The sequence below is a fragment of the Halorhodospira halophila SL1 genome (assembly GCF_000015585.1).
Lineage (GTDB): Bacteria > Pseudomonadota > Gammaproteobacteria > Nitrococcales > Halorhodospiraceae > Halorhodospira > Halorhodospira halophila.
In genome coordinates this window covers 1572830-2495575 of record NC_008789.1, presented here as the reverse complement: position 1 = coordinate 2495575, position 922746 = coordinate 1572830, and the positions used below count along the sequence as shown (strand labels likewise).

At 67.8% G+C, this 922746-nt stretch carries 818 protein-coding genes, 12 tRNA genes, 2 other RNA genes, 3 pseudogenes and 3 riboswitches (2 of these 838 only partly in view); of the genes and pseudogenes, 537 read left to right on the top strand and 298 right to left on the bottom strand.

The window, feature by feature from the left end; translation table 11 throughout:
- The 5 genes from HHAL_RS11485 to HHAL_RS11465 all read left to right on the top strand — a co-directional run.
- A protein-coding gene (locus HHAL_RS11485) for a TIGR02444 family protein (protein WP_144446144.1) crosses the window boundary here: on the top strand, positions 1-319 show its 3' portion. The gene continues 236 nt to the left of window position 1, outside the view; the window shows 319 of its 555 coding nt (coding positions 237-555); its start codon lies beyond the left edge, outside the window; it ends in the stop codon at positions 317-319.
- Positions 310-1236, top strand: a complete 927-nt coding sequence (locus HHAL_RS12795; RefSeq protein ID WP_011815058.1) for an ATP-dependent zinc protease family protein — start codon at positions 310-312, stop codon at positions 1234-1236. Before HHAL_RS11485 ends, HHAL_RS12795 begins: the two co-directional genes overlap by 10 nt.
- A 48-nt stretch (positions 1237-1284) precedes the next feature.
- On the top strand, positions 1285-2802 hold the full coding sequence (locus HHAL_RS11475) for an inactive transglutaminase family protein (protein ID WP_011815057.1): 1518 nt from the start codon (positions 1285-1287) through the stop codon (positions 2800-2802).
- The gene (locus HHAL_RS11470; RefSeq protein WP_011815056.1) at positions 2799-3761 is read left to right on the top strand and encodes an alpha-L-glutamate ligase-like protein; all 963 of its coding nucleotides are present in this window, start codon (positions 2799-2801) and stop codon (positions 3759-3761) included. The genes HHAL_RS11475 and HHAL_RS11470 overlap by 4 nt, the downstream gene beginning before the upstream one ends.
- A gap of 74 nt (positions 3762-3835) precedes the next feature.
- A complete protein-coding gene (locus HHAL_RS11465; protein ID WP_011815055.1) occupies positions 3836-5275 on the top strand; it encodes a sodium/glutamate symporter in 1440 nt (479 codons plus the stop codon).
- A 28-nt stretch (positions 5276-5303) separates the two neighbouring features.
- Here HHAL_RS11465 and HHAL_RS11460 read toward each other — a convergent pair whose 3' ends face one another.
- Positions 5304-5888, bottom strand: coding sequence for a DNA-J related domain-containing protein (locus HHAL_RS11460; protein ID WP_011815054.1), 585 nt, complete (start codon positions 5886-5888; stop codon positions 5304-5306).
- On the opposite strand from HHAL_RS11460, the gene HHAL_RS11455 reads away from it, so the two are divergent.
- The gene (locus tag HHAL_RS11455) at positions 5887-8142 is read left to right on the top strand and encodes a primosomal protein N' (RefSeq protein WP_049751713.1); all 2256 of its coding nucleotides are present in this window, start codon (positions 5887-5889) and stop codon (positions 8140-8142) included. The genes HHAL_RS11460 and HHAL_RS11455 overlap by 2 nt on opposite strands.
- A 32-nt stretch (positions 8143-8174) precedes the next feature.
- Positions 8175-8981, top strand: coding sequence for an ElyC/SanA/YdcF family protein (locus HHAL_RS11450; protein WP_011815052.1), 807 nt, complete (start codon positions 8175-8177; stop codon positions 8979-8981).
- 4 nt (positions 8982-8985) lie between these two features.
- On the opposite strand, the gene rfaH is transcribed toward HHAL_RS11450, so the two are convergent.
- Together rfaH and HHAL_RS11440 are read right to left on the bottom strand one after the other, a co-directional pair.
- The gene (gene rfaH / locus HHAL_RS11445; protein ID WP_011815051.1) at positions 8986-9513 is read right to left on the bottom strand and encodes a transcription/translation regulatory transformer protein RfaH; all 528 of its coding nucleotides are present in this window, start codon (positions 9511-9513) and stop codon (positions 8986-8988) included.
- A gap of 40 nt (positions 9514-9553) precedes the next feature.
- Positions 9554-9811 (bottom strand): zinc-finger domain-containing protein, encoded by a 258-nt coding sequence (locus HHAL_RS11440; RefSeq protein WP_187147862.1) that lies wholly within the window; start codon positions 9809-9811, stop codon positions 9554-9556.
- A gap of 91 nt (positions 9812-9902) precedes the next feature.
- Here HHAL_RS11440 and HHAL_RS11435 point away from each other — a divergent pair, with 91 nt between their 5' ends.
- Positions 9903-10715 carry a hypothetical protein gene (locus HHAL_RS11435; protein ID WP_041595188.1) on the top strand — a complete coding sequence of 271 codons (813 nt, stop codon included), beginning with the start codon at positions 9903-9905 and terminating at the stop codon, positions 10713-10715.
- 18 nt (positions 10716-10733) lie between these two features.
- On the opposite strand, the gene HHAL_RS11430 is transcribed toward HHAL_RS11435, so the two are convergent.
- Complete coding sequence (locus HHAL_RS11430; protein ID WP_011815048.1) at positions 10734-11168, bottom strand: DUF2721 domain-containing protein; 435 nt, start codon at positions 11166-11168, stop codon at positions 10734-10736.
- A 142-nt stretch (positions 11169-11310) separates the two neighbouring features.
- Here HHAL_RS11430 and hldE point away from each other — a divergent pair, with 142 nt between their 5' ends.
- Positions 11311-12744 carry a bifunctional D-glycero-beta-D-manno-heptose-7-phosphate kinase/D-glycero-beta-D-manno-heptose 1-phosphate adenylyltransferase HldE gene (hldE, locus tag HHAL_RS11425; RefSeq protein ID WP_011815047.1) on the top strand — a complete coding sequence of 478 codons (1434 nt, stop codon included), beginning with the start codon at positions 11311-11313 and terminating at the stop codon, positions 12742-12744.
- Here hldE and HHAL_RS11420 read toward each other — a convergent pair.
- Together HHAL_RS11420 and HHAL_RS11415 are read right to left on the bottom strand one after the other, a co-directional pair.
- A complete protein-coding gene (locus HHAL_RS11420; protein ID WP_011815046.1) occupies positions 12741-13835 on the bottom strand; it encodes a glycosyltransferase family 9 protein in 1095 nt (364 codons plus the stop codon). The two genes, hldE and HHAL_RS11420, sit on opposite strands and share 4 nt — an antisense overlap.
- A gap of 2 nt (positions 13836-13837) precedes the next feature.
- A complete protein-coding gene (locus tag HHAL_RS11415; RefSeq protein WP_011815045.1) occupies positions 13838-14572 on the bottom strand; it encodes a 3-deoxy-D-manno-octulosonic acid kinase in 735 nt (244 codons plus the stop codon).
- A gap of 53 nt (positions 14573-14625) precedes the next feature.
- On the opposite strand from HHAL_RS11415, the gene aroK reads away from it, so the two are divergent.
- Entirely contained in the window at positions 14626-15159 is a 534-nt protein-coding gene (gene aroK / locus HHAL_RS13615) for a shikimate kinase AroK (protein ID WP_011815044.1), read from the top strand.
- A 51-nt stretch (positions 15160-15210) separates the two neighbouring features.
- The gene (gene aroB / locus HHAL_RS11405) at positions 15211-16275 is read left to right on the top strand and encodes a 3-dehydroquinate synthase (protein WP_011815043.1); all 1065 of its coding nucleotides are present in this window, start codon (positions 15211-15213) and stop codon (positions 16273-16275) included.
- Here aroB and HHAL_RS11400 read toward each other — a convergent pair.
- The 3 genes from HHAL_RS11400 to HHAL_RS11390 are packed head-to-tail and all read right to left on the bottom strand — an operon-like array spanning position 16272 to position 19923.
- The gene (locus HHAL_RS11400; protein WP_011815042.1) at positions 16272-17435 is read right to left on the bottom strand and encodes a deoxyguanosinetriphosphate triphosphohydrolase; all 1164 of its coding nucleotides are present in this window, start codon (positions 17433-17435) and stop codon (positions 16272-16274) included. The genes aroB and HHAL_RS11400 overlap by 4 nt on opposite strands.
- Positions 17432-18517, bottom strand: a complete 1086-nt coding sequence (gene pilQ / locus HHAL_RS11395) for a type IV pilus secretin PilQ (protein ID WP_049751673.1) — start codon at positions 18515-18517, stop codon at positions 17432-17434. The genes HHAL_RS11400 and pilQ overlap by 4 nt, the downstream gene beginning before the upstream one ends.
- 29 nt (positions 18518-18546) lie before the next feature.
- Positions 18547-19923 (bottom strand): hypothetical protein, encoded by a 1377-nt coding sequence (locus tag HHAL_RS11390; protein WP_041595187.1) that lies wholly within the window; start codon positions 19921-19923, stop codon positions 18547-18549.
- Positions 19924-20080: 157 nt separating this feature from the next.
- Here HHAL_RS11390 and HHAL_RS11385 point away from each other — a divergent pair, with 157 nt between their 5' ends.
- Complete coding sequence (locus HHAL_RS11385) at positions 20081-22492, top strand: penicillin-binding protein 1A (protein ID WP_011815039.1); 2412 nt, start codon at positions 20081-20083, stop codon at positions 22490-22492.
- Between the two features lie 38 nt (positions 22493-22530).
- Entirely contained in the window at positions 22531-23160 is a 630-nt protein-coding gene (locus HHAL_RS11380; RefSeq protein ID WP_011815038.1) for a hypothetical protein, read from the top strand.
- A gap of 91 nt (positions 23161-23251) precedes the next feature.
- Here HHAL_RS11380 and HHAL_RS11375 read toward each other — a convergent pair whose 3' ends face one another.
- Entirely contained in the window at positions 23252-24556 is a 1305-nt protein-coding gene (locus tag HHAL_RS11375) for a citrate synthase (RefSeq protein ID WP_011815037.1), read from the bottom strand.
- 54 nt (positions 24557-24610) lie between these two features.
- Complete coding sequence (locus HHAL_RS11370; RefSeq protein ID WP_011815036.1) at positions 24611-24874, bottom strand: type B 50S ribosomal protein L31; 264 nt, start codon at positions 24872-24874, stop codon at positions 24611-24613.
- Between the two features lie 318 nt (positions 24875-25192).
- Here HHAL_RS11370 and HHAL_RS11365 point away from each other — a divergent pair, with 318 nt between their 5' ends.
- From HHAL_RS11365 to HHAL_RS11350, 4 genes are all read left to right on the top strand, one after another.
- The gene (locus HHAL_RS11365) at positions 25193-25567 is read left to right on the top strand and encodes a magnesium transporter MgtE N-terminal domain-containing protein (protein WP_011815035.1); all 375 of its coding nucleotides are present in this window, start codon (positions 25193-25195) and stop codon (positions 25565-25567) included.
- A 134-nt stretch (positions 25568-25701) separates the two neighbouring features.
- Complete coding sequence (locus HHAL_RS12790) at positions 25702-26445, top strand: DUF1499 domain-containing protein (protein ID WP_011815034.1); 744 nt, start codon at positions 25702-25704, stop codon at positions 26443-26445.
- A gap of 92 nt (positions 26446-26537) precedes the next feature.
- Positions 26538-28721: a malate synthase G gene (locus HHAL_RS11355; protein ID WP_011815033.1), complete on the top strand. Its 2184-nt coding sequence runs from the start codon at positions 26538-26540 to the stop codon at positions 28719-28721.
- An 88-nt stretch (positions 28722-28809) separates the two neighbouring features.
- Entirely contained in the window at positions 28810-34500 is a 5691-nt protein-coding gene (locus tag HHAL_RS11350; protein WP_011815032.1) for an excinuclease ABC subunit UvrA, read from the top strand.
- A 76-nt stretch (positions 34501-34576) separates the two neighbouring features.
- Here the strand turns inward: HHAL_RS11350 and HHAL_RS11345 are convergent, their stop codons facing one another.
- Positions 34577-36973, bottom strand: a complete 2397-nt coding sequence (locus HHAL_RS11345) for a Tex family protein (RefSeq protein WP_011815031.1) — start codon at positions 36971-36973, stop codon at positions 34577-34579.
- A 152-nt stretch (positions 36974-37125) separates the two neighbouring features.
- Between HHAL_RS11345 and HHAL_RS11340 the strand changes: the two genes are divergently transcribed.
- Positions 37126-37611 carry an REP-associated tyrosine transposase gene (locus HHAL_RS11340; RefSeq protein WP_011815030.1) on the top strand — a complete coding sequence of 162 codons (486 nt, stop codon included), beginning with the start codon at positions 37126-37128 and terminating at the stop codon, positions 37609-37611.
- On the opposite strand, the gene HHAL_RS11335 is transcribed toward HHAL_RS11340, so the two are convergent.
- Positions 37572-38192, bottom strand: coding sequence for an RNA ligase partner protein (locus HHAL_RS11335; RefSeq protein ID WP_011815029.1), 621 nt, complete (start codon positions 38190-38192; stop codon positions 37572-37574). The genes HHAL_RS11340 and HHAL_RS11335 overlap by 40 nt on opposite strands.
- A gap of 153 nt (positions 38193-38345) precedes the next feature.
- Between HHAL_RS11335 and HHAL_RS13675 the strand changes: the two genes are divergently transcribed.
- Positions 38346-38801, top strand: a complete 456-nt coding sequence (locus tag HHAL_RS13675; protein ID WP_011815028.1) for a pilin — start codon at positions 38346-38348, stop codon at positions 38799-38801.
- Between the two features lie 91 nt (positions 38802-38892).
- Here the strand turns inward: HHAL_RS13675 and HHAL_RS11325 are convergent, their stop codons facing one another.
- On the bottom strand, positions 38893-39162 hold the full coding sequence (locus tag HHAL_RS11325; RefSeq protein ID WP_011815027.1) for a PP0621 family protein: 270 nt from the start codon (positions 39160-39162) through the stop codon (positions 38893-38895).
- Positions 39163-39320: 158 nt separating this feature from the next.
- Between HHAL_RS11325 and sucC the strand changes: the two genes are divergently transcribed.
- From sucC to glnB, 4 genes are all read left to right on the top strand, one after another.
- A complete protein-coding gene (sucC, locus tag HHAL_RS11320; RefSeq protein WP_011815026.1) occupies positions 39321-40496 on the top strand; it encodes an ADP-forming succinate--CoA ligase subunit beta in 1176 nt (391 codons plus the stop codon).
- 25 nt (positions 40497-40521) lie between these two features.
- Positions 40522-41394 (top strand): succinate--CoA ligase subunit alpha, encoded by an 873-nt coding sequence (gene sucD / locus HHAL_RS11315; RefSeq protein WP_011815025.1) that lies wholly within the window; start codon positions 40522-40524, stop codon positions 41392-41394.
- A gap of 8 nt (positions 41395-41402) precedes the next feature.
- Positions 41403-43019 (top strand): NAD+ synthase, encoded by a 1617-nt coding sequence (locus tag HHAL_RS11310; RefSeq protein ID WP_011815024.1) that lies wholly within the window; start codon positions 41403-41405, stop codon positions 43017-43019.
- Between the two features lie 82 nt (positions 43020-43101).
- Positions 43102-43440: a nitrogen regulatory protein P-II gene (glnB, locus tag HHAL_RS11305; RefSeq protein ID WP_011815023.1), complete on the top strand. Its 339-nt coding sequence runs from the start codon at positions 43102-43104 to the stop codon at positions 43438-43440.
- A 23-nt stretch (positions 43441-43463) separates the two neighbouring features.
- Here glnB and HHAL_RS11300 read toward each other — a convergent pair whose 3' ends face one another.
- Positions 43464-44225 (bottom strand): outer membrane protein assembly factor BamD, encoded by a 762-nt coding sequence (locus HHAL_RS11300; RefSeq protein WP_011815022.1) that lies wholly within the window; start codon positions 44223-44225, stop codon positions 43464-43466.
- Between the two features lie 68 nt (positions 44226-44293).
- Here HHAL_RS11300 and rluD point away from each other — a divergent pair, with 68 nt between their 5' ends.
- From rluD to clpB, 4 genes are all read left to right on the top strand, one after another.
- On the top strand, positions 44294-45235 hold the full coding sequence (rluD, locus tag HHAL_RS11295) for a 23S rRNA pseudouridine(1911/1915/1917) synthase RluD (RefSeq protein ID WP_011815021.1): 942 nt from the start codon (positions 44294-44296) through the stop codon (positions 45233-45235).
- Positions 45228-45971: a peptidoglycan editing factor PgeF gene (gene pgeF, locus HHAL_RS11290; RefSeq protein ID WP_011815020.1), complete on the top strand. Its 744-nt coding sequence runs from the start codon at positions 45228-45230 to the stop codon at positions 45969-45971. The genes rluD and pgeF overlap by 8 nt, the downstream gene beginning before the upstream one ends.
- Positions 45972-45973: 2 nt before the next feature.
- Positions 45974-47260, top strand: a complete 1287-nt coding sequence (locus tag HHAL_RS11285) for a diguanylate cyclase (RefSeq protein WP_011815019.1) — start codon at positions 45974-45976, stop codon at positions 47258-47260.
- Between the two features lie 103 nt (positions 47261-47363).
- Positions 47364-49976 (top strand): ATP-dependent chaperone ClpB, encoded by a 2613-nt coding sequence (gene clpB, locus HHAL_RS11280; protein ID WP_011815018.1) that lies wholly within the window; start codon positions 47364-47366, stop codon positions 49974-49976.
- 81 nt (positions 49977-50057) lie between these two features.
- Here clpB and HHAL_RS11275 read toward each other — a convergent pair whose 3' ends face one another.
- The gene (locus tag HHAL_RS11275; RefSeq protein ID WP_011815017.1) at positions 50058-50930 is read right to left on the bottom strand and encodes an SDR family NAD(P)-dependent oxidoreductase; all 873 of its coding nucleotides are present in this window, start codon (positions 50928-50930) and stop codon (positions 50058-50060) included.
- Positions 50931-51015: 85 nt separating this feature from the next.
- Between HHAL_RS11275 and HHAL_RS11270 the strand changes: the two genes are divergently transcribed.
- From HHAL_RS11270 to aspS, 5 genes are all read left to right on the top strand, one after another.
- The gene (locus tag HHAL_RS11270; protein ID WP_011815016.1) at positions 51016-51648 is read left to right on the top strand and encodes a transglycosylase SLT domain-containing protein; all 633 of its coding nucleotides are present in this window, start codon (positions 51016-51018) and stop codon (positions 51646-51648) included.
- Positions 51649-51729: 81 nt separating this feature from the next.
- Positions 51730-52071: an FmdB family zinc ribbon protein gene (locus tag HHAL_RS11265; RefSeq protein ID WP_011815015.1), complete on the top strand. Its 342-nt coding sequence runs from the start codon at positions 51730-51732 to the stop codon at positions 52069-52071.
- A gap of 74 nt (positions 52072-52145) precedes the next feature.
- The gene (gene kaiC, locus HHAL_RS11260; RefSeq protein WP_011815014.1) at positions 52146-53600 is read left to right on the top strand and encodes a circadian clock protein KaiC; all 1455 of its coding nucleotides are present in this window, start codon (positions 52146-52148) and stop codon (positions 53598-53600) included.
- Positions 53597-53878: a circadian clock KaiB family protein gene (locus HHAL_RS11255; protein WP_011815013.1), complete on the top strand. Its 282-nt coding sequence runs from the start codon at positions 53597-53599 to the stop codon at positions 53876-53878. The genes kaiC and HHAL_RS11255 overlap by 4 nt, the downstream gene beginning before the upstream one ends.
- Before the next feature lie 97 nt (positions 53879-53975).
- The gene (aspS, locus tag HHAL_RS11250) at positions 53976-55760 is read left to right on the top strand and encodes an aspartate--tRNA ligase (protein WP_041595186.1); all 1785 of its coding nucleotides are present in this window, start codon (positions 53976-53978) and stop codon (positions 55758-55760) included.
- Between the two features lie 18 nt (positions 55761-55778).
- Here the strand turns inward: aspS and HHAL_RS11245 are convergent, their stop codons facing one another.
- Positions 55779-56984: a UbiH/UbiF/VisC/COQ6 family ubiquinone biosynthesis hydroxylase gene (locus HHAL_RS11245; protein ID WP_011815011.1), complete on the bottom strand. Its 1206-nt coding sequence runs from the start codon at positions 56982-56984 to the stop codon at positions 55779-55781.
- A 327-nt stretch (positions 56985-57311) separates the two neighbouring features.
- On the opposite strand from HHAL_RS11245, the gene HHAL_RS11240 reads away from it, so the two are divergent.
- The 6 genes and pseudogenes from HHAL_RS11240 (at position 57312) to HHAL_RS11220 (ending at position 61312) form a co-directional block, all read left to right on the top strand.
- Entirely contained in the window at positions 57312-57815 is a 504-nt protein-coding gene (locus tag HHAL_RS11240) for a hypothetical protein (RefSeq protein ID WP_011815010.1), read from the top strand.
- 76 nt (positions 57816-57891) lie between these two features.
- Positions 57892-58347 (top strand): RrF2 family transcriptional regulator, encoded by a 456-nt coding sequence (locus HHAL_RS11235; protein ID WP_011815009.1) that lies wholly within the window; start codon positions 57892-57894, stop codon positions 58345-58347.
- Positions 58348-58472: 125 nt separating this feature from the next.
- Positions 58473-59765 carry a hydroxylamine reductase gene (gene hcp / locus HHAL_RS11230; RefSeq protein ID WP_011815008.1) on the top strand — a complete coding sequence of 431 codons (1293 nt, stop codon included), beginning with the start codon at positions 58473-58475 and terminating at the stop codon, positions 59763-59765.
- A gap of 175 nt (positions 59766-59940) precedes the next feature.
- Positions 59941-60315: a hypothetical protein gene (locus tag HHAL_RS11225; protein WP_011815007.1), complete on the top strand. Its 375-nt coding sequence runs from the start codon at positions 59941-59943 to the stop codon at positions 60313-60315.
- 85 nt (positions 60316-60400) lie between these two features.
- Positions 60401-60637: pseudogene (locus HHAL_RS13670) on the top strand (S24 family peptidase); the annotation flags it as partial.
- A 15-nt stretch (positions 60638-60652) separates the two neighbouring features.
- Positions 60653-61312, top strand: a complete 660-nt coding sequence (locus HHAL_RS11220) for a DUF3427 domain-containing protein (RefSeq protein WP_276569349.1) — start codon at positions 60653-60655, stop codon at positions 61310-61312.
- Between the two features lie 255 nt (positions 61313-61567).
- Here the strand turns inward: HHAL_RS11220 and HHAL_RS11215 are convergent.
- The 12 genes from HHAL_RS11215 to HHAL_RS11160 form a co-directional block, all read right to left on the bottom strand.
- A tRNA-Lys gene (locus HHAL_RS11215) sits at positions 61568-61640 on the bottom strand.
- Between the two features lie 51 nt (positions 61641-61691).
- Complete coding sequence (ybgF, locus tag HHAL_RS11210) at positions 61692-62435, bottom strand: tol-pal system protein YbgF (protein ID WP_187147861.1); 744 nt, start codon at positions 62433-62435, stop codon at positions 61692-61694.
- Between the two features lie 14 nt (positions 62436-62449).
- Entirely contained in the window at positions 62450-63076 is a 627-nt protein-coding gene (pal, locus tag HHAL_RS11205) for a peptidoglycan-associated lipoprotein Pal (RefSeq protein WP_011815004.1), read from the bottom strand.
- A gap of 23 nt (positions 63077-63099) precedes the next feature.
- On the bottom strand, positions 63100-64410 hold the full coding sequence (tolB, locus tag HHAL_RS11200; protein ID WP_011815003.1) for a Tol-Pal system beta propeller repeat protein TolB: 1311 nt from the start codon (positions 64408-64410) through the stop codon (positions 63100-63102).
- A gap of 3 nt (positions 64411-64413) precedes the next feature.
- Entirely contained in the window at positions 64414-65364 is a 951-nt protein-coding gene (locus HHAL_RS12780; protein ID WP_011815002.1) for a TonB family protein, read from the bottom strand.
- A gap of 10 nt (positions 65365-65374) precedes the next feature.
- Positions 65375-65791 carry a protein TolR gene (gene tolR / locus HHAL_RS11190; RefSeq protein ID WP_049751670.1) on the bottom strand — a complete coding sequence of 139 codons (417 nt, stop codon included), beginning with the start codon at positions 65789-65791 and terminating at the stop codon, positions 65375-65377.
- Positions 65792-65850: 59 nt separating this feature from the next.
- Entirely contained in the window at positions 65851-66549 is a 699-nt protein-coding gene (gene tolQ / locus HHAL_RS11185; RefSeq protein WP_011815000.1) for a protein TolQ, read from the bottom strand.
- A 112-nt stretch (positions 66550-66661) separates the two neighbouring features.
- The gene (gene ruvB / locus HHAL_RS11180; protein WP_011814999.1) at positions 66662-67702 is read right to left on the bottom strand and encodes a Holliday junction branch migration DNA helicase RuvB; all 1041 of its coding nucleotides are present in this window, start codon (positions 67700-67702) and stop codon (positions 66662-66664) included.
- A 2-nt stretch (positions 67703-67704) separates the two neighbouring features.
- A complete protein-coding gene (gene ruvA / locus HHAL_RS11175) occupies positions 67705-68319 on the bottom strand; it encodes a Holliday junction branch migration protein RuvA (RefSeq protein ID WP_011814998.1) in 615 nt (204 codons plus the stop codon).
- A complete protein-coding gene (ruvC, locus tag HHAL_RS11170; protein WP_011814997.1) occupies positions 68316-68819 on the bottom strand; it encodes a crossover junction endodeoxyribonuclease RuvC in 504 nt (167 codons plus the stop codon). Before ruvC ends, ruvA begins: the two co-directional genes overlap by 4 nt.
- A gap of 3 nt (positions 68820-68822) precedes the next feature.
- On the bottom strand, positions 68823-69566 hold the full coding sequence (locus tag HHAL_RS11165; RefSeq protein ID WP_011814996.1) for a YebC/PmpR family DNA-binding transcriptional regulator: 744 nt from the start codon (positions 69564-69566) through the stop codon (positions 68823-68825).
- 80 nt (positions 69567-69646) lie between these two features.
- The gene (locus tag HHAL_RS11160) at positions 69647-71380 is read right to left on the bottom strand and encodes a long-chain-fatty-acid--CoA ligase (protein ID WP_011814995.1); all 1734 of its coding nucleotides are present in this window, start codon (positions 71378-71380) and stop codon (positions 69647-69649) included.
- Between the two features lie 75 nt (positions 71381-71455).
- On the opposite strand from HHAL_RS11160, the gene pabB reads away from it, so the two are divergent.
- Positions 71456-72841 carry an aminodeoxychorismate synthase component I gene (pabB, locus tag HHAL_RS11155; RefSeq protein ID WP_011814994.1) on the top strand — a complete coding sequence of 462 codons (1386 nt, stop codon included), beginning with the start codon at positions 71456-71458 and terminating at the stop codon, positions 72839-72841.
- Here the strand turns inward: pabB and HHAL_RS11150 are convergent.
- Positions 72825-73670, bottom strand: coding sequence for an HDOD domain-containing protein (locus tag HHAL_RS11150; RefSeq protein WP_011814993.1), 846 nt, complete (start codon positions 73668-73670; stop codon positions 72825-72827). The two genes, pabB and HHAL_RS11150, sit on opposite strands and share 17 nt — an antisense overlap.
- Positions 73671-73808: 138 nt before the next feature.
- Between HHAL_RS11150 and phaR the strand changes: the two genes are divergently transcribed.
- Together phaR and phbB are read left to right on the top strand one after the other, a co-directional pair.
- A complete protein-coding gene (phaR, locus tag HHAL_RS11145; RefSeq protein ID WP_011814992.1) occupies positions 73809-74339 on the top strand; it encodes a polyhydroxyalkanoate synthesis repressor PhaR in 531 nt (176 codons plus the stop codon).
- 313 nt (positions 74340-74652) lie between these two features.
- Positions 74653-75399, top strand: coding sequence for an acetoacetyl-CoA reductase (gene phbB, locus HHAL_RS11140; RefSeq protein ID WP_011814991.1), 747 nt, complete (start codon positions 74653-74655; stop codon positions 75397-75399).
- Between the two features lie 357 nt (positions 75400-75756).
- Here the strand turns inward: phbB and HHAL_RS11135 are convergent, their stop codons facing one another.
- From HHAL_RS11135 to HHAL_RS11125, 3 genes are read right to left on the bottom strand one after another with little or no spacing between them, the layout of a single operon-like run.
- Positions 75757-76797, bottom strand: a complete 1041-nt coding sequence (locus HHAL_RS11135) for an alpha/beta fold hydrolase (protein WP_011814990.1) — start codon at positions 76795-76797, stop codon at positions 75757-75759.
- On the bottom strand, positions 76797-77585 hold the full coding sequence (locus tag HHAL_RS11130) for a poly(R)-hydroxyalkanoic acid synthase subunit PhaE (protein ID WP_011814989.1): 789 nt from the start codon (positions 77583-77585) through the stop codon (positions 76797-76799). The genes HHAL_RS11135 and HHAL_RS11130 overlap by 1 nt, the downstream gene beginning before the upstream one ends.
- 52 nt (positions 77586-77637) lie before the next feature.
- Positions 77638-79098 carry a beta-barrel assembly-enhancing protease gene (locus HHAL_RS11125; RefSeq protein WP_011814988.1) on the bottom strand — a complete coding sequence of 487 codons (1461 nt, stop codon included), beginning with the start codon at positions 79096-79098 and terminating at the stop codon, positions 77638-77640.
- Positions 79099-79200: 102 nt separating this feature from the next.
- Between HHAL_RS11125 and HHAL_RS11120 the strand changes: the two genes are divergently transcribed.
- The gene (locus HHAL_RS11120) at positions 79201-80298 is read left to right on the top strand and encodes an AI-2E family transporter (RefSeq protein ID WP_011814987.1); all 1098 of its coding nucleotides are present in this window, start codon (positions 79201-79203) and stop codon (positions 80296-80298) included.
- A gap of 37 nt (positions 80299-80335) precedes the next feature.
- Here the strand turns inward: HHAL_RS11120 and HHAL_RS11115 are convergent, their stop codons facing one another.
- Entirely contained in the window at positions 80336-81670 is a 1335-nt protein-coding gene (locus HHAL_RS11115) for a PhoH family protein (protein WP_011814986.1), read from the bottom strand.
- Positions 81671-81714: 44 nt separating this feature from the next.
- Positions 81715-82242: a glycine cleavage system transcriptional repressor gene (locus HHAL_RS11110; protein WP_011814985.1), complete on the bottom strand. Its 528-nt coding sequence runs from the start codon at positions 82240-82242 to the stop codon at positions 81715-81717.
- Between the two features lie 158 nt (positions 82243-82400).
- Here HHAL_RS11110 and dapA point away from each other — a divergent pair, with 158 nt between their 5' ends.
- The 5 genes from dapA (at position 82401) to HHAL_RS11085 (ending at position 89793) form a co-directional block, all read left to right on the top strand.
- Positions 82401-83288 (top strand): 4-hydroxy-tetrahydrodipicolinate synthase, encoded by an 888-nt coding sequence (gene dapA / locus HHAL_RS11105; RefSeq protein ID WP_041595184.1) that lies wholly within the window; start codon positions 82401-82403, stop codon positions 83286-83288.
- A complete protein-coding gene (gene bamC / locus HHAL_RS11100) occupies positions 83285-83884 on the top strand; it encodes an outer membrane protein assembly factor BamC (RefSeq protein WP_011814983.1) in 600 nt (199 codons plus the stop codon). Before dapA ends, bamC begins: the two co-directional genes overlap by 4 nt.
- Before the next feature lie 2 nt (positions 83885-83886).
- On the top strand, positions 83887-87786 hold the full coding sequence (gene purL / locus HHAL_RS11095; protein ID WP_011814982.1) for a phosphoribosylformylglycinamidine synthase: 3900 nt from the start codon (positions 83887-83889) through the stop codon (positions 87784-87786).
- A gap of 93 nt (positions 87787-87879) precedes the next feature.
- Positions 87880-88773 carry a UTP--glucose-1-phosphate uridylyltransferase GalU gene (gene galU / locus HHAL_RS11090; RefSeq protein WP_011814981.1) on the top strand — a complete coding sequence of 298 codons (894 nt, stop codon included), beginning with the start codon at positions 87880-87882 and terminating at the stop codon, positions 88771-88773.
- Between the two features lie 30 nt (positions 88774-88803).
- On the top strand, positions 88804-89793 hold the full coding sequence (locus HHAL_RS11085) for a quinone oxidoreductase family protein (RefSeq protein ID WP_011814980.1): 990 nt from the start codon (positions 88804-88806) through the stop codon (positions 89791-89793).
- 239 nt (positions 89794-90032) lie between these two features.
- On the opposite strand, the gene HHAL_RS11080 is transcribed toward HHAL_RS11085, so the two are convergent.
- The 3 genes from HHAL_RS11080 to HHAL_RS11070 are packed head-to-tail and all read right to left on the bottom strand — an operon-like array spanning position 90033 to position 93043.
- Entirely contained in the window at positions 90033-90968 is a 936-nt protein-coding gene (locus HHAL_RS11080; RefSeq protein ID WP_011814979.1) for an ArsA family ATPase, read from the bottom strand.
- Between the two features lie 27 nt (positions 90969-90995).
- Positions 90996-91274 carry a cory-CC-star protein gene (locus tag HHAL_RS11075; RefSeq protein WP_011814978.1) on the bottom strand — a complete coding sequence of 93 codons (279 nt, stop codon included), beginning with the start codon at positions 91272-91274 and terminating at the stop codon, positions 90996-90998.
- Complete coding sequence (locus HHAL_RS11070; protein ID WP_011814977.1) at positions 91271-93043, bottom strand: carbon starvation CstA family protein; 1773 nt, start codon at positions 93041-93043, stop codon at positions 91271-91273. Before HHAL_RS11070 ends, HHAL_RS11075 begins: the two co-directional genes overlap by 4 nt.
- Positions 93044-93138: 95 nt before the next feature.
- On the opposite strand from HHAL_RS11070, the gene HHAL_RS11065 reads away from it, so the two are divergent.
- Positions 93139-93585: a universal stress protein gene (locus HHAL_RS11065; protein ID WP_011814976.1), complete on the top strand. Its 447-nt coding sequence runs from the start codon at positions 93139-93141 to the stop codon at positions 93583-93585.
- A gap of 13 nt (positions 93586-93598) precedes the next feature.
- Here HHAL_RS11065 and HHAL_RS11060 read toward each other — a convergent pair whose 3' ends face one another.
- Complete coding sequence (locus tag HHAL_RS11060) at positions 93599-93940, bottom strand: hypothetical protein (RefSeq protein ID WP_041595182.1); 342 nt, start codon at positions 93938-93940, stop codon at positions 93599-93601.
- A 152-nt stretch (positions 93941-94092) separates the two neighbouring features.
- Complete coding sequence (locus HHAL_RS11055) at positions 94093-94563, bottom strand: Hsp20/alpha crystallin family protein (RefSeq protein ID WP_011814974.1); 471 nt, start codon at positions 94561-94563, stop codon at positions 94093-94095.
- 95 nt (positions 94564-94658) lie between these two features.
- Here HHAL_RS11055 and HHAL_RS11050 point away from each other — a divergent pair, with 95 nt between their 5' ends.
- From HHAL_RS11050 to HHAL_RS11040, 3 genes are read left to right on the top strand one after another with little or no spacing between them, the layout of a single operon-like run.
- Positions 94659-95549, top strand: coding sequence for an ion transporter (locus HHAL_RS11050; protein ID WP_242463852.1), 891 nt, complete (start codon positions 94659-94661; stop codon positions 95547-95549).
- Positions 95524-95736, top strand: coding sequence for a heavy-metal-associated domain-containing protein (locus tag HHAL_RS11045; protein WP_011814972.1), 213 nt, complete (start codon positions 95524-95526; stop codon positions 95734-95736). The genes HHAL_RS11050 and HHAL_RS11045 overlap by 26 nt, the downstream gene beginning before the upstream one ends.
- A 31-nt stretch (positions 95737-95767) precedes the next feature.
- On the top strand, positions 95768-98032 hold the full coding sequence (locus tag HHAL_RS11040; protein ID WP_011814971.1) for a heavy metal translocating P-type ATPase: 2265 nt from the start codon (positions 95768-95770) through the stop codon (positions 98030-98032).
- A 99-nt stretch (positions 98033-98131) separates the two neighbouring features.
- Here HHAL_RS11040 and ssb read toward each other — a convergent pair whose 3' ends face one another.
- Positions 98132-98614 carry a single-stranded DNA-binding protein gene (gene ssb, locus HHAL_RS11035; protein WP_011814970.1) on the bottom strand — a complete coding sequence of 161 codons (483 nt, stop codon included), beginning with the start codon at positions 98612-98614 and terminating at the stop codon, positions 98132-98134.
- Positions 98615-98837: 223 nt separating this feature from the next.
- On the opposite strand from ssb, the gene uvrA reads away from it, so the two are divergent.
- On the top strand, positions 98838-101675 hold the full coding sequence (gene uvrA, locus HHAL_RS11030) for an excinuclease ABC subunit UvrA (protein WP_011814969.1): 2838 nt from the start codon (positions 98838-98840) through the stop codon (positions 101673-101675).
- A gap of 29 nt (positions 101676-101704) precedes the next feature.
- Here the strand turns inward: uvrA and HHAL_RS11025 are convergent, their stop codons facing one another.
- Entirely contained in the window at positions 101705-102223 is a 519-nt protein-coding gene (locus HHAL_RS11025) for a hypothetical protein (protein ID WP_011814968.1), read from the bottom strand.
- Between the two features lie 184 nt (positions 102224-102407).
- On the opposite strand from HHAL_RS11025, the gene HHAL_RS11020 reads away from it, so the two are divergent.
- The 27 genes from HHAL_RS11020 (at position 102408) to HHAL_RS10890 (ending at position 127951) form a co-directional block, all read left to right on the top strand.
- Complete coding sequence (locus HHAL_RS11020) at positions 102408-102869, top strand: hypothetical protein (RefSeq protein WP_011814967.1); 462 nt, start codon at positions 102408-102410, stop codon at positions 102867-102869.
- A gap of 91 nt (positions 102870-102960) precedes the next feature.
- On the top strand, positions 102961-103569 hold the full coding sequence (locus tag HHAL_RS11015) for a class I SAM-dependent methyltransferase (RefSeq protein ID WP_041595679.1): 609 nt from the start codon (positions 102961-102963) through the stop codon (positions 103567-103569).
- Positions 103570-103656: 87 nt separating this feature from the next.
- On the top strand, positions 103657-104667 hold the full coding sequence (locus HHAL_RS11010; protein ID WP_011814965.1) for an NAD-dependent epimerase: 1011 nt from the start codon (positions 103657-103659) through the stop codon (positions 104665-104667).
- A 30-nt stretch (positions 104668-104697) separates the two neighbouring features.
- The gene (locus HHAL_RS11005; protein ID WP_011814964.1) at positions 104698-106041 is read left to right on the top strand and encodes a UDP-glucose dehydrogenase family protein; all 1344 of its coding nucleotides are present in this window, start codon (positions 104698-104700) and stop codon (positions 106039-106041) included.
- A gap of 83 nt (positions 106042-106124) precedes the next feature.
- A complete protein-coding gene (gene pgi, locus HHAL_RS11000) occupies positions 106125-107741 on the top strand; it encodes a glucose-6-phosphate isomerase (RefSeq protein ID WP_011814963.1) in 1617 nt (538 codons plus the stop codon).
- Positions 107742-107941: 200 nt separating this feature from the next.
- Positions 107942-108904, top strand: a complete 963-nt coding sequence (locus HHAL_RS10995) for a metal ABC transporter solute-binding protein, Zn/Mn family (RefSeq protein WP_011814962.1) — start codon at positions 107942-107944, stop codon at positions 108902-108904.
- 66 nt (positions 108905-108970) lie between these two features.
- Complete coding sequence (locus HHAL_RS10990; protein ID WP_011814961.1) at positions 108971-109735, top strand: metal ABC transporter ATP-binding protein; 765 nt, start codon at positions 108971-108973, stop codon at positions 109733-109735.
- Entirely contained in the window at positions 109735-110655 is a 921-nt protein-coding gene (locus tag HHAL_RS10985; protein ID WP_011814960.1) for a metal ABC transporter permease, read from the top strand. Before HHAL_RS10990 ends, HHAL_RS10985 begins: the two co-directional genes overlap by 1 nt.
- A 51-nt stretch (positions 110656-110706) precedes the next feature.
- On the top strand, positions 110707-111273 hold the full coding sequence (locus tag HHAL_RS10980) for a Slp family lipoprotein (protein WP_144446140.1): 567 nt from the start codon (positions 110707-110709) through the stop codon (positions 111271-111273).
- Positions 111274-111314: 41 nt separating this feature from the next.
- The gene (locus tag HHAL_RS10975) at positions 111315-111806 is read left to right on the top strand and encodes a Slp family lipoprotein (RefSeq protein WP_041595676.1); all 492 of its coding nucleotides are present in this window, start codon (positions 111315-111317) and stop codon (positions 111804-111806) included.
- Complete coding sequence (locus tag HHAL_RS10970) at positions 111803-112366, top strand: isochorismatase family protein (protein WP_011814957.1); 564 nt, start codon at positions 111803-111805, stop codon at positions 112364-112366. The genes HHAL_RS10975 and HHAL_RS10970 overlap by 4 nt, the downstream gene beginning before the upstream one ends.
- 31 nt (positions 112367-112397) lie before the next feature.
- Positions 112398-112751 (top strand): Hpt domain-containing protein, encoded by a 354-nt coding sequence (locus tag HHAL_RS10965; protein WP_011814956.1) that lies wholly within the window; start codon positions 112398-112400, stop codon positions 112749-112751.
- A gap of 117 nt (positions 112752-112868) precedes the next feature.
- Positions 112869-113162 (top strand): STAS domain-containing protein, encoded by a 294-nt coding sequence (locus HHAL_RS10960; RefSeq protein ID WP_011814955.1) that lies wholly within the window; start codon positions 112869-112871, stop codon positions 113160-113162.
- A gap of 26 nt (positions 113163-113188) precedes the next feature.
- Positions 113189-113551, top strand: coding sequence for a response regulator (locus HHAL_RS10955; RefSeq protein ID WP_011814954.1), 363 nt, complete (start codon positions 113189-113191; stop codon positions 113549-113551).
- 37 nt (positions 113552-113588) lie between these two features.
- Positions 113589-115700, top strand: a complete 2112-nt coding sequence (locus HHAL_RS10950; RefSeq protein ID WP_011814953.1) for a chemotaxis protein CheA — start codon at positions 113589-113591, stop codon at positions 115698-115700.
- 129 nt (positions 115701-115829) lie between these two features.
- The gene (locus tag HHAL_RS10945) at positions 115830-116363 is read left to right on the top strand and encodes a chemotaxis protein CheW (RefSeq protein ID WP_144446201.1); all 534 of its coding nucleotides are present in this window, start codon (positions 115830-115832) and stop codon (positions 116361-116363) included.
- Positions 116356-117768 (top strand): methyl-accepting chemotaxis protein, encoded by a 1413-nt coding sequence (locus HHAL_RS10940; protein ID WP_011814951.1) that lies wholly within the window; start codon positions 116356-116358, stop codon positions 117766-117768. Before HHAL_RS10945 ends, HHAL_RS10940 begins: the two co-directional genes overlap by 8 nt.
- Positions 117765-118547 (top strand): ParA family protein, encoded by a 783-nt coding sequence (locus HHAL_RS10935; RefSeq protein ID WP_011814950.1) that lies wholly within the window; start codon positions 117765-117767, stop codon positions 118545-118547. The genes HHAL_RS10940 and HHAL_RS10935 overlap by 4 nt, the downstream gene beginning before the upstream one ends.
- A 13-nt stretch (positions 118548-118560) precedes the next feature.
- Positions 118561-120456 carry a methyl-accepting chemotaxis protein gene (locus HHAL_RS10930; RefSeq protein WP_049751669.1) on the top strand — a complete coding sequence of 632 codons (1896 nt, stop codon included), beginning with the start codon at positions 118561-118563 and terminating at the stop codon, positions 120454-120456.
- Positions 120457-120509: 53 nt separating this feature from the next.
- Positions 120510-121328 (top strand): CheR family methyltransferase, encoded by an 819-nt coding sequence (locus tag HHAL_RS10925; protein WP_011814948.1) that lies wholly within the window; start codon positions 120510-120512, stop codon positions 121326-121328.
- A gap of 5 nt (positions 121329-121333) precedes the next feature.
- Positions 121334-121984, top strand: coding sequence for a chemoreceptor glutamine deamidase CheD (gene cheD / locus HHAL_RS10920; protein WP_011814947.1), 651 nt, complete (start codon positions 121334-121336; stop codon positions 121982-121984).
- A gap of 14 nt (positions 121985-121998) precedes the next feature.
- Positions 121999-123048 (top strand): protein-glutamate methylesterase/protein-glutamine glutaminase, encoded by a 1050-nt coding sequence (locus HHAL_RS10915; RefSeq protein WP_011814946.1) that lies wholly within the window; start codon positions 121999-122001, stop codon positions 123046-123048.
- Between the two features lie 2 nt (positions 123049-123050).
- Positions 123051-124295, top strand: a complete 1245-nt coding sequence (locus HHAL_RS10910) for a methyl-accepting chemotaxis protein (protein ID WP_011814945.1) — start codon at positions 123051-123053, stop codon at positions 124293-124295.
- 117 nt (positions 124296-124412) lie between these two features.
- The gene (locus tag HHAL_RS10905) at positions 124413-124718 is read left to right on the top strand and encodes an STAS domain-containing protein (RefSeq protein WP_011814944.1); all 306 of its coding nucleotides are present in this window, start codon (positions 124413-124415) and stop codon (positions 124716-124718) included.
- 51 nt (positions 124719-124769) lie between these two features.
- Positions 124770-126494, top strand: a complete 1725-nt coding sequence (locus tag HHAL_RS10900; RefSeq protein WP_049751668.1) for an ATP-binding SpoIIE family protein phosphatase — start codon at positions 124770-124772, stop codon at positions 126492-126494.
- Between the two features lie 14 nt (positions 126495-126508).
- Positions 126509-127255 (top strand): TVP38/TMEM64 family protein, encoded by a 747-nt coding sequence (locus tag HHAL_RS10895; protein ID WP_011814942.1) that lies wholly within the window; start codon positions 126509-126511, stop codon positions 127253-127255.
- Between the two features lie 93 nt (positions 127256-127348).
- The gene (locus HHAL_RS10890) at positions 127349-127951 is read left to right on the top strand and encodes a superoxide dismutase (RefSeq protein WP_011814941.1); all 603 of its coding nucleotides are present in this window, start codon (positions 127349-127351) and stop codon (positions 127949-127951) included.
- A 71-nt stretch (positions 127952-128022) separates the two neighbouring features.
- Here HHAL_RS10890 and metH read toward each other — a convergent pair whose 3' ends face one another.
- Positions 128023-131709, bottom strand: coding sequence for a methionine synthase (metH, locus tag HHAL_RS10885; RefSeq protein WP_011814940.1), 3687 nt, complete (start codon positions 131707-131709; stop codon positions 128023-128025).
- A 368-nt stretch (positions 131710-132077) separates the two neighbouring features.
- Here metH and HHAL_RS10880 point away from each other — a divergent pair, with 368 nt between their 5' ends.
- Positions 132078-133346, top strand: a complete 1269-nt coding sequence (locus HHAL_RS10880; protein WP_011814939.1) for a bifunctional O-acetylhomoserine aminocarboxypropyltransferase/cysteine synthase — start codon at positions 132078-132080, stop codon at positions 133344-133346.
- Positions 133347-133445: 99 nt separating this feature from the next.
- Here the strand turns inward: HHAL_RS10880 and ettA are convergent, their stop codons facing one another.
- Positions 133446-135116 (bottom strand): energy-dependent translational throttle protein EttA, encoded by a 1671-nt coding sequence (gene ettA / locus HHAL_RS10875; protein ID WP_011814938.1) that lies wholly within the window; start codon positions 135114-135116, stop codon positions 133446-133448.
- A gap of 450 nt (positions 135117-135566) precedes the next feature.
- Between ettA and HHAL_RS13365 the strand changes: the two genes are divergently transcribed.
- The gene (locus tag HHAL_RS13365) at positions 135567-138275 is read left to right on the top strand and encodes a hybrid sensor histidine kinase/response regulator (RefSeq protein WP_049751664.1); all 2709 of its coding nucleotides are present in this window, start codon (positions 135567-135569) and stop codon (positions 138273-138275) included.
- On the opposite strand, the gene HHAL_RS10865 is transcribed toward HHAL_RS13365, so the two are convergent.
- Together HHAL_RS10865 and HHAL_RS10860 are read right to left on the bottom strand one after the other, a co-directional pair.
- Positions 138252-143183, bottom strand: a complete 4932-nt coding sequence (locus HHAL_RS10865; protein WP_011814936.1) for a PAS domain S-box protein — start codon at positions 143181-143183, stop codon at positions 138252-138254. The genes HHAL_RS13365 and HHAL_RS10865 overlap by 24 nt on opposite strands.
- 85 nt (positions 143184-143268) lie before the next feature.
- Complete coding sequence (locus HHAL_RS10860) at positions 143269-145311, bottom strand: ATP-binding protein (protein WP_011814935.1); 2043 nt, start codon at positions 145309-145311, stop codon at positions 143269-143271.
- Between the two features lie 317 nt (positions 145312-145628).
- On the opposite strand from HHAL_RS10860, the gene HHAL_RS10855 reads away from it, so the two are divergent.
- The 3 genes from HHAL_RS10855 (at position 145629) to HHAL_RS10845 (ending at position 146925) form a co-directional block, all read left to right on the top strand.
- Positions 145629-146039: an SRPBCC family protein gene (locus tag HHAL_RS10855; protein ID WP_187147860.1), complete on the top strand. Its 411-nt coding sequence runs from the start codon at positions 145629-145631 to the stop codon at positions 146037-146039.
- Between the two features lie 280 nt (positions 146040-146319).
- On the top strand, positions 146320-146733 hold the full coding sequence (gene rnk, locus HHAL_RS10850; protein WP_011814933.1) for a nucleoside diphosphate kinase regulator: 414 nt from the start codon (positions 146320-146322) through the stop codon (positions 146731-146733).
- Between the two features lie 117 nt (positions 146734-146850).
- Positions 146851-146925: transfer RNA gene (locus HHAL_RS10845), tRNA-Gly, on the top strand.
- Between the two features lie 137 nt (positions 146926-147062).
- On the opposite strand, the gene HHAL_RS10840 is transcribed toward HHAL_RS10845, so the two are convergent.
- On the bottom strand, positions 147063-147599 hold the full coding sequence (locus HHAL_RS10840) for a zinc ribbon-containing protein (protein ID WP_011814932.1): 537 nt from the start codon (positions 147597-147599) through the stop codon (positions 147063-147065).
- Positions 147600-147796: 197 nt separating this feature from the next.
- Between HHAL_RS10840 and leuS the strand changes: the two genes are divergently transcribed.
- The 13 genes from leuS (at position 147797) to pmbA (ending at position 163832) form a co-directional block, all read left to right on the top strand.
- Positions 147797-150250 carry a leucine--tRNA ligase gene (gene leuS, locus HHAL_RS10835; protein ID WP_011814931.1) on the top strand — a complete coding sequence of 818 codons (2454 nt, stop codon included), beginning with the start codon at positions 147797-147799 and terminating at the stop codon, positions 150248-150250.
- An 84-nt stretch (positions 150251-150334) separates the two neighbouring features.
- The gene (locus tag HHAL_RS10830; RefSeq protein ID WP_041595180.1) at positions 150335-150805 is read left to right on the top strand and encodes an LPS-assembly lipoprotein LptE; all 471 of its coding nucleotides are present in this window, start codon (positions 150335-150337) and stop codon (positions 150803-150805) included.
- Positions 150805-151809 carry a DNA polymerase III subunit delta gene (holA, locus tag HHAL_RS10825; RefSeq protein WP_011814929.1) on the top strand — a complete coding sequence of 335 codons (1005 nt, stop codon included), beginning with the start codon at positions 150805-150807 and terminating at the stop codon, positions 151807-151809. The genes HHAL_RS10830 and holA overlap by 1 nt, the downstream gene beginning before the upstream one ends.
- Before the next feature lie 49 nt (positions 151810-151858).
- Positions 151859-153133 (top strand): glutamate-5-semialdehyde dehydrogenase, encoded by a 1275-nt coding sequence (locus HHAL_RS10820; RefSeq protein WP_011814928.1) that lies wholly within the window; start codon positions 151859-151861, stop codon positions 153131-153133.
- A gap of 19 nt (positions 153134-153152) precedes the next feature.
- Positions 153153-153809 carry a nicotinate-nucleotide adenylyltransferase gene (nadD, locus tag HHAL_RS10815; protein ID WP_011814927.1) on the top strand — a complete coding sequence of 219 codons (657 nt, stop codon included), beginning with the start codon at positions 153153-153155 and terminating at the stop codon, positions 153807-153809.
- 9 nt (positions 153810-153818) lie between these two features.
- Entirely contained in the window at positions 153819-154172 is a 354-nt protein-coding gene (gene rsfS, locus HHAL_RS10810; protein WP_011814926.1) for a ribosome silencing factor, read from the top strand.
- On the top strand, positions 154148-154612 hold the full coding sequence (rlmH, locus tag HHAL_RS10805; protein ID WP_011814925.1) for a 23S rRNA (pseudouridine(1915)-N(3))-methyltransferase RlmH: 465 nt from the start codon (positions 154148-154150) through the stop codon (positions 154610-154612). Before rsfS ends, rlmH begins: the two co-directional genes overlap by 25 nt.
- Before the next feature lie 24 nt (positions 154613-154636).
- Positions 154637-155218 carry a Maf family protein gene (locus HHAL_RS10800; protein WP_011814924.1) on the top strand — a complete coding sequence of 194 codons (582 nt, stop codon included), beginning with the start codon at positions 154637-154639 and terminating at the stop codon, positions 155216-155218.
- Between the two features lie 6 nt (positions 155219-155224).
- A complete protein-coding gene (gene rng, locus HHAL_RS10795) occupies positions 155225-156673 on the top strand; it encodes a ribonuclease G (protein WP_011814923.1) in 1449 nt (482 codons plus the stop codon).
- A 9-nt stretch (positions 156674-156682) separates the two neighbouring features.
- Positions 156683-160108, top strand: a complete 3426-nt coding sequence (locus tag HHAL_RS10790; protein WP_011814922.1) for a YhdP family phospholipid transporter — start codon at positions 156683-156685, stop codon at positions 160106-160108.
- Positions 160092-160952 carry a carbon-nitrogen hydrolase family protein gene (locus HHAL_RS10785; RefSeq protein ID WP_011814921.1) on the top strand — a complete coding sequence of 287 codons (861 nt, stop codon included), beginning with the start codon at positions 160092-160094 and terminating at the stop codon, positions 160950-160952. The genes HHAL_RS10790 and HHAL_RS10785 overlap by 17 nt, the downstream gene beginning before the upstream one ends.
- 8 nt (positions 160953-160960) lie before the next feature.
- On the top strand, positions 160961-162433 hold the full coding sequence (gene tldD, locus HHAL_RS10780) for a metalloprotease TldD (protein WP_011814920.1): 1473 nt from the start codon (positions 160961-160963) through the stop codon (positions 162431-162433).
- A gap of 52 nt (positions 162434-162485) precedes the next feature.
- Positions 162486-163832, top strand: coding sequence for a metalloprotease PmbA (gene pmbA, locus HHAL_RS10775; RefSeq protein ID WP_011814919.1), 1347 nt, complete (start codon positions 162486-162488; stop codon positions 163830-163832).
- A gap of 14 nt (positions 163833-163846) precedes the next feature.
- On the opposite strand, the gene HHAL_RS10770 is transcribed toward pmbA, so the two are convergent.
- The 12 genes from HHAL_RS10770 to HHAL_RS10715 are packed head-to-tail and all read right to left on the bottom strand — an operon-like array spanning position 163847 to position 171676.
- The gene (locus tag HHAL_RS10770; protein WP_011814918.1) at positions 163847-164122 is read right to left on the bottom strand and encodes an HPr family phosphocarrier protein; all 276 of its coding nucleotides are present in this window, start codon (positions 164120-164122) and stop codon (positions 163847-163849) included.
- Positions 164119-164523: a PTS sugar transporter subunit IIA gene (locus HHAL_RS10765; RefSeq protein WP_011814917.1), complete on the bottom strand. Its 405-nt coding sequence runs from the start codon at positions 164521-164523 to the stop codon at positions 164119-164121. Before HHAL_RS10765 ends, HHAL_RS10770 begins: the two co-directional genes overlap by 4 nt.
- On the bottom strand, positions 164520-165383 hold the full coding sequence (rapZ, locus tag HHAL_RS10760) for an RNase adapter RapZ (protein ID WP_011814916.1): 864 nt from the start codon (positions 165381-165383) through the stop codon (positions 164520-164522). The genes HHAL_RS10765 and rapZ overlap by 4 nt, the downstream gene beginning before the upstream one ends.
- On the bottom strand, positions 165380-165901 hold the full coding sequence (locus HHAL_RS10755) for an HPr kinase/phosphorylase (protein WP_011814915.1): 522 nt from the start codon (positions 165899-165901) through the stop codon (positions 165380-165382). The genes rapZ and HHAL_RS10755 overlap by 4 nt, the downstream gene beginning before the upstream one ends.
- Complete coding sequence (locus HHAL_RS10750; RefSeq protein ID WP_011814914.1) at positions 165898-166368, bottom strand: PTS sugar transporter subunit IIA; 471 nt, start codon at positions 166366-166368, stop codon at positions 165898-165900. Before HHAL_RS10750 ends, HHAL_RS10755 begins: the two co-directional genes overlap by 4 nt.
- Positions 166369-166412: 44 nt before the next feature.
- Positions 166413-166739 carry a ribosome hibernation-promoting factor, HPF/YfiA family gene (gene hpf / locus HHAL_RS10745; RefSeq protein ID WP_011814913.1) on the bottom strand — a complete coding sequence of 109 codons (327 nt, stop codon included), beginning with the start codon at positions 166737-166739 and terminating at the stop codon, positions 166413-166415.
- A 40-nt stretch (positions 166740-166779) separates the two neighbouring features.
- Complete coding sequence (locus HHAL_RS10740) at positions 166780-168246, bottom strand: RNA polymerase factor sigma-54 (RefSeq protein WP_041595178.1); 1467 nt, start codon at positions 168244-168246, stop codon at positions 166780-166782.
- A 40-nt stretch (positions 168247-168286) separates the two neighbouring features.
- Positions 168287-169012 carry an LPS export ABC transporter ATP-binding protein gene (gene lptB, locus HHAL_RS10735; RefSeq protein ID WP_011814911.1) on the bottom strand — a complete coding sequence of 242 codons (726 nt, stop codon included), beginning with the start codon at positions 169010-169012 and terminating at the stop codon, positions 168287-168289.
- 3 nt (positions 169013-169015) lie between these two features.
- Entirely contained in the window at positions 169016-169543 is a 528-nt protein-coding gene (lptA, locus tag HHAL_RS12770) for a lipopolysaccharide transport periplasmic protein LptA (RefSeq protein ID WP_011814910.1), read from the bottom strand.
- The gene (gene lptC / locus HHAL_RS10725) at positions 169530-170093 is read right to left on the bottom strand and encodes an LPS export ABC transporter periplasmic protein LptC (RefSeq protein WP_011814909.1); all 564 of its coding nucleotides are present in this window, start codon (positions 170091-170093) and stop codon (positions 169530-169532) included. Before lptC ends, lptA begins: the two co-directional genes overlap by 14 nt.
- Before the next feature lie 3 nt (positions 170094-170096).
- Positions 170097-170660 (bottom strand): KdsC family phosphatase, encoded by a 564-nt coding sequence (locus HHAL_RS10720; RefSeq protein WP_011814908.1) that lies wholly within the window; start codon positions 170658-170660, stop codon positions 170097-170099.
- Positions 170657-171676, bottom strand: coding sequence for a KpsF/GutQ family sugar-phosphate isomerase (locus HHAL_RS10715; RefSeq protein WP_011814907.1), 1020 nt, complete (start codon positions 171674-171676; stop codon positions 170657-170659). Before HHAL_RS10715 ends, HHAL_RS10720 begins: the two co-directional genes overlap by 4 nt.
- Before the next feature lie 111 nt (positions 171677-171787).
- On the opposite strand from HHAL_RS10715, the gene HHAL_RS10710 reads away from it, so the two are divergent.
- The 10 genes from HHAL_RS10710 to hisC all read left to right on the top strand — a co-directional run bounded on the left by HHAL_RS10710 (position 171788) and on the right by hisC (position 179486).
- Positions 171788-172612 (top strand): ABC transporter ATP-binding protein, encoded by an 825-nt coding sequence (locus HHAL_RS10710; RefSeq protein ID WP_011814906.1) that lies wholly within the window; start codon positions 171788-171790, stop codon positions 172610-172612.
- Entirely contained in the window at positions 172609-173385 is a 777-nt protein-coding gene (gene mlaE, locus HHAL_RS10705; protein ID WP_011814905.1) for a lipid asymmetry maintenance ABC transporter permease subunit MlaE, read from the top strand. Before HHAL_RS10710 ends, mlaE begins: the two co-directional genes overlap by 4 nt.
- 12 nt (positions 173386-173397) lie before the next feature.
- Entirely contained in the window at positions 173398-173853 is a 456-nt protein-coding gene (mlaD, locus tag HHAL_RS10700) for an outer membrane lipid asymmetry maintenance protein MlaD (protein ID WP_011814904.1), read from the top strand.
- Positions 173854-173882: 29 nt separating this feature from the next.
- A complete protein-coding gene (locus HHAL_RS10695; protein ID WP_011814903.1) occupies positions 173883-174503 on the top strand; it encodes an MlaC/ttg2D family ABC transporter substrate-binding protein in 621 nt (206 codons plus the stop codon).
- Positions 174500-174814, top strand: a complete 315-nt coding sequence (locus HHAL_RS12765) for an STAS domain-containing protein (RefSeq protein ID WP_011814902.1) — start codon at positions 174500-174502, stop codon at positions 174812-174814. Before HHAL_RS10695 ends, HHAL_RS12765 begins: the two co-directional genes overlap by 4 nt.
- Positions 174815-174876: 62 nt before the next feature.
- Complete coding sequence (locus HHAL_RS10685; RefSeq protein WP_011814901.1) at positions 174877-175128, top strand: BolA family protein; 252 nt, start codon at positions 174877-174879, stop codon at positions 175126-175128.
- Between the two features lie 4 nt (positions 175129-175132).
- Positions 175133-176389: a UDP-N-acetylglucosamine 1-carboxyvinyltransferase gene (gene murA / locus HHAL_RS10680; RefSeq protein WP_011814900.1), complete on the top strand. Its 1257-nt coding sequence runs from the start codon at positions 175133-175135 to the stop codon at positions 176387-176389.
- 22 nt (positions 176390-176411) lie between these two features.
- On the top strand, positions 176412-177056 hold the full coding sequence (gene hisG / locus HHAL_RS10675) for an ATP phosphoribosyltransferase (RefSeq protein ID WP_011814899.1): 645 nt from the start codon (positions 176412-176414) through the stop codon (positions 177054-177056).
- 20 nt (positions 177057-177076) lie between these two features.
- Entirely contained in the window at positions 177077-178396 is a 1320-nt protein-coding gene (gene hisD, locus HHAL_RS10670; protein ID WP_011814898.1) for a histidinol dehydrogenase, read from the top strand.
- Complete coding sequence (hisC, locus tag HHAL_RS10665; protein ID WP_011814897.1) at positions 178389-179486, top strand: histidinol-phosphate transaminase; 1098 nt, start codon at positions 178389-178391, stop codon at positions 179484-179486. The genes hisD and hisC overlap by 8 nt, the downstream gene beginning before the upstream one ends.
- Positions 179487-179532: 46 nt before the next feature.
- Here hisC and HHAL_RS10660 read toward each other — a convergent pair whose 3' ends face one another.
- A complete protein-coding gene (locus HHAL_RS10660) occupies positions 179533-180786 on the bottom strand; it encodes a trypsin-like peptidase domain-containing protein (RefSeq protein ID WP_011814896.1) in 1254 nt (417 codons plus the stop codon).
- A gap of 28 nt (positions 180787-180814) precedes the next feature.
- On the opposite strand from HHAL_RS10660, the gene HHAL_RS10655 reads away from it, so the two are divergent.
- The 5 genes from HHAL_RS10655 to HHAL_RS10635 all read left to right on the top strand — a co-directional run bounded on the left by HHAL_RS10655 (position 180815) and on the right by HHAL_RS10635 (position 184925).
- Positions 180815-181573: a Nif3-like dinuclear metal center hexameric protein gene (locus HHAL_RS10655; RefSeq protein ID WP_011814895.1), complete on the top strand. Its 759-nt coding sequence runs from the start codon at positions 180815-180817 to the stop codon at positions 181571-181573.
- Positions 181574-181851: 278 nt separating this feature from the next.
- Positions 181852-183084, top strand: coding sequence for a cytochrome b (locus HHAL_RS10650; RefSeq protein WP_011814894.1), 1233 nt, complete (start codon positions 181852-181854; stop codon positions 183082-183084).
- Between the two features lies 1 nt (position 183085).
- Positions 183086-183820, top strand: a complete 735-nt coding sequence (locus HHAL_RS10645; RefSeq protein ID WP_049751656.1) for a cytochrome c1 — start codon at positions 183086-183088, stop codon at positions 183818-183820.
- Positions 183821-183879: 59 nt separating this feature from the next.
- Positions 183880-184479 (top strand): glutathione S-transferase N-terminal domain-containing protein, encoded by a 600-nt coding sequence (locus tag HHAL_RS10640; protein WP_011814892.1) that lies wholly within the window; start codon positions 183880-183882, stop codon positions 184477-184479.
- A gap of 17 nt (positions 184480-184496) precedes the next feature.
- The gene (locus tag HHAL_RS10635) at positions 184497-184925 is read left to right on the top strand and encodes a ClpXP protease specificity-enhancing factor (RefSeq protein ID WP_011814891.1); all 429 of its coding nucleotides are present in this window, start codon (positions 184497-184499) and stop codon (positions 184923-184925) included.
- 21 nt (positions 184926-184946) lie between these two features.
- Here HHAL_RS10635 and HHAL_RS10630 read toward each other — a convergent pair whose 3' ends face one another.
- Genes HHAL_RS10630 through HHAL_RS10620 form a run of 3 tightly spaced genes read right to left on the bottom strand, consistent with a single transcriptional unit; the run spans position 184947 to position 187805 of the window.
- Entirely contained in the window at positions 184947-185543 is a 597-nt protein-coding gene (locus HHAL_RS10630) for a phosphoheptose isomerase (RefSeq protein WP_011814890.1), read from the bottom strand.
- A gap of 29 nt (positions 185544-185572) precedes the next feature.
- Positions 185573-185938 carry a YraN family protein gene (locus HHAL_RS10625; protein WP_011814889.1) on the bottom strand — a complete coding sequence of 122 codons (366 nt, stop codon included), beginning with the start codon at positions 185936-185938 and terminating at the stop codon, positions 185573-185575.
- Positions 185910-187805: a penicillin-binding protein activator gene (locus HHAL_RS10620; RefSeq protein ID WP_011814888.1), complete on the bottom strand. Its 1896-nt coding sequence runs from the start codon at positions 187803-187805 to the stop codon at positions 185910-185912. Before HHAL_RS10620 ends, HHAL_RS10625 begins: the two co-directional genes overlap by 29 nt.
- Before the next feature lie 80 nt (positions 187806-187885).
- On the opposite strand from HHAL_RS10620, the gene rsmI reads away from it, so the two are divergent.
- Entirely contained in the window at positions 187886-188749 is an 864-nt protein-coding gene (gene rsmI, locus HHAL_RS10615) for a 16S rRNA (cytidine(1402)-2'-O)-methyltransferase (RefSeq protein WP_207160984.1), read from the top strand.
- Here the strand turns inward: rsmI and rnpB are convergent.
- An RNA gene (gene rnpB / locus HHAL_RS12815) (RNase P RNA component class A) lies at positions 188743-189099 on the bottom strand. The genes rsmI and rnpB overlap by 7 nt on opposite strands.
- A 286-nt stretch (positions 189100-189385) precedes the next feature.
- Here rnpB and mraZ point away from each other — a divergent pair.
- The 27 genes from mraZ to HHAL_RS10480 all read left to right on the top strand — a co-directional run bounded on the left by mraZ (position 189386) and on the right by HHAL_RS10480 (position 215371).
- On the top strand, positions 189386-189844 hold the full coding sequence (gene mraZ / locus HHAL_RS10610) for a division/cell wall cluster transcriptional repressor MraZ (protein WP_011814886.1): 459 nt from the start codon (positions 189386-189388) through the stop codon (positions 189842-189844).
- A gap of 19 nt (positions 189845-189863) precedes the next feature.
- The gene (gene rsmH / locus HHAL_RS10605; RefSeq protein ID WP_011814885.1) at positions 189864-190838 is read left to right on the top strand and encodes a 16S rRNA (cytosine(1402)-N(4))-methyltransferase RsmH; all 975 of its coding nucleotides are present in this window, start codon (positions 189864-189866) and stop codon (positions 190836-190838) included.
- Positions 190835-191107 (top strand): cell division protein FtsL, encoded by a 273-nt coding sequence (gene ftsL, locus HHAL_RS10600; RefSeq protein WP_011814884.1) that lies wholly within the window; start codon positions 190835-190837, stop codon positions 191105-191107. Before rsmH ends, ftsL begins: the two co-directional genes overlap by 4 nt.
- Before the next feature lie 85 nt (positions 191108-191192).
- Positions 191193-192845: a peptidoglycan D,D-transpeptidase FtsI family protein gene (locus HHAL_RS10595; protein ID WP_049751653.1), complete on the top strand. Its 1653-nt coding sequence runs from the start codon at positions 191193-191195 to the stop codon at positions 192843-192845.
- Complete coding sequence (locus HHAL_RS10590) at positions 192842-194353, top strand: UDP-N-acetylmuramoyl-L-alanyl-D-glutamate--2,6-diaminopimelate ligase (protein WP_011814882.1); 1512 nt, start codon at positions 192842-192844, stop codon at positions 194351-194353. The genes HHAL_RS10595 and HHAL_RS10590 overlap by 4 nt, the downstream gene beginning before the upstream one ends.
- Positions 194341-195693 carry a UDP-N-acetylmuramoyl-tripeptide--D-alanyl-D-alanine ligase gene (locus HHAL_RS10585; RefSeq protein WP_011814881.1) on the top strand — a complete coding sequence of 451 codons (1353 nt, stop codon included), beginning with the start codon at positions 194341-194343 and terminating at the stop codon, positions 195691-195693. The genes HHAL_RS10590 and HHAL_RS10585 overlap by 13 nt, the downstream gene beginning before the upstream one ends.
- A gap of 18 nt (positions 195694-195711) precedes the next feature.
- Positions 195712-196776, top strand: a complete 1065-nt coding sequence (gene mraY / locus HHAL_RS10580; RefSeq protein ID WP_144446197.1) for a phospho-N-acetylmuramoyl-pentapeptide-transferase — start codon at positions 195712-195714, stop codon at positions 196774-196776.
- Positions 196776-198119, top strand: a complete 1344-nt coding sequence (gene murD / locus HHAL_RS10575; RefSeq protein WP_011814879.1) for a UDP-N-acetylmuramoyl-L-alanine--D-glutamate ligase — start codon at positions 196776-196778, stop codon at positions 198117-198119. The genes mraY and murD overlap by 1 nt, the downstream gene beginning before the upstream one ends.
- Complete coding sequence (ftsW, locus tag HHAL_RS10570) at positions 198112-199299, top strand: putative lipid II flippase FtsW (protein ID WP_011814878.1); 1188 nt, start codon at positions 198112-198114, stop codon at positions 199297-199299. The genes murD and ftsW overlap by 8 nt, the downstream gene beginning before the upstream one ends.
- Positions 199296-200372, top strand: coding sequence for an undecaprenyldiphospho-muramoylpentapeptide beta-N-acetylglucosaminyltransferase (gene murG, locus HHAL_RS10565; protein WP_011814877.1), 1077 nt, complete (start codon positions 199296-199298; stop codon positions 200370-200372). The genes ftsW and murG overlap by 4 nt, the downstream gene beginning before the upstream one ends.
- Positions 200365-201825: a UDP-N-acetylmuramate--L-alanine ligase gene (gene murC / locus HHAL_RS10560; RefSeq protein WP_011814876.1), complete on the top strand. Its 1461-nt coding sequence runs from the start codon at positions 200365-200367 to the stop codon at positions 201823-201825. Before murG ends, murC begins: the two co-directional genes overlap by 8 nt.
- Positions 201822-202727, top strand: a complete 906-nt coding sequence (gene murB / locus HHAL_RS10555; protein ID WP_011814875.1) for a UDP-N-acetylmuramate dehydrogenase — start codon at positions 201822-201824, stop codon at positions 202725-202727. Before murC ends, murB begins: the two co-directional genes overlap by 4 nt.
- Positions 202724-203638 carry a D-alanine--D-alanine ligase gene (locus tag HHAL_RS10550; protein WP_011814874.1) on the top strand — a complete coding sequence of 305 codons (915 nt, stop codon included), beginning with the start codon at positions 202724-202726 and terminating at the stop codon, positions 203636-203638. The genes murB and HHAL_RS10550 overlap by 4 nt, the downstream gene beginning before the upstream one ends.
- Positions 203635-204426 (top strand): cell division protein FtsQ/DivIB, encoded by a 792-nt coding sequence (locus tag HHAL_RS10545; protein ID WP_011814873.1) that lies wholly within the window; start codon positions 203635-203637, stop codon positions 204424-204426. The genes HHAL_RS10550 and HHAL_RS10545 overlap by 4 nt, the downstream gene beginning before the upstream one ends.
- A 13-nt stretch (positions 204427-204439) precedes the next feature.
- Positions 204440-205678, top strand: a complete 1239-nt coding sequence (gene ftsA, locus HHAL_RS10540; protein WP_011814872.1) for a cell division protein FtsA — start codon at positions 204440-204442, stop codon at positions 205676-205678.
- Positions 205679-205726: 48 nt separating this feature from the next.
- Positions 205727-206887, top strand: a complete 1161-nt coding sequence (gene ftsZ, locus HHAL_RS10535; RefSeq protein ID WP_011814871.1) for a cell division protein FtsZ — start codon at positions 205727-205729, stop codon at positions 206885-206887.
- Between the two features lie 161 nt (positions 206888-207048).
- Positions 207049-207951: a UDP-3-O-acyl-N-acetylglucosamine deacetylase gene (lpxC, locus tag HHAL_RS10530; protein WP_011814870.1), complete on the top strand. Its 903-nt coding sequence runs from the start codon at positions 207049-207051 to the stop codon at positions 207949-207951.
- Positions 207952-208019: 68 nt separating this feature from the next.
- Positions 208020-208700 (top strand): phosphoglycolate phosphatase, encoded by a 681-nt coding sequence (locus HHAL_RS10525; protein ID WP_011814869.1) that lies wholly within the window; start codon positions 208020-208022, stop codon positions 208698-208700.
- 4 nt (positions 208701-208704) lie between these two features.
- Positions 208705-210180: an anthranilate synthase component I gene (gene trpE / locus HHAL_RS10520; RefSeq protein ID WP_011814868.1), complete on the top strand. Its 1476-nt coding sequence runs from the start codon at positions 208705-208707 to the stop codon at positions 210178-210180.
- A complete protein-coding gene (locus tag HHAL_RS10515) occupies positions 210177-210770 on the top strand; it encodes an anthranilate synthase component II (protein WP_011814867.1) in 594 nt (197 codons plus the stop codon). The genes trpE and HHAL_RS10515 overlap by 4 nt, the downstream gene beginning before the upstream one ends.
- 51 nt (positions 210771-210821) lie before the next feature.
- Positions 210822-211850, top strand: coding sequence for an anthranilate phosphoribosyltransferase (gene trpD, locus HHAL_RS10510; protein ID WP_011814866.1), 1029 nt, complete (start codon positions 210822-210824; stop codon positions 211848-211850).
- Positions 211847-212665, top strand: coding sequence for an indole-3-glycerol phosphate synthase TrpC (trpC, locus tag HHAL_RS10505; protein WP_011814865.1), 819 nt, complete (start codon positions 211847-211849; stop codon positions 212663-212665). Before trpD ends, trpC begins: the two co-directional genes overlap by 4 nt.
- A 155-nt stretch (positions 212666-212820) precedes the next feature.
- Positions 212821-213639, top strand: coding sequence for an adenosylmethionine decarboxylase (gene speD, locus HHAL_RS10500; protein WP_041595177.1), 819 nt, complete (start codon positions 212821-212823; stop codon positions 213637-213639).
- Between the two features lie 87 nt (positions 213640-213726).
- Positions 213727-214155: a 50S ribosomal protein L13 gene (rplM, locus tag HHAL_RS10495; protein ID WP_011814863.1), complete on the top strand. Its 429-nt coding sequence runs from the start codon at positions 213727-213729 to the stop codon at positions 214153-214155.
- 26 nt (positions 214156-214181) lie between these two features.
- Entirely contained in the window at positions 214182-214574 is a 393-nt protein-coding gene (gene rpsI, locus HHAL_RS10490) for a 30S ribosomal protein S9 (protein WP_011814862.1), read from the top strand.
- Between the two features lie 21 nt (positions 214575-214595).
- Positions 214596-214669, top strand: a tRNA-Gln gene (locus tag HHAL_RS10485).
- 123 nt (positions 214670-214792) lie between these two features.
- Positions 214793-215371 (top strand): hypothetical protein, encoded by a 579-nt coding sequence (locus HHAL_RS10480; protein WP_011814861.1) that lies wholly within the window; start codon positions 214793-214795, stop codon positions 215369-215371.
- On the opposite strand, the gene HHAL_RS10475 is transcribed toward HHAL_RS10480, so the two are convergent.
- The gene (locus tag HHAL_RS10475) at positions 215368-216171 is read right to left on the bottom strand and encodes a class I SAM-dependent methyltransferase (RefSeq protein WP_011814860.1); all 804 of its coding nucleotides are present in this window, start codon (positions 216169-216171) and stop codon (positions 215368-215370) included. The genes HHAL_RS10480 and HHAL_RS10475 overlap by 4 nt on opposite strands.
- Before the next feature lie 62 nt (positions 216172-216233).
- Between HHAL_RS10475 and phaC the strand changes: the two genes are divergently transcribed.
- The 5 genes from phaC (at position 216234) to HHAL_RS10450 (ending at position 220944) form a co-directional block, all read left to right on the top strand.
- Complete coding sequence (gene phaC, locus HHAL_RS10470; protein WP_011814859.1) at positions 216234-218039, top strand: class I poly(R)-hydroxyalkanoic acid synthase; 1806 nt, start codon at positions 216234-216236, stop codon at positions 218037-218039.
- 84 nt (positions 218040-218123) lie between these two features.
- Positions 218124-218360, top strand: coding sequence for a hypothetical protein (locus HHAL_RS10465; protein WP_011814858.1), 237 nt, complete (start codon positions 218124-218126; stop codon positions 218358-218360).
- Between the two features lie 46 nt (positions 218361-218406).
- Positions 218407-218898, top strand: a complete 492-nt coding sequence (gene purE / locus HHAL_RS10460) for a 5-(carboxyamino)imidazole ribonucleotide mutase (protein ID WP_011814857.1) — start codon at positions 218407-218409, stop codon at positions 218896-218898.
- Positions 218895-220049, top strand: a complete 1155-nt coding sequence (locus HHAL_RS10455; protein WP_011814856.1) for a 5-(carboxyamino)imidazole ribonucleotide synthase — start codon at positions 218895-218897, stop codon at positions 220047-220049. Before purE ends, HHAL_RS10455 begins: the two co-directional genes overlap by 4 nt.
- A complete protein-coding gene (locus tag HHAL_RS10450) occupies positions 220036-220944 on the top strand; it encodes a recombination-associated protein RdgC (protein ID WP_011814855.1) in 909 nt (302 codons plus the stop codon). The genes HHAL_RS10455 and HHAL_RS10450 overlap by 14 nt, the downstream gene beginning before the upstream one ends.
- Positions 220945-221133: 189 nt before the next feature.
- Here the strand turns inward: HHAL_RS10450 and HHAL_RS10445 are convergent, their stop codons facing one another.
- On the bottom strand, positions 221134-221787 hold the full coding sequence (locus HHAL_RS10445; RefSeq protein WP_011814854.1) for an arylesterase: 654 nt from the start codon (positions 221785-221787) through the stop codon (positions 221134-221136).
- 15 nt (positions 221788-221802) lie between these two features.
- Between HHAL_RS10445 and HHAL_RS10440 the strand changes: the two genes are divergently transcribed.
- From HHAL_RS10440 to HHAL_RS10360, 17 genes are all read left to right on the top strand, one after another.
- Positions 221803-222513, top strand: coding sequence for an ABC transporter ATP-binding protein (locus tag HHAL_RS10440; protein WP_011814853.1), 711 nt, complete (start codon positions 221803-221805; stop codon positions 222511-222513).
- Complete coding sequence (locus HHAL_RS10435) at positions 222510-225017, top strand: ABC transporter permease (RefSeq protein WP_011814852.1); 2508 nt, start codon at positions 222510-222512, stop codon at positions 225015-225017. Before HHAL_RS10440 ends, HHAL_RS10435 begins: the two co-directional genes overlap by 4 nt.
- 117 nt (positions 225018-225134) lie before the next feature.
- Positions 225135-226409 carry a LytR C-terminal domain-containing protein gene (locus HHAL_RS10430; protein ID WP_011814851.1) on the top strand — a complete coding sequence of 425 codons (1275 nt, stop codon included), beginning with the start codon at positions 225135-225137 and terminating at the stop codon, positions 226407-226409.
- Between the two features lie 4 nt (positions 226410-226413).
- The gene (locus HHAL_RS10425; protein ID WP_011814850.1) at positions 226414-227736 is read left to right on the top strand and encodes a conjugal transfer protein TraF; all 1323 of its coding nucleotides are present in this window, start codon (positions 226414-226416) and stop codon (positions 227734-227736) included.
- Positions 227723-229204 (top strand): hypothetical protein, encoded by a 1482-nt coding sequence (locus HHAL_RS10420; protein WP_011814849.1) that lies wholly within the window; start codon positions 227723-227725, stop codon positions 229202-229204. Before HHAL_RS10425 ends, HHAL_RS10420 begins: the two co-directional genes overlap by 14 nt.
- A 138-nt stretch (positions 229205-229342) precedes the next feature.
- Positions 229343-231100 carry a PHA/PHB synthase family protein gene (locus tag HHAL_RS10415; protein ID WP_011814848.1) on the top strand — a complete coding sequence of 586 codons (1758 nt, stop codon included), beginning with the start codon at positions 229343-229345 and terminating at the stop codon, positions 231098-231100.
- A 14-nt stretch (positions 231101-231114) separates the two neighbouring features.
- Positions 231115-232431: a bifunctional enoyl-CoA hydratase/phosphate acetyltransferase gene (locus HHAL_RS10410; RefSeq protein WP_011814847.1), complete on the top strand. Its 1317-nt coding sequence runs from the start codon at positions 231115-231117 to the stop codon at positions 232429-232431.
- Positions 232432-232447: 16 nt separating this feature from the next.
- Positions 232448-233620, top strand: a complete 1173-nt coding sequence (locus HHAL_RS10405) for an acetate/propionate family kinase (protein WP_011814846.1) — start codon at positions 232448-232450, stop codon at positions 233618-233620.
- 65 nt (positions 233621-233685) lie between these two features.
- Entirely contained in the window at positions 233686-234240 is a 555-nt protein-coding gene (nudE, locus tag HHAL_RS10400) for an ADP compounds hydrolase NudE (RefSeq protein ID WP_041595173.1), read from the top strand.
- A 28-nt stretch (positions 234241-234268) separates the two neighbouring features.
- Positions 234269-235093: a 3'(2'),5'-bisphosphate nucleotidase CysQ gene (gene cysQ, locus HHAL_RS10395; protein WP_011814844.1), complete on the top strand. Its 825-nt coding sequence runs from the start codon at positions 234269-234271 to the stop codon at positions 235091-235093.
- 84 nt (positions 235094-235177) lie between these two features.
- Positions 235178-235561, top strand: coding sequence for a hypothetical protein (locus HHAL_RS10390; protein ID WP_011814843.1), 384 nt, complete (start codon positions 235178-235180; stop codon positions 235559-235561).
- Positions 235562-235763: 202 nt separating this feature from the next.
- Entirely contained in the window at positions 235764-236090 is a 327-nt protein-coding gene (gene trxA / locus HHAL_RS10385) for a thioredoxin TrxA (RefSeq protein ID WP_011814842.1), read from the top strand.
- A 106-nt stretch (positions 236091-236196) separates the two neighbouring features.
- Complete coding sequence (rho, locus tag HHAL_RS10380; RefSeq protein ID WP_011814841.1) at positions 236197-237456, top strand: transcription termination factor Rho; 1260 nt, start codon at positions 236197-236199, stop codon at positions 237454-237456.
- Positions 237456-238145: a hypothetical protein gene (locus tag HHAL_RS10375; RefSeq protein ID WP_011814840.1), complete on the top strand. Its 690-nt coding sequence runs from the start codon at positions 237456-237458 to the stop codon at positions 238143-238145. Before rho ends, HHAL_RS10375 begins: the two co-directional genes overlap by 1 nt.
- A 93-nt stretch (positions 238146-238238) precedes the next feature.
- On the top strand, positions 238239-238832 hold the full coding sequence (locus HHAL_RS10370; protein ID WP_011814839.1) for an LPP20 family lipoprotein: 594 nt from the start codon (positions 238239-238241) through the stop codon (positions 238830-238832).
- A 12-nt stretch (positions 238833-238844) separates the two neighbouring features.
- On the top strand, positions 238845-239045 hold the full coding sequence (locus tag HHAL_RS10365; RefSeq protein ID WP_011814838.1) for a hypothetical protein: 201 nt from the start codon (positions 238845-238847) through the stop codon (positions 239043-239045).
- Positions 239046-239056: 11 nt separating this feature from the next.
- The gene (locus HHAL_RS10360) at positions 239057-241057 is read left to right on the top strand and encodes a hypothetical protein (protein ID WP_011814837.1); all 2001 of its coding nucleotides are present in this window, start codon (positions 239057-239059) and stop codon (positions 241055-241057) included.
- A gap of 106 nt (positions 241058-241163) precedes the next feature.
- Here HHAL_RS10360 and HHAL_RS10355 read toward each other — a convergent pair whose 3' ends face one another.
- The 7 genes from HHAL_RS10355 to HHAL_RS10325 all read right to left on the bottom strand — a co-directional run bounded on the left by HHAL_RS10355 (position 241164) and on the right by HHAL_RS10325 (position 248140).
- Complete coding sequence (locus HHAL_RS10355; RefSeq protein ID WP_011814836.1) at positions 241164-242294, bottom strand: porin; 1131 nt, start codon at positions 242292-242294, stop codon at positions 241164-241166.
- A gap of 304 nt (positions 242295-242598) precedes the next feature.
- Positions 242599-243558 carry a radical SAM protein gene (locus tag HHAL_RS10350; protein WP_011814835.1) on the bottom strand — a complete coding sequence of 320 codons (960 nt, stop codon included), beginning with the start codon at positions 243556-243558 and terminating at the stop codon, positions 242599-242601.
- A gap of 12 nt (positions 243559-243570) precedes the next feature.
- Positions 243571-244065, bottom strand: a complete 495-nt coding sequence (locus tag HHAL_RS10345) for a dihydrofolate reductase (RefSeq protein ID WP_011814834.1) — start codon at positions 244063-244065, stop codon at positions 243571-243573.
- A gap of 16 nt (positions 244066-244081) precedes the next feature.
- The gene (locus tag HHAL_RS10340; RefSeq protein ID WP_011814833.1) at positions 244082-244876 is read right to left on the bottom strand and encodes a thymidylate synthase; all 795 of its coding nucleotides are present in this window, start codon (positions 244874-244876) and stop codon (positions 244082-244084) included.
- 30 nt (positions 244877-244906) lie between these two features.
- A complete protein-coding gene (gene argA / locus HHAL_RS10335; protein WP_011814832.1) occupies positions 244907-246241 on the bottom strand; it encodes an amino-acid N-acetyltransferase in 1335 nt (444 codons plus the stop codon).
- A 14-nt stretch (positions 246242-246255) separates the two neighbouring features.
- Positions 246256-247425: an acetylornithine deacetylase gene (gene argE / locus HHAL_RS10330; RefSeq protein WP_011814831.1), complete on the bottom strand. Its 1170-nt coding sequence runs from the start codon at positions 247423-247425 to the stop codon at positions 246256-246258.
- Between the two features lie 4 nt (positions 247426-247429).
- A complete protein-coding gene (locus tag HHAL_RS10325) occupies positions 247430-248140 on the bottom strand; it encodes a TIGR04211 family SH3 domain-containing protein (protein ID WP_011814830.1) in 711 nt (236 codons plus the stop codon).
- Positions 248141-248259: 119 nt separating this feature from the next.
- On the opposite strand from HHAL_RS10325, the gene HHAL_RS10320 reads away from it, so the two are divergent.
- From HHAL_RS10320 to HHAL_RS10295, 6 genes are all read left to right on the top strand, one after another.
- Positions 248260-249468 (top strand): class I SAM-dependent rRNA methyltransferase, encoded by a 1209-nt coding sequence (locus tag HHAL_RS10320; protein WP_011814829.1) that lies wholly within the window; start codon positions 248260-248262, stop codon positions 249466-249468.
- Positions 249469-249575: 107 nt separating this feature from the next.
- Positions 249576-250427, top strand: a complete 852-nt coding sequence (nadC, locus tag HHAL_RS10315) for a carboxylating nicotinate-nucleotide diphosphorylase (protein ID WP_011814828.1) — start codon at positions 249576-249578, stop codon at positions 250425-250427.
- 332 nt (positions 250428-250759) lie between these two features.
- Positions 250760-251302, top strand: a complete 543-nt coding sequence (locus tag HHAL_RS10310) for a hypothetical protein (RefSeq protein ID WP_041595172.1) — start codon at positions 250760-250762, stop codon at positions 251300-251302.
- 74 nt (positions 251303-251376) lie between these two features.
- Positions 251377-251913 (top strand): hypothetical protein, encoded by a 537-nt coding sequence (locus tag HHAL_RS10305; protein ID WP_011814826.1) that lies wholly within the window; start codon positions 251377-251379, stop codon positions 251911-251913.
- Between the two features lie 167 nt (positions 251914-252080).
- Positions 252081-252866 (top strand): prolipoprotein diacylglyceryl transferase, encoded by a 786-nt coding sequence (gene lgt, locus HHAL_RS10300; protein ID WP_011814825.1) that lies wholly within the window; start codon positions 252081-252083, stop codon positions 252864-252866.
- Positions 252867-252888: 22 nt separating this feature from the next.
- On the top strand, positions 252889-253971 hold the full coding sequence (locus HHAL_RS10295) for a porin (protein WP_011814824.1): 1083 nt from the start codon (positions 252889-252891) through the stop codon (positions 253969-253971).
- A gap of 71 nt (positions 253972-254042) precedes the next feature.
- On the opposite strand, the gene HHAL_RS10290 is transcribed toward HHAL_RS10295, so the two are convergent.
- Both HHAL_RS10290 and HHAL_RS10285 read right to left on the bottom strand, forming a co-directional pair.
- Positions 254043-254810, bottom strand: a complete 768-nt coding sequence (locus tag HHAL_RS10290; RefSeq protein ID WP_011814823.1) for a lysophospholipid acyltransferase family protein — start codon at positions 254808-254810, stop codon at positions 254043-254045.
- Positions 254807-256228: a DUF1631 family protein gene (locus HHAL_RS10285; RefSeq protein ID WP_011814822.1), complete on the bottom strand. Its 1422-nt coding sequence runs from the start codon at positions 256226-256228 to the stop codon at positions 254807-254809. The genes HHAL_RS10290 and HHAL_RS10285 overlap by 4 nt, the downstream gene beginning before the upstream one ends.
- Before the next feature lie 165 nt (positions 256229-256393).
- Here HHAL_RS10285 and HHAL_RS10280 point away from each other — a divergent pair, with 165 nt between their 5' ends.
- Genes HHAL_RS10280 through mnhG form a run of 7 tightly spaced genes read left to right on the top strand, consistent with a single transcriptional unit; the run spans position 256394 to position 262121 of the window.
- Positions 256394-258712, top strand: a complete 2319-nt coding sequence (locus HHAL_RS10280) for a putative monovalent cation/H+ antiporter subunit A (RefSeq protein ID WP_011814821.1) — start codon at positions 256394-256396, stop codon at positions 258710-258712.
- Complete coding sequence (locus HHAL_RS10275) at positions 258712-259137, top strand: Na+/H+ antiporter subunit B (RefSeq protein WP_187147897.1); 426 nt, start codon at positions 258712-258714, stop codon at positions 259135-259137. The genes HHAL_RS10280 and HHAL_RS10275 overlap by 1 nt, the downstream gene beginning before the upstream one ends.
- 4 nt (positions 259138-259141) lie before the next feature.
- On the top strand, positions 259142-259489 hold the full coding sequence (locus tag HHAL_RS10270) for a Na+/H+ antiporter subunit C (RefSeq protein WP_011814819.1): 348 nt from the start codon (positions 259142-259144) through the stop codon (positions 259487-259489).
- Complete coding sequence (locus HHAL_RS10265) at positions 259486-261000, top strand: Na+/H+ antiporter subunit D (protein ID WP_011814818.1); 1515 nt, start codon at positions 259486-259488, stop codon at positions 260998-261000. Before HHAL_RS10270 ends, HHAL_RS10265 begins: the two co-directional genes overlap by 4 nt.
- Positions 260997-261470, top strand: coding sequence for a Na+/H+ antiporter subunit E (locus HHAL_RS10260; protein ID WP_011814817.1), 474 nt, complete (start codon positions 260997-260999; stop codon positions 261468-261470). The genes HHAL_RS10265 and HHAL_RS10260 overlap by 4 nt, the downstream gene beginning before the upstream one ends.
- A complete protein-coding gene (locus HHAL_RS10255; RefSeq protein WP_011814816.1) occupies positions 261470-261742 on the top strand; it encodes an MrpF/PhaF family protein in 273 nt (90 codons plus the stop codon). Before HHAL_RS10260 ends, HHAL_RS10255 begins: the two co-directional genes overlap by 1 nt.
- Positions 261735-262121 (top strand): monovalent cation/H(+) antiporter subunit G, encoded by a 387-nt coding sequence (gene mnhG / locus HHAL_RS10250; protein WP_011814815.1) that lies wholly within the window; start codon positions 261735-261737, stop codon positions 262119-262121. The genes HHAL_RS10255 and mnhG overlap by 8 nt, the downstream gene beginning before the upstream one ends.
- Here mnhG and HHAL_RS10245 read toward each other — a convergent pair.
- Positions 262118-262606 (bottom strand): DciA family protein, encoded by a 489-nt coding sequence (locus HHAL_RS10245; RefSeq protein WP_049751651.1) that lies wholly within the window; start codon positions 262604-262606, stop codon positions 262118-262120. The two genes, mnhG and HHAL_RS10245, sit on opposite strands and share 4 nt — an antisense overlap.
- 148 nt (positions 262607-262754) lie before the next feature.
- Here HHAL_RS10245 and secA point away from each other — a divergent pair, with 148 nt between their 5' ends.
- Genes secA through HHAL_RS10230 form a run of 3 tightly spaced genes read left to right on the top strand, consistent with a single transcriptional unit; the run spans position 262755 to position 267740 of the window.
- On the top strand, positions 262755-265556 hold the full coding sequence (gene secA / locus HHAL_RS10240; protein WP_011814813.1) for a preprotein translocase subunit SecA: 2802 nt from the start codon (positions 262755-262757) through the stop codon (positions 265554-265556).
- 1 nt (position 265557) lies between these two features.
- Positions 265558-266760, top strand: a complete 1203-nt coding sequence (argJ, locus tag HHAL_RS10235) for a bifunctional glutamate N-acetyltransferase/amino-acid acetyltransferase ArgJ (protein WP_011814812.1) — start codon at positions 265558-265560, stop codon at positions 266758-266760.
- Between the two features lie 11 nt (positions 266761-266771).
- A complete protein-coding gene (locus HHAL_RS10230) occupies positions 266772-267740 on the top strand; it encodes a Nudix family hydrolase (protein WP_011814811.1) in 969 nt (322 codons plus the stop codon).
- A gap of 11 nt (positions 267741-267751) precedes the next feature.
- On the opposite strand, the gene zapD is transcribed toward HHAL_RS10230, so the two are convergent.
- The 10 genes from zapD to HHAL_RS10180 all read right to left on the bottom strand — a co-directional run bounded on the left by zapD (position 267752) and on the right by HHAL_RS10180 (position 276726).
- The gene (gene zapD, locus HHAL_RS10225) at positions 267752-268537 is read right to left on the bottom strand and encodes a cell division protein ZapD (RefSeq protein ID WP_011814810.1); all 786 of its coding nucleotides are present in this window, start codon (positions 268535-268537) and stop codon (positions 267752-267754) included.
- A gap of 11 nt (positions 268538-268548) precedes the next feature.
- Entirely contained in the window at positions 268549-269181 is a 633-nt protein-coding gene (coaE, locus tag HHAL_RS10220; protein WP_011814809.1) for a dephospho-CoA kinase, read from the bottom strand.
- Positions 269178-270032 (bottom strand): prepilin peptidase, encoded by an 855-nt coding sequence (locus tag HHAL_RS10215; protein ID WP_049751649.1) that lies wholly within the window; start codon positions 270030-270032, stop codon positions 269178-269180. The genes coaE and HHAL_RS10215 overlap by 4 nt, the downstream gene beginning before the upstream one ends.
- A gap of 52 nt (positions 270033-270084) precedes the next feature.
- The gene (locus tag HHAL_RS10210; protein WP_011814807.1) at positions 270085-271275 is read right to left on the bottom strand and encodes a type II secretion system F family protein; all 1191 of its coding nucleotides are present in this window, start codon (positions 271273-271275) and stop codon (positions 270085-270087) included.
- Positions 271263-272423, bottom strand: coding sequence for a GspE/PulE family protein (locus tag HHAL_RS10205; RefSeq protein ID WP_011814806.1), 1161 nt, complete (start codon positions 272421-272423; stop codon positions 271263-271265). Before HHAL_RS10205 ends, HHAL_RS10210 begins: the two co-directional genes overlap by 13 nt.
- A 74-nt stretch (positions 272424-272497) precedes the next feature.
- Positions 272498-273178, bottom strand: a complete 681-nt coding sequence (locus tag HHAL_RS10200; RefSeq protein WP_011814805.1) for a rhomboid family intramembrane serine protease — start codon at positions 273176-273178, stop codon at positions 272498-272500.
- 62 nt (positions 273179-273240) lie between these two features.
- On the bottom strand, positions 273241-273969 hold the full coding sequence (locus HHAL_RS10195) for an OmpA/MotB family protein (RefSeq protein ID WP_011814804.1): 729 nt from the start codon (positions 273967-273969) through the stop codon (positions 273241-273243).
- Between the two features lie 15 nt (positions 273970-273984).
- Positions 273985-274890: a motility protein A gene (locus HHAL_RS10190; protein ID WP_011814803.1), complete on the bottom strand. Its 906-nt coding sequence runs from the start codon at positions 274888-274890 to the stop codon at positions 273985-273987.
- Positions 274891-274910: 20 nt separating this feature from the next.
- Positions 274911-275345 carry a CBS domain-containing protein gene (locus HHAL_RS10185; protein ID WP_011814802.1) on the bottom strand — a complete coding sequence of 145 codons (435 nt, stop codon included), beginning with the start codon at positions 275343-275345 and terminating at the stop codon, positions 274911-274913.
- Between the two features lie 88 nt (positions 275346-275433).
- Positions 275434-276726 carry a DEAD/DEAH box helicase gene (locus HHAL_RS10180; RefSeq protein WP_011814801.1) on the bottom strand — a complete coding sequence of 431 codons (1293 nt, stop codon included), beginning with the start codon at positions 276724-276726 and terminating at the stop codon, positions 275434-275436.
- A 149-nt stretch (positions 276727-276875) separates the two neighbouring features.
- Between HHAL_RS10180 and HHAL_RS10175 the strand changes: the two genes are divergently transcribed.
- The 5 genes from HHAL_RS10175 to HHAL_RS10155 all read left to right on the top strand — a co-directional run bounded on the left by HHAL_RS10175 (position 276876) and on the right by HHAL_RS10155 (position 282447).
- Entirely contained in the window at positions 276876-278156 is a 1281-nt protein-coding gene (locus tag HHAL_RS10175) for an MFS transporter (RefSeq protein ID WP_011814800.1), read from the top strand.
- 33 nt (positions 278157-278189) lie between these two features.
- Entirely contained in the window at positions 278190-278360 is a 171-nt protein-coding gene (locus tag HHAL_RS10170) for a rubredoxin (protein WP_011814799.1), read from the top strand.
- A gap of 7 nt (positions 278361-278367) precedes the next feature.
- A complete protein-coding gene (gene thiE, locus HHAL_RS10165; RefSeq protein WP_011814798.1) occupies positions 278368-278997 on the top strand; it encodes a thiamine phosphate synthase in 630 nt (209 codons plus the stop codon).
- A 42-nt stretch (positions 278998-279039) separates the two neighbouring features.
- Positions 279040-280320 (top strand): glutamate-1-semialdehyde 2,1-aminomutase, encoded by a 1281-nt coding sequence (gene hemL, locus HHAL_RS10160; protein WP_011814797.1) that lies wholly within the window; start codon positions 279040-279042, stop codon positions 280318-280320.
- A gap of 132 nt (positions 280321-280452) precedes the next feature.
- Positions 280453-282447 carry a DedA family protein gene (locus HHAL_RS10155; protein WP_011814796.1) on the top strand — a complete coding sequence of 665 codons (1995 nt, stop codon included), beginning with the start codon at positions 280453-280455 and terminating at the stop codon, positions 282445-282447.
- 262 nt (positions 282448-282709) lie between these two features.
- Here the strand turns inward: HHAL_RS10155 and HHAL_RS10150 are convergent, their stop codons facing one another.
- From HHAL_RS10150 to HHAL_RS10135, 4 genes are read right to left on the bottom strand one after another with little or no spacing between them, the layout of a single operon-like run.
- Complete coding sequence (locus tag HHAL_RS10150; RefSeq protein ID WP_011814795.1) at positions 282710-283285, bottom strand: LON peptidase substrate-binding domain-containing protein; 576 nt, start codon at positions 283283-283285, stop codon at positions 282710-282712.
- The gene (locus HHAL_RS10145; protein ID WP_011814794.1) at positions 283285-283893 is read right to left on the bottom strand and encodes a UbiX family flavin prenyltransferase; all 609 of its coding nucleotides are present in this window, start codon (positions 283891-283893) and stop codon (positions 283285-283287) included. Before HHAL_RS10145 ends, HHAL_RS10150 begins: the two co-directional genes overlap by 1 nt.
- Positions 283890-285254 (bottom strand): UDP-N-acetylmuramate:L-alanyl-gamma-D-glutamyl-meso-diaminopimelate ligase, encoded by a 1365-nt coding sequence (mpl, locus tag HHAL_RS10140; RefSeq protein ID WP_011814793.1) that lies wholly within the window; start codon positions 285252-285254, stop codon positions 283890-283892. The genes HHAL_RS10145 and mpl overlap by 4 nt, the downstream gene beginning before the upstream one ends.
- A gap of 12 nt (positions 285255-285266) precedes the next feature.
- A complete protein-coding gene (locus HHAL_RS10135; protein ID WP_011814792.1) occupies positions 285267-285767 on the bottom strand; it encodes a hypothetical protein in 501 nt (166 codons plus the stop codon).
- Between the two features lie 220 nt (positions 285768-285987).
- Between HHAL_RS10135 and ppa the strand changes: the two genes are divergently transcribed.
- The 7 genes from ppa (at position 285988) to purD (ending at position 292116) form a co-directional block, all read left to right on the top strand.
- Complete coding sequence (gene ppa / locus HHAL_RS10130) at positions 285988-286518, top strand: inorganic diphosphatase (protein ID WP_011814791.1); 531 nt, start codon at positions 285988-285990, stop codon at positions 286516-286518.
- 86 nt (positions 286519-286604) lie between these two features.
- Positions 286605-286946, top strand: coding sequence for a hypothetical protein (locus HHAL_RS10125; RefSeq protein ID WP_011814790.1), 342 nt, complete (start codon positions 286605-286607; stop codon positions 286944-286946).
- A gap of 3 nt (positions 286947-286949) precedes the next feature.
- Positions 286950-287831 (top strand): 50S ribosomal protein L11 methyltransferase, encoded by an 882-nt coding sequence (gene prmA / locus HHAL_RS10120; RefSeq protein ID WP_011814789.1) that lies wholly within the window; start codon positions 286950-286952, stop codon positions 287829-287831.
- A 38-nt stretch (positions 287832-287869) separates the two neighbouring features.
- A complete protein-coding gene (locus tag HHAL_RS10115; RefSeq protein ID WP_011814788.1) occupies positions 287870-288829 on the top strand; it encodes a DUF3426 domain-containing protein in 960 nt (319 codons plus the stop codon).
- Positions 288830-288902: 73 nt separating this feature from the next.
- On the top strand, positions 288903-289199 hold the full coding sequence (fis, locus tag HHAL_RS10110; RefSeq protein WP_011814787.1) for a DNA-binding transcriptional regulator Fis: 297 nt from the start codon (positions 288903-288905) through the stop codon (positions 289197-289199).
- Between the two features lie 20 nt (positions 289200-289219).
- Positions 289220-290803, top strand: a complete 1584-nt coding sequence (purH, locus tag HHAL_RS10105) for a bifunctional phosphoribosylaminoimidazolecarboxamide formyltransferase/IMP cyclohydrolase (RefSeq protein ID WP_011814786.1) — start codon at positions 289220-289222, stop codon at positions 290801-290803.
- Positions 290804-290826: 23 nt separating this feature from the next.
- Entirely contained in the window at positions 290827-292116 is a 1290-nt protein-coding gene (gene purD / locus HHAL_RS10100; RefSeq protein WP_011814785.1) for a phosphoribosylamine--glycine ligase, read from the top strand.
- Positions 292117-292209: 93 nt separating this feature from the next.
- Here purD and HHAL_RS10095 read toward each other — a convergent pair whose 3' ends face one another.
- The 5 genes from HHAL_RS10095 to HHAL_RS10075 all read right to left on the bottom strand — a co-directional run bounded on the left by HHAL_RS10095 (position 292210) and on the right by HHAL_RS10075 (position 296045).
- On the bottom strand, positions 292210-292677 hold the full coding sequence (locus tag HHAL_RS10095; RefSeq protein ID WP_011814784.1) for a phasin family protein: 468 nt from the start codon (positions 292675-292677) through the stop codon (positions 292210-292212).
- A 188-nt stretch (positions 292678-292865) separates the two neighbouring features.
- On the bottom strand, positions 292866-294020 hold the full coding sequence (locus HHAL_RS10090; RefSeq protein ID WP_011814783.1) for a ParM/StbA family protein: 1155 nt from the start codon (positions 294018-294020) through the stop codon (positions 292866-292868).
- A gap of 114 nt (positions 294021-294134) precedes the next feature.
- On the bottom strand, positions 294135-294821 hold the full coding sequence (locus tag HHAL_RS12760; protein ID WP_011814782.1) for a bactofilin family protein: 687 nt from the start codon (positions 294819-294821) through the stop codon (positions 294135-294137).
- On the bottom strand, positions 294731-295660 hold the full coding sequence (locus HHAL_RS10080; RefSeq protein ID WP_011814781.1) for a M23 family metallopeptidase: 930 nt from the start codon (positions 295658-295660) through the stop codon (positions 294731-294733). Before HHAL_RS10080 ends, HHAL_RS12760 begins: the two co-directional genes overlap by 91 nt.
- Before the next feature lie 76 nt (positions 295661-295736).
- Complete coding sequence (locus HHAL_RS10075; RefSeq protein WP_011814780.1) at positions 295737-296045, bottom strand: hypothetical protein; 309 nt, start codon at positions 296043-296045, stop codon at positions 295737-295739.
- Positions 296046-296180: 135 nt separating this feature from the next.
- Here HHAL_RS10075 and HHAL_RS10070 point away from each other — a divergent pair, with 135 nt between their 5' ends.
- Complete coding sequence (locus HHAL_RS10070) at positions 296181-297167, top strand: serine/threonine protein kinase (protein WP_011814779.1); 987 nt, start codon at positions 296181-296183, stop codon at positions 297165-297167.
- On the opposite strand, the gene HHAL_RS10065 is transcribed toward HHAL_RS10070, so the two are convergent.
- From HHAL_RS10065 to HHAL_RS10025, 9 genes are all read right to left on the bottom strand, one after another.
- Positions 297154-298323: a cation diffusion facilitator family transporter gene (locus tag HHAL_RS10065; RefSeq protein WP_011814778.1), complete on the bottom strand. Its 1170-nt coding sequence runs from the start codon at positions 298321-298323 to the stop codon at positions 297154-297156. The two genes, HHAL_RS10070 and HHAL_RS10065, sit on opposite strands and share 14 nt — an antisense overlap.
- On the bottom strand, positions 298320-298775 hold the full coding sequence (locus tag HHAL_RS12755) for a Fur family transcriptional regulator (RefSeq protein WP_011814777.1): 456 nt from the start codon (positions 298773-298775) through the stop codon (positions 298320-298322). The genes HHAL_RS10065 and HHAL_RS12755 overlap by 4 nt, the downstream gene beginning before the upstream one ends.
- A gap of 9 nt (positions 298776-298784) precedes the next feature.
- Positions 298785-300281, bottom strand: a complete 1497-nt coding sequence (locus tag HHAL_RS10055; RefSeq protein WP_011814776.1) for a TolC family outer membrane protein — start codon at positions 300279-300281, stop codon at positions 298785-298787.
- Between the two features lie 53 nt (positions 300282-300334).
- Positions 300335-303430 carry an efflux RND transporter permease subunit gene (locus HHAL_RS10050; protein ID WP_011814775.1) on the bottom strand — a complete coding sequence of 1032 codons (3096 nt, stop codon included), beginning with the start codon at positions 303428-303430 and terminating at the stop codon, positions 300335-300337.
- Positions 303431-303436: 6 nt separating this feature from the next.
- Positions 303437-304591 (bottom strand): efflux RND transporter periplasmic adaptor subunit, encoded by a 1155-nt coding sequence (locus HHAL_RS10045; protein WP_041595166.1) that lies wholly within the window; start codon positions 304589-304591, stop codon positions 303437-303439.
- Positions 304592-305212, bottom strand: a complete 621-nt coding sequence (locus tag HHAL_RS10040; protein WP_049751645.1) for a TetR/AcrR family transcriptional regulator — start codon at positions 305210-305212, stop codon at positions 304592-304594.
- A gap of 215 nt (positions 305213-305427) precedes the next feature.
- Positions 305428-306207, bottom strand: a complete 780-nt coding sequence (gene folE2 / locus HHAL_RS10035; protein WP_011814772.1) for a GTP cyclohydrolase FolE2 — start codon at positions 306205-306207, stop codon at positions 305428-305430.
- Positions 306208-306385: 178 nt separating this feature from the next.
- The gene (locus HHAL_RS10030; protein WP_011814771.1) at positions 306386-307309 is read right to left on the bottom strand and encodes a polyprenyl synthetase family protein; all 924 of its coding nucleotides are present in this window, start codon (positions 307307-307309) and stop codon (positions 306386-306388) included.
- Complete coding sequence (locus tag HHAL_RS10025; RefSeq protein ID WP_011814770.1) at positions 307278-307541, bottom strand: exodeoxyribonuclease VII small subunit; 264 nt, start codon at positions 307539-307541, stop codon at positions 307278-307280. The genes HHAL_RS10030 and HHAL_RS10025 overlap by 32 nt, the downstream gene beginning before the upstream one ends.
- A 197-nt stretch (positions 307542-307738) precedes the next feature.
- Here HHAL_RS10025 and parE point away from each other — a divergent pair, with 197 nt between their 5' ends.
- The 3 genes from parE to htpX all read left to right on the top strand — a co-directional run bounded on the left by parE (position 307739) and on the right by htpX (position 312927).
- On the top strand, positions 307739-309649 hold the full coding sequence (parE, locus tag HHAL_RS10020) for a DNA topoisomerase IV subunit B (protein WP_011814769.1): 1911 nt from the start codon (positions 307739-307741) through the stop codon (positions 309647-309649).
- A 35-nt stretch (positions 309650-309684) separates the two neighbouring features.
- Positions 309685-311937 carry a DNA topoisomerase IV subunit A gene (gene parC, locus HHAL_RS10015; RefSeq protein ID WP_011814768.1) on the top strand — a complete coding sequence of 751 codons (2253 nt, stop codon included), beginning with the start codon at positions 309685-309687 and terminating at the stop codon, positions 311935-311937.
- Between the two features lie 99 nt (positions 311938-312036).
- Positions 312037-312927: a protease HtpX gene (gene htpX, locus HHAL_RS10010; RefSeq protein WP_041595632.1), complete on the top strand. Its 891-nt coding sequence runs from the start codon at positions 312037-312039 to the stop codon at positions 312925-312927.
- Here the strand turns inward: htpX and epmB are convergent.
- Positions 312908-313936 carry an EF-P beta-lysylation protein EpmB gene (epmB, locus tag HHAL_RS10005; protein ID WP_011814766.1) on the bottom strand — a complete coding sequence of 343 codons (1029 nt, stop codon included), beginning with the start codon at positions 313934-313936 and terminating at the stop codon, positions 312908-312910. The genes htpX and epmB overlap by 20 nt on opposite strands.
- A 29-nt stretch (positions 313937-313965) precedes the next feature.
- On the opposite strand from epmB, the gene efp reads away from it, so the two are divergent.
- Both efp and epmA read left to right on the top strand, forming a co-directional pair.
- A complete protein-coding gene (gene efp / locus HHAL_RS10000) occupies positions 313966-314535 on the top strand; it encodes an elongation factor P (protein WP_011814765.1) in 570 nt (189 codons plus the stop codon).
- Positions 314535-315485 carry an EF-P lysine aminoacylase EpmA gene (gene epmA / locus HHAL_RS09995; RefSeq protein WP_011814764.1) on the top strand — a complete coding sequence of 317 codons (951 nt, stop codon included), beginning with the start codon at positions 314535-314537 and terminating at the stop codon, positions 315483-315485. The genes efp and epmA overlap by 1 nt, the downstream gene beginning before the upstream one ends.
- Here the strand turns inward: epmA and HHAL_RS09990 are convergent.
- The 4 genes from HHAL_RS09990 to HHAL_RS09975 are packed head-to-tail and all read right to left on the bottom strand — an operon-like array spanning position 315482 to position 319781.
- Positions 315482-315817 carry a TraR/DksA family transcriptional regulator gene (locus HHAL_RS09990; RefSeq protein ID WP_011814763.1) on the bottom strand — a complete coding sequence of 112 codons (336 nt, stop codon included), beginning with the start codon at positions 315815-315817 and terminating at the stop codon, positions 315482-315484. The two genes, epmA and HHAL_RS09990, sit on opposite strands and share 4 nt — an antisense overlap.
- Before the next feature lie 48 nt (positions 315818-315865).
- Positions 315866-317320 carry an aldehyde dehydrogenase family protein gene (locus HHAL_RS09985; protein ID WP_011814762.1) on the bottom strand — a complete coding sequence of 485 codons (1455 nt, stop codon included), beginning with the start codon at positions 317318-317320 and terminating at the stop codon, positions 315866-315868.
- A gap of 59 nt (positions 317321-317379) precedes the next feature.
- Positions 317380-318792: an amidase gene (locus HHAL_RS09980; RefSeq protein ID WP_011814761.1), complete on the bottom strand. Its 1413-nt coding sequence runs from the start codon at positions 318790-318792 to the stop codon at positions 317380-317382.
- Positions 318789-319781, bottom strand: a complete 993-nt coding sequence (locus HHAL_RS09975; protein WP_011814760.1) for a D-2-hydroxyacid dehydrogenase — start codon at positions 319779-319781, stop codon at positions 318789-318791. Before HHAL_RS09975 ends, HHAL_RS09980 begins: the two co-directional genes overlap by 4 nt.
- Positions 319782-319991: 210 nt before the next feature.
- Here HHAL_RS09975 and HHAL_RS09970 point away from each other — a divergent pair, with 210 nt between their 5' ends.
- Positions 319992-321191, top strand: coding sequence for a pyridoxal phosphate-dependent aminotransferase (locus HHAL_RS09970; protein ID WP_049751641.1), 1200 nt, complete (start codon positions 319992-319994; stop codon positions 321189-321191).
- Between the two features lie 57 nt (positions 321192-321248).
- Here HHAL_RS09970 and sufT read toward each other — a convergent pair whose 3' ends face one another.
- Positions 321249-321800, bottom strand: coding sequence for a putative Fe-S cluster assembly protein SufT (gene sufT / locus HHAL_RS09965; RefSeq protein WP_011814758.1), 552 nt, complete (start codon positions 321798-321800; stop codon positions 321249-321251).
- A gap of 145 nt (positions 321801-321945) precedes the next feature.
- Here sufT and HHAL_RS09960 point away from each other — a divergent pair, with 145 nt between their 5' ends.
- On the top strand, positions 321946-322707 hold the full coding sequence (locus HHAL_RS09960; RefSeq protein ID WP_011814757.1) for a DUF3429 family protein: 762 nt from the start codon (positions 321946-321948) through the stop codon (positions 322705-322707).
- A gap of 18 nt (positions 322708-322725) precedes the next feature.
- Here the strand turns inward: HHAL_RS09960 and HHAL_RS09955 are convergent, their stop codons facing one another.
- Positions 322726-324297: a GNAT family N-acetyltransferase gene (locus tag HHAL_RS09955; protein WP_420842049.1), complete on the bottom strand. Its 1572-nt coding sequence runs from the start codon at positions 324295-324297 to the stop codon at positions 322726-322728.
- An 85-nt stretch (positions 324298-324382) separates the two neighbouring features.
- On the opposite strand from HHAL_RS09955, the gene HHAL_RS09950 reads away from it, so the two are divergent.
- Complete coding sequence (locus tag HHAL_RS09950) at positions 324383-326104, top strand: autotransporter assembly complex protein TamA (RefSeq protein ID WP_011814755.1); 1722 nt, start codon at positions 324383-324385, stop codon at positions 326102-326104.
- Positions 326101-329625 carry a translocation/assembly module TamB domain-containing protein gene (locus tag HHAL_RS09945; RefSeq protein ID WP_011814754.1) on the top strand — a complete coding sequence of 1175 codons (3525 nt, stop codon included), beginning with the start codon at positions 326101-326103 and terminating at the stop codon, positions 329623-329625. The genes HHAL_RS09950 and HHAL_RS09945 overlap by 4 nt, the downstream gene beginning before the upstream one ends.
- Before the next feature lie 22 nt (positions 329626-329647).
- Here HHAL_RS09945 and HHAL_RS09940 read toward each other — a convergent pair whose 3' ends face one another.
- The 17 genes from HHAL_RS09940 to dsrA all read right to left on the bottom strand — a co-directional run bounded on the left by HHAL_RS09940 (position 329648) and on the right by dsrA (position 347172).
- Entirely contained in the window at positions 329648-331414 is a 1767-nt protein-coding gene (locus HHAL_RS09940) for a SulP family inorganic anion transporter (protein ID WP_011814753.1), read from the bottom strand.
- Positions 331404-332669, bottom strand: coding sequence for a YeeE/YedE family protein (locus HHAL_RS09935; protein ID WP_011814752.1), 1266 nt, complete (start codon positions 332667-332669; stop codon positions 331404-331406). Before HHAL_RS09935 ends, HHAL_RS09940 begins: the two co-directional genes overlap by 11 nt.
- A 171-nt stretch (positions 332670-332840) precedes the next feature.
- Positions 332841-333494 (bottom strand): response regulator, encoded by a 654-nt coding sequence (locus HHAL_RS09930; RefSeq protein WP_011814751.1) that lies wholly within the window; start codon positions 333492-333494, stop codon positions 332841-332843.
- On the bottom strand, positions 333472-334899 hold the full coding sequence (locus HHAL_RS09925; protein WP_011814750.1) for a GAF domain-containing sensor histidine kinase: 1428 nt from the start codon (positions 334897-334899) through the stop codon (positions 333472-333474). Before HHAL_RS09925 ends, HHAL_RS09930 begins: the two co-directional genes overlap by 23 nt.
- A 184-nt stretch (positions 334900-335083) precedes the next feature.
- On the bottom strand, positions 335084-336484 hold the full coding sequence (locus HHAL_RS09920; protein WP_011814749.1) for a cobyrinic acid a,c-diamide synthase CobB: 1401 nt from the start codon (positions 336482-336484) through the stop codon (positions 335084-335086).
- Between the two features lie 8 nt (positions 336485-336492).
- Positions 336493-337743, bottom strand: a complete 1251-nt coding sequence (gene nrfD, locus HHAL_RS09915; protein WP_011814748.1) for an NrfD/PsrC family molybdoenzyme membrane anchor subunit — start codon at positions 337741-337743, stop codon at positions 336493-336495.
- 13 nt (positions 337744-337756) lie between these two features.
- A complete protein-coding gene (gene dsrO, locus HHAL_RS09910) occupies positions 337757-338494 on the bottom strand; it encodes a sulfate reduction electron transfer complex DsrMKJOP subunit DsrO (RefSeq protein ID WP_011814747.1) in 738 nt (245 codons plus the stop codon).
- The gene (locus HHAL_RS09905) at positions 338484-338897 is read right to left on the bottom strand and encodes a hypothetical protein (RefSeq protein WP_011814746.1); all 414 of its coding nucleotides are present in this window, start codon (positions 338895-338897) and stop codon (positions 338484-338486) included. The genes dsrO and HHAL_RS09905 overlap by 11 nt, the downstream gene beginning before the upstream one ends.
- Positions 338898-338909: 12 nt before the next feature.
- Positions 338910-340853: an NAD(P)-binding protein gene (locus HHAL_RS09900; RefSeq protein WP_011814745.1), complete on the bottom strand. Its 1944-nt coding sequence runs from the start codon at positions 340851-340853 to the stop codon at positions 338910-338912.
- A 51-nt stretch (positions 340854-340904) separates the two neighbouring features.
- Positions 340905-342458: a sulfate reduction electron transfer complex DsrMKJOP subunit DsrK gene (gene dsrK / locus HHAL_RS09895; RefSeq protein ID WP_011814744.1), complete on the bottom strand. Its 1554-nt coding sequence runs from the start codon at positions 342456-342458 to the stop codon at positions 340905-340907.
- A gap of 7 nt (positions 342459-342465) precedes the next feature.
- Positions 342466-343212, bottom strand: coding sequence for a respiratory nitrate reductase subunit gamma (locus HHAL_RS09890; protein ID WP_011814743.1), 747 nt, complete (start codon positions 343210-343212; stop codon positions 342466-342468).
- A 50-nt stretch (positions 343213-343262) separates the two neighbouring features.
- A complete protein-coding gene (locus tag HHAL_RS09885) occupies positions 343263-343595 on the bottom strand; it encodes a TusE/DsrC/DsvC family sulfur relay protein (RefSeq protein ID WP_011814742.1) in 333 nt (110 codons plus the stop codon).
- 65 nt (positions 343596-343660) lie between these two features.
- Positions 343661-343960, bottom strand: coding sequence for a sulfurtransferase complex subunit TusB (gene tusB, locus HHAL_RS09880; RefSeq protein ID WP_011814741.1), 300 nt, complete (start codon positions 343958-343960; stop codon positions 343661-343663).
- Positions 343961-343971: 11 nt separating this feature from the next.
- A complete protein-coding gene (gene tusC / locus HHAL_RS09875; protein ID WP_081432216.1) occupies positions 343972-344352 on the bottom strand; it encodes a sulfurtransferase complex subunit TusC in 381 nt (126 codons plus the stop codon).
- A gap of 49 nt (positions 344353-344401) precedes the next feature.
- Positions 344402-344761, bottom strand: coding sequence for a sulfurtransferase complex subunit TusD (gene tusD / locus HHAL_RS09870; protein WP_011814739.1), 360 nt, complete (start codon positions 344759-344761; stop codon positions 344402-344404).
- A gap of 14 nt (positions 344762-344775) precedes the next feature.
- Positions 344776-345864, bottom strand: coding sequence for a dissimilatory-type sulfite reductase subunit beta (dsrB, locus tag HHAL_RS09865; RefSeq protein WP_011814738.1), 1089 nt, complete (start codon positions 345862-345864; stop codon positions 344776-344778).
- Between the two features lie 48 nt (positions 345865-345912).
- Positions 345913-347172, bottom strand: a complete 1260-nt coding sequence (dsrA, locus tag HHAL_RS09860) for a dissimilatory-type sulfite reductase subunit alpha (protein ID WP_011814737.1) — start codon at positions 347170-347172, stop codon at positions 345913-345915.
- A 213-nt stretch (positions 347173-347385) separates the two neighbouring features.
- On the opposite strand from dsrA, the gene HHAL_RS09855 reads away from it, so the two are divergent.
- Positions 347386-348042, top strand: coding sequence for a type I-MYXAN CRISPR-associated protein Cas6/Cmx6 (locus HHAL_RS09855; RefSeq protein WP_049751636.1), 657 nt, complete (start codon positions 347386-347388; stop codon positions 348040-348042).
- A 2-nt stretch (positions 348043-348044) separates the two neighbouring features.
- Positions 348045-348620, top strand: coding sequence for a hypothetical protein (locus HHAL_RS09850; protein WP_011814735.1), 576 nt, complete (start codon positions 348045-348047; stop codon positions 348618-348620).
- A 112-nt stretch (positions 348621-348732) separates the two neighbouring features.
- Here the strand turns inward: HHAL_RS09850 and soxA are convergent, their stop codons facing one another.
- The gene (gene soxA / locus HHAL_RS09845) at positions 348733-350187 is read right to left on the bottom strand and encodes a sulfur oxidation c-type cytochrome SoxA (protein WP_011814734.1); all 1455 of its coding nucleotides are present in this window, start codon (positions 350185-350187) and stop codon (positions 348733-348735) included.
- 308 nt (positions 350188-350495) lie between these two features.
- Between soxA and HHAL_RS09840 the strand changes: the two genes are divergently transcribed.
- From HHAL_RS09840 to HHAL_RS09820, 5 genes are read left to right on the top strand one after another with little or no spacing between them, the layout of a single operon-like run.
- Complete coding sequence (locus HHAL_RS09840) at positions 350496-351677, top strand: porin (RefSeq protein ID WP_011814733.1); 1182 nt, start codon at positions 350496-350498, stop codon at positions 351675-351677.
- Positions 351678-351725: 48 nt separating this feature from the next.
- Complete coding sequence (locus tag HHAL_RS09835) at positions 351726-352052, top strand: c-type cytochrome (protein ID WP_011814732.1); 327 nt, start codon at positions 351726-351728, stop codon at positions 352050-352052.
- Positions 352053-352064: 12 nt separating this feature from the next.
- The gene (locus tag HHAL_RS09830) at positions 352065-353372 is read left to right on the top strand and encodes an NAD(P)/FAD-dependent oxidoreductase (protein WP_011814731.1); all 1308 of its coding nucleotides are present in this window, start codon (positions 352065-352067) and stop codon (positions 353370-353372) included.
- Between the two features lie 17 nt (positions 353373-353389).
- Complete coding sequence (locus tag HHAL_RS09825) at positions 353390-353953, top strand: DsbC family protein (RefSeq protein WP_011814730.1); 564 nt, start codon at positions 353390-353392, stop codon at positions 353951-353953.
- A 28-nt stretch (positions 353954-353981) separates the two neighbouring features.
- Positions 353982-354488: a DsrE family protein gene (locus HHAL_RS09820; RefSeq protein WP_011814729.1), complete on the top strand. Its 507-nt coding sequence runs from the start codon at positions 353982-353984 to the stop codon at positions 354486-354488.
- A gap of 78 nt (positions 354489-354566) precedes the next feature.
- Here the strand turns inward: HHAL_RS09820 and soxZ are convergent, their stop codons facing one another.
- From soxZ to soxB, 4 genes are read right to left on the bottom strand one after another with little or no spacing between them, the layout of a single operon-like run.
- Entirely contained in the window at positions 354567-354860 is a 294-nt protein-coding gene (soxZ, locus tag HHAL_RS09815; protein WP_011814728.1) for a thiosulfate oxidation carrier complex protein SoxZ, read from the bottom strand.
- A gap of 53 nt (positions 354861-354913) precedes the next feature.
- Entirely contained in the window at positions 354914-355399 is a 486-nt protein-coding gene (gene soxY, locus HHAL_RS09810; RefSeq protein ID WP_011814727.1) for a thiosulfate oxidation carrier protein SoxY, read from the bottom strand.
- A gap of 59 nt (positions 355400-355458) precedes the next feature.
- Positions 355459-356418: an MBL fold metallo-hydrolase gene (locus tag HHAL_RS09805; RefSeq protein ID WP_011814726.1), complete on the bottom strand. Its 960-nt coding sequence runs from the start codon at positions 356416-356418 to the stop codon at positions 355459-355461.
- Positions 356393-358138 carry a thiosulfohydrolase SoxB gene (gene soxB / locus HHAL_RS09800; RefSeq protein ID WP_011814725.1) on the bottom strand — a complete coding sequence of 582 codons (1746 nt, stop codon included), beginning with the start codon at positions 358136-358138 and terminating at the stop codon, positions 356393-356395. Before soxB ends, HHAL_RS09805 begins: the two co-directional genes overlap by 26 nt.
- A gap of 288 nt (positions 358139-358426) precedes the next feature.
- Between soxB and HHAL_RS09795 the strand changes: the two genes are divergently transcribed.
- The 5 genes from HHAL_RS09795 to HHAL_RS09775 all read left to right on the top strand — a co-directional run bounded on the left by HHAL_RS09795 (position 358427) and on the right by HHAL_RS09775 (position 363514).
- A complete protein-coding gene (locus HHAL_RS09795) occupies positions 358427-358618 on the top strand; it encodes an Alvin_2107 family globule sulfur oxidation protein (RefSeq protein ID WP_011814724.1) in 192 nt (63 codons plus the stop codon).
- A gap of 12 nt (positions 358619-358630) precedes the next feature.
- A complete protein-coding gene (locus HHAL_RS09790) occupies positions 358631-358861 on the top strand; it encodes a sulfurtransferase TusA family protein (protein ID WP_011814723.1) in 231 nt (76 codons plus the stop codon).
- A gap of 65 nt (positions 358862-358926) precedes the next feature.
- Entirely contained in the window at positions 358927-361848 is a 2922-nt protein-coding gene (locus HHAL_RS09785; RefSeq protein WP_011814722.1) for a molybdopterin oxidoreductase family protein, read from the top strand.
- Positions 361848-362561, top strand: coding sequence for a 4Fe-4S dicluster domain-containing protein (locus tag HHAL_RS09780; protein ID WP_011814721.1), 714 nt, complete (start codon positions 361848-361850; stop codon positions 362559-362561). Before HHAL_RS09785 ends, HHAL_RS09780 begins: the two co-directional genes overlap by 1 nt.
- Positions 362562-362575: 14 nt before the next feature.
- Positions 362576-363514, top strand: coding sequence for a dimethyl sulfoxide reductase anchor subunit family protein (locus HHAL_RS09775; protein WP_011814720.1), 939 nt, complete (start codon positions 362576-362578; stop codon positions 363512-363514).
- Between the two features lie 115 nt (positions 363515-363629).
- Here HHAL_RS09775 and cysG read toward each other — a convergent pair whose 3' ends face one another.
- The 3 genes from cysG to HHAL_RS09760 form a co-directional block, all read right to left on the bottom strand.
- The gene (gene cysG, locus HHAL_RS09770; protein WP_011814719.1) at positions 363630-365117 is read right to left on the bottom strand and encodes a siroheme synthase CysG; all 1488 of its coding nucleotides are present in this window, start codon (positions 365115-365117) and stop codon (positions 363630-363632) included.
- 100 nt (positions 365118-365217) lie between these two features.
- Positions 365218-366429 (bottom strand): MBL fold metallo-hydrolase, encoded by a 1212-nt coding sequence (locus HHAL_RS09765; RefSeq protein WP_011814718.1) that lies wholly within the window; start codon positions 366427-366429, stop codon positions 365218-365220.
- A 210-nt stretch (positions 366430-366639) separates the two neighbouring features.
- The gene (locus HHAL_RS09760; RefSeq protein WP_011814717.1) at positions 366640-367317 is read right to left on the bottom strand and encodes a ZapG family protein; all 678 of its coding nucleotides are present in this window, start codon (positions 367315-367317) and stop codon (positions 366640-366642) included.
- Positions 367318-367505: 188 nt separating this feature from the next.
- On the opposite strand from HHAL_RS09760, the gene HHAL_RS09755 reads away from it, so the two are divergent.
- On the top strand, positions 367506-368201 hold the full coding sequence (locus HHAL_RS09755; RefSeq protein WP_011814716.1) for a hypothetical protein: 696 nt from the start codon (positions 367506-367508) through the stop codon (positions 368199-368201).
- 3 nt (positions 368202-368204) lie between these two features.
- On the opposite strand, the gene HHAL_RS09750 is transcribed toward HHAL_RS09755, so the two are convergent.
- The 3 genes from HHAL_RS09750 to HHAL_RS09740 all read right to left on the bottom strand — a co-directional run bounded on the left by HHAL_RS09750 (position 368205) and on the right by HHAL_RS09740 (position 372566).
- On the bottom strand, positions 368205-369326 hold the full coding sequence (locus tag HHAL_RS09750; RefSeq protein WP_011814715.1) for a cobalt-precorrin-5B (C(1))-methyltransferase: 1122 nt from the start codon (positions 369324-369326) through the stop codon (positions 368205-368207).
- A gap of 2 nt (positions 369327-369328) precedes the next feature.
- Positions 369329-371359, bottom strand: coding sequence for a TonB-dependent receptor plug domain-containing protein (locus tag HHAL_RS09745; RefSeq protein ID WP_011814714.1), 2031 nt, complete (start codon positions 371357-371359; stop codon positions 369329-369331).
- Between the two features lie 145 nt (positions 371360-371504).
- Positions 371505-371756, bottom strand: a riboswitch (cobalamin riboswitch).
- Between the two features lie 48 nt (positions 371757-371804).
- Positions 371805-372566: a cobalt-precorrin-6A reductase gene (locus HHAL_RS09740; RefSeq protein WP_011814713.1), complete on the bottom strand. Its 762-nt coding sequence runs from the start codon at positions 372564-372566 to the stop codon at positions 371805-371807.
- Positions 372567-372675: 109 nt separating this feature from the next.
- A riboswitch (cobalamin riboswitch) is annotated at positions 372676-372913 on the top strand.
- A 134-nt stretch (positions 372914-373047) separates the two neighbouring features.
- On the opposite strand from HHAL_RS09740, the gene HHAL_RS09735 reads away from it, so the two are divergent.
- The 14 genes from HHAL_RS09735 (at position 373048) to HHAL_RS09670 (ending at position 386151) form a co-directional block, all read left to right on the top strand.
- Positions 373048-374931: a TonB-dependent receptor domain-containing protein gene (locus HHAL_RS09735; protein ID WP_011814712.1), complete on the top strand. Its 1884-nt coding sequence runs from the start codon at positions 373048-373050 to the stop codon at positions 374929-374931.
- 103 nt (positions 374932-375034) lie between these two features.
- Positions 375035-375604, top strand: a complete 570-nt coding sequence (locus HHAL_RS09730) for a cob(I)yrinic acid a,c-diamide adenosyltransferase (protein WP_011814711.1) — start codon at positions 375035-375037, stop codon at positions 375602-375604.
- Between the two features lie 158 nt (positions 375605-375762).
- Positions 375763-376338 carry a Uma2 family endonuclease gene (locus HHAL_RS09725; RefSeq protein WP_011814710.1) on the top strand — a complete coding sequence of 192 codons (576 nt, stop codon included), beginning with the start codon at positions 375763-375765 and terminating at the stop codon, positions 376336-376338.
- Between the two features lie 23 nt (positions 376339-376361).
- Entirely contained in the window at positions 376362-377216 is an 855-nt protein-coding gene (locus HHAL_RS09720; RefSeq protein WP_011814709.1) for a cobalamin-binding protein, read from the top strand.
- A complete protein-coding gene (locus HHAL_RS09715; RefSeq protein WP_011814708.1) occupies positions 377216-378277 on the top strand; it encodes a FecCD family ABC transporter permease in 1062 nt (353 codons plus the stop codon). The genes HHAL_RS09720 and HHAL_RS09715 overlap by 1 nt, the downstream gene beginning before the upstream one ends.
- Before the next feature lie 8 nt (positions 378278-378285).
- Positions 378286-379062, top strand: a complete 777-nt coding sequence (locus HHAL_RS09710) for an ABC transporter ATP-binding protein (protein ID WP_011814707.1) — start codon at positions 378286-378288, stop codon at positions 379060-379062.
- Positions 379059-379628, top strand: coding sequence for an SAM-dependent methyltransferase (locus HHAL_RS09705; RefSeq protein ID WP_187147859.1), 570 nt, complete (start codon positions 379059-379061; stop codon positions 379626-379628). Before HHAL_RS09710 ends, HHAL_RS09705 begins: the two co-directional genes overlap by 4 nt.
- Positions 379625-380341 carry a TVP38/TMEM64 family protein gene (locus HHAL_RS09700; RefSeq protein ID WP_011814705.1) on the top strand — a complete coding sequence of 239 codons (717 nt, stop codon included), beginning with the start codon at positions 379625-379627 and terminating at the stop codon, positions 380339-380341. Before HHAL_RS09705 ends, HHAL_RS09700 begins: the two co-directional genes overlap by 4 nt.
- Positions 380342-380493: 152 nt before the next feature.
- Positions 380494-381153 (top strand): ABC transporter ATP-binding protein, encoded by a 660-nt coding sequence (locus tag HHAL_RS09695; protein WP_081432256.1) that lies wholly within the window; start codon positions 380494-380496, stop codon positions 381151-381153.
- Positions 381150-383513 carry an ABC transporter permease gene (locus HHAL_RS09690; protein WP_011814703.1) on the top strand — a complete coding sequence of 788 codons (2364 nt, stop codon included), beginning with the start codon at positions 381150-381152 and terminating at the stop codon, positions 383511-383513. The genes HHAL_RS09695 and HHAL_RS09690 overlap by 4 nt, the downstream gene beginning before the upstream one ends.
- A gap of 2 nt (positions 383514-383515) precedes the next feature.
- Positions 383516-384721, top strand: a complete 1206-nt coding sequence (locus HHAL_RS09685) for an efflux RND transporter periplasmic adaptor subunit (RefSeq protein WP_011814702.1) — start codon at positions 383516-383518, stop codon at positions 384719-384721.
- A gap of 133 nt (positions 384722-384854) precedes the next feature.
- Positions 384855-385259 carry a CrcB family protein gene (locus tag HHAL_RS09680; protein ID WP_011814701.1) on the top strand — a complete coding sequence of 135 codons (405 nt, stop codon included), beginning with the start codon at positions 384855-384857 and terminating at the stop codon, positions 385257-385259.
- Positions 385256-385645, top strand: coding sequence for a fluoride efflux transporter FluC (locus HHAL_RS09675; protein ID WP_011814700.1), 390 nt, complete (start codon positions 385256-385258; stop codon positions 385643-385645). The genes HHAL_RS09680 and HHAL_RS09675 overlap by 4 nt, the downstream gene beginning before the upstream one ends.
- A 50-nt stretch (positions 385646-385695) precedes the next feature.
- Complete coding sequence (locus HHAL_RS09670; RefSeq protein WP_011814699.1) at positions 385696-386151, top strand: YaiI/YqxD family protein; 456 nt, start codon at positions 385696-385698, stop codon at positions 386149-386151.
- Between the two features lie 12 nt (positions 386152-386163).
- Here the strand turns inward: HHAL_RS09670 and HHAL_RS09665 are convergent, their stop codons facing one another.
- Positions 386164-386955 carry a ParA family protein gene (locus HHAL_RS09665; protein ID WP_011814698.1) on the bottom strand — a complete coding sequence of 264 codons (792 nt, stop codon included), beginning with the start codon at positions 386953-386955 and terminating at the stop codon, positions 386164-386166.
- A 336-nt stretch (positions 386956-387291) separates the two neighbouring features.
- Between HHAL_RS09665 and HHAL_RS09660 the strand changes: the two genes are divergently transcribed.
- The 6 genes from HHAL_RS09660 to HHAL_RS09635 all read left to right on the top strand — a co-directional run bounded on the left by HHAL_RS09660 (position 387292) and on the right by HHAL_RS09635 (position 395625).
- Positions 387292-388785 carry a SulP family inorganic anion transporter gene (locus HHAL_RS09660; RefSeq protein ID WP_011814697.1) on the top strand — a complete coding sequence of 498 codons (1494 nt, stop codon included), beginning with the start codon at positions 387292-387294 and terminating at the stop codon, positions 388783-388785.
- 22 nt (positions 388786-388807) lie between these two features.
- Positions 388808-389659: a universal stress protein gene (locus HHAL_RS09655; protein ID WP_011814696.1), complete on the top strand. Its 852-nt coding sequence runs from the start codon at positions 388808-388810 to the stop codon at positions 389657-389659.
- A 26-nt stretch (positions 389660-389685) separates the two neighbouring features.
- Positions 389686-390948 carry a cobyrinic acid a,c-diamide synthase CobB gene (locus HHAL_RS09650; RefSeq protein WP_041595618.1) on the top strand — a complete coding sequence of 421 codons (1263 nt, stop codon included), beginning with the start codon at positions 389686-389688 and terminating at the stop codon, positions 390946-390948.
- A 61-nt stretch (positions 390949-391009) separates the two neighbouring features.
- Positions 391010-391618, top strand: coding sequence for a cob(I)yrinic acid a,c-diamide adenosyltransferase (gene cobO, locus HHAL_RS09645; RefSeq protein WP_011814694.1), 609 nt, complete (start codon positions 391010-391012; stop codon positions 391616-391618).
- Positions 391615-393063 carry a cobyric acid synthase gene (locus tag HHAL_RS09640; RefSeq protein WP_420842051.1) on the top strand — a complete coding sequence of 483 codons (1449 nt, stop codon included), beginning with the start codon at positions 391615-391617 and terminating at the stop codon, positions 393061-393063. Before cobO ends, HHAL_RS09640 begins: the two co-directional genes overlap by 4 nt.
- A 106-nt stretch (positions 393064-393169) precedes the next feature.
- Positions 393170-393414: riboswitch (cobalamin riboswitch) on the top strand.
- A gap of 129 nt (positions 393415-393543) precedes the next feature.
- Positions 393544-395625: a TonB-dependent receptor domain-containing protein gene (locus HHAL_RS09635; RefSeq protein ID WP_011814692.1), complete on the top strand. Its 2082-nt coding sequence runs from the start codon at positions 393544-393546 to the stop codon at positions 395623-395625.
- Positions 395626-395638: 13 nt separating this feature from the next.
- Here the strand turns inward: HHAL_RS09635 and HHAL_RS09630 are convergent, their stop codons facing one another.
- The 6 genes from HHAL_RS09630 to HHAL_RS09605 form a co-directional block, all read right to left on the bottom strand.
- Entirely contained in the window at positions 395639-396622 is a 984-nt protein-coding gene (locus HHAL_RS09630; protein ID WP_011814691.1) for a hydrolase, read from the bottom strand.
- Positions 396619-399417 carry a sensor histidine kinase gene (locus HHAL_RS09625; RefSeq protein WP_011814690.1) on the bottom strand — a complete coding sequence of 933 codons (2799 nt, stop codon included), beginning with the start codon at positions 399415-399417 and terminating at the stop codon, positions 396619-396621. The genes HHAL_RS09630 and HHAL_RS09625 overlap by 4 nt, the downstream gene beginning before the upstream one ends.
- A gap of 5 nt (positions 399418-399422) precedes the next feature.
- Entirely contained in the window at positions 399423-399620 is a 198-nt protein-coding gene (locus HHAL_RS09620) for a hypothetical protein (protein ID WP_011814689.1), read from the bottom strand.
- A gap of 1 nt (position 399621) precedes the next feature.
- Complete coding sequence (locus HHAL_RS09615) at positions 399622-401745, bottom strand: 3'-5' exonuclease (RefSeq protein WP_011814688.1); 2124 nt, start codon at positions 401743-401745, stop codon at positions 399622-399624.
- Complete coding sequence (locus HHAL_RS09610) at positions 401745-402122, bottom strand: response regulator transcription factor (protein WP_011814687.1); 378 nt, start codon at positions 402120-402122, stop codon at positions 401745-401747. The genes HHAL_RS09615 and HHAL_RS09610 overlap by 1 nt, the downstream gene beginning before the upstream one ends.
- Positions 402123-402205: 83 nt before the next feature.
- The gene (locus tag HHAL_RS09605; RefSeq protein WP_011814686.1) at positions 402206-404128 is read right to left on the bottom strand and encodes a putative nucleotidyltransferase substrate binding domain-containing protein; all 1923 of its coding nucleotides are present in this window, start codon (positions 404126-404128) and stop codon (positions 402206-402208) included.
- Positions 404129-404405: 277 nt separating this feature from the next.
- Between HHAL_RS09605 and HHAL_RS09600 the strand changes: the two genes are divergently transcribed.
- The 3 genes from HHAL_RS09600 (at position 404406) to HHAL_RS12750 (ending at position 407628) form a co-directional block, all read left to right on the top strand.
- Positions 404406-406697 carry a sodium:solute symporter family transporter gene (locus HHAL_RS09600; protein ID WP_011814685.1) on the top strand — a complete coding sequence of 764 codons (2292 nt, stop codon included), beginning with the start codon at positions 404406-404408 and terminating at the stop codon, positions 406695-406697.
- 98 nt (positions 406698-406795) lie between these two features.
- Positions 406796-407032 (top strand): hypothetical protein, encoded by a 237-nt coding sequence (locus HHAL_RS09595; protein WP_011814684.1) that lies wholly within the window; start codon positions 406796-406798, stop codon positions 407030-407032.
- Positions 407029-407628: a tetratricopeptide repeat protein gene (locus HHAL_RS12750; protein ID WP_011814683.1), complete on the top strand. Its 600-nt coding sequence runs from the start codon at positions 407029-407031 to the stop codon at positions 407626-407628. The genes HHAL_RS09595 and HHAL_RS12750 overlap by 4 nt, the downstream gene beginning before the upstream one ends.
- A gap of 129 nt (positions 407629-407757) precedes the next feature.
- On the opposite strand, the gene HHAL_RS09585 is transcribed toward HHAL_RS12750, so the two are convergent.
- From HHAL_RS09585 to HHAL_RS09565, 5 genes are all read right to left on the bottom strand, one after another.
- Positions 407758-407952: a hypothetical protein gene (locus tag HHAL_RS09585; RefSeq protein WP_011814682.1), complete on the bottom strand. Its 195-nt coding sequence runs from the start codon at positions 407950-407952 to the stop codon at positions 407758-407760.
- Between the two features lie 136 nt (positions 407953-408088).
- Positions 408089-410026, bottom strand: a complete 1938-nt coding sequence (gene acs / locus HHAL_RS09580) for an acetate--CoA ligase (RefSeq protein WP_011814681.1) — start codon at positions 410024-410026, stop codon at positions 408089-408091.
- 167 nt (positions 410027-410193) lie between these two features.
- A complete protein-coding gene (locus tag HHAL_RS09575) occupies positions 410194-411564 on the bottom strand; it encodes a sigma-54-dependent transcriptional regulator (protein ID WP_011814680.1) in 1371 nt (456 codons plus the stop codon).
- 5 nt (positions 411565-411569) lie between these two features.
- Positions 411570-414527, bottom strand: coding sequence for a sensor histidine kinase (locus HHAL_RS09570; RefSeq protein ID WP_011814679.1), 2958 nt, complete (start codon positions 414525-414527; stop codon positions 411570-411572).
- Entirely contained in the window at positions 414517-414708 is a 192-nt protein-coding gene (locus tag HHAL_RS09565) for a hypothetical protein (RefSeq protein WP_041595162.1), read from the bottom strand. Before HHAL_RS09565 ends, HHAL_RS09570 begins: the two co-directional genes overlap by 11 nt.
- A gap of 400 nt (positions 414709-415108) precedes the next feature.
- Here HHAL_RS09565 and HHAL_RS09560 point away from each other — a divergent pair, with 400 nt between their 5' ends.
- From HHAL_RS09560 to HHAL_RS09525, 8 genes are all read left to right on the top strand, one after another.
- Positions 415109-416497, top strand: coding sequence for a conjugal transfer protein TraF (locus HHAL_RS09560; protein WP_011814678.1), 1389 nt, complete (start codon positions 415109-415111; stop codon positions 416495-416497).
- Between the two features lie 38 nt (positions 416498-416535).
- Positions 416536-418737 (top strand): hypothetical protein, encoded by a 2202-nt coding sequence (locus tag HHAL_RS09555; RefSeq protein ID WP_011814677.1) that lies wholly within the window; start codon positions 416536-416538, stop codon positions 418735-418737.
- Between the two features lie 68 nt (positions 418738-418805).
- On the top strand, positions 418806-419453 hold the full coding sequence (locus HHAL_RS12745) for a YbjQ family protein (RefSeq protein WP_011814676.1): 648 nt from the start codon (positions 418806-418808) through the stop codon (positions 419451-419453).
- A gap of 24 nt (positions 419454-419477) precedes the next feature.
- A complete protein-coding gene (locus tag HHAL_RS09545; protein ID WP_011814675.1) occupies positions 419478-421415 on the top strand; it encodes a CHASE2 domain-containing protein in 1938 nt (645 codons plus the stop codon).
- A complete protein-coding gene (locus tag HHAL_RS09540; RefSeq protein WP_011814674.1) occupies positions 421412-421894 on the top strand; it encodes an SH3 domain-containing protein in 483 nt (160 codons plus the stop codon). Before HHAL_RS09545 ends, HHAL_RS09540 begins: the two co-directional genes overlap by 4 nt.
- Positions 421891-422838, top strand: a complete 948-nt coding sequence (locus tag HHAL_RS09535; RefSeq protein WP_011814673.1) for a M48 family metalloprotease — start codon at positions 421891-421893, stop codon at positions 422836-422838. The genes HHAL_RS09540 and HHAL_RS09535 overlap by 4 nt, the downstream gene beginning before the upstream one ends.
- Positions 422835-424136: an OmpP1/FadL family transporter gene (locus HHAL_RS09530; RefSeq protein WP_011814672.1), complete on the top strand. Its 1302-nt coding sequence runs from the start codon at positions 422835-422837 to the stop codon at positions 424134-424136. The genes HHAL_RS09535 and HHAL_RS09530 overlap by 4 nt, the downstream gene beginning before the upstream one ends.
- 44 nt (positions 424137-424180) lie before the next feature.
- Positions 424181-428989, top strand: a complete 4809-nt coding sequence (locus tag HHAL_RS09525) for a hypothetical protein (RefSeq protein ID WP_011814671.1) — start codon at positions 424181-424183, stop codon at positions 428987-428989.
- A 9-nt stretch (positions 428990-428998) separates the two neighbouring features.
- On the opposite strand, the gene HHAL_RS09520 is transcribed toward HHAL_RS09525, so the two are convergent.
- Positions 428999-429877 carry an outer membrane beta-barrel protein gene (locus tag HHAL_RS09520; RefSeq protein ID WP_011814670.1) on the bottom strand — a complete coding sequence of 293 codons (879 nt, stop codon included), beginning with the start codon at positions 429875-429877 and terminating at the stop codon, positions 428999-429001.
- A gap of 407 nt (positions 429878-430284) precedes the next feature.
- Here HHAL_RS09520 and HHAL_RS09515 point away from each other — a divergent pair, with 407 nt between their 5' ends.
- Complete coding sequence (locus tag HHAL_RS09515; protein ID WP_041595159.1) at positions 430285-432153, top strand: TonB-dependent siderophore receptor; 1869 nt, start codon at positions 430285-430287, stop codon at positions 432151-432153.
- Here HHAL_RS09515 and gluQRS read toward each other — a convergent pair.
- Positions 432136-433023 (bottom strand): tRNA glutamyl-Q(34) synthetase GluQRS, encoded by an 888-nt coding sequence (gene gluQRS / locus HHAL_RS09510; RefSeq protein WP_011814668.1) that lies wholly within the window; start codon positions 433021-433023, stop codon positions 432136-432138. The genes HHAL_RS09515 and gluQRS overlap by 18 nt on opposite strands.
- 13 nt (positions 433024-433036) lie before the next feature.
- On the bottom strand, positions 433037-433393 hold the full coding sequence (gene queF / locus HHAL_RS09505) for a preQ(1) synthase (RefSeq protein WP_011814667.1): 357 nt from the start codon (positions 433391-433393) through the stop codon (positions 433037-433039).
- 71 nt (positions 433394-433464) lie between these two features.
- Here queF and smc point away from each other — a divergent pair, with 71 nt between their 5' ends.
- From smc to pap, 8 genes are all read left to right on the top strand, one after another.
- Positions 433465-436962, top strand: a complete 3498-nt coding sequence (gene smc / locus HHAL_RS09500) for a chromosome segregation protein SMC (protein WP_011814666.1) — start codon at positions 433465-433467, stop codon at positions 436960-436962.
- 13 nt (positions 436963-436975) lie between these two features.
- On the top strand, positions 436976-438208 hold the full coding sequence (locus HHAL_RS12740) for a cell division protein ZipA C-terminal FtsZ-binding domain-containing protein (RefSeq protein ID WP_011814665.1): 1233 nt from the start codon (positions 436976-436978) through the stop codon (positions 438206-438208).
- Positions 438209-438231: 23 nt separating this feature from the next.
- Positions 438232-440367: an NAD-dependent DNA ligase LigA gene (gene ligA, locus HHAL_RS09490; protein WP_011814664.1), complete on the top strand. Its 2136-nt coding sequence runs from the start codon at positions 438232-438234 to the stop codon at positions 440365-440367.
- Between the two features lie 100 nt (positions 440368-440467).
- On the top strand, positions 440468-441685 hold the full coding sequence (locus HHAL_RS09485) for an efflux RND transporter periplasmic adaptor subunit (protein WP_011814663.1): 1218 nt from the start codon (positions 440468-440470) through the stop codon (positions 441683-441685).
- Positions 441682-444735, top strand: coding sequence for an efflux RND transporter permease subunit (locus HHAL_RS09480; protein ID WP_011814662.1), 3054 nt, complete (start codon positions 441682-441684; stop codon positions 444733-444735). Before HHAL_RS09485 ends, HHAL_RS09480 begins: the two co-directional genes overlap by 4 nt.
- Positions 444722-446242: a TolC family protein gene (locus HHAL_RS09475; RefSeq protein WP_011814661.1), complete on the top strand. Its 1521-nt coding sequence runs from the start codon at positions 444722-444724 to the stop codon at positions 446240-446242. Before HHAL_RS09480 ends, HHAL_RS09475 begins: the two co-directional genes overlap by 14 nt.
- A 25-nt stretch (positions 446243-446267) precedes the next feature.
- On the top strand, positions 446268-446765 hold the full coding sequence (locus HHAL_RS09470; RefSeq protein WP_011814660.1) for a DUF2867 domain-containing protein: 498 nt from the start codon (positions 446268-446270) through the stop codon (positions 446763-446765).
- A 106-nt stretch (positions 446766-446871) separates the two neighbouring features.
- Positions 446872-448365: a polyphosphate:AMP phosphotransferase gene (gene pap, locus HHAL_RS09465; RefSeq protein WP_011814659.1), complete on the top strand. Its 1494-nt coding sequence runs from the start codon at positions 446872-446874 to the stop codon at positions 448363-448365.
- Between the two features lie 143 nt (positions 448366-448508).
- Here pap and HHAL_RS09460 read toward each other — a convergent pair.
- The 3 genes from HHAL_RS09460 to amrB form a co-directional block, all read right to left on the bottom strand.
- A tRNA-Ser gene (locus HHAL_RS09460) sits at positions 448509-448597 on the bottom strand.
- 44 nt (positions 448598-448641) lie between these two features.
- On the bottom strand, positions 448642-449244 hold the full coding sequence (gene amrA, locus HHAL_RS09455; RefSeq protein ID WP_011814658.1) for an AmmeMemoRadiSam system protein A: 603 nt from the start codon (positions 449242-449244) through the stop codon (positions 448642-448644).
- Complete coding sequence (amrB, locus tag HHAL_RS09450; RefSeq protein ID WP_081432212.1) at positions 449231-450043, bottom strand: AmmeMemoRadiSam system protein B; 813 nt, start codon at positions 450041-450043, stop codon at positions 449231-449233. The genes amrA and amrB overlap by 14 nt, the downstream gene beginning before the upstream one ends.
- A gap of 80 nt (positions 450044-450123) precedes the next feature.
- On the opposite strand from amrB, the gene amrS reads away from it, so the two are divergent.
- Positions 450124-451248, top strand: a complete 1125-nt coding sequence (gene amrS, locus HHAL_RS09445; RefSeq protein ID WP_011814656.1) for an AmmeMemoRadiSam system radical SAM enzyme — start codon at positions 450124-450126, stop codon at positions 451246-451248.
- On the opposite strand, the gene HHAL_RS09440 is transcribed toward amrS, so the two are convergent.
- Positions 451245-451928: an NBR1-Ig-like domain-containing protein gene (locus HHAL_RS09440; RefSeq protein ID WP_011814655.1), complete on the bottom strand. Its 684-nt coding sequence runs from the start codon at positions 451926-451928 to the stop codon at positions 451245-451247. The two genes, amrS and HHAL_RS09440, sit on opposite strands and share 4 nt — an antisense overlap.
- A 332-nt stretch (positions 451929-452260) precedes the next feature.
- On the opposite strand from HHAL_RS09440, the gene HHAL_RS12735 reads away from it, so the two are divergent.
- Entirely contained in the window at positions 452261-453205 is a 945-nt protein-coding gene (locus HHAL_RS12735; RefSeq protein ID WP_222702531.1) for a GGDEF domain-containing protein, read from the top strand.
- Here the strand turns inward: HHAL_RS12735 and dinB are convergent.
- The 3 genes from dinB to HHAL_RS09420 are packed head-to-tail and all read right to left on the bottom strand — an operon-like array spanning position 453198 to position 455953.
- Positions 453198-454268: a DNA polymerase IV gene (gene dinB / locus HHAL_RS09430; protein ID WP_011814653.1), complete on the bottom strand. Its 1071-nt coding sequence runs from the start codon at positions 454266-454268 to the stop codon at positions 453198-453200. The genes HHAL_RS12735 and dinB overlap by 8 nt on opposite strands.
- 11 nt (positions 454269-454279) lie before the next feature.
- On the bottom strand, positions 454280-454714 hold the full coding sequence (locus HHAL_RS09425) for a small multi-drug export protein (RefSeq protein ID WP_011814652.1): 435 nt from the start codon (positions 454712-454714) through the stop codon (positions 454280-454282).
- A 45-nt stretch (positions 454715-454759) separates the two neighbouring features.
- Positions 454760-455953 carry a cyclic di-GMP phosphodiesterase gene (locus HHAL_RS09420; protein WP_041595157.1) on the bottom strand — a complete coding sequence of 398 codons (1194 nt, stop codon included), beginning with the start codon at positions 455951-455953 and terminating at the stop codon, positions 454760-454762.
- Positions 455954-456123: 170 nt separating this feature from the next.
- Here HHAL_RS09420 and glgC point away from each other — a divergent pair, with 170 nt between their 5' ends.
- Genes glgC through HHAL_RS09400 form a run of 4 tightly spaced genes read left to right on the top strand, consistent with a single transcriptional unit; the run spans position 456124 to position 462786 of the window.
- The gene (glgC, locus tag HHAL_RS09415) at positions 456124-457395 is read left to right on the top strand and encodes a glucose-1-phosphate adenylyltransferase (protein ID WP_011814650.1); all 1272 of its coding nucleotides are present in this window, start codon (positions 456124-456126) and stop codon (positions 457393-457395) included.
- Positions 457396-457437: 42 nt separating this feature from the next.
- On the top strand, positions 457438-459114 hold the full coding sequence (locus tag HHAL_RS09410; protein WP_011814649.1) for a cation:proton antiporter: 1677 nt from the start codon (positions 457438-457440) through the stop codon (positions 459112-459114).
- Positions 459111-459992 carry a universal stress protein gene (locus HHAL_RS09405; RefSeq protein ID WP_011814648.1) on the top strand — a complete coding sequence of 294 codons (882 nt, stop codon included), beginning with the start codon at positions 459111-459113 and terminating at the stop codon, positions 459990-459992. Before HHAL_RS09410 ends, HHAL_RS09405 begins: the two co-directional genes overlap by 4 nt.
- 40 nt (positions 459993-460032) lie before the next feature.
- Positions 460033-462786, top strand: a complete 2754-nt coding sequence (locus tag HHAL_RS09400; protein ID WP_011814647.1) for a cation-transporting P-type ATPase — start codon at positions 460033-460035, stop codon at positions 462784-462786.
- 24 nt (positions 462787-462810) lie between these two features.
- Here HHAL_RS09400 and HHAL_RS09395 read toward each other — a convergent pair whose 3' ends face one another.
- The 8 genes from HHAL_RS09395 to cobU all read right to left on the bottom strand — a co-directional run bounded on the left by HHAL_RS09395 (position 462811) and on the right by cobU (position 470077).
- Positions 462811-463917, bottom strand: a complete 1107-nt coding sequence (locus HHAL_RS09395; RefSeq protein ID WP_011814646.1) for a DegT/DnrJ/EryC1/StrS family aminotransferase — start codon at positions 463915-463917, stop codon at positions 462811-462813.
- Positions 463918-463938: 21 nt separating this feature from the next.
- Positions 463939-464919 (bottom strand): Gfo/Idh/MocA family protein, encoded by a 981-nt coding sequence (locus tag HHAL_RS09390; protein ID WP_011814645.1) that lies wholly within the window; start codon positions 464917-464919, stop codon positions 463939-463941.
- A 140-nt stretch (positions 464920-465059) separates the two neighbouring features.
- A complete protein-coding gene (gene cobD / locus HHAL_RS09385; RefSeq protein WP_011814644.1) occupies positions 465060-466085 on the bottom strand; it encodes a threonine-phosphate decarboxylase CobD in 1026 nt (341 codons plus the stop codon).
- Between the two features lie 7 nt (positions 466086-466092).
- Entirely contained in the window at positions 466093-467019 is a 927-nt protein-coding gene (gene cbiB, locus HHAL_RS09380; RefSeq protein WP_011814643.1) for an adenosylcobinamide-phosphate synthase CbiB, read from the bottom strand.
- A gap of 9 nt (positions 467020-467028) precedes the next feature.
- Positions 467029-467781, bottom strand: a complete 753-nt coding sequence (locus HHAL_RS09375; protein WP_011814642.1) for an adenosylcobinamide-GDP ribazoletransferase — start codon at positions 467779-467781, stop codon at positions 467029-467031.
- A complete protein-coding gene (locus HHAL_RS09370; RefSeq protein WP_011814641.1) occupies positions 467778-468407 on the bottom strand; it encodes a histidine phosphatase family protein in 630 nt (209 codons plus the stop codon). Before HHAL_RS09370 ends, HHAL_RS09375 begins: the two co-directional genes overlap by 4 nt.
- Entirely contained in the window at positions 468404-469486 is a 1083-nt protein-coding gene (gene cobT, locus HHAL_RS09365; RefSeq protein ID WP_011814640.1) for a nicotinate-nucleotide--dimethylbenzimidazole phosphoribosyltransferase, read from the bottom strand. The genes HHAL_RS09370 and cobT overlap by 4 nt, the downstream gene beginning before the upstream one ends.
- Positions 469487-469540: 54 nt before the next feature.
- Positions 469541-470077 carry a bifunctional adenosylcobinamide kinase/adenosylcobinamide-phosphate guanylyltransferase gene (cobU, locus tag HHAL_RS09360; RefSeq protein ID WP_011814639.1) on the bottom strand — a complete coding sequence of 179 codons (537 nt, stop codon included), beginning with the start codon at positions 470075-470077 and terminating at the stop codon, positions 469541-469543.
- 98 nt (positions 470078-470175) lie between these two features.
- Between cobU and HHAL_RS09355 the strand changes: the two genes are divergently transcribed.
- A complete protein-coding gene (locus HHAL_RS09355) occupies positions 470176-471510 on the top strand; it encodes a DUF3422 family protein (RefSeq protein WP_144446129.1) in 1335 nt (444 codons plus the stop codon).
- A 33-nt stretch (positions 471511-471543) separates the two neighbouring features.
- Here HHAL_RS09355 and HHAL_RS09350 read toward each other — a convergent pair whose 3' ends face one another.
- Entirely contained in the window at positions 471544-473175 is a 1632-nt protein-coding gene (locus tag HHAL_RS09350; RefSeq protein WP_011814637.1) for a BCCT family transporter, read from the bottom strand.
- A gap of 116 nt (positions 473176-473291) precedes the next feature.
- Here HHAL_RS09350 and HHAL_RS09345 point away from each other — a divergent pair, with 116 nt between their 5' ends.
- From HHAL_RS09345 to HHAL_RS12730, 8 genes are all read left to right on the top strand, one after another.
- The gene (locus HHAL_RS09345; RefSeq protein ID WP_011814636.1) at positions 473292-473795 is read left to right on the top strand and encodes a hypothetical protein; all 504 of its coding nucleotides are present in this window, start codon (positions 473292-473294) and stop codon (positions 473793-473795) included.
- A gap of 58 nt (positions 473796-473853) precedes the next feature.
- Positions 473854-474825, top strand: a complete 972-nt coding sequence (gene ispB, locus HHAL_RS09340) for an octaprenyl diphosphate synthase (protein ID WP_011814635.1) — start codon at positions 473854-473856, stop codon at positions 474823-474825.
- Between the two features lie 11 nt (positions 474826-474836).
- Positions 474837-474913: transfer RNA gene (locus HHAL_RS09335), tRNA-Pro, on the top strand.
- 154 nt (positions 474914-475067) lie between these two features.
- A complete protein-coding gene (gene rplU / locus HHAL_RS09330; protein WP_011814634.1) occupies positions 475068-475382 on the top strand; it encodes a 50S ribosomal protein L21 in 315 nt (104 codons plus the stop codon).
- Between the two features lie 15 nt (positions 475383-475397).
- Positions 475398-475655: a 50S ribosomal protein L27 gene (gene rpmA / locus HHAL_RS09325; protein WP_011814633.1), complete on the top strand. Its 258-nt coding sequence runs from the start codon at positions 475398-475400 to the stop codon at positions 475653-475655.
- Between the two features lie 92 nt (positions 475656-475747).
- The gene (gene cgtA, locus HHAL_RS09320) at positions 475748-476788 is read left to right on the top strand and encodes an Obg family GTPase CgtA (RefSeq protein ID WP_011814632.1); all 1041 of its coding nucleotides are present in this window, start codon (positions 475748-475750) and stop codon (positions 476786-476788) included.
- Entirely contained in the window at positions 476775-477905 is a 1131-nt protein-coding gene (gene proB, locus HHAL_RS09315) for a glutamate 5-kinase (protein WP_011814631.1), read from the top strand. Before cgtA ends, proB begins: the two co-directional genes overlap by 14 nt.
- A 3-nt stretch (positions 477906-477908) precedes the next feature.
- Positions 477909-479768, top strand: a complete 1860-nt coding sequence (locus HHAL_RS12730; protein WP_011814630.1) for an ankyrin repeat domain-containing protein — start codon at positions 477909-477911, stop codon at positions 479766-479768.
- Positions 479769-479862: 94 nt separating this feature from the next.
- Here HHAL_RS12730 and rpsT read toward each other — a convergent pair whose 3' ends face one another.
- The 5 genes from rpsT to HHAL_RS09285 form a co-directional block, all read right to left on the bottom strand.
- Positions 479863-480129 (bottom strand): 30S ribosomal protein S20, encoded by a 267-nt coding sequence (gene rpsT / locus HHAL_RS09305; protein WP_011814629.1) that lies wholly within the window; start codon positions 480127-480129, stop codon positions 479863-479865.
- 113 nt (positions 480130-480242) lie between these two features.
- Positions 480243-480869 (bottom strand): ABC-type transport auxiliary lipoprotein family protein, encoded by a 627-nt coding sequence (locus tag HHAL_RS09300; RefSeq protein ID WP_011814628.1) that lies wholly within the window; start codon positions 480867-480869, stop codon positions 480243-480245.
- Positions 480866-481807, bottom strand: a complete 942-nt coding sequence (locus tag HHAL_RS09295) for an MlaD family protein (protein WP_011814627.1) — start codon at positions 481805-481807, stop codon at positions 480866-480868. Before HHAL_RS09295 ends, HHAL_RS09300 begins: the two co-directional genes overlap by 4 nt.
- Positions 481808-482599, bottom strand: coding sequence for an ABC transporter ATP-binding protein (locus HHAL_RS09290; protein WP_011814626.1), 792 nt, complete (start codon positions 482597-482599; stop codon positions 481808-481810).
- A complete protein-coding gene (locus HHAL_RS09285; protein WP_011814625.1) occupies positions 482593-483723 on the bottom strand; it encodes an ABC transporter permease in 1131 nt (376 codons plus the stop codon). Before HHAL_RS09285 ends, HHAL_RS09290 begins: the two co-directional genes overlap by 7 nt.
- Positions 483724-483803: 80 nt before the next feature.
- On the opposite strand from HHAL_RS09285, the gene murJ reads away from it, so the two are divergent.
- The 5 genes from murJ to ispH are packed head-to-tail and all read left to right on the top strand — an operon-like array spanning position 483804 to position 490679.
- Positions 483804-485393, top strand: coding sequence for a murein biosynthesis integral membrane protein MurJ (murJ, locus tag HHAL_RS09280; RefSeq protein ID WP_011814624.1), 1590 nt, complete (start codon positions 483804-483806; stop codon positions 485391-485393).
- A gap of 47 nt (positions 485394-485440) precedes the next feature.
- A complete protein-coding gene (locus tag HHAL_RS09275; RefSeq protein WP_011814623.1) occupies positions 485441-486376 on the top strand; it encodes a bifunctional riboflavin kinase/FAD synthetase in 936 nt (311 codons plus the stop codon).
- A 13-nt stretch (positions 486377-486389) separates the two neighbouring features.
- Positions 486390-489215, top strand: a complete 2826-nt coding sequence (ileS, locus tag HHAL_RS09270; RefSeq protein ID WP_011814622.1) for an isoleucine--tRNA ligase — start codon at positions 486390-486392, stop codon at positions 489213-489215.
- Between the two features lie 11 nt (positions 489216-489226).
- Positions 489227-489700: a signal peptidase II gene (gene lspA, locus HHAL_RS09265; RefSeq protein WP_011814621.1), complete on the top strand. Its 474-nt coding sequence runs from the start codon at positions 489227-489229 to the stop codon at positions 489698-489700.
- Between the two features lie 22 nt (positions 489701-489722).
- The gene (gene ispH / locus HHAL_RS09260; protein ID WP_011814620.1) at positions 489723-490679 is read left to right on the top strand and encodes a 4-hydroxy-3-methylbut-2-enyl diphosphate reductase; all 957 of its coding nucleotides are present in this window, start codon (positions 489723-489725) and stop codon (positions 490677-490679) included.
- Here ispH and HHAL_RS13120 read toward each other — a convergent pair.
- A complete protein-coding gene (locus HHAL_RS13120) occupies positions 490674-491120 on the bottom strand; it encodes a DUF2058 family protein (protein ID WP_011814619.1) in 447 nt (148 codons plus the stop codon). The genes ispH and HHAL_RS13120 overlap by 6 nt on opposite strands.
- Positions 491121-491223: 103 nt before the next feature.
- Between HHAL_RS13120 and HHAL_RS09250 the strand changes: the two genes are divergently transcribed.
- Genes HHAL_RS09250 through HHAL_RS09240 form a run of 3 tightly spaced genes read left to right on the top strand, consistent with a single transcriptional unit; the run spans position 491224 to position 494169 of the window.
- Positions 491224-491823, top strand: a complete 600-nt coding sequence (locus HHAL_RS09250) for a penicillin-binding protein activator LpoB (RefSeq protein ID WP_041595153.1) — start codon at positions 491224-491226, stop codon at positions 491821-491823.
- Between the two features lie 13 nt (positions 491824-491836).
- Positions 491837-493162: a COG3014 family protein gene (locus HHAL_RS09245; RefSeq protein ID WP_011814617.1), complete on the top strand. Its 1326-nt coding sequence runs from the start codon at positions 491837-491839 to the stop codon at positions 493160-493162.
- On the top strand, positions 493159-494169 hold the full coding sequence (locus HHAL_RS09240) for an LPP20 family lipoprotein (RefSeq protein ID WP_011814616.1): 1011 nt from the start codon (positions 493159-493161) through the stop codon (positions 494167-494169). The genes HHAL_RS09245 and HHAL_RS09240 overlap by 4 nt, the downstream gene beginning before the upstream one ends.
- A 17-nt stretch (positions 494170-494186) precedes the next feature.
- Here the strand turns inward: HHAL_RS09240 and HHAL_RS09235 are convergent, their stop codons facing one another.
- From HHAL_RS09235 to HHAL_RS09215, 5 genes are all read right to left on the bottom strand, one after another.
- Positions 494187-495206: a hypothetical protein gene (locus tag HHAL_RS09235; protein ID WP_011814615.1), complete on the bottom strand. Its 1020-nt coding sequence runs from the start codon at positions 495204-495206 to the stop codon at positions 494187-494189.
- Positions 495207-495296: 90 nt separating this feature from the next.
- The gene (locus tag HHAL_RS09230) at positions 495297-496220 is read right to left on the bottom strand and encodes a PA2778 family cysteine peptidase (protein WP_049751610.1); all 924 of its coding nucleotides are present in this window, start codon (positions 496218-496220) and stop codon (positions 495297-495299) included.
- 74 nt (positions 496221-496294) lie between these two features.
- Positions 496295-496654, bottom strand: a complete 360-nt coding sequence (locus HHAL_RS09225) for a PA2779 family protein (RefSeq protein WP_011814613.1) — start codon at positions 496652-496654, stop codon at positions 496295-496297.
- 115 nt (positions 496655-496769) lie between these two features.
- A complete protein-coding gene (locus HHAL_RS09220) occupies positions 496770-497273 on the bottom strand; it encodes a YqiA/YcfP family alpha/beta fold hydrolase (RefSeq protein ID WP_011814612.1) in 504 nt (167 codons plus the stop codon).
- Between the two features lie 10 nt (positions 497274-497283).
- A tRNA-Thr gene (locus HHAL_RS09215) sits at positions 497284-497359 on the bottom strand.
- Between the two features lie 137 nt (positions 497360-497496).
- On the opposite strand from HHAL_RS09215, the gene HHAL_RS12725 reads away from it, so the two are divergent.
- Genes HHAL_RS12725 through HHAL_RS12720 form a run of 5 tightly spaced genes read left to right on the top strand, consistent with a single transcriptional unit; the run spans position 497497 to position 500275 of the window.
- The gene (locus HHAL_RS12725) at positions 497497-497970 is read left to right on the top strand and encodes a prepilin-type N-terminal cleavage/methylation domain-containing protein (protein ID WP_081432210.1); all 474 of its coding nucleotides are present in this window, start codon (positions 497497-497499) and stop codon (positions 497968-497970) included.
- Complete coding sequence (locus HHAL_RS09200; protein ID WP_049751607.1) at positions 497967-498911, top strand: hypothetical protein; 945 nt, start codon at positions 497967-497969, stop codon at positions 498909-498911. Before HHAL_RS12725 ends, HHAL_RS09200 begins: the two co-directional genes overlap by 4 nt.
- On the top strand, positions 498908-499339 hold the full coding sequence (locus HHAL_RS09195; RefSeq protein WP_011814609.1) for a hypothetical protein: 432 nt from the start codon (positions 498908-498910) through the stop codon (positions 499337-499339). Before HHAL_RS09200 ends, HHAL_RS09195 begins: the two co-directional genes overlap by 4 nt.
- A 10-nt stretch (positions 499340-499349) precedes the next feature.
- A complete protein-coding gene (locus tag HHAL_RS09190) occupies positions 499350-499766 on the top strand; it encodes a type IV pilin protein (protein ID WP_011814608.1) in 417 nt (138 codons plus the stop codon).
- The gene (locus HHAL_RS12720; protein ID WP_011814607.1) at positions 499688-500275 is read left to right on the top strand and encodes a GspH/FimT family pseudopilin; all 588 of its coding nucleotides are present in this window, start codon (positions 499688-499690) and stop codon (positions 500273-500275) included. The genes HHAL_RS09190 and HHAL_RS12720 overlap by 79 nt, the downstream gene beginning before the upstream one ends.
- Positions 500276-500279: 4 nt before the next feature.
- On the opposite strand, the gene HHAL_RS09180 is transcribed toward HHAL_RS12720, so the two are convergent.
- From HHAL_RS09180 to HHAL_RS09155, 6 genes are all read right to left on the bottom strand, one after another.
- Complete coding sequence (locus tag HHAL_RS09180; protein ID WP_011814606.1) at positions 500280-501872, bottom strand: HAL/PAL/TAL family ammonia-lyase; 1593 nt, start codon at positions 501870-501872, stop codon at positions 500280-500282.
- Positions 501873-501877: 5 nt separating this feature from the next.
- Positions 501878-503062 carry a 4-coumarate--CoA ligase gene (gene pcl, locus HHAL_RS09175; protein ID WP_011814605.1) on the bottom strand — a complete coding sequence of 395 codons (1185 nt, stop codon included), beginning with the start codon at positions 503060-503062 and terminating at the stop codon, positions 501878-501880.
- 57 nt (positions 503063-503119) lie between these two features.
- A complete protein-coding gene (pyp, locus tag HHAL_RS09170; RefSeq protein WP_011814604.1) occupies positions 503120-503497 on the bottom strand; it encodes a photoactive yellow protein in 378 nt (125 codons plus the stop codon).
- A gap of 107 nt (positions 503498-503604) precedes the next feature.
- A complete protein-coding gene (locus HHAL_RS09165) occupies positions 503605-504867 on the bottom strand; it encodes a D-amino acid dehydrogenase (RefSeq protein WP_011814603.1) in 1263 nt (420 codons plus the stop codon).
- A gap of 59 nt (positions 504868-504926) precedes the next feature.
- Positions 504927-505670 carry a 7-cyano-7-deazaguanine synthase QueC gene (gene queC, locus HHAL_RS09160; protein WP_011814602.1) on the bottom strand — a complete coding sequence of 248 codons (744 nt, stop codon included), beginning with the start codon at positions 505668-505670 and terminating at the stop codon, positions 504927-504929.
- Positions 505671-505830: 160 nt separating this feature from the next.
- Positions 505831-506832 carry a CobW family GTP-binding protein gene (locus HHAL_RS09155; protein ID WP_011814601.1) on the bottom strand — a complete coding sequence of 334 codons (1002 nt, stop codon included), beginning with the start codon at positions 506830-506832 and terminating at the stop codon, positions 505831-505833.
- Positions 506833-506908: 76 nt separating this feature from the next.
- Here HHAL_RS09155 and aroC point away from each other — a divergent pair, with 76 nt between their 5' ends.
- The 5 genes from aroC (at position 506909) to leuB (ending at position 512467) form a co-directional block, all read left to right on the top strand.
- Complete coding sequence (aroC, locus tag HHAL_RS09150; RefSeq protein WP_011814600.1) at positions 506909-508012, top strand: chorismate synthase; 1104 nt, start codon at positions 506909-506911, stop codon at positions 508010-508012.
- Between the two features lie 4 nt (positions 508013-508016).
- Entirely contained in the window at positions 508017-509186 is a 1170-nt protein-coding gene (locus HHAL_RS09145) for an MFS transporter (protein WP_011814599.1), read from the top strand.
- 77 nt (positions 509187-509263) lie between these two features.
- Positions 509264-510664, top strand: a complete 1401-nt coding sequence (leuC, locus tag HHAL_RS09140; RefSeq protein WP_011814598.1) for a 3-isopropylmalate dehydratase large subunit — start codon at positions 509264-509266, stop codon at positions 510662-510664.
- A gap of 46 nt (positions 510665-510710) precedes the next feature.
- Entirely contained in the window at positions 510711-511358 is a 648-nt protein-coding gene (gene leuD, locus HHAL_RS09135; RefSeq protein ID WP_041595146.1) for a 3-isopropylmalate dehydratase small subunit, read from the top strand.
- A 38-nt stretch (positions 511359-511396) separates the two neighbouring features.
- Positions 511397-512467, top strand: coding sequence for a 3-isopropylmalate dehydrogenase (gene leuB, locus HHAL_RS09130; RefSeq protein ID WP_011814596.1), 1071 nt, complete (start codon positions 511397-511399; stop codon positions 512465-512467).
- A gap of 108 nt (positions 512468-512575) precedes the next feature.
- On the opposite strand, the gene HHAL_RS09125 is transcribed toward leuB, so the two are convergent.
- A complete protein-coding gene (locus tag HHAL_RS09125) occupies positions 512576-513169 on the bottom strand; it encodes an outer membrane beta-barrel protein (protein ID WP_011814595.1) in 594 nt (197 codons plus the stop codon).
- 253 nt (positions 513170-513422) lie between these two features.
- Here HHAL_RS09125 and HHAL_RS09120 point away from each other — a divergent pair, with 253 nt between their 5' ends.
- From HHAL_RS09120 to HHAL_RS09065, 12 genes are read left to right on the top strand one after another with little or no spacing between them, the layout of a single operon-like run.
- Positions 513423-514445 (top strand): aspartate-semialdehyde dehydrogenase, encoded by a 1023-nt coding sequence (locus HHAL_RS09120; RefSeq protein ID WP_011814594.1) that lies wholly within the window; start codon positions 513423-513425, stop codon positions 514443-514445.
- A gap of 22 nt (positions 514446-514467) precedes the next feature.
- The gene (locus HHAL_RS09115) at positions 514468-516897 is read left to right on the top strand and encodes a FimV/HubP family polar landmark protein (protein ID WP_041595145.1); all 2430 of its coding nucleotides are present in this window, start codon (positions 514468-514470) and stop codon (positions 516895-516897) included.
- Between the two features lie 11 nt (positions 516898-516908).
- Positions 516909-517709 (top strand): tRNA pseudouridine(38-40) synthase TruA, encoded by an 801-nt coding sequence (truA, locus tag HHAL_RS09110; RefSeq protein WP_011814592.1) that lies wholly within the window; start codon positions 516909-516911, stop codon positions 517707-517709.
- A gap of 60 nt (positions 517710-517769) precedes the next feature.
- A complete protein-coding gene (locus tag HHAL_RS09105; protein WP_011814591.1) occupies positions 517770-518393 on the top strand; it encodes a phosphoribosylanthranilate isomerase in 624 nt (207 codons plus the stop codon).
- Complete coding sequence (gene trpB / locus HHAL_RS09100; RefSeq protein WP_011814590.1) at positions 518383-519597, top strand: tryptophan synthase subunit beta; 1215 nt, start codon at positions 518383-518385, stop codon at positions 519595-519597. Before HHAL_RS09105 ends, trpB begins: the two co-directional genes overlap by 11 nt.
- Positions 519594-520415, top strand: coding sequence for a tryptophan synthase subunit alpha (trpA, locus tag HHAL_RS09095; RefSeq protein WP_011814589.1), 822 nt, complete (start codon positions 519594-519596; stop codon positions 520413-520415). The genes trpB and trpA overlap by 4 nt, the downstream gene beginning before the upstream one ends.
- Complete coding sequence (gene accD, locus HHAL_RS09090; RefSeq protein ID WP_011814588.1) at positions 520412-521422, top strand: acetyl-CoA carboxylase, carboxyltransferase subunit beta; 1011 nt, start codon at positions 520412-520414, stop codon at positions 521420-521422. The genes trpA and accD overlap by 4 nt, the downstream gene beginning before the upstream one ends.
- Positions 521419-522723 carry a bifunctional folylpolyglutamate synthase/dihydrofolate synthase gene (locus HHAL_RS09085; RefSeq protein ID WP_011814587.1) on the top strand — a complete coding sequence of 435 codons (1305 nt, stop codon included), beginning with the start codon at positions 521419-521421 and terminating at the stop codon, positions 522721-522723. Before accD ends, HHAL_RS09085 begins: the two co-directional genes overlap by 4 nt.
- Positions 522724-522726: 3 nt before the next feature.
- Positions 522727-523359 (top strand): SPOR domain-containing protein, encoded by a 633-nt coding sequence (locus HHAL_RS09080; protein WP_011814586.1) that lies wholly within the window; start codon positions 522727-522729, stop codon positions 523357-523359.
- Positions 523356-523919, top strand: coding sequence for a CvpA family protein (locus HHAL_RS09075; protein ID WP_011814585.1), 564 nt, complete (start codon positions 523356-523358; stop codon positions 523917-523919). Before HHAL_RS09080 ends, HHAL_RS09075 begins: the two co-directional genes overlap by 4 nt.
- Before the next feature lie 44 nt (positions 523920-523963).
- On the top strand, positions 523964-525478 hold the full coding sequence (gene purF / locus HHAL_RS09070; RefSeq protein ID WP_011814584.1) for an amidophosphoribosyltransferase: 1515 nt from the start codon (positions 523964-523966) through the stop codon (positions 525476-525478).
- Positions 525459-526652, top strand: a complete 1194-nt coding sequence (locus HHAL_RS09065; protein ID WP_011814583.1) for an O-succinylhomoserine sulfhydrylase — start codon at positions 525459-525461, stop codon at positions 526650-526652. The genes purF and HHAL_RS09065 overlap by 20 nt, the downstream gene beginning before the upstream one ends.
- 20 nt (positions 526653-526672) lie before the next feature.
- Here the strand turns inward: HHAL_RS09065 and HHAL_RS09060 are convergent, their stop codons facing one another.
- On the bottom strand, positions 526673-527482 hold the full coding sequence (locus HHAL_RS09060) for an inositol monophosphatase family protein (RefSeq protein ID WP_011814582.1): 810 nt from the start codon (positions 527480-527482) through the stop codon (positions 526673-526675).
- A 72-nt stretch (positions 527483-527554) separates the two neighbouring features.
- On the opposite strand from HHAL_RS09060, the gene HHAL_RS09055 reads away from it, so the two are divergent.
- The 10 genes from HHAL_RS09055 to bamB all read left to right on the top strand — a co-directional run bounded on the left by HHAL_RS09055 (position 527555) and on the right by bamB (position 535525).
- Positions 527555-528304: an RNA methyltransferase gene (locus HHAL_RS09055; protein ID WP_011814581.1), complete on the top strand. Its 750-nt coding sequence runs from the start codon at positions 527555-527557 to the stop codon at positions 528302-528304.
- A 4-nt stretch (positions 528305-528308) separates the two neighbouring features.
- The gene (cysE, locus tag HHAL_RS09050) at positions 528309-529097 is read left to right on the top strand and encodes a serine O-acetyltransferase (RefSeq protein WP_011814580.1); all 789 of its coding nucleotides are present in this window, start codon (positions 528309-528311) and stop codon (positions 529095-529097) included.
- Between the two features lie 67 nt (positions 529098-529164).
- Complete coding sequence (locus HHAL_RS09045; protein WP_011814579.1) at positions 529165-529488, top strand: HesB/IscA family protein; 324 nt, start codon at positions 529165-529167, stop codon at positions 529486-529488.
- Positions 529489-529610: 122 nt separating this feature from the next.
- Entirely contained in the window at positions 529611-530036 is a 426-nt protein-coding gene (gene ndk, locus HHAL_RS09040) for a nucleoside-diphosphate kinase (RefSeq protein ID WP_011814578.1), read from the top strand.
- Positions 530017-531126, top strand: a complete 1110-nt coding sequence (rlmN, locus tag HHAL_RS09035) for a dual-specificity RNA methyltransferase RlmN (RefSeq protein WP_207160995.1) — start codon at positions 530017-530019, stop codon at positions 531124-531126. Before ndk ends, rlmN begins: the two co-directional genes overlap by 20 nt.
- A gap of 110 nt (positions 531127-531236) precedes the next feature.
- A complete protein-coding gene (locus HHAL_RS09030; protein ID WP_187147857.1) occupies positions 531237-531866 on the top strand; it encodes a tetratricopeptide repeat protein in 630 nt (209 codons plus the stop codon).
- On the top strand, positions 531863-532453 hold the full coding sequence (locus HHAL_RS12715) for a helix-turn-helix domain-containing protein (RefSeq protein ID WP_011814575.1): 591 nt from the start codon (positions 531863-531865) through the stop codon (positions 532451-532453). The genes HHAL_RS09030 and HHAL_RS12715 overlap by 4 nt, the downstream gene beginning before the upstream one ends.
- A 4-nt stretch (positions 532454-532457) precedes the next feature.
- On the top strand, positions 532458-533729 hold the full coding sequence (hisS, locus tag HHAL_RS09020) for a histidine--tRNA ligase (RefSeq protein ID WP_011814574.1): 1272 nt from the start codon (positions 532458-532460) through the stop codon (positions 533727-533729).
- Between the two features lie 27 nt (positions 533730-533756).
- Complete coding sequence (locus HHAL_RS09015) at positions 533757-534383, top strand: YfgM family protein (RefSeq protein ID WP_011814573.1); 627 nt, start codon at positions 533757-533759, stop codon at positions 534381-534383.
- Positions 534380-535525, top strand: coding sequence for an outer membrane protein assembly factor BamB (gene bamB / locus HHAL_RS09010; RefSeq protein WP_011814572.1), 1146 nt, complete (start codon positions 534380-534382; stop codon positions 535523-535525). Before HHAL_RS09015 ends, bamB begins: the two co-directional genes overlap by 4 nt.
- A gap of 30 nt (positions 535526-535555) precedes the next feature.
- Here bamB and HHAL_RS13355 read toward each other — a convergent pair whose 3' ends face one another.
- Positions 535556-536272: a pentapeptide repeat-containing protein gene (locus HHAL_RS13355; RefSeq protein ID WP_049751594.1), complete on the bottom strand. Its 717-nt coding sequence runs from the start codon at positions 536270-536272 to the stop codon at positions 535556-535558.
- A 127-nt stretch (positions 536273-536399) separates the two neighbouring features.
- On the opposite strand from HHAL_RS13355, the gene adk reads away from it, so the two are divergent.
- From adk to HHAL_RS08985, 4 genes are read left to right on the top strand one after another with little or no spacing between them, the layout of a single operon-like run.
- Positions 536400-537059 carry an adenylate kinase gene (adk, locus tag HHAL_RS09000; protein WP_011814570.1) on the top strand — a complete coding sequence of 220 codons (660 nt, stop codon included), beginning with the start codon at positions 536400-536402 and terminating at the stop codon, positions 537057-537059.
- Positions 537060-537119: 60 nt separating this feature from the next.
- On the top strand, positions 537120-538592 hold the full coding sequence (locus HHAL_RS08995) for an NfeD family protein (RefSeq protein ID WP_011814569.1): 1473 nt from the start codon (positions 537120-537122) through the stop codon (positions 538590-538592).
- On the top strand, positions 538585-539190 hold the full coding sequence (pdxH, locus tag HHAL_RS08990; RefSeq protein ID WP_011814568.1) for a pyridoxamine 5'-phosphate oxidase: 606 nt from the start codon (positions 538585-538587) through the stop codon (positions 539188-539190). Before HHAL_RS08995 ends, pdxH begins: the two co-directional genes overlap by 8 nt.
- A 30-nt stretch (positions 539191-539220) precedes the next feature.
- Complete coding sequence (locus HHAL_RS08985) at positions 539221-539412, top strand: H-NS histone family protein (RefSeq protein WP_011814567.1); 192 nt, start codon at positions 539221-539223, stop codon at positions 539410-539412.
- Here the strand turns inward: HHAL_RS08985 and HHAL_RS08980 are convergent.
- From HHAL_RS08980 to HHAL_RS08970, 3 genes are read right to left on the bottom strand one after another with little or no spacing between them, the layout of a single operon-like run.
- The gene (locus tag HHAL_RS08980) at positions 539409-540734 is read right to left on the bottom strand and encodes a nicotinate phosphoribosyltransferase (protein WP_011814566.1); all 1326 of its coding nucleotides are present in this window, start codon (positions 540732-540734) and stop codon (positions 539409-539411) included. The genes HHAL_RS08985 and HHAL_RS08980 overlap by 4 nt on opposite strands.
- A gap of 37 nt (positions 540735-540771) precedes the next feature.
- Complete coding sequence (locus HHAL_RS08975) at positions 540772-541599, bottom strand: ABC transporter permease (RefSeq protein WP_011814565.1); 828 nt, start codon at positions 541597-541599, stop codon at positions 540772-540774.
- The gene (locus HHAL_RS08970; RefSeq protein ID WP_011814564.1) at positions 541596-542558 is read right to left on the bottom strand and encodes an ABC transporter ATP-binding protein; all 963 of its coding nucleotides are present in this window, start codon (positions 542556-542558) and stop codon (positions 541596-541598) included. The genes HHAL_RS08975 and HHAL_RS08970 overlap by 4 nt, the downstream gene beginning before the upstream one ends.
- Positions 542559-542800: 242 nt before the next feature.
- On the opposite strand from HHAL_RS08970, the gene HHAL_RS08965 reads away from it, so the two are divergent.
- From HHAL_RS08965 to HHAL_RS08945, 5 genes are all read left to right on the top strand, one after another.
- Positions 542801-543517 (top strand): phosphoadenylyl-sulfate reductase, encoded by a 717-nt coding sequence (locus HHAL_RS08965; protein ID WP_011814563.1) that lies wholly within the window; start codon positions 542801-542803, stop codon positions 543515-543517.
- Between the two features lie 205 nt (positions 543518-543722).
- Positions 543723-544862 (top strand): glutamine-hydrolyzing carbamoyl-phosphate synthase small subunit, encoded by a 1140-nt coding sequence (carA, locus tag HHAL_RS08960; RefSeq protein WP_011814562.1) that lies wholly within the window; start codon positions 543723-543725, stop codon positions 544860-544862.
- Between the two features lie 63 nt (positions 544863-544925).
- Positions 544926-548147, top strand: coding sequence for a carbamoyl-phosphate synthase large subunit (gene carB, locus HHAL_RS08955; RefSeq protein WP_011814561.1), 3222 nt, complete (start codon positions 544926-544928; stop codon positions 548145-548147).
- Positions 548144-548620, top strand: coding sequence for a transcription elongation factor GreA (gene greA / locus HHAL_RS08950; protein ID WP_011814560.1), 477 nt, complete (start codon positions 548144-548146; stop codon positions 548618-548620). Before carB ends, greA begins: the two co-directional genes overlap by 4 nt.
- A 60-nt stretch (positions 548621-548680) precedes the next feature.
- Complete coding sequence (locus tag HHAL_RS08945) at positions 548681-549127, top strand: DUF4149 domain-containing protein (protein ID WP_144446126.1); 447 nt, start codon at positions 548681-548683, stop codon at positions 549125-549127.
- 4 nt (positions 549128-549131) lie between these two features.
- Here HHAL_RS08945 and yhbY read toward each other — a convergent pair whose 3' ends face one another.
- Positions 549132-549422: a ribosome assembly RNA-binding protein YhbY gene (gene yhbY, locus HHAL_RS08940; protein WP_041595141.1), complete on the bottom strand. Its 291-nt coding sequence runs from the start codon at positions 549420-549422 to the stop codon at positions 549132-549134.
- 53 nt (positions 549423-549475) lie between these two features.
- Between yhbY and HHAL_RS08935 the strand changes: the two genes are divergently transcribed.
- The 31 genes from HHAL_RS08935 to HHAL_RS08785 all read left to right on the top strand — a co-directional run bounded on the left by HHAL_RS08935 (position 549476) and on the right by HHAL_RS08785 (position 580501).
- Complete coding sequence (locus HHAL_RS08935; RefSeq protein WP_041595140.1) at positions 549476-549706, top strand: hypothetical protein; 231 nt, start codon at positions 549476-549478, stop codon at positions 549704-549706.
- Positions 549693-550331, top strand: a complete 639-nt coding sequence (locus tag HHAL_RS08930; RefSeq protein WP_011814557.1) for a ribosomal RNA large subunit methyltransferase E — start codon at positions 549693-549695, stop codon at positions 550329-550331. The genes HHAL_RS08935 and HHAL_RS08930 overlap by 14 nt, the downstream gene beginning before the upstream one ends.
- A 46-nt stretch (positions 550332-550377) precedes the next feature.
- On the top strand, positions 550378-552333 hold the full coding sequence (ftsH, locus tag HHAL_RS08925) for an ATP-dependent zinc metalloprotease FtsH (protein WP_011814556.1): 1956 nt from the start codon (positions 550378-550380) through the stop codon (positions 552331-552333).
- On the top strand, positions 552333-553193 hold the full coding sequence (folP, locus tag HHAL_RS08920) for a dihydropteroate synthase (protein WP_011814555.1): 861 nt from the start codon (positions 552333-552335) through the stop codon (positions 553191-553193). Before ftsH ends, folP begins: the two co-directional genes overlap by 1 nt.
- Before the next feature lie 13 nt (positions 553194-553206).
- Positions 553207-554574, top strand: coding sequence for a phosphoglucosamine mutase (gene glmM, locus HHAL_RS08915; RefSeq protein WP_011814554.1), 1368 nt, complete (start codon positions 553207-553209; stop codon positions 554572-554574).
- Between the two features lie 68 nt (positions 554575-554642).
- Positions 554643-555392, top strand: a complete 750-nt coding sequence (tpiA, locus tag HHAL_RS08910) for a triose-phosphate isomerase (protein WP_011814553.1) — start codon at positions 554643-554645, stop codon at positions 555390-555392.
- Between the two features lie 9 nt (positions 555393-555401).
- Positions 555402-555818, top strand: coding sequence for a preprotein translocase subunit SecG (gene secG, locus HHAL_RS08905; protein WP_011814552.1), 417 nt, complete (start codon positions 555402-555404; stop codon positions 555816-555818).
- A 98-nt stretch (positions 555819-555916) separates the two neighbouring features.
- Positions 555917-556001: transfer RNA gene (locus HHAL_RS08900), tRNA-Leu, on the top strand.
- A 259-nt stretch (positions 556002-556260) separates the two neighbouring features.
- Positions 556261-556617, top strand: coding sequence for an NADH-quinone oxidoreductase subunit A (locus HHAL_RS08895; protein ID WP_011814551.1), 357 nt, complete (start codon positions 556261-556263; stop codon positions 556615-556617).
- Positions 556608-557084, top strand: coding sequence for a NuoB/complex I 20 kDa subunit family protein (locus tag HHAL_RS08890; RefSeq protein ID WP_011814550.1), 477 nt, complete (start codon positions 556608-556610; stop codon positions 557082-557084). Before HHAL_RS08895 ends, HHAL_RS08890 begins: the two co-directional genes overlap by 10 nt.
- Positions 557085-557093: 9 nt before the next feature.
- Positions 557094-557834, top strand: a complete 741-nt coding sequence (locus tag HHAL_RS08885) for an NADH-quinone oxidoreductase subunit C (protein ID WP_011814549.1) — start codon at positions 557094-557096, stop codon at positions 557832-557834.
- The gene (locus HHAL_RS08880; protein WP_011814548.1) at positions 557827-559080 is read left to right on the top strand and encodes an NADH-quinone oxidoreductase subunit D; all 1254 of its coding nucleotides are present in this window, start codon (positions 557827-557829) and stop codon (positions 559078-559080) included. Before HHAL_RS08885 ends, HHAL_RS08880 begins: the two co-directional genes overlap by 8 nt.
- An 11-nt stretch (positions 559081-559091) precedes the next feature.
- On the top strand, positions 559092-559589 hold the full coding sequence (locus tag HHAL_RS08875; RefSeq protein WP_244857303.1) for an NADH-quinone oxidoreductase subunit NuoE family protein: 498 nt from the start codon (positions 559092-559094) through the stop codon (positions 559587-559589).
- Between the two features lie 21 nt (positions 559590-559610).
- On the top strand, positions 559611-560891 hold the full coding sequence (gene nuoF, locus HHAL_RS08870) for an NADH-quinone oxidoreductase subunit NuoF (RefSeq protein WP_011814546.1): 1281 nt from the start codon (positions 559611-559613) through the stop codon (positions 560889-560891).
- Positions 560888-563275 carry an NADH-quinone oxidoreductase subunit NuoG gene (gene nuoG, locus HHAL_RS08865; RefSeq protein ID WP_011814545.1) on the top strand — a complete coding sequence of 796 codons (2388 nt, stop codon included), beginning with the start codon at positions 560888-560890 and terminating at the stop codon, positions 563273-563275. The genes nuoF and nuoG overlap by 4 nt, the downstream gene beginning before the upstream one ends.
- A gap of 33 nt (positions 563276-563308) precedes the next feature.
- Positions 563309-564322 carry an NADH-quinone oxidoreductase subunit NuoH gene (gene nuoH, locus HHAL_RS08860; RefSeq protein ID WP_011814544.1) on the top strand — a complete coding sequence of 338 codons (1014 nt, stop codon included), beginning with the start codon at positions 563309-563311 and terminating at the stop codon, positions 564320-564322.
- Between the two features lie 13 nt (positions 564323-564335).
- The gene (nuoI, locus tag HHAL_RS08855; protein WP_011814543.1) at positions 564336-564827 is read left to right on the top strand and encodes an NADH-quinone oxidoreductase subunit NuoI; all 492 of its coding nucleotides are present in this window, start codon (positions 564336-564338) and stop codon (positions 564825-564827) included.
- A 16-nt stretch (positions 564828-564843) separates the two neighbouring features.
- Positions 564844-565455: an NADH-quinone oxidoreductase subunit J gene (locus HHAL_RS08850; protein ID WP_011814542.1), complete on the top strand. Its 612-nt coding sequence runs from the start codon at positions 564844-564846 to the stop codon at positions 565453-565455.
- Positions 565456-565503: 48 nt separating this feature from the next.
- A complete protein-coding gene (gene nuoK / locus HHAL_RS08845; RefSeq protein WP_011814541.1) occupies positions 565504-565809 on the top strand; it encodes an NADH-quinone oxidoreductase subunit NuoK in 306 nt (101 codons plus the stop codon).
- 3 nt (positions 565810-565812) lie between these two features.
- Entirely contained in the window at positions 565813-567783 is a 1971-nt protein-coding gene (gene nuoL / locus HHAL_RS08840; protein WP_011814540.1) for an NADH-quinone oxidoreductase subunit L, read from the top strand.
- 45 nt (positions 567784-567828) lie between these two features.
- Positions 567829-569346, top strand: a complete 1518-nt coding sequence (locus HHAL_RS08835) for an NADH-quinone oxidoreductase subunit M (RefSeq protein WP_011814539.1) — start codon at positions 567829-567831, stop codon at positions 569344-569346.
- Positions 569347-569359: 13 nt separating this feature from the next.
- Positions 569360-570814 (top strand): NADH-quinone oxidoreductase subunit NuoN, encoded by a 1455-nt coding sequence (nuoN, locus tag HHAL_RS08830; protein ID WP_011814538.1) that lies wholly within the window; start codon positions 569360-569362, stop codon positions 570812-570814.
- A gap of 72 nt (positions 570815-570886) precedes the next feature.
- Positions 570887-570963: transfer RNA gene (locus HHAL_RS08825), tRNA-Met, on the top strand.
- Positions 570964-571192: 229 nt separating this feature from the next.
- The gene (gene rimP / locus HHAL_RS08820; RefSeq protein WP_011814537.1) at positions 571193-571648 is read left to right on the top strand and encodes a ribosome maturation factor RimP; all 456 of its coding nucleotides are present in this window, start codon (positions 571193-571195) and stop codon (positions 571646-571648) included.
- 37 nt (positions 571649-571685) lie between these two features.
- The gene (nusA, locus tag HHAL_RS08815) at positions 571686-573191 is read left to right on the top strand and encodes a transcription termination factor NusA (protein ID WP_011814536.1); all 1506 of its coding nucleotides are present in this window, start codon (positions 571686-571688) and stop codon (positions 573189-573191) included.
- Positions 573192-573245: 54 nt separating this feature from the next.
- Positions 573246-575918 carry a translation initiation factor IF-2 gene (gene infB, locus HHAL_RS08810; protein WP_011814535.1) on the top strand — a complete coding sequence of 891 codons (2673 nt, stop codon included), beginning with the start codon at positions 573246-573248 and terminating at the stop codon, positions 575916-575918.
- A 7-nt stretch (positions 575919-575925) separates the two neighbouring features.
- A complete protein-coding gene (gene rbfA / locus HHAL_RS08805) occupies positions 575926-576306 on the top strand; it encodes a 30S ribosome-binding factor RbfA (RefSeq protein WP_011814534.1) in 381 nt (126 codons plus the stop codon).
- 7 nt (positions 576307-576313) lie between these two features.
- A complete protein-coding gene (truB, locus tag HHAL_RS08800) occupies positions 576314-577228 on the top strand; it encodes a tRNA pseudouridine(55) synthase TruB (RefSeq protein ID WP_011814533.1) in 915 nt (304 codons plus the stop codon).
- A 126-nt stretch (positions 577229-577354) separates the two neighbouring features.
- Positions 577355-577624, top strand: a complete 270-nt coding sequence (rpsO, locus tag HHAL_RS08795; RefSeq protein ID WP_011814532.1) for a 30S ribosomal protein S15 — start codon at positions 577355-577357, stop codon at positions 577622-577624.
- Between the two features lie 40 nt (positions 577625-577664).
- The gene (gene pnp, locus HHAL_RS08790) at positions 577665-579752 is read left to right on the top strand and encodes a polyribonucleotide nucleotidyltransferase (RefSeq protein WP_187147895.1); all 2088 of its coding nucleotides are present in this window, start codon (positions 577665-577667) and stop codon (positions 579750-579752) included.
- Between the two features lie 98 nt (positions 579753-579850).
- A complete protein-coding gene (locus HHAL_RS08785; RefSeq protein WP_011814530.1) occupies positions 579851-580501 on the top strand; it encodes a nicotinamidase in 651 nt (216 codons plus the stop codon).
- A gap of 5 nt (positions 580502-580506) precedes the next feature.
- Here the strand turns inward: HHAL_RS08785 and HHAL_RS08780 are convergent, their stop codons facing one another.
- Genes HHAL_RS08780 through lexA form a run of 3 tightly spaced genes read right to left on the bottom strand, consistent with a single transcriptional unit; the run spans position 580507 to position 583372 of the window.
- Positions 580507-581805, bottom strand: a complete 1299-nt coding sequence (locus HHAL_RS08780; protein WP_011814529.1) for a Y-family DNA polymerase — start codon at positions 581803-581805, stop codon at positions 580507-580509.
- Positions 581806-581842: 37 nt separating this feature from the next.
- Entirely contained in the window at positions 581843-582679 is an 837-nt protein-coding gene (imuA, locus tag HHAL_RS08775) for a translesion DNA synthesis-associated protein ImuA (protein ID WP_011814528.1), read from the bottom strand.
- Positions 582680-582691: 12 nt separating this feature from the next.
- Positions 582692-583372: a transcriptional repressor LexA gene (lexA, locus tag HHAL_RS08770; protein ID WP_011814527.1), complete on the bottom strand. Its 681-nt coding sequence runs from the start codon at positions 583370-583372 to the stop codon at positions 582692-582694.
- Between the two features lie 169 nt (positions 583373-583541).
- Here lexA and HHAL_RS08765 point away from each other — a divergent pair, with 169 nt between their 5' ends.
- The 6 genes from HHAL_RS08765 (at position 583542) to HHAL_RS08740 (ending at position 595162) form a co-directional block, all read left to right on the top strand.
- Positions 583542-585752: a RelA/SpoT family protein gene (locus tag HHAL_RS08765; protein ID WP_011814526.1), complete on the top strand. Its 2211-nt coding sequence runs from the start codon at positions 583542-583544 to the stop codon at positions 585750-585752.
- 50 nt (positions 585753-585802) lie between these two features.
- Positions 585803-586903, top strand: coding sequence for an efflux RND transporter periplasmic adaptor subunit (locus tag HHAL_RS08760; RefSeq protein WP_011814525.1), 1101 nt, complete (start codon positions 585803-585805; stop codon positions 586901-586903).
- Entirely contained in the window at positions 586900-590016 is a 3117-nt protein-coding gene (locus HHAL_RS08755; protein ID WP_011814524.1) for an efflux RND transporter permease subunit, read from the top strand. Before HHAL_RS08760 ends, HHAL_RS08755 begins: the two co-directional genes overlap by 4 nt.
- Positions 590017-590035: 19 nt before the next feature.
- A complete protein-coding gene (locus HHAL_RS08750; protein WP_011814523.1) occupies positions 590036-591748 on the top strand; it encodes an ExeM/NucH family extracellular endonuclease in 1713 nt (570 codons plus the stop codon).
- A gap of 85 nt (positions 591749-591833) precedes the next feature.
- The gene (locus HHAL_RS08745; protein WP_011814522.1) at positions 591834-593504 is read left to right on the top strand and encodes a P-loop NTPase family protein; all 1671 of its coding nucleotides are present in this window, start codon (positions 591834-591836) and stop codon (positions 593502-593504) included.
- Positions 593504-595162, top strand: a complete 1659-nt coding sequence (locus tag HHAL_RS08740) for a GTPase family protein (RefSeq protein ID WP_011814521.1) — start codon at positions 593504-593506, stop codon at positions 595160-595162. The genes HHAL_RS08745 and HHAL_RS08740 overlap by 1 nt, the downstream gene beginning before the upstream one ends.
- Here the strand turns inward: HHAL_RS08740 and HHAL_RS08735 are convergent.
- From HHAL_RS08735 to ectA, 3 genes are all read right to left on the bottom strand, one after another.
- On the bottom strand, positions 595144-595524 hold the full coding sequence (locus HHAL_RS08735) for an ectoine synthase (protein ID WP_011814520.1): 381 nt from the start codon (positions 595522-595524) through the stop codon (positions 595144-595146). The genes HHAL_RS08740 and HHAL_RS08735 overlap by 19 nt on opposite strands.
- 121 nt (positions 595525-595645) lie before the next feature.
- Complete coding sequence (ectB, locus tag HHAL_RS08730; RefSeq protein WP_011814519.1) at positions 595646-596929, bottom strand: diaminobutyrate--2-oxoglutarate transaminase; 1284 nt, start codon at positions 596927-596929, stop codon at positions 595646-595648.
- Between the two features lie 65 nt (positions 596930-596994).
- The gene (ectA, locus tag HHAL_RS08725; protein ID WP_011814518.1) at positions 596995-597486 is read right to left on the bottom strand and encodes a diaminobutyrate acetyltransferase; all 492 of its coding nucleotides are present in this window, start codon (positions 597484-597486) and stop codon (positions 596995-596997) included.
- Between the two features lie 200 nt (positions 597487-597686).
- Between ectA and tsaB the strand changes: the two genes are divergently transcribed.
- On the top strand, positions 597687-598349 hold the full coding sequence (tsaB, locus tag HHAL_RS08720) for a tRNA (adenosine(37)-N6)-threonylcarbamoyltransferase complex dimerization subunit type 1 TsaB (protein WP_011814517.1): 663 nt from the start codon (positions 597687-597689) through the stop codon (positions 598347-598349).
- Here the strand turns inward: tsaB and HHAL_RS08715 are convergent.
- Positions 598346-599287, bottom strand: coding sequence for a zinc ABC transporter substrate-binding protein (locus HHAL_RS08715; RefSeq protein ID WP_011814516.1), 942 nt, complete (start codon positions 599285-599287; stop codon positions 598346-598348). The two genes, tsaB and HHAL_RS08715, sit on opposite strands and share 4 nt — an antisense overlap.
- Before the next feature lie 76 nt (positions 599288-599363).
- On the opposite strand from HHAL_RS08715, the gene HHAL_RS08710 reads away from it, so the two are divergent.
- The 3 genes from HHAL_RS08710 to HHAL_RS08700 are packed head-to-tail and all read left to right on the top strand — an operon-like array spanning position 599364 to position 601409.
- Entirely contained in the window at positions 599364-599858 is a 495-nt protein-coding gene (locus HHAL_RS08710) for a Fur family transcriptional regulator (RefSeq protein WP_011814515.1), read from the top strand.
- Complete coding sequence (locus HHAL_RS08705; RefSeq protein ID WP_011814514.1) at positions 599837-600619, top strand: ATP-binding cassette domain-containing protein; 783 nt, start codon at positions 599837-599839, stop codon at positions 600617-600619. The genes HHAL_RS08710 and HHAL_RS08705 overlap by 22 nt, the downstream gene beginning before the upstream one ends.
- The gene (locus HHAL_RS08700; protein ID WP_041595137.1) at positions 600612-601409 is read left to right on the top strand and encodes a metal ABC transporter permease; all 798 of its coding nucleotides are present in this window, start codon (positions 600612-600614) and stop codon (positions 601407-601409) included. Before HHAL_RS08705 ends, HHAL_RS08700 begins: the two co-directional genes overlap by 8 nt.
- Positions 601410-601413: 4 nt before the next feature.
- Here the strand turns inward: HHAL_RS08700 and hisI are convergent, their stop codons facing one another.
- Positions 601414-601842, bottom strand: coding sequence for a phosphoribosyl-AMP cyclohydrolase (gene hisI, locus HHAL_RS08695; RefSeq protein WP_011814512.1), 429 nt, complete (start codon positions 601840-601842; stop codon positions 601414-601416).
- An 80-nt stretch (positions 601843-601922) separates the two neighbouring features.
- Here hisI and HHAL_RS08690 point away from each other — a divergent pair, with 80 nt between their 5' ends.
- The 7 genes from HHAL_RS08690 to HHAL_RS08660 all read left to right on the top strand — a co-directional run bounded on the left by HHAL_RS08690 (position 601923) and on the right by HHAL_RS08660 (position 609867).
- Complete coding sequence (locus HHAL_RS08690; protein ID WP_011814511.1) at positions 601923-603449, top strand: bifunctional aminoglycoside phosphotransferase/ATP-binding protein; 1527 nt, start codon at positions 601923-601925, stop codon at positions 603447-603449.
- 38 nt (positions 603450-603487) lie between these two features.
- On the top strand, positions 603488-604855 hold the full coding sequence (locus HHAL_RS08685; protein ID WP_011814510.1) for a glutamate--cysteine ligase: 1368 nt from the start codon (positions 603488-603490) through the stop codon (positions 604853-604855).
- A 197-nt stretch (positions 604856-605052) separates the two neighbouring features.
- The gene (locus tag HHAL_RS08680) at positions 605053-605451 is read left to right on the top strand and encodes a nuclear transport factor 2 family protein (RefSeq protein ID WP_041595136.1); all 399 of its coding nucleotides are present in this window, start codon (positions 605053-605055) and stop codon (positions 605449-605451) included.
- Positions 605436-606824, top strand: a complete 1389-nt coding sequence (mgtE, locus tag HHAL_RS08675; RefSeq protein WP_011814508.1) for a magnesium transporter — start codon at positions 605436-605438, stop codon at positions 606822-606824. Before HHAL_RS08680 ends, mgtE begins: the two co-directional genes overlap by 16 nt.
- Before the next feature lie 83 nt (positions 606825-606907).
- Positions 606908-608008, top strand: a complete 1101-nt coding sequence (locus HHAL_RS08670; protein ID WP_041595135.1) for a hypothetical protein — start codon at positions 606908-606910, stop codon at positions 608006-608008.
- 18 nt (positions 608009-608026) lie between these two features.
- A complete protein-coding gene (locus HHAL_RS08665; protein ID WP_011814506.1) occupies positions 608027-609082 on the top strand; it encodes a hypothetical protein in 1056 nt (351 codons plus the stop codon).
- On the top strand, positions 609079-609867 hold the full coding sequence (locus HHAL_RS08660; protein WP_011814505.1) for a hypothetical protein: 789 nt from the start codon (positions 609079-609081) through the stop codon (positions 609865-609867). The genes HHAL_RS08665 and HHAL_RS08660 overlap by 4 nt, the downstream gene beginning before the upstream one ends.
- On the opposite strand, the gene HHAL_RS08655 is transcribed toward HHAL_RS08660, so the two are convergent.
- Complete coding sequence (locus HHAL_RS08655; protein WP_011814504.1) at positions 609864-610709, bottom strand: universal stress protein; 846 nt, start codon at positions 610707-610709, stop codon at positions 609864-609866. The genes HHAL_RS08660 and HHAL_RS08655 overlap by 4 nt on opposite strands.
- Positions 610702-613107, bottom strand: coding sequence for an ATP-binding protein (locus HHAL_RS08650; RefSeq protein ID WP_011814503.1), 2406 nt, complete (start codon positions 613105-613107; stop codon positions 610702-610704). Before HHAL_RS08650 ends, HHAL_RS08655 begins: the two co-directional genes overlap by 8 nt.
- Positions 613108-613215: 108 nt before the next feature.
- On the opposite strand from HHAL_RS08650, the gene HHAL_RS08645 reads away from it, so the two are divergent.
- A complete protein-coding gene (locus tag HHAL_RS08645; protein WP_011814502.1) occupies positions 613216-615786 on the top strand; it encodes a CheR family methyltransferase in 2571 nt (856 codons plus the stop codon).
- 108 nt (positions 615787-615894) lie between these two features.
- Positions 615895-618144 carry a putative bifunctional diguanylate cyclase/phosphodiesterase gene (locus HHAL_RS08640; RefSeq protein WP_011814501.1) on the top strand — a complete coding sequence of 750 codons (2250 nt, stop codon included), beginning with the start codon at positions 615895-615897 and terminating at the stop codon, positions 618142-618144.
- Positions 618145-618181: 37 nt separating this feature from the next.
- Here HHAL_RS08640 and HHAL_RS08635 read toward each other — a convergent pair.
- Positions 618182-618267 (bottom strand) — tRNA-Leu (locus HHAL_RS08635).
- 174 nt (positions 618268-618441) lie between these two features.
- Between HHAL_RS08635 and HHAL_RS12710 the strand changes: the two genes are divergently transcribed.
- Both HHAL_RS12710 and queA read left to right on the top strand, forming a co-directional pair.
- A complete protein-coding gene (locus HHAL_RS12710) occupies positions 618442-620463 on the top strand; it encodes a methyl-accepting chemotaxis protein (RefSeq protein ID WP_011814500.1) in 2022 nt (673 codons plus the stop codon).
- Positions 620460-621497 carry a tRNA preQ1(34) S-adenosylmethionine ribosyltransferase-isomerase QueA gene (gene queA, locus HHAL_RS08625; protein ID WP_011814499.1) on the top strand — a complete coding sequence of 346 codons (1038 nt, stop codon included), beginning with the start codon at positions 620460-620462 and terminating at the stop codon, positions 621495-621497. The genes HHAL_RS12710 and queA overlap by 4 nt, the downstream gene beginning before the upstream one ends.
- Before the next feature lie 21 nt (positions 621498-621518).
- Here the strand turns inward: queA and HHAL_RS08620 are convergent, their stop codons facing one another.
- From HHAL_RS08620 to HHAL_RS08610, 3 genes are read right to left on the bottom strand one after another with little or no spacing between them, the layout of a single operon-like run.
- Positions 621519-622028, bottom strand: coding sequence for a SprT family zinc-dependent metalloprotease (locus HHAL_RS08620; RefSeq protein ID WP_011814498.1), 510 nt, complete (start codon positions 622026-622028; stop codon positions 621519-621521).
- A gap of 2 nt (positions 622029-622030) precedes the next feature.
- The gene (locus HHAL_RS08615) at positions 622031-625573 is read right to left on the bottom strand and encodes an AAA family ATPase (RefSeq protein WP_011814497.1); all 3543 of its coding nucleotides are present in this window, start codon (positions 625571-625573) and stop codon (positions 622031-622033) included.
- Entirely contained in the window at positions 625570-626841 is a 1272-nt protein-coding gene (locus tag HHAL_RS08610; protein ID WP_011814496.1) for a metallophosphoesterase family protein, read from the bottom strand. Before HHAL_RS08610 ends, HHAL_RS08615 begins: the two co-directional genes overlap by 4 nt.
- A gap of 410 nt (positions 626842-627251) precedes the next feature.
- Between HHAL_RS08610 and HHAL_RS08605 the strand changes: the two genes are divergently transcribed.
- From HHAL_RS08605 to HHAL_RS08510, 20 genes are all read left to right on the top strand, one after another.
- Positions 627252-627812: a YceB family lipoprotein gene (locus HHAL_RS08605; protein ID WP_041595134.1), complete on the top strand. Its 561-nt coding sequence runs from the start codon at positions 627252-627254 to the stop codon at positions 627810-627812.
- A gap of 3 nt (positions 627813-627815) precedes the next feature.
- Complete coding sequence (locus tag HHAL_RS08600; protein WP_011814494.1) at positions 627816-629903, top strand: ATP-dependent helicase; 2088 nt, start codon at positions 627816-627818, stop codon at positions 629901-629903.
- A 65-nt stretch (positions 629904-629968) separates the two neighbouring features.
- Positions 629969-632395: a DEAD/DEAH box helicase gene (locus HHAL_RS08595; protein ID WP_011814493.1), complete on the top strand. Its 2427-nt coding sequence runs from the start codon at positions 629969-629971 to the stop codon at positions 632393-632395.
- Positions 632396-632719: 324 nt separating this feature from the next.
- A complete protein-coding gene (locus HHAL_RS08590; protein WP_011814492.1) occupies positions 632720-633451 on the top strand; it encodes a sulfite exporter TauE/SafE family protein in 732 nt (243 codons plus the stop codon).
- An 83-nt stretch (positions 633452-633534) separates the two neighbouring features.
- Complete coding sequence (locus tag HHAL_RS12705; protein ID WP_011814491.1) at positions 633535-635595, top strand: putative bifunctional diguanylate cyclase/phosphodiesterase; 2061 nt, start codon at positions 633535-633537, stop codon at positions 635593-635595.
- Positions 635596-635653: 58 nt separating this feature from the next.
- Entirely contained in the window at positions 635654-636244 is a 591-nt protein-coding gene (locus HHAL_RS08580; RefSeq protein ID WP_011814490.1) for a gamma-glutamylcyclotransferase, read from the top strand.
- Positions 636241-637062 carry a TlpA family protein disulfide reductase gene (locus tag HHAL_RS08575; RefSeq protein ID WP_011814489.1) on the top strand — a complete coding sequence of 274 codons (822 nt, stop codon included), beginning with the start codon at positions 636241-636243 and terminating at the stop codon, positions 637060-637062. Before HHAL_RS08580 ends, HHAL_RS08575 begins: the two co-directional genes overlap by 4 nt.
- An 18-nt stretch (positions 637063-637080) precedes the next feature.
- Positions 637081-637953: a ribonuclease H-like domain-containing protein gene (locus HHAL_RS08570; RefSeq protein WP_011814488.1), complete on the top strand. Its 873-nt coding sequence runs from the start codon at positions 637081-637083 to the stop codon at positions 637951-637953.
- On the top strand, positions 637950-638609 hold the full coding sequence (locus HHAL_RS08565) for an MOSC domain-containing protein (RefSeq protein ID WP_011814487.1): 660 nt from the start codon (positions 637950-637952) through the stop codon (positions 638607-638609). Before HHAL_RS08570 ends, HHAL_RS08565 begins: the two co-directional genes overlap by 4 nt.
- An 83-nt stretch (positions 638610-638692) precedes the next feature.
- On the top strand, positions 638693-639340 hold the full coding sequence (locus tag HHAL_RS08560; protein ID WP_041595132.1) for a carbonic anhydrase: 648 nt from the start codon (positions 638693-638695) through the stop codon (positions 639338-639340).
- Positions 639341-639447: 107 nt separating this feature from the next.
- Entirely contained in the window at positions 639448-640560 is a 1113-nt protein-coding gene (gene tgt, locus HHAL_RS08555; protein ID WP_041595576.1) for a tRNA guanosine(34) transglycosylase Tgt, read from the top strand.
- A gap of 77 nt (positions 640561-640637) precedes the next feature.
- Positions 640638-641009: a preprotein translocase subunit YajC gene (gene yajC, locus HHAL_RS08550; protein WP_011814484.1), complete on the top strand. Its 372-nt coding sequence runs from the start codon at positions 640638-640640 to the stop codon at positions 641007-641009.
- A 17-nt stretch (positions 641010-641026) separates the two neighbouring features.
- Positions 641027-641371 (top strand): preprotein translocase subunit YajC, encoded by a 345-nt coding sequence (yajC, locus tag HHAL_RS08545; RefSeq protein ID WP_011814483.1) that lies wholly within the window; start codon positions 641027-641029, stop codon positions 641369-641371.
- A gap of 3 nt (positions 641372-641374) precedes the next feature.
- On the top strand, positions 641375-643231 hold the full coding sequence (secD, locus tag HHAL_RS08540) for a protein translocase subunit SecD (protein ID WP_011814482.1): 1857 nt from the start codon (positions 641375-641377) through the stop codon (positions 643229-643231).
- Positions 643232-643233: 2 nt separating this feature from the next.
- Positions 643234-644196, top strand: coding sequence for a protein translocase subunit SecF (gene secF / locus HHAL_RS08535; RefSeq protein ID WP_011814481.1), 963 nt, complete (start codon positions 643234-643236; stop codon positions 644194-644196).
- 124 nt (positions 644197-644320) lie between these two features.
- Positions 644321-645316 carry a cysteine synthase A gene (locus HHAL_RS08530; RefSeq protein WP_011814480.1) on the top strand — a complete coding sequence of 332 codons (996 nt, stop codon included), beginning with the start codon at positions 644321-644323 and terminating at the stop codon, positions 645314-645316.
- 186 nt (positions 645317-645502) lie between these two features.
- Positions 645503-647449 (top strand): PrkA family serine protein kinase, encoded by a 1947-nt coding sequence (locus tag HHAL_RS08525; RefSeq protein WP_011814479.1) that lies wholly within the window; start codon positions 645503-645505, stop codon positions 647447-647449.
- 24 nt (positions 647450-647473) lie between these two features.
- Entirely contained in the window at positions 647474-648754 is a 1281-nt protein-coding gene (locus HHAL_RS08520; protein WP_011814478.1) for a YeaH/YhbH family protein, read from the top strand.
- A gap of 40 nt (positions 648755-648794) precedes the next feature.
- Entirely contained in the window at positions 648795-650354 is a 1560-nt protein-coding gene (locus HHAL_RS08515; protein ID WP_011814477.1) for a SpoVR family protein, read from the top strand.
- 81 nt (positions 650355-650435) lie between these two features.
- Positions 650436-651131, top strand: coding sequence for a TIGR04219 family outer membrane beta-barrel protein (locus HHAL_RS08510; RefSeq protein ID WP_011814476.1), 696 nt, complete (start codon positions 650436-650438; stop codon positions 651129-651131).
- 79 nt (positions 651132-651210) lie between these two features.
- Here the strand turns inward: HHAL_RS08510 and HHAL_RS08505 are convergent, their stop codons facing one another.
- Positions 651211-651957, bottom strand: a complete 747-nt coding sequence (locus HHAL_RS08505; RefSeq protein WP_011814475.1) for a glutathione peroxidase — start codon at positions 651955-651957, stop codon at positions 651211-651213.
- A gap of 270 nt (positions 651958-652227) precedes the next feature.
- On the opposite strand from HHAL_RS08505, the gene HHAL_RS08500 reads away from it, so the two are divergent.
- The 3 genes from HHAL_RS08500 to HHAL_RS08490 all read left to right on the top strand — a co-directional run bounded on the left by HHAL_RS08500 (position 652228) and on the right by HHAL_RS08490 (position 654562).
- Positions 652228-652812 carry a hypothetical protein gene (locus tag HHAL_RS08500; RefSeq protein ID WP_011814474.1) on the top strand — a complete coding sequence of 195 codons (585 nt, stop codon included), beginning with the start codon at positions 652228-652230 and terminating at the stop codon, positions 652810-652812.
- 109 nt (positions 652813-652921) lie between these two features.
- A complete protein-coding gene (locus HHAL_RS08495) occupies positions 652922-653503 on the top strand; it encodes a hypothetical protein (protein ID WP_011814473.1) in 582 nt (193 codons plus the stop codon).
- A gap of 105 nt (positions 653504-653608) precedes the next feature.
- On the top strand, positions 653609-654562 hold the full coding sequence (locus HHAL_RS08490; protein ID WP_011814472.1) for a glutathione S-transferase family protein: 954 nt from the start codon (positions 653609-653611) through the stop codon (positions 654560-654562).
- Between the two features lie 107 nt (positions 654563-654669).
- Here the strand turns inward: HHAL_RS08490 and HHAL_RS08485 are convergent, their stop codons facing one another.
- The 3 genes from HHAL_RS08485 to xseA are packed head-to-tail and all read right to left on the bottom strand — an operon-like array spanning position 654670 to position 658083.
- Entirely contained in the window at positions 654670-655854 is a 1185-nt protein-coding gene (locus tag HHAL_RS08485) for a thiolase family protein (RefSeq protein ID WP_011814471.1), read from the bottom strand.
- 29 nt (positions 655855-655883) lie between these two features.
- Entirely contained in the window at positions 655884-656717 is an 834-nt protein-coding gene (locus HHAL_RS08480; RefSeq protein ID WP_011814470.1) for a peptidoglycan DD-metalloendopeptidase family protein, read from the bottom strand.
- Positions 656707-658083, bottom strand: a complete 1377-nt coding sequence (gene xseA, locus HHAL_RS08475) for an exodeoxyribonuclease VII large subunit (protein ID WP_011814469.1) — start codon at positions 658081-658083, stop codon at positions 656707-656709. The genes HHAL_RS08480 and xseA overlap by 11 nt, the downstream gene beginning before the upstream one ends.
- A gap of 150 nt (positions 658084-658233) precedes the next feature.
- On the opposite strand from xseA, the gene guaB reads away from it, so the two are divergent.
- The 9 genes from guaB to metF all read left to right on the top strand — a co-directional run bounded on the left by guaB (position 658234) and on the right by metF (position 669241).
- Positions 658234-659700, top strand: a complete 1467-nt coding sequence (guaB, locus tag HHAL_RS08470) for an IMP dehydrogenase (protein ID WP_041595129.1) — start codon at positions 658234-658236, stop codon at positions 659698-659700.
- A 19-nt stretch (positions 659701-659719) separates the two neighbouring features.
- On the top strand, positions 659720-661309 hold the full coding sequence (gene guaA / locus HHAL_RS08465; protein ID WP_011814467.1) for a glutamine-hydrolyzing GMP synthase: 1590 nt from the start codon (positions 659720-659722) through the stop codon (positions 661307-661309).
- Positions 661306-661764, top strand: a complete 459-nt coding sequence (gene tadA / locus HHAL_RS08460) for a tRNA adenosine(34) deaminase TadA (protein ID WP_280512976.1) — start codon at positions 661306-661308, stop codon at positions 661762-661764. Before guaA ends, tadA begins: the two co-directional genes overlap by 4 nt.
- 47 nt (positions 661765-661811) lie before the next feature.
- Positions 661812-663584, top strand: coding sequence for a helix-hairpin-helix domain-containing protein (locus HHAL_RS08455; protein ID WP_011814465.1), 1773 nt, complete (start codon positions 661812-661814; stop codon positions 663582-663584).
- A 347-nt stretch (positions 663585-663931) separates the two neighbouring features.
- A complete protein-coding gene (locus HHAL_RS08450) occupies positions 663932-664738 on the top strand; it encodes a glycine/sarcosine N-methyltransferase (RefSeq protein ID WP_011814464.1) in 807 nt (268 codons plus the stop codon).
- Between the two features lie 4 nt (positions 664739-664742).
- Positions 664743-665579 (top strand): sarcosine/dimethylglycine N-methyltransferase, encoded by an 837-nt coding sequence (locus HHAL_RS08445; protein WP_011814463.1) that lies wholly within the window; start codon positions 664743-664745, stop codon positions 665577-665579.
- Positions 665580-665676: 97 nt separating this feature from the next.
- Complete coding sequence (gene metK, locus HHAL_RS08440) at positions 665677-666843, top strand: methionine adenosyltransferase (protein ID WP_011814462.1); 1167 nt, start codon at positions 665677-665679, stop codon at positions 666841-666843.
- Positions 666844-666871: 28 nt separating this feature from the next.
- The gene (ahcY, locus tag HHAL_RS08435; protein WP_011814461.1) at positions 666872-668164 is read left to right on the top strand and encodes an adenosylhomocysteinase; all 1293 of its coding nucleotides are present in this window, start codon (positions 666872-666874) and stop codon (positions 668162-668164) included.
- A 162-nt stretch (positions 668165-668326) separates the two neighbouring features.
- Complete coding sequence (gene metF, locus HHAL_RS08430) at positions 668327-669241, top strand: methylenetetrahydrofolate reductase [NAD(P)H] (protein ID WP_011814460.1); 915 nt, start codon at positions 668327-668329, stop codon at positions 669239-669241.
- Between the two features lie 121 nt (positions 669242-669362).
- On the opposite strand, the gene HHAL_RS08425 is transcribed toward metF, so the two are convergent.
- Positions 669363-671141 carry a phosphoenolpyruvate carboxykinase (GTP) gene (locus HHAL_RS08425; RefSeq protein WP_011814459.1) on the bottom strand — a complete coding sequence of 593 codons (1779 nt, stop codon included), beginning with the start codon at positions 671139-671141 and terminating at the stop codon, positions 669363-669365.
- Between the two features lie 139 nt (positions 671142-671280).
- On the opposite strand from HHAL_RS08425, the gene HHAL_RS08420 reads away from it, so the two are divergent.
- Positions 671281-671607 (top strand): HigA family addiction module antitoxin, encoded by a 327-nt coding sequence (locus HHAL_RS08420; RefSeq protein WP_011814458.1) that lies wholly within the window; start codon positions 671281-671283, stop codon positions 671605-671607.
- Here the strand turns inward: HHAL_RS08420 and HHAL_RS08415 are convergent.
- From HHAL_RS08415 to HHAL_RS08400, 4 genes are read right to left on the bottom strand one after another with little or no spacing between them, the layout of a single operon-like run.
- Positions 671582-672253 (bottom strand): SDR family oxidoreductase, encoded by a 672-nt coding sequence (locus tag HHAL_RS08415; RefSeq protein ID WP_011814457.1) that lies wholly within the window; start codon positions 672251-672253, stop codon positions 671582-671584. The genes HHAL_RS08420 and HHAL_RS08415 overlap by 26 nt on opposite strands.
- Positions 672241-672846 carry a tRNA 5-(aminomethyl)-2-thiouridylate-methyltransferase MnmM gene (gene mnmM / locus HHAL_RS08410; protein ID WP_011814456.1) on the bottom strand — a complete coding sequence of 202 codons (606 nt, stop codon included), beginning with the start codon at positions 672844-672846 and terminating at the stop codon, positions 672241-672243. Before mnmM ends, HHAL_RS08415 begins: the two co-directional genes overlap by 13 nt.
- On the bottom strand, positions 672843-673901 hold the full coding sequence (locus tag HHAL_RS08405; protein WP_011814455.1) for an NAD(P)/FAD-dependent oxidoreductase: 1059 nt from the start codon (positions 673899-673901) through the stop codon (positions 672843-672845). The genes mnmM and HHAL_RS08405 overlap by 4 nt, the downstream gene beginning before the upstream one ends.
- A gap of 19 nt (positions 673902-673920) precedes the next feature.
- Entirely contained in the window at positions 673921-674814 is an 894-nt protein-coding gene (locus HHAL_RS08400) for a deoxyribonuclease IV (RefSeq protein ID WP_011814454.1), read from the bottom strand.
- 90 nt (positions 674815-674904) lie between these two features.
- Between HHAL_RS08400 and HHAL_RS08395 the strand changes: the two genes are divergently transcribed.
- Positions 674905-675351, top strand: coding sequence for a host attachment protein (locus tag HHAL_RS08395; RefSeq protein WP_011814453.1), 447 nt, complete (start codon positions 674905-674907; stop codon positions 675349-675351).
- Positions 675352-675457: 106 nt separating this feature from the next.
- Here the strand turns inward: HHAL_RS08395 and HHAL_RS08390 are convergent, their stop codons facing one another.
- The 6 genes from HHAL_RS08390 to rlmM form a co-directional block, all read right to left on the bottom strand.
- Positions 675458-675835, bottom strand: coding sequence for a hypothetical protein (locus tag HHAL_RS08390; RefSeq protein ID WP_011814452.1), 378 nt, complete (start codon positions 675833-675835; stop codon positions 675458-675460).
- 23 nt (positions 675836-675858) lie between these two features.
- On the bottom strand, positions 675859-677244 hold the full coding sequence (locus tag HHAL_RS08385; protein ID WP_011814451.1) for an NAD(P)/FAD-dependent oxidoreductase: 1386 nt from the start codon (positions 677242-677244) through the stop codon (positions 675859-675861).
- Positions 677245-677507: 263 nt separating this feature from the next.
- On the bottom strand, positions 677508-678533 hold the full coding sequence (locus HHAL_RS08380; RefSeq protein WP_011814450.1) for an alpha/beta hydrolase: 1026 nt from the start codon (positions 678531-678533) through the stop codon (positions 677508-677510).
- An 18-nt stretch (positions 678534-678551) separates the two neighbouring features.
- Complete coding sequence (locus HHAL_RS13475) at positions 678552-678725, bottom strand: hypothetical protein (RefSeq protein WP_011814449.1); 174 nt, start codon at positions 678723-678725, stop codon at positions 678552-678554.
- 60 nt (positions 678726-678785) lie between these two features.
- On the bottom strand, positions 678786-679202 hold the full coding sequence (locus tag HHAL_RS08375; RefSeq protein WP_011814448.1) for a SufE family protein: 417 nt from the start codon (positions 679200-679202) through the stop codon (positions 678786-678788).
- 83 nt (positions 679203-679285) lie between these two features.
- Complete coding sequence (rlmM, locus tag HHAL_RS08370; protein ID WP_041595126.1) at positions 679286-680305, bottom strand: 23S rRNA (cytidine(2498)-2'-O)-methyltransferase RlmM; 1020 nt, start codon at positions 680303-680305, stop codon at positions 679286-679288.
- Between the two features lie 85 nt (positions 680306-680390).
- Between rlmM and HHAL_RS08365 the strand changes: the two genes are divergently transcribed.
- Both HHAL_RS08365 and xerD read left to right on the top strand, forming a co-directional pair.
- The gene (locus tag HHAL_RS08365; RefSeq protein WP_011814446.1) at positions 680391-681203 is read left to right on the top strand and encodes a slipin family protein; all 813 of its coding nucleotides are present in this window, start codon (positions 680391-680393) and stop codon (positions 681201-681203) included.
- 89 nt (positions 681204-681292) lie between these two features.
- A complete protein-coding gene (xerD, locus tag HHAL_RS08360; RefSeq protein WP_041595125.1) occupies positions 681293-682168 on the top strand; it encodes a site-specific tyrosine recombinase XerD in 876 nt (291 codons plus the stop codon).
- Positions 682169-682182: 14 nt separating this feature from the next.
- Here xerD and fdxA read toward each other — a convergent pair whose 3' ends face one another.
- On the bottom strand, positions 682183-682506 hold the full coding sequence (fdxA, locus tag HHAL_RS08355) for a ferredoxin FdxA (protein ID WP_011814444.1): 324 nt from the start codon (positions 682504-682506) through the stop codon (positions 682183-682185).
- Between the two features lie 104 nt (positions 682507-682610).
- Positions 682611-685217, bottom strand: a complete 2607-nt coding sequence (mutS, locus tag HHAL_RS08350; RefSeq protein WP_011814443.1) for a DNA mismatch repair protein MutS — start codon at positions 685215-685217, stop codon at positions 682611-682613.
- Positions 685218-685255: 38 nt separating this feature from the next.
- Between mutS and HHAL_RS08345 the strand changes: the two genes are divergently transcribed.
- The 8 genes from HHAL_RS08345 (at position 685256) to HHAL_RS08310 (ending at position 692007) form a co-directional block, all read left to right on the top strand.
- Positions 685256-685753 carry a CinA family protein gene (locus tag HHAL_RS08345; RefSeq protein WP_011814442.1) on the top strand — a complete coding sequence of 166 codons (498 nt, stop codon included), beginning with the start codon at positions 685256-685258 and terminating at the stop codon, positions 685751-685753.
- Between the two features lie 180 nt (positions 685754-685933).
- A complete protein-coding gene (gene recA / locus HHAL_RS08340) occupies positions 685934-686998 on the top strand; it encodes a recombinase RecA (RefSeq protein ID WP_011814441.1) in 1065 nt (354 codons plus the stop codon).
- Complete coding sequence (recX, locus tag HHAL_RS08335; protein WP_011814440.1) at positions 686995-687480, top strand: recombination regulator RecX; 486 nt, start codon at positions 686995-686997, stop codon at positions 687478-687480. Before recA ends, recX begins: the two co-directional genes overlap by 4 nt.
- A 4-nt stretch (positions 687481-687484) precedes the next feature.
- On the top strand, positions 687485-690076 hold the full coding sequence (alaS, locus tag HHAL_RS08330; protein ID WP_011814439.1) for an alanine--tRNA ligase: 2592 nt from the start codon (positions 687485-687487) through the stop codon (positions 690074-690076).
- A 71-nt stretch (positions 690077-690147) separates the two neighbouring features.
- Positions 690148-691398 (top strand): aspartate kinase, encoded by a 1251-nt coding sequence (locus HHAL_RS08325; RefSeq protein WP_011814438.1) that lies wholly within the window; start codon positions 690148-690150, stop codon positions 691396-691398.
- Positions 691399-691523: 125 nt separating this feature from the next.
- Positions 691524-691739 (top strand): carbon storage regulator CsrA, encoded by a 216-nt coding sequence (gene csrA, locus HHAL_RS08320; protein WP_011814437.1) that lies wholly within the window; start codon positions 691524-691526, stop codon positions 691737-691739.
- 50 nt (positions 691740-691789) lie between these two features.
- Positions 691790-691879 (top strand) — tRNA-Ser (locus HHAL_RS08315).
- A 51-nt stretch (positions 691880-691930) separates the two neighbouring features.
- Positions 691931-692007 (top strand) — tRNA-Arg (locus HHAL_RS08310).
- 41 nt (positions 692008-692048) lie between these two features.
- Here HHAL_RS08310 and HHAL_RS08305 read toward each other — a convergent pair.
- The gene (locus HHAL_RS08305; RefSeq protein WP_011814436.1) at positions 692049-692924 is read right to left on the bottom strand and encodes an ATP-binding protein; all 876 of its coding nucleotides are present in this window, start codon (positions 692922-692924) and stop codon (positions 692049-692051) included.
- Positions 692925-692987: 63 nt separating this feature from the next.
- Here HHAL_RS08305 and HHAL_RS08300 point away from each other — a divergent pair, with 63 nt between their 5' ends.
- Positions 692988-694916, top strand: a complete 1929-nt coding sequence (locus HHAL_RS08300) for an ATP-binding cassette domain-containing protein (RefSeq protein WP_011814435.1) — start codon at positions 692988-692990, stop codon at positions 694914-694916.
- Between the two features lie 82 nt (positions 694917-694998).
- On the opposite strand, the gene HHAL_RS08295 is transcribed toward HHAL_RS08300, so the two are convergent.
- Positions 694999-695559 (bottom strand): hypothetical protein, encoded by a 561-nt coding sequence (locus HHAL_RS08295; RefSeq protein WP_011814434.1) that lies wholly within the window; start codon positions 695557-695559, stop codon positions 694999-695001.
- Positions 695560-695729: 170 nt separating this feature from the next.
- On the bottom strand, positions 695730-696599 hold the full coding sequence (locus tag HHAL_RS08290) for a LysR substrate-binding domain-containing protein (RefSeq protein WP_011814433.1): 870 nt from the start codon (positions 696597-696599) through the stop codon (positions 695730-695732).
- 145 nt (positions 696600-696744) lie between these two features.
- Between HHAL_RS08290 and HHAL_RS08285 the strand changes: the two genes are divergently transcribed.
- A complete protein-coding gene (locus HHAL_RS08285; protein WP_244857318.1) occupies positions 696745-697680 on the top strand; it encodes a DMT family transporter in 936 nt (311 codons plus the stop codon).
- Here HHAL_RS08285 and HHAL_RS08280 read toward each other — a convergent pair.
- The gene (locus HHAL_RS08280; RefSeq protein ID WP_011814431.1) at positions 697578-699092 is read right to left on the bottom strand and encodes an SDR family oxidoreductase; all 1515 of its coding nucleotides are present in this window, start codon (positions 699090-699092) and stop codon (positions 697578-697580) included. The two genes, HHAL_RS08285 and HHAL_RS08280, sit on opposite strands and share 103 nt — an antisense overlap.
- A gap of 139 nt (positions 699093-699231) precedes the next feature.
- Between HHAL_RS08280 and HHAL_RS08275 the strand changes: the two genes are divergently transcribed.
- A complete protein-coding gene (locus HHAL_RS08275) occupies positions 699232-699777 on the top strand; it encodes a lipocalin family protein (protein ID WP_041595123.1) in 546 nt (181 codons plus the stop codon).
- 36 nt (positions 699778-699813) lie between these two features.
- On the opposite strand, the gene HHAL_RS12700 is transcribed toward HHAL_RS08275, so the two are convergent.
- The gene (locus tag HHAL_RS12700; RefSeq protein WP_011814429.1) at positions 699814-701715 is read right to left on the bottom strand and encodes a hybrid sensor histidine kinase/response regulator; all 1902 of its coding nucleotides are present in this window, start codon (positions 701713-701715) and stop codon (positions 699814-699816) included.
- Positions 701716-701895: 180 nt separating this feature from the next.
- Between HHAL_RS12700 and HHAL_RS08265 the strand changes: the two genes are divergently transcribed.
- Positions 701896-703260, top strand: a complete 1365-nt coding sequence (locus HHAL_RS08265) for a TrpB-like pyridoxal phosphate-dependent enzyme (RefSeq protein WP_011814428.1) — start codon at positions 701896-701898, stop codon at positions 703258-703260.
- Positions 703261-703302: 42 nt separating this feature from the next.
- Entirely contained in the window at positions 703303-703755 is a 453-nt protein-coding gene (locus tag HHAL_RS08260) for a hypothetical protein (RefSeq protein WP_011814427.1), read from the top strand.
- Here the strand turns inward: HHAL_RS08260 and HHAL_RS08255 are convergent.
- Complete coding sequence (locus HHAL_RS08255) at positions 703738-704997, bottom strand: coenzyme F420 hydrogenase/dehydrogenase beta subunit N-terminal domain-containing protein (protein WP_011814426.1); 1260 nt, start codon at positions 704995-704997, stop codon at positions 703738-703740. The two genes, HHAL_RS08260 and HHAL_RS08255, sit on opposite strands and share 18 nt — an antisense overlap.
- 82 nt (positions 704998-705079) lie before the next feature.
- Positions 705080-705703 (bottom strand): helix-turn-helix domain-containing protein, encoded by a 624-nt coding sequence (locus HHAL_RS08250; protein WP_041595122.1) that lies wholly within the window; start codon positions 705701-705703, stop codon positions 705080-705082.
- A gap of 297 nt (positions 705704-706000) precedes the next feature.
- Between HHAL_RS08250 and bchF the strand changes: the two genes are divergently transcribed.
- From bchF to HHAL_RS08190, 12 genes are all read left to right on the top strand, one after another.
- Positions 706001-706513 carry a 2-vinyl bacteriochlorophyllide hydratase gene (gene bchF, locus HHAL_RS08245; protein ID WP_011814424.1) on the top strand — a complete coding sequence of 171 codons (513 nt, stop codon included), beginning with the start codon at positions 706001-706003 and terminating at the stop codon, positions 706511-706513.
- A complete protein-coding gene (locus HHAL_RS08240) occupies positions 706510-707784 on the top strand; it encodes a ferredoxin:protochlorophyllide reductase (ATP-dependent) subunit N (protein WP_011814423.1) in 1275 nt (424 codons plus the stop codon). Before bchF ends, HHAL_RS08240 begins: the two co-directional genes overlap by 4 nt.
- A 3-nt stretch (positions 707785-707787) precedes the next feature.
- Entirely contained in the window at positions 707788-709368 is a 1581-nt protein-coding gene (gene bchB, locus HHAL_RS08235; protein ID WP_011814422.1) for a ferredoxin:protochlorophyllide reductase (ATP-dependent) subunit B, read from the top strand.
- Positions 709343-713092 carry a magnesium chelatase subunit H gene (locus tag HHAL_RS08230; RefSeq protein WP_011814421.1) on the top strand — a complete coding sequence of 1250 codons (3750 nt, stop codon included), beginning with the start codon at positions 709343-709345 and terminating at the stop codon, positions 713090-713092. Before bchB ends, HHAL_RS08230 begins: the two co-directional genes overlap by 26 nt.
- Positions 713089-713994, top strand: a complete 906-nt coding sequence (gene bchL, locus HHAL_RS08225) for a ferredoxin:protochlorophyllide reductase (ATP-dependent) iron-sulfur ATP-binding protein (RefSeq protein ID WP_011814420.1) — start codon at positions 713089-713091, stop codon at positions 713992-713994. The genes HHAL_RS08230 and bchL overlap by 4 nt, the downstream gene beginning before the upstream one ends.
- Complete coding sequence (gene bchM / locus HHAL_RS08220) at positions 713994-714698, top strand: magnesium protoporphyrin IX methyltransferase (RefSeq protein ID WP_011814419.1); 705 nt, start codon at positions 713994-713996, stop codon at positions 714696-714698. The genes bchL and bchM overlap by 1 nt, the downstream gene beginning before the upstream one ends.
- Positions 714695-716122, top strand: a complete 1428-nt coding sequence (locus tag HHAL_RS08215; RefSeq protein WP_011814418.1) for a BCD family MFS transporter — start codon at positions 714695-714697, stop codon at positions 716120-716122. Before bchM ends, HHAL_RS08215 begins: the two co-directional genes overlap by 4 nt.
- Before the next feature lie 122 nt (positions 716123-716244).
- The gene (gene puhA, locus HHAL_RS08210) at positions 716245-717081 is read left to right on the top strand and encodes a photosynthetic reaction center subunit H (protein WP_011814417.1); all 837 of its coding nucleotides are present in this window, start codon (positions 716245-716247) and stop codon (positions 717079-717081) included.
- On the top strand, positions 717078-717716 hold the full coding sequence (gene puhB / locus HHAL_RS08205; protein WP_011814416.1) for a photosynthetic complex putative assembly protein PuhB: 639 nt from the start codon (positions 717078-717080) through the stop codon (positions 717714-717716). Before puhA ends, puhB begins: the two co-directional genes overlap by 4 nt.
- 40 nt (positions 717717-717756) lie before the next feature.
- Complete coding sequence (gene puhC / locus HHAL_RS08200; protein WP_011814415.1) at positions 717757-718242, top strand: photosynthetic complex assembly protein PuhC; 486 nt, start codon at positions 717757-717759, stop codon at positions 718240-718242.
- Positions 718242-719057 (top strand): putative photosynthetic complex assembly protein PuhE, encoded by an 816-nt coding sequence (gene puhE, locus HHAL_RS08195; RefSeq protein ID WP_011814414.1) that lies wholly within the window; start codon positions 718242-718244, stop codon positions 719055-719057. Before puhC ends, puhE begins: the two co-directional genes overlap by 1 nt.
- A gap of 15 nt (positions 719058-719072) precedes the next feature.
- Positions 719073-720653, top strand: a complete 1581-nt coding sequence (locus HHAL_RS08190; protein WP_011814413.1) for an alpha/beta hydrolase — start codon at positions 719073-719075, stop codon at positions 720651-720653.
- Between the two features lie 88 nt (positions 720654-720741).
- Here HHAL_RS08190 and bchJ read toward each other — a convergent pair whose 3' ends face one another.
- The 3 genes from bchJ to HHAL_RS08175 form a co-directional block, all read right to left on the bottom strand.
- A complete protein-coding gene (gene bchJ / locus HHAL_RS08185; RefSeq protein ID WP_011814412.1) occupies positions 720742-721341 on the bottom strand; it encodes a bacteriochlorophyll 4-vinyl reductase in 600 nt (199 codons plus the stop codon).
- Positions 721342-721361: 20 nt separating this feature from the next.
- Complete coding sequence (gene bchE / locus HHAL_RS08180) at positions 721362-723038, bottom strand: magnesium-protoporphyrin IX monomethyl ester anaerobic oxidative cyclase (RefSeq protein WP_011814411.1); 1677 nt, start codon at positions 723036-723038, stop codon at positions 721362-721364.
- 244 nt (positions 723039-723282) lie between these two features.
- Positions 723283-723720 carry a high-potential iron-sulfur protein gene (locus tag HHAL_RS08175; protein WP_011814410.1) on the bottom strand — a complete coding sequence of 146 codons (438 nt, stop codon included), beginning with the start codon at positions 723718-723720 and terminating at the stop codon, positions 723283-723285.
- A gap of 214 nt (positions 723721-723934) precedes the next feature.
- Here HHAL_RS08175 and idi point away from each other — a divergent pair, with 214 nt between their 5' ends.
- The 9 genes from idi to HHAL_RS13470 all read left to right on the top strand — a co-directional run bounded on the left by idi (position 723935) and on the right by HHAL_RS13470 (position 737669).
- Positions 723935-724462 carry an isopentenyl-diphosphate Delta-isomerase gene (idi, locus tag HHAL_RS08170; RefSeq protein ID WP_011814409.1) on the top strand — a complete coding sequence of 176 codons (528 nt, stop codon included), beginning with the start codon at positions 723935-723937 and terminating at the stop codon, positions 724460-724462.
- Between the two features lie 96 nt (positions 724463-724558).
- Positions 724559-725584, top strand: coding sequence for a magnesium chelatase ATPase subunit I (gene bchI / locus HHAL_RS08165; protein ID WP_011814408.1), 1026 nt, complete (start codon positions 724559-724561; stop codon positions 725582-725584).
- A complete protein-coding gene (locus HHAL_RS08160; RefSeq protein ID WP_011814407.1) occupies positions 725581-727458 on the top strand; it encodes a magnesium chelatase subunit D in 1878 nt (625 codons plus the stop codon). The genes bchI and HHAL_RS08160 overlap by 4 nt, the downstream gene beginning before the upstream one ends.
- Before the next feature lie 15 nt (positions 727459-727473).
- Positions 727474-728385: an alpha/beta fold hydrolase BchO gene (gene bchO / locus HHAL_RS08155; protein ID WP_011814406.1), complete on the top strand. Its 912-nt coding sequence runs from the start codon at positions 727474-727476 to the stop codon at positions 728383-728385.
- 31 nt (positions 728386-728416) lie between these two features.
- Positions 728417-729943 (top strand): phytoene desaturase, encoded by a 1527-nt coding sequence (locus HHAL_RS08150; protein WP_011814405.1) that lies wholly within the window; start codon positions 728417-728419, stop codon positions 729941-729943.
- Positions 729924-731018, top strand: coding sequence for a phytoene/squalene synthase family protein (locus tag HHAL_RS08145; RefSeq protein WP_011814404.1), 1095 nt, complete (start codon positions 729924-729926; stop codon positions 731016-731018). The genes HHAL_RS08150 and HHAL_RS08145 overlap by 20 nt, the downstream gene beginning before the upstream one ends.
- Before the next feature lie 355 nt (positions 731019-731373).
- The gene (gene gltB / locus HHAL_RS08140; RefSeq protein ID WP_011814403.1) at positions 731374-736035 is read left to right on the top strand and encodes a glutamate synthase large subunit; all 4662 of its coding nucleotides are present in this window, start codon (positions 731374-731376) and stop codon (positions 736033-736035) included.
- Positions 736028-737494 (top strand): glutamate synthase subunit beta, encoded by a 1467-nt coding sequence (locus HHAL_RS08135; RefSeq protein WP_011814402.1) that lies wholly within the window; start codon positions 736028-736030, stop codon positions 737492-737494. The genes gltB and HHAL_RS08135 overlap by 8 nt, the downstream gene beginning before the upstream one ends.
- Positions 737495-737525: 31 nt before the next feature.
- Positions 737526-737669 (top strand): hypothetical protein, encoded by a 144-nt coding sequence (locus HHAL_RS13470; protein WP_187147855.1) that lies wholly within the window; start codon positions 737526-737528, stop codon positions 737667-737669.
- Positions 737670-737713: 44 nt separating this feature from the next.
- On the opposite strand, the gene HHAL_RS08130 is transcribed toward HHAL_RS13470, so the two are convergent.
- Together HHAL_RS08130 and crtD are read right to left on the bottom strand one after the other, a co-directional pair.
- Complete coding sequence (locus tag HHAL_RS08130; protein WP_011814401.1) at positions 737714-738541, bottom strand: carotenoid 1,2-hydratase; 828 nt, start codon at positions 738539-738541, stop codon at positions 737714-737716.
- 47 nt (positions 738542-738588) lie between these two features.
- A complete protein-coding gene (crtD, locus tag HHAL_RS08125; protein WP_011814400.1) occupies positions 738589-740151 on the bottom strand; it encodes a 1-hydroxycarotenoid 3,4-desaturase CrtD in 1563 nt (520 codons plus the stop codon).
- A gap of 84 nt (positions 740152-740235) precedes the next feature.
- Between crtD and HHAL_RS08120 the strand changes: the two genes are divergently transcribed.
- The 12 genes from HHAL_RS08120 (at position 740236) to pufC (ending at position 751096) form a co-directional block, all read left to right on the top strand.
- On the top strand, positions 740236-741111 hold the full coding sequence (locus tag HHAL_RS08120) for a polyprenyl synthetase family protein (RefSeq protein ID WP_011814399.1): 876 nt from the start codon (positions 740236-740238) through the stop codon (positions 741109-741111).
- Positions 741108-742253: a methyltransferase gene (locus tag HHAL_RS08115; RefSeq protein WP_011814398.1), complete on the top strand. Its 1146-nt coding sequence runs from the start codon at positions 741108-741110 to the stop codon at positions 742251-742253. The genes HHAL_RS08120 and HHAL_RS08115 overlap by 4 nt, the downstream gene beginning before the upstream one ends.
- A gap of 43 nt (positions 742254-742296) precedes the next feature.
- Positions 742297-743280: a chlorophyll synthesis pathway protein BchC gene (gene bchC / locus HHAL_RS08110; protein WP_011814397.1), complete on the top strand. Its 984-nt coding sequence runs from the start codon at positions 742297-742299 to the stop codon at positions 743278-743280.
- Complete coding sequence (locus HHAL_RS08105; protein ID WP_011814396.1) at positions 743280-744206, top strand: chlorophyllide a reductase iron protein subunit X; 927 nt, start codon at positions 743280-743282, stop codon at positions 744204-744206. The genes bchC and HHAL_RS08105 overlap by 1 nt, the downstream gene beginning before the upstream one ends.
- A 22-nt stretch (positions 744207-744228) precedes the next feature.
- Complete coding sequence (gene bchY, locus HHAL_RS08100; RefSeq protein ID WP_011814395.1) at positions 744229-745596, top strand: chlorophyllide a reductase subunit Y; 1368 nt, start codon at positions 744229-744231, stop codon at positions 745594-745596.
- On the top strand, positions 745596-747125 hold the full coding sequence (gene bchZ / locus HHAL_RS08095; protein WP_011814394.1) for a chlorophyllide a reductase subunit Z: 1530 nt from the start codon (positions 745596-745598) through the stop codon (positions 747123-747125). Before bchY ends, bchZ begins: the two co-directional genes overlap by 1 nt.
- Positions 747126-747237: 112 nt before the next feature.
- The gene (locus tag HHAL_RS13350; protein ID WP_041595118.1) at positions 747238-747471 is read left to right on the top strand and encodes a hypothetical protein; all 234 of its coding nucleotides are present in this window, start codon (positions 747238-747240) and stop codon (positions 747469-747471) included.
- A gap of 165 nt (positions 747472-747636) precedes the next feature.
- A complete protein-coding gene (gene pufB / locus HHAL_RS08085; protein ID WP_011814393.1) occupies positions 747637-747861 on the top strand; it encodes a light-harvesting antenna LH1, beta subunit in 225 nt (74 codons plus the stop codon).
- Positions 747862-747873: 12 nt separating this feature from the next.
- Entirely contained in the window at positions 747874-748077 is a 204-nt protein-coding gene (gene pufA, locus HHAL_RS08080) for a light-harvesting antenna LH1, alpha subunit (protein WP_011814392.1), read from the top strand.
- A gap of 122 nt (positions 748078-748199) precedes the next feature.
- Positions 748200-749030: a photosynthetic reaction center subunit L gene (gene pufL, locus HHAL_RS08075; protein WP_011814391.1), complete on the top strand. Its 831-nt coding sequence runs from the start codon at positions 748200-748202 to the stop codon at positions 749028-749030.
- 6 nt (positions 749031-749036) lie between these two features.
- Positions 749037-750008, top strand: a complete 972-nt coding sequence (gene pufM, locus HHAL_RS08070) for a photosynthetic reaction center subunit M (RefSeq protein ID WP_011814390.1) — start codon at positions 749037-749039, stop codon at positions 750006-750008.
- Positions 750008-751096 (top strand): photosynthetic reaction center cytochrome PufC, encoded by a 1089-nt coding sequence (gene pufC, locus HHAL_RS08065; RefSeq protein WP_011814389.1) that lies wholly within the window; start codon positions 750008-750010, stop codon positions 751094-751096. Before pufM ends, pufC begins: the two co-directional genes overlap by 1 nt.
- A 225-nt stretch (positions 751097-751321) precedes the next feature.
- On the opposite strand, the gene HHAL_RS08060 is transcribed toward pufC, so the two are convergent.
- The 5 genes from HHAL_RS08060 to serB form a co-directional block, all read right to left on the bottom strand.
- Positions 751322-752539, bottom strand: a complete 1218-nt coding sequence (locus tag HHAL_RS08060) for a geranylgeranyl diphosphate reductase (RefSeq protein WP_011814388.1) — start codon at positions 752537-752539, stop codon at positions 751322-751324.
- Entirely contained in the window at positions 752539-753882 is a 1344-nt protein-coding gene (locus tag HHAL_RS08055; RefSeq protein WP_011814387.1) for a BCD family MFS transporter, read from the bottom strand. Before HHAL_RS08055 ends, HHAL_RS08060 begins: the two co-directional genes overlap by 1 nt.
- Positions 753879-754796: a chlorophyll synthase ChlG gene (gene chlG / locus HHAL_RS08050; protein WP_011814386.1), complete on the bottom strand. Its 918-nt coding sequence runs from the start codon at positions 754794-754796 to the stop codon at positions 753879-753881. The genes HHAL_RS08055 and chlG overlap by 4 nt, the downstream gene beginning before the upstream one ends.
- Positions 754797-754872: 76 nt before the next feature.
- On the bottom strand, positions 754873-755976 hold the full coding sequence (locus HHAL_RS12695) for a BamA/TamA family outer membrane protein (RefSeq protein WP_011814385.1): 1104 nt from the start codon (positions 755974-755976) through the stop codon (positions 754873-754875).
- A gap of 97 nt (positions 755977-756073) precedes the next feature.
- Positions 756074-757288: a phosphoserine phosphatase SerB gene (gene serB, locus HHAL_RS08035; RefSeq protein WP_041595115.1), complete on the bottom strand. Its 1215-nt coding sequence runs from the start codon at positions 757286-757288 to the stop codon at positions 756074-756076.
- A 150-nt stretch (positions 757289-757438) separates the two neighbouring features.
- Between serB and HHAL_RS08030 the strand changes: the two genes are divergently transcribed.
- Positions 757439-758173, top strand: coding sequence for an SIR2 family NAD-dependent protein deacylase (locus HHAL_RS08030; protein ID WP_011814383.1), 735 nt, complete (start codon positions 757439-757441; stop codon positions 758171-758173).
- Between the two features lie 31 nt (positions 758174-758204).
- Here the strand turns inward: HHAL_RS08030 and HHAL_RS08025 are convergent, their stop codons facing one another.
- Positions 758205-760244, bottom strand: coding sequence for a CocE/NonD family hydrolase (locus HHAL_RS08025; protein WP_011814382.1), 2040 nt, complete (start codon positions 760242-760244; stop codon positions 758205-758207).
- A 164-nt stretch (positions 760245-760408) separates the two neighbouring features.
- On the opposite strand from HHAL_RS08025, the gene msrB reads away from it, so the two are divergent.
- The 7 genes from msrB (at position 760409) to minE (ending at position 767289) form a co-directional block, all read left to right on the top strand.
- The gene (gene msrB, locus HHAL_RS08020; RefSeq protein ID WP_011814381.1) at positions 760409-760813 is read left to right on the top strand and encodes a peptide-methionine (R)-S-oxide reductase MsrB; all 405 of its coding nucleotides are present in this window, start codon (positions 760409-760411) and stop codon (positions 760811-760813) included.
- 183 nt (positions 760814-760996) lie between these two features.
- Positions 760997-762883 (top strand): biosynthetic-type acetolactate synthase large subunit, encoded by a 1887-nt coding sequence (gene ilvB / locus HHAL_RS08015; protein WP_011814380.1) that lies wholly within the window; start codon positions 760997-760999, stop codon positions 762881-762883.
- A 22-nt stretch (positions 762884-762905) separates the two neighbouring features.
- Positions 762906-763385, top strand: coding sequence for a methylated-DNA--[protein]-cysteine S-methyltransferase (locus tag HHAL_RS08010; RefSeq protein ID WP_011814379.1), 480 nt, complete (start codon positions 762906-762908; stop codon positions 763383-763385).
- Between the two features lie 127 nt (positions 763386-763512).
- Positions 763513-765414 carry a molecular chaperone HtpG gene (gene htpG, locus HHAL_RS08005; RefSeq protein WP_011814378.1) on the top strand — a complete coding sequence of 634 codons (1902 nt, stop codon included), beginning with the start codon at positions 763513-763515 and terminating at the stop codon, positions 765412-765414.
- Positions 765415-765426: 12 nt separating this feature from the next.
- Positions 765427-766170: a septum site-determining protein MinC gene (gene minC / locus HHAL_RS08000; RefSeq protein ID WP_011814377.1), complete on the top strand. Its 744-nt coding sequence runs from the start codon at positions 765427-765429 to the stop codon at positions 766168-766170.
- Positions 766171-766189: 19 nt separating this feature from the next.
- Positions 766190-766999, top strand: coding sequence for a septum site-determining protein MinD (gene minD, locus HHAL_RS07995; RefSeq protein WP_011814376.1), 810 nt, complete (start codon positions 766190-766192; stop codon positions 766997-766999).
- 8 nt (positions 767000-767007) lie between these two features.
- The gene (gene minE / locus HHAL_RS07990) at positions 767008-767289 is read left to right on the top strand and encodes a cell division topological specificity factor MinE (RefSeq protein ID WP_011814375.1); all 282 of its coding nucleotides are present in this window, start codon (positions 767008-767010) and stop codon (positions 767287-767289) included.
- Positions 767290-767371: 82 nt separating this feature from the next.
- Here the strand turns inward: minE and HHAL_RS07985 are convergent, their stop codons facing one another.
- On the bottom strand, positions 767372-768898 hold the full coding sequence (locus tag HHAL_RS07985) for a lytic transglycosylase (protein WP_144446121.1): 1527 nt from the start codon (positions 768896-768898) through the stop codon (positions 767372-767374).
- Positions 768899-769085: 187 nt separating this feature from the next.
- The gene (gene gloB / locus HHAL_RS07980) at positions 769086-769853 is read right to left on the bottom strand and encodes a hydroxyacylglutathione hydrolase (protein ID WP_011814373.1); all 768 of its coding nucleotides are present in this window, start codon (positions 769851-769853) and stop codon (positions 769086-769088) included.
- Between the two features lie 137 nt (positions 769854-769990).
- Here gloB and HHAL_RS12690 point away from each other — a divergent pair, with 137 nt between their 5' ends.
- The 7 genes from HHAL_RS12690 to HHAL_RS13345 all read left to right on the top strand — a co-directional run bounded on the left by HHAL_RS12690 (position 769991) and on the right by HHAL_RS13345 (position 774006).
- The gene (locus HHAL_RS12690) at positions 769991-770722 is read left to right on the top strand and encodes a class I SAM-dependent methyltransferase (RefSeq protein WP_011814372.1); all 732 of its coding nucleotides are present in this window, start codon (positions 769991-769993) and stop codon (positions 770720-770722) included.
- Positions 770719-771168, top strand: a complete 450-nt coding sequence (gene rnhA, locus HHAL_RS07970; protein ID WP_011814371.1) for a ribonuclease HI — start codon at positions 770719-770721, stop codon at positions 771166-771168. Before HHAL_RS12690 ends, rnhA begins: the two co-directional genes overlap by 4 nt.
- 80 nt (positions 771169-771248) lie before the next feature.
- Positions 771249-771524, top strand: coding sequence for an HU family DNA-binding protein (locus tag HHAL_RS07965; RefSeq protein ID WP_011814370.1), 276 nt, complete (start codon positions 771249-771251; stop codon positions 771522-771524).
- A gap of 12 nt (positions 771525-771536) precedes the next feature.
- Positions 771537-771869 (top strand): hypothetical protein, encoded by a 333-nt coding sequence (locus HHAL_RS07960; protein WP_011814369.1) that lies wholly within the window; start codon positions 771537-771539, stop codon positions 771867-771869.
- A gap of 218 nt (positions 771870-772087) precedes the next feature.
- The gene (gene glnA, locus HHAL_RS07955; RefSeq protein ID WP_011814368.1) at positions 772088-773503 is read left to right on the top strand and encodes a glutamate--ammonia ligase; all 1416 of its coding nucleotides are present in this window, start codon (positions 772088-772090) and stop codon (positions 773501-773503) included.
- Positions 773504-773648: 145 nt separating this feature from the next.
- A tRNA-Met gene (locus tag HHAL_RS07950) sits at positions 773649-773725 on the top strand.
- An 80-nt stretch (positions 773726-773805) separates the two neighbouring features.
- The gene (locus HHAL_RS13345; RefSeq protein ID WP_011814367.1) at positions 773806-774006 is read left to right on the top strand and encodes a hypothetical protein; all 201 of its coding nucleotides are present in this window, start codon (positions 773806-773808) and stop codon (positions 774004-774006) included.
- Positions 774007-774056: 50 nt separating this feature from the next.
- On the opposite strand, the gene HHAL_RS07945 is transcribed toward HHAL_RS13345, so the two are convergent.
- Together HHAL_RS07945 and HHAL_RS07940 are read right to left on the bottom strand one after the other, a co-directional pair.
- Positions 774057-774908, bottom strand: coding sequence for a hypothetical protein (locus tag HHAL_RS07945; RefSeq protein WP_041595114.1), 852 nt, complete (start codon positions 774906-774908; stop codon positions 774057-774059).
- Between the two features lie 231 nt (positions 774909-775139).
- Positions 775140-776114 carry a GGDEF domain-containing protein gene (locus tag HHAL_RS07940; protein ID WP_011814365.1) on the bottom strand — a complete coding sequence of 325 codons (975 nt, stop codon included), beginning with the start codon at positions 776112-776114 and terminating at the stop codon, positions 775140-775142.
- A gap of 284 nt (positions 776115-776398) precedes the next feature.
- On the opposite strand from HHAL_RS07940, the gene HHAL_RS07935 reads away from it, so the two are divergent.
- The 4 genes from HHAL_RS07935 to HHAL_RS13595 all read left to right on the top strand — a co-directional run bounded on the left by HHAL_RS07935 (position 776399) and on the right by HHAL_RS13595 (position 779589).
- Complete coding sequence (locus HHAL_RS07935) at positions 776399-776590, top strand: hypothetical protein (RefSeq protein ID WP_011814364.1); 192 nt, start codon at positions 776399-776401, stop codon at positions 776588-776590.
- 317 nt (positions 776591-776907) lie between these two features.
- Positions 776908-778107 (top strand): sigma 54-interacting transcriptional regulator, encoded by a 1200-nt coding sequence (locus HHAL_RS07930; protein ID WP_011814363.1) that lies wholly within the window; start codon positions 776908-776910, stop codon positions 778105-778107.
- 87 nt (positions 778108-778194) lie between these two features.
- A complete protein-coding gene (locus HHAL_RS07925; protein WP_011814362.1) occupies positions 778195-778734 on the top strand; it encodes a hypothetical protein in 540 nt (179 codons plus the stop codon).
- Between the two features lie 66 nt (positions 778735-778800).
- Positions 778801-779589: a type II secretion system protein N gene (locus HHAL_RS13595; protein WP_011814361.1), complete on the top strand. Its 789-nt coding sequence runs from the start codon at positions 778801-778803 to the stop codon at positions 779587-779589.
- Between the two features lie 94 nt (positions 779590-779683).
- Here the strand turns inward: HHAL_RS13595 and HHAL_RS13665 are convergent.
- Both HHAL_RS13665 and HHAL_RS13095 read right to left on the bottom strand, forming a co-directional pair.
- Positions 779684-780217, bottom strand: a pseudogene (locus HHAL_RS13665) (arsenate reductase/protein-tyrosine-phosphatase family protein); the annotation flags it as partial.
- Positions 780218-781492: 1275 nt separating this feature from the next.
- Positions 781493-782314, bottom strand: coding sequence for a glycosyltransferase (locus HHAL_RS13095; protein ID WP_187147854.1), 822 nt, complete (start codon positions 782312-782314; stop codon positions 781493-781495).
- 670 nt (positions 782315-782984) lie between these two features.
- On the opposite strand from HHAL_RS13095, the gene HHAL_RS07905 reads away from it, so the two are divergent.
- Genes HHAL_RS07905 through HHAL_RS13090 form a run of 4 tightly spaced genes read left to right on the top strand, consistent with a single transcriptional unit; the run spans position 782985 to position 786197 of the window.
- Entirely contained in the window at positions 782985-783239 is a 255-nt protein-coding gene (locus HHAL_RS07905; protein ID WP_011814358.1) for an acyl carrier protein, read from the top strand.
- A gap of 7 nt (positions 783240-783246) precedes the next feature.
- Positions 783247-784065, top strand: a complete 819-nt coding sequence (locus HHAL_RS07900; protein WP_041595112.1) for a hydrolase 2, exosortase A system-associated — start codon at positions 783247-783249, stop codon at positions 784063-784065.
- Positions 784044-784958, top strand: a complete 915-nt coding sequence (locus HHAL_RS07895; protein ID WP_011814356.1) for a hydrolase 1, exosortase A system-associated — start codon at positions 784044-784046, stop codon at positions 784956-784958. Before HHAL_RS07900 ends, HHAL_RS07895 begins: the two co-directional genes overlap by 22 nt.
- The gene (locus HHAL_RS13090; protein WP_011814355.1) at positions 784959-786197 is read left to right on the top strand and encodes a carboxylate--amine ligase; all 1239 of its coding nucleotides are present in this window, start codon (positions 784959-784961) and stop codon (positions 786195-786197) included.
- Here the strand turns inward: HHAL_RS13090 and HHAL_RS07890 are convergent.
- From HHAL_RS07890 to HHAL_RS07875, 6 genes are all read right to left on the bottom strand, one after another.
- Positions 786160-787239 (bottom strand): GNAT family N-acetyltransferase, encoded by a 1080-nt coding sequence (locus tag HHAL_RS07890; protein ID WP_011814354.1) that lies wholly within the window; start codon positions 787237-787239, stop codon positions 786160-786162. The genes HHAL_RS13090 and HHAL_RS07890 overlap by 38 nt on opposite strands.
- Positions 787236-788468, bottom strand: coding sequence for a DegT/DnrJ/EryC1/StrS family aminotransferase (locus HHAL_RS13085; protein ID WP_011814353.1), 1233 nt, complete (start codon positions 788466-788468; stop codon positions 787236-787238). The genes HHAL_RS07890 and HHAL_RS13085 overlap by 4 nt, the downstream gene beginning before the upstream one ends.
- A gap of 2 nt (positions 788469-788470) precedes the next feature.
- Entirely contained in the window at positions 788471-789472 is a 1002-nt protein-coding gene (locus HHAL_RS13080) for a glycosyltransferase (RefSeq protein ID WP_011814352.1), read from the bottom strand.
- A 166-nt stretch (positions 789473-789638) separates the two neighbouring features.
- Positions 789639-790874 (bottom strand): pyridoxal-dependent decarboxylase, exosortase A system-associated, encoded by a 1236-nt coding sequence (locus HHAL_RS07885; protein ID WP_011814351.1) that lies wholly within the window; start codon positions 790872-790874, stop codon positions 789639-789641.
- Positions 790871-792460 (bottom strand): acyl-CoA ligase (AMP-forming), exosortase A system-associated, encoded by a 1590-nt coding sequence (locus HHAL_RS13075; protein WP_011814350.1) that lies wholly within the window; start codon positions 792458-792460, stop codon positions 790871-790873. Before HHAL_RS13075 ends, HHAL_RS07885 begins: the two co-directional genes overlap by 4 nt.
- Positions 792461-793196: 736 nt before the next feature.
- Positions 793197-794165, bottom strand: a complete 969-nt coding sequence (locus HHAL_RS07875) for a sulfotransferase family protein (RefSeq protein ID WP_011814349.1) — start codon at positions 794163-794165, stop codon at positions 793197-793199.
- A gap of 406 nt (positions 794166-794571) precedes the next feature.
- Between HHAL_RS07875 and HHAL_RS07870 the strand changes: the two genes are divergently transcribed.
- The 3 genes from HHAL_RS07870 to HHAL_RS13065 all read left to right on the top strand — a co-directional run bounded on the left by HHAL_RS07870 (position 794572) and on the right by HHAL_RS13065 (position 798770).
- Positions 794572-796389: an ABC transporter ATP-binding protein gene (locus HHAL_RS07870; protein WP_011814348.1), complete on the top strand. Its 1818-nt coding sequence runs from the start codon at positions 794572-794574 to the stop codon at positions 796387-796389.
- 137 nt (positions 796390-796526) lie between these two features.
- Positions 796527-797402, top strand: a complete 876-nt coding sequence (locus HHAL_RS13585) for a hypothetical protein (protein ID WP_011814347.1) — start codon at positions 796527-796529, stop codon at positions 797400-797402.
- Between the two features lie 330 nt (positions 797403-797732).
- Positions 797733-798770, top strand: a complete 1038-nt coding sequence (locus tag HHAL_RS13065) for a sugar-transfer associated ATP-grasp domain-containing protein (protein WP_187147853.1) — start codon at positions 797733-797735, stop codon at positions 798768-798770.
- Between the two features lie 204 nt (positions 798771-798974).
- Here the strand turns inward: HHAL_RS13065 and HHAL_RS07860 are convergent, their stop codons facing one another.
- The 3 genes from HHAL_RS07860 to HHAL_RS07850 are packed head-to-tail and all read right to left on the bottom strand — an operon-like array spanning position 798975 to position 802728.
- The gene (locus HHAL_RS07860) at positions 798975-800420 is read right to left on the bottom strand and encodes an asparagine synthase-related protein (RefSeq protein ID WP_011814345.1); all 1446 of its coding nucleotides are present in this window, start codon (positions 800418-800420) and stop codon (positions 798975-798977) included.
- Between the two features lie 11 nt (positions 800421-800431).
- A complete protein-coding gene (locus HHAL_RS07855) occupies positions 800432-801850 on the bottom strand; it encodes a putative O-glycosylation ligase, exosortase A system-associated (protein ID WP_011814344.1) in 1419 nt (472 codons plus the stop codon).
- Positions 801851-801864: 14 nt separating this feature from the next.
- Positions 801865-802728, bottom strand: coding sequence for a polysaccharide deacetylase family protein (locus HHAL_RS07850; RefSeq protein ID WP_242464275.1), 864 nt, complete (start codon positions 802726-802728; stop codon positions 801865-801867).
- 518 nt (positions 802729-803246) lie between these two features.
- On the opposite strand from HHAL_RS07850, the gene HHAL_RS07845 reads away from it, so the two are divergent.
- The 3 genes from HHAL_RS07845 to HHAL_RS12675 are packed head-to-tail and all read left to right on the top strand — an operon-like array spanning position 803247 to position 805667.
- On the top strand, positions 803247-804137 hold the full coding sequence (locus HHAL_RS07845) for a GNAT family N-acetyltransferase (RefSeq protein ID WP_187147852.1): 891 nt from the start codon (positions 803247-803249) through the stop codon (positions 804135-804137).
- A complete protein-coding gene (locus HHAL_RS07840; RefSeq protein ID WP_011814341.1) occupies positions 804137-805228 on the top strand; it encodes a glycosyltransferase family 39 protein in 1092 nt (363 codons plus the stop codon). Before HHAL_RS07845 ends, HHAL_RS07840 begins: the two co-directional genes overlap by 1 nt.
- A complete protein-coding gene (locus HHAL_RS12675) occupies positions 805206-805667 on the top strand; it encodes a hypothetical protein (RefSeq protein WP_011814340.1) in 462 nt (153 codons plus the stop codon). Before HHAL_RS07840 ends, HHAL_RS12675 begins: the two co-directional genes overlap by 23 nt.
- 25 nt (positions 805668-805692) lie before the next feature.
- Here HHAL_RS12675 and HHAL_RS07835 read toward each other — a convergent pair whose 3' ends face one another.
- The 7 genes and pseudogenes from HHAL_RS07835 to HHAL_RS13335 form a co-directional block, all read right to left on the bottom strand.
- Positions 805693-806124, bottom strand: a complete 432-nt coding sequence (locus HHAL_RS07835) for a GtrA family protein (protein ID WP_011814339.1) — start codon at positions 806122-806124, stop codon at positions 805693-805695.
- 4 nt (positions 806125-806128) lie between these two features.
- A complete protein-coding gene (locus HHAL_RS07830; protein ID WP_011814338.1) occupies positions 806129-807436 on the bottom strand; it encodes an NAD(P)/FAD-dependent oxidoreductase in 1308 nt (435 codons plus the stop codon).
- A gap of 2 nt (positions 807437-807438) precedes the next feature.
- On the bottom strand, positions 807439-808152 hold the full coding sequence (locus tag HHAL_RS07825) for an NAD-dependent epimerase/dehydratase family protein (RefSeq protein WP_242464276.1): 714 nt from the start codon (positions 808150-808152) through the stop codon (positions 807439-807441).
- A 91-nt stretch (positions 808153-808243) separates the two neighbouring features.
- A pseudogene (locus HHAL_RS13660) lies at positions 808244-808396 on the bottom strand (hypothetical protein); the annotation flags it as partial.
- Positions 808393-809139: an SDR family oxidoreductase gene (locus HHAL_RS07820; protein WP_011814337.1), complete on the bottom strand. Its 747-nt coding sequence runs from the start codon at positions 809137-809139 to the stop codon at positions 808393-808395. The pseudogene HHAL_RS13660 and the gene HHAL_RS07820, both read right to left, overlap by 4 nt.
- Complete coding sequence (locus HHAL_RS12670) at positions 809136-809471, bottom strand: hypothetical protein (protein WP_049751561.1); 336 nt, start codon at positions 809469-809471, stop codon at positions 809136-809138. The genes HHAL_RS07820 and HHAL_RS12670 overlap by 4 nt, the downstream gene beginning before the upstream one ends.
- 378 nt (positions 809472-809849) lie before the next feature.
- Complete coding sequence (locus tag HHAL_RS13335; protein WP_187147851.1) at positions 809850-810509, bottom strand: haloacid dehalogenase-like hydrolase; 660 nt, start codon at positions 810507-810509, stop codon at positions 809850-809852.
- A gap of 207 nt (positions 810510-810716) precedes the next feature.
- On the opposite strand from HHAL_RS13335, the gene HHAL_RS07805 reads away from it, so the two are divergent.
- A complete protein-coding gene (locus HHAL_RS07805) occupies positions 810717-814112 on the top strand; it encodes a VanZ family protein (RefSeq protein WP_011814336.1) in 3396 nt (1131 codons plus the stop codon).
- 181 nt (positions 814113-814293) lie between these two features.
- Positions 814294-815568 (top strand): right-handed parallel beta-helix repeat-containing protein, encoded by a 1275-nt coding sequence (locus tag HHAL_RS07800; protein ID WP_242464278.1) that lies wholly within the window; start codon positions 814294-814296, stop codon positions 815566-815568.
- 1099 nt (positions 815569-816667) lie between these two features.
- Here the strand turns inward: HHAL_RS07800 and HHAL_RS13330 are convergent.
- Positions 816668-817378, bottom strand: coding sequence for a hypothetical protein (locus HHAL_RS13330; protein WP_011814333.1), 711 nt, complete (start codon positions 817376-817378; stop codon positions 816668-816670).
- A gap of 276 nt (positions 817379-817654) precedes the next feature.
- Here HHAL_RS13330 and HHAL_RS07795 point away from each other — a divergent pair, with 276 nt between their 5' ends.
- The 6 genes from HHAL_RS07795 (at position 817655) to HHAL_RS07770 (ending at position 823160) form a co-directional block, all read left to right on the top strand.
- The gene (locus tag HHAL_RS07795) at positions 817655-818416 is read left to right on the top strand and encodes a class I SAM-dependent methyltransferase (protein WP_041595538.1); all 762 of its coding nucleotides are present in this window, start codon (positions 817655-817657) and stop codon (positions 818414-818416) included.
- 195 nt (positions 818417-818611) lie between these two features.
- Entirely contained in the window at positions 818612-819292 is a 681-nt protein-coding gene (locus tag HHAL_RS13325) for a hypothetical protein (protein ID WP_011814331.1), read from the top strand.
- Positions 819293-819640 carry an HPr-rel-A system PqqD family peptide chaperone gene (locus HHAL_RS13655; protein WP_011814330.1) on the top strand — a complete coding sequence of 116 codons (348 nt, stop codon included), beginning with the start codon at positions 819293-819295 and terminating at the stop codon, positions 819638-819640.
- Entirely contained in the window at positions 819637-820551 is a 915-nt protein-coding gene (locus HHAL_RS07780; protein WP_011814329.1) for an HprK-related kinase A, read from the top strand. The genes HHAL_RS13655 and HHAL_RS07780 overlap by 4 nt, the downstream gene beginning before the upstream one ends.
- Positions 820532-821665 carry a nucleotidyltransferase domain-containing protein gene (locus tag HHAL_RS07775; protein ID WP_011814328.1) on the top strand — a complete coding sequence of 378 codons (1134 nt, stop codon included), beginning with the start codon at positions 820532-820534 and terminating at the stop codon, positions 821663-821665. Before HHAL_RS07780 ends, HHAL_RS07775 begins: the two co-directional genes overlap by 20 nt.
- A 7-nt stretch (positions 821666-821672) precedes the next feature.
- Positions 821673-823160: a mannose-1-phosphate guanylyltransferase/mannose-6-phosphate isomerase gene (locus HHAL_RS07770; RefSeq protein WP_011814327.1), complete on the top strand. Its 1488-nt coding sequence runs from the start codon at positions 821673-821675 to the stop codon at positions 823158-823160.
- Positions 823161-823219: 59 nt separating this feature from the next.
- Here the strand turns inward: HHAL_RS07770 and galE are convergent, their stop codons facing one another.
- Complete coding sequence (gene galE, locus HHAL_RS07765) at positions 823220-824239, bottom strand: UDP-glucose 4-epimerase GalE (RefSeq protein WP_011814326.1); 1020 nt, start codon at positions 824237-824239, stop codon at positions 823220-823222.
- 164 nt (positions 824240-824403) lie between these two features.
- Between galE and HHAL_RS07760 the strand changes: the two genes are divergently transcribed.
- The 4 genes from HHAL_RS07760 to prsR are packed head-to-tail and all read left to right on the top strand — an operon-like array spanning position 824404 to position 829946.
- Complete coding sequence (locus tag HHAL_RS07760) at positions 824404-825027, top strand: XrtA/PEP-CTERM system exopolysaccharide export protein (RefSeq protein WP_011814325.1); 624 nt, start codon at positions 824404-824406, stop codon at positions 825025-825027.
- A 57-nt stretch (positions 825028-825084) separates the two neighbouring features.
- The gene (locus HHAL_RS07755) at positions 825085-826494 is read left to right on the top strand and encodes a TIGR03013 family XrtA/PEP-CTERM system glycosyltransferase (RefSeq protein ID WP_011814324.1); all 1410 of its coding nucleotides are present in this window, start codon (positions 825085-825087) and stop codon (positions 826492-826494) included.
- Positions 826495-826510: 16 nt separating this feature from the next.
- Entirely contained in the window at positions 826511-828577 is a 2067-nt protein-coding gene (prsK, locus tag HHAL_RS07750; RefSeq protein ID WP_011814323.1) for an XrtA/PEP-CTERM system histidine kinase PrsK, read from the top strand.
- A gap of 19 nt (positions 828578-828596) precedes the next feature.
- Complete coding sequence (gene prsR, locus HHAL_RS07745) at positions 828597-829946, top strand: PEP-CTERM-box response regulator transcription factor (RefSeq protein WP_011814322.1); 1350 nt, start codon at positions 828597-828599, stop codon at positions 829944-829946.
- A 148-nt stretch (positions 829947-830094) separates the two neighbouring features.
- Here the strand turns inward: prsR and HHAL_RS07740 are convergent, their stop codons facing one another.
- Positions 830095-831090 carry a PEP-CTERM sorting domain-containing protein gene (locus tag HHAL_RS07740; RefSeq protein ID WP_011814321.1) on the bottom strand — a complete coding sequence of 332 codons (996 nt, stop codon included), beginning with the start codon at positions 831088-831090 and terminating at the stop codon, positions 830095-830097.
- Between the two features lie 501 nt (positions 831091-831591).
- Positions 831592-832623 carry a PEP-CTERM sorting domain-containing protein gene (locus HHAL_RS07735; RefSeq protein ID WP_011814320.1) on the bottom strand — a complete coding sequence of 344 codons (1032 nt, stop codon included), beginning with the start codon at positions 832621-832623 and terminating at the stop codon, positions 831592-831594.
- Positions 832624-832998: 375 nt separating this feature from the next.
- Between HHAL_RS07735 and HHAL_RS07730 the strand changes: the two genes are divergently transcribed.
- Complete coding sequence (locus HHAL_RS07730; RefSeq protein ID WP_144446118.1) at positions 832999-835731, top strand: tetratricopeptide repeat protein; 2733 nt, start codon at positions 832999-833001, stop codon at positions 835729-835731.
- A gap of 108 nt (positions 835732-835839) precedes the next feature.
- On the opposite strand, the gene HHAL_RS07725 is transcribed toward HHAL_RS07730, so the two are convergent.
- Positions 835840-836766 (bottom strand): PEP-CTERM sorting domain-containing protein, encoded by a 927-nt coding sequence (locus HHAL_RS07725; RefSeq protein WP_011814318.1) that lies wholly within the window; start codon positions 836764-836766, stop codon positions 835840-835842.
- Positions 836767-837118: 352 nt separating this feature from the next.
- On the opposite strand from HHAL_RS07725, the gene HHAL_RS07720 reads away from it, so the two are divergent.
- From HHAL_RS07720 to HHAL_RS07710, 3 genes are all read left to right on the top strand, one after another.
- Positions 837119-837940: an outer membrane lipoprotein-sorting protein gene (locus HHAL_RS07720; protein ID WP_011814317.1), complete on the top strand. Its 822-nt coding sequence runs from the start codon at positions 837119-837121 to the stop codon at positions 837938-837940.
- Positions 837941-838019: 79 nt separating this feature from the next.
- A complete protein-coding gene (locus HHAL_RS07715; RefSeq protein ID WP_144446117.1) occupies positions 838020-839456 on the top strand; it encodes a DUF1302 family protein in 1437 nt (478 codons plus the stop codon).
- 5 nt (positions 839457-839461) lie between these two features.
- Positions 839462-841723 (top strand): efflux RND transporter permease subunit, encoded by a 2262-nt coding sequence (locus HHAL_RS07710; protein WP_041595106.1) that lies wholly within the window; start codon positions 839462-839464, stop codon positions 841721-841723.
- Positions 841724-841773: 50 nt separating this feature from the next.
- Here the strand turns inward: HHAL_RS07710 and HHAL_RS07705 are convergent, their stop codons facing one another.
- From HHAL_RS07705 to HHAL_RS12660, 4 genes are all read right to left on the bottom strand, one after another.
- Positions 841774-842637: a ThiF family adenylyltransferase gene (locus HHAL_RS07705; RefSeq protein ID WP_011814314.1), complete on the bottom strand. Its 864-nt coding sequence runs from the start codon at positions 842635-842637 to the stop codon at positions 841774-841776.
- 1 nt (position 842638) lies between these two features.
- Entirely contained in the window at positions 842639-843487 is an 849-nt protein-coding gene (locus tag HHAL_RS07700; RefSeq protein ID WP_011814313.1) for a PEP-CTERM/exosortase system-associated acyltransferase, read from the bottom strand.
- Positions 843488-843543: 56 nt separating this feature from the next.
- Positions 843544-844278, bottom strand: coding sequence for a GNAT family N-acyltransferase (locus HHAL_RS13055; RefSeq protein WP_011814312.1), 735 nt, complete (start codon positions 844276-844278; stop codon positions 843544-843546).
- Positions 844279-844456: 178 nt separating this feature from the next.
- A complete protein-coding gene (locus HHAL_RS12660; RefSeq protein ID WP_011814311.1) occupies positions 844457-845026 on the bottom strand; it encodes a PilZ domain-containing protein in 570 nt (189 codons plus the stop codon).
- 340 nt (positions 845027-845366) lie between these two features.
- Here HHAL_RS12660 and HHAL_RS07690 point away from each other — a divergent pair, with 340 nt between their 5' ends.
- The 14 genes from HHAL_RS07690 to HHAL_RS07625 are packed head-to-tail and all read left to right on the top strand — an operon-like array spanning position 845367 to position 864058.
- Positions 845367-846902, top strand: a complete 1536-nt coding sequence (locus HHAL_RS07690) for an XrtA system polysaccharide chain length determinant (protein ID WP_041595533.1) — start codon at positions 845367-845369, stop codon at positions 846900-846902.
- Positions 846903-846917: 15 nt separating this feature from the next.
- Positions 846918-847916, top strand: a complete 999-nt coding sequence (locus HHAL_RS07685) for an XrtA-associated tyrosine autokinase (protein ID WP_011814309.1) — start codon at positions 846918-846920, stop codon at positions 847914-847916.
- Positions 847891-849381 (top strand): TIGR03016 family PEP-CTERM system-associated outer membrane protein, encoded by a 1491-nt coding sequence (locus HHAL_RS12655; RefSeq protein WP_011814308.1) that lies wholly within the window; start codon positions 847891-847893, stop codon positions 849379-849381. Before HHAL_RS07685 ends, HHAL_RS12655 begins: the two co-directional genes overlap by 26 nt.
- A gap of 7 nt (positions 849382-849388) precedes the next feature.
- Positions 849389-850504 (top strand): XrtA/PEP-CTERM system-associated ATPase, encoded by a 1116-nt coding sequence (locus tag HHAL_RS07675; RefSeq protein ID WP_011814307.1) that lies wholly within the window; start codon positions 849389-849391, stop codon positions 850502-850504.
- 50 nt (positions 850505-850554) lie between these two features.
- A complete protein-coding gene (locus HHAL_RS07670; protein WP_011814306.1) occupies positions 850555-851460 on the top strand; it encodes an XrtA system polysaccharide deacetylase in 906 nt (301 codons plus the stop codon).
- A 48-nt stretch (positions 851461-851508) separates the two neighbouring features.
- On the top strand, positions 851509-852540 hold the full coding sequence (locus tag HHAL_RS07665) for a FemAB family XrtA/PEP-CTERM system-associated protein (RefSeq protein WP_011814305.1): 1032 nt from the start codon (positions 851509-851511) through the stop codon (positions 852538-852540).
- An 8-nt stretch (positions 852541-852548) separates the two neighbouring features.
- Entirely contained in the window at positions 852549-853802 is a 1254-nt protein-coding gene (locus tag HHAL_RS07660) for a TIGR03087 family PEP-CTERM/XrtA system glycosyltransferase (protein WP_011814304.1), read from the top strand.
- Complete coding sequence (xrtA, locus tag HHAL_RS07655) at positions 853792-855372, top strand: exosortase A (protein WP_041595104.1); 1581 nt, start codon at positions 853792-853794, stop codon at positions 855370-855372. Before HHAL_RS07660 ends, xrtA begins: the two co-directional genes overlap by 11 nt.
- Positions 855369-856568 carry a TIGR03088 family PEP-CTERM/XrtA system glycosyltransferase gene (locus HHAL_RS07650; protein ID WP_011814302.1) on the top strand — a complete coding sequence of 400 codons (1200 nt, stop codon included), beginning with the start codon at positions 855369-855371 and terminating at the stop codon, positions 856566-856568. The genes xrtA and HHAL_RS07650 overlap by 4 nt, the downstream gene beginning before the upstream one ends.
- A 6-nt stretch (positions 856569-856574) precedes the next feature.
- A complete protein-coding gene (locus tag HHAL_RS07645; protein WP_011814301.1) occupies positions 856575-858488 on the top strand; it encodes an XrtA/PEP-CTERM system amidotransferase in 1914 nt (637 codons plus the stop codon).
- On the top strand, positions 858485-859798 hold the full coding sequence (locus HHAL_RS07640) for a phenylacetate--CoA ligase family protein (RefSeq protein ID WP_011814300.1): 1314 nt from the start codon (positions 858485-858487) through the stop codon (positions 859796-859798). Before HHAL_RS07645 ends, HHAL_RS07640 begins: the two co-directional genes overlap by 4 nt.
- Complete coding sequence (locus HHAL_RS07635; RefSeq protein ID WP_011814299.1) at positions 859795-861042, top strand: glycosyltransferase family 4 protein; 1248 nt, start codon at positions 859795-859797, stop codon at positions 861040-861042. The genes HHAL_RS07640 and HHAL_RS07635 overlap by 4 nt, the downstream gene beginning before the upstream one ends.
- Before the next feature lie 2 nt (positions 861043-861044).
- A complete protein-coding gene (locus HHAL_RS07630) occupies positions 861045-862322 on the top strand; it encodes a glycosyltransferase (RefSeq protein ID WP_011814298.1) in 1278 nt (425 codons plus the stop codon).
- Entirely contained in the window at positions 862313-864058 is a 1746-nt protein-coding gene (locus HHAL_RS07625; RefSeq protein ID WP_011814297.1) for a hypothetical protein, read from the top strand. The genes HHAL_RS07630 and HHAL_RS07625 overlap by 10 nt, the downstream gene beginning before the upstream one ends.
- Here the strand turns inward: HHAL_RS07625 and HHAL_RS07620 are convergent.
- The 6 genes from HHAL_RS07620 to HHAL_RS07595 all read right to left on the bottom strand — a co-directional run bounded on the left by HHAL_RS07620 (position 864055) and on the right by HHAL_RS07595 (position 871291).
- Positions 864055-865587, bottom strand: a complete 1533-nt coding sequence (locus HHAL_RS07620; RefSeq protein WP_011814296.1) for an XrtA system polysaccharide chain length determinant — start codon at positions 865585-865587, stop codon at positions 864055-864057. The genes HHAL_RS07625 and HHAL_RS07620 overlap by 4 nt on opposite strands.
- A gap of 223 nt (positions 865588-865810) precedes the next feature.
- Entirely contained in the window at positions 865811-866455 is a 645-nt protein-coding gene (locus HHAL_RS12650; protein ID WP_049751539.1) for a DUF4870 domain-containing protein, read from the bottom strand.
- 171 nt (positions 866456-866626) lie between these two features.
- Positions 866627-867097: a Crp/Fnr family transcriptional regulator gene (locus HHAL_RS07610; protein WP_011814294.1), complete on the bottom strand. Its 471-nt coding sequence runs from the start codon at positions 867095-867097 to the stop codon at positions 866627-866629.
- A gap of 69 nt (positions 867098-867166) precedes the next feature.
- Positions 867167-868396, bottom strand: a complete 1230-nt coding sequence (locus tag HHAL_RS07605) for an SAM-dependent methyltransferase (protein ID WP_011814293.1) — start codon at positions 868394-868396, stop codon at positions 867167-867169.
- A gap of 147 nt (positions 868397-868543) precedes the next feature.
- Positions 868544-870472 carry a hypothetical protein gene (locus tag HHAL_RS07600; RefSeq protein WP_011814292.1) on the bottom strand — a complete coding sequence of 643 codons (1929 nt, stop codon included), beginning with the start codon at positions 870470-870472 and terminating at the stop codon, positions 868544-868546.
- A gap of 9 nt (positions 870473-870481) precedes the next feature.
- Positions 870482-871291, bottom strand: coding sequence for a S1 family peptidase (locus HHAL_RS07595; RefSeq protein ID WP_011814291.1), 810 nt, complete (start codon positions 871289-871291; stop codon positions 870482-870484).
- A 162-nt stretch (positions 871292-871453) separates the two neighbouring features.
- Between HHAL_RS07595 and HHAL_RS07590 the strand changes: the two genes are divergently transcribed.
- Positions 871454-872500: a D-alanine--D-alanine ligase family protein gene (locus HHAL_RS07590; protein WP_011814290.1), complete on the top strand. Its 1047-nt coding sequence runs from the start codon at positions 871454-871456 to the stop codon at positions 872498-872500.
- Here the strand turns inward: HHAL_RS07590 and HHAL_RS07585 are convergent.
- Both HHAL_RS07585 and HHAL_RS07580 read right to left on the bottom strand, forming a co-directional pair.
- A complete protein-coding gene (locus tag HHAL_RS07585; protein ID WP_011814289.1) occupies positions 872497-874533 on the bottom strand; it encodes a CocE/NonD family hydrolase in 2037 nt (678 codons plus the stop codon). The two genes, HHAL_RS07590 and HHAL_RS07585, sit on opposite strands and share 4 nt — an antisense overlap.
- A gap of 3 nt (positions 874534-874536) precedes the next feature.
- Positions 874537-875862, bottom strand: a complete 1326-nt coding sequence (locus HHAL_RS07580) for an ArgE/DapE family deacylase (RefSeq protein WP_011814288.1) — start codon at positions 875860-875862, stop codon at positions 874537-874539.
- A gap of 27 nt (positions 875863-875889) precedes the next feature.
- Here HHAL_RS07580 and HHAL_RS07575 point away from each other — a divergent pair, with 27 nt between their 5' ends.
- The gene (locus tag HHAL_RS07575) at positions 875890-876357 is read left to right on the top strand and encodes a GNAT family N-acetyltransferase (RefSeq protein WP_011814287.1); all 468 of its coding nucleotides are present in this window, start codon (positions 875890-875892) and stop codon (positions 876355-876357) included.
- Here HHAL_RS07575 and HHAL_RS07570 read toward each other — a convergent pair.
- Positions 876351-877652, bottom strand: coding sequence for an ATP-grasp domain-containing protein (locus HHAL_RS07570; protein WP_011814286.1), 1302 nt, complete (start codon positions 877650-877652; stop codon positions 876351-876353). The genes HHAL_RS07575 and HHAL_RS07570 overlap by 7 nt on opposite strands.
- A gap of 79 nt (positions 877653-877731) precedes the next feature.
- Positions 877732-878538, bottom strand: a complete 807-nt coding sequence (locus HHAL_RS07565; protein ID WP_011814285.1) for a DUF3108 domain-containing protein — start codon at positions 878536-878538, stop codon at positions 877732-877734.
- Between the two features lie 156 nt (positions 878539-878694).
- Here HHAL_RS07565 and HHAL_RS07560 point away from each other — a divergent pair, with 156 nt between their 5' ends.
- The 5 genes from HHAL_RS07560 (at position 878695) to HHAL_RS07540 (ending at position 885231) form a co-directional block, all read left to right on the top strand.
- Positions 878695-879444, top strand: a complete 750-nt coding sequence (locus HHAL_RS07560) for an electron transfer flavoprotein subunit beta/FixA family protein (RefSeq protein WP_011814284.1) — start codon at positions 878695-878697, stop codon at positions 879442-879444.
- A gap of 1 nt (position 879445) precedes the next feature.
- On the top strand, positions 879446-880384 hold the full coding sequence (locus HHAL_RS07555; RefSeq protein WP_011814283.1) for an electron transfer flavoprotein subunit alpha/FixB family protein: 939 nt from the start codon (positions 879446-879448) through the stop codon (positions 880382-880384).
- Complete coding sequence (locus HHAL_RS07550; RefSeq protein ID WP_011814282.1) at positions 880381-882162, top strand: acyl-CoA dehydrogenase; 1782 nt, start codon at positions 880381-880383, stop codon at positions 882160-882162. Before HHAL_RS07555 ends, HHAL_RS07550 begins: the two co-directional genes overlap by 4 nt.
- Positions 882163-882174: 12 nt before the next feature.
- The gene (locus HHAL_RS07545; protein ID WP_011814281.1) at positions 882175-883812 is read left to right on the top strand and encodes an electron transfer flavoprotein-ubiquinone oxidoreductase; all 1638 of its coding nucleotides are present in this window, start codon (positions 882175-882177) and stop codon (positions 883810-883812) included.
- 189 nt (positions 883813-884001) lie between these two features.
- A complete protein-coding gene (locus HHAL_RS07540) occupies positions 884002-885231 on the top strand; it encodes an ATP-grasp domain-containing protein (RefSeq protein ID WP_011814280.1) in 1230 nt (409 codons plus the stop codon).
- 79 nt (positions 885232-885310) lie between these two features.
- Here the strand turns inward: HHAL_RS07540 and HHAL_RS07535 are convergent, their stop codons facing one another.
- Positions 885311-887302, bottom strand: coding sequence for a hypothetical protein (locus HHAL_RS07535; protein ID WP_011814279.1), 1992 nt, complete (start codon positions 887300-887302; stop codon positions 885311-885313).
- Positions 887303-887430: 128 nt separating this feature from the next.
- A complete protein-coding gene (locus HHAL_RS07530) occupies positions 887431-887778 on the bottom strand; it encodes an H-NS histone family protein (RefSeq protein ID WP_011814278.1) in 348 nt (115 codons plus the stop codon).
- A gap of 312 nt (positions 887779-888090) precedes the next feature.
- Here HHAL_RS07530 and HHAL_RS07525 point away from each other — a divergent pair, with 312 nt between their 5' ends.
- The 3 genes from HHAL_RS07525 (at position 888091) to HHAL_RS07515 (ending at position 889600) form a co-directional block, all read left to right on the top strand.
- Complete coding sequence (locus tag HHAL_RS07525; RefSeq protein ID WP_011814277.1) at positions 888091-888411, top strand: high-potential iron-sulfur protein; 321 nt, start codon at positions 888091-888093, stop codon at positions 888409-888411.
- A 161-nt stretch (positions 888412-888572) separates the two neighbouring features.
- Complete coding sequence (locus tag HHAL_RS07520) at positions 888573-889103, top strand: permease (protein WP_011814276.1); 531 nt, start codon at positions 888573-888575, stop codon at positions 889101-889103.
- The gene (locus tag HHAL_RS07515) at positions 889097-889600 is read left to right on the top strand and encodes a hypothetical protein (protein ID WP_011814275.1); all 504 of its coding nucleotides are present in this window, start codon (positions 889097-889099) and stop codon (positions 889598-889600) included. Before HHAL_RS07520 ends, HHAL_RS07515 begins: the two co-directional genes overlap by 7 nt.
- 162 nt (positions 889601-889762) lie before the next feature.
- On the opposite strand, the gene ssrA is transcribed toward HHAL_RS07515, so the two are convergent.
- Positions 889763-890119, bottom strand: a transfer-messenger RNA (tmRNA) gene (gene ssrA, locus HHAL_RS13050).
- 93 nt (positions 890120-890212) lie between these two features.
- A complete protein-coding gene (smpB, locus tag HHAL_RS07510; RefSeq protein WP_011814274.1) occupies positions 890213-890710 on the bottom strand; it encodes an SsrA-binding protein SmpB in 498 nt (165 codons plus the stop codon).
- A 117-nt stretch (positions 890711-890827) separates the two neighbouring features.
- Here smpB and HHAL_RS07505 point away from each other — a divergent pair, with 117 nt between their 5' ends.
- Together HHAL_RS07505 and HHAL_RS07500 are read left to right on the top strand one after the other, a co-directional pair.
- Positions 890828-891274: a type II toxin-antitoxin system RatA family toxin gene (locus HHAL_RS07505; RefSeq protein WP_011814273.1), complete on the top strand. Its 447-nt coding sequence runs from the start codon at positions 890828-890830 to the stop codon at positions 891272-891274.
- Complete coding sequence (locus HHAL_RS07500; protein ID WP_011814272.1) at positions 891264-891557, top strand: RnfH family protein; 294 nt, start codon at positions 891264-891266, stop codon at positions 891555-891557. The genes HHAL_RS07505 and HHAL_RS07500 overlap by 11 nt, the downstream gene beginning before the upstream one ends.
- An 11-nt stretch (positions 891558-891568) precedes the next feature.
- Here HHAL_RS07500 and HHAL_RS13045 read toward each other — a convergent pair whose 3' ends face one another.
- A complete protein-coding gene (locus tag HHAL_RS13045) occupies positions 891569-891904 on the bottom strand; it encodes an outer membrane protein assembly factor BamE (RefSeq protein WP_011814271.1) in 336 nt (111 codons plus the stop codon).
- A gap of 54 nt (positions 891905-891958) precedes the next feature.
- Between HHAL_RS13045 and fur the strand changes: the two genes are divergently transcribed.
- A complete protein-coding gene (gene fur / locus HHAL_RS07490) occupies positions 891959-892381 on the top strand; it encodes a ferric iron uptake transcriptional regulator (protein ID WP_011814270.1) in 423 nt (140 codons plus the stop codon).
- A gap of 43 nt (positions 892382-892424) precedes the next feature.
- Here fur and recN read toward each other — a convergent pair whose 3' ends face one another.
- The gene (gene recN, locus HHAL_RS07485; RefSeq protein ID WP_011814269.1) at positions 892425-894095 is read right to left on the bottom strand and encodes a DNA repair protein RecN; all 1671 of its coding nucleotides are present in this window, start codon (positions 894093-894095) and stop codon (positions 892425-892427) included.
- Between the two features lie 11 nt (positions 894096-894106).
- Positions 894107-895030 (bottom strand): NAD(+) kinase, encoded by a 924-nt coding sequence (locus tag HHAL_RS07480; RefSeq protein WP_011814268.1) that lies wholly within the window; start codon positions 895028-895030, stop codon positions 894107-894109.
- Between the two features lie 153 nt (positions 895031-895183).
- Between HHAL_RS07480 and hrcA the strand changes: the two genes are divergently transcribed.
- The 5 genes from hrcA to dapB all read left to right on the top strand — a co-directional run bounded on the left by hrcA (position 895184) and on the right by dapB (position 901204).
- Complete coding sequence (gene hrcA, locus HHAL_RS07475; protein ID WP_011814267.1) at positions 895184-896239, top strand: heat-inducible transcriptional repressor HrcA; 1056 nt, start codon at positions 895184-895186, stop codon at positions 896237-896239.
- Positions 896240-896352: 113 nt separating this feature from the next.
- Positions 896353-897075 carry a nucleotide exchange factor GrpE gene (gene grpE / locus HHAL_RS07470; protein WP_011814266.1) on the top strand — a complete coding sequence of 241 codons (723 nt, stop codon included), beginning with the start codon at positions 896353-896355 and terminating at the stop codon, positions 897073-897075.
- Positions 897076-897192: 117 nt separating this feature from the next.
- On the top strand, positions 897193-899136 hold the full coding sequence (gene dnaK, locus HHAL_RS07465; RefSeq protein WP_011814265.1) for a molecular chaperone DnaK: 1944 nt from the start codon (positions 897193-897195) through the stop codon (positions 899134-899136).
- Between the two features lie 110 nt (positions 899137-899246).
- Positions 899247-900404 (top strand): molecular chaperone DnaJ, encoded by a 1158-nt coding sequence (gene dnaJ, locus HHAL_RS07460; RefSeq protein WP_011814264.1) that lies wholly within the window; start codon positions 899247-899249, stop codon positions 900402-900404.
- Entirely contained in the window at positions 900401-901204 is an 804-nt protein-coding gene (gene dapB / locus HHAL_RS07455) for a 4-hydroxy-tetrahydrodipicolinate reductase (RefSeq protein WP_011814263.1), read from the top strand. Before dnaJ ends, dapB begins: the two co-directional genes overlap by 4 nt.
- Before the next feature lie 42 nt (positions 901205-901246).
- Here dapB and HHAL_RS07450 read toward each other — a convergent pair whose 3' ends face one another.
- The 7 genes from HHAL_RS07450 to map form a co-directional block, all read right to left on the bottom strand.
- Positions 901247-904660, bottom strand: coding sequence for a BadF/BadG/BcrA/BcrD ATPase family protein (locus HHAL_RS07450; protein ID WP_011814262.1), 3414 nt, complete (start codon positions 904658-904660; stop codon positions 901247-901249).
- Positions 904644-906359, bottom strand: coding sequence for an activator of (R)-2-hydroxyglutaryl-CoA dehydratase (locus HHAL_RS13575; protein ID WP_242464073.1), 1716 nt, complete (start codon positions 906357-906359; stop codon positions 904644-904646). The genes HHAL_RS07450 and HHAL_RS13575 overlap by 17 nt, the downstream gene beginning before the upstream one ends.
- Positions 906360-906472: 113 nt before the next feature.
- A complete protein-coding gene (dapE, locus tag HHAL_RS07440; RefSeq protein WP_011814260.1) occupies positions 906473-907609 on the bottom strand; it encodes a succinyl-diaminopimelate desuccinylase in 1137 nt (378 codons plus the stop codon).
- A complete protein-coding gene (gene dapD / locus HHAL_RS07435) occupies positions 907606-908427 on the bottom strand; it encodes a 2,3,4,5-tetrahydropyridine-2,6-dicarboxylate N-succinyltransferase (protein WP_011814259.1) in 822 nt (273 codons plus the stop codon). The genes dapE and dapD overlap by 4 nt, the downstream gene beginning before the upstream one ends.
- A gap of 10 nt (positions 908428-908437) precedes the next feature.
- On the bottom strand, positions 908438-909637 hold the full coding sequence (gene dapC / locus HHAL_RS07430) for a succinyldiaminopimelate transaminase (protein WP_011814258.1): 1200 nt from the start codon (positions 909635-909637) through the stop codon (positions 908438-908440).
- Positions 909634-912303 (bottom strand): [protein-PII] uridylyltransferase, encoded by a 2670-nt coding sequence (gene glnD / locus HHAL_RS07425; RefSeq protein ID WP_011814257.1) that lies wholly within the window; start codon positions 912301-912303, stop codon positions 909634-909636. The genes dapC and glnD overlap by 4 nt, the downstream gene beginning before the upstream one ends.
- A gap of 29 nt (positions 912304-912332) precedes the next feature.
- Positions 912333-913100 carry a type I methionyl aminopeptidase gene (gene map, locus HHAL_RS07420; protein ID WP_041595100.1) on the bottom strand — a complete coding sequence of 256 codons (768 nt, stop codon included), beginning with the start codon at positions 913098-913100 and terminating at the stop codon, positions 912333-912335.
- Between the two features lie 277 nt (positions 913101-913377).
- On the opposite strand from map, the gene rpsB reads away from it, so the two are divergent.
- The 9 genes from rpsB to bamA all read left to right on the top strand — a co-directional run.
- Positions 913378-914121, top strand: a complete 744-nt coding sequence (rpsB, locus tag HHAL_RS07415; protein WP_011814255.1) for a 30S ribosomal protein S2 — start codon at positions 913378-913380, stop codon at positions 914119-914121.
- 14 nt (positions 914122-914135) lie between these two features.
- On the top strand, positions 914136-915011 hold the full coding sequence (gene tsf, locus HHAL_RS07410) for a translation elongation factor Ts (protein WP_011814254.1): 876 nt from the start codon (positions 914136-914138) through the stop codon (positions 915009-915011).
- Positions 915012-915087: 76 nt separating this feature from the next.
- Positions 915088-915834 (top strand): UMP kinase, encoded by a 747-nt coding sequence (gene pyrH, locus HHAL_RS07405; protein WP_041595099.1) that lies wholly within the window; start codon positions 915088-915090, stop codon positions 915832-915834.
- Positions 915831-916388: a ribosome recycling factor gene (frr, locus tag HHAL_RS07400; RefSeq protein WP_011814252.1), complete on the top strand. Its 558-nt coding sequence runs from the start codon at positions 915831-915833 to the stop codon at positions 916386-916388. Before pyrH ends, frr begins: the two co-directional genes overlap by 4 nt.
- A gap of 9 nt (positions 916389-916397) precedes the next feature.
- A complete protein-coding gene (gene uppS, locus HHAL_RS07395; RefSeq protein WP_011814251.1) occupies positions 916398-917177 on the top strand; it encodes a polyprenyl diphosphate synthase in 780 nt (259 codons plus the stop codon).
- Positions 917170-917994 (top strand): phosphatidate cytidylyltransferase, encoded by an 825-nt coding sequence (locus tag HHAL_RS07390; RefSeq protein ID WP_011814250.1) that lies wholly within the window; start codon positions 917170-917172, stop codon positions 917992-917994. The genes uppS and HHAL_RS07390 overlap by 8 nt, the downstream gene beginning before the upstream one ends.
- Positions 917994-919166 (top strand): 1-deoxy-D-xylulose-5-phosphate reductoisomerase, encoded by a 1173-nt coding sequence (locus HHAL_RS07385; RefSeq protein ID WP_011814249.1) that lies wholly within the window; start codon positions 917994-917996, stop codon positions 919164-919166. The genes HHAL_RS07390 and HHAL_RS07385 overlap by 1 nt, the downstream gene beginning before the upstream one ends.
- A 7-nt stretch (positions 919167-919173) precedes the next feature.
- Positions 919174-920541: an RIP metalloprotease RseP gene (gene rseP, locus HHAL_RS07380; RefSeq protein WP_011814248.1), complete on the top strand. Its 1368-nt coding sequence runs from the start codon at positions 919174-919176 to the stop codon at positions 920539-920541.
- Between the two features lie 70 nt (positions 920542-920611).
- A protein-coding gene (bamA, locus tag HHAL_RS07375; RefSeq protein ID WP_011814247.1) for an outer membrane protein assembly factor BamA crosses the window boundary here: on the top strand, positions 920612-922746 show its 5' portion. The gene runs 208 nt beyond the window's last position; the window shows 2135 of its 2343 coding nt (coding positions 1-2135); its start codon is at positions 920612-920614; the stop codon falls past the right edge of the window.

The following is a 922746-nucleotide window of genomic DNA, read 5'->3' as shown; positions in this document are numbered from 1 at the left end:
GCGTCACCTCAAGCTGCATCCGCCCCGCGATCTGGCGGATGACAACCACGAGCTTCGCAAGCAGCTGATCGCCGCCGAGCTTCGCGCCGAGGCGATCGAGCAGAAGCTGTTCCTTCAAGACCTGCCTGCGGACCTTCCCGCCGCCGCGGAGAGCGAACGCTGGCGCGACGCCGCCTGGAATGCCGGTGTGGTGGTGCGCCGCAAGTGTCCGACCTGCGATCCGGAAGCGGTCTCAGCGATTGCCCGGATCCTCTGCGAGGCGTGCGACGAGCTCGGGAACGAAACCGCAACCCAAGAGGTCCGAAGGGTATGGCCGTGATGAATTCGCCGCGCGCCGCCATCCTGGCGGCGGGTGGTCTGCTGCTCACTGCCGGCTGTGCGGCCCCGGATTACCTGCTCATCGAAGAAGCTGAGACGGAGCGCTTCGAACAGCGTTTCGACGGCGTGGATGAGCGTCTGGAGGCCCTGGCCGACGCCCACGAGCAGTCCCAACGAGTAGCGCGCGAGGCGCAGCTGGCGCGGATCGCCGGTGCCATGGAGGCACAGACGGCGAACCGCTGGCTGGTGCCGCTGCGCCCCGTTGATCTGGGCGAGTCGGACTGCCCGGAGCCGAGCTGTCCCGACGACCAGCTCCAGTCCGATCAGGAGCTCAGTGCCGACGGCATGCTCGTCTTCGGCGAGATTGAGGAGCTCCAGCTGGATCCGCCCGGGCTGCTCTTCGATGCCCGGATCGATACTGGTGCCTCGACCTCCTCCGTGGATGCCCGCGAGATCGAAGAGTTCGAACGCGACGGCGACCCCTGGGTTCGCTTCGAGATGATCCACCCGGAGGGCGATGGCCGGATCGCCATCGAGCGTCCCAAGGTGCGCAGCGCCAGCATCGTCCAGGCCTCCGGGGAGGAATCTCGGCCGGTGGTGGAACTGCACGTGACCATCGGTGAGTTCTCCGAGGTGGCCGAATTCACCCTGACCGACCGCAGCCACCTGACCTTTCCGGTGCTGATCGGGCGCGATGTGCTGCGCGACGTGGCCGTGGTGGATGTCGGCCTGGAGCGCGCCACCGAGCCCATGACCCCGGATGACGACGACCTCGACGCCATCGACGCCGATGACCATGTCGAGGAGATTCCGGAGGACGAGGACGAGGACGACGAGGAGACCGAAGACGACGACGGGGACGAGAACGGTGACGATGACGAGGCGGGGGAGAACGAGGATGACGGCGAGGACGAGTAGGCGGGCCGGGCGGTCCGCCGCGGCGTGAGGGACTCGAGGGGTGCGGTTGTGACTGCCCGTAGGGTCTTCTTCGCGCTGGTGGCGCTGCTGATCATCGTGGGGACCGCCACCGCTGCGTGGCGCTACATCGACACCGGCGTGCCCTTCGTGCCCGGTGCCCAGAAGCCGGTCTGGCTGGTCGAAGCGCGGATCGACTTCGAGGCCCAGGGCGACTCCGTGCTGGTCAGCTTCAACGTGCCCGATCGTCCCCCGGGGTTCGAGCTCTCGCTCGAGCACACCGCATCCCCCGGTTACGGCTTCTCCACCGTGGAGCAGGACGGCGTGGTCCGCGGCGAGTGGACGATCGCCGAGGCCGAGGGCGAGCAGACGCTCTACTACAAGGTGCACGCGACGCCCGACGGCTCCGACCACCGCGACCGGCCGCTGGAAGAGCCGCCCGGTGAGCCGGCCTCGCCCAATTGGTCCGGGGCGGAGGAGACCGCCGCCGAGCAGATCCTCGAGCGTGCCCGGGAGACCTCCGCCAGCCCGCAGAGCCTGGCGCGCCAGCTGATCTACGCCTTCGGCACCGGCCGGGACGGCGCCGCCGACCTGCTGCTGGATAACTATGACCGCGCCGAGGTGATCGAGCGGCTGCTCCACGACGCCGGCGTGCCGGCGCGGACCTCGCTGGCCCTGGAGTTGGAGGATGGGCGGCGCAACCAGACGCCGGTGCAGCTCGTGGAAATCTTCGTCGACGACCACTGGCTGCCGTTCGATCTGACCACGGGGCAGCAGGGGGTCGACGACGACGTTCTGCTCTGGCACCGCGGCGGGGCCTCGCTCATCGACCTGTTCGGCGGACAGAACGCCCGGGTGGCTTTCTCCATGAACCGCCAGAGTGTGCCGGCGGAACAGCTGGCGCAGATGGAGGAGGCGTCCGGGGTGATGAGCGTGCTCAGCGTGCATCAGCTGCCCATCGAGCAGCAGACCGCGTTCAAGCTCCTGCTCCTGCTGCCTTTGGGCGCCCTGGTGACGGTCTTCCTGCGCATCATCGTCGGTATCCGCACCTCGGGGACATTCATGCCGGTGCTGATCGCTCTGGCCTTCCTGCAGACGGAGTTGGTCGCCGGGCTGATCAGCTTCGTCGGCATCGTCGCCCTGGGCCTGCTGCTGCGCGGCTACCTATCGCGGCTGAACCTGCTGCTGGTTGCGCGCATCGCCACGGTCATCGTGATCGTGGTCTTCATGATCGGCCTGTTGAGTCTGCTCGGCTATCAGCTCGGCTTTGCCACCGGCATGACCCTGGCGTTCTTCCCGATCATCATCATCGCCTGGACCATCGAGCGCATGTCCATCCTCTGGGAGGAGGAGGGGGCCCGCGAGGTGCTCACTCAGGGCACCGGGAGCCTGGTGGTGGCACTGGCCGCGTACCTGCTCATGAGCCGCCCGCTGGCCGAGCATCTGACCTTCAACTTCCCCGAACTCAACCTGGTGGTGGTGGCGCTGATCATGCTCATGGGGCAGTACACCGGGTACCGGCTGGTGGAGCTCAAGCGCTTTAGTGCCTTCCGGGAGGCCTCGGGATGATCCTCCGCCGGTACTGGCGTACCGCCCGGCGCCTGCGGCAGGCCGGGATCCTGGGGATGAACCGGCGCAACGTCCACTACATCGGCCAGTACAATGACCGCCGGCTCTACCCCCTGGTCGACGACAAGCTGCGTACCAAGCTGTTGGCGGAGGAGCACCAGGTCGGCACGCCATCGCTGCGCTTCACCATCCGCCATCAGCACGAGGTGCGCGATCTGGCCCAGCGTCTCGAAGGGGTCGACGAGTTCGTCATCAAGCCGGCCAAGGGGGCCGGTGGCAAGGGCATCCTGGTGGTGACCGGCCGCCGCGGTGACCGCTTTCTCACCAGCGGCGAGCGCGAATTGACCCTGCAGGACCTGCAGCGCCACGTCTCCAACACCCTGGCCGGTCTGCACTCGCTGGCCGGCATGCCGGATGCGGCGGTGTTTGAGGACCGCATCCGCCTCGACCCGCGCTTCGAGGCCCTCTCCTACGAGGGCATCCCGGACATCCGGGTCTTGGTCTTCCTCGGCTATCCGGTGATGGCCATGCTGCGTCTCTCCACGCGGGACTCCCAGGGCAAGGCCAATCTCCACCAGGGGGCGGTGGGGGTCGGGCTGGATATCGCCACCGGCCGCTGCGCCCACGCGGTGCAGTACGACCAGCGGGTCTATCAGCACCCGGACACCGGGGTCACGCTGGACGCCATCGATATCCCCGACTGGCGCTCGCTGCTGGAGCTGGCCGCCCGGTGTCAGGAGATGAGCGGCCTCGGTTACCTGGGGGCCGACCTGGTCCTGGACCGTGATCGTGGCCCGCAGCTGCTGGAACTCAACGCCCGCCCTGGCCTGTCGGTGCAGATCGCCAACGGTTGCGGGCTGCTGCCCCGTCTGCGCGCCGTCGAAGCCCTGGAGCGCCGGCACCATACGCCCGAGGAGCGGGTCGCCTGGGCGATGGAGCAGTTCGCCGCCGGTACCTAAGGGCCTCTCCCTCTGGCCCTGAGGGGCGCGGCCCTCGTAGGATGCGGGGTCGTGTCAAACGGGGGTGACTCACGATGGCCGTTGCCGAGATCCTGCTCGCCATCCTGCTGCTCTGCCTGCTGGTCCTGGCCAGCGCGGTGCTGCGGGCTTACACACTCTGGGCGCGGAGGCTGTTCCTGCCCGCCTCGATCATCGCCGGTGCCGCGGGGCTGCTGCTGGGCCCGGAGGTGCTGGGCCGTTTCATGGACAGCCCGTTCGAGGACGGGGCGGGCCTCTTCCCGGACTACGTCTATCAGACCTGGTCGGCCATCCCCGGCCTGCTGATCAGCGTGGTCTTCGCCGCACTGTTTCTCGGCAAGCCGTTGCCCGGGGTGCGCGAGATCTGGCTGCGGGCCGGTCCCCAGGTGGTGGTCGGGCAGACCATGGCGTGGGGGCAGTACGTGGTCGGTATCCTGCTGGCGCTGTTGGTGTTGACGCCGGTCTTCGGTCTCAGCCCCATGGCCGGCGCGTTGATCGAGATCGGCTTCGAAGGTGGCCACGGCACGGCCGCCGGGATGGCCGGGACCTTTGAGGATCTGGGCTTCGCCGCCGGTGCGGACCTGGCCCTGGGGCTGGCCACGGTGGGTCTGGTCGGTGGCGTCGTGGTCGGTACCATCCTGATCAACCTGGCGGTGCGCCGGGGGATTATCGACAACCCGGAGAACGGTCACGGGCCGGGTGGCGACCAGGATCGCTTCAGCGAGCGCGAGCTCTACGTGCTGCGCCGCGACCGCCAGCAGGAGAGTCAGACCACCGATCCGCTCACCGTCCACCTCGGCCTGGTGGCCCTGGCGGTCGTCCTGGGGTGGGGCATGCTCTCGGCCCTGCAGTGGTTCGAGGCGGTGACCTGGGCCCGGGACGGCGGTGTCGAGATCCTCCAGCACGTGCCGCTGTTCCCCATGGCCATGCTCGGCGGCGTATTGCTCCAGGTGCTCATCACCCGGGCCGGCTACGCCGAGTACGTATCGGAACGGACCATGTCGCGGATCTCCGGCACGGCACTGGATTTCACCATCGTGGCCGCCCTGGCCACCCTGTCGCTGACCGCCCTGGGTGAGCACCTGGTGCCTTTCCTGCTGCTCGCCGCCACGGGGATCGCCTGGTCGCTGTTCGTGCTGGTGGTGATCGCCCCGCGGGTCATCCCCTTCGACTGGTTCGAGCGTGGTGTGGGGGACTTCGGTCAATCGATGGGCGTGACGGTCACCGGCGTGCTGCTCATGCGCATGGCCGACCCCAATAACCGCTCCGGCGCCCTGGAGAGCTTCGGCTACAAGCAGCTGCTCTTTGAGCCCATCGTCGGCGGTGGGTTGTTCACCGCTGCGTCGCTGCCCTTGATCTACCAGTTCGGGCCGGTTCCGGTGCTGATCCTGGCCGCGGTCATCACCCTGGCCTGGCTCGCCCTGGGCTTCCTCTACTTCGGCCGCATGGTGCCGGACCGCGGGCGCGGGCGTCTGCGGCCCACGGCGCGGGGCTGACTGGATGGGCCGGACCGCGCGGGGCGGGTCAGCGGGCCATCAGGCGCTGGTAAGCGTCGTTGATCCGCTGCAGGGTGGCGGTATCGCCGCCGCGGTCCGGGTGGTGGCGCATGGCCAGGCGGCGGTAGCGGCGCCGGATCTCGCTCGGTCGGGCGCCGGGCGAGAGCCCCAACTCGGCCAGGTCCGCATCCCGATCCCCCGCGCCCAGGGTTCGGCACAGCCCGTCGGCGATCAGCCGTTCGACGGCGGCGTTGTCCATGCCCTCCAGGTTCGTCGGATCGAGGTAGAAGGCGGCCAGGGGGTCGCCGTCGATCAGCTCGCCACCGGTGGACGCCTGCCCCGGCAGGCGGCGCAGGCGGATGCACAGGCAGTGGATCTCCAGCCCCAGTCCGGCCTCGGCCAATGCCGCGCGCAGGCGGTAAAGGGCGTGGAACAGAAGGAAGTGGGCCCGGTAGAGGGCAGCCGGCTGGCCGCGTTCGCCCTGGGTGAAGAGCGGGTGCCCGGCCTCGGCCAACCGATCCATCAGCGCCATCTCGGTGATGCCCTGCGGGTGGGCGTGGAGGATCGGCTCGACGGCGGCCTGCAATTCGGTGATGGCGGTTTCCGGCTCCATGGCTGACGACTCTAGCGTGCCTCCCCAGGGCGGTCACCCCCAAGGGGCGGGCGCGCCGCCCATCCTTCAGGTGGCGGTGCCCCGTCCCCTGCAAGAGGCGCTGGACTATCGACCACCCCCCGGCGCCTGGCCGGCTGAACCGGTGGGGTGCCGGGTCGAGGTCCCCCTGGGCCGCAGCCGCGCGGTGGGTATTGTGGTGGCGGTTCGCCACAGCTCGGATCTACCGGCATCGCGCTTGCGCGCCGCCAGCGCCTGGGTGGATGAGCAGCCGCTGCTCGATACGGAACTGCTGGAGACGCTCACCTGGGCGGCGCGCTACTACCGCTATCCGCTGGGCACAGCCCTGGCTACCGCGCTGCCGGGCCCACTGCGTCAGGGCCGGCCGGCCCGAAGGGCCGTGGCCTGGTGGCGCCTGGACGCGCGGCTGCACGAGGACGATCGTGCGGTGCGCCGGGCGCCGCGGCAGGCAGAGCTGCGCCGCCGACTGCTGGCATCGGGGGGCGCGGCGCCATACGCGTTGCTGGTGGCGGAGCAGCCGGCCTGGCAGCGGGCCGGCCGCCTCCTTGAGCAGGCCGGTCTGCTCCACCGCGAGTATCACCCGGCCCAGGCCGAGGGCAGCGCGGACCGGACGCCGCGCCCCGGGCCGGAGCTCGACGCCGACCAACAGCAGGCCCTGGAGTGCATGCTCGCCGCCGACGGCTACGCGGCCTTCCTGCTTGAGGGCGTGACCGGCAGCGGCAAGACCGAGGTCTATCTGCAGACGGCCGCTCGGGCCCTGGCGGCGGGGCGGCAGGTGCTCATCCTGGTGCCCGAGATCGGCCTGGCCCCGCAGTTCCTGGAGCGTCTGCGCGAGCGCCTGAGCGGCTCGGTGGTTGTGCTCCATTCCGGGCTGTCCGGCACCGACCGTGCCGAGGCCTGGCTGGCGGCCCGAGACGGCGACGCGGCGGTGATCCTGGGGACCCGCTCGGCGATCTTCACCCCGCTGCCCCGTCCGGGACTGATCGTGGTCGACGAGGAGCACGACCCTTCGCTGGCCCAGCAGGACGGCTTCCGCTATTCGGCGCGGGATCTGGCCGTGCTGCGGGCTCGCACCCTGGATGTGCCGGTGGTACTCGGCTCTGCGACCCCGTCGCTGGAGTCGCTGCACAATGCCCGCGGCGCTCGGTATACCCATCTGCGCCTGCCCCATCGGGCGGGGCTGGCCCGCGCTCCGAGTGTGCAGCTGGTCGACATCCGCAGCCGCCGCCTCGTCGGCGGCATTTCGGCACCGCTGCAGGAGGCGGTGCGCCGGCACCTGGATGCCGGGTCGCAGGTCCTGTTGTTCCTCAACCGGCGCGGATACGCCCCGGTGCTGATCTGCCACGCCTGTGGCTGGGTCGCCGGGTGCCACCGCTGCGATGCGCGGCTGACCTACCACCGCAGCCGCGCCCAGCTGCGCTGCCACCACTGCGGCCATACCGCGCGCGTGCCCGCGGCCTGTCCGGAGTGCGGCGAGGCCGACCTGCGTCCCTTGGGGCCGGGGACGGAACGCCTTGAGGAGGCGCTCGCCGAGCTCTTCCCCGGGGTGGGCCAGCTGCGGATTGATCGGGATACCACCCGCCGCCGCGGAGCGTTAGAGGCCCAGCTGGCGGCGGCGCACCGCGGCGACGCGCAACTGCTCATCGGCACGCAGATGCTCGCCAAGGGGCACCACCTGCCGGCGGTCACCCTGGTGGCGGTGATCGACGTCGATCAGGGGCTGTTCGGTGCGGACTTCCGGGCCACCGAGCGGTTGGCCCAGCTGGTCGTGCAGGTGGCCGGGCGTGCCGGGCGTGGGGAGCAGCCCGGCGAGGTGTTACTGCAGACGCGCCACCCGGAGCACCCGATGTTGCGCACGCTGCTGGAGCGCGGCTATCCGGCCTTTGCCGAGGCGCACCTGGCCGAGCGCCAGGCGGCCGGACTGCCGCCCTATGCGGCGCTGGCCCTGTTGCGCGCCGAGTCGGTGCACGCCGACGCCCCCTATCTGTTCCTTGAGTCGGCGGCGCAGTATGGTCGAAGCCGGCTCGGGAAGGGGGGCGGGGTGGAGCTGCTCGGCCCGGTGCCGGCCCCCATGGAGCGGCGGGAAGGTCGCCACCGGGCGCAGCTGATGGTCCGTGCCGAGCGGCGCATCGACCTGCAGCGCTTCCTGGTGGCGTGGAGCGGTGGGCTCGGCAGCCTGGAGGGGGCCCGACAGGTTCGCTGGTCGCTTGACGTGGATCCGGTGGAGATGGTCTGAATCCCGATTTCCGGGACAGGGAGGGTCGAGACGTGTTCGTGATCAGCAAACTGGCCGGTGCCGTGCTGATGCCGCTGAGCCTGCTGGTGCTGGCCGGTATCCTCGGCGTGATCCTGCTCTTGACCCGCTACTGGCGCTGGGGCCGGGGGGTGCTGATCGGCACCGTGGTGGCCCTCTACCTGGCCAGTTGGGAGCCCACCGCCAGCCGTTTGCTGGCCCCGCTGGAGCAGCGCTACCCGGCGCTGCTCGACCCGGCCGGGGTGGCCGAGACGCAGGGGCCGGTGACCGACATCGTGGTCCTCGGCCACGGCCATCGGCTCGACCCGCAGCTGCCCATTACCGCCCAGGCCAACGCCGACGGCGTGACCCGCGTCCTCGAAGGGGTCCGCCTGCAGCGCCACTTCCCCGACAGCACCCTATGGCTGACCGGCGGCGCGGTCCGGGGCGATACCCCCAATTCCGAAGTCCTCTACCGACTGATGGGCGAGGTGGGCCTCGATGCCGGCGCCGTCGAGCGCCTGGCGGAACCGCGCAATACCGCCGAGGAGGCCCAGGCGGTGGCTGAGCGGCTGACCGACGATGCCGGCACGATCATCCTGGTGACCGAGGCCTCGCACATGCCGCGGGCCATGGGGCTGTTCCGGGGGCAGGAGCTGGAGCCGATCCCGGCCCCTACGCGGCACCGCGTGCGGGCCCACGAGCCCGATGCCGGGACGCACCCGGGCCACGGGGTGCGTCCCTCGGTGCACGCCCTGCACATGACCAAGCGCGCCTTCCACGAGTACCTGGGGATGGCCTGGGGGCGGATGCGCGGGCAGATCCCCGCCGCCGAGGACTGACGGCTCAGGCGCGCTCGATCTGGTGCTGCGAGACGGTCAGGGTGGTGTGCTGCCCGGCGACGTCGAGCAGGATCATGACGCGCTCGTCGCTGCGAGAGGCGCGGAAGATCCCCTCGTAGGACTGGAACGGGCCATCGAGGACGCGGACCCGCTCGCCCGGCTGCAGCGGTTCGGGGGCCAGGTCGCAGTGACCGTCCTCGATGCGCGCCCGGATGGTATCCACCAGCCCGTCCGGCACGCGGGCCGGCCAGGTGCCGAAGCGCACCAGCCCGCTGACGCCGGTGGTGGAGCGGATCGGGCTCCAGTCCTCGAGCCCCGCGGCCAGGCGGATGAACAGATAACGCGGGAACATCGGCTCGATGACCGTCTGATAGCGGCGCTGACGCCGCCGCCGGAACCGCGCCATAGGCAGGAAACAGCGGAACCCCTGGTGGTCCAGATTCCACCACGCCCGCTCCTCCTGGCGTGGCTTGCTATAGACGAGATACCAGGCGTCGGAACGCCCGAACTCCTCGAAGTCTTCCGCTTGCATCGTGCACTCCGCCCGCTACCGGGCTGCCAGGCCGGTCGGCCTATTTCCACTCCCGATGACCGCCGATCTCGACGGCGAGCCGGTCGTCATCCTTGAGGACGTAGGTGGCACCGCAATAGGGACAGATCATGCTGCCGGTCTCGTGGACGGGCAGGTAGACCCGCGGGTGGGAGTTCCACAGATACATGCCGGGCAACGGGCAGCAGACCGGCAGGTCCTTGGCAGTGACCTCGTAGCGGTTTGCCGCATTCGGCTGCACCAGATCTGTGCGTTCGTGGGTCTGGGGGTCGGGCACCATGCTCTCCCGCTTGGCTGTTAACCGTACTGCCGATTGTAACCGACGACGGCACAACGTAGGCTATTACCAACAGTCCACCCGGGTCTGCCTCGTGAGTCAAGAGACACCGCCCCCCAATCGCATCCAGCTGCTTCGCACCCAGCTCTGGGCGTGGGCCGGCGAGACCGGTTACCGCGAGGCGGTGCGGGTCGGTGCGCCGCGCTCCCGGGAATCGGTGCCGGTGGTCGATCTGGTGCACGAGGAGCCGGCGGTGGCCCTGGCCACCCTGCTCGGCCTGCTGGAGCAGGACCGCTTCGAGGCGCCGGTGCTGCTCATTGAACGCGGCCTGGACCGCTCCGGCACCCCGTTCCTGCACCACGAGAATGCCACCGCAGCCCTGGGAGCCACCTGCGTCAGCCTAAAGGGCCGCTCGGGCACCGGGTCTGGCGAGGGGCCGGACCTGCTCGGCGATCTCCTCGGGGTGTGGCTGATCGGCGCCGTGGCCGACTTCCCCGAGGCCCACGAGGCGTATCTGCGCGACCTGGCCCGGGGGATGGGGCCGGCCATGGTCCCCCAGGGATGGGCGGGTACCCTCCTGCACGCCAGTCCTGCCGGGAGCGACGCGCGCGAGAGCCTGGTGGTGGGACTGATCCACGAGGCGGTGGTCGAGCGTGCCCCCGGGGCCACACTGCGCACCGTCGGGCATGCGCTGTCCGTGCTCGATGGGGCGGGCGGGGCCGAGCACGCGGTGGCCTGGCGCCGTGCCCTAGCCTTCGTCGTCGGCGCCGAACTCCATCTCCACCCCGCCGGCCGGCTGCACTCCGAGTTTTACGCCCACCTCGATGCGCCGGCCAGTCGTCACCGTTCCGCCGTGCTGTTCATCCAGCAGGAGGCCATTCCGGCCTACCATTCGGTGGGCGACTGACGCGCCACACCCGGGTCGTCAACGGCCCTCTTCCTCGTGGCGGTTCTCCAGATCCCGGAGCTGGACGTGCAGTGCGCCCACCGAGATCTGCAGCTCGCGCAGGGACAGCCCCAGCGAGGCCAGCATCAGCAACAGGCTGATGGTGAACAGGACCTTGCCCAGGAGCATCGATCCGACGAACAGGACCAGCATGCACAGCACGCAGAAGAACAGGCTGGCCACCCCGGCGACCTGCATGTTGCGGATCAACAGGACCCGTTTGCGCAGGTTCTCGATCTGGGTGCGCAGGCAGACGTCGTGGGTGGACCGGTACTTCGACTCCAGGTCGCGGATCAGGGAGGCCAGCCCCATGAAGCGGTTGGTGTAGGCGAGCAGCAGCAGCGAGATGGCGGGGAAGAGCAGTGCCGGGGTGGAGAGGGTCAGTTCGGCAGTCGGCTCGGGTGTCTGGAACATCCGCGGGCCCTCCGGTGGGGTGACGGACTCCCCATGATACGGACACGCGCTGCGCCTGACACCTCGGCGCCCCGGCTTCTGTCGGCTGGGCCGGCGCGGCTATAATCCCCGACCTGTACACCGACAGGATGCCCGCTCACCCATGACTCCCCCGCTGCCCGGTTTCCGCGATGTCCGGGTCGTCGTCGCCGGCGATCTGATGCTCGACCGTTACTGGCATGGGGCGACCCAGCGCATCTCACCGGAAGCCCCGGTCCCGGTGGTGCGGGTCGATGGCGCCGAGGAGCGTCCGGGCGGTGCTGCGAATGTCGCGCTCAATGTGGCCGCCCTCGGTGGCGAGGCGCAGGTGGTGGGCCCGACCGGCAGCGACGAGGCAGCCGACCGGCTGGCGGAGCTGCTCGAGGCTGCTGGTGTTGGCCAGCGATTCCACCGCATCGCCGGCGCTGACACCATCACCAAGCTGCGGGTGATCAGTCGACACCAGCAGCTGATCCGCCTCGACTTCGAACGCGGCTTCCCGGGGTTCGACCACGCCGCCATGCTGGCCCTGCTCGAGCCCGCCCTGGCCGATGCCGCGGTGCTGGTCCTCTCCGACTACGCCAAGGGGGCGCTCCCCGATCCGGCCGGGTTGATCGAGGCCGCCCGCCGAGCCGGGCGGCCGGTGCTGGTCGACCCCAAGGGGGCGGACTACCGTCGCTACCGCGGTGCCAGCCTGCTGACGCCCAACCTGGCGGAGTTCGAGGCAGTGGTCGGGCCGTGCGCCGATGGCGATGAGATCGCCAAGCGGGCGAGGCAACTGGCGGCCGATCTGGAGCTGGAGGCGTTGCTGGTGACCCGGGGCGAGGCTGGGATGACCCTCGCCCCGCGGGAGGGGGTGGCGGTGCATCTGCCGACCCGGGCCCGAGAGGTCTTCGATGTCACGGGTGCCGGCGATACGGTGATCGCCACGCTCGCCGCTGCCCTGGGCGCCGGGGTGGATCTGGCCGATGCGTCGGCTCTGGCCAACGTGGCCGCCGGAGTCGTGGTGGGCAAGCTGGGGACCGCCACGGTCACCCCGGCAGAGCTGGAGGCGGCGCTGGGCGGTGGCCCGGCCCCGGCAGCGGGTTCCGGGGTGGTGGACGAGCCGGGCCTGTTGGCAGCGGTGCGCCAGGCCCGTGCGGCGGGCGAACGGATCGTCATGACCAACGGCTGCTTCGACCTGCTCCACGCCGGTCATGTCGACTACCTGCAGCGGGCCCGCCGGCGCGGCGAGCGGCTGGTGGTGGCGGTCAACGACGATGCCTCGGTGGCGCGGCTTAAGGGGGCGGAACGGCCGGTCACGCCCCTGGCGCAGCGCATGGCGGTGCTTGCCGCCCTGGACACGGTGGATTGGGTGGTGCCGTTCAGCGAGGACACCCCGGCGCGGCTGATCGAGGCGGTGTTGCCGGACCGGCTGGTCAAGGGTGGGGACTATCAGCCCGAGCAGATCGCCGGCCACGACGTCGTGGTCGCCGCCGGCGGCTCGGTGGAGGTCCTGCCCCTGCTCGCCGGCGCATCGACCACGGACCTGATCGCGCGCATTCGCAGCCGCGGCTAGCTGCCTGCCGCGGCGGACCGACCGGATGCGCCGCGGTCGGCCAGCGCCGCGTCCAGCCGCGCGGCCACATCGGCCACGGTGATCCAGTCCATGGCCTCGGGGTCGCGCACCCGGCGTCCCCAGCGGACCGCTTCCACCGGTTGGCCGAGCTCCGCCTTGAGTGCCTCCGGGTAGCGGTTGGCGACGTAGTCCAGGTTCAGGTAGGGGCCCGTGCGCTGCGGGTTCGACGTGGCGTAGAGCCCGACCACCGGCACCCCGCTGGCATTGGCCAGGTGGAGCGGCCCGGAATCGGGGCCGACGAAGGCGCTGGCGCGTTGCAGGACGGCTAGCAGCCCTTTCAGCGAGGTGGCGCCGACCAGATCGACCACCGGTGCGCTGGTCAGGGCGGTGATGGCGTCGGCGTACTCCCGTTCCAGCGCCGTGGGGCCGCCGGTCAAGACCAGCGCCAGGCCGTGCTCCTGATAAGCGTACTCGGCCACCGCTGCGTACTGGCTGGCCGACCAGTTGCGGTAGTTGCGGGCGCGGATCGAGCTGCACGGGCTGATGGTCAGGAACGGCTGGTCGGGGAGCCGTCCCGCCACCTCGGCTTCGGCCTCGGCGGGCACCGGGAGGTCCCAGCGTAGGGTGCGCGCCTGCAGGCCGGCCGCCTCAAGGAACTGGAAGAAGCCGTCGAGGACGTGGACCCGGGCCGGCCCGGCGATCGCGCGGTGGGTGAACCACCGCTGCCCGTTGCGGGCGCGGGGGCGATCGAAGCCGATGCGGGTGTCGGCGCGGATGGCCGTGGAGAGCAGGTTGGCCCGCCACGACGCCTGCATGTGCAGCAGCAGGTCGAAACGGCGGTCGGCCAGGTCCCGGCGGAGTTTCGGCACGGCGCCGAACAGCCCGTCGCCCTTGTCGACGACGATGAACTCCACCCCCGGCAGGTCGCCGAACAGGCGGTATTCGGTCTTGCCGATCACCCAGGTGATCGCGGTCTCCGGCCAGTGCTGACGGAGGGTCTGTACGACGGGGACCACGTGGCTGCAGTCGCCGATCGCCGACAGGCGCAGCAGGCAGACCGAGTCGGGCGGTGTGGAAGGATCACGGGGCATCGCTAGGCGGACTCCTCAAGCGCTTTGTGCCAGCCCTGACGCAGGGCGGCCAGGTGGTTTTCCGGCACCGGCTCCACGGCGTCGTCGCTGCGCGCGATCTTGGTCAGGCTGCGCTGCAGGCGGGCGAGGTTGCGGCGCGTCCAGTGGCCGCCGTGCGGGCGCAGGCAAGCCCGATCCAGGTCGATGACATGGATGGTGCCGTCGGCGGTAAGCAGGATGTTGTGGGCGTTCAGGTCGGCGTGATCCAGGCCGCGCCGGTGCAGTCGACCGATGCAGGCGCCGATGGCGTACCAGCGCTCGGCGGGTAACGGTCCGCGGCGCAGGACCTCGGTCAGGGTGTCGGCGGGCAGTCGCTCGATGAGGATCTCGGCGCGGTAACACGGCCCCGCCGGCCGCACGCGGGCGGCCAGGGGGGCGGGCACCGGGAAGCCCTCCTCGTGGAGTTGGGCGAGCAGCCACCATTCGCGCCAGGGGCGCGAGGCGTGGAGGCGGCCCCGGGCATAGCAGTCGCCGAGCAGCGGGCCGAGGAGTCCGCCGCGGCGGTAGGGCCGCAGGACCGCCGGGATCCCGCCGACCTGAAGGAAACAGGCGCTGCCGCGGCCGCCGCCCGGCCGCCCGGCGATGCGGCCGGAACGCGCCAGGGCGTCCGGCTCGAAGAGTTCGGCGTCCGGGGTCGATATGCGGTCGGCGTCGAAGAGGATGTGCTGACGGCCTTGGCGCGTTTGTTGCGGATCCATGGCCGCCTACTCTGCCATACCGAGCCCCGTGTCGGTGGTGGTAAAGTGCCGTCATGGCACACTGGAGAACACCGTCGCGGATCTTTCTGGTCGGCCCCATGGGGGCAGGCAAGAGCACTGTAGGGCGCGAGCTGGCCAACCTGCTGGGTCTGGAGTTCATCGATAGCGATGCCGCCATCGAGGCGCGCACCGGGGTGAGCATCCCGTGGATCTTCGATATCGAGGGCGAGGCCGGGTTCCGGGCCCGCGAAGCGGCAGTGATCGACGAGCTGACGGGCCGGGACGGCGTCGTGGTGGCCACCGGCGGCGGTGCGGTCACGACGCCGGCCAACCGTGACCTGCTGGGCGCGCGGGGGGTGGTGGTCTACCTGTACACGCCGGTATCGGTGCAGCTGCAGCGCACCCGCCACGACACCAACCGTCCGCTCCTGCAGAGTGACGACCCCGAGGCGCGGCTGCAGAGCCTGCTCGCCGAGCGGGATCCGCTCTACCGGGAGGTGGCCGACGTGGTGGTGGAGACGACCGGCGGGCGGGCGCGGAGCGTGGCGCGGCGGATCGTCGAGGCGCTGCAGGGGCAGCCCTCCTAGTCGATGACGATGAGACGGATGAACGAGAGCGGACAGGCAGCAGGAGCGGGCATGCGGACACAATGGGTCGAGCTCGGGGAGCGCAGTTACCCGATCTACATCGGGGACGGAGTGCTGGATCAGGGGGTGCTGGCCGAGCATCTGGTGGCGGATCGGGCGCTGCTGGTCAGCAACGAGACCGTGGCACCGCTCTACGCCGAGCGCCTGGCCGTTCCGGGTGCCGAGGTGCAGTCGGTGACCCTGCACGACGGCGAGCGCTACAAGACCCTGCAGACCTGTGAGCAGGTCTATGACGCCTTGATCGAGGGGCGCTTCGACCGTTCGGCCACGGTGATCGCCCTCGGCGGTGGCGTGGTCGGTGATATGGCCGGCTTCTGTGCGGCTACCTACCAGCGCGGGGTGGGCTACATCCAGGTGCCCACGACGCTGTTGGCCCAGGTCGACTCCTCGGTGGGCGGCAAGACCGGGGTCAACCATCCGCGTGGCAAGAACATGATCGGCGCCTTCCACCAGCCGCGTGCCGTGGTGGCGGATACGGGGGTCCTCGCCACCCTGCCCGAGCGCGAATACAACGCCGGCCTGGCCGAGGTCGTCAAGTACGGCCTGATCCGCGATCCCGCCTTCTTCGACTGGCTCGAGGCGCATGTCGATGCCCTGCGGCGCCGCGACCCCGAGGCCCTGGCCCACGCCGTGGCCGAGTCGTGCCGCAACAAGGCCGAGGTGGTCGCCGCTGACGAGCGGGAGGCCGGTGAGCGTGCGCTGCTCAACCTCGGCCACACCTTCGGCCACGCCATCGAGACCTACACCGACTACTGCACCTGGCTCCACGGCGAGGCCGTGGCGGCCGGGATGGTCATGGCGGCGCGCATGTCGGTGCGCCTGGGTTGGCTGCAGCGCAACGGGCTGGAGCGCACCATCGCCCTGCTTGAGGCCTTCGGCCTGCCCACGCGGCCGCCCGCCATCCCCGAGGCCCGCTTCCGTGAGCTGATGAGTGTCGACAAGAAGAACCGGGGTGGCCAGTTGCGCCTGGTGCTCCTGCGCAGTGTCGGCGATGCCGTGGTCACCGGCGAGTTTGCCCCGGAGGCGCTGACCGACACCCTGGTCGAGGCGGTCTAGGTCAGCTCCTCGGGGCGGAACAGCCGGCGATACTCTTCGATGGCGAACCGGTCGGTCATGCCGGCGATGTAATCGGCCACGGCACGGGCCCGTCCGGGCAGGCCGTGGCGGGCCTCTCCGCGATGGGCTGCGTCGCGGGGCTGGTCCGGCATCAGCTGTGGCTCGTCGAGGAGGGCGTCGAACAGCCCCTGAACCACCGCGTGGCTCTTGCGCACCATCCGCGCCACCCGGAAGTGGCGATAGAGGCGCTGGAAAAGAAAATCCTTCAGGTCCTGGTGCCGCCGGGCCATATCCTCGCTGAACCCGATCAGCGGTCCCGGGTGTCGGCGCACCGCCTCCACGTCGGCAGGTGCGGCGGCGTCGATGCGCGCGGCGGATTCGCGGATCAGGTCCTCGACCTGCACGTTGATCATGCGCCGGACCACCTCATAGATGGTGCGGCGCTCGTCCAGGTTGGGGTAAGCGGTCTCGACCTCGGCGAACAGGGGGCCGAGCAGGGTCGTCTCGCGGCACTCTGGGACGCTGATCAGCCCGGAGCGCAGGCCGTCGTCGACATCGTGGCTGTTGTAGGCGATGCCGTCGCAGACATTGACCAGCTGCGCCTCCAGGGTTGGCTGACCGCCGTGGACGAAGCGCTCGGCGACGGGCCCGAGTTGCTGGGCGCGCTCGACCGTGCAGCGTTTGAGCAGCCCCTCGCGGGTCTCGAAGGTCAGATTCAGCCCGTCGAAGGTGGCGTAGCGCTTCTCCAGGTCGTCGACGACGCGCAGGGACTGGATATTGTGCTCGAACCCGCCGAGCCCCTCCATGCGCCCGGCCAGCGCGTCCTGGCCGGCGTGGCCGAAGGGGGTGTGACCGAGATCGTGGGCCAGGGCGATGGCCTCGACCAGATCGATGTTCAAACCCAGGGCCTGGGCGCTGGTGCGGGCGATCTGGCCCACCTCTAGGGTGTGGGTCAGCCGGGTGCGGTAGAGGTCGCCGACGTGGTTGACGAAGACCTGGGTCTTGTACTCCAGGCGCCGGAAGGCGCCGCAGTGGATGATGCGGTCGCGGTCGCGCTGGAACTCGCTGCGATGCCCGGGGTGGGGCTCCTCGTGCCGGCGGCCGCGGCTGGCGGTCTCGGTCACGGCGCAGGGGCGTGGCGGGGTGGTGTGCAGGCTCACCAATCGTCCTCGGTTGTTCGGCTGGGTGAGTCAATGTGGGGGCGGGGGGCGGCGTCGTCAACGGCCGTCGATGAGGACGGGCCGTCCTCGACCAGGCGCGGGGTGACGAAGACCAGCAGCTCATGGTGGCTCTGCTCGGACATGCGCTGGCGGAACAGCCAGCCAATGAGAGGCAGTTCTCCGAGCCACGGGACCCTCTGGCGCTGCTTGCGCTGTTCGTGTTCGCGGACTCCGCCGAGGACGATGGTCTCACCGGCCTGGACTCGAAGGTGCGTGGTCACGGCCTGGGTGTCGATGCTGGGAACCCCCTCGTAGATCTGGCCGACGGCGTCCTTGGTGACGCGCAGGGCCAGGGAGACTGCGTCGTCCTCGGTCACCTGCGGGGTGGCGGTCAGGGACAGGGCAGCGTCCTGGAAGGCGACCGCCGTGGCACCGGACTCGGCGGTCTCCTGGTAGGGGATCTGGACGCCCTGCTCGATGCGGGCGGCCTGGCGCTCGGTGGTCAGGACCCGCGGGCTGGAGACCACGCGCCCGTGTCCCTCGGCCTCCATCGCCGAGAGTTCGAGCTGTAGCAGCCGCTCGCCCACCTCGCCAACTGAGACGCTCAGCCGCGCGCCTTCGCCCACCGGCGGCAGCTCGGCAAGAAGCCCGTCGCCCACAGCCGCGTCGTTGCTCCCGGGCAGGCTGTCGAAGGCGAAGTGGCCGTCGCCCCGTTCGCTGGATAGCCCCAGTCGGCTGCCCAACTCCCGGGAGTACTCCCCCGAGGCCAACACGATGCGCGCCTCAATCATGACCTGACGGTTGGCCCGATCGAGTTCGCGGACGAGCTGTTCGGCCTCTTCCAGGCGGGCCGGCGTGTCCTGGAGGATCAGCGTGTTGGTGCGTTCATCGACGCTGGCGTGGCCGCTCTCTGAGAGCACGCCGGTCTCGTCGCGCAGGAGTTCCGCGAGCTGCGCAGCCTCGGCGTGGACCAGGGGCAGGGTGCGCAGGGCGGGCTCCGGCCGGGTTGCGCCCTCCTCGTCCACCCGACCCTGAAACGGATCAGGTGGGGCCGCGAAGACAGGCAGAGCGATCAATAGCAACGCGGCCGCTCCGGATCGCAGTCGACCGCTCATGGCTGGACCTCGGGTGGGTGCAGGGCGATGGTCACCTCCGCCTCGAGCCGGGGCGGCTCGGCGGCGTGCAGGTGCAGGCGGTGCACGCCGCGCCGGCGGGACGACTCGGCCTCCGCGGCCAGCCACTCCCGCAGCGCGGCGTACTCGCCGGCGATGTGCAGCCGGGCGACCACCTCGTCGTCGTCGCCCTCTTGCCGGTGCAGGTCTTCGAGGACCAGCCCGTGGGCCTCGAGCTCTCGGCTGAGGTCGCCGAGTTGCTCACGCAGTGTCGTCTCGGGCGGTGCGGCGGGTGGCTCGTCCCTGAGCTGCGGTCGGCCCCGCAGGGATAGCCGGCGGAGGCCGTGCTCGGTGCGGCGCATCTGCGCCAGGTGAACCGCCTCGAAGCCCGCCTCCTGCAGGGCGTTCAGGTACGCCTCGGTGTGCTCGGGTTGCGCGGTAACGGCCTCGATGGCCAGGGTCTCGCCCAGCTCCACCGTCTTGAGGCGGGTCCCCTCGGGCAGCGCCTTGGCCAGGGTGTCGAGCCACCCGGGGATCGCCTGGCGCCGTGCGTCCGCGGGATCCGGGGGGAGCTGTGACGCCGGCTCGGCGGGGGGGGCTGGTTCGGCGGTCGGCGGCTCCGGGTCCGGGTCGGGTTCAGGGGGTGGCGAGGGCGACCTATCTTCGGCGGTGTTGGTGGCGTCGTGGCTCCCGAAGCTGCCCGTCGGCGCACCCCAGTGGGCGTGGGCGGCTACACCGGCCAGCCCGATGGCCAGTGCCGCCCCGGCAGCGGTGCGCAGGGAGTGATCGGCGCCGTGGGCGCTCGGGTTCCGGGCGTGCAGCAGGTTGTTGGGCCCGGGGCGGCGGGCGGCCTCGGCCAGGGCGCGTGCCAGGCGGGCGCCCGGAGTGTCCGGCAGGGGCTGCGGGGGCGCCCCGGCAGCGTGGGCCAGGGCGTCGCGGCTGGCGACGAGTGCGACCGGTCGCAGGCCGGCGTCGCGCAGCAGGGTTTGCCCGGCCTGGAGGTCGGTATGGCGCGCGGCGAGCAGGTGCGGCCGGTGGTGCTCGCTGCTGAGGCAGTAACGCCAGACGGAGGCCGGGGCGGGCAGGGCACGGCGCACGTGCAGACGCAGCACGGCCCGATACTCGGAGCGGCGCAGGGGGGTTGGCAAGGCGAGCAGGCGGCGCTGCACGCGGCCCTCGGGCAGCGCCAGTGCCGCCCGGGAGCGGCCGACCCCCAGGCGCCGGCAGGCCGCGCGCAGGGCATCACGGCGGCCGTTCGCCCCCGGGGCATGGATGGTTTCAGCGGTGTAGGCGTAGCGGCTGCGCCGGCGCAGACAGACATGTACGGCACGTCCGGCCACAGCGACGCCGATCGTCGCGGTGCTGGGCAGGGGCATCCCGTCTCCTCCCTGAGACGCTGGTTCCCGTGCCGCCGCCGGTCCCTGGCGGGCGGCAGGCATTGACGCCCCTACTATAAACCGGGAACTCGCCCGTGCAAGAGGTGGTCAGTATACTGCCCACAGAGTTTGCCAAGGCGCCCGCGCCCCGTCCCCGATGAAGCGATTCCTGCGTATCCTCCTTTACAGCACCCTCACCCTGGTCGGTTCCGGCGCCGTGCTGGGTGCCGCGGCGGTGGCTTATGCCCTGCTGGTGCTTGCTCCGCAGTTGCCCGATGCGGAGTCGCTGCGCGACGTGCGCTTCCAGCAGCCGCTGCGTGTTGTCAGCGCCGAGGGCGAGCTGATCGCCGAGTACGGCGAGCAGCGCCGCCAACCGGAGGATATCGACGACATCCCCACGGACCTGTTGCTGGCGTTCATCGCCGCTGAGGACGACCGCTTCTACGAGCACCCGGGGGTCGACTATCAGGGCCTGGCGCGGGCGGTGAGCCACGTGGCCCGCGAGCGCTCCTTCGGCCCGGGGGGGTCGACCATCACCATGCAGGTTGCGCGCAATTTCTTCCTCTCGCGCGAAGTCACCATCCTGCGCAAGGTCAACGAGATCCTGCTGGCGCTGCAGATCGAGCGCACCCTGTCCAAGGAGGAGATCCTCGAGCTCTATCTCAACAAGATCTACCTGGGCAATCGCGCCTACGGCGTTGCTGCCGCCGCCCAGGTCTATTACGGCAAGGACCTGGATGAGCTGGATCTGGCCCAGATGGCGATGATTGCCGGTCTGCCCAAGGCGCCCTCGGCCGCCAACCCCATCCGCAATCCCCGGTTGGCCCTGCAGCGGCGTGCCTACGTCCTTGGGCGGATGCTCAACGAGGGCTTCATCAGCCCGGAGCGTTATCAGGAGGCTATGGCCGCACCGGTAACCGCGGAACTGCACGCCCCGCGCAGCCGTGTGGATGCCCGTTACGCCGGGGAGATGGTCCGCCGCACCATGACCGAGCGCTACGGGGCCGAGGAGGCGTATACCGGCGGCTATACGGTCTATACCACCATCGAGAAGGACCGCCAGGAGGCGGCCAACCGTGCCCTGCGCAGCGGGTTGCGCGATTACGACCAGCGCCACGGCTACCGGGGCCCCGAAGGCAGCATGGACGCGCAGGCCGTCGGCGACCCGGCGGCCATGAACGAGGTGCTGGGGGAACACCCGCCGTTCGGCGGCCTGCAAGCGGCCGTGGTGCTCGCCGTAGAGCCCGAGGCGGCCTGGGTCTGGCCCCGGGGCGGGCGGGTGCTGCAGGTGGACTTCGAGACCATGGAGTGGGCGCGTGCCTACCGGGGTGCCAATCGGCGCGGCCCGGCCCCGGAAGAGGCGGGTGACGTGCTCGAGGTCGGCGATATCGTGCGGGTGATGCCGCAGGGCGAGGGGCGGGCGGCGCTCAGCGCCGTGCCCGACGTCTCCGGCGCGCTGGTCGCCCAGGATCCGCTGGACGGGCGCGTGCGGGCCCTGGCCGGTGGGTTCGATTTCCGCCTCAGCTCCTTCAACCGGGCGGTCCAGGCGCGGCGTCAGACGGGGTCGGTCTTCAAGCCGTTCATCTACTCGGCGGCCCTGGAAGGCGGCTACACGCCGGCCACCCTGGTCAACGACGCCCCGGTGGTCTTCCGGGACGACGCCCTGGAGAGCTACTGGCGCCCCGGCAACTACTCGGGGCGGTTCTATGGCCCGACCCGGCTGCGCGAGGCCCTGGTCTTCTCGCGCAACCTGGTGTCGATCCGGGTGCTGCGCGATGTGGGGATCGACCCGACTATCGCCCATGCCGTGCGTATGGGCTTCCCGCCGGAGAGCCTGCCGCGGGATCTCTCCCTGGCGCTGGGCAGCAATAGCGCCACTCCGCTGCAGATGTCGAACGCCTTTGCGGCGTTCGCCAACGGTGGCTACCGCGTCTTCCCCAATATCATCGAGCGGGTGGAAGACGGCGCCGGTGAAGTGGTCTTCGAGCCCGAGTTTCCGGAGGCGTGTGAGCTCTGCCGTGACGACCTGCCCATGGCCTCGGTGCCCGGTGACCGCACTGGCCTGTTCGATCTGCCGCCCCCGGCAGAGCGTGTCCTGCCGGAAGACAACGCCTGGCTGATCAGCGATATGCTCGCCGACGTCATTGAGCGTGGCACCGGACGGGGCGTGCGGCGGGTGCTCGATCGCGGGGACCTGGCCGGCAAGACCGGTACCACCAACGATCTGCGCGACGCCTGGTTCGTGGGGTACAACCAGGATCTGGTGGCCACGGCGTGGATCGGTTTCGACGACCAGCGCAGCCTGGGGCGTGGCGAAACCGGTGCTTCGGCCGCCCTGCCCATCTGGGCCCGCTTTATGTCCGTAGCCCTCGACGGGGTCGAGGAGCGCCCCATGCCGCGCCCGGGCGGCTTGGTCACGGTGCGCATCGACCCGGAGTCGGGGCGGGCCACCAGCTCCGAGAACCCTGACGCCATTTTCGAGACCTTCCGCGAGGAGACCGTCCCGGTCCGTGACGACAGCGATCGCCGGCAGCGTGGTGATGAGCACACGGAGCGGGAACTCTTCTAGGCGGGTGCCAACAGACTGCCGGAGCAGGGGGAGGAGCTATGGGACGCAGAGGAGCCAACCATCAACGCGATGAGCGCATGCGCTTGAGTCTGATTCGCGAGGCGGCGCGGCTGATGGCCGAGGACGGGGTGCGCGACTACTTCGCCGCCAAGCGGAAGGCCGCGGAGCGCCTCGGTGCCAGCAATACCCGCAACCTCCCCGGCAATCAGGAGATCCACGACGCGCTGCTGGAGTATCGTGCCGTCTTCGGCGGCGAAGAGCATGAGGCGGCGCTGCGCCACCTGCGCCAGCGCGCCCTGGAGGCCATGTCGTTCTTTGCTGATTTTCGCCCGCGGTTGGTGGGGCCGGTGCTCTCCGGCACCGCGGATACTGAATCGCCGGTGCAGTTGCACCTGTTTGCCGATACCCCCGAGACGGTCTTGATGTTCCTTATGGACCGGCGGATCCCCTTCGAGTCCGATGAGCGGCGCTTGCGCTTCGGCCGCGACGGCTGGTCCATCCAGCCCATGTTCCGGTTCCTGGCCGGGGATACCGAGGTGGAACTGACGGTCTTCTCGGAGGCCGGGCTACGGGAGCCGCCGCGCAGCGAGGTGCATGGAGGGGCGATGGAGCGCGCCGGGGTGGCGGAGGTCTCCGCCTTGCTGGAGGAGGCGGTGGGAGAGGAGTAGCAACGCCCCGGGGCCGTCGGGTGCTCCCGCCCCGGTGTCTGCGGCGGCGCGGCCCCGGGGAACGGCCCGGAGTGCGCCCTCGGGGCGGGTCTTAACCCTTCTTGCGCTGATCGACGGGGATGTACTCCCGCCGCGCCGCGCCGGTGTAGAGCTGGCGTGGCCGCCCGATGCGCTGCTCCGGATCGGCCACCATCTCGTTCCACTGGGCTAACCACCCGGGGGTGCGGCCGAGGGCGAACATCACCGTGAAGAAATCCGTGGGGATGCCCAGGGCCCGATAGATAATCCCCGAATAGAAATCGACATTGGGGTAGAGCTTGCGCTCGACGAAGTAATCGTCCTCCAGCGCCCGCTCCTCGAGCTCCATGGCCAGCTCCAGCTGCGGGTCGTTCTCGATGCCCAGGTCGTTGAGGACCTCGTGGCAGGTCTTGCGGATGATCCGCGCCCGCGGGTCGAAGTTCTTGTAGACCCGGTGGCCGAAGCCCATCAAACGGAAGGGATCGTCCTTGTCCTTGGCCTTGTCGATGTACTTCGGGACTTGGCTGATATCGCCGATTTCGTGGAGCATGTTCAGCACCGCCTCGTTGGCACCGCCGTGGGCGGGCCCCCACAGCGCAGCGCAACCACAGGCGATGGAGGCGAACGGATTGGTGCCGGTGGAGCTGGCCAGGCGGACCGTGGAGGTCGAGGCGTTCTGCTCGTGGTCGGCGTGGAGGATCAGCAGCTGATCCAGTGCCCTGGCGTGGATCGGGTTGATCTCGTACGGCTCCGTGGGGCGCGAGAACAGCATGTTGAGCAGGTTCTCGGTGTAGTAGAGCCGGTTGAGCGGGTAGACGAACGGCTCGCCTGCCATGTGCTTGTAGGCCGCGGCGGCGATGGTCGGCATCTTGGCCAGCACGCGGTGGCAGGTGAGCATCCGGTTGCGCGGGTCGCCGAGCTTGATGGCGTCGTGGTAGAAGGCCGACAGGGACGCCACCACGCCGGTGAGCATGGCCATGGGGTGAGCGTTGTAGTGGAAGCCGTCGAAGAAGTCCTTCAACGACTCGTTGATCATGGCGTGCTCGGTGACCGCCCGGTTGAACTGGTCCAGCTCGTCCTTGGTCGGCAGCTCGCCGTGGAGCAGGAGGTAGGAGACCTCGAGGAAGTTGCTGTTCTCGGCGAGCTCTTCGATGGGGTAACCGCGATAGAGCAGGATGCCGTTCTCACCATCGATGAAGGTGATGTCGCTGCGGCAGCTCGCGGTCGAGGTGAAGCCGGCATCGTACGTGAAGTATCCGAACTCCTTGTAGAGGTTCTGGATATCGACGACGCCCGGCCCATGCGTCCCCTCGCGGATGGGCATCTCGATGCTGTGACCGGTGGTGTTGTCGGTGACGGTGACGGTTTTCGACGTCATGATGCCCCTCCGCTGCTGCCTTGGGAGACCGCGCCCGGTGCAGGCGGCCCGGGGTTACTGGCTGGAGCTGCCCCGGGTCATGCCGAAACGCTTGCGGAAGCGGTCGACCTGGCCACCAGAGTGGACCACACGCTGCTTGCCCGTGAAGAACGGGTGGCTTCGGCTGGAGACCTCAATCTTGACCAGCGGGTACTCGTTGCCGTCCTGCCAGGTGATGGTCTCGTCGGTCTTGACCGTAGAGCGGGTCAGGAAGGAAAAGTCCGTCGAGATGTCCTGGAAAACGACTTCACGGTACTCAGGATGGATGTCTTTCTTCATGGTGACCCTCTGCGACACTCAGCCGCGTTCTTGAGCATGTTAAACCGCGGATAGTAGCCGCCGCAGCATAGGGGGTCAAGATCGCCTGTCGGCGCGGGGTGACGCTTGACAGCAAGCGGGGTGCCCCCTAAATTTCGCAACACGTGTCAGCCACACGAGGAGACCGTCATGCCGGACGGTAACGGCAGTACGTCGAACAACGACGTTGTACCGCGAACCAACGCCCGCCCCGGGGTACCGGCCTACTGACGGATCCTCCGCCGTCTCTCTGTCTCCGGTGCCGCGGGTCGGGCACCCGGACAGACAGGAGGCAGAGAGATGAGCATCACCACCGAGCATCACGAGCATGGCCTCGGCGTAACGGCCCGTGCCGAGTACGCAGATCGCCTCCCTGCAGCCGCCGCGCGGCGGATCGTGCAGATGGCTCCGGCCGAGCGGCCGGCGGCGTTGAGCGCCATGCCGGACGGCGAGGGCCTGGCGGCCTTTCTGGAGATGCGCCCCGAGGCGCAGGCCAGCGTGCTCGAGCACATGGAGCGCGGGCCGGCCGCTCGGCTGGCCAACCGCCTGCCGTTCAACACGCTGGCCCGCGTGCTGGAGCGCATGGATCCGGAGTGCCGCGACGAGGTCGTGCGCAACCTCCGCCCGCTCAAGCGCAGTCGGGTTGAGACGGTGCTCTCCGGGCGTCTGCAGTAACCAACCCCGAAGCACTCCCGCGTCCCCGGTCGGGGCGGCGTCCGCTTGGGCGCTGCCCCGCCCTCGTCGCCTGGAACGTTTTGCCTCGGCCGTCTCCGGCCGCATAATTGGCCGGAAATCCGGCAGGAGGGGTCATGTTTCAGGCGCCCGTATCCCGGTTGGCGACAGCGTCCGTCCTGCTTGCAGCCTGCGGGGCTGCGGCGGCCGCGCTGGCCGGCCCGTTGTACCGTATCCATACCGTCGAACTCGATTCGGCCCTGATGATGATCGCCGCCGGTTTCGTCGCCGGGGCCCTCGCCCTCATCCCCGGTGGGGTCGGGCTGGTCGCCACCTTCGGTCTGCACGGCAAGCGGGGGCGGGGTCGGGCCCTGGCTGGACTGGCTCTGGGGCTGGGAGTGGTGGTGGTCGCCGGGCCGAAGGTCTATGGCGCCGTCCTCGGGCCGAACCTCCACGACCTCGTCACCACCGAAGACGACCCGCCGTCATTCCGTGCCCTGGCACCGGCCCGTGAACGCGCCGGCAGCGCCGTGGACTATCCCGGCGGGGCGGTGGCCGAGCGCCAGGCCGAAGCGCACCCCGAGCTCACCGGTCGGGACTACCCCCACGACGTCTCCGAGATCCTTAGTGCCGCCGAGAGCGCCGCGCTGGGCCTGGAGTGGACGGTGGCGCGCACCGACATGCAGGGCGAGCTGGAGGCCACAGCGCGCAGCTACTGGCTGGGCATCGTCCACGACATCGTCATCCGGGTCGAGGATGACGGGGATCATCGTCGGGTCGATGCGCGCGCGGCCACGCGCGGCGGCGAGGCGGATGTCGGTGATAACGCACGCCTGGTCAGCGACTTCTACGAGGAGCTCGAGGCGCAGCTGGAACGCTGAGCGGGGCGGCGTACGGCGGATGATCAGGCTGACTTGGATGCGTTACTATCGCGGCTTATCCGCGGATCGCGAAGCTGAATAGGGAGACTTCCATGAGCGAACGGGTTCAAGTCGGTGGCCTGCAGGTGGCGCGTGAACTCCACGACCTGGTGGCCAACGAGATCGTGCCGGGGACCGGCATCGACGCCGACACCGTGTGGGACGAGCTCGGCGGCATCGTCCGCGATCTGGCTCCGCGCAACCGCGAGTTGCTGGAACAGCGCGAGAACTTGCAGCGGCAGATCGACGACTGGCATCGGAACCATCGTGGCCAGTTCTCGGTATCCGATCACAAGGCGTTCCTTGAGCAGATCGGCTACCTGGAACCCGAAGTGGACGCGTTCGAGATCACCACCACCGGGGTCGACCCGGAGATCGCCACCGTGGCCGGGCCGCAGCTGGTGGTGCCGGTCGATAACGCGCGATTCGCGCTCAACGCGGCCAACGCGCGCTGGGGCAGCCTGTTCGATGCCCTCTACGGCACCGACATGATCCCCGAGAGCGACGGGCTAGCCAAGGGCAAGACGTACAATCCCGCTCGCGGTAAAAAGGTCATGGAGTTGGCCGCCGAGACCCTGGACGAGGTGGCCCCGCTGGCCCATGGGCTCCACGCCGAGGTTACCGCCTACCGGCTGAGCGACGGCAACCCGCGCCAGCTGGTCATCACCCTGGCCGACGGCAGTGAGACCGAACTGGCCGATCCGACCCGCTTCGTCGGCTTCACCGGCGAGCCGGATCGCCCCGCCACCCTCCTGCTGCGCCACAACGGCCTCCACGCCGAGATCGTCATCGACCCGAACGACCCGATCGGTCAGGATCACCCGGCCGGCGTCAAGGACGTGGTCATGGAGTCGGCGCTGACCGCCATCCAGGACTGCGAGGACTCCGTGGCCGCGGTGGACGCCGAGGACAAGGTGCGCGTCTACCGCAACTGGTTGGGCCTGATGAAAGGCGACCTAGAGACGTCGGTGAGCAAGGGCGGCGAGACCTTTACGCGGCGGCTCAACCCGGATCGCACCTACACGGCCCCGGACGGCGGCTCGCTGACCCTGCCGGGCCGCTCGCTCATGCTGGTGCGCAATGTCGGTCACCTGATGACCACACCGGCGGTCCTCGACGGCGACGGCAACGAGATCCCCGAGGGCATGCTCGACGCCATGATGACCGTCCTCTGCGCGGTCCACGACCTCAAGGGGCTCGGACAGGTATGCAACTCGAAGACCGGCAGCGTCTACATCGTCAAGCCGAAGATGCACGGTCCCGAGGAGGTGGCGCTGACCGTGAACCTGTTCGAGCGCGTCGAGGACGCCCTGGGTCTGGCGCGTGCCACCCTCAAGGTGGGCATCATGGATGAGGAGCGGCGCACTACGGTCAACCTGCGTGCCTGCATCCAGCAGGCCCGGGATCGGGTGATCTTCATCAACACCGGCTTCCTCGACCGCACTGGCGACGAGATCCACACCGCCATGGAGGCCGGCGCGGTGATCCGCAAGGCGGACATGAAGGGGGCCGCCTTCATGACCACCTACGAGGACTGGAACGTCGATGTCGGCCTGGCTTCCGGCTTCAAGGGCAAGGCCCAGATCGGCAAGGGCATGTGGCCGAAGCCGGACAAGATGCGCGAGATGTTCGACACCAAGGCTGGCCACCCCAAGGCAGGCGCGAACTGTGCCTGGGTGCCGTCGCCGACGGCGGCGACCCTGCACGCTGTGCACTACCACCAGGTGGACGTGGCTGGCGTCCAGGCCGAGATCGCCCGGGAGGGGTGGCGTTCCGACCTGAGCCGGATCCTCACCGTGCCGCTGGCGCCGAGCACCGACTGGAGCGCCGAGGAGATCCAGCAGGAGGTGGACAACAACTGCCAGGGCATCCTCGGCTATGTGGTGCGCTGGATCGACCAGGGCATTGGCTGCTCCAAGGTCCCGGACGTCAATAACGTGGGGCTGATGGAGGATCGCGCCACGCTGCGCATCTCCAGCCAGCACGTGGCCAACTGGCTCTACCACGGCGTGGTGACCGAGGAGCAGGTCATGGACAGCCTCAAGCGCATGGCCCAGGTGGTCGACGAGCAGAACGCCGGCGACCCGAACTACCGCCCCATGGCCGAAGACTTCGACGGCAGCGTCGCCTTCCAGGCGGCCTGTGATCTGGTCTTCAAGGGGCGGGAGCAGCCCTCCGGTTACACCGAGCCGGTGCTCCATCGCCGTCGGCAGGAGGCGAAGGCGAAGTACGCCTGATTCCGCCGCCTGAACGACATCCCGTGAACCGTACCGGCGTCGGCAGCCCCCGGGCTGTCGGCGCCGTCTTGTCTCTGGAAGCCTGACCGTGCGCGAACCGATCCGTATCCGCGGCGCCCGCCAGCACAACCTGCAGGGGCTCGATCTCGACCTGCCAGCCGGCGAGCTGATCGTCGTCACCGGTGTCTCCGGCTCCGGGAAATCCTCCCTGGCCTTCGACACGGTCTACGCCGAGGGGCAGCGCCGTTACGTGGAGACCTTCTCCGCCTACGCCCGGCAGTTCCTCGAGCGCATGGACCGGCCGCACGTGGAACGCATCGACGGCGTCCCCCCGGCCATCGCCATCGACCAGGTCAATCCGGTGCGCACGTCGCGCTCCACCGTGGGCACCATGACGGAGCTCTCCGACCACCTCAAGCTGCTCTTTGCCCGCGCCGCGCAGCCCTACTGCAGCGGCTGCGGTCGCCCGGTGCGCCCGGATACGCCGGAATCCGTGGCCGAGGGGCTCCTCGCCGGCGAGGGCGCGGCCCCCTGGCCGCCCGGGACCCGGGTGGCGGTGACCTTCTTCGTGGCGGTGCCCGACGGGCTCGACCGGGACGAGCTGCGCCAGATGCTCTCCAGCCAGGGCTACACTCGGATCTACGAGCGCCCGGGCGGCGTTGAGGTGGTCCAGGATCGTCTGCGGCTCGACGCCGAACGCCGCGGTCGGCTGATCGAGGCGGTGGAGATCGCCCTCGACAAGGGGCGCGGCCGTTGCCAGGTCTGGGCCCTGGGCGAGGACCGCGAGCCCGCCGGCGAGCCGCGCCGCTACTCGGCGACCTTCCACTGCGCCGGCTGCGATCGCGATTACCCGCGGCCGACGGCGGAACTCTTCTCCTTCAACTCCCCGGTCGGGGCGTGCGACACCTGCCGCGGCTTCGGTCGGAACATGGAGATCGACCCCGATCTGGTCATCCCGGACCCGACCCGCAGCCTGGCCGACGGGGCGATCAAGCCGTTCCGCGGCGGCGCCTCGGTGGAGTGTCAGGAGGATCTGCTGCGCGCCGCGCGGCGTCGCGGGGTGGCCGTGGACGTGCCGTGGCAGGAGCTGGACGCGGCGGATCGCCAGTGGGTCTGGGACGGCGAAGATCGCTGGGGCCGTTCGGGCAGGTGGTACGGGGTGCGCGGTTACTTCGACTACCTGGAGCGCAAGAGTTACAAGATGCACGTGCGCGTGCAACTCTCGCGCTACCGCACGTATCGGACGTGCCCGGACTGCCAGGGTGCGCGTCTGGTGCCGGAGGCCCTCGACTTCCGCCTCGGGGGGCGGCAGGAGGCCGACGCCGTCCTCGCCCCTGAGCAGCGCTTCCGGCCCCGCCACCTGGAGCTGGACGACGCGGCGCTGGCGGCCCTGCCAGGGCTGACCCTGCACGACTTGGCGACCCTGCCCCTGGAGCGGTTGCAGCAGTTCTTCGACGGGTTGGTGCTGCCGCCGCCGCTGGACGAGGCGGCGGCCACGGTCCTGGACGAGATCCGCAGCCGGGTCGGCTACCTCAACGAGGTGGGCCTCGGCTACCTGACCCTGGACCGCCAGTCGCGCACCCTCTCCGGCGGCGAGGTGCAGCGGATCAACCTGACCACCGCGCTGGGGACCTCGCTGGTCAATACCCTCTTCGTCCTTGATGAGCCGTCCATCGGCCTGCACCCACGGGATGTGGACCGGCTGGTGGGGATCCTCCAGCGCCTGCGCGACGCCGGCAACTCGCTGCTGGTGGTCGAGCACGATCCGCAGGTGATGGCGGCCGCCGACCGCATCATCGACATGGGGCCGGGGCCGGGCGAGCGGGGTGGCCGGGTGGTCTTCAACGGTGCCCCGGCGGAACTCTATGCGGCGGATTCGGCCACCGCAGACTATCTGACCGGCCGCCGGCGGGTCTCCCGGCGGGATGGTTGCGCCCCGGGTGCGTGGGGGGCTGGCGAGGAATTGAGCGAAGCGCGGCTCGCCGGCCGTACGCGCAGGGACGCGCGCTCGGCCGGGCCCGACGGCGCGGGGGAGAAGCGGAGCGCGTCCTCGCCGGCCCCCCACCAGGCTGCAGCTGCGGACGGCCCCGCGCTGACCATCCGCGGCGCCCGCGCCCACAACCTCCAGGGGATCGACGTGGCCATCCCGCTGGGCGGCCTGGTCTGTCTGACCGGGGTCTCCGGCTCCGGCAAGTCGACCCTGGCCGAAGACATTCTCTACCGTGGACTGCTGCGCCAACAGGGCGAGGCCGTTGAAGCCCCCGGCGAACACGACGGCATCGACGGCGCGGAGGCGATCACCGCCGTGGCCCTGGTCGATCAGTCGCCCATCGGCAAGAGTGCCCGCTCCTGCCCGGTCAGTTATACCGGCGCCCTGGATCCGATTCGCAAGCGCTTCGCCGCCGCGCCGCTGGCCCGGGAGCGGGGCTACACCGCCGGCGCCTTCAGTTTCAACGCCGGCAATGGCCGCTGCCCGACGTGCAAGGGCTCCGGCTTCGAGCATGTGGAGATGCAGTTCCTCTCCGACGTCTACCTGGCCTGCCCCGACTGCGACGGCCGGCGCTTCCGCGCCGAGGTGCTGGAGGTGCAGGTGGAGGGGCCCGAGGGGCGGCGCGCCTCCATCCACGAGGTCCTGGCGATGACCGCTGACGAGGCCGTCGAGTTCTTCGCGGACAGCCGGGAGGTGGTCCGTCGGCTGGAGCCGTTGCGCGCCGTGGGCCTCGGCTACCTGCGCCTGGGTCAGCCGGTACCCACCCTCTCCGGCGGCGAGGCCCAGCGCCTCAAGCTGGCCGGGCACCTGGCCGAGCGCGGCAAGGCCAAGGGTGGGGAGTCGGGCGCCGGTACGTTACTCATCTTCGATGAGCCCACCACCGGCCTCCACTTCAGCGACTGCCAGGTGCTGCTCGATGCCTTCCAGCGCCTGGTGGACGCCGGCTATAGCCTGCTGGTCATCGAGCACAACCTGGATCTGATCGCCAACGCCGACTGGATCCTCGACCTCGGCCCGGAAGGCGGTGAGGGGGGCGGCCGATTGCTGGCCAGCGGCACGCCGGCGCAGCTGGCGGCCCACGCTACGGATACCGGCCGCGCCCTGGCGGACGACTGGGCCAGTCAGGCCGTTGCGCCGGATGAGGGTGCGGGCGCGGCGGCCCTGCAGCACCCGGCCGTTGCCGAGGCGGCGGCGCCTTACACCGCGCCCGCCCCGGCGGCGATCGAGGTGCATCAGGCCCGCGAACACAACCTGCGCAACATCGACGTGACCATCCCCCGGGATCGGCTGACGGTGGTCACCGGCGTCTCCGGCTCGGGGAAGTCGACCCTGGCCTTCGACATCCTCTTCGCCGAGGGCCAGCGCCGCTACCTGGAATCGCTCAACGCCTACGCCCGGCAACTGGTGCAGCCGGCCTCGCGGCCCGACGTCGGGGCGGTGACCGGTATCCCGCCGGCAGTGGCCATCGAGCAGCGCACCAGCCGGGGTGGGTACCGCTCCACCGTGGCGACGCTCACCGAAATCTACCACTACCTGCGCCTGCTTTACCTGCGCCTCGGGGTGCAGTACTGCCCGGAGTGTCAAGTGGCCATCGAGGCCCAGACGCCGGTGGGGATCGCCGCGCGGCTGCTGCGCGACTACCGGGGTCAGCGGATCGTCTTCTACGCGCCCCTGGTGGTGGCCCGCAAGGGCATCTACAAGGAGCTGGCGGCCTGGGCCGCTGGTCGCGGGTACGAGGCGCTGCGCGTGGACGGTGAGCTCCAGCCCACCGCGCAGTGGCCGCGGCTGGACCGCTACCGGGAGCATGACATCGATCTGCCCCTGGGTAGCCTCGAGGTGCAGCCCGACGCCGAGGCGGCCCTGCGCGAGCGGCTGGAGGAGGCCCTGGACCACGGCGACGGGACCGTGCGCATCGCCCCGCAGGACGGGGGTGTCGAGGCGGAGCGGGTGTGGTCCACCCGCCGCGCCTGTCCGGGGTGCGGACAGGGGTTCGCTGAGCCGGACCCGCGGCTGTTCTCGTTCAACTCCCGCCACGGCTGGTGCAGCGGCTGCCACGGCACCGGGCTGCTGGTCCGCGACCCGGACGAGGCCGAGGCAGCGGAGCTCGAGGCGGCGCGGGTCTGTCCGGCCTGCCAGGGCGGGCGGCTCAACCCGGTGGCGCGGGCGGTCCGCTTCCACGGGCGGAGCATCACCGAGGTCACGGCCACCTCGGTGGCCGAGCTGCGGCCCTGGCTGGAGGGGCTGAGCCTGGACGACCGCGAGGCCGCCATCGGGGGCGACGTCATCGCCGAGGTCCGCGCGCGCCTGGCCTTCCTCGAGCGGGTGGGGCTCGGTTATCTGACCCTGGATCGCGCCGCACCCACGCTCTCCGGCGGCGAGGCGCAGCGCATCCGTCTGGCGGCGAGCCTCGGTGCGGGCCTGCAGGGGGTCTGTTATGTGCTCGACGAGCCGACCATCGGCCTCCACGCCCGGGATAACGCCATGCTCCTCGGGGCGCTGCGCGAACTGGCCGAGGCCGGCAACACCGTGGTGGTGGTCGAGCACGACGAGGAGACCATCCGCGCCGCCGAGCACCTGGTCGATCTCGGTCCCGGGGCCGGCCGCCACGGCGGGCGCGTGGTCGCCGAGGGCGATCTGGCGGCGGTGACCGGCAATGCGGACTCCCTCACCGGTCGGGTCCTGGCCCACCCGCCGCGCCACCCGACGCGGGCCCGCCGCAGCGAGGCCCCGGCCGCGCAGCTGACGGTCACCGGAGCCCACCGCCACAATCTGCAGCAGGTCGATGTGGCGCTGCCGCTCGGCCGCCTGATCGGCGTCACCGGGGTCTCCGGCTCGGGCAAGTCGAGCCTGGTGCGCGAGGTCATCGAGCCCAGCGTCCGGGCGCTGCTCGGCCGCAAGCGTGGCGCGCCGGTGCCCGAGCCGGTGGGATGCCAGGCAGTGGCCGGTACCGAGCACCTGCGGCGGGTCCTGGAGGTGGATCAGACGCCCATCGGTCGCACGCCGCGCTCCTGTCCGGCCACCTACGTGGGCATCTGGGATCCCATCCGCCGGCTATTCGCCGGTACGGAAGAGGCGCGTCTGCGCGGCTGGGATGCGGCGCGCTTCTCCTTTAACACCAAGGGCGGGCGCTGCGAGGCGTGCAGCGGCCAGGGGGTGAAGACGGTGGAGATGAGCTTCCTGCCCGACGTGAAGGTCCCCTGTGAGGTGTGCGGCGGGACCCGCTTCGACGAGGAGACGCGCCAGGTTCGCTATGCCGGCCACAGCATCGACCAGGTGTTGGCGCTGAGCATCGAAGAGGCCCAGGCCTTCTTCAGCGCCCATCCGCGCATCCATCACGTCCTGCGCCTGCTCTGTGACGTGGGGCTCGGCTACCTCAGCCTGGGGCAGCCCAGTCCGACCCTCTCGGGCGGTGAGGCGCAGCGGCTCAAGCTGGTGACCGAACTAGCCAAGGCGCGGCCGGTGGACGGCGGACCGGGTCGGGCCAGACAGGCGGCGCCGACGCTCTACCTGCTCGACGAGCCCACCGTGGGGCTGCACATCGCCGACGTGCAGCGGCTGACCGACGTCTTCCACGCCCTGGTGGACGCCGGGCATACGGTGGTGGTCATCGAGCACAATCTGGACGTCATCGCCGAGGCGGATCACGTCATCGACCTGGGCCCGGAGGGTGGCGATGCCGGCGGGTCCGTCGTCGGGTCGGGGGCACCGGAGGCGGTGGCGGCCATGGATACGCCCACGGGTCGGGCGCTGCAGGCCTTCCTTGCCGAGCGGGGGACGCAGGGCGGCTAAGGCGCCGCCCTGCGTCCGGAGTGCCGCCCCGGGGCGCGGCGACCGGCCGCCGCGCCCCGGAACCACCGGGTGGTCTTCAGGAGCGGGCCTTGCGGAAGGCCTCGGCCAGCGCTGTGGCGGTGGCGGGTTCGGCCTTTTCCTGCTTCTTGCCCTTCTTCGATCCGCGCCCGGTCGCCTTGTTGCCGGAGCCATCGCCCTTGCCCCGGGCGGCCGAGGCGCCCTTGCCATTGGCCCCCTTGCGGCCCCCCTCGGCCTGGGCGTTGGGGTCGTCGTCGAGGCGCATGGACAGGCCGATCCGCTGGCGCTCCAGGTCGACTTCCATGACCTTGACCTGGACGACGTCCCCGGTGCGGACCTTGTCGCGCGGGTCGCGGACGAATTCGTGGGCGAGGGCGGAGATGTGCACCAGCCCGTCCTGGTGGACCCCGATATCGACGAAGGCGCCGAAGTTGGCGACGTTGGTCACCGTGCCCTCGAGGACCATGCCCGGTTCCAGATCCTGGATTTTCTCCACCCCTTCGCGGAAGGCGGCGGTACGGAACTCGGGGCGCGGGTCCCGGCCCGGTTTGGCGAGCTCGCCGAGGATGTCGCGCACCGTGGGCTCGCCGAAGCGCTCGTCGGTGTACGCCTTCGGGTCGAGGCCGCCGAGGAAGCCCTCGTCGCCGATCAGATCGGCCACGCTCCGGCCGGTCTCGGCGCAGATCCGCTCGACCACCGGGTACGCCTCCGGGTGGACGGCGGAGGCGTCCAGCGGGTTGTCGCCCTGGGGGATGCGCAGGAAGCCGGCGGCCTGTTCAAAGGCCTTGGGGCCGAGTCGCGGGACCCCCTGGAGATCCTTGCGCGTGCGGAAGCGGCCGTTGTCGAAGCGGTGCTGGACGATCTTCTCGGCCAGGCCCGGGCCGAGGCCGGAGACGCGGGCGAGCAGCGGCGCCGAGGCGGTGTTGGCGTCCACGCCGACGGCGTTGACGCAGTCCTCCACGACCGCATCGAGCTTTCGCCCGAGGTGGCTCTGATTGACGTCGTGCTGGTACTGACCGACGCCGATGGACTTGGGCTCGATCTTCACCAGCTCGGCCAGGGGGTCCTGCAGGCGTCGGGCGATGGAGACCGCGCCGCGCAGGGAGACGTCCAGCTCGGGGAGTTCTCGCGAGGCGTGCTCGGAGGCGGAGTAGACCGAGGCGCCGGCCTCCGAGACCACCACCTTGTGGAGGCCCAGCTCCGGGTGGCGCTTGATCAGCTCACCGACCAGGGCGTCGGTCTCGCGGGAGGCGGTGCCGTTGCCGATGGCCACCAGCCCCACCTCGTGCTTGCGGGCCAGGTCAGCGAGGCTCTTGAGCGATCCCTCGGGGTCTTTGTTGCGGCTGGTGAAGGGGTGGATCGTGGCGGTATCGACCACGGCCCCGGTGGCGTCGATGACCGCGACCTTGACCCCGGTGCGCAGCCCCGGATCGAGGCCGATGGTCGGCCTGGGGCCGGCCGGCGCCGCCAGCAGCAGATCCTCCAGATTGGCGCCGAAGACGCGGATGGCTTCCTCTTCGGACTGCTCGCGCAGCTGGCGCTTGAGGGCCAGGTCGAGGTGGGTGGAGAGTTTCGCCCGCCAGGCCAGGCGAACGGTGCGCGCCAGCCAGGCGTCGGCCGGTCGGCCGTGGTCGGCGATGGCGAACCGCCGGGCGATGGCCGCCTCACCGACGCTGCGCTCGTCGCTCTCGCCGCGGGCCTCGGCGTCGGACCAGGCGATCTCCAGGCGCAGGATCTCCTCGCTCTGCCCGCGGAGCATGGCCAGGGCGCGGTGGGAGGGGATCTTGCGCAGCGGCTCGGCGTGCTCGAAGTAGTCGCGGAAGCGGGCGCCGTCCTTCTCTTTGCCCTCGGCCACGCGGCTGACCAGATAGCCCTTGCGCCAGCCGTAGTCGCGCAGTTCCTCAAGCAGGTCGGCATCCTCGGCGAAGCGCTCCATGAGGATCTGCCGCGCGCCGTCGAGGGCGGCCTCGACATCGGCCACGGCCGGGGTCTCCTGCCCTTCCTCGGCGGGTCCGGTGACGTAGGGCGCCGCCGCCTCCTCGGGGACCTGGCTCGGGTCGGCGAGGAGGGTGTCGGCGAGGGGCTCCAGCCCGGCCTCGCGGGCGATCTGCGCCTTGGTGCGGCGCTTCTTCTGGTAGGGGCGGTAGAGGTCCTCGACCCGGGTCTTGGTCTCGGCGGTCCGGATGGCCTCGGCCAGCTCGTCGGTGAGCTTGCCCTGTTCGTCGATGGCCTTGAGCACCGTCTCCTTGCGCTCGTCGAGCTCACGCAGGTAGGTCAGCCGTTCCTCGAGCGAGCGGAGCTGGCTGTCGTCGAGGCCGCCGGTGACCTCCTTGCGGTAGCGGGCGATGAAGGGGACCGTGGCGCCCCCGTCGAGCAGCTCGATGGCGGCCTCGACTTGCCGGTTGCCCACGCCCAGCTCCTGGGCGATGCGCTGCGGGATCGACTCACTGACCATCTTTCGTGAAACCTCGGTGCCGTGGAAAAGGCGCCATGATAACCGAGCCGTTGCCGGCTGCCAGCGCCGCGCGCCGCTGTGCCCCGGCCGATTGACAGCCGTTGGCGGCCTGGCACGATAAAGGGGCGCGACGCGTTCAGGGAGGAGCGCGCATGCACCAGGAGGTGTCCCCGCAGGGGCGGTGTGTCCGCTTCTGCCTGACCACGCACGGCCGCCATCCCTGGCTGGCCCGGCCGGAGGCCGTGCAGCGGCTGCGGACCGCTTTTCGGCAAGTGGCCCGGCGCCGGCCGCTGGTCTGGGATGCCGCCGTGGTCCTGCCCGATGCCGTCCACGGCCTGTGGCGGCTGCCCCCGGATGACCCCGATCCGCGCCCCCGCTGGCAGGCGGCCAAGGCCCACTGTACCCGGCATCTGCGCCACTGGCCCGGGCTGCCCCGCGGGCGGCTGTGGCGGCCCGGCGTGGCGTGGTGGGACGTGGATCCGGAGGCGTGGCGGGAGGCGCTGGACCACATCCACTGGGAGCCGGTCCGCCGCGGGCTGGTCGGCCGGCCCGAGGGGTGGCGCTACAGCTCCTACCGGCGCTGCCTGGCCGCCGGGCTCTACCCGGCGGGCTGGTCCGGCCCGCAGGGGGGCGCGTGACCGGGGTCGTCGCCGGCCAGGTTCTGCATCACCCCGCGCAGGTAGCGCGGGTTGACCAGCTTGATGCCGATGCGTTCGGCGAACTTGCGCATCCCCTCATCGGCGGAGACCAGCGTGGCGTCCAGCTCGTAGGCGAGCAGGACCACATCGATATCCTCGCGGGAATCGAGGATGCCGCGGCGCATGGCCTCGCGGTAGCGCTCGCGCAGCTGGGTGATCAGCTCCGGCGGCAGCGACTCCGCCTGACCCGCCTGCCGGGCGTGTTCCTCGGCGATGCGCAGGCCCCGCTGGATGCGGGTGCGCACCTCCTCGATGAACTCGTAGAGCACCTCCGAGGGGATGGTCATGGAGAAGCGCCGGGGCGAGCGGATGTAGACCTCGGTCTCGAATTCGGCACCGATCAGATCCATCGAGCGCAGGTTGCACAGTTCCTGATAGACCGGTCCGGGCATGTAGAACTCGGCGTCGGCGCGGCGTGCCAGCCCGAGGAAGACCGAGATGGCCTGCATCGGCTCTTCGTCGAAGCGCAGGTAGACGTCCGGGTTGGTGAAGACGCTGGTATCGAGCACGAATCGGCGCATGGCTCCGGGCCCGTCGTGGCAGGGTGTCTTCCGGCACGTTACAACCTGCGCGGCTTGATGACCATCAGCCCGGGCCTCCGCGACCCGCCGCGGGCGTAGCCGGAGCACAGTGTCACAAGTCATTCCGTTTCGGGTCTCACAGGGAGGTGAGCCATGAACACGTGTATCCGGCGGCGCTGGCGCTGCGCCGCCTTCACCCTGATCGAGCTGATGATCGTGGTGGCCATCATCGCCATGCTGGCGGCCATCGCGGTCCCCCAGTACCAGAGCTACGTCGCTCGCACCCAGTTCACCGAGGCGTTGACCCTGTTCGGTGGGGTGCGCACCGCCGTGGAGTCCGAGGTCCACCTCCGCGGCGCCGAAGGGGTCAATTCGGATTGGATCGAGGAGCAGGTGGGGGACGGCGGTGACTACATCAACGACATCGAGGTGCAGACCAATGCTGGCGACGTCGAGGTGCAGATGACCTTCGCGACTCAGGGGGTCAACGCTGAACTGGCCGGTCAGAGCGTGACCTTTACGGGCGCGGAATGGGACGAGGGCGGGGCGTGGTCGTGTGATCTCCCCGACGACCTGGCGCATGTGGCCACCGGCCTGTGCGCCGAATGATCGGCTCCAACTGAGCCGAGCCGGCTCCTCCTGTACGGGGTCGCGCTTGGTGGGGTGTGCCGGGGGCTCTGGGACGCCCCGGCGCGCCTTTCTACCGGGGGCGGACTGGGGGCTCGTCCCGCCCGAGCTGCCGGTGCTCCGGCGAGCAGAAGTAGACGCCCTCCCGGGGGTAAGCGGCGGAGCGCGGCAAGAAGACGCCGCATCGCGCGCAGCGCACCATCTCCTCGGTATGTGCGGACTCGCCGGAGCTGCCGGTCTGGCCGCGTTCCTCGCTATCTTGACGCAGGCGCTTCTGGAGCAGGCTGCGTGCCCCGATCCAGGCAAGGATGATCAGGATGACAAGAAGGATCTGGCCTAGCATGCACGTGCGCTTCCGTGATTACCTTGAGCCCTCGGGCTTCGAGGCCCGGGCGCGCGGCCAACCAAATTGGCACGGCCGGACGGTTTTGAAAAGCGCCGGCCGCTGAACCACTATAATCGACCGCCCGGCGACCGCGACCCCATGGGAGGAGCTGTTCAATGAATCTTCATGAGTTCCAGGCCAAGCACCTCTTCACCGAGGCGGGGATCGCCATCCCCCGCGGGTATGTGGCGCGCTCCAGCGCCGAGGCCCGTGCCGCTGCCGAGCGGCTCGGTGGCTCGGCCTGGGTGGTCAAGGCCCAGGTCCACGCCGGGGGGCGCGGCAAGGCCGGTGGCGTCCGGGTGATCCAGGAGGGCGACGAGATCGAGCGCTACGCCGACTCGCTGCTGGGCGAGCGGTTGGTCACCCACCAGACCGATGGGCGCGGGCAGCCGATCCACGCCCTGCTGGTCGAAGAGGGTCTGGAGATCGCCCGCGAACTCTACCTGGGCGCCCTGGTCGACCGGGCCAGCCAGCGGGTGGTCTTCATGGTCTCGGCCGCCGGCGGTATGGATATCGAGGAGGTGGCGGCCAGCGAGCCCGAGCGCATCCACACCGTGCGGGTCCATCCGGCCGCCGGGCTGCAGCCGTACCAGTGCCGTCAGCTGGGGTTCGCCCTGGGCCTCGACAAGGCCCAGGTGGGGGATCTGACGCGGATGATGCAGGGGCTCTACCGCCTGTTCCTGGAGCGCGATCTGTCGCTGGTCGAGATCAACCCGCTGATCGTCACCGGGGAGGGCCGGCTGCTGGCCCTGGATGCCAAGGTGACCGTGGACGACAACGCCGTGGAGATCGGCCGGCAGTCGCAGATCCAGGACATGCGCGACCTCACCCAGGAGGACGAGACCGAGGTCCGGGCCGCCGAGCACAACCTCAACTACATCACCCTGGACGGCAACATCGGCTGCATGGTCAACGGGGCCGGTCTGGCCATGGCCACCATGGACGTGATCAAGCTCCACGGCGGGGCCCCGGCCAACTTCCTCGATGTCGGCGGCGGTACGAACGCCGAGCGGGTGGCCGAGGCCTTCAAGATCATCCTCTCCAGCCCCTCGGTGGAGGGCATCCTGGTGAACATCTTCGGCGGGATCGTCCGCTGCGACATGATCGCCGAGGGCATCGTGGCCGCGGTGCAGGACGTCGGGGTGGAGGTCCCCGTCGTCGTCCGGCTGGAGGGCACCAACGTCGAGCAGGGCAAGCAGATCCTCGCCGACAGCGGGCTCGACCTCATCCCCGCCGACGACTTGGCGGATGCCGCCGCCAAGATTGTCGATATCGCCGGTCAGGTGGCCTGAGCCCCAGGCAAGAGAGGAGCAGAACATGAGCATTCTCGTCGACCAGAGCACCCGGGTGCTCGTGCAGGGGTTCACCGGCAAGCAGGGGACCTTCCACGCGGAGCAGGCCATCGCCTACGGCACACAGGTGGTCGGCGGCGTGACCCCGGGGCGGGGCGGCGGCACCCACCTGGATCGCCCGCTGTTCAATACCGTCCGCGAGGCGGTCGCAGCGACCGGCGCCGACGCCTCGGTGATCTACGTCCCGGCCCCCTTCGCCGCCGACGCCATCCTCGAGGCCGCCGACGCCGGGATCCGGGTGATCGCCTGCATCACCGAGGGCATCCCGGTGCTGGACATGCTGCACGTCAAGGAGGCCCTGCGGGGCGAAGACGTGGCGCTGATCGGGCCCAACTGCCCCGGGGTCATCACCCCGGATGCGTGCAAGATCGGCATCATGCCCGGGCACATCCACCTGCCCGGGCGGATCGGCATCGTCTCCCGCTCGGGGACCCTGACCTACGAGGCGGTCAAACAGACCACGGACATCGGCCTGGGGCAGTCCACCTGTGTCGGCATCGGTGGCGACCCGATCCAGGGGATGTCGTTCGTCGACTGCCTGGAGCAGTTCGAGGCCGACCCGCACACCGACGGGGTGGTCATGGTCGGTGAGATCGGCGGCAGCGCCGAGGAGGAGGCCGCCACGTTCATCCGCGACCACATGAGCAAACCGGTGGTCGCCTACATCGCCGGGGTGACCGCGCCGCCGGGCAAGCGCATGGGTCACGCCGGGGCCATCATCTCCGGCGGCAAGGGGACGGCGGATGACAAGTTCGCCGCCCTGGAGGCGGCCGGGGTGGCCACCGTGCGCTCGCCGACCGAGATCGGCGAGCGCATCCGGCGGCTGGTGGCGGGCTGAGGCAGACCATGCGCATCGTCGTCGCTCAGCTGCCCTTTCCCGTCGGTGCCTTGGATGACAACGCCCGGCGGATCATCGATGCCATCGGCCGGGCGCGGGACGAGTTCGGGGCCGACTTGGTGGTCTTCCCCGAGCTGGCCGTCACCGGTTATCCGCCCGACGATCTGCTGCTGCGCAGCGACTTCCACGCCGCGGTGGAGCGGGCGCTGGCCCGGATCGCTGCGGCGTGCACGGGCGTCACCGCCCTGGTCGGGGCCCCGCTGCACCGCCACGGCGTGGTGCGCAATGCCGCCGTGGCCCTGGCCGACGGCGCCGAGGTGGGGGCGGCTTACAAGCGCTGCCTGCCGAGTTACAGCGTGTTCGACGACAACCGCCACTTCCGTGCCGGCGATGCCCCCTGCCTGCTCGAGGTCGCCGGCCGGCGCATCGGGGTGGCCATCTGCGAGGACATCTGGGCGGCGACGCCGGCCGCCGAGGCTGCAGCGGCCGGGGCCGAGCTGCTGGTCAGCATCAACGCCTCCCCGTTCCACGACGGCAAGCAGGCCGAGCGTGAGGGGGTCGCGGCTCGGCGGGTGGCCGAGACCGGGGTTCCGCTGCTCTACGCCAACCTCGTCGGTGGTCACGACGAGGTGGTCTACGACGGCGGCTCGTTCGCGCTGGACGATACCGGTGCGCTGAGCGCACGCGCCCCGGCCTTCGCCGACGGGCTGTATGCGCTGGACTGGCAAGGGGGTGCGCTGCACGGCGAGCAGGCCGAGGCCGTCGAAGGGCCGCCGGCGGTCTACCAGGCGCTGGTGCGGGCCACCGCCGACTACGTCCGCGGCAACGGCTTCTCCGGCGTTGTGTTGGGGCTCTCCGGGGGGATCGACTCGGCGCTGGTGGCCGCGGTGGCCGCCGACGCGCTGGGCGGGGATCGGGTGCTGGCGGTCATGATGCCCACCCGCTACACCGCCGAGCGCAGCCTGGAGGACGCCCGGGCGGCGGCCCAGGCCCTGGGGCTGGAGTATCGGAGCATCCCCATCGAGTCGCTCTTCGCCGACTACGAGCAGGCCCTGGCCCCCCTCTTCGCCGGGCGGGAGGCGGATGCTACCGAGGAGAACATCCAGGCGCGCATCCGGGGCAACTGCCTGATGGCGCTCTCCAACAAGCTGGGGTTGATGCTGCTGGCCGCCGGCAACAAGAGCGAGCTGGCGGTTGGTTACGCCACCCTCTACGGCGATATGTGCGGGGGGTTCGCACCGCTCAAGGACGTCTACAAGACTGACGTCTACCGCCTGGCCGAGTACCGCAATAGCCTGGGGCCTGCCGTGCCCGCCGCCATCATCGAGCGCGAGCCCACCGCGGAACTGCGCGCCGATCAGCGGGACAGCGACAGCCTGCCGCCCTATCGGGTGCTTGATGCCGTGCTGCGCCAGTATCTGGAGGACGACGCCGCCGAGCACGAGATCCGCGTCGAGGGGCTGGACGCGGTGGAGCTGTGCCGGGTGATCCGGCTGCTCTACCGGAACGAGTACAAGCGCCGCCAGGCGGCCCCCGGGGTCAAGGTGACCCGGCGCGCCTTCGGGCGGGACCGCCGATATCCGATTACCTCGGGCTGGTCCGGTTGTCAGGGCTGCAGCGACTAGCTCACGCTACCCTGAGGGTGGAGTCCAGAGCCCGAAACACTGAACCCAGAGCCATTGCGCCCCATCCCAAGGAGCTGCTCGCATGAAGAAAGTCGAGGCGATCATCAAACCCTTCAAGCTCGACGACGTCCGTGAGGCACTCTCGGACATCGGGATCACGGGCATGACCGTTACCGAGGTCAAGGGGTTCGGCCGTCAGAAGGGGCATACCGAGCTGTATCGGGGCGCCGAGTACGTGGTCGATTTCCTGCCCAAGATGCGACTCGAGGTGGTGGTCTCGGACGCCGACGTGGATCGTTGTGTCGAGGCCATCACCCAGGCCGCCCAGACCGGCAAGATCGGTGACGGCAAGATCTTCGTCACCAACGTCGAGCGGGTGATCCGGATTCGTACCGGGGAAGAGGACGAGAACGCCATCTAGCCCGGGTTGGGGCGGGGCGCCGCCTACCGCCCCCCGAGCTCCGGGGCGGGCACCTCGTGGCGTTCCCGCAGCGCCCGCTCTACGTCCTCGTCCAGGGGGTCGAGCCCGAGTCGGCGGTAGGACTCGGCCAGCATGCCCATGGCCTCGGGGACGGCCGGGGTCCCGGGGTACCGGGCGATGATCGTCCGCGCTCGGTTGGCCGAGGCGATGTAGGCGCTGCGCTCCAGGTAGAAGCGTCCGACGTAGAGTTCGTGCTCGGCCAGCGCGACGCGGATCTGTTCCATGCGCTCGACGGCGTCGTCGATATACTCGCTGTCCGGGTACTGCTCGGTCAGTTCGCGGAAGTCGGCAAAGGCGCGACGCTTCGGTTCCGGGTCGCGCAGGTTGGCGTCGACGTTGAACAGATCGCCCAGACCGCCCGGCCCCTGGGCTTGCCGGGAGACGCCGCGCATATAAAGCGCGTAGGCTACATGCTCGTTGCGCGGATGCATGCGCTGGAAGCGCTCCGCTGCAGCGATGGCCGATTCATGCTGGCCGGCCAGGTAGTGGGCGTAGATGATCATCAGCTGGGACTGCACGGCGTGCGTGCCGAAGGGGTAGCGCGCCACCAGGTTCTCGAAGCGCTCCACGGCTTGCGAATAGTTCCCGGAGCTCAGGCTGCTGCGGGCGTCGGTATAGAGCTCCTCGACGCTGCGCTCGGCGGCCCCGTCGGGGTCAGTCCCGGCACAGCCGGTTGCAAGGAGTGCCACCAGGGCGATCGTCGCCCAGCGCTGAATGCGGTGCATGATTTCCGTGACTCCGCGGCCTGTGCAGGCCCGTCATTGTAGCGATAGCAAAGGCTCGTACTATACGTATGGAACGACCCCGTCACCAAGCCGCCGTACCCGAGGGGCTGGCCGGCCAGCGCCTGGATCGGGTGCTGGCGGCGCTCTTCCCCGATTATTCGCGCAGCCGTTTGCAGCAGTGGATCCGGGCCGGCTGGATCACCGTCGACGGCGCGGTCCGCCGGCCCCGCGATCCGGTTCATGCCGGTGAGCAGATCAGCGTGGACGCCGAGCCCGAACCGGAGACCCCGCTGGCGCCGGAACCCATCCCGTTGCGCCTGCTCTACGAGGACGACCACCTGCTGGTGGTGGACAAGCCGGCGGGCCTGGTGGTTCACCCGGGGGCGGGCAACCCCGGCGGCACCCTGGTCAACGCCCTGCTCCATTACGACCCCGGGCTGGAGGCGCTGCCCCGTGCGGGGATCGTCCACCGGCTGGACAAGGAGACCTCGGGGGTGTTGGTGGTGGCCCGGACCTATGCGGCACACCACGCACTGGTGGCGCAGCTTCAGGCGCGCACGGTGGGGCGGGGTTACCAGGCGGTGGTCGTCGGGCGCCCCACCGCCGGGGGGCGAGTGGACGCCCCCATCGCCCGTCACCCGCGGGACCGCAAGCGCATGGCCGTGGTGGAGACCGGTCGTCCGGCGGTGACCCACTACCGCGTTGCCGAGCGGTTCACGGCCCACACCCTGCTCGATGTGGAGCTGGAAACCGGGCGCACCCACCAGATCCGCGTGCACATGGCGCACTGCCGGCTGCCGTTGGTGGGCGATCCCGTCTACGGGCGCCGGCCGGTCTACCCCAAGGGGGCGAGCGAGACCCTGCGCGCCGTGCTCGACGGCTTCCGCCGTCAGGCCCTGCACGCTCGGCATCTGCGCCTTGAGCACCCGCGCACCGGAGAGGCGATGCACTGGGAAGCGCCGCCGCCAGACGACTGGGAGCGCCTCTTGGAGGTCCTGCGCCATGGCTGAGTGCCCCGTTCTGGCGCCGCAGTGGCCCGTGCCGGATGGTGTTCGGGCCCTGACCACAGTGCGCTCCGGCGGTCACAGCGCTGCGCCCTGGGCGAGTTTCAATCTGGCCACGCATACCGGGGACGATCCCGCGGCGGTGGCTGCTAACCGCCGCCTGCTGCGCGATTGCGCCGAATTGCCGGCCGACCCAGTGTGGCTCGAGCAGGTCCACGGGGCCGAGGTGGTCGCGGCCCACCGGGTGGCACGCGGAGTCCGAGCCGATGCGGCCTGGACCGACCGCGCCGGGGTGGTCTGTGCCGTGCTCACCGCGGACTGCCTGCCGGTGCTCTTCGCCGCCCGGGACGCTCAGGTCGTGGCCGCCGCCCACGCTGGTTGGCGCGGTCTGGCCGGGGGTGTGCTCGAGGCCGTGGTCGCGGTGCTGCCAGTGCCTGCCGCTGAGCTCCACGCTTGGTTGGGGCCGGCCATCGGCCCGACCGCTTTCGAAGTGGGGCCAGAAGTGGTCGAGGCGTTCACCGCCCGAGATCCCGGTGCTGCAGAAGGTTTTATCCCCGGCGCCGCGAATCGCTGGTACGCTGACCTCTACCGTCTGGCACGGCGCCGCCTGCAGGCGGCCGGAGTGGCCGCGGTACACGGCGGAGGCTGGTGCACGTACACGGATCGGGCGCGCTTCTTCTCCCATCGCCGGGATGGACCGACCGGCCGGATGGCAAGCCTGGTCTACCGAGAGGAGCCGTGAGCATGGTCGAGGAGCAGCGCGTCGCCGATTGCGTCCTGGTGGTGGAGGATAGCCGTGCCGTGGCCGGCTGGCTGGCCGGGCGCATCGAGGACGCCCTGGGCCTGCGGGCGCTGGTCGCCGGCAGCCGCGCAGCGGCTCGGGAGTGGCTGCACACCCATGCGGAGCGCATCAGTGCCGCGGTGCTCGATCTGGATCTGCCGGATGCGCCCCACGGCGAGGTGGCCGGGGACCTGGTGGAGCGGCAGATCCCGTCGGTGGTCCTGACCGCCACCATCGAAGACGACCTGCGCGACCAGCTCGTCGCCGCCGGCGTCTGCGATTACGTCCTCAAGGACGCCCCGGATGCCATTGACTCCGTGCTGCGCACCCTGCATCGCATCCATCGCAACCACGACATCGGGGTGCTGGTGGTTGACGACTCCCGCTCGGCGCGGGCCTATCTGGTCCACCTCCTCGGCCGCTGGGGGTTCTGTTGCTACGAGGCCGGCGACGGCGAGCAGGCGCTGCAGCAGATCGACGCCGAGACCGACACCCCCATCCGGCTGGTCCTCTGCGACCAGAACATGCCGGGGATGGACGGCATCACCCTGATCCGGGAGCTGCGCCGTCGACACACCACGCAACGGCTAGGGATCATCGGGGTCTCCAGTCACGGCTCCGGGCTGCTCTCCGCGCGGCTGCTCAAGGCCGGGGCCGATGACTTCCTGACCCGCCCTTTCCTCGAAGAGGAGCTCAGTGTCCGCGTCAATCAGAACGTGGACCTCATGGAACTGCTGCGCGAGGCCCGGGAAGGGGCCCGGCGGGATCCGCTGACCGGGTTGCACAACCGGCTCTACCTCGACGAGATCGCTGAGCAGCTGGGCGAGACGGCGCGGCGCACCCAGCAGCCGCTGGGGGCGCTGGTGGTGGACCTCGACCACTTCAAGTCGATCAACGACCGCCTGGGCCACTTCGGCGGTGACACGGTGCTCAAGCGGGTCGCTGACCAGCTGCGCGATACCGTCCGGCGTGCCGACGTGCTGGTCCGTTCTGGGGGCGAGGAGTTCTACATCCTCACCCTGGGGATCGATACGGCCGGTGCCCGAACCCTAGGCGAACGGATTCGCAACGGCATCGAGACGCTGGAGCTGGTCTATGAGGGCGAGACCATCACGACCAGTGCCAGCGTCGGGGTGGCCGTGCTCGAGGGCGGCTCGGTGGAGGAGGCTCTGAAAGCCGCCGATCTGGCCATGTACGAGGCCAAGCGCCAGGGGCGCAACCGCGTCGCGGTCCTGCCTGAGACGGATTGAAAACCCATCCTCGCCGCCCCATCTATCCTGACAAGGGTCAAGCCATCGCCAACGTGCGGTGAACCGGATCGTCGGCCCGACATGCGGCCAAGGGGGTAGAGCAATGCGGATGGACAAGCTGACCACCAAATTCCAGATGGCCATCGCCGAGGCGCAGAGCCTGGCGGTGGGCCGTGACCACCAGTTCATCGAGCCGGTTCACCTGATGATGGCCATGCTCGATCAGGAGGGCGGCGGCGTTCGTCCGCTGCTCCAGCAGGCCGGGGTCAACCTCAACAAGCTCCGCTCCCAGCTCGGGGAGGCCCTGGAGCACATGCCGCAGGTCACGGGGACCGGCGGGGAGGTGCACCTCTCCAACGAGCTGGGGCGCCTGCTCAACCTCACCGACAAGCTGGCGCAGAAGCGCAAGGACCAATACCTCTCCAGTGAGCTGTTCATACTCGCCGTGCTCGAGGATGGCAAGAGCCGCTTGGCGCAGATCCTCGAGCAGGCCGGCGCGGCCAAGGCGCCGGTGGAGCAGGCCGTCGAGCAGGTGCGTGGCGGTCAGGCTGTGGACGATCCCAACGCGGAGGAGCAGCGCCAGGCGCTGGAGAAGTACACCATCGACCTGACCGAGCGCGCTGAGCAGGGCAAGCTCGACCCGGTGATCGGCCGCGACGACGAGATCCGGCGCACGGTGCAGGTCCTTCAGCGCCGGACCAAGAACAACCCGGTGCTCATCGGCGAGCCGGGTACCGGCAAGACGGCCATCGTCGAGGGCCTGGCCCAGCGCATCGTCAACGCCGAGGTGCCGGAGGGCCTCAAGAACAAGCGCGTCCTCTCCCTCGATCTGGGCGCACTGCTCGCCGGGGCCAAGTACCGCGGCGATTTCGAGGAGCGCCTCAAGGCGCTGCTCAAGGAGCTCGGCCAGCAGGAGGGGCAGATCATCCTCTTCATCGACGAGCTCCATACCATCGTCGGTGCCGGCAAGGCCGAGGGCGCCATGGACGCCGGCAATATGCTCAAGCCGGCCCTGGCCCGGGGCGAGCTCCACTGCATCGGTGCGACCACCCTCAACGAGTACCGGGAGAACATCGAGAAGGACGCCGCCCTGGAGCGCCGCTTCCAGACGGTGCTGGTGGATGAGCCCAGCGTCGAGGATACGGTGGCCATCCTGCGCGGGCTCAAGGAGCGTTACGAGGTTCACCACGGCGTCGAGATCACCGACCCGGCCATCGTCTCGGCGGCGACGCTGTCGCACCGTTACATCACGGACCGCAACCTGCCGGACAAGGCCATCGATCTGGTCGACGAGGCGGCGTCGCGGATCCGGATGGAGATCGACTCCAAGCCGGAGTCCATGGATCGGCTTGAGCGCCGACTGATCCAGCTGAAGATCGAGCGTGAGGCACTCAAGAACGAAAACGACGACGCCTCCCGGAAGCGGCTGGCGACCCTCGAGGATGAGATCAGCGAGCTGGAGCAGGAGTACCAGAGCCTCGAGGAGATCTGGAACTCCGAGAAGGCGGCCGTCGAGGGCACGCAATCGATCAAGGAGGAGCTCGAGCGCGCCCGCCAGGAGGTCGAGACCGCCCGTCGGGCCGGTGACCTGCAGCGCATGTCCGAACTCCAGTACGGCCGCATCCCCGAGCTGGAGCGGCAGCTGGACATGGCCGCCCAGGCGGACATGTACGACATGAAGCTGCTGCGGAACCGGGTTACCGAGGAGGAAGTCGCCGAGGTGGTCTCCAAGTGGACCGGCATCCCGGTCTCCAAGATGCTCGAGGGCGAACGGGACAAGCTCCTGCGCATGGAAGAGGCGCTGCACGAGCGAGTGGTTGGTCAGGACGAGGCCATCGGCGCAGTGGCCAACGCCATCCGTCGCTCCCGGGCCGGGCTGTCGGATCCGAATCGGCCCAACGGCTCGTTCCTCTTCCTCGGTCCGACCGGCGTGGGCAAGACCGAGCTGTGCAAGGCGCTGGCTGAATTCCTCTTCGATACCCAAGAGGCCATGGTGCGCATCGACATGTCCGAGTTCATGGAGAAGCACTCCGTGGCCCGGCTGATCGGCGCCCCCCCGGGGTACGTCGGCTATGAGGAGGGCGGCTACCTGACCGAGCATGTGCGGCGCAAGCCGTACTCGGTGATCCTCCTCGACGAGGTGGAGAAGGCCCACGCAGACGTGTTCAACGTCCTGCTGCAGGTGCTCGACGACGGCCGCCTGACCGACAGCCACGGCCGTACCGTGGACTTCCGCAACACGGTCATCGTCATGACCTCGAACCTCGGCTCCGAGGTCATCCAGACCATGGCCGGTGAGGAAGAGGAGAGCTACCAGCGGATGAAGAGCTCGGTGATGGACATCGTCGGGACCCAGTTCCGCCCCGAGTTCATCAACCGCATCGACGAGGTGGTGGTCTTCCGGCCGCTGTCCCGGGAGCAGATCCGGGCCATTACCAGCATCCAGGTCCGCTATCTCAGTGAGCGGCTGGCCGAGCGCGACATGGCCCTGGAGCTCAGTGAGGTGGCCCTGGACCGGATCGGTGAAGCGGGCTTCGACCCGGTCTACGGTGCCCGCCCGCTCAAGCGGGTCCTGCAGCACGAGGTGGAGAACCCGCTGGCCCGGGAGATGTTGCAGGGCAACTTCGGGCAGGGCGATCGCATCCGTGTCGACGTGCAGGACGGCGAGTTCCGCTTCGAACGCGGCGAGCCGGTGATCGAGGGCGAGGTGGTCTGAGAGCCGACCGCCGCCCGCGGTCACGCCCGAGCGGTGCCGGACTGTGCCCGGAGGAGGCCCTCCGGGCACAGTCGTGTCGGATTAGCCGGGGCGGCGTTCCGAGGCCGTGGCCGCCAGCAAGACCCGGTCCAACCACCGGGTGGGCAGGAGGCGTTTGAGGGCCGCGAACAGATGGGTGGGCACGGTGACGTGGTAGCGGGCCTTGGGGCGCGGATGCTCCAGGGCGTGGGCCAGCTTGGCCGCCACCGCCCCGGCCTCCAGGGTGAACGGCGTCGAGGCGCCGGCGCCCGCCAGGCGCTGTTCGACGGCCTGGTAGGTGGGGGCGTGGGCGCTGTGCTCGGCGTCGATGCGAGCGCGGAAGGCGCGGTGGGCGTTGTCGCGAAAACGGCTGGCGATCGGCCCGGGCTGAATCAGGCTGACGTGGATGCCGCTGCCGACCAGTTCCTGGCGGAGCGTGTCGGTGAGCCCCTCCAGGGCGAACTTCGAGCAGACGTAGGCGCCCCGGTAGGGCAGGGCGATGAAGCCGAGCACCGAGCTGTTCTGCACGATGCGCCCGTGGCCCTGGCTGCGCATGAGTGGCAGCACCTGCGTGGTCAGTTCGTGGGTGCCCAGCAGGTTCGTCTCGAGTTGCTCGCGCAGGGTCGCCCGGGAGAGGTCCTCCACCGCTCCCGGTTGGCCGTAGGCGCCGTTGTTGAACAGCGCGTCGAGGCGCCCGCCGGTGCGCGTCGCCACCTCGTGGACCGCGCTGGCAATCGAGGTGCTGTCGGTCAGGTCCAGCGCCAGGGCGTCATCCCAGCCGGCCTCACGGAGCCGGTCCACGTCCTCGTGCCGGCGTGCCGTCGGAAAGACCCGCCAGCCGCGCCGGGCCATGTGCTGTGCCGCGGCGGCGCCGATGCCGCTGGAGCAGCCGGTGATCAGCACGGTGGGGCGGGGAGCAGTGTGCGTATCGTCCATGGCCCGACAGGCTAAAGCCTGCGCGCGCCGAGCTCCACATCGGGTATCCTGTCGCCTTCCTGAAGATCGGTCGCGCGAGGCGGGCATGGCGCCAGGGCGAATCCTGCGGATCCTTGGGGTTGCGGTGCTGCTGGTGTTGGCCGGGTGTGCCCATCGCCCGCAACCATCGGATATCAACGACATCTGCGTCGTCTTCGAGGAGAACCCGGAGTGGTATGATCACGCCCGGCGCTCCGAGGAACGCTGGGGTACGCCGATTCCCATCCAGATGGCCTTTGTCCATCAGGAGTCGTCGTTCATCGCCGACGCTCGCCCGCCGCGGCGGCGTCTGCTCGGGTTCATCCCGTGGCGTCGCCCGAGTTCCGCCTACGGTTACGCCCAGGCGCAGGATCCGGTCTGGGGCGAGTACCGGGAGGACGCCGGCCACTGGGACGCCCACCGCACCCGGATGCGCGACGCCCTGGACTTCATTGGCTGGTACAACCAGCGCACCCGGGAGCGGGTCGGGGTCGACCTGGACGACCCGCGACGGCTCTACCTGGCCTACCACGAGGGGCACGGCGGGTATCGCCAGGGTAGCTACCGCCAGAAGCCGACCCTGCAGCGGGTCGTCCGTAACGTCGAGGCCCGGGCCCGCCGTTACGAGGAGCAGCTGGCCGGGTGCGAAGACGATCTGCAGTGCTGGCGCTGGTACCAGTTCTGGCCTTTCTGCCGGTGAGCGGGCCGGGCTTGTTTTCCTGGTTGGTGGCCCCCATAGATAGGCCGTCCGACGAGGGTGGTTGATAGAGGGAGAGGATCGATGCCGATTTACGAGTACGAGTGCTGTGGTTGCGGTCACCGTCTTGAGGCCATCCAGTCCGTATCGGACGGGCCACTGACCGATTGCCCCGAGTGCGGCCAGGCATCGCTCAAGCGGCTGGTCTCTGCAGCGGCCTTCCGCCTCAAGGGCGGCGGCTGGTACGAGACCGACTTCAAATCCGGTCAACGCAAGAATGTCGCCGAGGGTGGCAACAACAGCGGCAACAAGGGCGGTGGTGAGAAGAGCAAGGATCAGGGGGCGTCGTCGGCCAGCAGCTCGTCGAGCAGTGGCAGTCAGTCCCAGGGGGCGGTGGCCAGTTCCAGCGGATCCGCCTCAAGCTGACACCCCGCGTGGCCGGCCTTGGACCTGTCGGCGCTTTTTGGCACTCTGCCTGGTGGGTCATCACGGAGTACGGCATGGCACAAGGCAATAGCTCAGCGGCGATCGGCGCCCGGCGGCGCGGCGCACAGACCGCACCCACAGGGATCGAGGGGCTGGATTTCATCCTCGACGGAGGGTTGCCCGAGGGGCAGCCCACCCTGCTGCGTGGTGGCCCCGGTGCCGGGAAGACAGCCATCGCGCTGACCTTCTTCTGCCACGGGCTCGAGCAGGGAGAGCCGTCGGTTCTGGCCACCTTCGACGAGTCGCCCGCGGCACTGACCCGCCATGCCGAAGCCTTGGGGTTCCCCCTGGCGGAGCACCTGGCCGCTGGACGCGGTCGCATCCTCGATATGCGCCCGGATCGCTCCGAGCTGGTCTCCGGCGAGGAGATCGAGCTGACCGCGCTGCTCGCGCGCATCGGTCACGCCCTGGACGCCCTCGGTGCCAAGCGCCTCGTGGTCGACGCCATCGACGGCATGGACGAGAGCTTCGCGCCGGGCAGCAGTCTGCGCGCCGAGCTGACGCGGGTCTTCGACTGGATCCGCGAGCGCGATGCCACCACCCTGATCACCTCCGGCGAACACTCTGGCTTCAGCGAGCGCTTTGGGCTGGAGGATTACATCGCCGACTGCGTGATCCTCCTGCGTCAGGAGATGTGCGATCGGCGCATGACGCGTCTGCTGCGCATCCTCAAGCGCCGGGGTGGCAGTCACGGCACCAACGAGTTCCCGTTCCTGCTCGACGGCGAGGGGGTGTTCCTGGCGCCGATTACCGGAACCCGGCTCGAGGCCTACCCCTCCGCCGAGCGGCATCGTACCGGGGTCGCGGGGCTCGACGCGATGCTCGGCGGGGGCGGACCCTACCGCGGCTCAGCGGTCATGATCTCCGGGCAGTCGGGTACTGGCAAGACGAGCTTTGCAGCGACGTTCGCCGGTGCCGCCTGCGAGGCCGGTGACAGGGTGCTCTACCTCAGCTTCGAAGAGGCCACCGACGAGCTGCTGCGCAACCAGCGCAGCGTGGGCGTGGATCTGGCCCCGCATATCGAAAGCGGCCGGCTGGTGCTGGAGCCGTTGCTGGCCGTGGAGCTGGGCTGGGAGGAGCACCTGCTGCGGGTGATGCGCGCGGTGAAGGAGAAGCTCCCAGCGGTGGTGATCCTGGACCCGGCGAGCGCCATGAGCGATCGCCAGAAAGATCGTCAGGGCAAGGAGATGCTCCTGCGGTTATTCTATATGCTCAAGCGCGAGGGCGTGACGGTCGTGGCGACGGAGCTGTTGCCTGACTACAGTGACGGCTTCAGTACGATGGACGTCTCTTCCATCGTGGATGTGTGGATCAAGTTGCGTCGCGACGAGCGGGACGGCAAGCTGCGGCGCTTGTTGAACGTGGTCAAGGCTCGCGGCCTGCCGACCTCGGACCGGATTCAGGAGTACTACCTCTCCAGCGACGGGGTACACGTGGTCAACACTGCCGATACGGGAGACGGGTCGTGAGCGAGCTGGTCCTGCGGCTCTACATCGCCGGGCGGACCCCGGCGGCCGAGCGTGCCATCCGCAATCTGGAGCGGATCATCGAGGAGGCCTACGGCGATGACGCGCAGTGTCAGCTCGAGGTCATCGACATCCTCGAGCGCCCGCAGCTGGCCGAGGACGAGCGCATCCTGGCGACCCCGGTGGTGATCAAGAAGCTGCCGCCGCCGGTTCGGCGTGTTGTCGGCGATCTCTCCGAGCGCGAGAAGGTGCTCATCGGGCTCGACCTCAAGGAGGGGTGAGTAGCCGCTGCCGTGATCGGGTCCTCGCTTGCGCCCCCCCGGGGGCGTGCTTACCATTGCCACCCTTTGGCCCCACCTACCCAATCCGGAATCAACCATGCGTAGTCACTACTGCGGCGAGATCTGCGAATCCCACCTGGATACCGAAGTCACTCTGTGCGGCTGGGTGCACCGGCGGCGCGATCACGGCGGCATCATCTTCATCGACCTGCGCGATCGGGCCGGTCTGGTGCAGGTGGTGGTCGATCCGGACACCGAAGAGGCGTTCGCCGCCGCCGACCGCGCGCGGAACGAGTACGTCCTGCGCATCACCGGTCGGGTGCGGCACCGGCCGGAGGGTACCGAAAACCCGGATCTGCACTCCGGGCGGGTCGAGGTCCTGGGCCGGGCGGTCGAGGTGCTCAACACCGCCAAGACGCCGCCGTTCCAGCTCGATGAGCACGAGCAGGTGGGCGAGGACGTGCGCCTGCGTCACCGCTACGTGGATCTGCGTCGCCCCGAGATGCAGCAGCGCCTGCAGCTGCGCGCCCGGGTGAGTTCGGCCATCCGCCGCCACCTGGAGGACGAGGGGTTCCTCGACATCGAGACGCCGATGCTGACTCGGGCCACGCCCGAGGGCGCCCGCGACTATCTGGTGCCCAGCCGCACCCACCCCGGCCGTTTCTTCGCGCTGCCGCAGTCGCCGCAGCTGTTCAAGCAGTTGCTGATGATGGCCGGGTTCGACCGCTACTACCAGATCGTGCGCTGCTTCCGTGACGAGGACCTGCGCGCCGATCGCCAGCCGGAGTTCACCCAGCTCGACATGGAGGCCGCCTTCGTCGACGAAGAGGCCGTCATGGGGGTCACCGAGCGGATGCTGCGCCAGCTCTTCCGCCAGGTTCTGGGCGTCGAGCTGTCGGATCCGTTCCCGCGCATGCGTTACGCCGAAGCCATGGATCGGTACGGCTCGGACAAGCCGGACCTGCGCATCCCGCTGGAGCTGGTCGAGGTCGGCGACCTGGTCCGCGAGGTGGATTTCAAGGTCTTCTCGGCGCCGGCCCAAGATCCGCGGGGCCGTGTGGCGGCCCTGCGTGTCCCCGGTGGGGGCGGGCTGACGCGCAAGCAGATCGACGACTACACCGATTTCGTCGGCCGTTACGGAGCCAAGGGCCTGGCCTACATCAAGGTCAACGACCCGGCTCAGGGGGTCGAGGGCCTGCAGTCGCCCATCGTCAAGTTCCTCACCGAGGAGGCCGTGCGGGGAATCCTCGAGCGCACGGGTGCCCAGGCGGGCGACGTGGTCTTCTTTGGCGCCGATCGGGCCAGCGTGGTCAACGACGCCCTGGGGGCATTGCGCGTGCGCATCGGCCACGACATGGGGCTGGTCGAGGACGCCTGGCGGCCGCTGTGGGTGGTCGATTTCCCGATGTTCGAGTACGACGAGAAGGACGGGCGGCTCTACTCCCTGCACCATCCGTTTACTGCCCCGTGCGTACAGGACCCCGCCGAGCTTCAGCAGCAGGACGCCGAGGCCCTGGTCTCGCGAGCGTACGACTGTGTGCTCAACGGCGTTGAACTCGGCGGCGGGTCGATCCGTATCCACGATCCCGACATGCAGCAGGCCGTCTTCGGGGTGCTGGGTATCGGCGAGGAGGAGGCCCGCTCCAAGTTCGGGTTCCTGCTCGACGCCCTGCAGTACGGCTGCCCGCCCCACGGCGGTATCGCCTTCGGCATGGACCGGCTGGTGATGCTCATGGCGGGGGCCGACTCGATTCGCGAGGTCATGGCCTTCCCCAAGACCCAGACCGCCACCTGCATGCTCACCGAGGCGCCGGCCGAGGTGGGCGAGGCGCAGTTGCGTGAGCTGGGCATCCGCCTGCGGCGGGTCAGCGGTTCGGAGTAACCGCCGGCGCGGTCCCGGTCAGCCGAGCCAACTGCCGTAGCTGGCGTAGCGCAGCGCCAGACGTTTGGCCGGTCCGCCGTGATCGGCCAGGCGCAGTCCCCAGGGACGCAACCGAGCCAACCGGGTACAGCGGCTCCCGAAGAGTTCGTGGATGCCGGTCATGGTCGACTGTGCGAGCTGGTTGTCTTGGCGGCGTTCCCGGGCGTAGGCGCTGAGCACCCGCGGATCGTCCGGCGGGTAGCCGGCCTCGACCGCCGCCGCCACGTGCCGGGCGAGGGCCCGCGCATCGCGCAGCCCCAGGTTGACGCCCTGTCCGGCCAACGGGTGGATGGTGTGGGCCGCATCGCCGATCAGGACTACTCCCGGCGCCAGATAGCTGTGGGCGTGCTGGGCCCGAATCGGGAAGCTGGCTCGCTGCACCACGGCCTCGATCCCGCCAAGCTCGGGTGGGAACGCGGCCTCGATGTTCTCTCCCAGTTGCTCGTTCGGCAGCTCGACCAGCTGCCGAGCCCGGTCCGGCGTCGTGTACCAGACCAGGGAGGCTCGCGCTCCCACCAGGGGAAGAAAGGCCTGGGGGCCCTCCGGCAGGAAGCGCTGCCAGGTGATGTCCTGCTGCCCCAGTCGGGTTGCCACCTCGGCGACCACGGCGTGCTGGCGGTAGTCGCGGACCGTCACCGGGATCCCGAGCGACTGTCGCAGCCGGGATTGCGCACCGTCGGCGGCGATCACCAGGTTGCCGTGGATCCGCCGGCCATCGTCGAGCCGTACCGTGGCCCCGAAGGGCGCTGGCTCCAGGCGGCTGGTTTCGTTCGGGCAGTACCGGTGGACCGTCGCCGACCGCCCCAGCACCGACCAGAGGGCCTCCTGGATCAGGTCGTTCTCGACGATGTGTCCCAGGTGATTGGTTCCCGGGCCGAGGTCTTCGGCGTGGAAGGTTAGACGCCCCGCATGATCGCCGTCCCAGACCTGAAGCCGACGGTAGGGGCAGGCGCGGGTGCCACGAATGGCGTGCCAAGCCCCGAGCTCGTCGAGGTAGCCTTCCGAGCCGAGGTTCAGGGCCGAGACCCGGAGGTGGTAGGGGGAGCCGGCCTCTACGGGCTTCGGGCCGGTGGTCTCGACCACACCCACCCGCCAGCCGCGGCCGGCGAAGTCGGCGGCCACCGCGGCGCCCACCATTCCGCCACCTACAACCACCACATCGTGGCAACGCGGGGGGCTGTTCACCAGGGGCCTCCATCGCCGTCCGTCTACCCTGCAATGTAGCGCAGCCTCAGGGGGGCTGTCAGGCGCGAGCAGATTGGTGGGTCGAGGCGGCTGTAAAGAAAAGTGACGCACGCTTGACGATCCCGTCCCCGACGGGGCTGCTGTAGGAGGTTGTCCGGCAAGGCATCGGAAGCGCCCTGTCGCGGAATCTTACAAACCGCGCGCGCATCACCTCGGCCGGGGGGCCTTCGTGCCCGTGTCGCAACGCCTGCGACCCGCTGGCACGGACCCTGCTAACAGTCTGGGAACTGCGCAAACGCAGCATCCCACTCAAGGAGCAACCCTGCCATGTCGGCCATCCGTACCCCCCGTGAACTCGATACCCTGTGCTCGTGCCTGACCAGCGAGGCGCAATTCCAGAGTATGCAAATGATCCTGGCGTTGAACGCCTCGCCCGGCGCCCTCGCGGCCGAGCGGGGGGCAGTGGCCCGGTTGGTCGACTTCGCGGAGCATGTCCAGCGCCGGATCGACGAGGCCCGCTACGGGACGCCCCTCGATCCCCGTGGGGAGGTCGCGGTTCTGCTGCGCGAGACCCGCAAACGGCTGCAGCGGAATCACCAGGGCCTGGTTGCCGCGCGCAAGGTGGTGCTGGTCGATCCGCAGCTCGCCCCGGCGGCGCGCAAGCGCTGGTTTGAGGAGATCGTGCGGGCCGAGACCGAGCACCAGGTCCTTCTCGCCACGCTGGAGGGGGTGCTCTACCTGGTCCAGGACCACGACGTTGGGGTGGCGATGGCCAACGCCCCGGGCGACGCCGACTGGCGTCAGGCACGGAGCGTCCTCGCCCGTTTCTGACCCGGCGCCCGCGCGGCGGGGCCGGAGAGGTGGCTCAGGCGGTATAATACCCGGGTTCGATGGAGGACCCGGAGCCATGGAGCTGACCTACTACACCGACTACGCCCTGCGTGTGCTCCTCTATGCGGGCGCGCAGGGGGAGCGGCGGGTGCCCATGCGGGAGATCGCCCGGGCCTACGGGATCTCCCAGGATCATCTGCGCAAAGTGGTCCATCGCCTGGCCCGCCACGGCTATCTTCAGACGACCCAGGGGCGGAGCGGAGGATTGCGGCTCGGCTGTGCACCGGGCGCGATCCGCGTGGGCGATGTGGTGCGTCTTATGGAGGACAGCCTGGAGCTGATCCACTGCGACCGTGGCCCCTGCCCCCTGTGCGGACACTGCTCCCTGAAACGGGCCCTGAACGGCGCCCGGGATCAGTTCATCCAGCATCTCGACGGCGTGACCCTGGAAGAGTTGCTCGCCGATCCCGGTACCGCGCAGCAACTCCGGCGCCTGTCCCAGGACGATCCGCTGCCCACCTCCAACGGCTGATTCGCCTCCTGCAGCGTCCGCCGCTGCTCGCCTCCGGGGCCGGTGGCGCAGGGCCCTTGACCCGCTCGGGGCGACTGGGCACTATTCGGTGTACGTACAGTACATCGGAACGCAAGGTGGTGCCCATGTTCTGTGACCAGTGCGAACAGGTTCGTCGCCAGGAGGCCTGCACTCAGTCCCCCGGTGTCTGCGGTAAGGATGAGGACTGCCACTCCGCCCAGCAGTTGCTGCTCTACGGCCTCAAGGGGATGGCCGCCTACGCCCACCACGCTCGTCGGCTCGGCAGGCACGATCCGGAGGTGGCGGCGTTCATGGAGGAGGCGTTGTTCGCCACCATGACGAACGTCAACTTCGATCTCGACTCGTTGCTTGAGCTTTGCCTGCGCTGCGGTCAGATGAACCTGCGGGTGATGGAGATGCTCGACGCCGCCCATGTGGAAACGTTCGGTCAGCCTCAGCCGGCCACCGTGTCCGAGGGCACCCGCGCCGGCCCCGGGATCCTGGTCAGCGGTCACGACCTGCTCGATCTCCACCACCTGCTCCAGCAGGTCGAAGGGACCGACATCCAGGTCTACACCCACGGCGAGATGCTGCCGGCGCACATGTACCCGGCGCTGCACCAGCACCCCAACCTGGCCGGCCATTACGGCGGTGCCTGGCAGGATCAGAAGCGCGAGTTCAAGGCTTTCCCGGGGGCCATCCTGGTCACCACCAACTGCGTGATGCCGCCGGCAGCCCGTTACGCGGACCGGCTGTTCACCACCCGCGCCACTGCCGTCCATGGCGGGCAGTGCATCACCGATGGCGACTTCACGCCGGTGATCGAGGCTGCGCGGCGCGTCGCTCCCTGCGTGGAGGCCGTGGAGGGGGAGTCCACCGTCGGCTTCCACCACACTGTCCTGCTGCAGCACGCCGAGACGCTGCTCGAGGCCTACCAGCAGGGCCAGATCAGCCAGTTCTACCTGATCGGCGGCTGCGACGGCGCCCACCGCAGCCGGAACTACTTCAACGATTACGCGGCGGCGACCCCGGCCGACAGCTTCGTGCTCACCCTCGGGTGCGGGAAGTTTCGCATCCGCGATCAGGCGTTCGGGACGCACCTGGGCTTCCCGCGGCTGCTTGATATGGGCCAGTGCAACGACGCCTACGGTGCCATCCAAGTGGCCCTGGGGCTCGCCCGCGCGCTGGACTGCAACGTCAATGACCTGCCACTGACCCTGGTAATCAGCTGGTTCGAGCAGAAGGCGGTGGCGGTGCTGCTGACCCTGCTCAGTCTCGATGTACGCGGGATCACCCTGGGCCCCAACCCGCCCGCCTTCCTCAGTGACAACCTGTTTCAGGCCCTGGCACGCCGCTACGACCTGCGGCTGACCGGCGACACACCGGAGCTGGACGCACTCGACGGGCTTACGCCCTGAACGGGTGCGTTATCAAGGTCTCCTGGCCTTATCCCACGGGGAGGAGTGGCGGGAAGATCCCGTATCAGTAGACTGGGATCGAGCACTTCCCCAGGGTGCCAAGGACGGGTGCCATTCTCGCGCCACACCGGTCCCGTCACATGATTGAGATCTTGAGTAGGGGCAGCAATCGGTAATGGGGTCTGGTGCGCAACCGCTAAAAACCGCCAACGATGCGGTCCGCTTGGTGCGCGGGGGCGAGGAAGACCCCCTGCTGCCGCGTTTGCTGGCTGCGATCATCGGTTCCAGCAACATCAGCAAAGAGGCCCTCACTCAAGGGCTGGAGTGGAATTATTGGGTCGAAGCGGGCAGCCCGGACAGTGATGGGCCGCAACGCCTGGCGGAGATCCGCGACGCCTTCCGGCAGACCTTCCAGCACTCCAGGACCCGCGCGTTGGATTACGGCTGGGTCGATGAGTACGAGCGGCGCCGGCCGGACACGCCCCCGAGCGTTGCCCCGGGAAGCGATGATCCTGAGCTGCCGCTGCCCGAGCCCACGCCGCAGCAGTAGGAGGCATTAGAGCAATTGCGTGCGACGCGCGCCGAGGGCCATCAACGTGGGCTGGTGGTAAGGCCGGCTTGACCCGGGGCGCCATTTTGTCGCCCGCGCCGTGGGCCACTCCATGGACGGCGGCAGACAGCCGATACGCGACGGCGACTACCTGCTTTTGGAGTGGGTGACCGATACGTCTGCCGGTTCCATCACCGGCACCACGATGGCCATCGAACGGCAGGACACCGCGGGCGATGACCAGTATCTGTTGCGGGTCGTCCGCAAGACAGAAGACGGTCGGTATATCCTCCGTGCCAACAACCCGGAGTATCCGGACCTGGAAGCGGACGACGCCATGCGCACCTTCGCTCGGCTGCGGGCTGTGCTCGATCCGCTGGCGGTGGCGGTGGGCCAGTCATTCCAGCGGCAGGAGATCCCGCAGCTGTTCGGGGTGGAGTACAGTGCCGGCGCCTGGCAATCCGGCCATGTCGTGTTGCCCGATTCGCGCACCCACATTCTGCTGGTCACTTTGAACAAGCAGGGGAAGGGTGCCGACTACCGCTACCTGGACTACTTCATCGACGAGCGAACCTTCCACTGGCAGAGCCAGAACCAGACGACTCCGGAGAGCAAGCGTGGCCGGGAACTCATCGAGCACCGCCAGCGCGGTATCGATGTCCACCTCTTCGTGCGCGACCACAAGCTGGGGCCCGATGGCCGCGCTGCGCCGTTCCGCTACACATTGCGGGAGCCTATGATGACCACGTCTGACGATATGACTCCCTTCGGCTATCTAGAAGCGCAACAGGACCGTGATCCTTTGGCGCATCTGGAGGTCGTCGATCCGATCCGTTCCGGGATTCCGGTCGCGACCGCGGAGGAGATGCTTCACGCCGTCGGGCTGTCTCTCAAAGAACTCGCCGATCTCTCGGGCCGCGGTGCTGCGTGTGCGCTCGCAGATCGTCGCAGAGGCGTCGAACCTGTTGCTCAATCCCCCGCATCCGGCCGTGTGTGATCTGCCTGAATCCACCACACGGCCCTTCACCTTCGATCCCCGCTTGTTCGATCCCGCAGCGCGATAAGCCGCTCGCCACGACCGACCCTGCGTCACACCACCTGCGGACCCGGATAGTGCGCTCCCGGTGAGCGCCGGATCTCTGTATAGGCGGCCACAACGCCGACTGTCATGGTAGAAGTCGCTGGGTGCCGCGTCCAGTATGGCGAGGCGTGCAAGCGGTATGCGGCAGGAGCGCATACCGTGATGAAATTATGGGGCGTGCTGGATTCGAACCAGCGACCAGCGGATTAAAAGTCCGATGCTCTACCAACTGAGCTAACGCCCCGGGAACTGCGCATTCTAATCAACGCGCCGTGCGGAGGGAAGCCTGCGGCGGCTATTCGTCGTCGTCGGGCAGCAGGCGGCGGATCTCCGAGAGTCGCTGCTGGGCCAGGTTGGCTGCGGTGGTGTCCGGGTGGTCCTCCTGCACGGCCTCGAGTCGGTCGCGGGCCTCTTCGAGGCGGTCCTCCTCGAAGGCGATGTAGCCGAGCTTCAGCTGGGCGTCGGCGACCTTGTTGCTCTCCTCGTAATCGTCCACGACCCGGTTGAAGTAGGCCTCGGCGTCCTCGAATTCGCGTTCGGCGTAGTAGGTCTCGGCGATCCAGTAGACGGCGTTGGCGGCGTAGTCGCCGTCGGCGTCGGTGTCGAGGACGTCGCGGAAGCCCTCGCGGGCCTCTTCGTACAGGCCGTCGCCGAGCTGGCGGAAGGCCGCCTGGTAGAGTTCCCCAGCATCGGCGTCCTCGTCGGCGGCTTCGGCGTCCGGGTCGTCCAGGTCGGGGATGGGGATCTCCTGCTGGCCCGGTGCCGGGCCGCGCTCCTGGAGTTCACGCAGTCGATCGTCCAGGTCGGCGTAGTGCTCGCGCTGGCGTTCCTGCAGCCGCCGGACCTGGCGGTCCAGGCTCTCGATGTCGCCGCGCAGCTCGCGGTTCTCCTGCTTGATGCGCTCGACATCGCGGACCAGTTCGGCCAGGCCGCGGCCTTCGAGCAGGCCTTCGAGGCGGTCGAGCCGCTGCTCGACATCCTCGGCCGCGGCGGGGGCGGTCAGGGCGAGCAGCACAGCGATGGTGGAGATCTTTCGCATACCGGGGTACCGCATTATCGATCGTAGAGCAGCTCGGCGCGGCGGTTCTCGGCCCACGCGTCCTCGTTGGATTCGTCGACCAGCGGGTCTTCCTCGCCGTAGCTGACCACCTCGAGCTGGTCCGACCGGGCGCCGTTGGCGCGCAGCAGCCGCTCCACCGCTTCGGCGCGCCGTTCGCCCAGGGCCAGATTGTACTCCCGAGAACCGCGCTCGTCGGTATGGCCCTCGATGGTCATCCGCTCATCCGGGTGTTCGCGGAGGAACTCGGCGTGGGCCTCGAGGACCGGGATGTCGTCATCGCGGATGTTGCTGGAGTCGAAGGCAAAGTGCACGCGCCGGGTCGCCAGGGGGCTCTCGGGTTCGTCGAGGACGGCGGCATCCAGTGGATCGTCCGGGTCCAGGCCCTCGGCGCGGGCCCGCTCCAGCCGTTCCTCCTCGGCGTCGTCCGGATCCTCCAGGGCCTCGGCCTCGGTGGGATCGAAGTCTTCGGTCTCGATCTCGGCGTCCTCGGCCTCTTCGCCGGGCACGGCGTCGGGATCCTCGATCCAGGAGGCGCAACCGGCCAGCAGGGCCAGGCCGGCGGCTAGCCCCAGGGTGCGCAGCGGGCGGAGCATGTCGCTTCGGTGGCTTGTGACGATCATGGTGTCTCGTCCTCGCAGGTGGTTTACCAGGCCGGTTCGCGTACGCGGGTATTCGGTTCTTCGGTGGACTCCAGCGGGGCCACCGCACCGCCGATGACCGAGGCGGTCGCCAGTCGCTGCCCCTCGGTGTCGCCGGTGGTGTAGATGACCAGATCGCCGTTGGGGGCGAAGCTCGGCGACTCGTCGGCCGGGCCGTCGCTGATGATCTGCACCGCCTCGGTGTCTAGGTCCTGCAGAGCGATATAGTACTGGCCGTCGTGGCGGTGGACCATGGCCATGCGCTCGCCGTCGGGCGAGATGCTCGGCCGGGCATTGTACGCCCCGTCGTAGGTTACCCGTTCGGTCTCGCTGCCGTCCGGGGGGGTGCGGTAGATCTGCGGCCGTCCGCCCCGGTCCGAGGTGAAATAGATCCAGTCGCCGTCCGGGCCCCAGGTGGCCTCGGTGTCGATGGCCCAGTGATCGGTCAGGGGCCGGACATCGCCGCTGGCCACGTCGATGAGGTAGATGTTGGCGGCGCCGTCGCGGGAGAGGGTCACCGCCAGTTGGTCCCCGTCCGGCGACCACGCCGGTGCGCTGTTGATACCGCGGAAGCTGGCCACCCGCTCGCGCTCGCCGGTGCGAATCTCCTGGACAAAGACCTCCGACCGGCGGCCCTCGAAGGAGACGTAGGCCAGCCGGTCCCGCGACGGTGACCACGCCGGGGAGAGCAGTGGTTCGTCGGAGGTCAGGATGGTCTGCGGCCGGTGCCCGTCGGAGTCGGCCACCACCAGTCGGTGGCGGCGACCTTCGCCGTCCTCGCGCTGCTCCACGGCCACGTAGGCGATCCGCTTGGTGAAGGTGCCCTCACGGTCGGTGATGGTCTCGTAGATGCGGTCGGAGATGGTGTGGGCGAGGGTGCGCAGGTGGCGCTCCTCGGCGCGGTAGCGCCGGCCGTCGGTGCGCTGCCCCTGGAAGGCGTCGAGGACCTCGAAGCGCACCTCGTAGCGGCCGTCTCCGGCGTCATCGATCCCGCCCACCACCAGGTGATCCACCCCCTGGGCCCGCCAGGTGGAGAAGCGCACATCCTCCATGCGCCCCGGGGTGTCGACCAGGTCCTCCTCCGGCAGGATGTCGAAGCGGCCCGTACGGGCCAGGTTGGCCGTGATGATCGGCGCGAGTTCGGTCTCCGGGTCGGCCCCCTCGGCCCGTTGGAACGGCACGATGGCGATGGGGGTGGCGCCCTCGATACCGCCGATGATGTCGATCACCAGATCGTCATCGGCACTGGCATGGGCCGGCAGCGATAGCAGGGCTGCCAGGTAGAGGGTGCTCCATACTCGTTTCAGTCGCGTCACGGCTCAACTCCGGTCCGGTGCGAAGCGGAAGGTTAGGGTCTGCATGCGCTCCTGCAGTGCGGCCTCGTCCGGGAAGGGGACCGGCGAGGCGGCCTGCACGGCACGCTCGACGGAGCGATCAAAGCCCGAATCGCCGCTGCCGCTGACGACCTCGACCCGCCGCACGTCCCCGCTGCTCGAGAACGAGACCCGAACCACGGCCTCAAGGCCTTCGGGCGTGCCGGTGGGGCGTCGCCAGTTGCGCTCGACGGCCTCGGCGATCGCCGCGGTGTAACGCTGTTGCTGCCCCTGCAGGCGGCGCTGTTCCTCAGCCTCCTGCTGGGCCGCCTCCTGGCGTTGGCGCTCCGCCTCCAGTTCTTGCTGGCGTTGCGCTTCGCGCTCTTCCTCCATGCGCTGGCGAATCTCCTCGCGCAGTCGGTCTTGCTCCTCGGCCCGTTGTTCGGCAGGGTCCGGCTCGGGCTCGGGCTCGGGCTCGGGCTCGGGCTCGGGCTCGGGCTCTGGCTCCGGCTCCGGTTCCGGCTCTGGCTCTGGCTCTGGCTCCGGCTCCGGTTCGGGCTCGGGTTCCGGCTCGGGTTCCGGCTCCGGTTCGGGCTCGGGTTCCGGCTCCGGATCCGGTTCGGGCTCTGGCTCTGGCTCGGGCTCGGGCTCCGGCTCGGGTTCCGGCTCCGGCTCCGGTTCCGGCTCGGGTTCCGGCTCGGGCTCTGGCTCCGGTTCGGGCTCTGGCTCCTGGCGCCGTTCCATCTCGGCCTCCACCGCGGCACTGTCGACCGTCGTGGCCTCGATGATGGGGCCTTCGAACTCGGGGGGCTCCGGTGTTCGGGTGCAGGTCGCGAAATTGGCGCCCACCAAGGTGAACACGGCCACGTGGCCCAGGGTGGAGTAGATCACAAAACGCGACGGACTGCTCGCCAGCCGGCTCGGCAGCTTCGGGGCTCGCTCTCTCAGCCAGCGCATGGGCAGGGCCTCATCCCGCGTCGGGGGCCGGGGTGTCCTCCGGCGGCTGACTCATCAGTCCCACGCTCGGCACCCCGGCCGCCTGCAGTTCGGCCATCAGCGCCACGACCTCGCCGTAGGCGACCTGCTGGTCGCCGCGCAGGAGTACGCGCCGGTCCGGATGCTCGCTCATGACCCCGCCGACCTGCTCCAGCAGCTCCTCCCGCGACAGGGCCTCGTCGGGATCGTCGGCGATGTTCAGATAGACCCGGCCCTCGGCGTCGACGCTGACGATCAGGGGCTCCGCCTCATCTTCGTCCAAGGGCGAGCTGCTGACCTCGGGCAGATCCAGGTCGACACCGTGGTAGAGCAGCGGTGCGGTGACCATGAAGATCACCAGCAATACCAGCATGACGTCGATGTACGGGACGACGTTGATCTCCGACATTGGCCGCCGTCGGCTGCGGCGTGTCCCGGTCGGTGTCACCCGTGCCAAGGCGTGCCCTCCTACCTGGCCGGCGTCGCGCCGGCCGCATGGGTATGCCGCTCGAGGATGCTGGTGAACTCCTCGACGAAGGTCTCGTAGCGGTTGGCCAGGCGCTCCGCGCGGTTGGCGTAATGGTTATAGGCGATGACTGCCGGGATCGCCGCGAACAGCCCCAGGGCGGTGGCGATCAGGGCTTCGGCGATGCCCGGGGCGACCGTGGCCAGCGTCGCCTGCTGCTGACCGGCCAGGGCGCGGAACGAATTCATGATGCCCCATACGGTGCCGAACAGTCCGACGTAGGGGCTGACCGAGCCCACCGTGGCGAGGAACTGCAGGTGGCGCTCGGCGTTGTCCAGCTCGCGGCTGACGGAGACGCGCATGGCGCGGTGGGCGGCCTCGACCACCGCCGATGGTGGGGCGCCGCTCTGCTTGCGCATGCGCGAGAACTCCTGGAACCCGGCGCGAAAGATGCGCTCCATGCCGGCGTGTTCCCCGGGGCCCTCATCACTGAGCCGGCGATAGATCTCGGCGAGGTTGCCGCCGGCCCAGAACTCCTCTTCGAAGCGGATGGCGGTCTGTTCGGCGCGCTTGAGGGTCAGCCGCTTGGAGAGGATGAGTGCCCACGAGGTGACCGAGGCGAGGATCAGGGACAGCATCACGGCCTGCACCAGCAGGCTGGCGTCGAGGATAAGGCGTAGGACGGAGACGTCGGCGGTCATGGTTGTCGTTCGCGCTGGCAGAGCCGGAGGATCGAATGTAACGACAGCTAGTTACAGAAACAAGTTCCACTGAAATCCCAAGAGGTGGGTATCCGCTGCCCGGCCCGAGCCGCTATCCGAACAGATCGCCGGAGCCCGCGGCCTGCCCCGGCACGCCGAGCAGGGTGTAGGCGTGCTCGGTGGCGACGCGGCCCCGCGGGGTGCGCATCAGATACCCCTCCTGGATCAGGTACGGCTCGACCACGTCCTCCAGGGTGCCGCGTTCCTCGCCGATGGCCGTCGCCAGGTTGTCCAGGCCCACCGGCCCGCCACCGAACTTGTGCACCACTGCCTCGAGGAGGCGTCGGTCCTGCTCGTCGAGGCCGTTGCGATCCACGTCGAGGAGTTCCATGGCGTCGGCGGCCACCTGCTCGGTGATCCGTCCGTCTGCTCGCACCTCGGCGAAGTCTCGCACCCGGCGGAGCAGGCGGTTGGCCACCCGGGGGGTGCCCCGGGCTCGTCGGGCGATCTCGGCAGCGCCGTGCGCCTCGGTGCTGACCCCGAGCCGGCCGGCGGAGCGCTGGACGATGCGGGTCAGTTCGTCCACCGGGTAGTAGGCGAGCCGCTGTACGATGCCGAAGCGGTCGCGCAGCGGTGAGGTCAGCAGACCGGCCCGGGTGGTGGCACCGACCAGGGTGAACGGTGGCAGGTCGAGTTTGATCGAGCGCGCAGCGGGCCCCTCCCCGATGACGATGTCGATCCGGAAATCCTCCATGGCCGGGTAGAGGACCTCCTCGACCACGGACGAGAGTCGATGGATCTCGTCGATGAATAGCACATCGCCGGGTTCCAGGTTGGTCAGGATCGCCGCCAGGTCGCCGGGGCGATCCAGCACCGGGCCGGAACTCTGGCGCAGGCTGGCGCCCATCTCAGTGGCGATGATGTTCGCCAGCGTGGTCTTGCCCAGCCCCGGTGGGCCGAAGAGCAGGGTATGGTCCAGCGGCTCGTCGCGTCCGCGGGCGGCGCGGATGAAGATCTCCAGCTGTTCACGCACCCCGGTCTGGCCGACGTACTCATCCAGGCTCACCGGGCGCAGGGCGCGCTCCAGTGCCGCTTCGTCACCGGTGCCGGCGGCGTCGATGATGCGCTCGGGCGGTCCGTATTCGTCGCTCATGCTCACCCCCCTCGCGGCACGGCGCGCTGCAGCGCACGCCGGATGATCGCCTCGCAGCCGAGCTCCGGCTCTGCCGCGTTGCGGGCCATGCGCGCCGCCTCGGGCGGCTTGTAGCCCAGGGCGACCAGGCCCTCGATGGCCTCGCTCACCGGGTCGTTCTCCCCGGTGGGGTGGTCCGCGCCCGCAGCGGGCGCGGCCGTGGACCCGCCGCCCACCCCGTCTAGCCGATCACGCAGCTCGACGATGAGTCGTTCGGCGGTCTTGCGGCCGATCCCCGGGACCTGGGTGAGCCGCTTGGGGTCGTCGTCACGGACGCAGCGCACCAGCTCTTCGCCGTCCACGCCGGAGAGCAGGGCCAGACCCAGCTTCGGCCCGACGCCGGAGACGCGGATCAGCCGCCGGAACAGGTCCCGTTCGGCGCGGGTGCGGAAGCCGAACAGCGTCTGTCCGTCCTCGCGGACGCTGAGGTGGGTATGCAGGATAACCTCCCGGCCGGTCTCCGGCAGGGCCTCGATGGTGGATAGCGGCGCCTCGACCTCATAGCCGAGCCCGTTCGCCTCGACCACCAGTGTGGGCGGGCGCTTCTCCAGCAGTGTGCCGCGCAGCCGGGCGATCATCGGCGGGCTCCGGTCGTGGCCGCGGTGAGGGGGGCGCTGCGGTGATGGGCGTGGCACAGGGCGGCGGCCAGGGCGTCGGCGGCGTCCTCGGCCGGGCTGGTGCGCAGGCGCAGCAGGGCCCGGACCATGTAGCCCACCTGGGTCTTGTCGGCGCGACCGCTGCCGGCAATCGCCTGCTTGATCCGCGCCGGGGCGTACTCGGCCACCGGCAGGCCTGCCTGGACGCAGGCCGTCAGGGCAGCGCCGCGGGCGTGGCCGAGCTTCAGGGCGGTGTCGGCGTTGCGGTGGACGAAGACCTGCTCGAGGGCGACCTCTTGGGGGCGGTGCTCGGCGATCAGCTCGGCCAGGCCGTCGAAGATCCGCCCCAGGCGCTCGGCCAGTCCGGCCTGCCGCGGCAGGCGCAGCGTCCCCTCGGTCACCAGGCGGGTGGGTCGGCCGTCGTCGACGATGCCGTAGCCGGTGACCCGCGAGCCGGGGTCGATGCCGAGGATGCGGGTCATCGCCTAGCCTTCTTCGTAGGCCTCCGCCGGCAGGTCGGCGTTGGTGTAGACGTGCTGCACGTCGTCCAGGTCCTCCAGGCGCTCGATCAGCCGGGCGGTGCTGACGGCGTTGTCGCCCTCGATCTGGACGGTGAGGTCCGGGCGCTGGGTGACATCCGCCTGCTCGGGCTCCAGGCCGGCCTCGGTCAGCGCATCCCGCACACCGCGGTAGGCCTCTGGCGTGGTCAGGACCTCCAGCGACCCGTCATCGTTCTCGACCAGATCGTCGGCGCCGGCCTCCAGGGCGACTTCCAGCACCTGGTCGCTGTCGGTGCCCGGGGCGAAGACCAGCACCCCGCGCTCCTGGAAGAGATACGCCACCGAGTTGTCGGTGCCCATCTTGCCGCCATGCTTGCTGAAGGCGTGGCGCACCTCGGAGACGGTGCGGTTGCGGTTGTCGGTCATGCAGTCGACCATGATCGCCGAGCCGCCGGGGCCGTAGCCCTCGTAGCGGATCTCCTCGTAGGCCTCCGCCTCCTCCAGGCCGGCGCCTTTCTTGATGGCGGCGTCGGCGCGGTCCTTGGGAAGGTTCACCGCAAAGGCGCGGTCCAGGGCCAGCCGGAGCCGGGCGTTCATCTCCGGGTCGGGGCCGCCGAGGCGTGCCGCGACGGTGATCTCGCGGATATGCTTGGTGAAGATCTTGGACCGCTTGGCGTCCTGCGCCCACTTGTGGCGTTTGATGTTGGCCCACTTGCTGTGTCCAGCCATGGATCCTCTACAGGCTTGCTCGTCGGGGAGAACGATCGCGTCAGGATACCACGCCCGCCTGGTCTGTCCCGATACGCCGGTTACGCCCCGCTCGCCTCGACGATGGCCCGAGCCTCCTCGCGCAGATCCCGTCGCAGCAGCTTGCCCACCGCCGATTTGGGCAACGCGTCGCGGAATACCACCCGGCGGGGGACCTTGTAATGGGTCAACTGCTGTCGGGCGAAGTCGAGCAGCTCCGACTCGGCGAGTTCCTGCTGTTCGGGGGTGACCACGAAGGCGATCACCGCCTGCCCGGCCTCTCCGCGCGGTGCGCCCACCACGGCGACCTCGGCCACGGCCGGGTGCTCGGCCAGCGCCTCTTCGACCTCGTTGGGGTACACGTTGAAGCCGGAGACGTCGATCATGTCCTTCTTGCGGTCGACGATGTAGATGTAGCCATCGGGGTCCATGTAGCCGATGTCGCCGGTGTGGAACCAGCCGCCGCGCAGCGTCTGGCGATTCTCCTCGGGGCGCTGCCAGTAGCCCTCGAAGACCTGGGGGCCGCGGCCGACGATCTCGCCGGTCTGACCTTGGGGGACGGGCCTGTCGTCATCGTCGACGATGCGCACATCCGTCCCGGGGAGCGGAACGCCAACGCTGCCGAGGCGGTTCTCGCCGTGGGGCGGGTTCACCGCCAGGACCGGGCTGGTCTCGGTGAGGCCGTACCCCTCGAGGGGCGTGTGGCCGAGCAGCGACTGCCACTGTTCGGCGGTGCTGCGGTGCAGGGCGGTGCCGCCGGCGATGGCGAAGTCCAGGTGCTGCGGCGGGTTCTTCTGGAACCACTCCGCCTGCAGGAGGCCGTAGAAGAGCAGATTGACCGCCGAGAACTTGCTCACCGGGAACTGTTCGAAGGCCTTGCGGAGCTTGTCCACCGGGCGCGGTGAGGGGCACAGGATATTCCGGCAGCCGTAGTGGTGGAAGGTGAGTAAGTTAAAGGTGAAGGCGAAGATGTGGTAGAGCGGGAGCGCGGTCAGCACCACGTCCTCGCCCGGGCGGATGGCGTCGCCGGCCACCCGCTTGATCTGCTCGAGGTTGGCGAGGATGTTGCGGTTGCGCAACTCGGCCCCCTTGGGCAGTCCGGTGGTGCCGCCGGTGTACTGCAGCAGGGCCAGGTCGTCGGGACTGCGCTCGGGCCAAGGCTGCGGGCCCAGCCGCTCGCCGCGGGCCAGCACCGCTCCGAGCCGGCGCGTGCCCTGCGGCGAGGCCGGGATCTCCCGCTTGGCGCGCAGGACGCCGTGAACAAGGCCGCGCTTAAGCCAGGGGAAGAGGTCGGCAACCCCGCTCAGGACCACCTCCTCGACGGCGGTCCCGGTTAGCGCGCCGGGGAGCTTGTCGGCAAACAGGTCGACGATGACCAGGACGCGCGCGCCACTGTCCTGCAGTTGGTGCTGCATCTCCCGCGGGGTGAAGAGGGGGTTGATGTTCACCAGGACCGCGCCGGCACGCAGCGTGCCAAAGACGGCGACCGGGTAGGGCAGGGCGTTGGGCATCTGCACCGCCACCCGGTCGCCGGGGCGGATCCCGGCCTCGGTCATCAGCCAGGCGGCGAAGCAGTCAGCCAGGCGGTCGACGGTGGCAAAATCCAGGGTGGCGTTCAGGCCATTCTCCAGGCAGGCGGTGTACGCCGGCAGGTGCGGGCTCTGCTCGGCCCGCCGACGGGCGATGTCCGCCACGGTGCCCAGTTCCTGCAGCATCGGCTCTTGGTCGGGGGGGGTACCGTAGCAGCGCTCCCAGGGACGGGCATCGTAGAATGCCGCATGGCCTTGGTCGGTCATGATTCTCCTCCGTCGACCGTAGGTTTTTTTATCGTTGCGAGGTTAAACGATCTGAGCTGTCCGGAGCACCATTACGTGTCCTTACCCCTGCAATCTCGATCCCTGCCGTACATCGGTGACGGGGCAACGGCGATGCGCGTCCTGGGGGGCGAACCGTGGTCAGCGTGGCTCGACTCGGGCCACGGCGGCTGTGCCGGGGCGCGTTACGACATCCTCGTCGCCCGGCCGACGGTCACGCTGATCGCAGCCGGCGGGCAGACCACCATCCGGCGCGGCGAGCGGGTCGAGCGCCGGCACGGCGATCCGCTGGCCCACCTGGCTGCTGAGCTCGATGCCCTCGGCCCGCTCCCCGTTGACCCTCGGTGGCCGTTCACCGGCGGCGCGGTGGGGTATTTCGGCTACGACCTGGGGCGCCGCCTGATGGGGGTTCCGGGTGCCGATCCCGCGTTGCCCGAGATGGCCGTGGGGATCTACGAGCACGCGGTAATCACCGACCATCGCCACGAATGCAGCACTGCGGTGGGGCGACGCCTGGATGAGGCCTGGCTGGCGGACGTGGCCTGCCGCCGGGAGACGGGGGCGAGACCGCAGCCGTGGTCGACCGCAGGTCCGGTCCTCCGTGAACCGGACGCCGATGGGTACGCGGCCGCTTTCCGTCGGGTGCAGGGGTATCTGCACGCCGGTGACTGCTACCAGGTCAATCTGGCCCGGCGCTTCTCGGTGCCCTGCTGCGGGGATCCCCAGGCGGCGTACCTCGCCCTGCGCGCAGCCTCGTCGGCGCCCTTTGCGGCGTGGCTCCGCTTCCCCGGGGGCGATGTGCTCAGCCTCTCGCCGGAGCGCTTCTTGCACATCGACGGCGACGGGCGGGTGACCACCGAGCCGATCAAGGGCACCCGGCCGCGGTTCACCGATCCCGCCGAGGATGAGGCGGCCCGCCGGGACCTGCTGGGCAGCGCCAAGGATCGGGCCGAGAACGTGATGATCGTCGATCTGCTGCGCAACGACCTGGGCAAGGGGTGCGAGGTGGGCAGCGTGCGGGTGCCGTCGCTCTGCCGCGCCGAGCGCTTTGCCAGCGTGCACCACTTGGTCAGTACTGTCACCGGGCGCCTGGCCCCGGGGCGGCGCGCCACCGATCTGCTGCGCGATTGCCTGCCCGGTGGCTCCATCACCGGGGCGCCGAAGCGCCGTGCCATGGAGATCATCACCGAGCTCGAGCCGGGACCGCGCGGGGTCTACTGTGGGGCCATCGGTTACCTGGGGCTGGATGGCCGCATGGACACCAGCATTGCCATTCGCACCGCGACGTGCAGCGACGGCAGTATGACCTACTGGGCCGGTGGCGGGGTGGTGGCGGACTCCACCGCTGCCGCCGAGCTCCAGGAGACGGAAGACAAGGCCGCTGGTTTTCTGTCGCTGGCCGAGGGCGGCCAGGCCGCGGCAGGGGTCAGGCCTCGCCGCTGAGCAGTTGTGCGAACGCCGCCAGGGCCTCGTACTCCTCACGGCACGCGTTGCCGATGCGTTCGAGCTTGCCCTGCGGGATGGGCGGGGCGTCGGCGCACTGCTCCGGGTCGAAACCCCGCTGCAGCCACTCGTTGGCGAACCGGATGGTGGTCACCAGATCGGCGTGGGCGCCTTGATAGCGTTCGCGGTGGGTGTGCCCCGCAGCGACGACGATGGCCTCGGGGATCGACCACTCGCGCAGTAGCAGAGCCCCGGCCTCGCCGTAGTCGCAGCCCAGGGCGCGATGGGTCATGCCGGCCAGCGAGCGCTCCGGGTCCGCCTCATGTTCGGCGAGCACCTCGTCCATGGTCTGCGGGAAGACATGCACCAGCAGCAGCAGACCGATGCTGTGCAGCACGCCACCCAGGTACGCGGCGTCGCGGTTCTCCCGCGGGGCGGAGTGGGGGGCCAGACGAGCGGCGCAGAAGGCGGTCCCTAGGGCCTCGTGCCAGTACCGCTGGAGCTGGAAGTGGGGGCACTGGCCCGTCTGGAAGATGTCGTTGAGCAGCAGCGAGGTGGCAAGTACACGCACGCGGTTGAGCCCGATGCGCATGATCGCCTGCTCGAGGGAGTAGACCGTCTCGCGGCGGGAGAAGAAGGCGTAGTTGGCGATGGCAACGATGCGCGCCGCCAGGCCCGGTTCGCGGGCCAGAGTTTCGGCGACGTCGCTGATGTTGACCTCGTTGTGGCTGGTGGCCACCAGGATGTCGTGAGCGACATAAGGCAGGGCGGGTAGGGTGTTCGCGTCACCCAGCCGCTCCAGCGTGGCCACCCGTTCGGCGTTGCCCATGAATAACCTCGGTCGGGGTTGGGTGGGGCCAGCCCGGGGGTGGCCGGCGCCGCGTGAAAGCTACCCCCATGGTAGCAACTCGCTTGACACTCCACGCACCGCAGCATACGGTTCGGGTGCCCGCGCCGGAGGCTCTGAATGTCAGATACCCGCATCATCAAGAAGTATCCCAATCGCCGTCTGTACGATACGGCGATCTCGAGCTACATCACGCTGGCCGACGTCAAGCGACTGGTGCTGGAGAGCGTCGACTTCCAGGTGGTCGATGCCAAGACCCGCGAGGACATCACCCGCAGCATCCTGCTCCAGATCATCAGCGAGGAGGAGGAGGAGGGCGAGCCGATCTTCTCCAGCCAGCTGCTGGCCCAGCTCATCCGGGCCTACGGCGGCAACATGCAGAACATGCTCACCAGTTACCTGGAGAAGAGCCTGGAGCTCTGGGCGGATCAGCAGCGCGTCTTCCAGCAGCGCACCCGGGAGTTCATGGACCACAACCCCATGAATATCATGACCCAGTTCGCTGAGCGCAACCTGGCCCTGTGGCGGCAGATGAGCGGGCTGGACGGCACCCGCGACGAAGAAAACAGCGGGTTTGAAGACCCGCCCGCCTCCAGCCGGGGCCCGGGGCGCCATCGCCGCGACGAGGACAGCGAAGGCCCTCAGGGCTGATCGGCGGCCCCGCCCGCTCCTCCACCTTCGACGCCCCGCCCGGTCCCGTTGTGGCTTCGCCCCCGCGCGCCCGTGCCCACCCCGGGACGGTGTTTCCGCGGGGCCGCATAACCCTCTGCCCACCCTGCTGTTCCTCGCCTCCTGTCCTGCCCGGCGGTGCCCCGCCGGCGGCAATGCGCGTTGACACTCGCTGCGCTGCACCATAAGCTTCGTAGGCGCAGCAGATGCTGCGATGCACAAAAGTGGTGCGCCGCGGCCGGGGGCCGAGCGCCCACGGGTGCAAGTCGAGTGCAAAAGAGCGAGGAATACCGTTATGGCAGGTCGTTTGGCCCTGGTAACCGGAGGCAACGGTGGCATTGGGACCGCTGTCTGTCGCGAACTCGCCGCGCAGGGGTATCGCGTGGTCACTACCTGCGTGGACGCCAAGGCGGAGCGCGTGGACGAGTGGCAGGCGCAGCTGCGCGAGGAGGGCTTCGAGGTCGGCTACGTCGAGTGCAATGTGGCGGACTACGCGTCCTGCCAGCGCATGGCTGAGCAGATGGCGGCGTCGTACGGTGAGGTCGAGGTGCTGATCAACCTCGCCGGCATCACCCGCGACGCCTTCTGCCACAAGATGGACCACAAGGACTGGCAGGATGTGGTCGACATCAATCTGGACAGCGTGTTCAACGTCACCCGTCAGTTCCTGAACGGCATGCGGGACCGTGGTTTTGGCCGCATCGTCAATGTCTCTTCGGTGAATGGCCAGACCGGGCAGTTCGGTCAGGCCAACTACTCAGCGGCGAAGGCGGGGATGCACGGCTTCACGATGGCCCTGGCCAAGGAGAACGCGCGCAAGGGTGTGTCGGTGAACACCGTCTCGCCGGGGTATGTGGCGACGAGCATGACGGCGGCGATCCCCGATAATGTGCGTGAGCAGATCGTCTCACAGATCCCGGCCGGCCGTATGGCCGAGCCCGGGGAGATCGCCCGGGTGATCGCTTTCCTGGCGGCGGATGAGTCGGGCTACATTACCGGTGCCAATGTGCCGGTCAACGGTGGCCAGTTCTGCAGCTTCTGAGCTGCCCGGGTCCGCCCGTTGCATCGATGCCGGGCGGACCCGTATTTGACAGGTCAATGTGACGGCGCTATCATGTTGCGTAGCAACAATGCCGCAGCCCACCCTCCCTGCGTGGGGCAGAGATCTAGGTGGGTCTGCGGCGGAAGGCTCCTGACGGAGCTAGGATTTTGTTAGCCGGTCTCCTCCTGGCGGCGTCTCCTTCCTGGAGACAGTTGTCGCCAACTCCTTGCCCCCTCTCTGAGGGGGTTTTTTTTGGGCGCGGCCCCGGTCCAGCCGTGCGCCCGAATGGAGCAAAGATTGTGGTGAGCTTGAGCGGCCGCTGCAAGCTTTCTCGATGTGGCGCTGCACCAATCTGGGTCATTCCGCCAGCCAGGCCACGATGCGCGGCAGGAGTTCCGCGTGGGCACGGCGGCTGATGAATACGCCCAGGTGCCCCCCGGGGAAGGTCAGCTCGCCATAATCCCCTGAACCCACGTGTGTGCCCAGGGCGCGGGCGGCGTCGGCGGGGACCAGGTGGTCCTGTTCGGCGTAGACGTTCAGGATCGGGTGCTCGATGTTGGCCAGTCGCACGGGCTGGCCGTCGAGCTGCAGTGTGCCCTGGATCAGTCCGTTGCGCTGGTAGCATTCGCGGCCGAATTCAGCAAACGCGGTGGCTGCCTGGTCCGGGCTGTCGTACATCCAGCGCTCTAGGCGCAGGAAGTCGTGGAGGGCCTCCGGGTGGTCGGCCAGCTCGGGCAGGTCCATGTAGCGCTGGGCCAGGAGTCGGTAGGGTTTCAGGGCGACAAAGACGCCGTTGAGCCACTCCGCCGAGATGTTGCCGAGGGACCGCGCCGCCTGGTCGAAGTCGACCTCCCGCGCCATGCGACTGAGGTTGTCGCCGGGGGTGTGGAAGTCCACCGGGGTTACCAGGTTCACCAGCCGGTGGACCCGTTGCGGCTGCAGGGCGGCCAGGCACAGCGCGAAGACCCCCCCCTGGCAGACACCGAGCAGGTCCGGTGTGGTCCCCTCGCTGGCGGCGACCTCGTCGGCCGCTGCCGCGAGAAAGCCCTCGATGTAATCCGCCAGGCCGAGGAAGCGATCGGCGCCCTTCGGGTACCCCCAGTCGAGGAGGTAGACCGGGTGGCCGGCCCGGGTCAGGGCGGCGATCAGTGAGCGGCGCTCGGTCAGATCGAGGATGAACGGGCGGTTGACCAGCGAGTAGACGATCAGTACCGGGCGTTGTCGGGCGCCGTGGGTCGGGCTGTAGCGGCGCAGGTGCATGCCCGGCCCCACCTCGGCGTGGTGGGTGAACGGGGTGGCGCCGCGGGTGTCCACGGGCAGTGCTGCCGCCTGGTCCAGCGTCTCGATCAGCCGGCGCTGCCAGTCGGTCAGTCCGTTGCCGGACGGCCTCTCTGCCATCAGCGCTCCCGCGATCCGGGTGACTGGTCGGCACGCAGGGTGTTCACCTCCTCCCGCAGGCGGGCCACCTCCTCGCGCAGCGCGGTCAGCTCGTCGCCGCGCGCCGTGCGGCGCTGGCTGCGCTCGAGTTCGACCAGGCGCCGCTGGGTGTCGATGAAGTCGTCCCGGTTGGGCAGGTCCAGGGTGCGCAGCCCGGCGTCGACTTGCTCCTGATAGCGGTTGAGTAGGGCGGTGGTGGCATTGGTCAGCCGCCCGAAGGCCGCGGCCCACTGCTGCGAGGCCAGGGTCTCCTCGTAGCAGGCCTCGCTCTCGGTCAGCCACCAGTCGTAGAGCGTTCGATAGCTCTCCGGCGGCGGCTGCTCCGGGGTCTGCGCCGCCACTTGCAGGCGGTGCTCGAGGGCGTCGAGTCCGGCGCGCACCGAACCGATCAGGATCCGGGCACACTCGGCGTAGGCGCGCAGGTACCGGTCCAGGGCCGCCTGCAATCCCTGCGCGCGCTCGAGGCCGTGCTGCCAGGGGCCCAGCCGGGCGATGGTCTGGAGCCACGGCGCCAGCCACTCCGGGGTTGGATCCGCCGTCCCCCCTTCCTTGCCGGCCGCCGCCGGGGCGACCGCCTCCAGCGCGGCCTGCGTGGTGTCGAGCTGGGTGCGCAGGCTCTGGAAGGCTGCCGTGCAGGCCGGCCCCGGCGTGCCGCCGTCGGCCTCCAGGGCACGCCATAACACCCCCACGGGGATGGCATCGCCCATGCGGAGGATCCAATCGCTGTCGAAGGCTTCGCCGGACGCCATGGCCGCGCTCCCAGAATGCTGCGGCAGTCTACTAAGGCGGTGGAAGGGATGGCTAGTCCGCGGCGTGCTGCGTCCAGCGCGCCTTGAGTGCCTCGGCGCGGGCGCGCTGGTAGCGGTCTTCGCCGGCGTGGCGGATGGCATTGTTCAGTTGCGCCACGGCCAGTCGGTGTTCGCCGCGGCCCCGGTAGTGTTCGGCCAGCGCGATGTAACCCTCGGCCTCGCGGCCGGCGGCGTGGGCGGCGTCGGCCAGCAGCCGCAGGAGCTGAGGCGATCCGGACGACCCGCGGGTCGCGCGGGCCAGCACCCGGCGCGCCTCCTTGGCGTCGTCGTCGGCCAGCAGGGTCTCGGCCAGTCGGTAGGTGGCGGCCCAGCTACCCGGGTACAGGGAGCGGGCCTCCCGGTAGGTGGCCAGTGCCTCCTCGGTGTCGCCGATGGCGCGCAAGATCTCGCCGCGCCCGAGGAGGACGTAGAGGCGCTCCCCCTCGATGGCGCTCAGGGTGTTGAGCAGGGCCAGGGCCTGGGCGTGCTGCCCCTCTTCCCAAGAGAGCGCCAGGGCGAGGCCGTAGAGGGCGGCCGCACGCTCGGTGGGGTCGTCGGTGCTGCGCCGCAACTGATCCCGCATAAACGCCACTGCGCTGGTGCTGCGCTCCCTATTAGTGAGGACCTGCTGCCGGGCGCGAATGAAGGCGTGATGGCCGCTCTCGTAGACGGTGCCGCCCTCCAGGCGTTCGGCCAGGCGTTGGGCCTCGTTCAGGCGGCGCTCGGTGAGCGGGTGGGTGCTCAGGTACTCCGGCGGATCCTCGGCAAAACGGGAGGCGTCGGCCAGGCGCTCGAAAAACCCGGGCATGCCGTAGGGGTCGAGCCCGGCGGCCACCAGGTTGTGGAGGCCGACCCGGTCCGCCTCCTGCTCGTGGGTGCGGGAGTGGCTCAGCTGCTGCTGGATGGGCGCGGCGATGCCCGCCATGGCGGCGGCGCTGCCGGCCTGCGGGCTCTGCGAGCCGATCAGGATGGCGGCCAGGACGGCGGCGGCGGTCTGCAGGTTGAGTTGCTGCGACTGAGCGTACTGCCGAGCGATGTGGCGCTGGGTGACGTGGGCGATCTCGTGGGCGAGCACGCCGGCGAGTTCGCTCTCCGTCCGGGTTTCGCGGATCAGCCCGGTGTGGAGGCCGATGTATCCGCCGGGCAGGGCGAAGGCGTTGATCTGGTCGTCTTCCACCAGGAAGAAACTGTAGCCGAATCCCGGCTCGTTGCTGTGCGCCGCCAGGCGGTGCCCGAGGTTCTGGAGATACTCATTGGTTTCTGGGTCCTCGTGCAGGGGTAGGTGCTGGCGGACCTGGCGCATGATTTTGGCCCCCAGTTCGCGCTCCTTGTGCACGGGCAGGGCGTCCGCCCCCGGTACGCCAAGCTGCGGCAGCTGGGCGCTCTCCGCCTGGACCGGCGACGGGGCCGGGGCGGTGAGCGTCAGCGCGGCGATCAGTAGGGCCGCGGCTGTTCGGCGGAGGCGATCGAGCATGGTCAACAATTGGACTGGGCGGCGTGGATGCAAGTTCCCGCAGGCGCAAGTCTGTTCTGGCTACGTTATCATCGAAGCGCGATCCGCGAAGGAGATGCGCCCTTGGAGCTGATTCGTAGCTGGCTGCGACGCACATTCAACGACCCTCAGATCGCTGCCTTCATCGTCTTGATGGTGGTGGGCCTCGGGGCGCTGCTGATGCTCGGCAGCATTCTCGCCCCGGTGATCGCCGCCGTGGTGATCGCCTACTTGCTCGAAGGGGTGGTGAGGGGTTTCGAACGCGCCGGGGTGCCCCGGATGCTGGCGGTGGTGATCGTCATCCTGTTCCTCACCACCTTCCTGGTCCTGGTGCTCTTTGCGCTGATCCCGTTGCTCTACCGCCAGGTGGGCCAGCTGGTGGATCAGCTGCCGGCGATCCTCGCCCAGGGGCAGATGCTGCTGCTGCAGTTGCCCGAGCATTACCCGCAGCTCTTCTCCGAGGCGCAGATCCGCGAGATGCTCGATACCGCCCGGCGGGAGATCACCGACCTGGGGCAGCGGGTGGTGGCCTCGGTGACGGTTCAGTCGCTGATGATCCTCGGCACGCTGGTGATCTACGCGGTGCTGGTGCCATTTTTGGTCTTCTTCCTGCTCAAGGACAAACGGCTGTTGCTGCAGTGGGTCAGCAACCATATGCCCCGCCACCGTGCCTTTGCCTCGGAGGTGTGGCTGGACGTCGATCAGCAGATCGGCAACTACGTCCGCGGCAAGTTCATCGAGATCCTGATCGTCTGGGCGGTCACGTACATCACCTTCTCCCTGTTGGGGGTGCCGTTTGCCATGCTGCTCGCGGTGGCCACCGGCTTGTCGGTGATCATCCCCTATGTCGGGGCCTTCGTGATGACCGTGCCGGTGGCGCTGATCGCCTACTTCCACTTCGGGGTGAGCCAGGAGCTGGTCTACGTCCTGGTGGCCTACACCATCATCCAGGTGCTCGACGGCAACGTCCTGGTGCCGCTGCTCTTCTCCGAGGTGGTGAACCTCCACCCGGTGGCGATCATCGTCTCGATCCTGGTCTTCGGCGGGATCTGGGGATTCTGGGGGATCTTCTTCGCCATCCCGTTGGCCACCTTTATCCAGGCGATCATCAAGGCGTGGGTGCGGCGCCGCAAGCCGCCGGATGACGAATCCGCAGGGGTCGAGGAGGAGCTGGTCCCCTGAGCCCGAGCGGGGCGCCGCCGTGGCGGCGCCCCGGGTCTCAGAGGACGTCGGAGGCGTAGTCCGCCAGCCGCGAGCGCTCGCCGCGGCGCAGGGTCACGTGGCCGCTGTGGGGCCAGTCCTTGAGCCGGTCCACCACGTAGGTCAGCCCGGAGGTGCTCTCGGTCAGGTAGGGGGTGTCGATCTGGCCGATGTTGCCCAGGCAGATCACCTTGGTGCCGGGGCCGGCTCGGGTGATCAGCGTCTTCATCTGTTTGGCGGTCAGATTCTGTGCCTCGTCGAGGATGACGAACTTCTCCAGGAAGGTCCGGCCGCGCATGAAGCTCATCGAGCGGATGCGCACCCGCGAGTGCAGCAGATCGGCGGTGGCCGCCCGTGCCCAGTCGCCGCCCAGGCCGCTGTCCGGGGCGCTCAGGACCTCGAGGTTGTCCATCAGGGCCCCCATCCAGGGGGTCATCTTCTCTTCCTCGGTGCCGGGCAGGTAGCCGATCTCTTCGCCGATGGCCACGGTGGCCCGGGTGGCGATGACCTCCCGGTAGCGCCCCTGGTCCATGGTCTGCGCCAGCCCGGCGGCCAGGGTCAGCAGGGTCTTGCCGGTGCCGGCGGCGCCCAGCAGCGAGACCAGGTCGACTTCCGGGTCCATGAGCAAGTGCAGGGCGAAGTTCTGCTCGCGGTTGCGTGCACGGACGCCCCAGACGGCGTTGTGCTCCCGGAAATCGGTCACCGGCGCCAGGATGGCCTGGTCATCCTCGAAGCCACGCACTACCCCCTCGAAGCCGTCCTCGGCGTAGAGGCACTGGTTGACCCGCCAGACGGTGTCCTGGGGCACCGGAACCCGGTAGCCGCGCTCGTGGGTGCGGGCCCGGTCCCAGGCCGCTGCGGGGATGGCATCGACGCCGGTGGGCAGCAGGTCGACATCATCGATGACCCGGTCGCTCTCATAGTCCTCGGCGGCAATGCCGGCCACCTGCGCACGGATGCGCAGGTTGATGTCCTTGGAGACCAGTACCGGGGTCGGCGGCAGGGCCTCGCGCAGCCGCGCGGCGGCGGCCAGGATGGCCGAGTCGCCGCGTCCGTGCCCCTCGGTCTCGAAGAACAGTCGCCCGGACGGTTCGCCCGGCGCGCCGCTGCCCAGAGGCACGCCGTCTTCGAGGGAGCCCGGCGTGTGTCCGGTCAGCAGGCCGTCCAGGAAGCGGCTGACCTGCCGGGCATTGCGCGCCACCTCGGACAGCCCCTCTTTGGCGGCGTCGAGCTCTTCCAAGACCGCCGACGGCAGGCAGACGTCGTGCTCCTCGAAGTGGAACAGTGCCGTGGGGTCGTGCACCAGGACCGACGTGTCGAGCACGTAGATGCGTTGGGCGGGCGGGTGGCTCATGGCGCTTTCATCCCCGTATCGGGGTGGGTGGTCCGGTTCCGCGGCTACTTGGCTGGCTCCATGATGGCGTCCAGGTTGAACTGATCGCAGAAGTCCATGAACTCGTCGCGGAGGCTGGCGATGTGCAGCCCGGCCGGGACATCCACGGTCAGGTAGACCGAGAACATCGGGGTTCCGGTGTGGGCCGCGGCGTAGCTGGCGGTCTGCATGTCGCGGATGTTGATCTCGCGGGTGGCGAAGAAGTTGGCCAGTTCGGCGACGATCCCCGGGTGATCCAGGGCGACCACCTCCACCGAGTAGGGCAGCAGTTGTTCGCCGGTGGCGGCCGGTTCGGTGCGCTGGATGTGGATCTCCAGGCCCATGCGCCGTGCCGAGTGGGGCAGGCTGGTCTCGAGTTTGGCCAGTTCGTTCCAGCGCCCAGAGACCATCAGGATCATGGCGAACTCGCCGCCGAGCACGCTCATGCGGCTGTCGGCAATGTTGCAGCCGGTCTCGGTCACTGCACTGGCTAGTTCGCGGACGATGCCGGGGCGGTCGTGTCCGAGGGCGGTGATGACCATCAGGTTGTGCATCGCGCTGCTCGCCCTGTTGGGTATGCGGCGGCAGTCTAGCACGGAACCCGGTCACGGTGCGTCGGGGTCCGGTGGGGATCCTTGCTTGGCGCCGCGCAGCCCGCTTAGTACCATGACCCCCTTGCCGATCAGACTCGTGACCGATGACGGAGGTGGTGATGTTCCGCGGCAGCATGGTGGCGATGGTCACCCCGATGAAGGCGCAGGATGGAATTCGGGACGCCGTGGATGAGAAGGCGCTCAAGCAGCTGGTCGAGTATCACGTCGAGCAGGGCAGTGACGCCATCGTTGCCGTGGGGACCACCGGCGAATCGGCCACTCTCGACTACGAAGAGCACCGGGATGTGATCCGCGCCACGGTCGAGGCCGCTGCGGGCCGAATCCCGGTGATCGGCGGCACCGGTGCCAACTCGACCTGGGAGGCCATCGAGCTGACCCGCAGCGCCATGGAGGCCGGCTGTGATGCGGCGCTGCTGGTGGTGCCCTACTACAACAAGCCCACCCAGGAAGGGCTGGTTCAGCACTTCAGCGCCATCGCCGAGGCGGTGCCCATCCCTCAGATCCTCTACAACGTGCCGGGCCGCACTGGGTGCGACATGCTCCCCGAGACCGTCGAGCGCCTTGCCGACCTGCCCAACGTGGTCGGCCTCAAGGAGGCCCAGGGCACCGTGGAGCGGGCCGAGGAGGTGATCCGCCGCTGCGGTGATCGGCTGGATGTCTTCGCCGGCGACGACTTCAACGCCCTGGGCATGATGCGGGTCGGTGGCAAGGGGGTGATCTCGGTCAGCGCCAATGTCGTCCCGCGGCAGATGCACGACCTCTGTGCGGCCGCCCTGGCCGGCGACATGCAGACCGCCGAGGCCATCAACGAGCGCCTGACGCCCCTGCACCAGGCGATGTTCTGCGAGCCTAACCCGGTACCGGTGAAGTGGGCGGTGGAGGAGCTCGGCATGGCCGGTTCCGGTATGCGCCTGCCCATGACCCGCCTGACCGAGGCCGGGCAGGCCCGGGTGCGCCAGGCGATGCAAGACGCCGGTCTGCTGTGAGGGGCCGGGTCGCCAATGGCGCCCGCTGGGTCCTGGTGGCGGTGCTCGCCACCGGGCTGCTGGGCGCCTGTGCCACGGACCCGCTGACCCGCGACGAGGCCGAATACCCGGATCACCTCGTCATCCCGCCGGATCTGGTCGGTGAGCCCGAGCTCGCCGAGGATGATCCAGTGCCTCCGGAGCCGGATGCCGACGCCGAGCTGCCGGTGGAGGTCGAGCGTACCATCCCGTCCCGGCTCACCGACGTCGACGGAGATCCCCGGCTGGCGCTGGACATGGGCATCAACCAGGCGTGGATGGGTACCGGGGCCGCCCTCAACCGGCTCGATTTCACCGTCCTGGAGCGCCAGCGCGACGACCTCTACTACCTGATCCGCTACGAGCCACGGGCCGATGAGCAGATCGAGCAGCCCGGCCTGTTCGCGCGCTGGTTCGGTGGCGCCGAACGGATCGACACTTCGCCCCAGCGCTTCCGTATCCAGATCGGCCGCGACAACGGGCAGGTCGTGGCCAAGGTCCGCGATGAGAACGGCGATCCAGCCGCGGAAGCGGTGGCGGAACGGCTCCTGACCCTGCTCGATCGCCAGCTCTACTGACCATGTTGCAGATCCCCGGAAAACGCGCCCTCTCTCCCTTTCGCCTCGACAAGCTGCGGGACGAACTCCGTGACGCCTGTGCTGCGGTGCGCGCCGTCGATGCGACGTACTGCCACTTTGCCGCCACGTCCCGCCCCCTTTCCGAAGCGCAGCATGAGATCCTGCTGCAGTTGCTCGACTACGGCGCCGACTACCCGGCGCCGTCCGCGGCGGAGGGCGAGGTCACCACGCTCTTGGTGGTGCCTCGGCCCGGCACCGTTTCTCCCTGGTCGAGCAAGGCCACGGATATCGCCCGCAACTGCGGGCTGAGCGATATCGAACGTATCGAGCGCGGGACCCTGTTTCGCATCACTACCGACGGCCCCCTGGAGGGGGCTGCGCGCCAGGCGCTGGTCGCGGCCATCCACGACCCGCTGACCGACGCCGTTCTCGCCGGCCCCGAGGAGGCCGAGGCCCTGTTCCGCGACAGCCAGCCGCGCCCGGTGGCCGAGGTCGATATCCTCGGTGGTGGCCGCGAGGCGCTGGTCCGGGCCGACGCCGAGCTGGGCCTGGCGCTGGCCGAGGACGAGATCGATTACCTGCTCGAGAGCTACGACGGTCTGGGTCGCAATCCCACCGACGTCGAGCTGATGATGTTCGCCCAGGCGAACTCGGAGCACTGCCGACACAAGATCTTCAATGCCGACTGGGTCATCGACGGTGAGGGGCAGCCGCAGTCGCTGTTCGCCATGATCCGGCGCAGTCACGAGGCCAGCCCCGAGGGGGTGCTCTCGGCCTACAGCGACAACGCCGCCGTGGCCGCCGGCTACGACGCCCGGCGCCTGCACGCCGGGGCCGACGGGTGCTACCGCGAGCACCCGGAGCCGGCCCATCTGGTGATGAAGGTCGAGACCCACAACCACCCCACCGCCATCGAGCCCTTTGCCGGCGCCGCTACGGGTGCCGGCGGCGAGATCCGCGATGAGGCCGCGACCGGCATCGGCGGTCGCACCAAGGCAGGGCTGACCGGCTTCTCGGTCTCCGATCTGCGCATCCCCGGCTTCCCGCAGCCCTGGGAAGGCCCGGAGGCCCGGCCGCGCCGGATCGCCTCTCCGCTGGCGATCATGCTCGACGGCCCGCTGGGGGCAGCCGGCTACAACAACGAGTTCGGGCGGCCGGCGCTCAGCGGCTACTTCCGCACCCTGGAGTTGCCGGCCCCCGGCCCCGGCGGCGGCGAGCAGGTGCGCGGCTACCACAAGCCGATCATGATCGCCGGCGGCATGGGCAACATCCGCGACGCCCACGTCCACAAGCGCAGCCTCCCGGTGGGGACGCCGGTGGTGGTGCTGGGCGGCCCGGCCCTGCTCATCGGCTTGGGCGGCGGGGCCGCCTCGTCGGTGGCCAGTGGCGCGGGCGATGAGTCGCTGGATCTGGCCTCGGTGCAGCGCGACAACCCCGAGATGCAGCGTCGCGCACAGGGTGTGCTGGACGCCTGCACCGCCCGCGGCGAGACGAACCCGATCCTGTCGATCCACGACGTCGGTGCCGGCGGTCTGTCCAACGCCATCCCCGAGATCCTCGACGACGCCGACCGCGGTGGACGCATCGAGCTGCGCACTATCCCCATCGACGACCCGGGTATGTCGCCGCTGGAGATCTGGTGCAACGAGTCCCAGGAGCGCTACGTCCTCGCCGTCGATCCCGAGCGATTGGCCGAGTTCGAGGCCCTGTGTGCCCGCGAGCGCTGCCCCTACGCGGTGGTCGGCGAGACCACCGACGCGCGGGAGTTGGTGGTCGGGGACGGCCACTTCGACAACACGCCGGTGGACCTGCCCATGGAGCTGCTCCTGGGCAAGCCGCCGAAGATGCTTCGCGACGTGCGTCGTCGGCCGGTGGCCGGCGCCCCCCTGGATCTCGCCGGGGTGACCGTCGCCGAGGCCCTGGAACGGGTTCTGCAGCTGCCCGCGGTCGCCTCCAAGGAGTTCCTGATCACCATCGGCGATCGCACCGTCACCGGGCAGGTGGTCCGGGATCAGATGGTCGGGCCCTGGCAGGTGCCAGTGGCCGACTGCGCGGTGACAGTCTCCGATTACCGCGGCTACGCCGGGGAGGCCATGGCGGTGGGCGAACGGCCCACGGTGGCCATCCTCGACGCCCCGGCTTCCGGTCGCCTGGCGGTGGCCGAGGCCCTGACCAACCTGGCTGCCGCCGGGGTGGGGTCGCTGTCGGCGGTGAACCTCTCCGCCAACTGGATGGCCGCCTGCGGCCACGAGGGGGAGGACGCGGCGCTGTACGACACGGTGGCCGCCGTCGGTCGGGAGCTCTGCCCCGAGCTGGGGGTCGCCATCCCAGTGGGCAAGGACTCGCTGTCCATGCGCACGGTCTGGGAGGAGGCCGGCGGGCAGCGGAGCGTCACGGCGCCGGTCTCCCTGGTGGTTTCGGCCTTCGCCCCGGTGGCCGATGTGCGTCGGGCGGTGACGCCGCAGCTGCAACCGCAGGACGACAGCGTGCTGGTCGCCCTGGAGCTCAGCGGCGACCAGCACCGGCTGGGCGGCTCGGCCCTGGCGCAGGTCTACCGCCGCGTCGGCGAGCGCCCGGCCGATCTGGATAGCCCGGCCGCTTTGCGCTGGGCCTTCGATCGCGTGCAGGGCCTGCTGGCCGAAGGGCGCGTCCTCGCCTGCCACGACCGCTCGGACGGCGGTCTGCTGGTCACCCTCTGCGAGATGGCCTTCGCCGGGCGCTGCGGTTTCGAGATCGATCTGGACACCCTGGGCGGCGAGGCCGCGGACCGCCACCTGGCCGCCGCATTCAGCGAAGAGCCCGGTCTGGTCCTGCAGCTTGCCACCGCCGAGGCGGACGCCCTCGAGGCGGCCGCTGCCGAAGCCCCTGAGGGGGTGCGCGTGCGCCGGCTGGGGCACCCGCGCCCGGATGACCGCGTGGTGGTCCGCGGCCAGGGCGACGTGCTGCTGGATCGGTGTCGCCGGGAGCTGCAGCGGCGCTGGGCCGAGACCAGCTATCGCATGCAGGCCCTGCGCGACGACCCCGAGTGCGCCGCCGAGGCCTTCGACGCCATCCCGGTCGCCGACGACCCCGGGCTGACAGCCACTCGGCTGACCTTCGAGCCGGGCGAGGACGTGGCGGCTCCGTACATCGCCACGGGCGCCCGCCCCCGCGTGGCGGTCCTCCGCGAGCAGGGGGTCAATGGCCACGTGGAGATGGCGGCGGCCTTCCATGCCGCCGGGTTCGAGGCCGTGGATGTGCACATGAGCGATATCCTGTCCGGACGGGACGACCTCGGCAGCTACCACGGTCTCGCGGCCTGTGGCGGCTTCTCCTTCGGCGACGTGCTCGGCGCCGGCGGGGGGTGGGCCAAGAGCATCCGCTTCCACGAGGGCGCCCGGGAGGCCTTCCACGCCTTCTTCCAGCGCCCCGATACATTCAGCCTGGGGGTGTGCAACGGCTGCCAGATGCTGGCCCATCTGCGCGATCTCATCCCCGGCGCCGAGGCCTGGCCGCGTTTCGTGCGCAATCGCTCCGAGCAGTTCGAGGGGCGCCTGGCCCTGGTGGAGGTGCTCGACTCCCCCTCGGTACTGCTGCGCGGCATGGCCGGCTCGCGGCTCCCGCTGGCGGTCGCCCATGGCGAGGGGCGGGTGGACTTCGGCGCCGGCGATGCGGACTCGGCCCGACCGGTGCTTCGCTACATCGACGGTTACGGCCAGCCGGCACAGACCTACCCGGCCAACCCCAACGGCTCGGCCGGAGGGGTGACCGGCTTCACCAGCGAAGATGGCCGGGCCACCATCCTGATGCCCCACCCCGAGCGGGTCTTCCGAAGCGTGCAGTACTCCTGGCATCCGTCGGAGTGGGGCGAGGACGGGCCATGGCTGCGCATGTTCCGTAATGCGCGGGCTTGGGTTGGCTGAGATCGGCCCCTACCTTACCCGGTAGGGCCGTCGGCCGGATCGCCGCCGGCCGGCGGCACAGGGAATGACCGAACAACGTCAGGAGGTCGTATCTTGAGCGCCAACTACCCCATCCGAACCGTCGTCTTCCCGGTGGCCGGGCTCGGCACTCGCTTCCTGCCGGCCACCAAGGCCAGTCCCAAGGAGATGCTGCCGGTCGTCGACAAGCCGCTGATCCAGTACGCCGTGGAAGAGGCCGTGGCCGCCGGCGCCGAGTACCTGGTCTTCGTCACCGGTCGCACCAAGCGCGCCATCGAGGACCACTTCGATACCGCCACCGAACTGGAGCGGGAACTCGAGGCCAAGGGCAAGGAGAAGCTCCTCCGGTTGGTCAAGGACACCGTGCCCAAGGGGGTCAGCTGTATCTACATCCGCCAGGGCGAGGCCCTGGGGCTGGGGCACGCCGTCGCCTGTGCCCGTCCGGCGGTCGGCCGCCGTGAACCGTTCGGCGTCATTCTCGCCGACGACCTGATCAACGCCGGTGACGGTGCCCCGGCGCTGGCCCAGATGGCCGAGGTGGCCGCCGCCCGCGGTGGTTCGGTGCTCGGTGTCGAGCGCGTTCCGCAGGCCGAGACGGACAAGTACGGCGTCGTCGAGGGCGAGACCGTGGCCGACGGGGTGACCGCCGTGCGCGGCATGGTCGAGAAGCCCAGCCCCGCTGAGGCCCCGTCGAATCTGGCGGTGGTCGGACGCTACATCCTGTCACGCAACATCTTCGACCACCTCGACCGGACCGAGCCCGACCACCGGGGGGAGATCCAGCTCACCGATGCCATCGTCTCCCTGATGGCGGAAGAGTCGGTGTACGCTTACGAGTACGCCGGCGAACGCTACGACTGCGGCAGTAAGCTCGGCTACCTGCAGGCCACGGTGGCCTACGGACTCGAACATCCGGAACTCGGCCCGGCCTTCCGGGACTATCTCAAAGGGCTGGACACCGGCGCCTGAGCGGCGCCGCCCGGCCAACAGGAGGACGCCATGGCCCGCGCTGTCCGCATCCATCAAACGGGTGGCCCCGAGCAACTCCAGGTCGAGGAGATCGACGTGCCCGCCCCCGGTCCGGGTGAGGTCCTGTTGCGCCAGACCGCCTGCGGGGTCAACTTCATCGACTGCTACCACCGCAGCGGGTTGTACCCGCTGCCCCAGCTGCCCCACGGCATCGGGGTCGAGGCCTGTGGTGTGGTCGAGGCGGTCGGCGACGGGGTCCGCGGGGTGCAGACCGGGGAACGGATGGCGTATGCCACGCCGCCACCCGGCGCCTACGCCGAGGCCCGCGTGCTGCCGGCGGATCGCCTGATCCCGGTCCCCGACGAGGTGGAGGACGCGGTGGCCGGTGGCACGACTCTCCGCGGCCTCACGGCGTGGCTGCTGCTGCACCGTACCTTCCCGGTGCGCCGGGGGCATACGCTGCTGATCCACGCCGCCGCGGGCGGGGTGGGGCAGATCCTCTGTCAGTGGGCGGACTACCTCGGGGCCACGGTGATCGGCACCGTGGGCGACGAGGACAAGGCGCAGGTGGCCGCCGAGCACGGCTGTCACCACCCCATCCTCTACACCCAAGACGACTTCCGCGAGAAGGTCGAGGCGATCACCGGGGGACGCGGTGTGGATGTGGTCTACGACTCGGTGGGGGCGGCCACCTTCGAGGCCTCGCTGGATTGCCTGCGCCCACTGGGGATGATGGTCAGTTACGGCAATGCCTCGGGGGCTCCGCCTGCCATCGAGCCCGGGCTGCTGGCGCAGAAGGGGTCGCTGTTCCTGACCCGGCCGGTGCTGTTCCACTACATCGCCGATCGGCACGAGCTGCTGGCCGGAGCGTCGGCCTACTACGATGCCCTTACGCAGGGGGTGATCGAGCCGGCGGTGGGGCGGCGCTACCCGCTGGAGAAGGCGGCCCGGGCCCACACGGATCTGGAGGCGCGGGCGACCACCGGCGCCACGGTGCTCGATCTCGGCGCAGCGGATTGACCCCGGCGCGGGGGATGCCCCCGGTCCGCCGGCGTCATTGAGCGCGCCGAGCCGCGCAGCCGGCGCGGGGGCCCAGCGCGAACCTTGACCGGTTCGCGCTGGTCAGCGAGGTTTTGTCCGAGCGGCGCGCCAGCGCCGCGAGTTAAGCGAGCGGCCCCGCGCCGGTGAGCAGCGCAGGGGACCCCGCAGGGGCGCGCTCGTTCGACGCCGGCGGACCGGGGGCATCCCCCGCGCCGGGGTCAGTCCCGCAGGTGCCCGGCGATGGCGCGCAGGTCGTCCAGGTCGCGCACGTCCGCGGCGCGAAGCGGCACGTAGTAGCGCCGCCGTTCCGCGAAATGCCGTTCGATCGCCGCTAGGTGCTCCGCCTCCGCGGCGCGACGCTGGGCCACGAAGGTACCGTCGGCCTCCTCCGGCAGCACCTTGTTGATCACCAGCGCCCCGACCCGAAGCTGGTGGCTGTCGAGGTCCGCCAGCGCACGCCGCGTCTCCTCCACCGGCAGGTGCTCCGGAGTGAGGACAAAGACGAAGGCTGTCATGGCCGGATCCAGCATCAGGTCGCGCACCGCCGCGATGCGTCGGCGCCGCTCACTGAGCAGATCGTAGAGCGGATCCTCCGGGACCTCTCCGTCGCCGAGCCACTGCGACCGCTCCCGGTTGTGCTCCGTGCGCTGGCGGAGCAGGCCGTCCACCCACGCCCCCATGAGCTCCGGCAGGGTCAGCAGTCGGATGGTATGGCCGGTGGGGGCCGTATCGAAGACCACCTGATCGTACCCCTTCGCCTCGCCCGGATGGGCCTCGTCCAGCAGGATTCCGACCATGCGATCGAACAGCGCCGCCTCGTAGGCCCCCGGGGCGCGGCCGGCCATGTCGATCTGGCGTTCGGCCTCCTCGATCATCGTCGAGCGCACTGTGGCCCGGATGTTCTGCTTGACCTGCTCGATGTAGCGGGCGCACTCCGCATCCGGGTCGATCTCGATGGCATCGAGGTTCGGTGCCACCCGCGTCGGCTGTCCGCCGAGTGGTTGGCTGAAGGCGTCGCCCAGGTTGTGGGCCGGGTCGGTGGATACCAGCAGCACCCGTCGTCCGCTGTCCGCGGCCGCCAAGGCGTGGGCGGCTGCCGTGGTGGTCTTGCCCACGCCGCCCTTGCCGGAAAAGAAGAGGATCGGTTCATGCATCACCGCGATGCCTCCACGGGCCGACGCCTAACAGCACCGGATGTGATCCAGCGGCGAGTGGTCCATGCCCATCCGCTGATGCCACTCGTGGTACGACTCGATGAGCGCCGGATAGAGCTCCAGGGTGTAGTAGGAGGCCGGGTTGGGGAGGCCCATGGCCTCCCCGAACAGCATCAACAGGATCAGATCCTCCTGCTCCTGTAGCTCCCGTTTTACCTCGGCATCGTGGCCCAGGCGCAGCGACTGGTCGTAGCCGCGCAGCAGCTGCTGCAGTAAGGCCCACCAGGAGGAGTCCGCCGCGCTCATGACCGCTCCCGCTCCGGCTCTTCGTCAGCCGGGTCACGCAGGGCCTCCAGCTCGTCGCGGTTGCGGAACAGCCGCACCGCCTCGAGCAGGATCCAGATGGCGAAGCCGAGGATTACCGCGCCCAGACCGAAGAGCAGCCACTCGGCGTCGGCCTCGCGCAGCCCCGACCACTCCAGGACCACCTGCTCGGTCATGGCCCAGATGGTCATGGCCAGCAGGAAGACCATTGGGATCAGGGTGGGGATCGGGCTGCGCCCCTTCCGATACAGCCACAGCGAGATCAGCATCAGCGTGATCCCGGCCAGCAGCTGGTTGGAGGTGCCGAACAGCGGCCAGAGCAGGTAACCGCCGGAGCCGAGGCCTTCGCCCCCGTCCGGGACCAGCACCAGGAAGGCGGTCAGGCCCACGGCCAGCGAGGTGGCCACGTGGCGGCGGGTGAGGTTGGGGATGCGGTACTCGGTGCCGAGCTCGCCGATGATGTAGCGCAGCAGGCGGACCGCCGAGTCGAGCGTGGTGGCGGCGAAGCAGACGATGATCAGCGCCACGATGGTGGCCGCCACGTCGGACGGGATGCCGATGCCGCCCGCCAGCTGCGAGGCGCCTTCGACGAAGTTGCCGACGCCGGCCTGGCCGGCCGCGGCGAAGCTCGAGTAGCTGTCCGTGAACTCGGCGGTGCCGGCGAACAGGGTGGCCACGGCGATGATGGTGATCAGCGCCAGGGTTCCCTCACCCAGGGCCCCCAGGTAGCCGACGGTGCGGGCGTCGGTCTCCTTGTCCAGCTGCTTCGAGGAGGTCCCCGAGGCCACCAGCCCGTGGAAGCCGGAGATGGCGCCGCAGGCGATGGTGATGAACAGCAGCGGGAACCAGGAGGTGGTGGCCTCGGTGTTGTAGGCCGGCGCCGTGATCTCCGGCTGCATCACGAACAGACCGAGGTAGAGGATGCCCAGGCCGACCACCAGCTGCTGGGCGTTGATGTAGTCCCGGGGTTGCAGGAGCTTCCACACCGGCAGGGTGCTGGCGAAGTAGACGTAGGCCAGCAGGACCAGGATCCAGATCAGGAAACTGGCCGGGGTGGCCTCCAGCCCAAACAGGGCGGTGGTCTCGCCCTCACCGCCGAACCAGCGCACCAGGTCGATCTGCAGGAACTCGTAGTGCGTGGTGAGGATGGCCGTGCCGTACATGATCACCAGGGCGATCAGCGACGGCACCAGCAGGCTGCCGCCGCGGCGCAGGACCATGTAGCCGATCCAGATCGCCACCGGCACCTGCAGGACCACCGGCAGGACCGCGGCCGGGTTGCTGATGAACAGGTTGGCGATCACCCAGGCGAAGACCGCGTTCACCATCAGGATGAGGATCAGGATGATGAACAGGAACAAGAGCTTGGCGCGGCGGCCAATGATCCGGTTGGCCATGGTGCCCACCGACTGACCGCGGTGGCGGTTGGAGAGCACCAGGGCGCCGAAGTCGTGCACGCCGGCGGCGAAGACGGTCCCTAGGGCCACCCAGGCCAGGGCGGGCCCCCAGCCCCAGTACATGGCGATGGCCGGGCCGACGATCGGCGCTGCGCCGGCGACCGAGGTGAAGTGGTGCCCCCAGAGGACCCACTTGTTGGTGGGGACAAAGTCGACGCCGTCCCGGTAGCGGTGGGCCGGTGTGACGAAGTTCGGGTCCAGACGGTAGATCCGCTCCGCTAGGAACCGTGAGTACCAGAGCCATCCAAAGATGTAGAGGGCGACAACGGCAACCGCAAGCCAGATGGCATTCATTTCGCCTTCCTTTCCCCGTAGTCTGTGCCGATGGTCACTGGACTATAATTCACTCGGTCCGTCGAAAAACAGCCTGCACGACCCAAGGGGGGCTTATGAGTTCGATTGTGGTGGGTATGGACGGCTCCACAGGAGCGCAGCGTGCCCTCAACTGGGCGGTCAACGAGGCGGCGCTGCGCCGCTGCCCGGTGCGGGCGATCTACGTCATCGACCGGCGTTACCTGGACTCGGATCTCGGTGTGCTGGTGGCCCCTGCTGCCTCGGAGCTGGAAGCGGAGGCGCGGGCGATCCTCGACCGGGCGGTGGGTGCCATCGGCGAGGTGCCCGAAGGGGTCGACCTGCGCAAAGAGGTGGTCCATGCCGAGCGGCACGGCATTGTCGGTACGCTGCTCGATCAGGCCGGGCAGGATGCAGAGCTGTTCGTTGTCGGCAGCCGCGGTCACGGCGGCTTTGCCGGCCTGTTGCTCGGCTCGGTGAGCCACCAGGTGCTGCAGCACGCGTCCTGCCCCGTGGTGGTCGTCCCCCACGGTCGCGAGGGCTAGCCAGGCCGTCACCCTAGCGCGTCGGGAAGCGCCGCCAGGCGCCGCGACCGTAGATCTCCGGGAAGGTGCCGAGGACCTCGGACTGTTCCTGGCGGATGCCTTGCTGGAGTTCGCGGACCCCCGCCTCGAGTTCGGCATCGCGACCCAGGTTGTACATCTCGGTGCCGGCCGCGCGCATTTCGTCCCGGGTGCTGCGATCGCCGGCATCCGGGTCGAGCTGGTGGCTACCCGGCCACTGGCGCGGGTCCGAGTAGTCGGGCTGGGTGTCGGTCGGTTCGGGGGCCGGTCGCTGCTGGTGGCCATAGCCGGTGCACGCCCCCAGCGTCACGGCGGCGAGTACCAGCCCGAGGCCCACCCGTCCCGCTCTTGTCCGGCTTCGAAGCTCCATAACCGGCAGTATGCGCCAGCCGGCGGGGGAACCCCAACCCCGCGCGTCCGGCGGATGGCGCCTGTAGCCACAAAAAAGCCGCGGCGAGGCCGCGGCGGGTGGGTCGTTGATGCGAAGGGTTACTCGTCGGCCGCCTGCACCTGGATGCGCTTGGCCGGTTCTTCCTGGCGCTTGGGTACCGTGACCTCCAGGACGCCATTGCGGGCGCGGGCCTGGATCCCCTCCGAGTCCACGTTGTCCGGCAGCGTGAAGCGGCGGAAGAAGGTGCCACGGACCCGTTCCAGGCGCTTCCAGTTGGCGCCGCTCTCGGTCTCCTCCGACTCGCGCTGACCCTTGATGGTCAGCATGCCGTTGTCCATGGCCACATCGATCTCCTCGGGGGAGACGCCGGGCAGGTCGACGTGGACCACGTAGTTCTGCTCATCCTCGCGGATGTCCACGGCCGGCAGCCAATTGCTGGCGGTCTCGCCGTTGTCCTCGCCGGCCCGCGCCAGCGCGCCAGGGCGAGCCGAGCCCGGGGCGAAGATCCGGTCCAGGTCGCTCTGCAGGTCGCGCAGTGTGCTCCAGGGGTCGTAACGCATGAGTGTCATACGCATCACCTCCTGTCTCGTTATACTGGGGGGTTCTTCGGAGTGGGGCCCAGTGGCTGGTGCCCCCGTCCGTAACTCTAAAGATGGAGGCGGGTTTGGCTTTTTCAAGTGACCGGGGCTCGGGGGCGCGCTCCCCGATCAGGGAATGGCACGCGCGTCTGCAGGGGCTGGTTGAGGCGCGGCTGTTCCAGAACACGGTCATTGCCGTGATTTGCATCAACGGCGTCACCCTGGGGCTGGAGACCTCGGACGATCTGGTGGCGTGGAGTCGTGGGGCCATCCCGCTGATCAACGAACTCATCCTCGCCTTCTTCGTCGTCGAGATCGCGCTGCGGGTCGTGGCCTGGGGGCCACGTTTCTTCCGAGGGCCCTGGAACCTCTTCGACTTCGGCATCGTGGCGATCTCCCTGGTCCCCGACGCCGGCGCTTACTCGGTGCTCCGCGCGCTGCGCATCCTGCGCCTGCTGCGGCTGCTCTCCCAGGTCTCCCGGCTGCGCATCATTGTCGAGTCGCTGCTGCGCGCCCTGCCGGGCATCGGCTGGATCGGGGTGCTGCTCGGGCTGGTCTACTACGTCTTTGCCGTGATGGGCACCGAGCTCTACGGCAACACCTTCCCCGACTGGTTTGGCAGCATCGGTGCGAGCATGTACACCCTGTTCCAGGTGATGACGCTGGAGAGCTGGTCAGAGGCCATCGCCCGCCCGGTGATGGAGGAGTACACCGGGGCGTGGTTCTACTTCGTAGCCTTTATCCTGGTGTCGGCGTTTACCGTTCTGAACCTTTTCATCGGTATCATCGTCAATAGCATGCAGTCCCTGCACTGGGAAGAAGAGGAAGAGAAGCGGGTCGCCTCCGAGGAGAAGGCCCACAACGAGCGCGAAGAGATGCTTCACCACCTGCGCGAACTGCACGCCAAGGTCGATAAGCTGGAGCAACGGATCCAAGCAGACGGAGCAAGTCATGGAAACGGTCAGAATCCGGATTGAGGGCATGAGCTGCGCCCATTGCGAGGCCTCGGTACGTGAGGCCCTGGAGAGCCTGCCCGGGGTGGAGCGGGTGGTCAGCGTCAGCGCCGAGGACGACGAGGCCGCCGTGGAGGGACGCCCCGATCCGGCCATGGTCGCTCAGCGCCTGGAAGAGCTGGGCTTCACCGGTATGGTTACCGACGACTAAGCGCCCCAACATCCGGGCGCGAGGAGGCCGAATGGCCGAGGCGCGCATCGAGCTCAGCGTCGAGGGGATGTCCTGCGCCTCTTGTGTGGCGCGGGTGGAACGCATCGCCGGGCGCCTGCCCGGGGTCACCGAGGCCTCGGTCAGCCTGGCCACCGAGCGGGCCACCATCGCCTACGATCCGGCCCAGGTCAGCCCCGCCGCCATCGCCGAGGCCCTGACCCGGGGCGGGTTCCGGGCCTCGCCGCGCAAGAGTGATGAAGAGGCCGCGGCGGGTCGCGACCGCGAGCTGAGCGATCTCTGGCGTGATCTGGTCATCGCCGCCACGCTGACGATCCCGCTGGTCCTGGTGGCCATGGGCCCGATGCTCTGGCCGGCCCTGGCGGACGCCATGGCCGCCCTGGCGCCGGAGCGCGCCTGGCTCTGGGTGGAGTGGGCACTGGCCACGCCGGTCCTGGGCTGGGCGGGGCGGCGGTTCTTCATCCACGGACTCCCGGCGCTGCGCCGCCTGGCCCCCGAGATGAACACCCTGGTCATGCTCGGCACCTCGGCGGCGTGGTGCTACTCCACCACCGTGCTGATCGCCCCCGGGCTGTTCCCCGAAGGGGCCCGCGGTGTCTACTTCGAGGCCATCGGCGTGATCATCACCCTGGTCCTGGTGGGGCGCTATCTCGAGCTCAAGAGCCGTGGCCGGGCCTCGCAGGCCATCCAGCGGTTGATGGCCCTGCAGGTCCCGACCGCGCGCGTCGAGCGCGACGGTGTGGTCAGCGAGGTCGCGGTCGAGGAGGTCCGGCCCGGGGAGCGGGTGCTGGTGCGCCCGGGCGAGCGGGTGCCGGTGGACGGCGAGGTGGTCGAGGGCTCGAGCTACATCGACGAGTCCATGGTCACCGGAGAGCCGGTGCCGGTGGGCCGGGGTGCCGGGGACGAGGTCATCGGCGGCACCATCAACGGCAGCGGCGCCTTTAGCTTCCGCGCCACCCGGGTCGGGGGCGACACGGTCCTTGGCCAGATCGTGCGCATGGTCGAGGGGGCCCAGGCCTCCAAGCCCCCCATCCAGTCCCTGGTGGACCGGGTGGCCGGCGTCGTCGTCTGGGGGGCCATCTTCCTGGCCCTCAGCGCGGTGGTGCTGTGGACCGCGCTCGGGTTCGGCATCGACCACGCCCTGGTCGTGGCCGCGGCGGTGCTGCTGATCGCGTGCCCCTGCGCCATGGGCCTGGCTACGCCCATGGCCATCATGGTGGGCACCGGGCGTGGCGCCGAGCAGGGCATCCTCTTCCGTCGCGGGGCGGCCTTCCAGGCCTCGGCCGGCATCGACACCGTGGTGCTGGACAAGACCGGCACCCTGACCGAGGGGCGCCCGGCGCTGACGGAGCTAGTGCCCCGGGGCGGCTGGCAGTACGACGAGGTCCTGGCTCGAGCCGCGGCGGTGGAGGCGCACAGCGAGCACCCGCTGGGCGAGGCCGTCGTGGCGGCCGCGCGGGAGCGCGGGCTGGCGGTGCCCGCGGCCGAAGGGGTCGAGGCCGTTGCCGGCTTCGGCATCCGCGGCCGGGTGGCGGGGGCCGACGTGGCCATCGGCGCCCGGCGCTATATGGAGACCCTGGGGGCAGCCATCGAGCCGGATCAGGCCGAGCAGGCCGATGCCCTGGCCCGGCGCGGCCGGACGCCGATGTACGTGGCCATCGACGGGCGCATCGCCGGGCTGATGGCCGTGGCGGACCCGATCAAGGAGGGGGCCAAGGACGCGGTGGTGGCCCTGCAGGGGATGGGTCTGCGGACGGTGATGCTCACCGGCGACGACCGGGCGACCGCCGAGGCGGTCGCCGCCGAGTTGGCCATCCGCGAGGTCCGCGCCGAGGTGCTGCCTGCCGACAAGGAGACGGCCATCAGCGACCTGCAGGCCGAGGGGCGGCACGTGGCCTTCGTCGGTGACGGCATCAACGACGCCCCGGCGCTGGCCCGGGCCGATGTCGGGGTGGCCGTGGGCACCGGGACGGACGTGGCCATCGAGGCCGGCGACGTGGTGATCATGGCCGGCGACCCGCGCAGCGTGGCGCGGGGCCTGGGACTGGCCCGGCAGACCTTCCGCACCATCCGGCAAAACCTGTTCTGGGCCTTCGTCTACAACGTGACCCTGATGCCGGTGGCTGCGGGTGCCCTGTACCCCTTCTTCGGGGTGCTGCTCTCACCGATGATGGCCGCCGGGGCGATGAGCCTCTCCAGCCTGCTGGTGGTCACCAACAGCCTGCGCCTGCGGCACACGGCCTTGCCGGCGCAGGAGGCGCTGCCGAGTCCGGCCTGATTTGTAGAGGCGGGGCTGGGTTGGGAGCACCCGAAACTCCGAGGCCCGCACTGGGCGGGCCTCGGGGTGGGTCGATCGGCTGTCGCTGAAAAGTCCCGATCAGAATGGGATATCGTCGTCGAAATCCGCCGGGGCTTCCTGCATGCCGCCGCCGCCACTGCCACCACCGGCGTCGCCGGCCGGGGCCTGAGCCGGGCGCTGGTCGCCGCCGCCGCCCATGGGCGCGGCACCGCCCCCACCGCCGCGGCTGTCGAGCATCTGCATCTCGTTGGCGACGATCTCCGTGGTGTACCGGTCCTGGCCGTTCTGGTCCTGCCATTTGCGCGTCTGCAGGCGGCCTTCAATGTAGACCTTGCTGCCCTTGCGCAGGTACTCGCCGGCGATCTCGCCGAGGCGGTTGAACATGACCACGCGATGCCACTCGGTGCGCTCCTGCTGTTCACCGGTCTGACGGTCGCGCCAGGTGTCCGAGGTCGCCAGGGCGACGTTGGCCACCGCGCTGCCCGACGCGGTGTAACGGACCTCGGGGTCCCTCCCCAGGTTGCCGATCAGGATGACCTTGTTGACGCCTCTGCTGGCCATGGCCGTGCTCCTCCGAAAAGTCTTTAGTGAACAGTGGGATGGGGCCGCGTCGCGGCCGGCGAAGCGGGGCGGCCACGCTCCGTGTCTGCCGCCCCACAGCTGGCCTCAATGTAAAGGTTTTGCCGGTCCGGCGAAACCGGCCGCAGCAGCGCCGGCGGCCTGACATGTCGTCCCTGGCGCGGTACCTTAAACGGTTCGCCGGCCACATCGCGTCGAGAGCAGCATGGACCATATCCGCATCCGCGGCGCCCGCACCCACAACCTCGACAACCTGGATATCGACATCCCGCGCAACTGCCTGGTGGTGATCACCGGGCCGTCGGGGTCGGGGAAGTCGTCGCTGGCCTTCGACACCCTCTATGCGGAGGGGCAGCGGCGCTACGTAGAGTCGTTGTCCGCCTACGCGCGGCAGTTCCTGTCGATGATGGACAAGCCCGACGTGGATCACATCGAGGGGCTGTCGCCGGCGATCTCGGTCGAGCAGAAATCGGCGTCCCACAATCCGCGCTCCACGGTGGGCACCGTGACCGAGATCCACGACTACCTGCGCCTGCTCTTCGCCCGGGCCGGCATCCCGTACTGCCCCGAGCACCAGGTCGCCCTGGAGGCGAGCACGGTCTCGGAGATGGTCGATCGCATCCTGGCGGAGCCGGAGGGGAGCAAGATGATGCTGCTCGCCCCGCTGGTCGACGGGAGCCCCGGCGAGCACCGGCGCACCCTGGAGCAGCTGCGGAGCCAGGGGTATCTCCGGGTGCGGATCGACGGCCAGGTGGTGGAACTCGATCCGCTGCCCCAGCTCGACGGCGACAGCGCCCACGATATCGAGGCGGTCATCGACCGCTTTCGGGTCCGCGACGATCTCGCCGGGCGGCTGGCCGACTCCATCGAGACCGCCCTGCGCATCGGCGAGGGGGTGGTGCGGGTCGCCTGGATGGACGAGCCGGAACGCGAGGCGCTGGTCTTCTCCGCGCAGCACGCCTGCCCGGAGTGCGGCCACGCGGTGGAGCCCCTGGAGCCGCGGATGTTCTCGTTCAACAACCCTCAGGGCGCCTGCCCGACCTGCGACGGGCTGGGGACCCAGCACTTCTTCGACCCCGAGCGCGTAGTCAGCCGGCCGCAGCTGACGCCGGCCGAGGGGGCGATTCGTGGCTGGGACCGGCGCAACCTCTACTACTTCGCCATTCTGCAGGGGCTGGCGGCGCACTACGGGTTCAGTCTGGAGACCCCGTGGGCCGATCTGCCGGAGTCCACGCGACACTGCATCCTCTACGGCTCCGGCGATGAGGAGATCGTCTTCCACTACCCCGGCCGCAATGGCCACACGGAGCGCGTTCATCCCTTCGAGGGCGTGATCCCCAACCTGGAGCGGCGTTTCCGGGAGGCCGAGTCCGCCACCGTCCGCGACGAGCTGGGTCGCTTCATGGCCCAGCGCACCTGCCCGGAGTGCCAGGGCGGTCGACTGAATCAGCGCGCCCGCAACGTGCGGGTGGAGGGCGTCGCCCTGCCGGATATCGCCGCGCTACCCATCTACGTCGCCCGGGAGCGGGTGCGGGCCCTGGAGCCGGATGGGGCCCGCGGGGAGATCGCCCGGCCGATCCTCGAGGAGATCCGGCAGCGCCTGGGCTTCCTGGAGGATGTGGGGCTGGGTTACCTGACCCTGGACCGGGCGGCGGAGACCCTCTCAGGCGGCGAGGCGCAACGCATCCGCCTGGCCAGTCAGATCGGCGCTGGCTTGGTGGGGGTGCTCTACGTCCTCGACGAACCCTCCATCGGGCTGCACCCCCGGGACCACGATCGGTTGCTCGACACCCTGCGTCGGCTGCGGGATCTGGGCAACAGCGTCATCGTCGTCGAGCACGAGCCGGACGCCATGCGCGCCGCCGACCACATCATCGACATGGGGCCGGGCGCCGGGATCCACGGTGGCACGGTGGTGGCCGCCGGTACCCCGCAGGCGGTGGCCGAGCACCCGGATTCGGTCACCGGGGCGTTCCTCAGCGGCCGGCGCACCATTGCGCTGCCGCAGCGCCGGCGTCCTCCGGAGGACGAGCGCTGGGTGCGGATGACCGGCGCCCGCGGCCACAACCTGCAGGACGTGACCGCCGAGATCCCCGTGGGCTTAATGACCTGTGTCACCGGGGTCTCTGGCTCCGGTAAGTCCACGCTGATCAACGACACCCTCTACCGCAGCGCCGCCCGCGACCTCAATGGCGCCCAGACCAGCCCCGCGGAGCACGATCGCGTCCACGGTCTCGAGCACTTCGAGAAGGTGGTGGACATCGATCAGAGCCCCATCGGCCGCACGCCGCGCTCCAATCCGGCGACCTACACCGGGGTGTTCGGCCCGGTGCGCGAACTCTTCGCCGCCACGCCCGAGGCGCGCGCCCGGGGCTACAAGCCGGGGCGTTTCTCCTTCAACGTGCAGGGTGGGCGCTGCGAGGCGTGCCAGGGCGAGGGCGTGGTCCGCGTGGAGATGCACCTGCTGCCGGATCTCTACGTCGCCTGCGACAGCTGCCACGGCACTCGCTTCAACCGCGAGACCCTGGAGATCCGCTACCGCGGCTACACCATCCACGAGGTCCTGGAGATGACCGTGGACCAGGCCTACGAATTCTTCGAAGCGGTCCCCGCCATCCGCCGCAAGCTCGAGACCCTGCGCGAGGTCGGCCTGGGCTATCTGCGCCTGGGGCAGAGTGCGACGACCCTCTCCGGTGGTGAGGCGCAGCGCGTCAAGCTGGCCCGGGAGCTCTCGCGGCGCGAGCACGGGCGCAACCTCTATATCCTGGATGAGCCCACCACCGGGCTGCACTTTGCCGACGTGGAGCAGCTGCTCGCGGTGCTGCAGCGCCTGTGCGACCACGGCAACACCGTGGTGGTGGTGGAACACGACCTGGACATCATGCGCTGCGCGGACTGGATCATCGATCTGGGGCCGGAGGGCGGCGACGGCGGCGGGCAGATCCTCGCCGCTGGCCCGCCGGAGCACGTGGCCGAGAGTGCGGCCTCTTACACCGCCGCGTATCTAAGCCAGGCCCTCGGCACGGGGCCGGTCGCCGGATAGGCCAGTGCGTACCCCGGCGGCCCCGGGTGTTACCCGCCCGCGAGCCCCAGCGTCACCAGCAGCTGCCGATTGCCGGGGTCCGTGTCCACCTCGGTGACGCGGACCCGCTTGAACATCCCGGTGGGCAGGGATTCCGCCCAGCCCTGCTGATCGATCCAATGATCGACGCGCACCCGGGCCCGGTTGCCGATGATCTCCATCTCGGGCATGCGTCCCAGCGCCCGCAGGACGAAGGGGGCGGCGAAGAAGGGGGAGGTGCGCTCCAGGTGCAGCTCCACGGAGGGGCCGGCGGTACCGGGCGGCGGTGCCACCGCGATGAAGGTCACCGAGAAGGGGATCCACACCCCTTTCTTCTTCTCGCCGCTGACCACGATGCGCCCGCCTTCGCTGATGCGCAGCGTCAGGTGGCGCAGGCTGGGGTCGTTGGCCCCGGTCACCGTTCGTGCCATGGCCCGTTCCGGAATGGGCACGCAGACGCTGCGCTGGCGCAGGCGCTCGGCGATGCGTGAACCGGTCCGGATCAGCTCCTCGGGTAACAGGCGTTCCATCCTTGCTCCTCGTGGCTCAGGCGGGCCGCAGGCGGGCTCGATCCTGCGGGGCCCGATCAGTATGCCACCGGGGCGTGCCGGGGGCGGAACCGGTCGCGCCGGGTGCGCGCAGCCCCTCGCAGGTGCCATCCTGAGCGATACTGTACCGAAGAGCGGTATCCGTCAGCCTGGAGGGAGAAGCTTGATGCTGCGCATTCGCCGTTCCGCTCCGGCCCTGATCCTGGTGCTGGCCCTGGCGTTGGTGGCCGCTGGCTGCGAGCGCAGCGGGCCCAGTCCCACGGAGTCGGAGGTCCGTGACCTGCTGTTCGAGGACGAGACCGAGTTCTACCTCGGGGACGTCAAGGTTTTTGAGTTAGTGGACTTCGAGCTCGTTTCTACCCACGAGCGCGATGATGGCTCCTATCTGATCCGCGTGCGCAAGGAAGTGGCGATCACCGAGGAGGGGGTGGAACTCCTGCGTGACCCGGGCGCCTTCGGCGAGCGCGCCTTCAGCAGCGATACCCCGCTGGACAGCCTGGAGATGGTGTTCACGCTGTGGGGGTTTGCCCTGCGCCAGGCGGGGCAGGTGGAGCCCGGCAGCACCATGGAGCACAAGGATGAGCTGGAGCTGGTGCGCACCGATCAGGGCGAGTGGCGGATCTGGTAGGATCCCGCGCGATGCGAGCGGTGGCCCGGCAACCGGCGGGCCGCCCGCCGATGGAAGCCAGCCCCTGACCCGTGAGGTCCGCATGCCCGGCATCCGCAGCGCTGTTTACGACGCCCTGATCCTTCGCCTCACCGCCCGCTGGTACGCCGAGGTGCTCGAGCGGCTGCCCGAGGGGGCGCATGTGCTGGATGTGGGTGTGGGGACGGCGGGGGCCCTGCTGGCCAACGCTGAGCGGGTCCGGGAGCGGGATCAGCGGGTAACCGGCATCGACATCGATGGGGACTATATCGAGCGGGCCCGCCAGCGGGTTGCGGCCTCGGTCCTGGCCGAGCGGGTCGCCCTGCACCACGAATCGGTCTACGACCACGACGGTGGGCCGTACGATGCCGTCTACTTCTCGGCCAGCTTCATGCTCTTGCCCGAACCGGAGCGGGCCCTGCGCCACTGCGCCAGGCTCCTGCGCCCGGGAGGGTGCCTGCTCTTTACCCAGACCATCCAGCGGCGGCGGGCGCCGTGGCTGGAGCGCCTCAAGCCGATGCTCAGGCGGATGACCAGCATCGACTTCGGGCGGGTCACTTATGAGGAGACGTTCCGGGCGCAGATCCGCGCCGGCGGTCTGGAGCTGGAGGCCTGGGAGACCCTCGCCGAGCACGCCGGGCGGGCCTCCTGTCTGGTGGTGGCCCGCCCGGCTGGCGGCTAGGCGGGTCCGCCCTGTACGGCGAATCGGGCCTCGGGTACCCTAAAGGCCGTTTTTCCCCGGTGTAACTGCGCGAGAGGAAGGAAACCCGTGCGAATCCTCGTCACCGGCGTGGCCGGTTTCATCGGCATGCACTGCGCCCGGCAGCTGATCGAGGCGGGCCATCAAGTCGTCGGAATCGATAATCTCAACGACTACTACGACGTAACCCTCAAGGAGGCGCGCCTGGACGAGCTGCGCCGCTGCGAGGGGGATTTCTACTTCGCCCGCGTAGACCTCGCCGATTCCGCCGGCGTCGACGCCCTCTTCCGCGAGGGGCGCTTCGACCGCGTCATCCATCTGGCCGCCCAGGCCGGCGTGCGCTATTCCCTGGAGAATCCGCGGGCGTACATCGACAGCAATCTGGTGGGCTTCGGCAACATCCTGGAGGGGTGCCGTCACCACGACACCGGGCACCTGGTCTACGCCTCTTCGAGTTCAGTCTACGGCGCCAACACGCGTATGCCGTTCTCGGTCCACGACAACGTCGATCACCCGGTGTCGCTCTACGCGGCCACCAAGAAGTCCAACGAGCTGATGGCGCACACCTACGCCCACCTCTACGGTCTGCCCGTCACCGGTCTGCGCTTCTTCACCGTCTACGGCCCCTGGGGGCGTCCGGACATGGCGCCGTTCAAGTTTACGCGGTCGATCCTCGCCGGAGAGCCTATCGAGGTCTACAACTACGGCCGCATGCGCCGCGACTTCACCTACATCGACGATATCGTCGACGGGGTGCTGCGCGTGATGGACACCCTGCCGGAGCCGGATCCGGAGTTCTCCACCGATGCCCCGGATCCGGCGCGCAGCAACGCGCCCTACCGCGTCTACAATATCGGCAACCATCGGCCTGTGGCGCTCGAGGACTTCATCGCCGCCCTGGAGGACGCCTGCGGGCGGAAGGCGCAGCGGCACGAGCTGCCCATGCAGCCAGGAGACGTCGCCGAGACCTACGCCGACATCGACGATCTGACCGCCGCGACGGGGTGGCACCCGCAGACGGCCATCGAGCAGGGTTTACCGCAGTTCGTGGCTTGGTATCGAGCGTTTTACGGGGTCTGAGAGGCGGCCCCTCAAGGAGTGGAGTGAATCATGAAGGTCACGATCTTCGGCAGCGGCTACGTGGGTCTGGTTACCGGGACCTGCTTCGCCGATGCCGGCAACGACGTTGTCTGTGTCGATATCGACGCGGAGCGCGTCGCGCAGTTGCAGCGCGGTGAGGTCCCCATCTACGAGCCGGGGCTCGACGAGATGCTCTCCTTCAACCAGGAGGAGGGGCGGCTGCGCTTTACCACCAATGCCGCCGAGGGGGTGCACCACGGCCTGTTCCAGTTCATCGCCGTGGGCACGCCTTCGGACGAGGATGGCTCGGCGGACCTGCAGCATGTACTCGCTGTGGCCCGGACCATCGGCCAGCACATGGATGACTACCGGGTGGTCGTCGATAAGTCCACCGTGCCCGTGGGCACCGCGGACCGGGTGCGCGCCGCGGTGGGCGAGGAGCTGGCCGCCCGCGGCGAGCAGCTGGAGTACGACGTCGTCTCCAACCCTGAGTTCCTCAAGGAAGGGGCGGCCATCGACGACTTCGTCAAGCCCGACCGCATCATCATCGGCAGCGACAACCCGCGCACCGGCGAGCTCATGAAGGCGCTCTACGCGCCGTTCAATCGTAGCCACGACCGGCTGATCGCCATGGATGTGCGCTCTGCGGAGCTGACCAAGTACGCCTCCAATGCCATGTTGGCGACCAAGATCAGCTTCATGAACGAGCTCTCCAACCTGGCCGAGCGCCTGGGTGCCGATATCGAGCAGGTACGGGTGGGGATGGGGTCGGATCCGCGCATCGGCTACCACTTCATTTATCCGGGGTGTGGCTACGGCGGCTCCTGCTTCCCCAAGGATGTCAAGGCGCTGACCCACACGGCGCACGAGTACGGGTATCAGCCCGAGTTGCTCGAGGCGGTGGAGAGCGTCAACGCCCGGCAGAAGCAGGTGCTGGTTCATCGTCTGCACGCACACTTTGGCGAGGACCTGGGCGGGCGGACCTTCGGGCTCTGGGGGTTGGCCTTCAAGCCGAACACCGACGACATGCGTGAAGCCCCCAGTCGTGTCGTCATGGAGGCGCTCTGGGAAGCCGGGGCGCGGGTCCAGGCCTACGACCCCGAGGCGATGGACGAGGCCGAACGGATCTACGGCAACCGGCAGGATCTGGAACTCTGCGACAACCTCTACGACGCCGTGGAGGACGCCGACGCGCTGATCGTCTGTACCGAGTGGCAGGTCTTCCGCAGCCCCGACTTCGAGCGCATCCGGGACGCGCTGCGCCAGCCGGTGGTCTTCGATGGGCGCAATGTCTACCCGCCTTCGATGATGGAGGCGCTCGGTTTTACCTACTACGGTATGGGCCGGGGCGAGAGTATTCGTCGCCCCCTCTGAGCGCCGGTCGTCCCGAGGCTTGAAACCGGCGGGGGCTGCCTCGATGACCGAGGGTGTGTTGGGCGACAGAGGATGGACTGTAGATGACGACTGCGCTGACGCACTCCCCGGTCTGGCAGGAACTGCTTGGCCACGATGACACCGAACACGCAGGTGCGCTCCTGGGGGCCGATCCGGGGCGCGTCGAGCGCTACTGCCTGCACCACGAAGACCTGCGCGTCGATCTCTCCCGGCACCCGGTGACCGATTCCACCTGGGAGCGGCTGCTGCGCCTAGCCGAGGAGCGCGGCGTCCCCGGGCGCATCGAGGCGTTGTTCTCGGGGGCGTCCGTCAACGAGTCCGAGGGGCGGCCTGCGCTGCATACGGCGCTGCGCAGCAGGCCCGATGCCTCCATCCATGTGGATGGCGAAGACGTGATCCCGGCCGTCTACGAGGAGCTGCAGCGCATGGCTGCCTTCGTCGAGGCCCTGCGCAGTGGCGATGTGCGCGGCTACGACGGTCGGCCCCTGCGCCACGTGGTGAACATCGGCATCGGTGGCTCGGAGGCCGGCGTCACCATGGCCCATCAGGCCCTGGCCGACGGTGATGAACCCCTGCGGCTCCATACCGTATCCGGGGTGGACGGGCGCGAGCTGGCCGCTGTGTGGGGGCGGATCGACCCGGCCGAAACCCTCTTCTGCGTGGCCTCCAAGTCCTTCTCCACCCTGGAGACCCTCACCAATGCCCGGACCGCGTGGGCGTGGCTGGAGGCGGAGGCCGGGCGGCCGGTGCCAGAGCAGTTCGTGGGCATCTCGGCGAACGAGTCGGCCATGGCCGATTTCGGGATTCCCGCCGAGCGGCGGTTCCGGATCTGGGAGTGGGTCGGTGGTCGCTACTCCCTGCCGTCAACCATGGGGCTGCCGCTGGCGGCGGTGATCGGTATGGAGCGCTTCAACGAGCTGCGCCGCGGCATGCGTGCCATGGATGAGCACTTCCGGAGCGCGCCGGCGGCGCAGAATATCCCTTTGCTGCTCGGGCTCCTCGGGGTCTGGCAGATCAGCCTCCGCGGCGCCACCGGGCACGTCGTGTTGCCGTATCACCCGGGGCTGCGCCGGCTTCCGGCCTACCTACAGCAGCTGGACATGGAAAGCCTGGGCAAGTCGGTTACCCGCGATGGGCAGCCGGTGGACTACCCCACCGGGACCAGCTGCTGGGGCGAGGTGGGGATCAACGGCCAGCACTCGTTCTTTCAGTGGCTGCATCAGGGCACCGGTCGGGTCATCGCCGAGTTCCTCGTGCCGGTGGAGGAGGGCGGCCTGCCCGAGCGGCACGCCGGGCTGAACCTGGCGAGCGCCCTGGGCCAGGTCCAGGCGCTGTGCCAGGGGCAGGCGCCGCAGGGGAGCGGGCCGGAGGCCGAGCACCACCGCTACGAGGGCGGCCGACCGGTGACGCTCATCCTTTTCCGGCGGCTCGACGCCTATACACTCGGGCGCCTGCTGGCCCTGCACGAGCATCGCGTGTTCGTCCAGGCGAGCCTTTGGGGGATCAATCCCTTCGATCAGTGGGGCGTCGAGCTGGGCAAGCGGGTGGCCAAGGGGTTGGCCCCGGTTGCCCGCGGCGAGGCGCCACCGCCCGCCGAGGCGGATGCCGCGACCCGTCAGGCCCTGCGTTGGGCGGGGTGTTGGGGCGCTGGCGAGTCGTCCGACGGGACGGGTGTTTGACATCTCTTTTGAGCGCTTCTAAATTAGAGCCTAAAGATTAGAAGCGTTCAAAGGTGTAAGCATGAAACCCGCCGCTGCCCTCCGCAACCGGATCGACCGCAGTGTTCGCCGCCCGGCGGCCAATCAGCCGTGCTGTGGCCGCCCGGCCCGCCGGCGCGGGTGGCTGGACGCAGGCGGTCGTAGCGAGGAAACTGGTCAAGATGAACGACACAAACAGACTGAGGGAGCCGGGTACGCCTGGGGGCAGGCGTGGCTGGCAGGCGGGCCGCTCTAGGCGCTGGGTCCTGGCGCTGGCTGTGGCGGTGGCGTTGACGCCGTCGGCCGCTGCGGCGGAGGGGCCGCTCCGCATTGCCGCCACGTTCACCATCCTGGCCGATCTGGTTGAACAGGTCGGCGGGGACCGGGTGGCCGTCAGCAGCCTGACCCCGGTGGACGCCGAGGTCCACGAGTGGGAGTTGCAGCCGCGCAACTTCCGGGATCTTGAGCGCGCCGATGGGGTCTTCTATAACGGCTACGATCTGGAGCAGTGGATGCGCCAGGTGCGCGCCACCGCGGGCGATCAGGTGCCGGTGGTTGCCGTGGCCGAGCGCTCGGGGCACGACACCCTGCCGATCCGTATCGGCGATTTCGAGGGCGACCCGGATCCGCACCTGTGGATGGATCCGCGGGCGGTCCAGGGCTACGTCAGCGCCATCCGTGACGCCCTGATCGAGCTCGACCCCAAGGGGGAGGGCGTCTACCGCGACAATGCTGCGGCCTATCAGGAAGAGCTGGAGACCCTCTTTACGCAGATCGGCGAAAAACTCGAGGCAGTCCCCGAGGCGCAGCGCTTCCTGGTCACCAGCGAGGCGGCCTTCCCTTACTTTGCAGAGGCCTTCGGCTTCGAGCACGACGGGATCTGGGGCACCAACGCCGAGCAGGAGGGTTCGCCCCGACAGATCATGCGGGTCATCGACCGGGTCCGGGAGTGGCAGCCCGGGGCGGTGTTCTGGGAGAGCACCATCTCGGATCGCCATGTGCGTTCGGTGGCCGATGAGACCGGTGTCGAGATCGCCGGCCCCCTCTACGTCGATTCGCTCAGCGGGGCGGACGGCCCGGCGGCTGATTACCTGCAGATGATGCGCCACAACGCCGAGACCATCGTGGGCGCGCTGGCCGAGTAAAGCGGGGCAGCATTGGCGTACCACGCAGGCAGTGCAATGGGGGCAGCGGGCAGGGGGGACGGCTTGGTGGCCATCGAAGCGGAGGGGCTGTGCGCCGGCTACCACGGTGTGGATGCGGTGGCCGATGCCCGTCTGCGGATCCCCGCCGGTGAATTGGTGGCCTTGGTGGGCCCCAACGGCGCCGGCAAGTCCACCCTCCTCAAGCTGATCATGGGGCTGATCCGGCCGCGACGCGGTCAGATCCGCATCGGGGGGCGCTCGCCCGGGCAGGCGCGTGGCGCCGGTGACGTGGCCTACATGCCGCAGCACGAGACCCTGGACTGGGACTTCCCCGCCTCGGTCCGGGATGTGGTGTTCTCCGCGCGTTACCCGAGCCTGCGCCGGAACGGGGTGCAGCGCTGGCTGCCGCGCCGGTGGCTTGGAGCGGAGCATCATCAGGCGGTGGCCGAGGCGCTGTCGGCCACCGACATGGCGGAGCTGGCCGATCGCCACATCAGCGAGCTCTCCGGAGGGCAGAAGAAGCGCGTGTTGCTCGCTCGCGCCCTGGCGCAAAAGGCGCAGTTGCTCCTCCTCGACGAGCCCCTGGTGGGCGTTGATCGCTCCAGCGAGGCGCTGATCTTTGGCGTGCTGCGGGACCTGCGCGCCGCCGGGCGGACGGTGGTCCTGGTGACCCACGACATCGCCGGGGCTCGGCGTCACGCCGACCGGCTGGTCCTGTTCAACCGCTCGGTGATCGCCTCGGGCCCGCCTGAGGAGGTCATGGCCGACGAGCGCTCGCTTCTGCGCGCCGCCGATCCCACCTTCGCCCGCGGTCTGCAGGAGGAGTCCTGATGGGCTGGGCCGACGCCGTCATCGACGTCCTGCTGGCCGGGTTGATGGCCCTCGTGGGTCTGCTGCCGGAGCCGTTGGCCGAGCCGTTCAGCTACCAGTTCATGCAGCGAGCCCTGCTCACCGCCATCGCTGTGGGGCTGGTGTGCGGGGTGCTCTCCTGCTTCGTCGTCCTCAAGCGCTGGGCGCTGCTCGGCGATGCCATCTCGCACGCGGTCCTGCCCGGGGTGGCCATCGCCTACCTGATCGGGTGGCCGTTCTTCATCGGCGCCTTCCTGGCCGGTGCACTGACCTCGCTGGGGATCGGCTTCATTGAGCGGACCACCCGGCTCAAGTCGGATACCGCCATCGGCATCATGTTCACGGCGGCGTTCGCCCTGGGCGTGGTGATCATCAGCCAGGTCGCCACCTCCACCCACCTGATGCACGTCCTCTTCGGCAATGTGCTGGGGGTGGACCGCTCAGCGTTGCTGCTCACCCTGGGCGCTGGTGTGGTGGCGCTCCTTGCCGTGGGGCTGGGCTTCAAGGCGTTGTTTGCCTACACCTTCGACGAGATCCACGCCCGGGCCCTGGGCATGAACACGGCGGTGATCCACTACGGCCTGATCCTGCTCCTGACGCTGACCATTGTCGCCAGCCTGGAGACTGTCGGCATCATCCTCGTGGTGGCTATGCTGATCACGCCGGGAGCGACCGCCTACCTGCTCACCGACCGGCTGACGCGGATGATCCCGCTGGCCGGGCTGTGCGGTGTCACGGCGGCGGTAGTGGGGCTCTACCTGGCCTACTACTTCGATGTCGCCTCGGGCGGGGCGATGGTGCTGGTGTCCGCGTCGCTGTTTCTGCTGGCGCTGCTGCTGGCGCCCCGTCACGGTCTCTTGCCGCGGTGGGTGCGTCGCTGGCGGGCGGTGGCCGCCGGCTAGCGGCTTTGTATACTGAGGGGGGGAGAGCCCGAGCCGACGGAGGCCGCTGTGGTGTCCATCCGAGTCCTGTTCCTGGTGGTGATGGCGTGGCTGCTGGCGGGGTGCGCCAGTACGGTGCCGGATCCGGTACGCAGTCCCCCGGACGAGACCCCATCCCTGGCGCAGGTGCGCGACGACCCCGGGGGCCACGACGGCGAATCGGTGCGCTGGGGCGGGGAGATCGTCGAGGTGCGCAACGAGGCCGACGCCACCTGGCTGGAGATCGTCGAGCGGCCGCTGCGCAGCGGTGGCCAGCCCCGTGATGCGGACCGTTCGGAGGGCCGCTTCCTGGCGCGGGTCGAAGGGTTCCTGGAGCCCACGCTCTACGCCCCGGGGCGGGAGTTCACCGTGGCCGGGACCCTGGACGGCACCGTGAAAGGGGCGATCGGCGAGTACGGCTACACCTATCCGGTGGTCGAAGTCGCAGCCCACCATCTCTGGCAGGAGCGGGCCGAGCCCAGGCAGGTGGCCCCGCGTCCCTACTACGATCCGTGGTATGACCCCTGGTGCGACCATCGCTGGTACCGGCATCCGGGGTCCCCTTATTACTACGGGCCCTACCGGCGGCCGTACTGGTGATGGGGCGCTCCGCAGTCGCTCGCCGCGGGCGCTCGGCCCGCGTGGTCCGCTGGTTGCTGCCGGCTGCTGCGGTGGTCCTGCTGGGCTGTGCCGCCGGCGCGCCCTTCGAGCGGAATGACGACCTGTCCACCGAGCTGACCGCCCGCGATGCCGCTGCCGCCGGCGACGACGCCGTTGGTAGCGAGGTCCTGTGGGCAGGGCGTATCGTGGGTGTCGAGCATCTGGAAGATACGACGCGGCTGGAGGTGGTGAGCTATCCGCTGGAGCGCAGCCAGCGCCCCCGCACCGGGGCTTCGCCGCAGGGGCGGTTCTTGGTCGACTACCCGGGGTTTCTGGAGAGCGCCGACCATCGGCCCGGCCGGCTGGTCACAGTCCGCGGGCCGGTGGAGGCTCTGCGCACCGGGCGCGTGGGCGAGCAGGAGCTGACCTACCCGGTGGTGGCCACGGATGCCGTCCACCTCTGGCCGCAGGCGGCTGCGGCGAGGAGCCAGCCGCAGGTGCGTTTCGGCGTTGGAGTGATGTTCTCGCGATGACGGACACCCTGATCGACCCGGCGCGCAGCGCCCTGCTACTGGTGGACCTGCAGGAGCGGTTGCTGCCGGCGATAGACGGCGGCGAGCAGGTGGTCGCCGCGGCGGACTGGTTGGCGGGGGTTGCGCATGAGCTCGAGCTGCCGATCCACGCCACGGAGCAGTATCCGGAGCGACTGGGGGCCACCGCGGGCCCGGTGGCCCGCTGGGTGCCGGCATCGCAATGCCATACCAAGATGCACTTCTCCTGGGCCCAGGACCCCAGCCGTGCGGGTGTCCGCCTCCCCGAGCAGGTGATCATCGCCGGCACGGAGGCCCACGTCTGTGTCCTGCAGACGGCTCTGGGTCTGCAGCAGTTGGGCCATCAGGTGTTTGCTGTGGCCGAGGCGGTGGGTTCGCGGCGTGCCGCTGATCGCGACTTGGCCCTGGCCCGCATGCGCCAGGCCGGCGTGGTGATCGTGGGTGCCGAGATGGTCGCCTTCGAGTGGCTCCAGCGCGCCGGGACCGAAACGTTCCGGCGCTTGTTGCCGTGCCTGCGCGAAGGTTGGCAACCCACTGCGTGACCCCCACCCCGTTAGCGAAGGAGCCGGCGCGATGTCCGATCGCCCCGTGATCGACCTGGAAGAGCTGCTCGACAACATCGGCCGCGACGAGCAGCTGGCGGACATGCTGCTGGAGCGAATCCAGCAAGACCTCCCGGTGCGCCTGGCCACCCTGCGTGACGCCCTCGACCGTGGAGATCCCGAAGCCGCTCACCAGGTCTCTCACCCGATCAAGGGGGCCTTGGCCAGCGTTCGGGCCGTGGAGGCGCGCGAGTGCGCGCGCAACCTGGACGATGCGGCGCGCACCGGCGATCTGGCCACGGCCCGGGCGTGTCTGCCCGGCCTCGAACAGGCCGCCGAGCGGCTCGAGGCTGCCATCAAGGCGCGGCGCGCGCGCACGTCCTGATGTCCCGCGCGTGGCCCTACAACGGGGAGGCATGCCATTCAAGTGAATGCCGGCTCTTGCCGTTAACGACAATGACGGGCAATCTGCAAGGACAACCGGCAAGCGCGTAGGGAAATCATGGCGGCCGATCAGCCGATCGAGTTGGGCGAGCAACTCGACATCACCGTAGCGACAACCCTCAAAGAGACGCTTAGCGACGCGCTGGCCTCCGGGCAGCCGGTCACGCTGGACGGTGCGCGGCTGCAACGGGTCGACGCCGCCGGCGTGCAGCTGCTGGCCGCCTTCGCGCGGGCGGCGACGAGCCGTTCCGGCTGGTCGTGGCAAGGCGGGGGGGCGCCGGCCCCGGTCGCCGAGGCTGCCGCTGATCTTGGCCTGGCTGATGAACTCGGGTCCGGCGGCGCAGCCCGCTAACCCAGACAGACGAAGGGAACGAGACGATGGCGAAGATCCTGGCGGTCGATGATTCCGCCTCCATGCGGCAGATGGTGACCTACACCCTCAAGCAGCAGGGCTACGAGGTCACCGAGGCGGTGGATGGCACGGACGCATTGACCAAGGCCAAGGCGGGTGGCTTCGACCTGGTCATCACGGACGTCAACATGCCGAAGATGGACGGTATCACCCTGGTCCGTGAGCTACGTGGACTGCCCGCTTTCAAGTTCACGCCGATCCTGCTGCTGACCACCGAGTCGGCGCCGGAGAAGAAGCAGGAGGGCAAGGCGGCCGGGGCGACCGGGTGGTTGGTCAAGCCCTTCGACCCGGATCAGCTGGTCAACACCATCAAGAAGGTGGTGCGCTGACGGCCCGGGCCCTGAGCGCCCAACGGGGGGGCGAGCGATGAGCGTAGACCTGAGCCAGTTCCTGCAGACCTTCTTCGAGGAGAGCTTCGAGGGGCTGGATACCATGGAGTCGGGCCTGCTGGAACTCGATCCAGAGAGCCCGGATCCCGAGGCCCTCAACAACGTCTTCCGCGCGGCCCACTCCATCAAGGGGGGCGCCGGAACCTTCGGTCTCAGCGCGGTCTCGGACTTCACCCACCGCATGGAGACCCTGCTCGATCGACTGCGTGACGGCAAACAGGCGGTTACGCCCGACTGCGTCAATGTGTTGCTGAATGCCGTCGATTGCCTGCGAGGCATGCTGGTGGCGATCCAGAGTGACCAAACCCTGGACGCCGACGCGATCAGCACTGCCCAGCAGCGGCTCGACGAGCAGCTCGGGCAGGCACCCGTGGGCGGTGGGGGGGCGACCGGCGCCGCGGCCGGACCGACAGCCGGCGGCGGTGATGCCGGCGGTGACGATGCGCCGCCGCCCCGCGGGGGAGGCGGCGGCGGCGGCTGGTTGATTCGCTTCGAGCCGCAGCCCCACCTGTTCGCCACGGGCAACGACCCGCGTCGGCTCTTCTTGGCCCTCCAGGATCTCGGCGAGCTTGAGGTCGAATGCGACACCTCGGGTTTGCCGCCCTTCGAGCAGCTCGATCCGGAAACCTGTCAGCTGGCTTGGACCCTGCGCCTCTACGCCGACGTGCCCGAGGCGGCGGTGCGCGAGGTCTTCGAGTGGGTCGAGGACGATGCCCGGCTCGAGATCCAGCCCCTGGAGGCCGCAGGTACCGAGGAGGTAGCTCCGGTAGCACCCGGGCAGCCCCCGATGCCGACCTCTGAGGAGAGTGGCCCTGCGGCGCCCGCAGCCGGCGGTGGCGAAGCGCGCAAGCCGGCCGCACGCCGTGGGGGAGGGAATAGCTCCATCCGGGTGGATACCGAGAAGATCGACGCCCTCATCGATATGGTCGGTGAGCTGGTGATCACCCAGTCGATGCTCAGCCAGGTCGGCAAGGAGTTCACCGCCGAGCGCCTGGAAGAACTCCAGGACGGCCTGGCGCAGCTCGAGCGCAACACGCGCGAACTGCAAGAGAACGTCATGCGCATCCGCATGGTGCCAATCAGCTTCGCCTACTCGCGGCTGCCGCGCATCGTCCACGACACCAGCCGCGCCCTGGGCAAGGCCGTCGACTTCCAGATGGAGGGCGAGCAGACCGAGCTGGACAAGACGGTGATGGAGAAGATCATCGATCCGCTGGTCCATCTGGTCCGCAACAGCGTCGACCACGGCATCGAGCCGCCGGAGGAGCGGGCCGCTGCCGGCAAGCCCGAGACCGGCACCATCACCATCGAGGCCTACCACAAGGGCGGCAATATCATCATCGAGATCGCCGATGATGGTCGCGGCATCAATCGCGACAAGCTGCTGGCCAAGGCGCGCAGCTCCGGGCTGCTCGAGGACGGCACCGAACTGCCCGATGACCAGGTCTTCGACCTGATCTTCCATCCCGGGCTCTCCACTCATGAGCAGGCCACCGAATACTCCGGCCGGGGTGTGGGGATGGATGTGGTCAAGCGCAACGTCCGCTCCCTGTCCGGCAATATCCATGTGCGCTCAGCTCAAGGGCAGGGCACGACCATCACCATCTCGCTGCCGCTGACCCTCTCGATCCTGGACGGCCAGCTGTTCCGGGTAGGCGACCAGACCTACATCGTGCCGCTGGTTTCGGTCATCGAGTCGCTCCAAGTCGACGGCAGCAAGCTCAGCCGGGTTACCGGCCGGGGCGAGGTCTACCACTGGCGCGAGGGGTACGTCCCCATCGTGCGCCTCCACGAGCTCTTCGACACCGAACCGGTTCGCCGCGAGCTCGCCGGTGGGCTGATGGTGATCGTCGAGGACGAAGACACCTACCTGGGAGTCTTTGTCGACGACCTCCTTGATCAGCAGCAGGTGGTCATCAAGAGCCTGGAGGCCAACTACCTGCAGGTGCCCGGCATCGCTGGCGCCACCATCCTCGGCGACGGCACCGTGGCCCTGATCCTCGATATCGCCGGGCTCATCGAGATGAGCCGCGGTGGCCGTCGTCAGCCCTACATCCCCACCCCGGAGGACAGCGATGAGGCCGCCTGAAGCATCCATCCCCGGGATCCCCCAGTTGCGAAGCGGAGAGCAGTCATGACCCAGGACAGCGAGCACGGCACCCTCGGAGACGACCGCAAGGCAGCCGCACTGGGCAGTGGTGCAGACACTGTTGACGCCATGCAGGCTGCAGCCGATGGCGATCAGTACCTGACCTTTACTCTCGGCGAGGAGGAGTACGGGGTCGATATCCTGCGTGTGCAGGAGATCAAGGGTTGGCAGCGGGTTACGCCCATTCCCAACACGCCCCACTACGTCAAGGGTGTCATCAACCTGCGCGGCACCATCGTCCCGGTCATCGATCTGCGGGAACGTTTCGGGATGCAGGCGCAGGAATACAGCAAGTTCACCGTGGTGGTCATGGTCCGGGTGGTCGCCCGCGGCGGCCGGGAGCGGATCATGGGCCTGGTGGTGGACGCGCTGTCGGAGGTTTACACCTTCCAGTCCGAGCAGATCCGCCCGGCACCGGAGTTCGGTGCCGCGCTACGCACCAACTTCATCCGTGGCCTGGCCACGGTGGACGAGAACAAGATGGTGATCGTCCTCGACGTCGATGAGCTGCTCAGCGACGAGGATCTCGCCATCGCCGATGATCAGAGCCGCATCGCCGAGGTGGTCCGCTCGGCCGGGCAGGAGGGTACCCCCGATGAATGACACCAATACCGCGCTTTCCGCCGAAGAGCGCACCGCCCTGATCGAGGAGGGCTGGGTGCCGCCGGAGCGTGTACGAGAACTGCTCGGCACCATCGATCAGATCGGCCGCGGCGATTACCTCGGCGTGCCGCGCGGCGATTGCGAACTCTCCAGGGCCCTGCGGCGGCTGGCCGGCCAGGTCGGACGGAAAGACTCGCGCGCGCTGCACGACATCGTCGAGCTGGCCGCGCACACCGCCGACAGCCTGGTGGCGACCTCGGGGATGCGCATGACCATTCGCGAGACCAGCGAGCGCAGTCAGACCATCGCTTCCACCTCCGAGGAACTGGCCGCCAGTGTCGACACCGTGGCCGACAACAGCGCTGCGGTGGCCACCGAGACCGAGCGCGTGCAGGAGTTGGTGGATGCCGGTGACAAGGCCTCGCGGACCACCGACGAAACGGTCCGGGAGATCGCCGGACTGGCCGAGACGGCGGCCACGCGCGTCAAACAGCTCAACCAGGCTTCCAACGAGATCGGCTCGATTATCGAGCTCATCGAAGAGATTGCCTTCCAGACCAATATGCTGGCCCTCAACGCCTCGGTGGAGGCGGCCCGGGCCGGGCAGGCCGGCGCCGGTTTCTCGGTAGTTGCCCAGGAGGTGCGCCGCCTGGCCGATCAGACGAAGAGCGCCACCGTAGATATCGCCCAACGGATCCGGACCCTGCGCGACGAGACCGAGGCCATCTCCGCCTCGGTTGAAGAGATGGGCAGCGCCGTCGACCGGGGACGCGAGGCCACCGCCGAGACCACGCAGACCATGCAGCAGGTGGCCGAGCGCATGCGCGGGGTGACCGAGCACATCCAGAACGTCTCCTCGGTGATCAATGAGCAGAAGGGCGCGGTGACCCAGGTGGCCGAGTCCATCAGCGCCGTGACCGACCGCACCGAGCGCAACGTCAACGACGTGGAGGGCACCCTCGACGCCCTGGGCCGCTCCACGGCGATCCTCACCGATCAGATCGAGCGGCTGGGCGAGCACAATCTGCCCAAGCTCTTCATTGAGCGCAGCAAGTTCGACCACGTGATGTGGAAGCGGCGCATCGCCGCCATGCTGGCCGGTCGCGAGGATGTCGACAGCCGCGAGCTGACCGACCACCACGCCTGTCGTCTCGGCAAGTGGTACGACGCGGTCGAGGAGGCCTGGATCCGTCAGCTGCCGGCCTTCATCGAGCTGGAGGAGCCGCACCGGGCGGTCCACGCCCACGGCAAGCGCGCCGCCGAGCTCTACAACCAGGGCGAGGTCGACGCCGCTGCCGGCGAGCTGGAGCAGCTCGGGGACAACTCCGAGCAGGTGGTCGAGCTGCTGAGCCGCCTGGCCCGCGAGATGGATGAGGGCAACAAGAACGGGGCGAGCGGGGCATGAGCGCAGCAGGCCCCCGCGTCGTCTCCTTCCTGAACCAGAAAGGCGGGGTGGGCAAGACCACTTCGGCGGTGAGTGTCGCCCACGCCTGGGCGCGCTCCGGCCGCCAGGTGGTAGGGATCGACCTCGACCCCCAGGGGCACTTCGCCGCCAGTCTTGGCCTGGAAGGGCTCGACCCCGGGCTGGACGACGTCCTGTTCGATGGTGTGCCGCTGGCTGAACGACTGCAGTCGGGGCGGGAGAACCTCCGCCTGGTCCCGCCGGGGCCGCGGTTGCCCGAGGTCGAACAGATGAGCGGCGGGCGTGAGCGGGGCTGGCGGCTGCAACAGGCGATCGGGGGCCTGGAGCCGTTCCCGGACTTTGTCGTCGTCGATTGCCCCCCGTCGTCCGGCCTGTTGGCCATGAATGCGTTGCTGGCTACCGACGAGATCATCATGCCGGTCTCCTGCGACTACCTGGCCCTGGAGGGGCTCGCCGGGCTGATGCGCACCCTGATGCGGGTCGAGCGGGGCCTGAACATCTTCACCCACAAGTACGTGCTGGTGACCCGTTACAACGGGCAGCGCCGGCTGCCGCGGGAGGTGCTGGGCAAGCTCCGGGAGTACTTCCCCGGTCAGGTTCTGCAGACCCCGATCCGGGACAACGTGGCGCTGGCCGAGGCGCCGGGGTTCGGCCAGACCATCTTCGAGTACCGCCCCGAGAGCAACGGGGCGCAGGATTACATCGCCGTCGCCGGGGACATCGAGGCGTATCGTGTCCTCGAGCCGGCGGCGGCCGAGTAGAGGAGGAGCAGCCGTGGCGAAAAGCGGTGGATCCAACGGCGACAACAAGAAGCTGGGCCGCGACCCGTTGGCCTGGATGAAGGACGACACGGAACAGCCGCCGGCCTCGGCGGCGCAGACGGACGAAGAGACGGCTGGGGCACCGGACCACCAGGCAGCGCACACGGAGTCGGATAGTGGGGGCACCACCATGGCGGGCAGCGACCAAAAGCGAACGATCACCGTCGACCGGGCGGAGTACATCGAGTATTACCGTGCCAAGCTGGCCATGCATACGGCGACCACGGCCTTCCTGATGACCAATTCGGACGGCACGATCCACTACGTCAATGAGCCCATGCAGAAGATGCTGGAGCACTACGCGGATCAGATCGCCGCGGTCAATCCCGGGTTCACGACCAAGAACCTGGAGGACCAGCGCTCGCTGTTCGACGTGATCCCGCAGCTGCAGTCGCTGGCGAGCCAGATGAAGCGTGTCCGCGAGGACGCCCTGCAACAGGAGCTGCACATCGGCGAGCTGCGTTTCAACGTCTATATCACCGGCGAGGACGACGAGGAGGGCAACTTCCTCGGCAACACCCTCGAGTGGTTCGACATCACCGAGGACTGGCACCGGCGCGCCAACGAGAAGAAGGCGCAGCACGATGTCGAGGCGCTGATCGAGCGTATCCAGAACGGCGAGCTCAGTCACCGGGTGGAGACCTCGAGCATGTCCGAGGGGTTCATCCGCACCCTGAGCGAGGACATCAACATGGTCCTCGACGTCACTCAGGCCCCGGTGCGCGAGGTGATCCGGGTGATGGAGAAGGTCGCCAACGGCGATCTGGCTCAGCACATGGACGGCGATTTCAAGGGCGACTTCGGCCAGCTGCAGGCCTGGGTCAACTCGACCGTCGACGTGCTGCGGCGGACGGTGGACGAGGTCCGCGAGACGGCGGAGAGCATCGACTCGGCGTCCTCGGAGATCGCCCAGGGCAACCAGGATCTCTCCCAGCGTACCGAGGAGCAGGCCAGCTCCCTGGAGGAGACCGCCTCGAGCATCGAGGAGCTCACCTCGACGGTGAAGCAGACCGCGGACAACGCCCGCGAGTCGAATCAGCTCGCCACGGCGGCCCGCGAGCGGGCCGAGCGCGGCCAGCAGATCTCCGGTCAGGTGGTCGAGGCGATGGGCGCGATCAAGCAGTCGAGCCGCGAGATCTCGGACATCATCACGGTGATCGACGAGATCGCCTTCCAGACCAATCTGCTGGCGCTCAACGCAGCCGTCGAGGCCGCCCGGGCCGGTGAGCACGGCCGCGGGTTCGGCGTGGTCGCCGCAGAAGTCCGTAACCTCGCCCAGCGCAGTGCCACCGCGGCCAAGGACATCAAGCGTCTGATCAACGATAGCGGCGAGAAGGTCGAGGACGGTACCCGCCTGGTCAACGAGTCCAATGAGACCCTCAAGGAGATCCTCGAGGCGGTTCAGACGGTCACCGACAAGGTGGCGGAGATCTCCGCGGCCAGCGAGGAGCAGTCTTCGGGGATCGACGAGATCAACAAAGCGGTCAGCCAGCTCGACGAGGTCACCCAACAGAACGCCGCGCTGGTCGAGGAGGCCGCGTCGGCCGCCGAGTCCCTGGACGAGCAGTCCACCAACCTGGTCCAGCTGATGGCCTTCTTCGGCGGTGCCGATCAGGCGGTGGCCAAGGCCAAGAGCTCGGCCAGCCGGCCGACGCGGAGCAGCGGCGGGCAGTCGGGCCAGGCGGCGCGGCCGGCCGGGGGCAGTGGCCAACGGTCGAGCCAGGGTGGCAGCAGCGGGGGTCACCGCGGCGGCTCCGGCGCTTCCGCTTCGTCCACCCCTCGCCCTTCTGCCGGTGCGCAGAAGCGCCAGACGGCGGACGTGGAGGACAGCGAGTGGGAAGAGTTCTGAGGCGGAGAGTGCGGTTTTGATGCGCAGCGCAGCAATCGGCCAGGAGGGCCACCGTGGGCGGTGAGCGTGAGTTTCGCTTTACCCGCGAGGACTTCGAATGGATTCGCGAGACGGTGGGCCGGGAGACGGGTATCCAGCTCAGCGAGGCGAAGAGCGACATGGTCTACTCGCGCCTCGCGCGCCGGCTGCGCGCCCTCGGCCTGCGCGATTTCGCGGCCTACCGGGAGCACCTCCTGGGGGATCCCCAGCGCCGGGAGATGGCGCACTTCGTCAATGCGCTGACCACCAACCTGACCGCGTTCTTCCGCGAGGCGCACCACTTCGAGCATCTGGCCGAGGTGCTTGCCGCGTCCTCGGGCCGAGTGCGCATCTGGTCGGCCGGCTGCTCCACCGGCGAGGAGGTCTACTCGGCGGCCATCGTCGCCCGAGAGGTCTTCGGCGAGCGCGCAGCGGATCGGGTGCACATCCTCGGTACCGACCTAGACAGCAACGTGCTGGAGCAGTGTGCCCGCGGGGTCTACGACCACAAGCGGGTGGCCGGCCTGAGCCGAGAACGGCTGCGTGCTCACTTCCTGCGCGGCAAGGGCAGCAAGGAGGGTATGGTTCGGGTACGCCCTGAGTTGCAGCGTCTGGTGTCGTTCCATCAGCTCAATCTCCTGCACGACTGGCCGTTTCGCGAACCGTTCGATATCGTTTTTTGCCGCAACGTGATCATCTACTTCAACAAGGACATCCAGCGTCGGCTCTTCGAGCGCATGGTCGGTGTCATGACCCCGCAGGCGTGGCTCTACATCGGCCACTCGGAGACCCTCTGGCGGGTCAGTGAGCGGTTTGAATCCCACGGCCGCACCATCTACCGCAAGGTCGGATGAGTACCATGCAGCTGGGGGCGTTTCGCAACCGCGGCGTTACCGTGCCCGACTGTCTGCCGGGGTTCGGGCACATCAACCGCTACTGGGATCCGGAGCATCAGGTCTTCGCGGCCAAGATCCTGCCCGGAGAGTTCTATGTCACCCGCGGCAATGAGATGATCGTCACCACGCTCGGCTCCTGTGTCTCGGCCTGCGTTCGGGATCGGCGCCTGGGGGTCGGGGGCATGAACCACTTCATGCTGCCTGTCCGCGGAGGCGATCCGAACCACTGGGAGGGCGATCCACTGAGTACCGCGACCCGGTACGGCAATCACGCCATGGAGCAGCTGATCAACCGCGTCCTCGCCCTGGGCGGTCAGCGCCAGGAGCTGGAGGTCAAGCTCTTCGGCGGTGGGCGGGTGCTGGCCGGGGTCACCGATGTGGGGAAACGGAACATCGAGTTTGCCGAAAGCTATGTGCGGACGGAGGGTCTGCGGCTGATCGGTCGAGATCTGGGTGGCCAGTATCCCCGGAAGGTGCAGTACTTCCCCGAGAGCGGACGGGCGCGGTCGAAGAAGCTCCTGCGCACGCGCAACGACACCGTCGTGCGCCGCGAGGAGCACTACCTCCACGAGATCGACGAGCAGCCGGTCTCCGGCGACGTCGACCTGTTTTGAGGACGCAGCGCGGTATGATCCGGGTCCTGATTGTCGACGACTCCGCGCTGATCCGGCGGCTGCTGGCCGAGCTGTTCGCAGCGGAAGAGGGCATCGAGGTTGTGGGGACGGCCCGGGACCCCTACGACGCCCGTGAGAAGATCAAGCAGCTCAATCCCGATGTCCTGACCCTCGACGTCGAGATGCCGCGCATGGACGGCATCACCTTCCTGCGCAATCTGATGCGGCTGCGCCCCATGCCGGTGGTCATGGTCTCTTCGCTGACCGAGGTCGGCGCCGAGGAGACCCTGGAGGCGCTCGCGCTGGGCGCCGTGGACTTCGTCACCAAGCCGAAAGCCGATGTCAGCTATGCGCTGGAGGGGTATCGGGACGAGATCGTGGCCAAGGTGCGCGCCGCGGCGCAGGCGCGGGTCCGGCCCGGCCCCGCACGAAGCGCGGCCGCAGCCCCGCCTCGCCCCCACCAGCGCACCACAGATAAGGTCGTGGCCATCGGCGCCTCCACCGGTGGCACCGTGGCGGTGCAGCGGCTGCTCGAAGTGATGCCGCCCAACGCGCCGGCCACGGTGATCACCCAGCACATGCCGCCGGGGTTCTCGGCGGCCTTCGCCCAGCGGCTCGATCACCTCTGCGCGGTCTCGGTACACGAGGCGCAGGACGGACAGCGGGTGTTGCCCGGGCACGTCTACATCGCGCCCGGCGGGTACCACCTGGAGTTGCACCGGGACGGTAGCAAGTACATTTGCCGGGTCACGGAGGGGGAACTGGTCAACCGCCACCGGCCTTCCGTAGATGTGCTGTTCAACTCGGTGGCCACCTCGGCCCGTGCTAACGCCGTGGGCGTGCTGCTCACCGGCATGGGCAGCGACGGAGCCGTTGGCTTGGGGCGCATGCAGGCAGCGGGAGCGGTTACCATCGCCCAGGATGAGGCGAGCAGTGTCGTATGGGGGATGCCGGGCGCTGCCGTCAAGGCCGGCCACGCGGACCAGGTCCTGCCGCTGGAGCGGATCGCCGAGGCGATCCAGGCGGCGGTGGCGCCGCCCTCCCAACCCACCCAGGAGAGGTGAATATGGTCGAGGTTGCCGAGGATCGCGACGGCGAGTCCATCGTCTACCACCCGAAGACGGCGTGGCTGCGCCACTATGGTGCCCCGTCGGTGTTGACCGCGGTGGCGATGGCGATCGCCTACGCCTGGCCGGCGACAGGACCGCTGGCGGTGGTGCTCGGCGCCAGCGGTTGGGCCGCGGTCGGCTATCTGCGCCGACGCGAGACGGGGTGGAACGAGGCGACGGATACCGTGGAGGATCTGGAAGACGCCCTGCGCGATCTGCTCCACGACATCGACGATAGTCTCAACGCCGAGTTCCGTACGGTGAACAGTGACCTGGAGCAGATCCGCGGGCTCGTCGGCGACGCCGTGCAGTCGCTCAATCAGAGCTTCAACGGCATGGATCAGGCCACGGATGAACAGGAACGCCTGGCTCGGGCGGTGATCGAGCAGACCGGCGGGGATTCGGCCGTGGAACAGTTCGGCATCGCCGAGTTCGTCCACGAGACCGAATCCTTCCTGAACAACTACGTCGAGATGGTCGTCGACATGAGTCGGCGCAGCGTGAAGACCGTCGAGCGCATCGACGATATGGTCCACCAGATGGACCGGATCCACAAGCTGCTCGCCGACCTCAAAGGGATCGCCAGCCAGACTGACCTGCTCGCTCTCAATGCCAGCATCGAGGCGGCCCGCGCCGGTGAGTCCGGCCGCGGTTTCGCGGTGGTGGCCGAGGAGGTCCGCAAGCTCTCCGAGAAGGCCAACCAGTTCAACGAGCAGATCGCTCAGGAGGTCAAGACCATCAGTAACCTGGTGGACGAGGCGCGCACCGAGGTCGGCGAGATGGCCTCCAACGACATGAACGTGACCCTCACCACCAAGGAGCAGATCTCGGGGATGATGAAGAGTCTCCAGGACGTGGATCAGCAGGTGGAGCAGCAGGTCAAGCGCATCTCTGAGGTCAGTGGACAGATCGATCACCACGTGGCCGACGCCGTTCGTGCCCTGCAGTTCGAGGACATTGTGACGCAGTTGGTGGATGGCTCGCGCGCCGGGGTCGAGGGTTTGGATGACTACCTCGATGGCGTGCGCAATGTCCTGCAGGCCATCGCCGAGGAGGACGTCCACGGCAGCCAGTACGCGGCGCGTCTACGCGAGGCCCGCGAGCGGCTGGCGCAGCAGCGTCAGGAGCGCGAGACGGCGCGGGCCAGCCAGCGCAAGGTGGAGCAACACTCCATGGATCACGGCGACGTGGAGCTATTCTGATCGCCGTCGTCGTGGCGCACGCGGGCCTTGGGGCGGGGCGCGTCGGCGGCAGTGGCCTGCCGCCGGTATTCGAGCGTAATCATCGCTCAACAGTCAGTCATACAGGAGCGAGGAACGATGGGCATCGAAACCCAACGCGAGAACGACGGCCAGACCCTGGTGATGTCAATCCAGGGTTTTTTCGACTTCAGTCTGCATAAGGATTTCCGGCAGGCGTACAAGGGGGTGGAGGGTGTCCGTCGCTACGTCATCGACCTGTCCCAGACCGAGTACATGGACAGCTCCGCCCTCGGTATGCTGTTGCTGCTAAGGGAGTCGGCCAGCGATCAGGGCGCCGAGGTTGCCCTGCGTAACTGCTCCCGGGAGGTGCGTAAGATCCTCGAGATCGCCAACTTCCAGCGCCTGTTTACCATCGAGGAGTGACCCCCATGGGCCGCGCGGGCGTTTCGGAGCAGAGCACACGTCGTGGATAGAGTGGCCGACCAATCACTGCCTACCTTCCTGGTCGTCGATGATGAGCCGGTGAACACCATGCTCCTCGAGGCGATCCTCGGGGCGCGGGGCTTTCACGTGATCACGGCGACCAATGGCGAGGAGGCGGTGGCCCGGTTCCGCGAGCAGCCGGTGGACATGATCCTCATGGACATCATGATGCCGCGGATGGACGGCTATCAGGCCACCCGGCAGATCAAGGCCATGGACACCGAGGGGTTCATCCCGGTGCTCTTCGTCACCGCGCTCACCGACGAGCAGCGGCTGGCACAGTGCGTCGAGGCCGGCGGCGACGACTTCGTCACCAAGCCCATCAGCCGGGTCCAGCTCAACGCCAAGATCGACTCCTGGCTGCGCACCCGCGGTCTCTACCACACCGTGGTGGCCCAGCGTGACGTCCTGCGTAGCCACCAGGAGCGGCTCGAGCGGGAGCAGGAGACCGCCGAGCGCATCGTGGCCCGGGCCACGGAGTCCAGCGACCTGCGCGCCCCCGGAGTACGCTTCCATTATCAACCTGCGGCCATTCTCAGCGGCGATATCCTCCTCGCTGCCCGCCGGCCCAACGGCAACCTGTTGATCCTCATCGGAGACTTCACCGGGCACGGGATCGGGGCAGCGGTCGGTGTGCCCGGTCTGGCGGCGGTTTTCTACGATCGGGTGGGGCGCGGCGCCCATCCCGCCGAATTGCTCGACGACGTCAACGAGAAGCTCTTCCGGAGCCTGCCGGCGGACATGTTCCTGACCGGGGCCCTCCTGGAGGTGGATTTCCACGGGCATCGCCTGGGGGTCTGGAACGCCGGGATGCCTCCGGTGTGGCTGATCCGCGACGGCGGCGTGGTGCAGCGTTTCCACTCGGTGGATCTGCCGTTGGGCATCATCCGCGACACGGCTCCGGGGCGGCGTCAGTTGGAGTATATGGCGCTGACGCCGGGGCTGCACGCGTTTGCCTGTTCCGACGGTATCGTCGAGGCCACCGATGCGGATGGTCAGCTCTTCGGCAACGAACGGATCGAGGATGTGCTCTGCAGTGGCGACCCGGTCGCCGCCTTCGAACCGCTGCTGGAAGCGGTCTGCGCCTGGCGCGGCGGCGACGAGCAAGCCGACGATACCACGCTGGTGTCCCTGGATCTGGACCGGTTGCTGCTCGAGGGCGAGGTGCGTGGGTATGGCGCTGCCGCCTCGGAGAACTGGTACAGCGAACTGGTGCTGGACGCGGCAACCTTGGCCCATGTTAATCCGGTGCCGCCGATCATGAATCTGCTCGCCGACCTTGGGGCGCTGGAGGAGGATCGGCAGAGCCTCTACGTGGTGATCTCCGAACTTTTTACCAACGCCCTGGAGCACGGGGTGCTTAAGCTCGACTCCGCGCTCAAGGGGAGCCCGGACGGTTTCGAGGCCTACTACCAGGAGCGTACCCGGGCCCTGGAAGAGTTGCAGGAAGGCGAGATCCGCCTGCGGGTGCAGTGCGACGCCGAGGGGGGCGGTGGCCAGGGCATTATGATCGAGGTGGAAGACTCCGGGGAGGGGTTCGACTTCCAGCCCGTCCTGGAAGGTGGGCGTGGTCGAGACGCGCCCGTCGGCGCCGGGCGGGGTATCCTGCTGGTGCGTTCGCTCTGCGACGAGCTCACCTATTTCCCCCCCGGTAACCGCGTGCGTGTGCGCTACACCCCGGGCGGTCGTCGTCGCCCCTCGCCGGCGGATTCGTAGTAGCATCCGGCGGCATGCGCTTGCGTCTACCTCAACCCCCTGTGCGCTGGTGGCCGGGCTATCGCCCCTTCCTCCTCGGGTTAGTGCTGCTTATCGGGGTCGCGGTGGCGGTGTGGGGGCCCTGGGATGCCGAGGATGTGGCCGCCTGGGGCGAGCAGCTGGTCGAGCGCCCGTGGCTGCTGCTGGTGGTGGTTGCGCTGCAGGCCTTGCTCTTCACGCTGGCCCTGCCGGGGAGCCTCTTCCTGTGGGCCGTGGCCCCGTTTTATCCCCCGTGGATGTCTACGCTGACGCTGGTGGCGGGTAGTACTCTCGGTGCTCTGGGGGCTTATGCCGTGGCGTGGCGGCTCGGCCGCGATGCCGTGCCGGCGGACAGCCGCTGGATCCGAATCCTCCGTGGCAACAGCGACTTCCTCAGCCAGTGCGCCATCCGGGCGTTGCCCGGGTTTCCCCACCCGCCGCTGAACTACGGCGCCGGCTGGTTGGGGCTCCCGCTGAAGACCTTCATCGCCGCCACGGTGGTCGGGCTCGGCATCAAATGGGGGGTCTTCTCGCTGGCCATCTACAGCGCAGTGGAGGCGGCCGCTCGGGGGGGCGAGATCGACACGCGGGCCGTCCTGGTCCTCGTCGGGGTGGCCGGACTGTTCGTCGGCGGGGCCTTCCTAAGGCGACGCCTGAATCGGGGCAGAGCGCGCGCGGGCGATCGTGCATCAGAGAAGGCCACGCCGCCGGGGCGGGATACAACCCAGAATCCACGGGATTGATGCCGCGGCCATGGCCGCCCATGATGAGGGTGTACGCCCTGCGCAGTCGCGCACAGGCGTTACGACCGCGCGCGAAGGAAAGGAGACCGCCTGATGGCCTATCAACTGCCCGATCTGCCCTACGACTACGGCGATCTGGAGCGCTCCATCGACGCCCAGACGATGGAGATCCACCACACTAAGCACCACAACACCTACGTCACCAAGCTCAACGACGCCGTCTCGGGGACCGAGCACGACGGGCAGCGCCTGGAGGATCTGCTTGCGCGTGTCTCGAACCTGCCGGTGGCGATCCGCAACAACGGGGGCGGCCACTGGAATCACGATCTGTTCTGGCGGGTCATGTCGCCGAACGGTGGCGGCAAGCCGTCGGGTGATCTGGCTGCGGCCATCGATTCGGCCTTCGGCTCCTTCGACCAGTTCCGCGAGCAGTTCACGCAGGCCGCCCTGGGGCGGTTCGGCTCCGGCTGGGCGTGGCTGATCAAGACCTCGCGGGGCCTGGAGATCACCGACACCCCCAACCAGGACAATCCGCTGATGGATGTAGCGCCCAAGCAGGGCACGCCGCTGCTCGGTCTGGACGTCTGGGAGCACGCCTACTATCTGCGCTACCAGAACCGGCGGCCCGACTACGTCGAGGCGTGGTGGGACGTGGTCAACTGGGATGAGGTCACGAAGCGCTTCGAGGCCTCGTAACACGCCGGGTATAGAACCCCCCTCGCCCGGCCGCGGCGCCGGGCGAGGGGATTCCTAGCGGTGGGTCCCGCTCAGTCTTCCGGCTCGTAGCCGAGGTTCGGCCCCAGCCAGCGCTCCGCCTCCTTGCGGGACATCCCCTTGCGCTTGGCGTAATCCTCCACCTGATCCTGGAAGATCTTGCCAACGCCGAAGTAGCGCGCCTCCGGGTGGGCGAAGTACCAGCCGGAAACGGCGGCGGTGGGGACCATCGCCCGGGACTCGGTCAGGGTCAGACCGATGTTCTCCTCGACGTTGAGGATCTCCCACAGGCGATCCTTTTCGGTGTGGTCGGGGCAGGCCGGGTAACCCGGCGCCGGGCGGATGCCCTGGTAACGCTCCTTGATCATGTCCTCGTTGGACAGGTTCTCGTCGGCCGCGTAACCCCAGTGGTCCTTGCGCACCTGCTCGTGCAGGCTTTCGGCGAACGCCTCGGCCAGTCGGTCGGCCAGCGCCTTGAGCATGATGGCGCTGTAGTCGTCACCGGCCTCCTCGAAGCGCCGGACGTGCTCGTCGATGCCGACGCCGGCCGTGACCGCAAAGGCGCCCATCCAGTCCAGCACGCCGCTGTCCTTCGGCGCGATGAAGTCGGCCAGCGACTGGTGGGGCTTGCCCTCGCCCTTCTCGGTCTGTTGACGCAGGTGGCAGAGGGTCGCCAGCACCTCGCTGCGCTGCTCGTCGGCGTATACCTCGGTGTCCTCGCCCGTGCTGTTGGCCGGGAAGAGGCCGAAGACCGCCCGGGCGCTCAGCCACTTCTCATCGATGATGCGCCGGAGCATCGCCTGGGCGTCGTCGAAGAGCTTGCGGGCCTCCTCGCCCTGCTTCTCGTCGTCGAGGATCTTCGGGTACTGGCCGCGCATCTGCCAGGCCGCGAAGAACGGCGTCCAGTCGATCCGCTCGACCAGGTCCTCCAGCGGGTAGTCGTCCAGTACCTGGACCCCGGGCTTCTGCGGCTGGATGGGCTGGTGGGCGGACCAGTCGATGGGCGTGGCGTTCTGCTTCGCCTGCTCGAAGGTGACCCACTTGGTCTTCTTCTGCCGGGCCTCGTGCTGCTCGCGCACTTGCTGATACTCGGCGGCCAGCTCTTGCTTGTAGGGCTCAGCCTGGGTCTCGCTGACCAGCTTGGAGGCGACGCCAACGGCGCGCGAGGCGTCCTTGACGTAGATGCTCGGGGCCGAGTAATTCGGCGCGATCTTCACCGCGGTGTGCACCCGCGAGGTGGTCGCACCGCCGATGAGCAGCGGGCAGGTGAAGCCCTGGCGCTCCATCTCCTGGGCGACCCCGATCATCTCGTCGAGGGACGGGGTGATCAGCCCGGAGAGGCCGATGATGTCGGCTTTCACCTCCTTGGCCTTCTGCAGGATGGTCTCCGTGGGGACCATGACGCCGATGTCGTGGACCTCGAAGTTGTTGCACTGCAGGACCACGGCGACGATGTTCTTGCCGATGTCGTGGACGTCGCCCTTGACCGTGGCGATCAGCACCCGGCCGGCGGGCTCGTCGTCGCCGGACTTCTCGGCCTCGATGTAGGGCAGCAGGTGGCTGACGGCCTGCTTCATCACGCGGGCGGACTTCACCACCTGGGGCAGGAACATCTTGCCTTCGCCGAAGAGGTCGCCGACGGTGTTCATGCCGTCCATCAGCGGCCCTTCGATCACCTGGATCGGGCGGTCGTGCTTCTGCCGCGCCTCCTCGACGTCGACATCGATGTAGTCGGTGATGCCCTTGATCAGGGCATGCTCAAGGCGCTTCTCCACCGGCTCCTCGCGCCAGGCGAGATCCTCTTCCTTCTTCTTGCCACCCTGACCCTTGTAGCGCTCCGCCAGCTCCAGCAGGCGGTCGGTGGCGTCTTCGTGGCGGTTGAGGATGACGTCCTCGCAGAGCTCGCGCAGCTCCTTGTCGATCTCGTCGTAGACCTCGATCTGGCCGGCGTTGACGATGGCCATGTCCAGCCCCGCCTTGATGGCGTGGTAGAGGAAGACCGAGTGCATGGCCTCGCGGACCGGCTCGTTGCCGCGGAACGAGAAGGAGAGGTTGGACAGGCCGCCGGAGACCTTAGCGTGGGGCAGGTTCTCCTTGACCCAGCGGGTCGCCTCGATGAAGTCGACGGCGTAGTTGTTGTGCTCCTCGATGCCGGTAGCGACGGCGAAGATGTTCAGGTCGAAGACGATGTCGGCGGGCTCGAAGCCGTCGTTGACCAGCGCGTTGTACGCCCGCTCGGCGATCTCCAGGCGCCGCTCGTAGGTATCGGCCTGCCCCTTCTCGTCGAAGCACATGACCACTGCGGCGGCGCCGTAGCGCTTGAGCTTGCGCGCCTGCTGCAGGAACGCCTCCTCACCCTCCTTGAGGGAGATGGAGTTGACCAGGCCCTTGCCCTGGATGCGCTTGAGCCCCTCCTCGATGATGTCCCACTTCGAGGAGTCGATCATGATCGGTACCCGGGAGATGTCCGGCTCGGAGCCGACCAGGTTGAGGAAGTCGATCATCGCATCCTTGGAGTCGAGCATGCCCTCGTCCATGTTGATGTCGATGATCTGGGCGCCGTTCTCCACCTGCTCCTTGGCCACCTCAAGGGCGGTCTCGTAGTCGCCCTCCTTGATCAGGCGGCGGAAGCGGGCCGAGCCGGTGACGTTGGCGCGCTCGCCGATGTTCACGAACAGCGAGTCCTTGCCGATGTTGCACGGCTCCAGGCCCGAGAGGCGCGTCACATCTGGCGCCAGATCCGGCACCTGGCGCGGCGCGAAGTCCTTGACCTGCTCGCGGATGGCGGCGATGTGCGCCGGCGAGGTGCCGCAGCAGCCGCCGATGATGTTGATCAGCCCCTCTTCGGCGAAGGTGCGCACGATCTTGGCCATCTCCTCGGGGCTCTGGTCGTACTCGCCGAACTCGTTGGGCAGGCCCGCGTTGGGGTGGGTCGAGATGTGCGTATCGGCAATCTTGGACAGTTCCTGCAGGTGCGGGCGCAGGTCCTCGGCGCCGAGGGCGCAGTTCAGGCCGATGGAGATCGGCCGCGCGTGGCGGACCGAGTTCCAGAAGGCCGCCGCCGTCTGGCCCGACAGGGTCCGGCCGGAGGCATCGGTGATGGTGCCGGAGATCATGACCGGCAGGCGCCGACCCGATTCCTCAAAGACCTCCTCGAGGGCGTAGATGGCCGCCTTGGCGTTGAGCGTGTCGAAGACCGTCTCGATCAGGATCAGATCAGCGCCGCCTTCGAGGAGGCCCCGGGCCTGCTGCGCGTAAGCTTCGAACAGCTGGTCGAAGGTGATGTCGCGGTGGCCGGGATTGTTGACGTCCGGCGAGATGGAGGCCGTCTTGCCGGTTGGCCCCATGGTGCCGGCGACGAAGCGGGGGATGCCGGTCTCCTGCTCGACCTCGTCGCAGACGGCGCGGGCGAGCTTCGCCGCCTCGATGTTCAGCTCATCGACCAGGTGTTCGGTCCCGTAATCGGCCTGGGAGAGAACCTGGGAGTTGAACGTGTTGGTCTCGACAATGTCTACGCCAGCGTCCAGGTTCTGCCGCGTGATATCGCGAATGATGTCGGGCCGGGTCAGGACGAGCAGGTCGTTGTTGCCCTTGAGCTCCGAGGGGTGATCGCTGAAGCGCTCGCCGCGGAAGTCGGCCTCCTCAAGCGGGTACTTCTGGATCTCGGTGCCCATCCCGCAGTCGAGGATCAGGATGCGTTGGGCAAGCTGGTCGCGAATCTGTTGGCTACGATCGGTCATGGTCTATCGGTTCGCTCTGTGGCTCACGGGTTCGTCAGGCGCCCGCGCGCTATGCCGCCGCAAGGCTGCAGCCCGGTTACGGCTTGCGAGGGGAAACGAAGAGAAGGGCGCGCACCTGCGCGGCCCGGCGCGGGGATGGGTGCCTGGTTGGATAATCGTTATCACGCCAGTATCTCAACCGAAGCCGCGAAATTCAATGTTGCCCCCGGCGGCTCAGCCCGGATCTGCGTCGCAGGCATAAGCTTAGCGCCGCCGGTTGCTTGATTCCCCGCAATGGCGATGCCACTTTTGGATCAGAGTGCGCGCGCCTTCGGGCCGGAGCCGGTCCGGGCGCCCGATCCGGAATCTCGCAAAAGGAGTCATCCGCGTTGAAACTCGAGACCCAGGCCGTCCACGCCGGCTACAGCCCCGATCCGACCACCCGAGCGGTGGCAGTGCCCATCTATCAGACCACCTCCTACGCCTTCGATGACACGCAGCACGGGGCGGATCTCTTCGACCTCAAGGTCGAGGGCAATATCTATACACGGATCATGAACCCCACCAACGCCGTGCTCGAGCAGCGCGTGGCGGCTATGGAGGGGGGCATCGGTGGGCTGGCGGTGGCCTCCGGCATGGCGGCGATCACCTACGCCATCCAGGCGATCACCCGCGCCGGCGACAACATCGTCTCCACCTCGCGGCTCTACGGCGGCACCTACAACCTCTTCGCCCACTCGCTGCCCATCCACGGCATCGAGGTTCGCTTCGCCGCCCAAGACGACTACGAGCGCCTCGAGGCGCAGATCGACGAGCGCACCAAGGCGCTCTTCTGCGAGAGTGTCGGCAACCCCTCTGGTGAGGTGGTGGACGTCGAGCGGCTGGCCGAGATCGCCCACCGACACGGCATCCCGCTGATGGTCGACAACACCGTGCCCACGCCCTATCTGTGGCGCCCCATCGACAACGGCGCGGACATCGTCATCCACTCGCTGACCAAGTACATGGGTGGGCACGGCACCACGGTGGGCGGGGTGATCGTCGACTCCGGGAAGTTCCCCTGGGCCGACCACGGAGACCGCTTCCCGATGATGGTCGAGCCGGACCCCTCCTACCATGGGGTGGTTTACACCGAGGATATGGGCGAGGCGGCCTACATCACCCGCTGCCGGGTGGTGCCGTTGCGCAACATGGGGGCCGCGCTGTCGCCGTTCAACGCCTTCCAGCTGCTGCAGGGGATCGAGACCCTGCCGGTGCGTATGGACCGCCACTGCGACAACGCCCAGCGGGTTGCCGAGTACCTGCAGGCCCATCCGCGGGTAAGCTGGGTGAAGTTCGCCGGCCTCGAGGACAGCCCCTACAAGCCCCTGGCTGATCGCTACATGGGCGGCCGGGCGGCCAGCATCCTGAGTTTCGGGGTGCAGGGCGGCTTCGAGGCGGGGGCACGCTTCATCGATGCCCTGCAGCTGATCACCCGGCTGGTGAACATCGGTGATGCCAAGTCCCTGGCTTGCCACCCGGCCAGCACCACGCACCGCCAGCTCAACGATGAGGAGCTGGAGAGCGCAGGGGTATCGCGGGATCTGGTGCGCCTGTCCATCGGCCTGGAGCACGTCGACGACATCCTGGCGGATATCGACCAGGCCTTGCAGGCGTAACGTCTGTAGGGCTTCAGGGGCTGGTGTCTAGCCGAGCCCCTGTGCCTGAGCCGCTGGCGGCGGCGCGCAGCCGCCGCCAGCGAGGCAGCGTGTTGCGCCTCAGCCCGTGCCGAGCCGCTTGTACTTGATGCGGTGGGGCTGGGCCGCCTCGTCGCCGAGGCGCTTCTTCCGGTCGGCCTCGTAATCCTGGTAGTTACCCTCGATAAAGGCAGTTCGGCTCTCGCCCTCGAAGGCCAGGATGTGGGTGGCGATCCGGTCCAGGAACCAGCGATCGTGGGAGATGACCAGGGCACACCCGGGGAAGGTGAGCAGGGCGTCTTCGAGGGCACGCAGGGTTTCCACGTCCAGGTCGTTGGTCGGCTCGTCGAGCAGCAGGGTGTTGCCGCCGCTCTGCAGGAGCTTGGCCAGGTGAACGCGGTTGCGCTCGCCGCCGGAGAGGTCGCCGACGCGCTTCTGCTGCTCGGAGCCCCGGAAGTTGAATTTGCCCACGTAGGCCCGGGACGGGGTCTCGTAGTTGCCCACCCGGATGTAGTCGTGGCCGCCGGAGATCTCCTGCCAGACGGTGTTCTCCGGGTTGAGGGCATCGCGGCTCTGGTCCACGTAGGCCAGTTCCACAGTCTCGCCGACGTCGATGGTGCCGGCGTCGGGCTGCTCCTCGCCGGTGATCATGCGGAACAGCGTGGTCTTACCGGCGCCGTTGGGACCGACCAGGCCGACGATGGCGCCGGGCGGGATGATGAAGCTGAGGTCCTCATAGAGCAGCTCGCCGCGAAAGGCTTTTTGCACTCCGTCGGCAATCACTACCTTGTCGCCCAGGCGCGGCCCCGGCGGGATGTAGAGCTGCTGCGTCTCGTTGCGCTTCTGGAACTCCTGGGACTGCAGCTCCTCGAACTGCTTGATGCGGGCCTTGTTCTTGGCCTGCCGGCCCTTGGGGTTCTGCTGGACCCACTCACGCTCCTGCTGGATCGCCTTGCGCTGGGCCTGCTCCTCGCGGGCCTCCTGCTGCAGTCGCTTCTCCTTGTACTCCAGCCACGCAGAGTAGTTGCCCTGGAAGGGGATGCCCTCGCCGCGGTCGAGCTCGAGGATCCACCCGGCCACGTTGTCCAGGAAGTAGCGGTCGTGGGTCACGGCCACCACGGTGCCTGGGAACTCGTGGAGGAAACGCTCCAGCCACGCCACGCTCTCGGCGTCGAGGTGGTTGGTGGGCTCATCGAGCAGGAGCATGTCCGGCGCCGAGAGCAGGAGCTTGCACAGCGCCACGCGGCGCCGCTCGCCACCGGAGAGGTTGGCTACGGCGGCGTCCCACGGGGGCAGGCGCAGGGCGTCGGCGGCCTGCTCCAGCTTGCGGTCCAGATCCCAGGCGCCGGCCGCCTCGATCTGATCCTGAAGCTTGGATTGCTCGGCGATCAGGGCGTCGAAGTCGGCCTCCGGGTCGGCGAACTGCGCCGAGACCTCATTGAAGCGGTCCACCAGCGCCTTGGTCTCGGCCACGCCTTCCTCGACGTTGCCGCGCACGTCCTTGTCGTCGTCGAGCCGCGGCTCCTGGGGCAGGTAACCGATCTTGATGCCCGGCTGCGGCCGCGCCTCGCCGTCGATCTCCTGGTCCTCGCCGGCCATGATGCGCAGCAGGCTGGACTTGCCCGCCCCGTTGAGGCCGAGGACGCCGATCTTGGCGCCCGGGAAAAAGGACAGCGAGATGTCTTTGAGGATCTGTCGCTTGGGGGGTACCACCTTGGATACCCGGTTCATGGTAAAGACGTACTGGGCCATATCTCCGCCGCGTTAACGAACAGGGGTGGATGAGCCGTAGGGTTACGGTCGCGATGCCCCGATTCTACCGCGTGCGGGGCGGGTGGGCATCCGTTGGCCGTTGCATGGGTTCGCGCGCCCGGCATGGCCGGAGATGGTTTCGGGAAGTTGCCCTACCGTACCAGGGGTTAATGGCGTACGGTGAACTTTCATCCAGCTACTCGTTCCGCAACGCGTGAAAGGCTCGCAGGGAGTCCCGACATGTAGAGCGGATCTGGAAGTGCGCGAGTGAATAACCACGCATCGCATCCCTCCGGGCGTCTGAGTCGCCGATGGCTGCGGGGTCGGCCACACCAGAGAGTCCGCCATCATCTGCAGTGGCCGGTCATCCCGGCGGGGCGTTGGCTCGGTCGCGCTGCGGTCCTGCTTGGCGGTGTGCTGTTCGTTGTGTCGGCGCACGCCGAGCGAAGCGTGACGCTGGGCATCCTCTCCTTCGAGTCTCGGGAGGTGGCCGAGGAGCGCTGGCAACCGCTGGTCGAGTACCTGGACGGTGAAATCGACGACGTCCAGATCGAGGGCGCCATCGCTGGTTACGCAGAGCTGGACGGACTCCTGGAGAACGAGCAACTCGACTTCCTGCTCACCAACCCGATGCACTACGTGCGACTGCGCGACCAGTACGCCTTGTCCGGTGCGCTGGCGACGCTGGTCCCCGAGCGACAGGGCGAGCGGTTACGCAGTTTCGGCGGCGTGGCCTTCACCCGGGCCGAGCACCCTGAGGTGTCGGGGTGGGGCGATGTGCCCGACCACACCGTAGCGGCCGTGCACGAGGACTCCCTGGGCGGGTACCAGGCCCAGGCCATGGAGTTGAAGCGGCGTGATCTCTCCATGCCGACGGGGGACGCAATCCACTTCACCGGTATGCCCCACCGCCAGGTCGTCGATCGCGTCATGGGTGGAGAAGCCGATATCGGCTTTGTCCGGATTAGCGTTCTGGAGCGCCTCTGGGAGGAAGGCGAACTGGCGCGGGACGCGGTGCGCATCATCGGTGAGCAGGCGTATGCCGGCTTCCCCTTCGTGGCTTCAACCGCGTTGTACCCCGAGTGGCCCCTCGTTCACCTGGAAGAGGCGGAGGGTCAGCAAAGCAGCATAGGCCGGGAGATGACCACGGCTCTGCTTCGACTCGGGCCCGACCATCCTGCGTCCCGGGCTGCCGGAATCGCCGGCTTCTCGGTGCCCATGGATTACGAGCCGGTGGAGGAACTGGCGCGCGCGCTGCGCCTGCCGCCCTACGATGCGCCTCGGGCCCTGAGCCGGGACGAGCTATGGGATCTCTACCGCACCCCCCTGGTTGCCGTCAGTACAGCACTGCTGGTCTTTGCGGCCATGGCGTTCGGGCTGATGGTCACCAACCGCCGGCTCAAACGGGCTCGGCAGCAGGCCGAGCAGGCCACGCGCGCCAAGAGTGAATTCCTGGCCAACATGAGCCACGAGATCCGCACACCCATGAACGCCGTGGTGGGCCTGAGCCAGCTGCTGCTCGATACCGAACTGAACGAGCGCCAGCTCGATTACCTGAAAAAGATCCAGCGCTCGTCGCGGATGCTGCTCGGCATCATCAACGACATCCTCGACTTCTCCAGAATCGAGTCGGGGCAGCTGGAACTCGACACAGGCCCCTTCGATCTCGGCGAAGTGATCGACCACCTCGCTACCCTCTTCTCTGAAGCGGCTCGGGAGAAAGAGATCGAGCTGATCTACGCCATTCAGCCCGAGCTGCCGCGCATGCTCGTGGGGGATTCGCTGCGCATCACCCAGGTCCTGACCAACCTGCTTAGCAATGCGATCAAGTTCACGCCCCGCGGGGGCACTGTGGAATTGGAAGTCCGTGAGGAGGCGGGTGCCGGCAGTGCCGCCGCGAACATCCGCTTCCAGGTCCGCGATAGCGGCATCGGTATGGATGCTGAGCAGCTGGAACGGGTCTTTCAGCCGTTCGTGCAGGCCGACGCCTCGACGACCCGCCGGTATGGCGGTACGGGTCTGGGACTGGGCATCGGACGACGGCTGGTGGAGCGGATGGGGGGGGATCTGGAGGTGACGTCGCAGCCTGGGCAGGGCAGCACCTTCTTCTTCACCCTGCAACTCCCCATAGGCGAGGTGCAGGGCAGCGCCCCTGCGTATCCCGCGACCCGCAGCCGGCGCGGGCCGCTGGACGTTTGCCACCTGGAGACGCACGAAGCGCACAGCGGTGAGGTGGCCATTGGACAGGCGCGCGCCGAACCGGGCGAGAAGGCCGCCGACTGCCCCAAACCATCGCCGTCCCGGGTGCCTGATCTGACGGGCTTTTCGATCCTTCTGGTGGAGGATGACGCGGTCAACCAGGAAGTGGCCACGCAGTTTCTGGAGAAGACCGGGGCACGGGTCCGAGTGGCGGAAAACGGGATGGCAGCCCTGGATGCTGTCGATGACGCGGAGCCCGATCTCATCCTGATGGATCTACAGATGCCGCTGATGGATGGCTTCGAGGCTTCGCGTCGGCTGCTGGAGACTGGGTGCTCCCGAACGATCATCGCGCTATCGGCGGCGGTGCTGGATGAGGATCGTCGCCGCGCCGAGGCAGCCGGGATGCGCGGGCTGATCGCCAAACCGATGGAGCAGGAGGTGCTCTACGCCACGCTAATGGCCGAGTTGAAGCCTGCGGCAGGGGCGATACGGCGGCCAGCACAGACCCAGGGGGCAGCGGCCGAGCCGCAGCAGACCCACACCGACGCTGCCGCGCCAGCGACCCTGCCCGCTGAGCTCCCGGGGTTTGATCGTGCGCGCGGGCTCGAGATCGTTGGCGGAGATCAGTCGACCTACGCCCGGTTATTGCAGTTGTTCAAGAGCCAGTTACCGGACTATCACGCATCGCTCATCGAGCCGCTGCGTACCGACTCCGTCCCTGATCGGCAGGGGCTGCATCGGATCGCCCATACCCTCAAGGGCAGTGCCGCAAGTGTATGCGCGGTGGAGCTTGGTGAACGGGCTAGCCAGGTTGAAGCCGCCTTGAAGCACGACGAGGCAGTCAGCGAGACGCAGATCGATGCGTTGGAACAGGCGCTCAAGGAGGCGGAGCAGGTCCTCCGGGAGCGGATGGCACCTCCGCCCGGTGGACCGCTACCGTTCGATGAGCGCCTCTAGCAGCTGCAGCGCCCCATCGAAGTCCATGGCCTCGAGCCGGGTCTCGAGCTCGTCGCAGTCCAGGCCCTGGCTGCGCAGGTAGGCGAGCGCCGCATCCGAGGTTTCGGTCTCGATCCATTCGCTGGCGGCCAGCTTGGCTCGCAGTTCGTCCACGGCGGTCGGCGAGCCGGGCGAGGGCGCCGCTGCTGCCGCGGGGAGCAGCGGCTCCAGGGCTTGCTCGGCCTCCTGCAGGGCCTCCTCCAGGGCATCGATGAGGCGGTGATCGACCCCGGCGCCGGTGCCCAGCGTCTCCTCGATCCGGGCGGCCAGCTCCTGGAGTCGCACGGCGGCGGCGTTGCCAGCAGCGCCCTTCAGGGTATGGGCGTCCCGGAGGGCTGTTCCCCGGTCGTCACGGCGCAGGTGCCCGACCAGCGCCGTGTGCTCGTCGCGGATCCGCCGCCGGAAACCGCGCAGGATTCGTCTGTAGACCGCCCCGTCACCGCCGAAGAGCCGCAGGCCCCGCGCGGGGTCGAAGCCGGGGAGGTGGTTGGGTATCCCTCCGCCGGGCGGGGTTTCCTCCGCGTGGTCAGGATCGTCCGTGGCCTGCGGCGAGGGCGACAGGTGATCCGCGAGCCTGGCGTAGAGCTGCTCGCGATCGATGGGCTTGGCGATGTGGGCGCCCATCCCCGCCGCGCGCGCGCGTTGTTGGTCGCCTTCGGTAACGGCTGCGGACAGGGCGAGGACGGGACCACCGTAGCCCGCCTCCCGGAGCCGCCGTGTCGCCTCGAAGCCATCCAGTACCGGCATCTGCAGGTCCATCAGGATCAAGTCCGGCGGTGCTTCATGGGCGGCCTCGAGGGCCTCGGCGCCGTTGTTCACCACCTGCACCTGCGCCCCGGTCTTCTCCAGCAGCAGCGAAGCCACCTCCTGGTTGGTTTCGTTGTCCTCGGCGATAAGGATCCGGTACCCGGCGAGGTTGGGGGTGTGCCCCATCGACTCCGGCCCCATGTTGGCGGCACGATCGCCTCGCTCCGCGCGCAGCAGGGCCTGGTAGAGGACGTTGGCGGTGATCGGTTTGGACAGGAGTTCGCGGGTCAAGCCCTCGGGGAGGTCGATCTGGCTCGGGTCGTAGGCGCTGACCATGAGCACCGGGGGGCGAGTCTGCGCCAGGTCGCCCGACTGACGGCACGCCTCCAGCGCACGGCAGGTCTCGCTCCCGCTCATGCCGCCGGGCATCATCCAGTCCATGAGGATGAAATCAAAGGGGTCGTCCCGACGCTCGGAGGCGATCACCTTCTCGATCGCCTCTTCGCCGTTCGTGGCCTCTTCTACCTCAAAGTGGCAGTGAAGGAGCATCTCGCGGAGGGTTTCGCGTGTCGGCTCGTGGTCATCCACAATTAGGACGTGGCGGCCTTCCGTTTTCGGGCAGTGGAGCGTGGCGGGGGCTTGCGGAGTGCCAAGCGGCAGGGTGAGCTCGAAGGCGAAGGTGCTGCCTTGACCCGGCTTGGAGGTGGCCTCCAGAGCCCCGCCCATCCGCTCCACCAGGCGCCGGCTGATGACCAGCCCCAGACCCGAACCGCCGTAACGCCGAGTGGTCGAGGTGTCGGCCTGGGTAAAGGCCCGGAACAAGCGGCCGAGCTGCTCCTCGCTCATGCCGATGCCGGTATCCCGCACGAAGAAGCGCAGGGTAACCGAGTCCGCTTTCGGGGGCTCCACCAGCTGGATGCCCATTTCGACCTCGCCGCCCTCGGGCGTGAACTTGGTTGCGTTACTGAGCAGGTTGGTCAGCACCTGGGTGATGCGAAGCGAATCGCCGACGAGAACACACGGGATTTGGGGCGGCAGGCTGTAGACGAGTTCGAGCTGCTTCCTGTGACCCACCTCGCCGAAGAGGGCAGCGAGATGGTCGACGACCTCATGGAGATCGAAGGTATGGGTATCCAGCTCCAGCTGTCCCGACTCGATCTTCGAAAAGTCGAGGATGTCATTGATGATGCCGAGCAGCATCCGCGAGGAGCTGAGCACCTTGTTTAAGTGGTCCTGCTGGCGCTTGTCCAGGGAGGTTTCCAGGAGGAGTTGGCTCAGGCCGATCACCGCGTTCAACGGGGTGCGGATCTCGTGGCTCATGTTGGCGAGGAACTCGCTCTTTGCACGGCTCGCTTGTTCCGCCTGCTCCTGGGCTTGCTTGATCTCGGTGAGATCGTCGTAGACCGCCACGACTTCGCCCGAGGAGAGGCGGAAGATGTAGTTCTCGCGCCAGCCGCTGATGCGCTCGTCGTGGTAATCGGTCACCGGCAGGTGCTCGGGGTGGCCGGTGCCTGCTACCCGCTGGAGGGCGCCCAGGAGGCCCATCTCCACGACGCCGGGGAAGAGTTCGGTCAGCTTGCCCCCGATGACCGCCTCCCTGGAGACCTGATTGATGCGTTCGGAGGCCGGGTTGAACTCCAAGAACTCGAAATCCCGTCCGCCGTCCACGGGTCGATAGACGGCCACACCGCTGCTGGTCTTCTGAAAGATCCCCTCGAAACGCTCCTTGGTCGCTTGTAGCGCGGCCTCGGCGGCCTTCGTTTCCGTGATGTCCTGGATGATGGACCAGATCACCTCGCGGCCTTCTGGCGTGGTGGTCCGGAAGCCGTGGAGCAGGACGGGGTAGCGGTGGCCGTCCTTGTGGATGTACTCCTTCTCGAAGGGGCCGTAGCGCCCGGTGCGCCGCATCGACTCGAGCTGCTCCTGCTCCTGCGGCATGTAGCTTTCTGGCGTGACATCCCAGTAGCTGAGCCTGCCGAATTCCTCGCGGGTGTAGCCGGCGGGCTCGTTGATGGCGTCGTTGAACTCCAGGAATTCGCCGGTCTGAAAGTCGTTCATGGCAATGCCGACCGGGGAGAGCTCGAAGAGGCCCCGGAATTTCGCCTCCTCGGCGATCAGCCGGCGCCGGTTCGTCTCCTGCTCAGTGATGTCGCGATTGACCCCGACAACGCGCACCGCCTGGTCGGTCTCGTCCCGGATGATCTGAGCCTGGCCCTGGAGGATGCGCTCCGCACCGTCGATCGGCCGCCGGATGGAGATGGTGGTCTCGAACGTGCTGCTGTATGCCACTGCCTGTTCAAAGGCAGCCTGCGCGCGTTCACGCGACTCCGGCATCAGGGTGCGGGTCCAGTCTTGGAAGGTGCCCCCGAACGCCTCCGAGGACACGCCGTAGAGGCGGAACATGCCCTCGTCCCAGTCCAGTTGGTCGCTGGTCAGATCGTAGTCCCAGATCCCCAGCCCGGCGGACTCCGTGGCTAACGCCAGGCGTTCGCGGCTGCGCGTCAGCTGTTCAAGAGTTTGTTGCTCCTCGGTGCGGTCGAGGATGTAGCCCCGGAGCAGACGCAGCTGGCCGTCTTCGTTGTATTCCGGAGACGTATAGTCGTAGCACCAGCGGTAGCCCCCGGAGCGGTGGCGTACGCGGTAGAGCTGTTCGAAATGGGCTGCTCCGTCGGCGAGTTGAGCACGGATTTCCCGGTCCACCCGTTGGGTATCCTCGGGGTGGAGCAGGTCAGCGAATCGGAAGCCGGGTGCCTTGAGCTCCTCCGCGGTGTAGCCGAGGACCTGCTCAACATTGGCCGATGCGTAATGCACCGGCCAGCCCGGTTCCGGCCGCCAGGAGAGGGCGACCACCGGTCCGCCGTTGAGGAAAGCCAGTGCCTCGGTACGGTTCTGCTCCTCCTTGGAGACCTCCTGGAAGAGCAGGATGGTTGTCCCATCGGTGGCGGCGCGCTTGATTCGCACATCGACGAGCACCGGCTCTCCCTCCGGTGCTTGAAAGAGGTCGCGTGTCTCGTAGGCCTCGCCGGAACGCAGAGCGCCGATCAGCTCGCACGAGTCGGCGGAGATGGGGGGCCCGCTGTAGGGGCAACGTAAAGGTGGGGCGGATGCTAAATCCCCCGGGCACCCAGAACCGGGTGTGCAGCCCAAAAGCGTGAAAACGGAGCGGCCAATCAGCGCCTCGCTGGAGGTGTTCAGGATCGAGAGCGCGCGCCGACTGGTGCGGGAGATGTGCCCATCGGCGCCGACGACCAGGAGCCCGCCCGGTACTTCTTCCGTGATCGACTCCAGGGCGCGGTTGCTCTCCTGCAGTTCCCGGTTCAGCTGGGCCAGCTCGTCCTGCTGCTCCTGGAGCAAAGCGAACCACTGATTGAAGTAGAGGTTGACCAGTTCCTTCTGGCCGATGACGCCGGTGAGCCGGCCGGCATCATCAACGACAACCACGCGCTTAATTCTGCGCTGGCGGCAGAAGCTTAAGGCTTCGGCGATGCTCGCCTGCTCATGGAGCGTCTCGACCGGTGACGACATGCACGCCTCGAGCGTGCAGCCGAGGTCGGTGCCCGCCGCCAGCAGCTTGATGATGTCCTTCTGGGTGAGGATGCCGACGGGGCGCTCGTCATCGACCACCACCGCAGCCTCCTGGTCCTGCTCGCGCATCGCCGCCATTGCCCCGCGCAGGGTGGCGTCGGGATTCAGCAGCGGCGCCTGGGTCCACCGGAAGAGTTCGCCGATGCTCTGGGTTTGCGCCAGCATATTCGGATCCAACCCCGACGCCAGATCCGTATAGCTCAGGATCCCGCTTAGTTCCCCGCGGTCATCGACCAGGCAGATGTGCTCACCGCGATTGCGGATGGCCCGCAGCCCGTCGACCACCGAGGCGTCCGGGCTCAGGGTGGTTGCCCGGGGCAGGTCGAGTCTGCCGAGGGGGGTCTCCAGGTCCGCGCCCAGATGGTCCAGGCGCAGTAGCATGGTGGATAGGAAGAGGCGGAAGCCGTCGCGCGTGCGGACGACCACATCCCGGATGTTGTGGTCCTGCATGGTCCGCACAGCCTCGCCGACGGAAGCCGAGGCAGGCAGGGTGACCACATGCTCGGTGGCGAGGGCTCTGAGTGGCGGGGCGTACATAGTGCCTTCCTGATCCTTGAGTGGGGCCGAATCTTGGCCCGTTCATCCTTTGCACCTATCATGCCAGATTGCACCGCGCGCAGGTCTATCGGGGCGGCTGAGGATCCGGCGAACCGGCCCGTGCCAGGAGGGCCTCAAGATCGCCTTTCCGGGCCGGCTTGGTGAGGAACTCATCGCAGCCAGCCTCAAACCCCCGCTGCTCGACCTCGCTGCGGGCGTGCGCGGTGAATAGGGCGATACGGGCCGGGGCTCGGTGCTCTTGGTTCTCTTCGTGGCGGATGGCTCGGGCCAACTGGAGGCCATCCAGGCCCGGCATCTGCAGATCCAGCAAGAGGAGGTCGAAGGTGCCATCACGCCAGGTGTGCAGGGCGGTCACCCCGTCTTCCACGACGGTCACCTGCGCATCCAGGCGCTCCAGCAGGGTGCGAGCCAGTATGGCGTTGGTGGGGTCATCCTCCGCGACCAGGATGCGCAGGCCGGGCTGCGGTGGCCCCTTTGCAGGCTGGCAGGGGCGTTGCGCATGGGGGGTGGTCTCTTCACAGAGTGTCTGGAGCCGTGCGGTCAGGGTGAAGGTGGTCCCCCGGCCTTGCTCACTGTCCAAGTGGAGATTGCCGCCCATCAGCTGGGCGATCTCCCGGGCGATCGCCAGGCCGAGGCCGTGGCCCTGTTGCTCGCCCTGGTAGTTCCCTCGATCGAAGGCCGCGAAGATCCGGTCCCGGTTTTCGGCGGGGATGCCGGGCCCGGTGTCCTCCACCGCCAAGGTAATTTGTTCGCCCTCGGCGCTGGCGGTGATCCGGACGTGACCCGCCTCTGTGTACTTGATGGCATTATCGATCAGGTTGGAGAGCGCCTGTTCAAGTCGGGTCCGGTCCCCCTGAATCCAGCGCGGGAGGTCGGCACTGATCTGGCAAGCCAGCTCGATGCCCTTCCTCTCAGCGGCGGGTCGGAACAGGGCGCATTGCTCTTCAATCAGTGCCGGCAACGCTAGCGGCTCGGTGTGTGCCCGCATCCCGCCGCTCTGTAGGCGGCTGAGCTCCAGGAGTGAGTCGATCAGGCCGTGCAGCCGCTCGCCGCCGCGCCGGCAGTGCTCCGCGTAGCGTTGTCGTTCTTCCGGCGTGAGGTCCGTCTCGGCAAGCAACTGGGAGAACCCCATCAGCGCGTTCAGTGGCGTGCGCAGATCGTGGCTGACCGCGTTCAGGAAGTCGCTCTTGGCCCGAACGGCCTGCTCGAGCTCCTGCTCGACCCGCTTCTGATCGCTGATATCGAAGGTCACACTCAGCGTGGCGATCAGCTCGTCGTGGGCGTCGGTGATCGGGTGGACCGAAAAGAGCGCGGGGAAGGTGCTGCCGTCGCTGCGCATGAGGGGCATTTCACGACGGACCGGTGTGCGATCATTGCGCAGCCGTTCGATGATGGTCCCCGGCTGGGTGTGATCCTCCGGGCGGTGAACCAGCGCGACCGGGCGGCCGATCAGCTCGTGGCGTGCATAGCCAAACAGGGCCTCGGTGCCGGTGCTGGTCTCCTGGATGATCCCCTCGAGATCGGTCTTGATCAGGCTGACCGAGGTGGCGGCCTGGAAGATCGCCTCCAGCTCTCGCTGCCGGTGCTCGAGTTGTCGGCGCAGTCGCTGCACGTTCTCGCGGTGACGCAGTTCGAGTTCGCTGATCAGCAGCACCGCCAGGTCCTGCAGCGGGATCAGGTCCTCGTCGCTGAAACGGCGGGGCTGCCGGTCCTGGATGCACAGGACCCCGATAGGCTGGCCGGCCGGGGTGATCAGCGGTACACCGGCGTAGAAGCGGATATGCGGCGGGCTGGTGACCAGCGGATTGTCGTGGAAGCGTGGGTCTTGATGCGTGTCCTCCACCACCAGCGGGTTGCCGTCGGCCACCACATGGCCGCAGAAGGAGGTGGATCGCGGTGTCTCGCAGTCCTCCAGGCCCTGGGCCGACTTGAACCACTGCCGGTCGCGGTCGACGAAGGTGACCGTGGCGATGGGCACCTGATAGATCTGGCAGAGGGTCCGTACGCAGCGGTCGAAGGCCGCCTCGGCCTCGGTGTCGAGGATCCGGTAGCTGTACAGCGCGGCCAGCCGGATGTGCTCGTTATCGGGTATCGGGGCGGACTTCATGGCGCCTCCGTGAGCGGGTCGGCTCGGTGCCCCTGCGCGTGGCGGAAAGCCTACCGTGTGTGCATGCAGCACAGAGCTCGAGTCGTGAGGCCCAAGGGGGGGGCTGCGCAGACGATGAGACCCCATAGACCTCAAGGTTCAGTATGCCATTGGTTTTCCAGATCGCGCATAAAAAAGGGGTGGGGCCACCTCCTTGGCAGCAATGCGGGCGCGGGTCCGGTTTCGGGTACCATCAAACGGCGACTCATCTTCGAACTTCGGCCATGGGCTCGACTTTGAGCCCTGGCACTGGCGCTACACAGGGAAGGAGGTGCGGGTTGATCGATCACGGCGGCACGGTGCAGCGCCCCGCGCTGGAGGTCGGCCTCGACACCTCCGCTGCGCCCCAACGCCTCTGGGAGGTCCTCATCGATACCCATCAGTGGCCCGTATGGGGGCCGAGCGTCCGGGAGGTGGTGTCGGCCGACCGCTATATCGGTGCCGGCTCCACGGGGTGGGTTGTCGTCATCGGAGTGGGCGTGCGCGTGGGGTTCCGGATCACGGCGTTTGAGCCAGGGCGCCGTTGGTGCTGGTCGGTGGCGCGTCTTCCGGCTACCGGACACCGCGTCGATCCGCTGCCCGGCGGCGGGGGCCGGGTGGTCTTCGAACTGCCCCGCTGGGCCTTCGCCTACACCCCCGTCTGCCGGGCGGCGTGCCGGCGGATCGTCCGCATGGCTCAAGAGGAGTGACTCAGTCCTGGCTGATCGAGAGAGCGAGCAGCTGCGGGTCCGCATTGACCTCGCAGCTCCAGGGGTGCCCGAGGTCTGATGGAGTGGTCGGGGCGGTCGTCCCGCATTTTGACCTAAAACCCGGCCGTAGGATCGGTCGCGCCGCTGGACAAGAGCCCTGGGCGTGCTACCGTGACGGTTGACTGATCTTTCCCTCATGCCTGACTCGGCGTTCCTGTCGAGCGGTTGGGCAATGGCTGAACTGCCTGTCCCTGCAAAAGAATAGAGTGACTGGAGATTCATGGAGACCAGACCAGAGATCGTGATCTCATCCCGGGATGCCGAGCGGCTTGAAAAGCTGATCGATTCCCTGCCTAAGGGCGCCTTTCCCGGTCAAGAAGACTTGGAAAATGAGCTCGCGAGGGCGGAGATCGTAGAGCCCAATGAGGTTCCTCCGGGCGTCGTTACCATGAATTCCACCGTGCGGTTTCGGGTCGAGGCGACGGAGGAAGAGTTTTCGCTGACGCTGGTTTATCCCAAAGACGTGGATTCGAGTGGGGGCACCCTATCGATCTTTGCGCCGGTGGGTAGCGCTTTGCTGGGCCTGTCCCAGGGCGAGGAGATTGAGTGGCCAAGACCGGGCGGTGGTGCTCATAGGGTCCGGATCGAGGAGATCCTGTACCAGCCCGAGCGAGCCGGTGAGTACCACCGGTAGGGCGCGCGCGCCATCGGCGATGGTAAGACCGGATCAGCGTCCACCCTGTCAGCCCCTTAACACACGGGGGTTGACGCCGGCGCCGATGCCTGTAGAATGCGCACCCGTAACGACACAGCGGGTGTAGCTCAGTGGTAGAGCACAACCTTGCCAAGGTTGGGGTCGTGGGTTCGAATCCCATCACCCGCTCCATATTTTCCCTCCCCTCTCCGTTGCTCCCTGTATAACCAATAACCATTCGTCGAGCACGAGTCCGCGCCGAAGCGTGCCCGTGGTTGAGTGCAGGTGGCTCTGTCCCCGCTCTTCCAGCTCCGTCTCGCCCTCCCGGATCAGGGGGTGTCCCGGTGTGCTGTACGAACGAACTCCGTGTGGTTGCAGCCCGGACAGGGCGGGATGTGGCCGGGGCGCTGCAGGGTGACGGTGCGCCCGCAGGCGATGCACGCCAGTTCACCGGGGCCGGCGATCTCGTCGGTGTGGTAGAGGCTCGGCTCGCCGGTGGTGACGAACCCGCGCAGTTCCATACTGGTGCGGTCGGCCACCGAGGAGAAGGCGTCCCACAGCCAGCTCTCCAGCATCTGCAGATCCATGCGCAGCCAGTCGCGCAGCGGCTGGTCATGGCTGCGGTCGGCCAGCCAGGCGCCGGCCTCTTCCAGGTCGCGCTGCAGCGCGCCACCCACTCGGTCGGCGTCAGCGCGAGTCAGCTCGCCGTCGGCGACCATGGCCCGCTTGATCTCTTCCAGGGCCTGGGCCAAACGCGGCCCTCCGTCTTCCGTCTCGGCGAGCCGCTCGCGCAGGCGGGTCAGCATGCGCTCGTAGCTGGTGGGCAGGTGTCCCTGCTGGTGTTCCTGGTTGGGATGGTGCGTCATGGCGGCCTCCGTGTCAGGTCGATGCAGTGGCGCGGGTTGGGTGCCTTCTACAAGGTACTAGCTCCACCATCCGATGTGCAGGGAGTGGGCGCGCTTGCGGAAGGGTGTGGTCGATCTGATCACCGCGCAACTAGAACCCCGGCACGTGGCTCCGTTATCCTGCACGGCTCACCTGCCCGGGAAAGCGACAGACACCGATGGACAACCAGTACCAACCGAAAGAGATCGAAGCCGAGGCCCAGGCCTACTGGGAGCAGCAGCAGACGTTCCAGGCCCGCGAGGATAGCGCTCGCCCGAAATACTACTGCCTGTCGATGTTCCCGTACCCCAGCGGGCGGCTGCACATGGGCCATGTGCGCAACTACACCATTGGCGACGTGGTCAGCCGCTACAAGCGCATGCAGGGCTACAACGTCCTCCAGCCCATGGGCTGGGACGCCTTCGGTCTGCCCGCCGAGAATGCCGCCATGGAGCGCGGGGTGCCGCCGGCGGCCTGGACCCGCGAGAACATCGGCGCCATGCGCGAGCAGCTCAAGGGCCTCGGCTTCGGGTACGACTGGTCCCGGGAGCTGGCCACCTGCGATCCCGAGTACTACCGCTGGGAGCAGTGGCTGTTCATCCGGCTCTACCGCAAGGGGCTGGTCTACCGCGATACCGCTGCGGTGAACTGGGATCCGGTGGACCAGACCGTGCTGGCCAACGAGCAGGTCATCGAGGGTCGGGGGTGGCGCTCGGGTGCTTTGGTGGAGCGGCGCGAGATCCCGCAGTGGTTCCTGCGCATCACCGATTACGCTGACGAGCTCCTCGAGGCGCTGGACGAGCTGGACGGGTGGCCGGAGCAGGTGCGCAACATGCAGCGCAACTGGATCGGCCGCTCCGAGGGCGTCGAGCTGAGCTTCGATCTCGCCGGTCGCGACGAGCAGCTGACCGTCTTCACGACGCGTCCGGATACCCTCTACGGGGTGACCTACATGGGCCTGGCGCCGGAGCATCCGATCAGCCTGGAGCTGGCGGAGCACCATCCGGCGATCGCCGAATTGGTCGAGGAGGCCCGCTCCGGCGGTACCGCCGAGGCCGATCTGGCCACGCGCGAGAAACGCGGCGCCGATACCGGGCTGGAGGCCATTCACCCGTTGACCGGCGAGCGCATCCCGGTGTGGGTCGCCAACTTCGTCCTCATGGAGTACGGCTCCGGCGCCGTCATGGCGGTGCCGGCCCACGACCAGCGCGACTGGGAGTTCGCCAGCACCTACGGTCTGCCCATTCGGCCTGTGGTGCACCCGGCTGACGGCACCGAGCTGGATATCGCCGCCGGCGCCTTCAGTGATTACGGGGTGCTGGCCGACTCCGGGCCGTTCAGCGGCATGCCCTCGGACCGCGCTTTCGCCGCCATCGCCGAGCGTCTCGAGGCCGAGGGCCGGGGGCAGCGCCGGGTGCAGTACCGCCTGCGGGACTGGGGTGTGTCGCGGCAACGCTACTGGGGCGCGCCGATCCCCATGATCCACTGCGCCGACTGCGGTCCGGTTCCGGTCCCTGACGACCAACTGCCGGTGACGCTGCCCGAGGACGTGGAGATCAGTGGCGGCGGCTCGCCGCTCAAGTCCATGCCGGCTTTCTACCAGACCGCCTGCCCGCAGTGTGGTGCGGACGCCGAGCGCGAGACCGACACCTTCGATACCTTCATGGAGTCCTCCTGGTACTTTGCCCGCTTCGCCTGCGCCGACCAGGACGGGGCCATGCTCGACGAGCGGGCGGACCACTGGACCCCGGTGGATCAGTACATCGGCGGGATCGAGCACGCCGTGTTGCACTTGCTCTATGCGCGCTTCTACCACAAGGTGCTGCGCGACGAGGGGCTGGTGAGCTCCGATGAGCCGTTCACTCGGCTGCTGACCCAGGGCATGGTGCTCAAGGACGGCACCAAGATGTCCAAGTCCAAGGGCAACACCGTCGATCCCCAGGAGCTGGTCGACCGCTTCGGTGCCGACACCGTGCGCTTGTTCACCATGTTCGCTGCGCCGCCGGATCAGTCCCTGGAGTGGTCGGACTCCGGGGTCGAGGGCGCCTACCGCTTCCTGCGCCGCCTGCACGGCCTGGTGCGCGATCACGTCGCCGCGGGGCCGGCGCCGGCGCTGGATCCGCAGGCGCTCAGCGACACCCAGCGCGATCTGCGGCGCAAGGTCCACGAGACCATCGCCAAGGCCTCCGATGACGTCGGCAAGCGCTTGACCTTCAACACCGCCATCGCCGCGGTGATGGAGCTGTGCAACGCCCTGGGCAAGGCCCAGGACGATAGCGCCGCCGGCCGGGCGGTGATGCAGGAGGGGCTTGAGGCCGCGGTGCTGATCCTGGCGCCGATCACCCCGCACCTGTGCCATCACCTGTGGTTCCAGCTCGGCCATACGGCCCCAGTGGTCGAGGCCCCGTGGCCGGAAGCGGACAAGCAGGCGCTGGTCCGCGACGAGGTGGAGCTGGTCGTCCAGGTCAACGGCAAGCTCCGCGGCCACGTCACGCTGCCCGCCGACGCCGATCAGCAGCAGGCCCAGGAGGCGGCATTGGCCGAGCACAACGTGCAGCGTTTCGTGGCCGACAAGGAGATCAAGAAGGTGGTCTTCGTCCCCGGCAAGCTCATCAACGTGGTGGCCAAGTAGCGGCTGTACCGCCGCCTGGGCCAGGGGGTGCGGATGCGATTAGCGTGGCCGAATCGGTGCCGAGGCCCAGCCGGGTTCCTTGGGGTGGCGGTACTGGCCCTGGCGCTCAGTGCCTGCGGCTGGCAGCTGCGCGGCGCCCCGGGCGGGATCTCCCTGGACGGACAGGTGATCCAGGTGGTTGATGAGGCGGGCAGCAGTGAGCTGCGCCGCGAGGTGCGCCGCGGCATCCAGGGGGCGGGTGGGCAGTACACCGAGGGCGCCGCCGATGCCGACTGGGTGCTGACCCTGCACGGGCGGGGCAGCAGCCGTGACACGGCCTCGGTCGGGGCGGACGGTGACGTCCAGGACTACCGCCTGACCTACACCATCGATTACAGCGTGGCCGGTGGGGACGGCGAGACCCGCATCCAGCGGACCTCGCTGGATGCCCAGCGCACCTTCGCCGATCCGGCCGGTGGCGCCGATGAGCGTCGTGCCCGCGAGGCGGAGCTGGAGGAGGAGCTGCGCGCCGACGCCGTGCGCCTGTTGATGCTGCGCCTGCAGGCCCTGCGCTGATGGCCGAGCGGCCGGAGACTCTCCACCGCCAGCTGGAGCGCGGGCCGCTGCCCCGAGTCTGTTTCATCGCCGGCGAGGAGCCGCTGCTCCAGCGTGAGGCCACCGACGCCGTGCGTCGGGCGGCGCGGGAGGCCGGGCACTCCGAGCGCGAGGTGCTCGATGTCGATGCCGGCTTCGACTGGGGGTGGCTCACCGAGGCCGCCAGCAGTCTGTCGCTATTCGGTGATCGTCGCCTGCTGGAGGTGCGCATGCCCGGCGGCAAGCCCGGGCGCGACGGGGCCGAGGCCCTCAAGGCCTACTGCCAGGACCCCCCGGAGGATACCGTCCTGCTGTTGACCAGCGGGCGCCTGGAGCGTTCCGCCCGTGAGTCGGCCTGGGCGCGGGCGCTGGCCGAGGCCGGGATCTTCGTCTACTGCTGGCCGGTGCCGGGGCGCGACATGCCGCGCTGGGTAGCCGAGCGGCTACGCCGCGCCGGTCTGCAGGCGGATCCGGAGGCAGCGGCGCTGATCGCCGAGCGCTCCGAGGGGAATCTGCTGGCCGCCGATCAGGCGGTGGAGAAGCTACGCCTGCTGGTTGGCAGCGGCACCGCCGTGGATGTCGAGACGGCCGCCGGGGCGCTGGCCGACAGCGCCCGGTACACCGTGGACGATCTGGCCGACGCTGCCCTGGACGCGGAGTGGACGCGGGCGCTGCGTGTCCTCGCTACGCTCCGGGAGGAGGGCGTGCAGCCGCCGCTGATCCTCTGGGCCCTGGCCCGGGATATCCGGGTGGCGGCGCGGCTGGCGGCCGGCGCCGATGAGGGGGTGCTGCAGCGCGAGCGGATCTGGAAGCGGCGGGTCGGGCGGCTGCGCCAAGCGGCCCGCCGGCATCCGGCGGGGGCCTGGCGGCAGCTGCTGCAGCGCTGCCACCGTGTGGATCGGGCCATCAAGGGCCTGCCGCCCGGTGACCCCTGGGAGCAGCTGCGGGCCCTGGTCTCTCGTCTGGCCCGCGCCATGGCAAAATAGCGCCAATCGGTACACCATATCCCCGATCGAGCCCATTTGAGCAGACCTGATGAGTGCAGAGCATTCGAGCGACATCGCCGAGACCATTCGCCGGATCGGGCAGCAGGCCCGCGCCGCCGGGCGCGCCCTGGCCCGCTCCGGGACCGGTGCGCGCAACGACGCCCTGGCCGCCATCGCCGCCCGTATCGAGGCCGGCTCCGAGGCCATCGCCGCGGCCAACGCGGCGGACCTGGAGGCCGCCCGCGAGGCCGGGCTCGACCCGGCCCTGATCGATCGCATGGAGCTCACTCCGGGCCGCATCCAGGCCATGGCCGACGGGCTGCGCGAGATCGCGGCGCTGCCGGATCCGGTGGGTGCGGTGCGCGAGCTGGCGTCACGGCCCTCGGGGATCCAGGTCGGGCGGATGCGCATGCCCATCGGGGTGATCGGCATCATCTACGAGTCGCGCCCCAACGTCACCGCCGATGCCGCCGGGCTGTGCATCAAATCCGGCAACGCCACGATCCTGCGCGGCGGCTCCGAGGCGATCCGCTCCAACCGGGCCATCGCCGAGCAGATTCGCGCCGGGCTAGAGGACGCTGGGTTGCCGGGGGACGGTGTCCAGGTGGTCGGGACCACCGACCGGGATGCTGTCGGCGCCCTGATCCAGATGCCTGAGTCGGTGGACGTGATCGTCCCCCGCGGCGGCAAGGGCCTGGTCGAGCGCATCGCCCGCGAGGCGCGGGTGCCGGTGATCAAGCACCTCGACGGTGTCTGCCACGTCTACATCGACGAGGCCGCCGATACCGAGAAAGCGGTGGCCATTGCCGTCAACGCCAAGACCCAGCGGCTGGGGACCTGCAACACCATGGAGACACTGCTGGTGGCCGAGGCGGCCGCCGAGCGGGTGCTGCCGGAGGTTGGACGTCAGCTGCGCGATGCCGGGATCGAGGTGCGCGGCTGCGAGCGCACACGCGCCCTGATCGACGAGGCGGTGCCCGCTACCGAAGAAGACTGGACCACCGAGTATCTCGGGCCCACCCTTGCGGTACGTGTGGTGGCCGGGTTCGACGACGCCGTGGCGCACATCGAGCGCTACAGCTCCGGGCACACCGAGGCCATCGTCACCGAGAGCTATCCGCTGGCGCAGCGCTTCCTGCGCGAGGTGGACTCCAGTTCGGTGATGGTCAACGCCTCGACCCGCTTCGCCGACGGTCAGGAGTACGGCCTCGGCGCCGAGATCGGGATCAGCACCGACAAGCTCCACGCCCGGGGCCCGGTGGGGCTGGAGGGGCTGACCACCGAGAAGTGGATCGTCCTCGGTGACGGTCACGTCCGCAGCTGACGGCGAGGTGAGCGGACGCGTGAGACAACCGCTGCGTACTATTGGCCTGCTCGGTGGCACGTTCGATCCCATCCACTACGGCCACCTGCGCCCGGCCGAGGAGGTCCGCGAGGCCGTGCAGCTCTCCGAGCTGCGCCTGATCCCGGCGCGCATCCCGCCCCACCGGGCCCGTCCGCGGGTCGGGCCCGAGCAGCGCGCCGAACTGGTGCGCCGGGCCGTGGCCGACAACCCCAGCGCCTGCGTCGATGAGCGGGAGCTGCACCGCGATGGGCCCTCCTACACCGTCGACACCCTGGCCGAGCTTCGCGCCGAGCTCGGTGGTGTCTCGCTGTGCCTGATCCTCGGGTACGACACTTTTCTCGGGCTGCCTGGCTGGTCCCGCTGGCGGCAGCTGTTCGAACGGGCCCACGTGGTGGTCACCGAGCGGCCCGGGGTGCGAGGCGCGCTGCCCGAGGCGCTGGCCACCGAGGTGGCCAGGCGGGTTGCGCACGAGCCGGCCGAGCTGCGCCATCGTCCGGCCGGTTGCATCCTGTTTCAGGCGGTGACACCGGTGGATATCTCCGCTACGGGGATCCGCCGCTCCCTGGCGCTGGGCCGGTCCGTGCGCTATCTGCTGCCCGAGGCGGTGCGGCAGCGGGTGGTCGAGGCGGGCTGGTACGGCTACCCGCAGTTGTAAGAGGTCGTCATGGTGGTGGAAGAGCTGGAGCAACGGATCCGCGAGTCCCTGGACGCGATCAAGGCCCAGGATACGGTGGCCATCGATGTCCGCGGGCGTACGCCGGTGACGGACCTGATCGTGGTCACCACCGGTACCTCCCGTCGTCACGTGCACGCGGTGGCGCGTAACCTGGTGGATGAGGCCAAGGCCGTTGGGCTCCCCCCGCTGGGCGTCGAGGGCGACGAGCCCAACTCCGAGTGGGTGCTGATCGATCTGGGCGATGCCGTGGTGCACGTCATGACCCAAGAGAGCCGCGACTTCTACCGGCTCGAGCGCATGTGGGAGATGGACGAGGCGTGCGCATCCACCTCGTCGCAGTAGGCCACAAACCGCCGCGCTGGGTGCGCGACGGTCACGAGACCTACGCCCAGCGCCTGGGCAAGGGGTGGCGGCTGGAGCTGCACGAGGTTGGCGCCGGCGGGCGCGGGAATGACGACCCACAGGCCCGTGAGCGCGAGGGCGAGCGCCTGCTGCGCGCGTTGCCCTCGCGGGCGGTCTGTGTGGCCCTGGACGAGGGCGGCACGCCGCGGGACACCCGGCAGTGGGCCCGCAGCCTGGAGCGCTGGAGCCATGAGGGCGGCGAGGTCGCGTTCATCATCGGCGGGGCCGACGGGCTGAGCGATGCGGTGCGCCAGCGCGCCGACGCCTGCTGGTCGCTGTCGCCACTGACGTTACCGCACATGCTGGTGCGGGTGCTGGTGGCCGAGCAGGTCTATCGTGCCTGGACGCTGCTCAGCGGCCATCCGTATCATCGATCGTGACGCACCGCCACAAGGTCTAGGGAAATGGAGCCTTACATCATTCTCGCATCCGGGTCGCCCCGCCGACGCGAGCTGCTCGAGCGCATCGGCATCGGTTATCACACCCTGCCGGTGGCCGTCGACGAAACCCCCGAGCCCGGCGAGGGCGCCGAGATGTTCGTCCTGCGCATGGCCCTGGAGAAGGCCCGGCGCGGCTACGCCGCCGCCGAGCAGCAGGCGCCGGCGCTCGGCGCAGACACCGCGGTGGTCCTCGATGGTGAGATCTTCGGCAAGCCCGGCAGCGAGGCCGAGGCCCACGGTATGCTCGAGCGCCTGTCGGCTCAGACCCACCGGGTGGTGACTGGGGTGGCACTGGTCGACGACCGCGAGGCAACCCGGCTGTCAGTCAGCGAGGTGACCCTGCGCGAGATCACCGCCGAGGAGCGGGCCCGCTACTGGGCCAGCGGCGAGCCGGTCGACAAGGCCGGGGCCTACGCCATCCAGGGGCGCGGCGGGGTCTTCGTCGAACACCTGGAGGGCAGCTACACCGGGGTCATGGGGCTGCCGCTTTACGAGACCACGCTCCTGCTCGATAAGCTGGAGATCCCCTGGCGCGAGCGCTGGTAGGCCCGTGTGAGCCAGGAGATCCTCATCAACCTGACGCCCCGCGAGACGCGGGTGGCGTTGGTCGAAAACGGTGTCCTCCAGGAGGTCCACCTGGAGCGTGCCCGGCGCCGCGGGCTGGTGGGGAACATCTACCTGGGCCAGGTGCGGCGGGTCCTGCCCGGGATGCAGGCCGCGTTCGTCGATGCCGGGCTGGAGCGCACCGCCTTCCTCCACGTCTCGGACCTGCAGCGGGACTCGGGAGGCCCCCCGCCCCCCATCGACCGCCTGCTGCGCGAGCAGCAGGCCCTGCTGGTGCAGGTCATCAAGGATCCGATCGGCAACAAGGGCGCCCGGCTCACCACCCAGATCACCGTGCCCTCGCGCTACCTGGTGCTCACCCCTCACTCCTGCGGGGTGGGGGTCTCGGCACGGATCGAGGAGGAGGCCGAGCGCGAGCGGTTGCGCGGGGTGGCCCAGGGGTTCGACGCCGAGCGGGGCGAGGCGGGGCTGATCTTTCGCACCGCGGCCGAGGGGGCCTCCGGGGAGGCCCTGCGGGCCGACCACGACTTCCTGGTGCGGCTTTGGGAGAGCATCCGCCGGCGCGCCGGCGAGGCGCAGCCCGGCACCCTGGTCCACGAGGATCTGCCGTTGCTGCTGCGCGCCCTGCGCGATCTGGCGACCCGCGATCTGGAGCGGGTGCGCGTGGACTCCCGTGAGGGGTACCTGCGCCTGGGCGACTTCTGCAAGGATCTGCTGCCCCACATCGCCGAGCGGGTGGAGCTCTACGCCGGTGAGCGGCCGATCTTCGATCTCTACGGCGTCGAGGAGGAGATCGAGCGGGCCCTGTCGCGCCGGGTGGATCTAAAGTCCGGCGGGCATCTGATCATCGACCAGACCGAGGCGATGACCACCATCGACGTGAACACCGGCGGTTTCGTCGGTAACCGTAACGTCGACGAGACCATCTTCAAGACCAACCTCGAGGCCGCCCAGGCCATCGCCCGGCAGCTGCGTCTGCGCAATCTCGGCGGGATCATCATCGTCGACTTCATCGATATGACCGATGCCGAGCACCGGCGCCAGGTTTTGCGGGCCCTGGAGAAAGCCCTCGAGCGCGATCACGCCAAGACCCAGATCGGTGCGGTCTCCTCGCTGGGGCTGGTGGAGATGACCCGCAAGCGCACCCGTGAGAGCCTCGAGCAGGTCACCTGCGAGCCGTGTCCCACCTGCCGCGGCCGCGGCACGGTGAAGAGCGCCGAGACCGTGGTCTACGAGATCTTCCGCGAGATTCTGCGCGAGGTGCGCCAGTTCGAGTCCCAACGGGTGATCGTGCTCGCCGCCCCGTCGGTGGTGGAGGTGCTCCTTGACGAGGAGTCGACCAGCCTGGCGCAGCTTGAAGAGTTCATCGAGCGGCCCATCGAGCTGCAGGTCGAGTCCCTCTACGTGGCCGACCAGTACGACGTGATTCCCGTATAATCCGCCGTCATGGCTCCTTCGATGCGCCGCTTCGGCCTGCGCGTGCTGCGTGGCCTGCGTCCGGTGCTCCTGGTCGCGCTGGCCGGCGCGGTCGCCCTGCGTCTGCTCGTCTGGCTGGCGCCCCCACTGACATCCCCGGTTGAACGGCTGGCCAGCCAGGCCCTTGAGGCTCCGGTGACGGTGGAGCGCGCCGAACTCGCCTGGCGGGGGGTATGGCCGGGGATCGAGCTGCACGGTGTGCGGGTTGGTGACGAGGCGTCCATCACCCTGGAGCGGGCCACCCTGACGCCGGCTCCGCTGGAGAGCCTGCGTGCCGGGGCGCCACGCTGGGCCGCCGCCTCGGCGGCGGGCGTGCGCGCTACCCTGGTGGCGGATCGGCACGGCTGGTCGCTGCCGGGGTTGACGCCCGGCGGGGAGGGTGGCGAGCCCCGGCTGGATCTGGATCAGATGCCCCGCCGCTTGGCGGTGGCTGACGCTGCGCTGGAGTTGATCCCCCGCCGCGGTGCGGCGCTGGAGAGCGCCCGCTTCGATATCGCCGGCCGGCGCAGTGCCGAGGCCCTGCAGTTGGGGCTGCGCAGTGTTGAGGGGAGTGCCGGGCTGGGCCGGGGGGTGCAGCTCGCTGCGCGACTGCCCCGGGGGGATCCCGGCTCGGCCACCGTTTACGCGGCCCTCGACGAGGTTGCGGTGGCGCCGTGGGCGGCGGCCTTGGCCGAGACCTGGGCGGCCGGGACGCTCGACGGCCAGCTCTGGCTGGAGTGGGCGGACGGTCGGGCGGATGCCGCCCACGGCGCCCTGCGGGCCAACGCCCTGGGCATGGAGCCGCGACGCCCGGCACCGGGGTTCGACAACCTGTCGGCGACGGCCCGTTTCGCGGGCCGCGCGTGGGTGGCCGAGCTCGATGCCGCGGAGACCGCGGTCGATCTGCCCTGGCTGTTTGCCGAGGCCATCGCCGTGGAGCAGGCCGAGGCCCAGCTCGTCGGCAGCTGGCAGCCCGGCGGGCGCTGGTCGCTCCGCCTGCCGCGGGTCGTCGCCGAGAACACGGATACCCGGGCCCGCGGCCGCGGGTCGATCACCGGGGGCGATGGCGACACGCCGCGGCTGTTCATTCGCGCCAGCGCCGATGAGGCCCCTGTTGAACGGGTACCGGCCTACGTCCCCACTGGGATCACGCCGCCGGCGGTGGTGGAGTGGCTCGAGGATGGCCTGCTCGACGGCACCGCCCACGGGATCGAGGTGCTGTTCTTCGGCCGCCCCGACCGCTTCCCCTTCGACGGCGGCGAGGGGGTCTTCGACGTCCGCGCCAGGGTGAGCGACGCCCAGCTGCGCTACGACCGTAGCTGGCCTCGGCTGACCGGGATCGACGCGGGCCTGCGCTTCCACAACGCCAGCATGACCATCACCGGACGCGGTGTGACCAACGGCGTGGACCTGCGCGACGTGGCAGTGGGCATCGACGATCTGCGCGAACCCATCCTGACCGTCCGCGGCCGCGGCGAGGGGGATGCCGCCGGCGGTCTGGGCTTCCTCGCCGGCTCGCCGCTGGGGCGCGACTGGATCGGGGATCCGGTGCCGCTGTACGCCAGTGGCCCGATGAGCCTCGACCTGGACTTCGCCCTGCCGCTGGAGATGGCCCACCCCGAGACCCTGCTGCTCGATGGGCGCGTCCAGCTTGACGGCGTCGAGGCTGGGATCGACTCCTGGGTGCGTACCGAGGCCCTGGTCGGTGCCCTGGGCTTCGATGCCCGGGGGGTGCACAGCGCGGAGGGGCTACACGGTCGCTGGGGCGGGGAGCCGGTGACCATCGGGGTCACCACCGCCTCGGTGGGGGGGCAGTCGCGCATCCTCTTGGATGCCGCCGGACACGGCTCCCCGGGTAGCCTGCTGGAGGGGGTCGCGGACGATCCGGCCTGGCTCAGCGGGGCGGCCCCCTGGGCGGTCCGGGCTCGCCTGCCGGCCTTTCAGCCGCATCTGCAGCCGCCGGAGGTCAGCCTGCGGGTGCGCTCGGGCCTCCAGGGGGTGGGGCTGGATCTGCCGGCGCCGTTCGGTGTCCAGCCCGACGAGCGTCGCGATGTGCAGGTGGATGTGGGATTCTCGGCCCGCGGCCTGGAGTCGTACTGGTTGCACTACGGTGACGAGTTGCTGCGCGCCGGGGCCGCGGCCGACGAAGACGGCCTGCCGCAGGCCCTGGCGATGCGCCTCGGGGCCGGCGCGCTGCGGCTGCCGAGCCGGGGGAGCGTCATCGAGGGCCGACTGGAGCAGCTCGATGCCGACGTCTGGCGCCGCTGGTTGATCGCGCGCCTGGGTGAAGGTCTGTCCCGGATGGAGGCCTCGGCGTCGCACTGGTTGCCGCCCCTGCCGCTGCGCGGTCATCTGCGTATCGGCGATCTGACCCTGGGGGGGCGGGGCTACGGCGATCAGACTCTGGCGGCGGACTGGCCCGCCGATCAACCGGGTCAGCTGGCGCTGCGGGGGGACCTGGTCAGCGGGCAGGTGACCTGGGACGAGGCGCTGCAGAGGGTCCGGGCCGATCTCGATCACCTGGATCTGCCGGTGCCGCGGCGGGCACCGGACGCCGGGCCGGCGCTGGCCGATCCCCGGCCGCGCATGGGGACGCCCGCGGCGGCGGCCTGGCCCGAGGTGGACGTCGACATCGCCAGTGTGCGTCTCGCCGGTCGTGTCGCCGGTGTCGGGCGGGTGCGTCTGCGCCCCCGTGGGGAGGTGCTATACCTGGACGAGGCCAGTATCCGCGGGCCGACGCTCCACTTGGTTACCAGCGGGGAGTGGCGCTCCACCGGTACGGCGCTGCGCGGGCGGCTGCGCAGCGGCGATGCGGGGGATCTGTTCGGGCTGCTGCAGGCGCCGCGCGCGGTCACGGTGGCCGATGTCGACATCTCCGCCGAACTCGGCTGGCCGCAGGCCCCCTGGGGGGTGGAGCTGGCTGACCTGGTTGGCGCCGTGCGGGTGCGCATGAACGACGGACGCATCACCGATGTGGACCCGGGCGCTGGCCGCCTGGTGGGTCTGCTGGGGCTGCGCATGCTGCCGCGGCGGATCCTGCTCGACTTCGCCGACCTCTCCGGGGAGGGGTTCGCCTTTGATCGGATCAGCGGACGGATCACCGCCGCCGGCGGTTACGCCCACGTCGACGACCTGCGCATCGCGGGTCCGGCCGCGCGCGTTACCATATCGGGGAACATGGATCTGACGCAGCGTGTCTACGACAACCACGTCGTTGTCGAGCCGCGTCTGGGGGCAACGCTGCCGCTGCTTGGGGCGCTGCTCGGTGGCGGCGTGGGTGCCGCCGGCGGCTTTCTGGCCGACCAATTGCTCGGTCAGGGTGTGGATCGGGCAGCGGCGGTGCGCTATCGCGTGGCGGGGCCGTGGCACGAGCCCCGCGTCATGAGGCTTGGAGTCGAGGATGCAACACAGCGCTAATCGAGCCAAAGGGCTCTCCGAGAATGGCCAGACCCGGCGCCACCGGGTGGCGGCGGTGCAGATGGCCTCGGGGCCGCATGTGGAGGCCAACCTCCAAGAGGCCGAACGGCTCATCGGCGAGGCTGCCGCAGCCGGGGCCGAGTTGGTGGTCCTGCCCGAGAACTTCGCCATCATGGGCTATCAGGACACCGACAAGCTCAAGTACGCCGAACCCGACGGCGATGGCCCCATCCAGGCGTTCCTCGCCGAACAGGCGCGGCGCCACCGGATCGTGTTGGTCGGCGGCACCATCCCGCTGCAGGGCGAGGGCCCCGAGCGCGTCCGGCCGACGGCCCCGGTCTATGGTCCGGACGGGGGCCGCCTGGCCTGTTACGATAAGATTCATCTATTCGATGTGGAGGTGGCTCCAGGTGAAGCCTATCGCGAGTCGAACACGCAGCAGCCCGGGGCGACCCCGCTGGTCGTGGATACGCCCGTCGGACGGCTGGGGGTGGCGGTCTGCTACGATCTGCGCTTCCCGGAACTGTTCCGTGAGCTGGCCGACCAGGGTGCGGAGATCGTGGCCGTACCCTCGGCCTTCACCGCTGTCACCGGCGAGGCTCACTGGAGCATCCTGGTCCGCGCCCGGGCCATCGAGAACCTCTTTTACATGGTGGCGCCGAATCAGGGTGGCTACCACGTCAACGGCCGCGAGACCCACGGTGAGAGCATGGTGGTCGACCCCTGGGGGCGCGTCATGAAGAGCCTGGAACGCGGCGCCGGGGTGATCACCGTGGAGGTGAGCCTGAGCCGCCTGCACGAGATCCGGGAGCGTTTCCCGGCACTCCTTCACCGCAAGCTGTAGGTGACCGCATGAAGAATCACGCCGAAGCCGCTACTGCGACCCGGGACCCGCTCCACCACGCCGAGGCGCAGCTGCTGGCGCCGGCCGCCCTCGATGAGGCCCGGCTCGGTCAGGTGTTCAGCCGGCTGCTGCGCCCGGGGGTGGACTTCGCCGATCTGTACTTCCAGGCCGCTCGACGTGAGGCGTGGGTGCTGGAGGACGGCATCGTCCGCGAGGGCAGCTACAGTATCGATCGCGGCGTCGGGGTGCGTGCCGTCAGCGGCGAGAAGACCGGTTTCGCCTACTGCGACGAGATCGGCCTGGAGGCGTTGCTCGATGCCTCCTCGGCGGCCGGCGCGGTGGCGCGCAGCGGGCAGAGCCGCAGCCTGGCCGCCTTCCGTGCGGGGGGCGGGCGTGGCCTCTACCGGGGCGATGATCCGCTGGCGAGTCTGAGCGCCGACGACAAGGTCGCCCTGCTGCACCGCGCCGAGGCGGCGGCGCGCGCCGTCGACCCGCGCATCGTGCATGTGGTGGCGAGCCTGGCCGGCGCTCACGACACCATCCTGGTGGCCAACTCGGAGGGTGGCTGGGCCGGCGATATCCGCCCTCTGGTTCGGCTCAATGTCTCGGTGCTGGCCGCTTCCGGCGAGCGCCGCGAGAGCGGCAGCTCCGGCGGCGGCGGGCGCTACGACTACCAGCAGTTCGTCGAGCCGGAGCGTGTCGAGGCCTACGCCCGTGAGGCGGCCCGGCAGGCGCTGGTCAACCTCGAGGCCGAGGAGGCACCGGCGGGGCATCTGCCCGTGGTCCTCGGCCCCGGATGGCCCGGTGTGCTCCTGCACGAGGCCGTCGGTCACGGCCTGGAGGGCGACTTCAACCGCAAGGGCACCTCGGCGTTCAGCGGGCGCATCGGTGAGCGTGTGGCGTCGCCCCTGTGTACCGTGGTCGATGACGGCACCATCGCCCAGCGGCGCGGCTCGCTGAACATCGACGATGAGGGCCATCCGAGCCAGTGCAATACCCTCATCGAGGACGGGGTGCTGACCGGCTACATGCAGGATCGGCAGAACGCCGGTCTGATGGGCATGGCCCGGACCGGCAACGCCCGGCGGGAGTCCTACGCGCACCTGCCCATGCCGCGGATGACCAACACCTACATGCTCGCCGGCCCCCACGACCCCGAGGAGATCATCGCCTCCGTGGATCAGGGGCTGTACGCGGTGAACTTCGGCGGCGGCCAGGTGGATATCACCTCGGGCAAGTTCGTCTTCTCGGCCAGCGAGGCCTACTGGATCGAGAACGGGCGCATCCAGCACCCGGTCAAGGGCGCGACACTGATCGGCAACGGCCCGGACGTGCTGACGCGGGTGAGCATGGTGGGCAACGACCTGGCGCTCGACGGCGGCATCGGGGTCTGCGGCAAGGAGGGGCAGAGCGTCCCCGTGGGGGTCGGTCAGCCGACGCTCAAGGTCGACGGCATGACCGTCGGTGGCACGCAGGCCTAGCCGCACCGCGCCGCTGCCTGGAAACCCAACTCACAACGGAAAAGGCGAACCCATGCCGGATCCACGCAACGAGCTACCTGCCCCGGGAACGCTGGAGGACCTGGTGCAGCAGGCCCTCGACGAGGCCCGCCAGCACGGCGCCGACGCAGCGGAGGCGGCCTGCTCCGGGGATGTCGGTCTGTCGGTGAATGTGCGCAAGGGCGAGATCGATACCCTGGAGCACCACCGCGGACGGGACATGGGGGTTACGGTCTACTTCGGCGGCCGCAAGGGCAGTGCCTCGGCCGGCGAACTCTCCGAGCAGGCGGTGCGCGACGCCGTTCAGGCGGCCTGCGACATCGCCCGCTATACCTCCGAGGATCCGGCCAATGGGCTGGCGCCGGCCGAGCGCATGGCCGTCCATCCGCCGGACCTGGACCTCGACCACCCCTGGCCGCTGGCGGCGGATGACGCGGTCGAGCTGGCCCGTGACTGCGAGTCTGCGGCGGTCGAGGCCGACCCGCGCATCGAGAATACCGAGGGGGCCGGGGTGAGCATCCACCGAGGCCTGCACGCCTACGGCAACAGCCACGGCTTCTTCTCGGTGCTCCCGGAGTCGCGGCACAGCATCCACTGCGTGGCGGTGGCCGGCCGCGGCGAAGCCATGCAGCGAGACTATTGGTACACCGTGGCCCGCGATCCGGCGGCCCTGGAGGACGCCCGGAGCGTGGGGCGGCAGGCGGCCGAGCACGCGGTCGCGCGGCTCGGTGCCGAGAGTCTGAGCACCGAGCGGGTGCCGGTGCTGTTCCGTGCCCCGGTGGCCCGCGGGCTGGTCGGCCACTTGGTCTCGGCGGTGCGCGGCAGCGCGCTGTACCGGCAGGCGTCGTTCCTGGTGGACAGCGCCGGCGAGCAGCTCTTCCCGGCGTGGCTGCAGATGGTCGAGCGGCCGCATATCCGCCAGGCCCTGGGGAGTACCGCCTTCGATGCCGAGGGGGTCGCCACTGCCGATTCGGCGCTGGTCCAGGACGGGGTGCTGCAGCGCTACGTGCTCGACAGCTACTCGGCGCGGCGCCTGGGGCTGGAGACCACGGCCAATGCCGGCGGGGTCCACAACCTGGAGGTTTCGGGGGGCGCCGGGGAGGACTTCGAAGGGCTGATCCGGCGCATGGGCCGGGGGCTGGTGGTCACCGAACTCATGGGCCAGGGGGTCAACCTGGTGACCGGTGACTACTCCCGCGGTGCCGCCGGCTTCTGGGTGGAGAACGGGGTCATCGACCGTCCCGTGCAGGAGATCACCATCGCCGGCCATCTGCGCGATCTGTTCGCCGGGATCCAGGTGGTGGGCAGCGACGTGGACCGCCGTGGGAACATCCGTTGTGGCTCCATCCTGGTCGAGGAGATGACCGTCGCCGGGCAGTAAGCGCCCGGCGGCGATCAGCCGTGCTCGGTCTCGCCGAATCCCTCGGTGACCAGCCGGACCAGGGCCTCGAGGGCTGGCTCGGCGTCCGTCCCCTCGGCCTCGATGGTGAGGGTGGCCTGGTGGGCGGCGGCGAGCATCATCAGGCCCATGATGCTCTTGCCGTTGACGCGCTTTTCGCCGTAGCGGACGTGGATCTCGCTCTCGTACTCGCTGGCAATGGTCACGAAGCGGGCGGCGGCCCGGGCGTGAAGCCCGAGCGGGTTTTGAATGGTGGCTTGTTGCTCGATCATGACGGCGGTGCTCCTTCGCCGACCGCGATGATACCGGCTCGGCCGCCGGCGGCCGCGGATTCGGCCAGTTCCTCAAGGGATCGCCCGGGGTAGTTGAACACCCGCAGGAGCATCGGCAGGTTGAGGCCGGTCACCACCCGGCAGCGGCGGTGGGTGCTGGCCGCCACCGCCACGTTGGAGGGGGTGGAGCCGTAGGCGTCGGAGAGGATGAGCACCCCGGCCCCCTGGTCGAGCTGGGTGATCAGCGCCCCGGCGCGCTCGAGCAGCTCGTTGCGCTCGTCCTCGTTGAGGACCTCCAGCGATTCCGTCTGCAGCGGGCAGATGCCCAGCGTGCGCGAGGCCGTGGCCAGGATCTCCGAGCCGATGTGCCGGTGCGCGACGATCAGCAGCCCAACCCTCATGACAGCTCCCGGTGGCGCAGGCTCACGTGGCTGCACCCTTCCTGCAGCGACTCGGCCAGGCGCTCGGCCAGGTAGACCGAGCGGTGCTGCCCACCGGTGCAGCCGACGGCCACGGTCAGGTAGCTGCGCCCTGCCTGCTGGTGGACCGGCAGCCAGTAGCGGATGAGCGTGTCGATCTGGCCGAAGAGGATCTCGGTCTCGGGCTGGGACTCGAGGAAGGCGCGGACGCAGTCGTCGCAGCCGGTATAGGCGCGCAGCTGCGGTTCCCAGTGCGGATTGGGCAGGCAGCGGGCATCGAAGACGTAGTCGGCATCGGTGGGGATGCCGTGCTTGAAGCCGAAGGACTGGACCAGCACCGACAGGCCACTGCGCTCGCCGGCTACCCGCTCGGAGATCAGACCGCGCAGGTCGTGGACGGTGGTCCGCGAGGTGTCGATGCTCCAGTCGGCGACCTCGCGTAGTGGCTCGAGCAGCGTGCGCTCGGCGCGCAGGGCGTCGGCCAGGGGCTGGTCGCCTTCGGCCAGCGGGTGGCGACGGCGCGTCTCGCTGTAACGGCGCATGAGGATGGAGTCCTCGGCGTAGAGGAACAGCACCTCCGTGGCGATGCCCTGCTCGCGCAGTGCAGTGAGGGTCTCCGGCAGGCATTGCAGGTCGTGGGGCGGGTTGCGTGCGTCCAGCCCCACGGCGAAGCGCTCTCCGGTGGGTGCGTCGCGGTTCTGGGCGTAGCGGGCCAGCTCGCCGATCAGGCTCACCGGCAGGTTGTCGATGCAGTAATAGCCGGCGTCTTCGAGGGTGTGCAGGGCGACACTCTTGCCCGACCCCGAGAGGCCGCTGACCACGATCAGGCGCAGCCCACTCATGCTGGCACCCCGCGGTCGCTGCGAGCGCCGTGGTGCGCAACGGACACTGCGGCCCGGCTGCTGGACGCGGCCTCGACCAGCGGGGCCAGTGGACGGCGGTGGCTGTCGGTCAGGGTGATCCGGGGGAGGCTTAGCTCCAGCAGCCGACGGTGGTCGCGCCGACCATGCAGGGCGGCTTCGGCTTCGGTGGTGCCGGGGGTCGGCTGCAGCTGGATGCACAGTGCCACGGCGGCCTCGTTGCGGAATGCCTCAGGGCCGTAGAGTTCCGTGACATCCACCAGGCCCAGGTCACGCAGGTGCAACAGCCCCCGCCCCTGTTGGGGGCCGGTGCCGAGCAGACGGTCCCCCTCGCGGCGCAGCTGCACGGCGTCATCGGCCACCAGCGCGTGGCCGCGGTCGAGCAGGGCCAGGGCCGTATCACTCTTGCCCGCGCCGCTGGGCCCCTCGAGCAGAACCCCGCGACCGTGGACGGTGACCAGCAGACCGGGGATGACCGGCCCGTGCGCGGCCGTTTTCACGACGGGTCGGCTTGTGACTGCCATTCCCGCAGGGCCACCTGCAGTTCCTCACCGTCCGAGGAGCGGCGCAGCCGTTCGCACAGGCTGCTGTCGCTGAACATCTCGGCGAGGCTGGCCAGGATCTGCAGGTGCTCGTCGGTGAAGTGTTCGGGTACGACCAGGGCGAACAGCAGGTCCACGGGTGCCTTGTCGAAGGCGTTGAACTCGATGCCCCGATCCAGCTGGATCAGGGCGCCGATGGCGCGGTCAATCCCGTCGATGCGGGCGTGGGGTACGGCTACGCCGTGCCCCAGGCCCGTGCTGCCCAGCCGCTCACGGGCCAGCAGTCGGTTGCTGATTTCTCGGGCGTCGAGGCCGTCGCCGCTGGCCCCGATCAGTTCGCCTATGCGCAGGAGTACCTGCTCCTTGTCCTCGATGCCGCTCTCGCAGCGAACACGTTCCGGCGTGATGAGTTGCTCGATGTCCATGGAGTGTCCGATCGGCTGGCCCGCTGAACCGCGTCCCGCCACCTTTACAGGCTGGCCTTGAGGGACGCGCCCTGCCGTCGCTGATCGACGGCCTTCTCTTTGTGTTTCAGGACCTGACGGTCAAGCTTGTCCACGAGCACGTCAATGGCTGCATAGAGGTCTTCCTCAATGGCATCGGCAAAGACGCGCCCGCCGCCACCCCCGATGTGGATGACCGACTCGGCCTTCTGCTGTCTCTTCTCCACCGAGAGGATCACCTCGGTATCGATGACGTGGTCGAAGTGGCGTTGAATGCGTTGCATCTTCTCGTTGACATGCGCCCGGAGAGCCGGGGTGATCTCGACATGATGTCCACTGAGCTTGATCTGCATACCGCCTCCTGAACCCCTGCGGCCGGCAGAGCCGGGCGCCTCAGCGCCTCCGGGCCTCCTTGCGCTCCGCCGACGATGCGATGGACAGGGACTCCCGGTATTTGGCGACCGTCCGACGCGCCACCTGGATCCCCTCCTCATGAAGGATACGCGCAATCGCGCTGTCACTCAGCGGTTTTGCCCGATCCTCTTCGGCAATCAGTCGGCGGATCCGTGCCCGGATCGCCGTTGCCGAAGCCTCTCCGCCGTCGCTGGTCTGCACGTGGCTTGAGAAGAAGTACTTGAACTCGAAGGTGCCCCGGGGCGTGTGCATGTACTTGCTGGTGGTGATGCGAGAGATGGTGGACTCGTGCATCTCCACCGCCTCGGCGATCTCGCGCAGGACCAGTGGTTGCATCGCCTCCTCGCCGTGGTCGAGGAAACCCTGTTGCCGTTCCACGATGGCGCTGGCCACTTTGAGCAAGGTCTCATTCCTGCTGCGCAGGCTCTTGATCAGCCAGCGCGCCTCTTGGAGGTGGTTGCGCAGACAGTGGTTGTCCGCGCTCCGGTCTGCCCTGCGGATCAGGCTGGCGTAATACGCGTTGACGCGCAAGCGGGGGGCGGTTTCGCTGTTGAGTTCGACCTGCCAGGCGCCGTCGCGGCGCACCACCAGAACGTCGGGGATGACGTAGTCGGGCGTGGTGTCGCTAATCTGCGAGCCGGGTCGGGGGTCGAGGCTCTGGATCAGGCCGAGGATGCTGCCGAGGGCCTCGTCGCTGACCCCCAGAGCCCGGCCCAGGTCGTCGTATCGCCGCTCGGCGATCAGCCCCAGGTGCTCGAGCAGGGCGTGGCGGGCCTCTTCCCGCCACGGGGTGTCTTCGGGCAGCTGCTCGAGCTGGACGCACAGCGCTTCCTGGGGATCGCGGGCGGCGACGCCGGTCGGGTCGAGTCGCTGGACGCGCTGCAGCACCGCTTCGAGCTCCTCGGCGTCAACCTGCTCATCCTCCGGGCACCCGGCCAGTAGGTCGTCGGTGCTCTGGGTCAGGTAGCCGTCGTCGCCGACGGCGTCGACGATGACCTCGGCGATGGAGCGCTCGCGCGCGGAGAACGCCTCCAGCTCGATCTGTGCATGCAGGTGCTGCTGCAGGCTGTCGGAGGCGGCCGGCCGGTTGTCCAGGGTGTCGCGTTGGGCCGCCTCGTCGCCCGGCGCGCTCAGCGCCGTGCTGCCGTCGTAGATGTCGTCCCAGGAGGTATCCAGCGGTAGGTCCTCGGGGATGTCGTCGCCGGCAGGGTCGCTGGCCGGGGCCTCGTCCTCACGGGCCTCTTGTTCCTGCTGCTCGTGTTGCTCCTGCTCCTGCTGCTCGAGCTCGCCTTCCTCGTCGAGCTCGAGCATGAAGTTCGACTCCAGGGCCTGCTGGATCTCGGTGCGCAGCTCCAGGCTGGAGAGTTGCAGCAACCGGATGGCCTGCTGCAGCTGGGGCGTCATGGTCAGCTGCTGGCCGATGCGTAGCTGCAGCGACTGCTTCATGGCCGTGTCCGTCGTGCTTGCAGCATCCGTATACCGTCGCTCACAGGCGGAAGTCCTCACCCAGATAGACCTCGCGGACCCGCGGGTTGGCGAGCACGCTTTCGGCGTCGCCAGCGGCCAGAACCTCGCCGTCGCTGAGGATGTACGCGCGCTGCACGATCCCCAGTGTCTCGCGCACGTTGTGATCGGTGATCAGTACGCCAATACCGCGCTGCGCCAGCTGGCGGACGATGCGCTGGATCTCGCCCACCGAGATCGGGTCGACCCCGGCAAACGGCTCGTCGAGCAGTATGAACCGGGGGGCTGCCGCCAGGGCGCGGGCGATCTCCACGCGCCGGCGTTCGCCGCCGGACAGGGCGATGCCCGGGGAGTCGCGGACGTGGGTCACCCCGAACTCCTCGAGCAGGCGATCCAGCTCCTGTTCCCGCTCGGCGCCGCCGAGGTCGCCGCGTAGCTGCAGGATGGCCCGTACGTTATCCGCCACGCTCAGTTTACGAAAGACCGAGGGTTCCTGCGGGAGGTATCCGATGCCGAGGCGGGCCCGGGCGTGGATGGGCAGCCGGGTGAGGTCGTCGCCCTCCAGGGTGATCCGCCCCTCGTCGGCCTGGACCAGTCCGACGACCATGTAGAAGCAGGTGGTCTTGCCGGCGCCGTTGGGCCCGAGCAGGCCGACGATCTCGCCGTTGGCCACTTCGAGCCCGGCGCCGTTGACCACAGTGCGACCGCGGTAGCGTTTGGTCAGCCCTTCCGCACGCAGCGTGACCACCGGTCAGTCCTCCTCGCGCCGGGTCGGGTACAGGATGGTCCGCGCCCGCTGCCCTTCAGCGCCACGGGCCTTCATGATCTGTCCCTCCAGGTCGACATCGATGGTCTCGGCGGTGACCTGGTCGTCTCCCTGCCAGAGGCGCGCATCGCCCTGGAAATGGGCGCGTTCGGGCCCGCGGGTGTAGTACTCCATCCGCTTCGCCTCGGCGTGGACCGGGCGGGGCTGGTTCTCCGGGTGGTCGCGGTAGGTGGCGGGCGTTCCGTCAACGTAGACGTGGCTGAGGTCGCCGTCCTCGTCGGTATAGACCTCCATGCGGTCGCCGGTGATGCGCATCTCGCCCCGGGTGAGCACGGCATCGCCCTCGTAGACGCTGACCCCGGCAACGGCGTCGACGTCCACACTGTCGGCCTCGAGTTCCACCGGCGCGTCCTCGCGCTGCTCCATCGCCGCCGCCGGTAGGGCGGCGATGGCGAGCAGCGCGGCGCCAAGAAGCCGCACCCGGGTGCGGCCCGTGGTCTCAATGCAGCCCATACTCCCCCCGGACATCGGCGTGCAGGCGCAGTCGGTCGGTTCGGTAATCCAGCGTCATGCCAGTGCCGCGCAGGGTGCCGGCCGGCTCGCGGGCGGTGACCGCCTCGGTGGTGCGGGCCTCGCCGGCGCGCAGATCTACCAGCAGGTTGCGGGTGGCGATATCCAGCGCTGGGCGTGTGCCCTGGGCCGGACGGTGAATATCCACTTCGTCGAACAGGCGGACCTCCGCGCCCTCGCGCTCGGCGATGCCGAAGGGGGCGCGGGCCTCCCAGGTGGCGCCGTCCCGCGAACGCATGCGCAGATCCGGCTCGACGATCTCCAGTTCGCCGCGACCGGGGAAGTGTTCGCCGGTGTGCCCGTGGAGGGCGGCCCGGCGCTGGCCCTGCTCGTCGAAGTCGACCATCGTGAACCCTTCCAGGAAGAAGTCCGGGCGCTCCTCAGGCGGCTCGGTGGTGTCTGGTTCGGGCGGCGTCGGATCCCGGGTCAGCAGCAGGCTGAGGAGTACGATGAACCCGAGGGTTGCCAGGGGGAAGAGGGCTCCGCGGCGCATGGTTCAGCCTTCTGCCCGGCGCAACATCGGTTCGAGCTGCCCCTGGGCGTGGAGGATCAGTTCGGCCACCTCGCGGACGGCGCCCCGCCCCCCGGGGCGCACGGTGACCCAGTCGGCGTGGGCGTGCAGGTGGGGGTGGCCGTCCGCTACCGCGACGCCGAATCCGGCGTGGCGGACGGCCGGCAGGTCGATGAGGTCGTCGCCGGTGTAGGCGCACGCCTCCAGGGCGAGGCCGAGGCGCTCGGCCACCTCGACGAGGGCCTGACCCTTGTCTGAGCGGCCGCGCAGCACATGGCGGACACCCAGCTCCTCGGCCCGGCGCATGACCGCGTGGCCGCCCCGGGCAGTGATCCAGCCCACCTCGATGTCGGCGTCCTGGAGCATCCGCAGCCCCTTGCCGTCGTGGATGTGGAACGCCTGCAGCGGGTCACCGCTGCCGCCCACGAAGACGGTCCCGTCGGTGAGGACGCCGTCGACGTCGAACAGGGCCAGGCGCACCGATTCGGCGCGGCGCAGGACCTCCGGGGCAGGCGGCTCGCAGTAGGGGCGGGGGACGGTGGTGCTCATACGACTCCGGCGCGCAGCAGGTCGTGCATGTTCAGGGCGCCGACGAGTCGGCCCTCGGCATCGGTGACCAGTAGGCCGTTGATGCGGTGGCGCTCCATGCGCTCGGCTGCCTCGGCGGCCAACAGGTCCGGCGAGGCGGTTTGTGGGCTCGGGGTCATCACGGCCTCGATGGGGGTCTGGTGGATGTCGGCGCCGCGGTCCAGGGTCCGTCGCAGGTCGCCGTCGGTAAAGATGCCTAGTACGCGGTGCTGCTCGTCGACGATGGCGGTCATGCCCAGCCCCTTGCGGCTGATCTCCAGCAGGGCGTCGCGCAGTGGGGTGCCTGGTTGGACCCGTGGGACGCGTTCGCCGGTCTGCATGATGTCGTCGATGTGCAGCAGCAGTCGGCGCCCCAGTTTGCCCCCGGGGTGGGAGCGGGCGAAGTCTTCCGCGGTGAAGCCGCGGGCATCGAGCAGTGCCACGGCCAGGGCGTCGCCCATGGCCAGGCTGGCGGTGGTGCTGGCGGTGGGGGCCAGCCCCAGGGGGCAGGCCTCCTGCTCGACGCTCACATCCAGGTGGACCGAGGCCGCCTGGGCCAGGGTCGAGCCCGGGCGGCCGGTGAGGGCGATCAGGGGCACGCCCAGGCGCTTGATCAGCGGCACGATGGCGGTGAGCTCATCGGTCTCGCCGGAGTTGGACAGGGCTACCACGACGTCGTCGGCGGTGACCATGCCCAGATCGCCGTGGCTGGCTTCACCGGGGTGGACGAAGAACGCCGGCGTGCCGGTGCTGGCCAGGGTGGCCGCCATCTTCGAGCCGATGTGTCCGGACTTGCCCATGCCGGTGACGATCACCCGGCCGCGGCAGGCGAGCATATGGCGGCACGCCTCGCTGAAGGGCTGATCGATGCGCTCGCCGAGGGCGGCGACGGCGTCGGCCTCCAGCTGCAGGACCGCGCGGCCGAGGGCCTGGAGGCGTTCGTCCCCCGCGTCCGGGGCCCCGAGGTGTCGTTCGATCAGGGTGCGCATGGGAGTCATACCGCCATTCTACGACATCTACGCGCGGGATCGGGCAACCCGGGGACGGAATTGACCGTCCTGGCGCGGGGATGGATACTGCCGGTCACTTTTTCGTAACCGAGTAGGGCGATGGGCGTCGCAGACACCGGCGACGAGGTCCTGGCCCGCGTGCGCGACCTGCGCGTCGAGCGCAACGGCCGGAAGATCTTTGATGGCGTGAACCTCGACATCCGTCGGGGCTGGGTGACGGCCATTATGGGCCCGAGTGGCTCAGGCAAGACCACGATCCTGCGCGTGCTGGGCGGGCAGCTTCGCCCCCAGGCCGGGTCCGTGGAGGTCATGGGCGGGGAGGTGACCGGTCTCGGCCGTCAGGCGCTCTATCAGCTGCGCCGGCGTATGGGCGTCTTGTTCCAGAGCGGCGCGCTGTTCACTCACCTGTCCGTCTTCGAGAATGTCGCCTTCCCTCTGCGTGAGCACACCCGGTTGCCCGATTCCCTGCTCGAGACCCTGGTTCTGCTCAAGCTCGAGGCGGTGGGGCTGCGCGGCGCCCGTCACCTGATGCCGGCGGAGCTCTCCGGTGGCATGGCACGGCGGGTCGCCCTGGCCCGGGCCATCGCCCTGGATCCGGCGCTGGTGATGTACGACGAACCCTTCGCCGGGCAGGATCCGATCACCATGGGCGTGCTGGTGGATCTGATCCGCCGGCTCAACGACGTCCTCGGCCTGACCTCGGTGGTGGTCTCCCACGACGTCCAGGAGACCCTGGCCATCGCCGATTACGTCTATGTGTTGGCCGACGGGGCAGTGATCGCCGAGGGGACCCCGATGGATCTGCAGGAGGCGCAGTCGGAGTCGCTGCGCCAGTTTATCGATGCCCGGCCGGATGGTCCGGTGCCGTTCCACTATCCGGCGCCGCGGCTGTCCGACGAACTGCTCGGCGGAGGGGGGCGATGATCGGCTTGTTCCAGGCGCTGGGGCAACGGACCCTGACTGCGCTGCGCGGCCTGGGCGAGGCGGTGCTGCTCATGGGGCGGATCCTGCGCGCCGCCCCCGAGGTGGTGGTGCGCCCCCGCCTGCTCATCGAGCAGGTCTACGCCGTCGGCGTGTTGTCGCTGGTGATCATCCTGGTGTCGGCGCTGTTCGTCGGTATGGTCCTCGGCCTGCAGGGGTACTACACCCTGGCGGACTTCGGGGCCACCGAAGCGGTGGGCACCATGGTCGCCCTGTCTCTAGTCCGCGAACTCGGGCCTGTGGTAACCGCGCTGCTGTTCGCCGGGCGGGCTGGCTCATCGCTGACCGCCGAGGTGGGGCTGATGAAGGCCACCGAGCAGCTCTCGAGCATGGAGATGATGGCGGTGGACCCGGAGCGCCGTATTCTGGCCCCGCGCTTCTTCGCTGCCGTATTGGCGGTGCCACTGCTCGCCGCCGTGTTCAGCGCCGTGGGCGTGTTCGGTGGTTATCTGGTGGCGGTGGGCATGGTCGGGATCGACAGCGGCGCGTTCTGGTCCAACATGCAGAACGCAGTCACCATCCAGGATGATATTTTGAATGGCGTGATCAAGAGCGTCGTCTTCGGCTTCTTGGTCGGCTGGATCGCCCTGCACAAGGGGTACATGGCAGAGCCGACCTCGAGCGGTGTCAGTCGGGCGACGACCTTGGGCGTCGTGCACGCTTCGCTGGCGGTGCTCGGGCTCGACTTCCTGCTCACCGCACTGATGTTCGACTGACGGAGCAAGGGTATGAGTCAGCGGCTCGTGGAGATCTGGGTCGGGGTGTTCGTGGCCATTGGCCTGGCGGCGATGATGGTCCTGGCCCTGCAGGTCAGTGGCCTGACCGAGCTGCGCCAGCCGCCCGGGTACTACGTCACGGCCAAGTTCGACAATGTCGGCGGCCTGCGCGAGAAGGCGCCGGTGAGCATGGCCGGGGTCCGGGTCGGACGGGTTGAGGAGATCCGGCTCGATCCGGAGAGCCATCAGGCCGAGGTGCGGCTGCGCATTAACGAGCGCTTCGGGGCCATCCCGGCAGACAGCGCGGCGGCCATCTACACCGCCGGTCTGCTCGGCGAGCAGTACGTGGGGCTGGAGCCAGGCTGGGAGACCGAGCCCCTGAGTGACGGCGACCGGATCACCGAGACCCAGTCGGCGGTGGTCCTGGAGCGGATCATCGGGCAGTTCGTCACCAGCATGCAGGATTGAGCTCGCCACGCGCGACGGAGGCAGTAGAGATGTTCAAGGTGAATCGCTGGACTCGTTCACTGGCCGTGTCGATGGCCCTGTTGCTGGCGCTGGCCTTCGGTCAGGCAGTGGCCAAGCCGGATCCGCGCCAAGTTGTGCAGGAGGTTACCGACGAGGTCATGCGGGTGCTTGAGGAGCACGGCGAGGAGATCGCCGGCGATCCGGTGGCGCTCTACGACAAGCTGGCACCGGTGGTCGAGCCGCACATCGATTACGATCGGATCGGGGCGCGGATCCTCGGTCCCCACTGGCGCGACGCCGACGGGGAGACCCGCGACCGCTTCGTGACCGAGTTCCAGCGCAGCCTGCTGCGTACCTACGCGTCGAGCATGGAGGATTACGAGGGATTCGATGTCCGCATCCTCGGTAGCCGGCAGCGCGATGGCGGGGTCCAGGTCGGTATGGAAGTGGGTTCCGGTGACAGTCGGGCGCGGATCCTGTACCGCCTGGAGGAGAGCGATGACGCCTGGAAGCTGGTGGACGTCACCGCCGAGGGGGTCAGCCTGATCCACAACTACCGCGAAGATTTCCGCTCGCGCTTGCGGGGCAAGGACCTCAAGACCGTGATCGACGAGATGGCAGAGCGCAACCGGGAGATCGGCTTCGAATGACCCGCGCGGCCCTCGAGAACGGGGTCGACGGGCGCTGGCGAGTCACCGGGCGGCTGGAGCTCGACACCGTGGGTGCCTTGTGGCCGCAGGGCACGGCGCTGTTCACCGCCGAAGGCGGGGTCTGCGAAATCGACCTGGCCGGTGTCGAGCGGACCGACAGCGCCGGTGTGGCCCTCCTGATCGATTGGACGCGGCAGGCCCGGGCCCACGGCGGGCGGCTGTGCCTCTGCCACGTCCCGCAGCAGTTGCTGGCCATCGTGCATGCCAGTGGTGCGGAGGGGGTGCTTGAAATCGCCGACGAGCCGGCCTGAATCGGCTATAATCGTCCGCCCTCGCGGGGAGCCCGCGGTCCGTGTCCGGAGGGGATCGCCCCATGATGCAGCCACAAGAGATTGAACGCCTGGTCCAGGATCAGCTCAGCGACGCCCGGGTGGAGGTGAGCGGGGACGGCCGCCACTTCCGTGCCTTTATCGTCAGCCCCGACTTCCAGGGGCTGTCGCGTATCGAGCGCCACCGCCTGGTCAATCGGGCCCTGCGCGCCCACATTGATGACGACACCCTACACGCCATCTCCATGCGGACCCTGACGCCTCCGGAGCACGAGCAACAGCAGAAGGCGGGGTAGGCCGATGGAGCGACTGCTCATCCGGGGCGGTAACCCCCTGCGTGGCGATATCCGTATCTCCGGGGCCAAGAATGCGGCCCTGCCGGTCATGGCGGCGACCCTGCTGGCCGACGGCCCGACCACCGTCGGCAACATCCCGCATCTCCACGACGTAACCACCACCATGGAGCTGCTCGGGCGCATGGGGGTGGAGCTCACCGTGCACGAGGGTATGGAGGTCGAGGTCAACACCGCGACCATCCACAGCTTCCGGGCGCCCTACGAATTGGTGAAGACCATGCGCGCCTCGATCCTGGTGCTCGGGCCGCTGCTGGCGCGCTTCGGCCAGGCCGAGGTGTCGCTGCCCGGGGGCTGCGCCATCGGCTCGCGGCCGGTCAACATCCACGTGGACGGGTTGCGGGCCATGGGCGCCGAGATCGAGGTCCGCGACGGGTACATCAAGGGCCGCGCCGACCGGCTCCAGGGGGCGCACATCCGCATGGATGTCTCGACGGTGACCGGAACCGAAAACCTGATGATGGCGGCCGCCCTGGCGCGCGGAACCACGGTACTCGAGAATGCCGCCCGCGAGCCCGAGGTCATCAATCTGGCCGACTGCATCAACGCCATGGGGGGGCACGTCCAGGGGGCCGGCACCTCGACGATCACCATCGAGGGGGTCGACACGCTGCGCGGCGTTCACCATCGAGTGCTGCCCGATCGCATTGAGACCGGCACCTACCTGGTCGCTGCGGCCATGACCGGGGGAGAGGTGCGGCTCAAGGACACGGCGCCGGAGCTGGTCGAGTCGGTGCTCGGCAAGCTGCGCGAGAGCGGGGCAGAGGTGAGCGCCGGTCGCGACTGGGTGACCCTGCGCATGGAGGGCCGCCCGCGCGCCGTGGACCTGGAGACGGCGCCGTACCCGGGCTTCCCCACGGACATGCAGGCCCAGTTCTGTGCCCTGAACGCCATCTCCACCGGGGAGGGGACGGTGACCGAGACCGTCTTCGAGAACCGGTTCATGCACTGCCTGGAGATGCAGCGCATGGGTGCCGACATCCAGATCGAAGGGGCCCGGGCGCGCATCCGCGGCGTCGAGAAGCTGACCGCGGCGCCGGTGATCGCCACCGATCTGCGCGCCTCGGCGAGTCTGGTGCTGGCCGGGCTGGTGGCCGAGGGTGAGACCCGGGTGGACCGGATCTACCACATCGACCGCGGCTACGAGTGCATCGAGGAGAAGCTCGCCCAGCTCGGTGCCGATATCCAGCGCGTCCCCGACTGACGACGGAGACCGATCGAATACCATGAGCCGAACCCTGACCCTGGCCCTGTCCAAGGGGCGCATCCTGGAAGAGACCCTGCCGCTGCTGGCGCGCTGCGGGATTGAGCCCGCCGAGGATCCGGACGCCAGCCGCAAGCTGATCATCGGTACCAACCGCGAGGACGTCCGGCTGCTGGTCGTGCGCGCCTCGGACGTGCCGACCTACGTCGAGCACGGCGGCGCCGACCTCGGTGTGGCCGGTCGGGACGTGCTCCTGGAGCACGGCGGCGATGGTCTCTACGACCCGGTGGATCTGGGGATCGCCCGGTGCCGGCTGATGGTGGCCGGACCGCCGGACGGACCGCCGCCCGGGCGCCGCCCGCGCGTGGCGACCAAGTTCGTACATCTGGCCCGGCAACACTTCGCTGCGCAGGGCCGGCAGGCCGAGATCATCAAGCTCTACGGCTCTATGGAGCTGGCGCCGCTGGTCGGCATGGCCGATCTCATCGTGGACCTGGTCGACACCGGGAACACCCTGCGCGCCAACGGGCTTGCGCCGCTCGAGGAGATCATGCCGATCAGCTCGCGGCTGGTCGTCAACAAGGCCTCCCTGAAGACCAGCCCCGACCGTCTGGGGACGCTGATCGACGATCTGGCGGCGGCGGCGCGCGCCAAGGACACCAGTTAGCTTTATCGCGAGAGGAAAGCATGGTCGACATCAAGCGGCTGAGCACCACACAACCCGATTTCTGGGACAGCCTGGACGCCCTGACGAGCTGGGGGAGCCACCCGGGCGCCTCCATTGAGCAGCGCGTCGCCGAGGTGGTCGAGGGGGTTCGCACCGGCGGTGATGCGGCCCTGCTGGATTACACGCGGCGTTTCGACGGCCGCGAGGCCGATTCGGTGGCCGCGCTGGAGATCCCGACCGAGCAGGTGGTCGCGGCCCACGAACAGATCGCCCCGGAGATGCGCGAGGCGCTGGAGCAGGCGGCCGCGCGGATCCGCGACTACGCGCAGCGTCAGCGCCTGGAGTCCTGGGAGTACCAGGACGCCGACGGTAACCGCCTCGGGCAGCAGGTCACCGCCCTCGACCGGGTCGGGGTCTACGTCCCCGGCGGCAAGGCCGCCTATCCCTCATCGGTGCTGATGAACGCCGTGCCGGCCCGGGTGGCCGGCGTGCAGGAGATCATCATGACCGTCCCGGCCCCCGGGGGGGAGCTCTCACCACTGGTGCTGGCCGCTGCCCATGTGGCGGGCGTGGATCGCATCTTCACCTTGGGCGGGGCGCAGGCGGTGGCGGCCCTGGCCTACGGGACCGAGACCGTACCCGCCGTGGACAAGATCGTCGGCCCCGGTAACGCCTATGTTGCCGAGGCCAAGCGCCGCGTCTACGGGGTGGTGGGCATCGACATGATCGCCGGCCCCTCCGAGGTGCTGGTCATCAGCGACGGCCAGGCCGATCCCGAGTGGATCGCCATGGACCTGTTCTCCCAGGCCGAGCACGACGAGGAGGCGCAGGCCCTGCTGGTCTGCCCGGACTTCGTCTTCCTCGATCAGGTCCAGGCGGCCATGGAGCGCCTGCTGCCGGATATGGAGCGTTCGGAGATCATCCGCACCTCGCTGGCGGAGCGGGGGGCGTTGATCTGTGTCCGCGATCTGGAAGAGGCGCAGCAGGTGGCCAACTATGTCGCTCCGGAACACCTGGAGCTCTCCGTGGCCGAGCCCGATCGACTGGCCGAGGGCATCCGTCACGCCGGGGCGATCTTCCTCGGCCATTACAGCGCCGAGTCACTGGGTGATTACTGTGCCGGCCCCAACCACACGCTGCCGACGTCGCGGACCGCGCGGTTCGCATCGCCGTTGGGTGTCTACGACTTCCAGAAGCGTTCCACCACGCTGGCCTGCTCACCCGCCGGCGCCGCAGCACTGGCCGGGACCGCCGCGGTGATGGCACGGGGCGAGGGACTGACCGCCCATGCCCGCTCAGCGGAGTACCGCGGCCAGGGGGAGGAGCGCAGCGGTGACTGAGGTCGAGGCGCGGGTCGCCCGCTGGGTGCGGCCACAGGTGCAGGCCCTGGAGGCCTATCAGGTGGCCGAGCCGGGCAAGGCCATCAAGCTCGATGCCATGGAGAGCCCATGGGCCTGGCCCGGGGCCCTGGAAGAGGCCTGGCTGGAGCGCATGCGTTCGGTGTCCGTGAACCGCTATCCGGACCCGGCGGCCCGGCGGCTCAAGCCCCTGCTGCGCGAGGGGTTGGGGGTCCCCGAGGGGGCAGAGCTGTTGCTCGGCAACGGCTCCGATGAGCTCATCCAGCTCATCGATCTGGCCGTGGCTGGCAGTGGGCGCACGGTGATGGCCCCGGGGCCGAGTTTTGCCATGTACCGGATCATCGCCGAGTATACCGGCGCCGAATACGTCGAGGTGCCGCTCGATGCGGAGTTCGGGCTGGATCTCGCCGCCACCCGGGAGGCGGTGTCGGCGTACAACCCGGCGGTCACCTACCTGGCGCACCCGAACAACCCCACCGGCAATGGCCTCGATCTGGACGCCGTGGCGGAGCTGGTGGCGCAGAGCGACGGCCTGGTGGTAGTCGATGAGGCCTACGCCCCCTACGCCGACAGCAGCTTCCTGCCGCGGGTGCTGGAGTTCCCCAACTGCCTGGTGCTGCGCACGCTCTCTAAGGTCGGTCTGGCGGGCCTGCGGGTCGGGGTGCTGATCGGCCATCCGGCCTGGATCGACCAGCTGGAGAAGTGTCGCCTGCCCTACAACCTGGGCAGCCTGGCCCAGGCCAGTGCGGCATTCGCCGTCGAGCACCAGGAGGCCCTGGATCGCTGTGTGGCCCACGTGCTCGGCGAACGGGCGCGGCTGGTCGAGGAGCTGCCGGCGGTCCCCGGTGTCGAGCAGGTCTGGCCGACGCAGACCAACTTCCTCACCTTCCGGGTGCCGCAGGGCAGTGCCGATGCCGTGCACCGTGGTCTGCTCGATCGAGGGGTCCTGATCAAGCGCCTGCACGGCAGCCATCCGCGGCTGGAGGACTGCCTGCGGGTGACGGTCGGTCGCCCCGAGGAGAACAACCGCTTCCTCGAGGCGCTGGCCGAGACCCTCGCCGTGGCGGCCTGAGCCGCGGCTGCCCCAGCGCCGGCCAGTCTGGCCGGGGCGTTGTCGATTAGCGCCGCCCGGGGTGGCTGGGCTGCTGCATGTCCGGCCGCTCACCGAGGGTGACGGAGGTTGAGAAAGGCTCCTGATCGCGGTAGCCGGAGATCTCCATCTCGGTGCCCGGTGCCGCCGCGCTGGCCACCTGCAGCAGATCCTGGACGTCGCGGATGCGCTGACCGCCCAGCTCGACGATGATGTCGCCGGCCTCCAGGCCGGCCTGGTCCGCCGGTCCGCGGGGCAGGATGTGGGTGACCGCTACGCCCTCGGTATCCGGGGGGTGGCCGAAGGACTCGGCGAGGGCCGGCGTCAGCCGCTGTGCCTGTACCCCCAGCCAGCCGCGCACCACGCGTCCGTACTGGATCAGGTCGGACATCACCGCCTGGGCAATGCCCGCCGGGATGGCGAAGCCGATCCCCTGTGAGCCGCCGGTGCCGCTGAAGATGGCGGTATTGATCCCCACCAGCCGCCCCTCGGCGTCGATCAGGGCGCCACCGGAATTGCCCGGGTTGATGGCGGCATCGGTCTGCAGGAAGTTCTCGAAGGTCGACAGCCCCAGCTGGTCGCGCCCGGTGGCGCTGATGATCCCCTGGGTGACCGTCTGTCCGACCCCGAACGGGTTGCCGATGGCCAGCACCACGTCGCCCACCCGCACCCGCTCGTCCCGGGCGAAGGTGATCACTGGCAGCCGTTCGGCCTCGATGCGCAGCACTGCCAGGTCCGTCTCCGGGTCGCGCCCCACCACCGTGGCCGCCCTCTGGCGACCGTCGGCCAGCAGTACCTGGATCTGGTCGGCGTCGTCGATGACGTGGTGGTTGGTGACCACATAGCCTTCCTCGGCGACGATGACCCCCGAGCCGAGGCTGGTCTCGGTGCGTTGGCGCTCGCGGGTCGGAGGGTCGCCGAAGAAGCGGCGGAATAGGGGATCGTCGAATCCGGGCGGGGTGAGCTGTTCGGTGACCTGCTTGACCGTGAAGATGTTCACCACCGCCGGCGCGGCCCGTTCCACCGCGTCGGCGTAGGAGACCGGTTCCCGTCGAGGCGGCGCATCGGCTGCGTCGTTTTGTCGCCCCGGGGCGACGGTCTGGCAATCTTCACTCTCGGTGATCTCGACCCGGGGCGTCAGGGGGCCCAGCAGGTCAGGGTTGATCCAGACGATGACCAGGGCCAACACCACGCCCAGCCCGGTGTATCCGAGGAGAAACCGAATCCACTCGGTGCCCTCCAGGCCCAATGGCCGCCAACCGGATCGTCCTGCTAGCCTCATGAAAATGCCTGCGTCGAGAACCGAGGACATGGTGCACCGAAACCGCCTGGAAGCATACCTGAACGAGCTGCTGACCCCCGCCGAGTACCCCGACTACGCGCCCAACGGACTGCAGGTCGAGGGCCGTGAGCAGATTGCCACGGTGGTCAGCGGAGTGACCGCCAGTGCGGCGCTGATCGAGGCAGCGCGCGACCTGCGCGCCGACGCGGTGATCGTCCACCACGGCTACTTCTGGAAGGGGGAGGACCCGCGGGTGGTGGGCATGAAGGCCCGTCGGCTGCGGCTGTTGATCGAGGCCGGGATCAACCTCTTCGCCTACCATCTGCCTCTGGACGTCCACCCGAAGTTGGGCAACAACGCCGGGCTGGCCCGACTCCTGGGCCTAGAGACAGACGGCCGGCACGCAGCCAAGGGGGTACCCGGCCTGCTGTGGTCCGGGGTGCTGTCCGAGGCGGAGCGGGCCGACGCGTTCGCGGCGCGGGTTGAGCAGGCGCTGGGCCGTGCGCCCACCCATGTTGATGGGGGGACCACCACCATCTACCGGGTGGCCTGGTGCAGTGGCGGGGCCGACGGCCTGATCGACCAGGCGGCGGATCTGGGCGTCGATGCCTTCCTCTCGGGCGAGCTCTCGGAGCCGACGACCCACGTGGCCCGCGAGCGCGGGATTCACTATTTTGCCGCTGGCCACCACGCCAGCGAGCGCAGCGGCGTGCAGGCGCTGGGGGCCCATCTGGCGGAGGCCCTCGGTGTGGAACACCACTACGTGGAGATCGAGAACCCGGCCTAGACATGACGTATTACGGTTAATGTAATAGCCTATCGGTCAACCCCGGGGTGTTGAGGCGGGGCGGTCCTGCCTTGACGCCCGGCGATGCGATGTACGAAGCTTACGCGCTGCTTGTACACCCTGTAGGCCCCGATACGGCAGGGAGCCGCGACGGGCGGGCGTGTCGGGCGCGGGGTGCCAGGACCGGGGAGCCTGTCGGTGCCGCAAGATCGGCTCCCGGAGGACATTAAGCTCGTCATCGGCGAGGATACCGAAGACGAAGAGGAGGGCGCGGCGTGATGAACCGTCTCAATCTCAGCGGTCTGCAGCAGTGGATCGATGACCGCTATCCCATGACGAGTACTTGGCGGTACCACATGACCGAGTACTACGTCCCCAAGAACGTCAACTGGTGGTACCTGTTCGGATCGCTCTCGATCCTGGTCCTTGTGATCCAGATCGTGTCCGGCATCTGGCTGATGTTCTACTACCAGCCCTCCGTCGAGCGCGCGTTCTCCTCCGTGGAGTTCATCATGCGCGACGTGGACTGGGGCTGGTTGATGCGCTACATGCACACGACGGGCGCGTCGGCGTTCTTCCTGGTTGTGTATCTGCACATGTACCGAGGGCTGCTCTACGGCTCTTATAAGAAGCCGCGTGAGCTGCTCTGGATCACCGGTGTGCTGATCTACCTGGTCATGATGACCGAGGCGTTCATGGGCTACGTCCTGCCCTGGGGGCAGATGTCCTACTGGGCGGCGCAGGTGATCATCGCGCTGGCTGGTGTGATCCCGGTGGTCGGTGACGAGCTGGTGGTCTGGCTTCAGGGCGGCTTCGTCGTCAACGAGGCGACGCTCGGCCGGCTCTTCGCCCTCCACGTGGTGGCGCTGCCGCTGGTCCTGATCGCGCTGGTGTTCGTGCATATCGTTGCACTGCACCACGTCGGCTCCAGCAGTCCTGACGGCGTCGAGATCAAGCAGAACAAGGATGAGAACGGCAAGCCCATCGACGGCGTTGGCTTCCACCCCTACGTCGTGGCCAAGGACATGTTCGGCTGGGGCATCTTCCTGATCCTGTTCTGCGCGGTGATGTTCTTCGCCCCGACCTTCGGCGGCTACTTCATCGAGGCGCCGAACTTCCAGGAGGCGAATCCGCTGCAGACGCCCGAGGTGATCCACCCGATCTGGTACTTCACGGCGTGGTACGCCATGCTGCAGTCGATCCCGAGCGAGGCCCTGGGCGTGATTGTCATGCTGGCGGCGCCGGGCATCCTGCTGTTCCTGCCCTGGATCGACCGCAGTCCGGTGAAGTCCATCCGCTACCGCGGTCTCGGCTTCAAGGTCGCGCTGGCTGCCTTCACGGTGTCCTTCCTGGTGCTGACCTGGGCCGGCATGGAGGAGCCCACGGGTCTGCCGATCCTGTTGAGCCAGATCTCGACCGTGATCTACTTCGGGTTCTTCGTCTTCCTCTGGGCCTACACCTACTTCGGGTTCGAGAAGACGAAGCCTGTTCCGGAAAGGGTGACCGTCTGACATGAGCATGAAAAAGAAGACCGGAATCGCACTGAGTGCATTCCTCGCCCTGGCCTTCACCGGCGCGGTGAAGGCCGAGGTGGGGATGATGGAACCGAACATCAGCCACCACGACCGGGAGTCCATCCGCAAGGGTGCCGAGCTGTTTGCCGACTACTGCGTCGGGTGCCACTCGGTGGAGTACCTGCGCTACCAGCGGCTGGCCGATGACGTCGGCGAGGACGAGGACTGGGTCGAAGAGAAGATCATGCGCGGCAACTTCGAGTTGCACGAGCCGATCATCTCGCCCATGGATCCCGAGGATGGCGAGAATTGGTTCGGGCTGACTCCGCCGGACCTCTCGCTGACCTCCCGCATCCACGGTGATGACTGGATCTACACCTACCTCAACACCTTCTACGTGGATGAAGACGCCGAGGTGGGCTACAACAACTATGTCCAGGAAGGGACCTCGATGCCGCACATCCTGTTCGCCCTGCAGGGCGATCAGAAGGCGGTCAAGGACGACGATGGCCACATCGTTGACTTCGAGATCATCGAGGGTGCCGAGGGCAAGCTGAGCGAGGAGGAGTACCGCGAGGTCACCGCCCAGCTCACCGCCTTCCTCTCCTACGCCGGCGAGCCCATCCGGGCGGACCGTGAGCGGATGGGGGTCTGGGTGATCCTCTTCCTGATCGTCATGACCGGTGTCTTCTACCTCCTGTACAAGGAGTTCTGGAGAGGCATCAAGAAGTGACCCGGGTGGGGTGGCCCGGGGACTCCGGGCCACCCCGCAAAACGGTCGCCGGAGGGCCCGTGATCCGCCTCTATACCGGAGCGCAATGCATACACAGCCATCGGGCCCGGCTGGCCCTGGCCCTCAAGGGGGTCGAGGCCGAGCGTGTCCCGGTCGATCCGGACCAGCCGCCGACCGCCCTGCTGGAGCACAACCCTTACGGGGACGTGCCCACGCTGGTGGACCGAGACATCGCGCTCTACCACCCCGAGATCATCATCGACTACCTGGATGAGCGGTATCCGCACCCGCCGCTGTTACCCGTCGACCCGGTGAGCCGGGCGAAGGCGCGGCTGGTGGTCCACCGCATGCAGCGCGACTGGTACGCGCTCTACGATCAAATCGAGGACGGTACGGGGGCGCAGACGCAGCAGGCCCGCCGCGCCCTGACCGAGAGCCTGGTGGCGGCTGCCGAGCTCTTCGAGGGCCAGCCGTACTTCCTCAGCGACGAGCTGACAATCATGGATCTTACGATCCTGCCGCTGCTATGGCGTTTGCCCGCCGCCGGGGTCGACCTCCCGGAGCCTGCAGCGGCGATCACTCAGTACGCCGAACAGCAGTTTGCAACCGACGCCTTCCGCATCAGTCTGACCCGCGAGGAGCAGGCCCTGCGTGCGTGAAGGCAGGAGGCGCACCAATGACCCCGAGTCGTCCCTACCTCATCCGGGCGATCTACGAGTGGATCGCCGATAACGGTTACACCCCCTATCTGCTGGTGGATGCCAGTCGGGAGGATGTCGACGCCCCGCTGGAATACGCCGAGGACGGCCGACTGGTGCTGAATGTGGCACCGCGGGCGGTCCAGGGGCTGAACATGGGCAACGACGAGATCGTCTTCCGTGCCCGTTTCGGTGGTGTGCCGCGCGGTGTTCAGGTGCCGGTGAACGCGGTCATGGCCATCTATGCCCGGGAGAACGGGCAGGGCATGCTCTTCGGTGAGGGCGATGACGCCGAGTCGGAGGAGTACGAGGCCCTGGACGCGGGGCAGGACAGTGACGATGACCACGACGGGCCGCCGGACGGCCCCAGCGGGGGCAAGCGGCCCAATCTGCGCGTGGTCAAATAGACGGTTGCCCCGAGGGCGGCGCTAGCCGCCCGGGCCACCGAACAGGGTGCGATCGATCAGGTCGCACAGGCAGTGGATCACCAGCAGGTGGACCTCCTGAATTCGGGCCGTGGTCTCGCTCGGCACACGGATCTCGATGTCCTCGGCGGAGAGCGTCTCGGCCAGCGTGCCGCCGTCGCGGCCGCTGAGGGCGACGGTGATCATGCCCCGTTCGGCCGCGGCCTGCTGTGCGGCAACGATGTTGCCTGACCCTCCGCTGGTCGAGATGGCCAACAGGATGTCCCCCTCGTGGCCGAGGGCGCGGATCTGCCGGCCGAAGACCTCATCGTAGTGGTAGTCGTTGGCCACCGACGTCAGCGTGGAAGAGTCGGTGGTGAGCGCGATAGCGGGTAGCCCGGGGCGCTCCATCTCGAAGCGGTTGAGCAGCTCCGAGGAGAAGTGCTGGGCGTCCGCCGCAGAGCCGCCGTTGCCGCAGATCAGGATCTTGCGGTCTGCCCCCAGGGCCCTGGCCATGGCCCGGCCAGCGCGTACGATGTCCGGGGCGATGCGGTCCAGGGCATCCTGCTTGGCGCGGATGCTGTCGTGGAAGAGCTGTGCCACGCGTTCGTGGGAATCCATGGATCCTCGCTTTCGTCTTGCCGGGCGCCTTAGCTTTCTTCCCGAAATGCATCGCGCACCCAGTGCACCTCGTGGCCGTCCGTGGCGACTACATCGAAACGGGCCCACCCGGGGTGCCGGGCCAGCCAGGCGCTGGCGGCACGGCTCAGGCGCTGGCGCTTGCGCCGATCCACGGAGGCCGTTGCGCCGCCGTACCCGGGGTGACTGCGGCGGCGGACCTCGACGAACACCGTGACGCCGCCGTCGGCCATGATCAGATCGATCTCGCCCCGGCGGGTCCGGAAGTTCCGCGCCAGGGTCTGCAGCCCCTGCCCTTCGAGGTAGGCGCGCGCGCGCTCCTCGGCCTCTTGGCCGCGCTGCCGTGGGTCATTCCGCGTCGTCTGTGGGGCCATCATCGCCGCCCTCCGTGGCCGGTTGTTCGAATACCGGTCGGCCGCGGACAAACCGCGCGGCGACCAGCTCGCGCTCGACCACGCGCTCGCTGTTCAGGTGGAGTTTGCCAGTCAGCCCGTCCAAGCGCTCCTCTGGGTGTTCGCTGAGGACCTCGAGGTACGGGAAGATGCGGTAGGCGTCGATACCCAGGGCCACTAGACGGGCCTCGCGGCGCAGGACGTCACCGAGTAGCTCGGCGAGCCGTTCGCGTTCCAGCGCCTCCGGGATGCCCAGCGACCGGCCGACCAGCCAGGGGCCGTCGACGAAGTGCAGGCCGTCGAGGTCGCGGTCCTCCTCGGGGCGAGGGGCGCCGCCGTAGATGTGAGCGGTGGAGAGCACCGGCACGTCCTGGGCGTGGTGGTACTCGAGCTGTGGGCGCAGCAGCCGCCCCGCCTCGGGCGAGGCGGCGAGGAAGATGGCGTCCACGTCCTGGCGGCGGCGCGGTTGATACTCCAGCGACTGTCCCAGGGTTCGGGTGAGTTCCTGGTGGCGCAGGCTGCTGACGCGCAGGTTGAGCACTTCCCGGATCGGCCCGGAGAAGTCAGCGTCACCCGCGTCGTAGGCTTCGCTCTGAAGCACGGTGCCGTCGGTCTCTTCAAAGGCCTCCTGGAACGCCCGCTGGACTCGTTCCCCCCAGTCGGTTCGCGGGGCGAGGATGACCACACTGCTCCAGCCGCGCCGTTGCGCGTGCAGCGCCGCCTGTCGCGCGTCGGTTTCCGGGGTGAGCGCGAACTGATAGAGGTGCTCCGCGGTGCCATTGTCATCGAGGGTGTTCAGGGCCAGGGTCGGCGGGCTCTCGTCCGCGTCGGCGATCGCCCGGACGGCGCCGCGGGTGAGGGGGCCGATCACCGCGTCGCTGTCGGCCTCGCGGGCCTCGGCCAGGGCCTCCAGCGCACGCTCCGGATCGCCGCCGGTGTCGTGGACGGTGATCTCCGGGCGCTGGTTGTTGTCGCTGAAATAGGCGGAGAGGATCCCGTCGCGCACCGCCCGGCCGGCTTCGCGGAAATCGCCACTCAGCGGCAGCAGCAGGGCAACGCGCTCGGGGCGGCGGATCCGCTCGTGGAACCGGGTGATCAGCTCGGTGGCCTGGTGGTCGCGGGCTGGGTGGTCCGGGAAGGCCGCCTCCCAGTCGGATACCGCCTCCTCGAGTCGCTCCGGGTCGAGGCGGTGGCTGCGGGCGATCTGTGCCAGCCGCACCCAGCCGCCGTAGGTGTCGTCGTCCGGGTCGATCTCCTGCAGCTGCGGGGCGGGGGTGCGGCCCAGGGCCTGCCAGATGAGGTTGCGGTTTTCCTCTCGCTGTGACGGGGTCTCCAGGTGCTGCTCCAGGGCCACGCGCTGTTCAGCGACCTTCAGGTGGTCGTCCATGACCGCCGCCGCTGCGGCGCGCAGGCGGTGGTAGTCGGCCTCCTCGCCGGCCGGCGGTTCCGCCAGGTTGTCGAGGAGGGACGCGGCGAGATCTGGGCGCTCGCGCTGCAGGGCCAGTTGGGCTCGGGCGAGGGTGAAGCGGTCCCGGTCCGATTCGCCGAGGTGTTCGGGGTCGACCCGGGCCAACGCCGTGGTCGCGGCGTCCCGCTCTTCAGCCTCGAGCCAGCTGCGGGCAGCGGCGATGCTGACTCGATTGCGGTCCGCGGCTTCCTCGTAGCCCTCCGCTGCCGCATCATAGAGTTCCGCAGCACGGGCAGCGTCACCCGCGGCGCGGGCGTCGTCTGCCTGCGCCTCGCTCTGCTCCGGTGTGTCGGCGGGCGTGACCGGCGTCGGGGCACAGCTGTAGAGTGCCGCCAGCAGCGCGGCCACGATCAGGAACTGAAGAACGCGCGTGGGGCAGGTCATGGGAACCGTCGGAGAAGCCTGTGGATAAGCCTTCGGAGTATCCGGCGCCCGTCGCGCCTGTGTCAAACGGCGGCGGCGCGCTGTGGGTTGTGGCGACCCCCATCGGGAACCTTGGGGATCTGAGTCGACGGGCAGCCGAGATCCTCCGCCATGTCGAGTGGGTGGCGGCTGAGGATACGCGCCGGACCGGCCGGCTGCTGGAGCAGTACGGTCTTCGGGCGCGTTTGCTGAGTCTGCACGAGCACAATGAGGCCTCCAGGATCCCGCGCCTGCTCCGTCTGCTGGCTGCCGGACGGGATGTGGCGCTGGTCAGCGATGCCGGCACGCCCCTGCTCAGCGATCCGGGTGCCCGCCTGGTGGCCGCAGCGGCGGATGCGGGGGAGCGGGTGTCACCCGTGCCCGGGCCGTGCAGTGTGACGGCGGCGCTCTCGGTGGCCGGTTTTGGCGCCGATCGCTTCGTCTTCGACGGCTTCCTCCCCGCCCGCGATACGGCGCGGCGCAGTCGTCTCGAGGCGCTGGCCGAGGAGCCCCGGACCGTGGCCTTCTTCGAGGCCCCGCATCGCATTGCGGCCTGTCTGCGTGATCTGGTCGAGGTGTGCGGTGGGGAGCGCCCGGTGGTTTTGGCCCGCGAGCTGACCAAGGTGCACGAGACGGTCCTTCGTGGTTCGCTGGAGGAGGTGCTGAGGCGGGTCGAGGTGGATGGCAACCAGCAGCGGGGCGAGATCGTTGTGGTCCTGGAGGGGGTGCCGCAGCGGGGCGCAGCCGTGGACGCCGACAGCACGCTGCGCGCGCTGCTGCTCGAGGGGGTGGCGGTGAAACAGGCCGCCCGTGTGGCCGCGCGCCTGACCGGCGGGCGGCGCAACGCCCTGTATCAGCGAGCGCTGGAGCTGGCGGAGTCCCAAACCGGGGGCGCGAAGTCGGTCGATCCGAAAAGGAAAGGGTGAGTCGGCCTGTAAGCCGGGTTCTGTCGAGGATGGCCATTCCTCTGGGACGTGCGTCTCCGCACGCCTCTAGCGGCCTACCCGGGAGCGGCGCGGGCCACGCCATCGCTCCCCTATTTGGCCTTGCTCCGGGTGGGGTTTACCGTGCCGCGAACCGTTGCCGGTCGCGCGGTGCGCTCTTACCGCACCTTTTCACCCTTACCTGTGCCGCCTAGCGGCGGCCATCGGCGGTCTGTTTTCTGTGGCACTTTCCGTGGGCTCACGCCCCCCAGGCGTTACCTGGCACCCTGCCCTGTGGAGCCCGGACTTTCCTCCGTGTCGCCTTGCGACACAGCGGCCATCCGGCCGACTCATCCCGTAGATTACCAGCTTTCCGCACCGCGTCAACCCTTTAATAACAAGGCCATAGAATAACAAGTTCATACAAAAGATTCGGTGTCGAAGTCAGGGTTCTGTTTGTACGCTTAATAATAGATCCAGTCGGTCGTCCCGGTACGTGAAATCCCGTGCGTAACTCCATGTTTGACGCCGAGCTGTGCGCTGGCCGGCAGGTTGACGGGGTGTGGCCCCCCTCCTATAGTGTCGCAACGTGGTTAAAAGTGGGATAAAAGGGCACGGCATGGAGCTGCAGGGGGCGCGGTGTTTCGCGGAGTCAATCAACTCAACCTTGATGCCAAGGGGCGGCTAGCGTTCCCGTCCCGGCACCGCGACCGCCTGCTGAGTCATTGCAGCGGCGAGGTAGTAGCAACGATCGACTATCGCGATCGCTGCCTGGTCTTCTACCCGCTGCCCGAGTGGGAAGAGATCGAGCGTAAGCTGATCGCCCTGCCGGACCTCCAGCCGAGCGCCAAGCGACTCAAACGCCTTCTGATCGGTCACGCCCAGGAACTCCAGGTCGACGGTAACGGCCGCGCCCTGGTTCCCCCGCCGTTGCGTGAATATGCGGGCCTGGAGAAGCGGGTCGTGCTGATCGGCCAGGGCAACAAGTTTGAGCTTTGGGATGAGTCCCTCTGGGAGCAGCGGCGGGCCGACTGGCTGCAGGAGGCCGCCGCGGCCGACGCCGAGCTCCCCGGGGAGCTGGAGAGCCTCGCCCTGTAACTCAGGTCAGGGGGGCGACATGTCCGCAGCGGAGATGTGCGCAGTGGCGGAGCAGGAGCCAACGGCGACGACACACCGGCCGGTCCTCTATGGGGCCGCGCTGGCCGCGCTCGACGTGCGTCCGGACGGCTGCTATGTGGACGCCACCTACGGGCGTGGCGGTCACGCCCGCGGTATCCTGGAGCGACTGGGCCCCCAAGGGCGGTTGTGGGTGGCCGACCGGGACCCGGAGGCGCTGGCCCACGCCCGCGAGACCCTGGCGGACGACCCCCGCTGCACCGTGCTGGGTGCCGAACTGGCCGAGCTGCCCCGGCTGTTGGCCGAGCAGGGGCTCGCCGCCGGGGTCGACGGCCTGCTGGCGGATCTCGGCATCTCCTCGCCTCAGGTCGACAACCCCGACCGCGGTTTCTCGTTCCAGCGCGATGGGCCGCTGGATATGCGCATGGATCCGACCACCGGCGAGTCCGCCGCAGCGCTCCTGGAGCGTCTGAGTGCGCGCGACATCGCCGGGGTCCTGCGGCAACTCGGCGAAGAGCGCCACGCCGGGCGGATTGCGCGTGCCATTGTCGCTGCCCGGGACGCCGGCGACCCGCCGCGCACCACGCTGGCGCTGGCCCGGCTGGTCGAGCAGGCGGTACCGCGGCGTGAGCCGGGGCGCCATCCGGCGACGCGGACCTTCCAGGCGCTGCGTATCGCAGTCAACGATGAACTTGGACAGCTGGACCGCTTCCTGGAGGGTGTCATCGACCTGTTGGCCCCGGGGGGGCGGCTGGCCGTGATCGCGTTCCACTCGCTGGAGGACCGGCGGGTGAAGCGGTTCATCCGCCGGGCGTCCAGCGTGGGCGATCTGCCGCCGTCGGTGCCGGTGCCGCCGGCGGGTTGTCAGCCGAGGCTGCGGCCACTGGGGCGTGATCTCCGTGCCGACGAGGGCGAGGTGGCTGGCAACCCGCGCGCGCGCAGCGCGGTATTGCGGGTCGCGGAGCGGTTGTCATGAGTCGTGCGGCCTGGGGGGGCATCGCCTTGGTGGTGGCCGTTGTGGTCAGCGCCGTGGGGGTGGTAGCGATTCAGCACGAGTATCGGGGGGGGTTCATTACCCTGCAGGACGAACTCGAGCGCAGCGACCGGCTGCGCGAGGAGTGGAGCATGCTGCAGCTCGAGCAGGGCGCGTGGGCCGGGCACAGCCGCCTGGAGCGCGTCGCCGGCGAGGAGCTGGGGATGGCGCTGCCCGAGCGCGACGAGATCATCATCCTGAGGCGCCCTTAAGGTGGCGAGAGTGAGCAGGAATACGCGCCGACAACCCGCGCTCAATGGGCCGCCGCGCTGGCGGCTCTACAGCGTGGTGGCGGTGATGGCCATCGCCGCCGGCGCGGTGATCCTGCGCGCTCTGGATCTGCAGGTGATCAACAGCGAATTCCTCCGCGACGAGGCCGATGCCCGCCACCTGCGCACGGTGAGCATGCCGGCGCACCGGGGCGTGATCACCGACCGCAACGGTGAGCCGCTGGCAATCAGCTCGCCGGTTAAGTCGGCCTGGGCCAACCCGGGGGAGTTGCTTGAGGACGGCGCGGCGGTCGCCGCCGTGGCCGAGGTGCTGGAGCGCTCTCCGGCGGAACTGCGCGATTTCCTGAAGGCGCGGGAGGGGCGGCATTTCGTCTACCTGCGTCGCCACCTGTCGCCGCAGGTGGCGACGCGCATGCGCGAACTGGACGCCCCGGGGGTGCAGCTGCAGCAGGAGTTCCGCCGCTTCTATCCGGCCGGCGAGGTGGCGGCTCAGCTGGTCGGTTTTACCGACATCGATGGCCAGGGGCTGGCCGGTGTCGAGCGCGCCTTCGAGGATCCGCTGAGTGGGCGCAGTGGCGCCAAGCGCGTCATCCGCGACCCGTTCGGGCGCACCATCGAGGATGTGGAGCTGCTGCGCGAGCCGCGCCCTGGTGAAGATGTCCACCTGTCGCTGGATCGGCGCATCCAGTACGTGGCCTACCGCGAGCTCAAGCGAGCCGTTCGCGGTCACGACGCCGAGGGAGGCGCGGCGGTCGTGCTGGATGCAACGAGCGGGGAGGTCCTGGCAATGGTCAGCCAGCCCTCGTTCAACCCCCATCGCCGCGCCGGCGTCGAGCCTGAGCAGCGCCGCAACCGGGCGGTGAGCTGGGCCCAGGAGCCGGGCTCCGTGATCAAGCCGTTCACCATTGCCGCAGCGCTCTCCAGCGGCGCGGTGCGCAGTGGGCAGGCGTTCGACACGGCCCCGGGGACCATGCGCGTCGGACGGCACACCGTCCGTGATTTCCTCGATTACGGTGAGCTCGATATCGCCGGCGTGCTGCAGAAGTCCAGCAACGTGGGCACCGTGAAGATGGCCCTGGAGACCGAGCCGCGGGCCCTATGGAACACCCTGGAGGACATCGGCTTCGGCGAGCGTACGCGCAGCGGCCTGCGGGACGAGGTGGCCGGGCAGTTTCTGCCGGCGCCGCCCCGCGGCGACGTGCAGCGCGCGACGCTCTCCTACGGCTACGGCGTCACCGCTACGCCGTTGCAGCTGGCGCGGGCCTACGCCGCGCTGGCCCGGGACGGCGTCATTCGCCCGATCTCCATCCAGGCGGTGGAGGAGCCGCCGGAGGGCCGGCAGGTGCTCGATCCGGAGCTGGCAGCCGAGATCCGCGGCATGCTCGAGGCGGTGGTCGAGCCCGGCGGCACCGGGACCCGTGCTGCTATCTCCGGTTATCGAGTAGCCGGCAAGACCGGCACGGTCCTCAAGAGCGGCCCCAGTGGCTACGCCGAGGAGGACTACCTCGCCTCTTTCATTGGTTTCGCCCCGGCGTCGGACCCGCGCCTGGTCATGGCCGTGACCATCGATCAGCCGCGCGGCGATCTCTACTACGGCGGCCAGGTGGCCGCGCCGGTCTTCTCCCGGGTGATGGGCAACGCGCTGCGCATGCTCAATGTGCCGCCCGACGATCTCCCGGAGCTTGAAGTGCCGGTCGTCGCCGAGAGGGAGGGGTCATGACTGCTGCGGCCCTCCCCGAAGTGACCCTGCGCTGGCTGCTTGAGCCGTGGGTCGACGAGGCGTTGCCTGCCGCGTCGATCCAGGGGCTGACCCCCGATACCCGGCGCCTCGAGCCCGGTGCGGTGTTCCTGGCGCTACCCGGTAGCCGGGACCACGGGCTCGCCTACGTGCCGGCGGCGTTGCAGGCGGGGGCTGCCGCCGTGGTGTGGGATCCGCAGGACGAGGTCGATCCCGGTGCGGCGAGGACCGCCACCGAGCAGTCCGGTGTGCCGATGGTCGGTGTGCCGGGGCTGCGTCGCCACCTGGGGGCCATCGCCGGGCGGCTCTACGGCGATCCGTCCCGGGGCATGGAGGTGATTGCGGTTACCGGGACCGACGGCAAGACGTCGGTCAGCCATTTCATTGCCCAGCTGCTTAGCGGGCCGGAGGCCCCCTGGGGCGTCGTTGGCACGCTGGGGCACGGCCTGGTGGACGACCTGCGCCCGGGCGTGCTGACCACGCCGGATGCCGCGGCACTGCAGAAGGCCCTGGCCGAGTGCCGCGCAGCGGGCGCCACCGGGGTGGCGATGGAGGCCTCCTCTCACGCCCTGGAGCAGGGACGCCTGGCCGGTACGGCGGTGGATCTGGCGGTGCTGACCCACTTGGGGCGCGACCACCTCGACTATCACGGCTCCGTCGAGGCGTACGCCGACGCCAAGAGCCGCCTGTTCGAGTTCCCCAGCCTGCGGGCTCAGGTGCTCAATCTAGACGACGCGCTCGGACGGCGCCTGCACGATCGGGCGGCCGGGGCGGCCTTCACCTACAGTGCCGCCGGGGCGGCCGCTGACCTCGCGGCCGAGGCCGTGATCCCGGGGGCCGACGGCGTGCAGCTGACGCTCTGTGTTGGCGGGACCCGGCACTCGGTGCGCCTGCCGCTGTTCGGGCATTTCAACGTCGCCAATGTGCTGGCGGCCGTGGCGGCCGCCCTGGCCTTGGGGCGGCCGATGGATGGGGTGCTGGCCAGGCTGCCGACGCTGCGTCCGGTGCCCGGGCGGATGGAGCAGTTCCACGCCGACGGGTCGCCGCTGGTGGTGGTGGATTACGCCCATACGCCGGGCGCGCTGGAGCAGGCGCTGACGGCGCTGCGTGCGCACACCACCGGGCGGCTGTGCGTCGTCTTCGGCTGCGGTGGGGAGCGGGATACCGGCAAGCGACCGCTGATGGGCGAGGTCGCGGCGCGTCTGGCTGATCGCGTGCTGATCACCGACGACAACCCGCGCGGCGAAGACGCTGCGGTCATCCGCGCTGCCGTCGCCGCCGGCGCCGGGGAGGGCGCCGAGGTGGTGGCAGGGCGTGGCGTCGCCATCGGCGGGGCCATCGCCTGGGGTGCCCCGGGCGACGTGGTGTTGATTGCCGGCAAGGGCCACGAGACCGAGCAGGAGATCGACGGGCAGCGGTTCCCGTTCTCCGACCGTGAGGAGGTGGCGCGGCTGCTCTCCGTGCCCCGGGAGGCGGCATGGATCCGTTGAGCCTGGAGCAGATTGCGGCGCTGACCGGTGCCGAGCTGATCGGCAACGGTGGCGGGGCCGTGACGGGGGTGGCGCTGGACAGTCGCCGAGCCACTTCGGGGTCGCTCTTCGTGGCCCTGCCGGGGGCGCGCTGCGATGGCCACGACTTTGCCGATGATGCCGCAGCCCGCGGCGCCGTGGCGGTGCTCGGCACCCGTCCGGTGGGGGCGCTGCCGACGCTGGTGGTCGAGGACCCGGCGGCGGCCCTCGCGGTCCTGGGTGCGGAGTGCCGGCGGCGCAGCGGGGTGCGTCTGGTGGCCGTGACCGGCAGCAACGGCAAGACCACGGTCAAGGAACTGCTGGCCGCGATGCTGGCCGAATCCGGGCCAACCCTGGCCACCGAGGGCAACCGGAACAACCTGCTGGGGGTCCCGGAGATGCTCTGTCGGCTGGGTGCCGGGCACCGCTTTGCCGTCATCGAGATGGGCGCCAACGCCCCGGGCGAGATCGCTCAGCTGACCGCCTGGGCGCAGCCCGACGTGGGCGTGGTGACCAATGCCGGCCCGGCCCACCTGGAGGGGTTCGGCTCGCTGGACGGGGTCGCCCGCGCTAAGGGGGAGCTCTTCCAGGGGCTGCCGCGGCAGGGGGTGGCCGTCCTGAATGCCGACGACGACTTCTGCGGCTTGTGGCGGGAGATGGCGGGCGCACGGCGGTGCCTGACCTTTGGCGCCGACGCCGGACAGTTTCGCCATCGGGGGCATGGCAGCCGGCTGGAGCTGGATCTTGGGGGCGGCTGGATGGCGGCGCCGACCCCGCTGCTCGGGGGCCACAACGCACAGAACATCGCCGCGGCAGCGGCGTGTGCCGCCGCCCTCGAGGTGCCGGCGCGAACCATCCTCGACCGCATCTCCTCCGCCGCGGCCGTACCGGGGCGGCTGGAGCTGCGTCGCGGAGATCACGGCGGCTGGTTGGTAGACGACACCTACAATGCCAACCCCGCCAGCCTGCAGGCGGCCATCGATACGGTGACCGGGTTCCAGGCGGCCCCGTGGCTGCTCCTCGGGGCCATGGGCGAGCTCGGCGCGGAGACTGCGGAGTGGCACAGCCGGGCCGGCCGGCGGGCGCGCGCCGCCGGGGTGGAGCGGCTGTGGACCCTTGGGGAGGCTGCCGCCCCGGCGGCCGAGGCCTTCGGCGAAGGCGGCCGCTGTTTTGACAATGCATCGGCGCTGATCGAGGCGTGCCGCGCCGAGTTGCCGGCCGATGCGGTCGTGCTGATCAAGGGGTCGCGCTCAGCCGCCATGGAGCGCGTGGCGGCGGGCCTGACCTGCACCGAACCAACAAGAGAAGGGGAGGGACGCTAGGTGCTCTACCACTTGGCCATGGTACTGGAGACGTTCTACTCCGGGTTCAACGTCTTCCAGTACATCACGTTCCGGACCATCCTCGGGGTGCTGACCGCCCTGGGGATCGCGCTGATGATCGGCCCTGCGGTGATCCAGCGTCTGGTGCTCCACCAAGTGGGGCAGCAGGTCCGGGACGACGGCCCGGAGACGCACCTGGAGAAGGCCGGTACCCCGACCATGGGCGGCGCGCTGATCCTCGTTGCCATCGCGGTTTCCACGCTGCTTTGGGCGGATCTGACCAACCGCTACGTCTGGGTGGTCCTGCTGGTCACGCTCGCCTTCGGGCTCATCGGCGGGGTCGACGATGCCCTCAAGCTGGCCCGTCAGGACAGCCAGGGCCTGCGTGCCCGGACCAAGTTCTCGCTGCAGGTGTTGGCGGCGCTGGCGGCGAGCACCTTCCTGTTTGCCACTGCCACGGATCCGGTGGAGACCAGCCTGGTGCTGCCCCTGGTCAAGGAGTGGGTCTTCCCGCTGGGCCTCGGTTTCATCGCCCTGGCGACGCTGGTGATCGTGGGTAGTTCCAATGCCGTGAACCTGACCGACGGGCTGGATGGACTGGCGATCATGCCCACGGTGCTGGTGGCCACCGGGCTGGCGGTCTTCGCCTACGCTAGCGGGCACCACGTCTTTGCCGATTACCTCGGTATCCCGTCGGTGCCCGGGGTGGGCGAGCTGGTGATCTTCTGTGGCGCCATCGTCGGTGCTGGGCTCGGGTTCCTCTGGTACAACACCTACCCCGCGCAGGTCTTCATGGGCGACGTGGGGGCCCTGGCCCTTGGGGCCGCGCTGGGCGTGGTGGCCGTGGCCGTCCGTCAGGAGATCGTGCTCTTCATCATGGGCGGGATCTTCGTCATGGAGACGGTCTCGGTGATGATCCAGGTCCTCTCCTACAAACTCACCGGGCGCCGGGTCTTTCGCATGGCGCCGTTGCACCACCACTACGAACTCAAGGGTTGGCCGGAGCCGCGGGTGATTGTCCGTTTCTGGATCATCACCGTGGTCCTGGTTCTGATCGGTCTGGCGATGTTGAAGGTGCGCTGATGACGGCAAGCGACCGCCAGCAAGGGTACACCGCTGTCGCCGGTCTCGGGGCGACGGGGATGGCCTGTGTGCGCCATCTGCGCGCCCGTGGTGTCGTGGTCGTGGTGGTGGACAGTCGCAGCGAGCCGCCGCGCCTGGCGCAGCTGCAAGCCGAGCACCCCGAGGTGCGGGTGGTGCTTGGGGGGCTCGACCGCGACACCCTGTTCGGCGCCGAACGCGTGGTGGTCAGCCCCGGTCTCGACCTGCGCCACGGGGTCTGGACGGAGCTGCGCGCGGCCGGGCGGTCGGTGGTGGGGGAACTCACCCTGTTCGCCGAGGCGGTGGCGGGTCCGGTGTGCGCCGTAACCGGTTCCAATGGCAAGAGCACGGTGGTCAGCCTGCTCGGCGAGATGGCCCGCGCTGCCGGGTGGGATGTGGCCGTGGGCGGTAATCTGGGGACGCCCGCCCTGGAGTTGCTCGAGCAGGCGCCCGCCGATGGCTACCTGATCGAGGTGTCCAGCTTCCAGCTGGAGGCGTGCCCTGGCTTCCGCGCCGATGTGGCGGCGCTGCTCAACGTCAGCGCCGACCACATGGACCGCTACGACAGCCTCGATGACTACGCGGCGGCCAAGGCACGGGTGCTCGACGGCGCCCGGGTGGCAGTGCTCAACGCCGAGGATCCCCAGATCGCCGGCCTGGGGCAGCGGGCGGACGCCGTGCGCCATTTCAACCTCGACGGCCCGGCCGACTACCACCTGCTCGAGCAGGGCGGCCGTGCCTGGCTCGCCGCCGCCGGGCAGCCCCGACAGGCCATCGATGAGCTGCCGGTACCCGGCCGCGCCCACTGCGCCAACGCCCTGGCCGCCATGGCCCTGGCCGATGCCCTGGGGATTGCCGAGGTGGCCCAGTGCCGGGCGCTGCAGGCCTTCTCCGGGTTGCCGCATCGCATGGAGTCGGTGGGTGAGTGGCGCGGGGTGCGCTGGATCAACGACTCCAAGGCGACCAACGTCGGTGCTGCGGTGGCCGCCATCGGCGGCCTGCACCGACCGGTGGTGCTGATCGCCGGCGGGCAGGGCAAGGGGGCCGACTTCCGGCCGCTGGCCCAGGCCTGTGCCGAATCGGCGCGTGCGGTGGTCCTCATCGGCGAGGACGCAGCGGCCATCGAGGCGGCCATCGCCGGGCGCGTCCCCACCGAGCGGGCCGACAGCATGGTCGGCGCGGTGGCGGCCGCTGCCCGCTGGGCCGAGCCCGGCGATGCCGTTCTCTTGGCACCGGCATGCGCCAGTTTTGACGCCTTCAGCAGCTTCGAGGCACGCGGCGATGCGTTCCGTGACGCCGTCCGCGGGGAGGTGGCCCATGGCTGATCTCGCAGCCGGTGTCGCCGAGCGCGGTCCGCGACTGTCGCTGTGGTCGAGTCTGGATCAGCGGCTCGTCTGGGTGGTGGCGGCCACGGCGTTGCTCGGTCTGGTCATGGTGGCCTCGGCCTCGATCTCGATGGCCGAGCAGGCCACCGGCGATCCGTTCTACTTCTTCAAGCGCCAGATCTTCTTCGCCCTGCTCGGGCTGGGTATGGCCCTGGCGCTGCTGCAGATCCCGCTGGCCACCTGGGAACGGGCCGGCCCAGGGCTGCTGCTCGGCGCCCTGGCGCTGCTGGTCCTGGTGCTGATCCCCGGCGTGGGGCGCGAGGTCAACGGCGCCGTGCGCTGGATCCCCTTGGGCGTGTTCAATCTGCAGGTCGCCGAGGTGGTCAAGGTCCTGCTGGCCCTCTACCTGGCCGGGTTCCTGGTGCGCCGGCAGCAGCAGCTGCGCACCTCCATGGCGGCATTCCTGGTGCCGGTGCTGGTCTCGGCGGCGTGCGCCTTCCTGCTGCTGCTGCAGCCGGACTTCGGGACTGCCCTGATGCTCATGGCGCTGGCGGTGGGGTTGCTCTACCTCGCCGGGGCGCCGCTGTGGCGGTTCGCGGCTCTGGTGGGGGTGCTCGCCGCCGCCGCGGCGGCGCTGGTGGTCTACTCGCCGTACCGCTGGCAGCGGGTCACCGCCTTCATGGATCCCTGGTCCGACCCGTTCAATACCGGATTCCAGCTCACCCAGTCGCTGATCGCCATCGGCCGCGGCGATTGGCTGGGCGTGGGCTTGGGCGGCAGCGTGCAGAAGCTCTTCTATCTGCCCGAGGCGCACACCGACTTCGTCTTCTCGGTGCTCGCCGAAGAGCTGGGCTGGCTCGGTGTGCTCGCCGTGGTTCTGCTGTTCTCCTACATCGTCTGGCGGGCCATGGCCGTGGGCTGGCAGTGCCACCGCCATCGGCTGCCGTTCGCCGGCTATCTCGCCTGGGCCGTGGGGCTGGCCCTCGGGCTGCAGGCGTTCATCAACATGGGGGTGGCCACCGGTCTGCTGCCCACCAAGGGGCTGACCCTGCCGCTGTTCAGCTACGGCGGGAGCAGTGCCCTGGCGACCGGTGCCATGGTTGGGCTGCTGCTGCGCTGCGGCTACGAGCTGGCCCAGGCACGGGCCGAGGGGCGGCGCCCCGAGGAGGCGGCGTCATGAGCGTCCGGACCGTGGCCATCGCCGCCGGCGGAACCGGCGGCCATGTCTACCCCGGCCTGGCCGTGGCCGATGCGCTGCGCGAACGGGGGCATCGGGTGGTCTGGTTGGGCACCCGCGCCGGCCTGGAGGGGCGCGTCGTTCCCGCTGCCGGCCTCGACGCAGAGTGGCTGGAGATCGGCGGGATGCGCGGCAAAGGGCTGGCGACGATAGCGGCGCTGCCCTGGCGTCTGGGGCGTGCCGTGGCGGTGGCCGGGGCTGCGCTGCGGCGCCAGCGCCCGGATGTGGTCCTCGGCATGGGCGGCTACGTAGCCGGGCCTGTGGGTCTGGCCGCCCGACTCGCCGGACGGCCCCTGATCATCCACGAACAGAATGCCCGGGCGGGCATGACCAACCGCTTCCTGGCCCGGCTGGGGCACCGGGTGCTCACCGGCTTTCCCGATGCCCTGGGAGCGCGGAGCGAGTGGGTGGGCAATCCCATTCGCACGCGCATCCATCGGCTGGAGTCGCCGCAGGAACGGTACGCCAGGCGCGAGGGGGCGCCGCGGGTGCTGGTGCTCGGAGGCAGCCAGGGGGCGCGAGCGCTCAACCGTTACGTACCGCAGGCGCTCTCGGCCATCGGCGGTGGGCAGCCTCAGGTGCTGCACCAGGCGGGCGAGTTGACCCTGGAGGAGGCGCGCACCGAGTACGGCCGCGCCGGTCTGGACGGGGCCGAGGTCGTGCCCTTTATCGAGGATATGGCGGGCGCGTACGCCTGGGCGGATCTGGTCGTCGCCCGGTCCGGCGCCCTCACCGTGGCGGAGCTGGCCGCGGCCGGCGTGCCGGCGGTGCTGGTGCCGCTCCCCTGGGCCGTGGACGACCACCAGACGGCCAACGCCGAATGGCTTTGCGCCGCCGGGGCCGCGCGCAGGCTGCTCCAGCCCGATCTGGAGCAGGGGGCGCTGGGGCCTGTGCTGGCCGAGCTGCTCGGCGACCGGCGTCGTCTGGCGGAGATGGGTGAGGCGGCGCGTGGCGTGGCCCGTCCGGACGCCACGGACCGCGTGGCGACGATCTGTGAGGAGGTGGCCCATGGCTGATGGCGTTCCCGCCCGCGAGCCGCGTTTCACCGCGCCGATGGACGGCCGCAGTACCTTCGGCCGGGTGCGGCGTATCCACTTCGTGGGCATCGGCGGGGCCGGCATGGGCGGCATCGCGGAGGTGCTGCACAACCTCGGCTTCACCATTACCGGCTCCGACGTGAGGTCGGGGGCGGTGGTCGAACGCCTGGTCGGCCTCGGCGTGACCGTCCAGATTGGCCACGACCCGGTCCATGTCCAGGGGATGGATGCGGTCGTGGTCTCCACCGCGGTCACCGAAGACAACCCCGAGGTGCAGGCGGCGCGTCAGCAGCGCATCCCGGTGGTGCCGCGGGCCGAGATGCTCGCCGAGCTGATGCGTTTTCGACACGGCGTAGCGGTCGCCGGGACCCACGGCAAGACGACGACTACCTCGCTGCTGGCCAGTTGCCTGGCCGAGGGCGAGCTCGATCCGACCTTCGTGATCGGTGGGCGGCTGATCAGCGCCGGGGCCCACGCCCGTCTGGGCGCCGGACCCTATCTGGTGGCCGAGGCCGACGAGAGCGACGCCTCGTTCCTCCACCTCAAGCCGATGATGGCGGCGGTCACCAACGTCGATGCCGACCACCTGGGCACCTACGGGGGCGATTTCGAGGCTCTGCGCCGGACCTTCATCGAGTTCCTGCACCACCTGCCGTTTTACGGCTTGGCGGTGCTGTGCATCGACGACCCGGAGGTGCGCCGGCTGCGCGGCGAGATCGGCCGTCCGGTGCTGACCTACGGCTTCTCCGAGGACGCCGATGTGCGCGTCAGTGGCATGGAGGCGGACGGTCACCGGACGCGGTTCCGGATTGAGGAGGGCGACGGGGCGGCCTTCGCCGTCGAGCTGAGCCTGCCGGGGCGGCACAACGTGCTCAATGCCGCCGCCGCCATCGCCTTGGCCCGCGAGCTGGGCGTCGACGTGGCCGCGATCCAGCGGGCATTGTCCAGCTTCCAGGGTATCGGCCGGCGGTTTCAGGTCTACCCGGACATCCCCCTGGCCGAGGGTGCGGCGGCGCTGGTCGACGACTACGCCCACCACCCCCGTGAGCTGGAGGCGACCCTGCAGGCGGCCCGGGCGGCCTGGCCGGAGCGGCGTCTGGTGGTGGTCTTCCAGCCCCACCGTTATTCGCGGACCCGGGAGCTGTTCGATGACTTTGCGCGGGTGCTCAGTGGCACCGATGCGCTGGTGCTGACTGAGGTCTACGCCGCCGGCGAGGCGCGCCTGCCCGGCGCCGACGGCCGGGCGCTGGCCTCGGCGGTGCGTGATCGCGGCGGCGCGCAGCCGATCTTCGCCGAGAGCCTGGACGAGGTGCCGGGTTTGCTGGCCGGGCTGCTGCGTGACGACGACGTGGTGCTGACCCTGGGGGCCGGCAGTATTGGCGGGCTTCCGGCGCAGCTGGGCGGCGGTCTGACCGCCGGGGGTGGGGCATGAGTGCAGCCGCGGAACGGCGCCGGATCCGGCCCGGCGAGTGGCGCGAGCAGGAGCCCATGGCCGGGTACACCACCTGGCGGGTGGGTGGCCCGGCGCGGCGCCTGTTCTGCCCGGCCGACCGGGCCGGACTGCTCGACTGCCTGGCCCGGCTGTCGGCCGAGGAGCCGCTGCACTGGTGCGGCCTAGGCAGCAATCTGCTGGTGCGCGACGGCGGTGTGGCCGGGACGGTCATTTTGAGTCAGGGCGGGCTGGATGGGCTGGCGGTCGACGGCGCGCAGGGGCGGGTCCATGCCGAGGCCGGCGTGGCCGGCGGTCGCCTGGCTCGGGCGGCAGTCCGCGAAGGGCTGGCCGGTCTGGAGTTCCTGGCCGGTATCCCCGGCACTGTGGGCGGTGCGCTGGCCCTCAACGCCGGGGCCTGGGGCGGCGAGACCTGGAGCCGTGTGGTCGAGGTGGAGACCGTCGATCGCCACGGGTGCGTCCGGCGGCGCACACCGGCGGATTTCCGGGTCGGCTACCGCAGGGTTGTGGGCCCGGCCGGTGAGTGGTTCCTGGCTGCCACCTGGGCGCTGCCTTCCGGCGACCCGCAAGCACTCAACGAGCGGGTGCGGGCGCTGCTGCGGCGGCGTAATGCGGCGCAGCCGGTGGGTCAGCCGACCTGCGGTTCGGTCTTTCGGAATCCGCCTGGGGACGCCGCCGGGCGGCTGATCGAACAGGCCGGGTTGAAAGGGGCGCGGCGTGGTGGTGCCCGGGTCTCCGAGCGCCACGCCAACTTCATTATCAACGAGGGCGGCAGTGCGGCGGATATCGAGGGGCTCATCGAGGTGGTCCGGCAGCGGGTTGCCGAGGTGCACGGTGTGCGGCTAGAGACCGAAGTCCACGTGATCGGGGGGGAGCAGTCGTGAGTGGTATCCCGGATCCGCAGCGGGTGGGGCGCGTCGCCGTGCTGATGGGCGGCACCTCGGCCGAGCGGGACATCTCCCTGCGCAGTGGCGGCGCGATACTCGCGGCGCTACAGCGCTGTGGCTACGACGCCGAGGCCTACGATCCCCGTGACCGCGCCCTGGAAGGGCTGCGCGGCTACGACGTGGTCTTCATCGCCCTTCACGGGCGGGGCGGTGAGGACGGCACGGTCCAGGGACTGCTGGATCTGCTCGGAATCCCGTACACCGGCAGCGGTGTCCTCGGCTCGGCGCTGGGCATGGACAAGTGGCGCTGCAAGCGGCTCTGGCAGGGCAGTGGCCTGCCCACGCCGGCGGGTCAGTTGCTGACCGGCGACCGCCCGGTCCTCGACGAGGGGGTGGGTTACCCAGTGATCGTCAAGCCCGCCCGCGAGGGGTCGAGCCTCGGCATGAGTCGGGTCGAGGGGCCGGAGGAGCTGGCCGAGGCCTACCGCGTGGCAGCGGCCTACGACGATACCGTCCTCGCCGAGGCCTGGGTCGAGGGCGAGGAGTACACCGTGGCGCTGCTCGGTGATCAGGCGTTGCCGTCGATCCGACTGGAGACCCCGCACGCCTTCTTCGACTACGCGGCCAAGTACCAGGCCGAGGACACCGGTCACCACTGCCCGAGCGGTCTCGGGCCGGAGGAAGAGGCCGAACTTGGCGCCCTGTGTCGGGAGGCCTTTATCGCCAGCGGCGGGAACGGCTGGGGGCGTGTGGATGTCATGCGGGACACCGGCGGACGCTGGTGGCTGCTGGAGGTGAATACCATCCCCGGCATGACCGATCACTCGCTGGTGCCCATCGCGGCGGCGCAGGCCGGGATCGGCTTCGACGAGCTGGTGGCCCGCATCCTGGGGGAGGCGTTGCGATGAGCCGTGAGGATTGGAGTGACCTGCTGGGCCGCCGCTCCTCCCGGCGCCCGCAGGGGCGCGCCGCTTTGCTGCCGGCGATGCCGGGGCTGCGGGGCTGGCTGTGGGGCGGTGCGGTGGCGTTGCTCGCCACCGGCGCCGCGGGTATGGCCAGCGTGGCGCTGCAGGAGGGGCGGATCCTGCCCCTTGAGCGGGTGGAGCTGACCGACGCGCCGCAGCGTGTGGCGGGGGAGGATCTGCGCCAGGCCCTGGTGCCGCACTTGCATCGAAGTGTGCTGGGCGTGGATGTCCGCGGTGCGCGGGACGCCCTGGAGGCGCTGCCCTGGGTGGAGCGTGCTGCGGTGCGGCGGGCCTGGCCCGGCAGCATCCAGGTCACGCTGCATGAGCGGGAGCCGCTGGCGCGCTGGGACGAGCACGCCCTCATCGACCGCAGCGGCGAACGCTTCGAGCCGCCGGTGGAGAGCATCCCGGAGGTGCTCCCGGAACTGCGCGGGCCGGAGGGCAGCGAGGGTGAGGTGGCCCGGCTGTTTAAACAGATGCAGGAACAACTGGACAAGCGGCACGTCAATCTGGTGGCGCTCAGCCTCTCCCCTCGGGGGTCGTGGAGCGCACGGCTGGAGGATGGCGTGGAGATGGCCCTGGGCCGGCAGCACCCCGGCGAGCGCGTGGAGCGCTTCGCAGCCGTGCTGCCGACCCTGGAAGAACGGGAAGAGGCCCCGATGGAGCGGGTCGATCTGCGCTACCCCAACGGCTTTGCCGTGGCCTGGGGTGCAGCAGACGAAGCGGACTAAGGCGGAGCAGAGCATGGTGCGAAAGAGCGAAGACAGCCTGTTGGTGGGCCTCGATATCGGCACCTCGAAGGTGGTCGCCATCGTCGGTGAAGCCAAAGAGGATGGCGAGCTGGAGGTGATCGGCGTGGGCAGCCACCCGTCCCACGGGTTGAAGAAAGGCGTGGTGGTGAACATCGACTCCACGGTGCAGTCGATCCAGCGCGCCATCGAGGAGGCCGAGCTGATGGCCGGCTGCGAGATCCACTCGGCCTACGTGGGGATCTCGGGCAGCCACATCCGCAGCCTCAATTCCCACGGCATGGTGGCGATCCGGGATAAGGAGGTCCGCCAGGCCGACCTGGAGCGGGTGCTCGATGGCGCCAAGGCGGTGGCGATCCCGGCGGATCAGCAGATCCTGCACGTGATCCCGCAGGAGTTCGTCATCGACAGCCAGGAGGGCATCCGCGACCCGCTGGGTATGGCCGGCGTGCGCCTGGAGGCGCGGGTGCACATGGTCACCGGCGCGGTCTCGGCGGCGGACAACATCACCAAGTGCGTCCGCCGCTGCCAGCTCGACGTGGACGACATCGTCCTGCAGCAGCTGGCGGCAAGCCACGCCGTGCTCAGCGACGACGAGAAGGAGCTGGGCGTCTGCCTGGTGGACATCGGCGGTGGCACCACCGATATCGCGGTGTTCACCGGCGGTGCCATCCGCCATACCGCCGTGATCCCCATCGCCGGGCACCAGGTCACCAACGACATCGCCGTGGCGCTGCGCACGCCAACGCACCACGCCGAGGACATCAAGGTCCGCTATGCCTGCGCGCTGTCGCAGCTGGCCAACCCCGAGGAGAGCATCGAGGTGCCGTCGGTGGGGGATCGGCCGCCGCGCCGGCTCTCCCGCCAGTCGCTGGCCTCGGTGGTGGAGCCGCGCTACGAGGAACTGCTCGCGCTGGTGCAGTCCGAGCTGCGCAAGAGCGGCTTCGAGGACCTGATCCCGGCGGGCATCGTGCTCACCGGTGGCAGCTCGAAGATGGAAGGGGTGACCGACCTGGCCGAGGAGGTCTTCCACCTCCCGGTGCGCATCGGTGTGCCGAAGTTCGTGACCGGGTTGTCGGACGTGGTCCGCAATCCGATGTATTCCACCGGCGTGGGCCTGCTCGCCTTCGGCGCGCGCAACCGTGACAGCGGGATGTCGCCGGCGCTGGCGCAGGACGCCGGGATGAGCGCCCTGTGGGGGCGGATGAAGAACTGGTTCAAGGGCAATTTCTAGTCATTTCAGTAATCGCTAGCGTCCGGGACGCTTGAGGAGGGCAGCATCATGTTTGATCTGATGGATACCGCCAATCAGAACGCGGTCATCAAGGTGATCGGAGTCGGCGGCGGCGGTGGCAACGCCGTGCAGCACATGGTCGAGAGCGAGATCGAGGGTGTGGAGTTCATCTACGCCAACACCGACGCCCAGGCCCTGGCCAACACCCGTGCCGGGGTCACTGTGCAGCTGGGCTCGGGCATCACCAAGGGCCTGGGGGCCGGCGCCGATCCGACCACGGGTCGGCAGGCGGCCGAGGAGTCCCGCGACCGCCTCCAGGAGGTGCTCGACGGGGCCGACATGGTCTTCATCACCGCCGGCATGGGCGGTGGCACCGGCACGGGTGCGGCCCCGGTGGTGGCCGAGGTGGCCCGCGAGATGGGCATCCTGGCCGTGGCCGTGGTGACCAAGCCGTTCCCCTTCGAGGGCAACAAGCGCATGGGCGTGGCCCAGGAGGGCATCAAGGAGCTGGAGAACAGCGTCGATTCGCTGATCACCATCCCCAACGAGCGGCTGCTGCCGGTGCTCGGCAAGAACCTGACCCTGATCGACGCCTTCAAGTCGGCCAACGACGTGCTCCACGGCGCCGTGCGCGGCATCGCCGAGCTGATCACCCGGCCGGGCCTGATCAACGTCGACTTTGCCGACGTCCGCACGGTGATGTCCGAGATGGGCATGGCGGTGATGGGCAACGGCGTGGCCTCCGGCGAGGGGCGTGCCCGTGAGGCGGCGGACCGGGCCATCGCCTGCCCGCTGCTCGAGGACTTCAACCTGGCCGGCGCCAACGGCGTCCTGGTCAACGTCACCGGCGGCTACAACCTCTCCATCGGCGAGTTCGACGAGGTGGGCAACGCGGTGCGCGAGTACGCCTCCGACGAGGCGACCGTGGTCGTCGGTGCGGTCATCGACCCCGAGCTGGAGGATGAGCTGCGCGTCACCGTGGTGGCCACCGGGCTCGGTCCGGCGGTCCAGGCCGCGGGGGATGTGGCCAAGCCGTCCCAGCAGGCCCAGCCGGGTCCCCGTAAGAACACCGGCGAGGTGGACTACGCCCAGTTGGACCGGCCCACGGTGATCCGGCAGAACGCCGCCAACGAGCGCAAGGAGGCGGACGCCGATGGCGACATGGAGTACCTCGACATCCCGGCGTTCCTGCGTCGCCAGGCGGACTGAGCGGCAGCGCCGTTGTTGCGCTGCAATATACTTTTTGGATTTGTTACACTAATATTTCGCGACGTCTTGCCGCTACCAAAGGGTGAAGGCGGTGTGTCCGGTCGCGCGGGTTGCGTCTGAGCACACAAGTAGCCGCATGAGCAGTGGAGCCGAGCCGAGCCATGATCCGTCAACGCACCTTGAAGAACAGCATCCGCGCGACCGGCGTGGGCCTGCACACCGGCGAGAAGGTCTACCTGACCCTCCGTCCGGCTCCGGCCAATGCGGGGATCATATTCCGGCGCACTGATCTCGACCGCGAGATCAAGGCAACCGCCGCTGCCGTGGGCGACACCCGCCTGTCCACCTGCCTGGTGGAAGACGGGGTGCGGGTTTCCACCGTCGAGCACCTGCTGTCGGCGCTGGCCGGGCTGGGGATCGACAACTGCTATGTCGATCTCTCCGCGGCCGAGGTGCCGATCATGGACGGCAGTGCGGCGCCCTTTGTCTTCCTGGTGCGCTCCGCAGGGATCAAGGAGCAGGAGGCGCCCAAGCGCTTCGTGCGCATCCTGGAGCCGGTCCAGGTTGTTGATGGTGACAAGTGGGTGGCCTTCGAGCCCTTCGAGGGCTTCAAGGTCAGCTTCACCATCGATTTCGACCACCCGGTCTTCCTCGATCAGCACGCCCGTGCCGAGGTGGATTTCTCCTCGACCTCCTTCATCAAGGAGGTCAGCCGTGCGCGGACCTTCGGCTTCATGAAGGAGATCGAGGCCCTGCGGGCCTCCCGGCTGGCCCTCGGTGGCAGCCTCGACAACGCCATCGTGGTCGACGACTACCGGGTGCTGAACGAGGACGGGTTGCGGTACCGGGACGAGTTCGTCAAGCACAAGATCCTCGACGCCATCGGCGACCTTTACCTCTTGGGTAGCAGCCTGATCGGCTCGTTCCACGGGCACAAGTCCGGGCACGCCCTCAATAACCGCCTCCTGCGCAAGCTGCTCGAGCACGAGCACGCCTGGGAGGAGGTGACCTTTGAGGAGCTGGACGAATTGCCCATCGCCTACGATCAGCCGGTGGTGGCCTGAGCGCCGCAGCAGCTTGCGGTCCAGGCCGGCCAGCCGGTAGGGTGTAGCTTTCTACCTGAAAGCTGGCTATGGATCTCTCGCTAACCCGCGCGATTCTCTTCGATCTGGACGGGACGCTGGTGGACAGCGCCCCGGATCTGACCGTCGCCATCAACCAGGTGCTCGCCGAGCGGGACCACGCCCCGGTGACCGAGGAGCAGGTCCGCGGTTGGGTGGGCAATGGTGCCCGTCGGCTGGTGGCCCGCGCCCTCACCGGCGCGGACGACGGCAACCCGCCAGAAGAGGAGCTGGACGCCGCGCTCGAGCGCTTCTTCGAGTGCTACGGCGAGGCCGTCTACGTACACAGCCGCCCCTACCCGGAGGCCGTCGAGACCCTGCAGGCCCTGGCCCAGGCCGGCATGCGTCTGGCCGTGGTCACCAACAAGCCGCGGCGCTTCGCCGAGCCGATCCTCCAGGGCATGGGGGTGACGGATGCCATCGACGTGGTCGTTGGCGGCGAGTGCACCGAGGCCCGCAAGCCCGACCCGGAGCCGCTCCGGCTGGCCATGGAGCGCCTGGGGGCGGCGTCGCGGACCGTGCTGATGGTCGGTGACTCGCGAACCGACGTGGAGGCGGCGCGCAACGCCGGTATTCCGGTGGTGTGTGTGCCCTACGGCTACCGCCGCGGGGTGGCGCTGGAAGACCTGGGCGCCGACGCCATCGTGGATGATCTCAGCGGCGTGGTCGCGCTGCTACGCGAGGCGGCCTGAGGCCATGAAAGAGCACGAGTTCCACAGCCTCGCCGAAGCCGGGTACACCCGTATCCCGCTCATCCGCGAGGTCCTGGCCGATCTCGACACCCCGCTGTCCACCTATCTCAAGCTCGCCCGCGGGCCGCGCTCCTTCCTCTTCGAGTCGGTGGAGGGCGGTGAGAAGTGGGGCCGCTACTCCATCATCGGGCTGCCGGCCCGGACCGAGATCGCCGTCTACGGGCACCGGGTTGAGGTCCGCCGCGATGGCGCGCTCGTCGACGAGCAGCAGGTGCGCGATCCGCTGGCCTGGATCGAGGCGTATCAGCACCGTCATCGCGCCGCGACGCCCTCCGGATTCCCGCAGATGCCGCGGTTCCTGGGGGGGCTGGTGGGGTACTTCGGCTACGACACGGTGCGCTACGTCGAGCCGCGGCTGGCCGCTAGCGCCCCGGAAGACCCCCTCGGGCTGCCGGACATCTGCCTGGTGGAGGCCGAGGAGGTGGTCGTCTTCGACAACCTCGCCGGGCGGCTCTATCTGGTGGTCCACTGCGATCCGCGCGAGCCGGACGCCTATGCAGCCGGCCTGGCACGGCTGGACGAACTGGCCGGGCGGCTGGCCGAGCCCCTGGAGCGCACCCGGCGTCCGGGCGGCGGCGTGGCGGCGGGGGAGCCCCGCTACAACTTCACCCAGGCCGGGTTCGAGGCCGCGGTGGAGCGGATCCGCGAGTACATCGCCGCCGGCGACGTGATGCAGGTGGTCCCGTCGCAGCGCATGAGCATGCCGTTCAGCGCGGAGCCCCTCGATCTCTACCGCGCGTTGCGCTGCACCAACCCCTCGCCCTACATGTACTTCCTCGACCTCGGCGCCTGCCAGGTGGTCGGCTCCTCGCCGGAGATCCTGGTCCGCCTCGAGGATGGCGAGGTGGCCGTGCGCCCGATTGCCGGGACCCGCAAGCGCGGCGCCACCGAGGCCCGCGACCAGGAGCTGGAACAGGAGCTGGTCTCCGACCCGAAGGAGATCGCCGAGCACGTGATGCTCATCGACCTCGGGCGCAACGACGTCGGCCGGGTCGCCGAGACCGGCACGGTGCGCCTGACCGAGCGCATGGTGGTGGAGCGCTACTCCCAGGTCATGCACATCGTCTCCAACGTGGTCGGGCGGCTGCGACCGGGGCTCGGTCCCATGGACGTGCTGCGGGCCACCTTCCCGGCCGGCACGGTCTCCGGCGCGCCGAAGATCCGTGCCATGGAGATCATCGACGAGGTCGAGCCGGTCAAGCGCGGTGTCTACGCCGGCGCCGTCGGCTATCTCTCCTGGTCGGGGAACATGGACACCGCCATCGCGATCCGGACCGCGGTGGTTCACGATGGCCAGGTCCACGTCCAGGCGGGTGCCGGTGTGGTCGCAGACTCGGTTCCCGAGCTGGAGTGGAAGGAGACCCTGAACAAGGGCCGGGCGCTGCTGCGCGCCGTCGAGATGGCCGAGGCTGGCTTATGATCCTGATGATCGATAACTACGACTCGTTCACCTGGAATCTCGTCCAGTATCTGGGCGAGCTGGGTGCCCGAGTCGAGGTGGTGCGCAACGACGAGATCAGTATCGACGAGGTGCGCCGCCTGCGCCCGGAGCGCATCGTGATCTCCCCGGGGCCCTGCACCCCCAACGAGGCCGGCGTCTCGCTGGAGGTGGTCCGCGCCCTGGCCGGCGAAGTGCCCATCCTCGGTGTCTGCCTGGGGCACCAGACCATCGGGCAGGTGTTCGGCGGCCGCGTGATCCGGGCCCGCGAGGTCATGCACGGCAAGACCTCCCCGGTGCGCCACCGCGGCCAGGGGGTCTTCGCCGGTCTGCCCGAGCCGCTGGAGGCCACCCGCTACCACTCGCTGATCGTCGAGCGCGAGAGCCTTCCGCAGGAGCTGGAGATCACCGCCTGGACCGAGGGGCCCCACGGCGCCATCGACGAGATCATGGGGCTGCGCCACCGCCGACTGCCGGTGGAGGGCGTGCAGTTTCACCCCGAGTCGATCCTTACCTCCGCCGGGCACGATCTTCTGCGCAACTTCCTGGAGCAGCCCCGCGCCGTCGCCTGAACCCTGCGCCCTGAACGCTGCACACTGAACCGAAAAAAACCGAGGCACCCTATGGACCTAACCGCCGCCCTTCGTCGCATCACGGAGAACCAGGATCTCAGCCCCGATGAGATGACCGCGGTCTTCCGCACCATCATGACCGGCGGGGCGACGCCGGCGCAGATCGGTGGCTTCCTCATCGGCATGCGGCTCAAGGGGGAGACGGTCCAGGAGATGGCCGCCGCCGCCTCGGTCATGCGGGAGCTCGCCGAGCGGGTCGATGTCGGCGACGACTTCCACCGCCTGGTGGACACCTGCGGCACCGGTGGCGATGCCCGCGGCACCCTGAACGTCTCGACCGCCGCCGCCTTCGTGACCGCCGCCGGGGGCATCCCGGTGGCCAAGCACGGCAACCGCTCGGTCTCCGGGCGCAGCGGCAGCGCCGACCTGCTCGAGGCCTGCGGCGCCACGCTGGAACTCAGCAGCGAGGCGGTGGCTGAGTGCATCCGTCGGGTCAACGTTGGTTTCCTCTTCGCCCCGCTGCACCACAGCGCCATGAAGCACGCCGTGGGACCGCGCAAGGAGCTCGGGGTCCGCACCCTGTTCAACCTGGTGGGCCCGTTGTCCAACCCCGCCGGGGCGCGGCGCCAGCTGCTCGGGGTCTTCGGGCAGGAGTGGGTGCGCCCGGTGGCCGAGGTGCTCCAGGCGCTGGGCAGCGACCACGTGCTGGTGGTCCACGCCGAGGACGGGCTCGACGAGATCAGCATCGCCGCACCGACGCGGATCGCCGAGCTGCGCAACGGCCAGATCGAGGAGTACACCGTCACGCCGGAGGATCTGGGGCTGCGCAGCGCGCCGCTCAATGAGGTGACCATCTCCGGCACCAAGGACAGTCTGGCGATGATCCGTGCCGCCTTCTCCGGCGAGCGCATTGCCGCCATGGAGCTGATCGCCGCCAACGCCGGCGCTGCGCTCTATGTTGGCGGCGAGGCCCCCGATCTGCGTCGTGGTGTGGAGCGAGCCCGGGAACTCATGACCTCCGGTGCCGCCGCTCAGACGCTGGAGCGCTTCGTGGCGACGACCAAGGAACTCGCCCAATGAGCGCGCCCGGGACGCCGGATATCCTGCGCCGCATCCTGCGCCGTAAGGTCGAGGAGGTGGTCGAGCGGGCCGAGAGCCGCTCGCTGCGCGAGCTCTCGGCCGCTGCGGCCGATCTGCCGCCGACCCGCGGGTTCCGCGACGCGCTGCTGCAGCGGATCGAGGCCGGGGGTACCGGGGTGATCGCCGAGATCAAGCGGGCCTCGCCGAGCCGTGGCGTGATCCGCGAGGACTTCCAGCCGGCGGCTATCGCCGTCGATTATCAGCGTCATGGTGCCGCGTGCCTGTCGGTCCTGACCGACCGCGACTTCTTCCAGGGCGACGACGCCCACCTGCAGGCGGCCCGCGAGGCCGTTCAGCTGCCGGTGCTCCGCAAGGATTTCACCGTCGATACCTATCAGGTCTATGAGGCCCGCGTCCTCGGGGCCGACTGCATCCTGCTCATCGCCGCGGCGCTGGGCGACGCGCAGCTGGCCGAGCTGCACGCCTTGGCGGTCGAGCTGGGCATGGATGTGCTGATCGAGGTCCACGATGCCGAGGAACTGGCCCGGGTCGGGCCGCTGGGGCCTGCCCTGGTCGGTGTGAACAACCGCGATCTGCGGACCTTCCACACAGACCTGGCGACCAGTGAGGTGTTGTCCGAGTCGATGCCGGCCGGCGCGCTGGCGGTGACCGAGAGCGGCATCCACACCCGTGAGGACGTGGCACGCATGCACGCGGCGGGGATCCACGCCTTCCTGGTCGGCGAGGCCTTCATGTCGGCCCCAAGCCCCGGGGCACGGCTCGCCGAGCTGTTCGGGAGCCCCGCCGGGGTGTAACCGGCCCCCCTGGGCGAGCGGGTTCCCGGGGGCCGTGGCGGAACGGTGGCAGTCATGACGCTGTCCACCACAAAGGTGGCGTTATCGCCAGATTTGTGCATAATTCCCGCTCTCTTGAGCGCACACTTCCCAACAACGACGGGAGGGCCCAGGCGTTGGTCGATTACACCCGCATCCGGCTCCACGGCTTCAACAATCTGACCAAGTCGTTGAGCTTCAATATCTACGACGTTTGCTACGCCAAGACCGAGGCGCAGCGGCGGGCGTACATCGAATACATCGACGAAGAGTACAACGCCGAGCGGCTAACCGAGATCCTTACCAATGTCGCCGAGATCATCGGCGCCAATGTGCTCAACGTGGCGCGTCAGGACTACGACCCGCAGGGCGCCAGCGTGACCATCCTCATCTCCGAGGGGCCGGTCTCCCCCGAGGAGGCCGAGGAGAGCGCCGAGGCGCGGCCGGGGCCGCTGCCCGACGACGTGGTGGCCCACCTGGACAAGTCGCACATCACCGTGCACACGTACCCGGAGATGCACCCGGACAAGGGAGTGAGCACCTTTCGGGCGGACATCGACGTCTCCACCTGCGGGGTCATCTCACCACTGACGGCGCTCAACTACCTGATTCACTCCTTTGACTCGGACATCGTGACCATGGACTACCGCGTGCGCGGCTTCACCCGCGACGTGGAGGGCCACAAGCACTTCATCGATCACGAGATCAACTCGATCCAGAACTACCTGTCCGAGGATACAAAGGAGCGCTACCAGACCCTGGACGTGAACGTCTACCAGGAGAACATCTTCCACACGAAGATGATCCTGCGCGAGTTCGATCTGGATAACTACCTCTTCGGGGAGTCGAGCGCGGACCTCGACGAGGAGGAGGCGAACACCATCCGCAGGCACCTGCGCCGGGAGATGATGGAGATCTTCGCCGGGCGTAACCTGCCGGCCAACCAAGAAGTCTGAGCCGCCGCGGACGGCGGGGGCGGCGGCGGTTGCCAGTACCGCTGCCTTCCGTTATGATGCGCGGTCTTCGACGGAGAGAGCGAAGCGATGAAGACGTATAGCGCCAAGCCCGCAGAGGTTCAACGCGACTGGTACCTGGTTGACGCCACCGACAAGACGCTCGGTCGGCTGGCCAGCGAGGTTGCGCATCGCCTGCGCGGCAAGCACAAGCCGGTCTTTACTCCGCACGTCGACGCGGGCGATTATATTGTCGTCATCAATGCCGACAAGATTCGCCTGACCGGGCGGAAGGAGCGAGACAAGCAGTATTTCTGGCACACCGGTTTTCCGGGCGGCATCAAGAGCCGTTCCGTGGCCGAGGTGCGTGAACGTCATCCGGAGCGCCTGATCGAGAGCGCGGTGCGCGGGATGATGCCGAAGAACCGGCTGGGCCGGGCCATGCTCAAGAAGCTCAAGGTCTACGCCGGCAACGAGCACCGTCATCACGCTCAGCAGCCGCAGCCGCTGGAGCTCTGAGGCTACAATCGGGAACGATCAAGACCATGGCCAATCAGCAGTATTACGGAACCGGACGCCGCAAGACCTCCGCCGCGCGGGTCTTCATGACCCCGGGTAACGGAAACATCACTGTCAACGGGCGCCCGCTGGATGAGTACTTCGGGCGTGAGACGGGACGCATGATCGTGCGCCAGGCCCTGGAGCAAGTCGACGCCGGCGACAAGTTCGACATCAAGGCGACCGTCTCGGGCGGTGGCTCCAGCGGTCAGGCTGGTGCCGTGCGCCACGGCATTGCCCGCGCGCTGGCCAACTACGATGCCGAGCTCAAGGCGCCGCTGCGCCGTGCCGGCTTCATTACCCGCGACGCCCGCATGGTCGAGCGGAAGAAGATCGGCCTGCACAAGGCCCGTCGCGCGACGCAGTTCTCCAAGCGTTAACGCGTCGCACCAGGCTTCTCCTGGGGGATCGTCTAGCGGTAGGACTACGGACTCTGACTCCGTCAGCGGTGGTTCGAATCCACCTCCCCCAGCCATCTACACCGCAGACACAGACCGCCAGCGCACGCCCCCGGGCGTCGCTGGCGGTTTGCGTTGGGATCTCGTACTCTGACTGAGTCAGTGGCCAGCGGCCGCCCGGTCGTACGGAGGGGTTCCCGATGAGGTGTCTTCGAGCCGCAGTAGCGGCCTGCGTGATGCTGGCGGCAACGGCGGGTGCCAGCAACGCCTCCGAGCCGGATCAGGTGGAGTACCGGACCGGCCTGGACGTGCTTGAGTTCTTTCTCAGCGCCTCTCAGCCGATGGACAACGAACGCGCCCAGGCGCTGTTCGGCGCCGCCGTGGCCTCGAATATGCGGGTGCCACCGGAGCACCTCGGTGTCGCCTTCCACGACCGTCGCACCGGCGGTGCCCTCGATCCCCAGGAGGTGCGGGAGTTGATCGGCCCCGTCCGCCAGGACGGCGCGCGGCAGCTGATCCACAGTGTCTCGGCCCTGTTCGCCGGCTACATGCCCATGGCGCCGGACCAGCTGGAGTTGCTGCTCGACGCCGCCTTCGTAGCCAGCCTGCGCCGGCCGCCGCCCCATATCGACGTCGAGTTCTATGATCGGCGCCACGGCCCGACGGGCCTCGGCGGGGGCGTCTCCGGCCGCGTTCCGGACGATGGAGCGGGGGCCACCGAGCCGGGGCCAGGAGGGGGTCCAGGGGTCGGTGGCGGGCTGGTCCCAGGATTGCGCTAGCCGTTGACCTCGTAGACGTCGAAGCGTACGGCCCGACCGGCGACCGACCGGCTCGGCGGCGGGCCGGCCACCGGGGCCGCGCGCTGTGGCCGCTTGACCACGACCCGGCGGGTGGCGTGCCCCAGTGCGGCAGCCAGCAACTGATCCTCATCGGGGCCCCGAGCGTCGGCGTGCAGTGCCCGCAGGACCTGGGCCGGCCGGCCCACGGCGCCCCGCGTCGATCCGTCGGGGTACATCGGGTCGATATACACGACCTCACGGCTGGTTGCGTCGAGCTCCGGCAGCAGATGGCACAGGTCGCCCGGGTGAAGGCGCACCCGGGTGGCGGTGTCGGCGTGTTGCGCATTCGCTCGGGCGCGCTCCAGGGCTGCATCCAGGAGGGCGGCGAGGACCGGGCTACGCTCGATCCAGGTCATCCGGGCGCCCAGGGCGGCGAGTACCCAGCCGTCGTGGCCGAGTCCGGCGGTGGCGTCGACGACCGCGGTCTGCGGCCGCCGGTGCAGGCCCACGGCGCGGGCCAGCGGGTCCCGGCGCAGGGTGGAACCGGCGACCCGGCGCTGGAGCTGATGGTCGGTGAAGTCGATGGCCACCGGACCGGGGGCCCGACGGCCGAGCAACTGCAGCGCCGGCGGCTCGTCAGCGAGCAGGATCACCCCAGAGCCTTCCTGGGGCCGGTGTTCGAGCACCGGTACCCCGAGCTGCTCGGCCCAGGCGGCGGCTGCGGCGGGGTGGTCGCCGACGGCGACCACCCCGCACAGGCCCGGATCGGTTGATGCATCGCAACGCAACCCTGCGTGCATTACTATGTTCCCCCGGAGATATGACACCCTCGGGGCGCGTAGCCCCGATCGCGAGGAGCGGTATGGCACAAGAGAATGGCACCCGGAACCAGGATATCGACTACGAGGCGCTCGCCCGGTCGCTGACGGAGATCACCGCCAAGAGCCAGGAGCTGGTGCAGGACTTCCTGCAGCAGGAACAGTCGGCGCACCACTTGGCCATGGAGGACGCGGCGCAGATGGCGCAGCTGTTCCAACAGCTGGCGGCGCGCGTGATGGCCGACCCGGCGCGGCTGATGCAGATGCAGATGGCCTTCTGGCAGAACTACATGGGGCTGATGCAGAACGTTGCCCTGCGCTTCTGGGGGCTGGAGTCCGAGCCGGTGGCGCAGCCGGCCAAGGGCGATCGCCGCTTCCAGCACCAGGGCTGGGAGGATCACCCGTTCTTCGATTTCGTCAAGCAGTCCTACCTCCTGGCGGCGGATCATACCCATGCGGTGGTCCGTGACGTGGAAGGGCTCGACGATCAGACCAAGAAGAAGGTGGATTTCTACACCCGGGCGTTCATCGACGCCATGGCCCCGTCGAACTTCGTCGCCACCAACCCCGAGGTGCTTCAGAAGACCGTCGACACCGGCGGCCAGAACCTGCTGCAGGGACTCAACAACCTGCTGGACGACCTCAAGCGCGGTCGCGGGCGGCTCGATATCCGCATGACAGACTACGACGCCTTCGAGGTCGGCACCAATCTCGCGACCACCCCGGGCCAGGTCGTCTACCAGAACGAGTTGATGCAGCTCATCCAGTATGAGCCCACCACCACCGAGGTGCACAAGCGCCCGCTGCTGCTGGTGCCGGCGTGGATCAACAAGTACTACATCATGGACCTGAACGACGAGAAGTCCATGGTGAAGTGGCTGGTGGACCAGGGCCACACGGTGTTCATCATCTCCTGGCGCAATCCCGACGAGAGCCTGGCCGAGAAGCAATTCGAGGACTACATGCTCGAGGGACCGGTGACGGCCATGGACGTGGTCCAGGAGATCACCGGCAGCGAGGAGATGAACCTGGTCGGCTACTGCCTGGGCGGGACCCTCTCGGCCTGCACCCTGGCCTGGCTGGCGGCCCGCGGCGATCGGCGCATCCAGGCGGCCACCTTCCTCACCTGCATGCTGGATTTCGAGTATCCGGGCGAACTCGAGGTCTTCCTCGACGAGGAGCAGATCTCCACGCTGGAGCGGCGCATGGGCCAGAAGGGCTACCTGGAAGGTCGCTACATGTCCACGACCTTCAACATGCTCCGCGCCAACGACCTGATCTGGTCGTTCTTCGTGAACAACTACCTTAAGGGCGATGAGCCGTTCCCCTTCGATCTGCTCTACTGGAACTCCGATTCCACCAACATGCCGGCCAAGATGCACAGCTTCTACCTTCGCAACATGTACCAGCGCAATCTGCTCAAGGAGCCGGGTGGGCTGGAGCTGGCCGGCGAGGCCATCGACCTGGGCAAAATCGACATTCCGGCCTACTTCATGTCGGCCAAGGAGGACCACATCGCCCCCTGGAAGAGCACCATCCGGGGCCCGCGGTTGCTCTCCGGTCCCACCCGCTACGTCCTGGGTGGCTCCGGCCATATCGCCGGGGTGATCAACCCGCCCCACAAGAACAAGTACGGCTACTGGACGAACACCGCCAAGACGGTGGACCAGGACGAGTGGCTGGAAGGGGCCGAGCCCCACGAGGGGTCATGGTGGAACGACTGGGGGCAGTGGCTCGCCGGGTACGGCGGTGACAAGGTGAAGGCGCGCAAGGTCGGCTCGAAGAAGCATGCGCCGATCGAGCCGGCACCCGGCTCCTATGTGCGACACGGCGTGCTCTACGACGACTGAGCCCGCCCACGGGCCGGGGTGGCGTGGGGCGCCACCCCGGCTTAAACTCAACACTCCAGTGAACGGTGCGAGCAGCGCGTTGCCATGGACGTGACCTCCTTCAACCCGTCGGGGATGCAGGCCATCCACCGCGCTGACGAGGGGCTGACCCGGACCGCCGCCCAGGTGGCCCGGGTGACGGCGCAGGCCGATCCGCGCTCCGAGGAGATGAACACCGCGGTCATCCAGTCGCTGAGCTACGAACAGCAGGGTCACGCCGGGGTCCGGGTGGTGCGGGCCGTCGACGAGATGACCGGCACGCTGCTCAACATCCGTTCCTGATCTTCCCGCCCGTGCTACAATTTTCGCTTTTGCGAGTGAACCCGCTATGACCGACGCGCAGCCTTTAGTGGGCGTCGTGATGGGCAGCAGTTCCGACTGGGATACCCTCTCCGGCGCCGCCGAGGTGCTTCGCGATTTCGAGGTGCCCCACGAGGCCCGGGTGGTCTCTGCCCACCGAACCCCGCAACTGATGGCCGACTACGCCGCCGAGGCCGAGCAGCGTGGCCTGCGGGCGATCATTGCCGGCGCCGGCGGCGCGGCGCATCTGCCCGGCATGCTCGCCGCGCAGACCATCGTGCCGGTGCTCGGCGTCCCGGTGCAGTCGAAGGCCCTCAACGGCCTCGATTCGCTGCTTTCCATCGTGCAGATGCCGGCCGGTGTGCCCACGGCGACTTTCGCCATCGGCACCGCCGGGGCGCGCAACGCCGCGCTGTTCGCCGTGGCCATGCTGGCCCGCGAGGAGCCCCGCTACGCTGAAGCCCTGAGGGCGTTCCGTGCCCAACAGGCCGAGCGTGTCTACGGGGAGGAACTCTCGTGAGCGGCCCGGCGCCGATCCTCCCCGGTGCAGCCATCGGGATCCTCGGCGCCGGTCAGCTCGGGCGCATGCTCGCCATGGCGGCGCGCCGCTCGGGCTACCGGGTGCACGTCATCGCCCCCGGCGCCGGGCAGGCGCCGGCCGGGCAGGTGGCGGATCGGGTGCACGATGCCGAGCCCACGGCGGAGCTGCTGTCCAGCCTGGCCGACGAGGTGAGCGTGCTCACCTACGAGTTCGAGAACCTGCCGCGTGCGGCCGTCGAGGCCGCCGCCGAGCGCCTGCCGGTGCGGCCATCGCCCCGTGCTCTGGCCACCACCCAGCACCGTATTCTGGAGAAGACCTTCCTGCGCGAACACGGCCTGCCCGTGGTGCCCTTCGAGGCCGTTCACGGCCCCGAGGAGGCGGCTGCTGCCGTGGCGCGTATCGGTGCCCCAGCGGTGATCAAGAGCGCCGGGCTGGGCTACGACGGCAAGGGCCAGGCCCGGGTGGAGAGCGCCGATGAGGTATCGGCCGCGTGGTCGGCTGTCGGCGCCGACGAGGCGGTGGTCGAGGCCTGCGTCGATCTCGCCATGGAGGTCTCCGTGGTCGCCGCCCGCGGCGTCGATGGCAGCTTCGCCCACTACGGGGTGACCGAGAACCGCCACCGGCACCACATCCTCGATCTATCGATCGGCGACGCCGAGCTCGACCCGGCGGTGTGCCGGCAGGCCGTGGAGATCGCCCGAGCGGTGGGCGAGGGTCTCGACGCTGTCGGCACCTACTGCGTGGAGTTCTTCATCGACGGCGCCGGGCGGCTGATGGTCAACGAGATCGCCCCGCGCCCGCACAACTCCGGGCATCTGACCATCGAGGGGGCGGCAACCTCGCAGTTCGACCAGCAGCTGCGTGCCATCTGCGGACTGCCCCTGGGCAGTACCCGGCGGTTGGCCCCGGCGGCCATGGTGAACCTGCTCGGCGACGTCTGGGATGCCGGCACGCCGCCGTGGGCCGAGGTCTACCAGGAGCCGACGGCCACCCTGCACCTCTACGGCAAGGGGGCGCCGAGCCCCGGCCGGAAGATGGGCCATATCACCGTCCTCGGCGAGGACCGGCAGGAGGCCGCCGAGCGCGCCCTGAACCTGCGCAACCGACTGGCACCCCATGTGGTTTCGTAATCTCATCCCCTACCGCCTCCGCGACCAGGTCGCCTACGACCCGGAGACTGCGGATCAGCGTCTGGCCGCGCTGGCCTTCACCCCCTGCGGGGCGCTGGAGCCGAGTCGCAGCGGCTTCGTGCCGCCGCTCGGTCCGGGGGCGCCGCTGGTGCACGCCGCCGCCGGTAGCCTGCTGTTCTGCCTGCAGGAGGAGACCAAGCTGCTCCCCGCCGCGGTGATCCGCGAGGCGATGGACGAGCGGATCGGTGCGGTGGAGGCCGCCGAGCACCGCAAGGTGCGCAAGCGCGAGCGGGATCGCATCCGCGACGAGGTGGTCACCGACCTCATGCCGCGGGCGTTCAGCCGCCACAAGCGCACCTGGGGCTACCTGGATACCGAGGCCGGCTACCTGGTGGTGGATGCCGGCTCCGAGAAGCAGGCCGAGCACTTCGTCGAGCAGCTCCGCGAGGCGTGGGGGGATCTCACCCTGAGCCCGCCGGAGACGGAGATGGGGCCGGGCACCATCATGACCCGCTGGCTGGCGCAGCAGCAGCTCCCCGGCGACCTTGAGCTGGGCGAGGAGGCCGTGCTCGAGGACCCCAACGCCGAGGGCTGCGAGGTCCGCGTCAAGCGCCAGGACCTGACCTCGGAGGAGATGCGCGCCCACATCGACGCCGGCAAGCGGGTGCGCCGGCTGGCGGTGACCTACAGCGAGCGTCTCAGCGCGGTGATCGACACCGATCTGAGCCTGCGTCGGCTGAAGTTCCACGACGTCATCCGCGAGCAGGCCGGCGATCGCGACCCGGAGAGCCAGGCCGAACAGCTCGATGCCGACTTCTCGCTCATGACCCTCGAGCTGCGCACGCTGATCCCGCGCCTGATGGAGTGGTTCGGCGGGGAGAAGGCCCCCTCCTGACGGCCGCCCAGGCCGGGTCGGGTTCGTCCTACGGGGGGCAGCGGCGGGTCTGCCAAGGGCCTCGCTCGCCAGGGATGGCGAGCGTGGAGCCTCTAGGGATGGACTTGTGGCGTCCCTTCGCAGACCCGCCGCTGCCCCCCGTAGGACGAACCACCATGGCCGTGTGCTCGAAGGGTGTCGGACCGGCCGTCAGGAGGGTCCGTCGAGCATCTCGCGCAGGGTCTCCCAGACCGTCTCGGCGATCTCCGGCTGCGCCTTGGCCGTGGGGTGGACGCCGTCGTCCTGCATCATCCCGTCCCGGTCCCAGACCCCCTCGAGCAGGAAGGGGATCACCGGCACGTCTTGCTCGTCGGCCAGCTCGGGGTAGATGGCCGCGAACTGCTCGGTGTAGGTTCGCCCGTAGTTGGGGGGGATGCGGATGCCGATGAGCAGCACCCGGCTGTCGACCGCGCGCGCCTGCTCGATCATCTGCTGCAGATTGCTCCGGATCCGCTCCGGTGGCTGCCCGCGCAGGCCGTCGTTGCCGCCGAGCTGGAGGAGGACGATCTCCGGCTCGTGCTCCTCCAGGGCGTCGGGCAGACGCCGTGTCCCGCCGCTGGTGGTCTCGCCGCTGCGGCTGACGTTGGCCACCCGGTGGGGCCGGTCGGCCTCGTCCAGGCGTGCCTCGAGGAGAACGGGCCAGGCCTCGTCGCGGTCGAACCCGTAGGCGGTGGAGAGTGAGTCGCCGAAGATGAGGATGGTCGGCCGCTCGGCGGTGGCCGCCGACGGCCCCAAGAGCAGGGCCAGTGCCGCGGCGCAGAGCGCCCGGCGCAGGGAGAGCGAGAAGCAGCTGGAACCAGCCATAGGAGCGTACACCCGATGCTGAAGGAAGAAGCCGACGCCCGCGCCCCGGCGGAAACCGCCCACCCGGCCCTGGAGGCCCGCGACCTGGGGATGCGTTTCCGCGGCCCGGACGGTGAGGTCGCCCTGTTCGATCACCTGAATCTTACCATCCGCCCCGGCGAGAGCGTCGCCATCCTCGGGGCCTCCGGCTCCGGCAAGTCGACCCTGCTGGGGCTGCTCGCCGGCCTGGAGCAGCCCACCAGCGGCCAGGTCTGGGTGGCCGGGGCCAATCTGACCGCCCTCGATGAGGACGGACGCGCCGCGGCGCGGGCCGGACGCATCGGTTTCGTCTTCCAGGCCTTCCACCTGCTCGGCGGGCTCTCGGCGCTGGAGAACGTGCGCCTGGCCCTGGAGCTCTCCGGTTACGGTGGCGATGGCGAGGCCGCCGCCGCCGCCCTGCAGCGTGTCGGGCTGGGGCACCGCCTCCACCACACCCCTGAACGGCTCTCCGGCGGCGAACAGCAGCGCGTGGCCATCGCCCGTGCCTTCGTGACCGAGCCGCGGCTGCTGATGGCCGACGAACCCACCGGTAACCTGGACGACGCCACCGGCGCCCAGGTCGTCGATCTGCTCTTCGCCCTCAACCGCGAGCACAACACCACCCTGGTGCTAGTGACCCACGACCCCTCGGTGGCCGAGCGGTGCGATACCGTCTACCGCTTCCGCGAGGGGGTGCTGTCGCAATGAGCGCACCGATCTCCGCCACCGGCACCACGCTCCGCCTGGCTGCGCGCTTCCTGCGCCGCGATCTGGCCGCCGGCCGGCTGGGCATCCTCGCCGCGGCGCTGGTGGTGGCCGTGGCCGCGGTGACCGCAGTGGGCTGGCTGGGCGACCGGGTGGGGGCGGCCACCACGGAACGGGCGGCGGAGTTGATCGCCGCCGATCGGCTGGTGCGCACCGACGAGGCCGCCCCCGACGACTGGCTCGATGCGGCGCGGGAGCGGGGCCTGCAGGCGGCGCGCACGGTGGAGTTCCCCACCGTGGTCGCCGCCGATGGCCGGACCCGGCTGGTCTCGGTCAAGGCGGTGGAGTCCGGCTACCCGCTGCGCGGCGAGCTGCGAACTGCCGACGCCCGGGACGCCGACGACCGGGTGGCGGAACAACGGCCGGGGCCGGGTGCCGTCTGGGTCGAGCCGCGGTTGCTCGATCTGCTCGGTGCCGAGCTCGGCGGAGCGCTGGAAATCGGCGACATGCAGCTGCCCATGGAGCGCTTGGTCACCGCCGAGCCCGACCGGGCCGGCATGTTCGGCACGGTGGCGCCGCGGGTGCTGTTGGCGTGGGAGGACATCGCCGGCACCGGGCTGGTGGGGGAGGGCGCACGGGTCCGTCACGCCCTGCTCCTGGCCGGTCCCGAGGACGAGCTGGACGCCTTCGCCGAGTGGCTGCGCGATGCCGATGGGCCGGAGGCCGAGGTCCTCACCGGGACCGAAGCCCAGCCGGCCATCCAGGAGATCGTCGGCCAGGCGGAGCGGTTCCTCGGGCTGGCGGCGCTGATCACCGTGGTGGTGGCCGCTGCCGCCGTGCTGCTCACCGCCCGCCACTACGCCGTGGCCCAGCTCGATCGGGTGGCGGTGATGCGCGTGCTTGGGGCCCGGCAGGGTCGGGTGGTGGCCATCCAGACGGCGGTCCTGGGTGCCGTGGCGCTGGCCGCCGGGGTCCTCGGTGCGGCCATCGGCTTCGCCCTGCACGCGGTCATGATCGCCCTGCTCGCCGACGTCTTGCCGCCCAACCTGCCGGCCCCGGGGCCGCTGCCGGCCCTCTACGGGATCGGCCTCGGCGTGGCGGCCGCCGCCGGGTTCGCGCTGCCGACGGTGGCGCGGCTGCGCCACGTCCCGCCGATGCGGGTGCTGCGGCGCACCGCCGGGGCGGGTGTGGTCCGCTCCGGCGGCGCCTATGCGGTGGCGGCGGCGGTGATCGCGGCACTGATGGTCTGGCGCGCCGGCGATCTGACCCTGGCCGGTGTGGTCCTCGGGGCCACCGCCGCCACCCTGGCCGCGCTGGCGGCGGCGGCTTACGCCGCCGTGCGCCTGGCCGGCTGGCTGCGTGCGCGCAGCGGCTCGCGGCTGCTCTGGCTCACCGGCCCGAGCCGCCGCCCGGGGGCCACCGTGGTGCAGGTGGTGGCCGTGGGACTGGGCCTGATGGCGCTGCTGCTCCTCTCGGCGGTCCGCGAGGACCTGCTGGATACCTGGCAGGCCGGGATCCCGGACGACGCCCCGGATACCTTCCTCATCGATGTGGCCCCGGAGGAGGTGGAGCCGCTGCAGGCCTTCCTCGCCGAGGAACTGGATACCGAGGTGACCCTCTACGCCATCACCCGCGGCCGGCTCGACGCCATCAACGAGGCGCGCATCCGGCCCGACGACTTCGATTCGCCGCGCACCCAGCGCATGGTCGATCGCGACCTGAACCTGACCTGGGCTGAGACCCTGCCCGAGGACAACCGCGTGGTCGCCGGCGAGTGGTGGGGCGACGAGCCGGGTGACGAATGGTCGGTGGAGGCCGGCTACGCCGAGCGCGTCGGTATCGACGTGGGCGACGAGATCACCTTCGTCATCGACGGCGAGCCGGTCAGCGGCACGGTGACCTCGCTGCGGGAACTGCGCTGGGACAGCTTCAACCCCAACTTCTTCGTCATCGCCGCACCGGGGATGGTCGACGCCCACCCCGAGTACATCACCAGCTTCCGCCTGGGGGACGCCGCCGAGCGGGTGCTGCCGGAGCTCAACGAGCGCTTCCCCGGTGCGACCCCGCTGGATGTCGGCGCCATCCTCGATACCGCCCGACGGATCATCGGCCAGGGGGCGCGGGTGGTGGAGCTGATGGCCGCCCTGACCCTGGTGGCCGGGGTGGTGGTGCTGCTCGCCGCCCTGCGCACGGCGGCGGCCGAGCGGCGTTTCGAGGCCTCGCTGCTGCGCGCCCTGGGCGCCTCGCGGCGACGGCTGGAGGCCATCGCCGTGGCCGAGCTGGCCGCCTCCGGGGCCCTGGCCGGACTGCTGGCCGGCATCGCCGCCGCCTCCGGCGGCTACCTGGCGGCCCGGCACCTGTTCGACCTGACCTACGCCTTCCCCTGGGGCGTGGTGGTGCTGGGCACCGTCCTGGGCGCGGTGACGGTGGCCGGCGCGGGCTGGCTGGGGGCGCGCCGGGACTGGCGCGTCAGCCCCATGGAGCTGCTGCGCGGCGGCGAGTCCTGACCGGCCGCGTGCTGAACATCGACGCCGCGGTGAGCCCCGGCGACGTGGATCACGACGGCTCATCGGCCCCGCGGCTCAATAATCTGCCAGGCCGGCCGCTAAGCCGGGAAAGGATGGATGCTGGGACTGTCGGTATCGATGGAAGGATGGGAACGAGAGCCACGCCGAGTGGGCTGGCAGGCCGGTCTGGTCGGGGTCTTGCTGGCGTTGCCGGTGGCGACGGCCGCTTTGGAGTATCGGAGTGGCGGAGTGCTGGAGGACGGCGCCACCGAGCACCGCTTCGGGGTCGAGCGGTTCAGCTGGGCAGAGCCGCCTGGCAACGACGCGGAGTCGCGGGACGACGTTCTGCGTCTGTCGCCGTCAGCCCGCTTCGGGCTTGCCGCGGGTTACGATCTTCGCGTGGGGCTCCCTGTCCAGCAGGAGGATGATCGGCGCGATCTGCACGGTGTGGAGCTGGAACTCGGCCTGCCGCTGCGTGAGGGTGACGCAGGCCCCGACGTGACCCTGGCGGTCCACGGTCGGTTGCTCCCGGCGGATCCACCCCTCGGCAGTGGCAGCGATGGGCTGGGCGTGGCCGTTCACCTGAGTGACCGACTGGGTGAACGGGGCATCCGGCTGGACGGCTACCTCGGCCTGGAGCGGGGCGACGCGGCCCTGCGCGATGGCCCCGGCTACGAGGCCGTCAACCGCCTGCATTACGCCAATCGCATCGAATACCCCTTAGGCGCAGGCTGGGGCGTCGGTGCCGATGTGCGCACCGTGATCGGCCTCAGTGGCGAAGAGGTGCAGAACCAATTCGCCTTCGTGATCCGTCCCGGTCTCAGTTATCGACCGACCGCGAACACCACCCTGCGCGCCGCTGCAGGGCGCGAGCTGGCCGACCGTGGCGTCGAGCCGGAGTCCACAGTACAGCTCTCATTGACCCATCGGCCGCAGGCCCCGGCGCCGCGCCGTGAGCTGCAGGCGCGCCTGGCCGAGCTAGAGGATCGCCACGAGCGGATGACCCAGGAGCAGACGGGGATCGCCCAGCGTCAGGCCCGGCAGGCGGGACGGCTCTCCGAGCACGGCGAGGTGATCGACCTGGTCAAGCGCCGCGCCGGAACCCTGGAGGTCGAGGTAGTGAACCGCTCCGGTGAACGCCAGCACGCCAGTGAGGCAGTGGCCCGCCTGGAGCGCCTTGGGCACCACGTGGTCCGGCGCATGGAGCGTCCGGAGGCATCGATGCGCGACGCCAGCGTCGTCCAGTACCGCGAGGCCTACGAAGAGGCCGCGGTGGAACTCGGTGAGGCACTGCCGGGTGTCCAGGAGGTGTACCGGGCCGATCCGCCGATCGGGCCCGGGGCCGACGTGCGCTTGATTGTTGGCGCCGACTTCGGCAGCGATGGGGAGTAACGCCATGGTGATCCTGCCAAGCGCATCCCGCCGCCTGATGGCTCTGGTTGTGGCCGGGTCGGCCTCGGCTGCCGCGCCCCTGGCGCTGGCGACGCCGGTGGGCATGAGCGCCGGCTCGGCCCTGACGCTGGGCAGTGTGAGCCACCCCCATCATGCGGGCGCCGGGGGGAATCCGGCGGCCCTGGGGCTGCAGCGCCAGCGGTTTCAGGCCGGCATCCACGCAGGTCTGGCAGCGGAGCTGGGGCCGGTGGATCAGCTCATCGACGAACTCGATGACCTGCAGGATCGCCTCGACGACGGTCTCAGTCCCGGGGATTTCGAGGATTCTGCGGATTTCCAGGCAGCCGTCGAGGAGGAGGTCGAGCGGCTCCAGGCCTTCCTCGAAGACGCCGGCCGGGATGGCTACGTCAAGGCCACCGGCCACGCCGCAGCCCCCGTTCGTATGGCACTGCCCTGGGGCGAGGGTGGGCTGTCCCTGAGTGTGCGCTACAGTGGCCAGTCGCGGCTGGGTATCCTCGATGCCCCGCTGACGGCGGACATTGAAGATGAAACGGCGGAGTTGTCGACCAATACCTCGCTCTACGTGAAGGGGGCGGTGTTGCGGGAGCTGACACTGGGTTACGGACAGCCGGTCTGGTCCGCCGGGGGTGGGCGGTTGCACGCTGGGGCGTCCCTGACGCACTACCAGAGTGATCTGTCGAAGATTGTCGTACCGCTGCAGGACACCGAGGACGTCGGTGACACCCTCAGCGACGAGTACGACGCGAATCAGGAACGGGATACCGCTATTGGCGCCAATGCGGGTGTGGTCTGGGAGGCCGACCGCTACCAGCTGGGCGCGACGGCACGGAACCTCAACAAGCCCCGCCTGGACTACCCGGCGGTGGGGGAGGGCTGCGACCGTCTCGACGGCGAGGCGCAGACACGCTGCGAGGCCGCCCAGGATTTCGCCGGCCGGATCGACCTGAGCGAGACCTGGACCCTCGACCCGCAGATGACCCTCGAGGCCGCGGCCTACAATGAGGATCGGACCTGGGTCCTGGCCGGATCCCTGGATCTCAGTGACGTGCGCGACCCGGTGGGTGATGAGGTGCAGTGGGCGGCGGTCAGTGTATCGGCGGCCCCGGCGCTGCGCCTCATGCCCGAGTGGCGCTTCGGTTACCGTGAGAACCTCGCCGGCAGTGAACTGCGTTACGTCACAACGGGGCTGACCCTGTTCCGCACCCTGGAGCTGGATCTCGCCTACAGCCTGGACGGGGTGGAGTACGACGATGAAGACTACCCGCGTTCCGCGATGCTTAACCTCGGTCTCGATGTCTCGTTCTAAGGTGTGCCGGACCCTGTTTCTTGGGACGGCCGCCGCGGCGGTGCTCGGTGGTTGCGAGCTGTTCGACAGCAGCAGCGATCAGGATACCGGTTCCAGCACCGAGACCTTCACCGGTCGCGCCGTGGACGGCCCGATTGCCGGGGGGCGGGTCTACCTCGACCGCAGCGAGACCGGATGGCGCGGCAGTTTCGACCCGAGTGTGCGCACCGGCAACGGTTCAGACACCGCCGGCGAGTTCTCGCTGGAGGCCCAGGTGGAGGGCCTCGAGCGGGTGGTGCTCCGGGTGGCCGACGGCCGGGACCAGTTCCACGGCCTGCGGGTGCCCGTGACCCTGAGCCGTGACGCCGATCACGGCGGCGGGGCCACCATTACGCCGATCACCGCCCTGCTGACCGATCTCAGCGACGATCAGCGCACCGGATTCCTCAACGCCGAGAACCGCGAGGGCGATCTGGATCTGCAGATGCGCCACCTGACGGGTGATTACCTCGATTTCGGCGATGGGGACTACTCGGACGCCGGCCGCCTGCATCTGATCCGTACCGGCTATCAGGCGCAGAAACTCGTCGAGGTGGTCGCGGCCTGGCTGGAAGATCGATACGCCGATCTCGACGGTGACGGGGTCCCGGCGGATGCCGGCCACTACGTCTATCCGGCGCTGGCGGAGCACTGGGTGGATGATCGGCGCGGCCCCTCGGAAACCGGTCTGGAGGATTTCATCCGTCAGGTGGTCGAGACGGCCGAGGAACGCGCCGCGGCGGCCGTCGGCAAGGATGCGGAGAACGACCTACCAAATAAGCTCGTCGACCACCTGAAGGCCCTGTGGGAGGACCTGATTGGCGGTGATAACGGGCTGTTCGGTACGGCGCTCCTCGGCGACGACGGCGATTTCAAGAATGGGTTCGAAGTCGACGACGTCGCCGCGCGGGCCCGAGCCATCGAGGCGGCGACCCGCGTGTTGCGGGGTGCGGATGACGACAGCGGGGTCCCGGATCATGCGGAGGTTGACTTCGACTCCATCGTCGAACATCTCACCGAAAAAGAGGATTATTCGGTGGGTGACAACGGCGACTTCTCCGCGGCGCTGGATGTGGTCTGTTACCAGGAGAAGCTGGGAGAACACGACTTCGACAACGGCAACGGCCCGGACGCCAGTCAGTGCAAACGGGGCAAATTCGACTTCAATCAGGAGTCGCCGTTCACGCTTGAGGACGACGACGACGACGACGACCGTAACGTCTCCATCAAAAAGGAAGACGACGACACCCTGCGCGTGGAGGTCGATCTCGGTGATGACGGCGCCTACTCGGGCACCGCGGAGCAGCTCGACGACTACACTCTGTCCCTGAATACCGAGCTGGCCGGTCAGCCCTTCAGTGGTACCGTCCGCAGGCGAGCAACAGACAACGATCAGGACTCCTACGAATTCGAGTTCGCCGGGCAGGTGTACCAGTGGTCGGTGCCGTAATCCACGCCTTTCCTTGGGGGGCGGGTATCGCCTCAATCCCGACTTGACACCACCCGCCCCCAGGGCCGAGATTGTGCACTGCGGCACGGTGGCTGGAAGCGCCGTGCGCGGCCCATTCTGCAATGCCGAGGAACCGCCATGGTCCATTCCCTGATGCCCGAATTCGAAGAGAGTGAGCGCGAGGCGCTGACCGCAGATCGGCTGTTCAACGCCGGCTTGGGCCGTTATACGCAAGGGCTTTCGCCGGCGGCGGTGTCGCTGGCGACTTTTGATTGGGCCGTTCACCTGGCGACCCACCCGGGCAAGCAGTTCGCGCTCATGGACGAGGCCATGCGCAACGCCATGCGCTACAATGCCTACGTCTTCAGCCGCATGACCGGCACCTGCCCGGAGCCGTGCGCCAAGCCCTGGCCGGGCGACGACCGCTTCTCCGCCGAGCAGTGGCAGCGCTTCCCCTACGACGTCCTGGAGCAGGGCTTCCTGCTCACCCAGCAGTGGTGGCACAGCGCCACCACCGGGAACCGCGGGGTGACTCAGCACCACGAGGATGTGGTCAACTTCCTCGGTCGCCAGGTGCTCGATTTCTACTCCCCCTCCAACTTCCTGGCCACCAACCCCGAGGTGCTCGAGGAGACCCTCAGCCAGGGCGGTGCCAATCTGGTGCAGGGGTTTGCCAATCTGCTTGAGGACACCGAGCGCACCATCAGTGACCGTCCACCGGTGGGCGCAGAAGATTGGAAGGTGGGCGAGAACCTGGCGGTGACGCCGGGCAAGGTGGTCTACCGCAACCGGATCATGGAGCTGATCCAGTACCAGCCCACCACCAAGACCGTCTACCCCGAGCCGATCCTCATCTGCCCGGCGTGGATCATGAAGTACTACATCCTCGACCTGCGCCCCGGCAAATCCCTGATCGAGTACCTGGTCAGCAAGGGCCATACGGTCTTCGTCATCTCCTGGAAGAACCCGGGCAGCGAGGACCGCGATCTGGGCATGGATACCTACCGCCGGGAAGGCGTCATGGACGCCCTGGAGGCGGTGACCACCATCGTCCCCGAACGCAAGGTCCACACCGTCGGCTACTGCTTGGGGGGCACCCTGCTGATGCTCGCCGCGGCGACCATGGCGCGAGATGGCGATGACCGCCTCGCCAGCCTCAGCCTGCTGGCGGCCCAGGCGGACTTTACCGAGCCCGGCGAGCTGGAGCTGTTCATCGACGAGAGCCAGGTCACCTTCCTCGAGGACATGATGTGGGAGAAGGGCTACCTGGACGGCGCCAAGATGGCTGGGGCCTTCCAGCTGCTGCGCTCCAAGGACCTGATCTACTCGCGGCTGATCCACGACTACCTGATGGGCAAGCGGGCCCCGGTGATCGACCTGATGGCGTGGAACGCCGATACCACCCGGCTGCCCTTCCGCATGCATAGCGAGTACCTGCGCGATCTGTTCCTCAACAACGACTTCGTCGAGGATCGTTACGACGTGGGTGGCCAGCCCATCCACATCGGCGATATCCAGGTGCCGACCTTCGCCGTGGGGACCGAGAAGGACCACATCGCGCCGTGGCGTTCGGTCTACAAGATCAACCGCTTCCTGCCCCGGGCCGATGTCACCTTCGCGCTGACCCAGGGCGGCCACAACGCCGGCATCGTCACGCCCCCGGGGCACCCACGCCGCATCTACCGCAGCCTCGCGCGCCGCTACGGGGATCCCTACGTGCCGTCCCACGTCTTCCTGGAGAAGGCCACTGAGCAGCAGGGCTCCTGGTGGCCGGAGTGGGAGCAGTGGCTGCGCGAGCGCTCGGGGAGCCGGGTGGCACCGCCGAGCCTGGGCCAGAGCGAGGGGACGTACCAGCCCCTGACCGAAGCCCCCGGCACCTACGTGCTGCAGTCGTGAGCCAGAGCAGGTCGATGACCGTACGCAACTTCCTCTTCGACGAGCTCCACGTGGGCCAGCAGGTGGAGACCACCAGTCGGCTCAACCACCAGGACGTGCGCACCCTCGGCGAGGGCCTGTGGCCGGGGACCATGCTGGTCAACGCCGTCTGCACCGAGCTGCCGGGTCCCGGGACCCAGCCGGTGGCCCAGGACCTGCGCTACCAGGGCAGTGTGGCCATCGGCGACGTGGTGACCATTACCCTGGAGGTGGTGGAGAAGGACGCCGAGACCGGGCAGGCGGTGATCGCCGCGCGGGCGGTCCAGGACAGTGGCGATCCGGTGATCAGCGGGCAGATCACCGTGCGCGTGCCCACCGAGCGCATCAACGGGGAGCCGAGCAGCCTGGCCGGGACCAGCAAGGGGCGCCGCCGGCAGCTCCACCGCCTGCTGCACATGGCCGACGAGCTGACGCCGATGAGCGTCGCCGTGGTCCACCCGGTGGACGCCCTGGCCCTGCAAGGCGCCATGCAGGCGGCGGAGCACGGGCTGATGACCCTCACCCTGGTCGGGCCCGAGCACAAGATCCGCGCCGCCGCCGATGAGGCCGGGGTCGAGCTGGGCGCGACGCCCATCATCGACGTCGAGCACTCCCACCAGGCCGCCGAGGCGGCCGTGGACCTGGCCCGCCGCGGCGAGGTCGAGGGGCTGATGAAGGGCTCGCTGCACACCGACGAGCTCATGGGCGCGGTGGTCAGCCGGCAGAAGGGGCTGCGCACCGAGCGGCGCATCAGCCACGTCTACGCCATGGACGTGCCCACCTACCCGCGGCCGCTGCTGATCTCCGATGCCGCCATCAACATCGCCCCCAACCTGGCCTGCAAGCGGGACATCTGCCAGAACGCCATCGAGCTGGCCCACGCCCTCGGCGTGCCGGAGCCCAAGGTGGCGATCCTCTCGGCCACCGAGTCGGTGAACCCGGAGATCCCCTCGACCCTCGATGCCGCGGCCCTGTGCAAGATGGCCGATCGGGGGCAGATCACCGGCGGTCTGCTCGATGGCCCGCTGGCCTTCGACAACGCTATCTCCGAAAGTGCGGCGCGCACCAAGCGCATCCAGTCGCGGGTGGCCGGCAATCCGGACGTGCTCATCGCCCCGGACCTGGAGTCCGGCAACATGATCTCCAAGCAGCTCTACTACCTGGCCGACGCCGAGGCAGCGGGGATCGTCCTCGGGGCCCGGGTGCCCATCGTGCTGACCTCACGGGCCGACGACGTCATCGCCCGGTTGGCCTCCTGCGCCGTTGCGCTGCTGGTGGCCGAGCGCAAGCGCCGCGGCCTAGCCCACCTCTAGCCGCGGGACCGAGTCCATGCCCGACGCCATCCTGGTCCTCAACGCCGGTTCCTCCAGCGTCAAATACGCCGTCTACCGCCGCGAGGATGACGGCACCCTGGAGGTGCGTCTGCGCGGTCAGGTGGAAGGTTTGGGGGGGGCAGCGCGGCTGCATGTGGACGACCTCGACGGCGCCGTGACCACCCGTGAGCTGGGTGCGGGTGCCGACCACGATGCAGCGCTGGCGGCGGTGCTCGAGGCCGTCCACGCCCATCTGGGCGATCTGACCCTGGTGGGCGTGGGGCACCGCGTGGTGCACGGCGGTCAGGTCCACAGCGCGCCGGTGGTGATTGACGAGGCGGTCCTCGACGCCCTGCACCGCCTTGAACCCCTGGCGCCGCTGCACCAGCCCCACAACCTGGCCGCCGTCGAGGCGGTGGGCCGGGTGGCCCCGGACCTGCCCCAGGTGGCCTGCTTCGATACCGCGTTCCACCGCACGCAGCCCGCGGTGGCACAACGCTTCGCCCTGCCGCGCGCCTACGAGCAGCGCGGCGTGCTGCGCTACGGCTTCCACGGGCTCTCCTACGAGTTCATCGCCGCCCGCCTGCCAGAATACGATCCGGACGCCGCGAACGGGTGCACCGTGGTCGCCCACCTGGGTGCCGGCGCCAGCCTCTGCGCCCTGGATCAGGGGCGTAGCGTGGCTACCACCATGGGCTTCACCGCCCTCGACGGCCTGCCCATGGGGCAGCGCTGCGGCAACATCGACCCCGGGGTGATCCTGTACCTGCTGCAGCAGGAGGGCATGACGCCGGCCGAGATCGAGCGCCTCCTCTACCGGGAGTCGGGCCTTCTGGGCGTCTCCGGGGTCTCCGCGGACATGCGCGTGCTCCTCGACAGCGACGACCCGGCCGCCGCCGAGGCCATCGACCTCTTCTGCCACCGCGCGCTGCGCGAGATCGGCGGCCTGGCTGCAGTGCTCGGCGGGCTCGACGCCGTGGTCTTCACCGCCGGGATCGGCGAGCACGCTGCCCCGGTGCGCCAGCGCATCCTTGAGGGGTTGGGCTGGCTCGGTCTGGAACTCGACGACGCCGCCAACGCGGCCGACGGGCCGCGGATCACGACGCCGGGCAGCGCGGTCAACGCCTGGGTCATCCCCACCGACGAGGAGCGGGTCATCGCCGCTCACGCCGCACGGCTGGTGCCCTGAAACGGCGCTCGCCGCCGTCGGGGCGGCATATGTACAATGTCCGGACGCTGAGAAAGGCAGGCCCGATGAGCGATCGCTACCCGGAGACGCTCCACCGCAGCACCGTCGCCCGCTCGCGGCTGTTCCGCATCGAGGCGGTGGGGCTGCGCTTTGGCAACGGCGTCGAGGTGGAGTACGAGCGCCTGGGCGGGAGCGCAGCTGGGGCGGTGCTGGTCGTCCCGGTTACGGCCCGCGGCGAGGTGCTGCTCATCCGCGAGTACGCCGCCGGCACCGAGTGCTACGAACTGGGGCTGCCCAAGGGGCGCGTGGAACCCGGCGAGGATCCGCTGCGCGCCGCCAACCGCGAGCTCATGGAGGAGGTCGGCTACGGCGCCGAGGCGCTCACCGTGCTGCGCAGTGTCACCCTGGCGCCGGCCTACTTCAGCCACCGCACCCAGCTCATCCTCGCCGAGGGTCTCTTCGAGCACCGCCTGCCCGGCGACGAGCCGGAGCCCATCGAGGTGGTGCCCTGGCCTCTGGGGGAACTGGAACGCCTCCTCGGCCAGTCCGATCTGACCGAGGCACGCTCGATCACCGCGCTTTATCTGGCGCGGGATCATCTGGCAGGGCGCGCGGCGTAACCCGCGCCGGAACAACACGGAAGGGATCATGGCAGAGCAACCGTGGCAGCACTGGCTGGAGCCGGTGCGGGAGATCGCCGAGCAGGCCGGCGAACGCATCATGGCCGTCTACCGTACCGCCGATTTCGAGGTGGAGGCCAAGGCGGACGACAGCCCGCTGACCCGGGCCGACCAGGCCGCCCACGACGCCATCAAGGCCGGGCTTACCGCGCTGACCCCCGATCTGCCCCAGCTCTCCGAGGAGGGCGAGGACATCGATCCTGCCGAACGGCAGGCGTGGCGGCAGTACTGGCTGATCGACCCGCTGGACGGAACCCGGGAGTTCATCAAGCGCAACGGCGAGTTCACCGTCAACATCGCCCTGGTGGTCGATGGTCGGCCGGTGCTCGGTGTGGTCCACGCCCCGGACCTGGGGGTGACCTGGGCGGCGACGGCCGGCGTAGACGCCTGGCGCGAGGCCGGCGGCCAGCGCCACAGCATCCGCACGCGCGCCGCCGCGTCGCCGCTGACCGCCGTCGTCAGTCGCTCCCACCGCGAGGCAGCGGTGGCCGATATCCTCGCCCGCCTCGGGGACTACCGCGAGCTTTCGGTGGGCAGTTCGCTGAAGATCTGCCGCATCGCCGAGGGCGAGGCCGATCTCTACCCGCGCTTCGGGCCCACCTGCGAGTGGGATACCGGGGCCGCGCAGTGCGTGCTGGAGGTCGCCGGCGGTTGCCTGATGGACGTCGGCGGCGAGCCGCTGCGCTACAACACCGGTGCCTCGCTGCTCAACCCGGACTTCATCGCCGTGGGCGACCCGGCCTACGACTGGGCGCGGGTCACCGACGGGCTCCCCTGGGAGGCGCGGCGCTAGGCCGCCAGTCGGGCACTTGTGATTGTGGAGTCTCACCCGCATCATTAGGGGAGAGCAGGTTGTTCCGCAGCGGAGGTAACCCCAGTGGCCGAGTCCATGGCCCCCCTCGAAGAGGTTGAAGCGCAGCTGACCCGCATCAGCCACTGCATCGCCGAGGCCGTGGCGGCGGTGTGCAGCGATCCCGGTGCGTCGCCGGTACTGCGGGCGGTGTTCGAGGAGCTGCTGCGCAAGAGCGAGGCCACCCTCAACTGCGTCGAGTGCCAGCGCCTGTGCTGCTTCCGCGCCCGGGTGATCGAACTCGAGCAGGCGGCGGATTCGGCGCGGGCGGCGGCCATCGCCGACGAGGGTGCCGGCGAGCAGACCCAGGAGCGGATCCTCGCTGCCCACGACGCCCTGCGCGATCTCAAGGAGGTGGCGCAGCGCGGCCTGCGCTGCTGCGAGGCCCTCGGCGCGTGCCAGCGCAGTTGACACGCCGGCCCAGGGCCGCTATTTTCCGTTCTACTACATCAGCGCGTCGCGCGCCGGCTCCTGGGGCAGCGCAGCGCCCAATCCCGCACTCGGCCCCCTTGTCGGGATCCTCGGTTCCAATCAACGAGCAGTTTCCAATTATCCGAGCCCCGTGCAGCGGCTCCGCCCATATCGACGCAATCGAACCTGGAGGTCTTCTACCGTGAGCGACGCAATCGTGCACGCCACCGACCAGAATTTCGAGCAGGAAGTGCTTCAAGCCAGCGTGCCCGTGCTGGTGGACTACTGGGCCGAGTGGTGTGGGCCCTGCAAGATGATCGGCCCCATCCTCGAAGAGATCGCCGCCGATTACGGCGACCGCCTCAAGGTCGTCAAGCTGAATATCGACGAGAACCCCGAGACCCCGCCGAAGTACGGCATCCGCGGGATCCCCACGCTGATGCTGTTCAAGGGCGGCAACGTCGAGGCCACCAAGGTCGGCGCCCTGTCCAAGTCCCAGCTGACCGCGTTCATCGACAGCAACCTGTAGAACAACTGCCGCAGCGCCGCCCCCGGCTTGAGTCCCGCGCCATCGCGCCCCTGCGGACGGCCGGCGGGCCGGCGCCCCCGTGACCCTCCCCACGCCGAAGCGAACCATGAATCTCACCGAGCTCAAGAGAAAGCCAGCCACCGAACTCCTGGAGATCGCCCAGTCCATGGGCATCGAGGGCACTGCCCGCTCCCGGAAGCAGGACATCATCTTCGCCATCCTCAAGGCTCATGCCAAGAACGGCGATTCCATCTACGGCGACGGCGTCCTCGAGATCCTCCAGGACGGCTTCGGCTTCCTGCGCTCCGCGGATGCCTCGTACATGGCCGGGCCGGACGATATCTACGTCTCGCCCAGCCAGATCCGCCGGTTCGCACTGCGCACCGGCGACACCATCACCGGCAAGATCCGCCCCCCGAAGGACGGCGAGCGCTACTTCGCCCTGCTCAAGGTCGACCAGATCAACTTCGAGCCGCCGGAGGCGGCCAAGAACAAGGTCCTCTTCGAGAACCTCACTCCGCTGTTCACCCGCGATCGCATGCGCATGGAGCGGGGCAACGGCTCCACCGAGGACCTCACCGCCCGGGTCATTGACCTGGTGGCGCCTATCGGCAAGGGCCAGCGCGGGCTGATCGTCTCGCCCCCGAAGGCCGGCAAGACGATGATGCTCCAGAACGTCGCCCAGAGCATCACCTACAACTACCCGGAGTGCTACCTCATCGTCCTGCTCATCGACGAGCGGCCCGAGGAGGTCACTGAGTTCGCCCGCTCGGTGCTCAGCGCCGAGACGGTCTCCTCGACCTTCGACGAGCCGGCCTCGCGCCACGTCCAGGTCGCCGAGATGGTCATCGAGAAGGCCAAGCGCCTGGTCGAGCACAAGAAGGACGTGGTCATCCTGCTCGACTCCGTCACCCGCCTGGCGCGCGCCTATAATACGGTGGTGCCGTCGTCCGGTAAGGTGCTCACCGGGGGCGTGGATGCCAACGCCCTGCACCGGCCCAAGCGCTTCTTCGGTGCCGCGCGCAACGTCGAAGAGGGCGGCAGCCTCACCATCCTGGCCACCGCCCTGGTCGAGACCGGCTCGCGCATGGACGAGGTGATCTACGAGGAGTTCAAGGGCACCGGCAACATGGAGCTGCACATGGACCGGAAGATCGCCGAGAAGCGCATCTACCCGGCCATCCACCTGAACCGCTCTGGGACCCGGCGCGAGGAACTCCTGATGACCCCCGAGGAGCTGCAGAAGACCTGGATCCTGCGCAAGCTCCTGCACAACATGGACGAGGTGGCCGCCATCGAGTTCCTCCTCGACAAGCTCAAGGACACCAAGACCAACACCGAGTTCTTCGAGGCCATGAAACGCTGATGAGCCATCCCCTCCGTCGTGCCCGGGCCGCCCTGATCGCCGCCGTGGCGACGGTGGCGGCCGGGCCGGCGATGGGCCACGGCTATCAGGGCGAGCGCGGCTACGACGTCGACCTGCGGGTGACCGGCGAGCACTACCAGACCGACCTCGACTACGGGGATCGCACCGTCGAGCACCGCACCAGTCGCCTCGGCTTCCAGCTCTTCGAAGTGGGCAACCCGCAGATCCAGCCCGGCCTCTTCGGCGGCTGGCTGCGCTCGCGGGTGGACGACCCCGGTGATCCCGTCGCCGATGCCACCCGCCTCAGCGGCTACTACATCGGCGCCGGGGTGCGCTCCCACCTGTTCCACCGCGAGCCGGTGAGCCTCCTCGGCGAGGTCCGCTACACCTGGCACGACGTCGACGGCAGCCGCGGCGATACCGAGATCGAGCGCGAGTGGACCGAGCTGCAGGCGCGACTCGGGCCCATGGTGCGTGTCGGCCCGGTGCGCTGGACCGTGGGCGGGTACGTCAGCGTCATCGACGGGGATCAGTACGTGGACGGCCGCCGCGAGGGCTTCGAGCACGACCGGCTCAGCGGCGCCTACACCCAGCTCGACGTCATGGTCGATCGCACCGGCTACGTCGGCCTGCACGCCGATACCGGGGGCAACGCCGGCGTGCACATGGTCTTCGGTCGCATCTTCTAGCCCCGGGATACCCTGGTACGCAGCAGGGGTGAAAGGGGCTATAGTAGAAGCGGTGGAGGACACCCACGACGCGGCTTCGATCCTGGAGGACCCATGCCCTTGAACCGTCTCTCTGCGCCGCTGCTGGCGGCCGCCGCGGCCCTGGCCCTGATCGGCTGCAGCACCACCCCCGACGACGCCCCCGACCCCACCGATGCGGAGGCCGAGGAGCGGCTGGGCCTGCCGGGCTGGTACGTCCAGCGCGACACGCCGGAGGAGTCCATGGTGGTCTACGGCTTCGGCGTCTCCCAGGCCGAGCCGGACTACCCGGATCAGATGCGCCGACAGGCGCGTACCAATGCCGCCGCCGAGATTGCCGAGCAGTTGACCCAGACCATCCAGGCGCTCAACAGTGAGTACTTCGACCGTCAGGATCTGGGCCGGGACGAGGAGGGGGCGCGAACCCGGCAGCAGCTCCAGCAGAGCACCGAGCAGTGGATCGACCAGACCCTGGTCGGGGTGCAGGTCAAGCGCACCGACGTCACCGACGACGGGCGCTGGGTGGTGATGTCCCAGTACGACCTGGAGCAGGACTTCGACGCCTACTTCCGGGCCATCGGTGCCGATGACGACGGCGGCCTGCGCTCCGATCTGCGCGGCGCCGCCGAGGATCACCTCGAGCAGCTGCGCAATCGGGTCAATCGGTAAGGAGGGTCGGTTATGCCCCGCGGCTGGACGCTGCTGATCCCGCTGCTTGGCGCCTTCCTGCTCGGGGGCTGTGCCGAACGGGTGGAACGCGGTGCCGAGCGGGCCGCCGAGCGCGCCCTGGAGGAGGCCGAGACCCGCGAGGAGCGGGAGCAGGCCGAGCGGGATCTGGAACGGGCCCGGGACGAGCACCGCGACCGCATGCAGCAGCAGTGACCGAGGCCCGTATGCGGGGTAGCCCGTGCTGTCGCCACGCCGCGCTGCTGCTCGCCGCGGCGCTGGGTCTGGGCGGCGGAGGCTGCGCGCTCCTCGGCGAGCGCTACCCCGACGCCGCCGAATTGCGCGAGCAGGGGCGGGCGGAGGCGGAATCCGGCTACACCTACGGCCACGGCACCGGCGAGACCCCCGAGGAGGCCCGGCAGTCGGCGCTCTACGAGATCGCAGGGGAGGTGGTCACCGCGGTGCGCGGCGAGCAGCGCGAGGTCTTCCGCAGCCTGCAGCGCCGGGGTGAGGTCGACGGCGGCGAGGTCGAGCGTGCCACCGAGGTCGAGCTGACCGCCACCGTCGCCTCGGTGAGCCACGTGGCCCTCGAAGGGGCGCGGGTGGTGGCCGAGCAGCGGGTGGCGGGAGGCTGGTACGTCCGGGTCCGCCTCTCGGATCAACGCATGGCGCAGCTGCGCGCGCAGGCCCGGCGCAACGCCCCGGCCATGGCGCAGTTCGAACTGACCGAGGCGGTGCCCGAGGACCGGCCGGGGCAGCGCTTCGCGCGGGCGGCGCGGGGCCTGCAGACCGTAACGCGCACCGGCGTCGGCGACCAGCGGCTCTATAGCCACCGCCTGGGCGAGACCACCTTCGCCGCCTACTTCGAGGAGACGGCCCGGCAGGCCGCCGCGCAGCTTCAAGTGATCCCGGTGGTGGCCGACGACGAAGTGCGCTTCGTCGCCGTAGACCGCCACTCCCTGCGCCCCCAGCCCAACCTCAAGCTGCGCATCGGCGGCATGACGCTGCTCACCGATGACGGCGGCTGGACCGCCGGACGCAGCCTGCGCGGGCTCGGCGACGAGGTCCGCGTCGAAGTGCTCGGCGCCCCGGATCAGCCGGCCCGGCTGCCGGCGCACCTGTGCTGCCTGGTGAGCCCGCGGCGCGACGACGGGGCCGGGGTGGAGCGCGCCGCCCTCTACCTGCACACCGAGCCGAGCGGCGCCGTGGTGCGGGTGGACGGCCGCGACTACGTCACCCCGGCTCGGGTCCCGGTGCGCCCCGGCGAGCGGTACCGCGTCCGCGTCCTGGAGACCGCTGAGCACCGGGGCGATACCGCCACCGTGCGGGTGGATGAGCAGACCCCGGCGGCCTACTTCTCGGTCCGCCTCACCGAGCGCCAGTACGGCCACCTGGACCTGCGCGCCGACGGGCGCCACAGCCTGATCCGTCTCGTGCGTCACGACCATCAGGAAGCCGGCGCCATCCGCCGCCCCGCCGAGGCCGGGGCGTACACGGTGCGCATCACCCGTGACGACCCCGATTACCAGGATATCGTCGATGAGCTGGTGCTGCGCCCGGACGAGCGCATCCAGCGCCAGTACACCGAGCCCCGCTACCGCCGCCCCTACCACTACGGCTGGCGCTGGGGCGTGACCCTGGGCGTGCTTGGCGGGGAACCCGGCGACGGCTACCGCGTGCCGGGAAGCGACGGCAACGTGGCCTACGGCGACCGCCCCGACGGCGTCGGCGAACTCACCCGGCTGGAGCGCGACGGTGAACTCAACGCCCAGCTCGGTGGCCAGGCGCAGTACTTCGCCGACCGGCTGCCGGTGACCTTCGCCGGCGGGCTGGGGCTGCGCAGCGTGAGCTATGAAGCGGAGGGGGTCACCGGTGAACGCGAGGACGTGGACCTGGACACCCTGCAGCTGACCCTCGGGGCCGGCCTGTGGCGGCCGCTCGGCGGCGAGGGCGTCGGCTGGCTCACCGCCAACCAGGCCTGGGAGCGCAGCCGCTGGGACGACGACGACGCCGTCAACCTCAGCCTGCCCGGCGGGCGCAGCTCCAACCGCTACCCCTTCCTGGAGCTGGGCGGGCAGTGGGGGCCGTGGCTGGTGGCCGCCCGCGTGGCCGGCGGCGACGGCGGCCTGCGCCCGGTGCTCCTGGTGGGTTTCGGCGGCACCGCCATGGAGCGCGGCTACGAACTCCCGCCGGAGGTCGAGGCCCGGCCCGGCAGCCACTTCGACTGATCGGCTACCAACCCCCTGAACAAAAAAAGGGCGCCCGAAGGCGCCCTGGAGTCAAGCAAGGCCCCGGTTGGATCCGGGGCTTCTTGTTGTGCGGGTGTGGGCCGCTTTAGAAGTTGTGGGTCACGCCCACCGAGAAGGCGTTGGGATCGGCGTCGTTATTCGGGCCAGCCAGATCGTCCGGACCGCCGCCGTGGCCGTAACCGTCTACCCCGCGGCTCGCCATCTCATCGTTGTCCATGTGCGCATAGACGGCGTAGGCGGTGGTCCGGTCCGACAGGGCGTGGTCGTAGCCGATGGCGAACAGGTTGGAATCGCCCTCACTGCCCTCATCGGCCATGTACGCCGTGTACTGACCCTTGACCGTGCCCTGGGCGGTGATGTCGAAGGAGGCGCCGAGGGAGAAGAAGCTGTCCTCACCGTCGATTTCCGGCGCGCCGTCCGTCAGGTCGTCGTCGTCGAGCACCAGGCCGTAGAGGCCGGCCACCCGCAGCCCGTTCTGCTCGTAGCCGCCGCTCAGCACCAGGAACTGGAGGTCGTGCTGCGACGTAATATCATCGTCCTCTGGATCTTCGACCGTCGCATCCGGCTTGCTGATGTAGTTGACGGCACCAAAGAACGGCCCCTCCTCGTAGGTGCCGCGCAGGATCATCGAGTGCTCGTCAGCGCCGTTGTTCGACGGGGCGACGGTGACGCTGGCGCCGAGCGGGCCGACCATCGGGGCGGTGTACTGCACCGCACTGGAGTAGCGGCCCCCGATGCCCGCATTCCCAGCAATGTCGAAGCCGGTCAGCCCGCCGGGATCGCCGATGGTGTTGATGAAGAAGTTGGCGTCGTAGATGTACTGGTTGGCAGCCGGGAGGCGGCCGGCACGGAGGGTACCGAAGTCGCCCTCAAGGCCGACGTAGCTGTCGCGGACCTGGCGCCAGATGGAGTCATCCCCGGTCGTAGAGGTCTTGTCTGACCCTTGGCCGCCCCAGTGGACGCCGAGCTCCAGCTGGTAGATGCCGGTGAGCCCCGGCTGGATCTCCTCGGAGCCGCGGATGCCGAAGCGGGAGGAGTTGGAGGAGATGTTCAGGGCGCTGTCCTCACCCTCGGTGTCGTCGTTGTCGATGTGGTTCATCGACATGTGCACCTGGCCGTAGATCTCCGGGCTGTGGCTGTCGTGGCTGTCGGCCAGCACGGCGGCGGGCGCGGTCATGGCGGTGGCCGTCGCCAGGGTGATCAGTTGTTTCTTCATAGGGGGTGCTCCTCGTCTTCTTATGTACTGCTGTTTTTCGTTTTGTCAGCCGGGGCCGCCGTTCCGCTTGCCGGGCCCGTCACCGAGCTATCGGCCGGTACCAGCGATGCTTGAGTGCCCCCGCATCACGGGCTCCGTTGAGCCTGGTCAAACGGCCCAGCGGATACGCCACCTTTTACACGATGCTCGAGGGCCGGCGCAATACGTCCGGTGAGGAGTCGTGCAACATTTTCAATAGGTTTCGCAGCTCTCTTGCAGTGGTGGTTGAAGCCGTCTGCGCCGTTGGTCACCCAAGTCCCTGACGTCACTCCGCACCGCCCCGGGCGGCGCGGTCCGTGGCCTGGTAGAAGAGCCCGCGCTCCTGCGCCACAGCGGTGATCTGTCCCGCCGCCTCCAGGGCCGCCAGCCGTTCGGCCACTTCGCCCTCGGGCAGGCCCAGCAGGCGGGCCAGGTCGTCGGCGGTGCAGGGGCGGCGGGCCAGGGTGGCGAGCAGGGCGGCGTCGCCATCCGCCCGGTACCCGGCATCGGCGGGGGCCGCCGGGGCGGCGGCCACCACGTGGGCGTTCTCCAGCCCCCAGTCGGCGGCGATCTGCTCCAGCTGCGCGCGGCTGGCCGGTTGCAGGTCGACCTCGGTGCCCGGGCGGTCCAGGGTGTTCAGCTGGATGCGGTCGGCGCGGATGCGCTCCAGCGCCGCGCGCAGGGCGGCGAGCTCCTCGGGGTGGTCGTTGTAGCCGGGCAGGATCACCACCTCCAGCCACATCTGCCCGGCGAAGGCGTCGCGGAAGGCCACCAGGCCCTCGATCAGCGGTGCCAGACGCACCCGGGGCGAGGGGCGGTCCAGGCGCCGGAAGGTCCGCTCGGTGGCGGCATCCAGCGACGGCATGACCACGTCGGCGGTGGCCAGCTCGGCGCGCACCTGCGGGTCGTCGAGCAGGCTGGCGTTGGTGATCACCGCCGTGCGCGCCTCGGGGGCGCGACGGCGGATGAAGGTGAGGATCTCGCCCAGCTGGCTGTGGAGGGTGGGCTCGCCGGCGCCGGAGAAGGTGAAGAAGTCCGGGGCGCGGTGGTGGGCCAGGTAGTGCTCCAGCTCCGCGCTCACCTCGGCGGCCGGCACGTAGGCGTCCCGCGCCACGGTCAGCCGGGTGGTCTTGCCGCACTCGCAGTAGACGCAGTTGAAGCTGCAGACCTTGTGGGGGACCAGGTCCACGCCCAGGGACATGCCCAGCCGGCGGGAGGGGACAGGACCGAAGAGGTACTGGTACACGGCGCCTCCGGTTCAGCCGTCGGTGGTGCGCAGCAGGGTGCGGAAGGTCAGGCGGTAGCCGTCCTCCTCCGCCTCTTCCCGGGCGGTCTCCTGCCACTCCGGGCCGATGGCCGGGAAGGTGGTGTCGCCGGGCGGGGCGTCGTCCACCTCGGTGAGCGCCAGGCGGTGGGCCCGGGGCAGGAAGAGCCGGTAGACGTCCCCGCCGCCGAGGATCATCACCCGCTCGCCGCCGGCGCTCTCCGCGGCCCGGGCCAGGGCGGCCTCCGGGTCGGTGGCCACCTCCACGCCGTCGGCGTGGAAGCCGGGGTCGCGGGTGAGGACGATGTTGGTGCGCTGGGGCAGTGGGCGGCCGATGGCGGCGAGGGTGCGCCGGCCCATGATCACCGGGTGGCCGCGGGTCAGCGCCTTGAAGCGCTGCAGGTCGCAGCGGAAGTGCCACGGCTGGTCACCGTCGGCACCGATGACGCCGTTGCGGCCGACGATGGCAACGAGGACGATCTCGCTCATAGGGGCTCCGCGGGGCTCAGACCGCCACCGGGGCGGTCAGCTTGGGGTGGGGGTCGTAGCCCGCCAGGCGCAGGTGCTCGTAGCGCACCGCGAAGAGGTCGGTGACCCCAGGGTCGATGTGCAGGGTGGGCAGCGGTCGCGGCGCGCGGCTGAGCTGCTCCCGGGCCTGGGCTAGGTGGTTGAGGTAGAGGTGGCAGTCGCCGCCGGTCCAGATGAACTCGCCCACCTCCAGCCCCACGTGGCGGGCTACCAGGTGGGTCAGCAGGCTGTAGGAGGCGATATTGAACGGCACGCCCAGGAACAGGTCGGCGCTGCGCTGGTAGAGCTGGCAGGACAGACGCCCCTCGGCCACGTAGAACTGGAACAGCAGGTGGCAGGGCGGCAGGTTCATGCGCTCGAGCTCGCCGACGTTCCAGGCGCTGACCAGGTGCCGGCGCGAGTCGGGGCGCTGGCGCAGTTCGGTCAGGACCTGCTGGAGCTGGTCGATCTCGCGGCCGTCGGCGGCGCGCCAGCTGCGCCACTGGGCGCCGTAGACCGGCCCCAGCTCGCCGTCCGGGTCGGCCCACGGCGACCAGATGCGCACGCCCTTGTCCTCCAGCTCGCGGGCGTTGGTGCTGCCGCGGATGAACCACAGCAGCTCCTCGGCCACGCCGCGCCAGAAGACCCGCTTGGTGGTCACCAGCGGGAAGCCCGCCTCCAGATCGAAGCGCATCTGGTGGCCGAAGACCGACAGCGTGCCGGTGCCGGTGCGGTCCTCCTTGCGGTGGCCGTGCTCCAGGACGTGTTGGACGAGATCGAGATAGGCGCGCATCAGCCCGCAAAACTCCTCGGTGTTGGCGGTTTACGGGATGTCCCGGACCAGGACCTTCGAGCCCCGGGTCTGGTCGTAGAGGGCCCGGCGGGCCGCCGGCAGGGCCTCGGGGCCGGCGGGTTCGAAACCGCGCTCGCGGAACCAGTGCTCGGCCCGGGTGGTGAGCACGAACAGCCGGCGCAGGCCGTGGTTGCGGGCCTGCTGCTCCAGGCGCCGGACCAGCGTATCGGCGCGCCCGGCGCCGCGGTAGTCCGGATCGACCGCCAGGCACGCGATCTCCCCGGCGTCCTCCGCCGGCCAGGGCAGCAGCGCCCCGGTGGCGATCACGGCGCCGTCGCGTTCGGCCACGGTGAAGGTGCCGATCTGCTCCTCAAGCAGCTCCTGGGGGCGGTAGACCAGCGCGCCGCTCTCCTCCAGCGGGCGGATCAGCCCCAGGATCCCCGGGATGTCGTCCACCCCAGCGGTGCGCAGGGACTCGAACGGCTCCGGGGCGATCAGGGTGCCGACGCCGTCGCGGGTGAAGAGCTCCAGGAGCAGGGCGCCGTGCTGATTGCGGTCGAGCAGGTGCACCCGGGCCACGCCGCCCAGGCAGGCCTGGTGGGCGCTGTGCAGCAGGCGCCGGGCGTCGCCGGCCAGGCCGTCGGTGTCCAGCCGGGCCCGCGCCTCGCGCGGGGTGAGTTCGCGCACCGGGGTGCCGTCGGCCTCGTGCAGCGGTGCGTGCCGGGTCAGGTGGATGAGCTTGTCGGCGGCCAGGGCCTCGCCCACGGCCCGCGCCACCGACTCGGCGGAGAGGTTGAACGCCTCGCCGGTGGGCGAGTAGCCCAGCGGCGAGACCAGGGCGATGTCGCCGTCGTCGAGCCGCCGGCGCAGGGCCTCGGCGTCCACCCGCCGGACCTCGCCGGTGTAGAGGTGATCGATGCCGTCGCGGACGCCCACCGGGCGGGCGGTGATGACGTTGCCGGAGGCCACCCGGATGCGCAGTCCGGCCATGGGTGAGGTGGCCAGCCCGGTGGAGAGGCGCGCCTCGAGCCGCGTGCGCACCTCGCCGATGGCGTCGCGCACGCACTCCAGGGCCTCGGCGTCGGTGATGCGCAGCCCGGTGCTGCCCTGGGCGTAGCGGGCTGCCAGGCCGCGGCGCTGCAGGCGCTGCTCCACCTGGGGGCGGGCGCCGGGGACCAGCACCAGGCGCACCCCCAGACTGGCCAGGACGGCCAGGTCGTGGACCAGGCCATCGATCTGCGGCGGCTCGACGGCGGCACCGGGGAAGGCGATCACGAAGGTCCGCCCGCGGTGGGCGTTGATGTACGGTGCCGCGTGGCGGAACCACTCCACGAACTGCTGCGGGTCGAGGTCTGCGAGGCGCATGGGGGCTCCGCGGCCTACAGGCAGAAGCGGTGGATGAAGCGGCGCAGCAGCGCCACCGTGGGCGCCAGGCGCTCGACGTCGATGGACTCGTCGGGCTGGTGGGCCTGCTCGATCTCACCGGGACCGAGGACCACCACGTCCATGCCGAGGCGGGCCAGATAGGGCGCCTCGGTGGCGAAGGCCACGGCGCCGGCGGGGTGGCCGGTGACCGTCTCGGCGTAGCGCACCACCTCGGCGTCCGCCGGGGTGGCCATGGGCGGGTGGGCCGGGAACAGCGGCCGCCGGGTCAGGTGCACGGCGTCGTCGCCCAGGGCCTCCGCCAGGCGCCGGTCCAGCGTCTGCTGCAGCTCGGCGGGGTCCATCCCGGGCAGGGGGCGCAGGTCGATGTGCAGCTCCGCCTCGCCGCAGATGCGGTTGGGGTTGTCGCCGCCGCGGATGTGGCCCAGGTTCAGGGTCGGCTGGGGGACGGCGAAGCGGGCGTCGTGGTGGTTCGCGGCCAGCTCCTCGCGCCAGGCGATCAGGGCGTTGAGCACGCGGGTCATGGCGTCCAGGGCGTTGCGCCCCAGACGCGGATCGCTGGAGTGCCCGGCGCGCCCCTGGATGTGCAGGGCCTCCATCATCATGCCCTTGTGTACATGGACCGGGTGGTTGCGGGTCGGCTCGCCGACCACCGCGTGGCGCGGGCCGAGCCCCTGCGGGTGGGCGTCGAGCAGGGCGCGCACGCCGTCCATGCCGCTCTCCTCATCCGCCGTGAAGAGCAGGGTCAGCGGCGCCTGGAGCCGCGCCGGATCCACCTCGCGGGCGGCCTCCACGGCCACGGCCAGGAACGCCTTCATGTCGGTGACGCCCAGGCCGTAGAGCCGGCCGTCCGCCTCGCGCAGGCGCCACGGGTCGCCGGTCCAGCGCTCCGGGTCGCAGGGGACGGTATCGGTGTGCCCGCACAGGGCCAGGCCGCCGCGGGCCGGGCCGCGGGCGGGCGCCAGGGTGGCGATCAGGTTGGTCTTGTCCGGCCGACCGGGGAGGGGCTGGATGCGGCAGTCGAAGCCCAGCCCCTCGAGCCAGCCGGCGAGCCGTTCGGTGATGCCGCGATTGCCCTGATCGTGATCCGCCTCGACGCTGCTCACCGACGGCTCGGCGACCAGCTCGGCGATCATCTCGCGGAGCGCCGGTGCGGGCAGGGCCACGGCGTCAGAGCCCGCCGCCGCCCCAGCCGTCCCGGCGACGCGGGCGCAGGTGCGGCAGGATCAGGCCGAGGATCAGCCCGCCCACCAGCACGCCGGCCCCGGCCAGGAACCACTCCTGACGGCTGCGCTCAGCCAGGGCGGTGTTCTGCTCCTCGAGCTGCTCGTTGCGCTCGAGCAGCCGCGCCACCCGCTCCTGGAGCTGCTCGTTGGCCTCGACCAGTTCGTAGCCGTCGCTGGCGGCTTCCAGATCGGATTCCAGCTCCTCGATGCGCGCCTCGGCCTCGGCCAGCTCCTCGCTCAGGGCGTCCTTCTCATCCGTTTGCTCGGCCAGTTCCTCTTCGAGCTCGGCGATCCGCTCCCGGGCGGCGTCGCGCTCCTCCTCGACCTGGCCGATGCGCACCCGCGCCGGCGCCTCGGCCATCAGGAAGCGCTCCTGCACCCAGCCCTCGTCGCCCTGGTTGTCGCGCACATAGATCCAGTCCTCCAGGGCCACTTCGCCGTAATCCTCCTCGGCGTCCTCAGGGAGGGGCAGGACCTCCAGCGGTGCTCCGGTGCTCAGGAAGCGCTCGATGGCGTACTGGGAGCCGGGGCCGGTGCGGAAGGAGATGCTGATCTCGTCGCCGACATAGGCCGTCTGTGCCGTGGCGGAGGTCAGCGGCAGGCCGGTGACCAGGACGGCGGAGAGGAAGACGGCAGAGGCGGATTTGATGCGCACGGGTGTCGCTCCAGCTGATCCCAACGATGGCGCTAGTCTAACAAGAAGCGCCCCTGGGGTCGCGATTGCGTGCGGCGCAGTGTCGCCGCAGAATACCGGGCCCTGTCGAGGAGGCCTCCATGCAGCAACGACCCGCACTCCGCCTGAAACCCGGCGAGGAGCGCCGCCTGCGCGCCGGCCACCTGTGGATCTTCAGCAACGAGGTGGATACCGCCCACACCCCGCTGCGGGGGTTCGCGCCCGGCGAGCAGGCCGTGGTGGAGGACGCCCGCGGCAAGGCCCTGGGGTGCGCCTACGTCAACCCCAACTCGCTGATCTGCGCCCGGCTGGTCAGTCGCGACGCCAAGGTGGCCCTGGATCGCTCGACCCTGGTCCACCGCCTGCAGGTGGCCCTGGCCGCACGCCAGCGCCTCTTCGCCGAGCCCTGGTACCGGCTGGTCCACGGCGAGGCCGATGGCCTGCCCGGCCTGGTCATCGACCGTTTTGGGGACTGCTGTGTGGTGCAGCCGAACACCGCCGGGATCGAGCGGTTGCAGGCCGAGGTGCTGGAGGCCCTGGAGAAGGTCGTCGCCCCGGCGTACGTCCTCTGGCGGGCCGACAACGCCGTGCGCGAGCGCGAGGGGCTGGACCTGCGCGTGGAGTGGCTCGGCCAGCCGGGGCCGGAGGAGCTGGAGGTCCGCGAAGGGGGGCTGCACTTCCGGGTCCCGGTGGTCAGCGGGCAGAAGACGGGTTGGTTTTACGATCAGCAGGCCAATCGCCGGCGCCTGGCCGCCTACGCCGGCGACGCCCGGGTGCTGGACGCCTTCTCCTACGCCGGCGGCTTCGCCATCGCCGCCGCGGTGGCCGGCGCCCGCGAGGCGGTGGCCGTGGAGCGCTCCGCCGAGGCGTGTGACCGCATCGCCGCCAATGCCGAGCGCAACGGCGTCGGCGATCGGGTGACGGTGATCGAAGGCGAGGTCAACGACTACCTGGCGGCGGCCCGTCAGGAGGGCGAGCGCTACGACGTGGCGGTGGTGGATCCGCCGGCGTTCATCAAGCGCCGCCGCGACCGCAAGGCCGGTGAGCGCGGCTACCGCACGGTCAACGAGGCGGCCCTGCGCCTGCTCGGCCGCGACGGCGTGCTGCTCAGCTGCTCCTGCTCGGCCCACCTGCCCGAGGAGCGCCTCTCCGGCATCCTGCTGGCGGCCGGGCGGCACCTGGACCGCTCCGTGCGCATCCTCGAGCGCGGCGGTCTGCCGCCGGACCACCCGATCCACCCGGCGATCCCCGAGACCGACTACCTCAAGGCGCTCTTCATCCGTGCGGTGATCGCCACCAGCCTGCCGTGAGGCGCCGGGGCCGCAGGACGCCGCGGGACCGGCAGCGGCCCTTGCGCGCCACCCCCGGAACCCGGAACACTGCGACACGACCCTGAGCCATCGACGCTGCATCGACCATGACCATCTCCTTGCCCCCCCGCGAGACCATCCGTGACGACGTCGCCCGCGCCCTGGCCGAGGACGTGGGTGGCGGCGATCTCACCGCCGGCCTGGTGCCGGCCAGCGGCGTCGCCGAGGGGCAGGTGGTGGCCCGTGAGGCGGCGGTGCTCTGCGGCACCGCCTGGTTCGACGAGGTCTTCCGCCAGCTCGATCGGGGCGTGGGGGTGCGCTGGCTGTGCAGCGACGGCGAGGCGGTGGAGCCGGGGGCTGTGGTCTGCCGGATCCAGGGGCCGAGCCGGGCGGTGCTCACCGGCGAGCGTACGGCGCTGAACTTCCTGCAGTTCCTCTCCGGCACGGCCACCACCGCGCGCCGCTACGCCGACGCCGTGGCGGGGACCGGGGTGCAGCTGCTCGATACCCGCAAGACCGTGCCCGGTCTGCGCGCTGCCCAGAAGTACGCGGTGCGTGCCGGCGGGGGCAGCAACCACCGGTTCGGGCTGTTCGACGCCTACCTGATCAAGGAGAACCACATCGCCGCCTGCGGCGGCCTGACCCCGGCGGTGGAGGTGGCGCGCCTGCGTGCGGCGGGCACGCCGATCACCGTGGAGATCGAGGACCTGGTCCAGCTCGATGAGGCCATCGCCGCCGGGGCCGATGTGGTGATGCTCGACAACTTCGACGCCGACGGCATCCGCCAGGCAGTGGACCGGGCCGCCGGCCGCGTCGCCCTGGAGGTCTCCGGCGGGCTGGATCTGGACGCCGTGCGCGCCCTGGCCGCCACCGGCGTCGACCGCATCTCCGTCGGCGCCCTGACCAAGCACGTCCACGCCCTGGATCTCTCCCTGCGTTTGACGATCCCCAGCGGCTGAGCCTGCCGCATTCGCACTCGGTCGGGGCCGCTGAGCGTGCGGTCTTCTGCCCGTTGAGCTGGTTCCGGTCCCGTTGCTAACTTCTCGTGAACGGTGGTGCGCAGGAGGCGCGCCCGGTTTCCGGGGAGTCGGTGATAAGGAGGTCCCGCGCCGTGTATCCCGGCCTCGAATCCTGCCTGTCCGCGCCGATCCCCGGCGGCTGCCATGCGCTGGCCCGCGTCCGCGCGCCTCTCCACGCCCCCTGTTCCGCGCTGCGGCCCACCCCGGGTTGTGCCCGGGCCGGCGGGCGGTGGCGCTTTCCGGCAACAGCCCCTTTGAGCAAGGAGGTCTCCATGCGCAACGTTTCCCCACGCATCCTCGGCGGCTGTGCGCTGCTCACCGCGGGCGCCCTGGTGGCGAGCCCGGCGGTGGCCGAGCACAGCTTCTTCTTCAACTACAGCCACACGCCGGTCTACACCGCGCTGGACTCCGACGTGGAAGACAGCGACCTCTCCGGCAACGCCTTCGAGTTCGGCACCGGTATCACCGACGAGCTGCGCGCCGGCGTCTACCACGAGCGGCTGGATGGCACCGGTGGTGCCAGCGCCAACATCCAGGGCATCAGCGCCGAGTACGGCATGCTCGAGACCGGCGACTTCATGGGCAGTGTCGGCTTCATGGTGGGCAATGGCCGCTCGGACAACGGCAACAGCCTGGTGGCGGACATCTACGGCCGCGCTGCGCTGCTGGCCAACGACCACGCCAACCTGAACGCCAAGCTGGCCTACCGCACGGTGCCGGACAGCGACTTTGCCCAGGACTTTGACGGCGTCGCCGATGACGCCAGCGACACGCACGGCTTCACGCTGAGTGTCGGCTTCGGCGTCCACTTCTGACTGAGGATCCGATCCGCCAACGGACCCCGCTCCCGCAGGTGGGAGCAGCCCAGCGCAAACAGAGGAGGTTGACCATGCACACGGGTGTCAAGCAGACCCTTGCCGGTGTGGCCCTGATCTCGGCTACGGCCTTCGCCGCCTCGGCCAGCGCCGAGACCTTCTTCTTCAAGTACGGCCACACACCGGTCTACACCGCCTTCGACTCCGATGCCGAGGACAGCGACATCTCCGCCAACGGCTTCGACTTCGGCGTCCACCTCAACGACGAGTTCCGCATGGGCGTTTACTACGAGCGGCTGGATGGTGAAGGTGACGCAAACGCCGATATTCGCGGGCTGACCGCCGAGTACGATCTGGTGGGCGGCGTCGGCTTTGCCACCAGCGTCGGCATGATGTTCGGCCAGGCCGCCGCTGATGCCACGGCCACCGACGTCTACGGCCGCTTCGCCCTGGACACCGGCGACACCTCGGAGATGTTTGCCAAGGTCGCCTACCGGGGGACCAACGCCGGCGGCTGGGACGATTTCGGCGAAGATGGCGCCGCTGCCGACGATCTGCCCGACGACCTGGACGGCCTCTACCTGAATGTCGGCTTCGGCTTCGGCTTCTGAGCCGTCCGCGGTGGCTCCTTCGTCCCGGCGCTGATTACAGCGCGCTGACCCCGGTGCCCGCGGCCCCGGGCCGCCGGGCACGGGGGTCCTTTCTGTCCCGCGCCGACCGCAGTGGGCCGCCGCCGGCGCGCTTGCCTTTCAGGGGCGGTCTCCACTAGCCTCCGCCCATGCTCGTCTATCCCGATATTGACCCCGTCGCCCTCCAGCTCGGGCCGGTGGCCATTCACTGGTACGGCCTGATGTACGTCGTCGGCTTCCTCGCCGCCTGGGGGCTGGGCCGCTGGCGGGCGCGCCGGTCGGACAGTCCGGTGACCGGGCAGCAGGTGGACGACCTGGTCTTCTTCGGCGCCCTGGGGGTGATCGTCGGCGCCAAGCTCGGCTACCACCTCTTCTACAACCTCGACGGCCTGGCGGCGGATCCGCTGTCCCTGCTGCGCCTGTGGGAGGGGGGCATGTCCTTCCACGGCGGGCTGCTGGGTGTCACCGCCGCCCTGGGCGTCTACGCCTGGCGCTACCGCATCCCGCTGCTGCGCCTGAGCGACTTCGCCGCCCCCCTGGTGCCCATCGGCCTGGGGGCCGGGCGGCTGGGCAACTTCATCAACGGCGAGCTGTGGGGCCGGCCCGCCGATGTGCCGTGGGCCATGGTCTACCCGCCCCTGGGCGACGAGCCGCGCCACCCCTCGCAGCTCTACCAGATGGGGCTGGAGGGCATCGCCCTGTTCATCCTGCTGTGGTGGTTCTCGGCGAAGCCGCGCGCCCGTGGCGCCGTCACCGGCCTGTTCCTCGCCGCCTACGGCGTCTTCCGCGCCTTCGTGGAGTTCTTCCGTATGCCGGACGCCCACATCGGTTACCTGGCCTTCGGCTGGCTGACCCTGGGGCAGGTGCTCACCCTGCCGATGATCCTCGCTGGCGTGGGGCTGATGGTCTGGGCCTGGCGGCGGCGGGATGCCTGACCCTGGTGAGAGAGAGGTCCCCATGAGGCAATCCTGGAGGCGCCTGGCTCCGTTGGCCGTGACCCTGTGCGCCGTCGCGGCCCCGGCGGCCGCCGAGATCGATTGGGACGTCTACGGCCGCGTCGACGTCAGCGCCGAGTACTACGCCGGCGGCAGTTACTCCGCCGGCGACCTGGCCAGCAACTCCTCGCGCCTGGGGCTCCGCGTGGCCCACACTCTGGACACCGGGCTGACGGTCTACGGCCGTGTCGAGCGCGCCCTGGACTACAACCGCGGCGACGGGGCGGATCTGGGCGCGCGGGACGCCTACCTAGGGCTGACCGACGACTGGGGGGTGCTGCGCCTGGGCTACATGGATACGCCGATGAAGGAGATCCGCAGCCGCGTGGACCTCTTCGGCAGCCAGCTGGGCAACGCCCGCAACGTCGTGCGCGCCGGCCACTCGCCGCACTTCGATCAGCGCTTCCCCAATGCGATCCGCTACAGCTCGCCGGAGCAGTCCGGCTGGGGCGTCGACCTCCAGGGCAGCTTCGATTGGGAAGATCGTGACGAGAGCGATGATCCCTACCCGGCGGACGGCAACGACCGCACGGCGATCAGCACCGCCCTGCGCTACACCGGCGAACGCTTCTGGGCGGCGCTGGGCTACGAGCGGGTGGCGGGTCGCGACGAGGCGCCGAGCAGCGCCGACGCCTACCGTCTGGGGCTGGAGTGGCGGGCCACCGACGCCCTGCGCCTGACCGCCCTGGTGCAGGCGACCGGCGACGCCTACGAACTCGACGACGACACCTACAGCGACACACTCGCCTACGGCGCCGGGCTCCTCTACGCCCTGGAAGACGACCTGGATCTGCGCCTGCAGTACTACACCCTGGATGTGGACGCCTCCGGTCACGGGGCCAGCCTGGTCTCCGTCGGTCCGGTCTTCCACGCCAGTGAGCGACTGCGCCTCTACGCCACCGCCACCTACCTGGGCAATGACGACGCCTCGGACCTGGTCCCCTGGGAGGTGGGGCGGACCGCCGGACCCAGCGCCGAGGAGGCCGGGATCGGCACCGGCCGATCGGCCTGGGCGGTGGGTTCCGGTATCCGTTTCGACTTCTAGGCCCTGCCGCGGGGCGATCACCCCGCCCGGGCAGAAAGGAGCGCGCCCGGGCGAAGACCTCGATCGGCGGGCTAGCCGCTGTCCCCATTGGTGGGCGCGCGCCCGAGCAGCGGCAGCCCTGCCGTGGAGGCGATCTGCCGGCGCGCCTCATCGGCCAGCTGCCGGCGGCTCCGGTCTCCGGCCGGGATCGGATCCAGGAAGTGGATGTGCACCTCCACCCCGTGTCCCGCCGCCCACCAGGCGCTGTCCATCAGGCGCCGCTCGGGGACCAGCTCCCCCAAGTCGTCGCCCCGGTGGCGGGGGCGGTAGCCGATGGCCACCGGCTGCACGGCGGCGTCGGCCTCGTGGGCGGCGCTGAACAGGCGCGGACGGAACGGCTGCACGCCGAACTCGGTGCTGATCCGCCCCTCCGGGAAGAAGACCACGGCGTCGCCCCGGCGCAGGCGCTCGGCCATCTGCCGGGCGGCCCGCTGCGCTGCTCCGCTGTGGCCCCGGCCGATGAAGAGGGTGCCCAGGTTGCGGGCCACGCGGCCGACGATCGGCCAGTCGCGCAGCTCCGCCTTGCTCAGGAAGGTGTCCGGCACTACGGCGAAGAGGGCGACGATGTCCAGCCAGGAGAGGTGGTTGGCCACCAGCAGGGCGCCGCGTTGCGGATCACCGCGGCGGTGGAGGCGGACGCCCATCAGCGCCATGAGGATGCGGTTCCACAGGGCCGCCGCGCGGCGGCCGAGCCGCTGCGACAGCATGCTGGCCAGGATCACCCAGACCCCGCCGAGGAGCAGGTGGAGCAGGGCGGCGGCGAGGATCAGGGCCGCACGTGCGCTGCGGGCTGCGGTCATTCGCCGTGCCCCGCGCGCCGTTCGACCAGCCGGCGGATGACCCGGGAGAGCCCGTCGTTGAGCAGCTCGTGGTCGTCGAGCAGCTTGGCCTGACCGTTGGCCACGGCGGCGGCCAGCTCCTCGGTGCTGCGCTCGAGCACCTTGAAGCCGGCCCGGTTGGCGAAGATCAGCCGGCCATCCGGGGCGTGTCCGGCCAGCCGGGCGCGCAGGCGTTCGCCCTGCGCGCCCAGGATCTCCATCCAGGTTCCCTCGGGCAGGGCGGCCACCCGACGTACATCGCCCTCCCGGTGGGTGGCCGCGGCGCTGTCGTCGTTGGCGCTGAACCGGGCCAGGTTCGGGTCGTTGCGGGTCAGGCAGCGCAGGTACTCGGCCTCCAGGGCGCGCAGTAGCTTGCTGACCTCGAAGGGGTCGTGGAGGACCTGGCGCAAGCCGTCGGCCACCTCGTGAAGGAGCAGCGGGATCTCCAGCACCAGCCGCCGCCGGGAGGTCTCGTCGGGCGGGGTGTCGACGCTCCAGACCAGGCGCTCCATGACGGCGCAGTGGCGGACCCAGTTCTCGGAGTCGGGGCCGTCGCCCAGGTGGACGAGCAGCAGCAGGCGGGCCCAGGCGTCGCGGATCAGCTGCTCGATGAGCCCCGGTGGTCGGCGCCCCTCCAGGCAGCGCTCGATCTCCTCGCCCACCCGCTGGCGCGCCGCCTCGACCCGGTCGCGGCTGCGCACGGCCCGGGCGGCGTGGCGGGCCTCCTCCTCGAAGGTGGTGCTCGCCGGCGCCCCGGGGGCTGCCGCAGGGCCTTCCCCGGTGAGCTGGGTCACCGCCTCGCGGTGGAGGTCGGGCAGGACGCGCCCCACGGCGCGGCCCAGGGCGTCGAGCACCAGCTCCCGGGCTGGCTCGGAGAGGGGCGGACGCTGCTGGACGCGCAGGAGCAGGTCGGCCATCGGTGCCGGGGCCAGGGGGTTGAGCGGCTCGCCCACGCGCACCCGGGGGATGGCCGCGTCGAGGGCACGGGTGGCCGGCTCGGTGGTCGTGCGGGTGCGGCTGCGCAGGTGGGCCAGGGTGCGCGCCGCCGGGGTGCCGTCGGCGGGCAGCGGCGGCGGATCGACGGATGCGGGGTCGATCAGGCCGGCGAAGCGGTACTCCAGTCCGGCGCGCAGCACTTCCTCCATGTCGTGGCGGTGCAGGCGAACCATCTGCATGTCGCGCCGGTAGGTGTCGGCCTCGTCGTCACCGCGGTTGGCCCGTTGGTGCAGCTGCTCCTGGGCTTCCTCGAGCCCCTGGCGCAGGGTGCCCACCAGGCGGCCCTCGATGTGCCGGCGCAACCGCTCGACACGGCCGGGTATGGCCCGGCCCTGACCGCGCTCGGTGCGGGCCAGATAGACCACGTTGTCCGGGGCGTGCTCGCTCATATCGGCTTCGCTCATGGCCGAGAAGATACCGGTTACCGGGCCGCGGGAGAAGGTGGTTCAGGGACTTAGCGCCCTCCTGGCTTTCTTGTTTTGCGCTGCGCCAACTTGTCAGCCCCCGGATCATCCGGTATCTTCCACTGCCGTTGTCTGCCGACGAGACCGTCAGGAGATCGGCCTCGCATGCTTGCCGCAGTACTTTCCGGATTCCTACTCGCCGTCCTCGTCCCGTGGCTGCAGCCCGTCCTGGGCCGCCGCGCCGGCTGGGCCTTCGCTGCGCTTCCCGCGGTGCTCACCCTCTATTTTGCCACCTTCCTGCCGCAGATTGTCGGCGGCGAGACGGTGTGGATGGAGTACACCTGGGTCCCCGGGCTCGACGTCAATCTGTCCTTCTACGTGGACGGGCTGTCGTTGCTCTTCGCCCTGCTGATCTCGGGGATCGGCACCTTCGTCCTGCTCTACGCCAGCGACTACCTGGACGGCGACGATCGCCAGCCGCGCTTTTATGTCCACATCCTCGCCTTCATGGCGTCGATGCTCGGCCTGGTGCTCTCGGACAACCTCATCACCCTGTTCATCTTCTGGGAGCTGACCAGCATCACCTCGTACATGCTGATCGGCTACGACAACGAGGATGCCAAGGCCCGGCGCTACGCGCTGCAGGGGCTGCTGGTGACCGTGGGCGGCGGGCTGGCGCTGCTGGCCGGCTTCATCATGCTGGGGATCGTCGGCGACACCTACACGATCTCCGAGCTGCTGGAGCAGGGTGACGTCATCCGCGAGCACGAGTGGTACGTGCCGCTGACGCTGCTCATCCTCCTCGGCGCCTTCACCAAGTCGGCCCAGGTGCCGTTCCACTTCTGGCTGCCGCGGGCCATGGCGGCGCCGACGCCGGTCTCCGCCTACCTGCACTCGGCCACCATGGTGAAGGCCGGCGTCTTCCTGCTGGCCAAGCTGCACCCGGCGCTGGGCGATACCGCGCTGTGGATGACCCTGCTACCGCTGGTCGGCGCCATCACCATGTTCACCGGCGCCTACTTCGCCGTGCGCAGCACCGGCATCAAGGGGGTGCTGGCCAACTCCACGGTGATGGCCCTGGGCACGCTGACGATGCTGGCCGGGATCGGCACCGAGGGGGCGATGATCGCCTTCGGCGCCTTCCTGCTCGCTCACTCCCTCTACAAGGGGGCGCTGTTCCTGGTTGCCGGCGCCCTAGATCACGAGACCGGCACCAAGGAGATCCTGCAGATGGGCGGTCTGCGCCACGCCATGCCCAAGACCGCGGTGCTGGCCGCGGTCTCGGCGCTGTCGCTGGCCGGTATCCCGCCGCTGTTCGGCTTCCTGGGCAAGGAGCTGATGCTCGAGTCGGTGCTCGAGGCGCCCTACCTGTCGGCGGTGCTGGCCCTGCTGGCCCTGGGTACGGCGGTACTGGTGGTCATTGTCGCCGGTATCGTCGCCATCCGGCCGTTCTTCGGCGAGCGCACCGAGACCCCGAAGGAGCCCCACGAGGCTCCGCCGGGGATGCTCGCCGGCCCGGCGGTCCTTGGCACCCTGAGCGTGCTCTTTGGCCTGTTTCCGTTCCTGCCCGAGGGGCTGATCGGGGCGGTGGCCTCGTCGCTGGCCGGTGAGCCGGTGTCGGTGAGCCTGTCCCTGTGGCACGGGATCAACCTGCCGCTGATCATGTCGCTGTTCGCCATCGCCGCCGGTGCCTTCCTGTATACCCGCTGGGACCAGGTGCGCGAGGCCATGGGCCGCTACGACTGGCTCTACGAGCGCGGCCCCGAGGCCGGTTACTTCCGCGTTATGGATGCGCTGGTGTGGAGCGCCGACTGGCAGACCCGAGTGCTGCAGAACGGTTACCTCAGGCACTACATCACCACCACGGTGCTGACCACCGTGCTGCTGGTTGGCTACACCCTGGCCACCCGCTACGACGGCGGCTTCAGCTTCGGCCTGGAGGTCTACTTCTACGAGTGGATCATCGCCGGCGTGCTGATCGCCTCGGTGCTCTTCGCCTGCGTGACCCAGTCGCGCCTCGGGGCGGTGGCCTCGCTGGGTGTGATGGGTTTCACCGTCGCGCTGATCTTCATTCTGTTCAGCGCCCCGGATCTGGGCATTACGCAGATCCTGGTGGAGACCCTGACGGTGATCCTGCTGGTCCTGGTGCTCTTCCGGCTGCCCGGCTTCATGGACTTCTCGACGCCGCAACAGCGGGTACGGGATGGCGTGGTGGCAGGAGTGATGGGCGTGCTGGTGACCTCGCTGCTGCTGGTCACCATCGACGTGCAGTTTGCCGAACCGATTTCCGCCTACCACCTGGATGAGAGTGTGCCGCTGGCCCACGGCCGCAACGTGGTCAACGTCATCCTGGTGGACTACCGGGCCCTCGATACCCTGGGCGAGATCTTCGTGGTCGCCCTGGCCGCCATCGGCGTTTACGCCATGGTCAAGTACCGGGTGACCGGTGAGCGCGGCGCCGCCGAGAAGGAGGACACGCAATGATCCAGCCCGGATCCCTCATCCTCTCGACCATGGCGCGGGTGCTGCTGCCGCTGCAGCTGCTGTTCTCCATCTTCATGCTGCTGCGTGGCCACGACCTGCCCGGCGGCGGCTTCATCGCCGGGTTGGTGGCTTCTTCGGCGTTCATCCTCTATCTGTTCGCCTTCGGTGTACCGGCCACGCAGCAGGTCCTGCGGGTGGATGCCCGGACCATCGCCGGCGTCGGCCTGGTCATCGGCACCCTGGCCGCCGTACCGCCGATCTTCATCGGCGAGCCCTTCTTCAAGGCCCTGTGGTGGTATCCGCAGATCCCGCTGATCGGTGAGGTGAGCATCAACACGCCGCTGATCTTCGACGTCGGGGTCTACCTCACCGTGCTCGGCTCGGTGCTGGCCATCGTGGTGAGCCTGGCGGAGGCGGAGGAGTAAGGCTATGGAACCGTTAATGGCCGTCCTGGTGGGCATCATGTTCGCCGCCGCCATCTACATGATGCTGCGCCGTTCCATCGTCAAGCTGGTGATCGGCCTGATCCTGCTCTCCAACGCGGCGAACCTGCTCTTCTTCACCGCCGCGGGGATGACGCGGGGGGCGCCGCCGCTGATCCCCGAGGGCGCCGACGGGCCGGTGGGCACAGTGGGTGATCCGCTGCCCATGGCCCTCATCCTCACCGCCATCGTGATCGCCTTCGGCGTACTGGCCTTTGCGCTGGTCCTGATCAACAAGGCGTATCAGGTGGTGCAGGCCGATGACCTGGATCAGATGAAGGATACGGACACGTGAGTCTGCAAGTCGCCATACCGGTACTGCTGCCCCTGCTGCTGGGCGCCGTCTCGCTGGCGGCCCACCGCCACCTGACCGTGCAGCGTTGGCTCGGGGTGCTCGGCACCGGCGCGCTGCTGGTCAGCACCCTGTGGCTGCTGCACACGGTCTGGCACGAGGGTGTGGTGGTGATGCACATGGGCGACTGGAAGGCGCCCTTCGGCATCACCCTAGTCGCCGATCTGCTCGGCGCCATCATGGCGGTGCTCACCGGCATCATGGGTTTCGCCACCGCCGTCTATTCGACGGCCACCACGCCGCGCGGGCACGAGCACTACGGCCACTGGCCGTTGCTGCACCTGCTGCTGGCCGGTGTCGCCGGCGCCTTCCTGACCGGCGACGTCTTCAACCTCTACGTCTGGTTCGAGGTGATGCTGGTCGCCTCGTTCGCCCTGCTGATCCTCGGCGGCGAGCGGGCGCAGATGGAGGGGGCGATCAAGTACGTCACCCTCAACCTGCTCTCCTCGATGATCTTCCTCTCGGCGGTGGGCATCACCTACGGCCTGGTCGGTACGCTGAACATGGCCGACATGGCGGTGAAGCTCGCCGAGGTGGATCAGCCCGGCCTGGTGACGGTGCTGGCGGCCATGTACATGGTCTCGTTCGGCATCAAGGCCGGCGCCTTCCCGCTCTTCTTCTGGCTGCCGGCGAGTTACCACACCCCGCCGATCGCCATCTCGGCGCTGTTCGCCGGTCTGCTGACCAAGGTGGGTGTCTACGCCCTGTACCGGGTGTTCACGCTGATCTTCACCCAGGACGTGGCGTTCACCCACGAGATCCTGCTCTGGGCGGCCGGCTTCACCATGATCACCGGCGTGCTGGGTGCGGCGTACCACTACGAGATCCGCCGCATCCTGTCGTTCCACATCATCAGCCAGATCGGCTACATGATCATGGGCCTGGCGCTGTTCACGCCCCTGGCCCTGGTCGGTGGTGTCTTCTACATCGCCCACCACATCATCGTGAAGACCAACCTGTTCCTGGTCGCCGGCGTGGCCTACCGCATGCTGGGCAGCTACGAGCTACGCGATCTGGGCGGGCTGTACAAGCACCGGCCGTTCCTGGCCCTGCTCTTCGCCGTGCCGGCGCTCTCCCTGGCCGGTCTGCCGCCGCTGTCCGGGTTCATCGCCAAGCTGATCGTCATCTGGGCCGCCGTCGAGCAGGCCTCCTGGGGGATCACCTTCGTGGCCCTGCTCACGGGTCTGCTGACGCTCTACTCGATGACCAAGATCTGGCAGGAGGCGTTCTGGCACGGGGTGCCGGAGCATGTGCAGGATACTTCGGTCCTGACCGGCGAGAAGCGCGACCCGGGGCTGTGGGCCATGTACCTGCCCATCGCCGGGCTGGCTGTGCTGACCCTGTTCATCGGTCTCTACGCCCAGCCGCTCTACGAGCTGGCCGAGGCCTCCGCCGAGCAGCTGCTTGACCCGCAGGTCTACATCGACGCCGTGCTGGAGGAGGGTGCGCCGTGATCCCATTCGCCTGGAACGTCGTCCTGGCCATGGTCTGGGTGGTGCTGACCGCCAACTTCAGTGCGGTCAACGCCCTGTTCGGCTTCCTGCTCGGCTATGGCGCGATCGCCGTCATGCAGAACCAGCTGCCGGCGCTCGCCGGCTACGGCCAGCGAGTGCCGCGGTTCATCCGCTTCGTCTTCTTCTACATCTGGGAGCTGGTCAAGGCGAATGCCCGGGTGGCCTACGATGTCGTCACCCCGGAGTGGGGCATGCGCCCGGGCGTGATCGGCGTGCCGCTCGACGCCCGTACCGATGGCGAGATCACCGTCGTCGCCAACCTGATCAGTCTGACCCCGGGGACGCTGTCGCTGGATGTCTCCACCGACCGCCGGGTGCTCTACATCCACGCCATGTACATCGACAGCGAGGAGGCACTGCTGGATGAGGTCAAGGAGCTGGAGCGCCGGGTGCTGGAGGTGATGCGCTGATGCTGGGGATTGCCGTAACCCTCGTCTTTGCCATGCTCTCGGCGTCGCTGGTGCTGGCCTTCGTGCGCCTGGCCAAGGGTCCGATGCTGCCCAATCGGGTGGTGGCCCTGGAGCTGATCGCCTCGATCCTGGTCGGGTTCATCGGTGCCTACGCGATCCACACCGGGGTCGATGATTTCATCGACGTGGCGATCGTCCTGGCGCTGCTCGCCTTCATGGCCGCCGTGGGGTTCGCCCGCTATCTGGAGAAAGGGGGGCCGCGGGATGACTGATTTCCTGCAGGAGCTGATCGCCTCGGTCCTGCTGCTGCTCGGCGGCGGGTTGATGCTCATCGCCGCGGTGGGGCTCTACCGTCTGCCGGATCTGCTCACCCGGATGCACGCCACCACCAAGGCGGGTGCCCTGGGCGCGGCGCTGATCATCGCCGGGGTGGCCGTCCACTTCGCCGACGCCTCGGTGACCGCGCGGGCCGTGGCGATCATTGTCTTCATCGTGCTCACCGCTCCGGTGGCCGCCCACGTGATCGGCCGGGCCGGGTACTTCGTCGGCGTGCCGCTGTGGGACGGGACCATCAAGGACGAGCTGCGCCACCACTACGACCCTGAGACCCACGTCCTGCGCAGCGGCCTTGAGGATCGCGACGAGCGCTAATCCTCGCTGCGCCGGCGCGAGGCGAGCCGCTCCAGCGCCTCGCGCAGCGCCGGATCGGTGCTGGTGGCTGCCGCCCGGCGCAGAGTCTCCGACGCCTGGTCGCTGAGCGGGCCGGGGCCCTGGAGTTTGCGCGGCGCCGATGAGGCCGGGGTGACGCGGACGGTCACCCGGCGGGGCCGCTGCCCCGAGATCGCCTCCGCGGCATCCTGGAGCTGGCGCGATAGGTAGCGGAGCCGCGTCCCCCAGCCGCTGCCATCGGCGATCACCACCATCTCTTCCTCGTCCAGGCGGGCCAGTCGCCAGTGGCCGCGTGTCTCCGCCGGCAGGTTGCGCTGTAGCCGCCGGCTGAGCCGCTCCAGGCCGCGGGCGTGGTCGATAACCGCGCGCAGCGGACCGGGGCGCTGCGCCAGGCGCGGGGCGATCCGGTGCAGTTTGCCTTCGCGGCGCGGCGGCCGGGCCGGGTTGAAGCGTTTCGGGTCGGTCATGCGGGTCAGTCTCCGGCCCCGTGGGTACGGATGCAAGGGGCCGCTGGACACCCCCGAGGCCCGATCGGCGCCCGACGCCTTACCCTCCAGCGCCGATTATCTGTATCCTGTTGGACTTGACTTCGCCGGAAATCTGTAATGAGTGCCCATGTTTTCAGCCATCGCCAAACGCGTCTTCGGAACCCGTAACGATCGTGCGCTGAAGCGTCTGCGCAAGCGGATCGAGGCCATCAACGCGCACGAGCCGGAGCTGCAGAAGCTCTCCGACGAGCAGCTCCAGGCCAAGACCGATGCGTTCAAGGCGCGGCTCGCGCAGGGCGAAACCCTCGACGACCTGCTCGAGGAGGCGTTCGCGGTGGTGCGCGAGGCTTCACGGCGGGTGTTGGGACTGCGCCACTTCGATGTCCAGCTGCTCGGCGCGATGGTCCTGCACGACGGCAACATCTCCGAGATGAAGACCGGTGAGGGGAAGACTCTGGTGGCCACCCTGGCGGTCTACCTCAATGCCCTGACCGGTCGCGGTGTCCATGTGGTGACCGTCAACGACTACCTGGCCCGGCGCGACGCCGAGTGGATGGGCCGGCTGTACCGCTTCCTGGGCATGGAGGTGGGTGTGGTGGTGCCGCGCCAGCCCCGCGAGGAGAAGGTCGCCGCCTACCAGGCCGACATCACCTACGGCACCAACAACGAGTTCGGCTTCGACTATCTGCGCGACAACATGGCCTTCCGCAAGGAGGACAAGGTCCAGCGGGACCTGTACTACGCGCTGGTCGACGAGGTCGACTCCATCCTCATCGACGAGGCCCGCACCCCGCTGATCATCTCGGGCCCGGCGGAGCAGGCCGGCGAGCTCTACGAGGCCATGTCCCGCCTGGTGCCCCGCCTGCAGGCGCAGAAGCCCGAGGAGCGCCCCGAGGAGAACCCGGAACTGGGGCCGGGGGATTACTACGTCGATGAGAAGGCTCGCCAGGTCTACCTCACCGAGGGCGGGCACGACCGGGCCGAGGAGCTCCTGCGCGAAGAGGGGCTGATCGGGGAGAACGACTCCCTCTACGACGCTCGCAACATCAACGTGGTCCACCACCTGAACGCGGCGCTGCGGGCCCACACCCTCTACGAGCGCGATGTCCACTACCTGATCCGCGACAACCAGGTGGTCATCGTCGACGAGTTCACCGGCCGCGCCATGCCCGGCCGGCGCTGGTCCGAGGGGTTGCACCAGGCGGTGGAGGCCAAGGAGGGGCTGCCCATCCAGGCCGAGAACCAGACCCTGGCCTCGATCACCTTCCAGAACTACTTCCGCCTCTATGACAAGCTCGCCGGCATGACCGGTACCGCGGATACTGAGGCCTTCGAGTTCCAGCACATCTACGGGCTGGAGGTGCTCTCCATCCCCACCCACCGGCCGATGGTCCGCGACGACGCCCACGATCTGGTCTATCGGACGGCGGACGAGAAGTACGAGGCGATCATCGCCGACATCCGCGACTGCGTGCAGCGCGACCAGCCGGTGCTGGTGGGCACCACCTCCATCGAGGCCTCGGAGCGCCTCTCCAAGGCACTGAAGGACGCCGGCGTGGAGCACAACGTGCTCAACGCCAAGCACAACGAGAGTGAGGCGCAGATCATCGCCGATGCCGGCCGTCCGGGTACCGTCACCATCGCCACCAACATGGCAGGCCGCGGGACGGACATCGTTCTCGGCGGCAACCTGGACCAGGAGCTGGCCGAGCTCGGCGAGGACCCGGATCCCGCCGAGGTCGAGCGGCGCAAGGCCGAGTGGCAGGACCGCCACGACCGGGTGGTCAACGCCGGCGGTCTGCACGTTATCGGCACCGAGCGCCACGAGTCGCGGCGCATCGACAACCAGCTGCGCGGGCGTTCCGGCCGCCAGGGCGACCCGGGCTCGTCGCGTTTCTACCTGTCGCTGGAGGACTCGCTGCTGCGCATCTTCGCCTCCGAGCGCATGTCCGGGATGCTCGAGAAGCTCGGCATGCAGCACGGTGAGGCCATCGAGTCGGGCATGGTTTCGCGGGTGATCGAGAACGCCCAGCGCAAGGTCGAGGCGCACAACTTCGACATGCGCAAGCACCTGCTGGAGTTCGACGACGTCGCCAATGACCAGCGCAAGGTCGTCTACGAGCAGCGCAACGAGCTCCTCGAAGCCGACGATGTCGCCGAGACCGTCGATGCCATCCGCCAGGACGTGGTGGAGAAGGTCATCTCCGAGCACATCCCGCCCGGGTCCATCGACGAGCAGTGGGACGTCCCCGGCCTGGAGCGCACCCTTAAGGAAGAGTTCGGCCAGGAGCTTCCCATCCAGCGCTGGCTCGACGATGAGGACGATCTCCACGAGGAGACCCTGCGCGAGCGCATCCAGGGCGAGATCGAAAAGGCCTACCGGGCCAAGGAGGCCGAGGCCGGTGCCAGTGTGGTGCGTCACTTCGAGAAGGCGGTGATGCTCCAGGTCCTGGACAAGCACTGGAAGGAGCACCTGGCCGCCATGGATTACCTGCGACAGGGGGTGGGGCTGCGCGGCTACGCCCAGCGCAACCCGAAGCAGGAGTTCAAGAAGGACGCCTTCGCCATGTTCCAGGAGATGCTCGAGGGCCTGAAGCGGGACGCCGTCGGCGTGCTGCTGCGCGTCCAGGTTCGTGCCGAGGAGGACGTGGAGGCCGTCGAGGAGCAGCGTCGCCAGGAGGCGGAGCGCATGCAGATGCGCCACGCCGCACCGGCCTCCGCCGCGGCGGGGGCTGTCGCAGCGGGTAGTGGTGCCGCCGGGGCAGCCGCAGCCGAGGGGGACAGCGCGCCGACCGGCGGGGCCCAGCAGCAGTCCGCCGGTGGCCGAGGGCAGGAGACGGTGGCCCGGGAAGGCCCGAAGGTCGGGCGCAACGAGTCGTGCCCCTGCGGCTCCGGCAAGAAGTACAAGCACTGCTGCGGGAAGCTCTAAGATGTCGGGCGAGGAAGCCGTGATCCATCCGGTGCCGGGGTTCCGGCTCGGTACCGTGAGTGCCGGCATCCGCAAGCCGGGGCGGCCTGATCTGGTGGTCATGGCCTTGCCCCCGGAAGGGCGCGCGGCGGGGGTGTTCACCCGCAATCGCTTCCGCGCCGCTCCGGTCCGCATCGCCGAGCGCCACCTGGCTGCGACCGCGCCGCGTTACCTGCTGGTCAATACCGGCTTCGCCAACGCCGGGACCGGCGAGCGCGGCGAGGCCGACGCCCTGGCCTGCTGCCAGGCCCTGGCTGATCAGGCCGGGTGCGTGCTCGAGGCGGTGGTGCCCTTCTCCACCGGCGTGATCGGTGAGCCCCTCCCCGTCGAGCGCGTCACCGCCGGGATCCCCGGGGCCCTGGACGCGCTGGACGAGAACGGCTGGCAGGCCGCCGCGGCGGGGATCCAGACCACCGACACCCGCGACAAGATCGCTAGCTACCAGGTCGACCTCGCCGGCGGGACCTGCACGGTGACCGGGATCGCCAAGGGGGCGGGGATGATCCGCCCGGACATGGCCACCATGCTGGCCTTCGTGGCCACCGACGCCGATCTCTCCGACGCCGCCCTGGATGCCTCTCTGCGCCGTGCCACCGAGCGCTCCTTCAACCGCGTAACGGTGGACGGCGACACCTCCACCAACGACGCCTGTCTGCTGGCCGCCACCGGTCGCGGCCCGCGGGTGCCCGATCACGGCGGCGACTTCGAGCGCTTCCAGGCGGCCGTCGAGGCGGTCTGCATTGACCTGGCGCGGGCCATCGCCGCCGACGGGGAGGGGGCGACGCGGCTGGTGGATGTGGTCGTCGAGGGGGCGCGGGACACCGCCGAGGCGGAGCGGGTGGCGTTCACCGTGGCGGAGTCGCCGCTGGTCAAGACGGCGCTGGCCGCCGCCGACCCCAACTGGGGGCGGATCCTGGCCGCCGTGGGGCGCGCCGGCCTGGACGACCTCGACGTTGATGCCGTGGCGCTCACCATCGGCGATCAGGTGGTTGCCGAGCACGGCGGCGCCGCGGCGGGCTACGACGAAGCGGCCGCCGCGGCGCACCTCTCCGGCTCCGAGGTGAGGCTCGGCATCGAGCTCGGCCGCGGGCCGGCAGCGGCCACCGTGTGGACCTGCGACTTCACGGCGGAGTACGTCCGCATCAACGCCGAGTATCGAACCTGAGCGAGGCCCCGGTGCATACGGCATCGCCCGCCGCGCCGATCCACGTGGCCGCCGCCGTGGTCCGCGGCGAAGACCAGCGCGTACTGGTCCAGTGCCGGCCGGATCACCTCGATCACGGCGGTCTGTGGGAGTTCCCCGGGGGCAAGATTGAGCCCGGTGAGTCGGTCGCCGACGCCTTGGTCCGCGAGCTGGACGAGGAGCTGGGTATCCGTGTCCGTCCGGGGGCGCTGCGCATCCGCGTGCCGTGGGACTACGGCCACCGGCGCGTGGTGCTCCACGTCCTCGATGTGAACGAGTGGACGGGGCGTCCCATCGGCCGCGAGGGCCAGGCGGTGGACTGGCTCACCCCCGAGGCGATGGCCGAGCGGGCCTGGCCCGCCGCCAACTGGCCGATCATCCGTTCGCTGCAGCTCCCCGACCGGTATCTGATCACCCCCGTGGAGCCAGCGGATGCCGATGCCTGGCTGGCCCGACTGGATGCGGCCCTGGCGCGCGGTGTGCGCCTGGTTCAGCTGCGTCGCCCAGATCTCGACGTGGAGGCCTGGGTGCGTCTGGGGCGCGCCCTGCGCCGGCGCTGTGACGCCCACGGTGCGTGGCTGCTAGCCAACGGACCGGCGGAACAGGCCCGGGCGGTGGGCGCCGACGGGGTGCACTGGAGCAGTCGCGTGCTGGCCGAGGGGCCGCAACGCCCGGGGTGGGCGCGGTGGGTGGGCGCTTCTTGCCACAACGGCGACGAGCTGGAGCGCGCCGCCGCCTGCGGGGCCGATTTCGCGCTGTTGTCACCGGTGCAGTGGACGGCCAGCCATCCGGAACAGAGCGGCATGGGGTGGGAGCGTTTCGCCGCCTGGGTGGCCGGGGCGCGCCTGCCGGTCTACGCCCTCGGCGGCGTGGGCCCGGCGGATATCCACCGGGCTCGGGCCTGCGGCGGGCAGGGAGTGGCGGCTATCCGCGGCCTGCTGGCGGAGGCGGGCCGCCGATAGCGGTCGCGGTTTTACAGCGTGCAGCGGGCCAGCCGGAACGACACGTCGGCCCCCACGGGCTCCGGGCGGCTGCGGGTGTCGGGCTGGCGCAGGAAGCGGATGGTGACCAGGTGGCGGTTGCCGCTGATCTCGGGGATGACGCCGTTCTCCATGGGGGCCTGGAGGCGCAGCATCTGGGTGACCCGGCTGTCGTAGGGGGTCCGCTGCTGCCAGGAGCCGCCTTCGGCCACCTCGTCGGCGAAGGCCCCGGCGTCCCGCTGCACGCGCAGCGCGAACGTAACCGCCGCGCGCAGATCGGCGAAACTCTCGAACCAGCGCTGCATGTCGGCTCGCCGCTCGTCGTAGGGGCGGCTCAGCCAGCGGTGGTAGCTGGGCAGGTCGAAGTTGCAGGTGCCGGCGCCCACGCCGAAGCGCTGGGTGATCAGCCCCAGCAGCTCGTCCTCGCGCAGCTCCTGCCCCAGGGCAGCGTCGGGCTCGCCCACCCGGCGCAGTAGCTGCCGGCAGCGGTCGGTCTCTTCCTGGACCCGGGACGCGGACCACACGCCGCGGGCGCCCATGTAGGCGGTCTCGGTGGAGAGCCGGTCGAGCTCCTTGATGACCTCCGAGCGCACCTCGCCCCGCTCGAGGACGTTGAGCGTGTGGATGAACGCCTCCACCGCCATGCGGCTGTCCACGATCTGCTCGCCCTCCATGGCAGCGCTGGCGGTCTCCATCAGGAATTCCAGCCGCAGTAGCGTGCGCAGCCGCTCATTCAGCGGGTGTTCGTAGACGACCCAGTCCTGGTTCTTGTCACTCATCGCGATGCGTTTCACTCCTGATCGGGGGGTGCGCGGCAGGCACGGGCGAGCAGTTGACGGTGGAGTTCCGCCACCTGCCCGGCCAACGCGCCGCGCGCACGGCTATTGTCGATGACGTAGTCGGCTGCCGCCAGGCGCTGCTCACGGTTCGCCTGGGTGGCCAGTCGTTGCTCGGCGGCTTCCGGGCCCAGTCCGTCTCGGGCCATCAGCCGTTCTCGCTGGCAGCCAGACGGCAGGTCGACCACGACGACCGCGTCCATATCGCGGTCCATGCCCGTCTCAACCAATAAAGGTACCACTGCGACGGCATAAGGGGCACGCAAGCGCCCCAGTCTATCCCGTAACCGTCCTCGGATGCGCGGGTGGAGGATGCCTTCCAGGGTGCGGCGAGCCGCTTCATCGGCGAAGATGCGGCGGCCCAGGGCGGCCCGATCGAGTCGCCCGGCAGCGGTAAGTATCCCGGAGCCGAAGACTTCGACAACGGCGCCGAGGCCTTCGCTGCCGGGTTGAACCACCTCCCGGGCGATCAGGTCGGTGTCGATCACCGGTACGCCGCGAGCGGCAAAGAGTTCGGCCACGGTGCTCTTGCCGCTGGCGATCCCGCCGGTCAGGCCAACGCACCACACCCGTCGGGGGTTCGTCATACCAGTTGCCAGGCCACGCCGGAGGGGGACAGGACCAGAAGCACCCAGCCGGCCAGGGCCAGCGCGGGGCCGAAGGGCAGGGGCTGCCCCAGGGGGCGGCTGCGCACGGCCAGCACTATTGCCACTAGGAGCCCGGTCAGGGCAGCGAAGAGCACCAGGGCGGGCAGGGCCTGCCAGCCCAGCCAGGCCCCCAGGGCGGCGGTCAGTTTGAAGTCGCCGTAGCCCATGCCCTCGCGCCCGGTGACCAGCCGGTGGCCGTGGAAGATGGCCCACAGCGCCAGGTAGCCGGCCACGGCGCCGATGATCGCATCGGTGGGGGTGGGGGGGCCGGGATCGACGACGCTCCAGATCAACCCCAGCCAGAGGGCCGGCAGGGTCAGGGCGTCGGGCAGGAGGTAGTGCTCGTAGTCGATGGCCGCCGCGGCGATCAGGGCCCAGGTCAGCAGCAGCGGGCCGAGCATCAGCGGGGAGAGCCCGTGGCTGGCCACCACCGCCACCGTGGCGATCCCGGTGAGCGCCTCAATGATCGGGTAGCGGGCCGGGATGCGGGCGGCGCAGCCGCTGCAGCGTCCGCGTTGGAGGAGGTAGCTCAGCAGCGGGATATTCTCCCGCGGACGCAGCTGCCGGTGGCACTGTGGGCAGTGCGATGGAGGCCAGCCCAAGTGGTAGGCCGGCTCCGGCGTGCCCCGTTTTGGGGTGCCGAGGATGTCCCGGGCCTCGTGGCTCCAGCGCCGCTCCAGCATGGCCGGCAGGCGGTGGACGACCACGTTCAGGAAGCTGCCGACCAGCAGGCCAAACAGGCCGGCACCGCTCCAGATGATCCACTCCGGTACGTGATTCCAGGTCTCCATGGTCCTCCGCGCCTGCGCTGGGTGGTGGGCGCCCATTGTAGGGGGGGCGGGGTTAGAGTGTCGCGCCCATGCGGAAGACGGGCAGGTAGAGGGCCGCGACCACCCCGGCAGTGATCGCCCCGAGGAGCAGGATCAGGGCCGGCTCGAGCAGCGCGCCGGCGCGCTGCAAGCGGGCCTCGAGGCGTTGCTGATGCAGCGTAGCGGCCTCGTGGAGCAGCTCCTCGAGCCGCCCGCTGCGCTCGCCGATGGCGACCAGCTGGCTGATCTCCCGGGACTCGGGGAGGCTCTTTCGCAGGGCCTCGGCCAGGGATTCGCCGGCGCCAATGCGCTGGCCGAGGTGGGCCAGTCGCGGCTCCAGGTCGGCCCCGCGGGCCGCCTCCGCGGCGCGGGGCAGGGCGTCGAGCAGGGGCACCCCGGCCCCGTGCAGGCGTGCCAGGGTGGCCGACCAGCGACTGAGGGCGGCCTCCAGGAGCAGAGTGCCAAGCCACGGCATCCGGGCCAGCCCGGCGGCGGCGTGCCGGCGCCAGGCGGGGCGACGGCGCAGGGCCGCCGTCAGCCCGATGCCGGTGACCAGACCGAGGAGCAGGGTCGCCGGCGCCACCACGGCGAACCCCTCCGAAGCAGCCAGGACGGCCCGCGTCGGGGCGGGCAGCGGCTCACCGCTCTGCTCGAACAGCCCGGCGAAACGCGGGACCACGGCGGTCAGCAGCAGGGCGATCAGGGTCAGGGCGGCGCCGGCGACCACCGCCGGGTAGGTCAGGGCGCGGCGCAGCTGAGCGACGATGGCCGCCTCGCGCTCGATCTCGGCGGCGACACTGCCCAGGGCCGCGGGCAGGTCGCCGGTCCAGGTGCCGGCCGCCAGGAGGGCGCGGTGGGCCGGGCGCAGACCGGGGAACTCAGTGCCGAAGGCGGTGGCCAGGTCGGTGCCGCGCTCGACCGCGTAGCGCACCCCGCGCAGACCGTTGCGCAGGGCGGCGTCCGGGGCCTGGGCCGCGGTGACCCGCAGCGCCTCGCTCAGCGGCGCCCCAGCCTCCAGGACCGAGGCCAGCCGGCGCAGGATGGCGGCGCGTCGGGCGCTGCCCGGCTGCCGCCGGCGCGGTCGCCATAGCTCCCGCCGGACGGCGGTCACCGCCACGCCCTGTTCGGCCAGGGCGTGATGTACGGCGCTTGGCGAGTCGGCGTGGCAGGTGCCGGAGAGGCGCCGTCCGCCAGCGTCGAGGCCCCGCCAGCTCAGGCGGGCCACGGCTCGGCCTCGCGGGTGACGCGGCGTAGTTCGGCGGCGCTGGTCTCGCCGGTCTCCACCAGGGGCCAGCCGGCGTCGTGGAGATCCGGCATGCCCGCCGCCCGGGCGCGGGCTTCGATCTCGCGGGCCGAAGGGCCATGCAGGACGGCATCGGCCACGGCGTCGGTCATCGGCATGACCTGAAAGACCCCCCGCCGACCGCGATAGCCGTCCTGGCACTCCGGGCACCCGCGGGGGTGGTAGACGCCGGCCGGCTCCGCTGCCGCCGGCTGAGCGGCGGCGCTGCTGGTCTCGCGGCAGGCCGGGCAGAGGCGGCGGACCAGGCGCTGCGCCACCACCAGGGAGAGGCTCGAGGCCAGGTCGTAGCCGGGCAGACCCATCTGCGCCAGGCGCTCCACCGCGCCCGGCGCGCTGCGTGTATGCAGGGTTGAGAGGACCAAGTGGCCGGTCTGGGCCGCCTTGACGGCGATGGCGGCGGTCTCGGCGTCGCGGATCTCGCCGATCATGATCACGTCCGGATCCTGGCGCAGGAAGGCGCGCAGGGCCTGGGCGAAGTCGATACCGGCGCGGCGGTTCACGGCCACCTGGTTGACCCCGGGGGTGTCCATTTCCACGGGATCCTCCACGGCGCAGATGTTGCGCTCGGGGGTGTTCAGCCGCCGCAGGGCGGCGTGCAGGGTCGCGGTCTTGCCGGAGCCGGTGGGGCCGGTGACCAGGATCAGTCCGTCGGGGCGGTCGAGGGCCGACTCCAGTGCCGCCCGGGCCGGGCCGGGGAGGTCCAGGGCGTCGAGGGTGGCCGGGGCGTCCTGCTCGATCAGGCGCAGGACCAGTTTCTCGCCGTGGACGCCCGGGCAGCTGGCGACGCGGAACTGCACCCGCTGCCCGTCGCCGTCCCGGGCCTCCAGCCGGCCGTCCTGGGGCAGGCGTTGCTCGGCGACGTCCATCCCCGCCAGCAGTTTGATGCGTGCCGCAACCCGTCCGCGCAGGCCCGGCGGTGGCCCTTCGGCCTCGCGCAGCAGGCCGTCGATGCGCAGGCGCACGCGCACCCGGTCGGCCTCCGGTTGCAGGTGGATATCCGAGGCCCGACGCCGCACGGCGTCGGCAAGAAGACGGTCCACGAGGCGGACCGTGGCGCGATCGTCGTCCATGGTGGTTGCTCCTTCGGCTTCGTCCCTGAAGCGAAGGGTCAGCGTAGACCGGTTGGCCCCGCCGGGGGAAGGGGCTACCAGTAGAAGCGCTGGTAGCGGGGCTTGATCGGCAGCTTGCCGCGCCAGTACTGAATCAGCAGGAAGCCGACCACCATTCCGCCCAGGTGGGCGAAGTGAGCGATGCCCGCCACCGTTCCGGTGATGCCGGCGAACAGCTCGAAGGCGCCGTAGGCGATGACGAAGTACTTCGCCTTGATGGGGATCGGCGGGATGAGGAGCATCAGCCGGTAGTTGGGGAACATCATGCCGAAGGCCAGCAGGATGCCGAAGACCCCGCCCGAGGCGCCGACAGTGGGGTAGATCTGGCCGTCGGCGGCGGCCTGGGTGGCGACGAACAGTTGCACCAGCCCGGCGCCGATGACGCAAATGAAGAAGTAGAGGGCGAAGGTCCGCGAGCCCCAGGCGTGCTCCAGGTGCACGCCGAGGATCCACATGGCGAACAGGTTCACGAACAGGTGCAGCAGCCCGCCGTGCAGGAAGCCGTACGTGAGCAGCTGCCAGATCTGGAAGTCGGGGACCGGCCCCATGGTCGGAGGCAGATCCAGTCCTCCGGTCAGGGGCCAGAGTCCGAAGGCGGTGATCAGCAGATGCGGCCCGATCACCATCTGCAGCAGGAAGATCAGGATGTTCGCCGTCAGCAGGAAGCCGATGACCGGCGGGAAGTTCGACAGGGTGGGCGGGCCAGCGTTGTCCATCTCGGGGCTCGGGTCTCCAGTCGGTCTCCAGGGTCCAGTATCGCCGGTGTGCGGCCGCTTGCCTACGGCAGCGGCAGATCCTCCGGCGGGCTGTCGGTGCCGAAGTGCAGGGTGATCTCCACCCGGCGGTTCTCGGCGCGCCCCTCGGCGGTCTCGTTGTCGGCGATGGGGCGGATGTCGCCGTAACCGATGGCGCGCATGCGGCGCGGATCGAGGCCCTGCTCCTCGAGGTAGCGCAGCACGGCACTGGCCCGCGCCGAAGAGAGCTCCCAGTTGGACGGGAACTGCCCGGTGGCGATGGGGATGTTGTCGGTATGCCCTTCCACCGACAGGCGCACACCGGTGGCCTGGAAGATGGGGATCAGTTCGTCGATGGCCGCCTGGCCTTCGGCCTGGAGTTCGGCCCGGCCGGTCTCGAAGAGCACCGCGTCGTCGAGCCGGAAGGTGAGGGTCTCCTCCTCGCCGACGGCCTGGATCCCGGCCTCTTCGAGTTCTGCGGGGACCTCGACCGGGTCGGCCTCATCCAACGGCTCTGGCAGTCCCTCGAGCACGCTGGGCTCGCCCTCGAGGATGTGCTCGCGCCCCTCGAGGATGCCGTCGCCGAGACCCTCCCGGTCGTCGTCTTCCTCGGGCTCGAGCAAGGCGAGGAGGATGACGAAGACGATCAGCAGCAGGGTGATGACGTCGAGGTAGACCAGCAGCCAGCTGTTGTCGTCGTCCTTCTCACCCTCCGGCTGGACTTGCCGGTTGAACTGTCGGGTGCGGCGGTTGGTGGGGGTCTGCTCGGCCACGTCGTGCCCCGGGGGTTAGCGCTCGGCGCCGGTGGGGCGGTCTCCGCCGCCGGCGCGCGCCTCCGAACTGCCGCCGCCCTGGCCGCCGGAGGGCGATCCAGCGGCGGCCGCCGCCCGCTGGCTGGTTTCCTCCAGTTGTCGGATCAGGTCCGGATCGCGGATCTCGTCCTTATACTGGGCGATGAACGAGTGGAGCGTCTCCCGCATCAGGGTCGGGTTGCGCTTCTGGCACATCAGCGAGATGCCCTGGAGGATCATGTTCAGGGTCACCAGGCGTTGTTCGGTGCGCCGCTCAAGCTTCACTGCGACGGGTTTGAGCACCAGATTGGCGAGCAGGATGCCGTAGAAGGTGGTGAGCAGCGCCACACCCATCTGCTGGCCGATCTGGGCGATATCGCCGTCGTCGAGGATGAACATCATGTTGATCAGCCCCACCAGGGTGCCGATCATGCCGAAGGCCGGCGCGAAGGACGCCATGACCCGGAAGATCTGCGCCTCGGCGTGTTCCTTGGCGCGCAGCCGCTGGATGCGCCACTGCAGCAGGTCGAGGATGTCCTCTTCCGGGGTCAGGTCGATGAGCAGCTGCACCCCGGTGCGCAGGAACGGGTTGGCCACGTTCTCCAGTGCGTCCTCCACGGCCCGCACGTCGCCCTTGAACCAGAGCTGCGAGATGCGGATCAGCTCTTCCATGTCGTCGCGGGTGTAGACGCGCTCGTTGCGGATGACGATCCACACCAGACGGAAGACGCGCAGCACCTCGTCCATGGGGTAGGCGAGGAAGGTGGCGGCCAGGGTGCCGCCGAGGACGATCGCCAGGCCGGGGAGGTTGAGGAAGACCAGGGCCTCTTCGGCGGCGATGAACAGCACCGAGCCGACCAGGATCAACCCGCCGATGATGCCGACCAGGGTAGACGGGTTCATGGGGTGCTGGCCTCTGTTGCCTAGCCGGTGCCGCGGGTGGCGTCCCGCAGGGCGCCGAGCAGGTCCTCGCGGGCGATCACGCCGACCACGCGGCTGCTGTCATCGACCACCGGGAAGCCCTTGGTGCGCATGTCCACCATGCGCTGGAGGACGCGGGTCAGGGGCAGGTCCGGTGCCACCGTGATCGGCTCGCGGGTCATGACTTCGTGGACCGGGCGCTCCATGATGGCGTCGTAGCGCGGCACCATGGCGTCCGGGGTGAAGGTGAACGCCTTGAGCAGGTCGAGCTTGGTGGCCAGCCCGAGGAGCTGGCCCTGTTCGTCGACCACCGGGACGCCGTTGAAGTCGTGGCCGTCGAACAGCCGCTGGAGCTCGCGCAGCGGGGTGTCGTGCCCCACTGTCTTCGGCTCGGCGGTCATGTAGTCGCTTACGCGGTAGCTGAGGAAGTCGTACATGGTCTCCCGATCGCCTTGTCTGCCCCGGGGGCGGCCGTGTGGCTCTGACTATGACACGCCCCGGCAGGGCGAGACCAGATAGATGCCCTCAGCGCGACGTCCGTGCACCGCCACTGCGCCGCCGCGACGACGAAGAGCGGCCGCTCTGGCCGCCGCCGGAGCGCCTCGGGCCGCCGCCGTTGCGCGGCTTGCGCGGCATCTTCGGCGCTTCCAGTTCGGCGAAGTACTCCGCCGGCGGTGGCGCGGAGGGAATCTTTTCGGCCAGGTACGCCTCGATGTCCGGCAGCGAGAAGACGTACTCATCGCAGGCCAGTGAGATGGCGTCGCCACTCTCGCCGGCGCGTGCCGTGCGCCCGATGCGGTGGACGTAGTCTTCGGGGTCGTGGGGCAGATCGAAGTTGATGACGTGGCTCACGGCGTCGATGTGCAGACCGCGGGCGGCCACGTCGGTGCCGACCAGCACGGGCAGCTCGCCGGTGCGGAACTGCTCGAGCAGCTGCTCGCGCTTGTTCTGCGGGATGTCGCCGGAGATGACCGCCGCCTCGATGCCATTGCCCTTGAGATAGCCCACCAGGCGCTCGGCGGCCCGCTTGGTGTTGGCGAAGATCAGCGTGCGCCGCGGGTCGATGTGCTGCAGCAGGCCCACCACGAAGGAGGTCTTGTCCTCCTTGGCGATGTGGTAGAGCGTCTGCCGGACGTGATCGGCGGTGCGCTGTTCGCTCTCGACGGCGACCCGGGGTGGATCCCCCATGTGCTCCCAGGCCAGCTCCATGACCCGGTAGGAGAGGGTGGCGGAGAACAGCAGGTTGAGCCGCTGATCGGCCGGCGGCATGCGCCGCAGCAGGAAGCGGATGTCCGAGATGAAGCCGAGGTCGAACATGCGGTCGGCCTCGTCGAGGACCACGACTTCGATGTTGCGCAGGTTGAAGACCTTCTGCTTGTGGAAGTCGATGATCCGCCCCGGGGTGCCGATGATGACGTCGACGCCTTCCTGGAGCTGCTTGCGCTGCGACTCGTAGCCGGTGCCTCCGTAGACGGCGGCGAACTTCAGGCCGGTGTAGGCACCGATCTGCTCGGCGTCGTTGTAGATCTGCAGGGCCAGCTCGCGGGTCGGGGCGAGCATGATGGCCCACGGCCCGACGGCGTCCTCCTCCACCGGATGGCTCATCAGGTGGTGGAGGGTGGCGACGACGAAGGCGGCGGTTTTGCCCGTGCCGGTCTGCGCCTCGCCGGCGATGTTGCCGCCGGCCAGGGTCCGGGGCAGGGTCGCCGCCTGGATCGGCGTGCAGTGGCTCAGGCCGGCGTCGTCGAGCCCGTCAAGCACCGCGTCGTGGATGGGTAGGTCGGTAAAACGCTGATCGGTCAGGTGGGTTTCACTCATGCCTGTCAGGGTACCGGACTCCGCCGCTGGCTGCTAGCCGCAGCGCGGTCGTCCCTGTACCGTGTCCAGCGTGAGGCAGCCGATGGGCGGGAGGTCCCGTGGTCTGGGCAACCAGCAAGGCGCCGCGGCGCGAGGTGTTTGGTTGGGCGATGTTCGATTTCGCCAACCAGGCCTACACCCTGCTGATCATCACCGTCATCTACGGCGATCTGTTCACCCGGGTCATCGTCGGCGACGCCGGTGACGACTACCGCCTGGGCAACCTGCTCTGGAGCACGGCCCTGGCGCTGAGCTACCTGGGGGTGGTGGCCACCGCCCCGGTGTTCGGTGCGGTCATGGACTACGCGGCGGCCAAGCGTCGCTTCCTGTTCCTGAGCTACGTCACCACGGTGGCCGCCACCGCCGCGCTCTACTGGGTGGAGCCCGGCTACGTGGTGCTCGGCTTCGTGCTGATTGTCCTCTCCAGCTACGCCTACTCCATGGGCGAGGCGTTCATCGCCGGTTTCCTGCCGGATATCGCCGGGCCGCAGGAGATGGGGCGGGTCTCCGGGTTGGGCTGGTCCTTGGGCTACCTCGGTGGGCTGTTCGCCACCGCGTTCACGGTGCTGCTGCTCGGTGAGGTCAGCAAGGAGAACTTCGACCGCATCCGCTGGGTGGGCCCCTTTGCTGCCGCCTTTTTCCTGCTCTGTGCCATCCCCACCTTCCTGTGGCTGCGCGAGCGCGGGCAGCCCCGGCGCCTGCCGGCCGGACAGGGCTACGTTCGCCTCGGTATCCAGCGGGTGGGGCAGACCGTGCGCAGCCTCGGTTATCTGCGTGACCTGGGGGTGTTCATGATCTCGCTGCTGATGGCCATGTCGGGGCTGGCCATCGTCATCGCCTACGCCTTCATCTACGGTGCACAGGTCATCGGCTGGGATGAGCGGGCGCGCCTGATCATGTTCGTGGTCACCCAGTTCTCCGCGGCGGCCGGCGCCATCGGCTTCGGGGTGATCCAGGACCGCTTCGGTGCCCTGCGCACCTACATGGTGACCCTGGTGATGTGGGTAGCGGCGATCCTGCTGATCTGGGTGACCCCGGAGCTGACCGAGTGGCTCAATCGTTGGCTGGGCACGGAGTGGCAGGCGCAGTACGTCTTCCTGACCGCCGGGGTGGCCGCGGGGCTGGCCCTGGGGTCGTGCCAGTCGGCCGGGCGGACGCTGGTGGGGCTGTTCGCTCCGCCGGGACGTGCGGCGGAGTTCTTCGGGTTCTGGGGGCTGGCGACCAAGCTGGCTGCCGCCTTCGGCCTGGTGGCAGTGGGGGCGCTGCAGGCGGCCGTGGGTCTGCAGTCGGCGATCCTGCTCTGCGCCGTGCTGTTTGCCGGCGCGCTGGTGGTGGCCTGGGGGGTCGACGAGGCGCGGGGTCGGGCGCGCGGGCAGGCTTTGGTAGAGTGATTCAGGCTGAAAATCCGATAAGGAGGGGGCACCGTGGCGGAGCGTGTCTGGGTTTGTACCGTATGCGGGTGGATGTACGACGAGAGCCAGGGGGTCCCGGAGCAGGGGATTGAGCCGGGCACCCCGTTCGAGGACTTGCCGGAGGAATTCCTCTGCCCGGAGTGCAGCGCCGGCAAGGAGGCCTTCGAGGTGATGGAGGTTTGAGGTCGAAGTGAACAAGCAACCGAGTCAACTGGCCGGGGTCTATGCGGTGACCCAGCCCCGCCCCGATCTTCAGGAGGCCGTGGCGGCGGTCCTGCGGGGCGGCGTGGGTATCGTCCAGTACCGCGACAAGAGTGAGGATGCCGACCGCCGTCGCGAGGAGGCGGGCGCCCTGTGCCGGCTGTGTGAGGAGTACGGCGCCCTGTTCCTGGTCAACGACGATGTGGACCTGGCCGCGGCCGTGGCGGCCCACGGTGTGCATCTGGGCCGCGACGACGGGGCCGTGGTGGCGGCCCGGCAGCAGCTGGGCGACACCGCCTGGATCGGTGTGTCGTGCTACGACGATCTGGATCGCGCCCGTCGGTTGGTGGCCGAGGGCGCCGACTACGTGGCCTTCGGCAGCATCTTCCCGTCGCCAACCAAGCCCGAATCCGGGCTCGCGCCCATGGAGCTTCTGCGCAGCGGGCGCGAGGCCACGGGCTGCCCGACGGTGGCCATCGGCGGCATCGACGCCGGCAATATCCATGAGGTGGCTGCCGCCGGGGCCGATGCCGCCGCCGTGGTCAGTGCCCTGTTCGCCGCCGAGGATCCGGAGGCGGCCGCCCGGCAGCTCGTCGCCCAGTGGCAGCGCAGTCGGTAGAATCCCGTCCTGATACCGAATCACAAGACAAGAGGAGTACCCATGCAGCGCACCCATCAGTTATTCCAGCAGGCCCGGGAGCTGATCCCCGGGGGCGTCAACTCCCCGGTGCGCGCGTTCAAGGGGGTCGGTGGCGAGCCGATCTTCTTCGAGCGCGGCGAGGGGCCGTATATGTGGGACGTGGACGGCAAGCGCTACGTCGATTACGTCTGTTCCTGGGGGCCGCTGGTCGCCGGGCACGCCGACCCGGAGATCGTCCGGCGCGTTCAGGAGACCGCCGCCAAGGGGCTCTCCTTCGGCACCCCGGTGGAGCTCGAGGTGGAGATGGCCCGCACCCTCTGCCAGCACGTGCCGTCGCTGGAGATGGTGCGCCTGGTCAACTCCGGCACCGAGGCGACCATGAGTGCCCTGCGCCTGGCCCGCGGCTTTACCGGTCGCGACAAGATCGTCAAGTTCCAGGGCAACTATCACGGTCACGTCGACGCCCTGCTGGCGCAGGCCGGCTCCGGCGCCCTGACCCTGGGCGTGCCCGGTTGTCCCGGTGTCCCCGAGGCGGTGGTCGCCGAGACGCTCACTGTGCCCTATAACGATATCGAGGCGGTGGAGCAGTGCTTCAACGAACACGGCAGCGAGATCGCTGCGGTCATCGTCGAGCCGGTGGCCGGCAACATGAACTGCGTGCCGCCAGTGCCCGGCTTCCTGGAGAAGCTGCGCGAGGTCTGCGACCGCACCGACGCCCTGCTGATCTTCGATGAGGTGATGACCGGCTTCCGCGTCGGGCCGCAGTGCGCCCAGGGGCGCTACGGCATCACCCCGGATCTGACGTGCCTGGGCAAGGTCGTCGGCGGCGGCATGCCGGTCGGCGCCTTCGGCGGCCGGCGCGAGATCATGGAGGGGCTGGCCCCGACCGGTGGGGTCTACCAGGCCGGGACGCTCTCCGGAAACCCGGTGACCATGGCCGCCGGGCTGGCGACCCTGGAGCGGATCACTGCGCCGGGTGCCTTCGAGGGGCTGGAGCAGACCACCACGCGGGTGGTCGACGGCATCAAGGAGCGCGCCGACGCCGCGGGCATCCCGCTGGCCACCAACCAAGCGGGCAGCATGTTCGGCCTGTTCTTCACCGACGACGCGCCGGTGACCCGTTTCGAGCAGGTCAAGGCGTGCGACCTGGATGCGTTCAACCGCTTCTTCCACGCCATGCTCGACGAGGGGGTCTACCTGGCCCCGGCGGCCTTCGAGGCCGGCTTCGTCTCGCTGGCCCACGACGATAACGCCGTGCAGGAGACCCTGGACGCTGCCGAGCGCGCCTTCGCCCGCGTCTGAGCGAGACCGCGCCGGGGCCTGCGGGTCCCGGCCCTGGTATCCGACGATCCGGCGGGGCTGCGGCCCCTCCGGATTTTTTTTCTGCGGCCGGGCTGCGCCCATGCGGCTACTGACGGCTTAGAGCGCTGACGGATGGATCTCACCTGGATTACGGGGGTGCTCGACTGGGTGGCCGCTCACCCGGGGTGGGCCACCCTGGTCATCTTCCTCATCGCCCTTTGCGAGGGGGTGGTGGTGGCCGGTCTGATCGTCCCCGGAGCCACCCTGCTCTTCTTCGCCGGTGCCCTGGTGGGGACGGGGCACCTGGAGCTGGGGCCGAGCCTGATCGCCGCTTTCACGGGCGCCTTCATTGGCGACTCCATCAGCTATTGGCTGGGTCGTCACTTCGGCGACCGCCTGCGGACCTACTGGCCCCTGCGTCGCTATCCCGGTGCCCTCGCCAAGGGGGACGCCTTCTTCGCCGCCCACGGGGGCAAGAGCCTGTTCTTCGGGCGCTTCGTCGGCCCGCTGCGGGGCATCATCCCGGCGATTGCCGGCATGATGAGCATGCCCCCGCGCCCCTTCCTGGTGGTCAATCTGATCTCCGCGGTGCTCTGGGCGCCGGCCTATCTGCTGCCCGGTATGGTTTTCGGGGCCTCGTTGGCGGTGGCCGCCTCGGTTTCGCTGCGCCTGGGTGCCCTGCTGCTGATCGCGCTGGTCGTGCTGTGGGTGGGGTGGTGGCTGGCGCGCCACCTGCTCGCGCCGCGGCTGCGTCGGGCGGCGGCCCTGATCGCCTGGCGAGCCCGTGCCTGGGGGCGTGTCCATCCGGTGGCAGCCCAGGTGCTCAGCGGTCCCCGTTACGCCCTGCGTGCCTTTAGTTACGGCGCCGGGTGGATCTGGTGGGCGGCGCTGGCCGCCCTGACGGTGCTGACGCTCTACCAGGGCTGGTGGGGCGGGCCGACGCTGGTCGACGAGGCGGTGCTGGCGGTGCTCATGAGCGAGCTGGATACCGGTCTGAGGGCCCTGTTCGTCATGCCGGCGCTGCTCCTTGAGCCCCAGGCCTGGGTGCCGGCGTGGCTGGCCGGGGTGGCCTGGGTGGCTTGGGGCGGGCGGTTGCGCGTGGCGCTGGTACTGGGCCTGATCGTGCCCGCGGCGGCCCTGCTGGCGATGCTGCTCGGCATGGTGAGCGGCAACTGGAGCGCCGTCGCGCTCTACCGCGGGGCGCCGCCGCTGGGCTTCCCGTCGCCGGCGCTGGCGGGGTTTACCACGCTGGTCCTCGCCTCGGGTGTCCTGGCCACGGTGGCCTACGGTCCGCTACGGCGCCCGGTGCAGGTGGTGGGGGTGGCGATTCCGCTGCTGGCCGCCATCGGCGGCGTGGTGGTCGGTGACCTGTGGCTGGCGGATGCGCTGGGTGGTCTGCTCCTCGGCGTGGTCATTGCCGGGCTGGTGGTCCTGGCCCGCAGCGCCTCGCAGCGGCGCCTGCCGGAACGGACCCTGCCGGCCATCGTGGCCTTGGTCCTGGTGGGGGCCGTGGCGGTGAAGGCGGCCCTGATCCTCCCGCAGGAGCGGGAACGCTTCGTGGCCCAGGCCGATCCGCCGCAGCTGACGGTGGCCGAGTGGCTGGAGGTGGGGCCGGCGCATCCGTTCGGGCGGGAGCTGCGCTGGCTCGACGGGGGGCGTCGGGCGGTGGATCTGCAGTGGTTGGCGGAGCCTGAGGCGCTGGTGGCGCGTCTGGACGACGCCGGCTGGTACGAGCCCGAGCGCCGTCTCTACGGGGCGTTGCGCTGGCTGCAGCCTGAGCCGGACCTCTATCGGATGGCGCCGCTGCCGCGCTGGTACCGTGGGCGGCTGCCGGCGCTGATTCGAGTGATCCCGGCGGATGAGCAGCGGCGGTTGGTGCTGCGATTGTGGCCGGCGCCGATGACCGTGGTCGGTGAGGCGGCCTCGGTGTGGCTGGTCAGCCTGGAAGTGGAACAGGTCCACAGCGGTTGGCCGTTGGCGGCGATCCAGGCCCGGGGGGTTACCCCCGGCGAGCGGGTCCGTGTGGTGGAAGAGCTGCTGGCTACCGGGGATCTGCGCATCGTGGAGCCGGCTCAGCCGATCCGCATCCTACCGGTGGATGCCCTGACCGGTGATCGTGCCCGCTGACGGCCCCGGGCGATGCCCCCCCCGCCGCAGCCGGGGCCTGACGCGCGCGCCTCGCCTGACGGCGAGGTCCCCTGCGCGGCTCATCCCGGCGGGGCCGCTCGCTTAACTCGCGGCGCTGCGCGCCGCTCGGACAAAACCTCGCTGTTCAGCGCGAACCGGCAAAGGTTCGCGCTGAACCCCCGCCGGGGGCTGCGCTGCTCGGCACGCCCAAAGGCCCCGGCTGCGGCGGGGGGGGCATCGCCCGGGGCCGTCAGCGGGGAGGCTATTCCTGTTCCAGCGCCTGGCGCAGCAGCTCCAGGCGCTCCTCGGGGGCGTCGATCTCCAGCAGCTGCTGCTTCGCCTCGGTGGGAATGGGCAGGAGTTCCGAGAGCCGGGCGCTGACCCAGCCTGCGTCATCGAGTTGTCGGGGCATCGCCCCGTAGAGGCCGCCAATCTGGTCGAGAATCCGCTCCAGTAGATCGGCCAGCGGCTGGAGCTCGGCATCCAGCCGCGGTGTTGGCTGTTCTGCCAGCCAGCGCACCCGGGCCTGCTGGACCGTCCCGGCGGGGGCGTGCCGCTCCAGGATCTCGAAACGGCGCTGTCCCTCGACGGTGATCCCCAACAGACCGTCGCTGCGCTGATCCCAGTCGATGATCCGCACCGCCGTGCCCACGGCGTGGGGCCGGGCCGGCAGACCGGTCTCGCTATCCTCTTCGATCAGGCAAATACCGAACGGGGCCTCGTTGCGCACGCAATGGGTGACGAGATCCAGATAACGGCGCTCAAAGATGCGCAGATCCAGGCGCCCGCCCGGGAAGAGGACCGTGCGCAGCGGGAACAGCGGCAGCTCATCGCCCATCAATTGCCCTCCTTGCCCCAGCGGGGACCCAGATCGTGGGCCACATGCAGATGATCCAGAATCCGCGCGACGACGAAATCGATCAGATCCTCGACCCGCTGGGGTCGATGGTAGAACCCCGGGTTGGCGGGCAGGACCACCACCCCCAGCCGCGTCAGGGACAGCATGTGCTCCAGATGGATCGCCGACAGGGGCGTCTCCCGCGGGACCACCACCAGCCGTCCGCGCTCTTTGATGACCACATCCGCAGCACGCTCGATCAGGCTGTCGGAGTGTCCGCCGGCAATGGCCGCCAGGGTGCCCGTGGTGCAGGGGCACACCACCATGCGTTGGGGTGCCGCCGAGCCGGAGGCTAGCGGTGCCGTCCATTGCTGTTCACTGTAGACGTAGAGCCGCGCCGGATCGATGCCCAGCGCCGCGACCAGCTCGCGATGCAGCTCCCCGGAGCGTCGGGGTAGCGGGGTGTCGGTTTCCAGTCCGGCCACCACTCGGGCGGCATCGGAGACCAGGAGGTGGACGGTCTCGCCGGCTCCGGCCAGGGCCTGGATCAGACGCAGCCCGTACTGCATACCCGAGGCGCCGGTCAGGGCGACACTGATCCCGCTCATGCCGGCGCGCCCCGGGTCCTCAGGCCGGTCAGCAGCCGCTCGTGGATATCGCCGAAGGCGCCGTTGCTCATGACCACCAGGCAGTCGCCGGGGCGGGCCTTAGCCAGGGCCAGGCGGGCCAGGTCGCTGACCTCGGCGGCCGTGTGCAGGCGCTCGCCCAGCGGGGCCAGGGCCTCGGAGACGGACCAGGGCAGGTCCGGCGGGGTCAGCACGAAGGCCTGGTCGGCGTGCCCGAGCGCTTCGGCCAGCTGATGGCGGTGGATACCCAGGCGCATGGTGTTTGAACGCGGCTCGAGCACGGCGAGGAGTCGCCGCCCGGGGGTGGCCAGGGCGTTCAGGGTGGCCGCCACCGCGCTCGGGTGGTGGGCGAAGTCGTCGATGACCTCGACCCCATCGACGCAGCCGCGCAATTCCAGCCGTCGGCGGACGCCGGGGAATTCGTTGATCGCCTTGACGGCCGTGGTCGGGTCGGCACCGGCGCTGGCCGCCGCCGCCACCGCCGCAGCCGCATTGGCCAGGTTGTGGCGTCCTGGTTGGGGAGGCTGGAGCGCTCCCAGTGGTGTACCACGGTGGACGAGGACGGCATGCTCCGCGGCCTCGTCGGCGTCGATGCGCCAGTCGTTGTCGGCGCCGAAGCCGATCCGCTCCAGCCGCGACCAGCAGCCGCGGGCGACCACCGAGGGCAGGTGGGGGTCGTCGCCGTTGATGAGCACCCGGCCGTTGGCCGGTACGGTGCGGATCGCGTGGTGCAGCTGCGTGGCGATGGCCTCCAGATCCGGGTAGATGTCGGCGTGGTCGAACTCCAGGTTGTTCAGCAGCAGGACCCGGGGCTGGTAGTGCACCACCTTGGCCCGCTTGTCGAAGAAGGCCGTATCGTATTCATCGGCCTCCACCACGAAGGGGGAGCCGGTGCCGAGTCGGGCCGAGCGCTCACTGAAGCCCGGGGCGCCGCCGATCAGATACCCCGGGTCGAGGCCGCAGCGCTCGAGGATCCAGGTGGCCATCGACGCCGTGGTGGTCTTGCCGTGGGTCCCGGCGATGGCGACGACGCAGCGTCCGGTCAGCACATGTTCGGCCAGCCACCCGGGGCCGGATTGGTAGGGGAGACCGCGGTCGAGGGTGTATTCGATGGCGGGGTTGCCGCGGGACAGCGCGTTGCCGATGATGACCCGGTCGGGGGCCGGCTCCAGGTGGGTCGCATCGTACCCCCCCCGCACCGGGACACCCGCCTGGTCGAGGATGTCGCTCATGGGCGGCCAGGCGGCGCTGTCGCTGCCCTCCACCGCGTGCCCGCTCTCCCGGGCAAGGAGGGCGATGCCGCCCATGAATGTGCCGCAGATACCGAGGATGTGAATCTTCATGGGTCGTCTCGATCAGTCGGCGGCCAGCTGGACCACCTGGAAGCTGAGGAAACTGTAGGCCAGCGCCAGGAGGATGCCGAGCGCCAGACGCATCTCCAGCGTATGCCGGAAGATGTGCCCGAGGATGGCGACTTGCCAGAACCAGAGCAAGAGGATACCGGCGGCGGCCCCCCCGGCCTGCTCCACCCCGTAGGTGGCGATGGGGAAGGTCATCAGCGTCACCGGGATGCCGATGAGCACGTCGGTGCCGAACATCGCCGTGGCGCTCTGAATGAATCGAGGGGTCAGCCCGCGTAGCAGCAGCAGGGCGTAGAGGAAGGCGAGGCTAAACCCCGTGGCGACCGCCACCTGGAGGCCTACGGCGTCCGTATCCGGCAGGTTGCCGGCGGCGATGTAGGTCAGGGCCATACTCCCTGCGATCAGGGCAAGCAGGTGGGTCGCGGAGTAGGGCAGATCCTGCGGGCCGTCGCGGAAGAGGCAGATGCCGATGAGTTTCTGCAGCAAAGGACCCATGGTCTTTCCTCAGACTGATCATGCGCCCCAATCATACCGTATGGTGCGGCGGCACGATGCCGCCGGTTGACGCCGCGGGGCGGGTGCGCTGCCATAGGGCGCGTTGCGGGGGGCGGCGCGCCGTAACGCCGGTTGCCGCGGCGCAGCAACGGCGTTAAAGTTCGCCCCTGTCTGGCCGTTCCATGGTCATAAACAGTCCTCTACTGAACGGAGAAACTGCATGAGCCTCGATTCCGTGCCCGCCGGGCGGTCGATTCCGGACGATATTAACGTCGTCATCGAGATCCCGCTCCACGGCGGCCCCGTGAAGTACGAAGTGGATAAAGAGACGGGCACCCTCACCGTCGATCGCATCATGGCCACGGCGATGCACTACCCGTGCAACTACGGCTTCGTGCCGCAGACGCTGGCGGATGACGGCGACCCGGTGGACGCGCTGGTGATCACCCCGCTGCCGCTGGTGGCCGGCTCGGTGATCCGCTGCCGTCCGGTGGGCGTGCTGGAAATGGCCGATGAGTCGGGGGAGGACGCCAAGCTGATCGCTGTGCCGGTGGACAAGCTGACCACCGATTATAGCGAGGTGAAGGGCCCCGACGACCTGTCGCCGCGCCTGTTGCAGGAGATCAGCCATTTCTTCGAGCACTATAAGGATCTCGAGCCCGGGAAGTGGGTGCAGGTGCGCGACTGGAAGGGTGCCGACGCCGCGCGAGCCGAGATCGAGCACGCGGTGTCCAACTACCAGAATCAGTAGCAGCGCAGGAGCGTTGCCCGGCTCAGGGGGCCAGCGGAGCGGCCGATCACCCTTGAAGCGGTATCGACGTTCGGAGGTGGTGAGCGATGGCTCGCGCCCTTACGGCAGAGCGACTCGAGTGCGAGAACGCCACGTTCCACGGGACCGGTGGGGTCAGTGCCTGCAATCGGGATCACGGTTTCCGGCCGGCCTTCCTCGATACGGAGACGGGGACGATCTACCTCTCCTGCAACCGGAGCGGGCAGCCGGCCCCCTTCCATCGCCTCGACGGTCTGCCCGAAGAGCTGATCAGCGAGCGCGATGACCGCGGCCGGGTGATCGCGGTGAGGCAGCGCGTGGTCTCGGGGTTCGAGCGCGATGGCTGCTTCTACACCCGTGAGCAGGCCGCCTGCTTCGTGGTCCCGCCCACTCCGCGACAAGGCTCCTGACTCGTGGCGCAGTTGCAAGTCACGCTGGAGGTGGCGGCCGGCGACCTCGACGCCGTGGATGGCGCACTGGAGTTGGCCGGGGCGCTGTCCCAGACCTATCAGGCCGACGACGGCACCGTGCTCCTCGAGCCCGGGGTGGGCGAGCACCCGCTGTGGGAGCAGGTGCGGGTCGATGCGCTTTTTCCCCCTGAGACCGACCCCGATGCCCTGCACACCTTGCTGGCCGGGCAGCTGGGGGAGCGGCTGCGGGGCTGGCAGGCCGAGACGCTGGAGGACCGTGCCTGGGAGCGTGAGTGGCTGGACCACTTTCGGCCGATGGCCTTCGGCGAGCGCCTGTGGATCGTCCCCACCGGGGCCGAGCCCGAGCTGCCTGCCGGCGCGGTGCCGATCCACCTCGATCCGGGCCTGGCCTTCGGTACCGGGACCCATGAGACCACGGCGCTGTGCCTGGAGTGGCTGGACGGCGAGCCCATAGCGGGGCGCAACGGCCTGGATTACGGCGCCGGATCCGGCATCCTGGCCGTGGCGGCGGTGCGTCTGGGGGCGGCCTGCTGCATGGCCGTCGATAACGATCCTCAGGCGGTGGTCGCCAGCCGCGAGAATGCCGAGCGCAACGGCGTGGCCGAGGATGTCCCGTCTTATGCCGTCGATCAGCGTCCGGCGTATTGCGCCGATTTCCTTGTCGCCAATATCCTTGCCTCGACGCTGGTGGATCTGGCCGATGAGCTGCGCGATGGGGTCCGTGTCGGCGGACGCCTGGCGCTCTCCGGGATCCTCCGGGGGCAGGAGCAGCAGGTCATGGATGCCTTCCAGGGCGGCATCGCCTGGGATGCGCCGCGGTGCTGCGGCGACTGGGTGCTGGTCAGCGGCACCCGTACCGCCTGAACGTCGGTCTCCGGATTCTCCAACAACGAGGGAAGCCCGTGTACACCCAGTGCCCTGGATGCGGGACGATCTTCGCGCTGCGTGCCTGGCAGCTCCGTCAGGCTCGTGGTCGGGTGACCTGTGGCCTGTGTCAGACCACCTTCGACGCCGTCCAGGCGCTGAGCGAGGAGTTGCCGGGTGATGAGGCCGGCGCGGCGGATGGTGGGCAGCCAGCGGCGTCGACGTCGGCGTCGTCCACCGAAGAGGCGGAGGTGCGTATCCCCGCCCTGGGGCCGCAGATGTCAGCGATCGGCCGGCTGCTGCCCGGCGACAGCGACGAGCGGCCCGTAGATCTTCGGGCCTTGGTCGGTGAGCATCCCGCGGCCGAGCAACGGGCAGCGACGGCCTCGGAGGAAACCGCCGGGGCGGGACGGGGCGGGGCTGCGGACGCGGACTGGGAACAGGTCCTGGCCGAACTGCGGGCCGAACAGCGCCCGGCCCGTGCGTCGGCTGCCGGCGGTCCGAAGAAGCGGCGCGGCCGCCGCTGGCTCGTGGCCGCCGGGGTGCTGGTGCTAGCGGCAGCGCTGGTCCACGGATCGTATCTCTACCGCGGGGCGCTGCTTGAGCTGCCCGGCACCCGGGCCTGGCTCTCCGCAGTCTGCACCCTTTACGACTGCCAGCTGGAGACCGCGGCGAGCTACGACGTCATCGAGGTCGAGGAGCGCTGGCTGGAGCCGGATCCGCGCCGGGATGACGCGCTCATGCTCGGCGGGGTCCTGGTGCATACCGGCGAGCGGCGCCTGCCCTACCCGGAGATGCGGCTGACGCTGCGCGATCTCGATGGCCACGTCACCGGCGAGCGCTGGGTCCGTCCCGAGGACTACGTCGCCGACAGCCGTCTGCGAGCACGTCTGGGCGCCGGTATGGAGCCGGGGGCGCGGGTCCCGGTGGAACTCTACGTGGCAGAGCCCGACGGCGGGGCCGAGAGCTTCTCGCTGTCATTCCGACCGGTCGAGTAAGGCCGCCGGCGCCCCGGTGGGCGGTCGGTCGGGTCTGTTATTCTTCGAAGTCAGGCATCAATGGGGGTGACGCATGCACGAGGGCAAGGGACCCGGTCCCGGACAGGGTCCTGGCAGGGGCGGTGACGGCGCGGTGGGGGGACCCATCCGCGAGGCGGTGACCCGCGCCCTGGATGACTATTTCAGGGAGTTGGACGGGCACGACTGCAACGGTCTTTACCGGCTTGTGCTCAACGAGGTGGAGGTCCCGCTCCTGGAGTCGGTGATGGACTACTGCTCTGGCAACCAGACGCGGGCGGCTCAGCTGCTCGGCCTCAATCGAGCCACGCTGCGCAAGAAGCTCCGTGAACACGGCATCGACTACAACTGAACCAACCCGGACAATCCAATATGGCGACCAACGACGGCGTGCGGCCCCTGCGGCGGGCCCTGATCAGCGTTTCCGATAAGAGCGGGGTGGAGGGCTTTGCCCGCGCCCTGCATGAGCAAGGCGTCGAGATCCTCTCGACCGGTGGTACGGCCCGCCTGCTGGGTGAGGCCGGGATCCCGGTGCGGGAGGTCTCGGCCGAGACCGGCTTCCCGGAGATCATGGACGGTCGCGTCAAGACCCTGCATCCGCGCATCCACGGCGGGCTGCTGGGCCGGCGCGGCACGGATGACGCGGTCATGGACGAGCACGGCATTGGTCCCATCGATCTGCTTTGCGTCAACCTCTACCCCTTCGAGCAGGCCGTGGCCGCCGAGGGCTGCACCTTGACCGACGCCATCGAGAATATCGATGTCGGCGGGCCGGCGATGATCCGTGCGGCCGCCAAGAACCACGCCGACGTGGCGGTGGTGACCGAGTCGTCGGCCTATGGCCTGGTCCTCGATGAGCTCCAGCGCCTTGGCGGGACCAGCCGCGCCCTGCGCCACCATCTGGCGACCCGAGCGTTCAGCCACACCGCGCGCTACGACGGCGCCATCGCTGCCTACCTGAGCCAGCGCGACGAACAGGGCGAGCAGCAGGGCGATTTCCCGGCGATCTGGACGCTCCAGGTGGAGAAGGTCGCCGACATGCGTTACGGCGAGAACCCCCATCAATCCGCTGCCTTCTATCGCGATGTCGCTCCCGGCGAGGCCAGCGTGTCCACCGCCCGCCAGCTCCAGGGTAAGGCCCTGTCGTACAACAACGTGGCCGACACCGACGCCGCCCTGGAGTGCGTCAAGGGCTTCCAGACGCCGGCCTGCGTCATCGTCAAGCACGCCAATCCCTGCGGCGTGGCCTGCTCGGGGACGTTGCGGGAGGCCTACGACCGGGCCTTCGAGGTCGATCCGACCTCCGCCTTCGGCGGCATCATCGCCTTCAACGATACCGTCGACGCCGAGCTGGCCGGCGCCATCCTCGATCGCCAGTTCGTCGAGGTGGTCATCGCCCCGGAGGTCAGTGACGAAGCCCTGTCGCGCTTCGCCGCCAAGGCCAACGTGCGAGTCCTGCAGACCGGCCGCTGGCCGCAGCATCCGGGCGCGGATCTGGAGCTCAAGCGGGTGCGTGGCGGCCTCCTGGTGCAGGACCGGGACACCGCGGTGGTTGATCCGGCCGACCTGCGGGTGGTCACCAAGCGCCAGCCCACCGATGCCGAGTGGGCCGACCTGCGCTTCGCCTGGGAGGTGGTGCGGCACGTGAAGTCCAACGCCATCGTTTTCGCCGGCGGGCAGCGCACCCTCGGCGTGGGGGCCGGGCAGATGAGCCGTGTCTTCAGTACCCGTATTGCCTGCGAGAAGGCGGCCGATGCGGGCCTGGCGCTGCAGGGCTCGGTCCTGGCCTCTGACGCCTTCTTCCCGTTCCGCGACGGCGTCGATCAGGCTGCCGAGGCCGGCGCCGCCGCCGTGATCCAGCCCGGTGGCTCGATGCGGGATCAGGAGGTCATCGATGCCGCCGACGAGCACGGTCTGGCCATGGTCTTCACCGGGATGCGCCACTTCCGCCACTGAACGCGGCCCAAGCGAGGTAAAGGATGAAGGTACTGGTGATCGGAGGGGGCGGCCGCGAGCACGCCATGGCCTGGGCCCTGGCGCGCTCCAAGCAGGTCGAGGAGGTGCTGGTCGCCCCGGGGAATGCCGGCACGGAGCGCGAGCCCAAGGTGCGCAACATCCAGGTGGGGGCGGAGGATATCCCCGCGCTGGTCCAACAGGCCCGCGAGCAGGAGGTGGCTTTGACCGTGGTCGGCCCCGAGGCGCCCCTGGTGGCCGGCGTGGTGGACGCCTTCCAGCAGGCGGGTCTGGCGTGTCTGGGGCCGACGGCGGACGCCGCCGAGCTGGAGGGCTCGAAGGCGTTTGCCAAGGCGTTCATGGCGCGTCACGGGGTGCCAACGGCCGCCTACCGCACCTTCGACGACCTGGGGGCGGCCAGCGACTATATCCGCGAGCACTCGACGCCGATGGTCATCAAGGCGGACGGCCTGGCCTCCGGCAAGGGGGTCGAGGTGGCGGCGACCAAGGACGAGGCCCTATTGGCGGCCGAGCGCATGCTCTCGGGGCAGGCCTTCGGGGATGCCGGCGCGCGGGTCGTGGTCGAGGAGTGCCTGCAGGGCGAGGAGCTGAGCTTCATCGCGCTGGTCGATGGCGAGCACGTGGTGGCGATGGCCAGCTCCCAGGATCACAAGCCGCGGGACGACGGAGATCGGGGCCCCAACACCGGTGGTATGGGGGCCTATTCGCCGGCGCCGCTGATGGATGAGCAGCTCTACCAGCGGGTCATGGACGAGGTGATCCGCCCCACGGTCCAGGGGCTGGCCGCCGAGGGGCGCCCCTATCAGGGCTTCCTCTACGCCGGACTGATGATCGACGCCGACGGCAACCCCCGGGTGCTGGAGTACAACTGCCGCCTGGGTGACCCGGAGGCGCAGCCGCTGTTGATGCGCCTGGACGCGGATTTTGCCGAAGTCTGCCGGGCCGCCCTCGAGGGGCGACTGGGCGAGGTGGATCTGGCCTGGGACTCGCGTCCTGCTGTGGGCGTGGTGATGGCGGCGGCCGGCTATCCAGGGTCGGTGGAGCGGGGCGATGTCATCGAAGGGCTCGACGACGCCGAGGCCACCGGCTGCAAGGTCTTCCACGGCGGCACGACCTTCGACGCCGACGGCCGTGTGGTGACCAACGGGGGGCGGGTGCTGTGCTGTTGCGCGCTGGGTGAGCGTGTCTCTGCAGCGCAGCAGGCGGCCTACCGGGGGGTGGCGGCCATCCATTGGGAAGGGGTGTTCTACCGGCGGGATATCGGTGCGCGGGCCATCGCCCGGGAGACCGGCTGACCGCGGGGTAGGTCTCGCCCTACGGGGCTGAAAACACAAAGGAGCCGGTGCCCCGCGGGGCACCGACTCCGTCACCGCGCCTCCCCGAGGGGGTTACGCGGACTTCTTGCTGCTGCCGGAGGCAGCGGAGCCACTGCTGCTACCCGCAGAGGCGCTGCTACCGGCACTGCTGCCAGCGCTGCGGCCCTTGCCGGAGGCCTTCTCAGCCTGGCCCTGCATCGTCTCGGTGAGGGCGGAGACGTTCTCTTGGGCGATCTTCTGCACCTCTTCGCCCATGTTCTTGCTGATGTCGGCCAGGGTGCTGGCGTTCTCCGTGAGCTTGTTGCTCATCGTCTGGACGACCTTGCCCTGGTCGTTCAGGTAGCTCTGGAAGCTCTCCGGGTCCCGGACCTCCATGGCCTTGCGCATCTGCTCCATGGCCAGATCGGTGTAGGAACGGGCGGCTTCCAGGTTCAGGTGGGCCACCTTCTCGGCGTGCTCGAGGAGCAGCGCGTTGAGCTTGCGGCTGGGCTCCATCATCTTCTGGAACTGCTGCATGGACTTGTTGAGCTGGTCTTGCATGGGTCTCTCTCCTTGTTGAAGCTGCTCGAGGCATGACCGCTCGCCATGCCTTGTGCGATGCAACATAGCACCGCCCGTGCTGCGTTGCAACAGCAGATTGACCCGCCCCAATCAAAAAAAGGGGCCGCGCCGAGGCGCGGCCCCTTGGCCTGTTCCGGCACCGGGGCGAGGCCCCGGCCGGCAGGAGGTCAGCCCTCGCTGCCGCTGCGCGACTGCGGCACGGCGGCGCTGTCTCGGCCGTCGTCGCCCCCCCGGCTGTAGGTGGTGCTCCCGGTGCCGTAGCTGCCGGAGCTGTAGTCCTCTGCCGAACTCTGTTCCGTGGCGTGGCCCATCTCCGCGGCCCGCTGCTGGGCGTTGAAGTAGGCCCAGTTGAAATAGCCGCGGGCGTTGGCGGTGACGGAGTCCTGGGCCAGCTGGGCCTGGGAGAGTTCCGGACGCAGGTAGCGCTCAAGCACCCGGCCGCCGCCGCCGGTGATGATGATGTGGTCGTACTCCTGGATCTGCCACATCGAGCGCGCCTCGACCAGCAGCTTGGTGGCGATGTCGCCGAAGATCCGATCGCGGAGCTCGACGATGTCCACCGGGCGGCCGTTGACGTTCACCTGCCCCTGGATGATGGCCTCGTCCAGGGTGTACTGCTCGCGCTCGAGCCCGTACTGGGTAGAGAGCTCCTGGGCGATCTCCTCGTAGCCGAAGGAGATGCCCAGCGGCACCGTCTTGCAGAACCCCGGGGAGTACTCGCCATCGATGACCGTGGCGAAGTCGCTGGTCCGGAAGCCGATGTCCATGATCCCGACCCGGCCGTTGAGCAGCGGGTGATCACCACGGATCTGCCCCCGATCATCCAGCACCTCGGCCCAGAAGCTGCCCACCGGCTGCGGGACCACCTCAATCTGCTCCAGGCGGATGCTTACCCCGAAGCGGCTCGCGCCCACGTGGCGGATGACTTCATGGTCGCCGCGCAGCTGGCGGACCAGGTCGTCGGCCATGTGCATGCGCCCCGGCGGCAGGCCGGTGACGACGTGGAAGTTGTTCACGGTCTCGCGGGCGTAGAGGCTCAGTGCACCGAGGAAGAGGATCTTGAGGTCGTCCCCTTCGGCGCGGGTGGGCGACAGCCCCCGGTGCGCCAGGCGGGAGTGGCGGATGGCGTAGTCGCCGAGCAGGTAGCTCTTGCCGCCGTAGGTGATGCGAAGCTCGCTGCTGCCGCTGCGCTGGGCCACGCCCAGGGACATCGGCATGCCCGATTCGCCCTCGCCGACGACGCTGGGGAATACGTGCCCCTCGCGGCCGTCATCGATCTTGATGAACCCGTACCCCATGTCCAGGCCAATGCAACGTTCCACGGCGTATCCCCCTCTGTTGCCCGTTCGCCGTCTCTCTCTGGGCGTTCAGGTGCCCTGAATCCCCAAGCGGATGCCGGCCATGCTAGCACAGGCGGCCGGCGGCGCCGCCACCGATCAGCGTCGTCCCCAGAAGGTCTGTCGGGGCTGGGGCCGGAAATGACGGGATGGCTCCTGCTCGGAGTCTGCTTCCTGCTCCGGTTCGTCCTCCGGGTCGGGGGTTGGCTCGTCGGTCGTCCCGGAGGCGTCGTCCGGGGGTGGCTCGGCGTGTTGGCGTGGCGCCGGGTCCGGCCTCTCGGGCTGCGGCGGGTCCGCTTCGGGTTCAGCGCGGGTGGCAGCGCCCGCCGCCGGGTCAGGGTGGGGCGTCGCCTCCGAATCGGACTCGGGCTGTGCCGGACCGGTCAGCTGGGAGGCTTGGCTGCCCTCGTGCTGCAGCGCCGCCAAGGGCACCTCGCGCCGGGGGTGGCTCTCGCCGAGGAACTGACCGCCGGCCTCGATGATGAAGTCATCGCTGTGGAGCTCGCCGAAGACCCGTCCCTCGGCGACGATCTCCAGGCTGGCGCAGTCGATGACCCCCTCGACGTAGCCGCTGACCAGCAGCCGATGGGCCTTGATATTGCCCTCGAAGCGGCCGGTATGACCGATGCTGACGTCGTGGTCCGAGACGATGGTGCCCTTGATCTGGCCGTCCAGATGCAGGTTCGACTCCAGGGTCAGTTCTCCGACCAGTCGCGTGCCGTCGCAGATAACTGTCGTTCCAGGGCCTCGGCTCTTCGATTTATCCCCTTTGCCAATGAGTCCCATTTTACGCGGCCCTCTTCTTCAAAGAGCTCTTCATAGTTGTCCAGGCTCCAGTCCAGAAACGGTTCCGGGTTCAGCTTGCGCTGGGTGTGCCAGATCTCGTAGTGCAGGTGGGGGCCGTTGACGTTGCCCGTGGCCCCGGAGCGGGCGATGACGTCGCCCTCCTCGACGAACGTGCCGGTCTCGACCTCGATCCTGCTCAGGTGGGCGTAGTGGGTCTGGAAGCCGAAGTCGTGGGCGAGGATGACCAGCTTGCCGAGCCCGCTGCCCTGGTGCTTGGCGGCGTAGTTGACCACGCCGTCGGCAGTGGCGACGATCTTCTCGCCCACCGGCGCGCGCAGATCGACGGCGGCGTGGAAGGAGCGTTCGCCGGTCACCGGGTGCGTCCGCCAGCCGTAGCCGCTGGTGATCCGCGACGCCTCCTTGAGGGGCCAGCCGTTGGGGATCGTCCGCAACATCAGCGCCTTTTCCAGCGCCGTCTGGCTGGCGGTGTCGAGTCGCTCGCGCCGGTTGGCCTCGGGCTGCGGGTCGAGCCCGACCAGCGCCTCGATGTGCCCGAGTTCAAGATCCATGCGGTGGATCTCCTGCTCGCGTTCGCTGACCAGATCCTGGAGCTGCTCGTTGCGCAGCTCGATCTGGCGGGCGGCCTCCGCCTTCTCGGCGCGGACCTGGTCGAGTTCATCGATCGTGTCGTTGAGCGCGTAGATGGCCAGGGCACCGGCGAGCAGCAGCAACAGCACCGCTCCGGCCAGGGCCAGCGCGAAGCGCTTGGCGATCTGATGCAGCGAGTAGTGGCGGGCGCCGCGGAAGTCGGTGATGGTGACCGTGAAACGATCTTTCACGCCGTTTCAGCTCCCCTGTGGCGAACGGGTCGCTCCCCGGGGCGTGGCGGCTCCTGCCGCTTGCGCCGGGGCGGGCTCAACGCCGCGGATGGTGCGGGTCGTCCTTTGAGCCGCGACTGTATTCGCCTTCGATGACCCGGCCGTGTGCCGGTGTCCCGGGGCGGGCGGTGTGGCCGAAACCCTCGCCACGGGCCGCGGCCCGACGCATCTGGCGGCGCAGCCACCAGGTCCGCGCTGCGATGATCACGGCACCGATGAGCGCCAGACCGAGCATGACCGCCAGCATGACGATGCCGAGCGTCGCCGCCAGGGCGATGACGGCGATGGCCCCGATGACGCCCGCCACACGAGCGATCGGCCCGCGCTCGACGTTCTGCATACGCATGGGATGTTCCACCTGCTTGACCGTTCAGGGGTCCAAGGATAGCCGGCCGACCAGGCTGCGGGCTACCCTGACCCGTCACCGACCGGGACGTCCGGTCGAACGAAGTGACCCAAGCCCTGCTGCAGGAGCCGCTCCATGGAAACCCACCACCCCTTCGAGACCCTGGATCCGGATACCGTCCTCAATGCGGTCGAGGCCGTGGGCGGGGTACGCAGCGACGGCCGGCTACTGCCCCTGAACAGCTATGAGAACCGGGTGTACATGGTCGGAGTGGAGGGGGGTCCGGCCGTGGTGGCCAAGTTCTACCGCCCCGACCGCTGGGACGACGCGCAGATCCGCGAGGAGCACGCCTTCAGCGAGGAGTTGGTGGCAGCCGAGGTGCCGGTGGTAGCGCCGCTGCGCTGCGGGGCAGGGACCCTGGCCCACAGCCACGGTTTCCGCATTGCCCTCTACCCCATGCGGGGCGGACGCATGCTCGAGGTGGACAACCGGGATGTGCTCCGCCGCCTGGGGGCCTATCTGGGGCGGATCCACGTCGTGGGTGGCGGTGGGGCCTTCGATCATCGCCTCAGCCTCGACCCGGGCGACCACGGCCGGCGGGCGCGGGACTGGCTGCTGGCCGGAAACTGGCTGCCGCCGCACCTGGAGGAGGCGTACCGCACGGTCACCGACGACCTCTTAGAGGCGATGGCCGCCTGTTGGGAGCGGGCCGGGGCGGTGCACGCCATCCGTCTGCACGGCGACTTCCACCCAGGCAACGTCCTGCAGACCGAGGAGGGGTTCCACCTGGTGGACCTGGACGACAGCTGCACCGGTCCCGCCATCCAAGATCTGTGGATGCTGCTGCCCGGCGAGCGGGCCGAGCGCGAGTCCTTCCTCGAGGCGGTGCTCGAGGGGTACCGGACCTTCTGCGACCTCGACCTGCGCGAGCTGCACCTGATCGAGCCGTTGCGCACCCTGCGGCTGGTACGCCACGCTGCGTGGCTGGCGGAGCGCTGGGAGGATCCCGCCTTCCCCCGCGCCTTCCCCTGGTTTGCTGAGCCCCGGTACTGGGAGGAGCACCTGCTGGCGCTGCGCGAGCAGCTGGGCGCCCTGGCCGAACCGCCGCTCAGCGCCCAATGAAGTGGACCCGGCAGGCACTGACGTAGGCCAGGCCCTCGGCAACCTCGGCCAGCCGTGTGGCCCGCCGGTGCAGCCCGGCGGCGTCGCAGTCGGGGCGCCAGGGCAGGTGGAGTTCCACCTCCAGGCGGCCCTCCATGTAGTGCAGATCGACGCGCTCGACGGTGTCGGCCCCCTCGACACCCGACCAGGCGGCGTGCAGGTCGCGCTCCACCACGCCGCGCAGCGGCAGGGCAGCGGTCGCCTCGTCCCAGCGCGGCGGTTCGTGGTCGACGTGGACCAGCACCTCGGTCACCACCCCGATGTCCTGGATGATGCGCCGACGCACCGCCTCGCTGACCCGGTGGCCCTCGGAGACACTCAGTCGCGGATCCACCTGGATGTGCAGGTCGATGAGCGCCTCCTCGGCCATGTGTCGGCTGCGCAGGCCGTGGACATCGCGGACCCCGTCGATCTCGCTGACCAATCTCTCGATATGCGCGACCTGGGCCGGGTCGAGGCCGGTGTCCACCAGCTCGCAGACCGACCGCCAGGCGAAGGTGATCCCCACGTGGGCGAGCATTACCGCCACGACGATGGCGGCCACGGCGTCGAGCCACGGCAGTCCGAGCAGGACACCGACGATACCGCCGACGACCACCACCGACGAGAGGGCGTCGGAGCGGTGATGCCAGGCGTTGGCGTGGATCAGGTTGGAGTGCGCCCGGTAGGCCACCCAGCGGGTGTAGTGGTAGAGCCCCTCCTTGATGACCAGCGAGGCGAGGGCCACCCCCAGGGCCAGCCAGCCCGGCACCCACAGCGACTCGGGGGTGATGAGCAGCCGCTGCACGGCGTCGTAGATGAACCCGGCGGCCACCAGCAGGAGGACGGCGCCGATGCCGGCGGTCGCTGCGGTCTCGATGCGGGCGTGGCCGTAGGGGTGATCGCTGTCCGCCTCCTGGCTGCCGTAGGCGGCGGCCACGTAGACCAGGGCGTCGGAGGCCAGGTCGGATAGGGAGTGCACCCCGTCCACCACCAGGGCCTGGGACTGGCCCAGCCAGCCGGCGGCAATCTTGCCGCACCCAAGGAACAGGTTGATCACCCCGCCGATCAGCGTGACACGCCGCTTGGCCCGGGCGGGATCCTCGGCGATGGCGGTGGCCGACCGGCGGCCGCTCACTGTGGCTCCGGGTCCGGGCCCTGCTGGCAGTCGGGGCAGACTCCGAAGAACTCCAGGGTGTGGCTCACCCCGGCGTAGCCGCGGGCGCGGACGGTGGCCTCGAGATCTGCCGGGCAGGCGTGGATGGGATCCTTGCGCTGGCAGTGCCGGCAGATGACGTAGTGCAGGTGACTGCCGTCCGCCTCGACCAGCTGGTAGCGGGTCGAGCCGTCCCCGAACTCGTGGCGGTGGACAAGCCCGAGCCGTTCGAAGTCGGTCAGGCAGCGGTAGACCGTCACCGGATCGCAGGCCGCCGACCCGAGCTGCTGGTGGAGCTCCCGCGGGCTGAGTGGGCCGTCGGCGGCTACCAGCGCGGCGACGATCTGCCGCCGCGGCTGGGTGAGCCGCAGCCCCGCATCACGCAGGGTCTGCAGGGCTTCGTCGGTGGTGGGCGTAGACGCTGCCTGTTTCATGGCACCCAGTTATCGAGAGACCGACTGCAGCTGCTCGTTGATCTCGCGGATGACCGTCTCATCCACCGCCAGTCCGGCGGACGCCTGCAACTGCACAAAGTTCAGCAGGTAATCATAACGCGCTGCAGCCAGGTCGCGCTTGGTCTCGAAGCGCTGGCTCTGGGCGTCGAGGACGTCGGTGGTGGTGCGGGTGCCCACCTCTTGCCCGCGACGCACCGACGCCTCGTTGCTGCGCGCCGAGACCAGGGCCTGCTCCAGGGCCCGGACCCGTTCCAGCTCCGAGGTCAGGCCGAGGAAGGCGGAGCGGGCGTCCAGGGCACTGGCCCGGCGCTGGTCGGCCAGGTCGTCGCTGGCTGCGGTGCGTTCGGCCTCGGCCTCACGGACCCGGCTGGAGATGGCGCCGCCGGTGTAAAGCGGCACGGAGACCTGCAGGCGGATGGAGCGGGTGTCTATCTGACGGTCCATGCTCGTCATTGCTTGCTGGTTAAGGCTTTCGCCATCTTCTCGTCGTAAAGAGGCTTCCAGGTCAACCTCCGGCCAGCGATCGGCGCGCTGCCCCTCGACGTCGTGGCGGGCCAGCTGGTCGTCCCGCTCGGCGAGCTGAACCTCCAGGTTGTAGCGCTGGGCCAGGTCTACCCAGTGGTCGGTGTCGGCAGGTTCCACCGGCTGCGGCTCGAACGCCTCGCCGAGGCCGGCCAGCTCCCCGGGCAGTTCGCCGGTGAGTCGGCGCAGGGCCTGCTTGGCGACCTCCACCTGGTTGTCCACCGCCACCCGCTCGGCGCGCACCCGGTCGAAGGTGGCCCGGGCCTCGTCGACGTCGGTCTGGGTGCCGGTGCCCACCTCCAGGGCCCGCTCGGCGCGGCGAAGCTGACTCTCAACGGCAGCTAGCTCGGCCTCGACCAGGGCCTGCTCGTCCTGGGCCAGGAGCACGTCGAAGTACGCCTCGGTGACGTCCACCACCAGCCCCTGCTCGGCCACGGCGAGTTCGATCCCGGCCCGGTCCACGGCGGTCCGCGCCCGCTCCAGGTCGATGAAGTTGCCGCGCCGGAAGATCGGCTGGGTTAAAGAGAGGGTCGCCTGCCACCCCGAGGTGTCGCCGTCCACGGTGGCACCCCCATCCCAGTCGGTCTCTGAATCGATGTCTTCGTACTTTGCTGTTGCATTGATCTGCGGCAGGAACTGCGAGCGGGCCTGGGCGATCTGCTCGTCGGCGGCGCGGCGCCGGTTGAGCGCGGCGGACAGGCTGCGGTCGGCCTCCACCGCCAGGCGGTAGATGTCCAGCAGGTCCTGCTGCGGAGTCCGCTCCTCAATCTCTGCCGGGGCCAGGGCGTCCTCTTCGTCCTCCACTGGCACCGGGGCGTCGACCACCGCCTCGGCGTCGTCGCGATCGTCGTTGTCCTCGTCCCCGGCACCGGTGGCCCCGGGCAGCGCCAGCAGGGCGGCCAGGGTCCAGCCGGTGACCCGGGGGGCGAGCCTGAACTGCAGTCTCTCGTTGCCTCGCTTCATGGGCGTTGGTCCTTATCGCGGGGCGCGGGGGCCACCAGGGCCCCCGGGCGCCTTCATCCGAAGTAGTCCTCGGCGATCTTGCTCAGCCGGCCCCAGCCCCGCCGCGAGAGGTAGCCCTCGAGCAGGGAGTAGGCCGCCGGGATCACGGCCAGGGTGAGCAGCATGGCGGTGATCATACCGCCGATGATCGCCGCTGCCATCGGGGCGTTGGTCTCCGATCCGGCGCCCAGCCCTGCGGCCGCCGGGATCAGGGCAAGGATCAGGGTCAGCGAGGTCATCAGCACCGGGCGCAGACGGATCGGGCACGCCTCGGCCAGGGCCTCGTTGATGGAGAGATCCCGTTTCTCCCGGTACTGGTTGGTCAGGTCCACCAGCAGGATCCCGTTCTTGGTGACCAGCCCCATGAGCAGCACCATGCCGATCATCGAGTAGATGTTGAGCGTGAAGCCGCCCACCCACAGGCCGAGCAGCCCGCCGATGAGCGCCAGGGGCTGCGCTGCCATGATCAGCAGCGGCTGGACGAAGGAGTTGAACTGGCTGGCCAGCACGATATAGACCAGCGTCGCCGCCAGAAAGAGCACGAAGAGCATCGCCGTCACGGCCCGCTCCATCTCCTCGGCCTGGCCGACCAGCTCCACGTCGAAGTTCAGCGGCAGGACGTCGTCGGCCACCGCATTGAGCTCGTCGACGGCCTCGGCCAGGGGCAGATCCGGGTCGGCGTAGAACTCCGCCGAGTAGGAGAGGTTGTGGCGGGTGATCGCCGCCGGTCCTAGGGTCTCCTCCATGGTGGTCACCGCCTCTAGCGGGACCATCTCGCCGTGCTCGGAGAGGAGCTGGATCCGCTGTAGGTCATCGATATCGCCGATCATGTCCTCCTGGGCCTTGAGGCGGATGTCGTAGCGCCGCCCGTCCTGACCGCCGGGGCCGTCGTCGAAGCGGGCGACGTTGAAGCCACCGGCGAGGACGTTGATGGTCTGGGCGATGTCCCGGGCGTTGAGGCCGAGGCTCCGGGCCTGTTCCCGGTCCACCTCGACCTCGACCTGGGGCAGCTCCAGGTCGAGCTCCAAGTCGATGCTGCCCATGCCGTCGACGGCCTCCAGGCGCTCCTGGATCTCCCGGGCGTGGTCGCCCAGTTCCTCGACGTTGGGGCCGGTGACCACGAACTGCAGGGGTTCGCCGCGCTGGCCGGGGACGAAGGGCACGTCCGAGGCGAAGGCGCGCACCCCGGGCAGTTCGGCCAGTTCGGGCCGGATCCGCTGCACCACCTCCTGCTGCGAGGCGTCCCGCTCATCGCGCTCGACCATCCGGACGAAGGCGATGCCGCGGTTGACCTGGCCGCGGTCACCGATGCCGATGGCCGAGAAGTAGCGGTCCACCTCGGGCTGTTCCTCGAGGATGGCCTCGATCTCGCGCATCTGCCGATCGGTGTACTCGATCCCGGAGCCCAGCGGGGTCTGGAAGTTGACCATGAACTCGCCGGTGTCCTCGTCCGGGGCGAACTCGCCGCCGAGACGCGGTGCGATGAGCACGGCCACCGCCACGGCAAAGAGCAGGGCCAGGCCCAGGGTGGTCCAGCGGAAGCGCAGGACGTAGCCCAGGGACCAGCGGTAGGTCCGCTCGATGGCCTGGAAGCCTTGCTCGAGAGCCCGGTAGAAGGCCCCCTCCTGCTCCGGGACGTGGAGGAAGCGCGAGGCGAGCATCGGGATCAGGGTCAGGGCGACGATGCTCGAGGCCAGCACGCCGAAGGCGACCACCACCGCGAACGACTCGAAGAACCGGCCGATGATCGCCTCCATGAAGATCACCGAACCGAAGATCGAGACCAGGGTGAGGGTGGAGGCGATGACCGCGAAGAAGACCTCGTTGGAGCCGGAGATCGCCGACGCCATGGGCCCTTGTCGGTACTGCTGGCGGTGTCGGTAGATGTTCTCCAGCACGACGATGGCGTCGTCGACCACCACGCCGATGAGCAGGAGCATGGCCAGCATGGTGATCGAGTTCAGCGTGTAGCCGAAGAAGTAGATCACCGCAATCGCGGCCATCAGCGAGATGGGGATGGCCAGCGAGACGATGGCCGTCGAGCGCAGGTTGCGCAGGAACAGCCACATCACCAGGGCGGCGAAAAGGATGCCCAGGGCGATGGTCAGATAGAGCGAGTCGATCTGCTCGAGGATGAACTGCGACTCGTCGGTGGAGATGTGCAAGTCGAGCCCCGGCGGCAACTGCGGCCGGATCTGGTCGTCCAGGCGTTCCTTGACCTCGTCGATGATGGCGACGGTATTCGCCCCGGAGACCTTCACCACGCCGAGGCCGATAGTCGGCTCGCCATTGAAGCGGGCGAGCTGGCGCATATCGGCCAGGCCGTCCTCGACGGTGCCGATATCGCGGAAACGGACCCGATCGTCGCCGTCCTCGGCGATGATCATCGCTTCGAGGCCATCGGCGTCGTGGTACTCCACGTCGAGCTTGAGCATCTCCTCGGTGTCACCGCCGACCAGGAAGCCGCCCGGCATCTGGGCGTGCTCCTCTTCGAGGGCCTGCATGATCGATTGGGCGTCGACGTTGTGGGCGGCCATGCGGTCGGGGTCGACCTCCAGGCGCATGGTCCGCTCCCGGGAGCCGCCGATCCGCACTTCGCCGACGCCGGTGATCCCCTCAATCTGCGGGCGCACCTCGTTGCGGGCGTAGCGGTCGAGATCCTGCGCCGTGCGGTCGCCCTGGAGCGATAGCCACATGATCGGCTGGGCGTCCATCTCCACCTTATCGACCACCGGCGCCTCGGCGTCCTCCGGCAGGTCCTGGACGATCTCGGAGACCTTGGCGTTGACCTCGTTGAAGGCCACATCGACGTCGACGTCCAGGTCGAACTGCACGGTAACCACCGAGGTCCCGGGCAGGGAGACCGACTGGATGTCGTCGATCCCGGGGACCGTGTTCACTGCTCGCTCGACCTCGTCGGTCACCGCCGAGTCCATCAGCTCCGGGTCGGCGCCGTCCTGATGAACGGTGACGCTGACCATGGGGAAGTCGATGTTGGGGATCCGGTCGGTGCCGATATCCTGATAGGCGATCGCGCCGACGAGCACGATCAGCGCGCTGATCATCACCGCCAGGACGTGGCGGCGTATGGAGAGCTCGGAGAGCGTCATGGTGCCTTACTCCGTATCCGTGTCGTCGCCTTCGTGGGGAGCGGCGTCCACGGCGGCGCCGTCGGTGAGGAAGCCCGCACCGTCGAGGACGAGCCGCTCACCGGGTTCCAGGCCGTCGCGGATCTCGGCGCGGTCCCCAAAGCGGGTCCCCACCTCAACGGTGCGCTCCTCGACCCGGCCCTCGTCTTCGCTCAGTACGTAGGCCACCTCGCCGGCGGGGCGGCGCACGACGCTCTGGTTGGGTACGACGATGCCGTCGCGGACATCGAGCACCACCTCCGCCTCGGCGCTGGCGCCGGGGCGCCACCCCCCGGGGTTGTCGACCTCGGCGATAAGCTGCAGCGAGCGGGTGGCATCACGGATACCGGGGCGCAGGTCCGAGACCGTGGTCTTCAGGTCCGGGCGGAGGCCAGAGCGGCTGCTGAGGATCAGCTCCGTGCCGCTGTCGACCCGGGGGGCCAGGCTTTCGGAGACCGGCAGGCGGACCTTGAGCCGGTCCAGGTTGATCAGTTGGAAGACGGCGTCGCCGGCGTTGACGTAGTCGCCCGCGCTGATGTGGCGCTCGTCCACGGCGCCGCTGACCACGGCGCGGATCCGGGTGCGTTCCAGATCCCGCTCGGCCCGCCGCAGCTGGGCGAGGGCGGAGGCGAGCTCTTCCTCGCGGGCTTCAAGCTCGGCCTCGGCGTTGTCGAGCTCGTCCTCGGAGATGTGGTCGTCCTCGTAGAGCTCCCGGTTGCGGGCCACGTTGCGCTCCTGCACGCCGACCATGGCGGTCAGGCGGGCCACGTCGCCGGCGGCCGCGTCGCGGTCATCGATGTAATCCTCGCGGTCGATCTCGGCGAGGAGTTCGCCGCGGTCGACCTGCGCCCCCTCGTCGACGTGGATGGTGTCGATGACGCCGCCCACCTCGGCGGCGAGTAGCGGCCGCGACTTGGCTTCGATGCTGCCGACGGTGTTGCGGACCTCGCGGACCTCTTCCTCGGCGGCCTCGATCCAGGTGACGGGGATGGCGTCCTCCTCGGCGGTGGCCTCGCCGTTGTCGGCGTCTTCGCCGCAGGCAGCGGCGAGCAGGGCGAGGGCTGCTACGGAGACCATCACACCGACCCGGCGGGGCCGGGCCGGCGACACGGGGGACGAATCGAGCTTGTGCCAGTGAGTCACTTACGCCTCCTTTTGGATCCCGTCGAGCAGGATGTCGACGACGTGATCCGCGTACTGATCAGGGTCGTCGGCGAAGTCCACGCCGGGGAGCTGGCGCAGGACCTCTCGGTGAGCGGTGTAGAAGGTGTTGGCGGCCAGCATCAGTGAGGCCATCAGCGCGGGGCTGGTGTCCTGCCGCCACGAGCCGTCTTCCTGGCCCCGCGAGAAGATCTCCGTCATACGCCGGAAATCGGCGCCGAAGACCTGGTTGACCAGGGTCCGGGCCTGGCTCGGCGAGGCGTCGAAGGCCTCGGCCAACACCAAGCGGGTGGCGTCGGGGTCGTCCAGGGCGCGCCGGAGGTCGGCGCGGACGAAGGCGCGCAGCTGTTCGGCCGGTTCCCGCGCCTGATCTTCGGCGAAGGCCTGGATCAACGCCCGCGCCGCTTCGCAGCAGCGGCGCAGCGTCTCCACGTAGAGTTCCTCCTTGGAGGCGAAGTGGTGGAAGACGTTGGCCTTGCTGACGCCGGCGGCCTCGGCGATGTCGCGGATCGAGACGGAGCTGTAGCCGTCGCGGGCGAACAGGTGCTTGGCGGCGGCAAGGATCCGCTCGGCGGCTTCGGTGCGTCCGGTGTTCTCGGGCATGGGCGCGGCCATCCTGCTCAGGCTCCAGGGGTGCGGTCGCTTGGCCAACCGACCGAACGGTCAGTGATCCTACAAAGGCCATCCTACCGGCGCAAGGAGCACGTTGCACGGGTTGTGATTGATTCTGATCAGTTGGTCGAGCGGGGTAAGAGTCTCTAATCCTGCCCCTGCGGCAGGGTCAACCGGGGCCGCCAAGTGCCGAGGCGTCGCGGGGGTCAGCGCCCCCGCTTGTCCTGCTCGATCAGCGCGAATGCGGAGTGGTTGTGGATGGACTCGTAGTTCTCGGAGGTCACCGAGTAGGCGGCGATGCGCCCATCATCGTTGAGCCGGCCGGCGATGTCCCGTACCACATCCTCGACGAACTTGGGGTTGTCGTAGGCGCGTTCGGTCACGTGCTTCTCGTCCGGGCGTTTGAGCAACCCGTAGAGCTCGCAGGAGCCTTCCCGCTCGACCAGGTCGATGAGTTCTTCCAGCCAGACGAAGCCGTCCATCAGCGCCGTCACCACGACCAGGGAGCGTTGGTTGTGGGCGCCGCGCTCAGCGATCTCCTTGGAGCAGGGGCACAGGGTGGTGATCGGCACGGCGACGCGCACCCAGGTCTCGTGGCGACCGCCGTGGATCTCGCCGATGAACGTCACCTCGTAGTCCATCAGGCTCTCGACCCCGGTGACCGGCGCCTGCTTGTTGACGAAGTAAGGGAACGCCATCTCGATATGCCCGGAGTGGGCCTCGAGGCGGTCGGTCATCTCGGCGAGCATCTCGTGGAAGGACTCCACGGTGACCTCGCGGTCGTGGCCCTCGAGGATCGAGACGAACCGCGACATGTGCGTGCCCTTGAAGTGCTGCGGCAGGTTCACATACATGCTGAAGGTGGCCACGGTGTGCTGGTCGCGCCCGGTGCGGTCGCGTACCCGCACCGGGTGGCGGATATCCTTGATGCCGACCTTATTGATCTCGATCTGCCGGGTGTCGGCCCGTCCCTGGACGTCTTCCATGGTCTTGTTCCTGGTGTCTGACCCCGTCGTATGGGGCGGGTGACAAGTGGGGTTGAGCATGATTCTGCGGCCTCGATCTGGGCTTCCAGCGATAGGTTTGAATTTGGAACGAGTTTAAGTTTTTGTAAAGGGGTAATCCCGACGGCCTCGGTGGGGTTTTAACCGGAAGGGCGGGCGGTCAGGCCTGGCGCTGGATGCAGTAGGCGGCCAGTCCGCGCAGCACATCCGCGCCGGGACCCAGGTCGGCCAGGGCATCAATGGCGTCGCCGGCCAGCCGCTCGGCCAGCTCGCGGGACTGGCGCAGACCGAGGATCGACGGATAGGTGGGTTTGTCCCGGGCCGCGTCAGCGCCCTGCTCCTTGCCCAGGGCGTCGGCATCGCCCTCCACGTCGAGTACGTCGTCGTGGATCTGGAAGGCGAGCCCGACGCACTTGGCGTAGCGATCGAGGGCGTTGAGGGTGGCGGCGCAGGTCGGACCGCTGGCCAGGGCGCCGAGCTGGACGCTGGCCCGGATCAGGGCCCCGGTCTTGTGGATGTGCATGTCCTCGAGCTCGGCGGCGTCGAGCTGACGCCCCACCGCGGCGAGGTCGATGGCCTGGCCACCGACCATGCCGCCCGAGCCCGCCGCCCGCGCCAGGGCGTGGACCATGCCGGCCCGGGCGGCGGGAGCCGGAGCGCCCTCCCGCTCGCCGTCGGCCAGGAGTTCGAAGGCCCGGGCCTGCAGGGCATCGCCGACCAGGATGGCCGTCGGCTCATCGTAGGCGCGGTGGCAGGTCGGTTGCCCGCGCCGCAGATCGTCGTCGTCCATGGCGGGTAGATCGTCGTGGACGAGCGAGTAGGCGTGGATCATCTCCACGGCGCAGGCCGGGGCGTCCAGCGCTCTGCCGGTGTGATCGAGGGCCTGCCCGGTGGCGTACACCAGGATCGGGCGCATGCGCTTGCCGCCGCCGAGCACCGCGTAGCGCATCGCCTCATGGATGCCCGTCGGATGGGCATCGGCGGCGGGCAGGGCCGCCTCCAGGGCCCGTTCGGCGCGTTCGCGCAGCGGCGGCAGGGCCGCCTCCAGGGCCTCAAGAATCGTCGGGTCGAAACGGGCCGACATCACCGTCCTCGCTGTTCTCGAGTAGGATAGCCACTTTCTGCTCGGCGGCGCTCAGCGCCTTCTGGCAGTGGCGGGTCAGGTGGATGCCCCGTTCAAAGTCGCGCAGGGCCTCCTCAAGGGTCTGTTCGCCACGCTCCATGCGTTCGATCAGGGCCTCAAGTTCGGCCACCGAGCGCTCGAAGTCGGGGAGGTCGCCCTGGGGGGCGGTTTCCTGAGAATCGGTCTCGCTCATGACGGAGAAAAGTAACGGAGCCGCAAGGGGTGGTCAAATAAGCCGCGAAGCGGCAGGGTGCGAGCCACGCCTCCGTCGCCGACGACGGTGCAGGGAATCCCGGCGAACGGCTCCCTTGTAACTTGCCTCCGGTAGCCGGAAACTGCTCGCCCCGAGCGCGAACCCTCAATGGCCCGATCCGTGACCACCGTGATCCGATGACAACCAAGACCCAGCAGACCTACGACGCCTCCGACATCGAAGTCCTGACCGGACTGGAGCCGGTACGCCGGCGTCCCGGTATGTACACCGAAACCAACCGCCCCGACCACCTCGCCCAGGAGGTGATCGACAACAGTGTCGACGAGGCGGTCGCCGGACACGCCCGGCGCATCGAGGTGACCGTGCACGCTGATGGCTCCCTGGAGGTCAGCGACGACGGCCGCGGCATGCCGGTGGATATGCATCCCACCGAGGGGGTGCCCGCGGTCGAGGTGATCCTCGGCCGGCTCCACGCCGGCGGCAAGTTCTCGAGCAAGAGCTACCGCTATTCCGGCGGCCTGCACGGGGTCGGTGTCTCCGTGGTGAACGCGCTATCGACGCGGCTGCAGGTGCATATCCGCCGCGACGGCGCCGAGCACACCATCGCCTTCTCGGCGGGGGAGCGGATCGAGCCGCTGGAGCGGGTGGGCAAGACGCGGGAGACCGGCACCACGCTGCGCTTCTGGCCGGATACCAGCTACTTCGACAGCCCGCGCTTCTCTCGCGCCCGGCTCGAGCACCTGCTGCGCGCCAAAGCGGTGCTCTGCCCGGGGCTGACGGTCATCCTGCGCGACGCCACCGGGGGCGAGGGGCAGGAGCCCGAGGTGCTGACCTGGTACTACGAGGATGGGCTGCGCGATTACCTGGCCGGTGCCGTGGCCGACTACGAGCATCTGCCGGATCCGCCGTTCACTGCCCGGCTCGGCTCCGAGCACGAGGAGATGGAGTGCGCCCTGGTGTGGTTGCCGGAGGGCAGCGGGCCGGCGGAGAGCTACGTCAACCTCATCCCCACTCCTCAGGGCGGGACCCACGTCAACGGCCTGCGCACCGGCCTGACCGAGGCCATGCGCGAGTTCTGCGAGCTGCGTAACCTGCTGCCGCGCGGGGTGCGCATCGCCCCGGAGGACGTCTGGGAGCACATCAGCTACGTGCTGTCGGTGAAGATGCATGAGCCGCAGTTCGCCGGGCAGACCAAGGAGCGGCTCTCCTCGCGCAACTGTGCCGCCTTCGTCTCCGGGGCCGTGAAGGACGCCTTCAGCCTGTGGCTCAACGAGCACACCCAGAGCGCCGAGCAGATTGTCGATCTGGTGGTGCGCGCCGCTCAGCGCCGCCAGCGGGCCGCCAAGAAGGTGACGCGCAAGCGGGTGGGCAGTGGGCCGGCGCTGCCCGGCAAGCTGGCCGACTGCACCGGGCAGGATCCGGCGCGCAGCGAGCTCTTCCTGGTCGAGGGGGATTCCGCCGGCGGCTCGGCCAAGCAGGCCCGCGAACGGGAATTCCAGGCGGTCATGCCGCTGCGCGGTAAGATCCTCAATACCTGGGAGGTGGCTCCCGACGAGGTCATGGCCTCCCAGGAGGTCCACGATATCGCCGTGGCCCTGGGGGTCGACCCGGGCAGCGAGGACCTCTCCGGGCTGCGCTACCACAAGGTCTGCGTCCTGGCCGACGCTGACCCCGACGGCGCGCACATTGCCACGCTGCTCTGCGCCCTGTTCCAGCGCCACTTCCCGGCCCTGGTGGCCGGCGGCCACGTCTACGTGGCGATGCCGCCGCTGTATCGCATCGATGTTGGCAAGCAGACCTTCTACGCCCTCGACCGCGACGAGCGCCAGGGTATCCTCGACCGGATCGAGGCCGAGCGCATCAAGGGCAAGGTGCAGGAGACGCGCTTCAAGGGCCTTGGTGAGATGAACCCGGTCCAGCTGCGCGAGACCACCATGGCCCCGGATACCCGCCGCCTGGTTCAGCTCACCGTCGATGACCCCGACGAGACCGAACGCCTGCTCGGCATGCTGCTCGGCCGTGGCGCCGCAGCCCAGCGCCGCGAGTGGCTGGAGAGCAAGGGCAACCTGGCGGAAATCGTCCTTTGACCCCCTGACTACTAAGCGCCGAACAGCAAACGACTATGTCCGAAAACGCTGCCTCCGACTTCGAGACGCAACCGCTCCGCGAGTTCACCGAGCGGGCCTACCTCGACTACTCGATGTACGTCATCCTCGACCGTGCGCTGCCCCACGTCTCCGACGGGCTCAAGCCGGTGCAGCGGCGGATCGTCTACGCCATGTCCGAACTCGGGTTGTCGGCGGCGGCGAAGTACAAGAAATCGGCCCGTACCGTCGGCGACGTGCTCGGCAAGTACCACCCGCACGGCGACGCGGCCTGCTACGAGGCCATGGTCCACATGGCCCAGCCGTTCACCTATCGCTATCCGTTGATCGACGGCCAGGGCAACTGGGGCTCTCCGGACGATCCGAAATCCTTCGCCGCCATGCGCTACACCGAGGCGCGCCTGACCCCCTACGCCCGCGTGCTGCTCAACGAGTTGGGGCAGGGGACAGTGGAGTGGATTCCCAACTTCGACGGCGCCCTGCAGGAGCCGGAACGCCTGCCGGCGCGGCTGCCGAACGTGTTGCTCAACGGCGGTTCGGGGATCGCCGTGGGCATGGCCACGGATATCCCGCCCCACAACCTGCGCGAGGTGGTCGATGCCTGCGTCCACCTCCTCGATCGGCCCGAGGCCACCACGGCGGAGCTCTGTGAGCACGTGCCGGCGCCGGACTTCCCCACCGCCTCGGACGTGATCACGCCGCGCGAGGAGCTGCGCACCATCTACGAGCGGGGCCACGGTACCGTCCGCGCGCGGGCCCGCTGGGAGTATGAGCGGGAGCAGGCGCAGATCGTCATCCACGCACTCCCTTACCAGGTGGCCGGCGCCAAGGTCATGGAGCAGATCGCCGCCCAGATCCAGTCGCGCAAGCTGCCCATGGTCGAGGATCTGCGCGATGAGTCGGACCACGACGCGCCGGTGCGCATCGTCGTCCAGCTCCGCTCCCGGCGCCAGGATCCGGAGCGGGTCATGGATCACCTGTTCGCCACCACGGATCTCGAGCGCGGCTACCGCGTCCACCTGAACGTCATCGGCCTCGACGGTCGGCCGCGGGTCTTCTCCCTGCGCGACCTTCTGGCCGAGTGGCTGAGCTTCCGCACCGAGACGGTCCGCCGTCGCCTGACTTGGCGCTTGGAGAAGGTGGAGGATCGGCTCCATATCCTCGAGGGCCTGCTCACCGCGTATCTGAACATCGATGAGGTCATCGCCATCATCCGCGAGGAGGACGAGCCCAAGCCGGTGCTCATGGAGCGCTTCGGGCTCAGTGATGCCCAGGCCGAGGCGATCCTCGAGCTGCGCCTGCGCCACTTGGCCCGTCTGGAGGAGATGAAGATCCGCGGCGAGCAGGGCGATCTGGAGCGTGAGCGCGACGAGCTGCGCGCCACCCTTGGCGACGCCGCCCGGCTGCGCGAGCAGGTCAAGAGCGAGCTCCTCGGTGATGCCGAGGCCCACGGGGACGAGCGCCGCTCGCCGCTGGTCCAGCGCGGTCCGGCGCGGGCCATGGACGAGACCGAGCTGATGCCCAGCGAGCCGGTCACCGTGGTGCTCTCGGAGAAGGGCTGGGTCCGCGCCGCCAAGGGCCACGAGGTCGATGCGACCGGGCTCTCCTACAAGGCCGGCGACGGCTACCTGGATCACGCCCTGGGCCGGTCGAACCAGCCGGCCATCTTCCTCGACTCCACCGGTCGGGCCTACGCGGTCCCGGCGCATACCCTGCCGTCGGCGCGCAGCCAGGGGGAGCCGCTGACCAAGCGGCTCACGCCCCCGGAGAAGGCCCGCTTCCAGTCGGTCCTCGCCGGCGATTCGGAGTCGCGCTGGTTGCTCGCCTCCGATGCCGGCTACGGCTTCCGTGTCCCCCTGCGCGAGCTCTTCTCGCGCAATCGCTCCGGGAAGGCGGTGCTGACCCTGCCGGATGGGGCGGCTGTGCTCCCGCCCGTAACGGTGCCCGCGGAGGCCGATGGTGCCGAGGTGGTGGTGGCCAGTTCCGATGGCCGACTGCTGGTCTTCCCCCTTGAGGAGCTGCCGGAGATGGCGCGAGGCAAGGGCAACAAGCTCATTGGCATCCCTGCCCAGCGCCTGCGCGATCGCGAGGAGGTGGTGGTCGCCGTGGCCGTGCTGCCCGCCGGCGCAGCGCTGCGTGTGGAGGCCGGCAAGACCGGCAAGCGGCTGAGCCACAGCGATCTGGAGGCGTTCCGCGCCGCCCGGGGCCGGCGCGGTGTTCAGTTGCCGCGCGGGCTGCGCCAGATCCGTGGGCTCCACGTGGAGAATTGAGCGGATCGACCCGGTCTTGAAACCCTGGTCGCCCAACCCAATCCAAGCGCTAGGGAGTAGGTTCCGCAGCTTGATGAAAGAGGAGCGTTCTTAACGATGCTGACCCGGATCGCGTTACTGTTGGCGACCAACATCGCTGTGGTGTTGGTGCTGTCGATCATCCTCAACCTGCTCGGCGTTGAGCAGTTCCTCCGCGAGCAAGGCATCGACGCGGAGATGGTCACGCTGCTGATCTTCGCCGCCGGCATCGGCTTTGCCGGCTCCTTCATCTCGCTGGCCATGTCCAAGTACATGGCGATGAAGATGATGGGTGCCAAGCCCATCGAGAGCCCGCGCGGCGAGCAGGAGCAGTGGCTGGTGGAGACCGTCCGCCGCTTCGCCCAGCGCGAGGGCATCGGCATGCCCGATGTGGCAATCTACGACGCCCCGGAGATCAACGCCTTTGCCACCGGTGCCCGGCGCAACAGCGCCCTAGTGGCGGTCAGCTCGGGGCTGCTGCAGAACATGACCCGCGACGAGGCCGAGGCGGTCATCGCCCACGAGGTGGCCCACGTCTCCAACGGTGACATGGTCACTCTGACCCTGATCCAGGGCGTGGTGAACACCTTCGTGATCTTCCTCTCGCACGTTGCCGGGCGCTTCGTCGATCGGGTGGTGTTCAAGAATGAGGGCGGTCACGGCCCCGGCTTCTGGATCACCATGATCTTCGCTCAGATGGTCCTCGGCGTGCTGGCGTCGATGATCACCATGTACTTCTCGCGCAAGCGCGAGTTCCGGGCGGATAGCGGTGCCGCCAAGCTGGCCGGGCGCGACAAGATGATCGCCGCGCTGGAGAAGCTTAAGCGCTCGGTGGAGCCGCAGAACATGCCGGACGAGATGGAGGCCTTCGGCATCAACGGCCGGATGGGCGGCTCGTCGATCAAACGGCTGTTCATGTCGCACCCGCCGCTGGATGAGCGCATCGAGGCGCTCAAGGGGCGTCCGGTGTAATCACCGTCTTGGCCGCCGCGCCGGGCTCCTCGCGGGCTAGGCGCGGCACCAGATAACCGGGCAAGCTCCGGGCCAGTTCCGCCCAGAGCCGCTGCCCGGTTTTTGCGTCCACGTCGAAGTGAGCCGCCCCGGCTACCGGGTCGAGCAGATGTAGGTAGTAGGGGAGGACGTCGGCGGCGAACAGCCGCTCGGAGAGGGACGCCAGGGTGGCGGTATCGTCGTTGACGCCGCGCAGCAGCACCGTCTGGTTGAGGACCGTCGAGCAGACGTTTCGCAGCCGGGCCAGGGCCGAGCTGACCTCCGCGTCGATCTCCCGGGGGTGGTTGGCGTGGACCACGATCACGCTCTGTAGTCGGATTTGCCCCAGGTGGCGGGCGAGGGCCGCAGTGACCCGGGAAGGGATCACCACCGGTAGCCGGGTGTGGATACGTACCCGGCGCACCGCGGCGATGCGGCCGAGGCGCTCGAGGCAGGCGCCTAGCGCCTGATCGTCGAGGAGCAGCGGATCTCCGCCGCTGAGGATGACCTCCTCGGGGGCTCCGTGTTGCTCGAGCTGATCCAGGGCGGTGCGCCAGCCCGCCTCGCGGTTGTACGGGAAGCAGCGCCGGAAACAGTAACGGCAGTGGATGGCGCAGCCGCCGGTGGCGATGAGCAGGCTCCGGCCGTTGTACTTCTGCAGCACGCCGCTGCCGGTGCGGGCACCCTGCTCGGCCAGGGGGTCGGCGGTGTAGCCGGGATGGGTCTCGAGTTCGGCGCCGATGGGCAGCACCTGGCGCAGCAGCGGGTCGTTGGGGTCTCCGGGACGGATGCGCGCCAGGTAGGGGACCGGCACTCGCATTGGGAAGGTCCGGGCGGCCTGTTCGGCCGGGGCCAGCAGTGACTCAGGCAGATCCAGGCGCCGGAGCAGCTCCTCGGGCTGCCGAATCGCACCGATCAGCTCCTGCCGCCAGCGCTCGGCGGCGCGGCGCTCTCTGCCTGGCTTGGGCTGTCGGGCCGTATCGGTTAGCATCGCGTCAACTTCGCATACCCGAGGGGATTATGGCGACCTATAGCACCAACGAGTTTAAGGGCGGGCTCAAGATTATGCTCGACGGGGATCCTTTCACCATCGTCGAGAACGAGTTCGTCAAGCCCGGCAAGGGGCAGGCCTTCAACCGGGTCAAGCTGCGCAATCTGAAGACCAATCGTGTCGTCGAGAAGACGTTCAAGTCCGGCGAGAGCGTCGAGGCGGCCGACGTCATGGAGACCGAACTCCAGTATCTCTACAACGACGGCGAGTTCTGGTACTTCATGGATCCCACCTCCTTCGAGCAGAAGGCGGCCCCGAGCAGTGCCGTGGGGGATGCCGCCAACTGGATCAAGGAGCAGGATACCTGCACCGTCATCCTGTGGAACGACACCCCGCTGCAGGTGGAGGCGCCGAACTTCGTCGACCTCAAGGTCATCGAGACCGATCCGGGCGTGCGCGGGGATACCAGCAGCGGCGGGACCAAGCCGGCCAAGCTGGAGACCGGCGCCACGGTGCGCGTGCCCCTGTTCATCGAGGAAGGCGAGGTGCTGCGCGTCGATACCCGCAAGGCGGAGTACGTCAGCCGCGCCAAGGACTGATGGCGGCCGGCGGTCCGTGCGGCGCCGCCGACGGCGCCACCGTGCGCCGGGTCGGTCAGAAGCTGGCACGGATCCGCGGCTTCTTCGCCGAGCGCGGGGTGGTGGAGGTGCAGCCGCCGTGCCTCGGCCCGGCGGCCATGGACCCGGCGCTGGAGAGCATCCCGGTGCCCGGGGCGGCCGCCGACGGCGACGCCGCCTACCTGCAGACCTCCCCGGAATCGGCGATGAAGGCTATGCTCGCCGCCGGCAGCAGCGACATCTACTACCTCGGGCCGGCCTGGCGGGGCGGTGAGCGCGGGCGCTGGCACGCCACCGAGTTCACGCTGCTCGAGTGGTACCGCATCGGCTTCGACCACCACCGGCTGATGGACGAGGTGTCGGCGCTGGCGGCGCTGCTTGTCGGTGATCGCCCGGTCGAGCGCTGGTCCTACCAAGAGGCCTTTCGCCGTTACGCCGGTGTTGATCCCTTGGACGACGCGGATGACGCACTCCGCGACGCTCTGGCGGACCAGGGCATCGATCTGCACGGGGCCGCCCCGAGCCGCGATGACGCGCTCGATCTGCTGCTCTCCCACGCCGTGGGGCCGGCCCTGGGCCACGGCCAGTTGACCTTTCTCTACGGGTTTCCGGCGAGCCAGGCGGCCCTGGCCCGCCTTGACGACGCTGACCCGCGCACTGCGCGGCGTTTCGAGTGCTTCATCGACGGCCTGGAGATCGCCAACGGCTACCACGAACTCACCGACCCCGCCGCGCAGCGGGCGCGCTTCGAGGCCGAGCAGGCCGAGCGCCGCGGCGCCGGGCAGCCGGTGTACGACCTCGACGAGCGGCTGCTCGGCGCCCTGGAGCGCGGTGTACCCGACTGCGCCGGGGTGGCGCTGGGCGTCGACCGGCTGCTGGCGGTGGCGCTGGGGGCAGAGTCGTTGGCGGCGGTGCGGGGTTCGGGCGGCTAAGCCGCGCACTCGGCACATCTTGTCAGCGTGGGGTCGGCCTGGAGGCGGCGCGGGTCGATGTCCTCGCCGCAGATGAAGCAGTAGCCGAAGTCGCCGCTGTCCAGCCGGCGCAGTGCGCCGTCGATGCGCTGGACCAGGTGCTGACGGCGCCGCTCGCGCTCCAGGGCCATCTGCTGGCCCTGGAGGGCGTCCATCCGCGACAGCCGTCCTTGACGGGTCTGATCGAGCTCCACCGTGGCAGTGGCAGCCCGCGCGGACTCCGCAGCGGCGACGGTCTCCTCACGCAGCGCCAGCAGTTGCTGGCGGAATGTTTCGGTCTGCTCGTCGGTCATGCTCGTCCCATCCATTGTTCGGCGCGTGCCGCAGCCGCGGCACGCGCGTTACCCCTGGACCCGCGGCACGGTCTGGGTGTCGATGAACTCGAACAGCCCTTCCAGGCCGCCCTCGCGGCCGTAGCCGGAGAGCTTCATACCGCCGAAGGGCGCCTCCGGGGTGGGGCCGCTGCCGGTGTTCCAGCCCACGTGGGGGAAGGATAGGCGCGGAATGAACCGCTCCGCCCGGGCGTCGTCGCCGGTGAACAGGTAGGCGGCGAGCCCGAACTCGGTGTCGTTGGCCATGGCCAGCGCCTCAGCCTCGTCGCCGAAGGCGGCCATGGGCACCAGCGGCCCAAACGTCTCCTCCTGCCAGCAGGCCATCGTGGCGGTCACGCCGCGGACCACCGTGGGCGGGAAGTAGGCGCCGTGCTCCTGCTCCAGCGGGCCCGGGTCGCTGCCCAGTACCGGGGTGGCACCCTGTTCGACGGCGTCCAGGAAGTGGCGGCGGACCTTGTCGTAGCCGCTGCGGTCGATCAGCGGGCCCAGATCCACGCCGGGGCTCATGCCGTCGCCGACGGTCAATCGGGCGGCGCGCTCGGCGACCTTCTCCGAGAAGCGGTCGATGACCGAGTCCTCTACCAGGATCCGGTTGGCGCAGACGCAGGTCTGGCCGCCGCCCCGGAACTTGTTGGCCATGAGCTGATCCGCGGCCCAGTCCAGGTCGGCGTCGGCGAAGACAATGAACGGGGCGTTGCCGCCGAGCTCCAAGGCCAGGCGCGTGCAGTCGTCCGCGCTGTCGCGGATCAGGGACTGGCCGACGTCGGTGGAGCCGGTGAAGCTGAACACCCGGATCCGCCGGTCGGTCAGCAGGGCATCGCCGATGGGGCCAGCAGCGCCGGTGACCAGGTTGACCATGCCCGCGGGCAGGTCGAGCTCCCGGTGGAGCAGGGTGAACAGGGCCGTCATGGTCAGCGGCGTCTTCGAGGAGGGTTTGATCACGGCGGGCGCGCCGGCGGCCAGCGACGCGGAGAGCTTCTTGGCGATCATGCCGATGGGGAAGTTCCACGGCGTGACCAGGGCCACGGCGCCCGCCGGGCGATTGTGCACGGTCCAGGTGCAGCCGCGGGGCTGTTCGTCCAGGGTGCGCGGCGCGAGCGCGTCGAGGTTGCGCGCCGCGTAGGCGAAGAAGCCGGCGGCGTAGAGCACTTCGCCCTGGCCCTCGGCGTGGGGCTTGCCGTGCTCCAGGGTGAGGATTCGCCCCAGCTCCTCCTGGTGCTCGCGCAGGGCCGTGTCGATGGCCTGCAGCCAGCCGCGCCGGGTCTCCAGGTCCGGGGTCTCTTCCAGGGCGGTGTGGGCGGCATCGACGGCACGCCCGGCCTCGTGGGCGCCCATCGCCGGCAGTTCGCCGAGCAGCTCGCCGTTGGCCGGGTTGGTGATCTGGAAGGTGGCGCCGTTGTCGGCGGCCACCCACTCCCCGGCAATGTAGCCGTTGAATTCGGGCAGTAGCGGTGAATCGATCATGTGGACCCTCTTGGCAGCGGAGTCGTGGGTCGGTCGTTCGGGGGGCCGGTGCCCGCCGCTCAGCGGGCCCAGGCCGGTCGGTGATCGGTCAGCGGTGCCGCCTGCTGGTAGGCGTGGGCGGCACGCAGCACTAGGGCATCGGCGTGCCGGGGGCCGACGATCTGCAGGCCGATGGGCAGGCCCTGCCCAGTGAAGCCGCAGGGCACCGAGCAGGCCGGCTGGCCGGTCATGTTGAACGGGTAGGTGAACGGGGTCCAGCTGGGCCAGCGTGGGTCGTGCCAGCCCTCCGGGACCTCGCGCCCGGCGGTGAACGCGGGGATCGGCAGCGTGGGGGTCAGCAGCAGGTCGTACTGCTGGTGGAACAGGCTGGTGCGCTCGATCAGCGCCGCCCGCTCGTTCATCGCCGCCAGGTAGTCGAGCATGGAGGCGTCGCGGACACTGCCTGCCGCCTCGATCAGGCACGGGTCCATCTCGGCGTGGCGCTCCTCGGGGATGCTGCGCAGGGCGTTGGCCGCGCCGCCGAAGAAGAGCAGATCGAACGCCTCGCGCGGGTCGGCGAACCCCGGATCCACCTCCTCGACCCGGGCGCCCAGCGCCTCGAACATGCGCGCCGCCTCGGCCACGCTGCGGGCGATCTCCGCGTCCACCTGCACATACCCGAGGTTGGGGCTGAAGGCCACGCGCAGCCCGCCCACGCCGCCGGCCAGGGCGGCGACGTAGTCGCCTCCGGCCGCGGGTAGGGTCGGATCCCGGGGGTCCGTCTCGGCGATGACGTTCATCAACCGTGCGGCGTCCTCCACGGTCCAGGTCATCGGCCCCGGGTGGGCCAGTTGGCCGAACGGGCTCGCCGGCCAGAGGGGCACACGGCCCTGGGTCGGCTTGTGGCCGACCAGCCCCGAGAAACCGGCGGGGATGCGGATCGAGCCGCCGGCGTCGGTGCCCAGGGCCAGCGGCCCCATGCCCAGAACCACCGAGGAGGCGCTGCCGCCGCTGGAGCCGCCGGCGGTCTTGTCGGGATCGAAGGGGTTGCGGGTGACGCCGTAGCACGGGCAGTCCGTGACCCCCTTCCAGCCGAGCTCCGGCGTGGTGGTCTTGCCCAGCGGCACGAAGCCGTGGCGGCGCAGCGCCGAGACCGCCGGGGCATCCTGCTCCCAGGGGCCGGCCGGGTCGACGGTCTTCGATCCCTTGAGGTTGGGCCAGCCGCGGGTGAGGAAGACGTCCTTGATGGCCACGGGCACGCCATCCAGCTCGCCCATCGGGGAGGTGTTGAGGTAGCGCTGCTCGGCCCGCCGGGCGGCGGCCAGGGTGGTTGTCTCGTCCACCAGACAGAAGGCGTTGACCGTCTCGTTGTGGGCCCGGATCCGGGCCAGGGCCGCTTCCGTGGCCTCGACCGGGGAGAGGCTGCCACTGCGGTAGCGGCGCAGCAGCTCACTGGCGGTGAGATCGGCGATGGCGGTGGGGTGGCTGCTCATGCTGGGTTCTCCGGTGGCACGTAACCGCGTTGCTTGTCGACGACGTTGCGCAGGGATGATCCGCTGGACCACCGCTCGAAGTTGTCGATGAATTGATGGATCAGGGCCTCGCGCCAGCCGATGAAGTCGCCGGCCATGTGGTGGGAGAGGAAGACGTTGGGCATGTCCCATAGCGGATGGGCCGGCGGCAGCGGTTCTTCCTCGAAGACGTCGAGGGCGGCGCCGGCGATGGTGCCGTCATGGAGGGCCGCGACCAGTTCCTCGGTCACTACGATCGGACCACGGCCGATGTTGATCAGCCGAGCGCCGGGGTCCATGGCCTGGAAGGCGCTGCGATCGAACAGCCCGCGGGTGGCGTCGGTCAGCGGAGCGGCGATGATCACGTAGTCCGCCCGCGGCAGCTGCTCGTGCAGGTCGGCGGTGCCGTAGACGGTGCCGAAGTCGGCGTCGTCGCTGCGCGGGCGGCTGGCTACGCCGTCCACCCAGAGTCCGGCACCATCGAGCAGCCGGGCGATCTGCCGACCGATGGAGCCGGCGCCGACGACCAGGGCCCGTTTGCCCTGGATGCGCTCGGTCTCGCGGTGGCGCCATTCGCGGCGCTCCTGCAGGGTCAGGGTGGTGCGCATGTCCTTGGCGAAGAGCAGGACCATCCCCAATACCGTCTCCGCGATGGCGCGATCGAAGATGCCGCGGGCGTTGGTCAGGGGGATGGAGGAGCGGGCCATCTCGGGGAAGATCAGGGCGTCGACCCCGGCGCTGGTGGCGTGGACCCACTGGAGCTTCCGGGCGTGGGGCCAGGCGTCGCGGACGAAGCGGGTGCGGAAGTCGGTTACGAGCAGGATCTGCGCATCCGCGATGGCGTCGGTGAGTTCCTCGCGGGTGGTGGTGTGGCGAACCTCGGCGCGGTCCTCAAGCTGCTCAAGCCCCGGAGGCGGTCCCTCGTCCGGTGCGGTGAGCAGGGCGATGACAGGTCGTTCTCCGTCGGCCATGGCCCGTCGGTCTCCTGATCATGGGTTCTGTCCAAGGTATCCGCTGGGCCGGGGAGGGACAAGGAGCCTGCCGCGTTGAGCCGGATTTTGGTCGCGGGCACTTGTAAGCGCAGTGGCAGGATGACAACTTCAAGAGAGGGTGCGAGCCGGCCGCTCCGCCCGGGGCGGCCGACGCGCGATCGCAGTGCAGAGCAACGCGGAGAGCTTGCCGTGGCCTATCCCGACGATATCGATCCCGACGACGAGCGCGAGCCGGTGTGGAGCCCCTCGATCCGGGCCCTGCCCATTCCCGGCATCCGCAAGATGGTGAACATGGCGGCCGAGATGGACGACGTCATCCATCTGTCCATTGGCCAGCCGGACTTCCCCATGCCGGAGCACGTTGTCGAGGCCCACATCCAGGCCCTGCGCGACGGCAAGACCGGCTACACCATGGATGCCGGCCTGCCGCAGATGCTCGAGGCGGTGGCGGAGTACTACAGCCACCGCTACGACCGCCCGCTGGAGCCGGAGAACGTGCTCATCACCACCGGCGCCACCGAGGCGATGTATCTGGCCATCGCGGCCACCGCGGCGCCTGGGCGGCAGTTCCTGATCCCGGATCCGACCTTCCCGCTCTACGCCCCGCTGATCCGCATGAACGGCGCCGAGGTCAAGCCGATCCCCACCCGCGCAGAGCACGGTCACCAGATCGATCCCCAGGAGGTGATCGACAACATCGGCATGCGCACCTTCGGGATCATCCTCAACTCGCCGAGCAACCCCACCGGTACGGTCTACCCCCGGGAGACCATCGAGGCCATCGTCCAGGAGGCCGCCTACCGTGGGGTCTACGTCTTCAGCGACGAGGTCTACGACCACCTGCTGCTCGACGAGATGGAGTATCCGAGTGTGCTGCGCTGCACCTCGGACCTGGACCACGTCATGGCGGTCTCCAGCCTGTCGAAGACCTTCAGTATGGCCGGTCTGCGCATCGGCTGGTTGATCTCCAGCCAGGGGGCGATCAAGAAGCTCCAGCGCTTCCATATCTTCACCACCACGGTCGCCAACACGCCGGCGCAGTGGGCCGGGGTGGCCGCCCTCAAGGGGGGGATGGCGTGCGTCGACGAGATGCTCGAGGCCTACCGTCAGCGGCGTGACCGCATCGTTGAGCTCGTTAGCAAGACCCCGCACCTGACCAGCTACCGGCCGCAGGGGGCGTTCTACATCTTCCCGTCGCTGCCGCCGAACACCGACGCCACCAACCTGGCCACGCGCATGCTCAAGGAGACCGGCGTGTGTGTCGTCCCGGGCGACGCCTTCGGCGACAGCTGCCCGAACTCGTTGCGCATCAGCTACGCGGCCTCGATGGACGACATCGAGCGGGCCTTCGAGCGCATCATCCCGTGGATGGAGAAGCAGGGCTTCTAGCCGCAAGCGATTCGGGGCCGTGTCGGGTAGCACGGCCCCGGGCCGAGGGTGATCCGGCTACATCAGGCCGACCTGGAGCTTGGCGGCCTCGGACATCATCTCTTTGCTCCACGGCGGGGTGAAGACGAGGTTGACCTGCGCCTCGGCGACCGTGGGCACCATCTGGACCTTGACCCGGACGTCGTGGGCGAGGATATCGCCCATCCCGCAGCCGGGGGCGGTGAGGGTCATGTCGATATCGACGTGGCGCTGGCCGTGCTCGTCCTTGCGGATGTCGCAGCGATAGATCAACCCGAGGTCGACCACGTTGACCGGGATCTCCGGGTCGTAGCAGGTGGCCATCTGCTCCCAGATCAGGCGCTCCACGTCTTCGTCGGTGGCCCCCTCCGGCAGCTGTGGGGGCTGGGGCGGTTCCTTGCCGATGGCGTCGGCATTGGCGCCGTCGATGCGGAACAGATAGCCCTGGAGGTAGATGGTGTAGCTGCCGCCGAGGGCCTGGGTCAGCACCCCCTCGGCACCGGCGGGGATGACGCCGGTGTCCCCGGCAGGGATGACCACGGCCTCGCAGTCGCGCTGGAAGGTGATGGGTTCGCCTTTGGGTGCGTACATGGCTCGGGTCCCCGGGATTTGCTGAAGGGTGTGACGGTCAGGGTGACGATCATGCTAGCAAAAGTGGACTTTCAGAGTCCGCATGTCCGCGACGCTGGTTGGCCGGATCCCCTACACTGGTCCGCGAGCAACCGGAGGAGGCGGCATGGCAGAGGAGTGGACAGGACAACAGGGCGGTCACGGAGACGATCCGGCGCTCGCCCGTGAGCTGAGTTCGGCGACGGTGGTCATCTTCCGCTCGGGCCTGACCGACACCCGCTCGGTGGTGCGTGCGCTGCATCGGCGGGGGGTCGACTACCGGGAGGTCGAGATGCCCATGGGCTCGGCACAGATGCGTGACCGGTTCCACCAGCTCCAGGAGATGACCGGTTGGCGGAGTCTGCCGCAGATCTTCGTCCACGGCGCTTTTGTCGGCGGCCCCGATGAGCTGCTCGAGCATCCGGTGATCGGCGATGAGGCCCCGGCCGCGGCGCGGGCCGAGCGGCCCGGGCGGGTGCTGGGCTACGCCGGGCTGGTCCCCTTCGTCCTCGGGCTGTTGTTGGCTGCCGTCGCCCCGGCGGCGCTGCACGAGCAGGCAGTGGCGGCCACCCTGGTCTACGGCGCCGCCATCCTTTCGTTCCTGGGCGGGGTGCACTGGGGGGTGGCGCTGCTGCGCGACCAGCGCCCCTGGTCGGTGATGGCCGGGGGCGTGTTGCCAGCGCTGGTCGGATGGCTGGGGGCGGGCCTCGGGGTCGGCGGGGCCCCCGCCGGCGGGGCGCTGTTGCTGGCCGCCGGCTTTGCCGCCTGGTACGGCTACGAGCGCCTCGCCGACCCGGGCACCGGTTTCCCGCCTTGGTACCGCCAGCTCCGGGGCCGGCTCACCGCCGTGGTCTGCGCGGTGCTCCTGCTGTTGGCCCTGATCGCCTGACCCCAGGGGCCGGGGCCCTCAGTCCCGGCCCAGCCACTGGATGCGGTAGAGATCCAGGCGACGGTCCTTGTAATTGCGGACCGAGCCCTCGTTGCGGATCTCGGTGAGCTTGTCCAGATCCAGGTCGACGATCAGCGTCATCTCGGTGTTCGGGGTGGTCTCCGCGACGATGGCGTCGTGGGGGAAGGCGAAGTCCGCCGGCGAGAACACCGCCGACTGCGAGTACTGGATGTCGATGTTCTCTACCTTGGGCAGGTTGCCCACGGAGCCGGTGATCGCCACATAGCACTCGTTCTCGATGGCCCGTGCCTGGGCGCAGCGGCGGACGCGCAGATAGCCGGTCTGGGTGTCGACCCAGTAGGGCACGAAGAGGATGCGCGCCCCCTTCTGATTGAGGATCCGCGGCAGCTCTGGGAACTCGGAGTCGTAGCAGACCAGGATGCCGATCTTGCCGATGTCGGTCTCGAAGACCTTGAGTTCGTCACCGCCCCGCACGCCCCAGTAGGAGCGCTCGTCGGGGGTGATGTGCAGCTTGTGCTGCTCATCCGTCGTGCCGTCGCGCCGGCAGAGGTAGGAGACGTTGTAGAGCGACTGCTCCTGGTAGACGGGCATCGAGCCGGCGATGATATTGATGTTGTAGGAGACCGCCAGGCGCGACATCTCGTCGACGATCTCCTCGGTGTACTGCGCCAGGCCGCGGATGGCCTCGGCCGGGTTCTCCTGGTTGAACAGCGAAAGCAGTGGTCCGTTGAAGAACTCCGGGAACAGTGCAAAGTCGGCGTTGTAGCCGGCCAGGGCGTCGACGAAGAACTCCACCTGATCGATCAGCTCGTCCACCGAGCTCATCGGGCGCATCTGCCACTGCACAGTGCCGACCCGGACCACGGCCTTGCGCCGGGTGATCAGCGGCTGTTCCTTGGGTTCGTAGAAGATGTTGTTCCACTGCACCAGGGTCGCGTAGGCGTACGAGTCCCGGTCCGAGGGCAGGTAATCGGTGATGATCCGCCGCACGTGGAAGTCGTTGGCGAGCTGGAACGAGAGGATCGGGTCATGGATCTCGCGGCGCTTGACCAGCTCGATGTAGGCCTCCGGCGACATCTCGTCCGCGTGCCGGGTGTAGCCGGGGATGCGCCCGCCGGCGACGATGCCGCGCAGGTTCAGACGCCGGCACAGCTCCTTGCGGGCGTCGTAGAGTCGCCTCCCCAGGCGCATCGAGCGGTACTCCGGGTCGACGAAGATATCCACGCCGTAAAGGACGTCGCCGTTGGGGTCGTGGGTGGTCAGGTAGCCGCCGCCGGTGATCTCCTCGTAGGTGTGCTTGTCGCCGAAGCGACCGTAGTCCACGATGAGCGTGATGGCGCCGGCAACCACGCGGCCGTTGTCCTCGATGCAGATCTGCCCCTCCGGGAAGCGATTGATCTGCGCCGCGAACTGTTCCCGCGACCACGCCCCGTCCATATCGGGATACACTTGGTCCATGATGTGCGCGACATCGTCGTAGTCCTCAAGGACCATGTTGCGCAGGCGCAGGTGGTGCTCGTCCTGTTCTGTCCGTTCCGGTTCCGACTCTTCTTGCATGGACCTCGTGATCCCCTCTGCTGATCGACCAGGGCACCCCGACGGTGCCGCGGCCCCCGAGTATACAAGTCTGCGCCGGCGCTTGGTGAGGACCCGGATGCGTCTGGCTGCGCTGGTCCTGCTGATCCTCCTGGCCCTGCTTGGCCGTCCGGCCTACGCCGGGGTGGAGGTGGTCATCGAGGGGGTTAGCGGCGAGCTCGCCGATCAGGTGCGCGGCCACGTGGGGGAGCCGGCGTCTGCCGATCCCGCCGCGATCACCGCGTTCCGTCGCCGCGCGGTGGAGCGGGCCGAACGCGGTTTGCAGGCCGTGGGCCACTACGATGCACAGATCGAGGTGCGTCGGGAGCGTCTCGACGAACAGGTGCGATTGACCATCGTCGTCGACCCTGGCGAACCGGTGCGTCTGAGCCGGATCCATGTGCTGATCACCGGACCGGGAGGGACCGATCCGGCCTTCGCTGGCATCGAGCAGCGCTTGGGGATCGGTGAGGGTGATGTTCTCCACCACGGTCGCTACGAGGCGGCGCGTCGGGCTATCCAGAACCTGGCGCTGGACCAGGGGTACTTCGATGGTCGCTACGTCACCCGGCGCGTGGAGGTCGACCCGGAGGCCCGCGAGGCCGAGGTGATCCTGCACTACCACACCGGTGTGCGCTACCGCTTCGGCGCGGTACGGTTCTCGGAATCGCCGCTGGCCGAGGCGTTCCTGCAGCGGCTGGTTCCCTTCGAACGCGACGAGCCGTATACCGCCGAACAGGTGGCGGCCTTCAACCGCGCGTTGCTCGACAGTGGCTACTTTTCCGATGTGCGGGTGCGTCCGCGGCGGGATCGCACCGAGGATGATCAGGTGCCGGTGGACGTGGACCTCTCCGCGCGGGCCCGGCACGAGATCACCACTGGCGTCGGCTTCACCACCGACCTCGGCGCCCGCGTGCGCCTGGGCTGGCGTCGGCCGTGGGTGAACCAGTGGGGGCACTCGCTGGCGGTGGAGAGCGAGATCGCCGAGCGCCGGCAGAACCTCATCAGCACCTATACGGTGCCGCTGCGCGATCCCCTGCGCACCCAGCTGGAGTACCAGCTCGGTATCCAGGCGCAGGACGTGGCCGATATCGACACCGAACAGGTCACCGCATCGGTTCAGCACCGGCATCGCCTCGAGAGCGGTTGGCAGCAGGTCCTGTCCCTGCGCGCCTACCGCGAGCGTTACCGCATCGACGACGATCAGCGCACCACCCAGCTCTACATCCCCGGGGTTAGCTGGAGCCGGGTGCGCAGCCGCGGTGGGCTCGATCCGCGCTGGGGCGACCGGCAAATGCTGAGCCTGGAGGTGGCCGACCCGGATCTGGCTTCGGACATCGAGCTGCGCCGCGTGCGCACCGCCACCCGCTGGGTGCGCACGCTGGGGGAGCGCCACCGGTTCCTTATCCGTGGCGAGGTCGGTGCGCTGGCCACGGACTCGTTCGTCGATGTGCCGCCTTCGCTGCGCTTCTACGCCGGTGGCGATCAGAGTGTACGCGGCTATAAGTACCAGACTCTGGGGCCCGAGGAAGATGGGACCACCATCGGTGGCCGTTATCTGGCGGTGGGCAGTGCCGAATACGGTTATCAGCTCACCCCCAACTGGCGCCCGGCGATCTTCGTGGACAGCGGTAATGCCTACGCCGACTGGGATGACTTGAGTGCTGAGGCGAAGACGGGTGCTGGCTTCGGCATCCGCTGGTCGTCCCCGGTGGGGCCGGTCCGCCTCGACCTCGCCTCCACGGTGGGGGAAGCGGACGACTCCTGGCGTCTCCACTTCTCGATGGGGTCGGATCTGTGATCTCGCTGCGTCGTCTGTTCAAGCTCTCCGCCACCACCGTCCTGGCCGCCCTCGGGCTGCTGGTGCTGGCGATCCTGTGGCTGCTGATGACCACCGCCGGGGCGCGCCTGGCGGCCAGCGTGGCCGAGTCGCTGGAGCCGCGGCTGGAGCTGCGGGTCACCGGCGGCAGCCTCATGCGCGGCGTCGAGGTGGCGGACGTGGCCTGGCGCGACGCCGAGATCGATGTCGCGGTGGCGCGTGCCGAACTGGCCTGGCAGCCGCAGCGTCTGCTTGCCGGCGAGGCGCGGGTCAACGCCCTGCGGGTCAGCGGGGTCGAAGTGACGGTGGCCGAGGGGGAGGAGCCGGTGGCGCCGGTCGACACCGAGGCCCGGACCGAACCGGTGACTCTGCCCCACATCGAGCTGCCGCTGGCTGTCGATGTCGAGGAGCTGCTGGTTGAGCAGGTGGTGCTGAACATCGGCGACGCCCCGGCGCAGCGGATCAAGCGCCTCGAGGCCGCCTGGGCAGCCAGCGGCACCGAGTGGCGCATCCACCGCCTGCTGCTGGAGCGGGACGACGCCCGGGTGGAGCTGGACGGGCATCTGCACACCACCGAGAGCTATCCGCTGGCCCTGTTCGTGCGCGGGACCGCGGCCGCCCCCGGGCTCCCGGAGCGGGTCCGCTTCGCCTCGCGGCTCGGCGGCAGCGCCGCAGCGCTGCGGGTCAGCAGTACCCTCTCCGGCCCGGTCAGTGGCGGTATCGACCTGGACATCCAGCCTCTCGACGCTCAGCTGCCGCTGCGCATCCAGACCGAGGATCTGGACGGGGGGTGGCCTCTGGATACCCGCGAGATCGTGGCCGCGGAAGGGCTGAACCTGATCGCTCAGGGGGATATCGATGGCCTGAGCGGCCACCTGGAAACGGGGGTGGTCGGTAAGCACGTCCCCCGCAGCCGTCTGCGCAGCCGTTTCCAAGTGGATGCCGAGGGGGCACGCTTCACCGATCTCACCGGCGAGCTGCTCGGCGGCGGGCTGCAGGGCCGGGTCGAGCTTGGCTGGGACGCCGACGGGGTGCGCTGGGATGTCGCCGCCGATGTCGAGGATCTGGATCCCTCGCTGGAGTGGCCCCAGGCCCCGCACCGGGTGAGCGGGCCGCTCACCGTCCGCGGCCAGGCCGGCGGCGACGGGTGGGCGCTGGATGTCGGTACTCCCGGCCTACGCGGTGAGCTGGAGGGGCGCGAGGTGGCCTTCCGTGGCCGGGCCGAGCATACGCTGGACGCTGTCTGGCGGCTCAGCGGCATCGAGGCGCGGGTAGACGGCGGGGAGGTCCTGCTCGACGGCACCCTGGCGGAGACCTGGGATGTGGATCTGCGCGCCCGCCTGGCGGATCTGGGTGTGCTGGATGAGCGCCTGGGCGGCGAACTCGATGCCCGTGCCCGGGTGCGTGGTGCCCCGCAAGCGCTGGATATCGAGACGGAGGGCCGCGGCCGCGATCTGCGCTTCGAGGCGTACAGCCTTGCAGCGCTGGACTGGCAGGCTGATGTACCGGCGCTGGCGCAGGAGCCCGGGGATGCCCTGGTGCAACTGCGCGGCATCGAGCTGCCCCAGGGCGAGATCGATGAGGTGGAGATGCGTGCCACCGGGAGCCGCGCCGCCCACCACCTCGGGGTGCGCCTGCACGCCCCCGAGGGGCAGGCCCATCTGGGACTGGCTGGGGGGTGGCAGCCGGAGTTCGGCTGGAGTGGACTCATGGTGGACGCCGGGGGCGAGTTCCAGGGGCACCAACTGACCCTGGACGCCCCGTTCCCGCTGCGCTACGCCGACGAGGAGCTGGACCTCGGTGCCCAGTGCTGGCGCTATCGTGATGCCCGCCTGCACCTGCCGGAGGGGGCGCGCGCCGGTCCCGAAGGGGCGGATCTGGACTTCGTCCTGGCGGATTTCGATCTGGCCTGGGTTGAGCCGTGGCTCCCCGATGGGGTCGATTGGCAGGGTGCTCTGTCCGGCGAAGGCGGGCTGCGTTGGAGTCCGGAGGCGGGGGTGGACGCCCGGGTGTGGGCCGAGAGCCTGGGTGGGCGCCTGGCCCTGACCCTGCCCGACGAGTTCAAGGACGGTGACCCGGTGGTTCGCGAGGTCGATTACCAGCGCCTGGCGGTGCAAGGGCGCTACCGCCCTGAAGAGGCCGAGGCGCAACTCGATTTCGAGGCCGAGGAGGCGGGGAACGTGGCGCTCCGAGCCAGCGGCGATCCGCGTCCGGAGGGCGAGGCCATCGCCGGCGAGCTGATGGTCGACGGTCTGCGCCTGGGCTTCTTCCACTCCCTGGTGCCCGATCTCAGTGAGATCGACGGTGAAGTCCGGGCCCGGGCCCAGCTCACCGGCACGCGTAGCGATCCGCGGCTGGCTGGTCGGGTCGAACTCCGGGATGGCACCGTGGCGGCCCCCCAGTCGGCCAGCCGTGTGGAGGACCTGGGTCTGTGGGTGGCCTTCGATGGCGATCACGCCGATATCGGCGGTGGGTTCCGGGTGGGCGATGGGCAGGCACGAATCGACGGTGATGCCGCCTGGGACGGGGCTGACTGGTCGGTGAATGTGGGCGTCGACGGCGACGAGTTGTGGGCGGACGTGCCGCAGTACGCCGAACTGGCGGTGAGCCCGCGGCTGCAGCTGGCCGTCCGCCCGGGCCAGGTCCGGGTCGGTGGGGAGGTGGAGGTGCCGCGGGGGGGCATCGCGGTGCGCGAGCTGCCGGATCGGGCTGTGGGGCACTCCCGCGATGTGGTAATCGTCCGCCGTGATGAAGAGGCGGATCCGCTCGCCGAGGCTTTGCCCCAGGACTGGGTCGTCGAGGCGGACGTAGAGCTCATCCTCGGGGATGCGGTCACGCTCGCTGCCTTCGGGGTGCGGGGCCGGTTGGGCGGCGGCTTGCGCGTGCTCCAGCAACCGGATGGATCCACCGAGGCCTACGGCGAGCTGCGTGTCGAGGACGGCGAATACCGGGCCTACGGGCAGCGCCTGAGTATTCGGCGGGGGGTGGTGCTTTTTGCCGGCCCGCTGGATCGGCCGCAGCTCGATATCGAGGCGGTGCGGCGGATCGAGCGCGACCGGGTGACCGCCGGCATCCGCGTCGGTGGGTTTGCTGACGACCCCCAGGTGACCCTGTTCAGCGAGCCGACCATGTCCCAGGAGAATGCCCTCTCCTACCTGGTCCGCGGTCGGCCGATGGGGGCGGAGGGGCCGGGCACCGACGAGATGCTCGCCTCGGCGGCCCTGGCCCTGGGGCTATACGGCGGCAGTGGCGTGATCACCTCGGCTGCTGAGCAGATCGGAATCCGCGACTTCGAGATCGATACCGCCGGCGAGGGCGAGGACGCCCAGGTAGTCGTCTCCGGGTACATCAGCCCGCGGCTCTATGTCGCCTACGGGGTGGCTGTGTTCAGCCCAGTCAATACCGTGACCCTGCGTTACTACCTGACCTGGCAGCTCTACCTGGAGGCGGTCAGCGGCGAGGACAGTGCCCTGGACCTGATGTACCGCTTCGAGATTGACTGAGGTCCCGGGCCGCCCGGCGCGGTCAGGCAGCGCCAGCGGCGCCTCGGCGTGGTGCCAGCGGGCACTGTGTCGGGTCGAAACCTGGGTCCTCGATGCGCTGGTGGATGGCCTCGATGGCGTCGTCTTCGCTGCGGAAGATATTCTCGGCGCCGATCTCGACGTCCAGTCCGGCGCGCTGCATCACCTCCCGGACCTGCAGTTTGACCCCCGCCAGGACCAGGGTGACGCCGTTATCGTGCAGCCGTTCCCGCAGGCCGTGGAGACTCTCCACGCCGGAGGAGTCGATGGAGGTGATGCCGTCGGCGACCAGTAGCAGGAAGCGGGCCCGCGGATGCTCGTTGTTGACCTGCAGCACCGCGTCCTCCAAGTGGCCGACGTTGGCGAAATAGAGCGGCCCGTCGAAGCGCAGGGCGGCGATGTGCTCGCTCTCGGGTAGATCGAAGAAGCGTGCGTCGCGCAGGGCGCCGTCCTCCGGATGGCGCGAGAGGATGACCACCCGCGGGCGCATGGTCCGCAGCAGATAGAGCAGGATCGCCAACCCGGCGCCGAGCAGGATGCCGTAGTCCAGATGGGGGGCGAAGACCAGCGTCCCGGCGAAGGTAACGACTGCGGCGATGCCGTCGTGGCGATGGGTGCGCCAGGTCTGCACCAGGGCGCGGATGTTCACCAGCCCGATCACCGCCATGATGATGATCGCCGCCAGGATGGCCTCGGGCAGGTGGTAGAGCAGCGGGGTGAGGAACAGCAGGGTCAGGCCCACCAGTGCGGCGGTGAAGACCGAGGCCAGGCCGCTGCGTGCCCCGCTGTCGTAGTTGACCGCGCTGCGCGAGAACGAGCCGCTCACCGGGAAGGCCTGGAAGACGCTGGCGGTGAGGTTGGACAGCCCCTGGCCCACCAACTCCTGGTTGGGGTCGATGCGGTCGCGGGTCCGGGTGGCCAGGGCCTTGGCGATGGAGATCGCCTCCATGAAGGCGACCAGCGCGATTACCGCCGCCGTGCTCAGCAGGGTGACGACCAACTCCCAACTCAGCTCGGGTCGTGCCGGCCTGGGCAGGCCTTCGGGCACGGTGCCCACGACGGCTCCGCCCAGATCCTCGAAGCCCACCAGGTAGCTCACCGGCACGCCGATAGCCACCGCCAGCAGCACCCCCGGGATGCGCGGCAGCCAGCGCCGCGCAGCAAGCATCACCGCCAGGGCACCGAGGCCCATGATCAGGGTGGGCAGGTGGGCCTCGCCCAAGCGCCCAAGCACGTCGGCGAAGGCCACGAGCAGGCCGGTGTCGCGGTCCAGGGGGACACCGAGCAGGTCGTTGACCTGGGACAAGGCGATGACGATGGCCGCCGCATTGGTGAAGCCGAGGATCACCGGGTGGGCCAGGAAGTTGACCAGGGTGCCCAGGGAAAACAGCCCGAGCACCAGCTGGATCACCCCGACCAGGAACGCCAGGGCGATGGCCAGGGTGATGAACTCGCCGCTGCCCGGCTCCGCCAGGGGCGTCAGTGCCGAGGCCGTCAGAAGGGCCACCACCGCCACCGGCCCGGTCGCCAACTGGGGGGAGGAGCCCCACACGGCGGCCACGATGACCGGCAGGAAGGCGGCGTACAGGCCGTAGTAGGGCGGCATCCCGGCCAGCGCCGCGTACGCCATGGACTGGGGGATGAGCACCAGCGCCACGGCGATGCCGGCAATGAGGTCGGCCCGGATGTTCGCCGGGGTTGGACGGGGCCACTCGTGACAGGGAATCAGGCGGTGGGCGGGTGCCCACCGCCCATTGCCGTCAAAGCGCATCGAGCTGCCTCAGCGACGCCGGAAGCAGGCGAAGGTCCACCAGGCCGGTGACCAGGGCCTTGCTAAAGGTGGCCTCGTCTTCGTAGAGGAGCTTGTAGTACTGGATCTTCATGGTCAGGGCGCTGCCGAGGATCAGCCCGCCCAGGGCCAGCGGTGCGCTCAGGGCCAGCGTGGACATGCCGGTGATACCCTGGCCGAAGGTGCAGCCCATGGCCAGCGGGCCGCCGATCCCCATGAGGACACCCCCGGTGAGGTGTCGGTTGAAGTCTTGTCGGTCGGCGAACCACTCGAAGCGGAAGCTGCGGCTGATCAGGGCCCAGAGGAATGAGCCGACGATCACGCCGCCGATCACCATGACACCGACGGTGATCAGCCCCGGATTGAAGCCGCTGGCGGTGTACTGGGTGCTCTGTACCAGCGGGCCGACGAAATTGACCCCCTGCGGTGCCAGCCAGCGGGTGCTTTCGGGGCGGCCCGCATCGGTGTCCGGGTGGTGAAAGTCCCAGTCCGTGGCGTAGGTTTGGAGGGTGTCGCGTTGACCCGTCTCGTCGGCCACGTACACGTTGCTGGTCACCGTCCACACCGCAACGATGCAGGCGCCGATGATCAGTGCCCCAGAGACGGCGTTGCGATCCTGGCGGAAGCCGGCGACCCGCAGAACGGCGTAGAGCAGGGCACCGCCGATGAGCAGGGCCAGGAGGGGGCGCACCCACGGCCCCGCCTCGCCGGCGATCAGGCTGCCCAGATCCTGGCCGTGGCTGTGGGAGATGGCGGTGGCGTTGACCCAGCCGAAGAACAGATCGCGCAGGGAGGCGTCGATCAGCGGCAGGGGGTTGGTCATGAAGAAGGCGACCGTGCCGAGCACCGCCGCGACGAACAGCGACTTGATGTTGCCGGTGCCGATGCGCACCACCGTTTTGTTGCCGCATCCGCTGCCCAGGGTCATGCCGATGCCGAAAAGCAGGCCGCCGAGGAGGTAGCCGGCCCAGGCGAAATCGGAGGCGCGGTACGGCGGCATGCTCTCGTCGGCGTTGATCAGCCCCAGGGGCTCGAGCAGCCCTACGCCGAGGATCGCCACGGCGATGATCAGGATCCACATGCGCATCCGCTGCCAGTCCTGCATGTTCACGATGTCGGAGACGGCGCCCATCGTGCAGAAGTTGCTCTTGTTGACGACGGCACCGAGCAACACCGCGATGGCGAAGACGGTGCCGAGCATCGTCCAGTGCGCTGCGACAAAGGAATCGAAGACCATAACTGTGCGACCCTTCAGCGTCGGTTCAGGAGGGCAGCCCGGAGTCGGGCGTGCCTGCATGTCTGCCCGGCACATTCTTCAGCGTGCAAGCGTCCCTCGGAATATCCCAAACGGGGGAAGCGGTGCGCCGGACCTCCCCCTTCGGCGGGAGAGCTTAGCTGAAGGGGGGTCTCAGGTGGTGGTCCGGCGGGTCAGGCCGAAGTCCACGGCCTTGATGGCCGCTTCGACGCGGGAGTGAACCCCCAGCTTGCGCAGCACGGACTTGACGTGGAGCTTGACCGTGCCGTCGGAGATGCCGAGATGCCGCGCGATCACCTTGTTGCTCTCGCCGGCGGCCAGGCGTTCCAGGATGTCGCGTTCGCGTGGGGTGAGGCCGGCGAAGGGATCGGGCGGGCCCGGCTCCGTGCGGTCCGGCGGCTGCCCCAGGGCCCGAGCCAGGGTATCGGTGAGCTGGGGCGCCACGGCGATCTTGCCGTCGGTGGCTTGATGCAGGGCCGAGATCAGGTACTCGGGGTCGTTGTGCTTGAGCAGATACCCCTGGGCGCCGGCACGCAGGCAGTCGAACAGGTCGCGCTCTTCTTCGCTGCCGGTGAGCATGACCACCGGCAGGCCGGGGTGGCGCTCATGGATCTGGCGTAGCACGGCCAGGCCGTCCTGTCCCGGCATGCGCAGATCGAGCAGGACCAGGTCGGGCCCGAACGAGTCCACGAGGCCGAGGACATCGTCCTGACCGGAGCCGCTCTCGGTGGTCAGCCCCTGGGCATTGAGCAGCTCCTGCAGGGCGGCGCGGAAGAGCTGGTGATCATCGACAAGCAGGATACGCATGGTCGTTGAACCCCGCCTGGTGAAGGCTCTTGGTGGTCCAGGTCAGGCGCTGCGGCTGGGGCAAGCGTAAGTGGATGGTGGTGCCCTGGCCGGGATCGCTCTCCACGGTGAGGATGGCGCCCAGGTGGCGGGCGCGCTCGCGCATCCCCCGCAGGCCGTGTCCCCGGCTCTCGGCCGGGTCGGAGTCCGGTACATCGTCCACCACGAAGCCGCATCCGTCGTCCTCGATCAGCAGGCAGAGATCCCCGCCGGGGGTCTCGAGCTGCAGGCGCACGTTGCGGGCGCCGCCGTGGTGCCAGGCGTTGGACAGGGCCTCCTCGACGATGCGGTGGATGTGCAGCTGCTCGCGCTCGCCCAGGGCGAGCTCCGGCCAACGATGGATCAGGCGGACCTCGATGCCGCTGTCGCGCCGGAAGCGGTTGGCCAGGCGGCTCAGCGCCGTCTCCAGCGGTGTACCCAGGGCCTGGGTACGGAATTGCTGCATCACCGTGCGGACCTGGTCGTTGGTGTGGTCGAGTCGGGTGCGCAGATCCTCCAGCGGGGCGAGCAGGGCCGCGGTGTCGGCATCGCCGCGTGCCCGCTCCTCCAGTTGGCGGACCCGCAGGCGCAGCGTGGCCACCTCCTGGGCAACCGTGTCGTGCAGCTCGTGGGCGAGGAGGTTGCGCTCCTCCTGCAGGGCCCCCTGGTGGCTGCGGTACTCGTCGCGGACCCGGGCGATCGCCGCGCCCAGCTGGTGCCCGATCCACTCCAGCATGCGTGGCGGATGCATCCAGCGCTGGGCCTCGCTCGGTTCCAGATAGATGTTGTAGATGCCCACCCTCTCGCCCGCGGGATCGAGGATCGGCACCGCCAGCATGGCCAGCTGGGGTCGGTTGGGCAGCGGGTTGCAGCCGCTGCGGCGGATGCACTGGCGCAGGTCGCCCCGGAACTGCACGGTGCCGCGTTCCCCGGCGATGGCGCAGGAGCAGCCCGCCGCCGGCTGGCGGCGCTCGGCATCGATAAAGCCGGCGTTGAGCCCGCTTGCCTCGACCAGGCGCAGGCTGCCCTGTTCGTCGAAGAGTCGTACGGCAGCCGCCGTGGCACCGGTCTGTTCGATCAGCCGTTCCAGGCTGCCCTGAAGCAGTTCATCGAGATCCCGCGCCTGGGCCGCCACCACGCCGAGGGCGCTGAGCAGGTGCAGGGCCTCCTGTTCGCTGGCCGATGACGCAGGCACATTCGGGGTGTCGGGGTAGGGCGTGGGGGTGGGGGGGGCCCGGAGGCGGCGCACCGGGTGCCAACGGCCGGCACTGCCACCACCGTCCCGGGGGCCGTGCCCACGGGGCTCCCGTACGGTGAGGGGCTCGACAGCTCCTGCCCCCCGCTGCCGGCGTGGGCCGGTCGGGTCCGTATCTCTCCCAGCGTACATGTCTCCTCCTGACGGTCAACCGGGGGCCCCTTTGGGAACTTAATTCCTTGTTTTTGTTAGGGCCGTTGCTGTTGCTTCAAGCCGCTTAAGGCCGCGGCTATCCGCTTCATATATTCAGACTATATTCATCACCAACACGGGAATAAAGGGGGGAGCGGCAAAAAAAATTGATCTGACGCAAACGTCAGCAAGGGGCGGTCGGTGCCGCGCTTCGCCTCTGCTCCCGCACGAAGGCCACGAATCGCTCGGCCCAGGGGGTGGTCCAGGTGTGGCGCAGGTGGGCGTAGGAGGCGACGGTATTGCCCTTGATCAGCCCATCGCGGCACCCGCCGAGCCCCTGCCCGCGGGTGACCCGATAGGCACAGGGGAGTTCCTCAGGCACCGGCTCGCGCAGTCTGGAGTAGTGGAATTCGTGGGCGGGCAGGGCCGTCGTCCCGGGCGCCGGACTCCAGGGGGTCTCCGGCGTGGTCTGCAGGGTCATGTACCCGTGGCCCTGGGGACGGCCGGTCATCTCCGCATCCAGCGGGAAGACACCGGCCATGATGTGATGGCCGTCCCCGGTGTTCAGTCGCCGGCACAGGTAAAGCAGTCCGCCGCACTCGGCGTAGATCGGCAGGCCCGCGGCGGAGGCCTCGGCCACCGCCCGCTTCATCGCGTGGTTGGCAGCGAGTTCCGCGGCGTGGCGTTCCGGGAAGCCACCGCCGATGATGAGCCCGTCCACGGCAGGAAGTTCGGTGTCAGCGGTCAGGTCGATCCAGCGGAGTCGGGCACCGGCGCGCTCCAGGGCCTCCAGGTCGCCGGGGTAGTAGAAGTTGAACGCGCGGTCGTGGGCGATGCCGATGTCGACGTCGGCCCTCCTCGCTGCGGTGTTCGGCTGGGCCGGGGCGTGGAGCGGCGGGGCGGTCGCCGCCAGCTCCCGGAGACCTTCCAGGTCGAGGTGCGCCTCGGCCCGGTCGGCCCACAGGTCGACGATCCCCTGGGCCCGTTCCTGCTCCGCCGCCGGGATGAGGCCCAGGTAAGGCGCCTCGATGTGCAGCTCGGGGTGATTGGGCACGGCGCCGAGCACCGGGAGGTCGGTGTACCGCTCCAGTGCCTGGCGCAGCTTGCGCTCGTGGCGTGCCCCGCCGACGCGGTTGAGGATCACGCCGGCAACCGGGGCCTGCGGGTCGAAGCCGGCGTGGCCGAGGACCGTGGGGGCGATCCCGCGGGTCATGCCACGGGCGTCCACGATCAGCACGATGGGGGCTTGCAACTCCGCCGCCAGGGCGGCGTTGCTGTCGCGGCCGTCGGGGTCGAGGCCGTCGTGCAGCCCCTTGTTGCCCTCGATCAGGGCCAGGTCGCCATCCGCCGCGGCGACTTCGGCCCGGATCTCGTCGCACTCCATGGTGTGGTAGTCGAGGTTCCGGCACGGCCGGCCGCTGGCGAGGGTCAGCCAGCCGGGGTCGATGTAGTCCGGGCCCCGCTTGTAGGGGTGGACGGCGAGCCCCCGGCGGTTTAGGGCCCCGGCGAGCCCGACGCTCAGGGAGGTCTTGCCGGACCCCTTGTGCAGGGCCGAAAGGTAGAGCCGGGCGGGGGGTCGGGTCATGGTGTGCGTCACTGGCTGGGCTCGGCGGCCGTTCCTGCATCGGCTGCCGCCATCGGCCCGTCTGCCGCCGCCGGCTCCCCCGGGAAGTGCACCGCCGTCAGTGGCAGTGCCCGCAGGGCCAGGAGCAGGATCAGCAGGGCCAGCCCGGGGCCGGCCAGCCCGAGCAGCGCCTCCCAGGCGCTGGGCAGGTAAGAGGCAGCCTCCCCGTCGAAGACGGCCCCCTCGACCTCTCGCCCGGGAAAGATCTGCAGCGGAAAGGCCTGGGCACCGACGATCATCACGAAAAGATGGGCGAACCCGCCGATCAGGGCAACCCCCGAGGCCCAGGCGAGGGCCTGACCGCGAGCGCGGGCCGCCTTCCGCAGCAGGAGGAGAGTGGGCGTGATGATGCCGACAGCGACTACCCCGATCCAGAACACGACCGGGTAGACGCCGCCGTCGACGAGGAGGAAACGGGCGATCTCCCGATGGCCCGGCTGGTAGGCGAGGGTCAGGAAGTGCAGCGCCAGCAGGGCGGCGAGGGCCAGTACAGCGATCAGCAGGAGGGCGCCCAGGCGCCCGGTGGCCCGCGGCGGTGGCTCCTGGCCCTGGGCGCGCAGCACCGCCAGCCAGATCAGGGAGAGGGTCGCCGTGCCCAGGGTCAGGGCGGCGGCGAGGAAGAGCGGCATCATGATGGCGCCGCCGAACACCGGGCGGGCGGCGAGCATGGCGAAGATCGAGCCGACGTTTAGCGCCAGGAGGACCGCCACCGCGGCGGCCAGGCCGCCGGCTGCCGCAGCGAAACGGCGCAGGCGCGGTTCCAGCAGGGTGGCCAGATAGAGCAAGGCGATGATCAGGAACGCCGTGTAGAGGAACAGGTTGCGGCTGAAGCTCGACATCAGATTGAGCTCCAGCGGCGGAAGGATGCGCTGCGGGCTGCCCAGGTCCAGACTGAGGACCGCGAGTCCGCCAATCAGTAGGGCCGCGGCGGCCACCGTGCCCAGGCGTGCCCACGGCTCGCCCGGGTGTCCCAGGGTGGTGGGGGCCAGCGCCGCCAGGGCGAAAGCCCCGCTGCCGGCGAGGATCAGGCCGATGGCGACCACATGGGGCCAGCCCCAGACCACCTGCTGACCCATGCCGGTCAGGTGGTGACCGGCGACGATGAGGTAGAGCCCTGCCGCCGCCCCGATCAGCGTCAGCAGGCCGGCACCGGCCAGGGCCGCAGCCCAGCGTAGCGGGTGGCGTGTGCCCAGGTGTTGATAACGAATCCGTGCCGCCATGGCTGATGCTCCCTCAGGACAGTCCGTGGTAGCGCACGCCGGCATCCAGTGCCAGATCCGGGCGCAGGGGCTCGGCCCGGTGCTTGCGCAGGGCCTGGCGAATCTCGCTGTCGGGGTCGTTCAGGTCGCCGAAGATCAGCGCCGCGTGTCCCGTCTCGGCACAGCGCGCCACGCAGGCCGGCGCCTCGCCCCGGTCGATGCGGTGTACGCAGAGGGTGCACGCCTCCACGGTTCCCTTGCCTCGCGGATGATTGGGTGAGCGCTCGGCCACGGGTTCGTCGACGAAGGCGCGAGCGTGGAACGGGCAGGCGACCATGCAGTAGCGACAGCCAATGCAGCGGTGCTTGTCGACCAGGACGATGCCGTCGGCGCGCCGGAATGAGGCCCGGGTGGGGCAGACGCTGACGCAAGGCGGCTCGGCGCAGTGCTGACACATCACCGGCGCGGAATGGCCGGGGCCGTCTTCCCGCACCGGTTCGAGGTCGACCTTGCGGATCCAGTGGATGTCGCCGGCCGAACCGTCGCCGGCGGGCCAACCGTTTTCCTCGCGGCAGGCGTCCACGCAGGCTTGGCAGTCTTCCGCGCAGCGGGTGGTGTCGACCAGCAGGCCCCAGCGGACCCCGGCATCGGCACCGCCATCGGGGCGTGCCTGGACCAGGAACAGCCCCGGAGCGAGGGCGGCGCCGGCGAGCGCCGCCGCACCACCGAGCAGCCGCCGGCGGCTGATGCCCACCGGATCCTTATCGCTCATCGTGCCCCTCCGTGTCGCTGCTGTGGCAGTGGAAGCACTCCATCTCCACCGCGGTGTAATCGTGGCAGCTGGTGCAGAAGGCCATCTCGGGGACGCCCTGCTCCTGTTGATCCCCCGGTGTGGCGTGGCAGTTCACGCACCCCTGCAGGCTCTTCTCGGGATCGCGCTGCCCCTCCCGCACCGATGCATCCTTGTGGGCCCGGAGCAGGTCCATGTGCTCGCGACGCATGGTGGCCGGGTCATCGTGGATACAGGCCTCGCCCTGGGGCTCGGGGCGGTCGGCGAGCGCCGCCGGTTCGTCGCCGTCTCCGGGCCATCCGCCGACGGCCAGGGCGAGGCCGGTGGCCGCAAGCACCCCGGCGGCCCCGGAGCCGATCCACGCCAGTCGCTGTTGACGCCGCATGGCCGGTCCCCCCTACTCGCCGAGCCCCATCTCGATGTAGCCGGTCGGACAGACGTCCCGGCAGATGTGGCAGCCCACGCAGCGGCTGTAATCGGTACGCACGTAGCGGCCGGTGGCTCGCTCGGCCTTGGGTACCCGCTGCACGGCGCTCTGCGGGCAGTAGACCAGGCAGTTATCGCACTCGAAGCACAGGCCACAGCTCATGCAGCGCCGGGCCTCGGTCCGCGCCGTTTCGGCGGGCAGCGGCTGGATGCGCTCGTTGAAGTCGCCGATCACGCCGTCCGGGTCGATGGCCCGGCGCTCACGCTCCGGGCGCTCGGCCGGGGTGAAGTGGCCCAGGTAAAGCCGGTCGTGGCGGATCACCTCGTGGGTGGCGCGGTCTTCGAAGTTGTGGATGGCGAAGCCGCTGGCGTCGGTGCCGCGCACCGCCTGCGGCTCGTAGGGCTCCGGTTCGCGGCCGGCACGACGCAGGGCGTCGAGCAGCCGGAAGTGGTGGCCATTGACCTTGGGCGGGCGGGCCGGTTCCTGGCCCGCGAGGTAGGCGTCGATCCCGCGTACCGCCGTGGCTGCCTGCCCGACGGCGGTCGTCAGCAGGTGGGGCTGGATGATGTCCCCGGCGACGAAGTGGCCGGGCCGGCCGCTGAGCTGGAACGACTTGTCGGCGTCCATGAAGCCGTGGCCGTTGTCGAGCTCTTCGAGCCCCTCCAGGTTGCCCCGCTGGCCGATGGCGGCGATGACCAGGTCGGTCTCGACCCGGAACTCGGTCCCCTCCACCGGGTGCGGGGTGTTGCCCTCCATGCGGCACTCGGCGAAGCGCACCGCGCAGGCGCGGCCGTTCTCGTCGCGCTCGACGGTCAGGGGCATCACCCCGTCGCGGATGGTCACCCCCTCGCGCAGGGCGTCCTCGATCTCCTGCTCAGAGGCGGCCATCTCCTCGCGGGGGAAGAGGGAGGTGAGAACCACATCGGCCCCTTCGCGGATGGCCAGGTTGGCGGCGTCATGGGCGGTGTAGCCGAGCACGGCGTGCTCCGGCCGCTCCTCGTCGGGCAACTCGGTGCTGTAGCCCAGGCGCCGGGCCACCGAGGCCACGTCGATGGAGGTGTCACCACCGCCGATGACCAGGATGCGATCGCTCACTGCACCCAGGCGGCCCTCGTTGAAGGCGCGCAGGAACTCGACGCCGGTGAGGCAGTTGGGCGCTTCGTCCCAGCCCTCCACCGGTAGCGGGCGTCCCTCATGGGTGCCCACGGCCCACAGGACGGCGTCGTAATCCGCGTCGAGCTGCTCGAGGGTGATCTGCTCGCCGACTCGGCACCCGGTCCGGACCTCGACGTCGAGGTCGAGGATGCGCTGGATCTCGGTGTCGACCACCTCGCGGGGGACGCGGTAGCCGGGGATGCCGTAGCGCATCATGCCGCCGAGCTCCGGCTGCGCCTCGAACAGGGTGCAGCGGTGGCCGCGCTTGCGCAGCTGGTAGGCGGCGGACAGCCCGGCCGGGCCGCCGCCGATGACGGCGACGTGGTGCCCGGTGTCGCTCCCCGGTTCGCCGAGGTCGAGGGCGTGCGCGCGGGCGTAGTCGCCGATGGTGTGCTCGATGGCGTTGATGGCGATGTGGTCGTCGACGACCCGCCGGTTGCAGCCCTGCTGACAGGGGGCCGGGCAGACGCGCCCCATCACCGCCGGGAAGGGGTTGGCGGCGGCCAGGCGCCGGAAGGCGAGCGCCTGCCACTCTTCACCCTCGGCGGGCTGCTCCAGGCCGCGGGCGGCGTGGAGCCAGCCGCGGATCTCCTCGCCGGCCGGGCAGTTGGCCTGGCACGGGGGGGTGCGGTGGACGTAGGTCGGACACTTGTGGGAGGTGTCCGCCTTGAAGATCTGCTCGCGCCAGGCGCGCTGCCGGTCGTCGCCGTCGCGGTAACGACGGAACGTGAAGGGGATCTCTTCCGCGTGGGTCGCCATGACTCTCTCCCTCGTTATTCGGCCGGGGCCCGCGCGGGGCCCAGCGCCGGCTCAAGCCTCGCTGCGATCCAGCCGCACCGCGTTGCCCACCACCTCGTGGAGGCTGATGATGGTCTCGCGCGGGATGTCGTAGTACGGCAGGACCTTGCTGAACTGGGCCTTGCAGATGGCGCAGATGGCCACCATGCGGTCGACCCCGTGTTCGTCCATGGTCTCGCGCAGCGCCGAGACGCGCGGCTGCGCGCCCTTGACGCGCAGCTCCATGAGTTCGTCGGTCAGCAGACCGCCCCCGCCCCCGCAGCAGAAGGTCCGGTCGCCGATGGTGGCGTCGGCCATGTCCTGGTAGTTGTGGACACTGGCGCGCAGCAGCCGGCGGGGGATCTCCAGCTGCCCCCCGGGGCGCTGCCCCATGCGGGAGGCGCGGGCGACGTTGCAGGAATCGTGGAAGGTGACACCGCCGTAGTGGCTGTTGGCCTCCGGATCAAGGCGGATGGCGCCACGATCGACCAGGTCCTGGGTGAGTTCGCAGATGTGCTGCGGTACCGGGTAACGCGGATCGAGCTGGCGCTGCAGGGCCCGCGCGTACTCGTCGTCGGCGTCGGCCCCGCGGCCGATGCCGGCCAGGGTGTTCCAGAAGCTGTACGCCACCCGCCAGGCGTGGCCGCACTCGCCGACCACGATGCGCTTGACGCCCAGGTCGACGGCGGCCTTGCGGATGCGCTCGGCGATCTGCTTCATCTGCTCGTAGCTGCCGATGAACATCCCGAAGTTGGCCGCCTCCGAGGCGTAGGAACTCAGCGTCCAGGAGAGCCCGGCCTGGTGCAGGACCTTGGCGTACCCCATCAGGCCGTCGACGTGGGGCTCGGCGAAGAAGTCTGCTGACGGGGTGACCAGCAGGATGTCCGCGCCCTCCTGGTCGAGGGGGATGCGGATGTCGTGGCCGGTGTCGTCCTTGAGGTCCTCCTCCAGACCCTCAAGGGTGTCCTCCAGTGCCGGCCCGGGGAGGCCGAGGTTATTGCCCACCTTGTGGACCTTGCCGATGATCTCGTTGGTGTACTTCTGGCCGAAGCCGGCGGCGTCGAGGATCTCCCGAGCAGCCATGGAGATCTCGGCGGTGTCGATGCCGTAGGGGCAGAAGACCGAGCAGCGCCGGCACTGCGAGCACTGATGAAAGTAGGTGAACCACGCCTCCATCACCTCGCGGGTCAGCTCGCGGCCACGGACCAGGCTGGGGAAGTTGCGCCCGGCAGGGGTGAAGTGGCGCCGGTAGACGTCGCGCATCAGATCCTGGCGGGCCACGGGCATGTTCTGCGGGTCGGAGGTGCCCAGGTAGAAGTGGCACTTGTCGGTGCAGGCGCCGCAGCGCACGCAGGCGTCCATGTAGACGCGCAGCGAGCGATTGCGCTCGAGCAGGGTCTCCATGCGGGCCAGGGCGCGCTCCTGCCAGTCCTCCGGGATCTCGCCGGGGAAGCCGAGCGCCTGTTGGTGCTCACTACTGGCCGGGTGCGGGCGCACGTGCCCGGTGGCTTCGGTCTCCATGTGCGGCGGGCCGTTGGCCTCCGGGTCCGCGGCAAGGGGCGGTACGTCAAAGGGATCCTGGCTCACGGCGTCCTCACTCCTGCTTCTGGTGGGTGGCGTCCTGCTCCAGGGCGCGTGCCCAGGGGGCGATATGCCGGCGCTCCCGCGGGTTGTCCGGCTGGTTGCGCGTGGGGCTGAAGAACACCCCGGCGGCGTGCAACAGCTTGCTGAACGGGAAGACCATCATCAGCAGGGCGACCAGCGTCAGATGGAGGAGCAGGAGCGGTTCGCTCGGCAGCGGCTGCCAGTTGAACTGCATCAGGCCGATGAAGAACGCCTTCACCGCCACGATGTCCGTGGGCTGGAAGTGCTGCAGGCCCAGCCCGGTCAGGCCGATGGCCAGCAACAGGGCCAGGGCGGCGTGGTCGGAGGGGGTGCTGATGTGGCGCACCCGGTCGATCCAGAGGCGCCGCAGCCACAGGCCGACCAGGGCGGCCGCGAGGACGTAGGCGGCGTAGAGGCCCAGCGGCTGGATCCACACCAGCCACTGCGGCGCCGGATCGAGGAAGTAGCGCAGGTGGCGCAGGATGACCAGCAGCAGGGCGACATGGAAGGCCCAGCTGAGCAGCCAGAGCAGCTTCTCGCCGCGGAACAGGCTGCGGAAGGCCACCACCTCGCTGGTCACGCGCAGGGCGGCGCCGCCCCGGGAAGTTGGGGCCGGGGTGGTGGGGATGCGCAGCGGCGCTGGCGTGCGGGCGTAGAGATAGACCCGCGCCGCCAGGCCGAGCACCAGTACCACGGTGGCGGTGTAGAACAGCACGGCAAAGGTCGCTGTCAGCACGGTACTCGCTCTCCCTTCATCGCTCCCCGAGACGGCGCCTCGACACCGCCCTAGACGCAGCCGGTGGGCTTGGGCAGGCCGGCGTAGCGGCAGGCCTGCTTGGCCGGGCCGTAGGGGAAGAGCTCGTAGAGGTACTTGCTGTTGCCCTTCTCCGGCCCCAGGCGCTTACCGATCTGCTTGGTCAGGACCCGCACCGCCGGTGCGATCTGGTACTCGTCGTAGTATTCGCGCAGGAAGTTGATCACCTCCCAGTGCTGCTCGGTCAGCTCCTGGCCATCCTCCTGGGCCATGATCTCGGCGACCTCGGGGGACCAGAGGCTCAGGTCCTCGATGTAGCCTTCCTCGTCGGTGGGGATGGTGGTGCCATTGACCTGAATTGCCATGGTTCTCTCTCCTCTTCTGCGGTCGTCTCTCTTCTCTTGGAGCCTGGGCGGTCGTGCCCCGGTGCTCAGAGCCAGGCCTGGTGCGGGCCGTGCTCGGCGACCAGCTGCACGAAGCCGCTGTAATCAACGACCCCGATGCCTTCGGCCACCTGCTCGGTGCCGATGCCGCGGGCCTCGAGGTCCGGGCCGAGGACATAGACCCGCCCGTCCCGGGCCGGGGTATCGAGTTTCTGGGCCGCATCACTGCGTGCCACGGCGGCGTAGACCCCGTCCTCGATCAGCAACAGGCGCTCACCGCCGAGGTGGGCCAGGCAGGCGTCGAGGTTGGTGGTCTGCCAGGGGGATTTGTTGACGGTGTGCAGCACGGTGAGTCCTCCTAGAACGACAGCACGACATCCTGGTCGGCCATCAATGTGCCCATGCGCGCCCGATCGACGACTTCCACGGGGACGATCAGGTCCGCCTCGGTGAGTCCGCGTTCAGCCAAAGACTCCTGTTCGACATAGAGCTTTTCGATGTCGTAGTCCTCGAGGGCGCGGAAGGTGGGCGCGAAGTTCTTCATGTCGATGGCCTTCGCGTTCTGGTCCTGGCGCAACTGGAAGACTCCGTCATCCAGGAACGCCAGGCTGACGTCCTGGTCGAACGCAGCGGCGATCAGCACCACCTCCAGGGCTTCCAGGGCGTAGATGCTCCCGTGCGGCGCTTTGCGGTTGACGAACATGAACCGCTTGATATCGCCTTCCTGTTCCAGATCCATTGCCTCGCTCACGGTTTCGCCTCCTGTTCCGTTGCCTGCGCCGACGGCGCTAGTCGCCGAAGGTCACCAGCCGATCCGCCTGGATGCCCGCCTCGACCAGCTGGCCGAGCCCGGAGATGCGAAACCCCGGGGCCAGGATCTCGTCCTTGACGCCGCGGCGCAGGGCAGCGGCGACGCACACCACCAGGTCGATCTGGTGCCGTTCGGCGAGCTCGGACCAGCGGCGGACGATGTTGCGGTCGTCCTGCTGCGGCTCCTGGAGCCGGTTGGCGTTGTGCACCCCGTCCATGTAGAAGAAGACGCGGGGCACCTCGTGGCCCTGCTCCAGGGCGGCGACGGCGAATTGGTAGGCGCTGTCCGAGGCCTGGTGCTGGTACGGCCCTTCGTTGACCAGGATTCCGAATTGCATGGGTCCTCCCTTGCCTAGAAGCGCAGGTGCGCCGAGGCGTTGAGCTTGTGCCGCGAGCCCTGCCAGTTCTCGATGTGGTGCTTGGTGAACGGCAGACCGGTGAGCTCGAAGAAGCGCTTCCAGCCGATGCGCTCGATCCACTCCCCGACGCGCTCGTAGTCGCGCGCGTTGTCGCGGTAGGTGTAGAGGATCTTCTTGACGTGCTCGGCGACCTCGGGCCAGCGCGGCGGGTTGTTGGGCAGTCCAGCCACCACCAGCTTGTGGAAGGTCGGCACGCCCCGGGCGTTGGAGTGGTTGCCGCCCACCCAGATGGCCAGCCGCGAGTGCTCCGGGTCGTTGATCTGCATCGGCGGGCAGGGCGGATAGCACGCGCCGCAAGCCACACACTTGCTCTCGTCCACTTCCAGCGACGGCTTGCCGTCGACCACGGCCGGGCGGATCGCCGCCACCGGGCAGCGCGCCACCACCGAGGGCCGCTCACAGACCTGGCCGACCAAGTCGTGCTGGATCTTGGGCGGCTTGGTGTGCTGGATGTTGATGGCGATGTCGCCCTGGCCGCCGCAGTTGATCTGGCAGCACGAGGTGGTGATGTGCACTCGGTTGGGCATGTCCTCCCGGACGAACTCCTGGTGCAGCTCGTCCATGAGCGCCTTGACCACCCCGGAGGCGTCGGTGGCCGGGATATCGCAGTGCAGCCAGCCCTGGGTGTGGGAGATCATGGTCACCGACGGACCCGTGCCGCCCACCGGGAACCCGGCGCCGCGCAGGGCGTCGATCAGCGGCTGGACCTTCTCCTCGCGATCGACGGTGATCTCGGCGTTGGAGCGGATGGTGAAGCGCAGGTAGCCGTCGGCGTACTCGTCGGCGATGTCGCAGAGCTTGCGCACCGTGGCCAGGTCCATCTGCCGTTGCGTGCCGGCGCGCACCGTCCACACCTCTTCACCGGTCTCCGAGACGTGGTGGAGCACGCCCGGCTGCGGTCGGTCGTGGTGGCGCCACAGCCCGAAGTTGCGCCGCAGGGTGGCGTGCATGTGGGGGAACGGATCCGGCGTCCCGCTCTCGATGGGGGACCGGGGTTGGGTGTTGCTGGTTGCTTCAGCCATGATTCGGTCTTCCTCCGCTGCTGAGCGCCCGGGTCGTCGCGACGCGCCTCACGAGGCCTGCTCGGACTGCATGTGTTGGCGCCGGTACCACTTCTCGGCCTCCTCGTCCCAGTCGTCGGTGCGGACGTAGGAGATCGAGCGCGGCTCGTGGATCATGTTCGGGTCGACCTCCAGGCCCACGGCCTCGAGGAAGTTGACCAGGCCGATGCGCTCGATCATCTCGCCGACCCGCTCGTGCTCCAGGGCGTTCTCGGCGAAGAAGTCGACGATCTCCTGGGCGATCTCGAGGATGCGCTGGTAGTCGGCGTCGCAGCGCAGCGGCAGGAAGGGCACGACCACGGTGCCGAAGAGGTCGCCGATGCGCAGGGTGCGCTTGCCGCCGACCAGGATGGTGACGCCGCGGTCCTCGCCCGGAGACAGGGCCCGGGTCATGACGTTGATGCAGTGCATGCAGCGCACGCAGCTGTCGTTGTCGATCTCCAGAGTGTTGTCGTCGTTCAGGCTCAGGGAGCCGGAGGGGCAGCGGCTGACCACGTTGTCGATGGTGTGCTTGCGGCCCTTGGCCTCGACAAAGGCCTGGACCTCGGCCTGGTCGACCTGGATCTCGTCGCGCCAGGTGCCGATGACGGCGAAGTCCGAGCGCTCGATGCTGTTCATGCAGTCGTTGGCGCAGCCCGAGACCTTGAACTTGAACTTGTAAGGCAGGCTGGGCCGGTGCATGTCGTCGAGGAAGTTGTTGACGAGCAGGCGGTGGATCTTCTGCTCGTTGCAGCAGGAGTGCTCGCAGCGGGCGGCGCCGACGCAGGACATGCCGGTGCGCACTGCCGGCCCGGCACCGCCGAGGTCGAGCCCGTAGGCGTTGAGCTCGTCGAAGCAGGCCTGGACGTTATCCGCGGTGATGCCCTGGAGCATGATGTCGCCGGTCTGCCCGTGCAGGGCGATCAGCCCCGAGCCGTGTTTCTCCCAGATGTCGCAGATGTCGCGCAGCAGCTCCGTGGAGTAGTGCATCCCCGCCGGCGGGATGAAGCGCATGGTGTGGAACTCCTGCGCCTCCGGGAAGAGCGGGCTGCCGTCGTTGTCCTTGAGCTCGGTGAAGCGCGGGATGATGCCGCCGCCGTAGCCGTAGACACCGATGGTGCCGCCCTTCCAGTAGCCCTTGCGGTCGGTGTAGGAGTGCTCAAGCTGCCCGAGCACCCCAGCGATCATGGGCTTGTCCTCGGCCAGACGCTTGAGCCCGGTGACGAAACTCGGCCACGGGCCGGTCTCCAGCTCGTCGAGTTTCGGGGTGTTGTACGTGTTGTCGGTCATGACGCTGATCCTCACCTCGCCTGCGGCTGCCGGACCCGAGGGCCGCGGGAGGCGGCCCGGTTTCGGTTGTGGCCTAAGCTAGCCAGCGGGGGAGGGGCGAGGGAATATCCATTCAAGGAGCTGAATAGGATTCTGATGTATCCCTTTCGGGATATAGAGCAGCGTGCAGCGCGCGGGTGTACTCGGGACAGCCATCACGGTGCGGAGGCTGCAGTGTATTGGGAGACCGAGGAGGAGCAGGCGCCGGAGCTCGCTGAGGCGGTGGATGTGGCCTTCCCGCTGCGCGGGCGGGTGTTGCCTGAGGCCTACGCGGTGCCCCTGGCCGACGCCCTGGCACCTCGGTTGGCGCCGCTGCTCGATCCCGGGGAGGTGGGCATCCGCGTGACCCATCTGCCGACCAGTGGCCACGGCTGGTGGCGAACGCCGGATCAACCGATCCTGCTGCCACGACGCAGCCGGCTGGTCCTGCGGGTGGCCCGGGCGCATGCCGATGCGGTCGCCGGCCTGGCCGGCGCGGGACTGGATGTCGCCGGCGAGGCCCTGGAATTGGGCGGTTCCCGCTTGAGCGAACTGCCGGCGGCACCGACCGTTTACGCCCATCGGGTCCTGGGCCCGGACGGCGGCGCGGTGGCGGAGAGCGCACTGCTTGCGGCCGCCCGGCAGGAGTTGGCCGAGATGGATATCCACCCCAAGCGCCTGCTCTGCGGTCGCCAGGAGACGCTGGTGACCCCCGACGGGCCGGCAGTCACCCGCAGCCTTCTGGTGGACGGCATGGGCCCTGAGGCCGGGCGCCGGCTCCAGGCCCGCGGTCTGGGCAGCGGCCGTTGCTGGGGCTGCGGACTATTCCTTCCCCACAAGGCGGTGACCTGATCATGCGTACCAAGACCCACTGGTTCCGGCCCCGCGAGGAGCAGCAGCCGGAAGAGGTCGGCGCCGCGGCGTCGATCCGTGCCTGGCGCATCGCGACTTCCGCGGTGCGAACGCTGTCGGAAGACGGACCGATCACCGACCGCACCGGCGGACACCTGGCGCTGGTGGAGGAGCTGCTGCTCTTCGCCGTGCAGTACACCGACCGCCTCGCCTGGCTGCGGGGTCTGGAGGATGAATCGCGCCGCCGGCTGGTCGAGGCCATGGTCAAGCGCCTGGCCGATGGCATCCGCGACAACAGCGGCGCGCCGGACGCCGGCCAGGCGTTCCTGGCCCGTGCCGGAGAGCGTCTCAACGAGTACGCGCGCATCGATTACGCCGGCGAGGATCCGGGGTTCCCGGCCTACAATCTGCTTGGCCAGCGTGGCTGTGACGCCAGTGACCGGCCGCGGGATCTGTGGTTGCACGGTCGTCTGACCGAGGTGGAGGGGCCGGAGATGATTGCGGATCTTCGGCCGGTGATCGGCGGTTTGCTGGGCAACCTGGGGGTCGGTGCCGGCGAGCACCTGGTCCGGGGGTGATCGCACGGCGTGTGCGCGGGTCCGGGGCCACGCCCCGGGGACTTGGAAGTGCCGCGGCCGCGGCCCGGGAGGTCCGGACTGCGGCCGCCGGCAGCCACACAGGGCGGGGGGCTCAGTGGGCGTAGCGTGGCACGATGATTTCCTCACCCTGCTGCTCGGAGACAATGTAGGTCTCCAGGTCGGCGTACTCCGGTGCGTCCCCGGGGAGGTAGTTGGTTCCGACGGGGGTCATGCACCACTGGAAGCGGGTGCGCAGGTCCCAGACCCGACTCTGCGCCGTGCGCCAGTAGGGGTGGTTGGTCATGGCCGTGTCGTCGGCCTCGATGTTGGCCAGCATGCGCCCGCTCAGCCACTTGTCCCCGCCGCCCCGATCGGTGTGGCAGTTGGCGCAGGCGTGGGCCCGCTGCCCCACCGGACGGTGGAAGAGTTCCTCGCCACGCTCGATGGCGGCCTGGACATTGGGGTCGTCGTCATCCAGATCGTAGACCATGCCGTTGGACTGGCTGTGCACCAGGATCGACATGTAGAGGTTCTCCTGCGACTGCGTGGGCAGCTCCATGTCCTGCTCCTCCTTGGCGTGGACCGCCAGGAAGTCCTCCAGGGACATCATTCGGTCGTACTCGTCGAACCACTTCGGGTACTCGGTGGCCACGCCCTCCAGGTCCTCAATGACGCCGATCGGACGCAGGTCGTCGGCCGGTTCCAGGTCGCCGTGGCAGCTGGCGCAGGACTCGCCGTTGGGGGCCGGCTCATCCCAGAGCGGCACGGCGATCTGCTCGGCCTGCATCAGCCCCGGATTGTCGAACGGGTCCAGGTGCTCGCCGGCGGGCTGCAGGGGCGGGCGGTCGTTGGGGTCCCAGTGGCGGTCCACGCCCTCCGGGGCGATCGGCTCGCCGTCCTCGTCGCCCTCCAGGGTCATCAGGTAGGCGACGACATCGATGATCTGCTCTTCGGACCACATGCCGTTGACCCCGAAGGGCGGCATGGGGGTGTCCTCGCCATAGAAGACCCGCGGGTCGTAGACCACTTGGTAGAGCCACTCTTTATCCGGAGCCCACTCACCCACGGTGCGCAGGTCGGTGCCGACGTTGCCCGGGGAGTCGATCTCCGCCTCCGGGACCAGGTGGCAGGAGGAGCAGGGGCCCAGCTCGCCCTTGGCGAACAGCTCCCGGCCGCGCTCGGGATCCCCCTCGAGGTCGTTGGGGATGTCCGCCTCCTGAGGCTCTGGGTAGTCGGCGTCGTCGGCGTAGGAGTGGGTGGGCCACTCACTGAAGTCTTCGTTCTCTTCGTCCGGGAAACCACCGAACTCGTAGCGAATCTGCCGTTTCTCGCCGTCCTCTTCGACGATGCGGCCCTGGGAGGGTTCGGTGGCGAGGGACTCCCAGGTTTCGCTGGTGTGGTAGTCCATGCCGTCGGGGGCCGGGCGCGGCTCGATGTTGCGCTCCTCCTCGCCTGCGCCGGCGCCCTGGGTGGCCAGCAGGCTGATGGCTGCCGCACCGGTGCAGAGCCCGAGGGTAACTGCAATGCCTGCCGAGTGTGTCGAGCGTGTAGGGCTGCGCGCTGTCATGGGACCCCCTCCTTCAAACCCGGAATATGGATTGTCCGATTGGCTATTTCTGGCTGCTTCGCGGGCTCGGTAGCCTGTGCAGGCAGGCTAGCGAGAGGGGGTGAGCGTGCGAATACCCTTTTTAGGGTGAGCGGTCTGTCGGGAGCCTATCCCCATCGGGCAGGGCAGGCTGCCCATGTGGGCAATTGTTGCCTCCCGGGTGTTGAAACAGGCTGGCTGGTGCACAGGCGGGCTGGGGAGGCGGCGTGGGGCGCAGCCCGGGTCGGTCTCCCGCCCGCGATCCATCCAGGCATGGGGAGGCAGGCAGCATGAGAAGGACATCGACCGTGGCGGCTGTGGCGGGACTGTTTGCATGGGGCGGTGCGGCGTCGGCGGCACAGGCCGGCGAGGTCAGCCTTTATGGGCAGGTCCACGCCGGCCTGCACCAGTTCGCCTACGAGGACTCTTCCGACGTCACCAAATTCACGGACCAGGGGCGGACGCGCTGGGGCGTTTCCGGGCAGCAGCCCCTGGACGACGAGTGGACGGCCATCGGCCAACTGGAGTGGAGCGCCAGCCCGCACCTGGGGGACGACGATTTTAGTCGACGGATCAGCTACGTGGGAGTGGACAGCCCCTACGGTGAGCTGGTCGTCGGCACGGTCCACGCCGCCTACAAGACCCTCGGCGGCGTGCGCTGGGATCCGCTGGTGGCCACCGAGCTGCAGCAGCGGCGCACCGGCGGGATGTCCGGCGGCTCCTTCGGCCACAACGATTTCGTCAACCGCGCGGTGCAGTACGTCAGCCCGGAGATGGCCGGGCTGCAGCTGCACGCCCAGATCGGGGTGGAGGACGACAACCAGGACCGGACGCTGTCGAGCCCCGATCCGGGTGATGCGGATCAGGACCTGCAGCAGGGCGATGTCATCCTTGGTGCCAGCTACCTCGGCCTCCCTGACTGGCACTTCATCGCCGCGGTGATGCACCTCGACGAGCGGTTCACCGACGTGGATGACGTGGACGACGGCGATACCAACTGGAAGGTGGGGGCCCGCTGGGCGCCGGATGCGTTCTCTCTGGCCTACCAGTACGAGTCGGTGGAGATCATCCGCGGGCCCGGGGGCGCCGGCCGGATCGACAACCTAGTGGGGGATCCCTCAAACCGGGTGGACGGCGAGAGTACAACGGATGACGACCCAGCCTTCTACGACGGCCGCTTCACCGACGCGGTGGACCACCACGCGCTGATCGGGACCTACCAGCAGGGGCGCAACCAGTGGGTGCTCGCCCTCGGTCACGCCGACGCCGATGGCGACGACGAGGACGTCAGCTCGATCACCGGCGCCGTGGTCCATCAGCCCCACGAGGATTTCCGGGTGTACGCCGGCGTGCAGTACCAGTCCTTCGACGATGCGATCGGTAGCGCCGGCGAGGATCCCGACGAGGCCGCCGACGATCACCTGACCACCTACGCCATCGGCGCCCGGTACGACTTCGGGGCGACGTTCTGAGGGGTGGCCGGTGGCCACCCCGACCATACGAGAAGGAGGAGCCCATCCATGCAGCAATCGTCGCGCAGGGCACTGCTCAGCGGTGCCACCCTATTCGGTCTGCTATTCGGCGGGGGGGCGGCCACGGCCGGCGATGGCGGGATCTCCGAGGGGGAGATGATCGCCAACAGTTGCCTGGCCTGCCACGGCCCCGGCGGCCAGGGGGCGGAGAGCATGCCGCCGCTGGCCGGCTGGGATGAAGAGGCCCTGGTGGAGGTGATGAGAGACTTTCGCGAAGGCCGGGGGGATCCCACGGTGATGGATCGGCACGCCACCGGCTACACCGATGAGCAGCTGCGCGCGGTCGCGGCCTACCTCGCAGCAATGGATCAATAGGGAAGGGCAGGCATGAGCAAGCGCCTCACGAGACGAGATTTCATGCGCCTCGCCGGTCTCGGAACCGCGGGGGCCGGGCTGGGGCTGGCCGGTTGCGCTCCCACCGGGCCGGACGCCAATGGCCGCATCGAGGGGCGCGTGGTGGTGGTCGGCGGCGGCTCCGGCGGGGCCACTACCGCGCGCTACCTCAAGCACCACGCGCCGGAGCTCGAGGTCACGCTGATCGAGCCGAACGAGAGCTACTACACCTGCTACGGCGGCAACTGGTACCTGGGTGGGTTCCGCGAGCTCCGGACCCTCCGCCACGGCTACCACACGCTGCGCGACGACTACGGCATCGAGGTCATCCACGACCGCGCCCGGGATATCGATCTCGACGGCCACCGGGTGGTGACCGCCGAGAACGGCCGGATCAGCTACGATCGTCTGGTCGTGGCGCCGGGGATCGCCTTCGACTGGGATCGGGTCGAGGGGATGGACGGGGACGACACCATCGCCGTCCCCCACGCCTGGTGGGGCGGGGCGCAGTACTCCATCCTGCGCGGCCAGATTGAGGCCATGGAGGATGGGGGCACGGTCGTGATCTGCCCGCCGGACGGGCCGTACCGTTGCCCGCCGGGGCCGTACGAGCGCATGAGCCTGATCGCCCACTATCTCAAGCAGCACAAGCCGCGGGCCAAGGTGCTGGCGCTGGATCCCAAGGACAGCTTCTCCAAACAGGGCCTGTTCGAGGAGGCGTGGGAAGCGCTCTACGGTGACATGATCGAGTGGGTGCCGGCGAAGGAGGGGGGCAAGCCGGAGCGCATCGCGGTGCGGGAGCGCAAGGTCTTCACCGATGGCGGCGACGCGGAGCACCGCGCCGACGTCCTCAACGTCATCCCGCCGCAAAAGGCCGGTGCCATCGCCGAGCGGGCCGGGCTGACCGACGAGGGCGGCTGGTGCCCGGTGGATCAGCGCACCTTCCGCTCGACCCGGCACGACGACGTCTACGTGGTGGGAGATGCGGCTGTTGCCGGTGATATGCCCAAGTCCGGTCACGCCGCCAATAACCAGGCCAAGCTGGTGGCCGCGAGCATCGTTAGCGAACTGCGCGGACACGAAGTGCCCGGGTTCCCGATGGTCAACACCTGCTACAGCCTGGCGGCCCCGGACTGGGGCGTGACCGTGGCCGCGGTTTACGAGTACCGCGACGGTGAGATGCGCTCGGTGGAAGGCGCCGGCGGGTTGAGCCCCGAGGGGGCCTCGCGGGAGTTCCGGGCCCGGGAGGCGGATTACGCCCCCGGCTGGTACGCCTCGATCACCCGCGACATCTTCGGCTAAGGGAAGAGGAGGGCGTGATGCGCAGGGAGTCGACGAGCGCCCGCGCGCCGCGCATTCGGACGGCACGCCGTGCCGCCCGGGTGCTGGTGTTCGGGGGATGCATGGGCGCGGCCACCGCGTCGGTGGGCATGATGCCGGAAGAGATCGCCGAGACCCTTGAGGCGATGCCCGAGGAGGATCTGATCGTCTACGAACCCGAGGAGGGGGAAGCGGAGCACAGCGTGACGGTCTTCACCGATGTGACCTGTCCCCACTGCCAGGATCTCCACGCCGAGCTCGACGCGTACCTGGAACAGGGGATCCGGGTGCGGTATGCCGCCTTCGCCCTGTCCGATGCCTCCCGGGCGTTGATGGACCAGGTCTGGTGCAGCGACGACCGGCACGAGGCCCTGGAGGCGGCGAAGTCCGGTGAAGAGCCCGAGGCCGGGGCGTGCGACGCGTCACCGGTCGAGGACCACCAGGAGGTGGCGCAGCAGATCGGGGTGCCGGGTACGCCGACCATGGCCACCCCCGGGGGCGAGCTCTCCTTCCGGCTGACGCCGGAGGATCTGGCCGATCTGCTGGAGCAGGAGGCGCACTAGGGCGGTTCGGGCCGCAGGAGGGATGACCATGACAGCACGGAAGGGGGAGCGAGGCCGGCTTGGTGGTGTGGCCGCTGGCCTGCTGGCACTCAGTGGCGCGCTGGCCAGCGCAGCGGCGGAGGATTTCCCGGAGCCTCAACTGGTGTTCCACATCGATATGCAGGAGCCGCAGCGCGTCAGCTCCACCATCTTCAACGCCAATAACGCTGCGAGCCACTACGAAGGGCAGTTGCTCGATCACGATGTGCGGATCGTCCTGCACGGGTTCGGTCTGCGGTATGTGACCGAGGACCGGCTGGCGGACACCGCCTACGAGGTGGATGAGGCCGACGTGGCCGAGCGTGACGATCTACTCCAGCGGCTGCGCACGCTCTCCGATACCTACGACGTGCAGCTGGAGGTCTGTGCCAGCTCCATGGACGAGGCGGGGCTGGAGCAGGAGGATCTGGCGGTGGATGCGGAGCTGATCGACTACGGGGCCACCCGCCTCGAAGAGCTCCAGCGCCGCGGCTTCTCGTATATCAAGATCCAGTAGCGCCCTTCCGCGGGGCCGACACGACGAGGGCGCCGGGCAAGCCGGTGCCCTCGTCGTGTCGGGTACGGCGGTCGGCTTTCAGCTCAGTTCCATCTCGTGGCTGTCGCTCTCGCCGAGGTTGTCGGTGTAGCGGAGCGTTAGGGTATCCCCGGCCTCGGCCTCAGCCTCGAACTGGATCAGCGGGTTGGGGGAGATGCTCGGCCCCCAGTGGGCGTGGAGGACCTTCTCGCCGTTGATCTCGGCGATCACCTCCTGAATGAAGTGCCCCTCGTCCCCGCTCTCCTCGTCCGGGGCATCCATGGGGTGGCTGATCAGGGCGCGGACCTCCGCTATCCCGTCGACCAGGGTTGCGCGTGCTCGAATCGAAGACATGGTGTGCTCCCTCGCAGTCTGTGGCTATCCCGTGATCGCCGTCGGTGAAAGGCTCAGCCGCCGCAGCCGCCGATGGTGACCCGGACCCGGCGGCTGGTGCCGTAGAGCTTGCCGTTGCTCTTGGCCACCGCCACGACGTCCGAGGTGTCGGCCATCTGGATCCGCTGCGAGACCTTGGGCTTGGTCTTGCCGCCGAGTTCAAAGACGGCCGAGACCGGGGCGTTGTTCTCCGGGACGTAGACGGTGATGCTCTCAACGTCCGGCAGCGAGGTGTCGATGGTGATCGGCACCGTCTCGCCGTTCTCGGCCACCTCCGGGGCGTCGATGTGGATCTCGTCGCTCTCCTCGTATTCGCTGGCGCCGAGCACCGCGTTCAGGCCCTCCTCGAGGCTGGTGGCCATGATCGACTCCTCCCGCCACGAGGCGAGGGCCTGGGACGGGGCGAGGACGCCGAGCCCCACGGCGGTCCCGACGCCTCCCAGGCCGAGGGCGCCGGTCAGGATCTTGCGGCGTTGTGTGTCGACGTGATGCTGATCCATGGTGGATTCCTCCCGTTTCGGCCCGGTGGGCCGGTTGCTCAAACACGCTGTGCCGCGGACTACCACTCGAACTCCAGGTAGGCGCGGTTGATGTTGGTGGTGTGCCAGCCGTCGAAATGCTCCAGGTGCTGGAAGGCCGACTCCTCGCGGTGTCGTTCCACTACCTCGTCCAGGGGCTCGAGATCCTCGGCGGCGGCACCCACCTCATGGACGAGGAACTCGTAGTAGGCGCCGGTGTCCCGTTCGACCCGTTCCATGTCGCTGACCTGTCCGTGGCCCGGCACCACCGTCTCGGGGCCGAGGTCCGCCAGTTCCTGGTAGGCCTCGTAGCCGTTCTCAACGCTCGACCACGGGTGGACGCCGAGCATGCGGTCGACATAGACCAGGTCGCCGGTAAACACCACGTCGGCCTCGGGCAGGTGGGCCATGGCGTCGCCGGGGAAGTGGGCATCGGTGCGCTGCAGCTCGAAGGTGACGCCGCCGAGCTCCAGCGTCGACTCTTCGCCCTCGAGCTCGCGGTCGGCATAGGCCGGCTCGGTCCCCTCCAGACGGTCCCCGACGGCCTCCTTCAGCCGGCCCTCCAGGTGGTCCGAGGCGAACGCCTCCTGCTGGCGTGCCGTCTCCTCGAAGGCGATGACCTCGGCGTCGTGCTCGCGCTGGAAGTAGTCGTTGCCCAGCCAGCGGTGGTCCTGGACGCCGATGTTCAACACCCAGCGGATCGGTGTGTCGGTCACCTCGGCCACCGCCTCCTCGATCAGCTCGGCGCTGAAGGCGGTCGGCCCGGAGTCGATGAGGAGCACGCCCTCATCGGTCTCGACGATGCCGTAGTTGGCATTCATGCCGTGGTTCTCGTAGGTGCGTGCGTCCGTCGGTCCGATGATGGCGTAAACTCCGTCGGCCACCGGCTCGGCCTCGGGGATGAACAGCTCATCGGCTGCCAGCGCCGGCGTGAAGGCCAGGGCGCAGGCGGTTGCTCCGGTAGTACCCAGCGCGCTAGAGCGCCATGCCCGGATTGTCATCGCTGACCCCCTTGAGCTTCGGCACATAGGGCTCCTCGACACGGAGCGCGTTGTGATTGCGGAAGTAGTCGGCGAGCACGTCCCACGCCTGCGGGCCGTCCTGGGGCTCGTTGACATCCGCCCAGCTGGCCACGACGTACTTGCGTTTGGGATCCATGGGCTCGCCGTTGATCTCCAGGTCGGTGATGCGCTCCCCCATGCCCCGGGAGGGGTCGATGGCGTAGCGCAGCCCGGCGCTGCGCACCATGTCGCCGCCGCGGTGGAGCATCGGGTCCTCGTTGAAGATGGAGTTGGCGACGTCCTCGAGGACGTGCTTGATGGCCTCGCCGGTCATCTCGTTGCGGGTGGTCTCCGAATAGGTGCTGCAGGTCTGGTTCATGCAGTCCTCGAAGGTGACCTTGCCCGGCAGAACACTCGGGCCCCAGCGGAATCCCGGGGTGAAGGCCACCTCGGCGTCCCGGCCCTCGATCAGGGCCTGGGCGAGCACTTCATCGAAGGTGCCGTTGAAGTTGCCGCGGCGGTAGAGCACCCCGTCGACCTCGCCGACCACCTCAGAGAGCTTGTCCTCGTAAGGGGCGTAGGCCTCGTCGACCAGGGACTGCATGTCCGGGTCGGGTTCGAGGGCGTTGGAGAAGATCGGCAGGTTGCGGTAGTGGAAGTCGCGGATGCGCCCGTCACGGACATCGAGATCCAGCACCGAGAGGTGCTTGCCGTTGGAGCCGCTGTTGACGACCAGGGTCGACTCGCCGTCCGCATCCTCCACCTGCTCCGGGTAGGGGACCGGGTCGTGGGTATGGCCGCCGAGGATGACGTCGACGCCGCGCAGTTGCCGGGCGTAGGCCATGTCGGTGAGCATGCCGGCGTGGGAGAGCAGGACCACCACCTGGGCGCCGTCGTCGCGCGCCCGGTCCACCTGCTCCTGAAGGCGGTCGAGTCGGTGACCCATCTCCCACTGCGGGAACAGATACCCGGGGTTGGCGATGGGGGTGAAGGGGAACGCCTGGCCGACTACCGCCACCGGGACGCCGTTCTCCTCGTGCATGCTGTAGGCGTCGAAGATCGGGTCGAGCCAGTCGCGGTCGAGCACGTTCTGCGCCAGGAAGTGGACCCCGGCGCCGTCGAGATCGGCGACCAGCTCCTGGACGCGTTCGTCGCCGTAGATGAACTCCCAGTGCCCGGTGCAGGCGTCGACGCCGAGTTTCTTCTGGAACTCGACCATGGCCCGGCCCTCGCTCCACAGGGCCGGGCCGGACCCGTGCCAGGTGTCCCCGGAGTCGAGCAGCAGTGCGCCGGGGCGTTCATCGCGGGCCCGTTGGACCGCCGTGGCCAGGTGGGCGGCACCACCGACACGCCCGTAGTATTCGGCTGCCGCGCGGAAGTCGAGGTGGGTGAAGGCGTGCGCCGCGGGGCTAAAGCGGTCGAGCTGGTAGTGGCGCAGCAGCTCTTCGCCCACGAGCAGTGGCGGCTTGCCCTTGAAGTCGTGGAGGCCCAGGTTGATGTTGGGCTCGCGGAAGTAGACGGGCTTGAGCTGCCCGTGCAGGTCGCAGAAGTGCAGGAGGTGCACGTTGCCCTGTCGCGGCACGTCGTAGAAGTCCTCCGGGATGGCTCGCCAGTCGTTCGAGCCGTTGCTGCCGGCCAGGCTCTTGCCGGGGCGGGCCAGCGCGCCGGCCGCACCGGCGGCCAGCATCAGCTCCAGGAAGTCGCGCCGGGATAAGCGCATCGCCAGGCTCCTCGGTTGCCTTGGGTGGTTGATTGCGATGGGTCAAAATCCAAACTAGGACCGCGCGTCCATCGGCGGAATACCCATTGGGGGGTGAAAGCCGGCACGCCGGACTATTCCCTTTTGGAGAGGCCACTGGGGGCGGTGGAGCGGTGGCAGGCGCAATACCCCCTCGGGGATAGGCGTCCCCGGCCCGGTCTCCCCTTTGGCAGGTTGTTGCATATATCAGGACATGGGCATTCTTCGGGCCACAGAGCGTCGCAACACGGCAGCTGAGAGAGGCGGTCCATGAATCGGGAGTACTACGACGCCGTCCGGCGGATGGAGGAACAGGGGGTCGATGCCGACTACATGGCCGGCTGGATTGGCGGCTATCTGCAGAACCCCAAGCGTGAAGAGCAGCGCATCACCGACCGCTATGAGGCGGGTTACGCAGACGGCCTGGAAGGCCGTACCGACCACATCGTCGCGTCTAACTGAGGAGCACCGGAGATGGCGGAGTTCGATCAATCCCTCGATGCCACCGGGCTGAACTGCCCGCTGCCCATCCTCAAGGCCAAGAAGACGCTGGCCACCATGAATGCCGGGGAGGTGCTCTACGTCATGGCCACCGATCCGGGCTCGGTGAAGGACTTTGAGTCCTTCAGCAAGCAGACCGGGCACGAGCTGCTTGAGCAGAAGGAAGAGGACGGCACCTACCACTTCCGGCTCAAGCGCGCTTGAGCCGATGGGGTCGCCGCAACGGCGACCCCCGGGACACACCCGCAAGCCGGCCATGGAGGCAGCCCATGAGCGTCACCCCGCAAGCCGAGGTGGCGGACGATCCCGCTCGTCTTGAACCTCGGGACCGCCAGGAAGTCCGCTATACCACCTGCTACATGTGTGCCTGTCGCTGCGGTATCCAGGTCACCCTGGAGGACGGTCAGATCCGTTTCATCCAGGGCAATCCGGATCACCCGGTTAATCGCGGCGTGCTCTGCGCCAAGGGCAACGCCGGCATCATGAAGCAGAACTCGCGGGCCAAGCTTCGTCGCCCGCTGCGTCGCAAGCCCGGTAGCGAACGGGGAGAGGGCGCCTTCGAGGAGATCTCCTGGGAGACCGCCCTGGACGAACTCACCGAGCGCCTCCGCCGCATCCGCGCCGAGGATCCGAAGAAGCTCGCCTACTTCACCGGCCGCGACCAGATGCAGGCGCTGACCGGGCTCTGGGCTACGCAGTTCGGGACCATCAACTGGGCCGCCCACGGCGGCTTCTGCTCGGTGAACATGGCCGCGGCCGGCCTCTACACCCTGGGTCACGCCTTCTGGGAGTTCGGCGATCCGGACTTCGAGCGCACCCGCTACTTCCTGCTCTGGGGGACCGCCGAGGACCACGCCTCCAACCCCTTCAAGCTGGGCATCGACACCCTCAAACGCCGGGGTGGGCGCTTCGTTGCCATCAATCCGGTGCGCACCGGCTACCAGGCCGTTGCCGATGAGTGGGTGCCCATCCGCCCGGGCACCGACGGCATGCTGGCCATGGCGCTGATCCACTGCCTGCTGCGGGACGGCCAGTTCGACTGGGACTACCTGATCCGCTACACCAACGCCCCCTACCTGGTGGTGCAGACCCCGGGGCAGGCTGGCGACGGCCTGTTCCTGCGCGACGAGCAGGGCGCGCCGTTGGTCCGGGATCTCGAGCGGGAGGACTTCGTCGACGGCACCCGGGCCGAGATTGCGCCGGCGCTCTTCGGTGCCTGGACGGCCCCGGACGGTCGACCGGTGAAGACGGCCATGACCCTCCTGGCCGAGCGGTATCTGGATCCGCAGTACGCGCCGGATCAGGCCGCCGAGGTCTGCGGCGTCCCGGCGGAGACCATCGAGCGCCTGGCCGCCGAGATGGCCCACGTCGCCTTCCAGGAGACCATCGAGATCGAGTGCCAGTGGACCGATTGGGCCGGGCGTGAGCACGACCGGTTCATCGGGCGGCCGGTCTCCATGCACGCCATGCGGGGTGTCTCCGCCCACTCCAACGGCTTCCAGGCGGCCCGGGCGCTGCACCTTCTGCAGCTGCTGCTCGGCTCGGTGGACTGCCCCGGCGGGCACCGTGCCAAGCCCCCGTACCCGAAGCCGATCCCGCCGCCGCTGCGCCCGGCCCGGGAGACGGCGCCGGAGACGCCGCTGTCGGCCTCGCCGCTGGGGTTCCCGGTGGCCCCGGAGGACCTGGTCATCGACGGCGAGGGGCGGCCGCTGCGGATCGACAAGGCGTTCTCCTGGGAGGCCCCGGTCTCGCCCCACGGCAAGATGCACACCGTTATCAGCAACGCCCACGACGGGGATCCGTACCCCATCGATACGCTGATGCTGTTCATGGCCAACATGGCCTGGAACTCCACCATGAACACCGCCAGCGTTCAGGAGATGCTGTGCGCCCGGGACGATAACGGGGATTACCGCATCCCCTATCTGGTGGTGGTGGACGCCTTCCACTCCGAGACGGTGCAGTACGCCGATCTGGTGCTGCCGGATACCACCTATCTGGAGCGCCACGACTGCATCTCCATGCTCGACCGACCGATCTCCACCGCCGAGGGACCGGCGGATGCCATCCGTCAGCCGATCCTCGAGCCGGAGGGCGAGGCGCGCCCCTGGCAGGAGGTGATGATCGAACTCGGTGCCCGCCTGGGGCTGCCGGCGTTCACCGAGGCGGATGGCAGCCCGAAGTACAGCGGTTACGAGGACTTCATCGTCCGCTTCGAGAAGGCCCCCGGGGTCGGCTTCCTGGCCGGCTGGCGGGGTGAGGACGGCAGCAAACCGCTGCGCGGCGAGCCCAACCCGCAGCAGTGGGAGCGTTACATCGAGAACGGCGGTTTCTTCCAGTACGAGCTGCCGCTCTCGCACCAGTTCTATAAGTTCGCCAACAAGGGGTACCTGGAGTGGGCCGAGGAGGCCGGGATCAACGGCTCCGCCGAGCCGATGGTGATGAATGTCTACTCCGAGCCCCTGCAGCGCTTCCGGCTGGCCGGTCAGGGCCTCTACGACGGGCCGCAGCCCGAGGATCCGGTGGATCGCGAGCGCATCCTCGCCTACTGCGACCCGCTGCCCTTCTACTACCCGCCGCTGGAGCAGACGCGCCTGGCGGGGCAGGGGTATACCTTCCACGCCATCACCCAGCGCCCCATGACCCAGTATCACGCCTGGGACAGCCAGAACGCCTGGCTGCGCCAGATCATGGCCGACAACGTCCTGTACATGAACCGGGCGCGGGGCGAGGCGCTGGGCTTCGAGGACGGTGACTGGGTCTGGGTGGAGTCCCACCGGGGGCGGATCTGTGTTCCGCTGCAGCTGGTCGAGGGCGTTCAGGCCGACACCGTGTGGACCTGGAACGCGGTGGGCAAGCGCTCCGGCGCCTGGGGACTGGAGCCGGGCGGGCCGGAGGCCACCCGCGGTTTCCTGCTCAATCACCTGATCGATGACCGGCTGCCGCGCAACGGGGACGAGAAGCCGTTGAGCAACTCCGACCCGATTACCGGGCAGGCGGCCTGGTACGACCTCCAGGTGCGCATCCACAAGGCGGCTCCTGGCGAGGGCGGGGTCTCCCACCCCCAGTTCGCCGACCTGACCCCGCCGCCGGGGGTCGATAACGGACCGCTGAAGTTCCTGCGGTACGCAACCCACCATGCGGTGCGCCTGCACCGCTCCATGCGCGACATTCTAAGCCGGGGGCGTTGATGAGACTGGGACTGGTCATCGATCTCGATACCTGCGTCGGGTGCCACGCCTGCGTCGTGGCGTGCAAGCAGTGGAACACCTCGGGGACGGTGGGCCCGCTCACCGACTACCACCCCTACGGCGAGGCTCCCAGTGGGGTGATGCTCAACCGCGTGCGCCACTACGAGGAGGGCACCTATCCGAACAGCAAGACCGTCAACGTGCCGGTCTCCTGCATGCACTGCGATGACCCGCCGTGCGTCGATGTCTGTCCCACCGGGGCGTCTTACAAGCGGGACGCCGACGGGATCGTGCTGGTCGATGAGACCAAGTGCATGGGCTGCAACTACTGCGCCTGGGCCTGCCCCTACGGCTGCCGGGAGCTCGACGGCGCCAGCGGCACGATGAAGAAGTGCACGCTGTGCATCGACCGGATCTACGACGATCGCCTCCCGGAAGACGAGCGCCAGCCCGCCTGCGTGCTCTCCTGTCCAGCCCGGGCGCGGCACTTCGGCGACCTTGACGACCCGGATTCTCGGGTCAGCCAGCTGGTGCGGGAGCGCCGTGGCTTCGTGATGCTCCCGGAGATGGGGTGTCAGCCGGTCAACCACTACCTGCCGTTGCGGCCGCCCCAGGCCAGCCGCCCGCTGCCCGAGGCGGCCGACCCGCCGCGGCAGGCGGCGGCCGACCCGGCAACGGTGCAGCACTGGACCAATCGCGTCGTTCACCGCTGAGGGAGGATCCACCCATGCATCCGGCCTGGTCCGTCGTCTTCTTCACGGTGCTCTCGGGCACCGGCTACGGGTTCATGGCGCTGTTCGCCCTGACCGATGTCTTCGCCCTCGGCGGCCCCGTGGGGCAGCAGGAGCTTCTGGCGGCGGTCGCCATCGCGGCGGTGCTGATCACTGTCGGCCTGATGTCCTCCGCCGGTCACCTGGCCAACCCGCGCAACGCCTGGCGCTCGTTCGCCCGGTTCCGGACCTCCTGGCTCTCCCGGGAGGCGGTGCTGGCCGTACTCTTCTATCCGGTGGCCCTGTTCTATGTCGGGCCCTACTTCCTGCTCGGGCTGGAGCACAACGCGGTCACCGTTTTCTTTGCCGGTCTGACTGCGGTGCTGGCCCTGGCCACCGTGGCAGCGACGGGCATGATCTACGCCTGTGTCCGAGCCATCCGGGAGTGGAGCCAGGGGCTCACCCCGGTGAACTACCTGCTCATCGGTCTGGGCCTCGGCGCCGCCGTTCTCGCCGCCGTGCGCGGTTTCTTCGGCGCTGATCCTGCCCCGGCCGCTGCGATGGGGGTCGGCCTGCTGGGTGGGGCGGCGGTCACCAAGACGGCCTGGTACCTGTGGAATCGCCGCCCGGGCAGCTCCAGCAAGAGCACGGCCCTGGGGCTGAGCAGCGGGCCGGTGCGCCTGGTCGACGGCGGCCACACCGCCGGCAATTTCCTCACCTGGGAGTTCCAGTACCCCCTGCCCGAGGGGCGGGCGCAGTTCTACCGGGGTGTGGCCCTCGTGGTCACCTTCGCACTGCCGATCGCCGCGCTGAGCGCGGTGGCCCTGGGTGCGGGGGTGCTCTGGGCCTACGTGGCGGCGGCCGTGGCGGTGCTCGGCGCCCTCATCGAGCGCTGGCTGGTCTTCGCCGAGGCCCGGCACACGGTCCGTCTCTACTACCACGAGGCGCGGCTCTAGGCGCGCCGAGTTACACCGTCCCCAGTGCGATCCAGAGGCACCGGAGCCCCGGCCATTTCGGTCCGGGGCTTCGGTGCCTGCGTTGGGGGTGGGCACCGGCGGAGCCGCCGGGGGGTCAGGCCTGCTCGGTGTCTGCCGGTGCCGGGTGGCGGGTCGGCCGCGGCTCGCCGCGCAGGCAGCCGTGCTCCGGGAAGGCGGGTTCGGCGTTGGGGGAGCTGTGGTACCAGCCCAGCTGTGGCTGGAGGGTGACCGTGGCGCCGACCACGATCAGCGCCGGGCCCTGGAGGCGGGCCGTGCGGACCCGCTCCGGCAGCTCGGCCAGGGGGGCGGTGATCACCCGCTGGGCCGGGGTGGTGGCCTGATCGACGGCGGCGGCCGGCTGGTCCGGCGGTAGCCCCCCCGCCTGCAGCTGGGCACTCACCGTCTCCAGGTGGGTCAGCCCCATGTAGACCACCAGCGTCTCGTCGCTGCGGAACGGCGCCCACTGGCCCAGTTCCAGGGCGCCGTGGCGGCGGTGGCCGGTCAGGAAGCGACAGCTCTGGGCGTGGTCCCGGTGGGTCAGGGGGATGCCGGCGTAGGCCGCCGCGCCCTGGGCAGCGGTCACCGCGGGCACGACCTGGAAGGGGATGCCGTGCTCGATCAGCCCCTCGATCTCCTCGCCGCCGCGACCGAAGATGAACGGATCGCCGCCCTTGAGCCGCAGTACCCGTTTGCCGGCGGCGGCCAGTTCGATGAGCTTGTCGTTGATCGCCTCCTGGGGGAGGGTGTGCTGACCGCGGCGCTTGCCGACGGGGATCCGCTCGGCATCCTTGCGCACCAGGCGCAGCAGGCCGGGTGCGGCCAGGTGGTCGTAGAGCACCACATCGGCCCGCTGCATCAGGCGCAGCGCGCGGAAAGTCAGCAGGTCGGGGTCGCCGGGGCCGGCACCGACCAGATAGACCTCGCCGCGCTCGTCGCGGCGCGCCTGCTCCCGGCGCAGTAGCTCCAGCATGGCCTGTTCGGCCTCCCGTTCCCGTCCGGCCAGCATCGACTCGGCGGCCGGGCCGTCGAAGACCTGCTCCCAGAAGCGCAGCCGTTGTCGGCCGGTGGGCAGGACGGCGGCCACGCGCTCGCGCAGACGCCCGGCGAGGGCGGCCAGCCGCCCGTAGGCGGTGGGCAGCAGCGTCTCTATCTGGCTGCGCACCTGACGGGCCAGCACCGGGGCGGCGCCCCCGCTGGTGATGGCCACCTGTAGGGGAGAGCGGTCGACCACCGCTGGGGTGATGTAGCTGCAGTACTCGGGGCGGTCCACGGTGTTAACCGGGATGCCCAGCCGGGTGCACTGCCGGTACACCAGCCGGTCGGTGGCGTCGTGGCCGCTGGCACTGAGCACCAGCGCGGCCCCCTGCTCCATGCCGGGCTTGTAGTCCTCGGCGCGGTGGTGGGCCCGGTCGGGGTAGCGCTGCAGCAAATCCTCACAGTCTCCGCCGAGATCCGGGGCGATCAGGGTGATGATCGCGCCACTGTCGAGCAGGTCTTCGCCCTTGCGCGCGGCGGTCTCGTTGCCGCCGATCACCACGCAGTGCCGGCCGTGGAGGTTGAGGAAGATCGGGTAGTGATCCATCGCGGGGTCCCCTGCTGGTCTTTGCAGATGCGCCGTCCATCATGACGCGCGCATATGTCATGCAAATATCCCCAACGGGGTACCGTTGGCCGGGCCGCCCTCAGGCGGCCGCGGCCTCGCTCAGGGCACAGACGTTCTTCCCCACCTCCAGGCGCCGGGCTTCGGTCTCGTCGGGGTGGGCGAGGCCGATGTTCACCCGTTTGATCTCGATATACGCCTCGGGGAAGTGGGGCAGGCTGCCGAGGATGTAGCTGCGGAACGACTCCAGGCCGGCATCGACCTGGCGGAGACCGGGGTTGCTGCGGTGCAGGGCGCCGAGCTCGGCGCTGAAGCGCCCGCGTTCGTCGGCGATGCCGGCGTCGGTGGCGTGACCGGGCAGGACCACCGTGTCCTCGGTCAGGGCCAGCAGGCGCTGGAGGGACTCGTGGAAGAGCGGTGTCCACGCCTCGGCGGCACCGCCGAGGTCGGGCCGGGCGATGGACTCCAGGAAGATGCTGTCCCCGGCGATCAGGTACTGGCCGTCCACCAGGAAGGCGACCATGCCCAGGGTGTGGCCGGGGACGTGCAGGGCGCGCAGGGTGATCCCGCCGACGGGTACGTGCTGTTCAGCGTAGAGCGGCGCGAAGTCGATGCGTGCCGGCAGCATGTCCATGGGGTGGATGGCGTCGTAGGGGTGCAGGTAGTACGGCACGCGGTGGCGTCGGGCCAGCTCCGGGCCGCCGCTGATGTGGTCGGCGTGGGCGTGGGTATCCAGAACCTGAGTGATGCGTGCGCCCCGTGCGTGGACCAGCTCCTCGTAGACCTCCACGTGGCGGTTCGGGTCGACGACGGCGGCCTCTCCGTCGCTGATGACCACGTGGCTGAGATCACCGCGGGCGGGGCGGACTACTTGGTAGACGGTGTAGCGTTCGTGGTTACCCACCACCCGGTGGTAGTAGAAGTCGCCCCAGGCCTCCATGCCGCCCTCGAGGTTCAGGGCCGGGTAGCCGAGTTCGCGCAGGCCATCGGCCAGGTGCTCCGAGGTGTGGCCCTCGCCGCAGACCGTCAGGATGGTGCGGTCATTGGGGAGTTGGTGGGTCAGCTGCTGTCGAACGCCCCGGAGAACGGCGGCATTCACGTCTTCGTCCTCGTCGTCGAGGTCGAGCAGCTCGAAGTAGGGGGCGTTGAGCGTCGGGGTATCGTGCGGGCCCTCGACGCGCCAGCGCTCGAACTCGTCGGGGTTGCGCACGTCCAGGATGAACAGCGGTCCGCCGCCGAGCAGCTGCTCCCAGGCGACGGCGGGGGTCCAGGCGGTCTTGAGCGTATCGAGCATGGCCGGTCTCCTACCTCCTTGGGTGCGACAAAATGTCCGCCTTTTCGGCAAGGATGGCGGATACTCGGCGGGGTGCTATATCTCGAAAGAGATAAGAAGTGGAATAAGTCAGAGTCGAATCGTGCCCATAAAAAAGACCCCGGAGCCCGAGGCCCCGGGGTCATCGTGCGCTGGACGGTCAGTTGACCATCCGGCGTCCCGTGCGGCTCTTCAGCTGAAGATGCCGGGGCGCCGGCGCCGCTTCTCGGTGCTACCGCTGCCCCGCTCCTCGGTGGCCGTGCTCCGGGTGCGCTCCGGGGCACTGCTGCGGGACCGGGAGGAGGAGGTGGTGGAGCGGCTGCGCGTCGGACGACGGCCGATGGCGGACTCGGAGGAGCGGGTGGAGGAGCCGATAGCGGACTCGGAGGAATCGCTGCTGCGGCTGCTGCTGGCCGAGGCGGACCGCTGCTGCTGGCCGGAAGAACGCTCGGAACGCTCCTGGCTGATCTGGCGGCGGGCCTGGGCCTCACGCTGCTCCTTGGCCTTCATCTCGCTCATGCGCCGCGCGGACTGCTCGACCACGTCCTGGGAGAGCAGGCGCTGGTCGCCCAGGGACTTCACCAGGTCCTGAGTGCGGCGCGGGGCCAGGCGCTGGGAACTGGTGGCCATGTGCTCGTACAGACGACGATACGCCTTGGTGACCTCACCCATGATCTGGGCGGTCTGCTCGAAGTGCTGGTCCACTTCACTGCGGACGTTGCGCACTTCCTCGCGGTTGCGACGGGCCACGCTCTCGGCGTCGCGGATCTCCTGGGTGTTGGGCGACGAGGCGCGCCCGACGTAGGCACCCACAGCGGCGCCGACCACGGCACCGACGACGAGTAGCAGGATAGGATCAAACGCTTCCATACCGGACCTCCCGATTAGTTCATCGGCTACTTTGTACCAAACCAATTGTTGCGCGGAACAGGGTGCGCGCTTATACCGCGAGCCCGGCCGCGACGGCCCCGGCCGAGCGCTCCGGACACCATATACGCAATCACTCAGCGTATCATCCCGCATAGGTTACAGCGTCGCGGGTTCGCGGGGGAGACCGCATGTACGGGTGGCTGGAAGCGGCGGCTCCGATCAGTGGGTTCGGCTGGGCGGGGCTCGCCCTGGGGGCACTGCTGCTGGCCCTCGCCCTCGGGCTGACCGTTGCCGGCGGGGCGGCGCTGCTGCGCGGTCGTCTGCTCCGTGGTGCCTCGGGGCTGGCCGGTGGGCTGATCCTGCTCGGCGGGTTGGGGACCGCCGGCGCCCTGGCACTGGGTGTGCTGGCCTACGAGCGGCTGGAGCAGGAGCGTCCGGCGCTCGCCCTCCACTTCCAGCAGGTGGATGAGCAGCGCTACGTCGCCCGGTTGGCCTATCCCGACGGGGGGACGGTCGCTCTGCCCCTGGCCGGGGATCAATGGCAGGTGGATGCCCGGGTTCTGCGTTGGAGCGGGTTCGCGGCCCTGCTGGGGCTGGAGACCCGCTATCGGCTGGAGCGGATCAGCGGTCGTTACGCCGATCTGGAGGCGGAGCGCGCGGCCCCGCGCACGGTGCACGCCCTGGCGTCTCCCCAACGGGGTATCGATCCGTGGCTGCTGGGGCAGCGCCACGGCGATCGCCTGCCGTGGGTGGATGCGGCCTACGGCAGTGCCGCCTATCTGCCCATGGCCGACGGCGCCGAGTACCGGGTGGCGGTGACCCGCAGTGGTCTCGTTGCCCGACCGGCCAACGCCGAGGCCGAGGAGGCGGTCCGCCGCTGGTAGGCCTCAGTCCCGGGCCCAGCCGGCGCGGCCAACCCGCTGGCCGCGGCGGTCGAAGAGGAGGACCTCCACCTCGCTGCACGCCGGGTCGATCAGGTTCAGGGCGGTCTGCTGCGCCTCCCGCGCCACCGCGTCCCCCAGGGGCAGGCCGGCCGCCTGCGCCCGATCGAACGCCTCGGCCACCGTGTTGGCGGTGGCCATAACCTCCCGGCAGGTGGCGTCCGCGCCGAGTCGTCCGGCGGTCTCGGCCAACGCCGCCAGATCGGCCTGCCCGCGGCGCGAGTGTACATCCAGGAAGCCCTGGGCGAGCTTGGTGATCTTGGCCACACCGCCGGCGATGGTGACCCGCGGCACCGGATAGCGGCGCAGGTACTTGAGCATCCCGCCGACGAAATCGCCCATGTCGATCAACGCCTCGTCGGGGAGTTGGTGGTAAGCCTGCACGGCCTGCTCCGAGGTGCGCCCGGTGCTCCCGGCTACGTGCTCGATGCCGGCGGCGCGGGCCACGTCGATGCCGCGCTGGATCGCGTCGATCCAGGCGGCGCAGGAGAACGGCACCAACAACCCGGTGGTGCCGAGCACCGAGAGCCCGCCCTCGATCCCCAGGCGCGGGTTGAGGGTCTGCGCTGCCAGGCGCTCGCCGTCCTCGATGGCGAGCTCCAGTGTGACGTCCGTCGGGGCTGACAGCGCCGCGGCGGCCTCAGCGATGCCCTGCTCGATATAGCCCCGCGGCCCGGGGTTGATCGCCGGCTCACCGGCCGCGACGGGCAGGCCGCTGCGCCGCACGGTACCGACCCCGGGGCCGGCGCGGAGCTGCACCCCGCGCCCCGGGGCCCCGGGGCGGGCGGTCACCGAGACCAGCGCGCCGTGGGTGACGTCGGGATCGTCGCCGGCGTCCTTGATGACGCCGGCCCGCGCCCAGCCGTCGCCGCAAGCGTGAACGGCCAGGGCGAAGGCCGGGCTCCGGTCCCGCGGCAGGCGGATGGTGACCGGGTCGGGGAAGCTGCCGCTGACCAGGCCCGTGAAGGCCGCCCGCGCCGCGGCGGCGGCGCAGGCGCCGGTGGTCCAGCCCCGGCGCAGGGCGGTGCCGGCCTGTTGATCAGTCGGCTGGGAGGTATCCTCGCTCATGCCTAGAAATCATACCGCACACCTGCACGGGCGAAGCGCCCGGGGTCGGCTCGAAGGGAGGAGTCGTTGCCCTCATCCAGCAGGTTCTCGATACCGCCCTGGAGCCTGAGCCCATCCCAGGCCGCAGGGGCATACGCGACATCCAGGCCGGTGAGGGTGTAGGCGCTGTCCCAGTCGTCGCCAACGCGCACTTCATCCACGTATCGGGTGCGTAATTGCACCTCCAGCGGGTCCGTGGGCGTCCACAGCGCCTTGGCTACCGCTGTCCATTCAGGCGTATCGGTGAGGGTCTCCCGGCTGTCGCGGTCGATGGCGTCGAGGTAGGTGGCGGCCAGCGTCAGCTCGAGTTGCGGGTCGAAGGCGGCGCCGAGCTTGAGCTCGGCCCCCTGGGCGCGGGCGCTGTCGACGTTTTTGAAGGTTTGGTAACCGTTCCCCGGTGCCCGCCCGATGCGATCATCGTACTCGGTGTAGAAGAGTCCGATGTCGTAGAACGCCGTGATATCTCTTTGCAGATTCAGGTCGCCGGCGATGCCGAACTCGTAGTTGCGGCTGCTCTCGGGATCGAGTTCGTGTGTCTCGTCCTTACCAACATCCGGGTCAATGACGTAGGCGCCGCGAACTTCGCGCCCCTGGCCATCTTCCGTATCGACGTAAAAGGAGCGCAGCTCGGGCAGCTTGAAGCCTTCAGCGTACTGGGCGCGCAGTCGGACCTCGGGGGCCAGGCGGTAAACAGCTCCGGCCTGAAGCGAGGTGCTGTCCGCCTCCGTGGAGGTCTCGTCATGCCGAGCGCCGTAGACCAGATCCAGGCGGTCCGTGGCTTGCCACTCGTGCTGCAGGAAGCCGCCGCCTACCCACTGGTCGTGCTCGGGTTCGTCTTCTGGCTGGAGGTCCTGGTAGATCTGCTGCTTGTGCTCGAGGCCCGTCAGCACGGTGTGGCGGGGCGCCGGCTGCCATTGTGCCAGGAAGTCGTTGACGCGCTCGGTGAAGGTCGCCTCGCGGAAGCCGAAGTCTCGATCTGCTGCGTCCGAGGCGAAGTCCTGCGGAGCAAGGTGCGACCGGACACGGTCAAACTTATAATGGCTCTCGTAGGCCTGGTAGCGCAGCTCCAGGTTTTCGGTGGCCAGCCACTCCGCCGTCGCCGCCAGGTCGCGCCGGTCGCTCTCCTCGGTCTCCACAGCTGCAAAGTCTTCAATATTGCCCGGGCCGCTGCCTTGGACGAGGCGCTCTTGCCGCTCCTCGGTCAGGAAACCGGCTTCGAGATCGATATGGAAGCGATCGGTGAACCAGTGGGTCACTCCGCCGCGGAGGGTGTACACATCGGCGGATGGGCGGAGATCCCGATCGAAGGTCTGGGAAGATGGAGCGCCACCCTCGTCGGGTTGAGTGGTTGTCTCCTCCGAGTACGCCTCGCGCTCGAGGGCGTCGGCGAAGAGCCGAAAGCGCGTATCTTGCGTGCCACCGCCCAGGTAGAGGCCCCCTTGGTACTGCTCACCGCCCTCCGCGTCGGTTGGCGTTCCGGCCTGGGCGGAGACGCCGCCTTCCAGGCCGGGCTCCGGCCGCCGCGTGATCACGTTGATGACACCGGCCACAGCGTCCGCCCCGTAGACCACGCTGCCGGGCCCCTTAACGATCTCGATACGCTCGACATGGCTCACCGGGATCCGGTTGAGTTCGTTGCTACGGGATGAGGTGCCGGCGATGCGGCGGCCATCGATGAGATAGAGCATGTCATCGCGGTTGCCGCCGCGGATGGAGAAGGTGTTGCCGTCTACCCCGGTGTAGATGCTCGACTCTGCCTGAAGCGCCTCATCGAGCATGGCAGCACCGCTGCGCCGGATGTCGTCTCCGGATAGGATCTCCGTGGCCGCCGGTGTCCGCTCCACCTGGCGCTCCGTGCGCGTGGCTGCGGTGACGGTCAGGTCGGGGAGGACGGTGGGGTGTTCCTCGGCCGATCCAGCCTTCGGTGTTGCCATCAGGGGGAGGGCCGCGGCGCCGCTCAGCAGCGCCCTGGCGATGGGCTGTCCTGTAGCCATGCTGACTCCTCTGCGCACCGCCCGTGCGCGATTGCGGTTGCGTGTACCGCGGGGAGTCAGTGGGGCGGGGTTCGGCTAGCCGAGGCGACGCCCGGCAGGATGCCGCGCGCACTGGAGACCGATCCCGGCGCACCGCCTCCCGCGGTCTTCCGGTTGGCCATGGGCCGGTCTCCGGGCTTGTGGGGCGGAGGTGAGAAGACCTCCGGGCGGCAGACTGCCTTCCCGCGGATGCCGCCCAGGGGACGTGCGATCCGCAGTGGCTCTCGGGGTCTGCCGCCACCCACCTACCGTTGCGGGGGCAGCGCCGGACTCGCCGCTGGGTGCGGCTGAACCGGTCTTCCCGTTTAACCCGCGAGGCGGAGTGGCCTCGGCGGGCACCCATTGGCGGGTCGGACGTTAGCAGGCGAGCAAATTAGATTCAATGAATCCATGATGCAGCAAAGCGTCACCAGCGCCCTTGAAGGTAGCTGCGGAGCCACGCCAGTGCGTGCCCGACGTCGGTGGCCACCTCCGCCTCGGGCGGGTCCGGCGGGCGCTCGACCATCACGATCCGGGCCCCGCAGTCCCGAGCCGCATCCAGCTTGCTGCGGGTGGCGGCCCCGCCGGCGTTCTTGGTGACCAGGGTGTCGATGCCGTGCGCGCGGAGCAGGCGGCACTCGTCGGCGTAACGGAACGGCCCGCGCTGGAAGAGCAGTTCCGCCCCGGGCGGGGTCTGCGCCGGCTGCTCCAGGCAGCGGATCCAGTAGCGGTGGTGGGGTGCCGCGCAGAAGGCCGGGACCTCCTGATTGCCGATGGTCAGCAGTACCCGGCTCGACTGTGGCCCCAGCGCCTCGGCGGCGGCGGCCATGTCGGCCACCCGATGCCACTGCTCATCCGGCCCCGGCTGCCACGCCGGCCGGCGCACCGCCAGCAAGGCTGTCCCCGTTTGCCGGGCGGCCGCCGCTGCGTTGGCGGAGATGCCGGCAGCGAAGGGGTGGGTGGCATCGACCAGGCAGTGCACGCCGTGCTGCTGCAGGTACGCGGCCAGGCCGACAGCGCCGCCGAAGCCGCCGCGACGCACCGGCAGTTGAGGTAGCCGTGGGTGGCGGGTCACCCCGGCCACGGAGTAGACCGCGGCGATCCCGGGCTCCTGCTCCAGCGCTTGGCCGAGCGTCAGCGCCTCGCCGGTGCCGCCGAGGAGCAGCACGCGCAGCGGCTCAGGCGTCATGGCGGCGGCGCACAGGGGCCCGTAGTGGCGGGTAACAGGTCATGGCGTCTCGGCAGCGGCTCCAGTGGTCCGGGTCGGTGGCGGTTTGACGCCGGTGAGCGAGCTGCCTAGAGTACCAACTTCCTCAGGTGCCCCGCGCGAGCAGCGGCGGGGTGAAACGGGAAGACCGGTACAGCCGCACCCAGCGGCGAGTCCGGCGCTGCCCCCGCAACGGTAGGTGGGGGGCGGATCAGAAGGCCACTGCAAGGCGTCGTCGTTCGGCGGCGGGCCCTGCGGGAAGGCGATCCGCCCGGGGTCACCCGACCCCACCCACGAGCCCGGAGACCGGCCTGAGGGAACCCAGGTGCCGCGGGAGGCGGCAGACCGGGGCAGGCCACCGTTTGCCGGGCGCAAGCGCGAACCCTTCCCCCATCCCTGTCTTCCTCCCTGCGGTGTAACCGGACCGACGCGCGTGCGGGTGGCGCGCGGAAGGGAGGAAAGCATGCCCAGCAACACCACCAGCCGGGTCGCCGCGGGTGTGGCGGCCGGTCTTGCCGTAAGTGCCGGCCCGGCGATCGCCGATACCGACGGGGAGTCCGCACAACTCGCGCCCCTCGTGGTCACGCCAACTCGAATGGCCCAGACCGTCGATGAGTCCCTGTCCTCCGTCTCCGTCATCGACCGCGAGCAGATCGACCGCCAGCAGCCTCGGCAGGTCTCGGATCTGCTGCAGGGTCAGGCGGGGTCGAGCCTGACGACGTCGGGTCCGTTCGGCAAGAGCACCAGTCTGTTCATGCGCGGTACCAACTCTGACCATACCCTGTTGCTGGTCGATGGGGTGCCGATGAATTCGGCGACGCAAGGAGGGGCCGCCTGGCAATATCTGCCTCCTGCCGAGATTGACCGCATCGAGGTGGTGCGCGGGCCGCGCACCAGCGTCTACGGCGCCGACGCCGTCGGCGGTGTGGTCCAGGTCTTCACCCGCCAGGGGGAGGAGGGCCCTCCGCGCTTCCGTGCCTTCGGCGGCGCCGGGTCGTTCAACACCCACGAATTCGGTTTGGGTGTCTCTGGCGGGACTGCGGCTAGCCGCTACGCCCTCTCGGCCAGCCACTACGAGACGGACGGGATCAACGTCCAGGACGGTGAGGGAGATGAGGACCCCGACGGCTTTGAGAACACCAGCTTCAGCGGCCGTTTCAGCCATCGGCTACCCGGCGGTGCCGAACTCTTCGCGACGGGGTTCCGCTCAGAGGGTACAAACGAGTTCGACGGGACAAGACTTGGCGAAGAGGACTGGACGGATCACTACTTCCAGGCCCTCCGTGGCGGCGTCCGCGGGGACCTCACCGAGCGCTGGTTCAGCGAGCTGGCGGTCTCCCAGGCGAAGGATGAGCAGGATAACGTCGATAGCCGGGGAGAGACATGGCAGTACACTGAACGCCACGAGGTAAGTTGGCGGAATGAGCTGTATTGGGGCGCCGGGCATGTCTGGGCCTTTGGCGGTGACTGGCGAGATGAGAAAGTCGACACCGCCGACGATTATGACGAAACCAGCCGGTACAACGCCGGTGCGTATTCGCAGCTCGAGTTGGATTTAGGCCGACATGACCTCGGTGCCAGCCTGCGTTACGACGACAACGAGGCTTACGGTGACAACGTGACCGGTCAGGTCGCCTGGGGCTTTGACGCAACGGATCGACTTCGGCTGCGTTCGAGCTACGGCACGGCTTTCAAGGCGCCGACATTCAACGACCTGTATGCACCTGAAAACCCGAATTGGTTGCTTGCCGGAGGAAATACGGACCTTGAGGCCGAGACGTCCGCTTCTGCGGAGGTGGGTGCACGCTGGCAGGTCAGAAGGGGCTATGTGGATGCAGCGCTGTTCCGGACGGACATCGACAATTTGATCGCTGATAAGCCAGTGGATGGTCAGCAGGATTGGACGCAGCCTGGCAATGTCGAAGAGGCCCGCATCCGCGGTGCCGAGCTGGAGGCGGGGGCGCACTGGCAGGAATGGCAGTTTTCTGGCGCGTTCACCTACCTCGATCACGAGGACCGGGAGACGGGTGAGGAGTTGCTTCGGCGCCCGAGTGAGTCGTTCCGATTGGAAATCGATCGCGAGCTGGGGGATTTTTCCTTGGGGGCCACTGGCCTGCTGCGGGGGCGAAGCTATGACACCGATTTTGATATGGCTACCAGTCAGTCGGAACGCGTGCGCCTCTCCGGCTACGGCCTCCTCAATCTCCGCACCAGCTACGCCATCACCCCGGAGTGGACCCTGCGCGGGACGCTGGAGAACGCCCTGGACAAGGAGTACGAGACGGTGGGCGGCTACAACCAGCCGGGGCGGGCGGTGTACGTCTCGCTGCACTTCAATCAGCAGTAGCAGGTAGGCAGTTGGAGCAGTGCTCAGCGCGCGGCTGGAGAGCCGGCATCTTCAGCCGCCGCCTCGGGCAGGAAATGGATCAAGACCGGAGCACGGAGGAACCATGGGAAACCGTCTATCAAAGATCGCCACCCGCACCGGGGACGAGGGCCGGACCGGCCTCGGCGACGGTTCGCGGGTGGACAAGGACAGCCACCGGGTCGAGGCCTTCGGCGAGGTGGATGAGCTGAACAGCTTCATGGGCCGCTTACTGGCCCATGAGTTGCCAGAAGACGTGGCGCCGGTGCTGGCCCAGGTCCAGAACGAGCTCTTCGACCTGGGCGCCGAGTTGGCTGTGCCCGGTCACTCGGCGCTGCCCCTCGAGGCCGTGGAACGGCTGGATGGGGCGCTGGCGTACTTCAACGATTCCCTGCCGCACCTCAAGGAGTTCATCCTCCCCGGTGGCGGCAAGGCCACGGCGGACTGCCATATCGCCCGGGCGGTCTGTCGCCGGGCCGAGCGCAAGCTGGTGGCCCTGAGCCATCACGAGGCGGTGCGTGACGAGTCTATGGCCTACCTCAACCGCCTCTCCGACCTGCTCTTCGTCGTTGCCCGGGTTCTCTCCCGCTACGAGAACGGCGGCGAGGTGCTCTGGCGTCCGGCGGGTCAGCGGGCGGCGGATGAGGGCGCTTAGCGTGACGATCAGCTTCTCGGCGGCAGGGGGGAAGCGGGTCATGACAGCAGGGTGTGTGGTGTGCCGGCCTGTGGTTCGGCTCTGCCGGCTGAAGAGGATCGGGAAGGCGGGGCAGCGCTGCTACACTGACGATGACTGTGTATCCCGAGGTTCCAGCCATGGCCGATCCGCAGCCCGCCGGGATGACCGCCGAGGCGTACCTCGCCTGGGAGGCGGAGCAACCCCTCAAGCACGAGTTCGTGGCGGGGGAGATCTTCGCCATGGGCGGGGCCTCGGACCGCCACGTGACCGTGACGCTGAACGTGGCCAGCGCGCTGCGCCAGCAGCTGCGCGGGGGTGGCTGCCGTACGTACATGGCCGACATGAAGGTGCGGGTGGCGGCTGCCGACGCCTTCTTCTACCCGGATGTGCTGGTGACCTGCGATCCGGCCGATCATCAGCGGTCCCAGCACAAGGAGGCGCCGTGCCTCGTGGTGGAGGTGCTGTCCCCCTCCACGGCGGCGTACGACCGGGGTGCCAAGTTTGCCGCCTACCGCAAACTCCCTTCGCTCCGGGAGTATCTCCTCATCGACCCGGAGATCGGGAGCCTGGAGCTCTACCGGGCGGACGGTCAGGGCCACTGGGTGTTGTACCCGCACGAGGCCCACGAAGAAGTGGTGCTGGCCAGCCTGGAGGCCCGGCTCATCGGGGCCGAGGTCTTCGAGGACGCCCCGCCGGGGCCCGAACCGCGCTAGGGGGCATCGCAGCCGGATTTCTGGTGCTGCTGGCGGCGTGGTCGCCGGTGCATGCTGGTGAACGCTGCGTGGAGGACGACGCCGGCCGCGAGGTCTGCCTGGAGGCCCCGGCGGAGCGGATTGTGGCCCTCTCGCCCGGGGCGACGGAACTGCTCTTCGCCGCCGGCGCCGGGGACCATGTGGTGGCCGCGGTCAGTCACGCGGATTATCCGGAGGCGGCGGAGGAACTGCCCCGGGTCGGCACCTACGACCGGCTCGATATGGAGTCGATCCTCGCGAAGGATCCGGATCTGGTGGTGGGCTGGACCAGCGGCAACTCCAGCAGCCAGCTGGAGCGGATCGAGGCGCTGGGCCTGCCGCTCTACCGCAGCGATCCGAAGGTCCTCGACGAGATCGCCACCTCCCTGGAGCGTCTGGGTACCCTGGCCGGCACTGAAGACGAGGCCGACGCCGAGGCCGCCCGCTTCCGCGATGCGCGGGACGAGCTGGAGGCCGAGTACGCCGACCGCGATCCGGTGCGGGTCTTCTACCAGATCTGGCCGGACCCGGTGATGACCGTCAACGACGAGCAGATCATCAGCGAGTCGATCCGCATCTGCGGCGGCGAGAACGTCTTCGGTGATCTCGACAGCCTGACCCCGCGGCTGGACACCGAGTCCATCCTTGCGGCCGACCCGGAGGCGATCGTCGCCGGCGGCATGGGCGAGGCGGATGACTCGTGGCTGGAGGAGTGGCGGCGCTATGACATCCTCGAGGCCACCGCCAAGGACAACCTCTTTTTTGTCGAGCCGTCCACGATCCAGCGCCCGACGCCACGCATCCTGGAGGGGACGCGGGTGCTGTGTGACAAGCTCCAGCAGGCCCGGCGCAATCGCTGATGGGGGTTGAGCGCACAGCCGATCAGCGGGCGCGCGCCGGCGCGGTGAGTGAGGAGGGCGGCGCTTTGGCCCAGCCGAGTCGCATCGGGTCGCCGGTGCGCTTCCTGGTGCCGCTGGCCGTGCTGGCCGGGGCGGCGCTGCTGGCGGTGGCCACTGCGGTGGCTATCGGCAGCGTGCCGCTGACCCCGGGGGAGGTGCTGGCGGTCTTCACCGGTGGCGGGGAGCCCCTGCACCGCACCCTGGTCCTCGAGCTGCGCCTCCCCCGTGCACTGGCCGCCTTCGCCGTCGGCGGCCTGCTGGCGGTGGCCGGGGCGCTGATGCAGGTGCTGCTGCGCAATCCGCTCGCCGATCCCTATGTGCTGGGGCTCTCCGGCGGTGCCGCCGTGGGGGCCCTGGCGGCGATGCTCGCCGGCCTGGGGATGGCGCTGGTCTCCGGGGCCGCCTTTGTCGGGGCGCTCTTCTCAACCCTGCTGGTCTTCGGCCTGGCCCACGGCACCGGCAGCTGGACGCCGACCCGGCTGCTGCTCACCGGGGTGGTGGTGGCCTCCGGCTGGGGGGCGCTGGTGACCTTCATGCTCGCCGTCGGCCCCACCGAGCAGCTGCCCGGGATGCTCTACTGGCTCATGGGGGATCTGGCCTACGCGCGCAGCCCGTGGCTGGCCCTGGCGGCGCTGGCGGTGGCCGTGGCGGTGGCGGTCCCCCTGGGGCGCAGCCTCAACGTCCTCGCCCGCGGGCCGCTCCAGGCGGCGGCCCTCGGTGTGGCCGTGAGGCCCCTGGAGTGGGGGGTCTACGTGGCGGCGAGCGTGCTGACCGCGGTGGCGGTGACCACCGCGGGGAGCATCGGGTTTGTCGGTCTGGTGGTGCCGCACATGCTCCGCCTGGTACTGGGCAACGACCAGCGGCTGATCCTGCCCGCCGCGGCGTTGGCCGGCGGCGCGCTGTTGGCGCTGGCGGACGTCTTCGCGCGCACCCTGATCGCCCCGGAGCAGTTGCCGGTGGGCGTGATCACGGCGATGCTCGGCGTCCCGCTGTTCCTCTATCTGCTGCACCGGAGTCGGTAGGTCGCGTCATGCTGCAGGCCCAGGATCTGATCATCGATATCCCCGAGCGGACGGACGGCTACCCGCTCAACTTCGCCATCGAGCCCGGGGAGGTGTGGGGCGTCCTCGGTCCCAACGGCGCCGGCAAGACCACGCTGCTGCACACCCTGGCCGGGTTGCGCGCGCCCCGCGCCGGCGTGGTTCAGCTCGACGGCGTCAGCCTGCGTCGCTGGCGGCGCAAGGCCCTGGCCCGGCGCCTGGGGGTGGTCTTCCAGGAGCGCCACGACGGCTTCCCCGCCTCGGTGCTGGAGACCGCCCTGATCGGGCGTCACCCCTACCTGACCCCGTGGGATCTGGAGACCGCCGAGGACTTGACCTGTGCCCGGCAGGCCCTGGAGCGGCTGGAGCTCGGTGCCCTGGAGGAGCGGCTGGTCAGTACCCTTTCCGGCGGCGAGCGCCAACGCCTGGCGATGGCCACGGTGCTGGCCCAGGACCCGGCCGTGTGGCTGGCTGATGAGCCCACCAACCACCTCGATCTTCGCCACCAGGTGGCCGTCATGGATCTGCTCGCCGGCCAGGCCCGGGAGGGGCGCGGGGTCTTTCTCTGCCTGCACGACATCAACCTCGCGGCGCGCTGGTGTACGCACATCCTGCTGCTCTACCCCAACGGCGATGCCTGCTGGGGGCCGACCGGGGTGATGCTGGTCACCGAGGCGCTGGAACAACTCTACGGCCAGCGGTTGGTGGCGACCGAAGCCGACGGTGCGCGGGTCTTCGTGCCCGCCGGCGGGATGCCGTGCGCTTGATCGCCCCCTGCGTGGCCAGGCTGGAACGCTGGAGTGCCCGGTGGCCGCTCCTGTTCCACCTCTACGCCCTGCCGTACCGCCGGTTGGTGGCCCGGGAACTGCGGCTGGCTGGGGTGGTGCCGGGGGAGCGGCTCCTGCATGTCGGTTGCGGGGCCCTGCCGTTCACCGCAGTGCTGGCCGCGCGACTGAGTGGTGCCCGGGTCACCGCCGTGGACCGTTCGGCCGCGGCGGTCGCCGGGGCTCAGGCGGTTGTGGCCCATCTCGGGATGGCGGGGGCGGGGCCCGGCCGGGTCCGTGTCGTGTGTGCCGATGCGGCGGCCGACCCCCTGCCGGAGATCGATGTGGCCCTGATCGCTCTGCAGGCTTGTCCGCGCGGTCCGATCCTTGCCAATATCCGCCGCCAGCGTGCGCCGGCGCGCGTGCTCTTTCGTCTGCCCCGGCCCGGCCTGGAGGGTCAGTACGGGGGCCCGCTGGTCGGCGAGTCGGTGGCGGGTAGCTGCCGGCACCGGATGCCGACCTTCGATCGCACCGAGCTCTTTCTCCACCCGGCACCGGTGAACCTGTGAACGGAACGACCCTGCGTTGGACCACCCTCGGCGCCCGCGCCGCTCTGGCGATGCTGTTGGTGGCGCTGCTCGGGGCCCTGTGGGCCGGGAGTGCCCCCGAGTGGGCCTGGGTGCACGGCCAGCTGCAGCAGCTCCGGCAGCTGGCCGAGTCGCAGCCGGTGCAGGCGGCGCTCGCCTTCCTGGCCCTGCGTTTTTTCTTCTCGGTGGTCTCGGTGCCCGGCAGCGGGGTGCTGACCGTTGCCGGCGGGGTCATGTTCGGGTTCTGGGCGGGGCTGGCGCTGGTCCTGGTGGCGGTGAGCACCGGCGCGCTGGCGATCTTCCTGCTCACCCGCTACGCCCTCCACGATGCGGTGCGCCGCCGGTTCCCGGACGCCCTGCAGCGTGTGGACCGGCACTGTGCCGATCACGGGCCGAGTGCGCTGTTCCTGCTGCGCATCGCCGAGCCGTTCCCCACTTTCCTGATCAACGCGCTCTTTGCGCTGACCCGGATGCCGGCGCGGACCTACTTCTGGGTGAGCCTGCTGGGCATGCTCCCTGGCGTGACCATCCTCACCAACGCCGGGGCGCATCTGGAGGCGGTCCACACCCCGGCGGAGCTGATGAGCACTGGGATGATCGCCTCGCTGGTGGCGTTGGGCGCGCTGCCCCTGCTCTCCAGCCTCGCCGCGGCGCGGCTGCGTCGGCGAGGCGCCAGCGGCGGGCCGGAGGGTTAAAAGCACCGGCGAGGTCTCTCGCCCCGGGGGCGGTGGTGTCCGCGTCAGCGGCCTAGACTGGACACTAACCGTTGCTGCGCCGTTGCGAGGGCCCCGGGTTGGTGTCCCCCCAAGAAGTCTTCCGTGCCGAGGGCATTACCAAGGTCTACCGCATGGGCGAGGTGGCGGTGCACGCCCTGCGCGGGGTGGATCTGGTCCTCTACGCCGGGGAGCTGGTGGTGCTCCTTGGGCCGTCGGGCAGTGGCAAGTCGACGCTGCTGAACATCCTCGGTGGGCTCGATACGCCCACCAGTGGTCGGGTCATCGTCCAGGGGCGCGATCTCACCCGAGCCGGGGAGGCGGAGCTGACGGCGTTCCGCCGCCACTTCGTCGGCTTTGTCTTCCAGTTCTACAACCTGATCCCGAGCCTCACGGCGCGCGAGAACGTGGCCATTGTCACCGAGATCGCCCGCGACCCCATGCGCCCGGAGGAGGCACTCGAGCTGGTTGGCCTCGGTGCCCGCCTGGATCACTTTCCCTCCCAGCTCTCCGGGGGCGAGCAGCAGCGGGTGGCCATCGCCCGCGCCGTGGCCAAGCGCCCGCAGGTCCTGCTCTGTGATGAGCCCACCGGTGCCCTCGACTCGAAGACCGGTGTGACCGTGCTGGAGGTCCTCGAGCGCATCAACGCGGAGTTGGGCACCACCACCGCGCTGATCACCCACAACGCGGATATCGCCGCCATGGCTCACCGGGTGGTGGACTTCAAGGACGGCCTGATCGACTCGGTGCGCACCAACGATCAGCGGCGTCGGGCGGCGGAGCTCTCCTGGTGACCGCGCTGACCCGCAAGCTGCTGCGCGAACTGGGGCTCATGCGCGGCCAGGTGATCGCCATCGCGGTGGTCATCGCCGGCGGGGTGGCGACGCTGATGATGTTTCTCACCGCGCTCTTCGCCCTGACCGACACCCGCGACGCCTTCTATCAGGAGTACCGCTTCGCCGATCTCTTCGCCGCCGCCGAACGGGCGCCGCGGGGTCTGGTGGAGGAGATCGGGGGCATCGACGGCGTCCAGCGGGTCGAGGACCGCGTGGTCGCGGCGGCCAACCTGGACGTCCCCGGCTACGACAACCCGGTGACCGGGCGCATCCTCTCCCTGCCCGAGGGTCGGCAGCCGGACATGAACCGCCTCCACCTGCGCCACGGTCGGCTGCCGGAGCCCGGTCGGGAGCAGGAGGCGGTGGTCAGCGATGCCTTCGCCGAGGCCCACGGGCTGCGCCCCGGTGACGGGCTGGCGGCGGTCGTCCGCGGCCGTTACCAGCGCCTGGAGGTGGTCGGTGTCGCGGTCTCGCCGGAGTTCATCTACCAGATCCGGCCGGGGGAGATCCTCCCGGACTATGAGCGCTACGGCATCCTGTGGATGAATCGCCGGGCCCTGGCCGCCGCCTACGACATGGACGGCGCCTTCAACGACCTGTTGCTCACGCTGCAGCACGGAGCCCGGCCGGGTGACGTGATCGACGCCGTGGACCGTCTGCTCGAGCCCTGGGGCGGGCGCGGTGCCTACGGCCGGGCGGATCAGCTCTCCCACGCACTGCTGGAGGATGAGCTGACGCAGCTCGCCAACCTCGCCTATGTGCTCCCGGCGATCTTCCTCGGTGTGGCGGCCTTCCTGCTCAATGTCGTGGTCGGTCGCCTGATCGCCACCCAGCGCGAGATCATCGGCACCCTGAAGGCCTTCGGCTACTCGCGCCTGGCCATCGCTACGCACTACATGCGGCTGGTGCTGCTCATCGTCGGCCTCGGCGTGGCCGTCGGTGTGGCCGTCGGGTATTGGCTGGGGGGGCACCTGGCCGAGCTCTACGCCGAATTCTTCCGCTTCCCATTCCTCGAGTTCCGGCTGCAGTTGCCGGTGGTGGCCATCGCCGCCGGGGTGACCGCGGCCTCGGCGCTGCTGGGGACCTGGATGGCGGTCCGCCGCGCCGCCCGACTGCCACCCGCGGAGGCGATGCGCCCGGAGCCACCCCCGACTTACCGGCCTACGGTGGTCGAGCGCCTCGGTCTGCAGCGCTGGTTCAGCCAGCCCACGCGGATGATCCTGCGCGGCATCGAGCGGCGTCCGCTGCGGGCGGTGCTGGCGACCCTGGGGATCGCCCTGGCGGTAGCGGTGCTGATGATCGGCCCCTACCAGCGCAACGCCCTCAATACCATGATCGACGTCCAGTTCAACCTGGTGCAGCGGGATGACGTGACCGTCTCCTTCTACGAGCCGACATCGCGCAAGGCGTTGCACGAGCTCGCCGGTCTGCCGGGGGTGGACCGCGCCGAACCGTTCCGGCAGGTGGCGGCAGAGGTCGCCTTCGGCCATCGTCGTCACCGGATGGCGGTGCTCGGCCTGGAGCCCGGTGCGGACCTGCGCCGCCTGCTGGATACCGACCTGCGCACGGTGCCGCTGCCCGAGGAAGGGGTGGTGCTCACCGACTATCTGGCCGATCAGCTTCAGGTCGGACCCGGCGATACGTTGGAGATCCGGGTGCTTGAGGGCCGGCGGCAGACCCTGGAGGTGCCGGTCAGCGGGGTGATCGCCGAGTACCTGGGGGTGTCCGTTTACATGGATCTGGATGCCCTGAACCGGCTGCTCGGCGACGGCGACGCCATCTCCGGCGCCTGGCTGGGCCTCGCCGGGCCGGAGCGCGGGGCGTTGCTGCGCGAGCTCGACCGCCGTCCGCGGGTCGCCGGGGCGACCGAGGCCGACGCCGCCATGCGCAACTTCGAGGAGAATGTGGCCGGGACCATGATGGTCACCGCGGCGATGACCACGCTGCTTGCCGGAGCCATCGCCTTCGGGGTGGTCTATAACAATGCGCGGATCGCGCTGGCGGAGCGCTCCCGGGAGCTGGCCAGCCTGCGGGTGCTCGGTTTCACCCGCCGCGAGATCGCCTACCTGCTGCTCGGCGAGCAGGCTTTGCTGATCGCCGCTGCCCTGCCGGTGGGGTTCGTCATCGGCCACTACCTTTACGCCATCATCGTCCAGGCGGCGGAGTCGGAGCTCTATCGGGTCCCCATGATCCCGTCGCCGGCGGGCATGGCCCTGGCGACCCTGGTGATCCTCGCCGTTGCCGGCCTCTCGGCGTGGGTGGTGCGGCGCCGGCTGGACCGGCTGGACATGGTCGAGGCCCTGAAATCGAGGGAGTAGCGATGCATCCACGCTGGAAGCCCATCATCGGCTGGGCACTGACCGGTCTCGCGGTCCTCGGGCTGCTCGTCCTGCTGCTGCGGCCGGCGCCGATCCTCGTCGATACCGAGACGGTCAGCCGTGGCCCCCTGGAGGTCACCCTCGAGGAGGAGGGCAAGACCCGCGTGGCGGACCGGTACGTCCTCTCGGCCCCGGCCGCGGCCCAGGCCCGCCGGATCACCCTGGAACCGGGTGACCGGGTCGAGGCCGGGGAGGTGCTCGCCACCCTTGATCCGATGGCGGTGCCGGTGCTCGATGCCCGTGCCCGGGATCAGGCCCGGGCCCAGCTCGAAGCGGCGCACTCGGCGCTGGGGGCGGCCCGCGAGGAGGCCGAGGCGGCGCAGGCAGCAGCGGAGTCGGCGGCCGACGAGTACCGTCGGCTGGCGGCTCTGGGTGAGGAGGGAGTGGTCGCGGAGCGGGAGGTGGAGCGTGCCGATGCCGAGCGACGGCGGGCCTTGGCCGGGTGGCGCTCGGCGCAGTTCCGGGTGGCCACCGCCGAGGCGCAGCGCGACCAGGCCGAGGCCGTCCTGCGCTGGGAGGGGGAGGACGCCCTGGCGCCCGGGGACATCGAGCCGATCCGTCTGCGCGCCCCGATCGATGGCGCGATCCTTAAGCGCCACTTCGATAGCGCCCGGGTGGTGCAGCCCGGGGAGCCGATCCTGGAGATGGCCGATCTCGGGCGGCTGGAGGTCGAGGTGGAGGTGCGTTCGGCGGATGCGGTGCGTATCACGCCGGGGATGACGGTGCGGCTGGAGCGCTGGGGCGATGAGGCCCCCCTGGAGGCGGTCGTACGCCGGGTGGAGCCCTACGGCTTCGAGTACATTACCGCCCTCGGCGTGGAAGAGCGGCGGGTGCGGGTCATTGCCGATCTGGCATCGCCGCGGGAAGCCTGGGAGCGCCTCGGCGACGGCTATCGGGTCAACGCCGTCTTCGTGCTCTGGTCGGCGGAGGACGTGCTGCGGGTGCCGACCAGCGCCCTGTTCCGCCACGATGACGGCTGGGCGGTCCTGGTCGCAGAGCAGGGGCGGGCGCGGCTGCGGTCGGTGGAGATCGGGGAGCGGGGTGCCCGCCAGACCCGCCTCCGTTCCGGCCTGGAGGACGGGGAGGCCGTGGTGGTGCATCCGCCCCGGGAACTCGGCGACGGCGACCGCCTGGAGGTGCGCCGCTGACCGCGCAAGGCGCGGTTGCGAGCATTGTCCGATGAACCGGAAATCCCTAGTCTAGCCGGGCTTGGTTCACGGGGAGCGAGCGGTGAAAGAGGTCCGACAAGTGGGTGCGTACACCCGGGTGGCCAACTGACCCATGGCGATGATGGCTGGTTTTGCAGGCGGCCTGGCGGTGGCCGCGGGCAGTGCCCTGGGGGGTGTCGCCCGCTTCTGGGTGGCGGCGCTGGTCAATCGGCGGCTGGGCGAGGCCTTCCCCTGGGGGACGCTGGTCGTCAACGCCTCCGGCGCGCTGCTGGCCGGCCTGCTGGCGGCGGTGCTGGCGGCCACAGGTGGCCTGGCCACGCTCGAGGGGCTGCTGCTGATCGGCTTCTGCGGCAGTTACACCACGGTCTCCTCCTTCGCCCTGCAGACCTTCACCCTTGTTCAGGCCGGGGGCTGGCCCCGGGCGGTCGGTAACGTCTTCGCCACCCTGGCGCTGACTCTGTCCGGCGCCTGGCTCGGGCTGCAGGCGGGTGCGTTGATCCCGGGGGGCGGCGTATGAGGATCACCCTCTGGGTGGCCGCCGGCAGCGCGCTGGGCGGGGTGAGCCGCTACGGCGTCGATGGGGTCATGGTGGCGGCCGGCTGGGTCGCCTTCCCCTGGGGCACGCTGTTGGTGAACACGATCGGCTCGCTGTTGATCGGTATCGTGGCCGCCTGGGCGGCGTCGGATCCGGGCGAGCGGGCGTTACCCGTCCACTGGCGGCAGTTCGCCGTGAACGGCTTCTGCGGCGGGTTTACCACGTTCTCGATCTTCAACCTGGAGACCCTGGCGCTCCTGGAACGGGCCCCCGCGTGGGCCGGCGCCAACGTGCTGGCCACCACGGTCCTCTGCCTGGGAGCGGTGGCGATCGGTTACGCTGTGACGCAGCGACGGCTCGGTGGCTGATCAGCGGCCGTCGCGCTGAGACCGTTACCGAGGCAATCTGGGGGCGCATCATGAGAATCTGGGTCGACGCGGACGCCTGTCCGGGAGCCATCAAGGAGATCCTCTTTCGCGCCGCCCAGCGCACCGGGGTGGAACTGACCCTGGTGGCCAATCACCCGATCCGCGTCCCGCCGTCGCCGGTCATCCGCTCCGTTCAGGTGGCGGCTGGGTTCGATGTGGCGGACCATGAGATCGTCCGCCGGGTAGCGGCCGGGGACCTGGTGATCACCGGCGATATCCCGCTGGCCGCCGAGGTCATCGAGGCCGGCGCGCAGGCCCTCAACCCCCGCGGTGAGCGCTATACGCCGGAGACCATCCGTGAGCGGCTGAACATGCGTGACTTCATGGATACCCTGCGCGCCAGCGGCGTGGATACCGGGGGGTCGGCCGCCCTGAGCCAGCGCGATCGGCAGGCCTTTGCCAACGAACTCGACCGCATCCTGGCCCGCCGCCCGTCGCAGGGTTGAGCGTCGGGCGGGCTAGGAGGTGACGGTCGCGCCGTTGAGGTTCTCGTAGAGCTCGCGGAACTGCCCGGTCAGCTTGTGCTTTGGCGCCCAGTGGATCAGCGGCTGGGCGTTCTGGTGCGACTCGCGGACCTTGACGGAGCTGTTCAGGTGCGGGGCGAGGATGGGCAGTTCCTCATTGATCAGCTCCTCGACCAGCTGCCGGGGGAGGTTGGCGCTGGGCTGGAACTGATTCACCACGATCCCCTCGACCCGCAACGCCTCGTTGTGATCCTCGCGGATCTCCTCCAGGTGCTCGACCAGCTCGTAGAGCGCTCGACGGGAGAAGTCGTCGCAATCGAAGGGGATCAGGCAGCGCTGTGCGGCGATCAGTGCCGAGCGGCTGAAGAAGTTCAGCGCCGGCGGGGTGTCGATGTAGATGGCATCGAAGGGGGTCTGCAGGCTGGAGAGGGCGTCGCGCAGCTTGTAGATCTTGTAGCGCGCCTCCAGCTTATTCTGCAGTGCCTCCAGCTCCCGGTTGGCCGGCAGGATGGAGAGGTTCTCGAACGGGGTCTCGGTGATGAACTGATCCAGGTCGGCGGGCTTGCGTGGCCCGAGCCGGAAGCCCAGCGTCGAGGCGTAGAAGTCGGCGATGGTGTGTTCGCAGGTCTCTGCGGCACCGCCGAGCAGGTACTGCGAGGAGTTGCCCTGCGGATCGGAGTCGACCACCAGGGTCCGTAACCCGCTGGCAGCACTGATGGCGGCCAGATTGCAGGTGATGGTGGATTTGCCCACCCCGCCTTTCTGGTTGAAGATCACGCGATTCACGCTTGCCTCCTGCCCCGCTTGGCCAACCGGTTAGAGATCGCGGGAGCGCTCGCAAGTATCGGGTTGATGGTTGCCCGGCGTCAATCCGCGGGCACCTGATCCTGAGGGCTCTCACTATCATTTCCTTCAATGGTCTGCTAGGATCCGCACCCTTCGCGGCCGGCGGCCGATGCTTCACTGCGTAGGCTTCGCCCCGGTCTCTTCTCGGCCTGGGTCTCCCTTTACGAGCACATTGCTGTCCTGAGCGCGCCGTCTCTTCGGCGCCGCACGGCAGTCATGTCCTCATGGGCAGCTCGCCACCATCGGGCCATTGGCTTCACGCAATCAGGGGAAGTGATGAACTGGGATCGGATTCAACGGGAGTGGTTCGGCAACGTGCGGGCCGACGTGCTGGCGGGCATCATCGTTGCGCTGGCGTTGATCCCTGAGGCGATTGCCTTTTCGATCATGGCGGGCGTCGACCCGCAGGTGGGGCTCTACGCCTCGTTCTGCATCGCCGTGGTGATCGCCTTCACCGGCGGCCGGCCCGGCATGATCTCCGGGGCGACGGCGGCGATGGCGCTGCTGATGATCACCCTGGTCAAGGACCACGGGCTGGAGTACCTGCTGTTCGCTACGCTGCTGACCGGCGTGCTGCAGATCATCGCCGGCTACCTGCGGGTCGGGCAGTTGATGCGCTTTATCTCCAACTCGGTGATGACCGGGTTCGTGAACGCCCTGGCGATCCTCATCTTCATGGCGCAGCTACCCGAGCTGATCGATGTCCCCTGGGCGGTGTACCCCATGGTCGCCGGTGGCCTGGCGCTGATCTATCTGCTCCCCTACCTGACGCGGCTGGTGCCGTCGCCGCTGGTCACCATCGTGGTGCTGACCACGATCGCCTGGTTCCTCGGTATGGACGTCCCCACCGTCGGTGATATGGGCAAGTTGCCGGATACCCTGCCGGTCTTCCTCTGGCCCGACGTCCCGTTGAACCTAGAGACGTTGTGGATCGTCCTGCCTTATGCCTTGGCGCTGACCGTGGTGGGGCTGCTCGAGTCGATGATGACCCAGGGGATCGTCGACAACCTGACCGATACGGAGACGGACCGCGACCGCGAGTGCAAGGGGCAGGGCATTGCCAACATCGCCGCCGGTAGTGTGGGCGGCATGGCCGGCTGCGCGATGATCGGTCAGTCCATCATCAATGTGAAATCCGGTGGCCGGGGGCGGCTGTCCTCGCTGGTGGCCGGTGTCGTCCTGCTGGTCCTGGTGGTCTTCCTCACCCCGCTGCTGGAGATGATCCCCATGGCCGCCCTGGTTGCCGTGATGATCATGGTGGCCATCGGTACCTTTAGTTGGCGGTCGCTTCGCGATATGAAGGACCACCCGCTGAGTACCAACATCGTCATGGTCAGCATGGTGGGCGTGACCGTGTTCACCCACAATCTGGCCATCGGCGTGCTCACCGGCGTGCTCCTCGCCTCGCTGTTCTTCGCCAACAAGGTCAGTCGCTTTATGTACGTCCGCTCCGACGTGCAGTCGCTGCCCGATGACCAGACTCTGCACCGGCGCTACGAGGTGGTCGGCCAAGTCTTCTTCGCCTCCGCCGAGCGCTTCCGGGAGTCCTTCGACTTCGGCGAGGACCTGGATACGGTCACCATCGACCTGACCCGGGCGCACTTCTGGGACATTACGTCGGTGGCAGCGCTTGACCGGGTCGTCATAAACTTCCGCCGCGAAGGCGTTGAGGTGGAGATCGTCGGCATGAATGAGGCGACGGCCACCATCGTTGATCGCTACGCGGTCCATAACGAGCCGGACGCCGTCGAGCGGCTGATGGGCCACTGAGCACGCAATGGAGTCCGAACGAATGAGCAAAGTCATTGCCAGTGTCGACGGGTCCCGCTCGTCGCCGGCCGTCTGTGATCATGCGGTCTGGGCAGCGAAACGGCTGGATGCGCCCCTGACCTTTCTGCACGCATTCCGCAACCCGCACGGCGAGCGCGATCGGGATCTCAGCGGCAATCTGACCTTTGGGGTGCGCGAGAATCTCCTCGACGAGATGGTTACGCTCGAGGAGCAGCGCGGCAAACTCGCCCGCGAACAGGCGCGTGCCATCCTGGAGGACGCCATGGCCCGGGCCCGCGAGCAGGGCATCGAGAATCCCGGCCGGCTGCTGCGCAACGGCGAGGTTACCGACGTGCTGGCCGACGCCCAGGACGAGATGCGGCTGCTGGTCCTTGGCAAGCAGGGCGAGGACGGCGACGCCCTGGCGCAGCACATCGGCAGCCATCTGGAGAGCACCATCCGCCGGGTGCAGAAGCCGATCCTCGTTGCCCCCCTGGATTTCCGGGAGCCGGAACGCTTCCTGATCGCCTACGACGGGAGCCCGGCAGCCCAGAAGGTGGTGGACCGCATCACCGAGAGCCCGCTGCTTCAGGGCCTCGAGGCGCACCTGTTGCTGGTGGATGCCGATACGGCGGTCAACCGTGAGCGCCTGCTGGGGCCGCGCCAGCAGCTGGAGGAAGCCGGGTATACCGTGCACGCCGAGGTCCGCCCGGGCGGCATCGATGAGACCGTGTGCAACTACCGCAAGGAGAAGGACATTCACCTGATGGCCATGGGGGCCTTCGGCCACTCGCGGCTGCGCCGGTTCTTTGTCGGCAGTACCACGACGCACATGATCATGCGTTCGAGCACGCCGCTGCTCATCCTGCGTTAGGAGCGGCCGTGGGCACGCCCGCGCTGATGCTCGCCGCGCCCGGCTCGGGGCAGGGCAAGTCGATGATCACGGCAGCCCTGGCCCGGCTGCACCGCAACGCCGGACGGCGGGTGCGGGTGTTCAAGCACGGGCCGGACTACCTGGATCCGATGATCCAGGAACGGGCCTCCGGGGCTCCGGTGTATCAGCTCCACCCGTGGATGACCGGGGCTGCCGAGTGCCGCGACCGCCTGGCCGCCGCGGCCCGCGAGGCCGACGTGGTGCTGGTGGAGGGGTCCATGGGGCTGTTCGACGGGGACCCTTCCAGTGCCGACTTGGCGGCGTTGGCCGGTCTGCCGGTGGCGCTGGTGATCGACGCCCGCGCCATGGCCGAGACCTTCGGCGCCGTGGTCGGTGGGTTGGCCCGGCACCGCGCGGATGTGCAGGTGATCGGCGCCATCGCCAACCGGGTGGGCAGCCCTGGCCACGCGCGCATGCTCGCCGGCAGTCTGCCCGAGGGGGTGGCCTGGTTGGGGGCGGTGCCCCGCGACGACGCCATGCATCTGCCCGATCGCCATCTGGGGCTGGTCCAGGCCGACGAGGTGGCCGACCTGGATGCGCGTCTGGATGCGGCAGCGGCCGTGCTGGCCGATGCCGGGCTCGGTGCACTGCCCCCGGCGGTCACCCTGGAGGCCGATCCGTTGCCGCCACCGCCGCGACGGCTGGTCGGTCAGCGGATCGCCGTGGCCCGGGATGCGGCCTTCGCCTTCATCTACCGTGGCAATCTGGAGCTGCTCGAAGCGATGGGGGCGGAGGTGGTGCCGTTCTCGCCGCTGCACGACACTGCGCTGCCGGCCTGTGACGCCCTGTGGCTACCCGGCGGTTACCCGGAGCTCCACGCCGCCACCCTGGCTGCCAACAGCGGGCTGTGGGCGGCGATCCACGCGCACCACCAGGCCGGCAAGCCGATCCTCGCCGAGTGCGGCGGGCTGATGTACTGCGCCGAGTCCCTGGTGGACGGCGAGGGGGTGACGCACCCGATGCTTGGGCTGTTGCCCGGGCGCGTCGAGATGGCCGGTCGCCTGACCGGGATCGGCCTGCAGAGCCTGGCGCGACCGGACGGCGAGCTGCGCGGCCACACCTTCCACCACTCCCGGCTGGAGACCGCCCTGGAGCCGGCGGAGTCTACCACCCGGCGCAGTGGCAGCCCGGCCGAGGCGGTCTATCGGGTCGGGTCGCTGACGGCCACCTACTTCCACGCCTATTTCCCCTCGGCTCCCGAGGTCGTCGCCGGCCTGTTCAGTCGTTAGGCTACGTCGATCTGCCGCCGGTGCCCGGTGGTCCCCCGAAGGTAAGGAGGTGAGAGAAGCGATGCGTGAAGATGCGAAGGATCCGCAACGCCACGCCGCGCGCATGGAGCGCAAGAGAGCGGTGATGGAAGAGCGCCGGTCCCGCGCCCAGCAGGATCGGGGTGTGCTGCTGGTGCTCACCGGTTCCGGGAAGGGCAAGAGCTCCTCGGCGCTGGGGATGGTCGCGCGTACCCTCGGTCACGGCCGCACGGCCGGAGTGATGCAGTTCATCAAGGGACGGCAGGCCACCGGCGAAGAGGCCTTCTTCCGCGATCAGCCCGGGGTGGACTGGCAGGTGATGGGCGAGGGCTTCACCTGGGAGACCGCCGATCGCGAGCGGGATGTGGCGGCGGCCCAGGCAGCCTGGCGGGCTGCCCGGGGGTGGTTGTGCGAGCAGGGCCCGTCGCTGGTGGTGCTCGACGAGCTGTGCACCGTCCTGCGCTACGAGTACCTGGAGCTTGGCGAGGTGCTCGATGATCTGTCCCGGCGGCCCTACGGGCAGCACGTGGTAGTCACCGGGCGCTACGCCCCGCAGCCGCTGATCGACGCCGCGGATACGGTCAGCGAGATCGCCTCGGCCCGTCACGCCTTCGAGGCCGGGGTCCGCGCCCAGCCGGGGATCGAGTGGTGAGAGCCCGCACCCTGATGCTCCAGGGCACCTGCTCCGGCGCCGGCAAGACGGCGCTGGTGGCGGGGCTGTGCCGGCTGCTCGCCCGCCACGGCGTCCGCGTGGCGCCGTTCAAGCCGCAGAACATGAGCAACAATGCGGCGGTCACCGCCGACGGTGGCGAGATCGGGCGCGGTCAGTGGCTTCAGGCCCTGGCTGCTGGGCTGCCGGCGCACACCGACATGAACCCGGTGCTACTCAAGCCCGAGGCCGAGCGCACCGCCCAGGTGGTGGTCCAGGGCCACGTCACCGGGCGGCTGGAGGCGCGCGCCTTCCGCGAGGCCCGCCAGCCGCTGCTGCCGCCGGTGCTCGAGTCCTTCCAGCGCCTGTGCGCCGCCTACGACGTGGTGCTGGTGGAGGGGGCGGGTTCGCCGGCGGAGCCCAACCTGCGCCAGGGGGATATCGCCAACATGGGCTTTGCCGAGGCGGCCGATGTGCCGGTCTGGCTGGTCGGCGACATCGATCGCGGCGGGGTCTTCGCCTCCCTGCTCGGCACCCTGGAGTGGCTCGACGACGCCGACCGGCGCCGGGTGGAGGCGCTGATCATCAACCGTTTCCGCGGTAGCCCCGAACTCCTCGGCGAGGCGCCAGCCCAGCTGGAGGCCCGGGGCGGGGTGCCGGTGATCGGCGTCGTCCCCGCCGTGCCCGATCTGCACTTGCCCGAGGAGGATGCCCCGTACCGGATGGCCGGGCCGCGCGGCTCCGGCGGCGCCCTGCAAGTGGTGGCGGTGGCCTATCCGCGGATGAGCAACCACGACGATCTCGACGCCCTGGACGCCGAGTCCGGGGTGCACGTTCGCTTCGCCCGCCAGCCCCGGGAGCTCGACGGCGCCGATCTCATCGTCCTGCCCGGGTCCAAGCACGTCTTCTCGGATCTGGCCTGGCTGCGCGAGTCGGGCATGGCCGAGGCGCTCTATCGCCACTGCCGCTATGGGGGTCGGGTGGTCGGCCTCTGCGGCGGGCTGCAGATGCTCGGCGAGGGCATCGAAGACCCGGAAGGCGTCGAGGGCGGCGGCAGCGCACCGGGGCTGGGTCTGCTGCCGGTGCACACCCGTCTGGCGCCGACCAAGCAGCTCGCCGAGGTGCACGGCCACGCCGAGTGGCCGGCGCCCGTGGCGGTCACCGGCTACGAGATCCACCACGGCGTAACCGGCGCCCAAGAGGGGCTCTTCCCCTTCGTGGCGCGCTCCGATGACGGTCGCGTGCTCGGCAGCTACCTCCACCGGCTGTTCGACAGCGGACCGTTCCGCCGTGCCCTGCTGGTGGAGTGGTTCGCCCTGGAGGGCGAGGGCGGCGACGAGCAGGCGCGCATCGAGGCGGAGCTGGACCGGCTCGCCGACACCCTGGAGCAGGCCCTCGAGCCGGGCTGGTTAAAGGCGCTGGGCGTACCTGCGCGGCCGTCGACCTAGGCGCTCGTCCCGTCCGTGGTTCCTCCCCGACGGGGGTACGAGGACTGTCTGCTGCGACGAACTGTCCGGCTCATCGATTTGCAACCGCCCGTTCGGCCCGCCTAGACTCCGCCCCTTCGATGTGGGTGCCCGTCGGCGAGATCGGATCGTCGGCGGGTTAAACGGGAAGTCCGGTCCAGCTGCCTCGCTGCAGTGAAGCCGGCGCTGCCCCCGCAACGGTAGGTGGGGCCTGCGGATCACAGGCCACTGCGAGACAGCCGTCATCCGGCGGCCCTCGTGGGAAGGCGGTCCGCACCGGCGCGTCCAGCGCCCCCCACGAGCCCGGAGACCGGCCCACAGCAACCCATGAAACGGCGTGCGGGCGGCGCGCCTGGGGGGCAACAGTCGGTCTGACCCGCCTTCTGGCGCGGCGGCGTTTCGTCGTCGGGCCTCCCCCAGCAGAAGTCGCCAGCGCCCGTCGCAAGACGAGGAGCGCTGACCATGAACACCCATGAACCAACGGCTGTGCGCCTGTTAGGCGCCCTGCTGGCTGCGGCGGTCTCGGTACCGGCCGGGGCCGCGGAGGAGGGCGATGAGCACGCGTCCTCCACCAGCCTCTCGCCGGTGCGCATCGAGGCCGGCGGCGATCCCCTGGGCCGCGGCGTGGCCAGCGAAGCCCTGCAGCGCCGCCAGGCCTCGAGCAGCGCCGAGATCTTCCGCGGCGAGGCCTCGGCCGGGGTCGGCGGTGGCAGCCGCAACGCGCAGCGGCTCTACCTGCGCGGTGTCGAGTCCAACAACCTCAACGTCACCGTGGACGGGGCCCGCCAGGGGCGGGACCTCCACCAGCACCGCGGCGGCCTCACCGGTCTGGACCCGGATCTGCTGCGGGCGGCCGATCTCGACCCGCGTCCGGCGGCGGACCAGGGCCCCGGTGCGCTGGGCGGTTCGGTGCGCTTCGAGACGGTGGACGCCCAGGATCTGCTCGACCCCGACGAAGAGACTGGGGCCCGCCTGCGCGCCGGCTACGCCAGCGCCGACGAGGCCGAGCGCGGCTCGGCCACCGCCTTCGGCCGGCTGGGCGGCGACTGGGGCGCCCTGGCCCATATCGGTGCGGTCAACCGGGACGACTACCGGGTCGGCGGCGGCGACACCATGCCGTACTCCGGCGGGCGCGATCGCGACTACCTGGCGCGCATCAGCCGCGTGCCGGCATCGGGCCATCAGCTGCGTCTCGGCGTGCAGCGCAACACCTTCGAGGGGGATCACCATTACGGCTCCTGGGGCAGTGACTTCGGTGATCCGAGCGAGACGACACGCCAAGACCCGGTGGGCCAGGAGCAGCGCCGCGACACCTGGACCGCCGAGCACCGCTACCGCCCGGCCGACCCCCACGTGGACTGGCAGGCCCGGGTCTACCGCAACGACAACCGCCTGGAACGCCAGGACGACAACACCACCACCCGCGCCGTCGAGCAAGGCGGCGACCTGCGCAACACCTTCACCCTGGACGCCGGGCCGACCCGTCACCGGCTCACCGCCGGTTTCGACTACTACACCGAGGACGGGCGCAGCGACCCCCACGGAGGCGGCTCGAGGCTCAGTCACCAGTCGCGCAACTTCGGCGCCTTCGTGCAGAACCGCATGGCCTGGGAGCGGTTGCGCCTCTCCGCCGGGCTGCGTTACGACGACTATGTCACCGACCTGCAGGAGGAGACCCTCCAAGGCGATGCCGTCTCGCCCAACTTCAGTGCGGAGTACGACCTGACTGCCGGGTGGACCGCCTTCGCCGGCTACGGCGAGGCGGTCAGTGGCGCCGGGATCCTGCCGATCGGCTGGCTGGCCTACATCGACGACGAAGAGACCAATCTGAATGACGGCGAGCCGTTCGAGGCCGAGGAGTCCCGCCGGCGCGAGGGCGGCCTGCGCTACCAGGGGCGGGATCTGATCACGGCCCGGGACCGCTTCGACTTCGAGGCGACGCTCTTCGAGACGCGGATCAAAAACAGTGTTGAGCGGGATGACCCGTGGGGCACACCGCACCAGCACAACCTGCCGCCCGATAGGCGACATGACGCGTTCTGGGATGAGGACGCCCCGCTGGTTGGGGGCGTCCGCAACCGCCCCGATCCGGTCCGCCTGCGCGGCTACGAACTGCGCGCCGCCTGGGGCGTGGGCCCCTACGACGCCCGGCTTTCGTTCCTCAGCGCCGAGGCCGTGGACGACGACGGCGACCCGGTGGGGGTGATCCGGCGCCTGGGTGGGGGCGGCGGTGACCGTCTGGTCTTCGATCAGCGCTGGGCGGCCCACGAGACCCTGACCCTGGGCTACACGCTCACCTGGGTGGGGGATCACACCGACGTCCCCGACGACGAGCCGGAGCGCGACGGCTACCAACTCCACGACGTGCAGGCCGAGTGGCAGCCGTGGGCCGACGACCGCCTGACCCTGGCGCTGGCGGTGAACAACCTCTTCGACGAGCAGTACGCCGAGCACACCTCCCTGGCGGTGGAGGAGAACGACGAGTGGCAGATTCGCGACGAGCCCGGCCGGGACGTTCGGGTGACCGGCACCCTGCGCTTTTGAGCCGGGTGCCGGGCTAGCCGCCGGCGGGCGGGTTGCCCAGGGCCGCCTCGAGGAGGTCGGCAATCCGCCCGTCCAGCCAGTAGCCCGGGCGTCCGGGCTGGCGCCCCTCGACGAAACCGACGTGCCCGCCGTGGCGCTGCAGCTCCAGGGTGACACCCGGGCCGAGCTCGGCGGTCTCCGCGATCGTCTCCGGCGGCACGAAGGGGTCGTCCGCGGCGTGGAGGAGGGCGGTCGGCTGGCGGATGGCGCTGAGCCGCTGCCGGCAGCTGGCGCGCCGGTAGTAGTCGGCGCTGTCGCGGAAGCCGTGCAGGGGCGCGGTGAGCAGGTTGTCGAACTCGCGCAGGCGGCGGATGCGCCGGATCCGCTCCGCCGGGACGGGGCTGTCGTCCCGGGCGGCAAACTTGTTCGCGGCCATGACCCGCAACCGGCGCAGCAGGTACGCCTGGTAGACACGCGCGAAGCCCCGCTCCAGGGCGTCGGCGCAGCGGTCCAGCTCGAACGGCACCGAGACGGCCACCGCCCGTGCCACCGGGGTGTCACCGCGCTCGGCCAGCCAGTTGAGCAGCATCGAGCCGCTCAGCGAGAAACCCACCACCGCCAGGGGGCGGTGGGGGTCGCGCTCGGCCAGGCCGGCGACCACGGCCTCCAGATCGTCCCAGGCGGCCGCGTGGTACGAACGCCGATGGCGGTTGGGGTGCCGCCCGGCCCCCCGCGACTGCATCACCACCGAGCCGATGCCGCGTCGGGCCAGCTCGGCCACCACCCCGCGGACGTAGGCCGAGTCGCTGCTCCCCCCGAGCCCGTGGCCGATGATCGCGAGCCCCTGGCCGGGCGGTCCCCAGGCCAGCTCCAGGAAGTCGCCGTCGGGCAGTTCGAAGACCTCCGGGGTCAGCGGCGGCCGGGGCGGGGTGCGCAGCAGCGCCGGGAAGACGGTCTGGGCGTGGCGGCCGGGCAGCCACCAGGCGGGTCGGAAGGCGGCGGCCTCGGGGCGGGTCACGACGGCTCCTCCTCAGGGGGTGCCGGGCCGCGCTCGGAGAACGCCACGTACCCGGTGACGTTGCAGTGCTCGCCGCCGGCGCGGGGCAGCTTGCAGACGAAGCTGGCGCCGGCGCCGGGCTCGCTGTCGACCCAGAGCGTGCCCCAGTGGGCGTCGGCGATCAGCCGGCAGATGGCCAGCCCCAGGCCGCTGCCCTTGGGCTTGCCGGCCTGCTGCTGAGAGATCTGGTGGAACTTGTCGAAGATCCGCCGCTGATCCTCGGCACTGATCCCCGGTCCGTTATCCGTGACCGACAGGCGCAGGGTGTCGCCGCGGCCCTTCTCCAGGCGCAGCCACACCTGCCCCTCGCCGGGCTCGGTGAACTTGGCGGCGTTGGACAGGAGGTTGATGATCAGTTGCATCAGGCGGTCCGGATCGCCCTTGATGGCGTTGTCGTCGCTGGCGATCTCGATGTGCAGCTGCGTCTGCCGGTCGGTGAACAGCTGCTGGGTGGACTCCGCCGCCTCCCGGGCCAGGCGCGAGAGATCCACGTCCTCCAGCTGCCACTGGGCCGAGCCGCTCTCGATCTTGGACAGGTCCAGTACCTGGTTGATCAGCCGGGTCAGCCGCTCGCTCTCGCGGACGACCACCTCCAGGAACTCGCGGCGCTGATCGGCGTCCATCTCCGGGTTGTTGAGTAGGATCTCGCCGAAGGCGCGGATCGAGGTCAGCGGCGTGCGCAGCTCGTGGCTGACCATGGAGACGAACTCGTCCTTGAGCTGGTCCAGCTCCTTGAGCCGCTCGTTGGCGGCGCGCAGCTCCTCGGTGGCGCTCTCCAGGGCGTGGGATTTCTCCTCCAGCCGCCGCGAGTACTCGATGGCCCGCGAGGTGGCGTCGAGGATCTCCATGACCCCCTCGTAGGAGAGCGCCTCGCCCTTGACGATGGAGGCCACCATCACCCGGGCCGAGGCGGAGCCGATGGAGCCGGCGAGCAGGCGCTCGACCTGATTGACCAGCTCGGGCTGTGCCTGCTCGGCCTCATCCAGCGGACGTCCGCGGTGGGCGCCGTACTCACGGATGACCCCGGCGGCCCGCTCCGGGCCGAGGAAGCGGCCGAGCAGGTCCTGCAAGTCGCCGACGGTGGCGGTGCCCTCCCAGAAGCGGGCGTCGCGCTCCGAGCGCAGGAAGACGTCGACGAACAGCGTGGCCTGGATGCGTTCCATGTCGCCCTGGCGATCGAACAGCGAGACACCGAGGAGCAGCCCGAGGTTGGCCAGCAGGGTCCAGAAGAAGGCGTGGGCGATGGGGTCCATGCCCTCCATACCGAACAGGCCGTAGGGGTGCAGCCATTCAATGCCCCACGGGCCGTCGGTGAGCAGCCGCTCGCCGAGCAGCCCCGCCTCGGCCAGCGAAGGCAGCAGCAGGGTGTACGCCCAGAGCAGGAACCCGGCCACCAGCCCGGCCAGGGCGCCGCGCCGGCTCGCCCCCTTCCAGAACAGCCCGAGCAGGACCGCCGGCGCGAACTGCGCCACCGCGGCAAAGGAGATCAGCCCGATGGAGACCAGGGCGTGGGTGTCGGCGATGAGCAGGTAGTAGGCGTAGCCGAGGGCGAGGATCGCGCAGATCACCAGGCGCCGGATGGTGACGATCAGCCTCGACAGATCGTGGCGCCCCCGGGCGTGAAAGCGGCGCAGGCGCAGCAGCGCCGGGGTCACAATGTCATTGCTGACCATGATGGCCACGGCGATGGTGGCGACGATCACCATGCCGGTGGCCGCCGAGAAGCCGCCGATGTAGACCAGCAGGCCGAGCAGCCCCTGATCGACGGCCAGGGGCAGGGCCAGCACGTAGTCGTCGCCGGGGATCTCGTCGCCGAAGAACAGCAGCCCCGCCAGGGCCACGGGCAGGACGAACAGGTTGATGACCAGTAGATAGAGCGGGAAGAGCCAGGAGGCCGTGCGGATGTGGTCCTCGTTGACGTTCTCCACCACGCTGACCTGCCATTGCCGCGGCAGGAAGAGGATCGCCAGGGCCGAGAGCGCCAGCATGGCGATCCAGTTCTGGTAGCCGCCGGGTAGTCCGGTGAGCAGGCCGAGCTCCGCGATGGCCGGCGAGGCCGCTGCCTCGCGGAAGAGCTCCACGGGCCCGGCAAAGAGGACGAAGGTGACGAAGATCCCGACCGCCAGGAAGGCGACCAGCTTGACCACCGACTCGAAGGCCACCGCCACCACCATGCCCTCCAGGCGTTCGGTGGCGTCGATGTGGCGGGTGCCGAAGAGGATGGTGAACAGGGCCAGGAGGGCCGCCACGTAGAGCGCCTTGTCGTCCAGAAGCCCGGCACTGCCCGCCTGGACCGCCTCCATGTCCGGGAAATGGAGCAGGACGTCGAAGCTCGAGGAGACCGCCTGGAGTTGCAGCGCGATGTACGGGGTGGTGCCGACTAGGGCGATGAATGCCGCCAGGCCGCCGAGGAGCATGCTCTTGCCGTAACGGGCGGCGATGAAATCGGCGATGGAGGTGAGCCGGTAGAGCTTGCTGATGCGCACGATCTTGCGCAGCACCACCCACCAGACGATGGCCATCAGGGTCGGGCCGAGGTAGATGGTCAGGAAGGCCAGCCCTTGTTCGGCCGCCAGGCCGACGCTGCCGTAGAAGGTCCAGGCCGTGCAGTAGACGGCGATGGACAGGGTGTAGACGTACGGGTTGTTGACCAGCGACAGGCCGCGATCGCCGAGCTTGTCCGCCGTATAGGCGACGGCGAACAGGAGCCCGACGTAGAGCGCCGAAACCAGCAGGATGGTCCACGCCGGCAGCACCGCGCTTACCCCTGGGCGGTGGCCCGGTTGAGCCGGGCCACCGCCGCGATCAGGCCGGCCCAGACGGTGAAGAAGTAGGCGTAGAACACCGGCATCCCCAGCACCTTGCCGTCCACTGCGAACAGCGATAGCACCGGATAGTTGAACAGCACCATCCCCAGCAGGGCCAGGGCGATGAGTCGTTCACTGCGCCGTCCCGTCACGTTAGAACTGGGCCTGCTGCTTGCGGACCTCGACCATCTGTTCGGAGGCGTTGATCGCATCGCGCAGGGTGGTGACGCCGCGCTCCTCGAGCAGCGGCAGCATCTGCGCGAAGATCTCGCCGGTGACCAGGGTGTCGCCCAGCGCCGTGTGGCGGCCGCTGATCTCCACCCCCAGGCGGTTGGCGATGGCCTCCAGGGTGTGCTCAGGGGTGTGATCGTGCAGGAAGACCGACAGCAGCAGGGTGTCGAGCACCGGGTTTTCGAACTTCAGGCCGCACTGACCTTCCTTGAGGCGGATGAACTTCATGTCGAAGGCGGCGTTATGGGCGACCAGCACGGAATCGCCGACGAAGGCGCTGAACTGCGGCAGCACCGTGGCGATCCCCGGCTTGTCGGCGACCATCTCGTCGCGGATGCCGTGGAACTTGATCGACGCTTTGGGGATCGGCCGCCCGGGGTTGACCAGCTGCTCGAAGCACTCGCCCTCGAGGATGCGGCCATTGACCATGCGTACCCCGGCGATGGAGATGATCTCGTCGCCTTCCGAGGGGGCCAGTCCGGTGGTCTCGGTATCGAAGATGACGAATGATAGCTGGGCCAGGGGGCGATCGAGCAGCTCGCCCTGATCGGCGGCCTGGTCGGCCAGCGAGAAGTCGTAGAACTCCGGCCGCGGTGGCAGGCGCTCGCCGGGCTGCTCCCACTGGCGCCGCGATAGCGGCACCGGGATGCGCAGCAGGGCGCGTCCTTCGCAGCGAGGTTGTATCTGGCTCCAGGCGACGCTGTCGTGGCGCTCCAGCACCCCGCGCGGGGTCAGTTGCCCGGTGGCCTCGGGCAGCTCCTCGTCCAGCCACGTCTCGAGCTGATCCGGCGGGATCGGTGGGCCCTGCCAGGAGAGATCCAGATACACCCGCTGATCCCCCATCAGGGGCTCGGCGCGGATCTGCTCGATGCCGAGTTCGCCGCGCAGGTGGCGCAGCATGTGCTCCAGTACCAGGCCGATGGAGTGGCTCTCGGCGTGCATCCACAGCGGGATGCCGACCACCTCGACCTTCGGCAATCCCTCCGGGTGGCGGCGCAGGACGCTGGCCAATAGGTCCGCGCTGCTGATGTCCGCCATGGTCCAGGGGGCCGAGACGAGTCGGTGGGTCTCCCGGGCCATGCGCTCGAAGCGTCGGCTCAGCTCCCGGCTTTCGTGGACCATGAGCGTCTCGAACGACTGGCGCTGCTCGCGGGCCATGGCCTCGTCGCCCTGGCCGAGGCTCTCGGCGGCGGCGCGCAGGTTCGCCAGCGGCGGGCGCAGGGCCTCCACGGCGGTGCGCAGGGCGTGGTCGCGGCGGGCTACGCCTTCAATCTTGCGGGTGATGTCCTCGATGGTCAGCACGAACCCCGAGCGCAGGGGGCTGGAGGAGGGGAGCAGGCTCATCCGGCAGTGCAGCAGGGCGCCGTCATCCACCGTCGCGCAGACGAATTCGGCGCGGTTTTCCGCCACGGTGTGGTCGTCGGCGATGGCCAGGCGGTGTTGGAGCATCTCCAGGGTGTGGTCCACCGCCGAGCGGGCCAGCACGTCGTAGATGGAGCGCCCCAGACCCAGTGCATCACTGCGCAGGATCTCGCCGGCGGCCGGGTTGTAGAGCAGCACCCGGCCCTCGGTGTCGCAGACGATGACCCCCTGCTGGATCTCGCGCAGAACGATCTCCAGCCGCGTCTTCTGGTTCTCGACCCCCTGGGCGCCGGAGCCCAGGGCCTTGGCCACTTCGCGCCGGGTCTCATAGAGGTTGCTGCCCAGCGTCTGTAGGCTCTCCGGGAGCTCGCCGAGCAGGTGCATGCTCGGGATCTCCAGTTCGTGGGCCGGGTTCGAGTGGGCCATGATCGACGCCCCGCGGGCCAGCGCGCCCAGGGGGCGGATGACGGTGGCGTCCAGGAGGATCCAGATGGCCACGGTGGCGCCGATGAGCACCGCGCCGGCGCCTCCCAGGGCGAGCAGCGCATTGGCGCGCTCCGGTCCCTCGGGAACGTGTCCCAGGGTCAGGTAGCCGACGGTGGCCAGGGCAGCGGCGATCAGCAGCAGCAGGACCAGCGCCGGTGCCCAGAATTTCAACCGGCGACGTGCCATGGCGCTGGCCATTACTGTGCCCCGTTGGCGAGGATGTGCTGGACCGTTTCCACCACCTCCTGGGTTGAGAACGGTTTGGTGATGTAGTCGTCGGCGCCCATGGCCAGTCCTTTCTCGCGCTCCACGTCACGTCCCTTGGCGGTCAGCATGACCACCGGCAGGTGCGCCCACTCGCTGCGCTGACGGATCTCCTGGCAGACCTCGTAGCCGTCCTTGCGGGGCATCATCACGTCGAGCAGGACCAGGTCCGGGATGCGTGCCTCGAGGGCTTCGATGGCCTGCTCGCCGTCCTGGGCGGTGCGCACCTCGAAACCGGCCTGCTTCATCAGGAACTCCAGGGACAGGACGATGTTGTCCTCATCGTCCACGATCAGGATCTCTTGGCTCATCTTCGTGGCCGCCTCCTCTCGGTTATTGGGCCGGATCTCGGTCGCCGTCGACACGCCTGGCGTCGGCGGCGCACGCCCTTATTCTAAAGGCCGAAGACGCCTTGTACGCGGTCCTGGAAGCGCTTGACCGCTTTCATGCTCGTCGCCAGGGACTGGCGGGTCAGGTCGTCCAGCTCCTCGGGGTCGATGTACTTGTCCGGAGCGGTGCCCGCCTGATGCTGTTCGATCTGGTGGGTCAGCAGCAGATCGAGCAGCTCTTCGTGGCCGGTGAGGACCGAGTCGACCATCTCGCTGGTCAGCACGCCCTCGCGGCGAAGGCCCTTGAGCCGGGCCACGGTGTTGGTTTCGCGCACACTGGCCGAAAGGGCATAGATGCGCGCCCCGTTGGCGATGATGCGCAGCCCCTTGCGCTTGATGTCCACGCAGCCGTTGCCATTGTCGCCGCGGCGCGAGCGGATCAGCCGGTTGAACAGCCCCACCGCCGGCTGGCCCTCGGCGTCATCACCGGTCATAAAGCGCAATAGCTTGGGCTGTTCCTTGAGGGTGGCCAGGACGAAGTCCCAGAGCTCGGTCACCAGGCCCTGTTCGCCGTAGAGCAGCTCGAAGTCGAGGAAGATGTTGCACCAGCGCGCCGAGGTGCTGTTCGGGTGCCGGGCCATGTAGCGGAACTGTTGCCGCCAGCGCTCCAGCGGGTGACGGTACTCCGGGTTGCGGGCCATGATATCGCCCTTGCACCACTCGTAGCCGAGCTCGTCGAGGCGGATGTTCACTCGCTCGGCGAAGGTGGCGAACCACTCCGCCTCGGTTTCGTCCAGGGGGCGGGGGTCGTCGCCGCCCCGGGGACAGTCGCCGATGATCATGGCGTTGTCCTGGTCCGGGTTGATCAGCGCCTCGCGGCGCGCCAGCGAACCGAGGATCAGCAGGGCGTAGGGACGCGGCGCCTCGCCCCAGCCTTCGCTGCGGAGTTCATCCACCACCAGGTCGATGCAGCGGCGCTGGAGCTGCAGGTGGAATTCGCTCAGTAGATAGGTGGCGCGGCTGGCCTCGCGGTTGTTGTTCCAGGCTTCGCGCGCCACGTAACCCACCTCGCCGGCGAGTTGCTGCAGCTCCGACATGCTGGTGGCCCGGTTGATGCGCTCGCGCATGACGGTCTGCTGGGCCATGATCGCCTGGAGCATGTTCGACTGCGAGAGCATGCCCACCGGCCGTGTGCCGTCCATGACCACCAGGTACTTGACGTTCTCCCGCGCCTGGATGTCCTTGGCCTCGGATAGCGGCGTCTCGGGGCCGATGGCGGTGATCCGCTCGGCGGCCTCGACGATGGAGGCTTCGGGGGTCAGCCCCCGGGTGAAGATGGCGCGACCGATGGTGCGCAGCGTGGCCAGGCCGACCAGACCGCCGGCCTCGTCGAGCACGCCGATGCTGCCGATCTTGCGTTCGTCCATGAAGCGGAAGGCTTCGCCCAGGCTGCAGTCCGGCTGCTGGTAGGTCAGCGGCGTGGACATGGCGGTGCGCGCCGGCTGCGACAGGGCACCGGTGGGGCTGCCGCGATGCTGCCAGGAGTTGGCGCGGATCCGGTCGGCGATAATGCGGCTCAAGGCGTCGGCCAGGGGCGGGTGTTCGCGCTCGAGGGTGCGCACATCCTCGAAGGGGATGCCGACCACCAGCGACGGCCGGGTGGCCCGGGCGGTGAGGGTGTAGGGCTCGTCGTCGAAGTAGCTCGACAGCCCGAGCAGGGTCACCGGCTCGCGGACGGTGACCACGTTGTGGGCGTCGCGCAGCTCGACCCGCCCCTCGTAGAGAATATAGAGGGTGTCGCGGTCCGGGTCGCCGAGGTGGAAGAGCACGTCGCCGCTTTCCAGGTGATGAACCCTGCCACGCGCCAGCAGTGCGCGCAGTAACTGTTCATCAAGGTTGCGGAAGACCTCGTTCTCGGCCAGGCGACCGACGTCCAGCGTGTCGGCGGACGGGTTTTGCTCCCCGGGGCTGTTCGCTCCGGCGGCCATCGGCGCTTCTCCTGTGCGGGGGTCTGCTCGCTTTGATCATGCCCAACCCCGGCGGCAGAGACAAACCGCTGCGCGGGTGTTACCCACTGGTGTTACCCCTGGGAACGTGGCTTGTTACCGAAGGTAACGCGTGGACGCATGGTCGTGCTGCGGGGCCAAGGCCCATCAGTGGGTTAAGCGCTCTGGGGCGGGTGGCACGGTTTTCGCTAGAGACCGCCGACCCCTGCGGGGGGATTGCAACACCTCATAACTCAAGAAATGTGAGGGGGAGACACGAATGTCAGCTATGGCCATATGGCTGTTGGTGTTTGTAGGCCTGTACTGGGGCTACTGCATCTTCTGGGGTATCAAGGGATACCTTTGGTCGCGCACAGCCAGCGACTACTTCGTGGCCGGGCGCTCCGTCAGTATGTGGGTCTTCATACTGGCGGCAACGGCCACATCGTTCTCAGGGTGGACGTTCGTAGGACACCCGGGCCTGATCTACGAGGACGGCCTGCAGTACGCCTACGCCTCGTTCTACTCCATCTGCATCCCGTTCACCGGCATGCTGTTCCTCAAGCGCCAATGGATGATTGGCAAGCGTTGGGGTTACGTCACGCCGGGCGAGATGTTCGCGGACTACTTCCGGACGGACTCGATCCGCATCCTGATCCTCATTGTGGCGCTGATCTTCGCAGTGCCGTACCTGGGGATTCAGCTGCGCGCCTCGGGCTTCCTGTTCCACGTGCTCACCGACGGCTGGATGGGCGTCGAGATCGGCATGTGGCTGCTGTCCGCGGTGGTGCTGTTCTACGTGGCCTCGGGCGGTCTGCGCGCCGTGGCGTACGTGGACGCGGCGCAGGCTGTTTTGCTCATTGTGGGCATCTTCGTCATCGGCGTCGTGACGCTCTACTACATCGGCGGCTGGAACAACTTCACGCACGTGATTGCCGGCCTGGTCGAGTGGGAGACCGCCACCGGTGGTGCGGGTGAGGTCTCGCCGGGCATGGTGCCGGGGGATAGCGGTGCCAGTGGCTATGTCGCCATCCCGGGTGCCATCCAGTGGGTCGGTGCCGCGGCCAACGCCCAGGGCGGTGTCTGGACCGGCGTCATGAACATCACCTACATGCTGGCGCTGGGCGGCATCATGGCCTCCCCGTCGTTCACCATGTGGGCGTTCTCGAACCAGAACCCGCGTCCGTTTGCGCCGCAACAGACCTGGATGTCCCCGGTGGGCGTCGGTGCCCTGATGTTCACCTTCCTGGCGATCCAGGCGATGGCCACCCACGGCCTGGGGGCCAACACCGAGTTCGCCAAGGACATCTTCTCCGACGAGCACGGTGAGCAGCTGGCCGAGTACCGGACGCTGTTCGAGGCCTCCGAGGAGCACCAAGGGCTGGTGGACGAGGTGCGCGAGCGCCTGGACGCCGGCGAGTCCCTGGACGGCATGGATCTCAGCCCGCTGGTACCCACCGCGGTCATGCAGCGCGGCATGATCCAGGCCGAGCATCCGGAACTCAGTCGTCAGGAGGTCGAGCAGGTCATCGCGGCCGGTCTGGCGGCGCTGTCCATCGGTGAGGATCCGCGCAACATGGATCCGGACTGGCTGGCAGCTCTGCCGGGCGATCTCGAGCGGGCCTGGCTGGACCTGTCCCTGGATCGGGGCGGTGACAGCGAGCTTGTGCCCCAGCTGCTGAACATGCTGGAGGCGGCGGCGCCGTGGCTGGCGGCCCTGCTGGCGGTCTGTGCCCTGGCGGCCATGCAGTCCACCGGCGCGGCGTACATGTCCACCACCAGTGGCATGTTTACCCGTGACCTGCTGCGTCGCTACATCATGCCCAGTGCCAGCAACCAGGCCCAGGTGGTGGCGGGCCGGGTCTTCGTCACCATCCTGGTGCTTGCGGCCCTGACCGTGGCGACGGTGACCACCGACGCCCTGGTGCTGCTCGGCGGTCTGGCCACCGCCATGGGTACGCAGATGTGGGTGCCGCTGGCCGCCATCTGCTTCTTCCCCTGGCTTACCCGTCCGGGTGTGGTCTGGGGGCTGGGCGTTGGCATCGTTGCCGTGCTGATGACCGAGAACATCGGCATCGACCTGCTGGCGGCGGCGGGCGTCGACGTGCCCTGGGGCCGTTGGCCGCTGACCATCCACTCTGCCGGGTGGGGCCTGGTGCTTAACGCCCTGGTGGCCGTGGTCGTCTCGGCGATGACGCAGAACAACAAGGAAGACTACGATCACCGCATGACGGTGCACGCCTTCCTTCGCGAGCATGCGTCACTGCCGGCCGAGAAGCGCCACCTGATCCCGATCGCCTTCACCATCGTCATCGGCTGGTGGATCTTCGCCTTCGGTCCGGGCGCCCTGCTGGGCAACTGGGTCTTCGGTGATCCGACCAACCCCGATACCTGGTGGTTCCTCGGCCTGCCGTCCATCGTGGTCTGGCAGCTGCTGTGGTGGGTGATCGGTATCTACATGATGTGGTTCACCTGCTACAAGTGTGAGATGAGCACCGTGCCCGAGAAGGAAATCGAGGTCCTCTTCGACGAGGATCAGGGCAAGGCCCGCTACGACGTGAGCCGTCCGTAACGGGTCGGTGGTCATCGACCACTGCAACCGGGTAGCGCAGGGGGTCGTTCCGGCCCCCTGCGCCCCTCCCTTCAAGCGGTTTCATTCGAGCGAGCGATATGGATCCCACAACCCAATTCCTGTTCTGGGTCGTTCTGCTGGTCGTCATTCTCTTCTATCCGGTCAGTCAGTGGATCTGGGTGTTGAGCGTGCGGCGGCTGCAGCGGAAACTGGACCGGGAGTTGTCTGAAGAGGAACTGGCCGGGCAGAAACGGCGGGCCCGTGTGCTGGCCACCGTCATCCTGCCGGTGTTCTCTTTCTTCCTGAATTCGGCAACGTTAGGTGTGTTGCAATGATCAAGATTACCGAGCGGGGGTACCGGACCTGGGTGGCCATCGCCATCGTGGCGGCGCTCCTGCCGCTGGGCTACGCCCTGTATCAGGGGGTGGCACCGGATCGGGGGCCGGGCGATGTCAAGACCATCGCCGGCGATCGCGCCCTCCAGGATCGGCGCTACGATCGCGCCCTGGAGCAGTACACCCGGGCGCTGGAGGAGGCGCCGGAGCACCGTTACGCTCACCTGGGCAAGGCCACGACGCTGCTTGAGCTAGGCGAGCTGGAACGCGCCATCCACGTGTACGACCGGTTCATCGAACTGATCGATCCGGAGTTCGCCGGCGCCTACGCCAACCGCGGGATCGCCTACGACCGGCTCGGTGAACACGAGCAGGCGCTTGCGGACTACCGTAAGGCGGCGGAACTGGACGAGGCGGTGGATGACGGCCCGGGGTGGTTGACCCGCTTCTTCCACATGGGACCGGACGGCCAGCCGAGCATCTCGGAACGCGCTGACTACCTCGAGGAGCAGCTGGCGCTGCCGGAAGATGAGCGTAAGCTCTCCGACCCGGAAAAAGACAGCCAGCAGAGGGCCTACACCCAGCGCCCCGATTAGGCGAGGGCGTCGTCTTGGTGCGGTCTTGACCGCTGCGGATCCCGCCGGGCGGGGTGTTCACCCCGCTTACCCTCATTGCAAGGGCAGACAAGCGGCCTGTGGGATGGTCCGTGGCCCCCGGAGCTCAGCTCAGCCCGCGTCCAGCGGTGCGACGCCGAGGATCGGCAGCCCCAGGATGTCCACGAAGAGAAAGCGCATCGCGAAGATCAGCGCGATGCAGCCGAAAAGCAGGTGCACCGTCGGGTGATCGCCTTCCGGGTCCTTGTAGGTCAGCCCGTGCCAGGCAATCGCCAATGTGACGAGGAAATAGATCCAGGGTGACATGAGGCTCTCTGGTTGTCGGTGATCCGTACACAGGGGGTCGAATGCCCATCGACCGAACCCTGAACCCTCAAACACGCGATGCGGAAACGCACATCCGGGGGACGAGGCCGGTCTCCCGGCCTCGTCCGTACCCCGTCTACTGGTTGGCCCGATCCTCGATCAGGGTATCGACCACTGTCGGGTCGGCCAGCGTGCTGGTGTCGCCCAGGCTGTCGAGCTCGTTCGAGGCGACCTTGCGCAGGATCCGGCGCATGATCTTGCCCGAGCGGGTCTTCGGCAGCCCCGGCGCGAACTGGATGATGTCCGGCTTGGCGATGGGGCCGATCTCCTGGATGCAGAGTTTGACCAGCTCCTGCTTGAGCTCGTCGCTCGGCTCCTCGCCGGCCATCAGGGTGACGTAGGCGTAGATGCCCTGGCCCTTGACGTCGTGGGGGTAGCCCACCACCGCGGCCTCACTCACCTTGTCGTGGAGCACCAGGGCGCTTTCGACCTCGGCGGTGCCCATGCGGTGACCCGAGACGTTGATGACGTCGTCGACCCGGCCGGTGATCCAGTAGTAGCCGTCCTCGTCACGGCGAGCGCCGTCACCGGTGAAGTACTTGCCCGGATAGGCGGCCAGATAGGTGTTGAAGAAGCGCTCGTGGTCGCCGTAGATGGTGCGCATCATGCTGGGCCAGGCGCGGTTGATCACCAGGTTGCCGTTGGTGGCGCCCTCCAGGACGTTGCCCTTGTCGTCGACCAGCTGCGGCTCGACACCGAAGAAGGGCAGGGTGGCGGAACCGGGCTTGAGGTCCATGGCGCCGGGCAGCGGCGCGATGAGGATGGAGCCGGTCTCGGTCTGCCACCAGGTGTCGACGATGGGGCAGCGGTCTTCGCCAATGGTGTGGTAGTACCACTCCCACGCCTCGGGGTTGATCGGCTCGCCCACGGTGCCGAGGATGCGCAGGCTCTTGCGCGAGGTCTTCTTCACGTGGTCGTCGCCCTGGCCCATCAGCGCGCGGATGGCCGTCGGCGCGGTGTAGAAGATCGAGACCTCGTGCTTGTCCACCACCTGCCAGAAACGCCCGGCGTCGGGGTAGGTGGGCACGCCTTCGAACATCAGAGTCTTGGCGCCGTTGGCCAGAGGGCCGTAGACGATGTAGGAGTGGCCCGTGACCCAGCCCACGTCGGCGGTGCACCAGTACACCTCGCCATCCTGGTAGTCGAAGATGTACTTGTGGGTCATGGCGGTGCCGAGCAGGTAGCCGGCGGTGCTGTGCTGAACGCCCTTCGGCTTGCCGGTGGAGCCGGAGGTGTAGAGGATGAACAGCGGGTCCTCGGCGTCCATGTGCTCCGGCGGGCAGTCCGGCGAGGCCTCGGCACAGGCCTCGTGGAACCAGACGTCACGCCCGTCGTTCCAGGCGATGTCGCCGCCGGTGCGGCGGACCACGAAGACCGTCTTGACGTTGGGGCACCCCTCCAGGGCCTTGTCGGTGTTGGCCTTGAGCGGAATGCTGCGACCGCCACGGACGCCCTCGTCGGAGGTGATCACCACCTCGGCGTCGGCGTCCTGGATCCGGTCGCGCAGCGCCTCCGGCGAGAAGCCGCCGAACACGATGGAGTGAACGGCACCGATGCGGGCGCAGGCGAGCATGGCCACCGCCGCCTCGGGCACCATCGGCAGGTAGATGCAGACGCGATCGCCCTTCTTGACGCCGCGGGCCTTGAGGGCGTTGGCCAGGCGACCGACGCGCTCGTACAGGTCGCGGTAGGTGATGTGCTCATCCTGGTCCGGTTCGTCGCCCTCCCAGATGATGGCGGTCTGATCACCCCGGGTCTCCAGGTGGCGATCCACGCAGTTGTAGGCCACGTTCAGCGTCCCGCCCTCGAAGAAGCGGATGTCGCCCTTGGCCAGATCCCAGTGGCAAGTGGTGCCCCACTTGCTGAACCAGTCCAGGAACTTGTCGGCCTGCTCCGACCAGAACCCCTCGGGATCCTGGATCGAGCGGTTGTACATCTCCTGGTACTGCTCGAAGTTCAGATGAGCGTCCCGCTGGATCGTCTCGGGGACGGGATACACCTTGGTCTCCGACATCGTTCTCTCCTCCCGGATTTCTGATCGGTCAAGCGGGCCGTCTCCTGGCGACGACCCGGCCGTAAGTGCCCGCGCTCCGGCGCTCCGGTCACGCGGGGAGGATAGCAGAGCAGAGTGTTACGAGGTTGCACGTCCCGTCGCTTCCAGGTGTGTCGAAAGGTAACACGTTAGGTCCGGTTGTTACCCGGCCGCGGGATCCCGTGGCGCTGCCGTTTCTCCCACAGCGCCTTGCGGCTGATGCCCAGCCCACGGGCCAGGGCGGTCTCCGTCATGTGGTCCTGATGGGTAAGCACATACTGGCGGAAATAGTCCTCCAGGGACAGGTCCTGACGCGGGCCTGCGTCGGCCTCGGCGGTGGGGCCGCTCGTGGTGCCGGACGGGGCGCTTTCGCCGGCCGGCAGGCCCAGCATGTCCGGAGAGATGGTGCTGCCCTCGCTGAGGATTACGGCCCGCTCGATGGTGTTCTCCATCTCGCGCACGTTGCCGGGCCACGGGTAGGCCGTCATGGCGTCGATGGCCGCCCGGGAGAGCTCCAGGGGTGCGCGGTTGAGCCTTTGGCACGCCTTTTCGAGCAGGAAGCGCGCGAGTTCCGGGATGTCCGCCTCGCGTTCGCGGACCGGGGGCAGGCGGATCTCCATGACGTTGATGCGGAAGAACAGATCCTCGCGGAACTCACCGGCGCTGGCGAGGCTCTTGAGGTCGCGGTGGGTGGCGGCCACCAGGCGGATGTTGACCCGTCGGGCGTGGGTCGAACCGATGCGCCGGATCTCCCCCTCCTGCAGCACGCGCAGCAGTCGCCCCTGCGCCTGCTGAGGCAGTTCGCCGATCTCGTCAAGGAACAGGGTGCCGCCGTCGGCGGATTCCACCAGCCCGGCGCGGGCGCCCACGGCCCCGGTGAATGCGCCCCGCTCATGGCCGAAGAGCTCCGCCTCGATCAGCCCGTCGGGGATCGCCGCGCAGTTGACCGCCACCAGCGGACCCTCGTGGCGCTCGCTTTGCTCGTGTAACGCCCGGGCCACCAGCTCCTTGCCGGTGCCCGATTCGCCCAGGATCAGGACCGAGGTGTCGGTCGGGGCGACCTTGCGGATGCGCTCGAAGACCTTCTGCATCGCCTCGCAGTTGCCGACAATCCCGGTGACCGGGTAATCGCGCTCGATATGGGCCTTCAGCGCCGCATTCTGCCGCTGCAGGCGGCCCTCCTTGAGGGTGCGTTCGACGAGCAGCAACAGTTCGTCGTGGTCAAAGGGCTTGGCGATGTAGTCGGCTGCCCCCTGGCGCATCGCCTCCACCGCCGACTGCACGCTGGCGTAGCTGGTCATGATGATCACCGGCGCTGCGGTGCGCCCGATGGCCTCGGTGCCGGGCTCGCCGGGCAGCCGCATATCCGCGAGGATCAGGTCGAAGGCGTCCAGGTTCCAGCGCTCTTGGGCCTGCTCCAGGGAGTCGGCCTGGTGGACGCTGTACCCGTGACGGCTCAGCAGCCGGTCCAAGGCCTTGCGGATAACGGCTTCGTCCTCGAGTAGCAGCAGGTCGGCCATTGGGGTTACTCCTCCTTGCTCTCGGCGCGCTCGGTCGGCGGCGCGGGGTCGAGTACCGGCAGGGTGATCCAGGCTGTGGTGCCCCCGTTGTCGGCCGTGATCGAAAACTCGCCCCCCTGTTCACTGACGATGTTGTAGACCAGCGGCAGCCCGAGTCCGGTGCCCTGGCCCACCGGCTTGGTGGTGTAGAACGGCTCCATCACCTTGTCGACCAGCTCGGCCGGGATGCCCGGGCCGTTGTCCACCACCCGGATCTGCACGCGATCGCCGTAGCGGCGGGCCGAGATCGCGATCCGTCCGCCGGGGCCGCAGGCATCGGCGGTGTTCGAGAAGAGGTTGACGAAGACCTGGGCCAGCCGTTGCCGATCACCGCGGACCTGGAGTTCGGGCCAGAGCTGGTTGTCGATCTCCAGGTCCTGACCACGCTTGCTTAACTGGACCAGCCGGCGCGCCTCCTCGACGGTCTCGCTGAGCGGCACCGGGTCCGGCGTGCGCTCGTCGGTGTTGCCGGCGTGGGCGTAGCCGATCAGCGTCTGCACGATGTTATTGATCCGCCGCGTCTGTTCCAGGATCTCGTCGACGCTCTCGCGCAGGAGCTGTGGATCGGACTCGTGGCGCAGGTTCTGCGCCAGGGAGTCGATGCCGGTGACCGGGTTGCCGATCTCGTGGGCCACGCCCGCAGCCAGGCGGCCGATGGAGGCCAGTCGTTCGCTGTGGGCCAGCTCGCGCTCCAGGCGGCGGATGTGGGTGATGTCCTCGATGATCATCAGGGTGTCGCCGGTCCGGCCGCGGCCGGACTCGCGGATGCACGTCTTGTGCAGCGACAGCCAGCGCTGCTCGCCGCCGGGCTGCGGGAACTGCTCCTGGTGCTGCGGTTGCTCGATGGTCAGGAACCGGTTCAGCAGCTGATCCCACGGGGGATGGAGGTCACAGATCCGCGAGCCCAGCGCGGTGTTCGCCGAGATCCCGGACAGGCCCTGCATGGCGGTGTTCCAGCGCACCACGCGGCCGTGGGCGGTCACCGCCACGACGCCCAGGGGGAGGTCCTCGAGGATCTGGCGGTGGTAGCGGCGCAGCCGGTCGAGTTCCGCGGCGAGGCCCCGGAAGCGGTTGCGCGAGGACTCCAGGCGCTCCTCGATCTGGCGGATGTTGTGGGCCAGCGCGGTACGGGCCGTGCGGTCGAGCTGCAGCCGCTTGTCGACGATCATGCGCGCGAGCATCGGTCCCATCATGCCGGAGAGATTGCGCTCGACCTGATCGCGCAGGGCGCGGAGCTGGTCGGGACGGTTCTCGCTCCAGGCCAGCCCCAGGTCGTGCAGGGCCTTGTCCACCTCCTGGCGGGCCGCCTCTTCACCGGTGACCGGCGCCAGCTGGATCACGAACTGCGACGGCGAGGCGGCCTGCAGCGTCCCCGGCGCGATGGCTGCCGTCTGATCCCGACAGACCTCGGCGGCCTGCCGCTCCGCGGAGCGCTGGGGGGTGAACAGCGAGACCCCGACGAACAGCAGGCCGTTCAGGGCCAGGGACCAGAAGGTGGCGATGCCGTAGATTTCGGTCGCGCTCTCCCGGGCCTGGGGGAAGCCGAGCAGGAAGAACGGCTCGGTGCCGGCCAGCGCCGGCAGCAGGATGGTGTCCAGCCAGATCAGCGAGCCGCCGAGCAGGCCCGCCACAAAGCCGTAGACGGTGGCGCGCTGCCAGTAGAGGACGCCGATGATCCCGGGCAGAAACTGGGCCATGGCCAGGAAGGACATCAGCCCCCACTCAACCAGGCCCTCGGTGCGGTCGAGCAGCTCGTAGAAGGTGAACCCGAAGACGATGAGCATGGTGATCAGGAATCGCCGGGTCCAGCGCAGCGTGGCGTAAAGGTCCGGCTCCTGGTGCGGCAGCGACTTGATCAGCGGCATCACCAGGTGGTTGAGCGTCATCGACGACAGCGCCAGGGTCGAGACGACAATCATCGCTGTCGCCGCCGAGATGCCGCCCAGATAGACCAGCAGGGTCAGCGGCTCCGAGCCGGACAGGGCCGCCAGTCCCAGCACGTAGTACTCCGGGGCGGTGTCCGTGTTCAGCGCCGTGCCGGACCAGAGGATCGGCGGGACGGCCAGGGCCAGCAGCAGGAGGATCAGCGGGAAGGCCCAGCTGGCCCGGGTGAGGCTGCGCGGCGAGAGGTTCTCGGTGAACAGGATGTGGAACTGGCGTGGCAGCAGGAAGGCGGCGGCGAAGGTCAGGGTCAGCAGGCTGAGCCACGGGCCCTCCAGCGCCGGCTGGTAGAAGTCGTCCAGCTGTTGCGGGTTCTCGCTGAGCCACGCCGACAGCCCCGCCGGGCCGTCGAAGGCTAGGTCGACGGCGACCCAGGCCACCATCAGCAGGGCACCCAGTTTGACCAGGCTCTCCAGGCCGATAGCGACGACCAGCCCGGTGTGCTTGACCCGCGGGGTGACGTGCCGGGCACCGAAGATGATGGCGAACACCGTCACGATCAGGCAGAAGGCCAGGGCCAGCGGCCGAGGATCGTGGCCCCCGCCGGTCAGGACCAGGGTCGACTCGGCCACGGCGCGGATCTGCAGGGCGATGTACGGCAGGATGCCGGCGAGCATGATGGCGGTGACCAGAATGCCGGCGAACTGGCTGGAGAAGCGGAAGGCGAAGACGTCGGCCACCGAGGTCAGCTGTTGGTTGCTGGTCAGGCGCAGCAGGGGGGCGAGGAGCACCGGCGTGAGCAGGAAGGCCGCGGTGACGCCCAGGTAGATGGTGGCAAAGATCAGGCCGTTTTCGTCGGCGAAGCCTACCGAGCCGTAGTAGCTCCAGGTGGTGGCGTAGACCCCCAGAGCGAAGACATAGAAGACCGGATGGCGGACCACGCTGCGCGGGAACCAGCGCCGGTCCACGGCGAAGGCGATGACGAAGAGCAGCCCCAGGTAGACGACGCCCACCAGGAAGAGGGTGAGCAGGTCAAAGGTCACGCCCGGTTCCCCGTTCGATCAACCAGCCACCCAATGCGATCACCACCGCCCAGCCGAGGTACGGGACGTACCACGGCGGCCGGGCCTCCATCCACCAGTCGGTGAACGGCGTGGCCAGCAGGAAGAGCACCAACAAGAACAGCGCCACGCTGCCGGCGGCAGGTCCGGGTCCATAACGCAACGGGGATTCCCTCCAGATGGCGCCTGCGCGTGCAGCGCGCTCGTTATGTTACGGAAAGTAGCACGCTGCCGTCAGGGGGGGGCTATCGCCGCGGCTCCGGCAAGGCGCTGAGCCTGGAATCTATCGCGTTGGGGGTAACCGAATACCCATCGGTGTGTCCCGTGTCCCCAGGGTGTGATGCGGTTCGTTGTCGCGGGCTGGGTGCTCGTGCATCCCGCCCTTAGGGCTAACCCACTGGAGGGACTTCGGAAGAAGCTGAGGTTATAGCGTGCACCTGTCCATCGATCTGGACTCCCACCACGTGAAGCCTTACTTGGCGAGAGGCCTTTGGGGTACGCTCATCTCAGACCTGCAACACCGGTTGCAATAACGTCTCAGCGTTCCTGGGGGGCAATGTTCCATGTCGATGCAAATAGAGCGGGGGGCCCGAAGTCGGTCCTCTGCGGCCAGTTGCGCAGATCGCCCCGGGCGGGGTACTCCGCGCCGGCTCCAACAGTGCTCGCTCGGTGTCGTTACAGCGCTAACCATGGCGGTGTCGTCCAGTGTTTCCGCTGCGCCCGGATTGGTCACGACGCCCGGCATGGGCCTCGGCGACGGCTCCCACCCAGCGACGCTGCACACGGTTGCGGGTAACCCCGCAGGGGCGGCAGCAGCGGATCGGGTCGGTGTCCAGTTTGGGCTTGGCAGCGTAGGCGTGGGCTATGAACTCGGGCCGGTTGATGGGCTGGTCGATGAAATCGACGACATCATCGACATCCTTGACCGGGATGATCTGGGCCCGAGCGAGGCGGATGACCTGATTGAACGTACCGAGGGCGTCCTCGCTCAGCTGGGGCAGGACGGTTGGGGGAAGCTCCAGTTTGGTGGCCGTCCGCCGCTTGCCCCGCTGGTTGTTGGCAGTGCCCGCTCCGGGTGGTCGGTGGCTCTGGACGCTGAAGCCACGGGCCACCTCGGGTTCAGCATACTCGATGACGAGTTGCGGTTTGTCCGCGAGACCGAGCAAATCCAGAGCAATACCGCGGCATACCTGAAAGGCGGCGGTATCCTCCGGCTCTCTGCAGCCCCGAGCCTGCGCGTTGCAGAGTGGGAGGGAGGGCGCGAGCTGTTCGTCGGTGCTCGGGTCAGCCATTACCAGGCGGAACTCTCCAAGGCGGTGGTCGCCCTTGCCGAGGATACGAACCGGGATTTCGGGGATATCGTCGAGGATGAGATCGACCGCCAGCAGGAGACCTCCAGCGCGGTTGGCCTCGACCTGGGTGTTATGTACCAGACCCGTTTCTTCCGTGCCGGCGGCGCCTGGAAGAACATCAATGAACCCACCTTCGACTTTCCGGCAGTTGGTACCGATTGCTCCGGGGAAGCGGACCCGGATCTCCAGGCCAACTGCCTCACGGCGGCCAATTTCTCAGACCGGATTACGCGCGAGGAGGCGTTTCGTCTCAACGAGCAGGTGACTCTGGAAGGCGCTCTCCACGATCCCGCCCAGCGGCTCGTCCTGGCCGCCAGTTACGATGCGAATACCGTTCGGGATATCAGCGGCGATGAGTACCAGTGGCTGGCGTTCAGCCTCTCCTACCGCATGCCGTGGTATCTGAAGTGGGTTCCCGATCTCCGCGTGGGCTACCGGGAGAATATGAGCGGTTCGGAGCTGAGCTACACCACTGCCGGCCTGACCTGGCTGGGTGCGGTGACCCTGGACGTGGCCGTCGCGGATCAGGACCTGGAACACGACGGCGAATCGATCCCGCGTAGCGCGATGGCACACCTGGGCTTTCAATTGCGCTTCTGACCGGCGCCCTGAGCAGGGACCAAGCTGGAGGTTTTCCTATGTGGTATTTTCCGAAGTTTAGCGCGCTCGCCCTTGTGGCTTCAGGCGCCCTCGTACTCTCTGCCTGTGACGACGCCAGTGATGGCGACAGCGGCGGTGGCAGCAACGTTCAACTCAGCGGAACCGTGGTCGACGGCTATGTGGCCGGCGCCCGGGTCTGGGTCGATCTCCAGGACAATGGCCAGATCAATTCCTGGGATCCGGTCGCGCGGACGGATCGTTACGGCTTCTTCTCCTATCGCCCGGAATTAGATATTAACGGCGATACGATTCCCGCTCGCGACTATTGCGACCCCTACGGCGACCACTACAACGAGCGCTACTGTCTTCGTGTCTCCGACGCGCACGAAGGCGGAACGCTGAGGATGGTGGGGGGGTACGACGTCCTCACCGGGGAGCCCTTCGAGGGCAGCATGAGCTACCGGCTCGATTCGATCCATGAGATCCGGAACCCGGCGGATCTTGTCGTGAATCCGCTGACGTCCGTTGCCAACCGAAAAGGCGATCCGGTCGGTGATTTCGGCGTCGATTTTTGGGGAGACGCCGATGGCAGTAATGGCTGGGCTTGGGAGAGTGCGAAGGACGCCGACAAGAAAGCGCTCTTTGAAGCCCTGGCTCTGCATAAGACGGTTGACGTGTTGGCTGCCGGTTTGGATGGTTGGCTCGATGAACAGGGAGTCGATCGCGAGAGAGTCGAGGATGCTCTTGGGCTCGATCTCTCAATGGAGCTCTACCGGCTGATTCGTGAAAAACTGGGTAAACCCGATCTTGACGGGAGTGATCCGGGTGGCGTTGATTTTTCTCTAGATAAAAGTGCTATAGAAGATATCCTTGGTGGTTTCAAGGAGTCTATATCATCAATCGATGATAATTTTGGCACTGATGGGTTCTCCAGTGACGACGTGGCGGAAATCAACGAAGCCCTAAGAGGCCTGAAGCCACCCCCCTCCGGAAGCGCCATTGGGGGCGCGTCAGAAAACGACGTAAAGAGCAAAGCCCGTGCGGGCGAGGTGGCCGCTGCCGTTGCTCGCGAAGATGCGCGCTCCAGCGATAGTCCTAGTGAAGTAAGTGCGACTGGAAGCGGTAGTTCGAAGAACGGTGATTACCAAAAAATCCTTGACGGGCTTTCCAGGGCGGGGGTCGGCGAACAAGTCGATATCCGCCAGCTCAGTGACTCCATCCGGGGGAAAAGGGATAACGGAGGACTTGACGACAGTGAGGACGGCTGGGCTGAACTGATCACTCAAAGCACAGTAAAGGCCGTCCTCCCGGAAATCAGCAAGACCAAGCTCGCACTTGAGGTAACGGGCGGGGACGCCGGGGAAGATACCGGCAGGATCCGCTTCTTCTTTGAGCCTGCATCTGATTTTCCCTCGGATGATTATGCGGACCCCGGGTTTTACAAGGGTGATGAGCACAAAGGTTACTCCGACGAAGGTGCGCTTACCGTCTGTCTCGACGGAACATTTGAGAGCTTCGACCTCGATCTTGATTCGGAGCAGGAAGAAGAGATCAAGGGTGGGGGCGGCGAGGCCGGCGAGGACAGCGTGGCACTGCGCATGACCGGCACATGGGAGCGCGCATCAGACCGCGCCCTGCTCCTGAATGTCAACTTCGCCGGCGTGGAAGAGACGATGCATCTGCGAGTGCGTAGCAGCTCGAACGATTACACGCTCTCGCAGTTCTATAACGAGACATTTTGGAAAAAAACCGACGACGACAGAGAGTGGTCAGGTTCTCCGAAGTTTAATGATAGCGAAGAGCTCAAGCGCAGCGAATTCTGGTCAAAGCTGTCGGATCGCTACTGGGATGAGGACTCCTGGCACGAGGGTGAGTGGCGAGGAGAGAATGGTAATGGAAGTCTGGACTCAGGTGACTGGCGCGACGTATTCCTTGGCGAAGAGTTCGAGCTGGATGATGAAGACCGATTCAACTTTGCCCACGATAAGGAAGAAAACGGTTCGGGATGGGAGCGTAGCAATGCCGCTGATTTCGACGGCCTGACCCCCCGCGGCTGGGTGTTCGACCTTAGTTACGAGGGGGATACCGAATCCTGGGATGTCGAGCAGACGCGGGACGAGGCGCTTGCAGCGCTGGAAGAAGAATCGAATGAGGACGCGGATGACTTCGAAATCCTCGTTTTCGAGGCGTTCGATGGAGAGGCCCCGGATTCCCACGGGGCTTGCGGTGAGTCGCGGTAAGCGCTGCCGGATAGTGCTCGCAGAGTCATGACGAAAACGACAAACGCGGTAATGGAAGGGTGAAACTCATGTACCAATCTCGGTGGTTAATGGCCAGTGCAGCGGCACTGACAGTAGGGTTCATCAGTGGGTGCTCGACGAGCACGAGCTTCGTCAACTACGACGAGCGGGAGATGTACTCCGGGGAGACGGCCGGGAACATCCAGTTCGTGGAGATCGGGGGTGTCCAGGCGCGGGCCAACGGCTTCGTGTGGGAGTCGTGCGGGGATCTCACCTCGGAAGCGGCGGATGAGCTGCGGGAAGAGGCGCGGCAGGTCGGCGGTAACGCCGTCATCAATGTCCGCTGGCTGGGTGGCGATGAAGGGGGCCGCCAGCCGATTTGCACGACCGGTTGGGGCTGGTTCGCGCTCGGTGGTGTCGGTGGGCTCCACCCGTGGGTGAAGAACGCGGGCGTTGGCGGCGTGGCGGTCTTTGCCGATGAGGACGAACTCCACGCGCTCCGCGACGCCGTTGCGGATAAGCGGGCCCTGCTGGTCGAAGAGGAAGAAGAGGTCGACGAAGAAGACTGGCAGGACGATTCCGAGGTGGACGACGAGGCCGCTGAAGAAGACGTCGATGCCGAAGACGAAGGCGGCGACGAGGGAGACATGGACGACGGCCTCGATTTCGAATCGGATGAAGACGGCGACGAGGAAGAGGAAGGCGAAGACGAGTAAGGGGAATCCCGGAGGCTAAGGCGAGTGGCTCAGCCGGCGCGGCGTCGGGCGGTCGGTGTCGGACTGGTGGTCCTGGCGGCCACCGTCGCCGGTGTGCTCCATACCGTCGGCTGGCTGGTTCCCGTTGAGCGGGTCGTCTACGACCAGCGGACACAGTGGTTGCACGGGGATGCGCACGCCCCGGAGGAGATCGTTATCCTCTATGTGGACGAGTACAGCATCCGCGCCATGGAGCCGGCGGTGGGGCGCTGGCCCTGGCCCCGCTCGCTCTGGGCGGACCTCCTGGAATTCCTCGCGCATGGGCGCCCGGCGGCGGTGGTCTTCGACGTTCTCTTCACCGAGTCGGCCCGGGAGGATGGGGGGGCCGGGGATGCCGCCTTCGCCCAGGCAAGCGCGGCGCTGGGAGGCGTGGTTCACGCCATGCAGTTCTTGGAGGCCAATCCGCGGGAGGACCGGTCTGCAGACCCCTTGCCGAAGGGAATGGCCGATCGCTACGCGCTGGGGGACACCCAAGGGTGGCCGGATCCGCGCTTTCAGGAGCACGGCGTACCGGTGGCACCCCTGGCCGACAAGGCCGAGCAGCTCGGGGTGGTGACAACGGGACCGGATCGCGACGGAGTGCACCGCCGCCTCCCTCCACTGCTGCCCTACGACGGCGAAATCTACCCGGCGCTCGGTGTCGCGGCGCTGCTCGCAGCGGGGCAGGATTCGTCCACCATCGATTGGGACGAGCAGGGGGTGCAGTGGGCAGATCAGACGCTGGCTACCGACGCGTCGGGCCAGGCCCTGGTCAATCCGTACGCGGAGTTCGATAGCTACCCCGTTGTCGAGCTCTTCGAGGCGCAACGCCAGATCCGCCGCGGTGAGCTGGCGGACCTGCGGGTGGACCCCGAGGTCTTCAACGACCGGATCGTCTTCGTCGGGGCCAGCGCCGCAGCCCTCCACGACCTCAAGGCGACCCCCTTGTCGGGGCGCACTCCCGGCGTGGAGCTGCACGCCTCTCTGATCGGCAATCTCCTGGATGGCCAGACGCTGCGGTTCGGCCCCGGCACCATCGAGGCGGTATTGGTGCCTGCGGCGGCCGGGGCAGTCGGCCTGGCTGTCCTGCTGGTGCCGGCACTGAGCGCTCGTGTACTCCTGCCGCTGGCCGTGGTGGCGGCGTGGACGGCCTGGGTCCTCGTTCAGCATGCGGCCGGGATCGTCTGGTCGTGGCTGCCGCTCGTGGTCGGCGTGCTCCTGGCCTGGGTCACCGTGCTCGTCTTTCTCGGCTTCACGGAAGGGCGCGATCGTCGCCGGGTCCGGCAGCTGCTGGCGCAGTACGTCTCACCGGCAGTCCTTCAGGAGGTGGTCGATCGCCGCGGTGAAGTCGCCACCGGAGAGGTGGGCAGCACCGAGCAGGTGACGCTGCTCTTCTCCGATATCCGGGGGTTTACGAGCCTGTCGGAGGGGCAGGAGGCGGCGTCGGTCGTGGAGTTGCTGAACATCCACCTCGGGGAGATGAGCGAGGCCATCTTCGAGCACGATGGGACCCTCGATAAGTTCATCGGCGACGCGGTCATGGCCTTCTGGGGGGCGCCGGTCCGGGTCCGCGATCACGCGGACCGGGCGGTACGCGCGGCACTGGCCATGACGCAGCGCCTGGAAGGAGTCAACGAGGCCGTGGTCGCCCGCGGTGGTAAACCGCTTGCGATCGGCATCGGCCTCCATACCGGTGAGGTCGTGCTCGGCAATATCGGCTCGGTCCGCAAGCTGGACTACACGGTGATCGGCGACAACGTGAACGTCGCCTCCCGCCTGGAAGACCTGACCAAGGCCTACGGCTGCTCGGTGCTGATCAGCGGCGATACCTACGCGGATCTGCCGCAGGGGTGGCAGTGCCGGTACGTGGATCGGGTCCAGGTCCGGGGGCGGCAGCGCATGCTTGATCTCTATGAACCCATCGCGCCACCGGAGGGAGCATGAGGCGATCACAGTGGCACTGGCTGATCCTCCCGCTCGGTCTGGTCCTCGCTTCCGCGGCGTCGGGGGAGGATTTGCTCTTCGTCCAGAGTGAGCAGGGCGAGGTCTACGCCGAGGCAAGCCTGGATGCCGAGGTGGTGAGGCGGGTCCCCCGCGGCACGGAACTGGAACAGCTGGCCTCCGAGGGGGTGTGGTATCGGGTGCGTCACGACGGGGAAGAGGGCTGGGTGTCGCGCCTGGTGGTTGCCACGCAGCCGCCTATGGAGCGGGACAGCATCCTCGATGGTGAGGCGCCGGATATCGACGACTCACGCCGCCGCTCGTCGGAGGTGGCCAGTGCCGCTGCGGCCCGTGGCCTGACCCCGGAGCAGCGCGAGCGCCTGAGTGACCGCGACATGGCGGACTATCGGGCGCTGGCCGAACTGGAAGAGCAGGCGGTGGATGAAGACGAACTCCGCGCCTTTCGGGAGGCGTTGCGATGAGGATGCGAACGAAGCCGGGACGGCCACTGGGATTCAGCGCCGCAGCGCTTCTGATCTGCGCCCTGTGGTTCAGCGTGTTCTCGCCGGTGCCAGTCGGTGGGGCGCAGGGCGGCGTCAACGGCACGGGCCACACCGGGGCCGGCGACGCCGGTGGGGTCCAGGCCGTCGACTTCAATCCGCGGCAGGCACGCCAACGCCTGGGCCAGGTCCGCCAGTTCGATTTCGATGCTGAGGACGTGGCTGTCGAGATCGACTTCGGGCGCGAGGTGGCAGCCCATCTGCTGGGGCGCCACCAGCTCGACCAGGCCGACCGTCGGGATCGCTACGTGGCTTTGGTGGGCCACTCCCTGGTCCGCAATGCCAACCGCCCGGAGATCGACTTCCGGTTTGCGGTCCTCGACACCGACGCGGTGAAGGCGTTTGCCACGCCGGGCGGCTACATCTTCGTCTCCCGGGGCGCCCTTGAACTCATGGAGGACGAATCGGAGCTGGCCGGGGTGCTGGCCCACGAGATCATCCACGTCACCGAACGGCATATCGTTAAGGAACTGGATATCACGAGCGGTGAAGGGGGGATCGCCTCCGGCCTCGCACGCATCGTCGGGGGTTCCGGGGACCCGGCCCGCGCCGCCTTTGCGCAGGCGGTGGATCAGGCGCTGGAGATTCTCCTGGAAGAGGGGCTGAGCAAGGAGGACGAGTTGGAGGCGGATCGAATGGGCACGTTGCTGGCGGCTCAGTCGGGCTACGACCCCGAGGGGCTTCGTCGGTACCTCGAGCGGCTCCGTGACCACTCGGGCGGCGAGACCGTGGAAGACGGTGTCTCCGATACCCATCCGCCGCTGGATGAACGGCTTCAAGCACTGGAGGGCTTCATGGTGGAGATGGGGCTGGCTGACGCGGAGCGACCGCGCATGGGCGACCGATTCCAGGAGAACATGCAATGAGTCGACTCTTCGCCGGGCGGAGCGGGTGCAGCAGCCGCGTCGTGCAATCCGCCGTCGCTGTCGTGGCGATGGTCGGGATCGCCACCGAGGCAAGCGCCATGAGCCGCTCCAATAATGTCGGCATGCATGTCGGCGACCGGCCCATGGGGATGGGCGGCGCGGCGGCGGGGATCTCGGACGATCCCTCCGGTCTCTACTACAACCCCGCCGGCATCGTCTACGGCCACGCCCCGAACCTTTCGGCGAGCGTCAACGCGTTCCACATCACCAGCAATCGCTATGCCGATACGCTTGGCGAGGGCTCGGACTGGGAACGGAACTCCGATGAGTTCCTGCCCAACTTCTTCGGTACCACCCAGCCCCTAGGCCCCGTCACGGTGGGCTTTTCTGTCGTCGTCCCGCAGTCCGTTCGTGAGGAGCAGGCTCAGACCTTCGATGCGGATGCCATCGAACGCGATGCGGTGCAGGCGTTTTCCATCAATGTGGACAATGAAGACACCATCAACCGCTTGGGGCCGTCCATCGCCTTTGAGGTGAACGATCGGCTTTCACTGGGCGCGTCCCTTCATCTCCACCAGCACGAGCGGCAGACCATTACCACCCAGGTGCTCCTGCTCGAGGACGAAGCCACTAGTGCCCGGGACTACGAGGTGCAGAACCAGTACGTCACCAGCGAGCAGGTTGGAGTGAGTTGGCTGGTGGGAGCGATGTTCACCCCGCTGGAGCGCGTGGCGATTGGGGTCAGCGTCCGGGGTACGGAGATCTTCGATGCGACCAACTCCACCCAGACGCTCTGCCACGGGGCCGATGTTGAGGCGTACGAGGCCGATCACTTCTGCCAATCCGGCAGCGTGACCTTCCAGGATCGTACTGAGGATAGCGTGCGCGAGGCGTACCCGGTCGAGACCCGCGTCGGCGCTGCCTGGTTCGCGACGCAGCGTCTGCTCCTCGCCGCCGATGTGATCCACTCCAGCGGCTTCGGGGGACGAGAGCCGGTCACCAATTTCGCGGCCGGTGCCGAGTACTACCTAACGGCAGACTGGGCCATCCGGCTTGGCGGGTTCACGGACTTCTCCAATGTCGACGAGGTCGCCTACGACGGCTTTGACCATAGCGTTGATCGATTCGGTGGCTCCCTGAGCCTGACCCGGTTTACCCAGAACACGTCCGTCTCCGTGGGCGTGACCGGCAGCTACGGCACCGGTGAGGCCTACATTATCGACGACCCCAACGTCGGTGCCCAGGACCTGACCAGCACCACCGCAACCCTGTTCCTGGCGACGTCGTACTCCTACTAGCCGGAAGCCACAGCGTTCGCGAACTCATCAAGGATGGACAAAGCATGGCCATGCGATTCACAAGCACACCCCCGATGATCGATTCGGTGCGCGGAATGCCTCCGGGCAAACGCCGGGTGGGGCATGTATTCCGGGGCGCTGCAGCGCTGTGGTGCAGCGTCTTGCTACTGCTGGCCGGTTGCGATGACGGGACCGGGACCCAGGCCACCGCGATTGGGGATGGCTCCCAGGAAGGCCATGCACTGAGTGGAGGGGTCCGACTCAGTGGAACGGTCGCTGTACGCGAGGACGAGGAAGAAGGCACTCGCTCATCGCGACGGGAATTGCTCGAGGACGTGACCGTCGAGGTTGAACTCTACGACCGCGACGGTAACCCCATAAACGAGTCCGAACCGATACTCGGTCAGACCGACGACGACGGGCACATCGAACTGGAGATCACCGAGGATGAGTTCGATCGCTCCATCGACCGGGCGGTCGTGGAATTGCGCCGGGATGGATATGCCGTCGCCAGCAGGACGTTCCGTAGCAGTGAGGGGGAGTCCCTCGAGGATGACCTGCTCCAGCTCGACGAGGACATGGTCGAGGAGTGGGTGGATGCCTTCTCCTTTAATGACGCTGAAGGCGCCGTTGTGGGTGCAGCCAGCAGCAGTACGGCGACGTTCGAGGATGATGAGGCAGGCCTAAAGGTCGAGATTGCGGCAGACCGGGTCGAAGGGGAGGTCAGCGCCTTCCACCTGGCGCGTTCGCAGGTGTTTACCGATGAGGACTGGGATGTCCTTCCGGGTGATAATCGGGGTCACGGGAGCGAAGCCGATGGCGGGCAAAGCCCGATCAACCTCGACCCCCCTGGCGGTGCCGCCCACCGCCTGCAACCCGAAGCCTTTGTCCAGTTGCGCCTGCGCGATGATGGCGATGACCCCGTAACCTTTACCGAGGAAGGGGGTGGCCCGGCTGTTGTGACCCTTCAGGAGGTCGAAGACCTGCAGGATTCCGACGATTGGACGGTCTACCTGCGCGAGCGCGGAGACTGGCGTGTAGCCGGCCGTGCTCAGCGCGACGGCAGCGACGGACTCACGATTGAGTTCGGCTCGGGGACGCTCACCAGCGACTGGCTTTTGCTCGCCGAACGCCGCGAGGCGGGCGATGACTACTGCATCCAGGCGGATGTGGACTACGAACAGGGGGGTGGTTCCTATACCGGCAATGCGCGTTTGACTTCGCCCGACGGGCACCGGGAGCGGGTCTCCATCGTGAACGGCACTCTGAGCACGGTCACCGAAGCGAGCCCCGAGGAAGACGGCAAGTGGGAGCTGGAAATCTGGAACAACCGCCTTCTCGAGCGGGAGACCTTCAAGGCCCAAGCCGCTGACGAAGACACGCAGGAGTCCGGAAGCGATTTCTCGGTTGTCGAGGGAGGAGTCTGCGCCGCTGATGTGCCGACAATCGAGCTCGAGAACCCCTACACCTGCAGTGTGCAGGGGGAGGTGACGGCAGGCGGGGTTGGCCAGCCGGACCGCACGGTACAAGTGCGCGATGCACGGAGCAGCGCCTACTTCTCCGAACGGTCGACGACCGGCAGCGACGGGCTCTACCGCATCAGTGGCGTACCCTGCCGCTCGGACATGGAACTCCGGGCTGTTGGCGAGACCAAATCCTTCGGCTTCGAGGGGGACGACGAGACCGAAGCGGTCGACATCGCCGCCGAAGGCAGTCCGCTAGAGCTCTCAACGGATGCACCCGGTACCGCCGCCATCAATTCAGGCGCGGATGTTCGCTTCGACGCCCGTGACCCCGACGGAGGCGGAATCGAGGTCGAATGCACGGGTTGTGCGGAAGACGCCGAGGTGCAGACCGGTGAGGCGCGTCTGCGCGGGACCTTCCACATCGCGCCGGACTCAGCCGGCGACATAAAGATCCAGGTGTCGAGCACCGAGGACGACCGGACGACGGACTCGCAACGGACCATCGAGTTCGAGGACGACGAGCGGCGCCCGCGCATATCCCGCGTCGAGCGCACCATGGAGATCGGCCTCGGTGATAATGAGACGGACACCCTGGAGCGCCGCCTCCGCTGGGACGGTGAGGCCTATCCCGATACCGTTCGAGAGGGTGCGAAGATTCACTATGAGGTCTCGGCGTACGACCCGGATGGATCAGCTGAACTCGATTACGAATGGAAGGATGAAGAAGACTGTGATCCGGACGAGGAGAAGCCGTACCGTCTGACATGCGGGTCGGACGCGCTCGAGGATACGAATGGGACCTTTAAACCGCGCATAGAGGTTCGCAAGAATAATGGTGACTTGGAACGCGAAAGAACGATCCAAGTTAAGATCGACGAAGCAAGCGCACCGGATATCGTTTACCTGCGCCCCGAGCCCCGAGAGGTGATTGCCGATCACGAGGGCAAGAATCGGGATTCGATTGATGTCCGCGCCCGCGTCTATAACGAATTCGGCCGTCGCTTGGAGGGTGAGGACAACGAGGCCCTGAGCTGGACGCTTGAAGGTGGTGGGGAAAACGGGCTTGACGACAAGATCGGAGAAAAAGGAACGCCTGTCGAGATTGATTCCGGAGCGCTCAAAAAGAATGCTGAGTACACGGTAAAACTTGAGGCATGCGACCCCGGGTCGAACGATGCGTGTTCCACCGAGACGCTAACCCTCCAGGTTGTGGACAACGAAGTCGCTGATGCGGTTGTCGATCTGGCTCGTGAGGAGCTGGATGAAGATCCGACCTTTTCCGAGGCCGAGAAAGAAAAGCTGTATAGAGAGATCACAGGGGACCATTTTGATCCTGAAGCGGCGGATGATCCCGAAAACCGCCGCCGCCTTTGGGCGTTTCTGGGTGGTCTTATCGAGGATCTCGACGAACCCGACAAGTTGATCGACCTCCAGCGTGCTCTGGAGGTGGATGCCGACGAGCTCGAGACGAAGGCCTACGAACCGAACCAGGACGCCCCGGACGAGGATCGAGCGTTTGAGCCCACCGAGCGGCTGCTCGATTTCGTTTTCCACGATTTCGCCGACGATGTGCTCCAGGCGGTCGAGGATCCGACCTGGTGTCAAACCGGCGAGCGTGACGCCGACGAGTACGCGGACGGCTCCATCAAGCGTCTTGAGCTGGATGAGTGCGGTTCGCCGGACGACCAAATCTTCTCGGGAACGATCCATATCTATGAGCGCCCCACTAAAGAGGGTGAGAGCGAGCGGTATCGCCTGATCACGGAAGGACTCGAGTTAGTCGAATGGGATGACAATCAGCAGGTGCTCGGGACGATTCACACGGACCTGGAGATTGGGCGTGGTGGTGACCCAGGGCAGCCGCTTGATTGCGGCGAATCGGAGTTCTGCGTACTCGATATCGACCATGCGGGGGCCCGTTTCGAAGAAAACGGCATCGAAGGCGGTTTTCGGTATCGGGATTTCCAATGGAGTCTCAGCGACGATGGTGTCCTAACACTGGCAGACGGTGAGACAGAGAATCGGCTGCAGTATTGGTGGGAACAGGAAGAAGGAGAACAAGGAGGGTCGGGCGGCGAGTTGATTGTGGTTCCCCATGAAGACCAGGGCTGCCGATACGTGGACTCGATGCCGCCGTTCGAAGAGGGCGAGTATCCAGAAATCGATGGGGAGTGCGGTTTTGATCTGAAGTACGAGGGTGATGACGACCCATGGATTAAACTGGAGTACGACGCCGAGGGTATCGAGTGGCAGGAGGGCGATGAAGAGAAGGGAGCGGCTTCTTGGCACGAGTATCTGCGCTGGCGAGACGATAGCTCAGACGATTCGGACGAGCCGACGGAACCGGGGACCGCAGGGGCGATCGATCTGCCGCGTGAAGACAGTGATGCGGTGGTGCGTATCACCGGGGTGCCCGATGAAGAGGCGGAAGACGCGCTTGAGGTCGACTTCATCCAGTTCGCCGAAGGCGCGTGCAATGGTGAGGAAGAGGCGGAGAAAGAGAACTACCTCTTCCTGGTGTCGGATCCGGATTGGAAAGACAACCCGGTCCTATGGCTCGGTGAGCGCCGGTGCGGTGAGGAACTGCTCAACGAGGCGAATGCCGTTCTGCTCGCCGAGGCGCACCTCGAGGAGGTTGCGGTCCGCACGGGCGGTTGGGATGGCGACGCGCCGGTGGGTGCGGGTGGCGGCGATGGAAAGCTCAGTGCCCAGCCGTACGTGCTGGAGTTCGTCGGCGAGGTGCTGCCGGCGGACGGCGAAGACAACAGCCGGTATTCGCAGATCAGCGCTTACAAGGACCAGGACGGGGATGAAGATATCCCTTATGAGGCGGGCGATGAATTCCGTCTTCCCCTCTACCTGGATGACACGGCGTGGGAGGGTCCCGATGGGGATAATGCCGAAGAGCTGTTCCTTTACTTCGGGGAGATCGGGAAGGTTGAAGAGGCGTCCCGGTTGGAGCTGAATCCGGAAACCGGGTATCGCCTTCTGATCGACGAGATCATGGAACTTACGAAAGAGGAATACGCCGAGGTCGGTGGCACGGTAGAGGATTTCAATGGGTCGAACGGGTCAGACTATCGCGTTCGCTTCGTGCCCGAGCATGCGAAGGAAGACGGGGACTTCAGCATCATGCTGACCTGCGCCGTGGATAGTGACGGCAGGTTTGGCGATGACTGTCGGCGTGGTGCTTCAATGGACGAGTTTACGGACGCCGAGGCATTCCAGGTCGTCGTCTTCCGGGATGGGGGCGACGACTGGTACCACGACGAAGGTGACGAGCAGTGGTGCGGGAGCGGCGGAGAAGCCCTCCAGGTCGATGACCTCGGGAATGTGACCATCTCCAGCGAAGAGGACAACGGGACGTTCTGTACAGTCGAGGACTAGGGGTGGGAGCTACTCGAAACGGTACCGTGCCGTAGCGCCGATTCGATAGCTCTCCGAACGGGGCTGTTTGACCAAGACGGTCTCATCGATGCCAGCCGTCTCCCAGTCGGAATCGTCGAAGACGTACGCCTCGTAGTAGAGGCGCAACGACCAGGGCTGGTCAGGGGTTCGCCACTCGAGGTTGGCGAACGCCGAACCGCGGCCCTCGGGTTCAAGGGGGGTCTGCGTGCCCGAATCGTACTCGTCGATGAAGAAGGGGTAGCGGCCGCCGAGCTGCCACTCCAGCTGGTGACCGTTGCCGAGGCGGTGCGCCATGCCGGCTCCGGCGCGCGCAGTGAGGACGCGATAGTTCTCCGTATAACCCGTGGCGGTGTCGATCTCCGGGTCGTCCACATCGTCGGTGTCCTGGAGCATCCGGCTCCAGCCATCGAGCTCGAGGCCGCCGGTCAGCTCAAGCAAGTGGTTCGTGTGAAGCTCGAAGCGGTACCCCGCCTCGCCGACAGCGTGGAAGCCCCGGTAATCGGTGTCGCTCTGCGCGGCCGGCGGGTCGTCGGGATCGACACCGCGAGCGCTCCCCTCGTAATCCACCCGTCCCAGCGTGAAACGGGCCGTCACCGCAAGGACGAGCCCCGGTTCAAAGCCGGTGCGTGTATCGACGCCGCTCTCCAGGGTGAAACGGGGACCTTGCTCGCGGACCTCCCGCTCGCCGTCGAGGAACTCCTCCCAGTGGAACCACTCGATGCCGCCGCCGAGCCACCACCGCCAATCGAGGGGGTCTTCGTTGGCTGCGGCCGAGGGAGATGCTCCCCCCAGGCCGAGGGCGAGCAGAGCGGAAGAGAGTCCGGCGGCGCCATTGCGGGCTCGGGCTGCTGGTTCGGGCCTTGGCATTGTGTCCCCCTCGGTTGACGGGGTTGCTTGCAAACCCCACCCACCACTGGTGGGCAGGGGTGTTCTAGCGAATCGAAAAGATACCATCCCGGGTGGCTGCGGAGGCGGTGGATCTGGTGAGCTTGTTACCGCTGAACGTGGCGGGGCTCGATACCCTCGTCCGCGTTCTGTTGATTTGCCGACTCGAGTAGAGGCGCTAAGGGGGTAGTGTGCTGGGATACCGCTCGGTGCTGTCGATCATGACTTCGGCTGCGATCGCGTGGTCGACAGGAGCTTTTGCGGATGCGTTGCCGCCGGTGACGGTGGTGAGTGACCCGCCCTCAGAACCGTCTGTCCGGGCCGGTGACCGGGTGACCGCGCCTGGCGATCGCAAGGGACCTCGGCGGCATGGGCTTGAAGCGGGCGCGTTGGAGCGTTTAAACGCGGATCGCCTGGAGGAACTCGCCGGTGCCGTCCCCGGGGCGCATGCCGGACGCGAGGAAGGCGGGCTCGGTACGGCCTGGACCCTCCGCGGTTTCGAGGTCACCACGCCGCAGTGGAACGGGCTGACCGATATCGATCGGCTCTTCGTCCGCGACCCCTACACCGTCGAGCAGGTCGAGGTGGTTCCCGGTCCCGACGCCATCCTCCAGGGGGTGACGTCGCCTGGCGGCTCCATCCGTTACCAGGGCAAGCGGCCCGAGTACACGCCCGCCCACGAGGTGGGCGTGGAGGCGGGGTACCCTGACCACCGCCGGGTGGTGGCCGATACCACTGGGCCCGTTGGGGACCACCTGGCCTACCGCCTGACCCTTGCCGGCCAGGACGGCGAAAGCCGGCCCGCCGAGCAGCAGACCGAGCGGCTCCACGCCCTTGCCGGCCTGGCGTGGCGCTACCACGCCGACGGCGAGCTCCGGCTCGAGCACGGGTTCCAGCGCAATCGGCAGCCCTACGACATGGGCACCGTCTGGCTGGAGGATGGCCCGGTCTACGACACCCCGCTGCACAGCCCGGATCAGGAGAGTGACCGGCGCTACCAGCGCACGGCGCTCTACTGGGACCACGCGCTGACCGAGGGTCTCGCGGTCTCCCTGCGCGCTGCGCACTCGGAGGTGGAGCGGGAGGAGGCGATCGTGGGGTTCTACTCCTTTGGCCTATTGCCGGCGCCGGAGCCGGTGGCCGGGTACGCGGCCCGGATCGACGATCAGTACACCCAGGACGATCTACGGCTCCAGCTCGAGTATGAACACGATACCGCCCGGACTCGGTGGCACTGGGTGGTCGGTGGGGACATGCATCGGCAGGAGATCGACTTCCGGCGCGATCAGCTTCGCTATTGGGATGACGATGACGACTGGTGGCAACAGTTCAGTGTCGATCCCAGAGATCCAGATTTTGCGGGCATCGAACTGTCCAACCTGGCCCTGACGCGGCAGGAGCGGCCCGAGGAGACCGACCGCTACGGGGCCTATCTCGCCAACCGGCTGGAGGTGGGGGCGCGGTGGGCCTTCACCGCCGGTGTGCGTCATACCGAGTACGAGGTTCGTAAGGCGAATGAAGACGATCCGGAACTGGCGATTGCTGCCGAGGACCGGGCGCTCACCTGGCAGGCCGGGCTGCAGCTGGACGTGACCCGTCGCGCGCAGTTGTTCGCCCATGCGGGCACCGGCATACGCCCCAACGAGGGCATCGACCGACACGGCGACTTCCTCCCCTCGCGCGAGAGCGCCGTCACTGAGCTGGGGTGGCGGTATGCGCCGGATCGCCGGCAGCAGCTGGTGGTGGCCGCCTACCACCTGCGGGAGGAGAACCTGCCGCAGGAGGATGAGGCGTATTCGGAGGAGGACTACTTCCGGGCTGTCGGCGAGGTCGAGGTGGAGGGGGTGGAGGCCCGCTACGTCCTGGACACCGGGGCTTGGCGGATCGCTCCCAACGCCACCCTCCAGCGCAGTCGCAACTACGACGAGGATGAGCCGGCGGAGCGGGGGAACCATTTTGAAGGGGTGCCGCGCCACCTGGCTGGTCTGGAGGTGGATCACGATCTGGGCGCCTACACCCCCCTGGCGCTCCGTCTCTGGTACTGCGCCGAGTATGTCGGCGGCTGGTACCTGGACGATGCCAACGACTACCGCACCGACGGTTACACCCTGCACAGCCTCGGGGCGATTTACCAGTGGCCGGAGGGTACGCGGCTCGATCTGCGCGTGCGCAACGCCACCGATGAGCGGTACCTGGCGGCACCGCGGGTGCAGGGGGAGCGCCGCGAGGTGCGCCTCGGGTTAAGCCGACGGTTCTGATCCGCCGCGGGCCGCTAGGGCCCAGGCCAGGACCTCCGCCGGTGTGGACCGGCGGAGTGCGGGCGGAGGCGTGTAGCCGAGCAGGGCCAGGGCATCGACCAGATTCGCAGGCGCCTGATCGTCCGTCAGCGGCGGCGCGTGGTTCTGCTTGGAGAGCTTCTGTCCGGCCTGGTTCCGGGCCAGCGGCAGGTGGTGGTACTCCGGCTCGGGGAGCCCGAGCAGCCGCTGCAGGTGGATCTGTGGCGGGGTACAGGCCAGCAGGTCGCGGCCGCGGATGATGTGCGTATAGCCGTAGGCTGCGTCGTCCACCGCACAGGCCAGGTGGTAGGCGAAGAGGCCATCGGCCCGGCGGATGACGAAATCGCCGACCTCGGCCTCCAGGTCGGTGGTGACCCGGCCTTCGGCGCGATCGGTGAAGGCGATGTGGGCGCCCATGGTCCGCACCCGAACCGCTCGCTCCGCGCGCCCGGCGGGCAGTCCGTCGCGGCAGGTGCCGGGATACACCACGCCGATGGGGCCGTGGGCGCTGGCGGCAGCCTGGATCTCCTTGCGCGTGCACCCGCAGGGATAGGCCAGGCCCTGCTCACGCAGGGTCTCGATGGCCGCTTGGTACGCGGTGCCCCGCTGGCTCTGATAGACCACCGGCCCGTCCCACTCCAGGGCGTAGGTCGTCAGGGTGTGCAGGATGGCATCGGCGGCGCCGGGCTCCTCCCGGGGCGGGTCCAGGTCGTCGATGCGCACATGCCACACCCCGCCGTGGTGGCGGGCCTCGATCCAGCCCCCCAGTGCCGCCACCAGGGAGCCGAAGTGCAACGGCCCCGTCGGCGACGGGGCGAAGCGGGTGGCGAAAGGCGGGCCGGGGGGCGTCATGCCGGCGGCGGGTTCAGCGGCCGTGGTGCTCGGCCTCGACCGTGGTCCAGATCCCGCCGCGGACATTGAAATGCGCCGTCAGCTTCATGTAGCGCGGCTGCGTGGCGGCGACCAGGTCACCAAGGATCTGGTTGGTCAGGGCTTCGTGGAACCCGCCCACGTCGCGGTAGGACCAGATGTAGAGCTTCAGCGACTTGAGCTCCACGCAGTGCCGTTCCGGGATGTACTCCAGGTTGAGTGTGGCGAAGTCGGGCTGGCCGGTCTTCGGGCACAGGCAGGTGAACTCCGGGATCTCCATGCGGATGGTGTAATCCCGTTCCGGGTTGGGGTTTTCGAAGGTCTCCAGCGTTTTCGACGGTTCCGTTGACATGGCTTTCCAAGGGTCCGGTGAGGCTTGATAATGGCCCGTTATCCTAACCGGACGCGCCCGTCGTCTCTACGATGCATCTCAAGCGGATCAAACTCGCCGGCTTCAAGTCCTTCGTGGACCCGACCTCCGTGCCCCTGCCGGGGCGCATGGTCGCCGTGGTGGGGCCCAACGGCTGCGGCAAGTCCAACATCATCGACGCCGTGCGCTGGGTCATGGGCGAGAGCTCGGCCAAGCACCTGCGCGGCGAGTCCATGACCGACGTCATCTTCAGCGGCTCCAGCGCCCGCTCGCCGGTTGGCAAGGCCAGCATCGAGCTCGTCTTCGACAACAGTGATGGCGCCATCGGCGGGCAGTACGCCGCCTACAACGAGATCTCGGTGAAGCGACAGGTCAACCGCGAGGGGCAGTCGCAGTATTCCCTTAACGGCACCCGCTGCCGGCGCCGCGACATCTCCGATGTCTTCATGGGCACCGGGCTGCGGCCGCGCGGCTACACCATCATCGAGCAGGGCATGATCTCGCGGGTGATCGAGTCCCGCCCCGAGGAGCTGCGCGTCTACCTCGAGGAGGCGGCGGGGATCTCCGTCTACAAGGAGCGGCGGCGGGAGACCGAGCGGCGCATCCGGGATACCCGCGAGAACCTGGAACGCCTCGAGGATGTCCGGGACGAGGTCCACAAGCAGCTCGAGAAGCTGCGTCGCCAGGCCGAGACCGCCGAGCGCTACCGGACGTACAAGGCCGAGGAGCGGCGACTGCGCGGCGAACTCTCACTGCTGCGCCTGCGCGATCTGGATCAGCGCATCGGCGAGCGCGACGCCAGTATCCGTGATCAGGAAAATCAGCGCGAGGCCGCGGTGGCGGAGCAGCGCCGCGCCGAGCGCGAGATCGAGGCCCTGCGCGAGTCCGCCCGCGAGCGCCACGAGGCCCTGAATACCATCCAGGGTCGCTACTACGAGATCGGCGCCGAGATCGCCTCCGTGGACGAGCGGATTCAGAGCGCCCGCGACCTGCGCCGGCGGCGTGAAGAGGAGCTGGCCGAGGCGAGTCGCGCACTCGAGGAGCTCGATGGCACCGTCACCGCCGACCAGGAGAAACGGGCCGTCCTTGAGGAGCGGGTCGAGGAGCTGGAGCCCGCCCTGGAGGCGGCCAGCGAAGAGGAGCAGGTGGCTGAATCGGCCCAGGAGGACGCCCGCGGGCGCCTCGACGCCTGGCGCGACGAGGCCGATTCGGTCCGCAGCGAGCAGACCGCGGCGCAGCGCCGCGAGGAAGTGGAGCGGACCCGTCACGATGCAGCCGCCCGGCGTGTCCGTGAGCTCGATGAGCGCATCGAGGCCCTCGACGATGAGCACGAGTCGGTGGACCTGCATGCCCTGGAGAGCGCCATCAGCGAGCTGGAGGCGGAGGAGGAGCAGCTCTCCGCCGAGCTCGAGGATCTGCAGCAGCGCCGCGATGCCGCCGCCGAGGAGCTGGAGACCCGGGCCGCCGAGCGGGACCAGGTGGCCCAGGAGCTGGAGGCGGCGCGTGAGGCCGTCTCCGGGACCCGCGCCCGGCTCACGTCCCTGGAAACCCTTCAGGAGTCGGCCCTGGGGCGACGCGGGGATGAGCGTCACGCCTGGCTCGAACGACGGGGTTGGGCCGGCGCACCGCGCCTGGCCGAGACCGTGCGCGTGGATGAGGGTTGGCAGCGCGCGGTGGAGGCGATCCTCGGCGACGCCCTGCAGGGTGTCTGCATTGAGCCGCACTCGCTGCCCAGCGAAGGGGCGCCGGACGGCGGACCGCTGACCCTGGTCGGCGATGCCCAGCAGCTGCCCGCACCGGAGGAGGACCGCCTGGCGGCGCGTGTGCACGGCAGTGAGGCGGCCCGTGAGCTGCTGGCCGGGATCCGCTGCGCCGCGGATGCTGCTGCCGCGGAGGCGCTGCGCCCCGGTCTGGCCGCCGGCGAGACCGTGGTCACCCCGGACGGGGTCTGGATGGGCGCCAACTGGGTGCGCCTGCCGGGGCAGGAGGATGCCGAGAGCGGCGTGCTCGAGCGCGAGCAGGAGATCCAGACCCTGCGCGAAGAGGTGGAGGCCGCCGAGGCGCGGGTCCAGGAGGCCGAGGGACGGCTGGCCGACGCGCGGGGTGGCGCTGCCGAGGCCGAGCGCCGCCGCGACGAGTTGGCCGCCGAACTGGGGCCGTTGCACCGCCGCCACGCCGATCTGCAGGCGCGTCTGGAGCACCGTCGGGAGGCGCTGGACCGGGCCCGGGCGCGGCGCGAGGAGCTGGCCAGCGAACGCAGCCGGTTGGTCGAGCAGCGTGATGCCGCCCGCGAGGAGCAGGAAGAGGCCGCCGCCGCTGCCGAGGAGGCGGCCGCCGGCGCCGCCACCGCCGCCGAGCGGGCCGCCGAGGTGGAGGCGCAGCAGCAGGATCAGCGTGAGCAGCTGGAGCGGGCCGGCGAGCGTCTGCGCGAGGCGCGTGAGCGCCGCTACGACCTCTCCGGCAAGCTCGAGAGCGCCCGCACGGCCCTGGAATCCGTGCGCGAGCAGTTGCGCCGAGCCGAGGAGCAGCGCGAGCGCTACGCCCGTCGTCGGGAGGAGTTGGCGAGCGCCCTGGCCGGGGACGAAGACCCGGTGGCCGAGCTGACCGAGAAGCGCGAAACCCTGCTGGCCCGCCGTTCCGAGGCGGAGACGCAGCTGGCCGAGGCGCGCAGCCAGGCCGAGCACTTGGATCACCAGCTGCGCGAGCAGGAGCAGGCGCGCACCGAGGCCGAGCAGCGCGCCGAGCGGCTGCGCGAGGGACTGGAGGCGCTGCGCCTGGAGACCGGTGAGCTACGGGTCCACCGCAGCCACGAAGCCGACGCCCTGGCCGAGCTCGGCGAGTCGGAGGCCGACGTGGCCGAGCGGTTGGCCGAGGACGCCACCGTGGATGCCTGGGAGAAGGCGCTGGAGCAGACCACCGAGCGCATCCGCCGGTTGGGGTCGGTGAACCTGGCGGCCATCGACGAGTGCCAGCAGCTGGAGGAGCGCCGCGGCTATCTGGATGAGCAGCACGCCGACCTCAACGAGGCCCTGGAGACCCTGGAGACGGCGATTCGCCGCATCGACCGGGAGACCCGCGCGCGGTTTCGTGAGACCTTCGATCAGGTGAACGAGGGCCTGGGCCGCTTCTTTCCGCGGCTGTTCGGGGGCGGGCGCGCCTACCTGGAACTGACCGACGACGACCTGCTGTCTACCGGGGTGGTGGTCATGGCGCAGCCGCCGGGTAAACGGGTATCGAGCATCCATCTGCTCTCCGGCGGCGAGAAGGCGCTGACCGCGGTCGCGCTGGTCTTTGCCATCTTCAACCTCAACCCGGCGCCGTTCTGCCTCCTCGATGAGGTGGACGCCCCGCTCGACGAGGCCAACGTCGGCCGCTTCTGCGACCTGGTCGAGGAGATGTCGGAGAAGGTCCAGTTCGTGCTGATCACCCACAACCGGACCACCATGGAGCGCGCCTCCCATCTGCTCGGTGTCACCATGAATGAGCCCGGCGTCTCGCGACTGGTGGCGGTGGATGTGGACGAGGCGCTCGATATCGCCGAGCCCGGATAACGGAGAAAGACCCATGGACGCGATGCGTTGGACCATCCTGGGCGTAGGGGTGCTGGTATTGCTGGCGATCTACGCCTTTGGCCGGTGGCGGGATCGGCGCCGCCGGAGCGCCCAACAGGAGCCGGCCCCCGGTGGGTCGGAGCGCGCAGCCGCGGGGGGCGGTCGCGCCACCGGTGGGGGCGTTGGCGGAGCCGGGACCGACGGCCCTGCTGATGATGTGCGCCCCGGCAAGACGGAGCGCCCGTTGATTGACGACGACGAGCTGCGTGGCCTCGACGATCTCCTCGCCGAGCAGGAGGAGCTCGCCCCGGAAGAGCTCGATCTGGGGCTCGACCTGGGCGAACGCCCGGCGTCGGGCCGGGCGGCGTCCACGCACGCAGACGAGCAAGGCGGAGCCGGGCCCTGGTGGCAGAACGGGGATGACGCGGCGGGCGATGCGGCCGGGCCGGCTGAGGATCGGAGCGCTTCGCCGCGCCGTTCGGCGGCCGCCGAGGCTGCGCGGGCCGGCCTGGCACCCGCCGAGCAGCCGCCGCAGACGCCGGATGACAGCGGGCAGCCGGCCCACGGGACGTCCTCTGTCGCTGAACCACAGCCGGCGGATCGGGCCGGCACCGAGCCGGCGCTGGATACCAGCCCCGGCGGTGGTGAGCCGGGAGCGGAGGCCGCGCCGCGCGAGGCGGCCCCGGAATCGGCGAAGGCGGGTGTGGGCTCCCCCTCGCGGACCGAGGAGCCGAAACCCCTGAAGCTCTCGCCGGCCTCGCAGGTGGAGATCGCCGCCTACCGCAGCGGTGACGTCCAAGAGGCGGAGAAGATCCTCGTGGTGTTCGTGGCCGCCCGGGAGGGGGAGCGTTTCCTGGGGCCGGCGATCGATCAGGCCCTGCGCCGGGTGCGCATGGTGCCGGGGGAGCACCGCATCTGGCACCGCCGCGGGCAGAGCGAGACTGGGCGCGTGACCCTGTTCAGTGCCGCGAGCATGGTCGAGCCGGGGTATCTGGACCCGGAGGAGACGCTGCCGACGCTGGAGACCCCGGGGCTCGTCTTCTTCATGCAACTCCCTCTGCCGGTGGATGGTGAGCAGGTGCTCGATGCCATGCTGGCCACGGCCTACCAGGTCTCGGTGGAGCTCGGCGGTGATCTTCTCGACAGCACCCGCTCCACCATGACCCAGCAGATCGCCGAGCACATGCGTGAGCAACTGCGCGAGCACCGGCGGCAGCTGCATATCGCCGTGCACAAGCGTTCGTAGACTCGACCCCGACTGGAGAGCCCGTGGCTGAACCCACCGCGACCCGCGAGCAGGCGCAGCAGCGCATGGCGCAGCTGCGCGGCGAGATCAGCGAGCACGACTACCACTACTACGTCCTCGATCGACCGACGATCTCGGATGCCGAGTACGACGCCCTGTTCCGGGAGCTCCAGCGCCTGGAGGCCGCCTACCCCGACCTGGTCAGCTCCGACTCGCCCACCCAGCGGGTCGCGGGTACGGCCCAGGAGGGGTTTGAGGCGGTTGTCCACGACACCCCCATGCTCTCCCTGGACAACGCCTTCGAGGCTGACGATCTGGTGGATTTCGACCGCCGTATCCGTGACCGGCTGGGCGTGGCCAGCGTCGTCTATACCGGTGAGCCGAAGCTCGACGGCATCTCGCTGAGCCTGACCTACCAGGATGGCGAGCTGGTGCGGGCCGGGACCCGTGGCGACGGTCACACCGGCGAGGACGTGACCGCCAATGTGCGGACACTGCGCAGCGTCCCCCTGCGCCTGCGTGGTGATGGCTACCCGGGGCGCCTGGAGGTCCGTGGCGAGGTGGTGATCCGCAAGGAGGACTTCGAACGGCTCAATCAGGCGCGCCTCGACGCCGGCGAACGGCCCTTCGCCAATCCTCGTAACGCCGCGGCCGGGTCCCTGCGCCAGCTCGACCCGCGCATCACGGCGCGGCGGCCGCTGACCCTGTTCACCTTCGGCGTCGGTGACCCGCTGGCCCTGGGGGTGGAGAGCCATTGGCAGGTGCTGGAGTGCCTGGCCGGCTGGGGGTTTCGCACCACCGCCCCGCTGGAGCACCTGGAGGGTGTGTCGGCCTGCCAGGCCTACCGGGATCGGCTCATCGAGGAGCGGGATGCGCTGCCCTTCGAGATCGACGGGGCCGTGTTCAAGGTCGACGACTTGGCCGTTCGCGAGCAGCTCGGCTTCACCGCCCGCGCGCCGCGCTGGGCGCTGGCCTTCAAGCTGCCGGCCCGCGAGGCGACCACCGTGGTCGAGGCGATCGTCCCCTCGGTGGGGCGCACCGGCAAGATCACCCCGCTGGCCCGCCTGCAGCCGGTCGAGGTGAGTGGGGTGACCGTCGCCCGGGCCAGCCTCCACAACGCCGACGAACTCGCGCGTATGGACGTGCGCGAGGGCGATACGGTGATGGTGCGCCGGGCCGGCGACGTGATCCCGCAGATCACCGACGTGGTGCTGGCGAAGCGGCCGGAGGGGGCGCAGCCGTGGCGCTTCGAGGAGCGGGTGCAGGCGTGCCCGGAGTGCGGGTCGGCGGTTCAGCGCATCGAGGGCGAGGCGGCCCACCGTTGCGTGGGCGGCCTCTACTGCCCGGCGCAGCGCGAGGGGGCCATCCTGCACTTCGCCTCGCGGCGGGCCCTGGATATCGACGGACTCGGCGAGAAGATCGTCGAGCAGCTGGTGGCCAAGGGGTTGGTGGTGGACCTGGCCGACCTGTTCCGGCTTGGCCACGCCCAGCTGGCCGGGCTCGAGCGCATGGGCGACAAGTCCGCCGACAACCTGCTCGCCGCCCTGGACCGGGCGCGGAGCACAACGCTGGCGCGTTTCCTCTACGCCCTGGGGATCCCCCATGTCGGCGAGGTGACCGCCCGCCGCCTGGCCGAGGCGGCCTACGGCCTGATGGTCGCGGTCCCCCGTGGCGATCGGGCGGCGCTGCGCGCGGCAGCCGGTCTGGATGCGCAAACGGCCATCACCAGCGAGGCGCTGCTGCGGGTCATGGCGGCGCCGGCCGACGATCTGGAGGCCATCGAAGACGTGGGGCCGGTGGTCGCCCGGGCCATCGCCGGCTTCTTCGCCGAGCCGCACAACCGGCAGGTGGTGGATCACCTCTGCGCCGCCGGGGTCCACTGGCCCGAGCCGGATCCGCCCGAGCAGGCCGAGTCGGTTTCGTCGCTGGCCGGGCGGGCCTTTGTGGTGACCGGCACCCTGGAGACCATGACCCGGGACGAGGCCAAGGCCGCTATCGAGGCGTGCGGCGGCCGGGTGACCGGCAGCGTCTCGCGCAAGACCGACTACCTGGTGGCCGGGGCCGATGCCGGCAGCAAACTGAACAAGGCCCGCGAACTCGGTGTCGAAGTCGTGAACGAATCCGGCCTGCGTGAACTCCTCGCTGGCGCCGGGGCCTGACCGTGACCGCAGCCGGTCTCGGCCCGTATCCACCCGGAGTGGCGGAGGGGGTTGGTATACTTTGCCGCAGCTCCAGACCAGGTAAGTCGACCGATATTCCATGCCCTCCAGACCGCGTACCCGCCTCCAGACCGTCCTCCTGTGGGTTGCCAGTGCCCTGATCCTCCTCGGGGCGGTGGCCCTGTTTCGTGCCGATCTCGGCACCGGCCCCACCGGCGAGGGGCGGGAGACCGCCGCCGTGGCCGTCGAGGTCGACGCCGTCGAGCGCCGCGATCTGGCGGATGTTCGTCGGTTCGACGGCAATCTCGAGGCTGCGGTGCGCTACGAGCTGGCCCCCAAGGTCACCGGCGAGCTGCGCAGCCTGGAGGTGCGCATCGGTGACACCCTCGAGCCCGGGGATCTGATCGCCCGGCTCGACGACCAAGAGGTGGCGCAGGAGGTGGCCGAGGCCGAGGCGGGGCTCGAGGTGGCCCGGGCGCAGCTTGCCGAGAGCCAGGCCGCCCTGGAGTCTGCTGAGCGGGATCTGAATCGCACCCGCGAGCTTCGCGAGCGCCAGATCGCCTCGGCGGCGGAACTGGAGGCCGCCGAGGCGCAAGTGGCCGCCGAGCGCAGCCGGGTGCAGCTGGCCCGGGCGCAGATTGCGCAGCAGCAGGCGACGCTGAGCGCCGCGCAGATCCGCCGCTCCTTCACCGAGATCCGCGCCGACTGGGACGAGGGCGAGCGGGTGGTCGGCGAGCGGTTCAAGGACCCCGGCGCTACGGTCAGCGCTGGTGAGGCGATGCTGACCTTGCTCGACATTTCCGAACTGCGAGCCGAGGCGTTCGTTACCGAGCGAGAGTACGCCCGTCTGATGCCCGGGCAGTCGGCACGCTTGCGCGTCGAGGGGTACCCGGACACCGAGTTCGAGGCCGAGGTGGCCCGGCTGGCCCCGCTTTTCAGCGCCACCCTGCGCCAGGCCCGGGTCGAGTTCACCGTGCCCAACCCGGAGGGCCAACTGCGTCCGGGGATGTTCGCCCGTCTGGCCGTGGAGGTTGGCCGGGCCGAGGATGTTCGCACCGTTCCCCGCGAGGCGGTGGTGCAGCGTGGCGGACAACCCTCGGTCTTCCTGCTTGAAGAGGGAGAAGACGCCCCGCGGGTGCGCCTGATGCCGGTGGAGACCGGGCTGCGTGCCGAAGGGCGGATCGAGGTGCGCCCGCGTGACGAGGAGGACGGCGAGGCCCTCACGGGCCACGTGGTGACCCTGGGCCAGCATCTGCTCGCCGATGGCAGCCGGGTCGAGGTGGTGGGAGAGCAGGCCGCCGAGGTGGCCGCACCGTGAGGATCGCCGCCTTCTGTGCCCGACGGCCGGTGTTCACCGTCATGGTGACGCTGATCGCCGTGACCCTGGGGCTCAATGCCCTCGATCGTCTGCCGGTAGACCTGTTGCCGGAGATCGACTACCCCACCCTGCGGATCAGCACCAATTACCCCGGTGCCGGTCCCGAGGAGGTGGAGTCGCAGATCGTCGAGCCCATCGAGAACGCCGTGGCGCCGGTGGCCGGCGTGGAGCGCATCGAGTCGGTCTCCGCCGAGGATCAGGGCGACGTGAGCCTCTCTTTCGCCTGGGGTACGGAGCTGGAGGCAGCCGCCAACGACATCCGCGAGCGCCTCGACCGGATCATCCGCGACCTGCCCGACGAGGCCGATCGACCCCGGCTGCGCTTCCTGGATCTCTCCGATCGGCCGGTGTTGGTCATCGGGCTCTCCGCCGAACTCGACCCGATTGAACTGCGCTCCCTGGCCGAGGACCGCATCCGCGACCGCCTGGAGCGCGTCCCCGGGGTCGGGGCGCTGGATATCTGGGGTGGGCTCGAGCGGGAGATCGAGATCGCCGTGGACCCGGGGCGTCTGCGCGCCGCACAGCTCTCGCTGGAAGACGTTCGCGAGGCCATCGCCGATGCCGACTTCGAAGTGGCTGCTGGGCGCCGGGCGGAGGGACGCCTAGAGCTGGGGCTGCGCGTACCGGGGCGGGTGACCGATCTGGACGCCCTACAGGAGCTGCCGGTGGCCCGCGGGGATGACGGGTCGCTGGTCCGTCTCGGGCAGCTGGCGCAGGTGCGGGATACCCATGAGCAGGAGACCCGGCGCATCCGCATCGATGGGGAGCCCGGAATCCGTCTGGCCGTCCGGGGCCGCTCCGACGCCAACACCGTAGCCACGGCGGAACGGGTGCGCGGCGAGCTGGAGCAGCTGCGCAGTGAGCTGCCCCAGGTCAGTCTGACGCCGGTGCGGGATACCGCCGTCTACATCGAGCGTTCGATGCAGAACCTGGGGCGGGCGATCCTGCTCGGTGGGGTGCTGGCGCTGGTGGTGTTGCTGATCTTCCTGCGCGACCTGCGTGCGGCCATGGTGGCCGCGGTGGCCATCCCGGTCTCGCTGGTGACCACCTTCGCCCTGGTCTACTTCGCCGGTTTTACCCTGAACCTCATGACCCTGGGCGGCATCGCCCTCGGTGTCGGGCTGATGGTCGACAACGCCATCGTGGTGCTGGAGTCGATCATGGCCCGCCGGGAACGCGGGGTGGCCGCCTTCGAGGCGGCGGTCAACGGCACCCTGGAGGTGGCCCCGGCGGTGACCGCCAGCACCCTGACGACACTGGCGATCTTCGTGCCGCTGATCTTCCTGGAGGGGATCGCCGGGGCGCTGTTCACGCAGCTCGCCTGGGTGGTCGGCTTCGCCCTGTTCGGCTCGTTGATTGTCGCCTTTACCGTGGTGCCGATGCTCGCCGCGCGGCTGCCCCAGCGCCCCGAGGGCGTGGCCCGGGTGGCCTGGTACCGGGCCCTGGAGCGCGGTTACCGGTTGCTGCTCGGCGGTGTGCTCACCCGCCGCGGGGCGGTGATGGCGCTGGCTACCGCGCTGGTGGTCCTGGCTGTGGCCATCGTGCCGCGGCTGGGTACGGAGCTGATGCCCGGCACCGATGAGGGCGATATCCGCATGACCTTCGAGTGGGAGCCCGGGGCGTCGCTGGCGTTCATGGACGAGCGCATGCGAGCGATCGAACAGCGGGCGGCAGCCATGGTCCCCGAGGCGGAGCACTGGGTCTCCAGCTCCGGGACGGGTGGGTTTCGTGCCGGGGGCGGGGATACCAGTCGGCTGGACTTCTCGTTGGTCTCCGTCACCGAGCGCGAGCGCAGCACCGAGGCGGTGGCCGACGACCTGCGCGAGGCTTTTGAGGCCACGCCCGGCGCCGAGGTGCGCGTGCGGGCCCGGCAGACGCGGCCGACCCGCGGCGGTTTCGGCGCCGAGGGCGAGGAGCTGACCATCGAGGTGTTCGGTTTCCAGCGCGAGACGCTAGATCGCCTGGCTGGCGCCATGGAGGAGCGGGTCAGCCGGGTGGAGGGCGTGACCGACGTGCGGGTGGGCCAGGACCGCTCGGCGCCGGAGGAGCAGCTGCACATCGACCGGGCCCGGGCCGCGGATATGGACGTATCGGTGAGCCGTATCGCCAATACCATCGAGGCCGCGGTGGCCGGGACGCGTGCCGGACTCTACCGGGACACCGGCGAGGAGGTGGCCATCCAGGTGCGCCTGGCCGACGCCCGACAGATCGAGCGCGAGGAGCTGCTCGATCTCACCGTGCCGAATCGCAGCGGTGAGCCAGTGGCCCTGCGCAGCCTGGTCAATGTGGCCGAGGGCGAGTCGCCGCTGACCATCGAGCGGCGGGATCGCCAGCGGGTGACCACGCTGCAGGCCAACATCAGCGGTCGCGATCTCGGGTCGGTGGTGGCCGACGCCCGGGCCGAGCTGGCCCGGGTGCCGGTGCCGCGGGGCTACGGTTGGCGCATCGGGGGCGACTACGAGGAGCAGGCCGAGGCGCTCCGGCAGCTGACCGTCACCCTGCTGCTGGCGGTGGCTCTGGTCTACATGGTCATGGCCTCACTCTACGAGTCGCTGCGCAATCCCCTGGTGGTGATGTTCACGGTGCCGCTGGCCGGCGTCGGCGTAGTGGGCATGCTCTGGGCCACCGGCACCACCATTAGCGCGCAGTCGTTCATCGGTATCATCCTGCTGGCGGGGATCGTGGTGAACAACGGCATCCTGCTGGTGGATCGGGCCAACCGCAGCCTGGTGCGCGGGGCCCCGCCGCGCCAGGCCGTGCTGATCGCCGGACGACGGCGCCTGCGCCCGGTGCTGATGACCTCGCTGACCACCGGCCTGGCCCTGTTGCCCCTGGCCCTGGGCATCGGCGAGGGCGCCGAGGCCCAGGCGCCCATGGCCCGGGCCGTGCTCGGCGGGCTGATCACCGGGACGCTGATCACGCTGGTGGTCATCCCGGTGGTCTTTACCCTGTTCCACACAGCGAAGGGCAGACGGCATGCGACGGTGTAAGCCCGATTGGCGCGGGCCCCTGGGGAGCCTGCTCGTTGGCGGTGTTCTAGTGGTGCTGGCCGGCCGCGCGGTGGCCGAGGCCGATGACACCTGGGGGCTGAGTCTCGAGGAAGCGGTCTACAGCGCCGTCGAGCACAATCCGGCCCTCCAGGCCGAGCGCCTGGGGCCGGTGGTCGCCGGTACCTTCGAGCAGATCGAGCTGGGGGCGTTCGATCCGGAGGTCTTTGTCGAGGGCGACTACCGCCGCCGGCAACTGGAGCAGATCGGCCTTGAGACGGGGCAGGCGCGGGATACCGACCGTACCGATGTGGGCTTATCGGTCGGTATTGGTCAGCGGCTGCCCATCGGCGCTGACTGGCGCCTGTCTGCGGTCCAGGATTTTGACGAGGATCGCGCCAGTGGTCAGGAGCTGCACACCAGTGGTCTGCAGCTGCGGCTCAGCCAGCAGCTTCTCCAGGGCCGGGGGCGCGAGGTCAACCTGGTCAGCCTGCGCCAGGCGGAGCTGGAGACCCTGCGCTCCGAGCACGAGCTGCAGGGCTTTGCCCAGCAGCTGGTGGCGGACGTCGAGGCGGCGTACTGGGATTTCGCCCTTGCCGATCGCGAGATCGCCATCTTCGAGGAGTCCCTGAATCTGGCCGAGGAAGAGGTGCAGCGGGCCGAGGAGCGGGTCCGTTTGGGGGATCTGGCCGAGACCGAGTTGGCGCCGCTGGAGTCCGAGGCCGCGCTACGCCGTCAGGAGCTGATCGATGCCCGCAGCCGGCGCGAGGCGGCGCGGCTGGAGTTGCTGCGGCTGATCGGCAGCGAGGATCAGCTCCGGGAGGATCGCGAGATCGAGCCGCTCACCGACCCGGAGCGCTTGGTGGTCGAGCCGGATCCGGTGGCCGAGCATCTGGCCCTGGCCCTGGAGCGGCGCCCGGAACTCAATCAGGCCCGGCTGGACCTGCGCAGCGAGAACCTGCAGGTTACCCAGACGCGGAATGGCTTGTTGCCCGAGCTGGAGTTGTTTATCCAGCTGGGTAGCAGTGGTTACGCCGACTCCTTCAGCGGGGCGCCCCGAGATCTGGACGGCTCCAGTTACGACGCCCAGGTGGGCATCTCCCTGGGCCGCTCACTCACCAACCGGGCCCCCGAGGCCGAGCACCGCCAGGCGCTGACGCTTCGCAACCAGGCCAATCTGAGTCTGAGCAACATGGCCCGGCTGGTCAGGCACGATGTCCGCACAGCGCACCTGGAGTTGCAGCGGGCGGCTGCACAGATCGAGGCCAGCGGTGCCACCCGCCGCGCCCGGGAGGAGCAGGTGCGCGCGGCGGACGAGCGCTTCCGGGCCGGGGATGCCACGGCCTTCGCCGTGGTCCAGGCCCAGCGTGATCTGCTCGAGAGCCGCATCAACGAGGCAGCGGCGCAGGCGGAGTACCGCACGGCGTTGGTCGAGCTCTACCGACTGGATGGCACGTTGCTCGAGCGTCGCGGCATCCAGTCGGCGACCGACGATGTCGTCCCGCGCTGACATCGCAAACAAGGAGCCGTCGCCTATGACCAATCCGCTGGACTACCCGCGCTTCCCCTTCCGGGCCGGGGCGAGCGCGACCACCGCGGCACCGCTGCCGGCGGTTTGGGAGCAGTGCGTGTCCATCGGTGGGCCCAACCGCTACTACTACATGAACCCGCTGTGGAGCCTGCGCGAGTCCCTGGATGCGCTGCTCGGCGGCCGCGGGCTCAGTCGGGGGCGGCCGTTGCACACCGATCTGCGCCCCGGCGACGTCATCGACTCCTGGCGGGTGCTGGTGGTGGAGCCCCAGGAGCGCCTGGCGCTCGGCTTCGGCATGAAGGCCCCGGGCACCGGAGTGCTCGAGTTTACCGTGCAGCCCCACGAGCGGCGGGAAACCCAGGTGCGGGTGACGGCGTACTGGTCCCCGCGGGGGGTGCCGGGGCGCATGTACTGGTACGCCATGGAGCCGGCGCACGCCGTGCTGTTCAAGGGGCTGGCACGGGCAATCTGCCGACGGGCAGAAAGGCAGTTCGCGGGCTGAGTCGGCCGGATCGGTCGCGACCGCAAGCGGAGCGGACCGTCCTGTGCGATGAAGGGGCCGCATCCGTCGAGCATTCGACACCACGGCGCAAGCGGGTACAGGTTCGATGTTCGAGGTAGCCAAGGTCGGCCACAGGGTCGACAAACAGGCGTTCAAGGCGCAGCGGGATGCGCTGCGGGTGGAGCTATTGGAGGCCCAGCGCGCCCTGCGGGACAGCCAGATCCCGGTCATCGTCATCGTCGCCGGGGTCGAAGCCGCCGGCAAGGGCGAGGTGGTCAACCGCCTCAACGAGTGGCTCGACACCCGCGGCGTGCAGACCTTCGCGTTCTGGGAGTCCAGCGACGAGGAGCGCGAGCGGCCGCGCTACTGGCGCTTCTGGCGGGCGCTGCCGCCGCGCGGCGAGATCGCCATCCTGTTCGGCGGCTGGTACCTGGCACCGATCGAGGAGCGCTTCGGCGGCGTCTGCGACGACGCAGCGCTCGATGCCGAGCTCCGGCGCATCACCGATTTCGAGCGCTCACTGACCCTCGATGGCGCCCTGGTGGTGAAGTTCTGGTTCCACCTCTCGGAGGCGGATCAGAAGAAGCGGCTCAAGCAGCTCTCGGGCGACCCGCGCAGCCGCTGGCGGATGCGGCCCAAGAAGGCCAAGTTCAGCGCCCAGTATCAGCGCTTCGAGGCCGTCGCCGAGCGGGTCATTCGCCGGACCGACAGCGGTCTGGCGCCCTGGTATCTGATCGAGGCCGCGGACCGGCGCTATCGCGATCTCACCGTCGGCCAGACCCTGCTCCAGGCCATCCGCAATCGGCTGCAGCAGCCGTTCCCCCCGGAGTCCGCGGCGGCGCCCCCGTCCCTCGATCCGCCCGATTCGACGAGCGCGCCGACGTCACGGCTCGGCCAGCTGGACCTGACCCAGACCCTCGAGCGCGAGGCCTACAAGCAGGCGCTGAAGCGCTACCAGCGCGAGCTCAACGAACTGGCCTGGCAGGCCTACAAAAGCCGGCGGAGCACGGTGCTTGTCTTCGAAGGGGTCGACGCCGGCGGCAAGGGCGGTGCCATCCGCCGCCTGGCCCAAGCGCTCGACGCGCGCCTCTACCGCACCATTCCCATCGCCGCCCCGACCGATGAGGAGCGGGCACACCACTACCTGTGGCGCTTCTGGCGCCAACTGCCGCGCGCCGGCCACATCATCATCTACGACCGCTCCTGGTATGGGCGCGTGCTCGTCGAGCGCGTCGAGGGCTTTGCCAGCGAGCCCGAGTGGCGCCGCGCCTACGCCGAGATCAACGACTTCGAGGAACAGCTGGCCGAAAACGGCTCCATCCTGCTCAAATTCTGGCTCCACGTCAGCGAGGAGGAGCAACTGCGGCGCTTCCGCGAGCGGGAAAACACCCCGCACAAGCAGTACAAGATTACCGACGAAGACTGGCGCAACCGCGAGCAGTGGCCGCTCTACAAGGACGCCGTCGACGAGATGATTACCAGCACCAGCACCGAATACGCCCCATGGACCCTGGTCGAGGGCGACGACAAGCGCTTCGCGCGCATCAAGGTGCTCCAGACGGTCTGCGATCGGCTGCGCGCGGCGCTGGGGGAGGGCTGAATGCGGGGGGGGCGGAGTTGGCTTCATAGACCGAGGTCACACAAGCGAGTTTCCCTCGCAGGCGCCGTTCAGGACTCCGCCCGGTGTGGGTCGATCCGTGAAGACGTTGTTACAGGGAGGTCGTTCTGATTCACGAGGATAACTGGCGGAAGGGGAGGGATTCGAACCCCCGGTGGGCAGGACCCACAGCTGATTTCGAGTCAGCCGCCTTCGACCACTCGGCCACCCTTCCGAAGCCCTCTATTACGCCAGAGTGGGCGGATTCCTGCAAGACCGTCAGCCGCCGCGCGGTGGGTCAGTGAAGGTGACCGAGCGGTAGCGGGCGAACTGAATGTTCTCGGACCAGTGATCCGGCGGCAGGCCGGCCTTGAGCTTGAGCTGGATGAGGAAGTCCTGTGGCTCCGGCAGGGCCTCCCAGACCGCCGGCAGGAAGGTGGCGCGGCGCAGGCCGTCGTGGAGGATCAGGCCGTCCTCGCCGGGGACCAGCTCGGCCAGCAGTTGTTGTTCGTCCGACACCTCCAGGGGCCGCGCCGGGCCGAGGACGGCGACCTTGACGGTCAGCGCGTTCAACTCATCGCGGCCGACCGCCTCGAAGCGCGGGTCGTTGAAGGCGGCGTCCAGGGCCGAGTCCATGACGCTGTTCACCAGCGGGCGCTTGGGGAGCAAGGTGCCCATGCAGCCGCGCAGGCCGTCGTCATGGTGGAGCGAGACGAAGGCTGCGCCGGGACGGGTGAGGCTCTCCGGCAGCCCAGAGGCGATGGGCAGTGGCTCGCCCACCTCGTGCTGGTGGGCGATGTTCTGCCGGGCGAAGCGGGGCAGGAGGGCCCCGTGCTCCGCCGGTAGATCAGTGCCGATCGGTTCCTGCTCAGTGGACGACATAACTGCCGTACCCTACGACGGAGGAGCGATCCCCGGTGACGTCGCCGGAGTTGCACTGGGCGATGGCCTGCGTCTGCAGCCCGTGCTTGCGCGCGAACCAGAGCAGGCCGCGCAGGGGCGCGGCACCGCAGGCCCGCTCCGGGGTGATCTGCTCGAAGGTGCCGGCCTCGATGGCGGCGGTGGTCTCGGCGTCGAGCCGCCGAGCGGTGGGGTCGTCGTGGAAGTGGCTCAGGTCCGAGCTGACCACCACCAGGGTATCGTCCTGCCAGAGTTGTTCGATCAGGCGTCCACAGGATTCCGCCGGGCCCCGGCCGACCACCAGCGGCAGGACGTCGAAGTCGTCGAGCAGGGTCTGCAGGAAGGGCAGGTGGACCTCGAGGCTGTGCTCGCGCTCGTGGGCCGAGTCGTCGATGTGGACGCCGGGGTGTTCCAATGCCCGCTCACGCAGCGTCGCACTGACCGGCACTGTCCCCAGCGGGGTGGCCAGGGCGTCGGCTGCGGGCAGTGCGATGCCGCTTAGATCGACGAAGTGCGCCGGGCCGAGCAACACCACGTGCCGAAGCTGCTCGCGGATTGGCACGATGCGCTGATAGCCCCGGGCCGCCGCAGCGCCCGAGAAGGGGTAGCCGGCGTGGGGGAGCACCATGGCGTGGGGCGCTCGGGTCGGATCCCGTTCCGGCTCCCCGGCCTCGGCCAGGAGCTCCCGGACGGCCCGTCGCAGGGTCTCGGCCTCGCCGGGGTAGAAGCGCCCGGCGACGGCGGGCGGCCGAACCTTGGGCGTGGTCTCGTGCATGGCCATTGACCTCCGATGACGCGGGAACCGTAGTCGGTATGGATCCGTCTAAACTTTAGACGATAGAAGACGAGCACGGTTTCACGATGGCCATGCATCAGGCATCTCCCCCTGTGGTAAGAGCGCGCGACCCGGACGACCCGTCCGTCGTGGCCACGCGCTTCTGGGGCCGGTGTGACGACGGTCGGGTGCAGTGCGATCTGTGCCCGCGTCACTGCCGGATGAAGGAAGGCCAGCGGGGGCTGTGCTTCGTGCGTATGGCCCGTGGCGGTGAGGTGGTGCTGACCACCTACGGCCGTTCCAGCGGCTTCTGTATCGATCCCATCGAGAAGAAGCCGCTGAATCACTTCCTGCCCGGTTCGGCGGTGCTCTCCTTCGGTACGGCCGGCTGCAATCTGGCCTGTAAGTTCTGCCAGAACTGGGATATGAGCAAGTCCCGGGAGATGGACATCCTGGCCGACCGGGCCGAGCCGGAGCAGATCGCTGCCGCAGCGGCGGCGAACGGGGCGCAGAGCGTGGCCTTCACCTACAACGACCCGGTGATCTTCCACGAGTACGCGGTCGACGTGGCGGCGGCGTGTCGCGAGCGCGGCATCCGCACGGTTGCGGTCACCGCCGGGTACATATGCCCGCAGCCGCGGGCCGAGTTCTTCGCCGGGATGGATGCCGCCAATGTCGATCTGAAGGCCTTCACCGAGCGTTTCTACCACCGGCTCACCGGTGCCCACCTGGGGCCGGTGCTGGATACGCTGCGCTACATTCGCCACGAGACCGACTGCTGGCTGGAGCTCACCACGCTGCTCATCCCTGGGGAGAACGATGCCGATGCCGAGATCGAGGCCATGGCGCAGTGGGTCCTGGAACACCTCGGGGCGGAGGTGCCGCTGCACTTTACCGCCTTCCTTCCGGCGTTCCGCATGATGGATCGACCGCAGACGCCACCGCAGACCCTGAAGCGTGCCCGGGCGGTCGCACTGGCGCAGGGGCTGCGCTACGTCTACACCGGCAACGTCCTCGATCCGGAGGGCGGGACGACCTACTGCCACGCCTGCGGCGAGCGGCTCATCGAACGGCATCGTTACGAACTCGGTGCCTGGCAGCTGGACGCGCACGGCGCCTGCCAGCGCTGCGGGGCGAACTGCGCCGGGTTGTTCGCGGCTCGGCCCGGCGAGTGGTCGGGCCGGCGCCGGCCGGTGCGTATCGGCAGCTAGTCCGTCTCCCGCCCGCCGTCGGTCCTTGAAGCGCTGCCAACCGGTGCGATGACGCGGATCTTGGCCCAGACACCGCGGGCGTCCGGGAAGCACAGGGAGCCGTCGGCGAAGGTCATCTTCCAGTAGGAGATGACAGTGGCCGGGGTTTGCGGAGCTGTGAAGTCCACCTCCAGGGTGACCCGTTCCCCGGGTTCAGTCCGCGGGATTGGCACTGAAGGTTGCAGCGGGACCAGGCGGGCCCCGATCTCCCGGGGCGTGCCTGCGGTGTCGAGGATGCGGATATCCTCGTCCTGACAGGCCAGGTAGCGGTCGACCCAAGGCCGGTCGCCCAGGTTCTGCAACTGCCAGCCCTTGCGAAAGCGACTGCCGGCCAGTACCGGCGCGCCGTCCGGGTAGTTGAGGTCGCCGATGAAGCCGCTGCGGTCGACGCCGTTCTCGACGGTCTCCGTGACGCCGGTGGCGTTGGAATCGTTGCGGAACATGGGCTCGAGCAGTGCCAGGGGGTGGACCTCCAGCGCGTTGGCGATGCGCACGATGGTGCTCATGCTCGGGTAACGCCCCGGCTGCCAGGCGTCGTAGAGGGCCTGGCGGCTCATGCCGGCCCGCCGCGCCAGCTCCGCCAGGGGGAGCCCGCGCTCCCGGGCAGTCTTGCGGATGTACTGCTCAAGTTCCGTCTGCATGAGCTCCGATGTCGCCCTCGTCCATGGATTCCGTGTGGCTTGGCTTCCTCTAAATCTAGGGTAGTGCGGTGGTTCCCTTTTTCATAGTGGGGAATCTGGGGGAGGTGTCTAGAGATTTGGACGACTCGCACCGCTCGCATGGCAACCCGCGGTGTCAAGGGGATAGCATTGCCCGTGCGCAAGCTGGCCGAAGTCAGGGCAGTGCAGTTTCGGGCCCTGCAGGCTCCGGCCTGACGGTTCGGCCCGATACGGGGGGCTGTACTGCCCTGACTTCGGCCAGCTGGGATGCGGGCGGAGGGGCGTCTGTCCCCGGTGTGGAATGGATTTCCGAGGTGGCTCTTTTGCGAGGGATCCCGCTGTGTTCGCTGATCATGCTGGGTGGGTTGTTGCTCGCCCTGATCTTCGGCGTGGTCTTCACGGCGGCGGGCACGTACCTCGGTCCCGACGTGCCTGCCGCGGCGGGGGGGAGCATGTCGCCCACCTTGCTGACCGCCCATCCTTCGCTCGGCCACGTCCCGCAACTGCCTGAGACCGGATACCAGCGGAATCTACCCGGATCATCCCCCTATGTCGTTGCCTTCATCTCGGCTGGTACGGCGCTTGGTGTGGCGGCGTTGTTCGGCCTGTGGCTGCGCCGTCAGCTGGTGGCTCCGTTGCACGAGGCGGCGGTGTCCATCGAGTCCGGGGGGCCGGTGCGCCTGCGTGGTATTGCCGGAGCCGTGCGTGAGCTGCGGATGGTCGAGGAGCGCTACAACCGCGCCCGGGAAGCCATGGAGCAGCGGATCGTGGAGCTCGACCAGCAGCTGCATGTCGATTGGCTGACCGGTCTGACCAATCGGCGCGGTCTGGAGCGGGCCCTGGAAGTAGAGCTGGAGCGGGCGCGGCGTTCGGCGGCGCCGGTCAGTCTGATCTTCCTCGATCTGGATGGTTTCAAGGCCCTCAACGACGAGCGTGGCCACCAGGCCGGCGATGAGGCACTGCAGCAGGCGGCCGAGCTGCTCAAGTCCCGGGTTCGGGAGACGGACGCCGTGGCGCGCTGGGGCGGGGATGAGTTCGTGATCCTCTGCCGCGACACCGACCAGGCGGGCGCCGAGGTCGTTGCTCGCGCCTTGGCACTGCGTCTGGCCCAGTGCCCAGGGGTGCCCGGGGGGTGTCGGGCGAGTGTCGGGGTGAGTGCCTGGCGAGCCGGGGATTGTGCCCGGGAGCTCATGGCCCGGGCCGACGGTGCCATGTACGACGCCAAGCGGCGAGGGGGCGGCAGCATCTGCGTCAGGTGAGTGCGCTGAACAGATCCTGTTCGCGCTGCTTCGGCTGCAGTCCCGACAGGCTGACGCCGAGCAACCGCACCGGCCGGGAGCCGGCCTCGGTCTCGGCCAGCAGGGCGGGGATCAGGGCCTCGATGTCCGCGGCCTGTGCCACCGGGCCGGGGGGCGAGACCCGGCGCGTGATCGACTCGAAGTCGGCGTAGCGGAGTTTCAGGGTCACCGTGCGGGCGACCAGCTCGTGGTGCTCCAGCCGGGTGGCCACCTTGGTGATCAGTGGCGCCAGTCGCTGGTGGATTTCCCCAAGATCCCGGGTGTCATCGCCGAAGGTCCGCTCGGCGCCGATGGATTTGCGCGAGCGGCGCGGCCGGACGGGCCGGTGATCGATACCGCGGGCGGCGTCGTGCAGGGTGCCGGCGCGGTTGCCCAGGAACACATGCAGGTCGGCGAGTTCCCAGTCCAGCAGGTCGCCCACCTGCCGAATCCCCAGGCGCTCCAGGCGCGCCGCCGTGGCGGGGCCGACCCCGTGAAGACGGCGGATCGGCTGCGCCGCGACGTACGCCGGCCCGTCCTCGGGCGGGACCACATAGAGGCCGTCGGGTTTGCCTTCGTCGGAGGCAAGTTTGGCCAGTAGCTTGTTGTACGACACCCCCGCCGAGGCCGTCAGCCCGGTCTCCTCGCGGATGCGCCGGCGAATTGCCTGGGCCATGTGGGTGGCCGAGCCGCGGAACCGTTGCGAGCCGGTGACATCCAGATAGGCCTCGTCGAGGGATAGGGGTTCGATGGTGGTGGCGAAGTCGGCGAATATGCCGTGAATCTGCCGGGAAATGGCGCGGTAGCGGTCAAACCGGGGGCGCAGGAAGATGGCCTCGGGACAGCGGCGCCGGGCCCAGGCGGCGGGCTGCGCGGAGCGGATGCCGAATGCCCGCGCCTCGTAACTCGCCGCGGCGACCACGCCCCGTCCTTCGGGGGAGCCGCCCACCACCACGGGTTGACCGCGCAGGCTCGGGTCGTCGCGCTGCTCCACCGAGGCGTAGAAGGCGTCCATGTCGATGTGGATGATCTTGCGCCAGGTCATCGCTGCCCCGTTCAGTCCGATCGGGTCAGCCACTCCACCCCGGCGGCGGTGACCACGCCAGTGACTACGGCCCATACCGCCAGGCTGGCGACCATCCACTGTGCCGTCTGCCGTCGCCAGGCCCCCAGGGCGAGTGCCATCACCGCCGCCAGGTGGATGCCGGTGAGCACCGGCCCGAGCAGCGCCAGCCCCGGGAGTCCGTACCGATCCCAGACCCGGGTGGCCCGTTCGCTCCAGCGCCGCTGTACTGGCCCCCGCCGCTGCTCCCACCAGCGGAACAGGGCGATGATGGCGAACACCGGTAATGCGTTGCCGATGAAGGCCACGATGGTCAGGGGGGTGACCGACAGACCCATGGCGGCCCCCATGGGGATGACGACCATCAGTTCGATCCACGGCGTGGCAGCGAGCAGGAAGACGACGGTGTACTTGATCAGCAGTTCCATGGGTGGGCCGGTCGGGGAGTGAACGGCCCATTCTAAGCCAATCGTCTAGAGGAAGCGTTCCGGCGGCAGGGCCCAGGACGCCGGATCCTCGGCGCGCTCGATGCGGTGGGCGGGGTGCCCCTGGGAGAGGTCCAGGATGGGGGGCGGGTCGATCATGCGCTCGGCCGAGATGTCGTAGACCACCCGGACCCGCGGCTTGTCGGCGGCCCGTTTATGGGCCTCCAGGACCACCGCCAGCTTGCCTGTGGACAGGCGGACCAGCGAGCCTGGCGGATAGATGCCGACACAGCGCACGAATCGCCGGATCAGTGTGGCATCGAGGGCCTGGCCGGCCTCACTGGCAATGATGCGCAGCCCCTCGGTGGGGGGGCGGCCGCGGTGGTAGGACCGGATGGCGGTAACGGCGTCGTAGACGTCGACGATGGCGGCCATGCGGGTCTCGATGCTCAGCTCACGCCCGCTCAGGCCGTAGGGGTAGCCGGTGCCGTCGATGCGCTCATGGTGCTGCTCGGCGATCCGCACGGCCAGCGACGTGGCCCCGGGGGTCTGGCGCAGCAATTCGGCGCCCCGCCAGGGGTGGTCCTTAACCTGCTGGTACTCCTCCGGCGTCAGGGGGCCGGGTTTGGCGATGATCGCGTCCGGCAGCAGTGTCTTGCCGATGTCGTGGACGATGCCGGCGGAGCCGAGGGCGCGCACGTGGGGTTCGGGCATGCGGAGGTAGCGGGCAAAGGCCATCAGCAACACCCCGACGTTGACGCTATGCTGGTAGGTGTACTGATCGCGGGAGCGGATGCGCCCGAAGGCGAGCATGGCATCGGGGTGTTCGTACAGGGCGACCGAGAGTTCCTCGCTGATCTCGTCGATATCCTGCATGCGCAGGGCCCGGCCGGCGCGGGCATCGCGCACCAGATCGCGTACCGCCGAGCGCGCCTCCTGGGTGAGCTGGCGTGCCCACCGTCGCCCGTCGCCATCCCCTTTCGCCTTGCTGGCCCGGCGGGGGGGCGGTTCAGCTTCCTTCGCTGATCCGCCGTCGGCGGCACCGCGGCCCCGGCGCGGGTCCACCTTGACCCGGGTAATCCCCAGGTCACGGATCTTGCGGATGCTCGCGGTGTCGAGTTCGAACTGGTTGTGCAGGAAGGGGTGCATGGCCCACTTCACGCCCAGCTCGACCAGGTACATCCCCGGGCGCAGGTCCTCGACCGGTACCTCGACCGCTTCCTTGGATGGTGGCGTCTCCAAGCCTGCTTCCCTCCGCCCGGTTCCCTGCCGGGGATCGCGACCCTGCGATGACACTTCCAGCGTTTAGGGTAACCGCAAAAGGGATTTCCCGTAACCCTCGGAGGGGAGCCGTTGGCATCACCGCACCGCCCTTATATCCTGACCGGGTTCGAGCCCGCCCCGGAGGTCGCATGTTTCTTGAGCGCAACCCGCGATTTGTCAGTCGGCTGACGCGTGAGACCCTCGCGTTGATCATGGCCGGCGGCCGCGGTGGACGGCTCTCCAGCCTTACGGACTGGCGGACCAAGCCGGCGATCCCCTTCGGCGGCAAGTTCCGGCTGATCGATTTTCCGCTGTCCAACTGCATCAACTCCGGCATCCGCCGGGTGGGCATCCTGACCCAGTACAAGGCCCACTCCTTGATCCAGCACGTCCAGCGGGGGTGGGGGTTCCTGCGCGGCGAGTTCGGCGAGTTCGTCGAGCTGATCCCGGCGCAGCAGCGTATGGACAAGCCGCTCTGGTACTCCGGGACCGCCGATTCCGTCTACCAGAATATCGACATCATCCAGGCCCACGATCCCAGCTACGTGCTGATCCTCGCCGGCGATCATGTCTACAAGATGGATTACGGGGCGATGATCGCCCGGCACGTTGAGTCCGGTGCCGACGTTACGGTCGGTTGCGTGCAGGTGACGCTCGAGCAGGCCCGCGCCTTCGGGGTGATGAGCGTCCAGGAAGACGGCCGGGTCACTGCGCTGACCGAAAAGCCGCAGCAGCCCGAGCCGATGCCGGGCCACGACGACGTGGCCCTGGTATCCATGGGCATCTACGTCTTCAACCGCGACTATCTGCTCCAGGTGCTGCGCGAGGACGCCGAGAACTTTGCCAGTTCGCGGGATTTCGGCCGCGACGTGCTGCCGGCAGCCATCGGTCGGGATCACGTCCAGGCCTATCCGTTCAGTGATCCGGTGAGCGGCAAACAGGCATACTGGCGGGATGTGGGGACGGTGGATGCCTTCTACCGCGCCAACCAGGAGCTGATCCAGGAGGAGCCGGAGCTCGACCTCTACGATGACGAGTGGCCGATCTGGACCTACCAGGCGCAGCTGCCCCCGGCCAAGTTCATGCACGATCAGCGCGGCAAGCGCGGCATGGCCATCGACTCCATGGTTTCGGGAGGGAATATCATCGCCGGCGCCTCGGTTCGTCGCTCGGTGCTCTTCTCCCGGGTCAAGGTCGGTCCGGGGGCCGAGGTGCAGGAGGCGGTGATCCTGCCGCGGGTGACCGTCGAGGACGGCTGCCGGATCCGCCGCGCGGTCATCGACGAGGGCTGCCGGATCCCGCCGGGTATGGTCATCGGCGAGGATCTGGAGACCGACCGTGAGCGCTTCCACGTCACCCCGGGCGGGGTGGTGCTGGTGACCGCCGAGATGCTGGGCCAGGAAGTGGCCCACGTGCGCTGAACTCGGCGATTCACGCCGTTTTTTCCATATCAGGATTTTTGCATGGCCGACATCCCCGCTGTCGAAGGACTGTTCAACCAATTCGCCATCCTGCTGCTGGTGGCAGCCGTCATCGGCTTTATCGGAACCCGACTCAAGCAGCCGCTGATCGTCTCGTTCATCGCCGTCGGCATCCTGGTCGGGCCGTCTGCCCTGGGGTGGGTGGACGGACACGAGCCGATGATGGATCTGCTGGCCGAGATCGGCATCGCCCTGTTGCTGTTCATCGTCGGTCTAAAGCTCGATCTACACCTGATCCGGACCATGGGGCCGGTGGCCTTGGCGACCGGGCTAGGGCAGGTGCTGTTTACCTCGGCGGTGGGGTTCCTGATCGCGCTGGCTCTGGGGATGGAGCCGATCACGGCGCTCTACGTGGCGGTCGCGCTGACCTTCTCGAGCACCATTATCATCGTCAAGCTGCTCTCCGATAAGAAGGAGATCGACGCCCTGCACGGGCGGATCGCCATCGGCTTTCTGATCGTGCAGGACATCTGTGTAGTCCTGGCCATGATCCTGATCACCTCGCTGGCCGCTGGCGAGGGGGATGCCAACGTGGCCATGGAGGTGGGGCAGGTGCTGCTCACCGGTGTGGCCATGCTGCTGTTCGTGGCCCTGATGATGCGCTATGTGCTGCCGCCGCTTCTCAACATGCTGGCGCGTACGCCGGAGCTCTTGGTGCTTTTCTCCATCGCCCTGGCGGTGGCCATGGCTACCGGCGGCGATCTGATGGGCTTCAGCAAGGAGGTGGGTGCCTTCCTGGCGGGTATTGCCATTGCCTCGACGCCCTACCGGGAGGCGGTGGCCTCGCGCCTGACGGCGCTGCGGGATTTCCTGCTGCTGTTCTTCTTCATCTCGCTGGGCGCGCAGCTGGATATGGGCACCATCGGTGATCAGGTGGTGCCGGCGCTGATCTTCTCGACCTTCGTACTCATCGGCAACCCGATCATCGTGCTGATCATCATGGGGTACATGGGGTACCGCAAGCGGACCGGTTTCCTGGCCGGACTGACGGTGGCGCAGATCTCCGAGTTCTCGTTGATCCTGGCCGCCCTGGGCATGTCGGTGGGTCACATCGGGCAGGACACCATGGGCCTGGTCACGCTGGTGGGCCTGATCACCATCGGTGCCTCCACCTACATGATCCTCTACTCCAAGCCGCTCTACGAACGCCTGGCGCCGCTTCTGTCGGTCTTCGAGCGCAAGGTCCCGCACGCCGAGATCGCCCTGGACAGCCAGCCGGATCAGCACTATGAAGCGGATGTGGTCATCTTCGGATTGGGCCGCTACGGCCACCAGCTGGCCAAGAACTTCAAGGCCCGGGGCTGGCGAGTGCTGGGCGTGGACTTTGACCCGACGCTGGTGGGACAGTGGCGGGAAGAGGGGCACATGGCCCATTACGGAGACGCCTCCGACCCGGAGTTCCCGCAGACCCTGCCCCTGGCGCGGGCGCGGTGGGTGATCAGTACGGTGCCCGACCGGGATATCGGCGCGACGCTGATCAGCGCCCTGCGGAGTGCCGGTTATCAGGGCAAGGTGGCGGTGACTTCCCACTCGCGGATGGACGCCGATTATCTGCGGGGACAGGGGCCTGATCGCATCCTGTTGCCCTTCGTCGATGCCGCGGAGATGGCCGTGGCCGGAATCACCGGGGGGCAGGAGAGAGGAGGGGGCGGACGATGAGCCTCAGGCAGATCCTTTTCGCCAGTGATCTCTCGCCGCAGGCGGCGCTGGCCGGCGAGCGGGCCGCGCAGCTGGCCGGAGAGACCGGAGCAGGCCTTGGAGCGGTCTACGTCATCGACAGTGATATCCCCGCGGAGAGTGCCGATGGGCAACCCCGTGCCGCCGTCCGGCAGACAGCCGAGGCGGAGTTGCAGAACACGACTCCCGGGCAGTCAGCGTCGCTCCAGGTGCGTTTCGGCAATGTCCTCGGTGAGCTGGCCCAGGCCATCGAGGAGGAGCAGGCCGAGCTGCTGGTCGTCGGGGCCCACGGCCAGCACTATGCGGCTGACTGGTTACTGGGGACCTCCGCCGAGCAGTTCGTCCGTCACCTGCCTGTCCCGACCCTGGTGGTCCGTAATCCGGCAGAGCATCCTTATCGGCGTATCCTGGTGGCCACCGACTTCTCGGCCTGCGCCCGTGCGGCCCTGCAGCGGGTGGCCACCTGGTTCCCGGAGGCGGAACTGGAAGTGGTGCATGTCCTGGATACCCAGGCACTGGAGCAGATGCGGGCAGCGGGCGTGGGCGAGCGCTGGGTCGAACAGCGGTATGAGCGTCAGCGTGCTGCGGCCGAGTCGCGACTGCGCGAGGAGTTGACCGCCTGTGGATTGGGTCCGGGGCGGGTCACCGAGACCCTGCTCGCCGGCTATCCGGCGGAGGCGCTGCTTGGGCGCGTGCGAACCGGACAGCCGCCCGATCTGGTGGTATTGGGCAACCACGGGCGCGGGCGCTGGGGCGATTTGCTGCTTGGGAGTGTCGCCAGCCGCGTTTTGCACCAGACCAGCAGGGACTTGATGCTGGTTCGTAGCGGCGAGACTTCGGGGGCTCCCACGGTCGGATAAGGCCGCCGGGTCACCCCGCGCCAACCTTGAGGGGGTCGTGGTGGACGACGGCAGGGAAGCGACGACGAGGACCGAGGGCGAGACGGCGCGCTGTTGGCATGCCGAGCCAGCGGATCGCGTCGCCGAACAGCTTGGTTCGGGCGGGCAGGGGCTGGATGTCGAGGAGGCCGCGGCACGGCTAGAGAGCCACGGGCCCAATGAGCTCCGGCCGCCGGAGCGCGCTGGGCCCGTGGTGCGCTTCCTGCGTCACTTCCACAACGTCCTGATCTACATCCTGATCGCCGCCGCGGCCGGTACTGCGCTGCTCGGCCACTGGGTCGATACCGGTGTGATCCTGGCGGTGGTGCTGATCAACACCCTGATCGGCTTCTTCCAGGAGGGCAAGGCCGAACGGGCCCTAGACGCCATCCGGCAGATGCTCTCGCCGCAGGCGGTGGTGGTCCGCGGCGGTGAGCGTCGCGAGGTGGACGCTGCGCAGATCGTTCCCGGCGACGTGGTCTTCCTCCAGGCCGGGGACAAGGTGCCGGCGGATCTGCGGCTGTTCAACGCCAAAAACCTGCGCATCGACGAGGCCGTGTTGACCGGTGAGTCGGTGCCGGTGGAGAAGGGTACCGAGGCGGTCGATGCCGCGGCGGACCTCGGTGACCGCCGCGGCATGGCCTATTCGGGCACCCTGGTGACCTTCGGCCGGGGGCTGGGGGTGGTGGTGGCCACCGGCACGGAGACGGAGGTCGGGCGCATCTCGCAGATGCTCGGTGAGGTGGACAGCCTGCAGACGCCGCTGATCCGTCAGACCGAGCAGTTCGGCCGGTGGCTGGCGGCGATCATCGTGGTGGTGGCGGCCTTCACCTTCGCCTTCGGTTACTGGGTCCGCAGCTACCCGCTGGATGAGATGTTCCTGGCCGCGGTGAGCCTGGCGGTCTCGACGATCCCCGAGGGGCTGCCGGCCATCCTCACCATCGCCCTGGCCATCGGCGTGCAGAAGATGGCCCGGCGCAATGCCATCATCCGGCGCCTGCCGGCGGTGGAGACCCTCGGCTCCGTCTCGACCATCTGCTCGGACAAGACCGGGACGCTAACCCGCAACGAGATGACCGTGGCCACGCTGGTCAGCCGGCAGCGTCGGGTCCGTGTCGACGGTGTCGGTTATGCCCCCCATGGCGGGTTCTGTGAAGGCCATGAGGAGGTGTTCCCGGATCGCGATCCGGTCTTCCATCAGGCCCTGCTCTGCGCCCTGCTGTGTAACGACGCCGAGCACTTCGAGCGCGATGGCGAGTGGCGGTTGCAGGGCGATCCCACCGAGGGCTCGCTGGTGGTGGCGGCGCGCAAGGCCGGTTACGACCCGTCCGCCGAGACGGAGCGGCGCCCGCGTCTGGATGTCATCCCTTTCGAGTCGGACCACAAGTACATGGCCACCCTGCACTCCGACCACCACGGGTGGCAGGGGATCTTTCTCAAGGGCAGTCCCGAGCGGTTGCTTGAGCTCTGCACCCACGAACAGACCGCGGACGGGCCCCAGCCCCTGGATCGCGGGTGGTGGGAGACGGCCATGGACGATGTGGCCGCCCGGGGCGAGCGGCTCCTCGCCCTGGCTATGCAGGAGGTGGACCCCCACCAGCAGGAGCTGACCTACGAGCAGGTCGAGGGAGGCGGATTCACCCTGCTCGGGCTGGTCGGCATCATCGACCCGCCCCGGGAGGAGGCCATCGCGGCGGTGGCCCGGGCCCAGCGGGCCGGTATCCGGGTGAAGATGATCACCGGCGACCACCTGGCCACGGCCCGGGCCATCGGTCAGCAGCTGGGGATCGGTCAGGCGGAGGCGGTCTCCGGGCACGAGATCGATGCCATGGACGGCCCCACTCTGCAGGAGACCGTGCGCCGGGTGGATATCTTTGCCCGTACCACGCCGGAGCATAAGCTGCGTCTGGTCCAGGCCCTACAGGCCGACGGCGGCATCTGTGCGATGACCGGCGATGGCGTCAACGACGCCCCGGCACTCAAGCGCGCCGATGTCGGGGTGGCCATGGGCAACAAGGGCACCGAGGCGGCCAAGGAGGCCTCGGAGATGGTCCTCGCCGATGACAACTTCGCCTCCATCACCCACGCCGTGGAGGAAGGGCGGGCCGTCTACGACAACATCCGCAAGGCCATCCTGCACATGCTCCCGACCAATGCCGGGCAGTCGCTGACCATCATGATGGCCATCCTGATGGGCCTCGCGCTGCCGCTGACCCCCGTGCAGGTGCTGTGGGTGAACATGGTCACCTCGGTAACGCTGGCTATGGCGCTGGCCTTTGAGCCCGGTGAACCGGGGGTGATGGAGCGCCCGCCGCGGGACCCCAACGCCCCCTTGCTCTCCGGTTTTATGCTCTGGCGGATCCCCTTTGTGGCGCTGCTGCTCTGGTTGGGCACTTTCGGCCACTTCGTGTGGATGGAGGAGGTCGTCGGTGCCAGCGATGAGCTGGCGCGGACCGTAGCGATCAACACCCTGGTTGCCGGCCAGGCGTTCTACCTGCTCAACCTGCGCCTGATCTACGACCCGATCTGGCGGGGGTGGGCACTGTTCCGTTCGCGGGCGATGTGGATCGCCATCGGGGTGCTCATCCTGCTCCAGCTCGCGTTCACCTACGCTCCGGTGATGCACACGCTGTTTGGCACCACGCCGATCGGTCCGGAGGACTGGGCGCGGATCCTGCTCTTCGGTCTGGCGGTTTTCGTGATCGTCGAGCTGGAGAAGGCCGTCGTGCGCCGGCTGCCGGGACGGCAGCCGGCGTCGGCTGCGACGACGGGGTAAGGCGGGGGACGGGGCGGTGTCGGCTCAGGCCTGCTGAACGGCCTGCCGCACCGCCTCGGCCACTTGGTGGGCGCGTTCTTCGCCCATGTACGGCCACATGGGCAGGCTAAGGACCTCGTGGCAGGCCTGCTCAGCCACCGGGCAATGGGCCTGGAGGTGCTCATACACCGGCTGGCGGTGGACGGGCACCGAGTAGTACACCATGCAGCCGATGCCGGCGGCCTGGAGGGTGTCGCGCACGGCGTCCCGTCGGCCGTCGGCGATGCGCACCGTGTACTGATGGTAGATGTGGTCGCCGTGGGGGGCCGTGTGCGGTGTCGTCAGGCCGGGTAGGCCGGCGAGCGCGCGATCGTAGAGCGCGGCGATCTCCCGGCGCTGCGCGTTCCAGCCGTCCACGTGGGGCAGCTTGACGTGGAGCAGGGCCGCCTGCATGGCGTCGAGCCGCGAGTTGTAGCCGACCTGGGTGTGGTGGTCGCGGCGCTCCTGCCCGTGAAGGCGCAGCAGTCGGCACTGGGCGGCCAGCTGGTCGTTGTTGGTGGTGATCATGCCGCCATCGCCAAAGCCGCCCAGGTTCTTGGTCGGATAGAACGAGTGGGCGCCCAGATCGCCGAGAGTGCCGAGTCGGGCATCGCCCTGGCGGGCGCCAAAGGCCTGGGCGACGTCCTCGATGACCTGTAACCCGCGCCGGCGTGCCAGCTCGTTGACGGCGGCCATGTCCGGCCCCTGGCCGAAGATGTGCACCGGCAGCAGCGCTTTGGTGCGCTCGGTGCAGGCCGCCTCCAGGGTCTCGGCGGTGACGTTGAAAGTGTCCGGGTCGATGTCGGCAAAACGGGGCGTCGCGCCGGCAAGGCTGATCACCTCGGCCGATGCGTAGAAGGTGAAGGGCGAGGTGACCACCTCGTCGCCTGGCTCCACTCCGGCGGCGACCAGGGCGATGAGGAGCGCATCCGTGCCGCTGTTGACGCCGATGGCGTGGCGGCAGCCGAGGTGTTCGGCTACGGCCTGCTCGAATGCCTCTACTGTGGGGCCCAGCACGTAGGCGCCGGAGGCCAGCAGATCCGTGGCGGCCTGTTCCAGTTCGCTGCGCAGGGCTTCGTATTGCGGCTTCGGGTTGTAGATGGGGATCTGCACGCTATCCAGCTCCTATCCGTTCTAGGCGTTTCTCAGGCGCTTGGTGGCTTCGTCCAGCAGGTCGACAATGCCGGCGGCGAAGCGGCCATCCGACTGGCACGGTTCGCCGTGGCGCAGGCAATCGAGGAAGTGCTCCAGTTCCAGCCGAAGGGGCTGGCCATGGCCCTGGTAGATCGTCTCCGCGCCGTCATCGACGTTGTTCAGGCCGGGATCGATGCCCTTGCGGTGGTGGGTGACCACCTGATGAATCTCGTCGTAGACCACCATGCCCTCGCTGCCGATGATGACCAGGTTGCGCCGCTTCTCCGGCCACAGCCAGGAGCAGTGCAGGTGGCTCTGCAGGCCGCCGCCGTAACCCAGGTGGAGATAGACATCGTCCTCGATGCCCGGCTGCAGGACGCATTGGCCACTGACCTGCATCTGATCGGGGGTGCGCCCCGAGAGCAGGAAGCGCTGTACGGCCACGTCGTGGGTGCCCAGGCACCACAGGGCATTTTCGTGATCACGTGCCCGGCCCAGCCCCAGCCGCTCCTGGTGGATGCTGCGGATCGTCCCGATCCGGCCGGCGGCGAGATCGTCCCGCAGCCACTGGATGGCGGGCTGGAACAGCAGGAGGTGGCCGACCATAAGCAGGCGGCCGCGTTGCTCGGCCAGTTCGACCAGTTGCCACGCCTGGTCGCGGTCCGAGGTGAGAGGTTTCTCGACGAAGACGTCCTTATCGGCCTCGAGGGCCTGGCGGACGACCTGGTAGTGGGTAATGACCGGGGTGGCGATGGCGACGGCATCCAGCTGCGGGTCGGCCAGGGCCTCGGTAGTGTCGGTGTAGGTGGGCACGCCCGGGCAGATGGCCTCGACCTCGCGCAGGTTGTCCGGGTCGACCTCGACCACCGCGTGGAGCGCGCCGAGCTCTTGGAGGTTGCGGACCAGGTTGCGGCCCCAGCCGCCGGCGCCAATGACGGCAACTCGCGGGGTGGCGGCCCGGGCGGCTTCAGTGGTGGCCATGGGTGTGTCGATCCTCTCTTGATGCCGGTTTCGCGGCCCGGATGGCTCATCCCGGCTGCGGCGAAACCGCGCTAATTTACCAAAAATGACCCTGGATAGGTTAGCGGCCGCTCCGCGTCGCGCTATAGGACGGGCTCGGGTCAGTCCCCTGGCGGGCACCCCAGGGCCGCGGCCAGGCGCTGCCAGTCGGATTCCGGTCCCGGCAGGCCGAAGCGTAGCCCCGCTGGCGCATCGAAGGCGCGTACCCAAATGCCGGCACGGGCCAGTTCCGCCTGGCGTTGGCGGGCGTCGTGGCAGGGGGTCCAGCGGAATAGCGCCGTGCCGCCGGTCGGGGCGAGTCCGGCCCGGGTCAGCAGGTGGTCCAGCCGTTCACTCGACGCCGCCAAGACGTGCCGCTGGCGGTCTTGCCAGGCGCTGTCTGCCAGCGCCTGGCGGGCGGCGTGGCGTGCCGGACCCGCCACCGGCCACGGGCCGAGGAGGTCGGCCAACCGCTGGCGGAGCGCCTGCGGGCCCAGCAGGAATCCGACCCGGGCGCCGGCCAGGCCATAGAACTTGCCCAGCGAGCGCAGGAGCACCAGGCCCGGGCGCCCGGCGGACGGCGCTAGGGAGGTCTCCGGTTCGGCGTCGCAGAAAGCCTCGTCGACAATCAGCTGCCCGCCCTCGGCCGCCAGCGCATCGCACCAGGCCAGTAGAGTGGCAGCCGAATGGCGGGTTCCGGTGGGGTTGTTCGGGTGGCTCAATACCATCGTCTGCCAGGGCAGCCGCCGGGGCGGTCCGGCGGCGATGCAGTCGGCGGTGAGCCGCTCGACCCGGTGGCCCCAGCGCTGCCAGGCCCGCGCATGTTCGGCGTACTCCGGGGCGGGGATGGCTACGTATCCCGGGGGTTCGAGCGCCGGGAGCAGGCTGATGGCTGCCTGGGAGCCGGGCAGGGCGAGGGCGGCGTTGTTTCCGGCCCGATAGTGTTCAGCCGCCCGCGCTTCCAGGTCGTCGGCCTCTGGCAGCCGGTGCCACGCCGCGTCGGGCGCAGGGGTCAGCGGGAAGGGGGTCGGATTGATCCCGGTCGAGAGGTCCACCCAGCCCTCCCGGGGCAGCCCGAAGCGGGCTGTTGCCTGATCAAGATTGCCGCCGTGCTCCTCCATGCGGGGCAGGGGGTGCTGTTCGGCCATGATGCGTCTACGGTATCAGCGGCGACGGCGCCCAGAGGGCGATGGCCGCGGCGATCCAGATCAGGACACCCCGCTCCACAAGGGCCACGGAGCGCTCGATGGTGTCCGCGTCGGCCGGTTGGCCCGTGCCCAAGGTGGGGCGATGGCGGACGCCTTCAGTGTAGACGGCCGGACCGCCCAGCGTGGTATCCAGGGCGGCGGCCCCGGCGGCCAGGACCACTCCGGGGTTGCTGCCCGGCCACTGCGGGGCCTGTGCCCGCACCGCCGACCAGACGGCTTGCGGGCGCAGGCCTGCCAGCGCGTAGGTGAGCGCGGTCAGCCGTGCCGGGATCCACCCCAGCAGGTCGTCCAGGCGCGCGGCGGCGTAACCGAAGTCGGTGAAGCGCGGCGTCCGGTAGCCCCACAGTGCATCCAGGGTGTTGACCAGGCGGTGTGCTACCGCCCCCGGTGCGCCGGCAACCAGGAACCAGAAGAGGGTGGCAAAGACCGCGTCGTTGCCGTTCTCCAGCGTCGATTCGGTGGTGGCGCGGGCGGTGTCTTCGGCGTCCATGGCCTGGGCATCCCGGCTGACGATCCGGGCCACCGCCGCCCGGGCTCCGGCCAGGTCGCCCCGGGCCAGCGGTTGGGCCACCCCCAGGGCGTGCTCGCGCAGGCTGCGACCGCCCAGGCAGAGGTAGAGCAGGCCCAGCTCCACCACCCAGCCCAAGGGGCCTAGGGTGAACAGGGTGGTGAGGAGCACCGCCGGGCCGACGAGGATGCCCACCGCCAGCATGCCGGCCTTGCGACGTTCTGCTGCGGGCAGGTTATTACGGTTGAGCAGCCGCTCCAGCCAGCCGGCAATCCGGGCGAAGCCGTTCAGCGGATGACCGGCACGCGGCTCGCCCAGGACCCGGTCGAGGAGCCATGCGCCGATCAGCAGGGCCGGGAAGGGCACGGCGCCGACCTAGAGGCTCGCCGCGACGGCGGCGGCACCGAGCAGTGCTGCGGTCTCGGTGAGCTCGACGGTGGCGCCGGCGGTGTCGCCGGTGGTCCCCCCGATCCGCCGTGACATGGCGTGCTGTGCCAGGACCAGGGTCACGGCTCCGGCGGCTACGGCGGCCAGCCCGGCCCAGCCGGTGAGCAGGGCGGCCAGGGCGGTGACCACTGCCGCGCTGCCCAGTGAGGCCCCCGGCGGCCCGAAGTGCGACAGGGCCTCGCCGATGCCGCCGGGCCGGACGTAAGGGGTGGTCAGGAAGAGTAGGGTCAGTCCGGCGCGGCCGACCACCGCTGCCGTGGCGATGGCCAGCACGCTGCCGGCATCGAGCAGGGCCGCTACCGCGGCCACTTTGAGCAACAGCACGGCGATGATCGCGGTGACCCCGATCGGTCCGCAGGAGGGATCCTTCATGATCTCCAGGGTGCGCTCGCGCTGCCCCAGCCCGCCAACCCAGGCGTCTGCGGTATCCGCCAGGCCGTCCAGGTGCAGGGCCCCGGTGAGCGACGCCCAGAGCACCACCACCAGGGCAGCGGTGAGCAGCGCGGGCAGGGGGCTGGTGGCGAAGGCCACCAGGATGAGCAGCGTGCCGATGATCGCGCCGACCAGCGGGTAGGCGACCAGCGAGGCACCGGTCTGTTCGTCGTCGATACGGCCGAGCGAGGGCACTGGCAGGCGCGTGAGAAAGGTGATGGCGATCAGCAGCGGTCGCAAGGCGGTCATCGCTCACCCTCCGCTGAGGTTGCGCGGTTGTGGAAGTAGAGGGTCGGCTCGGTGCCGGGCTCGACGCGCACCCGGCTGACCGAGGCGTACGGGACGTACAGGCGGTTGAAACCGCGCAGCGGCAGCTCCAGCAAGTGCGAGAGCACCACACGGATCAGCCCGCCGTGCCCGACCAGCAGCAGGTGCTCACCGGGGTGTTCCACCAGCACCCGCTGCCAGGCCTCGGTGACCCGGCGCTGGAAGTCCGCCATGGGCTCGGCGTTGGGGGGGGTGTAGTTCATTGGGTCGGCCCAGAAGCGGGCCTGCCCCTGGGGATCCTGCTCGTAGAGCTCGGCCGGGGTCAGGCCTTCCCAGTCGCCGAAGCCGATCTCGCGGAAGCCCTCCTCGACCTGCAGCGCCAGGCCCTGCTCGGCGGCGTAATGCTCGGCGAACTCGCGGCAGCGGCGCAGCGGTGAGCAGACCACCCGGGTCAGCGATCCGGGCTCCAGCGGGGCGGCGCGCATCTGCGCCCAACCGCGCTCACTGAGCGGGTCGTCCTGGGTGCCCCGGTAGCGGCGGCCCCCCTCCGGTTCGCCGTGGCGGATCAGGTCGATCCAGGTCTCTTGGCCTTCGATGGGGGGTCTCACCCTTGGCCCTCCGGGGTGACGCCGGCCTCCGCGAAGGTGGCCATGCGGTTATGGATGGCGCAGGCCATGCGCATCAGCGGCACTGCGGTTGCGGCGCCGCTGCCTTCACCCAGGCGCATGTTGAACTCGAGCAGGGGGCGCCCGCCAAGGGCTGCGACGATGCGGTGATGCCCGGGCTCAGCCGAGTTGTGGCCGAGGATCATCCAGCCGCGGCAGCCCGGGCGGAGCCGCTCGGCCAGCAGGGCGGCCGCGCCGCTGATGAAGCCGTCGAGGACGATCACCACGCCGCGCTGGGCGCAGCGGATGTAGGCCCCGGTCATAGCGGCCAGTTCCAGGCCACCGACGCGCCGGCCGGCCTCCCAGGGAGCGGCCAGGGCGGCGGCGCCGCCGAGTTGGTCGCGGTGCAGGGCCAGGGTGTCATCCACAGCCTGGGCCTTGCGGCGCACCCCGGACGCGTCGTGGCCGGTACCCGGCCCGACCAGTCCCGGTGCTGCCTTGTTGAGCAGGGCGCCGACCACCGCGGCAGCGGCGGTGGTGTTGGCTATACCCATCTCGCCGGCGATGAAGACCCGGGTGCCATTCTTCTCGATGGCTCGGTCGACGGCCCGCGCGCCGGAGGTGAGGGCCGCGCCGAACTGCTCATCGGTCATCGCCGGCTGCCGGCGCATGTTGGCAGTGCCGGGGGCGATGCGCTCGTCGCGCACGGCGCGGGGCACGGCACCCTGCCAGCGGGTGCCGACGTCGACGACCTCGAGTTCGGCGCCGATCTCCTCACTCATGACACAGATGGCGGCGCCGCCGTTGGAGAAGTTCTCCATCATCTGCAGGGTCACCACCGGGTCGAAGGCTGAGACGCCGTCCTTGGCGATGCCGTGATCGCCGGCGAACAGCGTGATCTGGACGGGGTCGACGACCGGGTGCGCGGTCTGCTGCAGCCCGGCGAGCTGGATCGCGATCTCTTCCAGCCGGCCGAGCGATCCCGGCGGCTTAGTTAGTTGATCCTGGCGCGCCTGGGCTTGCTCGGCGTATTGCGGATGGGCTTCTGGGATCGATTCGTCGAGCCACTCCGGTTGGTTCACGATTGTGCTCCTCATTCCCTGTTGTGCGGCGTCAGCCCGTCGCGGGGGACGACTTCATTTCAAGGGCTGTGCGAGACCGGCGACAGTCCAGGTCACTCGCTCGCAGCATTCGGCCATCTGTTGGTGCAGCGCTCCGGCCTCGTCGCAAAAGCGCCGCGCCAGGGCATTCATCGGCATGACGCCCAGGCCGGTTTCATTGCTGACCAGAAGCAGGTGCCCGTGCGCTGCCGAAACAGCGCCGACCAGATCGCTCCGGGCCTGTTCGAGCGTTTCGTGGGAGGGGGGCGGGCCGGCCGCCTGGTCCTCGGCCACGAGTCGATTGGTCAGCCACAAGGTGAGGCAGTCGACCAAGAGCACACGCCCGGAGGCGTCGTGCGCATGGATGGCCTCGGCCAGGTCCAACGGGGCCTCAACCGTTCGCCAGTGCGCCGGGCGACGGGCGCGGTGCGCGGCGATGCGCTCCGCCATGCCCCGGTCGTCCCGGGACTGGGCCGTGGCGATATAGACGACGTCGTCGCTGAGCGCGCTGGCACGCTGTTCGGCATGACGGCTCTTGCCCGACCGGACGCCGCCCAGGATGAGCTCCCGCATGCTGTTCCCCCTGGCAAGGGCCCGGCACAATAACATACCCTTGCGGCTGCCCGGTTCAACCCGGGGTCGCCCGCCCGATGCAGAGAAAGCCAGCCAGCATGACCCTGAACGTAACGGAAAGGCATCAGGCCAGTGAGCCCGTCCTGGGCGCGTATAACGATCACCCCCTGCGCCTGGAGGTCAACGACGAGATCCACGCCCGTCCCTACGAGCGGCTGCGGGCGCCGGCGCGGGTCAGCCACCTGGGGATGTTCTCCGGGCGCCACTCCGCCGATGCCGATCGGGCGGCAGTGGCCGATCTCTGCGAGCGCTTCGGGGTGGAGCCGCCGGAGCCGGATGCCCAGCACATGTCCCGCGACTTCGGGCCCTTCCGACTGAAGTGGGAGCGGCGCACCGAGGTCTCGACCTACACCTTCATCGTCGAAGACGACTTCGAGCACCCCTTCGAAGGGCCGCCGATCGAGCGGGTGCCCGAGGATTGGCTGGCCAGTCTGCCCGGGCCGCGGCTGGTGGGTATCCACCTCGCCCTGGAACCGTCCTGGTCGCAGCCACGGACCAGCAGCGGGATCGTGGCGCTGTTCAACGACAACACCATCGTCGGCAGCCAGATCGCCGGCGGCGCAGCGCGGGTCTGGACCGACTTCCGAATCCACGAAGACGGTTTCTCGCGCATCCTTCTGCGCGATGTGAACATGCGCGAGCGCCAGGCGGGCCGTGCCATCCAGCGCCTGCTGGAGATCGAGACCTATCGCATGATGGCGCTGCTCGCCTTTCCCGTGGCGCGACGCCTCAACCCGCAGCTCAATGAGCTCGAGGAGCAGCTCGCGAGCATTACCGAGCGCATGACCGGTTCAACCCGGGAGCGTGACGAGCAGAACCTGCTCAGCCAGCTGATGGAGCTGGCCGCGCAGGTTGAGCGTATCGGCAACAACACCAACTACCGGTTTCACGCCGCGCGCGCCTACCACGAGCTGGTCGAGCGGCGCATTCAGGAGCTGCGCGAGCAGCGTATCCAGGGGGTGCAGACCATCCAGGAGTTTATGGAGCGCCGCCTGGTTCCGGCCATGCGTACCTGCGATACGGTGGCCGAGCGGCGAGGGTCGCTCTCCGAGCGCATCTCGCGCACCGGCGACCTACTGCGCACCCGGATCGACGTCGCCCTGGAGGCGCAGAACCGGGATCTGCTCGACTCCATGGATCGCCGCGCTAAGCTGCAGTTTCGCTTGCAGGAGACCGTCGAGGGGCTCTCCGTGGCGGCCATCAGTTACTACCTGATGGGCCTGATCAGCTATGTGTTGCAGGCGGCGCGGGACGCCGGCGCGCCCGTCCGCGTGGAGATCACCCAGGGCCTGGCGGTGCCGGTGGTGGTCTTCACCATCTGGTTGGTGGTGCGCTTGGTGCGCTACCGCATCGCCAAGCGCCAGGAGGGGTAGCGCCGCGCCGGCCGGCGCGGCGCCAGTCGCGGATCAGTCCTCCGTCCGGTCGGTGGCCGTGTCGGTGTGGGTTTCGCTGGTGTGCCAGTCCGACTCGACCTGGGCCCAGGGCTCCATGGGTGCGCCGCTGCGCTCGCCCGGCCGCGGGGCGAAGGCCTCCTGCTCCAGGGCCTTGAGCAGTCCCACCACCATGCCGATGATGATGAAGGAGAAGGGCACTGCCGCGGCGATCACCGCACCCTGGAGGGTAGTCAGGCCCCCGGCGGTCAGCAGCACGATGGTCACCAGGGTGATGACGGTCCCCCAAATCACGGTGTGCAGCCGGGAGATCTCCGTCGAACCGTTGGACAGCAGGGTCTGGGTGACCAGGATGCCGGCGTTGGCGGAAGTGATCAGATAGGTGGCTATGAGCACGGTGACGAGGATCGAGGCCGCCGTGGCCCAGATGCCGACGTCCATCAACTCGATGGTTCGGAAGACCGCGGTGCTGACCTCCTCGCGGGTGGCGTCGACGACCCCGCCGGGGCCGAAGAGCTCGATGTGGATGGCGTTGCCGCCGAATAGCCCGATCCAGACGATGGTGATGCCGGTGGGCACCAGCAGCACGCCCATGACGAACTCGCGCAGCTTGCGCCCCCGCGAGATGCGGGCGATGAAGATCCCGACGAAGGGGGCCCAGGCCAGCCACCACCCCCAGTAGAAGAGGGTCCATTCCGCCTGCCAGTCGCCAAGGGCGTTGGCATGGGTGTGGAACGAGAGGGTAAACAGGTTCTGCAGGTAGTCGCCGGTGGATTGCACGATCAGCGCCAGCAGGTACTGGGTGGGGCCCCAGAGCAGGAAGAAGAGCAGCACTGCCGCGCTCATCCAGAAGTTGGCCTCGCTGATCAGGCGGACCCCGGACTGCACGCCGTAGAGCACCGAGATGGTGGCGATCCCCATCACGGTGATAGCGATGGCGATTTGGCCGGTGGTGCCCGCCGTGATCCCGGTAAGTTCGCCGATGCCGGTGTTCAGCTGCTGGATGCCGAGCCCCAGGGTGGTGGCGATGCCGAAGACGGTGGCCAGCACCGCCAGGATGTCCACGGCATCGCCCCAAGGCCCGTGGATGTGCTTACCGATCAGCGGGTAGAAGGCCGAGCGCATGGTCAGCGGCAGGCCGCGGCGGAAGCTGAAGTAGGCGAGGATCAGCGCCACCAGGGAGAAGACGGCCCAGCCGTTGAGGCCCCAGTGAAAGTAGGCCAGGCGCAGCGCCGTGTCGGCGGCTTCGGTGGTGTCGCCGGAGACTGTGAACGGGTTGCTGTCGAAGTGGGAGATGGGTTCGGCGACGGCCCAGAAGATCAGGCCCACCCCCATGCCTGCGGCAAACAGCATGGTCAGCCAGGAGAAGGTACGGAACTCCGGCACCTCGTGATCCTGGCCCAGACGCACATTCTTGAACCGCCCCGTGCCCAGCCAGATCACCAGTAGCAGGAAGGCGGCCACCACCAGCACGTAGTACCACTGCAGGAACGGGGTCAGCGATTCGCGCCACCCGGTGACGACCGCCTCCAGGTGTTTCGGCCAGATGGCTCCGGCCAGGGCGAAAGCCGCTACCAGGAAGGTCGAGATGGCGGTCACCCGGGGGCTCATGCCTCTGAAGAAACCGCGGGTCGCTACGTTGAACATCGCTGTCGGCTCCTGCTTTGCGGTAGGCTAACGGGCTGGCGCGAAAGCGCCCTAGCCTAACAACCACCGACGTATCCCGCCGCGTCGACGCGTTGCGGGGTTCTAAGGAGGCGTGCATGCATCGGGCGACGCTACCCGTCCTGGCTGTGGTCGGGATTCTAGCCGTGGTCACCGTCGTGCTCGGGCCCATGGTTTCGGCGCCTATTGCCGCTGCCTGGCCCGCCTGGTGGCCGGTCTGGTCCGGGTTCGCTCTGATCGGCGTCGTGGCCGTCCACGTCGCCTGGCAACGGCCCTGGCTAGCCCGGGTGACAGCGGTTCGCGCCTTCCTGGCCTGGGTGTTCTGGGCGATGCCGGCGTTGGTCTACGCCTTTGTTGGCGGACGCTACGGCCTGCCCACAGCGGGGCTGGGCGAACAGGCGCTCAGCGCAGCGGAGATCAGCCACTGGCTCGATCGGGTTACCGCCTACAGCCTGCTGGGGGTGGGCCCCATTCCTGACCCGCTGCCACAGCTGGGGGCCACTGCCGCCCTGGTGGCCGTCTATACGGCGCCGCTGCTGGCCCTGCTGCTGGTGGTGTCGATCTGGCGCAGTGGCCGCCGCGGCCGGGGAGGCCGTGCTTGACACCCTCGGCCCCCCTGCCTAGCATCCGCGGGGCTGACCCGGAGCGCAGATCCTGCCCATGAACCTTGACGCAATCCGTGAGCTCGCCGCTGACGACATGGCGGAGGTCAACCGCCTGATCGAGGAGCGGCTTTCCTCCGACGTGGTGCTGATCAATCAGCTCGCCTACCACATCGTCCATAGTGGCGGTAAGCGGCTGCGCCCCATGGTTGTGCTCCTGGCGGCGCGGGCGTGCGGGTACCAAGGTAAGGATCACGTCCAGCTGGCGGCGATCATCGAGTTCATCCACACTGCGACGCTGCTCCATGACGACGTGGTGGACGGCTCGGACATGCGCCGCGGCAAGCAGACGGCGCACACCATCTGGGGGAACGAGGCCAGCGTCCTGGTCGGCGACTTCCTCTACACTCGCGCCTTCGAGATGATGGTCGAGCTCGACTCGATGGCCGTGCTGCGGATTCTGGCGCGGGCGACCAACACCATCGCTCGGGGTGAGGTGATGCAGCTGATGAACGTCCACGAGCCGGACCTGACCGAGGCGGATTACCGCCAGGTGATCTACCGCAAGACGGCGACCCTCTTCGAGGCGGGGTGCCAGAACGGAGCCGTGCTCGCCGGGCTGGACGACGCCGGCTGCGAAGCGCTGGCGGCCTACGGGCGGCATCTGGGTACGGCGTACCAGCTGGTGGACGATGCCCTCGATTACAGTGGCGATGCCAGCGAGATCGGCAAGAATATCGGCGACGATCTGGCCGAGGGCAAGACCACCATGCCGCTGATCCACGCCATGCGTGAGGGTGAGCCCGCCGATCGCGACCTGATTCGCCAGGCCATTGAGGCCGGTGGGCTGGATCAGATGGAAGCCGTCGGTCGGGCGATTGAAAAGACCGGGTCGGCTGAATATACTAGGCGCCTCGCTGAGGTTGAGGTTGAGCAGGCCGTCGAGCAGCTTACCTCGGCGGTTCCGGGTAGCCCCTGGCGAGATGCGCTGGTACACTTGGCGCGCAACTCGATATCCCGGACAGCGTAACAGGTTGCATACGGGGTGTAGCTCAGTTTGGTAGAGCACTGCCTTCGGGAGGCAGGGGCCGCAGGTTCAAATCCTGCCACCCCGACCAGACAATCCAAGGCGCCGCGGATCGACCGTAGCCACCACGCCCGCCTCTCCCCACTCGTTCGATGGCCCGGAAGCGGCCCCGGGGTCAGGCGAGGTGATCGTGTCGGATCGAGCGGCGGCCCGTAGCCATCAGAGTAGACAGGAGCAAGACGCCGATGTACGCGGTGATCCGAAGCGGCGGAAAGCAGTACCGGGTCTCGGAAGGAGACGTGCTGCGAGTCGAGAAGCTCCCGGCCGAGGTCGGCGAGACCGTGCAGTTCGACGATGTCCTCATGGTCGGCAGCGGGAGTGAGGTCAAGATCGGCACGCCGCACGTAGAGGGCGGCAGCGTGAAGGCCGAGGTCCTCGAGCAGGATCGGCATCGCAAGGTCGAGGTGACCAAGTTCAAGCGGCGCCAGGGCTACCGTCGCCACCACGGTCATCGGCAGCCGTACACCCAGGTCAAGATCACCGGCATCAGCGCCGGCTGACGGAGGGCATCAGGCATGGCACACAAGAAGGCGGGCGGTAGTACCAAGAACGGTCGCGACTCACAGTCAAAGCGCCTCGGCGTCAAGCGCTATGGCGGCGAGAGTGTATCCGCGGGCAGCATCATCGTGCGCCAGCGCGGTACGCACTTCCACGCCGGCGAAAACGTCGGTGTCGGCAAGGACTACACGCTGTTCGCCAAGAGCGACGGGCGGGTGGTCTTCGAGCGCAAGGGGCCGGCACAGCGGCGTCGGGTGCGCATCGAAGCCGCGTAAACGGTCGCAGCGACCCAGCCCGGACCTGCAAAGCCCCGCCATGGAGCGGGGCTTTTTTGTATACGGACGCGCCACGGCGCAGAGGCCCAGCAATGCGATTCGTCGATGAAGTCACCTTTGTCGTTCGTGCCGGAGACGGTGGCGACGGCTGTGTCCACTTCCGGCGCGAGAAGTACGTCCCCCGGGGCGGCCCGGACGGCGGCGATGGTGGCCGCGGTGGGAGTGTTTACCTTGAGGGCGATGAAGGCCTGAACACACTGGTTGATTACCGCCACGATCGGTTCTTCAGCGCGGAGAGCGGTGAGGCGGGGGGCGGTCGGCAGTGCACAGGGCGCTCCGGTGTCGACCGTATCCTGCCTGTGCCGGTGGGGACCCTGGTCATGGATGAGGGCACCGGCGAGGTCATCGGCGATGTGACCCGCGACGGCGAGCGGCTGCTGGTGGCCGCGGGTGGGCGCGGCGGTCTGGGTAACCTGCACTTCAAGAGTTCCACCAACCGCGCGCCGCGTCAGTCCACCGAGGGGACGGCGGGGGAGTCGCGAGAGCTGCGTCTGGAGCTGCAGCTGCTCGCCGACGTGGGGCTGCTCGGTATGCCCAACGTGGGCAAGTCGACCCTGATCCGCACCATCTCGGCCGCCCGCCCCAAGGTGGCGGACTACCCCTTCACCACCCTCTATCCGCAGCTCGGCGTGGTCCGCTATGAGGCCCAGCGCTCCTTCGTGGTGGCCGATATCCCCGGCATCATCGAGGGGGCCGCGGAGGGCGCGGGGCTCGGGGTGCGTTTCCTCAAGCACCTGAGCCGGACCGGTCTGCTCCTGCACTTGGTGGACGGCGTTGCCGAGGAGGAGCGTGGCGGGGATCCGGTGGCCGATGCGCAGACCCTGCTCGCCGAACTCGAGGCCTTCAGTCCCGAACTGGCGCAGAAACCGCGCTGGTTGGTGGTTAACCGCCTCGACGCTCTGCCCGAGGAGATGCGCGCCGAGCGGGTGGCCGAGATCGCCCGGGGGTTGGGCTGGGACGGCCCGGTCTACGGCATCTCCGGGCTCACTGGGGAGGGCGTGGACCGGCTCTGCGGGGACATCATGAACGATCTGGAGGCGCGACGCAGGGAGGAGGACGGTGAGACGGCGTGAGGCGCTGCGCCAGGCGCAGCGTTGGGTGATCAAGGTCGGCAGCGCCCTGATTACCGATGACGGGCGAGGGTTGGCCCACGAGCAGATGAGTGCTTGGGCGGACCAGGTGGCGGCCTTGCGCAAGGCGGGGCGTCAGGTCACCCTGGTCTCATCCGGAGCGGTGGCCGAGGGCATGCAGCGCCTCGGTTGGCGCTCCCGGCCGCGTGCGCTCTATCAGCTGCAGGCCGCGGCTGGGGTGGGGCAGAGCGGCCTGGTGCACGCCTGGTCCGACGGGCTGGCCCGGCACCGACTGCAGACTGCCCAGGTGCTACTGACCCACGATGACCTCTCCGACCGGCGGCGTTACCTCAATGCCCGCAGCGCTCTGCGCGAGATGCTGCGCCTGGGGGTGGTGCCGGTGGTCAATGAGAACGACACGGTGGTCACCGACGAGATCCGGTTTGGTGACAACGATACGCTGGCTGCCCTGGTCGCCAATCTGGTGGAGGCCGAGGCGCTGGTGGTCTTGACCGATCAGCCCGGCTTGATGGACCGCGATCCGCGCGAGCACCCCGACGCCGTGCTGCTCGATGAGGTTCGCGCCGGGGACCCGGAGCTCGAGCGGTTGTGCGGCAGTCCTGCCGGGGTGCTGGGTCGAGGCGGTATGCTTACGAAGGTCCGCGGTGCTGAGCGGGCCGCGCGTTCCGGTACCTACACAGTGGTTGCCAGTGGCCGCGAGGGGCGGGTGATCCAGCGCCTGGCTGATGCCGAGCCGGGGCTGGGGACCCTCTTCGTGCCGGATCAGGAGCCCCTGGCGGCACGCAAGCAGTGGCTGGCCAGCCATCTGCAAACCCGTGGTGCCCTGAGCCTCGACGAAGGGGCGGCGCGTGCCCTGCGCGAGTCCGGTAAGAGCCTGCTACCGGTGGGCGTGGTGGCCGTGGAGGGGGGGTTCTCCCGTGGCGAGATGGTTGTCTGCCGGGATCCGGCGGGTATTGAGGTCGCGCGCGGGTTGGTGAACTACGCCGCCGAAGAGGCCCGGTTAATCTGCGGCCGTGCCAGTCGGGACATCGAAACGACGCTCGGCTACGTCGATGAGCCGGAGTTGATCCATCGCGATAACATGGTGGTCACGGTGTAGGTCATGTGCCGAACTCCCCACCGCGTCTTTGCCTTGCTGACCGCCGGGGTGGCTCTGGCCTCGTTGCTGACCGCCTGCAGTGGCTGGCCGTTGACCCCGGCGCAGCAAGACGCCTTCAACGCGGCCCGGGACGGCGATGTGGACGCCCTGGAGCGGGCCCTGGACGGGCCGGCCAAGCTGCAGGCCACCGACGGGGCGGGGCGCGGTCTCCTGCACTACGCGGCGCTCAACGGTGAGGTGGCCGTGGTGGACCTGCTCATCGAGCGCGGTGCCGGTGATGCTCCGGATGTCCGGGACGATGCCGGCCGTACCCCCCTGCACGAGGCGGCTGCCGGAGGGCACGCCGAATCCGTCGGGTCGCTGCTGGGGGCCGGGGCGGCGGTGGATCCCGTCGATGCAGAGGAGCGCAGTCCGCTGATGCTGGCCGCCCGCAGTGGCGATCTGCAGGCGGTGGACGCCCTGCTGGAAGCCGGGGCCGAGCCGGACCGCCGCGACGCCGACGGGGCCACCGCGCTCTCCATGGCGTCCGCAGCCCGCTATCCCCGCGTTGCGGCTCGGTTGCGTGAGGTCGGTGAGCGTCCGGCGGCCCCGTGGGCCCTGGTCGGCGTAGTGCGTGCCGGTGATGTCGAAACCCTGGCATGGATGCTCGATCGTGGCTTGCCGGTGGATGTCGCCTGGCAGGACGGCGATAACTTCCTCTCCCTCGCGGATATCGCCGCGGAGTGGAGCCCGCGCGCAGCGGCGCTGCTGCTGCGCCGTGGTGCTCAGCTCCACGGCGAGGGGGCGGCGGCCCTGGTCGCCGCGGCGCTCCACGGCGATGCCGTGCAGGTGGCGGAGCTCCTGGAGCAGGGAGTCGATCCCGACGTCAACGTGCGCGGCGGCGACGCCGAGGGGCGCACGCTGCTGATGGAGGCGGCTCGGCTCGGCTATCGAGAGGTGGTCGAGGACCTGCTGGCGGCCGGTGCGGATGCCGGCAGCGTGGATGAGTACGGCGCCGATGCGCTTTGGCACGCTGCGGTCGGCTACGTCTCTGCCGGTGACGAGCGGGCCGGGCTGGAGCGCGACGCGGACCGCAGCGAGACCGTGCAGGCCCTGCTGGATGCGGGCGTGGCCCCCGGCGGCGGTGACCGACACGACTTTGCCGCCATCCATGCAGCGGCGGCCTGGGCCGACGCCGAGGCCGTTGAGGCGCTGCTCGATGCCGGCGCGGGCCTGGAACAGACTGATCGCAATGGGCGCACGCCGTTGATCTTCGCTGCCCAGGCCGGGAATGAGGCAACCCTCAGCGCCCTATTGGCCCGGGGGAGTGATCCCCGGGCCGTGGACCGGATCGGTGCCACAGCGCTGACCTATGCCCGGCTTGCCGAGGCGCGCGGCATAGCGGAAGAGGCTGTGGCGGCTGTGCGCGAGGCCGGGGGTGGCAAGGCGCCGGGGCCGCGACAGGGGACGCCTGGGCTATCCGTCGGTGGTGATCATCAGCGCCTGATGCGCCTCGATGCGCCGGTAGCCATCTTCGATAGCGCCGGATACGAGGGGCATAGCGCCCGTTTTCTGCCGTACACCACGGCCTGCCGGGATCACGGTTGCCTGGTACCGCCGGTGGTGGTGCTGCCGGCGGGGACGACGGTCGAGCTAGTGGCCCGGGAGGCTGCCGAAGACGGCCGGCTTCACGGCGTCTTTCTGGTCCAGGAGCCGGGCTTGCGCGGCCTGTTGTTCGAAGACTACCTGTTCGGCGCTTGGCCGCCGGATGGGGCGGCGGTCAGTGAAATCAGCGTGGGCCGGGTGGCGCATATCCGCGGCATGGAGTGGGTCGAGGTCTTCGACGTCGACCTGCCGGCGGCCACAAGTGGGTTGTTCTGGTGATTGCCGGGGGCGGCGCGGGGAGGCGGGCTGGAACGAGAAACGGGCGCCTCAGAGGGCGCCCGCATCCGATGGCTGCACGTTCCGCTGGCCCGGTTCAGCCGGCGAGGCTGCGAACCTTGGCGTTGAGCCGGGACTTGTGGCGCGCGGCCTTGTTCTTGTGGATGATCCCGCGATTCGCCGAACGATCCAGGACGCGCACGGCACCGCGGTAGGCCTGCTGAGCCTGGTCGTGGTCCCCGGTCTTGACCGCCTTGAGAACTTTCTTCATCGAGGTGCGCATCTCGCTGCGGCGCGATTTGTTGCGCAGCCGACGTTCTTCGGCCTGACGGGCACGCTTTTTGGCGCTCGCGATATTCGCCACGGTTGTACTCCTGCTCGCTTGCGATCCTCGGAGACGGGATCCGCAGTTGCAAAGACGGATCCTGTAAAGCGCGTAAATATGCCTCGGGCCGTGCCCCCTGTCAAGCGCCTGGGCTAGTCCTCGGCCGCGGCGGTCACGGTCCACGCCACCAGTTCGCGGCCGACCGACCGATTGGCGGCGCCGAGCGCCGCGACCGCGGCGTCTGTGTCGTCGGACGCGACGTCGCGTGTGGCCGCGAAGCGTTCGGTGGCGACGATCCGCCGCTGCCCGACATCGACCAGGCGGGCGTCCACCACCACCCGCGCCCGGGGGCCTTCGTCGCGGGTCTCGATCTGGAACGCGCGCAGGGTCGTGCGCAGCTCCAGGTCGGCCGAGAGGCGTTCGCCGTCGGCGCTCAGGCGGTGGATTCGACCATCGGCGTAGAAGGTTTCGATCAGGTGCTCCTGCCAGAGTCGTGGCAGGGGAGAGACCCAGCGTGCGCCAGCGAAGGTGCTCATGCGGTGCTCGCCGGTCGCCACGGCGATGCGATTGCCGGCAAGCAGGTCGCTGCTGCTCGGTGTGGTCACGCGCAGCGTCCAGTCCACTGGCTCGGTGTCGGCGGCGGGAGCGTCGCCTTCGGGCGGAGGCAGCTGGTAGGCGGTGTAGGTCTCCGCTTCGGGGAGCAGGGTGCAGGCGCTCAGTATCGTGGCGGCGAGCAGGATCAGTAGTGTGCCGAGGTGGGTCGGGCGGCGCGTGTTCACGGCTGGTACTCCTCCATCTGCTCGCGGCGTAGCAACTGCCCGCCGGGGTCTTGCCCCAGGCGCCGGAGCAGGCTGCGCAGATCGCCGAGGGTCCGCTGCAGTTCCTCACTCAGCGGTTCCAGGTCCTGCAGGCTCTGCAGCCCGCGCTCGACGGCCTCGCGGTTGTCCCGGAACAGCTCCTGCGCCTCGCGACTGCTGCCCTCCAGCGCTTCGGTCGCCCGGGCGGTGCTGTGCAGAATCTCACGGCCGGGGCCATCCAGGAGTCCGCGCACCTCCTTCACGAGCTGTTGCGCCTCCTGCAGGGTGCGTTCGGCCTGCTCGCCGCCGTCGGCCAGGGCGGTGATGCCCCGGCCCAGGTCGTCGCGGCGCGCCGCCACGGCCCCGGTGGTCTGTTCCAGGTGGTTCAGGGTGGCGGTCAGGGTGTCGAGGTTCTCAGCTGACAGCAGCTGGTTCGCCGTCTCCACCAGGTTGTTGATGCCGGCGAGCAATTGGTCGCTGTCCTCGCGCAGCCGGGCCATCGGGGAGGATTCGGTCTCGATCCGCGCCAGCCCTTGTTCGGGGGGCTCCAGCGGCGGTGCGTCGGGGTCGCCGGGCTTGAGCCGGATGTGGGCGCCTCCGGCGAACAGGCTCGAGCTGCCGATCTGTGCCCGCGTGTCGGTCCGGACCGGGGTCTCTCCGCTGACGGTGATGCGCGCGATGACACGGCCCGGGTTGTCCGGGTCGAGGCCCAGGTGGTCGATCTCGCCGACGTTGATCCCGTTGAACTTGACCGGGCTGCGCGGTGACAGGCCGCCGACATCCTCGTCGAAGACGATCTCGAAGCGCTGGCGTTCACCATAGAGATCCGAGTCGGTGAGCCAGACCCCGAAGAGGATTCCGCCCAGGATCATGGCCAGCGTGGCCAGCCCGATCCAGAAATGCCGCGCCCGGGTTTCCATTCAGCGGTTCTCCTGCGTGCTGCGGGCCGCGCGCCCACGCTCACCGTGGAAATAGGCCTGTACCCAATCGTCGTCGATGGCGCTCACTTCCTCAAGCGTGCCGGTCGCCAGGACCTGCTTATGGGCGAGGACGGCAACGCGGTCGCAGGTGGCGTAGAGGGTGTCGAGATCGTGGGTGACCAGGAACACCGTCAGGTTCAGGGCGTCGCGCAGGGTGACCAGCAGCCGGTCAAAGGCGGCGGCGCTGATGGGGTCGAGGCCGGCGGTTGGTTCGTCGAGGAAGAGCACTTCCGGGCAGAGGGACAGCGCGCGGGCGAGCGCCGCGCGCTTAACCATGCCGCCGGAGAGTTCCGCGGGGTAGCGCGGGCCCGCCGCCGGGTCGAGACCGGTTAGTGCCAGCTTGACCCGGGCGAGGTCTTCGGCCTCGGCGCGGGTCAGGCCGGCGTGTTCGATCAGGGCGAGGGCGACGTTCTCGGTGATGGTCAGCGACGAGTAGAGGGCGCCGTGCTGAAACAGCACCCCGATGCGGCGCTCCAGGCCTGCGGCCTGTCCCAGCCTGTCGATCGATTGGCCGTGGATCTGGATGTGCCCCTCGGCCGGGCGCAAAAGCCCAACGAGCGTGCGGAGAAGGACCGATTTGCCGCTGCCCGAGCCGCCCACCAGGCCGAGGACTTCGCCCCGGCGGACGTCCAGGTCGAGGCCGTCGTGAATGGTTTGCCCGCCGAGTCGGGTCACCAGCCCGCGAACCCGGATCGCCGGCAGCGTGTCGGTGCGATTGCCCCCGTTCACCATCCCAGCTCCACGTAGATCAGGGCGGCCACAGCGTTGAGGATGATGACCCAGAAGATCGACTGGACCACCGCGGAGGTCGTGTGCGTGCCCACCGACTGGGCGCTGGCGCTGCACTTGATCCCCTCCAGGCAGCCAATGATGGCGATGACGAAGGCGAAGATCGGTGCCTTGGCCAGTCCAGCCAGGTAGTGGCTGACGGAGATGTCGCTGTAGAGGGCTATGATCCGCCCCGCCGGGACGTCGACGTTGAGCAGGGTGACCAGTCCACCGCCGGCCAGGCCGCAGACCACGGCCACGAAGGAGAGCAGTGGCACGGCGATCAGTAGTGCCACGACCCGCGGGATGACCAGCATCTCGATGGGGCTGAATCCCTGGGCGCGCATGGCGTCGAGCTCCTCGTTGGCCTTCATCGAGCCGATCTGCGCCGTGAAGGCGCTGGCCGAGCGTCCGGCGAGGAGGATCGCCGTGAGGACCACGCCGAATTCGCGCAGGAAGGCGTAGGCCACCAGGTCCACCGTGAAGATGCCGGCGCCGAAGCGGCCCAGTACGGTGACCCCGAGGACGGCGATGACGGCCCCCACCGCGAAAGTCAGCAGGGCGACGATGGGCAGCGCCTCCAGGGCGGTGTGCTGGAGCTGCCGGGAGACGGCGGCCAGGCGCCAGCGCCAGGGGCGCAACAGGCCGGCGGCGAATGCCGCGATGACCAGGCCGGTGAAACCGATGGCCCGGGCCAGCTGATGGCCTGCGTGGGTCATCTGTGCCCCCAGGCCGATGGTGAGCTGACCGAGGAAGTAGGGATCGCCGCGCGGTTCCGGTGCGGTGCGGGCGCGCTCGCTGGCGGCGGCGACCGCCTGGAGCAGCTTGCGCCGCTCGGCGGAGAGCTCCGGCGTGGAGCGCGCCAGGGCCTCGACGCGGGCTGCTCCGAGCAGGCGGGCGAGTAGCGTCGCCCCGGCGGTGTCGAGCCGGCCCAGGGCGCTGAGGTCGACGCGCGGCTCGCCGCCCAGGCGGGTCTGCTCCACCTGCCGCAGGAGCGTGCGGTAGTGGGCCAGGGTCCAGTCTCCGCGGATACGCACCTCGGGGGCCGCCGCGCCCGCCCGGCACTCCAGGTGGCCCGGATCAGCCACGGCGGCTCGTATCCCCTTGACCGGCCGCTGTATCATCGGCGCCGTCGCTGCTGGCTGCGTATCGAGGAGGCGTCCCCCGCGTGGTTACCGGTCTGTTCCGCCACATCTTTACGTTCGGCTCCCTGACCTTTGTTTCGCGGATGCTCGGCCTGGCCCGGGACGTGATCATCGCCGGTGTGTTCGGTTCGGGGGCCCAGACGGATGCCTTCATCGTTGCCTTCAAGATCCCCAATTTCATGCGCCGGATTACCGCCGAGGGCGCGTTCTCCCAGGCGTTCGTGCCGGTGCTCACCGATTACCGGACCCACAGCACCCACCGCGAGGTCCGCGCCCTCATCGCTTACAGCGCCGGCACCCTGGGGTTGGCGTTGGCACTGGTGGCGGCACTCGGGATGGCGGCGGCGCCGGCGGTGGTCAGCGCCTTTGCGCCCGGTTTCAGTGACGATCCCGAGCGCTTTGGGCTGACCGTCGACCTGCTGCGGGTCACCTTCCCCTACATTCTATTCATATCCCTGGTGGCGTGCGCTGGCGCCGTGCTGCACACCTGCAATCGGTTCGCCTCGTTCGCCTTTGCCCCGGTGCTGCTCAATGCTGCCATGATCGGGGCCGCGCTGTGGGCCACACCCTGGTTCGAAGAGCCGATCATGGCCCTGGCGGTGGCCGTGACCGTGGCCGGTGTCCTGCAGCTGCTCCTGCAGCTGCCTTTCCTCCACCGCGAGGGGCTGCTGGTGTGGCCCCGGCCGTCCTTGCGCCACCCCGGTGTCCGGCGTGTGGCCAAGCTCATGGGGCCGGCGGTGATCGGCTCTTCGGTGATGCAGGTCAATCTGCTGGTGGACACCATCCTCGCCTCCTTCCTGATCACCGGCAGCGTCAGTTGGCTCTACTTCTCGGACCGGCTGGTGGAGTTCCCGCTGGGCGTCTTCGGCATCGCGCTGGGTACGGTATTGTTGCCCCGCCTCTCGGCCGAGCACGCGGGCAGCGAGCCGGAGCGTTTCTCGCGCACGCTGGACTGGGGGCTGCGCCTGGTGCTGCTGGTGGTGGCCCCGGCGACCGCCGGGCTCATCGTCCTGGCCGGTCCGATCCTCGCTACGCTCTTCCAGTACGGGGCCTTCGGGCCGGAGGATGTGGTCGCCGCGTCCTGGTCCTTGGCCGCCTACAGCCTCGGCCTGTTCGGCTTTGTCCTGGTCAAGGTGCTGACGCCGGGGTACTTCTCCCGGGAGGACATGAAGACCCCGGTCTACTGCGCCGTGGCCGCAGTTGCGGTCAATCTGGTGCTGTCCGTCAGCGCGGTGTGGGCGCTGCACGAAACGCCCTACGGCCACGTGGCCCTGGCGGCGGCCACCGCCGCTTCGGCAACGGTCAACTCGGCGCTGCTGTTCACCGGCCTGGTGCGCCGGGGGGTCTACCGGGCGGGTAGCGGCTGGCTGCGCCTGATTGGGCAGGTCGCCGTGGCCACAGCCCTGATGGTCGCGGTCCTGGCCTATCCCGCGCTGCGCCTGGAGGCCTGGCTGGAGGCCGGCGTGGCCATGCGGGTGGCGGCGCTGGCCGCAGTGGTGTTGGCTGGCGGGGGCGTCTACTTTGCGACGCTCTACGCCCTCGGGGTGCGGCCGCGGCAATTCCGTGAACCGCCGGCGCCGGCGCCGGAGGCGGCTGGCGAGTCGGGCGGCTAGCCGAGCCTGTTGCCGGGCTAGTACACTTGATCCTTTTCTCAGGGACCATGGAACTCATCCGGGGATTGCATAACGTCCGGGCGTGTCACCGCGGTGCGGCGATCACCATCGGCAACTTCGATGGGGTCCACCGTGGCCACCGGGCCATGATCGACCGGCTGCGCGAGGAGGCGGCGCGGCGCGGTTGCCCGGCCGTGGTGGTCACCTTCGAGCCGCACCCGATGGAGCGCCTGGCCCCGGCGCGGGCGCCGGCGCGGCTGACCGGGCTGCGAGAGAAGGTGCGCCGGCTTGGGGAGACCGGCGTCGATGCGGTCCTCTGTCTGCGCTTCGATCAGCATCTGGCGGCGGTGGAGGCCGAGGCCTTCGCCGGCGAGCTGCTCGGTGGGCGACTCGGCGCCGGATTCGTACTGGTCGGTGACGATTTTCGATTCGGCCGCCAGCGGCGCGGCGACCTGGAGATGCTCCGGCGTGCCGGGGAGGCGTGGGGCTATGAGGTCGCGCCCATGGAGACGGTCACCCGTTCCGGAGAACGAGTCAGCAGTACCCGCATCCGCGAGGCCGTGCGGGCGGGCCGCTTTGCCGAGGCGGCGGAGCTGCTGGGCCATCCTTACTGTATCCAGGGGCGTGTGGTCCACGGTGACGCCATGGGGCGACAGCTGGGGTGGCCGACGGCCAACCTGCGGCTATCACCGGAACGCATCCCCCTCGATGGGATCTACGCCGGGTGGGCTCGGGGGGGTACCGAGCAGCCGTGGCCGACGGCCATCAGCGTTGGCATCCGACCCACGGTCGGGGGGCGGCGCACGGTCTTCGAGGCCCACCTGATCGACTTCGACGGCGACCTGTATGGCCGCCACCTCTGCGTCGAGCCGGTGGTCCGGCTCCGCGGCGAGGCGCACTTCGACGGGCTCGATGCGTTGGCACGACAGATCGGCGAGGACGTACGCGCGGCGCGGCGCGTGCTCGGTCAAGAACACCACTAGACGAGGCGGCGACGTGAGCGAGTACAAGCACACCCTCAACCTTCCCCACACCGAGTTCCCGATGCGGGCGCGCCTGGCCGAGCGCGAGCCCCAGCGTCTGCAGCGCTGGGAGGAGGAAGACCTTTACGGCGCTATCCGCCGGGCGCGGGCCGGACGCGAGCGCTTCATCCTCCACGATGGTCCGCCCTACGCCAATGGCGATATCCACATCGGCCACGCCGTCAACAAGATCCTCAAGGACATTATCGTCAAGGCGCGCACCCTGGATGGCTACGACGCGCCCTACATCCCGGGCTGGGACTGCCACGGCCTGCCCATCGAGCACAAGGTCGAGGAACAGGCCGGCAAGCCCGGTGCGGAGCTGACCTACGCGCAGTTCCGTGAGCGTTGCCGTGCGTTCGCTGCCGAGCAGGTGGAGGGGCAGCGTCAGGACTTCAAGCGCCTGGGGGTGCTCGGGGACTGGGAGCGGCCGTACCTCACCATGGATTACGCGACCGAGGCCGGCATCCTGCGAGCCCTGGCCCGGATCTTCGAGGGGGGGCACGTCACCCAGGGGTTCAAGCCAGTGCACTGGTGTGCCGATTGCGGTTCGGCCCTGGCCGAGGCCGAGGTGGAGTACGAGGAGCGGACCTCGCCGGCGGTGGATGTGCGCTTTGCGGTGGTCGATGAGCTGGCGCTGCAGCAGCGCGTATTGCTCGAGGGCGAGGGCGTACAGGCGGGAACGGCCTCGGTGGTGATCTGGACCACCACGCCCTGGACGCTACCGGCCAACCGGGCGGTGGCGGTGCACCCGGAGCTGGAGTACGTCGTGGTGGCCCTGGACCACAGCGAGCGGCTGGTCCTGGCCGCGGAGCTGCTTGAAGCCACCCTGCAGCGTGCCGGGGTGGAGTGTTACGAGGTGGTGGGCCGCTGCCGCGGGGCCGACCTGGAGGGGCTGTCCCTCCAGCACCCCTTCCTGGACCGCCAGGTGCCGGTGGTGCTGGGCGAGCATGTCACCACGGACGGCGGCACCGGCTGTGTGCACACAGCCCCGGGGCACGGTCAGGAGGACTTCGAGGTCGGTCAGTGCTACGGCCTGGAGGTGACCAACCCGGTCGACGGTGCCGGCTGCTTCTTCGAGGATACCGAGCACTTCGCCGGCCTGAATGTCTTCGACGCCAACCCCCGCGTGGTCGAGGTGCTCGAGTCTCGGGGGGCGTTGTTCCATCACGAGAAGTATCGGCACAGCTACCCCCACTGCTGGCGGCACAAGACCCCGGTGATCTTCCGCGCTACGCCGCAGTGGTTCATCGATCTGGACCGCCACGGCATGCGTGAGTGTGCCCTGGCCGGGATCGAGGGCGTGCGCTGGATGCCGGACTGGGGCCAGGCGCGGATCGACGCTATGGTGCGCGGGCGCCCTGACTGGTGCATCTCCCGCCAGCGTCACTGGGGCGTGCCGATCGCCGTGTTCATCCACCGTCGCAGCGGTGAGCCCCACCCGCAGACCCCGCAGCATATGGAGGCGGTGGCGGCGCGCATGGAGCACGAGGGACTCGAGGCGTGGTGGGATCTGGACCCGGCCGAGCTGCTGGGCGACGAGGCCGCCGAGTACGAGAAAGTCACCGACATCCTCGATGTCTGGTTCGACTCCGGGGTGACCCACGCCACTGTGCTTGAGCAGCGCGAAGGCCTGCAGGTCCCGGCGGATCTCTACCTGGAGGGGTCGGATCAGCACCGTGGCTGGTTCCAGTCCTCCCTGCTCTCCTCGGCGGCGATCCGTCAGGCGGCCCCCTACCGGGGCGTGCTGACCCACGGCTTCACCGTCGATGAGCAAGGCCACAAGATGTCCAAGTCCCGGGGGAACGTGGTGGCCCCGCAGGACGTGATGGACCGTCTCGGCGCCGACATCCTCCGCCTGTGGGTGGCCTCGGCGGACTACAGCGGCGAGATCGCCGTCTCGGACAACATCCTGCAGCGCACCGCCGACGCTTACCGGCGCATGCGCAACACGGCCCGCTTCCTGCTCGGTAACCTGCACGGTTTCGAGCCTGGCCGTGATGCCTTGGTGGCCGAGCAGCTGCTGCCGCTGGATCGCTGGGCGGTGGCCCGGACGCGGGCTCTGCAGGAGCGCATCGTTGCCGCCTACGATCGCTACGAGCTGCACCGCATCTACCACCTGCTGCACAACTTCTGTGTGGTGGACATGGGCGGCTTCTACCTCGACGTGCTCAAGGACCGGCTCTACACCACGCCGGCGGATAGCCGTGCCCGGCGCTCCGGGCAGACGGCCATGTACCACATCGCCGAGGCCCTGGTGCGCTGGCTGGCGCCGATCCTCTCGTTCACCGCCGACGAGATCTGGGGGCACCTGCCCGGGGAGCGCCGCGAGCCGGTGTTCACGGCGGAGTGGTACGACGGGCTCTTCCCGCTGGACGATGAGCCGGCCGAGGCCGCTTTCTGGGATCGGGTGATGGAGGTGCGTACCGCGGTCAGTCGTGAGTTGGAGCGGCTGCGCAACGAGAAGGTCATCGGCGCCAACCTGGATGCCGAGGTGGATCTCTACGTCTCTTCGGCGCTCGCCGAGGAGCTGGCCCCTCTGGGCGATGAGCTGCGCTTCGTGCTGATCACCTCGGCGGCGCGCATCCACGCCGCGACCGAGGCCCCGGTGGACGCGGCCAGCGCTACGCTGGAGGACGGCAGCGAGGTGCGCATCGCGGTGGCCGCGTCGGCCCATGACAAGTGCCCGCGCTGTTGGCACCGCAGTCCGGATATCGGCGCCAGCGATGAGCACCCGGAGCTGTGCGGCCGCTGCGTCGAGAACGTGGCCGGGTCCGGCGAGTACCGGGCCACGGCCTGACGGGGGAGGGCATGGGCTACCGGCTCTGGATGCTGCTTGCTGTCGCCATCGCGGCACTGGATCAGGCCACCAAGGTCTGGGCCCAGGCGGCGCTGCGGCCCTACGAGTCGGTGGAGCTGCTGCCGGTCCTCAGCCTGACCCTGGGCTACAATCCCGGGGCTGCCTTCAGCCTGCTGGGCGACGCTGGCGGCTGGCAGCGCTGGCTCCTGGCCGGGGTGGCCGCTGCGGTCGGGGTGTACCTGGCCTATTGGCTGCGGCGCATCGGCGCGTCGCAGCCCTGGCTCTCCGCAGGGCTGGCGTTGATCCTCGCCGGGGCCCTGGGCAACCTGGTGGATCGCCTGCGGCTGGGGCAGGTGGTGGACTTCATCCACCTGCACTACGCCGGTTTCCACTGGCCGATCTTCAACGTCGCCGATATCGCCATCACGGTCGGTGCAGGGCTCGTGATCGTGATCCTTCTCTTTTTTGATCGGTCGAACCTGTAGGGAAGAGCGAACGGAGGTCCCCGTGCCCAAGATCCACCTTGCCAACCCTCGCGGTTTCTGTGCCGGCGTGGACCGCGCCATTGCCATTGTCGATCGAGCCCTGGCGGTCTACGGGTCTCCGGTCTATGTCCGTCACGAGGTGGTCCACAATCGCTTTGTGGTGGATGACCTGCGCGGGCGGGGTGCGGTCTTCGTCGAGGAGCTGCACGAGGTGCCCGACGGGGCCACCGTCATCTTCAGCGCCCACGGCGTGCCGCAATGGGTCGCCGACGAGGCCGAGCGCCGCGGGCTGCAGGTCTTTGATGCCACCTGCCCGCTGGTGACCAAGGTCCACAAGGAGGTGCGCGGGCATGCCCGCGCCGGTCGCGAAGTGGTGCTGATCGGTCACGCCGGCCACCCGGAGGTGGAGGGCACCATGGGCCAGTATCTGGCCCCTGAGGGGCAGGGCGGCATCTATCTGGTGCAGAACCAGGAGGAGGCGGCGGCACTGCAGGTCCGGCGTCCGGACGATCTCGCCTTCGTTACCCAGACCACGCTGTCGGTGGACGATGCCGCCGGTATCGTTGAGGCGCTGCAGCGGCGTTTTCCTGCCATCCAGGGGCCGCGTAAGGACGATATCTGCTACGCCACGCAGAATCGCCAGGATGCCGTGCGCGCCCTGGCCGAAGAAGTGGACTTGATGCTGGTGGTGGGATCGGTCAACAGCTCCAATTCCAACCGCCTGCGTGAACTCGCCGTGCGCTGCGGCACCGAGGCGTATCTGATCGACGGCGCCGCCGATCTGGACCGCGACTGGCTCGACGGCCGGCAGGCGATCGGTGTGACGGCGGGGGCCTCGGCGCCGGAGAGCACGGTCATCGAGGTGGTCGAGCAGCTCCGCGCCTGGGGGTGCGAGCCGCCGGAGGAGCGCTCGGGGAAGGCAGAGACGGTGACCTTCGGGTTGCCCAAGGAGCTCGGGCAACCACCGGCAACGTCATGAGCGTCGCGCCGGTGCGTCGTCCCGCTCCTTGAGGGGGTGGAGGACCAGAAGGGCCGCGGGCCGGCGTTGACGGACCTGCTCGGCGACCGCCCGCGGTACGACCCTCAGGCCATCGTCGGCGGTGACGAGACCGGCGTAGCCGTCCGCCAGCTGCCGTTGTTGTTGCCGGGTGACCCAGACGTGACGGATCCGCTGGCCCTCGGTGAAGTGGTAAGCCGTATCCGCTCCCCAGCGCGGCAGCGCGTAGTGGTGGATCAGGTCGGGCAGCGGGATGCGAGCCTCCAGTGGTGTCTGCGCCGACGCCCCCTTCGCCCGGCGGGGGGCTCGATCCCGGCGTGGCCGCCTGCGGCTCTCCGGACGGGACCCCGAGCGCTGATTGCGGACCTTCTCCTGGCTCGCTAATCCTGCTCTAACAAGTTGTTCCTGAAGAGAATTCTTCATATGCAGCATTCTGCACGGACGCCCCGCTGACGTCGACCCCCGGGCGCTACACAGCGCGTTATACTGACCCGGCAAGGTGTTTTCCCGGGAAAGCGAGAGGGCTATGACGGTGTGGATTCGGGGTGCCCTAGTGCTGCTGGTGGTTGTGGCTTTGGTGGGCTGCGGCCACTCGGTGGAGCGAATCGACCGGGACGAGGAATACGACCTCTCCGGGCGTTGGAATGACCAGGATTCGCGCCTGGTTGCCGAAGAGATGATCGCCGACGCCCTGGATCGCCCCTGGCTGCGGGATTTTCGCCGCGAGGAGGGGGCTCGGCCGACGGTCATCGTCGGCGACGTCCGCAACCTCAGCCACGAGCACATCAACACCCGCACCTTCGTCAACGATATCCAGCGGGAGTTGATCAATTCCGGCCAGGTGGACTTCGTCGCTGACGCCGATCAGCGCGAGCGGATCCGGGAGGAGCGCCGGGATCAGGATCTGCACGCCAGCGAGGAGACCCGCAAGGCCATGGGAGAGGAGCTGGGCGCGGATTACATGCTGCTCGGTTCGGTGAACTCCATCATCGATCAGGAGGGTCGGCGCCAGGTCCGTTACTACCAGGTCGACATGGAGCTGATCAGCCTGGCCGATAACCGCAAGGTCTGGATTGGCAACAAGGAGATCCGCAAGCTCGTGCGCTCGGCCTCGGCACGGCCCTGAGCGGCGGGGCCGCGTGAGGTCTGGACTGCGTTGGTCCGGGCTGGCGGTGGCGCTGGCCATCGCGTTGGCCGGGTGCACGACGTACGGTGACCGAATGGGCCCGGTGGAGGCCGCGGTCGACGAGGGGGACCCGCGCCGGGCAGTGGAACTCCTCGATGAGCGCAGCGGCGGCTCCGGGGACCGGGTGGTGGACCTGCTCAACCGGGGCGCGCTGCTGCGCATGGCCGGCGAGTTCGAGGCGAGCAATCGTGCCCTGGAGGCGGCCTATGACGCCATTGCCGAGGTCGACCCGCTGAGTGTCTCCGAGAGCGTTGGAAGCCTGATGGTGGGCGAGACGGTCTTTGCCTATGCCGGCGAGCCCCACGAACGGGTGCTGCTCCATCTGCTCATGGCCTTCAATTATCTGGATCTGGGTGACCCCGACGCCGCCCGGGTGGAGGCCCTGCGGGTGGATCTGCGTCTGCAGCGCCTGGCTGCCGAGCAGGGCCGGTCCGTCTACCGGCAGGACCCCTTCGCGCGGTATCTCAGCGGGCTGATCTTCGAGCGTCTCGGCGAGCCGGATCAGGCCCTGGTGGCGTATCGCCAGGCCTACCAGGCGTACCGGGAGCAGGGCGGCCGCCTGGGCGTCGCCGTGCCCCAGGCGCTGCACCGGGATCTGCTGCGTCTGGCTGATGAACTGGGTCTCGACGACGACCGGGCCGAGTGGCAGGAGGCGTTCGGGAAGGACACCTGGCCGGATCCGGCCGCGCATCGCGAGCAGGCCCATGTGGTGATCGTCGCCGGGGTCGGATTGGCGCCGCGTAAGGGCGAACAAGGGTTCGCGGTGCAGGACCATCAGGGGCGCATCCACAGCGTGGCCCTGCCGTATTACGAGCCGCGGCAGCGGCCGGTTGGGGGCATCCGGGTCAGCAGCGAGGCGGCCTCGGTCGTGGCAGAGCCGGTGCACGATATCGATGCGGTCGCCCGTATCCTGCTCCAGGAGCAGCAGGCCGCGCTGGCTGCCCGGGCGCTGGGCCGGCTGTTGGTGCAGAAGGAGATGATCGATCAGGCCCGGGAAGCCAGTCCGGTAGCCGGCCTGGCTATGAACATCTTTACCCTGGTCGCCGACCGCGCAGATACCCGGACCTGGGGGATGCTGCCGGCGCAGTACTACATGGCCCGGATCAGCCTGCCGCCCGGTGAGCACCGGCTCGAGCTGGTCTATCAGGGGCGCTCCGGGCACGCCCTGACCCGGGTGGATCTGGGGCCTCTGGAGCTTGAGGCCGGGGAGTACCACTTTGTCTTTGATCGCTGGGTTTCGGCGCATGCTGGCTCCGTAACTCGCAGGGAGGAGCCGTGAGAAGTCTGGCCCTGTTCCTGGCAGGGGTCCTCCTGGCGGTCGGCTGCGCCGGTGGCGGTTCGCGGCCAGCGGAACCGCCGGGCTGGGTGGAAGGGGCTGAGCCGGCGGAGTTTCCGCGTGCCCGCTACCTGACCGCGGTGGGGACGGCCGACAGCCGTGAGTCGGCCCAGGATCGGGCCCGGGCGGAGTTGGCGCGGGCCTTCGAGGTGCACGTGGCGGCCCGCACGCAGCAGGAGGATCGGTTGGAGTTCGGTGCAGGTGCGACCCGGCACCAGGCGACCCTGGGCCAGCAGGTCGCGACTCGGACCGAGGTGACCCTGCGCGGCGTCGAGATAGGCGAGACGTGGCGAGAGCCCGAGAGCGGTCGCTACCACGTCCTGGCGGTCCTCGACCGCCAGCGAGCGGCCAGTGCCCTGCGCGAGGCCATGGCGGGGCTCGACGCTGCGACAAGTCGTGATCTGCGCCAGGCGGATGAAGCGGAGGATCCGCTGCATGCGCTTGCCGCGCTGGCGCGGGGTCTCGAGGCGCAACGCCAGCGCGCCGAATACCAGCAGGCCCTGCGGGTGCTGACGGGTGCTGGCATGGCCGTGCGCTATGAGCCTGCGGTACTTCGGGCACGACTGGCTTCGGAGGCCGCGGCGATCCCGTTCCGGACCGAGGGGCGCGGAGCCCATCCCGACCGGGTGGCGCAGACGCTCCGCGCCGCGGTGGTCGCCGCCGGGTTCCAGGTGGTGGAGGGAGGCGGCGAGGACGCCTATCGCCTGGAGGCCGTGCTGGAGTTAGAGGACCTGGGGCAACGCGATGGCTGGTACTGGCAGCGTGGCGGGCTGACGCTGCGTCTGCTCGACCGCGCCGGCGAGCCCCGCGGTGAGCACCGCTGGTCGGTGCGCGGCGCCGCCACGGATCGCACGACGGCCGAGCGCCGCGCGCTGGAGCAGGTCGCCGACCATCTCAGGGAGGGGCTGCGTGGGGTGATCATCGATCTGGCGACCGGCCGGACGGAATGAACGGGTCCAGGGTTCTGCTAGAAGCGCCCGCGCAGGGTTGCTGAGGCCAGCAGAGAACTCGAGCGGCTGCCGCGGTAGTCATCCGGCACCAGGTCGCGATCGACACTGCGTGCCGAGGCTTCGAGGCGGAGTTCGATCCGCTCCCAGGCGTATCCGCCCCCGCCGAGCAGGTGGAAGCCGGTGCCGGTGAGGGTATCGCCGTCCGCGCGCTCCAGGCGCTCGTAATGCAGGCCCGCGCCCATATAGGCGCGCGGTCCCCGCTCGCGGAACTCGCGGCCGAAGCGGACGGTCAGGTCGGTGGCGCTCCAGCGCTCGGGGTCGTGTTCCTTGAAGTGGCTCCCGCTGGTGCTCAGCTGCTCGCTGTGCAGGTGGGCGATCCCGACCGAGGCGTGCTCGCTGACGGCGTACTGGAGGTCGAGCGTCGGACCGTGGGCGCGCAGACGTGTGGACTCGCTGCCGTGGCGTTCGCGTACGGAGAGGTGCTGATAGCCGTAGCCAACGCCCACGCTCCAGTTGCGCTGGGCGGGCGCGCCCTCCTCCTCGGCGCGCTCGGCAATGCGCACCGCCTCGGGCTGCTCGGCCGGTTCCTCACGAGCTTCCTCCCGGTCCGTCCCAGGGATTCCGCCCTGCCACCAGCTCGGTCGGTCCGCGCTCGGTGGGGCTTCGCTGGGCTCCGGGGGCGCCTGGTCATCCAGGATGCCCATGATCCCAGGCATCAGGGACGGGCGCATCTCCATGGCGTGCCGGGCGATGGGATCGGCTAGGCGCGGGTAGGTCGACAGCAGCTCTGAGACCTCGTCGAGGAAGGCCGAGTCGTCCCGCAGGGCGGCCTCCTCGATGCGCGTCAGGGCGTCGTCGAGGATCCCGCGCTGATGGTCTGTCAGCAGGTCGATGTCTCCGGCCGCGCTCTCCGCTGCCGGTGCCTCGGGCTCCTCGGCCGCCGCGGGGAGTACCGGCCAGAGGGCCGCGGCTAGGATCAGGAAGCCGGCGCGGTGTCTGCTTCCGGAGGGGCGGGTAGGCCGACGATACCGGTGCATGGGCGGCTCCTGTCTGGTTCGCGGGGATCCGCTGTTCCCACACCGAAGGATAGCCAGCAAGCGCGCGCTTCGCGACCCACCCCAACTGGGCTATTCGGCGATCTCCGCACGGATGCGTTCGACAGCTTGGCCGTACTGTGAGTGATCGGGGGCGGTCTCTTCACTGCGGCGGGCCGCTTCCAGTGCCTCTTCGTGTCGATCCAGACGGAGCAGCGCCCAGGCCAGATTGTGGTGTGCGGCAGCCAGTGAGGCCTCTTGATCGCCCGCCTTGCGGTAGGCGTCGGCGGCCTCCCGGTACTCGCCGCGCGCATAGCGGACATTGCCCAGCCCCAGCCAGGCGTCAGCGTGTTCGGGCCAGCGCGTGATCGCTGCCCGGTATCCATTCAGGGCCGGCGACCAGCGCTCCTGCCGCTCCAGCTCGGCCACCGCCGCAACCCAGTCCCCGGGGATGGCGCTGGCGGGCAGGTGGCCCGGGGTTGGTACGACGATGGCCCAGTGTTCGCCGCGCTGCCAGGTGCGTTCGAAGCGGCGTAGCGAGAGGGTCTCACGGCGTTCCGTCCCGGAGCGCAGGGTGACCGTCCCGGCGTCTAGGTCGTAACCCACGAGCACCGCGTAATGCCAGCGCGGCAGTACCTCCAGCCCCAGGTTCTGCAGGACCAGCACGGGCTGCCCGCCGGCGACTTCCCGAAGCAGGTCACTGAAATCGGCCGAAAGTTCAAAGGGGACGCGATCGGCGCGCCGCGCCGCCGCCATGAGCTCGTTCTGCAGTGAGCCCTGACGTTCCGGCAGGTAGACCGCATCCACCAGTTCGCTGGCGGTGGTCGGGACGCCGCTAGCCACCAGGATCGTAGCCAGTGCCGCAGGGCCGCAGTAGTAGGTTTCGTCTGGGAAGAAGGGAGCGTCGTGCAGCTCCGTCGCCCGCGGGAGGGTGGATGACTCCTGCGCCTCGGCGACCACCTCCGGGTGCTGCAGCGCCGGTCCGGCACAGCCGACCAGCGCCGCGCCGAGCAGCACCCCCACCACCGCGGCGGGCCGCAGGGCGGCCCGCCGGCTGGGCGGCGAGACGGGGGGTACCCCCGGGCGGCGGTTCAGCGGACCAGGAGCCAGATGATGACCAGTAGGAGGATGGTGGTGGCGCCGATGGAGACCCCCGCTCCGGCCGGTTGCTGTTCGATGTGCTCGGCCAGTTCCCGGGCCTCTTCGTCGCTCAGGGCCGCCACGCGCTCTTCGGCTTGGGCCGGATCGACGCCGTAATCGGTGAGTGCCTGCTGCACGTCGTCACGCTGCAGTGCCTGTTGCACACGATCGCGATCGGATGCCACCTGACGTTCGCTGATGACGTCGCTGGTGCCGACGACACCGGCCAGGGCGGTGGTCGGCGCCATGGTGCCCAGCGACAGGGCGAGCCCAATCAGGACGATGAGACCTCGGATGCCAGTGCGTTTCATGGACGATCTCCGCTATTGGGGGAGGGTTTTTTGATGGGAAGACCCACAATGTTGGGAGGTTGGCACGCTGCTGTGCGCGACGCAACGTGCCCAGATCACGACGGCATCGGTGCCCTCAGCCGGCCACGCGCTGGAGGAAGTCAGCAAACAGTCGCTGTAGGGTCGGCAGGTGGTCGTTGAGGTCATGCTCGGCATCGAGCAGGTGCAGCCGGGCCCGCTGGCGCTCCGCATACGTCACCACCGACGGGGGCGGGATCAGCGCATCGCGCCAGCCGTGGACAATCTCCTGGTGGCGAGTGGTCGGTGCCGGATAAGCCGGATACCCCGGGATGCCGATAGCCGGCGCAAGCAGGAAGAGGCCGTCAGCGCCCAATTCGTCGGCAGCGTTGGCCATGACGTAGCCGCCCATGCTTGAGCCGACCAGCACCAGCCGCCCCGTGGCCTGGGGGCGATGCTCCAACAGCATGGCCACCCGCTCATCCGGATCCTCGGTGGCGGTGAAGTCGATGCTCTCCACGGCGAACCCCGCCTGCTCGGCGATGGGCAGGAGGGCCTTGCTCTTGTGGCCCCGCGGGCCGGTGCCCTTGCCGTGGGCGTAGTAGACGTGATGGTGGGTCATGCGGTGTGAATGGTGCCGGCGAGTGGACTTGAACCACCGACCTGCCGATTACGAATCGGCTGCTCTACCAACTGAGCTACACCGGCGCTGAGTACCTTGTCGATAACGCCGCGAATTGTAGCCGAAGGGTGGGCGGGGAACCAAGCCCCCCGTGCGTCATCGGGCCGCGGTGGCGTGCCCGGCATCCTGCGCTAGCCTTCGAGGGTGCGCATGGAAAGTGCGGATGGAACCCATACGCGAGGAAGGGATGCCTCGCCACTCAGGATTCACACTCCTCGAGGCGCTTGTGGCCCTCGGGCTCTTGGCCGGTGTCGCGGCCGTGTCGCTCCTCGCCCTGTACGGCGGGGTGCACGGGGCTCGTGATGCCGGTTATCACGTCCGGGCGACCCTCCTTGCCGAAGAGTTGATCGCCCGTGCCCGGCTGGTCGCCCCGGATCAGCGCGCCGCTGCCTTGGCCGCGGTCGATGCGGGTGATATCGACGCGTGCCAACCGCCGTCGGTCAAGGATCAGCCCCGTGGCGATGTGGTCGATGCCGACGGCTGGCGGGCCGAGGTGGCCTGCCAGCTGCCGCAGGCCGAGGTGTCGGCCGAGGCGGCCGCCGATCGCATCCGCGTCGAGCTCCGCTGGCAAGCCCCCCACCGCGACGCGCCATCGTCCCTTGAGCTTTCCGGGCAACTCCCTGAGGTCAATCGATGATCCGGCGCATGGGTGGTGTGACGCTGGTCGAGCTGCTCGTGGCGCTCGGGGTGGCATCGGTGGCGTTGCTCGCCGCGGTGCAGCTCCTCGGCAGTGCGCTGCGCGCCAGCGCCACGGTGGAAGACCTGGGGCGGGTGGCGGACAAGGGGGCGTTGCTGCGCCAGATGCTCGATAGGGAAGTCTCCCGGGCCGGGGAGGTCCCCTGCGGTGGTACGACCCCCCTGTATCGGGGCGAAGGCCCCGCGGACGAGGTGATCGCGAAACGGCTCGATCCGCCGGGGCTGCGTGCCGAGGAGGGTGGGCTGACCTGGTCGCGCTATCCGGCGGAGTCCCAGGGCGTGGTGACCGGCTACGAGGCCCTCGAGGTGGCGGCCCCGGAGGCGGACATCGAGCTGGATGCGCCCGTGACGGAGGCGTTCGGAGGCCTGCCGGGAGCGGTCCTGGTGGGTGGTGGAAGGGGGCTGTTCCTGCTTGAGGTCGAGGAGGTGCGCGGGACCAAGGGCCTGAGGCTTCACGGGGTTGGCGAAGGTCACGAGTTGCCCGAGCGCGGCGTGGCATGGGTCCCTTGGTGGCAGGTGGAAGAGTCGGCGGAGGATGACGATGCGCGGTCCGTTCAAGTGCACCGGTTGCGGCCGACGGACGACGGCGGTCAAGACCGGGTGCCCACCCTGAACCTCGGCCGGGGTGAGCAATCTCCCCAGCCGATCCTGCGCGGGGTCGAGGCACTGGAGATGGGCTTCGCCGAGTGTCCGGGTGCCGACGACCCGGCCGAAGGCCCCGGTTATCCGGAGCGCTTTAGGAGCGCCAAGGAGGTGGACGACTGGCTGCGGGTCTGTGCTGTGCGCTTCACTGCACGCATCCGTGCCGGTGGCGAGCGCGGCGCCACCAAAGCGGACCAGATCCAGACGGTCACAGTGCCGATCCACGGGAGGCTGCCTTGACGGTGGCCTCCCGGCAGGCCGGCTTTGCTGTACTCGGTCTGAGTGCGGTGGTGGTCATGCTGGCGCTGTTGTCGTGGTCGGTGGTTGCACCCACCGCCCTGCAGCTACGTGCGGCTGCGGCCCTGGAGTCCCGGGCTGCGGCCCGCCTGGCGGCCGGCGACGAGCTGGCCGCGGCGATGCGCGACCTTGCATCCGGCCGCCAGGGCGCCGGCGACCCCGGGTGCTGCAGCGGCGAGGCAGCGGCGCCATGCTACGCTATCGAGCGCAATCACGGTCAGTTCCGGGTTTGCGCCCGTGGCCTTGGGGGCGACCGGACCGAGGTCTGCCTGCAGGCGGGCGTTGTGCTCGAGCCGGCGCAGGCATCGGGGGCGGCTGACCGCGTCGAGATCCGCTGGCAGCGCGAATGCCCCCACGGAAATCTGGATTGAGGACGGTCTTATGAAGAGAGTGGGTCAGCGCGTCCGTGTGGCTGGCTTCAGCCTGGTCGAGCTGATGATCGTACTGGCTATCCTGGCCATCCTGGTGGCGATCGCCTACCCGTTCTACGGCCAGTACAAGGTGCAGGCGGATCGCAGCGATGCCACCGCCACTCTGCTGGATACTTGGATGGCGCTCGAGCGCTGTTTCATCCAGGAGATGAGCTACCAGGCGTGCACAGATGAGGTCCCGGAGTTGTCCGAGCGGGGCCTCTATGAACTCGAGATCGAGACCGACGCCGATGGCTTTCGCCTGACCGCCACACCGGCGCCGGGAAGTCCGCAGGAGGCGGATGAGGCGTGTACGGAATTCACCCTCGATCACCGCGGCGAACGGGGCAGTGCCCCCGGGGCCGCGGAGGTCTGCTGGGGCGACTGACCCCGGGATTCACGCTGACCGAGCTGCTGGTGGCGCTCGCCCTGATTGCCGGGCTGACCGCTGTGGCGGCGCCACAGTTGGGTGCCGGTGTGGATGAGGTCCGCGCTTGGGTCTGGCAGCGGGAACTCCTCGCCGGGCTGGAGCGGGCACGCATCGAGGCACTGGACCAAGGCGAGACGGTCACCTTGTGCGGCGGCACCCCGCAGGCCGGATGCGATGCGCAGGGCTGGGACGACGGCTGGATCCTGTTCCGCGGCGAGGCTGCATCCGGCCAGGCGCCGGGACCGGAGCAACTCCTGGCCCGGGGGCGTGGGATCGGGCCGGGTCACCGGGTCGTGTCGGACAGCGGGCGGGAAGACTTCCGGTTTCAGCCTGATGGCTGGCTATCGCGCATTTACGGCGACACCCTGAGGCTTTGTCGCGACGGCGCGGCAGTGGTCGCCATCCGTGTGGCTAGCACCGGCCGGGCAAGAGCGGACAACGATCAGCGGGGTGAGCCCTGCGATTGAGGCCTCAGGAGGCTGGCCCCGGGGGCGCGCCCGGAAGCCCGGCAACCAGTCGGTGGGCTTGGTACGGCGTGGCCAGCGCAGCAGCAACGCGGGCGATCTCCTCGGCCAGCGGGCGATCGTCCTCCAGCGGTGGGGCCAGTTCGCGTACCCATCCCAGGGTACGCCGCGCGCTGCTGCTAAACCCGACACCATCGGCCAGCTCGAGGCCTTGCGCCAGCACCAGCGCCTCGATGGCCAAGATCCGCTGCAGATGGTCCAGGTTGGTGGCTGCCTGCCGCGCTGCGCGGGTGCTCATGGGGACGATGTCCTGGTTGTCGGCGTTGGTCGGTATCGATTGGATGGAGGCTGGGTGGGCCCCGGTCCGCATCTCGGCCACCAGGGCCGAGGCCGTGACCTGGGCCCCCATGAAGCCGCTGTGCAAACCGGTCTGGCGCGGCTGCATGAAGGCCGGAAAGCCGCTGCGGGTTGAGTCGGTGATGCGGCTGATGCGCCGTTCGCTGTGTAACGCCAGCTGCACCACGGCATTGTTCAGGGCGTCGGCGGCGAAGGCAAGGTGCTGGCCAAAGAAGTTGCCGCCGTGCAGCACGCGCCCCTCGTCCGGGAAGAGCAGGGGGTTGTCGCTGGCGGCGTCTAGCTCGCTGGCTACGGTCTGGTTGTGGAAGGTGATGCTGTCCAGCACCGCGCCCAGCGCCTGGGGCAGACAGCGAATCGAGTAGGGGTCTTGGGGGAGGGGCTGATCAGGAAGCACGGCCTCCTGGCCCTCGGTCAGCCGGGGCGGTGTGCCGGTCCACGGTTGGAGGCGCTGGCTGTCCTCGGCAAGAGCGGTGAGCCAGGCGTGGGCGCGCATCTGCCCGGGGTGGGGCCGGACGGCTCCGATGGCCGGCTGGAAGGCCTCGGCATGGCCACCGAGAAGCTCAGCGTAAACCATCCCCAGCACCGCACAGACCCCGGCGGCACGTTCAGCACCTGCACCGTTCACGGCGCATATGCCCGCGGTGGTGGAGGTGCCATTGACCAGGGCGATGGCGTCCTTTCCGTCCAGGGTCCACGGTTCCCAGCCGAGGCGGCGTTGGGCGGCGTCGGCGGGCTCCCATTCCCCGCCGTTGATGCACACCCGGCCTTCGCCCATGAGGGCCCGGGCCACATGGGCCAGCGGGGTCAGGTCGCCGCTGGCGCCGACGGTGCCGATGGCCGGCACCTCTGGCACCACGTCGTGTTCCAGCCACGCCAGCAGCCGCTCCACCACCGCTGGCGTCACCCCGGAGTGGCCCCGGGTGACGCTGGCGATCCGCGCGCCAAGCGTCGCCCGGGTGTGACAGCGGGAGAGCGGCTCGCCGACGCCGCTGCACAGGTGGTAGACCAGGTTGCGCTGCAGGGTGCGTGAGGCCGAGGGGTCGATCCGGCTGGTGGCCAGGGGGCCGTAGCCGGTGGTGACGCCGTAAACCTGGCGGCGCTCATCCACCAGGCGCTGGAGGTATGCCTCGGCCGAGCGCAGCCGCTTCCAGCCGGTCGGCGAGACCGTTGCGGTCCTGTGGCCGTAACCGATGGCCTCGATGTCTGCGGCGCTCAGGCTGCCGGCCAGGTCCACTTCGGCCATGCTGCTCAGTCCCAATCCTGCAGCTTGCCCATGGCGTTGCGCGGCAACTCGGGACCGATGCGCAGGTCGGTCGGCCGCTCCACTGCCGGCAGGTGTTCCCACGCCCAGGTTTCCAGCGCCTGGCGTAGCTCCTCGGGGTCGGTCTCGGGGTGAGCCGGGACGATGAAGGCCTTCAGCCGCCGCTGGCTGCCCTCTCCGTGGCTGCGTATCGCGCAGGCGGCAACCGCCTCGTGGCTCTCGAAGCGGCGTGCCACGTGCTGCGGCGAGACGTTGACCCCGCCGATCTGGATGATGTCATCGATGCGCCCGCGGGGCCGGAAGACCCGCTCGTCCAGCCACTCGAGCCGATCCAGCGGGGTGATGGTCACGGCCGACCCTTCGGGCAGTGCGCGCCGGAGGTTGCCGTCGGCGTTGCACTGCCAGTAGGGCAGGAGTCGGTAATCCTCTGCGGGGGCCCAGCGCAAGCCGATCCCGCCGGTCTCCGTGGCGCCGTAGACCTCGACCAGGGCGTCCAGTCCGGCCCGCGGCAGCCCGTGCCGACAGGCTGCCTCGAGTGGGGCCGTCGAACTCACGCCGGTGCCGCCGGGGAAGCGGTGATCGCTGTCGAGTAGGTAGCGCCATCGCGCCGGGACGCTGGCGATGAGGTCGTCGGGTGCGGGGTTGCGGAACAAGGCGGCGGGAGCCTCGTGGCTCTCGACCACCGTGCTGCCCAGGGTGCGGGGTAGGGCGACGCCGAAGACGAACCCATACAGGTGGTGGAGCGGCAACCAGGCGATCACGCGTCGGTGGTGGCCGAGGGCCGCGGCCAGGGCCTCGGCTTCCTGGGTCAGGGCCGACCAGCTGTGATGGTGGGATTGCGGGGTGCCCGTGCTGCCGGAGGTGGAGAAGCTCAGGCCGCTGGTGTGCTGGCTGCCCTCGGCGATCAGTTCAGCGATATCGCCGATGCGGCGCACCGTCAAGAGGCGGTCCTCCACCCCGGTCTCGTGGAGGCAGAAGAGGCGATTCAGGGCGCTGGCCAGATGGAGCCGATCCAGCGAATCGGCGCGGATGGGGGTGTGGTCCAGCCGGGTGTCCGCGCAGATGTCCGTTCCCTCGGGCGGGTCATTGCGGTGACCGCGCCCCTCGGCCAGTTCGCCGGGAATCAGGCTGCGCAGCAGGCGCAGCACCTCATCGGCATTCAGCCCTTGCATCGGTCGATCCTTCTGCGGCTCCCCGCACACGGTGCGTGCGGGGAGCTGGGCCCGGGTCTAGACGCGCTTGACGAAGACCCAGTAGCTGTCCCCGGAGAGGGCCTTCTTCATGTGCACCTTCACCTTGGTCGGGGTCATCTGGTAGTCGAAGGTGTACTCGAACATGGTGTTGAGGTTGCCGGAGGCCACGCCCTCCTTGAACTTGCCGGAGAACTCCGGGCTATCCGTGCACGGGGCCACGTCCTTGAAGAAGTTCTTGCCGATCACCTCCTTCGGGTTCCGGCCGGTGATGTCGCCCTCGGCGGCGTTGTACTGAAGGATGGTGCCGTCACCGTCGAGCTGGATGGCGCCGAAGGCCAGGTTGTCCAGCTGACTGTCGTCCATCTTGGCCAGGGTGTTTTCGATGTCGTCGCTGCCGAAACCAACGTGTTCCATGGTGATGCTCCTCTGCTTGCCACCGCGTGGTGAGCCCGACTCACCACTGACTGGTCAGCGTATATGTACAATCCTTGTATAACAAGGGGTGCTCGTGCTCTCCCAGGTTATCGGGGTCTCCGCAGTTGGTAAGGAGTGGGGTCCAGATCGCAGGTGCGTTCCTCCAGCTGGTCGGCAACCAGGCGTGCGCTGCCGGCGGCGAACGTCCAGCCCAGGTGGCCCACGCCGGTGGCGAGATGGAGGCCGGAGACCGGTGTTGGGCCGAGGATCGGCAGGCCGTCGCAGGTCATCGGGCGCAGGCCGGCCCAGGGGTGGCTCGGGGCGTCCGCCAGTTGCTCGGCCAGGTGCGGGAAGCGGCTCAGCCCCTGCTTGCGGACGACCTGCCAGCGCCGCTCGTCCAGGTTCAGGTCGAAGCCGGTGATCTCCGCCTTGCCGGCGATGCGCAGCTGGTCACCCAGCCGGGTGAGCACCACCTTGCGGGTGTCGTCGATGATGGGCATCTCCGGGGCGCCCTTGACCCCCTTCAGCGGGATGCTGACCGAGTAGCCCTTGACCGGTTCAATGGGCAGGCGCACGCCGAACGCGCGGGTCAGGGCCGGGCTATAGCTGCCCGCTGCGACGACCACGGCATCGACGTCCACGACCCCGCGGCTGGTCTCGACGCCCTCCACCCCGGCAGGGCCGCCCAGCAGTCGACGTGCCGTAGTGCCCAGCCAGAGCTCGGCGCCCTCGGCGGTCAGCCGCTCGGCGAGGGCTGCGGTGAACTGCAGTGGGTCGCCACAGCCGTCGTCGGGGAACTCGATGGCACCGGCCAGTTGATCTGCGGCATCGCTCAGAGCCGGTTCGCGGGCGAGCGTCTCGTCGATACTCAGAACCCGGTGGCGGATGCCCAGAGCCTCCACGGCGGTCGCTTCGGCGCGTCCGTGCTCCAGGGCGTCGGGGTCGTCGAAGAGCTTCAGGATGCCGCTGTCGCGGGCATCGAAGGTGAGTCCGAGGGCATCGCGCCAGGCGCGTGCCTGCTGTACGCCGTAGAGGGCCAGCGCCGCGTTGGCGTCAGCGTGACGCCGGTAGCGCCGCGCGGTGGCGTTGGCCAGGAAACGCAGTGACCAGCTGGGGTTGCGCAGCACCCGCAGGGGGTTGATGCGCAGGGGCGAGTCGGATTTCCCGAGCCAGCCGATGGCGTCGCGGAGCACGCCTGGCGGGTTCCACGGGGCGGCGTGGCCGGCGTGGAGCTGGGCGCCATTGGCAAAGCTGGTCTCCTGTGCGACCTCATTGCAGCGCTCGATCAGCACGGTCTGGTGGCCACGGGCGGTCAGCTCCCAGGCCACGGAGGTTCCGACGACGCCGGCCCCGACTACAGCGATGCGCATCGGTCTTCTCCCTCGGTTGTGGTTTGGATACGGCTCAACCTCGCGGGCGCGGCAAGGGGTTACTGTGCGCCGCTGCCGTGTCGGAAACGGTGCCAGCCTTCGGCGCGCAGCCGGCAGGCCGGGCACTCGCCGCAGCCGTAGCCCCATTCGTGGCGCTGCTCCCGCATGCCGTAATAACACGTATGGCTCGCCTCGACGGTCAAATCCACCAGTGCGCTTCCGCCAAGTTGTTCGGCCAGCATCCAGGTCTGGGCCTTATCCAGCCACATCAATGGGGTGTGCAGCACCAGCCGCTCGGCCATGCCCAGGTTGAGGGTGACCTGCAGGGACTTGACGGTGTCGTCGCGGCAGTCGGGGTAGCCGGAGAAGTCGGTCTCGCAGACGCCAGCAACCAGATGGCGGATGCCGCGCCGGTGGGCCACGGCTGCTGCCAGCGTGAAGAAGAGCAGGTTGCGGCCGGGGACGAAGGTGGTGGGCAGGCCGCGCGCGTCGTAGGCGATTTCGGCATCTTGAGTCAGTGCGGTATCGCTGATCTCGCCCAGCACGCCGGCATCCAGCACACGGTCGCTGCCCAGGCGCGCCGCCCAGTCGGGGCGGAGGGCGCGCAATCCGTCGAGGACCTCCTCGCGGGCCGATAGCTCCACATCATGACGCTGGCCGTAGGCGAAGCCCACGGTCTCGACCCGGCTGAAATACTCCAGTGCCCAGGCCAGGCAGGCCGTGGAATCTTGTCCCCCGGAGAAGAGGACCAGGGCGGACTCCTGCTCGGTGCTGGCGGGTACCCGCTGTGGGCGCTCGGCCATCGCCTGATTCCTGGTTCACGGTCGCGTACCCGCAACAGGATAGGGGTTGTGCGCGGCGTCCGCTAGACCCGCAGTGGGCGGGTAACGGGGACAGTCGCCTGGCTTAGCCCGCCAATCCCTGGTGCCCCTCGGTGGATGGACGTCGTCCGCCGGGTTGGGGTCAGTGGCCGGTGCCCCGGTAGGCGGCCAGCAGGGCCTGTTCGGTGCCCGCCCAGCTGGTGTCTGCGGCGGGGCCGATGACCTCTAGCCGGCTCTCGCCCCGCCAGGCCGTCGCCTCCGCCCGCACGCCATCGCCATCGGCATCCACGCGCAGCCAGTCGCGGCCGGTGCGCATGACGCCCTTGACGCGCTGACAGTCGCGCAGGGACTCCAGCACCTGGAGCAGGGCGTGGCGATCGAAGACATCCTCGGAGTGGAAGATCCATCCGCACGCCGGGACGGCGCCGCCGCTCTGTTCGGCCCGCACGGGCTGACCCGGCTCCGGCGCGGCGCGCCCGGCCCCGTGGTGGTGCTCGGCCGCGCGGTGGGGGGCTGGTGCCCCGGTGTCCAGCGTCCCGGCCCGGCCGGCCGGCTCATCCAGCCAGGCCGGATCGATACGGCCGTGGGCTGCCTCCTCGATGCGCTGCTTCGGCGGGTAGAGGGTGTGTGCCCAGGAGTTGAAAGCGGCCCGCTCGCTGGCGCTGCACAGGTCCGTCTTGTGGGCGATCAGGACATCGGCCAGCTGCGCTTGGTCGCGGAAGGCGTCGTGTCCGGCGACCCGCGGGTCGTCGAGCTGTCGCGGGTCGACCAGGGTCAGCGTGGCGCGCAGGGTGATGGCGCCCTGCTGCTCGAACTCACGGAGTAGGTCGAGGATGCGGGCCGGGTGGCCGAGTCCGGTCGGCTCGATGAGCAGGCGGGCCGGGCGGCTGCGGCGCAGCAGGCGGGCCAGGGCGATCCGGAACGGCGCCCCGAGGGTGCAGCACAGGCAGCCGCCGGGGAGTTCTTCGATCGCCGCGCCGTCTTCGAGGCGGGTGGCGTCGACGCCGACGTCGCCGAACTCGTTGACGAGCACGGCCCAGCGCTGATCGGTCGGGCGGGCCTCGGACAGTAAATGCCGGATGGCCGTGGTCTTGCCGACGCCCAGAAAACCGGTGATCAGGTTGGTGGGGGCGGGTGCGTGCATGGCGTGCAGGATACGCCCACCGGCCAGTCGCCGGCCAGGCCCGCCCACGGATCTGCAGTGCTACAATCGACGGCCTATGTCTGGGAATACCTTTGGCACCCTGTTTACGGTCACCACCTTTGGTGAGAGTCACGGCCCCGCGCTGGGCGGCGTGGTGGACGGCTGCCCGCCGGGGCTGGCCCTGACCGAGGCCGACCTGCAAGTCGAGCTCGATCGGCGTCGGCCCGGGCGCTCCAAGCACACCACGCAGCGCCGCGAGAGCGATCAGGTGCAGATCCTCTCCGGGGTCTTCGAGGGGGTGACCACCGGCACCCCCATCGGTCTGCTCATCGAGAACACCGACCAGCGTTCCAAGGATTACTCCGAGATCGCCCAGCGGTTCCGGCCTGGGCACGCCGACTACACCTATCAGCAGAAGTACGGGGTTCGCGATTACCGCGGCGGCGGCCGTTCTTCGGCTCGGGAGACCGCCGTGCGGGTGGCCGCCGGGGCCATCGCCCGCCGCTACCTCGCCCAGCGTCTCGGTATCGAGATCCGCGGGCGGCTGGCCCAGATGGGTGGGATCGAACTCGGCGCCGAGGACTGGTCGGCGGTGGATGACAACGACTTCTTCTGCGCCGACCCGGCGCGCATCCCGGAGCTCGAGGCCCTGATCCAAGAGGTGCGTAAGGCTGGCGATTCGGTGGGCGCTGCCGTCGAGGTCGAGGTCCGCCATGTGCCGCCGGGGCTCGGCGAGCCGGTCTTCGACCGTCTGGATGCCGACCTGGCCAAGGCGCTGATGTCCATCAACGCCGTCAAGGGGGTGGAGGTCGGCGCCGGCATGGCGGCGGCAGGGCAGCGGGGCAGCGCCCATCGCGACGAGCTCACCCCCGCGGGATTCGCCGGCAACCAGTCCGGCGGGGTGCTCGGCGGGATCTCCAGCGGACAGGATCTGGTGGTGCGGGCGGCGCTGAAGCCGACCTCGAGCATGCTCATCCCGGGGCGCTCGGTGGACGTGCACGGCGAGCCGGTCTCGGTGGTGACCAAGGGGCGCCACGATCCGTGTGTCGGTATCCGTGCGGTGCCCATCGCCGAGGCCATGGCGGCGCTGGTGGTGATGGACCACTGGCTGCGGCATCGGGCACAGAACGCCGATGTCGAGTCCGGGACCCCGGTGCTGCCCGCCCGCGACCGGGAGTAATCCCTTGAGCGGCGGGACTCCGGGCGGGGCGCAACCGGCGTTGCCGTACTGGCGGCTCTCGGGCTTCTACCTCTTCTTCTTTGCCGCCCTCGGGGCCCTGATGCCCTACTGGGGGCCGTACCTGCGCGCCGAGGGCTTCTCCTCGGCGGAGATCGGTCAACTGCTGGCCATTCTCCACGCCACCAAGATCATCGCCCCGAACGTCTGGGGGGTGCTGGCCGACCGCCTTAATCGACGCATGGCGGTGGTGCGCGCGGCCTCGGTGGTGGCGCTCCTGGCCTTCTCGGCGATCCTCCTCGCCGAGACCTTCGGCGCGGTGGCGCTGGTCATGGCCCTGTTCGGGTTCTTCTGGAACGCCGCACTGCCCCAGTACGAAGCCAATACGTTCAACCATCTGCGCGGGCAGGAGCACCGCTACAGCCGCATCCGGCTGTGGGGGTCGGTGGGGTTCATCCTGTCGGTGATGGGCATCGGCGAGATGCTCGATCGGGCCGGTTTCGATGCACTGCCCTACGTGGTGCTGCTGATCTTCGGCGGGCTCGCGGTTTCCAGCCTCATCGCGCCGGAGGCCGGGCGTGCCACGCACCGCGCCGATGGGGACGGTTTCTGGGAGACCTTGCGCCGGCCGGCGGTGATCGGGTTCTTTCTGGCCTGTTTCCTCAACCAGATGGGCCACGGACCGTTCTACGGCTTCTTCAGCATCTACCTGGAGGATCACGGCTACAGCGGCGGGCTGATCGGCGCGCTGTGGGCCTGGGGGGTGGTGGCTGAGATCGCCATCTTCCTGGTTATGCACCGGCTGCTGCCTCGTTTTGGCGCCCGCACCTTGCTGACCCTGGCCCTAGCGCTGGGCGGCCTGCGCTGGCTGATGGTCGCCGCGTGGGTGGATTCGGCCTGGCTCGTGGCCCTGAGCCAGACCTTCCATGCCGCCAGCTTCGGGATCTATCACGCGGTGGCGATCGATGTGGTCAACCGGTTCTTCACCGGCGCCGCGCAGGGTCGGGGGCAGGCGCTGTACTCCAGTCTGACCTTCGGTGCCGGGGTGGCGCTGGGGTCGCTGCTCTCCGGCATGGCCTGGGATCTCTTCGGCGGGCAGACCTTCCTGGCTGCCAGCGCGGTGGCCTTCCTGGCGGCGATCCTGGCGGCCTGGAGCCTGCGCGGGCAGCGGGCCTGAGGGCATTTCCCCCGAGGGGGGTCGGTCCGATATAATGTTCAAGTGAATGTTTCTAAGCCAATTGATAGAACAGGCCAATGACCGGGAAGACCCTCTACGACAAACTCTGGGATAGCCACGTTGTCACCGAGTACGACGATGGATCGGCGCTGCTTTACATCGATCGTCAGCTCCTGCATGAGGTGACCTCGCCGCAGGCGTTCGAGGGTCTGCGCCTGGCCGGTCGCCAGCCGTGGCGCGTGGCGTCCAATCTTGCCGTGACCGATCACAACGTCCCCACCACCGACCGCAGTCAGCCGGTGGAGGATCCGGTCTCGCGGGTGCAGATCGAGACGCTGGATCGCAACTGCAAGGACTTCCAGGTGATCGAGTTTGGTATCCGCGACCCGCGCCAAGGGATCGTCCACGTCGTCGGGCCTGAGCAGGGCACGACACTGCCGGGGATGACCCTGGTCTGTGGCGACTCGCACACCTCGACCCACGGCGCCCTGGGCGCACTGGCCTTCGGGGTGGGCACCAGTGAGGTGGAGCATGTCCTGGCCACGCAGACCCTGGTGCAGAAGAAGGCCCGCACCATGCTCATCCGCATCGATGGTCAGCTCGGGCGGGGGGTCACGGCCAAGGACATCATCCTGGCGATCATCGGTCGCATCGGTACTGCGGGCGGCACGGGGTACGCACTGGAGTACGGCGGCGAGGCCATACGCAGCCTCTCCATGGAAGGGCGGATGACCATCTGCAACATGTCCATCGAGGCCGGGGCGCGTACCGGTATGGTGGCTGTGGATGACACCACCATCGAGTATGTCCGGGGCCGTCCGAATGCCCCCGAGGGCGCGCTGTGGGACCAGGCCGTGGCCAGTTGGCGCCACCTGGTCTCGGATGAGGATGCGGCCTTCGACCGGGTGGTGGAACTCCACGCCGACGAGATCGAGCCCCAGGTGACCTGGGGGACGTCGCCGGAGATGGTCGCCTCGGTGAATCGCCGCGTCCCCGACCCGGCGGAGGAGAGCGATGCGGTGCGCGCCCGGGCGATGGGCCGGGCCCTGGAGTACATGGGCCTGGAGCCGGGGACGCCACTGACCGATATCCCCATGGACAAGATCTTCATCGGGTCTTGCACCAATGCCCGCATCGAGGACCTGCGCGAGGCGGCCGCCGTCGTCCATGGCCGTCGGGTGGCTGAGAATATCCGCCAGGCGCTGGTGGTCCCCGGCTCCGGGGTGGTCAAGCAGCAGGCCGAAGGCGAGGGGCTCGACCGGGTCTTTCTCGATGCCGGCTTCGAGTGGCGCGAACCGGGGTGCTCCATGTGCCTGGGCATGAACCCCGACCGCCTGGAGCCCGGCGAGCGCTGTGCCTCGACCTCCAACCGGAACTTCGAGGGGCGCCAGGGCCAGGGCGGCCGCACCCATCTGGCCAGCCCGGCGATGGTGGCCGCTGCCGCCATCCATGGTCACTTCGTGGATATCCGGGAGTAGACGCCGAGCGTCTCCCGGCCCTTTTTTCAAAAGACTGGAAACGCCCATGGAACCTTTCACTCGACACACCGGTCTGGTTGCGCCGCTGGATCGCTCCAACGTCGATACGGACGCCATCATCCCCAAGCAGTTCCTCAAGTCCGTCAAGCGGACGGGGTTCGGCCCCTACCTGTTCGATGAGTGGCGGTACCTTGATCGCGGCGAGCCGGGGATGGACTGCACGAACCGGCCGCGCAACGAGGACTTCGTCCTCAATCAGCCGCGCTACCAGGGGGCCAGCGTGCTGCTTGCCCGGGACAATTTCGGCTGCGGCTCCTCCCGCGAGCACGCCCCGTGGGCCCTGAAGGACTACGGCTTCCGGGCCATCGTGGCGCCGAGCTTCGCCGATATCTTCTACAGCAACTGCTTCAAGAACGGCCTCCTGCCGGTGGTGCTGGGCGAGGAGGTGGTCGAGCAGCTGTTTCAGGCGGTCTACGCCACCGAGGGCTACCAGCTGACCATCGATCTCTTCGAGCAGCAGGTCGTCACCCCGGGCGGCGAGCGTTTCGGCTTCGACGTGGATCCGTTCCGCAAGCGCATGCTGCTTGAAGGCCTCGATGAGATCGGCGTGACCCTGGAGGAGCAGAGCGAGGCCATCCAGGCCTATGAGCAGCGCCGCCTGCAGGAAGCCCCCTGGCTGTTCCTTGAGCGCTGAACCCGGAAACCTGAAATCTGAATGGTGAGTGCGTAACGATGGCCCAGAAGATCCTGCTGCTCCCCGGGGACGGTATCGGCCCGGAGATCACCGCGGAGGCCCGGCGTGTGCTCGAGGCGCTGAATAAGCGCTACGGGGTCGGCTGCGAGATGGAGACGGCGCCCATTGGCGGCGCCGGTTACGACGCCGCCGGCCAGCCCCTGCCCGACGAGACCCTGCGCCTGGCGCGGGAGGCGGATGCGGTGCTGCTGGGGGCCGTCGGCGGGCCGCAGTACGATGCGCTCCCACGGGACGTCCGACCGGAGCGGGGGCTTCTGGCGATCCGCTCGGAGCTGGGTCTGTTCGGCAATCTGCGCCCGGCCATCCTGTATCCGCAGCTGGCCGGCGCCTCGGCGCTGCGGGAAGATGTTGTCGCGGGGCTGGATATCCTCATCGTTCGCGAACTCACCGGCGGGATCTACTTTGGCCAGCCCCGCGGGATCCGCACCCTGGACAGTGGCGAGCGTCAGGGCTTCAACACCGAGGTCTATAGCGAGTCGGAGATCGAGCGCATTGCCCGTCTCGCCTTCGCCGCCGCCGAGCAGCGCCAGGGACGGGTCTGCTCGGTGGACAAGGCCAATGTCCTGGAAAGCTCGGAGCTATGGCGCGAAGTGGTCGAGCGGGTGGCGGCGGACTACCCGGGTGTCGAGCTCAGCCACATGTACGTGGACAACGCCGCCATGCAGCTGGTGCGTGCGCCGAAGCAGTTCGATGTGGTGGTCACCGGGAACCTGTTCGGGGACATCCTCTCGGATTGCGCCGCGCAGCTGACCGGCTCCATCGGCATGCTCCCGTCCGCCTCCCTCGATGAACACGGCAAGGGGCTCTACGAGCCGGTCCACGGCTCGGCGCCGGATATTGCCGGGCAGGACAAGGCGAACCCGCTAGCCACCATCCTCTCGGTGGCCATGATGCTGCGCTACAGCCTGGGCGCGGGTGAGGCCGCGGACCGGGTCGAGGCCGCCGTGGGGGCGGTGCTCGAGGAGGGGTTGCGCACTCCGGACCTGCAGGGCGGCAACCGGCCGGTGGGCACTCGTGAGATGGGTGAGGCAGTGGCGGGGCGGCTGTGACTCGCGACGTCCAGCATTCCGACGCCCGCCGTTCCGGGCGAAAACACGAGCCGGCCGCCCCTAAAGGGCGGCCGGCTCGTGCATGACGGTCGTTATGTGTGGAACCGTTTAGAAGTTGTAGCGGGCGCCGAGGGCGAGGCCCGTGTCCTCGAACATGTCGTCGCCGTCGTCGAGCAGCTGCAGCTCCCCGAGGAGCTCCACGTTGGGCGCCACTCCGTAGAGGAACTGGGCGGCGAGATCGGTCGTGCTGTCGAAGTCGTCCATGTTGGTGTGACGGATCTCGCCGGCAATCTCGAAATCGGCCATGACGGCATAGCGCGTGCCCAGGGTGATGCCAAGACCGGTGTCGTCAAAGTCGTTGTCAAAATCTTGATAAACGAGGGACGCCACGCCGTAGAAATCGAGTTCCGGCGCCACGCCCAGACGGTAGCCCGCCCCGGCGCGCAGATCCGTAATATCGACGTCGTCGGTTAGGTAGTTGAGCTCGGCCACACCGAAGATGTCCCGGGTGAAGGCCACCGAGCCCTTAGCGCGCGGGCCTACCAGATCTTGCGAATCCCTATCTTGGAGGACCAGTGCACCCTCGGCGTAGTTGTAATTGAAGTTGCCGGTATCCGCCGGCATCTGCGCCGAAGCCTGACCGACAAAGGCGCCGGTGGCGAGTGCACCGCCTGCGAGTGCGACTGTAAGCTTGTTCCGCATCGGGGTATAACCTCCTATTGCTCGTTTTTTCTAGTACCGCCGGGGAGAGTGTAGACGCGGAGACCGGCAACGTGAAGGACAGACGTGAGCAGCGCGGCGTCCGCATGCAGAACCGGGTCCCGGTGGGGGTGCCCGGATAGCGGGGCGTTGGCCTTGAGCGTGCCATGGGCTGAGAGCAATTGCCGCTCTGGCAATCCCGCGCAGTGCGTTAGTAGACTTGGCCTGACTAGGACCAGCGAGCACGGGAGCATCCATGAGCAAGCAGTACGATGTCGCCGTAGTCGGGGCCACCGGCGCGGTCGGAGAGGTGATGCTCTCCATTCTGGCCGAGCGCGGCTTCCCCGCGCGCAAGATCTACCCGCTGGCCAGTGCCCGCTCCGCCGGGCGGACGGTATCCTTCGCCGGGCAGGAGCTGGAGATCCAGGACCTGGCCCAGTTCGACTTCTCCCAGGTGCAGATCGCGCTCTTCTCCGCCGGGGGGTCCATCTCCGCCGAGCACGCACCGCGGGCGGCCGAGGCCGGGGCGGTGGTGATCGACAACACCTCCCACTTTCGCTACGACGACGACATCCCGTTGATCATTCCCGAGGTCAACCCGCACGCGGTGGCTGGCTACAAGAAGCGGGGGATCATCGCCAATCCCAACTGTTCCACCATCCAGATGCTCGTGGCCCTCAAGCCGATCCACGACGCCGTGGGCATCGAGCGGATCAACGTGGCCACTTACCAGGCGGTCTCCGGCAGTGGCAAGCCGGCCATCGACGAGCTCAACGCCCAGAGCCGGGCGATCCTCGACGGCGGTGAGCCGCAGTGTGCTGAGTACCCGAAGCCCATCGCGTTCAATTGCCTGCCGCACATCGACGATTTCCAGGACAACGGCTACACCAAGGAAGAGATGAAGATGGTCTGGGAGACCATCAAGATCTTCGAGGACTCCTCCGTTCGGGTGAATCCCACCACGGTGCGTGTGCCGGTGGTCTACGGCCACTCCGAGGCCGTGCACATCGAGACCCGCGAGCGCATCACCGCCGAGCGTGCCCGGCAGGTGCTCTCCAGCGCCCCCGGGGTCGAGGTCCTGGACGAGCGCACAGGCGGCGGCTATCCGACGGCGCTGACGGAGGCCGCCGGACGCGATCCGGTCTACGTCGGGCGCATCCGCGAGGACATCAGCCACGAGCGGGGTCTCGATCTCTGGGTGGTGGCCGATAACGTCCGCAAGGGGGCGGCGCTGAACAGCGTGCAGATTGCGGAGCTGCTGATTGGCGAACACATCTGACAGCGGACGAAGGGGCGAGCCCGTGCGCAAGGCGATCCGCGGCCTCGCCGGCCTGGCGGGACTGTCACTGGTCTCAGTGGCAGCCGCGGTGGAGGTCAGCCTCGGGACCATCGAGGGGCGCTCCGAGGCCGGCGAGCCGGTCTCGGCGCGGATCCCCTTGCGGGACGTTAGCCCCGACGAACTCGCGCGCCTCGATGTCGGGCTAGCCCCGGGCCGAGTCTTCAATCGGGCCGGGGTCGACCGGATGCCCGAATTGTCGTTGCTCGACTTCGAGCTGGTCGCCTCCGGCGAAGACGCCCCCTATATTGCCGTCACCAGTCAGGAGCCCATCGACCAGCCCCTGCTGGATTTCCTGATCCAGGTCAGCTGGCCCGAAGGGGACCTGGTCCGCGAGTACACCCTGCTCCTTGAACGTCCCACGACCGCTGACGAGGATGCGCCGACCCAAGGGCAGCCCCTGGTTCGCGAGGGCGAGCCGTTCGAGGAGATCACCCGCGACGGCGAGCGTGAGCGCCGCTCGACGGCCTACGGGCCGGTGGAAGAGGGGGATACCCTCTGGCGGATCGCCTCGGAGCACCGCCCGGATGACTCCGTCACCGTGGCGCAGACGATGCTGGCCATCCAGCGGCTCAACCCGCGCGCCTTCGCCGGTGACAACGTCAACGACCTGCTCAGCGGCTGGTGGCTGAAACTGCCCAGTCGCGAGCAGATCGAGGAGTTGACCGCCGGCGAGGCTCAGGCCATCTATGAGGACCACCTGGACAGCTGGGTACCGCCGGCCGAGCGCCGGGCGGCCATCGAGGAACTCGACGAGGCGGTGCCGATCCCCGATCTGCCGGATCCGGAGCAGGTGGCAGAGGCACCGACCGCCGAGGAGGCCCGGCTGCGGATCCTCGCCCTCGGTGACGAGGAGGGCACCGAAGAGGTCCTGTCACTCCTCGATACCGAGCTGGAGGCCTCGGAGGCCAATGTGCGCCGGCTGCAGGGGGCGCTGGCCGCCCTGCGCGAGGAGCGGGCCAGTCTCCGCTCGGAGCGCGAAAGCCTCAAGGCGCAGGTGGAAGACCTGAGCCAGCGGGTAGCAGCGCTCGAGCGGCTGGTGGACCTGGACATGGAGGGGCTGCTGCCGCCGCCGGATGCCGAGCCGACGCCGATCGTGCCGCTGCCCGAGGTGGATGAGCCCCTGGATCCCCTGCGCGAGGCGGAGCCGGTGCCCACGGAGGCCGATCCGCCAACACCCGAGCGCGAAGAAGAGCCCGAGGAAGAGGTCGGCTGGGCGCAGTGGTTGTCCGGTGACGGTGATGTCACCGCCGCCGACCTGTGGCGCGACGAGGAGGCACGGCGGCAGATGCTGATCGCCACCGGAGGAACCCTGCTGGCGCTCGCCGTGGTTGCCGGCTTGCTGCTGCGCCGCCGGCGGCGGCGTGCGAATACCCAGGAGCCGGAGGGGCTGCGCCTCGATCGCGGTGACCTGGACTTCGATTTCGACCATAGTGCCCGGCGGGATGCCCTGGAGCTAGCCGACGAGTACCTGGCGGATAACGATCTGCGTCGGGCCCGGGACGTGCTGGAGCGTGGCATCCATCGCGAGCCGGCGCGGACCGATCTGCGCCTGCGGCTGCTGGAGGTCCTCTCCCGCATGGGTGAGCGGGAGGCCTTCCTGGCCCAGGCGCAGGATCTCTACGACCGGACGCGCAGCGATGCCGATCCGGCCTGGCAGGCGGCCGTGGCCCTGGGTGTGGCCTTCGTACCCGATGCCCCGCTGTTCGCGGGTGCCGCGGCGGCTCGCCCGGCGGCGGAGGACGCGGCCACGGATGCCGAGGTCCCGGAGGACTCAGCAGGGGAGGCCGAGGCCGGACTCGACACCAAGCCGGATCTGGAGGATCTGGACCTCGGGCTGGACGGCGGCGACGGCGACGATGCCGGTGCGCAGTCGACCTCTGAGGACGACGACTTCGACCGCCGGCTGGATGCGGCCTTCGACGAGCAGCCGCAGGAGACGGAGCCGGAGGCCGCGGAGGCGCCCGCCACCGATAACGAGCCGGACGCCACCGAGGAGCCGGAGCCGGCCATGACGCGTGAGCCGGAGGCGAGCGCCGGCGCGCAGGACGTGGCCGATGAGCTCTTTGGCGGGGATGACGCCGCCGGCGACGAACTCGACGAGATGGATCTCGACAGCCTGTTCAGCGAGGAAGACGATGACACCCCGGGCGGTCTCGACCTGGATGAGGCCGGAGAGGGGCCCGCGGAGGGCGACCTGGAGGCCGAGGCGGAGCAGTCCCTGGGGGTCGGCGAGGGCGATGAGGCCGATACCAAGCTCGACCTGGCCCGGGCGTACATCGACCTGGGCGACGAGCCGGGGGCCCGCAGCCTGCTGGAGGAGGTCCTGGAGGAAGGTACCGAGTCGCAGCGCGAGAGTGCCCGGCAGATCCTGGCTGAGCTCAGCGGCGAGTAGGCGGGCAGGCGGTGGCGGAACGAGGGGCAGAGCAACGCATTGCCCTGGTGCTGGAGTACGACGGCACCGGCTTCAGCGGCTGGCAGCGACAGGACGACGCCCCGTCGGTGCAGGAGGCCCTCGAGGGGGCTGTGTCGCGGATCGCCAATCACCCGGTGGCGGTGGTCTGTGCCGGCCGCACCGATGCCGGGGTTCACGCCGCCGCCCAAGTGGTCCACTTCGATACCACCGCATCGCGGCCGCTGCACGCCTGGGTGCTGGGCACCAATGCGCAGCTACCCGAGACGGTCAGCGTCCGTTCGGCCCACGCCGTCGATGCGGATTTCCACGCGCGCTATCAAGCGCAGCGGCGGGGGTACCGCTATGTCTTCCTGTGCCGGCGGGCCCGCCCGGCGCTTCTGCGTCACCGCGTGGCCTGGACCCACCACGAGCTGGATGAGGGGCGCATGCATCGGGCCGCCCAGGCCCTGGTTGGCGAGCACGATTTCTCGGCCTTCCGGGCCGCCGCCTGCCAGGCGCCCCACGCGGTGCGGGAGGTCTATCGGCTCGATGTGCACCGCCACGGCGAGCTGCTGTTCATCGACATCGAGGCCAACGCCTTCGTGCACCATATGGTGCGCAATATCGCCGGCACCCTGATGGCCGTGGGAACCGGCGAGCAGCCTGAGCATTGGCCCGCGGGATTGCTCGCCGCCGGCGACCGGACCCGCAGCGGGATGACGGCCCCGGCGGCCGGGCTCTACCTGACCCGCGTGGTCTACCCGTCGCATTACGGCCTCCCGACCCGGGGGCAGTGGCCGTTTTTGGCGTAAAGCTCGCCCACGCGGTAACATTTGCGCTTTCCTTGGAGCCGCTGAAGGGGGACGCCGAGCGTGCGCACGCGCGTCAAGATCTGCGGGGTTACCCGCCCGGAAGATGCCGCAGCCGCTGTCGAGCTGGGTGCCGATGCCATCGGTCTGGTGTTTTGCGATGCCAGCCCGCGTGCCGTGGACATGAAAGAGGCCCGAGCCATTGTGGCGGCCGTCCCGGCCTTCGTCTCGGTGGTCGGTCTGTTCGTCGATCCCAAGCCGGGGCAGGTGGAGGTGGCCGTGGAAGGCCTGCACTTGGATACCCTGCAGTTCCACGGCAACGAGGCGCCGGAACTTTGCCGCCACTACGAGCGTCGCTACGTGAAGGCGGTGCCCATGGGGGGCGGGGCGGATCCGTCCGAGTACGTGGCGGCCTATCCGGATGCCAGCGGGTTTCTGTTCGATAGCCACCGCGTCGGCGAGCGCGGGGGTCGGGGTGAGTCCTTCGACCACGACACCATCCCGGGCGGCGTGCGCGGGCTCACGGTGGCTGGCGGTCTGAGCGCCGAGAATGTGGCGGAGGTGGTGCGCAAGGTGCGCCCCTTCGCCGTGGATGTTAGCAGCGGCGTCGAGTCGGAGCCGGGGATCAAGGACCGGGAGCGCATAGCCCGGTTTCTCGCGGAGGTGGAACGTGGCGATGAGACCTGAGCAGGACGGCGGCGGCCCCGCCGAGGAGCATGATGGGCACTTCGGCCGGTTCGGGGGGCGGTTCGTCTCCGAGACCCTGGTCGGGCCGCTCGAGGAGTTGACCGAGGCGTACGCCGAGGCGCGCCGCGACCCGGGTTTCCAGGCCGAGCTCGATCGCGAGTTGCGGGATTTCGTCGGTCGGCCCACTCCGCTGTACCTGGCCGAGCGGCTGACCGCCCGCGCCGGCGGTGCACGCATCTACTTCAAGCGCGAGGATCTGGCCCATACCGGCGCGCACAAGGTCAACAATACCGTGGGGCAGGCGGTGCTGGCCGCGCGCATGGGCAAGACGCGGATCATCGCCGAGACCGGGGCGGGGCAGCACGGCGTGGCTACGGCAACCGTCGCGGCACGCATGGGGCTGGAGTGCGTCGTTTACATGGGGGCCGACGACGTGCAGCGCCAGGCCGCCAACGTCTACCGGATGCGTCTGCTCGGCGCTGAGGTCCGCGCCGTGGACGCCGGGACGCGCACCCTCAAGGACGCCATGAACGAGGCGATGCGCGACTGGGTGGCGAATATCGACAACACCTTCTACATCATCGGCACCGTCGCCGGTCCCCATCCCTACCCGACGCTGGTTCGCGACCTGCAGCGGGTCATCGGTGTCGAGACCCGAGCGCAGATCCTGGAGCGCGAGGGGCGCTTGCCCGACGCCGTGGTCGCCTGCGTCGGCGGCGGTTCCAACGCCCTGGGGATCTTCCATCCGTTCCTGGATGACGCCGATATCCGGCTCGTCGGGGTCGAGGCCGGGGGCGAGGGCCTGGCCTCCGGCCGGCACGCCGCCCCGCTCAACGCCGGCCGCCCCGGTGTGCTCCACGGTGCGCGCAGTTACCTGATGGAGTCCGACGAGGGGCAGATCATCGGTACGCATTCGATCTCCGCCGGGCTCGATTACCCCGGCGTCGGCCCTGAGCACGCGTGGCTGAAGGATTCCGGGCGCGCCGAGTATGTGACGGTCACCGACGCCGAGGCCCTGGCCGCTTTCCACCGGCTCAGCCGCACCGAAGGCATCCTGCCGGCGCTGGAGACCTCCCACGCCGTCGCCCACGCGGAACGCCTGGCCGCGGAACTCGGCCCGGACGCTGCGCTGGTGGTCAATCTCTCCGGGCGGGGCGATAAGGACATCGCCACGGTCGCGGCGCAGGAGGGCATCGAGCTGTGAGCCGCATCGCTGAACGTTTCCGTGCCTGCCGTTCCGCCGGCCGGACGGCCTTGATTCCCTACATCACCGGTGGCGACCCGTCGCCCGATGACACCGTGCGCCTGATGCACGCCCTGGTGGCCGGCGGCGCCGACGTCATCGAGATTGGCGTGCCGTTCTCCGATCCGATGGCTGACGGTCCTGTGATCCAGGCGGCGTGTGCCCGGGCCCTGGCGGCCGGCACGACGCCGGCGCGGCTGTTCGAGGTGGTGCGCCGCTTCCGAGAGGAGGATCCGGACACGCCGGTGGTCTTCATGGGCTACGCCAATATCCTCGAGGCTGCCGGTTATCGCGCCTTCGTTCGCGATGCGGCGGCCGCCGGCGTCGACGGCCTGCTCACCGTTGACCTGCCGCCGGAGGAGGCCGGGGCGTTGGCCGATGAGGCCCGGGTCCAGGGTGTCGATCTGATCTACCTGGTGGCGCCCAATACGAGCGCCGAACGCGTGGAGCGGGTCTGTTCGGTGGCCGGCGGTTTTGTCTACGCGGTGGCCCTCAAGGGGGTGACCGGGTCGGCGGACCTGGACGCCGGGTTGGTCGGGCAGCAGGTCGCCGGCATCCGTCGGGTGACCGATCTACCGGTGGCCGTCGGATTCGGGGTGCGTGATCCGCAAAGTGCCGCGGCACTGGCGCCGTGTGCCGACGGCGTGATCGTCGGCAGCGCGTTGGTGCGTATGATTGGTGAGCACGGGGCGGCGGCGGATCTGCCCGAGCGTCTGCGCGATGCCGTCCTGGCCCTGCGCCGGGCGATGGACGACACGACGACGGGGGGTGACTCGTGAGCTGGTTTCAGAAACTCATGCCGCGGCGGATCCGGACCGACGCCGGTCCGCGCAGTCGCAGTGTTCCAGAGGGCCTGTGGACCAAGTGCGAGTCCTGCCAGGGGATCCTCTATCGCCCGGATCTGGAGCGCAATCTCGAGGTCTGCCCGAAGTGCGGTGCGCACATGCGGATCTCGGCCCGGCAGCGCCTGCGGCTGTTTCTGGACGAGTCCTGCGAGGCGGTTGAGATCGGTGCAGAACTGCAGCCGTCGGATTTCCTGCGTTTTCGTGACAGCAAGCGCTATCGGGATCGTCTGAACCAGGCGCAGAAGGCCACCGGCGAGAACGACGCCCTGGTGGCGATGCGTGGTGCCGTGCATCAGCGGCCGGTGGTGGTCTGCGCCTTCGAGTTCGGCTTCATGGGCGGGTCCATGGGCACCATCGTCGGTGAACGCTTCTGCCGCGCCGCCGAAGAGGCGCGGGCCAACGACATCCCGCTGGTCTGTTTCTCGGCCTCGGGTGGTGCCCGCATGCAGGAGGCGCTGTTCTCGTTGATGCAGATGGCCAAGACCTCGGCGGCCATCTCGCGACTCAACGAGGCGCGCGTACCGTACATCTCGGTACTGACCGATCCGACCATGGGTGGTGTCTCGGCCAGTCTGGCGACCCTGGGGGACGTCATCATCGCCGAGCCCGGTGCATTGATCGGCTTTGCTGGACCGCGGGTGATCGAGCAGACCGTGCGTGAGACGCTGCCGGAAGGCTTCCAGCGGGCCGAGTTCCTTCTCGACCACGGAGCCATCGACATGATTGTTGATCGGCGCGATATGCGTGACGAGATCGCCTCGCTGATGGGCAAGCTCGGCGGAGATGTCTCGGTGGCGCCGGCCCCCGCCCCCGCGGCAACCGTCGACCCTGAGCCGGAGAGCGCAGAGCCCGAGGCGCCGGCCGAGGAGGCCGGGCCCGCTGGGGCGGCGGGGGATCAGGCTGGTGAGAGCCAGGACGAGGGCGACCCCCGCAACGCATGAACGGTGCCCGCAGGCCGCAGCCGGCCGCTCCGCCAGATCTTGAGGGTTGGCTGGCCCGACTGGAAGCGGCTCACCCGACGGCCATCGACCTCGGTCTGGAGCGCGTGGCCGCCGTGGGCCTGCGCCTTGGTGTCCTCGCCCCGGCGGCGCGGGTGGTTACGGTCGGTGGGACCAACGGCAAGGGGAGTGTGGCGCGGACCCTGGAGGCGCTGCTGCGCGGTCTCGGGGTGAGCACAGCCCTCTACACCTCGCCCCATTTCCAGCGCTTTAACGAGCGGATGCGCCTCGACGGGGTCGAGGTGGCCGATGCCCCATTGGTCAAGGCGCTGGGCCGGGTCGAGGAGGCCCGGGGCGACGCTGACGTCAGTCTGACCTATTTCGAGCATACGACCCTGGCCGCCTTCGATCTCTTTGCGCGCAGCGGTGCTCGGGTCTGGATCCTGGAGGTGGGGCTGGGCGGGCGGCTGGACGCTGTGAACGCCATCGACGCGGATGTGGCGGTGGTCACCCGGATTGCCCGCGACCACGCCGAATTCCTCGGCGACGACCTGCAGGCGATTGCCGCCGAGAAGGCCGGCATCTTCCGCAAGGGGCGACCGGCGGTGATCGGTCAGCAGGACGCCCCGGCGGCGCTGCGTCAGTCGGCGCTGGAGGTCGGCGCCGAGGTCGCGCAGGCCGGGGTGGAGTGGACGTTCTCCGCCGAGGCCGACGGGCGCTGGTGGTGGCGCTGTGGCGAGTACCACTGGGGGGGGCTGCCGGCCTCGGGGATCCCGGGGTGCGCTGCGCGCGGCAACGTGGCTACCGCCTTGGCCGCCCTCGTTCAGCTGCCGGAGGCGGTTGGCGTGGACGCGGCGGCCGTCGCCAGGCTCCTGGATGGGGTGCGGGTGCCCGGGCGTCTGGAGCGGATCGAGGCCGGGTCACTGGAGTGGCTGTTGGATGTCGCGCATAATGCCGATGGTGCGGAGGAGCTCGCCCGGGTGCTGGATGACCGAACGGTCACCGGGCAAACGCGAGCCCTCTTCGCCGTGGCGGCGCGCAAGGATGCCCGGGCATTGGTCGCGGCGTTGAGTGGTCGGATCGACGCCTGGTACCTGCCGCAGCTGGATGAGCCGGATATGCGCAACGCCGATGAACTGGCCAGCCAGCTTGCCGACGCGGGTGAGTCGGTGGTGCACTGCGGTGACGGGGTGGCGACCACCCTGGCCGCTCTCCAGGGCCAGGCCGGGCCCGGCGATCGGGTTGTGGTCTTTGGCTCCTTCCGCACTGTGGCCGCCGTACAAGCGCAGCAAGGCTGGGGGTAGGCGATGGATCCAAGCACGAAACGACAGTTGGTTGGGGCCGCGGTCCTGGTCGCCCTGGCCGTGATCTTCCTGCCGATGATCTTCTCCGGCTCCGATGAGGCCGAGGACGTGGATGTGCCGGTCGAGGTTCCGCCCCGCCCCGACGATCAGCCGGAACCCGAGGAGCTGGCCGAGCAGCCGCCGGAGGATCTCGACGAGGAGCCGGAAGATTTCACCGCCGAGGAGCCGGCCGGATTCGAGGAGCCGGAGGCCTCGGATGACGAGCCGGCCAGCCCCGACGAGCCCGAACGGGACGAGGATGAGGAGCAGGCGCGGGACGAGCCCGAGGAGACCGCCACCGAGGACGAAACCACCGACGAGGCGGTCGACGAGGTGAACGGCATCGCCATCGCCAGTCGGGAGCAGGGGGCGTACTCGGTCCAGGTGGGCAGTTTCCAGGAGGCAGAGAACGCCGAGCGGGAGCGCGACCGCATCCGCGATCTCGGGTTGCCGGCCTACATCGAGTCGCCGGACGGCGAGGGGTCGTCGTTCCACCGTGTGCGCATCGGTCCGGTCATGGAGCGGGACGAGGCGCAGGCGTTGCTCGAGCGCGCCGCTGACGAGGCCGGGGTGGAGGGGTACGTGGTGTCGCGATGAACTGGCTCGACCTCGTCATCGTCGGCGTCATCGCACTGTCGGCGGGGATCAGCCTGATCCGCGGTTTCGTGCGCGAGGTCCTCTCGGTACTCGTCTGGGTGGCCGCCTTCTGGATCGCGGTGCGCTATTCCGGGGCCGTGGCGCTGTTGCTCGAGGAGTGGATCGCCTCGCCGACGATCCGCCTGGGTGCCGGTTTTGTCGGGCTCTTTGTGGGCACGCTGATCCTCGGGGCGCTGCTCAATAATGCCCTCTCGGTGTTGGTGACGCGCACCGGGCTCGGGGGCACCGATCGGCTTCTGGGCGTGTTGTTCGGGGCTGCGCGTGGCGCGGTGGTGGTGGCGCTGGTGGTGTTGCTGCTCGGTTTCTCGCCAATGACCCAGGAGCGGGCCTGGCAGGAGTCGGTGGTGCTGCCGGGGATCAAGCCGTGGATCTGTCGAGCCGGCCTGGATGCCTGGCTGGAGGACTTTGATTGGCAACCGCCCGTTGAGGGCGAGGCAATGGAGGGCTTCGATGGCTTGCCGGATTACTGGGCCGAATACTGCGCCGGGCGGCGGCCGTGAGTCCGTCGGCCGTTCCGGTGCCTAGCAAGAGGTAGGAGCAATCCATGTGTGGCGTAATCGGAATGGTGGCCAAGGGGCCGGTGAACCAGGACCTTTACGAGGGGCTGACCGTGCTCCAGCACCGGGGTCAGGACGCTGCCGGGATCATTACCTATGACCAGGGGCAGTTGAGCCTGCGCAAGAGCAACGGCCTGGTGCGGGATGTCTTCCGGACCCGGCACATGATGCGCCTGACCGGCAATGTCGGTATTGGCCACGTTCGTTATCCCACCGCCGGCTGCGAGAGTTCCGCCGAAGCGCAGCCTTTCTACGTCAACTCGCCCTACGGCATCTCGCTGGCGCACAACGGCAACCTGACCAATACCGAGGAGCTCAAGCAGGAGCTCTTCCGTACGGACCGACGCCATATCAACACCAACTCCGACTCGGAGATCCTGCTCAACATCCTCGCCCACGAGTTGAGTGTCTGCCCCCACGGCCGGCTCGAGCCCAGCGATCTGTTCAGTGCCGTCGAGCAGGTCCACCGGCGCTGCCACGGCGCCTACTCGGCCGTGGCGATGATCAACGGCTACGGCATTCTCGCCTTCCGTGACCCCTTCGGCATCCGCCCGCTGTGCTTCGGCGAGCGCGATACCGAGCAGGGGCGGGAGTACCTGATCGCTTCGGAGAGCGTGGCGCTGGATATGCTCGGCTTCCGCCTGGTGCGCGAGGTGGCTCCGGGCGAGGCGATCTTCATCGACATGGATGGTGTCCTGCACACCCGCCAGTGTGCCGAGGATCCTATCCACGCCCCGTGCCTGTTCGAGTACGTCTACCTCTCCCGGCCCGACTCCATTGTCGACGGCGTGGCCGTGCACAAGGCACGTCTGCGTATGGGCGAGCGGCTGGCGGCCAAGATCCGGCGCGAGTGGCCCGATCACGATATCGATGTGATCATCCCGATCCCGGACACCAGCCGCACCGTCGCCATGCAGCTGGCCTACCAGTTGGGCGTGGAGTCCCGGGAGGGCTTCATCAAGAACCGCTACGTCGGGCGCACCTTCATCATGCCCGGGCAGGCGGCGCGCAAGAAATCGGTGCGTCAGAAGCTCAACCCCATCCCGCTGGAGTTCGCGGGCAAGAACGTCCTGCTTGTGGACGACTCGGTGGTCCGGGGCACCACCTCGCAGCAGCTGGTGCAGCTGGCCCGCGAGTCCGGGGCGCGGCGGGTCTATCTCGCCTCCGCCGCCCCGCCGGTGCGCTACCCCAACGTCTACGGTATCGATATGCCGGCCCCCGAAGAGCTCATCGCCCATAACCGAGATGAGGCCGAGATCACGGCGGCGATCGGTGCCGACCGCATGATCTACCAGGAACTCGACGACCTGGAAGCGGCCGTGGCCGATGGCAATCCGGAGATCCGGCAGTTCGATAGTTCCTGCTTCAACGGGCACTACGTGACCGGAGGCGTCAGCCAGGACTATCTGCGTGGCCTCTCTCAGGCACGTGCCGATGCCGCCAGGGAACAGGCGGGCAGCGACCAAGACTTGGAGATCGTGGATGTGCACAACCAGGCCTGATGACGATCCGCTCGCCGGGTTCGAATCCCGGGCGGTGCGAGCCGGTCAGGTGCGCACCGATGCCCAGGAGCAGTCGGAGCCCATCTACCCGACCTCCAGCTTTACCTTCGAGAGTGCCGCACAGGCGGCCGCGCGTTTCTCCGGTGAGGACCCCGGGAACGTCTACTCGCGTTTCACCAACCCGACGGTGCGGACCTTCTGCGACCGCCTGGCCGCCCTGGAGGGCGGGCAGGCCTGCGTCGGGACGGCTTCAGGCATGTCGGCGGTGCTGGCGACGTGCCTGGGGCTGCTGCAGGCCGGCGACCACGTGGTCGCCTCGCGGACCCTCTTCGGGACCACCCTGTCGCTGCTGACCAAGTACCTGCCGCGCTGGGGCATCGAGGTCAGCTGGGTGCCGTTGAGCGACGAGCGGGCCTGGGCTGATGCGGTGCAGCCGAACACGCGCCTGCTCTTTGCTGAGACGCCCTCCAACCCCCTCAACGAGGTGGTGGACATCCGCCGCCTCGCGGAGGTGGCCCATGCCCACGAAGCCCTGTTGGCGATCGACAACTGCTTCTGTACCCCCGCCCTGCAGCGCCCGCTGGAGATGGGGGCCGACCTGGTGATCCACTCGGCCACCAAGTACCTGGACGGTCAAGGTCGCTGTGTCGGTGGCGCGGTGGTTGGCGACGCCCAGCGCGTGGGGGAAGAGATCCACGGTTTCATCCGCACCGCCGGGCCGTGCATGAGCCCGTTCAACGCCTGGGTGTTCCTCAAGGGATTGGAGACGCTGTCCCTGCGCATGCATGCGCACAGCCGGAATGCCCAGCAGGTGGCGGAGTGGCTGCAGGGCCATCCCGGCGTCGAGCGGGTCCACTACGCCGGGCTGCCGGACCATCCCCACCACCGCCTGGCCGCGGCGCAGCAGAGCGGGTTCGGCGGGATTGTGGCCTTCGAGCTCCCCGGAGGCCGGGAGGCAGCCTGGCGTCTGATCGACAGCACGCGCATGCTGTCGATCACCGGCAACCTGGGGGACACCAAGTCCACCATCACCCATCCGGCGACCACCACCCACGGCACCATCTCCGATGAGTTGCGCGCGGCCGCCGGCATCCGCGAGGGGCTGGTGCGGGTTTCCGTTGGGTTGGAGGATCCGGCGGATATCATCCGCGACCTGGAGCGCGGCCTGGGGTGAGGCCGCGCCGGGCAGCGCGATCAGCCGGTGGGTAGCTCAGCGGCGTGGGCGCGGATGGTGTTCAGCAGGCCACTGTGGACCTTGGGGGCGCCCGCGACGACATGACCGGTGGCCAGGGCCCGGTCCTCGCCGGTGATGTCTGTCACGATGCCGCCCGCCTCGCGCACCAGCAGGGTACCGCCGGCGATATCCCAAGGTTTCAGGCCCAGCTCGAAGTAGCCGTCTAGCCGCCCGGCGGCCACGTAGGCCAGATCCAGCGCCGCGGAGCCGGCGCGGCGCATGTCCTCGGCGTGCTCGGTGACCGCGGAGAACATGCGCAGATAGGCCGGCATCAGCGCCTGGTTCTTAAACGGGAAGCCGGTGCCGATCATGGCCCCGTCGACGCTACGGCGCTGCGGCACGCGGATGCGTCGGCCGTCGAGTTGTGCACCGTTGCCCCGCGAGGCGGTGAACAGCTCTTGGCGCAGCGGATCGTAGATGGCTGCCGCCTCGAGCTGGTCTTCTTTCTGCACGGCAATGGATACGCCGATGTGCGGATACCCGCGCAGGAAATTGGCCGTGCCGTCCAGCGGATCAATGATCCACGTATACTCCGCCTTGCTCTGCGCATGTCCCTGCAGGCCGCCCTCTTCGGCGAGAATGGCGTGCTGCGGATAGGCGCGTTGGATCGTCTGCACGATGGCCGCCTCGGCCTGGCGGTCGATGTCGCAGACGAAATCGTAGCGGCCTTTGGACTCGACCTGGACCCGGTCGAGTCGATCGATGTTGCGGACGATGAGATCCCCGCCAGCCCGTGCTGCACGGACTGCGATGTTGACCATTGGATGCATCGGGAAAGCTCCTACGCTGGACGCGCTACAGGATAACAGCAAAACTGATGCGATTCAGACCGGGAGGCCATCTTGAGCCTTGAACGCACACGTATTGTGTTGGTCGGGACCACCCACCCCGGCAACATCGGCGCGGCTGCGCGAGCCATGCGCACCATGGGACTGCGGGACCTCTACCTGGTGGACCCGCAGTGTGACCCGGGCGACCCGGAGGCCGTGGCCCGGGCCGCCGGCGCGGGCGATGTCCTGGAGCGGGCGCGGACTGCTCCGGACCTTGCCACGGCCCTGACCGGCTGTCGCCTGGCCTTTGGGCTGTCGGCGCGCAGTCGTGCCGAGCGGCAGCCTCGGCTGGAGTTGCGCCCGGCCGCCGAGTCCGCTGTCGCCCAGGGGGGTGACGGTGACCTGGCGTGGGTGTTCGGGCGGGAGCGCACCGGCCTGACCAACGCCGAACTCGACCATTGCCACTACCTGGTGCAGATCCCCACGGATCCGGATTACAGTTCCCTGAATGTGGCGCAGTCGGTGCAGCTGGTAGCGTGGGAGTTGCGCATGGCGGCCGCGGCCGGGGGGCCGGTGCAGGGCCAGGCGGAGGAGCCGCCCGCGGCGGTGGATACGCTGGAGCGTTTCTTCGATCACCTGGAGGAGATGGCCGGTCGGGTGGGTTATCTCGACCGGCACAACCCCGCGCTGACGATGCGGCGGCTGCGTAACATCTTTCGCCGCGCATGGCTGACCGAGGATGAGGTACGGATGCTGCGCGGTCTGATCAGCCACGTACTCAACCCGCGCCGCTGGCGCGAGTCCAATTGTCGTAAAGGGTAGATGGATGCTGCGACGCCTGCGTGAGGATATCCGCTGTGTCATGGATCGCGATCCGGCCGCTCGGAACGCCTTCCATGTGGTGACCACCTATCCCGGTTTCCACGCCCTGATCCTCCACCGCATCAGTGCCCGCCTGTGGCGCTGGCGGTTGCGCTGGGTGGCGCGCATGCTCGGGCTGTTTAGCCGCTGGGTGACGGGCATCGAGATCCATCCGGCGGCGCGGATCGGCCGGCGGTTCTTCATCGACCACGGCATGGGCGTGGTCATCGGCGAGACCGCTGATATCGGCGATGACGTGACCCTCTACCACGGGGTCACGCTGGGAGGAACCAGTTGGCAATCGGGTAAGCGCCACCCGACCCTGGGTCATGATGTTGTGGTGGGGGCCGGGGCCAAGCTGCTCGGGCCCATCCGGGTGGGCAGCGGCGCGCGCATCGGCTCCAATGCTGTGGTGCTCAAGGACGTCCCCGAGGGGGCGACCATGGTTGGGATCCCGGCGCGTCAGGTTGGCGAGCGCAAGCGCAGTGCTGACGGCGACGAGCAGCGGGCCCGGGTGGCTCGGCGCATCGGCTTCGACGCCTACGGCACCACCGAGATGCCCGACCCGGTGGCCCAGGCGGTCAACGCCATCCTGGACCACATCCACGTCACCGACCGGCGCATCGAGGAGCTGTGCAGCGCCGTGCAGCAGATGGGCGGCCGCCTGGAAGAGACCCGGGTGCCGGATCTGGAGGTGGATGAGAGCTCGGTGGAGAAGGCGTGTGGCGAGCGCCCCGAGGACGCTTCCCGTTAGTTGCGCGGAGCCCCTAGAATGCAAACAGGCACGTTACCGCGGTGTGCCCAGTGACAGGAGGCAAGCTATGCCAGTGACCCTGACCGAACGTGCCGCGCGGCATGTCGAGAAGATGCTCGCCAGCGAGGATGCCGCGCAGGGCCTGCGCCTGGGCATCAAGGCGAGCGGCTGCTCCGGTTTCGCCTACGTGGTGGATTACGCCCAGGAGATCGGCGAGCAGGATCTGGTCGTCGAGAACCACGGGGTGAAGGTGGTGGTGGCGCAGCAGCATCGGCCCTTCCTGGAAGGGACGGAGGTGGACTACGTCCGTGACGGCATCAACTACCGTTTCGATTTCCGGAATCCGAACGTCCGGGATCTGTGTGGGTGCGGCGAGAGCTTTGCCGTCTGAGCGACGGGGCGCGCGGCGTTGTCGGTGCTGCCGGTGGGGGGTAGACTGTCAGGCTGCCCAAGGCGCCGCAGCACCTTAGCGCTGCGGCTTTTTTGTTGAAAGCCAAACCGTCAGGAGATGTAATGGCCGTCGAGCGAACCCTTTCCATCATTAAACCGGATGCCGTCGCGCAGAACGCCATCGGCGAGATCCTTGCGCGCTTCGAGCGCTCCGGGCTGCGTGTCGTGGCCGCGCGTATGGTGCGGCTGAGCACCGAGCAGGCCGAGAGCTTCTACGCCGTGCACAAGGAGCGCCCCTTCTTCAACGATCTGGTCGGCTTCATGACCTCCGGGCCGGTGATGGTGCAGGTCCTCGAGGGCGAGGATGCCATCCGCAAGAACCGCGAGATCATGGGCGCCACCAACCCCAAGGAGGCCGCCGCCGGTACCCTGCGCCACGACTTTGCCGAGAGCATCGACGCCAACGCGGTTCACGGATCGGATAGCCCCGAGACGGCGGAAAACGAGATCGAGTTCTTCTTTAAGGCCGATGAGATCTGCTCCCGCTGACCACGAGGCGGTGCATGCCGAGCGCCGGTCGGGTCCGGTCGAGCTGCTAGGGCTCGATCGGCCCCGGTTGGCGGCCTTCTTCGATACCCTGGGCGAGAAGCGGTTTCGCGCCCGGCAGATCATGCAGTGGCTGCATCAACGCCACGTGTACGACTTCGACGAGATGACCGACCTCAGTAAGGCGTTGCGCCAGCGGCTGCGTGAGCACGCCCGGGTCGGTCTCCCCGAGGTGGCTGCGGATCAGCAGGCCAGCGACGGCACCCGCAAGTGGGTGGTGCGCCTGGCCGACGGCAACTGTGTCGAGGCCGTCTACATCCCCGAGCCCAAACGCGGGACGCTGTGCATCTCCTCCCAGGCCGGGTGCCCGATGGGTTGCACCTTTTGCGCCACCGGCGAGGGCGGTTTCTCGCGGAACCTCACCGCTGCCGAGATCGTGGGTCAGGTCCATGTGGCGCGCCAGCACCTTCCGGAGGGGGCGATTACCAACATCGTCTTCATGGGAATGGGCGAGCCGTTGCTCAACTTCGACCCGGTCATTTCGGCCTCACGCGTGTTCACCGACGACTACGGGTTCGTGCTCTCCAAGCGTCGGGTGACCATCTCGACCTCGGGCGTCGTCCACGCCATCGAGCGCATGCAACGCGTCACGGATGTCAGCCTGGCGGTATCGCTGCACGCGCCCAACAACGAACTGCGCAACCAGTTGGTCCCGCTCAACCGCAAGAATCCCCTCGAGCGCCTGCTGCCGGCCTGCCACGCCTATATCGCGGAAAAGCCGCATCGGCGGATCACCTGGGAGTACGTCATGCTCGATGGGGTGAACGATCAGGACGAGCACGCCCGCGAGCTGCTCCAGCGGCTGCGCGGGATCCCGTCGAAGGTGAACCTGATTCCGTTCAACCCCTATCCCGGGGCGCGCTACGGCCGCACGCCGGACCGCCAGGTGCGCCGGTTTGCGGATCGGCTGCTCGAGCACGGACTAACCGCGACCATCCGCGAGACCCGCGGGGATGACATCGACGGCGCCTGTGGACAACTCGTCGGCGAGATTCGCGACGCCCGGGCCAGCAAGGTGGCGAGACCGGCGTGAGGCGAGCGGGGCCCATGCTGGCGGTCCTGATGGTTGCAGGTTGCGCGACCGGGCCCGAGGTGCCTGACGATCGGCGCGCAGCCGATAGCCACGCTGGAGCGGGTCTCTACTTGATCGCCGAAGGGCAGCCCGATCAGGCGCGGTCGCGCCTGGAGCGCGCCTTGCAGATCGATGCCGAGCACCCCCAGGCGCTGACCGGGATGGGGCTCGTCGCCGAGTCGCAGGGCGACGCGCAGGCGGCTCATGGGTACCATCAGCGAGCAGCGCAGGCCGATCCCGACTCGGGGGCGATCCTGAATAACTGGGGACGCAGCCTGTGTCGTGCCGGAGAGGAAGACGACGCGTTGGCGGTCTTCGCCGAGGCTGCCCAGGTCGATGGCTATGATGCCGCCGAAGTGCCGCTGACCAACGCCGCGCGCTGTGCCCTCGACGCGGGACGCGAAGACGCCGCCGCCCGACGGGCGGACGCGGCCGTCGAGGCGGCACCAGAGTTCGCTCCGGCGCGTGTGGTGCGCGGGGAGCTGCGCTACCGCCAGGGGGCCCTCGAGGCAGCCGCAGACGACCTGGCGCGGGCTCGTGACAGCGGTGGTGCCGGGGCGCGCGGCCTGTACTGGTCGGCACGTGTGGCAGCAGCCCGGGACCGACCTGAGGAGGCCGCTGCCTTCGCGCAGAGGCTGGCCGAGCGCTTCCCCGGTTCGGAGTGGAGCGAACGTTTACACGCGGATGAGGTCGGGCCATGAGTGATGAGACGGCGCACGGGGACGGCGACGGAGCGCGGCCGCCAGGCGGCGACCCGGCAGCGGCGGAGGGGGAGGGTGCCCCGCCATCGCCGGGGCAGCAGCTGCGGCGCGCCCGTGAGGCGCAGGGGCGAACCGTACGAGCCGTGGGGGCGAGCCTCAATCTCCCGGCGGACCGGGTCACCGCGCTGGAAGAGGACGACGATGAACGCCTGCCGCCGCCAACCTTTGTGCGCGGGTACCTGCGCGCCTACGCACGGCTGGTGGGGCTCGACCCCGAGGCGGTGGTGGAGGCCTACAACCGGCGCCGGGGGAGCGATCCAGTCAGCGAGGAGCGGGCCGTGGGCAACGTGGCGGCCGTCGAGCCCCGGTCGTCCGGGCGGGGCCCGCGACGGCGTCGCTGGCTACCGGCCGCGCTCCTGCTACTTCTGATCGCCGTGGCTGTGGTCCTCACCGCGATCCTGCTCGATGACAGGGAGCCGGAGCCGGCTGGGCCGGGCGAGGAAACGGGCCAGCCCCCGGAGTCCGCAAGCGAGCAGTCGGGCACGCCGAGCACCGGTGTGCGTCGGACGTCGATGGATTCGGAGTAGCGTTTTGTCGAACAAGGGGATTCAAAGCATTCGCGGGTTCTCGGATATCCTTCCGGAAGAAAGCCCGTTGTGGCAGTACGCCGAGTCGGCGATTCGTCGGGTCCTGGAGTCGTACGGGTACCGCGAGATCCGTCTGCCGGTGCTCGAACGCACCGAGCTCTTCAGCCGGTCCATCGGCGAGGTGACCGACATCGTCGAGAAGGAGATGTACACCTTCGACGATCGCAATGGCGACAGCGTTACGCTGCGCCCTGAGGGCACGGCCGGCTGTGTCCGGGCCGGGATCCAGTCCGGCTTGCTGCACAATGCCGAGCCGCGGCTGTGGTACGCCGGCCCGATGTTTCGCCATGAACGCCCGCAGAAGGGGCGGCTGCGGCAGTTCCACCAGGTCGGCGCCGAGGTCTTCGGCATCCCGGAGCCCGAGCTGGATGCCGAGATGATCATCATGACCGCGCGTATGCTGCGCGAGTTGGGGCTTTCCGACGTGCGGCTGCAGCTCAACTCGTTGGGTACCCCCGAGAGCCGTGCGGCGCACCGCGAACAGCTGGTGGCCTACCTGCGCCGCCACGAGGACCGCCTGGACGAGGATGCGCGGCGGCGTCTGGAGACGAATCCGCTGCGGATCTTCGACAGCAAGAACCCGCAAGTGCAGCAGGTCATGGCCGATGCGCCCCGCCTGATGGACTGTCTCGACAGCGTCTCGGCGGAGCACTTCACCGTGGTCCGGAACCTGCTGGAGCGGGCCGGCGTCGAATACGAGGTGAACCCGTCGCTGGTGCGGGGGCTCGATTACTATACGCGCACGGTCTTCGAGTGGGTGACGGATCGCCTGGGGGCGCAGGGTACCGTCTGTGCCGGTGGGCGTTTCGACGGTCTGGTCGAACAGCTCGGCGGTCGGCCGACTCCGGCGATCGGCTTCGCTCTGGGGCTGGAGCGGTTGGTCGCGCTGCTTGAGGATCAGGGTACCCCGGGGCAGGGTGGGGCGCCCCACGCCTACCTGGTGGTGGCTACCGAGGCCGGGGCCGGGCTGGAGATGGCCGAGGCCCTGCGGGACGCGCTGCCGGCGTTGCGGGTACAGATGCACGCGGGCGGAGGCGGTTTCAAAGCGCAGCTCAAGCGTGCCGATCGCAGCGGCGCCCGCGTGGCCCTGATCCTTGGCGATGATGAGCAGGCGGCCGGGGCGCTGACGATCAAGGATCTGCGTGGCGAGGATGGGCAGCAACGGCTGCCCTTGGACGACGCGGTGACGTATCTGCGAGGGCTGATCGGGGCGTAGCCCCGGTCGCTGGCAAGGGGAATAGAGATGGAGCGCAGCGACGACGAACAGCTTCAGCAGCTCAAGGATTGGTGGCAGCGCAATGGGGGCTCGATCCTCCTCGGGTTGACCGGGGCGCTGCTGATCCTGGCCGGCTGGTGGGGGTATGGCACGTGGCAGGAGCGCGGGGCTCAGCAGGCCGCAGCGGCCTACGCCGAGTTCCTTCAGGCGACTCAATCCGGTGAGCCGGAGGCGGCGGAGCAGGCGGGTCAGCGGGTGCTGGACGACCACGCCCGCAGCGGCTATGCCGGGATGACCGCCCTGCGCATGGCCCGTATCCAGGCCGAGGCGGGCGAGTATCGGCGGGCGGCCGAGACCCTCGGGTGGCTGATCGACAACGCCGACCACAGCGCCATGGTCGAACTGGCCCGCCTGCGCCAGGCCCGCGTGCTCGGCGAGGAGGACCCGGAGGAGGCGCTGGCGGTCCTCGAGGGCTCCGTCTCCGCCGGTTTTACCGCCTCGTTCGACGAGCTTCGCGGCGATCTGCTCCGCGAGTTGGGACGCTACGACGAGGCCGCCGAGGCGTACCAGCAGGCGCTGGATCAGGAGGGGCTCGGGGCGCAGTCCCGCGAACTGGTCCGTCTGAAGCTGCAGGCCGTGGAGAGTGAGGCGTGATCCGCGTCGGACTGCGCGCCCTCGGTGCCGCTGCGGCGCTCGGCGTGGCCGCAGCCGGCTGTTCCTTGCAGGACCCGCTGCCCAATCCGCAGACCGAGGCGGATGAGGCGCTGGATGTCGAATTGGCGTGGAGCGGGCGGCCGGTGGGCAGTCTGGAATCCGGTGCCTTCGCGCTGCAGCCCGCGTATGCGGACGGCGTGCTCTATGTGGCCGACGCCCGCGGCTGGGTCCGGGCCCTGGATGCCGAGACCCGTCAGCCCGTCTGGCACGATCGCCTGGAGCGGCCGCTCTCCGCCGGGCCGGTGGTAGCCGGGGACCGTCTGCTGGTGGGGGACCGCAAGGGCCGAATCTACGCCTACGAGCGGGAGAGCGGTGAGCCGGTCTGGATGACCGGCCTGTCGGCGCAGGTCCTGGCGAGTCCGCGCTACACCCGCGGGGTGGTGGTGGCCCGCAGCGCCGATGGACGGGTCTACGGTCTCGACGCCGAGGATGGGTCGCGGCAGTGGATCTTTGACCGCAGTGTGCCCGCCCTGACCCTGCGCCGGAACAGTGCCCCGGCGGTCAGCGGTGGTACCGCGGTGGTGGGTCTCCAGAACGGCCGGCTCGCGGCGCTGAACGTGGCGGATGGCAGCGTGCGCTGGGAGCACACCCTGACCGAGCCGAGGGGGCGTACCGAGCTCGAGCGGATGGCGGACATCGCGGCCGATCCGGTCATCCATCGCGGTGCGGCCTATGCAGTGGCCTACCAGGGCGCGATCGGCGCAGTGCGGATCGCCAATGGCGCCCAGCACTGGAGCCGCGAGGTGGGCAGCCATCGAGGGTTGGTCGCCCACGATGAAGAGGTCTACCTGGCCGCCGATGACGGCCGGGTCTGGGCCTTTGATCGCCGAAATGGCGCCACAGCTTGGCGGCAGGAGGCCCTGGAGGGGCTGACCCTGACCCGTCCGGTGGTCCACGAGGGCTATCTGGTCATGGGAGACGACGCCGGTCACGTCAACTGGCTGCGCCTCAGGGATGGCGAACTCGTGGCCCGCGAGCGCCTCTCCGATGTCCCAGTGGAGCGGCCGCCGGTGGTGACCGGCAGCGGTGATGTCTACGTCATGGATGCCCGCGGGCGGATGACCGCGCTGCGCCCGCGTTAGGCGCAGCGGGCTCCGGGAGGCTGCGGACGCCTACTCGCATTCGCCCACCGAGGTGGGCCGGCAGCGGCGGCCGTCGGTCCACAATGTGCTGCCGAGGCCCGCGTCCGAGAAGTCGGCGCCGCTGAGATCGGTCCCGCGCAGATCCGCACGGCCGAGTTCCGCGCCGGAGAAATCCACATCCACCAGGTTGGCGTTGCGCAGATCCACCTGACGCATCTTCGCCCCGGACAGATCGGCCCCCTCCAGGTCCGCGCCGTTGAGATCGGCGCCGCTGAGGTTGGCGCCTGCCGCCTGAAGATCGCGCAGGCCGGCACGGCGCAGTGAGGCGCCGCTCAGGTCGGCGTCTTGAAGACTGGCGCCGCGCATGCGGGTGCTGTTGAGGTCGATGTCGGTGGCGGTGATACCGTCCAGCCGGGCCCTCTCGAACTGGGTGCGGCCAGCACGCGCGTCGCGCAGGTCGCTACCGGACAGGTCGGCATCGGTGAAGTCGCCCGAGCTCAGGCGTGCCCGGGACAGGTTGGCATCGCGCAGGTTGATGCCGGCGGCGCTGACGCTGGTCAAGTCAGCGCGTCGCAGGTGTGCTCCCTCCAGGTTGGCCCCCTCGAGTTGACTGCGTCCGAGCACGGCCCCTTCAAGATCCTCACCGGCGAGTTGAGCCTCGCTCAGGTCGCAGTTGAACCAGTTGACTCCGGGGGCAGGCGCGTCATTGCAGGTGGCCAGGGCCGGTGATACGCTCGCGCCCAACATCGCCACCGCGGCGAACCTGCATAAGTGCCGTCTCATTAGCCTTTCGTCTTCTTGTTCGTTTGCGTTCGTGTCGCAGGCCCCGTGGCCTCGACGGCATATCCCACTAAACGATATACGAGGTGAATCAATGCGGCTCATTCTATTAGGCCCCCCGGGCGCCGGGAAAGGTACGCAGGCCGCCCATATCTGTGAGGCCTTCGGTATCCCCCAGATCTCCACCGGCGACATGCTGCGTGCCGCCGTCAAGGCGGGTACCCCGTTGGGGCAGCAGGCCAAGAAGATCATGGATGAGGGTGGCCTCGTCTCCGACGATATCATCCTGGGGCTGATCGAGGAGCGCGTTGCCCAGGCGGATTGTGCCAATGGCTTCCTGTTTGACGGTTTTCCGCGCACCATCGCGCAGGCGGACGGTCTCAACGATCAGGGGATCCGCATCGACGCGGTGGTCGAGATCCAGGTGCCGGACGAGGAGATCGTCGACCGTATGGCTGGGCGCCGCGTCCATCCGGGGTCCGGGCGTGTCTACCACGTGACGCACAACCCGCCCCGGCAAGAGGGCAAGGACGACGTGACCGGCGAGGATCTGGTCCAGCGTGAGGACGATCGTGAGGAGACGGTTCGCCACCGGCTTGGCGTCTATCACGAACAGACCCGGCCGCTGGTCGACTACTATTCCCAGTGGGCGCAGAAGGGTGGTGCCGATGCGCCCGCCTACATCACCGTCGACGGTCAGCGTCCCGTCGAGACGGTGCGAGACGAGATCCTCGCTGCGCTGAAGGCGCGTTAACCGGGCACGCGGCGGGGGCTTGTCGTCGGCCCTCGCCGTTTTTTGGAGGTGTGCCTGACCATGTGGATTCGACGTCTGCTCGCCGTCCTTCTTGCCTACTTCCTCTCGGCGGTCCCGCTGGGTAGTGCCGAGACGCCTCCGGACGCCGGCGAAGATGCCGCCGGCACTGCGCTGATGCTTGACGTCAAGGGGGCCATCGGTCCGGCCACCACCGACTACATCGTGCGCGGCCTGGCCGAGGCTCAGGAACGGGGCGCCGGTCTGGTCATCCTGCGCATGAACACGCCCGGTGGTCTCGACGATGCCATGCGGGACATCATCAGCGAGATCCTCGCCAGCGACGTCCCTGTGGCCACCTACGTCGCGCCCAGCGGTTCCCGCGCGGCGAGTGCCGGGACCTATATCCTCTATGCCTCGCACGTGGCCGCCATGGCGCCGGCGACCAACCTCGGTGCGGCCACTCCGGTGCAGATCGGCGGGGGAGGCGGTGGGATCTTCCCCGGTGGCGATGACGAGGAGCAGGGAGGCGACGCCCTGGAGGAGCTCCGGGAGCGGCTCGGCGGCGAGGAGGAAGACGTCGACGAGGAGGCGCGTGAGGAAGACGAGGCGGTCGAGCAGGAAGAGCCGGCGGAAGAGCGGGCCGACCGCCCGGACGCGATGGAGCGCAAGATCATCGAGGATGCGGTCTCCTACATCAAGGGGCTGGCCGAGCTGCGCGGGCGCAATGCCGAGTGGGCCGAGAGGGCAGTGCGCGAATCGATCAGCGCCTCGGCGAGCGAGGCGGCGGAGCTGGGGGTGATCGACTTCGTCGCCGAGGACGTGGATGAGCTCCTGGCCAAGGCCGATGGCGTGGTGGTCAAGCTCCCCGGGGGCGAGCGGGCCATCGAGAGCGCCGGACTGGAGGTGGATCTGGTCGAACCGGACTGGCGCAATCGGCTGCTTTCGGTGATCACCAACCCGAACGTGGCCTACATCCTGATGCTGGTGGGCATCTACGGCATCATCTTCGAACTGATCAATCCCGGTTCCCTGGTGCCTGGTGTCCTCGGTGGCATCAGTCTGCTGCTGGCCCTGTACGCCTTCCAGGCGTTGCCGATCACCTACGCCGGCCTGGGGCTGATCGGGCTGGGGATCGCCTTCATGATCGCCGAGGCGTTCATGCCCAGTTTCGGGATCATGGGCATTGGCGGTGCCGTCGCCTTCGTCCTCGGCTCGATCATGCTGTTCGACACCGATCTTGAGGCCTTCCAGGTCTCGCTTGGGGTGATCGCCGGGTTTACCGTGGCCAGTCTGATCATCTTCATCGGCGTGGCGATGATGGCCGCCCGGGCCTGGCAACGACCCAAACTCGGCGGGGCTGATGAACTCATCGATGCCGAGGCCATCGCCGAGGAGAGTTTCGAGGGGGCTGGCCACGTGCGTTACGCCGGCGAGCGCTGGAATGCCGTGGCGGTGAGCCCGGTGCGTAGCGGCGAGCGGGTGCGCGTGGTCAGTAAGGAAGGACTGACACTGAAGGTGGAGCCCAATGACTGAGCCGGGGATGGATTCGGACACGATCTATCAGGAGGCCCTGAGCCGCGTGCACCAGGTACTGGAGCGGGCCCGGGCCACGGATCTGCCGGAGCCCACCGCGGGCATCCTGGCGACGGTGGGACGCGACGGGTGGCCGGCAGCGCGGACGGTGCTCCTCAAGCAGCTCGACGAGCAGGGTGCCGTTTTCTACACCAACCGTGCCAGTCGCAAGGGGCAGCAACTGGCCGATAACCCCCGTGCGGCGCTGTGCCTGCACTTCCAGCCGCTCTACGAGCAGGTGGAGATCCGCGGCGTGGTGGCCGCGGTGAGCGCCAGCGAGGCGGATCGCTACTGGGCGCAGCGGGAGCGGTTGAGCCAGTTGGGGGCTTGGGCCTCTCACCAGTCGGAGCCGCTGGCCAGTCGTCACGAGCTGGAGGCCCGCCTGGAGGAGGTCGAGTCGCGTTTCCCCGAGCGTGTACCCCGCCCCCCGCACTGGTCGGGGTACCGTATAATCCCGGTCAGCATTGAGCTCTGGTCGGCCGGGGATGGCCGCCTGCATCAGCGCGAGCGATACGAGCACCGGACGGACGGCTGGAGCCATTTCCTACTCAACCCGTGAGGGACGTTTCTTCGGGCGAAAGGGAGCGTAATGGAGGATCTTTCCAGGTATTCGGCCGAGCAGCTGCGTGGACTGCGCGAGGAGGTGGAACGGGAGATCGAGCGCCGCCGCCGGGAGAATATCACCCAGGCGCAGCGCGAGTTGAAGGCCATCGCCGAACGCTACGGCTTCGCCCTCAGTGATCTGCTGGAGGGCATGCGGGGCGCCGATCGAGCGGATTAGTGGGGCTGGCGGTCGGTGGCTTGGGCACAGGCGCGCAGCTGAGCGGAGATCTCCACCGGATAGGCGTTGGCGTCGGCGTCCAGCCTGCGGCAATCGGCGGGCAGAGCGGCAAGCCCCTGCTGAACGCGCTGGCGGATGGTGTCCGTGCTCTCGGCGGTCCGGGTGCGCTGGCCGCGGTCGATCACCTCGGTGAGCAGGGGCACCCCGTCTCTGTCCTCCTCTGCCAGGCAGAGGGTGTCGCCGGTGGCCACGCCATTGGTGAAGTGGCGACGGACCTGCTTGCGGCCCGGCCAGTGCACCTTCCCCGCGGAGCGTTTGCGCCGGGCAACGCCCCGGTACTCCTGTAGCTTGTAGGCCATATCCAGGTGGGGCTGATCGGCGGCGGTGTCCATCCGCGTGCCCAGTCCGAAGCCGTCAATCGGGGCCCCGTCGGCACGCAGGCGGCTCACCGCATACTCGTCCAGATCCCCGCTGACCAGGATGCGTACCTGCCCCAGGCCCGCCGCGTCCAGGATCTCGCGGACCCGCTGCGCCTCCTTGCCGAGGTCGCCGCTATCGATGCGCACCCCCTGGACCGGGTATCCCTCGCCGGCGAGCTGAGTCACTTTCCGGGCTCCGTCGGTGATGTCGTAGGTGTCGATCAGCAGGACCACGTTCTTCGGGTGGGCGGTGGCGAAGGCGCGGAAGGCGTCGATCTCGCGGTCGAAGGCGAGGACGTAGGAGTGGGCCATGGTGCCGACCGTGGGGATGCCGTACTGCGCCCCCGCCAGGCAGGTGGAGGTTCCGGCGTAGCCGGCGATCCAGGTGCTGCGCGCGGCGGCCATGGCCGCCTCAGCACCGTGGGCGCGGCGCATGCCGAAGTCCACCAGGCTGCTGTCGCCGGCGGCTAGAACGGCCCGGGCGGCTTTGCTGGTCAGCAGGCTGTGGAGGTGGATCAGGTTCATGACCCGGCTCTCGATGAGCTGGGCCTCCGGCAGCGGTGCGGTTACCCGCAGGATCGGCTCTTGGGGGAAGAGGATGGTGCCGTCGGGGACCGCCTCGACGTGCCCGGTAAAATGCAGGTCGGCCAGCTCGTCGGCCAGGTCGGCACGGAAGTGGCCGCAGTCACGGATCCAGGCCAGCTCCGCGTCGCTGAAGCGCATCGCCGTCAGCCAGTCGATCACCGCCTCGATGCCCGAGGCGATATAGAAACCGCGCCCGGGTGGTAGCTTGCGGCTGAACAGTTCGAACGAGGCCGGCCCGTGCATCCCCTGCTGGAGGTAGCTGTCGACCATGGTCAGTTGGTAGAGGTCGGTCAGCAGTGGGCTGTGGGCCGGTTCCATGCGGGCTCCCTCGTGATGTGAATGCAGGCGCGGCGGCTCAGGAGCGCAGTCCTGTACCCCGGTTTAGCAGATACAGGGCGAATCCGCCGAAAGCTGCGATGAAGGCGAGCATCATGGCGTAGGAGACAGCGATGTGGACGTCCGCGGAACCGAGGATGCCGTAACGGAAGGCGTTGACCATGTAGAGGATTGGGTTGGCCAGCGAGACGCCCTGCCAGAACTCCGGGAGCAGCGAGATCGAGTAGAACACGCCACCGAGGTAGGTGAGCGGGGTTAGGACGAACGTGGGGATGATGGCGATGTCGTCGAACTTGCGGGCGTAGATGGCGTTGATGAACCCGCCAATGGAGAACAGCACGGCGGTGAGGATCACCACCGAGATGGTGATCGCCCAGTTGTGGATCGGCAGGGAAGTGAACATCAACGCCACCGCAGTAACGATGGCACCGGTGAACAGCCCGCGCCCCACGCCGCCGGCTACATAGCCGAGCAAGATCACCACGTTGGGGGTCGGCGAGACCAGCATCTCTTCGATATGGCGCTGGAACTTGGCCCCGAAGAACGATGAGACGACGTTGTTATAGGAGTTGGTGATCACCGCCAGCATGATGATGCCCGGGGCGATGTACTCCATGTACCGGTAGCCTTCCATCTCGCCGACTCGCTCGCCGATGAGCGCGCCGAAAATGACGAAATAGAGGGTCATGGTGATCGCCGGCGGCACCAGCGTCTGGATCCAGATGCGCAGGTAGCGGTGGGTCTCCTTATAGACGATGGTCTGCAGGGAGACGAGCGCGGCGGCCGTCCGCGATGGCGTACCCTGGCTGCCGTAGCGGTGACCCGGGGATCCCTGAGGGCGGTTCAAGAGATCACCTCCTGCCCATCGGTGCGGTGGGGCGTTGGTTGGGCCTCGTCGTTGCTCTCTACCAGATGCAGGAACAGCTCCTCGAGGCGGTTTGATTTGTTGCGCATGCTGCTGACCGTAATCCCGTGCTCGGAGAGGGCGGCAAACAGATCGGTCAGTGCCCGCCCGCGTGGGACCTCGGCCTCGAGGACGTGGTCGTCGACCTGGCGCAGCGCGAAGTCGCTGAGCTTTGGTACCGGCTCGGGCATCCGGTCGACATCGAGCAGGAAGGCGTGGGTCGACAGGCGCTGGAGCAGGCTCTTGACGTCGGTGTTCTCGATGATCCGCCCGTCATCGATGATCGCGATGTCCTTGCAGAGGCTCTCGGCCTCTTCCAGGTAGTGCGTGGTGAGGATGATGGTCGTGCCCTGATCGTTGATGTGGCGCAGGAAGTCCCACATCGAGCGGCGCAACTCGATGTCCACGCCGGCGGTGGGCTCATCGAGCACGAGCAGTTGCGGCTCGTGCATCAGCGCCCGGGCAATCATCAGCCGGCGCTTCATCCCGCCGGACAGCGTGCGCGAGACTGTATCTCGGCGCTCCCAGAGGCCGAGGCTGTGGAGGTAGTGCTCTGCGCGCTGACGGGCCAGGCGGCGGGGGATGCCGTAATAGCCGGCCTGGTTGACGACAATCTGCTCCACCGTCTCGAAGGTGTTGAAGTTGAACTCCTGCGGGACCAGGCCGATGGAGGACTTGACCGCCCAGGGGTCGCGATCCAGGTCGTGGCCGAAGACCCGTACCGTGCCGCCGCTTTTGTTGACCAGCGTCGAGATGATCCCGATGAGCGTCGACTTGCCCGCGCCGTTGGGGCCCAGCAGGCCGAAGAAGGCGCCGGCGTCTACGGTCAGGTTGATGCCGTGCAGGGCGATCTGCCCCCCGGCGTACGTCTTGGTCAGATCGGAGACAGCTAGCGCGGTCAATGCGCGTCCTCAGGTTTGTTGGGAAACCGATCATGATAGGGGCTGGAAGGGGGTTTTTGTAGAGCGGTGCCGGTTACGGCGCTGACCCCCCCCTTATTCCTGATGGTGGTAAGAGGTTGCCGTCTCCGTATTTCACCGCGGCCGCCGTTGCGTCTCATTCTTGGGTGACGTCAGTAATCAGGCGGCGCGGGGCGAGGTCCGAGCCGCTCTAGGTGTAACGGCCAACGGAGGTGCGTGCGCCCATGGCGATCGTAGATGAGCCATCGGACATCGCTGCGCTGGAGCAGCGTATAGAGGGGACTGTCGCCATCCTGCGCCGGGTGGAGGCGGAGTATCTGCCTGCGGTGCTGGCTTCGAGTTTCAGCGCCGAGGATATGGTCCTGCTCGATCTCATTCGGGCGCACACCCCCGGGATTGACGCATTTACCTTAGATACTGGGCGGCTCAACGCCGAGACGTACAAGCTGCAGCAGAGGGTGCGGGAACGCTACGGCCCGGTGGTGCGGACCTACTACCCCGAGGCGTTCGAGGTCGAGCAGGTGGTGGCGTCTTTCGGGGTCAACGGGTTCTACCATAGCCTTGAGGCTCGGCAGGCGTGCTGCCACGCGCGCAAGGTAGAGCCGCTGCGCCGGGCGCTCAGCGGCCAGCGCGCCTGGCTGACCGGGATGCGCCGGGCCCAGGCAGCGACCCGGAGCGAGTTACCGATCGAGGAGCACGACCCAGAGCAGGGGCTGATCAAGCTCAACCCGCTGGCGGAGTGGCAGGAGGCCGACGTGTGGGGTTATCTGCGCAGCCACGGCGTGCCTTACAACAAGCTCTACGATCAGGGGTACCGCAGTATCGGTTGCGCGCCATGCACCCGCCCGGTAGCCGCCGGCGAGGATATCCGTGCCGGGCGCTGGTGGTGGGAGCACCCCGCGCGGCGCGAGTGCGGTCTGCACCGGAGTCCCCAGGATTGAGCGGCGGGTCCGCGCCGCCAGGGGAAAGCCACAAAGCCGTGACAGATTCCTGCCCGGGCCGGTAGAATACCCGCGTTCACGCGCCGCAGGGCGCGGCTTGACGACTCCATGGACGGGAGGGGCGAACCCTCCCGTTTTTTGCATGTCCGTACCCCGCCCGTGGCGTGCCCGGGCGGGCGTTCAGCTCCAACCAGGGGAGGCTGCGTTGACCCGGCCAGCACTGCTCGTCCTCCAGGACGGTACGGTTTTCCACGGCGAGGCGGTGGGCGCCGACGGGGCCGTGACCGGCGAGGTGGTTTTCAACACCGCCATGACCGGTTATCAGGAGATCGCCACCGACCCTTCCTACGCCGGTCAGATCGTCACTCTGACCTATCCCCACATCGGCAATACCGGCATCAACAGTGTGGATCGCGAGGACGATCGCGCCCGGCTGGCTGGGCTGGTGGTGCGTGATGTGCCGCCGCGGGCCAGCAACTGGCGTGCCGAGCAGGGACTGACAGCGTGGTTGCGCGAGCAGGGGGTGGTGGCCATCTCCGGGATCGATACTCGCAAACTGACCCGCCGCCTCCGCGAAGGAGGCGCCCAGGGCGGCTGCCTGGCGGCCGGCGAGTCCCTGGACGAGGCGTGGGCACTGGCTCAGGCGCAGGGGTATGGCGGCATGAGCGGGCGCGACCTGGCCGGAGAGGCCGGTACCAAGACCCGCAGGCCCTGGCAGCGCGGGACCTGGACCCTGGATGACGGGTGTGCGGACGCTGCCGAGCGTGGCGATGCCGGGCGCTACCACGTGGTGGCCTTTGATTACGGCATTAAACAGCAGATCCTGCGCCTGCTCGTCGATGCCGACTGCCGCGTCACCGTGGTGCCCGCGCGGACCGCCGCCGCGGATGTCCTCAAGCTGGAGCCGGACGGCCTGTTCTTCTCCAACGGCCCGGGTGACCCGGAGCCCATGGAGTACGCCGTTGCCACCATCCGCGAGCTCCTCGACGAGCATCGCATCCCGACCTTCGGCATCTGTCTGGGCCATCAGCTGTTGGGGCTGGCCAGCGGGGCGCGGACCGAGAAGATGAAGTTCGGCCACCACGGGGCCAACCACCCGGTGATCGATCTGGCCACCGGCCAAGTGCTGATCTCCAGCCAGAATCACGGCTTCGCCGTGGACGAGGCCAGCCTGCCGGCCCACCTGAAGGCGACTCACCGTTCGTTGTTCGACGGCTCGCTGCAGGGCATCCGTCGAACCGACGTGCCCGCCTTCAGCTTCCAGGGGCACCCGGAGGCGAGCCCGGGCCCCCACGACATGCGGCCGCTGTTCCAGCGCTTCGTCGAGATGATGGAGCAGGGCTAAGCGCCGCGCAGCTTCTTCTCTACAGCCGATCGCCGACCACTGGACCCCGAGCACTCTCGAATCATGCCGAAAAGAACTGACATCCAATCGATCCTGATCATCGGCGCCGGCCCCATCGTCATCGGCCAGGCGTGCGAGTTCGACTACTCCGGTGCGCAGGCCTGCAAGGCCCTGCGCGAGGAGGGCTATCGGGTCATCCTGGTGAACTCCAACCCGGCGACCATCATGACCGACCCGGAGACCGCCGACGCGGTCTATATCGAACCGGTGGAGTGGCAGACGGTCTCGCGGATCATCGAGCGGGAGCAGCCGGATGCGGTGCTGCCCACCATGGGCGGGCAGACGGCGCTGAATTGTGCCCTCGATCTGGTCAAGCACGGCGTGCTGGAGCGATACGGCGTCGAGATGATTGGCGCCAGCCGGGAGGCGATCGACAAGGCTGAGGAGCGCGAGGCGTTTCGCGCGGCGATGGCCCGCATCGGTCTGGAGACGCCGCGGGCCGAGCTGGCCCGTTCCATGGCCGAGGCCCAGGCGGCGCAGGCACGCATGGGCTTCCCGGTGATCATCCGCCCCTCCTACACCCTGGGCGGCTCCGGCGGCGGCATCGCCTACAACCGCGAGGAGTTCAACGAGATCGTCGAGCGCGGGCTCGACCTCTCCTACACCAACGAGGTGCTCCTCGAGGAGTCGGTGCTCGGCTGGAAGGAGTATGAGATGGAGGTCGTGCGGGACCGGCACGACAACGCCATCATCGTCTGCTCCATCGAGAACCTCGACCCCATGGGGGTGCACACCGGCGACTCCACCACCATTGCACCGGCGCAGACCCTGACCGATAAGGAGTACCAGCTGATGCGCGACGCATCGCTGGCGGTGCTGCGCGAGATCGGTGTGGAGACCGGCGGATCCAACGTCCAGTTCGCCATCAACCCGGACAACGGGCGCATGGTGATCATCGAGATGAATCCGCGGGTGTCGCGCTCCTCGGCGCTGGCCTCCAAGGCGACCGGCTTCCCCATCGCCAAGGTGGCGGCCAAGCTCGCCGTCGGTTACACGCTGGATGAGCTGCGCAACGAGATCACCGGCGGGGCGACGCCGGCCTCCTTCGAGCCGACCATCGACTACGTGGTCACCAAGATCCCGCGTTTCACCTTCGAGAAGTTCCCCCAGGCCGAGTGCTACCTGACGACACAGATGAAGTCGGTGGGCGAGGTCATGGCCATCGGGCGGACCTTCCAGGAGTCCTTCCAGAAGGCCCTGCGGGGTCTGGAGCAGGACCTTTCCGGGCTCGACGAGCGGCTCGATCGCAGCCGTCAGGATGTGCGCGATACGGTGCGCCACTCGTTGCGTCAGCCGACGCCCGAACGGGTCCTGCATCTGGGTGACGCCTTCCGGGTCGGCTTTACCCTGGACGAGGTCCACGGGATGACGGCCATCGATCCGTGGTTCCTGGCGCAGATCGAGGAACTGATCGCCGTGGAGGGGCAGGTCGCCGCGAGCGCGCTGGACGATTGTGATGCCGGTGCCTTACTGCGGCTCAAGCGCCGCGGTTTCTCCGATGCCCGGTTGGCCAGCCTGTGGGGCGTTACCGAGGCGCAGGTGCGGCAGCGTCGCCGTGAGCTCGGCGTGCGGCCGGTGTTCAAGCGGGTGGACTCCTGCGCCGCCGAGTTCCCCACCGCCACGGCGTACCTCTACTCGACCTACGAGGAGGAGTGCGAGGCCGAGCCCACCGGGCGCAAGAAGATCATGGTCCTTGGTGGCGGCCCGAATCGCATCGGCCAGGGGATCGAGTTCGACTACTGCTGTGTCCACGCATCGCTGTCGCTGCGCGAGGACGGCTACGAGACCATCATGGTCAACTGCAACCCCGAGACGGTCTCGACGGACTACGACACTTCGGATCGGCTGTACTTCGAGCCGCTGACCCTGGAGGACGTGCTCGAGGTGGTGGAGACCGAGCAGCCGGATGGGGTGGTCGTCCAGTACGGTGGGCAGACGCCGCTGAAGCTTGCCCGCGAGCTGGAGGCTGCCGGGACACCGATCATCGGCACCAGCCCGGACTCCATCGACCTGGCCGAAGACCGGGAGCGGTTCCAGGAGCTCATCGGACGGATCGACCTGATGCAGCCGCCGAACCGCACCGCCCGGACCGAGACCGAGGCGCTTCAGCTGGCTGCCGAGATCGGTTACCCGCTGGTGGTGCGCCCTTCGTACGTGCTCGGCGGGCGGGCGATGGAGATCGTCTACGAGGAGAGCGAGCTGCGCCAGTACATGAATGAGGCGGTGCGGGTCTCGCACAACTCGCCCGTCCTGCTTGACCGCTTCCTCGACGACGCCGTGGAGGTGGATGTGGACGCCGTCAGCGACGGCGACCAGGTGGTCATCGGCGGGATCATGCAGCACATCGAGCAGGCCGGCGTCCACTCCGGGGACTCCGCCTGCTCCATCCCGCCCTACACCCTGGGGCAGGATGTGCAGGACCGGATTCGCGAGCAGGTGCGGCTGCTGGCCCGGGAGCTCGGTGTGGTCGGACTGATGAACGTGCAGTTCGCCATCCAGGGGCAGCGCATCTTCCTCCTCGAGGTCAATCCGCGTGCCTCGCGGACGGTGCCGTACGTCTCCAAGGCCTGCGGTGTGCCCCTGGCCAAGGTGGCTGCGCGGTGCATGGCCGGCCGGACGCTGGCCGAGCAGGGGGTGGTGAGCGAAGTCATTCCCAACTACTATTCGGTCAAAGAGGCGGTCTTCCCGTTCCTCAAATTCCCCGGTGTCGATCCCATCCTGGGTCCGGAGATGAAATCTACCGGAGAGGTGATGGGTATTGGCGCCTGTTTCGGAGAGGCCTACGCCAAGGCGCAGCTGGCTGCGGGGGTGACCCTGCCGCGGGGCGGCTGTGCCTTTGTCAGCGTGCGTGAAGTGGACAAGGAGGCAGCGGTGGAGGTGGCGCGGGACTTGGTCCGACGCGGTTTCCGCTTGATCGCCACCCATGGCACAGCGGCCGCCCTCGAAGAGGCGGGCCTGGAGGTGCGCCGGATCAACAAGGTCATTGAGGGACGGCCGCATGTCGTGGACGCCATCAAGAACGACGAGATCGACCTGATCGTGAACACCACCGAGGGGCGGCAGGCCATCGCCGACTCCTACTCGATCCGCCGCGAGGCGCTGCAGCGCAAGGTCTGTTACACGACGACCATCGCGGGCGCTCGGGCGACGTGCCTGGCGCTGGATCACATGAAGGACTGGGAGGCCCGCCCCCTCGATGCCCTGCACAGGGAGATGACGGGATGAGCAAGATACCGTTGACGATTCGTGGTGCAGAGAAGCTGCGTGAAGAGCTTCACCGGCTCAAGCACGAAGACCGGCCGCGGGTTATTCAGGCCATTGCCGAGGCGCGTGAGCACGGCGATCTGAAGGAGAACGCCGAGTACCACGCCGCGCGCGAGCAACAGAGCTTTATCGAGGGCCGAATCCAGGAGATCGAGGGCAAGCTGTCCAATGCCCAGATCATCGATCCGGCTGCGGTCCAGGCGGCGCCGAAGATTGTCTTCGGCGCCACTGTGGCGCTTGAAGACACGGACACTGAAGAGACGGTCACCTATCAGATCGTTGGCGAGGACGAGGCGGACATCAAGCAACACCTGATCTCGGTCAATTCGCCCATCGCCCGCGCCCTGATCGGCAAGGAGGAGGGTGACGAGGCTGTGGTTCAGGCCCCGGGCGGAGAGCGGACCTACGAGATCGTCGAGGTTCGGTATGAATAGTCCCGGACGGTGCGGGCTGGCTGTGGAGGTGCGGTGCTGATCCGCGCCGCAGAGCGGGTAATGTTGACGGTGCTGGCCGGCGCGCTGTGGAGCGGTGGCTACATCGTCTCTCCGCTGCTGTTCCGCACCCTGGAAGACACCGCGCAGGCGGCGGCATTGGTTGGCGAGGTCACCGGGACGGCGGTCTGGGTGGTGCTGGTCTGTGCTGCGCTGCTGATCGCGACTCAGCTGCGCCACCGGATTCGTCCGCTGGCCGCACACTGGCGCCTTTGGCTGCTGGTGCTGCTGACCGTGGTGGTGGCCGTGGGGGAGTTCTGGGTCCGGCCGCCAATGGCGGCGTTGACCGAGCAGGCCGGCGAGGTCGGGTACCTCTCGGCCCTGCGCGCCGCCGAGAGCCTTTACATGGTCGCTAGCGCCATGGCACTGGTCCTGGTCGCCGGCGGAATCGAGCCGCGGCAACCGGAAGAAGGCGAAGAGACACCGAGCAGCGAGGATGCCGGCCGCTGAGCGGCTAGATCAGGACTTGGCTCTTCTCGGGGTTTTCCTGGTAGAGGAGCACGATGCGCCCGATGGTCTGCACCACGACGGCGCCGGTCTGCTCTGCGATCTCCGTGGTCATTGCCTGGCGTTCTTCCTTGCTGGCGCCGGCGAGCTTGACCTTGATCAGCTCGTGGTCGTCCAAGGCCCGCTCGATCTCCTCCAAGACTCCCTCACTGAGGCCGGCGGCCCCGGTCAGGACGACAGGCTTGAGGGCGTGGCCGAGCCGGCGTAGCTGCTTGAGTTGATCCGGGTCTAACTGCATGGAGGTGTCGGGTGCCTGGTGACTATAGATCGGGGAGGCTACCACGCCGTGGCGTGGTCCGGGCAAGCGGCGGTCCCCTGCGCGACGCCAAGATCGAGCTGGGGGTGGTGGTCCTGCTGGTCGTGGCCGTCTACTTTCTGACACTGGGACTGGATATCGCCGCCTGGCAAGAAGTCGTCGGCGTGCTGGCGGCGGCCTGCCTGGGGGGCGGTTGGGTGGCGTTGCGCGTGCGCGTGCTGGCGCGTCGCAGACTGGCGGAGGGCCGTGAGCATGGCAACTTGTAGGCGGCGTCGGCGAGGGTGCAACTCGCAGGCTCGGCGGAGCCGGCACGAGAGCGACCCCTTTGTCCGCCGTGCCCGGGCCGAGGGGTGGCGCTCCAGGGCGGCGCTCAAGCTGGAGGCCATCGATCAGCGTGACGGGCTCTTTCGGCCCGGGCAGGTGGTGGTCGACCTGGGGGCGGCGCCCGGCGGCTGGTCGCAGCTGGTGGCCCCGAAGGTCGGCTCGGCCGGGCGGGTGGTCGCCATCGACTTGCTGGAGATGGATCCGCTGCCTGGGGTCACGTTCCTGCACGCCGACTTCTCCACGGATGAGGGGTTACGCGCCGTCGAGAGGGCCCTGGAGGGCCGCCCGGTGGATATCGTGCTCTCGGATATGGCGCCGAATCTGACCGGTCACAACGCAGTGGACCAGCCGGCAGCCATGGGGCTGGCGGAACTTGCCGCCGACTTTGCTGGTCAATTCCTGCATAAGAATGGCGACTTTCTAGTTAAGGTCTTCCACGGCGAGGGATTCGACGCGTTCCGCGGGGACCTGACCCGCCGCTTCTCCCGCGTACTTTCCCGTAAGCCGGATGCCTCCAGGTCGGGGAGTCGGGAGGTTTACCTTCTGGCTCGTGGTCCGACGGTATAGTAAGGTGCCTGTCAGGTGCCGGATTCAGGCAGATTGAGGTGACGCCGTGAGCGACATGGCCAAGAATTTGATCCTTTGGGTCATCATCGCCGTCGTGCTGATGTCCGTATTCAGCAACTTCCAGGAACAATCGGCGGATGTGACCGAGAAGGTTCCCTACTCGGAGTTCCTCAACGAGGTCGAGCGGGGGAACATCCGCGAGGTGCTGATCCGGGGTGAGGAGATCACCATCCAGCACGCCGACGGCAACGAGTACCGGACCTTCAACCCGGAGGTCGACAACCGCGCGCTGATCGGCGAACTGCTTGAGCACGGCGTCACCATCGATGCCGAGCAGGCTGAAAGCGACAGCATGCTCATGCAGATCCTCATCTCGTGGACGCCCTTCCTGCTGCTGATCGCCGTGTGGATCTACTTCATGCGCCAGATGCAGGGAGGCGGCGGTGGCCGCGGGGCGATGTCCTTTGGCAAGAGCAAGGCCAAGATGATGACCGAGGAGCAGAGCAAGCACAGCTTCTCGGACGTGGCCGGTTGCGATGAGGCCAAGGAGGACGTCAAGGAACTGGTGGACTTCCTGCGTGACCCGAGCAAATTCCAAAAGCTTGGCGGGACGATCCCGCGGGGCGTGCTCATGGTGGGTCCTCCGGGAACCGGCAAGACCCTGCTCGCCAAGGCGATCGCCGGGGAGGCCCGGGTGCCGTTCTTCTCGATCTCCGGTTCGGACTTCGTCGAGATGTTCGTCGGTGTCGGCGCCTCGCGGGTTCGCGACATGTTCCAGCAGGCGAAGAAGCAGGCCCCGTGCATCATCTTCATCGACGAGCTCGACGCCGTGGGGCGGCAGCGTGGGGCCGGTCTCGGCGGTGGGCACGATGAGCGCGAGCAGACGCTGAACCAGATGCTCGTCGAGATGGATGGATTCGAGGGCAGTGAAGGGATCATCGTCATCGCTGCCACCAACCGTCCCGACGTCCTCGACCCGGCGCTGCTGCGTCCGGGGCGCTTCGACCGTCAGGTGGTGGTGCCGCTGCCCGATGTCCGAGGGCGTGAGCAGATCCTCAACGTGCACATGCGCAAGGTACCGACGGCGGACGATGTCCGGCCCGAGATCATCGCCCGCGGGACGCCGGGCTTCTCCGGCGCCGACCTGCAGAACCTGGTCAATGAGGCAGCGCTGTTCGCGGCCCGAGCCAACAAGGAGGCCGTCGATCAGACGGACTTCGAGCAGGCCAAGGACAAGATCATGATGGGCTCCGAGCGCAAGTCCATGGTGATGAAAGAGGACGAGAAGAAGCTCACGGCCTACCACGAGGCCGGGCACGCCATCGTCGGCTTGCTCACCCCGGAGCACGATCCGGTTCACAAGGTGACGATCATCCCGCGGGGGCGCGCGCTGGGCGTGACCATGTTCCTTCCTGAGGAGGATCGCTACAGCTACACCAAGCAGCGCCTGGACAGCATGATCGCCAGCCTCTTCGGTGGGCGGATTGCCGAGGAGCTGATCTTCGGCAACGACCGGGTCACTACCGGTGCCCAGAACGACATCCAGCGGGCCACCGAGATTGCCCGCAACATGGTCACCAAGTGGGGGCTTTCGGCGCGGCTCGGTCCGCTCGCCTACGGCGAGGAGGAGGGCGAGGTGTTCCTCGGCCGCTCCATGGCGCAGCAGAAGGACGTCTCCGACGAGACGCAGCACGCCATCGACGAAGAAGTGCGCGCAGTGATCGACAACAACTACACTGCGGCTGAGAAGATCCTCCAGGAGAACCTGGAGAAGCTGCACCTGATGGCTGATGCGCTGATGAAGTACGAGACCATCGACCGCGATCAGATCGACGACATCATGCGGGGCGACGAGCCGCGACCGCCCAAAGGGTGGCAGGATCGGGATCACGGTGGTGGCTCGGGCGACGAGGGTGAGACTGCCGGGGCCGATGACCAGCCCGAGGCCGAAGGTAAAGACGGCCGCGAGGGGCCCATCGGCGGACCTGTAGGCGAGCACTGATGGGGGCGGCAGTCGGCGGGGCGGTTCTCCATTGCGGGGACCGCCCCCTTACGTTGGATCGGCCGCGGGTCATGGGGGTGCTCAATATCACCCCCGACTCCTTCTCGGACGGCGGGAGCTATCTCGATCTCGATAGGGCCCGCGCACATGCCCGACAGATGGTCGCCGAGGGGGCCGACCTGATCGACGTCGGCGGTGAGTCGAGCCGGCCGGGGGCGCCTCCGGTCCCGCTGGATCAGGAGCTCGAGCGCGTCATTCCGGTGGTTGAGGCCTTGGTGCGTGAGGTCGACTGCCCGATCTCGGTGGACACCTACAAGCCTGCGGTGGCCCGCGCTGCGGTGGCGGCCGGGGCGGGGCTGATCAACGATATCCGTGCGCTGCAGGAGCCGGGTGCCCTGGAGGCGGCCGCTGGGCTCGGTGTGCCGGTCTGCCTGATGCACATGCAGGGGCAGCCGCAGACCATGCAGGAGTCGCCGAGCTACCACGACGTTGTCGCGGAAGTCGGTGAGTTCCTTGCCGAGCGGGTGGCGGCGGCCGAGGCGGCCGGTCTGCCCCGTGAGCGGATAGTGCTCGATCCGGGGTTCGGCTTCGGCAAGACGCTGGCACACAACTACCAGCTGCTGAGGCACCTGGAGCGCATCGTGGCGCTGGGGCTGCCGGTTCTGGTAGGGATGTCGCGGAAGTCCATGGTGGGCAAGCTACTGGATCGTCCGGTGGAGGAGCGCCTGGCGGGTAGTCTCGGCGCGGCGGCCGTGGCGGTTTTCCAGGGGGCTCGGATCATCCGCGCCCACGACGTGGGGCCGACCGCTGACGCGGTGCGGGTGGCGGCGGCCGCCGCCACCGCCCAGGAATCGCGCTGAAAGGAAGAAGGTCTTGGCCGAGGAAAGAAGCTACTTCGGAACCGACGGTATCCGTGGCCGGGTGGGGGAAGCCCCGATCACCCCGGACTTTGTCCTGCGGTTGGGCTGGGCGGCGGGGCGCGTGCTGGCCGGCGAGGGGCAGCGCAAGGTGGTCATCGGCAAAGACACCCGTCTGTCCGGCTACATGTTCGAGTCCGCGCTCGAGGCCGGCTTCGCCGCCGCCGGCGTCCACAGCCTGATGCTCGGGCCGATGCCGACCCCCGCCATCGCCTACCTCACGCGGACGCTGCACGCGCGGGCCGGGGTGGTGATCAGCGCCTCGCACAACCCGCATCACGATAACGGCATCAAGTTCTTTGGCCCCGACGGGTACAAGCTCGACGACGCCACCGAAGAGGCCATCGAGCGACTGCTGCAGGACGGGCCGCCGCAGATGGTCCGCTGCGAGGAGCTCGGTCGGGCGACGCGGATCAACGACGCGGTGGGCCGGTATATCGAGTTCTGCAAGGGGTCTGTCCAGCGGCAGATCGATCTGCGGGGTCTGCGGGTGGTCGTCGATTGCGCTCACGGGGCGACCTATCAGGCGGCACCGGCGGTGCTTGCCGAGCTCGGCGCGGATGTGGTGGTGATCGGCAACGAGCCGGACGGCCTGAATATCAACGTCGATCACGGCTCGCAGCACCCGGAACGTCTGTGCCAGCGGGTCGTCGAGGCGTCTGCCGATGTGGGTGTGGCCTTCGACGGCGACGGCGACCGAGTCATCATGGTGGATCGCTACGGCCGGGTGATCGACGGCGACGGCTTGCTGTACATCATTGCCACGGCCCGTGTGGCCCGAGGTCAGGTCCGCGGGGCGGTGGTGGGCACGCAGATGACCAACCTCGGTCTGGAGGTGGCCCTGCAGGAGCTGGGCCTGGTGCTAGAGCGGACCCGAGTGGGCGATCGTTACGTCCTCGAGCGGTTGCTTCAGGTCGGCGGCACACTGGGCGGCGAGTCTTCGGGGCACATCATCTGCCTCGACCGGACCACCACCGGAGACGGGCTGATCTCTGCGCTTCAGGTGCTCGAGGCGATGGTCACCACCGGGCGGCCGCTGGATGAGTTGGTGGCCGGGATGCACTACTATCCGCAGCGACTGGTCAACGTGCCGGTCTCACGCGGCCCGGACGTCATCAGGCTGCCAGCGGTGACCGAGGCCGTCGAAGAGGCCGAGCATCAGCTCGGTGACCATGGGCGGGTGTTGTTGCGCCCGTCGGGGACGGAGCCGCTGTTGCGGGTGATGGTCGAGGGCGCGGACGAGGGGCAGGTGAATCGCCTGGCCGACTGGCTGGCCGTTACCGTGGAGACCGCCGCTCGGGGTGCGGCGACCGACCCGATTTGATTTCAGGCGTTTGTGTAGATAGGCTTCGTCAGCTTCACAGGAATCGATAGACAGGGTTGGGTCTAGGCATGCGGCGCAAGATCATAGCTGGAAACTGGAAGATGAACGGCGACCAGGATCTGGTCCGCCGCGTGGCGGAGCGTGCTGCCGACAGTGCGGGGGATGCCGAGTTGGCCGTCTGTCCGCCGTACCCGCTGCTGGCCGCGGCGGCTTCACAGCTGCCCTTCGGTGTCGCACTGGGCGCCCAGGACGTGAGTGAGTACGACTCGGGCGCCTACACCGGTGAGGTGTCGGCGAGCATGTTGCTCGAAGCCGGATGCCGCTACGTGATCGTCGGCCACTCCGAGCGCCGGACGCTCTATGGCGAGGACAATGGCCGGGTGGCCGGCAAGTTCGTGGCGGCGCGCAATGCCGGGCTGACCCCGATCCTGTGCGTTGGTGAGACCCTGGCCGAGCGCGACGCTGAGCGCACCGAGTCCGTGGTCGGTGAACAGCTCGACGCTGTGATGGACGCCGTCGGCGGCGCCACCTTTCAGGGCGCGGTGATCGCCTACGAGCCCGTGTGGGCCATTGGTACCGGACGTACCGCCACGCCGGAACAGGCGCAGGCGGTTCATGCCTTTATTCGGCAGCGCGTCCAGGAGCGCGACGCCGGCGAGATCGCCGATCAACTGCCCATCCTCTACGGGGGCAGCATGAAAGCCGACAACGCTGCCGAGCTGCTGGCCCAGCCGGATATCGACGGGGGTCTGATCGGTGGCGCATCGCTGGATCCCGACAGTTTCCTTTCGATTTACAACGCAGCCGCGGAGGGCTGAGGTAGACCCATGTTTGAAGCGTTGCTTGCCGTCCATATCGTCATCGCCGTAGCCCTGGTGGTGCTCGTGCTGCTGAACCAGGGAAAGGGCGCTGACATGGGAGCCGCCTTCGGCAGCGGTGCGTCGAGCACCGTATTCGGCTCGCGCGGGGCAGCAACCTTCATGACCAAGCTGATTGCGACCTTGGGGACAACCTTCTTCCTCACCAGTCTCGGGCTCGCGGTGATTGCCGCCCAGGGGGTTGGTGGCGGTGCCTCGGTGATCGGCGATGACGAGGGCGTGCTGGAGAGCGACGACGAGGAAGAGACCGACCCCGAGGCGCCGGCGGCCCCGGATATGCCGGCTGACGAGGATGCCCCGGCACCGGAAGCCCCTGGCGAGCCGGTGGGGCCGGAGGCGCCTGGGGAGGGGGAAGGAGAAGAGTAGCCGGTTTCCGCGATCACGGGATTGATTCGCGGGATAAGGATTGCTATCATCTTTCCCGCGTTAGGGCAGGGTAAACGCCCGCGCAACAACGTCTACGTGCCGAAGTGGTGGAACTGGTAGACACGCCGTCTTGAGGGGGCGGTGGCGAAAGCCGTGCCGGTTCGAGTCCGGCCTTCGGCACCATTTATCTCTCCTTACCCTCCGCGCCCCTGCGCGATCCCTCCCCATCCCGAAGCCTTACGCTTGGTCACGCTGGCGGCCGGGATTGATATCCCGCAACCGTCACGATCGTTTCTCGGCACCATAACGTCTTTATAATCAGCAAGTTACGAAACGCGCTGAGTTGACACGGAGACAGAGCGCTCCGTAAACTCCAGCGATGTTCGACACGGGGGTTGGGGCTTGCGCCGGCCTCGTGTTGCCACCAGCGGAGCGGCGAACGATGCTAGAGAATTACCTTCCGGTTCTGCTCTTCATTGTCGTCGGGCTCGTCTTCGGCGTCCTGCCTCTGGCTGCCGGGTTCGTGCTCGGTCCTCGGCGTGAAGATCCGGAAAAGCAGTCGCCTTACGAGTGCGGCTTCGAGGCCTTTGAGGACTCGCGCATGAAGTTCGATGTGCGCTACTACCTCGTCGCCATTCTGTTCATCCTCTTCGATCTCGAGATCGCCTTTCTCTTCCCTTGGGCGGTTGTGTTGGACGATATAGGCCTGTTCGGCATCTTGGCCATGGGCCTGTTCGTTGGACTTCTTGTGATCGGTTTGCTCTACGAGTGGCGTAAAGGGGCGCTGGAATGGGAGTAGAAGGCATCCTAGAGCGGGGGTACGTGACCACCTCCGCCGATAAGTTGATCAACTGGGCGCGGACCGGTTCGCTTTGGCCCATGACCTTCGGTCTGGCCTGCTGTGCGGTCGAGATGATGCACACTGCGGCGGGTCGATACGACATGGACCGCAATGGCCTGATCTTCCGGCCCAGCCCCCGACAGTCCGACGTAATGATCGTGGCGGGCACACTCTGTAACAAGATGGCCCCGGCCCTGCGTAAGGTCTACGACCAGATGCCCGAGCCGAAATGGGTGATCTCCATGGGCTCGTGCGCCAACGGTGGGGGATACTACCACTACTCCTACTCGGTCACCCGGGGCTGTGACCGCATCGTCCCCGTAGACATCTACGTACCCGGCTGTCCGCCGACGGCCGAGGCGCTCTACTACGGCATTCTGCAGCTGCAGAACAAGATCCGCCGGACCAACACCATCGCACGTTGAGGGAAAGTCATGGCTGAGCCCGAGAGCCTCTTAGAGCAGCTCCGCGGCCATTTCGGTGGCCGTTTGACCGATTGCTGGCTCGAGCGCGGCGAGGTGACGGCAGACGTCCGGCCTGCCGACCTGCTGGCGGTCATGACCGAACTGCGAGACGGTGCCGAGTGGCGCTTCGAGCAGCTTTCCGATGTTGCCGGGGTTGATTACGCGGCTTACGGCCAGGACGAGTGGATCACCGAGTCGGCGACCGGCACGGGCTTCAGCCGCGGCGTTACGGAGCCGGGCTTCGGGCGCTTGGGCCTGACCGGCATCTACGGTGTGCAGTCGATCGAGGAGCAGACCGGTCGGCGCTTCGCGGCGGTCTATCAGCTGCTGTCGCTGACCCACAACCACCGTCTACGCGTGCGCTGCTTCGCCGAAGACGACGACCTCCCGGTCCTGCCGTCGGTAACCGGCATCTGGCCCTGCGCCAACTGGGCCGAGCGGGAGGCCTTCGACCTCTACGGCATTGTTTTCGAAGGCCATCCGGACCTGCGCCGCATCCTGACCGATTACGGCTTCGTGGGTCATCCGTTCCGTAAGGACTTCCCGCTGATCGGCAACGTCGAGCCGCGCTACGACCCCGAAAAAGGCCGTGTGGTCTACGGCCCGGTGGAGATCGAGCCGCGGGTGCTGGTGCCGCGGGTCATCCGTGAAGACAACCGCTATGCCGCACCGCAGAAGGCGGAAGGCACGGAGGGACAAGCCGATGGCTGAGTTCCAGAGCTACACCCTGAACTTCGGCCCGCAGCACCCGGCCGCCCACGGGGTGTTGCGCTTGGTGCTGGAGATGGAGGGGGAGGCGGTGCGCCGTGCCGACCCCCACATCGGTTTGCTGCACCGGGCCACCGAAAAGCTGGCCGAGTCCAAGCCTTACAACCAGTCCATCGGCTACATGGACCGGCTCGACTACGTCTCGATGATGTGCAACGAGCACGGCTACGTGCGCGCCATCGAGAAGCTTTTGGGGATCGAGCCGCCGCTGCGGGCGCAGTACATCCGCACGATGATGGACGAGGTCACCCGCATCCTGAATCACTTGATGTGGTTGGGCGGGCACGGCCTCGACGTCGGTGCCATGACCGCGTTCCTGTACACCTTCCGCGAGCGGGAAGACCTCATGGATGTCTACGAGGCGGTCTCCGGCGCGCGGATGCACGCGACCTACTACCGGCCCGGCGGGGTGCACCGGGATCTCCCGGATCAGATGCCGAAGTACGAGCCCTCGGCCTACCGCAGCGACAAAGAGCTGCGCGAGATGAACCGCGCCCGGGAGGGTTCGGTGCTCGACTTCCTGGACGATTTTTGCGAGCGCTTCCCGGCCTGCGTGGATGAGTACGAGACGCTGCTGACTGAGAACCGGATCTGGAAGCAGCGGCTGGTGGACATCTGCCCGGTCTCCGCCGAGCGCGCCGTGGAGCTCGGGTTCACGGGTCCCCTGCTGCGCGGTTCCGGGGTGGCTTGGGACCTGCGCAAAAAGCAACCCTACGCTGCCTACGACCGGGTCGATTTCGACATCCCGGTCGGCGTCAACGGCGACTCCTACGACCGCTACCTGGTGCGCGTCGAGGAGATGCGCCAGTCGGTGCGCATCATCAAGCAGTGCGTGGATTGGCTGCGAGCCAACCCGGGTCCGGTGCGTATCGACGATCCCAAGGTCACGCCGCCGACCCGGGAAGAGATGAAGGACGACATGGAGTCCCTCATCCATCACTTCAAGCTCTTTACCGAGGGGTACTGCACGCCCCCCGGCGAGGTGTACGCGGCGGTCGAGGCGCCGAAGGGCGAGTTCGGGGTCTACTTGATCTCGGACGGTGCCAACAAGCCGTACCGGCTCAAGGTTCGGCCGCCGTGCTATTACCACTTGGCGGCTACCGACGAGATGATTCGCGGCTACATGTTGGCCGATGTGGTGACCTTGATCGGCTCGCTGGATGTGGTCTTCGGGGAGGTGGACCGGTGACGGAGCGGACGGTGGAAGCAGAGATCCTGAACGCGGATCAGCGCCGGCGTATCGATCATTGGCTGGCCAAGTATCCCGATGACGAACAGGGCCGGGCATCGGCCATCATTCCGGCGCTGCATATCCTGCAGGACGACAACGGCGGCTGGCTGGAGCGCAGCCACGTGGCGGCGGCGGCGGACTATATCGGCATGCCCCGGGCCAGCGCCTTCGAGGTGGCGACCTTCTATTCCATGTTCCACCTCGATGAGCCGGTGGGACGACACAAGGTGAATTTCTGCACCAACATCTCGTGCTGCCTCAACGGCGCCGACGAGCTGGTGGCGTACGCCGAGGAAAAGCTCGGCATCCGTTTGGGTGAGACCACGCCGGACGGGCGCATCACGCTGGTGCGCGAAGAGGAGTGCCTGGCCGCCTGTACGCGGGCGCCGATGATGGTCGTCGACGGGCACTACTACACCCATCTGACCCGCGAGCGGATCGACGAGATCCTCGACGGGCTGAGCTGAGCCGCAGGGCGCGGAGGGGTCATGGTCAACCAAGTTTGTTATACGACCCTGGGCTATGACGAGCCGTGGAGCCTGGAGACCTACCGCAAGGTAGGTGGTTACAGGGCCCTCGAGCGCGTGCTGCGCACGCCCATGTCGCCCCAGGAGGTCGTCGACGAGGTCAAGCAGAGCGCCCTGCGCGGGCGCGGTGGCGCCGGTTTCCCGCCCGGGATCAAGTGGGGGTTCATGCCACGCGACCGTGCCGGGCAGAAGTACCTGATCTGTAACTCCGACGAATCGGAGCCGGGGACCTGCAAGGATCACGACATCCTGCGCTTCAACCCCCACGCGGTGGTCGAGGGGATGATCATCGCCGGCTATGCCATGGGGGCGACCGTCGGGTACAACTATCTGCGCGGCGAGTTCCACCACGAGCCCTTCGAGCGCATGGAACAGGCCGTCGCCGAGGCCCGCAAGGCCGGCTACCTGGGGCGGGATATCCTCGGCTCCGGGTTCGATTTCGAGCTGCACAACCACTACGGCGCCGGCGCCTACATCTGCGGCGAGGAGTCGGCGCTGATGGAGTCGCTCGAGGGCAAGAAAGGCCAGCCTCGCTACAAGCCGCCGTTCCCGGCGCAAGTCGGTATCTACGGGAAGCCGACGACGATCAACAACACCGAGACCCTTGCCTCGGTGCCGGCGGTGATCCGCAACGGGGCCGAGTGGTTCCTCAACCTCGGCAAGCCCAATAACGGTGGCGAGAAGATCTTCTCGGTCTCCGGGCACGTGGCGTGTCCGGGCAACTACGAGATCCCCATGGGCACGCCCTTCCGCGAGCTGCTGGAGATGGCCGGCGGCGTGCGGGCGGGCCATCGGCTCAAGGCGGTGATCCCGGGGGGGAGTTCCACGCCGGTGGTGCCCGGCGAGACGATGCTCGAGACCGATATGGACTACGACAGCATCGCTGCTGCTGGCTCGATGCTCGGTTCCGGCGCCGTCGTCGTGATAGACGAGACCACGGATATGGTGCGCATTCTCGCCCGGATCACGCGCTTCTATTACGCCGAGTCGTGCGGGCAGTGTACGCCGTGTCGTGAGGGCACGGGCTGGCTGTACCGCGCGGTCCAGCGGATCTACGAGGGCCGTGGTACCTACGACGACCTGCGCATGCTCGAAGAGGTGCCGGGACAGATCGCCGGGCACACCATCTGCGCCTTCGGCGAAGCGGCGGCCACGCCTGTGCAGAGTTTCATTCAGCATTTCCGGCACGAGTTCGAACACTACATCGAGCACGGTCGATCCCCGGTGGAGGCGGCGGCATGAGTGCGAACGAGGAGACGGTCACCATCGAGGTCGATGGCTGCTCCATCGAGGCCCGCAAGGGCGAGATGCTGATTCAGGCCACCGACCGTCATGGGATCCACATCCCGCGGTTCTGCTATCACAAGCACCTCTCCGTGGTGGCCAACTGCCGGATGTGCCTGGTCGAGGTCGAGAAGGCGCCCAAGCCGCTGCCGGCCTGCGCGACCTCGGTGGCCGACGGCATGGTGGTGCGCACTGCGTCGGAAACGGCCATCAAGGCGCAGCGCGGCGTCATGGAGTTCCTGCTGATCAACCACCCGCTCGATTGCCCGATCTGTGATCAGGGCGGCGAGTGCGAACTGCAGGACCTCTCCATGGGGTATGGCCGCGGTATTTCACGCTTCACCGAGGGCAAGCGGGCGGTGGCCGACGAAGACCTCGGGCCGCTGGTTGCTACCGAGATGACGCGTTGCATCCACTGCACGCGCTGCGTCCGTTTCCTCGACGAGGTCGCCGGGCAGAAGGAGCTCGGTGGTATGGGCCGTGGGGAGCACACCGAGATCTCGACGTATGTCGAATCCGGCCTGAACTCGGAGCTCTCGGCCAATGTGGTCGATGTTTGCCCGGTGGGGGCGCTGACCAATAAGCCGTTTCGCTTCCGCGCCCGCCCCTGGGAGTTGCTCAGCTTCCCGGCGGTCTCTCCTCACGACGGGGTGGGGTCGAATCTGGCCCTGCACACCCTGCGGGGACGGATCCAGCGCGTCGTGCCGCGTGAGAACGAGGCCGTCAACGAGACGTGGATCGCTGACCGCGACCGCTTCGCCATCGAGGGGGTTGAGCACGCCGATCGGCTCGAACGGCCCATGCTCAAGCGCGACGGCCGTTGGCACGAGGTGCCCTGGGAGACCGCCCTGGATCGCGCCGCGGGCGCCCTGCAGGGCGTCGTCCAGCGCCACGGGACCGATGCGCTCGGTGGACTGCTGGCGCCGAGCGCGACCCTGGAGGAGCTCTATCTGGCCGCGCGCCTGCTGCGTGGGCTGGGCAGCGGCAACGTCGACCACCGCCTGCGCGAGGTGGACACCTCCGACCAGGAGCAGGCGCCGCCCTTCCCGTATCTGGGGCAGAGCATCGCCGAGCTGGAGCAGGTGGACGCCGCGCTGCTGGTTGGCGCGTACACCCGACACGAGCAGCCACTGATCCATCACCGCCTGCGCAAGGCGGCCCGGGCGGGCGCTCAGGTCATGGCCCTCAACCCCCGGCGCTTCGACTGGAACCTGCCGCTGGCTGTGGAGCGGGCCGTGGCGCCGGCGCAGCTGGTCGCCGAGCTCGGTGCCGTGGCGGCGGCCCTGGCCGAGGGGTCAGGGCGTGCGCTGCCGGAGGGGCTGGCCGAGGTGGCCGGCCCGGTGACCGACTCCGCCCGGGAGGTTGCGCGCCGGCTGGCTGCGGCCGAGCGGCCCACGGTCCTGCTCGGCAGCCTGGCGAACAGCCATCCACAGGGTGCAGCGCTGCGGGCATTGGGCGGTTGCATCGCGGAGCTGGCCAACGGTCGTCTGGGGGTCCTCGCCGAGGCTGGCAATACCGCCGGCGGCTGGGTCGCCGGCGCGGTGCCGCACCGTGAGGCCGGCGGTGCGCCGGCACGACCGGCGGGGCGCAGTGCCGACGGCATGCTGCGCGCCGGCCTCAAGGGTTATCTCTTGTTGAATGTGGAGCCGACCCGCGACCTGTGGGATCCGCAAGCCGCCCGGCAGGCGATGGAGCAAGCCGAGGAGGTGGTGGCGGTGACCGCCTTCGCGGATGAACAACTGCGCGCCCAGGCCGACGTCCTGCTGCCGATGGGGGCATTCGGCGAGAGCGCCGGCACCTACGTCAACAACGAAGGCCGCTGGCAAAGTTGCCGCGGGGTCGCCGAGCCTCAGGGTGAGGCACGGCCCGGCTGGCGAATCCTGCGTGCCCTGGGCACGGTTTTGGGGCTGGAGCGTTTCGAGTACAACGACATCGCCGACGTATACGGCGAGCTCGCCGGTCTGTGTCGGGATCTGGAGCCTGGCTCCCGGTATCCGGCCAGGGCGGTGACCGCTCCGGCGTCCCCTGGGCAGGGTCTGGCGCTGGCCGGTGGGGTGCCGATCTATGCCGGCGACCCGCTGGTGCGCCGTTCCTTGCCGCTGCAGCAGGCACCGATCGCCGGTCGAGCCGAGGTGGTGCTGGCTGCGCAGACGGCCGCCGAACTCGGGTTTTCCGAGGCGCAGCCGCGCTGCGTCCGGGTGCGTTCGGACAGCGGGGTGGCGGAATTGCCGCTGGTCGTCGACGACGCCGTGCCGGCAGGCGTGGCCTGGATCCCCGCCGGGCTGGATGAGCGCGCGGCGCTCGGCGGCCCGTACGGGACCGTCTCGCTGGAAGCGCTCTAGGCCGCAGGGCCGCAGAAAAGGACGATCGAGGGCATGTACGAGACACTCTTCTGGCAGTTCGCCAAGATCTGGGCCGTCCTGATCCCGCTGTTCCTGGCCGTGGCCTATTTCACCTACGTCGAGCGGCGGGTGATTGGCCACATGCAGGATCGCCGCGGGCCTAACCGCGTCGGCCCCCGCGGGTTGCTGCAGCCCATTGCCGATGCGCTGAAGCTCCTGTTCAAAGAGATCACCATCCCCACCTACGCCAGCCGGACGCTGTTCCTGATCGCACCGGCGATGGCCATCATGCCGGCGCTGGCGGCCTGGGCGGTGATCCCCTTCGATGATGGCCTGGTGGTTGCGGACATCAATGCGGGGCTGCTCTACATCCTGGCGATGACCTCGCTGGGCGTGTACGGATTGATCATCGCCGGTTGGGCTTCCAACTCCAAGTACGCCCTGCTCGGTACGCTGCGGGCCTCGGCTCAGGTCGTCTCCTATGAGATCGCGATGGGTTTCGCGTTGGTGGGCGTGCTGATCGCTGCCGGGACTATGAACCTGAGCGGCATCGTCCATGCCCAGGCTGGCCCTTTTTGGGAGTGGTTCTGGCTGCCGTTGTTGCCCCTGTTCCTGATCTACTGGATCTCGGGCGTGGCCGAGACCAACCGGGCACCGTTCGACATCGCCGAGGGTGAGTCGGAGATCGTCGCCGGGTTCCACGTGGAGTACTCGGGGATGGCCTTTGCGGTCTTTTTCCTGGCCGAGTACGCCAACATGCTGTTGATCTCGTTCCTGGCGGCGACCCTGTTCCTGGGCGGTTGGCACTCACCCTTCGAGGGGCTGCCGGTCCTCGGGCCGGCCTTTGACTGGGTCCCCGGGATCGTGTGGCTGTTCGCGAAGGCCGCTTTCTTCGCCTTCTGCTATCTGTGGTTCCGCGCTACCTTCCCGCGCTACCGCTACGACCAGCTCATGCGGCTGGGCTGGAAGGTTCTGATCCCGGGCACCGTGGTGTGGCTGGTGGTGCTGACTGGCCTGGTCTACGGCGGCGTCGGTCCTTGGTTCTGATGGGGGTACGGTCATGAGACCGCTGAACGACTATCTGAACAGCTTCCTGTTCACGGAGCTGCTGCGCGGGCTGCGGCTGACTGCGCGCCACATGGTATTCCGGCGCAGTATCACGCTGGAGTTCCCGGAGGAGCGGGCGCCGAAGTCGCCGCGATTCCGGGGGCACCTCGCCCTGCGCCGCTACCCCAACGGCGAGGAGCGCTGCATCGCCTGCAAGCTCTGCGAGGCGGTGTGCCCGGCGCTGGCGATCACCATTGATTCGCACCAGCGCGCCGACGGCACGCGGCGAACCACTCGCTACGACATCGACATGTTCAAGTGCATCTACTGCGGCTTCTGCGAGGAGTCGTGCCCGGTGGACTCCATCGTCCTGACCCGGCTCGACACCTTCCACATGGAGCGTCGTGACGAGCGGGTCGCCGATAAGCAGAAGTTGCTGGCCATGGGTGACAAGTACGAGAGCCAGCTGGCGGCCGATCGCGCCGCCGATGCGCCCTACCGGTAATGGGAGCCTCGGGCTTATGGAACAGGTGATCTTCTACATCTTCGCCGGGGTGCTGCTGTTCGCAGCGACCATGGTGATCTCGGTGCGCAACCCGGTCCACGCGGCGTTGTTCCTGGTGCTCGCGTTCTTCAACGCCGCGGTGATCTGGGTACTTGCCGGTGCCGAATTCCTGGGGATCGCGCTGGTGCTCGTCTACGTCGGCGCGGTGATGGTGCTCTTCCTCTTCGTGCTGATGATGCTCGATATCAACATCGCCCCGATGCGCGAGGGGTTCACGCGGTACCTCCCGGTGGGGGCCCTGGTCGCAGTGCTGATGGCCGCGCAGCTGGTGGCGGTCATCGTCTCGGAGCGGGCGGATCTGATCAGCGGCACGATCCCCGAGCCGGCGGCAGACGTGAACAACATCCAGGCCATCGGTGGGGTGCTGTACACGGTCTACGTCTACCCGTTCGAGATCGCGGCGGTGATCCTGCTGCTGGCCATCGTCGCCGCGATCACCCTGACGCTGCGCCGGCGCGAGGGGACGCATAAGCAGGACGTGTCCCGGCAGCTGTCGGTGAAGAAGGACGACCGCCTGCGTCTGGTGCGCATGAAGTCCTCGCGGCGGCAGGACCATAGGCAGAACTAAGGGCCCGAAGCCGGGCAAACGACTAGCGAAGGCAAGCGGGAAGGCCCAATGATCGAGCTGTCCGATTTCCTGATCCTGGGGGCGTTGCTGTTCTCCCTCGGCGTGGCAGGCATCTTCCTCAACCGGAAGAACGTGATCCTGCTGTTGATGTGCATCGAGCTGATCCTGCTCGCCGTCAACATCAACTTCATCGGCTTCTCCGCCTATCTGGAGGATATGGCCGGGCAGATCTTCGTCTTCTTCATCCTCACGGTGGCGGCGGCGGAGGCGGCCATCGGTCTGGCCATCGTCGTGGTCCTGTTCCGTTCACGCGGTGACATCAACGTCGCCGCCATGGATGCGATGAAGGGGTAAGCCATGGAGACGGTCCTCTACGCCATCGTCCTCTTCCCGCTGGCCGCGGCTGCCATCGCCGGCCTGGCCGGCGGCTGGGTCGGCCGTGCCGGCGCCCACTGGGTGACCATTCTCGGTGTCGCCATCTCCTGTGCCCTGTCGTTCTGGGTGCTCTACGGCCTGATCTGGGGCGACCTGGAGCCGGTGGACTTCACCGTCTACACGTGGGCCTCGGTGGGCGACCTGAGCTTCGAGATCGGCTTCCTGGTCGACCGGCTCACCGCGGTGATGATGGCCACCGTGACCTTTGTCGCGCTGATGGTTCATATCTACACCATCGGCTACATGCACGACGACCCAGGCTATCAGCGGTTTTTCAGCTACATCGCGCTGTTCACCTTCGCCATGCTGATGCTGGTCATGGCGAACAACCTGCTGCAGCTGTTCTTTGCCTGGGAGGCCGTCGGCCTGGTCTCGTACCTGCTGATCGGCTTCTGGTACACCCGCGAGAGCGCCATCTTCGCCAACCTCAAGGCGTTCCTGGTTAATCGTGTGGGCGACCTGGGGCTGCTGCTGGGGATCGCCGTGCTCGCCGGGGCCTTCGGTACGCTCCACTACGGCGAGATCTTCGCGGCGGTGGAAGCCGATCCCGGCCGGACGCTGAACCTCTTCGGCGCCGCCGAGTGGAGCCTGGTGACGGTCGCCGCGCTGCTGATCTTCATCGGCTGCATGGGCAAGTCGGCCCAGGTCCCGCTCCACGTGTGGCTGCCCGACTCCATGGAGGGCCCGACGCCCATCTCGGCCCTAATCCACGCCGCCACCATGGTGACCGCCGGCATCTTCCTGGTCGCCCGCATGTCGCCGGTCTTCGAGCTGTCCACCGTGGCGCTGACCGTGGTCCTGGTGGTCGGTGCGCTGACGGCCTTCTTCATGGGGCTGATCGGCCTGGTGCAGAACGACATCAAGCGGGTCATCGCCTATTCGACGCTCTCGCAACTCGGCTACATGGTCGCCGCCTTGGGCGTCTCGGCCTACGCCGCCGGTGTCTTCCATCTGTTCACCCACGCCTTCTTCAAGGCGCTGCTCTTCCTCGGTGCCGGGTCGGTCATCATCGCCCTGCATCACGAGCAGGACATGCGCAAGATGGGGGGGCTGGCCAAGTACATGCCGGTGACCTATGTCGCCATGCTGCTCGGCACCCTGGCGCTGATCGGCATCCCGGGCTTCTCCGGTTTCTTCTCCAAGGACGCCATCATCGAGGCCGTGGGGTACTCCGCCGGGGGCTGGGCGACCTTCGCCTACTGGTTGCTGGTGCTCGGCGTCTTCGTCACTGCGCTCTACAGTTTCCGGCTGCTGTTCATGGTCTTTCACGGCGAGGAGCGCATGGACGAGCACGCCCGCAAGCATCTGCATGAGAGCCCACTGGTGGTTACCGTACCGCTGGTGTTGCTGGCTGTGCCCTCGGTGCTGATCGGCCTGTTCACCTTCGGGCCGATGGTCATGGGCGATTTCTTCTACGCCGATGGCTCGATCCGCGTGCTCGCCGAACAGACCGGGCTGGACCGCCTGGCCGAAGGATATAACGGCGTGCTGGGCTTCATGGCCCACGCGCTGGTGACACCGGTGCTCTACCTGGTGCTGGCCGGGGTCTTCGTCGCCTGGCTGCTCTACCTGCGCCGCCCCGACCTGCGGGCACAGGTGGTGGCGCCCCTGCGGCCGCTGGAGCGGGTGCTCGAGCACAAGTACGGGTTCGACTGGCTCTATATCCGCGGCTTCACGGATGGCGGTCGGGCGTTCGCCGGCCTGCTGTCGAAGGCCGGGGATCGCTGGCTGATCGACGGGCTGCTGGTCAACGGTACGGCCCGTTTGATCGGTCGTATCGCCGCCGGGGCGCGGTACTCGCAGACCGGGTACCTGTACCACTACGCCTTCGTCATGGTCATCGGCGTGCTGCTGCTGATCTCATTCTTCGTTGTGCGAACGCTGTTCGCCTAGTGCGCGGCTTCGGGACGGACGCGCAAGAACGCAGGGGAAGAACGGATGTTCGACGGTTGGTTGCTTAGCCTGATTATCTGGCTGCCGATCCTCGGCGGTGCCGCGGTGCTGGCGGTGGGCCGGCGCTCGGAGGTGGCGGTCCGGGAATTGGCCACCGGTGTGGCGGGGCTGACATTCCTGTTCAGCCTGGTCCTCTGGTTCGCCTTCGAGCCCGGGGGCGGCATGCAGTTCGTGGAGAAGCGCGACTGGGTGCCGACCTTCGACATCCATTACCACCTCGGTGTGGACGGGATCTCGATGCCGCTGGTGGTGCTGACCGCCTTTGCAACGCTGCTGGTGGTGATCGCCGGACGCAGCGGCATCACCTACCGGCCGGCGCAGTACATGGGCGCCTTCCTGGTCATGGAAGGGTTGATGATCGGCGTCTTCGCCGCGCTGGACGCCATCCTCTTCTACGTCTTCTGGGAGGCGATGCTGGTGCCGATGTTCCTGCTCATCGGCATGTGGGGCGGCGCCAACCGCATCTACGCGACCATCAAGTTCTTCCTCTACACCTTCCTCGGCTCCGTGCTGATGCTCATCGCCTTCCTGTACCTGCGCTGGGAGGCGGGCAGCTTCGGTGTGCTCGACTTCCACGGCCTGAGCATCGGGCTGGAGGCGCAGATCCTGATCTTCCTGGCGCTGCTGGCGGCTTTCGCCGTCAAGGTGCCCATGTGGCCGGTGCACACCTGGCTGCCGGACGCGCACACCGAGGCGCCGACCGGGGGTTCGGTGATCCTGGCGGCGATCACCCTGAAGATGGGGGCCTACGGGTTCCTGCGCTTTGCGCTGCCCATCGCACCGGAAGCGAGCCAGGAGCTGGCCTGGCTGGTCATTGCCATGTCGCTGATCGCCATCGTCTACATCGGTCTGGTGGCGATGGTGCAGGAAGACATGAAGCGGCTGATCGCCTACTCGTCGATCGCCCACATGGGCTTCGCCACCCTTGGGTTCTTCGTGATCTTCCAGGCCGGGTTGGGTGCCGAGGCAGGGGACGGTGCGCTGATGGCGATGACCGGCGGCTACGTCCAGCTCATCTCCCACGGTTTCATCTCGGCGGCGCTGTTCCTCTGCGTCGGGGTGCTCTACGACCGGATGCACACCCGGAATATTGCCGACTACGGCGGGGTGATCAACCGCATGCCGATCTTCGGCGCCCTGTTCGTGGTCTTTGCCATGGCCAACGCGGGCCTCCCGGGGACGTCGGGCTTTGTCGGCGAGTTCCTGGTCATCCTCGGCAGCTACCAGGCCAGTTTCTGGTACGCCGCCATCGCTGGTCTGACCCTGATCGTGGGGGCTGCCTACTCGCTGTGGCTGGTCAAGCGGGTGGTGTTCGGGCCGGTGGCCAATGAGCGGGTGGCGGCTCTGAACGACCTCGACCGGCGCGAGTTCCTGCTGCTTGGCGTGCTCGCGGTGCTGGTGATCGGTGTCGGCGTCTACCCGCAGGCGCTGGTCGCCGTGGCGGAGCCGACCCTGGTCGAGTTGTTGAACGACGTCTCTGCAGCGCTCCCGGCTGCCCGGTAAGGAAGGAGAGGCAATGAGCTTCGAGACGCCCGATTTCTCCCTGGCGCTGCCGGAAATCTGGTTGCTGGCGGCCACCTGCGGTGTGCTGGTGGTGGACCTCTTCTCCAGCGATCCCCGGCGTAGCGCGACCTTTTACCTGACCCAGGGAGCGCTGCTGGTCACCGCAGTGCTGGCCCTGAGTACCCAGTGGGGCGTGAACGAGGTGACCTTCTCGGGCCACTACATGGCCGATTCGCTGGGTGCCGTGGTGAAGGCCTCCGTAGCGCTCTTGTCGGTGCTCGCCCTGGCCTATACGCGGCCCTACCTGGGGGACCGCGGCCTGCTCCAGGGGGAGTTCTACCTGCTGGCGCTGTTCGCCAACCTGGGCATGCTGGTGATCGCCTCCGGGGGGAGTCTGCTGAGCCTTTACCTCGGCCTGGAGCTGCTGTCGCTGGCGCTCTACGCGCTGGTGGCCTACCACCGTGATTCGCGCCAGGCGGCCGAGGCGGCGATGAAATATTTCGTCCTCGGTTCGCTGGCCTCGGGGATCCTGCTCTACGGCATGTCGATGGTCTACGGCGCCACGGCGAGCCTGGAGCTGTCGGTGATCGCCGAGGTGGCCGGCCGTCACTCCGATCCGCTGATGTTGCTCTTCGGCGTGGTGTTCATGCTGGTGGGCGTGGCCTTCAAGCTCGGGGCCGCGCCGTTCCACGCCTGGGTGCCGGACGTCTATCAGGGCGCCCCGACGCCGGTGACGCTGTTCCTGAGCACCGCGCCCAAGGTTGCGGCGGTGGCGCTGTTCATGCGCCTGCTCGTTGACGGGCTGGGGCCGATGCACGAGCAGCTCGAGCCGATGCTGATGATCCTGGCCGTCGCCTCGCTGTTGGTTGGCAACCTGATCGCCATCGTGCAGACCAACTTCAAGCGCATGCTGGCCTATTCGGCCATCGCCCACGCCGGCTTCATCATGGTTGGGTTCACGGCCGGGACGGATGCCGGTCATGCGGCGGCCCTGTTCTACACAATCGCCTACAGCATCATGGCGGCCGGCGCCTTCGGGATGATTACGGTGTTGGCGCGCTCCGGTTTCGAGGCCGAGGAGATTGCCGATCTGCGCGGGCTCAATGAGCGCCACCCGGTCTACGCCGGCGTGCTGTTGCTGGTGCTGGTGTCGATGACGGGCATCCCCGGTACCGTGGGCTTCTACGCGAAATACCTGGTCCTCCAGGCCGCCGTCGAGGCGGGCCATATCCCGCTGGCGATCTTTGCCGTGGTGGCGGCCGTGGTGGGCGCCTTCTACTACCTGCGGGTTCTCAAGGTCGTCTACTTCGACCGCCCGGAGGCCGAGGTGGATGCGGATACGCTGCCGGCTCCCGGCGCCTCCTCGGCGATCCGCAGCCTCGTGGTGGTCAACGGCGTCGCGGTCCTGGTGCTGGGGATCTTCCCGGAGCGCCTGATCGCGCTGTGCCAGGCGGCTTTGGGCCTTTAGGGGGCCGGGGAGGAGTGGGGGCGCAGCGGCTTGATGTTTGCATAGGGTCCCCGTATAATCCCCTTTAACAGTTGCGGGGTGGAGCAGTCTGGTAGCTCGTCGGGCTCATAACCCGAAGGTCGCAGGTTCAAATCCTGCCCCCGCTACCAACACCGAGAAGGCGGCCGCTGGCCGCCTTTTTTATGCGCGCCTGAGTGGCAGGCGCTGCTGGTCCTACGGCGGGGCGCGCTTTTTTGTCCCCGGGCGCGTGTGTATAATCGCTCGCTGAAGCTGCGAGGGCGGTTGGGCTCGCAGGCTCTTTGGATACGCCCGCCGTCGGTTCGCCGACGGGCGGACTCGGGGGAGGGCCTTGGGCCCTCTTTTTGTTTGTGGTGCCGGATGTCACAGATCCAGACGCTTCACTCGTTACTAGAGCCGACGGTCACCGGGCTGGGCTACGAGCTGGTCGGTGTCGAGCTGACCGGGGCCAAGGGCAATCGCACGCTGCGGGTCTATATCGATACGCCTGCGGGCATTCGCCTGGAGGATTGCGAAGCGGTCAGCCACCAGGTCAGCGGGTTGCTGGACGTCGAGGACCCGATCGAGGGGGCCTACAACCTGGAGGTCTCTTCGCCGGGGCTGGACCGGCCGATCTTCAAGTCGGCAGATTACGACCGCTTCAGCGGCGAGCGGATCAAGCTGCGCCTGCTGGAGCTCTACGAGGGGCGTCGCCGGGTCAAGGGCGTCCTGCTGGGACTGGATGGTGAATTCGTGCGGGTGCGCGATGTCGACGGGGTCGAGCTGCGCATCCCCCTGGAGCTGATCGACCGGGCGCGGCTGGATCTCGAGCCGTGAAGGGCGTCGGCCGCAGCAGAACAGCGGAGTCGGAGGCATGAGTAAAGAAATCCTGTTGGTCGTGGAGGCCACCTCCAATGAGAAGGGTGTGGACCGGGAGGTGATCTTCGAGGCCATTGAGGCGGCCCTGGCCTCGGCCACGCGCAAGCGCCATCTGGAGGACATCGACGCCCGCGTTGCGGTCGATCGGCAGAGTGGCGATTACGCCACCTATCGGCGCTGGGAGGTGGTCCCCGACGAAGAGTCGGTGGAGGAGCCGCAGCGCCAGATCAGCCTGGAGCGTGCCCGGGAGCGTGATGAGAACGCCGAAGTGGGCGGGTATGTCGAGGAGCCCATCGAATCGGTCGACTTCGGCCGCATCGCCGCGCAGACTGCCAAGCAGGTCATCGTGCAGAAGGTGCGCGAGGCCGAGCGGGCGCAGATCGTTGACGCTTACCAGCACCGTATCGGCGAGTTGGTCAACGGCTCGGTCAAGCGTATGGAGCGCGGTAGCGCCATCATCGATCTGGGCGAGAACACCGAGGCTCTAGTCTCCCGCGAAGATCTGATCCCGCGGGAGGCTGTGCGACCCAACGACCGTATTCGCGGCTACCTGCGTGACGTCCGCTCAGAGCCGCGGGGGCCGCAACTGTTCGTCAGCCGCACGGCCAATGAGTTTCTGGTCGAGCTCTTCAAGATCGAGGTGCCCGAAGTCGGCCAGGGGTTGATCGAGATCCTGGGCGCCGCCCGCGATCCGGGGATGCGCGCCAAGATCTCGGTGCGGGCTCTGGATCCGCGCATCGATCCGGTCGGGGCCTGCGTGGGTATGCGCGGCTCGCGCGTGCAGGCAGTCTCCAACGAGCTCAGCGGCGAGCGGATCGATATTATCCCCTGGGATGAGAACCCGGCTCAGTTTGTCATCAACGCGTTGGCGCCGGCCGAGGTCGAGTCCATCGTGGTCGATGAGGACCGCGGTGCCATGGATGTCGCCGTCGCCGAGGAGCAACTCTCCCAGGCGATCGGTCGTGGTGGGCAGAACGTGCGGCTGGCCAGCGAGCTCACCGGCTGGGAACTCAACGTGATGACGGCCGAGGAGGCCGAGGCGAAGAGCGAGCGCGAAGCCGGTGAGCTGGTGCAGTTGTTCGTCGAGCACCTCGACGTCGATGAAGATGTTGCCGGCGTGCTGGTCCAGGAAGGCTTTTCCAGCATCGAGGAGGTGGCCTACGTGCCCACCGCCGAGCTGCTGGAGATCGAGGAGTTCGACGAGGACATCGTCGAGGCCCTGCGCAGTCGCGCCCGGGATGTGCTCCTGGCCCAGGCGATTGCCGAGGAGGCCAACGAGAACCAGCCCAGCGAGGAGCTGCTGGCCCTTGAGGGGATGGATGAGCAGACGGCGAAAGCCCTGGCCGAGCGCGGTGTCGCCACGGTCGAGGACCTGGCCGATCAGTCCGTGGACGACCTGATGGAGGTCGAAGGCATGGACGAGGATCGGGCCGGACAGCTGATCATGAAGGCCCGCGAGCCGTGGTTCGCAGCCAGTGAGGGCGGCGAGCGCGCCGACTGATAAAGAGGGGTCACGACGAGGTCTCTGACTTGGGCCGCGTCCGGAGAGTGTTATATGGCGGAAACGACGGTTAAAGAATTTGCGCAGACGGTAGGGATCCCCGTGGAGCGGCTCCAGGCACAGCTGGAGGCGGCGGGGCTCGGTCGGCGCGACGACGGTGCAGCGCTCTCGGCGGAGGACAAGGCGACGCTGCTTGCGCACCTGCGGCAGGGCAGTCCTGAGCAAGAAGAGGAAGGGGGGGGGTCTGACGGGTCTCCCAAGAAGATCACCCTTAAGCGGCGCAGCCACAGTCAGCTGAAGATGCCGGCCGGTCGCGATGCGGGGAGCCGCGGCCCACGGCAGACGCGGACCGTCAATGTCGAGGTCCGCAAGCGGCGTACCTACGTCAAGCGCAGCGACATCGAGGCCGAGGAAAAGCGCAAGCAGGAAGAGGCCGAAGAGGCCGCCGCACAGCTCGAGCGCGCCCTGGAGCAGGAAGAGGCCAAGCGGGAAGAGGATGCCGCCGAGGCCCAGCGCGCCGGCGATACGGCCGTAACCGGCGGGGACGAGGCCGAGCAGGCGCCGAGCGAAGAGGCTGCGCCGGCCGAGGAGGCCGAGCCGAGCGCCGCGGACGCGGAGGCCGTCGAGGAGTCCGGCGTCGAAGTGCAGGCCGCGGAGCCGGAGGAGACGGCTGCCGATGAGACCGCTCGCGCCCAGGCCGAGGCGCTCAAGGAGAAGCCCAAGAGCCAGCAGGACGAAGCCAAGAAGCGTGAAGAGGAGCGCGAACGCAAGCGTGCCGAGCTCGAAGCCAAGCGTGAGCGCGAAGCCGAGGAGCGTGCCCAGCGCAAGCAGGAGGCCAAGCCGAAGAAGAAGAAGGCAGAGCAGCCTGCTGGTGGCCGAGGCGCGGGCGCCCGGCGTGGTGGCAAGAAGCGCGGGGGCGGTACCGCGGCCAAGCAGCTGCAGCAGGAGTTTGAGCGGCCGACGGCGCCGGTGGTCCGTGAGGTCGAGATCCCCGAGACGATCACTGTGGCGGAACTCGCCGACCGCATGAGCGTCAAGGCTGCCGCCCTGATCAAGGAGATGATGAAACAGGGCGTGATGGCCACGATCAACCAGGCCATCGACCAGGAGACCGCCGCGATCCTCGTCGAGGAGATGGGTCACAAGCCCAAGCTCCAGCGCGATGATGATGTCGAGGAGGAGCTGCTGCGTCAGGGCGAACAGCCCGAGGGCGAGCAGATCGGCCGTGCGCCGGTGGTGACCGTCATGGGCCACGTCGACCACGGCAAGACTTCGCTGCTCGACTACATCCGCCGCGCCAAGGTGGCTTCGGGCGAGGCCGGCGGCATCACGCAGCACATCGGCGCTTATCGCGTCGAGGGGGAGAACGGCAGCGCGACCTTCCTCGATACGCCCGGTCACCAGGCCTTCACGGCCATGCGGGCCCGGGGCGCGCAGATGACCGACATCGTCGTGCTGGTGGTGGCCGCCGACGACGGTGTCATGCCGCAGACCAAGGAGGCGGTCGAGCACGCCCGCGCCGCCGAGGTCCCGATCGTCGTGGCGGTGAACAAGATGGACAAGGAGGACGCGGACCCCAACCGCGTCAAGCAGGAACTCTCGCAGATGGAGGTCATCCCGGAGGAGTGGGGTGGCGACGTCCAGTTCGTCCACGTCTCGGCCATGACCGGTGAAGGCATGGACGAGCTGATCGAGGCCATTGTCCTGCAGGCCGAGCTCCAGGAGCTGAAGGCCGTCAAGGATTGCCCGGCGCGCGGGGTCGTGCTGGAGTCGAGCCTGGACAAGGGCCGTGGCCCGGTGGCCACGGTGCTGGTGCAGAACGGTTACCTGCATCGCGGCGACACGGTCATCTCCGGCACCGAGTTCGGTCGCGTACGCGCCTTGGTCGATGAGCACGGCAAGCGCGTTAACGAAGCCGGTCCGTCGACCCCGGTGGAGGTTTTGGGCCTCTCCGGCCTGCCGGATGCCGGTGACGACATCATGGTCGTCGAGGACGAGCGCAAGGCGCGCGAAGTGGCCGAGAGCCGCTCCGAGCGTCAGCGCGAGAAGCGTCTGGCGCAGCAGCAGGCCGCCCGGATGGAGAACCTCTTCTCGCAGATGAAGGAGGATGAGGTCTCCACCATCAACCTGCTGGTCAAGGCCGATGTCCACGGCTCCGCAGAGGCGCTGCGACAGTCGCTGGAAGACCTCTCTCACGAGGAGGTGCGGGTGCGCGTGGTCTCCTCCGGTGTTGGCGCCATCACCGAGTCCGACGTCAACCTGGCGCTGGCCTCTGAGGCGATCATGATCGGGTTCAACGTCCGAGCCGACGCCGCGGCCAAGCGCATGGTCCAGGAGCATGGGGTCGACCTGCACTACTACAGTGTCATCTACGACGCCATTGAGCAGGTCAAGAACGCCATCTCCGGTATGCTTGAGCCGACCCTTGAGGAGCACATCCTGGGCACCGCGGAGGTCCGCGAGGTCTTCCGCTCGTCGAAGCTCGGCCAGGTGGCGGGCTGCCTGGTCGTCGATGGCGTGGTTCGCCGCCGCAACCCGATCCGGGTTCTGCGTGACAGCGTGGTGATCTACGAGGGCGAGCTGGAGTCCCTGCGGCGCTTCAAGGACGACGTCAACGAAGTGCGCGCCGGCACCGAGTGCGGTATCGGCGTGAAGAACTACAACGACGTTCGTGCCGGCGACCAGATCGAGTGCTACGAGCGGGTCGAGGTGCAGCGGAGCCTGTAACGCGCATATGGCCAAGGACTATCCGCGCAGCCGGCGCATCGCCGAGCAGCTCCGTCGTGAGCTGGCCGAGGTCATCCGAGACGATGTCGACGACCCGCGCGTCGGGTCGGTGACCATCTCGGAGGTGCAGGTCAGTCGCGACCTGGCGCACGCCACCGTGTACGTCACCGTACTCGGCGCCGAGGCGGCCGAGGCGCAGGCCGGGATCGATATCCTGAACAAGGCCCACGGCTTCCTGCGCAGCCAGGTGGCGCGGCGCATCCGCGCCAAGCGCACGCCCAGTCTGCGCTTCCTGCACGACACCGCCTTCGATCGCGGTGCGCGGCTGAGTGCCCTGATCGACGAGGTGGCGCCGCCGCCGGCAGACGACGAACCGAGCAAGGAGTAGAAGGCGAATGGCGAAGAGGCGGGGTGGGCGCAACGTCACCGGCGTGCTGTTGTTCGACAAGCCGGCTGGCGTGACCTCCAATAAGGCCCTGCAACAGGTTAAGCGGCTCTTCGGGGCGCGCAAGGCTGGGCACACGGGCAGTCTCGATCCGCTGGCTACCGGCCTGCTGCCGATCTGCTTCGGCGATGCAACCAAGGTATCCGGGTTCCTGCTCGATGCGGACAAACGGTACGTGGTGACCTGCAAGCTCGGGGTGGCCACAGACACCGGCGACGCGGAGGGCACGGAACGCGATCGTGCCGAGGTCCCCGCGCTGGACGAGGAGGCGGTCGAACGAGGTCTGACCGGGTTTCGCGGCCCCATCGACCAGCTGCCGCCCATGTACTCGGCCATCAAGCACCAGGGCCAGCGACTCTACGACCTGGCGCGCCAGGGGGTGGAGGTCGAGCGCGAACCCCGCCGGGTTGAGATCTACGACCTGCAGCTGGTGGCGGTTCGTGGGGATGAGCTGGAGCTGTCGGTGCACTGCTCCAAAGGCACCTACATCCGTACACTGGCCGAGGACATCGCCCAGGCGCTGGGGACCGTGGGACACGTGTGCGCGCTGCGCAGGCTCGGGCTGGGGCCGTACCAGGATCCGGCGATGTGGACCGAAGAGATGCTCGCCGCGCGGGCGGAGCAGGGGCGCGAGGCGCTGGATGCCACACTGCTGCCGATGGACTCGGCCCTCCAGCAGTACACCGGCGTCGAGCTTGCCGACGATCTCGCCTACTTTGTCGTCCAGGGGCAGCCGGTCTTTGTGCCCAAGGCGCCCAGCGAGGGTTGGCTGCGGCTCTACGATCGCGGCGGCAACTTCCTGGGCATGGGGCAGGCCCTGGATGACGGGCGCATCGGGCCCAAGCGCCTGGTGGCGCGCCGCTGAACGGGGGCGGTGCTGCGCAAGCCCCCGCCGCCGGGTGGCAAATTCTTGTTCCCTTGCCCCCGCGAGGGCTACACTAGCTGCCTTTATTGACAGGCCGAAATCGAACGTACAGGTCAGGAGTCGTACATGTCGCTGAATGCTGAGCAAAAATCGGAGATCGTCGAGCAATTCCGGCGTTCCCCCTCAGATACCGGATCGCCCGAAGTGCAGATCGCGCTGCTCTCGGCTCGAATCCAGCACCTCACCGAGCACTTCTCGGTGCACAAGCAGGATCACCACTCCCGGCAGGGTCTGCTGAAGCTGGTCAGTCAGCGCCGCAAGCTGCTCGATTACCTCAAGCGCAAGGATCGGGGCCGTTATCAGGACGTCATCGAGCGTCTCGGCATTCGCAAGTAAGCGCAAGGGGTAAACAACGATGAGCGAGAGCCAGCTATCCCTGACCCCGGTCAAGCGGAGTTTTCAGTTCGGTCAGCACCAGGTGACCCTGGAGACCGGGGGCGTGGCCCGTCAGGCCGATGGCGCCGTCCTGGTCGATATGGCGGACACGGTGGTTCTGGTCACCGTGGTCGGCAGGAAGGACCCGGCGGCGGCACGCGATTTCCTGCCGCTGACGGTCAATTATCAGGAGCGCACCTACGCTGCGGGGCGTATCCCCGGTGGCTTCTTCAAGCGGGAGGGCCGGCCCTCCGAGAAGGAGACCCTGACCTGCCGCCTGATCGACCGGCCGATCCGGCCCCTGTTCCCCGAGGGGTTCCGCCAGGAGGTCCAGGTGATCGCCACGGTGCTCTCGCTCAACGATGAGGTGGATGCCGACATTCCGGCGATGATCGGGACCTCGGCGGCGCTGGCGTTGTCCGGCATTCCGTTCGAGGGGCCCATCGGTGCCTGCCGGGTTGGTCACCTCGACGGCGAGTTCGTACTCAACCCGACCTTCAGTCAGACGGCGGAGTCGGATCTGGATCTGGTCGTGGCCGGCACCCAGGATGCGGTCCTGATGGTCGAGTCCGAGGCCAATCTGCTGCCGGAGAGCACGATGCTCGACGCCGTGCTCTACGGGCACGAGCAGATGCAGGTGGCCATCGATACCATCAACGATCTGGCCGCTGAGGCGGGCAAGCCGCGTTGGGACTGGCAGCCGCCGGCGAAGAACGAGTCGCTGGACTCGGCGGTGGCAGAGCTGGTGCGTTCGGACCTCGAGGCCGCTTACCAGATCGCCGACAAGCAGGAGCGCAGTGAGCGGGTTGGCGCCCTGCGCGACAAGGCGGTGGAGGCGCTGGCCGACGAGGAGCGTGAAGGCTGGGGCGCCGGCGATGTCGGAGAGGCGTTCAAGACGCTCGAGAAGAAGATCGTCCGGGGCCGGATTCTGGCCGGTCATCCCCGCATCGATGGCCGCGACAACCAGACGGTGCGCCCGCTCAACGTGCAGGCCGGTGTCCTGCCGCGGACCCACGGCTCGGCGATCTTCACCCGCGGCGAGACCCAGGCGATCGTGGTCAGCACGCTCGGTACAGGCCGGGATGCTCAGGTCATCGATGCGCTGGAGGGCGAGCGGCGCGAGCCGTTTATGCTGCACTACAACTTCCCGCCGTACTGCGTGGGCGAGACTGGCTTCATCGGCACGCCGAAGCGGCGCGAAATCGGCCACGGCAAGCTGGCCAAGCGCGGTGTTGAAGCGGTGATGCCCTCCGACGAGGAGTTCCCCTACGTGATTCGCGTGGTCTCGGAGGTCACGGAGTCCAACGGGTCGTCTTCGATGGCCACCGTCTGTGGCACCAGTCTGTCGCTGATGGATGCCGGCGTGCCGCTGAAGGCTCAGGTGGCTGGTATCGCCATGGGCCTGATCAAGGAAGGCGACGAGTTCGCCGTGCTCACCGACATCCTTGGCGACGAGGACCACCTCGGTGACATGGACTTCAAGGTTGCCGGTAGCAAGGATGGTGTCACTGCGCTGCAGATGGACATCAAGATCGACGGGATCACCCGGGAGATCATGGAACAGGCCCTGGATCAGGCGCGCTCCGGCCGGCTGCATATCCTCGAGCAGATGAATCAGGTGATCGACAAGCCGCGCGAGCAGATGTCCGAGTACGCCCCGCGGCTGCTGACCATGAGGATTGACCCGGAGCGTATCCGGGACGTGATCGGCAAGGGCGGTGCGACCATCCGTGGGCTGACCGAGGAGACCGGTACCAACATCGACATCAGCGACGAGGGCGTGGTGACCATCGCCTCGGCGGACAAGGCGGCCGCCGAAGAGGCGAAGAAGCGCATCGAGCTGCTGACCGCCGATGTCGAGGTGGGCAAGGTCTACGATGGCAAGGTTGCGAAGCTCATGGACTTCGGCGCCTTCGTCAACATCCTGCCCGGTCGGGATGGCTTGGTGCATATCTCGCAGATCTCCAACAACCGGGTCGAGAACGTCGCCGACGAGCTTTCGGAGGGCGACTCGGTCCGGGTCAAGGTGCTCGAGGTCGATCGTCAGGGCCGGATCCGGCTGTCGATGAAGGCCGTCGAAGAGGAGTAACGGCCGCCGGACCACTGCAATCGCTGCGGTGTCGGCTTGCTGCCGGCGCCGCGGCGGCTACCCTGAAGGGGGTGCCGACCGATCGTCGGGAGGTTGCGGTGGTTGAAGCCAAGCTAAGAGACGCGGAGCACGCCGCGTTGCTCGTCGTCGACGTCCAGCCGGACTTTATGCCCGGCGGTGCGTTGCCGACCCAGGGCGGCGACGAAGTGGTCCCCCCCATTGCCCGCCTGCTGGAGCGGGCGCCCAGCCGCTACGTGGTGGCGACCCAGGACTGGCACCCACCGGGGCACATCTCCTTTGCCTCCAGCCATCCAGGGTGTTCCCCCTTCGAGGTGATCGAGCTCCACGGCGTCGACCAGGTGCTCTGGCCCGATCACTGTGTCCAGGAGACCCGCGGTGCAGCCCTGCACGACGGGGTCCCATGGCGCCATGCAGACCTCATCCTGCGTAAGGCCACCGATCCGCTGGTCGACTCGTACAGCGCGTTCCGCGAGAACTTCGCCCCGGATGGACGGCGGCCGTCGACGGGTCTGACCGGCTACCTGCGCGAACTCGGTGTCGAGCAGCTCTACGTCTGCGGCCTGGCGAGGGACTACTGCGCACTGTGGAGCGCGGAGGACGGGGCCCAGGCGGGCTTCGGGGTGCACTTCCTGTGGGATCTGACCCGTCCTGTGGATGCCAGCAACGACGCCTCGGTGCAGCGGACGCTGCAGGCGGCCGGGGTGGAGATCGTCACCGGGGTGCCCTGAGCGGTTCAGGCAAAGAAGCCGTGCAGGTGCCAACCGTAGGGCGGGCGACGGTCGCGATAGACCCAGAGCCGGCTGCCGACCGGGGCGCGCGCGACGTAGTAATCGCGGGCCACGTCCTCGTCGTCCCACCAGCCGCTTTCGATCCGTTCCGGACCCGCTTCCAGGCACAGCGGGCCGCCCCAGTGCGGTTCTCCGCCCTCGCCGCTGAGTAGACGCCGCGGGTGTGGCAAGAGCCAGACCGGCCGCGGCAGCGTTGCGGCGGGGGGCCGGTCCGGGTGTTCCAACGGTAGGCGGCACCAGGCACGCTCCGGACGTGGGTCGGGGTAGGTAGCCAGGCGTTGGACGCAATCGGCCCCCAAGCGGGCGATGAGTCGCTCGCTGAGGGTGCGCACGGCTTCGCCATCGGCGCCCGTACGCTCGAAGAGGTCGCCGCTGGTCCCTTGGTAGGGCAGGAGTTGATCCGCCTCGAGACGGACGGCGGTGGCCACATCGGGGAGTGCCTGGCGTTCCAGCCGGTGGCGGGCGATGTGGGCCATGTGCTCCAGGTCGCGGGTCGGACGCAGGAAGCCCAGGGTCAGCCGCGTATCCGGACCATCCGGGTGCTCCAGGGCGACCGCGGCCTGCTGGATCCCGGCATCGAGGCCGCGAAGCATGCCGACTAGGGCGCGCAGCAGGCGCTGCAGGGCGAAGCCGGTTGCCTGAGTGGCTGCGGTCGGGGCCGGGAGTTCCAGGCGACCACGGTAGCGCTGGGGTGGTGGGATGCAGCGGCGCGGCTCGGGGCGCTCGCCGAGGGCCTGCTCCAGGGTGCGGATAGGGGGGTCGCCGATGCGGCGGCGCAGACCGCTGCGGGGCATGCGCAGGCAATCGCCCAACCGCGTCAGGCCCAAGGTGCTCAGTGCGGACTGCTGGGCCGGTGTCGGATCGAGGAGGTGGCACGGTAGGGGCATCAGCGCGCGGCGGAGCGACTGGCGGTCGGTGAGCCAGATCCCGGGGCTGGCCCGGGCGAGCAGTCGGGCGCCTTGCGGGGTGGGGGCAGCGGCCAGTGCGGCCCGGGGTTGGCCCAATTCGCGCAGGCCCTCTTGGGCGCGCTGCTGGATCGCGGCCCGGCCGCCGAACAGGCGCTGGCTGCCGCCGACCTCGAGGAAGACGGTGTCCGGGGGCTCGAGGCTCGCCTGATGGGTGAGTTCCAGCCCCCATAGGGCGATCTGCTCCAGGGTGGGGGCCGCCGAGGCCGAGGGAGCCTCGGCGGTGAGCGTAGGCAGGTGGACGGCGAGCCACAACGGGCTGGTCTGTGGCTCCGGCATGGTGGTGGTCGGTCGCAGCGTGGGCGCGCTACCAGCGCTACAGAGGGAGGGGTAGCTGCCCTGCGGCCCGCCGGGAGCGGGGCGCCTGCCGCCGCGGTCGGCCGCGGGGAGGTGGCGCAGCCTGGCGGGCGCGATCGCCGTACGGGGCCTCCTGAAGGGGCGGTTCAGCCGTCCCGGTGGCACCCGCGGCACGGGGGGCCGGGTACGGCGAGGTCGTGGCGGCGGGGGCGTCGGTCGCCGGGTGTACGGCCTCCCCCGGGCGAAGCTGCAGCCGGCGCGGTTGCCCGCCTCGGCATTTGAGCAGGTCGATGCCAAGGGTGGCGTCTTCCTCCGGTTGCAGGGCCAGGCGGATCGCCGCCGTGGAGGCCTGGTGCCGTGCGCTGTGCGGACGAAACAGTGCGGCCCAGCTACCACCGGTCTCGGCGGCCAGCTGCAGCCGGCGCAGGGTGGTCCGGTCGGCCTGCCGGGGCCAGCCCACCACCGCACCGCAGGTCCCGCTCCGCAGGGCCTGCTCGATGGCCCAGAGGTGGTCCTCGTGGGCTCGGGGGTGGATGAGCAAGACCCGCGAGAGGTCCACGCCGGCGTGGGCCAGCCCGGGAGCGTAGGGGATGTAGGGGGGAGCGACCAGGGCCAGCCACTGTCTGCGTCGGCTCAGTGCTGCCAGGGAGGGCAGGATCAGCTGGAGTTCGCCGATGGCGGGCTGCTGGTGGAAGATCTCGGTGACGGTGCCCAGCGGCCAGCCACCATCGGGCAGGGCAGCATCCAGCTCCGGATAGCCGGTACCCAGGGCGGCGTGCCGGGCGGTTTCGGTCCGGCGGCCGGGGCGCCAGATGCGCGGATCGTCCAGCAGCGGTTGCAGGGCAGCTTCGCTCACGGTTGCGCCTCCTCAGTCGGATGCCGCGTTACCTTCCGGGCCTCTGGGATCGAGCGGGCTACGCAGTACGCCCACGCCGATGCCCTCGAGTACGGCATCCTGGCCGTCCGCCGCCACCTCGATGACCGGGTAGTCCGGATGGGCGGGAATCAGCCGCAGGACGCCATTGCAGCGCTCCAGGAACTTGACGGTCACCTCGTCGTGGAGGCGAACCACCACGATCTGCCCGTCCCGTGCCTCGGTGTCGCGGCGGACGGCGAGCAGATCCCCGTCCAGGATGCCGGCATCGCGCATGCTTTCACCGCGCACACGCAGTAGGTAATCGGCCGGTGGGGAGAATAGTGAAGCGTCGACCTGGCAGTAGCGCTCGATGCTTTCCTCGGCCAGCAGGGGACTGCCGGCGGCCACCCGCCCGACCACCGGCAGTCCAGCGTTCGGGTCGTCGGTTGCCGGCGAGGGCTCGGGGGCGGCCCCGGCGAAGGCATCGGTCAGGCGGATGCCCCGCGAGGCGCCGCGCCGCATCTCGATGGCCCCCTTGCGGGCGAGCGCCCGGAGGTGGGATTCGGCAGCGTTCGGTGAACGGAAGCCGAGGCTTTGGCAGATCTCGGCGCGAGTGGGGGGGTATCCCCGTTCGGCCACCGAACGGCGGATGAGCTCGAGGATTTCGCGTTGGCGGTCTGTAAGAGTATCCATGGGTAGTACTATATACACAGATGGTATTATGTACAACAGTGGTGATCGGCCCAGTTGGTCCTCTCGGGTAGCGGCCGGCGGTGTGTCTGTTGTCCCTTGTCACGTTGCCGCTGCAGCCTGAAACTCTCCTACCCTGAACGTGAACCCTCAACTTGAACCCCCGAGGCCCATGGTCCAGTCCGCCCTAGCCGATATCGACGACGTCACCGCCCTGGAGCCCGCAGTGTGGCTGCATCGCCTGCCGGTGTCGGTCAGTGACGCCGACCGTGCACTGCTCGAGCAGGCCTGGGAGCGCGCACGGGCCGGCTACGGTGAGCGGCTGCGCGACTCGGGCGAGCCGTATTTCGCCCACGCCGTCTACACCGCCACCATCCTGGCCGAGCTGGGTCTGGACGCCGCGACCCTGGCGGCGGCGCTGATCCACGATCTGCCGGAGCTGCAGGAAGGCTCCATCGCCGGTCTGCGCAAGCACCTGGGAGGTGATATCGCCGAGCTCGCCCAGGGGGTGTGCCGTATGCACGGCATTGGTCGGTTCCGCGATTCGGCCGAGCTGGAGGCAGCGATCCAGGGGGAGCGGGTCGAGGGGCTGCGCAAGATGCTGCTGGCTATGGCCCGCGACGTCCGCGTGGTGTTCATCGCCCTGGCCGAGCGGTTGCACGATCTGCGCAGCTGTCGAGGTCTCGACGAGGAGGGGCGCATGCGCCTGGCCCGCGAGACCCGGGATATCTATGCACCCTTGGCCAACCGGTTGGGGATCTGGCAGCTCAAGTGGGAGCTGGAAGACCTGGCTTTTCGGCATCTGGAGCCCGAGGCCTACATGGATCTGGCCAAACGCCTGGCCGAGCGCCGGCGCGACCGCGAGGCCTATATCGAGCAGGTCTGCAGCCAGCTGCAGGCGGCCATGGACGAGGCCGGCCTCAAGGCCGAGGTCTACGGACGTCCCAAGCACATCTACAGCATCTATCGGAAGATGCAGCGCAAGGGGCTGCGTTTCGACGATCTCTACGATCTGCGCGCAGTGCGCATCCTCGTCGATGACGAGCGCACCTGCTACGCCGCCCTGGGGATCGTCCACGGCCTGTGGACGCCGATCCCGCGGGAGTTCGATGACTACATCGCAACCCCCAAGGAGAACAACTACCGTTCGCTGCATACCGCGGTGGCCGGCCCCGAGGGCAAAGCGGTGGAGGTGCAGATCCGTACCCACGAGATGCACGCCGAGGCCGAGCTGGGCATTGCCGCCCACTGGCGCTACAAGGAGGGCGGCAAGCAGGATGCCGAATTCGAGCAGAAGATCGCCTGGCTGCGTCAGATCCTAGAGTGGGGGCGAGAGGATGAAGACGACGAGGGGGATTTCGTCGATCGTGTCCGTGCCGAGGTCTTCGCCGATCGGGTCTACGCCCTGACTCCCGGCGGCGACGTGATCGATCTGCCGCGCGGGGCGACAGCGCTGGATTTTGCTTATCACATCCATACCGGCCTCGGGCACCGCTGCCGCGGGGCCAAGATCAATAACCGGATCGCGCCGCTGACCCGTGCCCTGGACAACGGGGATCGAGTCGAGATCCTGACCAGCCGCGAGGAGCGACCGAGCCGCGACTGGATCAATCCGGAGCTGGGCTATCTCTACACCAACCGGGCCCGCACCAAGGTGCGCACCTGGTTCCGTCAGCGCGATCACGACAAGAACGTGGCCGCCGGCCGCCAGGCCCTGGACAAGGAGTTGCGCCGTCTAGGTCTGGAGGACGTCAGCACCGAAGAGGTGGTCCGGCGCAGCCGCTATACCCGGGTGGAGCTGTTCCTCTCGGCCCTGGGTCGCGGCGAGGTGACCCCCGGGCAGATCGCAGCCCTGTTGCGCGACCGGTTGCTGCCCCAGCAGCCCGAACCCGCCTCTGCGCCCGAGCGGCCCCGCGCTACCGAGAAACCCGGTGGCGACGGCGATATCACCGTGGAGGGGGTCGGCAACCTGTTGACTCGCATGGCCCGTTGCTGCAGTCCGGCCCCGGGGGATCCGATTATCGGGTTCATTACCCGGGGGGCGGGGGTAACGATCCACCGCCAGGATTGCCGCAACGTCGAGCAGCTGCGTGAGCGCGAGCCAGAGCGTCTGCTCGACGTCAACTGGCGTACGGCCCCTGCCGGTCGGTACCCGGTGCGCATCCACGTCCGTACCGGCGTGCTGGACGGGCCGTTGAGCGAGATCACCCGCCTTTGTGGCCACGAAGGGGTACGCCTGGATGGGGTACAGACCCATGCGGAGCCGGCGGACGCCTACCGCATCGATATCGACGTGCAGGTCAGTGACGTCCAGCAGCTCTCGCGGTTGATGGCCAAGCTTTCATCCAGTGAGCGGGTGGAGCGCGTATGGCGCGGCACATAAGGGGCGGCTAATATAGCCGTGGCCATCCACGGCCCCGGCCAGGAGTCACCATGCGTCCCGCTTACCAGATCCTCTTCGCTGCCCTGCTGATTGCCGGGGTGGCTTTCGGCGGTTATTGGCTGACCCGCGGCGAGCCGGCGTCCCAGGCAGGTCCCCCCGCAGGGCGCGAAGTGGTGGTGGAGGCCGCCGATGCCGAGCGGGCCGTGATCCGGGACACCTTCCGGGCGACGGGAACCGCCCGTGCCCGGGAGGCCTTGGATGTGGTGACCGAAACGGCGGGCCGGATCACCGCCATCGGTTTCGAGGAAGGCGCGGCAGTGGAAGCCGGGCAGATCCTGCTTGAGCTCGACGCCGAGCGCGAGCGGGCGGCCCTGGAGGAGGCCCGGGCCCACCTAGAGGATGTGCAGGCACAGCTGCGTCGCGCTCGTACCTTGCGGGAGACCGGGGATGTCACCGAGCAGGATGTGGACACCCTGGCAGCTGCTGTCGCCGTGGCCAGTGCCCAGGTCCGGGTGGCCGAGGTCCAACTCCGCGAGCGCCGCATTCACGCCCCTTTCGCGGGCGTGGTCGGTATGCGCGGGCTGAGCCTCGGTGCCTACGTCGACCCGCAGACCGTGGTGACCACCCTGGATGATACCGAGATCCTGCGGCTTGTCTTTACCGTTCCCGAGCGCCTGCTCGGGCGACTCGAGACCGGCCTGGCGGTGACGGCCGGCAGTGCCGGATTTCCCGAGCACCGTTTCTCCGGGGTACTGCACCGGATCGACAGCCGGATCGATCCGGTGACCCGGACCCTGCGCCTGGAGTCCGAGATCGACAACCGGGACGGCCGCCTCAAACCCGGGATGTTCCTGCAGGTGGAGCTGGAACTCGATCGCCGCCAGGCCGTTGTCATCCCGGAAGAGGCTCTGATCCTCGACGGGCCCCGACGCTACGTCTACCGCATCACCGACGGTGTCGCCCGGCAGGTGGATGTGGAGATCGGGCAGCGTCAGAACGGCCGGGTGGAGATCAGCGCCGGACTCGAGCCCGCGGATCGGGTGGTCGCCCTGGGCCACCAGCGTCTGAGTGACGGCACCCGGGTCCGGGTACGTAACCGTCCGGCCGGTGATGCGGCGAATGGCAGTGGCTTGGCCGAGGCGGCCCGTTGATCCTCTCCGACATTGCGATCCGTCGTCCCGTCCTGGCCACCGTGGCCAGCGTGTTGATCGTCGTCCTCGGCATCGCCTCCCTCGCTCAGTTGCCGGTACGCGAGTACCCCGACATCGATCCCCCGCTGGTCTCCATCGAGACCCGCTATACCGGTGCCGCCCCGGCGGTGATCGACACCGAGATCACCGAGCGGATCGAGTCGGCAGTGAGCAGCGTCGACGGCATCCGTTCGATGACCTCGGAGAGCCGCGACGGGCGGGGGGAGACGAACATCGAATTCGAGCTGGGGCGGGATATCGACGCTGCGGCCAACGATGTGCGCGACGCCATCGGGCGGATCCTCGATGACTTGCCGGTGGATGCCGACCCGCCGGTCGTCGCCAAGACCGAGGCCGATGCCCGGCCGATGATGTGGTTGTCGCTAAGCAGCAGCCGGATGACCCCCGAGGAGATGACCGACTACGCCGATCGACAACTGGTCGATCGTCTCTCGGTGCTTGACGGTGTGGCGCGGGTGCGCATTGGTGGCGAGCGCCGCTACGCCATGCGCGTCTGGCTCGACAGTGACGCCCTGGCGGCCCGTGATCTAACCGTCGAGGACGTGGAGAACGCCCTGCGCCGCGAGAATATCGAGTTGCCTGCCGGCGAGATCGAGTCGACCGCCCGGCAGCTGACCGTGCGGACCGACACTCGATTGCGCGACCGCGACGCGTTCGCCCGGCTGGTAATCGAGCGCCGCGGTGACGAGCTGGTCCGTCTGGAGGAAGTGGCGCGAGTGGAGCGGGGCGTCGAAGACGACGACACCGCCGTGCGCCTGAACGGTGAGACCGCCGTAGGCCTGGGCGTCATCCGGCAGTCCCGTGCCAACACCATCGCCGTTGCCGATGCCGTACTCGAGGAGATGGCGCGGATCGAGGAGCAGCTGCCCGGCGATCTGCGCCTGGTCGTCGGTTACGATGAATCGCAGTTCGTGCGTCAGTCGATCCGCGAGGTTGTGCGCACCCTGCTGATCGCCGTGGCTCTCGTGGTCCTGACCATCTTCATCTTCCTCCGCAGCCTGCGGGCGACCCTGATCCCTTCGGTGACCATCCCGGTGGCGGTGATTGGTGCCTTCACCGTCATGGCTCCCCTGGGGTTCTCACTGAATGTGCTGACGCTGCTGGCCCTGATCCTGGCCATCGGGCTGGTGGTCGACGACGCCATCGTGGTGCTGGAGAACATCCAGCGGCGCATCGATGAGGGCGAGCCGCCCTTGCTGGCGGCCTACCGCGGCGTGCGGCAGGTGGGGTTCGCGGTCATCGCCACCACCATCTCCCTGGTAGCAGTCTTCGTGCCCATCGCCTTCATGGAGGGCAATGTGGGGCGGCTGTTCACTGAGTTCGGGCTGGTGCTGGCGGCGGCGGTGGTCTTCTCCAGCTTCGTCGCCCTGACCCTGACCGGCATGCTCTGCTCCAAGTGGCTGCGCCCTCGCGCGGAGCACCCGGGGCGGCTGCAGGTGGCCACCGAACGCGTCTTGACCGGTCTGACACTCGGCTACCGCCGCCTGCTCGGTCGCGCCCTGGGGATGCCCATCGCCGTGCTCGGCGTCGGGGTGGCCGCCGCCGTGGGCGCCTACGCCCTGTACCAGGCACTGCCTCAGGAGCTGATCCCCACCGAGGATCGCGGGGTGTTCATCGTCCCGGCCAGCGCGCCGGAGGGCAGCACCGCGGCGCACACGGACGCGAGTGTGCGCGAGCTGGAGGCGATTCTGCGCCCCCTGCGCGAGGACACCGGCGAGGCCCGTCGCGTGCTGACCATCCTCGGTTTTGGTGGGCGCGCCAACAGCGCCTTCATCATTGTCGGCTTGGAGGACTGGGCGGAGCGCTCGCGTAGCCAACAGCAGATCGTCGCCGAGACCATGCCTCGGCTGATGACTGTGCCCGGTGTGCGTGCCTTCGCTGTGAACCCGCCAGGGCTCGGCCAGAGCGGTTTCCAGCAACCGGTGCAGTTCGTCATCGGCGGCACCGATTACCACGAGGTGGCCGATTGGGCCGAGCGGGTGCTGGATCGGGCCCGGGCCGACAACCCGCGGCTGCTCAATCTCGACAGCAGCTACGACGCAACGCGTCCGCAGCTGAACGTGCGGATCGACCGGGATCGGGCCGCCGACCTCGGGGTCAGTGCCGAGGCGCTGGGGCGTACCGTGCAGACCCTACTGGCGTCGCGCACCGTGACGGCCTACCTGGATCGGGGCCGGGAGTACGACGTCATGCTGCAGGCCGAGGCCGGCGACCGGCGCTACCCCGCCGACCTCGATCGCCTGCACGTGCGCAGCCTCAATGACGGGGCACTGATCCCGCTCTCGGCCCTGGTGACGCTGGAGGAGGAGGGGGCGCCTCCGGTGCTCAGTCGCGTCGACCGCTTGCCTGCGGTGACGCTCACCGCGTCGCTGGCGCCGGGCTATGACCTGGGCGCGGCCCTGGCCTATCTCGAGCAGGTGGCTGCCGAGGAGTTGCCGGCGACGGCGCGGGTCAGCTACCTGGGGCTGTCGGATGAGTTCAAGCGCGCCGGCGGCGCTGTGTTCCTCACCTTCGGCCTGGCCCTGCTGATCGTCTTCCTGGTGCTCTCGGCGCAGTTCGAGAGCTTCATCCACCCGCTGATCATCATGACCGCCGTGCCCCTGGCCATTACCGGCGCCCTCGGCGCGCTCCTGCTCAGCGGCGGCAGCCTGAACCTCTACAGCCAGATCGGTATGATCCTGCTCATCGGCCTGATGACCAAGAACGGGATCCTGATCGTCGAGTTCGCCAATCAGCTCCGGGACCAGGGCTACACCGTGCGCGAGGCGATCCACGCCGGGGCCGCCCTGCGCTTCCGCCCGGTGTTGATGACCGCCGTCTCCACGGTCTTCGGGGCGGTCCCCCTGGTCCTGGCCCTGGGTGCCGGGGCGGAGAGCCGGGCTGCCATCGGTACGGTGATCATCGGCGGGATGGGATTCGCTACCCTGCTGACGCTGTTCGTCATCCCGGTGCTTTATGATTGGCTGGCGCGGTATACCACGCCGGTCAACGTGGTCGGAGCCGAATTGGAGCGCCTGGAGCACGCCTCGGGTCCGCCTCGAGGCAGGGTCTGAACTCAGGGAGGAGTCTGCCGTGATCGCATCGGTATCCAGAGTCCTGGTGTTGGCCGCCTGGGGGGCCGTGCTGGTACTGGCGGGGGGCGCGGCGGTCGCTTCCAAACCGTGCGCCTCAGCGGAGACCACCGCGGTCCATGAACTGGCCGGGCAGGGTGTGGGGCGCCAGGCCCCGGAGGATCCGGTCCGGGTGAACGGGGTGGTCACCGCCGCCTTCCTCGGAGCGGAGGGGCTGGATGGCTTCTTCATCCAGGGTACCGGGCCGGCGCCGGATGGCAAGCCCGCCGGGCTGTTCGTCTACGCCCCGGAGCTGACCGCCGAGCAGCGCGAGCGGATCGAGCCTGGTCGTCAGCTCCTGCTCACCGGGCGCGCCGGTGAGCACCGGGGGCGACCGCAGCTCGAGTGGCTGGAGGCCGTTCAGGACTGCGGTGCCAAGCAGGTCACCCCGTATCCGCTGGACTGGCCGGCGGCCGCCCCCGAGCGCCTGGAGGGCGTGCTGGTGCGTATCCGGCAGCCGATGGTGGTCAGCGGTACCTACGAGCTGCCGCGCTACGGCACCCTGAAGCTCACCCCAGAGCGGCGCGCCTTTCGGCCGACCAATTTTCTGCCGGGCGACGGCCCCGAGGATCCGACCCTGTCTGGAGCCCGGCTGCGGCTGGATGATGGCAGCTACCGGGGGCGGCCCGATCCCATTCCCTACCTCGACGACGACGGAACCCGTCGGGTGGGGAGCCGCGTGGCGGACCTGACCGGCGTGCTGACCCACGCCTTCGGCGCCTGGCGGCTGCACCCGACCGAGCCGCCGGATTTCGAAGCCTCCAACCCGCGGCCGGAAGCGTTGCCGCCACCGGAGGCGGGGACGGTGCGCGTGGCCGCCTTCAACGTTGAGAACTACTTCCTGACCCTCGGCGAGCGAGGTGCGGCCAGCGAGGTGGAACTGGAGCGCCAGCGGGCCAAGCTGCTCGCTGCTGCCGAGTCCCTGCACGCTGACGTGCTGGTATTGGTCGAGATGGAGAATCGCCAGGACGCCCCGGAAGACTTTGTGGAGCGCCTAGCGGCGAGCACCGGCCACCCCTGGCGGTTGGCCCGCGGGGGTGAAACCGGGAGCGACGCCATCAAGGTCTCTCTGGCCTACCGCGAGGACCGCGTGCAGCCGGTGACCGAGACGGTGCGCGATGCCCGGCGGGTCCATCATCGTCCGCCGCCGCTGGTCGGTTTTCGTCCGCAGGGTGGCGGGGAGCCTTTCGCTGTGGCCGGGATCCACTTCAAGTCGAAGACGCGGTGTCCGGATGCCGGGGATGTCGATCGTGGCCAGGGGTGCTGGAACCACCGTCGCACCGAACAGGCCGAGGCCCTGGCCGAGTTCCTCGGCCGCTGGCGTGCGGAGCGCAGCGAGGCGTTACCGGTGCTCATCGCCGGTGATCTCAACGCCTACGGTGGCGAGGATCCGGCCCGCGCCCTCGCCGCAGCGGGCAAGGTGGATCTGCTCGCCGAACACCTCGCCTGGCCCGACCGGTATACCTACGTCTTTCGGGGCGAGTCGGGCTATCTCGATCACCTTCAGGCCCACCCGGCGCTGGCGGAGCGGGTGGCCGCGGTCCACCGGCACCCCATCAATGCCGACGAGCCCCGTTTCCTGGAGTTCGACGGTGATCCCGGTCGCGTTCGGGAGGATGCCTATCGCTCTTCGGACCACGATCCCATTGCCGTGGACCTGGAAAAGACGGACTAGCCGCTCGGGTGCCGTCCCGGCCCTGTGACACCGATCGTGCACCGGGCACGTGATCACCGGCGGGGTTTCCCTGTATCTTGTCGTGATGGACCGCGAAGAGCTCCAGCAGACCCTCACCGAACTCCGCCAGGACCTGCATGGCCTCGATGGCGAGGCCGCTCGGGATCGCGATGCCCCCTGGCTGCTCCCCTGGGAGCGCCTGCTGCGCCGCATCGATGGCCTCATCGCTCGGCTGGAGCGCCAGGATGAGCCGCTTCTGGTGGTGTTTGCCGGCGGCACGGGGGCCGGGAAATCGACGCTGGCCAACACCCTGGCGGGGTCTGCGGTCGCCGCGACCAGCGCGCGCCGCCCCACCACCTCGGTGCCTACGGTCATCGGCCGAGCGGCGGACCTGGATACAGTCCTGCGCCGTGGGGTATTGGCGGCCGAGGCCGAGCGCGCCGCCCTGCGTACGGCCCCTCTGGAGACGGTACCGGAGGGGGTGGTGGTGGTGGATGCGCCGGATGTGGACAGCGTCGAGACCGCCAATCGTGCCGCCACCGAGCGTCTGCTGGAGGTGGCCGATGTCTGGGTCTGGCTGGCGACCGCCCGCACCTACGCCGACGAGGCGGGTATGGCCTATCTGCGCCAGGCGGCCCAGCTGGACGTCTCGACGCTGGTCGTGCTCACCCAGGCGACCGAGGCCGAGGCGCGGGAGATCCTCCCCGACCTGGCCGAGAAGCTGGATGCGGCCGGCCATCGGGCAGTCGAGACGACGCACCTGCCCACGGCGCCGGTCTCTGACGAGCGCCTGCCCGATTCGGCAGCGGCGCCGGTGCTCGAGCGGATCCGTGCCCTGGCGCCGGCGGACCAGCGTGCTGCCCACCGGCGCCGAACGGTGCTCGGCGCAGTGCGTTACCTGCCGGCAGAGGTCGATGCCCTGCTCGAGGCCGTCGAGGCGGAGCGGACCGCGGCCCGCAGGCTGGCTGCCGTCATCGATGAAGGCTACACCGATGTCCCCGAGCGCTTGCTGACCCAGCTCCAGGAGGGCGAGCCCCTGCGCCGTGAGGTGCTCCGCCGCTGGACCGAGCTGGTCGGGAGTGGCTGGCTGCAGCGTCAGCTGCACGCCGCGGTGGGGCAGCTCTCGCCGCGGCGCTGGCTGGGATGGCTGCCGCTCCCTCGCGGTGGTCGGCAGGTCGAGCAGGAGGCCAAGGAGGAGGCGCGGGCTGGCATCGCCGAGATGCTGCACGCCGTCCTCGACCAGGCCGCCGCCGGCGTAGAGAGTGCGTGGCAGCAGGATCCGGTCGGGCGGGGGATCTTCGCCCGCTATCCGCGGCCGCGGTCAACCGCGGCCATTGCGCGCCGTGCCGACGCCGAGGCGCTGGTGGCGGCCTGGGAGCAGCAGGTTGCCGAACACGTCGCTACCATCGGGCGGGCCAAGCTCAGTTGGGCACGCCGTGCGACCACGGGGATCAACGCCACCTTCACCAGCGCCGTGCTGGTCCTCTTCACCCTCAGTGGCGGGTTGAGCACCGGCGAGCTGGCGCTGACCGCTGCCGGTTCCACCACCACCCATACAGTCCTCTCGCGGATCCTCGGTGAGCGCAATGTCCATCAGCTCATCACCGATATCCGCGCGGATCTCCACGCCCGGGTGGCCGCCCTGGCGGAGTCCGAGGCGCAGGCCTACCACCGGTTATTGACGGCGGCGGCCCCGTCCCCGGAGGCGGTGAGCGCCGTGCAGGCTCGTCGGGATGCGCTGGAGGCCCTGGTCTGATGCGCTGGGCGGGAGCAAGTGCCGAGGCGCCGACGCGTGCGCCGAGCGCCGCCGGCGACACCGGCCTGGACGCCCTGCAGACGCTCCAGACGCTCGGTGTCGGCCGTCTGTCGCCGGCGCTGATCGAGGAGATGGCGCAGCTCCAGCGCCGTGCCCGTGAACGCCTGGCCCAGTCGCGGGAGCACGTCGTTATCGCCGTGGCCGGAGGGACCGGTAGCGGCAAATCTTCGCTGGTCAATGCCCTGGTCGGCGAAGAGGTCTCCGCCCCCGGGGTGCGCCGGCCGACCACGGACCATGCGGTGGCGGTCACCGTGGGCGAGGAGGACGGGGCCGCCGGGCTGCTCGACTGGCTGCAGGTCTTCGAACGGCGCAGCGTACCGGCCAGCGGTGGGCGCGGTGGTCTGGCCGGGGCGGTGATCCTGGATCTGCCCGATATCGACTCGGTGGTGCAGGCCCACTGGGAGGTGGCCGAGCGACTGATCGAGCGCTGCGATCTGCTGCTGTGGGTCGTCGATCCGGTCAAGTACGCCCACGCCCTGGCCCATGAGGGGTATTTTGCCCGCCTGGCCCACCACACCGAGGTGTTGATGGTGGCGCTGAACCACGCCGATCGCCTGGATCCAGGCGACCGAGAGAGCTGTCTCGACCACCTTCGGGAGTTGCTGGGCCGGCAGGGGCTGCAGGCGGTGGAGTTGCTGGCCACCGACGCGGTCGAAGGGGAGGGGGTCTCTGCACTCGCCCAGCGGATCGCGGACCGGGTGCGCGAGCGCCGCGCCCCGCTGGAGCGGGTCCGTGCTGACGTGGCCGAACTGGTGGTCCGCGCCGCCGCCTGCCTTCCCGAACCCGGCAGCCTGGAGCTTGACGGTGAGCGCCTGGTGACCGCCCAGCGCCAGGCGGTGAACGAGACCGAGCTGCTGACCGGTGCTGCGGGGGCCTATCGCCAGATTGGTGCGCGGGCTCTGGGCTCGCCGTTGAAACGGATGGCCATCGGGCTGTTCTCCGGGGCGCGCAAGCGCTCTGCCGCTATGGCCGGTACCAGCTCGACCCTGCCGCGCCCGGTGGTGGCGGAGCCCGTGTTGCGTGATGGCCTGCTGCAGGCGGTCGAACCGGCTGCGGCGCGGATGCCCGAGCCGGCTGCCGAGCGGTTGCGGGACCTGGCGGCGGCAGCGGCGGCGCCGCACGCCGGCGAACTCCGCGGGCGTCTAGGGGAACTGGCCTGGTCGCCGCGTCCGCGCTTTTGGTGGCGGAGCCTGGGTACGCTCCGCGGGGCGGGCGAGGCGGCCGCGGTGATCGGGGCGCTCTGGCTGGCTGTGCGCGGAGTGGTGGAGTGGCTGGCCCTGCCGGCTGTGCCCGCACCGGCAGCGGTGGGCGACATCAGCTGGCCTTTCGCCCTGCTCGCAGGAGGGAGTATCGGCAGTCTGCTGCTGGGTTGGGTGGGGCGCTCCCTGCTCGGGCCGGGGGCCCGGCGCCACGAGCGCCAGCTGGCGCGGCAGGTCATCGAGGCGGTTGCCGGGGCGGGCGGTACTGCACTGGCCGGTGTGCGCGAGGAGCTGGCGCAGTGCCAGCGCCTGAGCAGCCGGGCCCGAAGCGCCGCCACGGAGGTGGCGGCGGCGGGGCTACGGCAAGAAGGGGGTGCGGGTCAGTCGAGGAGCGGGTAGGTGCCGTTCTCGTCGTGGACTTCCCGGCCGGTCAGCGGCGGATTGAAGACGCACATCAGGCGCAATTCTTCCTCGGCACGCAGGTAGTGCTTCTCGTGGCCGTCCAGGCCGTAGAGCATGCCCGGCTCGATGGTGTACGTCTCGCCGCCGATGACCTCGATCTCGCCCTTGCCGGAGATGCAGTAGACCGATTCGAGGTGGTTGGCGTACCAGATGAACATGTCGGTGCCGGCCTTGATGATGGTCTCATGGAACGAGAACCCCATCCCGTCTTCCTTGAGGATGATCCGGCGGCTGATGAATTCATCGGTCTCGACCTCGCGGTCGGAGCCGATGATGTCCTTCATGTGGCGGACGATCATGATGTACCTCGCTTGGGTAGTGGGTCGGGCAGCTGGGTGCCCGGGGCGTCAGGTGTCTCGGTGATAGCGGGTGATGCCACGGGCGGCGGCCGGTGCCGCCGCCCGTGACGTGGGGCGCGGATTAGGCCAGGCCGCGGCGCTGCATCGCCTCGCCGAGGGCGCGTTCGATGATCGCCAGGCCCTCCTCGAGGTCCTGATCCTCGATGATCAGTGGCGGCAGGAGCTTGAGAACATCGTCCTCGGGGCCGGAGGTCTCGATGATCAGTCCGTGCTCGAAGGCAATCTCCGAGATGGTGCCGGCCAGCTCCTTGTCGTGGGCGAAGCGGATGCCGCGCATCATGCCGCGGCCGCGGTGTTCGCCGCCGGCGCGGGGGTACTTGTCGATCAGCTCTTGCAACGCCTCGTAGATCCGGCGGGCCTTGCGCTCGGTCTCCCGCTGCAGGGTGTCGTCGCTCCAGTACAGTTCCAGCGCGCGCTTGGCCGTCACGAAGGCCAGGTTGTGGCCGCGGAAGGTTCCGTTGTGTTCGCCCGGCTCCCAGATGTCGTGCTCCGGCTTGACCAGGGTCAGTGACATCGGCAGCCCGTACCCGCTGATCGACTTGGAGACGGTTACGATATCCGGGGTGATGCCGGCTTCCTCGAAGCTGAAGTACGGGCCCGTGCGGCCGTTACCGGTCTGGATGTCGTCGACGATCAGCAGCAGGTCGTGTTTGCGGCACAGCTCCTCGAGGCCCTGGAGCCAATGCATGCTGCATGCGGCCAGCCCCCCCTCACCCTGGACGGTCTCGGTGATGATCGCCGCCGGGTGGTCGACGCCGCTGCCCTTGTCGGCCAGCAGCTTGTCCATGTAATCCAGCGTATCCACGTCCTGCCCGAAGTAGCCGCAGTACGGCATGCTCTCGCTGTAGGTGAGTGGGAAGCCGGCGCCCTTGCGCTTGAAGGCGTTGCCGGTGACCGCCAGCGAGCCGACGGTCATCCCGTGGAACGCGTTAGTGAAGGAGACCATGCGCTGACGGCCGGTGACCTTGCGGGCGATTTTCAGGGCCGCCTCGACGGCGTTGGTGCCCGTTGGCCCTGGGAACTGCACCCGGTAGTGCAGGCCGCGCGGCTCGAGGATGAGTCGATGGAAGGTCTCCAGGAATTCGGCACGGGCCACCGAAGCCATGTCCAGGCTGTGGACGATGCGATCGTCCTGCAGATATTCGAGGAGCGGTTTTTTCAGCTCGGGGTTGTTGTGCCCGTAGTTGAGCACACTCGCCCCGGCGAAGAAGTCCAGATAGCTGTTGCCGTCCGTGTCGTAGACCCGCACGCCGCTGGCTCGGTCGAACGGCTTGGGGAAGGTGCGGATGTAGGAGCGCACGACCGACTCGTGCTGCTCGATGGTCTGCATTACATCAAGGGTCATGGCGTCATTGCCTCGGTTGTGAATTGCAATCGATTGGGCGGCCAGTGGCGGCGGGCACCGCTGGCTTAGCGAATGGGGGCGATCCGGTAGTGCTCTTCGGACTCATGTCCCGGAGGGAAGTGGTCGTCGCGGAAGTACTCGCTGACCTGGACCTCCGCCCCGCGCTCCCGGGCGATGGCCTGGAACAGGCCTTGGGAGGCTGCATTGGAGGGCGAGATCGTGGTCTCGAGCACTTGGGCATCCCGGGCGCCGGGGGTTTCGAGGAAGGCGCGCACGAGGCATTTGCCCAGCCCGCGGCCCTGGGCGTCGGGGTGGATGCCGATCTGCCAGAGGAAGATCGATTCCGGCCTTTTCGGCAAGCGCAGCCCGGTGGTGAAACCGAGCAGCGCACCCTCTTCTTCGGCGACCACGCAGGTATCCGAGAACTCCGTGCACAGGAGTAGGTAGAGGTAGCAGGAGTTGACGTCCAGGACGCCGGTGCGCTCGACCAGCTGATGGATTGTGGCGCCGTCTTCCCGCGTGGGCGGACGAAAGACGATGGATGGTTCCTCGGACAACGAGCTGCGCTCTTGTTCGCAAGATTCACACTAATTACAGCAGCCGCCCCGGGGGCGGTCAAGCGAGGGTAGACGCTGCGCCCCGGTTGTCACCGGGTCGTCGCTGGCGCGGATCGGCGGTATAGTGCGCCGGCCGCAAGGCTCGCAGAGGTGATCAGTGCCCCAGCCCCGCGCAGCGGGGGTGGTGCAGGAGGGATGGGATGACGCAGACCGTGATCGTGGCCCTGGAGACGGCCACCGAGGGGTGCTCGGTGGCCGTCTATTGTGACGGCGATGTCTTCCATCACTGTGAAGAGGCGCCGCGGCGGCACACCGCGCGGTTGCTGCCGATGCTCGAGGCGGTGATGGCGGAGGCCGGAGTCTGTGGCGAGCAGGTCTCGGCGCTGGCCTTCGGTCAGGGGCCCGGGGCTTTCGCCGGTGTGCGCCTAGCGGCCTCGGCAGCCCAAGGGTTGTGCACCGCGTGGGGGGTGCCGGCCTTGCCGGTCTCGACGCTGGCTGCCCTGGCGGCCGGCGGGCGTCGCCGCCATGGGGGCGGGTACGTGCTGGCGGCCCTGGACGCCCGGATGGGGCAGGTTTACTGGGGGCGTTACCGTGCCGCCGGGGATGCGGGTGTCGTGCTCGCCGAGGGGGTCGAGGCCGCCGATGCGCCGCAAGCCGTGCATGGCGGTGGTGCTGACTGGCTCGGGGTCGGGCGCGGCTTTGCGGCCTATGCCGAACAGCTGCCGGCCACCGGCGCCGGATGCGATCCCGATGCCTTGCCCGAGGCGCGCGACCTGCTGCCGATGGCCCTGGCCGACTGGCGAGCCGGCCGCACCTGCCACGCTGAGGCCATCCGTCCGGTCTACCTGCGTGAGGGTATTTAGCGGCCCCGTCCGCCGGGTTGTTCGTCTCGCACGAGGCAGTCCACGAAGCCGTCGGCCAACCGCTCCAGGAGCTGGAAGTAGGCGTCGGGGCCGGGTTCAAGGCCCGCGCCCAAGGGGTCGAGTTCGCCGGCTCGGGCATCCAGGCCTCGCACCAGGGCGCGGGCGATGGCCGGCTCGAACTGCGGTTCGCTGAAGACACAGACCGTATCCAGCTCGCGGATCTGCCCCCGTAGCTCGTTCAAGTGGCGCGCCCCTGGGGGCTGTTCGGGGTTGACCGTGACCGCGCCGACGGCTTTGAGGCCGAAACGCTGCTCGAAGTACTGGTAAGCGTCGTGGAACACCACGTAGGGGAGCCCGCGGACGGGCTCCAGGCGCTCGTCCAGATCGGCCTCGAGCGCCGCCAGGCGTTGCTTCTGTGCTTCGGCATTCTCGCGGTAGGTGTCCGCGTGCCTGGGATCGAGTGCGGCCAGCCGTTCGGCCACCGCGGCGGTGATGATTTGTGCGTTCTGCGGATCGAGCCACAGGTGGTAGTCCCGGCGGTGGGCATCGTCGTCGCCGTGCCGGTGCCCGTCCTCGCCCCAGGTGTCCCCGTCGCGGCCACCGAGGAGCTCGATGCCCTCGATATCGGCGGCAGCCAGTACCGTATCCGGATCGCCGCGGGCATCCAGGGCGCGCTCCAGGAAGGCCTCCATGTGCGGGGAGATGTGGACAACCAGGTCGGCGTTGCGAACGGCCCGGGCCTCGGAGGGCCGCATGGCGTAGGTGTGCGGAGAGTCGCCGGCCGAGAGGAGGAGGTCCGGCTCGCTGACCCCCTCGGTGACCCCGGCGACCAGGCTGTGCAGGGGCTTGATCGAGGCCACCACCTGCGGCGGCGCCGCGACGGCGGGGCCGCACGCCAATAGGGTCAGGGCGGTGAGGAGTGCGGGAAGCGCTCGCATGGGTCGAATCCCCGGGACTTTTCACGGCATCGTTATGTTATACAATACCAAAATGCGCAACAACGGCGAGCACCCCATGGCCCGCTTACACCGCTCGCTGGTAACCGGATTCCCCAGCGAAGACCACGACCACGACGTCTGCCGCGAGACGGTCCTGGCGACCGCCGAGGTCATTTGTCGCCGTCGCGGCATGCGCTTTACGCGGCTGCGCCGCCGGGTGTTGGAGCTGATCTGGGATGAGCACCGTCCGGTCAAGGCGTACGAGTTGCTGGATCGTCTGCGCGGCGAGCGGGCCGGCGCGGCGCCGCCCACCGTCTACCGCACCCTCGATTTCCTGTTGCAGGAAGGGCTGATCCATCGTGTGGAATCCCTGAACGCCTATGTCGGTTGCGGCAAACCCGGGCACGTACACCCGGTTCAGCTGTTGGTCTGTCGCTCCTGTGCGGCGGTGGCCGAACTTGCCGACGATGATGTGGCGCGTTTGCTCCAGCACAAGGCCGGGCAGATGGGGTTCCAGACCGATTCCGCAGTGGTGGAGCTTGAAGGTGTATGTCCCCAGTGCAGCCGTTAGCTGGTAGGCAGGCCGCTGACGATCCGCTGATCCGTCTCCAGGAGGTGGCCGTGACCTTCGGCGGGCGATCCATACTCCAGGATGTCCGCCTGGAGGTGGTGCCCGGCCGGATCACCACCCTGGTCGGCAACAATGGCGCCGGCAAGACCACCCTGCTGCGGGTGGTGGTTGGGCTCACGCATACGGCTGCCGGGCGGGTCTGGCGGGCCCCGCAGGTGCGCATCGGCTACGTTCCGCAGCACTTCTCGGTGGACGCCAACCTGCCCATTACGGCACGGCGGTTCATGGCGCTGTCCGGGCGTGCCAACGCGGCGCGTTGGCAAGAGGTGGTGGCCGATACCGGGGTGGAGGAGCTCCTCGATCAGCCCCTACAGGGACTGTCCGGGGGCGAGATGCGCCGGATCCTGCTCGCCCGGGCGCTGCTTCAGCACCCGTCGGTGCTGGCCCTGGACGAGCCGGCTGCCGGCCTGGATGGGCGTAGCCAGGGCGCGCTGTATCGGCTGATCGGTACGCTGCGCCAGCGTTACGGCTGCGCGGTGGTGATCATCTCCCACGACCTGAACCTGGTCATGGCGGCCAGCGACGAGGTGCTCTGCCTGGAGCACGGCCGGATCGCCTGCCGTGGCGCGCCGGCGTCGGTGATCGAGCATCCTGAGTACCAGAAGCTCTTCGGTTCACACCTGGGGCCGGACACCGGGGTGTTTCCCCACGATCACCACGACCATTCGGGCCCTGCCCTGGCAGGAGGTGGCCGTGGATGAGTTTATCCTCACGGCGCTGGCTGCCGGACTGGGGCTGGCCCTGGTGGCCGGGCCGCTGGGCAGCTTCGTGGTCTGGCGGCGCATGGCCTACTTCGGCGAGACCCTGGCGCACTCTGCGCTGCTGGGCGTGGCCCTGGGGTTCCTCTTCGGTATCAACCTGAATCTTGGCATCCTGATGGTCTGCGTCGTGGTGGCCGTTCTGTTGGTGGTCCTGCGTCAGTACCAGCGGCTGGCCAGCGATACGGTCCTCGGTATCCTGGCGCACAGCTCGCTGTCCTTAGGGCTGGTGGCCATCGCCTTCATGGAGGGGCTGCGTGTCGACCTGATGGGCTACCTCTTCGGCGATATCCTGGCGGTGACGCCCACCGACCTCTACTGGATTTACGGCGGTGGGGTCCTGGTGCTGGGGACGCTGATCGGGATCTGGCGCCCGCTGCTGAGTCTCACCCTGCACGAGGAGATGGCCCGGGTGGAGGGGGTCCGCGTGCTGCCGGTTCAGCTCGCCTTCATGGCGCTGGTGGCGGCCACCATTGCCCTGGCCATGCAGATCGTCGGCATCCTGCTGGTGATCTCCATGCTGATCATCCCTGCCGCCGCGGCGCGGGCCTTCGCCCGGACCCCGGAGCAGATGGCGGTGATCGCCGCCTTGATCGGTGCGCTGGCGGTGGTCGGCGGGCTGGCCGGTTCGTTCCGCTGGGATCTGCCCACCGGCCCGGCCATCGTGGTGACGGCCACGGCCATCTTCGCGGTAGTGACCAGTGCGCGGGGGGTGGTGGCGGCGCGTTTTTAGGCCGTCATGGCCCGTAGAGGGTTTGTGGGTCGACCTGAGGCGGTTCGCTGACCACCACCCGGTTACCTTGCAGCACGTTGTAGAAGCAGCTCCTTCGGCCGGTGTGGCAGGCCGGGCCCTGCTGATCCACCCGCAGCAGAAGGGTGTCGCCGTCGCAGTCGAGGCGCAGCTCGTGCAGATGCTGGACCTGCCCCGAAGACTCTCCCTTGCGCCAGAGTGTGCCCCGCGAGCGGGAGTAGTAACAGACCCGGCCTGTCTGTAGGGTCTCCTCCAGGGCCTGGCGGTTCATCCAGGCCAGCATCAGCACCTCGTTGCTGTCGTGCTGCTGTGCGATGGCGGGTAGCAGGCCGTCGCTGTTAAAGGGCAGGGTGTCGAGCACCGCCGACCAGTCTAGTCCGTCGCCCGGGCGAGCTGTTTCATTCTGTTCGATCATAGGGGAGAGGATACAGGCTGGAGCCGGGCGGCTGAAGCCGGCAAGCTGGGCAGGTCGAGCAACAGAAGGAGTGCGCAGCCGTGACGGATCGGATCCCTGACCTGGAGGCCCACCGGGCCCTGGCCGAGGCACTCCAGGCCCCGGAGTGCTACCCGTGGCCGGTGGACACTGTCGAGTGTATCGAGACCCACATCTCCACGGTGCTGCTCGCCGGGGCGTACGTGGTCAAGCTCAAGAAACCGCTGGACCTCGGCTTCCTGGACTTCTCCAGCCTGGAGCGGCGACGCTACTTCTGCGACGAAGAGGTTCGCCTCAACGGCCGCTTGGCTCCGCAGATCTACCTGCGCCGAGTGGCAATCGCCGGTCCGGCGACGGAGCCGCGCATCGACGGCGAAGGGGACGTGCTGGAGTACGCGGTGCTCATGCGCCGCTTCCCCGAGAATGAGCTCATGAGCCGTCTGCTGCGCGAGGGGCGTCTGCCCCATGGAGCCGTCGAGCGCCTGGCTGAGACTGTGGCGCGGTTCCATGCCGGGCTGCCGGCCGCCGGGGAGGATAGTGAATACGGGTCGCCGGAGGCCGTGGCCGATCCCATGCGTGACAACTTCCGCGCCCTGGAGACCCAGTCCGCGGCCGCCTCGATGCGCGGCGAACTGCGTGCCCTGGAGCGCTGGACCGAGGCACAGCTGCAGCGGCTGGAGCCGCTGATCCGCCGGCGACGCGCCGAGGGCGCGGTGCGTGAATGCCACGGGGACCTGCACTTGGGCAATGTCGCCTGGCATGAGGACGACCTGATCATCTTTGATGGCATCGAGTTCAATCCGGCACTGCGCTGGATCGACACGGCCAGCGAGGTCGCCTTCACCGTTATGGATCTGGATTTTGAAGGGGCCCGTCGGCTTCGCCACTGCTTCCTGGACCGCTACCTGGAGCAGAGTGGCGACTACCAGGCGCTGCCGCTGCTGCCCCTGTACGCCGTGTATCGGGCCCTGGTGCGGGCCAAGATCAACGGCCACGAGGTCGAACAGGGGGGTGGCAGTGCAGCCCAGGAGGCGCTCTGCGACCACGTCCAACTGGCCAAGAGCTATACGGTGGCGCAGGTGCCGGAGTTGGTCATTACCTACGGGTTATCGGGATCCGGCAAGAGCGTACGCGCCCGCCGACTGGTCGAGGAGCGCGGGTTTATCCGGCTGCGATCGGATGTCGAGCGCAAGCGGCTGTTCGGTTTGGAGCCCCGCGCGCGCTCGGACTCGACCCTGGATAGCGGGCTCTATTCGCCGGAGGCAACGTGGCGGACTTACGAACGACTGCAGGAGCAGGCCGAGGGCGCCCTGGAAGCCGGCTTTTCGGTGGTGGTGGATGCCGCCTTCCTCAAGGCCGAGCGACGCCGGCCGTTCCTGGAGCTGGCTGCGCGCACCGGATGTCGATTTCGGATCCTGCATGTTCGGGCCGACGAACAGACCCTGCGGGAACGCCTGCGCAAGCGGCTGGCCGAGGGGCGCGATCCCTCCGAGGCCGATGAGACGGTGCTCGATGCTCAGCTGCGTACAGCGCAACCGCCGTCCGGCGAGGAAGCGGCTTTCGTCGAAACCGTCGACGCGGACGGGTAAGATAGCCGGCCTTGCCTTGTGCCGGATCGAGGAGAGCTATGTCAGGAGTCCCCAGCCAACCCGGTGAGCCGGTGACCGATGTCGCGCAGCTGGCAGAGCATCTTGAGCGCGGTTCCCGGCCCCCGGAGCAGTGGCGGATCGGCACCGAACATGAGAAGTTCGTCCACCATCTGGAAGACTTCAGCCCGGTGCCGTACGCGGGGGAGCGCGGCATCGGCGCCTTCCTCGAAGGGCTGGTGCGCTTCGGCTGGCAGCCGGTGCACGAGGATGGACGGGTGATCGCCCTCAAGCGCGAGGGCGGTGCCTCGGTCAGCCTTGAGCCCGGCGGACAGGTGGAGCTCTCCGGGGCGCAGCTCGAGACCCTGCACGAGGCCTGTGTGGAGGTCCGGGAGCATCTGCAGCAGGTGGACACCGTGGCCCGCGAGCTGCAGATCGGGTTCTCAGGGTTCGGTTTTCACCCGGTTTGGCGGCGCGAGCAGATCCCCTGGATGCCCAAGGCGCGTTACGGCGTGATGGGCCGCTACATGCCCAAGGTGGGTCACCTGGGGCTGGATATGATGCTGCGCACCTGCACGGTACAGGTGAATCTGGACTTCTCCAGTGAGGCGGACATGGTCCGCAAGTTCCGGGTCGGCCTGGCCCTGCAGCCGATCGCCACTGCGCTGTTTGCCAACTCGCCGTTCACCAATGGCCAGCCCAACGGCTATCTCAGCTACCGCAGCCGGGTGTGGGAAGACACCGACCCCGATCGCTGCGGCATGCTCGACTTCGTCTTCGAGTCCGGTATGGGGTTCGAGCGCTATGTGGACTACGTGCTCGATGTACCCATGTATTTCGTCTATCGCGATGGCCAGTACATCGACTGCGCCGGCGAGTCGTTCCGCGATTTCATGGCGGGGCGACTGCCGCAGTTGCCGGGAGAGCGGCCGACACTCAGTGACTGGGACGACCATCTGACGACGCTCTTCCCCGAGGTGCGGCTCAAGCAGTTTCTGGAGATGCGCGGGGCGGACGGTGGCCCGTGGCGGGGGTTGTGCGCGCTGCCGGCACTGTGGACGGGGCTGCTCTACGATGACGCGGCCCTGGCTGCGGCCGAGGCGTTGATTCGTGACTGGAGTGTTGAGGAGATGCGCGCCCTGCGCCACGAGGTCCCGCGAACGGCGCTGCACACCCCGTTCCGCGAGACGACTGTGGGGGCATTGGCCCGGGAGGTGCTCACCATCGCCAGCGACGGACTGCGCAACCGCCAGCGTCTGGATCAGCGGGGGCGGGATGAGCGCCGCCACCTGGAGCGGCTCTGGGAGATCGTCGATGCAGGGCGGACCCCCGCCGAGGACCTGCTGAGTGCCTACCACGGGCGCTGGGGCGGATCGCTGGATCCGATCTTCACGGAGTACGCCTACTAGCAGGCTGCTGAAAACCCTTTTCAGCAGCCTGCTTTCACCGCTGACGCGGTGGACCAGGATGAAGCTTTTCCTGGCAAGCCTGGAAAAGCAGTGAGTTCGGTCTTTTTAAAACAAGCGGAACCTGCGGGTTCCGCTTCTACCAGGGTGATGAAAAGACTTTTTCATCACCCTGGTAGATGGGATCAGGGAGAGTGTCCATGGGCACGGACCCGAAGGCGACGGTCGAGCGTTATCTGCAGGCCCTCGAGGACCGGGATTACGAGGCCGCGCGCGCCTGCCTCGCCGGGCAGGGGTTTCGCTACGAGAGTCCCATCGCCAGCTACACTCGGGCCGAAGACCTGCTGGATCACGCCATGGTCGGCGGGTCGATTGTCCAGCAGCGGCAGGTGGTCAAGTGCTTTGTAGACGGTCCCGATGTCTGCCACTTCCTGCGCTACTGCATCCAACTCTCCGACAAGCAACAGATCGACCTGGCCCACTGGGCGCAGGTCGAGCAAGGGCGCATCCTACGCATCGTGGCCATCTTCGACGCCTACGCCTACTGGTCGATGTTCGAGGATTTGGAGCCCCAGGGGAAGCCGTGCAAATCGATTTAGCTGCCGCTCCGGCGGACCCAGGCGTCTACGATGAACGCAAACGCCGCTTGGTCGAGACCTTCACCAAACTCTACCTGCGCGGATCCTGGCGCCCCCTGGAACGACTGATCCGCCGTCTGCACGCCGCCGATGCAGCCGCCGTGCTGGTCGAGCTGCCGGTGCCGCAGGTGGTGGATACGCTCCAGGCGGTGAGCGATCTGCGCCACGCTGCGCAGATCGTCAACAAGATGCCGCTGGCGATACGGCACCAGATCGTTGAGGCGCTACCGCACAAGGACCTGGCCGAGTTGCTGGAAAACTTCCGGCCGGACGACCTGACCGACCTGATCCAGGCTCTGCCCGATGAGCAGCGCGACCATCCGCTGTCCGCCCTGGATGCGGAAAGTCGCAGCGAGCTCGATACCCTGCTGGCCCACGATCCGGGCAGCGCCGGCGGCATCATGACTACGGAGTTTTTCTCGTTGCCCGAGGCGTGCACGGTGCAGGAGGCGATCGAGGCCCTGCGCGGTTACGCCGACGCGGAGATGGTCTTCTACCTGTTCCTGACCGGAGAGGAGGGGCGGCTGACCGGCGTCATCTCGCTGCGTCAACTCCTGCTCGCGCCGAGCGATGCTCAAGTGGCAGATGTGATGAGCGGCCGGGTGATCCGCGTACGCACCGACACCGAGGAGGAGCAGGTCTCCCGGCTCTTCGACAAGTATCGCCTACTGGCTTTGCCCGTGGTCGACGACAACGACGTGCTGGTCGGCATCATCACCGTTGACGACATCATCGATGTGATCGGCGAATCGACCACCGAGGACATGCTGCGCATGGCCGGTACTCGCCAGTCGGAGATGCTGACCGATTCGGTGTTCCGCATTGCCGGCGTGCGGCTGCCGTGGTTGTTCGCCGCCTTCCTCGGTGGGCTCGGTGCCACCGCAGTCATCGGGCAGTACGAGGAGGTGCTTGCCCAGGTTATCATCCTCAGTGCCTTCGTCCCGATTATCATCGGCATGGCGGGCAATGTCGGGGTGCAGTCGGCCACCGTGACGGTGCGCGGTTTGGCTACCGGGGCGATCAACCCCCGCGATACCTTGGTTATGGTCTTCAAGGAGCTACGGGTGGGTCTGCTGCTGGGCGCCTTCTACGGCGTGATCCTGGCTGCCTACGGCTTCTGGGTGTATGACAGCCTTCAACTCGGACAGGTCGTCGGCCTCACCATCCTGACCAATATGACCGGTGCCGCGCTGCTGGCGGTCTCGCTGCCCATGCTATTCGTCCGGTTGAAGGCCGATCCCGCCGTGGCTACGGGCCCCTTCGTGACCACGGCGATCGACGTACTCGGGGTGCTGAACTACTTCGCCATCGCTTCCCTGATCTACGGCCTGTAGGGGCGGCCGCGCCGGTATGACGCGGGTACTAGCTTTGGGCCCCCGCGCCGTAGGAGACTAAGGGATCATGCTCAGGCTCCAAGATGAGCGCCGTTCGGGTCGTGCCGATGTCGGGTCGCAGTCTCTATACCCTGATGTACGTGGTGGCGACCGCCATCTGCGTCGGGATCAGCGTCTACCTCTCTTACTACGGCTACTATAGCCACTTGCAGGAACTGGCCATCTTCTTCGCCATCCTGTTGGGCATCTTCCTGTTCGGGACCGACATGCTGCTGCGCCGCTTTCGGCTCGAGGGGCGCAGTCCGCTCAAGCCTCTGGCGTTCTTTGTCATCGTTGCCTTTTTCAGTGGCGCGAGTAACTACAACTTCCTCTACACCAACTTCATGGAGCGCGACATGGCCGAGCGCGTGGTCAGCGACCAGTTCTCGGTCTTCCGCGACGATCTTACCGCGACGCGCAACGCACTGGCCGATGCGCCGGTCATCGAGCAGGTGGCCGAACAGCGGCGCGAATTGGCCCGCTCGCTCGACAACCTCGACACCCAGATCAACGATCCGCTGCGCCCGGGTTGCGGGGCGCGCTGCCGCGAGCATATCGAGGAGATCCACGACCAGCTTGGTGGGACGCCCACAGAGCTCGCCGTGCCGTCGCCGGACGCCGGCGACGAGGCCAACGAACGCTGGTATGAGCACTTTCGTGCGGCGGTTATCAACGACTTCGAGAACGGCGTCGTGCCCGCCGCGTACCACCGGGCCCGAGAGCTGATCGGGCAGATCGATGGGCTTCTAGATCGTTACGACGATCCCTACCGGGCGCTGGCCGAGGAGCTGGAGCAGCGTGATCGTGCCCTGCTTGAGCATCGGGATTTCGAGATCATCGCCGACCTGCGTACCCATTCGCGCGAGGTGCAGCGTCGCGCCAATGTGCTCCTACCCGAAGAGGCCGTTGTCCAGCACCGTGTCATCCGCTCGGACCTGGACAAGCTCGGTGAAATCCCCATCAGTGTGCGCGACGGCTTTGTGGATCGCCCCAATCCCGGGGTGACGGCGGTGTCGGTGATCCTCGGCGTGTTCGTCGATGTGGCCCCGGTGCTCTTCGCCTGGCTGATCTTTGCACCGGCTGCGGCCGGCGCGCGGGGGGGCAGCGCAGCCGGGCGGGGCCGTAATCGGGTGGCCACGCGCTAGCGGGCAAGGAGGGGAGCAGTGGTCGAACCCAGGGAGTCACGCTGGCAGTTGCGGCGCTATTACGAGCGCCGACCGGAGCAGGAGCAGCCCGTCACCGAGGCCGGTGATGAGGGGCCCACCCCGGCACCTTCGCCTTGGCCGTCCCCCGAGGAGCGTCTGGCCGCCGACGAGGAGCCGGTGCAGCGCGGCGCGCTGCTCGACGACAACATCGACCAGCGCCAGGGCAATTACCTGATCTCCTTCGGCTTCCCGGGGTCCGGCAAGACCACTTTCCAGTCCTTTCTGGCCTACTACGTCACCCACATCGGCCCCTTCGAGGCCCAGCCGCTCATCACCCCGGAGGAGAGCGTCCAGGGTTGGGAGCCGATGGCCATCTTCAACGAATGGATGCGCATTTGGGGGCAGGGGCGCTTCCCGCCGGCGAACCCGGTGGACGAGGGCGACATCCGCGAGCTGAGCTTCCGGGTTCGGCCGCTGCAGGGCGGTGGCGAACCGGTGGATCTGAGTTTCCTCGAGGCCTCCGGCGAGCTCATGACCCAGGTGGTGGCCGACCGGGTGCGCGACCCGGCCATGATCGAGACCCTGAGTCGCTACTTCGCCAACGAGCAGCTGCGGTTGATCCTGGTGCTGGTGGTCGATCCCGAGCAAGGCGAAGAGAACGACATCCTCTTCCAGAACCTGCTCGCCTTCCTCGATCTGCACTTCCCGTCGCTGCGCGAGCGGACTTCGCTGGCGGTGCTGGTCTCCAAGCCGGAACAGGCCCTGCAGCGGCTGCAGGAGCGGGACGAGCGCTACCGCCGTCACGAGGAGCTCAGCGCCGACGCCTGCGAGGCCTTCGTGCAGCGCTTTGCGCCGCGCACCTACCGCATCCTCGACGGCTGGACTCACCAGGATCGGGTGCAGCTCATGGCCCTGCATCTGGGCACGGTGGCCGACGGCGAGCACGGGCCGCGTCTGCAGGAGCCGGACTACGACGATATCCGCGACATCTTCGCCTGGATCTACGGCCAGTTCGGCGGCGGGCGGATGGGGCCGACCTGGTGGCAGCGGATCCTGGAGTGGCTGCGCCTATGACCGAAGGGGCGCCGGCGATCCTCGGTCGGTGCGCCTTCGCCACGGTGCGCGGCTTGACGGTCCACGGTAGTGGCGCCCTGGCGGGGCTGGCCGGGTTCCCCCAGGCGGTGGAGTTCCGCGGCCGCGGCGGCGACGACCATGCGCTGCCGGCGGCCAAGGAGCAAGTGGTCTTCCGCCGCGTGGTGCGCTACCAGGATGGCGCCGATCCCGAGCCCGGTGGTCGGCTGGATCTCATCGGCACGCTGGTCCGCCGCCTCGATGCCAGCCGCCGGGCGGGCTACGCCGGCGCGTGCGTGGCAGTGGCCCACCGCAATCTAGAGGCCTACGCGACGGCGCTGGACGAAGCGCAGGGGCTGATCCGTCAGGTAGACGAGGTCCTTGCCGAGGGCAGTGCCGCGCGCTGGTTGCGGGAGGCCGATAGCGGGCGCGGGGCGGGTCGCCGGCGCTTCGGATTCGAGGGGCGTGGCCCCGGTCGCGTGCTGTGGCTCCACCGCAGCACCGCCGCCGAGGCCGACCCGGAGCTGGTTCCCGAGGCGCTACGCCAGCTGGCCTGGCTGGATGAGCACGCGCTGACCGGGGTGCTGATCTTCCCGGCGGTACGGCCGGGCTCCCGCGCCGTGGACAGCGGCCTGATCGCCGGCTGCCGCCGCGCCAAGCAGCAGGAGATCGAGGGCGTCGAGGCTGGCTTCCGCGCCGAGTTCGAGCGCCGCCTGGCGGAGATCGAGTACGAGTACCAGGCGGCCGCCCGGGCACCGGCGCCACCGGGGCCGCGCGGCGGCGACTAGGGCACCACCAGCACCGGGAGTTGCACCGTCTCGATCAGCGAGCGGGTGTTGTGCTCGGCCAGCAGGGCGCTGCGGCGGCTGATGATCAGCTTGTCCACGGGGGCGTGGCTGAGGTGCCGGGCCAGGGCCGTCGGCGACCCGGCGGGCGTCAGCCACTGGGCGTCGGGGCAGTGTCGGGCCGCCCAGGCGCGGGTCGGGTTGTCGCCAGGGGGTGAGGGGGCAGTGTGGTCGGGGATGATCCGGGCCAGGGTCTCACTCTCGCCGAGCAGGGCGGCGGCACGGGTCAGCGTCTCGACGCCCGGCTCGCCGGGCTCGACGACCACGGCCACGCCGTGTCCCGTCCGGGGCCGCACTGGCCGCTCGAAGACCATCACCGGCCCCGGCGTGCCGAAGACGATGGCGCGGGCCGTGGAGCCGATGCGCAGCCCGCGGGCGCGGGCGTAGCCCACCTTGCCGAGTATCAGCAGGTCATCGCGGTCGACCAGACTGAGGGTCTCGCGGACGACCCCGCCCCGGCAGACCTCCAGGCGGTAGTGCACGCCCCGGCGCTGACCGGTGTACGCCAAGGCGCGGCGGATCTCCTCGGCGCGGGTGCGCATGCGCTGCTCTTCGATGTCGGTCTCCAGGGGGCGGGTGGCCCCGGAGAGGCCCACCTCGCGGGCCCAGGGGTATCCGGCGCAGCGCAGCAGGGCCTCCTCCTCGACGAAGATCGCCAGCAGTTCGGCCCGACGGTGGGCCGCTATCTCGGCGGCGGCCTCGAGGGCCTCCAGGCTGGCGCGCGAGGCATCCAGCAGGACCACGACCCGGCGCGGCGTCCCCCGCTCCGGCGTGTGCTCAGTCATCGTCATCCTCCGCGGTGTCCGGGGTGTCTCCGGCGTCGCCGTCGCCGCGGCGACGCTGGCTCTTGGCGAACTGCACCAGGCGGTCGGCGACAGCGCGGTTCACCGACCCCTGCGGGTACTCGCCGGCGTCGTCGCAGACACCGGCGGGTAGACCGGTGAGCAGCTCCAGGGCCTCGTCCACGCGGCTCAGCGGGTAAATGTGGAACTGCCCGGCGGCCACCGCATCGCGCACCTCCTGGCGCAGCATCAGATGCGGCACGTTGGTTGCCGGCAGCGCCACGCCCTGCTGCCCGGTCAGCCCGCGCCGCCGACAGACCTCGAAGAAGCCCTCAATCTTCTCGTTCACCCCGCCCACGGCCTGGACCTCGCCAAGCTGGTTCAGCGAGCCGGTGACGGCGATGCCGTGATCCAGTGGGACGCGGCCGATGGCCGAGAAGAGTGCACAGAGCTCGGCCACCGACGCGCTGTCGCCGTCGATTCCGCCGTAGGATTGCTCGAAGGCGAGGCTTGCCGACAGCGACAGGTCGCCCTCCGGGGCGAAGCGGCTGGCCAGAAAGCGCGAGAGGATCATCACCCCCTTGGAGTGGATCTTGCCACCGAGCTTGGCCTCGCGCTCGATATCCACCAGCTGCCCGCGCCCGGGGCGGGCGGTGGCGGTGATCCGTGTCGGACGGCCGAAACCGAAATCGCCCAGCTGCAGGACCGAGAGCCCGTTGACCGAGGCGGTGTGGTGCCCCTCGGTGTGGATCACCAGGGTGCCGCGCTCGATGGTCTCCTGGCTGCGATCGCGGATGCGCCCGGCGCGGCGCTCTTGGGCGGCGAGGGCGCGCTCGATGTGATCCTGGCCGATGATCTCGGCGCCGTCGCCGGTGGCGTAGTGATCCGCCTCCTGCAGTAAATCGGTGATGGCCCGCCCGCCGGCGGCCAGCCGCTCGCTGTCATCGGCCATGCGGCTGCCGTGCTCGATCACCCGCGCCACGGCGAAGCGGTCCAGGTGGCGCAGACGGCGCTGCCGAACCAGGGTGGCGAGCATGCGGGCGTAGAGCTGCTGGGTCTCGGTGTCCCGGGGGAGGTCGTCCTCCAGGTCGGCCTCAACCTTGAACAGTTCCGGGAAGTCCGGGTCGTAGGCGGAGAGCAGGTAGTAGACCATCCGGTCGCCGAGCAGCACCACCTTGGTACGCAGCGGCATCGGCTCCGGCTCCAGGGTGACGGTGGTCCAGAAGCCGTGGACCTGCTCCAGGGATTCGATGCGGATCTCTCCGGCAGACAAGGTGCGCTTGAGCGACGGCCAGGCCAGTGGCTGGGTGAGGATGCGGTGGGCGTCCACGACCAGGTAACCGCCATTGGCCTGATGCAGCGAGCCAGGGCGGATCAGATTGAAGTCGGTGAGCAGGGCGCCCTGATGGACGTGGTGCTCCGTTCGACCCACCAGTCTCTGGTGGGTGGGCATGTCCTCGTAGACCACCGGGGCGCCGTCGGCTGGATCGTGGGCGAGTAATAGATTGGCCCGGTAGCGGCCGAGGATGTACTCCACGTGGTCCTGCTCCCCGGAGCGGAAGGCGTCCACGTGCTCGATGATGTCGTTGCGGATGGCGTCCAGATGGGCCGCCGCCACCGGTAGCTCGCCGTAGCGCTGGCGCAGCTCCTGGATGCGCTGACCGACCGCGAGCAGGGTCATCTCCTCGTTGAGCTTGCGGACCTGCTGCTGGATCTCCTTGCGCCACTTGGGGATCTGCTGCACCACGGACTGCAGTCGTTCCTGCAGGAACTCGATGGCCTCCTGGTAGCGCTTGCGCTCCTCATCGGGTAGCTGCTGGAACTGTTCCGGCTCGATCACCTCGCCATCCTTCACCGGGGCGAAGCTGAATCCCGAGGGCGTCTGCAGCAGGGTGACGTCGTACTGTTCGGCCTCCTTCTGGATGGTCTCGAAGGCCTCACGCTGGCGGCGGTTGAGCTGCTGCTGCAGCTCCTGCAGCCGGTTCTGGTACTCGTCGCTCTCGAAGGTGGCCGGGATGGTGCTGCGCAGCTCCTCGATCAGCTGCTCCAGATCGTGGCGCCAGCGTGCCCCTTGGCCCGGGGGTAGCCGCAGAAGGCGGGGTTGTGTGGGCTCGTCGAAGTTGTTCAGGTAGCACCAGTCCGAGGGCGTCGGCTCGCGAGCGGCGCGTTCGGCCAGTAGGCGCTGGACCATCTCCAGCTTGCCGTCGCCCTCCGGGCCCATGACGAAGAGGTTGAAGCCCGGGGCGCGCATGTTCGCGCCCAGATCCATCGCCTCCAAGGCCCGCTCCTGCCCGGGTGGGCGGTCCATGCCCGCCAGCTCCTCGGTGGTGCGAAAACCGAGCTGCTCCGGATCACAGACCCGGTACAGGCGCTCCAGTGAAAGGGGCTCGGGTGCAGCCATGCTCATCTCCCATCCTTAGCGTGGGCCGTCGCGGATATTGCCATGAGGCCGCAATTATGCGGGTATGGCAAGGCTAGAGACCGTTGACCGAGGATCCAGGATCCGCCCATGCCCCCACCGACTGACCGCCGCCCACTGGACCCCTTACCGATCCCGATCGTAGCGATCGGCGGGTCGGCTGGATCCCTCAAGCCCCTGCAGGCTTTCCTGGCCCACCTGCCGACGGACTCGGGGGCAGCCTACGTCATCATCACTCACCACCCCAGCGGTCAGCGAAGCCTGCTCCCCGAGATCTTGGAGCGGCAGACGGAGCTGCCCGTGCAGATGGTCGAAGAGGGGGAGACCCTGGGCCCGGACCGCATCTACATTGCCCTGCCGGAGGACGGCTGGGCCCTCCGGCAGGGGCAGCTGATCCGGTCGCGAGCAACGGAAACGCGCCCTGGAGGTGGCGCCCCCTATCCCATTGATGCCTTTTTCCGCTCCCTCGCCGAGGAGGCGGGACAGGGTGGACTGGCCGTTGTCCTGTCCGGCACGGGTAGTGACGGCACCCTTGGGGTCAAGGCCATCAAGTCCCAGTCGGGCATGGTTATGGCTCAGGATCCGAAGACCGCTGAGTTCGGCGACATGCCGGCCAATGCCATCGCCACGGGGCAGGTGGACTACGTGCTAGCCCCGGCGGATATGCCTGCGACCCTGGTCGGTTATCTCGGGGCCCGCAGCGAGCGCCAGGGTGCGCCGTCGAGTCGTCGCCGCACGATCCCCGAAGAGGTTCTGGGCCCGATCCTTCGACAAGTCAGGCACTGCACCGGTCACGATTTCTCGGGTTACAAGACCAGCACGCTCGAGCGGCGCCTGGAGCGGCGCATGGACCTCTTGCAGATTTCCGATCCGCGCGCCTACTCGATCCACCTGCAGTCCCATCCCGAGGAACTCAACCGCCTGTTCCAGGATTTCCTGATCAGTGTCACCAATTTCTTCCGGGATCCCCGGGCCTGGGCCACCCTGTCGGAGGAACTGCTACCAGGCATGCTGCGGCGAGCCGCGCACAGGGGGGGCGAGTTCCGGGCCTGGGTGGTGGGCTGTGCCACCGGCGAGGAGGCCTACACCCTGGCCATTCTCATCCGGGAATGCCTAGCGGATTGGGAACAGGCCCCGGAGGTGCGGATCTTCGCCACCGATGTCGATCAGGCTGCCATCGAGACGGCCCGAGTGGGGCGTTATCCGGCCGGCATTGCCGACGACCTCACCCACCAGCGTTTGCGGAGGTATTTCGCCGCTGAGAACGATACCTACCGGATCGTCCGGGAAGTGCGGGACATGGTGATCTTTGCCGACCACAATGCGCTGCAGGATCCGCCGTTCACCCACATGGATCTGATAACCTGCCGTAACCTTCTGATTTACCTGGAACGGGACCATCAGATGCGCCTCCTGGCCCTGTTCCGCTACGCCCTGCGTGACCGCGGGCTCCTCTTCCTGGGGCCTTCCGAGAGTCCGGATCAGGCGAGCGAAGCCTTCGAGGTTGAGGCCAAAGAGGATCGGATCTACCGGGTGGCCGAAGATGCGGCACGGACCAACCTGCTTGACATGCCCGGACCCCGCCGCTTTGCGCGCAGCCTGCCGGTGCAGAGTACAGCCGCGCCCGCGGCGAACAGTGACGGGGAGGGTTTCTCCCACCACGTGGAACGTCTCCTTGCCCTGCGGTTTGCGCCACCGTCAGTGGTGGTCAACGACCGCGGCGAGGTGGCGTACATCCACGGGCGCACCGGTCGCTTCCTGGAGCCCGCTCACGGCCCGGTCCAGAACCAACTGGTGGAGATGGCGCGGCCCGGGCTGCGGGCTCCGCTGAGCCAAGCCCTGGAGGAGGTGGCGCGTGGCCGGGCAGAAGAGGTGGGCCAGAGGGTTCAGATCCAGACCGACGATGATGCCGATCCGGAGTGGCTCCGGTTTGAAGTCCGCCGCATCCACACGCCTGCCGCCTTGAAGGGGTTTCGCCTCGTGACCTTGTATTCGGAGGCGGGTACGGAGGTGGCGTCCCTTGGGGTGGAGCTTGAGCCGAGATCCGAGTCGGAGGCGGAGTCCGAGGGTCCAGGGACTGAGGCCGAGCGGCGTTTGAGGCGAGAGCTGGAAAACGCCCGCCAGGATAAGCAGGTAGCGGTCAATGAGATGCAGTCTACCAATGAAGAGCTCCAATCCATGAATGAGGAGCTTCAGTCGATGAATGAGGAGCTCCAGAGCAGCAACGAGGAACTGGAGGTCGCCAAGGAGGAGGTGGAGTCGCTCAACCAAGAGCTGCGCAGCGTCAACGCCGAACTCCAGGTCCGGGTGGACGACCTGACCGAGACCAACGACGACCTCAAGAACCTTCTGGACAGCACGCACATCGCTACGCTGTTTCTGGACGAAGCCCTGAATATCAAACGCTTTACGACCCCTGTGCAGGAGCTGATCGCCGTGCGCCCGGCGGACATCGGCCGGCCGGTGGCCGATCTGAAGACCAGCTTGCGGTATGACGGCCTAGTGGCGGATGCCGAGTCCGTTCTCGACACCCTGATCCCCCACGAGGTGCAGGTGCAGTCCGATGGCGGCGATTGGTATCTGCTGCGCATCCAGCCCTACCGCAGTACGCGGAACGTGATCCGCGGGGTGGTCTGCACCTTCCAGTCTGCTTGCACCTGAGTACCCGGCGCCTAGACTCGAAAGACAGTGTGGCTCTGATCCCGCTCGACATGGATGTCGCGTAACGGAAGTCCTGACAATGAGATGGCCTTAAAGGAACCCCCTTTGATGGGCGAAGACGAGCGGAGAACCCTTTCACCCGAGGCCCTGCGGGAAGCGGCGCGTCGGCGTCTGGAGCGGAGGGTGACGGACGTCTCCGACTGGAGCCGTGCGGATACCCAGTCCCTGGTGGCGGAGCTGGAACTGCACCAGCAGGAGCTGAGGATCCAGAACGAGGAGCTGCAGCAGGCTCGAGACCGACTGGAAACCGCCCTAGACCGCTACCACGACCTGTTCCAGCGGGCTCCGGTGGGTTATCTCCTGCTGGACGACGAGGGCCGGATCTGGGAGGCCAATCGGGCGGCCGCGGATCTCCTGGCCCCGGGGGGCGATCTGACGGGCCAGCTCCTCTCTGATTTCGTGGCGGTGGATGCCCAGGATGCGCTCTACCTGCACTGGCGCGCTCTGACTGCTGCTCGAGCCCCACAGGCCGTCGAACTGACCCTGGCCTGGGCGGAAGGAGCCTCCTGCGCGGTGCGGATGGAGAGCTCGGTGGAGCCCACCGCCGATCGGAGCCCCTGCCGGTTCCGATGTGCCCTGATGGATATTACGGAGCGTCGGCGCTCGGAGGAGCAGCTTCGGATCGCCGCCCGCGTGTTCGAGGATGCCGGCGACGCGATCGTGGTGACGGACCCAGACGGTCACGTCCAGACCATTAACAACGCCTTTACCCGAATCACGGGGTATACCGAGGGAGAGGCCCTGGGCAACACCGTGTGTGCCCTGCTCGACTCCGGACGGCACAGCGAGGCCTTCCATAAGGAGAAGCAGGAGAGCCTGGACCGTTCAGGCTACTGGCAAGGCGAGATCTGGCACCGCCGCAAAGGCGGCGAGCTCTACCCGGAGTGGCTCACCATCAACCGTATCGATGACGCCACGGGCCAGCCCCAGCACTTCGTGGCGGTCTTTTCGGATATCACTCAGCTTAAGGATGCCCACAGCAGGAGCGAGTACCTGGCCAACCACGACCCCCTGACCGGGTTGCCCAACCGCAGCCTGTTCCAGGACCGGCTTCAGCAGGCTATTGCTCAGACCCAGCGCCATGAGGGGCAAGTGGGTCTGATGTTCCTGGATCTGGATCACTTCAAAACCATCAATGACACCCTCGGGCACGAGGTGGGGGATGAGCTCCTGGTCCAGGTGGCTGAGCGACTGGGCGAACTGGTGCGGGATGTGGATACGGTCGCGCGGATCGGTGGCGACGAGTTCACCGTGGTGCTCACCGATTGCGACCCCGAGGAGGTTGGATCCATTGCGCAGCGCCTAGTGGAGGGCCTCGGTGGTACCTTCGTGGTCGATGGCCGGGAGCTGCAGGCCACGCCCAGTGCCGGGTTGGCCTTGTATCCGCGCGATGGTGAGGATGTGCACACCCTGTGCAAGGCGGCCGATATGGCCATGTACCGGGCCAAGGAGGATGGCCGCAACCGGCTGCGGCTGTGCGAGTCTGGGTTGCACCAGCGTCTCCTTAAGGATACTGCCCTGGAGGAGGCGCTGCGCCGGGCCCTCACGCAAGGTGAGCTGCGCCTCGTCTATCAGCCCCAGTTCGACGCCAGCGACCCCGGCCGGGTGGTGGGGGCGGAGGCCCTGTTGCGTTGGCACGACCCCGCATCCGGACCGATCAGTCCGGGGCGGTTCATCCCCATTGCTGAGCGTTCCGATCTGATCCTGGAGCTGGATCGACGCGTGGAGGAGCTATTGTGTGAACAGCTGAATACATGGTCGGCAGGCCATGCGCCCCCTGCTCCCATCTCGTTCAATGTCTCGGCCAAGAGCTTTCGGCAGGGGCATTGGACCAAGCGGCTCTTCCGGATCCTGTCTCGCTACGGCGTTGCCGCCGAGCAGCTCCAGGTGGAGTTCGCGGAGGGTACGCTCTCTGAGCGTGCCGGGGTCGTCCCGGAGGAGATCCGTCGGCTCCATGAGGGTGGCATCGCCCTGGCCATCGACGATTTCGGGACTGGCTTCACCTCCTTGGTGAACCTCAAGCAACTCCCGCTGGCCGAACTCAAGATCGACCAATCCTTCGTGGCTGGACTGGGTCAGGATGAGGACGCCGAGGCGATCGTCCGGGCCAGCCTCGCCGTGGCCGAGGCGATGGGGCTGAGGACTGTAGCTGAGGGCGTGGAGACCCAGCGGCAGTTGACCTGGTTGCAGGAGCAGGGCTGCCAACGCATCCAGGGCTCCCTCCTGAGCGCCCCCCTCGAAGCCGAGGATTTCGAGGCGCTGATCCGGGGCACACAAAAGCCCCCGCAATCACACTGATACGCCGGCTCGGATGGATCCAAGGGAGGGTCACAGATGGTGCCGGGAGTGGGACTCGAACCCACATGGGCGAAGCCCACTCGATTTTGAGTCGAGCGCGTCTACCAGTTCCGCCATCCCGGCACGGCTCACAAGTGTATCACGCCGAGCCGCGTTAGCCAGGTGCCGGTGTTTCAAGCTCAAGGAAAGCCGCAGGTGGTCGCCACTGGTGATGACGGAGTCAGTCGCGTAGTTTATCGCGCGTTCTGAGGCATGGCTGCGGCGCTGCGGTCGCGGCGGGGTGATAGGGAGAGCAGTATGCGCATCCGATGGAAGCTCGGTACGGGGTTCGGTCTGGTCATCGGTCTGGCCGGTGCTTTGGGTGCCGTGGCGGTATGGCAGTTGGGGACCATTGACGACCACGCTACGGAGCTCCGCGAGGAGGTGTTGCCCGAGCTGCTGGCGGCACGGCAGATCGAGGCATATGTGCAGCAGAGCGCCGAGCGCTGGCAGGAGTACGGTCTGACCCACCAACCCGAGGCTGCGGAGCGGGCCGCAGAGGCCCACGATGCGGCCGTAGCGCAGATCGAGCAGGTGCGAGCCGGCAGTCACGGGCGCATGGCCGAGTTTGCCGAGCGCGCCGAGGCCGCCATGGGGGCCTACCGCGATGCCACCGATGCCACGGAGGATGCCGTGGGGCGGTTGCGGGAGGAGCGGGACGGGCTGATGCGCTCAGCTACCATCGCCCTGGAAGAGACGCAGTACCTGCTGGATGAGCAGCGTGAGCGGGTCGAGGACGCCCAGGCGGCGGATTTCCGGGCGCCCGCCGGGCAGAGCGCTGCCGACGTACGCACCCGCCGGTTGCAGGATCTCTCGCGCCTGAACGAGATCCGCGTGGTTACCGGGGACATCCACCGTGCCGCCCTGCAGTCTCTGGAAACCCGCGATCCGATACGGCTGCAGGGCGCCCTGCCGGGGTTCGGGCAGGTCCAGGTGCACTTCAGTATCCTGCGCGCCAACGCCGCTGACGAGCAGGAGCAACAGATCCTCGAGGAGATCAACGACGCGATTATCGAGTACCAGGATTACGCCACCGGACTGGCCGAGGCGCAGGAGGCGCTGGCCGAGCTGCGCCATGTGCGGGCCGAGACCAGCGAGCAGGCCCTCGGGGCGGTGGTGGATCTGGCCAATCATACCGCCGAGAATGGCGAGCGGGCCAGTGAGGGGGTCGTCGGCGTGGTCCGCGAGGCCGGGGCGACCCTGGGCATCGGGCTGTTTCTGGTCGGCCTCCTGGCCTTCGGTATCGCGGCGTGGACCACGCGATCACTGACCCAGCCGCTGGGCCAGCTGGTCCATGGCCTGCGCGACATCGCCGAGGGTGAGGGCGACTTGACCCGCCGGGTCGACGAGCGCCGGGCCGATGAACTGGGTGACGTTGGCTATTGGTTCAACCGCCTGATGGATCGGATCCACGGCATGATCGTGCAGCTCTCCGGGGCGAGCCGGGATGTCACCGACGGCGTTGCGCGGATTGCCGCTAGCAATGCCCAGATCGAGTCGGGCATGACCGAGCAGTCGGATCAGACGCAGCAGGTCTCCAGCGCCATCGAGGAGATGTCGAGTTCGATCCACGATGTCTCGCGCCAGACCAGCGAGGCGGCTAGTGCGGCGGTGCAGGCCGGGGAGACGGCCGCCGATGGTCGAGAAACGGTCCAAGGTCTGGTGACCCGGATGCAGGAGGTCGCCGCCAGCGTCGAGCGTGCCGGCGAGGCGGTGACCGCCCTTGGACACAGTGGCGAGCAGATCGGCGAGATCATCTCGATGATCGACGGCATCGCCGAACAGACCAACCTGCTCGCTCTCAATGCTGCCATCGAGGCGGCCCGTGCCGGTGAGCAGGGGCGCGGTTTCGCCGTGGTTGCCGACGAAGTACGCTCCCTGTCCCAGCGGACGGTGGATGCCACACAGCAGGTGTCCGAGGCGCTGCAGCAGATCCAGGAGCGCACCGACACCGCCGTGCAGGGTATGCAGCAGAGTTCCGGGCAGGTCAACGACGGTCTGGGGCAGGCCGAGGCCGCCGGGGCGGCCCTGCAACGAATTGTCGAGAAGGCACAGAGCGTCGCCGAGAACGTGCAGTCCATCGCGACGGCCGCCGAGCAACAGTCGAATGTCGCCGCCGAGATCGCGCAGAATGTGGATGCGGTCAATCAGGTCACCCAGCAGACCAGCGGCGGCGTCAACCAGGCCGCGCAGACCGCCCAGCAGCTGCGGCGTGAGGCCGAGGCCCTGCAGGAGTTGGTGCAGCAGTTCAAGGTGACAGAGGGTGGCCCGTCATCGTGACCGAGTGGCGCCGCAGTGACTTTGACTACGCCTTGCCCGAGCGGCTGATCGCCCATCGGCCGGCGGCGCAACGCGCCGCTAGCCGGATGCTGGTGCTGCGCACCGATAGCGGGGCGCTGGCCGATCGGCGCTTCACCGACCTGCCGGCCTATCTGCGCGCCGGGGACCTGCTGGTCCTCAACGACACACGTGTGATCCCGGCCCGGCTCGAGGCGGCCAAGCCCACCGGGGCGCGGGTCGAGGTTTTGATCGAGCGGGTGGAAGATCCGGACGCGGGGCTGATCACTTGTCAGCTGCGTGCCAACCGGACCCCGAAGCCCGGCGGCCGGCTGGGGTTGGCCGACGGGGTGCAGGCCGAGGTGCTCGAGCGCGAGGGCCGCTTCTTCCGTTTGCAGCTGGCTGGGCTGGTCGAAAGCCTGTGGGACTACCTGGAGCGGGTCGGCCACGTGCCGTTGCCGCCGTATATCCGCCGGCCGGACGACGACGAGGATCGCACCCGCTACCAGACCGTTTTCGCCGCCCGCCCGGGGGCCGTCGCCGCGCCGACGGCGGGGCTGCACTTCGATGACGCCCTGCTCGAGCGGTTACGCGCCGACGGGGTGGGGACGGCTCGGGTGACGCTGCACGTGGGTGCCGGGACGTTCGCCCCGGTGGAGAGCGATGATCTGAGTGCCCACACCATGCACGCCGAGTGGCTGGAGGTCAGCGCCGAGACGGTGGCCGCTGTCAACGCTACCCGAGAGCGCGGCGGCCGGGTGGTGGCCGTGGGGACTACGGTGGTGCGGGCCCTGGAGAGTGCCGCGGCGGACGGCCAGCTGGCACCTTACAGTGGCGAGACGCGGCTCTTCATCACTCCGGGGTACTGTTTCCGGGCCGTGGACGGACTGCTCACCAACTTCCACCTGCCCGAGTCGACGCTGCTGATGCTCGTCAGCGCCTTCGGCGGCTACGAATCGGTCATGGCCGCCTACCGTCACGCCGTGGCCGAAGAGTACCGCTTCTTCAGCTACGGCGATGCCATGCTGCTGATCTGATCCGTCTGGGCACGGGTGCGGCTAGTCTTCGGCGCGTTCGAGCTGCCGGTGACAGCGGGCGCAGCGGTAGATCTGCGTGCCGCGCAGGATGCGGTTGTGACGGGTGGTGCTCAGCTGCACCTCGCCGCAGCCGCAGCGGTAGCGCCAGCGGCGCTGGACGCCGGGCAGGCCGGTGACATCCAGGTCGTGAGTGCGCCGTGGCGGGACGCCCATGCGCTCCATCATCCCGCGCCAGGCGGCGTCGTGGCCGCGGCTGTCGTAGAGGTGGAAGGCGGCCAGGTGGGCCAGCTCGTGGACCACGGTATCCGGTAGAATGATGCGGAACCCGTCGTCGCGCCGGAGCATGGGGCGGTTGAACGCGACTACCCAGCGGCGCAGGTCGGCCCGCCCGGCAGTCGAGCCGCGGCGCAGCCACTCGACCTTGGGGGTGGCTACCCGGTTGAGCCGCGGGTAGGTGGTCCCGAACCGGTCCCACCAGGTCCGGGTTTCCCGTTCCACAAACCGCGCGCGCTCGGCTACCGAGGTTGGCATGCTCACGAGGGGGCCTCCGCCGTTCCCCGTTGCGTGGAGGTGGCCAGTGCCCGGGTCGCCGCTGCCCCGTCGCCCTCCGGCGCCAGCCCAGCCTCCAGTTGATCGACCCAGCCCCGAACCTGGCTGGTCGTGACGGTCCCCTCGTGGATCGCCCCGCCGGCGGCGACCAAGGCGCGCTGCAGCCGGTCCTCGCGGCGGCTGGGTGGGCGCGGGTCGAGATAGCCGTGCTGTTCCAGCCAGTCGCGGAGTTCGCCGATCTTGCGCGTCCGGAACCCGGAGACTGCCTTGTTCTGCAATGCCTCGAGGATGGCGGCGGCGTCGCCGCCGTGGGTCTCGGCCAGTTGGGCCACGTCATCACGCAGGGTGCTGCCGGCGATCGGTGTTGCCGCGGCCAGGGTGGCGCGGTCGATGGGGAAGCCGCGACCGATGGTGTAGGCCTCCTGCCACGCCTCGGCGACGACAAGCCGGACCCGCAGATCGTTGGCCTCTTCCTCGGTGAAGAGGGTCCGGGCAGCGTCGCTGCTCAGCAGGCCGCGCAGCGGGCCCAGATACTCGAAACCGGCGTTGAGAATCCGGTGCAATCGCTCGAGGTCGTCACGCAGCAGATGGAACAGGTGGACCTGACCGATGTCCTGCCAGGGGTCGATCCAGGGGGCACCGATGGCGGCTCCGTAGCTTGCAGCGGTGTGGTCCTGGGGCTCCGCGGGCGTCGGACGGGGCGGCAGCGCGAGGCCTTCGGCGGAGGCGCTGCCCCGGGCCAGGCGGCGGACTTCCGCTAGGTCGATCACCGGTGGGTCGATGCCGACTTGATGCCAGAGCTGTGGCTCGGCGGCCTGCGCGCTTAGGTAAAAGACCTGTCGCCGATCCTCCTCGGCCAGGGTGGCCAGCGCCTCGGCCACGGCGCTGAAGCGCTCGCGGTCGGTGGTGGTGAGGGCCTCGTCGAGGAACAGGGGCAGGGGTTCTCGGCCGCGTTCCGCTTCCAGCGCAAAGGCGACCCGGACGGCGAGCAGCAGCTGCATGCGCGTGCCCGTGGACAGTTCGGCGAGGCTGCGGTCGGCGCCGGCATGCTGGTCGTGGGCCAGGAACCGGCCGTTGCCCTCGGCGTCGGGAAGGAAGCGCAGGGTGTACCGGTAGTCGGTGAACCGGTGCAGCCACCCCTCGGCGCGGCGCAGTGCGTCGGGCCGGCGCTCGCTGGTGTGTTCCTGGCGGACGTCGTCCACCAGCCAGCGGCCCGCGCAGGCGATCAGTGCCTCGTCGAGCCGTTCGGCCAGTGCATCGCCGGCCTGCTGGATCTCGGCGCGGGTGTGCTCCAGCGGGCGTGTCTGCTGGACGTAGTGAATCCGCTGGCGGATTGAACCGATGGTCTCGCTGATCTGCTGTGCGTCGCCGGCCCGTGCCAGGCGATCGCTGGCCTCGGCGTGCAGGGTCTCGGCGGAGGTCTGCTCGGCGCGCTGCAGCAGCTCGTTGGCATCGGCCAGGGCGCGGCGGGCCGCTTGTGCCTCGGCCTGCCACTGGTGGCGATGTTCCTGGAGCTGTTGCCAGTCGGGGCGCTGCTCCAGGCGCTGGCGGAGGGTGTCCCGATCCCCGTCGGGCAGGCCGGCCCGGGCGAACAGCTGCTCGATGGCCGCGCGCCGCTCGTCGACTTGCCGCAGGAGGTCGGCTCGCCATCGCTCCACGTCCTGGTGCTGGCGAAGCGCCTCGGTGCGCTGTTGGGCTCGGTTGGCCAATCCGTCGACGGCGGCGATCAGGGCCTCAACGTCGTCGCTGCCGTCCGGGGGTAAGGAGTGCCAGGAGGTGAGAAAGCCGCTGACCTCGGTGCGCAGGCGCTCGGCTTCGCCTTGGCGCGCCTCGCGCCGGGCCTCAGCCTCGGCCCGCTCGGCGGCGGCCTGGTTCCAGTCGCGCAGGCTCTGCAGGTAATGCAGGGTGCTCGCTGCCAACCGGTTGCCGTCGCCGCCGAGCTGGCGGGCGCGGCGCGAGAGATCCTCGCGCAGCCGCTGCAACTCCCGCTTGCACCGTTGCTGTTCGGCGGCGCGCTGGCTGTGCTGCTCGCGCCGCTCGGCAGCGTGGAGCAGGGTATCGAGCTGCTCCAGGCAGGTGCCCACGGGGTCGTGCTCCCAGGCGCTGGGCTGGGGCAGCTCGGTGGGGTAGCGCCGGCGGGCTGCGTCGCGCAGGGCGTCGGCCTGCGGGGCGCGGAGTACGGTGCTGGCCGCGTAGCTCAGGGCAGCGGTGGCACCCAGGCCCGCTGCCACCCAGCCGGGATGCCACTGCCACTGTGGCTCCAGCCACAGTAGGGTGCCGACCAGCGTCGGCGGTGCGGCCATGCCCAGTACCCCGGCGGTACCGCCCAGGATCCCCGGGCGGGGCGGTTTGCGGGCGCTGAGCCAGTGGATGAGTTCGCGGCGGCCGGTCCGCACGGTCTCTGCCCGGGGCAGGCGGGGGTGGTCCGGGTCGGAGAGGCGGGCCAGCTCCCGATCCAGGGCCGTCAGTTCCGCCTCGGCGCGCTGGTATGGTTCGAGCTGCTCCTCCAGGGTGCGCAGCGCCGTCGGGTCGATGCGCACGGCGGCGGGTTCTGGTACGCCCAGGGCCTCGGCGAGTTCCTGCTGCCGCTGCCGGGCGGCCGCGATATCCTCCTCGGCCTGGCGGCACTCCCGCTCGCGCTCGCTGAGTTCGCGCAGCAGCTGGCGGTGGCGCTGCAGGGTCTCGGCATCGGGGGCGGCTTCGGGCAGTCGGGTCTCGGTCAGTTGTCGGGTGGCGGCCCGTTCCGCCTCGGCGAGTTTCTCTTGCTCGGTGCGGAGTCGGGCAAGGGCTGCCTCTTCCTGTTCCAGGCGCTGGAGTTCGTCGCCATGGAGCCGGTTCATCTCGGCCGGGAAATGGGCCAGCCGGTCATCGATCTGTTCCAGTTCGGCCCGGGCCGCCGCCAGCTCGGCGGCCTGACGCAGTTGCTCGGCCTCGTGCCGGGCCTGCTCGGCAGCCCGGTAAGCCGTTTCCAGGTCGGCCAGGCGCTGCTCGTCGGCGATCAGGGCTTCATGTTCCTGCCGCCGCTCCCGCCACTGGCTGCGTGCCTGTTCCAGGGTACGTGCCTCGGTTTCGCCGTGATTGCGCTTGATATGGAACGGGCCGCGCTGGGCGGTCAGCGCGGCCAGATCGTAGCCGCCGGCAAGCTCGCGGACGAGCGCCCGACCGATCTCGGCGTCGGTGGCACCCGGATCGGTGAGCCCTTCCACCTGCAGGGCGTAGCAGTCGAGCAGGTGTGGGGGCGGCAGTGCAGGCGGATCGGCCGGGGCGCCATCCCGATACCAGGTGACTCGGTCGCCGATCCTGACCACCTGCATCGGGCCGGTAGCCGTGTCGATGTCCGCTTCCAGGTGCACCGTGCCGGTCATGCGTCGGCCCGGTTCGAGCAGGGCGTGCAGGGCGCGGATCAGACTGCTCTTGCCCGAGGCGTTGGGGCCGACAATCAACTGCAGCCCGTCGCCCATGCCCTCTACGGTGAAGCCCGGGTCGATCCCGGGCAGACGCAGGATCTGGATCCGGCGCAGTCTCACGGTGCGGTCTCCCGGTCCTGGGTCAGAAGGTGTTCCAGGGCGCGTCGGGCGGCCTGTTCGAGGACCTCGGCGATGCGGGCCTCGCCCAGGTCCGAGGGCTCCAGGCCCCAGTAGGTGCGCTGGCGGGTGACGGCCTCGAGTTCCGGTCGGGCGCGGCGGATCAGTTCGGCACGCTCGCGGTCCCCCGGGTCGCGGCGCAGGATCAGCAGGCGCCGGGCCAGGAGTCCGACCGGGTCGCTGCCCTGGGCTAGGCGCTCCAGGTCGAGCGCCGGCTCCGTCGCCATGCGTACGGCCTCGATGAAGTAGTGCACGCCGTCGCGGACTTCGTGGAGTTCGGCCAGTCCGGTCTCCTGCAGTCGTGCTTCGATGGCGATTCCGGCTGATGGGCGCCCAGTGATCTGCAGCCGGCAGCCGACCGCCTGGGGCTCGGCGCCGGAGCGGCTCAGGGCCAGGTGGAGTTCGTCCAGGGCTGCCATGACCCGGGGGTGGAGGTCATCGGCGTGCTCGACCCCGTCGGCGTTGACCGTCAAGGGCTCCCAGCGCAGGGGGGCCAACGGGATGTGCTCGGCTTCGATGTGCCCGGGGCCGTCGACCCGGATCCACCACGGGCCGCGGGCGCCTGGCTCTCCGGGGTCGAGGCCGAGGACGCTGCCCAGGTAGCCGATGGGGCGCGGTCCGGCCAGGGCGTCCGGGCGGTGGATGTGCCCCAGTAGCCAGGCATCGCTGTCCGCTGCCTGCAGGTCCGCCGAGCGCACCGGGGCGTAACGGCTGCCGGTCTGGTCGCGATCGCAATGGAGCAGCCCGATGCGCGGCTGGTTACCGCCACGTTGCGGGACGGGGGTGGCGAGGGGGCTATCCGGTGCGGTGGTACCGGGGAAAGACCAGCCGAGGATCTCGACCCCGGCCAGCTCGATGGCCTCCCAGGTGCCGCCCTGGCCGATCAGTCGGAAGGCCGGGAGGCTCTCAGCCAGGCGGGGCAGGACGGCACCGTCGTGATTGCCGGAGACGGCGGCAACGGGGATGTTGTGGTCGGCCAGCCGCTCCACGCCGCGGCGCAGATCGGGGAATGCCTCGTAGAGGTCGTCGCTGTCCTCGACCACGTCGCCGGCGAGCACGACGGCGTCCGCGCCTTCGCGGACGGCCCGCTCGACGCACATCGCCCAGGCAGCGGCAGGGGTTAGACGGCCGGCAGGGTCCACGGCCGCCGGGACACGGCTCGGGCGGCGCCCCAGGTGCAGGTCGCCGATGGCAAGGATGCGTACAGGCACGGCTCTCCATGACAGGGTCAATGCATCCTCCATGCTAACACTGGCAGGTGGCAAGGACGGCTTGCCGATGGTCAGATGCAATCCTATGCATAGAATGGCATCTTCCCATCCCCAGGGGGCAGGGGCTCGGGTACCGTTAACCCCGCATTCGGCAAAAGGACGTTGCCGACCCCCGGAAAAACGGAGTGAGAGCCCGATAGGGGTGCGGGATAGGGAGATCCCGCGGCAGTTTCCTTCCCGAATGTAGGGGCAAGGGGCGGGGTGGTCAAGGACGACCGCCCCGCCCAACGCCCGCCTCCTTGCCGAAACCCTTTATACTGGGTGCCTCCCCGGCGTCGGATGCGCGTTGTGCCATCCCGCCCCTGGCCTCGCGAAAGGAGGTGGTTCTATTGAATCGTCAGCGATCCCCGATGCGAGCGCTGCATGGTGCGCTGCTCGCGCTGCTGCTCATGATCCTGGGCGGTTGCGCGCAGCTGGTGAGTTATTCGGTCAATCAGGACGAGGTCCAGGCGCACTTGGATACACGCCTGGAAGCCTTGCAGGACGTGCGCCTGCAGAGTCCGCTGGCGGCCTTCGACTTCTCCGTGCGGACGGCCGATGTGACCCTCGGACCGGAAGAGGCGCCGGACCGGATCCAGCTCGATATCCTCGGGCGGGCCGGCGTGGATCTGTTGATGGGGCAGGAATCGGCTGGTGTGGCCCTGCGACTGCGCGGCTTGCCGGACTACGAGCATGAAGACGGGGCCATCTATATCCGGGAGCTGGAGTTGGTGAGCAGCCGGGTGGAGTCGCGTTGGTTCAACGGTGAGGTGACGGAGCTGGTCGAGCCGGTGGTCGGGCTGGTGGGGGAGCACCTGGAGCGGACCCCGGTCTACGAGATCGAGCGCGAGAGCGCCACCGGACGGGTGCTGGGCCGGGTCCCCGCAGAGGTACGGGTCGAGCCGGGCCGTCTGGTCCTCAGGCCGCGCTAACCCGTGGCTTTAACCCCCGAACAGCGGCAGGTCATCGAGCACCCGGGTGGGCACGCCCGGGTCAGTGCTGCGGCCGGTTCCGGCAAGACAGCGACCCTGGTCGCGCGGGTGGTGGAATTGCTGCGCCGCGGCGCCGATTCGGCGCGCATCCGGGTCCTGATGTTCAATCGCTCGGCCCGCGAAGATTTCGAGCGGCGATTGGCCGTAGCCATCCGGGAGGCCGGCTGCCAGGCCCGGGTTTCGGTACAGACATTCCACAGTGCCGGATATCGGCTGTTGCAGCGACTCGAGGCCGAGGGTGTGGTGCCGCGGCGGCGCTTGGAGAGCGCCGACTGGGTGGCCCGCAAGCTGGCCCGCACGGCGCTGGAGGCGGCGCTGGAGAACCGGGACGAGGCGGAGGCCGTGGAGGACGAGGCCGTCGACGCGTTCCTGGCCTTCGTCGACGTGGTCAAGGCGGACACCCGCGAGGCGGCCGTCATCCACGCCGAGGCGCCCCGCCTGCTGGGAGCGGCACTCCCCGGCCACTACCTGGAGGCGTTCCGCCGCTTCGAGGCGTTGCGCGATGATCAAAACGTGCGTCTGCTCAACGATCTGATCCACGAGCCGGTCCAGGCCCTGCTGGCGGATGATGCCCTGGCGCGGCGGTTCCGGAACCACTTCGACCACGTCATCATCGACGAGTATCAGGACGTTAACGAGGCTCAGCAGCAGCTGATCCGTTGCATCGCCGGTGACCGTGCCGCGGTGATGGTCGTCGGGGATCCGGATCAGTGCGTTTACCAGTGGCGGGGGGCGCGACCGGAGTACATCGTGCGCCGCTTCGACGAGGACTTCCCGGGGGCTGCCAGCTATACCCTGCCGCATACGTTCCGCTTCGGTCATGCGGTGGCGCTGCTGGGTAATCACACGGTGGTCCGCAATCGGCAGCGGGATGGCAAGCTGTGCCTGGCCGCGCCCCGGAATCCGGCCACTGAGGTTCGTCGCTGTACCGACAGCGATCCGGAACTCTATCGGCGCATCCTCGCCGAGCACCGCGCGACCGGAGGTCGGTTGTCCGATGTGGCGGTGCTGGTGCGCCTCTACAGTCTGGCCGCGCCGCTGGAGCTGGAACTCCTCGAGGCCGGCGTGCCATTGCGTCTCGAGGGGCGTGCGGGGCTGTTCCAGCGGCGGGAGGTTCGTGCGTTGCTCGGCTATCTGCGCCATGCCGCGGGGCTCCTGCGTGACCCCCTGCCGGACGGCGCTGGGCCGGCCGAGCTGCTGACCGAGATGCTGATGCTGCCGGTAGCCGGCCTGCGCCGGCCCGAGGCACAGGCGGTCGCTCAGGGGTACGCCGATGCACGGCTGCCGCTGATCCGCAGCCTGTCCCGGGCGGCCGAAGACCTGCCGCGCTGGAAGGGTCGACGGCTGCGCCAACGGGTGGCCTCGCTCGAGTGTCTGGGGGCGTTCCATGGCGACGATCCGGTGGCGGATGTGCTGGATGAGATCGTCTCGGAACTGTCGCTCTACGAGGCCATCGCCAGTGGCTCGCCCAGCGCCGAGGCAGCCACGGATCGCAGCATGATGGTCGATGCCCTGCGCCGTTTTGCTGCCAGCGGAGGATGGGGGCTGACCGAGTTCCTGGAGCGGTGCGACGAACTCATCGCCCGCTCGGCGCAATGGCAGGACGCCCCGCCGGAGCAGGCCGTGCGCGTGACCTCGATCCACCGGGCCAAGGGGCTGGAGTGGCCGGTCGTCATCGTGCCCGGTCTGGCCGAGGGTACCTTCCCCTACGGCGTCGGAGAGGCCACCGCGGCGGATCTGGAGGCAGAGCGCCGCCTGTTCTACGTGGCGGTGACCCGCGCGCAGCACCGGCTGTATCTGGTGCACCCGCAAGATCCGCGGCTGGAGCGGGCCCTGCGCGGTGGGCGGGCCGAGCAGTTTGATCCGCACCGGGCGGTGGCCTCGCGCTTTCTGGCCGAGGCGCAGCCGGAGCACTCGATCGCCGCCGGGGCGGCGCTGCATCGGGGCGAGACGCCCGACAAGCGGCTGCGCACCCGGGTGGTCGGCGACTACCTGGCCGCCTTGCAGGGCCACGAGGTCGTCACCGACTGAATCCGTTTACGCCGCTCGGCGCAGTGCTTAGGCTCAGGGCTCGCGGCGCCGCGTGAAGAGGAGGTGTGGTGGGCAAGCACACAGAGGGTGACCAGGATCCGGTCCGGGCGGTGGCCGAGCGGCTGCAGCGTCGCTACCACGAGCGGATCGCCGGTGAGCTGGTGTTGCCCGCCCGGCCGGCACGCACCGCATCGTTGCCCGAGGACCTTGCCCCGCCCGTGGCCGAGGCGTTGCGACAGCGGGGCATCGAGCAGCTCTATAGCCACCAGCGGCAGGCGTGGGACCGGATCCGCGCCGGCCAGCATACGGTGGTGGTCACCCCGACCGCATCCGGGAAAACGCTCTGCTACAACCTGCCGGTCCTGCACGAGGCGCTAACCGGCAGTGGCAAGGCCCTCTATCTGTTTCCGACCAAGGCCCTGGCCCAGGATCAGGTCGCCGAGCTGCACGAGCTCAACCAGGCCGGCGGGTTGGGCGTACGGGCCTATACCTTCGATGGCGACACGCCCGGGGATGCCCGCAAGGCGGTGCGGACCCGCGGCGACGTCGTCGTCTCCAATCCGGACATGCTCCACCAGGGGGTGCTGCCCCACCACACCAAGTGGGCACAGTTGTTTGAGCAGCTGCGCTACGTGGTGGTCGACGAGATGCACACCTACCGGGGTGTGTTCGGCTCCCACGTCGCCAATCTGTTCCGACGCCTGCGCCGGGTCTGCCGCTTCTACGGCGCTGACCCGGTGTTCATCTTCACCTCGGCGACCATCGCCAACCCCGGGGAGCTGGCCGGACGGCTGATCGGCGAGGCCGGGATCGAGGCGATCACCGAAAGCGGGGCCCCGGCGGGTGAGAAGCGCCTGCTGCTGTGGAACCCGCCGGTGATCGACCCCGACCTGGGCATTCGGGCTTCGGCGCGCTCGCAGACGACACGGATCGCCCGGCTGGCTGTGCGCAGCGGTCTGAAGGCCATCCTCTTCGCGCGCAGCCGCCTGATGGTCGAAGTGCTGACCAAGTACCTCAAGGATGTCTTCGACCGCGATCCGCGCCGGCCTCCGCGGGTGGCCGCCTACCGCGGGGGGTACCTGCCCGCCGAGCGGCGGGAGACCGAGCGGGCCCTGCGGGGTGGCGGTGTCGACTGCGTGGTGGCCACCTCGGCGCTCGAACTCGGGGTGGATATCGGCAGTCTCGATGTGGCCGTGCTCAATGGCTATCCCGGTACCATCGCCGGGACCTGGCAGCGGCTCGGGCGGGCCGGGCGGCGCAATCGCACAGCCCTCGGGGTAGTGGTGGCCACCAGTGAGCCGCTGGATCAGTACATGGTGCGCAATCCGGATTTCTTTCTCGGCGCTTCGCCTGAGCACGCCCGGATCGACCCCGATCAGCTCCTGATCCTCCTCGATCACGTGCGGTGTGCGGCCTTCGAGCTGCCCTTTCGGCAAGGGGAGCAGTTCGGCGGCGAGGATCTCGAAGAGCTGCTCGACTACCTGGTCGAGCAGGGGCTGCTGTACCGGGAGGGGGAGCGGTGGCACTGGGTTGCAGACAGCTACCCGGCCAATGACGTCAGCCTGCGTTCGGTCAGTGACGGCAACTTCGTGGTGATCGATACCACCGACGGCGCCCAGCGGGTGATTGCCGAGGTGGACTACACCGCCGCCCCGATGACCCTCTACGAGGGGGCGATCTACATGATCCAGGCGCGCCCCTATCAGGTGGAGCGCCTCGACTGGGAAGGCCGTAAGGCGTTCGTCCGCGAGACGCGGGCCGATTACTACACCGACGCCATCGATTACACCCGGCTGAAGATCCTGGAACGCTTCGAGGGGCAGCGCGGCGGCGAAGCGGAAGCCGCCCACGGCGAGGTCCACTTGGTCCGGCGCATCGCCGGCTACAAGAAGATTCGCTACTACACGCACGAGAACATCGGCTTCGGGGACATCGAGCTCCCCGACCAGGAGATGCACACCACGGCGGCCTGGTGGACCATCGAGCCCGGCGCCCTGGAGGCGGCCTTTACCGCTCGTCACCAGGCCCTCGACGGGTTCCTCGGTGCGGCCTATGCCCTCCACCACGTGGCCGCCCTGCGCCTGATGTCGGAACCGGGCGATCTGGGCCGGGCGGTCGGCGACGGCGATGCCGAGTGGTTCGCTGTCACCGGCCCTCGCGGTCGCGGCCAGATCCGTGACGCCAGCGGCGTGGAGCGCGGGGTGGAGCATGCGGAGCGTTTCCAGCCGGCGGTTTTCCTCTACGACAACTACCCGGGCGGTGTCGGGCTCTCGGCACCGCTTTTCGATCAGCGCGCCGCGGTGGTTGCCGATGCCCACGAGCTGGTTCAGGGGTGCGAGTGTGGTTTCGGTTGTCCGGCGTGTGTCGGGCCGGTCCTGGCCTCGGAGGAGACCCGGGGGCAGTCGCCCAAGGCGGCGGCGCTGACCGTGCTCGAGCTTTTGATGACCGGCCATCGGGCTGTCCACCTGGGCGCGGGCGAGGCCCTGCAGTAGCGCGTTGCGAGGAGGGAGGGGGGAGAGGGGGAAGGTGCTCAGGAAGTTCGCAAAGGGCGGGGGTGTGCTCTTTCTGCTTTTGATGCCGGAGCAGAACCGCTTCACATTTGCCACGGCCTCGAAGGCTTCCGGACCTTCTCCAACGAGAAGGCGGTCCCGCGCAAGGGGCGCTGGAACAGCGCCCCTTGCGCGGGACCGCCCTACGGCGGCCGGGTGCACCGCTGGGTTCATCGCCTGATGGTGCGCTGAGCGCGGCCAGGCCGGACATCCCGGGGTGTGGCGGGATGGTAGACTCCCGCCTTCACAGTGCCTCCGGAGACCGCTTTGCCCCTGACGCCCCTTGAGCTCTTCCTCGCCTCCCTGCTGGTGGCCACCGGGAGTCTGCTCCAGGGCGCGCTGGGCTTCGGGCTAGCGATCTTCGCGGCCCCGCTGCTGTTCCTGATCGATCCCGCTTTCATACCCGGCCCGGTGCTCTTTGTGGCCATGGTGATCTCGGCGATCATCCTCTGGCGCAACCGTGCCGGGCTGGCGATCGGTGAGCTGGGTGCCGCGGTTGTCGGTCGCATGCCAGGGATGGTGGCGGCGTTCTGGCTGCTCGCGGTGGCCTCGCAGTGGATCCTGTCCCTGATACTCGGTATGGCCGTGCTGCTGGGTGTGGTGGTCAGCCTGCTGCCCGGTGATATCCGCCCCACCCGCAATCGCCTGCTGGGCGCCGGGTTCCTCTCAGGCTTCATGGGCACAGCCACCTCGGTGGGCGGCCCGCCGATGGCGCTACTCTACCAGCACGCCCGCGGGCCGCACATCCGGGCCAATCTGGGGGGGTATTTCCTGGTCGGCTCGGTGGTCTCCCTGTTGGGTATGGTCCTGCTCGGGTATTTCGGCCATGACGAACTGCTGCTCTCCCTGGCGGTGACACCGGCGGCGCTGCTGGGACTGTTGATCTCCGGCTCGATCCTCCACTGGGTGGATGCCGGGCGGATTCGACCGATTCTCCTGATCCTGTGTACGCTATCCGCCATGGCGGTTATCGCGGACGGTGTTCGCGGGCTGGGCTGAGTGAGGCGTTGGCATGGACGGCATGGCTTGGGGTGTGGTGCTGGCGGCTGCGGGCGCCTTTGCCCTCAAGGGCGTTTTGCTGCATGCCGCGCGGTGCCCCCTGGGTCGATTCCGCGACGGCAGCCCAGCGCCTGGGCGCCGCCGGGCCGCTCAACGGCAAGGCAGCGGTGGATCTGATGGAGCACGATAACGCGGAGCAGGGAGCGAAGGGCTGGCCGATCCCCATCGAAGCGATTGCCGATGCAGCCTTCGTTCACGATCGCGATTACCGCATCATCGGGGCCAACACGGCCTACCTCGAGCGGGCCCGTTGCCGGGCCAATCAAGCCCTGGGGCACTACTACTGGGAGGTCTTCCCGATACGGGAGGGGCCGCTGCCCGGATGCGAGGCGAGCATGCAGGCCCAGGCCGCTGGATTCGCGGAGGGCGATGTTCCGCAGCAGGCGCGCTGTGATCGGATTGTGGATGGCAGCGACATTCTGCAGTCGCGGGCCTATCCGGTGGTGGATGAGGCGGGTCGTTACTCCTGTTCCTTGCACATCCTCGAAGACGTCACCGAGCGGGAAGAGGTCCGCAAAGCGCTGCGCGAGCGCGACTGGCAGTACCACCAGCTGCTGGCCAAGACGGCCGAAGGGATCGTCATCGTTGACGGTGACGGCCGTATCCTCTATGCGAACGCCGCGGCCGGGACGTTTCTTGGGCAGGAGCCGCAAGAGCTGGTCGGTGCTTGGTTCGGTCAGGCCATCCCCCGTGAAGTACCGCAGCAGGTTGAGCTGTTTGCCCCCGGCATCGGGGTGCGTACCGTGGAGATGGGCGCCCAGCCCATCGACTGGGAAGGCTTGAATGCCTGGGTGATCAACCTCCACGACGTCACCAACCGCGAGTCGCTCCGGCTGCTCTTCCAGGATCGCCTGGCCCGCACGCTGGACGCCTTGCCGCCGTGGGCGCCGGTGGCGCTGGTGGTCATCGATGTGAATGACTTCCGCACCATCAACGACAGCTTCGGCCACGTAGCCGGTGATGCCGTGCTCAAGCAGCTGGGGCAGCGGCTGAGTCACGTCCGTGTGCCCGCCGAACTCAGCGCTGCGGCCCAGGTTTCGCGGCTCGGCGGCGACGAGTTCGCCGTGGTGCTGCCTCGCCTGCGGAGCCTCGGCGACGCCGCAGAGGTGGCAAGACGATTCCTCGAGGTAACCGAGGCCCCCTTTCGGGTCCAGGGGCATGAGGTGCGCATCCATTTGCGCGTCGGTGTCAGCAGCTATCCCGAGCCGGCCGGATCCGCCGCACAGCTTGTGCAGCAGGCCGATACCGCCATGTACCAGGCGCGTCAGGAGGGGGTCAGTCTGCGCTTCTTCAGCGAAGAACTGACCGCCGATGCGCGCGAACGGCTGGAGCTGGGTTCGCAGCTGCGGCAGGCGATCGACGAGGATGCCCTGGAGCTGCACTTCCAGTTGCAGACGGAGCTGGCCAGCGGACGCTGGATCGGGGCGGAGGCCTTGTTGCGCTGGGCGCACCCGGAGCGGGGCTGGGTCTCGCCGGCCCAGTTCGTTCCGGTGGCCGAGCGTGTGGGACTCATCGGCGAGCTGGGTCGCTGGGTCCTGCGACGGGCCTGTGAGCAGGCCAGGATCTGGCGGGATGCCGGATTGGCGTTCGGCCGTGTCGGGGTGAACGTTTCTGCGCCACAGTTGATCGCCGGGGGCTTGGTCCAGGATGTCGACTACGCCCTGGCGCAGGCTGGTGTCCCGCCCGAGGTGCTCGCCCTGGAGATCACCGAGAGCGTCCTCATGGAGCAGGATCGCCACGTGGTGGCGCAGCTCGAGGCCTTGCGCGCCCGCGGAGTGCAGATTGCGCTGGATGACTTCGGCACGGGGTACTCGTCGCTGAGCTATCTGCGCGGCCTGCCCGTCGACCAGCTCAAGATCGATCGCTCCTTCGTGCAGGGCCTGCCTTCGGATCAGACCCAGATCAAGATCAACCGGGCGATCATCGACCTCGGCCTTAGCCTGGGGTACTCGGTGCTCGCAGAAGGGATCGAGACCCGGGAGCAGCAGGAGGTCCTGCTCCGGGAGGGGTGCCCGCTGGGGCAGGGGTTCTACTTCGCCCGCCCAGAGCCGGCGGCGCAGGTCACGCCGCGCCTTTGCGGTTAGGGCTAGATCAGCCCGTTTGGGGAGAGCATGGGCTGGAGGGTCTGGTATCCTCGGACTCATGGTTGCGGACACCACGGCGATCAACCGACAGCACCGGCCGTTTCCGGGCCAGGACAGCTTCTGGCTGTTCGGTTACGGCTCCCTGATCTACAAAGCCGATTTCCCCTATCTGGCGTGTCGCCCGGCGGTGATTCACGGCTGGAAGCGCCGTTTCTGGCAGGGCTCCCACGATCACCGGGGTACGCCGCAGGCGCCGGGGCGCGTGGCCACGCTGATCGAGGATCCCAGCGTGCGCTGTGTCGGCATGGCCTATCGGATTCGGCCTGAAGCGCTGGGACCCCTGGATCTGCGCGAGAAGAACGGTTATCTCCGTTTCACCACGCCGCTGCGGTTTCTGGATGGCGGTGAGGATCGGGGGCTGGTCTACATTGCCACGGAGGAGAACCCCGCGTTCCTCGGTCCTGCACCGATCCCGGATATGGCCCGGCAGATTGTCAGCTGCAGCGGCCCCAGCGGCTCCAACCGGGACTACCTCCTGGAGCTGGCGCGCGCGCTGCGAGCCCTGGGCGAGGAGGACCCGCACGTTTTCGCCCTGGAGGAGGCCATGGAGGATCTCTTCCCCCGTTCAACCGGAGTTGTCAGCCCATGAGTGCCTTGAATCAGACCGTCGCCTTGGGGCCTTTGGTGCTCTCCATTGGCCAGATCCTGCTCATCCTGGCGCTGGTGGTCGCCCTGATCGCCGGTGGCCTGGCTGCCCGGCGCAGCGGTGTGAGCGTTAGTGACAGCCTGTTCAGCCTGGTGCTGGTGGGTCTGGTGGGGGCGCGGGTGCTGTTCGTGTTCCACTACTGGGAGAGCTTCGAAAGCCTGTGGGGGGTGGTGGATATCCGCGATGGCGGGTTCGACCCTGTCGGCGGCGTCGTGGCCGGCCTGGCCTACCTGGCCTGGCGGTTCTGGCGGTCGCCGCAGCAGCGCCGCGCCCTGGTCACGGCGGTGGTGGCCGGCGGCATCGTCTGGGGGGTGACGGCGGGCCCGCTGCTGGTCATCGACCAGCAGTCCCGTTCCGTGCCGGACGTGGCGGTGAGCACCCTCGAAGGCGAGCATACGGATCTGCCCGCCTTGATTGAGGAGACCGGGAAGCCGGTGGTGGTCAACCTGTGGGCGACCTGGTGTCCGGCGTGCCAGCAGGAGAAGCCGGTCTTCGAGCAGGCGCAGGAGCGCGAGGACGGGGTCAAGTTCGTCTTCGTCAACCAGGGTGAGGACGCCGGGCAGGTCCAGGGGTATCTGGAGGAGCATGCGCCGTCGCTGGACAATATCCTGATGGATCCCCATCAGCGCTGGAGCGACGCCACCGGTACCCGCGGCCTTCCGGCCACCTTTTTCTATGATGAGCAGGGCCAATTGGTGGATTCCCACACCGGCCAGGTTTCCAGCGCCTCGCTGGAGAGCGGTCTGGAACGGCTGCGCTGAACGGAGGGCAACGAGGCGGTGAGCCTGTCCAAGCGGATCGATCGGCTGCGCGCCCAGGCTGGCGGCCGGGCGGTGGCTGCGGTGTCTGAGTCGGCAACGCCGGGTGTGCGTGAGCGCCTGGCGCGTATCGAGACGCGCCAGCGGCGCGCGGCGTGGCGGCCCCGCAGTCAGCGCCCCGACGACCAGGCCGTGGCCGAGCAGGTCGGTGGCTCGGTCCTGGCGCCCGGGCTCATTGAGGTCGAGCGTGTGGTGGGGCTGGATACGGCCTACGGCCGGCAGTCCCTGGCTCCGCTGCGAGGAGCGCTGCAGGGGATGCCCGAGGGCGCCGAGCTGGATCCCCAGCGGGCATTGTGGCTGGATACCGAGACCACCGGGTTGGCCGGCGGGACCGGCACCGTGGTGTTTCTGCTCGGGGTCGGTTGCCTGGCGGGCTCGGACCTGAGAGTTCGGCACTGGCTGCTGACCGGCTTCAGCGGCGAGCCGGCCATGCTGGAGCGACTGAGCGAACTGCTGGGGGGGACGGATGGGCTTGTCACCTACAACGGCAAGTCGTTCGACATCCCGTTGCTCCAGAGCCGGGCCCGGCTCCACGGGGTCGACCTCGGGCTGCAGGGCCGGATGCATCTCGATCTGCTCCATCCGACACGGCGGGTCTTTCGTCGGCACTGGCCCAACTGCCGGCTGACCACGGCCGAACGACGGCTCCTTGGGCGCGAGCGGCTCGACGATCTGCCTGGTGCCGAGGCGCCGGCGGCCTGGCTCGATTTCCTTCAGCGGGGCGACCCCCGGCAACTGCCGGCGGTGGTGCGCCATAACAGCGACGATATCCTGGCCCTTGCGGCCCTCTGGGTGGCCCTGGATCGGGTCTACCGCGAAGGGGGCGCATCGTGACACCGCCGCGGATCTTGGTTGGTGGCCCCGGGGAGCTCCCGCCGGACCGCCACCCTACCGGCTTCTACAAACAGGAGGTCCAGGCGCCCTGCTGGCTGGGTCCAGAGGGGCTGGACGGGGACCACCACGCCGATCGGCGGGTCCACGGTGGGCCCGAGCGGGCGGTGAACCACTATCCGGCCGAGCACCTGCCCGGGTGGGCACACCAGTTCCCGGTCGCGGCGGGCCGTTTCGTTCCCGGGGCGTTCGGCGAGAACCTTTCCACCGAAGGGTGGCTGGAGACCGGGGTCGCGGTGGGGGATCGGTTTCGTCTCGGGGCAGCGCTGATCGAGGTGGCCCAGCCGCGTCTGCCCTGCTGGAAGGTGGACCGCCGTTTCGATGTCGAAGGCATGGCGCGGGCGATGGTCGAGACCGGGCGCACCGGTTGGCTCTATCGGGTCATCGAGCCCGGTACGGTGGAGCCGGGGGCTACGCTGGAGCGCTGCTCCGTGCATCCGCAGCGCCTGACCATCGACGAACTCTGGGGGCTGCACCGCGAGCCCCGGGCGGATCGCCAGCGCATGGCGCTGGCCGCAGAGATGCCGGAGCTGGCGGCGGCGTGGCGCGAGCGGTTTCGGCAGCGGGTGGCTTGGTTGGAGCGCCAGGGGCGAGGCTGATACCTCGGGGGTGAGCGGTGCCTGGTTACGGGTGTGTCGCGCCAAGCGGCACGCAGACAGACAGCTGTATCGAGGAGTTCTTCATGGTGGATCCCACCCAGGCCCTGACGTGGCTGGTCGAAGGCAACCAGCGGTTCATGGCCGATGCCGTCGGCGACCATAACCGATTCAGTGCCGCGCGGCGCGGGGAGCTGCTCGGCGGCCAGGCGCCGTTTGCCGCTGTCCTCTCCTGTGCCGACTCCCGGGTGCCCTCCGAACTGGTCTTTGACCAGGGGCTGGGGGATCTCTTCGTGGTCCGGGTGGCCGGCAACATCGCTGCTCCGTCGCAAATGGGCAGCCTCGAGTTTGCCGCCGAGAAGCTGGGTGTGCGCCTGGTGGTGGTGCTCGGGCACACCTGCTGCGGGGCGATCGATGCCACCGTGGAGGCCCTGCGCGATCCGACCCCAGCGCCCACCGAGGGTCTGCGCAAGATCCTTGAGCGGGTGCGTCCGGCGGTGGAGCCGCTGTTCGCCCAGTCGCTGGATCAGCAGGAGCTGGCCGCACAGGCGGTGCGCGCCAACGTGCGCATGGCCGCGCAGATGCTGCGCGAGGAGTCGCCCATTCTCGCCCGGTTGCGTGCCGAGCAGGGGCTGGCCGTGGTCGGCGCCGAGTACGATCTGCACTCTGGGGCGGTCTGCTTTTTTGACGGGGTTACGGACGCGGGCGAGTTGCCGCCGCCGGATCAGCGCTAGAGGAGGCAGCGGGTGCACGGCGACGGCCGTACCGCTATCCTGCACCGTTTTGGGTGAGCGTGGAGGGTTCGGTGCAACTGGATGGGGCGGTGACGGACACCGGGGCGTTGCGCTTTGAGCGCATGGCGACCGACGGTGCGGCGCGCCGTGGGCGGCTGCATCTGCCCCGCGGGACTATCGAGACCCCGGCCTTCATGCCGGTCGGGACCTACGGTACGGTCAAGGGGCTGACGCCGGAGGAGCTGCGCGAGCTGGGCGCAGAGATCATCCTCGGCAACACCTTCCATCTATGGCTGAGGCCGGGGACCGAGGTGGTTCGCCTGCACGGCGATCTCCACGACTTCATGAACTGGCAGGGGCCGATCCTCACTGACTCGGGCGGCTTCCAGGTCTACAGCCTTGGCGAGCTGCGCAAGGTCACTGAGGAGGGCGTCCACTTCCGTTCGCCGGTGGATGGGGCCCGTGTCTTCATGGGGCCCGAGGAGTCGATGGCGGTTCAGCGCGAGCTGGGTTCGGATATCGTCATGATTTTCGACGAGTGTCCCCCGTATCCGGCGGAGCGTTCGACGGTGCAGCGCTCCATGGAGTTATCGCTGCGCTGGGCTGCGCGCAGTCGCCAGGCCCACGGCGACAACCCAGCGGCGCTGTTCGGGATCGTCCAGGGCGGGGTCTACCCGGAATTGCGCCGGGCCTCGCTGCAGGGACTGATGGACATCGGCTTCGACGGCTACGCCATCGGTGGTCTCTCGGTGGGAGAGCCACGGGAGGAGCGGGATGCCGTGCTGGAAGATCTCGAGCCGCGGCTGCCTGTGGATCGGCCCCGCTACCTGATGGGCGTCGGCAAGCCGGAGGACTTGGTCGAGTGCGTGCGCCGCGGGGTGGACCTGTTCGACTGCGTGATCCCGACGCGCAATGCGCGCAACGGCTTTCTGTTCACCTCCGAGGGTCTCGTCCGGCTTCGCAACAGTCGCTATCGCACCGATACCGCCCCGGTGGATCCGGCCTGCGACTGCTACACCTGCCGCAACTACTCCCGGGCCTACCTCAAGCACCTGGAGCGGTGCAACGAGATGCTGGGGGCGCGGCTGGCCACGCTGCACAATCTCTACTACTACCAGCAGCTGATGGCCGGTCTGCGTGCGGCGATCCGCGACGGCGGCCTGGTGGGCTTTGTGGGCGATTTCTACGCGCGGCGTGGGCAAACGCCGCCGACCCTATGACATAATACGCCGCATCCGGGCCGCCGGAGGGCGGTGTCAATGCGCTAACCGACAGATTCTGAAGGGGGAATGCGCGCATGCTGATGGACTTCTTCATCTCGCCCGCCCACGCCCAGCAAGCAGGCGGTGGGGGCGATATGCTGTTCTTTCTGATCTTCACCGTCCTGTTGGTGGCGGTCTTCTACTTCCTGCTGATCCGGCCGCAGCGCCAGCGCATGAAGCAGCACCAGCAGATGGTCGAGGGTCTTGCCGAGGGCGACGAGGTCGTGACCAGCGGGGGCGAGCTGGGCCGTATCACGCGCCTGGGTGAGCAGTTCGTGCGCGTCGAGGTGGCCAAAGGCGTCGAGTGGAGCGTCAAGCGCGACATGATCGGCCACGTCCTGCCCAAGGGGACCTTGGACGAGGCCCGCGGCGGCAAGGGCCACGCTCCGACCGAATCCACTGAGTGAACACCATGGAGAGCGTTATGGATTTTCTGATTTCCGCCGCGCAGGCTCAGCAGCAGCAGCCGGAGGAGCCCAACGTCTGGTTCAGCATCATCCTGCTGGTGGGCATGATCGCCCTGTTCTACTTCCTGCTGATCCGCCCCCAGACCAAGCGGGCCAAGGAGCATCGGCAGATGGTCGAGGAGCTCTCCAAGGGCGACGAGGTGGTCACCAACGGCGGGACCCTGGGGCGCATCACCGAGGTGGGCGACACCTTCGCCACCATCGAGGTGGCCAACGGCGTGCAACTGCAGATCCAGAAGAACGCCGTGGCCAGCGTCATGCCCAAGGGCACCCTCAAGGAACAGGACAAAAAGGGCAAGTAGCTCTTGAATCGCTATCCGCTCTGGAAATACCTGCTGGTGGTCGCCGTCCTGGTGGTCGGCGGCCTCTTCGCGCTGCCCAACCTCTTCGGTGAGGATCCCTCGGTGGTGATCACCACCGGCGACGACGAGGTACCGAGCGAGGAAGTCCAGTCCGACGTCCTCGGCTTCCTCGAGGAAGAGGGCTACAAGCCGCTCTCCGCCGAGGTACTGGAGGGGCAGTGGGTGCTTCGCTACGGCTCCACCGACGAGCAGATGCGGGCCTCGGACCTGATCTCGGCCAAGCTCGACCGAGAGTACTCCGTGGCCATGACGCTGGTGCCGGCGACCCCGCAGTGGCTGCGCGCCATGGGGGCGGAACCCATGTTCCTCGGCCTTGATCTGCGCGGCGGCGTGCACTTCCTGCTTCAGGTCGATATCGACGCCATGGTCGGCGAGACCATGGAGGGGCACCAGCAGGATATCCGGACGCTGTTCCGGGAGGAGCGGATTCGCTTCTCGGCGCTGGAGGTGACCGACGAGCAGCAGATCCGCATGGCGTTTGCCGACACGGACCTGCGCGCGCGGGCCCTGGAGGCGCTCGAGGAGCATATCGAGGGCCTGAACTACAGCGAGGAAGAGGACGAAGACACCTACACCCTGATCGCCTCCATGGACGAGGAGGAGCTTCAGGAGATGAAGGACCTGGCGGTCCAGCAGAACATCACCACGCTCCGCAACCGCGTGGACGAGCTGGGTGTCGCCGAGCCGGTGATTCAGCGCCAGGGCGCGGATCGCATCGTGGTCCAGCTGCCCGGTATTCAGGACCCCGGGCAGGCCAAGGAGATCCTCGGCGCCACAGCGACCCTGGAGTTTCGGTTTGTCGATCACGCCAACTTCCCCTTCACCGGCGATCCGGACGATCCGCCGGAAGGCTCCGAGGTCTTCCCTCAGCGCGATGGCGGCTATGTCGCGCTCGAGCGCCAGCGCATCCTCTCCGGCGATCGCATCATCGATGCCTCCTCCGGGTTCGATCAGGAGAGTGGTTCGCCCGAGGTGAACATCCGACTGTCCGGAACCGGCGGGCGCATCATGAACCGGGCCACCCGGGACCGGGTCGGCGACCATATGGCGGTGCTCTTCCAGGAGCGGATCTCCGAGACGCAGATGGTCGACGGCGAGCCGGAGCGGGTGATCCGCGAGCTTGAGGAGGTCATCTCGGTCGCGCGGATCCGCGAGGGGCTGGGTAGTCGCTTCCGCATCACCGGGCTCGATTCCAGCCAGGAGGCCAGTAACCTGGCCCTGCTGCTGCGCGCCGGTGCCCTGGCCGCGCCCATCGACATCGTCGAGGAACGCACCATCGGGCCGAGCCTGGGTGCCGAGAACGTCGAGCGGGGCTTCATGGCGGTGGTGATCGGATTCCTGCTGGTGATCGCCTTCATGGCGCTCTACTACCGCACCTTCGGTCTGGTGGCTAACCTGGCGCTGCTCAGCAATCTGGTGATCATCGTCGCCGTGCTCTCCATGCTGCAGGCGACCCTGACGCTGCCGGGCATCGCCGGGATCGTGCTGACCGTGGGGATGGCGGTGGACGCCAACGTGCTCATCTTCCAGCGCATCCGCGAGGAGCTGAAGGCCGGTGCGCCGATCCAGACCGCCATCGATGCCGGCTACGGCAAGGCGCTGTCGACCATCGCCGACGCCAATGTCACCACGCTGATCGCCGCCCTGGTGCTGTTCCTCTTTGGCACCGGACCGGTCCAGGGCTTCGCCGTGACGCTGGCCATCGGTCTGGCCACGTCGATGTTCACCGCCATTGTCGGCACGCGGGCCGTGATCAACCTGATCTACGGCGGGCGCAAGGTCTCGGAGCTCAAGATCTAGCCATGGAGATCTTCAAGAACGATCCCAATATCGACTTCCTCGGCCGGCGCCGCATCGGCTTCGGGCTCTCGGCGGTGCTGCTGGTGCTCTCCATCGGCTCCCTGCTCTGGCAGGGCCTCAACCTGGGCATCGACTTCACCGGCGGGACCCTGGTCGAGGTCGGCTACGAGGAGTCCGTGGAGGTCGCCGAGGTCGAGGCGGCGCTGCAGGGCACCGATTACGCCGACGCCCAGGTCCTGCACTTCGGCTCGCCGCGGGAGATCATGGTCCGTATCCCGCCCATGGAGGGCGTGGAACAGGCCGCGATCTCCGAAGAGGTCCTCGCCAAGCTGCGCGAGGCCCACGACGGCGTCGACCTCCGGCGGGTCGAGTTCGTCGGCCCGCAGATCGGTCGCGAGCTCACCGAACAGGGTCTGCTGGCGCTGCTCTACGCCCTGGGCGGGGTGCTGGTCTACGTGGCCTTCCGCTTCGAGTACCGCTTCGCCCTCGGTGCGGTGGCGGCGCTGGTCCACGATATCGTGCTGATCCTCGGGTTCTTCTCGCTCACCCGGCTGACCTTCGATCTCACCGTGCTGGCGGCGTTGCTGGCGACCATCGGCTACTCGCTGAACGACACCATTGTCATTTCCGACCGGATCCGTGAGAACTTCCTCAAGGTCCGGAAGGGCACCACCGAGTACGTCATGAACCTGGCCATCAACCAGACCCTTTCCCGGACCCTGGTGACCTCCTTGACCACGCTGCTGGTGGTCGGATCACTGCTATTCCTCGGCGGCGAGATCATCCACGGGTTCGCCATGGCCCTGCTGGTTGGCGTACTGGTGGGTACCTACTCGTCGATCTTCGTCGCCAGCGCCTCCTCGCTGGCCATGGGCGTGAGCAAGCAGGACCTTATGCCGCCTGAGAAGGAGGGGCAGGACCAGGAGGATCACGAGTCGGTGATTCCCCCTGGCGAACGCCCTTAAGCTCAGGCGCCTCCGGGGGCATGCGCCCCCCGGGGGCTAGCCGCGAGACTTCCTTGCCAACCTCCCGCTGATTTCCGAGACGACTCCGCGCTATGCTGTCTTCTCGCGCCCTGGGGATTGGGCTATGTCAAGCAAGCGGGAGTCGAGCATGTCGATCTGCGATGGATTCGTCGGCGCGATCGGGAACACGCCGCTGATTCGCCTGCCGCGGCTGAGCGAGGAGACCGGCTGCGAGATCCTCGGCAAGGCCGAGTTCATGAACCCCGGCGGGTCTGTGAAGGATCGGGCCGCGCTGGCCATCGTCCAGGCCGCGGAACGCAGTGGCGAGCTGCGTCCTGGTGGAACGGTGGTGGAGGGCACCGCCGGCAACACCGGCATCGGGTTGGCCCATATCTGTAATGCGCGCGGCTACCGCTGCGTGATTGTGATCCCGGAGACCCAGAGCCAGGAGAAGATCGACCTGCTCCGCACCCTCGGTGCCGAGGTCCATGCGGTTCCTGCCGCGCCCTACCGCGACCCGGGGAACTACCAGAAGGTGGCCGGCCGCATGGCGGCGGAGATGGACAACGCGGTCTGGGCCAACCAGTTCGATAACACCGCCAACCGCCTTGGCCACTACCGCACCACTGGGCCGGAGGTCTGGGCGCAGACCGGCGGTCGGGTCGACGCGTTCGTTGCCGCCACCGGCACGGGCGGCACGCTGGCCGGGGTCTCTCGGGCGCTCAAGGAGCGCTCCCCGGATACCCGCATCTACCTGGCCGACCCTTCGGGCAGCGCCCTCTATAACTTCGTGCGCGATGGCGAGCCGGCGCCCACTGCGGGCAATTCCATCACCGAAGGGATTGGCAGCAGCCGTGTAACAGCTAATCTTCAGGGTACGGACATCGATGACGCGTTTTGCATATCGGACGCCGAATCGGTGCCGATGGTCTACCGGCTCCTGAGGGAAGAGGGGCTATTCCTGGGCAGTTCTTCGGGGGTCAATGTGTGCGGGGCCGTGCGTGCCGCCGAGGAATTGGGGCCCGGGCACACGGTGGTGACGATCCTCTGCGATGGAGGGGGCCGCTATTACTCGAGACTCTTCAATGAAGCCTGGCTGGCGGAGCGGGGACTCGCCTGATCCCGTCCGCCGGCCGGGGCCGGCCGCCTCCCGCTCGGGCGCGCGCCCGGACGTTCCCGCCGACGGAGTGCGACCCGCTTTGCCTTTCTTCCGGAACATTGATGCGCATTTTTGCGTCCAATCAATAGGAGCTGCCTTCGCTCTTTCGCGACTTCACCTCAAGACTCCGTGAGGGGGGTGCTGCATATGGATACCGCCGAAGACCTGATTGCCCGCTACGCCCGCAGCTACGAACGCCGCCAGGAGCAGCAGCTGACCCTGGCCGAGTACCTGGAACTCTGCCGGGACGACCCGACGGCCTACGCGTCTCCGGCGGAGCGGCTGGTCGCGGCAATCGGTGAGCCGCAGGTCTACGACACCTCGAAGGACGAGCGGCTGGGGCGCATCTTTCTCAACCGCACCCTGAAGATCTACCCCGCCTTCGAGGACTTCTACGGCATGGAGGAAACCATCGAGCGGCTGGTCGGTTTCCTCAACTACGCGGCCCAGGGGCTGGAGGAGCGCAAGCAGATCCTTTATCTCCTCGGGCCGGTCGGGGGTGGCAAGTCCTCGCTGGCCGAGCGGCTCAAGCAGTTGATGGAGCGCTACCCCATCTACGTGCTCAAGGCGGGCGAGGAGGTCAGTCCGATCTTCGAAAGCCCGCTGGGGCTGTTCGATCCGGACCAGCATGGGCCGGAACTGGAGGAACGCTTCGGCATCCCGCGGCGCAAGCTGAGCGGACTGCTCTCGCCCTGGGCGGTGAAGCGACTGGACGAGTTCGGCGGTGATCTGAACCGCTTCCGGGTGGTGCGGATCTACCCCTCGAAGCTGCGGCAGATCGGCGTGGCGAAGACCGAACCCGGTGACGAGAACAATCAGGACATCTCGTCGCTGGTCGGTAAGGTGGACATCCGCAAGCTGGAGCTCTACAGCCAGAACGACACCGACGCGTACAGCTACTCTGGGGGGCTCAATCGCGCCAACCAGGGCATCCTCGAGTTCGTCGAGATGTTCAAGGCGCCGATCAAGATGCTCCACCCTCTGCTCACCGCCACCCAGGAGGGCAACTACGTCGGCTCCGAGAACATTGGTGCCATCCCGTTCCACGGGCTGGTCATGGCGCACTCGAACGAGTCGGAGTGGCAGAGCTTCCGGAACAACAAGAATAACGAGGCGTTCCTCGACCGCATCTCGGTGATCAAGGTGCCGTACTGCCTGCGCGTCAGCGAGGAGCGGCAGATCTACGACAAGCTCATCCGTGAGAGCGAGCTCGCCGACGCCCCGTGCGCACCCTGGACCCTGGAGATCATGGCCCGTTTCTCCGTGCTCACCCGGCTCAAGGAGCATGAGAACTCCAGCCTCTATTCCAAGATGCGCATCTACGACGGCGAGAGCCTGAAGGAGACCGACCCGAAGGCCAAGTCCATGCAGGAGTACCGCGACCAGGCCGGGGTCAACGAGGGTATGGACGGGATCTCCACGCGCTTCGCCTTCAAGGTTCTGTCGCAGACTTTCAACTACGAGACCGCGGAGGTGGCGGCCGATCCGGTCCACCTGCTCTATCTGCTCGAGCAGAACATCAAGCGCGAGCAGTTTCCCGAGGAGACCGAACGCAAGTATCTGGAGATCATCAAGGCGGAGCTGGCACCGCGCTACGCCGAGTTCATCGGCAACGAGATCCAGAAGGCGTACCTGGAGTCCTACGACGACTTCGGTCAGAACCTCTTCGAGCGCTACGTGGGCTACGCCGACGCGTGGATCGAGGACCAGGACTTCAAGGATCCCGACACCGGGCAGCTGATGGACCGGCAGGCGCTGAACCAGGAGCTGACGAAGATCGAAAAGCCGGCGGGTATCGCCAACCCCAAGGACTTCCGCAACGAGGTGGTCAAGTTCGCCCTGCGCGCTAAGGCCCAGCAGGGTGGTCACATGCCCAGCTGGACCTCCTACGAGAAGATCCGCGAAGTCATCGAGAAGCGGATGTTCAGCCAGGTGGAGGATCTGCTCCCGGTGATCAGCTTTACCACGAAGGGCGACTCCGAGACCGAGCGCAAGCACAGTGAGTTTGTCCGCCGCATGGTCGAGCGGGGGTATACCGAGCGCCAGGTGCGACGTCTGGTGGAGTGGTACATGCGCGTCAAGCAGGCCGGCTGATCCGGTAATAGGGGGGGTGCGTCCTTGGTCAATATCATCGACCGGCGCCGCAATCCGAAGGGCAAGAGCCTGGCCAACCGCCAGCGTTTTCTCCGGCGTGCCAAGCGCCAGGTTCTCGATGCAGTCAACGAGGCCTCCGGCCGGCGCAAGGTGACCGACGTGGCCGGCGGGGAGCAGATCACGATCCCCGCCGACGGGCTCCACGAGCCGAGCTTTCGCAAGGCGCCCGATCGCGGGGTGCGTGAGCACGTGGTCCCTGGTAACAAGGAGTACGTGGTCGGCGATACCATCTCGCGCCCCGAGGGGCAGGGGGGTAGCGGGGGGCGCGAGGGTAGCCCCGATGGCGAGGGGGAGGACGAGTTCACCTTCGCCGTCAGTCGCGACGAGTTCCTCGATCTCTTCTTCGAGGGGCTGGAGTTGCCGGATCTGGTCAAGCGCCAGGTGAAGAAGACCGAGCAGTACACCCAGCAGCGGGCAGGGTACTCGGTCAGCGGCTCCCCTTCGAACCTCAACGTCGAGCGGACCATGCGCAATTCCCTGTCGCGGCGCATCGCCCTGCGTCGGCCGAAGGGGGAGGACCTGCAGGCACTGGATGAGGAGATCGACCGCCTGGAGCGTTCCGGAGCTGAGCCCGAGCGGCTGCGTGAGCTCATCGAGCTACGCCGGAACAAGCAGGAGCGGTCCCGGGCCATCCCGTACATCGATCCGGTGGATATCCGTTACAACCGCTTCGACCACGTCCCGCAGCCGATCTCCCAGGCGGTCATGTTCTGCCTGATGGACGTCTCGGGCTCCATGACTGAAGAGATGAAGGATCTGGCCAAACGGTTCTTCATGCTCCTCTACCTCTTCCTCGAACGCCGCTATCGGCATGTGGATATCGTCTTTATCCGCCACACCCATATCGCCCAGGAGGTTGACGAGGACACCTTCTTCTACTCCCGCGAGACCGGTGGGACGCTGGTCTCCCCGGCGCTGGCGATGATGCGCGACATCGTTGACGATCGTTATCCGGTCCAGGACTGGAATATCTACGGAGCGCAGGCCTCGGACGGCGACAACACCCCGGCGGACAATCCGGCCACCACGCGGTTGATGGCCGACGGCATCCTCCCGCTGTGCCAGTACTTTGCCTACATCGAGGTGGGGGGTGGGCAAGCCTTCCACGTGCCGTCCGATTTGTGGCGAGCCTACGATCGCTTGGCTCGGGGGGAGTCGCCCCTGGCCATGCGGCGGGTACAGACCCGTGGCGACATCTTCCCGGTCTTCCGGGATCTCTTTACGCCGGCTGAGCTGAAGGCCTGAGCGCTGAGCCCTGAATCCTCGAGCGACGGAGGGGACCCCGATGGCACCGAACGCGGCGGTTCAGCAGCAACCCCTGTTCACCGGTCTGGACTGGGACTATCGCGATGTGATGCGCGTCTACGATGCCGTCGAGCAGATCGCACAGGACGAGCTGAAACTCGATATCTACCCCAATCAGATCGAGGTCATTAGCTCCGAGCAGATGCTCGATGCCTACGCCTCGATGGGCATGCCGCTGTTCTATCGGCACTGGTCGTTCGGCAAGCACTTCGCCCGGGACGAGATGCTCTACCGCAAGGGGTACACCGGCCTCGCCTACGAGATCGTCATCAACTCCAAGCCGTGTATCTCCTACATCATGGAGGAGAACACGCTCACCATGCAGACGCTGGTGGTGGCCCACGCTGCCTTCGGCCACAACCACTTCTTCAAGAACAACCGGCTCTTCCGGGAGTGGACCGATGCTGAGGGCATCCTCGACTACCTGGATTTCGCCAAGGGGTACATCGCAGAGTGTGAAGAGCGCTACGGGGTGGAGGCGGTCGAGCGGGTACTCGACGCCGCCCACGCTTTGATGAGCCAGGGGGTGCACCGCTACCCCAAGCCGCAGACGCGTAGCCTGCGGGAGGAGCGCGACCGCGAGATCGAGCGGATTCGCTACGAAGAGCAGACCTACAACGATCTCTGGCGCACGGTGCCCACGGATCCGGACGGAGAAAGGCCCGGTGGGGCTGATCCGGTGGAAATGCGGATGCAGCGGCTCGGATTGCCGGAAGAGAACCTCCTGTACTTCTTGGAGAAGCGGGCCCCGCGCCTAGAGCACTGGCAGCGGGAGGTGCTGCGCATCGTGCGTAATGTGGCGCAGTACTTCTATCCGCAGAAACAGACCAAGGTGATGAACGAAGGCTGCGCGACGGCGGTGCACTACTACATCATGAACCGGCTGCACGAAAACGGGCAGCTGACCGACGGGGCTTTCCTGGAGTTCCTGCACAGCCACACCAGCGTCGTATTCCAGCCGGAGTTCGATGATCCGCGTTACTCCGGCATCAACCCCTACGCCCTCGGGTTCGCCATCCTCGAGGATCTACGCCGCATGGCCACCGACCCGACCGCGGAGGATCGGCGCTGGTTCCCCGAGGTGGCTGGCAGCGGGGACTGGCTGAGCGTGTGGCACCACGCGTGGCAGGAGTACCGGGACGAGAGCTTCATCCTGCAGTTCCTCAGCCCCAAGGTGATCCGAGACTTCCGCCTTTTCCGGGTCCACGACGACGCCGACGACCCGGAGCTGTTGGTGGATGCCATCCACGACGACGCCGGGTATCGGGCGGTGCGGCGCTCCTTGGCGCAGCGACACGATGTGGCCCGGCTGGAACCGGATATCCAGGTGGTGGACGTGGATCTGGCCGGTGATCGCACCCTGGTGCTCGAACACCGGGTTACGGACGGGGTCACGCTGGACAAGGGCCAGGCGACGGCGGTGTTGCGCCATCTAGCCAACCTCTGGGGATACGATGTCAAGCTTTACGAGGTCGATCCGGAGACCGAGCGGGTGATCAACGAGTTCCCCCAGGTGTCACCGGCGGACCCGGTCGCCTGAGGTCAGCGGCGCAGGCAATTGGGGCGGCCCTTGCAGGGTGGTATGCTCAGAGCGACGCTATCGACTGTTTAGGAGTGACTCATGCGGCGAACCGTACTGAGGGGCGTGACCGTGGCAGCCCTGGCCCTGGGTTGCGCCGGCACCGCCCAGGCTACTGGCGGGATCCTGGGTATCTCCGGCGGCGCGAACCTCTGGTTCCACGATCCGGATGGTGAGATCCTCGGGAGAGACGTCGAAGGGGGTGACATTGATCTCGACGGCGACCGGGACTGGAACCTGTGGTTCGAGTGGGATCACATCCTGCCGGGCATCCCGAGCGTCCGCCTTGAGCGGACCAACCTCGAGCAGGAGGGGACCGGGAGCACCGTCGTCAACCTGGATCACACCGACCTGACGCTCTTCTGGTCGCCGATCCCGCTGCCCATGGTGGGGATCGACGTGGGCTTTACTGCGCGGAACTTCGACGGCGAGGTGCGGACACCGGGGCTTGCGGCTGACGACCCGGACACCTCACTCTCCGGCACCCGGCCGATGTTCTTCGGCCGGGTGGGGGTCAACATCCCGGGGTCGCGGATCGGCTTCGAGGGCACCCTGCAGACCCTGCCGGTGGGTGACCACTCGGTCACGGACTTCCGCGCCCACATGGTCTACCGGCGCTGGTACACGGGGGCCATGATCGGTTATCGGGAGTTCTCGGTGGACCTGGACGACTTCAGTGATGTGACCCTGGATGTGGACTTCAGCGGTCCGTACGCCGGGGCCTTCCTGCGCTTCTAGGCGCGGTCGCCGTAGGCCGGCATAGAAAAGCCCCCGGGGCGCTGGCCGCCCCGGGGGCTTTTTCCTGCAACGGTCGATGTCAGGCGGCCGAGCGGGTGCGCCCGAGCCGCGCCTCCAGGTCGTCGGCACCGCCGACCAGGCGCCCGTCGATGAGCACCTGCGGGACCATGCCCGAGCCGGTGGCCGCCCGGACCGAGCGGGTGGTGATCCCCTCGCCCAGGCAGATCTCTTCGTAATCGTAGCCGTGCTCCTCGAGCAGGGCCTTGGCCCGGGCGCAATGCGGGCAGCCAGGCTTGCTGAACAGGGTCACGAAGGACGGGTGCGGGGCCTCCGGGTTGATGTGACGCAGCATGGTGTCGGCGTCGGAGACCTCGAAGGGGTCGCCGGGCTTCTCGGGCTCGACGAACATCTGCTCGATAACGCCGTCCCGGACCACCATGGCGTAGCGCCAGGAGCGCTTGCCGAAGCCCAGGTCGTTCTTGTCCACCAGCATGCCCATGCCCTCGGTGAACTCGCCGTTGCCGTCGGGGATGAAGGTGACGTTCTCGGCGTGCTGATCCCGTCGCCACTCCTCCATGACGAAGGCGTCGTTGACCGACAGGCAGACGATGTCGTCTACACCGTTATCCCAGAACACCGGCGCCAGCTCATTGTAGCGGGGCAGGTGGGTCGAGGAGCAGGTCGGGGTGAAGGCCCCCGGCAGGGCGAACACGACCACCGTTTTGCCCTTGAAGAGCTCGTCGGTGGTGACGTCCTGCCACTGCCCGTTGACGCGGGTCCGGAAAGTGACGCGTGGGACGGGTTGGCCTTCCTTCGGGTGCGACATGGTTTATCTCCGTTGGGTTGGAATAAGAAGAAGTCAAAGATATCCACATTTTGTCGGTGTGCTTCCGGGGGGTGCAATAAGAAAAACTGATCAGCTAAAGCAGGGTTCCTGATAAATGCCCGGGTGGTGGACGTCTGCGCACATTCGTCGCGGATCCGGGCGGGTCGGCTCCGCGGGGGTCCGGAACCATTTGCCCCTGGGCGCTGTCTTCCGGGGTAAGGCCGTTGCGACGGTTTGAACGCACCGAACTGGTTTGACGAGGAGTCGTTTATGTACCGCAAGACTGCCGCTTCCGCGATTGTCCTGATGCTCGCCACCTCAGGTGCCTACGCTCAGATGGCCCCCGATGAGGGACAGGGCATGCAGCCGCAGATGTCCGAGGGCCAGCAGCGCATGCAGGAGATCCAGCAGCAGCTGGGCCAGATGCAGCAGGACACCCTCGAGTCCAACCCGGAGCTGGAAGAGCGCGCCGAGGAGCTGGATGACCGGCTGCTGGACCAGATGGAAGACATGGGCTACGACAATGTCCGCCAGGACATCGAGCGCCTGGAAGAGACCATGGAGGCGATGCACTCCGGCGAGATGTCCCAGGAGGAGGTCCAGCAGCGCATGCAGGAGGATCAGCAGATCCACATGGAGCTGCAGCAGGCCCAGCAGGAGGCCATGCAGGATGAGGACTTTGTCCAGCCGTGGCAGGAGGACCGCCAGCAGCTGGAGCAGGACCTAATCGACACCATGTACGACGAGAATCCTCAGGCCGAGGACCTGATGCAGGAGATGGAGGAACTGCAGGCTGAGATGCAGCAGGGCATGGGCGGTCAGCAGCAGATGCCCGAGGGGGAGATGCCCCAGTAAACCCCAAAACCTGGGATAGAGGTGCGCCGTCGGCGTCGGGTGCTAACATAGGCCGGCGCGGTAGCGACCTGGCCGCTTCCGTGGTGGGAATAGCTAAGGGAGTTCACCAATGATTCGCACGACGACGGCGGCGCTCCTCGCGCTGCTCATTGCCGCAGCCCCGCTGCAGGTCTCGCTGGCTCAGGATGGCGAGCAGCAGGCCCCCGGGGCCCAGGACGCGGAGTTGATGGAGGCGCAGCAGCGGCTCCAGGAGCTGCAAAGGCAGCTGGGGCAGATCCAGCAGGAAACCTTCGAGGCCAGTGACGAACTGCAGGAGAAGCAGCGTCGGCTGGAGGAGCGCGCTACCGCCAAGATGGAAGATCTTGGCTACGACCCTGAGCGCCACTATGCGCGCATGCAGGAGATCTACGAGCGCTTCGACGCCGGGGATGTCTCTGAAGAGGAACAGCAGGAGCTGGCCGAGGAGTTCCACGAGGCGCAGATGCAGCTCCAGCAGGAGCAGCAGGAAGCCATGCGCGATGACGACTTCCGCGAGAGCATGGAGCGCGACATGCGCGAGTTCCAAGAGGACCTGCTGGCCGCAATGGAGGAAGACTATCCGGAGACGGCCGAGCTCATGTCCGAACTGGAGGCGCTCCAGCAGCGGGTGCAGGAAGGTATGCAGCAACAGGTCCCTGAGGGCCTGGAGTAGCCGGGGGGTTCAGTCCCCGGACGGAGCGGGCGGGGTGACCGGGTGCGGTCACTCCGCCTTTTTTGTTTGGGCCATGGCGGCGCGATGGCCGCCCGGGAGAGGGCAATGGGCTTGCTGGTCGATGGGCAATGGACGCAAGAGTCGTACAAGCGCGATGAGGCCGGGCGCTTTCAGCGTGACACGAGTCGTTTCCGGGACTGGATCGAGCCGGGCGGGCGCTTCGCGCCTGAGGCGGGGCGTTACCACGTCTACGTCTCACTGGCGTGTCCCTGGGCTCATCGGGTGCTGATCGCCCGCCGGCTGAAGGGCCTGGAGCCGGTGATCTCGGTGTCGGTGGTCCATCCGCTGATGCTGGACAACGGTTGGGAACTGAGCGACGACTTCCCCGGTGCCACCGGTGACCCAATCCACGGGGCCCGTTACCTCCACCAGATCTATACCGCTGCCGAGCCCCGAGCCAATGGTCGAGTCACCGTGCCGGCCCTGTGGGACTGTCGGGAGGGCACGCTGGTCAACAACGAGTCCCGCGACCTCCTGCGGATGTTCAATCACCATTTCAGCCCGCTGGCAGGCACGGACCTGGACCTGGCCCCGGCAGATGATATCGAGGCGGTGGATGCGACCATCGACGCGATCTACGAGCCGATCAACAACGGCGTCTACCGCTGCGGTTTTGCCGGCAGTCAGCAGGCGTACGAAGAGGCCGCCGATACCCTCTACGCCGCCCTGGATCACTGGGAGGCGGTGTTGGGCGGGCAGCGCTATCTATGCGGCGATCGTCTCACCGAGGCGGATATCTGCCTCTATACCACGCTGATCCGCTTCGATGCCGTCTACGCCGTGCACTTCAAGTGCTCGCAACGCCAGATCCGCGAGTATCCGAACCTGATGGGGTATCTGCGCGAGCTCTACCAGATGCCGGCTTTCCGGGAGACCACCGACTTCGTGCATATCCGCCACCACTATTTCCGCAGTCACGCCTTCCTGAACCCTGCGGGGCTGGTCGCTCGGATGCCGCAGTTGGATCTCGATGCACCCCACGGTCGGGACGCCCTGTGATCGGGCAGGGGGAGTCTGGAGAGGGCCCCCGGCGCGGTCGCGTCGGGGGCGGCCGTGGCTCGGGTAGGCAGGGCCTCCCATGCTGCCTACGCGATGAGGGGCAGCGCTTAGACCCGTTCGATCGCCAGGGCCACGCCCTGGCCGCCGCCGATGCACATGGTGACCACGCCCTTGTCCACGCCGTCTCGCTGCATGGCGTGGATTAGCCGGGTGGTGAGCACTGCGCCGGTTGCGCCGATCGGGTGGCCGTGGGCGACAGCGCCCCCCTCGACGTTGACCCGCTCCGGGTCCAGGCCCAAGTCGCGGGTGACGGCGATGGCGATCGCTGCAAACGCCTCGTTGATCTCCCAGCGCCCCACCTCGTCGGCGGACCAGCCGGCGCGCTGGAGGCACTGCCTGACCGCGGGCACGGGGCCGATCCCGAACATCCCCGGCTCGACACCGCCGACGCCGTAGGCGACCAGGCGCGCTGCCGGCGTGAGCCCGTGCTTGCGGGCGGCCTCTTCCTCGGCGACCACCATGGCGGCTGCACCCGTGTTGACCCCGGGGGCGTTGCCGGCGGTGATGGTGCCCTCCTTGCGGAATGCCGGGCGCAGCTTCTGCAGCCCCTCCAGCGTGGTGTCGCCGCGGTTATGCTCATCGGCCTCGAAGCGCGTGGGCCCCTTGCGGCCGGGCACGTCCACCGGAGTGATCTCCGCCTCGAAGTGGCCGGTGGACTGGGCGGCGCTGAACCGTTGCTGGGAACGGAGTGCCCACTCGTCCTGTTCCTGGCGGCTGATCTGATACTGCTCGGCCAGATCCTCGGTATGCCAGCCGGAGTGCTGGTCGGAGAAGGCGTCATTGAGGCCGTCGCTGAGTACGGCGTCGAGGATCTGCTGGTGGCCGAGGCGGTACCCGTAGCGCCCCTGCATGAGCAAGTACGGCGCCCGGTCCATGTTCTCCATGCCGCCGGCAACAGCGGTGTCGGCAAAGCCGAGGGCCACCTCCTGGAAGGCGTTGGCGATGGCCTGGGCGCCAGAGCCGCAGACCCGGTTGACGGTCAGTGCCGGCGTTTCCGCGGGGACGCCGCCGTTGATCGAGGCCTGGCGGGCCGGGTTCATCTTGCAGCCGGCCTGGATCACGTTGCCCATGACCACGGTATCCACGGCTGCCGGATCGAGGCCGGAGCGCTCCAGGGTGCCGCGGATGGCGGTGGCACCGAGGTCGGGGGCCGGTACGGTCTTGAGGGACCCGCCAAACGTCCCGATGGGCGTGCGTGTGGGTGAGCAGATGACGACTCGGCGCTGGGACATGATGCCTCCTTTCTGGGTCGTGTCTTGTCCTAGAGGAATAGGTTGGGGTCTACGGTGTTGCCGTTGAGGATAACGCTCAGGTGCAGATGAGGCCCGGTGACCCGTCCGGTCTCGCCGACGGTGCCGATCGGTTCTCCGCGTTCCACCCACTGCCCGGTGTCGACGTCGATCTCGTCCAGATGGCAGTACATGGTGACCAGTCCGGCGCCGTGATCGATGAACACAGTCTTGCCGTTGAAGTAGTAATCCCCGGTCTCGACCACCCGGCCGGCCTCGGCCGCCTCGATGGGGGTGCCGGTGGGGGCGGCCATATCGAGCCCGTTGTGCGGATTGCGGGGTTCGCCGTTGAGAAAGCGCTGCAAGCCGAAGGTGGCCGAGATCCGGTGCTCGGCCACGGGGGTGTGCAGGCGCAGGTGTGGCTGCGCGTCGACCTCTCGGCTGCGGAAGGCGGCGCGGATCTCGCGCTGTTCCGCCCAGATCCGCTCGAGGGTCTCCTCCGGCGGTGAGACCATGTCTTCGTCGTCGATGGTCAGGTGCTGTTCTTCGTAGTCGATGGGCTGGACCTCAAAGGCGAGGGGCTCGCCGTCGACCTTCAGGGTGTGGGTGCCCGGCTCGGCGTCCAGGTCGATCCCCACCAGGGCCTGCCAGCCTTCCGGGGTCGATCGCACCATGACCGGTTCGTCGTCGTAGCGCACTTCGTCCGGACGGCTGTCGGTATCCAGGGCGACCCGGGCCACGCCGCCGGGGACGGGCCAGTCGGGCAGGGGCGCGGCGTCGAGCGGATCGGTGAGAAGCAGCCCGGCTGCCGTGGCCAAGGCGATGAGCGCTTTCCGGGGGGCGCAGCACGGTGGTTCAGTCGGCATCGGGCAGCGATTCCTCCGCGTTACGCAGTGCCTCAACCCGACAGTCTAGCGCGCCGTGGGCCAGGCGGGCACGGATGCGCTCCCCCACCCGGACGGCGTCGGCCCGGCGCAGGATCGCGCTGTCCTCCTCCCGCTGTACCACGGCGTAGCCGCGTTCCAGTGTGGCCAGCGGGCTCACGGCGTGCAGGGCACGCGAGGCATTGCCCAGTCGTTGTTGCGATGTCTCCAGCCGGCCGCGGACGGTGTGGTGCAGGCGCTGCGCCAGCTCCGCCACACGCTGCCGCTCGTTGGTCGTGCGTCGGCGAGGGTCTTGGACCTGCAGGCGCTGTTCGGCCGTGTGAAGGCGTCTACGGCGGGATTCGACGGCCTGGTGGCCGAGCCGGTGCAAGCGCCCCTCGAGCTCGTCAAGTCGCTGTGCGCGATCACGCAGGCGCCGCCCGGGATGCTGGGCGGCCAGCCGGCGCTGCAGGCCGGATAGCTGGTCACCCGCCCGGCCCAGGCGCCTGCCGGCGGCCACCTCCAGGCGGTGGCCGAGGCGCTCGAGCTGCTCCTGCCAGGCCTGGCCGTCGGGCGACAGGGTCTCGGCCGCCGCAGAGGGCGTGGGCGCCCGCAGATCCGCAGCCAGATCGGCGATGGTGAGGTCCACCTCATGGCCGACGGCGCTGACGACCGGGATCGGGCAGGCGCGGATGGCCCGCGCGACCGCTTCCTCATTGAAGGGCCAGAGGTCCTCCAGCGAACCGCCACCGCGGGTGAGCAGCAAGGCGTCGACCTCGGCCCGATGCCCGGCGAGTTCCAGGGCTCGGACGATCGCCGGGGCGGCGGCTTCGCCCTGGACCGGTACCGGGTAGATCAGCACCGGCAGCGCCGCGAAGCGCCGCTCCAAGACCTGCAGGACATCGCGGATAGCGGCCCCCGTCGGCGAGGTGATCACCCCGAGCCGGCGGGGCATCTTCGGCACCGGGCGCTTGCTCGCAGCATCGAACAGGCCCTCGGCCTGCAGGCGCTGCTTGAGCGCCTCGAAGGCGCGCTGCAGGGCACCTTCTCCGGAGGGTTCCAGGTGTTCGACGATGAGCTGAAACTCGCCGCGGGCCGGGTAGAGGCTGGCCTTGGCGCGGATGCGGACCTGATCGCCGTCGGCGGGGCGGTGGCGCAGGGCCGAGGCCCGGCCGCGGAACAGGGCGCAGCGGACCTGGGCGCCGGGGTCCTTGAGGGTGAAATACATGTGCCCTGACGAGGGGCGGGCGAGGTTCGAGATCTCGCCCTCAACCCAGACGGACGGGAGCACCGTCTCGAGCATGCCCCGCACCTCCTGATTGAGCTGCGAGGGGGTGTAGACGGCGGTATCGTCTCTACTGCGCTCCATACTCGGCGGCGGCTCGCTCCGGTTGGCTGATTACAAGCTACACGCCGCCATCGCCCATGGGAAGTTTGTTGAGTGGGGGGCGCCCTGCACCGTAAAATACCGTGCTCTTTTCCATATTCAGACAGCGTCTCCGCCCGAGGTCCCGATACCATGCGAATCGCCCAGGAAGCCCTGACCTTCGATGATGTTCTCCTCCTTCCCGCTGAATCGCACGTGCTCCCTCGGGATGTGGATCTGTCCACGCCCCTGACGCGGCGGATCCAGGTTAACGTCCCGCTGGTGTCGGCGGCCATGGATACCGTGACGGAGGCGCGGTTGGCCATCGCCCTGGCCGAGCAGGGCGGGATGGGGATCATCCACAAGAACATGACCGTCGAGCAACAGGCTGCCGAGGTGCGTCGGGTCAAGAAGTTCGAGAGCGGGATCATCAAGGAGCCGATCACCGTCTCGCCCTTCATGACCATCGGCGAGGTGCTCAAGCTCACGCGCCAGCACGGTATCTCTGGTGTCCCGGTGGTGGACGGCCAGGAACTGGTCGGCATCGTCACCGGCCGCGACCTGCGCTTCGAGAATCGGGTCAGCGAGCCGGTCTCCGTGGCCATGACGCCCAAGGAGCGGCTGGTCACGGTGCGTGAGGGGGCCGAGCGCGATGAGGTGCTGAGCAAGCTCCATCAGCACCGGATCGAGAAGATCCTGGTGGTTGATGACGCCTTCCATCTGCGCGGCATGATCACCGTCAAAGACATCCAGAAGAGCCAGGACTTCCCCAACGCCTGCAAGGACGAGCACGGTCGTCTGCGTGCCGGTGCCGCCGTGGGGGTGGGCGAAGGCACTGAAGAGCGCGCCGAGGCGCTGGGTGCGGCGGGCGTCGATGTGCTCGTGGTCGATACCGCCCACGGGCACTCTCGCGGGGTGATGGATCGGGTCCGCTGGGTCAAGCGCCACTACCCCGACGTGGAAGTGGTGGCCGGCAATATCGCCACCGGTGATGCGGCGAGGGCGCTTGCCGAGGCCGGTGCCGACGCCGTCAAGGTGGGCATCGGGCCCGGGTCGATCTGCACCACCCGCGTCGTCGCCGGTGTCGGCGTCCCCCAGGTGACGGCGATCTCCAACGTGGCCCAGGCCCTGGCCGGTACCGATGTGCCGCTGATCGCCGACGGTGGGATCCGGTTCTCCGGGGATGCCGCAAAGGCCCTAGCCAGCGGGGCCCATACGGTGATGGTGGGTAGCCTGCTCGCTGGCACCGAGGAGGCGCCGGGCGAGGTGGAGCTCTATCAGGGACGCTCCTACAAGGCCTACCGCGGCATGGGATCGCTGGGGGCCATGTCCGGCAGCCAGGGGAGCGCCGACCGCTACTTCCAGGAAGGCTCCCAGTCGGTGGACAAGCTGGTCCCCGAGGGGATCGAGGGCCGCGTCCCCTACAAGGGCAGTATGGTGACCATCGTCAACCAGATGATCGGGGGGATCCGCGCCAGTATGGGCTACGTGGGTTGCGCCACCATGGAGGAGATGCGCACCCGGCCGCAGTTTGCCCGCATCACCGGTGCCGGCATGCGAGAGAGTCACGTGCACGACGTGACCATCACCAAGGAAGCGCCCAACTACCGCGTCGAGTAATCATCTGGAGCCGTTGCCAGTGAGCGATCAGTCCGGGGCGGATATTCACGCCCACCGTATCCTTATTCTCGATTTCGGCTCGCAGTACACCCAGCTCATCGCCCGCCGCGTGCGCGAGTGCGGGGTGTACTGCGAGATCCGCGCCTGCGATGTCGCAGACCAGGCCGTGCGCGATTTCGCCCCGTCCGGGGTCATCCTGTCTGGCGGCCCCGAGACAGTGACCGACGCAGAAACCCCGCGCATCCCGGCAGCGGTCTTCGAGGTGGGCGTGCCGCTGCTCGGGATCTGCTACGGCATGCAGGCCATGGCCGCCCAGCTCGGGGGACGGGTCGCGCCCTCCGAGCACAAGGAGTTCGGATACGCCCAGGTGCGTGCCCGCGGCCATTCGCGGCTGCTGCGCGATATCGAGGATCACGCCAGCGCCGACGGCTACGGGTTGCTCGACGTCTGGATGAGCCACGGCGATCGGGTGGAGGCGCCGCCGGAGGGGTTCCTGGTGATCGCCGAGACCGAGGCCGCCCCGGTGGCCGGCATCGGAGACGATGATCGCGGCTGGTACGGGTTGCAGTTCCACCCGGAGGTCACCCATACCGCGCAGGGAGGGCGCATCCTCGAGCGTTTCGTCCGCGAGATCTGCGGCTGTCCGGGGGACTGGACTCCGGGGAATATCGTCGAGGACAGCATTGCCCGGGTGCGCGAGCAGGTCGGCGACCGCCACGTCGTCCTCGGGCTCTCCGGCGGAGTGGATTCGTCGGTGACCGCCGCTCTGCTGCACCGAGCGATCGGCGACCAGCTGACGTGCGTGTTCGTCGATAACGGCCTGCTGCGCCAGGGGGAGGCCGACCAGGTGATGGCCACCTTCGCCCGTCACATGGGCGTGCGGGTGATCCATATCGATGCTGAGGACCGTTTCCTAACCGCCCTGTCCGGGGTCGAGGATCCTGAGGAGAAGCGGCGGATCATCGGCAACCTGTTCGTCGAGATCTTTGACGAGGAGGCCGGAAAGCTCCAGGGCGTCGATTTCCTCGCCCAGGGTACGATCTACCCCGACGTGGTGGAGTCGGCGGGCAACGCCGGAGGTAAGTCTCACGTCATCAAGTCCCACCACAACGTGGGCGGACTGCCCGAGACCATGAAGCTCAAACTCGTCGAGCCGCTGCGCGAGCTGTTCAAAGACGAGGTGCGGCGGGTTGGGCTGGAGCTGGGGCTGCCGGCAGACATGCTCTACCGTCACCCCTTCCCGGGGCCGGGGCTGGGGGTGCGCATCCTGGGCGAGGTCCACAAGCGCTACGCCGATCTGCTGCGACGGGCAGATGCGATCTTCATCGAGGAGCTGCGTCGGTGGGACTGGTACGACCGTACCAGTCAGGCCTTTGCGGTCTTCCTGCCGGTGCGCTCGGTGGGCGTGACCGGGGACGGGCGGCGCTATGAGTACGTGGTCGCCCTGCGCGCCGTGGAGACCGTGGATTTCATGACCGCGCGTTGGGCGCAGCTGCCGTACGAGTTCCTCGATCACGTCTCCCGGCGGATCATCAACGAGATCGACGGCATCTCCCGCGTTGTCTACGACATCTCGGGCAAACCTCCGGCGACCATCGAGTGGGAGTGAGTGGGGCGCGCGCCGATGCGGCCTGGATGGCGCGAGCGCTGGAGTTGGCGCGATATGCCGCGGACCAGGGCGAGGTGCCCGTGGGGGCGGTGGTGGTCCGCGACGGGGTACTGCTCGGCGAAGGGAGGAACCAGCCGATCGTCAGCCGCGATCCAACCGCCCATGCCGAGATCAACGCGCTGCGCGCGGCCGGTCAGGCCGCGGGGGCGTATCGCCTCCCCGGGGCAACGCTCTACGTCACCCTCGAGCCGTGCTTCATGTGTGCCGGGGCATTGATCCACGCCCGCATCGAGCGCCTGGTCTACGGCGCCGCGGATCCCAAAACCGGTGCCTGTGGGGGGCAGTTCGACCTGCTCGGTCTGCCCGGGCATAACCATCGGGTGGAGGTGACCGCTGGCGTCTCCGGCGAGGCGGCCGCCGGGCTGCTGCGTGAATTCTTTCGCGCCCGGCGTTAACCCCGGCCGCGTCGACGGTCTGGCTCCGGCGCGGCTATAGTCAGAACATGCACGACGACGCCACGACCATCGTTCCGTTCCGTGGGGGCGCGCTGGAGCGCGCCGCCTGGGATCGGCTTTGGGATGCCGCCGATGGTGGCTGCGTGCGCCGGGCCCTCGGCGAGCGGCGTACGCGCTACCAGCGGCGCGTCGAGCAGGAGATGGCAGCCTTTGCACGCCTGGGTCTGGAGCCGGGGGTGCTGCTGGAACTCTCCTGGGTGGTGCAGGATCTGCGGGGCCGTGGAGTCACCTTCGGGCCGGGGTACGGCCCGCAGAGCGGGTCGCTGCTGCTGCACCTGCTGGGTCTCAACGGTATCGATCCCATCGATCACGGGTTGCCGTTCCTCGGCTTCGGGCGCGAGCTGGAGGCCCGGCGTCTGCACTTGCGCGTCGCCACCCGCGCCGAGCAGGCGGAACTGGGCTCGGCGTTGCGCCAGGGGGGTGCGGCCGCTGCGGCGCTGCCGGAACAGGGGATCGAGGTCGTGGTGGGGCGCGACCCGACGCTCGCCTTGACCTGCGAGATGGTCCGCCTGGCCCGTGCACTCAACGACAACCGCGACTGCGATCCCCTGCGTTGGGCCTATCCGTGGGATGATCCGGATACCCTGCGCCTGATCGCCCGCGGGGAGACCGCCGGGATCCCGCTGCTGGAGGATGCGCAGTTGCAGGAGCGCATGCGGGAGGCGGCGCCGCGCAGTCTCGAGGAAGTGACACAGGTCGTGGTGGCGGCCCGAGATGGGGCGCCGCACGGTCTGCTCGAGCGGTATCGGGCGGCGCGCACGGGCGCGAGCCGTCCGCCATTGCCCCATCCCGAGCTCGAGGACATCCTCGCCCCCACGGGATACATCTGGCTCTACCGCGAGCAGGTGGTCGCGGCACTGGCCCGGTTGCTCGGTTGTGAGCTGGCCGAGGCGGTCGGACTCGCACAACGGCTAAGCGAGGAGGGGGGCGATGCCCACGAGGGGGAGCTTTCCCGGCAGCTCGGCGAGCGCATCGCTGCCCGTTGCCAGCTTCCCTACGCGCGGGGGCTTTATCTGCTTCGTGCCCTGCGCCAGGGCCTGGCCCAGGTGGTGGATCGGGCGGCCACGCTGGTCGAGGTCACCGAGGCTTACCGTCAGGCCTACTACAAGGCACGCTACCCGGCGGTTTTCCAGGCTGCGCGGCTGAACCGGGCGCTGCGGCGGGTGACGCCTCGGGGCGGTGTGCGTTATGGGGTGGGAGGCGGGCCGGATGGCGTCTGTCCGCATCGGGAGATTCTCATTCGCCTCTGCAAGGAGGCGTTGAGTGACGGTGTGACCGTGCTGCCACCGGATATCAATCGCAGCGACTGGGGGTTTCGCCCCCTGGATCGGAACACGGTGATCTACGGCCTCGGGGCGATTGCGCAGATCGACCGGCAGACCGCCGACCGACTGGTGCTGCGCCGCCGCGGGGGTGAGTACCGCAGCCTGATGGATCTCATCATCCGGGGGTTCGGAGGCACCGCGCCGGCGATACAGGTTGAGCCGCTGATCTTCTCCGGTGCGCTGGACGAGTTCGGCCGCGATCGCTGGCACTTGCGCAGGGAGCTCGATGAGGCGCAGGCCGTCCGAGGGTGGCAATACGCCGCGGATGGGCGGACAACCCACTCTCTGGCGGGCGGTTTGGATGCCTGGCAGGCCGTTCATCCCGGGGAGGGATGGGCCTTCCAGCGGGAACTTGATGTGCTCGCCTGTGTCCCGTCACGTCAGTACTTTCCGGAACCTGCCCCGGCCGAACGGCGCTTGCGCCCGGTCCGGTGACCCTGTGGGGCCGGGGCTTGAATTCGCCGCCGATCTCCCGCACAGTATGTCCACGCTGACGGCCGACGCGGTCGTATAGGCATGTAAAGGAAGGTGCCGAGACCCGGAGTCGCTCGACGGCCCGCGGCTGGCTCGGCATCGTCAAATGGGCCTAGGCCCCTGTCCGAGACACGCCCCGCACGGTGCGAGGGCGCATGCCGCACAAGAACCATCGGAAGCAGTAGAGAGGCGAACAATCGCAATCTGCCCAAGCGGTCCCGGTGACGCGGAGTCTCCGATCCGAAGTGGGGCACTGTATCCATGGCGCGCGTGCGCCGATAGGGAACATCGCCAGACAGAGGTGACCTATGAAGGTTCAGACTGAGCAGGACTTCGGGACGGACCCGACCAAGGTGCGGGATACCGATCACTACACGGAGGAGTATGTCGACGGGTTCGTGGACAAGTGGGACGACCTGATCGACTGGGACAGCCGGGCCCAGAGCGAGGGTGATTTTTTCATCCAAGAGCTCAAGAAGCGGGGCGCCAAACGGGTGCTCGACGTCGCAACCGGCACGGGTTTTCACTCGGTTCGCCTGCGCGAGGCCGGTTTCGAGGTCGTCAGTGCCGACGGCAGTGCGGAAATGCTGGCCAAGGCCTTCGAGAACGGTCGAAAACGGGGCCATATCCTGCGCACCGTCCAGGTCGACTGGCGGTGGCTGAATCAGGACATTCACGGTCGCTACGACGCTATCATTTGCCTCGGCAACTCCTTTACCCACCTGTTCAACGAGTGCGACCGCCGCAAGACCCTCGCCGAGTTCTACTCCGCCCTCAACCACGACGGTGTCCTGATCCTGGATCAGCGGAACTACGACAGCATCCTGGATCACGGCTACGACTCCAGCCACACCTACTACTACTGCGGGGATGACGTCTCGGTCTATCCCGAGCATGTGGACGACGGGCTGGCGCGGTTCAAGTACGCGTTCTCCGACGGGTCGACCTACTACCTGAACATGTTCCCGCTGCGAAAGGACTACACGCGGCGGCTGATGCAGGAGGTCGGCTTCCAGAAAATCGAGACCTACGGCGATTTCAAGGAGACGTATCGGGATGCCGATCCCGACTTCTTCATCCATGTCGCCGAGAAGGCCTATCGGGAGGAGGAATAACCTGATGAGTCAGTATGATGACGAGGCCATTGAGGTGGCCCGCCAGTATTACAACAGTCGCGATGCAGACAACTTCTACTTCCACATCTGGGGGGGTGAGGATCTGCACGTCGGCATCTACGAAGACGAGGATGAGCCGATCTTCGACGCCAGTCGTCGGACGGTCGAGCGGATGGCCGCGAAGCTGAATAACCTGAGCGCCGACAGCTACGTGCTGGACGTGGGCGCCGGTTACGGCGGCGTGGCCCGCTACCTGGCGCACACCTACGGGTGCCGCGTGGTCGCGCTGAATCTCTCCGAGCGCGAGAATGAGCGCGACCGGCAGATGAACAAGGAGCAGGGCGTCGATCACCTGATCGAGGTGGTGGACGGGGCCTTTGAGGACATCCCCTTCGACGCCGAGACGTTCGATATCGTCTGGTGCCAGGACTCGTTCCTGCACAGCGGTGATCGGCCCCGGGTGATGAGCGAGGTGACTCGCGTGCTGAAGAAGGGCGGTGAGTTCATCTTTACGGACCCGATGCAGGCCGACGACTGCCCCGAGGGTGTCCTCCAGCCGATCCTCGATCGCATCCACCTCTCGACTATGGGTACGCCGGGCTTCTACCGTGAGGAGCTCAAGAAGAACGGCATGACGGAGCTCGAGTTCGATGACAATACGCCGCAGCTCCCGCGCCACTATGGCCGTGTTCATAAGGAGCTGGAGCGGCGCGGTCACGAGCTTGACGGGATCGTCTCCGACGACTACGTCGCCCGCATGAAAAAGGGCCTGCAGCACTGGGTCGAGGGCGGCAACAACGGCTACCTGTCCTGGGGCATCTTCCACTTCCGGAAGGACTAACCCCCGCGTATTCACCCATGGATTCCGGGCCGCGCGCGGCTGCGGCCGCGCCGCCGGAGTTGTATAACCTGAGAATCCTTAGCGAGAAGGAGTAACCATGAGCAAGCGCTACCTCTTTACGTCTGAGTCGGTGTCCGAGGGCCACCCGGACAAGATGGCCGACGCGATCTCCGATGCCCTGCTGGACGAGTTCCTGCGCCAGGATCCGAAGTCCCGCGTGGCGGCTGAGACCATGATCCAGACCGGCATGGTCGTGGTAGCTGGCGAGATCAAGAGCACGGCCAAGGTCAACGTTGAGCCGCTGGTTCGCGACGTGGTCCGTGAGATCGGCTACACCAGCTCGGACATGGGCTTCGACGCCGACACCTGCGCGGTGCTCAACGCGCTGGGCGAGCAGTCCCCGGACATCAACCAGGGCGTCGATCGCGAGGAGGAAGAGGAGCAGGGCGCTGGTGACCAGGGCCTGATGTTCGGCTACGCCACCAATGAGACCGATGTGCTCATGCCGGCGGCCATCCACTACTCCCACCTGCTGGTCAAGCGCCAGGCCGAGGTGCGCAAGAACGGCAAGCTGCCGTGGCTGCGCCCCGACGCGAAGAGCCAGGTCACCTTCCAGTACGAAGGCGACAAGATCGTTGGCTGTGACGCCGTGGTGCTCTCCACCCAGCACGACGAGACCGTGGATCAGAAGACGGTCCACGAGGGCGTGATGGAGGAGATCATCAAGCCCGTACTGGGTGACACCGGCTGGCTGACCAACGACACCAAGTATCACATCAACCCGACCGGGCGCTTCGTCACCGGCGGCCCGCTGGGTGATTGCGGCCTGACCGGCCGGAAGATCATCGTCGACACCTACGGCGGCATGGGCCGTCACGGCGGTGGTGCCTTCTCCGGCAAGGATCCGTCCAAGGTCGACCGCTCGGCTGCGTACGTCGGTCGCTACGTCGCCAAGAACGTGGTCGCCGCCGGCCTGGCTGACCGCTGCGAGGTGCAGCTCTCCTACGCCATCGGCGTTGCCGAGCCGACCTCCGTCAACGTCGAGACCTTCGGCACCGGCAAGATCGACGAGGAAGTGATCAACAAGGTGGTCCGCGAGAACTTCGACCTGCGTCCGTACGGCATCCTGAAGATGCTGGGCCTGGAGCAGCCGATCTACCGCCCGACCGCCGCCTACGGCCACTTTGGCCGCGAGGACATCGACGTGCCGTGGGAGCGCACCGACCGTGCTGCCGCCCTCAAGGACGCCGCTGGCCTCAAGTAACCGAATACGCAAGGAGTAACCCGAAAGCATGAGTAATCAAGACTACAAGGTTGCGGATATCTCCCTGGCCGACTGGGGCCGTAAGGAGATCAAGATCGCCGAGAGCGAGATGCCGGGTCTGATGGAGACCCGGCGCGAGTTCGCCGCGCAGAAGCCCCTCAAGGGCGCGCGTATCGCCGGCTGCCTGCACATGACCATCCAGACTGCGGTCCTCATCGAGACCCTGCAGGAGCTGGGCGCAGAGGTCCGCTGGTCCTCCTGCAACATCTTCTCCACGCAGGACCAGGCAGCCGCCGCCGTCGCGGCTAACGGCACCCCGGTCTTCGCCTGGAAGGGCGAGACCGAGGAGGAGTACTGGTGGTGCATCGAGCAGACCATCAACGGTCCGGACGGCTGGAAGCCGAACATGCTGCTCGACGACGGTGGTGACCTGACCGCCGTGATCCACGAGCAGTACCCGGACATGATGAAGGACATCTACGGTGTCTCCGAGGAGACCACCACCGGCGTGCACCGTCTCTACGAGATGAGCCGTAAGGGCGAGCTCGGCATGCCGGCGTTCAACGTCAACGACTCGGTCACCAAGTCGAAGTTCGACAACCTCTACGGCTGCCGTGAGTCGCTGGTCGACAGCATCAAGCGCGCCACCGACGTCATGATCGCCGGCAAGGTGGCCGTCGTGGCCGGCTTCGGCGACGTCGGCAAGGGCTCGGCCCAGTCCCTGCGTGGCCTGGGTGCCCAGGTGTGGGTCACCGAGGTCGACCCGATCTGTGCCCTGCAGGCCTCCATGGACGGCTACAAGGTCGTCACCATGGAAGAGGCTGCCCCGGTGGCCGACATCTTCGTCACCGCCACGGGCAACTACAACGTGATCACCCACGATCACATGAAGGCGATGAAGGACGAGGCCATCGTCTGCAACATCGGCCACTTCGACAACGAGATCGACGTGGCGAGCCTTAAGCAGTACAAGTGGGACGAGATCAAGCCGCAGGTCGACCATGTCGAGTTCCCCGACGGCAAGAAGATCACCCTGCTCGCCGAGGGCCGCCTGGTGAACCTGGGCTGCGCCACCGGCCACCCGTCCTTCGTGATGTCCAACTCGTTCACCAACCAGGTGATGGCTCAGATGGAGCTGTACAACAACCCTGGCAAGTACGAGAAGGACGTCTACGTGCTGCCCAAGCACCTGGACGAGAAGGTTGCGGCGCTGCACCTCGGCCGCGTCGGCGCCAACCTGACCCGTCTCAGCGAGGAGCAGGCCGGGTACATCGGCGTCTCCGTCGACGGGCCGTTCAAGCCGGAGTGGTACCGCTACTAAGCCGGTACGCCACCACGGCTTGACCGACAGACCCGGGGGCCGCGCAGCGGCCTCCGGGGTTTCGGTTGAGCGCCCAGAGCGTTCAGCGTTCAGCGTTCGGGCCGGGCGGTCCGAACGTTGAACACTGAGCACTGAACGCTTCGAGTCAATCGGAGGGGTTCAATGGAAAGTCAAAAGAAACACCCCCGCGTCTTCAGTTTCGAGTTCTTCCCGCCCAAGACCGACGAGGGCGCGGAGAACCTGAAGGGCACGCGGGAGCGCCTGGAGCGGCTGAACCCGGCTTACTTTTCGGTGACCTTCGGCGCCGGGGGGTCGACCCAGGATCGCACCTTCGAGACGGTGATCGACATCCAGCGCAACAGCACCGCCGACGCTGCGCCGCACCTGTCGTGCATCGACGCCAGTCGGGATCGGCTCAAGCAGATGATCCTCGACTACAAAGAGCAGGGTGTGAAGTACATCGTCGCCCTGCGCGGCGATCGGCCGTCCGGCTCCGGGTCCATGGGGCAGGGCGAGCTGAGTTACGCCAACGAGCTCGTCGAGCTGATCCGCGAGGTCACCGGTGACCACTTCTACATCGAGGTGGGCGCCTATCCGGAGTTCCACCCGGAGGCCCCGGACGCACTGACCGATATCGAGAACTTCGTCCGCAAGGCCAAGGCCGGCGCGGACTCGGCCATCACGCAGTTCTTCTACAACGCGGACTGCTACTACCGCTTTGTCGAGGATTGCGAGAAGCGCGGGGTGGACATCCCGATCGTCCCCGGCATCATGCCGCTGATGAACTTCGAGCAGCAGGCGCGATTCGCCGCGGCCTGCAAGGCCGACATGCCGCGCTGGCTGGCACAGCGGATGGAGGCCTGGAAAGATGACCCACAGTCGCGGATGGAGTACGGCATCGACGTCGTGACGCGGCTTTGCGAGGACCTGCTGGACAATGGTGCGCCCGGCATCCACTTCTACGCCTTGAACAAGGCGCCGGTGGTCGAGCGCATCTGGCACAACCTTGGGCTGTCGGAGCAGACCGGCGGCGAGGTGCGCAAGCCGGACGAGGTCGAGGTGCCGGCGCAGCCGTAAGGTCGGCGTCGGCGCCACAGATGCGCGCGTTCCGCGTTTGCCATCAAGACAACCCCCGGTGGGGCGTGGCCCCACCGGGGGTTTTTTGATGAGCACTTCTAGGTGCGGACGGCGTCTTGGCCTAGAGGTTCGCCTCCAGCCACTCCAGCTCGCGCCAGAGCTGTGCCGGGAGACGATCGCCGAACTGTGCGTAGTGTTCCCGGATCAGCGCGATCTCCCGTCGCCAGCCCGGGCCATCCACCGCCAGGAGATCGGTGAGGGTCTCCGGGCCGATTTCCAGGCCGCTGAGGTCGATGTCTCCAGGCCTCGGCAGGCGCCCGATGGGGCTATCAATGGCATCCATCTCGCCGCGATTGCGCTGGAAGATCCACTTGAGGACCCGCGCGTTGTCGGAGAATCCGGGCCAGATGAATCGGCCGTTGTCGTCCTTACGGAACCAGTTCACGTGGTAGATGCGCGGTAGGACGTGCCCGGTCTGCTCGCCCAGCCGCAGCCAGTGGGCGAAATAGTCAGCCATGTTGTACCCGCAGAACGGCAGCATCGCCATGGGGTCGCGGCGCAGGGCCCCGAGGTTGCCGGTGGCGGCGGCGGTCTTCTCGCTGCCCATGACCGAACCGAGGAAGACCCCGTGTTGCCAGTCGCGGGCCTCCTGAACCAGCGGGATGGTCTCGCCCCGGCGACCGCCGAAGATGATGGCGTCGATGGGCACACCCGCCGGGTCGTTCCACTCGGGGGCAATGGCAGGACACTGGTGGGCCGGTGTCGTGAAGCGGGCGTTGGGGTGGGCTGCCGGTTCGCCGCTCTCCGGCGTCCAGGGGCGCCCCTTCCAGTCGGTGAGTTGCGCCGGCGGCTCGTCGGTCATCTCCTCCCACCAGACATCGCCCTCGGGGGTTTCGCCGACGTTGGTGAAGATCGCGTTGCCGTGGAGGCTCTCCATGGCGTTGGCGTTGGATTTGTACGACGTACCCGGGGCGACGCCGAAGAAGCCGGCCTCGGGGTTGATGGCGTAGAGGCGCCCATCCGAACCGAACTTCATCCAGGCGATGTCGTCCCCGATGGTCTCGACTTTCCAGCCCGGCATGGGTGGGCGCAGCATGGCCAGGTTGGTCTTGCCACAGGCCGAGGGGAAGGCGCCGGCCATGTACTGGACGTCGCCGTCCGGGCTGGTGAGCTTGAGGATCAGCATGTGCTCAGCCAGCCAGCCCTCGTCTCGGGCCATGGCCGAGGCGATGCGCAGCGCGAAGCACTTCTTGCCGAGCAGGGCGTTGCCACCGTAGCCCGAACCGTAGGACCAGATCTCCCGGGACTCCGGGAAGTGGACGATATAGCGGTTTTCCGGGTCGCAGGGCCACGGGACACCGGGGTCGTCACCGCGCAACGGATAGCCCACCGAGTGCAGGCAGGGCACAAAGCGTCCGTCGCGGCCGAGTACATCGAGCACCGGCTGGCCCACGCGGGTCATGATGTGCATATTGGCCACGACGTACGGGGAGTCGGTGAGCTGGACCCCGATGTGGGCGATCGGTGAGCCAACCGGCCCCATCGAGAAGGGGATGACGAAGAGGGTTCGCCCCTCCATGCACCCCTCGAACAGGCCGCGCAGGTGGTTGCGCATCTCCTCCGGGTCGGCCCAGTTGTTGGTGGGACCGGCATCGTCGGGGTCGGTTGAGCAGATAAAGGTGCTGTCCTCGACCCGCGCCACATCGGCCGGGTCGGAGCGGATGAGCAGGCTGTTGGGGCGTAGCTCGGGGTTCAGCCATTGGGCGGTCCCGTCAGCGACCATGAGCTGGCACATGGCCTGATACTCGTCGCTCGAACCGTCACACCAGTGGATGTTGCTCGGTCGGCAGAGCTGGCGGATCTCCTCGACCCAACGAAGCAGCTGCTGGTGTTCCGTCATGTCTCCTCCCGGGGTGCGGTGTCGGTCGTGGCGTTGACCTATCAATAAATATGATGGGTCAAGGTATCCCAATTGTTAAGGATCAGCCTACCACGGTGTCCGCGTTTGCGGTCGTAACGGGGTGCGTTATGGTTAGGGTATGAGTCAGAGACGGACGTCCACCGCCGGAACCCCCATCCACCCGGGAGAGGTGCTGCTCGAGCAGTTCCTTGAGCCGGCCGGGCTGTCCCAGTATCGATTGGCCCGGGCCATCGGTGTCCCGCCGCGGCGCATCAATGAGCTGGTGTTGGGCAAGCGCGGCATCTCCGCGGACACCGCGCTGCGGCTGGCCCGGTTCTTCGGTACGGCCCCGGAGCTGTGGTTGCAGCTGCAGAACCAGTACGACCTGGATCGCGCCCAGCTTGCCCTGCAGGGCAAGCTGGAGGCCATCCAGCCGCTGGTCACCAGGGAAGGACTTCCCGATTAGGCGCGTGCCAGAAGCGCCCTGAGTCTTCCAGACTGACCTGGCCCATACGCTCGATGATACCGGCGGCGGACTCCGGTGGGTCGATCAGTCCGTTGTGGCTGGTCATGTCGGTACGCACCCAGCCGGGATGCAGCAGTGCCACGGCGATGCCGCGCGGGCGCAGGTCGTGGGCGAGCGACACAGCCGCCATGTTCACCGCTGCCTTGCTCATCCGGTACCCGTAGCTATTCCCGGAGGTGTTGTCGGCGATGGACCCCATGCGGCTGGTGACGATGCCGAGCGTGCCGCCGTCGTTGAGCAGCGGGTGGAGTGCCTCGGCGGCCATCAGCGGGCCCAGGGCGTTGGTCTCGAACTGGGCGCGGATGCCGGCCACCGCGGTCTCATCCAGGGCCCCCAGGCGCTGGACCCGCATCAGCCCCGAAACCACCAGGACCCACTCCAGGGGTTCCCCGGACAGCCGGTCGGCCAGGGCGTGGAGGGTGTCGTGGCGGGTGATGTCGACCCCCTCTTGGATCTGCGCCCCGGTACTGCGCAGTTCCTCGGAGGCGTTGCGCGCGGTCGCGATTACGTCGTCGCCGCGGGCGCGCAACTGCCGTGTGGTCTCCAGGCCGATGCCTCGATTGGCGCCGATGATCAGCTTCGCCATCTTGTTCCCTCCTCGTGGTGATCCCCTTCGCCCTGACGCCATAGCAGGTGGAGGATCGGGGCGGTGTCAGGGCCAGCGGCCCGCTCCTGCCAGTGGTCCCCCGCGTTCGCGGCCATGGTCATCCAGCGCGCCACGCATCGGGCCTCGGCGGCTCCGCCCGGGTGGCCTCGATAGGCCACTACGCTGAGCAGGCCGCCGGGCCGAAGCAGGCGCCGAGCGGCGTCCAGGGCCGCCTCGGTGTGCTCGGGCTGCGTGGTGACCGCCCGATCGCCTCCGGGGAGATAGCCGAGGTTGAACGTCACCGTATCGACGCTGCCGTGCCAGTCTGCCGGCGTCAAGGTGGCCAGGTGCCGGTGATTGGCCTGGACCAGGTAACAAGGGGTCAGGTTTCCGGCCGCCTCCAGACGTGTACGGGTGTTGTGCAGGGCGCCCCACTGCAGATCGACCACCAGGACGCTGCCCCCGGGGCCGGTTTGTTCGGCCAGGAATCGGGCGTCGTGGCCGTTACCGGCCGTGGCGTCGATCGCCCGCCCGTTGCGGCCGAGCACCCGGGCCACGTGGCGGTGCGCGGTCTGCGTCAGCGGCTCACTCATTCCGGGCGAGGGGTCAGGCAGCCCTCCGGCAGCGGCGCGTCCTCGAGCAGATGCTCGGCCAGCCGTTCGGCCAGGTAGGGGGCCTGGAGCATGGCGCGGGCGCCGAGCCCGTTGAGTACGGCAGCCGGTTTCCCCGGTATGCGGCCGAGTACCGGGCAGCGCTGGGGCGTTGCCGGGCGCGTACCGGCCCGGTGGTCGACGACCTCCATCCGCGGCGGACGCGAGAGCAGCCGGGGCAGCTGGGCGAGCAAGGTGTCGCGGCCGGCCTCGGTGGGGGCTGCCGGTGTATCCGGGGTGCCGTAGGTGGCGCCGAGTCGGAAGAGTCCGTGTTGCCCGGGCTGCGGGGCCAGGTAACCGGCGCGGCCGTGGTAGATGTGGCTGGGGATCGGGTGCGCGGGGCTGACGGTGAGGACCTCACCGGGGACGCGCTGGAGTCCGACGCCTGCCAACCATGGGTTGGCCGAACCGGCGGGGCCGTCGCAGAAGATCACCTCGCGGTAGCGCTGACCCTGCCAGCTCAGGCCGTCGGCATCGATGTGTAGATCCGCGGTGTTCACCACCCCGTCGCGCAGGGCGTCTTGGGCGCGCAGGGCCGCAGCGGCGTGGCTGAGCAGGGCGGGGACATTGACCTGCCCGCCGCGGATCTCGAATCCCCCCCAGGGGTCGGCGAGTACACCATCGTGATCGCCGGGGGAGAACTGTCGGCCGAGCCAGTGCGCAAACGCCGGGTCCAGGCTGCGCTTCTGGAATTGACGCAATTCCTCGCGGCCGCCCGCCATGTGCAGGATGTCGTGGGACTGCAGCAGGCGCTGCCCGAACAACCGCTCTAGGCGGCGGTAGCGTTGCCATGAGCCGGCGGCAGTCGCGGCTCCGCTGGGGGGGAAGGTCAGACGAGGACCGGCGATGGGGGTGGCCAGTCCCGGGGTGACCCGCGAGGGGGCGTCCGCCGCGCCGTCATCCACGACGGTCACCGCCGCGCCGCGTTCGAGCAGGCTCAGGGCGACCAGGCTGCCGGCCAGGCCCTGGCCGACGATCAGGAAAGGGGGGTGGCTCATTGCAGACTCCTCACAGAGGTCACAGGTTGATGTTGCGGTCTTCGATCTCCGGTAAGTCGGGCTGGTTGCCCTGGGCGCAGCCACGCAACCAGTCGATCTCCTGCGCCCAGCCCTCCGGCCCGGCGGGCGTCTCAAGCATCTGTGGTAGAGACGCGGTGCGCGGATCCGTGACCGCGCGCCTGAAGGCCTCCGGGCCGATTTCGCCACGGCCGATGAGTGCGTGCCGGTCCTTGCGGCTGCCGCAGGGTGGACGCGAGTCGTTCAGATGCAGGGCCACCAGTCGGTTCAGGCCGATATGGTCGTCGAAGGCTGCCCACATGGCGTCCCAGCCGGCGGCGGTGTGCAGCTCGTAGCCGGCGGCGAAGGCGTGGGCGGTGTCGACGCAGACCCCGAAGCGTTCGGGGGTCTCAAGCCGCTCCAGGATAGCCGCCAGCTCCGCGAAGTCGGCACCCACCGTGGAGCCCTGCCCAGCGACATTCTCCAGTACCAGGCAGACATCCGTCTTGTCCGGGTGGTTGCGACAGATGGCATTGAGCGTGGCCGCGATGGTCTCGATCCCGGCTTCGATCCCCGCCTCCAGGTGGGCGCCGGGATGGAAATTGAGCAGCTCGATGCCGAGCTGGTGGCAGCGCTCCAGCTCAGCCTCCAGTGCCGTCTGCGACTTGGCGTGCTTTTCCGGGTCGGTGGCTGCCAGGTTGATCAGGTAGGAAGCGTGGCTCATCACTGCGCCGATACCATGCTCGGCGCGAGCACGACGGAAGGCATCGGCCTCGCCGGGGGCAATGGGCTTGACCTTCCAGCTCCGCTGGTTACGGGTGAACAGCTGCATGCAGTCGCAGCCGATCTCCCCGCCGCGCTCGGGGGCGCGTTGGGGCCCTCCGGCCGCCGAGACGTGGGCGCCGATTTCCGGCATGGCTTGTCCTCCTCGGGGAACGGGGCGCAGTCTACTAAGCTTGAGAGAGGTGCGCATTGGGTTATGGCATCTGTGCAAGGAGGTCGTAACATGTCGAAAGTGTGGGTGGTGGCAGCCGACGCAGCCCGGGCACGGGTCTTTTCCACCGAGCACCGTTCGGGGCAGTCCCTGCAGGAGGTCGAGACTTGGGTCAATCCGGAGTTGCGCATCCCGGCGCACGAGTTGGTCACGGATCGACCGGGGCGCATCGCTGAATCTGCGGGGGGCGGGCGGCACGCCATGGATCCCCCGACCGACGTCAAGGAGGTGGAGTCGGATCGCTTTGCCCGCGAGCTGGTGCGGTGGCTGGAGCAGGCCCATCAGCAGCGGCGCTTCGAGCACCTGGTGGTGGCGGCGGCGCCGCACTTCTTGGGGCAGTTTCGCCACCACCTGGGGACCGGGCTGAAAGCGGCGATCAGCCACGAGGTGGATAAGGACGTCTGCCACCTGGAGCGGCCCGAGCAAGTCCGTAAGCACCTGCCCGATTTCCTCTATTGAGTGGCCGGCGCCACGCCCAGTAAAACAGAGGCCGCCCTGCGGGGCGGCCTCTGCGTTTCGGTCAGCGGCGGGCCAGGCTCCATCGCAGGGCCGGCCAGCGACACGCTTAGGCGCGGGCGCTCTGGCGCTGATCGCGGCCCGTTGAGGCCATGCCCAGCAGGTATTGAATCGGCGGGAAGACCGCGGCGGCTGCGGCCAAGCCGAGTCCGATGGAGATGCCGAGCAGACCCAGGTAGTCAGTCGCCCCGTGCAGGTTGGCCCAGCTGGCCCCGGTGTGGGCCGGGAGCAGGAATACCGAGATCAGAGCGACGACACCGCCGACGCCCAGTGCGCTGCCCAGGGCCCGGCCGAAGTTGCGGAAGCTGCTGCCCACGCGGCCGATGAGCAGCGCGAGCAGGATGAGGTCGACAATGGCCAGGATGATGATCGCGGGCAGGGTGCCCCCGAGGAACTGAATGGCCACGGTGATAGTTTCCATGATCATGCTTGACTACCCCTCTCGCTGGTTCAGGACATGCGCCCGTGGAGCATGGCGTTGTAGGCCGGGAGCAGCAGGTGCTCCTTCATCACCCAGGCCATCCAGTGCTCGCGATAGGGGCTGATGAAGCCGAACGAGGGCACCATCTCCAAGTCGTAGTTGAACTCCACCAGGATGGCCTGGCCGATCTCGGTGATCAGCGGGCACGAGGTGTAGCCGTCGAACTCGGCGGTGGGCTCCCCGTCTTGGATGACGCTGATCAGGTTCTCGACCATCACCGGCGTCATGTTCTTGACCGTGGCCGAGGTCTTGCCGATCGGCACACCGCAGCAGTCGCCGGCCCCAAAGACGTTCGGGTAGCGCTTGTGCTGCAGGGTGTACTGATCCACCTCCAGCCAGCCGCCGTCGGCGTGGGGGCCTTCCTGCGCCGCCAGTTCGCTCTCGCGCAACGGCTTGGGGGCGCTCATGGAAGGCGGTAGGTGGATGAAGTCGTAGGACTCGGTGAACTCGCCGTCTTCATCCGACTCGAAGGTGACCCGCTTCTCTTCCGGTTCAATGCCCTTGACCCGGTGGTGCCAGTGGACATCGATATCCCGCTCCTCGGGGAAGTGGCGCTTGAGGAAGTCGTCGATATCCGGCTGGGAGAACAGGCCGTCGCCCGGGGCGTAGTAGTGGAGGTCGGCATTGCCGCGCATCTCCCGCTGGCGCAGGCGGTGCTCGGTGATCATGGTCATCTTGAGCGGTGCACCGGCGCACTTGATCGCCCCCGGCGGTCGGACGAACAGCCCCTTGCCGCCCTGCTGCAGGTAATCCTCGAGGGCGTCCCAGGTGGCGCACGCGTTGCTGGGGGTGTCGTAGACGCAGCCGATGCCGTGGGTGCCGATCAGATCGGCGCTCATGCCTTCGATGCGATCGAAACGCAGCTCCAGACCCGTGGTGACCAGCAGGTAGTCGTACTCGAGGGTTTCGCCCTCGTCGGTGATGATGCGGTTGTTCTCCGGGTCGTACTCCTCGACCATCGCCTGGACCCAGTTGACGCCCCTGGGGATATAACGCTCGTTCCGGTCCTCGGTCTTGTCCCGCGTCCAGTAGCCGGTTGCCACCAACGTTAGCCCGGGCTGGTAGTAGTGGTCCTCGCGGCGGTCCACGAGGGTGATCTCGGCGCCGTCCAGCGCCCGGCGCAGTCGATTCGCCGCGTTGAGGCCGCCCGATCCGGCGCCGACGATGACGATGCGGGCATTGGTCTGCACGGCTCGCGCCGGCTGGCTATGGAGCAGAGTGCCTGCGCCCAGGGCGCCGGCCGCGATGGCCCCGGTGCTCATGCCGGAGAGCTTGAGGAAGTCACGCCGGCTGCAGGCTTCCACCAGGCGCTTCAGGTCGATTCCTTCGGACCCGGATGGGTTGTGATCGGTCATTTCGCTCCTCCTGACTGCATCGTCTTGCAGCTGTTCTTTTGGCCCATCTGCTTTCGTCCGGTTCGCGCCTCGGGCCCTGGTCCAGCGGGGTGCGCTGACGGCCTTGGCTGACTCGGACCTCGTTCGCGACGGTGCCTCGACACCGCAGATCGTTTATATCGATATCTTGCGATGTTTGCTCAATGTATACGAGTCGTGGGCGCTGTCAAAGCGCGGTTTTGATATCCATTATTGGCATGGCCGCTCCCTGCCCCTGCCGTGGATCAGTCGCGGTCGCCGCACAACCGGGATAGCCCCTCCTGATGCCCCACCTCGTGGCTCGACGGCAGGCGCGCCCCTTCCGGATCCAGGAACCAGGCGAGCAGGTCGGCATGCACGCGTTCGCGCTGCAGGTCGCGGGTCAGCAGGTGGTGGCCATCGGGATAGAGGACCAGGCGCCACTGTCCGGGTGGGCGTTCAGGCAAGCGGTGCAGCATCAAACAGGTGGGCTCCCGCGGGATGACCTCATCCTGCTCGCCGTAGAGGATCAGGGTCGGGGCCTCCAACTCCTCACTGGCCTCCAGGGCGCGGTCCATGAGGTCGGTCACCCCGGCCAGTGCGCGGGCGCTGACCTCCCGCTGAATCAGTGGATCGTCATGCCACTCCTCGAGAACCTCCGGGTTGTCCGTCGGGTCGACCCCCAGATCCTCTCCGCTCAGGCGCAGGCCGGGTGTCAGGCGCGAGGAGAGCCAGAGGCCCGTGCGCTGGTACCACGGCATGGCCTCGCGCCCCCAGACCGCCGGGGCCAGCAGGGCGCTGCCGGAGACCGCCTCGGGCGACTGCTCGGTGGCCAGGATCATGGCAATGGCCCCACCCATGCTGTGCCCCATGAGGTAGAGCGGGGTGTCGGGGTAGCGCTCGGCGAGGCGTTCCACCGCCGTGGCGGCGTCGTCGACCAGCGCCTGGCCACCGGGCCAGGTACCCGCATCGGCGGTATCGCCGAAACCTCGGTGATCGTAGGCGTAGGTGGCGATGCCGCCCTCGGCTAGGTGTTCAGCCGCGAACCGCATACCGCGGCTGTAGTCGTTCAGCCCGTGCAGCGCCAGCACCACGGCCTCAGGGGAGGCGTCGCGTTCTGGTCCCCAGCGCCGATAGGGCAAGCGGTAGCCGTCTTCGGCGATGAGGTGGTTGTCCTCCAGCGCCGGCGCATCCTCGGGTGGAGAGGTCGGCCCGTCGACTGAGGCCCGGCTGCAACCGACCGCCAGGGCGGCGAGCCAAAGCGGTGCGAGGGCAAGAGTCAGTGCGCGCAAGGGATCCCCAATGGTTGCCTACTGATCCCGCCGGCGCATGAACAACCGCATCTGCGCCTCGAGGCTATCGGCAAAGGAGCGGGCCTCGATCTCTCGGTCGATGGCTTGGTGGAGTTCGCGCAGCTGGTTGAGGGAGAGTTCCCGCAGTCGCTGCTTGATTTCGGGTTGTTTCTGTGCCGGGTCTCGATTCATCCGTCCTGAGTCAGTTAGCGCCTGGTGGGTGGCCTTTCCGGGGGCGAGGCCCGTGGCGGGTCAGGCCGCCTGGGCCTCGGCGGCAAGCTCATGGATGCGGTCGACCATGGCGAAGAAGCCGTCGCGGCGATTGGGGCTGAGGTTGCGCTCCAGGCCCAGCTGGCGGAAGACCTCGCGAATGTCGGTGCGCTGAATCTCTTCCGGCGTGGCACCGGAATAGGCCATCAGGACCAGCGCGATCAGCCCTTTGACGATGAAGGCGTCGCTGTCAGCGAGGAAGATCAGCCGCTGCGGATCGGTTTCGTCGCGTCGGCAGACCAGCCAGACGTTGCTGGTGCAGCCCTCCACACGATTGGCCTCGGTGCGTTCTGCCTCCGGGAACTCCGGCAATTGTCGACCAAGGTCGATCAGGATGCGGTAACGCTCCTCCCAGTCCTCGATGAACTCGAAGGTCTCCTTTAGTTCGTTGAGATCCATAGGCTTTCGTCGTGATCGGGTTGATGCCGGCGCTGCGGATCCAGCGCCGGGCGGAACCGGGCATGGTCCGATAGGATAATACGTTAGGGTCGATTCCGCGAGGCCATCCGGCGTGCGTAGACGGTGATCTCCTCCCGGTCATGGTAGAGCTGAGCGGCGTGCGCCCGCGCGCCGGTGGTGCGGACCGCGTCCAGGGCTTGGCGTACCGTCTCCAGCGGGCGACGCATGGGCAGCTTGAGATTGAAGATCGCTGCCCGTGCCCATTCCTCGCGCAGCCATTGGGTCATCAGGCGGGCGATCCCCTGGGGCCGGTCGACGACGTCGCAGACCAGCCAATCCACCTCTGTCCGTGGGCGGAAGCGGAAGGCGTCGGTGCGCTGGTGTTCGACACCGGGGTCATCGGCCAGCGCCGGGGCCAGCGGGCCATTGTCGATGGCGGTTACGGTCAGTCCGCGTTCACGCAGGAGCCAGGTCCAGCCGCCCGGGGCCGCGCCTAGATCCACGGCGTGTTCACCGGGGTAGGGCCGCTCGTTCTCCGGTACCAGACGGTGGAGGGCCTCCTCGAGCTTGAGGACCGAGCGGCTCGGGGCGTTGCGCGGCATGCGCAGACGGGGGATGCCGCTCGGCCATCCTTCGCGTGGGCCGATGCCGGCGAAGCAGTGGCGAGAGTCGGGGAAAAGCAGACGCAGACGCCGTTGCGGATCGCCGCTGGTCACCCCGGTCTGTGTCAGCGCGTGCCGGAGCGGACCGGTGAAGCGTCGGCAGAAGCGGGCCAGAGGGCGGCCGGCGTCGCTGTCCGGGTGTTCCACCCAGGGGGTGGCGCTGCCCACGGCCGGCGGCAGCGCAGCGGCGATGGCTTCGGCGCGGCCGCCCTCGGGCAATCCCTGCAGCTCGCCGATTAGTCCGGCTCCGGCTCGAGCGAAGACCAGCTGCGGCGGCAACGGCGCGTCGCCGGCCGGAGCGTGGAAGACCACGTAAGCGCTCTGTGCCCGCGCCCGGCAATAGCCGTGCACGTCACGCTCATGCGCCGCCATGGTGGCCTCGGAGGCGAGGGTCTGCTCGTAGCCGGCGCGGCAGTGGAGGATCCAGCCTTGCAATTCCATGTCGCCATTATACGGGTGGCGAGGCTCGGTCGGGGGCGACTATGCTGGGCAGAGGTGAACACGCCGTGCTAAGGGGGTTGGACCCATGGAAACCGTTCTGATCGTCGTCCTCGCCGTCCTGCTGGCGATCGCCGTCTCGGCGATTCGCGTCCTACGCGAGTACGAACGAGGCGTCATCTTCCAGCTCGGGCGTTTCTGGAGCGTCAAGGGCCCGGGCCTGATCCTGGTCATTCCCTTTATCCAGCAGATGGTCCGGGTCGACCTGCGCACGGTGGTGATGGATGTGCCGAGCCAGGACGTCATCTCCCGGGACAACGTCTCAGTGGGTGTCAATGCGGTTCTCTACTTCCGCGTCATCGACCCGCAGCGGGCCATCATCAATGTCGAGGACTTCCTCTCGGCGGTCAGCCAGCTGGCTCAGACGACACTGCGTTCCGTGCTCGGTCAGCATGAACTGGATGAGATGCTGGCCGAGCGTGACAAGCTCAACGCCCATATCCAGGAGATCCTCGACCAGCAGACGGACTACTGGGGCGTGAAGGTGGCGAATGTGGAGATCAAGCACGTCGACATCGACGAGTCGATGATTCGCGCCATCGCCCAGCAGGCCGAGGCCGAGCGCGCTCGCCGGGCCAAGGTGATCCATGCCGAGGGCGAGATGCAGGCGGCCGAGAAACTCCGTGATGCGGCCGAGGTGCTCGGTCAGAGTCCGGCCTCGCTGCAGCTGCGCTACCTGCAGACGCTGGTTACCGTGGCCAACGAGAACGAAAGTTCCTCGATCGTCTTCCCGCTGCCGCTGGAGCTGCTGCGTGCCTTCGGCTATAGCGAGAGCCACGGGCCGGTAGCCGGTCCGCAGAGCGGCGGTACGGCCGAGACCGGTGGTGGAGGTACGCGCTGACGCGGCGGCAACGCACCGGGGCAGAGGGAGGCGAGCGCCGGGGGCGGGCGCGGGAGCGGCCGCCCCCGGCGCCGGCGGATGCCGCCCAGATCGAGGGGTTTCTCGATGCCCTGTGGGCCGAACAGGGCCTGTCTGCAGCGACCCTCTCGGCCTATCGCTCGGACCTGGAGGGGTTCGCGGCGTTCCTTCAGGGGCGCGGCGTGGACGGGCTTGTCGCCGCGGGTCGCGGCGATGTCTTCGCCTACCTGGCCGAGCGGGTCGCTGCGGGGGCGCGGCCGCGCACAACGGCGCGTCTGCTGAGCAGCCTCCGACGCTTCTACCGTCGGCTGGTATCCACGGGGGAGCGCAGCGACGATCCCACCGCCGAAGTCGAGGCGCCCCGTCTCGGCCAGCCCCTGCCCGGCGCGCTGACCGAACGTCAGGTTGAGGCCCTGCTTGCGGCACCGGATACCGGTGATCCGCTGGGGCTGCGGGACCGGTGCCTGCTCGAGGTGCTCTACGCCACCGGGCTTCGCGTCTCGGAGTTGGTGGCCTTGCGCGTGGATGGAGTGAGTCTGCGTCAGGGGGTCGTGCGAGTGATCGGCAAGGGCGATCGGGAACGCCTGGTCCCGCTTGGCGAAGAGGCTGTCGACTGGGTGCGTCGATACCTTGAGGAGGTGAGGCCGCTGCTGCTCGACGGTCGAGCCGCGGAGGCGCTATTCGTGACGCGCCGTGGTGAGGGGCTGACGCGTCAGGCGTTCTGGTACCGGGTCAAGCGCTACGCGGCCGCGGCGGGGATTGACCCGGCGATCTCGCCGCATACGCTGCGCCACTCGTTCGCCACCCACCTGATCAACCACGGGGCGGATCTGCGTGTTGTACAGATGCTGCTGGGCCACGCCGATCTGTCCACCACCCAGATCTATACCCACGTGGCCCGGCAGCGTCTGCAGCAACTTCACGCCGCGCACCATCCGCGCGGCTGATATCTGCCGGAGGCTCAGCGCTCTAGGTGCTGGAGCTTGTCCGGCTTGCCGTCCCACTCCTCGGCGTCCGGCGGCGGATCCTTCTTCTCGGTGATGAGTGGCCACTTCTGGGCGAGCTCGGCGTTGAGCTCGAGGAAGTGCTCCATGGACGGCGGCAGGTCGTCCTCGGAGTAGATGGCCTCGGCCGGGCACTCCGGCTCGCAGAGGGTGCAGTCGATGCACTCATCCGGGTCGATGACCAGGAAGTTCGGCCCTTCGTGGAAGCAGTCCACGGGGCAGACCTCCACGCAGTCGGTGTACTTGCACTTGATGCAGTTCTCGGTGACGACGTAGGTCATGTAACTGGCTCCGTTGCCGTTTCAGGTCCTTCACCTGGAGGTGACGATGCCCAACCGGGCACCATACCCGCGGCGAGCATTCTAACGACTCATGCACCGCGCTCCTACTCCTTGCACTGTGCCTTGAGCCAATAGATGGTCTCGAGGGCGTCCCGCGGGGTCAGCCCATCGGGATCGAGGTTTTCGACCGCTTCACGGATCGGGTCGGGCTCGGGCTCCGGCTGCGCCGGTGGCGGGAACACCGGCTCGGGGCCGAACAGCGGCAGCTGTGCCGAGCCGGTGTCGCCGCCATCCCCGGACTCCAGGCTGCGCAGCTTCTCCCGGGCGGCCTTGAGGACCTCTTGCGGCACACCGGCCAGCGCGGCGACCTGGAGGCCGTAGCTCTGGTTGGCGGGGCCATCGCGCACGGCGTGAAGGAAGACGATGCGTTCGCCATGTTCCGCCGCCTCGAGGTGGACGTTGACCACGCCGGGGTGGATCTGTTCGAGGGCGGTCATCTCAAAGTAGTGGGTGGCAAACAGCGTGAAGGCCCGGATGCGCGTGGCCAGCCGCTCGGCGGTGGCCCAGGCCAGGGCCAGGCCGTCGAAGGTGCTGGTGCCCCGGCCGATTTCATCCATCAGTACCAGGCTCTCGGCGGTGGCGTTGTGGAGGATGTTGGCCGTTTCGGTCATCTCCACCATGAAGGTGGAGCGGCCGGAGGCGAGGTCGTCGGCCGCCCCGATGCGCGTGAAGATGCGGTCGATGGGGCCGAGCACTGCGCGCTGGGCCGGCACGAAAGCGCCGGCGTAGGCGAGGAGGGCAATCAGAGCGGTCTGGCGCATGTACGTCGATTTGCCCCCCATGTTCGGCCCGGTGATCAGGAGCATCCGCCGGCGGTTGTCCAGGCGCACATCGTTGGGCACAAAGGGGGCGTCCAGGGCCTGCTCGACCACGGGGTGGCGACCGCCCTCGATCCGCACACCAGGGGTGTCGGCCAGCTCGGGCTGGACGTAGTCGAGGCTGCGCGCCCGTTCGGCAAAGGCGGCCAGGGCGTCTAGCTCGGCCAGGGCTGAGGCGCTGCGCTGCAGTGGGGTCAGTTCGGAGGCGAGGTCGGCGACGAGCTGCTCGTAGAGGGCCTTCTCGCGGGCCAGGGCGCGCTCGCGCGCGGAGAGGACCTGCTCCTCGAAGCGTTTGAGCTCCGGGGTGATGAATCGCTCCGCGGCCTTCAGGGTCTGGCGGCGCGTGTAGCGTTCCGGCATATGGCCGCTCTGGCTGCGGCTGACTTCAATGTAGTAGCCGTGGACCCGGTTGAAGCCCACCTTGAGCGTCGGGATCCCTGTCGCTGCGCGCTCCTCGGCCTCCAGGGCGGCCAGGTAGTCGTCGGCGTTGCGCGACATTGAGCGCAGTTCGTCGAGCTCGCCGTCGAAGCCGTCGGCGATGACCCCACCGTCGCGCACGGTCGCGGGCGGGGTATCGATGATCGCCCGCTGCAGCAGGTCGACGGTTTGCGGGTGCTCATCGAGTTCGACGCCCAGTGCCTGCAGGCGGTGGCTGTTGAGTTGTCCGAGCAGGATCTGCAGCTGCGGCAGGCGCTCGAGGGCGTCGCGCAGGCCGGTCAGATCCCGCGGGCGGGCGGTGCCGAGGGCGACCCGGGCGAGGATGCGTTCGACATCGGCGCAGCCTTCCAGGGTGCTGCGGACGTCGGCGAAGGCGCCGTCGGCCAGCGCGGCCACCGCGGCATGGCGGGCGGCGATGGTCTCGCGCCGGCGCAAGGGGCGCTGTAGCCAGCGGCGCAGCAGTCGGCCGCCCATGGCGGTGACGCTGGTATCGATCACCGAGGCCAGGGTGTGTTCGGTGCCGCCGGAGAGATTGTGTTCAATCTCCAGATTGCGTCGGCTGGCGGCATCGATGGTGATGGCCTCATCCCGCGACTCGACGGTCAGTGCGCCAACATGCGGCAGCGCGGCCCGCTGGGTCTCGTTGAGATATTGCAGGAGCGCCCCGGCTGCGGTGACCGGGGCGTGCAACTCTTCGGCGCCGAAGCCGGAGAGGTCGTGGGTGCCGAGTTGGCGCAGGAGCAGGCGCCGGGCCGAATCGTATTCGAAGTGCCACGAAGGGCGGCGCTGCGCCACACACCCCCCTTCCGGTGCGGGCGTCTGGTCGTCATCCGGGAGGATCAGTTCGGCGGGGCGCAGGCGTTCGAGCTCTGCGGTGAGGGCCTCCTGATCGGGGGCCTCGAGCACGGAGAAACGCCCCGAGGAGAGCTCCAGCGAGGCGACACCAAAACGGCCTTTCGGCCCCGGAGCCACAGCGGTGAGCAGGTTGGCGCTGCGCTCCTCGAGCAGCGCATCCTCGGTCAGGGTGCCGGGGGTAACCACCCGGACCACCTGGCGCTCCACGGGCCCCTTGGTGGTGTTGGGGTCACCGATCTGCTCGCAGATGGCCACCGATTCGCCGAGGCGGACCAGCCGCGCCAGATAGCTTTCCACCGACTGGACGGGTACACCGGCCATGGGGATGGGCGCGCCCGCCGACTCCCCTCGAGTGGTCAGGGTGATGTCGAGGAGTTTCGCGGCACGCTCGGCGTCCTCATAGAATAGCTCGTAGAAATCACCCATCCGGTAGAACAGCAGGGTCTCGGGGTACTCGGCCTTGATGCGCAGGAACTGCCGCATCATCGGGGTATGCCCGGCGCCATTGGTGGCGGTTTCAGCCTCTTGGGTCGCTGCCATGGGGGTGGTTCCGGTGCCGCGTTGAATGAGGGGGAGATATGGTACACGACGACCGGTCACTGCAAGAGTCTGCGCTCAGGGTTGGCGAGGCCCTGCAGCGGGGGGGGCTGAGCCTGGCCGTGGCCGAGTCTTGCACGGGCGGCCTGCTCGCTAAGATCCTGACCGATGGCGGCGGGGCGTCGAACTGGTTTGAGCGTGGTCTGGTGGTCTATAGCAATGCAGCCAAGCGCGACCTGGCCGGGGTCCCGGAGCGGCTGATCGAGGAACACGGTGCAGTCAGCCAGGTGGTGGCCGAGGCCCTGGCCTTGGGGGTGCTGGGGCGCGCCCCGGTGACCCACAGTGTGGCGATCACCGGTGTCGCCGGTCCCGACGGCGGCACGGTGAGCAAGCCGGTGGGAACGGTCTGGATCGCCTGGGGGTCGCCGGCCGGGGTCGATGCGCGGCCGTGTCGGTTCGCGGGCGACCGGGATACCGTGCGTCGGGCGAGCGTGGCCGAGGCGCTGAACGGGGTACTGGATCGTTGTCCGGGGGCGTGACGGCGGCAAGCTCTTCCCGCAGGCTGTTAGAATCGTTCGACAGTGCCGGGTGAAAGACTCGGTTGGGTTGTGGAATAATCCGCGAGCTTGGCGGCGGGCCGGTGGCAGGGACGCAGACCGGGTCGAAAAGGCGCCGGAGCCCGTCATTAGAGGGCAATCATGCGACGAGGTGGAACCGCAATGGACGACGATCGCAAAAAGGCGCTTGGCGCCGCGTTGGGACAGATCGAGAAGCAGTTTGGCAAGGGCGCCGTGATGCGCATGGGCGATGCTCGTGCCGTACGTGGCGATGTCAAGAGCATCTCCACCGGGTCCCTGGCCCTGGACGTGGCGTTGGGTATTGGTGGCCTGCCGCGGGGACGGGTGGTGGAGATCTACGGGCCGGAGTCGTCCGGGAAGACGACCCTGACCCTGCACATCATCGCCGAGGCGCAGAAGGCGGGTGGGGCAGCGGCGTTCGTCGATGCCGAGCACGCCCTGGACCCGGATTACGCCGAGGCGGTCGGGGTCGATATCAACGACCTGCTCGTCTCCCAGCCGGATACCGGCGAGCAGGCGCTGGAGATCGCCGACATGCTCGTCCGCTCGGGCGGGCTCGATGTGGTGGTGGTCGACTCGGTGGCTGCCCTGACGCCCAAGGCCGAGATCGAGGGCGAGATGGGTGATTCGCACGTTGGCCTGCAGGCGCGGCTGATGTCCCAGGCGCTGCGCAAGCTCACCGGCAGCATCCAGCGCTCCAATACCCTGGTGGTGTTCATCAACCAGATCCGCATGAAGATCGGCGTGATGTTTGGCAGTCCGGAGACCACCACCGGCGGCAATGCGCTGAAGTTCTACTCCTCGGTGCGGATGGACATCCGCCGCCTCGGTGCCATCAAGAAGGGCGACGAGGTCCTCGGCAACGAAACCCGGGTCAAGGTGGTCAAGAACAAGATGGCGCCGCCGTTCAAGCAGGCGGAGTTCGAGATCCTCTACGGAGAGGGCATTTCCCGCGAGGGCGAGATCATCGATATGGGCGTGGCCCAGGGCTTTGTGGATAAATCCGGTGCCTGGTACAGCTACAACGGGGACCGGATCGGGCAGGGTAAGGACAATGCGCGGCAGTTCCTGCGCAACAACCCGCAGATCGCCGCGGATATCGAGGCTCGCATCCGCGAGAAGGTCTTGGGTACCGCCTTGCCGGAAGCCGAACCGACCGAGGATGCCGCCTCCGACACCGAGCAGAAGTCCGGCAAGGGGTCATGAGCGAGGCCGGGGCGGCATCCGAGGCGGTACGTGATGCCGCCCTGCGTTTGTTGGCCCGGCGCGAGCACACGCGGCGTGAGCTGGCTCAGAAGCTGGCCCGGCGTGGCCACGACCCCGGGTATGTGCACCCGGTGCTCGAGGCACTGGCCGAGGAGGGGCTGCTGGATGAAGGGCGGTTCGCGGAGGTCTTTGTGCGCAGTCGCGTGGAGCGCGGCCAGGGACCGGTGCGCATCGCCCAGGAGCTGCGTCAGCGCGGCGTGGCGGACGGAGTGATCGACGAGGTACTGGAGGACGCCGAAGTCGACTGGCTGGCACAGGCCCGTGCGGTCCGTGAGCGCCGCTTCGGCGCGGGCGTGCCGGCGGATCGGCGAGAGGCGCTGCGGCAGGCACAATTCCTGCAGCGGCGAGGGTTCACAGCGGATCAGGTGCGCGCGGCTGCGGCCGCCGCGGACGAAGACGACGAAAGGGGCCCGTATGGGTGAGAACATGACATCGGCGCAGTTGCGCGCCGCCTTCCTGGACTTCTTCAGGGAGCGGGGGCACGAGGTCGTGCCGAGTTCGCCGTTGGTGCCGGCCAACGACCCGACGCTGCTCTTTACCAACGCCGGGATGGTCCCGTTCAAAGAGGTCTTCCTGGGGCGGGAGCAGCGCGGCTACCAGCGGGCCACCAGTAGCCAGCGCTGCGTGCGCGCCGGCGGTAAGCACAACGACCTGGAGAACGTCGGCTACACGGCCCGGCACCACACCTTCTTCGAGATGCTGGGCAACTTCTCTTTCGGCGACTACTTCAAGCGGGATGCCATCCGCTACGCCTGGTCGTTCTTGACCGAGGTGGTGGAGCTTCCGCCCGAACGGCTCTGGGTGACGGTCTACGAGGATGACGACGAGGCCGCGCAGATCTGGCTGGAAGAGATTGGCGTGGATCCGGCGCGGTTCCGCCGGATCGGTGCCCACGACAATTTCTGGTCCATGGGGGATACCGGGCCGTGCGGGCCGTGCTCGGAGGTCTTCTACGACCACGGTCCCGAGGTGCCGGGCGGGCCGCCGGGTTCCGATGAAGAGGATGGTGACCGGTACATCGAGGTCTGGAACCTGGTGTTCATGCAGTACGACCGCGATGCCGAGGGCAACCTGAACCCGCTGCCGAGTCCTTCCATCGACACCGGGATGGGCCTGGAGCGCCTGGCCGCGGTCCTGCAGGGCGTCCACGACAATTTCGAGACGGACCTGTTCACCCCGCTGATCGATGCCGCCGGCGAGATCGCCGGGGTCAGCGATCGGCGCAAGCCCTCGCTCAAGGTAGTTGCCGACCATATCCGCGCTTGTTCGTTCCTGATCGTTGATGGGGTGTTGCCCTCGACGGAGGGGCGCGGGTACGTGTTGCGCCGGATCATCCGGCGGGCGGTACGCCACGGATATCAGTTGGGCATCGATGAGCCGTTCTTCTACCGCCTGGTCGATCCGCTCGATGCGGTCATGGGCGAGGCATTCCCGGAGCTGCGTGACCGCCGTGAATTCGTCGAAAAGATCCTCTTCCAGGAGGAGAAGCGGTTCCGCGAGACGCTGGAAGACGGACTCGCGCTGCTTGACGAGTACCTCGGCGGGAACGACAGCGGGGTGATCGATGGCGAGGTGGTGTTCAAGCTCTACGATACCCATGGCTTCCCGGTGGACCTGACCGCGGATATCGCCCGCGAGCGCAACCTTGAGGTGGACTATCAGGGCTTCGAGGCGCGCATGGCCGAGCAACGGGAGCGCGCGCGCGCGGCTAGCCGGTTTGGCGGGGCGCGTGAGGAAGTGGTTGACGCGGGCGAGAGCCGCTTCACCGGCTACGAGACCCTCGAGGATGTCGGCTCGGTGATCGGGCTGTATCAGGACGGCCGCTCGGTACAGCGGTTGCAGCCCGGCGAAGAGGGGATGGTGGTCCTCGACCGGACTCCGTTCTACGCCGAGTCGGGTGGTCAGGTGGGCGATCGCGGCGAAATCCTCGCCAACGGTCTACGCTTCCGGGTAGCGGACACCGTGAAGCAGGGCGAGGCCCATGGTCACCTGGGGCGTCTGGAATCGGGCGAGCTGGGTGTCGGCGATCAGGTTACCGCGCGGGTGGATCGTGGCACCCGCGAGGCAACGGTCCGCAACCACTCCGCCACGCACCTGCTGCACGCCGCGCTGCGCGAGATCCTGGGGGATCATGTTCAGCAGAAGGGATCCCTGGTGGCGCCGGATCGCCTGCGTTTCGACTTCTCCCACTACGAGGCGCCGTCGCGGGAAGACCTGGAACGGATCGAGGCGCGCGTGAATCAGGAGATCCTCACCAATCACCCCGTCGAGGCGGCGCACATGGCCTACGAAGAAGCAGTCCAGGTCGGAGCTATGGCGTTGTTCGGCGAGAAGTACGGGGATACGGTGCGGGTGATCTCCCTGGGGGACTATTCCCAGGAGCTCTGTGGTGGCACCCACGCCGCCCGGACTGGGGACATCGGGTTGTTCAAAATCATCGACGAGACGGGTGTGGCCGGCGGCGTGCGGCGCATCGAAGCGATCACTGGTGAGCGGGCCATCGGCTGGGTCCAAGAGGCGGAAGGGCGGTTGAATCGGTTGGCAGATCTCCTGCGTGTCGGGCCGGACAACCTGGTGATGAAGGTCGAGCAGCTCAGCGAGCGCACCCGCGAGCAGGAGAAAGAGATTGAGCGCCTCAAGCAGAAGCTCGCTACGCAGGCCGGGCGTTCGCTGTTGGATGATGCCGGTGAGGTTGCCGGTGTCCGCTTCTTGGCCACCTGCGTTGAAGGGGGTGGCAAGGGGTTGCGGGATACCCTGGATCAGCTCAAGAACCAACTCGGCAGTGGCGTGATCGTGCTGGCGGCGGTTCAGGGCGAAAAGGTCCAGCTGGTAGCGGGTGTAACCAAGGATCTGACCGATCGATTGGCCGCCGGCGATCTGGTCAATCATGTCGCCGCCCAGGTTGGGGGGCGCGGCGGAGGGCGGGCGGACTTCGCCCAGGCAGGGGGTAAAGACCCAAGCCACGTCAATGATGCGTTGGCTTCAGTCGAAGCTTGGATTAAGGATAACTTGACTTAATGGCGTCTCATACTCATCCTAGCATGCTTTCAATAGGAGGCTGAGACGCCCCTGCTAGCTGAGGAATGCCCATGGGGCTGGTAGTCAAAAAATTCGGTGGGACATCGGTCGGGACGACCGAGCGCATCCAGGCAGTGGCCGAGCAGGTCAAGGCAAGTCGTGAGGCCGGAGACGATGTGGTCGTGGTCGTCTCCGCTATGAGCGGCGAGACCAATCGCCTGGTTGAGCTTGCCGAGTCGATTCACCCAAATCCGCCAGCACGCGAGGTGGATGTCCTGTTGTCCACCGGTGAGCAGGTCACCATCGCGCTGCTTACGATGGCGCTGGAGCAGATCGATTGCCCCGCGCGCTGCTACACCGGTGCGCAGGTGCGGATTCTGACCGATAGTTCATTCAGCAGGGCGCGAATCCTCGATATCGATGCCGAGCCGTTGCAAGAGGATCTGCAGCGGGGACGTGTCGTGGTGGTTGCGGGCTTTCAGGGTGTCGACGAGGAAGGCGCGCTCACCACGCTGGGCCGTGGTGGTTCCGATACTACGGCCGTGGCGCTGGCAGCCGCACTGGAAGCGAGCGAGTGCCAGATTTATACCGACGTGGATGGGGTCTACACCACCGACCCGCGCGTCGTACCCGAGGCGAGGCGGTTGGACCGTATAACGGTCGACGAGATGCTGGAACTCTCCAGTCTGGGCTCCAAGGTCCTGCAGATCCGGGCGGTAGAGTTTGCCGGCAAGTACCGCGTGCCCCTGCGGGTGCTGTCTAGCTTCGAAGAAGGGCCTGGAACGCTCATCACCTACGAGGAAGAAGGAATGGAAGAGCCGCTGATTTCCGGTATTGCGTTCAACCGCGACGAGGCGAAGATCTCCGTCATCGGTGTGCCGGACACGCCAGGGATCGCGGCCAAGATCCTCGGGGCGGTTGCCGAGGCGAACATCGAAGTGGACATGATCATCCAGAACATCAGCCAGCAGGGGCTGACGGATTTCACCTTTACGGTCCACAAGCGCGATTATCAGGCCACCCTGGATCTGGTCCGGGACAACGCTGAGCAACTCGGAGCCCGGGAAGTCTATGGCGACGACAAGATTGTCAAGCTCTCCCTGGTCGGGGTCGGGATGCGTTCCCACGCCGGCGTGGCGAACACCATGTTCCGTGCGTTGTCCAACGAGGGGATCAACATTCAAATGATCTCGACTTCGGAGATTAAGATCTCGGTGGTTGTCGAAGAGAAATACTTGGAGCTTGGCGTGCGCGCCTTGCACAAGGCCTTCGAGTTGGATGTACAGCCCGTGGCCGAGCTTGAGGGTCTCTCCGACGAGTAGCGCAGTTTCCGCCCTTTGGGGATCAGGCCTGAGGGTGCTTCAGGAGTCGGGTCGCTCCGAAGGGCGAAGCGGCCGCCCGCTCAAAAGGCGCCGGTGGCGGTGGCATAATCAAGGAGTAAAGTTCGATGCTGATACTCACGAGGAGAGTGGGCGAGACGCTGATGATCGGTGACGACGTCAGTGTCACGGTGCTCGGGGTCAAGGGTAACCAGGTACGGATCGGCGTGAATGCCCCGCGGGATGTCTCCGTGCACCGCGAAGAGATCTATGAGCGGATCCGGCATGAGAAGGACGGTGACGTCCCGGAGGCGGCGCCCGGGCAGGGTGCGGATCCGCAGTAGCTCGAGGGTTTACTCGGAGGGGGTCTATCCCTTAAGGTACGCACCTTAACGGAGAGATGGCCGAGTGGCTGAAGGCGCTCCCCTGCTAAGGGAGTAAGGGCGAAAGCCCTTCGAGGGTTCGAATCCCTCTCTCTCCGCCAGAACAAGGGTTGACGCAAAACGCGTTAAACGGCAAAATAAAGCGCTTTATAGCGCCGGTAGCTCAACTGGATAGAGCATCTGACTACGGATCAGAAGGTTGGGGGTTCGAATCCTCCCCGGCGCGCCAGACTCGAAAGCCCGGCCTAAGGCCGGGCTTTTTTGTGTGCGTCACAGTGACTCGTCCAGCGCCTGCCGCCCGACCCAGTCCCGGGCGAACTGCCAGGCCACCCGTCCGCTGCGCGAGCCCCGGTCCAGGGCGAAGGCTAGCGCCGCCTGGCGGACGGACTCGCTGTCGCCATCCGATCCACCGAGATACTCGATCCAGCCGCGCACGATCTCCAGGTAGCGCTCCTGGGCGAAGGGGTGGAACGACAGGCGAATCCCGAAGCGTTCGGACAGCGAGATGCGTTCTTCGACGCCGTCGCCGTGATGCAGCTCGCCTTCGCTGAAGTGGGCCTGCCGGTTGTCTGCCATCTGCTCGGGGATCAGGTGGCGGCGGTTGGAGGTGGCGTAGAGCAGGGCATTGTCAGTGCGACTGGTCAGGGAGCCGTCTAGGACGGCCTTGAGTGCCCGGTACTGTTGATCGCTGGCGTCAAAGGAGAGGTCGTCGCAGAAGACGATGAACCGCTCGGGACGCCGGGCAAGCAGCGACAGCAGGTCGGGCAGGTCGATCAGGTGCTCCGGTTCGATCTCGACCAGGCGCAGTCCCTGCTCGGCGTAGGCCGTGTGCAGGGCCTGGATCAGTGACGACTTGCCGGTGCCGCGGGCGCCCCAGAGCAGGGCATTGTTCGCCGGCAGTCCGGCCAGGTGCTGCCGGGTGTTGCGGATGAGGGTCTCCTTCTGGCGGTCGATGCCGCGCAGCTGCTGGAACGGCACCTGCGGGGAGGCGCCGATGGGTTCCAGCCATCCGCTGCCGGCGCGGTGGCGCCACCGGAACGCCGTGGCGGCATTCCAGTCCGGGGTCGGGTCGCCGGGCGGTAATAGCGGCTCAATGCGCTCGAGGAGCTGCTCGGCACGATCCAGAAACTGTTCGAGGCGGTCCATGGCCCTCCCTTCTTCGTTGGCGTTGAGCCCGTCCCCTCGGACCCAGTTGTTACGATGGTGGCTATGATTCATTTCAACGATATCACCCTGCGGCGTGGTGCTGATCCCCTCTTGGAGGGGGCGAGCGCGACCATCTATCCGGGCCACAAGGTCGGGCTGATCGGTGCGAACGGCTCGGGCAAGAGCAGTCTCCTGGCCCTGCTCCGCGGCGAGCTGGCCACCGATCGTGGCGCGGCCGAGTGGCCCGATGGCTGGCGGATTGCCTGGATGGCCCAGGAGACGCCAGCCCTGGAGCAGTCAGCGCTGGACTTTGTCCTCGATGGCGATGGCGCCCTGCGGGCGGCCGAACAGGAAGTGGCGGCCGCGGAGCGGTCCGGGGATGGGCATCGGATCGCCTCCGCCCACGCCCGGTTTGAGGCCGCGGACGGGTACAGCGCGCCGGCGCGGGCCGAGGAGCTGCTGCACGGCCTGGGGTTTGAGCCCGCCGACTCCCGGCGGCCGGTGTCGGCATTCTCCGGTGGTTGGCGGGTGCGTCTCAGTCTGGCTCAGGCGTTGATGACGCCATCGGATCTGTTGCTGCTGGACGAGCCGACCAACCACCTCGATCTCGAGGCCGTCCTCTGGCTGGAGCAGTGGCTGCGGGGCTACGCCGGCACCCTGTTGGTGATCTCCCACGACCGGGTGTTGCTCGACCGAGTCGTCGACGAAGTGCTGCACATCGAGCAGCGGCAACTGACCCTCTATAGGGGTGGCTACAGCGATTTCGAGCGCCAGCGTGCAGAGCGCCTGGCCCGGCAGCAGGCACTCTACGAGAAGCAGCAGCGCGAGATCGCGCACATGCAGCGGTTCATCGATCGGTTCCGGGCGAAGGCGAGCAAGGCCCGGGCGGCGCAGAGCCGGATCAAGGCGCTTGAGCGCATGGAGCGGGTCGCCCCGGCGCATGCAGACTCACCCTTTCAGTTCGACTTTACCGGCTCGCCTGCGGTCGCCAACCCGCTGATGACCCTGGATCGGGTGGACCTGGGTTATGCCACGGATCCGGTACTCCGCGGCGTTACCCTAGGTCTGGCGAAAGAGGACCGTGTCGGCCTGCTGGGCCCCAATGGCGCCGGCAAGTCGACCCTGGTGCGGGCCCTGGCTGGGGATTTGGTCCCGCTGGCTGGGGAGCTTGCGCAGGCGTCGGGTCTGCGGGTCGGCTACTTTGCCCAGCACCAGCTTGAGCAGCTAGACCTGTCAAGCAGCCCCCTGGAGCACCTCCAGCGCCTGGCGCCGGAGGCGTCGCGGCAGCGGCTGCGCGATTTCCTGGGTGGTTTCGCCTTCATGGGTGATCAGGCCACCGAGCCGGTCGCCCGGCTCTCCGGTGGGGAGAAGGCCCGGCTGGTGTTGGCGCTGCTGGTCTGGCAGCAACCGAATCTGTTGCTCCTCGATGAGCCGACGAACCACCTGGATCTGGAGATGCGTCATGCGCTCACCCGGGCCTTGCAGGGGTTTGCGGGAGCGGTGGTGGTGGTGTCCCACGACCGCAGTCTGTTGGCGGCGACCGTGGAGCGCTATTGGCTGGTTGCCGATGGCGCCGTTCGTGAGTTCGACGGTGACCTGGATGACTACCACCGTTGGCTGGTCGAGCGCCGTCGAGCGGAGGGGGCGAGTGGGCGTGGCGGTGGTGACGTCACGCAGGGCCCAGCGTCCGAGCCCGTCCGTACGGCGGAGCACCGCAAGGCGGAGCGGCGTCGCCAGGCTCAGCAGCGAGCGGCGCTCAGGCCGCTGCGTGAGCGCGCCCAGGACCTGCTCGAGCAGATCGAGGCGTGCGATCAGGCGTTGGCGCGCCTGGAGGCGCAACTCGCCGATACGGAGCTCTACAGCGGAGACCATGAGGAGCTGACCGGACTGCTACAGGAGCAGGGCCGTCTGCAGCGCGAGCGTGATGCACTGGAGGTTCAGTGGGTCCAGGCCGAGGAGGCGGTGGAGGCAGCCCAGGCTGCGGGGCAGTAGCCGAGAGGAGTGCGGGCGGCGTCGTTGGGACGGTGAAGCCGGCCGGGCGCTGGGCGCCCGCCCGGCCGGGGTGCCCAGCGCTTCAGGCGCTCAGATCGCTGCGGATCTGCTCCCGGATCCGGTGGATCCAGATCAGCGCGCCGACGATCAGTGCCGCGCCGATGCCCAAGACCGTGAGCTGCTCGGGGTTGGACAGCAGCTCGATCTGCTTGCCTGGCGCGAGGTCCGTCAGCACCTTGCGGCTGGCGTCGTCTGCAGTGGCGCACACCTGGCCGAAGACGAACCCGCAGTAGAGGATGGCGGTGCCGAGAAACCCCAGCAGTGCCGCCTGTCGGATGCCCTCGCACTGCTGGTAGCCGCGCTCGTAGTCCCAATAACCCAGGGCTGTACGCTGGAACTCGAACTCCGCGGCGCGGAGTTTGCCGCCGATCTTCTCGTAGAGGAAGAAACTGATGCCGATCAGCACCGCGGCGATGGCGACCCACGGGGTGACCGCAAGGTGCTCGCTCCAGAACTGCTCCACCAGGTAGGCAGTGACCAGGTGCGCTACCAGGAGGATCGCCAGAACGCTGCCCCAGAGCAGTGGGATCCGGCGATTGGTGTAGGTTCGTAGCGCTTCAATAATCTCTTCGTTGCGTTTCATAAGCCAATCCTTTCCGTTGTCCGCTCCGGTGCGTGGGGCGAGGGCGCCCGGGGCTTCGCGCGGAGCAATCCGCTAGCAGCGCGGCATTAACCTACTCGCCGGTGTCTGTGGCTGCAAGCAGTCAGGGTATTTTTCTGCGTCCAGGATATCGGATTCTTGGGCCGCGCTGGTTACCCGTGGCTGACGTTGCCCAGCCGCTCCTGGAGTGTGTTGAACAGCTGGCGGGCCGGTTCGCTGGGCCGCCCGGCCCCGCGGTGGAGCGCCAGCTCGATGCTGGGCAATTCCGGCAACCCGCTCTCGGGTCCGAGTGTACGCAGATCCGGGTCAAGCATGGACGGCGTTAGAACGGTCACGGCCAGCCCGGAGCGCACTGCCGCGCGCAGCCCGGCCAGGCTGGTGCTGGTGTAGGCAATGCGCCACGGGAAATCGGCTGCCTCGAGGGCCTCCACGGCCTGCTCCCGGAAGGTGCACACGCCCTGTCGGGAGAGGGCGAGGGGTAGCGGGTCGCGTTCCTCGGCAGCGTAGTCGGCTGCAGCTGCCCAGATCAGAGGCTCGCGGCGCAGCACTTCGCCCCCCGGGCTCTTGGGCTGGCGCGTGACCACGGCCAGGTCGAGCTGCCCCGACTGGACCTGTTCGATCAGTTCGACGCTAAGGCCGCCGCTGACCTCGAGTTCGATGCCAGGGTAGCGGGCCTCGAAGTCGCTCAAGCTCTCAGGCAAGAACATGATGTAGTCGTCCGGGATCCCCAGTCGCACCCGCCCCCCCAGTCGCTCTTCCTGGAGTTCTTGCCAGGCGAGGGCATTTTGCTGCAACAGCCGGCGGGCGTGGGCAAGGAGTCGCTCGCCCTTGGTGGTTGTCGCTAGACGGCGCTGATCGCGGCGCAGCAACCGGTGTCCGGCCATTTCCTCGAGCCGCGTAATGTGCGCGCTGACAGTGGATTGGGCAAGGTGGAGCTGCTCGCCGGCGGCTGTGAAGCCGCCTTGTTCGACCACCGTGACGAAGGTCTGCAGGAGCGTCAGGTCGAGGATGCGTGTCTTCATAGGCTATCGAGATACATGATCGGATGATTACGAAGATTCGTTTGGAAGATCGCGGGATGGTCCCTATATTACGCAGCCCGTTCAGGCCCATCAAAAGGTTAGAGGAGGTTATGCGTTGCTGAATCGTGCGCTGCTTTCGGGTCTTGTGGCTGGCATTTTCTCGGTAAGCCTATGGGGCAGTCTGCCGCTATTGCGCCAACTTACCGAGTTGCCGGCCATGATGACGACGGTGGTGGCCCTCGCGGCGGCCGCCGCTGTCGCCTGGTGCTCGGCAATTTTTGTGCGCGAGCCCCACAGTCGAATGCCGGACCCGGATCTGAGCTATTGGCTCGGCGGCGTGCTCTCGCTTGTGGCAGCGCTGTACCTCTACTTTGCCGCTCTGGCCTGGGGAGAGCCGGCGCGGGTGACGCTGGTGACGTACCTGTGGCCGGTCGTCTTCGTGCTCGTCGCCAACTGGCTCGCCGGGTGCGGGGTGCAGCTGCGGGTGCTTCTCGGGATGGGGGTGGCGTTCATCGGTGTGGCGCCGCTGATCCTCGGCGACGCGCCTGCCGGGGCCGAGACGCCGCTGGTGGCCTACGTCTTTGGGGTGATCAGTGGCTGTGCCTGGGCGGCGTTCTCGGTCTATCTGACCCAGGCGGGTACGATCCCGTTCCGCGGCTACGCACGCATGTTTGCACAGGCCGCAGTGATCGCCGTGGTGCTCGCCGTGCTGTTCGGCGAGAGCGTCGGTACGCCCCAGAGTACGGACTGGTTGGCGGCTGCGCTGATCGGGGTCGGGCCCTACGGCATCGCCTTTATGACCTGGGGGTTTGCCCTGCGTAAGGGGCCCACCGGGTTGCTGGGTGTCCTGACCTACATGGTGCCGGTGATCTCCGCCGTGGTGCTGGTCCTCACCGGTTTCACCGAGCCGGAGCTCGCCCTGCTGGTTGCGGGCCTGGCCGTGGTGGGCGGCGCGCTGCTGGCCCAGAGTGCCGAGGCTCAGTCCGAGTCCGGCGCCGCCGAGCGAGATCCGGATGCGGTCGAGGATGCCTCAGCCCGCCGGGCGATGGACCGGGCCAGCCCCGAGAATATCAGGGAGTGAGCCGGGGCCAGGGCGTACCAGTAAAGGAGGCCCCAGACCCCGGCCGGGTGCCAGTGGTTGGCAACCGTGATCTTGGTCCCGCCCTCGGCTTGCGGTGTGAGTTCGATCTCCAGCACGCCGGAGCCGGGGGCCCGCATACCGAACCAGAGGGTGAGCCGGCGTTCGGGCTCTAGCCCGATGACCCGCCAGGAGTCGACCACATCACCTACCCGAAGCTCTGTGGGGTGGCGGCGGCCGTAATTCCTCCCCGGGCCGCCGACCATCCAGTCCAAGGTTTCGCGGATCTTCCACAGCGCATTGGCATAGTAGTAGCGGCTGTCGCCGCCGATGGCGGTGACAACCGGCCAGACGGTTTGGGGGTCGGCGGTGGTGATCGCCGACCCCTGGGCCTTCTTGGCGTAGTAGCTGTAGTCGATCCGGTAGTTGCGGAACATAAAGGCGCCTTCGGTCCAGCGCGCGGCCACGGTCTGCTCGCGCTCGGCGCGGAATACGTCCTGTACGGCGCTGCGGAAATCGCGTAGCTGCTGCGGTACCAGGTGGCGAATCTGGCTGTCATCGGCCCGGTAGTCCTCACGCAGGCCTTCGATGAGTGCCCGTGCGATGGGCGTGGGGACTGCAGTGACCAGGCGGAGCCAGTATGAAGAGAGCTTCGGAGTCAGCAGGGGGACCGGGATCACCGTGGGTGGGCGCCGCCCGGCCTCCTCGGCGAGGATGCGCATCATCTGGGCGTAGGTCAGGTGTTCCGGTCCGGCCACATCGAAGATCGCCCCGGCGGTTTCCCCGCATTGCGGGGCCCGGCGCAGGTACTCCAATAGATCCTGGAGCGCGATGGGCGGGGATTCGGCAAAGACCCAGCGCGGGGTAACCATCACCGGAAGATGGAGCACCAGGTCGCGCATGATCTCGAATGCCGCCGACCCTGGGCCGACGATGATCCCGGCGCGCAGCTCGGTAACCGGCACCGAGCCTTCTCGCAGGGTGTCGCCGGTCTGGCGGCGAGAGAGGATGTGCGCCGAGCGGGCCGACTCGGGCACGAGCCCGCCGAGGTAGACGATGCGGCGCACTCCGGCCTCGGCGGCGGCGGCCGCGAAGTTGCGGGCTGCCTCGACGTCCAGCGTGCCGAAGGTCTTGCCGGCCCCCATGGAGTGGACCAGGTAGTAGGCCACGTCGGCCCCCCGGAGGGCAGGCACCAGGGTCTCCGGTTTCAGAGCGTCCGCTGCGGCCAGCTCGGCCCCCTCCCAGCCGCGGGCCTCCAGGACCTCCCGGTTGCGCGCGACGGCCCTGACCCGACAGCCGGCGCCGAGCAGTTCGGGGACCAGGTGCGAGCCGATGTACCCGCTTGCGCCGAAGACCGCGAACAGGGGTGACTCGCTCGCTGCGGCGTCGGGGTTGGGGTGGTCTTGATCCATCATCCGGGTCGTCCCCTGCGTGTGAACTACTATGCAGTAGGATGGCTGATCGGGGCGAGAAGTTCATGGGTTGATTCGGACCTGTGACACCATGACTCGCAGAGAGTCGGGTAGAGGGGGATCGATGACAGGCGCAGCGAGGATGTTCCCGGGCATCCGGGTGGCGCTTCTGGCCACCGCGGGAGGGCTGATGCTCGCGGGTTGCACCGGGGCGCCCTCGGGGGTCGACCCCGTGGAGGGGTTCGACGCGGATCGTTATATGGGCGAGTGGTATTCAGTCAAGCGCCTCGATCATCGCTTTGAGCGCGGGCTGACCGATGTCAGCGCGGAGTACTGGAGCCGGGAAGACGGACGGGTCGGGGTGCGTAATCACGGCTACGATCCGGACGCCGGTGAGTGGCAGGAGATCGAGGGGACGGCCCGGTTCCAGGGGGAGCCGGAAGTGGCCAGTCTTACAGTGACCTTCACGTGGCCCATTCGCGGCGGTTACCACGTCATCGCTCTGGATGAGGCTGAGTATCAGTGGGCGATGGTCTCTGGCCCGACGCGCGGGTACCTGTGGATCCTCTCCCGAGAGCCGGATCTTGAGCAGGTGGTCCTGGACGACCTGATCCAGAAGGCCGGAGCGCTCGGCTTCGAGGTCGAAGAGCTGCAGCGCGTCGAGCACGGGGTGGCGCCATCAAGGTGAACATCGTGGCCCGCGTAGTCTGCGCCCGGGCGGGTCTCATGCCGGGGCGAAGCGGGCGATCAGGGCGTCCAGATCGGCCAGCCGGAACGGCTTGAGCAGGTAGCCGTCCAGGGTGCCGTCGGCGGTTTCCAGGGTTTCGTTGGCGGCGTCCGCGCTCAGGGCCACGACCGGGAGGTGAGTCAGTACCGGGTCGGCGCGGATCTCGCGCAGCACCTGCCGGCCGTGCATGTCGGGCAGGTGCATGTCCAGCAGAACCAGGTCGGGTGGGCCCTGGCGGATTCGCGCCAGCCCCTCGGCGCCGGTCCAGGCTTCGTCTAGGGTGACGGTCGTTTTCCGGCGGATCAGACCGCGCACCACCATCATGTTGAGCTCATTGTCCTCGATGTAGCAGATGCGCATGGGCGCGGCGGGCGCGGCTTCGCTTAGGCTGACGGGCGGCGTGCTAGTCGCTGAGTGGTCATCGCTGTAGCGAGGCAGGGTCAGTCGCATGGTGGTCCCGCGATCGGGGCTGCTGTGAAGCAGCTGCAGATCCCCGCTCATCATCCGGGCGAGTCGTTGGGACAATGACAGACCGATGCCGCTGCCCTCGATGGAGCCGGCTTCACGACCGAGTCGCTCGAAGGGCTCGAAGAGACGATCGCGGCGACCGTGCGGGATGCCGCTGCCCGTATCGGCGACGTCTACCTGAACACTGCCACCGGCGGTGGACCAGGTAACGGTGATTGTGCCGTGCGGGTTGTTGTACTTGACGGCGTTGGAGAGCAGGTTAAGCAGCACTTGTCGGCTGCGAACCGGGTCGGCGCGGGCCCAAGGGGGCGCAATGGGGTCGCTCTGGCAGTGCACTGTGAGACCACGCCGACGCGCCTGCTCGGTGATCATCGCCACGCTGTTGCGGGCGAGGGCGTCGATGGCCATGGGCTCCGCATGAACCGCCAGTTGACCGGTCTCGATCTGGGCGAAGTCGATCACGTCGCCGATCAGGTCCCGCAGGTGCCAGCCGGCCGAGAGGATCTGCTCAAGGTGCTGATCGCGGTCTTGCGTTTCGTCGGGCGGGGTTTGGTGGAGCAGTTGCGCAAAGCCGGTGATGGCGTTCAGCGGAGTGCGCAGCTCGTGGCTCATCGCGGCGAGGAATTCCGACTTGGCTCGGCTGGCCTGTTCGGCGCGTTCCCGGGCCTGGTGTAGCTCTTCGTTCAGCTGGGCCATCTCCGCTTCCGCCTGTTTGCGTTGGCTGATGTCGCGGAAGTAGACCGCAAGTCCCTCGTCCGATGGGTAGGCCCGGGCCTCGAACCAGGTCTCGACGGGCGCGAAGTACGCCTCGAAGACCACGGGCTCCTGCTGCGCCAAGGCATATCGGTAGTGCTCCTCGAAGGCGGTCCCCAGCGCCTCCGGGAAGACCTCCCAGGCCACGCGGCCGAGCACGTCCTCGCGCTGACAGTTGAGCTGGCGCTCCGCCTCGCGATTGAGGAACGTGAAACGCCAGGCCGGGTCGACCAAGAAGAACGCGTCGGTGATGCTCTCCAGGGTGGTCTCCAGGCGCTGGGACAGGCGGCGGGCTTGGCGCTCGGCGGTCTTGATCTCGGTCAGGTCCTGCAGCGCGCCGCGCAGACCCAGGACATTGCCGTAGTCGTCCATCAGCGGCTTGCCGAGTTTGCGCACGTGGAGCCGTTTGCCGGTGGCGGTGTGGATGTCGACGTCGAGCTGGAAGGGGCGGGCGTGGTGGAGGGTGGTGTGGATAGCGCGGGTGACGATCGGCCGATACTCGGGTGGGTAGAGGCCGAGTCCGGTGCGCAGATCCATCCGGTGCTCCGGGGGTAGTTCAAGTAGCCGCCGGGTCTCTGTGGAGAGGTGTACCGCCTGGGTGGAGCGGTCGAGCATCCAGCCGCCGATGGCGGTGGTGGCCCGGGCGACCTCGAGCAGGGTCTGTTGTTCGGTCACCATGGCATGCAGCCTTCCTTAGCTGTGGCGTTTTGTCCTCTACCCTTTACCGCGGACCAGCCTTTTTTGCAAGCCCGGCCTGTCTAGCCGGCGGCGGCGTGTCGCGCCTGGTCAGCTTCCCCCCGTGGCCGGGCGCGGCTACCATAGCCGGCGTTCTGATCTGGGCCAGCGCGAGAGCCAACCATGAGTGAGACCGTCAAGTATGTCCTCGATGAGGCGCGGATCCCGCGCGCCTGGTACAACATCAGCGCCGATCTGCCCGCCCCGCTGGCGCCGGTGCTCCACCCGGCAACCCGGGAGCCGGTTTCGGCGGACGACCTGGCGCCGCTCTTCCCGCGCGGAGTGATTGAGCAGGAGCTGACTACGGAGCGGGAGGTCGAGATCCCGGAGCCGGTTCGCAACGCCTATCGGCAGTGGCGGCCGGCGCCGCTTTACCGGGCCCGGCGCCTGGAGAAGGCCCTCGATACCCCGGCGCGCATCTATTACAAGTACGAGGGCGTCAGCCCGGCCGGGAGTCACAAGCCGAATACCGCGCTCCCGCAGGCCTTCTACAACCACGCCGAGGGGGTGCGCCGCATCACCACCGAGACTGGGGCCGGTCAGTGGGGGTCGTCCCTGGCGCTGGCCGGCGCCATGTTCGATCTCGACATCGAGGTCTTCATGGTGGGGGTCAGTTATAAGCAGAAACCCTACCGGCGTGCGTTCATGGAGAGCTTCGGTGCGCGGTGCATTGCCAGCCCGAGCCAAGAGACCGCCTTTGGCCGCTCGGTCTTGGCGGACAACCCGGCCAGCACCGGGAGTCTGGGCATCGCCATCGGCGAGGCGGTGGAGCTGGCCGCGCAGCGCGACGACACCAAGTACGCGCTGGGCAGCGTGCTCAACCACGTCCTGCTACATCAGACCGTGACGGGTGTCGAGGCGATGGAGCAGATGGCCATGGCCGACGATTACCCCGACACGGTCATTGCCTGTACCGGGGGTGGCAGCAACTTCGCGGGGATCGTTTTCCCGTTCCTCGGCGCCGCCCTGCGCGGCGGCCCGAGCGTCGAGGCCATCGCCGTGGAGCCGCTGGCCTGTCCGACCCTAACCCGGGGGCAGTTTGCCTACGATTACGGTGACTCGGCGCAGTTGACGCCGCTGACCAAGATGCACACCCTTGGCTCCGGTTTCATGCCCCCGGGGTTTCACGCCGGGGGGCTGCGTTACCACGGCATGGCCCCCCAGATCAGCCATTTGAAGGACCTCGGCTACCTCGACGCGCGGGCCTACGATCAGCTCGACTGCTTTGCTGCCGGTCTGGAATTTGCGCGGGCCGAGGGCATCATCCCCGCCCCCGAGGCCAATCACGCGGTCAAGGCGGTGATCGAGGAGGCCCAGGGGTGCCGCGAACGTGGCGAGTCGAAGGCGATCCTGTTCAACCTTTGCGGCCACGGTAATTTTGACATGCAGGCCTATACGGATTACCTGGCGGGCAACCTCAGCGACCTCGGCGGCAGCCAGGTCGAGGCGGCCATGGCGCTGTCCGGACTGCCGTCGGTGGAGCGTTGACGGCGGCTTGCCCATCCCACTTGCAGAGTTAAGGAGCGCAGCATGACCAACGAGATCCTCGAGGAGCGACAGCGGTTACTCAAGGAACTCACCAAGTCGACCTGGCTGTCCGCCGGGATCAGTTTCCCGCTGGCGGCGGTTGTTGGCGTGATTGCCTACTTGATCGGTATCCAGCGCGACCTGCTCCCCGGCGCGGAACAGACGCTGGCGGTGATGATCATCGCCATTGCCCTCCCGGCGGCGGTCTTCGTGCTTGTCGGTCTGCGCAAGATGTTCTGGATCAAAGCGATCAGTGCCGAGACCGATCGGCTGCAGTCGCAGCAGTTCCTCACCCGCTATGTCGAGGCCGTGGGGCCCGTGGGCATGCGCAGTCTGTCGGTCATCGCCAAGGCCCAGGTCGACCGGGCCCTGGAGCGCGAGAAGAATGGCGAGAAGGCCACGGCGCGGGAGTACGCTGAGGCACTGCGCTACGTGCTGCTAATCGACCCGGTTTGACGGCGTCGCGCTCCGGGCCCCGTCGTGCCGGGGTTCGGAGCGTTCCACGCTGGGGATTCGGTAGCCCTCCACCAGCCTGTAGACATGCTCGGGGACCATCGCCCGGGCACGGCGCGGGGCTTGGTGCTGGAGGTGGATGAGGGTTTCGGCGGCCTTCATTTCCAGGCGTGCGCGCGCCAGCTCCAGCCCCCGCGGGCCGACGAAGGGCATGAGCCGGCCGATGATCGGGCGCAGCCAGTTCGGCATGCCCCGACTGGGCATCCCCCCGGCCGCGCGCTCAGTATTGTCGATGAACCCCTGGACCGGGCCGTCGCGCCTGCCTCCTGAGCTGGGTGCACCCAGCCGCACCTCGTCGCCGAGCAACTCCAGCATCGCCTCGCCGCGTTCATTGCGAACGAGGATCCACTGCTCGCCCCGCCCAGCCATGTAGCCGACCGTGATATCCGCCAGCGCGTTCGTGTAGTCGACGCAGGTCCGGCAGGTCAGTGGCCAGAAGTCGGCCGGCAGCCGGGAGATCGGTAGTTGAAGGAAGGGGATCTCGCGCTTGCTGCCGTCCTGGAAGCGCAGCTCGACGTAGTAGTCGGCGCGAAACTCCAGGTAGGTGACCGCTTCGGGCGAAGGGGTGAGCAACTCGAGGAACCGGTGGAAGTGTGCCGTGGGGGTGTTGTCCGAGCAGGGTGTCCCGATGATCTCCAGGCGCTCCAGACCGAGCTCCTCCTCCAAGGCGCGAAGCGGGTACGTTTGGCATGGCAAGGCGATCACCCCAAGCCGCTTGTAGCCTTGTGCCAATGCCGGTTCAAGCAGGGCGAGCAAGGGGGCGTAGCCCATGCGCATGCCGCGGCACTGAGAGAGCTTTGCCGGGTCGGTGACGAGCACGGGCTGAGGGTGCCAGGGGTCTTCGCTAGCGCCGGTGACGGTCAGGACCGCGTCGACGCGCCCGCTCTCCAGCAACCGCTCGGCCAACCGAGTGGTGATGCCGGTCCACTGTGCGCCGGCCCGCGGCGTTCGCAGGGCGGCTTGGTGCATGCGCCGGAAGGGGCCAAAGTGGAGCTCGTCGGGGCGTTCGGGGTCCCGGCTACGCCCGTGGGTGCGGCGCTCCAGCGCGGCATAGTCTGGACGGATGAACTGGCAGGCGCGGCCGCAGCGCTTCGGGTCGGAGCTGCGCGAGAGCCCGCAATCGGTGCAAAGATCCCGCGGGGCCGGGGTGGCCAGGGACGGTGTCTGCACGGTGGCTGAATCCATGGGGCCCTCGCTTGGTCGGCCAATGGCAAGAGGCTCAAGCTAGAGGGGCGTGCAGGGCGGGTCAAGGGTGGCGGGGCCGCGGCTACTCGGCGTCGTTGTGGGAGGTCATCAGCCCGTGACGGCGTAGCTTGGAGTAGAGGCTCTGCCGGCTGAGGCCGAGCAGTTCGGCGGCAGAGGCCCGGTTGTCGTGGGTGATGCTGAGGGCCGTCTCGATACACATGCGTTCGATCAGGTCGGTGGCTTCACGGACCAGGTCACGCAGCGGGACCTGGCCGACCAGGGCCGTGGTCTGCTCGATGGAACGCAGCCGGTTGTGCTCGCGCGGTTGCTGGCGCAGTGCGGCACAGGGGCGCAGATCCCTGCCCAGCGCAGCGAATCGTTGGCCGTCCAGGGCGACGACTCGGTAGCGCACCGGGATCGGGTTGCCGCGCGCGTCGATGTGCTGCAACGTCGTGCCCGCGGGCGCCGTCTCTGGCTCGATGAGCAGCTGGTCGACGGTCTGTTGCTCCGTGGTGCCAACCACTTCGCGCCAGCGCCGCCCTTTCCAGCCTGCGGCAGCGCGAACGCCCGGGTCGTCGCTGCCGACCGCCACGTCGTGGATCGTGCCCTCGGTATCCACGATCAGTGCGATATCCGCGGCAGCTTCAAGCAGCCGTGCGACCGTCTCCGCCGACAGATCGCTCAGCGACTGTTGCGGGGCGTTCATGGATTTCAACTTCGGCCGTCCTCTGGGGCTTTCGTTACGATTGACGGGGATTGGGCCGTTTAATTCGGACCAATTTCATCGAGAATAGTCGCACCCCCGATATTGACGGCATTCCAACGGAATAGTTCAAGGGCGAGAAGCGGGGTTGCGACGATCTGCCCGTCCGCGCGCTCGAATGCTAACCCCCTGTATTGAAAGCTTGTGTCAATCGTGGCCCACGTCCAGCTAGCTTGACACACCCGGGGGGGCGCTTTAGATTCGCCGAGAAGTCACTCCCGAAAATGGGGATGCAGCGCAATGCAGCATCAGGGTTCCATGAAATCACCTCCAGCCGGTCTGTATACCGAGGAAGAGCGTCGACGCCGGGACGCGTCGCCATGGACACTTGTCCAGGGGATTCTGGCCCCGACGCAGTTCATCGTCTTTCTGGTCAGCCTGGGCCTGGTCCTGTGGTATCTCGCCACCGGTGATCTGCTCGAGTGGGCGGCCTGGTCGATCATCATCAAGACCTTGATTCTCTACACGATCATGGTGACCGGGGCGATCTGGGAGAAAGAAGTCTTCGGACATTACCTGTTTGCCCCTGCGTTCTTCTGGGAAGACGTGGTCAGCATGGGGGTGATCGTCTTACACACCGCCTACCTGGTGGTTTGGTTCGGCGACTTCCTCACTCCGGTGCAGCAGATGCTCATCGCGTTGGCCGCCTATGCCGCCTACGTGGTCAACGCGATGCAGTTTCTCCTCAAGCTGCGTGCCGCGCGCCTCCAGGAGGAGCAGATGCGCGCCGCCGAGGAGGGAGGGGCGCAATGACGGAGTCTGCGAGCTGTCATGGGGGCGGGGTGTGCGGCGGGTTGGCCCAGGAAGAGGGGCAGCGCCAAGTCTTCTGTGGCCTGACCAGTATCGTCTGGCTGCATCGGAAGATGCGCGACGCCTTCTTCCTGGTGGTCGGTTCGCGCACCTGCGCCCACCTGCTACAGTCCGCCGCGGGGGTGATGATCTTCGCCGAGCCCCGCTTCGCCACCGCGGTGCTCGGTGAGCGCGACCTGGCCGGGATGGCCGACTGCAACGAGGAGCTCGACCGGGTCGTCCACGAACTCCTCGCCCGCCGCCCGGAGATCCGTACCCTGTTCCTCGTCGGCTCCTGCCCCTCCGAAGTCATCAAGCTCGATCTGGGCAAGGCTGCGGAGCGGCTGACCGCTGCCCACGAGGGGCGCGTGCGGGTGCTGCCGTATTCCGGCAGTGGGCTGGAGACCACCTTTACTCAGGGCGAGGACCAGTTCCTGACCACCCTGGCCCACGAGCTGCCGGCCAGCCCGGAGGGCGCGCCGTCGCTGATCGTCCTTGGTACCCTGGCCGACGTCGTCGAGGATCAATTCCGACGCCTGTTCGATCAGTTGGGCATCGGCCCGGTTCATTTCCTGCCGCCGCGCACCGGGGCGGATCTGCCGCCGGTGGGGCCGGGGACACGGGTCCTCCAGGCCCAGCCCTTTACCGGCGAGGCAACGCGTGCGCTCATTCGCCGCGGCGCAGAGCGCCTGGATGCCCCGTACCCTCTGGGGGTCGAGGGAACGCGCAGCTGGCTCCAGGCGGCCACCCGCTCCTTCGGGGTGCCGGACGAGCAGCTGGAGGCTGTCATCGAAGCGCCGATCGCCCGGGCGCAAGCAGCGCTGGAGCGCCAGCGGGGGGTGCTGAGCGGCAAGCGCATCACCTTCCTGCCGGATTCGCAGCTCGAGCTGCCGCTGGCGCGTTTCCTCAGCGAGGAGTGCGGCATGCAGCCGGTGGAAGTGGCTACGCCGTACTTCGACCGGGAGTTCCATGGCCGGGAACGCGACGCCCTGGGCGAAGAGGTCCGCCTGGTCGAGGGGCAGGATGTGGACGCCCAGCTGGATCGTTTGCGCGCCGACCGTCCCGATTTGACGGTCTGCGGGCTGGGGCTTGCGAACCCGCTGGAGGCCGAAGGTCTGCGGACCAAGTGGTCCATCGAGCTGGTCTTCTCGCCCATCCAGGGGTTCGAGCAGGCCGGCGACCTTGCCGAGCTCTTTGCCCGGCCACTGGTCCGCCACGAGACGCTGAAGGTGTAGAGGATGCAGCTGACGCTCTGGACTTACGAAGGCCCACCCCACGTCGGCGCGATGCGCATCGCCGCGTCGATGAAGGGAGTGCACTGCGTCCTCCACGCGCCCCAGGGCGATACCTACGCCGACCTGCTGTTCACGATGATCGAGCGGCGCCCGGGGCGGCCGCCGGTCAGCTATAGCACGTTCAACGCCCGGCATCTCGGGCGGGACACCGCCGAGCTGGTGCGTGAGACGGTCACCGCGGCCTACGAGCGCTACCAGCCCGAGGCCCTGCTGGTCGGGGACTCGTGCACGGCGGAGCTGCTCCAGGATCAGCCCGGCGACCTGGCCCAGGGCATGGATCTGCCCGTACCGGTCATCGGGCTTGAACTCTCGGCGTACTCCCGCAAGGAGGGCTACGGCGCCAGCGAGGCGTTCTATCAACTGGTCCGCGGCCTCCTTGAGACCAATGGTGCGAGTGCGGGCGCGCAGCCGGACGCAAGCCGCGCCCCCCGTGCCAATCTGCTCGGTCCGACATCGCTGGGCTTTCGCTGCCGGGACGATGTGCAGGAGGTCACCCGGCTGCTGGAGTCCGTCGGGGTCGAGGTCAACGTGGTCGCACCGCTCGGGGCCAGCCCCGAGGATCTGCGTCGCATCCCCGAAGCCGATTTCAACGTCTGTCTCTATCCCGAGGTGGCGCGCTCCACCTGCGAGTGGCTGCAGCGCCGCTTCGGCCAGCCGACCGTTACCACGGTGCCGCTGGGCCTCGGCGCGACCCGCGATTTCCTCGCCGAGGTCGGTCGGGTGACCGGACTGGACGTCAGCCAGGGGGTGGCCGATGCCAACGCCCGCATGGCTTGGTACAGCCGATCCGTCGACTCCAACTACTTGACCGGAAAACGGGTCTTCATCTTTGGCGACGGCACCCACGCGGTGGCTGCCGCGCGCATCGCCAGTGAGGAACTGGGTTTCGAGGTGGTCGGGTTGGGCACCTACGCCCGTGAAGAGGCGCGGGAGGTTCGCCGGGCCGCCAAGGCCTACGGGGTCGAGCCGTTGATCACCGATGATTATCTGGAGGTCGAGCGTGCCGCCACCGAGGCCAGCCCCGAGCTGGTCCTCGGTACCCAGATGGAGCGGCACATCGCCAAGCGCCTGGGGGTGCCGTGCGCGGTCATCTCGGCTCCGGTCCATGTTCAGGACTTCCCGGCCCGCTATGCGCCGAATATGGGCCTGGAAGGGGCCAACGTCATCTTCGATACCTGGGTCCACCCGCTGATGATGGGCCTGGAAGAGCATCTGCTCGGGATGTTCAAGGAAGACTTCGAGTTCACGGCTGACGCCCCCTCTCATCTGGAGGCCGGCGCGGCGCCTTCTCCCGGGGGGGCGGCTCGAGAAGAGGGGCAGGCCGAGACGGCGGTCGCCGTCGCCGAGTCGGAGGAAGGCGCTGAGGTGCGCTGGACGCCGGAGGCCGAAGCCGAACTGAAAAAGATCCCGTTCTTCGTGCGGGGCAAGGCCCGGCGCAATACCGAGCGCTTCGCCGCCGACCGAGGCATTGCGACAATAACAGTGGAGACGATCTACGATGCCAAAGCCCACTTCAGTCGCTGACCCGACGCCGGTGCGCGTCGCCATCATCACGCTGGACAGCCACATGGCAGGCGCCGTGGAGCGCGCGCGGCCGGCTCTGCAACGCGATATCCCCGGCCTGGAGCTGAGCTACCACGCCGCCTCGGACTGGAACAACAACCCGGCGGCGCTGGAGCGTGCCCGGGAGCGGATCGCCTCGGCGGACATCATCGTCGCGACGATGCTGTTCATGGAGGAGCACATCGAGCCCGTGCGCCAGGATCTGGAGGCGCGTCGGGAGGACTGCGATGCGCTGGTCGGCATCATGTCGGCTGGCGAGGTGATGAAGCTCACGCGGATGGGCAAGTTCACCATGGACGGCAGCACGCGCGGTCCGATGTCCCTGCTCAAAAAGCTGCGCGGGAAGAAGGGCAAGGCGGAGCAGCAGGACGATGACGACAGCACCTCGGGGGAGAAGCAGGCTGCAATGCTGCGCCGCATCCCCCGAATCCTGCGTTTCATCCCCGGCACGGCTCAGGATGTGCGGGCCTACTTCCTGACCTGGCAGTACTTCCTGGCCAGTTCCGACGAGAACGTCGAGAACATGGTCCGGTTCCTCGTGAACCGTTACGCAGCAGGGCCGCGCAGCGGCCTGCGCGGCTCTTTGGAGGTGCAGGACCCCATCGAGTACCCCGATGTCGGCGTCTATCACCCCCGCATGGAGCGGCGCATCGGCGATGACCCCAACGATCTTCCGGAACCGGAGGGTGGTGCCTCGCGCGGGACGGTGGGCCTTCTGCTGATGCGCTCCTATGTGCTCGCCGGCGACTCGGCGCACTACGACGGCGTCATCGAGGCCCTGGAAAGCCGGGGGTATCGTGTCGTCCCGGCATTCGCCAGCGGTCTCGACAACCGTCCGGCCGTCGAGCGGTTCTTCATGGCGGACGGTCGTGCCTGCGTCGATGCGGTGATCTCGCTGACCAGCTTCTCGCTGGTGGGGGGGCCGGCCTACAACAATTCCGGGGCCGCCGAGCGGCTGCTGAGAAGGCTCGATGTGCCCTACCTGAATGCCCAGGCCCTGGAGTTCCAGTCCCTGGAGCAGTGGGAGGGGTCCGATCGTGGGCTCACCCCGGTGGAGACGACCATGATGGTCGCCATCCCCGAACTCGATGGTGCGACCGGGCCGGTGGTCTTCGGCGGCCGTGCCGCGGTGCCTGGCCCCGACGGGGTGTGCCGGATGGAGGTGCACCCGGAGCGGGCGAAGATGCTGGCCTCGCGGGTCGATCGGCTGATCCGTCTGCGGCGCAGCGCGCGCAGCGAGCGCAAGCTGAGCATCGTGATCTTCAGCTTCCCGCCCGAGGCCGGCGCGCTGGGGTCTGCGGCCTATCTCTCGGTGTTCGCCTCGCTCTATAACACCCTGGTGGAACTGGACGACGCCGGCTATCGGGTGGAATTGCCTGAGTCCGTCGATGACCTGCGTGATCGCATCATCAAGGGCAATGCGGCCAACTACGGTGCGCACGCCAACGTGCACCACCGAGTGACGGTCGACGACTACGTGGCCCGCGAGCCCTACCTCAAGGAGATCGAGGAGCAGTGGGGGCCGGCGCCGGGCAAGGCGCAGAGCGACGGGCAGTCCATCCATGTCCTCGGCGCGCAGTTCGGCAACGTCTTCATCGGCGTGCAGCCGGGCTTCGGCTACGAGGGCGACCCGATGCGGCTGCTCTTTGAGAAGGGGCTGACGCCGACCCATGCCATGTGCGCCTTCTACCGGTACATCCGCGAGGATTTCGGGGCGGATGCCGTGCTCCACTTCGGTACGCACGGCGCCCTGGAGTTCATGCCGGGCAAGCAGTGCGGCATGAGCGCCGGCTGCTGGCCGGATCGACTGATCGGCGACCTGCCCAACTACTATCTGTACGCGGCCAACAACCCCTCTGAGGGGTCGATCGCCAAGCGTCGCTCGGCCGCCACGCTGATCAGCTACCTGACGCCGCCGGTTGGCAAGGCCGGCCTCTACAAGGGCCTGCTGGAGCTCAAGGCTTCCGTGGAGCGCTACCGCTCGGCCCCGCCGGATAACGTGGAGGAGCGCACCGAGCTGGCCCGCCTGATCCAGGCCCAGGCCGCCGAGGTCGACCTCGCTGAGCTGGAGCCAGAATGGGGCGAAGAAGAGGCTGAACAGCGGATCGCTCAGCTCAGCGAAGACATCCTGGAGATGGAGTACACCCTCATCCCCGAGGGGCTCCATGTGGTTGGGCAGCCCCCGTCCCGCGAGGGCCGGATCGACCAGCTGGTGACCATGGCCGAGACGACCCACGGAGTGGCGGTGGACCGGGCCTGCGTCGAGGCGCTGGTGGACGGACACTCGCCTCGCGAGGCCCTGGCCCAGTCCGAGAGCGTCGACCCCGAGATGACCGAGGAGGCCCTCGAAGGGTTGGCTGATACCGCGCAGAAGCTGGCGGAGAACCAGGAGCTGCAGGGCATCATCCATGCCCTCGACGCCCGTTTCGTGCCTCCGGTCTCGGGCGGCGACCTGCTGCGGAGTCCGCAGATTCTGCCGACGGGCCGGAACATGCACGGGTTCGACCCCTACCGTCTGCCCAGTGCCTTTGCCGTTCAGGACGGCGCGCGGCAGGCTGAGCGCCTGCTCGACAAGCACCGCGAAGAGGGGCAGGAACTGCCCGACTCGATCGCGATGGTCCTGTGGGGCACGGACAACCTGAAGAGCGAGGGGGCGCCGATCGGTCAGGCCCTCTACCTCATCGGTGCCCGGCCACGCTTCGACAGCTTCGGCAAGCTGGCCGGGGCGGAACTCATCCCCTTGGACGAGCTCGGTCGCAAGCGCATCGACGTGGTGATCACGCTCTCCGGGATCTTCCGCGATCTACTGCCGCTGCAGACCCGGGTGCTGGCTGAGGCGGCCTACTTGTCCGCGTGCGCCGAGGATGAGCCGCTGGAGATGAACCCGATCCGTCGCAACGCCCTGGCGTATCAGGAGAAGCATGGCTGCGACTTCGAGACCGCGGCGCTGCGGGTTTTCTCTAACGCCGATGGTGCCTACGGCTCCAACGTTGGCTCGATGATCGACCAAGGGGCCTGGGAGGACGAGGACGAGTTGGCCGATACCTATACCCGGCGCAAGTGCTACGCCTACGGGCGCAGTGGTGAACCGGTGCGTCAGGAGGAGCTGCTCGGCAGCATGCTCTCCGGCGTCGAGTTGACCTATCAAAACCTGGAGTCGGTCGAGCTTGGCGTCACCACCGTCGACCACTACTTCGACACGCTCGGCGGCATCAGCCGGGCCGTGGCCCGCTCCCGGGGCGGCGAGCACGTGCCGGTGTATATCGGCGACCAGACCCGGGGCGAGGGCAAGGTGCGGACCCTCTCGGACCAGGTGGCGCTTGAGACGCGGACCCGGATGCTCAATCCGAAGTGGTACGAAGGGCTGCTGGAGCACGGCTACGAGGGGGTGCACCAGATCGAGGTGCACCTGACCAACACCATGGGGTGGTCCGCAACCACCGGCCAGGTCCAGCCGTGGGTCTATCAGCAGTTCACGCAGACCTTCATGCTCGACGACGAAATGCGCGAGCGCATGGCGCAACTCAACCCGGCGGCGTCGGCGAAGCTGGCCAACCGGCTGCTTGAGGCTCACGAGCGCAACTACTGGAATCCCGATGAGGAGACGCTCGAGGCGCTGCGGCGTGCCGGGGACGAGCTCGAGGATTACTACGAGGGTGTCAACGAGGAGGAGCAGGCCGCATGAGCAATGGCTCGGTGCCGGTGTCCGGGATCGGAGGCCGAGGCGATGGCGAGGGAAGCTCGCAGGTCCACATGGAATCCACCGGCGGTATGGACCGGGCCAAGGTCTTTGCCGTCTATGGCAAGGGCGGTATCGGCAAGAGCACGACCTCGTCGAACCTTGCCGTGGCCTTTAGCCAGCTGGGCAAGCGAGTGCTGCAGATCGGCTGTGACCCGAAGCACGACTCGACCTTCACCCTGACCAAACGCCTGGTGCCGACCGTCATCGACAGCCTCGAGGAGGTGGACTTCCACATGGAGGAGCTCCGCCCCGAGGATTACGTGTACGAAGGCTACAACGGCGTCCTCTGTGTCGAGGCGGGCGGACCGCCGGCCGGAACCGGCTGCGGCGGATACGTGGTGGGACAGACGGTCAAGCTGCTCAAGCAGCACCACCTCCTGGAAGAGACCGATGTGGTCATCTTCGACGTGCTCGGCGACGTGGTCTGCGGTGGCTTTGCAGCGCCTCTGCAGCACGCTGATCAGGCCCTGATCGTCACCGCCAACGACTTCGACTCGATCTTCGCCATGAACCGGATCGCCGGCGCGATCCAGGCGAAGGCGAAAAACTACAAGGTGCGCCTGGGTGGGGTGATCGCCAACCGTAGCGAGCGCACGGACCAGATCGACCGGATCAACGAGCGGATCGGTCTGCGCACGCTGGCGCACGTGCCCAATTATGATGTCGTGCGTCGCAGTCGGCTCCACAAGTCAACTCTGTTCGAACTCGAGGAGCAGTCCGAGGAGCTTGAGCGCGTGCGTGACGAGTACCTCAGCCTGGCGGCCGCGCTCTGGAACGGTGTCGATCCGCTAAGCCCCTCACCGCTGAAAGATCGTGAGGTCTTCGATCTGCTGGGGTTTGATTGATGCCGACGGAGTCCTACCAACAGCGCCGCAGCCGCGTGACCACCTATTTTGACCGCACGGCCACCAAGGCCTGGGAGCGGCTCACCTCGGATGCCCCGGTCAGCGGTGTTCGGGCGACGGTACGCGCCGGCCGGGGCGAGATGCGACAGACGCTGCTCGACTGGCTCCCGGCCGATCTAACGGGCGAGCGGGTCCTGGATGCCGGATGCGGACCGGGCGAGTTGAGCGTCGAGGCGGCTCGTCGGGGTGCCCACGTGGTGGGCGTGGATGTCTCGCAGAACCTGATCGACATCGCCCACCAGCGGAGGCCAGCGGACCTGGGCACCGGCGAGCTGGAATACCACGTCGGCGATATGCTCGACCCAGACTGGGGTGAATTCGATCGCGTGGTCTCGATGGATGTCCTCATCCACTATCCCTGTGCGGATGCCGTGGCGGCACTGGCCGGCTTGGCCAAACGTACCCGGCGGCAGATGGTGTTTACGTTCGCGCCGCGGACGCCGCTGCTGGCCACGATGCACGCGGTCGGCCAGCTCTTCCCGCAGGGGGATCGCTCGCCGGCGATCGAGCCGGTTGCCGAGCGGCGCCTGCGTCGGGCCATCGGAGAGGATGCCACGCTCGGGAGCGGGTGGGAGATCGGCCGCACACGGAAGATCGCGCGGGGCTTCTACATTTCTCAGGCACTAGAGCTGCAGCGACCATGACGGATTCCGCGTCTCTGCTCAAGGCGCGTCTGCGCCGTTTAGCTGTCCCGTTTGCCGAGGTCGGCACCCGGGAACTCCCCATGACGCAAATCCTGCGTCTGTCCCTGTTCCAGGTCACCGTGGGCATGATTTACGTCATGTTCACGGGGACCCTCAACCGTGTGATGATCCACGAGCTGGGTATCGCAGCGTCCCTGCTTGGCGCGGTGATCGCCTTGCCGATCCTGTTCGCGCCCCTGCGCCTGCTCATCGGGCACCGTTCGGACCATCGCCGCTCGGCCCTGGGGTGGCGTCGGGTACCGTATCTGTGGATTGGCACGCTATTGATGTTCGGCGGCCTGGCGGTGATGCCCTTCGGCCTGTTGGTACAGTCCGAGTATGGCGCTGATGCGCCGTTCCTCGCCTCCCTGGGGGCGGCGCTGGCCTTCTTCCTGTCCGGCCTGGGTGTGCACGTCACCCAGACGACCGGTCTGGCACTGACGAACGATCTGGCCCCCGAGGGGAAGCTGCCCCAGGTGGTCGGCGTGATGTACGTCATGCTGCTGGTCGGCATGGTGATCTCCACCGGTGTGTTCTATGTGCTGCTCGCCGATTTCAGCCACGAGCGCTTGGTGCAGGTGCTCCAGGGCGCGGCGCTGGTGATCTGGGCGCTGAATGTGTTTGCGCTGTGGCGGCAGGAGCCGCGGGACCCGGAACGCAGCCGCGTCGATCGACCGCGTCCACCGCTAAGCGAGTCGTGGCAAAGTTTCATGCAGAGGGGTCCGGTGGTTCGCCTGCTGGTGGTAACCGGCATCGGTGCGGCCGGCTTCGGGATGCAGGACATCATCATCGAGCCCTACGGGGCTGCGGTCCTGGGTCTGGAGGTCGCCGGCACCACGCTGCTGACCGGGTTGTGGGCGATCGGCATGCTCATCGGCTTCTGGTTCGCCAAGATGGCCCTTGAGCGCGGACTCAACGCCTACGGCGCGGCGACCATCGGTGCCCTGGTTGGCGTGCTGGCGTTTTCGCTGGTGATCGTCTCGGCACCCCTCGACTCGCCGACGATCTTCCGGGTCGGGCAGGTCGGGATCGGGGTCGGAGGGGCCCTGTTCTACGTCGGGACGCTCGCCGCAACGATGTCGATGGCGACGCGCGAGCAGAGCGGCATTGCCATCGGCGCGTGGGGTGCAGTGCAGGCGACCGTGCTCGGTGCCGCACTGGCCATCGGGGCCGGGATCTCCGATCTGGTTCCGGCTCTGGCCGAGGCCGGCAGATTGCCGGAGTTGTTCCTGCACCCGGCGGCAGGGTACAGCGTGGTCTATTCGGCGGAGATCGTGCTGCTGCTCGCCATGGTCGTCGCGGCGTGGCCGCTGGCGCGGTTTACAAGAGAGGGGGAGAGTAACGTATCGCCGTCGACAGCAACGTCCAACGAGTCGGGTTACTAGCGACTACGGTCGCACCACGGGCCCTTGGCGCGCCAAGCGTGGCAGGGTTAGGCAAACGTCATCGTCGTCTCGTACAGGCCAAGCCGTTGAATCGGTAAGGCCCTTTCGAGTGGAGGTTCGTTATGGAAGGAACTGGCGCTCTTACTGACTACATGAACGTAGCTCAGATGACGCTCTATGCGTTCTGGCTCTTTCTGGCCGGCTTGATCGTCTATCTTCGGATGGAGGACAAGCGCGAGGGGTATCCGCTGCAGGCGGAAGCGAACGAAAACTGCAACCGGACTCCGGAGAAGAAGCTGGGATTCCCGGCCCCGCCGAGTCCCAAGACCTTCAAGCTGGCGGATGGCCGCAGCATTCAGGTCCCGCGTGCTGAGAAGACCGACTACGAGCTCAACACCCAGCTGCGTGCGGCCCCGACCGCGCCTTGGGATGGTGCGCCCCTTGAGCCGACGGGCAACCCGATGGTCGACGGCGTCGGTCCCGCCGCCTGGGCCAAGCGTGAGGACGAGCCGGAGGTCACCCACGCCGGCAACCAGAAGATTGCCCCGCTGCGGGTGGCCACCGAGTTTGAGGTGGGCATGAGCCGTGATGTCCGGCGCTTCTGGCCGCAGCTCGACCCCGATCCGCGTGGTGATCAGGTGCTTGGTTGTGACGGCACGGTCGCCGGCAAGATCGTCGATATCTGGGTCGATCGTGGCGAGCTGCGCCCGATGTACCTGGAAATGGACCTCTCCGGTGTGGGCTCCAGCAGTGATCGGGTCCTGCTGCCCATCAACTTCGCGCGGGTCGGCTACGACGGCAAGGTACGCGTGAACGCCATCACCGGTAAGCAGTTCACCGATGTGCCGCGACTGCGCGAGTCGGATCGCATCTCGCCGCAGGAAGAGGACTTCATCACCGGTTACTACGGTGGCGGTGTCCTGTACGCGGTGCCTGGCCGCACGGAGCCGTTCCTTTGAGGACGCACGAGTTCGAACCCATCCCGGGGCTCCCTGAGGAGCTCCCGGATGGGGAAGAGATCCTGTGGCAGGGTAAGCCCGCTTGGTGGACGCTCGCCAAGCGGGCGCTTCACGTCCGCAAGGTCGGCGCTTATTTCGTCATCGTTGGCGCCTGGTTCGCTACCGATGCCCTAATCCAGGGGGAAGGGGTGCTGGCCGCGGGCGGCTACGCCGTGAACCAACTACTGATCGGTGCGGTGGCGGTAGGGCTGCTGATGGCGCTGGCCCGATGGATGGCTACCACCACACTCTACTCGATCACCAATCGCCGAGTGGTCATGCGCATCGGAGCGTCGCTGCCGACGACGGTCAACCTGCCCTTTGACCGGATCGAGGCGGCGAATCTCGCCAGGCACCGGGATGGCACCAGTGACGTCTCTGTGCGGCTTGAAGAGGGCGAGAAGGTCCGTTTTCTGCTATTTTGGCCCCACGTTCGGCCCTGGCGGCTGAGCCCCCCCGAGCCGACGCTCCGGGTTGTACCGGATGGCGACGAGGCGGCGCGGATCCTGGCCGAGGCGCTGGAGGCCCACCGGGCACGGGAGAAGGGCACGCAGACCGCTTCCGGGGTTGATCAGGAAGCCGCCGCGCACTCCTGAGCGTGGCGGCGTTGACCTATGCCGGAGAGACGATCTGACCATGGCATCTTCCGAAAAAGACGAGCATCTCAAGGCGGGACCGATCTCCAAGGTCATCATGCCGGTGACCGCGCTCGGCCTCATCCTGATGCTGACCGTTTACGTCCTATACACCGAACTGGTCCTCGGGACAACGGGGTCGGATTTCCAACCGCCGGTCGCCGAGCGCGCGCTCTCGTTCAGCGATGAGGACGGTGAGATCGTCGTGCGGGATGGCCGTTCGGGCGACGTGCTGATGACGGCCGGCGAGGGCGAAGAGTCCTTTATGCGCCAGACGGTCCGGCAGCTCGCGCGGTCTCGGGTCCGCACGGGCGGCAGTGATCAGGTCCCGTTTGTACTCCAGGGCAAAGCAGACGGGCGGCTGATCCTCGAGGATCCAGTCACTGGCCAGGGCGTGGATCTCGCGGCGTTCGGCGAGGACAACGCCGGCGCCTTCGCCCGGTTCCTGGAGACTGAGGACGACGAGAACAGCGTCGAGGGGCCGTAATGGTCGAGTACCTTCTTCCGGCGCTTTTCGCGCTGTTCCTCTGGTGGTTCAGCACGGGCGTGGTGATCTACCTGGACAACCTCCCGGTGCACACGTTCCGCTGGAGCATGCTCGGCGGCACAGTCGGCCTGGCGCTCGGCTTGTACGGGGTGGCGGCGACCAGCACGGACACCTCCGTAGGAGGCGCCTACCTCGCCTTTACCAGCGCACTCCTCGTCTGGGCCTGGGTCGAGCTGAGCTACTATACCAACTACCTGACCGGACCTAGGCAGGTTCGGTGCCCGCAGGACTGCTCAGGTTGGCGTCACTTCGGCCACGCCCTGCAAAGCAACGTCTACCACGAGGTGGCAATTGTCGTGCTCGGCGTGGTCCTGGCGATCCTGACCTGGGGAGACGGCAATCTGGTGGCGCTGTGGACATTCCTGGTGCTGGCCTGGATGCACGAGAGCGCGCGGGTCAACGTGTTCCTGGGGGTGCGTAACCTCAACGAGGAATTCGTCCCGGATCATATGCATTTCCTCCGCGGCTTCATGCGCCGGCGTCCGATGAATCTCTTCTTCCCGTTCTCGGTGAGCATCTCCACGGTGGCGCTGGTGCTCTTGGTGCAGGCGGCCATGGCGCCGGGGATCGACGCGTTCACCGCGGTGGGATTGACCCTCGTTGCGACGCTGATGGCGCTGGCTATCCTCGAGCACTGGTTCCTGGTCATCCCGATGCCCACGGCGTTCCTGTGGCAGTGGGGGCTCAAAGCACGCAATCGCGGTGATCAAGGGGTGGCGACGAAGACCGCCGACGCGGACGCGTCCTCCTCCTGAGGGCAAGGGCGAATCATGCTCGGGGGTCGAGGCACGGCGTGGCGGGACTTGGGACTAGCAGGGATCGCCCTGGCGGCGATTGGCTTGGCCCTGTACCAGCTGCTGAGCGACGAGGCCGGGATCGAGCGCGAGGCGCTGACGATCGATCAGACTCCGGCCACCATCTATCGCCCCGCGGCCGAAGAGGCGGGACCGGTGGTGCTGGTTTCCCACGGTTTCGCCGGTTCGCGGCCGCTCATGGAACCGTTCGCCCTGACGTTGGCCGGCAACGGCTACACCGTGGTGAGTTTTGATTACCTTGGCCACGGCCGCAATCCGCGGCCTCTGCACGGAGACATTACCGCGCAGGACGGCGCGGCCCAGGCACTGGTGGATCAGACCGAGCGGGTCGCCGAGTATGTTCGTGCCGAGTTGATGGGCGAGGACGATAAGCTGGCGGTGCTCGGCCACTCCATGGCCTCGAATATCATCGTGCGTTTTGCCCAGCAGCGGGACGATGTGCTGGCCACGGTGGGAGTGTCGATGTTCGCGCCGACCGTGGACGCTGAGACGCCTGGCAACCTGATGAGTGTTGTCGGGGGGTTCGAGCGCCGTCTGCAGGAAGAGGGCCAACGCGTGGTGGCCATGGCCTTTGACGATCTGCAGCCCGAAGAGGTGGAGATCGGCCGGACCTATGGCGACTTCCCCGATGGTACGGCGCGGCGTATTGCTGTGGCCCCCGGGGTGGAGCACGTCGCGGTGCTCTACAGTCAGGTCAGCCTGGAAGAGGCCGTGTCTTGGCTGGACCAGGCGTTCGGGCGCGATAGCGAGCGCTGGGTCGCTGCGCGCGGTCCATGGGTCGCGCTCCTGTTGGCGGCAGTGATTGCCCTGGCGCGGCCGGGGGCGCGCCTGTTGCCGCGGGTTTCAGCGGCGGGGCGGGGCGCTGGCGCGGGGTGGCGTCGGTTGGCGGTTGTCGCCGGTATCCCGGCGCTTGCTACGCCACTGCTCCTTGCTCCCGTGCCGACGGATTTCCTGCCGGTGGTGATCGGGGACTACGTCGCTATCCACTTCGCGCTGTTCGGGGCGTTGAGCGCCGCACTGCTGTGGTGGACCGCTGGGCGGCCGGGTCCGCGCGGCATCGCGGCGGCCATCGCGTTGGGTGGCGGAGCGGGGCGGCGCTGGTTGCTCGGGGCTGCAGCGGTGATCGGTTACTGCCTGCTGGTGCTCGGCGCGGTGCTGGATCAGTTCGTGACGGTCTTCTATCCAGCCGTGGAACGGTTGCCGCTGTTGTTGGCGATGGTGGCGGGTACGCTGCCGTACTTCCTGGCCGACGAGTGGCTGACCCGCGGGCAGGGGATGCGTCGCGGTGTCTATCCCGCCACCAAGGTGCTCTTCCTGGTTTCTCTGGGGCTGGCCGTGGCGCTGGACCCGGATGGGCTCTTCTTCCTGCTGTTGATCGTCCCGGTCGTGTTGGTGTTCTTTCTGGTCTACGGGCTGTTCAGCCGGTGGGTCTACCGGCATACGGGGCATCCGCTGGTTGCCGGGTTGGCCAACGCGGTGGCGTTCGCTTGGGCACTGGGCGTGACATTCCCGATGCTGGGAGGGGCTGCCGGCTGATACCACGACTCATCCAGGTCGGGCCCAAGACGGGGCTGTGGGCCAGCGAGGCGAGGGTCAGGTCGGAGTCGGCCGACGGTGGTCAGTGTCAGCGGTAGTGCAGTTCGAATCGGCAGGATTCGTCGCCGGCTGCGGCGCACTGGGTCTCGCGGATCGTCGAACGATCATTGACCAGCGACCGGAACAGCTGCTCGAAGGCGGCTGCGTGCCAGTGGCACACCGGGCCTTCGGCCTGCTCATCGGCAATCACCGGGTTGTGGGCCAGATCCAGCAGGCACGGCTGGCCTCGCCGAATGGTCAGCTGTCCCGAGCCGACGAACGTCCACGCGTGCTGGGAAATGGCTTTAAGCAGAAGCGGCCCGGCCAAGAGTGGCGGGAGTACCCGCAGCAGAGTGCGGATGGGAGCCGGGATCCGGTTGTTCAGGACATACTCGCCCGTGCGCTCGCCGGCATCGAGCATGACCCGCTCCGCGCGCTCCGGCCCGAGTTCCCGTCGCACCCGCTGATGGAGAGCGGCGACCGTCGTCTCGGGGACCATCTCTTCGGGCGGGTGCTCGAACCACCGGGACAGCCCGGCAGCGTCGAAGCACCGCCGGGCTGTCTCTTCGTCTTCCAGGGCGCGTAGCGCCGCAGCAACCTGCAGGATCGCGTTGGGCCCGATGCGGGCCTCATGGTGTTGCTCGGCCACTGCGTTCCCCCCTGAGCGCCTCAGACTTCGTCGGTCTCGGCAGCCTTCTGCTGCTTGCCCTTGCCAGGGACCCCGTCTCGGTGGACCTGCACAGGTGCCTCGGTCGGAGTGCGCTCGGTCTCGGTACCGGCCTTATGCGACCGGGCGGCCTTGATCTCTTCCTTGGAGGCCTGCTCCTCGTACTCCGCCCGCTGGGCCTCGGAGAGCGTGCGCGATTTGTCGAAGCTCTTCTCGATGTTCTCGCTGACCTTCTTGCGGGTCTGCGGCCCCCAGTACCCGTGCTTGCCCAAGTCGTAGAACTTGCGCTGGAAGCCGGCCTTCAGGAACGCCTTGAGACACCCGAACAGGTACTTGCGTCGATCGCCGGTGCCCGCCCAGGGGTAGGAGAAGAGGGCCTTGCGCATGTAGAAGCGCCGGTAATTGCTCATGGTGCGATCGAGCAGCTCGCCCCGGTCCATCGCCTGCGGCTTGATGATGGGGGTGACAAAGTTGTACTTCTCGAAGTCGTAGACCTCGACGGTGTCCTTGAGCTCCCGGAACAGATCGGAGAACGGCCACGGGGTATACATGGCCCAGTTGGCGAGGTCCGGTTTCCAGTCCTGGGCCATCTGGTAGGTCTCTTCAAGCGTCTCGGCGGTCTCGTTCTCCAGGCCGACGATGAACTGGGCCTCGACCACGATGCCCGCGTTGCGCAGGAGCTCGATCGCCTTCTTGTTCTGGGCGACGGTCGTCTCCTTGTTGAAGCGGTCGAGCTTGAGCTGCGCAGCCGCCTCAGTCCCCAGGGAGACGTGGATCAGCCCGGCCTTGCGATAGAAGGAGAGGAGCTCTTCGTCGCGCAGAACGTCCGTGACGCGCGTGTTGATCCCCCAGAGGATGCCGCGATCGGGGAGGCCGCGGTCGATCAGCTCCTGGCAGAACTCGATGAACTTCTTCCGGTTGATGGTCGGCTCTTCGTCGGCAAGGATGAAGAAACCGACATCGTGCTCGTCGGCGAGCTTCTCAATCTCGTCGACCACCTTCTTCGGATCCCGAATCCGGTAATCCCGCCAGAATTTCCACTGCGAGCAGAAGGAGCAGGTGAACGGGCAGCCGCGGGCCATGTTGGGGATGGCGACGCGGGTATTGAGCGGTATGTAGGTGTACTTCTCCCACTCCAGAATGCCCCAGTCCGGCTCGATGCTGTCGAGATCCTTGATCGTCGGTGCGGCCGGGGTGGCGACAATCTGCTCGCCGTCGCGGTAGGCGATGCCGAGGATGGACTCACGGTCGCTAGGCCAGCGCCCCTCATCGATCGCACGGGCGAGGTTGACCATGATCTCCTCGCCTTCGCCGCGGACCACCGCGTCAATCCAGGGCGCCTCGCTGAGCACCTGCTTATACATGAAGGTCGGGTGGATGCCGCCAATGAGAGTAACGACGTTGGGGTCGACCTCCTTGGCGATTTCCAGGCTCCGCTCGGCGACGTAGATCGACGGCGTGATCGCGGTGGTGGCCACGACGTCCGGCTTCTCCTTCTCCAGCTCCTCGCGGATGTACTCGTCGGAGAAGTCGTTGGTCATCGCGTCGATGAACCGGATGTTGTCGTAGCCAGCGCGTTTAAGGTGGCCGGCCAGGTAGGCGACCCATGCCGGGGGCCAATTGCCCGCGATTTCCGCACCGCCCGAGGAGTAGTTGGGATGGATGAAGACGATACGCATGGGTCGAGCCTCCGCGACTGCCTTGGTAACTGCGTGATTCGGTCTATCCGCGTAACTTGCACGGCTAGACCGCCTGCTGTCTAGGGTCCTTGACGCTGGATCTTCGATAACGTGTGAGCGCGGTGATCAGTCAAGCCAATAAGACGTCGCCGGGCGCCTGTACCAGGCAGCCCGGCGGTCTCTGGCGCAGCAACCGGGGGCGCTCCCGCCCGGCTGGTTCACCCCGTACCTGAGGCGGTGGGCGTCAGCCCCGCCGCAGCTGATCCTCGGGGACGTCGCGGGGGCCGATCTCGGCCGCATCACCGGCATCTTCCCAGGCCCAGCACCAACCGCTGGCATTGACGAGACGCTTCTCATCCATGCCGAAGGCGGCGCAGTAACCGTGGTCGCCGTCCTCCTCGTGGGGGACGTAGAGCAGGCAGTTGGCGCAGAACTGGTGGCTCTCGAAGCGGGGATGATCCATGTCGGCGTCGGCCTGGTTGTGCACGTAGCCGATGCCCTTGGCCTCGGGCGCATCCTCGCTGATGATCTCCCACGTCTGGTCGTTGCCGTTGTTGTTATTGCCGTTGTCGGCCATGGCCTTGGAGCCGAACAGGCTAGCGGCCGGGATCGCGGCCGTGCTCATCAGGCCCAGGCGCAGGAACTTGCGGCGGGAGCGGTCACACGGTTTGTTGCTCATCATTCTGGCTCCTCTCACGTCAGGGTCGAGGTGACCTTCAAATACTCCACCACCGCCGGTTCAGGGGCCGGTGATGGATCTTCCCAGTATACGGTTCTGTGCGACGTAACGGCGCATTTGCCAGCGTTTAGAGAATGGTCGTACTATCGCGCCAGGCGCAAGGGGGGCGCGACGATGTTGCCCAATGTGCGCCCGACGTCTCAGCGGGGAGGACACGATGGAACACGTGGTGATCGTCGACCCGGAGGGGCAGCGCGTCGGCACCGAGGAGAAGATTCGCGCCCACGCCGACGGCGGGACCCTGCACCTGGCGTTCTGCGTGTTCGTCTTCAATCCCCGAGGGGAGCTGCTCCTGCAGCGCCGTGCCGATAGTAAGTACCACTTCTCGGGCCTCTGGTCGAACACCTGCTGTGGCCACCCGCGGCCCGGCGAGGGCGTGACCGAGGCGGCCGAGCGCCGATTAGGCGAGGAGTTCGGATTCGTCACTCGCCTGCACCCGGTTGCGCAGTTTACCTACCACGCGGAGGATCATCACACCGGGCTTGCCGAGTATGAATACGCCCATGTGCTGATTGGCCGCGCCCCGACGGATCAGCCGGCCCCCGATCCGCTTGAGATCGGTGCCTGGGAGTGGGCTGCCCCGTTGCGGATCCAGGCCGACACGCAGCAGTATCCCCTGCGGTATACGCCGTGGTTCCGGCGCCTGATTCAAGAACAACCGGTTGCTGACTGGGCGACGGGTTAGGGCTGTACCGACCGGGTCGCTCTGTTAATCTGCGCGCGGGCCGGGCGGCCCGCTTCCGCAAGGTCACTGATTTTCAAAACTGGGACGGCACAATCCATGGCACCAGCGTTTCCCTTCTCGGCGATCGCCGGGCAAGACGAGATGAAGCTCGCGATGACCATCGCTGCGGTGGACGGCTCCATCGGCGGTGTTCTGGTCTTCGGTGATCGCGGCACCGGCAAGTCGACGGTGGTCCGCGCTCTGGCCGGGCTTTTGCCGACGATTCGCGCAGCTGACTGCCCGTATCACTGCAATCCGGATAAGGAGGACACCCTCTGCGACCACTGCCGTGAGCAGATCCAGTCGGGCAAGGCGCTGAACGTGCGAGAGATGAACGTGCCAGTGGTGGATCTGCCGCTGGGCGTGACCGAGGATCGCGTGGTCGGCGCGCTCGATCTGGAACAGGCGCTAACTCGGGGCGAAAAGGCGTTCGAGCCGGGCCTGCTGGCGCGCGCTAACCGCGGCTTCCTCTACATCGACGAGGTCAACCTGCTTGAGGACCACATCGTCGATCTCCTGCTTGATGTGGCCGCTAGTGGCGAGAACGTCGTCGAGCGCGAAGGTTTGAGCGTCCGCCACCCGGCCAAGTTCGTCCTCATCGGTAGCGGCAACCCGGAAGAGGGCGAGCTGCGCCCGCAGTTGCTCGACCGCTTCGGACTGTCGGTGGAGGTCTCGACTCCCGAGGAACTGCACACCCGCATGCAGGTGGTGCGCAGGCGGGATGAGTACGAATCCGATCCGAAGGCGTTCGTGCAGAAGTGGGCGGAGCAGGACACCGAGGTGCGCGAGCGGATCGAGAAGGGGCGCGAGAAGCTGCCGCATGTGGAGGTCACCGACGAGATCCTCGAGCGCACTTCGACGCTCTGTATCGCGCTCGGGACCGATGGTCTGCGCGGCGAATTGACGCTGATCCGGGCTGCTCGGGCCGCCGCTGCGCTTGAGCAGGCGGATCAGGTCGAGCTCAAGCATCTGCGTCAGGTGGCTAGCGTGGCCTTGCGCCACCGGCTTCGCCGCGATCCCCTCGACGAGTCCGGGTCCACCACCCGGGTCCAGCGAGCCGTGGAGGAGCACCTGCCTGCATGAGCGCTGCGCTCGATTACAACAGTGCCGAGTCGGCCTGGGAGGATGCGGCGACTGCGGCGGCGTTGCTGGCGATCGACCCGCCCGGTGTGGGGGGCGTCTGCCTGCGTTCACTGCCCGGGCCGGTGCGCGACCGCTGGGTCCAGATCGCGCGTGAGCTGCTGCCCGCAGAGACGCCGTGGCGCCGCATCCCGATCAATATCTCAGATAGTCGCCTGCTTGGTGGCCTGGATTTGACGGCCACGCTCCGCTCCGGCCGGCCGGTGGTGGAGCGGGGTGTGCTGGCCGAGGTCGATGGCGGCGTGGCCGTTTTGGCCATGGCCGAGCGCATCGCCCCGGCCACCGCTGGCAAGCTCGGGGCGGTGCTCGATAACGGCGAGGTCCGGCTGGAGAGGGACGGCCTGGCCGAGCGGATGACGAGCCGCTTCGGGGTGATCGCCCTGGATGAGGGCGCCGAAGAAGACGAGCGGCCGGTGGGGCCGCTTCGCGATCGGCTGGGGTGCCACCTCGATCTCAACGGGATCCCGGTGCATGTCGCCGGCGGCTGTGAGTACACGGCCGATGACGTGGCGGCGGCGCGGGACCGTCTGGACCAGGTCCATTGCTCCGATGAGTTGGCCGAGGCCCTGTGTGCCGGTGGGCTGGCGCTGGGTATCGGCTCATTGCGGGCCCCGCTGCAGGCATTGCGTGCTGCCCGGGCGGCAGCTGCACTGGCCGGGCGGACGGAAGTGACCCAGGAGGACGTGGCGCTCGCAACGCGACTGATCCTGGTGCCGCGGGCCACCCGCATCCCGGAGATGCAACAGCCGGAAGAAGAACAGCCCGAGGAGCAGCAGGAGACCCAGGAGACTGAGCAGCAGGAGCAGGAAGAGCCGCCCCCGCCGCCGGAGCAGGAGGACGACGAGCGTCCTGATGAGGAGGATGGCGGTGAGCAAGACGAAGACGATCAGGGGCAGGACGAGGATGAGGACGAGGAGCAGGCGCCGGCGGAAATCCCGGCAGAGCTCGTGCTGGATGCTGCAAGAGCGGTGCTCCCCGATAACCTGCTCCAGCAGATGAAAATTCGCGAGCTGGCTCAGCGCAACCGGTCGCAGACGCCGGGGCGTGCCGGTGCCCTGCAGCAGGGGGGCGGGCGCGGCCGCCCGGCCGGGGTGCGAGCAGGCAACCCGGGTGGGGGTGCGCGACTGAATGTGGTTGAGACGCTGCGCACGGCGGCTCCTTGGCAGCCGCTGCGGCGGGAGCACGATCAGACGGGGCGGCGGGTCATTGTCCGCCCCGAGGATTTCCGGGTTACCCGCTTCAAGCAGCGCAGTCAGACGACGACGATCTTCGCGGTGGATGCCTCGGGATCTTCGGCCATGCACCGGCTTTCGGAGGCCAAGGGTGCGGTGGAGCTGCTGTTGGCCGAGTGCTATGTGCGCCGGGATGAGGTGGCGCTGGTTGCCTTCCGGGGGCGGGGGGCCGAAGTGCTGCTGCCTCCGACGCGTTCCCTGACCCGGGCCAAGAAGGGGCTTGCCGGGTTGCCGGGGGGAGGCGGGACGCCACTGGCTGCGGGCATCGATACCGCGCGGCAGCTCACCGGCGAAGTGCGCCGCAAGGGAGCCACCCCGGTGTTGATCCTGCTCACCGACGGCCGTGCCAATGTCACCCGGGAAGGCCTCGGTGGCCGCGACAAGGCGCAGCAGGAGGCCACCGAGGCCGCCCGTGCCATCCGCGTGATGGGGATCCGGGCATTGGTGGTGGATACCTCGCCGCGACCGCGTCCGATGGGCCGTGAGTTAGCCGAAGCGATGGGAGCAGACTATCTGCCGCTGCCGCGAGCTGATGCCTCTTCGATCAGTTCGGCAGTGCAGGCAGTGACCGGTACGGGGCGCTAGACCGGGAGGAAGGTCATGGGAGCGGCGTTGGCCTGGGAGCGGGACGCTGCCGGGTGGCCGAACCACGAGGCCAGTCGGTTCGTCCAAGCGGGCGGGTTGCGTTGGCACGTGCAAGTCTACGGCGAGGGGCCGCCCGCGCTGCTGCTCCACGGCAGTGCCGCCTCGGTGCACTCCTGGCGCGACTTCGGGCCGCGGCTTGCCGAGCACTACACCGTGGTGGCCCTGGATCTGCCCGGACACGGGTTCAGTGCAGCGCCGTCGCGCCGCCTGCAGACCCTCTCCGGTGCGGGCGAGGGGATTGCCGAGCTTCTGGACGCACTGGGGGTCGCGCCCCGGGTGGCCATTGGCCATTCGGTGGGTGCGGCCCTGTTGGCCCGCATGGCCCTCGATGGTCGCATCCAGCCCGATGTGCTGATCAGCATCAATGGGGCCTTCCTGCCGTTCTCGGGTATCGCCGGTCACCTGTTTCCCACCACGGCGCGCCTGCTGACCTACAACCCACTGGTCCCCTTCTGGCTCGCCTTCCGGGCCCGTAACCGCGTATTCCTGGCCGATGTCCTGGCGCGTACCGGCTCGCGGATCGACGAGGCCGGCATCGATCTCTATCAGCGATTGGCAACCCATCCGGGTCACGTCGCCGCGGCGCTGGGCATGATGGCGCGCACCCACGACGGCCTTTACGCCCTGATGGAGGATCTGCCGCAGCTGACTGTGCCGCTGGTCCTGTTCGCGGCCAGCGGGGATCGCACCGTACCTCCGGCGCAGGCCGAGCGGGTGCGCCTGCGGCTGCCGTCGGCGCGCCTGGAAATCCTCCAGGGTCTCGGGCACCTGGCCCACGAGGAAGCGCCGGATCGGGTGACCGAGCAGGTCCTGGCCGCCATCCGCGCCACCGCGCCAAAAGGTCGCGGTGGCGCGGATATTCGTTGACATAGTCCCGACCGTACTTAAGGTGAAACCCATGCGAATGAATCCTGATGCCCCTGCTCCCGCTGTCGGTGGCCAGTCGCCCCACGCCGTGGTTATCGGTGCCGGCTTCGGGGGGCTGGCAGCTGCGATCCGCCTCGGTGCGCGTGGTTACCGCGTCACCGTGGTGGATCGGCTCGATGGCCCCGGTGGCCGGGCCTACGTGCACCAGCAAGACGGTTTTACCTTCGATGCGGGGCCAACGATCGTCACGGCACCGTTCCTTTTCCGTGAGCTCTGGGAACTGGCCGGGCGGCGTTTCGAGGACGACATCGACCTGCGCCTGATGGATCCCTTCTACCGGGTGCGCTTCGACGACGGCAGCCACTTTGACTACACCGGTGATCCGGAGCGGATGCGGGCCGAAGTCGAGCGCTTCGCCCCGGGGGATCTCGACGGCTATCACCGCTACATGGCGGCCAGCGAGGAGATCTTCCGGATCGGCTTCGAGCAGCTCAGCTATAAGCCGTTCAACCGGTTTACGGACATGCTGCGCGTGGTCCCCGACCTGATCCGGTTGCAGAGCTACTACAGCGTTCACGGCCTGGTCTCGCGCTACGTCAAGGATGAGCGGCTGCGCCAGGTGCTGAGCTTCCATCCGCTGCTCATCGGTGGCAACCCCTTCTCGGTCACCTCGGTCTACTGCCTGATCGAGTACCTTGAGCAGCACTGGGGCGTCCACTACGTCATGGGCGGCACCGGGAAGCTCGCCAGCGGCATGGCGGATCTGGTCGCCGGGCAGGGGGGTGAGATCCGCTACAACGCCGATGTGGAAGCGATCACCGTGGATCAGGGGCGTGCCACCGGTGTGGAGCTGGCCAACGGTGAGCGCATCGATGCCGATGTCGTGGTCTCCAACGCCGACGCCGCCTGGACCTACCGCAAGCTCGTCCCGGCGAGCGCCCGCAGTCGCTGGACCGATCGTCGCCTGGATCGGGCGCGCTACTCCATGGGGCTTTACGTCTGGTACTTCGGTACCCGTCGCCAGTACCACGACGTACCGCACCACACCATTCTCATGGGGCCGCGGTACAAGGAACTCATCCAGGATATTTTCGAGCGCAAGGTGCTGGCGGACGACTTCAGCCTCTACCTGCACCGTCCGACGGCCACCGATCCGTCGCTGGCGCCCGAGGGCTGTGACGCCTTCTATGTGCTCTCGCCGGTGCCGCACCTCGGCAGCGACGTGGACTGGGAGACGCAGGCCGAGCCTTATCGGCAGGCGATCTCCAAGTATCTCAGTCAGACCGTTCTGCCCGGCCTGGAGGATGAGCTGGCGACCTCGCTGGTGGCTACGCCGCTCGACTTCCGTCACCGGTTGAAGTCCTGGCTCGGTACCGGTTTCAGCCTGGAGCCGGTGCTGCAGCAAAGCGCCTGGTTCCGCCCCCACAATCGCAGTGAAGATGTCCAGCACCTCTACCTGGTCGGCGCCGGTACCCACCCCGGTGCCGGTCTGCCCGGAGTGGTTTCTTCTGCCAAGATCCTCGACGAGGTAGTCCCTGATGCTCGTACCTTCGCCTGATCCAAGCCTGGCACCGGAGCCATATCTGCTCCACACGGATCGCCGAGCTTGTCGGGCCCTGCTTAGCACCGGGTCGCGGACTTTCATGGCCGCGTCCTGGCTGCTCCCGCGGGAGCGCCGTGATGCCGCCACTGCCCTCTACGCCTTCTGCCGCGAGGCAGACGATGCCGTGGATGAGGGGCCAGGCGATGCGGCGGCACTGGCGGCGCTGCATGAGCGCCTGGATGCGGTCTACGCCGGTCGGCCGCAGGCCCATCCTGCGGATCGTGCCTTCGCCTGCGTGGCCCACTACTACAATGTCCCGCAGACCCTGCCGGGGGCGTTGATCGAGGGGTTTCGCTGGGACGCCGAGGGGCGCCGTTACGAGACCATCGAAGAACTCTACGAGTACGCCGTGCGTGTCGCGGGCACAGTCGGGGTGATGATGTCGCTGCTCATGGATGTGCGTAGCCCCTCAGCACTGGCCCGGGCGTGCGACCTCGGGGTCGGTATGCAGTTGACCAACATCGCCCGCGATGTCGGCGAGGATGCACGGCGCGGCCGGCTTTATCTGCCGCGGCAGTGGATGTACGAGGCCGGTGTCGACCCGGACGCATTCCTAGCCCGGCCGCAATTCTCGCCGGAGCTCGGCAGGGTCATTCAGCGCCTTCTGTGTGACGCCGATCGCCACTACGAACGGGCCATGCCGGGCTTCCACGCGCTGCCGCGGCGGGTACGCCCGGGGCTGTGTGCCGCCCGGCTCCTCTACGCTGAGATCGGCCGCGAACTCGAGCGCCGGGACTGCGACTCGGTCAATCAGCGGGCCGTAGTCGGCGCGCAGCGCAAGCTGCGCGTCCTCTCCCAGGTGGCCTCGACCCTGGCCGCCGCTCCGCGGGACGACTCGGCGCCGGCCTTACCACAGGGGCAGTACCTGATCGATGCCGTCCGGCAGGCACCCGAGGCTGTGGGTCCGCCGGGGCGCCTCGAGGGGCAGGTCGCTTGGGTGCTGGGCCTGTTCGAGCGCCTCGAGCGGATGGATGCGGAGCGCCTGGAGCGTATGGATGCCGCCCGATCCGGGCGCCAGGTCTCCGGCTGATTCCGGCGGTTCTACTGACGGGCACGCCTTCCAGGGCTCGCCGGTTCGGCTGGGGATACGAGCCGCGGTGTGGCGAGCCGCGCCGGGTGTTCCGGCCAGCGTCGGTCATGCACTCCCCGATTGCGTTCGCCTTGAGTGGGCGCATATCTACCTCCGATTGTCAGCGGCCACCGCCTGGCCGCCTTCCCCCGCCCTCAGTCGGCTCACACGCAAAACCCAGCCCAAGTCCGCTAAAACGGGCCGCCCGACAATCCATAATCGTCCAAACGGGTCGTCACCCGGAACCTGCCTGCCCGCCCACCCGCCCGCTACGCCGTCGGCGACGATCAGCGAGTAGTTGCTAAAGAGGTCGCACATGAGCTTCCACACCCTACCGCCGAAACAGGATCTCTACGATCCAGCCCTAGAGCACGATTCCTGCGGAATCGGATTTGTCTGTCACATCCGCAACCAGAAGAGTCACCGCATCATTGAACAGGGGCTGGAGATCCTCGAACGCCTCCACCACCGCGGGGCAGTAGGCGCCGATCCAAAGGCCGGAGATGGGGCCGGGATGCTGATGCAGATCCCCGACGCATTCTTCCGCGCCAAAGTGGATTTCGAGTTGCCGGCGGCGGGCGATTACGGCGTGGCCATGGTCTTTTTCAGCCGTGACGAGGTGCAGCGCACCCAGTTGCAAGCAACCATCGAGAGCCATGTCCGCGATGGTGGTCAGCGGGTCCTTGGTTGGCGCGATGTACCGGTGGATAACAGCGACCTGGGTGAGACGGTTCTGCCTACGGAGCCGATCGTCAAACAGCTATTCATCGGCCGTGGCGCAAACTGCCCCGACCAAGAAGCGTTCGAGCGCAAGCTATTCGTCATTCGCAAGCGCATGGATAACGCCATCAACGCCGCTGGCTACGATGTCAGCGATAACTATGTCACCTCGATGTCCTCGCGGACGATCACCTACAAGGGCATGCTGCTCGCCGGGCAGGTCGGAGGTTACTACCGCGATCTGCAGGATGAGCGCTTTGTCAGCGCCCTGGCTCTGGTCCACCAGCGCTTCTCCACCAATACCTTTCCAACCTGGGATCTGGCGCAGCCGTTTCGCATGATCTGCCATAACGGCGAGATCAATACCCTACGTGGCAACGTCAACTGGATGGCTGCCCGCCGACATACGATGAGTTCCAAGGTGCTTGGGGATGATCTCGACACCATCTGGCCCTTGATCCCTGAGGGCCAATCCGACTCGGCATGCTTTGATAACGCCCTGGAGTTGCTGGTTCGGGGTGGGTACTCGCTGGCCCATGCGATGATGCTTCTCATCCCCGAGGCGTGGTCGGATAACATCCTGATGGATGAGAAGCGACGCGCATTCTATGAGTATCACGAGGCCCTCATGGAACCGTGGGACGGTCCAGCGGCGATTGCCTTCACCGATGGCCGCCAGATCGGTGCCACGCTGGATCGCAACGGCCTGCGTCCGGCCCGTTACCTCGTTACGGATGACGACCTGGTCATCCTCGGCTCGGAAATGGGTGTCCTGGATATCCCGGAGGAACGGATCATCCAGAAATGGCGCCTTCAGCCGGGGCTGATGCTGCTGATCGACCTTGAAGAGGGGCGCATTATCAGTGATCAGGAGATCAAGACCCAGCTGGCCGAGGCCCATCCCTATGCCGATTGGTTGCGTCGCACCCAGATCCGCCTTGAGGATTTGCCGACCAGCGTCGGTCCCATGGCCCCTGACGACACCACGTTGCTCGACCAGCAGCAGGCCTTCGGCTACACCCAGGAAGACATCAAATTCCTGCTCAAGCCGATGGTGGCCTCCGGGGCCGAGGCGGTGGGGTCTATGGGGGCCGACAATCCACTGGCGGTGCTGTCCAGCCGGCCCAAGCACCTGTCGAGCTACTTCAAGCAGAACTTCGCCCAGGTGACCAACCCGGCCATCGATCCGATCCGCGAAGAGCTGGTGATGTCACTGGTGTGCATGATCGGACCACGCCCCAACTTGCTTGGCTTCGACGAGGCCGGTCAGAACTGGCGCCTGGAAACCCCCCAGCCGGTCCTCACCAACGAGGACCTGGAACGCATCCGGCATATCGAATACAGCTCCTCAGGCACCTTCCGCACCCGGACAGTCGATATCTGTTATCCCAGCAGTGAAGGTGCCGAGGGTATGCACAACGCCCTCGACCGGGTGTGTCAGAAGGCCAAGCAGGCGGTGCTTGACGGCTACAACATCCTCATCCTGTCGGATCGCAATACCAACCTGGATCACATCCCGATCCCGATGCTGCTTGCCACCTCGGCGGTCCACCACCATCTGACCCGTCACGGCCTGCGCACCAGTTCGGGACTGGTTGTGGAGACCGGTGCAGCGCTTGAAGTGCACCACTTCGCAACCCTCTGCGGCTACGGCGCCGAGGCAGTGAACCCCTACCTGGCTTTCGACACCATCCAGTCGATCCTGTCGAGCCTGCCGGAGCCAATGGACTTCGAGGCGGCCCAGCGGAGCTATATCAAAGCCGTCGATAAGGGGCTGCTCAAGGTCATGTCGAAGATGGGCATCTCCACCCTGGAATCCTATTGCGGTGCGCAGATCTTCGACGCAGTCGGCCTGAACAGCGAATTCGTCGATCAGTACTTCACCGGTACCCCGACCCGAATCGAGGGCGTCGGGCTCCAGGAGGTCGCCGAAGAGGCGGTGCGCTGGCACGGTTCAGCCTACGGTAGCGCCGAAATCTACCGTACGCACCTGGATGTGGGCGGTGATTACGAATACCGGCTGCGTGGTGAGGATCACGTTTGGACCCCGGATACGATCGCCAAGCTCCAGCACGCCACCCGCGCCAACGACGCCCAGACCTACGCTCAGTTTACTCAGCTGATCAACGACCAGAGCGAGCGGTTGCTCACGCTGCGCGGTTTGATGGACTTCAAGTACGCCGATCAGGGGATACCGCTTGAAGAGGTCGAGCCAGCGAGCGAGATCGTCAAACGCTTTTCAACCGGCGCGATCTCCTTTGGTGCGATCTCCTACGAGGCACACTCGGGCCTCGCCAGGGCCATGAATGCCCTGGGGGGCAAATCCAACACGGGTGAGGGCGGCGAGGAACCAGAGCGTTTCGCGCCGCTCGAGGACGGTTCGATGAACCCCGAGCGCTCGGCCATTAAACAGGTCGCCTCGGGGCGTTTCGGTGTGACCACCGAGTATCTGGCCAACTCCGACGACATCCAGATCAAGATCGCTCAGGGCGCCAAGCCGGGCGAGGGCGGGCAGCTGCCTGGTCAAAAGGTCGATCGCAGCATCGCCAGGGTGCGCCACTCGACCCCTGGCGTGGGCCTGATCTCTCCGCCGCCGCACCACGACATCTACTCCATTGAGGATCTCGCGCAGCTGATCCACGATCTGAAGAACGTCCAGCCGCGCGCGCGGATCTCGGTCAAGCTGGTCTCCGAGGTCGGCGTTGGTACCGTGGCCGCGGGTGTATCCAAGGCGCACGCTGATCAGATTACCATCGCCGGCTATGACGGCGGCACCGGCGCCAGCCCGTTGACCTCCATCAAGCATGCCGGAAGCGCCTGGGAGATCGGCCTGGCCGAGACGCACCAGACGCTGGTCCACAACCGTCTGCGCGGACGCGTCTCGGTCCAGGTCGACGGCGGCATGCGGACTGGCCGCGATGTGGTCATCGGTGCCTTGCTCGGGGCTGACGAGTTCGGCTTTGCGACCGCACCGCTGATCGTTCAGGGCTGCATCATGATGCGCAAGTGCCACCTGAACACCTGCCCGGTCGGGGTGGCAACCCAGGACCCCGAGCTCCGCCGACGTTTCCGGGGGCAGCCCGAACACCTGATCAACTACTTCTTCTTCGTCGCCGAAGAGGTGCGGCAGATCATGGCCAAGCTTGGCTTCCGCACCGTCAATGAGATGATCGGGCAGTCTGATCGGCTTGAAAAGCGCTCGGCGATCGACCACTGGAAGGCGAAGGGTCTGGACTTCTCAAGCATGCTGGCCAAGCCGGAAGCCGCCCCGGGCGTCTCGATCTACAACAGCGAACAGCAGGACCACGGGCTGGAGCAGGCCCTCGACCACTTCCTGATCGAGCAGGCGCAGCCGGCGCTGCAGGACGGCACCCCGGTGCGCATGGAAACCCCGGTCTACAACTACCATCGCACCGTAGGCACCATGCTCTCGGGGCGTATAGCGGAACGGTACGGTCATTCGGGGCTGGCCGATGACACGATCTATATCAAGGCCGCAGGGACTGGTGGGCAGTCGTTTGGCGCCTGGCTCGCACGGGGGGTGACCATTGAGCTGGCCGGCGATGCCAACGACTATGTCGGGAAAGGCCTATCCGGTGGGCGCCTGATCGTGTACCCACCCGAGCACGCCGGGATCGCCGCCGCCGAAGACAACATCATCGTCGGCAATACGGTCCTTTACGGTGCGATAAGCGGTGAGTGCTTCTTCCGCGGGGTCGGCGGAGAGCGATTCTGTGTTCGCAACTCCGGCGCGACCGCCGTGGTTGAAGGGGTCGGCGATCACGGCTGTGAATACATGACGGGCGGGGTCATGGTTTGCCTCGGCTCCACCGGGCGCAACTTCGCTGCAGGGATGTCTGGCGGCATCGCCTACGTCCTCGATGAGGAGGGCACCTTCGCCGAGCGCTGCAACCCGGCCATGGTAGCGCTACAGTCCGTTGATCCGGAGCAGGCGTACCAGGAGCGCATTGAGGAGGTCGAACGGGGCGGGCCAATCAACATCGATGAGGATCCGCGCCGTCACGACGTCAAACGGCTGCGCACGCTGATCGAGCGCCACCTGGGCTACACAGGGTCGCACCGGGCCCGGGAGATCCTCGACAACTGGGAGTTCTATCTACCCAGGTTCGTGAAGGTCATGCCGCTTGAGTTCCGCCGCGCACTCGACGAGATCGAGGCGCAACGGGCACAGCCACCGTCGCCGACCCGGCCGGCGAAGTTTCATCAGGCTCTCCAGGGGAGCGTTGATCATGGGTAAACAAACTGGATTCTTGGAACACGAGCGCCAAGAGTACGGCTATCAGCCGGCCTGTAAGCGCGTCTTCCACTACGGGGAGTTCCTGATCCCGCTCAGCCGGGAGCAAGTCGGCCAACAGGGGGCTCGCTGTATGGACTGCGGCATCCCCTTCTGCCACAGCGGCTGTCCGGTGGACAACCTGATCCCGAACTGGAACGACATGGTCTACCGCGGTGAATGGGAGCGGGCCGTCGAAGAGTTGCACGCCACCAACAACTTCCCTGAATTCACCGGCAGGGTCTGCCCGGCACCCTGTGAGGCCTCCTGTACCCTGAACCTCGATGACAGTCCTGTATCCATCAAGACCATCGAATGCAGCATCGTCGATCGGGCGTGGGAAGCGGGGCTGATCCGTCCCCGGGTGGCCCGCCGCCGGACGGGTAAGCGGATTGCCGTCGTTGGTTCCGGGCCGGCGGGCCTGGCCTGCGCCCAACAACTCGCGCGGGTTGGCCATAACGTTGATGTCTACGAGAAAGCCGACGCAATCGGCGGGCTCCTGCGATACGGCATCCCCGATTTCAAGCTTGAGAAGAGGCACATCGACCGGCGTATCGCACAGATGCGCACCGAAGGGGTGCAGTTCCACACGTTGACCCATGTCGGGGTGGACATACCGATCGCCCAACTGCGTGATGAGTTTGATTCGGTGGTCCTCGCCGGTGGCAGTGAGCAGCCTCGTGACCTGCCTGTGCCCGGTCGCGAACTCAACGGCGTCCACTTCGCCATGGAATTTTTGACCGCCAACAGCAAGCGGGTCCAGGGCGTGTATGTGCCCGACGACGCGTTCATTGACGCCCAGGGCAAGCACGTGGTGGTCATCGGTGGCGGCGATACGGGCTCCGACTGTGTGGGGACCTCGTGTCGTCATGGGGCACGCTCTGTGACCCAGGTGGAAATCCTCAATAAGCCGCCGGAAAAAGAGGATAAAGAGCTGACCTGGCCCTACTGGCCGGAGAAACTCAACACATCGACCTCCCACCAAGAGGGGTGCGAGCGGATGTGGAACTTCCTGACCAAGGAGTTCGTCGGCGATGGCAGCGGCCATGTCCGCGCGATCCGTTACGCCAAGGTTGAGTGGCACAAGGACCAGCAGGGCCGCTGGCAGATGAGCGAGATCCCCGGTAGCGAGGCCGAGATGCCGGCCGATCGGGTCTTTCTGGCTATGGGGTTTCTCCACCCGGTCCGTGCGGGGATGATCGCTGAACTGGAGGAGAAGGGGGGGCTGGAACTCGATGACCGCGGCAATGTACGCGGCGATACTGAAGGAGCGGATGCCTACAAGACCAGTACGGATGGCGTCTTCGTCGCCGGAGACATGCGTCGGGGCCAGTCACTCGTGGTCTGGGCAATCCGCGAAGGCCGGCAGTGCGCTCATGCGGTCGACAAGTGGCTGCAGGGCACGAGCGATCTGCCCCGCTGATCGAAGATCGCTGGAAGAGGATACGCCCACCATGGATTTGCCTGGTTTCATCATCTTCAAGCTAGCGCTCGTGGCGCTGGCCATGGGCTACGCAGTGCGAGAGATCGTGATCATGCGCCGCGATCTGCGTCAGATTCGCGAAGAGCGCGAGCGCGGCCGGGACGACGAACGCTAGATCGCCACAGGCGGCAGTGCCGCCCGTGGCGGTGTTCACCGGGGTCAGGTCGCCCGCGTCTTACGCCGCGGCATCCGGAACGGTAGCAGCGGTTTGACCCAGGCGCTGGCGAAGCGGTCCAGGTTGAGACTCTCGTGGACCGCATGCAGCGGACGGCCATCGACCTCGGTGGCGACCAGCGATCGGGCGTAGAACGGCGTATCCTCAAAGGTTTCGATCAGCCGTGCCTTCTCCGGCGTGTCGGAGGGGATCCGTCTGCGGATGCCCCATAGGGCGGTGGGCAGGGGCGCCGGGTCCGGCGCGGGGGTCTCTTGGACGGTCCCCTGATGATCGAAGTGGATCGCCTTGCGGTAGGGGGCTCCCTGGCGGGGGGTGACATCGTAGAGCACGGTTGTCCCGTCCGTGTCACTGGCCCGCGACCAGTGCCAGCCGCTGAACCCATCTTCCAGGGGCTCATCGCCGGCATTGCTGTCAAGGTAGCCTTCGCCTTGCCAGCGGACCCGCGGCTTTTCCATCTCCACCTCGACCCGAGCACAGGGCGCCAGGGCGCACCAGCGGTGGCGTCCTGCAGCGTCCAGGACCAACGACTGGTCGTTGGCGACCCGCGGGGTCAGGCGGATGCGGCCACGCAGATAGGCGGGGCGTGGGAAGGTGATCTCATCGATATCCAGCAGGAGTTCTCCATCAACCCAGCGTGCCTGGCTGGGGCCGACGATGAGGGTGTCGCGGTCCCGTTGTAGCGCGTGCCGGTCCCGCTCAGTCATGGACCAGTGGCCGCGCTTCTCGCCGTAGAGGGCGACATTGAAGGCGCAGTGGTCCTCCGGGTTCGGGGTCCCGCGTTGTCGAGCCCAGGCGTAATAGGGCGAGAACACGCTGCCGACGAACAGGATGACGGTCAGCCCGTGGCGGCCGTCATCGCTCAGGGCGTCGAGGTACCACCAGACGTAGCCGCCCGACGGAACCGCGTGTCGGAAGTCAGGTCGGCCAGCACCTGCTCCGCCGCCAGGCGCCCCGACATCATCGCCATCGGCAGCCCCGCCCCGGGGTGTGTACTGCCCCCCGCCAGATAGAGGCCCGGTACTCGTGTGCGAGCCGCCGGCCGCTGAAAGGAGGCCCGCCAGCCGTGGCTGGCCATCCCGTACAGGGCCCCTCCGGTGGCCGGATAGCGCCGCTCGAAGTCGGTCGGCGTGTGGATCACCGGGGGCTCCTCGGTGGGCTGGAGGCTGAGGCCACAGCGTTCCAGGAGCGAGAGGGTCTGGTGTTGGCATCGATGGATCTCCGTGTCGCTGAAGCTTTTCACGTCACCGTGGGCCGGGGCGTTGATCAGGCAGAGCAGGCGCTCGGGGCCCGTCACCGACTGCTGATCGTGGCGATCCTGGGCGCAGATGTAGACCGTCGGTTCCGGTGGCGGTTCGCCGCGGCGGAAGACGGCGTCGAACTCGTCGGCGTAATCGCTGCTGAAGAAGACCGAGTGGTGGTGGAGGGGAAAACCCCGGGTCTCGGCTCGCCAGTTCCAGGTGATAGCGGACTGTGAGCGGACCCGCGGGGGCTGCCGGCGGACGGCCGGGCGCAGGTGATCGCCGAACAGTCCCTGCGCCAGAGCGGCAGCGTCGCTGTTGCTGACCACCACGTCCGCCGGCAGGATCTCGCCGGTGGCCAGCTCGACCCCGCTGGCCCGGCCCCGGGTGGTGTGGATTCGTTGCGCCTGCGTCGCGCAGCGCAGCTCGACCCCGCAGCGCTCGGCGAGGCCGGCCAGCGCGGCCGCCAGCTGATGCATGCCGCCATCCACCTGCCAGACCCCCTCCGACTCCACATGGGCGATCAGCATCAGTGTGGCCGGCGCGGCAAAGGGGGACGAGCCGCAGTAGGTTGCGTAGCGACCGTAGAGTTGGCGCAGGCGCGGGTCCTTGAAATACCGGCCGAGGGCCTGCCAGAGGGTGGTAAATGGACTGATGCGCAGCATGGCGCCCAGGTTGCGGTAACCCACCCGGTGGAATAGCCCGAGCGGGGTGGTGCGCTGGGCGCGCATGAAGGTGGCGTCCAGGGTGTCGTGAATCTCGGCGGCACGTCGGCAGAAAGCGCGGAAGCGGCGGGCCTCTTCGGGGCCGGCGAATTCGCCAATAGCCTCCGCGGAGCGGCGCGGATCAGCGAACAGGTCCAGCTGGCCGCCATCCGCCCAGGCGTGTCGCGCCAGGCGCTCAACCGGGCGCAGGCGCAAATGGTCCTCAAGCCGTTCTCCGGCGTTGGCGAAGAGCTCTTCGAAGGCCCCTCGCATGGTGAAGACCGTCGGTCCGGCGTCGAGCCAGGCGTCGCCGACGCAGACCGGGCGCAGCTTGCCTCCGGGGCTGGGGGCTTGTTCCAGCAGGGTGACGCGCAGGCCGGCAGAGGCCAGATCGATGGCGGCGGCAAGCCCCCCGACTCCGGCCCCGATCACCACGGCTTGTTGTTCTCCTGCGGTTGGGCATCGCAGCGACGTTGACATGGGGTGGGTCCCTGACTAGCGTACTCGACGACTCATATCTTCCCTGGAACGCAAGCCTACACGCCGCCGGCGGGAGGGGGCTACATGGAACCGAGCAAGAGAATCGAAAGCGCCCTAGAGGCTGCAGTGGCCCGGGCAACGGCGGCCCCTGCCCCGCCGCAGCTAGCGCACGCCGTCCGCCACGCCGTGTTCGCTGGCGGTGCCCGGGTGCGGCCGCGCCTGTGCCTGACGGTCGCCGCCGCCTGCGGCGACGATCATCCCGAGCTGGCCGACGCGGCGGCCACCGCCATCGAGCTGATGCATTGTGCCTCGCTGGTCCACGACGACCTGCCGTGTTTCGACGACGCGGCGACCCGGCGCGGGCAGCCTTCGGTACACGCCGCTTACGGCGAGCGGTTGGCCGTGCTGGCTGGCGATGCGCTCATCGTCCACGCGCTGGAGACGCTGGCGTTGACGGTGCCGCAGGCCCCGCAGCGGGCCGGCGCCCTGCTGACCACGGTGACCCGAGCGACCGGCATGCCCTACGGCATTACCGCCGGACAGGCCTGGGAGTCCGAGCCGGAGATCCCGGTGGCGGAGTACCATCAGGCCAAGACCGGGTCGCTGTTTGCCGCCGCGACCGTCGCGGGCGCCATCGCCGCGGGCGCCGAGGACCAGGCGGACCGTTGGCGGATCGTGGGTGAGCGGCTGGGCGAGGCGTACCAGGTTGCCGACGACCTGCGCGACGCCGTTGGCGCAGAGGATGAGTTGGGCAAGCCCACTGGTCAGGACTCCTCCCACGGCCTTGCCAATGCGGTCTCCGAGCACGGTCTGCAGGGTGCCAAGGAGCGCCTGGATCGGCTGGTTCAGGAAGCCGTCGATGCCGTGCCGGAATGCGCCGGGGCCGAGCAGCTGCGCGCGGGGATCCTCCAGGAGATGGAACGGGTGCTGCCCGAGAGCTTGGGCCGTAGCGCGGCGTGATCCGCACCTGGCGAAATAGTCCGTGGCGGGACCGCCTGCACGACTGGCGGGACCGCCTGCTGGCTAGCTCCCGCTTCCACCGGCTGGCCGCGCGCTTCCCGCTGACCCGACCCATCGCCCGGCGACGCTCCAGCGAGCTGTTCGACCTGTGCGCCGGCTTCATCTACTCGCAGGTCGTCCTGGCCAGTGTGCGCAGCGGCCTGCTGGATCTGCTCAATGAGGGGGCGCAGCCGCCCGACCGGTTGTTGAGCCGTCTCGGATTGCCCGAGATGGCCGGCCAGCGGCTGCTCGAGGCGGCCGTGGCCTTGCGCCTGGCCGAGGTTCGAAGCGCCGGGCGCTACGGCCTCGGCGACCTGGGGGCCGTGCTGGTGGCGGCGCCCGGGGTCCGCGCCATGGTCGAGCACCACGCCCTGCTCTACGAGGATCTCCAAGATCCGTTGGCCCTGCTACAGGGTGAGCGCGGCGCCACGGCCCTTGGGCGTTACTGGGCCTACGCCGGCAACCAGGCGCCGGATACCCTGACCGGCATCGAAGTCGGGGCGTACAGCGGTCTGATGGCCGCATCACAGCCGATGGTGGCCGCGGAGGTACTCGACGCCTATTCGCTGCGTCGCCACCGACGCCTGATGGATGTCGGCGGCGGTGAGGGGGCCTTCCTGATGGCGGCTGCCCGCCGCTGGCCGCACCTGCAGGGGCGGGTGGTGGATCTCCCCGCCGTGGCGGAGCGGGCGCAGGGGCGCATCGACGAGGAGGGGCTCAATGGGCGCCTCGAGTCCCTGGGGCTCGACTTCTTCCGGGATCCCCTGCCCGGCGATGTCGACGTCGTCACGCTGGTGCGCATCCTGCATGATCACGATGATCAGGAGGCGGCTCGGTTGCTTGACAACCTCCACCGCAGCCTGGAGCCCGGGACCACGGTGCTGGTCGCCGAGCCGATGGCGGGAACCCCGGGGGCAGAGCGGGTGGGGGGCGCCTACTTCGGCATCTACCTCTTCGCCATGGGTCGGGGGCGCCCCCGTACCGTCGCCGAGAACCGCGGGCTTCTCGAGGCCGCCGGCTTCGAACAGGTTCGGCTGCTGCCAGGCTGCAATCCGCTCCAGGCCCGTGTGATTGCGGCTAAAAGCCGCAGTCTATCCCGGTGATCGACCAGCTTGACACACGGGGAAGTCAAGTTAGGCTGACACCATGTCTGACCCAAGCCCTGCATCGAGTGTCGATCCGGGTGGGCCGGGTTCCGGTCCCCGCTCGGCTCGTGCGGTCGTCTTCGAGGCCCCTGAACGCCTCGCCCTCCAGGATGTAGCCCTGATCGACCCCGGCCCGGGGGATGTCGTCGTCGACATCGAGTTCAGCGGCATCAGCACCGGCACCGAGCGCCTGCTCTGGAAGGGCACGATGCCCCAGTTCCCGGGGCTCGCCTATCCGCTGGTCCCCGGCTACGAGTCGGTGGGGCGTGTCGTCACAGCCGGTGCTGAGTCCGGCAGGCGGGAAGGCGAGGTCGTCTTCGTCCCCGGCGCGCGCTGCTACCAAGAGGTCAGCGGGCTCTTCGGCGGGGCTGCATCGCGTGTCGTGGTCTCCGGTGAGCGGGTCATACCGCTGCCTGACGGGCTGGGCGAGCGGGGGGTGTTGCTCGCCCTGGCGGCTACGGCGTGGCACGCGGTGGCCGAGGCGCCACCGGATCTGGTGGTCGGGCACGGCGTCCTGGGTCGGCTGATCGCCCGGATCGGGGTGCTGGTCGACCATCCCCCCACGGTTTGGGAAACCAATGCGGACCGCCGGGCCGGCGCCGAGGGGTATACGGTGGTGGACCCGGACAGCGATGAGCGCCACGACTATCCGCGGATCTGCGATGTCAGTGGCGATGCTGGCCTCCTCGATACCCTCATCGGCCGTCTCGGTCACGGCGGAGAGGTCGTGCTCGCCGGTTTCTACAGTGATCGGCTGTCCTTCGCGTTCCCCTCGGCCTTCATGCGGGAAGCCCGGTTGCGGGTGGCTGCCGAGTGGCAGCGGTCTGACCTCGAGGCCGTGACCGGCAAGATCGAGACGGGGGCGCTGAGCCTCGACGGTTTGATCACCCACTGCCTCGATGCCGCTGAGGCGGCATCGGCCTACCGGATCGCCTTCGGCGATCCCGATTGCCTCAAGATGGTCCTCGACTGGAGAAACAGCTGATGAGCAGCGAGCAGCCGGCGAAAGAGACCCAGATCATCGCCATCTACGGCAAGGGGGGGATCGGCAAGAGCTTCACGCTCTCCAACCTCTCCTACATGATGGCGCAGCAGGGCAAGAAGGTCCTGCTCATCGGCTGCGACCCCAAGAGTGACACCACCTCGCTGCTCTTCGGCGGGCGGGCCTGCCCGACGATCATCGACACCTCCTCGCGCAAGAAGGCAGCCGGCGAGACGCTCAGCATCGGCGATGTCTGCTTCAAGCGCGACGGAGTCTTCGCCATGGAGCTTGGCGGGCCGGAGGTCGGCCGGGGCTGTGGCGGGCGCGGGATCATCCACGGCTTCGAGATCCTCGAGAACCTGGGCTTCCACGAGTGGGACTTCGACTACGTTCTGCTCGACTTTCTCGGCGACGTGGTCTGTGGTGGCTTCGGTCTGCCCATTGCCCGCGATCTCTGTCAGAAGGTGATCCTGGTGGGGGCCAACGACCTGCAGTCGCTGTATGTGGTCAACAATGTCTGCTCGGCGGTGGAGTACTTCAGCCGGCTGGGCGGGAGCGTTGGCGTCGCCGGTCTGGTGGTCAACAAGGACGATGGCACCGGCGAGGCGCAGGCGCTGGCTGGGCAGGCCGGCATCCCGGTGCTCTCGAGCATCCCCGCCGATGACGAGATCCGCCGCAAGAGTGCCAATTACGAGATTATCGGGTATCCCGGTGGTCCCTGGGGGCCCCTGTTCGAGCAGCTGGCGCAGAACATCGCCGGTGCTCCGCCGGTCATGCCTCAGCCGTTGAGCCACGATCAGCTGCTCGGGCTGTTCAAGAGTGACGAGGTTGGCGGCGAGGTGGAGCTTGTGCCCGCCACTCCGGAGGACATGTGCCCGCAGGGGGCGACCAGGAAGCCTTCCCTGGAGATCGTCTACGACGATACCTGAGACAGACCCCGGAGAAAGGGCCATGAGTGAGCGAGCGGGACCCCATGATCAACCCCAGACCATGTGCCCGGCCTTCGGGTCGCTGCGCGTGGGACTGCGCATGCGCCGTACCGCCACGGTGGTGGCGGGATCGGCCTGCTGTGTCTACGGTCTGACCTTCACCTCCCATTTTTACGGCGCCCGGCGGAGTGTCGGTTATGTACCCTTCGATTCCGAATCGTTGGTGACCGGCGGCCTGTTCGAGGATGTCCATCAGGCGGTCCACGATCTGGCGGATCCCGAGCGTTACGACGCCATCGTGGTGATCAACCTGTGCGTCCCGACGGCTTCGGGTGTGCCGCTGCGGCTGTTGCCAGAGGCGATCAACGGGGTTCGGGTGGTGCCGCTGGAGGTGCCCGGGTTCGGCGTACCCACTCACGCCGAGGCCAAGGACAAGCTCGCCGCTGCCATGCTGCGCTACGCCCGGCAAGAGGCGGAACAAGGCCCTGTGGCGGCGCCGCGCAGCGGGCGGGGAGAACGGCCCACGGTGGCGCTGCTTGGCGAGATGTTTCCGGGGGACCCGGTCAGCATCAGCCGACTGCTCGAACCGATGGGGTTGGCCGCGGGCCAGGTGGTCCCGACGCGGGAGTGGCGCGAGCTCTATGCGGCACTCGACTGCCGCGCGGCCGCTGCGATCCACCCGTTCTATACGGCGTCGCTGGCCGAATTCGAGGCAGCCGGTCGGGCCCTGGTGCCCTCGGCCCCGGTCGGGTGTGACGGCACAGCCGCCTGGCTGGAGGCGGTCGGGGCCGCCTGCGACGTCGGGCGTGCGGAGATCGACGCCGCGAAGGCGGCCGCTCTGCCGGCCCTCCAGGAGGCCGTGGCTGCCGCACCGGTCCGAGGTCGGATCACGGTCTCCGGTTATGAAGGCTCGGAACTGCTGGTCGCCCGTCTGCTGGTGGAGTGCGGTGCCGATGTCCGCTACGTGGGGACGGCAGTGGGGCAGACGCCGTGGTCCGATCCGGATCGCGAATGGCTGGCGGCACGGGGCATCCCGGTCCGGTTCCGAGCCAGCCTGGAGGATGACACCGGGGCGGTCGATGAACACCAGCCCGACCTGGCCATCGGCACCACACCCGTGGTCCAGCACGCCAAGGAGCAGGCCATTCCCGGCCTTTACTTCACCAATCTGATCTCAGCGCGGCCGCTTATGGGGCCGTCCGGCCCCGCGGCGTTGGCACAGGTCATCAACGCCGCCATCGGGAACAAGGAGCGCTTCGACGCCATGAATGCATTCTTTGCCGGCGTGGGAACGGGTGAAACCGGGGGCGTGTGGAGCGAACCACCGCAGATTCCGCCGCGGGTCGAGATCCGCGGCGGTGGCGCCCGGCGGTGCGGGGAGGAGGGCTGATGCTCATCCCGGATCTCGACCGTGCGGGGGGCTACTGGGGGGCCGTATACGCGTTCACGGCGGTTAAGGGGCTCCAGGTGATCATCGACGGCCCGGTTGGTTGCGAGAACCTCCCGGTCACTGCCGTACTGCATTACACCGACGCCCTGCCGCCCGAGGAGCTCCCGGTCGTCGTCACCGGCCTCTCGGAGGAAGAGCTGAACCGCGAGGGCACCGAGGGTGCCATGAAGCGCGCCCACGGGACCCTCGACCCACAGCAGCCGAGCGTCGTTGTCACTGGCTCCATCGCCGAGATGATCGGCGGCGGCGTTACTCCGGAGGGAACCGGTATCCGCCGCTTCCTGCCCCGGACCATCGACGAAGACCAGTGGCAGGCCTCGGACCGGGCGCTACGCTGGCTCTGGGAGCAGTTCGGGATGCGCCGGGGGCGCCCGCCTCGTCCGCGGGAGCGGGAGGCCGGCGCTCCGCCTCGAGTCAACATCATCGGCCCCGCCTACGGCATGTTCAACATGCCTTCGGATCTTGCCGAGGTCAGGCGGCTGGTCGAAGGGATCGGCGCCGAGGTCAATCTGGTCTTCCCTCTCAGTTGCCACGTGGACCAGATTCCGCGGCTCATCGATGCCGACGTCAACATCTGCATGTATCGGGAGTACGGCCGTGGGCTGTGTGAAGCCCTCGGGCGCCCGTATCTGCAGGCGCCGGTCGGTCTGCACAGCACCACGCGTTTCCTGCGCGCGTTGGGTGAGCAGCTTGGGCTCGATCCGGAGCCGTTTATCGAAAAAGAGAAACACACCACGCTAAAACCGCTTTGGGATTTGTGGCGTTCTGTCACGCAGGATTTTTACGCCACGGCGAGTTTTGGCATTGTTGCCGCGCAAACCCATGCCCAGGGTATTCAGAAATTTCTTGAGAATGATCTGGGTATGCCCTGCAATTTCGCCTTCTCTCGGGCGCCCGGCGTCAAGATTGATAACGACGCCATTCGTGCCGCAATCCGCGGCAACCCGCCACTTGTGCTTTTCGGAAGTTACAACGAGCGGATGTATCTAGCGGAAGTTGGGGGACACGCCAGATATATCCCTGCCTCCTTCCCTGGTGCGGTCATACGCCGCCACACGGGGACCCCGTTCATGGGGTACGGTGGAGCCTGTTACATCGTGCAGGAGGTTTGTAACGCGCTCTTCGACGCCCTGTTCCACATCCTGCCGTTAGGTACGGAAATGGATCAGGTGGAGGCCACTCTGGCCCGCGGTTCGCAAGCAGAGAAAACGGCGCAAAATGTCGCAGCCGACTCGCGAGCCGTCCAGAGCGAGGCCTCCGAAACCTTGACCTGGGATGAAGAGGCTCGAGCGGTCCTCGACCGCTGGGTACAGGAGCAACCGGTCTTGGTCCGCATATCCGCCACCAAACGGTTGCGTGATGCCGCGGAGCAGCGAGCCAAGCAAGCCGGTGAGACACGAGTCACCGCGGATCGGGTCAAGGGGTGCAGCGACGTGCTGCCAGGGGCAGGGCCGGGGCGCGGCAACTGAAGCACAAATAGGGCGCGGCGAAAGCGCGCTGTCCCGTTGAAGCCTTACGCGTTGTGCTTTGTTATAGACGGGTAGAGGCGCAGCGGAGAGTTCGACGAGAGGAGGCACTCCGATGGCACACGCAGTCAAAGCACGGCCGAACTCAGCGCGAGCCCGCCGCAAGGAAGAGACACAGTACCGCCTGCTGATGGCCGTCAGCTTCGCGATCTTCCTGATCGGCGCGGTCCTGTCTCGGCTCGTCCCGGCACGCTGGCGTGCCGCGCCGCGCCAGGGCGAGCGGCAGTCGGTGATTGCCGAGGCTCGCGCGGCGGCTCAGACGTCAGTCCCTTTCGCCTTCATGAGCTGATGCGCGGCATCAAGTCGCAGCTCGCGGGCGTGGAGCGAACGAACAACCGATTTTTCTGATCGAGGATCGGTCCTCGGTCGGGAAAAACACCACCAAGCGTGGTGACCAACCCGAGCCGCGCGGGGGCGCGCGGCGCAGGCGAAAAGTCGAACGGAGGAAGTAATTATGGCTGACGAGATGCGGAACGTTAGCGACGAGGAAGCCAAAGAGTTTCACGCGATGTTCTCTCAGGCCTTCACGGTCTATGTCGGTGTCGCCGTCGTGGCGCACATCCTGGCCTGGGCGTGGCGTCCGTGGATCCCGGGTGACGAGGGCTTCGGTGCTGCTCTGATCGAGGGTGCCAACGCCGTCACCGCCGCTGTTCAATCCATCGCGCCCATCGCTGCTTAAGGAGACGTAATCATGTGGAGAATGTGGAAGATCCTCGACTATCGCCGTACGGTGGTTCTGGCCCACGTGGGCATGGCCGTCCTGGCTCTGCTTATTCACTTTATCCTCCTGAGCACGGAGTCCTTCAACTGGCTCGAGGGTAACCCCTACGGCAACGCCGAGTCGGCTGCCGAGGTCGCCGAGGCTGCGGTTATGCCGCAGCAGCGGGAGGTCTAAGCACCCGAGCCCCCGGCTCTTCGGGAGGACCGCCCCGGTGTGACTCACACTCGGGGCGGTCGCTCGCCGAAGGCTCCGGGATCCCTGAGGCGCCGTGTTGCCCGTGATGTGAGGACCCAGCCATGGCGATGCTCGACTTTGAAAAAAAATACCGTGTCCGAGGAGGTACACTCCTCGGAGGGGACTTGTTTGACTTTTGGATTGGGCCGTTCTACGTGGGCATCTTCGGGGTGCTTACGGCGATCTTCGCGGTCCTTGGCACCGTCCTGATCATCTACGGTGCTTCGCAAGACACCTTCAATCTGTGGCAGATCTCCATTGCCCCACCTGACCTGAGCTATGGGCTGGCCCTTGCGCCCATGATGGAGGGCGGCCTCTGGCAGATCATCACCGTCTGCGCCCTGGGCGCCTTCATTGCGTGGGCCCTGCGTCAGGCGGAGATCTCCAAGAAGCTCGGCATGGGCTATCACGTGCCGGTGGCCTTCGCGGTCGCGATCCTGGCCTACGCGACGCTGGTGGTCTTCCGGCCGCTTCTGATGGGCGCCTGGGGGCATGGGTTCCCGTACGGGATCCTGAGCCACCTGGATTGGGTGTCGAACGTGGGGTACCAGTACCTCCACTTCCACTACAACCCGGCCCACATGCTGGCCGTGACCTTCTTCTTCACCACCACCCTGGCCCTGGCCCTGCACGGTGGCTTGATCCTGTCGGTCACCAACCCGAAGAAGGGCGAGTCGGTGAAGACCGCGGAGCATGAGAATACCTTCTTCCGCGACGTCGTCGGCTACTCGATCGGCAGCCTGGGTATCCACCGTCTCGGCCTGTTCCTGGCCCTGAACGCCGCTTTCTGGAGTGCCGTGTGCATCATCATTAGCGGCCCGTTCTGGACCCGCGGTTGGCCCGAGTGGTGGAACTGGTGGCTCAACGTCCCGATCTGGTCCTGGGGGGGGTAATCAGAAATGGCTGAGTATCAGAATATCTTTACCCGTGTTCAGGTCCGGGGCCCGACGGATCCGGGCGTAGAGCTCCCGGCCGCCGACTGGCCGCGGACCAAGGGGTCGACGCACTCCTGGTTGCTCGGGAAGATCGGCGACGCACAGGTCGGCCCGATCTACCTCGGCACCACCGGTGTGATGTCGATCCTCTTCGGTCTCCTGTCCATCGTCATCATTGGCATGAACATGCTGGCGTCCGTGGACTGGAGCCCGATTGAGTGGATTCGTCAGTTCTTCTGGGTGGCGCTGGAGCCGCCGCCGCCGGAGTACGGCCTTAGCCTCCCGCCGCTTAACGACGGTGGCTGGTGGCTGATCGCCGGCTTCACGCTGACCCTGTCGATCCTGCTGTGGTGGGTGCGGACCTATAACCGGGCGCGTGCGCTCGGGCTGGGGACGCACGTGGCTTGGGCCTTCGCTGCTGCGATCTTCCTGTTCCTCGCCATCGGCTTCATCTGGCCGGTGCTGATGGGCAGCTGGGCGAAGAGCGTGCCGTTCGGCATCTTCCCGCACCTCGATTGGACCACGGCCTTCTCGCTGCGGTACGGGAACCTCTACTACAACCCGTTCCACATGCTGTCGATCGTGTTCCTGTTCGGCTCGGCTCTGCTGTTCGCGATGCACGGCGCCACCATTCTGGCGGCGGGTCGCTACAACGCGGAGCGTGAGATCGATCAGATCACTGACCGCGGTACCGCTGCGGAGCGTTCGGCGCTGTTCTGGCGCTGGACCATGGGCTTCAACGCCACGATGGAGTCCATCCACCGGTGGGGTTACTGGTTCGCCATCCTCTGCGTGATTACGGGTGGCATCGGTATCCTGCTGACCGGCACCGTGGTTGAGAACTGGTACCTGTGGGGTGTCCACCACGGCATTGCCCCCGAGTATCCGGAGTTCTTCACACCGGCAGTGGATCCGGCAGCAGGGGGGACGGAGTGATGAGCAGTAAAATGTATCTGAACCGATCCTTGGCAGTTGGTGCCCTGTCCGCCGGCCTCGCGGTCGTCGTGGGGTGCGAGCGCCCCCCGGTGGACTCCGAGCAGAAGGGGTACCGTGGCACCGGCATGGAAGAGGTCACCAACCCGCGGCTGCGGGACGATGACCTCCACCTGGCGCCGGAGGCGGCGGACCCGGTCTCGGCCGAGGGCCCCAAGGCTGGCGAGATCTACCAGAACGTCGAGGTGCTCACCGACCTGAGCGTCGCCGAGTTTACCCGGCTCATGCAGAGCATGACCGACTGGGTGGCGCCGGATGAGGGATGCACTTATTGCCACGACGGCAACGACTTCGCCAGCGAGGAGCTGTACACGTACCAAGTCTCTCGGCAGATGATCGAGATGAATCGGTACGTGAACGCCAACTGGGAAAGCCACATGGATGACACGGGCGTGACCTGCTACACGTGTCACCGTGGCGAGAATCTGCCGGAGGAGAGCTGGTTCGCCGAGCCTGAGCTGGATTTCAACGTCCATGGGCTTGGCAACGACCAGATGCAGAACCTGGCCAGCGAGAAGGTGGGGTTCACCTCGCTGCCGCGGAACGTGTTCGAGCGCTATCTGCTTGGCCACGACGATCTGCGGGTCGAGGGTGACACGATTCTCCCCAACCTGGACGAGTGGGACGTCTCGCTGCAGGACACCGAGGCCTCCTACGGCCTGATGATGCATATGTCCGACGCGACCGGCTCCAACTGCACCACGTGCCACAATACCGGCCGTCTGGGGCAGTGGGACGAGAGCCCGGTGGAGCGGGAGATCTCCTGGCACGGCATCCGGATGACGCGTGACATCAACGCCAACTGGATGGAGCCGCTGGAGGCTGGTCAGCCCGACGTCCGCCTGGGGCCGACTGGTGACATCGCCAAGGTCCAGTGCGCCACCTGCCACTACGGTGAGCAGCTGCCGCTGGACGGGGCCAAGATGGTCGATGACTATCCGGGCCTGATGGGCGAGGAGGACGAGGACTTCGACTTCCTGCAGTTCGGTGATCTCGGCACGGAGGGTCTCCGCGACCGCGACGCCGAGTAAGCGCAGGGATCGAACCGGTGGCCGTTTCGGCCTCCGGGTACCGTCCTTTAAAACGGCGCCTCCGGGCGCCGTTTTTTTGTGCGTTTGTAGACGGAAGTGTACGGTCCGCTGGGGGGGCATGGCGGCGGGTCAGGGAGACGGGGCCATGCAGGCAGGGGGGGTGGGGTTTGAAGCGCCGGGGGCAGTCGCACGGCCCGGGGAGGCCGAAGACTGCCCCGAGGTGGGTTAGCGGACCGGGGCAAGCCCGGTCAGGTGAGCGATGTTCTTGAAGAAGATCCGCATGTGCGCGAGCGGACGAGCGCGAACGAGGCGCTTGTTCATGTAGGCGTCCCAGGTCAGGGCCTGAACGTCGGGGTCGGCGCAGATCCGCACGAAGCGCTCCCGGCGGTTATTGTTGGTGTACCAGAAGCGTTGCATCACCCCTAGAACGCGGAAGACCTGGCCGTGATCCCGGGTGAAGGCCTTCTCGGCTTGGGCGAGGGCAGCGCCGTCCCCGGTGGCGAGGGCCCGCTCCACGGCCTCGGCAGCATACTGGCCGCCGACCATGGCGTAGTAGATCCCCTCGCCGGAGGCTGGGGCCACCGTACCGGCGGCGTCCCCCGCCAGGACCACGTTTCGACCATTGTCCCAGCGCTTGAGGGGGTGCATAGGGATGGGTGCCCCTTCGCGGCGCAGAGTCTTCGCTTGGTCGAGTCCGGCGTCTTGACGCAGCTTCTCCACCGCAGAGCGCAGGGAGAACCCCTTGACCGCGCTGCCGGCGCCGACACTGACGGTGTCGCCGTGGGGGAAGATCCAGCCGTAGAAATCCGGTGAGATCGAGCCGCGGTAGTAAACATCCGCCCGCCGGGGGTCGAAGCGGTCGTCCTCGCCGGCGGCTGGGGCCTCGATAATCTCATGGTAGGCCGCGACCTGGGGGATCTCGGTAGCGCCCTCGATGGCCTGGCGCCCGACGGCGGAGTTGGCGCCATCCGCTCCGATCACCACCCGCGCCCAGACCTGCCGGGTTTCGGCGTCGGCGCCGCCCCGGCCTTGGGCATAGCGGATATACACGCCGCCGTCGCCTTCTTCAAGGTGCTTGAACGTGGCATCGCGACGTTGGGCGCCCGCTTCGGCAGCCCGGCTGCGCAGCCACTCATCAAATACCTCGCGATCGACCATGCCGACATACCCGTCCTGGATCGGCATGTCCACGTGGCGATCCGACGGCGAGACCATGCGGGCGGAGCCCACTGTCGCGCAGATCATGTCGTCCGGGATCTCGAAGTCCTGCACGGCCCGCGGCGGGATCGCACCGCCACACGGTTTAATACGGCCGGGGCGATCGAGGAGCAGTACCTCGTGCCCCTGCTGGGCGAGATGGCGGGCCGCGGTAGCACCTGCAGGGCCACCACCGACCACGGCGACATCGAAGCGCTCGGCGTTCTGCGAATGGTTCATGAGCATCAGCTCCCTGCTGTGGCGGTGCCGTATTTCTGGTCAGTCTCGCGCACGCGGTCCACCCGGGCGGCGAGCCAGGCCGAGACCAGGAAGAGGAGGGCGGCGAGCCCGAAGACCATGGAGTAACCGGCCGTTTCGTCACCGGCCAGATAGCGGATGGCGTCGACGCCCACGGTGCCCAGGAAGCCACCGAGGCCGAAGGCGATCGCCTGTGCCGCGCCCCAGAGGCCGACTCGGACACCCTCCCGTCGCTCCCGGCCTTCGCTGGCTAGACGCATCATGGAGCCGATGGCAGCTACGGCGAAGGCGCCATTGGCCGCCCCCAGGGCCAGCACGGGGAGCCCGACGCGCCAGAGGCCGCTGTCGGAGACGCTCTCCCACCACAGATCCTGCAGCCCGGCGACGACGATCAGGTTGGCCAGGGCAATGGCCGAGGCGATACAGCCGCCGATGGTCCAGGCCCGCAAGCTGCCCAGTTTGCCGCGACCCGCGAGAGCAGCCAGGAGCATGCCGGCGAGGACACCGCCGTTCTGAAAGCCGCCCAGTTGCGTCGATTGCCCCGGGGTCAGGCCGAAGACCAGACCGGCGAAGGGCTCGAGGATCAGATCCTGGGAGTTGTAGGCGAGCATGGAGAAGAACACGAAGATGGTGAATCGCCGTGCCTTCGGTTCGTCCCAGATCTGGCCGAGGGCCTGGAAGAAGGGGGTGGTCGGTGTGTTCGGCGCGTTGTTGCCGACGCTCTGCCGGCCCTCGCCCTCGACGCCCCAGACGGCCACGAAGGCCAGAAGGACCGCCAGGGCGCAGACGACGCTCGTGACAGCCACCAGGCGTTCCATGGAGAAGGGATCGAGGAAGTGCCCGGCGGTGCCGGCGGTTACGGCAAAGCCGGCGATCATCATCACCCAGGTGACCATCGCAGCCGGGGCGCGGCGCTCCGGGGCCACCCGGGTGGCGAGGAGCGCCAGCAATGCGGTGCCGGCGCTGCTGACGCCGGCACCGATCATGAGAAACGCGACCGTTGCCAGCGCAACACCGCCTGCGGTGTTGGTCTCCATCATGGCGGTCGCAAACGAGGCGGTGACACCGCCGGCGGCGAGGACCAGAATCCCGCCGAGGATCCAGGGGGTTCGCCGTCCGCCCACATCGGACCCGTAGCCCAGGCGCGGACGAAGGATCTGCACCGCATAGTGGAAGCCGACCAGCATGCCGGGGAGCATCGCCGGCAGGGCCAGCTCAACGATCATGACGCGATTGAGGGTGGTGGTGGTGAGGACCACCACGGCGCCCAGAGCAGTCTGGACGAGGCCGAGCCGGAGGATCCCCAGCCAGCCGATGTCGGGTGCGCTCATGCGCTGCCTCCGAGCATGCCGCCCAGCGCGAACGCCGAAGCCAGCATACCGAGCACGTAGAGGGTGGTGCCGGTGGCGTTGTACCAGGGGGCGTACGCCTTGGGATCACGCAGCAAGCGGACCATGAGCAGCAACTGAGCGGCGAGCAGGCCACCGACAATCAGGGCGTGCCAGGGTTGATCCCAGGCAAGCAGCAGGCTGATCACTGCCACTTGCGGCAGGGCCATGACCACACAGGCCAGGCGTGCGGCGTTCTGCGCCCCGAGGTGGACGGGCACGGTCTTGAGCCCCATCTGCCGGTCGCCGTCGATCGCCTTGAAATCGTTGAGGGTCATGATGCCGTGGGCGCCGATGCTGTAGAGCAGGGCCACGATCAGGATCCGCCAGTCGGGCAGGCCCGTGGCCATGATCGCCGCGCCGGTGACCCAGGGCAGCCCCTCGTAGGAAAGACCCACGGCGGCATTGCTGATCCAGCCGTTGCGCTTGAGACGCAGCGGTGGTGCGCTGTAGGCCCAGGCCAGAAAGAGGCCGACGCAGGCGGCCAGGAAGACCACCGGTCCGAGGGCCGCTGCGACCAGCAGCGCGAGGCCCGTCGTGGCGATCCCTAGGTAGAGGCCCCATTGCCCGGGCATTCGCCCCGAAGGGATCGGGCGGTCGGGTTCGTTGAGGGCGTCCACGTGGCGGTCGTACCAGTCGTTCACGATCTGGCTGGTACCACAGACCAGCGGACCGGCTAGCAGGACGCCAGCGGCGATCATGAGCCAGTGGATTCCCTCGGGCGCGACACCCGCCGAGATGACGCCGCAAGCGAATGCCCACATCGGCGCGAACCAGGTGATCGGATGCATGATCTCGAACACCGTGGCGAGACGCGGCCGCGTGCGCGCGGACTGAGGATGAGCTGCCCCGGACATGACGGTACAGTAAGGAGGCCTGATCCCTGGCGTCAAGCGGGCGTGACAGTCGGCCGCGCCCATTCGCCGCGCCAGGTCAGAACGCCTCGCCCAGGTTGAAATAGACGGCCAGGCCGTCGCCATCCTCGGCCGCCCCCCGGGCGTACCCGCGGGCGAAGTCGAGACGCAGGTGGATGCCCGCGTCCGGTACGAGCACGTATCGCAGACCGCCGCCGAGGCCGTACTTCAGGTGCTCGGTCGAGGCGTCGGACAGACTCGGGAAGACCTCACCGGCGCCCACGAAGGCGGCACCCTGCCAGCGCCGGGCGATGGGGAATCGCCACTCGGCCTGTCCGGCGAGCAACACGTTGTCGGTGTATCGGCCCTCGTAGAATCCTCGCAGGCTGGTTCCGCCGAGCCGGGGCTGGAAGGGCAGGGGGGCGTCATCGCCGGCGTATTCGCCGACGAACTGCAGCGCTACCGCGTGCCGTTCGCCGATGCCGAGATAGTGGCGGTGGTCGAGCTCCAGGGTGCTGAATGACTGATCGGCCCCGAAGCCTTCGGGGAAGGCCACTGCGGCGAGTTCCGTGCGGCTGCCGGCGGTGGGGAAGAACGGGCCGCTGCGGGTATCCTGGGAGAGGACGGCACCGAGCCCGTGCAGGCGGTTCTCCTCCGGGAGTCGGCGGTCCTCGTAATACGCCTCCACCTCGCCGCCTGCCTCCACGTCTTCCAGGTCGTAACGACCGGCGTCCCAGCGCACACCGGCGTACCAGGGGCCGCCGATCCACCGCTGCAGGCGCAGGCTGTTGCTGCGCCGAAGCGGGGTGTACGACTCTTCGTCAGCCTCGCTGCTGAGGCGGCCCTGCCCGTAGTAATCCCGGGGAAACTCGCTGAGGGTCGTGCTGTTGGCGACCAGCCACCGCCCATCCGCGAAGTAGGCGCGGCCGCTGACGGCGGCCAGATACTGGCGTTCTGCTGTATAGAACCCGACCAGACTGAGCGTGTCGCTGCCCTCGGCACCCGTAGTCAGTGTGCGCTGGCGGAAGGCAACCGCCGTGGCGCCGCCGGCTACGCCGGTCTCCGGGGTGTAGAAGACCAACGGCACGACCACGCCCCCCGGCGAGCCGGCGGACAGGGGGCCGGGCGCGCAGACCAGACCGATGACCAGAGCAGCCAGGAGGCGGCGAGCGCGGTGCGCCATGGGGTCTCCGTCGGCGATGGATGGCAGCAACCACGGCCACTATAGCCCCCGAGGTGCGCCCGCCGGAAGGCCGCACCGGGGTCACGGGCTGGCGGCCTCAGGCCGGGGTGTCGGTGTCTTTGATACCCATCAGGTACAGCGTGCCGTCGAGGCCGAGGGTGGAGATCGATTGCCGTGCGCTCTCCTGGACCACCGGCTTGGCGTGGAAGGCGATCCCAAGCCCGGCCAGGCGCAGCATGGGCAGGTCGTTGGCGCCGTCGCCGACGGCAATGACCTGCTCCAAGGCCAGGCCCTCGTCTTCGGCGATCTTGCGCAGCAACTCGGCCTTGCGCGGCCCATCGACGATCTCGCCTTGCACCCGCCCGGTTAGCCGCCCGTCAACGATCTCCAGGTCGTTGGCGTAGACGTAATCGATGCCCAAGTGCTTTTGCAGGTGGCGCCCGAAGTAGGTGAAGCCGCCGGAGATGATCGCGGTGACGTAGCCGAACGCCTTCAGGGTGCGCATGAGCCGCTCGGCGCCCTCGGTCAGCGTCAGGCTCTGCGCCACCCGCTCCAGGGTGTCTTCGGGCAGCCCCTCCAGGAGCTGGACGCGCTGGCGCAAGCTCTCGCGGAAATCGATCTCGCCGCGCATGGCCTGTTCGGTGACCCGCGCGCACTCGTCGCCAACGCCGGCCGCCTTGGCCATCTCGTCGATGACCTCCTGCTGGATGAGCGTCGAGTCCATATCGAAGGCGACCATGCGCCGGTTGCGCCGGTACAGATTGTCTTCCTGGAAGCTGATGTCGATCCCGAGGTGCTGGGAGATCTCCATGAAGTCCCGCTTCATAACATCGGTGTCGACGGGCTGACCGCGCACCGTTAGCTCCACGCACGCTCGTGACCGGCGCCCCTCGAGGTGCAGCGGGCGGCGCCCGGAGAGGCGCACGATGTCCTCAATGTTCAGCCCCTGGGCCGTGACCACGCTGGAGATGCGGGCAATCTGTTCGGCGCTCACGCTGCGGCCGAGCAGGGTGATGATGTGCCGCGGTTTGCCGGCGCCGCGCACCCAATGTTCGTACTGCTCCTGCGCCACCGGGGTAAAGCGCACCTGCATCCCCGCGTCGTGGAGGTGGAAGAGCACATCCTTGAGCACCGGGGAGACGTCCTTCTGCTCGGGGACCTCGATCAGGATGCCGAGGGACAGGGTGTCGTGGATCATGGCCTGCCCGATGTCCAGGATGTCGACGTCGTACTCGGCCAGGATGCCCATCAGCGAAGAGGTCAGTCCGGGCTGATCCTCGCCGGACACGTTGATCAGGATGATCTCGCTCATAGCGTCTACCATTCCGGGGTGAGCGCGTCATTGTAGGGGATCTGGCCCCGACGGTGGTGGACACCCGCGGCTCTTGTCGAATCGGAGGGAGCGTCGCAGACTACACCACTTGCGCGACCTTTTCCCTGATGGCTGGTGAGGAAATCGCACGTGACGCATATTGAAAAGCGGCTGAGGCAGGTGCTTCACCGGGCGCAGCGGATTGTCGCCCTGACCGGAGCCGGCATCTCGGCCGAGAGCGGCGTCCCCACCTTTCGAGATGCGCAGACCGGGTACTGGGAGCAGTTCGACCCCGGCGAACTGGCCACGCCCGAGGCCTTCCGGCGCAATCCCCGTCGAGTCTGGGCGTGGTATGCGCAGCGTCGGCGCCTGGCTGAGCAGGCCCAGCCCAACGCCGGGCACCGCGCCCTCGTCGACTGGGAGCGCCAGCTTGGCGGTCTGCGGGTCGTCACACAAAACGTGGACGGTCTGCACCAGCGCGCTGGTAGCCAGCAGGTTACCGAGCTGCACGGCAATATCCACCGCGATCGTGTCTTCGAGGGAGCGGTGGATGGGGCCAGCGATGCCCCCGAGCTCCCGCGTTGCCCGTGTAGCGGCGGGTTGCTTCGCCCTGATGTGGTCTGGTTCGGCGAGGCTCTGCCTGAAGGCACGGTGGAGGCCGCGGTGGCGGCCGTACGGGAGGCGGACCTGGTGCTGTCCGTCGGCACCTCGTCGCTGGTTCAGCCGGCCGCATCCCTGCCCCTCGAGGCCCTGGAGCGGGACATCCCGGTGCTGGAGGTTAACCGCGAGCCGACGCCGCTGACCCCGGTGGCGGACTGGAGTCTGCGCGGCAGCGCCGGCGAGATCCTGCCGGCGCTGGTCGGCGCGGCGACCGAGGCGGTCTGAGCCTCCCGGTGGGGCGCGGGTATCCGGGGATCTAGAGGAAGGCCCGCGGCACCCGTTCATCCCAGGTCTTGGCGAAGACGCGCAGCCCGTTCTCGTAGGCGTCGAGGGTCGCGTGGATGCGGAAGTGGCCCTCGTCGCAGATGAGCAGGGTGCGGGTTTCGGTGTAGATCGACCAGTCGCCGCGGCGCAGCCGGCGTCGATGGATGACTTCGCCGCTCAGCGAGGTGAAGTCGTCGCCCCGGGCCCGGTACCACTCGTCCGCCGAGCGTTCGATCTCCAGGTCGACGTCTTCCAGGTACGCCCGGCCGTCGTCCTCGATGACGTGCAGCGTCGATTCGTCCCGGGCCAGGTCGCGGGAGACGATCCAGTTGCCGTGGCCGTGTTCCAGGGCCGTCGACGCCGGAGGCGGTGCCGCCTCGGCCTCATCAAAGGCGGGCAGTCCGCGATCCTCTTCTCGCGGCGGTCGCACGGGCAGCTCCAGGTGGCATCGATCCGGGTAGAGGGTGAGGCGCACCGCTTGCGGCGGTGGCCAGGCCAGGGGCCAGTAGGAAGTCGAAACGGCCAGGCGGATGCGGTGGCCGCGCGGGAACGATTGCGCAATATGGTCCAGTGGGACCCGTACCCGTTCGCGCACGCCCGGCTCCAGATACGCGGGTTGGTCGTGCCCGTGGCGGTGGCAGAGGTTGAGGACGCCATAGGTGACGCGGGTGGCCTTGCCGTCCGGCGCCTCGTCGGAGAGCCGCACGGCGACCTGGGCCACTGGCCGGCTGGATTCGAGCTCCAGCTCGACCATCGGCGCACCGAGGATCTCCACCGCCTGTTCCAGCGGTTGTGTATCGAAGATCAGGGCGCCGCCGTCCTCCTCGCGTTGATCGTAGGGTAGGTCGGGGCCGTTGTTGTAGGAGCACCACTTCCCGCCGAACAGCCCCAATGACAGGGGGGACTGGATGGAGACCGGCTTGTCCGCGTCGGTCTCCGGCGGGGCCTCACCGGGCCATTGCATGTGCCGCGGCGAGAGCTGCAACCGGGTCCAGTGGATATTGGGAGAGGGCCAACCCGGTTCGGCCACCCAGCGGCCGGGGCGACTGGCGTACTGGGTGCGCGGGCGCACGCTATCCTGCATCCAGACCCGCAGGGGTGGCTCCTCCAGAATGCCCCGCTCTTCGCCGAGCAGCCATTGATCCCACCAGCGCAAGGCCTCCTGTAGGAAGCCGATCTGCGGGCCGGGCAGCCCCATGTGCGGGTAGATGTGGCTCCAAGGGCCCACCAGTCCCTTACACGGGGCTTGCAGGTTTTCCACCAATCGGAAGACCGGGTTGGGATAGCCGTCCGCCCAGCCGGAGACGATCATCACCGGGACCTGGATGGCGCTGTAGTTTTCGCAGACGGAGCCGTGCCGCCAGTAATCGTCCCGCTGCGGGTGGCTCATCCAGCGTTTCACCCACAGGCCGCTGTCTTCCAGGCGCTGCATCCACATCTCCCGCCAGCGTTCGCCAACGATCTTCGGGTCCGGGGGCATGGAGTTGAAGGCGAGCATCACCGATGCCCACGACAGGTTGTCGTTGAGCAGGCACCCGCCCTTGTAGTGGACATCGTCGGCGTAGCGGTCGTCTGTCGCGGCTACAGCGATCACCGCCTTGAGCTGCGGCGGGCGTCGGGCAGCCACCTGGAGGGCGTTGAAGCCGCCCCAGGAGATACCCATCATGCCCACGTCCCCGGTGCACCAAGGCTGCTCGTCGAGCCAGCTCAGGATGTCCTCAGCGTCCTCCTGCTCCTGGAGCAGGTACTCGTCGGTCAGTACCCCCTCGGAGTCTCCGCTGCCGCGCAGATCAACCCGTACCCCGGCGTGGCCGTGGGCGGCGAAGTAGTGGTGGATCTGGGTGTCGCGCATACGCTTGATATCGCGCTTGCGGTAAGGGATGAACTCGAGCACGGCCGGAACGGGGGTCTGTTCGGCGCCCACTGGTCTCCAGATGCGCGCCGAGAGGCGGGTGCCGTCGCGCATGGGGATCCACTGGTGCTCGATGACCTCGACTTCATTCGGCAGATCATGAACCGCTTTGGCTGCCATTGGGCGCTGCTCCTGTGCGGATGTTCTGCCTTTAATATAGCCCCATGCCTGCGCGGATGGCATCCGGGTGGCTGATCGTCCTATCCACGGTTATGTTGAGGGGATAGGGTGGGGCGAGGTCGCCCCATTCAGGGGTCTGCCTGGCTTTCGAAAAGGGGTGGTGTGTGGCCAAGATCGAGAAGAGTGAGGCGCAGTGGCGGGAAGTGCTCACGCCGGAGCAGTTCGCGGTGACGCGGCAGGGCAGCACCGAGACGCCGTTCAGCGGGGCTTACTACCACTGTGATCGCAGCGGTGTGTACCGCTGCGTTTGCTGCAACTCGGCCCTGTTCTCCTCCCGTACCAAGTTCGAGTCCGGAACCGGCTGGCCGAGTTTCTGGGCGCCCGTCGACGACGACCAGGTGGTCATCCGCGAGGACCGCTCCCTGGGCATGGTGCGCGAGGAGGTGCTCTGTGCGACCTGTGATGCCCACCTGGGGCACGTTTTTGCGGACGGTCCGCCGCCGACTCAGCTGCGCTACTGCATCAATTCGGTGGCACTGCAGCTCGATGAGGAATCCGCCCCGGAGTGATCGCTGCCCGGGCGGGGCCCGACTAGGTTGGTCCTCGGGCGGAGGTGTCCTTGCTGAACAGGGATATGGGCGCGTACCATTTCAGGTCCGCCGGTGTGCGTTCCCCGCGGCGGTCGCGTCGGGCGGCGCGTCCGCCCCGCAGTGTTCGTGGAGCAATCGAGAGGCCGAAGAGCCGTGAGGAAAATGGATACCGCAATCGTTAACCCCCAGGCAGAGACTGAAGCAACCAGCCACCCGCTTGCCGGCAAGACCATGAGTGGCGGGGAGATTATTGTCGAGGTCCTGGCCCAGGAGGGGGTCGATACGCTCTTTGGCTATAGCGGCGGTGCCATCCTTCCTACCTACGACGCCATCTTCAAGTACAACGAGCGTCACCGGAAAGAGCAGGCCGTCGAGGAAGAGGATCCGATCCGGCTGATCGTGCCGGCCAACGAGCAGGGCGCCGGATTCATGGCAGCCGGCTACGCCCGGGCCACCGGCAAGGTCGGCTGCTTCCTGGTGACCTCCGGGCCGGGGGCGACCAACACGGTCACCCCCATCCGCGACTGCATGGCCGATTCGGTGCCGGTGGTGGCCATCACGGGGCAGGTGCCGACGCACGCCATGGGCACGGATGCGTTCCAAGAGGCGCCCATCGTCAACATCATGGGGAGCTGCGCCAAGCACGTCTTCCTGGTGACCGATCCGGAGCAGCTTGAGGCGACCGTGCGGACGGCCTTCGAGGTGGCTCGTTCCGGGCGTCCGGGCCCCGTGGTGGTCGACGTGCCCAAGAACATGCAGAACTGGATCGGGGAGTTCCGCGGCGAGGGGGTGCTGGAGGTGCGCGGCTATCGCCAGCGCATGGAATCCCTCCGCTCCGCCAAGCTCTCCGATCGCAAATGCCGGGCGTTCATGGAGATGCTCGAGCGCTCCCGCCGGCCTCTGCTCTACGTCGGCGGCGGCGTGGTCAGTGGCGAGGCCCACCAGGAGTTGCGCGACTTCGCCCACACCTTCGGGATCCCCGTGGTCAGTACCCTGATGGGCCTGGGGGCGGTGGATACGACCGATGACCTTTACCTGGGCATGCTCGGTATGCACGGCACGGCCTACGCCAACTACGCCGTGGAGGACTGTGATTTCCTCATCGCGGTCGGTGCCCGTTTCGATGACCGGGTCGCCGGTAAGGTGGAGGAGTTCGCGCCGCTGGCCGAGCAGATCGCCCACATCGACATCGATGCTGCTGAGATCGGCAAGGTCAAGGGCGTCGACTGGGCGCATGTCGGCGAGGCCGGGCGCAGCCTGCGCCAGCTGTTGCGCTACGGCGAATCCATGGGCTTCGAGCCCCGCTTCGATGCCTGGCTTGAGCACGTGCGCGGGCTGCGTGAGCGCCACCCCATGGATTACGACCGCGACAGCGCGCTGATCCAGCCCCACTACGTGCTCGAAAAACTCAACGAACTGACTGCCGGCGAGGCGATCATTGCCACCGGCGTCGGGCAGCACCAGATGTGGGCGGCACAGTACTGCGACTTCCGCGGTCCGCGGCAGTGGCTCACCTCCGGCGGACTCGGCACCATGGGCTTCGGGCTGCCAGCGGCCATCGGCGCCTACCTGGGGCGTCCGGACCGGGTGGTCATCGACGTCGATGGCGACGGTTCGCTGCGAATGAACCTCGGTGAGCTAGAGACAGCCACAACCTACAACCTGCCGGTCAAGATCCTGTCGCTGAACAACGTCGGCGACGGCATGGTCCGGCAGTGGCAGAAGCTCTACTTCGGGGATCGCTTCTCCGGGTCGGACAAGTCACTGCACCGCAAGGACTTCATCAAGGCGGCCGAGGCCGATGGCTACGAATTTGCCCGCCGCGTCGCGGACAAGGAGGAACTCGAGGAGGCCCTGCGCGCGTTTGTCGAGTTCCCTGGGCCCGCCTTCCTGGAGGTTATGATCGATCCGGATGCGGGGGTCTTCCCGATGGTCGGTCCGGGCAGCAGCTACAAGGAGATGGTCACCGGCGATCACATCCCGAGCCGGGATATGGCCCTGCGCCCGCGTACCAAGCTCGAGGACGGCGAGTCGCCGGATCTGTTCTGAGCAGCCGTCCGGGGTCGGGTCTGTGGGCGGCGATTCGGCGCCGCACGGGGTAGCGCGGCTGGCCGGTGTCTTCCTGGGGGTGTCCCTGGACGGCGAGGGGTGTGTCGCCCGTATCCGGATCTCGTTACGGCTGCCTACGGCCGCGTCCGGGCCGGCCGACCGGCAGGTGCACGACGTGGTGCGCTGTCTGGAGGCCTGGGAGCGGGATCCGTTGGCTCCGGCGCGGCTCCCCCGGGCACCGGCTGCTTCCCCGTTTCAGGCCCGCCTGAGAGAGGCGCTGCTGGCCTTGGAGCCGGGGCAGACGGTTTCCTATGGGGAGCTGGCTCGGCATCTGGGCACATCCCCTCGGGCGGTCGGCGCCGGGTGTCGCGCCAATCCGCTGCCCCTGCTGGTCCCGTGCCATCGAGTGGTCGGGAGCCGGGGCGCCGGCGGCTATGCCGGTACGGCCGGAGGCAGTCTGACCCGGTTCAAGGCGTGGCTGCTGGCGCAGGAACAGCGATGATCGCCCTCCCGCGGACCCTCCCCTTGAAAAGCCGGTCAGGCGTTCCCACATCCGGTCGACACAACCCGCCGCCGGGATCCGGCGAGCGAGCCCACGTGTTCAACGAGAGGAGCAGGGGATCCCATCCATGAGCGCAGATACGCAGAGCGAGACCCTCGAATTCCAGGCCGAGGTTCAGCAGCTGCTGAGCCTGATGATTCACTCGGTGTACTCGAACCGGGAGGTCTTCCTCCGCGAGCTCATCTCCAACGCCTCGGATGCCATCGATAAGCTGCGCTTCGAGGCGCTTCAGCAGGAATCCCTCTACGAAGACGATCCGGAACTCAAGATCCGCGTCGAGGCCGATCCAGAGGCCCGCACCGTCACCGTGATCGACAACGGCATCGGCATGAGTCGCGAGGATGTGATCGAAAACCTCGGGACCATCGCCCACTCGGGGACCCGCCGTTTCCTTGAGCAGCTGACGGGTGATCAGCACAAGGATGCGCAGCTGATCGGCCAGTTCGGTGTCGGATTTTATTCGGCCTTTGTGGTCGCCGACCGGGTTGAGGTCTACACCCGCAAGGCCGGCGCCGCTGCAGCTGAGGGCGTGCGCTGGAGTTCTGATGGCCAGGGGGCCTACACCGTCGACACCGTCGAGCGCGCCGAGCGCGGCACCGCCGTGGTGCTGCACCTCCCCGAGGCGCAGCAGGAGTTCTGCGACGACATGCGCCTGCGCCAGATCATCCGCAAGTACTCCGACCATATCTCGGTCCCCATCGAGATGCCGGTGCGCAACGCGGACCAGGGTGATGACGCGGACAGTGAGGCCGAGGCCCCGCAGTGGGAGATCGTCAACCGCGCCTCGGCGCTGTGGATGCGGCCGAAGAGCGAGATCTCCGAGGAAGATTATCAAGAGCTGTACAAGCACGTCGCCCACGACTTCGACGATCCCCTGACCTGGATCCACAACCATGTCGAGGGGCGCCAGTCCTATGTCTCGTTGCTCTACATCCCCAAGCGCCCTCCGTTCGATCTCTACGAGCAGAAGCCGGCCCACGGGGTCAAGCTCTATGTGCGGCGCGTCTTCATCACCGAGGATACGGAGCACCTGCTGCCGCGCTACCTGCGTTTCGTCCGGGGCGTCATCGACTCGGACGATCTGCCGCTGAACATCTCCCGGGAGATGTTGCAGCACAACCCGATGATCAGCTCGCTGCGTTCGGCCTCGGTCAAGCGCATCCTCGACCGGCTCGAGTGCATGGCGAAGAACGAGCCGGAGGACTACGCCACCTTCTGGCAGGCCTTTGGGCGGGTCTTCAAGGAGGGCATCGCCGAGGATCCGGGCAACCGGGAGCGCATCGCGCGGCTGCTGCGCTTCTCCTCGACCCACGAAGAGAAGGAGACGCCGGACGTCAGTCTGGACGACTACGTCGCCCGGATGAAGGACGGCCAGGAGAAGATCTACTACGTAACGGCGGAGAGCTTCAACGCCGCGCGGAATAGCCCGCATCTGGAGATCTTCCGTCGCCACGGCATCGAGGTCCTGCTGCTCCCGGATCCCGTCGACGAGTGGTTGGTGGCCCATCTGCACGAGTACGATGGCAAGCAGCTGGCGTCGGTGGCCAAGGGTGAGCTCGATCTGGAGGCCCTCGGCGAAGAGGACGACAAGCAGGCGCGGCAGGAGAAGGAGCAGGCCTACGAAGACCTCTGTAAGCGTCTGGGTGAGACCCTGGGTGAGCGGGTCAGCGAGGTCCGGGTCAGCCACCGCCTGACCGATTCGCCGGCCTGCCTGGTCGTCGGCGAGTACGATTTCGGCATGGGCATGCAGCGCCTGTTGCAGGCTGCCGGGCATCAGCTTCCTGCAGGTCAACCGGCGCTGGAGGTTAATCCGGATCACTCCGTGATTGAGCGATTGGCGACGGAGTCGGGACAGCGCTTCGAAGACTGGGCCTTGACGCTCTACGAGCAGTCGCTGCTCGCCGAGGGAGGGCAGCTGGAGGATCCAGCCGCGTATGTCCGACGTGTTAATAACCTCCTGGCTGGCTAGGGGAGTGTGAGGATGGCATCGAGACCTCCGGACGAGCCGTCGACGGCGGCCTTTGAACTCAAGGGCCGCATGGCGACGCTGACCGTGGTCCGGGTCCTGACCACCGATGTCGATGCCCTGATCGGGCAGCTGACCGAAAAGCTTGAGGAAGCGCCCCGTCTGCTGCGTGGGGCGCCGATGATCCTCGATCTGGAAGGGGTTGACGGCGGTGGACTAGATCTGCAGCGTCTGACCCGCGAGATGCGGGCCCTGGGTGCGGCCCCGGTCGCGGTGCGCGGCAACGGCGTGGCTTCCACCCGGCTGGGAGAGGCCGGACTCGGGGTATTGCCGGCCGACGAGGATCGGGAAGCCGCCGGGCAGGGCAGCAGCCGCGCTGCACGGCGCGAGGCCCCTGCCGCCGCACCGCCGGCCGGGCCTGCACCCACGCGAGTGATCGAGAACCCCGTGCGTTCGGGGCAGCAGATCTACGCCCGCGGGGGGAGCCTGGTGGTGCTCGGTTCCGTGGGGCCGGGCGCCGAGATTCTGGCCGATGGCGACGTCCACATCTATGGTGCGCTGCGAGGCCGCGCGCTGGCCGGGGTGCAAGGCAACGGCGGGGCGAGTATCTTTTGTCTGGGGCTGGAAGCAGAGCTGGTCTCCGTGGCCGGAGAATACCAGGTCAGTGAGCGCTTCGCCGCCGAGCTGAATGGGCGCCCGGCTCGCGTCTACCTGGACGAGCACTCGGGCCTTTGCATCGAGGCTTTCGGAAAATCGTAATCACGACGGGGGAGCACGCGTGTCGAGGATTGTCGTCATAACATCGGGCAAGGGCGGGGTCGGCAAGACGACCACAGCGGCCTCGCTGGCGGCCGGGCTCGCCAAGGCCGGTCATCGGACCGCAGTGATCGATTTCGACGTCGGGCTGCGCAATCTGGATCTGGTGATGGGGTGCGAGCGCCGGGTGGTGTTCGATTTCGTCAACGTCATCAATGGGGACGCCCGGCTGAACCAGGCCCTGATCAAGGACAAGCGCCTTTCGAACCTGTCGATCCTGCCGGCGTCGCAGACGCGCGACAAGGACGCGCTGACCGCCGACGGGGTGGAGCGCGTGCTGGAAGAGCTGCGTTCGGAGTTCGATTACATCATCTGTGATTCGCCGGCTGGTATCGAACGCGGGGCGCACCTTGCTTCGTACCACGCGGACGACGCGATTGTAGTGACCAACCCGGAGGTCTCCTCGGTACGCGACTCGGATCGCGTGTTGGGGCTGCTGGCCAGCCGGACACGCCGGGCTGAGCAGGGGGATGACCCGGTCCGGGAACACCTGCTGCTGACCCGGTACGATCCGCATCGGGTGAAGAAGGGTGACATGCTCAGCGTCGAGGATGTCCAGGAAATCCTCGCCATCAACCTGCTCGGTGTGATCCCCGAGTCCCAGGCGGTGCTCAATGCCTCGAACGCCGGGATCCCGGTGGTCCTAGAAGAGGAAGAAGACGCCGGGCAGGCCTACGACGACGCCATCGCTCGCTTCTTGGGCGAGGATCGGCCCCACCGGTTCCTGCAGGCCGAGCGTCGGGGGCTGTTCGGCCGGATGTTTGGAGGTTAATCAAGGTTATGGGGATCGCCGACTACTTTCGTGAGCGGCGGCGGAGCCGGCGCGGCAGCGCCAGCGTCGCCAAGGAGCGGCTGCAGATCATCGTCTCCCACGAGCGAGCGGAGCGGGGTGGGCCGGATTACCTGCCCATGCTCCGCCAGGAGCTGCTCGAGGTGGTGCGCCGTTATGTGACGGTGGATCCGGACGCGGTTCGGGTGGACGTGGAGCGCGATGGACCACACGAGGTTCTGGAGCTGAACATCACCCTCCCGGAGCGTGAGGAGGAAGGGGCGCAGCGCTGACGGCGGCTGCGCCGTTTTGCCCGAAGCCTCAAAGCTCTAGCTAGCGTCTGGCCTGCAGGCAATCACCTGCCCTGTCGTGCTGCTACAGGCTGCTGCTTTGCTGCGTGACGTCGACTTCCAGCCTCAGCTGGTCCCCGGGATGTAGATAAGAGCCTTCCGAAATCCCGTTCCAGTGCTTGATATCCCGCACATCGACATTGAAGCGTTGGGCGATGCGGGCTAGGGAGTCGCCCTGGCGGACGGTGTAGGTGACCGACTGGGTGCGGTCGCTAGGGCCGCCGGAGGCCTGCATGGCGTCTCCTTCCACCCAGACCACGAGCTCCTGGCTGCGGCGCAGGGTATCGCCGGGTGCCATGCCGTTCCAGCGTGCCAGCTCCTTGACGCCGACGCTGTAGGTGCGGGCGATGTCCCACAGGGTCTCGCCGGCCTGAACGGTGTGCTCACGCCGCTCACCCTGGCGCTCGCGGTTTTGCAGGGCCTGCAGGCGGTTGGCCGCGCTCAGTGAGTATTCGCTGGGTGGGCGGCTCGAGACCGGGACGTAGAGGTGGTCGCCGGCGCGAACCGTGTCATCGCGAAGCCCGTTGATATCCCGCAGTAGATCCACCGTGACGTTGTGCTGGTTGGCGACGTGGGTCAGGGTCTCGCCAGAGTTGACCTCGTGGCGCCGCCACTCCACAAAGTCCTCCGGATCCATGGAGGCGAGCTCCTGTTGGAACCGGTCGGCGTTCTCCTTGGGCAGCACGAGCCGGTGCGGCCCCTCGGGCGCGGTCGCCCAGCGGTTGAGCCCGGGGTTGAGGATGTAGAGCCGGTCGATGGACAGATCAGCGAGTTCTGCGGCCAGGGCGAGGTCGATCTGGCGGTCGGCCTCGACCACGCGGATACGTGGTTGATTCGGGATGTTGGGCAGGGCGACCTGATGGGCCTCGGGGTCCTGGAGGATGTCCCGGATCGCCAGGATGCGCGGAACATAGCGCATGGTCTCGGCGGGGAGTTGCAGGTTCCAGTAGTTGGGATCCTTCCCCTCGGCTCGGGCCCGTTGTATGGCAGCGCGCACATTGCCCTGGCCAGCGTTGTAGGCGGCCATGGCGAGCAGCCAGTCACCGTCGAACGCTTCGTTGAGCCGCTCCAGGTAGTCCAGGGCGGCGTCGGTGGAGGCGATCAGATCCCGCCGTCCGTCGTACCAGTAGTTCATGTCCAGGCCGAAGAAACGGCCCGTGCTCGGGATGAACTGCCAGATACCGGCCGCGCGGCCGTGGGAGTACGCGAAGGGGCGGAATCCGCTTTCGACGATGGCTAGAGCGATCAGCTCGGCAGGCAGATCGCGCTCTTCCAGTTCGTCCAGGATGTAGTAGAGATACGGCTCGGCACGACGGCCAACGGCGTCGAAATAGGCGTCCCGCCCGGAGAAGAGTTCGAGCTCCCGTTCGACCCGGTCGTTCTCGTAGGTACCCAGCTGGAAGGATTGCCGCATCCGGTCCCATACTTCGAGGGGGTAGTCGGGCACGGTCTGTGTGTAGTGTCCGGGCTGATACTCGTAATCCGGTGCCAGATCGAACGGCCGCCCCAGCCCGGTTTCCAGGGTCTCGGTATCGAGATCCTGGACCCACACCGGTACGTCGCGCCCGTTCCGCTCCGGGCCGTGTAGATCGTGGACAAAGGTGCGTGAATCAAAGCTTGTGCAGGCGGTGACAGAAAGAGCGGTCAACGCTCCGGCAGCTGTCCGTTTCACGTCCACGGTTATGCCCCCAAGTCAGGGTTGTTGTTCTTGGTCGCTCGATGCCGGTGGCGGCCGAGTTTCAGGTCGTGTCTTTCCAGCGCCGCAGCGTGGCGAAGACCTCGTACGCCTGATCCAGATCCCTGCCGCACCAGTCCTGGGCAGCCCGGCGAAGCTCGGGGCAATCGGTCCGAAGGAAGGGATTGGTCGCCAGCTCTTCGGCCAGGGTGGACGGGACGGTTGGCTGTCCCGCGGCGCGAGCGTCGCGCGCCGCCTGGAGTCGTTGTGCGAGCCGATCATTCTTCGGGTCAGCACAGTGGGCGAATTCCAGGTTCTTGACCGTGTACTCGTGGCCACAGCAGACCCGCGTGTCGGCCGGGAGTGCGGCCAGATGCTGCAGTGAGGCGTGCATCTGCCCGGCGGTCCCCTCGAAGACCCGGCCGCACCCCCCGGCGAAGAGGGCGTCGCCGCTGAACAGGTGGCCTTCCCAGAGGTACGCGATGTGCCCCGCCGTATGGCCAGGGCAGTCTAGCACCCGGAATTCGCCGAAGCCCTCCAGGGAGAAGTGCTCCCCGCCGGTGATCGGGTGATCCACGGTGGGGATCGTCTCGGTGGCCGGGCCGAAGACCGGTACCCGGTGTCGCTCGGCGAGTTCCGCTACACCTCCGGTATGGTCCCCATGGTGGTGGGTGACCAGGACCGCCGCGAGCCGCAGCTGGTGGTCATGCAGCCACGCCTCGACGACGGCCGCGTCGCCGGGGTCGACCGCGAACGCGGTGGTGCCCGAGGCGTCCCGAGCCATCCAGATGTAGTTATCGGCGAGTGCCGCGAGGGGATCGGCGCTAGTCATCGCCGGGCATCGTACCGTGTCAAGCCTGCGCGGCAAACCCCCGACGGGGTGTTCCCACGTGGCTGCGGTGGTGGGTGGGTGAGTTCGGTGCGGCGCTCGGGTAAGGTTGGGCGGGGAGCGTCTAAAACGGGGGGCGCATGCAACACCTTCACGCCTGGTACGGCACGCCCCTGGGGCAGCGGGTCGGCCGTGCCGAACAAAGCGCGGTGGCCGATTCCCTGGCGCACTTGGGGATTGGGGACGTGCTATGTCTGGGCCCGGTGGCCGCTCCCCTGCCCTTGGCACCGACCGTTCGCCAGTGGCGGGTCGGAGCTGGACGGGACCTTGTGGCGGCCCCGCAGCAGCTGCCTTTCCGCGGTCAGAGCATCGATGCCCTGATCCTCAGCCACGTCCTTGAGTTCAATGCGGAGCCGGGGGCCGTGTTATCCGAGGCCTATCAGGTGTTGGCTCCGGAAGGCCGACTGATGGTCCTGACCTTCAACCCCCTGGGGCTGTGGGGGGCACGTCGGTTGTGGGGGCGGTGGCGCTCGGCCCCGGTACCCTGGGGCGGCCGCCAGTGGCTTGCCTCCACCGTCGGGGTGCATCTGCGACGCTGCGGCTTTGAGACCGTGGCTCGGCACGATCTCTGTTTTCGGCCACCTATCCAGGGAGAGCGCCTGCAAAAGCGTCTGGATCCATGGGAGGATAGGCTCCGCCGGCTCGGCCGCTTCGCCGCCGGCGTACAGATCACCGTAGCGATCCGGCGTGAGCCAGGGTCACTGCGAGGGAAAACCCGGGTCGAGCGCTTAGGTCGAGGCGTCCCCGTCGGGGCTGCGCACCCGGTGGGCCGGATCTGCGCGCAGGCCCAGAAGCGAGGAGGTAGTGCGTGACCGAGCAGCGCGGCGTGGTGGAGGCATTCACGGATGGGGCCTGTCGAGGTAATCCGGGCCCCGGAGGGTGGGGCGTGCTGCTACGCTACGGCGAGCATGAGCGAGAGCTCTACGGTGGGGAGCCGGAGACCACCAACAACCGCATGGAACTAACCGCGGCGATCCGCGCCCTGGAGGCCTTGGATCGGCCCTGCCGGGTGGTGCTGACCACCGACTCCCAGTACGTACGTCGCGGGATCACCGAGTGGCTGGAGGGCTGGAAGCGCCGGGGCTGGCGCACCGCATCGCGCAAGCCGGTGCTCAACCAGGACCTGTGGCAACGGCTCGATGAGCTGGCCGCGTACCACCAGGTCGACTGGCACTGGGTGCGTGGCCACGCCGGTCATGCGGAGAATGAGCGTGCCGATGCTCTGGCCAACCAGGGGATCGACGAGCTGGTTGCCTAGGCTCGCTGCCCGTCCCTGGCGGGCCTGGGATAGAATCGGGACGGCCAACCTAGAACCTGAAACAAATCGGAGAGTAGCGCATGAACAAAGCCGATCTGGCTGAAAAGGTCGCAGCCGAAACCGGGGTCTCCAAGCGTGTCGCAACGGACGCGGTGAGTGCTGTTTTCACGGGCATCGAGGAGAGCCTGGCCAGCGGGGAGGATGTCTCGATCCCCGGTTTTGGCAAGTTTGCCGTGGTCGCCCGCCCCGAGCGGCAGGGCCGCAACCCGCAGACGGGCGAACTGATCGACATTCCCGCCGGCATGAACGTCCGGTTCAAGCCGGGCGCGCCGCTCAAGCGCTCCGTGGATCAGTAGCAGGAGGCTGCCATGTTCCGTCGGCTGCGTAGTTGGGTCGGGGTCGGGATCCTGGGTGGCACAGGCGCCCTGATAGCGGGGTGTGGCGGCGGCGACGCCGGCACCCTGGCGGCCGACTACTGCGACTACATTCGTCACGCCGACGACATGAGCTTCGAGGAGCAGCAGGAGACTATCACGGCACTCGACGAGCGTTACCAGCGCAAGGGCATCCGGGAGAGCAGCATTCGCGTGGCGATCCAGCGCGAGTGTCCGGACGCCCTCGCCGAGCATGATGTCCGCATGCTTGGCCTGCTCGGTGAGACGCTGCGCGAGATGCGTGACGAGCTGCAGGAGCTGCGATAGCCCCGGCCCCGGGAAGCGGATCCTCCCGGGGTCGCACCGTGTTAGTGCGAACGCGCTCCCGGCTGCATCAATATGGTGCGCCCAGCCCCCGATGTGTGCCGCTGCACCATCGTAAGACCCCGTCTAGCCGAAATCCCAGAAGCTGGCACAGGGATTGCTACCACCTCCGTGAGCCCCGACTGGGGAACATTGATTAGCCGTTTCGGAGGTGGAACCCCATGGCTGCAACCGGTAAGGACGTACTCAAGCTCATCAAGGATGAGGACGTGAAGTTCGTCGACCTGCGCTTCACCGACACGCGCGGGAAAGAGATGCACGTAACCCTGCCCGTCTCCCAGGTCGATGAGGACCTGTTCGAGCACGGCAAGATGTTCGACGGCTCTTCCATCGACGGCTGGAAGGGGATCCAGGAGTCGGACATGATCATGCTCCCGGATGCCGAGAGCGCCGTCCTCGACCCCTTCACCGATGAGCCGACCCTCAAGCTGGTCTGTGACATCCTCGAGCCGAGCACTCTGCAGGGCTACGACCGCGATCCGCGCTCGGCCGCCAAGCGGGCCGAGGCGTATCTGGCCTCCACGGGTATTGGAGATAGTGCCCTGTTCGGTCCCGAGCCGGAGTTCTTCGTCTTCGACGACGTCCGCTGGGGCGCCGACATGAGCGGCTGCTTCTATAAGGTGGACTCCGAGGAGGCCGGCTGGAACTCCGAGCGGGTCTACCCAGACGGTAATATCGGTCACCGCCCCGGCGTGAAGGGCGGCTACTTCCCGGTCCCGCCGGTGGATTCGCTGCACAACATCCGCGGCGCCATGTGTCAGGCCCTGGCCGATATGGGCCTAGAGCCGGAGGTCCACCACCACGAGGTGGCCACTGCCGGTCAGGGGGAGATCGGTACCGCGGCCCGTACCCTGGTCAAGAAGGCCGACGAGCTGCAGACGCTCAAGTACTGCGTGCACAACGTCGCCCACGCCTACGGCAAGACCGCCACCTTTATGCCCAAGCCGCTAGTGGGCGACAACGGCAACGGCATGCACGTGCACCAGTCGGTCTCCAAAGGCGGCAACAATATCTTCACCGGGGACCAGTACGGCGGGCTCTCCGAGGAGGCGCTCTACTACATCGGCGGCATCATCAAGCACGCCAAGGCGATCAACGCCTTCGCCAACGCCTCCACCAACAGCTACAAGCGCCTGGTGCCCGGCTTCGAGGCGCCGGTGCTGCTCGCCTACTCGGCGCGCAATCGCTCCGCCTCGGTGCGGGTGCCCTATGTGGCCAACCCCAAGGCGCGGCGGATCGAGGTCCGCTTCCCGGACTCCACCGGCAACCCGTACCTGACCTTCGCCGCTATGCTGATGGCCGGTCTCGACGGCATCCGCAACAAGATCCACCCCGGCGAGGCGATGGACAAGGACCTCTACGACCTGCCGCCGGAGGAGGAGAAGGAGATCCCCAAGGTCGCCTTCCAGCTCGACGAGGCGCTCGAGGCCCTGGACAACGACCGCGAGTTCCTCAAGCAGGGCGGGGTCTTCTCCGACGACCTGATCGACGCCTACATCGAACTGAAGATGGAGGAGGTCACCCGCCTTCGCATGACCACCCATCCGGTGGAGTTCGACCTGTATTACAGCGTCTGACCTTGGTGCCTCGGCTGGGGCGGGGGTTCCCCCCCGCCCCAGCGGCTCCATTCTGGTCGGATCGCCCGACGGCAACCAACGTTCCGCTCCGCGTCAGGATGAATTGACGCCAAGCGACTGGGTGCATAAAATGCGCGCCAACAGTTGCGGGGTGGAGCAGTCAGGTAGCTCGTCGGGCTCATAACCCGAAGGTCGCAGGTTCAAATCCTGCCCCCGCTACCAAATTCGAGCCGAGCCCCCGCTCAGCGTGCACGTCAGTGTCCGCCGACGGGGGTTTTTTCGTTTTAGGGAGCGCGTATCCGATGGCGGAATCTGCTGCGAGACGGGGATCGGTGCCCACCTGGCTGATGGTGGTTGCCTATCTGAGCGCCGTGCTGCTGCCCACCCTGGGGTTGCTGCTCGGCATGTACCTGGGCTATCGCCGGGTGCTGCTCCACGCTTTCCTGGTGGTTGGTTTGAGCACCATCATCGGCTTCGTGTGGTACCCGATGGTCTTCGGCTAGAGATCGGTCACCCTGAGGCCACCGCCCAAAACGGTGGCCTCACTCGGTGGCTAATAGAGCACCAAGTCCTGCCCCCAGCCGCCGAAGACCTCCAGCACATCCTCCAGCTCTTCGTCGATCCGCTCCTCCAGGCCGCTCTGGCTACCGAAGGCCTCTCGGACTACGTCTGGGCAGGTGACGATCTCGTAGGGGAAGCTCCCTTCTCCGGGGCGGCCGAAGTAGAGGGAGACCCCTTCCAGGTCCCCGTCGAGGAACTCGATGTAGTCCAGCGTATCCAGCTCATCCAGGTAGAACCGGTAACTGTGCTCCGACCACACCACGTATCCTCGCTCCCAGTCGTCCTGGGGGGTGGGTGGTGGTGCGGCGGCGCCGGCCAGGTTCGGGTTCTTTAGCTGGCGCAGATACTGGCGGAGGGCGCGTAGATCACCGAGCCGGACCTCGCGGTCGCAGGTCTCGCGCAGAGCGCGGAAGTAGCCGGTCGCTGCCTGGTTGATGAGCGCCGCTACGATCAGCAGGCGGCGATAATCGGGCACATCGGGGTCAATCACCTCCAGGTCGCCGCGTGCCCCCAGGACATCACCGAAGATCGGGTCCATGAGCTGGTGCAGGGTGTAGCCCCAGAGGACGATGGCTCCGATCGTCAGGCCCAGCAGCGCGACCCCGACCGCCTCTGCACTGGCGTTCATGAACTCAGCGATCTGGGGCTCGTGGCGCGTTGCCAGCACCAGGACGGCGGCAACCCCCAGCGCGCCAAGGAACAGCAGCGTACGCTCCCGGGCCCGGAAGCGCATGCGCTCCTGGAACGCCCCCAGCTCTTCCTGCTCGGGGGGATCGCTATCGGCCACGCGGTCGGCGTTGAAGGGGCCTTCCGGGTGCGGGGGGCGATCGTAGCGGTTGGCCATGGGGGGCTCCTTGGTACCTGCAACGGGCGACATTCTACAGCCTGGGCGCACGGAGGCCGATGCGGGCAGCCTGTCTGCGGCGCGTTCAAGCCGTAGCAGAAAACCAGAAAGGTCTGCACGAAAGAGGCAGCGGTGGGCAATAGTGAGTATTGTCGCGGATGAGACGCCGCAGCTGCGCCTGTCTGCCCCGAGGGCTTAGGAGAAAGCGGGGGCGTTAGTGCAGGGCGCGGTTCACGCGGGTGGTGAACGGTAGCGGGTGATTCGGTTGCGTCCCCCGCGCTTGGCCTCGTACAGAGCGAAATCCGCACTGCGCAACCAGTCCCGGGGTGATTCCTCCGGTTGGTAGGCCGAGATCCCGATGCTCACGGTAATTGCCCCCGGGCCCGGTTGGAGCGTCTCGACCTGGTCACGGATGCGCTCCGCAACGTGATAAGCGGCCTCTTCCGAGGTCTCCGGAAGGATTACGAGGAACTCGTCACCACCCCAGCGCCCGAGGTGATCGATGGTGCGCAGGCACGGGCGGAAACAACAGTGCACGAGATCGTGAAGAAGTTCATCGCCGGCCTCGTGCCCGTAGTTGTCGTTGATAGCCTTAAAACCGTCCGCGTCGATGAGCATGGCCGTCAGCTGCTGGCGGTACCGAATCGCCCGCTCGCGCTCCTGGTGGAGGAGGTTGTCCATCTTTCGGCGGTTATAGGTGCCAGTCAGCCCATCCTGCTGGGCTTGCCGCTCCAGTTCCTGCTCAAGGGCCACGCGGTCGGTGACGTCTTCCTCAAACCCGACAAAGTATACGGACTGGTCGTTCGGGATCGGTTCAAGTCGACCCTCGGAGCGGATGTGCCGCACCTGTTGGTCTGGGCGGATGGCACGGAACTGCAGGCGCCAGGGTAAAGCTAACTCGGCGGCGCGCCAGAAACCCTGCTGAACCCGTGGTTGGTCCTCTGGATGGACATACTTACGCCAAGTCCTCAGTTCGATCCCCAGGTTGTTCTCTCCGGGAGAGAGGCCGTAGATCTCCTGTAAACGGCCATCGAGCCAGACATGACCGGTTTTCAGGTCAAGCTCCCAGAAGCCGATGCCGGCGACTTGCTGGAGTATATCCAGCTTTCTCTGCGGGCAAGTTCCACTGCAAGCGGTATTGGTGATCCTTACTGGATTGTGGAGCATGAGTCTGTCGCCGAGTTCCATCTGCTGTACCGGGTCCATGGGTGACCTCGTGCGGCCTGCGCGCCCTGAACTCAACCTAGACAAAAACGCGTGCACTGCAAGTACGATTTTGCTATCAGCTGTCCAGAATAATTGACGGCTGGGTGCGGCATCCACACAGGCCTTGTGGAATTTCGCCAGTATGGGGGTGCCACCAAAACCGGATTGTTTGCAACCGGGTTTTGTTCGATAGCAGACAGACGAGAAGCCGAAGTCCCCCCTAGGCTGGTTCCTCCGAAAGGGGTGTTTCCGATTCTGAAGGTGGAAAAACCAGGAGAGTAATCATGATGAAATATCTAAAAGCAATCGGTATCGCGTTGGTGATGGGACTGTTCCTCGTCGCGCTAAGTGGCTGCAACAGCGGGCCGGCGGAGGACGCAGGCGAGGAAGTGGATGATGCGGTCGAAGAGGCGGGTGACTCCCTCGAAGAGGCTGGCGAGGATGCTGAGGATGCCGGCGAGGACGCCGGTTATTGAGTCCAGTGCATCTTCTCAAGGGGGTGCCCTGAAAAAAATCAGGTTAAGGGTCGGATCGCCGGTGCCCACGCTGCTGTTCCCCACAAGGGGCTAGCGTGAACCGAGCGCTGGCTTCTCCCTTGCCAAGTGCTATTTTTACCATAGCTGTTTAACCCCAGCGGTCCACGGGGTTCCGTCCCGCGCCTCCGGGTCCCGCTGGGGTTTTACCGGGCTGCCGAGCCGCCCAGTGCCATTCCCCTAGTATCTAGCGCGGGTTCTTGGCTCCGTTAACCGGGGACGTATTCCGGAGTGCGGACCGCCAGGGAGGTCTCAAAGCGATGGCCGTAGCGGAAAGTACCGAGGCCAGCTCCAGGGTCTGGTACCTCATTGAAGAGGGGCAGGGGTTGCGGGTGGGAAGAGCGCGGTCGGCTGGTGCGACTTCGATCCCCCTTGAGGCGGGTTTCTACGTGGAGCCGGAAGCCGCCGCACCGCTGATCCGGGCTGTGGAAAGGGCGCTTTCCGAAGGGGCGGATCCGGACCGGTATGAAGAGTCTGACGCACCGCTGGGCCGGGGGCGGAGCCCATCTGGCGATGCGGGGCCACGCCGGCTGGGCTTGGTGACCGGTGACCCGCGCATGATCCAGCTTTGTCGGGATACGGAGCGGCTCGCTCCCTCGGATGCTACCGTCCTGCTTCTCGGTGAGAGTGGCACCGGGAAGGAGCTCTTTGCGAAGGCTCTGCATGGGCTGAACCGAGTGCGATCCGCTGCTCCGCTGGAGGCGATTAACTGCGCCGCGATCCCTTCGGAACTGCTTGAGAGTGAGCTGTTCGGGTTTGAGCGTGGCGCCTTTACGGGGGCCTACCGGGCCCGGGTGGGGCGGATCGAGCGTGCCAATGGGGGAACCCTATTCCTCGACGAGATCGGAGAGTTGCCCCTGGAGGTTCAGGCGAAGCTGCTGCGCTTCCTGCAACAGCGGACGGTTCAGCGCTTGGGGGGGCGACGAGAGATCCCGGTGGACGTCCGGGTGGTTTGCGCGACCAACCGGGACTTGGTCGAGCGGATGGGAGAGGGAGCGTTCCGTGACGACTTCTATTACCGGGTTGCCGAGGTTCAACTGCGGCTTCCGCCCCTGCGCGAGCGGCCAGGAGATCCCGCACTGATTGCCCACGCGCTTCTCAAAGGAATGGTCCGGCAGCACAAGGCCCGAGCGCGGAAGCTGGGCAGTGATGCCTTGGCCGTGATCGCCGCCTATCGCTGGCCTGGCAACGTTCGTGAACTGGAAAACGCGCTCCGGCGAGCGGTGATCCTCTCGGAGGGAGGTGCCATTCGTGCCGAAGACCTCGGGCTGCCGCTGCCGCGTTCTCTGACCGTTCAGCGGGATCTGCCCAGGTTGCGCGAGGTGCGCGATGAGGCGGAGCGACGCGTCGTCGCCGAGGCCTTGGGCCGGTGCAACGGGAACATCTCGCGCGCAGCGACGGAACTGGGAGTTACGCGGCCAACGATCTACGAGCTGCTGGCTAAGCACGGGATGCGCTAAATCCATTGGCCCACACATGCTCCCGAGCGGCAGGCTGCGTAGGCTGATACCCTCCGGCCGAAACATGCAAATGACTGGAGTTTGCCTATGGGCAACCGCTGCGCTTTGGTGACCGCGCTGACATTGCTCGGGGGGCTCGTGCCCGGGATGGCGCTGGCCCTGACCCCCGAGCGAGTCGAGCAGTGGCAGGAGGCCGTCGGCGCCCTGCATGACCACGCGGCGGAGCAGGGCATGGAAGATTGGCACCCGGCGAGTGAGCTGCGCGGTGTGGGCAAGAGCGAGACGGCTTTCCGAGAGGCAGCCAAGACGCTGGAAGATCCGGCGTCAGCGCTCGAACTATACGGCTATGAAGGGGCTGCGGCCTGGGCGGAAGAGGGCGCGCGGATCTACCGCGCGCTGATCGCTTTGGAGGCCGGCGACCCGCGGGAATTACAAGCCCAGTTGGAGGGGGCCATCGAGCAGATCGAGGAGAATCCGCATCTCGGCGATGCCGCCAAGGGCGAAATCATTGCCGACATCAAGGCGCAGCGGGAGCGGGTGACGGACTTCCTCGCTTCGGTGCCCGATGCCGATCGAGAAGCCGTGGCGACCCGGCAGGAGCGGCTGATGGAACTGCTCCGGCCTTGATCGACCCCTGCGGCGGGGTATCGATCGGCGCGCCGCCGCCTTCAACGAACCAGCAGGTCAGAGCGCATGAGAAAGCTTGTCATCACGGTGCTGCTTCTCTTGGGTCTGGTCGCCGGGACCGTCTACGCCGTCGGCCATATCCCCGCGGGGTCAGCCTGGAACGCCGCCGAACGCCACCTCCCGGTTCCGGCTGCCTGGGGCAGAGCGGAGGTGGAGGGCAGCTTGCGCGCAGGACGGGTGCAGCGGCTTGAAATCCCCCGGCTCTGGGGGGTGGACCCCGGCACCCTGGATGTCGCCTGGGAGGTTCAGGGTCGCTCCCTGGTCGCTGGTCGGCTGAAGGTGGACCTGGACGGTAGTCTCGACGACGCCCGTTTCCAGGGGGTGGCCACTCGCTCGGCTGGCGGCTGGCAAGTCTCTGAGGGGAGCGGCGAGGTCTCTATGGATCGCCTGCGCCAGATGGCAAGCCAGCGCGGGGTCGAACTGCCGCCGGTTAGCGGTACGGTCGCCTACCAGATCGATCGCCTGTCCTTGAGCAACGACGGCGAGCTCCGGTCGGTTGAGGGGCGCGTCACAGGCCGTGATTTGACTGTCACCCACGAAGGCGAACGGTTGGATCTGGGCAGTGTGGTGTCGTCGGTCAGCAGCTCGGACAACCGTGCCTACGGAGAGGTCCACGACCAGGGCGGCCCCGTCGCACTGGACGGCCAATGGCAGGTCTCGCGAGACGGCAGCTACCATCTCGATGCCACGGTGACGACCCGCGAAGGTGCCGACCCGGCGTTACGCGATTGGCTTGCGCAGTACGCCGAGCCGGACGGTGACGGGTTCCGGGTTCGCGAATCGGGGCGGCGTTAAGAGGGCGCGCTAGTAAGAGGTGGGGGGGGACATCTCTTAACGGAGGGGAGGGCTTAGTCTGTTCTGAGCCCGTTAGATGTCGGAGCAGTTCCTGCAGGCAGGCGACGATTTGCAAGAAGCAGGCCTCGGTCTGGCGCCTACCTTGCCCATAGGGGTCGCGGATTTCCGCTCCGTACTCGGCCAAACGACCTGCCTCCGGGTCCAGGCTGCCGAGTAGCCAGGTCTTCCCGTTCGCCTCCGGGAAGTGCCGCATGAGGCGCACCCAGTTCAGGTAGTCCATCACGAAGATGGCGTCGGTCGCAGCCACATGGGCGGCGGTGACGCGACGGGCCCGGTGGGACTCAAGCGAGATGCCAAAGCAGGGCGCTGCCCCGGCGGCATCCGGATCGGCGCCCTTGCCATCCGATGCTGAGACCCCGGCTGATTCCACTGTCACGTGCTCCGCGCCCCGCTCCTGCAGCGCGCTGCGCAGCCATGCAGCGCTCATGGCACTCCGGGCGATATTGCCGTGGCAGATGAACAGGATCGTGCGTACCTTTCGTAGCTCTTGTGGCTCCGGCGGGGTCGGTGGACTGCTGCGGCTTAGCCGCCCGTATTGCCACGCTCCGCGCGGCCCGAGGGCAATCATCCGGTCCAAGGACTGGTACCCGCGCTGCGGCAGGGTCAGCTTGCCGAATTTCCGCAACACCTTGGTGCCGACCTGGCGTAAGGCCCGGTTGAGCTCGTCCAGCGCGGGGAGCGGATCTCGGAATCGCCATAGGGCATCGTGGGTGCAGGGCGCCAGGAAGTCGGTGAAGAGGGTGAGGGTATCGTGGGCCGCCTGCCGGATCGGAATCTCCCCGGCGACGACTGCCCCCGCGGCCTCCGGCAGGCGCTGCAGATCCCCGGCCAGCCACCGCAGCCGTCGCCCTGGCCGGTAACCCGCAGGCTGCGGGTGTTGCCCGTGAGCGAGCTGCCACTCGTACCAGGGCAGGTTGACCCCGCAATGGAGCGGGAGGGCCACGGACTCCTGGTAGTGGCCGTTGACTTCAATAAGCACGTTGCGGTCGGTCATCGGATTGTAGCGGTACTCGACCATGGCTATGCCCTGCCAACGGAGGGCGCCCAGCAGTTCAATCGTCTGCTCTCGAAGCCCGGGATCGACCGGTTGGGCAACACAGCGTGTGGCCACCCCGCCGGTGATCGGGTACTCCTTAAGCCGGCTGTGCTGGAACAGGGTCAGCGGCTCGCCGTCGTGCATCAACGCCGCGATCCCCAAGCCGTAACCGCTAACGTGCTCTTGGATCAGCCACGGCTCCTCCGCCCGGGCGTATCGGGCAACGAAGCGTTTGAGGGCGCTCGGTTCGTCGAAGCTGCGCAGGCGCAGCTGGTTGCTCCGAGTTTTGTCAGCGGGCTTGATGATGACCGGGAAGGGGAAGTCATTGGGCAGGTGCTCGATATCCTCGGACCGACGGACGAGCAGGCTGCGCGGACACGCCATGCCACGTTCCTCGGCCAGCCGTGCAATCTCTGCCTTGTCCAGGGCCTGCCGGGCGACCGCCCAGCGGGGGCTGCAGACGTGGAGGCGCTGGCGCCAAAAGGCTTCTTCGCGGGCCAGCGCGGTCAGCACCTCGTCGCCGGTGGGGATCAGGGTGTCGACGTTGTGGTCGACGATCAGCCGATTCAACTCCTCCCGGAACGTGTCCTGGCACAGCGAGGGTGGCGTAAGCCGCCGAAACTCGCGCAGGGTGCGGCTGCGGATGGCCGGTCTGCCTGGCAACAGTGAGCCGGCCACGACGGGAATCCCGCGCTGGCGCAGGCAGTGCCCGATCGGGACGACAATGCGTGGGCAGGCGCCGAGGATCAGCGTGGAAGCGACGGGCGGTTTCATCCTTGGGGTGCTCCTTTGCCCCGTGGCCGTGGCTTAGGCGGGAGTCGACGCTGTGGCCATCGCGCGGGTTTGTTCGAGAACGCCTGAAAAGTCATCCAAAACCCGTTTGGGGTGAATCTCCGGCCGGTCGGCGTGGTCCAGGGCGGCACGGCTTAGCCTTGCGTAGACCGTCCTATCGTCCCAAAGCCTGCCGAGGGCCTCGACCCACTGCTCCAAAGGCGCTTCGGGATCCAGCAGCGTTCCGCCCGGACCCACCGACTCGGGCAGGCCGCCGCGTGTGCTGGCCAAGACCGGGATGCCGCTGATATGAGCCTCTGTAGCAATGCGACCCCAAGTCTCCGGCCAGATACTCGGCGCCAGGACGACCCGGGTGCGCCCGTAATAGGCTCGCATATCCCTTTGAGTCGGGACGACACGCACGTTGGGCAATTCGGCGGCACGGCGGCGGTAGTGCTCGCGCAGCTCGCGCGCCAGACTCCAGGTTTCGACCAGCAGGAACGGGATGTCCAGGCGAGCCTCGGCCAGATTCAGCGTGATGTCGATGCCTTTCTTCGGGGAGGGGTTGATGTGGAGTGCGACTTCGCGCGTTGAATTCACGCGGTAATACTCCGGGTGAACCAGCGGGCGGATAATCTGACACTGGAGGTCGCGGTGCTGTGCATAGGCTGAGGCAGTGAACTGAGAATTGGCGATGAAGCTCACCTGTGGATCAGTGACGGGGTGATCCGAGAACGTCTCCGGTTCCAGGTCGCGTAGATAGGCCACTGTGGGGACTCTGCGCGCCCGTAGCGCTTCAGCGATACGGCTGGTCTTTCCGACATCAGCAACGGCAATGTCGGGCCGGAAGTCACCCAAGGCCTCATCGAGATCTTTCAGGGGAGCATAACCGCGGTAGGTCAGGTAGCCGCATGCCCGGTCCGGTGGGAGGTTCTGCCCCGGTGTCAGGTGGTGCCGTAGGCGGTTCCACCAAGCGAGTCGGTCTCCACCTCTCAGACTCGATAGGACAGCCACGTGGTGCCCCCTCGATGAGAGTCCGCGGCAGAGCTGATCGGTTGAGCTATTGGCCCCGCTCGCTCGCTGTGGGATGTGACTGAGCGTGGAGACAAACAGGATCCTCATGCCGAGGGGACCGTCCCTTGTGCGGTTAGGCAGGATACTGAAGAAGGCCGAAGAGACCTGGTTACATGGAAGCGGGGTGCCAACCTGGCGGCTGCTAGCTGCCTATCTCGGTAAAAGAACATGGTCATGTTCGCCAATACGTCCTTCCTTGAGTCGTCGATCCGACCGCAACGCGTTCAAGGTGCTGGCTGCGGCGCGACCGAGAGCCTATCCTCGCGTCTGGTGCCCTCAGTGTAGTCACTCTTGAGCTGCGCTCCAGGCGACCGCGAGATCGCGTTGGCCCGCTTGGTGTCTGGTAGACGTCCTTCAAGCCCGAGCAGGGTGCTTGAGGATGCTACGCTTGGCTTAAAGTGTCCCTGAACAGCTTGGGGTTTGCCGGAACGAATTGATGGAGAGTGGAGTTCGCATGTCGAGTATTGAGGAAGTCAAAGGGATCTTGGACGCTACGCTAAGCTTAGGTGGGCGTGCTAAGCGTTTTGATCGTGACACCGCGCTGTTGGGAGCGTTGCCGGAGTTGGATTCCATGGCGGTTGTCTCAGTGCTTACGGCCTGCGAGGAGCGCTTTGGTTTCATCATTGAGGATGACGAGGTCAGTGGTGAGACCTTCGCCACTTTAGGTAGCTTGGCAGACTTTGTTGATGGGAAGATCAACGAACTCTAGTGCGGCAATGCACCCTAGGTTTCGGGCGGGTCGCCAGGGCTCCCTCTTCGAGGTTTTGTTTCTGCCTCAAGATCGCCAGCCTCGCGGGGTTGTTCTCCACACTCCGCCGTTCGCGGAAGAGCTGAACAAATCGCGGCGCATGATCGCGCAACAAGCCCGCGCCCTGGCTCGCGAGGGGTGGGCGGTGCTTGTGCCTGATTGTTACGGCTGCGGTGATAGCGGCGGTGACTTCGCCGACGGTCGTTGGGAACTATGGGTCGACGACTTGGCCGACGGCCTTTCTGAGGTCATGGACTGCTACCCAGGGCCGGTAACCTTATGGGGCTTGCGCGCGGGATGTCTGCTGGCGGTTGACTTGGCCGAACGGCTGCCTTTTTCGCTGCGGGGCGTCATACTCTGGCAGCCGGTGGTCAATGGTCAGCACTTTTTGACTCAATTCTTACGCCTGAGGATGGCTTCTGGCATGCTCAACGGCGAGGCGGCCGAGACTACGCGAGCGTTGCGAGAGCGGTTGGAACAGGGCGAGCCCCTGGAGATTGCCGGCTACACTCTGCACCCGCAGTTAGCTGCAGCCCTTAATCGTGCGCGCCTTCAGCCGCCGGCTGATTCAGTTCTGTGGTTGGAGGTGTCCGGCTCTAGTGAGGAGGAGGGAAGCGGGGCTTCGCTCTCTCCGGCTAGCCAGCGGATCGTTCAGGGCTGGCGCAGTCAAGAAGTGCGGGTGGAGGCACAAGCCCTCCCCGGGGAGCCGTTTTGGGCAACCCAGGAGATTGGTACGGCACCTGCCTTGATTGAGGAAACCACGCGATGGCAAGTGCAACACGGCTAGCCTGTGCTGAGGCACTGGAGGAGGCGACCGTCTTCCGCATTGAAGGGGAAGAGTTGCCCGGCATCCTCCACCGCCCGTTGCAAAGCGCTGAGCGTGGTCTTCTGTTGGTCGTCGGTGGTCCGCAGTATCGGATCGGTAGTCACCGACAGTTTCTCCTGCTCGCCCGCTACCTAGCGGAGCACGGGGTTCCGGTCTTTCGTTTTGACTATCGAGGCATGGGAGATGCGGGTGGCGAGCAGCGCGGCTACGACGCTGTAGAGACGGATATCGGCTGCGCGATCGATGAGTTTCAGCGGCTTACTCCAGCGGTTCGCGAGGTTGTGGTTTGGGGGTTGTGTGATGCGGCCTCCGCGGCATTGCTCTATGCGTCGCAGGATCGCCGAATCAGCGGGCTTGTGCTCCTCAATCCTTGGGTGCGCACTGAGGCCGGGATTGCCAGTGCTTATCTGCGCCACTACTACTGGCGGCAACTGTTCAGTGGGGACTTCTGGATGCGCCTCCTCACGGGGCGACTCAGTCTGACGAGATCTGCCCGCGGGCTAATGGAAAAGGTAGCTGTTGTCCTGCGGGCGAATGCGCGGCGTGGCCATTGGCCGGAGGGTCAGTCAGCAGGTTTGGCCCCTGGGGATCCTCTCCCGGTGCGCATGGCAGCCGGCTGGCGCCGCTTCGACGGGCCGATCCTGCTCGTGCTTAGCGGAGACGACCTGACTGCGGCCGAGTTTGTCGATACGGCGACACGAAACGACTCGTGGCTTGGGCTGCTTGATCAGGAACGAGTTACTACCCGCCGCCTGGAGGGAGCGGATCACACCTTCTCTCGTGCCGTCTGGCGCAATCAGGTGGCGGAATGGACGCTGCAGTGGCTTGAAGCGAGCCGTCGTGATGGGTGCTGAATGAAGATTGACAGACCGCCTGCCACCCTGCTGCTGGGGCATTTCCCGCGGATTGTGGTGCCCGTCGCGCGTTGTCTGAGTGGCAAGGGAATCCCAGTCTATGGGGCTTGTTTTTCCGGCGAGGGAGCGTCAATCAAAACGAAAGCCCTCGAAGGATATCTGACGCTCGAGCATCCAGATGACTCGCTTGATGCTTTCTGTGAGAGCCTCCTTGGGGCTGTTGATCGCTACGGTATCGATACCGTAGTGCCAGTCGGCGATGGTGCTCTTAGCGCTTTAGCGGCTTGTGATGACGTACTCGGTGAGCGCATTCTGCGCATGTACCCGGACAAAGAGCGGGCGCGAAGCGTTCTGGATAAGTCGGGAACCCTAGCTGTAGCCGAGCGTCTCGGGGTGCCTATGCCGCGGACCCTTTACATTCGCGCCGATGAAGAGCCAGAGAGCTGGATTGAAAATCTGCATTTCCCGGTTGTGGTTAAACCCTCAGATCGTGGCAGGCCCAGTCCGGTACGCATCCGCTATTTTAATCGACACAGCGAGCTGCAGGATTTTCTGAACGCCCACAGCGCGTGGGGTACCGAGTGGATGGTCCAGGAGTACGTTCCGGGAAGTGGGGTCGGTGTTGAGGTGCTGATGGACCGGGGTAGACCGGTGACGATATTTCAGCATCGCCGTCTCAAGGAGCTCCCACGCAGCGGTGGTGTTGCGGTGCGTTGCGTTAGTGAAAGGCCGGATCCAGTGTTGCGCAGTTACGCTGTGGAACTGCTGAAGGCGCTGGAGTGGCAGGGGCTGGCGATGGTGGAGATGCGCTATGATGCAGCATCTGGACGGGCCGCTTTGATGGAGATCAACGGCCGCTGCTGGGGGTCGATTGGGTTGCCGATCCAGTGCGGAGTTGCTTTCCCTTACTATGCCTGGCAACTACTTCATGGCAAGGAGCCGGAGATTCCGGATTCCTACCCGGTTGGCCAACGTATGCGGTGGCTAGGGGGAGACCTGAGGCGGTTGCCTGAGCTCTTCTCGGGCGTGACCCAAGGCGAAGTATCACTAGCCAGTGCGGCAAAGGATGTGGGCACCTTCGGGGCGGATTTTGTGAATTCCACCCGGGACGCCTTATGGGCGTGGCGAGACGTCCAGCCAGCGTGGCAGAATTTGTCCACCTCCTCTGCGTTGGTGGCCCGCCAAGTGGGGCGGAAGGCACTCAAGGTTTTCGCTTCCAAACGGCCTGGATCTGCCTGAATACCTGGTTTGCCCGGCGTGCCGCCGCACGTGACCGCTGTACGGCCTGGTGGCGGTAAAAATTGAGGTGCTCGATCGAACGGCTATCCGTCGCCCACTCCAGTTGATCCGCATTGGCATTCGTGTAGAACTCTATGCTTTGGACGCCATCGATCTTAAACAACTCCTCCAAGGTCTCAACTAGGAGGACTCGACCCACTGAGTACTTGGCAAGGGATTCATCATAGGCGGTTTTTAGCATCGAGATCATGCCACCGCCTCGGATGACCAGCCAAGTGGCGGCAATGCTGCCGTCGACGTTTAGACAATAAACCCACCCCTTACCCTCATATGCATGATCTTTCATCAAGTCACGATAAAATCGTCCTTGAGAGTTGTCCGGGCGCATGGCCGTGCCGATTTCACCCTTCCATCCGGAACTCTCCAATCTGCCGTGCTCATCGACTGTCTCTGCTACCGCCTGCGGGTCGGTCAGGCACTTCAGTTCGATTTGCATGCCTGCCTCTTCGAGTCGGCGCCGGTAGCGTCGCAGGTTGGAGCGTAACTTGCGCGGTCGGTTGCTTAAGTATGTTTCGAAGCTGCCCTCAGGGGATACCGCCATAGTCGTGACATAGTGGATCCTCTCGACTCGATTCGAGTCGAACGCCACAGGGAAAAAAGTGGGATCTAGCTGAGTTAAATCCAGTTGCAGGGTCTGCCCCGGTAGGGTATCGAGGAGGTCTGCCAGGGCGCGATCGGGATCCACTTGTGACGAATCGAGCAGGATGGGTCCCAAAGGGGCCTGGCTCGGATGGTAGAGTGCCCAGCGCATCGCGGTGAGGGGGGTTAACAGCGCCATAGCGATCGGTAGCTCGCGATCATGCAGCGCGGCTAGGTAGACGTCTTCGCCAGGAAAGTGGCGGAGCAGAGCGGTGAAGAAATCGGCGGATAACAGCGGGTGGGCGCCACAACAGCGTTGATTGAGTCGCTGCCAGTCATCGGGGAGAAGCTCGTTGGAGTTCAAGTCGAGTCGCTCGACAGTCCACGGGTATCTGGTGCTCATGGTTGTTCCATCTCCGCTGATCGGCCGTAATCCCGGGGCGAGGGGGTACCGGATGGGGTGTTGAGCAGGATTGCTCGCACGCGTCTTGCGATCGAGTCGACCTCCGCGGTGGTCAAGCTTGGGTGGCACGGAAACTGGAATACGCAAGCGGATAGCATGGGCGCATTCGTGCATGTCTGCGGGGGCGTTCGTGGCCACAGTTGCCCACCGAACCGGATAACCGGTATGCCCTCGGAAAGCAGCGCCGCCGCGAAGTCCCGGGGGTTCCGCGTGGTTAAGGGTACGACCTGAGGAACGACATGGTCGGGTAATCGTCTGTGGAGGAGGGTGGCCCCCGGCAGGTCGCGCCAGGCCTCGGCCAGGCGCAGGTAGTATTCACGCCTCAGTTCGCACTGAGCCATTCGGTCGCTATGTTGTAGCAACCAACGACCGACGCGACTCAGGGGTGCCGGGGGCGGGTCAGCCCAAGCGATTGATTCGTCCAATGGGCGTGAATCGGCTTCTACCCCCTGAGTGGAGTGGCGGCGGCGCGAGAGCGCTTCGCTTAGCGACAGGATAGGCCGCAAGAAGGGGTTGAGCAGGGGCAGTCGCCCATAGTCCATGGAACGTTCAAGGGTGTTGAGGCCGTCCTTAAGTTCGGCGCGGGCCGTTGGTCCGGCGGGCATCTTGGGGGCCGGATGGGTGACGGGATCATTCACGACCAGGCAGCCGCCCCGAGTCACGGGTAGGAATTTCCAAGGGCTGGCCACTGCGTAGTGACCGATTGAGCCAACGGGTTGGCCCCCCGGTGTGCCGTACAGGGCGTGGGCGCAGTCTTCGATCAAGGTCACTCCGGATCGATCACAGAGTTCCCTAATGGCGCTCATGGGTTGGTCGAAACCGAAGAAGTAGGGAGCTATGACGACGCGGGTCCGCGCTGTAATGTGGCGACTGAGTTCAGAGACTTCGATGCGTGTATCGGCTTGGACCGGGTAGAAGGTTGGCTGACCGCCGGCGCGCAGTACCGGCGTAATCATGGATAAACAGTGGTAGGCGGGCAGCAGCACTTCATCGTTCGGTTTGAGACCCAAAGCGCGGAGGGCCATTTCGAGTCCTTCCCGCGCCCAGTTAAAGTGGTACAGGTTAGGTCGATCAAGCACCGACGGATAATGCAGTTTGTCCCGGCCTGTGCCGCGCCATAGCGTTTGTGTGAGTAGCGGCATCTTTGGAATGGGATCGATGGCGGGCATGCCTACTCTCCGTGCCGGCGCTCGCCCCCGCTCGGAGGTTTCTGGTTCCGGGGGGTGGGGACGAAAAGACCGCGTACTGCTGATGCGCTGGCATAGGCCCACGCACGCCAGGCTCTCGGGTTGGTGCGGATCGAGTGATAGAATTCTTTTGCTGCAATGCGCGGGTCTCCAGCCCAGAAATGCTGATACCCCATACGGAAATGCATTCGTGCAAATCTCTTCTTGATTTGTTTCTTATCAGCAGCTTGGCCATCGGGGCCATGCCTTCCCCAGCGATCGAGCGCTCTTTGAACCACTTCTAGTTCAAAGTTCCGGTTGCGCGGTTTATTGGTGGAATTGTTGGCGTGTTGTCGGTAGAGGGCTAGCACTTTCGCCACGCGTAAAATTTGGGTTTCGCGGGAGCAGCGAAGCCAATACTCGTAGTCCTGGCCTAAGCGCAAAGACTCGTCAAACTCACCGACCTTCTCCACCAGTTCTCGGCGCATTACCACTGTAGAGGTCCACACCCAGGCTGGTCGCAGCAAAAGCATGTGGTAAATCCAGCCGGCGGGGTAGAAGTCAGTTGGTTCCGAGGTGGCATCGGCAGTGATGAAGCGTTGATGGGCTTGTTCATAGGATTCGTTGTCCGGTTCCCATCTTCCGCCGCGAGTGCAGACGAGTGCTACGTCGGGGTGGTTCTCCAATGTGCTGGTCTGCAGTGCTAGCTTCCCGGGTAACCAGACATCGTCTCCGTCCAGGAAGGCTATGAGGCGGCCGTGTGCGTGGCGCAGCCCCACGTTTCTGGCGGCAGCAGCGCCGGATCGAGGTGTCTGCGTGCGGAGCAGATGCACGGGGCTTGGATAGCTCCGGACGATATTTGCGGTCTCGTCCGTAGATCCGTCGTCAATGACAAGTACCTCTAGCTGATCACCACCCTGTTTGAGGACGCTCTCGATCGCGGCACTAATAAAAGGCGCACAGTTCAGCGCGGGGATGATGACGGAGACGCTTGGGGTGCTGGCCATTTTCGAGCTGCCTTCGTGTTTTTGATTCTTGGATTCTGTTTCTAAACTTTTATTTTATTACGATTGGCTAAGGGCTGGGCAAGCGCCCTGGATGAAGCGCTCTGGGCTGACAGGAAAGTCCGGCGGGAGCAGGTCTCACGCAGCAATGCAGTGACTTGGTCCGGGGTCAAACAAGTAATTCCGCTGCCTTAGGGTGGTTAAGAAAATAGGTTGGGCTCGCACTCAGACCGTAAGCGCCGGACTGGAACACCACGATCAGATCCCCGGGCTTCGCGTAGGGGAGAGGGACGCGACTACCCAGAACATCTAGCGGCGTGCACAACGGACCGACAACAGACACGTCCTCCGCGGCGGGGTGGTCCATCGCCGTGGCAAGGGCGATGGGGTAGTCGCGGCGTATGGTTTGGCCAAGATTCCCCGAGGCTGCAAGGTGGTGGTGCATGCCGCCATCGGTGACCAGGAAGACCTGCCCGCGCGAAACCTTACGATCGATAACGCGAACGACATAAACTCCGGCCTCACCCACCAGGTAGCGGCCGAGCTCAAGCACGATCTGGACATTCGGGAACCTCTGGCGACAAGCCGCGACATGGCGGTGCAGGTGTTCCCCGTAGCGGTCTAAGTCCAGGGGTCTATCGTTGGCGAAGTAGGGAATGCCAAGCCCTCCCCCCATGTTGAGCAGAGTGACCGGAGCGGGAGCCTCGTCGGCAAGGCGGTTGAAGAGTTCGAAGATGCCGTTCTGAGCAGTGATGAGGGCGTCCGTGTTCAGGTTCTGGGAACCTGCGAAGATCTGGAAACCTCGAAAATCGAAAGAGAGTTCGCCGATTCGATGCAGAACTGCCGGGGCCTGCTCGGTATCAATCCCGAACTGCTTGGGGCCGCCGCCCATCTGCATACCAGACGTCTTGAGCGTGAAATCGGGATTGATCCGGATCGCCACAGAGGGGGTGCGCCCGTGCCGGTTGGCCAGCTCGGCCAGGCGCTCCAGCTCGCCGGGAGACTCCAAGTTGATGGTGACGCCGGATTCCAATGCCCGAGCAAGCTCGTGATCCTGTTTCCCCGGCCCCGCAATGGAGATATCGGCCGGGGCGGTCTCGGTTTCAAGTGCCAGCGCCAGCTCCCCAGCGGACGCCACGTCCAAGCCGTCGACCATTCGGGCGAGGTGCTGGACGAGTTCCGGCATAGGATTGGCCTTGATCGCGTAGTGAAGATGGATCTCGGGCGGGAGCGTAGCGCGCAATGCCGCCACGCGGTGGTCGATCATGGCTCGATCATAAGCAAAGAACGGCGTCTGTCCGGCGCTCTCGGCCAACTGTGTGACCGGGACGCCTTGTAGCGTTAATTCACCGTCCTGTATGGAGAAGACCTCCATACAGGGCAAGTGAGCGACGTGCGGGTTCATGGTTCCTCCGTCTCGGCAAAGAACTCCGCGTGACGATGGCGAAGGCCTGCTCGATCGACCTTACCGTTGGGATTGCGTGGCAGTGGTTGCGTCCAAAGGAGGAAGGCTGATGGCACCATGAAGGGGGGGAGTTGTTGGCGGCACCTCGCCCGCAAATCGTCCTCACATGCACCGGCTGGCCCCTCCTCTACGGTAGCGAGGACTAGTATTGCCTCTCCTAAGCGGTGATGCGGAACACCGATGGCGACTGCCTCCGTGAGTCCAGGCGTTCCGTCGAGGACGTTCTCGATCTCTTGGGGGCTGATTCGGTAGCCGGAACTCTTGATCATCTCATCGTTCCGGCCTACGAAATAGAGGTAGCCATCTTCGTCAGCGTAAACCGTATCTCCCGACCAGACCGCGATCTCCGGCAGTGGGAGTCCAGCAGGTTGTCCGGGTGCTGGGCGGAAGCGTTTAGCGGTCGTGTCGGGGGCCTGCCAGTATCCCAGACTAACCAAAGGACCCCGATGAACGAGCTCGCCGGGCTCATTGGGGGCGCAGGGCGAACCATCTTCTCGCACGACCTGCACCTCGGCGTTGGGGATAGCCTTGCCGATCGACCCGGGTCGCCGATCGATCTCCTCTGGGGGTAGGTAAGTGGAACGGAACCCTTCTGTGAGCCCGTACATCAGATAGGGTGCCGTTCCGGGTAATTGGTCGCGGAGTTTTTGAAGCGTTGAAGGTGGCATCGCGCCACCCGAATTGGTGATATAACGCAGGGTACTGCGGGCAGCGTCGGGCCAATCAAGATTGGCCAATTCAATCCACAGCGGAGGCACGGCCGCCAGCCCGGTAACCTCGTAACGCGACACAGCGCGGGGGACATCCTGGGGTAGCAGGTAGTTGAGGAGGATAACCTCGGCGCCTGTGGCAAAGCCTGTCGTAATCTGGCTCAGGCCATAGTCGAAACTCAGTGGTAGGACACTGAGGATCCGGTCTGAGGCGGCGTTCTGGAGGTACTCGCTGACGCTGATGGCGCCGGTAACGAGGTTGCGGTGGGAGAGCACCACCCCCTTGGGTAGGCCGGTGCTGCCTGAGGTATACAGGATTGCCGCCATATCGGAGTCGATTCGCCGCGGGGTGGGGGGGGATGTCACCCGAGGCCACGCGCCCCACGGGATGGGTTGATTTGGCCGGTGCTCTCCAGCATCCGAGTCGCCTACCACGATGGCCTTGAAGGGCTGTGCTCCGTCTAGAGCATCCCAAAGTTGTTGTAAGCGAGGACCGGAGGTGATCAGCACAGTTGCCCCGGAATCGTCGAGGATGTGTGCGACCTGGTGCGGTCTCAGCGCTGGGTTGACTGGAATCGCGACGCCGCCAGCTGCGCTAGCACCGAAAAGTGCCATAACGGCCTCTGGGCGCTTCTCCAAATAGATTGCGACCCGTTCGTTGGCTTCAAGGCCGAAACCGCGAAGGGCGGTAGCTAATGATGCGACTTCCTCCGCAACCTGTTGATAGCTCCAGCGCTGATCAGCTTGAGTTAGCGCGATGTTTTCGGGGCGCGTCCTGGCGGAAGCGAAAACAAGGTCTGGGAAAAGGCGTAGCATCGATTGATCGGCCTCACATGTATAGGGATCCCACTCACAATTTGAGCGTAGTTGCTGACCGGGGGGGGCGCAAGCTCAACGCTCTGCCTAGTTGCACCATTTCTCCATCGCCTGCTCGGGGCGGGCGCGTGCGGGCAACTAATCGATGGAACGTGCCGGTCGAGTGCGGTGGTGCTCCGGGCGGGCGAAGGGCAGCCCCGGTGCACCCGGATCCTGGAAGGTGGGGTTCTCCAACGCTTCGTTTGTGGCGGTCGCTGTCTATCATCGCTATTCCCGATGGTGGAGAACCTTGCTATTTGGTCCTGAAAAAACTATAAAGGCTCTGATCCGGCCTATTTAAAAGAAACCCCTCCGGCGCTATGATGGAGTCCGTGCCGTCGCAGCCTATTTGAGTTGTTACAGTTTGGGCATCAAGTGCGAATAGATCAATACCGTTTGGGATGGCGGCGGTGGGCGGCCCGGAAAATGGTCTTTATTGTAAACGAGGTTTCGCAGCCCTGTCGCTGCCAGCATTCATGTTCAAGTGTTTTTCGAAGCTATGCGAAGACCTCGGGCGTACAGCTGGGCAGTCCGTGGTCGCGGGTTTTTTCCCAGTGGCAAGTTGCCCGCGCTTGGGTGAGGCGTGGGTGCGGAAGAGAAGCGTTTAAAAAAGGTCAAGGGATAGTGCCGATATGCTTTTAAAGACAAGATTTACGTCTGTGCGTGTTTTTTTTTTCAAAAACAGCCCTCGAGGAATTTAATTTAAAAACCATTGTCCGACCCGTGAAGGTTCAATCACCTCCTCGATCCATTTCAATTGCGTGTTAGTCATTTCGTTACGCCATCTCTCGATCTGAGGTTCTGGGGCTCTCTGGACGTCGAAAAAGCCGGAGGAAGCGGTTTTCGCGCGCAGGGAGCGAATGAAATGCGCCGTCTGCTCGTTCCAGTCGATCCCGATGTGGGCAAGTATTGACTGAGTGGTCTTTTCAGTTGAGCGAGAAAGAGCTTCGTGGGTCACGCAGATGTATTGTTCGTGGTTCCGAAGTGACCGGTAGACGGTTTCATTGAGCGTCATCCATTCGAAGGCAAATTGCTTCTCTAGAGGCCATTCTTGTACTTGTTCACGTTTCAGCCCTGATGCCTCCGCATACCCCGCGTCGAATAGGCTGTCAATGTAGGTTTTAGAGCCCATCAAGCCTCGGTTAGCCCCCCGGAGTCGGGAGGCGACGACGCCGGCGGGGTGCCGGATAATATGCACAATCGGTGTGTTGGGAAGCGCATGAGCGAATAGGGGCGCTCGAGCAAGGGAGTTTACGCTCTTGATGACGGTTACCAGGTCATCGGTGGCGTCCTTTTGCACCATGTCCCACACGAGGTCGCGTTTCTTAGCGATCCCCAAGGAGTCGAGGACGTGGCCTATGGCGAGGTTCAGACGGTGGGCGGCCTCTCTCGGGCCCGAACGATAAGACTTTCGGAAAAGCGGTGTCTTGCCGGTGACCTTCACCGCTCGAACCTCCGCAAGGCGGCGGAAGTATTGCGCTGCCTGATGCCGGTAAGCGTCTTGTTCTGTTGGACGTGGTAGGAACGGAAGTGAAGGGTCGACATAGGCCCAATCCGGTTCATGTCGGTACCGGACTCGAGGATGGCTATCGAGAAGCTTGCCTAAAAAGGTGGTCCCGGAGCGTCCAGTGCCCACGATGAGCACGAGAGGCGGCTTTTGATCCATAGTGGCTATCTACCCGTTGGTCTTGGTACCAAGTGCCAGGTGGCTTCATTTGAAAGACCAAGCCCCGTATCGGCGGAGGTGCCGGCAGCAATGATCGGCCTTCCCCTCAAGTCCTATAGCAGAAAGCATTCGATGGCGGAAGGGTGGCGTGGTTGCGTAGCCGCAGCTGAGGGCCCGGAGCCCTCTAGGTTGGGTTGACTATGACCGCGTGCTCAGCCAGGTGGCTAGGGGCGGCAATGGGTGCCTTCGCTGACTAGACGGATGACGGGCTCGGCACACGGTCTACACTGTCAGTGGTGGTGTACAGGGGTCTAAGGCCCAATACAGACATGGGGTTGTTTCGTCCGGTGATAGCCGTCGTCGGAGTTAGCCGCAAAAATCGCCGACACCGAGGATGTCTCCTGCAATGATCCTGCGCTCCTTTGTTGAGGTTCCCCGCAAGACACTCAGCCTGCTGACCCGACGCGAGAAGTATATGACGGCTGGACTCGTCGTGCTGATGGTCGTCAACGCTTTCGTCCAGACGGTGGGTATCGCCTCGGTTATGCCGTTCCTCTCCGTCCTGGGCGATCCATCGGTCGTTCACGAACACCGCTGGCTAAGCGCGGCGTATGAGGTGCTGCCCTTCGAGACGGCCCGTTCGTTCCTCTTCTTTCTTGGTGGGGCCGCCTTCGCCCTGATCGTCATCGGCAATGCGGTTCAAGCGGCGACGAAATGGACCGAAACCCGCTTTACGCACATGCGCCGATACAGTGTTTCCTGCCGCTTGATGGCCGACTATCTCCGGCGCCCCTACACGTTCTACCTCAACCGCAACTCCGCGGATCTGTCCAAGTCGATCTTGGAGGAGACCAATCACGCTATCCGGGGCGGGCTGATGCCCCTTTTAAAGCTGCTCAGCAACGGGATCCTGGCTTTGGCCATTTTGGGCTTGCTCCTTCTCGTAGAGCCCTGGTTGACGCTGCTTGCTGCCAGCGTGCTGGGTTTGACCTACGGCGTGATCTACCTGGTTGCCCGGGTATGGTTGGCTCGGATCGGTGCCGAGCGAGTCTCCGCCAACGAGAAGCGCTTTGCTGCGGTCGGGGAGGCCTTCGCGGGGGCGAAGGAGATCCGCCTGCTTGGCCGAGAGCGTCCTTACCTGGAGCGGTACAAAGGGGCGGCCCATCAGTTCGCGCGGCACCAGGCCAATTCGCAGATCCTTGAGAACTTACCCCAGTACGCCATCGAGGCGATCGCCTTCGGTGGTGTACTGCTCCTTGTTCTTTACCTGATGGCCGATGGGGGAGGGGTTGCGCAGGCGCTGCCGATCATTGGTCTCTACGCCTTGGCTGTAAAGCGTCTGATTCCGGCATTCCAGAGCCTCTTTGGAGCGTTCGCTCAGCTACGGTTCAACATGCCCGCGGTGGAGACGCTCTTGAAGGATCTCAATGATCGCTCGGAAGTGGTGCCCCTAGTTCACCAGCGACGACAGCCCGAGCCCATGGTGCCGCGCCAGGCCATTGAGCTAGACCAGGTATCGTTCCGGTACCCGGGCGCCGAGATGCACGCTGTGCAGCAACTGTCATTGGCGATCCCGGCCAATACCACAGTGGGGATCGTGGGGCCCTCGGGGGCAGGGAAGAGCACCGTGGTCGATCTGCTGCTGGGACTGCTGGCGCCTGACTCCGGCGAGATGCGCGTCGATGGGGTCACGCTGCGTCAACAGACTCTGCGCGATTGGCAAGCCGGCATCGGGTATGTGCCACAGCATATCTTTCTGGCGGACGACACGGTCCGCGGAAATATCGCCCTGGGGCTTAAAGCCTCGGAGATCGATGAGCTTGCTGTGGAACGAGCCGCCCGGCTGGCGAATCTGGATGGCTTTGTTAGAACGCAGTTACCCAGTGGTTACGATACGCCGATCGGAGAGCGAGGGGTCCGGTTGTCCGGTGGGCAGAGGCAGCGAATCGGTATCGCACGAGCCCTGTACCGGGATCCGGCGGTACTCATCTTTGATGAGGCGACCAGCGCGCTGGATACCGCAACCGAGAAGTCCGTCATGAGTGCCGTGCACAACCTGGCTGGCCAGAAAACGATCATCCTGATCGCCCACCGTCTGACAACGGTCAAGAACTGCGACCGGCTCTTCGTCCTGGAGCAGGGGCGTTTGGTGGAAGAAGGCTCCTGGGACGATTTGATCGCACAGGATGGGCGCTTAACGCAGCTCGCAGCAGGGATGGCCTAGCGTATGTCTCTCTGCTCCAAGAAGGCTGCTCTTGCGAAGGTGGATGAACGCAATGGCAGCCATCGTCTGGCTCGGCTGGCCCGAGGTTGAGCGTATGCGCCCAAGGTGAATGACCGGGGTAGTAGGGGTGTTCTACCGTGACTGAAGGCGATTACACCGACCAGCAGCGGCAGTGGCTCCGCGAAGCAAAGGGGAACTGGGATGTGTTTCCGGCAAGCCGGGTCGCCGAGATCGAGGCGTGCTCCCAGCAGTGGCGGGAACAGCTGCGGGGGGTTGCGAAACCTTGGCTGTGTTGGAATGTCGATCCCGACTGGTGTCGAGTCCAGCAGCGACTGGTTAAGTCCGTCGATTGGACCCCGGTCGTAGGGGGTGACCCGCGCTCCGGCGAGCCACCGCTAGAGGAGGGTGCGGTGAGGGTGGATTTCAACGCCGGATTCAACTATCCCATCATGCACTTCCTGTTTCCCGTGGAATTTTCCCATCTGTTCTGCGGGCGGCTGGCGTTCTGGCATTCAGACTTGTTGGTGCGACAATCGGTCCTGCAGGATTTGGCCGAGTGGTTTGAGGCTTTACCGGACGGGCACATAAGTGCACTAGACAGTCGTCGGCCATGGTACAAAAGGTGGTACGGAAAACGTGATCGGTTCTGGGAACTCATCGGCTGCACGACGGCTGGGGCAAGCCGCTCACAATTCGAAGTCGGTGCCGGTTGGTGGAGGAACGTCTGGAGGCATCCGAATTGCCCGGATTCTCTGCGTGCTCGGTTGCGGCGTCAATATGACTACGATCACGGGGGCGGTATTCTAGCGTGGCATGAGATCCATGGGGGTAAGGTTCATCCTATTGATCTGAAGAGGGTCAGGGAGGGGCATTGTACACGAATCGGACGAAAAGACTACGTGCCACAATCGCCCCAGGATGACCGCCGTGATTTAAGTAAGGATTTGTCTTATAATTATGATCTCGAAACTGTCTGCTCGCAGCTCGGCCTGCGGGAGTGCTATAAAAACTGAAACAGAGGTAGATCGTGGCTGATGCCATATCAGCGCGCGCTTCCACACCGGCGACGACCAAGCTATTGCTGCCTGAGAATATGCTGAGTATGAGTGGCCTTTGTTTTGGAAAGCCCGAATTACGTTATGTTGTGATTGAGACCGGCAGGTTATGGGAGTCTGTAAATGATTAACAAAAATAAAATATCCAAAAGCCATTGGCTCGGACGGTTATGGTCAAAGGCGCAGCCCTACTACTGGAGGGGTGCATTTATTTGCAGAAATATCCGGCCACTAATTCGTCTGGCTAGGAGCAACCCCCGCGGCCATTGTTATCAGGAGCGGAAGCCGTTGCCCCGTCGGTTTTTCGAGCTCTTGTACGCGACCGTCATTTTTAAGAATACACCGGACGCTTACCTAGCGTTTAACTGTGATTTGCGACGGCGACGTATACGTATCCTCCGGCCCGCCTATTTCCACAGTGTCCGTGATTCGTACGGGCAGGGGACCTGCTATGCGGACACCTCTTCCAGAAATGGCCAAGAGCACGCCCAAAGCCTAACTGACAAACTCGACTTCTACTTTAAGGTGGCTGAGCAGGGGGTGCCCACCGCGCCGGTTATAGGAACGCTCCATCGTGGGGCGTTTGTACCGGATGGTCAGCATGCCAAAGAACCATTTTTCAAAAATGATCCCGATGTGCTCTCGGGTGAAGAAATTATTGCCAAGCCGCAGTTCGGTCAGCAAGGGAAGCAAATATTCTGCATCGGTGTGCGCTCTGATTATGGCCAGCCTTCTTTTGACATCCCGAATGAGTTAGAAATGGCCTCTTACGATAGCCCATTTGTTGTGCAGAGGAAAATTTATAATCACCCCGTCCTCGAGCGAATCCATAAAAACTCCCTGAATACGCTGCGCATCGTCACCGGAATCGATGGCAGCCGTAATGTGGTCCCGCTTGTTGCCGTTCTAAGGATCGGGGCGCGGGGGGCGATAACAGACAATGCCCGGGATGGGCGGGTAATAATAGGCGTTGACCTAGTCGGGGGAGCCACGCGGGATACTGGGTTCTGGATTCACGGTTTTGAGGTGACCGCATGTGAAAGACACCCGGATAGCGGTGCAGTGCTCGGGGGGGTTAAGATCCCCTTCTGGACCAGCGTGCTGCAGGTGGCGGAGGCCGCGCACCGCGACGTGTTTCCAGGTGTTCGAACGATCGGTTGGGATATCGCTATTTCACCACAAGGGCCTTACCTTATCGAAGGAAACTGGGATTGGGGGTGCCACCGCGCGGCCTGGGTTGAGCCCGAGATCATCGGTCGGGTACGGGATTTTGCAGAGAACGTAGTGGCTGCGGAAGCCCTGGGAGAAAGTTATGCCTCGGTCTGACCAATCGATGAGCATTCAATCAGTCGGGAGGATGGGGTATAAAACTAGAGTGGTGGCTATGGTGATGGTTCTGCGTTCGATAAGCACTGGTTCTGTGCTTGGCCACGTTGGCGTGCATCGTCAGCCATGCTAATAGACCGGGCGCGACGCCGCATTCCGTCACCGGGGTGAGACGGTGATTGCGAGGGCCTAAGGTAGTCGGCATTACATTCGTACAGCGGTATGCTCTAACAGTTGTTCTAGGGGGTGCAGTGGACGAAACGGCCATGAGATAGGACGGTCGTGTCCCGTAATGAAGGATTCGAGCAAATATGGCAGACACCCGTGGCCGACTAAATGCCCATGGCGGTAAAGATCAAACGCAGCGCGAAGTTGCTGGTGATAAGCGCGAGAGCGCTTGATGCGAGCCCAGCGTTGTCCCGTGGCTTTTTTTTTCGTGGCATAGGGGAGCTGGGAGGCTTTTGGATAGGTGGTAGCTAGTACCTCATCATGGAAACCTGGTTCTCCAAAGTCCTCAGCCGGGAGGGAAAGGAAAAAGTCCAGCAGGGAGGCGTCGAGATACGGCAAGGCGACGTCTGCCCGCGGTGCGATTAGGGTCAAGGGGATAAGCGCCACCTCACGACGAGTGCGATTCCAGAATAGGAAGGAAGCGACTGGGTTGGGCGCCTTTGCATGCCTTGCGAGCTCTGCATGCAACCTATTCATTGCGACTGTCCGAGACCACTGGTCGCGGTAGAAGGGTTTCAGGACTTTGGTGCTCGCTGTGGATGGAAGCAAGAACGACGCGGCTTCGCTTAGTCGGTTGTCTGCCATCAGGGAGGCCAGTCGACGCTTGAAACCATAACCGTTGGACAGGACATCGCCGCCCAACCCGTCTAGTACGGTTCCCTGGAGGTGTTGCGCAATAGGCAGGTACCAGGCGTTCTCATCGGTCAGGAAATGGTTGCGTCGGTTTTTCTCCTTTTCGAGGGCGAAGAAGTCTTCTGGTTGGGTGACCAGGTCGATGTCAAGGTCCAAGTATTTCGCCAAAGTGACAGCGCGATCTGTGTCGTCCGTTCCGCTTCTAGCACTGATCACGGCCCTTTCAGGTCGGCGGCCCAAGCGATCCAGTTCCAGTAGGATGTGCCTGGAGTCGCGCCCCCCGGATAATGGGAGGGTCTTTAGCTGAGTGCCGACGGATCGTGCACGAATGGCCTCCGAAAAAAGGGAATCGTACTCCCTGATTGCCGCGTCTCGAGGTAACGCTCGCGGCGCCATGATGGGTAAATCTGGAACATGCCGTGTGAGCCTTCGCGGTGTGAAATGGATGCGCTCTCCGGGGGCTAGAACCCGGAGCGCCCTGAAGGGGGTATCCTCCCCCAGGTAGTAGCCCAACCGGAGGAAAACGGCGATCGCCGCATGGTCAAGATCCAGCGGTTGCCCGGCGAGAGAGCAAGCCTCGAGCAGTGAGTCCGAGACGACGTAGCCTCCCGTCGGTAACACGCCATGGAAGAGTGGGATGACGCCGAGGCGGTCAGCCTGGATCTGCAGACACTCGCCATCAAAAGCCCACCAGGCCAACAGTGTGGGCTCGTCATCGGCCTTATCAAAGGCCAATTGATGGGAGGGGTGTCCGGACATCGCACCGTGCTGATCGATCAGGCAGTACATGCAAACTCCCGTTATGCAGGGGGGCGTCGATAGAGGGCACGCGGCGGAGTACCCGGACGATAGCCGACTTCGCCCACCGGCGTTTGTTGTGGTGCTGTGGCGGTGGTCGGGCTGGGGTACCGTACCGCGACCCGGACATCCTCAAATTCTCGGCGCAGGATGATGGCTAGGGCGATAAAGGCGTACATCAGGTCGAAGTACGCGAGGCTCAAGAAGGCCCCCGCGACGCAGTAACCGATCAGGCCGATGGCGAGGGCCCACGACCACTCGCTGATCCAGAGCGTATCCGGGTGCTGAGCGGCGTCGCGACGCAGACGGTTCAGGGTGAGCAGCGTAAAGCCAAGTAGTGCCAGGAACAGCCCGAGCCCCAGGAATCCGTTCTCGGCCAGCGTCTGGAAGTAGATGCTGTGCTGTGCGAGCGGGCTGCCATCACCATCGCTACTGTAGGAGCGCCATAGCTCGGCGTCGATGCGTTGGGCACCAAAGCCGGCACCGGTCAGCGGGTGCTCCACCCCAATGTTCCAAGCCACATCCCACGCGTGGAATCGGCCCTGTGCGGACCCGTCGTCCTCGTATTCGACAAGGGTCTGCCACTCGTGGGCCACGCGGTCCGGGACCGTGACTCCGATGACCCCAACCGCGAGGACGACGGCGGCGACCAGGGCCCACTTGAAGCGCAGGCGCCAGAAGATGAACGGCCAGGTGCATGCCAGGGCTACCCAGGCACCGCGGGACTGGGTCCCAATGATCGAGATCAGGGTCATCCAGAAGCCGCCGTAGAGGGCGAGCCCAATCAGCCGGTGCCAGGTTTCGAAGCCGGGGATGCGGATCGGGAGTTCGAAACGCCCGTGATAGACCTGGCGGGCGAGGATTAAGGTGAGAGGCAGGATCATCACCAGAGCCAGGCCGATATCGGTATTGCCGCCGATGAACGTTCCCTGTGGCCCGAGTACCATCCCCCCGAATCCGGTGCTGAGCGTATAGGGGCCGCCCTTGAAGCCGAAGTAGGCGATGGACAGGGTGATCATGGCCAGCAGCGCCATGACGCGCTGCTTCCCGTAGATCAGTATTACCGTGATGACGGTCATCAAGATGATGCGCATCCGCTGATCCCAGAGCCCGAACGCGTCATCCGGGAGCCAGGCGAAGCCGAACGTAATCACCGTGAACAGGATGACCTGAAGGAAGACCAGCCACATCTCCCGAGTCATCGGTGGCCAGCGCTTCTCCTGGGTATAGGCGGTGGCTGCGAGGGTCGCGATAGCGACGGGGAGTGCGACCTGAGCACCGGCAAAGAACCCCCACGCCTGCTGGTGCGGATTAAAAAAGCCCACCCAGTACCACATCAGCGGCCCGATCCAGGGCCTGTATAAGATCAGCGGCAGGCTGGAGATCAGGATGGTGCCGAAGACGATGTCACGAAGGTCCATAAGCGGATTCGGCGTCAGGCCGCCTCAGCCTCCTCGCGACTGCAACGTATCAGTTGGGTCATGAAGCGCATGGGCGTGCGGCCGTGAGGGGTGTAACGAGGTAGTTGATAGGGATCGCGACCCCGGTTGGCCCCGCCGGGAGCAGTGCACACCGCCGCTTTGAAGCCGAGTTCCTGCAGGAGGCCCGGTTCGCGGGGGCCGTAGTCCTGCCCCGGCTTGCCGTTGGGGTAGGCGAACAGGCCAACGGGTGCACCGAGCAGTGTCTGCAGGTAGTCTCGACTCTGCGCGAGCTCATCGCGTGCCGAGGCCTCATCCAGGGTTCGTAGGATGGGGTGGGTAACGGTGTGGGCGCCAATCTCCATGCCCTGTTCGTACAGCGCCTTGACCTGTGCATCCGTCATCATGGGGGATTGGCCGCAATCGGGACGCCCCAGGCGGTCTAGGATCAGCTCCACCGAGGCTGCTCGCTCCGGCGGGGGGAGGTGCTTGATGCCCTTGGTGACCTGCCGGCTCGCTTGGCAGCGTGCCTCGACCCCGTCAAGGGGAAGGTGCGGCAGTCCCAACTCGGGCAGTTCGACAGCCAGCTGTTCCGTGTTCGCGAACGCCTCCATGAGCGTATCGTTGAACATCCGCCCGCCGTTAAGAAATCCGGTCGCGATGAAGAAGGTTGCGGGGACGCCCTGCCGGAGCAACACAGGTAAGGCGTAGTCATGGTTGTCCGCGTAGCCGTCGTCAAAAGTTATGGCCACGGACCCGCGGGGCAGGGTGCCGGCGTACAAGTGGCGGATGGCCTCCTTCAAAGGCCAAACGTGGCAGGCGTGACGCAGCCAGGCAATCTGCTCCTCAAACCGCTGAACATCCGGATCATCGGGGCGCATCGGATCCGGTGCGGGACGGACGCGGTGGTATATGAGAATCGATAGTCGGGGCTGAGCCTGAAAGGCAAACCACGCCGCGCGGGCCGGTAATCGAGCCATGACCATGTACGGTGCCATCCTTGCCGCGCTCAGAGGGGCGAATCCCGCGTTTGTGCTACGCTCTAAGGCAGAATAGCAGAGGGATTAAGGAATGCCCGGTTGCAGGAGGAACCATTCGGGATCGGGCATTCGGTAGCGCTATTACGCCTAAGGTAAGCGCCTGGTGAGGTGGCATGGAGCCCTCGGTTCAGCGACAGCCTTTCGCGCAAGTGGCCTCTGCCTGGGATCGCCTGGCGCAAGATGCTCTCCCGAATCCGTTCCTGACGACGGCCTGGCACCGAACCCTCCACAAATTAGCTCCAGACGACCCGGTCCCCCCGGCCCTGGAAACCGTCCTGTACCAGTGGGGCGGCGAGCCGAGAGCCTTGGCCACGCTCGGCAGGGCCAGGGTTCGTCGGGCCCTTGTTTTCAGCAGTCGGATGCTCTTTCTCAACGAGACGGGCGATCCGCGCCTTGACTACTTGACGGTCGAGCACAACGCGCCGCTGGCCCCGGTGGGGGCCGAGGCGAAGGCGTTCGCCGGCATGGTCGAGGGTCTGCTCACGGACACAGACTGGGACGAACTCTGCCTGGGGTGGGTCGAGGCGGATCGTTGGCGGGCGTGCTGGTTGGAGTGTTCCCACTTGCCGCTGATGCCGGTGGTGATAGATCGTCGACCCTACTATTTTCGCGGGTTGCAGTCTCGGGATGCCAGGCCGGATCAACTCCTCAGCAGTCTCAGCAGCAACACGCGGCAACAGATTCGGCGGTCGATCCGGCAGTACGGTGGGCTCGACGCCCTCGCCTTTGAGGTCGCCACGGACCCGGCCATGGCCGTGCGGTGGTTCGAGCATATGGTCGAGCTGCATCAAGCGCGCTGGCAGGCGCAGGGCAAGGTCGGCGCTTTCGCCGATCCGTTCATGCGTGCATTCCATGAGCACCTAATCGAGGCGGGCGCCCAGGATGGTAGCGCTCGCATGATCCGGGTGCAGACCTCGGAGCGGGTGATTGGCTATCTCTACAACCTGCGGGCGGGGGGCTATGAGTGCAATTACCAGAGTGGCCTCGCTTATGAGGCAGATCCCCGCAGCAAGCCGGGGCTCGTGAGCCATATCCTCGCCATGGCGGCCGCGGCGGAGACCGGGGTCCACTGCTACGATTTCCTCGTTGGTGAGAGCCAGTACAAGCGCAGCCTGGCTAGCGGGAAGGGAGAGATGCTGCGGGTCTCCCTGCAGAGGCGGCGACCGATGCTGTGGTTGGAGCGGCAACTTCGCGCAGCCCGGGATCGGATCCTGCAAAAGAGGGGGCGCGAACGAAAGGAGGCGTGGTAATGGATTTCGCGGGACGGACTTCGTTGTGGGCCTGGGGGCCCTTGGCCGTGGTGTTGGGTCTGGCAGCAGGGTTGCCTGCGCTGCTACCGCCGGATCGCTGGTTCTGGTTCGATGAGATGTTCCAGGCGACCTACGCCTCTCAGTCCATGCTGGATGCCATCCTGGCAACGCTCCGCTTTGATCTGCACCCGCCCCTGCACTCCATGCAGATGGTGGTCTGGGGTTGGATCCACGACTCCGATACTTGGTTGCGCCTGAACTCCGTTTTCTGGGGCGTGCTGACGGTCGCGCTGGTCTACTTCTGTGGACGCCGGCGCATCGGTGAGCGGGAGGCATTGGTCGCTGCGCTGTTGCTCGCAGTCCTGCCCGCGGCCGTTGCCGCTGGTCAGACGCTGCGGATGTATCCCATGTTGGCTGCGCTGGCGGTGCTGACCTGGCACTTCAGCACGGCGTGGCTGAGCGAAGCGGCCAGTCGCAAGGCGCTGTGGGGACTGGGGGCGGCTGGCGTTGCGGCAATCTACACCCACGCGACGGGGATCTTTATCCCGGTGACGGCAGGGTTCTTCGGGTTGGTCCTGATCGCCGCTTACCGGCCCGACTGGTCGCGGATCCGTGCGTGGGGGTTGACTCAGATCGTCATCGTGGTGCTGGCGCTGCCGGCGATGGGGGATACGCTGGTTCGCAGCATCGGCCATACGGCGGTCGCGGAGCTGGCGGACATATGGATAGGCTTGACCGATCTGGTGATGTCCAGCATCGGTGTCCGTGAGGGTTTGATGATGGGGCTGGCCTTCGCGATCTGGGCGTTGGCCTTGGCGGCAATCGCCCCGATGCGCTCCCGTTGGCTCGTCATTGCGTACGTGGTGTTCCCGGTCCTGCTGGTGCTTGGCCTGAGTTACGGCTTGCGTCCGGTCTGGCACCCCCGTGCCCTTTTCTACATCCTGCCGTTTATCGCTTTGGGCGCCGGGACGACCCTGGTTTGGCTCGCGGATCGGCTAGGGGGGCTCGCACCCCGTCACGGTCCGATGCTAAAAGGCGCCCTGGTCGGGGGGGGTGAGCGTGGTCCTGATGGCGGCCACGCTCTGGAATAACGAGATCCGCTCCAAGGGTCAGGATTTTCCCAGTGCGGTGGCCTGGATGCAGGAGGATGCGGAGCCGGGGGATGTGATTATCGCGCCGCATCATACCTACTTCTGGGGCGTGAGCCGATACTGGATCGGTCCGCGCTGGGGGTCGGTCATGGAGGTTCAGGGGTGGCCGGGCAGCGAGCGTTGGGAGCAGATCTATGAGCAGCTCGGGGCGACCTGGCGCGAGCGTCTACGACTGGAAGGGAAAACCCGCTCCGTGGCCGCCAACGGCCGGGAGATCTTCATCGGCCACCGGAAGCACAGCCGCTTCGAAGAGGCAAACCGAATCTGGATCGTGGGCGACGGCTCCGAGGAGCTGGACTGGCTGCCGGAACTGGGGTTCGAAGAGGAACGTCATCGGGATTTTCGGGACCTTTCGGTGCGGCTTTACACGCGGGACTGAGCGCCGCATGGTCGCGGTGGGGCGATCAGCGAGGTTGCTTCGAGTCCCGTGCAGCTGGCGTTGCGAAGGAGAGGTACTTGTGCCCGAGGAAACTGGAGAAGACCGGTACCGCGATGCCGACGGCGTGGGCGATCTCCTCGCGGAATGCTTCCACGCCGGCCGCCGGTAGGAGGTAGTAGGCGAGGGCGACACTGACGGCCCAGGTCTGGGCGACGGCGGCGACGTTGACCAGTGTGAACCAGACCGCCGAGCGCACCGTACGCACCTGGGGGGAGCGGAAGACGAAAAGGCGCGCCAGCACGTAGGCGGTGATCATGCCGGTGATGTAGGCGGTAACGATCGCCGCCGAATACCCCATGAACAGGCTGTAGACGATCCGGCTGCCGAAATTGACGACGGCCGCGATCCCCCCGGTCAGCAGGAAGAGCAGGAACTGCTGCGAGAAGAAGTCGCGCACGGTGTTACTCCAGGAATCGAGCCATGGCGCGGCCGTACCGCACGCTCTCGGAGATCCCGCGGTCCTCGGGGTAGTAGTAGTAGGAGGTGTCCGCCGCGTAGAGCCCCGCAATGGGCAGGTCCACCGGAGGGAGCCGCTGCAGGTGGCCGGGTTCGCAGACCGGCTGGGAGTACCGGTACCGACTGGCGTAGGCGTCGAGGCGATCCGCCTCCTGCAGGGTCGGGTTGATCATCTGCAGGTAGCGCCAGGCGCGGTCGATGAAAGCCTGGTTGTTGTCCTGGTATTTGGGGTTGTCGCCCGGCATGTAGTAAGGCACATAGACGATATGGGCATCCATCGGGCGTAGGTTGGTGTACTCTACGATCCCGGGGATATCCATGCGCTGGTCGTTGATATTGACCCAGAACTTATCGCTGACCGGCCGGCGGAGCTTGAAGATCACGCACACCACGGCAAGGTTCTCCAGCGCCTGGATTTGTTCCCGGACGGAGGCCGGCAGATCCGGAATCATGCTTGGTAGCAGCGGCAGGGGCACGGTGCTGAAAACGGTGGAGTACGGGCTCGCCTCACCGGCGATGCGCAGCCCCTGAACGGCCCCGTCGCGTAGCACCACCTCCTCGACCGGCCTGTTGAGATGGATACGGCCGCCCCGCGCTTCGATCTGCGCTTGCAGTGCATCGAGCAGCGTCTGTGAGCCGCCCTCCAAGTAACCGAGCTTTTCCTGCATCAAGTTGTACCGGGAGGTGCCCACCCGTTTGATCCGTGTCCAGATCCAGGCGGCGGAGAGCCGGTCGGTGTGTTCGTAGAATTTCAACTCGAAGAGTTTCCGCCAGAGCAGATCGTACGCGCGGTCCCCGACCCAGCGACGCAGCCAGCGTGTGGCCTCGAGCCGATCCAGGGATGCCCAGTTGCGTCGTTGAGTGCTCAGGTACGCGTGGACGCCGTAACGGAATTTCGAGATCAGATCGAGGTGCGGCAGTTTGAGCAGGGCAACGGGATTACCCCAGTCGTGCAGTTCGCCGTCAATGAAGTACCCCATCTCGGTCGGCTGCCAGTGCAGGGCCTCCTCCAGGTCGAGTTCTCGCAGCAGGGCGAACATCGACTCATCAGTGGCACAAATAAAATGGTAGTAGCGTTCGATCGCCGTGCCCGAGAACTCGAATGCAGCCGACATGCCGCCCAGCACGGGGCCGGCCTCGTAGATATCCACAGGGTGGCCGCGGAGCAGCAGCTCATAGGCGACGGCAAGGCCCATCGGGCCGCCGCCGATGATCGCCACCCGGGGGCGGGTGTGTTGCGTGTTCTCGGCCATAGTCAAAAGCTCAGCTCGACGTCGCTGTACCGCGGATCATTGAAGGTCTCTTCCAGCGCGTCCCGAAGCGGTGTCGGTTGGACCCCAAAGCGCGTCGGCCAGTCGATGACCGCGAACTCATCCCCGGCGGTCAGCGCGTGAAGCTGATCCACGGTAAAGGGTGGATTGCTGGAGAAGACCGCGTAGAGCCGCAGGAGTGCGGCGAAGAGCGTATAGGGCAGGTGGACGATCCGACACCGTGCGCCGGTTGCTCGGCGTAATTCGCGAATGAGGTCCACGTAGTCGACGTACTCCAGCCCGGAGATGTCGTAGCATCCGCCGACCGGGCGCTGCTCCAGGCAGCGCGCGATAATCGCGCAGAAGTCGCCGACGTAGAGCGGTTGGCGCGGGTAGCGGCCGTGCCCCGAGATCGGGAAGATCGGCATTCGCCGCACGAACCGGGCGAGCCAGCCGAGGTGCTTGCGGTCGAACCAGCCGAACATCAGCGTTGGGCGCAGAACGATCCCCGTGACGCCGCTGTCGAGGAACAACCGCTCCTGCTCGGTCTTGGTGCGGGCGTAGGCGTCTTCGGCGACGGACTGCACCACCGAGGAACTGACATGGACGGTGTACGGCACCTGGTGGTGCTGGATCGCCTCGAGGACCCGCTCGGTGCTCGTCAGGTTGTTGCGCCGAAAGGGGGGCTCGTCCTTGGCGCTGATCTGGGCCTGGAGCATGACCACAGCATCCGCACCCCGGAAATGCTCGGTCCAGGCGCCAAGGCTCGGCCAGGTCGGCCTCCTCGATGGTCAAATCGGGATGAAGGCGGCGCATGGTGGCGACATTCGCTTTGTGCTTGTCGAGGACCACCAGATCGCTGTAGCCCTGCGCCTTCAAGCGCACCACCAGGTTCTGACCGACGAGGCCCGCTCCGCCGGGCAGGACGATCCGGGCGGGTGGGTCCGTGTCTGGCCGGTTCATAGCGACAGCCTCTTAAAAAGTGGCTCCGGGATACTCCGGATGATCAACAGGATCCAGCGCCAGAACCAAGGGGTATAGAGCGTGCTTCGGCGCCGTTGAATGGCCTTGCGCAAGTCGGCGGCGACCCGTTCCGGGGTGGTCAGCAGCACCCGCGGCAGGGCCAGGCCCTGGGTCATCGGGGTGTCCACGAATCCCGGTTTGATGGTGAGCACGTGGACGCCGCTCTTGTGCAACCGGGCCCGGAGTCCGGAGAGGAAGATCGAGACCGCCCCTTTGGCGGCCCCGTAGACGGCGTTCGAGGGGCGGCCCCGGTCCCTCGCCACGGAGCTGAAGACGGCGATGGACCCGTGGTCTTGCCCTTCAAAATGGCGGGCGAGGGCGAGCAGCAGCACGATGACGGAGACCCCGTTTGTCGCCAGGGCCTGGGCCGCCTGGTCGGGTTCGCGCTCGCACGCTGCTTGATCGGGAAGGGTCCCGTACCCGATGATCGCCAGATCCACCGGCGCCGATTCGCGCCAGCATCGATCCACGACGGCTGTCAGCTGCTGCGGGTCGTCGGCATCGAAGCGCAGGATCGTCGTGTCGGCGGCACCGCGAGCCCGCAGGTCCGCGGCGACTTCCTGAAGGCGCTCCTCGTTCCGCCCGAGCAGGGTGAGGGCGGCGCCGCTCTCGGCATAGTGCCGAGCGAGGGCCTGGGTGATCGCCGATGTAGCGCCGAAGATGACAATCCGCGGTCTGCTCATGGTAGAACGCGCTCCCAGAATCGGGACATCAGGGCCGGATCGCGCAGGGCTTCGACTCGCTCGCACTGGGGATAGCCGGTACGGAAATCGGCCCCGCTCATGTGGGCGTCTTTCGCCGGGTAGAGGCGTCCGCCAGCTTCTCGGATGATGGCGTCAAGCCTTGGAAGCGTCCTGTGCGTCAGGCTCTTGGTGTTGGGAAAGTCCAGCGCCAGGGTGATCCCGGGTGCCGGGAAGGAGAGGAAACCGGGGGACGGGGCATCCCCGCAGCGTTTGAGAACGGCCAGGGGCGAGCCGCTACCGCTGGTTGCGATGGTCTGCAGGATTTCGCGCAAGGCGTCGTGGGCCTGCGGCTCCGGCAGCAGGCACTGGAACTGCTGGAAGCCGCGGCGCCCGTAGACGCGGTTCCACTCGAGGATGGCGTCCAGCGGGAAGAAATACGGCTGGTAGTCGACGCGCGTTGCCTGTTCCCTGCCGTGCCCGCGCCGGTAGAACAGGGTGTTGAACCAGCGAACGCTCCACCGATTGATCAGAGAGATCGGCGGGTCAACCGGGAATCGGCGCTGGCGAATGGGCGGCAGGGAGAGGTCCCCGTCTTCGGCGTGATCGCCGACCCTATAAAGCCCACGGCCAAGCGCGTCTCCCGCGGGTGCTGCCGATCGTCTTTGAGGTCGACCAGATCGTTGATCAGATAGACCGCCGACGCGACCAGGCTAAAGACCAAGAACGCAGTGAGGGCCTGGAGTACCCGCTCCGGTTCGAGGAACTGATGGGAGGTAGCCAGGGGTACGAAGAGCAACAGGTTCTTCGCCCACTGGTGCGGCCTCAGGGCGCGGGGTGCGCAGGTAACCGGGGCGCGTTCGCAGTACGGTCTCTGCGTTGCCGAGTCGGCGAACCCCGCGTTCGGCGCGCCGGCTAGGGTTTACGGCCCAGCTTGTTGCGGCTGCCTCCCAGATGGGTAGATCCCGCGTTTCGTTACCCACGTAGTCGAAGCCGCCTTTCCCAAAGCGCTGCTCTAGGGCGTCGCGCTTGTAGGCGCCTGTCAAGTTGAGGCCGTCCTGGGTACCGATCACCCCGTCGAAGAGGTTGATGTGCTGGGCAATCGCCTCGGCGAGTGTCTGATCGGAAGCAGTGGCCAGCCAGATGGGGCGCCCTGTGCGGCGTTCATCCTCTAACTTTGCCAGGAGTTCACCGTTGTACGGGAGAGCTTGGACGTCGAGGTCGACCTCTCGGGCCAGGCGGGTCTTCAAATAGGCCCTTCCCCGCAGCAACCACAGCAGGAGGGAGAAAAACCGCAGGGGGTTGTAGCGCAGATAGGCGAATGCACACTCGACGAGCAGGTCGGAGTCGAGCAAAGTGCCGTCGAGGTCCACAACTAGGGGCTGTCCCTCCTCGGAGCTGCCCGTTTCCTGGGTCCGTGGCGGCATTTTTACTGTCGAATCCCTTGAGCGCATGGAGCCGTCGGTCAGCTATGCTGATCGCGTGTAAGTACCAAGACGAACCTCCTGGCAGCTCACCCGAAAGTTGAGCCTTTACTGTCGCAACGGCTTGCCTCGGGGTGGATTTCTAGGAACGATCCTATGCCGTCAACCCCAACACCCGATCACCCCCTGAGCTACCGTGCCTGTGTCTTGGGCGCATCGCTGAGTCTAGCAGTCATTGCCTATGCCACCCTCCTGCCGTTCGAATTCCGGGATGTCAGCCTCGCTCAGGCCTGGGAAGCCTATACCGGGATTCGGTTTGCGGGGCTCACCGGGGGCAACTACGCCCAATGGGTGGCCAACATCCTCCTGTACACCCCCCTGGGGTTCTTCTGGGCGGCCTGGCTAACGCGCAGCGTCGGCAGCCGATCCGGGCAGGTTGTGATGGGCCTGCTGGCGGCCCTGGTGGCCCTGGCAACCACGATGACCATCGAGTTCCTGCAGATCTGGCTGCCCTTTCGGTACCCGGCCATCGCCGATATGTCCGGGAACTTTCTGGGTGGAGTGATCGGGGTGGTGGTCTGGTTGACCCTACGCGGTCGTCTGGGCGTCTGGCTTGCGGAGATACGTCAGGGTGGCCCGGTGGCCGTCGGGATCGCTCTATCGGCGTATGCCGTAGCGTATATCGGGATCGTCCTGCTGCCTTTCGATCTCGTGGTCAGCCCCTGGGCGCTCGCCGACCGGTTGACTTCGAGCGCGTTAAACCCCTGGGCGCAGGCTGGGGGATGCCTGGGGGATCTCTCCTGTGTGGGATTCCGTGGCGCCGAAGTGGCGGCCAGTCTGCCGCTGGGCGTGTTGCTGGCGTGGACGGTGCCGCAGGTTCGAGACGACCCGTGGCGGTTCGGCCTGGCTGCAGTAGTCGGTTGGGCGGTCAGCCTGGAGTTGCTCAATCTTTTCGTGGCCTCCGGGGTCGTAGAGGGTCGTTCAGCGCTGATGCGCGCCATTGGCATTGGCCTGGGGCTCGGGGTTGCAGGCTTGTTGTTGGCCGATCCGAGCCGGCTTTTGGCCCGGTTGCGACAATGGGGGCCGCTCCTGGTAGCCGGAGTGGCCGTTCCGTACCTCCTGCTCTTGCTCCTGGGCAACCACGAGTTCGGTCCCTACCGCTGGGATGGGCAGCGGGCGATCGAGACGCTGCAGGCCACTCGGTTACTCCCCTTCTACTACCACTATCACATCGCCGAGGTGGCGGCCCTGCGCAGCATGCTTTTCCATATGCTCATGTATGCGCCGGTGGGGCTGTTCGCCTGGATCCTGGCGCTGCGTGTGCGGGTCTCGCGTAATCAGGTTGTGGCCTGGGCGGCTGGCGCGGCGGTGGGGCTGGCGTTGTTGGTGGAAATCGGTAAGTTGCTGACGGAAGAGGGGCGGCCGGATTCCAGTACCTTGGTTTTGGCAGGCATCGCAGCCGCGACCACCGTCACTCTGCTCGAATGGTTGGCCTTCGCCCTCACGCGCAAGGGGCCGGGTGACTCCGCCGGCGAGCTGGCAAGTCCGCCGCCGGGTCCGATTCAGCCGGGGCAGGACCCCGGCTTGGCCCAAGCGGTTCCGCCCTATGCAGGGACGAGTCCGACGAATGAGAGGAGATGGACCGCGGGAGAGGTGGTGCGCCGCAGCAGTGGCGGCTTGCTCGCGGTGGCGATTTGGCTCGCCGCTTGGGCCTGGCCGGCCTGGCCCGGCTGGTTGGCCGCCGGGCTTTTGATCTACGCAGTGCTACTCTGGCGCTACCCGCTGGCGTGGCTGTGGGTGTTGCCGCCCCTGGTGCCTGTTCTCGACTGGGGGGTATGGACCGGCTGGGTGCATATCGGGGAGGTCGATCTCTTCATCGGCATGACCGTGGCGGTCACCCTGGCTGCGGGGCGGTGGCCGGGGCGTCCTGGCCGCTGGCTTCCCGGAACAGTCCGTGCCGCCTGGGCCTTGTTGCTGGTGTCAACGGTGCTCGCTCTCGCAGTGGCCCTCTGGCCGCTGGCGCCGCTTGAGCGCGGGCTGCTAAGCCACTATGCCACCGGCTGGAACGCCCTGCGCGTGGGTTCCGGGGTTCTATTCGCTGCGCTGCTCTGGTGGGTGGTTCGTGCCAGTCCGTATTCACCCAGTGAGCAATTCGAGCGCGGCCTGGTGCCCGGCATGGCGCTGAGTTGGTTGGCTGCCGCCTTGGTGATCCTGCGCGAGCGGATCGTCTACCCGGGGCTGCTGGACTTCGACAGTGCCTATCGCATCTCCGGCTGGTTCTCGGATATGCAGGTCGGCGGCCCCAGTGTCGAGGCGTTCCTGGTGATCAGCCTGCCGTTCGCCATCCTCGCGGCCTGGCGTGTGAGCGGGCGCTGGCTCGCGGTGCCCGCTGCCGGCGTCGTCGCGGTACTGGGCAGCTACTTGGTCGTGGTGACCTACTCCCGGGCCGGTTGGTTGGGGTTGGTGGTGGCCCTCGGCGTGCTAGGGCTTTCGCTCCTCTGGGCCTCTCGTCGCCCCGTTGCGGGGCGAGGCCTTTGGGCAGTGCACCAGGCGTTGATTGCGCTTCCGTTCCTGGTGGCCGGAGGTGCCGGTTTTGCATTGGTCATGGAGGGCACGGCGGTGGAGCGGTGGTCAGCCGTCGAGCGGGATCTGCAATCGCGCATCGACCACTGGCAGGAGACGTGGTCCCTTGCCGGGCAGGGGGGCAGTCCGGTCTGGGGGCGGGGAATGGGTGCCTTCCCGGCCTACTATCGATACGCTGCGGTGGGCCAGGAGGGGGTGCCCGCCAACTTCGAGTTCGCGCGTACCGGCAGCGATGAAGGGGTTTTGCGCATTGGCGCGGGGTCGTCCCTGTTCGTGAATCAGCGCCTCTTTGGCCCGTTCCACGGGGAGCGCCCGGAGGCCCTGCAGCTTGAGCTCGAGGTTCGAGGGCCGCCCGGTGCCCGACTGGATGCCAGCATCTGCGAAAAGCCCATCCGTCACTCCTTTGATTGTCAGTGGGAACGCTTCCGCCTGGATGCGGGTGAAGGGGTACAAGCCCTCTCCTGGGACGTCCGCCTCGACGATCTGGCGTCGGGCCTCCCGGGCCTGCGCCGGGGGTTGGTCTTTGCCCTGTCCCTCGGTGGGGGCGAGGAGGCCATGCTGGAGATCCAGTCGGCGAAGCTGACTGGGCCGGACGGCGCGGCCTACCTGCGCAACCCCGAATTCGAGCAGGCCGGCCGCCACTGGTACTTCACCACCGACTATCTTTGGCCCTACCGGACGGAGAACCAGTGGCTGGAGATCTATTTCGATCAGGGGGTATTCGGACTGCTGGCCTTTACCCTGTTCCTGCTCGCCGTCGTCGGGGTCCTGCTGCGGCGCGTGAGTCAGGGCAAGGTCGGCGCAGCAGCGGCGCTGGCCGCCCTGCTCGGAGTCTTGGCCATCGGAGTGTTCAGTACGGTGTTCTTTAACCCGAAGATCGCCTTGCTGTTCTATCTGGTGGCTTTGCTGGGCGTCTCGGGCCGTGCGCGCAGGCGCAGCGGGCGCCGTGCCCCGATTGGGCAACCGTAGACCATCCGCCGGGGTTCAGTCGGCAATCCCGGGCGGTGAGGCAAGCGCATCACATCCAGCCGGAATGCACGAGGTGGGTATGACCCCGGCCAAGCCAATCGAATCCAGGAGGCGTCCGGCCAGCGGCCCCTCATCTCGTTCCCTTGCGCGGGCCGGTGCCAGCGCCGGAATCGCCTTTGCATTGATCCTGTTGTCCGGCTCAGTAGCAGCCGACTCCAACGTGGTTGGCGATGCTCTCCCAGCGGCAGGGCGGACCGTCGAGGTGGATCCCGGCAACTACCGGGAGGCTGTCCGCGGTCTGCGCCCGGGTGATCGGTTGGAGCTGGCTCCGGGGGTGTATCGAGGCGGCTTGGACCTACGCGGTATCCAGGGCACCGAAAAGCAGCCGATTGTCATCGCCGGGCCACGGGGCGAAGCGGGTTCCGCGACCTTTGTGGGGCAGGATGGTCGCAACACGGTGCGTTTTGAGGACTCGGCCCACATTGAGCTGCGACGCCTGGAGCTGGACGGGCGCAGCGCCAACGCCAATGGGATCGTGGCGGAGGCGGAGGGCACGTTCACGCACAACATCACGCTCGCCAACCTGCGCATCCGCAACTACGACATCAGCCAGGGCAGCACGGCTGTAACCACACGCTCCGCCGCCTGGGACTGGACCATCCGCGACAACGAGATCCGTGGTGTTGGCACCGGCTTGTACCTCGGGCAACCAGACGGTGAGGCGCCCTTTATTGGCGGAGTCATCGAGGGCAATCACATCGCGGAGACCCTCGGCTACAACGCCCAGATCAAGCACCAGAACGAGAGAGCGATGGTTGAAGGCATGCCGACCAATCGGCGGGACACCGTGATTCGGGACAACACCTTCAGCAAGGCGGAGGGTGGCAATAGCGGTGATGGCGCCCGACCGAACCTGCTGGTGGGCCATTGGCCGGAGCGCGGTCCGGGCGCCAACGACCGCTACCTGATCTACGGCAACCTCTTCTACGAGAACCCGCACGAGCGATTGTTCCAGGGCGAGGGTCATGTCGCCCTCTATAACAATGCCTTCGTGAACCGCGATGGAGATGGGGTCGTCCTTGGGCCGCATAACGACGTGCCTAAGGAAATCCGGATCTTGCGCAATACGGTGGTCGCCCGCGGCTTCGGTATCCGCCTGCGGGGTGCGGATCGAGGCTACCAGCAGGTTGTCTCTGGCAACGCGGTCTTCGCCGACCCGCCGCTGGACCTCGAGGCCACCGAGGATGACGATAACTTCACCGCCGGATTCGCTGAGGCGCCCGATCGGTTACGCGCTCCGGATGCTGGTCTGGACGATCTGGATCTGAGGCCGCAGGGCGACGCCTTGCGCAAGGATCGCCCCTTGGCCTTGCCGGAGGATCCCCCCGGTCTAGGCCATGACCGGAATGGGCAACTGCGTACAGAGCCGTTCTGGGGCGCCTATCAGCCGGAGTAGTTGGGGGGTGGACCGTGATGGCCGGTGCTGTTCCCTTGGGGCGGCTCCAGCTGAAGAAGGGTGGGCGGTTGGAGAAGAGTAGCTCCAGTGGGCCGATTTGGACGTATTGTAGAGTTCCCACGATCCGGGCCCCGAGGCGCTGATGGGCGCCTAGCGAGGGAAGATTGAACGCGGAGATGCGACTCAGGCTCCATTGGATCTGGCGGCTTGCTAGGGTTTGGTTCGCCGCTTGCCACAGCTGGGCGAAGACCAGGCTGCCCCGGGAGCCGGGTTGCACATAGACATCGACATCCAAGGCGCACGGCGGATTGTTGGGTGGACGCAGCACGCAACGGTGCTCCGGTTCGCGGTACGGGCCGAAGAGTAGCCAGATAAAACCGAGGACTTCGTCTCCTCTCGGCCGGAAGGCCGCCAGGCAAATTCCCCCGCTTGCAAATCGCTCGGCGATCTGCTCGCGGGTCCGCGGTAGCTGTTCGAGCTCCGGATCCCCTGGGAAGAGTTGGCGAATCGCCTGCCTGCCCTGATGGTGTTGCGGGAGAAGTGGGGCATCGGTGACCGGCTGTGCCAGCAAGTAGTAGCGGGGGCAGCCGCAACCTGTCCGAAGTCGACGCAGAAGCGCATCGATCGCTTCCATCGTGGCGGCGACCCCGCCGAGGTCCTGACACCGCTTGCGAAAGGCCTGGATGAACAAGATGGCTGGTGCTCCTTTCGCTGTACGATCAGGCTATGGGGAAGCCGGCGGTTGAGCAGGCGAGCGGTCTGCTCTCGACGACCGCCTGGAGCGATGATCCGTAAAGGCCGCCCGGATGATGCAGCGGCAGATTGTCCGGTGGCCGGGGCATACTCCCTCACCAACAAAGGCGTGTGGTCGTCTTTAGGTGTGCACGGACGCTGTTCAGCGTAGACGCCGGATTGGGTTCTGCAACCCTCGGACATGATGCGGTGAAGCGGCTGGCCAAGGCCGATACCATAAACGACCGTGGCCGCTCCGTGGCCACGGTCGTGGGAAGTTCACTGCCTGAGGTGGACGAGGCCGTAAACTGCCAGGCGCCGGTTCCTTGTCGATGGTCATCACGCCCCGGTTGGCCCCTCGCGGTTGTCAGGTTTTGCGTCGTTGGCCTATGACGACCAATGCGATTAGCCCTGCCAGGCCTGCGGCGAAGCTCTTAAGTGTAGCCGGCTCCGGGACGTCCGTTGGCTCCTCGGTTGGCTCGGTTCCAAGAGTGATGGAGTCATACGCTACTCTGTCAATAGTGCCGCCGAAGTCCACGGATTGTGCGGTGCCATCGAGTTCAACCCCTACGTCATCGAAGTTGCAGTAACTGGTTGCCGCGGCGGCATCGCAACCGTCGTCTTGCCAGTTTTCCGATAGCTCGACGGACTGCAACAACTCCCCCTCGCCATGAGGCTCACTATAAACATTAACGAACGCAGTCTCAGAGGATGAGTAATAGAATGAAAATTCTGTTTCAAACCCGCCGGGAACATTCATTGTTGCGATATCGTGATCAGGGAAAAAAAGGACGTTATTGCCGGCTGGGTTGTTTTCAAAATTTCCGATGGCTAATGGGTGGTTCGTTGTTTGCGAGGTCAAGGCCCGGGCACTATCTGAAAAATTGATGCCGTAGTCAGGACCGGAGAAGCCAGCATCGTTGGTGCCGCCCGCGTAAAAGTCTTGAATGGGTTCGGTCCCGTTTACGATGCCAAACTCTTCAAAGTCCAATGCGATGATGTCTGCCTGAGTCGGCAGGCTGTAAGCGGCAATCAAAAGCCAGCTGAAGGCTAGCGGTGCCTTGGTCCCGGTTCTCATGCATCCCTCCGCGCGCTTTTTTGTATTCGCGACTGCTAAGCAAGGGCTATGCCGACAGGGGGGATAGGCCAGCACCTGTGGGCGGTACAGGGAGGTACGGAGAGTGCGGTGCGCCTCGTGATAGAGGTGGCGGCGGGTTGAGTGTAAACGATCTCGACGCCTTCAATCCCGATGTCGCGCTGCTATCCTTCGGGACTCGCGCTGTGGGGCGTCGCTGGCCAGAGGGCGTGCACGGTGGCCGTTTGCAGGGCGGGAGAGATGAACAGGGAGTGGCTCGTGACCGATTCGGACTTCGCCCGGCGCTGGCAGCGCCGTTTCGTACAGCGGGGGGCGACGCTGGAGGACGATGCCGGGATTGCCGGGTGGACGCCGACGGGTTTGGCCTCGCGATTCCGGCAGTTCCGCCAACTCTGGGAGAACGTCGAGCCGCCGCCCGGACATTGGCTGGATCTTGGCTGTGGGGCCGGAACCTACACGCGCTACCTCCACGAGGGCGGGCGCAAGGCGGTGGGCCTCGACTACTCGCAACCGTCGCTGCACAAGGCCCGGCAGCGAACATCCGTCGATATTCCTTGGGTGGCTGGGGATGCGCAACGACTGCCGTTTGGCGATGACCGGTTCGATGGGGTTCTGTGCCTGGGGGTCCTCCAGGCGTTGCCCGAGGCTCGGCCGGCGCTGGCAGAAATGGCGCGGGTGGTGCGTCCTGGCGGGGAAATCTGGGTGGATGCGCTCAACGCCCGGTGTCTGCCCAACGCCCTCGGTGAATGGCGTCGCAAGAGGGCTGGGCGGCCGGCACACCTGCGGTATGACGACTATACTACCGTCACCGGCGAGCTGGAGGCGCTGGGGCTGGAGGTAAGGCAGGTCGCTTGGCTGCTTTTGTTACCGGGGCGTCTCGGGCGACTGCAGCTATGGGCCGAAGGTGGCCTCGTTCGCAGCGCAATGCGCATCTTGCCCGGCGCGGAAGGGCGCTTCTGCCACTCCTTCCTGGTTCAGGGGCGGGTGAGGGAGAGTTCCCGGGGGTGGTCGAGTGAGTGAGTCCGGGTGGGGCCGGTGTAGAGAGCCTTTACACCGGCGGAGACCGTGGCAGTGACGGATTGTCACCGCCTCGTTCAACGCCCTGAGCGGGATAGGGGCTGGGGTGAAGCCTGCCTATCGGCGCGAAACTTGCTAAGCGTTCTGCTAGGCAGCAAATCGACTAGACATTGAACACAATCTTGAGGGGTTGCCGCGATGACGGAACACGAGCGGAACCAAGCACCCGAGCCGCACGAAATCGCGGAAGGGCAAGGCAAACACCCCCCGAGCCGGGGGATGTCGCGCCGGCGCTTCGGGCAAGCGGCCCTGGGCAGCGTGCCGGTACTGCTGGCCTTCCATAGCAATCCGCTTCGGGCCGGCTCGATCGAAGGTGGGAACTGTCATCCATCGGGCTGGGTGTCTGGGGGGTCTCAGCACGGCGACGCTAAAGACTGTGGTGGCCGTTCTCCCGGTTACTGGGGATCGAACAACGGTGCGATGAGTGAAGAGGACCAGGAAAGATTATTTGTGGCAGCCTTTGAGTACTCGGGAAACGTATACTACGAAGATGAAGATCTTAGTCAGGAGCTTCGTCTGAAGTATGCGGTCTGGTCGAATGCCAACGGCGGCCCGTATGCTGTCTACCAATCAACTGGGTCTCTTGTCTCCCGAACGGATCGTACAGTGATTTACTACGGTACGGCGGCGTTGCTGAATAGTGAGGCCGGTTTTTATAACGGCAGCCCCACCGCAGAGGAGATTAAGGATCTAGTTCGAACGGCCCTTAACGGAGAGAATTACGAAACGAGCACCGGTGAGGTGCCCTTGGGGCCCGAGGAGGTCGCCCTGTTTCTCGAGAATATAACGGCCGATCCTTTTTTCCTTCATGAGGCTTAAATGAGCGACTCTGAACCCCGTATACAGGAGTCGCCTCAGCCTGGGGAGAGGAGTTCGCGGCGCTGGTCATTGCGCTCCAACGATCTCGCTTGGCGCCTTGTCGGGGCGTATGGTTTCGTCTACCACCGCGGCTCAGGCTCCACCTACGCCATGCCCCGCCTCTCGACAGAGATCCTGGCCCGGATCAGCGAGCGTACCTCGGTGACGGAGCGGGAGTTGCTTAAGGCGGTGGCTGAGGACGATGGTGGGCTCGTGGAGGCGGGCACGCAGCCAGGTTCTCGGGAGGATCTTCTGGGCTGGGCCCTGCAGCCGCTCATGGATGCGCGTCTAATCCGGGAGTGCACGTGACGACGATCGCTGGGCTGGGCTACAGCAGCGTCGTGGATCGTCTATCCAGCGGGGAGCTTGCCGTTCAGACCGGTCCCTTCCGCTTTGCCCTCCGCAGCCGTTTAGCCTCTGTGGCGCAAGGGATCTGGCAGCTCTACGCCGATCACCCGGTTCTTGAGTCAGAGCACGGCTGTGATTTTCACTGTGAGGTCGTGTCCGGCCGCGGGGTGCGCCGCTACTACAGGCCCCAGGCGCTCTTCTACGCGGACGCTAAACGCATTTTCAAGCCGCTCCCCCGCAATCAGGCGTTCCCGATGCTTGAGTGGGGCCTGAACTGGTGCGTGGGGATGCAGACCAAGCATTTCCTGCTCTTTCACGCGGCCTGCCTGGAAAAGAATGGCCGCGCGGTGATCTTGCCGGCGCCGCCGGAAGCGGGGAAGAGCACCCTGTGTGCCGCGCTGGCCAACCGCGGTTGGCGGTTGCTGAGCGACGAGGTGGCCGCAGTCGAGCTGGCCGGCCCTCAGCCGCTGCTCTACGGGTTGGCAAGGCCGGTTAGTCTGAAGAACGCCTCCATCGAGGTGATCCAGCGCTTTGCGCCCGAGGCGGTGATTAGCACGCCGTGCTGCGACACTCGCAAGGGTTCAGTCGCGCATATGCGGCCGCCAGCGGCGAGTGTTGCGCGGGCGAGCGAGCCCACCCCGCCGGGCTGGGTGGTGTTCCCTCGCTACCGTCCCTACGGGCCCGTGAGCTGGCGAGAGCGCTCCCCGGCGGATACGCTGATGGGGCTGATTGCCCAATCGTTCAACTATGCCGCCCTCGGAAGGCGTGCCTTCCACAGAACGGTGGACCTTGTGGAGCAGGCACCGGGCTATGACTTCGGTTACAGCCGGCTGGAGGAGGCCGTCGAGAGCTTTGACGCGCTGGCCGCTTAATCCTGCTCACGCGCTCGGACAAGGCCTGGCCTGGCCTGAGACCCTGGCCGGCTTTCCGGAGTCGCTGTGGACGGGGATCCTGGCCGTGGGGCGTGAGAACCTCTTGCTCGGGGCGTTGTGGCACCGTGCGGTGAGCTGTGGGGTCGAAGGGCAGTTGCCGGAGTGGGTGGCCGGGCATCTGTGGGGTGCGGCAGCAACTGCCGAGACCAACGCCGCGGCGCTTCGGTGGGAGTTGCAACAGCTCGACCGCGGGGTGTTGCGGCGGTTCACTGCTCCGGTCGCCTTGAAGGGGGGCGCCTACCTGCTGGCGGGATTGCCGAATGCGGCCGGGAGGATCGTGGCGGATATCGATCTGTTGGCACAAAAGGCGGAGGTCGAGCGAGTCGAGTCGGCCCTGTTCTATGAAGGGTGGGCGGGGACCCACCACGACGCCTACGATCAGCGTTACTACCGGCAGTGGATGCACGAGCTCCCGCCTCTGCAACACCGCAAACGCGGGACCACGCTGGATCTGCACCATAACATCTTGCCCGAGACCTTCGCCGTGGTCGTCGATCCGGCCCCCATCTTTGAGCACGCCGCCCCCGCTCCGGGGCTGCACTGGCTGCGGCTGCCGGCGCCCCGGCACTTGGTACTCCACGCCATCGTCCACCTGTTCTCGGAAACCGATTGGGACCGCGGATTGCGGGATCTTTACGACATCCATAGCCTGCTTGAGCACTTCCATCAGCAGCACGGCGACCGGTTCTGGGAGGCGCTGCTCGACGAGGCCGAGGCCATGCGGCTGCTCTGGCTGGTGGAGCCGGCCGTCTGGTGCTGCCGGCGGCGCTTCGGTACCCCAGTCCCGCAGGCGGCAGTGGAGCGCCTGAGTCACCACACCCCCGGGTTTTTGGGCAAGCGTATTGTGCGGCCTGCGTTCGAGCACGCGCTGAACGGCCATCTCTCCACGACGCCGAGAGCCGATGCCCTGGCGCGAGGCCTGATGCTTGTCCGTGGCCACTGGCTGAAGATGCCGCCTTGGCTACTGGTTCGTCACCTGTTCTACAAGGCCTTCCGCGCACCCCGGGATCTGGATGCCGAGGCGGCGCAGATGGATCCACAACAGCACGGATGATGCCCCTATGGCCGATGATGCCTACACCCCGTCGCAAGCAGCGCCTGATTCGCAAGACGTGTTCGAGCGTGCCGCCCGCCGCCACGCGGTGATCCTTGCCGGCGGGTCCGGGACCCGTCTGTGGCCGCTGTCCCGGCGCAACATGCCCAAGCAGCTGCTGGCCCTGACCAGTGCCGACACGCTTCTCCAGGAGACGGCGGCGCGGTTGCTACCGGCCTTGCCGGCCCAGCGGATGAGCACGGTCACGCACGTGGACCACCGCTTCGAGGTCAAGGGCCAGCTGCATGAGGTTGATCCGCAGCTGGCCGAGGGCGTGTTGGTGGAGCCGTCAGCCCGCAATACCCTGCCGGCCATCGCCTGGGCGGTGGCCCGTATCGCCCACGAGCGGCCCGATGCGCTCGTCGGGGTCTTCCCCTCCGACCACCAGATCGCCGACGCCGAGGCATTGCGCGGGGCCTGGGCCCGGGCTGAGGTGGCGGCGGACGCCGGCAAGCTGGTGCTCTTCGGCATCCAGCCCACCGAGCCGGCCACCGGTTTCGGCTACATCCAGGCCGGCCCTGCGCTGGAGGTCGGCGTGGAGCAGGTCCAGCGCTTCGTGGAGAAACCCGATGGGCAGACGGCTCAGCGCTACCTCGAGCAGGGCGGTTACTACTGGAACAGCGGCATGTTCGTCTTTCGGGCGGATCGTTTTCTGGAGCTACTCGCCGCACATCAGCCGGAGATTGCCGACGCCGTAGCCGAGTGGGCTGAGCCGGATTGCCCGCCGGACTCTGATCGCTACGGCCAGCTGCCCGAACTCTCCATTGATTACGGCCTGCTGGAGAGGGCCGACTCGGTAGCGGTGGTCCCGGTGGACCTGGGCTGGAGCGATCTGGGCAGTTGGGAGGCGCTCTATCAAGAGCGGATCAAGGATGATCACGGCAATGTCTGCCAAGGACCTGCGCTACCTGTCGATAGTCAGGACAACCTCCTTTGGAGTGCCGACGGCGGTCTGCTCGCTGCCTACGGCGTGGAAAACTTGGCACTGGTTCAGACTCGCGATGCCACCCTGGTCTGCCCGCGGGATCGCCTGGGCGACCTCAAGCCGCTCGTCGCCGAGGTCGCTGCGTACAAACCGGAGCTTGCCGAGTACCACGTCACCGTGGCACGCCCCTGGGGGAGCTACACCACGCTGGAGAGCGGTCACCGCTACAAGCTCAAGCGGATCGTGGTGAAACCCGGTTGTCAGCTCTCGTTACAGATGCACTACCACCGCTCGGAGCACTGGGTGGTGATCGCTGGTACCGCCAAGGTGGTCAATGGGGACGAAGAGATCTACCTCGAGGAGAACCAGTCGACGTACGTGCCGGCCACTCGACCGCACCGTCTGTCGAATCCGGGGCGAATCCCGCTGCAGATCATCGAGATCCAGACCGGTCCCTATCTGGAGGAGGACGATCTGGTCCGTTTCGAGGACCTCTACGGCCGTATGGATGATGCTTCCGAATCCCGATAGCCGAGCCCCTGTATAGGGGTGATCATGCCCCGTATAGGGGTAATCATGCCCCTGTCGATTCAGGAAGCTGTCTCGGTATCCGAGCCCTGACGCTGCCAGCGCCAGGCATCCTCCATCATCGTGGCCAGGCCTCGCTCGGCGCGCCAGCCGAGCTCCCGCTCGGCCTTGCTTGGGTCGGCCCAGCACTCGGCGACATCGCCGGGGCGCCGCTCCGTAACCCGGTACGGGATGGAGCACCCGCTCGCTTGCTCGAAGGCACGCACGGCCTCCAAGACCGAGTGCCCCTCGCCGCGGCCGAGGTTCCAGGCGTGCTGACCCGGTTGGGCGTCAAGGTACTCCAGCGCGCGTACATGCCCGGCCGCCAGATCGACGACGTGGATGTAGTCCCGCACCCCCGTGCCGTCCCGGGTCGGGTAGTCGTCGCCGAAGACCTGCAGGTGCTCGCGCTCCCCGGCGGCCACCTGAGCGATATACGGCACGAGATTGTTGGGGATGCCGGACGGCGATTCGCCGATCAGCGCACTCTTATGGGCTCCGACGGGATTGAAGTAGCGTAGGATCCCGATGCACCAGCCCGGGTTGGCTGTGCTCAGGTCGGTGAGCATCCGCTCGACCATGTGCTTGCTAGTGCCGTAGGGGTTGGTCGTCCCGCCGGTAGGGGCGTCCTCGCGGATTGGTACGCGATCCGGGTCGCCGTATACGGTGGCCGAGGAGCTGAAAATCAGCTTGCGGACTCCGGCGGCTTCCATCGCCTGGCAGAGGCGAATGGTACCGCCGACATTGGTTTCGTAGTAGTCGAGCGGTCGCTGCACGCTCTCGCCCACGGCCTTGAGCCCGGCAAAGTGCATCACCGCGTCGATGCGCCGGGCGCTGAATAACTCCGCCAGCATCGAGGCATCCCGTACATCGCCTCGGATCAGTTCCGGCGATGTGCGGGTGATCCGGCCGATGCGAGATGCGACAGCGCCGGTGCTGTTGTGCTGATTGTCTAGGAGCACCGCCTCATGGCCCGCCTCGATGAGCGCCACCGCCGCGTGGCTGCCGATGTACCCGGTGCCGCCGGTGACCAGGACTCGCATTGCGCGGACTTCCTTTTCAACTACAGTCTTATTGGAGTGTAGCACCTGTCTGTGGAGGGATCGGATTGTCACTGTCTCAGTTTCGAGCCGTGGAAGTCACTCGTCGCTTTTGGTTAACTGCGATGGTATCCAACCCACGCGCCAGCATGAGCAAGGAGTCGCCCATGGAGCCTGCGCGCGCGGCTACCGTCGCTGGGAGTCTGATCGTCGCGGCCATCCTCTCTCTTGTGGTTGGCTGTGGTGCCCCACCCTCCGCGCCAAGCACGGTGGATGACCCGGAAATCGAGCAGTACGTCATCGGCCCCGGCGACACCCTGAACGTTCAGGTCTGGAATAACCCCGAGCTCTCAATCAGCGTTCCCGTCCGGCCGGATGGGCAGATTTCGACTCCCCTGGTCGAGGATGTGCAAGCCAGCGGCGTTACGCCCACCGAATTGGCGCGGGTGATGGAGGATGAGCTGAGCCTCTACCTCCGCGATCCGGTCGTCACCGTGATCGTGACCGGTTTTGCCGGACCGTACGATCGCCAAGTGCGGGTCATCGGTCAGGCCACCGAGCCGCGCGCCCTGCAGTACCGAGAGGATATGTCCGTCATGGATGTGATGATTGAAGTGGGGGGGATGACGGATGTTGCTGCCGGTAATCGCACGGTTCTGGTTCGCCACGAGGACGGCGAGCGCAATCAGTATCGGGTTCGGCTTCACGACCTGATCAATCGCGGTGAAATCGAGGCCAACATCGATATCAAGCCCGGCGACGTGCTGATTATACCGGAACGATTTTTCTGATATCGGCTCGGCCATGGATTGGGGGTGCAGGGAACTGCGCCCCCTTGGAGGCGCGCAGTGCGGTTTTTCGGTCATTATATCCCGCGCAAGGTTCTTTTACTCGCTGGATTTGAAGGGGTGCTGGTATTCCTCGGCTTGACGGCTATCCTCCCGCTGCAGGCCGGCCTGGTGGGGCCGTATGGCCTCGAGCAGCTGCCATTGCAGCTGGAGATGGTGGTTGTAGCCCTGGCCGTGCTTCTGAGCATGGCGAGTCTGGGTCTTTACGACACCGGGCAGATGGCGATGCGCGATGGGCAGCTGATGTTAGGGGTCCGGCTGCTGTTGGCCATGGTTGCGACCGGGGTCGGCATGTGGGTCCTACTGGCACTGATGCCGGCGCTGGCGATCGAGCCGAGCGTGCTGGTGCTTGGCCTGGTGGTGGCATTCTTCCTACTGCTAATGGGCCGATTGCTGTCCAGCCGAGTTGTTACTGCGAATAAGCTCAAGCCCCGCGTCTTGGTGCTGGGTGTGGGCTCACGCGCGACGGCGGTGACCGAGCTCCAGGGCGAGCGCGGCCGTGAGGAACTGCCGTACGTCATGGTCGGCTATGTGGCCCCGCCGGGAACCGACCATGTTGACGTCCCCGCCGATGAGGTCATCGAGCAAGAGCAAGGGACGTGTCTGCTTGAGCTGTGTCGGCGCCATGGGATCAACGAACTAGTTGTGGGGGTTCGCGACCGTCGCGGGCAGCTTCCGGTGCGCGATCTGCTGGAATGCAAACTCCACGAGATCTCGGTGATCGACCTCACCCGATTCCTCGAGCGCGAGCGTCGGCAGGTCCGGTTGGACTCCCTGAATACCAGTTCGTTGATCTTTGGCGAGGGGTTCCGTCAGGACGGGGTGCGCGTCACCGTCAAACGAGCCTTTGATCTGATGGTTAGTCTCGCCCTTCTGTTGGTTACCTTGCCGATCATGCTGATTACGGCACTCGCCATTAAGCTGGAGAGTCCGGGGTCGGTGTTCTTCGGCCAGGAGCGGGTCGGCATCGGCAACAAGCCGTACCGGCTGTTTAAGTTCCGCAGTATGCGCGAGGACGCTGAGCAGGACGGTGTGCCGCAGTGGGCGCAGCAGGGAGATGATCGCATCACACGGGTGGGTGCTGTGATCCGCAAACTTCGCATCGACGAGCTGCCGCAGATCCTGAACGTCCTCAAGGGCGAGATGTCTTTCGTCGGGCCGCGCCCCGAGCGGCCGCTGTTTGTTGAACGTCTAGGTGGGGAGATTCCGCTTTACCGGTTTCGGCACACGGTGGCGCCGGGGATTACCGGTTGGGCGCAGGTCTGTTATCCCTACGGCGCATCGATCCAGGATGCACGAGAAAAGCTCCAGTACGATTTGTACTACCTGAAGAACCATACCCTGTTTCTGGATCTGGTTATCCTGATCCGCACCGTGGCCGTGGTGCTCTTCGGTCAGGGCGCCCGCTAGGCGCTGCGGAGGCGCGATGCTATCGGCTGCGAGTTTTGCCGCTGCTTTGGCGGCGTTCCTGGTGCTGGCTGTTCTGACACTCACACTGTGGCGGGATCGGCCCGGCGCCCTGTCGGTGGTGGTGGCCTCGCTGCTGACTGCGGGGTGGGCGGCCGACTTGAGCAGTCTCCCGCTGCACGACGACGCCCGCGAGTTGATCCTTGCCAGCGGTAGCTGGGAGCTTATGCGGGCCGCGGGGTGGTTCGTGGTCTTGCTGGCGATCCTGCACCGCATGCACGGGCATACACAGCGTGGGAAGCGCACACTACGGCTTTGGGCCATCGTCCTGAGCGGTTTTCTGCTGCTGATGTTGGTCCCGGTTGTCGGGCCCGAACTCGGTTTGGATGGCGTTTACGGCCTGGCGCTATTGCTGATGACGATCGCCGGGTTGGTGTTGGTTGAGCAAGTCTACCGGAACACCCCGGAGCAGGAGCGCTGGGGGATCAAACTGCTCTGCTTGGGTGTAGGTGGGCTGTTCGCCTTCGACCTGTTCGTGCTCGCTGATCTGGTGCTCTTCCAGGCAGTGGAGGCGACCACCGCGCAGGCACGGGGCCTGATCAACGCCTTGGTCGTGCCGCTAGTGGCGGTCTCTCTGCGTCGCCAGCTCCCGCGGGGCCTGGCACCGACCGTTTCGAGGCACCTGGTCTTCCACACCGCAGCATTGACCGGCGCTGGCTTGTATCTGCTTGCGGTGGGGGCGGCTAGCTACCTCTTGCGCGAGTTCGGTGGTGACTGGGGTGCGTTGTTGCAGTCAGCGCTGCTCTTCGGGGCGGGGCTGCTCCTGGTTCTTGTGCTCTTTTCGGGGTCGTTCCAGGCGCGGTTGCGGGTACTCATCAATAAGCACTTCTTCAATTACAAGTATGACTACCACGACGAATGGCTGCGTTTTACCGCGACCCTCTCCAAGGAGCACGACGAACTGCCTTTTCGTCAGCGGGCTATTTACGCCGTCGCCGAGCTGGTAGACAGTCCCGGGGGGGTGCTTTGGGTTCAGAATCCCCAGGGTGATTACGACCTAGAGGGGGTGCTCAACCTCGGCGAGCCCAACCACCCCCCAGAGCCGCAGACGGGCTCGCTGGCGCAATACCTGTTCGAGAGTGGATGGGTGATCGATGTCGATGAATACCGGGATGACCCTGCCGCCTATCCCGAGCTGGCGTTGCCGGAGTGGTTGTTAGCGAATCCCCGCTATTGGCTGGTGGTGCCGCTGCTCCAAGGTTCGGAGTTGACCGGCTTCGTGGTCCTTGCCCAGCCGCGGGCCCCGCGGCCCATTGAGTGGGAGGATCGGGATTTGCTCAAGATCGCTGGGCGGCAGCTGGCGGTCTACGTGGCGCTGACGCAGGTGGGCGAGGCGCTGGCGGAGGCACGGCAGTTCGAGACCTTCCACCGCCTCGCCGCCTTCCTGGTGCACGATCTCAAGAACGTCTCCGGGCAATTATCGCTGGTGCTCGCCAACGCCGAGCGCCACCGCGACAACCCGGAGTTTCTCGAGAACGCCTTCCGAACCGTTGGCCACGCCCGTGAACGCCTCGATCGGACCCTGGCGCAACTGCGCAATGCCCAACCGGAGCAGGCGGCGCCGGCACAGCGGGTTGAGTTGGGGGCAGTTCTGCGCCAAGTCTTGCAGGCCTTGCACGGTGAGCCGCAGCCGGAGTTGACCGTGGAGCAGGAGGTCCAGGTGATTGCCGATCAGGAGCGGCTGGCCAATGTCGTTGCTCACCTGGTGCGGAACGCCCAGGACGCCACACCTGCGGATGGCTGGATTCGGCTCCGCCTCAGCCAGCGGGAAGAATGGGGCTATATTGTGATTGAGGACACCGGCCAGGGTATGGATGAGGCGTTCCTGCGCGAGCGGTTGTTCCGACCGTTCCAGACGACCAAAGGCAACGCCGGCATGGGTATCGGTGTGTATGAAGCCCGGGAGTACATTGCCAGTTTAGGGGGGCGCATCGAGGTCTCTAGCAGGCCCGGAGCCGGTACACGCTTTACGGTCCAGCTACTTGCTCGCGGCAGCGCGGAATCGTCGTTGGCCGCGGCGGGATGATGAGGGAGGCATAAAGACGTTGGGGCACGCGAACCACCTGCTGATCGTCGAGGATGACAAGGGGCTCCAGGAACAGCTGCGCTGGTGTTTCGACGGCTATGAGATCGTTCCGGCCTTCGACCGCGCGGAGGCTGTTGCTTTGGCGCGGCGTTACGAGCCCGAGCTCGTCCTGCTTGATCTCGGGCTCCCCCCGGATCCGGCCAATGCCAGCGAGGGGCTGGCGGCCCTGCAAGAGGTGCTCGCCGAGGCGCCCGAGAGCAAGGTGATCGTGGTCACCGGTAACGATGACCGGGAGAATGCGCTCAAGGCCGTCGCGCTCGGCGCCTACGACTTCTACGGGAAACCGGTGGATCCGGATACCCTGCGACTGCTAGTGGATCGAGCCGCACAGCTTTATAGCCTCGAGGCGGAGAACCGTCGTCTGGCACAACAATCGGCATCGCCGCTGGAGGGGTTCCTTAGCTCGGACCCGGGGGCGCTGCAGGTCTGCCGGATGGTCGAGCGCGTCGCCCCGGCGGATGCTACGGTCCTGCTGCGCGGGGAGAGCGGTACCGGCAAGGAGATCCTCGCCCGTGCGGTTCATCGGCTCAGTGGCCGCCGTGAGCAGCGTTTCGTTGCCATCAACTGCGCCGCGATCCCGGAGAATCTCCTCGAGAGTGAGCTCTTCGGGTATGAGAAGGGTGCTTTTACCGGGGCCAACCGCCAGACCATTGGCAAGATCGAATACGCCAGTGGCGGGACGCTGTTCCTCGACGAGATCGGCGACTTGCCCTTGAGTCTTCAGGCCAAGCTGCTTCGCTTTCTGCAAGAGCGGACCATCGAGCGCCTCGGGGGCCGGCAATCGATCGAGGTGGACGTGCGGGTGGTTTGTGCCACCCATCGCGATCTGGCGGAGATGATTCGCGACGGCGGCTTCCGCGAGGATCTTTTCTACCGCGTTGCCGAGATCGAGCTGACCATACCGCCGCTGCGCGAGCGTCCTGGTGACGCCGTTCTCGTGGCCCACGCCCTGCTCGATCGCTTCGCCCGCGAGCAGCGCCAGCCGCGTCGCCTGTTGACCCCGGAGGCTATCGACGCCATCGAGGCCTACCCGTGGCCCGGCAACGTGCGGGAGATGGAGAACGTCATCCGCCGGGCGGTGATTATGGCCGATGGCAAAAAGATTGCTGCGGAGGATCTCGCGCTGGAAGTACCGGAGGGTGGTGGCGAGGACCGGCTGCGCCTCAAGGATGCCCGGGAGCAGGCCGAGTACCAGGCGGTCGTCCGTGCGCTAAGCCGCTCGAATGGGAATATCGCGCAGGCCGCCGGTCTGCTGGGGATTACTCGGCCGACCTTGTACACCCTCATGGATAAATTCGCCCTGCGCTGACCGCTTGTAAGTGGGGTGAGTGGTCATCGCGTGTTCGTTGGAGCGCTGCCGGAAGGAAAAGAGGAGGGGGCATTTGCCCCCTCCTCAGGCCTGCCGCGCTGTCCGTTGACAGCTCAGCGGGGCCAGGCGACGTAACAGGGGGTCCCTGTTAGGCAGCCAGCTGCCCCGTCTCGTTTTGACGCCGGCGCAGGCTACCGGTGGCGGCGAGCGCGACCAGCACGAGCGACCCGCCCATGAGCATCAGTGTGCTCGGCTCGGGCACCTCGAACTCCATCGAGCCCCGCCGGCCCCCCGCGTAGTGGGTGTAGAGCTCGATATCGGGATCGGTGAAAGCGTTTTCATCGTCGTTAAGAACCGTGTTTCTCTGTATGGCACCGCCGGCCTCACCGAAAACCGAGAGCCCCATCTCCATCGCGAGTAGCTCTGCGAAAGACTCTCCACCCGCTATCGCCCAGAAATCTTCATCGGCGTCGGTAACGTCAAAGAAGAGGTCGAACTGGGTGGCGTCAATCCCCGTGAGGTTGCCGTCCTCGTCGGTTATGACCCTGGCGAGTGCATCGCCGTCTGTCAGCTCCATGGAAAGGACGTTCTCGCCGGTGCCAGCGGATTGCCACTCATCGCTGGTCGTGTCGAAATCTTCGCTGCTCCGAAGGGCGTCCGACCCGATTTGGCCGTCCCCGCCAAAGTAGAAATCGATGGTTCCGCTGTCGTAGTCCAGCTCGCCATCTTCACCGATAGTCCCGGTGATGTCGTCCCACCTCAAGGTCATATCCCGTTGACCAAGCCCTCGGAGTTCGTCGTCACCGATATCGAACGGATTGTAGGCGTCGATGCGTCCGAATCCGCGGTCCACGAAAGTCGATCCGACGTCGGGGATGTAAGTCCCACCCTGACCATCATCGTTCGGATCCTCGACCGGGATGCCCACCCCGCTGGTACCGAACTGCTGGGTGGCCGTTCGCAGTTCCCAGCCGAGGGAGTTGAGGGGTTCGGTCGGGCCCTCGTCGTAACCGTCGAACCCCGCCCCATCGGGGTCGACCGTAAAGTCCGTGCCGTGGGCGGGCGCGGCGACCAGGCCCAGCACCACCGCTGAGGATGCCGCGAGGCCTAGCATCGATTGCTTCTTCATTAGTTGGATCTTCATGGGTTGGGTCTCCTTCCTTCGTGTCCTTGGAGCGGTTACTGGAACCGGGGCCAAATGCGGCCTCGCCAGGACCGATGCATCGGGCGTGCCAGTGGTGGCAGGTGGTGAGCGAGGGCCGCGTGTGCGGCCCCTTGAGGGGGATGGCCCCGGGTGCGGGTGCCCTGCAGGCGGGCTTGGCCGGGGAGGGGCGTAAAGAAAGTCGACGGCGGTTCGGGCGCGGTTGCAGGGGCAATGGAGGGGACGGCTGCGCCACAGCCAGGTGCTGGGCCTTCGTCAGAGTGGTGCCGGCTGACCGGCGTGCGCCCGGTTGTCGCTGGGGGATCGGGCGGGGGCGCTGCCGCAGGGGGCGGCCCCAGCCGGGGACCTGTAAAGTCAAGTGAACGACCCGCTTGGGGTGGAGCACAGCCTAATCCGGGTGTCCGCCTTCGCTGGACCAGAAGAGCTGACGACTACCTGGATCAGGCCGTAACTCGGGCTAGGCCTTGGCGTGCCAGGCCCTGACTAAGCTGAAGCGGGCGTTCCGCTCTCGCCTCGCCGCCGGCGCAGGCCACCGGTGGTGGCGAGGGCGATCAGCACGAGCGACCCGCCCATGAGCACCAGCGTGCTCGGCTCGGGTACCTGGAAGTTCATTTTGCCTTCCCGGCCCCCGGCGTAGTGGGTGTAAAGCTCGACCTCGGAATCTTCTGCAACTGCAACACCGTTATCGCTGTACGCGTCCTCGTTGATGACCGTGCTTCTTTCTGTAGCGCCACCGGCCTCACCGAACGCCGTGATTAGTTGTAACCCGATGAGTTCTTCAAAGGCACGACCATCTGCGGTGGCCCAAAAGCCGTCCAGCGCATCAGTGACCTCAAAATCGAGGTCAAACTGGGTCGCTTCAATCCCCTGGAGGTTGCCGTCGTCGTCGAGCTCGAAACCACCCAGTGCGCTGCCGCCTGTCAGTTTCAACTCGAGGACTTTTTTGCCACTACCAGCCTGGTTCCAGATATCGTCGCCCGTGTGCCACGGCTCGGGGGTCTCCAGGTCTCGCAGCTCCTGATCGTCGTCTCCGGCAAAGAAGAACTCGATGGTCCCGCTGTCATAGATCAGAGACCGGCCATTACCTACCTCATCAACAGGCAGGTCATTATCGGCCTCGTCCAGTAGTTCCTGGGTCTCGAGCGCCTCGCCGGTCCGGCCTTTAATATTATTCCATCTGAGGGTCATGTCCCTTGCACCGATACTGCCCAGTTCCACATCCTCGCCGGTATCGAATGGGTTGTAGTCTTGGATGCGTCCGACGCCGCGGTCGATAAACGAAGACCCTCGATCCGGGACCCAGTTTTCGTTTTCGCTAGGCCCGAATTGCTGGGTTGCGGTTCGTAGTTCCCAGCTGAGCGAGTCAAGGGGGGCGGTTGCTCCCCCCTCGTAGCCATCAAAACCGTCGAATTCGCTGGGGTCGATGGTGAACTGAGTCGCATGGGCAGGCGTGGCGAGCACGCTGAGCATCACCGCCGAAGATGTCGCGAGACTTAGAATCGGTTGGGTCCTCATCGGTTGGGTCTCCTTTCCTTGGTTTCCTTGAAGTGGCTATTGACACTGAGCGCATGGGTGACGTTCGCCAGCGCGCTGATGCATCGGGCGTGCCAGTGGGGGTGCGCGGTGGGCGAGGGCGGCGCGTGCGGCCCGCAGATTTAGCCTGGTCTTCGGCGCCGGATGCCGGTGGGCGAGTGGGCAGCCATGGGTGTAAAGAAACTCAACGTCCGATCGCAGTCGTTGAGTGCCCCGGAGCCGATCAGCCGGGCGGGTATCACTGCAGGAAAAAACGCCTAGAGTTACGGGATAGGAGGTGGCCGGCCGCGTAGACCCCGGCTCGGTCGTTAGCTTGTGGCACACCCGGTCGGTGCGGCGCATAAAAGGAGGTGACTTGTGAGGAAAGGATCTGGGCTGAGAAGGGTACAGGGCGATCGGCCCCGCAATCCGTTGCTGGGGGCGGCGGCGTGGCCGCACGTCGCCGCCCTGGGGGTGTTCGCGCTTTGGATGGTTGGTTGTGAAGCGTGGCAAGGGTTGTCCGAAGAGGAGTATCTGGAGCGCGCGGCGGAGCAACTAGAGGCTGGGGAGTACCGTGCGGCGGTTCTTGACTATAGGAATGCCCTTCAAAAAGTAGAGACGCCCGAGACCCGCGGTCAGCTCGGGTTGGCGTACGCCGGCGATGGCGATACCGACGCAGCGATTAATCACCTCACCCGCGCGCTGGAGCAGGGGGCGGAGCCCAAGCGCTACGCCCCGACCCTCGCCCGCCTTTATCACGAGACAAGGCAACACGGCGAGCTGGTCGACTTCGAATACGAAGCGCTTGAGGGGGAGGCCAAGGCCCGGGTATTTGCCTACCGCGCAGTGGCGGCCTACCACCGGGGGGATGACGAAGCGGGTAGCGAGTTGTTGACGGCCGCGGTGAGCGAAGCAGCGGACCTTCCGGAGCTGGAGTTGGCAAAGGCCTTTGGTGCCCTCGTTGCCGGTGATCGGGCGCAAGCTGCGAGCCACCTGGAGGCCGCTGTGGCGCTCGATGAAGACTACTATCCGGCATGGACGCTTCGCGGCAGCCTGGCTGAGGTCGTTGGTGAAAGGCAGAGCGCACGGGAGGCCTTCGATCGAGCCGTCGATCTACGACCCGACTATGTGAGCGATCGTTTCTCGCGAGCGATGGTTCGGCTTCGCGAAGAAGACTTTGAAGGGGCCCGAGCTGACGCCGAGCAACTGGTCGAAGGGGCGCCGGGTTTTGCCGGCGGCTACTTCTTGATGGGGCTCGTAGAACTCGAGGGTGATTCCCCCGATGAAGCCCGAACGCAGTTCGAGGAAGCGCTGGCACGCCAACGGGAATATCGCCCGGCGCGCCCCTATCTCGCAGGGCTGGAGCTTGAGCGTGGGAACCTTGCCCAGGCCGAGCACCACCTGAATCGATACCACGCGAGTGGTCCGGGGTCTGTGACCAGCTACACCTTGCGGGCAAGGTTGTACATGGCGCAAGATCAGCCCGAGGAGGCGCGGGAGGTCCTCAGTGAGGCGCTCGCGGAACGGCCGGAATGGGTTTCTGAGCTGGGCGATCGGCTAGGTGCGCTCTATCTGGATACCGGCGATGTGGAGTCCGGTATCCAGACCCTGAGGCGTGTTTTGGACGCGCAACCCGATGCCCTGGAGACGCGCGAGGTGCTCGGAACGGCGCTGCTGCTGGCCGGAGACGAAGAGAAGGGCCTTGAGGAGTTAGAAGCCGTGGCGTCCGCTGATGGGGCCCTGCGTGCAGCGGATTTGACATTGGTGCAGGCTTATATCGAGGCTGGGCGTTTCGAGGCGGCGGCGGTCGCTGCTGAGCGGACCCAGGATAAGGCCCCGGAGGATCCCGTAGGATATAACCTCCGTGCCGCGGTCCTCCTGGGTCAAGGGGATCGCCCGGGGGCGCGGCGTGTGTTGCGAGAAGGGCTGGAGGCGGTTCCGGACAGTGCCGATCTGGCGATGAATCTTAGCAGCCTCGAGCGCGCCCGCGGTGAGGCCGAGGCGGGGATCGAAGTGCTTCGTGGGGTGCATCAAGCAGTACCCGATGAGCCGCGGGTGGCGATGCGGCTGGCTGAGTGGCTGATCCAGATGGATTCCGCAGCCGAGGGGCTGTCCGTGCTTGAGCAAACCCTGGAAGAACGTCCGGAGGATGCACAGTTTCTAGGCGAGGCCGCACGGATCTACGGCATGGCCGGTGAGGACCGAGAGGCGCGGAGGCTGCTCGAGCGCGCCACGGAGTTGGACCCGGATGCCGCCGACCTGCATTACCTGCTCGCGCTGGCGCGTGCGGCCGCGGGGGATGAGCAAGGGTCGGTGGAGGCCTTGGAGTCGGCGCTTTCGGCTGATCCCAGCCACTACTCGGCGGCCCATGCCCGGTCACGGCAGTTGGCTCGCCAGGGGCAAAGGGAGGAGGCTGAAGAGGTTTTCGCACCGGTGGCCGAAGCCAACCCGGATGCACCGGAGGTGCACGCCCATCAGGGTTGGTTGGCGTATCGCGATGGCCGGTTTGCGCGTGCGGCCGAGCATTATGGACACGCCCTCTCAGGTCGTATGGAGCGGTCCTGGGTGCTCGAGGGCTACACCGCCAAGCGCGCCGCAGATGACCTGGATGCCGGTATCGATCGTCTAAACGACTGGCTGAGCGCCAATCCGGCAGATGCGCAGATGCGCCATGTGCTGGGCTCTGCACTACTGGAAGCAGGTCGCGACGAGGATGCCATCCAGGTTTATACGCACCTGTTACAGCAGCGTGAGCAGGACCCGCTGGCCTTGAATAACCTGGCGTGGCTTCTGCGCGAGGACGCGCCGGACCAAGCGCTGGAATACGCCCGGCGCGCCTATGACCTGGCCCCGGGGGAGGCTGCCGTGCTGGACACCCTCGGCGTGGTGCTCCTTCGCAACGACCGGACGTCCGATGCGGTTGAGTATCTCGATCAGGCCGTGGCCCTTGCCGGCGGCGATCCGGACGTGCAACTCAATCTTGCCAGGGCGCTTCGTGCTGACGGTCAGGTGAGCCAAGCCCGTGATATCCTCGAGCAGTTGCTGGAGGCGCATGCGGACTTTTCGGGGCGCCAGGACGCAGAGGAAATGTTGACGAACCTCGGCGATTGAGTGCTTGAGAGCTTCTGGTGCACCAAAAAACAAGGAGGGGGAAAGTCCCCCTCCTTGTGCCTTTTCGTGTCGTATAAGGCGTAAGGCACCCGAGGTGCTTGCGGTGGACTACGAGGCCGCTAGTCCTCCGGACTCGCTTTGACGCCGACGAAAGCCACCGGTGGCGAGGGCGAGCAGGATCAGCGATCCCCCCATGAGCATCAGCGTGCTCGGCTCGGGCACCTGGAACTCCAGCGAACCGCGCCGAACGCCAGCGTAGTGGGTGTAGAGCGCGATATCGGCATCGGTGAAAGCGTTTTCATCGTCGTTAAGAACCGTGTTTCTCTGTGTGGCACCGCCGGCCTCACCGAACGCCGAAATCAGTTGCAACCCGATCAGTTCTTCAAAGGGGCGGCTATCGGTCAGAGCCCAGAAGCCCTCTCGTGCAAAAGTAATATCAAAGAAGAGGTCAAACTGGGTGGCGTCAATCGCCTCTAGATTGCCATCGTCGTCAGTAATGAGTCTGGCGAGTGCGTCCCCCCTACTCAGTTCCATCGAGAGGACGTGCTCGCCGGAGCCGGCGGCCTGCCACTCAGCACTGTTGGTATCGAAAGGATCGCTGCTCCGAAGATCCCCCGATCCAATGCCGTCCCCGCCAAAGTAGAAATCAATGGTCCCACTCTCGTAGCTTAGCTGCCCATCGGCACCGAGGGTGCCGGCGATGTTGTCCCATCTGAGGGTCATATCCCGCTGGCGGATGCCAGCGATTTGGTCATCCCCGATATCGTATGGATTGTAAGCGTCGATTCGCCCGAATCCGATATCCAAAAAGCGTGACCCCCCGTCCGGGAGCCAGTTTTCTCCGGAGCTGGTTCCGAACTGGGTCGTAGCCGTTCGAAGCTCCCAGCCAAGGGAATTAAGAGGGGCGGTGGGGCCGTCATCAAAACCGGCAAAGTCCCTCGGGTCAATGGTGAACTGGGCGGCGTAGGCGGGCGCTGATAGCATTCCAAGTACCAGCGCGGACGCGAAAAGGCCTAGCATGGGTTGGGTTTTCATCGTTGTCATTCTCCAGCCGTGATGTGCCTGTGCTTCGTTCGTTGGGGGCCATTAATCGAGCCATCTCGGGAGGCTGCGCCGATCTGGAGCGATCTGCCCTTGACCTTTTTAGTAGCACGATTGGGGCCACCCTATGGGGTAGACCCAGTGGGGGTGGAAAAGGCAAAAGGAAATAGCGGGTTAGGAGATCGACTGGTCGCGGCGGTGAGGCCGTTGTGAGCCTCGTTGTAAGGAAAAAAGACGCTGTTTTTGTAGGGGAGCTTGCGCAATTCCGATCAGTACAGGAGAGTAGGACGGATGTGGTTCGTGTGTCTCTGAATGGGGAGAGTCGTCTATGTCGGCCGTGGGCAGGATGTTACGGGCAAGTCCTTTTTCGGGGGTCTTGGGGGGCGTGATACTCCTGACCGCGGGGTTGGTGTCGCTGGTGGCGGCGAATGAGGAGCCAGCCGATGGCGAGGAGCTGGCCCAGTGGGTCTATGACCGCCCCGAAGGGGATGATGCCGTGCAACAGGGGCGTATGGTGCTCGATGGCCCCGGTCGCTCCGAGCGGGAGCGTTCGTTCTACGAGTACCGTCTACAGATTGACGATGAGGAGGTCTGGAACCTGGTCCGGTTCACGGCCCCATCGGATGTTGCCGATACGGCGATGCTCACACGGGACTATCCAGACGGCAGCACAGATCAATGGCTTTACCTGCCGGCACTGGACCGGGTTCGAAGGGTGGCCTCGGAGCGGATGGGCGGTCGCTTCGTGGACAGCGACTTCTTCTTTGAGGATTTGCGCGATCGTAAAGTCCGGCAGGACGAACACGAATACGTGGGTCGGGATGAGTTGGAGGGCCTTCCGGTTTTCCGCCTGGAGAGTCGCCCTGTCGAGGGCGACAACTCCGTGTATACCCTGCGCGATCAGTGGGTTCATGAAGAGTCGCTGGTTCCCCTGCGAATCGACTACTACCAGGGCGATGACGAGCCGGCGAAGCGATTAACGGTGCAGGCCTTGGAGCAGCACCAGGGCTACTGGACGGTTGTCGAGAGCACCATGGAAGACCTGGATAGTGGTCACCAAACTCGCTTCCTTGTCGAGCAGGTGGTCTATGACCAGGGGTTGCCGCAAGATCTCTTCTCCCGCGCGGCGTTGTCGGATCCGGGGGGCGAACGTGCCTACCGCCCTTGACCGGCCCATTCCGCGGTGTCGGACGCTGCTGGTGGTGCTAGGGCTCGGGTCGGCGTCCATCGGGGTTAATGGGGTGGCCTTGGCCTCAATAGGTGATCGTGGCGATGCGGCCGGTGACTCGGTGGAGCCGGTCCGGGGGGAGTTTGAGGCTTTGGAGCCGTCGCGGCGGCTCGCGGAAAACGGGGCCGAGGGCGACGGCGGTATACGCATCGGCGATCCGTCGCCGGAGGCCGTCGACGAGGACAAGCCACAACCGGAGGCATGGCTCCCGGAGGACTGGGCGTTCGGAGTCGAAAGTGTGCGTCTGGACGCGGGTTGGCTGCCGCGCAGTGCCTCTTACGCCGACCTGGTCTACCACGGGCACCTGCTAGGACGTGCGGACTGGCAACCCCGGGGCCCCTGGAGCGCTCGCGTGGAGAGCCGCGTGGACGGTCATTACCAGCGCGGGGGCCCACGTGTCGAGGAGATCGATGTCGACTACGGGGAGGTGTACCTCCGCTACCGGGGTCGCGGATGGCGTCTGACCGCTGGTGCGCAACAGGTGGTCTGGGGCCGGATCGATGAGGTCTCGCCGACCGACCGACTGAGCGTCGAGGACCTGTCACGCTTTGTCCTGGACGACCTCAGTGAGCGGCGTCGCGCCGCTCCCGCGGTTCGTGGGCAGCTCTTCACCAACGGTTGGGAGTTCGACGCCGTGGTGGTGCCGTGGTTCCGGGAGGCGGAAATGCCGGATCGCGATAGCGTCTGGCATCCGGTTGATCGCCAGCGTGGGCGTTTTCTGGGCCTGCCGTCGGAGCCCCAATTCCAGGATCTGGTGCGAGACGGGCGGTTTGTCGAAGAGACCGACGGCGAGGGCGGCGCCGGGCTTCGGGTCAGCCGAGGCGGACGTGGCTGGGACGCTGCTGCGACGTTCAAGCGTTTCCGGCATTCCGCGCCGTACTACGAGTTGAGCGATGAGGCACGCGGAGCCCTCGATGATCCGGAGGAGGCCGTGCAGGCCGGCGATTACACCTTTCGTGCGGTCCATCCGCGCAGTTATCTGGTCGGCGTGGACGGTGCAATCGACGCTGGCGGAGTCACCTACCGCGCCGAAGCGGTATGGCTCAGCGACGTGCCGGGGACCCGGCAGGAAGATTTCGTGCGCGAGGATTTCGAGGCCTTCAATTGGGGTGTGGGGGCCGAGGTGTTTCCAGGGGACGGGGATTTGCGAGTGAACGTGCAGCTGGTTGGCAGCCACTACCTTGATGCGCCGTCCCTACTGGAACGTGCCGATGAAGTCACCCTCAATGGCGAGATCGAGGGGCGGCCCTGGCAGCGGCGTCTCCGGGCGAGGCTTCGTTATGCGATCGGGCTCGATGAGCGGGACATCTACCTGAATCCGGAGGTGGCCTGGGTGGACTGGGAACCCCATGAACTCTACGTGTCGGCGCACTATTTCGAAGGTGCGGAAGAGACGGCCGGCGGGTTCCACCAGGATAACGACGTCATCATGACAGGCTGGAGGGGACGGTTTTGAGGCGTATGACTTTGCCGCGGTGGTTGGCGGCGACCTTGTTTGCGTTGCTGCTGCTGGCGCCAGGCCCGCTCGTGCTCAACCTGACCTTCGACAATGCGCCGGAGTCGTACTTTCCCAAGGAGGCACCGGCCGTCCTTTTCGACGCTTCGGTGCGCGAGGAGTTCCCGGAGGAGCAGGTCCTGGTCGGCCTGTTCGGCGGCGAGGAGATCTACGAGCCCGAGAATCTTAGCGCGCTCCATGAGCTTATCCAACACCTGGAGGAGAACCGGCAGGTCGAGCGAGTGCTGGGTGTAACGTCATTCGATCAGATTCGGGCCGTCGACGATGGCTTCACGGTCGAGAAGATCGTCCCCCCGGGCGCCATTCCAGAACGGAGCGGGAGTCAGTGGCAGGAGCACGTCCGGGCAGATCGTTTTGCACCGGGGTTGCTGGCTGCGCGGGATAGTTCGGCCCTGGCGATCATCGTGCGCCCGACTGAACTGGAAGACAGTCTGCAGCGGCTGGAGCTTGAGCGGGCCTTCCGCGAGGCGGTGGCCGAGGCCGGCCTGGATGAGCGGCTACAGGCGGTTGCCGGCCACGTCGCGCTGGATGTCTGGCAACTGCGCTCCATGCTGCGGGATAGCGCCGTCTTTATTCCGGCCACCACAGCGGTAGGCCTCGGACTGCTGTTCTGGATGTTCCGGCGATGGCTGGTGGTGGTTGCCGGAGGGGCGGCGATTGGTGCGGTCGTCTCGCCTGCGCTGGCGCTGATGGTGCTGCTGGGTCATCCGTATACCCTGGTGACGTCCATATTGCCACCGTTGCTGGCCGCGCTGACGGTGGCAATGCTGATGCACCTGTTCAACGCGCTGAGCCACGCGCATCGACGCGGCTACACCGAGGAAAGCGCGCTGGCCTATAGCTTGGAAAGGGTCTCTAGGCCGGCATTGTTTACCGCTCTGACAACGGCTGCGGGGCTGTTGTCGCTCACACTGAGTCCGATCCGTCCCATCGAGAGCCTGGGGTATACCGCAGCGTTCGGCGTACTCCTAGCCTACTGTGTCGTTATGGTGCTTTTGCCACCATTGCTCGCGCGTTTCGACCGCGGCAATTGGTCGCTGCCGCGCCGCGGGATCGGTGGCCTCGACGCGATCCTTAAGGCGGCTCGTGGATTCGCGCTGCGTCGGGCGGGCTGGATCGTCGCAGTCAGCGCGTTGGCGATTGCAGCGACGGCGCCGCTGATCACGAAGATCGAAGTCGAGAGTGATCTCTACGAGTTCTTCCCGGCGGGCCATCCCATCACCCAAGACACCCGCAAGGTCGAAGACGCGCTCTCCGGTGTGATGGTGGTGGAGGCGGTTTTCGACGCCGAGGCTATCGACGGGCTGCAGGATCCGGCTGCCTTGCAGGAGATTCGGGACTTCCAGCGCTGGGCCGAACAGCGGGAGGAGGTGGACTACGCCCTATCGATGGTGGATATGCTCGAGGAGATGCACTGGGCGTTCCACGACGAGGATCCGGAGTTCCGGACCCTGCCCGGTCGGCAAGATCTGATTGCCCAGTACCTGTTCGTATACGACGGGCGAGATCTCTACGACCTGGTCAATCGGGATTTCACGCGGGCCATCGTCCTGATGAACCTGAACGTCACCGGCGCTCGCGAAATCGGTCAGACTCTTGAGGCGTTTCGGGGGGAGCTTGACTCGAGCGTTGAGGTTCTGGATTGGGAGCTCTCCGGGATGGGGCGGCTCTTTGCCGAACAGGAAGAACTGCTCATAGAGGGGCAGCTTCGTAGCCTCATTGCCGTGGCCGTGATGATCTCGGTGTTGATGTTGGTCCTCTGGCGCTCGGCGGCGGCGGCTTCTGTGACCATGCTGACGAATCTATCTCCGTTGCTGGTCATCTTCATTGTCATGGGGGCCTTCGGCGTCTGGCTCGATATGGCGACGGCCATGGTGGCGAGTGTGGCAATCGGCATCGCGGTGGACGATACCATCCACACCTACCACGGGTTCCTCTTCTATCGGCGCAGAGGGAGCAGTGTCGTTGCTGCATTGGCCCGGGCGTTGCAGCATACGGGCCGGGCGGTAACGGCGACGACTATTGTCCTGTGTGCGCAGTTCCTGGTTCTGGCTGCTTCAGACTTCCAGCCAACCGCGGCCTTTGGTCTGCTTACGGCCATCGGTCTGGTCGCGGCACTGCTCTTCGACTTGCTCCTCATGCCGGCGATAGTCACGGTGCTTGCGAAGCGCTTTCCGAGGCTTAGTCTGGGGCGGGTATCCGCTTAGAGGGAATCAGGGGCAAAAGAAGGAGGGGCGCAGCGCACCAGCACAATGGATCATTGCCCGAGCAGGCGGCGCCTTGCCAGCCAAAGGCCCAGGCGTTGGACGGGGTGGGCGTTGCCGCCGGGCCGCCAAGTGCGCCGCACCCTCATCCGGTAGGCATCGAATTGCACCGCCCAAGGGGCCCAGTAGGTGGTACCTCGCTGGAGGAGCCATTTGAGGACCTCGGTGCCCATGACCCCGGCGCAGAGTTCACAGGCCATGGGGGTGGATGGCCCCGACTGCCCTTTGAGGTCAATGGCGGAGGGGTTGATCAAGGAAGCCGCGTGGAGTCCTGAAGGGGCAAGGCCCAGCATGAACCGCAAAGCCTTTTCGTCCTCTTCGAGTTCCGGGTCGAGCTGGAAATAGCGCTCGAAGGAGATCCCGCCGGGGTGGAACGCCAGGAACGCGACGCTCATGCCCAGCGGCGCTGCGGTGAAGGCAGGGATATGGCGAGTGGCCGCCTGCCGAAAGACCAGCTGCCGTATATCGTAGACAAAGAAGTCGAGGCCATCGACGTAGACGTCAGCGCCATCAAGGAACCGATCCACATTGCCTGCGTCAATCCCGTTCGGGAATCGCTCGATCTCCAGCTCTGGGTTGATGTCGAGCGCTTTTTCGCAGAGCACATCGACTTTTGGCCGACCCAGCGCGCTGATGGTTGCGCCGGCCTGGCGGTTCATGTTGTGCAGTTCAAAGACGTCGTAATCCGCGACGGCAAAGCGTCCGATGCCAAGCCGCGCTAGGGTCAGTAGGTGGCTCCCTCCCACACCCCCTAGCCCTGCGATAGCCACAGTGGCTTTGCGAAGCGTGTCCTGCTCCTGCTCGGTGATCCACCCGAGTGTTCTCTTGAATGCGGTCTGGTATTCGAAGAGGGCCATGTCAGCTTACCTTGTTGTCCGGCCTACGGCCACACGAGTGCTCGTTTGAATGGCTCCGAAGCCGCTCAAGCCAGACCGTCAAGCCTGGTGCAAGCTGGTTTTCCCCCATCCGATAGAGTGGTCTCAGCAGCGGGGAGGCAACGGTCTCCACAACGAATTTTTCCAGTGAGTTGTAGTATGCTGCGCGCTCCTCGCCATGGTATTCCATGACATCGCCAATCTGCTGGAAGCGTATCCCTTCCCGGGTAAGTAGACGAGCCAGACGTGGTTCCATTACCGCGAAGATGTGATCTCGTCCCAGCCGTCCACAGGTGTATGCGACGGCGGAGAACAGGCTGGAACCAAGGAGCGGGAAGGTCCTTAGGTGTGCAAGGCGCTGGTCCTCGGGCAGGTCAAGCCAGTCAACGGCACCCATTCGTGTCTGCTTTTCGCCGGGGCGTTTGCGGAAGTCGGTGTGGATAGCAAGGCGGGATACTTCACAAACCGAATCGCGTCGGAGATTCTTTGGGTGCCGCCCCGAGTCTAATCGACCATTTGTGTACAGGGTTTCGGTGCAGTCCACCTCCATTTGAAGCCTTTCAGGCTCAGACGGTTCCATTCCGGGTAGGATAATCCGGAAGCACCCGGCCAAGCGGCCGGTCTGAGTGTGCCGTACGGTACAAATTAACGCGCTCTCGTCGAAGTCATCCTGCTCTTGCCCATCCGGGTGGTCCGACGGGTCTTCGTAGCCGTATTCCATGCAGTAGACATCGTAGCGGAGCTGGAACGCCTCCCTGCGCTGTTCCGGTGTCAGCGCTACTTGATACTCGAAATAGGCTTGGAATTGATTCACTAGCTCGTTTCGATCCATGGGTTTTGGTTCTCTTGTTGGCCTGGCGGGAGTCGATGTAATCCATGCTGTCGTCCTTATATCGCCTTTTTGGGTTCCGGCATTCCCTTCGTCTGCAGGCAGCCGTTCGGAACCATGTCAGAAAGTCTATTAGGATGTTGGTAGGCGTGGAGGGTTTCAGTTTTACTTGATGGGGCTAATTTCTGTTTTATGAGTTTCTTTTCCCACCGCGCTAACCCCCGAGCAAAGCCATTTACGTCCATCGCGTACGGTATGCGGCGGCCGCGGTGATAGCAAGGCGAACCAGCCTGCTCGAAGGGTAAATGGTTACGGGTTAGATGTCGGGCCAGCGCCGGTCGAGCGAGGAAGTATAGCCGTGATATCCCACACCCCCTGGCGTGGTGCTGTGCAGCACGGCAGAGGATAAACAGCGGGAGGGTGTCGTGGCCTGAAGGCACTTCATGGATAGCGAGTCGCGAGAGCTCGCCACTATATTCATTCGTGAATTCATTGCTGTTCAGGTCGGAGATGTTCTCGATCGGAAGAGGTTTGTTTCCGCCTTTTATTAGACGAATCGTGCCCACGTTTCGATTCGTCTGGGATCCCGGTGGTGTGTATTTTAGAAGCAGGTGGAGCGCGTGACTGTCGTGGTCGTCACGTTCATATCCATCCGGGAAAAGGCTTGAAGATTCATATTGCTTCTTTTCGCAATAAACCATGTATCGTAACTGGAAATGGGCGCACCGCGCCTGATCTTCGGTCGCCAGGATGACCTTGTAGCGGGAGTAGGGGGATGACATCGCGAACTCCAATTGTCCTCATCCTCATGACGTTTGGGGTTGAACGTGAATCGGACCGATGAATATGCTACAGCATCGTCACGGCAGCGTGGTGGGTCATTTAAGGTAAAAACGATATTATCGGTGGGGTAAAGGACTCGCGCTCGCGACGAGTCTCGGAGCGATGGCCGGTGTTCTCGCGAGGTCTCCTTTATGCGCAGAACAGGATGCCACAGCCATGATCGGAAACCCGCGCCACCTGACCGTTTATCGGCTGGTCGCGAGATCGCAGCGTCAGGTGAACCTCATCGCTTGGTTGAAGCATTAAATGTAGGGTAATTAGGGCTCCGGACTTTGAGATATTGTGGATCCGACACGTGATCTTGGTACGGGCGGCTTCGATGCCTGCTTCGGCGGTTAGGCGGTGTCGCGGGGCGGCCCGTCGGTCCAGGGGGTTGTTACGGGGGTGGCCGCGCCACGCAGGGCGTGAGTGGACCTCGGGGAAGCGTTCCAGGGCCATTGCGCGGTGCTTCGGATCGGCCGACTGGATGTAGATCCGTGCCTGCGCCTGGCTGGCGACCGGCTCATCGGCCGCAAGGCGATCGATCGCGGTCGCCAGGAAAAACGCGACCAGGCGGCGGTAGAGCATGGGGTCGGGGGTGTCGTCCGCCAACTGCCCAAGGATCTGCTCCAGCATGTCGGCACGCACCTCCCAGGAGCGCTTCGCCAGTACCGGGAGCCAGAAATCGGCCAACTCCTCTGCCAGGTCGAGGGCGTTCACGTTAAGTTCTCCGAGGGTCGTGGATGTTCTCCGAGGTTCATGGATGTTCGTGGTTATGCGTCCAGGGCAACGGCGATCTTACGAATGCCTATTGCCGGGGGCCGGTCTGCATGTGCCGTGCCAAGCGGTCGTCGTCATCCCCTTCAGCCCCTGTGTGCAAGTGTCCCGGCAAAGCCTCGCGTTTTCCGTGCAAAGCTTGCGTCAATAACGCTGACACCGGGTGTTGTCCTGGTTTTGTAAAGGGTTACGAACCGAACTTGCGGACTCGTAGGACACTGCTAGCCTTGCCCCAGAGTGGTTCCGGCACGAAAGCTGGGGGAGTCAGATACCCATGGGGCAGATGGAGCAGGTCGTCCAGGAAGTGCTGCACCAACTGCGAGCGACCTGGCGTCGACGGTGGTGGATCCTTCCCATCGCTTGGCTGGTCTGTATACCCGGGTGGGCGTACATCCACGCCCTCCCCGACACCTACGAGGCGTCGAGCGAGGTCTACGTCGATACGGATTCGGTGCTCGGTCCACTGCTCGGCGGCATGACGGTGCGACCGGACGCTGAGCAGCGGATGAACATGATTACCAGCACGCTGCTGAGCCGGGATAACCTGCGTGAGATCGCGCGGCAGGCGGACCTCGACATTCTCCTCGGCTACGACGACATCGACCGCGCCGTCGATAGCCTGCAGGACATCGATCTGCGCGGGGGTGACGAAAGTGGGGCTGGGGACAATATCTATACGATCAGTTTTTCCGATGAGGACCCGGAGGTGGCCTATCGCGTGGTGCGTCAGACCGGTGACCTCTTCATGGAGCGGGGCCTCGGTGACCCGCGGACGGATCTGACGGCCTCGCGCGATTTTATCGAGAATCAGCTCGACCGTTACGGCACTCGGCTGCGGGCGAAGGAAGAGCAGCTTGAGGATTTTCGCCGTGAGCACTCGGAGGTTCTGTTGGCCGGCGGCGATTTTTATAGCCGCTTGCGGGCCGAGCGTGAGCGGTTAGCTGAGGCGGAGTTGGAGTTTGAGCAGGCTCAAAGCCATTATGAGAGCCTCATCGCACAGCTTGAGGGCGATGGCGATCACCCCGGATTAGTGCAGCCTCCGGAGTTCGAGAATCCGGAGCTAGACGCTCGCATCAGTAACCTGGAATCCGAGCTTGATGAGCTGCGCCGCCAGTATACCGATCAGCATCCGGACGTGGCGCATACGCAGCGCGTCCTTGAGGATCTGCGCGAGGAGCGGGAGGAGCAGGCGGTGGAGTTCAGCGAGAGCCTGATGGCCTCCCCGGTAGATCGCGTTGGTCTAGGTCAGCCCGATCATCCGCTGCAGCTGGAGTTGGCCGAATCGGAAAGCCGTGTGGCCTCGCTGGAGACTCGGGTTGAGGAGCAGCGCCTGCGGGTCCAGGAACTTGAGGCGGTCTCCGACGACGTGCCGGAGATCGAGTCGGAATACAGTCGGCTCACACGGGACTACGAAGTCCTGCAGAACAGCTACTCTGAGTTACGGGATCGGCTTGAGCAGGCTGTGCTGACCGGCGAAGTGGAGTCAGGCGCGGACTCGGTGGACTTTCGCGTCCTGCAGCCACCGGAGCAGCCAAGTGAGGCGGCAGCGCCGAACCGCCCCCTGCTGGGCAGCGCGGTTCTGGTCCTGGGGCTGGGGGCCGGCACGGGATTCGCCTTCCTGCTGGCCCAGATTCGCGGCACGGTGGCCGCGCCCGGCCAGCTCGGCGAGCTCACCGGGCGGCCCGTCATGGGGCAGATCTCGCGGGTGCGAACGCCGGCCCACCGGCGCCGCAGGCGCATGGAGATGCTCGTCTTCTTCAGCGCAACCGGAGCCTTGTTGGTTGCCTATGGGGTGGTGGTTGGGGTCTTTTTTGCCTAGTCGGACGAGGGGCGTATGAGCATTATCGAGCGGGCGCTGGAGAAGCGCCGAGGCAACCAGGCACCCGGTGCACAAGCGCAAGGTTCGGTCCAGGGGGCCGGACAACAGGAGGCCGATCCGGCGGGCGAGACGACCCAGACGGAATATGCGCAGGCCAGGCCCTCCACGCCGCAGTTCGGACGCGCGCCGCGCACCGTCGAACGACCGGCCGACGTCCGGATTGATTACGGGTGGTTGCGCCATCAGGGGATCCAGGTTCCAGGAGAGGCGCGCAGCGGGCTTGAAGAGGAGTTCCGCTTGATGAAGCGCCCGCTGCTCGATAACGCCTTCGGGCGCCATGGCATGCCGGTAGTGGATAAAGGGCGGTTGATCATGGTGACCAGTGCCGTCCCCGGGGAGGGTAAGACCTTCTCCACGATCAACCTCGCGCTGAGCATCGCCATGGAGGTGGATCGCACGGTTCTGGTCGTCGATGCCGACGTGGCACGTCCGAGCGTCCCGCGAACACTTGGATTCGCGGCCGACAGGGGGCTCATGGACCTGTTGACCGACTCTGATCTTCGTCTGCCGGACGTGCTCCTGCGCACCGATATCCCTGATCTCAGTGTGTTGCCAGCCGGACGTCCCCACGGTCGTTCGACGGAGTTACTGGCCAGTCAGGGTATGACCGATCTGCTGGAGGAGATCCACGAGCGCTACCCGGATCGGGTGATCCTCTTCGATTCCCCCCCGCTGCTCTCGACCAGTGAACCGAGTGTGCTGGCCCGGGAGATGGGGCAGGTGCTCCTCGTGATCGAGGCTGAGGGTACGGCGCAAACGGCGGTGATGCGGGCCGCGGAGCTGCTGGAGGGGTGCGACGTGGTGCTGACCATGCTCAACAAAGCGACCGGTCATGGAGGGCTGGGATACAGCGGTTACGGCTACGGCTACGGTTACGGTTACGGTAAATACGGTGGGGAGCCCCGGAGCAGCGCCGCCAAGGAAGCGGATGGCCGTGTCGCCGAGGGTAGCTAGGGCGCGGGCGCTGCCGGGCGCCGCGGCCGCCTTGGGGCTTCTGCTGATTTCCGGGGCCAGTATCGCTTCGACACAGTGGACCTTCACCCCGCGCATGACCGTTGGTCAGGAGTGGACCGACAACGCCGATTTTTCCCCGCGGGGTGCAGAGGAGAGTGACCTGGTTACGCTCTTGCGGCCGAGCTTGACCCTGAGTGGAGAGGGCGCGCGTGCCGAACTCGACCTCAATTACTCGTGGGACAACCGGCTTTACTGGCGCGATAGCGACCGGGACCGAAGTACCCACAATCTGCGCGGAAGTGGCAACGCCGAGTTGGTGCGGGAGTCGATCTTCGTGGAGGGCTCCATCCGCCGCAGTGTGCGGGCGGAATCGATCTTCGATCCGGTAACCGCGCGGGATCAGCAGGAGACGACCCGCTACCGCATCAGCCCTTACTGGGTGTGGCGGCAGGGTCGCTTCTCGGAGCAAGAGGTGCGTTACGTCTTCGACGAGGCCCGTTACCACCGATCGGATCGCCAGCCGCAACAGGTGCATCGCGCCCAATACCAGCTGGATAGCGGCCCGCAGTTCGGTCGCACCTTCTGGCAGTTCCGCTCCGAACGCAACTGGGATCGCTTCGACGATCCGGAGCGCGCCGAGATTGATCGTTTCTCCAACCAGGCCACCTTGGGGTACCGGTTCGGCCGGTCGTTGCGCCTGAGCCTATCCGGATCGGATGGCTGGATTCGGGTCGAGGATCGGCGCCGCGACACCCAGAGCTGGCGGGTCAACGCCGACTGGGACATCACCCGGAATACGCAGATATCTGGGAGTTACGGCCAGTTCAAGGACCAGATCGACGACACGGATCAGACGAATCGCCGAGATCAGCGATCGTTGGGCTTGGTCCACCAGGCGCCGCGCTCCACCTGGCGGCTCTCCTACGCCGAGGGGCGGACGGACGGCTTGGGACGCGCCCTTGATCCCGAGGCAACCGAGTTTGATCGGCTTCTGGCCGAGTTCGGCTTTCTCGACGCGGATGACTTGCTCGTCGATGAGGACCGAATCACCTTTGCCGAGACCTGGCGTGGCAGCTGGGACTATACCACCGGCCCCCACAGCTTCCGGTTGGAGTTCATCCAGAGGGACAGCGACGAGGAGTTTGGGATTGGTGACGACCGGTTCGAGGACGCGGTGGAGCGCGAGCGCCGCGTCGTTGGGCGGTGGGGCTGGTCCTTCGGAGCGCGGACGGATGCCACGCTGCGGGGGGTCTACCGCTGGATCGAGGGGCGAGATGTCGACGATCAGGAGCGCGAGAGCGAGGAGTACCGTCTTTCCTTGGGTCTTTCGCGCAGCCTGGGGCGGCGGACCTCGGGCGATTTGGATCTGATCCACCGGCAGCGCGTCGAGGGGCGTGAGGACCTCGCTTTGGACGAGCGCCGTCGCGAGAACCGCATCAGTGCCCGCCTGACCATGGAATTCTAAGCCGCCTATGTATGAAGACTTCTACGGCCTGCGCGACAAGCCATTCGCGCTGAGCCCCGATCCACGTTTCTTCTACGCCAGCAAAGGCCACCGCCGGGCGATGGCCTACCTGGAGTATGGGGTGCAGCAGGGCGAGGGCTTTATCGTCATCACCGGAGAGGTCGGTGCCGGTAAGACGACCATGGCGCGGAGTCTACTCAGCGGCATCGTTGATCGCCCGCTGCTCGCGGCCCACCTGGTCAGCACCCGACTGAGCGCGGATAACCTGCTGCGGCTGGTCTGTCTCGCCTTCGGGATCGAGAACCCACCGCAGAACAAGGCCGATCAGTTGCGGGAGTTGGAGCGATTTCTTGTTCGGATTCGATCCCGTGGCCAGCGTGCGCTGCTCGTAGTGGACGAGGCGCAGAACCTCAACGATGAAGCCGTCGAGGAGTTGCGCATGCTCTCGAACTTTCAGGGCGACGAGGGTGGCCCACTGCTGCAGAGCTTTCTGTTGGGTCAGCCGGAGTTTCGGCGACTCCTGCGCAGTGAGCATATGCAGCAGTTGCGTCAGCGGGTGATCGCCACCTATCACCTCGGCCCGATGGATGCTGAAGATACCCGGGCCTACATCGAGCACCGGCTCGCCCAGGTGGGTTGGGAGGCGGATCCGAGCTTCTCAGAGGGGGCGTGGCAGCGGATCTACGACTACACTCAGGGAACCCCGAGGCGGATCAATACGCTCTGCGACCGGTTGCTTCTGATGGGGTACTTGGAGGAGTGCCACGAGTTTACTGTCCGTGAGGTGCAGTCGGTTATCGACGAGGTGGAGGCCGATCTGGGCGAGGCGGATAACGGGGATGCAGCCCCGAGTTCTCCTTCGGAGCAGGATCCGGAAAACGCCCGGGAGGGGCTCGGTACCGACCGACAAACTCTAGAGCAGCGGCTGCAGCGGATCGAGCGTTACCTCGGTTTCACCTATAAGCGGGTACAGCAGCTGGTCAATGTTCAGCGTGAAGACCAGGAACGGCTGAATCAGCGCTTGGAGCGGGTTGAGCGTTATCTGATTTCCGGCTACCGCCTGACGCGTCAGGTGAGTGGCTCGCTCAAGCGGGCACTGGAGGTAAACCGCGGGGAACCGTGACTGCCGCGTGGGGATGACGGGGGCGGAAAGGCCCCAAAGGGGGATGGGCCATGGAGGAGCGCAGCTGGGCGCGGTGCAATGCGCTGACAGTGGATGTCGAGGATTACTTTCAAGTCCTGGCCATGGCGCCGTATGTGGGGCGGGACGCATGGGAGCGCTGGCCTTGTCGCATCGAGGCAAGCATGGATCGGCTTCTGCAGATCTGTGCCGACCGCTGTGTTTGCGGCACGTTCTTTACCCTCGGCTGGGTGGCGAAGCGCTATCCGCAGGTTGTCCGCCGCATCGTGGCTGCCGGTCACGAGTTGGCGAGCCACGGATACGGGCATGAGCGCGTCTGGGAGATCGGGCCGCGCGCATTCCGCGAGGATTTGATCCGGGCTAAGGGGCTGTTGGAAGACACCGGCGGGGTGCCGGTGGTCGGTTATCGGGCGCCGGCCTTTTCCATCGGGCCGCGAACGCCCTGGGCGCGAGAGATCCTGCAGGAGACCGGTCACCGCTACAGCTCAAGCGTCTACCCGGTCCGGCATGACCACTACGGCACCCCTGAGGCACCACGACACGCCCATCGTCCGGATGGGCAAGGCGGCCTCCTAGAGTTGCCCCCGGCGACGCTTCGGCTCCTTGGTCGGAATCTTCCGGCGGGTGGCGGCGGCTATTTTCGACTTCTGCCCTACCGGGTCTCGTGGGCAGCTCTGCGCTGGATCGCCCAAGCGGAGGGGCAGCCGGCGGTGTTCTATATTCACCCCTGGGAGCTCGATCCCGAGCAGCCGCGGGTCCCGGGCATCGATCTCCGCACCCGCGTTCGTCACTACGTGAACCTGCATCGCACGGAGCAGCGGCTCAGTCGGTTGCTCCAGGATCTGGACTGGGATCGGATCGATCGCGTCTTTGCGCCGGAGTTGGCCGGTGTCAGCGACTGGCAGGCCGGGCAGGCGGTTTCAGCCCAGGCATTCTGAAAGTTAGCCGCTTTGGAGCGCCAGCAGACAGGGAGAAGCGGTACAGGAATGGATCTACGCGTAGCGAGACTGGAAGCGGCGGACGAGGCCCGCTGGGACGCTTTCGTTCAGCAGTCGCCGGAGGCCACCTTTTTCCACCGCAGCGGCTGGGCGCGGGTCCTGCGCGAGGCGTTCGGTCACGTAACGGAGTATCTCTACGCCGAGCGTGACGGGGTGATCGTGGGGGTGCTTCCGCTGGCACGCAGCAAGAGCTGGTTGTTCAGCGATGCCCTGATTTCCACCCCCTTCTGCGTCTATGGCGGGGTGGTCGCTGCCGATGAATCGGCGCGGAAGGCGCTCGACCATGCGGCTCAGGAGCGTGCCCGGGCGCTGGGTGTAGAGTTTCTGGAGTATCGCCACCGCGCGCCGGTGCATACGGAGTGGCCGCGCCAGGATGCGTTGTACGCCACCTTCCGGAAATCCCTGGCGGCTGACGAGGACGCGAACTTCCAAGCCATCCCGCGCAAGCAGCGGCGAATGGTGCGCCAGGGGATCAAGGCCGGTTTGGAAGCGACCTGGGAGGCCGATCTCGACCGCTTTCACGACCTCTATGCGCGAAGTGTCCACCGTCTGGGTACGCCGGTCTTTCCACGCTGTTACTTCCACCTACTGGCGGAGACCTTCGGTGACGACTGCCGCGTACTGATGGTGTCCCACGACGGGAAGCCGGTTACGAGTGTCCTGACGTTCTATTTCCGGGATGAGATTCTGCCCTATTACGGCGGCGGATTGCCTGCGGCGCGCGAGGTGGCGGGCTACGATTTCCTCTACTGGGAGTTGATGCGCCGGGGGTGTGAGGAGGGGTACCGGCTGTTTGATTTCGGGCGGAGCAAGAAGGGGACCGGTGCCTACCACTTCAAGCGCAACTGGGGGTTCGAGCCGCAGCCGCTGGCCTACGAATACCAGCTCTACAAGCGCAGCACGATCCCCGAGCACAATCCGCTCAATCCGCGGTACCGGCAAGCAATCCGCATCTGGCAGCGGTTGCCGCTTTCGGTGGTGAATCGATTGGGACCCATCGTGGTCCGGGGTCTGGGGTAGGAGGGAGCGTGGCCGAGATCCTGTTCCTGGTGCATCGCGTGCCGTGGCCGCCGAACAAGGGCGATAAGATCCGCTCTTACCATATCCTCCGTCACTTGACGGAGCGCCACCGGGTCCACCTCGGGACCTTTGTCGATGACCCGGACGATTGGCGTTTCCTCCCCGACCTGGAAGCGGTTTGCGCGAGCGTGTGCGCGCGTCCACTGCCGCGGCGGCGGGCGCAGCTGCGCGCGCTTGGCGGTTTTCTCACTGGAGAGCCGCTGACCCTGCCCTGGTACCGGGACCGGCACCTGGCGCAGTGGGTTCGCCAGGTGTGCCAAGCGCAGCCAATCGATGTCGCGATGTGCTTCTCCTCGTCGATGGGGCCGTACGTGCCGGATCGGCCACCTTCGCTACTGCGGGTGGTGGATTTCGTCGACATCGACTCCGATAAGTGGGGTCAGTACGCGCGCCATCGTCCCTGGCCCCTGCGGGCGGTCTTTGCCCGCGAGGCACGCCGGCTATTGGCCTACGAACGACACCTGGCGGCGTCGAGCGACGCCAGCTTGTTTGTTTCTACGGACGAGGCGGCGGCGTTCCGGAGTCTCGCGCCGGAGTCGGCGCAAAGCGTCTCGGCAATGAGTAACGGCGTGGATACGGACTACTTCGACCCGAGGCTTCTTGGGCCGAGCCCTTACGCCGCCGACGAGCGGCCGGTGGTCCTGACGGGCGCCATGGATTATTGGCCGAACGCCGATGCGGCCTGCTGGTTCGCTGAGGAGGCCTTTCCCCAGGTCCGGGCCCGGGAGCCAGCGGCTCGGTTCTACGTGGTCGGTAATCGGCCGACGCCGGCAGTGGCTGCGCTGGCAAACCGCCCCGGGGTGACCGTCACCGGCTTTGTGGACGACGTCCGCCCCTGGGTTGGTCACGCAGCCGTGGCCGTGGCGCCGCTGCGTGTGGCCCGAGGGATCCAGAACAAGGTACTCGAGGCGATGGCCCTCGGCCGGCCGATCGTCGCTTCGCCGGAGGCCCTGGAAGGACTGCAGGTCGCCCTAGGGGTGGAAGTGGAAAGCGCCGAGGCGCAGCCGGAAGCAATGGTCGAAGCGGTCTGCCGGTGCCTGGACGGGGGCGATGGTATGGGGGCAGCTGCGCGAAGGCGCGTCGTGCAGGACTACAGTTGGGCCCGGCATCTTGGCCGGCTCGACCGGCTGCTCGCTGGCACGACCGAACGGATTGATGACGATGAGGGACACGCGTTGAGTGAGGCAGCTGATGGCCAGTAACCCGGATGCGATTGTCGGCGGTGGGCTCGGGGATCGAGCGCCGTGGTACCTGCACGGGGCGGCATTGGCACTGCTCGGCGTGGTGCTGGCGATCGCCTTCCTGCCAACCTATCAGGCTATTGTGGGTATTTGGTCACGCTCAGAGACCTTCGCCCACGGTTTCCTGATCGTGCCCATCGTCCTCTTCCTGGTTTATCGGCTGCGTCACCCCCTGGCGGATCAACAGCCCAGAGTGCAACCACTGGCCCTGGTGCCGGTCGCCGGACTGGTCCTGCTCTGGGTGCTCGGCGCGTTGGTGGACGTCGACTCCGTGCGCCACTTCGCGGCGGTGCTCCTGATCCCGGCTGTCGTCTGGCTGAGCCTGGGCAACGCCGTCGCCTGGACGCTGCTCTTCCCGCTGGCCTACCTGATCTCTGCCGTCCCATTCGGTGAGTTCCTGGTCCCGCCGCTGATGGACTGGACTGCCGACTTCACGGTATGGGCAGTGCAGCAAACCGGCGTGCCGGTCTATCGCGAAGGACTGAACTTCGAGTTGCCGACCGGCCGCTGGTCCGTGGTCGAGGCGTGCAGTGGCGTGCGTTACCTCATCGCTACCGTCGCCCTGGGCACGCTGTACGCCTACCTGGTTTACCGAAGCTGGATGCGCCGGCTGGTTTTCGTGGCCTTCTCGTTCCTGGTGCCGATCCTCGCCAACGGTCTGCGCGCCTATGCGATCGTGATGATCGGACATCTCAGTGGCATGGAGTTGGCCGCGGGGGTCGATCATCTGATCTATGGCTGGGTGTTCTTCGGTGCGGTGATCGCGCTGATGTTCTGGATCGGGACCTACTGGCGCGAGGATCGGCCGATCTCCGAGGGGGCAGCGCCCGGTCCAGGCGGCGGTGGCATGGCGGAGCGGCTTAGCGACAGTACAGGGCTTGGATCGCGTTCGGTTGCTGCGGTTGCCGGGGTGGCGTTGACGGGGGGAGTACTGGTCGCTTCCGGGCCGCTCTACGCCGGATGGATGAATCAGCGGGATCTCGGCCCTGTTGCCGGGTTGGAGGAGGCGGAGCTGCCCCTCAATGACTGGGAGGCGATCGAGGCCGATCCCTGGGAGCCGGGGTATCGCAACGCGCGCGCGGCCTTCCACCGGCACTATGTCGATGGGCAAGGGGTTCCGGTGGGGGTCTACGTGGGCTACTACCGGGAGCAATTCCGGCACGGGAATATGATCACTTGGGATAATACCATGGCCGGCCGGGATCGGGACGCCTGGCGGCAACGCTCGGCCGGGCGGGCGGAGATCGATGATTGGACCCGCCCGGCACGATTCGAGCTCACCGGGCCGAATCGACAGATCCTGGCCTGGCGTTGGTACTGGGTGACGGACCGGCTGACCACCAGCCCCCACGAAGTGAAGGCGCGGGAGTCGCTGTCCCGCTTGCTCGGGGGGCGCGACGATGCAGCGCTGGTGGTGCTCTATGCGCTTTATCCCGATGATCCAGAGGAGGTTGAGCCGGCCCTGCGTCGTTTTGCGGAGGCTGCGCTGCCCGAGTTGTTGGGGACCCTGGAGGAGGTTCGGGGACGTTGACGATCGACCATGATCGCCGGCGCCCCCGGGATGGGCAGGGCTCGCGCCCGCTGATTGCCCATATCCTCTATCGTCTGGATGTCGGGGGGCTGGAGAACATCCTCGTCGAGCTGGTCCGCGGCAGCGTCCACCATGGTTTCCGGCATGTCGTCGTCTGTCTGGCGGATTACGATGAAGCGTTCCGTCGCCGGCTACCGGATGGAGTGCCCGTCCATGCCCTCCACAAGCCCCCCGGGTGGGGGTTGGGTACCCAGTGGCGTCTTTATCGGTTGTTGTGTCAGCTGCGGCCGGATGTGGTGCATACGTCGAACCTGGCCGCTTTGGAGTGCCAGCCGGTGGCCGCGCTGAGCGGCGTGCCGGGCCGCGTCCACGCGGAGCACGGTTGGGACATGGCCGATCTCGACGGGACCCGCTGGCGGTACCGCTGGCTGCGGCGGGCCCTCAGTCCCTGGGTGCAACGGCACGTGACGGTCTCCCGCCACTTGGCCGAGTATCTCACCGAGCGGGTGCGGATCCCCAAGCGCCGGGTGCGCCACATCTACAACGGCGTCGATACAAAGCGTTATCGGGCCGCGAGGCGATCATCGGAGGAGGATTCGGGGCAAGGGGGCGTCCTGGTGATTGGCACCGTCGGGCGGCTGACGGCGGTGAAGGACCAGGCGACGCTTATCCGGGCTTTCGCCCGTCTTCGCGAGCGGTTCTCGGCCAAGCGCGGGGATCTGCGATTGGTAGTGATTGGCAGTGGTCCTGAAGAGCAGTCGCTTCGGGCGTTGGCGGCGGAGTTGGATGTGGCCGATGCCGTGGAACTCACGGGCAACTGCACCGATGTCGCGACCCGGTTGGCGGCGTTCGATGTCTTTGCGTTGCCCTCCCTCGCCGAAGGGATCCCGGTGACGGTCCTTGAGGCCATGGCCAGTGGCCTTCCGGTGGTGGCATCGCGGGTCGGCGGGTTGCCGGAGCTGGTTGAGGAGGGGGTGACCGGGACGCTGGTGCCTGCGGGTGATCCCGAGCAGCTGTGTGATGGGCTGGCCGGCTACCTTCAGGAGCCGCACCGTCGGTCGTTGGAAGGGGCTGCAGGGCGCCGGCGAGCGGTGGAGCATTTCTCGGTCGAGGCCATGGTCGGGGCTTACGAAAGTCTTTATCGCGAGCTATTGGCGCCACCGGCGCGGAGCGGCTCCGTGGCAAGGAAGGGATAACTGCCAGTGTGCGGGTTAGTCGGAATCCTGGATCACGCCCTGGAAGGCGGGCGCGCCGGCGACGAGGCGCTTTTGCGGCGCATGACCGAGAGCCTGGCCCACCGGGGACCGGACGATTCGAGTATCCATCAGGAGGCCGGGGTCGGGCTCGGCCACCGTCGCTTGTCAATCATCGATCGCGCGGGGGGGCAGCAGCCGCTTGCCAATGAAGATGGCCGGGTGATCACCGTCTTCAACGGCGAGATCTACAACCATGCCGAGCTGCGGTCGACACTGGAGCAGCGCGGGCACGACTTCGCCACGCGCTGTGATACCGAGGTCATTGTGCACGCCTGGGAGGAGTGGGGCGAGCGTTGCGTCGAGCACTTCCGCGGGATGTTCAGCCTGGCGGTCTGGGATCGCAATGAGCAGGCGTTATTCCTGGCCCGCGATCGGCTCGGGATCAAGCCCCTGTGCTACGCCGAACTCCCCGACGGACGGGTGCTGTTCGCGTCCGAGATCAAGGCCCTGCTGGCCTGCGCCGAGGTGCCGAGAGACCTCGATCCGAGGGCGATCGAGGATTACTTCGCCTACGGTTATGTGCCGGATCCGCGGAGCATCTTTGCGGCCGTACGCAAGCTGCCGCCGGGGCATACGTTATTGCTACGCCGCGGTGAACCGATGGGGCCCCCGCGACAGTATTGGGACGCTACGTTCGATAGCAGCTCAGATCGCTCGTTGTCGGCGGAGCAGGCCGGCGAGGCGTTGGTCGCGCAGCTACGCGAGGCGGTGGACATCCGTCTTGAGGCCGAGGTCCCTCTGGGCGCTTTCCTCTCCGGCGGGGTCGACTCCAGTGTCGTGGTGGCGTTGATGAGCGAACTCAGTGACCGTCCGGTGGATGCGTGCTCCATTGCCTTCCGCGATCCGCATTACGACGAGGCGGAGCACGCCGGGAAGGTGGCCGGGCACCTGGGCCTCAACCACCACATCCACAAGGTGGATTCGGAGCGTTTCGACCTGATCGACGAGTTGGCGCTGCTCTTCGACGAGCCCTTCGCCGACCCGTCGGCTCTTCCTACCTACGAGGTCAGCCGGATCGCGCGGCAGCACGTTACGGTGGCGCTATCCGGGGACGGGGGCGATGAGGTGCTGGCGGGGTACCGACGCTACCGCGGTTATCAGCGGGAGGCCCGGCTGCGGGGGCGGCTACCGGATGGCCTTCGACGAGGTCTGTTCGGGTCGCTGGCCCGCTGGTACCCGAAGGCCGACTGGGCACCTAAGTACCTGCGTGGCAAGGCGACTTTCCAGGCGCTGGCGGCGGATCCGGTGGCCGGGTATCTGCGCAGCGTCGCGGTGGTCGATGACGATCAGCGCGCCCGGCTGTTCTCGCAGCGGTTTCAGCGCGAACTGCAGGGGTACCACGCCGCCGAGGTGCTGCGTGGCCACGCCGCCGAGGCACCGACCCACGACCCGCTCGCCTTTGTGCAGTACCTGGATCTCAAAACCTGGTTGCCGGGCGACATCCTGACCAAGGTGGATCGGGCAAGCATGGCCCACGGGCTGGAGGTGCGGGTGCCGCTGCTCGATCACCGGTTCATGGAGTGGGCGGGGCGGTTGCCTACGGATCTCAAGGTCCGCAATCAGCAGGGCAAGTGGCTCCTCAAGCGGGCCTTCGAGGATCGCCTGCCCCACGATGTCCTCTACCGCACCAAGCAGGGGTTCAATATGCCCATCGCGGAGTGGTTTCGCGGACCGCTGCGCCAGCGGCTCCGCGAAGCCGTGCTCGGCAAACGGCTGATGGACAGCGGTTACTTCGATGCGAGCCGGTTGCGCACCCTGGTCGATGAACACCAGTCCGGGCGAAGCAATCACGCCCGTCCGCTGTGGGCCCTGCTGATGCTGGAGTCCTTCCTGCGCCGCTGTGTGGAGGGGGCGCGGTGACCCCCTGGCTGGTCCGTGGGCTCCTGTTGCCCGCCCATGAGCGGCTGCGTGGCCGGGCAACCCTCGCCGAACTGGCGGCCCTGCGTCGGGGCGAGCAGCACCCCGACGCGGTGTACCGGCTGCGTCGCGAGAAGCTGGCGGCCCTCCTGGAGCACTGTCGGGATCGGGTGCCGTTCTATCGGGCGCGGCTGCCCGCTAACGGGGCCCTGGAGGTCACCGATTTCCCAGTGCTCGAGCGGGATACCGTGCGCGAGCACGGCGATGCGCTGTGTAGCGATCACTACCCGGGCAGGCTCCTGCCCTCGTCCACCGGCGGATCTTCGGGGCGTCCGCTCACGTTCTGGACCGATCCGGTCAAGGAGACCCGGCATAACGCCCATAAGCTGCGTTTTCGCACTTGGTTCGGGGTGCGCCCAGGGGATCGGCAAGTGGATTTCTGGGGATCCCCCGTCGAGTTGAACAAGTCGTCGCGGTTTCGCCGGTTCAAGGATCAGTATCTGCTCAACCAGGCGCTGTGTTCGGCGCACGATCTGAGCCCGGATCGGTTGGAGGCTTATTTGCGCTTCCTCGGCCGGTTCCGCCCCCACCTTGTTTACGGCTACCCGACGGTCATCGCCCGGGTGGCACGCCATGCGGCGGATCACCCGCGACTGCTAGGGGGGTGGCGACCCGATTTGGTCGTCTGCACCTCCGAGATGCTCTATCCGCAGCTGCGCGAGGCGATTACAGCGGGCTTGGGAGCGCCGCCGGTGGCCAATGAGTACGGGTCTAGGGATGCCGGGCTGACCGCCCATGAGTGTCGTGAGGGGCGACTGCACATCGCCGCCGAGCACGTATGGGTGGAGGTGGACGCGCCGGACGCCTCCGGGGTGGGCGATCTGCTGATCACCAACCTGGACGGTTTCGGCATGCCCCTGATCCGCTACCGCGTCGGGGATCGAGGCCGGGTCAGCGCTGGAGCCTGTCCCTGCGGCTCGCCGCTGCCGGTGCTCGACCGGTTAGAGGGGCGTCGCAATGATTTCCTCGTGGGGGCGGAGGGACGTCGGATCCACGGCTCAGCGGCGAACTATGTGCTCCGGGAAGTGCCGCAGGTGGTGCAATACCGGCTTGTGCAGCGAACGGACCGGAGCCTGGATATCCAGGTGGTTGCCGATGCCGATTGGGGGGAGGCCGAGGCGCGTCAGGTGGCAGAGGGCCTGCGTCGGACCCTCGGGATGGAGGTGCCGGTGCGTTTCGAGCGGGTTTCCGTGATACCGCCGAGTGCGTCCGGGAAGTATCGCTGGGTGGAAAGCGAGGCGCTTGAGCCGTGAGGATTCTCTACCACCATCGCACCCGGGCCGAGGACGCGCAGGGCGTGCACATCCGCGCGCTGGTCGATGCGTTTCGCGCGCTTGGCCATACCGTGGATATCGTCGAGCCGCGATCGTTGCGGCGAACACCGGGAAGAGCACGAGGGTCGCGCTCTGAGCGCATCGAAAAGGATGGGCAGGGGGAGGGGGCCGGGCAACGGGAAGCGGCCGCCGAAGCCGGTCCGACCCTGGCCGGTCGGGCGATCCCGCACTGGCTCTATGAGCTGCTGGCACTGGCCTACAACGGCCCGGCGTTCGCCCTGCTCCTCGCGCGTGTGCTGGCACGGCGCCCCGATCTGATCTACGAACGGTATTCGCTGTTCTCCTTCGCGGGACTGTTGGTGGCCCGGCTGATCCGTCGCCCCTTCATCCTCGAGGTCAATGCGCCGCTCAGCCTCGAGCTTGAGGCCCACGGGGGGCTGGTCTGGCGCCGGGCGGCGCAGTGGATCGAAGACTGGCTCTGTCGATCGGCAACCCGCACGGTGGTGGTTAGTCACGCCATGGCGCGGATCTTTATCGAGCGTGGCGTGCCGGAAGGGCGGCTGCTGGTGTTGCCCAACGGGGTGGACGGCTCGGTCTTCCATCCCGGGGTCGATGGCGATGCCATCCGGGCACGCTACGGGCTGACGGGCTGCCAGGTGGTGGGCTTCGTCGGCTGGATCCGCCCATGGCACGGCGTGGATGGGTTGCTGGAGGCGATGGCGCCGCGGCTGCACGGCGGGAGTGCGGCGCGGTTGTTGATTGTTGGCGACGGCCCCGCGGTACCGGCGCTGCAGCGACAGGCCGAAGCGCTGGGGATTACCAAGCGGGTGGTCTTCACTGGGCCGGTCGAGCGCTCGGAGATCCCGGCACACATCGCTGCCTTGGATGTTGCCGTGCAGCCCGACGTGACCGCCTACGCCTCACCGATCAAGCTCTTCGAGTATCTGGGTGTCGGCCGAGCGGTGGTTGCCCCGGATCGGCCCAATATCCGCGAAGTCGTCGAGGACGGGGTGACCGCACGCCTCTTCCCGCCCAACAACTGGCAGGCCCTTGCGGACCGCCTGGTCGAACTGCTCGAAGACCCTGCGGCCCGAGAGACCCTGGCCGGGAACGGCGCCCACCGGATCCACCAGCACGGCTACACCTGGCTCGAGAATGCACGACGCGTGATCACGGCGGCCGAGGCTGCTAACGGTCGGCGCGTTCCCGAGGGGGTGTCGTAGCCGTGACGGGCGGCCAAGTATCGGATCGCCGGCAAGGGCCGCGCGTGGTGGTCTTCACCCGCGTTTACCCCAACGAGGCGCAGCCCACCTTCGGGGTCTTCGTGCGCGAGCGTATGACCCGGGTGGCCGATTCCCTGCCGGTGGTTGTGGTGGCACCGGTACCTTGGTTTCCGGGGGAGGGTATCGTCCGGCGCTGGAGGCCGTGGTATCGGCCCTCTGTGGCGTATTGCGAGGAACAAGCCGGGACGACCGTCTACCACCCGCGTTTCCTCTGCCTGCCGGGTGTGCTGAAAAGCCTCGACGGTCTGTTCCAGGCCCTCGGGGCGTTGCCCACCCTGCGGCGGCTGCGCCGAAGGGGTCAGCTCGATTTGCTCGACGCGCATTTCATCTACCCGGACGGGGTGGCCGCCTGGCTCGCCGCTTGGTGGCTGGGCTGCCCTTACACGGTGACCCTGCGGGGGACCATCGTGCGGATCTCGCGCACCCGGGTGCGCCGTTTCCTGGCGCGGCGAGCGCTACGCCATGCCGCGCGGGTCTTCTCGGTTTCGGAGTCGCTGCGCAGTGTGGCGCTGGGGATGGAGCCGCAGCGGTCCGTGGAGGTCGTTCCGAACGGGATCAACCTGGCGCTATTCGGGCCTGAGGATCGGATGGCCTGCCGGCGAGCGCTCGGGATCCCGGAGCGTGCCCAAGTGTTGATTACGGTCGGGACGCTGAACGAGCGCAAGGGGTTTCATCGGGTGATCGAGCTGATGCCGTCCCTGGACGAGCAGATCGGCGACCTCCACTACCTGGCTGTGGGAGGGGGGAGCCCCGACGGCAATGACGAACAGCGCCTGCGGGATCTGGCAAAAGATCTGGGGGTGGCGGAGCGTGTGCACTTTGCCGGTGCGGTGGCCTCGGAGCGCCTTCGCTTTTACTACGCGGCGGCGGACCTTTTCGTGCTCCCCACCCGTTTCGAAGGGTGGGCGAATGTCTTCCTCGAGGCGGCCGCCTGCGGGCTGCCTACGGTGACCACCGATGTCGGGGGTAACGCCGAGGTGATCGCTCACGACCAGCTCGGGACGCTGGTGCCGTTCGGGGATACGGAGGCGCTGCGCCGGGCCATTGTTGAGGCCCTGGCGTATGACTGGGATCGGCAGGTGATCCTGGACTACGCGCAGGCGAACGCCTGGCAGACCCGGATCCCCTCCTTGGTGGACAAGCTCGAGGCCGCCGCTGACGGCGCCGGGCAGGGTGCGCGTCGGCCTGCCGGCGGGGGCGGGGAGGGTCCGTGCCGGTGATCGAGCGGGCTTGGCTGGAGCCTTGGGTTGGCGGTCTGGCTGCCTATCTGGAGCCGGACGGCCGGTTGCGCGAGCCGGACACCCTGGACGGCTGGACACCGACCGATCATTATGCGCCGATCTTCGCCGCACTCGCACTACACGTGCACCCGCAGTTCGGGGATTGGCGGCGGCCGCTGGATGCCTGGACGGCGCTACCGGTTGCGCAGCGCGGCCACGAGCCCTTCAATCGCCTTGGGCTTCGGCTGCTGGAGAGTCGGCTTGAGCGCGAAGGCGCGCAGCAGGCCGATCGGGATCGCGTACGCCGCGCGCTTCGCGGATGCCGCTTGCGCAGGCGCTATCCGTCGAACAACTGGACCCTGCTCGCCGCTACGGTTCGCCTCCTTGAGGCGGAGACGCCGTTTCTTCGTCAACGCCGCGCGGAACGGTTGGCTGCCCTGACCGAGCGCTGGATGACCTCGGCCGGGGGCTTCGTGGATTTTCCGGCTGGGAGCGGTGGTCGGGTTGCGACCCCGGTGGCCTACCATGTGAAAGCGCTGCTCTGCCTCTGGCTGGCGGTGTGCCGGGTCGATCACCCGCGGCTCCGCGCCCTGCTCGAGCGCGGATGGTCCTGGCTGGATCTGGTAGCGACGCGAGGGGGGTATTGCGGTGGCCTCGGACGGAGCAATCACGCCCTCTTCGGGGACGCCTGCCTGATGGCGGTGCTCGGCGGCGTTTTGTCGTCCGGCGGCGATGGCCTGGAGAGGGGCCACTCCGGGGTGGTGCTGCTCGAAGCCCTGCGCCAGCGTCTGGAGCGCCAAAGGCGGGAGGATGGACTTCTGTGGCTGACGCCGGCGTGTCGCAGCGGCGCTGAAGGGGGGTGGGACCGGTATATGCACTTGAGCGTCTACAACGCTTGGACGGCCGGCTTACTCAGCCTGGTGGCCGACGGCGATGAGGCGCTGGTCGCCGGTCGCGCACCGGTGTGCGAGTTCAATCTCGGTGGTTCGGCAGAGCGAGCGCCCCGGGAAGACCGGGCGGCGGGGCTTCTGCGGGCCGATGGCGATGACTGGACCGTCTGTGTGAACCTCAAGGGTCAGGCGGTGCAGGGCTATAGCCGGGGCGAAGGGGATCTGCGATCGGCGGCGGGGCAGGCCTTTCACCTGGAGGTAGCGGGGCAGCCGGTCCTTCCAAGCGCGACGCGGCGCCCTCGATCCGACTGGCTGGCCGAGCCGCGGCAGGCCGGGTGGGTGCCGCTGGTGCTCGATGGGGGCGAGCTGTACGGTCCCCTGCTTTTTGAACGCACCGGGTGGGCATCGACGGCTGTGGGGCTGCGTTGGTGGGGCGAGGGTGCCCCCGTAGCGCTGTGCCGGCCGCGCGCCGGCTCCTGGAGGGAACGGATCCGGGACGCCATCGATTGGCGGCTCCTCGGTGGTGCCTGGCAGCGGCGCCAGGGCGCCTCACCGCCTCGTCTGGCGGGTCACAGCTGGCGCGTGGAGATGGTCTGGGATGGGGACAACCGTCACCTGATTGCGCGTTGGACCTTGTTGGGCCAGCCGGACTCAGGTGCACGGGTGTTGAACCCGGGGGGCTGGTCCTTGACGCCGTGCCCCTCGGCGTCTGCTCCGTTAGACGGAGAGGCGGCGGGGGGCGAGGCCCATTGCAGTCTGGGTCGCGCCGTGGCCGGCTGCGATCCTGAGCCCCTGCGCTGGCCGGCCCGCGATTACAGCTGGCAGATCGTCCGCACCCTGGCCTAGAACGGCCACAACCCCCCGCCGCCGTAGTACGCCAACACCATCAGATAGGCCACAAAGAGGGTTCCGAGGATCCCTGCAAAGATCATGAGCTCGAGCCGTTGACGCCGCCGCCGGTTCGGGGTCGGGACCCGGGTGACCGAGCCCAGTACGGGGCGACGGGTGATCTCCGCCAGGCGTGCGGTGGAGGTGACGGTGCCGCGCAACTGAGCGAGCAGGTAGGCCAGTCCGGAGCCGGCGCCGAGGCCTAGCAGGAGGACACCGCTCGCAAGCAGGGGGCGATCGGGTGCGGACGGCGAACTCGGCCGTGTCGGCGGCTCCAGGACCCGGAAATCGACGGCAGCCGTCTCGGTCTCGACGGACCCGGTCATGGCGGCCCGCTCGCGGGTGGTCAGCAGTTGGCGATAGCTTTGCTGCAGCACCTCGTGGTCGCGCTTTAAGGCATTGAATCGGGATTCGATGGCAGGAACCTGATCGACAAGCGCGGCGATGTTCTCCACGCGCCGCTTATGCTCTTGAACGCGGGTTTCCAGCGAAGCAGCATGGCTTTCTGCGTCAACCAATGCCAACCGGAGCGGGCTGCCGACAACGCCCTCGACGGACCGAGCGGGATCTGCGAGAGCCATGCGGGTTTCTTCACGGCGCCGCTCCTCAAGCTCCTTGAGGATGCGTCGAGTTTGGGCGACGTCCGGGTGGGCATCCGTGAAGTGGCGCCGCATCTCATCGAGCTGGGATTCCAGCCGGCTGATCCGTTGGTCCAGCCGGGGGTTACTCAAATGCGCGTCCTCGGCAATGGGGGATTGTCTGTCTTTTTCGAGCCTGGCCTGCAGAGTTTCTAAACGTTGGGCGTGTTCGTCCCGCTCGAGCTGTGCCTGCTCAAGGGCGTCGCGAGCGCGCTCCAGCCGGGTGTAATAGTTGCCGCCAGCGCTGAGCAGCGAATGGTTCTCACGCTTGAAGGATTCAAGCTCAGCCTCCTTGTTCTGCAGCTGACTGGCGTAACGTTGGAGCTGTCGCTCGATGAACGTCTGCGAGGAGGCGAGATCAACCCGCGAGTCGCCAAGGCCGCGCTCCATGAACAGATTGGAGGTCTCGCGGACGACCCGATAGGCGACCTCGGGATCCCGGTGGGAAAAGGCGATGGTGTAGATGTTATCGCGCCGGCCACCGTCCAATTGAATGCCGCCGCGCAAGGTGCCGATCAACGCTTGTTCATTATCCTGGTTGAGCAGGACATCGAGATCCGCTTGGCGAGCGATCTCCCTGAGGTTGTCGTTGCTGAGAAGGGTTACAGTCATCATGCGGACGCGCTGCTCTGTGTCCGGACGGACGGTCATACCGCGTAACAGGGGTTCGAGCACGGTCTGAGAGTTTACGTAGACGCGGCTTGAAGACTGATAGACATCGGGTAAGGTGTTGATGTAAGCCCAGCCGACCAGGCAGACCGCCCACGCGACCGGGATCAGCCACCACCGGCGCCGCCAGGAGGCGCGCAGCTGCTGGATAATGTGCTGATAGAGTTGCTCTAAACCCACTTGCCAACCTCCGCGGCTCGCGCCTTTCGAAAAAATCCCACCGGATCTGAATATCGACCTAAACGCTGGCCAGTGGCTGCGATACTGGACCGTCACCAGTCAAGTGTAGTGGAGGTTCGAGCGGGGGAAGTGGCAGGGGACAAAAAACCCGACTTGCCAGCCGCTCGGGGTGGGGCCGGCAAGTCGGGGTCGTTGGCTTAGCTTGTGGGTCGCGGGAAGACCGTTAGTCGGTCTTGTCCTCAGGCGACACCTTGTCGGAGAGCTTCTGCGAGTACTCGCCGAGGACCGGAACCTCCCAGTCCTTGCTCTGGAACGCGTTGAAGGCCATGAACAGCAGGCCGATCAGACCCACCCAGAACACCAGGGGCATCCCGGCGAAGGCGGCGTTGAGGATTGCCACGCAGATCCAGATCACGGCAATGACGGCGGAAATCGCCAGCGACTGTGCGGCGTGGAAACGCACGAACGGGTCGGCGCGATCGAGCAGCAGGAAGATGGCACCCGTAATGGGCCCGCCGACATAGGACAGACCGGCGGCGAAGTGACGCGGTAGCCCGGAATTGCCGAGGAAGGCCTCGCCGCTGTCGCTGCTGCTCTTGCTGGAGCCGGAAGCCGCAGAGCCCGAGGCCGTGGAGCTGCTGGTCGAGGCGGAGCTGCTCGCCTTGCCGGTCGTGCTGCTGGTGCCCTTGCTGGCACTGCCCTGCTCAGCGGCGGTCTCCACCGTGCCCGACTTGGCAGCCTCGGACTTGGCGCTCTCGGACTTGGTGGCGCCGGCCTTGGCCGTGCTTCCCGTGGATTTGGTGGTGCTGCTCTTGGTGCTCGTTTCCGAGGTTTTCTTGGTCGACTTGTCGTTCATGTCCTCGCTCATTCTGGACACCTCCATGGAAAAGCCCCATCAGGGCGAATCATACCCCCGGCCCGTCGTCACAGTACCGAGGAGCGATAACCTCCGCAAACCGCTAGTCTGGGCCGCCCTCAGTTGTTCCCCGTGGGTAACCATGAATTCGCGCGGCCCATGGGTTGCTCCGAAAACAATGTGTCAAGCGAACCCCGGAGGGTTCCACTGGTCCATCATGCGCTGTCTTGCCACATCTAATCGTTCCGACATCAGCGCCGAAAAGCGTTTCAGGATCTGGTATCCAAAAGCCGGATCCGCCTCACAGCGGGCGATAACCGCCGCGCCGTCAAACACCAGCAATTCGGTGGTGTCCTCGGCGCGGGCGTTGAAGTTCCAGCGGTACGGAGGAATCAACCAGGACCAACCGATGATCTGATCCGCCCCCAGGCGCTGAACCTCCAGCGTGGGCCCGCTGATGGCGGGGACCTCGAGGACGACGCCGCCGGAGCGGATCAGGTAGAAGGCGTCCGCGGCGTCGCCGTTGCGGAACAGGACCTCGTCCTGCTCCAAGGAGCGCGCAGCCGCGCATTCGGCCAGGAACTCGACGTGGGCACGCTCCAACCCTGAGAAGAACTCCTGATCGGACAGGATGTTGGCGATGGATGCGGGCATGGTGCGTGTCTCCTGGGGCGGATGATCCGCCGCCGCCGGCTCCGTGCCCGGCCGCTCGACGGGTACGGCTTAACTTGCAATGCGTGACGGCTCCGGCCATCGACGCTCTTCGCGCTCCCCACTGTAAAGGTAATCGCGTGTCAAAGGCACTGCGTCTTGCTGCCGCGCCAGCTGCAGCTGCAGGACCATCATCCCGCGCCAGCGGAAGGCGGCCTCGCTGACCGCGAGGTAGAACTCCCACATGCGGCAAAAGGACTCGCTCTTGGCCTCGGCCACTCGCCCGCGGATGCGCTGAAAGCGCTTCTGCCAGTGGGCCAGGGTGTAGGCGTAGTGCAACCGCAGCACCTCGATGTCGGTGGTGCGGATTCCCACCCGCTCTACCGACTCCATGACCTCGGAGGTGGCGGGGATGTAGCCGCCCGGGAAGATATAGCGCCGGATCCATGGGTTGGTGACCCCCGGCGGATTGAAACGTCCGATGCTGTGGACCAGGGCCACGCCGTCCTCGGTCAGCAGTCGGCGGATGGTGTCGAAGTAGGTGTCGTAGAAGGGAACGCCCACGTGCTCGAACATGCCGACGCTAACGATGCGCTCGAACGGTCCGGTGACGTCCCGGTAGTCTTGCAGCCGGATCTCGACGCGATCGGCCACGCCAGCCTGCCGGACCCGCTCCTGGGCCAGACGCTGCTGCTCGCGGGAGAGGGTCAGGCCCACCACCTGCACCTGTTCGTGCCGGGCCAGATGGATGGCCATCGACCCCCAGCCGCAGCCGATGTCCAGAACTCGGTCCCCCGGGCGCAGGCAGAGCTTGTGACGAATGTGGGCGGCCTTGGCCCGCTGGGCCGATTCCAGATCCATCTCGGGATCCCGGAAATAGGCGCAGGAGTAGTGCATGTCGGTGTCCAGGAAGTTCTGGAACAGCCAGTCGTCCAGGTCGTAATGGGAGGCGACGTTGCGCCGCGCGGCTGCTGCGCGGTTCCACTGCTGCAGCGGGCGCGAGGCCCAGATCAGCCAGCCCTTGAGGCCCCCGTTCCGCGGCGGCGGAAAGTTGTGCAGGAGGACCTCCAGTACAGACAGGAGCCCGCCTTCACCAGGGCTCCAGTCGCCGTCCATGTAGGTCTGACCGAGCATGAACTCCGGATCGAGTGCGATCCGCCGCAGGGTGCGACGGCGGTGGAGACGCATGACGCCGTGCGGTGGGCCACCGTCGCCGTAGACCCGCTGCTCGCCGTCATCGTAATGCAGCTCCAGGGTTCCGCGGCGGATGCGTTGGCCAAGTCGTTGCTCCACCCATTCCATAGAGACGACTCCATCATGCCTGCCTGGTGGGCCCGGCCCGGGGGCCGGACAAAAAGACACTTCCATCAGTGTGGCTCAAGAAACCGGCGGTGTTGGAGGGGGGTGGGCGGGACTCAGGCGCGCACCCCGTGCGCTTTATCGCCGCGGTTAGCGCCGAAGTGAGCGCCGGGCGCGGACCAGGCTGCGGTACCAGTCGCGGCGGGGCAGGGGGACCGGTGTCGGGCGTCGGCTCAGTAGGCTCACCTGGCTGGCCTGCTCACTGAGTTGCTGGCCGCGGGAGATGGTCGCCAGGACCCGTTCACGGGCGCCGTAGGTCTCGGTCAGGAACTGCCGGCCGTCTTCGGTGAGTTCCACGTGGTAGTGGCGCACCAGCGCCAGGGCCAGCTGTTCAGCGGAGCGACTCAGGTCCTCCTCGACGCTGGCCGCCATGGCCTCGCCGAGGTCGCGTTTCTCCCGGGCGCTCATGCCCGGTTCAAGCCCACCAAGGTAGCTGGCGTTGGTGGCCCCCAGGCCGCGCTGCACCTCCGGGCGCGAAAGCTGGATATGGGGCTCCAGGGCCAGTGCGGTCTCAACGGCCAGGTGGCGGGCGCGCTGGGGGGTCAGGTTGCGCAGGTGTTCCCTGTTGTGGCGACCCTGCGGATCTGAGCGCAGCCACTCCAGCCCCTCGTCCCTGAGGTGGCGCATAAGTTGTTGGCAGACGGTCTGTTTGGCGTCCTCTTCCAGGGAGATGGTCCGCTCGACAATGCGCAATCCACGGCCGCCTCGGTCGGTGCGCAGCCGTTGTGGATCGCCGGGCAGGGCGCTGGCGAGGTCGTTCCAGCGTTCGGTGGCCTTGAGCAGTTCGGCGTGGGCGTTGCCCAGGGTCACCAGGGCCTCGCGGGCCGAGCGATACAGAGATAAGGCGGTGCTTAGGGTGTCGGCCGTGCGCGCCAGCCGTTCGCGGCTGGCGCGGTCCAGGGCGCGGCGCTGCTCCAGGGCCTGGAGCCGGTCGATGCGCATCTGCAGGTCATCCATGGCCGCTATGACGCGTTCCAGCAGCTTGTTCGGGGGAAGCTCCTCGGGGACCAGCTCGTAGGGCAGGGCGTTGGCCTCGATCAGCCAGGCCGCCAGGGCGCGGATTCGGTTGTCGCTGGCCGCCTGGGCTAGACGATAGCGACTGCGGGTGGTCTCCAGGGCTTCCAGCGCGCGGGCGAGCTGCCAGCGGCCACGGTAGGTAAAGGTGAGGATGGGAATCTCGCGCCCATTGATCAGTTCGAAGGCGAGACCGAGCATATCCTCGACGTCGCCCATGGTGATCAGCAGCGGATTGTCTTCCTCGAAGCCGGCCAGCACGCGCTCGATGAACGCCTCATTGCGCTGGATGCCCGCGCGCAGCTGGGGGACTTCGCCGAGGAACCGTTCGCGCAGCGCGTTCGCTGCCAGCGGCGCCTCGCCACGGATCTGCTGGTAGGCGGCATCGAAGAGCTCCTCGTGCTGGGCGTTGAGATCCCGGATGCGGGTGAAAAGGCCCGAGCGGCGGTAGCTCTCGATGCGTGCCAGGATCTCGCCGAGCTGGCGGTCCCCGGTGAGATCCTGGCAGGCCAGGCCGATCCCGGCCGGGGAGAGGTCGACGCGGCGCAGAAGCTGGCGCGCCGCCTCGCTGCGTCGCGCGTGGCCGCTCAGGCCGGCGACGTGAAGATCGCGGCTGGCCAGGATCAGGTCGCCGAGGTGGTCGATGGCGCTGGATACCTCGGCCTCGGCGCGTTCCTGGGCGGGCCCCCAGGTGCTGTCGTAGACGATCTTGGCGAGCAGACCGATCAGCCCGGAGAGCACCGTGAAGGTGGTGAAATAGATCAGCAGCTGGGTGTGGGGTGGCTGGCCATAGGCAACCCAGTAGCCGCCGGTCAAGCCGAGCCCCGTCACCGGGCCGGCGGTCCAGGCCAGGCTCAGCAGTGAGCGGGAGACGCGTACCCGACGTACCGCCCGGGACCACTGCTCTAGGCGCTCGTTGGCTTCGCGGTCCAGCGATACGCCCTGTGAACTGGGCTCGTCCGCAGCGGGGGCGGGCGATTGCCTTTTCCAGCTTAGGAAGCGCACCGGGACCGGTTAACGGAATTCGTGCTCGTACTCTTCGACCAGCGACTCGGCTAGATCGAGTGGAATCGCGTAGCTGATACCACTCGGTTCGCGCACGGCCGCTTCACGCCCACCCTGAACAAATACCTTGTTTAGCACGGCATAGACCTGTCCGGTGCTGATGTCGTAAACCGGGCTGCCGCTGTTGCCCGGATAGGCGGTGCCGTCGAGCTGGAACACCATCGGCGGCTCTTCCCGGCGAAGCCGCGCCACCTGTCCGGGGTCCAGTTGATCGTCTCGTTGTGCCGGCAATGCCAAGGGGGTGCGCGCAGAGATGATCGCGGTGTGCGTCACCGGATAGAAACCGATCACCATGCCAATCGGGAAGCCGGTGTAGGCCACCTGGTTGCCGGGGCGCAAGTCGTTCGGGTCGCCGATGTTCAGAGCCGGGAGTGGATCGCCTTCGATGCGCAGGATGGCCAGATCGTGGGCCCTGGAACGGGCCACGGGCTCTGCGGTGCGTATATCGGGCGACCCCGGCTCACCGACCAGAACGATCAGGCTTTCCCGGCGCTCTTCATCCAGGGTCTCGGGGAGGACGTGTTGGTTGGTCAGCACTGCATTGCCGTCTGCGATGACAAAGCCGGTCCCCCGGAAATCAACGCGGGGATTGCGCGTCGGGGCATGGGTGCCAACCCCCACTACGGAAGGTGTGATCGATTCGATCGTGTCAGCTAGGTCATCCTTGGCAAACGCCGAGGTCGCTGTAGATTTCGCGATCAGGAGTAGAGCGCCGAGCCCCAGTAGCCAACATGTGAGAGAACGGGGATGTCGGGTCATCCGTGCCGGCTCCAGGTGAGTGCGACTAGGTGGTGATGGATCTGATGACCATTCGACCATAACCGTTAAGAGCATAACACTTGCTGTGGACCGTGCGAGCGCCTGCTAGGTTTAGCAAAGGGCGCGCCGCGCGCCTTTCTGGCTGTTTGGAGCGTGCCCACTGTGAATGTACCCGCCCCCCTGCGCCTCGGTGTTCTCTTTGGCGACCCGCGTCTGCCCTACGCCTACGGTCCCTACGGGCGGATCGGCCCCCAGGAGCTGGAGGCAGCCGCGGAGGCCCGGCGGGTGCTGGCGGCGCTGCCCGGGGTGACCCTGCGCGTATTCGACGACCACGAGCGGCTGATCGACGATCTGCGCGCCGACCCCCCAGAGCTGGCCGTAAATCTGTGCGATAACGGCTACTGCAATCGACTGGAACTCGAGGCGAATATCCCGGCGTTGCTGGAGCTGTTCGAGATCCCCTACACCGGTACCGGGGGGGCTGCTATGGGCCTGAGCCGGGACAAGGCGGCGGTCCGTGCCCTGGCCGCCTCGCTGGGGGTAGCGGTGCCGGAGGAGCGCACCATCGACCTCAGCGACCCAACCCCGGCTCTACCCGAGCGTTATCCGGCGGTGATCAAGCCGAACGACGGCTGCGGCAGCATCGGCATGGAGCCGGATTGCGTGGTCGAGGACGCCCACCAGGCGCAGGCCTACCTGCGTCGGCTGGCAGGCTCGGGGGCCGCCTGGGTGCTTGCTCAAGAGTACTTGCCTGGCGCCGAGTACACGGTGGGGTTGGTCGGCAATCCGGCTACCGGGTTGCTGGTGTTACCGGCCCTGGTGGTCGACTACACAGCGCTGCCGCCGGAGCTGCCGCCGATCCTCTCCTACGGCTCCAAGGTCGATCCCGCCTCCCCGTATTACCAGGCCTTGCGCTTTGCCCCGGCGCAACTGAGCGAAGAGAAACGCTCCGCTATGGAGGTCGCGGCCCGGCGCCTGTTTGCCCGGGTTGGAGCCCGGGACTACGCCCGGGTGGACTTCCGCGAGGACCTGCGGGGCGTGCCCCGCCTGCTCGATTTCAACAACCACCCCTCCTGGGGACCGGACGGCAAGTTGGCGATGATGGCTGGGTATGCAGGCTACTCCTACGCCGACTTGCTGGAACGGATTGTCCGGGCTGCCCTGGACCGCTATGCGGCCAGTGGCCGGGTAATCGGCCGTCGCGACTAAAGCAGCTGCCGCGGGATCCATTCATCGTAGTGGCGGTGGAAGATGCGTTCCCCATTCTCGAACACCTCCAGCTCAGCGCTGACCCGAAAGTGCTCGACAGTTGCGCTCATACGGGTCTGGCATTCGATGCGCACGTCCCAGCCCGTGCGGTGCAGGCGGGCGTCCAGCTCGATCAGGGCCTGAGCCGAAAGGGGGTCGGACTCGTTGATGCGGAAGGACCTGCGGATGGTGTGGCCCACGGCCAGGTCGATCTCCTCGAGCCGGGCGAGGGCGGCCCCCTCCAGGTCGGCGGCGTCGCCAAAGGTGGTGTAGATCGTCTCGTTGGTGGTCAGGTCTTGGGCCACCGTACGGTGGGGATCGACCCACTCCAGGGCCGTGGGTTCTGCCCCCGGCCCGCGTTCGGGCGGTGCGAACGGGGGCAGTGCCTCGTCTGCCGGGTCGGGCGGCCGTTCTGGGAGTGTCAGGGTGCTGGCGCCGGTATGGACGGTCAGGGCGACGGACTCGGGCGACGGCCAGATCAGCGGCCAGTAAGCGGTTGAGATGCTGATCCGGACCGTGTGGCCAGCGGGGAAGGCGTAGGCGATGTCGTTCAGCGGGATGCGTACCCGGTACCGTGTGCCCGGCTGGAGGGGGCGGGGGTTGGCGTGGCCTTCCCGGTGGCAGAGATTGAGCGCACCGTAGGTCACCCGGGCGGACGTGCCGTCCGGCGCCACGTCGTTGAGACGCACGACGGCCATCGCCACCGGGCGGTCCACGGTGAACGCCAGGTTGACCTCGGGGCTGCCGAGGATCTCTAGCCGCTGGGATAGCGGATCGGAGTCGAAGACCAGGGATTTGCCGTCGTCCTCGCGCTGATCCAGCGGCCCTTCGCCCTCGGCGCCGTAGCCGTAGAACTCGCCGCCCTTGAGTCCGGTGGTCTGCGGCGAGCGCACGCGCACCGCGTCCTCGGGGGTATCGGGGGCCTCTCCCAGGGCGCCGACGTTCAGGTGCCAACGCCGCGGTCGGATGCGCCGGGAGGGCCACTGCGCCTCGGCGACCCAGCGCCCGGGCCGGTAGGCGAGGTGCGGCGAAGGGCGAACCCACTCCTCCAACCAGACTCGGAGCATGGGTTCATCCATGATCCCGGTCTCTGCGTCCTTGAGCCAGTGGTCCCACCAGCGCACGGCCTCCTGGAACATGCCGATGCGCGGCCCGGGCACCGCGGCGTGGGGGAAAGCGTGGGGCCAGGGGCCGATCAGCCCCTTGCGCGGGCAGGTCAAACCGGCCATCAGGCGCGGGATGGCGTTCACGTAGCCGTCGGACCAGCCGCCCACCGCATAGACGGCGCACTCGATGGCAGCGTAGTCCTCACAGACCGAGCCGTGGCGCCAGTAGTCATCGCGGTGCGGGTGTCGCATCCACACCGCCGGGAACAGGCGCAGGTGATCGAGCCTTTGCTGCCATATGGCCCGCCAGTCGGCGCCGGCAATGGCCGGGTCCGGGGGCCAGGCTGCCAGGCTGAAGAAGCTCGATCCCCAGGTCAGGTTCTCATTGAGCAGGCAGCCGCCCTTGTAGTGGGCGTCGTCGGCGTACCGGTCGTCGGTGGAGCACAGGGTCAGGATGGCCCGGAGCCCGGCCGGGCGTCGTGCGGCGACCTGCAAGGCGTTGAAACCGCCCCAGGAGAGGCCCATCATGCCGACGCCGCCGTCGCACCAGGGCTGCTCGCGGATCCAGGCGATGGCGTCCACCGCATCGTCCTGCTCCTGCGCCAGGTACTCATCCAGCACCACGCCTTCGGAGTCGCCGGTGCCGCGCAGATCCAGCCGTATCGAGGCGTAGCCGTGCCCAGCGAAGTAGTGGTGCAGCGGCTCATCGCGCAGTCGGGTGAAATCGCGCTTGCGGTACGGCATGTACTCGAGGATCGCCGGTACCGGCGTCTGTTCGGCCCCTTCGGGCAGCCATACGCGGGCCGCCAGGCGGATCCCGTCGCGCATCGGGATCCATAGGTTCTCGATCACCCGGATCGCCTCTGGGAAGTCCTCGACGATGCGCATGGGTCAGTCGTGACTCCGGTTGTGTCCGGGGGCAGCCGGTTCGGGGTGGCCCGTTGAGCCCAGGCCCTCGACACCGGCCTCAAGGAGTCGTTCGGTGGTGCGCACCAGGGTGCGAGCGACCCGGCAGGTCGTCTCAAGGGAGACGGATTCGTTGGGCGCGTGGGCCTCGTCGATGTCGCCGGGGCCGTAAATGACCGTCGGCACCCCGGCCAGGCGGACCCAGCCGGACATGTCACAGCCGTAGGGGGCTGCGGCGATGCGCGGCTCCTGACGGAACTCCTCCTCGGCGGCTTCGGCCAGGGTGCGGACCAGGGTGTGGTTCGGGTCGATCTGCGCCGAGCCGAACCCCGAAGCCAGGCGGCGGATCTCGGGCGGGTTGCGGGATAGCCAAGGGTCGTCGCGGATCGCCTCGGCGATGGCACGGCGAAAGCGGGCCTCGGCCTCCTCGATGGTTGTGCCCAAGGGGACACCGACGCGGACGAGGGCCTCCAGCGAGTCCATCACTGACGATGACCACAGTCCGCCGCGGATCGTGCCTACGTTGGTGGCGTAGGGCAGCGGGTGCACAGTCATCAGGGGGTGCTGCTCGGCGGCGTTCAGGGCCTGCTCATCCGCCCGCATGGCCTGATAGAGGGTGAAAAAGTGATCCAGCGCGCTCTCCCCCTGAAGGCGTTTGCTGGCGTGCGCCGCTTGACCGGGTACCCGGATCCGCAGAGACATGGCGCCGGCGTGGGCGACGACCAGCTCCGGGACGCCGTGCTGCACCGTTGGCTCGGGGATGATACAGGCATCGGCGCGCCAGTTGCCGCGGATGGCGGCCAGGGTGCCCAGGCCACTGTCCTCTTCGGCTGGGACGGCGGCGAAAATGACCCGACCGGGGAAATGGCGGTTGCCCTCGGCGAAGGCCTCGAAGGCGGCCAGCGCGGCCACCAGGCCGGCCTTCATGTCCGAGGCGCCGCAGCCAAAGACACGGTCGCCACGGGTGACCCCGGAGAAGGGTTCGTCCTGCCACAAACTGTAATCGCCCGGGGGTACGACATCGACGTGGCCGGTCAGCAGGACGCTCGGCCCCGGCTGCTCGCCGCGGACCACCCCGACCACCACCGGGGCCCAGGCGCGTTCCACCTCATGGCCGGGATAGCGCGGGTCCCGCTGTAGCGAGGCGATGCCGTCGTTCCAGTAATCGATCTCGGCGTCGTGCTGCTGAAGCCAGTTGGCGATGCGGGCCACCGCTGCATCCTCTTCTCCGGTGATGGAGGGGATGCGGATCAGGGAGACGAGCCGCTCGTGGATGCGCTCTTCATCGATATAGGCGGTACGTCGGACCATGCGTGCTCCACGGGTTCAGGGGCTACCATGGAGTATATGCAGCTGAGACCGACTTCACCCGAAGACTTGGATTTCGTGCGTGCCGTGGAGAGCGCCCCGGAGAACGCCGAATTCGTCGAGCAGTGGACGCTTGCCGAGCACCAGGCCTGCCTCCGTGCGTCCAGTTGCGCCCACTTCATCCTGGAAACGGGCCGGCCGCTACGGGCGGTGGGCTACGCGATCCTCCAGGACGTGGATCACCCCGACGGGACGGTGCTTCTTCGCCGAATCGCCATCGCCGGCAAGGGGCGCGGATACGGTCGCCGGGCGGTGCGGGCATTGGTCGAGTATGTCTTCACCGAACTCGGCGGGCAGCGCCTCTGGCTCAGTGTGCTCACCAGGAATCGCCGGGCGCTGCGCCTATATCGCGATCTGGGTTTTGCCGACGACCCACAGGCACCGCCGACGCACGGCTCGCGCATCCTGCTCCTTGAGCGCCGGGCCGAACGTCAGTAGTTGGTTGGCAGCGGCGCGGAGAAGCGGAAGTCGAGCTGCCTCATGATCGTCCGGAACTTGTCGTGGAGGTGCTGTTCGTCCTCGCCGCCGATAAACAGCTCGGCGATCTCGTAGCTGTAGCTGTCCTGGCCCCGTAGTTCGGAGAGCTGCATACCCTCGGCCACTGCAATGTGGATGGAGAGTTCCGGGTGGGTGAGCTGCAGAGCGTGGATCTGCGCCGGGTCGGGTATGCGCAGGACCCGAGCGTCGCCGTACACCCGCGGCATGAATTTCGCCGCCATGGGGAAGCGCCCCTCGGCGCGAGGAAATTGGGGTCGACGGCCCAGGCTTACGTCGATGGCGACCTCGTGGTGGGAGCTGCCCGTGGCGATCTCGAAGATCGGGCAGTGCGACTTGGAGATCCGTGGGTTGACCTCAAGCAACCAGATCTTGTCGACATCCTCGTCCCAGAAGAACTCCATGTTGAACGCGGTCTGATCGAGGCCGATGTGCGTCAGCAGGCGGCGCGCGTAGTCCTTCATCCGCTCCTGGACTGGTATCGGCAGGCTGGACGGGTACTGGTAGCTGACGAAGCTGACCTGGTTGGCCCCGCGCAGGGAGTCGAGGATGGCGTAGGTCACCACCTCGCCGTTGTAGACGTAGCCTTCGAGCGTGCAGAGGCGGCCCTGGATGATGCCCTCGGCCAGGGCCGTGGCGCCGCTCCCCGTCCGCGGCAGGCGTTTCGGGTTTTCAACAAGGTCGGTGAACGCCTGGAACGGCTCGGCGAAGGTGGGGATGCCCTGGGCGATGGCAGCGATGGCATCCTGGAACTGCGCGTCGTCCTCGACGCGGAAACCGAGCAGGGACGAGAAGGCCACCGCGGGTTTCAGCCAGAACGGGTAGCCGAGCTTGAGGGCGCCGAGCGGATCCTCGCCGTAGGGATCGATGGCCTGGAACGGAGGGGTGCACTCCGGCACGGACGCTTCACAGGCCAGGCGGTTCCAATACTTGTTCTCGCAAAGCAGGATGCTCTCCAGGGACGGCGTGGGAAGGCCGTACTCCCGGCGTAGGACGGGGACGATTGAAGTCGTGGGAAAGTCCCAGTGGCCGATGATCGCGTCCACGCGCGGGGCCAGATCGAGCGTTTGACGCGCATGATCGAGGATGGCCGGGATATCGTAGCGCTCAGGGAGCACGATGGCGCTGTATTCGGCCAGGGGATGGAATAGGTACCCCTCGCTGCCGCGCACGGTCTTGAGGTGTTCAAGGTGGAAATCGTCGAGTCCGACGACGTAGATATGCTTGCGATCGTCCATGGCGGCCCTCAACCGGACTTGCCGAAGGGCACGGTGCCCTAAGGAGGGAGCGTAGCTCAGAACGGCCGCGCTGCACGGATTAGCCGTCGCCGGTTGCCTCGATGCGCTCGAGCCGGGTGCGTTGGGCATGACGTTCGCTGCGGCGGTCAACAGTGCGGACGGGCAGCCCGGCCCAACCCTCGGCCATGTACCAGCGCACTGCCCGCTGCTGCCCTGGCTGCTGGCGGGTCAGGCGCACCGTGCGGAAGGTGCCGGGGTGGGCGCGCACGGTCTGTCGGCCTTCCACGCGGAAGACGACCTCCGAGATCTCGCCCTCTTCATCGACCACCTGGTGGGTGATCTCCGTATGGCGTGTCCCTTCCAGGGCCTCCTGCATCACCTGCCAGCGGTGGGTGAGCGGATCGAGTGCGTTGGCAGGCACGGCGATCTCGTCCTCTTCCAGCGCGGCCTCGTCGTCGGTAAAGCGTGCCGCGAGGGTGGTCTCCTCTTCGATGTCGTCGAAGGCGGTCTCGAGGTCGTAGTCCGCGCTCGGCTGGAAGACCGTCGCCGTGCGGACCTCGTAGGTTTCGGGGCGGGCGACGTCGCCCTCTAGATTGCCTTCACTGATCTCACGGGTGCGGCGGATGCGCCGATCCCCCCCGTGCTCGGCCTCGGCCGGGCGCTGGCGGTGTTCGCGGATGCGTTCCAGCCGGAAGGTGTCATCGGCCTCGAAGTCCCAGGTCACGGTCTCGTAGCCGCGCCACTCGCCCCCCTCCTGGATCCAGTAGCGGGCGCTGCCACTCTCGGGTAGCTCACCCGCCGCGGTCAGAGCCGGACCGAGGCCGATTAGCAACGCGATGGCGGCGCTGCGCGGGCGAAGCGGCAAAACGGACGATCGATGGGTCATGGTCCGGTCAACGTGGTTTTACGTGCCCTTGATATCGGCAGGTAGCCGAACGGCAAAAGGGGGTGTGAGTTGACGCCGCGGTCAGGAGTGCGCACAGTCGACCGGGATGTTGCACCGCGGCGCGCGGACCGCGCGCCGATCACTAGCGAGGAAGGCATGAAGATCCTGGTGACAGCTAAGCGGGTGATCGACTCCACCGTACGGGTGCGCGTGCGCCCCGACGGATCGGGTGTCGACAAGGCCCACGCCAAGATGGCGATGAATCCCTTTGACGAGACCGCCGTCGAGGAGGCAGTGCGCCTCAAGGAGGCCGGCAAGGCCAGCGAAGTGGTGGCCGTCACCCTCGGCGATGCCGGCAGCGAGGAAGTGCTGCGCACTGCTTTGGCCTTCGGTGTCGATCGGGCCCTGCGCGTGGAGAGCGACGAACCGCTGGAGCCCCTGGCGGTCAGCAAGGCCCTGGCCGCGCTGGTGGAGCGCGAGCAGCCGGATCTGGTGCTGATGGGCAAGCAGGCCATCGACGACGATAGCAATCAGGTCGGCCAGATGCTGGCGCAGCACCTGGGCTGGGGCCAGGCCACATTTGCGTGCGCCCTGGCGGTCGGCGGCGAGGAGCTGCAGGTCACCCGCGAGGTCGACGGCGGGCGGCACACGGTGGCGGTGCGCCTGCCCGCGGTGGTCACCACCGAGCTGGATCTCAACCAGCCGCGCTACATTAAGCTGCCGAACATCATGAAAGCCAAGAAGAAGCCCATCGACCGGGTGCCGCTGGCCGATCTGGGCGTGGACGGGGCGCCGCGCCTGGAACTGCTCGGGGTCTCGGAGCCGCCGCCGCGTGCGGCCGGTGAGCGGGTCGAGAGCGTGGCCGAACTGGTTGACCGTCTGAAGAACGACGCGCAGGTGATTTGAGATGAGTGTCCTGGTCTTTGCGGAACATGATGGCGCCCGGGTCACCGAGGCGACGCGACGGGCGATCAGCGCCGCCACCACCCTGGGCACGCCGGTCGATGTGGTGGTCGCTGGCGGCGAAGAGGCAGCCAGTGTCGCGGAATCGCTGGCCGTTGCCGGCGTCAATCGGGTGTGGCTGTGCCTTGGGGCGATCTATGCGGATCAGCTGGCCGAGCCGCTGGCCGAGCGGGTATCGAGGCTGATCCAGGATGAGGGTTATCAGGCGCTGGTTGCTGCCACCAGCACCCAGGCGCGGGACCTACTGCCCCGTATCGCGGCGGCGCTCGACGTCCAGATGCTCTCGGATGTCATTGCCATCGAGGACACCGAGACCTTCGTGCGCCCCATCCACGGGGGCAGCGTCCTGGCCCGCCTGCGCTGTCGAGAGCCGGTCAAGGTGCTCACCGTGCGGGCCACCCGGTTCGAGCGGCCGGAGGCGGGGGATCTGCCGGCCGTGGAGCGCCTCGAGGCGGGGACGGAGTCGGGGCCGACCCGCCTGCTGGAAGAGCACGGCAGCGCTTCGGACCGTCCCGATCTGGCCTCGGCTCGAGTGGTGGTCGCCGGCGGACGCGGGGTCGCCGATGTCGGGATCGAAGAGCTGGAGGCGCTGGCGGATCAGCTCGGTGCGGCCATCGGGGCCTCGCGCGGGGCCGTCGAGGCCGGCCTGCTGCCCAACGAGGCGCAGGTGGGGCTAACTGCCAAGGTAGTGGCTCCGGAGCTTTACATCGCCGCGGGCATCTCCGGTGCGATCTACCACGTGTCCGGGATGAAGGACAGTGGGGTCATCGTGGCGATCAACAAGGATCCCGAGGCGCCCATCTTCGAGGTGGCCGACTACGGCCTGGTTGCCGACCTGCGGGAAGCCCTTCCCGCGCTGCGCACTGCACTGGAGCAGGCATGAGCATGTACCGCGCACCGACTCGCGATCTGCGTTTCGTCATCGAAGAACTGATCGGCCTGGAGCGTTTTTCCGGGCTGCAGGATCTGGAAGAGATCACCCCGGATCTGCTGGAGGCGGTCCTCGAGGAGGCCGATCGGCTGGCCAGTGAGGTTTGGGCTCCGCTGAACCAGGTCGGCGACCGCCAAGGGTGCCGGATGGAGGGGGGCGAGATGCGTTTGCCCGAGGGCTTCACCGAGGCCTACCAGGCGTTTGTCGAGGGGGGGTGGAACGGCATCAACGCCCATCCGGAGCACGGCGGCCAGGGATTGCCCGAGGTCGTCGCTACGGCGACCCAAGAGATGTGGCACGGCGCCAATATGGCGTTGGCCCTGGCCCCCATGCTCTCGGCGGGGGCGACCGAACTGCTCCACCGCCACGGGGACGAGGCCCTGCGCGCTCGCTATCTGGGCAAGCTGGTCAGCGGGGAGTGGACCGGTACCATGGACCTGACCGAGCCCCAGGCCGGTTCCGATCTGGGGCAGGTCAAGTGCCGTGCGGTACCGGACGGCGACGCCTATCGCCTCTACGGTCAGAAGACCTACATCACCTGGGGGGAGCACGAGGCCGCCGAGAACATCATCCACCTGGTCTTGGCCCGGACCCCGGATGCCCCCGAGGGGCATCGCGGCATCTCCTTGTTCCTGGTGCCCAAGTACCGGGTGGCCGAGGACGGTTCCCTGGGGGTGCGCAACGACGTCCACTGCACCGCGCTGGAGCACAAGCTCGGCATCCACGGTTCGCCGACCTGCACCATCAGCTACGGGGACAGCGAGGGGGCGGTGGGCTACCTCGTCGGTGAGCCCTGCCGCGGCCTCAACCACATGTTCACGATGATGAACGAGGCGCGCCACAAGGTCGGGGTACAAAGCGTCGGCGTGGCCGAGCGGGCCTATCAGCAGGCGCTGGCCTTCGCCCGGGACCGAGTGCAGGGCCGCCGCCCCGGGGGCAAGGCGTCGGTGCCGATCCTCCAGCACCCGGATGTCCGCCGCAGCCTGATGACCATGCGGGCTCAGACCGAGGCCATGCGCGCGCTGGCGCTGCTGACCGCGGCAGAGATGGACGTTGCCGGGCACGCCGCCGACGCGGCGGCGCGCCAGAGCGCCCAGCGCCGGGTGGATCTGTTCACGCCGGTGGTCAAGGCGGTTGCCAGCGATCAGGCCGTGGAGATCACCTCGGTGGGCATTCAGGTCCACGGCGGTATGGGGTATATCGAGGAGGTGGAGGCCCCGCAGCTGTTGCGCGACGTGCGTGTTGCGGCGATTTACGAGGGCACCAACGGCATCCAGGCGCAAGACTTCACGCTGCGCAAGGTGCTCAAGGATGGCGGTGAAACCCTGGAAGCGGTGCTCGGCGAGGCCGACGAAACCGTTGAGGCGTTGCGTCGCGACCCCGACGTCGCCCCCCTGGCCGACGGGCTGGCGGAGGGGGTCGCCACGCTGCGGGAGAGTACGGCGCGGCTCCTGCAAGACGGCGCCGAGGATCCGCTGGTGCCCTTGACGGCGGCCACACCCTACCTGATGCAGGCGGGCTTGGTGCTGGGCGGCTGGCTGATGGGCCGGGCCGCCCTGGCGGCCCAGGCGGGGATCCGTGCGGGCTCCGGCGACGCCGACTTCTATGCAGGCAAGCTGCACACCGCGCGCTTCTACATGCGCCACATCCTGCCGCGGCTCCACGGCTATACACCGGCCATCCGGGGTGGCAGCGATGAGCTCGAGGCGATTGACGACGGCCATTGGTGAGGAGGCTCCGGTTTGGATCAGGAGGAACTTGAGCGCGAAACGCTGACCTACGACGTTGTCGTGGTCGGTGCCGGGCCGGCGGGGTTGGCGGCCGCCCTGGAGCTTGTGCGCGGCACCGATGACGGCTCGCCACCGTCGGTCTGCGTCCTGGAGAAGGGCGCGGCGGTCGGCGCCCACCTGATATCCGGTGCCGCCATCGATCCCCGCGGCCTCAACGAACTCTTGCCCGACTGGGCGGATCGCGGCGCTCCGCTCCGGGTGTCTGCCACTGAAGACAGCCTCCGCTACCTGACGCCGCGGCGTGCCGTGAAGTTGCCCACCCCCCCGCAGATGGAGAATCGTGGCAACTACGTCGGCAGCCTCGGCGAACTCGGGCAGTGGCTCGCCGAGCAGGCCGAGGCGGCCGGCGTCGAGATCTACCCCGGTTTCCCGGCCGCGGAGGTGCTCTACGATGACAACGGTGCGGTCTGCGGGGTGGCAACCCCGGATATGGGGCGACAGCCCGATGGCACGCCGGGGCCCGGGTTCGAGCCGGGCGTGGAGGTGCGGGCGCGGCAGACGGTCTTCGCCGAGGGGGCTCACGGGTCGCTGACCCAGCAGGTGATCGGACACTTCGACTTGCGGGCCGATGCCCAGCCGCAGACCTACGGCCTGGGGCTCAAGGAGATCTGGGAGGTTGCCCCGGAGCGCCACGCGCCGGGGCGGATCGACCATACGATCGGCTGGCCACTGGATCAGTTCACGTACGGCGGTAGTTTCCTCTACCACCTGGATGATCGCCGTGTTGCGATCGGCCTGGTGGTGGGGTTGGATTATGAAAACCCGTATCTGTCGCCGTTCGGAGAGTTCCAGCGTTTCAAGACCCATCCCTCCATCCGCCCCCTGCTCGAGGGCGGTCGGCGCATCGGCTACGGGGCCCGGGTCCTGCCCGAGGGCGGCTGGCAGAGCCTGCCACGGTTGAGTTTCCCGGGGGGCGTGCTGGCCGGTGACGCAGCCGGTTTCGTCAATGTGCCCCGGATCAAGGGCATCCACACCGCCATCAAGTCCGGCATGCTCGCCGCAGAGGCCGTTCGTGCCGCCCTGGAGGCGACCCGTGTCGAGGCCGAGGACCTGGATCGACGGGTCCGGGAGAGCTGGCTGCGGGACGAGCTCTACGCGGTGCGCAACATCCGTCCGGCGTTCCGCTGGGGGGTGCTGCCCGGTCTGGCCTACTCAGCCCTGGATACCTATCTCCTCAGGGGGCGTGCCCCCTGGACCCTGGGCCACGAACCGGACCACCAAAGCCTGCGGCCGGCGGCGCAGTGTCGACCCAAGGATGATCCCAAGCCGGACGGGGTGGTGACCTTCGATCGTACGGCCTCGGTGTTCCTCTCCGGCACCAACCACGAAGAGGGGCAGCCCTGCCATCTGGTGTTGCAGGACGCCGATCGGCTTGCCCGGGTGAACTGGGCGATCTATGCGGGGCCTGAGGTGAGGTACTGCCCGGCCGCCGTCTACGATTATGAGCTCGATGAGGCCGGGCAGCATCGCCTGCGCATCGACGCCATTAATTGCCTGCACTGCAAGGCTTGCGACATCAAGGACCCGACGCAGAATATCCGGTGGGTGGTGCCGCAGGGCGGGGACGGACCCAACTACCAGGGGATGTGACGTCGCTCGGGCTCCGGCAGTGGGGGGCGGCATCTCGATCGTGGATCGCTGCTTTCCGCGGCTACTCCTGTTGGGGTGAAAGGGATAGACTGCAGGGTAGCCCGTGATGTCATTGCGGATGTCAGCCCGCCTGCCTCCGGCTTTGCTCGACGGGCCCCTCGATCACCCGCAATCGGAGCACCCCGCCGTATGAGTACTGAGAAGGACCCGAGCAAAGGCTATGTGGCGATCCTCGGTTGGAGCATCAACTGCATCGACGCCCTGGACCGTTTCGATCGCCGCTACGTCATCGTCGCCCCGGAGTGGGCCGAGGAGTACGCCCGGGAGCACGATATCCCGTTTATTCCCTGGGATTTCGAGCGGCTGAATGACCGCTCCATGGAGATTGCCGAACGCCTGCGTGACGAGGGGGTGGATGTTGCCATCCCGCTGTTCGAGGAGACGGTGGAGTGGGCCGGGGCCATCAATGCGGTCCTCATGGGGGATCCGCGACTGCACGGGCAGGCCGTGCTGTTCCGCGACAAAGCGTTGATGAAGCGCCGCGCGCAGCTCGGGGGCATTCGTGTCGGCATCTTCGAAGAGGCCCACGACAAGGACGACGTGATCCGCTTCCTCAAGCGGGTGAACCAGACCCTGCTCAAGCTGGACGGGGATCCTAACGACCCCATTCACCTGAAGGCCTTCGACAAGGCAGGTTGCCTCGGGCACCGCGTCATCCGCACCCCGGATGAGGTGGATCTGATCCCTGAAGAGGAGTTCCCGGTGCTCATGGAGAGCCACCTGGACGGCTGGGAGTTCGCCGTGGAGGCGTGGATCCACGATGGCAAGATCCGCTTCCTGAATATCTCCGAGTACGTCACGCTCGGCTACTCGGTCTTCGTCCCGGCCACGCCGGAGCTGGAAAGCTGGCGGGAGCTGATCACCCGCGAGATCGAGAAACTGATCAAGACCTTCGATATCCGCTTCGGCTTCATCCACCCCGAGTACTTCGTGACCAGTGACGGGACCATGTACTTCGGCGAGGTGGCTTACCGGCCGCCCGGTTTTAAGGTCTTTGAGCTGCTCGAGCGTGCTTACGGCTTCAATGCCTATCAGGGTATGGTTCTGGCCTTCGATCCGAAAACCACCGAGGAAGAGATCACCGCCTTCTTCCCGCGCGAGGTGGTCGGCGCCAAGGGCTATGCGGGCTGTTTCGGGGTCTATCCGCGGCGGCGGGTGGTCAGCCGTCTGGAGATCCCGGAGGAGACTGAGCAGCACGAATACTTCGAGTACCACGAACTCACCCCGCCTCAGGAGGAGGTGGTCACCAAACGGACCGCCTTCGGTACCCACTGGGGGCTTGTTTACTTCTTCGGAGACAATCCGCACCGGCTCCGGGATCTGCTCAAACACCAGGAGGAGCTGGACTACTACGTCTGATTGGCGCCGTGCGCGCTCCCGGGCGGGGCGCGCACGATGGTGGTGCGGTGTGCGCAGCCGGCCTATCGGCCGGACGGCCTCAGTGGATCTCGCGCCCGGCAGCCCAGCTGGTGCGGGCGCGCCCGATGACCTCGCTGATGGCCTCCACCGGAACGGGTGGGTCGACGGCCTCCTCGCGCGGGTCGTAGTGGAAGATGTACAACCGTGAGAGGAACTGCGCGAAGGGCAGGGACGATTCCCCGTGGCGTTCGCCGTTGCCCTCGGTGGAGACCGTCACCCCGTCGCCCCAGTCCTGGGTACTGTCGTTATTGGGGTTGAAGAAGTAGACGCGTACCACGCCCTCCGGGTCCATGGAGACCCGTTCGATGGTGATGGCGTGCCACCCGACGAAGGCGGCGGTTGCATTGGTGACGGCGACCCCGGCCGGTTGTGGGTGGATCACCGGATTGTTGCCGTTGTAGCTCGGGTGGTAGCACCCGTAGAAGCGGCGGGCGAAGCTCGCCAGGTCGGGTAGGCTACCGGTGGCCACATCGACGGCGATGGAGAAGCCGCGGCCGACCCACCAGCCGTGGAACTCCGGGTTCACCCAGCGGTGGGGATCCTCCCCCCGGCCGACGCAGCGCCGTCCCATCTCGTGATAGATGGCGTCCAGGTGGGGTACGGCGACCGCCGAGACCGCATCGACATCCTCCAGCGAAGCCTCCGGGTAGCGCGCGAGGAGCGCCTGGGAAGACAGAGCCTCGCCCTCGAAGTGCGCCACGACGTCGTCGTCGCGCGCGGACCAGGCCACGATCTGCAGGAGGTAATCGGGATCGTTGCTCGACCACATGGACAGCGCCCGCGCCGACTGGCAGGTGGGGCTGTTGCCCTGTCCCAGCCCGCGCGGCTGCCCCAGGACGTTGATGGCCCCGGCTAGCAGGAAGGCCTCCGGGGCGTTCGCCGCGCCGGGGATGCGTTCGGTCAGGCGTCGACGGGCGGCGGCGGAGAGGGGCAGATGGATCTGTCGCCACAGGGCCGGGGCCACCGGTCCACTATAAAGGATGCCTCGTTCCAGCAGTCCGGCCAGGCCGTAAACCGCCTGGGCGGTTTCCGACCAGATCGCCCGGCGGATGAGGGTATGAACCAGTTCAGGGTAGCAGCCCAGCGCGTCGACGCCCGTGCTGCTCAGCCCCAGCGCGGCAGGCAGGAGTTCGGGAGCCTGATCGAGTGCGAAATGGAGGAAGACCGGGTGGTAGGGCGAGACCAGGCCGGTGTCGTGCATGGCGCGGCCGAACCCCAGGGCCTCGTTGCGCAAGGTGGTCTCGTCCATGCTGGCCAGGCGTTCCCGGTAGACCGCCAGCCCGGGGTCTTCCTGGCAGCCCCGCGTCGGACCGTAGAGGGCGCTGATCAGGCGCTCTGCCCCGCGCGCACGGGCGGCGGGGACCCCCGGCTCATCGCTGTCGAGGTAGACCGCGACACTGGTAATCATCTGTTTGACGTGGTCGACCACCACAGGGCGTTGCGCCAGGATGCGCCAGATCTCGCCGATCAGCTCCTCGATGACCTCGCCGAAACCGACCTGCTCGGCAATGAAGCGTTGATGGCGCTGCACCATGCCCAGGTTGCGTCCCAGGTGCACCCGCTCGGCCTCGCTGACCGGCCCGAAGATCAGCCGCAGGTTCAGGGCTAGGACCCGAGCCAGGAACTGCTGTGCCGCGTCGGCGTCGACTGTCGGGTTGGTGATCGTGCCATTGGCAATCGCCACCAGGCGGAGTTCACTCAAGCACTCAAGGATCAGGGTGTGGTCTTGAGCCAGCTTCAGGGTGTTGGCGGACAGGGCCGGTTGGAGGTGTTCAGGGTGTTCCCAGTCGCTTCCGGAGAAGATGCCGGCGTCGGTTAACGCCCCGATCCGCTCATAGGCCGCCGGGACGCCCTGGGGGTGGGTCATCAGGCGCCGCACCGATTCCAGAACTTGTGCCGAGTGGGTGAATTTGGCGAAGTGAGCCGTGCGTGCCAAGCGCTCGCAGGCGTCATCCACCCGTTGAGTCAGGCGCTCCAGCGCCTGCTCGGTGTCAGCGCGGGTATTTTCCATGGGGAAATAGTGAACTGCGCCCGCCGGTTTGTCCAACCGTCACCGGGCCAGGGCGACTGGCCCGGGCGGTTCGTGCGTGTCTGGCCGGTGCCCACGCCATGTGGCCGGGGGGCGCGGTGCAGCAGGGCTCAGTGCGCGATCCGCAGCTCCTCGCGGCTGCCGCCCTGCTGCTCCCACTCCTGGATCCAGCGCGGGGTGCGGCCCCGGCCGGACCAAGTCGTGTCGGGGTCGTGCGGGTGGCGGTATTTTGGGGGAACGCGGCGGCGTGAGGGCCCCGTACGACCGTTCAGATCGCTAAGCGCCTCCTCTAGCTTGATGCCGTATTTGGCGGCTACCAGGCGGATTTCTCTCTCGGCTTCCTCGATCCGGCTTCGGTCGCGCCTTTTGCGCTCTTTGGCCACGCGCTTTTCGAGGGTGTCGAGCTCTTGGTCCGTGAATGCCTCCAGATTGATGGCTTCAAGCTGCTTGCTGGTCATGGGGGTGTCGGCTCCTGGTTGGAGAATGCCCGAGGGCTGTCCGGGTCCGTCCCTTGACCGTTTATGCGACTTCCGGATTGTGGTATTTATCCGGAAACACTCATTTATATCTAACAAGATAACAGATCCTTTTCAAGAAGCAATTCATTGGGTCTGCGGGCCCCCAATTCTCCGATCTCTCTTTGATAAACCTGGGGATTCAATTGGCCCCGATCTGCAACACGCCCCCCGCTCGTTTCAGGTTGGATACGGGGCCGATGAGGCGTAGGCTCAAACTCGCAACGTAAACCGAGCGGAAAAGAGGTGACTAGCATGAGCGGAATCGACAAGAGTCGTCGGACCTTCCTCAAGGGCAGCGCTGCGGCGCTGGCGGCCCTGCCGTTATCGACCCTGCTCCATCACGGCAGCGTCCGGGCCGAGTCTCGCGCCGAAGACGGCCACGCCCACGATTACGTTAACGATGCGGCGGATGCCTCCGATCATGCGAGGTTCGAGGAGGGTCAGCTCTGCGAGAACTGTGTCTTTTGGGGGGAGGGGGTCGAGAACGGCTGGGGGCGTTGCACCCATCCGGACTTCGACGACGTGCTCGTCCGGGCTGAAGGGTGGTGCTCGGTTTACGCACCGGCGTCCTGAGAGGCGTGATCGGCTCACCCGCCGGGTTGGCCTAGAAGCGCCTGATTCGGCTTCTGCAAACCCAAGACTGCGCCGCCCGATCCCTCCGCAGAGGGACCAGGTGGCGCACGGTTCGTTTGGCCCCTGCTCGGGTCCAGAAAGGGACGTTCCCCTGAGTCGCTATGCCAGTTCGACGCCGCTTCGATCCCATGACCCTCGTTTTCCTGCTCCTGGCACTGCTTGCCGGCACCGCCGTTTACGTCCTCCACGGGCCGGCGGTCTGGGCGGAGGCACTGGCTCGGGCCGCCGAGCTGATGCTTCAGGTAGCGCCGATCATCCTGGCGGCGGTGCTCATGTCCGGGTATGTTCAGACCCTGATTCCCCGCCACGCGATCGAGCGTTGGCTGGGCCGGCGCAGTGGTGCCCGGGGGCTGGTGCTGGCTACCGCTGCCGGTGCGCTCACCCCGGGGGGGCCGTTCGCCGCATTCCCGCTGGTTGTGGCGTTGTTGCGCACCGGGGCCGCCTTCGAGGTGTGCGTGGCCTACCTGACAGCCTGGTCGGTGCTTGGCCTCAATCGGGCGCTGGTCTGGGAAGTGCCGTTCTTCGGCCTGGACTTCGTGGCGCTGAAGATGCTGGTTTCCTTGCCGCTGCCCTTCCTCGCTGCCTTGCTGGTTCGTCCTCTGGCCCGTCGTCTGATGCCGACGCCATGCTGACTGCCTTTCTGATCATCCTGGCCCTGCTGGCGGCTTCCGTGCTGCTGGCCCACTTTCTGCCCCATGCAAGCCATCGTGCCGCGGTGCAGGAGGGGGGACGTCAGCTTCGGCCGCTGCTTGCGCGCCTACCGGCGGCGTTGCTCGCTGCGGCGTTTCTGGCGGTGTTGATCCCGGAGCAGGCGATCGCTTCGCTCTTCGGTACAGGCTCGGGGTGGCTCGGCGTGCTCTTGGCCTCGGTGCTGGGAGGGTTCCTGCCCGGTGGGCCGGTGGTGGCCTTCCCGCTGGTAGTGGTGCTCCTGGAAGCCGGGGCTGACACCCCGCAGTTAATCGCTTTGCTCACGGCCTGGTCGGTGCTCGCCTTTCACCGGGTCGCCGCTTTCGAGTTGCCGATGCTCGGCGGCCGCGCCACCGGGGTTCGGTTGCTCGCCTCTCTACCCTTGCCGGTGATCGCCGGTGCGGGCGCTGGTGGTGTGGTCCAGGGCCTGGGCGCCTGGTAGTGCCTCTGCGCGTCGGGTGCGGTGATTGATAATAGGGCGGTCGCTCGACTGTGTGCCGTGCCGCCCGGGGGGGGGCGGCGCGTATCGGTAGGTCTTGCGATCGGAGAAGCGCCCGCCTTGGCGGGCGTTTCAGGTGATGTGCGGGGATGACTCGTCAAGGTCTGGTGGAGGCGGCGGGAATCGAACCCGCGTCCGCAGGAGCTACACCGTCGGTCCTACATGCTTAGCCGGTCTATTCTATTTAACGGCTGGGCGCCCGACCGGCAGGGCGTCCCATCCGCGAGCCCGTTGAGTTTCACGATGCCGGACCGGGCCGATCCGTGCATCGCTATCCTGCGTCTATGACTGCTCGTCAGCCGGCACAGGCACCGACTGGGAGCAGCTGGCGGGTGTTACGCCGCCAGGGCGTAGTTGTCGTCGTTGGCAACTATCTTTAAGTACAGCCTGTTTTACGAGGTTGACTGTAACCTCGGCATGCACCTCGGGTTTCGCGACCTGCGTCGAAGCCATGTCGCCCCCGTTGCAACTGAGTAGACAGTGTAAGGTCGCTGGAGTTCCACAGCAAGGCAGCGATCAGGCCGGCCGGGGCGACTCGGATCTCCGCCGCTCCGGTCAGCTGACCTTGTGCTTGAGCAGGCGTTCGCGTTGACGCTGCCAGTCCTGCTCCTTCTTATCCGCCCGCTTGTCCTGCTTCTTCTTGCCCTTGGCGACGCCGATCTCGATCTTGGCGCGGCCGCGTTTCCAGTAGAGCTTGAGCGGGACCACGGTGTAACCATCGCGATCGACGGCGCCGATCAGGCGATTGATCTCGCGGCGGTGAAGCAGCAGCTTGCGCGTTCGGGTGGGGTCCGGGTGGATGTGGGTCGAGGCAGTACTCAGCGGGGTGATGTTGCACCCGATCAGCCAGGCCTCGCCGCGTCGAACGAGGACATGGCTCTCGGTCAGGTTCACCCGCTTGGCCCGCAGCGCCTTGACTTCCCACCCCTCCAGCGCCAGCCCGGCCTCCAGGCGCTCTTCGACGAAAAAGTCGAAGCCCGCCTTGCGATTGAGGGCGATGACGTTGCCTTCGGTCTTTTTGCTTTTTCCGGCTTTCTTGCTCACGGGGCGCATTGTATCGACGCCGGCCCGCCGCGCAAAGCGCTCGTGCCGGGGCGATGGTTGTCGGGGGCGATACGGATCGTGACAATGGCCGGTCAAGGTCCGGAACGCTGGAGAACGGGAAGCCCCATGCCGAGTATCAGCCGAAGTGAGCTGGTCCCCTATACCGCGGTCGAGATCTACGACCTGGTCAATGACGTTGCCCGCTACCCGGAGTTCATCCCGTGGTGCAAGGAGTGCGAGATCCTCGAAACCAGTGAGGACACGACCCGCGCCCGGATGACCTTTGCCAAGGGCGGGATGGAGAAGTCGTTCGTCACTGCCAATCGCCACCAGCGGGGCAAGATGATCGACATCCGGCTCGTGGAGGGGCCGTTCCAGCGCCTGGAAGGGTACTGGCGATTCCGGGATCTGGGCGAGAGCGCGTCGAAGGTGACCCTGGATATGGAGTTCGAGTTCTCCAACCGGATCGTGGCCTACGCGTTCGGCAAGGTCTTCACCCAGGTCGCCAACACGCTGGTGGATAGCTTCGCCCGGAGGGCCCGCGAGGTCTATGGAGAGCGCGATGTCCTCTGAGGGGGAGCTGGGGATCGAGGTCGTCTACGCGCTGCCGGGGCAGCAGACGGTGTTGCGGGTCGAGTTGCCGGCCGGCAGCACGGCGGGAGACGCCCTGAACGCCTCCGGAGTGCTGGAGCGCCACCCGGAGATCGATCTGACGCGGCAGTCGGTCGGCGTGTTCGGGCAGATCGTCGGTCTTGATACCCCGTTGCACAATGGTGACCGCGTAGAGGTGTACCGGCCGCTGCAGGTGGATCCGAAAGAGGCCCGCAAGCGGCGTGCCGCCCGCAAGGCCTCCTGAATGACCAGGGGCTAGCGGGATGTCCAGTGGTCTTCGATCTCGACGAGCTCATCGCCATCGAAGTGGAGCGTCAGTCGCTTGCGGGCCTCCTGGCTGCCTCGGCGCTCGTAGAGGTAGTCCCAGCGATCGTCCTCGAAGGCGTGCTCCAGAACGGGGGTGCCGAGCCGCTGGCGGACTTGGTTCCGGCTCATGCCGACGGTGATCTGCTCGATGTCCTCTTCCTCAAGCAGGTTCCCCTGCTCGATCTCCAGTGGCTGCGCCAGCGGGAACTGACCGCCGCAGCCGTTAGCGACGGAGGCGCCGAGAACGCATAATAAGAATAACTTGCATTTGGATGGTGTCATCATAGAAGAGATGGTAGCCTAATGACCGAATCGACGAACAGTGGGCGAGGGGAAGCTGTGGACGCTGGTGGCTTGCGCAAGGCGGGGCTTAAGGTCACGTTGCCGCGGATGAAGATCCTGGAGGTGCTGCAGCAGAGCCGGCAGCGCCACGTCTCGGCCGAGGAGGTCTATCGGGCCCTGCTGGATGCCGGAGAGGACATCGGCTTGGCCACGGTCTACCGGGTTCTGACGCAGTTCGAGACGGCAGGCATCCTGGTCCGTCATAACTTCCAGGGCAGTCACTCCGTCTTTGAGTTGAACGACACCGCCCACCACGATCACATCGTCTGCGTGGAGTGTGGTCGGGTCGAGGAGTTCGTGGACGATACCATCGAGCAGCGGCAGCGGGAGACCGCCCAAGAGTATGCCTTTCGCATGACCGGTCACTCCCTCGTGCTCTACGGCGTATGCGCCGAATGCGCCGGTGACTCCGAATCCTGACAGCGCGGGCGGCGGCCGACCGTGCTCGCGTCGCCCGTGCCCGCTAGCTGCCGCCGCGCTCGAGCATCCGCTCGGCCGCGGCGCGCTCGTGATCGGTGATCTCCAGGCCACCGAGCATGCGGGCGATCTCCTCGATCCGCTGGGTGGTTGAGAGGGGGTCGACCTCAGTGCGGGTACTGCCCTCTGCCTCGGACTTGCGGACCAGGAAGTGGTGCCCGCCCTGGGCAGCCACCTGAGGCAGGTGAGTTACGCACAGGACTTGGTAGCGCTGGCCCAGTGTGCGCAGCATCCGCCCGACGACCTCGGCGACGGCGCCGCCGATGCCGGTGTCGGCCTCATCGAAGACCAGCGTCGGGACCCCGCTGGCGCGGTTGACCGTGGCGACCTGAATGGCCAAACCGAGGCGAGAGAGCTCGCCTCCTGAGGCGACCTTGGCGAGGGGGCCGGCGGCTTGGCCGGCATTCGTTCGGACCTGGAGTTCGATCCGATCCAGGCCGTGCCCGCTCGGGGTGGCCTCCGCCTCGAACTCGATCACCGGGATCAGTGCGGCGCCCGCCATGCCGAGCTCCGAGAGCAGCTGATTGACCTCGGTGGCCAGGCGATCCCCCGCCTCCTGACGCTGCCGGGAGAGTTGCCGGGCCGCCTCCTGGTAGCGCTCGACGGCCGCCCTACGTTCCTGGCGCAGGATCTCCAGACGCTGACCGGCGTTTTCCAGGCGTTCCAGTTGGGCCTGTAACGCTTCGAGGGTCTCGGGCAGCTGCTCGACCTCAACCCGATGCTTGCGCGCAAGATCCCGTAGGTCACTGATCCGTTGGTCGAGCGCAGCCAGCCGCTGCGGGTCGATCTCAAGCCCGTCGGCGAAGGCGCGCAGGGTCTGACAGCCCTCTTCGAGATGGGCCAGGGCGTTTTGGAACAGATCCGCCGCCTCGCCCAGAGCCGGGGCGAGGTCACGCCGTTCTTCAAGTTCGCGGACGGCCCGGCCGAGCAGGGCCTGGGCTGCGTGGTCGTCATCGGATAGGGCCTGGAGCTGGGTCTGGGCCAGCGTGATCAGGGATTCGGCGTGGGCCAGCCGTTGGTGCTCGTTCTCCAGCTCTGTCAGGCCGTCCGGGGAAGGGGCGGCCGCCTCCAGTTCATCGACCTGATGGCGCAGCAGGGCGAGGCGGTCTTCGTAGTCGTTGTCCTGGCCCTCAAGGTCGGTGAGTTCACGGTCGAGATCGCGCAGCTCGCGGAAGCGCTCGGCGACCTCGCGGCGGGCCTCGGTGGCCTCGGCGTAGGCGTCGAGCAGTTCTCGCTGAGTAGCGGGGCGGAGCAACGACTGGTGGGCGTGCTGGCCGTGGATGTCGACCAGCTGCTCACCGAGCTCACGGAGCATCTGCAGCGCAACCGGCGTGCCGTTGATGAACCCGCGGGAGCGTCCGTTGCTCTGGATGACGCGCCGGACAATGACTTCATCCTCGCCCTCAAGCTCGCGCTCGGCCAGCCAGCGGGCAATCCGCGTGGACGGGGGATCGAACACGGCGCTGACCTCGGCGCGGTCGGTGCCGGGGCGGACGATCTCCGCCTTGGCCCGGTCGCCCAGGCACAGGCCGAGGGCGTCGAGGAGGATCGACTTGCCGGCGCCCGTCTCGCCGGTGAGCACATGCATACCCTCGCCGAACTCCAGGTCGAGTCGCTCGACGATGGCGAAATCGCGGATGTGGATTTCCCTGAGCACAGCGCTTCTCCCTATGCGCCGAACGGTTCGATGTTGCACAGCGGCCCGCCCCAGCCGAGCTTGGCGCGGAGCAGGTTGAAGTAGCTGTAGCCCGGCGGGTGCACGAGGCGGACCGGGCTCGGATGGGCCCGTACGACGAGCCGGCTGCCCGCCTGCAGGGTCAGGTCGTTCTGGCTATCGCAGCTGACCCGGACATGTTCGATGAACCGCGGATGGACGTCGATCTCGATGCGGCTGCTGCCGTCGACGACCAGTGGACGGTTGCTCAGTGTGTGCGGGCAGACGGGGACCAGCAGCATGGCGTGCAGGTTGGGGTGCACGATGGGGCCGCCACCGGCCATGGCGTAGGCGGTTGAGCCGGTCGGGGTAGCCAGGATCAGTCCATCGGAGCGGTGGTCGCTGAGCGGCTCGCCGTCGATCCGCGTGACCAGCTCGATCATCCGTGCGGTGTTCCAGCGGTGCAGGACGACCTCGTTGATGGCCACGTCTTCGCGCAGCAGGGTGTCATCCTCGTTCGAGCGGATCTCGGCGTGGAGGAGCAGGCGCTCGTCGACGACGTGCTGACCGTCGAGAATCTGTGCGACCTCGTCCAGGTGCTCCGGGGCGATGTCCACCAGGAAGCCGAGGCGGCCGCGATTGATCCCCATCAGCGCCACGTCCCGGCGACCGGCCACGGCCCGGGCGATATGGATCAGGGTGCCGTCCCCTCCGATGGCGATGATCAGGTCGCAGGCATCGAGCAGGGTCTCGCGGGAAACCCGCTGCGGATGGCGGTCGTCGCCGGTCTCCGGCATGGACTGCTCATCGAGCAGTGCCGTACAGCCTCGCGCCTCGAGCATGGGAAGCAACCGCTCGACCAGTCCGGCGATGGCCGGGTCGCCCGGTTTGCCGATGATGCCGACGGTGGGGAAGGGCGGTGGTGGATGTTCGTCCATGGTCGGGAACGGTACCACGTCGCCCAGAAGGCGCCAATTGGCTGCCAGACAACGCGTTGACGGTCGCTTGTGGGGCTTGCTAGCCTCACCTGGCACTCGCTAGGGGTGAGTGCAAACCCTCCGCGAAATCGCGCAACCAGTGGTGCATGAGCCATGAGCCCGCCGCACGATCTGGAGCTGGGCGACCGCGCGCGTATCCTGCTCCGCACGCTGGTGCGTCGCTACATCGACAGCGGCAGACCGGTCGGCTCGCGGAGCCTTGCCCGCGATGCGGGGCTCTCCGTTAGCCCGGCGACCATCCGCAACGTCATGGCCGATCTCGAAGAGCTCGGGTACCTGGTTGCGCCGCACACCTCGGCCGGGCGGGTGCCCACCGACCGCGGCTTGCGCTTCTATGTTGACTGCCTGTTGCAGGTGCAGCCCATCGGGGGGGATACCGTCGAGCGGCTGCGCCAGCGCCTGGCCCGTGACCGGGACGAGGGCGCGGAAGAGCTAGCGGACTCCGCCTCGGATCTGCTCTCGCAGCTGACCCGCCTGGCCGGGGTCGTGACTCTGCCGCGCTGCGACTGGGCGGTACTGCGCCACGTGGAGTTCCTGCCTTTATCCGATTGCCGAGTGCTGGCGATCCTGGTGATCAACGAACGGGATGTGCAGAATCGCGTCATTCGTACCGAGCGCGATTTCTCCGAAGCGGAGCTTCAGCGCATCGCCAACTACCTCAATGCCGAGTTCGCCGGTTTGGAGCTGCCGCGGGTGCGCCAAAGCCTGCTGGCGGCCATGCAGGCGGATCAACAGCGGCTCGATGAGTTGATGCGCTCGGCGGTGGAGGTCGGCGAGAAGGCCCTGGCCGAAGAGCAGGATGACGAGGGCTACGTCGTGGCCGGCCAGACCAACCTGATGGAGTTTGAAGAGCTCTCCGATGTCGATCGGCTGCGACAGCTGTTCGAGGCTTTCACGCAGAAGCGCGATATCCTGCATCTCCTCGATCGCTGTGCACGGGCCGACGGTGTCCAGATCTACATCGGCCAGGAGGCCGGTTACGAGGTCTTTGACGGCCTCTCGCTGGTGACCGCGCGCTACGGGGTCGCCGGCGAAGCCGCCGGGGTGCTCGGTGTCATCGGTCCGACCCGCATGGCCTACGATCGGATCATCCCGATCGTCGATGTCACCGCCCGTTTGGTGGGGTCGGCCTTGAATCCGCCCCGTTAGATCCCCACACCTGTGTCCAGGCAGGAGACAGCGCACCCGGCCGAGGCGCCCGAGCCGTCGGGCGGTGCGCTGCGTGTTGACCGTTTTCTGGCTCAATCCAGCGGAGCAGCCATATGACTGATAACCAGCGACAGAGCACGACCGACGGGCAGCCCGAGACGCGCGATCCGGCGCAGGCGACGGCCGAGGCCGCTGAACAGACCCAGGCCACCCAGGCCTCGGCGGCCGTCGAGGGCGAGCTCCAGGACGGGAGCGCGGATTCCGCCACGGGTGCCAGCTTGTCGGCCGATGACGGCGCGGATCCCGAAGCCCTGCGACAACGCGTCGAGGAGCTCGAGAAGGCCCTGGCCGATGCCGAGCAGAAGGCCGAGGAGCACTGGGACCAGGTGCTGCGCATGCGAGCCGAGCTGGAGAACGCGCGGCGCCGCGCCGAGAAAGACGTCGACCAGGCCAAGCGGCAGGGACTGGAGAAGGTCTGCGGGGATCTGCTGCAGGTCAAGGACAGCCTGGAGATGGGCGTGCAGGCGGCCGAAGACGCCGAGGCGGATCGCGAGAAGCTCCTCGAGGGCTCGCAGCTAACGCTCAAGATGCTCAACCAGGTCTTTGAGCGCTTCGAGATCGAGGAGATCAACCCGCAGGGCGAGCGTTTCAATCCCGACTACCACGAGGCCATGGCGGCGCAGCCCAGCGACGAGCAGGAGCCGAATACCGTGCTCCAGGTGGTTCAGAAGGGCTACCGCCTGCAGGATCGCCTGCTGCGCCCGGCGCTGGTGGTGGTCGCCAAGAAGGGCGACGGCGGCGCGGGCAGTGGCGGATCCGTGGATGAGACTGCCTGAGAGCCGGCGGATCGGTCGGTTTGAGTCCCGGCCCTTGAAAAAGCCGATCGGGCACCGCACTTAAGGGGCAGTAGGCAATCAGGCCCGGACAGATTCAACGATTAGCAGGAGCGAATTATGGGTAAGATCATCGGCATCGACCTGGGCACCACCAACTCGTGCGTGGCGGTCATGGAGGGCAACAAGACCCGCGTGATCGAGAACGCGGAGGGGGATCGTACCACCCCGTCGGTGGTGGCCTTCGCCGAGGACGGCGAGGTGCTCACCGGTGCGCCGGCCAAGCGGCAGTCGGTCACCAACCCGGAGAACACCATCCACGCGGTGAAGCGCCTGATCGGTCGGCGCTTCGACGAGGATGTCGTCCAGCGCGACATCAAGGAGATGCCGTACAAGATCGTCAAGGCGGACAACGGAGACGCCTGGGTCGAGGCCCAGGGCAAGAAGATGGCGCCGCCGGAGGTCTCCGCGCGCACCCTGCAGAAGATGAAGAGCACCGCCGAGGACTACCTGGGTGAGGAGGTCACCGAGGCGGTGATCACCGTGCCGGCGTACTTCAATGACTCCCAGCGTCAGGCCACCAAGGATGCCGGCAAGATCGCCGGTCTGGAGGTCAAGCGCATCATCAACGAGCCGACTGCGGCGGCGTTGGCCTACGGCCTGGACAAGGAGGGCGGCGACAAGAAGGTCGCGGTCTACGACCTGGGCGGCGGCACCTTCGACGTCTCGATCATCGAGATCGCCGAGGTCGACGGCGAGAAGCAGTTCGAGGTGCTCTCCACCTCCGGCGACACCTTCCTTGGCGGTGAGGACTTCGACAAGCGGATCATTGACTACCTGATCCAGGAGTTCAAGAAGGATCAGGGCATCGATCTCGCGCAGGACCATCTGGCCCTGCAGCGTCTGCGTGAGGCCGCCGAGAAGGCCAAGGTGGAGCTCTCCTCGAGCCAGCAGACCGAGATCAACCTGCCCTACATCACCGCGGATCAGAGCGGTCCCAAGCACATGGCCATCAAGCTCACCCGGGCCAAGCTGGAGTCCCTCGTCGAGGATCTGGTTGAGCGCACCATCGAGCCGTGCAAAACCGCGCTCAAGGACGCAGGCCTTGCAGCCGGCGACATCCAGGACGTGATCCTCGTCGGTGGCCAGACGCGGATGCCGAAGGTCCAGGAGAAGGTCAAGGAGTACTTCGGCCAAGATCCGCGCAAGGACGTCAACCCGGACGAGGCCGTGGCCGTCGGCGCGGCGATCCAGGCCGGTGTGCTCGGGGGCGACGTCAAGGACGTCCTGCTGCTCGACGTCACGCCGCTGTCGCTGGGTATCGAGACCCTGGGCGGGGTGATGACCAAGATCATCGAGAAGAACACCACCATCCCCACCAAGGGGACGCAGACCTTCTCCACCGCCGAGGACAACCAGACCGCCGTAACGGTCCACGTCCTCCAGGGCGAGCGGGAGATGGCCAAGGACAACAAGTCCCTGGGTCGTTTCGACCTGACCGATATCCCGCCGTCGCCGCGGGGCGTGCCGCAGATTGAGGTCGCCTTCGACATCGACGCCAACGGCATCCTCAACGTCTCGGCCAAGGACAAGGCCACCGGCAAGGAGACCGGCATCGAGATCAAGGCCTCCTCCGGGCTGACCGAGGACGAGATCGAGCGTATGGTCAAGGAGGCCGAGGAGAATGCCGAGGAGGATCGGCGTCAGCGGGAGCTGGTCGAGGCCCGCAACCAGGCCGAGAACATGATCCACTCGACGCGCAAGTCGCTGTCCGATCTCGGTGAGCAGGTGGGTGACGCCGAAAAGCAAGAGATCGAGAGCGCGATCAGCGAGCTCGAGCAGGTCAAGGATGGCGAAGACAAGGACGCCATCGAACAGAAGACCCAAGAGTTGGCGACCAAGGCCGGTGAGCTGGCGCAGAAGGCGTATCAGCAGGCCGGTGGTGGCGACGAGGCCTCCGCGGATGCGGGCGCCGGTGAGACGGCGTCCGGCGAGCAGAAGGAGGACGTCGTGGACGCCGACTTCGAGGAGGTCAAGGACGAGGACGGCAACTCCCGTAAGTGAGCCGCAGCCGGCGGTCCGCCGTGGGGTGGGCCGCCGCCACAGCGGAGGCGCAGGGTGGGATACCCTCCTGCGCCTTTGTCGTTACCGGGTGCTGAAACGCGGAGCAGCCTATGGCGAAGCGTGACTACTACGAGGTGTTGGGGGTCAACAAGAATGCCTCCGATGCCGAGATCAAGAAGGCCTACCGGCGCATGGCCCAGAAGTTCCACCCGGACCGCAACCCGGGGGATGAGGAATCGGCCGAGCGCTTTAAGGAGGTCAAAGAGGCCTACGAGGTCCTCTCCGACGCGCAGAAGCGCGCCGCCTACGATCAGTTCGGCCACGCCGGAGTGGATCCGTCGGCTGGCGGCGGGCCGCGTGGCTACGGTGGCGGGGCCGGTCCGGGCGGTCCCGATTTCTCGGATATCTTCTCCGATGTCTTCGGCGATATCTTCGGGTCGGGGGGTGGTCGCGGCGGTGGCCGCAGCCGCGCCTTCCGCGGCGCCGATCTGCGCTACACCCTGGAGCTGAGCCTCGAGGACGCCGTGCGGGGTACCGAGGAGCAGATCCAGGTGCCGACCCACGTCGAGTGCGACGCCTGCAAGGGCTCGGGTTCGCGGGCCGGCTCCAAGCCGCAGACCTGCCCGACGTGTAAGGGCCACGGCGATGTGCGCGTCCAACAGGGCTTCTTCTCGATCCAGCAGACCTGCCCGCGCTGTGGTGGTGAAGGGACCATGGTGACCGATCCGTGTCCCAAGTGCCGGGGACGGGGTCGGGTCGAGGATCGCAAGACGCTCAATGTGCGCATCCCCGCCGGTGTCGATACCGGCGACCGAATCCGCCTCTCCGGTGAAGGTGAGCCGGGTGAGCGGGGGGGGCCGCCCGGTGATCTTTACGTGCAGGTGGCCGTGCGCGAGCACGAGTTCTTCGAGCGCGACGGCGCGGATCTGCACTGTCAGGTGCCGGTGGATATCGTCACCGCGGCCCTGGGTGGTGAGGTGGAGGTCCCCACCCTCGACGGTCGCGTCAACCTGCGCATCCCGCCGGGGACGCAGCCCAACCAAGTCTTCCGTCTGCGCGGCAAGGGCGTGAAGCCGGTGCGCGGCAACCGTCAGGGTGATCTGCTCTGCCGGATCCACGTCGAGACACCGGTCAACCTGACCAAGCGCCAGCGTGAGCTGCTTGAGGAGTTCCAGGCGACCCTGCAGGACACCGGCGGCAAGCACCATCCGCACACCTCGTCGTGGCTGGACAAGGTCAAGCGCTTCATCGAGGAGTGGCGGATATGAGCCTGGGCATCGGCATCATCGGGGCCGGTGGTCGTATGGGCCGTATGCTGATCGAGGTCGTGCACCGGCAGCCGGGGGTCCATGTGGCGGCAGCCACCGATCGGACCGGCGGCGAGGCCGTTGGCCGAGATGCCGGCGAGTTGGCCGGGCAGGGCTCCTTGGGGGTGCCGATCGGTGACGATATCCCGGCCGCCGTGGCCGCCAGTGACGCGGTTATCGATTTCAGCCTGCCGGAGGCGACCGAGACGGTGGCCGCCGCGTGTGCGGAGGCGGGTCGTCCGCTGGTGCTGGGGACCACCGGCCTGGGCGAGACCCAGCGCGAGGCGGTCCACCGACTGGCGGAGCAAGTCGCCGTGATGCATGCGGCCAACTACTCCACTGGGGTCACGCTGCTGACCGCGCTGGTGGAGCAGGCGGCGCGCGCCATTGGCGTATACAGCGATATCGAGATCATCGAGGCCCACCACCGCCACAAGGTGGACGCGCCGTCCGGGACCGCCCTGCGCCTGGGCGAGGCGGTGGCCGACGCCCTGGGGCGCGACCTGAGTCAGTGTGCCGTCTACGGTCGCGAGGGACACACCGGCGAACGGGATCCCCAGACCATCGGCTTCGAGACCATCCGCGCCGGCGACATCGTCGGTGATCACACGGTGCTCTTCGGTGGGGATGGCGAACGCGTCGAGCTGACCCACAAGGCCTCAAGCCGCACCACCTTCGCCTCCGGCGCCGTGCGGGCCGCCGCCTGGGTGGTCGAGCAGCCGCCGGGGCTCTACGACATGCGCGACATGATCGGCGTCTGAAGCCGCGGTGCGGTGTGGGGGCTGCCCCGCACCGCCCGCTGCTCAGGCGGCCGAACGTCCAGCGGGCAGGTCGGCCTGGTAGCGCTGCAGGAAGTAGTCGATGGTCTCGGTGCGGATCTGGATCGACCCCCCGGGCCGGTTCTCATCGAGGTCCTTGAAGCAGAAGTAGGGCGTGCCGGATTGCTCGATGATCGCCTCGATCACCGAGTAGATTGGGGCGTCATGGCCGCACTTGAAGTTCGACAGCTCCACGGCAACCAGATTGGGGTGGCGGGCGATGAATTTAGCCGCCCAGAGTTTGCGTGAGCTGTGCTCCGAGAAATCGTGTTTCCATACGTCATCGATGGCCAGGGCCGAGCGCATGGCGCCGGCGCGGACTTCGGCGCCAAACAGCTGCTCGAGGGTGGCTGGATCCCGGGGCAGGGCGTCCTGCCAGAGGATCGGGTAGCCCTTGCGCTGCAGGTCGTCGAGGATGCCGTGGTTGATGCCCGGGTCATTGTGGTAGGGGCGCCCGAGCACCCCGATGCCGACCCGCCCCTCCTGCTCCAGTCGCTGCAACGTCTGGCGCTGTTCGTCCTCCATTCGCTGGTGGAAGGCGTGCAGTGCCGCCAGGCCCTGTTCCGCGGCACGCCGTGACTCCGCTGGGCTGATGCCCAGTTCTGCCCCCCAGTCGGCCCGCATCTGCTCGGCACACAGCGCTGGATCGTCCAGGCTGACCAGGGTTTTCCTGAAGCGGATCCCGTGCTCGGCGAATACGTCCCCTTCCCGCCGGAAGGCGGCGTGGGTGGCCTCGGCGGTGCCCGGAACGGTGGGGCACGCCTGGGCAGCCAGCACGCCGTCGAGGGCCCCTGGCAGGCTCTTGATCATCGGAAAGAAGATGTGGGTGAGCGGGCGCCGGCGGTGTTTCCGGGTGAGCAGGTTGTGGACGTGGGGAATGCCCAACTTGCTGGGGAAGCAGGGATCGATGCTGCCGCGGTTGGCCCCCCGGCGGTAGAGCTCCGGGTCCGTGTAGTCCGAGAAGACCAGCGCGCGCTCAGGGACGCCGAGCGCGGTGAAGTAACCGAGGAAGAAGGGGGCACAGCTGTAGAGGTTCAGGACCCGGGGCAGCCCGATACGGACCTGTCGGCGGTACTCCATGGCAGCCCGACGGCGCACGCTGGTTCGGCCCAGCAGGCCGGGTAGGCGCGTCTGCGGCAGTGGATCGGCCACCGACTCGACCTCCGGCGTGCGGAAGACCTCGCGGGCGGCGCGATCTAGGTGGTTCGGGGTGCGCTCGGCGTCGCGGTCGAGGACGGCCTTAATGCGCTGCATGGCCGCCTTGTCCTCCACCTCGCCCTGCTCGCAAGAGGCGATGATCAGACGCCGAAAGCCGGGGGCCAGGGGGACGGACGTCTGTGCCGGCGTGTTGGCCTCTGCCGCGGGATCGGTGACGTCGCCGGTGGCGACGTCGATGAAGGTGCGCAGGCACAGGTTGCGGCAGAATCGGCAGCGTGTGCGCTCGTCGCGGACGGTATGGTGCTGGAGGCGGCGGGCCCGTTCGAAGCCAATGAAGGTGGACCGGCGGTGCTCGCTGCGGTGGAGTCGGCGGGCCTCCAACCCGGCCCCAATGGCCCCGGACTCGCCGCAGTGGCGGTGGACGCGGATGTCGCACTCCGCGCCGATCTGGCTGAAACGCTCGCGCAGGTAGTCCACCTGGGCTTTGACGGCCGCCAGATTGTGCTGTGTCCCGCCCTGCAGAACAAAGCGTTCCCCGAGGTCGGCGGGGTTCGGCAGTTGCGCCACGTAGAGCCAGATGTTCTTGGGCAGGACGGCGGCCAGGCCGGCGAGGATCTCGTGGCGCTGCCAGCCCTTGCGCTGGAAGTCGACGATGTCCGATTGCAGGAAGACGGCGCAGCCGTGGTTGAACTCTGGCATCGCTTCGGCGCTGAGTGCCGCCTCGGCGTAGTCGTCGAGTTCCATGCCGAAGGCACGCGCGGTGGCTTGCAGGAAGTAGCCGTTACCCGCCGAGCACTGGGTGTTGAGCCGGAAGTCGCGGACCCGCCCGTCGCGCAGGAACATCAGCTTGATGTCCTGGCCGCCGACATCCACGATGCAGTCGGTCCCGGGGTGTTCGTGTTCGCAGGCGTGGGCGTGGGCCACGGTCTCGACCACGGCGGTGTCGGCGTGGAGCACGTCGCGCAGGATGTCCTTGGCGTAGCCTGTGGTTCCCACGCCGAGCACTTCGAGTTCAGCCCCCTGACGCAGCACCGCCGTCTCGAGCTCGGCGAGCAGGGCCACGGCGTCTTCGATGGGGTTGCCTCCGGAGAGTCGGTAGGCCTTGGCAAGGACCTCGCCGTCCGGATCCAGCAGGACGCCCTTGGTGGAGGTGGACCCGGCGTCGATCCCCAGATAGCCGGCCACCTGTTCGCCGGGGGAGAAGCGGGCCGGCTGCCAGGGCTGGGGCTGGAACTCGCGCAGGAAACGCGCCAGCTCGGCGTGATCGCGGACCAGCGGTGGCGCGCCGCCCGGCCGGTGGCCGCCAGTACGCTGCCCCGCCAGCCACTGATCGAGGCCGCCCGGACCGGGGTAGCGCCCGGCTTCCGGGTCATCGGCCAGTTCGCTCCGTCCGAAGGCGACTGCCCCGATGGCGGCGAAGTACTGCGCCTGTTCGGGGACGTGGACAGCCGTCTCCAGCGGGGTGTCCCAGTCGACGCCCCGCTCCTCCCAGAGGGCGTGGATATGGGTTCGCCAGCACTCCTGTAGGCCGCGGATGTAGGTGTTCGGGCCGCCGAGCAGGAGGACCCGGGGCTGCAGGGTATGACCCCGGGTCAGGACCGACAGGTTCTGTTGCACGATGGCCTCGAACAGCGAGGCCATCAGATCCTCGGCGGCGACGCCCTGCTTCTGCAGCGAGTTGATATCGGTCTCGGCGAAGACTCCGCACTTCCCGGCGACCGGGTGGATGGTGTGGCCGAGATACCCCGTGTCGCCAAGTTGATCCGGTGCGATGGCCAGCTTGGCGGCGATTTTGTCGATCACGGCGCCGGTGCCACCGGCGCATTTGTCGTTCATGGCCGGGATCTTGCGCTTGCTGCCATCCTCCAGCGTCTTGAAGACGATGATTTTGGCATCCTGGCCACCGAGTTCCACCACGCTGCCGACGTCGGGGAAGCGTGCCTCGACGGCCAGGGAGACGGCGTGGACTTCCTGCACGAACCGCGTCTCCAGGGCTTCGGCGACACTGCCTCCACCGGAGCCGGTGGCAAACAGGCGCAGATCGCCGCGCCGTGCCGCCGGCACAGCGGCCTCGATTCGCGCCAGGAAGTCGCGCACGGTCTCCAGCTGTCGCGTCTCGTGCCGGCGGTAATCGTGCCAGAGCAGGGTATCGTCGGCGCTGTCGATGACCACGGCCTTGACCGTGGTCGAGCCGACATCCAGGCCGACGAGCAGCGGTGCGTGCTCACCGGGGGTCGACATGGCGGATCTCCCGCTGCTTGCCTTCGGTGCCGGCGGGGCGGGGTCCCTCCGCACGGGTGGGCATGCGCTCCGCCAGGTGGTGGACGAACCGCGCTGCCCGGCTGATCGCCGCATCGCTCTGCGGGATCGGGTAGAGCGGGCTGCGCAGCTGTGGTCTCTCGGCGATGTAGGCGCGCAGGGTAGCCAGATCGTGGCCGCTTCGGGCGAGTGCATCGCGGAACTCGCTGCGGGCGGACTCGCGGGCCTCGCCGAGGGCCATCTGGGCCCGCGAGTAGGCGTTGATCTCGCCCTCGCCGGAGGTCTCGATGGGCAGGAAGCGGATATCCGGGTCGTCCGCCTGCACCGCCGCCTGTGCCCCGTCGGACTGGGTGGAGGGCATGCACCCGAAGGGTTTGAGCGACAGGGTCATGTGGGCCAGTCGATGGCGGTGGTAGTAGAGCGTCTTGGCCACCTCCAGATGTCCCTCGCCACCGGTGATTCTTGGATGGTAGTAGGGACGGCCGAGACGCTCCAGGGTGCGTTGATCGGCCAGTGGGGCCGGGCAGTCGCGCAGGGCGGCACGCATGCGGTCGTACTCGCGGTGGAGGAGCCGGCCGGTCTGCTTGATCAGCCAGTGGCGTACCCGCGTGGTGGCCACCCGCAACAGGGCCTGGCCGGACCGGGCGCCGGCGGGCGGGTCCTCGGCCGCCCGGGCTTCTTCGAGCTGGCCGTGGAGGCCGTAGCGCATGTAATCGACCCATCCGGCGACCGGCTCCACCTGGATCTCGGCCCCTTCGGCCTCAAGGAACTCGAACATGCGGAAGTTGCCGTCGCCCTCAGTGGTCTGGGCCCAGAATTCGCCGGTGATCTTGATCAGGGGGCGCGGGCGCAGATAGTCCACCTCGAAGCCCTCTTCGATGATCCGGCGACACCGGGCGAGGGCGTCCGTGCAGGTCCGGTCACGGAGTCGGGCGAGCAGGCGGGCGGCGTCTGCCGCGCTGGGTAGCGGTGTCACGGCCGCGAGTAGCCGGGCGGTCACGGTGACCCGGGGATCCGGGCGCGGACGCCCGAGCGCCTGCTCACACTCGGTCAGGCAGGTCTCGAAGGTCCGGTCGGCCGCGGCGGCGTCGGTGGCGTAGGGGCGGGCGCGGTAGAAGGTGGCGTTCAGCACATCAGCCATGAACAGTGCGTCGAGCACGGCGATGTAGAGCCCTAGATCGACGGCCAGCCCGTCGCCGTAGCCCTCGTCGGGGTGGCCGTCGCCGCCGCCCTTCTTGTCGAAAGCGATCACCCGGAACCCGGGGTACCCGGCCTTGGCGAGGGCTTGACGATACTGGGCTTCGTACATGCCGAAACGGCAGGGGCCGCACGACCCCGGGGTGACAAACACGTAGCGATCCGCGACTTCGTCACGATCGAGGCCGCGCTCGCTGCGCCGCCGCTCCAGGTGATTGATCAGCGCGCCAGCGACGAAGTAGACCGGATTGCACTGACCGCTGTTACACAGCTCCCGGCCGGTCTGCAGGTCCCTGCGGCGTGGCGTGGGGATCGCCTCCGCGTGGTAACCGAGCCCCCGGATGGCGGCGGTGAGCAGACGGTCGTGGGCGACGCTGAGACTGCCGAAGAGCAGGGTGACCCGGTCGCGCTCGGCACGGGTGAACGGTCGCTCGACCGGGCGCCGGTAGTGGCGCCCCGGCCGAGCGGCATCCTGCGTGTTCATCGCTGGGCTCGGGTCCATGGGCCAGTCGGGTGCCGTCGCTCCGGTCAGCGTTCCAATCTAATCCGGTTGCCCGGGCGCATCAAATCAGCCAGGGCCGCCTCCCCGCATGCAGCTCAGTCGGCCGGGGCCAGCAGGTGCTGCAGGATGTCGAAGTAGATCGCCTCCAGGGCCTCCAGGTCGGCGACCGCGACGTGCTCGTTGGCCTTGTGGATGGTGGCGTTCAGCGGACCAAGCTCGACCACCTGCGCCCCGGTCGGACCCATGAAACGGCCATCGGAGGTGCCGCCGGAGGTCGATCGTCGTGGACACTGCCCGGTGTGCGCTGTGACTGCCTGTTCAACGGCATCGATGAGTGCGCCCTCGCGGGTGGCGAAGGGGGCGCCGGAGTGCCGCCAGTGCAGGGTGTGGTGCACCCCGTGACGGTGCAGGATGGATTCGATCCGTTCCTGAAGCTCCTCGGCGGAGACCGCCGGGGCGTAGCGCAGGTTGAACACGACCTCCATGGCTCCGGGGATGACGTTGTCGGCGCCGGTGCCCGCCTGGATGTTGGAGATCTGGAAGCTCGTCGGCGGGAAGTCGGCATCGCCCTGGTCCCACTCGGTGGCGACCAGCTCCTGGAGTGCCGGGGCGAACGCGTGGATGGGATTGTCCGCCTGGTGCGGGTAGGCGACGTGCCCCTGTTCGCCGTGCACGGTGAGGTGCCCCGTTAGGGACCCGCGGCGGCCGACCTTGTACTCGTCGCCGAGCCGTGCCTGGCTGCTGGGTTCGCCCACCAGGCAGTAGTCGATGGCCGCCCCCCGCGCTGCCAGGGTCTCGACCACGCGTCGGGTGCCATCCACCGCGGGGCCTTCCTCGTCGCTGGTCAGCAGCACGGCGATGGCGCCCGCGTGGTCCGGGTGGCGGGCGACGAAGCGCTCCACCGCAGCGACGAAGGCCGCCACACTGCCCTTCATGTCGGCCGCGCCTCGGCCATAGAGACAGCCGTTCTCGACGATGGGCTGGAACGGCGGGTGTTGCCAGGCCGACTCTGGACCGCTGGGGACCACGTCGGTGTGGCCGAGAAAGCAGAACAGGGGGCGCTCGGTGCCGCGCTGCGCCCACAGGTTGGTGACCCCGGCGGCGTTCAGCCACTCGGCGCCGAACCCGGCCGCGGCCAGGCGCTCGGCGACGAGGGTCTGGCATCCGGCGTCCTCGGGAGTTACCGACGGGCGCTGGATCAGCTCCCGGGCGAGCTCGAGCGTGGCGCTCATGGGCGCAGCAGCTCGTTGATACCGACCTTGGCGCGGGTCTTTTCGTCGGCGTACTTGATGATCACCGCGCAGTAAAGGCTGTGGCTGCCGTCGGCGGCCGGGAGATTGCCGGGAACGACCACCGCCCCCTCCGGTACATGTCCGAAGTGGACCTCGCCGGTGGTGCGGTCGTAGATCTTGGTGCTCTGACCGACATAGACGCCCATGGAGATCACTGCGCCTCGGCCGACGGTCACGCCCTCAACGATCTCCGAGCGGGCGCCGATGAAGCAATCGTCCTCGATGATGGTCGGGTTGGCCTGCAGCGGCTCGAGCACCCCGCCGATCCCCACGCCCCCGGAGAGGTGGACGTTCTTGCCGATCTGGGCGCAGGAACCCACCGTGGCCCAGGTGTCGACCATGGTCCCTTCGTCGACGTAGGCGCCGATGTTCACGTAGGAGGGCATCAGCACCACCCCCGGCGCGATGTAGCTGCCCCGCCGTGCGGCGGCCGGCGGCACCACGCGCACACCGGATTCGCGCAGGGCGTCCTCGCCCCAGCCCGCAAACTTCATCGGCACCTTGTCGAAGAAGTTGGTGACGCCGCCGCGCATCAGGCGATTGTCGTTGAGGCGGAACGAGAGCAGGACGGCCTTCTTCAGCCACTCGTTGACCTGCCAGCCGTCGGCGCCCGGCTCGGCCACCCGGGCCTGGCCGCTATCCAGGCGCCGCAGGGCTTCCTCGACCGCCTCTCGGATCTCGGCCGGGGCTTCGTTCGGGTTGAGTTGGGCGCGTTGCTCAAACGCCTCATCGATCACCTTCTGGATCTGTGCAGCCATGCTGGGCTCCCTATTGGAAGTTTCGATGGACAAACCGCCGGATCCGCTCTGCCGCCTCGATGCAGGTGGCTAGATCCGGAACCAGCGCCATGCGTATGCGTCCCGCGCCGGGGGGCGTGCCGTCGCCACCGGGGCGGGAGAGGAAGCTGCCCGGCAACACCGTGACGTTCTCCTCCTCCCACAGCCGGCGGGTGAAAGTCTGGTCGTCGATGGGCGTACGTGGCCAGAGGTAGAAGGTCGCCGGCGGCGGGGCTACCTCGTCGAGTGCTTCGGCGAGGATGGTACACACCTCCTCGTAGCGCTCGCGATAGCGTGCCCGATTCTCGATGACGTGCGCTTCATCCCTCCAGGCTGCGGCGCTGGCAGCCTGAACGTGCAGGGGCAGGGCGCAGCCCTGGTAGGTGCGGTAGCGCAGAAAGGCGTGAATCAGGCCGGGATCCCCGGCCACGAACCCGGAGCGCAGGCCAGGGGCGTTGGAGCGCTTGGAGAGGCTGTGGAAGACCAGGCACCGATGGAAATCCGCGCGCCCCTCGGCCTGGCAGACTTGTAATAGACCGGGCGGGGGATTGGCCTCATCGGCGTAGATCTCGCTATAACACTCGTCGGCGGCGATGATGAAGCCGTAGCGATCGCACAGCTCCAGAACGCGCCGGTAGTAATCGGAGTCGGCTACGGCGCCGGTCGGGTTGGCCGGGCTGTTGAGGTAAAGCAGTTGCACCCGTTGCCAGGTCCTGGGCTCGATGGCGTCGAGATCGGGCAGGCCACTGCCGGGCTCAATCGGCAGGTAGAGCGGGCGGGCACCGCTGAGCAGCGCCGCGCCCTCGTAGATCTGATAGAAGGGGTTGGGCATCGCCACATAGGGCCGCCCCCGGCCAATGACGGTCTGGGCGATGGCGAACAGCGCCTCGCGGGTGCCCGCCACCGGCAGCACATGCTCATCCGGGTTGATCGCCGCCTCGGGGAGGCGGTATCTGCGGCGCAGCCATCCGGCGATCGCCTCACGCAGTGACTCCAGGCCCCGGGTGGCCGGATAGCGAGCCACCTGATCCAGGTTGTCCCGGAGCACCCGGGTGAGCAACTCGGGAGGCGGGTCCTGGGGCTCACCAATGCCTAGGCGGATCGGGGCGGCAGGCCCCGCTCGGCGCCCGGTCAGGAGCCGCTCCATGCGCTCGAAGGGGTAGGGCTGCAGCTCGGAGAGACCGCGATTCATGCGTTGGTGGCCTCCTCGTCGAGAAGCTCATACAGGGCCTCGCGTACGCAGCGGTACTGCACCGGGAGACGCAATGGCTGGCCCTGGTCATCGGTGATGAAAAACACGTCCTCGGCCCGTTCTCCCATGGTGGCGATCTTGGCGTTCTTGACCCGCACCCCGCACCCCGAGAAGGCCTTCCCCACGCGGGCCAAGAGCCCGGGACGGTCGGCGGTGATCAGCTCCACCACCGTGCGGTGGTTATCCGGGTCGTCTGTGAAGTGGATCTGGGTCTCGGTCCGGAAGTGCTGGAGCTGTCGCGGGATATGGCGCGCCACCGGGGCCGGTGGCGGCCCCTGCTCGGCGGCGGCTGCCGCTAGCGCCTGGCGGACCTCCTCAAGTCGTTGCTCTTCACTCGGCGGCGCGCCGTGTTGTTCGAGCACCCGATAGCTATCCAGGGTAAAGCCGCCGTCGGTGGTGATCACCCGGGCATCCTGGATGCTCAGTCCGAGCCGGTCCAGGGCCCACACGCAGCGGGCGAAGAGGTCGCGGCTGTCGGGGGCGTAGAGGAAGATCCGCGCGCCCCCCCCGGTCTCCTGGCTGGCGGCGAGGACCAGCGGCAATTGTGCCGGTGCGGTCTCGGCGATGGCCTCGGTATGCCAGGCGATCTCCTCGGCGCTATGGCGCAGGAAATAGTCTTCTGGCAGTTGGCGCCAGACGCCCCGGATGCGCCCCGGTCCGTAGCCCCGCTGGCGCAGGATCCGCCGCGCATCCCGCTGGGTATCGCGGATCAGCTCGCGCTTGTCCAGCGGCTTGCTGAGGCCGCGGCGGATGGCGGCCCGTGCCAGCACGTAGAGCTCATTGAGCAGCGCTGCGCGCCAGGCGTTCCAGAGGTCTGGGTTGGTCGCCCGAATGTCGGCGACGGTGAGCAGATAGAGGTAGTCCAGATGGAGCTGGTCGCCCATGGTGCGGGCGAAATCGGTGATCACTGCCGGGTCGGAGAGATCCTTGCGCTGTGCAGTGACCGACATATCCAGATGGTGGCGCACCAGCCAGGCCACCAGGCGGGCGTCGTAGGCCCCGAGCCCATGCTGGATGCAGAATTCGTAGGCATCGCCGGCCCCGAGTTCGGAGTGGTCGCCGCCGCGCCCCTTGGCGATATCGTGGAACAGGGCGGCCAAGAAGAGCAGCTCGGGCTTGGGGAGCTGCTGCATGATGTCGTGGGCTAAGGGGAGTTCCGTGCGGTGCTCCGCGAGGGCCATGCGGCGCAGGTTGCGGACCACGAACAGGGTGTGGGAGTCAACGGTGTAGACGTGGAACAGGTCGTACTGCATGCGTCCGCTGATACGCCCGAAGGCCGGGATGTACCGCCCGAGGACGCCGTAGCGGTGCATGCGGCGCAGGGCGTGGGTGATCCCCTGGGGTTGCCGGAGGATCTCCATAAACAGGCTGCGGCACCGCAGATCACGCCGAAAGCTCTCATCGATCAGCGTTCGGTGCTGGCGGATGAGCCGGATGGTCGAGGCACGGACCCCCTTGAGCTGCGGGTGCTGCTGCAGGATCAGAAAGACCTCCAGCAGGGCGAAAGGGTAACGCCGAAAGACCGAGGGGTCGGTGACCTCCAGGAAGTCGCGACGGATCTGGAAGCGCCGGTTGATCGGTGTCGGCTCAGCCCCCGAACTCGTATACAGGATGGCCTCCTGAAAGTGTTGCAGGAGCATCTCGTTGAGGCGGGAGATGTCCATGGCGGTCCGGAAGTAACGCTGCATGAACTGTTCGACGGCCAGGGTTTGGTCGTCATCCACGTAGCCGAACAGCTCCGCCAGGCCGACCTGGTGATCGAAGAGCAGTCGGTCCTCGCGTCGGCCGGCGATCAGGTGCAGGCCGAACCGCACATCCCAGAGGAAACACTGGCCAGCGTGCAGGGCTTGGTACTCGGCTTCGGTGAGGAACCCTCCGGCGACCCGTTCGTGCAGGTGCTCCGCCCCGAAGTGGCGCTTGGCTACCCAGCCCACCATCTGGATATCGCGCAGCCCGCCCGGGCTCGACTTGATATTCGGCTCCAGGTTGTAAGCCGTGTCGTGGAATTTGGCGTGGCGGGCCTGCTGTTCGGCCAGCTTGGCCTCGAAAAAGGCCGGACTCGGCCAGATCCGATTTGCCGTCAAGGCCTGTCGCAATGCCTGGCCGAGATCAGGGGTGCCGCAGAGCTGGCGCGACTCCATCAGGTTGGTGGCGATGGTGATATCATCCGCGGCGGCAGCGATGCACTCATCCACGCTGCGCACGCTGTGGCCCACCTCCAGCCCGAGGTCCCACAGTCCGGCGATGAACGCCTCCAGGAGTGGGGCGAGGGCATCTCGGTGCTCGGGGTCGACCAGCACCAGGACGTCAATATCCGAACCGGGATGCAGCTCGCCACGCCCGTAGCCGCCTACCGCCAGCAGGGCACACCCTTGTGGCTCGTCGCCGCCCAGGCTGCTTCGCCACAGCTGCTTGACCACTTCATCCATGGTGGCCGCGCGCTCGGGGACCAGCTCGGCGGCGCTCGTCCCCGCCCGGAATCGTGCAGCAAGGGCCTGATCAGCCTGTTGCAGGGCACGGCGCAGCGTGGGAACCAGCGGCTCGCCCGCCTCCAGCGCCCGGACCAGTGCGTCGGGCTCCAGGGCGGGGCAGGCCGTAACGGGCATGGCGGCGCTCCTGTCGATTGGCCGTTGGGTCAGCGTCCGTCCGGCGCCGGCGTCAGGATCTCGTAGCCGTCCTCGGTGACCAGCAGGGTGTGCTCCCACTGAGCCGAGAGGCTGCGATCCTTGGTCACCACCGTCCATTGATCCCGTAACAGCTTGGTGGCCGGTCGGCCGGCGTTGATCATCGGCTCAATGGTGAAGGTCATGCCGGGCTCAAGGCGCATGCCGGTGCCTGGCTGGCCGTAGTGGAGCACCTGGGGTTCTTCGTGGAAGCTCTGCCCGATGCCGTGGCCGCAGTACTCCCGCACCACCGAGAAGTTATGCTCCTCGGCGTGGCGTTGCACGGCGTAGCCGATGTCCCCCAGGGTTGCCCCCGGGCGGACCTGTTCGATGCCGCACCACAGGCAGTCCCGGGTGGTTTCGACCAGGCGCCGGGCCAGGATGCTCGGCTCGCCGACGTAGAACATCCGGCTGGTATCGCCGTGCCAGCCCTCTGGGTCGATCACCGTGACGTCGATATTGAGGATGTCGCCTTTTTTCAGTTTTTTCGGCCCCGGGATCCCGTGGCAGACCACGTGATTGACCGAAGTGCAGGTGGCTTTGGGGAAACCGCGATAATTCAGCGGCGCCGGCGTAGCCCCGAGCTCTTCAGTGATGTAGCGGTGGCAAAGCGCGTCGAGGTGCTCGGTGGTGACTCCGGGCTCCACGTGGGGGGCGATCCTATCTAGCACGCTTGCCGCCATCCTTCCGGCGCGGCGCATGCCCTCGATCTCTTTGGCGGTTTTGATGGGTACAGACATGCGCCCCATTCTAACACGTCCAACTCGCCCTCGGCGCCCCGCGGGCGTTCGCCGGACGCGCTCGCCGGCGCCCCTCGAGCGTGCCATTTCGTTCTTGTAACCGGCTGTCGATAGTGGTATAAACCGCGCTGCTGCGTGTAATCACCGCAGCGTACTGACTGAACCACTGAATCCACACATACGCCGACACATTCGACCGGGTGCCCGGCGGCTGCGCAGCAATCGGGTTGTCGGATGCGGGCGTATGGAGGCTCAACCCGATCCAAGGAGATCCGACATGGCCGACGTTTCCATGCGTCAGATGCTGGAGGCGGGTGTGCACTTTGGGCACCAGACCCGCTTCTGGGATCCCAAGATGCGCCCCTATATCTTCGGTGAGCGCAACAAGATCCACATCATCAACCTCGAAAAGACGCTGCCCCTCTACAAGGATGCCCTGAACTTCGCCGGGCGCCTGGCGAGCAATGGCGGCAAGATCCTCTTCGTCGGGACCAAGCGCCCGGCCCGGGAGCTGGTCCGCGAGCATGCGGCGCGCTGCGGGATGCCCTACGTTGATCACCGCTGGCTCGGTGGCATGATGACCAACTTCCGCACCGTCAAGCACTCCATCGCGCGCCTCAAGGACCTGGAAACCCAGGCCGAGGATGGCACCTTCGATAAGGTGACCAAGCGTGAGGCCCTGGCGCTCAGCCGCGAGCGGGAGAAGCTCGATCGCAGCCTCTCCGGCATCAAGAACATGGAGCGTCTGCCCGACGCCATGTTCGTCGTCGACGTGGGCTATGAGCACATCGCCATCTCCGAGGCGAAGAAGCTCGGCATTCCGGTTATCGGGGTTGTCGATACCAATTGCTCGCCCCGGGAGGTCGATTACGTCATCCCCGGTAACGACGATGCGATCCGGGCTATCGAGCTCTACGTCAGCGGCATCGCCGATGCCGTAATCGAGGCGAAGCAGGCGTCGAGTCACGCCGCTGCTGCCGGCAAGGACGACTTCGTCGAGATCAACGACACCGCATCCTGAGGGGGCAAGCACAGATGTCCGTATCTGCAAACCTGGTCAAGCAGCTCCGTGAGCGCACCGGCTCCGGCATGATGGAGTGCAAGAAGGCGCTGGTGGAGGTGGACGGTGACCTCGAGGCCGCCGCCGAGCTCATGCGCAAGAAGGGCCTGGCCAAGGCCGACAAGAAGGCCGATCGCGTCGCTGCCGAGGGCCGCGTCGTGGCGGCCCGTTCCGAAGACGGTAAGTCGGGCGTGCTTGTGGAGGTTAACTCCGAGACCGACTTTGTCGGCAACGGGGACGAGTTCCGGGCCTTCGCCGAGTCCGTGGCCCAGCGCGCCCTGGATTCCAAGGTCGAGGACCTGGACAGCCTGTTGGCTAGCGAGGTCGATGGCAAGTCGGTGGAGACCCTGCGCCAGGAGATGGTCGCCCAACTTGGCGAGAACATCGAGGTGCGCCGTTTCATCCGCTACGCTGGGGACCATCAGGTGGCTCAGTACCTGCACGGTGCCCGGATCGGCGTTATGGTCGAGGTCCAGGGCGGCGATGAACAGCTCGGGCGGGACCTGGCGATGCACATCGCGGCCTCCTCGCCGGTCTGCGTCAGCCCCGATGACGTGCCTGCGGATCAGCTGTCCTCCGAGAAGGAAGTGCTGCTTGCGCAGGCCCGCGAGAGCGGCAAGCCGGAAGAGATCGTCGAGAAGATGGTCGAAGGCCGGCTCAAGAAACACCTGAGCGAGATCACGCTGCTCGGCCAACCCTTCGTCAAGGACCCGGATCAGACGGTCGGGGACCTGCTCAAGGCCAAGGGCGCGGAAGTGACCCGTTTCGCGCGCTACGAGGTCGGCGAAGGCAAGGAGAAGAAAGACGAGAGCTTCGCTGACGAGGTGATGGCGCAAGTCCGCGACTCCTGAGCCCGGGCGGCGTTACCAGCAACGGCGGTGCCCGGGTGGCCCGGGCACCGCGCCCGCTCACTAAAAGGCCGGAGTCATGACGGTGCCGCACTATCGCCGGATACTGCTCAAGCTCAGCGGCGAGGCGCTGCTGGGCGACGGACAATACGGGATCGCCGCCAATACGCTCGATCGCATTGCCGACGAACTGGCCGAGATCAACGCCATGGGGGTCGAGGTGGCGGTGGTCATTGGTGGCGGCAATATCTTCCGCGGGGCCGGTCTGGCCGCCTCGGGCATGGACCGGGTCACCGCCGACCATATGGGCATGCTGGCCACCGTGATGAACGCCCTGGCCATCCAGGATGCCCTCGAGCGGCGGAGCGTCTTCTGCCGCGTCATGTCAGCGATCAAGATCAATCAGGTCTGCGAGGACTACATCCGCCGCCGGGCGGTCCGCCACCTGGAGAAAGGCCGGGTGGTGATCTTCGCCGCCGGTACCGGCAACCCCTTCTTCACCACCGACTCTGCCGCCAGCCTGCGCGCCGTGGAGGTCGGGGCCGAACTGCTGCTCAAGGGGACCAAGGTCGACGGGGTCTACAGCTCCGATCCGGTCCGCGACCCCGAGGCGAAGCGCTATCAGCAGCTCACCTACGATGAGGTACTGAGTAAGCGCCTGGAGGTCATGGACGCGACCGCCATCGTTCTGTGCCGCGATCAAGCGATGCGCATCATGGTCTTTGATATCACCAGCCCGGGTACCATGGTTGCCGCGGCCCGTGGCGAGCCGGTGGGTACCGTGGTCGATCCGGGCCTGCCCAGCGCCCAGGAGGAATCATCGTGATCGAAGATATCCAGGAAGACGCCGATCGCCGGATGGCCAAGGCCGTCGAGAGCCTCAAGCACGACCTGGCTCGGCTGCGCACCGGGCGCGCCCACACCAGCCTGCTTGACCAGGTCAATGTCGAGTATTACGGCATGGAGGTGCCCATCAAGCAGGCGGCCAATGTCAGCGTGGAGGATTCGCGTACGCTGGCCGTTACACCCTTCGAGAAGCACATGGTGCCTGCCATTGAGAAGGCGATCATGGCCTCGAACCTGGGGCTGAGTCCAGTCTCGGCCGGGCAGGTCATCCGGGTGCCGCTGCCCTCACTGACCGAAGACCGCCGCAAGGAGATGGTCCGCTTGGTCAAGAACGAGGCCGAGCAGGCCCGTGTCGCCATCCGCAACGTCCGCCGGGATGCCAATTCGGACCTTAAGGACCTCGCCAAGGGCAAGGACATCACCGAGGACGAGGAGCGCCGCGCCCAGGAGGCCATCCAGAAGCTCACCGACCGGTATGTGGCGCAAGTCGACGACCTGCTCGAGGAGAAAGAACGCGAGCTCATGGAGGTCTGAGCGGGTCGTATGGCGGATACGAATGGGCCAGCCCAGATCAGTGAGCGGCTAGCCGGTGTCGAGTTGCCGCGCCATATCGCCATCGTCATGGATGGCAACGGGCGCTGGGCACAGCGGCAAGGGCAGCCGCGCTACGCCGGCCACCGTGCCGGGGCGCGCTCGGTTCGCGAGGTGGTGGAGGCGTGTGGCCGCCTTGAGCTGGAGGCGCTGACGCTGTTCGCCTTCAGCAGCGAGAACTGGCGCCGTCCGCGGGGCGAGGTCCGCGTGCTGATGCAGCTGTTCCGGACCACCCTGGATCAGGAGCTGCAACGGCTCCACGAGAACGATGTGCGCCTGAGCTTCATCGGCGACCGGACTCAGTTCGAAGCAGGTCTGCAGCGGCGGCTGACCGATGCCGAGGCGCTTACCGCGGAGAACACCGGACTGCAGCTGATCGTCGCGACCAGCTACGGCGGGCGCTGGGAGATCGCTGAGGCCGCCCGCCGTTTGGCCGCGTCGGCGGCTCGGGGCGAGGTCGATCCGCAGTCCATCGATGAGGACGCCTTCCGCGGCGCGCTGTCCCTTCCGGATGTCGTCGATCCCGATCTGTTCATCCGCACCGGGGGCGAGCGGCGCATCTCCAACTTCCTGCTCTGGCAGATGGCCTATACCGAGCTCCACTTTGCCGAGACCCTGTGGCCGGACTTCGGTACCGAGGGGTTGGCCCGCGCCATCGAAGACTATGCCGCGCGGGATCGTCGATTCGGTGCGGTCACCTCCTATCCGCTGAAGTCGGTGCGCCATGCTTAAGGCACGGGTGCTGACCGCGCTGGCGCTGGGGCCGCTGCTTCTTGCCGCAATCTGGTTGTTGCCTACCCCGGTGCTGGCGTTGGCGCTGGGGGGGGTCGCGGCCCTTGCGGCCTGGGAGTGGACCACACTGATCGGCGTACAGGATCACGGCCGCCGGGTGGCCCTGGTCGGTGGCTTTGCCATGACGCTGCTGCCCGGGTGGTGGTTGCTGCAGGCCGTTCCGGCGGTTAGCGGCATCCTCTACGCGGTGGCTGCCTTGTGGCTTGTGGCCCTGTGCTGGCTGGTGCTGTATACCCGGCGTGAGCTGGCTGCCCCATCACCGCTGGTGTCCGCCGTGGTGGGTTGGCTAGTGCTCTGGCCCTGCTGGCTGGCCCTGGTGTATCTGCACGGTAGTACCCCCTGGGGTCCCTTCTGGCACACCTTCCTGCTGGTCCTGGTCTGGGGCGCAGATACCGGTGCCTACTTCGCCGGGCGGGCCTGGGGGCGTCGCCGGCTAGCCCCATGCATCAGCCCCGGCAAGAGCTGGGAGGGGGCTGTGGGAGGCGGTCTGGCCGCGCTGCTGGGTGGCGGAGCATTGGTGCTCCTGCTTCAGCCTCAGGCCCCCGGCGTGGTGGCTCTTGCGCTGCTGACGGTGGCGGTGATCGTCGCCTCAGTGGTGGGGGATCTCTTTGAAAGTATGCTCAAGCGTCAACGCGGCGTGAAGGACAGTGGCGGAATCCTGCCGGGGCACGGCGGGATCCTTGACCGTATCGACAGTCTGACCGCGGCGGCGCCGGTTCTAGCAGCGGGGTTAGCGTGGTGGCAGAGCGGAATGTGATGCGGCTGGCAGTACTCGGGGCCACGGGGTCCATTGGTACGAGCACCCTGGATGTGGCAATCAGGCACCCCGAACGTTTCGAGGTTCGGGCCGTGGCTGCAGGGCGCGATTGGGAAGGGTTGCTGCGGATCTGCCGTGCGCACCGCCCCAGCCGAGCCGCGCTGGCCGATGAGCAGGCGGCGGCGCAGTTGCGCGATCGGCTTCAGGCCGAAGGCCTGGAGCACATCGAGGTCTCCGCGGGCGAAGAGGGCGTGGCCGCGCTGGCGGCGGACGCCGACGTGGATGCAGTGGTCACGGCCGTGGTCGGGGCGGCGGGGCTGGCCTCGTCCCTGGCGGCCTGCCGGGCCGGCAAGCGGATTCTCCTGGCCAACAAGGAGACGCTGGTCGTCGCCGGTGCCCTGTTCATGGAGACGGCGCAGCGCCATGGGGCGCAGATCGTCCCGGTGGACAGTGAGCACAACGCCGTATTCCAGGGGCTGCCGACCGGCACCGACGCCACGGCGGGGGTGGAGCGCATCGTGCTGACGGCATCCGGTGGCCCGTTCCGCGATCGGGATCCCGACACCCTGGCCGCCGTGACCCCCGAGGAGGCCGTAGCCCATCCGAACTGGTCCATGGGCCGCAAGATCTCCGTCGATTCAGCCACCATGATGAACAAGGGCCTTGAGGTGATCGAGGCCTGCCATCTCTTTGACCTGGAACCTCAGCGCGTCGATGTGGTCATTCATCGACAGAGCTTGGTGCATGCGCTGGTGGGCTATCGCGACGGTTCCTATTTGGCGCAGGTCGGGTCGCCGGACATGCGAGTGCCGATCTCCTACGCCATGGGGTATCCCGAGCGGATCGCCTCGGGTGTGGATCTGGTGGATCTGGCGGCCGCAGGGCGCCTCGACTTCGAAGCAGTGGACGAGCGCCGCTTCCCCTGCCTCCGACTGGCCTATCAGGCCCTGCGTACCGGCGACGGCGCGTGCGCCGTACTCAATGCGGCCAATGAGATTGCGGTGGACGCCTTCCTCGACGGGCGTCTTCGTTTCGACCGCATTGCACCTGTGATCGAGGACGCCCTGGCAGCGGAGACCCCTCCGCCGCCGAAGGATCTGGATTCGGCCCGCGCCATCGATGCGCAGGCCCGCCGTGTGGCCGAGGAGGCCGTGCGGCGCATCGCGGACTGACTCGACTATGATGATCGTCTGGAGCGTCATCGCCTTCCTGGTCGCCATCGCCATCTTGGTGACCGTTCACGAGGCGGGCCATTTCTTCGTGGCCCGCTGGTGTAACGTACGGGTGCGCCGCTTCTCGGTGGGGTTTGGTCGGCCGTTGCTCAGTTGGCGTGGGCGCGGCCCCGATCACATCGAGTACTGCCTATCGGCCATCCCGCTCGGTGGCTACGTGCAGATGCTCGACGAGCGCGAGGGCGAAGTAGACCCCGCCGAGCGCCACCGGGCCTTCAACAATCGCCCCCTGGGACAGCGCACGGCCATCGTGGTCGCGGGGCCGGCAGCCAACTTCCTCTTTGCGGTGGTTGCCTACTGGCTGGTGGCAGTGCTCGGGATTGTCGAGCTGCGGCCGATTGTCGATGAGCCGATCGCGGATACCCCCGCCGAGATGGCCGGGTTCGAGCGCGGCGAGGAGATCGTCGCTATCGACAGCCGCGATACCCCCACCTGGCAACGGGTCGCCATGGGGCTAATGAACGCCGGGTTCCATCGGGAGGATGTCCCGGTCACCGTGCGCGACGAGGCGGGCAATGAATTCTCGCGCACCCTGGATCTCCGCTCCGAACCGAAGCTGAAAGACACCACCGATATCCTCGGGGTCATCGGCCTGCGTGCCTACACGCCCGATCTGCCCGCCACCGTCGGTCGCCTGGCTGAGGACGGTGCCGCTGGTCAGGCGGGGTTGCGTGAAGGCGACCGCATCCGCGCCATCGACGGCGATCCGATCGACTCGTGGCTGGAACTGGTCGAACGCGTCGAGCCGCGCGCCAACGAGGAGGTAACCCTGACCTACGAGCGGGATGGCGAGGTCCGCGAGATGACGCTCACCCTGGGGGCGCAGCAGCGGGGCGATGCCGAGGTCGGCATGCTCGGTGTCGGGCCGGCCATCCCCGAGGGGTATCAGGAGCGCATGGAGCGCGAGGTCCGTTACGGGCCGCTGGGTGGCGTGGTCTACGGGGCCGAGCGCACCTGGGATACCACCGTGGTGACGGTCAAGGTGCTCGCGCGGATGGTGATGGGCGAGGCATCGCTGAAGAACATCGGCGGCCCGGTGACCATCGGCCAGTTCGCTGGGGATACCGCCTCCATGGGTGTGGTACCGTTCCTCACCTTCCTGGCGGTGATCAGCATCAGTCTGGGCATCATCAACCTGTTGCCGATCCCGATCCTCGACGGTGGTCATCTGCTCTACTTCCTCACCGAGGCGATCCGCGGCAAGCCGGTATCCGAGCGGACCCAACTGATCGGGCAGCAGGTGGGGATCGTGATCCTGCTCGGACTGATGGCGCTGGCCTTTTACAACGATTTTGAGCGCTTGCTTGGCGGGTAAGCCCGGCGGCGACGACACGTGGCAGATACGGAGCCGGCCCGATGCGGCACACGGTAGAAAAGGGGGCGCTTTGATCCGACGCTGGGGGCGCAATACGGTCGTCGCGCTGCTGCTCGGCGCGGCTACGGTCGCTACGGCCACGGCGGATTCCTTCGTCGCCGAGCAGATCCGGGTCGAAGGACTGGAGCGGATCGACGAGGGCACGGTCTTCAGCTACCTGCCCATCGAGCCCGGTGACCGCGTGGGGAGCGGCGAGGTGGCGGGGGCGATCCGTGAACTCTACCGCTCCGGCTTCTTCCGTGACGTCGAGCTGGCTCGGGACGGCGATGAGCTAGTGGTGCGGGTGCAGGAGCGGCCGTCGATCGCCCGACTCCAGTTCGAGGGCAATGAGCAGATCCGCACCGAAGACCTGCGCGAAGCCCTGCGCAGCGCCGGTATGGCCGAGGGCCAGGTGTTCAACCGTGCGCAGCTGGCCGAGATCGAGCGGGAGCTGCGTCAGCAGTACTTTGCCCAGGGCAAGTACGACGTCTCCGTCGAGAGCACCGTCTCCCCGCTCGAGCGCAACCGGGTGGCGATCCGCATCGATATCGAAGAGGGCCCCGTCGCCGAGATCCGCGAGATCCACTTGACCGGTAACGAGGCGTACTCCGACCGCGAACTGCGCGGCGTGTTCGAGCAGCAGGCCCGGCGCTGGTGGGCGCCGTGGTCGCAGCGGCACCGCTATGCTCGCGATCTGCTCGCCAACGACCTCGAGAGCCTGCGCGGGCACTATCTGGACCGCGGGTTCCTGAATTTCGCGGTCACCTCCACCCAGGTCTCCATCAGCCCCGATCGGCGCGACGTCCACGTCGCCGTGAACGTCGCCGAGGGCGAGCAGTACGAGATCGGCAGTATTGACGTCCAGGGGCATCTGGTCGTGCCTCCGGAGGAGCTGCGCGAGCTGATCGCCCTGGAGCCGGGCGAGCTCTACTCGCGCAGTCGCGTGAACGCCGGCTCCTCGGCCATTCGGTCCCGGCTGGCCGAGGAGGGCTACGCCTTCAGCAATGTCAACGTCCGCCCCCGGGTGGACGAGGAGGAGCAGGTTGTCGACCTGACTTATGTGGTGGATCCCGGTGCGCGGGTCTATGTGCGGCGGATCAACATCACCGGCAACCAGCGCACCCAAGACGAGGTCATCCGGCGGGAGATGCGCCAGCTCGAGGGGGCCCCGCTGTCCAGTGAGGCGCTGGAGCGCTCGCAGACGCGGCTCAATCGGCTCGGGTTCTTCGACTTCGTCAACGTCGAAACCCCCCGGGTGCCGGGGGAGGACGACCGGGTGGATGTGGACGTCAGTGTCCAGGAACGGATGACGGGACAGCTGCAGGCCGGCGTCGGTTACGGCGATGTCCAGGGGTTGCTGGTCAACTTCTCCGTCTCACAGGACAACCTGCTCGGCACCGGCGACCGGCTGAGCATGACGGTGAACAACTCCAGTGTCTCCACCATCTACAACGTCTCGTATACGGACCGCTACCACACCCAAGAGGGCGTCTCCCAGACCCTGTCCGCCGGCTACCGCGAGACCCGCTCCCGCCGGGCCGACCTGGCAGACTACGACCTGACCTCGGGGCACGGCTCGGTGGAGTACAGCGTGCCGTTCACGGAGGTGGATCGACTGGCGGCGCGGCTGCGCCTGGAGCGCATCGGTATCGATACGCGCAGCGATACACCGGACTGGATCAGGGAGTATCTCTCGGACCAGGGCGACGATCGTTTCACCATGGTCAAGCCGCGCCTGTCCTGGAACCGGGATACCCGAGACCGCGGGGTGTTTCCCACCGCCGGCGGCCGGCAGCGGCTGTCCCTGGAGGGGACGATCCCCGGCGATGATCTGGAGTTCTACAAGCTGACCTACGAGAACCGCCGCTACTGGCCGCTGCGCTGGCTCGGCGACCGCACCACCTTCTCCGTGGAGGGCCAGGTCTCCTACGGCGACGGGTACGGCGATTCCAGCTCGCTGCCGTTCTTCGAGAACTACTACGCCGGCGGCGTGCGCACGGTGCGCGGCTACCGTGGCAACTACCTCGGACCGCGCGAGGAGGGCAGGGACCCGATCGGCGGCAACGCCCGCGTACTCACCAAGGCGCAGGTCATTTTCCCGCCCACGCCGGAGTCGCAGTCGGTGCGCATGGCGGCCTTCGTCGATGCCGGGCAGGTCTTCAACAC

Bases quoted from the DNA above. Each gene is read 5' to 3' on its own strand.
- pufM (WP_011814390.1), top strand. From the start codon at position 749,037: ATGGCTGAGTATCAGAATATCTTTACCCGTGTTCAGGTCCGGGGCCCG.
- HHAL_RS13345 (WP_011814367.1), top strand. From the start codon at position 773,806: ATGGCGGAATCTGCTGCGAGACGGGGATCGGTGCCCACCTGGCTGATG.
- HHAL_RS10145 (WP_011814794.1), bottom strand. From the start codon at position 283,893: ATGAGCGGGATCAGTGTCGCCCTGACCGGCGCCTCGGGTATGCAGTAC.
- cysG (WP_011814719.1), bottom strand. From the start codon at position 365,117: ATGGATCACTACCCGATCTTCCTCAACCTCCACGGCCGGCACTGCGTG.
- HHAL_RS08190 (WP_011814413.1), top strand. From the start codon at position 719,073: ATGCTCGGGGGTCGAGGCACGGCGTGGCGGGACTTGGGACTAGCAGGG.
- aroB (WP_011815043.1), top strand. From the start codon at position 15,211: ATGCGGACACAATGGGTCGAGCTCGGGGAGCGCAGTTACCCGATCTAC.
- ispB (WP_011814635.1), top strand. From the start codon at position 473,854: ATGAACCTTGACGCAATCCGTGAGCTCGCCGCTGACGACATGGCGGAG.
- purL (WP_011814982.1), top strand. From the start codon at position 83,887: ATGTTGCAGATCCCCGGAAAACGCGCCCTCTCTCCCTTTCGCCTCGAC.
- HHAL_RS08525 (WP_011814479.1), top strand. From the start codon at position 645,503: ATGGATACCGCCGAAGACCTGATTGCCCGCTACGCCCGCAGCTACGAA.
- HHAL_RS07570 (WP_011814286.1), bottom strand. From the start codon at position 877,652: ATGGACGATCGCAAGCATATCTACGTCGTCGGACTCGACGATTTCCAC.
- HHAL_RS10125 (WP_011814790.1), top strand. From the start codon at position 286,605: ATGGCTCGCGCCCTTACGGCAGAGCGACTCGAGTGCGAGAACGCCACG.
- HHAL_RS08395 (WP_011814453.1), top strand. From the start codon at position 674,905: ATGTCGAAAGTGTGGGTGGTGGCAGCCGACGCAGCCCGGGCACGGGTC.
- glnA (WP_011814368.1), top strand. From the start codon at position 772,088: ATGGCTGCAACCGGTAAGGACGTACTCAAGCTCATCAAGGATGAGGAC.
- HHAL_RS11070 (WP_011814977.1), bottom strand. From the start codon at position 93,043: ATGAATGCCATCTGGCTTGCGGTTGCCGTTGTCGCCCTCTACATCTTT.
- uvrA (WP_011814969.1), top strand. From the start codon at position 98,838: ATGGACCATATCCGCATCCGCGGCGCCCGCACCCACAACCTCGACAAC.
- HHAL_RS07840 (WP_011814341.1), top strand. From the start codon at position 804,137: ATGGATTTCGCGGGACGGACTTCGTTGTGGGCCTGGGGGCCCTTGGCC.
- HHAL_RS09655 (WP_011814696.1), top strand. From the start codon at position 388,808: ATGAGCAAAGTCATTGCCAGTGTCGACGGGTCCCGCTCGTCGCCGGCC.
- HHAL_RS10515 (WP_011814867.1), top strand. From the start codon at position 210,177: ATGATCCTGATGATCGATAACTACGACTCGTTCACCTGGAATCTCGTC.
- mpl (WP_011814793.1), bottom strand. From the start codon at position 285,254: ATGAAGATTCACATCCTCGGTATCTGCGGCACATTCATGGGCGGCATC.
- HHAL_RS13470 (WP_187147855.1), top strand. From the start codon at position 737,526: ATGGATTTGCCTGGTTTCATCATCTTCAAGCTAGCGCTCGTGGCGCTG.
- bchY (WP_011814395.1), top strand. From the start codon at position 744,229: ATGAGTGAGCGAGCGGGACCCCATGATCAACCCCAGACCATGTGCCCG.
- HHAL_RS10475 (WP_011814860.1), bottom strand. From the start codon at position 216,171: ATGCACGCAGGGTTGCGTTGCGATGCATCAACCGATCCGGGCCTGTGC.
- HHAL_RS10595 (WP_049751653.1), top strand. From the start codon at position 191,193: ATGGCCATCGCCGCCGGCGCGGTGATCCTGCGCGCTCTGGATCTGCAG.
- gluQRS (WP_011814668.1), bottom strand. From the start codon at position 433,023: ATGACGCCCCCCGGCCCGCCTTTCGCCACCCGCTTCGCCCCGTCGCCG.
- dnaK (WP_011814265.1), top strand. From the start codon at position 897,193: ATGGGTAAGATCATCGGCATCGACCTGGGCACCACCAACTCGTGCGTG.
- glnD (WP_011814257.1), bottom strand. From the start codon at position 912,303: ATGCCCGTTACGGCCTGCCCCGCCCTGGAGCCCGACGCACTGGTCCGG.
- HHAL_RS09525 (WP_011814671.1), top strand. From the start codon at position 424,181: ATGGCCATGCGATTCACAAGCACACCCCCGATGATCGATTCGGTGCGC.
- HHAL_RS10620 (WP_011814888.1), bottom strand. From the start codon at position 187,805: ATGACCTGCCCCACGCGCGTTCTTCAGTTCCTGATCGTGGCCGCGCTG.
- mraY (WP_144446197.1), top strand. From the start codon at position 195,712: ATGGTACTGGAGACGTTCTACTCCGGGTTCAACGTCTTCCAGTACATC.
- HHAL_RS08980 (WP_011814566.1), bottom strand. From the start codon at position 540,734: ATGGAACCGGCCCACAGCCCACTGCTGACCGACCTCTACCAACTGACC.
- bchM (WP_011814419.1), top strand. From the start codon at position 713,994: ATGCCGACGGAGTCCTACCAACAGCGCCGCAGCCGCGTGACCACCTAT.
- tolR (WP_049751670.1), bottom strand. From the start codon at position 65,791: ATGTCGGAGATCAACGTCGTCCCGTACATCGACGTCATGCTGGTATTG.
- idi (WP_011814409.1), top strand. From the start codon at position 723,935: ATGGAACACGTGGTGATCGTCGACCCGGAGGGGCAGCGCGTCGGCACC.
- HHAL_RS08850 (WP_011814542.1), top strand. From the start codon at position 564,844: ATGGAACAGGTGATCTTCTACATCTTCGCCGGGGTGCTGCTGTTCGCA.
- gltB (WP_011814403.1), top strand. From the start codon at position 731,374: ATGAGCTTCCACACCCTACCGCCGAAACAGGATCTCTACGATCCAGCC.
- HHAL_RS10025 (WP_011814770.1), bottom strand. From the start codon at position 307,541: ATGAGCGAGACCGATTCTCAGGAAACCGCCCCCCAGGGCGACCTCCCC.
- HHAL_RS10945 (WP_144446201.1), top strand. From the start codon at position 115,830: ATGCAGGCTGCAGCCGATGGCGATCAGTACCTGACCTTTACTCTCGGC.
- kaiC (WP_011815014.1), top strand. From the start codon at position 52,146: ATGGCACAAGGCAATAGCTCAGCGGCGATCGGCGCCCGGCGGCGCGGC.
- purF (WP_011814584.1), top strand. From the start codon at position 523,964: ATGTGTGGCGTAATCGGAATGGTGGCCAAGGGGCCGGTGAACCAGGAC.
- HHAL_RS08715 (WP_011814516.1), bottom strand. From the start codon at position 599,287: ATGCGAGCGCTTCCCGCACTCCTCACCGCCCTGACCCTATTGGCGTGC.
- HHAL_RS10355 (WP_011814836.1), bottom strand. From the start codon at position 242,294: ATGAAGAAACAACTGATCACCCTGGCGACGGCCACCGCCATGACCGCG.
- HHAL_RS11340 (WP_011815030.1), top strand. From the start codon at position 37,126: ATGCACCAGGAGGTGTCCCCGCAGGGGCGGTGTGTCCGCTTCTGCCTG.
- HHAL_RS11225 (WP_011815007.1), top strand. From the start codon at position 59,941: ATGGGGTCTGGTGCGCAACCGCTAAAAACCGCCAACGATGCGGTCCGC.
- bchZ (WP_011814394.1), top strand. From the start codon at position 745,596: ATGCTCATCCCGGATCTCGACCGTGCGGGGGGCTACTGGGGGGCCGTA.
- HHAL_RS09275 (WP_011814623.1), top strand. From the start codon at position 485,441: ATGGAACTCATCCGGGGATTGCATAACGTCCGGGCGTGTCACCGCGGT.
- puhC (WP_011814415.1), top strand. From the start codon at position 717,757: ATGGCATCTTCCGAAAAAGACGAGCATCTCAAGGCGGGACCGATCTCC.
- HHAL_RS08680 (WP_041595136.1), top strand. From the start codon at position 605,053: ATGGGCACGGACCCGAAGGCGACGGTCGAGCGTTATCTGCAGGCCCTC.
- tsf (WP_011814254.1), top strand. From the start codon at position 914,136: ATGTCCGTATCTGCAAACCTGGTCAAGCAGCTCCGTGAGCGCACCGGC.
- HHAL_RS09155 (WP_011814601.1), bottom strand. From the start codon at position 506,832: ATGCACGCACCCGCCCCCACCAACCTGATCACCGGTTTTCTGGGCGTC.
- HHAL_RS08400 (WP_011814454.1), bottom strand. From the start codon at position 674,814: ATGCCGGAAATCGGCGCCCACGTCTCGGCGGCCGGAGGGCCCCAACGC.
- ahcY (WP_011814461.1), top strand. From the start codon at position 666,872: ATGAGTAATCAAGACTACAAGGTTGCGGATATCTCCCTGGCCGACTGG.
- carB (WP_011814561.1), top strand. From the start codon at position 544,926: ATGCCGAAAAGAACTGACATCCAATCGATCCTGATCATCGGCGCCGGC.
- HHAL_RS11045 (WP_011814972.1), top strand. From the start codon at position 95,524: ATGGAAACGGTCAGAATCCGGATTGAGGGCATGAGCTGCGCCCATTGC.
- prsK (WP_011814323.1), top strand. From the start codon at position 826,511: ATGCTATCGGCTGCGAGTTTTGCCGCTGCTTTGGCGGCGTTCCTGGTG.
- HHAL_RS10910 (WP_011814945.1), top strand. From the start codon at position 123,051: ATGGTCGAGGTTGCCGAGGATCGCGACGGCGAGTCCATCGTCTACCAC.
- HHAL_RS09530 (WP_011814672.1), top strand. From the start codon at position 422,835: ATGAGTCGACTCTTCGCCGGGCGGAGCGGGTGCAGCAGCCGCGTCGTG.
- HHAL_RS10175 (WP_011814800.1), top strand. From the start codon at position 276,876: ATGTTCGATTTCGCCAACCAGGCCTACACCCTGCTGATCATCACCGTC.
- trpB (WP_011814590.1), top strand. From the start codon at position 518,383: ATGAGACCTGAGCAGGACGGCGGCGGCCCCGCCGAGGAGCATGATGGG.
- chlG (WP_011814386.1), bottom strand. From the start codon at position 754,796: ATGTCCGGGGCAGCTCATCCTCAGTCCGCGCGCACGCGGCCGCGTCTC.
- sufT (WP_011814758.1), bottom strand. From the start codon at position 321,800: ATGTACGCACCCAAAGGCGAACCCATCACCTTCCAGCGCGACTGCGAG.
- HHAL_RS07885 (WP_011814351.1), bottom strand. From the start codon at position 790,874: ATGAACCCGCACGTCGCTCACTTGCCCTGTATGGAGGTCTTCTCCATA.
- HHAL_RS12650 (WP_049751539.1), bottom strand. From the start codon at position 866,455: ATGAGCGAGGACATGAACGACAAGTCGACCAAGAAAACCTCGGAAACG.
- HHAL_RS12695 (WP_011814385.1), bottom strand. From the start codon at position 755,976: ATGGCGCACCGCGCTCGCCGCCTCCTGGCTGCTCTGGTCATCGGTCTG.
- HHAL_RS11275 (WP_011815017.1), bottom strand. From the start codon at position 50,930: ATGGACGATACGCACACTGCTCCCCGCCCCACCGTGCTGATCACCGGC.
- HHAL_RS10370 (WP_011814839.1), top strand. From the start codon at position 238,239: ATGCCCTTGAACCGTCTCTCTGCGCCGCTGCTGGCGGCCGCCGCGGCC.
- HHAL_RS09740 (WP_011814713.1), bottom strand. From the start codon at position 372,566: ATGACGCCTGAGCCGCTGCGCGTGCTGCTCCTCGGCGGCACCGGCGAG.
- HHAL_RS08420 (WP_011814458.1), top strand. From the start codon at position 671,281: ATGAGTCAGAGACGGACGTCCACCGCCGGAACCCCCATCCACCCGGGA.
- HHAL_RS09600 (WP_011814685.1), top strand. From the start codon at position 404,406: ATGTCAGCTATGGCCATATGGCTGTTGGTGTTTGTAGGCCTGTACTGG.
- HHAL_RS11390 (WP_041595187.1), bottom strand. From the start codon at position 19,923: ATGCCCCTGCCCAGCACCGCGACGATCGGCGTCGCTGTGGCCGGACGT.
- nudE (WP_041595173.1), top strand. From the start codon at position 233,686: ATGAGCGATCGCTACCCGGAGACGCTCCACCGCAGCACCGTCGCCCGC.
- HHAL_RS10305 (WP_011814826.1), top strand. From the start codon at position 251,377: ATGCACACGGGTGTCAAGCAGACCCTTGCCGGTGTGGCCCTGATCTCG.
- HHAL_RS13325 (WP_011814331.1), top strand. From the start codon at position 818,612: ATGACGGAACACGAGCGGAACCAAGCACCCGAGCCGCACGAAATCGCG.
- HHAL_RS07805 (WP_011814336.1), top strand. From the start codon at position 810,717: ATGCCGTCAACCCCAACACCCGATCACCCCCTGAGCTACCGTGCCTGT.
- amrS (WP_011814656.1), top strand. From the start codon at position 450,124: ATGGCCATGCATCAGGCATCTCCCCCTGTGGTAAGAGCGCGCGACCCG.
- HHAL_RS11455 (WP_049751713.1), top strand. From the start codon at position 5,887: ATGGCTGACGACTCTAGCGTGCCTCCCCAGGGCGGTCACCCCCAAGGG.
- HHAL_RS11285 (WP_011815019.1), top strand. From the start codon at position 45,974: ATGGTCGAGGAGCAGCGCGTCGCCGATTGCGTCCTGGTGGTGGAGGAT.
- HHAL_RS07965 (WP_011814370.1), top strand. From the start codon at position 771,249: ATGAACAAAGCCGATCTGGCTGAAAAGGTCGCAGCCGAAACCGGGGTC.
- HHAL_RS08655 (WP_011814504.1), bottom strand. From the start codon at position 610,709: ATGACTGAGCACACGCCGGAGCGGGGGACGCCGCGCCGGGTCGTGGTC.
- HHAL_RS10905 (WP_011814944.1), top strand. From the start codon at position 124,413: ATGGGCATCGAAACCCAACGCGAGAACGACGGCCAGACCCTGGTGATG.
- HHAL_RS08280 (WP_011814431.1), bottom strand. From the start codon at position 699,092: ATGATGGATCAAGACCACCCCAACCCCGACGCCGCAGCGAGCGAGTCA.
- aroK (WP_011815044.1), top strand. From the start codon at position 14,626: ATGGCACACTGGAGAACACCGTCGCGGATCTTTCTGGTCGGCCCCATG.
- mnhG (WP_011814815.1), top strand. From the start codon at position 261,735: ATGACTGATTTCCTGCAGGAGCTGATCGCCTCGGTCCTGCTGCTGCTC.
- dsrA (WP_011814737.1), bottom strand. From the start codon at position 347,172: ATGACCGACAACACGTACAACACCCCGAAACTCGACGAGCTGGAGACC.
- rapZ (WP_011814916.1), bottom strand. From the start codon at position 165,383: ATGAGTGGGCTGCGCCTGATCGTGGTCAGCGGCCTCTCGGGGTCGGGC.
- HHAL_RS08485 (WP_011814471.1), bottom strand. From the start codon at position 655,854: ATGTCCCAGCGCCGAGTCGTCATCTGCTCACCCACACGCACGCCCATC.
- pufB (WP_011814393.1), top strand. From the start codon at position 747,637: ATGGCTGACGAGATGCGGAACGTTAGCGACGAGGAAGCCAAAGAGTTT.
- HHAL_RS09765 (WP_011814718.1), bottom strand. From the start codon at position 366,429: ATGCTCGATACGCTCAAGACCGCCTGGACCCCCGCCGTCGCCTGGGAG.
- HHAL_RS11430 (WP_011815048.1), bottom strand. From the start codon at position 11,168: ATGTTCCAGACACCCGAGCCGACTGCCGAACTGACCCTCTCCACCCCG.
- folP (WP_011814555.1), top strand. From the start codon at position 552,333: ATGGGGGCGGCAGTCGGCGGGGCGGTTCTCCATTGCGGGGACCGCCCC.
- HHAL_RS12755 (WP_011814777.1), bottom strand. From the start codon at position 298,775: ATGAAACAGGCAGCGTCTACGCCCACCACCGACGAAGCCCTGCAGACC.
- hldE (WP_011815047.1), top strand. From the start codon at position 11,311: ATGACTCCCCCGCTGCCCGGTTTCCGCGATGTCCGGGTCGTCGTCGCC.
- HHAL_RS09015 (WP_011814573.1), top strand. From the start codon at position 533,757: ATGGAGCGCAGCGACGACGAACAGCTTCAGCAGCTCAAGGATTGGTGG.
- HHAL_RS11110 (WP_011814985.1), bottom strand. From the start codon at position 82,242: ATGCACAACCTGATGGTCATCACCGCCCTCGGACACGACCGCCCCGGC.
- HHAL_RS13655 (WP_011814330.1), top strand. From the start codon at position 819,293: ATGAGCGACTCTGAACCCCGTATACAGGAGTCGCCTCAGCCTGGGGAG.
- pdxH (WP_011814568.1), top strand. From the start codon at position 538,585: ATGACTGAGCCGGGGATGGATTCGGACACGATCTATCAGGAGGCCCTG.
- soxY (WP_011814727.1), bottom strand. From the start codon at position 355,399: ATGGATCAGCATCACGTCGACACACAACGCCGCAAGATCCTGACCGGC.
- HHAL_RS11375 (WP_011815037.1), bottom strand. From the start codon at position 24,556: ATGACGTCGAAAACCGTCACCGTCACCGACAACACCACCGGTCACAGC.
- HHAL_RS11460 (WP_011815054.1), bottom strand. From the start codon at position 5,888: ATGGAGCCGGAAACCGCCATCACCGAATTGCAGGCCGCCGTCGAGCCG.
- HHAL_RS08300 (WP_011814435.1), top strand. From the start codon at position 692,988: ATGATTCATTTCAACGATATCACCCTGCGGCGTGGTGCTGATCCCCTC.
- HHAL_RS08405 (WP_011814455.1), bottom strand. From the start codon at position 673,901: ATGAGCCACCCCCCTTTCCTGATCGTCGGCCAGGGCCTGGCCGGCAGC.
- HHAL_RS09180 (WP_011814606.1), bottom strand. From the start codon at position 501,872: ATGGCCGAAGTGGACCTGGCCGGCAGCCTGAGCGCCGCAGACATCGAG.
- HHAL_RS09350 (WP_011814637.1), bottom strand. From the start codon at position 473,175: ATGTTCAACGTAGCGACCCGCGGTTTCTTCAGAGGCATGAGCCCCCGG.
- HHAL_RS09610 (WP_011814687.1), bottom strand. From the start codon at position 402,122: ATGAGCCAAGAGATCCTGATCGTGGACGATGAGGACAACATCGTCCTG.
- HHAL_RS11265 (WP_011815015.1), top strand. From the start codon at position 51,730: ATGCCGATTTACGAGTACGAGTGCTGTGGTTGCGGTCACCGTCTTGAG.
- dapC (WP_011814258.1), bottom strand. From the start codon at position 909,637: ATGAATCGCGGTCTCTCCGAGCTGCAGCCCTACCCCTTCGAGCGCATG.
- HHAL_RS08995 (WP_011814569.1), top strand. From the start codon at position 537,120: ATGTGGATTCGACGTCTGCTCGCCGTCCTTCTTGCCTACTTCCTCTCG.
- HHAL_RS08575 (WP_011814489.1), top strand. From the start codon at position 636,241: ATGAGTGCCTTGAATCAGACCGTCGCCTTGGGGCCTTTGGTGCTCTCC.
- HHAL_RS09975 (WP_011814760.1), bottom strand. From the start codon at position 319,781: ATGGCCGACGGAGAACGACCTGTCATCGCCCTGCTCACCGCACCGGAC.
- HHAL_RS11125 (WP_011814988.1), bottom strand. From the start codon at position 79,098: ATGCTCGATCGCCTCCGCCGAACAGCCGCGGCCCTACTGATCGCCGCG.
- HHAL_RS13120 (WP_011814619.1), bottom strand. From the start codon at position 491,120: ATGAAGAATTCTCTTCAGGAACAACTTGTTAGAGCAGGATTAGCGAGC.
- ilvB (WP_011814380.1), top strand. From the start codon at position 760,997: ATGGATACCGCAATCGTTAACCCCCAGGCAGAGACTGAAGCAACCAGC.
- HHAL_RS08685 (WP_011814510.1), top strand. From the start codon at position 603,488: ATGTCAGGAGTCCCCAGCCAACCCGGTGAGCCGGTGACCGATGTCGCG.
- HHAL_RS07580 (WP_011814288.1), bottom strand. From the start codon at position 875,862: ATGGTCCGACGTACCGCCTATATCGATGAAGAGCGCATCCACGAGCGG.
- HHAL_RS09775 (WP_011814720.1), top strand. From the start codon at position 362,576: ATGCATCCGGCCTGGTCCGTCGTCTTCTTCACGGTGCTCTCGGGCACC.
- HHAL_RS07505 (WP_011814273.1), top strand. From the start codon at position 890,828: ATGCCGAGTATCAGCCGAAGTGAGCTGGTCCCCTATACCGCGGTCGAG.
- rluD (WP_011815021.1), top strand. From the start codon at position 44,294: ATGGAACGACCCCGTCACCAAGCCGCCGTACCCGAGGGGCTGGCCGGC.
- HHAL_RS08150 (WP_011814405.1), top strand. From the start codon at position 728,417: ATGCGAATGAATCCTGATGCCCCTGCTCCCGCTGTCGGTGGCCAGTCG.
- metH (WP_011814940.1), bottom strand. From the start codon at position 131,709: ATGACCGATCGTAGCCAACAGATTCGCGACCAGCTTGCCCAACGCATC.
- nuoN (WP_011814538.1), top strand. From the start codon at position 569,360: ATGAGCTTCGAGACGCCCGATTTCTCCCTGGCGCTGCCGGAAATCTGG.
- HHAL_RS07560 (WP_011814284.1), top strand. From the start codon at position 878,695: ATGAAGATCCTGGTGACAGCTAAGCGGGTGATCGACTCCACCGTACGG.
- glgC (WP_011814650.1), top strand. From the start codon at position 456,124: ATGTTTCTTGAGCGCAACCCGCGATTTGTCAGTCGGCTGACGCGTGAG.
- HHAL_RS07605 (WP_011814293.1), bottom strand. From the start codon at position 868,396: ATGGAATGGGTGGAGCAACGACTTGGCCAACGCATCCGCCGCGGAACC.
- HHAL_RS09410 (WP_011814649.1), top strand. From the start codon at position 457,438: ATGGCCGACATCCCCGCTGTCGAAGGACTGTTCAACCAATTCGCCATC.
- HHAL_RS07705 (WP_011814314.1), bottom strand. From the start codon at position 842,637: ATGGCCCTCTTCGAATACCAGACCGCATTCAAGAGAACACTCGGGTGG.
- HHAL_RS10340 (WP_011814833.1), bottom strand. From the start codon at position 244,876: ATGCGCGCCTATCTCGATCTCGTCCAACACGTCCTGGAGCACGGCCAC.
- HHAL_RS07940 (WP_011814365.1), bottom strand. From the start codon at position 776,114: ATGGACCCGGTACAGCAGATGGAACTCGGCGACAGACTCATGCTCCAC.
- rimP (WP_011814537.1), top strand. From the start codon at position 571,193: ATGTCACAGATCCAGACGCTTCACTCGTTACTAGAGCCGACGGTCACC.
- HHAL_RS07685 (WP_011814309.1), top strand. From the start codon at position 846,918: ATGAGCATTATCGAGCGGGCGCTGGAGAAGCGCCGAGGCAACCAGGCA.
- HHAL_RS08500 (WP_011814474.1), top strand. From the start codon at position 652,228: ATGTACCGCAAGACTGCCGCTTCCGCGATTGTCCTGATGCTCGCCACC.
- HHAL_RS08325 (WP_011814438.1), top strand. From the start codon at position 690,148: ATGGGGCTGGTAGTCAAAAAATTCGGTGGGACATCGGTCGGGACGACC.
- HHAL_RS09485 (WP_011814663.1), top strand. From the start codon at position 440,468: ATGCCCTCCAGACCGCGTACCCGCCTCCAGACCGTCCTCCTGTGGGTT.
- HHAL_RS09540 (WP_011814674.1), top strand. From the start codon at position 421,412: ATGAGGCGATCACAGTGGCACTGGCTGATCCTCCCGCTCGGTCTGGTC.
- zapD (WP_011814810.1), bottom strand. From the start codon at position 268,537: ATGAGTGACAAGAACCAGGACTGGGTCGTCTACGAACACCCGCTGAAT.
- pgeF (WP_011815020.1), top strand. From the start codon at position 45,228: ATGGCTGAGTGCCCCGTTCTGGCGCCGCAGTGGCCCGTGCCGGATGGT.
- HHAL_RS08490 (WP_011814472.1), top strand. From the start codon at position 653,609: ATGGGCTTGCTGGTCGATGGGCAATGGACGCAAGAGTCGTACAAGCGC.
- hisG (WP_011814899.1), top strand. From the start codon at position 176,412: ATGAGCCGAACCCTGACCCTGGCCCTGTCCAAGGGGCGCATCCTGGAA.
- HHAL_RS10590 (WP_011814882.1), top strand. From the start codon at position 192,842: ATGACTGCTGCGGCCCTCCCCGAAGTGACCCTGCGCTGGCTGCTTGAG.
- HHAL_RS07830 (WP_011814338.1), bottom strand. From the start codon at position 807,436: ATGGCCGAGAACACGCAACACACCCGCCCCCGGGTGGCGATCATCGGC.
- ppa (WP_011814791.1), top strand. From the start codon at position 285,988: ATGAGCCTCGATTCCGTGCCCGCCGGGCGGTCGATTCCGGACGATATT.
- HHAL_RS12790 (WP_011815034.1), top strand. From the start codon at position 25,702: ATGTTTCAGGCGCCCGTATCCCGGTTGGCGACAGCGTCCGTCCTGCTT.
- HHAL_RS09900 (WP_011814745.1), bottom strand. From the start codon at position 340,853: ATGGCGACCCACGCGGAAGAGATCCCCTTCACGTTCCGTCGTTACCGC.
- ruvB (WP_011814999.1), bottom strand. From the start codon at position 67,702: ATGAGCGACGAATACGGACCGCCCGAGCGCATCATCGACGCCGCCGGC.
- dsrB (WP_011814738.1), bottom strand. From the start codon at position 345,864: ATGGCTGAAGCAACCAGCAACACCCAACCCCGGTCCCCCATCGAGAGC.
- HHAL_RS08385 (WP_011814451.1), bottom strand. From the start codon at position 677,244: ATGACCGATCACAACCCATCCGGGTCCGAAGGAATCGACCTGAAGCGC.
- dapB (WP_011814263.1), top strand. From the start codon at position 900,401: ATGAGCCTGGGCATCGGCATCATCGGGGCCGGTGGTCGTATGGGCCGT.
- HHAL_RS11150 (WP_011814993.1), bottom strand. From the start codon at position 73,670: ATGGGCAACGCCGAACGGGTGGCCACGCTGGAGCGGCTGGGTGACGCG.
- HHAL_RS10375 (WP_011814840.1), top strand. From the start codon at position 237,456: ATGAGCCATCCCCTCCGTCGTGCCCGGGCCGCCCTGATCGCCGCCGTG.
- fis (WP_011814787.1), top strand. From the start codon at position 288,903: ATGCACGAGGGCAAGGGACCCGGTCCCGGACAGGGTCCTGGCAGGGGC.
- tpiA (WP_011814553.1), top strand. From the start codon at position 554,643: ATGCGGCGCAAGATCATAGCTGGAAACTGGAAGATGAACGGCGACCAG.
- HHAL_RS08885 (WP_011814549.1), top strand. From the start codon at position 557,094: ATGGCTGAGCCCGAGAGCCTCTTAGAGCAGCTCCGCGGCCATTTCGGT.
- HHAL_RS13085 (WP_011814353.1), bottom strand. From the start codon at position 788,468: ATGCCCGCCATCGATCCCATTCCAAAGATGCCGCTACTCACACAAACG.
- HHAL_RS09750 (WP_011814715.1), bottom strand. From the start codon at position 369,326: ATGAGCGAGGATACCTCCCAGCCGACTGATCAACAGGCCGGCACCGCC.
- metK (WP_011814462.1), top strand. From the start codon at position 665,677: ATGAGCAAGCGCTACCTCTTTACGTCTGAGTCGGTGTCCGAGGGCCAC.
- HHAL_RS13575 (WP_242464073.1), bottom strand. From the start codon at position 906,359: ATGAACACGCAGGATGCCGCTCGGCCGGGGCGCCACTACCGGCGCCCG.
- HHAL_RS09220 (WP_011814612.1), bottom strand. From the start codon at position 497,273: ATGACCCACCATCACGTCTACTACGCCCACGGCAAGGGCACCGGCCCG.
- dsrO (WP_011814747.1), bottom strand. From the start codon at position 338,494: ATGAGCGATAAGGATCCGGTGGGCATCAGCCGCCGGCGGCTGCTCGGT.
- HHAL_RS11370 (WP_011815036.1), bottom strand. From the start codon at position 24,874: ATGAAGAAAGACATCCATCCTGAGTACCGTGAAGTCGTTTTCCAGGAC.
- HHAL_RS13595 (WP_011814361.1), top strand. From the start codon at position 778,801: ATGAGAAAGCTTGTCATCACGGTGCTGCTTCTCTTGGGTCTGGTCGCC.
- infB (WP_011814535.1), top strand. From the start codon at position 573,246: ATGGCGGAAACGACGGTTAAAGAATTTGCGCAGACGGTAGGGATCCCC.
- HHAL_RS09470 (WP_011814660.1), top strand. From the start codon at position 446,268: ATGACCAATCCGCTGGACTACCCGCGCTTCCCCTTCCGGGCCGGGGCG.
- nuoG (WP_011814545.1), top strand. From the start codon at position 560,888: ATGAGTGCGAACGAGGAGACGGTCACCATCGAGGTCGATGGCTGCTCC.
- HHAL_RS10660 (WP_011814896.1), bottom strand. From the start codon at position 180,786: ATGAGGCTAGCAGGACGATCCGGTTGGCGGCCATTGGGCCTGGAGGGC.
- bchL (WP_011814420.1), top strand. From the start codon at position 713,089: ATGAGCAATGGCTCGGTGCCGGTGTCCGGGATCGGAGGCCGAGGCGAT.
- HHAL_RS10445 (WP_011814854.1), bottom strand. From the start codon at position 221,787: ATGGCTGGTTCCAGCTGCTTCTCGCTCTCCCTGCGCCGGGCGCTCTGC.
- bchF (WP_011814424.1), top strand. From the start codon at position 706,001: ATGCAGCATCAGGGTTCCATGAAATCACCTCCAGCCGGTCTGTATACC.
- lexA (WP_011814527.1), bottom strand. From the start codon at position 583,372: ATGGATACTCTTACAGACCGCCAACGCGAAATCCTCGAGCTCATCCGC.
- recA (WP_011814441.1), top strand. From the start codon at position 685,934: ATGGACGACGATCGCAAAAAGGCGCTTGGCGCCGCGTTGGGACAGATC.
- HHAL_RS13075 (WP_011814350.1), bottom strand. From the start codon at position 792,460: ATGCTACGCCTTTTCCCAGACCTTGTTTTCGCTTCCGCCAGGACGCGC.
- mlaE (WP_011814905.1), top strand. From the start codon at position 172,609: ATGATCGGCTTGTTCCAGGCGCTGGGGCAACGGACCCTGACTGCGCTG.
- HHAL_RS08295 (WP_011814434.1), bottom strand. From the start codon at position 695,559: ATGAAACGCAACGAAGAGATTATTGAAGCGCTACGAACCTACACCAAT.
- HHAL_RS09190 (WP_011814608.1), top strand. From the start codon at position 499,350: ATGAAGAGAGTGGGTCAGCGCGTCCGTGTGGCTGGCTTCAGCCTGGTC.
- yajC (WP_011814483.1), top strand. From the start codon at position 641,027: ATGGATTTTCTGATTTCCGCCGCGCAGGCTCAGCAGCAGCAGCCGGAG.
- tsaB (WP_011814517.1), top strand. From the start codon at position 597,687: ATGACGCAGACCGTGATCGTGGCCCTGGAGACGGCCACCGAGGGGTGC.
- HHAL_RS10585 (WP_011814881.1), top strand. From the start codon at position 194,341: ATGGATCCGTTGAGCCTGGAGCAGATTGCGGCGCTGACCGGTGCCGAG.
- HHAL_RS08390 (WP_011814452.1), bottom strand. From the start codon at position 675,835: ATGATCATGGAAACTATCACCGTGGCCATTCAGTTCCTCGGGGGCACC.
- HHAL_RS07675 (WP_011814307.1), top strand. From the start codon at position 849,389: ATGTATGAAGACTTCTACGGCCTGCGCGACAAGCCATTCGCGCTGAGC.
- HHAL_RS09985 (WP_011814762.1), bottom strand. From the start codon at position 317,320: ATGATCGATTCACCGCTACTGCCCGAATTCAACGGCTACATTGCCGGG.
- acs (WP_011814681.1), bottom strand. From the start codon at position 410,026: ATGTCGGAGACCAAGGTGTATCCCGTCCCCGAGACGATCCAGCGGGAC.
- rbfA (WP_011814534.1), top strand. From the start codon at position 575,926: ATGGCCAAGGACTATCCGCGCAGCCGGCGCATCGCCGAGCAGCTCCGT.
- HHAL_RS07895 (WP_011814356.1), top strand. From the start codon at position 784,044: ATGGCAAGTGCAACACGGCTAGCCTGTGCTGAGGCACTGGAGGAGGCG.
- HHAL_RS09830 (WP_011814731.1), top strand. From the start codon at position 352,065: ATGAGCAAGCGCCTCACGAGACGAGATTTCATGCGCCTCGCCGGTCTC.
- ftsZ (WP_011814871.1), top strand. From the start codon at position 205,727: ATGTTTGATCTGATGGATACCGCCAATCAGAACGCGGTCATCAAGGTG.
- HHAL_RS10960 (WP_011814955.1), top strand. From the start codon at position 112,869: ATGGCGGCCGATCAGCCGATCGAGTTGGGCGAGCAACTCGACATCACC.
- bchC (WP_011814397.1), top strand. From the start codon at position 742,297: ATGTCTGACCCAAGCCCTGCATCGAGTGTCGATCCGGGTGGGCCGGGT.
- HHAL_RS11135 (WP_011814990.1), bottom strand. From the start codon at position 76,797: ATGGCAGAGAGGCCGTCCGGCAACGGACTGACCGACTGGCAGCGCCGG.
- HHAL_RS09520 (WP_011814670.1), bottom strand. From the start codon at position 429,877: ATGCCAAGGCCCGAACCAGCAGCCCGAGCCCGCAATGGCGCCGCCGGA.
- nuoK (WP_011814541.1), top strand. From the start codon at position 565,504: ATGATCGAGCTGTCCGATTTCCTGATCCTGGGGGCGTTGCTGTTCTCC.
- csrA (WP_011814437.1), top strand. From the start codon at position 691,524: ATGCTGATACTCACGAGGAGAGTGGGCGAGACGCTGATGATCGGTGAC.
- greA (WP_011814560.1), top strand. From the start codon at position 548,144: ATGAGCAAGATACCGTTGACGATTCGTGGTGCAGAGAAGCTGCGTGAA.
- epmB (WP_011814766.1), bottom strand. From the start codon at position 313,936: ATGCTAACCGATACGGCCCGACAGCCCAAGCCAGGCAGAGAGCGCCGC.
- yajC (WP_011814484.1), top strand. From the start codon at position 640,638: ATGCTGATGGACTTCTTCATCTCGCCCGCCCACGCCCAGCAAGCAGGC.
- HHAL_RS09560 (WP_011814678.1), top strand. From the start codon at position 415,109: ATGTCGATGCAAATAGAGCGGGGGGCCCGAAGTCGGTCCTCTGCGGCC.
- HHAL_RS09755 (WP_011814716.1), top strand. From the start codon at position 367,506: ATGTACGGGTGGCTGGAAGCGGCGGCTCCGATCAGTGGGTTCGGCTGG.
- HHAL_RS09125 (WP_011814595.1), bottom strand. From the start codon at position 513,169: ATGCGGAACAAGCTTACAGTCGCACTCGCAGGCGGTGCACTCGCCACC.
- HHAL_RS10450 (WP_011814855.1), top strand. From the start codon at position 220,036: ATGTGGTTTCGTAATCTCATCCCCTACCGCCTCCGCGACCAGGTCGCC.
- HHAL_RS11165 (WP_011814996.1), bottom strand. From the start codon at position 69,566: ATGGCTGGACACAGCAAGTGGGCCAACATCAAACGCCACAAGTGGGCG.
- HHAL_RS07550 (WP_011814282.1), top strand. From the start codon at position 880,381: ATGAGCATGTACCGCGCACCGACTCGCGATCTGCGTTTCGTCATCGAA.
- HHAL_RS10950 (WP_011814953.1), top strand. From the start codon at position 113,589: ATGAGCGTAGACCTGAGCCAGTTCCTGCAGACCTTCTTCGAGGAGAGC.
- rlmM (WP_041595126.1), bottom strand. From the start codon at position 680,305: ATGGAATTGCAAGGCTGGATCCTCCACTGCCGCGCCGGCTACGAGCAG.
- uppS (WP_011814251.1), top strand. From the start codon at position 916,398: ATGGCGGATACGAATGGGCCAGCCCAGATCAGTGAGCGGCTAGCCGGT.
- HHAL_RS09935 (WP_011814752.1), bottom strand. From the start codon at position 332,669: ATGGTCTTCGATTCCTTTGTCGCAGCGCACTGGACGATGCTCGGCACC.
- HHAL_RS11075 (WP_011814978.1), bottom strand. From the start codon at position 91,274: ATGAGCGCGGCGGACTCCTCCTGGTGGGCCTTACTGCAGCAGCTGCTG.
- murB (WP_011814875.1), top strand. From the start codon at position 201,822: ATGAGTGCAGCCGCGGAACGGCGCCGGATCCGGCCCGGCGAGTGGCGC.
- HHAL_RS07555 (WP_011814283.1), top strand. From the start codon at position 879,446: ATGAGTGTCCTGGTCTTTGCGGAACATGATGGCGCCCGGGTCACCGAG.
- ybgF (WP_187147861.1), bottom strand. From the start codon at position 62,435: ATGCGAAAGATCTCCACCATCGCTGTGCTGCTCGCCCTGACCGCCCCC.
- HHAL_RS10215 (WP_049751649.1), bottom strand. From the start codon at position 270,032: ATGGAGACCTGGAATCACGTACCGGAGTGGATCATCTGGAGCGGTGCC.
- HHAL_RS09695 (WP_081432256.1), top strand. From the start codon at position 380,494: ATGGGCGAGGTGGCGGTGCACGCCCTGCGCGGGGTGGATCTGGTCCTC.
- HHAL_RS09660 (WP_011814697.1), top strand. From the start codon at position 387,292: ATGAACTGGGATCGGATTCAACGGGAGTGGTTCGGCAACGTGCGGGCC.
- HHAL_RS11300 (WP_011815022.1), bottom strand. From the start codon at position 44,225: ATGCACCGCATTCAGCGCTGGGCGACGATCGCCCTGGTGGCACTCCTT.
- HHAL_RS08305 (WP_011814436.1), bottom strand. From the start codon at position 692,924: ATGGACCGCCTCGAACAGTTTCTGGATCGTGCCGAGCAGCTCCTCGAG.
- HHAL_RS08135 (WP_011814402.1), top strand. From the start codon at position 736,028: ATGGGTAAACAAACTGGATTCTTGGAACACGAGCGCCAAGAGTACGGC.
- sucD (WP_011815025.1), top strand. From the start codon at position 40,522: ATGAGCATTCTCGTCGACCAGAGCACCCGGGTGCTCGTGCAGGGGTTC.
- HHAL_RS07890 (WP_011814354.1), bottom strand. From the start codon at position 787,239: ATGAGCACCAGATACCCGTGGACTGTCGAGCGACTCGACTTGAACTCC.
- HHAL_RS10255 (WP_011814816.1), top strand. From the start codon at position 261,470: ATGCTGGGGATTGCCGTAACCCTCGTCTTTGCCATGCTCTCGGCGTCG.
- HHAL_RS07540 (WP_011814280.1), top strand. From the start codon at position 884,002: ATGAGTACTGAGAAGGACCCGAGCAAAGGCTATGTGGCGATCCTCGGT.
- HHAL_RS09575 (WP_011814680.1), bottom strand. From the start codon at position 411,564: ATGGCCGACCTGCTGCTACTCGAGGACGAAGCCGTTATCCGCAAGGCC.
- HHAL_RS08605 (WP_041595134.1), top strand. From the start codon at position 627,252: ATGCGAGCGCTGCATGGTGCGCTGCTCGCGCTGCTGCTCATGATCCTG.
- HHAL_RS10245 (WP_049751651.1), bottom strand. From the start codon at position 262,606: ATGACCGACCCGAAACGCTTCAACCCGGCCCGGCCGCCGCGCCGCGAA.
- HHAL_RS08835 (WP_011814539.1), top strand. From the start codon at position 567,829: ATGTTCGACGGTTGGTTGCTTAGCCTGATTATCTGGCTGCCGATCCTC.
- HHAL_RS11085 (WP_011814980.1), top strand. From the start codon at position 88,804: ATGGCCCGCGCTGTCCGCATCCATCAAACGGGTGGCCCCGAGCAACTC.
- HHAL_RS12705 (WP_011814491.1), top strand. From the start codon at position 633,535: ATGCCGCGCGGTGCCCCCTGGGTCGATTCCGCGACGGCAGCCCAGCGC.
- truB (WP_011814533.1), top strand. From the start codon at position 576,314: ATGGCGAAGAGGCGGGGTGGGCGCAACGTCACCGGCGTGCTGTTGTTC.
- HHAL_RS10185 (WP_011814802.1), bottom strand. From the start codon at position 275,345: ATGTACGACTTCCTCAGCTACCGCGTAAGCGACTACATGACCGCCGAG.
- HHAL_RS09200 (WP_049751607.1), top strand. From the start codon at position 497,967: ATGATCCGGCGCATGGGTGGTGTGACGCTGGTCGAGCTGCTCGTGGCG.
- HHAL_RS07855 (WP_011814344.1), bottom strand. From the start codon at position 801,850: ATGGACCTTCGTGACATCGTCTTCGGCACCATCCTGATCTCCAGCCTG.
- HHAL_RS12725 (WP_081432210.1), top strand. From the start codon at position 497,497: ATGGAACCCATACGCGAGGAAGGGATGCCTCGCCACTCAGGATTCACA.
- HHAL_RS09905 (WP_011814746.1), bottom strand. From the start codon at position 338,897: ATGCGGCGTCAACAGCGACTGGCGTGGATCGGCTCCGGGGCCGCCGGG.
- HHAL_RS10280 (WP_011814821.1), top strand. From the start codon at position 256,394: ATGCTTGCCGCAGTACTTTCCGGATTCCTACTCGCCGTCCTCGTCCCG.
- HHAL_RS11415 (WP_011815045.1), bottom strand. From the start codon at position 14,572: ATGGATCCGCAACAAACGCGCCAAGGCCGTCAGCACATCCTCTTCGAC.
- HHAL_RS10685 (WP_011814901.1), top strand. From the start codon at position 174,877: ATGATGCAGCCACAAGAGATTGAACGCCTGGTCCAGGATCAGCTCAGC.
- HHAL_RS09825 (WP_011814730.1), top strand. From the start codon at position 353,390: ATGCGCAGGGAGTCGACGAGCGCCCGCGCGCCGCGCATTCGGACGGCA.
- HHAL_RS09405 (WP_011814648.1), top strand. From the start codon at position 459,111: ATGAGCCTCAGGCAGATCCTTTTCGCCAGTGATCTCTCGCCGCAGGCG.
- HHAL_RS08645 (WP_011814502.1), top strand. From the start codon at position 613,216: ATGCCCCCACCGACTGACCGCCGCCCACTGGACCCCTTACCGATCCCG.
- pcl (WP_011814605.1), bottom strand. From the start codon at position 503,062: ATGCAAGGGCTGAATGCCGATGAGGTGCTGCGCCTGCTGCGCAGCCTG.
- HHAL_RS10135 (WP_011814792.1), bottom strand. From the start codon at position 285,767: ATGGGTCCTTTGCTGCAGAAACTCATCGGCATCTGCCTCTTCCGCGAC.
- minE (WP_011814375.1), top strand. From the start codon at position 767,008: ATGGGGATCGCCGACTACTTTCGTGAGCGGCGGCGGAGCCGGCGCGGC.
- HHAL_RS10270 (WP_011814819.1), top strand. From the start codon at position 259,142: ATGGAACCGTTAATGGCCGTCCTGGTGGGCATCATGTTCGCCGCCGCC.
- pal (WP_011815004.1), bottom strand. From the start codon at position 63,076: ATGATCGTCACAAGCCACCGAAGCGACATGCTCCGCCCGCTGCGCACC.
- murD (WP_011814879.1), top strand. From the start codon at position 196,776: ATGACGGCAAGCGACCGCCAGCAAGGGTACACCGCTGTCGCCGGTCTC.
- HHAL_RS11470 (WP_011815056.1), top strand. From the start codon at position 2,799: ATGATCCTCCGCCGGTACTGGCGTACCGCCCGGCGCCTGCGGCAGGCC.
- HHAL_RS08620 (WP_011814498.1), bottom strand. From the start codon at position 622,028: ATGCCAACCTCGGTAGCCGAGCGCGCGCGGTTTGTGGAACGGGAAACC.
- HHAL_RS08650 (WP_011814503.1), bottom strand. From the start codon at position 613,107: ATGGCTGCACCCGAGCCCCTTTCACTGGAGCGCCTGTACCGGGTCTGT.
- rsmH (WP_011814885.1), top strand. From the start codon at position 189,864: ATGTCCGCAGCGGAGATGTGCGCAGTGGCGGAGCAGGAGCCAACGGCG.
- HHAL_RS09375 (WP_011814642.1), bottom strand. From the start codon at position 467,781: ATGACCGCCTTGCGACCGCTGCTGATCGCCATCACCTTTCTCACGCGC.
- HHAL_RS11310 (WP_011815024.1), top strand. From the start codon at position 41,403: ATGCGCATCGTCGTCGCTCAGCTGCCCTTTCCCGTCGGTGCCTTGGAT.
- HHAL_RS08290 (WP_011814433.1), bottom strand. From the start codon at position 696,599: ATGAAGACACGCATCCTCGACCTGACGCTCCTGCAGACCTTCGTCACG.
- leuB (WP_011814596.1), top strand. From the start codon at position 511,397: ATGGCCCAGAAGATCCTGCTGCTCCCCGGGGACGGTATCGGCCCGGAG.
- dapA (WP_041595184.1), top strand. From the start codon at position 82,401: ATGTTCCGCGGCAGCATGGTGGCGATGGTCACCCCGATGAAGGCGCAG.
- HHAL_RS09440 (WP_011814655.1), bottom strand. From the start codon at position 451,928: ATGCAGACGGAACTTGAGCAGTACATCCGCAAGACTGCCCGGGAGCGC.
- HHAL_RS08240 (WP_011814423.1), top strand. From the start codon at position 706,510: ATGACGGAGTCTGCGAGCTGTCATGGGGGCGGGGTGTGCGGCGGGTTG.
- HHAL_RS09635 (WP_011814692.1), top strand. From the start codon at position 393,544: ATGAACACCCATGAACCAACGGCTGTGCGCCTGTTAGGCGCCCTGCTG.
- HHAL_RS10820 (WP_011814928.1), top strand. From the start codon at position 151,859: ATGAGTGCAGAGCATTCGAGCGACATCGCCGAGACCATTCGCCGGATC.
- HHAL_RS12765 (WP_011814902.1), top strand. From the start codon at position 174,500: ATGACCCGCGCGGCCCTCGAGAACGGGGTCGACGGGCGCTGGCGAGTC.
- hrcA (WP_011814267.1), top strand. From the start codon at position 895,184: ATGAGCCCGCCGCACGATCTGGAGCTGGGCGACCGCGCGCGTATCCTG.
- mutS (WP_011814443.1), bottom strand. From the start codon at position 685,217: ATGGCAGCGACCCAAGAGGCTGAAACCGCCACCAATGGCGCCGGGCAT.
- HHAL_RS11465 (WP_011815055.1), top strand. From the start codon at position 3,836: ATGGCCGTTGCCGAGATCCTGCTCGCCATCCTGCTGCTCTGCCTGCTG.
- HHAL_RS10800 (WP_011814924.1), top strand. From the start codon at position 154,637: ATGGAGCCTTACATCATTCTCGCATCCGGGTCGCCCCGCCGACGCGAG.
- ectB (WP_011814519.1), bottom strand. From the start codon at position 596,929: ATGACCCTTGATGTAATGCAGACCATCGAGCAGCACGAGTCGGTCGTG.
- rplU (WP_011814634.1), top strand. From the start codon at position 475,068: ATGTACGCGGTGATCCGAAGCGGCGGAAAGCAGTACCGGGTCTCGGAA.
- rplM (WP_011814863.1), top strand. From the start codon at position 213,727: ATGAAGACGTATAGCGCCAAGCCCGCAGAGGTTCAACGCGACTGGTAC.
- HHAL_RS09940 (WP_011814753.1), bottom strand. From the start codon at position 331,414: ATGCGCTTTGACGGCAATGGGCGGTGGGCACCCGCCCACCGCCTGATT.
- HHAL_RS09675 (WP_011814700.1), top strand. From the start codon at position 385,256: ATGAGGATCACCCTCTGGGTGGCCGCCGGCAGCGCGCTGGGCGGGGTG.
- HHAL_RS08515 (WP_011814477.1), top strand. From the start codon at position 648,795: ATGGCACCGAACGCGGCGGTTCAGCAGCAACCCCTGTTCACCGGTCTG.
- map (WP_041595100.1), bottom strand. From the start codon at position 913,100: ATGTCTGTACCCATCAAAACCGCCAAAGAGATCGAGGGCATGCGCCGC.
- HHAL_RS09235 (WP_011814615.1), bottom strand. From the start codon at position 495,206: ATGCACCGGTATCGTCGGCCTACCCGCCCCTCCGGAAGCAGACACCGC.
- HHAL_RS10710 (WP_011814906.1), top strand. From the start codon at position 171,788: ATGGGCGTCGCAGACACCGGCGACGAGGTCCTGGCCCGCGTGCGCGAC.
- epmA (WP_011814764.1), top strand. From the start codon at position 314,535: ATGGCGGCCGGCGGTCCGTGCGGCGCCGCCGACGGCGCCACCGTGCGC.
- HHAL_RS13355 (WP_049751594.1), bottom strand. From the start codon at position 536,272: ATGTTGGGCGCGAGCGTATCACCGGCCCTGGCCACCTGCAATGACGCG.
- HHAL_RS10935 (WP_011814950.1), top strand. From the start codon at position 117,765: ATGAGCGCAGCAGGCCCCCGCGTCGTCTCCTTCCTGAACCAGAAAGGC.
- HHAL_RS08445 (WP_011814463.1), top strand. From the start codon at position 664,743: ATGAGTCAGTATGATGACGAGGCCATTGAGGTGGCCCGCCAGTATTAC.
- HHAL_RS10915 (WP_011814946.1), top strand. From the start codon at position 121,999: ATGATCCGGGTCCTGATTGTCGACGACTCCGCGCTGATCCGGCGGCTG.
- HHAL_RS07535 (WP_011814279.1), bottom strand. From the start codon at position 887,302: ATGGAAAATACCCGCGCTGACACCGAGCAGGCGCTGGAGCGCCTGACT.
- HHAL_RS07390 (WP_011814250.1), top strand. From the start codon at position 917,170: ATGCTTAAGGCACGGGTGCTGACCGCGCTGGCGCTGGGGCCGCTGCTT.
- HHAL_RS11270 (WP_011815016.1), top strand. From the start codon at position 51,016: ATGGCGCCAGGGCGAATCCTGCGGATCCTTGGGGTTGCGGTGCTGCTG.
- HHAL_RS10180 (WP_011814801.1), bottom strand. From the start codon at position 276,726: ATGAGTGAAACCCACCTGACCGATCAGCGTTTTACCGACCTACCCATC.
- secA (WP_011814813.1), top strand. From the start codon at position 262,755: ATGTTTTCAGCCATCGCCAAACGCGTCTTCGGAACCCGTAACGATCGT.
- ettA (WP_011814938.1), bottom strand. From the start codon at position 135,116: ATGGCCCAGTACGTCTTTACCATGAACCGGGTATCCAAGGTGGTACCC.
- HHAL_RS09475 (WP_011814661.1), top strand. From the start codon at position 444,722: ATGCGACGGTGTAAGCCCGATTGGCGCGGGCCCCTGGGGAGCCTGCTC.
- HHAL_RS10200 (WP_011814805.1), bottom strand. From the start codon at position 273,178: ATGGACAACGCTGGCCCGCCCACCCTGTCGAACTTCCCGCCGGTCATC.
- HHAL_RS10290 (WP_011814823.1), bottom strand. From the start codon at position 254,810: ATGACCGCAGCCCGCAGCGCACGTGCGGCCCTGATCCTCGCCGCCGCC.
- HHAL_RS07820 (WP_011814337.1), bottom strand. From the start codon at position 809,139: ATGAGCAGACCGCGGATTGTCATCTTCGGCGCTACATCGGCGATCACC.
- crtD (WP_011814400.1), bottom strand. From the start codon at position 740,151: ATGTCAACGTCGCTGCGATGCCCAACCGCAGGAGAACAACAAGCCGTG.
- HHAL_RS10030 (WP_011814771.1), bottom strand. From the start codon at position 307,309: ATGTCGGCCCGTTTCGACCCGACGATTCTTGAGGCCCTGGAGGCGGCC.
- HHAL_RS11385 (WP_011815039.1), top strand. From the start codon at position 20,081: ATGAAGCGATTCCTGCGTATCCTCCTTTACAGCACCCTCACCCTGGTC.
- dnaJ (WP_011814264.1), top strand. From the start codon at position 899,247: ATGGCGAAGCGTGACTACTACGAGGTGTTGGGGGTCAACAAGAATGCC.
- amrA (WP_011814658.1), bottom strand. From the start codon at position 449,244: ATGTCGTCCACTGAGCAGGAACCGATCGGCACTGATCTACCGGCGGAG.
- HHAL_RS10095 (WP_011814784.1), bottom strand. From the start codon at position 292,677: ATGCAAGACCAGCTCAACAAGTCCATGCAGCAGTTCCAGAAGATGATG.
- HHAL_RS08740 (WP_011814521.1), top strand. From the start codon at position 593,504: ATGCGCTGGGCGGGAGCAAGTGCCGAGGCGCCGACGCGTGCGCCGAGC.
- HHAL_RS10790 (WP_011814922.1), top strand. From the start codon at position 156,683: ATGGCTCCTTCGATGCGCCGCTTCGGCCTGCGCGTGCTGCGTGGCCTG.
- HHAL_RS07665 (WP_011814305.1), top strand. From the start codon at position 851,509: ATGGATCTACGCGTAGCGAGACTGGAAGCGGCGGACGAGGCCCGCTGG.
- pyrH (WP_041595099.1), top strand. From the start codon at position 915,088: ATGACGGTGCCGCACTATCGCCGGATACTGCTCAAGCTCAGCGGCGAG.
- HHAL_RS09295 (WP_011814627.1), bottom strand. From the start codon at position 481,807: ATGGAAACCCGGGCGCGGCATTTCTGGATCGGGCTGGCCACGCTGGCC.
- HHAL_RS10765 (WP_011814917.1), bottom strand. From the start codon at position 164,523: ATGAGGGTTGGGCTGCTGATCGTCGCGCACCGGCACATCGGCTCGGAG.
- ndk (WP_011814578.1), top strand. From the start codon at position 529,611: ATGGCCGTCGAGCGAACCCTTTCCATCATTAAACCGGATGCCGTCGCG.
- bchE (WP_011814411.1), bottom strand. From the start codon at position 723,038: ATGCGTATCGTCTTCATCCATCCCAACTACTCCTCGGGCGGTGCGGAA.
- HHAL_RS09990 (WP_011814763.1), bottom strand. From the start codon at position 315,817: ATGACCGACGAGCAGACCGAAACATTCCGCCAGCAACTGCTGGCGCTG.
- pap (WP_011814659.1), top strand. From the start codon at position 446,872: ATGTTCGAGGTAGCCAAGGTCGGCCACAGGGTCGACAAACAGGCGTTC.
- HHAL_RS09920 (WP_011814749.1), bottom strand. From the start codon at position 336,484: ATGACCCGACCCCCCGCCCGGCTCTACCTTTCGGCCCTGCACAAGGGG.
- leuC (WP_011814598.1), top strand. From the start codon at position 509,264: ATGACCGGGAAGACCCTCTACGACAAACTCTGGGATAGCCACGTTGTC.
- HHAL_RS08710 (WP_011814515.1), top strand. From the start codon at position 599,364: ATGGCCCGCTTACACCGCTCGCTGGTAACCGGATTCCCCAGCGAAGAC.
- HHAL_RS08560 (WP_041595132.1), top strand. From the start codon at position 638,693: ATGGTGGATCCCACCCAGGCCCTGACGTGGCTGGTCGAAGGCAACCAG.
- bchO (WP_011814406.1), top strand. From the start codon at position 727,474: ATGGGAGCGGCGTTGGCCTGGGAGCGGGACGCTGCCGGGTGGCCGAAC.
- HHAL_RS10040 (WP_049751645.1), bottom strand. From the start codon at position 305,212: ATGCCCGAGAACACCGGACGCACCGAAGCCGCCGAGCGGATCCTTGCC.
- HHAL_RS09925 (WP_011814750.1), bottom strand. From the start codon at position 334,899: ATGTACGCTGGGAGAGATACGGACCCGACCGGCCCACGCCGGCAGCGG.
- HHAL_RS08255 (WP_011814426.1), bottom strand. From the start codon at position 704,997: ATGGATTCAGCCACCGTGCAGACACCGTCCCTGGCCACCCCGGCCCCG.
- HHAL_RS08895 (WP_011814551.1), top strand. From the start codon at position 556,261: ATGCTAGAGAATTACCTTCCGGTTCTGCTCTTCATTGTCGTCGGGCTC.
- rpsI (WP_011814862.1), top strand. From the start codon at position 214,182: ATGGCCAATCAGCAGTATTACGGAACCGGACGCCGCAAGACCTCCGCC.
- HHAL_RS09820 (WP_011814729.1), top strand. From the start codon at position 353,982: ATGACAGCACGGAAGGGGGAGCGAGGCCGGCTTGGTGGTGTGGCCGCT.
- HHAL_RS07575 (WP_011814287.1), top strand. From the start codon at position 875,890: ATGGAGTATATGCAGCTGAGACCGACTTCACCCGAAGACTTGGATTTC.
- HHAL_RS10415 (WP_011814848.1), top strand. From the start codon at position 229,343: ATGGTCCATTCCCTGATGCCCGAATTCGAAGAGAGTGAGCGCGAGGCG.
- HHAL_RS08735 (WP_011814520.1), bottom strand. From the start codon at position 595,524: ATGATCGTCCGCCACATGAAGGACATCATCGGCTCCGACCGCGAGGTC.
- HHAL_RS10365 (WP_011814838.1), top strand. From the start codon at position 238,845: ATGCCCCGCGGCTGGACGCTGCTGATCCCGCTGCTTGGCGCCTTCCTG.
- HHAL_RS07845 (WP_187147852.1), top strand. From the start codon at position 803,247: ATGCTCTTTCTCAACGAGACGGGCGATCCGCGCCTTGACTACTTGACG.
- HHAL_RS07925 (WP_011814362.1), top strand. From the start codon at position 778,195: ATGGGCAACCGCTGCGCTTTGGTGACCGCGCTGACATTGCTCGGGGGG.
- leuS (WP_011814931.1), top strand. From the start codon at position 147,797: ATGGACAACCAGTACCAACCGAAAGAGATCGAAGCCGAGGCCCAGGCC.
- HHAL_RS08105 (WP_011814396.1), top strand. From the start codon at position 743,280: ATGAGCAGCGAGCAGCCGGCGAAAGAGACCCAGATCATCGCCATCTAC.
- HHAL_RS08250 (WP_041595122.1), bottom strand. From the start codon at position 705,703: ATGAACGCCCCGCAACAGTCGCTGAGCGATCTGTCGGCGGAGACGGTC.
- HHAL_RS11020 (WP_011814967.1), top strand. From the start codon at position 102,408: ATGCTGCGCATTCGCCGTTCCGCTCCGGCCCTGATCCTGGTGCTGGCC.
- HHAL_RS10465 (WP_011814858.1), top strand. From the start codon at position 218,124: ATGGACGTGACCTCCTTCAACCCGTCGGGGATGCAGGCCATCCACCGC.
- HHAL_RS10965 (WP_011814956.1), top strand. From the start codon at position 112,398: ATGTCCGATCGCCCCGTGATCGACCTGGAAGAGCTGCTCGACAACATC.
- HHAL_RS08365 (WP_011814446.1), top strand. From the start codon at position 680,391: ATGGAAACCGTTCTGATCGTCGTCCTCGCCGTCCTGCTGGCGATCGCC.
- HHAL_RS10410 (WP_011814847.1), top strand. From the start codon at position 231,115: ATGACCGTACGCAACTTCCTCTTCGACGAGCTCCACGTGGGCCAGCAG.
- HHAL_RS11235 (WP_011815009.1), top strand. From the start codon at position 57,892: ATGGAGCTGACCTACTACACCGACTACGCCCTGCGTGTGCTCCTCTAT.
- recX (WP_011814440.1), top strand. From the start codon at position 686,995: ATGAGCGAGGCCGGGGCGGCATCCGAGGCGGTACGTGATGCCGCCCTG.
- lptC (WP_011814909.1), bottom strand. From the start codon at position 170,093: ATGCGCCGCGGAGCCCTCTTCCCCCTGGCAACCCTCGGGTTCATCGTA.
- argA (WP_011814832.1), bottom strand. From the start codon at position 246,241: ATGCGCCTCGCAGACCTCGACCCGCAGCAGTTCGTGGAGTGGTTCCGC.
- HHAL_RS11240 (WP_011815010.1), top strand. From the start codon at position 57,312: ATGTCGGCCATCCGTACCCCCCGTGAACTCGATACCCTGTGCTCGTGC.
- HHAL_RS09980 (WP_011814761.1), bottom strand. From the start codon at position 318,792: ATGAGCAGCCACCCCACCGCCATCGCCGATCTCACCGCCAGTGAGCTG.
- HHAL_RS08260 (WP_011814427.1), top strand. From the start codon at position 703,303: ATGACCAACGAGATCCTCGAGGAGCGACAGCGGTTACTCAAGGAACTC.
- HHAL_RS11025 (WP_011814968.1), bottom strand. From the start codon at position 102,223: ATGGAACGCCTGTTACCCGAGGAGCTGATCCGGACCGGTTCACGCATC.
- HHAL_RS07850 (WP_242464275.1), bottom strand. From the start codon at position 802,728: ATGCGCCCCGATGATCCGGATGTTCAGCGGTTTGAGGAGCAGATTGCC.
- nuoF (WP_011814546.1), top strand. From the start codon at position 559,611: ATGGTCAACCAAGTTTGTTATACGACCCTGGGCTATGACGAGCCGTGG.
- HHAL_RS09885 (WP_011814742.1), bottom strand. From the start codon at position 343,595: ATGGCAATTCAGGTCAATGGCACCACCATCCCCACCGACGAGGAAGGC.
- tldD (WP_011814920.1), top strand. From the start codon at position 160,961: ATGAAGAATCACGCCGAAGCCGCTACTGCGACCCGGGACCCGCTCCAC.
- HHAL_RS07740 (WP_011814321.1), bottom strand. From the start codon at position 831,090: ATGAAGATCCAACTAATGAAGAAGCAATCGATGCTAGGCCTCGCGGCA.
- lspA (WP_011814621.1), top strand. From the start codon at position 489,227: ATGGGCTACCGGCTCTGGATGCTGCTTGCTGTCGCCATCGCGGCACTG.
- HHAL_RS09950 (WP_011814755.1), top strand. From the start codon at position 324,383: ATGCGTCTGGCTGCGCTGGTCCTGCTGATCCTCCTGGCCCTGCTTGGC.
- HHAL_RS08265 (WP_011814428.1), top strand. From the start codon at position 701,896: ATGAGTGAGACCGTCAAGTATGTCCTCGATGAGGCGCGGATCCCGCGC.
- HHAL_RS11005 (WP_011814964.1), top strand. From the start codon at position 104,698: ATGAAGGTCACGATCTTCGGCAGCGGCTACGTGGGTCTGGTTACCGGG.
- HHAL_RS08705 (WP_011814514.1), top strand. From the start codon at position 599,837: ATGTCCCCAGTGCAGCCGTTAGCTGGTAGGCAGGCCGCTGACGATCCG.
- HHAL_RS11220 (WP_276569349.1), top strand. From the start codon at position 60,653: ATGCGCACCTTCGCTCGGCTGCGGGCTGTGCTCGATCCGCTGGCGGTG.
- HHAL_RS11355 (WP_011815033.1), top strand. From the start codon at position 26,538: ATGAGCGAACGGGTTCAAGTCGGTGGCCTGCAGGTGGCGCGTGAACTC.
- HHAL_RS13330 (WP_011814333.1), bottom strand. From the start codon at position 817,378: ATGAGAACCGGGACCAAGGCACCGCTAGCCTTCAGCTGGCTTTTGATT.
- pyp (WP_011814604.1), bottom strand. From the start codon at position 503,497: ATGGAACACGTTGGTTTCGGCAGCGACGACATCGAAAACACCCTGGCC.
- cobU (WP_011814639.1), bottom strand. From the start codon at position 470,077: ATGCGGGAGCTCATCCTGGGCGGCGTCCGGTCGGGCAAGAGCCGTCAT.
- HHAL_RS09615 (WP_011814688.1), bottom strand. From the start codon at position 401,745: ATGGCCAGCGCCATGGCACGTCGCCGGTTGAAATTCTGGGCACCGGCG.
- hemL (WP_011814797.1), top strand. From the start codon at position 279,040: ATGCAGCGCACCCATCAGTTATTCCAGCAGGCCCGGGAGCTGATCCCC.
- tusD (WP_011814739.1), bottom strand. From the start codon at position 344,761: ATGCAATTCGGAATCCTGGTCAACGAAGGGCCGTACCAGCACCAGGCC.
- HHAL_RS08055 (WP_011814387.1), bottom strand. From the start codon at position 753,882: ATGAGCGCACCCGACATCGGCTGGCTGGGGATCCTCCGGCTCGGCCTC.
- HHAL_RS10295 (WP_011814824.1), top strand. From the start codon at position 252,889: ATGAGGCAATCCTGGAGGCGCCTGGCTCCGTTGGCCGTGACCCTGTGC.
- HHAL_RS10545 (WP_011814873.1), top strand. From the start codon at position 203,635: ATGAGCCGTGAGGATTGGAGTGACCTGCTGGGCCGCCGCTCCTCCCGG.
- leuD (WP_041595146.1), top strand. From the start codon at position 510,711: ATGGAACCTTTCACTCGACACACCGGTCTGGTTGCGCCGCTGGATCGC.
- HHAL_RS11130 (WP_011814989.1), bottom strand. From the start codon at position 77,585: ATGGCGTCCGGCGAAGCCTTCGACAGCGATTGGATCCTCCGCATGGGC.
- HHAL_RS10420 (WP_011814849.1), top strand. From the start codon at position 227,723: ATGTCTCGTTCTAAGGTGTGCCGGACCCTGTTTCTTGGGACGGCCGCC.
- HHAL_RS10480 (WP_011814861.1), top strand. From the start codon at position 214,793: ATGAGGTGTCTTCGAGCCGCAGTAGCGGCCTGCGTGATGCTGGCGGCA.
- HHAL_RS09605 (WP_011814686.1), bottom strand. From the start codon at position 404,128: ATGGCCGCCGGAGCGAACAGCCCCGGGGAGCAAAACCCGTCCGCCGAC.
- pufC (WP_011814389.1), top strand. From the start codon at position 750,008: ATGAGCAGTAAAATGTATCTGAACCGATCCTTGGCAGTTGGTGCCCTG.
- murG (WP_011814877.1), top strand. From the start codon at position 199,296: ATGAGCGTCCGGACCGTGGCCATCGCCGCCGGCGGAACCGGCGGCCAT.
- pmbA (WP_011814919.1), top strand. From the start codon at position 162,486: ATGCCGGATCCACGCAACGAGCTACCTGCCCCGGGAACGCTGGAGGAC.
- pufA (WP_011814392.1), top strand. From the start codon at position 747,874: ATGTGGAGAATGTGGAAGATCCTCGACTATCGCCGTACGGTGGTTCTG.
- HHAL_RS11345 (WP_011815031.1), bottom strand. From the start codon at position 36,973: ATGGTCAGTGAGTCGATCCCGCAGCGCATCGCCCAGGAGCTGGGCGTG.
- HHAL_RS10655 (WP_011814895.1), top strand. From the start codon at position 180,815: ATGGTGCACCGAAACCGCCTGGAAGCATACCTGAACGAGCTGCTGACC.
- HHAL_RS10995 (WP_011814962.1), top strand. From the start codon at position 107,942: ATGAACGACACAAACAGACTGAGGGAGCCGGGTACGCCTGGGGGCAGG.
- puhE (WP_011814414.1), top strand. From the start codon at position 718,242: ATGGTCGAGTACCTTCTTCCGGCGCTTTTCGCGCTGTTCCTCTGGTGG.
- mlaD (WP_011814904.1), top strand. From the start codon at position 173,398: ATGAGTCAGCGGCTCGTGGAGATCTGGGTCGGGGTGTTCGTGGCCATT.
- HHAL_RS12730 (WP_011814630.1), top strand. From the start codon at position 477,909: ATGTGCCGAACTCCCCACCGCGTCTTTGCCTTGCTGACCGCCGGGGTG.
- HHAL_RS07710 (WP_041595106.1), top strand. From the start codon at position 839,462: ATGACTTTGCCGCGGTGGTTGGCGGCGACCTTGTTTGCGTTGCTGCTG.
- pgi (WP_011814963.1), top strand. From the start codon at position 106,125: ATGACGACTGCGCTGACGCACTCCCCGGTCTGGCAGGAACTGCTTGGC.
- rfaH (WP_011815051.1), bottom strand. From the start codon at position 9,513: ATGCAAGCGGAAGACTTCGAGGAGTTCGGGCGTTCCGACGCCTGGTAT.
- rnk (WP_011814933.1), top strand. From the start codon at position 146,320: ATGGAGACCAGACCAGAGATCGTGATCTCATCCCGGGATGCCGAGCGG.
- ftsL (WP_011814884.1), top strand. From the start codon at position 190,835: ATGAGTCGTGCGGCCTGGGGGGGCATCGCCTTGGTGGTGGCCGTTGTG.
- HHAL_RS12795 (WP_011815058.1), top strand. From the start codon at position 310: ATGGCCGTGATGAATTCGCCGCGCGCCGCCATCCTGGCGGCGGGTGGT.
- HHAL_RS10430 (WP_011814851.1), top strand. From the start codon at position 225,135: ATGCTGGGACTGTCGGTATCGATGGAAGGATGGGAACGAGAGCCACGC.
- HHAL_RS11160 (WP_011814995.1), bottom strand. From the start codon at position 71,380: ATGACCGACCAAGGCCATGCGGCATTCTACGATGCCCGTCCCTGGGAG.
- HHAL_RS07860 (WP_011814345.1), bottom strand. From the start codon at position 800,420: ATGTACTGCCTGATCGATCAGCACGGTGCGATGTCCGGACACCCCTCC.
- soxZ (WP_011814728.1), bottom strand. From the start codon at position 354,860: ATGTCTTCGATTCGAGCACGCGCAACCCTGGTCGACGGGATAGCGGAG.
- HHAL_RS09730 (WP_011814711.1), top strand. From the start codon at position 375,035: ATGGGAAACCGTCTATCAAAGATCGCCACCCGCACCGGGGACGAGGGC.
- HHAL_RS11335 (WP_011815029.1), bottom strand. From the start codon at position 38,192: ATGCGCCGATTCGTGCTCGATACCAGCGTCTTCACCAACCCGGACGTC.
- soxB (WP_011814725.1), bottom strand. From the start codon at position 358,138: ATGCGCTTATCCCGGCGCGACTTCCTGGAGCTGATGCTGGCCGCCGGT.
- HHAL_RS08930 (WP_011814557.1), top strand. From the start codon at position 549,693: ATGGCAACTTGTAGGCGGCGTCGGCGAGGGTGCAACTCGCAGGCTCGG.
- nadC (WP_011814828.1), top strand. From the start codon at position 249,576: ATGACCATCTCCTTGCCCCCCCGCGAGACCATCCGTGACGACGTCGCC.
- queF (WP_011814667.1), bottom strand. From the start codon at position 433,393: ATGTCAACGGAACCGTCGAAAACGCTGGAGACCTTCGAAAACCCCAAC.
- HHAL_RS09585 (WP_011814682.1), bottom strand. From the start codon at position 407,952: ATGTCACCCTGGATCTATTTCCTCGTCACATTGGCGATTGCCTGGCAC.
- argJ (WP_011814812.1), top strand. From the start codon at position 265,558: ATGTCGGGCGAGGAAGCCGTGATCCATCCGGTGCCGGGGTTCCGGCTC.
- murC (WP_011814876.1), top strand. From the start codon at position 200,365: ATGGCTGATGGCGTTCCCGCCCGCGAGCCGCGTTTCACCGCGCCGATG.
- HHAL_RS10190 (WP_011814803.1), bottom strand. From the start codon at position 274,890: ATGAACCCGTCTACCCTGGTCGGCATCATCGGCGGGTTGATCCTGGTC.
- HHAL_RS10050 (WP_011814775.1), bottom strand. From the start codon at position 303,430: ATGACGCTCTCCGAGCTCTCCATACGCCGCCACGTCCTGGCGGTGATG.
- alaS (WP_011814439.1), top strand. From the start codon at position 687,485: ATGACATCGGCGCAGTTGCGCGCCGCCTTCCTGGACTTCTTCAGGGAG.
- HHAL_RS09290 (WP_011814626.1), bottom strand. From the start codon at position 482,599: ATGGTGAACGGGGGCAATCGCACCGACACGCTGCCGGCGATCCGGGTT.
- HHAL_RS07725 (WP_011814318.1), bottom strand. From the start codon at position 836,766: ATGAAAACCCAACCCATGCTAGGCCTTTTCGCGTCCGCGCTGGTACTT.
- HHAL_RS07700 (WP_011814313.1), bottom strand. From the start codon at position 843,487: ATGGATCGAAACGAGCTAGTGAATCAATTCCAAGCCTATTTCGAGTAT.
- rlmN (WP_207160995.1), top strand. From the start codon at position 530,017: ATGAGATCTGCTCCCGCTGACCACGAGGCGGTGCATGCCGAGCGCCGG.
- lptA (WP_011814910.1), bottom strand. From the start codon at position 169,543: ATGGGCTGCATTGAGACCACGGGCCGCACCCGGGTGCGGCTTCTTGGC.
- HHAL_RS09075 (WP_011814585.1), top strand. From the start codon at position 523,356: ATGAACTGGCTCGACCTCGTCATCGTCGGCGTCATCGCACTGTCGGCG.
- HHAL_RS10840 (WP_011814932.1), bottom strand. From the start codon at position 147,599: ATGACGCACCATCCCAACCAGGAACACCAGCAGGGACACCTGCCCACC.
- HHAL_RS09045 (WP_011814579.1), top strand. From the start codon at position 529,165: ATGCCAGTGACCCTGACCGAACGTGCCGCGCGGCATGTCGAGAAGATG.
- HHAL_RS12740 (WP_011814665.1), top strand. From the start codon at position 436,976: ATGGACGCGATGCGTTGGACCATCCTGGGCGTAGGGGTGCTGGTATTG.
- HHAL_RS07770 (WP_011814327.1), top strand. From the start codon at position 821,673: ATGGCCGATGATGCCTACACCCCGTCGCAAGCAGCGCCTGATTCGCAA.
- HHAL_RS09165 (WP_011814603.1), bottom strand. From the start codon at position 504,867: ATGCGCATCGCTGTAGTCGGGGCCGGCGTCGTCGGAACCTCCGTGGCC.
- lpxC (WP_011814870.1), top strand. From the start codon at position 207,049: ATGATCCGTCAACGCACCTTGAAGAACAGCATCCGCGCGACCGGCGTG.
- cheD (WP_011814947.1), top strand. From the start codon at position 121,334: ATGCAGCTGGGGGCGTTTCGCAACCGCGGCGTTACCGTGCCCGACTGT.
- HHAL_RS09685 (WP_011814702.1), top strand. From the start codon at position 383,516: ATGCATCCACGCTGGAAGCCCATCATCGGCTGGGCACTGACCGGTCTC.
- HHAL_RS09840 (WP_011814733.1), top strand. From the start codon at position 350,496: ATGAGAAGGACATCGACCGTGGCGGCTGTGGCGGGACTGTTTGCATGG.
- HHAL_RS12715 (WP_011814575.1), top strand. From the start codon at position 531,863: ATGAGTGATGAGACGGCGCACGGGGACGGCGACGGAGCGCGGCCGCCA.
- HHAL_RS09725 (WP_011814710.1), top strand. From the start codon at position 375,763: ATGGCCGATCCGCAGCCCGCCGGGATGACCGCCGAGGCGTACCTCGCC.
- HHAL_RS08275 (WP_041595123.1), top strand. From the start codon at position 699,232: ATGTTCCCGGGCATCCGGGTGGCGCTTCTGGCCACCGCGGGAGGGCTG.
- HHAL_RS08660 (WP_011814505.1), top strand. From the start codon at position 609,079: ATGACCGAAGGGGCGCCGGCGATCCTCGGTCGGTGCGCCTTCGCCACG.
- HHAL_RS13090 (WP_011814355.1), top strand. From the start codon at position 784,959: ATGAAGATTGACAGACCGCCTGCCACCCTGCTGCTGGGGCATTTCCCG.
- HHAL_RS09065 (WP_011814583.1), top strand. From the start codon at position 525,459: ATGTGCACAACCAGGCCTGATGACGATCCGCTCGCCGGGTTCGAATCC.
- HHAL_RS13475 (WP_011814449.1), bottom strand. From the start codon at position 678,725: ATGAATCGAGACCCGGCACAGAAACAACCCGAAATCAAGCAGCGACTG.
- HHAL_RS08945 (WP_144446126.1), top strand. From the start codon at position 548,681: ATGTTGACGGTGCTGGCCGGCGCGCTGTGGAGCGGTGGCTACATCGTC.
- HHAL_RS11055 (WP_011814974.1), bottom strand. From the start codon at position 94,563: ATGACACTCATGCGTTACGACCCCTGGAGCACACTGCGCGACCTGCAG.
- HHAL_RS08145 (WP_011814404.1), top strand. From the start codon at position 729,924: ATGCTCGTACCTTCGCCTGATCCAAGCCTGGCACCGGAGCCATATCTG.
- HHAL_RS11115 (WP_011814986.1), bottom strand. From the start codon at position 81,670: ATGAGCCACCCGCCCGCCCAACGCATCTACGTGCTCGACACGTCGGTC.
- lgt (WP_011814825.1), top strand. From the start codon at position 252,081: ATGCTCGTCTATCCCGATATTGACCCCGTCGCCCTCCAGCTCGGGCCG.
- HHAL_RS09390 (WP_011814645.1), bottom strand. From the start codon at position 464,919: ATGGCCACCACTGAAGCCGCCCGGGCCGCCACCCCGCGAGTTGCCGTC.
- queC (WP_011814602.1), bottom strand. From the start codon at position 505,670: ATGGCCGAGCGCCCACAGCGGGTACCCGCCAGCACCGAGCAGGAGTCC.
- HHAL_RS09785 (WP_011814722.1), top strand. From the start codon at position 358,927: ATGAGCGTCACCCCGCAAGCCGAGGTGGCGGACGATCCCGCTCGTCTT.
- HHAL_RS11440 (WP_187147862.1), bottom strand. From the start codon at position 9,811: ATGGTGCCCGACCCCCAGACCCACGAACGCACAGATCTGGTGCAGCCG.
- nuoH (WP_011814544.1), top strand. From the start codon at position 563,309: ATGTACGAGACACTCTTCTGGCAGTTCGCCAAGATCTGGGCCGTCCTG.
- smc (WP_011814666.1), top strand. From the start codon at position 433,465: ATGCATCTCAAGCGGATCAAACTCGCCGGCTTCAAGTCCTTCGTGGAC.
- HHAL_RS08345 (WP_011814442.1), top strand. From the start codon at position 685,256: ATGGTACACGACGACCGGTCACTGCAAGAGTCTGCGCTCAGGGTTGGC.
- HHAL_RS09805 (WP_011814726.1), bottom strand. From the start codon at position 356,418: ATGACAATCCGGGCATGGCGCTCTAGCGCGCTGGGTACTACCGGAGCA.
- HHAL_RS12745 (WP_011814676.1), top strand. From the start codon at position 418,806: ATGTACCAATCTCGGTGGTTAATGGCCAGTGCAGCGGCACTGACAGTA.
- htpG (WP_011814378.1), top strand. From the start codon at position 763,513: ATGAGCGCAGATACGCAGAGCGAGACCCTCGAATTCCAGGCCGAGGTT.
- cgtA (WP_011814632.1), top strand. From the start codon at position 475,748: ATGCGATTCGTCGATGAAGTCACCTTTGTCGTTCGTGCCGGAGACGGT.
- HHAL_RS12750 (WP_011814683.1), top strand. From the start codon at position 407,029: ATGATCAAGATTACCGAGCGGGGGTACCGGACCTGGGTGGCCATCGCC.
- trpD (WP_011814866.1), top strand. From the start codon at position 210,822: ATGGACCTAACCGCCGCCCTTCGTCGCATCACGGAGAACCAGGATCTC.
- HHAL_RS07960 (WP_011814369.1), top strand. From the start codon at position 771,537: ATGTTCCGTCGGCTGCGTAGTTGGGTCGGGGTCGGGATCCTGGGTGGC.
- efp (WP_011814765.1), top strand. From the start codon at position 313,966: ATGGCGACCTATAGCACCAACGAGTTTAAGGGCGGGCTCAAGATTATG.
- pufL (WP_011814391.1), top strand. From the start codon at position 748,200: ATGGCGATGCTCGACTTTGAAAAAAAATACCGTGTCCGAGGAGGTACA.
- gloB (WP_011814373.1), bottom strand. From the start codon at position 769,853: ATGACTAGCGCCGATCCCCTCGCGGCACTCGCCGATAACTACATCTGG.
- dinB (WP_011814653.1), bottom strand. From the start codon at position 454,268: ATGACCTGGCGCAAGATCATCCACATCGACATGGACGCCTTCTACGCC.
- secG (WP_011814552.1), top strand. From the start codon at position 555,402: ATGTTTGAAGCGTTGCTTGCCGTCCATATCGTCATCGCCGTAGCCCTG.
- HHAL_RS07720 (WP_011814317.1), top strand. From the start codon at position 837,119: ATGTTACGGGCAAGTCCTTTTTCGGGGGTCTTGGGGGGCGTGATACTC.
- nrfD (WP_011814748.1), bottom strand. From the start codon at position 337,743: ATGGCGGCACGGATTCGTTATCAACACCTGGGCACACGCCACCCGCTA.
- galE (WP_011814326.1), bottom strand. From the start codon at position 824,239: ATGCGAGTCCTGGTCACCGGCGGCACCGGGTACATCGGCAGCCACGCG.
- HHAL_RS13080 (WP_011814352.1), bottom strand. From the start codon at position 789,472: ATGGCCAGCACCCCAAGCGTCTCCGTCATCATCCCCGCGCTGAACTGT.
- HHAL_RS10740 (WP_041595178.1), bottom strand. From the start codon at position 168,246: ATGAAGCAGTCGCTGCAGCTACGCATCGGCCAGCAGCTGACCATGACG.
- HHAL_RS10715 (WP_011814907.1), bottom strand. From the start codon at position 171,676: ATGACTCCCATGCGCACCCTGATCGAACGACACCTCGGGGCCCCGGAC.
- HHAL_RS12690 (WP_011814372.1), top strand. From the start codon at position 769,991: ATGCAACACCTTCACGCCTGGTACGGCACGCCCCTGGGGCAGCGGGTC.
- HHAL_RS09425 (WP_011814652.1), bottom strand. From the start codon at position 454,714: ATGGAACTGCTGATCAAGTACACCGTCGTCTTCCTGCTCGCTGCCACG.
- HHAL_RS10750 (WP_011814914.1), bottom strand. From the start codon at position 166,368: ATGGACATCGAGCAACTCATCACGCCGGAACGTGTTCGCTGCGAGAGC.
- trpC (WP_011814865.1), top strand. From the start codon at position 211,847: ATGAGCGCGCCCGGGACGCCGGATATCCTGCGCCGCATCCTGCGCCGT.
- HHAL_RS09555 (WP_011814677.1), top strand. From the start codon at position 416,536: ATGTGGTATTTTCCGAAGTTTAGCGCGCTCGCCCTTGTGGCTTCAGGC.
- rpsB (WP_011814255.1), top strand. From the start codon at position 913,378: ATGGCCGACGTTTCCATGCGTCAGATGCTGGAGGCGGGTGTGCACTTT.
- bchB (WP_011814422.1), top strand. From the start codon at position 707,788: ATGCAGCTGACGCTCTGGACTTACGAAGGCCCACCCCACGTCGGCGCG.
- HHAL_RS10360 (WP_011814837.1), top strand. From the start codon at position 239,057: ATGCGGGGTAGCCCGTGCTGTCGCCACGCCGCGCTGCTGCTCGCCGCG.
- HHAL_RS08060 (WP_011814388.1), bottom strand. From the start codon at position 752,539: ATGCTCATGAACCATTCGCAGAACGCCGAGCGCTTCGATGTCGCCGTG.
- HHAL_RS07515 (WP_011814275.1), top strand. From the start codon at position 889,097: ATGCTGACTGCCTTTCTGATCATCCTGGCCCTGCTGGCGGCTTCCGTG.
- HHAL_RS07565 (WP_011814285.1), bottom strand. From the start codon at position 878,538: ATGACCCATCGATCGTCCGTTTTGCCGCTTCGCCCGCGCAGCGCCGCC.
- dapE (WP_011814260.1), bottom strand. From the start codon at position 907,609: ATGAGCGCCACGCTCGAGCTCGCCCGGGAGCTGATCCAGCGCCCGTCG.
- HHAL_RS11365 (WP_011815035.1), top strand. From the start codon at position 25,193: ATGAGCATCACCACCGAGCATCACGAGCATGGCCTCGGCGTAACGGCC.
- HHAL_RS07825 (WP_242464276.1), bottom strand. From the start codon at position 808,152: ATGCTCCAGGCCCAGATCAGCGCCAAGGACGAGCCCCCCTTTCGGCGC.
- HHAL_RS09780 (WP_011814721.1), top strand. From the start codon at position 361,848: ATGAGACTGGGACTGGTCATCGATCTCGATACCTGCGTCGGGTGCCAC.
- HHAL_RS08765 (WP_011814526.1), top strand. From the start codon at position 583,542: ATGGTCCAGTCCGCCCTAGCCGATATCGACGACGTCACCGCCCTGGAG.
- cobO (WP_011814694.1), top strand. From the start codon at position 391,010: ATGCGTGAAGATGCGAAGGATCCGCAACGCCACGCCGCGCGCATGGAG.
- yhbY (WP_041595141.1), bottom strand. From the start codon at position 549,422: ATGCAGTTAGACCCGGATCAACTCAAGCAGCTACGCCGGCTCGGCCAC.
- HHAL_RS07930 (WP_011814363.1), top strand. From the start codon at position 776,908: ATGGCCGTAGCGGAAAGTACCGAGGCCAGCTCCAGGGTCTGGTACCTC.
- HHAL_RS10525 (WP_011814869.1), top strand. From the start codon at position 208,020: ATGGATCTCTCGCTAACCCGCGCGATTCTCTTCGATCTGGACGGGACG.
- HHAL_RS08230 (WP_011814421.1), top strand. From the start codon at position 709,343: ATGCCAAAGCCCACTTCAGTCGCTGACCCGACGCCGGTGCGCGTCGCC.
- purH (WP_011814786.1), top strand. From the start codon at position 289,220: ATGGCGACCAACGACGGCGTGCGGCCCCTGCGGCGGGCCCTGATCAGC.
- tolQ (WP_011815000.1), bottom strand. From the start codon at position 66,549: ATGACCGCCGACGTCTCCGTCCTACGCCTTATCCTCGACGCCAGCCTG.
- HHAL_RS11420 (WP_011815046.1), bottom strand. From the start codon at position 13,835: ATGCCCCGTGATCCTTCCACACCGCCCGACTCGGTCTGCCTGCTGCGC.
- HHAL_RS08505 (WP_011814475.1), bottom strand. From the start codon at position 651,957: ATGTCGCACCCGAAGGAAGGCCAACCCGTCCCACGCGTCACTTTCCGG.
- HHAL_RS09745 (WP_011814714.1), bottom strand. From the start codon at position 371,359: ATGGCTACAGGACAGCCCATCGCCAGGGCGCTGCTGAGCGGCGCCGCG.
- HHAL_RS08890 (WP_011814550.1), top strand. From the start codon at position 556,608: ATGGGAGTAGAAGGCATCCTAGAGCGGGGGTACGTGACCACCTCCGCC.
- HHAL_RS08510 (WP_011814476.1), top strand. From the start codon at position 650,436: ATGCGGCGAACCGTACTGAGGGGCGTGACCGTGGCAGCCCTGGCCCTG.
- HHAL_RS10650 (WP_011814894.1), top strand. From the start codon at position 181,852: ATGAACCGTCTCAATCTCAGCGGTCTGCAGCAGTGGATCGATGACCGC.
- HHAL_RS09790 (WP_011814723.1), top strand. From the start codon at position 358,631: ATGGCGGAGTTCGATCAATCCCTCGATGCCACCGGGCTGAACTGCCCG.
- ssb (WP_011814970.1), bottom strand. From the start codon at position 98,614: ATGGCCAGCAGAGGCGTCAACAAGGTCATCCTGATCGGCAACCTGGGG.
- HHAL_RS10645 (WP_049751656.1), top strand. From the start codon at position 183,086: ATGAGCATGAAAAAGAAGACCGGAATCGCACTGAGTGCATTCCTCGCC.
- xseA (WP_011814469.1), bottom strand. From the start codon at position 658,083: ATGGAGCGCAGTAGAGACGATACCGCCGTCTACACCCCCTCGCAGCTC.
- HHAL_RS10955 (WP_011814954.1), top strand. From the start codon at position 113,189: ATGGCGAAGATCCTGGCGGTCGATGATTCCGCCTCCATGCGGCAGATG.
- bchI (WP_011814408.1), top strand. From the start codon at position 724,559: ATGGCACCAGCGTTTCCCTTCTCGGCGATCGCCGGGCAAGACGAGATG.
- HHAL_RS08450 (WP_011814464.1), top strand. From the start codon at position 663,932: ATGAAGGTTCAGACTGAGCAGGACTTCGGGACGGACCCGACCAAGGTG.
- HHAL_RS07870 (WP_011814348.1), top strand. From the start codon at position 794,572: ATGATCCTGCGCTCCTTTGTTGAGGTTCCCCGCAAGACACTCAGCCTG.
- HHAL_RS07945 (WP_041595114.1), bottom strand. From the start codon at position 774,908: ATGGCCAACCGCTACGATCGCCCCCCGCACCCGGAAGGCCCCTTCAAC.
- HHAL_RS07530 (WP_011814278.1), bottom strand. From the start codon at position 887,778: ATGACCAGCAAGCAGCTTGAAGCCATCAATCTGGAGGCATTCACGGAC.
- HHAL_RS12760 (WP_011814782.1), bottom strand. From the start codon at position 294,821: ATGGGACTCATTGGCAAAGGGGATAAATCGAAGAGCCGAGGCCCTGGA.
- smpB (WP_011814274.1), bottom strand. From the start codon at position 890,710: ATGCGCCCCGTGAGCAAGAAAGCCGGAAAAAGCAAAAAGACCGAAGGC.
- soxA (WP_011814734.1), bottom strand. From the start codon at position 350,187: ATGACAGCGCGCAGCCCTACACGCTCGACACACTCGGCAGGCATTGCA.
- HHAL_RS10285 (WP_011814822.1), bottom strand. From the start codon at position 256,228: ATGAGCGAAGCCGATATGAGCGAGCACGCCCCGGACAACGTGGTCTAT.
- HHAL_RS13350 (WP_041595118.1), top strand. From the start codon at position 747,238: ATGGCACACGCAGTCAAAGCACGGCCGAACTCAGCGCGAGCCCGCCGC.
- HHAL_RS10310 (WP_041595172.1), top strand. From the start codon at position 250,760: ATGCGCAACGTTTCCCCACGCATCCTCGGCGGCTGTGCGCTGCTCACC.
- HHAL_RS09595 (WP_011814684.1), top strand. From the start codon at position 406,796: ATGGATCCCACAACCCAATTCCTGTTCTGGGTCGTTCTGCTGGTCGTC.
- HHAL_RS08670 (WP_041595135.1), top strand. From the start codon at position 606,908: ATGAGCGCCGTTCGGGTCGTGCCGATGTCGGGTCGCAGTCTCTATACC.
- HHAL_RS10860 (WP_011814935.1), bottom strand. From the start codon at position 145,311: ATGAAGTCCGCCCCGATACCCGATAACGAGCACATCCGGCTGGCCGCG.
- HHAL_RS10070 (WP_011814779.1), top strand. From the start codon at position 296,181: ATGGAAACCCACCACCCCTTCGAGACCCTGGATCCGGATACCGTCCTC.
- HHAL_RS08215 (WP_011814418.1), top strand. From the start codon at position 714,695: ATGACGGATTCCGCGTCTCTGCTCAAGGCGCGTCTGCGCCGTTTAGCT.
- adk (WP_011814570.1), top strand. From the start codon at position 536,400: ATGCGGCTCATTCTATTAGGCCCCCCGGGCGCCGGGAAAGGTACGCAG.
- ftsW (WP_011814878.1), top strand. From the start codon at position 198,112: ATGGCTGATCTCGCAGCCGGTGTCGCCGAGCGCGGTCCGCGACTGTCG.
- murA (WP_011814900.1), top strand. From the start codon at position 175,133: ATGGAGCGACTGCTCATCCGGGGCGGTAACCCCCTGCGTGGCGATATC.
- ruvA (WP_011814998.1), bottom strand. From the start codon at position 68,319: ATGATCGCCCGGCTGCGCGGCACACTGCTGGAGAAGCGCCCGCCCACA.
- grpE (WP_011814266.1), top strand. From the start codon at position 896,353: ATGACTGATAACCAGCGACAGAGCACGACCGACGGGCAGCCCGAGACG.
- cobD (WP_011814644.1), bottom strand. From the start codon at position 466,085: ATGGCCGAACAGCACCCCCTGCCCCGCATGGAGGAGCACGGCGGCAAT.
- hpf (WP_011814913.1), bottom strand. From the start codon at position 166,739: ATGCAGATCAAGCTCAGTGGACATCATGTCGAGATCACCCCGGCTCTC.
- HHAL_RS07480 (WP_011814268.1), bottom strand. From the start codon at position 895,030: ATGGACGAACATCCACCACCGCCCTTCCCCACCGTCGGCATCATCGGC.
- hcp (WP_011815008.1), top strand. From the start codon at position 58,473: ATGTTCTGTGACCAGTGCGAACAGGTTCGTCGCCAGGAGGCCTGCACT.
- minC (WP_011814377.1), top strand. From the start codon at position 765,427: ATGGCATCGAGACCTCCGGACGAGCCGTCGACGGCGGCCTTTGAACTC.
- HHAL_RS10895 (WP_011814942.1), top strand. From the start codon at position 126,509: ATGCGCTTGCGTCTACCTCAACCCCCTGTGCGCTGGTGGCCGGGCTAT.
- HHAL_RS09835 (WP_011814732.1), top strand. From the start codon at position 351,726: ATGCAGCAATCGTCGCGCAGGGCACTGCTCAGCGGTGCCACCCTATTC.
- HHAL_RS08415 (WP_011814457.1), bottom strand. From the start codon at position 672,253: ATGGCGAAGCTGATCATCGGCGCCAATCGAGGCATCGGCCTGGAGACC.
- metF (WP_011814460.1), top strand. From the start codon at position 668,327: ATGGAAAGTCAAAAGAAACACCCCCGCGTCTTCAGTTTCGAGTTCTTC.
- tusC (WP_081432216.1), bottom strand. From the start codon at position 344,352: ATGGATCTGGAACAGGAAGGCGATATCAAGCGGTTCATGTTCGTCAAC.
- HHAL_RS10940 (WP_011814951.1), top strand. From the start codon at position 116,356: ATGAATGACACCAATACCGCGCTTTCCGCCGAAGAGCGCACCGCCCTG.
- cysQ (WP_011814844.1), top strand. From the start codon at position 234,269: ATGGCAGAGCAACCGTGGCAGCACTGGCTGGAGCCGGTGCGGGAGATC.
- HHAL_RS09650 (WP_041595618.1), top strand. From the start codon at position 389,686: ATGCTCGCCGCGCCCGGCTCGGGGCAGGGCAAGTCGATGATCACGGCA.
- HHAL_RS13045 (WP_011814271.1), bottom strand. From the start codon at position 891,904: ATGATGACACCATCCAAATGCAAGTTATTCTTATTATGCGTTCTCGGC.
- rho (WP_011814841.1), top strand. From the start codon at position 236,197: ATGAATCTCACCGAGCTCAAGAGAAAGCCAGCCACCGAACTCCTGGAG.
- HHAL_RS10985 (WP_011814960.1), top strand. From the start codon at position 109,735: ATGGGCTGGGCCGACGCCGTCATCGACGTCCTGCTGGCCGGGTTGATG.
- HHAL_RS07875 (WP_011814349.1), bottom strand. From the start codon at position 794,165: ATGGATCAAAAGCCGCCTCTCGTGCTCATCGTGGGCACTGGACGCTCC.
- HHAL_RS09080 (WP_011814586.1), top strand. From the start codon at position 522,727: ATGGATCCAAGCACGAAACGACAGTTGGTTGGGGCCGCGGTCCTGGTC.
- HHAL_RS08745 (WP_011814522.1), top strand. From the start codon at position 591,834: ATGGACCGCGAAGAGCTCCAGCAGACCCTCACCGAACTCCGCCAGGAC.
- purE (WP_011814857.1), top strand. From the start codon at position 218,407: ATGACCGACGCGCAGCCTTTAGTGGGCGTCGTGATGGGCAGCAGTTCC.
- phaC (WP_011814859.1), top strand. From the start codon at position 216,234: ATGGCACAAGAGAATGGCACCCGGAACCAGGATATCGACTACGAGGCG.
- HHAL_RS07690 (WP_041595533.1), top strand. From the start codon at position 845,367: ATGGAGCAGGTCGTCCAGGAAGTGCTGCACCAACTGCGAGCGACCTGG.
- HHAL_RS09850 (WP_011814735.1), top strand. From the start codon at position 348,045: ATGCGTACCAAGACCCACTGGTTCCGGCCCCGCGAGGAGCAGCAGCCG.
- HHAL_RS09715 (WP_011814708.1), top strand. From the start codon at position 377,216: ATGGGGGTTGAGCGCACAGCCGATCAGCGGGCGCGCGCCGGCGCGGTG.
- HHAL_RS07585 (WP_011814289.1), bottom strand. From the start codon at position 874,533: ATGCGCATCGTCGAGGACTTCCCAGAGGCGATCCGGGTGATCGAGAAC.
- HHAL_RS07735 (WP_011814320.1), bottom strand. From the start codon at position 832,623: ATGAGGACCCAACCGATTCTAAGTCTCGCGACATCTTCGGCGGTGATG.
- HHAL_RS09795 (WP_011814724.1), top strand. From the start codon at position 358,427: ATGAATCGGGAGTACTACGACGCCGTCCGGCGGATGGAGGAACAGGGG.
- fdxA (WP_011814444.1), bottom strand. From the start codon at position 682,506: ATGACCTACGTCGTCACCGAGAACTGCATCAAGTGCAAGTACACCGAC.
- HHAL_RS08375 (WP_011814448.1), bottom strand. From the start codon at position 679,202: ATGGATCTCAACGAACTAAAGGAGACCTTCGAGTTCATCGAGGACTGG.
- nuoL (WP_011814540.1), top strand. From the start codon at position 565,813: ATGGAGACGGTCCTCTACGCCATCGTCCTCTTCCCGCTGGCCGCGGCT.
- HHAL_RS08985 (WP_011814567.1), top strand. From the start codon at position 539,221: ATGGAGGATCTTTCCAGGTATTCGGCCGAGCAGCTGCGTGGACTGCGC.
- puhA (WP_011814417.1), top strand. From the start codon at position 716,245: ATGGAAGGAACTGGCGCTCTTACTGACTACATGAACGTAGCTCAGATG.
- clpB (WP_011815018.1), top strand. From the start codon at position 47,364: ATGCGGATGGACAAGCTGACCACCAAATTCCAGATGGCCATCGCCGAG.
- HHAL_RS11080 (WP_011814979.1), bottom strand. From the start codon at position 90,968: ATGCATGAACCGATCCTCTTCTTTTCCGGCAAGGGCGGCGTGGGCAAG.
- HHAL_RS08025 (WP_011814382.1), bottom strand. From the start codon at position 760,244: ATGGCAGCCAAAGCGGTTCATGATCTGCCGAATGAAGTCGAGGTCATC.
- HHAL_RS10405 (WP_011814846.1), top strand. From the start codon at position 232,448: ATGCCCGACGCCATCCTGGTCCTCAACGCCGGTTCCTCCAGCGTCAAA.
- HHAL_RS07450 (WP_011814262.1), bottom strand. From the start codon at position 904,660: ATGTCGACCCCCGGTGAGCACGCACCGCTGCTCGTCGGCCTGGATGTC.
- HHAL_RS12655 (WP_011814308.1), top strand. From the start codon at position 847,891: ATGGCCGTGTCGCCGAGGGTAGCTAGGGCGCGGGCGCTGCCGGGCGCC.
- HHAL_RS10205 (WP_011814806.1), bottom strand. From the start codon at position 272,423: ATGGACGACGATCGCGCCACGGTCCGCCTCGTGGACCGTCTTCTTGCC.
- HHAL_RS10440 (WP_011814853.1), top strand. From the start codon at position 221,803: ATGCTGAAGGAAGAAGCCGACGCCCGCGCCCCGGCGGAAACCGCCCAC.
- ruvC (WP_011814997.1), bottom strand. From the start codon at position 68,819: ATGACCCGCATCCTCGGCATCGACCCCGGCTCGCGGGTCACCGGCTAC.
- cysE (WP_011814580.1), top strand. From the start codon at position 528,309: ATGCTGCGACGCCTGCGTGAGGATATCCGCTGTGTCATGGATCGCGAT.
- HHAL_RS08530 (WP_011814480.1), top strand. From the start codon at position 644,321: ATGTCAAGCAAGCGGGAGTCGAGCATGTCGATCTGCGATGGATTCGTC.
- rsfS (WP_011814926.1), top strand. From the start codon at position 153,819: ATGGTGGTGGAAGAGCTGGAGCAACGGATCCGCGAGTCCCTGGACGCG.
- HHAL_RS10055 (WP_011814776.1), bottom strand. From the start codon at position 300,281: ATGAAGCGAGGCAACGAGAGACTGCAGTTCAGGCTCGCCCCCCGGGTC.
- rseP (WP_011814248.1), top strand. From the start codon at position 919,174: ATGATGATCGTCTGGAGCGTCATCGCCTTCCTGGTCGCCATCGCCATC.
- HHAL_RS09735 (WP_011814712.1), top strand. From the start codon at position 373,048: ATGCCCAGCAACACCACCAGCCGGGTCGCCGCGGGTGTGGCGGCCGGT.
- HHAL_RS08455 (WP_011814465.1), top strand. From the start codon at position 661,812: ATGCACGACGACGCCACGACCATCGTTCCGTTCCGTGGGGGCGCGCTG.
- HHAL_RS11325 (WP_011815027.1), bottom strand. From the start codon at position 39,162: ATGCTAGGCCAGATCCTTCTTGTCATCCTGATCATCCTTGCCTGGATC.
- rpsO (WP_011814532.1), top strand. From the start codon at position 577,355: ATGTCGCTGAATGCTGAGCAAAAATCGGAGATCGTCGAGCAATTCCGG.
- serB (WP_041595115.1), bottom strand. From the start codon at position 757,288: ATGAGCGAGATCATCCTGATCAACGTGTCCGGCGAGGATCAGCCCGGA.
- HHAL_RS08580 (WP_011814490.1), top strand. From the start codon at position 635,654: ATGGTTGCGGACACCACGGCGATCAACCGACAGCACCGGCCGTTTCCG.
- HHAL_RS12780 (WP_011815002.1), bottom strand. From the start codon at position 65,364: ATGCGCTGGCTGAGAGAGCGAGCCCCGAAGCTGCCGAGCCGGCTGGCG.
- HHAL_RS10635 (WP_011814891.1), top strand. From the start codon at position 184,497: ATGACCCCGAGTCGTCCCTACCTCATCCGGGCGATCTACGAGTGGATC.
- HHAL_RS08965 (WP_011814563.1), top strand. From the start codon at position 542,801: ATGGCGATCGTAGATGAGCCATCGGACATCGCTGCGCTGGAGCAGCGT.
- HHAL_RS12700 (WP_011814429.1), bottom strand. From the start codon at position 701,715: ATGGTGACCGAACAACAGACCCTGCTCGAGGTCGCCCGGGCCACCACC.
- HHAL_RS08160 (WP_011814407.1), top strand. From the start codon at position 725,581: ATGAGCGCTGCGCTCGATTACAACAGTGCCGAGTCGGCCTGGGAGGAT.
- HHAL_RS10630 (WP_011814890.1), bottom strand. From the start codon at position 185,543: ATGGATTCCCACGAACGCGTGGCACAGCTCTTCCACGACAGCATCCGC.
- HHAL_RS10075 (WP_011814780.1), bottom strand. From the start codon at position 296,045: ATGCGTATGCAGAACGTCGAGCGCGGGCCGATCGCTCGTGTGGCGGGC.
- HHAL_RS09960 (WP_011814757.1), top strand. From the start codon at position 321,946: ATGGCAGAGGAGTGGACAGGACAACAGGGCGGTCACGGAGACGATCCG.
- HHAL_RS13675 (WP_011815028.1), top strand. From the start codon at position 38,346: ATGAACACGTGTATCCGGCGGCGCTGGCGCTGCGCCGCCTTCACCCTG.
- purD (WP_011814785.1), top strand. From the start codon at position 290,827: ATGAAGGTACTGGTGATCGGAGGGGGCGGCCGCGAGCACGCCATGGCC.
- HHAL_RS09760 (WP_011814717.1), bottom strand. From the start codon at position 367,317: ATGGAAGCGTTTGATCCTATCCTGCTACTCGTCGTCGGTGCCGTGGTC.
- HHAL_RS08480 (WP_011814470.1), bottom strand. From the start codon at position 656,717: ATGCCGACTGAACCACCGTGCTGCGCCCCCCGGAAAGCGCTCATCGCC.
- HHAL_RS08425 (WP_011814459.1), bottom strand. From the start codon at position 671,141: ATGACGGAACACCAGCAGCTGCTTCGTTGGGTCGAGGAGATCCGCCAG.
- HHAL_RS10425 (WP_011814850.1), top strand. From the start codon at position 226,414: ATGGTGATCCTGCCAAGCGCATCCCGCCGCCTGATGGCTCTGGTTGTG.
- aspS (WP_041595186.1), top strand. From the start codon at position 53,976: ATGCGTAGTCACTACTGCGGCGAGATCTGCGAATCCCACCTGGATACC.
- HHAL_RS07385 (WP_011814249.1), top strand. From the start codon at position 917,994: ATGCGGCTGGCAGTACTCGGGGCCACGGGGTCCATTGGTACGAGCACC.
- sucC (WP_011815026.1), top strand. From the start codon at position 39,321: ATGAATCTTCATGAGTTCCAGGCCAAGCACCTCTTCACCGAGGCGGGG.
- HHAL_RS09060 (WP_011814582.1), bottom strand. From the start codon at position 527,482: ATGCATCCAATGGTCAACATCGCAGTCCGTGCAGCACGGGCTGGCGGG.
- HHAL_RS10435 (WP_011814852.1), top strand. From the start codon at position 222,510: ATGAGCGCACCGATCTCCGCCACCGGCACCACGCTCCGCCTGGCTGCG.
- rpmA (WP_011814633.1), top strand. From the start codon at position 475,398: ATGGCACACAAGAAGGCGGGCGGTAGTACCAAGAACGGTCGCGACTCA.
- phaR (WP_011814992.1), top strand. From the start codon at position 73,809: ATGTCAGATACCCGCATCATCAAGAAGTATCCCAATCGCCGTCTGTAC.
- aroC (WP_011814600.1), top strand. From the start codon at position 506,909: ATGTCTGGGAATACCTTTGGCACCCTGTTTACGGTCACCACCTTTGGT.
- guaB (WP_041595129.1), top strand. From the start codon at position 658,234: ATGCGAATCGCCCAGGAAGCCCTGACCTTCGATGATGTTCTCCTCCTT.
- HHAL_RS10890 (WP_011814941.1), top strand. From the start codon at position 127,349: ATGGCCTATCAACTGCCCGATCTGCCCTACGACTACGGCGATCTGGAG.
- HHAL_RS08495 (WP_011814473.1), top strand. From the start codon at position 652,922: ATGATTCGCACGACGACGGCGGCGCTCCTCGCGCTGCTCATTGCCGCA.
- HHAL_RS09930 (WP_011814751.1), bottom strand. From the start codon at position 333,494: ATGCGTATCCTGCTTGTCGATGATCACCAGCTCTTCCGCGCCGCCCTG.
- nuoI (WP_011814543.1), top strand. From the start codon at position 564,336: ATGAGACCGCTGAACGACTATCTGAACAGCTTCCTGTTCACGGAGCTG.
- secF (WP_011814481.1), top strand. From the start codon at position 643,234: ATGGAGATCTTCAAGAACGATCCCAATATCGACTTCCTCGGCCGGCGC.
- HHAL_RS07520 (WP_011814276.1), top strand. From the start codon at position 888,573: ATGCCAGTTCGACGCCGCTTCGATCCCATGACCCTCGTTTTCCTGCTC.
- HHAL_RS10155 (WP_011814796.1), top strand. From the start codon at position 280,453: ATGGATCTCACCTGGATTACGGGGGTGCTCGACTGGGTGGCCGCTCAC.
- HHAL_RS09535 (WP_011814673.1), top strand. From the start codon at position 421,891: ATGAGGATGCGAACGAAGCCGGGACGGCCACTGGGATTCAGCGCCGCA.
- HHAL_RS10695 (WP_011814903.1), top strand. From the start codon at position 173,883: ATGTTCAAGGTGAATCGCTGGACTCGTTCACTGGCCGTGTCGATGGCC.
- HHAL_RS07670 (WP_011814306.1), top strand. From the start codon at position 850,555: ATGGAGGAGCGCAGCTGGGCGCGGTGCAATGCGCTGACAGTGGATGTC.
- HHAL_RS11065 (WP_011814976.1), top strand. From the start codon at position 93,139: ATGAGTTCGATTGTGGTGGGTATGGACGGCTCCACAGGAGCGCAGCGT.
- amrB (WP_081432212.1), bottom strand. From the start codon at position 450,043: ATGGCCATGCACGAGACCACGCCCAAGGTTCGGCCGCCCGCCGTCGCC.
- HHAL_RS10320 (WP_011814829.1), top strand. From the start codon at position 248,260: ATGCAGCAACGACCCGCACTCCGCCTGAAACCCGGCGAGGAGCGCCGC.
- HHAL_RS09085 (WP_011814587.1), top strand. From the start codon at position 521,419: ATGAACGGTGCCCGCAGGCCGCAGCCGGCCGCTCCGCCAGATCTTGAG.
- HHAL_RS09680 (WP_011814701.1), top strand. From the start codon at position 384,855: ATGGCGATGATGGCTGGTTTTGCAGGCGGCCTGGCGGTGGCCGCGGGC.
- HHAL_RS07935 (WP_011814364.1), top strand. From the start codon at position 776,399: ATGATGAAATATCTAAAAGCAATCGGTATCGCGTTGGTGATGGGACTG.
- HHAL_RS07525 (WP_011814277.1), top strand. From the start codon at position 888,091: ATGAGCGGAATCGACAAGAGTCGTCGGACCTTCCTCAAGGGCAGCGCT.
- HHAL_RS10625 (WP_011814889.1), bottom strand. From the start codon at position 185,938: ATGATGGCCCCACAGACGACGCGGAATGACCCACGGCAGCGCGGCCAA.
- HHAL_RS10785 (WP_011814921.1), top strand. From the start codon at position 160,092: ATGCAACACAGCGCTAATCGAGCCAAAGGGCTCTCCGAGAATGGCCAG.
- HHAL_RS07905 (WP_011814358.1), top strand. From the start codon at position 782,985: ATGTCGAGTATTGAGGAAGTCAAAGGGATCTTGGACGCTACGCTAAGC.
- hisD (WP_011814898.1), top strand. From the start codon at position 177,077: ATGGTCGACATCAAGCGGCTGAGCACCACACAACCCGATTTCTGGGAC.
- HHAL_RS10150 (WP_011814795.1), bottom strand. From the start codon at position 283,285: ATGGGCGATGAGCTGCCGCTGTTCCCGCTGCGCACGGTCCTCTTCCCG.
- HHAL_RS10720 (WP_011814908.1), bottom strand. From the start codon at position 170,660: ATGAGCACCACCGTCCCCCGCCCCTACTGCGAGCCGCCTGCCCCGGAG.
- HHAL_RS09355 (WP_144446129.1), top strand. From the start codon at position 470,176: ATGACCCTGAACGTAACGGAAAGGCATCAGGCCAGTGAGCCCGTCCTG.
- HHAL_RS10770 (WP_011814918.1), bottom strand. From the start codon at position 164,122: ATGATCGAGCAACAAGCCACCATTCAAAACCCGCTCGGGCTTCACGCC.
- HHAL_RS09670 (WP_011814699.1), top strand. From the start codon at position 385,696: ATGAGAATCTGGGTCGACGCGGACGCCTGTCCGGGAGCCATCAAGGAG.
- trpE (WP_011814868.1), top strand. From the start codon at position 208,705: ATGAAAGAGCACGAGTTCCACAGCCTCGCCGAAGCCGGGTACACCCGT.
- HHAL_RS12710 (WP_011814500.1), top strand. From the start codon at position 618,442: ATGCGCATCCGATGGAAGCTCGGTACGGGGTTCGGTCTGGTCATCGGT.
- folE2 (WP_011814772.1), bottom strand. From the start codon at position 306,207: ATGGAAGACGTCCAGGGACGGGCCGACACCCGGCAGATCGAGATCAAT.
- HHAL_RS11040 (WP_011814971.1), top strand. From the start codon at position 95,768: ATGGCCGAGGCGCGCATCGAGCTCAGCGTCGAGGGGATGTCCTGCGCC.
- HHAL_RS07595 (WP_011814291.1), bottom strand. From the start codon at position 871,291: ATGACCCGACATCCCCGTTCTCTCACATGTTGGCTACTGGGGCTCGGC.
- HHAL_RS08120 (WP_011814399.1), top strand. From the start codon at position 740,236: ATGGAACCGAGCAAGAGAATCGAAAGCGCCCTAGAGGCTGCAGTGGCC.
- nusA (WP_011814536.1), top strand. From the start codon at position 571,686: ATGAGTAAAGAAATCCTGTTGGTCGTGGAGGCCACCTCCAATGAGAAG.
- holA (WP_011814929.1), top strand. From the start codon at position 150,805: ATGGCCGAGCGGCCGGAGACTCTCCACCGCCAGCTGGAGCGCGGGCCG.
- HHAL_RS10865 (WP_011814936.1), bottom strand. From the start codon at position 143,183: ATGTACGCCCCGCCACTCAGAGCCCTCGCCACCGAGCATGTGGTCACC.
- dapD (WP_011814259.1), bottom strand. From the start codon at position 908,427: ATGGCTGCACAGATCCAGAAGGTGATCGATGAGGCGTTTGAGCAACGC.
- HHAL_RS10970 (WP_011814957.1), top strand. From the start codon at position 111,803: ATGACGGACACCCTGATCGACCCGGCGCGCAGCGCCCTGCTACTGGTG.
- HHAL_RS12675 (WP_011814340.1), top strand. From the start codon at position 805,206: ATGGCGGCCACGCTCTGGAATAACGAGATCCGCTCCAAGGGTCAGGAT.
- glnB (WP_011815023.1), top strand. From the start codon at position 43,102: ATGAAGAAAGTCGAGGCGATCATCAAACCCTTCAAGCTCGACGACGTC.
- parE (WP_011814769.1), top strand. From the start codon at position 307,739: ATGACAACCAAGACCCAGCAGACCTACGACGCCTCCGACATCGAAGTC.
- HHAL_RS07500 (WP_011814272.1), top strand. From the start codon at position 891,264: ATGTCCTCTGAGGGGGAGCTGGGGATCGAGGTCGTCTACGCGCTGCCG.
- HHAL_RS08175 (WP_011814410.1), bottom strand. From the start codon at position 723,720: ATGATGAGCAACAAACCGTGTGACCGCTCCCGCCGCAAGTTCCTGCGC.
- HHAL_RS09120 (WP_011814594.1), top strand. From the start codon at position 513,423: ATGAGCAAGCAGTACGATGTCGCCGTAGTCGGGGCCACCGGCGCGGTC.
- coaE (WP_011814809.1), bottom strand. From the start codon at position 269,181: ATGACGAACCCCCGACGGGTGTGGTGCGTTGGCCTGACCGGCGGGATC.
- mnmM (WP_011814456.1), bottom strand. From the start codon at position 672,846: ATGAGTGAGCCGCTGACGCAGACCGCGCACCGCCACGTGGCCCGGGTG.
- phbB (WP_011814991.1), top strand. From the start codon at position 74,653: ATGGCAGGTCGTTTGGCCCTGGTAACCGGAGGCAACGGTGGCATTGGG.
- HHAL_RS07610 (WP_011814294.1), bottom strand. From the start codon at position 867,097: ATGCCCGCATCCATCGCCAACATCCTGTCCGATCAGGAGTTCTTCTCA.
- hisI (WP_011814512.1), bottom strand. From the start codon at position 601,842: ATGATCGAACAGAATGAAACAGCTCGCCCGGGCGACGGACTAGACTGG.
- parC (WP_011814768.1), top strand. From the start codon at position 309,685: ATGTCCGAAAACGCTGCCTCCGACTTCGAGACGCAACCGCTCCGCGAG.
- HHAL_RS09345 (WP_011814636.1), top strand. From the start codon at position 473,292: ATGCATCGGGCGACGCTACCCGTCCTGGCTGTGGTCGGGATTCTAGCC.
- HHAL_RS08880 (WP_011814548.1), top strand. From the start codon at position 557,827: ATGGCTGAGTTCCAGAGCTACACCCTGAACTTCGGCCCGCAGCACCCG.
- xrtA (WP_041595104.1), top strand. From the start codon at position 853,792: ATGGCCAGTAACCCGGATGCGATTGTCGGCGGTGGGCTCGGGGATCGA.
- ftsA (WP_011814872.1), top strand. From the start codon at position 204,440: ATGGTGCGAAAGAGCGAAGACAGCCTGTTGGTGGGCCTCGATATCGGC.
- HHAL_RS09225 (WP_011814613.1), bottom strand. From the start codon at position 496,654: ATGAAACGCACTGGCATCCGAGGTCTCATCGTCCTGATTGGGCTCGCC.
- HHAL_RS09250 (WP_041595153.1), top strand. From the start codon at position 491,224: ATGACGGTGTGGATTCGGGGTGCCCTAGTGCTGCTGGTGGTTGTGGCT.
- HHAL_RS08640 (WP_011814501.1), top strand. From the start codon at position 615,895: ATGGGCGAAGACGAGCGGAGAACCCTTTCACCCGAGGCCCTGCGGGAA.
- HHAL_RS09710 (WP_011814707.1), top strand. From the start codon at position 378,286: ATGCTGCAGGCCCAGGATCTGATCATCGATATCCCCGAGCGGACGGAC.
- HHAL_RS11380 (WP_011815038.1), top strand. From the start codon at position 22,531: ATGGGACGCAGAGGAGCCAACCATCAACGCGATGAGCGCATGCGCTTG.
- HHAL_RS08760 (WP_011814525.1), top strand. From the start codon at position 585,803: ATGCGTCCCGCTTACCAGATCCTCTTCGCTGCCCTGCTGATTGCCGGG.
- HHAL_RS08780 (WP_011814529.1), bottom strand. From the start codon at position 581,805: ATGCCGGAGCCACAGACCAGCCCGTTGTGGCTCGCCGTCCACCTGCCT.
- HHAL_RS07760 (WP_011814325.1), top strand. From the start codon at position 824,404: ATGGAGCCTGCGCGCGCGGCTACCGTCGCTGGGAGTCTGATCGTCGCG.
- HHAL_RS07900 (WP_041595112.1), top strand. From the start codon at position 783,247: ATGCACCCTAGGTTTCGGGCGGGTCGCCAGGGCTCCCTCTTCGAGGTT.
- HHAL_RS10345 (WP_011814834.1), bottom strand. From the start codon at position 244,065: ATGAGCGAGATCGTCCTCGTTGCCATCGTCGGCCGCAACGGCGTCATC.